The following is a 922746-nucleotide window of genomic DNA, read 5'->3' as shown; positions in this document are numbered from 1 at the left end:
TTTGAGTGGTTTCCACAATATCATTTTCTAGAAACAGAAATTGTGAATTATCCCATTTTGTATAGAGATTTCATAAGTTATGAGAAGACCAGGAAGCTATTACTTTATTACCTTACTGAATAAAAGCGAAAACGTACAGGTTACATTACTTGTACGTTTTTTTGTTCATAAAATATTCAACATTAACAACTAGTTTATATAGGAATTCTAACGAGAAGAAAGAAGTACATATTATAGAATGATATAGGGGAGGAGAGAAGAATAGCTGTTTTCCTTTAAGGTATTGTCCAACTCCAATACAGTTAGTTATTTATGTTAAAATATTTCGAGTGAACTCAAGCTTTAAACAAAATAAGTCAACAATGCAGAAGGGACAACATTAACATGGAAAACGTATCAAATATAGATAAATTGGAATCAATAAAATCTTTACAGTCAACAATTAGTAAACTTGAAAATGCCTTATCACAGATGACTCAAAAAGGATCAAATACTACTTTAGTGAAAAAAAGACTCAATGCAGTTAGTATCGGCTTAGCTATGTTAGAAAGCGTTTGGAAGCAAGAAACTCATCATTATACTCAGGAAGATTTAGCAGAAACTCGTAATGTTCTTATTGGTTTGCTTCCATCAATTGAAAAGATTTACGATAAGTCAACGCTTGGAAGTCCTCAAAGAACGCTTTTAGAAAGAAGAATAAAATCGTTGGAACTTTCTATTCAAGCAATTGATAATTATTCTAGTAAATAACTTATTTAAAGAGTCTTATTACAAAAGTGTAGCAAGGCTCTTGTATAATTTTATCAAAATTAAATATCTTTACTGTCACATTACAGCAAGGGTAAAACACCTTGACCTACCTCATAATTATTCTTAAACTTCACATCTTCAAGAACTTTTCATTGTCTTTAATAAAAATCCATGTATTAAGTAATCTTCAATCGCAAAAACGCTCAATTATTTAATTTACGAAAATAGAATACCGTCACATATTGCTGTAGATCATGTTAACCAGCTAGAAGAACTAACTTTTGAAAATGATATTCCTTGGATTGAAAATCAAATTTCATCAATAAATTCTAATGCGACTCATCTACATTCTTACATAGCAGTAGGTGAACTCGAAAACGAACCTCTTTTAACGGCTAATAGACGGCTATATAAAGCTTTAGAAGAAAAGAAATACCAAACCACTTACGAAGAGTTTCAAGGCGGACATGATAGCGTATGGTGGCGAGAAAAGCTATTCGATGGATTAAGGGCATTAGAATTTACAAAAACGACATTAGAAAATAAAAAGGAGAGAGAATCTATGAATCAAGAAGAACTAGATAAAAAACTAAAAAAGCAAGAGATTTTAGTGAAAGATGAGAAAGTTTGGTCCTATACGTATGAGGATCATATTAGTTCTATCGTTAAACAAGCAGAACAGAAAGGAGCTTTTGATAATTTACCTGGTAAAGGGAAACCTCTTAATCTTGATAAAGATCTTTCTTACAATCCTGAAAAGCAACTTTATAGAACTTTAGCAAATAATCATGTTTTGCCTAGGTGGATTGAGCTTTCAAAAGAAATTGACGATTTAAAAGAAAAGCTAAAAGAAAATACAAATACTACAGAAGCAGCGGAATTAATTCGAACTATCAATAAAAAGGTTTTAGAGCATAATTTACTTTGTCCGCCAAGCGCGCAAAAAATGAGGGTGAAAATGGATTTTTAACGATTTTCAATTAAGCTATCGCTTGCTATATAATTAAGTTAGGCATTTTCAATTCATTACTAAAGGGAGGCAAATGTAGTGAAGAATACGTATCAACTTCAAATTCCGAAAGAACTAGAACAGTATCGTAGTATTTTAGAAGAAAGTGTGAAACCGTATGTTAAAGTGTCTGGAACGCAAGCAGAGACAACGCTTTTTGAAAGTAAGTTTGGTGGATATCCGTATTTACCTATAGATCAAGAGCATCCTAAAGACTCAAACGGACAACCTATGATGTTACTTGCGCAGTTAAACTTTGAAGAAATTCCGCATGTTGAATATATGCCTCAAAAGGGAATGTTACAGTTTTTCGTAAGTGCTGGTGATGAGCTTTACGGAGCAGATTTTGATCATCCAACAATCCAAAAAGACTTTCGAATTATTTATCATTCTACAATTATAGAAGATTTAAATAAGGTTATTACTGATTTTAGTTATTTAAACACCTTAGAATTAGAGGACTTTATCATACCTGAAGCAGCGAAATTAATGTTTGAATTAGGTTATCAACCCGTAACGTCAAGGGATTATCGATTTGAAAAGATGTTTAGTGAGGATATTGATTGGGAAGAAATTGTTGATGAAGAAAATAATACAGAATTAGGCGAACTGTATGATGATTTATGTAAAGATCAAGGACATAAAATTGGTGGATATCCATTTTTCACACAGACAGATCCGAGAGAATGGGAAGAAAAATACCAGCAACATGACATATTATTGCTGCAAATCGATACAGACGATTCATTAAATATTATGTGGGGCGATTCTGGGGTTGCTAATTTCTTTATACGTAAGGAAGAGCTGTTAAATCTAGATTTTTCCAATGTCATTTACAATTGGGATTGTTACTAGAAGATATAAATAAAATAATAGCAAACAAAAAATCTTCCTGAAGGTGAGGAGGATTTTTTTATGTTAAAAATAAGCGTTATGTTAACTAGAATAAAAAACAATGAGTGTAATGAAAGTCAAGCCTAAATAACAGAAATAACAACAAATAATGTAAAGTTGTAAAACATGTGCAAATAGCAATAAATTCATTAAGTAAAACATAAAATAAAATTACTAATTTATATTTTGTATAGAAATAATTTTTCTGTATAAAAATTTCTTACCAATCAAAAATGTTTTAATTCGTTAAATCTTAAGTGATTATTGATTAAGATTTGCTGTGATGAATTTATAACAAATAAAAACGATAAAAACTGAAGAAATTTGTTTAGATAAGATTTCATGTGAATCTCACTAAAAATCTCTGTTTCGTCTCATTAAGTATAGTTTACTTGGGTTTTGATACCTGATATTGCTTTGTTTCTATAACTGCCTATAATATATATTATGTTAACTGGATGAAAGTAATAAACTTATTATATGTTAGTGTAGATTGTTACGCTTCCCTTTTCATCGGATTCATTCTGTGTAATCGATTGTGTGCTTATTTGTTGTTGTTTTATGAGTTGTTGATGATAATGTCTCCAGATATAAATTATATTTAAGACAATAAAAAATGCAATTCGTTTTAAATGAACGCATTAAACGAATTGCATGGATATGATTCATAATAAGTTTTTAAAATTAGTTTGCTACAGCAATTGCTTCAATTTCAATTAAAAAGTTATCGTTAATTAACTTTCTAACTTCTACAGCTGAACTTGCTGGTGGATTTTTAGTATCGATGTATTGATCTCGAATATCTCTAACAATGGCCATCTGAGAAATGTCAGTTAAGAAAAATGTTAATTTGACTACATCATTAAATTTTAATTCCGAGGTTTCTAATGCACTTTTAATATTCTCGAATACTTGTCGCGTTTGTGTAGCTAAATCGTCAATTCCAACTATTTGACCGTCAGTGTTAATCGCTACTTATCCAGATATGTAAATTGTTCGTTTAGCGTTACTAACTTCGACTACATGCGAGTATCCAAAAGTTGGTGGCATCGTTTCTGGATTGATAAATTTCTTTTGCATAGCTCTTCTCCCCTTTAAATATTTCATTTTCTTCATATGTTAGATTTTAATTTCAGATTATCCTCTATTTACTAATAATTATTTATCCATTTAGCTGCTACATTTGTAAAAGTATATTAGCACTTTAATCTAAAGTTATTAATGGATTATGTACGTTTGATTTTCTTGTGCGCTTGTTATAATTACACCTTGTTTTATTAATTCTTCAGTTACTTTTGTATAGAAAAAGTGATACCACCAGATAAAAAACTCATCATAAGTTATTTCTTTAGAGTATCTGCTGCTCACAAAGTATTCTTTTAAAGGTTTATAGTTTTCTTTAAACAATAAGACTAAATCTTTACTGATTGTGTTTGCAATTTCGTTAAGTATAGATAAGTCTGTTGATTTAAATACAGGGATAAAAGGTTTTGAATTTTGATATAAACCTAATTTTTCGTAAACTATATTTAAATGTAAATCTATTTGTCTATCTGTTGCTACGTAACCTTTTACTAATTGCTCTTTCTTATAATTAATATCAGTAAATGTTTCGTTACCTGCTGTTATTAAATTTAATGTTGAATATCGAGCATTTCCATAAAGACCAATTTGAACTTCTCCTAAATCTAAATACGTATTACCATACATCACGAAAGCCTCTTTATCTGTTAGTTCTTGTTCTTGAATAGCATAATAATATCTTTTCTTATTTCTTAAGTGTTGGTTTAATTAGAGGTTCACAAAGGTTATAAAGCCTTTTTCCTTCATAAGCTGTATGTAATATATTCTCCGGACTATTATTAGTGAGCATTTCATATTCCCTTCCTTACTAATAAATTCATTGTAAAATCTATGTGTTTATTAAGTTCTATAAACGAAAATGAGTGTCCTCTAATAATCCCAAATTAGAAACCTTAGCATAGATATACTAAGGTTTCTTGCATTTTTATAATGAATGAATTCTTTCATAGTCTTTTTTAAATTGATTATCATTTTTTAACCAACTTTTAAAAGTTGGTTCCTTTATTTCTAAAATGGAACAAGTTTTAGCGATACATTTATTTTTCATATATTCCTTAAGGAAATTTTGTTTTCTCTGCTTAACAGCAGCTTGAGTTCTTTTTAGCTTTCGATCTTTTAATTGATCTAGACTTAGACTTTCTTTCTGAAATTCTTCATATTTTCTATGCAGATAAATATCTTTGTCTTTATAAATCCACTTTGAAAATAGTTGTATTGGTTTTCTTCCGGTTAAAATGACGCGATAATGTTTATTTTGATTTAGTAAATCGGCTGGTAAATTATGATTTTGTAGTACCTGATTTAAAGAATTCATAAAGTTATATGATCCTCCTACAAAGCTTACTGTATAAGTTTCATACTTAACGTAACCATCCCCATCAAAATATCCACGAACAAAATGATGCAAATATTCTTCTGGTACTAAAGGAAATTCAATGTTAAATGATTTACATGGCATGATTCCGTGAATATTCATTAGATCGTCTTTTATTACTTTGCTATTAATGTTTAGCATATATACGCCTGTTTTTTTATTTCGATATAGTGGCTGGTTGGTGTTTAGTTCTTGTTTTATATCTTCTAAAATGTAATTTTCTTTTTGAGATATACTGACACATTGATTTTCTTTCTGTATAACACCATCTGCTGCTATAAACCCTAAAATATAAGCCATATTGTTTGACCACGTTTTAAAATAATCTTCTGTTATGTCATACTTTCTCTTCCAACTCCCTATAGCGCGCCTTGGTACGTTATTGTCTGATAAAACCATACGAATATACCTTGCAGACACATTAGCAAGCATAGCGATTTCTGAGGTGCTCTTCCCTTCAGTATACAAATGCATGATTTCAGATTTTGATAGTTTACATTTTGATTTCTTTTTTTGCTCTATGTGCACTTACATCCTCTCCTTCCTTTCTTTTATTAGAGACATATTTTCTTCTATAACATACAATGAAACATATGTTCTTTGTTGCGTATAAGAAGGAATTTACTAAATAAAAACAATTTACATGTACTTAATATTTGTCTTAGCTGCTGCTGTGCGATTTGTACTTTATAAAAGGAGAATTACTTCTTCCGATTCATTGGGGTGCTTTTACGTTAGCATTACACGAATGGAGTGACCCGATAGAACGTGTTACGAAAGAAGCTAACCGTTTAGGAGTTAAAATTACAACGCCTCAAATTGGCGAATCTATTACGTTGAAATCTACAGACTATCCTAGGTATGCTTGGTGGCGAAAAGTCTAATTATAGTAAAAAGCGAATCTGTCTTATATAGAAGATTCGCTTTTTACTTATTGATTATAATGTATCGTTTACAAACTGATTAAACTTGTCTATTTCTTCAACGAATGGATTATGATTACTTTCTTCAAATTTAGTTAATGCTGCGTTCGGAATTAAATTTGCTATTTCACGAGAAAATATGTAGGGACATTGCGCATCATGCTTACCACAGTATATAAAACTTGGGATTTTTACGAATTTAAGTTTCTGACGAACATCATAATCTTTATATTCAACTTGTCTAAAATAATTTAACCGATTGCCAACTGTCTTTCCGCTATTCGGCAATTTTAATGCCTCTTCAAGCTTTTCTTCAGAATAAAAAGACATAAGTGCCCACTCTCTACTCAATGCTTTTCTTTCTTCTTGTAATATACTATCATCATTTAATTTATTCATAATTGATACGATTCTATTAAAATTTTCATTTTTACTACAGTATATACTATCTTTATGGGATGCATATCCCATACTCGCCGCTGCGCCACCAACAATTATTTTCGTTAAACTTTCTTGTGCTTCAGTCGCATATACAAGAGCTAACATCCCTCCTGTTGAATGACCAGCAAATCCCCACTTATTAATATATAAAGCTTCGCGAATCGCTTCTAAATCTTTAACCGTTTCCGTCATACTAAATTCGGAATCGCTATTTGCTAAATCTGAATTCCCACAACCCTTTAAATTAACTAAATATACGCTATAAAAATCAGTGAATGGGTTTGCAAAAGTATTTCCATTATTGTTATATTCACTATACATATGTGTAACGCATAAAGGCGGACCTTCTCCCTTCACAAAATACTCGAATTTTCCTCTAGTAGTCTTGATAATATTTGTTTTCCACATATTGAATCTCCTGTCTAAAATTTTTATTTCTATCTGCTTTTAGAAGTGAATTCATAAATAAAAATATTACTTTATTATATTGGATTTCCCACTATCTAAAACTCTATTTGCTGGTACACTGGACATTTCAACCACTGTATTCATACTCTTATCAGTCAGTTCAATGAGTTCGTTTTCATGTTTTATTTTATTTAAATCCCATACCATCCCATGAAATTCATTATGCTGCCCACTTACCTGTATAATGCTTTTTGTTTTATTTGAAGGCTGTATTTGAAGATTTGTAAATTGATTCCCACTAATTTCATTTGGCGTAGTTACTTGACTATCCATATAAATCATATTTACACAGTCTTCTAAAGAAAAGTTCATAAAACGATTGGCATTTATCCAAGCTTGTCCGGTGTTCGGTTTTTTTGCTACTAATTTTAGTCCGGTTTCCATTCCTACAATTTTAATGTTTTCGAAGTTAACAAACGAAATTTCATTTTCTTTTCCAGCAGAGTATAAAGAAATTCCGGTACCTTTATTCGTTTCCGTCCAATTAATAATATTTATATCTTTTATTTGTGTTTTGTTCCAAGTGTTATAATATTTATTTTTACCGTCTAAATAAATAACTTCAGAGTTAAATTTAGGATCGTCAATAGCTATATACGCTCCTTCAATGGATGCGTTTTTCTCTAGTTCTAGAACTCTAAAGTTTCCCTCAATCACAAATTGTGATCCATAACTAAATAATAATTTCACACCTTTTTTAACAATGATTGGTGACGTGATTTTATACTTTTTATCATCAAGCAATACGGTTTTTATTTTACTAGACGCTGCTTTATTAATAGCAGATTGTATTTTTATTGAATCATTTGCCCCTTTAAAGTCTTCTACATACAAGTTAGTACTTTTAGCTGCATAGTCTTTTTTGTTGTATTGATAAAAAGCAAAAATAATTAAAACTATACCAATGAGTAAAACAATTATTTTCTTCATCGTACTCACCCCGTATCGATTAATCTATGGCTTTTATATTTAGATTATTATTATTTTGCTTTGTATTTCAGATTACCATTGCTGCTTTGTCTATGATTGAATTATATTATGTAGGATTTAGTAAACTGTTTGCTATACTAATACATCATTCTTATAATGTATTAATTTATGATTTCATAAAACAAAAGTCTGCTTGTACATAATGTAATCCCTTCCTCTATCCCTAATAAGCTCTTACTGGTGATATAAGATGTACTGCTGCAGATTGCTCTCCTCCTTCAATCAATATCGGTCTCATAGAACCGCCAAAGCTTAAAGTAATCGTTTCTTCTTTTATTGCTCTTAAAGCATCAACCATAAAACGCCCATCGAAAGATATATTTAATTGTTTTTCACCTTGAATCACATCTATTTGTTGCGTTTCGGATATTTGCCCAATTTGAGAAGCGTTTGAAGAAATTTTAATTGTAGATTCGTTTATGATTTCTAAGTTAACATTGTTATTGGCCCACTCACTTGCTAATAAACTTGATCGGTCTACACCTTGTAATATCTTTTTTCTATCTACATTAATAATCGTTTTAAAATCATTTGGAATAAGGTTAGAAATATTAGGATATTTCCCTTCGATTAGTCTTGAATATAATGTAGTTGTTCCGAGCGTAAATATAATATGACTCTCTGAAAGGTAAATATATACGAATTCCGAATTGCTGTTCATTAATTTTAGAAGTTCACTAATGGTTGCGCTTGGTACAATACAATTTGCTTTTACATCTGAGGAAATTCGCGTTTCACGTATCGCTAGTCTATGTGAGTCAGTTGCAGCACAAATTAACTTATTATTAGATAAAACTATATGCAACCCTGTAAGAACAGGTCTAGATTCATTTTTTGCTACCGCAAAGACTGTTTGTTTAAATACTTCAATCAATTGCTCTGTCTCTACCTTGATTTCTGCATGATTGTCTATAAGCGGTACATTCGGAAACTCATCTGCAGGAAATCCATTTAAACTTAATGTGATTTCTTCTGATTGTATCTTAATAATTTGCTCATTCTTACTTTTTATTGCTATATCACTTGGCATTTTCTTTATTATTTCAATGAAATACTTTGCAGGTACAACAATAGTTCCTGCCTTTAAAATAGTTGCAATCTTTTCGTCTTCAATTGAAACAGGAATGAATTTTTCGATAAAAATATTCGAGTTACTTGCAATTAAAGTAATTCCAGATTGATCTGCAGTTATTTTTATGCCAGATAATATAGGAATTAAAGATTTTGTTGATATTGCTTTACTTACTTCTGAAAGTGCTTGAGTGAATTGTTTGTGATTAACGATAAACTCCATGTTTTCCCCGCCTTACATGAGATAATATTTTTATGAAGATTGATGAACGATTGTTCCGTTAAAAAAGTACGGTACTGTTTCTTTCCTTCGTAAAAAATCTAGTAAATGTTCTGGTATGCGTAAAAACGGTGCTGCTATATGTAATTCCATCCAAGTAATCTCTTCGATTTCTTTTGGCCTTGATATATATGTCTCTCCGCCAATTATTTCGCCTAGAAAATTAAAGAAAATTGCATGATGATCTCTTTCCTCGAAAAAGGCCTCACTGATAGAACAAATCCCGTTTACGTTTATATGTAACCCTGTTTCTTCTTTTACTTCCCGAATTACTGCTTCTTCTAACGTTTCTCCTAATTTAACTGCGCCACCCGGTAATGTATAATAAGAACCATTTTCCCCTTTGTTTTTTACCATTAAGATCTTTTCATTAGTTTTATCGTACAAAATCGCGTATGTAACATTAACTTTTTTCATATGTACCTCCTCTATTTTTAATAAAAGGAATTTTCTGTCTTCTATTCATTCTACCATTAACTCCTTTTAATATATATAAGTTAGTTAAGTCTTGCCTTTACGGCTATTGGTGGAGTTAATAAGAATAGGCTACTGATATAAAAAAAGAACGTACCTTAGGAAGATTATCCAAAGTACGTTCTTGCAGTTTTAGAATGAAAATTGATTCAATTAATACTGAAATTAATAATAACCTCGCCCTTATTGCATTTGTATTCCAAATACTAATGTTAACAAATTCTATATACTTTTTAGCCGTTTTTCTAAATAATAATGATTATGTCCTTTCGGATGATCTTCACTTACTCCAATTACTTTATATCCATGTTTCTTATAAAAATCAGGAGCTTGAAAACTAAAAGTATCTAAATTAATTAACCTACAGCCTTTTTCAATTGTAAATTCTTCAATAAGTTTTATTAACTTGGTTCCATAACCTTCGTGTCTATATTCTTCAGACACCCATAGAAAGTCAACATGTACGTGGTGCCAAAAAGTTATCGCTGTTACCCCACCTACGATTTCTTCTTTTTCATCTCTTACTATGAAGCTAACCTTTTGTGAAGGTGTTTTTTCTTCATCTGCGAGATATTTTTGATTATATTCAATTACTTTCTCTCTTATGTAATCACTATCTTCTTGTACCCACTGCTGCACTATTTTCATTTTAAGTGTCACGCTCCTTTTTACTCATCTATTCAATTTTATAATGAAATTGTCCTGTCTTTAATGAGTTCGTAAAGAAGCAAAGTTAATGGAATAAAAAAGAGCCCTAGCATAAGGACTCTTTTTAAAATTAAGCCACTTTCCGATGTAAATGTTTTAGTTCCTTTGTCTTCTCTGCATTTGGTGGACGGATTAATATTGAAATAATGAAGGAAATAACACTTAAAACACCAATTATAATGAAAGTTGGTTGAAATCCTCCAAGTATCGCTCCAATGAATGATCCTGCAAGCGCACCAAATCCAAAACCTTGGTAGACAATCCCGTAATTTGTACTATGGTTTTTTAATCCAAAGAAATCTCCGACAATAGCTGGGAATATAGTTATATTACCGCCGAAGCAAAAGGCGACACTTGCTACACAAGCAAAATAGATTCCGTAATTTAGCGGAATAAAACTTAAAGTAAAGACTGACAATCCTATAATAATAAACGTTGCAGAGACAATTTTCATTCGGCCAATTTTATCTGATAACGTCCCAAGAATGATTCTACCTACTGTATTAAAGATTGCAATCATAGCAACGGCGTTTGCAGCGGTTGCTGCGCTAAGTCCAACGAGTTGTACACCGATATCTTTTACCATACTGATTAAATACAAACCACCCATACACGAGGTGAATAACATAAAAAATAGCAGATATACTTGTTTCGTTCGCATCATTTCATGCGGAGTATAGTCATTGTGTAATGTTTCAGTTACAGCATTACTTACAATTGCCTCGCGTAAGAAGAACGATCCGATTAATACTAAAAGTAACACGATAATACCCCAATATAAGAATGCTTGTGATACACCAAGGTTATCGATAAGATTCCCGTTTATATATCTAAAGATTAAGCTGCCCATTCCATACGCTGATACAGATATACCTGAAATAAGCCCTTTCCGATTTGGAAACCATTTAATTAAATTAGATAGTGATGTAATATAAGCTGTTCCATCCGCATAACCAACAACGACACCAGCTAATAAATATAATAGTGGTAAGGAAGAAACTTGTGAACTAAGTATTAAGCCAAGTCCTAAAACAATTCCTGCAGTAGCAATAAGTTTTCGAAGTCCTAATTTTTTCTGCAACTTTGCTGCAAATAAAGTTGAGAATGATAAAGAAAAACTTGTTATGGAGAAAGTTATCGCTACTGAATTAAGATTCCATCCAAACTTACTTACAAGGGGTTGATTAAATAAACTCCATGTATAAATTGTTCCAAGGCCAATTTGAACAATAATTGTACCTAGAACAATTAGTAATGGATTTATAGAAGTTTGTTTCATACTAACTGTCCCCTTCTTTTATCTTGAAATGAATTTTCACAGTTAGTATGTCCATCATAAATTGCAAGATACTGTAATGAAAATGGTAATTAAGTTCATATACACAAAAAGACACTTCATAAAGAAGTGCCTTTTTGCAGGTTATATCAGATATTTCTAAAGAAAGCTTTGTTAAGATAAGACATTTTCAAATGCTTATGTATATATGTTACCAAATGATTTCTTATATGTGATGAGACTTAAGACGTATTTTTCATTCATCATATAGTCGGATGAAAAATTAATAGTCGATTTCATCAAAATCCTTCGGTTGCGGTACAGTTTGCATATTAGCCGCATCTTTAGGATCACTATAAATCGCATTTTGTTCTGTATTTACATCTTTTATATTTTGCTTTTTATTTTTGTTCACTTTATCTTTCACTTTCAATCACTCCTTTTTGTTATAGGAGTAATTATGCCCTATTACCGTTACTAAATGTATCAGCGACTAAATTACTAAATTCACGTAAATAATATAAGTAATTATCACCGCCGTAGTTATATCTTTTGTTATACATTTTTGCAACAACCACATTATATTCAGGTATTACTAAAATAGTCGGTCCAGTAATCCCTAATATTTGATACGACCCTTTTGGAATACGTTCACCAAGCTCACTTAATTGTGCAGGTTCATTTTGAACGAACCAAAACACCCCGTTTTGTGGTAGCTCTTTGTTTATAAATGTTGGACTCTGCAAGCTAGTAGCACTTTTTATAACATCTTTTGGAACGATTTGTTTATCATGTATCATGCCTTGATTTAGATGCAGATTGCCCCACTGCGCAAATTCTCTAGCTGAGACAAACAAATTTTTTTCAGTACCGTCATCTACTGTACCAATTTCACTAATTGCGTCTTCATTTGGATTATTAACAACGTCAACTAAATTTTCATCTCGCTGAACTCTCCAACCTGTTTCTTGAAAATTAGCAGGTTTAAACACACGCTCCTTTAACAATTCAGGAAAACTTTTGTTATATAGCTGATAAATAAGACGTGTCATCATTCTTACATTAATATCTCTATACGCCCATGATTGTCCCGGTTCAAATTCACGAAAAATTGTCCCGTTATTCGTTTCTTCTAATCCGTGCGAATGTGTTACTAAATGTCTTATCGTCGTTTTACCAAGCAATGCAGAATCAAAGTCTTTAAAATATTTTATCGCTTCATCATCAATAGAGTTTATTTTCCCCTCGTAAAGCGCATACGCTATTATTAATCCTAAATAACTTTTTCTAGCAGAAGCAACGTTAAATTGTGAAGATGCTGTTACTTTCTTGCTTGTAGATATATTTGAGTGATAACCACTATAATGCTCTAGTACGATTTTATTATCTTTTATAATACAAAGTGCTGCAGCAGAACTATGATTTTTTTCTTTTATATTTTCTACCCAAGAAATCAACTTTTCGTATGTATACAAATAAATCCCCCTTAACACTAATACAAAATTACAGCATGAAAGAAAAGTATAAACAGTATTTACACCTTTCTTTCATATAAAATATTAATGATGTACTATATTTAAATAATCCACCAATTCCAGCAATTAAAGCAACCAAAACAACCAGCGCAACCTACGCAACGTCCACCACAGCCACCACATCTACCGCCGCCACAACCGCCACAGCGTCCACCACAACCTCCGCATCCGCCGCAACGACGTGCATCGTCTTGAATGTAGTAGTATGGATATTGACTTTGTTGTTGATCCCAATACACAACATTACCAGTTTGATAATCATTAAGATTTAATGTTTGTAGTTCATGTTGAAACTGATTCATTAAGAACCCCTCCATTTATAAATATAAATTCCGCCCAAATATTAAAGTTAATAAATTCTTGTAAACAAAGTAGAAACAAGACTATAGACTAAATGCGTACATCAACAAAATATGAACTTACACTAGGTGATGTACCTTGTTTTTCAGCCTATTTTCTTTATATTCATTCGATGGACGTATTTACTATAAATAAAGTGATTTAAAAATTACTAATCCAACAATTTAGTAGTTCATCACTTAACTTTCTTTCTAGTAATTCCTTCACTAAAGGCATTGGCATGATTTCATAATGATTTAAGGCTTCTTTATTACAATCTATCCATTGAAATGCTAAATGAGACTCACTAGATTTCGGTGTTAAGTCCGTATGTAAATCTTGTGACTCTACTTCAAAAATGTGGTTAATTTCATGATGAAGCACTTCTTTATCTTGCCATTGATTTTCTATGACTCCTAAAAATTGTTGTATACTACAGTTAACTCCAAGTTCTTCTCTTAACTCTCTTATTAATGCATTCTCTGCTGATTCTCCGATTTCAATATGGCCACCAGGTAAAAAATAATGATGGCCAATGTATTCAGCAACTAATAATTTTTTATCTTTTATCATGACTGCTCGTACAATATGATGGAATTTACTTTTCAATTGATATTCCTCCTAGTCATTCAATCTATACTTGTTCAAATTTCACACTTTTACTTCATAATAGTTAAACAAATAAACGATACACTTGCTCACCATCATATTCATGTCCTAATGATTGAAAACCGTAACGTTCATATAGTTTCTTTGCAGAGACATTATCTTTATGTACGGTTAATCTAATTTCTTTACACGCCTTACATGTATTTTTGATCAAATAAATGCTTTTTTGTAATGCTGCTTTTCCATAACCATTACCTTGCTGCGATTGATCAATAATAAATCCGTTAATCCAATACATATCCGATGTCTCTCTTACAACAGCATGCATAACAAAACCAACCATAAGGTCACCATCGTATATAGCGAATGGTATATACTCTACATTGTCACCATCTGGTTTTATATATACTTTAGCAAGCGAAACTGCTACGGATGGAACAAATTTCAACTGATTTCCTTTAACTTGTAGCTTTAATGCTTCTTCCCAATTTTCTCTCGTAACAACCTTTAACTGGACATTCAATATTGTAAGCTCCTTTATCTAGAGGGATGTATTTTTATATTCAACGCATTGAAATAATTCCCTTTTTCGACAACAACTTATAACATGATTTTTATAAAATCTTGAATGAATTTTTGTTCATCTATTTCTAATGCTATATGGGCTCCTTCAGATATAGAGCTAGGGCGGAAATCAGCAACTGTTTGTCCTTTCGTATCTCCGTATGTATCTACATTTACTGTACGATGCACAAATTCAAAAAAACTTGGATTTACTAATCCACTTATTGCAACCACATCATGTAGCAAAGGTCCTTCGATAGATGGATTAAGTTTTTGGTATGCAGATAAATAGTAATCATACATTGGTTTCATTATCATATGAAATGGATTCTTTGTATTAGCTTGGATGTAATTAAATACATTTGGTGTTAAAACTGCTTTGTTTGTTACATTTAAAGGGAATATTAATAAATTCTTTGCTTGATGGAAAACAATTTTACTTGCTATAGGATCTCCATACACGTTTGCTTCTGCTAACGGCGTAACGTTTCCTACTTCTAAAAAAACACTACCCATAAAATATATTCCTTTTACATTTAGCATTAAATCATTCCATAAATTAAAAGCGATTGCTAACGAGGTAGATCTTCCTACATCAACAATCGTTAAATCTTTTCCGTACTTTATAAGAATCGCAGCAATACTACCAAAATTGTATATTGGAATAGATAATACGCTTTTTGGAACATGGATGGGCCCTAATCCTTCTGCTCCGTGAATTTCAGGGTAGTACGTAGTAATTTCTTCTGTAAGTGGTTTTGTTGCACCACTAATGACAGGAATGTCTTGTCTATTTGCTAACTGTAAAATATACGCTGCATTATGTGCAGCATGTATATGCTCAACATTTCCGTATCCAGTTACAATACCGACAATTTCAATTTTGGGATGCAGTAAACCATACATAATGGCAAATGAGTCATCAATACCTGGGTCTCCGAAAAATAATACTTTTTCCAAGAAATACTCTCCCCTCATAAAAAAATAGAGTCATCAATAGCTATTTATATGAAAAAAGCAAGTATACATATGCAAAGTTTAAAATGGATAATGTTTTACAAGATATAAAAAAGGAACTAGCGTATGCTAATTCCTTTTCTTAGGTAAATATTCTCAAATTTGATTATTTATCGTATCCTTCATAGATTTCATCATTTATTAGATTTTGTGTTTTTTTATCATCAGGTACAGGCTTCCACCAATTTCCCGTAATAAAAAGCATAGTTAATAGATTGTAACTATCACTAAAATAGCTTTCTCTCTTATTCTTCATCCAATCCCATCCACTATTTACCCACTTTTGATTATTGCTACTCGTTATACTTGCAGCAATAAATGGCGAAACGAATACAGCAGTTGAATAACTACCAATATTAGATCCATTTAATTGATAACCATCCACAATTTTAGAAGGATTTCCATTCGTTTTATTTTGAATCCACGAAGAAACTTTATCAGAAATGACTTTACTTCTTTTCTCGCCGTACATCGCATAGTCCATTACAATTCTCAATGGTACCCGACTAGCATTGTAATAATATGCATTTGTATATTCTGACTCATCTAAGAAGTCTTTAGGTGCAGGTTGTGGTGGGTTTTTTACAACGAAATCTGAAATAAGTCCTGTATTTGGAGAGTACTTATTACTAAATTGTGTATAAACATCGTACAAATTATTAATAACAGTAAGCCAAGTTTTATCACCTGTAAATTCATAAAATGCTCTAAGGTGTGACATCATCCAATCAGATGGTCTCGTATCAAGTGAACTTTTAGAATCCCAATCTCCTAAATTTAGTCGGCTATTATTTGTAACATTACTAGCTTTAATACCTTTTGTAATCATGTCTTGTGCTTCTTTCAAATAATTAACCGTTCCATTTGATCCCCACTGCTTATGAGCAAGAAGAAGAGAATACGCAATATCTAAATCCCCATCAGTAGCAGAATCAAAATGACCTTGTGCTTTTTTACTATCTGCGACAACCCATCCCATTAAATTAGGATTTTGAGAACTTTTAAAAGTTCTTGCTGTTTTAAATAAGCCGTCATAGATTTTTTGAGCATTCGAATCATAACCAGCCATTAATACTGTAATTATCATTCCATACCCTTGCCCTTCTGAAGTTCCAAGTGGCTTAAACCCATCAGCATCACCCGTAATCTCTCCTTTTACATAATAACCACCAGGTAAAGAAGATAAATCATTTTTCAAATATTTCTTTTTCCAATTATCGTAGTAGCTTCTTACAGAAGCATTTAAGCTTTCTTGTGTAATATGATTCGGTTTTATAACGCCTGCATAATTAACTTGCTGGGGAAATGGTTTCATTTCCTTTGCAGCAGCTACTTGTTGATTAACTACGGGAATAGAATTTTGTATTGAATTGTCCGTTACACTTGCTGCGAAACTAGAATTAGAAAAACTAGCTAGTCCGATTCCTACAATAGAAATATATGTGAAAATTTTTCTTTTTCCATTCATTATGTTGTCAGCTCCTTTTAAAATGCTTACTACATAAAATGTAACATACAATATTTAACTTAAATACAAAATATTATATTTATCAACATAAGAAAGAAACTATATAAAAAAGTATCATAAAATCATTATTGAATTACATTATACGGATTGATTATTTGCTAAATTCCTATGTTTTTCTTTTCTTAATACTGGTATATGAGCAATCACAATTCCAAGTATAGTAATTCCTCCGCCAATTATCGAAACTAAAGTTGGCACTTCTCCTAACCATATCCAAGCAATGAAACACGCAGTTATTGGCGTTAAATATAGAGAACTTGTTGCTTCAGAAGCACCAGCATGAGATATAATATAGGCCAATGCTATATACGGGAGTACTGTTGGAAAGACACCTAAATATATAACGCTCAAGTTAACTTCAAGAGGAGCTGCTAGTATATTTTGATAAACTCCGGGTAAGAAAATAAGCATACATACAGTACTAGACAAAATTGTATATATGGTAAATGGTAAGAAGCCGTATTTTTTTAAGTAAGATGTTTGGAAAACGAAAAATAAACTTTCTGAAATCGCCGCTAATAATATAAATAATCCCCCGCTATTCAATTGAATAGCGTCGCCTTGGCTAAATGAAATTAAGGCAATTCCTGCAAAACTCATTACACCACCGATCCAACCATTTAATTTCATTTTTTCATTCAAAAAAACAGAAGCAAGAATTGCCGTAAATATTGGAGTGACTGAAATTATTAAACTTGCAGATCCAGCATTGACTGTTTTTTCGCCGTAGTTTAATGCGATGTGATAAATAGTAAACCCTAGAGCACCAAATATAAAAATTGCTGGGATATCCTTTAAATCCGGTAGTCGTAGTTTGTATATAAATGAAAATAACAAAAGTATAAATGAGGCGATTAATAAGCGTAGTAAAGTAAGGTGTTCAGGCGTATAAGATTCAAGCCCCATACGAATTGCTGGAAAAGCAGTTCCCCATATAAGAATTGTAAAAGCGTGAGCACATATAATGCGTAAATCCCATTTTTTATTATGCATGTTTTCTCTCCTTCCTTAAAAAACCAACCATTTTTAAATTACCAATTATTTCTTTTCATCATATTTAATAGTTGATACAATGTCTTCAACCAGTTATTTACCGGAAAAACCAACCACTTTGAATCTTTTAAATAAACGAGGGAGTTTTTTATATGACAACCGATAAAAAAGTGCCTAAATATCGGCAGATAATAGACTATATGAAAGAAAAAATTGAAAACGGAGAATGGCCAATTGGAAGTAAAGTCCCTAGTCAGCGGCAGTTAGCAAAATTATTTCATGTAAATCGAAGTACTGTAATAACTGCGCTAGATGAACTTATGGCAGATGGTTTAATTCAAGGACAAATCGGAGCAGGAACAATTGTAACAAATAATACATGGTCATTATTAGCAACTAATCCCCCGCCCGATTGGAGTGAATATGTAAAGGCCGGTATTCATAAACCAAGTAAGTTAATGGTGCGAGAAATAAATGCAGCAGAAGCAAATAAAACGCTTATCCATCTTAGTAAAGGTGAACTTGCACCTCATCTTTTCCCGCTCGAAACTATGCAATCTATAATAAAAAACGTCAGTGAGGAATTAGATTATTTCGGATACGAGGAACAAAAAGGTTTTTATCCGTTACGTGAAGCAATAAGCAAATACGTAAAATCATTTGGAATACATGCATCACCGGATTCTATATTAATAGTCTCTGGTGCACTCCAAGCATTACAATTAATATCAATTGGTCTTTTACATAGAAAATCAACTGTTTTACTTGAACAACCTTCTTACTTATATTCACTTCATGTTTTTCAATCAGCAAATATAAATTTATCCGGTATATCAATGGACCATCACGGTATTTTACCTAACAATTTATTAAAACGAATTAAATATAGTCAAAAGAATAATATTTTATATTCAATCCCTTGTTTTCAAAATCCAACGGGGATATTAATGTCCAAAGAGCGAAGAAAAGAAATATTAAAAATATGTGAAAAGGAGCAGTTGCCTATCATCGAGGATGATATATACCGAGAGTTATGGATTAATGAATCACCTCCAGCTCCTTTAAAGTCGATGGATAAACATGGACATGTATTATATATTGGTAGTCTCTCTAAAACACTTAGCCCAGGACTTAGAATTGGATGGATAATCGGACCAGAACCTGTTATTGATAGATTGTCAGATATAAAAATGCAAACAGACTATGGATCCAGCTCTTTATCTCAAAGAGTAGCTGCTGAATGGATAAATGAAGGTTTTTATGAAGAACATGTAGCAAACGTAAGAATGCACCTGAAAGAGCGAAGACAAATAATGATACGAGCTTTAAATAAATATTGTGCAGATATTGCATCGTGGGATATTCCTAGTGGTGGATTTTTTATATGGCTAAAGGTTGTACATAACATTCCGATGAAAAAACTATTTTCAGAGGCACTATCAAAAGGAATTCTTTTAAACCCAGGACGTATTTATGAAGAAGAATCAGATCAGTACATTCGTTTATCATATGGATATGCTTCTCCAGAACAAATGACTTACGGGATTAAATTGCTCAGTGAATTAATTCGAAAGTTAACGGCATAAAAAAATCCTCTTTTGTTTTTGGAGGATTTTTTTACGTATCTTATTTACCACAATCTCATTTCTTGTCCCAATAAAATAAGTTCTTCATAAGGATCTCCGTCAATATTTAATACTTGAGCAAAAGCAGGTTCTGTTTTTAAACCTTTTTCCTTTAAGCGAATAACTTCTTTCCTTATATGGGGATGCTGCATTAATAACATGTGTTCCACTATCATATGTCTATATGCATTTTGATTACGCACTGGCTTCGGTTGAGCAAATAATTCAAATTCAAAACCTTCGAATTCAAAATTTACCTTTATCGATTCAGTACCTTTCATTTTTTTCTTTTTTATGTTGAACCCTCTATAAGAACCATATAAAGATCTCATTTCCTGCTCAAAAACATCAAAGTTATGTACTTCCATTACTATATCTAAGTCAGATTGGAGAGTATCAATTCTTATAGGGATTGTCCCGCAAAGAACGGGACTATACAAAGCTAAATCCTCCATTATGTTTAGTTTATTTAAAACATCATATACCTTTTGTTGTTTGTCATTCCCTGATTGTAAATATGTAATAGATGTAAACATGGAAGTCTCTCCTTCATTTCACGTAATACGTGGCTCACTAAAATCAAGAAAAATTTGTCCGTTTAAATTTGTTCTAGGATTACCTTTATTTCAATATATTAAGGCCAACAAACAATATGTTTCAACTTTTCTCCTATACTGCAATACTATAAAAATAAAAAAGGAGGAATTATTATGAGCATTTTTAACATTCTTTTAACCATACACATACTATTTGGAACAATATGCTTAATCACTGGTATTGTAGCAATGGTTGCCCAAAAGAAGAAAGGAAAACATACCGAATGGGGCGAAATATATCATGCATCCTATGTTGTCATTACCCTTACGGCAATAATATTATCCATTATCAACTGGGATAAAATCGCATATTTATTTTATGTAGCAATCTTCTCTTATTCATTTGCAATTTATGGATACCTCGCACGAAAAAAACGTTGGAAAAATTGGCTCCATCACCACATTAGAGGTATGTTAGGTTCTTATATAGGTGCAGTCACCGCACTTTTAGTAAATATCGGCATCCATATTCCCATTATAAATTTACTTCCGCCAATATGGTTTTGGTTTTTACCCACCTTAATTGGTATCCCCCTCGTAGCCAGTGTATCAAAAAAATATAAAAAGCGTAGTTGAAATTAATTACATTTTGATTACTTTCTGATTATTAGAATGAAAAATTATAATCTATGTATCACAAATGATATCATGAGTGCTCGCCCTATGAATATTTAAAATAAAATGCCGCCCAACAGGACGGCTCTTATTTTTACTTTACAAATGTAACATATTCATCAGAAACCCATTGATTTCCACCAACATTATACCCACCATCTTTATATCCAAATGATTGATATTTTTCACCTTGATACACGTTTTTCACAATGCCGTAATTTGTTCCTGGGCCGGTACGAACACGCAATACATCAGCGATTATAGTAACTACACCTACACCCTCGTTTGATGATTGTGAAGGTGCTGATACATTTCCTCCCGTATAACGAATATATGATGGATCGTTATAAATCCACTGATCGCCACCGAGATTTAACCAGCCATTTGATTGTCCAAATACTTTGTAGGACTCTCCTTTCCCTAATTGACGAATAACGCCATATCCAGTACCAGGTCCTTTTCGTAAATTTACATTACTACCGTTAATATAAGCAACCCCTACACTATCATTCGACGTGGGAGGAGCCACTACGTTTTGAGCACCTTTTCCAAAAGTATCCGTTCCATAACCTTTGTAGTTATATTGCAAATGCGGGCTATCCACAAATCCTTTCCAGTCACCGCCCCATTCAAAATCAATTTGTTTAGCATAACGAATTGCTGATTCCCACGGTTCTTTATTATAGCCATTCCAATCTTCTGTACCATTCGACTGAATTGGAACAAAATCTAATGCCTGTCCTACTAAGTGATATGAGCACATCGTTTGTGATGCTCCTTTACGAACATATTCACGTTGTTGCTCGACCGTACGGATTGTTTCATAAATTAATACTTCAATTTCATTGTCGATACATTACTGATACCACTTAAAAGCTGCAGCTTTCGTATTATCCGCTAATTTATTCAGATTACTTACATTTCTATTGTGGTATTTCAATATGCAACATCTCTTTTTCTATTATCCTATGCAAAATTCGTCTCATGGGTTGTACATATACCTAGAACGATACGAAGTACAAATACATAAGAAGCCAATTCATCTAAAAAGGTTTTCACTTCTAGCTTCAAACTTTGTAAACTAAAATCGAAGCAATAAAAAAACCACAGCCTAGGTCTTCCAGTTGCGGTTTTTGGTATTTTCTTTTGATATGCTACACGCCTTCTTGCATTGATAATCCTAGTATACAGGTTGTGTAAATTTTCCTTTATGAATAACACTACTTATTCATGATTTTTCAAATCCAATATTGAATGTAAATGATCCGGATAATTGGTAAACATCCCGTCGACTCCCCATGCAAGTAACTTTTTCATATCATCTTCATTATCTACTGTAAATGGATGAACTTCTAATCCGCTTTTCTTTATTTTCTTTACATAATCTGAATCAATATATTTGTAATTCATGCCAAGACCTATGCAGTACATTTTATACTTTTCTATCTCTAATTTTGTTAATTGAACTGCTTTTTTATAAGGTAATAATTGTACTATGGATATATTACTATTTAAGCTATGAATCTTTTGTAGACTTTCTTCACTAAACGATTGAATAATAACTTTATCCTGTATTTCGTAGTGATTAATAATTTCTAATAATTTTTCTTCCATTCCTGGATATTCATCAGGTGATTTTGTTTCGATATAATAGTTCGCGTTATGCCCAAACGTTTCAATAATTTCTGTTAATGTTGGGACTTTTGCATTTTCAAATTCTTTCTTTGCTAAGTTCGGATATTTTTCATTGAAAAGAGAGCCAGCATTTAGTTGCTTTATTTCTTCTAATGTATGCTCTTTCACCAGCCCAGTACCATTCGTTGTACGGTTTAATGTTTCATCATGCATAGCCACTAAATGTCCATCTTTTGTCATTTGAAGATCAATTTCTATATAATCTCCATTCATTTGTTGGCCTAATTGATATGCTGCTATTGTATGTTCAGGTGCATACGCAGAAGCACCTCTATGTGCGATATTTTTTATATGATTTGATTGATTAATAGCTTTAGTATACTTATGTTCATTTATTTTCTGAAAAACAAAGATACTTATTACTATAAAGGCACAAATTATTGTAACGAGATATATCTTTTTCATAACGATTTATAAGCTCCTATATAAAGACGATTTAACTTGAATGATTTACTCAATTAAATGTCGATTTTCCAATACAGTCATTTTACCGATAGCTTGAAATCCCGATTTTTTATAAATATTGATTCCATCGGGTGAAGCTTGTAATACACAATACATATTTTTTAATTTTTGTGCTTCTTGCAGAAGGAAATTGAACATAGTAGATCCGAATCCTCGTCCTCTCATTTCTTCTTTAGTTGCTATGTCATAAATACCAATACTATCTTTTGAACATATCAATGAACCAACAGTTACAACTTCGCCTTCATAAAATCCTAAAAATAGTTTCATATTCTCACTGTTCCATAAATCAAGATTAGAAATTTGATTATAGAATGCTTGTACATGTATACCTTCTTCTGATATGCCGAATAGATTAGCTAACGTTTCTCCAAATTTTTTTATTTGTCCAGGTGAAGATGCTTGTTGAATTGTAAAACTTACTGGCATGTTTATTGTTGGAGAAATTGTTTTTAAGTCTGCTACCATCGCAATATTCTGTTCCGCTTCTTTTAAACCGATTTTAATTAACTCGCTTTTTATATCCCGCTCTTGCTCCTCATCCCATAACCAAACACTCATTGGAAAATTCTTTTGATTATAGTAGTCTACCTCCTTATATAATTTCTCTATCCCTACCGTTAAATTATTGTTTACTAGAGTGATAATATTGAATGTATCGGCAGGTAATCCGCAATCAACAGCAATATAATCTTTCGTTTCTTTTATACTCATTTCGGGCACAAATTGCGCAACATATGAAGTTTTAAATGCAAAGTTATCTATTAGTAGTTGTTTATAATTCATCAATAGTTCTCCTTTTCATAAAAAGTAACACTCGAATTTTTCTATATTAAATATAACATATTAGAAATTTATCATTTTCTATAAAAAGTACCTCTTTAAATTGTGCTCTATAGTTTAAAATAATTAAAAATGATATAACGTTGTCGGAATGAAAAAAGTGGTATATAATAAATATTAACATTACTAGTAATTATTTTAGGTATTCCTAGAATAAAGGAGCGATACATATGAAAATTACTATTTATTTCGGAAGTCATGAAGATCAAGATGTTCGTACTATGGACTGTCATTTAGATGTAGAAGATACAGAAGAGATTGTTTCTGTATCATAATATAAATAGTTAGGGTAAACCCTATTTCCTACAGCGTTTAAGGCACCTTTTATAAGGTGTCTTTTTTGTTATATTTTCATCAAAAACCCTTTACTTTATAGCGTTTTAATAGTAAAATATAAATATACGAACAAATGTTCTTTTTATTTTAAACGTACATGAAGGGATGATTTTAACAATGGCTCCATTAAAGCGCAGAGGAAGAAAAAAGCAAGCACCTATTATTTCAAATACAGGCTTTATCGGCTCTGTCTTTATCGATACATTGGAGTTACAAAAGAAATCCTATTATTTCGCTCGTAAAAAACTTCAAATTGTTCATCACGTACTAGATGGTCTCTCTGGAGCAACAAGTGCTTTATTTAAAGAACATAACATTTCAGCATACATGTCATGTGTGTATTTACATAAACAAAAGAAAATCGGTTTTGTTCTTTCAACGAAACCATTTGAACAAAGTGATGGCGTTGCTTATTTTGTAAATTATTTAATCGAAAAGAATTTTTACGGCGGCCATGAAGAAGATGTAGAATATCAAGAAGTATTTAATACAGGTTTTATCGGTGTAGTATTCGCTGATTTATCTAGTATAGATCGCTTTAATTTCGAATTTGAAATGGGTATGCTAACGAAATTAATGAAAGATATGATTATTCCAGTTAAAGAACTCTTTTTACGCCATAATGTACCGGCTTATATCTCCACTTCCCATTTAGAAGAACAAAACAAATTAGGTTTCGTTCTCTCTGTAAAGCCATATGACGAACGCGCTGAAGCAGATTTATATTTTGAAGCGTATTTAAAAGAACGCGGATTATTTATTGGTGATGAAGAAGATGATATTGATAAGATTGTCATTAGAAAAACCGCTGAATTACGATAGAAAAGCGCAGGATGCTGACCCTGCGCTTTTTAAGTTACGTTAAACACTATAATCTTTTGAATGAATTTCTAAATTTAACTTATTTGCTAAAATTTTATTCAAAATAAAAAATACAATGCCCCCTGCAATGGGAAGCGTGTAGGCTGGCATGTAATTTAATAATAGTCCTGATATTGCAAGTGCTATTGGTTGCATTATTTTACCTAGGCTTAATCCAATACTAAGAACTCTTCCTCTATATTCTTCAGGAATCTCATTTTGCATGAAATACATTAAAGGAATATCAATTTGTGCTATCATAAATCCTAAAAAGAACATAATCATGCAATACGTAGTAACATATACCAAATTATTTACTACAATAGATTTAAATAAAACAGGTATTCCTGAAACTATCATAAAAATTGCCAACATAAAACTTAACTTTTTCAAAAGATAAGCGTAAGAAAAACGATCGGTTATCTTTTTTACTAAAATCGCACCAATTATCATACCTACTGGAAAAGTCCCTTGAATCAAACCAAATTGCTTAGAACTAAGATTGAGAACTGTGTTAATAATGTATGGCAACGGAACAGTTACAGCAAAGCCTAAAAAGAAATTAAGAGAAATTAAAATACTAAAAGTATTTTTTAAGCTTTTCCGCTCCAATAAATAAGAGTATCCCTCCTTTATATCTTCAATAAAATTAATTTCTCTAATTGAACATTCCTCATTTATGTTTTGCTCAAACAATTTAAAGTTAATAAACAATATGGAAATAGCCGAAAGGATAAATGAAATACCATTTATAATTATAAAAATTTTAATATCAAAGACTGCAAAAACAATCCCCCCTAACATAGGCCCTAGAATTAAAGATATAGAATCGATAATTTTACTTATAGAATTAATACTCATTAACCGCTCTTTAGTGACCATATTCGGTTTTACGGCCTCTAAACCTATTCCAAAAAAAGTTGTAAATACTGTCATAAGAAAGGTAGTAGTATAAATGATGAATAAGTTTAATCCATAATAGCTGCTTAATATATAAACAGTTATTAATAAGCATCCGCTTAGTAAATCCATACAAATAACCAGTTTCTTTTTATCAACCTTATCAGCAATGACACCGGCAAATGGATTCATAACAATCATTGGAATCGCTCCTAATATGAGCGAAATTGCAAAATTTAACGCAGATCCGGTTATTTGTAAAACATACAATCCTAATGTAAAACTATAAATAGAGCTACCAAATAGTGATACTGTTTTTGCAATTGAATATAAACAAATATTTCTTAGTTCTTGGTTTCTTTTTTTATTTTCTATATGTAATCGTAAACTTCCCATCACTTTTCCCCCTGCCTAACTTTGTGTTACGTACATTGTAAGTTCTTGGGTCAACCCAATAGCAATATGTACTATTTGAAAAGTTTTAAGGGAAAATAAATAAAAGATGGGGTTAACCCCATCTTTTTCCGAAAAATGAATATGTATAAATTTTTTCTCCTTGAACAAAGAAATCCTCGTATTTTCCCCCTCGTATTAAATAATTTGAAGTACTTTCATCAATCGATTGAAACTGTAAATTTTGGATTTCTTTCGTTACTTTTACAGATGTAAAATTCTCTCGGAGTCTAGGTGCAATGTGGCTATTTATACTAAATTTATTAAATAAAATAAATGAACTTAATAAATAACAATTGTGTTTAAAAAGGGAATTTAATTCGCGCAATAAGAACTCCTCATGTTCAAAACTATAATTACTTGTACCTGATTGATCGATTACAATATCAACAGAATTACTCTGAATAGGTATGTTTAGAAAGTCGGCACAGATAAATACAATATTTCTTTTCACATTTCTTCTCTCAATTACATCTTTTAAAAGTAAAAGTTTATTCAAATCTCGATCAACAGCAATATATAAACACTCTTCCGGTAGTTCTTCATAAATATTTCGTAAAAAGAACCCAATACCAGAACCTAAATCAAGTAGTATTTTTTCATTTAAATCTAGTTGCATTAGTTTCTTTTTTGCCCATTCTCCTCCTCTTTGAACATTTTCCAAAAAAGCAGTATCAGTTTCATGAATATAATCCAAAATAGAATCTTCAAGTGATTTCTTTTCATACGCTTTCAAAGAGTTTCCCGCTGTTAAAACCCCTGAAATAATCGCGTATTCTTCACCACAATTACAAATTAACTTTCCCTCAATAATTTGATTCTTATTAATAATGCCATCCTCAAGAATTAAATTTCCGTTACACTTAACACATTTAAATAAATGAAGTACTTTTAAATCTACCCCTAAAATTGAACTCGAAATTTCAGTTTCTATAGATAAATTATGTAACGCTTCCTTTAATTTGTATTTTTGTTCCTCTAAAGTTTTTATTTCTTGTTCAATCTTTTCATATTTTACTTTAAATAAAGATTGATAAAAAATATGCTTTTCATAGTCTAAGGATTTCCCTAAATTTTTATAAAGAAACAGTTCTTTAATTTCATGCAAGCTAAACCCTAGCCATTTGTACTCTAATATAAGCTCTATATCCTTTTGACAATACTCGTCAAAAAAATAGTGTCTTCCTTTTTTCTCGGGAATAACGAGTCCGAGGTCCATATAATGTCTAATCGTATCTATACTTACATTATTTACTTCTGCAAACTTACTGATTTTCATCCTAATCACTACCATTTATATATTTGTTTATACATACTTCTTTATTATTTTAAAAAATCCTTTCATCTCCCTATACAAAATTATTTATACTATGCAAAAGATGTAATTAATTTTAAAGTTCCGCCACATACCCATTAAGCTAAGCTTATATAAGTTTAGCTACTCTTTTTTAATCTTGAATTAAAAAAAGAGTAGCAGGTAGTACGTTTATGTTTATATATCTAAAAAACTGTGAGTTCATGGATGAATTTAAAAATGCGGCGTAAGTACTACAGTTTCTTCCTTCTTCATTGAGTTGAAATATGTAAAGTTACGTACTTTAACTGTAGCGGACTTGTACTACGCGTTCATATCAATTTTATAGACGTTTAAGGATTTTGTTTTATCGGAAGTATTCTTGATATGGAATCGGGATTGTAAATATAGATGAACGTGATTCAAATCAAAAAAGGTACTCCTAGAAGTACCTTTTTTACTATTCTATATGTGCGAACGCTTTCAAAATTATTGGATATAAATTGATGTACGCATTGTATTAAATGGTGCATTTATAGATGTCTTTTGGTACTCAAAAGTTCCTTGTTGGTGTCCAGAAGCATCCCATTTATAATACCAGCCAACGATTGGTCTTCCGCCAATTATAGTGGAATCAATACTTTTTACATTAGAACCATTCATTTTAGCAAATGGATTTTGGCCATAGCCCATTTCTTTCGTTGTAATATATAAGTATTTCCCCCCGTGGTTACGCGATGTGCTGAAGCTGTTCTGATTAATTGTTTCTACCCCGCCTAGCTCAGACTCTACTTGTACGACGTTTAGTGAAGTAAGTGGTGCTGCTGGTCCGGCTGAAGCTTCTGTTGCCATTCCTAATCCGACGAACGCTGTGATTGCTAACGATGAAATCCCTAGTGCTGCTTTTTTAAACATAAAAAACATCCCCTTCCATCTATAGTTTTCTCTTTCATTGCCAATATAATCCTAATAATCTTATATGTAAATAGATTGTAGCTGTATAAATATTAGTGCGAATATTCTATTATATGTTTCTACAATTCTATTACTCAATATGAATGATTTACAGTATAAAACGAAATACACATTACAAATTGATTCTATTATTTTCATTATTAGCTAGCGTATACCGAATTTAAACCATAGGAACCATTGTCGCTATTTTTTGGGTTCATAAACAGATGCCTATATTTCTTGTTACTATATAATAATGTTACACCAAACTGATGTCAGTACACATAGAAACAATAAAAGAGAGCATATTTTAAAAGATTTATTAAAACATGCTCTCTTTTTATTAATTTGAATGAATCTTTCAGTAAAAAAGTACATTGATTTGTATCCTTTATGTAACAGAAATAATCGTTTTAAAAATCTTGTTTTTATGCTTTTTTTATTATTCTTAAAGATACTTTATTGAATATTCTTATTGTACTCTAATTGATTTTGAATCCCTGATCTATCAATTTGAATCCAATATTCTGAAATTTTCCCGTTTTCTATTCTATACACTGCACTTGCTATTTGAATTATAGGGAGGCCTGTAGGTTCATACCCATCTATTTCTCCTATGTGTGTACCTACTTGTTTCCAGCGTACATATACTTTACTATCTTGTACTAATAATTCTTGAATTTCTAAAGAGAAATTTCCGTATACTTCAATCATCTCTCTTACATGCTCAGCATAATCTTTTGGTGTTCTGTAAACTGTTTGTTCCTCTTCAGATATAACTTGATGTGCTAATACTTTATCTGCCATATATCGATTTGAAAAGTCTGGATTACTCCCTGAACGCACTTCTTTAAAGAAATTTCTCATAATTAGCTCTGGTTTCATTAAAAATCCCCCTTGGAAATAAACACAATCCTAATATCACCTGAATGTATCGGATAAGTATTATAATTCTGACTCTTCCTTAATAAACATGTCAAGTTTGTAGTGTTGACATGTTTATTGTAAACTTGCTTATGCCTGGTATTTATCATATTTTATATCCAATATTCCTAAGCTTCTGTATTCTAGAATGTTTTTACTACACTATTCATTTTTTCTTTGCAGGAACAACTGTGATAACATCTCCTTTATCATTTAAAGTCAGAGAATGTAGAAATTACAGCTAGCTATTGATATGCTACCTACTACGTACTGGAGCGCAACCTATCTGATAAGTAAATGATTCATGTGAAAAAGGAGACGCTACCAGTTCTATAGCATCTCCTTTTTATTTAATAAGTTAGACAGAAAGAATAGAAATAATGTTTTTCTTGTTTCGCTATCCTTTTGTTTGTAAATGAACTGAGTTTGGAAAAACTATCCTATATAGTGTGAATCGGGTATAGACATTAAATAATAGAATAGGGCACCTAGTACTCCACAAGTAAAAATAGTAAATCCCATATTGCTTATGCCTTTAATTTTTGACCATAATCCAATTAATCCTGCTATTAACCCACTTAAAGAGAATAGTGAAAAGTTGGAAACGGGTGTAAGTAGAAATTCCGCATTAATCCCTGTCCCCCAACAAACAATAGGTAACACGACAAGGGTAAGACAAAGTAATCCCATTACACTTACAAGTAATTTAAGATATTTAATACCTGCAATTATTAAATAGATTCCACCTATAAATCCACATAACCAGTAAATTGGCATAAAGTAAATCCAAAGAAAATGCAAGATGATCATATGTAATTTCCTCCTATTTATTTTCGCTCATTGTAGTTCTGGTTATTTGATGTTCTGAATTCGTTGCTAATTTATTAAGTTGATTTAGCGTTTCTTCTAAATCAAACGAATTAAACCAACGGTAATCCTGTCTGTCTAGAATACGATAATGCTGACTAATCAGATTTTGTTGTAAGCGAAAGTTCCCTTTTTCTTGAATCTGTTTCCACCAGACTTTTCCTCCCAATGTTTTTTCTTTGAAGTTGCTAGTGCTATTGTGGGCCATTGTTTCGATTACTACTAATGGATCATCCCCAAGAGTATTCTGTAAAACTTCACTATCTCTAAACAATGCACAAATAGCAACAGTGTTGGTCCAACCTGCATTCGTTCTCCCTTTCTCAATTTGAACAAGCGTTTTTTTTGATATGCCGAGAACTTCAGCCATTTTATCTTGTGTATATCTTTTTTCAGTGCGTATTAACTTTATTTTCTTTGAAATAAGTTCAATTGCATGCTCCTTATTCACTTTCTCCCCCCCTTAAAAAGTAACTAATGTGTTATTTAGTGTAATTTTACACTTTAATCAATTCATTTCCAACTAAATCCTCCCTAAATCTTGTAAGAAATAATTGGATAAGTCATAAAAAAGGGCATTCCACAGTTATCTATGAGAAGGTAGCTTGACCATCGATTTCTAACCTCGATGGAGATATGTCGAGATCCCATTTCGTTTTAATTAAATAAAAAACCCGTGAATAATTCACGGGTTTTACTTTAATAACTAATTGCTATTGTACCTTCACCTGCATGAACCGCAAATGAAATTGGTAATGGATATAATTTGAAATCCATTTCAGGGAATGCTTGTCTAATATCTGCAATCCATTCTTCCGCTCCAGCTTTATCGTTAGCATGGAACATATGAAGTACTTTTGGTAATTCTTTTTCAAGTTCATTTTTAATATATTCTCGACATTTTTGGATTTTACGAACTTTCTTTTCAAGTAAAAGCTCTCCACCTTTTACTTCTAATATTAAGTTCACACTTAATAAACTTCCAAGTAAAAATTGAATGCCCTTTACACGACCACTCGCATATAAACCTTTTAAACTCTTTGGGAATACATGAAAAGGTCTTCTTTTTTCATCTACTAATGTTTTGTGTATATCTTGTAAAGTCATACCATCATTGTATAACGATTTCGCTTTTCTAATTAGTTCATCCATTGGATAACTTGTTGTTTCACTGTCTAATACCGTTAATGGAAAACCTGCCATTTCTGCAGCTAACTTCATATTTTGATAGGTTCCACTTACTTTTCCGCTAATAGCAACTGCAAATCCTTCTTCATATTCTTCTTTGCATTTTGTAAATAACTCTACCATTTCCCCAATATTAGGTTGTGAAGTAGTGACTGTTTTACCTTCGTTTAACGCATTATAAACACGTTCACGTACACCTTCTTCACAATCTTTGTACGAAATTCCATCAATAATAACTTCGATTGGGATAACAAAGTTATCTCCTTCTGTTTTAAAATTCGCAGTTGTACTATCAGTAATCCAAGCAACACGCTTCATGTTGTTCCTCCCTTAATTCAATTCCTCTTTTCTAATTTTTCTATATATTTATGTTATAAAAAGAGAATATCCCTGTAATAGTAACAGGACTTTATTGTTTTGGCTATAGTAGATGTATATTAAATGTGACTATTCCTTGTCTATTCCACAAATAAAAAAGAAAATCAAGGAATTTGCTCGATTTTCTTCTTATTCATATACTATTTAAAAGTTTCATTATCTAAAATTACAACATAATCATTCGTTAATCTTCCTGCCTCTTTTGTATAACTAACAAGCCTTTGTATATTATCACAGCAAATTTTCGCTCCCCATACGAGTAACGGTACGCCGATAAAGTCGATGTGGAACCTTCTAGAAAATAGACCACCAAAAGTCATTGGTAAAGGCACTGTTGGTGATGTATTAGAAAAAATAATTTTATCATGACTTTGATAATGTTTTTGCAAGATTTCTCCTAAATGCTTCATCGCTGGTACAACAACTTTTGATGCGCCACATCCAATCGTATATACAGGATGACCGTTTTCGTCTATTCCATGAAAAATAATTTTTCCCATATCTTCTGTTTTCAATTTATTAAAGTAATCTACATTCAAAATTTCTTCTTTTGTTAACTTACGATCCGTTGGTAATTTATTTAAATGATATGCTGCAGCTAGTGAAGTTGTATGTGTGCCACCAAAATCTGTGTAAATGTATATCATATTATCATCCCTTGTTGTAAAAGTTCAATGTTATTTAGTATTACCGTTCGCAACAATGTTAAACAAAGGATGCATGTATTTACGCTTTTTGTATTAATTCATTATATTTTTTCAAAATATAATATCGTCTACTAATCACAGTACCTACTGTAATACATAAAAAGGCATTTGTTACAACCATTAATGTCTGGTGCGTACTACCCGAAAACATACTTTGTTTAATTATAATTTTTGCTCCTAAAATAACAAGAAGGATTATTGTACTTACCCAATTTCCTTTTCGTAGTACATGACCTGTTTCACTATCTACTCGAAATGTTAAAGCTCTTCCTCGTATAATTCCAAGGCCTAAGCCGATTCCAAGCATTACAACAAACAGTAGTCCTTGCAACAAAGTTATTTGTCCCATATGAATAATGGACTGGATTGTTACAAAGCACAACAAAGCCGGAATGAGCCAAATACGGTTTATTTTCACTTTTCGTTCTTTACTTTGCATCAAAACAATAATAAGAACAACAAGTAGAATATCCATTTAGAATCCTCCTATAAACTTGTTTATCTTTAAAAATTATATTCTCCGCTTTTCATTCCATACTTGAAATACGATAGCTACTTTCCAATTGTAAGATGGGGAATGTGATTCCTCATCAGCCTTAAGCATTATTTTTAAAAATAAAAAGACATATGAGTAAAAAATACATCTTCAATAATTTTATTAATATAATCATAACCTCGTTTGAATTTTTATTTATCAACTAATTTAACACCTTTAGAATTAGTTTTATCTAACACTCGAATGTTACATTTAGTAGCTATTTTTAAAAAGATTTTATAAATACAATATCCCAAAATAGAACCTAGAACGTTACAGATTACATCATCAATATCAATAACACGTGCCCATCCACTAAATAAAGACTCAATTAATTGTAGCAATTCAATACTAACTGATATAGCAAATCCTAATAAAATAGTATTTTTGAATTTCGTATATTTACCCCATAAGATTGGTGCTAAAAATCCTAAAGGCATTAATAATAAAATATTCCCGCCTACATTTCTTACAATTAGACCAATCATAAACAGGGCATCCCCATCATAAGCACTACCAATTTGATTGATATCTTTAATAATTGATGTAAATGGTATTATATTGACCGAGCGTTTCAGATTTTCAATATTAGAAGGAAAACCGATTGGTAAAGGGAATAAAGTTACTGCAGCAACCATACAAATGTAGACCACGAATAAAAAACTAATTATTTCATTCCACCAAATCACATGTTTTTTATTTTTGGTACCAATTAATATTCCACGTACAATTAAATAACAAATAACCGCTAAAATAATAAACAAACTACCGTTGATCATATACAAATTACTAACACATCCTTTCATATGAATTAACAATTAAAATTTACAACTATATAGTAATGTTTTTTAATTTAAAAATCCATATATTAATATGTAATTATGCAGAATTACAAGAACCCTTTATTTACCAAATAAAGGGTTCTTCATTAACTAAAATATTTTCAAAACAGAAACAGTCAAGAACCCGTTTAAATTGTTTTCGTATCTCTTCTTTAATATCCACATAATTACAGAGCTCTTTCTATTTCTGTCATTAATTTTTCGGGTCCTGCCCCTTTATTCGATGGAATAACTAAAGTAATTCCTAATTCTGGATATACGGCCGAACGAAAACTGACGCCTGGATCATATCCCATTACATGATATTTGAATATTTTGTTTTCTCTTGTTTCAATCCATATTCCATAACCGTAAGACTGTTTATTATTTATTTGAATGTGAGGAGTTAAAAGTAACTTTGTATATTCCTTTCCTAAAATTTCATTATTAAATAGTGCCGCCCAAAATTTCAACATATCTGTTGCAGTAACATATGCACCTCCATCAGCACCTCCTTTTATTGGTATAGAGTAGGTGTTTGTTCTCCAATTTTGGTTAGTTTCATCCTTTATATATCCTAGTGCTGTATGTCTTGGTAATCTATCTAAAGAAAAATAGCCAGAATCATTCATACCAATTGGATTAAATATGTTCTTTTCTATATACTCCGTAAATTTAAGTCCCGTCTGTTCTTCTATTATTAATCCAAGTATGATAAAACCTGCATTGTTGTAGTGAAACTTACTTCCAGGTGTAAACATCATATTACTGTTTTGGAATAATGGTAAAAAGTCTTTTAAGCCCTTTAATAGATACATAGGTGTTTGTTTCCAAAGATCTTCGAAGTTATCCATAATACTTTCATCAAAATAATCTGGTATACCAGCGCTATGCGTTAGTAGTTGATGTATTGTAATATCTTCATCGAAGTTTGGAAATTTTATCTCTAGACAATCTTTTAATTTTGTATGAAAAGAAATAAAACCTTTTTCAACAAGTTGACAGATGCCAATTGCAGTGAAAATTTTACATCCTGAGGCAATGCCGAATCTTGTTTGTATCGTATTGTTGATACATTCACTTTGGTTTGCGTAACCCAATGCTTTTTCATAGATTAAGTCTTTTTCTTTTTTTACTAAAACTACCCCAGAGAAATCTATTTTCTTTTGTATTTCTTTTACAATTTTATTAATTTCATCTTTTGTTTTTATCACGACAACCACCCTTGTCTTTCGATATTGTTCTTTCCCCTTATTGATTTTTCCATATAAAGGGGAAAGAACCCTCTTATTGAATACGATAAATTGTTAATGAGAACACAAAGTTCATTTCGAATTTATCCCGCATTAACAGGCAGTAAGACCCCCACCTCAAAATTCAGTGGAAGCAAAGAAGTTAAGTGGGGATCAACTGCCCGTAAAAGCCCGATTGGTGAGGGCTAATAATCAGCGGGGGATGAACAAAACCCCCCACTGATTAAAGTTTCACTTTATTGATTCAGTAGAATACAACTTAGATTGCGATGGGAATAAAGTAAACACACACAATACGATAGTGATAAATAACATTATTAATGACCCTACAATAACTACAAGTTGTATAGAAATGAACTGAGTCGCAACACCAGATAATATTGTAATAAAAATTGTTACTAACGCAATAATAAGCCCATATATACTCCCGATCCGTCCCATCATATGAACAGGGATGTTATTTTGGTAAAATGTATAAAATCCTGTATTTGCATATGCCATCGAAAAAGATAAAATAAAGAATCCAATAGCAGCTATTAAAAATACATTTGAAAAAGCATAAATTAAATAACCAATTGAGATGAATAATGATCCTATTCCAATTAGAAATGAAGGTGCTAATTTCTTTGACAAGATTGTATTTGTTATGGCACCTAATATATAGCCTGCACCAGCTATACTAACTAGAAAACCGTATTCACTATCTGTTAGTAGTAATACCTCTTTCGCAAACGATAGTTCAAGTGAATCAGTAGCAGTTGCTAATACGAACATACTTTGAAATAAGAAATACACACATACGACATACACATGTTTTCTACTAAAATTTATAACAGTGCTCCAATCTTCTTTTAATACTGTAAGGGATAATGTATTACTAGTTGTATCCGAATCTTTTTTCTTATCAAGGTTGGGTAAAAGTAATGTAATTAATCCTGATAAGAGAAAAGCTATAGCATTCATATATATAGCAAATTCTGGTGTACCCGCAATTAATAATCCTCCCGCTACTGCTGGTCCAATTAGTGATGCACCAGATCCTATTAAACTACGTAGTGAGTTGAAACGTTGTCTTCGCTCTACTGGAATTAATTTCGTCATATACGTCATAGCAGTTGGCTCATAAATTGCACTGGCCATACTTATAAAGAATACGAATACATAAACAATCCAAAGTGACGGAAGAAAAGGTAAAATAGCGATCAATAACGCACGATATATATCGAGGTGAATCATTAACTTCCGTTTATTTAAACGATCAATCATACTCCCAGACCAAGCGTTTGTAAATAAAGTGGCTAATGGTTTTATTACATATAAAGTAGCAACAGCTAAAGCTGAGCCGCCCATATTATAGACAAGTACATTCAGTGCTATTAAGTAAATCCATGCCCCTAAATTCGCAATACCAACTCCGGACAATAGTAGTAAAGGATATTTCCAATCTTTAAGTAAGTTTTTCATTTTTGGCCCCCGCTTTCCAAATTGTTTTACAACAATAAAAAAATCCCACCCCCAAGACTTTTAATCTTAGGGACGAGATTTATCATCGCGGTGCCACCCTAGTTTGTTAATATGTCACCATACTAACCTTATCAGGTACTGCATTCTAATTCATGCTTATACCATAGCTCTATAACGGGAGCTCCCGTCACACCACCCCCTTCATAACAGGTTCCGGTGTACTGCTCAGAGGCTTGATTCAATAAAGAATTTTTACTCCTTTTCAGCTAAATGGAGCTCTCTGTGAAAAATTCATTTTATTTACTATTCTCTTCACTGCATTTGATTTTTTCCATATTATCACAATTGATTTTAACTGTAAATAAAAAATAATCAGATATTTAACAATGTGCTACTGTTAATTCGTTTATTTATTATTTTTTCTAAAAATTACGGTGCGTGAAATTACTTACAACTCTAAAGAAAGAGCCATTTTCATATAGCTCCTTCCAAATGCCTGAATTAATTCGTATTCGCCTCTGTTAACGGTTGTAACGGCGGTTCTAATTCTATTTCTAGTGTATCTCCTTCTTGTAAACCTTGTCCTTTTTCAATACTTTGGCTCGTTACATAACCCGTACCAGAAGTTTTCAAATCTAATTTCAAAAGCTTAGAGAAATACATAACATCACGCATGGACCAACCTTTTACATTTGGCATATGTGCGTTATTTCCTAATAAAAATATACGATCTCCTTCACTCATTACCTCGCCAGACTGTGGATATTGTTTTAGTATTTTTCCTTCTCCTAAAATTACCGGCTGTAGCTTCTCTTTTTCTACACTTTTCTCTATTGTATCCATCGATTGATTTACATAATTTTGTACTTTTAATTGAGATTGTTTCGCTGCATCAGCTATTTGTTTTTCTTTATACGGTTTCACCTTTAAATATTCAAGGCTGTTTTTTATAACAGGTTTAAATATTTCAGCAAGAGGCTGAGCTCCATACTCATCTCCTTTTAACTTTGGCTGCTTAATAGCTAAGTATACGATTAACTCCGGATCATCAATTGGAGCCATTCCTAAAAAGGAGAAAATGTAATTCTCTTTCCCTTCCATATATCGGCCGTTTTCAGGATTCGGGATTTGTGCTGTTCCGGTCTTACCTCCAATTGGATAACCATCCACTTTATACATTGTACCAGTTCCTTTTGAAGATGTTATAACACGCTCCATTAAGCTTCTAACCTTGTCCGCTGTTTCTTTTTTTATCGGATTTCCAATTTCTTTCGGTTGATTTTCCATAATAACTTCTTTGTTTGTTGGATTTACAATTTTATCAACGATATATGGTTGCATCATTTTCCCGTCATTTGCTATTGCAGTAGCCGCTTGGATTAATTGAATCGGGGTTACTGTAGAACCTTGACCGAAAGAAGTTGTAACTTGTTGAATTTGCGTATTTAATAATAAAGTATTTTTACTTTCTCCAGGTAAATCTATTCCTGTTTTTTGATTGAATCCAAATTTATTCATATATTGCTTAAATTTATTTGGTTTCAGTAACTGATCTTCTAAAATAGAAAAAGCTACGTTTGATGACCTTTCAAAACCTTCATCAAATGTAATTGATCCCCATCCAAATCCACCATTATGGTCTTTTATATCAGATGAACCAACGGAATATTTTCCAGATTGAAAATATTCTTTTCCGTTATATACACCTTCATTAATGGCAGCTGCTAACGTAAAAACTTTCATTGTTGAACCTGGTTCATATGCATTTGCAATCGGATCATTTAAAAAGTATTCGATATCACCTACATTAGGATTGTAACTAGGTTTACTAGACATCGCTAAAACCTTTCCTGTTTTTGGATCAGCAATAATGCCAATTAACATAGAAGGATCATAATGCTCTTGTGCTTTGTTCATCGCTTCTTCTAAAAAACTATTAATTTGTTTATCAAGCGTTAAATATACATTATTCCCATTTTTAGCTGGTTCTACTTTACCTATATCATTTGTAAGCGGAATCCCCCTTCGTGTACCCACATATTCTATATTCCCGTTTGTAGAGCGCAAATATTTATCCAAACTCTTTTCAAGCCCAAACTTCCCTTCCGTATTCCCTTTATCATCTGGTCTAGCAAAACCAAGTATATAGGATGCAAAGTCTTCATTCGGATACACTCTTGCTTTTTCCGACATAAAAGATACACCTGGTATTTTTAAATCATTAATTTTTTCCTTCTTTTCCCTAGATAAGTTCCGACCAATTTTCCCAATTTCAACTTGCGTACGCCCTTCATGAAAGTTTTTTAATACTTCTTCTTTATCAATTTCAAGCGCATCGGCTAATTGTTGTGCGGTTTCATCTTTATTTTTCACTTTATCTTTTCCTTTTAAATTCACAACAACTCGATACGTTGTAGAATCTTGTACTAACACCTTTCCGGTTTGGTCATAGATAGTACCACGATTCGCTTCTAAAACACCTTTTTTATTATGTTGTTCATTCGCGAGATCCTTTACATTCACATTATGCACGACTCCTACTGCCTGAATATAGAATATACGCAAAATCATAATAAGAAACAAAATAATAAAAGCAATCATCATATATCGAGCGCCTTTATTCGTTTGAAGTTTCTGCATACTTATCTCCTCTCTTTTGGAATGGATTCGTACGAAGATGCGATTGAAAATTTATAGTTTTTGTTTGCGATACTATATGTTTCGAAGTTTTCTTTTTAATTCCTTTAAAACAATACGAAACTAACTATTGTTATTTTTTGTTTTTGTTTTATTTAATTAAAATACAGTGCGTGAAATTTCTGAATATTAACTTCACCAAAACTTGATTGCATAGCACTCTAAACTCCTTTCTTATTTACTATAAAAAGTTCCCCTCTGGATTTCCAAAGGGGAACTTTTTATAAGAAAATTATGCAATATGGTTATATTTTGCTAAGAAAGGAATTCGTCTCGCTACTAATGCATACATTTTGAATACAAGTTTCGCTATTGGTTCAAACATACGTGTACTTTGCATTACTAAAACGCTCGTAACAAGTGTTAAGAATGCTGCACCAAGTATATCTAAAGGGTAATGAACACCTACGTACATACGTGATATACCGACTAACACTGCCCATAATAGCGCGATATATTTCAGTTTTTCTCTTCTAAGAATAAATACGAAGGCGATTGAAAATACAAGTACAGAATGATCACTAACGAATGATGAATCTGCTGCGTGTGGTACTAATTGATGTACATCATGTGATACGAACGGACGCGGATGGTAATATACTGCGTGTATAAGAACATTTACTAATAATGCAAAAATAACCGAAAGCGTCGTATATAAAACTGTATATTGTTTTCTAATTGCATTCTCTTTCTTTCCATTATTAAACCATAAGATAAGCATAAATAGAACGGCTACGTATGCAGCGCTATTTGTAATAGCAACCATTAACGTATCTAATAGTTTGGATGAATCAGCAAAATTATTAAACCACTGAAATACTGTGTAATTCATTAAACTCTCTCCTTACATACAAGTGTTCTTGATTTACACAGTATACAATACCATTATGAAAATAGGCTTAAACTTTTTTCATCTAATTCTCATTTTACTATTAATCATATGACAATTATAAAACAAATTTTATACGCTATTTATGTATAAAGCTGGTAAGCCTTTATAATAAGGCTGTTCGTATTTTTTCATGTTTGGGATACATAACATATTCATTTAAATATACTAATTGCAAAATCATATTTTTTAATTCATTTGAAGTACAATATTTCCGAATTGTTCTCCATGTTCCATACGGCTTAGTGCTCGAATTGCTTCTTCTAACGAGTAAACTTTATCAATAATTGGTTTAATTTGATGTTTTTCTATAAACTTTATCATCTCATTAAATTCCTCACCGCTACCCATGGATGTTCCCATAATATCAATTTGATTGTAAAATAGCGCGCGTAATGGTAATTCAATTTTATCTCCTGAGCTTGCACCAAAATTCACGATTCTTCCATTTGTTTTTAATACATCAAAATATTTCAAAAAAGTTGCCGGACCTATACTATCTATTATTAAATCTACTTTTTCACCTTGTAAGCTCTCTTCCCAATTTCCAGCACTATGAAAAGAAATATCTGCACCATATTTCTCAGCAAGTTCCCTTTTATTCTCTACCCTTGAAGTAACACTCACTTTTGCGCCAATTGCTTTCGCGAATAACATGGCAAATGTAGCAACACCACCGCCTATTCCCGGAATTAAAACGTGTTCGCCGCACTTCAATCTACCTTTTGTAAAAAGCGCTCTATATGCAGTTAGTGCGGATAAAGATAAAACACCTGATTCTTCCCAAGTAAGATATGACGGCTTTTCTACTACATTTTCAGCTGGTACAATTACATATTCAGCAAACGTTCCATCCTTTGGTCCACCTAGCACTTCCGGTAACTCCGGTACTTCAGTAGCATGTTCCCATCCAATACTAGGATTAATAATAACTTCTGTATGTAGTGTAACATTTGAAACTCCTTCTCCTATTTCTGTAACAATTCCTGATCCATCTGACCCTATTACTAATGATAGATCCATTTCTTTTCTATTATTTATAATAAATAAATCCCTATGATTTAATCCTGCAGCTTTTAACTTTACTTTTACTTCACCTGCATTAGGACTTATCTCAGGTGAAAATTTATATTCTAATCCCTCTAATCCTTTTTTATATTGATGTACAATAGCTTTCATTGCTTAATTCCCCCTTAATATTTCCAATGTACTAGAAATATCAAAATAAATAAAATAGTTTGCCTCCAATAATTAGAAATTATATATTTTGTCATGAAAAAAACAAAAAATCCCCTCCCTATAAAAAGTATAGGAAGAGGTTTCAAAACTAGTTAGATAAGAATCTATAAATTTATTGAGTTCTAGCTAATTCTAATATTTTTCGAATAAACGGCGCTTTTGCCTTTGTATACGACACACGATCAAAAGCATATGTAATAGCAAGCATCTCTTTTAATTCTCTATATTCTTTACGTGCCCATTCATGGCTTATTAGAAAGTCCCGAAATAAAATATTGTTTCTCCATTCTTCGCTATTATAATGATAAACATGCAAATGATGAGTACCCGCTCTCCATTTTCCCTTTCTAAAAAAACGCCAATTGGTTGCATCTTTTGGAACATACTCATATCCAATTTCCGATAGAACTTCAATCCAGTTTTCAGTAATTTGCAAGTCTGTTACGCCAATCATCATATCAATAAGAGGTTTAGCTCCTAATCCTTCTACTGCAGTACTTCCTATATGTTCAACAGCGATTATCTCTTGTCCTAACAAGGAACAGAATTTCTCTTTTTCTTTTATATACTCTTCAACCCAGTCTTTTTGATATGCTTTAATAACAATTTGTTGGTCCATTATATTCACCTCTTTATAAGTGTTTATCATTATATTTATAAAATTTCATATTATTAGCATAGGATTTCCATAAAATATGTCGAAATAGTGGAATGTACAACTTAATTATATTAAATGTGAGGTAATCTATGAAAGATAATTCCGTGGAAATTCAGTTAAATAACGTAACATTCCAATTGAAAGAATATCATAATTTTGATTGGCTTATTAAATTAGGGACCGTATTTGCAGTTTTTGACCAGCAAGATTCAGGTAATATAAGTTTTGGTGTAGAAAAAGATGGGCATAAGAAATTTATCAAATACGCAGGAGCACAAACAATTGCATATGAAGGAACAGCGGGTGATGCTATTAAAAGGCTAAAAAATTCAGTTACTATCTATGAAGATTTAAAGCATGAATCGCTCATAAGATTAATTGATCATTTTCCAGTTCAATCTGGATATGTATTAATTTTCGATTGGTTTGATGGGGAATGTCTTCATTCGCATTGGCGTTTCCCATCTCCTGAAAAATATAAAAATCCAAACTCACCATTTTATAAATTTAGACATTTATCTGCTATAGAACGAATTCATTCCTTACATTCCATTTTTTCTTTCCATACTTATGTAGAAAAGAAAAATTATGTAGCGATAGATTTTTATGACGGTAGTATTTTATATAATTTTAATACAAACGAAACAAAAATTTGTGATATAGATTTATACAGTAAGAAACCTTACATAAATAAAATGGGCCGGCTATGGGGTTCCTCCCGTTTTATGTCACCAGAAGAATTTGAACTAAATGCTATAATTGATGAAAGAACAAATGTATTTAATATGGGAGCAATGGCTTTCTCACTTTTAGGCGGTGAAAAAGATCGTTCTTTTATAAAATGGGAAGCAAGTAAGGAATTATATGAGGTAGCCCATCGTGCTGTAAGTGACAATCGGACAGAACGGTATGCATCAGTTATAGAATTCTACGAAGCGTGGTTAAAAGCGGCTAATGCAGAAAGGATATAACCCTAAATTATTAAAAAAAATAAAGAGTTTATACTATTGTCATGTATATTAAAAATAGTTTTATGAGCGTTTCGTACTAGTGTGTTCTAATTGATTATGGCTATTATTGAGGAAGACATATCAGCGATAATTTATGTCTATTTTGTATAAGTGTTAGCAAGTTCGTTTGCAAACTTGCTAACACTTTTTTGTTTAAATAATTCACACATTTTTTCTTAATATACTGATTATGTTTCCAATTGTGTACTAATGTGTGGGTTTGACTACCCATATTTTAGACAAAATGGACGGTAAGGGTGAGGACAATATAAATATGTCTTTTTCCTTGTATATGTTTATTTCACGAGCTATAAATTTTTTTCAATTCCAAGCATGTGTATCATATTCTTCATTATTACAATAAATGCATTCCACGGTAAAGATAGGGAATTTATATATCTAATATTCATAATTTATGTTATGGTACAATATGTTAATTAATTACAATACTTTCTAAAAGGGGAATACATAATGAAAGCAACGAAACTCATAGCGTTGACAGTGCCAGTTCTATTATTGTTCGGTTGTGGGCTAGGAGATAAAGATTCTACTCCTAAGACTGAAGAAACTAGTAAAGCAATGTTGAAAACTACAATATCTGAGGAACAGTATCCAAGTTACATGTATGAACAATTACTAGATTTTAACTTTAATAAGGATGACATAATAATAGGTTTAGGTTATGCACTAAAAGGTGATGAAAAGTATAAAGAGGTATTCAAAACGGCAAGTATTTTGGATGAAGCTTTAGACCGAATGGAGAACGTAAAAGTACCTGATAAGTATAAAGACACGCATAAACTCATCTTAGAAGGGGTAGAGGATGCAAGAAAAGGTACAAAACCAATATTAGAAGCTAAAGGTAAAGATGTAAAAGAAGTTAGTGTAGTTATTGCGAATAGTTCTCCCCACCTGTTAGGCATGGATAGAGAACAGTGGAAAGAAGCAGTTTATCAATTAGCTAAAGAAAACAAGGATGACTTCTCTAAGGTATATGATAAGAAAGTAGAGGAACATCAAAATAGAAAGAGTAACTCGTAATCAATTATACAACACGATAAGGGAATATAAGAAAATGATGATCCAAAAGGTAAATTATTAAATTTTATTGAAGCTAAATACGAAGTTAAAGAAAAGAAATAATACATACTTAATATTTCTTTTAGGGCGCATCTTCATGAAAGTTGTACGCTCTATATTTAAAGGCTTTTGTTTAATGGGCTTAATTGTAAAGACTTAACTTAAAGCATTATCTAAAAGTAAACATAATATCCCTCCATGACGCTAATGGTACCATTAGCAAGGACAAATTTGAACAACTAGGATATTTATGTAAGTCAGATATAGTGTCTCTTTATCAGTTGCAAGAAAAAAAGTGGATCCCTATTCTCTCACATGGAATCCACTCTTTCTATTTCTACAACTCTATTTTTATACGTTCCTCTTCTTGTCCTTAACAGGACTGCCAGCACTAAATCATTAACATAATTATCTTTAGCGGAAGTTAAAAGTTTTTATTTTCTTACTCAATTAAAGCGCCCGTTAGTTAAAGATTATGGATAATTAATTTGAAAGTGTTTTATCTAAATACACCTTTTCTTTTGGAAAGCCAATCTTCTAAGGCATCTTCGTGTAGTTTTGTGAATAATTTTGGTATTTGGTCTATTGGGAAGTATTTTAAATCCAAAGTCTCAATACCATCTACAGTAAGTTCTCCGCCAATTGGCTTACATTGAAAACAATGAGTGATAGTCTGAGCTTTATCTCCGTTCGGAAACTCACCAGAATATTTAGAGTAGACACCTATAAGATGTTCAACCTCAACATTTAATCCTGTCTCCTCAAATATTTCTCGTTTAGCGGTTTCTTCAAGAGATTCTCCAAGTTCCATAGCACCACCTGGTAGACCCCACTCATTTCTATCTCCCCGTTTTTGTAAAAGAATTTCATTTCGTTCGTTATAAACAATACCTCCAGCAAAATTAAGAAATATTAAATCATGCCCTACTTTTCCCCGGATATAACGAATGTAGTCCTTATTTGTAGTCATAAATTCCCTCCTAATTTATATATAAAATACAAATTAATTATATATAAGGATAGAAGAAAATGGTAACAAAAATGATAATATTCCTTATTCTCATAAGGAATTCGCCCTTTACTTTTTATCAATCTATGCGTTTTTTAAACATTTCTATTCTAATACCTTCATTTCCCGAATCCCCTTTCAAAATAAAGAGAACACCATTTCTTAAAACAATTTTATCGCGGCTCTAAAAATTGGTGTCCTCTAGTTTTCTAGCTGGACGATATTCGAATGTTGTTTTAAATATCCCAATAGTCACTATTAACATCATTAGTATATTTGCTGATTTCCTTCTCTTTCCCACACTTTTCACATTTAAAATAACTAACTATCCCCATCTTACCAGTTTTAAAATTTTCATTGTCATGACTATTAATAAGTTTATATCTTTGTATACATTTAGGTTCTTTTAATTTATCCAACCAATTTCCTAACATAAATTAATCCCTTTCCTCTCGAAGATATTCTTTCTATTCCCATCTTCTTAAGAATACCTCAGAAAATATTTCTAATAAATGTAACTTGGTAGCTTATTTTTCTTTAAACAAAAGGATTATTTTGTTAAAAAATTTATTCCAATTTATAACCACTATCTTTTTCTTATATTTCCCATTAAAATTTAATAGAAATATTTTGATAACAAAGGAGCAACCTATGAAGCATAATATAAATTTATGGTCTTTTATTTTTTCATTCGTTTGCATTGCTTTTTTTCTTGTATATCTTGAAGTATGCACACCTGAAATGAATGCGTCGTTTATAAATATAGTTTATTTTCACCCTTTATTTTTTATACTCATTTTTTCAATAGGAACTTTTTTTGCTGGTATTAAAGGATTCTCTAAAACAGGTAATTGGATAGCAATGCTTAGAAGCATAGTAACAGTTCTGCTAACATTGTTATTATCAGTGTTTTTAACACTAACTTTAATCGTTGGTTATGCATTAAGTTAAACGTAATTCTTCACGAATAAAACTAAATATTACTTCAATACTATATATGACATTAGATTTTCTCTTTGTTCCCCCTTGGAGATGAGCAGTTAGCTTTTGCTAACCGCTCTTATTTTCTACAATTGGTTTCATTTACCTGATGTTTTTAACGTAATATTAAGTTACGATATAAACGAATAAAATATATTTGGCTGTTATACCATTACCCTAGGAAACTAGGGTTTTTATTTCTATAAAATGAAAATTTTATTTTAATTACTCACCCATAGTTTTATATTTTTCAAACATTCCATTCTTCCGGAGAGTATTTACTAGCTGCCTTATCATTGATTCTGTTCTTCCTAATGCTAAAGCGCTTCCCTTCACCTTTCCGAATCCATAATACTTACATATGTAGGCTAATTCTTTCGTTGTATACGGCTTCTTAGGATTCGGATGGTAATCGGGATGGTACTTCATTCGGCCCTGCGCATCATATTGAACTTCCACCCTGATCACTTCCTTTCAAATGAAGTTTTTATTTAGCTACTTGATAAGCTTTACAAACCCATGATTCATCTTCGTCTGCATCATCCGCAAAGAATATTTCTATCTTCAATTTCAAACCATTCTCCATTACGGCCGTCGCCTCAAATACTCCGCTTATATGATCGAATTTCTTGATATCCTCGTCCTCTAACATTCCGAATTCTTCTGGGAGACTATCGTAGAATTTTTCTACTGCATTTTCTAAATCATACTGACTTTTATATGTTTGTTCGTGAATTAACTGGACCACCATTTTCATTCTCCTTTTCTAATAAAATAGCGTTTTTGTTTAGTTTCACTCTAAAAGTAAAATTTTCATTTTTTCATTCAACCAAGTTCATAACATATTCTTTTCCCCCGATAAAATAATGATTAGGTGTCCCATGGGTATTTTATCCATTGGAAATAATACCTTTCACGTACTTACGTATTAGAAACTTCATTTCTGCTTCTTCTGCAATAGCAATTTTATTCACTTTTTTGATACATTTATGAAACATTCACATGTTATCTTCAATATGTTCTATTCTTTTTGAAAAACCATGTGGGAATACCAAAACAAAAAGCCCTAGAGCCCTAACTCTAGGGCTTCTTGTTTTCAAATAAGGATTTTGCTAAAAAACTGCACATTTATTAAGAACATGCATAAAATATAATGTGGTATTCTTTTTCAATATTAATATTTATCCGAGAGCGCCTTGAATGGCGCTCTTTAATTTCCAAATAACATTTTTAGGTAATTACGAGGGCGGATTTTATTATGTTGTACAAGCACTACTTCACTTTATTAAATAGACTATATAGATATCTAAAAGAAGGGAGCTTTAAATTCATATGGCTGATTACTTTTATAAAGATGGTAAAAAATATTATAAAAACCAATCACATTCCAACAATCAAAAAAATAAATGTTTTATTGAAACTCATACGATAGCTGGTTCTGCAGAAAATGCAAATGGAAATATACCTGTGTCAGTTTTCCTTGAAACCACCGCTCCACAAACTGTATTTGAGGATTTTACAAACAATCATAATAAAACATTAATTCAGTTATTCGTTGTCGGTATGAGTGCACCCGTTCAAGTAACTATTCTAACAAGAAGATCTAGCGTACCAATTACTACTACATTACAACCTGTTCAAACAAAAATATTTCAAGTTGAAGATTTTCAAAGTCTTACTCTTACAAAGCAGGAAGGTTCTACTAGTGTAGTTAGTTTATTTGTTCAAAAAACATTTTGTATATGCTGTAACGATAATAACGATTCATGTGATGAATATTACCACGAATGTAATTGATATATTAAATCACCAGAAGAATCCTTTATATAAAGGGTTCTTTTTCTTTTTCTTTTACTCCCCTCATTTTCCCGTTTTTTATTAAAATAACTATTTTATTATGTTTCCTAACTTACAGTAATGTCCTTAAAAAACATTCATATATATTTATCAAACGCACTTTGAAATCCTAGAGTTTCAAATAATTTCAAAAGTCGACTGACCAACAATATTCGACTTATCTTTAAAAACTTATTAAAAATAACTTAGATACAAAAAGGCTACGTTTTATATAAGATAAAAAATTATCTTACGCAAAGGAGCTTGATTATTTGTGAATTACCAAAATGATAACAACTCTAATATTCACAACCCTTGTTCTTGTCCATCTCCCACGGCTAACAGTTTAAATGTTGTTCAAACTACCCCATCAATAGTTTCTGTAAACTCTGCGATTCCACTAGATACCGTGGTAAATTCTAATGGTACGGCAATCTCATTCACACCACCAACAACTGTTTTACTTGAAGGTGGAAGAACCTATTTGGCAATCTATGAAGTGCAAGTTATTATTCAACCAGGAGGTAATTCGGCAGGTATAACTATGTATCTGAATAATAATCCAATCATTGGCTCAGGTACTTCTCTAGGATATACTGCAGGATTCACTTCTGTATCAGCACCCGCCATTTTCACTACACCTCCAGGTATAACAAGTACTCTTACTGTTAATGTAGGACCATATTCTAATACATTAAATACGTTGGGCTTAACTCTTGCTGTTGTAGCATTAACATAATAAAATGTAAAACTCTCTAAAATGATTTTATTTATCCCTTAACTGTCTATTGGGCTAGCCTCTAAGAACTCCACATAACTACATATAGAAAAAGAGCATTATTTGGTTCCATAGTACTAGGTGACTCGGCTAGCACAATTGCTGAGTCACCTATTTATCTATAATAAAATAAAGCTTTTGTTTAATTTATTACTTGTTCTTTTTAATGCATTATTCTATTACAATCCATTTTCATGTTATAATTACCAACAGTACATATTTTAATAGCCACAACAAATCTCATAAATATAGGAGGACCTTAATGATCCTAACTCAAGAAAAGAACATAAAATTAATTATGCATTTTCTTACATTATTATCTTTTTTTATTCTTATTTTCTTTAGTGTCACAATTTTTTATATACCTTTGGTTTTCTATTTTGTATGCAAATCACAAAACATTCGAAAAAATATCCTTGAAGCTGTTTTTTACCAACTATTCATTTGGATAATCACAGTGATTTGGAATCTTTTTATAATAAGAATCTTAATGCTATCTTTATCTAATTTAGACTTGGCTTCAAATAACGCTTTTTTTATTTTCGGGGTAGCTCCTTTATATCTAATACTGTTTCTCTTGTTAATTTTTGGACCTATAAAAGGAATTTTATATGTGCTACAAGAAAAAGACTTTCATTATCCTATTATTTCTAAATGGATTAACAAATAAAAATACGTGTAGAAGAATTCAGAGTTTTACTGAATTCTTTTTTTATGGACCTTTCAAAATCTTTTACATCTTCCTTCATTCCTTCTTTTTAATAAACTTTAAATTTTATTACAAGAACGCTTTTTTAAAATACAATCGCTTGTCTATAAACTTTGTACCTTCATTTCCTTTCCTATGATTACAACATCCTCCTAACAACCAAGTATTGATTATATATCCCATATGAACACCTCTATTTTATTGGCATATACTTTGAAGGAAAAAACATTTCACATTAAACATATACCTACAAACTCAGTTACTAATAATTTATCGGAAATTACTTAATATTCAATTTTTAAAAGGAGGTATTTATGAGATATAATCAAAAATCAAATATGTCCATCTCCCTTTTACTACCGCATGTACTGCCAACATCAGTTTTACAGCCACTTCCCAAATAAACCCTTACCGGAATTACTACACGACCTAGCTCGTCCACTTTTCTTGCAACACCTGTTTTTTCATACCTTACTCTCCTTTAGTGTTTTTATATTTATTTAGAATTTCATCCAAACGTTTCTTATTACGAATGGGTTCTGCTTATCAAGATTTAGATTTAATTAATTGTAATAAATCGGGTGGGGGTTTATACAGAAATGCTTTCAGGGAAAGTTTTATAAAGAAATAAAAAATGCAGTAGTGAAAAAATTAAAATTCATGATTTAAGACATACACACGCAACTATAATATTGAAACAAGGAGTTAACCCTAAAATTATCAGTGAGAGATTAGGTCATACAGACATTTCATTAACTCTTAGGATTTATTCTCATGTTTTACCGAACATGCAGGAAGAAGGAGTAAAAAATTTTGGTAAAAGTACCTTTGGATAGCTAACGTTTGCAGAATGTTTGCATTTTATAACAAAAAGCCAAACAAATCTTGTATTAACAAGGTTTATTCACCTTAACACATGTTATCATGTATAATACATATGTTAAGTAAATTCAGAATAACGAGGCAAATATTATGGACTTTGTTTATATTAATCAAAACGTATTAAATAATCTTCTATACATTTTATGTAGTATATTTGTTTTTTATTTCATATATGATAGCCGGCACTATTTAAAGAAATATAAAATACTACTGATTACCCTTTGTTCTAGTATCCCGCTTATTTTATGTATGCGATACCCTATCTATATGGATGAAAGTTGTATTCATGATTTAAGACAAATTCCGGTCATAATAGGTACGCTTTATGGTGGATTCCCTGTCGGTATCATATTGTTTACAATTTTATTAATTACAAGATTTTTATTTTATGGCTTTAACATGCTGACAGTTGTTGTTTACGGAACAATGTTCATCGTTACAGCACTCGCATCTTCAAAATTTAATACATATAATAGAAAACTTAAAGTAGCTTTTTCCATGTTTTTAACCTTTTTCCTAGCAATATTTACAACTTTAATTGTATTAACTTTATCAGATTTTGAAGTGAATAATTTGTATATTATTTATTTCATGGTATTACCGACTACTTTGATGTTATTTATTGTTTATATAAATGAAGTTATAAAAGATGCTGTATTAATGCGCTCAAAATTAATTAAAATGGAAAAAATGGAGATTGTTAGCCAACTCGCTGCAAGTATATCGCACGAAGTAAGGAATCCTTTAACGGTTGTAAAAGGATTTACTCAGCTTTTAAAAACACCAAATTTAACTCCTGAATCAAGAGACGAATATATTAAACATATACTTGAAGAGTTAAATCGTGCCCAAGAAATTATCGATGATTACTTAACGTTTGCCAAACCTGCTCCAGAAAAATCAGATCAAATTTCAGTAAAACAAGAGTTAAATCGAGTTATTAATATGATATTTCCATTGTGTAATATGAATACGATACATATTACACAGGATTTTTCTGAGGCAGTCATTGTTGGTAATAAACAGCACTTTCAACAATGTTTTTTAAACTTAATAAAAAACAGTATTGAAGCAATGCCTAATGGTGGTACCTTAAATATTTCCTCATCTATCAATAATAGTAAAGTTGAAATACGAATTGAAGATAACGGAGTTGGAATGTCACAGGAGCAAATACATCGATTCGGTGAACCGTATTTTAGTACAAAAACAAAAGGAACCGGTTTAGGTACGATGGTTGCTGTTAAGATTATTGAAACGATGCATGGAAGTTTAAAAATCCGAAGTATCGTTAGTAAAGGAACGACTTTAACGATTACGTTCCCGAAATATAGTAAGAATACGCATTAAAACAAATAAAAAAGGAGCATAGTCGCTCCTTTTTTATTTGTTTCGATACATAAGTATCTTCAATGTTTTTTTAGTTTACATTTGTGAAGACTAATTAAAAATTAGTATCCTCCGCCCCAGCAGCTGCATCCTACAATTATTAATAGAATGAATAACACAACTAATAAAGCGAAACCTCCACCAAAACCACAAGAACCACCGTAACTCATATTTTCTCCTCCTTTTGGTTTGAAAACTAATAGGTAGTTGATCATTTTAACTGGTTCGTATTATACATTATGTGTATATCCCTTTTTTGAGCATGTCTACATAAAAATAAGTAAAAGCACTCGTTTAAAGAGTGCTTTAAAATGGATACCAAAAGTTTTGAAATACGTTTAATTTTAAATATACGGCAACAATGAATATGAAAACACCGGCAAATAAAACGATGAAATCTTTACGTTTCGCCTTACTTGTATAAAACCATGTACGTTTATCCTTCTTTCCAAATCCTCTTAAATCCATTGCATTTGAAACCGTATCTATTCTTTCTAGAGAATGAATGATTAGTGGCCAGAAAATTAAAACACGGTTCTTCATACGAACCCATAAACTTGCTTCTCCTTTTTCAAAAGCCACTCCTCTCGCTTCTTGCGCGTGTTTAATAATTTTATACTCAGACTGGATGTCAGGAATATAACGCAGTGCAATATTTATTGCATATGTAATCTTATAATGAATACCAAGTTTACTTAAACTACTTACAAATTCACTTGGATCTGTCGTGTAAATAAAAAGAAGTGTAAATGGTAATAACGTAAAATACTTTAATGAAAGTGTAGCTGCATAAAATAATGTTTCATATGTAATTTTTGCATATCCAATATGCAAAAATGAAGTATATGATTCAGTTAATTCAGATCCATGAGTTGGTGTAATAAATAAAATCATGACAGAGTTTAATAAACTAAATGTAAATATGAAACTAAAAATAATTAAAATTTTACGAAATGGAATTTTAGCAATTCCAAGTCCGATACACCCAATAATAAATAAAATTAGCAACAACCTAAAATCAAAAAACAAAAAAGTAATCGTCATACAAAAAATAAATAAAAACAATTTCACTACCCCATCCATACGATAAAAATATGTACTATGCACCTTCCTCCCTCCTATTACTATCTAAATAAAGCTCCATAAATTTTTCTGGACATACAATCCCACTAAATTTAACAAGCTTGATTAAAGAACTCTCTCTTAAGTTGGCTCTTTGTAACGTTTCTTGATCGCCAAATACATTAGACACTGTATTATCCGCAATAATTTTCCCTTCATGTAGAACTACTGCACGGTCTGCATATTCTAGTGCGAGATTCATATCGTGAGTGATAAAAACAAATGAGATTCCCTTTTTAGCTAGTTTTTTAATAAACAACATAAATTGTTTATAATGATAATAATCTTGTCCCGCTGTCGGTTCATCTAATATGATAAGCTTAGGATTTGTTGTTAATACAGACGCGATTGTTAATCTCTTTTTTTGTCCATAGCTCAGTGCTTGAATTGGCCAATTACGAAATGGATATAAACCACAAATTTTTAAAGTTCCTTCTACTTTATTCTTAATTTCTTCCTTAGAAAAATTATGTAATGTTAATGTAAATGAAACTTCTTCAAAAACAGTAGGCTGTGTAATCATATGATTTGGATTTTGCATCACGTAAGATATGATTTCCCCACGTTTACGAATAGACCAAGAACTAATATCTTCACCTTTTAACAAGATTTTCCCATTTTTCATTTTGTTTATGCCTATAAGACTATGAGCTAATGTTGATTTCCCTGCTCCATTATGTCCTAACAGTGCCACAATTTCTCCTTCATATATTGAAAGGTTTACATTTTCTAATACTTTTTGTTTATTAGGGTATGAAAATGATAAATTCTCCACTTTAAGTAATTCCTTGTTTTTAGCATTCCCTTTTAATATGACTTGTTTCTCCATCCACTCTTTTATAACGTTGCTTACCTTTTCCTTTTGAAGGTTTTCCATTGGATATATTACGTCATTATTACGATCAAAATGTAATCTCTTTAATGCTTCAATGTAAATAGGCTCTCTTAAGCCAATACATGGTAATATATTTGACGCTAAGATTTCTTTTGGTGTTCCTATTGCAATGACTTTACCTTCATCAATTAATATAACTTTGTCTAAATCCAGCTTTAAAATTTCTTCTATCCTATGCTCGATAATAACAATCGTTTTATTATATTGCTCATGTATATCTTTCATAAGTTCTATCGTATGTAAGGCGCTTAGCGGATCTAAGTTCGCTAACGGTTCATCGAACAATAATATATCCGCATTTGTTGTTAATAAACCAGCAAGAGAAACTGTTTGCTTTTGACCTCCTGATAATTCATGTGGACTTTGTTTATGAAACGTATGCATCTTCACCTTTCTTAATGAGTCCGAAACAATCTTTTTCATGTCATCTTGATTTACACATTCATTTTCTAAATAAAAAGCTACATCTTCTTCTACTGTCAGACCAATAAATTGAGCATCTTGATCTTGCAAAATGGTTCCTACCTGTTTACTTTGCTCAAAAATACTTCCTTCCCTCGGGTCTTTACCGGCAATTAATACGTTACCTGTACTAATCCCTTCATAAGAAAATGGAATTAGCCCATTGATACAATGAGCTAATGTCGACTTTCCTGAACCACTTCGTCCAGCAATTAGCACTTTTTCCCCAGGGTATATATGAAAGGTAATATCACTTAAAGTAGGCTGCGCAGCATGCCCGTATTGAAAGGTGAATTGTTCAAACGAAATAATTGGTTGCATGTTAACATCCCTACTTTTCAATTTTTAAATGTGTATGTTTCTTATTGGATTTTGCCAGGCCAATTGTAAGTGGCAATCCAAGTACTAAGAAAACGATAACATCGGAAATTGTCGCTCCTAATACTTGTATAACAATTTTGTCAAATGGTTCTCCCATCACAATAATATCGAATGCCCCAGCAAATATAATAGCAATGACAATACCAACTAACCCAGTAATTGCTAAATAAGAAATATCCCCCTTGTTAAACGACCCGTTTTTCACACTAAAACCAACTCTTTTTTGAATAAGACCCATTGAAAAACCAATAATACCTGAACTAATAACCCAGCCCCACCAAATACCCCAGCCAGCAATCGTATCTGTTACGGTATGACCGATAAGTCCGATTAACAGTCCTGCCACTGGACCAAATAATGCTCCAAAAACAGTTAATATAGCTAATGCTGGTTTAATAAATGTATTCGGTGCAATAGAAAATCCCCAAAGTCCTAATATCCCGTATAATGCTGCTCCAATACCGATTGCTACTACTAACTTTGTTGATAATTTGTTCATGACAATTCTCCTCTCATATTAGTTAACTTTTATTACTCTATATTTAATTTAAAAATGAATTATGCATCGACACTCCCTTTCTATACAACAAAAAAATGACCTCTTACATAAGAGGTCATTTTCTTTCACGTTCAAGAATCCTCTTATCTTTCAAAAAACACATCGTGTCCTCTGCGGAATTAGCACCTTCCTATAAAATTGCATAGGGGTTGCTGAGGTTTCTTAGGGCCGTTCCCTCCACCTCTCTGGATAAGTATTAATTTGTAATTCGTATTATGGCACTAAAAAATGTAAATTTCAATACTTTTCTTACTATTTTTATTTTTTATTAAACAGTGCATTTAAATCATTGTATTCTTATCGGAATTATGAAATAATAAATTCAAAATCGTTTCGGGAGGAATGCATTATGAAAGTTATTGGTTTGATTGGAGGATTAAGTTGGGAATCTACATCATTATACTATAAACATATTAATACACTTACACTCTCTCAATACGATCAAAATGCAAAGTTAGTTTTATATAGTATGGACTTTGGAGAAGTAACTACTTTATTACAAAACCATCAATATGAAGAAGTGAAAAATGAACTAGTTACAGTTGCAAAGAAAGTTGAAAAATCTGGGGCTGAATGTTTATTAATGTGTTCAAATACCGTACATCTATTTGCCGAGGAGGTAGAACAAGCAATATCTATCCCGCTTCTTCACATTGGTGATGTAAGTGCTAAAGAAATGGTAGAACAGAATATAAAACGTATCGGACTATTAGGAACAAAACAAACGATGGAGCAAGATTTCTATAAATCACGATTAGCGAAATATAACATTGAGACAATTATCCCAAATGACGAGGAAAGAACTTTTATCCATCATGTCATATTAGATGAATTAAGTAGAGGGATCATTTCAAAAACATCTAAAGAAAAGCTATTACAAATTACAAAATCATTAATTCAAAACGGCGCTGAAGGCATATTATTAGGCTGCACTGAAATACCTTTACTCATCTCCCAAAATGATCTTGCTGTTCCCGTTTTTGATACTGCTTTTTTACATGCAAATACTGCTGTGCAATTTGCTGGATAAGAATATACAAGCATAAAGGTGAAAACCTCTATGCTTGTATACAGTTACGACTATTTATCCTGCTTTTTGCGGGCAGTAAAAACCTCAACCGATTAAAGTTTTACTTTATTTAAAAGAGATTCAATAACTATAATTGCTTCTTTTGAACCACCACATTCTATAAAGCTATCATTAAGTTTTCTTATACCATGTTTATACTTTTCATTTGAAAGAACATCTGTTACGGCCTCTTTTAAAGTGTGCACATTAACATGTTCTTTCAATAGTCTATGTGCTGCTTCCAGTTCAGTTAATCTTTGCGCTATCATAGGCTGATCTTTATCATGCGGTATTATTACAAATGGGACATTATAATGAATGGCATCGTGTACGCTATTCATACCGCCATGTGTAATAAAAACATCTGCTTCACTTAATATTTCTGATTGAGGTACGTATGGAGCAATTATAAAATTATCTGGCGCTTGCTTTATTTTTGAAATATCATTTCTATCACCAATTGCCATTACGACTATCCCATCAAAATCTGAAAAAGTATCAATACAAGTATTAAAGAATGGTTCGAGTCCTTCAAGCAGTGTTCCCATTGAAATGTAAATAACTTTCTTCTCTTTAAGTGATTCCAGTGGAAACTTTATATTTGTTTTACGCTTTGAAATACTCGGTCCAATAAAAATGTTATTTTCTCCGAACGATTCGCTATTAGGTTGGAAATAACGACTTGTGTATACGAGACAAACATCACCCTTATTATTCATAAATTGAAGATTATTCTTTGGTTTTACTCCAAATTTATGTTCCATCTGATTTAGTAATTTTTCAGAGATTTCCTCTGGTTGGAATAGCATATCTGCATTTGGATGAAAAGGTAATGTCTTCAAAAACTCTGAAGGAATTAAAAATATAGGTGAGGAAACTACACCTGGAACTTGTAAATACTCCTTTACTAACTCTCCCGCACCAAATATATCATAAATTACGAAATCAAAATTTATGCTTTCACATAATTGTTTCGTAATTTCTAATATATATAAAGAAGTTTGAACATGCACATGAAAGAAAGCATTTAACCCAGATAAGCTTTCAGCATCAATAGAAATCTCCTTTAATAGATCCGGATGAGTATGTACAGTAGCTCCTAAATCTTCAATTCTATCCTTAAAGTTTGCCGTTGTAATATAATGTACGTGATCCCCTCGTTCAGTAAAGGCTTTTACTAAATTTAATGTAGGGTTTACATGTCCTTCTGCTGGAAAATTAACCACTAAAATATTTAGCACTTATTCCTCACTCCTTACATTTCACTGTTTTAATTAAGCATACTGTTATTTGTACAAGTAATCTTCCCCTAATAGTCCTAATATGCTTGCTACATTATGTTGATAAATAATTTTCAGTCATCAACATAAAAAAAGCATCTACCTATGTAGATGCCTAACCGTGATAAGGAGTGTTCTGTGAGGTTAGAACAAGCGTTTCTGCTTGTCCTATGCTATCAATATATGATTTATTTTATAAAACGTGAATAGTTAATAGAATTATTTTAGCCCATTAAAATAAAAAAAGAGTTATTAATAAATATAATCCCAATTATTATTATGATATAGCTACATATATTCCTCAAATATTTTAGAATAAACGGCTTCATATATACCTCATTTCTAATCTATTCCCAGATAAAAACGCCTCTAGTTCACATGAATGCTAGAGACGTTTCGTACATTTTAATTCTCTTTAGAGTCATCTGTTTTTGGCGCTTCACCATTTAATCGCTTATTTTTCAAATCAAAATAAGCATCTAAAACTTCTTTTCCAATATCGGAGTTAATGCCCGATTTATCATTTTCAACCCACGGTACTACAACAGAAAATGCTACTTCTGGATCATCATATGGCGCATATCCAGCTAATGTTAAGTTATAACATTCTCTACGATCGCCTTTCTCATTTCGCCCAATATCATTTTCTCCGCCATATACAGTTTGTGCGGTCCCTGTTTTACCAGCTGGTTTATATGGTGCTTTTTGGAACGCTCTTACTCCCGTTCCATCTCCTTCTTGAAATACTTTTCTAAACCCTTCTTTTACTTGATTAATATATTCTTGTTTCATATCGATTCTATTTAAAACAACGGGTTCTATTGATTGTACTACTTTACCAACCTCATCTTTTTGAACGGTTTGTTCTCTAATCTCTTGAACAATTTGTGGTTTCATTCGATACCCTCCATTTGCGATAGTCGAAATATATTGCGCAAGCTGAAGTGGTGTATATGTATCATATTGTCCAATAGAATAATCTAATAAGAAACCAGGCTGATTATCTTTTCTTCCGATTTGTCCTGCAGTTTCATTTGGTAAATCAATACCAGTTTGTACGCCTAGTCCAAATTGCCTGAAATAATATCTCATTTTATCAAAATATTCTTGTTTAATATCTAGTGAACTATTTTTCACATAATCCACGCCAGCAATTTTTAATGCTATATTAAACATATAAACGTTTGAAGAAACTTGTAACGCTCTTAGATCGTCTATATCACCAAAATTTTTCCAAGACTTCTTCTCCTTAGTTCCTTTAAACTTCATAGGTGCATCATAAAAATGTGTTCCAGGAGTTATTGCATTTGTTTCGAACCCTGTTAACACTGTCGCACCTTTAACCGTTGATCCAAGCTCATAAGAACTAGTCAGCGTGCCTAAAGCATAATCTTCTACTTCCATTTTCCCGTCTTTTTCTACAAGCTTTTTCCCAGCCATTGATAATACTTGGCCATTTTTCGGATTCATCATTACTACGAAAGCACGGTCTAACATTGATTCTGATCCTTTATATTGTTTTAATATTTTTTCTATGCTCTCTTCAACTTTTTTCTGTAATTCCATATCAATTGTTAAAGTTAAATTCTTTCCGCTTTTTCCTTCCGAAACCGTTTCCGTTCTCATTGTATTACCTTGTTTATCAGCAATACTTCTTACTTCTTTTTTCGTACCATGAAGTACATCTTCATATTGCTGTTCGATATAACTTTTGCCGACCCTATCATTTCGGCTATAATCACGCACTAAATAATAATCTAATCTTTCACGTGGCAATCCTTCATCAGCATTTGAAACGTTACCAAGAACAGAACGGAATAGCCCATCATTTACATAGATTCTCTCCCAATCAACTGATGCGTCTACCCCTGGAAGCTTCGCTAAATTTTCACTAATCACCGCATATTCCTGTTCACTAACGTCCTTTTTAATAATTTGAGGTGCCATTTGAAAACCTGAGGTCATTTTACTTTTAATAGCTAACACTTCTATATCTTTAGCCGTTAGTTCTTGAAGGTTTTTATCTGTAACGCGCTTCCTTTTTAAATCTTCTATTTTTTTGTCTAGTTCTTTTCCGGTAATATCCTTATCTCGAAATTTATCTATTTCTTTTTTTGATACTAAGTCTTGTGTAAGTTCTGGATTTAATTGCATCCAAAAGTCTTTCTTATCAGTCTCAGTTAACTTAGCTATATCTTCTTGCGGCATTTCAATAATGTCTGCAAGTTGTCTTGCTGATTTTAATATTTCTTCTTGTTTTACACCTTTCACCTTTGTATATGTAATCGTACGTAAAGACTTATTATCAACTACTGGATTTCCTTCACGATCAAATATTTTTCCACGTGGTACAGAAAGACCCACGGTTGTATTTTCTCTCTTCTCTACTTCATTTTTATATGTTTCTCCATCAAAAATTTGCACTTTCCCTAACTGAATAACGATGCCAGAAAATAATAAAAATACACAAAGGAATAAAATATTTAACCGGAGAGGTACTACTCTACCACTTTTCTTCTCTTGCTTTTTCACCTTGTCATAATCTCCTCCTTACAATATTCCAAATAATAATCACATTTCTATATTAAAAGTAATGTACAATTTCTATACATTGCTTTGTACAAATAATAATATAATGTTTAAAACTTAATAGAAATTAAAACAAAGGTAAAGAAAAGATAAAGTTTACTAAATTAAATATAAAAAATACCCAATAACAAAAAGCTTAGCTTTCACTAATCGCTTTGTTATTGGGTATTAATTGATTTAAGAATTACTACTAGTGCGTATTGCTATACATTTATCGTCACAATTAGAAAAAGATTGTTTACTTTGTACTTTCGGTAAGTAAATAGTTACTGTTGTCCCGACACCAACCTCGCTCATGATACTAATTGTCCCTTGATGACTTTCAATAATTTTATAACTTAACATTAATCCAATACCAGTCCCTTTTTCTTTCGTACTATAAAAAGGTTCACCTAATCTCTTAATTCTTTCTTCAGGTATTCCTATTCCTTCATCTATTAAATGAATGATGACACCATCATCATTTATTTCTTTTATGTGAATTGAAATTTCCCCACCATTTGGCATAGCTTCGATTGAATTTTGCAAAATATTAATAAATACTTGTTTCAATTGATTTTCTGAGCATTCAATAATTATATCTTTGTCATCCGTAAATAGTTCAACTTGAATATTTGTCATAATTGCTTTTGTATTCATTAACGATACGACATTTTTAAAAATTTGATAAATATTTTTCTTTTCTGTATTTATCTCATCTGTTTTAGCAATTGACAGAAATTCTTGCAGGATTGCTTCTATCCTTTCAATTTCAGAAAGCATAAGATCAAAATATCTTTCTTGATCTTCTTTATTAATTTGGAATAACTGTATAAAACCTTTAATTACAGTTAAAGGATTTCTTACTTCATGAGCTACCCCAGCTGCTAATTGACCAATTGCAGCAAGCGTATCTGATTTGTTTAGCAATTCTTCTGTCTTTTTTCGCTCTGTAATGTCGCGTACAATAATCATAATTTTATCATGTAATAATGGTAAGCATCTAGCTTCAAAGAAATCAATACTTCCATTAAGTGTGAGTGGATATTCTACAATTACATTCGTTCCTTTTTCCTTCACTTGATTAATGGCTTCCTGAAACTGCTGTGCTACTGAAGATGGTAATACTTCGTAAAACTTTTTTCCCATAAAAGCTTCTGCGGGTACGTAAAACTTTGTAGGAGATCCTGCCTTGTAATCTATAATTGTGCCATCATCTTCTGTTAAGAAACATAAATCTGGTAAAGCTTTAAAAATTAATTCTAGTTCAGATGTTTGTTGTTTTAACTGCTCTTCTATCGCTTTTAAATGTGTAATATCTACACCAACAGCCCAATAACTATATCCTGTTACAGGAAACTGTTCTGATATATTAGACCACATTATTGTTTTGATTTCACCATTTTTACATGTTAAGTGCATTTCCCAATCTCTGAAATTTTTTCCACAAGTTAAAAATTTCTTTTGTATTTTCTGGCGATAACTATGATCAGGATACAATAATTGCAGTGCATTTGGATTTCCAATTATTTCTTCAGCGGTATAACCTGTTACAATTTCACATTCTCGGTTCCACAAAACAAAATCTCCATTATAATCAAGCGCATCGACCATAACAGGCATGTTTTGTAAAATCGTATGTAGTTCCTCCTCTTTTCGAGAAAGCAATGTTGTATTTTTACTTTGAAATACTTTTATTGCGCCATCTAAAATTAAACTTGAGAGCATTTCAAAGTATTTTTGACAACTGAAAATTTCACTTTTTTTGGACCATACAACAAAAGATCCTAAATGTTGATTGTATAAGAAAATGGGGATTTCAATCTTTGGAAGTTTACTCTTTTTTATCTCATTCATTCCGAATGAAAAAACACACTCTTTTTCAGCATCAAGAAGTTGATGTGATATGTTAGTTAATTTATAAAATTGTTCTGCCATGGTTTCTATTGTACTCACATCAATAAGTTCCATTAGCCGCGAATTCATTCCTTTTTCACCTCAATATGTAAAATTAATACAAATCTAAAATTCATACTTCTCCATTATACGAAGAAAGCTAGTGTAGGTATATAGCTGTAGAATAATTATTCGAACAAATTTTATTTTTCAATTAAAATAAGAAAAGAATGTATATACTGAATACACCTTTAATTAGTATATATTTCGTTCATTCCTCTTACATTCACTGAATTTTTCCTTGAGGGTCATACGCGTCACTAATAGCGGTATAAACATGCAATAAGTGTAAAGTTCATAAAATATTCACATTTTTTATGAAAAATATAAACATTTATTCCAATATATTCTATATAATGAAATGTAATAAGGCTTCTATGAAACTCATAGAATACCTTACCCCTAATAAAAAGAAAAAAGAATCCATTTGGATTCTTTTTTCTTTTTTAATTACATTACATATTTATATAAAGCATGTGCCACACCATGTTCTTCATTTGATAACGTTTCGTATTTACACATTGCTTTTATTTCTTCAACTGCATTCCCCATTGCAATTGATATGTTCGCTTTTTCCATCATAGAAACATCGTTCAGCCCATCACCTATCGCTACAGTGTTTTCAACTGGAATATTAAGATGTTCTGCTAAAGTATATAATCCATTCCCTTTTTGAGCATCTCGATGATTAATCTCTAAATTGTGCCAATATGAAGATGTAATTGCTAAATCTGTATTATGAAGAAATGTTTCTTTTAGTTTTTTTAATTTCTCAATATCATAAGAAAATGGTAATAGTTTATGCACATGTATATCTGTTTCTACAATTTGTTTACAACTTTTCGCACTATGAAACGCTGTATGCTCAAGATACAATGCTGCGATTGTTTCTAACTCTTTCAAGTCGAAATTTTCTTTTGAATTCTTCACATACTCAATTTCATTACGTACACTCTCAACTCCATAATCCGGTACATATACACCTTTATCAGTATAAAGTTGATAATACAAACTATTCTCTTCAAGATACTCTACAATTTCAAGTGCCTGCATATTTCGAATTGGATATCTCTTCATCATTTTCTTATCTTTATATATAAGCGCACCATTTTCCGCAATGATTGGACATTCTAAATCAACTTCTAACAATAATCGTTCAATATCAACAATAGAACGTCCAGTACAAATTGCTACAACATGGCCAGCTTCTTGACATTTTCGAATTGCTTCTGCATTTTCATTACTTATCATTTTATTCCCCGAAAGAAGAGTTCCATCTAAATCAATTGCGATTAATTTCATTATTTCTTCACCACTTTCTATAAATACACGAGTTCTAATTAATTAATAGGTATCGTTTTCATACAATCCTCGTGCGGTACTTCTTATTTATAATTTATGAAAAGCGTTTCAGGTCAAGAAATAATTAAAAATAAAATCCAAAGCTTTTCTTTTTAAAAAAGCTTTGGATTTTAAACTATGAATTATAACTAATATATTTTGTCTCACACATGTACACATTTTTTTCTTCAGTTGGGATATATACTTTAAACTTTTCTAACTGTTTACCATAGACATGAATCGTAATAACGCTTTCATTTTTGCTGATTTCAAGAATATGACAATCCGCTGGTGGAATTACTTTATCTGTTTCTCCTTCTCCCAAATAAAGATTGCCTTTATGTGTTAAATAAACAAGTGAATTACCAAGTTGTTTCGTTTGTATAAAGTTCTGCACCATAATCCTTCCTGAAAAAACGCCTTCTACCCCCCATGTGCCATCATGATCATGTAAAGGTGTAGATTGTCCATCTTTCCATACGAGAGCTAGTACTTCAAAACGTTTGAGCGGATCTTCATACAATAAATGTCGTGCATATTGAGTCAAATTCGCCTTCTGTTTATCTAACGGGAGCCATGTTTTCTTTTCTAAAAGTTCTTCTAGTAACTTTTCAATGCCACACACTATTTCTTCTTCAAATAAACCGTTTTCCATAAGATCTGTAACACCTTTAATAAACTTTTGAAATGATTTACTTCCATTACAAGTCAACATAAGAATCCTCCTCTACGTTTTATACAATTCCATATTAAGGTAATCACCGAAAACTCACAATTGAGAAACAAAAAACAAGATGCAAATGTATGCACCTTGTTAAGATTTTTATTTGGCTTTCAATCGAATAGGTAAGTATTTTAATGTTTGTTCATTTTCCAATATACATTTTTCTAAACAGAAAGATGGAGATAGCTCTATTTTTTCAAAAGCATTTATAAAGGTAGTTAATGCAATCTCAGCTTCTAAACGTGCAAGTGGTGCTCCTAAGCAAAAGTGAGGACCTTTCCCAAAGGTTAAATGCTTTTCATTTCCTGTTCGATGCACATTAAATTGAGAGGCTTGTAAAAATTTTTTCTCGTCTAAATTCGCTGCACTAACCCACGCAACAATCATCTGATCCTTTTTCATTAAAGAACCAAATATATTTGTATCCTCTGTAATCCTCCGGGCTAATGTAACAGGAAAGCGATAGCGTAATACTTCCTCAATCGCTTTTGAAATTAAGTTAGGTTCTTTTCTTAACTCTTCATAAATTCCAGGTGAATCTACTAAAAAGCAATAAAAGCTATTAATAATTAAATTTGTAGTGGTTTCATTCCCAGCCGCTAGTAAACCTAATGAAAAGGTTACAATTTCTTCATCGGTTAATCTTTCGCCTTCATATTCAGCTCGAATTAAATCAGAAATGATATCATCGGTTAAATTATATCTCTTTTCCTGAACAATCGGTAGAAGATATGCTTTGAATTCATTTAATGCTATCCCTTTCTCGGCATCCAGATCATTAAACTTTTCTTTACTATACGGCATAAATAAAATATCAGACCATTCTTTAATTTTTTTACGATCTGTTGTTGGGACTCCTAATAAATCGGAAATAACGGTAACAGGTAAAGGTGCAGCAAACTGTTCAACGATATTAACTTCACTACATTTTTCGATATGTTGTACAAGTTCATCTGCGATAGCCTGTATTCGAGGTTTCCACTGTTCTAAACTTCTTGGAGTAAATGCCTTAGAAACAATGGAACGTACATTGCGATGTTCTGGTGGATCTGTAGAGTTTATATTTATTCTAGTTTCTAAAGGAGGGATTGAGAATTGTCTGCGCTCCCTTCTACTTGAAAATAAGCGATAATCTGATAAAACACGATTTACATCATCATATAAAAAAACATTCCATACATCCTGCTCTTCATCATAATGAACTGGGTGATTATCCCTCATCAAACGATACCATTCATATGGATTCCATAATTCTTCTTTTGTTTTCAGCTTTGAAATTTCATGAACTAAAATAACATTTTCAGGTGAAGCCATAGTTCTTTCCTCCCTTTTCTTTTACAATAAAAGTGATAGGTCGGCAGTTCAAAGTTGTATAAACTATCATATGTTATTTTAACATATATAAAAGGAGATTTTTCATTAGAGAACTTGAGAAATATATAAGGGGGATTTTTATGTACGTTGACATTTTACTGCTAGCAGAATTAACGACAGGACCAAAACATGGATATGAAATCAAAAAAAATGTTCAAAATCGTTTAGGTGAGAATTTTGAATTAAATCACAACATGCTTTACCCTGCCCTTCGGCGCTTTGAAAATATGGGTGCTATAACGAAAAAAATACATAAACAAGTCGGAAAACCAAACCGAAATATGTACAATATAACAGAAACAGGAGAAGAAATTTTTTCTGAAATGTTACGAGAGTTTCCCGAAAAACTTGCGACAAACAATACAGAATTTCTTGTTCGTATTGCGCTATTTGAAAAACTTGACTATGAGGATAGAAAAGAGATTTTGACTGTACGTCAAAACGTACTACATAAACAGCTTACTGCTATTCAGTCTCTAGATATTACCTCATCTTTTATTACTGAAGTCATTGAATTTAGTAAATCACGAATTGAACATGAATTGAGTTGGATTACATCACTTATGAAAAAAATATAAAAAAATAACAAGAAAAGTTAATAACAATGAATGAAAATGATATTTATTATCAATACTATAATTAATAAAAGGGCAACCACGATTTGGCTACCCTTAAAAAATTTACACTTCTGGATCGAAAGTTTTGCAATCTGTTTCTTCCGTTGTAGATGCATGTTTACCTTTATGACTTACTACGTAAATTGCCTCTGCACTACATTTATTACCGTTCGCCCAAAATTTACAGTTGTTTACTTCACATAAAACGTCTTGTGCCATAGTATCACACCTCCTTGTTCTATTATCATTAACAAATTTCGGAGGTATGATACTCTTTGTCATGTATTTTTTATTACCTTTTTAGCTTTCTTAATGGTTCAATATCTCCTCGTACAATCACATCTATATTTTCAGTTATTTTTTCAATGTCAAAATGCCACCATTGAATTTGCAATAGTTCTTCTATTATTTCATTTGAAAATCTCTCTTTTATTTTATTTGCAGGGTTTCCACCAACGATTGTATAGGGTACGACGTCTCTAGTCACAACAGATTTAGCTGCAATGATTGCACCATCCCCTATTTTTATTCCGGGCATAATAGTTGTATCCATACCAATCCAAACGTCATTTCCTATAACTGTATCACCTTTGTAAGGTAAATCAGACAAACTAGGTGTATGCTTCTCCCACCCATTTCCAAAGATATTAAATGGATATGCCGAAAATCCATCCATCCGATGATTCGCTCCGTTCATAATAAAGTTTACTCCCGATGCAATGCAACAAAATTTTCCAATAGTTAGGCGATCTCCAAGAAATTCATAATGATGTAATACTCGATCTTCAAATGTTTCTCCATCTTTTGCATCATAATAAGAATAGTCACCAACAAGTATATTAGATTTTGTTATTGTATTTTTTATAAATTGAACGTTTTGATTTCCTTCAATAGGGTATTTAATATTTGGATTAGGATTCATGTTGTACAGCACTTCCTTTACCATTTATTTCACTTTCTACCGCTATTACTGGCTTTAAATTGTATATAGGTAAAATAAATAATAATCCAATTATAAATAGCAAAGCTGTGCCTTCATACATCGTACTTAATGAGAACATTTCTTTTAATGAACCAGCAATACTCATTGTTACTACCATTGAACCGGTGAATAGTGGACTTAAAATGCCATTTACACGACCAATAAAATCAGTATCACTATTTTGAATAATGAGCGTATTAATACCAATTTGAATACATGGAAGAGCTAAACCACTAAAAAGTTGTGCTGTGAGTGTTACCCATAAATTTGTGGAATAACCTATAATCCCAATACCAATTGCCTGCCCAAGCATACCCATAATTAACATCTTTTGCGGAGCAACGTTTTTCGCAAATACCATTGCTAATGCTCCGCCAACAATCATTCCTGCACCATTTACCGTTAGTAACCACTGTAAACTCTCTTTTGATAATCCTAATTGCTCAGTCACAATAAATATACCCAATGGTTGAATTAATCCTATACCTAGTCCTGCAGCCATAAAACAAAGCCCTAGCAAAGTTAATGCCTTTTTCTTTTTGACATACTTAATACCATCCTTCATCTCCTGCAACAGAGTGATATCTTTCTTTTCTACGTCGTTTTCAAGATCTTTCGGAAGAAATAACAATACAACTGCCGCAAGTAAAAACGAGATACCTGTTATGATGATTGAAATATAAATTCCAAAACTATGAAAGATAAATGTCCCTAGGATTGGTCCTAATACCATAAATATTGCAAATATCGTTTGATATATAGACATTGCTAATTGAATTTGTTCCGTTGATAAATGTTGTTTAAACAACTTCATTCCAGATGGTTGTGAAAACTGTGAAAGGATTGCAGAGATGAGTGTCACAAAAAACACAATTTTCCACGTTCCAAACATAAGCGTAATTAATACAGCGAATACTGAAATGGAACTTAACGTTTCACACCATATCATTGTCTTCTTTGGCTTCCACCTATCAGCAAAAGTACCGCCAATAAATGAAAAAATAAAAATTGGAGCGAATTCAGCAACTGAAATCATCGAAATAGCAAAAGCATCACCTTTTGTCATTTCCATTACATATAATAATACTGCAAAGTTTCGAACCCATATTCCTATTTGTAAAAATAATGCTGATGCTAAAATCCCTTGAACAAACCGATTTTTTAATACTTGTGATACCCCATTGTTTTGTTTCGTTACTACATTTGTCGACATAAAAAAGCCTCCTATTTCATGTTCTGAACAGGAGGCAGCACAAATCATATAAAAAGACTATATATTCGCAGAGCGAAATACATCCCTTTTCTATAAATGTACAGACTAACCCTATTCAGAAGAATATTTCGTTTTTTAACGAAGGTCTCTTACAAATAGAATTAGTTGATCATTGGGATGTTTTCACCCTTCCATTTCGAATTTAAATAACACATACATACTCTATGTAAACCATTTTCGATGTATGCATGTCTCCCTTTAACTATTCTAGAAAGTTAAAGGCAATTCCTCTAAAGAACGCATTAAATAGTTACCTTGCCATTTAATTTCTTCACGATTTCCTTTTATTTGTAGTTCAGGCATTCGATTAAACAAAGTAGTAATAGCAATCTTTGCTTCCAACCTAGCAAGTGGAGCGCCTAAGCAGAAATGGCTACCATGACCAAAGGCAATATGACGATTATTTTCCCGATTAATATCGAATACTTCTGGGTTTTCAAATACAGTTTCATCACGGTTTGCAGAAGCTAAGGCAATGACAACCATATCTCCTTTTTCGATTGTTCGGTCGTGAATTTGAAAAGGTTCATCTGCCCATCTTGAAGTTGTAACTTCAACTGGAGAATAATATCGTAATCCTTCCTCAATAGCGGCATCAATTAATTTTGGATTTTCTTTTAATAACTGTAATTGATCTGGATTTTCGAGCAGCGCTAATACTGTATTTGTTATTAAATTTACCGTTGTCTCGTGTCCCGCCACAATTAGTAACATTATCATTGAATATAGTTCTCGAGCGCTAAGTTTATGCCCTTCACTCTCTGCAAGTATTAAAGCACTCACCAAGTCTTCTTCTGGCTCTTTTCGTTTAATATCAACTAAATATTGAAGATATGTAATAAACTCAGATAGTTGCTTTTCAGTTTCTTTTATTTCTTCTGGTGTTTCTGGGTAAGCAATGACAGCATGAGACCAAATTCTAAATTTCGCTTGATCTTCTTTTGGAATGCCAAGCATTTCACTTATTACAATAATTGGTAAAGGGAACGAGTAATCATCAACAAGATTTAATGAACCCTTTCGCTCGACTTCATTTAACAAATCATCTGCAATATCCTGTATTCTTCCTTCCAATTGCGTGATCATCCTCGGTGTAAAAGCTTTTTGTACTAGTGATCGTAAACGATTATGGTTAGGTGGATCTGAATTTAACATATGAGTAGTTAAATAATCACTATTGTCAACAGTAAGAAACACATTCAATGTATCTTGAGAAAATACATTGGCTGGATCTTTTTTTAAGCGACTATCTTTTAAAAGTGGCAAGGCATCTTCATATCTTGTGATAAGCCATTCCGCACCTAGTTCAGTTTTATTCACAAATAAGATAGGTTGCATTTTTCTAGATTCTTTATAAATTTCATACGCATCTTCTTTAAATTGAGCTGAAGCTAAATTAATGCCATCCTCTATTTTTAGTCCAACTTTGTTTTTCATTGACATTGTATTCCCTCACTCTCATTTGTTTTTGAAAACCAACCCAACATATGCATTATACTCTAATAAAAACGTGAAAATTGTAAATTTTTAACCAAAATCTTACTTGGTATATTGAAAAATAAAAAAGTGAGAGAGTAAAATCGTTTCACTCTCCCACTACTCTTTATGCAAAGCACATAAAATTACTAATTTGTTGATAGCGATAACTTACTTTACGACGACGACCACCTTGCCAAGTGTAACCTGATACTCCGTTTCTTCTCACTTCAGTCGGAAAGAACCATAAGTCCCTTCCGAAAGGACCAGGACGATGTAAACGTAAATAGCCCCATCTTCCTAGACAATTACACATCCATGATTTCATATTGCCCGCTTGAGATGGAGACGCAAAGGTAGACGGTAACGACGGAGCTTGCGACGGCGGTGGTGACGTTGGAGCATCTTCCGCATCATCTGGTCTGTAATCTTCTTGTTCCATATCTCTCACTTCATCTACAGATTCATACCCGTAGTTTCGTGGATTATAATACATTCCTTGATCATATGGATAATTTTGTTGGTTATACATATTAACAAATCACCTACTTTTCATTCATTACCTTTAACATTTATATGTGATATGCCCTCTCTGGGAAGCTTATGTTATAGCCCAAATTCAACTTAAAAAGCTCGTATTATTAAAAATACGAGCCTTTCAAAAATAGAAGGTGTTTATTATTTCCTTAACTTCACACTATAAAAACGCATTTCATCTAACGAACCTTCAAATTCAAATACTTCTTGTTTAATTAATTGTTTCAAGCGATATTCTAAGAAAGTATCTCCAACCAATTGTTCAACAAGACCAAGTGCTTCACCAATTACTCTAGGAGCTTTGAGGAATTCTCGATCAGCACCCACACTTTTCGCGCATTCAATTATAAATTGATCAAAATAATCTTCTTGTACAGAATACACTTCATTTTCTTTCCACACTCTTAAACATTTTACGCTTTCCGATAATCTATCCCACTCATGTTCAAACTTCATTCGCTTCTCTTCAGTTAAATAAGATAACTTTGCAAAACTTTTTTGGAATAGAGCTAAACTTTCAGGTGGTAATTCTCCAGTTCCACGAATATCATACTCTTGTTTTAATATTTCTCGACTTGCTTCAGACGTATTAATAACTCGAATGTTTTTCTTATCCTTTAATTGTGCCATTACAAAACTTAGGCCTACATGTTCATGTGCATTATCAGCCTTCCAAATTGTAATAGGCGTTTCAACAGGAATAGTATGTAGTTCTTCTATAGTTGCTATAAATCTTGATAAATATTCTTCTTCAAAATAACTATCATAAGCAGTTAAATTATTTATTAACCACTTCTGTCTTGCTAGTTGCCCCCCATTCGTATGCAACTTATATATCGGTCCAATTGAAAAGAATTCAGAAAAAGCAACAACACTCTCTTCAGATAATTCTTCTTGACTTAACATATATGTTAAGCAACCAGCCGTTGAGTCATCAAAAGCAATATGTACGTGCGTACTTTCTTTTACATTTCTTTTATAAGTAGGATTACTCTTTAATTGTTTCGGAATATCCATCAAATTTTTAATTGTATCTTCACTATAGTTTTCTTCTAATAAGTTTAACTGTATGAGAATACTTTGAAGTAAATCTTTAGCCTCATCCTCGTACATATCCTCTACAGCATTTTTAATTTTATTTATCACACAAATCCCTCTATTCATTTCAAAAATAACGTAGATTATAGTGTATCATTTTAGTATAGTTATTTAAAGTCAAATCCAGATTGCTAGAGCAATCTGGATTTTCAACAAATACTTTCCTTATATTTTTAAATTGCTAAATATTTTCACTTTGAAAATCCTTGTATCTAAATGTATAATTATATAAAAACAAAAATATAGGAGCTACATTTATGGAGAAAGTACTTACTAATTATAGACATTACTTAAAAAATTGGAGATTTATATTTATTTGCATACTACCTGTTATCGCCTTATTCGTTACTTTCTATGTCATCTTCGAACTACTGTTTCATCAAGATTTCTACTTATCTAACTTAATTTCTGCTATCATATTATTTTTAATATTTACTAACGTTAAAGATAAATTTAAAATTAAAGGCTAAAGAACATTATTTAAAAATAGCCCTTTATTCTTGCATCCTACTATAAAATAAGACTCGTGGTAAATTTTTATAAAAAATAAGAGCACCCTGGAATTGGATGCTCTTATTTGATTAGAGGTTTTTTCTGAGTATTAAGTAGGACACGAAGATCTTGTCCTACTTAATACTATATGCTTGTACTTATTATTTCGTGCATGTATTAAGCACCATGTTCAGGTACTTAATATATGCATAGTCATTGCTAAAAAATCTACTCAAATATCCACTATACAATTTCATATTTATAAATTAAAAAACATCCATTGGGGATGTTTTTTATCTAACGATTTTAAGCTTCCATAAACTTAGCCGGTACACCAATTTTTTCAACTACAGAAGATATATTAGTAGGGTTAATCATTACATTTTCAATACATACTAATTTATTTTCTAATATCCCATTCTCTGTAGTAATAAGTTCTTCAAACCGATCTAAAGTCATTGAGAATTTGTGTTCACTTCCACCATTCATACTAACTTTTACATACTTCATAGTGTCACCGCCTTTCATAATAATTTACATTTCGACAAGAAGACGCTTACATCCTTTTTATTTACTCTTAGATTTCTCACGTTTACATGTATTTTGAGAAAAGAAACTACTATTATTTACTCACAAAATTATTGCTAATAAGAAAGATAAAGATAAAAATGCACAAAGTGGAATATATAAACCGGTATCCATTCTAGCGAAGTACGTATCTTTTTGTCGTTTAAAGATACCAAAGTAATTAAACTCACCAATTACTCTAATAGAAAAGACAATCATACAAATCCAGGAACCGACTTGAATAATAACATTAGGAACTGCAAAATGAACAATATTTGCTTGTTGCAACAAAATTATCGCTGCCATACTTAATAATAATGCAATGAACAATGTCATTCCGGCACGAGGTGTAAACGCCTTTTCCCCTAATTTAGTTGGTATAACACTATTTGTCCCCCAATTACCTCCGAAACCCCAATATACATGTAAAAAGCTAACTAAGAATAATATACAAGCAGATATATATGTAATGATAAGCATTTTATCCTCCCCTTATTTTATTTAACTTCTCACCTATAAAATATGCTATCCCCCCTCATTAGCAACCTTTATTTAATTACATAAAAAAACCGTAATGATTTATCAATATTAAGATAAGTCATTACGGGGTTATTAAACTTCATTATGCATTAAACCTATTTCTTCGGCGTTCCATCCTTGTTTGACCTTGAACTTCATTTTCTTTGTATGGATCTATTTGCTCTGTCATTTTATATGTTGCAACTGGTTCTTCGTACTTATGCTCATGTATCTTTTCTGGGATTTTACTTTTAGATTCTTTCCCCCAAAACTTAAATAGTTTCATCTTTAATTTCGGTAATCTCGGAAGACGAATCTTAAATGATAATCTTTTACATTTCTTTTTTGGTCCAAGTAGATTTATATTTTCTTTATTATTATCTTTCTCTTTGCGGTGAATGAACATCGCAAGTAATCCTCCTAATACAAGTCCTCCAATTAATAGTAATATATATACATAATGGCTTGTCATTAAACTCGTCATGCGTTCAAGTATGACTAACGACTGTACTTCTTTTATATCCCATAGTAAAGCGGCCCATAATGAGAATAATCCCAAAGTAAGTCCATATGTACGAAAACGGAATAAACATGGAATTAACGCGACACATGCAGCAATTTTCGCATTTGCTATGATTGAGCTTGTTGAAATATCCTGATGCCAAATAACTAATAGTAATGTTATAAATGGCGCATACGCTATCCAGCTGCATATACGTGAATACATCTTTTTAGCAAAATAACTACCGAAACTAGTAAAAAATAAAAGCCCTCCAATATATATAGATTGTTCTAGAGGGATTTGCTTTGTAAGTCCTGCAATTGGAAAGAGGACGCTCAGTAGCATTAAGAGCACATCTAATTTCTTCACCATTCCCCATTCCTTTCAAATTTTTTCAATTAATAAAAATCGCTTTTCCATCTGATATAGTTTTTGTATTTCTAAAAAACATATTAATCCTGTCTGCACATAAAGTAAATATGTAAACGAAAAGATACTTGACAAAGGATATCCTTATTTGCATAAAAAAATGACAAATCCTGATCGATATAACGAGCAGGATTTGTTTACTAGTATTTAAAGTAGAATAATTGAATCTTTCTTTTCTACTTTTACTACATCTACATCCAATTCATCATCAAATTCTTTAAATTCTCTTGCATCTATGTCAGTAATATAACTCTTTATTACTTTTTCCATATGTACGGAATATGTCATGTGTACATTCTTTTTCGAAAGCATACTAGAATTACAGCACATGTAATGTATCATTTTAGCGATATAATCCCTTTCTACAGGTTTTACACCTAATGGTAGAATTTCAATTATATATCGCTGAAAAACTTCACTACAATTAAGTGAATATTCACCAGTGCTATAATACATCCCTTTTTGATCTGCATATAAGCCAATTCTATCTAGAGCATCATCACATTCTATTACACCGTAGCTTGGTACATCAAAACCTGTATTTATTCTAATAATATTTAAGTTGGGAACCTTTAATACCTCTGGAACAATATCAGGTAAAATATCTGTATTAATTTCTTTATTTTGTAACTCTTTTATCCAATATTTTCTCAAATTTGCATCTACAATGAAGTAAACTTGTTCATTTTGTTCTTTTGCATATTGTACAATTTCCATTAATGTTTCGAAAACATATTGTTTAAAAAGAGCCCCCATATCATTTCTCTTTGATGGTTGTGATAAAAATGCATTATGTTTATTTATATTTAATAATACGTAATCAATCGTTTGCCACTCTGTATTCCCATATAATTTATATAAAATTTCTTTTCCTTTTATTTTTGAAAGAATAGGTAAGAAATCAAATTTCGATATTCGTTCAATTGATAAATTAACATATGTACAAGGTAAATTTATCTTATTCCAACTACGCTTCAAAAATCCTTTTTGTTCTAATAGACTAAAAACACTATTTACAATTGTTTTACGAGATACACTTTGGCCTATAAATAAATTAATAAATGTTGAAATACGATTTGTTCGTGCAAATCCCTCTCTAATGATTTGTTTTGGATCAATTTTTTCGCGTCCATCACAATTTTTCATTGCGATTAATGCTAATGTCGCATCACTGCGCTCACCCGCGGTAGCATAGACAGCTTTCGTAACATCATCTACAAGATTTGTTTTATATTTTTGACAATATTGCATTTTATATGGATTTTGTAACACCTTTTCAATATTGTATCTCACAATCTTTAATAATACTGGAAAATCTGTATTCAATACATAAGAATTTCCACCAATTTTAGTCAAAATAATTTCGCTATCAAGTAATGCTTGTTCTATTTCCAGCGCTATATTTTCAGACCAAACTTCTAATGTTAATGTCTCTAATCCTTTTGGTGCAAATAAAGGAAATAATTCATTTTTGTTATTTGTTGCTACCTTTTTACATTCTGGAAGTATTGTGAAATAAGAGAATTTACGCTGAAATTCTTTAAATAAATACTCTCTTTCCTTTGCTTTTATACCTGGTTCTATTTTAGTACCTTGAACTCTATATATTCTTTCATTGTATGGAAATAACACCCTTTTATTTTCCCCGACAATATAATCTTTCGGATATTGGAGAATATGGTCTAAATCCACCTCTCCACCTATTTGAAAATCATCTTTTAAATTTCTAAATATCTTAATCCATTTCATGCCGGTTGTAGCTTGTTGTATTTTTAGTTTTACAAACCGGATTTTTTTATTATTTGACGCAAACTCTGAGGTAGAAATCAATATCAGGCCTCGTTTCCGTCTTAAAAGTAAAGGAATATCTGGATGATTATATTCTTGATAAAATCTCCGAATCCCTATTGAAATATTTAATAATGGAGCGTTCTCACCACCGCGGGTTATGCATTCGAATCGATATACATAGGAAAAAAAATCTTGTGTTTTTTCATCTTTTATCGGCCCTGACATCGCCTCACAAATATTTTGTGATCTAAGAGGAGAAAAATAGATTTCTTCTGCATTTGTATTTTCTAAATATATAGGACGCTCACAAAAAACATGTGAGATTAAAGCGGGCACCCACTTAGAATACGTTTCATTATCATGTAGTACTGGCAAATTAGAAATCAAATCGGATTGCCATTCATATTTTGGTGGTTCTACTAATCTATTTGGCTTCCAATCATGAATAATCTCATACCAACTTTGAAAAATATAATCGAGCTGCTCTTGTCTAATAGGTTCTTTCGATACAATCCATGGTGTATTTTCATTTAATACGTACGGATTATGCTGTATAAACAATATATCTGAAAACATATCATACAATCTTTCATTCAAACGTTTCAACTTACTCGTTAATAAAAATGTCTTATAATGTATCTCTACGATGTCCAGCCATTCAATAGGAAAGTATATAAATGATACCTTTTCATTTAAAAGGGATTCTACTATATTTTCAAATGTTAACAACCTTAATTTTTTCATAAAATGATTCTTTCCTTTCTTCAGTTGTCTTGATTATCAAAAAGCTAGAACAATAGTTACTTAATCTAATCCATTTAAACCAAGTATTTAAAAGAAAAGTAAAAACTATTTATCTACATAAAACATTATCAAACCGACTCTTTTAAAGATTAAAAGTAATTATCATATACAACACCTCTTTACATTTGTATTTTAATACATTTAAATTATACAATGTATATAATATATTGTACTTATTATTTACAATAACTTTACAAAAAAACAAAAAAGAACACCTTAAATCGGTGCCCTTTTTACAAATATCAACCTTTATGTAATTGAACATATAGATAACAGTAATCCTCCAAATGAAATTGCTCCTAGTAAACCTACTACAACTCCTGTTAAACAAATACAATCAGCAAGACAAATAGAAGACTGCGATAATGGAACAAATGACCTACTTGTACTCGAACCATATTGTTTTATTTTCTCATAATTCACATCTAAAATTAGATGTAAACATGTTACACCATCCTCAATAGTATGTAGAGGTTCTTTTTCTAATTGCTCCAATAATTTACTATCAAAAGCAACTGATAGAGGATACTGCTTATCTAATTTCATATTTTGATAAATTAGTTGCAAACGAGATAATATATTGTTTTTCTTCTTTTCAGATGTTACTGTACATTTCATAGTATTAAATTCATTTAATAACAGTGTCAATTCATCTCTTTTTCCGTATAAATCTTTAGCTATTTTTCTCTTTAGTTTATACGAATGGATAATAGATTTTAGTTCAATCATATTCATACACTTCCTAATTACATATTATTTACCCAATTATTTTATAGATAAACAGTACTTTTTAATCTTATTTAAATTACACTCAAGCATCTTAATTTACTATCGATTAACATTACATTAACCTTACAAAGTTGTAATAAATTCATTAGCTAGAAGAAATCAATCCCTAAACCAGACAGATATTTGATGATAAAAGCATAAGAAAAAGCAATGATTAGATTTTAAACCTAGTCATTGCTTTATCCATGCATCCTAATTTACACCTATATATCCTATTGTTACCATTTCACTTGGATGTTTGAATATATCCATTAACAATGGCTATATTCGTTGTCGGCATATATATAACTAATGTTTTTTAGTCGATAAAGTACAACTTTGGGCAGCACGTCCTCCACCTAATTTATTTGCTCTCACTGAATTTTTTTGGGTCTTACTGCCCGGCAAATAGCGGGATAAATGTAATCAATATTCATATGTTACAATTGTATCAGTAGTACCACTAAAACCATCAAAACAATTAGAGCAACCACCACAGCCGCCACAACCTCCGCAACCCCCGCAACCAAAACAACCGAAGCAACCAATACAACGGAATCCACCACAACGGAATCCGCCACAACGACCTCCACCACAACCACCACAACCGCCACAACGGCCGCAACCGCCACAGCGACGAGCAGTATCCTCAATATAGTAATATGGATATTGGTTTTGCTGGTCCCAATAGACAATATTTCCAGACTGGTAATCATTAAGGCTTAACGCTTGTATTTCTTGTTGAAACTGATTCATTTTCATAACCTCCGTTTATAAAATACAACCTCATTGATGCTTTCCTATATTTCTGTTCGTTACATCTAAGTAGAAATAGCGCTATAAACTAAGTTCAATACGTACACCAACAAAGTATGAATTATCACTAGATGATGCACCTTGTTCATATACCTATTTTTACTATGGGCTCATTTTTATAAATAGAAATTATAAAATATAAATTCTAGCGTCATATCTTCATACTTACTAAGCTCAATTAATTTCTCAATAATTATGATGCCATATCCTATATATTTCCGTCTGCCGCTTAGATTTTTCTGTACTGTAAATGCCTTTCGCTATAACACTTCCAAGTAACCGGTTTCTATGACGGTTAAGAAATTCCTACAAAGAAAAAAGCCCTAATTAGGGCTTTTTATTCTATTTCTCCAGCAAAGCTCTCTATGAAATTTCTAATTGAAAAAAGACACACTTAGATTGATGCGTCTTTTTGTGATGCCTCTTTTGTGAAATCATATAATGCAATTGCGCCTAAAAGAACAAGTATACCTTGAGGAACATCTAGTAAAATAGTTTTCCAAATTTCTGGAATTACCCATTTAATATCTGCTGCTGTTTCAAGATATGTTTGAAAATAGCTGATTGTAAAATTAATTATCCCTAAAAATACAAACAACGATAAACCAAATCGAATTAATTTCTTATTTGTAAACATATAACACCTCTCAAAATTCATTGGATATTCCTGCTTTTGCTTCTTTATATTTCCATATCCCTATATTTGATTTTAACACACAAAGAACTCAAAAAAATACAATATGCAAATTTGCATATTGTATGAACAGCACTTCATGTTAACTTAGAAATTCCTGCAAAGAAAAAACAACTCCGTTACAGCTAACAGCTCGGGTTTCTTTTCTTATTTAACTTCATACCACCAACATTTACGTTCTTTGATTGTAAAATAAATGTGACAGAAGTTTATCCAGTTAATGCGTAGACAATTAAATGAGCTAAATTATCGATATTCTATTTCGCCATATCCGTAGCACTAATGACTTTACGCAAATTTGACAAGAAAAAATATATAGATAGGTATGATCCATACCTATCTATAACATTACTTCTATTCTTTATCCAATTACGTCTTTTACGTCTGTATCCACTGGCCACTTTTCTAATGTATAAGCCATTTCCCAAAATGAATATTCATATTGACTGCTAATAATAAAATGCTGTTTCATACGCTTGCGGTCTGCCTCTGTTACTTTTTCAGCGATAGTATCTAAACGTGTAATTTGTTCTTCAACTAGCGTACGGAACCAATCAGATCCATAAGCAGAAATCCATTCGTTATAAATTGGCTCTTCCGGATGGCACTCTTTTAAGCGTTCGCCAATTTCATAATACAACCAATAGCAAGGTAAAATTGCTGCAATGATATCTCCTAAATGCCCTTCATACGCAGCACGATACATATGTGAAGTATACGCATATGCAGTTGGCGCAGGAATAAAATTATCTTTTTCTTCTTTTGTTATCCCTAGCTTTTTAGCAAAATTCTCATGTAAAGATGACTCTGCCTCATATGTATTTTGAGCATGATGTGCCATACGAGCTGTCGTCTCTAATTCAAGAGCTTTCGCAGCTCCTAAAGTTTGTACTCTAGCAAAATGACTCAAATAATATGAATCTTGAAGCACATAATAGCGAAAACTAGCTAAATCTAACGTTCCTTCACCAAGTTTTTTTACAAAAGGATGGTTAAAACTCGCTTCCCAAATTGAATCTACTTCTTTACGTAATGATTGTGAAAAAGTCATTTAAATCCCTCCAATAATGTATAAAATATAAGTATTTATCCACAATTATTAAAGCTGTAAAATAAAAAAACTTTCTTTACAGGCGTAAAGAAAGTGAAATTGACAGTAATTATTTACTCATTAAATAGCAACGTCTTTCCCACTTCCCTACGCTGGCATTAACCAGATCAGGTACTAAGAGTCTCAAAATCACATTTGATCTCAGCCTATAAAAGGCCCCCCTAGTGGATAAATATTTTGTTTTTATAATGTATTCATCATAGCATACTTCATGAAACTGTCAAAAGAATTCGTTATATAACTATCTTAAAAACCTTCTTCTTTTCTCACTTTTAATGACGTTTCAATAATCATATCTAATAGTTTGCTATAACTAATTCCAGCTGCTTCTGCACTTTTTGGCAATAAACTTGATTGTGTCATCCCTGGTAATGTATTAATTTCCATTACATATGGAATTCCGTCCTTCACCATCATATCAACTCTTGCATAAACACTACATTTTAAGGCTTTATAACAAGCCAGTGACGCTTTATTTACACGTTCATTAATTTCTGCTGGAAGTTCGATAACTTCCTCAACTGTACTAGTATCATCATATTTTGCATTGTAGTCAAAGAACTCGGCTGCATGTCGAATTGAAACTATAGGTAACTGTTTTCCATCCAGAATGGAACATGTAATTTCATCACCTTTTATATACTTCTCAATTACTACTTCAGAATCCCATTCGAATACAGTTTCTAGCATTGAGATCAATTCATTTTTATTGTAAACGATTTTCACTCCGACACTCGATCCGCCAGAGTTTGGTTTTACCACTAATGGAAATCCTAACTTATCTAACTCATCAAGATTTAGATCCTCCATTTTTGTAAGTTCAATCCAATCTGGCGTTTCTACACCTTCATAACGTAAAATCTTTTTCGAAATATTTTTATCCATACATATACTGCTAGATAACATATTACTTCCGCTATAAGGAATCCCTAAACTCTCCAGTGTTCCTTGAACTGTCCCATCTTCTCCGTATTTTCCGTGTAATGCGAGCAATGCAAAGTCAATGTCTTTCGCTTTTTCAATTAAATCCATTTTTTCGTTTAATGTAATTGGAACTATTTCATACTTATTTTTATCTAAATGAGCAATCATTTCATTCCCCGTCATAATTGAAACTTGTTTTTCAGACGATACCCCGCCCATAATAACACCGATTTTCATTTTCTCAACTCCAAATTTCATTTTTTAATGTATCACCAATTATTTTAATTCCCCGAACTATTTCTTCTTCTTTCAAACGCGAAAACCCTAATCGGAAAGTATTTGCTCCTTCTCCATCAGAGTAAAAAACATCTCCAGGTGAAAACGTAACGCCTTTCTCATAACACTTTTGTAAAAGTGTGCGGGCATTCATATGCTCTTCTAGCTCTATAAATAAATGAAGTCCACCATCTCCAGTCATTCTTTTGAAAGGAATGTACTGATTACATGCCCCGACAGCTAACTCATATTTTTTCTTATAAACAGATCTTGCCTTTTTTAAATATTTTTCAAAATATCCCTCATGTAAATATTGAAACAGAACAGCTTGATCTAGCGTAGATGTGTGAATCGTTCTTGCTCTTTTTACGCTTTCTAAATAATGAATCAGCTCTTTATCTGCAATAATCCAGCCTACACGTAAACCAGGGAAAAGTACCTTTGAAAAGCTACTAATATAAATCACATTATTGCCAGCTCCAGCAAAAGTTAATAATGGAGCTAAATGTGAACCTGAATAACGTAATTCTTCATTAAATCCATCCTCTATAATAGGAACCTTGTATTTTGAGAATAACCTCATCAATTCCGTTCTTTTCTCTGAACTCGTAACAATACCGGTTGGATTATGATAAGAAGGAATTAAATAAGCAAAATCAAAATCTTTTTCACACAAGCTTTTTTCAACTTCATTCGTATCAATACCATCCTCATCCATATCAATCCCATGAACTTCAAGTCCATGTAAGCGGAACAACTTTAGCGCAGCGTGGTGAGTTGGATTCTCACAAATGACACGCCCGGATTTTTTTGATAAAGAAGAGAGTACAATATCCAATCCTTCTGTAAATCCATTTGTAATTAGAATATCTTTATTCGAAATGTCTACGCCTTTCATTTCCATGTAATGAAGTAAATAATTCATTAACGGTCTATATCCCTTTGCATATCCGTAGTTCAATACGATGTCCCCTTCAATGGACATACGAGTAAGAAAAGCTCTTTTGAAATTTTCAACATCAAATAGCTTCTCATCCGGGGCTATACTATTAAAAACAATCATTCCCTTTTCCCAACGAACACCATGTTTCATTAAATCTAATTCATCCGCTAATGCGGTCACTGTATTAAGTTTATTTTTCCAATCTATTTCAACAGACGAAGTGTTAGATATATCCACCTTCGCAACAAAGTTCCCTTTTCCTTTAACTGCATAAATGAGTCCTTCTTGCTCTAAATCTGCATAAGCAGCGAGTACAGTGTTTCTACTCACACTTAGTAATTCACTTAGTTCCCTTGTTGATGGAATTTTTTGATCCCCGAGCAAATACCCTTTCATAATCATCTTCTTCAAATAATCTTTCAATTGAATATAAACGGGACGATCTTTAACAACTTTAAAATCCTTAAACAATTCCTTACCCCCTGCAATCATTTTTGCATATTTATTTCATTCTCAAAAGGTCCACGACATATGTATTTTTTATAAAGGGCGGTACGGTCTTACAAGTCTTTTCGATATAAGTTAATTACATCTTTTAAAGCTGCAGCTGCAGCGCCTCGTGGATTAGAAGCCCCACCAATTGTAGTAACTTGTCCCATCGTATCTGTAAAGAACGTAATTCCTTTTTCGGTCCCATTTACTTTTGCTAACGGATGATTTTTTTCTATTTCGCACGGTTCAACATTTAAATTCACATTGCCACCCTCATCCTTATATATTGATGCTATTAATTTAATAATTTTATGTTGTTCCTTAGCATTTTGTATTTGCTGTTTTGTAACGTGCTCGATTCCTTTTATATGTATATCAGTAAGTGTTTTCTCTGTTTCCATTAGGCTGTTTGTCAAAAGTAACAATTTACACGCACTATCTGAACCACTTATATCTAATATAGGGTTTGTCTCAGCAATTCCTTTATTTTGCGCTTCTTTCAGTGCTTCTTCAAATGTCATATCTTCCTCATACATTTTCGTAAGAATATAATTAGTTGTTCCATTTAATATTCCTTCTATTTTTTCAATACTGCAACCGGCTAAACTAAATTGTCCGATATCTAGTGTCGGTAGTGCAGCGGCTGTTGCACCGCTATATCGAATTCGTACATTTACGCCTCTTGCTGCTTCATTTATTTCTCTCCAGTTTGTAACGAGTGCACCTTTTGAAATTGCTACTATATCCATCTGTTTCTCAATCGCTTGTTTCATATATTGTTTCCCTGGATTTCCATCTTTAAGATTTGTAACTGTTGATTCTACCAATACAGTACCACTTATGCTAGTTGTTGCACGTTCCTTCGGATGATACTCTAAATATTTTTCAATTGCAGCGGTACCGCCACCATACATCAATAAATGATGAAGAGATAAGCCGTCTTCATTATGTATTGCAATATTTCTCCCTAATACGCCACTTACAACTAATTGAATCCCATATGTTTCATATATATATGAATACTTTTCATTTAATAATTTTATAAACTCTCTGCCTACTGTTCCGTATCCTGATAATACAACTTGAGTTTTCATAATATCCCCCCATATTTTTCTACCAAACCCCTCTTTCAATATAATATAAAGCGCTCTCGAATTCCATCGAGAGCGCTTTATTATTACCTATTTCGGTAAACGTGATAGCTTTTCAGCAATTGTTCTATAAAACTCTTGAATGCTAGAAAAACCTAACGAGTCTGAAACACTTAATCCTACCATGTCGAGATGGTCCCAATTCGCTTTCGTTTCGATATGATTCCATTTTCCAATCTGTAATGACTCATTATTATTTACAGCAACATTAGAAGTTGGTGCAATCATAGAATTTGTATTTACTACACCATCATTTTGCCACCAAGAAGTATCAACTAACGGACGGTTTTCTTCATATCTCGCATAAGAACCTAAGAAAAATGCATTACCCATCAGCACTTTATTCATCGTTATATGAGGTAAATGTAAACCTGTTATAGGTGCTGCTTGTGATGCATGTCCACTATAAGATAAGTAATACACATCCGGTTGTGTCTTTACCCAATTATTTAACTCCTTTGCACCATCTGTACTTAAATCCCATTGACTTATATCTTTTGTATTTTTCCAAAGTGAACTATTTAGAATACGATTACTATATTGGAAAAAGGACTCTCCAGCATTCTTCTTTATACCCCATTGATCCAATTTAAAATCATATAAAGATAAATTATTGTTTCCTCCAAAGCTCGCAGCTGTAATGAGTAAATCTTTAACGAACGGCAGCAGAAGGCTACCATCCGCAAGTGTTGTACCGTTGTGAGGGGTTGCTAATGTTGTAACACTATGAACATATGATTTTCCGCCTTCAAATAGTGGTGATATTTTGGTGTCTGGGTGATTTTTCACATAATTCTTTTCTTCAAAACTACCTTCTTTTAATAGCTGTACTAATGTTCTAATCGTTTGTCCACCCATGCTATGTCCAACTAAATGAACTTTATTTGTTTCACTCCAATTCGGTGCAAAACCACTATAAGTTCTGCCAAAACGATTATGTCCATGTTTCTCAGCATGCGAGGCACCATAGTCTACTGTTCCACCCCTAATTTGCGCATACAATTCACATGCACGATCCCAGTTACTAGAAACAGGTCCAACAGCTGCAGTATGTACCGTATAACCATTTCGTTTCAAATCTTCCTGTATATCATGAACACCACCCCAATATTTTACGCCAAACATTTCTTCTCTACCCCATCCAGCAAATCCATTCACCAATATGATAGGATAATTATTTTGTTGTCCCTCTTCAGCGTATGATATTTTCGCTGCGAATGAACATAAGGTCACTAATGCGAAAAAACATATTTTTAAAAATAACTTCCCCATACTTTCTCCCCCTAATAAAACGTTTACATTTTTCTTCCAAAAATAACAGAATGTTTTAACAACTTAAACATAATGTAAAGTATTTTATATACGTTGTATATATAGAAAACATATACAAATGTTGATAAATATTAATTCAAGTGAACATTTACTTTTTACAATACAACTTGTAAATCTGTTTATTTGAATTTATAATTAGATATAGTTTCCTCATGTTAAAAAGATTTAAAAACCATAAGAAAACTAATCTCATTGCTTGAAAAGGAGGAAAAAGCATGCAAATCGGATCAAATATTCATACATTATCTCAACCTACTAAAATAACTCCATCTACTCTTGAGCATAATACTATCTCTTCTACTAAACTTGAAAGTAAGAAAGTAAATGATCCTATCAAGTTTGATATTCGTTCATCTGAAAAAGAAATGAAACAGCCTGAGCATAAATTTAATGAATTAGATTTATGGAAGATGTTAAAGGATAAAGGTGTTCCTTTATGGATCATCCTTGAAATGCTACAAAAGGCTCGTAAAGAAAAAGAAGCCCAAAATAATTCAGTTCAAAATTCAAATGCGATTGAGGAAACAAACGAGACTCGATTAAATGAAGTAATGTAAAGCATAATATTTGATTGGTCTACAAACTAAAAAGAGTTCGGGGGTGATAAAGTTTTTATCAACCTCGAACTCTTTTTTTATGATTTTTCTCCAATCGTTACAAACTGGAAAGATACTTTTCCTTCCAAACCTTTAATTAGTTTTTTTACTTTGACATTTTCATTAACCAATGTATTATCTGTCGACATTTTAGGTTTTTCGTCACCTAGAGATTTTTTCAAATGAAGAAGATGCATTTTCATTTCATTTGCCTTTATTTCTTTATACACACTATTTTTTGCTACAATCATATACCATTCCGTTGAATATTTACGATTGTTACCTATCCAAGCATCACTATCGTATGTAACAGGAATCTCTTCCCCTCCTATTTTAATACTTTTCATAGTCTTATCGTCTTCACTTGTAAATAAAAGTGACCCTTCTTTTGAGAATTTCGGTAACGTATCTATAATATAATTGGAGCCATTATCTTGTTTTCGAAAAAGTTTTTCTTTAATCAATGCTTGTGCTGTAGATTCATTTAAAATTAAGACATTTCCATTTCCAACTTCCCCTTTTTTCACAGAAAACACTTCATTTTCTTCCGTAATTTCCTGATAACGATTAATAATTGGTGAAATATTATTTTCATCTCCAATAATTAATACACCGTTTGCCGGAAATGGATTCTCCTTTTTAGAACATGCACTAAAACTTATTAATAGAAGTATCGTAAACATAAAAATAGTTAAAGTTCTTTTCATCTCGTTTCCTTTCATCATACAGTTCATTTTTCCACATACTTTAGTGTAGTCTTACAAGCTAATAAATTCTATTGCTCCATAACCTTATAAAGCTTTTGCAGGTAACGCCAACGGGTTATAAAGAAATATAAAACTTGTATACATATAAATGAAATTAGAATAACGATAGAGCTATTTATGATAGAAAAATTGACTAATTGCTGTAATGCTATATAAGCGACTACAGTATGAATCACTGCAACGACAATTGGTAAAAAGAACATTAATAATAACTGCCTCGTTACAACTTTTTTCAACTCACCTTTACTTAATCCCATTTTCGAAATCATTTTATATTGTTGTTGATCGCGATCCAAATCTGTATATAATCGGAAATAAATAAAACTAGCGGCGAATGTAAAGAAGACGATTCCGACTAAAATACTTACCATAAGTAATAAACCATTCTTTTGCTTTGCTTCCAACAAGTTTAATGTTAAAGCTTCAAAGTAGAAATCTCTGTCCCTAAGATTTTTATCGAATATACTCTTTAATTGATTGGAAATCTCTTTCGTTTTTATCCAATCATCTACAACAAATCCGTAAGTACGATATGGAATTTCTTTATTAACTGGGTCACTAGTAAGAGGTATTCCATCATATACCTGATCTTGAACAGCGATATAAATAGTTCTAGAATCATGTGGTAAAACTAAATTTTCTACAGCTTTTTTCACATGAAATGTCTTTGTCCAGTCACCTTGAATGACTTCTATATTCTTTTTATACTCGCCATTTTTAAATTCTTGTTTTTGTGATACGACCCCAGGAATTAATAAAATTTCATCTTCTTTTTCAATTGTTTCTTTTTGATAGCCTAGTGCTTTAGCAAGATCGTTGTATTCACTTAACTTCATTACATTTACGCCATTTTCTGTGTATATATATGAAGATGAAGCCATTCGATACGGAATATTAGCATCAGAAAGGTGTTTTTTTATAATAGAAAGATTTTTGTTCAATACTTTGTCATTCTCAAAACTTCCATACAAAAATGTATAGGGATTTGTCATCCTTACCAAATCCCTATTTCCAATTGCGGCTGTTGTACCAATTGCTGTAAATGCAACTGCTGAAACAATAGATACTATAAAAAACATCGTTGCATTATCTTTCATACGGTAAATTAATTCAGAAAATGTTAATATATTTGTTCTCTTTAAAAAGAAAGATTCTCTCCTTTTAGCAAGGTACAATATATACACGCTACACTGTGTATATAAAAAGTACGTTCCTATAATTACTAGGAGCACACCTATTCCAAGCGTAATAAAATTGGTACTTGGTATGAAGCGAAATACTGAAAAATATCCATATCCTATACTAATTAAAGAAAGTAGCGATAATAAAACTGAAGATTTCGGTTCAGGTTTTGGCTTTTCCTCTGCTCGAATAAGTTCCACAAGTTCCGTTACTTTTATCATTTTAAATGTAAATAATGAAACAATTAAAAACAAGAAAAGAAATGTGATAACTGTTAATAATACAGCCCGCACTGGTATATAAAAAAGCAAACCATTATTAATCATTAATACACTTGCACTTATCAATAAGACTAGTTTAGAAAATATGAGTCCAATGAAAATCCCTATACAAATTGAACCAAGTCCAATCAACATATTTTCAATTAATAATAATTTCTTAAGCTGTCTCATTGACATACCTTGCATCATTAAAATGCCAAATTCTTTCTTACGCGTTTTTAAAAACGAACTAACTGAATATAAAATGAAGAAAAATGAAAATACAAAAATCAATCCTTGCGAAACTGAAAATCCCAATGTACCAAATGCACTTATTGTTGCACTTGTCGATTTCAACTCACCTTGTAAATCAGGATGAAATAATAAAAGAGCATACGTAAAGAAAATCATAATAGAAAATGCACTACTTAAAAAATGGGCAGCATATGTACGCTTATTGCGAAAAATATTATTAAATGCGAACTGACGAAAAGTCATGCCTTTTCCCTCCTAACAAAGAAAGGACATCCATAATCTTTTGATAAAAAGTTTGCCTGCTTTCACCACAATAAATTTCGTTATATAGTTGACCATCTTTAATAAAGATTACTCGGCTGCAAAAGCTCGCTGCATACGGATCATGTGTAACTAACATCATCGTTGCTTTTTCTTCTTTATTTAGAGTATCAAGCATCTCCATTACATCATTTGAAGATTTAGAGTCTAAATTCCCTGTTGGTTCATCTGCAAGTAACAATTGCGGCTTATGAACGATCGCACGAGCAATTGCTGTTCTTTGAGCTTGTCCCCCTGATATTTCAAACGTTCTTTTACTCAATATATCTGTAATGTTTAACTTCTCTGCAATCTCTTCCGCTCGTTTGTTCATTTCTTGCACAGAAACACCATCTAAAGTCATCGGCAATACGATGTTTTCTTTTACAGTAAGTGTGCTAAGAAGATTAAATGATTGGAAAACAAATCCTAATTGTTTTCTGCGGAATAACGCTAATTCTTCTGATGATAATTGGAAAGGATTTGTACCATTAATAAATATTTCTCCCGATGATGGAGAATCAATAGTAGATACCATGTTTAATAACGTTGTTTTCCCACTACCTGACGGGCCCATAATTCCTACAAATTCACCTTCTTGAATTGATAAATCAATATCTACTAATGCTTTAAAAGGTACTTTCCCTCTATATACTTTACTAATACTATTTGCCTGCAAAATTTCCATTTATATTCTCCCTTCGTTTCCACTGCTCACTATAGAGTGTAAATGAATTGTCTTACAGCTCATATTGATTCATCTTTCATTTATCTTACACGCTTGTAAGATTTCTAAAAAAACTGATAACAAACCTATTTTCAATCTATAAACAAAGCATATCTATCTTATAATATTTGCATATTGGTTTGAATTACAATGCTATTTTCTAATCTTTATTTTATTAATATAAAAAGACCGATTTTTATCGGTCTTTTTACTTTCAAATATTATATTTTAACTGTTGTGTGTAGTTAAAGCATATTTGAGTTACCCATTAAATACTATTTCACTTGATAATAACCTCTGCAAAAAAATGAGTTCTTCGGTTTCATTGCAATCAAAAACGAATTGTAAATATCTGAGGCGGAAATGAATGTGTTTATCCAACATATAAATAATAAAATTGATTTAATATTTCCTGATACAAAGAACGACATCATGGCAGGTACTACTGATAATACAATAATAGGCAAGCTCATAAAGACCCAAAATCTCGTTTTGGATAAGACTGCATTTGTATTTAGCCAAAAAAAGCTTTTACTAAATGTTAAGCTAATATCCCTTTTTTACTTATTACTAAAATGTGTAAACATTCATGAATGATAAAGATTAAGGTACCTATGCGGGATAAAATGAATATAAAAAGCTTAGAGTTTTAGCTCTAAGCTTTTTTATGATTTCGTATTAATTCCTTTTACTGAACAATATTTTTTATCCATTCAGATTTACTCAATACATAATGATTATATAGTTGATTTGCTATCTTGTGTTCACTCAAATAAGTAAACCCGCATTTTTTAATAACTTTATTTGATGGTACATTGTTAATTAAAGCAATTGCGTTAAGGACAATTAAATTTGTTTCTTTAAACAAATAGTCAATTAAGCCTTTAGTCGCTTTTGTAGCATAGCCATGATTTTGATGTTTATTTGAGATAGCATACATTATCTCTCTGTTTGGTGAAGGGAGTTCTTCTTTCATGCCTGTGCAGCACCATCCAATGCATTCATTTGTAGCTTCCTTAAATATTCCTAGCTTTAACATATGATTATCTATGTTATTCGTAGTTTTCACTGCCTCAAGAAATGCTTTGTTTGCTGGTATTTCATAATTTGCAATCCAATCCACCCTTTGTTCTTTCGTTGATTTCCAGTCTGGTAAAAACTTTTCTATTTCCGGTTGATTGGCTATTTTATAAATACTTTCTGCATCTTTGACCATAAACTCTTGCAAGTATATATCTCCACAATCTATTCTAAATAACTTAGTTGAACTCTCTTCTCCCATGTTAATTCCCCTTACTTACGTTATAACGCCTTTATCTGCTTCGTAAGTTCTATAAATCGTTCATCAAGTTCTTTATATTCTTTGTCGTTAGAAGTTAAAAAGCTTAATTTCCCTAATACTTCTTGTCTCTCTGTTTCTAACGTTAAACGTAGCTCTTCAATATTATCTCTTGTTTTAGTAGGTTTTTCTAGCTGCTTTTGTATCGTATTGTTTGAAAACACGAGTTTTATGTTAGTTGTTTTCTCTAGAAAATATCGATCGTGAGAAACAATTATTAATGTTCCGTTATACTCAGCTAATGTATTTTCAAGTTGTTCACGTGAAGGTAGATCCAAGTGATTCGTCGGTTCATCTAAAATGAGTACATCTTTTTCATCTAAAATATAAGCCATTAGCTTACATTTTACTCTTTCTCCCATACTCATATGTTCAATCGGCTCTTTCCATTGAGAAGCTTGGAACCCTAAATGTTTCATTAAATTTTGGACTTTTCCTCTTTCTTCAAACGTCTCTTTAAAAAACAAATCTTCTGGCGTTTTGTCCAGTGGCAAATCAAAAACCTCTTGTGTTAAATAACCGATGTTTGCAGATGGTGAAATCCATATTTCTCCTTCAGCAGTTTCCGCTCCCATAATCATCTTCAGTAATGTTGTTTTCCCGCTACCGTTTGGTCCAACAATTGCAACTTTCTCACCGTGCTGAATTGTAAAATTAACGTTTTCAAATAATGCTTTTCCATTAAATTCTTTTTTTAATTGCTTTACTTCTAAAAAGCGTTTTCCTACTTTTTTACTCGCTTGAATAGAGAACTCAATTGAATACTCTTCTTTCACACGTTCTACTTTCGTTTTCTCCAGCTCTTTTTCGAGACGTTTTCTTTTTGACTTCACTTGCGCATCCATTCGTTTCGCTTTTACACGATAAAACTCTTTAAAACTTTCTTGTTTTGTAGACTGCGCATGTGCCTTTTGTGACCATGAACTTAATTCTTTTATATGTGTTTCTACTTGTTCTATCTTTTTTTGCTGCTTTTCATATTCTCGCTGCTGCGACTTCCTTCTTTGCTCACGTGCTTTCATGTAGCTTGTATAATTACCACTATGGTCAATTAATTTTTTGTCCTCAATTGACCATATTTTTGTTGCGACAACATCTAAAAAATATCGATCATGCGATACAACGATAACTGTACCTTTCATATTTTTTATTTGTTTAATGAGAAATTCCGTACTCATTTCATCTAAATGATTTGTCGGTTCGTCTAATATTAAGACATTAGGATTTTTAGCAAATCCTTTTGCTAATCGAATTTTTAACTTTTCACCACCACTTAAAGTATGAAAATCGTTCGTTGGCACGCCCCATTTCGCAAGCAGTTCTGCTTCTTTTGCAATTACATCGTTACTAATAAAAGATTCTATTTCTTGCTCAACATATGCGGTTGTCATATTCATTTGCTGCCATTCAACAATCCCTTTTGAAGGCTCAATCTTTCCATTTATTAATTGAAGTAACGTTGATTTACCAGCACCGTTTTTACCAATTAATCCGATAACATCCCCTTGTTTTACTGTCACATTCATTTTCTCTAACAACATATTTTCTTTTATTTCAACATAAACATCATTTAATTTTAATAGTTCTTTCATAATACCGATCCCTTTCATTAAGGGAGAATAAAAAAATCCTCCCAAATAAATTTGGCAGGATTAGTTGTTAAAATATTTACACCCAAATAAGCTATTACGCAACATAAATAGCAATACCGTTGTATGGAAATCGGGCAGACTAATCCTATTTTTTAGAAATTGAAATTTATTGAATTTCAACATTTAAAAATAAGATTAGTTAATCATCGTCCACCCATCATTCCTTCCCCTCATTAGTAACCATATTGTACCATAATAGTACTGTATGAGTAAATGCAATTATTTGTGCTGCTAAAAAAGATTGCTTTCTTTTAAGGTCTATTCATTATTTCTTCACTTCATATCGAACAAGTATCAACCACATTTGTTGTACTACTTGCTTTAGCTTTCCCTAGCAATAAAATTGTAAGCATTCCCTCTTATATAAATTTTATATAAATTCATAATAAATCATATATTATACATACTAAATTTCAGTTCTTATAATAAAGGTATCATTTTTAAGGGGTGGTTCTACAATGGAATTTAGTAAACTAGGAAACAGTGGATTAACAGTAAGTAAAATCGCATACGGGAACTGGATAAACCATGGTGGAAAAGTAAACGAAGATACTGCAAATGATTGTGTAAAAGCCGCACTAGATGTTGGAATTACAACGTTCGATACTGCTGATGTTTATTCGGACACGATAGCTGAGGAAGTACTTGGCCGATCTTTGCAAGGTATACGCCGAGAAAGTATAGAACTATGTACAAAAGTATGCCATCCGACCGGTCCTGGAAAAAATGATCGTGGATTATCAAGAAAACATATTATAGAAAATTGTAATGCATCGTTAAAACGATTACAGACAGACTATATCGATGTTTATTATGCACATAGATTTGATATAACAACTCCTCTTGAGGAAACAATGTTAGCTTTCTCAGATCTTGTAAGACAAGGTAAGGTTCTCTATTTAGGCGTAAGCGAATGGACATCAGAACAAATTACCCGTGGTGCAGCACTTGCACGCGAATTGAACATTCCATTTATCGCTAGCCAACCTCAATATTCGATGTTATGGCGAGTTATTGAAACTGATGTGATTCCAACATGTCAACGTGAGGGACTTGGCCAAATCGTATGGTCGCCACTTGCACAAGGTATTCTTACAGGAAAATATCAACCTGGTAAACTATTACCGAATCAATCGCGTGCTAACTCCGATGCTGGAAAACCGTTTTTTGACAAACTCGTGCAACGTTGGATGAGTGATGATGTGCTTACCGCTATCCAGGAAATTAAACCTATCGCACAAGAAAATAACCTTACCTTATCTCAACTCGCAGTTGCTTGGGTATTACAAAATCCAGCTGTTTCTTCTGCAATTATTGGTGCTTCAAATCCGGAACAAATAAGAGAAAATGTAATTGCTTCTAGTGTTAAATTGCAACCTGAAATTATGGATCAGATTGATAGTGTATTAAAAGGTTTCGCTGAGTATGATACTAGTAAAACAGGTTGAATCATGAGTAAGTTTTACCTATAAATAAACACTCCTTGCCAACTTCCCACAGCCCATCCTATAAAGATGGGCTTTTATTTTTATCTGTTAAGTTCACATTGTGAAGTCATATAAACCTCTCTAACAACTGTTAAAAAGTTCTCTAACACGACAGACTTTTCATCCTTCCTCCATCCAGCATATAAATTTATTTTCGGTGTATTTTCTAGAATATCATTATACATGACTCCTGATTTTTTATAGCTTTCCACCGATGATGGAACGACTGAAACCCCCATTCCAGCTGCAACTAAGTTTACAATCGTTTGCATTTGAACTGCTTCTTGAACAATATTTAAACTTACTCCATGTTCCCAAAAGTAACTAATAATTAAATCATAAAAATTTGTACCGAAATGGCGAGGAAATAAAATGAATGGTTCATCTACTAATGATTTGATTGAAATATTAGGTAACGAAACGAAAGGGTGATTTTCATGTAAAACCAATTTTAAACACTCTTCAGAACAAACTTCAGAAGATAATATTTTATTATTTTGCTCCGAACGAATAAATCCAATATGAATTTGTTTTTCGTAAAGCGCTTTTATTTGCTGGTCTGTTGTCATCTCGCGTAATATGAGCTGAATTTTCGGAAACCGTTCTCGAAATGTTTTTAATATGCCTATAACTGTTTCTGTAGAATCGACAAAACCGATGATTAAATGCCCGATTTTCCCTTCATCTGCAAGCTGTGTTTCTTTAATCGTTCTATCTACTTGAAGTAATGTTTGCCTAGCACCTTCTAAAAAGACTTTCCCCGCCTCGGTAAGCTCAACCATCCTTTTTGTCCGGTGAAAAAGTTGAACTCCTAATTCTTCTTCCAATTTTCGAATTTCTTGACTTAAAGGCGGTTGTGCCATCATAAGACGCTCTGCTGCACGACTAAAGTTTAATTCTTCTGCCACCGTTATGAAATATTTCATTTTACGAATATCCATTTCAAGCCTCCTATCATTCGCAACTTCTATAAGATTCTATTTTTATTATAAAAAATGGTTCATGTATGTAGTCTTACATTTATTCTTATTGGGTTCATTTTGCCTCTCTTATCTATAGAATATTTCATTCTCCAATGTTATCAAGGGTACAAAACAAGGCTAAAAAACTTATCTCCAAAGTTCTTTAGCCTTGATTACTTTTTACACATTAAAAAATATTACTCGCACTACCGTACCTTTACCAACTTCTGAATGGATTTCCACACTATGTCCTAATTGTTTTGTAATTTCATATACAAGATATAGCCCCATTCCTGTTGATTCTTTAAAATCTCTACCGTTTTCTCCTGTAAAGAAAGGTTTGAATACTCTTGGTAAATCTTGCTTCGGTATACCTACGCCATTATCAGCAATTTCAAGTATAACGGTATTACCTTCCTTACAAGCTTTCATTTTAATCTTTTCTCTACTACCTGATGAATACTTAATCGCATTCGATAGTATTTGTCCGATTAAAAACTGTAACCATTTCACATCACTTTCTACAGTAATGTCCTTATCAATTTCAAGCTCTGGATATACAAAATTCCGTATAAAGAAACGTTTATGTTCATGTACCGAATCATTCACTATTTTATGTAGTTGTACCCTTTCTACATAAAAATCTTGTGTGAACGCTTCTAATCGTGCGACATATAGAGCCATTTCCAATCCCTTTTTTAATCGGTCTGTTTCCTCATTTATACTTTCAAAACGTGAATCTACTTCATCCTGTGTAATTAATTCTATTACAGATAAAGGTGTTTTCATTTGATGGATCCACTGATTCATAAAGGTTAAATGGTCATTATTTTTTCTCTCTTGTATTTGCAGCTGATTTTGATAATGTCGATATTGCACCTCAAGTAGTTCTTGAAGAGCAGCCGATACAGCCGCAAAATCAGATTTTTGAACAGATTCATCTAAAGATTGCATCGGATTTGCTAGGCGCTCATAAAAAGAACGATGTGTAAAATAACGAAACACTAAATAACTTCCCATAAAGAAAACACCTAGAAACATTGCATATAACGCCGTTGTAATATGATTATGCCCATCAAACCAATATACGAGAAATATAGCTAGTAGTTGAATTATGGTAAAGCAAATAAGTGGTATATGATCACGTATAAACAACCTTATCATTTTTCTATACCATTATCCCAAGTAATGTGCAATCTATATCCAACACTACGAATCGTTTCAATCGCACCTTCTATATGTAACGTTTGTAACTTTTTACGTACACGTGTTGTATTTACACTTAATGTATTATCATCAACATAAGATTCACTATCCCATAATTTATTAAGTAACACTTCTCTACTCACAACACGCGGATAATTTTTCATTAATGTCTCTAATAAAATAGCTTCGTTTCTCGTTATATCAATCTCGTCGTTTCTAAGTTTCAATACAAGCCTTTCAGGATATAAACAAAGGCCTTGTTGCTCAATCATTCGCTCTTCTAGTTTCGGTGCATAATCTCCATATGCACGTCTTAAATGACTACGAATTTTCGCCACTACAACTTCATAATGAAAAGGCTTCGGAATAAAATCATCGCCACCGTTTTCTAACGCCATAACTTGATCCATCGTACCTTCACGGGCCGAAATGAATAATATCGGACATGTAGAAACACCGCGAATTTGACGACACCAAAAGTACCCATCAAAACTCGGTAAATTAATATCTAATAAAACTAACTCTGGTTGTTCTTCTAAAAAAATATCTAATACATTTTGAAAGTCCGATACAATAACTCCTTGATAACCATATTTCGCAACATGTGTTGATAATAGTTCTGCAATTTTCATATCGTCTTCTACAATCATAATTTTGACCATTATTGAACTCCTTTTTAATCCACAATCTTAAATATACTTATATAAAATAAATACTACCTCTTTTCACAAAATCCGTAAATTAAAAAAGGGATGCTTTTATACAAAAGTATCCTTTTTCTTCCCTTATCTATTTAATATGAAATTTACTAAAAGTAAATCCTAGTTTCTCCACATAATCCATTCCTAGTTCCATACGCGCCGTTTTCAGCGGATCAACAACTTGGCAAACTTTTAAATTACCTGCTGCCGATAATAAAAGAGTTGCATCAGCTTTAGACATTTCTAATACTTCATGTAAAAATATCACCATATTATGTACAGCACGATTTGCTGCATCATCTAACAATTTCTCTGAAGCAATCGTCATTATTTTTTCTTTTTGAATAGCCATTGGTAATGGCCATTTCTTTCCTTTTATAGTTTGAACTGTTACAGTTACCTCACCAGCCACCTCTACGCCACTAACACCAATTTCACCATCACCCATTGCTGCATGTAGATCACCTAATGCTAATAGAGCGCCAGGAACATTTACAGGTAATAGTAATGTCGTCCCTTCTTTTATCTCTTTACAATCCATATTCCCACCGTGATCATGTGGGGTGCCGCATGAAATGCTCTCTTCTTTCGGTGCAGTACCAATTACCCCAATCATTGGATTAATCGGGATTTGTAGTTCACTTGAAAACAAAACATATTCATTATGTATTGGGACAATTTTCACTGTATTTTCATTTAACTCATCACCCATTACACCAAGGTTTGCACCTGTAGTTAAAACGCCCTGCTCTGCAATTTTAATCTTTTCAATCGTTACGGCTAATATATCGCCAGGTTCTGCTCCTTTAACATATACAGGTCCAGTCGCTGGATTAATTCGGTTCCAATCTAATTCTTGAAACACAACATCTTCAGAATCGATTTGATTTTCAAAGCAATCATATGTTTCAAATACAAGACTGCTCCCAATTTCCACTTCCATACAAGGCTTATTTTCTGGTGACATTGAGTAAATGATATGGTCTTTATGAATTCGATACATAATACCTCTCCCTTTTATATTTATCTACTATTACTAATTAGCTCTTTTTATACAAGCTCCTCTTAAAATTAAATGTTATTTTTATGTAAAAAAGCACGCAGATTGTTTTATAACATACACTCTTTACTATAACAGAAAGGTGGTATCACTATGCCCCTTATTCCATACAACGAAAGTGATGTTGATTTACTAGCTCGTTTAATTCGTGCTGAAGCTGAAGGCGAAGGTCGCCAAGGTGAGGAGTTAGTTGGATGCGTTGTAGTAAACCGTGTATTTTGTGATTGCTTAGATTTTAAACAACTCCGTACCGTACGCGACGCTGTATATCAAAGCCCCGGCGGATTTGAAGCAGTACAATATGGATATTTTTATCAACGCGCTCGTGAATCAGAAAAAGAAATTGCACGAAAAGTTTTACAAGGTGAATGGCGCTGGCCTGCACGATGGGCTCTTTGGTATTTCCGTCCAGTTGGAGCTTGTCCACCTGAATGGTATAATCAGCCATTTGTAGGACAGTTTAAAAGCCATTGTTTTTATGAACCAAGTGGTGATGAATGTCCAAAAATGTATTCACGCTAGCAAAATTTGAAACGCAAGTACTTAGATGTCTAAGTACTTGCGTTTCTTTTAGCTTTATTTTAGAAATCTAGTAATGAGATGAATTTTTCGATGCCCACCACATGTATTAATAACGATATACGTGGGCCACTAGACTGATTCATAATGAGCTTATAAATAATAATAAATAATTGTTTTTGATTTTCTTTCATTATTTTTTTATTGTCATGATGGCAAATCGAATACAATTGCTCCATTAAGTTAGAGTAATCTTTGTTAGAACGAAGTATATTGCAAACTTTTACTAACCATTCTTTCTGTCTTTCATCTAATGTGTTGTAAAACTCTGTATTTCTCTCTCGATTTACCGCAATTAATTTTTCAGATTGAAAGTTTTTTATCCAATACTCTGCGCGGTTACATATCGCTATCATAGCATCTAATGTATAACTTCTATCTATTTTTTCTAATGTATCTTGTAAAATAGATGAATCAAAATTTAATAGCGGTAACGTTCCTGCTACTTGATTAAATCTCGGATATTCTTTAAACTGCCTATCAACTTTAGAGAGTTTAATTGCATCAAATAAATCTTCATTTTTGAGCGTTTTATTTTCATAGCTATCTTTCAATCGTTCATACTCTGTATAATTACGAATCACATCTTCATCCAACCCAATATGAAAAGCAGCGCCTGGTTTGTATTTGGCAAACATAAAGAGAATTACTTCTGGTATATACACTTTCAATAAATCGCTTGGTGTAATGCTATTCCCTGAAGAACTAGACATTTTTTCATGATTCCCTTTAATACCAATGAAATCGTAAGCAACGTAATGAGGCGCTTCACGATTGAATATTTTCCTTGCAATTTCTTTTGATACATTATAACTACCCGTTTCTGATGAATGATCTCTTCCACCCGGTTCAAAAATAACATCCTCTATCATCCATCTCATCGGCCAATCGATTTTCCAGTTTAGTTTCATTTTATTTGTATTTAATACGGATAATTCTTTTTCATTTCCGCATTCACATTCATACCGGACTGTTTTTAATACTTCATCAAAATGTGTAATAGTTGTTGTATCTTTTCCACACCTCTCACAATATAATGTAGCTGGATAAAAATTGTTTCGCTCTTCTTCACTACACTCTCCAGTTTTAAAATCCATTAAAATATCATATATTTCTTTTCGTTTATACAAAGCCTCTAAAATATTTTTGTTATACCTTCCACTTCTATATTCATCATGTTGATAAATAAATTCTACTTCAATTCCAAATGCTTGAAGCGATGTTTCAAACTCTTTTTCAAAATGCTCCGCATACGAGTTATGACATCCATACGGATCTGGAATATCACAGTATGGCATACCAATATACTTTGCAAAAGATGGATCAATATTTTTTGGAACTTTTCTAAATCGATCATAATCATCCCACGAAAATATAAAACGAGTCTTTTTCCCTAAACCTTGAAGTGCTCTTACTACGAAATAAGTCGTTACGATTTCACGAAAGTTCCCAATATGAACAGAACCTGAAGGACTAATTCCAGATGCACAAACAAACGTTTCTTTATTTGGATGTTTCCTAATTAATTCATGTGCTACTTCATACGCCCAATGCATTTATTGCTCACCTCAATTATTTTTTGTTTTCGTATTCTCAGTTTTATGCAATAAAAAAACTCCCACCCCCAAGATTATTCATCTTGAGGACGAGAGTTGTTAGCTTCGCGGTACCACCTCAGTTTGTTAATATGTCACCATATTAACCTCTTCAGGTACGGCAAAATATGCTTATACCCTATCTCTATAACGGGAGAACCCGTCGCACCATCCCTAAATAAATTAGTTCCTTGCGCAGCTCCAAGTCTTTTTTCGTTAAGATGTATACCGCTCTTTCTCAGCTACCAGAGCTCTCTGTACGTATTCTTTCTTAACTACTCTTCTCTTCCATGCCATTTTAAATATTAGTTTTTTAATATGATAATTTATAACACTTTTATTGTCAAACTTTTCCGAATCAAAAACATATAATTACCTAAAAAAATTCTTTATCGCTTCTAATTGAATTTTATGACTACACTCATCACAACAATATGCCCCGTTTGGTTTTTCTTTAAATCGCTTATATTTTTCACTGCCTTCGTAAACACGAAATATATTCTTACAAGAAAAGCAAACAATCTCATAAAACATCATATGCATTTTCCTCTCCTTGTTTATACACTTTTTTAATCACTTGTGAGAAGGTCATTTTTCTACAGCATAAATTTTAATATCCTTTGACTAAAAGGTTTACCTCTATTCTTATCGAATTATATTAATATCTTATAACGCGAGGTGAACATCTTGTTCAGTAATATAGAATTAGTTTTAGATGCTAAAGCAAGTTTAGCTGAAGGACCATGTTGGAATGAAAAAAAGCAACTTTTATATTGGGTTGATATTATGGAGAGAAAATTATGCATATACAATCCTACCGCTAATACGAACCGAGTAATTGCACTCAATCAACAAATCGGCTGTGTTGTTCCATATTTAGAGGATGTACTACTCTTAGCTATGGAAAAAGGCTTTTATTCTATTAATATAAATACCGAAAAACTGACACATATTTTTGACCCTGAACCACATTTAATAGAAAATCGTTTCAATGATGGAAAATGTGATCCAGCTGGTCGTTTCTGGGCAGGTTCTACAGATACATACGGTATGAATGCTGCAGGTTCCTTGTATTGTTTACATCATAATTTAAGTGTAGAGAAAAAAGTTTCACATGTAAATACATCAAATGGAATTGCTTGGTCACCTGATCATACATACTTTTACTTTATAGATACACCTACTAAAAAAGTGGTTCGCTATCAATATAATATACGTACTGGAGACATTCATAATCCAATTGATGTAATCATTTTCTCTGAAAATGATGGTCTACCTGATGGTATGACAATTGACGAAGACGGCTGTTTATGGATTGCACATTGGGGAGGTTCAAAAATAACTAGATGGAATCCATCTACTGGAGAACAAATATTAAATATTCCAATTCCAGCTTTATATGTAACATCATGTACATTTGGAGGACCTAATTTAACAGATTTATATGTTACAACAGCCAGAACAAGAATGACGGATGACGAATTAAAAGAGTATCCACATGCTGGTGGTATTTTTCGAATTCAAACAAATGTTAAAGGCTGCCCCACCTATTCATTTTGCAATAAAAATATTGGAGCCGAAACAAGATGAACCGTATCGATTACATAAGACAAGAAGAAAAGAACTATCACGATCTTTGCTATGAACAATATAAACTGTTTGAAGCTGGCTCTTGGCTTTTCAAACCAGTTAAAACGGTTATGGACTTGATGAACCACTTTGACGGACAAAACAACTTGCAAGTACTTGACCTTGGCTCTGGCGTCGGTAGAAATAGCATTCCAATTGCACAAAAAATAAAAAATACTAGCGGCACGGTTACATGTGTTGATTTACTTAATTCTGCTTTAACAAAGCTACAAATTTATAGCAAAGAGCATGATGTATTCGAGGTTATAAAAACCGAACAATCAGCAATTGAAAACTATTATATTGACTCTAACGCTTATGATTATATCGTTGCAGTATCAAGTTTAGAACATGTCAGATCAGAAGAAGATTTTAAAAATGTACTCCACTCTATGAAAAGAGGTACAAAAAACGGCGGTATTAATTGTTTAATTATTAACTCTAACATACAAGAAATTGATTCAATAACGAATGAAGAATTAGAAGCTTTAATTGAAATTAATCTTTCAACCGAAGAAATGATAAGTACTTTAAAAAGCATTTATAAAGAATGGAAAGAACTAAAAGTTGAAATAAAAGAATTAGCTTATGATATTGTTCGAAATGAAAGACACATTCAATTAAAAACAAATGCTATATCGTTTGTAGTTCAGAAATAATCGTATAATAAAGATATGATTATTTCTCTCAGATTTATTTTTATTGCACGAAATTTGCAACTATAAATATTTATGAAACAAAAAATAAAAGAGCACTTGTTTCCGCAAGTGCTCTTTTGGGGATTTTGAGATACCCTATTAACGAAAGTTAAGGTTACTTAAAGTTAAAAGGTATTTATATTATATGCTTGTCCTTTTTATTTGTGCATAATCAATATATAAACATCTTTAATCATTCTTAATAACTTTTAGTTATCGTTCTTTCTTACATTTTATCATTAAGAAATTGATTGAAGGTTTATTTGCCATGTTCTTATTTGGTTCATCAATTTCCGAAACTTTTACTAATCTATATTGATTAAAATCTTTTTTTATAGATTCAGAATCATAAAAGAACATTTTTACATCTTCCATTATCTCATAATAATCTTTATCCAACTGTTTTCCTTTTCCGTACATGGGAGCTTTTTTAGAAACAGTTGTAAAAAACATATATCCGCCTGGTTTTAACTGATTATAACAATCTTCAATAAATTTCTCTCTTTCCTGTTCATTCAACAAATGAAGAAGTGCATGACTAAATATCCCATCATACAGTTTATTATCAAAAGGCATTTCGTTTACTGAACCGTGATACATACTAACATCTTCTAGTCCGTTTTCTCTTGCTAAATCGATCGCTGTTTTCGAAATTTCAATACCTGTTACATTTATACCATTATCGATAAAAACCTTTGCATTTCTTCCATATCCAATACCCGGAACTAATATATTCTTAACGTTCTTTTCAAGAAAAAAATCTTTTGTCAAAATTGCAGATTCTGTAGGTTCAAATCCCCACATCGTTTGTTTTTCGATAAAACTTGATTCCCAAAATTCCATTTTATTTTTATCTCCTTATTCTTATCTCATGTTTAATATCACATGAAAGACCTATTCATTTTAACGCTGCTTTTTTCACCACAGTCACTATAGCTCCATTGAATATAGCATATTAATAAGCCTATATCTAATTTAAAGATTGGCTGAATATCTATTCTAAATATTAACTTTTACATTTAGAAAAAATAAAAAATGCCAATAATTCAATTGTATATTGGCATTTCACATAAGAAATTATCTTTTTATTTTGTGCTGATCTAATGTTTTTTCTAACATTTCTAAAGTTATCGGTTGAGCTTTCTCTATTAATTGATAACCAATACGTCCATTCGGCTCAGCTGTAACTTGCTGCAAAATCTTTAAATCATGTATTCCTTTTTCTCTTAATTGCATATAAAGTTGTTGTTCAGACATTTTTGCCTTCATCAAGTTCGCTTTAATAATCTCTCCATTTTCAACAATTACAAAGCTACTGCCATTTAGGAATTGTTCCGCCTCCCTTGATTTCAGTTCAAAGAAATGAATGATAAGAAGTACGCTTGCAAATATTACAGCTGCAAATATAGATGGGACTACTTTCCTACTTAATACAGGCTCTACAATAATACGCGCAATTGATACTACTATGATGATTTCTGCTCTTGTCATTTGGCTAACAGATTTACTACCTGTCATTTTTAATGCAAGAATCCCAGTGAGAATTAAAATAATGCTTTCAACAATAATATGCATAATAGCCCAATCCTTTAATGGTAAATGTTATTAGCATTCTAGATGCACTTTAAACTTTTTGGTGAAAATTAAAACTTACATATATAGAAAATGGATCTATTTAGATCCATCTTTTTTCAATAAGAATTTGATGATCTATTTTCTATTGTCAAAAAAACAAAAGCACCCAAATGGATGCGTATAGATTAAACTTATTCATTATTACTTTCTCCACTTTGATCATCAACTGATTTCGAGTCTAACATGCTGCCTATATCAGGCGGTAAAGCTAGCTCTATACCAGCTACTGGTTGATTATCTTCATTAAACCGTTGTTTCTTAAATTTACTCAATTCTTCATTTTTCTTATTTCCATCCATATTACCCCGCCTTTTATGTACGTGATATTAAATACTTTACTTAATATGTACATTGAGAAAGATAATATACGATTTGTACATAATGAAAGAGCAACAACCCGTTGTGCCTATTAAAAATTAACACGTACATGCTACTCCTCGTTTTATTATCATATTAATGACAAAATATATGTGAGCTACGTGACAAGTACGTTGTCATTTTATTCATATGAGACAAATACTTTTAAAGGAGTAATTATTCCTTGACTTAATTCCTCAAAACATTTTTCAAGTGCAGTATAATGAATTTCATGCTGAAAAATCTCTTCTATCCATGGCGTCTGTTCTATTTGACTAAAAAACCAATCTGCATGTTTTTGGTAACCATATCCATCACTTGAACCAATGATTTTCAATTCTTTTCGATAAAAGTCGGCGGTTAATGTTAAGTCTTCTATATTACCATCAGAAAGAATACATATCGCTCTATTACTATTAATAGCCTTTTGTAATGTGTGAAACCCTCTATTTGTAGCAGAACATTCCAAACCGTAATTATATGTTTCTATTATTTGTTTTTCTGAATCAAAGAGGTTTTTCGCACCAAACTTCTTTGCAAATTCTCTTCTATTTTTATTAGGCTCAACAACATCCACATGCTCAACACCTATATAGTATTTTAAGAAATAACAAGCGAGTAAACCAATAACTCCCATTCCAGTTATAAGTACTTTTTCATCCTGTCGCGGGTTTAGTTTCAATACTCCTTTAGCGGCATCACACGAAAGAATAGATAATAAAGCAACTTTAGGTTGTATAGAACTAGGCACTCGAATTACTTTATGCGCCTTAACTATCCCTATCGTTTCATGTCCATAAAAAGAAACTACTTTATCACCTACGTTTACATGTGTTACTTTATTACCAACTTCAATCACTTCACCATAACTTTCATATCCAGTTTTTCTTGGATAAAAAGGATGCGGATCTGTAACATCGGATCCATTATACTGTGGTAACTCGGCCCCAATGCTTATCGCTCCTGCCATTGTTTTAACGATAATTTCATCGTCCTGTATGTCCTTAATTTCATTTGTTTTCCACTTAAGTTGTTTCGCACCTTCTAAAACTAACTTATATTGTTCCATTCATATCCTCTCACTTTATAAAAATATATTCTCACTAAATTTCAAACAATGTATAATAGATTCATCCAAAATTAAAGCTATAACGTTGGCTAGCACCCAACAGTGATAACATGATAATTGAATTTGATGGCTATAGAATAAACGAGTATGTTATTGGCTGTAACTGTTCTATTAACGAATTAATAACGATGTATTTAAATGTAAAAAATGAAGAGATATCTAATGAGGATTTGCTAAGCTTATTTTGTGTACGATATCATTACAAAAAAATCCGAAAGTTACTACAAGTAGACATCATAAGCGATGTTGTCATTGATTTAGATACGGACTACATTTATATCCCAAATAGATAACAGTATACTAGATTGAATGATTAGTATTTACGATTCAGCTAAGTGTTTAATAAAATAAGTAATTGCCCAAATTAATGTCGCAAATTGAGTGACAAAATACATTGTCCATTCAAAGCCAGTCAATTTTCTCTCTCGTTTAACCTTCTTTAAGTATCTGTAAAATATGAATGTACTTAAAAACATTAATAATAACGATAATTGCTGTAAATCATCGACTATATGTACCCCCATAGACTCCATCACCCTCCTATTCAAAATAAATGCTATACTTTAAGGATATCACCTATTGGTAGTTTATTTCCATTTTGTTTTTACATAAACAAAAAGAGCACTCAACAATTGAGTGCTCTAAAAAGTATTATAGTAACACTTTTCTTCTACTTTTTATAACTCAGTTCTATCACTTCCGGTATATGATTGTTATCATATTTCCTTTTATAGAGGTAACGTCAGGAAAATACGAATATACAACGTTAAGGAATTTTCATTACTTTATAACCATTTTTAAGTTATATTCAATAACCATGCTTTGACATTGTCTAGAACATGGTTATTTTTTAAACTAATATAAATCTGCTTAGTTGATTTTTTAGTTCAGCAATTTATTGAATTCATTAACTGGAAGAAGTATTCAGGTTTGTGAGTTTTATTTAGGTTATACCATGAATGTAATGTATCTGGTGCAAATACATCTAATTTTTTCAGTACTTCCATCGCAAATTCCAGAGGAGCTATTCCTGATGCAGTAACTAAATTCGCATCAGATACCGCAGATCCCAACTCATAGAACTTTTCTCCTTTATAGTTAGGACATACCATTTTAGTGTATTCTAAATTATTAGTTGTATGCTTTCTAGTATCTAAGTATCCCATATTTGCAAGGGCCTCAGTTGCACCACAAATTGCAGCAACAATAGTACCAAACTTTAAAGCTTGGCCAACTCTTTCCAAGATAGGTTGATGAATCTCTTCACTCCAAGTAGTCCCTCCTGGTAAAATTAAAAGATCTTTACTCTCAAAAGTACATTCATCAAGGGAAATATCTGGTTTTATGCTCAGTCCCCCCATAGTAGTAATCATTTCTTTATTAGCTCCTACTGTAATTACTTTTAAAGGTACTAAATCTTTTTTAAAATATCTTCCTGAATTTAGTTCGGTAATTAAATATCCATATTCCCAGTCCGACATTGTATTAAATACATATAGAAAAACTTTTTTTGTTTGCATCCCATATCACTCCAATCACAATTGATATGGATATTATAATATAACTTCCCTGACAGTTAACGTCAGGGAAGTTATCATACTTCATGAAATTTTATTAATTCCGACAGAACTTCAATAAGTCTTTTCTTAAGACTTATTGGCTCAATAACTTTAATAGATTTATTGTACGGTAAAAGTAAATAAGGTACATATGTATGTATCATATCTTTTTCAAGAAGAAAAACTGCTTGATTTGAAGTCCGCACTTGTAAATAATGTCCTAAAAACCAATGTTGGCAAATATCAGCTAATACACTTTTATCCCCACTAATAACCAAAGAAATAATCCCTTCCTTATCTTCTATAGTTGGAAGAAGATTTTTTATAAAAAAGTCACGTGCTGAAAAATTTTCTGGCCGGTTAAACTTATTTTCGGTTAGCATTAAATTTTCAATTCGATCTACCCTAAAACTACGGATATCATTCCTAAGATGACAAAATCCAATCACATACCACTTATTATTCCAATAGATAATTCTGTACGGATCGACCAATCTATAATTTAATTGCTTTTTCCCACTTTTATGATAAAGAATTTTTACTGAATACCCATCAGTTACGGCCTGCTCCAACTCCTTCAAAAAATGTTCCATAGAGGATGAACTAAATCGACTTATTACTTCTAGACTACTTAAATGTCGGTTTATCTTTGCTTCCTGCTCTTGATTTGAGTATTTACTTAGTTTTGAAATGGCCCTATTTAATGCTTCACCTCCATAATATCCGGCTTCTTCTGCAAAAACAGCAGCGTGAAATAGTGAAGTTTGCTCTTCAAAATCAAAAAAAAGAGGAGCCTCAATAAAATTGTTTAATAACGTGTATCCACCGTTATGTCCTGGTTCTGAAATTATAGGCACACCACTTGTTGAAATTGTATCAATATAACGATACACAGTCCGTATATTCATCTCTAACTTTTCTGAAATTTGTTTTGCAGTAATTTTTTTACCTGAACGAAGCATCCATAGAATCGCTAACATATTATCAATTTTAGGCATGTAATTCCACCTCTCTATGGAATTTATCCCTTATTATATATTTCTGATTTTTAGTATAACTCATCAACTGTTCCTTTCCGATAGCTTTCTAAATAATGAGGCCCTAGACACATTTGTAATTTCACAAATTTGATTTACATTCATATCTACCTCTTCATAAAGCTTTACTGCATAATTCATTCCTGCATGATTTTTATGGTATTTCTTTAACCAACCTTTAAATTTTCCTTCTTTCTTATTCAGTTCAATCCCTTTATGTTTCCACCTACGGATCAGATCACGTTCTAATTGGTTTACACCCGCCATAACCTTAATTAAGCATTGGCTTTAGGAATTATCTTCTAATAAATCGAGCCATGTATCTTTGAAGGATTATAATTATCATCCTTATTATAATATTTAGTTACAACAATAGCTTCAATTATTATAGCGATACACACAAACAAAAGAATTATTTTGCGTCTCACAACAAAGCTACTTATTCATTTTTTTCTTTTTTAAATTGGAAGGTTATATGTTCCAATTGTTTGATTTCCTCTATTATTTTACGAATTCCTTCTTCAATCCTATCTTCCTTTACATTCGATACGTTTAACTTTAATAGTCTTTCTTTCGGAAAACCTCTCACATAATTTTTATCAATTGTATCAATACTTATTTGTTTTTCACTTAGTCTTTGGAAAAACATTTCTGAAATACTCGTTTTATGTAATTTTAAACAAGTATGAATTCCAATTGTATTATGCTTTTTATATGTGAATAAAAGTGGGTTTTCACTATGAGTTCTTTCTAGTGTTTTTGCTAATTTTTTAGATCTATTGTGATAGGAAGATTTAATTTTATTTTTATGACGTTCAAACATACCGCTCTTTATATAAATTTCTAAAGCCGCTTGAGAAATCATCGGACTATCAATATCTAGTATCTTTTTGTATGTATAGAAAGCATTTGCAATGGACGGTGGAATGACCGCAACTCCAACCCGTAAACCAGGAAAAATAATCTTCGAATAACTTTTCAAATATATGACATGACTACAATTATCCAAGCTATATAACGGATCTGCTTTTGAATCAGTTTCTAAATCTGCTAAATAATCATCTTCCACTATAAATACATTGTATTTCTTAGCCAATAGTGCGATTTTTTCTTTCTCATCTTTAGAATAAGAAGTTCCAAGCGGATGATGATATCTCGGTATCGTATAAAAGAATTTTATTTTTCCAGTTTGAAATATTTGCTCCAATTCATTCAAATCGATACCTTCATTCGAACGTTTAATACCGATTACAGGAACTTTATTTATCTCTAGATAATCAATATATAGATGATATGTTGGCTGTTCAATTAATATGGTTTCATTTCCATTCGGAAATGGTATAGAAGTTAATATAGCAAGTGCCTGCTGCACACCTGACGTTATAAAAATATTGTCTTCTTTCGTGAACACTTGATAATTTGCCAACTGTTTTTGAATGACTGGAATTAAAGATGGTAACCCTTTCGGCGTTCCATATACAAATAAATCATTTTTATACGTATCAATAGCCTTATTAATACAATGTTGAAAATCTAAATACGGAAAAACATCTGGATCTGGTGCTGAGGAAGCAAAATCAATTATCTCGTTATTTTCTATAGTATTCTCTGATTTTTTAACAACGTAGTATCCACTTTGAGGGACAGAATATATAATGTGACGCTTTTCTAATTCATGAAGAGCACGTATAACTGTTGCCTTATTACATTCATATTGCGTAACGAGTGACCGTATAGACGGTAATTTCTTTCCTTCTCTTATTTCTCCATTTTGAATCATATTTTCTATGTCGTTTAAAATATTTAAATACTTATACATATTACACCTCCTTCAGTAATTCTATATTTAATTATATCGATTTTTAATTCATATAGCATTCATTCCTCAATTAGTTAATTTTCCGATCGTCTATATCGTAAATCCCAATAGCATATGAATCATTTTCAATCCATTTCTTTACTGCTTCTGTTTTAAGTACCCCTTCAACTTCTTTTTCTATTTTCTGTCCAAGTCCTCTCGCCCCTACTTCATCATCGCTAATCTTAGTTTTTATATCAATGGTAACAGGTTGATTCTTTTTATAATTTATTTGCTGAATACCAAACCCTTCATATCCATTTTTTCTGAATACGTCATCAAATATATGTCCAAAAACTAACTCCCACCTATGTTCTGCATTTGAAATCTCCTTGTTTCTTTGAGATATGTTTACTTTATAGGACATAATGCCTTGAATTTGCAATCTTTTATTAATCTCTTTTTTTATTTCGTTAGCATTTTCGCTATCAGCAATCTCTAAATCTACTATTCTTGCTTTTTCATCCCATATAGCGGCACTAAAAAAAGATTCCTCCTTTACTGTCGCTGTAGCAATATCCATCACTATAGACTCTTCACTTTTTGGATCTTCAATGTCATTCTCACAGGCACATAATAAAGCAAGTGGAAATAAAAACACAAGTAACTTCTTTCTCTTTCTCATGTAGCACCCCTCCATATATTTTCATTTACGATAAACTTTTTACTTTGACATATAAATACCTTCTTTAATTATTAAATTTAACATTATTTCACATTCCCCCCACTTAACAAGGAAATTACAATTAATAAATAGAATATCTCTATGAATAAATAAAAAGTGAGGGATATATCATGCAACGTGTAAATACGATTGATATTAGTAATGTACTACAATTGGAAAAAACTCTTTCGACTTTATTAAATAAAATGATTTCTTCAAAACCAGACCTTGAAAATTGGTTAAAAGAGCAGTCAAAAGTAATTTGGGACATCGAAGAACAATTAAGATCACATTACATCGCCTTTCAATGTAATACGGATGATGAAGAAATAAAGGATACTTTTGAACATGATCAACAATTTGTAAAGCCACTTTTAAAGCGATACCAAAATTTATTGGATAATAAATATTTAGAGTCACCTTTTCGAATGGAATTAGATTCTAACCTATATGGTTTATTAGATACAAAAATAAAAAATGCTCAAAAGTTATTTTGTGAGGAAAATATCGAATTAGAAATAAAGGAAGACAAATTAATCACAGAGTACTTTGAAATCACTGGAGGATTAAGTGGAATTTGGGACGGAGAAGAAAAAACGATAACAGAATTACAATCCTATTTACAAGATTCGAATCGTGACACCCGTAAAAAGGCAAAAACCATTATTTCTGAACAATTTTTATCTGTTGAAAAAGAACTCCAAAACATATTAAATCAATTAATTGAAATTCGCCATCAAAAAGCAAAAAATATTCAATTAGAGAATTATCGCGATTATATGTTCAAAAAATACGAGCGTTTTGATTATTCAGCGAAAGATTGCTATGAATTAGCTAAATCCATACGTAAGTATGTTGTGCCTCTTAAAGATAAAATATTGCTAGAGAAAAAAGATAAACTGCAAGTTGATACGCTTCGCCCGTGGGATGTATCAGCTGTAACTCCAGATCAAAAAGTACTTAAACCTATTGCAAATGAAAATGATTTAATTGAAAAGAGCACTCATATCTTTAATAAACTAGATGTTGAATTTTCAGCACTTTTAAACCGAATGTATAAACACAATTGTCTTGATTTAACAAGCCGCAAAGGAAAAGCAGCTGGTGGCTTTTGTGAGTACTTACCAGCTTCACAATTATCTTATATTTTTATGAACTTAAATTATACACAAGATGATATTGTCACTTTTATACATGAAATGGGTCATAGTATTCATAACGAACTCATAAAACCATTAAAATTACGACAGTATATAGAAATTCCAGCTGAAACGGCTGAGCTAGCCAGTATGACAATGGAGTTATTCTCGCTTAATTATTGGGATATCTTCTATACAGACAAAAAAGATTTAAAACAAGCAAAAATTAACTTCTTTAAAGATGTTATTTCATATTTACCTGTTATGCTTATTGTCGATCAATTTCAACACTGGCTGTATGAAAATCCAAGTCATACTTCTGAAGAAAGAAATGAAAAATACTTACAACTTCAAAAACATTATCAGTCTAGCGTCATACATATTGATGGCTACGAAAACTGGATAGCAACGAGTTGGTTACCTGTACTCCATATTTTTGAAGTACCATTTTATTATATTGAATATGCGATCGCCCAACTTGGTGCATTACAAATGTATAAACAATATAAAGAGGAACCTAAGCAAGCACTAGAAAATTATAAAAAGGCATTATCACTAGGAAGCTCGCAATCTATAAAGGAAGTGTATGATGCAGCCGGTATTCGTTTTGATTTTTCTGGTGAAACAATTAAAGAACTAATGCTATTTGTAGAAAAAGAATTAGAATTACTTGAGCAATTATAAGAAGAAAGCTGCACCTATATTTTGGGTGTAGCTTTCTTCTTTATTTTATTAATCAGCTCTATGTACTGAGTATCTCCATATCCGATTGTTGGAAAAAGATAAAACAACTTTATTAATAATTCACGAGTTGATAAATCTTTATTTTTAGAGATGAATTTCATTACTGCATTATCTTCTGTTAACATTTCTAAAAATAAGTCTATAGCCTGATACATTACAGGTGGTACCTTATGAGAGGTCTTTTTATGGTTTACTAATACTTCATTGTATATAGAAGAATAATTCCCCAATTCAAGTTCAATTTGATTTACTTTAAATTCATCCTCTCTAAAGCTATTTAAGTATACCTTCCCTTCATAAGCAGACTGTTCAAGGTGAGAAAGTATGGTAAGTAGGTTCATTTGGCAAAACATATCTTCACCAAACCATAGAACAATACATTTATACTTTTTCGTAAAAAGGTTTTCTAACGGATCTATAACCTTTTTTATATAACTTTCTACTGAACTGTTATGTCCTTTCGCTCTTGTTTTAATAAACTCTTCATTAAAAACTTGAGTAGTAGCCGAGTTCACACACATTGCCTCATTAAATGGGGCATAATTAGAATCACCCATTAGCTTTTCGTTTTTAAATTCTTCATACATAACTTGACCATTTAATATGTTAAGTACCTCTTTATCAAATAGCTCACTCTTCCTATCTCGTAACTGTTCAACCTCTATTTTTCTAGAAATATTCATTTTAAACGCCCCTTCTTTATTTAAATTTAGTTTAACAAATGATTGAATAGGCATTTTGTTAAGTTGGTATTCTCTTGGATTCATTCCAAAAACATTTTTAAAACTTCTACTATAAGCCTCTTGGGAAGAGTAATCGTAATCTAATGCGATCTCAATTATCTTCCTACCATTCTTTAAATCTTCCGTAGATAAATACAACCTTCTAAGAAGAATATAACGTCTAATACTGAAACCCGTTACTTGATGAAATTTAAAAGAGCAATAATAAGGAGAATACCCCATGTAACGAGATAATTCATCTAATGAAAATCTCCTTTTTAAATTGCTCTCAATCCAATTAATCATCTGCTGTATATGTTCATTCATTTCCTTCACTCCTTATTTAAAAGTATAGGAGAAGTGCGTTTCTTTCTTTTGATATTTCTTGTGTTTTATAACATGAGCCTTTCTCTAAGATCTTTATAATCTATATATAAGTATTAATTTTATATTTTTTCATCTATCTTATTTTGTCATACCTTCTATTCATTTTTCAATTTAGCGTTAATGAGTATGTTGGCAACACCTTACTAATTATTAAAGGTCAATTTACATCATATTTCATGTTAAAGGATTTCAAAAATTAAACACGAATTTTATAAAATAAGATTCTTTTAATTTCCTAGTTAAAAAATTAAGGTTTGGAAAGGACGTTTCAATGAACGAGCTAGAAAAAGAAATACTTCAATTCATAAATGAACAGTATCCGTTTAATTTTATTAACATTAAGCCAATAACAAATGAGATGTATAAATGCCTCACAGAACAAGGTACATACTTCAGTAGAATTACAAACTACAAAACATATGAAGAACAGATAGAAGAAGTTATATATACGAATTTTTTACATCAAAATGGTTTAGGTGTTCCACCAATAATCCCTTCATTACAAGGGAATTTTGTAGAAAAATTCACATTAGACAAGGAGATTTTTGCTGTATTATATAAAGCTGCTCCTGGTATACATTTACCAAGGTCTGAATGGAATTCTAATATATTTAAAAAACTTGGTAAACAAATTGGAAAATTACATCGTATATCTAAAAGCTTTGAAAAGATTAAACCAGTAAAACATATAAACGATTGGTATGAAAATGAAGAATATAATTTTCTTAAATATATCCCTAAAGAAGAAAATACAATAAGAGAAATTGCATCTGACGTTTTAACTTCCATAAAAGAGCTACCAAAATCCCCTTCAAATTACGGCTTAATACACGGAGATTTATGGTTAGAAAACATTTTAGTCGAAAATAATTCAAACTTAACAATGATAGATTTTCAAGACTGCGAAAAACATTTTTACATATTCGATTTAGCCGTTCCTATTTATAGTGCAATAGAATATTCATTTGCTGGAAATGGGAATATCGTTGACTATGAGTATTCTATTACAAAAGCACTATTTGAAGGCTACCAAGAGGAAAATGAGCTACCAAAAGAGATGATAGACAAGTTTCCATTATTTATTAAATTAAAGGAGATTTTTGAATATAGCTTAATGCATATGTATTGGGATAAAGAAGAATTAACGGAGGAACAAGTACGGATAATGAACCTTTATAGGATAAAGATCGAAAATAAGTATACCTATATCAATATTTAAAAATGCTGCTGTTTAACTACAAGGAAACTTTAGTTAAACAGCAGCATTTATTAATTAGCTGACAACCTTTTTTATGACTTATAAATACTGATTCAATAATCTTTTCAAATACACTTCATTTTGTGGTGATACTTTTTCAGAAAATCTAGCTGCAATAATAATAGGAGCCCATTGAAAAACTTCATCTCTTGATAAGCCGGTACGACTGCAATATATATGTAAATACATTTCAGCTAATTCTACCGAAGATTGTGAGTACAACAAGTATGTTCGAAATACATCTGCGCGAATATCACCTGAACTAGCATCTACCCAGTCTATAACTTTCACTTTCTCTTCCTTACTCAAAATCAAATTAAATGGATGGAAATCTCCATGACATAGCCTAAAATCCAATGTAATAGAATCTAATTTTAGTAATATGTTTTTCTTTTTGTTTTCATCCAATTTATGTACAGATTTAATTTGACGCTCTAACCTTTCCCTCATTAACACAAAGGCCGATATAACGCTCTGCCTCATTTAAATTATTAAGCAGGAGATCTCCAATGTTGTCCCCTTTTACATGTTCCATAATAATTGCCTGTCTATTTTGTATCTTTGTCACTTCAAATACGTTTGGAACTGACAGCCCGCATGAATACGCATACTTTTGTTTTTTTGCTTCATTCATAGACTCTGTATCTGGGAGGTAATCTTTAAATAATTTTACAACCTTATCATCAGTTAAATAAATTTCTGCTGTATTCCCTTTTGCAATTGGATTACCTAAAACCATTTCATTTCTCCCCTTAACATAAATTAGAATAACACCTTATACTTCTCTTTAAATTCACTATAATCCTAGCTAAAACCTTCTTCACGAATATACAAAAAACTTACCGCTATCCATCCTTAAATAGAAAGCGGTAAGTTTAGTTGTTTAGGAATATCCGAATGAAACTCTGATGTATGCACAATTGAAAATGTATATCCTTGCTCAATAAATGATACTTCATTACGTTTACATTCAAATGGTACACCATTTTTCTTAAAGTTATTATGGATTCGCTGTAAAAATGCGACGTCTGGTGTTCCGAAAGAAACGTGTACTTTCGGTGATAGAGCTTTCATTGCGATTGGAATCCAAGGTCGCTGCCACCAAGTCGCGACGATATATGCAGTGCCACCTATAACAAAGTTAAAAATATCCCCATCTTCCATCGTTTTCATATTTAGATTTGATTTTAACCATTCCGTAAAAACAGGTACACTTTTAACAGGAAGACCAATTTCCCTTACGTATAAAATGTTTAAAGGTGAGTGTGGTACTAATACATCCTCTTTAACATAACTATGTGCGATAATTTCGAGTAGATTTCCATCTCCGTCTTTAAAGTATAAATTGAATAGACCATTCTCTTCACCAATTACATTTCCATTTTGCCATTTCACAATGAGTAATCCAGAGTCCTTTAACCATCTTGCTGTTTCATGGAATTTTGAATATGAGATTTCAAAAGCAAAATGTGCAGGTGCAATTGGTTCATACACTTCTTGAAAACTAATTGTTGTATAGGATGTTACTTCAAATTGAATGAAGGATGCTGTTTCTTTTTTTATTGGAAAAGATAATATATCTCTGTATACTTGTTTTACTCCTTCTATAGAAACTGTTTGTAGTTTAATATCTGAAATGTGTGTAATCATTATAATAAACCTCCAAATTTATTATTTCTATTAGTATTGTATTTCAAAAACTAACAGGAAAAATCCATCTGGAGATTGAAACTTTAATTAACAAACTACTACTTTTGTATTAGAACTGTTACGTTAACATTTTCAGCCAATGCAATACGATCTGAATTTTAAACAGTTTGTAATTGGTATGAACGACCACATCAAGATATAATGAATACCATCTTAAGCTAAAAGGAGTGTTGTACTGTGACTCAAAGAATTTCTTATTATGATGCTGCACCTGATGCTATGAAGATTATGATGGACATGGAAAAATACACAAAGCAATCACCAATTAATCAAACAACTAGAGAGCTTATTAAAATTAGAGTTTCTCAAATCAATGGCTGTGCTTACTGCTTAGATTTACATACATCTGATGCACGAAAAATGGGAGAGACTGAGCAAAGAATTTATTGCTTAAGTACTTGGGATGAATGCACTTTTTATACAGCAGAGGAAAAAGTCGCTCTTGAATTAGCTGAACATATTACACTTATTCCTACTAAAAGAGTTCCTGATTCCCTATATAAACGAGTACGTGAACATTATGATGAAAAACAATATATTGACCTTGTCTTGATTATTAATCAAATTAATAGTTGGAATAGAATTTCTATCGCGATGGGAAATACACCGGCAAAAAAATAACACTTTAAGCAAACAACTTACTCAATACGTTTTATTACATACACTTCAAAAAGGTTGATTCTAATACATTACAAGAATCAACCTTTTTAAGTTATATTGGACTTTACCAATGTTTTCTTATTTCTTCTACTATAACTTCCGGATAATCCCAATGTAACAGATGAGTAGAATCTGGGATTAGTTTTACTGTCGCTCTCGTTCTCTCACTAAAAATACTCGCTGTCTTCCCTCTATATTCATCCCAAATTTCTGGTACTGTAGCACGAAGTAATATTATATTAGATGGTAACTCCTCATATATATCCATTGTTTCATCCTTGTGCATACCTCTTACGATATTACCAGCTGTTGTACCCCTCGCATGCCAACATACTTTATTATCTATTTCTATACCAAGATCCTTAACTGCAAGTTCTAATAATGGAGACCACCTTGTATACACTTCTTTTTCACTTTTAAAGAAATCATCCCAACTATCAAATACATACTCTTCAAAGTCCTTTTCATAATAAGCAATTTCTTCTTCCAAGGTTTCTTCTTTAAACCTTTTCGTTTGGTACCCTCCATCAATAAGGATACTCCCTAATACCTTTTCTGGATGATTTAACAAATAAAATAACGCTACAAAACTTCCCCATGAATGTGATAGAAAATAGAAGTGTTCGATTCTCAATTCATTTATTATTTCCTTTAACCAATTTGCTAAATTGTGCATCTCATAATCTTCCGTTCTTTCAAAGGGCGGTGTTTTACCATGTCCAGGTGCATCAACGGAGATAAATCTATACTCTTCTTTTAATTCCTCAGCAATTTCTATAAAACTTAAACTCGTACTACCTAATCCATGTAAACAAAAGATAACGGGCTTGTCATTATTCCCCCATTCAGTAATATGTACATTTATTTTTTCATTGCTAATATAGTAACGTTTCAAAACATTTATCCTCCATATTTTGATTTTTTAATTTACACTTTATTTATTTCTATTATTTTCAAGTATTTCCTGTATTCTTTTCCACACAAAAAGCTGCTTTTCTTTAAATGAAAAGCAGCTTTTACACTAAAATATATTATAATTTAACAGCAATAATCATAAATCTTTTTGAATTAGTACGAATCCCTTTTTCAGAACTATACGTATCAATGAACTTTTGTAAAATAGTAAAATCCTCTTCCTGTTCTCCGAATCTAGGAATAATAGGGGTATGTTTTAATAAGAAAATGAGATCTTCAGACCTACTGTAATAATCAGTAACATCATATTCACGTACTTGCACGAGATCAAATCCTGCACTAATAAGTTCATTCATATACTTTTCTTTTAAAGTACCATCCCGTTCACCTAAGCATTGTCCTCTACCAAATGCTTCTTTCAGGTTTAATTTATCATTCTCACTTACTTGTTGTGTTAAGAAATATGCACCCTTTTTCATTACTTTCGCTAACTCAGATGCCAGAAACGGGGCATGACAACTTGAAGCAATATCAAAATGTGCATGTGGAAATGTTAAAGCTTCAGAACTCATTTGAAGAAACTCAACATTTTGTACACCTGATTTTTTTAAGTTAGAATGTGCCGTTTCAATCATGCCGTTAGAATTATCAATTCCAATCAACAATTTAGCTGATGATGCTATGTTAAGTACATTTTCTCCTCCGCCTGTACCAACATCAAGTAAAATATGTGATGGTTTACACCTTTCTTTTACCTCACTATAAAAGTCCCATGTATCCCCTACAGTTTCACATTTTATTTTGCTAAAATCCCATCCATTTAATCTTCCTACTTTATCATAGAAGCTTTTATACTCTAATTCGTTCATCTTATTACTTCCCCTTTGTAAAAATAAATTAAATATGTATAATAACCTACGACACTCCTTAATTACATATTATAAAATACAAATTATTAAAACAACATTTCCCTTCACACTACAATAAGTTTACATAACATTTTTATGGTTTATCTTTATCTATATATTCTAAATGCCCTCTTCCCCAACTACACATACTATCCAAAACAGTACTGACTGTTTTTCCATGTTCAGTTAAGCTATATTCTACTTTAGGTGGTATTTCTTGATAAATTTCGCGTTCTATTAGTTGATCTTGCTCTAATTCACGTAATTGCTTTGCTAACGTCCCTTGAGATATATCTGGTATTAATCGCTTTAATTCACCAAAACGTTTCGTTCCATCTGTTAGCAAAATAAACAAAATGAGCGGCTTCCATTTCCCACCGATTATTTGTAATGTTGCTATTACCCCTTTTAACTTCGGTTCTTGTAAATCCATTTTTCTCACCTCTCCTCAGATATCATAAAGTGAAACTTTAATCAGTGGGGGTTTTGTTCATCCCACACTGATTATTAGTTGAACCAATCGGTCTTTTACGGGCAATTGATCTCTTACCTAACTTCCTTGCATTTTCCTAACTTTGAGGTGAGAGTTTTACTGCCCGTTAATGCGGGATAAACCATATTTGGCAATTGTTCGTATTACTTATCCGCATGTATAGCGATTAGTACGAAATTTGCGACTATGTACATATAAAGTGCGTACTTTTCACTTGCTCCCTTTTAGCGAATAATAAAAGCATAGCACAGTTAGTTATATTCTAAATTTTTTATTAAAGGAGTGGCTAAAATATGTCTATTACTACATTAGAAAATAGCCGTATTGTTATCATTGGCGGGAGTTCTGGTATTGGATTAGCAACAGCAACACAAGCAATTAAACAAGGCGCACATGTTATTATTGCCGGACGCTCGGAAGAAAAATTAAAAGTTGCTCGAGAAGTAATAAATAACAATCATCTTCAAACTTATATATTGGATAATCAAAATAAAGAGCAATTACAAAATTTTTTCAAGATAGTTGGGAACTTTGATCATTTATTCACACCGGGAGCCTCTTACACACTTGGACCGATTACCTCTACAGAGGAAATTGCTGAAAGTAGCTTCATCGGAAAGTTTTGGCCTCAATATTATGCCGTAAAATATGCAATTCCTTTTCTTTCAAACTCTGGATCGATTGTGTTAATGTCTGGTGCCTTTAGTCAAAGACCACTTAAAGGCGCACCTGCCTATGGAGCTTGCAATGGTGCTATTGAAAGTTTAGGGAAAGCTTTAGCTGTGGAATTAGCTCCTATTAGAGTTAATGTGGTTTCTCCTGGAACAATAAAAAGAGAGAATGAACAAAACGAAAATAGACTAGCTGCTTATGAATCTTATAAATCTCTTTCTCTTGTAAAAAGGCCTGGCCATAATAATGAAATTGCACATACTGTTCTATATTTAATGCAAAATAGTTTTACTACGGGTAATGTATTATTTCCAGATGGAGGGTACACATATCATTAAATTATTTAAGACAAAAGCCCCTTGTTACGATGGCTTTTGTTGCTCATTTAAACATTGCTGAAATTTCCAAATAGATGATTACATTACTTTAGTACCAACTGGTTGGTTTTTAGATGATTCATTACAATCCGCTCATTTTGTACATTTGCAAATAAAATTGTGCTAGTAGTTGACGAATCGAATCTAGAAGTAATTTGTCTTGAGATTTACGGATAAGTTTACAAAGAAAAAAGGCATATAAATAATGCCTTTTTTCTTTATCATCATTTAACTGGATAACAAACTTCTGTAACCCACTTATTAGGATCCGATTCCATCGCTGGGCTCACATGATAAATATTAAACATCGGGCCTGCTAATTTGTAACCTTCTGTCTCAATCCATTTTGCCGCAGCCTCATTTACAGCTGTCATCTGTTCATAACTTCCATTAACTGTTATAGAAGCTACATTGGTTGATTTCATATTTTTAAATGTAACGTCTTTTGTATTTTCGTGCTTACCTAGAATACTTAGCTGTATTTCTATATCTACATCATTTTCTTTGTATTCACGATCATGGAAAACCGCAATACTATAACTCGGTTGGGCAATACTAATATTTTTCATTTGAATTTCTTGCATTAATATACTCCATAAATCACCTTCGCAATTATACGATGGAATAATCTTTCTAACACTAGCTACAGTTCTTTCTGGAATTTCTTTTATTGAAACATGATAATTCATCTCAACAACATCCTCTCTCATCGTTTTCATTGAGTCTTCGAGGAGACGTAATTGTTTTTGGAGGTTATTCATGTCTTCTTTAATTTGAGCACTACGATTTAAAAATTGCTCTTTTATGCTATCTATATTATCGCATTCTATTATTTCTTTGATGGTAGCAATATTAAACCCCATAGCTTTTAATGTTTGAATTTGATTTACCTTTTTTAATTGGTCAGCTGAATAAAATCGATATCCACTCTGCTCATCGACTTTTACTGGTTGTAATAATTCCACTTTATCGTAGTGTCTCAACATACGTATGCTAATGGAAGATAGTTTAGAAAAATCCCCTATTTTAAACATGATTTCCTCCTATAAATTACATCTACTTTGAAGCTCAACTTCATCATAAACAATGACATTATGTGAGGGTCAACTGTTTTTAACGATTTAAATAACAATTTAACATGTTATATTTATATAATTAAAAACCCATATTCCTGTTTTTATGACTACTGCAATTGACAAAATCATCACTAGTTATTTTTCTCAAGACATTCATAAACCGCCATCATATCTCGTTTATCCAACTCACGAATACGATTAAAAATTGGTATTTGCCCAACAGCTTCTGTTAATAAGCTTTCATTCACAACATCACTTACTTTTCCAGTTAACCACGTTTGTACATCCACGCCCTCGACAACTTCTTTTAACCCTTCGTAATTAATACCACTTGCATTACAAGTTACACATGGAATTGTTAGTTTAAAGACACCATCATGTAGATTATCTTCGGTTATCACTTTCTTACCTTTACAAAATGGACATGGATTACTTTTTTTAATTTTATTAATTTGGGTAACTAATTTTTTGTATCCAAACGCTTCGTATACATACGTAAGTTTTTTATATTTACCATTTGTGAAATACTTATCTATAATGTTTTCTCTCGTTTCATAAACATTAGGGAAATCACAAACAGTTACTTGATTATTAACACTAATGGATTCGATATTTCCTTTTATTTCACCCCAGAATGGTAAAACATTTTGTAACACCATTTCATAGTTTGAAAAGCTTGCTTGTTCTAATTCAAACATTTTCAATGCAACTTGTGCTTTTCTTGGCAATAAAGAAACATCTTCTGTCAATACCATATCGCCACCAACAATAGACTTCAATTTAACAAGTGCCGGTAAATCACCAACTGTTTTCAATACTTCATTAATAGGCTGATTAATTATTTCACGAATATCTACGTTACCAAATTTAAGTGGTTTATGATGATTTAAAACCGTCCCCTCGCAAATTGGACATTTCATCATTTTTTTTGAACTTTTAATTTCTTCTTTAATAGGTGCTTTTGAAATAACAATATATCCACCAATAATTGTATTAAACCCTACCCATGTTCTGCGTGTCTTTCCTTTTTTATCATAAAATGATTTTTCAAAATATCCGTACCAAAACGTATGCTTTTCTTCTTCTGACATATCATTATAGCTCTTTGACAAATCGTGACCAAGCTCATTTTTTATTTCTTCGAATAGAAATTCTATTTTTTCATGCTGATAAAATTTTAATACCTTCATGATTTCTTGATCGAATAGCCCATCCCAAAATGGAACACTTTTATCTTGAATGGCAATATCTTTATCAAAAACTTCAATTTGAAGACGTCCAGAACAAGATGGACAATGATTGTCCTGTGAATAGAAATCAAAACTTCTCGTATCTTTATTAATTGGATGAGCAGCTACAATATGATTAATTAATCCACCAATCTCATATAAGAAACTATATTGACTATATAAATGTCTTTCAAGATCAATAGCAATAACAGGTGCGATTGTATCAGATTCATATTCACCATAAATTAACCTAGCCATTGATGATAAACTTTTTAAAATACCGCCCTTATAAACGTTTTCGGCATTTTTAAAATAGTTAATATGATTCCCTTCTAAATAGTGAACTCCTTTTTTCTGCGTAAGCATTGAAGAGATGTATATTTTCTCTGTGCTATTCACATTACTCTTTTGACGATAGTAATCCTCATGATTAACAACATCCAAATGCTCTACAGATTCATTCTGCCTTTTTCCAAAATCAACTATATAATCAGAGCTTTCTAACATGTAACGATTATGCTCAATCATAATGATTGAAACTGATTCATCTTGCAGAATACCTCTAATACTATCGATAAATTGATTTAAAATATTTTGTGATAAACCTTTTGAAGGCTCATCAAAAATGAATAATGTATGTGGATTTCTAGTGTTTGCAAATAATTCTGAAACTAAATGAACACATTGAAACTCACCTGTCGATAATGTTTGTGTTTTTCTCTCTAATGTTAAATAGCCAAGCCCTAATTTAATTAGTAGGCTCAAACGTTTATAAGCGATATCTTCATTTGGAAGTTCATCAATAATATCCTCAATCGAGCGCTCAAAAATATCATCAATGTCTTCACTATACTTTGTGAGTTTCTTTTTAATATCTAGGAAAGTTGCTACAGTTGATCGACTTGTAATTGATTGATTTCGGTCTTGTCCCACCATAACTAATTTATCTTTTGGATATCGTTTCAAGAAATCTGTAGCTAGACATTCATTGACAAGTGTAGATTTCCCACATCCTGATTCTCCTGTAACCGTTACAAATCTGTTTTTAGGAATTTGAAACTCCGCCATTTGGATATTACGGCAATATAAATCATAGAATGTATAATATTCTGTTGGTATTTCTTTATTTCGATCCCACAGTATTGACTGTGGTCTTGGTGATTCTTTCACAATTTTCCCGCCATATTTTCCGCTACCAGGTCCAAAGAACAATTGCTCATCAGTTGTATCTAGTACCGTATCTGAATGATCAATAAGCCAAATTTGATTTTTACACCCTAATCGTTTAATCTCTTCTAAAATTTGTAATAAAGTTTCCTGATCAAGTCCAACTGAAATCTCATCAATAATAATTACAGCATTTTCACTTACTGCCATGAATTCGGCCAAATAAAGTCGTGTTAACTCTCCACCTGATAACGTACCCATAATTCGATTTAATGTTAAATAACCAATGTTCATATTAATAATATTTTGCAGTATATGCTGTTTTTCTTCACTAATATTTAACTCTTTTGCTAGTGAAAGAATAGATTCAATACTTAAATCATTAATATTTGAGATTGAATGTGGCTTTTCCAACAAATCAATTTCATGTTGTTCAATTTCTTCACTATAACGTTTTCCCTTACATTTTTTACACTCAACATTTTTTGTAGTACCACGGCCTTTACAACCAGTACACCAGCCTAATTGATTATTAAATGAAAAGACCTCTGGAGAAAGATTAAATACCTCAGCAAGTTTTTCCCGAACCTCTGTAAAAACACCAGTATGAGTACCAATCGTTGAACGCGGATTAGACGAAATCGATGATTTTCCTAGAAAAAGTACTAATGGCATTTCTTCCATCTTAATAGCACTAAAATTTGTTTCCATAATGTTAGGAAATAAATATTGATATTCAGCCTTTGGTAATAAAGAAACTAATCGTTTTTTTGACTCTTCACCAATTGTTTGGCAAAAAGTTGTTTTACCCGATCCAGATAACCCAGCAATTCCAAACGATTTATTAAACGGTATAGTTGCATCTAATTTATTTATGTTATTAGCAATTAATTGATTTACTTTCATATTAACCTCTATTCTTATTTATTCACAAAAGCATTTTTAAAATATAATAATTACATAATGAATATTACCTATTATGCAATTATCCTCTCACTTCATGAATCTTATCCTTGTATATTTCAAACCACTGTTGCCATTCATCTTTAGAAAATTCTTTCTCTTCTCCTTCTAAAACGTAAGAAAAAAGATTTAAACAAATATGCCAACCAGCTATATCTCTCGGTGTATGATCTGTTAATTCATTAATGTACTCTTTAAGGAATAAAAGAGTACTATTTTCCTCTTTATGTATTTCAAATCGGACACGGTCTTTATCCCAAGTAAATTCAAGTACTGAGTTTAGTTGACACTCTAAAATATCAATGTTTATGAATGAACCGTCCATCATGTCGAACTTTATTATTCCACCAGTTTTAAGGCTTTCAATCTGTAAATTGGACATCCATTTTTTCAGCTTACTGTTTTCTGTTAATACAGACCAAACTTCCTCTACCGTATATGGAAATTCGCGTTCAAATTTTACAATATATCCACCAGTTAGTTTCCCAATTTCAGCTATCATTTTGATTGCCTCCTTATATAGAATATATGTTCTCATTTCATTTTACACGAATATAAATATAAAATAAATATTTATGTCAACGAAGTGTTAATTTAAAGTGAATGACGCTGAGAAAAACTTAAATATTTTCTAAATCGAGTTATATAGTATTGAAAATTAAATATAGATTTACGTACAAATAAAAAAGCCGCATTTGCGACTTATGAAATCATAGGATTAACTCCTTTTTTGGTTGAATGATTAGCGCTTAATCGCATCGACAATTAGCGATGGAAAACCAAGTTTATCGCCTTTATTTCTAGAATCATACCTTTTCGAACGGAAAATAACACCGTCGTTTGCATCCCATTCGTTGTAATAAAACTGACCATTTTCATCACAATATTCAAGTAAAACTACCTCGAATCCAGCAGTTTCAAACATTTTCGTTAATGTTTTATAATTATGAACGATTTTATGACTTGCTGCTGGATGATCTTTCGGACCGGGTCCCCCTATTTGAACTATATTTTGATATACCTCATCCTGAAAGAATGCATCAGGGACTCCGCACCGAATATGACCAGATGGTTTTAAAAATTCATAACAGATTTCAGCTGCTCTTACACCTTCTTCAAAAGTAAGGTGTTCCCATACATGCTCAGCTAAAATAGCTGAAATAGAGTTGTATTCAAATCTTTCTTCCCACGTAGCTTTATCTAGTAAGTTAAGTTCATCTTCTTGCGTTTGAATCCAGCCTGGATTATTATTAAACACTCCAGCTCCGACAACTACTTTAATTTCGTCTTGTTTTATTGCCACCATGTTCACCTCTTAAACATTTTAATTCATTAATATATTCTATGTTTACTATTATCCTTCCTCCTTCAACAAATGTAGTAACATGAGTCCAGTACAATACCGAACTCATGCCCTAAAAACTCTCTAACGCAACAATCTGTCTAACTCTATAAAATTAGTTCATAATATACGATTTTTCTTACAGAAATATAGCACACCAAACATTAGCATAATACCAATTACGTAAAAAATTGTTGTTCCGCTCCCACCAGTATTAGGAATTCCCCAATTATTCTTCGCATTTTTCACTGTTATTTTTTGTGTCTTTACTGCTTCTGTAATTTCTATTTCTATTGGATCTCTAAGTAACATGTATCCGTTCGGTGCTTTTATTTCTTTAATCGTATACTTTCCAATTGCTAATTGGTTGGAAATTACCTTTCCTTTTTCATCCGTTATTAATCTACTAACTTCTTTCCCTTCTTTATCTAACACTTGAAATACAGCGCCTTTTAGCTTTAATTCACTATCCTTATCATCAACTTTTTCAATTTCAAATTGCCCAGTCGGATCTGGCAATTTCTTATTTTCTATTTTAATTTCTACTACTGTATCTTTTTCTATTTTTACAGCTATTTTATCTTTTAATAATTCATAACCTTTAGGTGCCTCTATTTCCACTAGGGTATAGTTTCCTATTGGTAAGTCCTTTGATATCATTTCTCCTTTTTCATCTGTTATTAACTCTCCAACTACTTTTCCTTTTGCATCTTCTATATGAAACTTTGCCCCTGCTAGTTTTTTATTTTTATCACTTATGTCTACTTTCACAAGCTTCATTTTCCCCATTGGATCTGGCAATTTCTTATTTCCTATTTTAATTTCTACTTCTGCATCTTTTTCTATTTTTACAGTTATTTTATCTTTTAATAATTCGTAACCTTTAGGTGCTTCTACTTCCACTAAGGTATAGTTTCCTATTGGTAAGTCTTTTGATATTACTTCTCCTTCTTCATTTGTTACTAGTTCTCCAACTATTTTCCCATTTAAATCTTCAATTTTAAACTTTGCTCCTGCTAGCTTTTTATTTTTATCACTTATGTCTACTTTCACAAGCTTCATTTTTCCCATTGGATTTGGCAATTTCTTATTTCCTATTTTAATTTCTACTTCTGCATCTTTCTCTACTTTTACAGCTATTTTATCTTTTGATAATTCGTAACCTTTAGGTGCTTCTTTTTCCACTAAAGTATAGTTTCCTATTGGTAAGTCTTTTGATATCGCTTCTCCTTCTTCATTTGTTACTAGTTCTCCAACTATTTTCCCATTTAAATCTTCAATTTTAAACTTTGCTCCCACCAACTTTTTATTATCATTATTACTATCAACCTTTTTTATTTTTACTTTTCCTGTACTAGGCTTGTTCCAATGTTTCCAGTTAAATTTAAAATTGTGAAACTCAAATCCACCAGTTTGTTGTACCGCACCAACAAATGCTTGTCCATTAATCGAACCGCCTTTTGTTTCTAATACAGCATTGGGAGCAAACACACTTCCAACAACACCATATCCTTCTGTTGTGATCTTTTTCGCATTAGGAAAAACCCAAATCATTTTACTGTATAGCTCAGTAAATGGTGAATTAGGAGAATAGGGTTGTGATGTGGGAATTATGTCCGTAGCCCTTCCAATATTGTTCTTGTCATATAGAATAGCCCCATTTTTAAATGTAACCTCTATCGCATCCGAATACATTACAATAAAATCTTTGTCCTTAGCACTCGGTAAAAATACATCTCTTATATCTAAATTAATTTTCCCTGTCAATTCTGATGAAACATAAATATTAGGATTGTTTATATCTTTTCCGATTCCATGACTCATATTTGGAATTGGGGTATTCGTTTTATATTGACCTGCATTTTTACTGACTTGGTTTACTATATTGCGAAATTCATTAAATTTCGCGTCAATTTCTAGTTTTTCTTTATAAACGATACGATCATAAGAAGATTGTATGATGCGATCTGGATCACTCTCTTTTGTCATTACGACTATTCCGTTTTGAATGATAAAAGATTCTTCTCTTGATTTCTTAAATTTTCCAGACAATAACAAAGACGGATATCCCTCATCAACCCATTTTTCACCTACTATATTAGATGTTCCCGCTGCAGCACCTACAATCGTATACCCAGATGCATCCATGTCACCTTGAACTGCAATTGCTCCTTCAATGTCGCCACCTACTGCTTTATGGTTACCAAAAACAACAGCATTATAACGCGATATATCACCTAGACCTTCTAAGTTTGTCGTGGATCCATATGCTTCTTTTGGTACATATACGACAAAACTTACACTTAACATTAACAAAACAATAAAATGAATAATTACCAGCTTTAATCGTAGCCTCAATTCCTTTGTTCCCACCTTTACCGTATTTTTTCTATAGTCGAATAAAATAAAATTTTTATCAATGAGGATTTACTTCATCCCCTATATACCTTCTTTACTTATCTCTGAATTTCCGGTCCCATTGCCCATTAATGCAGGATAAATACATTCTATCGAGTAAACCTTTTCTTATAAATTACGACTAGAAACACACATAACAATAGGAGTGGAACTATTACAGTCCACTTATTAAACATAAATATCTCTGTACTCACTTTTTGTTTTTCTTTCTCGTTTAACTCCACACGCTCACCTCGAACTAGCAATCTATTGGTGTTTACTCCATAAGGCGTACACGTAATTAAAGTTGTATAATCTTTATTTTCTACAATTTGTAGATCGTCCGTTTCGTATGGTAACACTACTTTAATTTGATCTACTTTATAAGCAAGAACTTTGTCTAAAGAATGAATATAAAAAAGATCTCCTTCACTCAACTTATCTAAATCTGTAAATAATTTTGCTGATGGTAAACCACGATGCCCTGTTAAAATAGTATGCGTATTTTCTCCACCTACCGGGAGCGAAGAAAAATCTAAATGACCTATCCCGCGACTCAATACTTCCTCAGAGGTCCCTTGATAGATTGGCAGTTTTATATTAATTTTCGATATTTCAATATATCCCATTACATCTCCTAAATTTAACGCATCAGCATACGCTTGATGATTACTTTTTTTTTCAGAAAATGGATCAGTAAATGTTTTCGTGGAAGTTTGAACTTGTTTATTATATTCGGCTGCTTCTTTTTCCCTACGTTCGACTTCTTTCTTTTGTAGCGCTTTGATCTTCTTATCGTAAGAGCTAATCTCAGAATAATGTGCACGAGTCGCCAACCAATTACTAATAGTAGGATATAAAAAAATACCTAATCCAAATAAAAAAATACCCCCCAAAACAAGATTTCGTTTCATATTTCCACCTCTGTATATGCTTAAATATCGAAAAGAGGGAAGCATTTTGCTTCTCCCCTTTTCCCATAGTTACATGTTCCTAAAATCTTAATTATTAGCAAACTTTTTTCTAAAGAAAACAAATGCCACTGTAACCATTAACGTAAGGCCTATTACAGTAAAAAGAGTCGTTCCTATGCCACCCGTTACCGGAAGAATCCATCCACTTTTATTATTTTCAATCGTCAATTTAACCGTTTGATTATTTTCACTAATCTTTACATCAATGGGGTCTTTTAATAATTGATACGATGCTTTTGTACCATCTTCTTTTGTATATGTTGGTGCTTTCGTTTCAAAAATTTGATAGTCTCCATATGGAATGTTAGACCATTTAATAACACCATTTTCATCTGATACACCTGTTACTTCTTTTCCTGCTACAACAACTATTTTTCCATTTTTATCTTTAAGTACAAACTCTGCACCTTTTAATTTATTCTTATTAGCACCATCAATTTTTGTTAACTCAATTATTCCAGTTGTTGGAACAACAACTACAGGTTTAGATTCCTTTTCTCCAATTACATCATTTTTATTTGTAAAATGTATTTTTGCTGTATTTAAAATTTCCGAACCAGATGGTACTCCTTCTTTTACTTGAGATTTAATTTGCAAATGAAATTCTTTTTTACCATCTAATTTTGTGAAATCTTTTACTGTAGCTGTTACTTTTTGACCTTCTATAGCTACCTCTACAATGCTTGCATTTACTTCTGCTCCATCAATTTTCACGATTGGCTTTCCTTGAATCACTAAACGATTATCCAAAGTATCTGTTACCACATATTTTTTGTATTCCTTAATGTCTTCTGGAATTAATGTTTTAATATCATAATTATAATTAGTTAACGGATTGATTGGTAACGCTTCCAATTTTCCGTTAATCTTTTTATCAATTGTTGGTTCTTCATAGTTTTTCACTTCTAATTTAACTACTGTACCAGAAGTAATAGTTCCATCTTCATTAATTGTTCCGGAGTTCTTAACAAAAAACTCACGTTTAGTTGGATCTATTACATAGCCTTTCGGAGCTTTTGTTTCTTGGAAATAGTATTCTCCATACTCCAATCCTTGCACTCGAATATGACCATTAGCATCTGTTGCTAACTCTTTTTTCACTTCTGTACCGTCTTTTTTAAATAAAGAGAATACTGCACCTGCTAATGCTTTTTCATTTACACCAGTTTTTATTAAATCCACTGCACCACGTTTAATCTCATTTTTGGGATACATGTGAACATCATAGTTTAGCACCTTACCCTCTTTATTCGTTAATGGAATATCCACTGTATACGTATTTGGATTTAAGTTAACATGTGGAGGGCCTGCCACTTCTTTCACTTCATAACGTCCTAGCGGAAGATCTTTTAATACAGCTTGTCCGTTATCATCTGTTACTACTTGATTTGGAGTGGCTCCCATTACAGGTTTCACGTCTTCTTTTACGATTTTCCCATCGTTTGAAATTTTTTCAAAAGAAGCAACCCTTTTCACTTCAAACGTTACACCTTTTAATGGTTTCGCATCTTTTGGCACCTCTTGATTTGCAGAACCGTCACCTTCTAGTCCCTGCGCTCCATCTTTTTCTTGTTCATACTTATGAATCGTTAAAGTACCTTTAGATGGTGAATCTGCCTTTACTAATACACTAGACCATGTAGAAAATGTTAAGAAAAACACTAAAAGCACACTACATATTTTTTTCATTTCTCTTATCCCCTTTACTACTTCTATCATTTTAAAAATCTCTTTATTACTATTACCTTCTTAAAAGCAATAGTGTGCCAAGTATCAGATTTAAACGAATAACATAAAACATAGTCGTCCAACAATCCATTGTTTACAATCACTTATTCACTTTTCTTATCTTCTATTATTACGTTGTCTCTCCGCATGATATATGTAATTTTCTCCCCTAAATTACTACTTATATCCCTACTTCAAGAATCATTACATTTGTTACATAATAGCTTTCACTGCTAATTTCGACTAGTCACTTACTGTCAATCCATTCATTTCTCCCTTCCTATCCCTATTTAAAATCCAATCTTAATCATTTTTTAATACATATAAGTAATAACCAACAAATAAGTGTGACGATTCATATTTTACGCTACTGCCCAAAACTATTACCTGTATATTCAAATAATATGTGCTATCTATGTTAAATTATGGTATTATTCTTAGAAGTTTATAACTTTTATTTATATTTTTTATTAATAAAGGTTTTCCCTTTCTACTTATGAAAAAAGGAATATATGTTTATTTAACTATTACGCATAACTGTAAGGAGGAAGAATATGATTAAAAAGCTCAGTCTAGTTGAGATAGAGTACATTTGCAATGTGTTTTTCCAATCTTTTGAAATTCCAGTTTGTTTTTTAGATTGTAACAAAAATATTCTTTTAGAATTCACATCAAAAAATGATTCACATTCGTTGTATACATCAAAAATAGAACAGTTACATGTGCTTTTTCAAAGAAATGATACATATAATTCCCCCATCTTCAGAACTCACGAACATCTAGGGCACTTCATTTTAATTCACATAAAGAGCGATTATATGGTGAACGGTACTGTTATTATCGGGCCCTTGGCACATGTAAACTTTTCTACAAGTAAAGCGGATAGTAACCTTAATTTTATTCCGAATTATAAAAGAACAAGAGACCATTATTTCTCATTGTCAGTCAAAGATCAAAATTTCTTTATAAATATAGCAATATTGTTCTATAACATTCTCTATACAAAAAATTCAGATGTAAGCACCTTTTCAAATAATAGTGACTCACTTCATATAAGTCATAGCAGAATCTTAAACGAAGATGTATATATTTCAATGCAAAAAAGCGAATCCATTTATCATAATTTATATATAGAGCAGCAACTACTTAGGTCTATAGAAAACGGGGATAAAGAAACCGTACTCAAATATTATTACGAATTCCAACAAGAGACTCTTTCATCTTTATCTTCATTCCATCAATTACGACGTCATAAAAACATTTGTATTTCATCCATCACGCTCGCTACTAGATATGCGATAAAAGGGGGACTTCCATCTGGGATTGCTTACAAAATTTATGATTTACATATTCAAAGAACAGAAGATTTAAAAGACAAAGAATCTGTTTGGGATTTATTAAAAAATGCTTTCTGTACCTTTGCAGACCGTGTAAAGGCACAAAAAACACAGCAACATTCACAAACTATTGCTATTTGCAAAAACTATATTTTTAAAAACATTTACAATCCAATATCTGTTAAACAACTTGCTAAATTTGCAAATGTGAATTCAGATTATTTATCTATATTATTTAAAAAAGAAGTCGGTATTTCATTAATTGAGTACATTCAACGTGAACGAATCGAAGAAGCAAAGAAATTATTAACTTTCACCACCTATCCCTTATCAGACATATGCGCTTCGCTTAATTTTAGCGATCAAAGTTATTTTACTAAAATCTTTAAAAAATTCACCAATGAAACACCTGGTAAATACCGAAAATCTCATGTTGTCATTTAGAGTGAAACTTCCATTAAAAAAAGTGTTTTCAGTAACTCATCAATGGCAGATTAGAAGCACTCCCATATTCATGAACTATAGAATTCATGCTATTTTCAAATCAAAAAACACGTTACTATTCTTTTATTTTAATGAGAATAGTAACGTGTTTTTTATGTAATGTAGTTCAGTAGACAGAATAACATCCAACTGCAAATTTTTACAGAAGTCAAATGTACCGCTTAACTACTAAAATCTTAATAAGTAAAAAATCCATATTTCATTTTACTTACTTTCTACTTTATTTCTTCTGGATAATGAACTCTTTTCTTCAAACGAATAATCCCTACTATTATTTTTGTATCTTTCTAAATTTGCGAACCAAAGTGAGTACTGTACCTGTAATAATCATTAATATGCCGATTGCTGCACTGTTAGTGGTACTTACACCCGTCTTTGGAAGCTCCTTATATGTATATTCTTTTTTATCGGTATTACTGTTGTTTGAGATATTATTCTTAATTGTTTTATTTGCAAGGCCATTAGCTTTGCTAGTTTCTTTATGTTTCACTAATACTTTTTGTATTGTATTTACCTCATTACCCACGGAATCTCTAACACTATATAATATTTCATAAGTACCAGCTTTAGTTATATCTATAGTTCCTTCATACGCTACTTTAGAAGTAAGGTCCCGATCCTCTTTATCAGTAGCTGATACTCCTACCCACGGATCAAATTGATCACCCTCAGTAATTGAAGTTGTAGCAGGTACTTTTAGTATTGGTTTTTCATTTGTAACTTCTTCTCTAACTTTGACCGTTACAGTTTGCTTCGCCGTTACTTCATGACCTTTAGAATCTGTTACCGTGTATGTTAATACGTAAGTACCGGCTTTAGTTGTATCTACTTCACCATCAACTGTGATTTTAGCAGTGAGATCACTGTCTTCTTTATCTATAGCTAATACTTCTTCCATTGGAACAAATGAATCTCCTACATGAATTGTCGCTTCAACAGGCACTGTTAATTTAGGTTCTAAATCTGATATTTCTCCATTTCCCTCTACAATTACAGTCTGTGTAGCCGTTGCAGTCTTCCCTTGAGAATCAACAACCAGGTATTCTACAATGTATGTACCTGGTTTTGAAGTATCTACATCGCCTTTATGCTTTACTTTATTTGTTAAATCTCCATCTTCTTTATCAACAGCTTTTACATTTCTCATTGGATCAAACGTATCACCTACACGTAGTGTAATCGTAAACGGTACAGTTAACTCTGGAGCTTGGTTTTCTGCTGTTTTTTCGTTTTCTTTCACTTTTTCTATAATTTTTGCAGCATCAAAAGCATTTTGGACTGCTTGAACTTCAATTGAGTTCATTCCATATTTATTAGTTGCCACTTTAAGACATGCCAATCTCAATTCAGAGAAATCAGAAGTCATGTTTAATTCATCAGTATTTGCATAATAGAAAATATCAAACATTTTATCTTCACCAATACCATTTACATTTACACCGTTATGAGTACCACCTTGTGCAATTAAATACGCAACTTTATTAATAATACTTGAGTTAAAATGAACGCCTCCATAATCCTCTCCATTTAAATCATTATATTTACTATAATCATCAGGATACGGTAGTCCTTCTGAAAAATTAATTGCAGTTGGATTTTTCATATTACGAAAAGTCGATCCAGTTTGTTCTCCTATTGTCCAGTTAAATTCCCCATTATTTATGTATTTCTCTATAGCCGTTCCCATAATATCAGATAATGCCTCGTTAATCGCCCCAGATTCTCCTGAAAATTCAAGGTTAGATTCGCTTGATGTAACTGCATGTGTAAATTCATGACCCGCTATATCGAATGCTTTTACCATAGGATCTCCATATAAAAGCATACTAATGTTATTAATATTAGTACTAAATGCATTCTCCCAATTTTCAGGATCATTTGTTCCTCCAGAATCCCATGCATGTACAACTGAAACTACTTTTTTTCCTTTATTATCAAAACTATTACGCTTATATTTTTCTTTATAAAAATCGTATACCTTTGTTGCTAAGAAATGAGCGCTTACCGCCTTTGGATCATTAAATGTCGTTGAAGTGCTAGTTGCTAGTATACCAGGATAATAACTTTCTTCATTTGTAATATCTCTATAATTTACATCATATGTCTCAATTCCTTGTCCTCTTGTGTAATCAGCAAGCGCATAATTCCCATTGGTCTGTTTAGAAATACCAAATGTACGAGTTACGCCTAAATCATCTTTTCCTGTTCCAGTTAATGATGTGAAATTGTTAGTTTTATTTTCCTTAACGGATTCAACATACTCTTCACTTATTTTCAAACTTGATTCTTGTACCATATCTTTTAACATATCACCATTATGAGCATTCACTAAATAAGTTCCAGATACATAATTTGGTGTTGTAGCAGCAAATGTAACTTGATATGCATTGCTAGCCTGCCCATGATTTTCATCAACAAAAATAACTGCCTTAACTTCTGGCTCTGAAATAAATTTAGTATCGTTTCCATACTTTTTATAAATATATTGTTTTGCTTCTTCTTTTGATAAATTAATAGGTTTCTTTAAATCTTCTTGTGTTAAATTTTGTGCGCTAGCTCCTGAAATGCTTTTAATAATACCTTTTTTATCTACGTGAGCAGTCAACTGGTGGCCATATACTTCTTTTCCTTCATAAATTTGTTGCATGCGCACAAGTGTAGTTCCATCATAAGAACCACGTTTTTGAAGAACCTTGTAATCTACTCCTGTTTCTGCACTAACTTGTTTTGGAGACAAAGCATGCTCCGTATTTTCCTTAAGTGCATCTTTCACTACATTCTCTGGTGCCTTTTTTGATGGTTGTGTAAGATCACCTGTACGGAACGAATCCTCTTGAATTTCAACTTGTATTTGACCAGGTTCCTCTGCATGACCTACTCCATATGATGTTACACTTGTTAAGACGAATCCTGTTGTTAATGCAACTATAGCTATTTCTTTTTTATTTCCCATGATATTTACCTCGTATAAATTTCTATTATTTATATGAAACTGCTAAAATGTATACAATCTATTCCTAACATAAAAAGATGACTTTTGTAATCTACAAAAGCCACCTCTTCAATATGTAATATCCCTAAAATGTTTTTAATACATAATTTCTATACAAAAAGAAAAACGCATTCATTAACGAGCATTTTGCAATACTTTTATTAGGTCATTTATGTTTTCAACTTTCTGCTGAAACTGATCAAGTCTGCTATGTAGCGATGAAGGATTTTTATCTTCAGTTGAAATAACTTGTTTTAATTCGTTTTCTAATTTATCATACATATCAAAGAAATTATCAAATTCTACACTTACAAGCTCTTCATTTTCGCGATAGAATCTTTTTGCTTCTATATAAGTCATATATGATTTATTTAAAAATCCTAATGAAATTAAATATTTAGAAGTGTTTTCTTGATAAATAGCAATATCACATGCCATTTTAATATCAGAATAAGTCTTTTGAACGAGACAATGCAATTCAAAAATCTTAAACTTTAATCCATTATTCATTTCATCCCCTCCCATCGTATCTATTCTACATAAAATTAGAATATTATACAAAGAAAATTATTAGCATGAAATTGACAATTAAAAAAATAACTTAAGGATAAACAAAATCCCTCTCATTATAAATTATAGTTGCAGAGCATTTACCAACATAACAGAAAAATAAAAAGCGAAAAGAATAAATCTTTCCGCTCTTAGAGTAATAAATACATTTCATATTGTGCTAAAGAATTCTTTTCAAATCCACATTTCTTAAAAAAGCCTTCCAGTAAATTATTGTTAGGAAACCCAATTGATAAACTTGATAAATGTAATTCTTCTCTTGCTACTTGTAATAATTTCATCCCAACACCAATATTTCTATAATCTTTATCTACGAAAATAAAACTAATTTTACCTTGTTCATTTACACATAGAGAGCCTTTTAAGTCATTATCGACATATACACCATAAAATACATTATTTGTTTGTTCTATATAATCAATATCATTTTGCCAATTTATATGGAAGTTTAACCATTTCTGAATTTCATCTTTAAAAGTTGGAAATTCTAATTGTTTTACTTCAATATCCTTACAATCTTTATTCATTATTTTAGTCAAATCATTTAAATTATAATAAGAAAGATCGTACACTTTTTCATAGCCCAACTTATTATAAAAATGAATCGCTCGGTCGTTTCCTACAATGACTTCGAGAAAAAGTTGCTTACATCCATGTTGAATCGCTTCTTCTTTATGCAGTTCAAATAATTTCCGACTCACACCAATACCGCGGTAATTAGGATGAACCGCTAATGTTCCACAGCGCATAGTCTTTATACTTTCATAATCCTTTATACCACCTAGTATTACGCCAACGGATTCGTCACCATCTAAAGCAAGAAAAGAATGTTCTAGCAAATTACCTTCTGGTCCCAAAAAACGGTGTATAAAATCACCTTTTGAAACTTCCATCTTAATAATATAATCGGAAAATCCATCTTTAAAAGCTTCATATACTAAATCAATATTTACTTCACTACACCTTTTATATTGAATCATATAAAATTGCCCTCCAATTGCTTGTATTAACCTCAACATGTACCCATATAATATATTCCATCTATTATAAATTTCAGCTCTTAATTTGAAATGAACGGACATTTCCCTACATATAACTTACTATTAATTTGTTTTATAACAAACTATCTATTATTTACTACATTAATCTCATAAACACGTAAAAAAGCAATTAAATGCTCACATGCTCTTTCGCATGCTAGCATTTTAAAGATTTTTTGTTCTTCTTTCGTTTTATCATTTGCTTGATCTGAAGCAGCTTTTAAACATAGAAATGGTTTCTTATTTATTTGGCATACATAGGCGAAAGCTGCTACTTCTTGATCAACTGCCAATGCTCCATATACGGTATGGAGTAAATATCTCATTTCCGAACTACGAATACGTTGATCTCCTGATAAAAATGTGCCGAAATGTATCGGATCATACGATCGTATTGTTTTTATTCTTCTTACAAGTGATTTTGTTGTTTCAATAGGTGCTGTTCTACCGTTATATAAATTAAAAACATCTTCCCCTGAACCAGCAGCAGTAACATCGTGTTGTATTGCGCTTAGTGCCACTACAATATGACCGTTTTTCACCTTGTTTGATAAACTTCCGCATATTCCTGTCATAAACAACTCATCTGGCTGAAACTCACTAATTAACAATTGTACACAACTAGCGCAGCTTACTTTACCGACACCAGTAACAACTGATATAATTTCCAGCTCATTAATAGTATGAAAATGAAATTCCCAAGCTGCTCTTTTTTCAACACGTGCACTCGGATAATGTTGATGCAAATATGTCAGTTCTGGTTCCCATGCAGATACAATTGCAATACGTTTCATTACACGCTTCACTTCCCCTATTGTCATTTAAATAAGTTATCTATACTTTCTCGTTCATAATCTGGAATCCATTCTTTGTATTTCTTATATAAATCTCGTATTATTTCTTTATTCTTCGCGATTACTTCACATCCTCTATCATCATACATAAACATGACAATATCTTTCGTTGCATTTATGAGAAATACATCTGGATAAGAAATTTCTTTTTTTCGTCCAAATCGAGGATACAGAGCAGAGAAATCCTCATGATTAGCAGTTTGTATAAGCAATTCATACTTAATATCTTCCGCAAGACATTTTAAAGAAAATTGATATGTACAATATAAAGTGAAATTTTAATCAGTGGGGGTTTTGTTCATGCCCCTAAAAGCCCTCACCAATCGGGCTTTTAGGGGCAGTTGATTCCCACCTACCTTCTTTGCTTTCGCTGAATTTTGAGGTGGGGGTCTTACTGCCCGGCAAATAGCGGGATAAATCTGCTTCTTCATCTTCAAATAGAAACGGTAACGTTTCTTGTCTTATATGAAATCTTAAATCTCTTTTCTTAATATATTTATTGTATACATTTATTTTCTGTGGAGTTTTTATGTTTTCCTTTTTAAATCTATAAACATTTGTCACTACAAACACTACATCTTCTTTTGAAAATATGTCTTCAAATAAGAATTTATTATATGTATATAGTTGAGAAAAGTATTCCATATTTAAATCGTTGGTTCCTTCTACAATTTGATATTTATCTTTTCCGAAATCAAAATGTAAATGATTTCCCCACTGAGAATATAAGTAGGGTCCTAATGTAACTCCTGGAAATGTTTGATTCATATATTCTTTTAATTGCATTTCCTTGTCCTTTCTACTGTAAAATTCATTTTAAATCCCAGTATGCTTCTTCTAGCCACGGATGTATAACTTTCAATGTATCTTTCCTTTCCCACAAATATGAAATATATACAAAAGCTGCTTTTTCCAAAAATTTTTCCAATCCTTTTTTTATTTCTATTAAATATGGTGGTGTCCCGTTTTGATCCCATTCTATTTTATCTGCAACAAATAATACTAAATCCATCTTCGTTGCATGTTTACGCAACGTTGTATGGCAACAAATTGCATTTAAAATTTCTTCATCTTCTACTTTAAATATTTCTTTTGCGATTACTCTCGATAATTTTTGATGAATAATCATAGGAAACTTTCTTTCTGCTTCCACTATCTCTACCCCAAACTCTTCAGCAACTGCAATCCTCTCCTCGTTCGGAAAAATGCCACTAATATCATGTAAATATCCTGCAATTGCTGCTTTTTCTTTATCTACGTGAAACTTTTCTGCGATCTTTTTTGCCTCATTTGCCACACGAATTGAATGTTTATATGTAAACTCTTTATTATATTTTAGTAGAAAGGCTTTAATATCATTTTCTATTTTTCCAGTTGGAGTAAATGAATATATATCATTATATAACATAAAAAATCCCCCTTATAACTAACTTACATTATAATGTAGAATCTAAATATCCTTTTTGTTTTATATTCGATATTAATCTTTTTACTCCTTTTTAATACGTTACATGAAATTTTATACAGAATCATCGCTACAAGTACATAAATGTTTGATATTATAGTAATGTTGATGATTTGTAAGGAAAGGAACTACACAATGAATAAAAATATATTAATTATTGATGATGATAAAGAAATTGTTGAATTACTTGCTGTTTATTTGCGAAATGAAGGCTATAACATTTATAAAGCTTATGATGGCGATGAAGCATTGCAAAAGGTTTCTACATATGAAGTTGACCTTATGATTTTGGATATTATGATGCCAAAACGAAACGGATTAGAAGTTTGTCAGGAAGTGCGTGAAAATAATACTGTACCAATTCTAATGCTTAGTGCAAAAGCAGAAGATATGGATAAAATATTAGGCCTTATGACAGGTGCCGATGATTATATGATCAAACCATTCAATCCATTAGAATTAGTAGCTAGAGTGAAAGCTTTATTACGAAGATCCTCTTTCCAAAATGCTACTTCACAAAAGAATGAAGATGGTATTATTCGTATTCGCTCTGTTGAAATACATAAACATAATCATACAGTTAAAGTAAATGGAGAGTATATTAAACTAACCTCTATTGAATTCGATATTTTATATTTACTTGCGAGTAATACAGGAAGAGTATTTAGTTCAGAAGAAATTTTCGAACGCGTTTGGAATGAAGATGGTTATGGTTCAAATAAGACGGTAATGGTCCATATTAGCAACTTACGAGATAAACTTGAAACAGTAATAAATGGAGAAAAATTTATTCATACTGTTTGGGGAGTTGGCTATAAAATTGAGAAATGAAGCATTTGATATTTTAAAAGATATTCCTAAATGGAAACTTATTTTTTGGCTTTTATTAGCTATCACACTCACTCCTATTACTGAACTAATTATTTATCGCCTCGTTACGAGTGTAATTGAGAGTTCACTTACTCTAACTGAACTCGGTAAAGAATTCATTCGAATTTTTGGTTATGAAAAGTATAAAGGGATTAAAGAGTCTTTATGGATGATGATTGTATCTTATTTGTTTTTATTTTCTATTTTTTCATCCTATCTTTACATTTTTTATCGTCACGAGAAAAAACTTTATTATGAAACTTGTATAAAAAAAATGATAGAAGAAATTCGTTATATTGCAAATGGAAACTTCAATCATAAAGTTTCTATTGTAAATCATAATTATCTAGAAGAATTAGCAATCGGGGTCAATGAAATTGTTGAACAATTAAAAGTCTCCATTGATGAAGAAAGACAAGCTGAACAAGCAAAAAGTGAACTTATTACAAATGTATCACATGACTTACGCACTCCCCTTACTTCTATAGTTGGATACGTAAATTTAATCCATCATGATAATTATAGAGATGAAGTGGAATTGCGATACTATATTCAAGTCATTTACGATAAAGTAACTCGTCTTAATGCATTAATGAATGACTTGTTCGAATATACACGTGTTCAAAATAAAGAATTAAGCCTGTATTCTGTTCCTATTGATATTGTAGAGTTACTTGGACAATTAACTGTTCAATTCCGCATACAGGTTCAAGAAGCTAATATAGAATGTCGGCCTTCTTTCCCGTCTCAAAAGCTCATGGTATTAGCTGATGGTGACAAATTAGTGCGTGTGTTTGAAAATCTTATTATAAACGCTATCGCTTATGGAAGCGAAGGTCGCTATATTGACCTTACTGCTTATGAAAGCAATAATATGATTACAATTGATATAACAAATTACGGACAACCTATTCCTAGTACGGATTTACCTCATATTTTTGAACGTTTTTACCGCGTTGAGAAATCTCGCTCTACAAACACTGGTGGATCTGGACTTGGATTAGCAATTGCAAAAAGTATAGTCGAGTTGCATAAAGGAACAATTGAAGTATATAGTGATGACGAAAAAACAACTTTCACTGTAAAACTACTTCCTTACAAAGGTTAATATCACAAATAAAAAGTTCAATTTCTTATCATATAAGAAATTGAACTTTTTCCATTAATTACAAAAATTTAATAATCCTTTATAATTCTTTAGAAATTCTTTACCTTTTCTTTCTTCCTAATTAAGCATTCTTTTTTACAATACTATTATTGATGTCATAATAGGAGGATCGCTTATGCAATTCTTAAAAAAATTCGCTATTTTATTATTATCTTTTTTCATTACTGCACTTATTGTTTTATATTTTTACCTTTATGTAAATGGTCCGATTATTCAAGCTAAATCAGCTATTTTAATAAATGCTAATTCAGGTGAAATTGTTTATAAAAAAAATGAAGAAACTCCAGTACAATCAGCTGCTTTATCTAAATTAATGACAGAATATATCGTATTGGAGCAACTAAATGATAGAAAAATACAGTTAGATGACTTCGTACAAATAAGTAACGAAGTTTTCCGAGTAGAAACAAGCCCTATACAAGTAACATCGAATGATAAAACAACGGTTCGTGATTTACTTCATGCATTGCTACTGGCAGGGAATAATCGTTCTGCACTCGCTCTTGCAGAACACATTGCTGGAAATGAAGATAACTTTACAGTATTAATGAATAAAAAAGCAAAAGAACTAAAGTTATTACAACCATCTCCATTTCTAAACTCTACTGGAATTAATCATGATACAAATAAACAATCAACTACAACAGCAATAGACGCAGCTAAACTAGCAGCACGATTAATAAAAGATTTTCCAGATGTATTGAATATTACGAAACTAACCTCTTACCAATTTCCCTTCAAAGATTCCCAGGTTTTCAATACGAATAAAATGATATATTCCCTTAATGAAAACATTAAACTTCAAGGTGTTGATGGCTTACAAACTAGTTTTTCAACTAATGGTAATTATAGTTTTGTCAGTACAGCAAAACTTGAAGATACTAGACTAATTTCAGTAATATTAGATGCAGATGAAGAAAACATTTCATTTATTGAAACAAAAAAGTTGCTACAGTATGGTTTTGATCCTTCCTCGTACTCTGCACTCCAAGCTTTTAAAGACACCCTTACATCTTGGACAATATTACTTCAGTTTAAAAATTTAATTATACAAACTATAATGATTTTTTTAATCATTACCACCTTAATGTTTTTACATATACGTCAGAAAAAATCCGAGGATTTCAATTAAGAAATCTTCTTATATATAAAACCGACTTGCGCTTGAGATGCAAGTCGGTTTTTAATTCTATCATCCTCTTCCAATCAAATTTGCTGAAACAGGTTGCAAGTTTAACTCCCTCGCCCATATAGATAGCTGACCAATATGATGAATTTCATATCCCATTACATGTCTTAAAACCTATGTTTTTCGAGGCATACATCCATCTCTGTTTCCTTTCGTTATGTTCTTTTGTTTAGTTTAAATGGGTTAATCTATTAATTCTATTAAATCCAACAATTTAACTATTACATATTAAAGTTCTATTCATATACTATAGTAGATTACTAGAAAGGAGGCTTAACTATGGATAGTTGCGTTGTATTTGTAAACGGACAACCTTTTTTAGTTCTTTCAGTAGCTGGTATTGAAATTGCTAGATTAGAGATTTCCCTTCAAGTAGCATTAGCTCTAAGAGTGCTTGGGATACCAATCTGTGATTAATTACCAAATTAATAAGAAAAGAGGGCATTAGCCCTCTTTTTTTATTTTCTTCTCACCTTTTCTTAACAACAAATAAAATTTAAATTTTATTTGTTATATTGTAATGAAAATCCGAAAAATCAACCCATTTTATTCAATAAAAAAGAGCACCACCCATACCTCATTATCCGTTTCTAAAAAATTAGAATTCGGTTAATTACAAGAAAATTTAAATATACGAACGTTACATAAAATACTTGTTAGAATATCTGTCCTTCACACTATTTATTTCGCCGACGTTATATAATCAAAGCACCAATGATTAACTTTTTATACGGGTTATTTTAAGTGTGCTAGCATTCTAGGCTAGATGATCATGACTGCAAAAAAACTTCAAGTTCTCGTTTATATAAATCAGATCACGCTTTCACTTTTTGAATCGATTGATAATCTTTAAATTGCGGTTCTCTATCTTCTTATCCTTGAAGAGCACTAATCCAACTATACTCTACATCTACAATATGAAATCATGTTTTTAACATACCCCCAGTTTGCAAAGTAAATCTTCTTCTGAAAGTTGTTCACACCACTTAAACCAATCATCTCTTACTTGCCAATTATATTAAAATAAAGTATACACATTTATCTCTCCCTTACTTCAATTATCCACCTAACAGCATCTGTTATATAATGTGGTTCATCATTTTGAATATAATGACCACTTTGTTCTGCAATTATTAGTTTATTTTTGTTTGATAATCGTAATAATTCTTCTTGCAATTGTAACCATTTTATTTGTGCATCTTGCGAATAAAAAGCTTTTTTACCAGCAGCTAACACGACGAGTGGAATATCTCTCGTCGACTGACAATATTTATCTGCTTCGCCCAGACTAAACATAAACTCTTCATAAGAACTTTCATGTACAAATTGTTTATAGTAAGCTTCTTGAAATTCTGGAGACATGATTGGCAAAAATGCTTCTTTATAATTTTCTGGTGTCGAATCAACCAAAACTATTCCCAACATATCTTCAGGATAAAAATCAGTAAATAAACGTGCATTTATACCACCAAAAGAATGTCCTACAAAAATATAAGGTGGCTTCAGTTGTAAAAGATTTAAGCATGTTCTCAAATCTTTTACCATTTCAGAACTAATACGTTTCTTGGAACTCTTCCCGCTTTTGCCTAATCCAGCCCGATCGTATGTAAGTATCGTACCATATTCCGTCAGTTCTTCAGCAGTTTGATTCCATGCCTTCGAATAATCACCATAGCCTGATTCCAATATAATAACAGGCTGCTGCTTCTTTCCTTGGAATATTTTCGTATACATTTTAAAATCAGCAATTTGTATATATTCCTCTATACATTTAACCATTGACAATCACTTCTCTTCGGCCAAGTTCCTCGACAGCGTGATTAATTATTTCACTTACAGATAAAGAACCATCCAATATGATATCTGAATTCGGCTTAACAGTATGAATTGCCTCTAAATAAGCTTTTCTCGCATATGTCATGTAATGTTCCAAATCATTATGTATTTCATCTATTGTACCTTCCTTAAAATCTCGCAAAATCCTTCTAGCCATCGCAATATCTAAAGGCGTATCAATAAATATAGTTACATCAATGAATTTTCGCATCTCACTATTTAAGTATGCAAAAGGATAATCTACAATAATATAGTCTAAGGTATTATTTTGTATAAGTTGCTCAATATCATGAATTAATGGTGTTAATACCCACTCATCGTAATTCGCCCCATCATCAATCCATTTACAAATATCAGCAGGAGAGTTATCAAATGTATAACTATCAAAATATAGAGCTTTTGAGTTTTTAAACTTATGCTTTAATCTTTCTGTAATTGTAGTTTTACCTCCCCCCGAAACAGCTGCAATTGAGATTATTTTTGTTTTATTATCCACTATACCCACCAAGCCCCTTTTGTTAACATAATATAATTATAAATTACTATCGTTGCTACTTCTTCCATTCATATTCTAACATACTCATTTCCCATAAATTCCAATACGTTTCTCCTACTCTTTTTGACTCTCTTAATAAGCCTTCTTTTACAAACCCTATTTTTTCGTAACATGAAATGGCCGATATATTAAAATCATACACACCAAGAGTTACTCTATGTAGTTTTAATTCGTCAAAAGCAATATGAAGTACTGCTTTCATCATATTTTTTCCTATAGAACGTCCTCTCATCTTCGTATTACCAACTAATACTTTTCCAATTCTAGCGGACTTATTAATATTATCTATTTGCCCAAGCGAAATATGACCAATAACGTCTGAAGTCTCTTCATCTACCACTTTGAAAGCGAGTGTAGTTGCACTTTCTATATACTTCTCTAATTGCTGTTCGTCTAAAGGGAATGTGAATGCATTTCCTGACCATTGTATTAGAAATTCTTCAGAATTAATCCAATTCATTAATTGTTTAAAATCAGATTTTTTAAAGGTTTTTAGTTTAATCACTTCCATGCTCCTTTCGTACATCATACTTTATAACCTCAAACTTATTTCTATATAAAGAATATATTCTCCTTTTATATGAAATTAAAATAAAGCCATTCATGTGAATGGCTTTACAAAAAAGCAGCATAATTATGCTTTGTTTGCTACATCAATACCATTAAAATCAAAGTCAGCAGTAACCGTTGTAACAGGTGGGAAAATTGCTTCAATTTTGCAAATGGAAATAATTACTCCAACCGATCCAGGAATAGCTGCAAGCTTAACTACATCACAACTTACAGACGAAACAGTACCTACATAAGTACGTCCCTCTGTGTTAATTTGAACTGTTCGATTAATTAATTTCTTAAGTTCATCTCTAATTCCTTGTACACAAGAATTATCACATCTCTCATGCTGTTCTTTTTTACACTCTTCGAATACTTCCCAACAATCATCTTGTTTACATGTACACTTCTTTTTACAATTATTAAATCGAGAACCCAATACCTCACCCCCTAATCCTTTCTATTAGTAAAGTATGTCCACTAGCTTAAAAGGGTACGAGGCAAACACATAAAAAGAAAAAAACAAGCAATTGTACCAAACTTTCTTTTCATTATTCATTATAAAAACAGACCTCTCCTAATTAAAAGCTTGTTTAATGAGCGGCCGTGAATTTAGTCCTACTCCATTTAATGTTTAGACACCGCTTTCTAAAACAAATCTTTTTTCTTTTAAATAAGACGCCCCTTAAAAACACACTAGATTTTCCCATTAACTTACATAGACTTTATTTGTGGATTTCCTATTTTTCATTGTGAAATATACATTTAAAAAGCGTACTCAAAAATAAGATATTATTTGTAATCAGAACGCTTTCTTCAACAAATGTTTATTGAAAAATACCATAACTAGTAGTAGTTCTCTCCACTATCTTTTAAAAATTTGTATAGTTTTTATAAACTCTATACCGAGTAGAAAACACTCTATCATATAAAGATAAAATAGTAGGTTAATAAACAAGCCATTTTTTTATTAAAACATAGAATAATATGAACACTATTGAAAGGAGGTAGAAATAAATGTCCTGGAAAAATGATTGCTGGAGTTCTCAGAAAGAGCATTGTTGTAATGATTGGTGGAAATCTAAAGAAAAGCATCATTGTGATGATGATTGGAGTTCTCAGAAAAAGCATTGTAATGATGATTGGTGGAAATCTAAAGAAAAGTGTCATTGTGATGACGATTGGAGTTCTAAACGAAATAAGTGTCGTTGTAAATGTTTCTTTATTTGTTGTCATTGTAAAAGAAAAAATTGGTAATATTTTTGATGTCAACTTAAAGGAAAGAATATGTCTTTTGGAACCGATAAATACTAGAATGTATTATACAAAAAGCTGACTGAATATAGTCAGCTTTTTGTCAATGAACACGTAAAGATTTCAACAGACATATATATTTACTGATTAAGTGGGGTATTAAGAAAAAACAAGCTAACTCTTATAAATCGATTTTTAATTACTTCACGTACGTATAAAGCTTTAGATGCTCTCATTAATTCAGACGAATTTACCGGCATTTTCACCAAAAAATTCATGGAATCTTTAATTAGTCGAGTACTTTCATTATCTTCAGGAGCCCCACAGACAATCGGGGTTTCTTTTATTTAAATAAATATTTTTTTGAATTTTACAAACTCTCCTATATTAAAATATCTTCTAAAATCCCTATTGAACATTTATAATACTTTTAAACGGTTTAAATTCGACAATCAGTAATGGAGGCATTTTAATGGGAAACATCCCAAAAGTATCATCACACCAATCAAATCCTAATATACCCTCACAGCAAGTGAATCCTACTACCCAACAAGGTAGTATTAAAAAAACAAGACGCCGTATTATAACTACTTTGGCTTTTATATTACCTATAATTTTTGTCCTTCAATATTCTCTGAATAACCAACAAGAAATGATTAAAGAAAAACAAATCACACTTAATATGGAACAACAAAAATTATCTTCTGTAAAGAAGGATGGTCATTCCCTTAACAAGGATGTCAAGGCTTTAACAAGTAGTGAAGAAGAAATTTTAAAATTCGCAAGGAAACTGTATGGATTTTCTAAACAAAATGAAACTATATTTCAAATAACTGAATAAAATTACACGGCATTACCTAAAAGGCGATTTGAAGATAATCGCCTTTTTATATTTAATTTCTAAAGGAATCATACTAATCTCTCTTTCTATCATATAACTACTTTGTTTAATTTGTTAAAATACAACCGCTTGTCCGTTTCACTTTGCTCTATCATTACATTTACTATTAGTAATACGATTTTTAGAGGTGATAAATAATGGACGAGTTTTTATCTTTTGCTGCACTTAATCCGGGTTCTATTGGACCTACACTTCCACCTGTTCAACCTTTTCAATTCCCTACCGGTCCCACCGGTTCTACAGGAGCTACTGGATTAACCGGATCAACTGGACCGACTGGGCCAACCGGATCAACCGGATCGACCGGATCAACCGGACCAGCCGGATCAACTGGACCAACTGGACCAACTGGACCAACTGGACCAACTGGATCAACCGGACCAACCGGATCAACCGGACCAACTGGACCAACTGGACCAACTGGATCAACCGGACCAACTGGACCAACTGGACCAACTGGATTTAATCTTCCTGCTGGACCTGCATCTATTACCTTGACTTCTAACGAAACCACAGCATGTGTATCCACTCAAGGAAATAATACTTTATTTTTTTCGGGTCAAGTATTAGTAAACGGTAGTCCTACTCCAGGGGTAGTGGTCAGTTTTTCATTTAGTAACCCATCTCTTGCTTTCATGGTTCCTCTTGCTGTCATTACCAATGCCTCAGGTAACTTTACCGCTGTATTTCTAGCCGCTAATGGGCCTGGAACAGTAACCGTTACTGCTTCACTTCTTGATTCTCCTGGAACAATGGCTAGCGTCATTATTACCATTGTAAATTGTCCGTAATAATTTTATTTTTAAGAACTAAGCAATTTCTAATAAAAAGAGCACTGATTTATAGTGCTTTTTTTTATCATTTGGATTTGCCTTTCAAATTAAATTTCGTAACAACCTATTAAAATAACGCTTTTATTGAATTTCATCCTTAACAAAATTTAATTACTCCAATGAATAAACATGCCACAGTATCGTATTTTAATAAAAACTATAAAACAGACATACTTAACACTAATAGTAGAATTTTTCTTCTTCATCAACTTCACTCCTTCTCTTTTTATAAACATAAAAAAGGAGCTCTATTTATATAGAGCTCCTTTCTAACTTTATAATTTACTAGACTGTAACCCCTGAATAAACGGAACTACTTCAGGATTTACAAGCGATGATAAATCACCTAATTCTTTTCCTAAGTAAGCTGCTTTAATAACACGGCGCATTACTTTAGAATTACGTGTTTTCGGTAAATCTTCTACAACGTGGATGTCTTTAGGACACAACGCTTTTCCAATATGAGAGTTTACTAAACTCATTAATTCTTTCTTTAATTCTCCTGTGAATGTTACATGATCTCTTAATACTACAAAACAATGACAAACTTCACCTTTTACTTCGTCAGGTACACCAATTGCAGCAGCTTCGATTACATCATTATGTTTCACAAGAATAGATTCATATTCAGCAGGTCCAATACGTTTACCTGCAATATTTAACGTATCGTCTGAACGCCCTGTGATGATATATTGTTCACCATCGTAAATGACCCAGTCACCGTGAACCCATTTATTTTCAAAACGCGACCAATATGTGTTTACGTAACGTTCATCATCTTCCCAGAAGCTTTTCGTCATACCTACCCAAGGTTTCTCTAAGCATAATTCTCCGACTTCATCTCGAATTGGTTTACCTTGATCATCCAGTACGACAGCTGCCATTCCTGGTAAAGATGCGTTAAAACTAATCGGTGCGATTGGCTTAATAAGAACATTACCGAAAATCCCACCAGAGATTTCAGTTCCACCTGAGTAGTTACAGATTGGGACATTTCCTTTTCCAACTGTTTTAAACAGCCACATCCATGGATCAGGATTCCAAGGTTCTCCTGTTGATGCGAATACTTCCAAACTCTTTAAAGAATGTTTATTGACATACTCATCACCTTTTGCCATTAATGCTCGTATTAACGTTGGTGAAATACCTAGATGAGTAATTTCATATTTATCAACTGTCTCCCATAACCGGTCTGCTTCTGGGAAGTCTGGAACACCTTCGTACATAACCATCGTTGCTCCATTAATGAGTGAACCGAATAATAGAAATGGCCCCATCATCCAGCCCATATCAGTTACCCATAATACACGATCACCTTGTTTAATATTCATTCCGAATCCTGCATCAAAAGCTGCTTTCAAAGGAAATCCTGCATGCGTGTGTACTGTTCCTTTCGGCTTACCAGTCGTTCCTGATGTATAAATGAGCATTAATGGATCATCACTTTGCATTTCTTCGGCATGTATAAATGGTTTTTCTTTTTCTAGCGTACTCCAGGAAAAGTCATAGTTATGTGGTGTAAAATCATTTCCTGCATGACGAACGATTACCACTTTTTCAACAGTTGGGCAATGTTCACAAGCTTTATCTACTTCATCTTTTAAAGAAACAATTTTTCCGCGGCGTGAAAATCCATCTGCGGTAATAATCATTTTTGAACCTGCCGCTTGCACACGTGTCATAACTGCATCAGACGCAAAGCCTGAGAATATTGGTGAAATAATTGCTCCGATTTTCATTACAGCTAGCATCGCAACAACTGTTTCTGGAATCATCGGCATATAAATTGTTACACGGTCACCTTTCTCAATACCCGCGTGTTTCAAACCACTGGCAACACGGCTTACCCAGTTATCAAGCTCTTCATATGTAAATGATTTTGAAGTTCCATTTTCTCCTTCGTACTGAAGTGCTGGCTGTATTCTTGTCTCTTCATCCGCAAGCCAGCGGGATAAAGCTGATTCTACAACGTTACATGTTCCGCCATTATACCACTGTGCAAACGGTGTACCATTTTCTAAATCTAACACTTCTGTATAAGGTTTCATCCATTGATAGCCAACTGCTTCTTCTGCCTCTCCCCAAAACCATGCTGTTTCCTCAATAGATTTATTATAAAAAGTTTCATAGTCTTCATATCCCAATGATTTCATCCAACTATATAAACGTGTTTTTTCCTTGTACTCTTCTGTTGGAAACCAAACTGCTTGTTTCAATGTTTTCCCCTCCTTAACTTTTTGAGCAAGAAAGCCCTAAATAGGGCTTTTAAACTGGATATACAGGATGTTTACGATCCGTGAATACTTGATATTTACTCATATACATTTCGAAACGTCCTTTTAACTCTTCACGTAAATTGTTTGGATGAACAATACCATCAATCACCATCTCTGATGCTAAATGATAAATATCAATATCTTTCTTATACTCTTCACGTTTTTCAGCAATGAAGCTAGCACGCTCTTCTTCTGGTAAAGCTGCAATTTTATTTGCATATACAGCATTGACCGCAGCTTCTGGACCCATTACCGCAATAGAGGCTGTCGGTAATGCCAGGCAGCAATCTGGTTCAAATGCTGGACCTGCCATCGCATATAAACCAGCGCCATATGCTTTACGAACAACGATAGAAATCTTCGGTACAGTTGCTTCACTCATTGCAGAAATCATTTTTGCACCGTGGCGAATAATACCAGCACGCTCTACTTTTGTACCAATCATAAATCCTGGTACGTCCGCAAGGAATAATAATGGAATATGATATGCATCGCATAAATTAATAAACTTAGCAGCTTTATCAGCTGAATCGTGGAATAATACGCCGCCCTTCATACGCGGCTGATTTGCAATAATACCAACTGGCTTACCATCAATACGTGCTAAGCCTGTAATTAGCTCTTGAGCAAATAATTTTTTCACTTCATAGAATGAACCTTCATCAATAACTCTATTAATGAGATCTTTCATATTGAAAGGAGCATTTTGATTTTCTGGAATGATTTGTTCTAACGTTTTATCGAATTGTTTCGGTTCTTGAGGTGTAACCAATGGAGTCTTTTCTAAGTAGTTGTTTGGAAAATATGAAATGTATTGTCTTGCTTGCGTAATCGCATCTTCTTCTGTCTTACATAAAACATCTCCGCATCCTGATACAGAGCAATGCATACGAGCTCCGCCCATTTCTTCTAAAGTTACCTTCTCACCGATAACCATCTCAGCCATACGAGGAGATCCTAAATACATAGATGCGTTTCCTTCTACCATCATTACAACGTCACAAAAGGCTGGAATATACGCACCACCAGCTGCAGAAGGTCCAAATAATAAGCATACTTGAGGAACTTTACCTGATAATTTCACTTGATTATAGAAGATTCTTCCTGCACCGCGGCGCCCTGGGAACATTTCTACTTGATCTGTAATACGCGCTCCGGCAGAGTCGACTAAATAAAATAACGGAACACGTAATTTTTCAGCTGTTTCTTGAATACGTAAAATCTTTTCAACTGTGCGTGATCCCCATGATCCTGCTTTTACAGTAGAATCATTGGCCATTACACACGCAGTACGACCATGTATTTTACCCGTTGCCGTTACAACGCCGTCCGCAGGTAAGCCTGTTTGTCCACAGTTAGCAAATAATGCATCTTCTACATATTCGCCATTATCAAATAGAAGCGCTAAACGATCTCGAACAAATAATTTTCCTTTTGCTTTATTTTGTTCATGATATTTCGGTGCCCCGCCTTGTTTAATCGTTTCAACTCGTTCTTCAAATGTATTCGATTGTTGTTTTTGATCTAACATATTTACTCCCCCTTATACGTTGGTGTGCGTTTTTCCTTGAATGCTTGTAATCCTTCTAATCTATCTTTCGTATGGATTACACCCTCATACGCTTGTTTTTCCATTTGTAATCCGGTATGTAAATCAACTTGAATACCGTTTGAAATCGCTTCTTTTGCTAATCGAACAGCAATAGGGCCATTACTAGCAATTCTTTCTGCTATTTCAATCGCTTTTTCTTCAAGTAACTGAGATGGTACAACAAATTCTACTAGACCATATTCTTTTGCTTCTTGCGCCGAAATACGTCTTCCTGTATAAATTAATTCTTTCGCTCTACCAACACCAATTAATCTTGGCAAACGCTGCGTACCACCTGCTCCTGGTATTATTGCAAGAGTCGTTTCAGTAAGACCAAGACTTGCAGATTCAGCCGCAATTCTAAAATCACAAGCTAAACTTAATTCTGTACCACCACCAAGGGCGATTCCATTTATAGCCGCGATAACTGGCTGTGGTAATTGTTCAACCATTTCCATAGTAGTGCGAATCATACTAACAGCATGGCGAACTTGTTCTTCATTCATATCGGCACGCTCTTTTAAATCTGCACCAGCACAAAATGCTTTTTCACCAGCACCAGTCAAAATAACTACACGCGCGTTTGAATCTTCACTTATTTGAGTTAATATAGTTTGTAATTCATCTAATAATGCCAAAGATAATGAGTTTGCTTGTCTTGCACGATTTAACGAAATCTTTACTACGTGAGGTGTTACGTAATCAACGGAAATGTTTTGTAATTGTAGCATCTACTCACCTACTTATCGTTTTATGTTGAAGCGCTCTATACACATGACTCGGTAATTGGATATTTAACTTACTTTGAATAAATTGACTAGCTCTCAATAACTTTTCTTCGTCTATATTCGTTTGGACTCCTAATTTATGGAGCATATGTACTAGGTCATCAGTAGCAACATTACCTGATGCTCCTGGTGCATAAGGGCAGCCCCCGAGTCCACCACAAGAACTATCAAATGTTGTAATACCGTATTCTAATGATTTAACTACATTCGCTAGAGCCATTCCATACGTATTATGAAAATGCATTGCAAACTGCGAAGCATCATACTTCTTTAATAGGTGTTCTAATACTTGTTCTACTTGTAATGGATTCGCTACACCGATTGTATCCCCAAGAGAAACTTCATAAATGCCGTATGAAAATAGTTGATTACATAATTCGTCAACTGCTGCGAGACTTATATCCCCTTCATAAGGACATCCAAATACAGTAGAAACATAGCCTCTTACCTTTTTCCCTTCGAATAATGCCTGTTTTGTTATATCTTCGATTACAACTAATGCTTCTTTAATCGATTTATTAATATTACTTTTATTATGAGATTCACTTGCTGATAAAAAAACATTCACCTCATCTACATTTTGCAAAAAAGCTCGTTCCAAACCATTTTGATTCGGAACAAGCGCAGCATATGTAACATTTGGATCCCTTTTCAGCTCAGAAAACACATCATTTGCATCCGCTAATGCTGGGACCCATTTTGGGTGAACGAATGAGGAAACTTCAACATACGACAATCCTGCTTCTGTAAGTAGTTGAATCCATTTTACTTTATCTTTTGTGCCAACAATCTTTTTTTCATTTTGTAAACCATCACGTGGTCCTACTTCTTTAATGACAGCAAAATTAGGTAGTTTCAATTCGCTTCCCCCTATATCTCCCTATTCAATTTCTAATAATACATCTCCTTCATTTACAAAATCGCCTTCTTGCACATTAATTTTCATAACTGTGCCGGCTTCTTCTGAAATGATTGGAATTTCCATTTTCATAGATTCTAAAATGACGACATCCTGCTCTTCCTCTACTGTATCTCCTACTCCTACAACAATCTTCCAAACGTTTCCTGCCATCGATGCGTATACTTTCGTCATCATTTTTCCCCCTTAATATTGTTAAATATTATTTTTTAACGAGTTGTTTTGTTACAAAACCCGTTGTATAAATACCCTCTTTGAACACTTCGTCTTCCAAAACTTGCAGTAGCATTGGTGTGTTCGTTTTAATACCTTCTACTTTTAATTCTTCTAGAGCATCATGTAATTTCGAAATTGCTTCTTCACGAGTCTCGCCATGTGCAATAACTTTCGCAATCATCGGATCATAGAAAGGTGTAATCGTTACATGATTTTCTAAGAAGTGATCGATCCGTACATTTGACGGTAATGTTAAATCTGTAATTTTCCCAGGTGACGGGAAGAATGTTTTCGGATCCTCTGCATAAATACGAGCTTCAATGGCATGACCACTACGTTTTACATCATCCTGAGTAAATGATAGTTTCCCTCCACTTGCGATAAGGAGTTGCTGTTCTACAAGGTCTAATCCCGTAATTTCTTCTGTCACTGGATGCTCTACTTGTAATCTCGTATTCATCTCTAAGAAATAGAAGTTCTTCTGATCATCTACAAGAAACTCAACTGTACCTGCATTTGTATAGCCAAGTGCTTTGGCAGCTTGTACAGCAACTTCTCCCATCGCTTTTCGTGTACCTTCATCTAAAAATGGTGAAGGTGCTTCTTCGATTACTTTTTGATTTCGGCGCTGCACCGAACATTCACGCTCCCATAAATACACTGTGTTACCATGTGTATCTGCTAATAGCTGAATTTCAATATGATGCGCGTCTGCTATATATCGCTCTAAATACATTTCTCCGTTACCGAAGAAGTTTTGCGCTCTTGTTTTATTACTTTCAAATGCTTTGGTGAGCGTTTGCTCAGTTTCCATCAACTGCATACCAATGCCTCCGCCGCCTGCGGATGCCTTAAGCATTAATGGATAACCAATTTGTTTTGCAATTTCAATTGCTTCTTCAGCAGTTTCAATATTTGTAGTAATACCTGGGACTACTGGGACATCTGCTGCTTGCATTGCGATACGTGATTCGATTTTACTTCCCATCTTCGTAATGATTTCTTCTGAAGGACCGATAAATACAATTCCTTCTTCTTTGCAACGAACCGGAAAAGACGGATTCTCTGATAATAAACCATAACCCGGATGAATTGCTTCTGCATTTGTCTTCTTAGCTATTTCAATAATTTTTTCAAGGTTTAAATAACTCTCTTGAACACGCGGTCCACCTACTAAGTAAGCTTCATTTGCCATTTTCACATGCAGGGCATTTTCATCTGCTTCAGAATAAATAGCAACAGTGCGAATGCCAAGTTTTTGACAAGTTTTCATAATACGAACAGCGATTTCTCCGCGATTCGCAATTAATATTTTTTGAAACATAGTGATTCCTCCCTTTTATCTACATCCTAAATGTCTAGCAATTACGAGACGTTGAATTTCAGAAGTTCCTTCACCAATTTCTAATAGTTTCGCATCACGAATATGTCGTTCAACTTCATATTCACGCATATAGCCATATCCACCATGAATCTGTACTGCTTGATTCGCAATACGGCTTGCCGCTTCCGATGCAAATAGTTTTGCCATTGCCGCTTCTTTGCCGAAAGGTTTATCGTTATCTTTTAACCAAGCTGCTTTATGTACTAAATTACGAGCTAACTCTACTTCAGTCGCCATATCAGCTAATTTAAATTGAATCGCTTGGAAATTAGAAATTGACTTTCCAAATTGTTGACGTTCTTTCGCATATTGCAATGCACGTTCAAAAGCTGATTGCGCAATACCAACTGCCAATGCTGCGATTGAAATACGTCCTCCATCAAGTGTATATAAAAATTGTTTAAAACCTTTATTTACATCACCAAGAATATTTTCTTTCGGTACACGTACACCATCAAGTACGATTTCACATGTATTAGAAGCACGAACACCCATCTTATCGTAAGGACTTGAGATTGTTAATCCTTCACTAGTAGTAGGTACGATAAATGCTGAAATGCGTTTTCTACCATTCTCTTCAATACCATTGACAGCGGTTACAATAATGGTATTTGCATACTCTGCGTTTGTAATCCAACACTTCTCACCACTGATTACATACTCATCGCCATCTAATACCGCTTTCGTTTGAGTACCACCTGCATCTGATCCAGCATTCGGCTCCGTTAATCCGAAGGCACCTAATGTTTTACCTGACGCCATTGGGACTAAATACTTTTGTTTTTGTTCTTCTGTACCGAAATAATAAATTGGAGAAGCACCTAATGAAATTGTTGCAGCATAGCTTAAACCAGTGCCACCACAAGCACGACCAATTTCTTCAACTGCTAATGCGTACGATACCGTATCGCCACCTGAACCTCCATACTCTTCTGGGAATGGGATGCCTAGTAATCCTAGTTCGCCCATTTTTTGAAATGTTTCATATGGAAACTCTGCAGTTTTGTCATAATATACAGCTTTCGGTGCGATTTCCTTTTCAGCAAAGTCACGTACCATTTCTTTAATCATTTGTTTTTCGCGAGTTAGAGTAAATTCCATTCCGCTACACACCCCTTATCGAATATTGAGTTTCGACAGCGTGCAAGTTTCTACTACAAACATAACAACTTAAAAGACAAGAACATTAGTTAGACAATTGCTATAATTCTGTCATAACTTAATTTTAAAACAGATTCTGTACTAATGCACAAAAAAATTCCTACATTGTTCTACAACAACATAGGAGGTTTTGTGTCGAATTATGTAATTTATTGTTTAATAATCTCTACCTTTTCCAGAATCAGAAATTTCTACTAATGCTTCTGGGTATGGTTCGAAATATGTTTGTCTTAATAAATACTTTTCATCAAATCGAATGGCCCATGATTTTAAAATTGTGAGTAAACTACTAAGTGGTATTTTCTTTTCCGAATACTTTTGCAACAATTCTATAAAATGATCTTTTTCTTGTTTTTTTAGCTTTGTTTTAAAATATCCAAAAATGTGCTCACATACATTTACATTCGATGTATAGCGAGGTGTGCGCATAAATAATTCATATAAAGTCTTCTCATAGTTTTCAAATACCACTTCAATCTTTTCATTTTTGTGATTTGCAATTATACGCCCTAATTCCTTTTGTTTCACCTGATTATATGCCATAAATAAATATTTATTGTCCGACTGAAACGATACAAGGTCTTTCATATTTTTATTATGTTTAATCATTTTGTAATATGCGATTGTAAATAGCCTTGTAAAGAAATGCTCTCTAATAATAAAATTCGACAATCTGCCTTCCTCTTCAATAGGAAGATGCGAAAATTTTTTTACTACTGCTCCGCCAAATAAGCCCGATCCTTTTCCTTTTGCTGGCGCTTTTTCAAAACCAGAATAAATTTTCACATCACGCGTACCGCAACTTGGTGAACGATTCTTTAAAATAAAACCATCCGCATCCGATATCGTTTGTAAAAAGTCATTTGAAAACTGCTCCATTTTTTCAGTTACATCTTCTCGTGTCGACGGTTGTACAAGTCTATTCTCACCATTTTCTTCTACAATTCGTATCGTTTCACGAGGGGTCCCCAATCCAATCTCGACTTCTGGACAAACAGGTATAAATGTAACAAATGGCTGCAAATTTCGTATTGTTACATCTGGAATCATCTCTCCATTATATCGACAGGCATCAAATTCTAAACATTTACTTACAACGATTGTTGGTTTTGCAAATTGTCGCATTTCATTACCTCCGTGGCGTTAATCCGTACAATATAAATTGAATCGTATTTTCAATTTCCATTTCATCATCCCACTTTTCTTCAGGCAATAATAAAAATCTTGTTACGAGTAATCCTAATACAGCTGATAAAGTAAGACGTAGTACGGAAGATGACGGTATCTCAATAATTTCCCCTTCTTCTTGAAATTTCACAATCAATTTTTTGAAATGTGAAAACAGTTCTGTTTCTATTAATTGTTGTATTTCATTTTTCAGTTCTGGTTGAAATGGTACTTCTTGAATTAATATTTTTATCATAGGGAAGTGTTTTTGAGCAAATTTAAATCTATTATGAATTACAACCCTTAAAAGTCCTTCGTACGATTCATACTCCGATTTAAATATTTCTTTTGCAAAGGTTTGTACGAAAAATGGTGCAGCGAACTTAGTTAAAGTTGGCATTACGACCGCTAGTAATAAATCTTTTTTCGTCTTATAGTAGCGGAAGATTGTTCCTTCCGCTACACCAGCCCGTTTTGCAATTTCACTTGTTGAAGTTGAAGCGTATCCTTTTTCTCCAAACATATCAACAGCCGCCTCTAATATTCGCATTTGACGTTCATTTCGTTTATCCGTATTAGTTGCAGCTATTAATTCCTCCAGCCAATCCTTCTGCATTTATAAAGCTCCTTTTTGTCATTATTATATTTTGCGATGTTTCTTTAAAGCAAATACATTTCCTACTGCAAATAATATTGAAAAAAGTAATAATACAGTAAGATCTAATGCAATCTCTGTAAACCCTTGATTCCGAATCATCACTTGTCTCATTGCGTCAGCGCCGTATGTGAGTGGAAATACTTTCCCTAACATTTGTAGCCACTTATTCATAGATTCCATTGGAAACAATCCAGAAAAGAAGATTTGTGGCACAATAACAAGCGGTATAAATTGAATCATTTGAAATTCATTATTTGCGTATGCCGATAAAAACGTACCTAATGTTAGTGCAGTTAAAGAGAGCATACATGTAATAAGTAGCGTTAGCCATATGGATCCAGCTACGTATAATTCTAAAATATAAACGGAAAAACTTACGATAATAATGGATTGTATAAAGGCAAAGATTCCAAAACCAATAATATAACCTGCGACTATTTCCCATCTTCTTACTGGGGTGGATAATAACCTTTCTAGCGTACCACTTAAACGTTCTCTTACGAAAGATACACCTGATAATATAAATACAAAGAAAAATGTAAAAAAACCAATTAATACAGGACCAAGCCCATCAAACATCGTAAAGTCTTTAGAGCCATGTAAATAATTTACTTCAGGTTTCATAATTGATACTTCATTCTTCTCTGTGCTTTTTTGCAATACTTGAAGTACAGCACGATTTTTTGACGAATCACTACCTTCCAACAGAAGTTTCATTTTTCCATTCTCTATTCGAAGTACTGCATCTACCTTTTGTTTTTCCAACTCAGAAATCGCCTTTTCTTTACTGTATTCATAAATTGACGCTTCTTGATTTTTCATCACTTTTACTATTTGAGCGGGCATATCAACAACAGCAATTTGCGGTATATAGTCTTTCTGTGTAAACACTAGCGATAATAGCCAAAGTAATAACATCGGTGCTCCAAACATCATTGCTAACGAACGCTTATCTCGAAAAAATTGGCGAATAATACGAATGATTACACCAGTAACTCTCATGATTGCACCACCTCTTCTAGCAAAAAGACATCTTCAATCCGTCCAGATGACACGCGTTTTTTCAATTCTTCAGTTGTTCCAACCGCAACTAGCTTCCCTTCTCTAATTAATCCTAGACGCTCACAAAATTCAGCTTCATCCATAATGTGCGTCGTTACAATAATCGTTGTACCTTTCTTTTTAAGGTCATGAAATTTTTCCCAAATCGTTTTTCTAAGAAGCGGATCTATCCCCACTGTAGGCTCATCTAAAATTAATATTTCTGGTTCATGGAGGAGTGCTATTGCTAATGATAAGCGTTTTTTCATTCCACCTGAAAATTGTTGTACTTGCTTTTTCATATACTGTGATAATTGTACAAGTTCAAAAACCTCTGCAATTCTTTTCTTTTTACGTTTTCCCTTTAGTCCATACATCGTTGCTATAAAATCTGCATTTTCATATGCTGACAATTCTTCGTATAATGCATCCGCCTGGGCCATATAACCAATTCTTTTCATTTCATTTAAATTAGGCATATTAGTATTATTAACAAGCACTTCACCTTTCGTTGCCTCATTAATACCTGCAATCATTTTAATGAGCGTTGTTTTCCCCGATCCAGAAGGTCCAACAAAACCAAAAATCTCTGCTTTTTCAACTTGCAATGAAAGATTGTATAACACTTCTTTTTTCCCAAAACTTTTTGATACAGTCCGTAAAATAATGGAAGGTTGTTGCACGTTTCATCCTCCTTTTCCAATAAAATGAGTGAGTACTCACTTTTATTTTACTCTTGCTTAATTATATGTCAAACTTCATTGATTAGTATGTATGTTCATTCAACGATATTAAACAATGAAACAGAGTCGACATTAGAATTTCATTTCCTAACGTCGACTCTGTTTCATTTAAACTATAAATTTCACTTTACGTTTTTAAATTCATATACTTCCGAATTCTAGCAACATCTAAAGAATATTCGATAACTAATTGCTGTAAAGGTAAAATAACTGTGTCAGGATATAAATGGGCATATTGTAATGTTTCTGCATATTTTTCTAACCTTTTTTCTAAATACTTTATTATTTGATCAGGATGACTTACTAATAAACATTTACAATAATAATGTATTTGTTCCTCAATCGCCGTGTATTCTTCAATTTCATATTCTTTATGCATGTGTACACCCCTTTAAGTTTTTTATATGAATTACTTATCACAATTTTCACTCGACAAATTTTAAGTTTTTTGATTATTTACACTATAACAAACACTCAGGGTCAAATTTTGTTACTTTATGTAACGTAGAAAATTTTTAACAAAATTGTAATGTTAACTCGTACAAAATACATAAAGCCCCTTTACTCATTTTTGTATTAAAAAATCGTACAACTTAATTTAGCTGCACGACTACAATTTCTGGCCTATTCAAAATTCTTTGCGGAATGATACTATTTCCTAATCCTCTACTCACTACCATTGATGTATTTTGTTCTACATATAAACCCGCTGTATATTTAGGTAAAACACCTTGATTTGGCGCGACTAATCCTCCGATAAATGGCAATCTAACTTGCCCTCCATGAGCATGTCCCGATAAAACCAAATCCAATCTCTCATTCGTATATTCCTTTATAAATTCAGGCCTATGGGATAATAATACATTATATCTATCTGGCTGCATTTCAATTTTCGCTTTTTTAATTTCATCTATTATAATATTTCCTTCATCACCGTTTCCAGTAACAAACTCTGGATCATCAATACCTAGCAAGTTTATTTCTTGCTCACCCTTTCGAATGCCTACATGTTCATTCCTTAAAACATTTACATCATATTTCTTCAACTCTTTTTCTAAACTGTTATACTTTCCAGAACATTGTTCATGGTTTCCTGTCACAAAATATACAGGATACTTCTTTACAATTTCTCGTATTAATTGCATACTAACTTCTGCATCGTATGATGTACTGTCAATTAAATCACCCGTAATTGCAATAATATCTGGATCTATGCTTTTTATTTTTTGAATTAATACCTCTTGATTATCTCCAAATTGTTTATTGTGTAAATCTGAAATTTGTAGAATTTTATACCCTTTAAAAGAGGAGGGTATTTTACTAGAGGTTATTTTAACCTCAGTTATACTTATTAAATTGTTCTGTAAATATAAAAAGATTGTAAAACCTACTAATATACAAATAATCATTACGATTCTATTAATCTTTTTTTTCATATTTTCTCCTTTATATTCTCATCAAACACTTCTATATGCTAACTGAATTATATTATACTTTCTTGAGATTTGTTTAAATTAATAAAATAATACAGTACTTGAAATTTCATATGAGATACGTCATATATATTCGTTATATTTTTACTTTTACCTTTTTAATAATAAGAACACAAAAACGACTCTTATCCCACGAAAAGAGTCGTTTTCTAACTTTATACTTTTAATACTTTCATGTTAAAAATGCGAGAACTAAAATACTATTACCTAAGAGCCTTAACTATAACTTCAGTTGCCTCTGCAATGAGTTGATTATCATAGGTAGCCTCTTTCTCATCTTTACTAGATAAAATTGCGATGATAATTGGTGCTCTATTTGGAGGCCAAACGATAGCAATATCATTTCTTGTCCCGTAACTGCCAGCACCTGATTTATCTCCAACTACCCAGTCAGTTGGTACGCCTGCACGAATAAGTTTGTCCCCTGTAGCATTTCCTTTCATCCACTCTGTAAGAATTTTACGTTTTTCAGCTGGAAGTGCATTTCCGACCGTAAAAGCTTTAAGATTCGTAGCAATTGCTTTCGCTGTACTAGTGTCACGAATGTCTCCTGGAATAGCTTCGTTTAATGCTGTTTCAAAGCGATCAGACATAGTAATCCGATCCCCCATCTGCCTAAGCGCTTTTTCATATCCTTTCGGTCCGCCTATTTTATTAAATAAAATGTTCCCTGCAGTATTATCACTTGAACGAACAGCAGCCTCAGCAATTTCTCCTAGTTTCATTCCAGTATCTACATGTTTCTCTGTAACAGGTGAATAATCCACTAAATCTTCTTTCGTAAATGTAATCACTTCATTTAATGTATCAATTGAGTTTTGCTGTAGTAATACTCCTGCCGCTAAAGCCTTGTAGGTTGATGCGAAGGCAAATCTTTCATTAGATCGATAAGAGATTGTTTGATTTGTACCAGTATCAATCGCATATACACCTAATCGAGCATCAAATTTTTTCTCAAGTTGAGAGAACTCTTTATGCGTCGCCTGATTTTTATGTTTCACATGTCCAGTCTTTTCTTTCGCTTCAACTTGCAGTGCCCCTCCTGTAAAAGCTTCTAGGCTTGTAAGACTTAAACCTAATATACCAACGCATATTCCTATTTTTAGCATCCTCTTATTTTTCAAAACCATCATTCCTTCCAAATTTTTAGCACCTTTTTATACGTACACATAATAGACAATCACCGAACCAAACTTGTTCCATAAACTGAAAAAAATTTATAGCTAGTATGAGAGTTATTAACAAAATAAGAGATAGTAGCTATGATCGCCGCTATCTCTTATTTCACATTTCATTTTTTTACTTATAAATGGCTTTATATGAACAGGTCTCTTCCCTGAGAAAAGTACTCTAATTTTGCTTAGAACTACTTGTACTAGTAGCTTCACCATGTATACGTTGCTGTTTTAAATCAAAGTATACATCTAAAATTTCCTTTCCAATTATAGAATTAATTCCATTTTTATCATCATGGAGCCATGGAACTACTACGGAAAATGCTACTTCTGGATTATCATATGGAGCATATCCAACTAACGTTAAGTTATAGCATTCCATACGTTCTCCTTTTGCATTTCTGCCAATTGGGTCATCTCCACCATATACAGTTTGGGCTGTTCCTGTCTTTCCTGCTGGTTTATATGGCGCGTTTTTGAAATACTTCACGCCAGTTCCATCACCTTCTTGGAATACCCATCTAAACCCTTCTTTTATCCGATCGATATGTTCTTTCTTCATATCAATTCGATTTAATACGACAGGCTCCATGGAACGTATAACATTGCCAACCTCTTCTTTTATTGATTGTTCTCGTATTTCTTGTACAATTTGAGGTTGCATTCTATAACCACCATTCGCAATCGTTGAAATATATTGCGCTAATTGCAACGGCGTATACGTATCATACTGACCGATAGAAAAATCTAGTAAAAACCCAGGTTGACTATCTACTTTTCTCGTTTGTCCAATTATTTCATTCGGTAAATCAATACCTGTTGGGACACCTAAACCAAATTGCTTGAAATAATAGCGCATCGTATCAAATGCTCCTTGTTTAATATCCAATGAGCCATTTGGTACGTAATTAACTCCCGCAATTTTTAAAGCTGTCTGGAACATGTATACATTCGAAGATACTTGTAAAGCCCGTAAATCATTAATATTACCAAATCCGGATACATTCCACGATTTCTTAGCTTGTGTACCTTTAAATTTCATCGGCGCGTCATAAAATTGATCCCCTGGATGTATTGCCCCTGTCTCATATCCAGTTAATAAAGTAGCACCTTTTACAGCTGACCCTAACTCATACGAAGTTGTCATGTTACCTAATGCCAAATCCTCAACCTCTATTTTCCCTTCTTTTTCTACAATCTTTTTGCCTGCCATAGATAAAATTTGTCCGTTATTTGGATTCGTCATGACAACAAAAGCTCGATCGAGCAGTGGCTCTGAACTCTTAAAAGCTCTCAAGTTTTTCTCTATACTTTCTTCCACTTTCTTTTGTAATTCCATATCAATCGTTAATGTTAAACTATTACCACTTTTTCCTTTAGAGATTATTTCTGCGCTAACAATGTTTCCTGATTTATCAGTAATATTTTTCACTTCTTCTTTTGTGCCGTGTAATACATCTTCATATCGTTGTTCAATATAGCTTTTTCCGACACGATCATTACGGTTATATCCACGTACTAAATAAGAATCTAAATTTTCTTTCGGTAATCCTTCTTCACTACTCGTAATATTTCCTAATACAGAACGAAATAAACTACCATTTACATAATTACGTTCCCAATCAACAGTTGCATCTACTCCTGGAAAATTCGCGAGGTTTTCACTTATCCGCGCATACTCTTCATCTGTTACATCTTTTTTAATAATTTGTGGTGTTAGTTGATAACCTGAACTCATTTTACTTTTAATAGCTAACACCTTTAAATCTTGTGCTGTTAATTCTGCTAATTCTACCTCTGTAACGCGACCTCGTCTTAAGTCTTCTATTTTTTTATCTAACTCTTTCCCCTCTATACCCTTTTCTTTAAACTTTTCTATATCTTTCTTAGTAATCTTTGTCTCCGCACGTTTCGAATTCAACTGCATCCAAAAATCTTTTTTATCGATATCTGTTAATTTATTTATATCTTGTTCAGGCATTTCAAGTACTTTCGCCAAGTCTTTTGCTGTTTTTAAAATATCTTCACTCGTAATTCCCTTCACCCTTGTATACGTAATTGTGCGAAGAGATTTATTATTAACAACTGTTTTCCCTTCTCGATCTAAAATTTGCCCACGTGGAACTGGAATACTAGTTATTGCGTTTTGACTACTTTCCACTTGATTCTTATAAGCCTCTCCCTCAACGATTTGTACTTTTGCTAGCTGCATAATAATAGCTGAGAATAGTACAAATATGCAAAGGAACATTATATTTAATCGAATAGATATATATGTCTTCTGCTTCTTGCCTTTTTGTTCTTTCATAAATCCTCCATTTAATCCTTTCAGGAATTGCTGCATATACTAAAAGCATTCCTTATATATTAGATACCGATAATCGGTTATAAATATCGCCTCAATTTTTTGCTTAATCCTTGTAAGCATCCATTCCTTTTCGTTTAGCTACGGAATTAATAACTCTCCCTTCTTGTTTTCTCTCTATTTTTTTGCCACTTGCATTAGAAGTGCTAAACTGTATAATGACTCTTATTAAACTTACATATAAACTTGCTAGTAAATTTTCATGCTAATTATTCCTTTCTTCATGCTGTAATACTTAATAGACAACCTAAACAATAAAGTTGTTCCACATTTACAAAAAAAATAATTAAATATAAGATGAAATAGGCTACATAAGGGAGGGTTATATGTTACATACAAAAAGATGGAGATTTTTTGCGGTTCTTTCTATTGTAGGTTTGATTTTACTAATTTTATTAAAAATCAACTTCATTTCAATTACTATCGCAACTTCTTCAGCTGAAAGAGGAAAGATTTTTGATCAAAATGGTGTAATACTAGCTACAAATAAGAAAGTTAAGTCTCTATATTGCACTTCTAATGATGAAAAGCTATCGAAACAAGATACATCAAACACATTAGCTTTTTTTAATCAATTTTCAAACGAGTTTCAACATGATATTTCTACAGAGAACATAAAATCTCAATTACAACAATCTTGTAAAAAGCAGACTATGAATGACATACCGTTATACTCTGATATAACTGAGAATGAACTTGCATTCATAAACAAAAACAAACCCAATAATGTAATAATTAAAGATGAATGGATTCGATATTATCCTAAGCACAAAATTGGTTCACAAGTAATTGGGTATATAGAAAATGACCTTAATTCAACGCATATGGCTGTTGGAAAAAGCGGGATTGAGCTGCAATATGAAAATGATTTAAAGGGAAAACCAGGTAAAACTCTTATTTTTAAATTGAATAATAAAAAGTTCTTATGGAACATTCAAAAAGTACAAAAAGGTAAAGATGTACGGCTAGCTTTAGACTCTGAGTTGCAGCAAAAGGTAGAAGAAGCATTAAGATCTCAAATTAAGAAAACACCTGATGCTAAAGCTGGTTATGCTGTAGTGAGCGATGCAAAAACTGGCGCGATTTTAACTATGGCCAACTCGGCAGTTTTTGATCCAAATATATTAAATACACATGTATCTTCTAGAAAAGAAAACATTAAATCACTTTCGCAAAATAAAGCAATTCAAAAATTAAAGTATGGTGAATCTTATGTAAATATGGCTTCGACTATAAAGCCACTTACTATTTTAATTGGATTAAACGAAAAGCTTTTTCAACCTGAAGATACTTATTTAGATAAAGGTACTTTTCAGTATGATAATCAAAATAACATTACGAATGCACCTGGAACGCCAACAGGCGAGATTACACCGAGGCAGGCTATCATTAATTCATCTAACACATTTATGACAGCAAAAGTAGCTCTGCCATTATTCAACCAAAATAATGGCAATATAGAAAAAGTGGCACATATATGGACAGATTATTTGATGCAATTCGGCCTACGTTCTAAAACCGGGATTGATTTGCCCTTTGAAGAAGACGGACAATATGAATTCCATCCATCTAATAAATTTGAAAATGGGATTTCTGCTTTATTAAATGCCTCTTGGGGAGGAAATGAAGTGCATACCCCTCTTCAACTCGCTCAATATGCAGCAACTTTGGCAAGTAAAGGTGATAAATATAAACCTCAAATCGTAAGTGCGATTATTGGTCAAGATGGTAAGGAAACAAAAAAGTTTAAACCAATTTTAGAAAGTTCAAATCGTTACCCGATGAATTTTTGGAGTGTCGTGCAAGGTGGAATGAGTCAAAATATAGAGGAGATCAAAAAGTTGCCCTTTAACGTCGCAGGTAAAACAGGTATTACAGGTTTTCCAAATGAGCAAGAAAGAATGATAAATCATTCTCTTTTCATTGCATATGCTCCTACTGAAGATCCACAAATTGCCGTTTCTGTCGTTATTCCTGGTAGTAATTCAGAAAAAAACATTGCCGCTCTCGTTACATCAGAAATTTTAGAGTACTGGAATACTCTTCAAAAAGAGAATAAAAACAAAGAGGAAGGTTCATTAAAGTGAACCTTCCTCTTTTACCATATAGAATCTACATTTATTATTTTCCATATACCTTCATTATTCTTTTCGAACATAAATGAATATTTAATATCAGTTAAAATGTACTCTTTCTGTACATATCCAGTATTACCATCAATTGTCGAAATTTTTATATATCCATCATTCTGTACTTTTTCCGGAATCCAAGCTTTTACCATTTCATTAGATACTTCATATAAAACTTGTGATTCTCGCTTTGGTTCAGCTAAAATTTTCGTTTTATTTCCAGTAACAGTTGCATATATAAAATGTGCTTGCTTTGGTTGGTTACTTTCCGTCAATCCACTTGGTACTTTATATACTTGCTTTGTATCATTTGCAAACTCTCCCCCCATTGTAAGGGCGACTTGCAACTCATGAAAAATATCTTCATCAAACTTCAGTTCATCCTTCTTATAACTCTTCCCTTTAAATAGAACTTCATCATTTAACGCTTTATACAAGTCATTTTCATTTTTTGAGTTTATACTTTGATATAGTTCATTCATAAATTGTTTTAGTGATGGATCCTGAGCAGACTCATCTTTTGTTTTAGGCTTAATTTGAGTACTACTTTGTACCGGCGCTTTATTATCATCAAGCCAAGGTTGTTGAACAATGAAAAATAACATTGTACAAACCAAAACAACTACAATAGGTAATGCTTTTTTACGGAATGGTCTTTTATGTTTTACAAAATCCACTTCATTATTTTCGTATATAGACTGCTTTATTTTAGAAATAAATTCTTCTTCATCTTTACGATTCTCCATTGGGCCTTTTTTTATTTTTCTATACCAGTCAGGATTTTGTTTATTGTTCATCGCTACTACCCTCCCCTATTAATTTTGAAACCTTACTTCTCGCTCTACTTAATCTCGATTTTACAGTTCCAATGGATACTCCTAATGTTTCAGCCATTTCTTCATAAGATAATTCATATTTTGCGTCCAATATAATTATTTCACGGTGCTTTTTAGGTAGTTTTAATACAACCTTCCACACCTCATTCATTTCTTCTTGGTTAAAAAATTCTTGTTCTGCTGACAGGGATTGCTTATCGTCACTAAAAAATCCTATTAAAGATATCCTTTTAAAATAGGAGGATTTCAAATAGTTTATTGCCGTATTTCTTGTAATTTTTAATATCCACGTTCTAATAGATGACTCCTTTCGAAATGAATTCCAATTTTTAAACACCTTTATAAATACATCTTGCGTGATATCATCTGATAAGTGTGGATCTTTCGTAATAATAAATGAATAATTCCATACATCTTGCCAATGGTCTTTTATAACATAGTCCAGCTCATCATGATTACACTTTTCAATAAACGTCTGTTCCATTTCCACACCTCAAACTTATTTGAATAAACATAAAACTGCCCTCACTTTTATTATGGTTTCAATATATAGACAAGATACAAGTTTCATTTGTTCCATTGTTTATCTTTTTTCAGGCAGAATAATACTACTAAAAAAACAAGTAAAGCATACAATGATAAAAATCCACTCACAACAATCTATTTTTTTGAATTTCACGTAACACTCCACTTGTCCATTTCAATTTGCTATACCTTTCTATTTACCATTAACAATGCCAACTTTTCTAGAGTCACAGCAAAAAAGCATTCTCGATTAGAAAGAATGCTTTTTTGAAATTTAATTGTTCTATATTTTCCCATTTTATATCTTTGAGTTAAGCAAACATGTAATAAATTTAGCGAAAAAAATTCACCTTATAATTAAGTGTTATTTCTGAAATACATGTTTTACTTTTTCACCTGGAACGTTACTTCCTCCTCTTCCTTTTACATCTTCAATCATCATTGTAACAATCATGTCTGGCGCATTTGCATCGAAAGCTGCGAACCATCCCAGTTCTTTTCCGTCTGCTTCTTTCGACTCTTTCAGTTCTGCTGTACCAGTTTTACCAGCAAGCGTTACACCATCAACCTTTGCAATTCTCCCTGCGCCATCAGGGTCATTAATGACTTTGATTAATGCACTCTTTAATATCTCTTGATTCTTTTTAGAAACCACATTTTCTTTCCAATTCCCTGCTACTTTTGCTTCTTTTAAAAGATGTGGCGACGGAATATTCCCTTCATTCACAATCGGTGCATATGTTAATGCTAAATGAAGTGGTGTCATTAATACTTGTCCTTGTCCATAGCCCGTGTCTGCTAGTTGAATATCGTTTTTTATCCCATCTTTTGCAATGATTGAAATAGGAAATTCGTATTCGATTGGTAATTTTTCATGAAATCCGTATTTTTTAAATTCATTTACATACTGATCTTTTCCCATTTTCAAAGCTTGTTGAGCAAAATAAATATTATCAGAGTACTTCATTGCCTTATCAAAATCAATTGGACTTGCATCCTTCACACGCGTTACATAGTAATTTCCCCAAGATGAATCTTTTGTCCACTTCAATCCTTGAATTTTAAATTCTTCCTTCGGATTTATTGTGTTTGTTTCCAAACCAATTGCACCTGTAATCGTTTTAAATACGGAACCTGGTACAAATGCTTGTGTGAAGCGATTCATCATTGGTAGTTTCGAGTCGTTACTCCATGCTTCTCGTTGGGCTTTCGATGCTCCTCTAACTATTATATTTGGATTATAAGCAGGGCTACTTACTAGTGCGATTGTTTCACCTGTTTTAGGATTGACCGCTGCACTAGATCCTGCTTCAGTTTTCATCTCATTAAAGATTTTTTCTTGAATTGCAGCATTAATTGTTAACGTAACATTTTCTCCTTCTTTTGCTTCTTTTTTTGCTACGTTTTTAATCTCTTTCCCATTCTCATCTTCTATAAATACGCGTCCACCCTTTTCACCACGCAATTTATTTTCTAACACTTTCTCTAGACCGGTCTTACCTACTAAATCATCTGCTTGATAACCTTGTTTTTGAAGTAATTTTAACTCCTCCGCATTCACCTTTCCTATATATCCAGTTAAGTGTGCCGCTGCTTCACCTAATGGATACGTACGAATATTTACTGGGCGAGATGAAACTCCTTCTAATTCAATATAATCATTCTGTCTGGTTCCCTCTTTTAAAATACCAATTGGTACAAAAGAGTCTGGTTTTATCCATTTCGCTGTGAGCTTTTGTTCGACCTCTTCTATAGACATATCAAGTAATTGTGCTACTATTTCTTTCGTTTGCGCTGCTGTTTCGCCTAGTTTCTCTGGAATAATTCCAACCTCAGTTGCTTTACCATTCGTTGCAAGCCCTTTTCCATTTCGATCATATATTTCTCCGCGTTTTCCTTGCTCTATTTGCATACGTACTTTGTAATCTTTTTTCATTCCCGGGAAAATGAAGTCCGGTGTCCAATCTATTTTCCAAGATTCTTTATCTTTCACAAGTTTTGCTTCGTGGATGAATGAAACTGGTCCTACATCCGTATCCATCTTAACTTCAAAAAGAAAAAGCTCTTTATCTTTCGTATTCTCTCCTTTCATTTTAACTTTTAAATTCTTAGCTCCAATCCCCTCATAGATTTTTTGATATTTTTCTGTAAATTCTTTTTTAGAAATCGATTTTTTGCCATAATCTGATAAATAATCATACATATTTGCAAATTTTTTATCATTCCATAAATTGATATATTCTTCAAATGCTTGTTTTGGCGGTTCGTTTTTATTACATCCTACCAACATAACTGCGAAACAAACGAAAAGCAGCATCCATAATTTTTTCAATTCAATCTTCTCCCTTAGTTAAAAATGATGATTCCTTTCTTAATTTATTTAATAAAAAATGTTTTAACGCTTAATAGACAGTGTAAGTAATAACATTGTTCCATATTTACAAAAAATAGACCTAATTGGAATTCATCAGAAAGTAATAGATACATAAAAAACGCCATACTTTCTGTGAATTTCTACAAAAAGAATAGCGTTTTCTTATTTTATCTTTCTATATATGCTATACCATGAGCTCCTTGATTTACAGAAGGGTCTGCATTTCGATCTCCTGGATCAACTTCAATGGTATGAACATTCTTGTAATTAACTAAATCTAATACACTTATTGTCCCTGATCTAAAGTTAGAAACATATCCAACCGTTCCGTCCGTAGAAGAACGCATTGTAATTGGGAGTAAATCTACTTCTATTGTACCTAACACATTTAACGATTCTCCATCAAGAACAGAAACATACCCTGGTGCTGGAGAAAACATATTTCTTGTTCTCTCTCCATTCTTATTCTGAAAACGCGTATGTCCTACCAATACTTTCCCATCATTCGTTACATGAACCGGAGTAATTAAATCTGAAAATGATTTTGTCTTTATAATTTTATCGGTTTCTGTATTAATGATGCTAGGTGTAGGTTGCTCCTCTTTGTAGTCTCCAAGTAAACATGCATGGTGAAGGGATATAAACTCGATTACCTTTAGGAGAAATAGCTAGTTCTTCACTACCATAGGGCATAGATACTTTTCCAATTAACTCCTTATCATGTGTATCTAAAACCGATATAAAGGGCGCCTCTTTATTAGAGGAATATCCTTTTGTACCATCTGGATTCGTAACAAACCAATATGGACCTGTTGCTTCTGTAGAGATTCTATCTAGCATTTTTCTCGTGTTAGGATTAATAATTAAAATTCCTCCTTCACCAGATTCAACACTTACATACAATAAGTCTTTTTTTTCATTATAAACTAAACTATGTGGTGCAAATTCCGGCGAGATATCAATGATATCAATTACTTTAAATTGATCAATATTGATAACTAAAATTTCATGGCTTTTTTCCGGATTATTTCTATAAAAACCTGAGCGATAAGTAATACTTACATATAACAATTGACGCTTAGAATCGAAACATAATTCATGAGGTTCTGTAACTGGAGAATCTATAACCCCTATTCTTTCAAAATTTTTCGCATTGAAGAAATGGATTTGATTACCGCTGGAGCTAACGACCGCCAAAATAGGATTATTTTCTTTAGAAATATTCATTAATTAAACCCTCCTTGTTATTTGTTCCAAATTTCTTAAGTTCCATAGAAATCAGCATATTTAAGTAATTTGTATTATTACTAAGACAAACAATAAACAATTTTCACCTTCTTTCAATTAAATTAGTTTAACTTATAATAAGCTAGACTAACTTTTATTCCGTAAAAATATGTTGAATTTAATAATCCAACATATTTATCTACCTTCTCCAACTTTAGCTTTTATACTTACATGTATTTTATTTAATAACTTTCCAATACTTTACTCCTCAATTAATGATGCACAAGAAGCACAGAAAGTAAGTAATTAGCGACATACCATTTCTTTATCTCGTGCATTATCAGATACTCATAACATAAATAAAACAAACTTAGCTGCCATTTAATTAGTTTCCCTTCGCTGCCGTTTTTTTAAATTCATTCTGCGTACAGCTCTATTCTTTGAGGAATCGTCCTATAGATTAACAAATTTGCTTCAGATTCTTTTTTTATTGAACTATTCCTGTGTTGAAAAACTAACTATAATTAGTTAGCTTAACTAACTATAATTATAAATACATCCACGTTTTATCGTAATAGTTTTAAGAATCTTCGAATAAATGAATAGAGAGATAGAATTATTTTCATCATAAGATACATGATCTTAAGTTGATAGTGATGCATAACGAGAATTCCGTACGTTAAGAAAAAAAGTTGTTACATATGTAGTAAAGTTCTTTTAATTGTTTACTTCTCGCTCCACTATCAGCTTTTTTAACTAACACTTTAATTGTTTTAACAGCCTTTTATTTAATTCCCACAAAGCTGTTTTGTTACTACCTCATTTCAAGAATATCTTAATCCAATTTAATAAAGTGAAACTTTAATCAGCCCTCACCAATCGGGCTGCCCGACAAATAGCCGGATAAACAACAATTTCAGTTGGTAGCAGGTTTGCTAAATCAGGAAATTGAGACGTATTCTACCATTACTTCTTTTGGAATCATACTCCCTCCTGTTCTTAATACAATATCCCTGTAAAAGCAGGCTCTACGTATTCTCCTAAATTATCAAAATCAACAATATCTAACACAACATCACGGAGTTTGCTCGCGACTTTGACATTGCCATCCACTACAAAAATTGCAATTCGTTTTTCTTCCATCTGTTTCATCCTTTCTACACCCTAGTTTTACAAAATAAGAAGTCATCAAAACTTATATTTATTACTTTCTGTTATCTCCTCTCTCTTGTTCTATGCATAGTCTATCTGAATTTTTATTAGCTGCTAAAAAAAGAATTTACAGGACGATTAAAAAAAGCCAAGTGCATTGCACTCGGCTTTATGGTCGATTAAACAATTTTACTTCAGACGTATTAAACTGATGTAGATAGTCTTTAGTAGAAGTATAGCCTGAATTCATGAGTGTTTTCTTTTCTTCTTCTGTGATATCGAAATTAAACGACGGCGTAAAGAATGTATTGATAAATACAGTGCGGGCAGCATCTTCTTTGGTTGTTTTTCCGCTCTCATGACCTTTGATCATCGTTTGAGACAAATTCCATGCAAAATGAATAAGAGAATGGCCAATATGATGTTCTGTTGAAGTTGCGATATGTTTTAACATGGCAATCTCGGCCTGAGATTCTAAACGGAAACCCAGTGTTTCTTTGTTGTAGACAATTTCATCTGCAGGATCAAAGAAAGATGCATTGTATTTCGTGTGTAAGCTTCTTAGTGTAGAATGATCCTCCGTATTGCTTACCAGTTTATTAACCTCGTCAATCGTATCTGTGGTCGTGAAGTGTTCTTCTTTATTCACAAAACTTTTCCGATCAAATAAACGAATTGGGTAGTTATCGAGTACACCTCCGTCTACATAATAATCTTTATCCCATTCCACAGATTTAAAAAAGAATGGGATGGACATCGAAATCCGCACAGCAACTACTAACGGGACATCAGGTGTCGTTTCGCGAGAAAACGTACGAAGCTGGTGTGTAGAAATGTTCGTTCCTTGGAAAAACACGTCTTTTCCTGTTTTGTCATATAACTGCTGAAAGGTTGTGTCCTTACTCCCTGTCCACTTTTCAACGATCTTTCCTACCCACTCAGTGAAGAAATCCCCTTTATAGATACCAAAACCATCAAAAAATAAACGAATATTATCTTGTACAATCGAAAAATCATCATCTTTAAACGCTTTGAAATTCATGTCTTTGTGGATTTTTACAAGATCTGCGAATGGAATGGAAAGACCTAAAAGTAATGCAGTAATCGCTCCTGCTGAAGTCCCCCCAAATCGTTGTATTTCTGGTAAAATCCCTTCTTCATTTAGTGCACGGATGGCACCTATATAAGCGCTTCCCTTTACCCCGCCACCTTCAAATACTAAGTTACGAAATGGATATGCCATTATATACCTCCAATAGAGAAATTTTCGATCTGTTATAGTATCGGAAGTATATTGAAATATATTCCAAATGGTATTAAGAAAGCTTCATGCCCTCCGATACGTATGACGGAATTATCTTTATTCAATGGATGAATTGTTTGAAAGAGAAGGAATCTGCTTGGAATGGTAATTTAGTAGGATAGGAAACAGGAAACGGAGCGTGTCTTTGGATGCACTGACTAATACCCTTTTTGAATCGTATATAACGTAACTTCTTTTTCGATGTATCCTCAAAGTAAAATCACGAGCAAAAAACCAAGAAACAATCTACATTTCATAAATCCCTCACCATCTATAACATACAATCCAGTGAAATAATTTGTTTCAGATACGTAGAAATATGATTTAACCAGCAATCAATAATCAGGTCTTCTTATCCTAAATATACCTGAATCTATTTGTTTCCATACCGGAAGAGTTAAATCATTTTGTTCCCATTCATGCAATTAAACAGATATGTATAATTGCATATCCATTAAATCGCTTTTAGTGCTATATTTTAATAGCGATGAATGCTATTATTTCATAAGTTGTCAACAAGCGTTATGTATGTATGAGAAAAAGGAAGGAGCCAAATAGGTCCCTTCCTTTTTCTATTAATTAAATAAATTACTCTCTGGTAAAAATTTAAATAGTGATGCTCCTTTACAAGCGTCTGATTATGCATTAAAAATACTAGCTTTGCTTGCTGTCGGAAAAATTAAAGATGATAGCATTAAGTTATTAAGAGACAAAAATTCATCAACACGAAGACAGATTCGTCTTGGCTAGATAAATTTGGTGATAAATACAGGAAGTAACTCTTACGATTCAATGATTCCTTTTCCTGCCTTCCACCCTTGCCACTTCTGTTTCATGACTTGCAAATATAGATCTTCAAACTCGTTAAAATGGACGCGAAAAGCACCTAATGTATCGATATAAGCAGTAATCACATCTTCTTTATTAAAATGGATCCCTTCCTGTGCAATATCATAGCTATCATCAAGGCTGTATAAATCAAAATATTCCTCTTCCCAATATACGCCTCTGTTTACTAGTAAACGAGTGGAGCAAGTAAGAGCTTGTTTCACATTACATTTCTGAGCTACTAACTTTTCATTTAAGACAGAAAGAAGGATATTTACCGAGTATTTTTCATCAACTATGCGGCTATATGACAGTAAAGCCGATTCTATATATATCAGCTTTGCTTTAGACATTAAAGATATCTCCATAATTTCATATGGCGGGTGATCATTTGCTTCAATCAACCTATCGCACCATGAAATTACCTCCTCTCTATCCTAAAGCCCGCAGCCTAGTCCTAATGCATACAAGTGGGCTAACGTTTGATAAGATTTCAATATGTTTCACCTTCTATTTAACTGTATAGTGTTATTGCATTCATTTTGGAAATAATCACGTTTAGTAATAAATACAATAAGCTCCCCAAACGGACAGCTTATTTGCATTAAAAACGCTACACATGAACTTTTGCTTTTTTTCGACGAATAAGCCACAAAACTAAAGATAGCAGTACTAGAGGGAACGGAATTACCTGAATAAAGAAAAATACTTTCCAAAAATCGTGCATCGTACTACCAGGGGAATCTGTTGCCATCCCGCCAATAAAAAAAGACAATGGAATGACAAGTATATTTATACCTAAACTAATCATTAGAAATGATAGATTCTCCTTCCAGATTATTGGTAATGCAGCCACGATAAATAAAACCAATGCAGTACCCAGTATAAGAAACAGTGCTCCAAAAAAAAATACAAAGTATAAAATACCATTGATTAAAGGTTCCACAATAGCTCTCCTAAGGATTCATTCTATAGAAACACTCATGTTATTTAGAAAGTCAGGATGCTAAACCTCTTAGTTCTCTTTCAATTTCTTCATCGCTATAGTCTTCTTGTCTTCTACCATTTTATCAGCTTAGAATACTTTATCTACATGCTTATATTCTGGACTGCGTTAGGACATATGTTTCTATTGTACAACCCGCTAGCAAGAAACTCACACTTAGCCCTGCTAATACGATACCTTTAAAGGCTCTGTTCATATTCATTTGCCCCTTTTATCTTTTCGTATTTTTTTCTCCATCCATAGACAGTCCATTATGAACGTTTTCATTATAAGTATTGTCTGCTGTTACTGTTTTACTTTCCTTACTATCTGTTTCGGCCCTGATTCTTCTCGTTTACCGTTTCAGTATTACGCTTCAATTCGCATTATCATTACATAAAAAGGACATACCTATTCATATATACCCCTTTATTATTTTATAAAGATTATACAAAAATTAACAATTAATCATTTACTCAACAATAGATAATATGGATAAAGAAAAAATACTAGAGAATATCACAGTGTAGTAGTCTCCTAGTATCTTTTCATAGTATTTTAACGGCTATGCAAATGAGGAGGGATAAAAAAAGACCTCTTACGGAAAGATAAGAGGTCATCAAGAAGATAAAAATGTTGTATTTGAAACACGCGAGTTTCTAATTCACATCATAACACAATATATCCATATATTCAATATATACATTAAATTAAGGGATGTATGTTCAAAAAAACACACGGAATATTAATTTGGAACAGTATGTTTTCTTCTTTTATCCTACTTTTTCTACACTGCCGTAATTGTAACAATGGATGGTATCCTCTGTATACTGATGAGCAATTGTAGCAAGTTCTTCTAAATTCTCTTCCGTTACCTCATGAGTAAACAGAACAAAATTACTGTCAGATTCGGAGTCTGTTGAAATGGAACCGATGATGATTTTATGTCGTTTCTGTTACTATTTCTTCGTAAGACTTCTTCACTTCAAACTAATATTTTTCCAGACGAACAAACATATCTTTCTAGAATAGATCTGCAATTTCTGTTTGATGATACCAGAATTTATGGAAATAATCAGGGATACTTCTTGTGTGTTCTAACAAGTATCCCTCTTTCTTTGTTGGATGATTACGAATAAAAATACTGGGTGTTTCCTGTCGCACTTGGAGGAAAACATCATAGTAAAAATACAACATGCCACTTGTTGTAGCGCATTGTCCATCTTGAAACGGCACCATCGATCCGTTATGAAATGTTAAGCTTGCATCTCCTAGATTATATGTAAATATTCGCTAATTTAAGTCACCTTTCGTGTCTATTTTATGTTTAATATTGTCTCGTACCGTACAAACGGGAAATGTTGTTAGTTTGAAAAGAGAGAGGAATAAAAATTCTTTATCACCTCTGTTCTTTCTTCTGTATGATAAAAAAAACGGAGAAAGGTAGAATTTTATCTAGCCTCATTATTCGTTAGAAAATTCTAATTTGATTAAATTGAAAGAAAATGATATATTGATTTTAGAATGATAATCCAATTAATGGATGACAACCTAATACCTGTAAGTGGACTGTGACAATGTCAGATAAACGGGAGGAATTTAATATGAAAAAATTATGTTCATTTGCTTTAATTGGTGCCTTAACCTTTTCGGGTTTTATCGTTTTAGACAATACGCTACCTGATAAAGCGCGCGCTGAAGTAAATACGATTAAGCAAGCTTCAGCTGTTGTGGATGATTGGCCATGGCAGACGTATTTCTTATTGCATCACAATGTGGACTATCTACAAGAATTAGCCCCTGGTACGTTAAAACAAGGTGGTACGTTTGATACGACGGTGTATATAGGCGGAAAAGATGTAGGTGTTGTAAAGATTTATCGATTGAACGGAGAAGGTAAATTGCAACGCTACAAAACCATTTCTGCAGGTGAGGCTGGGCACCACTACTATTCTAAGTTCACAACACCAATTACAACGGTTTACACACCAGGTACATATGTGGCAGTACTAAAAGTAGACAATTCATATTATTATGGTGGTTCCTTCCAAATTACAAATTAAAACATATAGGTATATTTGTCTGAAACGCACTGGGTTACGGTGCGTTTTTTATTAGCTTACAGAACGCATGACCACATGGGAAATCCAAGACTACGATAGAAACGAAATTAAATGTGATGAAATTTGTAACAGTTAATGTGGATGCCACAATCCATGTTGGTATTTTAAAAGGGATGATAGGATTTGTCATTGGTTAAGATGCGGATACTGGTATGGCCGATAACGAATTAGATCCATTTACAACTGTTAAGATTCGGGCTGTGTTTCTAACTCAATAAGATTTGCATAGGATTATTTTAGAAAATTAATATTTGATTTTTATAGTGACTCAATATACCCTATTTTTAGAATCGAGTTACATATCTAAAAATCATCACCAAGAGAATCTGCAAACTTGCGGGTTCTTATTTAAAACATAATGCCAGAAAAGCTGAGGTGAATAAAGTGCAAAGTTTAAAATCTTTAAAACGTGACGTATACATTTTTCTTCCATTGTCTATTTATTTTTCATCCATTTTTATTTCATTCTATATTATAGAGAATACATTCAACTGGCTGAGTTTTTTACCAGCACTTGGAACCCTGTATGTCTGGGTAGCCAGTTTGATAGATATTGAAAATAAAAATTACAAAATAAAATAAAAAAGCATCGGAACTAGATGCTTTGCTCTTAATGTTATAGAATATTGAAGCCCATGACCATACAGCTACCAAATACAATACATAGTAAACCTAAAAATATTAAAAACTCTGGTAAATCAAAGTGTTCGAGTAACGCGCCTATTAATAATCCAAAGGGATATATCAGAATTTCAAGCCAGGTTACGCCCCCTGCTTTCTTTATTTCTCGGTAAGATACAACGCTGACAAGTAAAACGCCTACTACAATCAACCCTATCCCTAACATCATCCATCCATCCATCCATCCATCCATCCATTCACCCTTTTGAAAATTTAGTATTTCACTTTCATATACTGCTCTTTTACGAGCGCCAATAATTCCCTCAATTTCTTCTCTACAGGATGTTCTTGATTTTCAGATACTTCTCTGCCATAGGATGAAAAGTTTTGTGAGCAAGCACTAGTTGTAACTTCCAATTTCGCGTATGAGAAAGTATGCTCATTTTCTTCACCAATGTTTTCAGTAGTGCTTCCATTTGAACCAACGCGTATGCAGCTTTCGTCAAGTTTGGTGCGCTTTCCTTCCTTGTTAACCATGTAATAGGTATCGTTGACTTCCCCATATTTCATATTAGGTGTTGATGTTACTGCGGTCCCGTCTGCAGAAAAAGTAACAACACGAAACCCATCTTCTTCTGGCAACAACTCAGCTCCTGGAACATTATATAGTACCAATAGGTCTCCTTCGTATGCTTCTGGAATGAGATAAATGGTATCTGTAGTGTCTTTTCCGAAACGGATACAACCGCTTAAAAGAATCATAATAAAGATCCCGCAATACATTATAACTTTTCTCATAGAGTTTCTCCCGTTATGTGTAAGAATGGTATAGTATGTATTATATAATGCAATATATTTCCTTGGATAGAATAAGTTTCTAGTTTGAAGTCGGTTTTACTATTGTCATATAAAAGATTTATGTCAGTGGATGATTAGTACAAAGAGAAATGGAGTGAATTGATGAGCAAACGTTTTGCATTAACATATGAAAATAAGATTTTGAGAAAGATAATGATTACCGTAAGCATTGTCATACTCGTTTTCATTGCAACAGGGTGTGATTCTGTCCAAAATGAGGCAAAGGATGTAACGGATATTCCGCTTAACAGCAAACTAGATTCCCTTATTTCAGAAAGTATCATTGCCTGGAATCAAGACAAATTAAATCATACAGAAAAACAATTTGAGACGCATGTAATCTATGGAACTGAGATGAAGGATGAAAAAATGTATGTCTACCTCCATTCCCTCATGCAAGGATATAACCGCGAAACACAGACAGTTCCTCAAGCAGGACATTTACTTCCAGTCCGTGTGACAGTCACAAAAAATGGGGATGATTACATCATTGAAGATTACCGTGAACCAGGAGATGGTGCTGAAAATGAACCTACTTTGCGCAACATGTTCCCGAATAAGTATGCGGATCAAGCACTTGCTATATCAAATAAAATAATACAACCATTAGAATCTCATATGCAAGAATCCGTTTCTAAGTGGCTGGAAGAAACAAATAATGAGAGACAAGAAAGATAACAAATATACTATTTATAATCGAATACACAACAAAAAAGGAGAGATATAATCTCTCCTTTTTCTACTTTATACCTAGCATTATTTGTTATATCCACCAAGTTGCTGTTCTGCCATAGCAACGAGACGTTTTGTGATTTCTCCACCTACAGAGCCGTTCGCTCTTGCAGTTGAATCCGCGCCTAATTGTACCCCGAATTCTTGTGCAATTTCATATTTCATTTGATCCAGTGCGCTTTGTACACCTGGTACCACTAAAGAGTTGTTACGATTGTTTGCCATCATATATCACCTCCTGTACGTTTAATATGCTACGAAACAAAGAAAATATTATTGGTAAATAAAACCATTTATAGTTTGTTCTTTTATCCACTATTTTACTTTTCCGTAACGATTTCAGCAGAATAACAGTATGAGTTTCGTTTATTCGCATTAATATACAGAATGGAAAATATGTTTACAAAGAGTTATATTTTTTATAAACATTTATTGATGTAGATGTATTGCAAGTTCTTATAAAATATTGACAGATAATAGGCTACGCGTTAAATTCGGAATGTTCGAACACTCAGGGAAGGGAAGTGACTAATGTCGGTTAATAAGATAGAAGAATATTGGTATATGTATGCTAAAGATAATGAGTTAAACATGAGTGTTCCAGATGCATGGATGTTTGGGGATGGTTCCAAAGAAATGGGAGATGAATTAGGAGGTTTAGTTGTTAAAGGAATCAAAACAGGAACATGCGCTGCACATTGTGTTTATGAGCTTGAAGGGGAAGAAATTCAAAAAGTTGGTCAGTACGATATTGTATTGGATGGAGACAATAACCCATTAGCAATTATAAAATATACAAAAATCGATTTACTAAAAATGAATGAAGTAACAAATAGTTTTGCAAGATCTGAGGGTGAAGGGGATTTAAGTTATGATTATTGGTATAGTGAGCACGTTAAATTTTTCACTTGGGAATTAAGTCGATATGGACTTAATTTTACTCCAGACTTAATGCTAGTTTGTCAAACGTTTAAGGTAATGGATGTTTATAAAGATTAAACATGAATAAAAATCAAACAGGTTTATTTTATATTATGTTTTAAGCATTTCGTCATGTAAAAAAACAAAATCCCCTTAATATAGGGGTTTTTCTAATCACTATCAAGTTAAGTAATTTATTATTCAACAAAACGGAAAAACAAGCTTAATTCTCATATATATCCGTAAAGATATAAAACTTTCGTTATGGGGGCCTCTAAAATCTTAGCTTGATGGTGATGAGTATATCCCCCTTTTTACTTCTTTTCTCTCCCTTGTCAATGAATATGGTATATAATTCAGCACCTTCCAAAACTGATTTTCTTCCACATTACGATAAAAATTCCATATCAATTAAGGATTCTATTTCTTCACCGTTTCTCCAATACATAACTGGATTACGTCTTCTTGGGGATAAAAGGGACAGGAAAGCTGCTAAGCTAGCGTAAGGTGCTAAATTCCCTCAAAGTATCTCAAAAGCTGGATAATCATTTAATATTTCTGTACTCTCCAACTTACAACAAAACACATCGCAAAATATTTTTACGATGTGTTTTAAAAGGGAAATCATCATCAAGTTTTTCACCCATATTTTTATAAGGAGTTTTACCATTGAGGATAAACGCCTTCATTTCAAAACAGTTCTTTTCATTTGTATACGATATGTCTCACACATATAGTATACAAATTATTACACTTACTTTTCTTCACCGCTTGCTTGCATGGAATTAAAAGTCCAATTTAATTTCAATGCATCTCCCTGAAATACATTTTGGTCTTCCCTACTATCTACGAATGTGAACATTACATAAAATGTATCATCATCACCAGGAGCAAGTCCATTTCCTTCTCGGTCTACCACACCTTTTTGTACAAGATCAGGAATACTTCCATTTTGCGTAGCTACCTTTAATTCAGATAATGTAGTAGACCAAATTGGAACCTCATTTTTATCCAAATTCCACAAGAAATCAACACGGATATGATCACCAAAATCAGCATTTCCATTATCTCCTTTCGTATCGATTACACTGTAATCTGTCAGGAGTTTCACATCTTCTATTGCTAAGGTTCCTTTGTTAACTAATTGAAAACCACGCTCCATTTCATCACCTGGTTTCAGATTGTCGACATTAATAACAACTTCAGGATTCACACTCAAATCTAAGGTACCCGCTGCAAATGTGTTTTGTGATACTTCCTTATCACTAAAATACGCATATGTTCCCCCGCCAATTAAAGATAAGCCAAGCGCTGCAGTTATAACACCCATACCAAGTTTTTTCTTCATACTCATTTCACAAATCCCCCTATTTTTAAAGTTTAAACTACAAACCTTATTTCCATCCCATAAACAACAATAATAATTAAGCAACTACCTTGTCCCATAATGAAAGCGAACTTACTCTAAACTAGTTACTTCATGTACCTAAACGACTATGACTCTTAAAATGACCGGTAATGTTACCGTAAATCATTACCGGTCATTTGTTAGCCAATCTCATTTCATTTACTATTCATTGTCTGATTACTTTATTTACTCTAGAAGTTTGTCCACTTATTTTTTGGGCTCTAAACCGATAGAACGTAAGATTTTATCTAACGTCACTGGCCCTACATTTTCTTTCGGTTTCTGATTTTCTTTGGCATCTGGACCCTTTTTCAAGAAGTTTTTCTCAATAAAACGAATATCTGTTTCATCTACAACACCATCTTGATTTATATCTCCATCTTTTACAGATACTTTTCCTTTTCCATACGATAAAGCTGCTATTCTAGCATCTTGAATATCCACCATTTTATCGCCGTTTACATCACCTGCAAGGTTATCATCCATGTCAGCTCTAAAGTTTTGTCCCACTAATTCTCCATCCTGCATTTTTCCTATTTTTGTTGCTAATTTACTATTTAAATGACCTGGCATTTCTACGAAAATATCATATTCTTTATCGCTTACTGGGACACTATGAATTTCAAATTGCCCGTTATCATCAATCGTTCCTGTATATTTCTTTCCATCCTTGCCAACTGCGTACACTTTTGCTCCTAGTGTTGTATAGTCTTTCTTACCTAAATATCCCTCTTCATTCAAGAAAGCTTCCGGGCCAATATATCCTGTAACCGTTGAATGTTTCGAAACAATAGCAAAAGATTTATCTTTAAACGCAGGAATCTCAATGCCCTCTGATGCACCAGCTTTTGTATAATAGAACTTATCTACTCCAAATGCAGTTAAATCATTAAAGTATTCATCGTTCGTCATCTCGAATGTAACATCTAAAAATGGTGTATCTCCATCTAATCCTTTAAATTCTTTTCCTTCCAATGATGCGCCAACTTTCACCTTGTTTTCCCAAGCTCCTTCTTCACTTATCTTCGGATCCTCTAATTTAAGGTTCAGTCCATGTTGTTTTACATATTCCGTAAGTGCTGGATTTGGTTTCACATCTGTAAATTTAAATAGCTGCTTGTAATAAGGAATTTCAAATGTACCTGACATAAGCTGTTTTACATTATTAAGATTCAAAGTTAACGTAATTTTCTCTCCTAATTTGATTTTATCTTTGTCATAACTTGGAACAGCGTATTCTGTCCCTTCTTTTACAAAGACGTAATCTTTATATCCAGTTGCCATATTCCCTGCAGTTGCAAGATCATATCCAAATAATTTTAAATTTAATGGTTCATTTATTTCCTCTGGAAGTACTCCAAATTTAAAATCACCATTTGCTTGAATTGTATTCAACCAACCTGATGGGAAGGCTGAGTTTTGATAATATACAATTTGATTCGCTTTTTGATCATATTGCAAGCCTTTTGCCTTTAATGCATCTACTGTAGAATCATAAATATTACCATGCACCCATAATGCACGCTGGCCGTCTTCTTCTTTAAACATAGAATCATTGACTTCGTGTATACCAGGTTGTACATCCTTAAATTTCATTTCAGGTATTACATTATCAATGATAATGCTATCGCCTTTTGTATAAGATTTTCCTTCTTTATCATATCCAACGAAGTTCAATTCGTAATCTCCATCAGGCAACATAACAGGTTTATCCGCAATTGGATGAGCTGGATCTCCTGTGAATGGAAGTACATACCCTCCCATACCAGAAAACATCATATATTCAACATTCGGTGTTAGACTACTTGCATTAAGTGTACCAACGACTCCTAGTGCCTTCCCTGTCTTTCGGTCCTTCACAACTGCATCAATGGTTTCAAGAGGACTATTTAATTTAAATGTCAACGGCGAACTTGGTCTTTCCATAAATGGATGGAATTTTGAAGCATCTGTTGCCATTGCATCTCTCAGTAAATCTACAGACGCAATCCCTTTTTCTGTGAATTTAACTGCAAATGGTACTTGATATACTTCTTTTCCATTGTTTTTATTTAAAATATGAATATAGCCCTCATATCTACCAAATTCAGCGTTTTCTGGAATGATAATTTCAGGGCTAATTTCCTCTGATGCACCAGGAGCTACTTTAATAGAATCTGGTACGTTTAGCTTCACACCATTCTTCGCTGCATCTTGCACACCTACACTTGTAGGTGAAAATTCTACCTCTAATTTAAACTCTTTTCCATCTGTTTTACTGCTGTTCTTAATTAAAACTTTTCGACTATCTTTAATAGGCCCATTTTCAATTTGATTTTTATACCCAAATGCAATAGAACCTGTTTTTTCTTCAATTTCTACTTCTTCATCACCTACAACGTTTGATGTTTTATCAACAACCTCGATAGATGTATCTGCATGAACTGCACGATATGCATCAATTCGCCCTGAGCCCACCTCAAATACAGAACGCTCTTCCTTTAAATCAACTGCGGTATTCATGAGTGCTTCTTTTACTTCAAATGGACTATATTTTGGATGTTCTTGTAAAATAAGTGCCGCTACCCCTGCAGTATGAGGAGTTGCCATAGAGGTACCTGACATACGTCCATACGCTACCGGATAATTCTCTCCATCTTTTGGATCATTAATATATTCAGGAACAGTTGAGAAAATAGACACACCTGGTGCTACAATATCTGGCTTAATATCATCTGTCTTAGTTGCAGGACCGCGGGAGCTAAAATCAGCTAAGTGATCTCCCTCTGTTTTTATATTACTTAGTTCTCCAAACGCTAACGACACATCTCCTTGTACAGCTTTTGCTTGTAATTTCTCACCATCTACTTTTGTTAAGCGGAACGATGGAATAGACGAAGTACTTTCCCCAAGATAACTTGTAATTTCACCATCTACATTGTTATATACGATTACCGCTTTTGCGCCTGCTTCCTTAGCATGCTTAATTTTTTCATCAAATGTAATCTCACCGCGTTGGATAAGAGCTAATTTTCCTTTTACATCTTTTCCTGTAAAATCATTTGATTTTCCGAGCCCTGCATATACAACTGATACGGATTGACCTTTCAAATCTTCAATCTTATCAGTAAAGCTTTTTCCAAGTAGCATCATCTTATCCACATGTAAATCACCTGCATCGATAGAAAACGTTGGGATCGTCATTGCAGCATCACTGGCTCCAACTGTAATTGGAAGTGCCGCTGCACTAGGTGATCCAATGGTACCTTCTTCCGGACCACTATTACCTGCTGCTACTACTGTAACAACACCAGCTAACATCGCATTGTTCACTGCGACAGAAGTAGGATATAAAGGATCATTAATAGACGCTCCTAGTGATAAATTGATAACATCCATATCGTCTTTCACCGCTTTATCAATCGCAGCAAGAATACCGCTTGTTTGTCCACTTCCATATGGACCTAATACGCGATATGAATATAAATCTACATCTGGAGCAACACCCTTCACTGCATAATCCACACTATTCTGTTTGTCTGCAGAAATTGTCCCAGCTACATGCGTACCATGGGATGTATAATATGCACTCCCCTCATAAATCTCAGGATATCCTCCAGAATTTTGCCAATCCTTATACGTTGTCTCCATTGGATCAGCATCATTATTAACAAAGTCCCATCCTTTTATTGAGTTCGGATCTATTTTGCTTGGATCTTCACCTTGCTTTGCACGATATCCTTTATATGCAGCTTTCAAATCCGGGTGGTTGTAATCAATACCTGTGTCCAGTACACCTACCTTAATTCCTTTACCTGTTATTTTTTCATCATGCAGCTTGTCCACACCAATTTGCGGTACACTATCTGCCATTTTTGGTTCAACAGCAGTCTTAGCTGTTTCTTTCGGCAAATCAATTTTAACCTCATGATCTTCCCATACGCGCTTAACGATACCGGTACGAACTAAGTCTTCAATCATGTTCGCAGGTAACGAAATCGCTACACCATTAAAGGCATTCTTATATTCTCTTGTTATTTTTGCAGATTTTAAATTTGTTCCTTTCTCTTTATTCTTTTGAAGCTGTTCAAGCTCTGCTTTAAACCCTTTATGTGATGCCTCTACCTTTTGTTCCGCATTTGAAAGAGCTACCTTTTTCCCTTTAGCCGCTTGTTTTAATACCTCGATTTTGCTAGGTGCTTGCTTAAACTCTATAATCACATTCACATTATTAGGACTTGCTGTATTAATACCTGGCGAAATAATAAAACCTGGTTTTGTATCTAACGTTTTTAAGGCATTACGTTGTTCCTTTGTCAGGTCTTTCAAGATAGCATTTGCATCATCAATTCCAGTTAAAGTAGATGTATTTACCTCTTCCGCTAATACGTTATATGGAATTCCTTGAGACAATAACATTCCAGCTGTTAACGTTCCAATAAGAATCTTTCCAAATTTCCCTCGTTTCATATTGCATCTCCCCATTATTACTATTATTTTTTGAAACAAATTGATTCTTAACTTCCCATTTAGCATTGGAAACTCTATTAATCTTAATCTTTTGTATCATGAAAGATTTCCAACACTATACCTCATATAGCTAATCACTCACTTTTCTCTTTCTATAAGAGCCCCCCATCATTTATTTTCAACAAAGGATTTTCACAAAATGAATTATTAACAAGATTAAAATGTAATTCTATTTTTATTATTTCACGTTTTGATTATTCTGAAAATTAAACAAAAGGAGTATCTTTTCTCTAAGAATTCTATGCCTACATAGTACAAAAGAACTATCTTGTCCTCTATTCTTTGTAATACAGAATAAAGCAACATGATAGTTCTTTGAAAGATCTCTTATTTAATCCAACGGAACCAATTGATTTCGAACTGCATAAATCACTGCTTGCGATCGACTTTTGACATTTAGTTTTTTAAAAATTTTATTGATGTGAATTTTAACTGTTTTATCACTAATATATAGAACTTCAGCAATTTCTTTATTACTAAGTCCTTTTACTAATTCAAAGAGAATTTCCTTTTCACGTTCCGTCAGTTCATTTTCATTTGATTCTACTTTCATTTTTTGCTGATGATATGTAATTAATTTTTTTGTCATACGCGGATGAATTACGGAATCGCCTCGATATAACATTCGAATTGCTGCTACTACCTGCTCTGATGATGAATCTTTTAATAAATAACCATCAGCACCAGCCTGAAGTGCATCCATTAAATACTCATCATGCTCATACATTGTAAACACAAGTACTCGGCAATTCGGATATTTTTTTTTCACTAATTCTGTAGCTTCAATCCCATTTTTCCCTGGAAGGTTAATATCCATCAGAATACAATCTGGTCTGCATTCTTCTACTTTTCCCAATACTCCATCCCCAGAGCTAGCTTCTCCAACCACTTTCATATCAGATTCATCCTCTAGTATGCTTCGAATTGCATCCCGTAAAAAAGCATGATCATCTACTACTAATATTTTAATCATTTTACGCACCCCTTGTTTGTGAATCTGGAATTAACAGTGTAATTTCTGTTCCTTTCCCTACAGAACTATCAATCTGTAAAGTAGCCCCTAATTGGTCAGCTTGTTCATTCATATGTAATATACCATAATGTGGCTCATTCTTTGTTTTAACCATAGACTCAAATAGTGAAAAGCCAACTCCATTATCCTTAACTCTTAAAAGCACGTGCTCACTTTGATAACTGAGTAAAACATCAGCCTTTTTTGCTTGCGCATGTTTTACAATGTTTTGCAAACTCTCTTGTAATGTATCAAAAATAACCCTTTCTTTTGAAAAACTAAGCGCACGTGCATGACCCCTTTCATGATATGTAATATCTAGTCCATATTCTTGTTTTAAAGATTTTATTTTACTTGCTATCGCCTGCTTAAGGCCTAATTGTTGTGTCGGATATGGTTTTAAAGCATAAATAGAATAGCGAACTTCTCCTAGGCTTCCTCTTAAATCTTTTATGCTTTTCTCCACTACTTGCTGCATATCAATTGGTTTATCTCGGTATTTTTTCTGCGCGGATTCTAGTTGGAATATTACCCCGGCTAATGTTTGTGCAATACCATCATGAATTTCTCGGGCGATTCTATTTCTTTCTTCTAAAATCATTCTTTTTTCCTGTTCAGAAATTAATATCCTTGTTTTAACTACGTTAGCTAATTGGTTAGAAAATGTAGCTAACGACTGTACATCTTCTGGAAAGAAGCCCGCATTTCTGCTTTTCCCTGCAACAAACATTCCGACTAGTTCATCATTAACAATAAGAGGAAAATATACAAGTGAGCGTATGACACTTTCAAATATTTCATCTCCAGGAGCCGTACCAATTTTCCAATCATTAAATACAAGATTTTTAGAAAGTCCCTCAAACGTATCGTAATTTTCTAAATGATCAGAAATATCAGCACGAACTTTCCCATCTTTTAATAGAATATTCCAGTTTCCATCATCTTTTGTCCATATTGCATATGCTTGTATGCCAAAAAAACCTTTAAGTGCTTGTTTAATATGCTTCAAGTTTCCTTCGGTTAATCCTCGACTAATTTCGGTCGTAATAAGAAATAACTCATATAATCGTTCTTTCTCCATCCTTATCCGTACAGAAAAAGAACTAATAACGGAAGTTGCTACAAGTGGAAAAAAGAAAAACAGTACTGTAACCTCGTTTACTTCCACACTATATGTACTAATTAGTACATGCATCAGTGCCGTATAAGAGAAACCAAAAGTTTCGCAAAGAAATACCGTAATAGTTTTTTTATACCATTGATAAATTGAATATGGCTGCGGAAGAAGTATCATTAACAAATCGTAAAAGCGGTTGTTGAAAAAACAAAAAAACACGCAAAATAATAACAAAGATATTAAATTTTCATACAGAACTGACATTTCTATCTTATTAATTAATAAGAACATACATTTGTTTGAAAACCATTGGGCAAAAATCAAACTAAGTGCATGTTGAGTACTATTAAATAACATTCTTTGTATCGGTGAACGACGATACAGGTGAATAATTAGCGTGACGAGTACAATAGCAACAATAGTTATATGGATTCCAAACTGCCAACTCATAGCGTAAATTATCGGAAAGGTAAGCGAGCTAGTTCCTCTCCAAAATCTTACAGGAAAATACTCTGCAATCCCCATAAATAGTAACAATAATATTAGTATTGTTGGATGAGAAGGGATTTTAATTTCAAGTAAAGAGATAGTTATAGTAACCAAACCAAGAAAAGAAATAAAATAAAGATAAGAACTAGCAATCTTTTCTCTCATAAAGATAGAATTTACATCTTTCAAAACAACCCCTTCTTTCCTTATAAAAACTTCATTTTCTCTATTATCTAACAAAAAACCGGCACTGGCAAAATGGAAGGATATCCACTAGCCAATCACCGGCTGTGTACTGCACCTAAAAAGGCAAGACACAATACTAGTATATAACAGTTTGTAAAGTTTACCCATTAGTCAAATGGTGTAATTGTACATACTTTTAGACTTAGGTCTACTAGTACAAAAGATGTATACAGAATTGAAATTTTGATTCACTAAAACAATTCTAAAAAATAGAAAGGCAACCATAAATACCTACCTATTTATTAAAGGGTTAGCGTTATTACAAGTCAAAATAATAAAAACGCATCTCCAATTATTAGATAACTATCTAATAAATTGGAGGTGCGGTTCACTTAGGTCATTGATGTTTCAGCTATTCTCTTTATTTGAAAATTACATCTATCATACTAATTTAATATTATATTCCTGAAGCCAACTATTAACTTGAAGTAAATAATCTATTATACCTCGTGCATCATTACCTGAAATTACTTCGTCTTTTCCTTCTGCAATAGCACGAACTCTTTCTACATTAATTAATGGCAAAATAGGTGATTCAGGATTGTTCAACACATGTAACATCCAATCACTAATACCTTGTAGATATGAGGCATCCTTAGTGCTTGGATATGCACTTTTTTTGCGATAACGTACATCCTCTGGAAGTACATTTTCAAAAGCTCTACGTAAAATACCTTTTTCAATATTGTCTATGCTTTTCATTTCGAATGGGACATTCCATAGGTATTCTACAAGCCGGTAATCGCAAAATGGAACTCGTACTTCAAAGCCATTCATCATACTTGTGCGATCTTTTCGTTCAAGCATAAATGGCAAGAAACGTGTAATAAACATGTAAGACATTTGACGTTGCTTCATTTGCAGATCACTTTCACCTTCTAAGAAGGGAACCTCAGCAACTGCATCTTCAAATTTTTGTTTTTGATATTTTTCAGGGCTAATCTTCGCTTTAAAATCCTCAGATAAAATTTCTGTACTATACCATAAATTAACACTCCAAGGGAATATCTCTGCATCTAGAAACTTCTCTTGATGGAACCATGGATATCCTGAGAATACTTCATCTGCGGATTCGCCTGAAAGTGCAACTGTTGCATCTTTTTTCATTTCCTTAAATAACAAATAAAGAGACGTTTCTAGTTCTCCAACTCCAGGTAGATCACGCGCTCGCATTGGAGTTAATAAATACTCTATTAAACTATCTGATCCTAACTCTATAGAATGATGCTTTGTTCCTACATATTCAGCCACACGTTTCACCCAAGGTTCATCACGATCAAAACGAAGGAAGTCTTGCTCAAAGTCTTTTTCATCATTGATGAAATTCAGGGAATATGTATGAAGACGTTCCCCTTTATTCCCAAATTCATTTCCTGCTAAACCTGTTAAACCACTGGAATCTAAACCTCCGGAAAGCATAGATACCACTGGTTTATCAGCAATTAACTGACGTTTAACCGTATCTTGTAAAATGGAGCGGATTGTCTCGACTGTTGTATCGATATCATCTATATGTTTTTTACTTTCAAGTTTCCAATACTGTGTCGTAGTCGAGCCATTAGAGGTAAACGTCATATAATGACCAGCACGCACTTCATGTATATCCTTGAAAATAGCATGACCAGGAGTACGTGTTGGTCCAAGGCAGAATATTTCAGAAAGTCCTTCTTTATCTACCTCAGCATCTACAAGTGGATGCGAAAGTAAAACTTTTAACTCTGAACCAAAGAGAATTGCGCCTCCCCTTTGAGCGAAAAATAAAGGCTTCACGCCTAAATGGTCACGACCAAGCATCAATTTCCCAAATCTTTCATCCCAAATACCAAAAGCAAAAATCCCATTTAAGTGTTGAACACAATCTTCTCGCCACTCTAAGTAAGCATGTAGTAATACCTCTGTATCTGACTTGGTCTGAAATTCATGACCTTTCTCCTCAAGTTCTTTACGTAATTCTTGATAGTTATAAATTTCTCCATTGAACGTAAGGCCAATCGTATCATTTCCATCTTTATACAGCATAGGTTGAAGGCCACCTTCAGGATCAATGACGATGAGACGTCGATGACCTAATGCCGCTCGTTTTGAAAACCAATGCCCCTCTGCATCTGGTCCTCGGTGAATGATAGCATCTGTCATTTTTTTTAACGTTTCTTGTTCATGAGACAGGTCTTTAGACCAGTCTATCCACCCTGCAATTCCACACATAGTGTCTACCTTCTCTCAAATAGTATAGAAACCGACTAAAATCAAATATCAGTCGGTTTTCCGTAAAAAAATCCGACTAAAAACACCTTTTAGTCATGTTTATATAATAAAATGAATTGAATAAAAAATCAAATAATTTAATCAAGAAAGAAATCACTGTCCCCTTTCACTTAAATTCTCATCGTCCGATTAAAAAATTATTACCTCAAACTTTCAACTTTATTACTAAGTTATAAAGTTACATTCTATTATAGTTATATGCTAGAAATCAGACTGGTGTATGTTATTCTATAAGAAGCAAATAGAGGACTTTCTATTAGGAGTTACAAAATTAAAAATGAACTAATACAGAATGTAATGAAAGAAAACATCGCTAAATATTTCAAAGATAGGGTGTAGACAATGATCAAATTAGAAAAAGAAAATAAAAAAATGAAAATCATTCAATCTGCCACAATACTGTTCTCTACGCGTGGTGTCCGTAGCACAACGGTTGATGAAATTGCAAAGAAAGCTAAAGTTGGTAAAGGTACTATTTATTATTACTATACAGATAAAACTGAAATATTATGTGACTGCTATATGCGTCATATTCAGCTTATACGTTCACAACTATTTAATTTATATAAAGAGGAAAAAGATGTTTTACTTCGAATACAAAAAATCCTTCATTATATCAGCCTAGAATATCATCAAGATCCGTTTGTTTCTACACTCTTTCAAGAATATAAAGAGTACCATTCACCTGAAATTACAGCTTGTTTTAAAAAATCTGAAGAAGAAGCAATTAAAATGATAAGTAATTTGCTCGAAAAAGGTTATCAGCAAGGAGCCTTGCATAAGGTACCATTACCACTAACAGCTTTTATGTTAGTACGAATGATTTTCAACTACGAACAGGATTATATAAAAGATGATAAAAGTGATAAAGAATTTCTGCAGTTACTAAAGCATATGCTTCTTAAAAACTAGTTTTAACCACATAAACAAAATAATTGTGGTACAAATATATGAAGAAGAATGTGAATAATGGCGGTTTTTTATGAGCTCTTTTCACTCTAGACAAACATGCGAAATATCCAACGTTTATGTAGGAATGAATGAGAAAATCTTATAAAGTTTTCTAAAATAAGAAAGTCTATACTTTAATCTACAATAAAAAATAGTCTAGTAAAAAGAGCGTGTTTTTATCTATCTAAACACGCTCTTACAAATATTTAAACCCTATATGAATTGCTTATTCCATTCTGATTTTCTTTTAACTAATACATATCTTTTTATATACGATTATCATGCCAGAAGTTTATTGAAAAATGATTATTCTCATCATAAGCTTCAAATTCATACCCTTTTTCTCTTAATCCTTTTATAATTGCTGGAACTGCCGCAACAGATTGTGGATGAATATCGTGCATTAAAACAATTTCCTTTGAAGACGTCGCACCTGCTAAAACATTTTGAACAATTTTTGCGGCCGCTACATCCACAGGTAGTTTATTATATTTCCAATCTAGAGAGTCAATTGTCCAATCCCATACTTTTAAATTATTTCCGACCACTTCATTTCGAAGTGATTCATTTAATCCAGGCATTGATCCATATGGTGGGCGTGTTAATTTCGGAGAGTTTCCAATAACATTTCTAATTAAAGATTGATCCTCTTTCATTTCCTTCACATATTCCTGATTGGTGTATAACTTTTTAAAATTATGTGTCATACTATGCATACCCACATAATGGTTCTCTACATGCTCTCGTTTCACTAAATCCGGGAACCTTTTCACATTATCGCCAATTAAAAAGAATGTTGCTTTCACATCATTTTTCTTTAATACATCTAATAAATTAGCTGTATATTTTCCTGGTCCATCATCAAAAGTTAAATATGCAACTTTTCTTTCTTTACCATCAAAACGATTAGGTATGGATTTTTTCAATTCATTTTTAGGTAGACTGCTCACTTGTTGAACACTATTTGCCTCTTTCGCATTTACCAGCTTAGGATTCGTAATAGATTGAAACATGTAATACCCTATTGCTACTAATGTAATAGCCAACAATACACTTATAATTCTCTTTTTCTTAAGCTTAATTTTCATGTTATAATTCTCTTCCTATCTTATTATCCCAATTTATGTTGTTATTTTTATTATTCTATTTGCTTATAGAGTCATTAGCTTAACCAAACTCACTTTTGGACTAATCGTTTTAATAATCTATTTAGGTGAAAAGTAGTGGCCTGCACTGGCATTCATGCCATTTCCTATAATAGTTAGAACCACAGGATATAATACTGGTCCTAAGGTAAGGAAAATGTTTAAAAGTATAATAAATTTATATAGTAAGCTATAATTTTTACCATTTCGATTTACAAATACCAGAATGACCAATGTTATTACAGTAATTAAATGTAGTAATAATATTATCAACCAATAATACATCATTATAGTAAGATTCCACTTTCCTAATAGTTGGTATGTTATCCCTATTATTATTCCTAATACTGTAACATTAAAGGAAATAAACAAAGTTCTTTTTAGTATTTTAGGAAATGTTTTATAATTCACGGTTTTATTATATAAATCTATTAAAATACTCAAAGATAGATATGCCAGCAATACCCCTACCCAATTCAAGACCCAATCTTGATCCCCCATTAAATTAAACAAAAGCGCAATGATCCCTCCTACTGCAAGAATCGAGGAGATCATAATACTATTTAAAGCTGATTTCATAATATTTTCACTTCCTTAAAAATTTTATAATACAGCATTGATGTTTACTCTTAAGTTGTTCTTTACTTATTAGAATTCTTTTCATTCAGAATCTTGTATGGGAATACCATCATATAATCCGGTCATCATACCTAATAGCATATACGGAGAATGGGTAATTCCAGCAAAAAATACATGTACATGATCTTCATACAATAAACATCACCATATCCTACTCCACATGGTAGATATACAAATAGAGGATGAGATTCAGCAACTTTTATTTGCATATGTATTATTCAAACGAGAAGCAGCTGCTGACATATGTACATATGATGTTTTAAAATTAACCATACTTTATTATAATTAAGTATATATTAACAATATATTAAGTATAAGTAAATAAAATTAACTAAAATTTAATTTTATTTACTTATTTAAAGGGGATTACATATATGAACAATATTAATGTTGGTCAAAAAATTATGGCATTTAGAAAAGGTGCCGGATTAACCAGTAAACGGTTAGCAGAGTTAGCTGATATAACACCTTCCATGTTAAGTCAAATTGAGAAAGGAATCACAAATCCATCATTACAAACACTAAAATTAATTTCTGTAGCATTAAACATTCCATTGTTTAATTTTTTCTTAGAGGATACCAATACAGAAGAATTAGTTGTAAGAGCTAACCAAAGAAAAAAAATAACTTTTCCTGAAAGCGGCAATGTTTCGTATGAGCTATTATCTCCTAATTTAGATGGATCACTAGAATTGGCTTTAATGAATCTGTTACCTCAAACTGCTTCATCTATGGAGCCTGTGGCACATAAAGGGGAAGAAATAGCATTTATTATGGAAGGACAAGTAAAACTATATCTAAATGATGAGGTCTTATTTCTCAATACAGGTGATAGTGTTAAAATCCCACCTTATGCAAAGCATAAATGGGAAAACACTTCTTTAAACAAGGTCACTGTTATATTTGGAGTAACTCCACCATCTTTTTAATTTCAAATACTAGCGAAGAAAAGTTAGAGAAAATAATCCTCTAACTTTTCTTGTATACATAACTTTATTTTAAGAAAGTAAAAAAATTGTCTCTCAATTATATGAGATTATAATCTAATCGATTAAAAGTAGTGAAATAGATCTTTTTAATTACATACTTAATTTACTTTTTAATGTCCAGTATTTTTCTCCATTCGCTTCAAAAGAGAATTCTACCCATCCATTTGGATCTTCACGATAAATAAAGATGGTTGTTCCAGAAGTTACTGTACCAACTTTATTCTCCTCGACAGCTACATCTGGTCTACTTTTAATTTTTAAATTAAATGGATAAGGTACCTGATAGTAAGTAGCTGATGATACAACATTTGAGCTTGAACCGTCTGCATACACTTTATATGGAATTTCATTAGATAACGCGTCGACATCTAATGTTTCAGGATTCTTTGGTAATTTTTTTGCATATGTATAGTCTTCTACACGAAACGGTTTAATACGTTCCATAATACCCGCAATTTTCTTAGCCCAACCTTTATCTGATGCATATTTCACGTTCATGCCAGTTAATGTTGGCCCGTTATAATACATACCACTTTCTTCTAAATATCTTTCTCGTACATAATTAGCGTTATAAGCAATGCTATCGCCGTAGCTTGGTAAATATTTCGCATATTTAAACGGATCTCCATCATATGCACGTAGACCGAATAGATTATGTTTTTGATATGCGATTTCTGATTTTCCGTATCCAGATTCTAAAATCGCATGCGCTGCTAAATAATGAGCACTCACGCCATATTGATTTTGCGCATTGATAAAATCTTGCCCATGTCCAACTAAAGGACTATCCGAATGATATTTCGCAATAAAACTATCAATCTCTTGAGCTGTAATTTTCGAAGCCACTGTTAAATTTAAATCTTCATATGAAGTAGCAGTAATAATCTCTTTTTCATCGTTTAAATTCTGTTGTAACATGTCTGTTTTTGCAGTAAGTTGAGCAGCTTCAGCACGTGTTATAAATCTATTTGGTTGCCAACCGTTCTCGGTACCATTAGAAATTTTTAAATCTATTAAAATATTGGCATATTTTTCTCCCCAATGCCCTTTTAAATCTTCAAATCTAACCTGCTCGTTATAATTTAGTGTGTTTTGTAGTTTATATGCATTTACTAGCATCGTAGCCATAGCAGCGCGAGTTACTTTTCCGGATGGATTGAAGATTCCATTACCTTCCCCTTTAACAATACCAGCTCTTTCAGCAGCAGCAATATAAGGAGTAGCCCAGTGGTTTTGTGAATCTGTAAAAGATGGTTTTGCATTAGGATCAATTTGTATCCCTAAAACTTTTGTCATAATTTTTGTAGCCGAAGCTCTGTCTAATGAGTCATTTGAACCAAAAGTTCCATCTGGATAACCATTCAATACCTGTTTATCAACTAAATAATTAACAGATTTATCAGCCCATACAGGAACATCAGGGAATTTATGAGTATCTGCTAAAATATTAGAAGAATAGGATAATATAGATCCTGCAAGGATACCTGTTGCAATTAATTTGTGCTTCATTAAAATAAACACCTCTACCATTGTATTTATCAAATTGGGATTTTCTATTTTTATATTTACATGTTTGTAATAATAATAAAATCGTATTATCACACATTCAATTTGATGTAACGAGTATAGTTACTTATATACACAAGTGTCAATGAATGTCTTTTACAAAAATGTATAATATTTACATAACTTTAAATTTACATGATCTTATAATTGACTTATGTATAAATTTTGTAAAGGACCTTTTGATAGATTACTTATTAGCTTACCTGAAGAAATCTCTTTAGTTGTTAATTTGCCAACCTTTCTTGTTTACTATGAATCAATTAAAAAAAGAAGCTTTTTGTTTAAGAGCTACTTTAAAATCTTAAGTTGATGAATGTGTGAACGTACCGCTACTAAAATTCTTGCTTTTAAATCATTATTACTGTATTATGTTTACGTAGCAATATAAGGATTATAGTATGTAAAAAGGAATCAAATCTATAAGTAAGATTTAAATCCTTTTCCAAGTCAAAAAGACTTTGCCAAAATCTAATATAATTTATACTTGTCTTTTTAATATGTATCTAGTAAAAACATATTTTTTATCAATAGAATTCTGTTTTCAATATAAATTGAAACTTTTAAATAGAAGTTTATTTAGTTTCAATGATAGGAATTAGTGTTCTAAACAAGGAACCATACAAAGTGATCTGAAAAACCTGATAGATATTGTATGTAGTTTGCTCATCTCCAGGTACTTACAATAAAAGAGCCTTACCTCTCTAGGTAAGACTCTACTAGTTTCGTTGTATAATATTTACATGATAACTAAGAAACAGAAAACATATAACACCAAATAACAGCACCCTATTACTCCTCCTACAGCTAATACCTGTTTAACCCAACTCTTAAATTTTTGATTACTGTAAATCGCTTGCACTCTTTCCATATTTCCTCCTATTAAGGAGAACCCTTAAAGACTCTCACCTCGCTATAGTACCATTAAAAAATGAATAATAGAGATCTAATGTATAAATATGCAATATTGCATACGGAAATGTATTGTTATAATTGTAAACGCTTACTATAATGAAGTTATAAAGATTTATCACATCTTAATACGAAAAAAGAGGAGAGAATAATATGGAAATCGCAATGGCAGTTTTAAAATTTATAGGTGGAGCAATCCCATTAATTCAAGAACTTCTAAAAGCATTTATGTAAATTCACTATTCAGCAATTATTTACAAAAATTATCATACAAATGATCTGTCTATCAAAAATGAATTGATTTACAGATCATTTGCGTGATCAAGGTCCCTTTAACATGACTAAGGGGACTTTTTTAAATTTCCAAATAATTAAGGTTACGTCACATCACCATCAAGTTAGCAAAATAAAATGAAACTTTAACTTGATGGTACTGGGGTAACAGTTGTGATTTAGAGATAAGATCAGATTATACAAAGATTACCCACTGATATGTGGAAGATAAAGAGATAAAGAATACACTTGCGAAATTGAAACGATTGAATTAAAAAACTTGATATTAGTGCGGTTAACAGAATATGAAAATTCCTTAAAAATCGTGATATTAGCTAAAAAACACCAAGCCCCCCTCCCCTTCAGGGCCATCTTGGTATTTTTTACGTTCACATACAAATTATTATTTATATTGTTGCATGGGTTTCCTTTTAAATTATATACGTCTACTTTACCATCGATAAGCAATGACTCATATCTCCCATTTAATCGTACTGATTATGTTTTAAAAACCATCTTGGCTAAAATGATAAAGTAATCTAGCAACTTAACCACGTATAATACTATCACCGAAACCATATATGCGATTTCTATAACCTGCTACGATATTTTTCTCTTTTATGCTTTATATGACCAAATGATGATCAGTAAGAACATCTTTAAAAGTTGTATCTGCCCGTAACATTTGTTGCTGCAAGTACTGAACCTGTTAAATTCATTACTTTCATTTTCATGCTATTTTCCCCTTCTTATCCTAATTATTTTTCATTATTAATAATAAAAACATTAATTTCTCCCAGAATGCTATAGACTTACTAAAAAACTCTTCTTGCCTATAGAAGAGTTTTTACTATGATATGACTCATACATCAAGGGTATTATTAATTTTATATGGAAAATAAAAAAACTCCATTTTGAAAAAAGGTTAATCAAAATGGAGTTTTTTATTATAAATCTGAATTTTTATATATCCTTCTACCTAAAACATCGTATTATCATTAACTGCTTCACTTGGAATCTCTTGAATTACATCCCAGTGTTCGACAATCTTTCCATCCTTGATACGAAATATATCGACTATAGCAACTCCCTTATCTTGAGAATTAGTACGAGAATGTACATGAAGAGCAACTGTATCCCCTTCAGCTACTACACGTTTAATCTCTGCAGAGGAATTAGGATTTTTAACAAAATCCTCCTTAAAGAAATCCATGAAGGCTTTTCGTCCATCAGCAACAAAAGGATTATGTTGCTTATAATCTTCGCTAACATATTTAGGGATAATATCGATATTATGTTTGTTAAAAACTTCATTATAGAAATCAACTACCATCTTTTTATTCTTTTCATTTTCTTTTACTTCTTTTGATACAGAAGCGACATTTTCGCTCTTTATTGAGTTCCCTTTGTTATTACCGGTGGAAGCTTGATATACCAAAGTCGAAACTACTCCTAAAATAAATACAGAAATAATTGTTATGATTAAATTTTTCTCTAATTTCATATATACCTACCTCTTCTACTTAAATAAGTTTTCTTCTATAAAAAGCTTGAAGAAGGAGAAACCTTCCCCAAAATGTAATGTCAGGGATAATGTTAGGAATTTCATTTATCCTAACCTCCCCCTATACAAGGCATATTAGAAACGATTAACTCTAACTTAATACCTCATTAACAGTTGCACTGTCCACAATTTGAATAAACTTCTTAACCTTATCGTTCTCATCAAACTCATAAAGGTGACAAAAATCTGCTATGAAAGATTTCCCTGTAGCTTTATATGTTCCACTATATTTTCCATAAACGATAACAGTATTGTTATTAAAAGTATAAACTTCATCTTTAGCGCTATAGTCATCCCATTCCGTGCCAAGACGTTCATGTACGTTTTTCACTACTTCATCTGGACCTATATAAGTACCTGCATATGGAAACCCAGCAGCTTCTGTCCAAGATACATTTTCACTTAAATACGTTTTGAACGCATCCAATTTCCCTTCGCCAGTTAACACATACGTTTCATGTAATAGTTTTTGATATTTATTCATATCATTAACCCCAAGGCATTTCTTTTGTTACAACTTTTGCGCTTAATTCTAATACACCTTTATTTGCATAGCCTGGATATGCTTCTTCAAGTTTTGCCACAAAATCTTTTGAAGTTCCACTTTCCTCAGAAGCTTGAATCGCAGTTCTTAGATAATCCATTGTCACAGTAAGTGCTTGATTATTTAGGGATTTTTCGATTGATCCATGGCTAGGTACAATTATGTCAGCATGTAATGCTTGTAACACTTTCAAGTTCTCAATCCACGCCTCCATCGCCGCTTTTGAGCTAGTATCCGCTAAGAATACATGTATTTCGTTAAATACATCAATACCACCAATTAATACTTTCAGCTCTTTATTAAATAAGCTAGTTCTGTAATGATCTAAGCCTACTAGTTCAAATGTTAACCCCTGAAAATCAATTGTTTTTTCTTTAAACACTTGAGGTAATACCACGTTACTTGGTGCATTTTCTCCAAGGGCGTCTTTCCAAACTTTTAATTTCCCTAAGACAGAATGAACGATATGTTCAACAGTAGACTCTGTAGCATACGCTATAGCTTCTGGGTAAACGGCTTTAATGCTCTCTAATCCAAAGTAGTAGTCTGGATCCCCATGAATAATAAAGATTTTATCTAGAGATAAGTTGTTTTTTTTCAGATACTCAACAATTTCTTTCGAATCAGACTGCGTAAATTTTGAGTTTATTAAAAATGCATGTCCTGCTTTCTCAACTAATGTTGCTGTGACCATAAAGCTTTTTTCGTCCGAACTAAACACCGTTAATTTCACATCTTTTTGATTTGTATCGATTGTTTTAAACATAGTATGTTATTCTCCTTTTGTTAAAGTTATTAACTAATTATCATATTTTTATCTTGTTCCGATAAAATCTCCCACTCCCATTCATCTGAAAGTGTAATAGTACTGGCGAATATTCCGGAGATGAATGTTAGGTGCCCTAAGATAACATGTTTGCTACTATATCCTAAATTTTCTTAATATAAATTTTTAAAACGCGCTTCAATTTTATCCGGCGTCATTACGCCACCACCAATAGGAATAATTTGATTATCCTTTTGTAAAAGTAAGGAAGGATAGCTATTAACACCAAGCTGTCGAACTTTATTGAAATCATTTTGGACATCTATTATTGTTTCTTGAGCGTTTAAACGTTCTAATACTTGTTCAGGGTCCAAACCATGCTCGATTGCAATCTTGCGATATGTTTCAGGATCACTCAGACTTTGGCCCTCATAATAAAACGCTTTTTGCATAGCCGAAGTGAATTCTAATAAACGGTCTGGCGCTAATGAGCGTAAAGCTGAAAAACCAATTGCAGCATCTTTCGAATTCATTTTAAAAGTCCCTTCCTCCACCAATTTTTGATAGGAAGGACCAAATTCAGCACCTGTAAGTTGATTAATTCTTTTATTTCCCTCTTCTATATATGAGAAATTTTTCATTGGTAAATTATCTAAAAATAATCCTCCACATAAAACTGTTAACGGCATTTCAGTGTGTTTTTTGTAAAACCCTTTAATACTTTCTGAAAAGCCATAGCACCATCCACAATAAGCGTCCCATACGTAAATAAGGTTATCTTGTTTCGTCTCCATGTAAATCTCCTACCTTTATTTTTATTTTCCAGCTCAGCTGCTGCTTAAAATTCTCAGCTAACTTTCTGGTTTATATAAGTACATCTTTTTTATATCTTGTTCTTTTTTGAGTTACCTTACTATATTTTTCAAAACTAACCCTTCCAAAAAAATGGCTAAGATTTTCAACAAAAGGTAATATTGAACATTTTTTCTAAAAACAGATATAAATTGTAACCATAATGGTTGCAAGTGATTTAGAAGTGAATTCTTTTTTTCAAAAAACATTTAAATTCTACCCTAACGCTTGCAGAATTCTAGCATCCATTACTTTTCTTCTTGTTCTTAAATTCGTCATTGTCCTTAGTAAATTAATCCCAAAACTTATCATAAACTAACGCTCACTTTTCAATATAAGTAGACATGGGTATACTTATATTGAATTCCGAGGAATTCCTCGAAACTTAATAAGTCCAATATTTTCTCAAAAAAATAGCAATGTAAGCTACCTCCTTTTCTACCATAGTGCTAAGACACCTCTTATACGATATATCCAATAGCAAACATTTAAGCATCAAAAAATCACTTAGCGAAATTTGTACTATCTTAGCTATATTTTGTCGCATTACAAAGGGTGGGTATCCGTTATATTCTGAATATTCTGTCTATTAATGAAAAAAACTCATTATTAAATTTAATGTATCTAATTCCTGTTATTATCAGAATAAGCCTTTACATAGAAAAGGGGGATATTATGACTGTTCAAGAGAAGAGTAATGAGCAATTGATGGGATTATTACACGAATGGTATGAAGAAATTCGTTTATATCATGTAAAAGAAGCAAAACAAACATACCTAAAAGTAAAAGAAAGTTTAAAAGGACTAGAAGCAGACCAATATGTATCATTCTATTATTCCCTACTGAATTTTAGATATATGGTCTTGGTAGATGGAATGAGTATTACAAAAGATTCTTTTAATCAAATAGAAAAACTCTCTACTATCAAAGATGATTTTTTATTTTTAGCTTACTATTATCATTTCTTTAAGGCAATTCATTCTACAATTTTAGCAAATTATACTGAAGCGAAAACACACTATGAAAAGGCGGAAGAACTTTTAATTGATATACCTGACGCAGTAGAAAAAGCCGAGTTTGAGTATAGATTTTCAACTTACTGTTATCAATCTTATCAACCATTTGAAGCAATTCAACATGTAGTAAAGGCAAAAAAAGTATACCAGAATCATGTAGGCTATGAAATTAATGTTGCCTTATGCGACAATGTATACGGTTTAGCTTGTATAGATCTAAGAGAGTTTGAAAGAGCTGAAGAATGTCTCAATACGGTTATTGATGTTTTTAAAAAGTATAATGAAGAACAATTATTATCAAGAGTACGTCATAATTTGGGCTGGTTATATAATATTCAAGATTTATTTCCATTGGCGATCAGACAGAGTTCTGAAATTATAAATACCCTACCGAATCATTTTAAAGCATTATTTGTCTTAGCAAGAGCATATTATAATTTAGAAGGCATTGAAACAGCAAAATCATATATCGAGCAAGGAATGAAGTATACAAATGAATCAGGAAATGAGGAATATAAGCATCGTTTCGCAGTTTTAAATGAACTAATCACAGAACTACCTAGAATTAAACTAGAAAAAGTAGTTACTGATGCTATTTCTTATTTTGAAAAAGAGGAAATGTGGGATTGTGTAAAAGAATATGCAGGGATTTTAGCAATCCAATTTTATGAGGCAGATAATCATGTTAAGGCAAGCAAATATTTCTATATTAGTAATAATGCTGATAAGAAACATTTGAGAAAAGGAGCGTTAAAATAATGAAAAAGATTAAGAAAATTGTATTAAGTATGGTAGTAGTAAGTGCATTAGCATGTAGCATAATTAGTTTAAATGTATCACAACACTCTTCGTTTAATGGTGGAGATACGCCAGCACCAACAAAACTGATTGTCTCTGGTGGAGTATCTATTGATTAACCTAATACATTTCCCTTGTTAAAAAACAGAAAATTCAACTTATTATCTTTTACAAACCGTTGAATGAAAATGGATAAAATCTCGAACCTCTAATCCGAAACATATTTGTTTCGGATTATTCACGTTATCTTTTTTATATCCTCTCCTTCAAGCCCAGGAACTCCGTATTTACTAGGTAATGAACTCTATTAAACAATTATTAAATCTCTTTTCATCCAAGTTAAAGTAACTGTAAAGTTCATTTCATTCCTGCCACATTCTTATAAATATATGCCTTTACAACAACTATTTATTATTTTTTATTTCATTAATTCTATAGTTTCTTTAATACACTTACCATTATCCATTGTTATATCTAATTTCTATTTAAAACCCTTCTTTGTAAGTTTACACCTATATATCGTGTTAAATTGTTTGTGGCAAGATAAAACAAGCTGTTAAATTTAATTATTGTTAGGTAGCTTCTACGGTATGATATTATCACACAATTAGTATATATATAAAAAAGGTTTCCTGCCTTGTAACAGGAAACCTTTTATGTATTATTAACCTATAAACCTAAAATTTCAACAATCTGACGTGCCTTAGCATTATCTATATAATAATGCATCTCTAACCCTCTTCTTTCTGAACGGAGTACGGTTCTCCTCAATTTTGATAAATGTTGTGAAACAGTGGATTGGGGGAGTCTTAATATTTCCGTTAATTGTGTAACATTACACATTTTATGATGCATTAATTCATTTACAATTTGTAATCGAACAGGATGTGCCATTACTTTTAATACATCTACATCGTCTTCGTGGATTTCAGCTAGATTTCTTTCAGATATTAATGTTATCATTTTGCATTCTCCTTTATTATTAATTTCTATTTTCCTTTTATCCTTATAATTAATACTTATAGCTGATTACCATTTGTCCTGTTGAGAAAATATATTCTCTTTTTAAAACAAAAAGGACACCAATTCATTAAAACGTTTTTTATCGCTTTAATGAATTGGTGCCCTCTAATCTTTTGAGCAAAATATATCTTATTTTAAAGGATATTTTCAGTTCCTTCTTTCTCACGTCTAGTAAAATTTTGTATTTTCTTTAAAATTCATATTAAGAATATTCTTCAAATCCTGAAAGTATAAGTTTGCGGTAAACTTATGCTTTCTATCACATTCCACACCAATTAAGATAGTTAACACTATTAACATAGCGCTAAATATCTTAATTGAATATTAGTAATAGTGAATCTACATATTATCAATTCACTTTATATTAGATATATGTAAAAATAATAACATGATAAGCTTTTTCAAATTTTTCTCCTGATAAAGATTTGAAAATAGCATTTCAATACTCTCCTTACTGTTAATATGCCTAGAAAAAGAACCCCATAAAAAAAAGGAAAGGGATATCTCCCCTCTTCACCAATAAAATCGAACATCTTTACACTTAAGGAAGGGCATACATTCATCAAGAGATGAAATGAACAATAATAGTTCACCTAGTGAATTATAACACAAACCCAATTCCATTAATAGATAATATTAACATTTATAGGATAATTGTTACAGAATTGTTAAACATCTTAATATTAAAAGGCTTTATATGTATGTAAATTGAAAGTGGATAGTGTAAGAATAAAATATAAGGGGGATATATCATGTTTAACAAAAAACAAATATTCGTAACAACGGTAACAGTTTTAACACTAGGATGTGGATTTACATTCGGATTAACACCGGCCTTTGCAGATTCTAACAAGATTTCCGCCAACAATATTCCTGTTCATTCTATTCAGAACCAAGAACAAGAACCTTTTACTGGATATGTCATTTCAGTAGAGAACAATTATTTAGTAGTTGCAGCTACGTCTACAAAAGATGAAGCTCTTGCTTATCAACATGATTGGTGGGATCTAATTTCTCAAAATAAGATTTTAAGGGTCCCTGTTTCAAGTGGTGAAAACTACACATTAGGTGAGAAATTAAATGTATATGCAGCTGCATGGACTAAATCCCTACCACCAATAGCTGTTATGCCCACAATTGAAAAAGTATTTCATTAAATTATATTTAAAATTAAGAAGGGCATCATTCTAATTAGAATGATGCCCTTTATCTCACCAACTTTTTTCTCTTATTAATAAAGCTGTCTAGTGATAAATAAGAAATGGTTACAGTAAGAAAATCCCATAGCCTTTGTTTAATAACTGATTTACCTTTTAGAAAAAGCTCTTCTCATTATTCAAATAGATCTTTAAGATTCCATAAAAGATCATTTCAAAGAGCATTATATAAAAATTGAGCATACTGTTCACGAGTTGCTGTCATAAATGGAGCAAATTCCCCTATCTCTACTCCTGCTAAAATATAATTAGAGTAAACTACACTAATTTCTTCTTCTACCCAAAAGTTAGCAGGTATACCTTTAAATTAATGCGGAGCTTTCACACTGTAGGGAAAAGCATTTTTAATTATTTGTTCCATCTCCGCGCGTGTAAACGTACCTTTTGTCCTAAGATTTCCTTTTTTGTCTCCTTTAAAAATCCCTAACTCTGTCACCGTCAAAATTTCTTTTAAAAACATTGTTGAGTTTTCATTAATATCATGATAAAGATTAGCAAATGACGACTTCCCTTGAATATGTAGTATCTGATCATCTTTCACATACCCCTTCAAATGTGCTCGATAAAGTAGTGCATCTACTTGTTCACAGGTACATTATCTCCCAAACCAAATATACCATCTCCGTATCCTACAATAACATTTCCCTCGTTAGATAAATTATATATTGCATAAATGACCAATAATCCATTGGCACCTCATCAAACAGAATTCGTTTCGCTTTTACTTCAGCAAAACCTGTACCAGTTAATAGTCTCCCTATAATCGTATTGCCCTTAACACTTTTTCACTCTTGTTATTCTGTATATTATAATTTTATATAAAATCGCAAAAAATTATACACATATTTCATAATTAATGTTGATATAACGATATATAGATTTTATTATTAGTAATTTATAACAGGAGATGAAAAGATGAAAGGACTTGAATTTTCAACCAGCCTATTATTCTTCTGGATAAAAGGCAGAGTAGACGTTGATAATAGGTTTGTAAAAACCAACTTATCAAACACATTATTTGGTTTTATTCCTGCTGGTAAAGACCAACAAAACATTCCTCTAAAAAATATTTCTGGAGCAATGTTATCTACCAAGTATTTCTTTAAACCAATGATTTTAGGAATACTAATTTTCTTATTTGGATTAGGTACTTTAAGTGATAGTTTTATTGGTGGATTAATTTTACTACTATTAGGTATTGGAATTGCGGGTAGCGGTATCCAGACAATATTAAGAATTGAAAAAGCAGGAACACCTTATTATATTAGTGTCCCATTTTTTGAAAAAGAAAAAATGCAATTATTAAATGATATTATACAAAATGCTTTAGCAGACGACACAGACAAAACAGATTTAAATTTATTCTTCGATAAAAAATCACAATAAATATTATTATAGTTAAAATAAAACCTTATAATATAATTATATTATAAGGTTTTTTAAGTTAATCTAGCACAAGTTATTCTCAATAAAATTCTACTTTTACCTTCTCTTCTTGTAAAATTTATATGAATTCCCATCCCATCTCGCCTTTTACAAAATAATTTTTTATTTCTCAACATAAAATGATTAGAATTAAATTCCTAATCATAGTACCTACAGTTGTCAATTATCCTCCCTTTTTGAAAGGTCCTATCTTTAATGACAAGTCCATTCAAATTTTCCTAACCTAAAATATCCTCTCTATTTCGTTTTCTCTTTAACCCCAATAGTATATATCCTCTTTTAATCTATTATATTCAAGTTACATGCCTCAATTTAGAGATGCTAAATTAACAAATATCTACTAAATGTCTATTAAAAACTCATATTACAATCGTTATCCAGAACCCAAAATACAAACAGATAAAGTACTCTTATTTCCTATTAGTGGCTATATCAGCGTAATTGTCTCTTGTCAGAAGATCCTATAATATTATGTACAACGAAATTAATTTTTTACTAATAAATTGGTGAGTGATATAAGTAAATCCACCTAACGCATCATCAGCAATCTACGTATTAACGGATTTATTCTAAGTAGATTAAAATGAGAGATTGATATCAAATTTACAAAAGGAAAAGAGAACGTTTAATTTGATTAATGTTATAAAACATATAAAGGAGGTTAAAACGTGGTACTCTCAAGACAAGATTCCTGGACTAACGATAAAGATTTACTTCTCACATCAACAGTACTCCAGAATATTCGTAACGGTGGAACACAGTTAACTGCATTCAAGGAAGTAGCAAAGCTACTAAATCGGACACCTGCAGCTTGTGGATTTCGCTGGAATTCATACGTGAGAAAACAATACCAAGAGGAAATACAACAAACAAAACAAAATCGAGAAGTGGGAAACAATATTTCTCCCTCTCAACAAAAAAGAAACATACTCTTTATCTATGACATTAGATGATATTATTCTCTTTCTACAAAATTATAAAAAAACATATGAATTTACAAACTTACAAAGTCAAATAAAAACTTTAGAGACAGAAAATCATTCCCTTCTACAACGTGTAACTATGTACGAAGAAGAGTATCGTATGTTACTTAATCATATTGATAAGACAAGAAGTCTAGTTGAAATTAATTAAATAAAGTAGCAAATTACTTTTATACACTTAAGTCGTCACCTAAAAAACTCACTATATATAAATTAAGTTTAAACACTAATAAATAAAGTGCACGTTTACTATTAATAAACGTGCACTTTATTTAATCCTTAAAACATAAAATTTAATTTTCAACTTATTAACAATATTAAAATTAAGATGTTTGTTTTATAGGTATTTGTTTACTTCTATTCTCAATAAGTCTATCTAATAGTAAGTAAACAAATCCAGAAATAATACAACCCACACCTAAGATTGTAAATAACATATGTCCTAAAAGCTGATCCAGTAATACACCGCCTAGAAGAGGTCCAAATACATTACCTGTAATCCATTGCAGATTAGCCGCCCCCATATAAGTCCCCCTCAAATGTTCTGGAGCTATATTAGCGACGAATGTCATTTGGACAGGTGACATAATCATTTCCCCTACTGTATAAACTGTATAAGCTATTAATAATGAGCCTAGAATAATTAAATCATTTGCGTCTATTACTTGAAACCACTTTGGTAACCATCCTATTGCTAAAAGGCCAACGCCAAAAAGAATAGCACCATATAGCATTGATTTACCAATTGGTTTGTGAGTTAACCACTTTGAAATAGGAAATTGGAAACATACAACCAATAAGCCATTTAAAGTCATTAAATATGGAAATGGATTACTATTTCCAAAAATCATTGTATCCTCATTACTAAAATGAAGTGGTAACATACCTTCCGATTGTGAGAATCCCATAAATATAATGATTCCCGTCACTATATAGAATAGAAATATTCTATCTCTTATAACAACTCTTAACGTAAATCTTATTGACTGTTTATGTGTTTCCTCATGTATCATTATATTTTTAGGTTTTGTTTCCTTTAGAAACAATAACATTAATATTGTATAAAACAGCATGGTTCCAGAAGTAATCAAAAATATGACATCTTTTGATACAATCACAACTGCTGCACCAATTATAGGGCCTATCGCAGCTCCTATATTATGAGCCATTCTAAGTAATCCATATGCCTCAGTTCTTTTTTCAGGTTCTGTTACATCGGTAACCATTGCAGATGCCGCTGGTTCAAAGAAAGAATTACATAGCCCTAAACCAATAGATAAAATGGCATACCCTATAAAACTATCAATAAACAAAAAAACAAGCATTAGTAGCCCATTACTGGCCATAGAGAGTACCATAGTTGGTTTCCGTCCATAAGTATCCGCTATATGCCCTCCAATTAATGAACCAAAACTCGCCGCAATTGGGGATAAAGCTATAATTATACCTACCTCAAGTAGAGAATCCACTTTATCCTTCAAATATAATGCAAAAAATGGCATTAACATCATCATTGCAATACCATTTAAGGCTTCTCCGATAAAGCGGATCCAGACATTAAGATCCATCCCCTTTAATTCTTTCCATGTACTCCTCATATAGTTACCTCGCCTATGCTCAAAGTATATTTTTATCCCAACAAAAGTTTTACTATATTATTATTAAAATCTAAATTTAGTCGGCTATGCTGAAACCTCCGAAAAAACCTATCTTTTGATAAAGTAATACAAACTTGTCCCTATAATTTCTAGTGCCTCCTGCATACGCTGAGGAGAAATATTTTCTAAAACGGTATCTTGAGGTGTATGGAATACCTTTTCAACATGATAAATTAGGGGATTCCAACTCTCTACATCCATCCAAATAAATAGTGCTGAGGAAATTCCAGCTTCGTAAAATGGTACATGATCACTAGAATCAAACTTTCCAGTTAATACAACCGATTTCCCTAATGCTTTACTAGTAGCTACCGCAGTATTTGTTACTTCATTTTGAGAACCATCTAGTGTCATTGCATATAAGTCCTTAGCCTTTTTGTAACTTGTCGCTATCATATCTGCATTAAAAACCCCTAGAATATGTTTCTTATCTGTTGTAGATAACTGATTAACATAATGGTAAGCACCTAAAGATTCATTTTCTTCTGCTCCAAAGGCTATGAATTGAATTTCTTTATTAGTCTCTATATCTTTAAAATTGTATGCTAACTCTAATAAAAGTCCTACGCCGGAAGCATTGTCATTTGCTCCAGGTGCTCCGATAACACTATCATAATGAGCACTCATTATTGCTACATCCTCATTATCTGTCTTGTATTTGGGCTTTTTTTTCGCAATAACATTTAATGAACTCAAATTCATTTCGTGTTTTGCCTTTAAACTAACTATATTTTTATTATGCACTATCTTATCTTTCATTCTAATTCCCTGATTATAAGCAAGCCCAAATACAGGTATTGATTGTTTCTTTTTTAGAACTGGGTTAAAGGCTTCTCCATAGTTGCCTCTATCCCCAATCGTACTATATAACAATACAGCTTTTGCTCCCTTTTCTGCTGCATACTCAACTTGTTCATTATATTTCTCATACGTATCAGCTTGTTCCAATAATACTATTTTCCCATGAATTGGCTCAGGTGAATTTTTAATACCGTTCTCTTTTCCTATAGAAACTACCGGTCCTACGACAGGATCTTTAGGTATAGATGCATTAGATGCTGCTCCAACTTGCCATTCTTTTTCTCCATTCACACTAAAAGAGATACTCCCAATATATTGATCTGGTACAGGAAAGGCCTGATACTCAACTTCATACCCTAATTTTTTTAATGTATCTCCAATGTATGTAGCTGCTTTATGTTCTTCCTTAGTCCCACTTGGACGTGGACCAATTTTCTCAGACAGAAAACGTGTATGTTCAATAGCTCGACTAGCACGAACCTTATCTGACATGAGAGAACTTTGGTCGTTCTTAGTCATAGCATGTACTAGTATTACATCCTCAGATAAATTACTAAAAAGGAAAAGCAACAAAATCCCAAAAGTTACAATAAGCTTCTTTATAAGAGTTAGTTTTTTCATTTGTCCTCCCTATGATTAAAAAAGATTAATAGTAAAACCTTCCCTCCTAACACACTTACTTAGAAGAAAAGGTTCATTAAAATAATCTCTAACTCAAGTTACATGTAAAAATAAATAAACCGATAGTGCCTTTTATATCTCCAAATAATTCATTTTTGTTTGCATACCAGTAATATTTTTATGAAACCAATTAAGAGTCTCCCATGACCTCTTTCTATTCGTATAATCAGTTTCCTGAACCTCAAATACAATTCCTATGTTTTTATCCAAAGTATTGTTCTTCACTTTTAATAAAGTTTCAAGTAATAAACTTTCATCAATAGATCCATTAGCCGGATTCTCTCCCTCATAGCAACGTACCTCACTATAAGGAATCGTTAAATGCTTAAAAGAACTAAAATGAAAATGTTTAATATGATCCATTAAGCTTAAATACTTATGAAAGTCCTTATATTCAATTTCTTCTTGCCTTAATAATTTAGAAATACCTAAACGTGTAAGATAGGTTATAGACCAATGACATATATCCCATGTTATTCCAACTTTAGATAACTCCAAATTAACCAAATCAGTAAAATCTTCGGGATATATAAATATAGGATCAAAATCATCACCCAAGTTTCCAATAATGGGTAGGTTTTCAACACCAATCCATATATCAGTTCCTTTTATTTCTTCATCTAGCATGTTAAAGAACTCTATAATCCTTTTTCTATTATCAAGAAGATTATAGTTTTGAAATTCCGTGACATTCATAAATTGATTAGCATGCACTGTTATACCTGATGCATTATACTTTATAGCAAGGTCAATAAATTCATATAGTTGCTTTTTAATAAATTCATCATTGAGATAGTCTGCATTATCAGTAGGAAAATGCAGCGTTAACAAGGATGGATTAAGGGTTTGCACAAAAGAAAGGACCTCAGAAAACCTTTTTGTATATGAGTTATCAAATAAAGATTTCCCATCAAAAATATTTGCTTCTAATCCATAGCCTTTTTCAACCCATTTTAAGTCAATCTGTTTACTATCTAAACCAAAGAACGGGACCTGTGGTATTAACATATTCTCTTCACCTACCATGTCCCCCTTACTAACATAAATGCCTCAGCCGCTTGGTATCCTGATTTGGCACCCCATACAAATGCGTTATGTCTCATTGCTTCTATAGAGCGTGGATGAGGAAATTCCCTTAACTCAGATTCATAATGTCTCATCGCACTTAATTTCTCCTCCAAATGATCTTCAATATTCACAAAATAATTAGGAAGGAACTTATCTTTTTCATTATAATTCCACTCTGTAGAAGATAAAGTTTCATATGCAAATACCCATTTGATATTAGTATTTGGCAGAGGGCGTGTCGCTGTCATTACTGCTCTGTAAACAACAGTATGATCAATATTTATATCTCCACCATATTGAGTATAAATAATTGTAGGATTTATTTTTTCAATGTGATTTTCAATCTCTTTCACTACATCAAGTAAGGGTAATGTATCAAGACGATTATCAGGGAAATCTAGTCTTGCAAAACTTTTTACACCAAGTGTAGTACATGCCCCCTCTGTTTCTTTATACGATAAGTTCTTAACCTCTAAATCTAGCTCTCTATATTCTTTAGCTCTAGAAGATTTTCCCTCTGCAAGTATTACAACATGTACATCATCACCTTGTTTCACATGTTTCGCTATTGTTCCACCAACACCAATTATTTCATCATCCGGATGAGCAGCAAATACAAGTACATTCATAGAAATTTAGACTCCTTTAATTAATTTTTCTGTTTCCTTTGGCCCACAATTTAGTAAAATATCTAAAATAGATAAATGTGGTATAAATTCCCCAAATAATTGCTTGTATGAATAATCTCTTATTCTTTGATAAATAATTTCTATATTCTCATTCTCAAAGTCTTTTTCGTTTAAATAATCTTGCCCTAAACTTCCAGAATAATAAGTACTGGCATTAAATTTCTGACACAACTCTAATACAAAATCACTTTTCTTACCTGTAATCCCTTCTAAATCTGATACATAATATAGCTCCGTATCAATGTTTAATTCACGGATAATAAAATGAATAAAATTCATGTTCATATCATTTAAATTAATCCAATCTTCTGAATAAAAACTTTCTAAATAATCCTTATATACATTAAAGTAAGGTGCATTAGAATAATTAATTCTTATTGCTTTCCAATGCTTCCGTTCCCAATCTTGAGTATTGTCTATCTTTAACTTATTAAATGGAATTTCTTTATAATTCTTCATTTGTATTGGAACAGTTAACCAAGACGCTCCTTGTGAAGTTTTAATACGATTCCTATTTAAAAAACCTTTTTTTTCAAATTGTGCTATATCATGAAATACAAACACATCTGATTTATGAATTTTTTCAAAAAAACCATACCAAGGTAAATAACTTGGTTGGTGGCCACTAATAATCATAGTTTAAATCCTTTCTTTTAAACAAAAACATTTTTTCAAAGCTGCCCCCCAGTATATCTTAGGTCTAGCAATCCCTTTATTATGTGAATATCCTAAATCCGCATACTTTAATTTATTATGAATTGCTAATTCAAACGCATCATTTAGTAGTAAATATGAAGATTGTGAATTTTTCCCTTCGGTATTGTTAATGTTAATCCAATAATATAAAACCTTTTTATCCATTATAAAAATGCTGGAACTAATTAATTCTTCTTCTAAGAATGCCCCTAAGAAAAGGATTTTTTCTTGCAAATTAAGAACTAAATGATAAAAAAACTCTCTACTAAATGAATAACTCGCTCCTATACTTGTATTATGTTCTTGATATAATTGGTAAAACTCATCTAATTCCGCTACAGTTATAGGACGAACTTCAACATTCTGTTTACGTGCATACCTAACACTTGTCCTAGCTTTCCCAGAACACGATGTCCATAAATCCTCAAACTTATTTGGCAGGTCTAACATATAAGTTTCTTTATAATCCCACTTTTCTTTACTATAACTTTGAAAAGGATTTATCGTTATAGGTAATAAAAGCTTTTGAATTTTATTTTCAAACTTCTTATTTATTATGGATTCATAAACTGAAAAATCTATTTTATCTTGGCCAATTATTATTGGACCTCCATAACCAATTAAACTTCCCAAAAGCCTACCATCCTGTACATACATAGGAGTTAAAACTACTGTATCTCGTGTTTCTATTAGTACTGGGAAAAATTGAACACCAGGTAATAATTCCATTAACTTTCCCCATTCGTAACTATGAAATACAGAACCATTGTATTCTTCCATACAGGCATCCCAATATTGGGCGTCAGTACATATTTCGATTTCCATATAATCACCTTTTAATTCTTATTCTCTAAATATTTCAGAATTTGACTACATATATACTTAAGGTCCTTGTCTACTAAAGGATATTTAAAAGGTATTGATAATACCCTTGGCCATAAATAATCTATATTTTCTGACTCAGTTGCGTACTTCGAAAAAATAGGAATTTCACTCAGAGGTAAGTAATTCCAACAAGTTTGTATACCTTTTTCCGCTAAATGTACAGAACACTCATATCTATCAGATGATTCTTTGAATATAATGGTAAAATAGTTTAAATAAACATTCTGAGCTGAAAATATAATCTTAACGCCATACTTTTCTTCAATTTCCTGCAGCATTGTATAACACAGACTAGCGTTGCATATATTTATTTCTAAAATCTTCTTTGTTTTCTGTAGGTGTTTATCAATTAACAATGAACGTACTATAGACATTCTTTTTGGATTTATAACTTCCGTTTTCTCCGGTAAAGAATCTAATTTACTATTATTATAGGAGGGCAGAATCTCTAATTTCCTCCAATAATTAGTAAATAAACTCAGTACTCTACTCTTTCTTATTTTTATAGCTAATTGTGTTTTTAAATGATTCTTATAATCTAAAATCACTTCTTCCTTCTTTTCTTCATCCATGTCACATAATTCACTTATTGTACGATTAAGAAGTAACGCTCCTCCCCCAATACTTGGGATCGGTTTAGTTCCTCCAAAACTTAAAATACCAATGTCGCCTAAACTACCAACTGGCTTTCCATTTTGATAAGAAAACATTGCTTGTGCAGCATCATCGATGATATAAATATTATTTTCTCTAGCCCAGTCAATAATTTCTAAATCGTCATGACATCCATACAAGTGCGTAAGAATAATTGCCTTTGTATTAGCATTCAAATGTTTTTTTATTTTATTAAGAGAAATTGAATGATTAGTGTTTAAATCAATTAATACAGGCTTTGCTCCCACCGTTAATATTGCTTCTATTACATTAGGACAATTAAAGTTCGATAGAATTACTTCATCTCCCTTTGCCACTTTTAGATACTTTAAACCAACTACTAATGCAGATGTACCGCTATTAGTTAATACAATTTCTGCATCCGGATAAAGAGCTTGAAGACTTTTTTTAAGTTTAGAATCATTAGGTCTATATACACTTTTCAAAAAAAATACATGATCAGATATACTCCAAGGAGAAGAATATATGGGATACTTAATTTTCTTTGGATTCTTAGGATATAGATACTGTGTTTCCATACTTCTCCCCTATTATTATCTCTAGTCCTTTATCTAATGAAATAATTGGTTGATAGTTTAAAAATAATTTAGCTTTCTCTATTGAAGGGATTCTTCTAAAGATTTCAATACTAGAATTTCGGACTCCCTCTTCACCTAAATCAAGAAATTTAATTTTACTTTTATTGCCCATTAATTCATTAATTTTTATTGCTAGTTCTTCCATAGATATAGGTTTGTTATTGCCAATATTAAAATCTGCAAAGTTTTCTCCTTCATATTCAAAGGCTAGTATAGTTCCGTTAACAATATCACTTATATAACTAAAACATCTAATTTGCTGTCCATCTCCATAAATAGTAATATCTTCACCACTATGAGCTTGTTTTAAAAAATTAGAAATTACAAAGTTATCATTTTGTTGTGAACCGTATACATTAAAATAACGAACCACTCTAATTTTCAAACTATTACTAGCGTATTCTTTCAAATAATCTTCGGACATTAATTTAGCTTTTCCATAAGCTGATTTTGGAATTTTAATATCATTTTCTTTAAACGGAACACTCACTCCATCCCCATATACCTCCGAACTGGAAGAAAACAATAATTTTTCTATGCCATTTTCGTTACAAACCTGTACAATATTTTTCGTGCCTTCAAAGTTCACCCTCACTACATCTTCTTCATTTAAACGGCAATTATCAACACCCACTAATGCAGCTAAATGGATTACCCCATCGACATCAATAAGATTTTCTCTTAATGTTGCAATATCTAAAATATCAATTTCCTTAAAAGGAACATCAATACTTGGTTTAAATTTATCAAATATAACTACTTCATACCCCCTTGCTAGTAACTCCTTTGTAACATGCTTACCAATAAATCCGCTGCCACCAATAACCCCAATTTTCATAAATATTTACCTCCCTATTTTTAATTGATATAGACTTTTTAAAGACGTTATAATATGTTCAACTTCATTGTCTGTAAGAGCACTATACAGTGGTAATGAAATAATTTGATTAAATATCTCTTCCGTTTTAGGTAAATATACGTTAAATCTCTCTTCATAATACGGATGCATGTGAACAGGAATAAAGTGAACACTTAGCCCAATATTTCTCTTTTTCATTTCTTGAATTACCTGGTCTCTACTAACAGGAGAATTAGAATTAATTTTTATAACAAATAAATGCCATGCGTGTTTTACACTTGGATTGTTAGTATAATTAGGTAACGTTATATACTCTTGAACCTCTTTTAATTCCTCTTGGTACCTTTCAGCTATTCTCTTGCGTTTTTCAATCATTTCATCAGCTCTTTTTAACTGACTAATACCCAAACTAGCTTGTAGATCCATCATGTTATATTTAAACCCAGGTAATAGAACATCATAACGCCAGCTTCCTTCTTCACCATAACGATTCCATGCATTTTTGGTGATACCATGCCAACCATATAATCTAGCTTTTTCAGCAATCGATTCATTTTTAGTGACTAACGCTCCACCTTCACCTGTTGTTATATTTTTTGTGGCATAAAAACTGAAACAAATAACATCTCCATGTGTACCAATTAAAGTATTATCATATTTTGTTCCTAATGCATGCGCTGCATCCTCTATCAAAAACAGTCCGTATTCTTTACATAATTTTTGAAGTTCTTTTAATTTAGCCGGATATCCAGCAAAGTGAACTGCAATAATTGCTTTCGTTTTTTTAGTGATTTTTCTTTTAACATCTTGAAGATCAAGACATAAATTCTCTTCATCTATGTCCACAAATACGGGTTTTGCACCTACATGCATAATAACGTTTACACTAGAACAAAAAGTAAAACTTGGAACTATTACTTCATCTTCTAATCCAACTCCCAAAGACAGTAATGCTAAATGTAATGCGGCAGTCCCTGAATTACAACTTACTACATGTTCAGTATTCAGATATTCTTTTAAATTCTCTTCAAACTCTATCACTTTTGGCCCCTTTGAAAGCCATCCAGATTTAAGGGCAGAAACTACCCTCTCTATATCTTCATCATTGATTTCCGGTCGATAAAAAGGAATAAACTCTACCATGTAATCACCTACAAACTTATAATATTTTTTTTATATACTGATTCATCTTTAAATATGTTTCTTGTGTCTAAAATTAAACAATTTACCTCATTAAGCAATTTAAAATTAATGCAATCATGATCCGTATGAACAATAATTAAAGCGTATTTGTCTAATTGACTTAGGTTTAAATCTATAGATTTTTTCAATGTGTTATCGCCCACAATGAGTTCCTCTATAAACGGATCGTAATAATCCACGTTATAGTCTTCTATCATTAAATCATTCATAATATCCAAAGCTGGCGATTCCCTAGCATCATTAACATTCTTTTTATATGCAACACCAACCATAAGAATATTCTTACCATCTTTATCATCTAGTAACTGTAGTGCTCTATTAAGAACATACTTAGGCATGTTTTCATTAATTTCCCTTGCCACATCAATCATTTTTGTTGCTAAATCCTTATTATTTGCAATCCACTTAAAATAAATAGGATCAATTGGAATACAGTGTCCTCCTACGCCAGGGCCAGGATAGAATTTTTGAAATCCAAATGGCTTAGTTCCTGAGGCATCAATTACTTCCCAGATATTTATGTTTAACTCATTACAAATTTGTGTCATTTCATTAATAAAAGCGATATTTATAAAACGATACGTATTTTCCAATAACTTAGCTGTCTCTGCTACTTCTGGACTGCTTACCTTATGAATATCCTTAATTAAGTTACTATAGAAAGCTGCTGCACAATCGGTACAATTAGATGTAACTCCACCTACGATTTTTATAATATCTTGAATTGAAAACGATTGATTTGCAGGATCGATTCGCTCTGGAGAGTATGCTACAAATATATCTACACCAATTTTAAAATTAGTTTTCTGTTCTAATTTGTATAAAACTTCTTCTCTTGTAGTACCTGGATAAGTAGTACTTTCTAAGATAATTAATGTACCTTTTTTAATGTATTTAACTATTTCATCCACCGCTGAATGAATATATGTTAAATCTGGTTGTTTACTAGTTCTTTCTAATGGTGTAGGAACACATATAACTACAACATCACATTCGTTTATATCATTCATTTCTGTACTAACAAAAAATCTATTTGTATGTAAAGCATCTTGGATTTCAGTATCTTGAATATCACTGATATAACTTATTCCACGTTCTAGTTTTCTTATTTTTGCTGAATTTTTATCAAAACCTCTTACCGCATAACCTACTTCTAAACATTTAAGAGCCGATGGTAGTCCAACATAACCTAGGCCTACATATCCAATACACGCATTTTTATTTGCAATTTTATCAACTAATAAACTTTTAGTTTCATTATTTAATACTGTGACCATTACTTATCACTTCCCCAAAAGATTTGATATTAAAATACTTACTAGCAAATAATAACTGTGCGTTCTAAAATCCCATGGATGCATATAAAATACTGAATTAGCAACAAACTACATTTTTAGCACTATCAATCCTCCTAATTTAATAAACATCTAAATTTGTAGAAATTCATGTGAAATATCAAGTTGTAATTTATATCTATAATATTCACACGTTATTTTTTGGGATTCAATTGATATTTTTCTATTTTTTTACTTTCTCAATATATAATAATATTTATTGTTCAGAAAATTCTTTTTTCAAAAACCAAATATTTTTATATCATTAAAACAACATAATAGTTGTTATATCTACATTTAGTACGATTTTCATCCTTGAATAAAGAAAAAATTACACTAATAATTATCTAATAAATCCCATTAGTTAGTTGTTTAAATGAACATTTAACCATAACTAAAATGGATAAATTTCATATTTTTTACTTTTCATTAAAATTATTGGAAAAAGATCTATCTGAATTATAAAAAACAATTTGAAATATATTCAAATTGTTGACATAACAGATAAATTTATTAACACTTGTTGATTTTGTAATAATTCTCAAATACATATACTGCCTAACGCTACCCACAAATCATAATGACGCATTATATCAAAAAAATCGCAACCCTTCACATTTAATGGGTGTTGCGATTTTTATGTACAAATAATTTTTTATAAATTTTGCGTTAACCTAATCATATCCATACATTGAATACCATTTTCATATATTTCTTCATTATAATTTCGTAAGAAAAAGTCCTTATCCACACTGGTTATTCTAAAACCACATTTTTGATAAAGACCTAATTGCATTAAACTAGAATTTCCTGTGCCTATTTCTATAGTTTTATATTTTTCTTTTTTAGCATAATCTATAGCAAATCTAAGTAGGTATTTCCCATATCCTTTTCCTTGCTCTTTTTCGGAAACTGCTATATTTATAATCTCAATTGTTTCAGTTCGGGTAGGGATTAAAATCATAATACCTACAGTAAAAGCATCTTTTTTTAAAACAAAACAATCTCCCTTTTTAAGATACCCATTAACTACTTCTGTTGAGGGATCAGCTAACAATAATAACTCCATTTCTTCCATGTTAATACTTGTACTTTTTTCTATATTAATTCCATCCCCATTATTTAATTCCATTTCTAACATCCTCCTAATTAATATTTTCAATTAATATCTTAAATGAATTCCTTCTTATAAGACAATATCAACAATAATATTAATATTTTGTAATAGACAGATTAATGAGAAATCCTTTTGGATTTCCAACACCCTGTCATCTTTTTGAATTTTATAGAATGAATATAATAAAATATGATAAAAACTATAAATTTCCCACTTTAAATTCACTTAATCCCTATAATAGGTATGTATGTTATTTTATTTCTGTTTTTTCATCTCTTCCATTTCTTCTTGCCATGTAGCACCAACACCACCTAATGGTGTATTCCAACTGTCTTCTTGTCGTTTAATGCGTTCCATGTCCGCATCACTCGGCTTAAATTCTTCTACTTCCTTACGTTATTGTTCCTTATTACGATGTTGTTCAACTTCGTTATTATTGGTAACTTCTTCGGACTTCTTATCTGCCTTTACACCTGCTGTACTAGGTGCGGGCTTATCATTCGTTTCTATATTCTTACCTTCGTTTATTTGAGGCTTGTGATTATTTGTATTATTCGGATTATTTTCACTAGATTGTACGCCTACGTTTTTCTCTTCAGTCCAGCGATTATTTTTTTCATCCCATCCAACAGGAATAACTGAATACATTTCCTTATCTTGACCAACATAATCCGCACCAAATAACTTACCATCCTTAAATTGAACTTGTATTATCGCTTGTGGCGCTTCATAAGTATATTCAATTAAGTCCGTATCATACTTCTTCGTTTTAAATGCACTTGTCGCATTACGGTGTAATTCCTTAGCTACTTCTTCATATGGCATACCATGTTTAAGTGCTTCAAAGTAATCGACAGGCATTGTTGAACTACTATCTTCTAATGGAAACTGATACTTTACAATATCAACTTTCCCCTCATTCTTGTCCATTTTAACCTCTTTGTTTTCATTATCCTTTAGCACATTGTCATCCAACTTTTGCGTGTCCTTTAATTCATCATGCTTTGCATCATCTACCTTCTTATCGGCTTTCTCATCCTTCTTCACTATCTGTTCATTCTTAGCTGTTTCTTTCTTGGTAAAGGCGTTCTCCTGACCACATCCCACTAATAAACTTGATAACAATAATCCTGCTACTAGATACTTTTTCATGTCCATTCCCCCTGTTTGCGCCATATTTATACAATAACAATAGCGCATTTACCTTATATTACCTAGGTACCGTTTGTAATATTACAACAATATATTAAAATATACAATTAACATTCTGCTATGCTGCCTATTACAAGATATCTTACGCGTTTAATTCTCTCAGTCACGCTACGGATTTCTCACACTTCTTTTGCACAATTTCTTCTTTTCCCCCGAGATGCAACCTCTAATGAAAACAAATGAACAAAATTTCGTTGATCTGATATGTATAGGTACTTATACATATCGATCATTAATACATTAGCAGTATCGACCAGTCAAACATTCTAATTAATCCCAATATTCATCCTAGCATGCGTTTCTCATTGTAAATAAAAAACGGCGAATCCTCCATGTAAGAGAATCCGCCATCACAAGTAACTAATCATTTCATATTTATTTTTTCATTTACTTTTGTTGGAAACTCGTCTGTCTTCACATCTTCCCAAGCTATTGCACTTTTTTTCAGTGTAATATACATGTAGAAATACTTCTTTACGAAGATTCAAGTTGTACCGCATGTATCATCTCACTATTTACAAAATAAAGTTAGGCTCAAAATTCTTACACTTGAACAACTGTTTTGTTTCCATACCGTTTATAAGCCTTTATAGAGGAATAGTATTGGTATGTCCAAGTTTGATAACTTTTTTGCACCAAAACCTACAACTGTTCTCATCACTACCATATCTTTATCAGTAATTATCTTCATTGTGGGTTCTTAAATTATACTATTTTCATAACATATGCAGAAGAAATATAACCTACTTGTTTTTAATCTGCCGTTTTAAATAGTGCGTTCTAAAACACTACTCTTCTTCTAAAATAGCGTAATAATATTCATCCCACCATTCATTCCCATGTGGTATGCACTTCCTAAAATAGCCTTCTCTTCTCATTCCAATCTTCTCCATCACTCGATATGATGGAATATTTTGTGGCTGACATGTAGCTATAATCCTATGTAACTTCATTTCCTTAAAGCCATATTTCAATGTAGCTTGTGCTGCTTCAGAAGCATATCCTTTATTTAAATATTTAGGATTGAACACCCAACCAATCTCATATGTATGCTCACCAAAATATTTATGAAAAACTATATGACCAATCAGAATATCTTTATCAATTAATAATACAGGAAAGTTCTTAGCGTTTTCACCAATGTTTTCATTCACAAAGTTTCTTGTATTTTCTTCAGTAAAAACCCCTTCAGGTATGTATTTCATAACATTGATATCTGATGTATACTCATGAACAGCTTGCCAATCTTTGAACTCAAATTTTCGCATTAATAATCTTTCTGTTTTTATAAACATTTACTTTTCCCCCTCAAAAAATTGCAACTATATTTAAAATCCACTTTTAACCCTTAAAACAAAAAAACTTGTAGGAATCTCTACAAGTTCTTTTTGTTTTAAGGTGAAAATACGTGCCTAACAAACTATCTTACAGCTTGACTTTAGAAACTTTAGGGGTAATGCTTTGACAAATATATTATATAACAAATATTAACATCCATGGGATTTATTTTTGAAAATTATGTGAATTAAGAAAGAAAGTAGTTTTTTTCTTAGATATTATTGTTAATAACTGATGGTATCATTATATTTCATTCTGCAACTTATTTAGAAGAGATATGTACATTTCGAAGAAGTTCTTCAATAAGTTTTGTTTTTTCATTTACCTTTGTGGCATATGTGAAATCACCATAACAATATGGATACCTAAAATTATTTTTATTTCCACCACAAGTATACATCGCTGGATTTTGATCAACTTTCATCTTAGAAAACTTTTTGGCTGAATCCTCCGAGTGTTGTTTAACTTCTTGACTAGCAATAAAATCAATATACCCTGGCCCCATATTATAGCTTTGAATAATTGTATCCATGCTAACATCTTTGTCCGTTCCATATTTGTACATTTTAGCAAAGTGTTTTACCCCTTGTTTAATGCTCAAGCTTGTCTCTTGAATTTCATTTGGCTTTAATCCAAGTGATTCGGATGACTGCATAGGGTCGTTTCCCTCACCTCTACTCTCTTGGTACATAATTCCTAATAAAACTGCAGTTTTCTCTCCTAAATTATATTTTTCTAATTCTTTTTTTAAGGTAGACTCATATTGCAATACACGTTTTTCGGTGGCTAGCGCTTTATTTTGTTGAATATTGGTTTTATGATTAAAATATAGCATTCCAAGTATTATTCCTAAGCCTAAAATACTAATAAGGAACACTTTTATAATTTGTTTTTTACTTGTATCCTTCATATATTCCTCCTCGTATAAAAAATTCAATTTTTCAAAGGTAATTGGTTATTTACAAACTATGTAATGAACATCTATCTCCCGCCCTTTTTAGACTCAAACATCAGTACTTTAAGGTTTCAAGTTTAATATAAAAATTTAAAGATAAAGTAAAGATAAGATAAAGATAAGATAAAGGGCATTTTTTATACGTACTTTAAAAGATAATGGTACAAAGGGAAATTTGTTGATATAAATGGATTTAGTAATAATGGGGATATCATTCCAGAAGATTTACCCTATCTTTTCAATATACTTCATATAAAAAATTACAACATAACATATAATAAAAAACGGCGAACCCTCGACGTAGGAGAATCCACCATCACAAATAAATGATTATTTCACACCTAGTTTTTCTTTTACTTTCTTAGGAAGCTCGTCTTCCTGCACTTCCTCCCAAGCTGTTACACCTTTTTTATCTAAATGATATACACGTAGGAATAGACCTACGCTACCTTCTTTCTTCACCTTCCCATAGAATTTGTTAACATTATCATCTTTCTCCTAACTAACATCTGTTACTTTTACTAATTTCATATGAGAAATCCCCTCCAAATGTACATACTAAGAATGAGATTTGATAGAAGATGCTTGTCTACATTTTGACTTTTCCAAAATACGAATAATATACCATTCGTTAATGGTCTGATTCGACTTTTCCTATTGAAACTGGAATATTTGGTCAAATGTATTAAACACGCAAATAACTTGATATCGTATCTCATGATTTTTAAGAATGATTCTGTTTTTCATTGTAGTAGTAAGGTTGTTTATCTCATATTGAATTACCTTTCATTTTTCTTACAAGCTCGCAATGTTTTTGAAAATACAGTTTATAAAGACGAGAATTATGATTTTTTGAGAGATAGCATTGAGGGGTTTTTCATATGCACTGTACTATACTCCCGTACAGATTTCATTTACAATTCATTGTAGTTTCTTTACCGTTCACCAAGTTAAAATGGAACAAATTTATTACTTAGAGTGTCTATTATGTGTATTCCTAAAAATATGAAAGGACTTATTATTCCCAAAAGTAAAGTGATGTAAAAAAAGTGTGTATTGAAATACTTCATTTAAATGTTACGAGTTTAATACTTTCACAGGTAAACTATTACAAGTGTAAGCAAAAAAGAAACACCCTAAACAGTAACCGTTCATTCATATAAACGCTTTGGTTCTGCTTAGCCTGTTAAAATTCAACTTCAGAAGTATTGATATCCAACACCCACTTTAATTAACATCGGTATTTAAAATACCAAAACAAAATCCATATATTATTGAAAGAGGTTGAAAATTCATGTACGTTTTAAACAAGTTCTTTACCTACAAAAAGATTATACCTGTCGTATTACTTTCATGTGTAACACTAATAGGGTGTTCTAATAGTAATACTCCATCTGAACCACCTAAGCAAACAAAACAAATAAAGCAAATTAAACAAGAAAATACAGGTCATGATTCTTTTGTTAAGCTTGAAAAAGAATATAATGCTAAGCTTGGTATTTATGCTCTGGATACAGGTACAAATCAAACTGTTGCTTATCATCCAAATGATCGTTTTGCATTTGCCTCTACATCTAAATCATTAGCAGCGGGAGCTCTTTTACGTCAGAACTCAATAGAAGCTCTTGATGAAAGGATTACGTATACGCGTGAAGACCTTTCTAATTATAATCCAATTACTGAAAAGCATGTGGATACAGGAATGACGTTAAAAGAACTTGCAGATGCTTCTGTTCGATATAGTGACAGTACGGCACATAATTTAATTCTTAAAAAGTTAGGTGGCCCATCCGCATTTGAAAAAATCTTGAGAGAAACGGGGGATACGGTTACTAAATCTGAACGATTTGAACCTGAATTAAATGAAGTACATCCTGGAGAAACGCGTGATACCAGTACACCAGAAGCGATCGCTAAGACACTTCAATCATTTACATTAGGATCTGCACTTCCAACAGGGAAACGTGAATTATTAGTAGATTGGATGAAGAGAAATACGACTGGTGATAAGTTGATTCGTGCGGGCGTACCAAAAGGATGGGAAGTAGCGGATAAAACAGGCGCAGGATCTTATGGAACAAGGAATGATATTGCAATTATTTGGCCACCAAATAAAAAGCCAATTGTTCTTGCCATCCTTTCTAATCATGATAAAGAAGATGCAGAATATGATGATAAGCTTATTGCAGACGCAACTAAAGTCGTATTAGATACTTTAAAAGTTACGAATAAAAACTAATAAATTAATAGTTTTCAGTGTTAGGGAGTATATTCTCTGATAAGAGTAACCATACATGAACGTCAAATGATGTTAGAAAACGAAAAAACACGCAGTTCCATTTGGAATTGCGTGTTTTTATTTTGCTAATTTATTGGGGATAACCGCTTGTGTCATCCAGTGCTGATTGGTTTGCACATGGTCTTTTCGAACAAATTTCCCTACGGATTTTGAAAAATCATTATAGTGAAACGCATCCGTTAATCTAAGTACATACCCCTCCTGAATCCCTCCAAAGAGTGAAGTACCGTTGTAGCACGAACGAATTACCTTTTCATTATAGGGGCCACGATATAACACTGGAACATGTGCAAGGCCTAACTTTTTACACCATGCAACTGTTGCATCCCACGATAAACATTCATTTTTCTCATTCCATATTGAAAAGACATAAAAATAGGAAGTCAGTGCTGTGTAGTGAATGCTATGACAAGCATATACATTTTCACCACATATCCGCCAGCCTTCTGGAATTCTATACCCCATACTTCCTTGTAACGTTTTTACCCATGTTCTCGATGGGTGATGACCACTTGATAACGACCTTGCATGAATAGCATCTTTATAAAGGGATGTATTTTCACCATCTAACTTTTCTAGTACGATCACTTCTTGAGTTTCAAATCCGTCCATATTTTGTAGAACACGGTCATCACTTGTTACCCCTATCGACCAAGGAACGTGCAATGTTCGTGGATATTTTACAAGCATTTTTTTCACCTCTCTACTTCGCAAATGCATCTGCATCTCGGAAAAAATATAATTTCGTAAGCATCTCATCACCGCAGTAATGATAGATTTCACGTGCTGCCTCTTCCCCGCCATGTAACATCTTCATATGAAACTCTGTAATCATTAATACTTTCTCAATAAACTCCCATTCGAAACCAAGTTCCATTAAAAAGTGGCAAGCGATATGGGTACTGACATATTCGTGACCATAATACGAATGGTACCCTTTGAGCTTTTTAAATACACGGCAAAACGGTTTACCTATATCATGGAGTGCTGCAGCACTTTGCAGAAGAAATAAATCTCCCCCTACATAATTCTCTGTTAAATGAGCGTATACCATATATGTGTGCTGACATAATGGTAAGGAATGATAGGGGTTTCCTTGATCATATTGAAACATATCAGAAAAGAACGGGATGGTGTTTAGTCTTTCGTAGAATTCTTCATAACTTGAATACCTAGTTAGAAGTTCTTGAAATTCTTGTCTCGATATATTGTATGAACCTGGTGTATGCAGAATTTCGATTTGGTCCCATCCTTCCTCTTTTAATGGGAACTCAGCCTTTTTGTACATTTTTTCTAGTATCCGCTCTTCCACCGTTCGCTTTCGCTCTTGATTTCTCTTGAGGCATTCCTGATAGGGAGTGTCCACCACATAACATCGTTTTTCTAAATTCGGTATATCACGTAGGCGATGCAGTGCTTTCACACGGAATTCCCTCTCAATATTTGTCGCATCTAATATGACATTACGACCCTCCTCTAAGTGTTCACGAACGCGTTCCATTGCATAACGATATAACATTCCTGTTTTCCCTTGTTTCGTTTCACTATAAAGCAACGTTTGGCGAAGTTCATCTGTCGCGACGATTGCAGCACGGTATTGTTTTTGAAGCATCTTTGCATACGAACTTTTTCCACTTGCAGGTAATCCAACAAGATATATTAGTGTAGGCATGTCTTCACCTCTCTTCTTTGTGCTATTATCTCATATATTCTAAAGTTCTAACATTATGAGTATATTTGCTCGGTTGAAAAATCACCTTAATATCGATTTTATTGGTATTAACACCTAATTTTACCAACTAATAACAAAAATAAATTTAAATATATTTATATTAAATAATTTAATAACAGCAGAGAGTCTCCTAGATTATTGAACTGTATACATAATTCATCAAGACAAACACAAAGGCTATAGAAAGTAGGTTATCGTATTGAAACAAAAGATTCTAACAGTGGCAGTCCCTATCCTATTACTAACAGGAGTTGGATATTTAAACAGTGAAAAGGAAAACAAGCCAGCGGCAGCCGCTCAACAAGAAAAAAATCATTCATATTAACATTAGCCCATTCTTCTGAGGAATTAGAAAGTATAATGATAGAACGATGAAAACCTCTCATATCAATTAGAGAAATTTTTTTATTTGATTCAATTTAAATTCTTATTTTTAACATTATCAAAAAGAGTTTCATGGAATCGTTATAAAAATAAAATCTTTATAATGTAATATTCACGTATCGAAAATAAGAGAAGTTGATGCATGGTGCAAAACAAATTTAAAGTGGGAGATATCGCATATCTTAGAAAAGAATTAGAAGTACCTGAAGTTAGGCCCTTTTTATTATTTAATGGAGCTCCTGGTACTATCCTTGGCACTTCGAATCGTATCACTGATACATTAAAACTCTATTCTATTCGGGTTACCAATCCAAGGAACGGAAAAGAGTTCGATCTAGAAGACGTAGTATTGGAATCACATTTACTTTCTGAAAACGAAAAAGAAGAACAACAAAGAAAAGATGATGAATTTCTAAAGATGTTAGATTATGTAGAAAAGCGCAGAAAAGAAATATACCTTGGATAAATGTATGCCCCACTTCCTTATTAAGGAGTGGGGCATGTTTTCATACTTCTTTATGATAGTCTTCTATAAGTTTATTGATACAAGATAAGCAAGCGATGGATTCAGCACACAGGATGTTCTTCATGACAAATTGAACACCACACCCATGCGTCTCCTCCTGTTTCACCATTACAGTTTACTCTAAGTCCCGCTTTACTTGTTCGTTTATGGTTTCTTGTAGTTCGAATAAGATGATGCACAATCCGCTCTGGTTTTATGTAATCTATTGGCTTGAATCGTTACTTAAATATAAAGGGTGTCTCGGGAACCTATCCTTTTTTTCCTAAGGCAGTGTAAATCGTAACCTCTGAATAACTCATGAATATCTTTATACCGATTGTGATATCTACAATTTTCTCCCCAAGCAGCAATCGACATATTTTCCATTAAAGTTTTTTCTTTCCAATATTTCATCTAACTTCGTACGATTAATTACTTCCTGTAGTAGTCTTTCTACTGTATCTATTTTTATCTCATTTGGTTTTCTCAATATTTTTCACTTCTATTTTTTGATTATTATGACTGGCACCTGCTCGGTGTCGGAAACTTCACTGTAACCATAATAAAGTAGAAAAAACAATAAAATAATTGTCCAAATAAATATAAAAACTTTATAACTATACTTCATATGAAAAACCTCATTTTCCCTATATAAGTGAATGTACATACACCCTATAAATCCAATTACATAAATTATTGGATATTTTAGCAGTAGAGAATCATTAAGTATTAGAAATTGTTATTCATAAACATATCCAAGAAATCTTCTAAAAAATATCATCTAGGCATTTTAACAATTTATCAAAATGCACAGATAATATTTTTACGTTTAGCTAAGTAATGCTTTTTATGTAATAAATCCTTATCTCTATTTCACCTTAATGTTTATATGTACAAGAGTCTGTGTAGCAACTAGACTGTACTTTAAATATGTACTAAATTGTGTGTGGGAAAGGAAGCACATTTTATTTAAAGTTTTTACTTTAAACCCCTTAATTAGTTGGTAGTCTTCTTCATTCAGACAGAAAGGAAATTTAAAGTGTACACTTATTTTCAACTCAGACTCTTTACTACACACACTCCTATACACATAAAACATCTATAACTTTCGTAATATTACAGAAACAAAAAGAAATATTATCGAAACAATAATAACATTAAGTAATAGTTTTGTAACACAAATGTAACACAATACATTTAATCGTACAATACTTTTTTAGCTAATTATCAACAAAGTTCTGTTAATATCGTTCAAATTTAATAATGTTCCCATAAAGTATTACATATTGCTTGTAAAATGATTTTTCAAAATATAACGAATCATACCATGACAGAGGAATATTAATTCAATTTAAGAATAAATGGATTGATATCTTTCTAGCTTTTGTATCCCAATCATGTTGTAGAGCGGATTATGGTTATCCAATAAATGTAGGTGACCATGCACAAGCTAAGCCTTCTAAATAATTACTGTAACTAAAAAAAACAAGTAATTATACTTGTTTTTTTAGTTTACTTTCCAATATCGAAACAGTTTTATGTGCTTTCTTTTCCTGTCTACATTATTGGATGCATATCTTACTAAAGATAGCTTCTATTTTTTTATGATTCTAGTGAAGTAATTAATTGCTGACGTTCTTTATCTCTATAAATTTTCATTTCATGTTTAAACTCGTAATTTCCTACTTCAAATCTAGCCCATTCCTTACTTGTCCAATATACTACATCTACATTTTCTCTTAAAATTGCAGAACACACATCCACTAATTCATCTTCGTAAAATGGAGCCTCTTTTGCTAATTCAAAAGCAAGCACTTTTGGATCCTTAGTTTTAATTTGAAGTTCCCTAGAGGTTTGTCCTAAATACTGCCATGGCGATGGTATTGATTGAACTTTGGCATCTCCCCTATCTTGAAACTGTGATGGAGAATCATTTGTTGAAGCAAATGTAGGTTTACTTACTCCTATTGCTGTTCCTAAAACAATAGAACCAATAATAAGTTTTTTAATCATTTTTTCAGCCCCTTTAATAATTTTGGATATGCTTCATTTTTATACCACGTTCATGATCATGTAAATGAAGATAATTTTACATAATTATGCATTTTTCTCGAAAGATGCATATTAATTACGCACCTTAAATTTACTCAAAACAAAAATTGTTGGTTTAATAAAACTTTTTTGTCATAAGTATACACTTTTGTATAAAAATTAGTTTTAAAAATATTTGCATACTTATTGATAAAGCTTCCTGCTATCCGTTATTCGAAGCCAGTTTATCTCCACCTACTCACTTCGCATTCCTTGAAGAAGGAATCTTCTTGACTAAAATGATAAAAAAAGTTGGGGATTCCCCCAACTTTTTAATACGTCTATTGTCTGATTAAACCTGTAGATGTAACCCGATATGTTCTTTTCTTTCCTATATATTCCTGTTTTCCATTCTCAAGGTTAGTTAAAGTCGCTCGTGTTTTTTCCTTCGCCACTTCCCCTTCTATATGAGTAAATTCTATATAATCTCCCTCTTTTATAGGTACTATTTGGGTTTCAGCATTTTGTTGTCTATTTCCCATAATTTCCTTATTGTACATAACGCTACCAGATGAGTTCTGGACTTTAATACTTGCATACGTGCTATTGAAATAAGAATGCGGCACACCAGCTTCTAATTTGATTTTCAGCTCTTCTGCTGTTTTATTATAATCTACTTTTGCAATTTCTCGATCACTATATCCTTTTAGGGACCATGCAAATTGTTTCCCTACTAAAATATCAGAATTTCCATTTGTAATTTCTACTTTTTTCTCTGCAGTTCGATCAAATATGTCTGTTAATATAATTTTAGCAAAAGCTGTTTGAGGCAATTGCATAGTTTGACTTACCTCAGTTTTGTAAGACTTAATATTATCGATTACTTTCAAAGGTTGTCCCATTAACTTTTCATTGTCATAGATTTCAATTTTCCCTTTAAACTGTGGAGTACTTTGTTCTTTCAATTTCCATGAAACATTTAATTTTCCATCTTCAAAGCGAGTATTTTGAATATCAAAATCTAAATTTCCCATTTCTGGTTGACTAGGCTGATTTATATTAAAGGTTTTTCCAGTACCAATAGTTGATTGAGTATTTCCTCCTGCCCTAACCCATAGATATTCTGAAGTTGCTCCTCCATCGTATTGATAGGACGTATCATGTTGCCCAGAGATACGCTGATTATTCCAAGAATTCCATTGTTTATCTGAAACTTTTCTGCTGTATCCATTTTTAAGACGTGCTTCTCTTACATCTTGTCCGTTACCAGCCCAGTCCTCTTGAAACATCGATAAACCATAGTTAAATGCCACATTTGCAACTGGATGATCCATAATAGCAACTAATTTCCATTGATTTAATTTATTATCTTTTATCCACTGGCCAAACTTTGTATGGCCATCTTCTTGCCAAGAACGTAGAGTCATTCGATACCATTCACTATCTTTCCAATTATAAGTTGTTTGTACCTTTAGGCCTGTTCCTTCTCCACCAAATCTACTGGCTTCTGAAGTCGACGATAAATATTCAGCTTTTATTGCTTGGTTTGATGCTATTGGATCCCAAAGCGCAAAGTGAAGGGTACGTTTACCGGATTGATCAAAACCACTTTGTTGTTGGAAGCCAGCATAACCACCACCCTCTCCCCCCTGATTCCAGTTATGCACGGCCCAATACGTATAAGGTGCTGTTTGGACTGGTGACCAGTCTATGCTAATAATATCTGAAGCACCAGTATTTTGTGGTGTTACATAAACTGATGGGGCATGAGATCGGATTGCTGCCTCTGTACTAGAAATTGGTGCTCCATACGTTGATATCATGGTACAAACCGCTGAAACCATAACAATTTTTTTTATTCTTCCCCTTGTTTTTACTTTAAACATAACTTCCTATCTCTTTTAAAATTATATTAGTTACATTGAATAATAAATCTATATATCACATTAAATTAATTACGTAATAAAGTAACATTAGCTTTAAAATCTAGATATATTTAATGTTTTTTTCACTGCTATTATTAATCAAATTATATTATTTTGTATTAAAATCGTATGTTTTAGGATTAAATATAAAGTGAAAGTTTTATAAAATTTCATAAATATGTAGTTTTAGATATTTATGATGAAAGACCCACTAAATAACTTAATTGATTTTATGAAAGACTTCCTTACTTTATTGATTACACTATTAAACCTAGAATTGTTTACCAGAAAAATGTTATGTAAACTTTAAATTTGCTGATATCTTATCATTAGTTAGAAAGAGCATACTTAAAAACGTAGACTCCTTTAGGTATCCAAACATTACATATATAACAAACATAAAAAAATAACATCGAATTCTTCTGTTAGTTTATTTAATATTTAATGACGTAGATAATGTATTCCAAGGTGCATTTGTAGATGTATTTTGATATTTAAATTGCCCATTTTGCTGTCCTGAAGCATCCCATTTATATTCCCAACCATCAACTGTTCTATCACCATTAATATCAATCATCTTAGAATCTACTTTTTTTAGTTTTTGACCACTCATTTGAGCAATTGGATTTCTTCCATATCCCATTTCATTTGTATAAATGTATAAATAGCTCCCTCCGTGATCTTTAACTGTACTTAAATTATTAGGACCAATAAATTCAACCCCGCCTAATTGAGATTCAACTTTCACCACATTTAATGATGTTAATGGTGGTGCAGGTGCTGCGGATACATCAGTCGCTAAGCCAACTGTTGCTCCCACTACTAATGATGAAACTCCTATAATCATTCTTTTTAGCATACTCTCATCCCCTTTCGATTTAATACAAATTGATTCTATCATAATAATTTCATACATTTCCTTCCCTTTAAAAGAGTTAACAAAAAGTACCTATTTACATATGAAATTGTGCATATTCATTGCTTTTTACCATTTATACTTATCATAAATCATACTAAAGCATAATTAGTTCTCTCCCCTGATTGACTTACCACATTTGGCCCCATCTCAAGGTGACTATTCTAAGAACTAAAAAATGGTACATAGTTCACTGGTTTAACAAATAAATAATAGAATTGCAAAGTTAGCTTAATTTAAGTTGGCTTTTCCTCTAAGTATTATAAGTAAGATCCACCACTTGCATCAATTAACTCACCAGTTATCCAACGACTGTCTGATGATGAAAGAAAACCTACAATATCAGCTATATCATTAGGTTCTCCCCACCTATTAAAGGTCGATAAACCTGCAGCATATTTTTGTCCATCTCGGTTACCCAATGTCTCAGCGTTCATTTCTGTGTTAATTATGCCTGGGAGAATTGCATTTACTGTAATACCACGAGCACCAAGTTGTTGAGCTAAAGTATGAGTGAGTGTATTTATTGCCCCCTTAGATATACTGTAGGCAAAAACACTTGGGGAGGCTACCCTTGTGACAAAAGACGAAATATTTATAATCCGGCCTTCATCTCTTAAACGTGGCAAAGCCTTTTGAATAATGAAAAATGGAGCTTTCACATTAATATTCATTACCTCATCAAAAGACTCCTCTGTAGATTCCTCTAACGTTAACACCTGCCCAATTCCAGCGTTGTTTACAAGGATATCAAATGTAGTATCACCTATATATTTTTGAAGAGATTGATCCATCATTGAATACAATTTATTAATGCCATTAAAAGTACTTAGGTCTGCACGAATCGCAAATGCGGAACCGCCATCTTTTTTAATTTTATCCACTACACTTTCTGCTTCTTCTTTTCTTTTACTATAGTGAACAACGACTAACGCACCAGCCTGTGCCAAATGTAAGGCAATACTTCGACCTATCCCTCTACTAGCCCCTGTTACTAATGCAATTTTCCCCTTCAATTTATTCATCTCATCATCCCCTTGTTTAAAAAATTCTACTTAGTTATATCACAAGATACCCTTTGAAATGTTGCTCACTAATTTGATATCCATAAAACCAAAAGGCCCACTCATAATTATAAGAGTCGGCCTTTTCACTTCACATATTCATTAGCTTTACATACAGCATCCCTAACTGTTATGTACTTTGTACTAAGTATAATAAAGACTCTAAATGGTATTATAGGTAAAGCCAACTTAAACTAAAGTTAATTCATATACATTTTGCTTAGAGTCTCTGCCTTTAAACAGTTCGTTTAGGATTCTATGCATATATTCAATAAAATTTCAGCAATGCCTGTATTTTTCATCTTTCATATTTTTGTTTCTTAGGCATGAGCATACTTAGAAAAATCCTAAAAACTAGTTGATAATCTTTTAGAATCTAACTTTCCTATAATACTCTTTGCTATTTCTTCAATATTTTCATTTAGAAAGAAATGATTACCTTCAAAAGAATGAAATGTACACGTTTCACTTGTATATTTATTCCATTTTATTACTTGATCATATGTAGTAAATTCATCATTTTCTCCATTAAATATAAGAAAATCAATATCACATGGTTGTATATTATTATCATGAATATATGTCTCGACAATCTTAAAATCTGCTCTTAAAATAGGGAGAAAAATCTCCATTAATTCTTCTGATTGAAGTACCCCAGATGGTGTACCTCCCATTGCAATAACTTCTCGTTTAAATTGTTCGTTAGAAAGATTATGTCGGATATTTTTTATTTTACTATTTGGATGGTTTCTACCGGACAAAACAAGAAATTCAGGTAATACGTTATTAGAATCCTGTATTTTTCTGGCTACTTCATAAGCAATCAAACTTCCCATGCTATGCCCGAATAGAATGTAGGGCGAAGCGTCTATTTGCTTAACTATACTGGTGTAGGCATCATTTACGGCCTCTTCCATACTTTGGTACAATCTTTCTTCAATTCTATACCCTCTACCAGCTAACTCTATTGGGACTACTTCAATATATGGATTAAAGTGATTTTTCCATTTTGCGTAACTAAACGCAGATCCCCCAGCATGCGGAAAGCAAAAAAGTTTAGTCTTCTGCATTGATTTTCTCCTTTCTTTCAAATTTGTATATATTTTGGCAAATTGTATAAATGTCTTTAATTATTATCTCTTGTGGAAATTCATCTCTTGTTGCACAAGCAGATAACTTATAATTTGGATCAATGTTATATTGTTTAAAGTAAAAGTTGTTAGGTATATTCTTGTATGAAATTAAAGTTGATGACTCTTTTTTTATAGAGAATGAATTTAACGGGATATAAAGCCCTTTTCCAATCGTTTTTATATAACTTTCTTTTAATGTCCATAAATCATAAAAATAATTAATTTGTTCATCAGAATTTATATTAGATATATCATAAAATTCTTCCTCTGAAAAAAATTCATTTGCTAATTTAAGAGCCTCTATCTCTGAAACCTTTTCTATATCAATACCCACATTAAAATTAGCAGTAGTACAAACCACCCATTCTCCTGAATGTGACAGATTAAAATGAAAGTCAGAAAAATTTTCAACAAAAGGTTTTCCATACTCATTATATTTAAATCTAATTTCTTCATTATTAATTTTATACTTTTGGCAGATTAGAGATCGGATTAGTAAATCCCCTATCAGGGTCCTATTAACGTCGCATGAGTTTAATAAACGCTTCATTCGTTCTTTCTTCTCATTTGAAACTAAGTTACTAAGTTGCTTAAACAAATGACTTTCAATATTCTTTGGTATTTTCACAGCTTGAATGTGTATGATAAATCACTTCCTTTTTTAAAAGATGGCTTCATATATGTGCGTTACATAAATTCAAATTAACTTTATTAAATTGCAAATACAATAGAAAAGGTGCATATTTACATATCAATGAAAATATACACCTTTCCTCAGTAATATCATCAAAGCATTAGCTTGTATTACAAAAAATAGAGAGCATTTACATCATTCTATGAGCAACTCATATAGGTTTCTATGTCTCTATCAAGTAAATTTTCCATTATCCTCTTAAAAAGTAATACTCTTAATATATTCATTATTGCCTACACTTTATTTGCAGTTATTGGGCTGCCCTTTTCGTTCATAGCGTTGCATCTTTTGCACTCTCTACTTTTCAGTTAATGAAAGGGATGTTTCTTTTATCCCTTCAAATTCATTTAATAGGTACTTAGCTATCTTTTCAACTGCGGGGAAGTCTACTATTTCTTCATGTGATCCAGGGACTGAATACCTATTTACTCTTCCTTTTAATAAAGGTCCCCAATCTGTAAACAACTCTTTTCCTTTCTCAGCACTAAAGTAGAGAACTTCTCCAGAGTATGGTATTAAATCATGCTCTGCCATTAAGTTCAGGCATTTCCTATGAGCATTGATAACTTGCTTCAAATTCATAAGATCTGCATCAGGCGGGAGTACTCCTTCCATAATTAATCGCTCTACAAGCATATCTTGTTCATGGAAGAGGCCTTCCCCCTGCTCAGTAAAATCTCTAGAAATGAAATGCTCATATATATATGAGAGCATATCCTCCGTTGTTTTATAGTCCTGCTCTGAAGGTACTTTAGTATCCATTAGTATCAACAACTCAACTTCCTCACCTTGATTCTTTAGTACAGTTGCGATTTCATAAGCAATTGCACCGCCTAAAGACCATCCTCCAAGACGATATGGACCTTCTGGCTGAACACGTTTTATTTCTTCGATGTAAAGTTGAATTACTTCCGGCAAAGTTAACTCGTCAATTTCTTTCTTTTCTATAAGAGGATTCTGTAAACCATAAAATGAACAATGGTTCTTAAGCAATCTTGCTAGTTGAATGTAACAAAATACATTCCCCATAAACGGATGAACGCAAAAGAAAGGTCTTTTTTCTGATTCTTGTAGTGGAACTAGCGCTGCTACTGATTTCGTCATATCATGCTTATCACGAATAAGGCATGCGATTCCTTCCACTGTTGGATTCTTAATCAATGTAGACACCATAATCTCTTTTCCAAACTTCTCCCTAATTTTTGAAACTAATTTAATTACAAGGAGAGAGTGTCCTCCTCTATTAAAGAAATCATCATTTACATAGACATCTTCTATCTGTAACACATCCTGCCAGATTTTAATCAACTGATATTCAATTTCATCCCTTGGAATGATTGGTGTAGAAAAATTATTTTCTCTTAGAATAGTTAAATTGTTCAATGCCTTTCGATCAACTTTGCCATTCGTTGTAAGAGGAATCTCGTCTACCTTAATAAAGTGTGCGGGAACCATATAATTCGGTACTTGTGTCTTGAGATATTCACGCCAATCATGCATACTACCATCTCCAACTACATAAGCAACCAATCTCTGCTCTCCTAATTTATCCTCTGTTACCAAAACTACTGCTTCTTTTACCAATGGATGCCTCTCTAGATTCGCTTCAATCTCTTCAAGTTCAATACGAAAGCCCCTAATTTTCACTTGATTATCAATTCTTCTCAAGTAATCTAAATTACCATCAGGTAAATAACGAACCAAATCTCCCGTACGATATAAACGCTCTTCTTCATTAAATGGATGACGGATGAATCGCTCTGCTGTTAATTCTGGACGATTCAAGTATCCTCTTGCTATACCTGCACCACCAATATATAGCTCACCTGTTACACCAACTGGGACAGGTAACAAATTTTTATCCAATACATAAGTTTGAACGTTCGGCAATGGACGCCCAATTGTTATTCTCTTACTATCTGTTTGGATATGATAACATGTTGCATCAACCGTACATTCTGTAGGACCGTATACGTTATAAAAATCAATTTTTTCAGTCTCTACTAGCTGTTCCCATAATGACGGCATGATTGCTTCACCACCGACCAATATCTTGCTTGGTACATGAACATCAGCACTTATTTCTAGCAATCCTCCATCTATTAGTAATTGAAGTAATGAAGGTGTCATATCAAACATTTCCAATTTATTCTCCCTAATATAGGACACAAATTGTTCTGGATTAGTGCGAACTTCACTTGGAATAATATATAAACTTGAACCATAAAGCAGCATTTGTAATTGCTGAATAGATACATCAAAGGCAATTGATGCATTCAAACCAACGCGCATATTACTAGGTATCTCATGTGAGAAAACTTCTTTTTGTAAACCATATGATAGGTTTATTACAGAATGGTGCTGTACTAAAGCCCCCTTTGGATTCCCTGTCGAACCAGAAGTGTAGATAACATACGCTAAGTTTTCCCCTGTTACCTCACATATTGGTGAAAGTTTGCTTTCTCGAGAAATCATGGCTTGATCCCTATCTAGGCAAACTACCTTGATTTCTTTAGGTATCCAGCCCACTAATACCTCATTCGTAACTAACACTTGAATGTCTGTGTCTTCTAAAATATATCGTAGGCGGCTTTCCGGATTCGATGGATCCAATGGAACATAGGCTGCTCCGGCCTTCCAAATTCCCATTAGACCAACAACCATCTCAACTGATCGATCAAAGCAAAGGCCAACTAATGACTCTGTTCCAATTCCACATTTCTGTAAATGATGGGCTAATTGATTAGCCCTTTCATTCAGCTCTCGATATGTTAGTTGCTGTTTTTCATCTACCACTGCCAACACGTCAGGCGTACGATTTACTTGCTCTTCGAATAGTTGATGGATTGCATTCTCACGTGGATAGGATATAGTATTATTATTCCATTCTTCCAATAGCTTTCTTTGTTCAGCCTCCGTAATATATACTAGCTCCGATAGATTTTGATCAATGTTTTTGAGCATTTGCATTAACACTTGGTGTAAATGACCCAGCATTCGTTCAATGGTTACTCTATTAAACTTACTACGGTCATACATTAACTTTAACGATAACTGGATTCCTGGAACTACAGCTAACCCTAATGGGTAGTGAGTTTGTTCTACCCCTTCCAATTCACCAATTTCCAGATTTTCTGAAGACTCCTCTTTCACTGGATAATTTTCAAACACATATAAACTATTGAACAGCGGTATTCCTCTAGGAACTTCACTCCACCCCTGAATCTCTGTCAAAGAAGCATACTCATATTGTCTTCTTTCTATCTCTTCCTTTTGTATCTTCTGCAACCAATCTATTAATTTTATATCATCCATCAATTGAATTCGCGTCGGTGACGTTGTAATGAAAGGACCTACGATGTTTTCAACATCAATAATCTCCGTAGAACGCCCTGAGCTTGTTACACCAAAAACAATGTCATTTTCTCCACTATATCGGCTCATGAGATATGCCCATGCACCTTGAATTACTGTACTCAAAGTAAGTTTATTACGTTTCGCCCATCCTTGTAACGCTTGAGTCTGCTCTTCTGATAAATACGTAACCTTCTCTGTGTAACCTTTTTCTTCCTCTTTACTTTCTAAGCCCAGCAAAGTTGGCGCAGTAAAACCTTTTAGCTTCTCTCTCCAGAATTGTTCCGCCTGCTCCTTATCTTGCTCTCTTAACCATTGGATATATTTCTTATATGGTGAGGACTTAGGTAACTTCACAGCTTCTCCATTCATTCTCTTCTGATAGACTGTAAGTAATTCATTAAATACTAATGGTAAACTCCATCCATCCAGTAAAATATGGTGATGGGTCCAAACAATCCGATATTCTTCCTCACCTTCTTGAATGACTGTTACCCGCATCAATGGTGCTTCATCAAATTGGAAGGCTTGTTTTCGATCTAATGCCAAAAAGACTTTTCTTTTTTCCTCTATCTCTTCACTTGTCATTGTACGCCAGTCTTCTTTGTTCACTTTAAATGGGATATTTTCATACACCACTTGTACAGGTTCTTCAATTTCGTCCCATACAAATGCTGTACGAAAAATTTCATGCCGCTGAATTACAGATTTCCACGCCTGCTCAAATGTAGGAATATTCATTTTTCCTCGAATCATAAAACTCAATTGCACTATATACGGTGCAACATGTTCATCCCCTTGGTCATGCAATGTGTGGAAAATCATACCTTCTTGCAAAGGTGATAGTGGATATAAATCAGTAATCTGATTGTTCTTTCCGCGATGCATTTTGTTTAGTACATTTGTCAAACCTTCTTGGCTAAGATTAGCCATTGCAAAATCCGAAATGGTCAGTGCAGATTCTCTATCTGAAAATTGAATCAATGTACTCAGTTGATATAGCATATTCTGTGCAATACTTTGAATCGTTGATTTGGCAAATTGTCCAACATTGTATACCCAAGTGAACTGAAGTTTTCCATCCGTTACAACCCCAATTACATCAATTACATGTGATCGCTTGGAACCGGCAGCATGATCTAAACGCTTAAATTCGTTCTCCGGAATAAACATTGCATCGCTAGAAAACATTTGGTCAAATTGTCCAAGATAGTTAAAACTAATAGACGGTGTATATTGGGAGCTTAATTGCTCACACATTGTTGCGTTCATGTAACGCAACACCCCATAATCAACACCCTTATTAGGAATTTTGCGAACTTGTTCTTTAACTGCTTTTAATGCTGCAATTGGCGTATTAGCACTAGTAATATTTAAATGAACTGGGTAAATACTTGTAAACCATCCCACAGTTCTCGATAAATCAACATCTTCAATAATCTCTTCTCGACCATGTCCCTCTAAATCTACGCTCAATATCGGCTGACCCGTACATGCTGCCGTAGCTTGTACTAATGCTGCTAATAATACTTCATTGATTTGGACACGGTGAGTGCTTAAAGTCTCTTGCAATAACATACGGGTCTCATTCTCATTTAACACCACAGTAATTTCCTCAGTTACTGCGCTTACTGGATTACTTATAGTACCATCTACCGGCAATTTAACTACGTCTTGTTCAGCCTGCTCCTCCCAGTAATGTAGCACTTCTTTTGATAGTCCAGTTTCAGCGTAATGATGTAATTTCTCCGACCATTCTTTAAAAGATGTACTCTTCATAGGTAATTGAATTTTCTGCCCTTGGACTACTTGCGTATATGCTGTTTGCAAATCTTCCAATAAAATTCGCCAAGAAACACCATCCACGGCTAAATGATGAATTGTCCAAAATAATCGACCAGCGTGCTCACCTTCATCAAAATACACCATTCTCATTAGCGGACCATCATGTAAATTCAAACTTTCTTGTGCAACATTAATCTCTTTTTGAATAACCTGATGCCAATCAGCTTCCGGCACTTCGTCTAATGAAATGACAGTAAGCATCAATTGTTCTTCTATTCCTTCATTCCACTGTTTCCAAACCCCATTAGGTAAACGTTCATATCTTAAACGCAGAGCATCATGATGAAGTAGAAGGTTACCTGCCGCCTTTTCCAGTGATCCTATGTCCAATTTCTCTTTCGTTCTAAAGAACATGGATTGATTCCAATGATGTGGGTTAGGATGATTTTGTACAAAAAACCTTTGCTGAATAGGTGTAAGTATCGTCTCTCCAGTTATAATTCCCTGTTCAGCTTGTACACCTTGTTCTTCTTTGACTACTTGCGCCAACTCAGCAATCGTTTGGTGTTCAAATATTTGTTTTGGTGTCAATTGTAAACCAGCTTGCTTCGCGCGCGAGACAATCTGAATGCTAAGAATTGAATCTCCACCAATTTCAAAGAAGTTATCATTCATACCAATACGTTTTGAACCTAGCACACGTTCCCAAATGATAGAAAGCTTATGTTCACGTTCATTTCTTGGGGCCACGTATCCTTCTTGTGTTCCTTGATAATCTGGTATAGGTAACGATTTCCGATCAATCTTTCCATTTATGGTTAGCGGTAATTCTTTCATTTCGACAAAGTAGGAAGGTATCATATGGATTGGCAGTTTTGTTTTAAGATACTCTCGCCATTCTTCTAAACTGCCTTCGCCCACTACATAAGCTACCAGCCTCTTATCCCCCGACTGATTTTCCCTAGCCATTACAACTGCCTCTTTTACCAAGTCATGCTCTTGTAAAGTCGACTCAATCTCTCCAAGTTCAATTCGAAATCCTCTAATCTTCACTTGATTATCCATTCTTCCTAAGTAGTCTATATTACCATCAGGAAGATATCTCACAAGATCACCTGTTCTATATAACCTCTCGCCTTCTTTGAATGGATGAGAAATAAATCGTTCGGATGTTAACTCTGGACGATTCAAGTACCCCCTTGCTAGACCTGCTCCTCCGATATAAAGTTCCCCCATCACACCAACTGGAACTGGCAACCTATTTCTATCTAATACATAAGTTTGGATGTTAGGCAATGGACGCCCAATCGTTACTCGCTTACTATCTTTTTTGATATGATAGCATGTTGCATCAACCGTACATTCTGTAGGGCCATATACATTATAAAACTCAATTTTATCAGTCTCTACTAGCTGTTCCCATAATGACGGCATAATTGCTTCACCACCAACCAATACCTTACTTGGAACATGAACGTCGTCGCACGTTTCTAACAATCCGATATCTATAAGTAATTGAAGCAATGGAGGTGTTATATCAAAGATTTCTAACTTGTTCTCCCTAATATAAGCTACAAACTGCTCCGGATCACTTCGTACTTCGCTTGGAATAATATACAAACTTGAACCATAAAGCAGCATTTGTAATTGCTGGATAGACGCATCAAAGGCAATTGACGCATTTAAACCGACATGCATGTTAGATGGTATCTCATGTTCGAAAACCTCTTTTTGTAAACCATGCGACAAGTTTAGTACAGAATGATGCTGTATCAAGACACCCTTTGGATTCCCCGTTGATCCTGAAGTATAGATAACATACGCTAAGTCTTCTCCTGTTACTTCACATTTTGGTGAAAGAATGCTTTCTTGTGAAATCATTGTTTGATCCCTATCTAGACAAACTATCTTGATTTCTTTAGGTATCCAATCTTCCAATGACTCGTTCGTAACTAATACTTGAATTCCAGTGTCCTCCAAAATATATCGTAGGCGACTTTCTGGATATGATGGGTCTAATGGAACATAGGCTGCTCCAGCCTTCCAAATCCCCATAATACTAACAACCATCTCAATTGAACGCTCAAAGCAAAGTCCAACCAATGATTCATTCCCAATTCCGCATTGCTGAAGATAGTGGGCCAATTGATTAGCTTTTTCATTGAGCTCTCGATACGTTAACTGCTGTTTTTCATCTACCACTGCTACCGCATCAGGTGTACGATTTACTTGCTCTTCAAACAGCTGATGAATTGTACTTTCCTGTGGATATGCTTCAGTATTATTATTCCACTCTTCCAACTGTTTTTGCTGTAATCCTGATAATATAGGCAACTTAGCTAATGATTTATCAGGATTCTCCACGATTACATTCAACCAGTTCCCAAAATGTTCAGCCATGGATTCAATAGTTAAGCTGTCAAATAAATCAGTTCTATAAACAAAAGTAAGTAATAAACCCTCTTCCACTTCTGCAGCAGTTAAACTTAAATCAAACTTAGCGATCGGAGCATTACTTTCCATTACTTCTATATTTCTTCCATGTAGTTCTGGTAGCTTCTGTCCCGTATTTTGCAAAGTAAACATGGTTTGGAAAATCGGAGAATGGCTTGTATTTCGTTCAGGTTGGATAACCTCTACAATTTTCTCAAACGGAACATCTTGATACTCATACGCCTTCAATGCTTTTATCCGTACTTGAGATAACAACTCTTGAAATGCCGGTGCATTACTTAAATCAGCTCGATAAACCAAAGTGTTGACAAAGAAACCAATCAGCCCCTCAATTTCTCGATAATTTCGATTTGCAATTGGGCTACCAACAATAATATCCGTTTGTCCCGTATAACGAGCAAGGAAACTTTGATACGATGCCAATAAGGTCATGAAAAGTGTGGCCCCTTCTTGACGACTTAGTTCGTTTAATTTATCCAGTAATGAGCGTGACAACAAAACATTATGAGTTAATCCATGATGGGTTTGCACTGGCGGACGCGGACGATCCATTGGCAACATTAAGACTGGTAACTCACCAGATAATTCTTCCTTCCAATATGCAAGTTGTTGATATAGTACTTCATCTTTCAACCATTCTCTTTGCCACTGAGCAAAATCGGCATATTGAACTGGTAGTGGTTCCAGCTCTGCTTGTGTTTCACCAATCGAATTCTCATAAAATGCCATCCATTCTTGAAGCAAGATTTCCATCGACCATCCATCTGAGATAATATGATGCATATTACACAGAAGAACCCATTCTTCTTCTGAAATTCTTATGAGTTTCCCACGGAATAATGGCCCTTGTTCTAAATCAAATGGAGATTCTACTTCAGTTTGAATCCATTGCTCCAACTTTCTTTCTCGCTCCTCTAATGAAAGCTTAGTTAAGTCCATTTGAAGAAGCGGACGGAAAATATACGGTTGAATCTGCTGCACAGGATAGCCATCCTCTTCATAAAATACAGTCCGCAAAGATTCATGACGCTCTATCAACTGATTCCATCCCAACTCCAATGCCTCAGGTAACCAACTCCCTGTAAGGCGGCATGCCATTGGCATATTATAAAGTGCACTATTTGGTGCAAATTGATCAATAAACCATAAGCGCTGTTGGGCATAAGATAGTGGAATATTATTTCCTCGTTCCATCGGCACCAATGGTGGAATTTCTCGTTTTTCGCTCCCCTTACGCAACTGATCCATTCGTTTCGATAATGCCTCGACCGTTGAATATTCGAACAGTTCACGTACTGGCAATTTGATTTGAAAGACTTCCTGTAAGCGTGAGACCACTTGTGTAGCAAGTAGAGAGTGACCACCAAGTTCAAAGAAAGAATCCCGAACACCAATGTCTCCTATTCCTAACACTTGACTCCACACTGAAGCGATAAGTTCTTCCAGCGGAGTTCGTGGATAGACAGTATTTTCGGCAGATTGTTCACTAAGTATAGGCAATGCCTTCAAATCAAGTTTCCCATTCGGTGTAAGTGGTAAAAATTCCATTTCAATAAAGTTAGTTGGAACCATGTAATTAGGTAAATGTGTTTGTAGATATTCTCGCCATTCACTGACACTGCCTTCACCAACTACATAAGCTACTAATCTCTTATCACCTTGATAATCCTCTCGTACCAATACAACTGCTTCTTTCACAGAAGAATGCGCCTGCAAAACAGCTTCTATTTCTCCCAATTCAATTCGGAAACCACGAATTTTCACTTGGTCATCTATACGTCCATGGAACTGGAGATTACCATCAGAAAGATAACTTGCTTTGTCTCCTGTGTAATAGAGACGTTCTCCTGACTTGAAAGGATGTGGAATAAATTTTTCCTTTGTAAGATCCGGACGATTAGCATATCCACGTGCAAGACTCTTTCCTCCAATATAGAGATCTCCAATTACACCAATTGGTACTAGCTGAAGATGAGAATCTAATACATAAACTTCTGTATTCGCAATCGGTCGACCAATCGATGGCGTACCTGTTGTCACTCCTACAGGTACATAACAATCTGTGGTAACGACTGTATTTTCCGATGGACCATACTGATTAATTACCGCAAAAGGAATATCGTTAGATGGATACTGCGTTAATTGATCCCCACCAGTAATGATAAAACGAAGATCCGTATTATCTGGCCAAGATAATTTCAAGAGTCTTTCCAGAATAGGCGTAGGTGCAAAGCTAGCTGTTATTCGTGAATCAATGAGCCAGTCCCTTAGTGCTTCTGGATTAATTCTCAGTTCCTCTGTTGACAAGTAGAGTGCTGCACCAGCAGTTAGATACGGCCAAATCTCCTGAACAGCCGAATCAAAAGCAACACCTGCAATCTGAGTCGCACGATCCTCTGCTGAAATACGATAAACTTCTTGATGCCAAGAAACCATATTTATTAATGAGCGATGTTCAACCATGACACCCTTCGGTTTTCCTGTAGAACCAGAGGTATAGACAATATAGGCTAAGTTCTCTGGATTTATCTGACGTGTAGGTGCGATTACGCTTTCCACCGTTAATTCTTCTAACCTCACCATTTCGACGTGTGCGAAATGTCCTTCTTGTCCTTCCGCCGTCACTACAAATTGAATTCCTGCATCTTCAATCATGTATTCTAACCTTGATTTTGGATACAACGGGTCTAAAACAACATAAGCTCCACCAGCTTTTAAAATGCCTAGTAAACTTGCCATTAGCTCTGCTGACCTCGGAAGATAAACTCCCACCACTGACTCTGGGGCTACTCCCTTTCGCTGTAAAACATTTGCCAACTGATTTGCTTGTATATAAAGTTCACCATAAGTCCACTGTTTTGTTTGATCAACTACCGCAATCGCATCAGGACGCATTGCTACTTGCTCCTCAAATCTGTCGCAAATAAGACCCTGATGGGACATTTCCATTACAGTGTCATTCCATGTTTCTAATAACAAATTACGCTCGGGTTCCGATAGCATGCTCAGGTCATACAACGGATTTTGCGGGCGATGAGAAACTTCATGTAGCCATTTCTCAAAGTGTCCTGCCATCCGTTCAATTGTAGTAGCATTGAATAAATCCTTATTGTACTCAAAAGTAAAAAGTAATCCCTCTTCCGTCTCAGCTGCCATTACACTTAAATCAAACTTTGCAATTGGACTATAGCTTTCTATCATTTCAATACTTCTACTAGATAACACCGGAAACTCTTGTTTCATATTTTGCAAGATGAACATAGTCTGGAAGATTGGTGAATGACTTGTGCTTCGCTCCGGTTGCACAACTTCTACAATTTTTTCAAATGGGATATCTTGATATTCATATGCCTTCAATGCCTTTTGACGAACCTGATACAGTACATCTTGAAATGTCGGTCTACCACTCAAATTAGCTCGATAAACTAGCGTGTTAACGAAGAAACCAATCAGTCCTTCAATTTCTCTATAATTCCGATTCGCAATTGGGCTTCCGACCAGAATATCTTCTTGTCCCGTATAACGAGATAGAAAACTTTGATATGCAGCCAACAGCGTCATGAAGAGTGTAGCCCCTTCTTTTCGGCTAAGTTCATTCAATTTATCATGTAGCGTGCTTGGCAGAATCAGAGTGTATGTCGACCCGTGATGGGTTTGTATTGCGGGACGCGGGCGATCCATAGGAAGTTGGAGTACAGGAAGCTCCCCAGACAATTCTTCCCTCCAATATTGAAGTTGTTGATCAAGCACTTCCTCCTTCAGCCATCCTTTTTGCCACTGAGCAAAGTCGGCATATTGAACCGGTAATGGTTCAAGTTCTGCCACCTTTCCATCCGTTGCTTTCTCGTAAAATGCCATCCATTCTTCAAGTAGTATTCCCATTGACCATCCATCTGAAATGATATGATGTAGAGTACAAAGAAGTATCCATTCTTCCTCTCCCACGTGCAAAATACTTGTCCTGATTAATGGACCCTCTGTTAAATCAAATGGCACTTCTGTTTCTTGTTGAATTAAACGTTTAACTTCTTCTTCTCGGTCTTCAGCAGAAAGCATAGTTAAATCCGTTTTCGGAATTGATTGAAAAGCATATGGTTCAATTTGCTGTACGGGTTGACCGTTCACTTCGTGAAAGACCGTCCGCAATGATTCATGACGTTCTATTAGTTGATTCCATCCCGTTTCCAATGCTTCAAGTAGCCAATTCCCTGTAAGGCGGCATACCATTGGCATATTGTAAAGGGCACTATTAGGTGTAAATTGATCAATAAACCATAAACGTTGTTGGGCATAAGATAGTGGAATAGCTTCTCCTCGTTTCGTTGGTATTAGTGGCGGAATCTCTCGTTTTTTATCTCCTTTACGTAACTGCTCTAATCGCTTTGCCAGTGACTCCACTGTTGCGTACTCAAATAGTTCACGTACTGGTAATTCGATTTGAAAGATTTCCTGTAAACGTGACACTACTTGAGTAGCTAGTAGTGAGTGACCACCGATTTCAAAAAAGGAATCCTTAACACTAATATTTTTTATACCTAACACTTGGCTCCAAACGGAAACGATAAGCTCCTCCACTGGTGTTCGTGATGAAGTAATATCTTCACTTATGAACTGTTCTTCTAATTCCAGTAAGGCTTTCCGATTCACTTTACCATTTGGAGTGAGTGGCATACCTTCAACTTTGAAAAAGTATGCTGGAACCATATAATGTGGCAATTGCTTCTTGAGATATTCACGCCACTCTCCAGTATCCCCTTCACCCACTACATAAGCTACTAACTGCTTATCTCCTGGTCGATCTTCCTTCACCAACACGACCGCCTCTTTTACAGATGGGTGATCATGTAAAGCTGCTTCAATTTCTCCCAATTCAATTCGGAATCCTCTAATTTTGACTTGGTTATCTATTCTTCCAATATATTCTAAGTTGCGATCATTCATATATCTCACCAGGTCACCCGTTCGATATAATCGTTCCCCGTCCTTAAAGGGGTGCGAAATAAAACGTTCAGTAGTTAAATCTGGTCGATTGAAGTAGCCACGTGCCAATCCTACTCCACCAAGGTAAAGTTCCCCTGCCACACCAATCGGGACCACTTGTTGATATTGATCTAACACATACAACTCTGTATTATCAATCGGACGACCAATCGGAATAAGCATTGGCTCTTTTTCTAAATCACAATTATAATAAGTCACATCCACAGTCGCTTCAGTAGGACCATACAAGTTAATTAACTTTGTTTGCTGAACATTGTAAAAGATCCCCTTAAACCGGCGAACCTGCTCAGTGTTTAACGCTTCTCCACTAGTAAAAACTTGAATTAAAGACGATACATCCCTTTTCGAATTATATAGTTCCATATAATCTAAAAAAGTAGATAACATCGACGGAACAAAGTGCATGGTGGACACACGATATCGTTCAATATACTCCTCAATCACCGCAGGATCTTTCTCTCCTCCTGGTGGAAGCAAACAAACACGTGCTCCTACAAATGACCACCAAAATAATTCCCAGACAGAAACATCAAATGAAAACGGTGTCTTTTGTAGGATTGTATCCTCCTCGGACAATGGGTATTTTTTCTGCATCCACTGTAAGCGGTTTATAACGGAATGATGTTCAATCATTACCCCCTTTGGATTTCCTGTCGAACCCGAAGTGTATATGATATAGGCTAAGTTATTTGCTGTTACTCCACTCACTGGAGCTAAATTACTCTCTTTAGAAATCATTACTCGATCCCGGTCTAAACAAATTGCTTGAATACCTTTAGGTAACCAGTCCTGTAGTGCCTCTTTTGTTAACAGCACTTGAATTTGTGAATTCTCCAAAATGTATCTCAGGCGATTTTCGGGGTAACTTGGGTCCAGTGGGACATAAGCCCCACCTGCTTTCAAAATCCCAAAGAGACCAATAATCATATCAGGAGAACGTTCAATACATATACCCACTAATGATTCAGGTCCGATACCTCGTTTCTGTAGAAAACGTGCCAATTGGTTCGATTTTTCATTGAGTTCTTGATACGTTAGCTTTCCACCCTCATAAACTACCGCCACTGCATCAGGTGTCCGTGCAACTTGCTGCTCAAATAGCTCATGAATCATACAATCATGACCATAAACTACGTCCGTATCATTCCATTCTTCTAGGAGTTGTTTCTGCTCAGTGTCCGATAACATTGACAGCTTTGTATATGATTCATCTGGATGATACGTAATTTCATTTAGCCAGTTCTCAAAGTGGCCTGCCATACGTCCAATGGTACTACTATCAAATAAGTCCGTATTGTATTCAAATGAGACAAATAGACCTTCTTCCACTTCATAGGCAGTTAAGCTCAAATCAAATTTAGCAATAGACATATTACTTTCTACCATTTCAATACTTCTACCAGGCAAATCTAGTCGTTCTTGTTTTATATTCTGTAGCGTAAACATGGTCTGAAAGATAGGCGAATGACTCATGCTTCGTTCAGGTTGCACAGCTTCTACCACTTTTTCAAATGGTATATCTTGATATTCGTAAGCTTTTAACGCCTTTTTCTTTGTTTGGCTCAAAATCTCCCGAAAAGTAGGAGTGCCACTCAAATCTGATCGGTAAACCAACGTATTAACAAAGAAACCAATTAATCCTTCTACTCCCTTATGGTTCCGATTGGCAATCGGGCTACCAACTAGAATATCTTTTTGTCCCGTATAACGAGCAAGAAAGCTCTGGTATGCGGCCATTAAAGTCATAAATAAAGTGGATCCTTCTTGTCGGCTTATATCCTTCAATTGACTAAGCAATTTATAAGGAAAAATTACGTGATGCGTAGCCCCAGAGTAAGTCTGCTTAACCGGTCGAGGTCGATCCACTGGCAGTTGTAAGATAGGAAGCTCACCAGACAATTCTTCCTGCCAATACGTAAGCTGACGATTTAGCACATCACCTTGCAACCACTCCTTTTGCCACTTCGCAAAGTCTGCATATTGAATGGATAATGAACTTAATTTAGCAGGATTTCCGCCCGTTTCTTCTTCATAGAAAGCAAGGAATTCATTCATGAATATACCAATGGACCAAGCATCAGAAATAATATGATGCATCGTACACAGTAATAACCATTCATCCTTCTCTAATTGAACAAGCTGATTACGAATTAAAGGACCATTCATTAAATCAAATGGTTCTTGCGCTTCTCTCGCAATTAAACTATCTACCTCTTTTTCTTTTACTTTTAGAGGAAGTTGAGAGTAATCTCTTACAGGTAATGCTCTAGGAAGGAATTCAATAATTTGTTGCACAGGTTGTTCTCCTACTTCTTTAAAAACAGTTCGTAATGATTCATGGCGTTCAATGAGTCGATTGAATCCCTTTTCTAATGCTTCAGGTATCCAATTTCCTTTTAGATGCCATACCGTTGGAATATTATATAAAGAACTATTTGGATTAAATCTGTCCATAAACCACAAACGTTGTTGTGCATAAGACAACGGGATTGCTTCTTTATTCTCCTTTTTTTGCATTTGCTTCTGAAGCCATGCTCTCTTCTCAGGAGAAAGTGAACTCAGCTTTGCAAGTAAATCACTTCTCATTTTTTTACCCCTTCCTCAATCAAATTACTCTCGAATATCCCTTGTGCTTCTTCCTCTGATAGCTCCTCTAATTGCTTAAGTAGTTCCAGTAATTCTTCATCATTACTCACTTCTGCTTCTTTTTGAACATAGTCTTGAAGACTTACATTCTCCTTACTATCATTCTGCATTTCTTGATTTTTGTTATCGAGCAATTGATCAATCTGTTCTGCCAATTGCTGCACCGTATGAAACATAAATAAATCATGCAATGGTATCTCGATTCCAAAAGCCTCTTTAAGATTAGAAACGGCTTGCGTAGCAAGTAGTGAATGGCCACCAATTTCAAAAAACGAATCCTGAATTCCGATGTTTTCCATACTTAAAACTTCATGCCATATCGAAACGATTGTTTTTTCCGTAGACGTACGAGGAGCAATATAACCACTTGCTATCTCCTGTTTCTCTGGTGCTGGTAAAGTCTTCCTATCAATTTTCCCATTAGGGGTGAGTGGAAATGCATTTAATTCGACAAAATAGGCTGGAATCATATAATTTGGTAGTTGGTCCTTGAGATAATTACGCCACTTTTGAGCATCCCCGTCTCCTACAACATAAGCAATCAAACGTGGATCGCCAAGATAATCTTCCCGCACCATCACAATAGCTTCCTTAACTAATGTATGCTTTTGTAATGCCGCTTCAATTTCTCCTAGTTCAATCCGGAACCCACGTATTTTCACCTGATGATCAATTCGTCCAACATACTCCAAATTTCCATCCGGTAAATACCTTACTAGATCTCCAGTCCGGTATACTCGCTCTCCTTCTTTAAACGGATGCGGTATAAATCGATTTTTCGTTAAGTCAGGGCGTTTTAAATATCCACGTGCTAACCCTGATCCACCAATGTACAGCTCACCGACTACACCAATTGGAACCATTTTTTGTTCCGCACTCAGTACATATACTTCTGTATTGAAGATCGGTTTACCAATTGGTGGTACCCTATGCATGACACCCTTTTCTAATTCCATATATGTGGAATACGTAGTATCTTCAGACGGTCCATATAAGTTGTATACCTTCTCAATCGTACTTCTCTCGTATAAATCTTGAACAAGCGGATATGGTAACGGTTCTCCAGCCAAATTCATTACCTTTACTGAAGAAGGAATTGTTTTTGCTCGAACCAATTCCTTTGCTGCCGATGGCACAGTATTAACCAAAGTCACACCTTTGGTAGACAACTTGTCTAGATGTAGAGCATTTTCAGCGACAATCACCTTACCACCCATCGTTAAGGGAACAAATACTTCAAAAACGGATAAATCAAAGGATAGTGAAGTTGAAGCTAATACTCCCGCTAATTCCTTTCGGGAATACGTGTGATGCGCCCAATGAATCATTGTTACTGTATTCCTGTGCTCAATCATTACTCCCTTTGGATTTCCAGTGGAACCTGAAGTATAGATAATATAGGCTAAGTTATCGCCCGTCACTTCACTCGTACATACCGTAGTTACTTCTTGTTCTATTTCTATTCGATTATGATCAATACAAATGACGTTGACGAATGTAGGTATAACCATTTTTTGTTGTAACTTTTCCTGTGTCACCAGTACCTTTATTTGAGCATCTTCTAAAATGTACTGCAGTCGACTTTCCGGATACGCTGGATCAATTGGGACATATGCTCCTCCTGCCTTCATAATTCCTAAGAGACCGACAATCATCGCGGATGAACGTGTAACGCAAATCCCAACTAATGATTCGCATGTTACACCATTTTTTTGTAAATAATGTGCCAACTGATTCGAGCGTTCGTCCAACTCTCGATATGTTAGTTCTTCATCTTCGCACACTACTGCAATTACTTCTGGTGTTTTTTTCACCTGTTCTTCAAACATTGTATGAATCGTACTTTCTTCCATATCTATAACATGCGATTTATTCCATTCCTCTAGTAGTTGCTTATATTCTACTTTCGATAACATATTCAGTTCTGATAGTACACATTTTGGATGAGAGACAATTTGATTTAACCAATGTTTAAAATGACTTGCCATACGTTCAATGGTTGTATCATTAAACAAATCAGTATTATATTCAAAGGTTAGTGATAATCCTTCTTCCGTCTCAGAAGCAAATAAACTCAAATCAAATTTTGCAACAGAAACATGGCTTTCCATGAGTTCCATTTGTCTTTCAGATAGCTGAAGAAAGTCTTGTTTCGTATTCTGTAAAGTAAACATGGTTTGGAATATTGGTGAATGACTTGTATTCCGTTCCGGCTTTACGGATTCTACCACTTTCTCAAATGGAACATCCTGATACTCGTATGCTTTTAGTGCTTTTTTTCTTACCTGCGACAAAAGTTCTTGGAACGTCGGGTTTTCACTGAAATCAGCTCGATAAACTAACGTATTTGCAAAGAAACCTATTAATCCCTCAATCTCTTTCACATTTCGATTAGCGATCGGACTTCCAACCAAGATGTCGTCCTGTCCTGTATAACGAGAAAGGAAGCTTTGATACGCTGCCATCAATGTCATAAATAAAGTGCATCCTTCTTGCAGACTTAAATCTTTGAGTTTTTCCTGTAGGGAATTCGCCACCATTAAGGACTGATTTGCACCACGGTGGGTTTGAACCGCAGGTCGAGGACGATCCATCGGTAATTGTAAAACCGGTAGCTCCCCAGACAATTCTTCCTTCCAATATTGAAGGTGCTGATTCAAATTCTCTTCTTTTTGCCATTCCTTCTGCCACATGACAAAGTCTGCATATTGGATAGATAACTCCTTCAATTCCGCCGGTTTGCCGTTTAGTGCTCCTTCATAAAAAGCCATCCATTCTTCAAGTAAGATTCCCATTGACCATCCATCTGAAATAATATGATGCATCGTACAAATGAGAACCCATTCTTCCCTATCCACTTTCAATATTCGTGTTCGAATCAGAGGACCTTGTCCAAAATGAAATGGTTCCTCCGCTTCATTTTGAATGAGCCGTTTCATTTCTCTTTCCCTATCTTCCAAAGAGAGATCTGTTAGATTCGTTTGAGGGATATGCCTGAATACATGAGATTGAACCTGTTGAAACGGTTCACCCTCCTGTTCTAGAATTATCGTCCGTAATGATTCATGACGCTCCAACAATTGATTCCATCCGGCCTCCAATGCTTCAATTGACCATTTACCTGTTAAGCGACACGCTGCATGAATATTGTACATAGCACTATTTGGCATTAATTGATCAATAAACCATAGACGTTTCTGCGCATAGGAAAGTGGAATAGCTTCTTCTCGTTTCATAGGTACAAGGGGGGCAACCTCTCGTTTTTTATCTTCTTTTCGTAACTGATCTACTCGTTTCGCCAACGCTTCCACTGTATCGTGCTTGAAAAGTTCACGTAATGGGATTTTGATTTGGAACAATTCTTGCAATCGAGAGACGATTTGAGTAGCAAGTAGTGAGTGCCCACCCCGTTCAAAAAAGGAATCTTGAATACCAATATTTTCTGTCCCTAACACTTGACCCCAAACCGAGGCAATAAGCTCTTCCGATGGCGTCCGAGGTAGAACATTTAAATCTCCAATAGCTTGCTCATCAGGTTCTGGCAAGGCCTTTCGATCAATTTTCCCATTCGGAGTAAGCGGGAAGTGTTCTAACTCTACAAAGTGCGCTGGAATCATATGATTCGGTAATTGGTTTTGTAAATACTCTCTCCACTCTTGGGTATTTCCATCGCTTATTACATATGCAACCAATCGTTGATCACCTGGACGATCTTCTCTAACTAATACGACAGCCTCTTTAATAAACGAACATTTTTCTAAAGTCGCTTCAATTTCTCCTAATTCAATCCTAAAACCACGCATTTTAACTTGATGATCCATTCGACCTATAAATTCTATATTTCCATCAGTTAGATATCTTACTGAATCTCCTGTTCGATATAGTCGTTCCCCCAATCGGAATGGATGCGAAACGAATTTTTCAGCAGTAAGATTCGGACGATTTAAGTATCCACGTGCTAAACCAGCACCACCAATATATAGTTCACCCTCAATTCCTATTGATTGCAGGCGTTGATTTTGGTCTAATACATATAATTGCGTGTTCTGTATTGGCTGCCCAATAGAAACAAATTCTTGATTAGGCTGAATATCAAATGCATTCACATAAATAGTGGCTTCAGTTGGTCCATAAAAGTTGGTTAATTGCACTTGTTCACTATAATTCCATTTCTGCTGAAATCGTCTAACTAACCCTGAGCTTAGTTCTTCCCCACCAGAAAATACATGGCGTACGGACGAACAATTCATGTTCAATTCAATACGATTGAAGTAATCTAAGAAAACAGATAACATCGAAGGTACAAATTGAACTATAGTAACCTGATGTTTTTTAATCACTTCAGCTATAATAGAAGGATCTTTTTCTCCACCTGGAGGTAAGAAAGATACACTTGCACCAACGTGAATGCCCCAAAACAATTCCCAAACAGAGACATCAAATGAGAATGGCGTTTTCTGCAAGATCACATCCTTTTTAGAAAGTGGATATTTATGTTGCATCCATTCTAGATAATTGATTACTGAATGATGCTCAATCATTACTCCCTTTGGATTCCCTGTAGATCCTGAAGTATACATAACATACGCTAAACTTTCTCCTGTTACACCACTTATACATGGGGTTGATTTTTCTTTTTCAATTGCAGTGTAATCTTTATTCATACAAATCGTTTTAATATTTTCTGATACAAACAAATTTTTAGAATTCTCTTCCGTCACTAGCACTTCGATTCCAGCATCCTCTAATATATATCGAAGCCGACTCTCTGGATAAGTAGGGTCAAGTGGAACATACGCTGCTCCTGATTTTAGAATCCCTAATAACGCTATCATCATTTGTAATGAACGTTCCATATATACCCCAACTAGAGACTCTGGGCCTACACCATGCTTTTGTAGATAATGAGCTAGCTGATTTGCACGCTTCTCCAACTCTTTATAGGTAATTTGTTCATTTTCGTAACTAGCCGCGATTGCTTCCGGTGTTTTTTTAACTTGCTCCTCAAACATCGTATGAATCATGCCTTCAGCCGAATAATTAAATTGAGTATGATTCCATTCCTCTAGTAACTGTATCTGTTCTTCTTCTGTTAAATGAGTAATTTCAAATAGTTTTGAATCTAGGCTCTTCGTCATCTGAATTAATATTTGCAATAAGTGATTCTGAATCAGATTTATTGTTTCTTCATTAAAATAGCTTCGATCATACATCAACTTTAAAGTAATTTTCTTACCGGGCATTACAATGAGTGTTAAAGGATAATTTGTTTGTTCCGTGCTTGTAACATCTAGTAATCTTAAATCATCATTTCTCTCACCTTGAATTGGATAATTTTCAAACACATACAAGGTATGAAATAAGGAGCTATTTCGCGGAACCTCACTCCAACCTTGAATATCTATCAACGAATTATACTCATACTGTCTTCGTTCCATTTCTTTCATTTGTATTTTACGAAGCCAATCTACTACTGATGTATTATCCGTTAATCGAATTCTGGTAGGTAATGTGTTAATAAATAGCCCCACCATATTCTCTGCTCCCATTAAATCAGTAGGACGTCCAGCGCTAGTTACGCCAAATACGACGTCACTGTCACCGCTATACCTACTCATCAAATAAGCCCATGCACCTTGTACTAACGTATTCAACGTTAATCGACTATTTCGTACCCACTCTTGTAACTTCTCAGTAAGTTTCTCAGATACTTGATAAACACACTCTCCATAGCCCTTCTCTTGTCCTTGATCCTTTCTTTCCATTGCTAATGGCGTAGGTGCATAGAACCCTTTTAATTCTTCTTTCCAAAATTCCTCTGCTTGACTTTGATCTTGTTTATTTATCCACTGGATATATTTTTTATAAGGAAGAGATTTAGGAAGAGTCAATAATTCTCCCTTTATCATCTTGAGATAAACTTCCATCACTTCACTAAAGACCAATGACACACTCCATCCATCTAGCAAAATATGATGATGTGTCCAAATAATTCTCGTTTCCTCTTTTGCTTCTTTAATCGCAGTGACTCTCATCAATGGTGCTTCATCCAATAAAAATCCTTTTCTACGATCTACATTCAAAAACTGTTGTAATTTCTTCACCCTTTCCTCATGTGGATAGGTGCTCCAATCCTCTTGATGAATAGTAAAAGGAAGACGTTGGTAAACCGCTTGTAGTGGCTTTTCTACTTCCTCCCATACAAATACTGAACGTAAAACCTCATGTCGATTAATAACATATTCCCAAGCCTTTTCAAAAGTATCAACATCCAATTGCCCCCCGAGCAAGAAACCTACTTGTACAATATAGGAAAAAGAATGTTCATCATCTTGATCGTATAAAGTATGAAACAGTATTCCTTTTTGCAAAGGTGATAAACCATATATATCAATAACGTCTCCCATTTTTACACCCTCTTCTTTGTTAATTTAAGTAATACTTTGCTCAAGCTTTCTTCCGTAAGATCCTCTGCATCAGCAAAATCTGATACCGTAAAAGCAGACTCTGTTGTTGGTTTATTTATAAGTTGACGAAGATGCCTCAACATACCATCTGCTATCACTTGAATTTTTAATTTAGAAAACTGTTCCCTACTATACATCCAAATAAAATGTAACTTTTCATCTTTCACCATTCCGATAACATCAATTAGATGAGATGGTTTGGAATCTGGAGCATGATCTAAAAATGTAAATCCTGTCTCTTGCATAAACAAAGAGTCCCTTGAAAACACCTGATCAAATTGGCCCAAATAGTTAAAGCTTATTGAAGGCTTTTGCTGATAAAACGGAAGTAATCCTTTATTCAAGTAACGTAAAATACCATAGTCAACTCCGCGATTTGGGATTCGACGCAATTGCTCTTTGACTGCCTTTAACCCTTCAATAGGTGTCTGAGTTCCTTGAAAATTGAGATGAACGGGATAAATACTCGTGAACCAGCCCACTGTCCTTGATAAATCAATACCTTCAATCATCTCTTCTCTCCCGTGTCCTTCTAGATGAATAGAAACGGTTTGCTGATTTGTACAATCGACGATAGCTTGTCCTAATGCCGTTAATAGTACCTCATCAATCCTTGTCTTATGAGTGACTAGAACTTCGTGAAACAATGCTTGTGTTTCTTCTATTCCTAAAGTCCTCGTCACTTGATCAATCGATTCTTCTGTCGTTTCTTGTATTGGATAGTCCATTGGAATTTTCATCGTTTCTTTTTCTACTTGTTCATTCCAATAATCCTTTACTTCTTTTGAAATACCCGAATCACTGTATGTCTGAAGTCGTTCAGACCATTCTTTAAAAGATGTACTTTTCGCAGGTAAGCGAATTTCTTGACCTTGTTTCATCTGGTTATATACCACCTGTAAATCTTCCAATAGAATCCTCCATGACACTCCATCTACTACTAAATGATGTATCACCCAGAATATTCGATCATTTTCAGTCAAGTTATCTTCAAAGTACACTACTTTCATTAACGGACCAGTAATTAAATTGAAACTAGCTTGATGAATATTCATCTCTTCTTGTATTATTTTATTCCACTCTTTTTCATTAACTTGATTCCGTTTTACAACATGGAGTACTGACAGCTCATCAGTCCCTTCATTTCTCTGCCTCCACGTTCCGTTTGGTAACTGTTCGTACCGGAAACGTAAAGCATCATGATGTTTCAGTAAATTTAATATCGCTCCCTCTAGTAATTTCACATCCAATCTTTCTTTTACTCTTAAAAGCATTGATTGATTCCAATGCTCTGTATGTGGATGTTCTTGCTCGAAGAACCAGCACTGAATTGGAGTAAGAGGCACATCACCTATCACAATTCCCTGCTCCGCTTGTACTCCCTGCGTTTCTATAGCCACTTGTGCCAGCTCAGCGATAGTTGGGCATTCAAACATTTGCTTTGGAGTAAGTTTTAACCCCACTTGACTTGCTTGAGATATGATTTGAATACTGAGAATCGAGTCGCCACCAATTTCAAAGAAATTATCATAGATTCCCACCTTTTTAACACCTAATACTCTCTTCCAAATGGTAGTTAGTATCTGTTCGTTACTATTCCGAGGGCCAACACATTCACTATTAATCTGCGTTTCCTCCGGCATAGGTAAGGCCTCACGATCAACTTTACCGTTAGCTGTAAGTGGAATAGCTTCCATCGCCACAAATCCCGAAGGAACCATATAACTTGGTAGTTTCGCTTTAAGATACTCTCTCCACGCATCTACATTTCCATCTCCTACAACATATGCTACTAATCGTTTATCGCCTGGCTGATCTTCTCTTACAATTACAACTACCTCTTTTACATATGCATATGTATGTAAAGTAGACTCAATTTCCCCAATCTCAATTCGGAAACCACGTATTTTAACCTGATGATCAATTCTTCCACGATAATCTAGATTCCCATCTGGCAAATACCTCGCTAAGTCTCCTGTCCGGTATAATCTTGCTTTCAGATCACTACTAAATGGATGAGATATAAAACGCTCTGCTGTTAATTCAGGTCTATTTAAATACCCACGTGCAAGCCCTGCCCCGCCAATATAAAGTTCACCATCAACACCTATAGGAACAGGTTGTTGATAAGCGTCTAGTATATACACTTCTAAATCGGGAATCCGCTTTCCAATATTACTTCTTGAAGCCTGCTGCACATCATCTAAAGTAATTGGATAATATGTAACATGAACTGTAGTTTCTGTAATTCCATACATATTAATTAACTGTGGGTTTTTCTCCCCATACCTTTGAAACCACGGTAACAAGCTAGTAGGTTCTAACGCTTCTCCGCCAAATATGACATAACGCAGCTGCAAATTTTTATTCTTATCTTCTTGTTCACACACTTGTATTAATTGTCGAAATGCGGAAGGTGTCTGATTTAGAACTGTGACTTCTTCCTCCACCAATAATTGATAAAAATCCTTAGGTGATCGACTAATCCAGTACGGAACAACAACTAATTTTCCACCATATAATAATGCTCCCCAAATTTCCCATACTGAGAAATCAAATGCATACGAATGAAAAAGCGTCCAAGTATCTTTTTCATTAAACTGATACCAACAATCCGTCGATTTAAATAACCGAATGACATTGTGATGCTCTATCATAACGCCCTTTGGATTTCCCGTTGATCCCGAAGTATAGATTACATATGCCAGATTTTGGGGACCGACACTAGAAACCGGCAAAGTCTTACTTTCTTTCCCAATCTCATCTTGATCACGATCCAGGCAAATCGACTCAACATTTTCTGGTAACCAGTTCAATTCTTTTAAACTTTCTTGCGTTACGAATAACTGAATGCTAGCATCTTCTAAAATATATTGAAGTCGTTGCTCTGGATATGTTGGATCAAGTGGGACATAAGCCCCACCAGCCTTCAAAATCCCTAAAATACCTACAATCATCTCGTGGGAACGTTCAACGCACAGTCCAACTAAAGTATCAGGTCCTACTCCTTTTTTCTGCAGATAATGAGCTAACTGGTTTGCACGTTCATTAAGCTCCTTATAAGTAATTTTTTCTTTTTCATACGTAACTGCAATAGCATTTGGATAAATCATCGCTTGCCGTTCGAACATTTCATGAATAGTTACTTGAGGCGGGACATCCAGTTTAGGATTGTTGAACTCAACTAAACTTTTTCTTTTATCTTCCTCAGAAATGATTTCTATTTCAGCCACCTTCTGCTTTGGGTTTTCAAAAATATTTTCCAGTATCACTAGCATAACGTTAAAGAATCGTTCTATCTCTTCCTTAGAAAATAGCTCCTCACGATAATCAATATGTACATGTAAAGAGTCTATATCAATTAGATTTTCAATATGCACTGCAAAATCTTGTACTTCTTCACGGTTTGGAATCCATAGTGAGTCACCACTTTCATCACGATTCCTATAATCAATCGTAGTTCCGAAAAGTCTCACATTACTGTTACTCTCTTTATTAATCTGCTTTAATAACAAATCAAATGGATATTTCTGGTGTCTTAATGATTTACTTTGTTTTCTGGACACCCTACTAATAAATGAAAGTACTTCTTCTTCTGGATCAATATCCATTCTTAAAGGAACTGTACTCACCATCATTCCAATCAATTTTCGTTCCATTTTAGTCATACGGTTGCCGTAAGCCATTCCTAAACCAATATCAAGGGATGAGGTCCACCGATACATGGACAACGAGAAAGCAGCAACAAAAAGAGTATATAAACTAATTTTGTAATCTTCAGAAAATTTTTCTATCTTTCTCTTCAAATGTTCCGTTAATATAAACGTCTCACGTGATGCTTTGGTACTAACTTGGTACGTATTATAAGGCTTCAACCCGGTCACAGATGGCAGTGTTTTAAATTCCTCTAACCAGAATTTTTGATCTTTTTGAAAACGACTACTATTCAAGTATGTTTGTTCATTAGTCAGAAATTGAACATATGAATTTTTAATTTCGCCTTCCTCATTCTCGTTATGCATGTCATAATAATATTTTGCAATCTGCTCAGTAAATATTTGAATTGATAAACCATCCATAATAATATGATGAACATTTCCAAAGACCGCACATTCATTATCGTTTAATTTTATTAAAGCGAAATAGTATAAATTCGAATTAAATAATGTAAACGTTTCTTTTGTTTTCTGCTCAATCCATGCCTCAAGCAAATTTGTATTCTCCACATTACTGAAATCAAAAAACTCAAATTCTTGTTCTTCATGTTTAATAAAATATTGTTTAGGTTCTTGATGCCCATTTTCTTTTAACCTAATGCACAGACCGTCATTTTCACTGATAACGCGATTCACAACTTGGTTTAATTTTGAATAGTTCATTTTTCGATGAAGTTTAAATAAAAATCTTAAATTACATATTCCTTTATCAGAATGAATAACTTCTGTATACCATATTCTTCGCTGCGGATGGCTTAATGGATAACATTCCTCATTGGTCATAAAAATCTTCCCTTCAAAAATTATTTGCTCTTATAGGTTCGTGTTTATGTTTAGCCCATAAATATTTCTGCAGTGAAACTCCAATTACTCCAATAATAACAAGCCCAATCCCTCCATAAACATAGAGTTGAGTTACTCCAAACAAATGCACTAATGGACCACTCATAGCAGGAGAAATAATTAGAACTGCGTTTGTTAAACTGCTTTGTATACCAAATACTCTTCCTACTTGATCTTGATCCGATTCTATTTGTAAAATGACTTGATTAGATACAAGCATCAGCCCACTTCCGATACCAGCGATAAAACTAATTAAATAGGCTAAAACGAAGACCGTACCGGGCGTTATCAAACCAATCCCCCCAAAACCAATTCCCATTAAAACCATACCTCCACATACTACCCAGCCATATTGAAATTGTTTTAATTTCTGAGTTAGTAATGCACCAAGTATTCCGCCAAGACCAATAATAGAAATGATATATCCCATTTTACTTTTATCATGTGGGAATAAGCTCTTAAATAAAGTTGGGAATTGTGAGTCTACTAATTGTAATACCGCCATGGCTATTGTAACGAAAATCATGGTTGATAATATTATCCGATTAGATAACACATAACCCCACCCTTGTACCCAAGCGGTCCAAGTACTTTGTTTTTGCTTTTCAACAAATTCTTTCGATATAGTTTCTTTAAATTTTATTGTGGGTATCAAAACTAAAGTAGCTAATAAACAACTTATAGCTCTTATAATGAGGCAGAACTCTGGTTGAAACCAGCTCAACAACATGCCCCCTATAAGTGGGCCTACTATCTTTGTACCCTGCTCTACTATTCCGTTGATACTTACTGCTTTAGTAAGCAAGTCCGGGGATACAATCTGTCTTGTTAGTGTTTGCTGTGCAGGATAATAGAAAACAATAAAAATGGAACGAATCATTAATGCCACTAAGAGCCAGTGGATATCTTGTACAAATAAAAGAGCAATTGTTATTAGACCAACCATTAGATTACAGAACATCATAATTGGAATTTTTCTAAAACGATCTGCAATAACACCTGCCCATGAGCCAAAAATAATTCCAGGAAGTGCATATGCAACAGGAATCAATCCAATCATAGTAGGATCTACTTCCCATTCAAACCCAACTATAGTCATAATCGCTAACATATCAATAAAAACACCAAGCATAAGCAATGAATAGGCAGAGAAAACTTGTAAATAAACCCTATTTCCTAATAGGCCTTTTGAATCAGTAGTTTTCATAAAAGCAAGCTCCTTAGGTTACTAATATAAACGCTTTTGCGTATAAGGTACCTCTTTATTAAACTTAATTAATCATTATTGACATCTCACCTAGAATTTAACTTCGTCAAAACTCAAACTAGTATTATTTTTTATATCTTTAAAATAGTCAGATAAAAGAAGGCGTACCTATTTCTTCATTTTTATATCAACTGTTACAAAATATATCTTTTCCTTACACTAATAACAGCTAAACGTTGCCTTAATATAACCCTTTACAGTCGTTTGCACATTCAATTCACATCCTTTTTAAAGTTGGCTTTTTTCTATCTCAAATACTATCACACAAATATTTCACCTACTATATTCATAAAGTTGAAATATTTGAATCAGAAAATTCGGATAAAAAACCAAGTCCACAAATCATAACAAAACTATTATTTAGTTATATTTTCATTTTATAGATAGCTTTAACCATAGGGATATTAAGAATATAGTTTTTTAATTTTATTAACATAATAGTTTAAAGAGACTATAAATCCTACTAAACAAAAAAATAAATATACAATAAAGTATATTTATTTTTTCTTATCCTACATATTTTCTATGCAAATTAATTCCAATAACTAAAGTTGATAATAAAAATATAATACTACCAATCACTAATGTACTCATAACAAGAATTGAATAATATAGTATTAATACTTCTGCACCTACTACCTATTTTATTTATTGGATATTTATACTTCAAAAAAAATTACACATCATTCACAATTAGGATGCATACCCAAAATATGATTTGAACATGTTATTATATTTTAAGATAATATAAAATCCGTTTTTCTATAAGAGAACTTAATTTTTATGTAGTACGAAATTGTTAGTAATACAGTATATACTAATTTAGTTATAAAAACATTTAAAGACCACCTATTTCCATAAGTGATCTTTCTTTGTGATTCTGCATTTGTGCACTACTGTAGAAATATATTGTAGAAATGCTTTGTTTGCTAAATGTTTAGTTCTTTCCATTTACTAAAAAACATAGCTTCATACACTTAATATCATATTCGTTACATTGCAAACTATTATTTTGTCTTCTGTACAGGCAAACTACTAAAAATTAATTCAGCAACTTTTACATATCCTTTTGAGTTTGGATGAATTAAATCCTTAGACCAAAGCATATTGTCATTAACTAAATGATGATTCCAAAAATCAACATGATGAAGCTTATACTCTCTGCTCAGTGAATGTATAACTTCATTTGCCTCTAATAATTGTTCTTTTATTACTTGTTTTTTTTCAGAAGCAAAAGGAAGCCTAACTGTAAAATCTGGAAGGTTTGCTATAATAATATCAGCACCTGCTTTACTTAATGAATCTATCATAAATTCCATATCGTTCTTATATGCATCATGATTCCAACGTCCTTTTAAAACATCGTTTGCCCCTGCAATGAGACTAACCAAATCTGGATTAAAAGTTAACGCCTTTTCCAATTGCTGCGAGCGAATTTCTTTAGTTACTAACCCACGCTTTGCAAAATTGGCATATTCTATATCGTTTTCACACAGTTGAACAAAATGATCTACCCAGCTTTTTAATGCAATTCCCTCAACTTCATCCCCTATCCCCTCTGTAAAACTATCACCAATTGCTAAAAATCGCTTCCACATATGTATTCCCCCTTTATTTTTAAACATATCTATACTATACAATAGCTCACACCGTAATTGTTATTTCTAAGTGGTTTTCAATTTCAATTATATTCCACTTTATTATATTTACATTTAGAATCCAAAATTGACCGATTCCTAAGTATACTTAGGAATCGGTCATATTCGTATATTTACTAAAGAAATAAAATCTCTCTAGGAATTATACTTTTTTCAAAAAATTGTTTGTTCTTTGTTTTGCCCAGTTGATACATTTCTTTTCGATTAAATGATACGAAACTATAGAAAAAAGTAGTGTCATTGCAATGCATAAAGTAAGAAGGAAAAAGATAGGTATCTTTGTATACAAAAGTTTAAATAGTACCATCATGATTGGAAAATGACACAAATAGATACTGTATGAAATTTCTCCTAAATATACAAATACACTCTTATTTAAAAATGCTTTTACTTTTAGGTTACTCATAGCCATTATAATAAATATACTAACCCCCATTACGACACCCCAATCTTTTAATAAGAAAGTAGTATCATTACGGGAAAAACCATAAATTAAAATGGAATATAAATACAGAATAATCCCTAATGCAATAAGAAATCCTTTTTTAATTTTTTTCATATTCCTATATGAGTAGATAAGTTTTTCCTTATACTTAAAAAGTAACATTCCAACAATAAACATAGATGTAAAATGCAGTGTATCAGCATAACCATTATAAAATCCTTCAGCTTTCCCAATATGCAACATATTAAGAAAAACACTAATTAAAGAAAAGCACAAAGCAAATAGTATCGTTTTCTTCCAATTCAGTTTATAAAAAAAAAGAAATAACAAAGGAAATACAATAGATATACGCATTTCTTGAGCCAATGACCAAATAACTGGATTATAATTTTCCGTAAAAAAGTTATTAAGAAGCACAAAGTGGTTTAGAATATCTAATTTTGTTATAGACCCTTGCCACCTATCATAGAACCAATCCCGTAGCCCTACCACTTCATACGACGAAAATAAAATAAATAAAACAAAGGTAACAATTATCCAAAAATAATAAGGAATATAGATTCTTACAAATCTCTTAATTAAATATCCCCAATAATTTGTTTTTGAATGATAAAGTGCCATCGATAACACAAAACCACTTAATACATAAAAAACGATAACAGCTTCCCCACCCGCCCATAAAAACCTAAGCGGGGAAAATTTAATAGAATTAGGCAACGATGGTAGCATTAAACAAAAATGTCCAAATACCACAGTAAGTGCCGCTAACCCTCGTATGGAATCTAATTCTTTTATTCTCTTACTCATAAAATGTTCTCCTTGTAAATTGTAGATTTTGCTTTTCATAAAGGCCACTATGCGAATGTAGTGGGAGAATTGTACATATCGTTTCTTTAAATTCCTAATATAAGCAGTACAAAGTTAATTTGACCTCCATTTCTTTATATACATAATTTAAAACAAAATATTTAATACAAAGAAAAGATTTTATTAAATTTTTATAAAGTGAAACTTTAATGGGTGGTTTTTCATCATGTAACTTTATTAAACTAACCTTGCACCAGAATCCTTTAAATCGAAAGATTCATAATAAACGCCATCCCTTCTGTATATTTCTACAAAAAGAATAGCGTTTTTGGAGTATATGGATACAAATTCATTTTAGCTTGATAGAAATACCAAAAGTTCCGAAGGACCAAATTTGAAAAGTAATACAATCTTTCATTCCAAACTATTTACATAAGAATCTATAATACTTTGAAACCTTTTGTTTCAAACTAATATTTAGTTGTATCCTATAAAATTAGCTTTTTACTATATCAATCGCACTATCCCACATACCACTAAAAAAAGATCCAGTTTTACGTATAAAACGTGTAAACCAATTTGCTTGTTCCACATCAGATTTTGTTACAAGGTCTATTTGTAATGAATTACCTGATAAGAACCCAGGATCGGTATTATCTTTAGGCGAGATAATTATTTTACTAATTGTTACACCTTTTTTAATAGGCGCTTCTGGTTCTTTATTTGATACTTTAAATTCTTTTTTATAACCGTCTTTGTTGCCCTTCGGCATTGGAAGTGAAACAGCTTGCTTCGTTTGAACTACTACATCTTTCTCTTTTGCATTCGCTACTCGTACCGTTTCATGTCCTTTTACTACTGAATCTTTTCCGTAGACATTCTTCACTTCAAAATTCGCAAATCCATAATCGTATAATTTCTTTGTTTCATCAAAACGGGCCGTATGAGATTTTGCTTTTATCACTACAGAAATTAGGCGCATACCATTTCTTTCTACTGTACCAGTGAAACAATCTCCCGCTTCTGGAGTCGTTCCTGTTTTCAAACCATCTACACCTTCATATTGCTTAATTAAACCTTTTAACATCCAGTTAAAGTTCGCCATATCAATTGGATATTTACCACCCTCTTGGAATGTTTTTTTAGGAATTTTTGCTGTATTCAATATTTGGGGAAAATCTTGAATAAGACGTTGTGCTAAAATTGCACAATCCCTTGCAGACATTTTATTTTTTTCGTCTAGAGTTGTCCCTTCTAGGTGATATCCTTTTAAATCTTGATTTGTTAAGCCTGTAGAGTTTACAAATTTATAATCTTTCATTCCAAACTCTTTCGACTTATCGTTCATCATTTTTACAAAATTGCCCTCTTTACCAGCAATCTCTTCAACTAAAGCAATTGTTGCACCATTTGCAGAATAAATTGCCATTGCCTCATATAACTCTTTTACCGTATAAGAGCCACCATTTTCTAATGGAACGTTTGATAATGAACGATCTTGCGAAATCTTATGTGCATATTCAGAGATTTTAACTTTTTGATCCCATTTAAGTTTTCCTTTATCTACCGCTTCATGAACTAAGTATTCGCTCATCATTTTTGTCATACTAGCAATTGCCAATGATTCATCTGCATTTTTTTGATATAAAATTTTTCCGGAATTTGCTTCTATTAAAATTGCTGATCCTGCTTCAACGTCTATAGCAGAAACTGTTTCCGCTGCTGCTCTTCCAAATGTAACGAACATGCTAAAAAATAGTGTAAGCACTGTTACTATTGCAATAAATCTCTTGCAAAACATACCTTTCACTTCTGTTACCTCCAATATCTTTGTACTCAAAAAAGAGTTATTCTAACATAATCTCAAAAAAAATAGACAGTGTTCTCAAATTGTATATACATATTAGACGTTAGGATTGCTTTCATATAGACCATCTCATCTGACACTTTTAGGTGCCCTGATACTTTGTATTCCCACGCATATCCTTATTTTTAATCACCTTATATTTTTTAAAATGATTCGCACTTTCATATTTTTTAGGATTACAATTAATAGACAATCTAAATAATACATTTGTTCCACATTTACAAAAAATAAAGTGAAACTTTAATCAGTGGGGGTTTTGTTCATCCCCCACTAATTATTAGCCCTTACCAATCGGGCTTTTACGGGCAGTAAGACCCCCACCTAACTTCTTCGCTTTCGCTGAAATTTGAGGTGGAGGTCTTACTGCCCGGCAAATAGCGGGATAAAACCAGTGTGTCCCAATTAAATATCGAGACACACTGGTAACAAAGCATTCGTTTATTAGCTATCAAGGATTTTAATTATTCAATTCAGCTATTTGCTAGACTTATATTAGAGATAAATTTTCTTTAGTCTAAACTATTAGTTTTTTGTAATAAAAAAACTACACCCTATACTGAATGTAGTTTTTCTAACTGATTTATTTATTTTTTACTTCATTTTTATAAAAAGCAAATAATGGTTCGATGGATGGACTAGATAACAGCAGAATTGCCTTCTCGATCAATTTCCTATCCCAATCAAACCAACGCATTTCCATTAACATGTTTATTTCTGTATCAGTGAATCGTTTCTTTATTTCCTTAGCAGGATTTCCACCAACTATTGTATACGGTGGAACATCTTTACTTACGACAGATCCTGCAGCAACAATTGCACCTTCACCAATAGTAACACCAGGCATTATTATAGCATTCATTCCAATCCAAGCATCACTTTTAATGACTGTATCGCCCTTAGTTTCATATGATTGTTCAATTTGCTCAGCGAATGGATATACTGTAATCCATTCTGAGTGATGATTATGGTTACCACCCATTAAAATGACTACTCCACTTGCAATGCAAACATAATTCCCAATAATGAGTTTATCAAGATGCCATCCCATCTGTTCAATTGGATTAAACAGTGCTTGTGACTTAGCATCCCCCCACAAATACCTTACACAACCATCTTCAAAATTTTGATGACCATAATATCCTGAATAATAGGAGTACTCTCCTACTTCAATGAGTGGATTTGTTACTATATCTTTTATATATTTTGTTTCTGACCAATGATTAAATAATGGATCCTTCATAACTTTATTCCTCGCTTCTAAGTATTATATATTTTGTTATTTACTTAGAAGCTTACTACGACTGCTACATTTTTTAGCTTTCTCAAACGACGAATCATTATCTTCAAGCCTTTCTTTTATAATAAAAAAAGCATAACGCAATAAATTACACTAGTCAAATTGTGTAATTTTGAACTCGACTTAAATAGCGTAATAATGCAACAAGAGCATAAAAACAATCTAGCCCCTATACAAATAATATATTAGTTTATATTTTGTAAAAAAATTTTAATTGCCATGACAAAGCAAACAATAACCACTATTGGTCGTATTAATGACGTCCCTTTTGTAAGCACCATCTTCGCTCCAATATATGATCCTATAATTTGACCAAGCATCATAATCAACCCAATTGCCCAATCGATTTGGCCGAAAATAATAAAATACAACAAAGCAGCGAAATTACTTGTAAAATTCAAGATCTTAGCATTTGCAGTTGCTCTTGTAGCACTATATCCACATAAAAGAATGAACGCTAAAGCAATTAAACTACCTGTTCCTGGGCCGAAGAAACCATCATAAAATCCAAGGAATGGAGCCACTGTTAACGCAAACAACAACATACTTATTTTTCTCGGTCGATCTTCGTTTGCTATATTTGGAGATAATAGAAAATAAAGACCAATAATAATAAGTAAAAAAGGTAATATCATGATTAGATATTCTGCCCGTATCTGTAAAACAAGCCATCCACCGAAAACGGATCCCAAAAAGGTCATTAAGATGGACAAACGCATATCTTTGAGATTAATTTCTTTCTTCTTAATAAAAATCATTGTTGCCATGAGGGTTCCGCTACTCCCTTGTAGTTTATTAGTTGCTATCGCTACAGAAGGAGACATACCTACTAATAACATTATCGGGATAGTTATCATACCACCGCCCCCAGCAATTGTATCTATCCATCCTGCTAATACAGCTACTAAAAATAGTAGTATGAGTAATTCAATAGTAAAATCCATACAAATAATAGGGGCAGGCTTGAGCTATTATAACCCAAACCTCCCCGTCGCCCCTCCTCTCTTTAAACTAGTTAATGATATCTGTAAAGTAACTTTCTTTCTGATCACGTAATCGGCTGGAAACGTACTGCCTGCAAACAATTCTTCTTCCGTACTTATTATCTCCAATCGGGATTTTATATTCTTCCTCAGATAACCTTTCCCTACCATGAGTTACATTTGTTTGTTTACCATAGTATGAATTTGGGATAATTAATAAATCTTCAGATGTAAGTGGAACCTTATAAGTGGGCGTTGTTCGTAAGAGTTCTAAAAACATGTCAAATTCCAATTTTTCTTCTTCACTTTCTCCCACATAAATCAATCTATTTTCTGCTCCATTCAAACAAGTTGCAATAATATCACCATTATCATCTAAAAATATGATTTGGTTTATTTCCCCTACAAATCCCGATATTTCACCATCCGCCATTCCTGCGATATGAGCAATAGGCATTTTACTTATCGCCAATATATCATCTTTACTGAAGTGATTTTCTTCAAGATGCTTTTGAAGTAATTTTGGCGTTCCAATATGAGTTTGAGTTTTTAAATTTAACACTCCTTTTAATAAAAGAGCATCAACTCTAGTAAATTTTCCACAAGTAATTTCAGACACTATTCGTTCCACGGATTTATTAAGTCTATTTGATACAATTTCTAAATTCGTATTGAATGTTTTCAATCTTGCTTCAATATCTGATTGGTCTTTCATATCTGTATACACTGTGGCATCGTTATGTTGATAAAAGTTCCCGCCACCGGTGCTTGCACCGACATTTCGCAAAACTTCATCGTTGTTCAAAGGGGAAATGAGGTGAAATCTATTTTTCCCTGCATGTTCGGATGGGTGAATTAAAGCATCATAATTAAAAAGTGTGGCAAAAAGCCATGTGACCCATTCTGCATAAAAATATTTTTTCATTCTATCGTCTTCGTCTTCACCATAATTAAAACCTTTGCGATTTTCCCCAGGTAATAGGGTTTCCATAGGATCACATGGAATATTTTTAATAAGAGTAGGTGGTACGTTTCCACCACAATTCGCTACTTTTATCATATGTAGTAGTTTTTTCATATCTGAATTCGAAGTTTTCTTTGAATAATCAATCAAACAATTAAGCCACTCTCTTGAAAAGCTTGCAGCTATTTCTTGATCACAAGTATAAGGATTATGAGTTTTTAATTCATGGTCTATTAGATTCTTGATTTTATCCTTCAATACATTAGGAATGCTAATTTCTTCGATTTCTGTAATCTGCAGTATTCCTTTATTCATTATAAAACCTCCGTTGTTTTATTTTTTTACACCATATCTTCTATTAAATAAACTACCTACTTCTTTTTTGCTCCTTTGCTTTTCGTCAGAGCTATTACAGTTACCAAATTACAGAGAATAAACGTGGGGTATACAAAATTTCTTTTTAGTTACATTAACCCCGTAAATCTCCATTAAATTAGTATATTTAATGGAGATTTATTTTCATACTTTACTTTCAAACTATGTTTATAGGATTTTCAATTCAAGCACAAATATTCCTTTCCCTAGAATTTTCCTAAGATTGAAATCAGAATTTTCAATACACTAATATTAACAATAAAAATATAACACGAAACCAAAAAATGTAAACGAATAGTTTTTTTATAAAAAATAGTCAGACTATTTTTAAGGTAATTTGTATTTCATTGCACTAACTGCAATAAAGTGGAACTTTAATCAGCCCTCACCAATCGGGCTTTTACGGGCAACAGGGCCCCCGCCTAACTTCTTTGCTTCCGCTGAATTTCTAGGTGGGGGTCTTACTGCCCGGCAAATAGCGGGATAAAAAAGCCCCCTAAATAATAGAGGACTTTCTTTACAAGAATATTCTATTTTAAAATCCTTACTTACCTTTTATTTTAAAAGATATTGCTGTAACTTCTTTATTAATAGTTCCGTCCCCTCTGGACTTACAATAATCTTCCCATTCGCTAACGAAATATTGCTGTCTGAAATATCACCTGTAAGTGCACAAGCTCTTGGAGATTGATATTTTCGTAAAATAATCTGATCCTCTTCTATAAACATTTCAAGAGAATCTTTTTCTACAATTCCTAAACTCCGTCTTATTTCCATTGGAATAACAATACGCCCCATGCTATCTGCTTTACGAGTAATCCCTCTTGATTTCATAAAATGCCACCCTTTATTTTTATCTAATATTACGGTACTTATTTTAGCAATAAACAACAATAAGGAATAGTTCGTATTACAGTACTTTTTTTAGGAATAAATACCAATTAAAAATAGCTTATGTTAGGATTGTTTCTTGTTTATTCTTCATTTTTAATATATTTATCCTTGATCATTTTTATATATTGTTTTCTTTCTGTTAGTTCAAATATAAATAATGCCTTTTTTATGTATGTTAAACCAACTTCATTAGAGTGCTGAACTTTTAATAAAATTGCACCTTTTTCAAAGAATAATTCACCTAATAAGTATAAAGTATTCATATTTATGGCTAATTTTATACCTATTTCACTATACTTTATCGCTTCTTCATATTGATTTGCAAGGTGTAGACATTTTGTTAACGTATGAATGAGTCTTAATTTGATTTCTTTTTCTCTAGGAAATTCTATCTTATTAAAATTAATTAAACTTTGTTTTAATATATTTATGCTTTTCTCATACTCTTCATTTTCTGCATGTATTATAGCAATTGAATTCATTATGCTTATTTCTTTTTCTGATAAAAAGTTACTACTACTTAAAGTTTGTTTTAGTGCTCTATTTAAAATGTCAAAAGCATTAATTGTTGCTCCATTTACATAATATATAGCAATCGCTTCATGCCATAATAGAAATTGTTTATCTTCTTTTGATTGGAAATTATTTTCGTTTTTCTCTTTTTTCACTATTTCGTAAAGCTCATTATATTCTTTTTGTTTCACACAATCTCTCATTACACATTTTACATTTTCAATATATTTTATTTTTTTATTTTTAGTCAGTGCAAATATATAATTTGGATCAATACCAAGTCTTTCAGATAGTTGATACAACAATATGCTAGATGGATAAATAATCCCTTTTTCTATCTTACTAATTTGGCTTTGTGAACATATTCCATGACATAATTCAGATTGTGACATATTTTTTTTCTTTCTAAGTCCTTTAATAATAATACCAAGATTGTAGAATTCCATCTTTCCTCCCTCAAATGTAACACTTTATGAGTATAAGAATATTTTCCAACTTTTAATGTAATGTAAAATTAGTATAGTTACAATTACTATTTATATGGATTTATAGTTTTTTCACAAACTTGTATCACAATATGAGAAATTATTACAATAAAGTTCACTAATAACCAATGGGAGTTTTATTCATCACCACTGATTATTAGTCCACTCCAAGCAGGCGTTTACAGGTAGTTCGATTTCTTTGCCACAGCTAAATTTTGAGGTGAGAATCTTATTGCCCGCAAATAGCGAAATTAAAAGAAATAAATATGATTTTTGATCTTTATTTCTTTTAATAGTTTCTTTTGATTTTATATAAACAATTTCGAAGGGGCTTATTTTATGAAAAGAATGTTAACCGAAAGAGAGTTAGAAGTGGCTATTTATGTAGCAAAAGGATATACAGATGCAGAAATTTCCAGAAAAATATATGTTACCCCTAGAAGAATTTCAACGATAATTAATCATATTAAAGAAAAATGGCATATTAATTCTAGAGTGGAATTAGGTATTTTAGTTTATCATTATGGTTTTATAGATGCACCCTTATTTTCTAATAAGGAAATTCAGCTATGCAAAAAGGTTGTACAGTAGATAGCAGAATATAAAAAGATTAGAGAATTAACTTCTCTAACCTTTTTATATTCAATACTAGCTTTTAAACAGCCCTAATGCTACCATTAATCCTGTTACCTGTTCAACCTTGTATAAACACAAAAAAGAATTAGCACTTCCTACTTTTCAAAACTAGTTACAATTCTCTCTTTCATTTTCTGTATTACTTCACTGCTCAATACCTTTTGACCAGCAGGAAGTTTTAATATGGCAGCAGCACCTTTACTAAGGTATATTTCTTGATCATTATTTTGATTTACTACCAATATTCCTTGCCCTTCAAATTCGAAATAACTAATATCTTTTGTTTCATTTGTATTATTTTTTATTGCTTTATATAATCCATATAAATCTTTACTTCTATTTTCTCCGCCCGTTCGAATCGGTTCAGTATCATTCGCAACAATCAGTCCTTCTGGCTGCTCACCCTTCATAATAAACCATAGCTTTTCATTTGTTGGTAATAGTAAATGCTTAAATTCAGAGCTATTTAAAATTTGCTGTGCTGGAATTGTTTCATAGATTGGTAACGAAAATGGAGATGTTGTTATTTTTTCAAAACTTAAATTTTCAGAAGAACTTCCCTTACTATATTGATAATCTTTTAATGCGATCGATTGTACTGATTCACTTTTATTTTTTGATGCATAACTAATTTTACTAGCGAAAATAATAACGGTCATTAAACACATGCACGGTATCACAAGCTTAAGTAGTTTTCCCATTTATGAACCTCCGCTTTTAATATTATTAGTTTGCATGGATATTATAAACAGTTTCACTCCACCAAAAATTATTATTGTTATGGAACGTACTGAAATTATGATTATAATGATCACCATACCAAGGGTCCATGTACGTTATATAATCTGTTCCATTTGTCCCTTTATAAAATCCATCAAGTACTAGAAAGTGTCCGATGTTAGCTCCATTTTGCCACATAATGAGTGCAATCATCGGCTGATTACTATTAATTTGATTTTTGAACCAATCATACGATTTTGCTCCAGAACTTATAGCTGAACTAACACCATATCCCGATAATCCATATTGTATTTCACGTGAAGTTGCAGGGGTATTATATGAGCCACCCTTGACATACCTAACGTACTGATCTTGTGAAGGAGTTTTCCCAAAATAATTTAAAACTGAGACCGAAGTGCCTGCCCAACACCAATTTGATCTTTCTTGTAATATGTTAGGTACAGATAATTTACGGTCTGTTGGTGTACTTGGAGGATTTCCATTAATATACGCTGACGTTATATATACTTTTTTTCCATCTTTAAAATAATAAAACCAACGATTATCTAAACTTCCTGTCCAGTAATCTTTAACCGCTTCACCATACTCCCATCCTTTAAAAGATACTTTTGTATTTTCGGGAATCACATCTACAATATTTGCATTCAAACTTTTTGCACCTCTAACATTTACATTCAATGGAGCTGTTGTTCCTGAAAATTCCACTTCTTCTGCTATTATTTTCTGAACACCAATAAAACTAAATGTGAAGAACAATAAAACCATACAAACAATAAAATGCTTTCTTCCCTTCATTTCTCCACCCCTTCATCAGTACTAAAAAACATCAACAATTCATCCTTATTAATTGTTCAAGCTTAATATTACATACTAACGAAAAACGACTTCTCATAAAGTAAAACTTTAATCAGTGGGGTTTTATTCATCCCTCACTGATTATTAGTTAAACTAATCGGGCTTTTACGGGCTGCCCGATCCCCGCCTAACTTCTTTGCTCTCGCTGGATTTTGAGGTGGGAGTCTTACTGCCCGGCAAATAGCGAGATAAATTCCAATACAAAAAAGGAGCCTATAAATTTTTATAGGCTCCTTTTTATTTCGTCGTTATTACTTAGCTAATTCTTTCGTACCCTTCATTACATCAACGAAGAATCCCCAGTTATTCACTACAGAAGAGATACTGATATGTTCATCTGGAGTGTGGACGTTAAAGATGTCTGGTCCGAATGAAATTGCATCTAATTCAGGCATCTTTTGAACGAATGCGCTACACTCAATCCCCGCATGTACAGCGAAGATTTCAATTTCTTTATTGTATTTTTCTTGATGTACTTTTTCAAATAAATTACGAATTTGTGAGTTTGGATTGTATGGCCATTCTGGATACTCTGACTCTATTTCAAATGTAGCACCAACTAATTCAGCAATATATTTGATTTCTTCTGCAACATGTTGTTTTAAACTACTTACAGAACTTCGCACTTCGTTACGTAATTTAATTTCATCTTGCAACGTTTCAATAACGCCTAAATTTGTTGAGCTTTCTACAAGACCTTTAATATCCATGCTCATACTTTGAATGCCATTCGGAATTAAGAATAATGATGAAATAAGCTGCTTTTGTGTCTCTTTAGCAAATACTTTTTCAACTTTTTCATCCAATTTTGTCAGTGTAACATGAACATCTGGATCAACAGCACGCATTTCTTCTTGTAATACACGTGTCCATGATTCTAGTTTTTCTTCTACTTGTCCTACATCTTCTGTACGAATTAAAATTGTAGCTACACTTTCACGCGGAATTGCATTCGTTTTTAATCCGCCGTGAACTTCACTTATGTAAAACTCCGTATGTACTGATAAATCACGTAATACTCGTCCTAATACTTTGTTCGCATTACCGCGTTGTTTATCAATTTCCATACCAGAATGGCCGCCTTTTAGACCACCAACATATAGACGGTATGCATCCATATTCGCTGGCGTTTCATCCCAAATTACTTGAATTGTTTCAACAGCTTTCGCACCACCTGCACTACTTACAAGTAATTTATGATCTTCTTCAGAATCAATATTTATAAATATCTTTCCTTCAAAATGATTTGGATCAATAGCAAAAGCCCCACCCATTGTCGTTTCTTCTTCAGTAGTGATAACGACTTCAAGTGCTGGATGCGGAATTTCTTTTGAATCTAATAAAGCTAATGCATACGCAACTGCAATACCATTATCAGCACCTAAAGTTGTTTGATTTGCATATAACATGTCCCCAATGATTCGTAATTCAATTGGATCTTTTTCAAAATCATGTACTGTTGCTTGATTTTTTTCGCAAACCATATCCATATGACCTTGAATAATAATAGCTGGTACATTTTCATAACCAGCTGTTGCTTCTTTTTTAATAATGACATTTAATGCTTCATCTTGAATGACTTCTAAGTTACGCTCTTTTGCAAAGCCCACTAAATAATCACTAATTTCCTTTTCATTACCTGATCCTCTAGGAATCTTTGAAATTTCTGCAAAATGAAAAAATACAGGGTGCTTTGTTAATTGTTCTAAAGTAGAATACATTTTTCAAGCTCCTCTCAAAATGAAAAAATAATATGTAAGTCTCATATCATTATACCATGATTCATTATTTTATCTTTCTTTTAACTTTTATTGTTCATTTTATGTACAACACTCTTACAACATTGTAAGGGCGTTGTAATCTACATCGATTTTTCTCATTTAATAATAGTCGTATACTTTTTAAAGAAACACATTAAAGGAGATAAAGAAAATGAAAAAGTTTTTAGCAATTATTACACTATGTTTATTATTTTTTAGTTTTACTATTGGCTGTGAGAGAGCGTCACTAAATAGAATTGGTAAAGATGTATATTACATGCAGATAAAAGGCGAAGGAACTATCGAAAAAGTAGATGGTAGAAACTTACGAAACTATACGCTGCCCGCATATGATGAAGATGGCGTCAAAAAACAAATTACATTTAGAAGTACAAAAAAGGAAAACAATCATAAATTAAATGAAGACGCGTTTTTACGCCTTTATGTAGATCAAAATGATAATAGCAACAATGAAATATCATCAATTGAAGTAAAGTCCTATGAAGAGATTCAGAAAGCAGATTTACCTGAAAAAGTAAAAGATAAGTTTACTATTAAATAAAAAACAAAAGAAAATGCTCTATGCATTTTCTTTTGTTTTTTTCACCTGTATATATTTTGAACTGCTATTATTCATCAGTTTCTCTAACCGATTTATATTCTCCGTTAATGCACCTTTCACAAGAGAGAAATCTGTATTGGATTCTTCTTTTTTTTCTTTAAAAAACGAAGACTTTTGTACATTGACTTCAGCCATCTCTTCTCCCCCTTTTCAAAAAGATACAACCTTTTATTTATATTATATAGCAAATGTAGAAAGAGTGTACACTTATGATTTTCTTTTTAATTCTTCTTCTAATTCTTCTACTTGCTGCAACGCATCCCCTTTTATTAAAGAGAAATCTGTTGTATCTTCGTTATCTTCTTTAAAAAAATCATTGTCATAATCTTTTACCACTACAATCACCTCTACATGCTAGTGTAGGAATGATTGTCCAATTTTATTCAACTTTGTCGGATTTTGTTTTTAATTTATGTATAGAAGAAAAGGACAGAAAAAGATTCTGTCCTTATTTACTAAAATAACTATGATGTATTGTTAAATTATATACATTTTCAAAATCCCGATCTTGCAGGTTATTTTTCTTTCCATCAATAACAATGAAAACGTCACTTACTATTTTTGCTGGTATGATCCCGACATTTTCTACTTGTACCGCTTTCTGCTCATTCAATTGCTCGATATGTTCTAACGGAACGATAATACTAAATTGCGAGCGAATACCACGAAAGTTTGTATTTAATTCCTTCGCGGCTTCAAAAACAACAATTTTCGCGCCAATCTTTTCCCCATATGAATCTAAAAATGCATTTAAGCTCTTTGTATATTCCTCTTCCGTATGCCATTCCATCGTACCGAAAACTGATGGATTAACATTTTGAATAATTGTCGTGTATATTTCTCCTCTCGCTTTAGATGCAATTAATGATCGTTTGATTGATTGAACTGTCTTGCCAATATCGCTAAATTTCGCACCCCATATTTCTGAAATATTAGGTGTTAAAATGAACGCAATATCAACAAAAATAACCATTGCAGTAAACATTAAAAGATTTTTCCAGAGGGTTAAATCGATTCCTTTTATCATGAAATACACGGTGACAGATATGATAAACAAACCATACCAAGTCTTTCTAATACGTTGCTTTTTCTCCTCGTACAACTCCTCATTTTTCCAATAAAAGAAAACAAGGACTACAAAGACAATCGCTAAAACAAATAAGCCAATTCGAATGTTAGAGATCATTAATCACATCACCCTCCATTCAAAAACTACTCACGATATCATTACATGCGCAAGCTGCTCTCTTTATGACAAAAGACGTGGACAAGCTTCTAAATTTAGCTACATTGCATATATATTAGAAGGTGCCACGTCTTTTTTGTGGGCAGTAAGCCCCCCACTGATTAAAATTTCACTTTACCATGAGTCTATATTGTATATGTAGACAAGCATTCATTTCAAATTTTCGTATTAAAAAGAAATATGTTTCGGAATTCCCCCTTCAGGTACTTCTCCATCCATACTTAAATAATAATGACGAATCGGACGTAAGTTTTCGTCTAATTCATAAACAAGCGGAATGCTAGTTGGAATATTTAATGAAACTACACCATCACTTGAAAGGTTGTCTAAATATTTTACTAGCGAGCGAATTGTGTTACCGTGTGATGAAATAATTACTTTATTACTACTTTTTAATGTCGGCGCAATTTCTGAATGCCAATAAGCAAGTACTCTCTTCTCCGTATCCTCTAAACATTCAGTTAATGGAAATTCACCTTTTTTGAGTGTTTTATATCTTGGATCGGTCGCTTCATATCGAGGATCGTCTTCAGTAAGAGCCGGTGGTCTTACATCAACACTTCTTCTCCAAATATGAACTTGCTCCTCACCATATTTTTGAGCAGTTTCATCTTTATTCAACCCTTGCAATGCACCATAATGTCTTTCATTTAGCTTCCAAGATTTATGTATTGGGACCCAAGTAAGATCCATCTCATGAAGTACAATCCATAACGTCCGAATTGCGCGTTTTAATACAGATGTATAAGCCACATCAAAAGTATATCCGTTTTTCTTTAATATTGCTCCTGCTTCTCTCGCTTCACTTAATCCATTCTCTGATAGATCAACATCTGTCCATCCAGTAAAGCGATTTTCAAGATTCCATAAACTTTGTCCGTGACGAATAAGTACAAGTTTTATCATTATAATTCCCCTTTCGGAAATGTGAATTTTATTGTTCCATTACGTACACGTATAAAGTATCTAGTAATGTATCTTTTTATCCATTCACTCTATGACCAATCGATAGTTGCCAAATGTATGGATAAAATTTGTTCTTTTTCAAACGATAAAAACAGAAGCTTTTTCATTATTTTTGATCGACTGGTATTTCCCGTTTCGATATCCAAGCATCAAAACCTGATCGGCTATTTGCCATTTCATTCATAACTTGGTGCCAATTGTCCTCACATGATTCACCAAATTTTGAAAAAATAGCACCCATTTGTTGTCTTTGTACATCACTCAGTTTTTTCTCTAAATCTGTACCTTTTTCTGTTAAAGACAACTGTTTCACACGTCGATCATGCATAGCTTCATTACTCTCAATTAAGCCCTTTTCCACAAGTTGACGTAGCGGCCCGTGGAGAGCTTGTTTACTTATTTCTAATAGTGATAATAACTCATTTACACTTATCCCTGGAAAACGTGCGATAAAAAATAAAATTCGATGATGTACTCGTTGAATGCCATATTCTTTTATAATTTCATCTGGCTTTTCAGTAAATGTTTTATATGCAAAATAAAATAATGCTAATGCCTCATTCATCTGTTCTTCTTTATGTTGTGTCATCTACTTTCCCCCTGTATGTAAATTATACCACAATCTAGTAATGAATATTTTAATCAACGCATTAGAACTTGTTCAGTCTATTGAAACATTCATTGCATAATTAGGAGATGATTCATTTGAAAAAACAATATACTGTAAGTACATATTTATTGGATAGACTACACGAATTAGGAATTGAACATATATTTGGGATTCCTGGTGATTATAATCTTGCCTTTTTAGATGATGTAGTAGCACATGAAAATTTAAAGTGGATTGGCAATTGTAACGAATTAAATGCTGCATATGCAGCAGATGGGTACGCTCGCATAAAAGGAATCGCTGCTCTTATTACTACTTTCGGTGTCGGAGAATTAAGCGCCATTAACGGTATTGCTGGCTCATATGCAGAAAACGTGCCAGTTATAAAAATCACGGGTACGCCACCAACAAAAGTAATGGAAAATGGAGCAATCGTCCATCATACGCTAGGCGATGGAAAGTTCGATCACTTTTCCAATATGTATCGAGAAATCACTGTGGCACAAACAAATGTAACACCTGAGCATGCAGCTGAGGAAATTGACCGTGTATTACGTGCATGTTGGAATGAAAAACGCCCTGTTCATATTAATTTGCCGATTGATGTGTATAATAAACCAATTAATAAACCTACGGAACCAATTTTATATAAACCGATTTTAAGTAATAAAGAAACGCTGGATAAAATGCTTCTACATGCCACTTCAATAATAAATAACGCCAAAAAACCTGTAATTTTAGCTGATTTTGAAGTAGATTGATTTCACGCTAAAGAAAGTTTACATCAATTCGTAGAAAAAACTGGGTTTCCCATCGCGACGTTCAGTATGGGAAAAGGAATATTCCCAGAAAAACACCCTCAATTTATAGGTGTTTATACTGGTGATGTAAGTTCTCCGTACTTGCGAAAAAGAATTGATGAATCTGATTGTATTATTAGTATTGGTGTGAAGTTAACTGATACTATTACAGGCGGCTTCACACAAGGTTTTACAAAAGAACAAGTTATAGAAATCCATCCCTACACTGTGAAAATTATAGATAAAAAATACGGTCCAGTTGTAATGCAGGATGTTTTACAACATTTAAGTGATTCAATTGAGCATCGTAATAAAGATACCCTTGACGTTAAGCCATTTATTTTAGAATCATCACCTTTTACTGAAAAGTTCATTCCAAAAGCACAAATGGTCACACAAAAACGTTTTTGGCAGCAAATGTACCATTTCTTACAAGAAAACGACGTCTTAATTGTAGAGCAAGGAACACCTTTCTTTGGTAGTGCTGCTATCCCTCTACCTAATAACACTGCATATGTAGGACAACCGTTATGGGGATCTATCGGATATACACTGCCCGCTCTACTTGGTACACAGCTCGCCAATTTATCACGGCGCAACATTTTAATTATTGGTGATGGTTCTTTCCAAGTAACTGCCCAAGAGTTATCAACTATACTACGTCAAAATTTAAAACCGATTATATTTTTAATCAATAACAACGGATACACTGTTGAACGTGCCATTCACGGCCAAAACCAACTTTATAATGATATACAAATGTGGGATTACAATAAACTATCAATGGTATTTGGATCAGAAGAAAAAAGTCTAACATTTAAAGTAGAAAATGAAGCAGAATTAGCAGAAGTCTTAACAAATATAACTTTTAATAAGAATCAACTTATCTTTATTGAAGTTATAATGAGCCAAAGCGATCAACCTGAATTGTTAGCTAAACTCGGGAAAAGATTCGGTCAGCAAAATTCTTAATATAAAAGCATAACCTAATTATACAATTAGTAGTGTAAAACTTGTTTTGAGAATAGTTTCGCCATCCTTTTCTATTTTAAGAACCTTCTTCGACTAACGCCCCGTGCGACAAACAAAAATTCTTAATCCATCTTTAACTTTATAGCTTTTGTCGCAATAAATGTTTTAATATGCTTATCTAATATCCTTGTTCCACCAAAATCATCCTCATAAAAACCTGTTATAGCAAAACCAGCTTCAACTTGGCCTTGGATTTGGTCTTCTAAAGTATGCGCATATTCTATTGTTTGATTTGAATTGATGTAATCTTGAACTTCATCCTCTGGTAAATAATCCAATGTTGATGAAGGAATTGAATGTTTAACATCAAGAATACCTTTTTGTTCTTGGTTATCATCAAAAATCCATAGTAACGGATTTGTAAATCCAACAATAAGAATACCTTTATTCTTTAAAACCCTAGAAACTTCATTCCATACAAGATGAACATCTTTTACAAACAAATTAGAAACAGGATTTACAACAATATCAAAATATTCATCCTCAAGATCACCAAGGTCTGACATATCTCCTTGTACGGTTTTTAAAGTCAAACCATCCCGTTTTGCTACCTTTTCATCTTGTTCCAATTGCTTCTTAGATATATCAGTAACTGTTACATCTGCTCCAGCAGCAGCTAGAACTGGTGCTTGTTGTCCGCCACCTGATGCTAAGCAAAGTATCTTTAATCCATCTAATGACTTTGGAAACCACTCTCTAGGAACTGATTTTTCCGTAGTGACTGTAATCTCCCATTCACCTGATTTGCTTTTCTCAATAACCTCGCTACTTACAGGCTGCGTATATCTAGAACCTTCTTCCACCTTCTTATCCCATGCATTACTGTTTTGTTGAGTTGTATCCATTATAACTATTCCCCCTAGCTATCTTGTTACATTTTAAGTGTAAGATCATTTACTATTTATGCTTTCCTTTTTCTATTCACCTAACCAATAATTAATACATATTTTTCTATATTTATATTAACAAATAAAAAGTAGTAAGAAAAATAAAATATTCTAACTAAATAGAAAAATATAAATTCATTTAAGCAAATCAATTACATATAAAAAGGCATTCCAAACCTGTTGACGGTTGGAACACCTTTATATATATTATTTAAATTTTCACCCTCTGAACTAAACCCATTAAACAAATCAATTACAATTTATTTATTCCGCAAGCGCTAACTGCCAAGACACACCATACTTATCATTTAACCAACCAAATTTTTTACTAAATGGATAAGAACCTAAAGGCATTAGTACAGATCCATCCTGCGCTAACTTATGAAAGACCGCTTCAATTTCTTCTTCTGTCTCACAAGTTACATAAAGTGACATAGATGGTGTAAATGTAAAAGCATGCTTTACATAACTATCAATGCACATGAACTCTTGACCATTTAATGTAAAAGTTGCATGAATGACAGAACCCTCTTTACCTGGTCCATTTTCATCGTATCGAGAGATATTTACAATTTCTGATCGATCGAATAGCGACGTGTAAAAATTCATCGCCTCCTCAGCTTTACCTTCGAACATTAAAAACGTAGTGATTTTTTGATTTGTAGTACTCATATAGAGACAGCCGATACGATAAACTTAACTAAATCTATACAATTCAATCAAATTTATACAAGTTAGTGCTTCATCGTGTTCTCGCAACCCCGAAGGGACGAGGGGTATAACACTCCACACGAGGCAGTATCGTTACCTCCTATTATCAAGCATTTATTTTACCCATCTTGATAAATTTATCGCAGCATTTACATCCCTATCGTGATGGCTATTGCACTCAACACAACGCCACTCACGTATTTTTAAACTCCACTGTCCTTCTGGTTGAACTGAATGGTCGTATTTTACTCCGCAACATGAACAAATCTTGCTTGAGGCGAACCATTTATCAGCTTTTACATACTCAATGCCATACTTCTCGCACTTGTATGACAAACATTGGAAGAAGAAGTTTAATTTTTGAAATGAAAATGCTTTCGATAGTTTTTTGTTTTTTAACAGGTTTGAGATAGATAAGTCTTCCACAACAATTCTCATTGGTTTGTTTTTCACCAATTGAGCTGTTGCTTGATGGATATGGTTATTTCGGATATTCGTAATTTTCCTAGATAACCGCAGGTGCTCAGTTTTCGCTTTTTCATATCCGGCAGACTGAATTTTTACACCTTTTTTAAATCTCCTAGACATATCTTTTTGTGCTGATTTTTTCCTTTTCAAAAGATTTTTAACCTTAGCATCTTTGTTTATATTTCGTTCTTTCGTACCATTAGAAGCTACAAACAGCTCTTTTAAACCAACATCCACACCAATCGACTCATTGGTTAGTTCTTGTGATTCAAAGTCTTCTTGGAACCCTACACTAATCCACCAGTGACGACCGTCACAGGTAACTCTTGGATTGGATGGTTTTTTGTTTCTTGGTAGTTGTTGGCTTGTTTTCACTTTTCCAATAGACTGAATATGAACTACTTTCTTTCCTATAATCAGTCTTTCATAATTGGCATAAAATCCTTGGATTAAATCTTTTTTGGATTTATAAGAAGTGTGATAACCATTTTTGTACTTTTTGAACGAATGTTTTCTCGCCGTATCAAAATCTTTTGAAGCCTGTTTAGGAACTTGTGCGTTAATGGCATTTAACCACTCATATCTCTTTCGCTTCTTGATCTTTGTAAATCGTTTCTGTAAAGCTAACTGTGAAACAGATTTTCCAAATAGCTTATAGTATCTATCACTCATTCTTTTACAATAGTTATAAGCGAATCTTGCAGCACCAGCATGATTTCTAAGCACTTTTTCTTGTTCAGGCGTTGGAATCAGTCTGACTTTCTTCGCCAATATCATCAGAAGCCTACTCCTTTACTGTGCGATTATTCGGCACTCACCTTTCAGATACTGAAAGATTTGTTCTTCTGAATAGTAGCGTGTTCCACCAGCATTCTCCTAAGACTACTCGGATACAAACCTGTTAATTCCGATACTTGACTAACTCGTGAAAATTTCATTATTATTCTCACCTCATTGCATTTACCATAATGCATAGATTCAATGAGACTTGATAGATTTAATTAAATTTATCTCGTTCAACTAAGGGCGCAATTCCTTAGCCAGTTCTCTTATGAACTTCTCATGCTTTCACATGAGCGCAGACTATATGTTTATCTACTTAGAGATAGAGGATTTTTCCACCACCATAGGCTTGTGGTGTACTCTCGTCAGTTATACGAGATAGTCGTTGAACGTTCATCTTATCCATTTTGACTTAGATGATTCGAGGCGGAAGACCCATTGTTCTAGTGTTTAGGATTTAACCTTGCACCATCTGATTGATTTTTTCTGCTTTCGCAACATTCACGCTCACCATTTCTAGCCACGTTGTAGTTCAATCAGCTTTAGGGATTGCCCGCAGTTAACCCTCACTACTAGCCAATCACTTGACTAGCAGGGCTTACTGATATATTTAATTAACTTTCGTTATAATTGGTTAAATAAATCGTAACAGTTAGTTACCCCTTATTATGTATTTATGCAAAACATACATTGGTAAATAAAATCGAACGTACATTCCCATAAGTGTATTTTCTATAAAAACGATAAGTTTGTCAATTATCTACGTTCTTATTTCTTTTTAAATAATGCTGTCCAAAGAAATGATTCTCCAAACATAGTATTTGGTTGGTCAATTTGCTTCATCTTTCTAATCTCGATCACCTTAAACTCGTCAAATATCTCTCTTAATTTTTCTTCTGAATATACAAGGCCACCTTGTAAACTCCACCCTCTATATACGTCCCAATCCGTTATTTCTGATCCATTTCGCTCATCTAAATCACCTGCTGCAAAACATGTTAATGCAAAATAACCACCTGATTTCAATGAGTTTTTAATTAAATTCACATAATTTATTCTCCTATGCGGTGGAATATGATGTAAACAGCCCGAATCGTACACAAAATCAAAATCATTTTGACACTCTAGATTAAAAATCGAATTACAAATAAAATCAATTTCTATTCCTTTTGCTAACGCCCTCTCTTTTGCCCAATTAATGCCCTCTATAGATAAATCCACTGCGGTTACATCGAATCCTTCAGTCGCTAAATAAATTGCATTTCTTCCTGGGCCACATCCAAGCTCTAATACTTTCCCTTTAGAAATCCATTCTTTTTGTATATAGGAAACTAGATTTTCATCTGGAACATTTTCAAAAAACGGAACATCTTTTTCTCTATTCGTATAAAATTCATTCCAAAACGGTTCTGCTGGTCTTAATAATGAATCAAGCATTTTAATAATATCTTCTTGCGTGTGCAACACTTCATTTTTCATTTGTACCCCTCCAAAATTTAATAGTCAGAAAATTATTATATATCTTTTTGAACTTTCAGACAAAGAAAAAACCTCCTACATTTCTTTGTCTTAAACATGCGAGATATCATCAAGAAAAACTACAGAACATCAGAAGAATAGGAGTTGATACATATGTGGTAAAGATTTAAAAACTATACATATTCATCAAAAGAATTAAAGTTCATGCTTTGGTTATTTGGTATTACTTGTTTTGTACACTAGGTCGCTTTCTTTGGCGGACTATTTTCTTCTGAATTTCTATGGTTTAAAGGTCTTTGCGCTATTGCAGCACTATTAGTTTTTATGGATGTTAAGCGGAAAATCAATAAGTATAAGGTAGTATTGTGAAAGGGAGCCACTACAGGTTCTTTTTCTCTGTTCAAAATAAAAAAGTAGCTGTTAGGCTACTTAAAGTTTGTCTTATCACCAAATAAAATGATATATATATTTTCATCAACCCCAGCAACCCTAGCAAATTTCATCACGTCAGCACCCTGAAGGAAATACATTGTTAGCATAACTGGCACCCGTGACTACATAAACCGATAAAGCTCATTCACTCTTTGCTTAGTCGTAACAATTAAATCATTCGCAAGTCCATTAATCCACGCAGAGGTTCTAACTGAAGTAAACGGAAGATTTTTCCCATTAACTACTATTCTCGCCATAATATGTGTTATATCCACACCGATACCCTCATTCCAAGAATCAAATCTGTTTCCCATATTTACATAAGTATTCGATGCTATAAGAAATGTTTAAAATGCTTTTTTATTAAAATAAAAGCAGCGGATTCGCTACTTTTATTTTTTTAAATCTTCAAGATTTATATATATCTTTGGATGTTCGTTTTTAAACACATTTTCATGCCATACATCATCTACGTCCAGCCTTGACTGCTTATTGTTATATTCATTCACATCACCACTTCTATTGAACCATTCTGGATTCCTATGAACGTAACGGTAAATAAACTTTCTTGCTTCTTTTAATGAGTTAAATTCTCCAAATTTCTGCAACTCGACTTTTAATTGTTCTTCAGCCATTTGCCCCTCTGGGGAGAAATAATCTTTTTTAATAATTTCCTTTATGTCACTTATGAATCTAGTAGAGAAAATACTAAACTCAATAAGAAACACAAAAGCCACTATACAAATGCACCGTGGCTGAATATATAAATCCAATTGGTCTTTTTGTCTTTTTACGGATTCTTACCGCCACTGCCCGTTCTCCGGTAACGTTTTGATAAAGGGGCTACACTATCCCCACACTATTCTTTTTTCAAAGAACTGTATAGGTATAGAGTATAATTGATTCTGTCTTGAGAAATCCCCGAAAACATCCCCTTTTTTATCGAAAAAAATAAGGCCTGCATTTATGCAGGCCTTATTTAAATTAGGGAATTTACTTAGATAAAATTACTGAAGAGATTTCATATCACTTATTCTGTTGGAGAAGGAAATCTTGCAGCTTCAAAATGCGTACTATTTTCTACAGTAGAAATAACTCCAGCTACGCTACTTTGTGCAAAAACCTCAACTACATCCCCTGCATTCAATTGAATTATTGATGAAACAGCTACAACATTGGCAAAGTTTATTGGACCAAAAAAATCATTATCTATTGCAATTGCCGGATTTCCATTAACTCGAATTTCTACCCGCGCTCTATAGTTTGCGTTTAGATTATTGGGAATGAACGCAATTGTTCCAATAACAGAGTAAACACCTCTTGCCTTTGGTATAAAAATGGATGTTGCAGGGTTATATTCATTTGCTAAATCAAATTGTTCATTTTGGAATAAAACTTTAACAAATGTATTTGCTGGTACATTCTGATTAACTGTGCTCACAGCTCTAAAAGCAGATGCTCTTACAAGATTGTATCCGTTATCATCAGAACAACAATTCACTTTTACATTAAACCAAGGCTTTTCCTCATGTTTTTTATCACATTTGTCATAACTCTTACTGCTTTTATGACAATCATGATATTTCTTTTTGTAATCCTTACAATAATCATTGTAGTAATAAGACATACTAGATTCCTCCTTTAAATTTATTACTACATATACTATGTAAGGTAGATTAGAAAGGTTTGGACGAGCTGTTACTATTTTTAATAGAATTAAAAAAACACCATTTGGCAGGGTGTAAAAATAATAAAACATATACAGTAGAACAACCTCATCTTAACCTATCTATATCAACACCACAAAATATTAGAATTCCATTTCAGTTACTTCGAAGCTAAATTTATATAACCCCCAAAGCAGTAGCTTTTAATAAATCTTACGCCCATTTTAATAACAATTACATAATGCAGAGCATATACTAGTATAGAATGATAGGAATTTATACTCACTCTCAAACAAAGCACTTATATATAGTGCTCTGTTTGAGCTTCCTTTTTTCTACAAAATGAAATTTTTATACAAAATACACACAACTAAATTCACATAATTTCATATGATATATTGCATCATTTCTTTTTAGAGTGGATAGTCGTTACAGAAGGGCGCTTTCCGAAGCGTTCTTTTTTAATATCCCCTGCACTAAATAATTTTTGAATTATATCTTAATTTCGAGAACACTCACAAGTCATAGGTTTACAATAAGTCTTGGTCAGAAGAGCACTTATATATGGTGCTCTTTTTGGTATGGAATTTAAAATAGAGGCTTGCTCTTAAAACCTATTATGTAATTTTCATAGGTTTTTTCCTTACACCCGTGTGTCTGTTTACTCATAAGTTGTTAAAGTATAAATATAAATTGATAGTTAATTTATAAGGGAGGTGTAAAAATGAGTAAATTTAAAAAGCATTGTTGTCACATACCCTTTCCTTTACCTCAAATAGGGCCTACTGGAATAACTGGAGCGACAGGACCTTCTGGACCTACCGGAATAACTGGAGCAACTGGGCCTTCTGGTGGACCTCCAGGACCTACCGGACCTACCGGAATAACCGGAGCAACTGGACCTTCTGGTGGACCTCCAGGACCTCCAGGACCTACCGGAATAACTGGAGCAACTGGGCCTTCTGGTGGACCTCCAGGACCTACCGGACCTACCGGATTGCCAGGACCTACCGGACCTACCGGATTGCCAGGAACTGTTGGACCTCCGGGGCCTACCGGACCTACCGGAATAACCGGAGCAACTGGGCCTTCTGGTGGACCTCCAGGACCTACCGGACCTACCGGATTGCCAGGAACTGTTGGACCTCCGGGGCCTACCGGACCTACCGGAATAACCGGAGCAACTGGGCCTTCTGGTGGACCTCCAGGACCTACCGGACCTACCGGATTGCCAGGAACTGTTGGACCTCCGGGGCCTACCGGACCTACCGGAATAACCGGAGCAACTGGGCCTTCTGGTGGACCTCCAGGACCTACCGGACCTACCGGATTGCCAGGAACTGTTGGACCTCCGGGGCCTACTGGGCCAACCGGAATAACCGGAGCAACTGGGCCTTCTGGTGGACCTCCAGGACCTACCGGACCTACCGGATTGCCAGGAACTGTTGGACCTCCGGGGCCTACGGGACCTACCGGACTTACAGTATCTGGATTATCTCATTATGCTTATGTTTTCAATACAGCAGCTCAAGTTGTTGCCTTAGAAGCACCTATTCTTTTTAATTCACATGGTAGAATGACATCTGGTTTTACTCATACGCTGGGAACTTCTCAATTAATGGTTCTTAATGCAGGAGATTATAAAATTTCTTTTTCTGTATCAGGAGTTGAACCTAATCAATTCACACTTTTTTTAAATGGTGCTCCGGTTACCAGCGCAGTTTATGGATCAGGTGCAGGAACTCAACCAAACAACGGCCAAACAATCCTCGCTTTAGCTGCAGGTGATATTATTACCCTTAATAATCATACTTCCGCTGCTGCAGTTACTTTGCAGACTTTGGCGGGTGGAACACAAACAAATATAAATGCTTCGATTGTAATTGAAAAATTAAATTAATTTAATCATTTATTTCTTGAAACTCTGCCAGTAAATAACCTGGGATGGATTCTTTTTTCAACAAGCAGTTAGCTTTTGCTAGCTGCTCTTCTATTTTGTTCCTACTCCTATTTCCTAAAAAATCTTTACTTTATTCCTCCTTAAATAAAATCAATAATTCAGCATATAATATCTATGCATCTAGATTATTACCTTTGTATCGAGCAGTTAGACTGGGCTAACTGCTCTTTTATTTGTGACAAAATGAAATTTTTATTAAGTTTGCTATTAATAACATGTATTGATTTCTTTTCTAAATTAATTTAGAAAAGGGACGAGTATTATGAGTTTAAAAAATCAAAGTTTCAAACAAGCAGGAGAAGTTGTCCAATCATTTGTAACAATAAACAAAGAAATTATAAAGTTCACACATCAAAACGCCTCCAGTTTAGGATTAACAGTACAACAAATGGGTATCTTAAATACAATTTATGCACTCCCTAATGTTACTCTTAAAGAGATTTCAGAACGTTTTTCAGTTCCTAAAAGTACAGTGAGTGTGAATGTAGATGAATTAGTTAATCTACAGTTCATCAAGCGAAAACAATCAGATGAAGATCGTAGAGAAATAAAATTAAAGGTAACAAACCAAGGACAAAAAGCATCGAAAAAATCCATTGAAAACTCTACTTCCTACAAGGCAATGGAATTAGCACTACAACAACTTCAAGAAGATGATGTTCAAACATTATTGCGTATTCATAAAGATTTATTAATCTCTCTACAGCAATTTCGTTAATTGATGTAAACCATTTTAAACACAAATTCTAATTCTTATTTTTCAAAGAACTGAGCAGTTAGATTTCACTAGCTGTTCTTTTATTTAAAATAGCGTTTTTTATTAAGAAATTAGTCATTCCAACTAAAACGGATGTAATGTTCGTAATAAGATCCACCTAAAATGTTTTTCTTTTCTACTACCTTAAATTCAACTTTCACACCATCCATTAATTCTTGTAACTTTTCCGTAAATGGTTTTGAGTGCAGAATATGCTTGTCTGGATTTTCTTTATGAATTTGATATCTATAACCTGAATATCCATTTGCAGCACTTTCGATTATTACGCATTCCATTTCCTCTGCAAATTCCAATACCTTTTCATCAATGACTTTTTCTTGGAGTTCTTTCAAATTCCCCACTAAGGACATTTCCATTCTCCTTTTTCTCAAATAACGATTTTGTTTTAAATCCTCACATTCCTAAAAAACATACATACAGTATCATGAGGTATTCTTTTTTATTTTTCTTAAGGAGCGCTTTAAAAAGCGCTCTTTAGTTTTTAAATAAAGATTTTGTTTTACTTTTGCTAACTACCCTTCCCTTGTATAAATGCACCTTTTTCACATACCATATTAAAATCCAAATAATTCTCTTTTAGGATGGTACTAATATGAACAAGGCAGTAAAATACATTTTAATCTTCTTTTGTACGGTGTTTTATATTGTAATTATTGGCAGTATTGTCTATCAAAACTTTGTTCAAGAGCATTTTATTCCTCCAAGTAAGAAATCTAAGATTGAACATAAACATTCATAATTAGCTATAAGGAGCGCTCCACAAGACATTCTTTAGCTTTAAAATAAGATTTTGTTTAGTTTCCATTAACCATTTTGATTCATTTGCATACAGTATTATCACAAGGAATTTCACAGGTTGCTCTGGTCCAGTTACCTTGAATTTCTTGCAGACCTTGTGGGAAGAATCCGTTTGTAACGAACGAATTCTTTTATTTATTTTTCATACAAAATCTTTTCGTTTTTCTAAAACCTAATTTACCGATTACGAATAAGAGATTCCTTTTAAATGTTCAGAAGAAATCTCTCATTCTTTTGTACATAAAAAGACTCCGATACATATCTCATTTTTTAAAGTTACTTAATTTTTCATTGCAATTTAAAGCTTGTAATTTCACCTGTAGCTTGGCGTATTTTTAATCCGGAGTAATAATCTGCTTCTGCTTTACTATCGAATACATGGCCGTCTAGTTCTACCTTCTTATTGTTATATTTACTCATAATTTTTCTCTTTTGTTTTACTAATTAGCTGATTAATTTCATAGATACCATGTATCAAACATTCCATGTTTCTTCACCCCTTGAATATTTTTTAAATAAAAATACATACTATTCTCAAGCCGCCGTATCCACGGCTAATACTTCTTTCTTTTGTTACAGCAGAAGCAGGTAGGTTCTTAACTTATCTGCTTTTCCTGTATATTTTTTAAAATATCGAAAATAATACCAACAAGCTGTTTGAACTAGCAGCTTCACTCTTCTCCTAATAGGAATGCAATTTATCACAATTAGCTAACTCATTCGACTCACTGGCAGACAACCAAAATTATTGTCTGCTTTTTGCATGGAATTTTTCATTTTACATATACTAGTTTTGAGCCTGTTACCAATGCAAGCCATTTTGGTGTTTTGAATTCCAACTAAGCTTTTTGTTGCATAGATTATTACATCTTTGACAACACTAATTTAAAGCGCGTTTTCTTGTTATTCGTAGTTCTAATCCAGAATAATTTTTCTCCTATTAAAGGACAGCAGATACGACTGCAAGTCCTTTTTTCTTATACCGCATATTCCCCCTTCTGGTAGCTTCGAACCACATTACCCTCATCATCGTAATAAGCAATTTCCAAAAAATGATGACAGTTGTGCTTTTCAATTCCTCCATCGAACAAAACGAACAAATGAGTTTTCCAGTTCCTTACAATCACCCCCGCATGCCAGCTACCTCCATTTCGCATACCCGTGTAAGCGAAATGGAGGTAGCGAAAATTTTACACTTTCTTGAAAGCCTGCTCTGCGCTGTACATGCGCTTGATGTCAAAAACATCTTCATTCTCGCACTTTACAAACTTCATAAATTTCACCATCGACATTGTTACAAATTTTGTTCTGAACTGCTGCCAATAAAGATAACTTGCTTTACTTTCCATTTCAGCAACAATAATTTTATCTTTCTGCCAATATTCGAAAATGGTTGTTAATTTAAATTTGTAAATAAGAAAGCTCGATCTTCGCACGCCCTTATTTTTTTCATCTACCAATATGAGTTAAATCATTTATAAACTTCTCTTCCTCCATTTCGATAATTGCGGAATGTGTAATGAAAATACTCGCTCGCTTCAATACCTTTTCTTTCAACCAAAGTGGTCTACCGAAATAGTAGACATAATAAGTTCCGTTCTCTTTTTGCTGCACTATAACATTCCCGTACAGTTTGAATGTGTTACGAATTTCTTTCACCAAATCGTCCAATTCTTTGTTTGCAAAAGATATTTTCGTATCATCATCAGAGGAGCTAGTACGAACTGCTTTCTCTCGATTTTTTTCGATTAAATATTGTTCATACGTAAGTTGCACTTGTTCTTGAATTGCGACATGGTTGTAATACCCTTGCTCTACTGGTTTTGGACTATAAAATTTCTTTTATATATTTTAAAATTCATTTTAAATACGGTGAGTGAAATTTTTTTCGGCATCACCCTTGTTGTATACAAACAAAAAAAGAGCCGCAATATTTCGCGACTCTTTTACAATTATAACCATTTAGCGGCCACGTCTTTGCTGACCTTGCTTTGTACTACCTTTTTTATTACTTGGCTTATTAAATGATCGGTTATTTTCATTTCTAGAACTATTTCTTGAATCACTTCTTGAGCCATTTCTGGAATCACGTCTTGATTCACTTTTTGAACCTTCACGGCTATCTCTTTGACGATATTGACCTGATTTCTTTGGAGCCGGCTTTGGTACCGGTTTTCCATTTTCATCTACACGTTTTATCTTCGGTTGTTCGATTATTTCTCTTTGTATTGGTGCACCAAGCGTTTTTTCAATTTCTTCTAAATGTTTTTCATCTTTCGCTGCAACGAATGTAATTGCAAGACCTGATCCACCTGCACGTCCTGTTCGGCCAATGCGGTGAATATAACTTTCTACATCTTCAGGGATATCAAAGTTAAATACGTGCGTTACACCATCTACATCAAGTCCACGAGCTGCTACATCCGTTGCGATTAAGTACTGAATTTTAGCTTCTCGGAAACTCTTCATAACTCTTTCACGTTTCGCTTGAGGTATATCACCATGAAGTTCAGCACAATTATAACCTAGTCCTTTTAAATTATCATAAAGCTTACTTGCTCTAACCTTTGTACGACAGAAAATAACTGCTAAAAATGGTTGATCACGATCCATAACAAAACGAAGTGCATCTGGCTTTGCACGATCTGTCGTCTCAATGACACGCTGCTCAATTGTATCTACCGTTACTTCTTCACTTTGTACTTGAATCATTTGCGGCTCATCCATATAACGCTTCGCCAATTTTTTAATATCTTTTGGCATCGTTGCTGAGAATAACATCGTTTGTTTACTACCAGGTGTCTCATCTAAAATATCTTCAATATCATATAAGAAACCGAAATAAAGCATTTGATCCGCTTCATCTAGTACAATCGTTGAAAGATTACTTAAATCAATTGTTTCACGTCGTATATGATCTAACAATCGTCCTGGTGTCGCTACAACAATATGTGTATTACCTTTTAATTTTCTCAATTGTTGTGCGACATCTTGTCCGCCATATATCGCTAGTACATTAATATCTTCTCTTTGAACAAGCATTTTTTTAATTTCAGTTGTAATTTGCAGTGCTAGTTCCCTTGTTGGCGCAACGATTAAAGCCTGAACATCACTAGACTCTGGATTGATTTTTTCTAAAATCGGTAACACGAATGCTAACGTTTTACCCGTTCCTGTTTTCGCCTGCCCAATAATATCTTTACCTGACAGAATAACTGGAATTGCCTTCTCTTGAATTGGTGTTGCTTCTGTAATTCCATTTTCACGTAATGTATGATTAAAAGTTTCACTAATTCCTAATTCTAAAAAGTTTTTCAAATAGACCACTTCTTTTCCTTATTTTTCACATTAGCTTTCATTGTACCATTTGTTTCGCTAAATATGAAAAATAAAAAAATTCTTATCTTCTTTTTTTATATTCATCGTGTACTAGATGGACAAATTCTTTTTGCTTTTTCTCGGATTTTATTAATGTTTCCATATTTGCAGAAGTCAAAATATACTTTTTAATTTTTCTATTACTCCAAATTAAACTTGTATACTTTGTATCTTCGTGTAGCTTTCGAAACCACTCAAATTCGCTTAATTTGGCAATATGATGTTTTAATTTCATGTCATTTCGAGGATAAAACAAAATTATATCCATTATTACATCAAGCAATAAACTCATCTTCTCCCCTCCTATACATATATATTTCAATGTTACGGAAATATAGTTATAGGGTGATAAAATTGACCACTACATTCATAAAATTTTTTTGCATATTTATCTTATTATATTTTCAATCCACTACAATTATTATGGCGAAATCTCAAACAGATGTAATAAGTGAATTCAAACATGCCTTACTCAAAAATGATAAATAATTAATGCAGTCATATGTAACAGAAGGGGTTGAACTACCTACTTTCCAAAAGGAAAAACCTATTCATGAAATTAAAATAGTACCATCTCCAAAAGAAGATACTACAATTCTTATTTCTTATTTCAAAGGCACTAATGATGAATTTACTATCGGTTTCATTTTAGAAATAGTAACAAAAAATAATAAAATATCTCAAATGAATCAAATTTATTATGGGAATCCACTTATAAAAGAAGCTACTATCGTAAAAGAATATGAAATGAAATGTAAGGAACATATACTTACTCCTACAAAATTCACGAATTTCAAGGGTACATCTATAACGATTACTTAAACCTCCAATACTACAATGAAGACATTAATGGGATTTTTAAAATCACTGTTTCACCAGTTCAAAACAAATTAGGCTTCTATGTACATAGTGGAGCTAAGTTCTACAGCTTAAAAAATAATATAAAAGCACTATATAATCCTCATTTTGATTCAGCATATGAGCTCCTCTTTCAGGAAAATGGTTTTCAATATACAATTGCAATTGGTAACAAACGCTATATACAAGGAAAATATAACGTAAAGGATTTAATTCAAATTGCAGAATCTATGAATTAAAAAAACAATCTTTTCTATATCGAAAAGATTGGTTTTTTTATTATTTTATACAGTAAGCTTTCCTCCATGATAGCAATAATACTGCGCTGCTTTAAGACTTTTAATCCTATTTAAAGACTGTTCCGCCCTTTCTATATCTAAACAAAAATTCGGATTAGCTATAACTAACTCTCGATTCTCTTGAACCGCTGCATCTCCTGTAATTACACAGTCTAAATTGGGAAAATATAATGAAATATGCCCCGAGGTATGTCCTGGCGTTGCCACTACTTGACATTCATTATTCAAAATCATTTGACCATCATGTACTTTTTCATCGACGAAAATATGTTTTATATTTTTTAACTGTTGTATAAACCATTTACCAAATTCTTTTTCTTCATTTGGCATACGTTCTAACATTTCTTCAGCTTGAACTAACCTCTCTGATTTTATATCACCATTAATATTGTTAGATTCAATTTCACTAGCAATAACATTAATATTTGGATATTTCACTTTAAAATCATATAAAGCCCCTATATGATCGTCATCATAATGGGTAATAATTATATTCTTTAAGTTTTTCATCTCATATCCATGTTTTAATATTGCATTTTCAATTAAAGGTAAAAAACTTGGATATCCTGTATCCACTAACGTTAATTCATTATGTAATATAATTAAACTTGGATAAATACATTGTTTTTGCCCGTTAAATTCGAATTCAATTGGTAGTTCTATTATTTTCATTTTTCTTCCCCCATACCGCTTATAAAATGCATAATAATAACTAAATCATCCACATACATTTTACAATATATATACTATGTAACGGAACACTGTGAATCGTTGCATAATCCACATTATATTATTTTGAACAGGTAATCCCCTATCTTTATGGAAATATATAATAAGAAAAACAATAACATTGATTAATCTCTCACTTCTTTGTCCATCCTTTTAAAAAATCTATGTTTTTGTAAAAGGAGTGTTTATATGGAGAAACAGACACTTTGGAAAAAGTTCAAAAAAAGCTCTGTAAACCTCGGTAAATCCAGCGTATATGAAAGTATTATCTTATTCTACACAATGAAAAAGAAAGAATTACCTACTAAAGCGAAATTCATAATATTAGCCGCTTTATCTTATTACGTATTAACAATCGATTTCATTCCAGATATAGCTGCTATTATTGGGATTGGCTTATTAGATGATGTTTTAGCAATCGCTGTAGCGCATAAATATGTTATGCGCCATGCAGATGCTGAAATTCGAGAGAAGAGCAAGGTAAAAATGGAGTCATTATTTACTTCAGCACAAGCATAATTAAACTAACTAGTCATTTACATACCTTTTTACTTTCAAAAAAAGCTAACTGTAATTAATGATAGTTCAACCTCACTGAATATTACTCTTCACTATGAGAGCATTGCAGAATAAATCCCTAAACAAAAGCATTTCTCTTAGCTCTCAAACCGTAAACAAATAGGGTGTCAGCACGTGTTCCTAAGTTCTGACACCCTTTTATTTGTTCTTATATCTATCTGTTATACAGTTGCATGTGTCCCCTTATACAAAACTGCTATTGCCGCGACTATAAGGATCATACCCATAAAAGCAGGTGCAACATGACCAAGCGATACATAGATTTGCCCTCCAATAATAGGACCAATCATTCTTGCTAAAGCTTGAATAGATTGACTTCCCCCTTGAATCCTTCCTTGTTCACTAGAACCGCCAGACTTTGAAAGCATCCCGTTGAATGAAGGCCCGAAAATTGAATCCCCAAAACCAAACATTAGCATTCCAACGATAAGTAGTGGAGAGAGTGAAAATACAGCTGATGCTGCAATAAAACTGTATCCTATAATCTCCGAAACCATCCCAAGAATTGCTATTTGTTTATCATTAAGCTGGATCAAAAGCTTTGGCATTATAAAACTTTGTGAAACAATGTCTTGAAAGCCCAAAATTGAAAACATAAGTCCGATTAGTGCAGGTTTCCAACTGAAAGTATCCATTGTAAATTGCGTGAAAATTGCTTGTAAAGATCCGTTAGGTATCCAAAGTAAAAACGCTGAGACAAGTAACCATTTTAAATTTTTCATGGAAAGTATGTTTGCTAGCTGTGCAAAAGGATTCATTCTTACAAAAGTAATCTCTTTCAATCTATTATTTTTGTCAAGGCTCTCAGGCATATACTTAATCCCATATACAACATTTATTAACGTTATGATTGCTCCAAAATACATAGGTACAGTATCACCAAACTTGGCAAGTAATCCCCCAATGGTTGGGCCAATGATAGTTCCCGCACCTACAACTGCACTCACCCATCCAAAGTATTTCGTTCTCTGCTCTTTTGGAATGATGTCTGCAAAATATGCGAAGATAGTACTTATGCTCCCGCCTGTTATTCCTTCTATTATGCGTCCAGCAAATAGTACCCATAAAGCTCCTCCTATGCCAAAAACTAAGTACCCAATTGCAGAACCAAATAAGCATATTAAAAGTAATGGACGACGGCCATACTTATCGCTTAAAGCCCCGAGTACTGGAGCAGCTAAAAACACGCAGGCCGCATATACGGAAGTTAGTAGTGTAACAACTAATGCTTGTTCTTCCGGATTACTTGTATATGGCTGTACTAAGAATGGGACTACAGGCATGATAATACTGAAACCTATACCACAAAGAAATACAGAAATAAGTCCGAATAGTAAAGCATGTTTATCTATGCTTTTTTCAGTTTCCCTTTCATTTTGTGATCTAAATATAGACATTTAACTTCGCCCCTTTTAAAAATTTGTTGCTTTGTCAACAAAATAATAACTCTGTTTTGTTGATTAGTCAACAAAAATAAAATGATAAAAAAGCAGCCTATTCTCATTAGATTAGGGCTGCCATTTCATTATTAAAATGTATTAGGATTTAATATGTATACCTTGTTTCTTTATTTCTGCATCCAAATGTCTACTATACTTTTCCACGAAACTAATTATACTGTCGAATTCTTCTTCAGTTACTTGCTCAAATACAGCTTTATCCCGCTCTTGAAACTCTTTGTGCAGATCTTCATGGATTTTATAAATTTCTTTCCCTTCTTCGGTAAGCCTAAAATAAATTTCTTTCTTATTTTCCGACTTTTGGTAGCTTTCAATAAGGCCTTTTTGTATGAGCTTCTTAGTCATTCTACTTATAGCACCGCGAGTCACATAAAAAGCCTCTGCAAGTTGTGTCACATTAGAATCCACATTATTTTCAATATATTCAATGCAGTGGACTTCAGAAGACTTAAAACCTTTAAGACCTTCTTCCATCTTATCTTTATTAAGCCAAACCAGCTTATTATATAATTCCCTGAAACCGTTCATGACCTGTTCTTCTTTATTCATGACCTGCCCTCCTCACCGCTCATTAGTACATTAAAACTATTATATTAAATTTCTGCTTACGTTTCGACAATATTGAAATAATTATTGTAACATTCAAGATATGTGTAAAAATTGGCGCTTAAATAAAACAATTCATTAAACAGCAAATTTATTGCTACTTACAGTAAACAGTAGACAAAAAGTAAGAGCTAAGATTATTTCTCTTAGCTCTTCTTTCATAAAACTATTTCACTTCATTAGCGACAAAAAAGTGCTCACATACACTTGATATGCGCTGTAAGTCTACGTTCCCACCAGATATAACCGCTACTACTTTTTTTCCTTTTATATAGCTATCAACTTTTCCTGCAAGAAGTGCAGCAGTTGCTAATGCACCTGCACCTTCTACAACAGCTTTCCCACGTTGTAATAAATCTTTCATCGCTACTTCCAGTTCTTTTTCTGATACAGTTACAATATCATCTACTAATTCTTTTACAATTTCAAATGTTAATTCCCCTGGTATTTTAACAGCGCAACCATCTGCAATAGTAGGCGCCTCATAATGTTCTACGATTGCTCCTTTATCGTAAGATGCCTTCATTCCATGGACATTATCTGCCTGGACACCAATTATATTAATCGATGGATTAAAAGATTTTAATGCTACAGAAATACCAGAAATAATTCCGCCTCCACCTATTGGTACAATGACAGTATCTACATCCCACATATCATCAAGAATATCTAATCCAATTGTACCTTGACCAGCCATTACCTCTACATCATCATATGGATGTAAGTATGTCTCACCTGTTTTCCTTATAATTTCTTCACATTTTGCCTTTGCATCATCAAAGGTTTCACCATGTAAAATCACTTCAGATCCATATCCTCTAGTTGCTTCAACTTTAGCCTGCGGTGCAGAAATTGGCATAACAATTTTACTCTTAATACCGAGTAAATGAGCAGATAATGCAACTCCTTGTGCATGATTACCTGCTGAACATGCAATTACACCTCTTTCTTTTTCTTGATCCGTGAGCCGCGACATTTTATTAAATGCGCCACGAAACTTAAAAGAACCCGTTAATTGCATATTTTCTAATTTCAAATGAATTTCTCCGCCCGTTTTACTAGTCAAGTAAAAAGATTTTACTAATGGCGTTTTACGAGCATTTCTATCTAGAATCTTGTGAGCTTTTTTAATATCGTCTATATGTAATGGTAGTTTTCTAGTTATCATACTTACACCTCTTCCAATGTTCTATTCCTAAGTTTTCGTAAGTCGTAGCTCCTTTATACGAAAAGAAAAAGTCTTTATATTTGTACCCCACTCTGAAATAAACACATTTGCAAACAATTCAACATCCTCTTCATATCACGTTCTTTATAATCATTTAAACATGCAATTTGGATCCAGTTATTCTTTTGTAAATAAGATGACTCATAATGAACGATGTATCCTTGTAATGCTAATGCATCGCCTACTACTTTAGAAGAATGATCTTCGCTCAATACAATAGTAAGTATAATTGGCCCGGCATGTTCTTTAGGTGAAACAAGCTTTAAACCCATATCAGTAATAACTTCTTCAACATAATCGTATGTCTCTTTAATTTTTACAAATGCCTTTTCATCTTCAAATCTCTTCAACGCTTCTTGCAATGCATAAATTAAATTCCATGATTGTGAGTATGGAATGCTTTCATTTTCTTCATACATGCCAATGTCCATATAGGCCGGCACAGCCTCGTTTATTTTTACAATGTGGTTATGAAAAACGAAAGAAATTCCTGTATATGATTTAATCGCTTTACCGCTAACACCACTCGCAAAATACACATCCTTCAAGTCTATTGGTATTGCTCCAATTGAGCTTATGCAATCTACACATAGTTTCATTTGATTCTCGTTACAAAGAGTATTTAGCTCGTTTAAATCGTTTAACATTCCAGTAGATGTTTCATGATGAACAAACCAAAGCCATTCATAATTTCCAGTTGTCATTATTTCTTCTAATTCTGTATAAATAAACGGCTCTCTCATTTCCTTTTTATACGTATCAAAATGTAACTGTGCTCGTTTTGCATGCCCAACTAATCTATTTCCAAATTCTCCATTTGTTAATACTAGTCCTTTCCCTTTTAAAGAACGTAACTGTAAAGCAATCGCATCATTGGCTAACGTCCCTGTTCCTAACATAAGTTGTACATGTTTTGCTTTTGTCATGTGAAGTAACCGTTTTTTCACATTGTCTATTGTCACTTGAAATGACTTAGAGCGATGCGAAATAGGCTTAGTACAAAATGCCTTTCGAACGTTCTCTTCAATGTCTACTGGACCAGGTAAAAATGTGTATTCTTTCGTCATAATACTTCCAACACTCGATTCTTCAAACATAGCAGGGGTAACATACATTGGCTGGAAGGCTGCTACTTCTGTACCAACTAACGTATGGAAACCTTTGAATCCCATTTGCTCATATAAAGCTAGTTCACGTGTTGTTGCAGAAATGAGTGCTAATTCATATCCATTTAGAAGCAAATAACGATGTAGAAAACGGATTAATCCTAACAACGCTCTTCCATTCCTATATTCACGTTCTACTGAAAGTAAACGAATTTCATACACTTTTTCTCCATGCTCTTGCAAATAAACATCTAAATTTGAAATTTTATAATCTAACGAGAATGGTCGTTTTCCCCGCACCGCGACCATACCTACTAATCTATCCTCATCTAAACAAATTAAATATGTATTTTCTTCATGAAACCTATCTATACGAAACTGGTCTTTCGTTTCTTCATGTTGTGGAATCTCTTCCACAAAAGTTTTATAATTTAATTTATGTATACTTTCAAATTCCCAATCTTGATCAGCAACTTTATAAATTAACCCCATGCCTTACCTCCTTTATCTATTTAATAAAAAATGATAAGTGGAGATTATCCCCACTTATTAAACATTCATTTTATTCTCGATTTACATATAGAATAAGTACAATAATCATTCCACTTAAAATAGTCGTAACAATAGAATAAGAATAAAGAATCATACAAATTGGTAAACAAGCAATCGTAATTAGTCCTGGCTTCGTAAATCCTTTAAATATTAAATAAAATACAATAAAAATGCCTATGAGGGTAAGCGCTATCAAATAATCAAATGCGATTAATCCTCCAATAAATGTTGAAATACCTTTACCGCCCTTACCTTTAAATAAAACTGGGTAAATATGTCCAATAATAACGGCCAATAATGTTAACATTACGAATGTAGGATCTTCAAAAAGATATTTTGCAACAGTAACAACGATTGCCCCTTTAATCGCATCACCTAAAAATGTAGCGATGAAATACCCTTTTCCATATACGCGCCCCATATTTCTTGCACCAGGATTTCCGCTTCCTTCACCCCTAATATCAACGTTATGTCTCAATTTTGTTACTATATAAGCGGTCAAGATGTTTCCAATTAAATAAGAAGCCACCAAATATAAAAACTGCATACTATTAATCATGTAATCATTCACTTTCTACATGGGATTACATATACAATATTCAATTACTACGTATATTGTACGTTTTAACATACATCCCTTTATACATTTTAACATCATATTTTTACAAATCATACAAAAATTCTCATACGCTATTTTTAAAAATATATATCCCTCATTAAATAATATGTTCCTTTCACTGCCATTTCTGCTTGTGATACAAATATAATTTCTTTCATACTTTCTTCACAGCATTTCTTAAATACCGCAAATATTTCAGGAACTAAACGCAATATACTGCCACTTACTGCAATTGGCGTTGAGTGCTTAAAGTTTAACTTGTTATAAACATTTATTGTAATCCTTGCTAATTCCTTTCCAGCTTGCATTATAATTTCATGTGCATCATCATTTCCATTTCTCGCTTCCTGAATAACTAATGGCGCGATTGCTGCAATTTTATCTTTAGAAGAAGTATATACTAAGCTTTTTATATGAGACGGTGTCAAAAGTTGAAACTGCCTTTGAATATTCAAACTCAATGGACAAAGACTGATTCCTTGATCAAATTGAATTGCCATTTTCTTTAAAGATTGTAATGCAATCCAATATCCACTTCCTTCATCACCTAAAATATGTCCCCATCCACCACTATACTCGTACACTTTCCCTTTCTTTCCAAGACAAATCGCACCTGTACCACCAATTGTTAAAATTCCGTCCTTCCCTTTTAAAGTAGCTGCATGTGCGATCATTGCGTCATTGAATACTTCAATTGGTGTTCCATACTTCTTTTTTAGACGTAATGTTAATTCATTTGTATTTGCTCCACTTACACCCGCTAATCCTAAACAAATACAAACGCAATCCCCCTTTAATAACCCTTTCTGGCATTGATCAATCGCTTCCATAATATGCACAAGAGCTTCTTCAAAATCTATTAATATATTTCCAAATCCACTTGTAGCTCTTGCAAATTCGTTACCGTCTTTATCAAATGCAATTGCTTCTGTCTTCGTTCCCCCGCCATCTACTCCAATCATATACTTCATATATTCGCCTCATTCTCTTCAAATTGGAGGGAATGTTATATTCCCTAAAACTACAGATTGCTTTGCACCTGTTGCGCTCGGCACATTACTCGGATTACGATGATACGTTTCGTTTGCTAAAATCGCAAAGGCGATCGCTTCTTTCGCCGCTGAGGAATAGCCTAAATCTTCTTGAGTAAATATTTTGCATTTTTCTTCCTTTAATCCAAATCGTATCATTTCAACAAGTGTACGATTATAACTTCCGCCCCCGCCTAAAATTACTTCATCGATTTCATAATACGGAAAAATAAATTCCTGATAATGATGAACAATTGAACTTGCTGTAAACATCGTGACAGTTGCCAATATATTTTCTCTACTATGCTTTTCAAATCGATTCAATAATTCAGTCACAAACGCTTCTCCAAACTGTTCTCTACCTGTTGATTTTGGTGGTTTCACGTTCAAAAATGGATGGTTCATACAATAAGTCAAAATTTCATCTACAACTACTCCCTGTTTTGCAATCTTACCATTTTGATCATATGACAACTGAAATAACCTTTGACATACTTCATCAATTATCATATTCCCTGGTCCAGTATCAAAAGCAATAACACTCTCATTACTTCGTTTACTTGGAACCACTGTAACATTACCAATCCCGCCAATATTTTGTAGTAGTCTATTTTTAGTTTGATGCCGATATAAAATAATCTCTGAATATGGTACAAGTGGTGCACCTTGTCCCCCTGCCGCCATGTCCATCGTTCGGAAATTCGAGATAACTGTCGTGTTCGTTTCATATGCTATTACTGCTGGTTCCCCAATTTGCAATGTTGAAAAAATAATATTCCCTTCTTGCTTTGGCTGATGATAAATCGTTTGTCCGTGAGAGCCTATTAAATCTAATTGTCTCAAAGGAAAATTGGCCTCTTTACAAACTTCCTTTACAGCATTGGCGAAGCATAAACCAAGTTTAAAATTTAAACTACATATAAGTTGGACATTCGAAGTTTCAATTGATAACGCTTGTTGGATCTCATTTTTCATATCATTACAAAATGGAACAGTAGTAAAATGGATGAGTTCGATTTTAGAATCTACACCACTTCCTTCTATATGAACGAGCGCTACATCTATTCCATCTAATGAAGTACCAGACATTACCCCTGCAATATACATAACGTGCATGACCTCCTATTTACTAAAAAACAATCATGTAAGTAACCGACGTACAACCAATCGAAAACAATATAAATCTAAAAAACAACTGAGCTTTCGATGCAAACGACCCATCAATGAAAGAAACAACTACCGTAAGCAAAATGCTTGCCGCAATGCTTGTAACGAGCCAGATACTATGCATTTGTGATAGATTTAGCATACCTAATAAAGGGACAAAAAGTAAATTTGCACAAATCACTCCAAATAATAATAAAAATACACCTTTATAACTAAATTTTATATTCATTCTATTTCCCCCTTTCTTGTTTTAATGTGAAAGAAGTGATAGACAAAAAGTCTATCACTCAAAATAACAGCATGCAGATTAAGGATTAACAGATTCCCCGTCACCATTCTTTTCAATTTCAAGCATATTTTTGTCGTACATTTTAAAGAATGGTAGATAAATAAGGAATGATATTGCTATATTTATAAAAACTAATACAATCGCACGCCAATCTCCACCTGTTGCTAAATAAGCACCAATTGGAGCAGGTAATGTCCATGGCGGCATAATATGCGTTGGTGTTACAAACCCCATCGCTGTTGCAGCATAAGCTATAGTAGCTGTTACTAACGGTGTAATGACGAAAGGAATAATTAAAATTGGATTTAATACAATCGGCAAACCGAATATAACCGGTTCATTTATATTAAAAATCCCCGGAACAATACACGTTCTCGATAATGCTTTCGAATATTTTGATCGACCAAATACGATCATAGCTAACACAAGCCCTAATGTTGCGCCCGAACCACCAATCCAAATAAACCATTGATAAAACGGTTCTGGTGCAATAAACGGAAAATGACTCGCTCCACTTGCTACAGCTTCACCGTTCTTTCCTAAATACACATCCCAAAGCGGCCTTGCCACAGTACCTACAACTGATACTCCGTGTATCCCGAAAGACCAGAAAAACGTAATTAAAAATACAGGTATAATAACGCCAAAGTAACTATCACCAGCTTTTACTAACGGTGCGGCTAGTTTATCTACAACGTAATGTAAATCAACTTTAAAAACGACTGTAATAAGACTCATAATAATAATAACGAATGCTGCAGGTATAAGTGCTTCAAATGAACGTGATACTGACGGTGGTACTTGTTCTGGCATTTTTATCGTTACGTTATTCTTCTTACAAAATCTTAAAATCTCAACTGATAAAATAGAGACAATCATCGTCACAAATAATCCATGACCTCCGAGGTTTGTCATTGGAAGCATGAATCCTTTTTTATCAATTAACTCAGGCGTTAATGTTAAAAGTAGTGAACATACCGCAAGCTGTGCTCCTGATAAAGCATCTAATTTATAACTTTTCGCTAAATTATATCCTATTCCAAATGCTATATATAAGGACATAATAAACATAGTTAAACGATATGGTATTAATATACTTGTTTGATTCTTTAATGCCCAAACCGATATGAAACTATCTTTCGGCAGTGGTGGAAATGCTACTATTAAAAAGAAGCTTCCTACTATAATAAATGGTAACGCCGAAATAACTCCATCACGGATTGCTTGTAGATGCCTCTGCTCAGAAAGCCTTGCCATCGGGCCAGATAAGTTTTTATCAAGAAACGTGACAAACTTATTCATAACGCTTCCCCCTAACTGATTAATTCATTTACAGTTTTTAATAAAGTCGGGCCTCCAAGCGGTGTGTATGCTTGCGGTGGAATGATGCCACACGGAATAGATTCCTCCTCTGCAAATTTTTTTACAGAGTCAAATCGGTGTCTTATTTGAGGTGCCACCATTACGACATCCCAGCCATTCTTTACTTCTTCCTCTACCTCATTCGTTCCAATTGCATGCACTTCCATGTTCAAACCATTTTTCTCCGCTTCTTTTTTTAAAGCGTTTACAACAATTGCACTGGACATTCCTCCAGAACAGACAAACAAAACTTTCATTTATTAATCCTCCTATACTTATAATTTATTACCCTTCAAATGAAAGGAAGTTTCACTTTACTAACAAGCATATGAAGTAGTAAATGAATTTAGTTATAATGAAAGTAAATTTCATTAAAAATATTTTTCCTATTAAATTAATGTTTCAATGTGTAATTTTCTCTATTGCAAGGCCAACCTCACCTCAGATATTATTTTAAATAATTATATGATAGGGAGGCGTATAAATGATCGTTAAACGTTTATTAATGATATGTTGTATCGTCATCTTGTTCATCCCTTTCTCTTTCATTTCCCCTCACTCTACTTATGCTAAAGTAAATACTACGTACAAAAAACATGAATTACGTGCTGTATGGATCGCATCAGTTCTGAATATTGATTGGCCCACAAAAACTGGCTTACCTATTGAAAAGCAGAAACAAGAATTTATAAGATTATTAGACGATGTAAAAAGCACTGGTATGAATGCAGTTGTTGTACAAATTAAACCAACAGCTGATGCTTTCTATCCCTCAAATTACGGTCCTTGGTCTGAATACATTACGGGTACACAAGGAAAAGACCCCGGATACGATCCACTTGCATTTATGATTGAAGAAGCACACAAAAGAAATATAGAATTCCACGCATGGATTAATCCATACCGAATAACGATGAATCACACTGATATAAATCGATTATCAAATAATCACCCTGCAAGGCAACACCCCAATTGGGTTGTACCTTATGGCGGAAAGTTATATTACAATCCCGGTATTCCAGAAGTGAAAAAATTTATAACAGAAGGTGCTTTAGAAATCGTACAAAATTACGATATTGATGCGCTGCATATGGATGATTATTTTTACCCATATAAAGTAGCCGGTGAAGAATTTCCAGATCAGAAAACATACGAAACATATAATAACGGTAAATTTACAAATATAGAAGATTGGCGACGTAACAATGTAAATGAACTTGTAAAAGATTTAAATACTGCTATAAAACAAGAAAAATCATACGTAAAGTTTGGCATTAGTCCGTTCGGTGTATGGCGAAATATAGCTGACGATCCGACTGGTTCTAACACAACCGCAGGCCAAAGAAACTATGATGACCTTTATGCTGACACACGTGAGTGGATACAAAAAGGATATATTGACTACATTACACCGCAAATATATTGGAATATAGGTTTCACCCCAGCTGCATATGACATATTAGTAGATTGGTGGGTTAAAGAAACAAATAACAAACCGATTCACCTATACATCGGTCAAGCGGCCTATAAAATTAATAATAACTCCGTCCCTGCTTGGTCTGATCCAGAAGAATATCCAAGACAAATTACATTAAACCGGCTATATCCTGAAATAAAAGGTAGTATGCATTTTAGCTTAAAAGATATTAATAACAATCCACTTGGAGTTAAAGATAGACTCTCAAAAGACATATATATACATCCTGCATTAATCCCGCCTATGCCTTGGATTGATCATGATCCACCAAAACAACCGACATTAAAAGGTGCCATTCCAAGAAATGAAGGTATTGCAATCGGTATCATTGATAATAGAGATAATGATTCTGCTTATTACGCTATTTACCGCGCGAATGGGCAAAATGAAGTGGATATACAAAATCCTAAAAATTTACTTACTACTGTAAGAAAAACAAAACTTGGAGAAATTTATGTAGATAAAACCGTTATTTCTGGAGAAATGTATACGTATGTCGTAACTGCAGTTGATCGATTGCATAATGAAAGTGTGGCTTCTATTCATACTACCGTTAGAGCAAAATAAAATCTCATAACAAAAAGCGCCTTAAAGCTGTGATACTTAGCTTTTAAGGCGCTTTTTGTTATTTATTCTTAAACTTCTCAGTCGCTGCTCTCATCTTCACATTTAAATCGTGATCAATTGAGTCGCGAATATCTCGCTCTACTACTTCCATTTCTTTTTTGAAATTTTCCAAGTAGATTTTCAATTCTTCTTCCTTCTCTGGTCTTTGTGAAGGTGGTAATTGTACTACCAACGATAACATGGCCGTTAAATCTTTCATTAAGAACGTTTCAAGTTTATGTTGTTGTTCAAACATGCGTTGCTCTTGATAGTACGGAAGTGCATTTAATACTGAAATTGTAATATCATCAACCGTTCTTTGTAATGAAGGATTTATTGAGCGTTTATACGCTTGAATTGTATTTAATGCGTCTGGATAACGGTCATAAAAATACAATTTATAAAATGATAAGTCTGTCGGTTTTACTGTTTGCTGCGTTTCTTGTCTTAAGAAATCTTTCACTTTCATCGCAGCCACATCAATATCTTCATTCGTAAGCTTTTTCGTTGTTTTTGCCATTACATGCACTTTTTTCTGCTTTTCTTTCGGTAACATCGAGAAGACTTGTTCTCTCGTACGTTGACCAGATGTACAAAATAGAGTATTTAATGTATTTTGTTCTTTCTTCCCTTCGGTGCGAATCCAGCGATAAAACAGTGGGTGTTGTGTAAATTCTTGTAGAAACGGTATTGATTTATTTGATAACTTATCTAAAGAATCTTGCGCTTTTTTATATGGCTTCGTCCATGAAAAATACAGTTTCCGTCCGAAATATACGACTAAAACAACAACAGTAAATGCTATTAAAAGCAATGTACCGAGTAGTAATAGTACTGTTTGAATGAAACTCATTTGTTCACCTCCTCTAATAATCCGTTATTTCCTTGGACGCTGAATGAGTTTCTGCTTCATCTCATCATTAAATGTGTCTAGTTCAATAACAAACTTCTTACTTGACTCAATAATACGTTCTGACGATTTTTCAGATGCCTCAATTGCAGCGAACACATTTTGGAATGATTCACGTAATTTATCCATGCTAATAGCAGGATTCTCAAGCAATTTCGTCGTTTCTTCTGTATTTTGTTTTAACGCTTGAGAATTACTTAACACCATCGATTCAATTGCTTCATTCGTCGCATTTACGGCATCAATTGTTTTACGTTGATTCGTTAATGCTAGCTGAATAGCAGCTGAAACTGTTACAACGTTTTGCGTCATCGTAATGGCATTACGTATTGCCTCTGTTAATTTTTCATTATTTTTCTTAATGATGTCTACAGAAGCTATAGATTGTAATAATACACTTTTCGCTTGCTGCATATTACGTGTACGTACAAGTATCTTTTCTAATGCATCGTTAATTAACGGAATATCCCTTTGACGCTCTGGGTTTTGTTTTTCAGCTTCAAGCATGCCAGCAAGCTTTTTCCCTAAGTATACTTGTTTATCAAGAGCATGAATTTTATCGTGCGATTGTTCTTTTAGCATTTCAAGACCAACTGTATCCTCTTGTAAGTTATCACGACCAATTAGGAGGGATCTAATAATTTCCTCGATTTGTTTATCTATAGATTGGTATTTATGCACGTATGTTTCAAGTGGATTTTTCTTGAATACTTTAAACATTATTTTCTTCATACCACTTGCTTTAAGTGAATTGGGATCAAGCTCTGATACCACTTTTCGTAATTCTAATAATGTATTTGGAATTTCTTCATTTTTCCCATTCATCATCGCTGTTACAGGGCGTTTTAAAGCTGATAACGTTTGTCCTGCTGCTTGTTGCTCTTTATCCCCTAAATCTCCTAGCTGAGACAATACTTTTGATAAATCAGTATTTTGCTCGCTATTTAACTTTTGTACATAAAGATCAGCTTCTTTATTTAGTTCCTCTAATTCTTCATCTTTTATAACTGTATCAACTACTACTTCTACATTATTATCTTTCACAATGGATACAGGTTCTTTTTTCTCGAGTTCAGTCAACAAAATCGCTCCTTTATTTATATGTGCGAATTTATATGCACTATATTTCATCAATTATATCGTATTTCATATACATTCTGACTGCTTGAAATCGATTTTTTTAGAAATGTCTGTTAATGCAGTCATTCCCTGTTTCTTACTATAAGTATACCTGTAATCAACATAATTTTCCTCAGACTTAAGACCTAGAGAACTACATGCTGAAGGCGGATTCTTCATATATTTCCTAAATAATTTACGTTCTTTCAATCGTGCTACACTCAATCTTTTGACATTCACCCGTTTTCAATGTGATAATTCTATTACGCTCACTTTTATTTATTTTTGCGAGCTACAAATACTCCCTTTTGAAACGCTAATAACAACGTTTCAAACGTATCATCTTCTTCAATCATTTTTATAAACTCACCTAATTCACTCGCATGAGAAGTTGCATTATCAACAACAAGAAAACCTTTTGGTTGTAACATACGTTTTATATGCTCAAACCACCACATGTATTGCGTACGCTCTGAATCTAGGAAAATAAAATCAAATGAATGATCTAATTGCGAATCTAAAAATGCCCCGGCTTCTTGATTATGAATATCGATTCTTTGTAACAGGTTTGCCTTTTCAAAATTGACAAGTGCCTCTCCAACTCGTTCTGAAGAAAGCTCTACAGTCGTTACATTTCCATTTGTTTCTTCTACCGCATTAGCTAGCCACAATGTAGAATAACCATTAGAAGTTCCAATTTCTAAGATGTTTTTTGCATTACACCCTTTTACTAAAATTGATAAAAATTGCCCCATCTCACGAGAAACATTCCGTAATTTTTCTTCCCTTGTTTTTTTATTTCGATCATGCTCTTCTCCATATTGTTCAAGTTGCAATAATAATGAATCTACTGTATCCATTCTTTTCATCGCCTTTCCAAGCAATATGATGAAAAAGCTCTTGCTGCCCGTCTACTTTTTATTATATGCGAAACAAAAACCTTTTTCCTGTTATATGACAAAGATTTATAATTTTTTATAGCATATTGTTTCGTTTTTTGGTAAAGTTAATTTCTACGTGCAATTATTCCATTCATATTATTTCATATTAAAATTGCAGTTATTAAATTATATAAACCCCATTTAAATGAATCGGTATTTCAAATTCAATTAAGCGCCCTTTTCGGACGCATTTTCTTTGTTTATATATTTCCAGAAGAAAGGATGCTTACAAATGAACGTGATTAGCTTAGATGCTGCTCGAAAACGAAAGCAGCATAAAAAATTAATGATTACTATACCGATTATTACACGTATTTATGAAGAAGACGGGGAAATTAAATTTGAGGTAGCTGGCGAAAAAGATGTACCTCTTGAAATGTTAGAAAAATAATAAAAAACGCATTTCTGAAGAAATGCGCTTTTTTATATTTTTACATTTAAATGCATAAGTTTTTCAGGATTAACCATCATATAAATATTTGAAATTTTCTCATCCTCAAATGCAAACGAAAGAACATAAGTTACTTTATTATTTATTGTAACTATAACTCCCGGTATACCATTTACCATTTTGAAATCAACGGTGTACTCTTCTGTCAATCGTTGTGCAATCCCAAAGAACAAACGTATAATTCGATCCGCAGAATAAATCGGATTAATCGCAGTCGTAACTTTACCACCACCATCAGCTTTGAGTATAGCATCTGTTTTTAATACTTCTAACATACCTTCCGCATCCCCACACTGTAATGATGATACAAACTTTTCAACATAAGAAGCCATTTTCTCCGTGCTTAATTTTGATTGCTTCGGTTTCTCCAAAATGCTTTTTCGTGCACGTTGAAAGATCTTCCTGCAGTTCACACTACTCTTATCAACAATTGAAGCTATTTCTTCGTATTCATAACTGAAAACCTCTCTTAATATGAAAACAATCCTTTCCACCTCAGATAGTTGTTGTAAAAGTAATAAATATGCGGTGGAAAGGGATTCTTTCATTATAAATGACTTTGATGGCTCATTACTCTCTTCTACAAGTGGCTCTGGTAACCACATCCCTACATACACGTTACGTTTATGCACTGCCGATCGTAATTTATCAATTGAACGATTTGTCGCCATCTTACATAAATATGCTTTCATATTTTCTATAGATTGAGGATTTTCTATATTATTTAGCGAGATGAATACATCCTGAACGATATCCTCAGCATCCATAACACTCCCAAGGATTCTGTATGCTAACGAAAATAATAATGGTTGATACGCTTCATATAACTGCTCCGTTTCCATGATGAACTGCCTCACTTTCATGTTGCTTTAAAATGTGTAACGCTGCACGTTTCCCGCTTACTACCGCAGCATCAGCTAATATTTCATCATGCCCTGCCCAATCTCCTGCAACATAAACACCTGGCATTTCAGGTATATTTGGGCCCGGTTTTTCAACACGGTCAATATGAGGAAAATCATGTACTACTATTATTTTCGGTAAATATTGCTGTGCAACAATTTCTCTTTTCCAATTTGGATGTAACAACTCCATCGTACTTTCCAACTGTTCTTTATCTTCATGAATATGATTCATCGCTAGCACTGGATTATGGTACTTAATTAGACTCACTGCAATTGATCCATCTTCACTTAACTTAGCTGCTCTTGATTGATTTGTGAAAAATATAGGTTGATCTAATCCTAATACAAATTGATGTGTAGGATTGGGTAATTGTCTCAAGCCAATATCTAATGCAGCAACAGTAACCGGTACCGATTGTTCACTCCATCTATGCAAACTTGTTCCTTCTGCACCTTTTATTATTTTACAAGCTTCTTTCGGCGGAGTCGTCACGATGACTGTACCTACTTCAAAAACCTCATCATCAACACAATGTATTCTTTGTTTATCTTCGTAATGCTCTATTTCCAAAACATGCTTTTTAGCCAAAAATTGCACCCCGACATCATTCGCTAAATCTCTTAATTTTGTTATTATCGTTTCCCAACCACCATCTACATAAAGCACTCCTTCTTTTATAGAAAGCTGTATTTGCTTTAGTACAGATGATGCTAATTGTATTGTAGGAGCAAACGTATATGTTGTTGTCCGGCATAGCGCATAAAATATATTGCGAACCATTGGATCTTTTATTTCATTTTCTGTCCATGTAGTTAGACTCATTTTTGGAACTTCTCCTACATCTAAATTTCCTAAACGAATCATAAGACGTGAGAATTGTACTTTTGCAGACCACGAAAGTAGTGGCGTTGATAAAATTGAGCGAAAATCTGTTGGGATGGTGAATATATCCCCTTTCCATATACCATTTGCTTTTGTAGATGGTATTCCACCTGGAAGATTCATACCGAGCTCATTAAAAGTTATAAACGCTGCCCCGCCTCTATATAAAGCATGTGCACCAAGATTCATGCAGATTCCATTTTTATTTATAGTCATCCCTCGGCCACCGAATTGACTGGACTTTTCTAATACAATCACTTTCCTTCCAGCTTTCGCTAAATATATAGATGCTGTTAATCCAGCAAGCCCACCGCCAACAATTGCTATATCAAATGTATTCATAATAAAATCCCTCCTTATCGTTCTACATACAAGACGAACGATTAAGGAGGGATGTGACATGAAAATAAATTTTTATTACCCTACTATATTTCATTACTTTTTAATTCGGTCATATTGCATACGAAATAACTCAATTGCAAACGGAATATCCTCTTCACTCTTTATATAATAACTAATCCATCCTGATTCAGGTAATACGTGATGTGGTTTTACCAATCCCTGCTTCACTAATTCATCTCGCTTTAACTTCGGAAATGGTAAATCAGCTAATTTATCACCATGAAGATGGCCAAGTTCTTTCTTACCATAATTTATTTCAATACCACCAAATCGATGCGGTTTTTCAGAAACACCCGCCCAGCTGAGTACTTCATTTCTAATCATTTCACTAAATGACATGAACATTCACTCCTTATAAATGATTGATGTAATTTTAAGTTAACATTTTCATTACTTTTTTCCATCAATCCAAAGTATGAATGGGAATACGAATATAGTTTAATCTTAATACCTTATTCTTTATGGAATAAGTGAATTTATTAAGCTATCGACAACAGCACAAAACAAAGACTAGACACATATCCTAATTTTGTAACCTAACTTACCTATAGAAAGGCGGGTAATACAATTGACTGCCAACATCGACTATACCTCCCCCTCAACTAATTTTACTTATGATGTAAATAAAAGTAATTTTTTTCGGAAAGATGCCCAAAATTATATAAATGTACTTGGCATTAAACAATTAAATACTTTAGAAAATACTTCTTTATTAGATATTTATTTAAGTACAGGAAATGTTGTAGAACCACATATTCATCAAAATGCAGCTGAACTTGTTTATTGTATTTCAGGGTCTGCTGTTGTTTCTTTACTTAATCCATTTACGAATCAAATATTAAACTTACCGATAAAACCGGGGCAAGTTGCCAACATTCCACAAGCGTGGTGGCATTATGAAATTGCTACAGCAGATAATACTCATTTATTAGCTATTTTCAATGCCCCAGCGCCAGAAGTTATTTTCGGTTCTGACATTTTAAGATTAACTCCGGCTCATATGATGGCCCATACTTACTGCCTCAATGAACAGCAATGGAAACAAGCGGTTTCTCCTATTCAATCAACTACTGTAATTGGTCCTCCGGCAAACTGCAATCAAAACCGTGAAATGAAAAATTATCCAACCCACCCCCTCACTCAACAGCCTAATCCCTATCGCCAAGATTCTTATTACTTTCCTCTGTACTGGGGTTATTAATTTGTGAATTTTCAAAACATTAATCATTTATCTCCTAGGAAAATACCGAGGAGATTTTTTTATTGTATCTTCTCTTCCTATTAATAATAGTAACAATTGATAGTGTACATACATATAATATTTATATATTAAATTGGAGGTGATAGTACTATGAGTAATTATAACTATCGAAAAAACTACTCTTATAATAAAAATAGTAGCTCTTCAGCATCCTCTCAATCTTCCAATTCCCAATCTTCCAATTCCCAATCGCAAAGAGACTTAGCCGAGCAAGGCTATGTAAAGAAAAAAGGATGTAACTGCAATAAAAATAAATAGTTTATTTTATGGATGAATTCTTTCTTTAAAGAATTCATCTTTTTTTGCTGATCAGGAATTTTTTAAATTACATAACTTATTCTTTAAATTAAGAAAGGGTACATTATACTTTTTTATACGAACTTAACAAAGAGTAATTTTTCAATTAATTTATTACTTATTTCCCCAAAAAATATAGTCCTTCCTAAATTTATTAGGAAGGACTATATACAAACCCCTGTTTAATTTCCTACTAAACATTGTAACAAATTAAACGATATTAATACCTGCACTTACAAATCCAGCAACTGCAGCTATTGGACTTGCTGCTGTTAATGAAACGTATAATAATACTTTATCCCCGGCTGCTACTGGAATAGCTTCAGCTATGATCCCTGATGCTGTAGAACCAATCGCTATTGCGGCAAATGCTGGTGTTAATAATAGAGGTGCGCCTTGTACTGTAAACGTATTACTTGCTGCAGGTGCAGTTAATATTTGTATCTGCACTTGAACAGGTGATAGTGGAGCTAATGCAGCTGTTGCACTAAAGAAACCTGCTAATGAAGTAATAGTTCCTGCTCGTGGTGCTACAAATGCATAATCACCTATACCTAATGCTAATGTGATACTTGTTCCACCAGTTAAAGCTACACCAGGCTGACTAAATCCAAATCCAAGAAGAGTTCCTGTATTAGCTATTAACGCGTTAACTAACGCAGATGGTGTTGTACCGGAAGCAAACGGAATAATAGCTCCGCCACCAGTCGCACCAGTTGCTCCTGTTAAGCCTGTTGCTCCTGTTGGACCTGTTGGACCTGTTGCTCCTGTTGGACCTGTTGCTCCTGTTGGACCTGTCGCTCCTGTTGGACCTGTTGGACCTGTTGCTCCTGTTGGACCTGTCGCTCCTGTTAAACCTGTTGCTCCTGTTAAACCTGTTAAACCTGTTGCTCCCGTTGGGCCTGTTGGGCCTGTTGCTCCTGTTAAACCTGTTGCTCCACCAGTACCTGCTGGACCTGTCGCTCCTGTTGGGCCTGTTGCTCCTGTTGCTCCCGTTGCTCCCGTTGGACCTGCTCCGGTTCCTGCTGGACCTGTTGGACCTGTTGGACCTGTTGGACCTGTCGCCCCTGGAGTAGCATTGATTAATTGAATTAATAAATTAAAAAGAAGTTGTAAAGTTGCAGAATCAACATTTGAGTTGCAGGATATAGGGATAAGATCTAAAGCGAAGAAGAATTGTGCAAGGGCGCTATAAAATTGTTGCAATAATGTTGACAATTGTCCTAAATTAGGTGCTGGAGATTGTAATAAAACTATAATACTTTGAGTTAATTGTTTCAAAAAATTAACTTCTGGAGAAGGTAATAAGGAATTTAAGAAAATTAAAAATTGATTAAATAAATCGAGTAACACTAACCTGTTTGCATTACTTGGATTTGCAAAAAATGCTGAAATAGCTGATACTAATGAATTTAGTAAAGTAATTAATTGACTTAATTGTTCTCTAGTAATAGGAACTGACTGTGGATTTTTACAACAATCTGCTGAAAAAACAATCGGATTGCAGTTATTATGATCAAAACAATCATTATGTTTCATTTATTTCCTCCTTACTTTTCTTATAGTTGAGTGTTTTCCTATTCTAAGTACTATAAAAGATGCGATTGAAAAAAGTAGTTAAGTTATATGTTTCTCTTAAAATAGGAAACATGAATTATAATCAAACTTGAAAACGTAATTTAATTATGTTCATGACTCACATATTAATTATATGTTTTTAATAATTGACTGCTTAGATTAAATACCTAAACTTAAGAGTTTATTTTATTTTTCCACGTTTATCTCTTAGGTCCAAAGACACATTTTAATTTGAATACAAAAACCGAATTTACGATTAACATATACTCCCCAAGTAACAACATCATTTTTTCATATAAATAAAGAACATTTCTTTACTAAAATTGGGCTCACCTTATAAAGGTGAAGCCGTTTCTATTATAAAAAACTCTCATACAATATAGTGGACAAGTTATTTTATACTTCGTTCTAATAAAATATTGTAAGGAGTGAAAATTAATTGCCTATCATTCAACCATTTATGGCATCTAGAAGATTTACATCTACACTAGGAGCCGGCACAGGTACAGGTGCAGCTTTTGCAATTGCTGCCACAGCTTGTTTAAACGATGCGGGTACTACTGCAACCGCTTTTCCGACTTTCACGTATTACAACTTATATGTGAACGGTATTCTTCAACCAAGCGTGAACTCCAGTGTTACTACTGGTCCTACTGGTGCTATTACAATTCCTGGTGGGGATGCATTAGACGGCGGAATTCCAATTACAATTGAATTTATCGTCACTTAATGTTAACCAATGTAATTCAGAACAAAAAAGACAGATTCCTTTTTTCATTAAGAATCTGTCTTTTTTAATTAATAATAATAAATTGTAAAATAATTGAAGAACCTTGCGATGGTGGTTGGTTATCCAATAAAGTTAGTTTACCAGTACTAACTTCATAGAGTGGTTGTGGTTGCAAAATTCCATTGATAAACAAATTTATATATGAAACCTCACTAGGTGATAGTATATTCGTTGTACCATATTGAGCTATGCCATCTGCATCTGTATATATAAGTTTCTCTCCATCTGAAAAAGTGTAATATAACAAATTAGTTGTAGTTATGGGGCCAATCCCCCCAGTAGGACCTGTTGCTCCCGTTGTTCCTGTTGCTCCTGTTGCTCCCGTTACACCCGTTTCTCCTGTTGCTCCCGTTACACCCGTTTCTCCTGTTGCTCCCGTTTCTCCTGTTGCTCCCGTTGTTCCTGTTGCTCCCGTTACACCCGTTCCTCCTGTTATTCCTGTTGCTCCCGTTGTTCCTGTTGCTCCCGTTACACCCGTTTCTCCTGTTATTCCTGTTGCTCCCGTTTCTCCTGTTGCTCCCGTTGCTCCCGTTACACCCGTTTCTCCTGTTACTCCTGTTGCTCCCGTTGTTCCTATTGCTCCCGTTGCTCCCGTTGCTCCCGTTGTTCCTGTTGCTCCCGTTGTTCCTGTTGCTCCCGTTGTTCCTGTTGCTCCCGTTGTTCCTGTTGCTCCCGTTGTTCCTGTTGCTCCCGTTGTTCCTGTTGCTCCTGTTGTTCCTGTTGGAATATATATTGGTGGAAGAGCTGGAAATGTAGGTCCAATATTCTCAGGTTCTATCTTACCTTTATTTATTGATAATTTATCATTCCGCTTCAATTTAATACCTCATTCCACATATTTTTAATTAACTTACATAAGTATGAGTCTATTATTAAGGAATACTTTCATAACTATTCTTTTTTCTTTCCAAATGATTCATACATTTATTAAACATTTTACCGTTGCTTTAACTACTACTATTAATATAATAAAATGATAGTTCCATTCCAAAAACACGAAACTTATTGCACTCTAATTTAAAAATGAGGTGATTTAAATTCAAGATAAAAATGAGAAAAGAATAGAAGAACTAGTATCAATGGCTCTTGAAATTATTCTTCCATACAGACTTACTGGACCTACCGGAAGTACTGGGTCAATAGTTACAACAAACTCTATGTTCGCTAATAATACATTAGGTGGTCCCATCTCTGTAATATTAGGTGTAACTAATATTCCTCTTTCTAATAACCAAAGCCTCGGTAATTTTACAGTTAACGCCTCAAACGATATATTTACAATTCCTGTAACCGGAAGATATTATTTAACCTATCAAGTTAATACGACCACTGCTCTACTCGCTGGAACAAGACTACTATTAAACGCTTCTACTCCACTTCCTGGTTCTATTTTTTCTCCCGCTATATCAACTTCAAATTATAACAATAATTTAATTACTAATTTAATTGCCGGTAATACAATTTCACTTCAATTATTCGGCGTATTATCCATCGTTAATTTGGTTGGAAGTGGTTCAACAGGTGCCTCTCTAACAATTATACGAATCGATTAAAAAATGATTCATTCTTTTTCTAATAAACATTATTAAATACTAAGTCTGTCATAATAAGAACCTCCCCATTATTTCATAAAAGTGATGGTGCATTAAAGAACAAATTGCACTATATTCATAGTAGAAACTATCTATACTAAATTTTCCGTATATATATTATCAATTTACACTGACTTCCACCGATGTTACATTAAATATGAAGATAGTTTCTCTTTTACGAACCATCTCAATACGTATTTGAGAAACATACTCCAATCCTATACGCGAGAGCAATACTATGTTGACACTCAGATGAGTGTCTTTTTTTGTGAGTGATAAAAAATAAAAACCATCTCTTATAGATGGTTTTATCTGTTGTTACTATAAATGCACACTTATGCAGTTGGATAATAAATTGTCATGCTTAATCGAGTCAAAGATTCCCCTAAATTATGATAAGAGTGTGATCTATCGGCCTTAAAACGAATTGAATCTCCACTATTTAATGTATATTGACAGTTATTCACTTCTACTGTCAATTCACCTTCAAATACCGTAATAAATTCTTCTGCGCCTTCTTTATGCCCTTCTGAACTTAACTTCCCTTCTGTTTCTATTTCTACTGTATACATTTCAAAATGTCTATCATCTTGAAAAGGAAAAGAAGGATACACTTTATATTTTCCATTGTCTTCAGACAATGCTTGAATATCTTTTCTTAAGATCACTTTCGTATCAGGCTGAGGATTGTTGATTAAAGAGGTAAAAGAAACTTTCAAACCATTTGCAATCTTCCATATTGTTGTTAGTGTCGGGCTTGATTCTCCTCTTTCAATTTGTCCAATCATCGTTTTACTCACACCTGTTAATTGGGAAACTTTTTCCAAACTTATTTTTTCTTTTTCTCGTATAGTTTTTAAATTTTTCGCCAGTATAAGTTGAATTTCTTCCATAAAAAACACTCCCACACTATATACAATATAACGACCGTTATGTATAATAAAAAGCACTCGTTATATTGTTCTTTTCGGTCATTATAACACACACAAATAATTAGGGGGTTTTCAAATGCCTATATTTTCTTTTTTATTATTTGTTTTTATAAGTAGCTTCACACCCGGCCCTAACAATTTTTTAGCGATGACATACGCAAATCAACACGGATTAAAAAGGAGCATGAAGTTTTGCTTCGGAGTAGCTTTTGGTTTTTTCATCCTCACTTCTTTATGTAGTTTCTTTAATGTTGTACTACTTAATATCTTACCCATAATCGAATTCCCTTTAAAAATTTTAGGTGTAGCGTATATGTTATATTTAGCTATTAAAATACTTACTAGTAAAAGCAGTACGAATCCCGTTGAAAAAGATAATAAAAACTTATTCACTGTGGGGATTTCTCTTCAATTCGTTAATCCTAAAGGGATATTATTCGGACTGACTGTAGTATCGACTTTCATAATCCCTTACTACAATTCATATTCAAGTTTTATACTTTTTTCATTATTTTTAGGTGTAGTCGGTTTAATGAGTACATTTAGTTGGAGTTTATTTGGTTCAATATTCCAAAAATTATTAGTGAAACATAACCAATTATTTAACATCATTATGGCCGTTTTATTAGTTTTCAGTGCCGTTTCAATCGTTATACACTAATTCGATGCTCATTTTAGATTTTGCACTTTTTAATACCACTCTTCATCAATCAGACTACTTTATATACTAATCCATCCACATACCCTATATGTTTTAAAACTTTTAAGAGGAAACCTTCTAACAATAGGTTTCCTTCCATATCATATTAAATAAGAAGCAGGTTAAATACGGAGGTGATTTTGATTAAGACTACTTTAATTTCTCATTTTTACAATGAAGAATATTTACTTCCATGGTGGTTAATGCACCATACAAAGCTATTTGATCACGGCATTCTTATTAACCGTGGATCCACTGATCGGTCAGTTGAAATCTGTAAAATATTCGCTCCTAATTGGGAAATACGAAACTCAAAATCACTCGAATTTGATGCTTATTTAGTTGATCAAGAAGTTATGGAAATTGAAAGAGAACTTACAGGATGGAAAATGGTATTAAATACGACAGAATTCCTATGCTGTTATAATAAAGAACAATTTTTCAAATCACTTAACACTATGGGCGGCAATATGTTTTCAATAAGAATGATTATGATGATTGATGAACCGACTCATGGCTACACTAATCCAAGATATAGTTCTCCGCTTGTTAAACAACGTTATCACGGCATAATAATTCAACCTAATCCAAATCAACTATATCTTAACGGTAGATTAATTCACAATAATTCGCACGGGAACTATAGAGTCGGGAGACATGGTTCGCATTATCCTTATAGCATTTACATAGGACCTGCTTTTATTTTTAAATTTTTTTATAGTCCATGGAACGATGCAATGAAAAAACGAAAATTACAAATTGGGCCAACTCTTTCTCAACATAGTGTACGACGCGGATTAGGTTCTCATCACTTAATAACAATTGAAAAATTAGAAACAAAATACAAATTCTATGCAACTTTAACTACGGACCTCCGGTTATTCCCAGAATACCAAATTATATTTCCCGACCTTTATCCTTAATGTCATGAATATTTAGTTTCCACATCCATCCGTTTTTTTTAATCTACCTACCCCAACTAACTACTTTTCTCTAGTAGAAATCTGAGCTGGGACTCTTGCTGCACGCAGATTCCTCTTATTTAATCTCGTATCACCAGCCTATAATCTTTCATACCATTTCATTGAGCACCTGATGTTGGATCAGAAATAAAAAATGGTAATTCCTTTGGGGAATTTTCAACTCTAGATTATATACCTTCTAAAACAAAGAACTCAAATAATAGAACCAAAACAAATGTTTTAAGTTATGGTTATGGTTTTATTTTTACTTATTATTCACTTTAAAATCTTCTTATAATAATATTGAAAAATACGGTATAATATAAGTTACTGTTCTTCGGGAGGGTTATAATGTCTGATAAGTATAAAATTTTCATTCTTATTGTTGCCATATTTTTTTCTTTCTTTTCCTTAATAAAAGATTTCCGCAACACTTCAAAAAGTTTCTTTTGGGGTAGCTTTGTAATTCTTACAAGCTTCATAATACTTTTAACACTCGATTTAGTGTTTTCTAATTGATTTTGACTATTATTGAAGGTGACATATCAACGATATTTTATGTCTATTCCGTATAAGTGTTAGCAAGTTCGTTTGCAAACTTGTTAGCACTTTTTTATTTAGATAATACACACACCTTCTTACATACTGATTATTTTCCCATTGAAGTACTTACGTTCTAAGGATATACCTTTATTTCATGTAATTACATTGGAGAAATATAGTAAAGTGGAGGTCATTCGTTTCAATTCCGGAACAGTTCATTGGAAATAACGAGATTCTTAACTAATTAAATAAAATTCCGAAATCACTAGTTACAGATGATACACAAGAACTAATAGATTCAATGCAAATTTAAAAAGAAATATTGGTTTCACATTACCGTAATAACTGTATATCAATATGAATACATAAAAACTATCCATATTGATATACAAATTTATCTTAGCTAGAGAGAGAAGCTCCTACATCACCAATCCCTTGAATCGTTTCAATTTTTACGTTAATTCTGTTTGGTGATTCTATAAGATTATCTGTTGAATTGCTTTCTACTTTTATATTTGGTCCAATAATAGTAACTAGATCTTTGCTAATGTGCAGTATAAAACCTTTGATATGAATATCTTCTAAAAATAATATAATATATAAATTGGTTAGTTGATAATCACATAGTAATTTTTTAATTTCATTTGTTTTTATTTCAATATTATTAGATGTATCTATTTGGTAATGAGATTCTTTTTGACTATATAATAATTGCGAATTATCTTGCGATAGTATGAATTTTTTAGGGGTTGGTGGATTGTTAAAAGTATCACTTAATCTTAATAAAACACGAGAAGATTTTTGGGTTTTTAATGGTTTTACAGAAGCATCAGTGGATTCTTGAGGTCTTATTGGTTTTACAGAAGCATCAGTGGATTCTTGAGGTCTTATTGGTTTTACAGAAGTACCAGTGGATTCTTGAGGTCTTATTGGTTTTACAGAAGCACCAGTGGATTCTTGAGGTCTTATTGGTTTTACAGAAGTACCAGTGGATTCTTGAGGTCTTATTGGTTTTACAGAAGCACCAGTGGATTCTTGAGGCCTTATTGGTTTTGCAGAAGCACTAGCGGATTCTTGAGGCCTTATTGGTTCTGTTGAAGTATCAGGTGATTCTTGAGACCTTATTGGTTTTGTTGAAGTATCAGGTGATTCTTGAGACCTTATTGGTTTTGTTGAAGTATCAGGTGATTCTTGAGACCTTATTGGTTTTGTTGAAGTATCAGGTGATTCCTGAAGCTCCGATGAATATGCAAAAGTTTTTGGTGGAATAAAAAACGGGATAGGTTTTATATCAAGTAATTTAAATTTAGTATTTTTTTGATTTGAACAGAACTTACACATATAATCCCCTCCTATAAAAGTTTGTATTATATTGTAAACATGACTTGTATAAAAGTGATAGTACAATTACCTAAAATATTGATATTACTTATATTTTAGGTAATTGCACTATCACTAGGCTTGTATGTAATTAAATTCAAATTCTTCATTTGATAAATCATTTATTCGAATTTTATATAATATTTAAAAAATGCACTAGGATTACAAATACCTAGTGCATTTTTAAGCTTGCTAGTTACGCTCCTCGATCATCACTAACTGATAAAATACTACTAATTTTGACACTAATTTGGTTAGGATTTTCAAGTGCATTTCCATTATCATTACTTTCTACTTCCACGCCTTCTCCATTACCACGACGAAGCGTAACAAAAGTTTCTCCGATTCGAGTAATAAGACCTTCTACGTGGAATGAAGGTAAAAATAATACAACTCTTGCTCCTACTAATTGAAATGCGCGTAACAAAGTACGGATTTCATCTTCATGATGTTCTGCCAATTTCATCAACCTTTCCTTTGAAATTTATAAAGTAGTGAAGAAGTCTTTTTGAATCAAACCTACTTACTATATGAAATGAAAACTAGTAAAGTAAATCTCATCTTATTTTAGAACTGCCTCACTGCTTTATAAGATAGAATATGTTTTTGATTACAATCTGCTTAGACTTAATCGCTATTGGTATAAAAACAAACGTCCTCCTATTTATTCTGAAAATTCAGATAATAGTTTAGAGGAATTTTCTATGAAAAATCTTGATACTTTCCTCACCAAAAATTACGATAATTTTCTATTTATTAAGTCAGATAATTTAGAATAGCAAACAAGAATATTCCTCCTTATAAAAGTGAATTTCTCTTTACTTCACAGCAGTTAACTTTGAATTTGCTATGATATAAAACATTTAGCTTTTAGATTGTGTCGCACCATTGACATTTACTATTGCATTGATTTTGAATCCCAGTCCCACATCATATAAACTTTGTACAATACAGATACCTTTGGATTAAATACAGAATTTAAATTTAATGAATTATTGTATAATAAACAATCCACTCTTTTAGATTCAATTAGAAAAACAATCTTACGATTACACTCTAAAATTATTATTATTTACCTAATCCAAGAGAGATGATGCGATGAAGTTTTTCCAGTCGATATTTAGAGGATTTCGCTTAATCAGTAGGATTGTTAATCCAATACTAAAGGCATTATCTAAAAGTAAATTTTAATTACATAGAACTAAAAAAAGGCCGCCCAACAGGACGGCTCTTGTTTACACTTCACATACACATAGGCTTCACTTGCTGTTACATAGTAGGTTTTGCCTTTGCTATTGTGTACTTTATATTGCGGTGAACCGTTTACATTTACTTTCGCATCAATTGTAAATCCTAATCCTGCATCTACAGAACCAGCCACATCTTTATCCTGCCAAGATGGAGCATCATAGAAACATAGATTGTTAACTTTTGAAACAACCCGCTTCCCTACAATAGATGAATCAACTGTACTTTTCTTATTAAACTTCACATAAGATGAATCGTTCTTAATCCACTGATCCCCACCAAGATTTAACCACCCGTCTTTTTCATCCCACACAATATAAGATTCTGGTTTGTTTAACTGACGAATCTTAGAATATCTTGTACCTGGTCCTTTACGTAAGTTAACGTTGTAACCTTCAATATAGGCAATACCGTCTGTTACTGCTGTTGGTACTTCCGCTGGTTTAGATGGCTTCTCAGGAACAGAAACATCCACACTAGAATTATTGTATGCTCGTTGTACATCTGCTCTAAATTGGGATTCTGAAACGCCATGAGACTTTAAGTAATCAATTGGATCTTCATGATCTGTACCGCCAAGGTAATGAGTTACATCGCTATGTGTCCACAATCCTTTTTCTACAGATAACCCACGATCACGTAAGATTTTAGCTAGTAACTTAACATATTTATCATAGCTGCGTTTAAATTTTGTATAGTACGCTGTTTCGCATAACTCTACATGTACAAATCGTTTATTAGCAGCAGGACCGCCACCATAAGCAATGTATTTTGTATCAGCAATTTGGATTGTTTCGTCCCAATCGACTGCATAGTGAACAAATACATTTCTCCATGTTCGAGACTCATATTTTTGAATGTTAATAGCTGGAGCTTATGGAGTTGCTGTAGAATTTGCTGCAACGCCCTCATAAGCACCTACACCATAACGGTATGGTTGTTTCGGTAAATCAGGACTAATAAGTGTTCGATCAGCAAAAGCACTTGTAGCAAAAGAAACAGCAAGTACTAGAATCATAAGTAACGAGGTAATATGTTTCATTGTCTTTTTCATTTAGCATCAACATCCTTTTTCATAATTTTTGTGTGGTCAAATAATCCACTTGCTGATAATCCAATGATGATTCCTTGAAATACATTTGTTTTGATATCTCCGCCCAAAAATAAAGCGCCTAGCACAATGCCAAGCGTTAAATTTAATAACGGAACATATTTTGTTTGTAATCCAATTGTTTTTCCAATTTGTGAAAGACCAACTACAATTCCAATCATTACAGTAATTTCAAACATTACATACCACCTCCTTTCATTAAGAAAGTGAGAATGCCACCAACAATTCCGCCGACTATAAGCCGCAAAATCCAGGTAGTATTGGCGATGATTTTATCTAGCTGTTTGTTGATATTGATAATGTCTTTCTCGTTACCTGTTGTCCGCATTTCTAAACTTTTAATCTCTAAGCGAATGTCCTTAATATCTTGCTTTATTTCTTGAACATCACTTCGTACATCTTGTAACCCTTCCACTTTGACCACCCCTTTTAGGCAATAAAAAAAGACCAGCCTATGGCTGCTCTGGTTTCTCGCTTATTAATTTTTGAACTAAATCTGTTAATATAGACACATCGCTTGCTAGGGTCGTAACCTGCTCTTTTAATTGTTTATTCTCACTTTAAACAGTAGCTAACTCTTCGTTACAATGTCACGAGTACTTAATTTCTCTTTTCGTTTTTTCTTAGTTTTCTTTTTCGCTTGATTCGATTGCTTTTTTCCATTCACGTAGCTGATCCTTTAACACCTTCATTTCCCCATCTCCCTTTTCAAAATAAAAAGGACACCTATTCCTAAAACAGCTTTAATTGCTGCTTTAATGAATTGGTGTCCTCTAGTTTTCTAGCCGGACTGAATTTATTTTATGATACTTGACTGCATGAAAAGATTCATCCATGCTTTATCTAATCTGTCTTTCTCATATTTTTGTATAGCCTTTGCGCGACGAGAAATTGCTTTTTTTAATTTCTTCTTCTTTAAATTAGTCAATCCTCTCACTCCTTCGTATGAAACAGTTTACTGTCCATTTTAGGGCGTTTTCATTAATTTAATACCCTATTACATTCAAAAAACTGCTCAAATGGAAATTGTACCTATATAATTTCAAAAGGATTATTTTGTTTGAATTTTCATAAAAAACTTTTTAAATTCCTCAATATTGGAAATAGCTATATAATAAAAATGATTAGATGTTAGGAGTGCTATAAATGCCTGATATAATTAAAATCTGTATTGTAATAGTCGTTGCCTTATTTTTAATGTTTTCCATAATATCAGAGTTTAAAAAACCTCAAAAAGGTATGTTTTGGTTCTCGATTGACGTAATGTTTCTCCTTGTAGCTTTTTTACTAATAAAAGACTATATCGTCAAACATATAACGTAATTACTTTAATAAAACTCAATATTCCTTCAATATTATAGACAACCCATTTTTCAAACCACATTCCATGAACCGAGCAGTTAGCTTTAGCTAGCTGCTTTTTTGTTGATCATTCTTTTAAGAGGAACCATTTATATGCATAATAACTCAAATAAAATCCATACTATACTTAGGTTAGGTTTTAAAATCTAAAAACCTTATTCCAATCTTAGACCTAATTGATCGCTCCTCTCCCTTCCCTGGGGCTAAGTAGCTAGCTCTTGCTAGCTGCTTTTTTTATTAAACGGATAAAATTCGATATTCTAACAATACTACTCACAATACAACTTGCTTCTTACCCAAGTTGTATCTACTTGAGCAGTTAACTTTTGTTAGCTGCTCTTTATTTGTACAAGGTACTCCATTGACTGGCGCACATATAATATCCTGAGTTCCTTTCTTTATAAAATAGTCGTTATAAAATGAGACTCGTCACGAGAGCACTTTACTAAGTGCTCTTTTTATATTCCAACTTAATACAAAATGAAAGTTTTATTAAGCTTATTTTTACTACCGCATAACATGTTTAATTCTGCTTATAATATAGTTGTAACTTAAAGTTACATATCATTTACTTGTAGGGCCTAATTTTCTTTTGTACAACAAGCAGTTAGCTAATTAAGCTGGCTGCTTTGTAGTGCAAAATGAAGTTTTTATACGATTTTAAACAAATTTAAAAATAAATTCATATGATATTGCGTATTCCTCTCTTTTACAAAATGGATTTTGGTCAGAAGAGCACTTTTACGAAGTGCTCTTTTCTCATGGAATTAAAGCTCTACAAAATAGCATTTTTGTTTAGTTTCACTCTAAAAGTAAAATTTTCATTTTTTCATTCAACCAAGTTCATAACATATTCTTTTCCCCCGATAAAATAATGATTAGGTGTCCCATGGGTATTTTATCCATTGGAAATAATACCTTTCACGTACTTACGTATTAGAAACTTCATTTCTGCTTCTTCTGCAATAGCAATTTTGTTCACTTTTTTGATACATTTATGAAACATTCACATGTTATCTTCAATATGTTCTATTCTTTTTGAAAAACCATGTGAGAATACCAAAACAAGAAGCCCTAGAGCCCTAACTCTAGGGCTTCTTGTTTTCAAATAAGGATTTTGTATTAAATCTGCACCAAGATTAAGAAGCATACATACCATATCTTGTGCACCTTTTTTATATAAATCTTGTTCATTGGGCGCCTTTAAAAGCGCTCTTTTTATTGAAAAACTACACATAGAGAAAAAAACGCATACAATGTCACGTATTCTTTTTCATTGTAAGTTTGGGTGGAAGGGCGTTCTCCAGGACGCTCTTTATATTTGTTTATAAACAAATAATTTACTTAAAAATACTCACAGTTTGTATAAACCAAGCATATATTTACATAGACAAGACATAGCTTTTTATTATACATGCACAATTTTTGTGCATGTTTTTTGTTTAATACAATAACTATAGCAACCTAAATATGGTGAAATTCAAATAAGGTAGGTGAATATAATGAGTGGATTTGTAGTTTGCACACTTGTTGGTCTAATCATTGTAATAATAGGTTATCTGATGCATATTTAAAAACAATTATTTCTTATTGCTGGATACCAAGATGCTACTTTTATTGGTGATAAAAATAAACTAGCTAAATTATTCGGCATATTTGCTTACATAGTAGGAATTGCTACTTTTTTACTACCTTTCGGACTTGAATTTTTCGGTGACATAAGTGGCAAAATCTATGCAACCTATGTTGTTGCAGGTACAGTTTTTGTTTTGGTTAGAAAACAAATGATTAATAAAGCTTTTTAAAAAGAGTCTTAATATGGCTCTTTTTTTATTGATAAAACTAATTCAAATAACTATTTTGTTAAATTTCATCGATCTATTTTCCTTACAAATTTGTAATACTACTGTCACCTAAATTGATAGTAATTTGGTTAATGTTGGTTTATTATACAAACTGTTAATAAAACATCATAAGTAGGTGACACATTTTGGGGAAGAAATTATTACGCTACGTAATTGTAAGTAAATTATTTCTACCATCTGTCACTGAAGCCACTAGTATTTACTAACAAAGCATTTTAATTTTCTTATGCATGCCAAAATATATTTTGGCAAATTTGACACACATTTATATCAAACAAGCATATTTTATTGTATAGTGACTATCTAATAATACAAATTTTTATAAGATTTTTTTATTTCCAATTAAAAATCTACAACATTCTAAAATAGTATGCACATAATATCCTCGATTCCTTTTTTCAACATGAAACTTGTCTCAGAGCGCCATTAACAGCGCTCTTTATCTTTAAATAAGGGCTATATTAAAAATTAACCCCTACAGTCACGATAGCAATTTATTATTCCCAAAATAAATTGCATTAATAATATAGAAATGAAATACCTATAAAAATTATTACTTTACTATTTCTTTAAACATGCTAGTGAGGTGATTTTGATAGATTATCAAAACAAAGATATGTTCATTAACTTTTCACTTTTAGATATTAACCGTATTATTCTCCCACATTCTCCTACTGGAGCTACGGGAGCTACTGGTTCTACGGGCGCTACTGGCTCCACTGGTTCTACCGGTTCCACTGGCTCTACTGGCTCTACTGGGCCCACTGGCTCTACCGGGCCTACTGGGCCCACTGGCTCTACCGGTTCCACTGGACCTACTGGTTCTATCGGTTCCACTGGACCTACTGGTTCTATCGGTTCCACTGGACCTACTGGTTTTACCGGTTCCACTGGACCTACTGGTTCTATCGGTTCCACTGGACCTACTGGTTCTACCGGTTCCACTGGACCTACTGGTTCTACCGGTTCCACTGGACCTACTGGTTCTACCGGTTCCACTGGACCTACTGGTTCTACCGGTTCCACTGGACCTACTGGTTCTACCGGTTCCACTGGACCTACTGGTTCTACCGGTTCCACTGGACCTACTGGTTCTACCGGTTCCACTGGACCTACTGGTTCTACTGGACATACTGGCTCTACCGGGCCTACCGGGGCGGCTAGTGTAGGATTAACAAACTATTTATATGTTTTTGATACTACTAACCAATCAATCGCAGTGGGAAGTAGTGTTACTTTTAACACAAATGGACCTATAACAGGAACTGCCCTTAGTCACATCACAGGTACTGGAAATATTATAATTAATACACTAGGAACATATGTAGCAGAGTTTCAATTACAAGCTTCTCGCGAAAACCAATGCTCCTTTGCACTTAATGGTACACCAATTCCAGGTGGACGTTTTGGTACGGGGTCACCCCATACAATCAATCAAGGTACTGCTGCTTTTACCGTAACAATTGTTCCTTCAACATTGACTTTAATAAATAACACCTCTTCAGCAGGTACTATCACTCTCTCAAATAGTGATGGTGGCTCTTTAACAAATGTATCTGCAAGTATAAGTATTTTTCAGGTCGGATAATTAATTTGGTTAGAAAAGTGATTCATAAAATTTACAAATATAAAAAATGAGGCTTCTCTTTTCTAGAGAAACCTCATTTTTTATATTAAATTTTAAACTGACTCGTATACAAATCAAAATAAAACCCTTTATCTTCCATGAGAGATTCATGATTCCCTCTTTCTAAAATTCTTCCATCCTTTATAACAAGGATTTGATCTGCTTTTTCAATTGTTTTAAGTCGATGAGCGATCACAAAACTTGTGCGACCTCTCATTAAATTATTTAGTCCTGCTTGTATTTGTAATTCTGTTCTTGTGTCAATATTAGATGTCGCTTCATCGAGAATTAATATATCTGCATCTGCTAAGATTGCTCGTGCAATCGCAAGAAGTTGTTTTTGTCCTTGACTTAAATTCGATCCTTCTGAAGCAATTTCTGTTTCATATTGATTTGGCAAATGCTTAATAAAAGAATGTGCAGATGCTGCCTTAGCTGCAGTGATGACTTCTTCATCACTAGCATCTAAGCGTCCATAACGTATATTATCCATAATCGAACCTGCAAATAAATACGTATCCTGTAAAACTACTCCTATTTTACTTCGTAAAGAATTAATATCATAATCTTTTATATCTTTTCCATCAATATGAATTTGTCCTTGCTGTATATCGTAAAAACGAGTTAACAAATTAATGATTGTTGTTTTCCCTGATCCAGTCGGACCAACTAAAGCAATTGTCTCTCCTGGCTGCGCTTTAAGACTTACTTCTTTTAAAATCGTTTTATTTTCTGCGTAGCCAAATGAAACATTCTCAAGTACAACATGCCCTTGTAAATTTTGTACAACAAATGCGTCTTTTTTATTTTGAATTTCTGGTACCTCATCCATAATCTCAAAAACACGTTCTCCACCAGCAACTGCCGCTTGAATTGTATTCATTAAAGTCGCAAATTGACTTAGCGGTCTTGAGAATTGACGAGAATAATTAATAAAAGCCGCAATAACTCCTACTGTTGTCATTCCGTTTAAGACCATAACTGATCCAGTCCCAATGACAAGCCCCATACCTAAGTTATTAATAAAGTTCATACTTGGAAAAATAAAAGCTGAAAATGTATCAGCCTTCGTAGCTGAAACTCTTAGCTGTTCATTAATTTTATTGAAATTTTGTACAGTTTCTTTTTCTTTTCCGTACAACGTTGTAACATCCGCACCTGTAATTGCTTCCTCAATAAATCCATTTAATTCACCTAAATCTTTTTGACGCTTCGCAAAGTTTTTCCCACTATATGCAACTAGTTTTTTTGTAACGTAAAACATAATAGGTACTGTAATTAAAGTTACAATTGCTAAAATCCAATTTAAGGCGAACATCGCAATCGTTACACCTATAAAAGTTAATGCTGATGAAATAATTTGTACAACACTTTGTGTCAAAGCTTGGTTCAAATTATCTATATCATTTGTCACACGGCTCATTAAATCACCTTGAGAACGTACATCAAAGAAACGTAAAGAAAGCGTTTGGATTTTCTCAAAAATATCTTGTCGTATTTTTTGAATTGTTTTTAATGCAACGTTAATCATGACAAACGTTTGTAACCATGTTAAAAGTACCGTTACACCATAAATCGCGATAAGTAACATACACATTCTTGCTGTACCACTTAAATCTTTCGGTACAATATATTGATCTATAATGACTCCCATAAAATATGGACCTAATAATCCAAGTAATGTAGTAACAACTACTAGAAATATAACAAACATAAGAGCAGCTTTTTGATAGCCCATATAATTCCATATCCGCATTACAGTTCCTTGAGCATTTTTAGTTTTCCCCATCTTTGGCGTGTTTCTTCCACCTTTATTAGCAAATTGTCCTTGAAAATTACGCATGTTCTTCCCCACCTTCTTTATACAAATTACCACCTTGGGAAAGATAAATTTCCTGATAAACCTCACTTTGTTCTAACAATTGTTCATGTGTACCATTGCCAACTAATTCACCATTATCTAATACAAGTATTTTATCCGCATCCATTATGGAAGAAATTTTGGACGCAATTAATAAAGTCGTTGTGCCTTTATATTTTGTTTTTAAAGCTGTTTGAATGGTAGCCTCTGATTTCGCATCAACTGCTGATGTAGAATCATCTAATATTAGAATCGGTGGTTTTCTCACAAGTGCTCTTGCAATTGATACACGTTGTTTTTGTCCACCTGATAGATTTGTTGCACCTTGTGTTAAATTATATTGATAAGATTCTTCCAGCTTATTGATAAACTCAGTCGCACAAGCTGATGCAGCTGCTACTTCCAGCTCATCATGTGTTGCATCTTCTTTACCATACCGTAAATTCTCTTCTATACTACCTGAGAACAACAACGCCTTCTGAGGTACAAAGCCTATTGAAGCACGGAGTTTTTGCAAATCATATGTTTTAACATCTATTCCATCTATACATATTTCACCTTGATCCACATCATATAGACGTGGTAACAGTTTCGCTAAGGTTGATTTACCACTTCCAGTCGATCCAATAATCCCTACTTTTTCACCTTTTTGTATGCTAAACGAAATATCTTTCAAAACGTATTCATTATTTTTCGTATAGCTATAACTAACATTTTTAAATTCTATATTCCCCTCGATTTTCTCAGGTTCAATCGCATTCGCTTCGCTTATAATATCAACTTCAGTATTTAACACTTGCTTTACACGATCCGCAGATGGAAAAGCTCGCGCAATTTGAATAAATACCATGCTAATCGACATAAGTGACATTAAAATGATATTCAAGTAATTAATAAATGCCAAAATCGCTCCTACTTGAAGTGTTCCATTGAATACTTTTTCTCCACCAATCCATAATGTTGCGACAATCCCACCACTTACAACTAGCATAATGATTGGCATCATTAAAGAAATAAGTTGCACAGCTCGAATATTTATCTTCGTTAAATTTGTATTTACATTTCCAAATTGAGCGATTTCATATTTTTGTCTTACATACGCTTTTATAACACGCACACCAGATAAATTTTCTTGTAACTTTGTATTCACTTTATCTAATGCCTCTTGCACCTTTTTAAATGTACCACTTGCTTTACTTGCAATTAAAATAATTGCAAGTAATAAAATTGGAACAACTACAAGTAATATTGGAAATAACTCTCGCGCTGTTACAAAAACAATAATTATACTTCCGATAAATAACAGTGGACCACGAACGAGAACACGTAATGTCATCGTCATTGCCGATTGAATAGAAGTGATATCATTCGTCACAATCGTTAATAATTTACCTGTTCCAAATGAATCACGATTATTACTAGAAAATGTTTCTATTTTCGCAAACACATCTTTTCTTATGTCTGTAGCGAAATTAACAGCTGCTTTTGTAGAATACATCATACACCCAAGCCCTCCAACTAAACCGAGTGCTGCTGCCCCTATCATAAGAAGCCCCATTTTTATTACATAATTTAAATCCCGATTTGCAATCCCAACATCAATGATATGTTGCATAATAGTCGGTTGAATTAAGTCCATCGCAACCTCAAGTACCATAAATAGCGGTCCAATAATAGCGAAGAACATGTATGGTTTTAAATACTGTAATAACTTACGAAATGATTTCATACATAATCTCCTTTTCCCATAAAATTACCACTGAATAATTCATATCCCTCCTTATTTAAGCGATATATTTTGTAATTTCTTCATTACTTCTATTATATTATGCAAATTAATATTTAACATCATTAAATGATAAGCATTAATGACTTTCTGGTCAATAAATGTGCTTTATAGTATGTAAATACAAAAACCGCATTCTTAATGAAAAGAATACGGTTTTTTATCTATATTTCTTCAATTGTAAATTCTAAAAACTCAGTCTCAAATCCCTTATTTTTAGAAGGACTACACGTGTAAAAACCTATTTTAACAGGCTCATTCCCTATATCCTCCATTAAATGAGTGATTCTTATTTGTTCCCATTGATGGCTCTTTTTCACATATATTGTATAATCACCACGTTTTCGAATAATTCGAAAACGAATTTGTTGCTTAGCTTCTTCAGTTGGATAATCTTGCGTTGACCAGTCAGAATATCCATTATTCGTTACGACAGCACCTAAGTGAGATGGCCCTTCAGGGATATATTCTAAAGATGTTTTTAGCCAACAGTTCTCCGAAATCATAACAAAAAGACCTGCTTGATCGAATTTTGAATTTGGATTCATACGTAACTGAACTTCAGCTTGAAAGTCTGTCATCATCTCATTATAAAATACATGACCATTCATTACTTCAAAACCATAATGTGTTTTAAGCCAAAAATCAGTTTCTGCTTTCGAACGGACAATAAACGCATGATTATCATTAATCTTATAGTATTCAGGTACATTCATTATAGTGAGTTGCTCAATACGTTCTGGTATATACGATATATTCATAGCTCCTCCATAATAAAGCATTTATATAGACATTTAAAACTCCGCTAATACTGGGAATTTATAACCTTTAAAATCTAACTCTTTATCACTTCGAACCATTAAATACTTACTAGACTGTAATTCTGTAAACTGTACATCCTCAATCCCTAATTGATCTGGAGAAAAATAAAATTCGATTTCCGTAAACCTTTCATTGATTTCTCCACATATTTCATCTAAAACCGGAAGTACTGGCGCAAATACTCCAAATAATTTCAACTTTTCATTGTCTACTTCATAAACGATTAAAGCATCTAGTTTCTCTGAATAATACAATTTCTCATTCCATTCCGAGTCATACATATTCAAATAAAATGAAGGATGGAAGTTTAAAGTTGAAAAATTATTTGAAAGTCTTTGGCCACTATCAATAGTTTCATGTATTAACTGTCTATTCTCTACATTATAGTAATCTAATTTTTTAAGTAGTGAATCGTTATTATTGTTTTTATCGTATGGTATAGTCATCAAATATTCCTGCACAACTTTAAATCCAAACGCTGTATATAGTTCCGGTTTTTCCGTAAACAATAATGCACATTCACATTTCTTATCGATTTCTTCTATCATTTTACCCATTAATTGTGTCATTAGCCCTTGTCTACGGAAATTAGGATGTGTCATTACTGATTGAATACCCGCCGCATTTATTTTTTCTCCATTAATTAATAATGGGAGTGAAAATGCCGCAACATTTGCAATCACTTTATCTTCTTGTAAAAATGATAAAGCTTTATATGTATCATCCCAATACCCTTTATCCGAAAAATCATTCAATGTTTGAGTTGTAATTTCAAACACTTCTTCAAATAAAGGAAATAACTGCTCTCTTTTCGGTTCTTCTATTAGAAGACTTGCCAATTTTTCAACATTCCCCATGTTGTACCTCCAAATGTTAAATTCCATTAAATTAGATATACTTATATGACCTACTCTTAAAAATAGAGGTCTTACCAATCAATATACTATCATAAAACATAAAAAAAAAGTCTAATTAATTTTATGTTTTGACTATTTGAAAATAAGTCGAATAAAACAATATTAAGATTTTTGGATATTAATTAGTTTATTATATAAAAATAGCGCTTTCTAATTAGCTTTTACTAATAGAAATACACTATTTATAATAAAATATTTTTAGTCTTTTATCCCTTCAAGTCTTTCCTTCGTATTAATTTCTTCTCCACTTATACGCTTTTCAAAAGACTTTCTCCAACTACTTGAAAGTGCATTTACTTCTAATATCCTTTTTATCCCTTCAATATTTTGTTTTTCCTTGTGCATGATACGGTTAGCAAACGCTACTGAAACACCTTTTGGATCAGACTGTAGTCTTTTTAATGTATCGACTGATGATACCCATCCTTCTTTTAATACACGAAAATAAAATCCTGTATATCCTGTTTCTTGAAAATATAGTGGTAACTTTGGAATATTATATTTTTTTGCTAATTTAAAACAAGGTTGCCTTGGTTGTGTTACCTGTACGATTGCCTGTCCTAGCTCAAACGTATCACCAATACAAACATCCTCTTCGCGCATACCACTAACTGTTATATTTTCTCCGAAAGCCCCATATACAAGATCTTGATTCAATTCTTTTTCCCAGTATGGATAGTGATCACCAGTATAAACACAAACTGCTTTATCTACTCCTCCATGATGAACTAAGTCAGCTTGTCCATCCCCATTAAATTTTACAAAGGATAAATATACCGGTTCCTTTACTTGTTTCTTATTTATGCCTGTATGAATTACTTTTCCGCCGTATGTAACCTCTTTTGGTAATCCTATATTTAAAGATAATAATTGATATTTATTAGCCATTCTATTTCCTCCTTTAAAGGTGTTACATGTATTTTCTCTCGATTAATTTTTACAACCCTCTCTGTTATATAAAGATGATTATAAAACCTCTAAAATCATTGTTCAATTCAATTATTTATATAATAATGATAGGTATAACCTATCATTATACTTGAGGTGATTCCAATCGAATTACGACAACTTGAATACTTTTTAGCTGTTTCAAAACAATTACATTTCACAAAAGCAGCTGAGAAATTAAATATTTCACAGCCTTCACTAAGTCAACAAATACGTGCATTAGAGCATGAAGTAGGAATGCCACTTTTCGATCGAATTGGTAAAAAAATATCTTTAACTGAAGCAGGGAAAATTTTATTATCACATTGTAAAACTATTTTTCATGAAGTCGAACAAGCTCGTTCAGCCATTCAAGACCTAAACGGATTACAGCAAGGTTCCTTAACAATAGGGGCTTTGTTAACCGTCGTAAATTATTTACTACCACCAGCTATTTTAAATTTCAATAATTTATATCCCAATATAGAGCTTTCTGTATTAGGGCTTCGTACAGGAGATATTCGTGAAAAATTATTACAAAACGAACTAGATATCGGAATTACATTTCTCCCGGTGCAAGATAAAGAAATCATCTCTATCCCTCTATACAAAAGCGACCTTACATTGGTCGTGCCCACTGGTCATCGATTAGCTGAACGTAATCATGTATCTATTGCTGAATTACAGAACTACTCTTTAATTCTTTTGCCTAAAAATTTCTTTTTAACCGAACTAATTACTTCTCATTGTCAAAAATTAAACTTTAAACCAAGACCAATTTTAGAAATTAGTACGATGGAATCTTTAATCCAAATGGTTTCCAAAGGAATGGGAATTACAGTGTTACCCAAACCATATATAGACTTTTTACAAAATAAAAACATTCAAGCTATTAGAATAGAAAACCCTACTCCAATAATTGAAATAGGGCTTATTTATAGAAAAGATAAATATATGTGTGCTGCCACTCGAGAATTTATTGAGCAACTAAAAAGTACAGTACGTTCTTTCCAAAACTAAACAAAAGAGATTATCCTATGAAACCGTTTCACAACGATCTAGTAGAATAATCTCTTTTCAAAACAAAGTAAACATTATATTAAACTCTTATAGATTTTAATGTACCTTTTTAGATATTGGAATATATTTTGTAAAATATGCACCAACTAGCAATAATACAATTGAAAATAACCAAGTAAAAGCACCGCCAAAATGAAACCAATATGCAAACATATTTAAGATTGCGAGTGAAAAAAAGCAAATAGAAGTTAACGCACTTTTCAATCCTTTTATCCCGGATTTTTTTCTCTTTTGATAAGCAATATACATCGTAATGACAAGAAAAAAGATAAGAACAAATGGTAACATAACTTTTAGCATTGGTAATCCCTCCAGTGTAAATGCACTCTTTACATTACCATCTTATCCCATTTATCTTTTAGGCATCAATTTATTCTTATCTTCCCCCCAAAAGTCAGTATAAGTTTTATTTTTAAAGTTCACATTCACCTCAGAAAACGGCATACTTCCTCCAACTTTCAATGAGTACCAGTCGTTTAAAAGTGGTGATCCGAAACAAATCTTCATTGTACGATCATGTAAATCGAATAATACAGAATGTAAAGTTCCAAACCATTCTTCATAGTTATGTACAGTTAGTCCAACAGGATATTCTTCTTCTACTAACTCTTTTAAAGACTCTATGCTCACTTGTTCATATCTATTTAAATGCTCATGTAAAACGTGATATCTCTTTGTAGATTGTTCTAATCTCCTATTATTTAATTTCTGAATTGATGAACTAACTGCATGGTTTGTTGATACAATAAAAGCTTGATTGTCACCATCAATCGTTGTTGTGGATTTATGACCGTCAAATATTTCAATATGTGCTGCGTTTAAAGGATCAGCTACTATTAAATTAATATTACTAGCAATTGGTATTTCTTCTATTAGTGACTTAGCTTCCTGCACATTTTTACATTTCTCCAACAACAATCGAATTACCGCAAAACACTGTAAACCATTTACCATTGGCTTTCTTAAACCTGCAATGTTTCCTACTGGTTGACCACATGCTGAAAATGTAACAGATAATCCATGTTCGTTAACCCCTTCTGTTCGACCAAAATATTGAGTAGAAAAGCCACTATGTGCATACGCACCTTCAACATGCGTCGAGCAAAAACGCATATCATCTATTACTGGTGACAAATCATAATTTCTTAATACATAAGTGTGAGTTGAATCTGTCTTTTTAGGTAATACTACACAATGACTACAACCTGCTTTCAATAGTGTTTGATAGTAATACATCATATTTTTTGAAGGAATTTTTAATACTTCACAAAAACCTTCAATTTCTTCATTAATTCCAGAACAATATTGATTTAATATATTTCTAGATTCTGTCCAATGGTTATGCGATATTAAGTTTTCTTGCTCTATAAATTGCGGAATAAGATAAGAATGTTGTTTCACAAATTCACCTTGTTGCTTACCAATTTCATAATGACTTCCTTTGAGCGATGAAAAATACCCCTTTACTTGATACATCAAATTCCCCCTCTTATTAAACATATCCATATCGTACCAAATGAATCCCATTCATTCTTGATGTTTTTTACTACCTTACCTTAACTCCATGCCACTTTAAAACCTCCACTAATAATTATTTACTAAATAATTATTTTTTTGTTAATATTGCTACAGAAGCTTTATTTCAAAATAAAATAGTTTAATATCAAATGAGCAAAATACTATATTGAACTTACTCGTAAGCAATCATCTAATTTTTGAGATTAAGAAACTTATTTATCAAAGCAAAAGGAGAATTTATGTATGAGCAATTGCAAACCAATTGATGAATTAACTATTGAAGACCTAAAACAAAACCCCATTTGGGAATGGGCAATAGATGAAGAGGAAAACGAAGAACATGACGAAACATGGGTAAAACCAGCAGCAACTACTAATTTTACAGAGGAGTTAAACGGTTCAATCGTACTAGGCGAACTATTCTTACATAATGGTAAAAAATTCCCTATGATGTGTGAAATTGACATTGAAAATAACGAGGCAGTAATTCGTTCTGTTGTTTATTATAACGAAGCAGAAAATGAGTATATTGCTATAGAAGATATTGTGAAAACGGTCGAAATGCCGTTATCGATTATTATTAACCTTACAATTAATGCAGAATCCAAAACCTTACGCTTTGCTGCGCATAAAGTGGATATTTATAAAAATTCAATAACGACTAATTTAAATTAAAGTTGGTCGGAATATAGAAAAACATTATGAAATAAAAACAGGGAAATCATTAACGATTTCCCAATACTTTAAATTATATTAAAGTATCCCCTTTTCCACTAAAGTCTCTGCGATTTGAACTGAATTCCAAGCCGCACCTTTTAATAAATTATCGGAAACAATCCAGAGGTGGAATCCGTTTGGCGTATCAGGATCTTTACGTATTCTTCCGACAAATGTATCTATTTTCCCTTCTGCATATAATGGCATTGGATACAGCTGTTCACCAGGGTTATCCTGCAAAATAACACCTGGCGCATCCATTAATACTTCCTTAATTTCCGCAACGGTTGCTTCTTTTTCCAGTTCTATATAAACCGATTCTGAATGCCCTGATACGACTGGAACACGTACACAAGTAGCTGCCATTTTCAAGTTTTTATCTTCTAATATTTTCTTCGTTTCTTGAATCATCTTTACTTCTTCAAAAGTAAAATCATTGTCTGTAAATATATCTACTTGAGGCAGTACATTAAACGCTATTGGATAATGTTTTTTATCTTTTTTCGCCGGTAATATATCACTTTTCACTTCTTTACCAGCAAGCATAGACTTAGCCTGCTCTTGTAATTCATGAATCGCATGAATGCCAGAACCCGATACAGCTTGATATGTTGAAACGATAATTCTTTCTAAACCGAATGATTTTCGAATCGGCTGAAGTGCTGTTACCATCTGTAATGCTGAACAATTTGGAACTGCAATAATACCTTTATGCCGCTTTAAAGTGTGCGCATTCACTTCCGGAACAACGAGCGGTACACCTTGTGCCATTCGGTACTCACTTGTGTTATCAATTACAATCGCACCACTAGAAACTGCATGAGTTACAAATTGTCTAGATACTTCTCCCCCAGCACTAAAAAAGGCAATATCTACACCTTCAAAGCTAGTTGTTTTTGCCTCTTGTATAATTATCTCTCGTCCTTTGAATCTTACTTTCTTACCGGCGGATCGTTTTGATGAAAGCAATGTAACTTCAACTATATTAAACTTCATTTCATTCTCTAGCAGTTCAATAATTTTTTGCCCTACCGCACCTGTAGCTCCAACAACAGCTACATGATAGCCCTTTTTGATCATCTTTTCTCCTCCAATATCACTTGAATGAATATTTCCACAATTTTATTTTATACGGAATTTAATCATTTGGAAAATTAAAATACATGATATAATCATTCACAAATCATGATAATAAAAGAGGGATCGCTTATGGAAATGAGACATGTTAAAACATTTTGCGCCATTGTGAAGTATGGTAATTTTTCTAAAGCTGCTCATGCGCTAGGTTATGCGCAATCTACTGTTACAGCACATATGAAAGCTTTAGAGAACGATTTACATATTCCTCTTTTCGATCGGTTAGGGAAAAAAGTGCTACTTACAAAAGCAGGTAATCAATTTCATCCTTACGCATTAGAATTACTTGCAATATATGAAAAAGCGCAAGAAATCCCCCAAAATACAGATTATTTAAAAGGTACATTGAGTATTACATCAAACGAATCATTAGCAGTGTATCGTTTACCACAATTATTACGTACTTACAAACAGAAAAATCCGAAAGTAAATATCGTACTTGAAACAAACACAAATGAACAAGCATTACAAAAATTACGTGAAGGAGAAACAGACGTTATCTTCATAATTGGAGAAAGTATAGAACATAATGATTTTATTACGCGTACTTTTAGTAATGAAACATTTGGATGGATTTTACCAACTTATTCCGCTGCACATACAAAGCCATTCCAGTTATTACAGGACACCCAGTTTATTTTTACAGAACAAAGCTGCGGCTATAGGCCAATGGTAGATCGTTTTTTACGTCAAAGTGGAAATATTCCAGCTAAAACATTTGAAACTTCCAGTGTTGAAGTAATTAAACAATCCGTTATGTGTGAGTTAGGCATTTCAATTCTTCCTTATATCGTTGTACAAGAAAGTTGCCAAAAAGAACAACTATGTTTTCAGCCTATCGAAACTCCAACCATTATTCAAAGTCATGTAATCTATCATAAATCTAGATGGATTTCCCCGGTATTACAGTCGTTCCTTTCCTTACTTGAACGAGACTAAAATATTAAGACGTACATATAAAAAGAGTAATTGCCTAATAAGCAATTACTCTTTTTCATTAATTAGTATACTATTTATTAGTCTGTCCCCCACCTGCAATTAATTTACTACCTGAATATGTACCTTTGTTCATAAACACTTGATTAATTAATTCTTTTTGCTCAGCTTCCGACATTACTCCTTTTCCTTCTCCTAAATTCCCACTTTGTAATTTCCAAATCTTATTATGATCCCCATCAACTTTTTCATATTTTCCTTGTTTCCATCGTTCTAAAATTTCTACATATGTACTTCCCTGTACAAGATCATTACTCTTTACAATATCAATTAAACTTTCAATCCGTTCTTGTGTAATAAAAATATAGCCCCACTTTTGATCAGCTTTCGCTTTTTGATGCGCCATTTCATGTAATGCTGTCTGTATGTTCTCATCTGTCCATTTAAAATTTTTATTAAAACCACTATTCGGCAATGAATAATTGCCATTTTCTAAAAGCTTTGCATCTTCTGCTTTTACGTTACTATCAGCTAATACTTCTACTGCTGGAGCAGCTGGTGATGCCTTTTTCGCAGCTGGTTTACTATTATTTAAATAATGCAGCATACCATACGTTAAACCTACTCCGATTACCGCCATACCAGCTAGAATACCTATTATTTTAAATAGTGTTTTCATCGCGCTTGTTTCCTCCCAAACATCTCTGTTCTTACTACCTAATTACTTCTTATATAAAAACTGTTACTTCATTCAAAATATCGCATCCCATCCCCTATCATATTATTTATATATACTTCCTCATATTGTATTTCTTTTTCTTTAAAATTGAAAGATTATTCTGTAAAGTGACGAAAATATTCTACAAATTTTTCCTTTATATTTATAAAAAAACAACGAGCGCGTTCTACAACACTCGTTGTTTTTACTTTATGCACGATTTTCTTTTAACCACTTCGTAATAGCATCTAACCTCGAAACATCAAAACGTCCTTCTTCACACACGTTCAAATTTTTTGAGTTTCTCACTATTTCTAATTCATTATTTCTTACACTTTTTGCCTCAATTAATTTACAGTACCCATCTGTAACAGCATTTAAATTTTCATAATAACGCTGAAACGATTTTGATATATGTAAATGTTTTTCAAAGTTTCTTCTTCTTTTCGTCTCATCAGATACTTTCCGCTTTCTAAGTTCTTCATCGTTCGTATATAAATAAAAATATTGATCTGGAAAACCAATTTCCCTATTTATCATCTTTTCTTTATAAAAATTTTCTATTAAAGATAATGGCTGATTAAATATATCAAAATGAAAACACCAATTATAACTAAGTGGCTGATATATATCGCCATCGAGTATTACTAATTCATATTGCTCTGACTTCTGAACAGCTATATTCCAGCGCTCAACTTGTTTTTCAACATACCATGTTCTATGTTCGTTTTTTGGTCTTTCAAATAAAAAATTCACTTCAGGTATTATATAAGCACCATAATTCTTTTCTAATTCACGGCACGTGGTACTTTTACCAACAGCGCTTGCTCCCTCAAATGCTATTATCCCCATAGTTTCTCCCTCTTTCATTAACTAAAACTTCGTTGTTTCACTTTTCTTCCCCATAAATGTCTCCATAAAACAATCGAAGCGATAGTGAGCATAATTGTTGTAATGATACTACCTTCAATTCCGAACGAACCTCCATGGATGAATTCGGGGCCATTTGTTGTAGGTTTAAATAGCGGCGTTGAATATATGGTCATCCCGCTAACTGCAAAACCGTAGACGTTATATTGTGCCCAATTCCAAATGGAATGCCATGCGCAAATCCCCCACAGACTACTGTCTTTTAATACGTAAAAAGCTGCAAATATACCAACTAATATTATATTCGATATTGAAAGAATTGTAATACCTGGATTTAATAAATGAAGAAAACCAAATAAAAAAGAAGTCACAACAATCCCGATCCATATACGGCTTCTAACAGAAAAGACCGGAAATAACCACCCTCTAACAATAATTTCTTCTGTTGCACCTTGTATTAAAAAAGCAACTAAAGAACCTACAATCCCCAATATAGTGGTTACTGTAATTTGTTGTATTTGTAGTGTTATAACTCCTGCTAATAGGAGTAAACTTACTGGTATTGAAATGAAAACAAATCCTATTAATGCACCCCTCAAATATTTTCTTATCCATTGATTTCCCCAAAAACCAATGGATGAAAATGATCTTTTCTCTACAAATCTAATCCATAAAAACACAAAAAATATTGCGCCGCCAAACGTTAATATCATCTCAATGTCGCTATAGATCGCCTTCATAAAAGTTGTTTCTGCTTTCGGTAAAATCAGCATAAACAACATAAATAATTCACCTAAAGTTAAAAATATAATCGCGAGTATGACAGCAAAAACAGGATGAACTTTTCTTCTTCCTTCTTTTGCTGCTTCAATTATTTTAAATTGTTTATTTTGCAATATTCTATCCTCCTAATTATGTTACTCATTAGCAATATTAAAATAATATTTAGCCTTTTATTTAAACTTATTTTTTCATATAAATGATTTTCGTTTGGAATAAATCCAATTTAGGAATAATATATAAATAAAAGAGGTGCCTTTGTGCCTTTACTATTATCACCCATATTACTCAGTGGTATTACCAGCACTTGCTATTTCCCACCATTTGTTGTAAGATAGTAATTAAGGTCAATTTAACACTATATTTTCTTTGCATATTATCAAGTATCAATCAGGATTATTTTGTACTCCTTATGGGTTTTTGATAATATGTGAACTTTTATTTTTCATTCAAATAAGGCCGATCATATTGTAATCTTTTTAAAATTTAGGAGGCATTACCATGACATTAACAGGTAAAGTAAAATGGTTTAACAGCGAAAAAGGTTTCGGTTTCATCGAAGTTGCAGACGGTAACGACGTATTCGTTCACTTCTCAGCTATCACTGGCGACGGCTTCAAATCTCTTGACGAAGGTCAAGAAGTTAGCTTCGAAGTTGAAGACGGTAACCGTGGACCTCAAGCTAAAAACGTTGTAAAGCTATAATTCAAACAATAAAAAGGTTGTTACCAGCTCGGTTAACAACCTTTTTAATATATAACTAAAATTTTTTACATAAAAGGAGTGGTTACATGTATCGTAATCGAAAGAACGATGTAGCAGAAGTACCACCAGAACAAACCCCTGTTTGGGAATGTGAGGCAGAGGATTGTTTAGGATGGATGAGAAAGAACTTTTCATTTGAAGAAGAGCCTAAATGCCCTTTATGTAAAAGTAGCATGAAAAGCGGAGAACGTTTATTACCTAAATTAGGTTAATTTTTACTTAACCCCTCTTTTATAAGAGGGGTTTTTTATTATAAATTTATATCCTCTACATCCGTTCGAACTATAGAGTACAGTAGTGCATCATGTTGTTTATTACCTTGATGAATATATCCACGTAATAACCCTTCCTTATGAAAACCTATTTTAGATAACATTTTACAAGAAGTAACATTTTCAGGGTATGTAATAGCTCCAATTCTAAATAATCCCAAATCTTGAAATCCATAATGAATAATTTCTTGAGCCGCTTCTGAGGCATAACCATTCCCCCAATAACGAGGATGTAAGTCATATCCAATTTCAGATCGTTTACTCCACAGTTGTAGATTATTTAATCCAATTGTACCTATTAAAGTATTTGTTTCTTTTAATACAATCCCCCATCGTATTGCCTTTTTCTCAAAGTAATTTTTTGAAAAAGATTCAATCATACGTGAAGCTTGTCCAAACTCCGTAAAAGAATTCATACCGTAATAACATGTTACCTCATCCAATGAAAAAATTTCATATATTTTTTGACAATAAGATTGTTCTATTTCGACTAAACGTAAACGTTCTGTTTCTAATATAGGAAATGCCATAGGATCACTCCTTTCTTTCTACTCATTCATTATAGCAGAAAAAATATTTATAATTAGTAAAGTCCTTATTGTTCCATAAATCAAACATTTCTAATGACGCATTCCCTCTTTATTCTATATACACGAATTGGATACCTTCTAATTGCGACTCAATCACCACTCTATAATTTCCATAAATCAATTTTAAATTATCAAGAACTGTAAAGAAATTGTTTTTCATTTTCTCTTTCTAAACAAACACCCTATTCCATACATTTTCGGCAAAATATAGTTAATGCATTATTTTATTGTGGAGGTGTAAATTTCCTATGTATATATTCATCGGCTTATCCCTCTTACTCATATTACTTATTTTTTTATTCGCAAAAAAATTCACACCAAACTCATTCATGATGACTAGCTTTAAAGGCAATAGCTTTAAGACATTTTCAATCGGTATTTTAATCGCTGCCATACTCTCACTTTCATATGGAACTTATCATGCAGTAACATTTCAACCTAGTTATTTAGATATTAAATTTAAAAATCAAAACTACACTGTTTTCGGTAATGTAGGCGAATTCGGTTATTTCTCCGAAGAATTATTAAAAAAAGATACAGAAGTTCAACTATATTTCGTCTCTTGGAAAACAAGGCAGTTAAAAAATCCGGTAATACTTATAGAATATCCTTCAGGAAAACAAGAAACATGGGAGCCAAATATCGTATCAATACCGATAAATAAATTACAAGAAAAACATGATATAAAAGATATTTATCAACTATCACCGTATTCATTTAAAGAGTCTGGAGAAATAACATTAACAATAAAAGAAAACAATGTAAAAAACAATAAAATTTCCATTCAAATAAAATAAATAAAAACTGTTCCTCCATTTTGCTGAAGGGACAGTTTTTATTTATTCTACAGTATTATTTATTTAATGTAGCCATTATTTCATTGGCTATATTCTTTCCATTTCCAATACACGCACCAATTCCGACACCGTAATATGAGGCACCAGCTACATATACATTTGGATAAAGATTCGTCATTTTTTCTTGCAATGCTTGAACCGCTTGATTATGTTCTAAATGATATTTCGGCATTAAACCTTTCCAATTTGTAACTTCGACTACTTCTGGTTCACTTTTAATTCCGAGACTCTTTTCAATATCATATAAAGCTACTCGTACTAATTCTTCTTCACTATAATTTTTGATTGTTTCATATACCGGATTGGTACTCTTATAAAACATTCTTACTAATAATTTTTGTTTACCCGATGTATGTTTCCACTTTCGACTTGTCCATGTACAAGCATCACAATGTAGATCACTGTTTTCCGTTACAATAAACCCTGTACCGTCAGTTGGTAGTTGTTCATCTAGTATGTCAAATCCTAAGTAAATACTTATAAGAGATGAGTTTTTAAATGTATTAAACTGCTCATTTAACTCATTAGACTGTAATAAAGTTTGTGCAATATCATGTGGAACTGCTAAAACAACATAATCAGCTTGTATTGTTTCATGATTTGAAAAAGAAATCTCATATCGATCTTCTTGTTTACTTACAGCCGTCGTTATAGCACCTTTTTTTACGACAGTTTCAGTCAGCACTTCTTCTAAGCGATTAATTATCGTAGATAGTCCACCTTTAAATGATACGAATTTTTTATTTCCTGCTGATTGAAATTGTTTTTTATTCTCTTCAAAACCTTTAATAATACTTCCATACTTATTTTTATAATCCAGTAAATACGGTAATGTAGATGCCATTGTAAGCTCATTCAATTTACCAGAATATACGCCTGAAAGCACAGGAGCAATTTGTCTTTCCACTAACTCTTTCCCTAAGAAACTTTCTAAAAATAGAGCAAGTGATGTATCTTTCGTAAACTCTTTATTTTTCGTTATGAAATCTTTTAAAGCTACGATTTTCCCTTTCGTTGAGACTAGCGTACTGCTAAACAACGACCGGGCGCTCATCGGTATCCCAAATATAGTATCAGAAGGAATCGGATGTAACATATTTTCAGAATATATGTAAGAAATACCCGTTTCATTGTATACCATTTCATCTTCTAAATTTAAATCTTTTACAAGTGGTATAACATATTCATTACGAGCAACGATTGAATCCGCTCCTGACTCCATAATGAAATCCTTTTCTTCCACACTATGGATTTTACCACCTAAATACTCTTCTTTCTCAATAAGAATTAAATTTAAATCGATATTATAATCCTTTTTTAACTTTTCTAAATAAAACATAGTAGAAAGTCCCGTTATACCTCCACCGATAACAACAACTGTTTTCATATGTGCTGCGCTCCTAACCGATACAATTAATAATCCCTTTTTATTATAACCAAAAGTCCTTATATTCGACTAGTAAGTTGCGCATTCTGTCAGAAATTAGACAATATATTTTCAAATTACCTAATAAAAAAGAACTATAACATATACAAACCCCGTCATAGTTCTCTTTATTTTAAAAACATAAAGTAATTGATTAATTTGTCTAGTTCTTGACTCAATGCCAATACTTTTTCATGTTGAATTCCATAATCCGATACTAAATATAAAAGTTCTTCTTTTTTTATTTCAATTACTTTTTCCAATTTCGCTAGTTCCATGTCGTTTTACATCTCTCCAAAAATAAAATGTATGTATTTCAGTATAGCCTACTTACATAATTAGTAAAAGTAAAATACGCATGTAAAATCTTACATATTTTAAAAAATAATATACTACTAACAAAAAAAGAAACTAGATTAAGCTTCCTTTTACAGATCATTAACGTTCATTAAGAATTAATAACATACCGGAATTTTTCTAATGTTATATCTTTATAATCTGGAGCTCTCTTTATATGATTAAAATAACTATATGAGAATTTAAATACATGACCAAAATCCCAATCGAATCCACTATAGTCTTTTATCCAAAATATATTTTCAGTTGGTAAAAAATTTGCACGTTTAGATTGAATTAAAGGTAATCGATCTATAGGTGAGTGTAAAGTTATTTCCGTATTCAGCTTGAGCTTTTGGCTAGCTCGTAGTACGTATACTAGTTTTAAAAGCGGACGTATCCCTCGTTGAAATAAATCTATATGCCCTAAATCGTACATTATATTAATGGCGTGGGAGTAAGTAAGCAAATGCCCAATTAAATCATGATGTGATTCCGCTCGATAAATACTATTAAATTTCGATAACTCATTTAAAATGAACTGAGATACTTGTGGTGGATTACTCAATTCACTTTGTATCTCATCTTCAAAACTTAATTGTTTTACTTCTTTCGTCGTATAACCAATCCACGATCTACCTGGAATTGTTTTTCGAAATGATAAAATAAGAGTAGTAATCCCTTCAATTGCTTGATTATCTCCCCATTTTTGTAGCTCCTTCATAGCTAATAAACTTAATGACGCATAAATGACGTTATGCCCGACCCAATGAAGTTCATCAATCGTTTGTTCTAAAGATTTTATAATCATATTCTCCGCAATTTGAAAATCTATTTCTTTTTTATCATCAATCATCTCACCAATTTTTTTCTTGCTTAGCATCATCCTTGTTTGCAAATACATATTACGAGCTGTTTCTTCATCAATATTATTATCTTTCATAAAAAAATAACTAGCAATTGCAGCTGCTCCAAAATGCGCATGCCAAATGTCATTTGTTTCTTTTTTACATTGAGAAATAATTGAAAGGCCGCCTTTTAAAATACTTTTGTTTTCCATTTTCTTTCTCCCCTAATAAAAATCACTATATTTTCATCCTAAAGATGGTGTCAGTACAAATAAAATGTGATTTGATTCATCACTTTTATTCAAAAATCGATGCTTCACATTTGGTGGAATACGTACAACATCGCCTTCTTCTAAAAAATATTCTTTTCCCTCCAATTCTACGTACACTTCCCCTTTCATAATAACAGCAATCTCTTCCTTATCTTCATGGGAATAATGGCTTTCTGTTGTCTTTGCTCGTTTATTTAAATCCATCATTAGCATTTCAATACGTGCTTTCATAAAATCAGGTGTTAATACATCATATACAATGTGATCATTGTTTTCCCGATATATTTTTTTTCGGTCTTTTCTCTTAGAAATGAGCGAATCTGTATCAATATCGTTAATAAAAAGTGTAAACAGCGGTACATTTAATGCTTTTGCAATTAATTCCAAAACATTTAAAGAAGGATTAGCATGTCCTCTTTCAATTTGGCTAATTAACGACGTACTAATCCCTGCATACTCAGCGAATTCACGAATTGTCATATTATTTTTCTTACGATAACTTAATACCGTTTGTCCAAGTCTATCATGTATCATAGTAAAACTTCCTTTCGTCCATCATAATGCATGTTTCGTTCTCTTTGTGCTGACATACTAAACAAAGGCAAATAACCCTTTCCTATTATCTCCGGGACTTATATACTTACTTTTGTACATTATATCGTATTAAGTTTATTATAATAAACATTCTATCGGAGGGACAAACTTTGAAATCAACTATTCTTTCATATTGCATCTTATTTTTTGGTGTATTCGCCTTATCGACTTCAGCAATTTTTGTGAAATTGGCAGATGCTCCTGCGACAATCATTGCTTTTTACCGATTATTCTTTGCCACACTAATCCTGTTACCGTTATTACTATTTAATAAAAATAGTCGAAATGAGCTAAAAACTTTAACAAAAAAACAATGGGCACTTGGATTCGTATCTGGGCTATTTTTAGCTGCACATTATGTACTATGGTTTGAATCATTACAATATACTTCTGTAGCAAGCTCTACAGTTATCGTAACGTTACAACCTTTGTTCTCAATGATTGGTGGTTATTTTTTATTTAAGGAAAGGTTTACGAAAGGAGCGGTTATTGGTTGCCTCATCGCTATTTCAGGTAGTATCATCATTGGCTGGCAAGATTTCCAAATTAGTGGAGAAGCATTATATGGAGATGTTTTAGCATTTATCGCTGCCGGTATTATTACTGCTTATTTTTTCATTAGCCAACACGTTCGTAAAGATTTGTCACTTATACCATATTCGGTAATTAGTTATGGAAGTAGTGCTGGCTTTCTTGGCATATTTGCTTTCACGCAACAAGAATCTTTCATCCATTACTCTACACAAACTTGGTTGTGCTTTATTGGATTAGCTTTCATTGCTACGATTTTAGGCCAAACCATTTTTAATTGGTTATTAAAATGGATAAGTGCTACTGTAATCTCAATGAGTATTTTAGGAGAAACAATTGGAACTTGTATACTAGCGTACTTTATATTACATGAGACCATTTCTTTACAACAAGGACTAGGAATTACCGTTATTTTTATTGGATTAGTATTATTTTTAATACAGCCAAATTCTAATAAAAAAGCATGACAGTATACTGTCATGCTTTTAACTATTCATTATGTACAATTAAACCATCCGGTCTAAAACGACTCATCATAATTTCATTAATAAACTTTCCATGAGCTTTCAAATTCCCTATCTTTACTCCCTCTTCTACAAATCCAAATTTTTCATATAAAGCTTTTGCTTTGGGATTCGTTTCTAACACACCTAGTTCTACTCTCTCTAACATTAACCAATTATCAGCCAAATCAAGCATCTTCATAAGAAGTGCTTTCCCAATTCCTTTATTATGATATTCACTGTCTACCCCAATGAATAAATCGCCTGAATGAGATCTTCGGCCCGGACTTTGTGTTAAACCTACAAACCCAACAACTTCTCCATCATATTCTGCAACAAATTCAAATTGATTTGGTGCTAAATTTCGAATTCTATTTTCCATAGCTTCTACACGCATGCTAGGTAAGAAAACCATATACGGTAAAACGTCATCCTGTATACATATACGATGAATTGCTCTAGCATCTTGTACTCCTACTGCTCTAACGTTAATCTCCATCTTTCTCTCCTCCTTATAAATAACAATATATTTGTAGTGTATTCTAGAAACGTTCATGAATGGCCTTCTCATCCGTATTTCTTTATGTCATTTTTACATAATTATTTCGATATAATACTTAACTTCCAAAAAGATTAACAACTATATGGATATGGTTAACTTTTCACCTTGTTATATAAATCAAGTAAATTTTCAATTGGAATACCATTTAGTTTCATCCCGACTATATTACAATTTTCTATTTCAATATTTTTCAGATTACTGTTACTTATGGTGCTACCTTCCAAGTCACATTTATCGAATAAAATAGGTTCCTTCTCATCTCCGAGACTTGTATTTTTGAATTGTACTCCACCTAAAGTCACCAAATTAAATTTACTGCCAGAAAGATTTAAATCTGCATATGATGACCTTCTAAAATTTATATTTCTAAACTTTGATTGACTTACATTGCAATTACTCATATTCGTATTCATTATATTGCTACCAACAAATGAACTGTTTTTTAAATTCACTTGATAATACCCTGTATTTGCTAAATTACAGTTTTCGTATTGACTATTTTTCATATCTTTATTTGTAACTACACTCGCTTTGTTTGAGCTTGTTTTTATTCTTTTCACGTAACAATACTCATCTTCCGATTCAAAAATCATTTGGTAGCCCATCTTTTTATAAAAGTAATGATTATTAATTTGTCTACTAGATGTTTCGAGATCCCAAATCTTTATGTTTGGATATTCTTTTTCTATTAATTTCATAACATGTGATCCAATTCCTTTTCCTTGATAAACAGGATCTACAAAAATACGATCAATTCGACCGTAAGACTTACCAGAAATCGTAACTATTATCCCTCCAATTATTTCTTTATCCATTACAACTTTGAAAGAATCCAATTCTTCAATGGAATATTCCATCATTTCAACTGAAGAATATCCTGGCGGTTGAATGTTATAATCAATGACATCATCTTGGCCGTATAGCCATTGTTTTGCTTCTGCATCAAATGTTCTTTTCATTATTTCTGTTAATTTCTCAGCATCTAAAATTGTAGCTTTTTCTATAGATATTTTCGTCATTTTCGTTTTCCCCTTCATTATTACAAACCAACCATTTTTGTGAATGGCATAATTATCAATTCACTTTTGTTTTTAATGCTTTTCCCATTATTACATATGGAACATCATTTTTACTTGGATGAAATGGCTCCAATACATTTATCCAATCTAATCTTTCATATAACGAACGTGCTTTTTCATTGTTTATTTTTGTTGTTAAAACACTCGTTCTATTTGAAATCCCTTCTAGTAATTCATTATGTAATTTCGTTCCAAGACCTTTATTTTGATATTGTGGGTGAACTGCTAACTCTACAAATTCAAAACAATCTTGCAACCATTCGTCTACTTGCTCTGGATGTAACGCTTCTCTCATTAATTGATTATAGTACTGTCCCTCGATTGAGCGATAACCATAAGTAAAACCAACTACTTCATTTTCATCATTTATTGCTACTATACCTTTAAAACCTGTATATTCTATATGTCTTTTTATTCGTTCGATCATTTCATTGAAATTTGTTTTCTCAAATACTTTACAATACAATTTTGCCATATTCCCAATTAAGATCTCATCTTTTTCAATGCTTACGAATTTCACTTTATTCCCCCTATTAAAACATTTATGTCCTTATTTTTAAAAAAAACAAAGAAAATTAACACTAATCACTCTCTTTACTATTAAACTACAAATCACCCTATATTTTCCACAATTACTTAGTATTAATGAATAATAAAAAGAGACCATGTAATATAAACATGTTCTCTTCTTTTATTCATTTTCAATTTTATCCCGCTATTTGCCGGGCAGTAAGACCCCCACCTCAAAATTCAGCGAAAGCAAAGAAGTTAGGTGGGGGTCGAGCTAATAATCAGTGGGGGCTGAACAAAACCCCCACTGATTAAAGTTTCACTTTATATAATTAAAAATTAGATATTACTTAAGCCACTCGTTGCAAGTACTACTTAACTGCTGTAAATCTTCTATAAATTGACTCGCATGATATCCATCACAAACCGAATGATGTACTTGTAATGAAACTGGTAGCATAACCTTGTTTCCTTCGTTAAAATATTTCCCACAAGTTATAATTGGCAATAGAAAATTTTCATCATTATTAATATTAAGATTAAATCCAGTAAAACTAGTCCAAGGTATGCTAGAAATCGGAAATACATTAGGCGGAATATTTTCTTTCGTGAAAAGACCATGAACACTAGCGTAGTATCTCATATCTTCTTCATAATTTTTATAGAAAATGCGGAAATCACTTGAATAATTCGTCCATATACTTGAAAAAGACTTATCATCTTTATGAAAGATTGTATAGCTAGGTATCATTTTTTCCCAATAGCCCAAAACTCCTTCTTCATTAAAACATGTTCGAAATTCTTTATGTTTATTTATTATTCTCGAAATTATATAAATAAAAGTCGGATAAAATTTAATTCCCTTTTGATGTACTTTCTCTATCAAAAGCGTAATATCAACATTTACTGTCATACTAAACGTACATTTTAATTTTAAATAATGTTCAAAATACTGCTCTCTATTCCAATTTTCTCTATCAATTACGTGAAACTTCATTTTAATAGCCTCCTAAAATTTTCTTTTTATTTTAGAAGGCTAATTTCCTTGCTTTCACCATAATTGTTCACTCCTAACAGTTTACCCTAATTGTTTATTTAATTATATACCATCTATAAGAATCAATTCACATATTTCTGGAAATCCATCCACATACTATAAATAAATCAAATGAAATTTGGAGGAATCATACATGAATAACAAAAATGTAAATAAAAAAGAAAATGTTATCGAAAACGCTATACCTATCCAAAATAATAATACTGCAAATCTTAATATCGAAGAACAAGCAATGAACGGCTTATACGGAATGCCAGAAACTTCCATTGAAGATGCTGATCATGCTGCACCGGATGATTTGACTTCAAAAAATTAATTACATTGAAAAAGCCAAGGAAAATATCCTTGGCTTTTCAACTATGCATCCACTTTTTGTATCTCTTCACTCTTTCTTGAAAGTTTCCCTGGCCAAAAAGCAAAGCGGCCTAAAACGACTGTGATTGCCGGTACAAGTAACGGTCTTACAATAAACGTATCTAGTAATACACCAATTGCTGTTACAATACCAAATTGAACAAGCACTTGAATTGGAAGTGTTCCTAACACAGCAAAAGTTCCTGCTAAAATTAAACCTGCAGATGTAATAACACTACCTGTTTGTATAACGCCATTTTTTACAGCATCCAAATGATTTTGTGTCTTTCTGTTTTTCCATATTTCTGAAACCATAAAGATATTATAATCTTCACCTAAAGCAACTAAAAATACGAATGCGTATAACGGTATCGCGCCTTGTATTGCTGGAGCTCCCATACCAAAATGAAGTAATATCCATCCTGCTCCTAATGCAGAGAAAAATGATAAAACGACAGTTACAATTAAATAAATCATCGCAACAATTGATCGTAAGTAAACAAGTAATAATAAAGCTATAATACTAATCATTACTGGAATGATAACTGCTTCATCACGTTCTGTGATTTGCTTTGTATCATATAATGACGCTGTTTCTCCGCCAATCCATAGTTGATTTTCTGCATTACTAACCCCAGCATCTTTTAATACTTTTTCTACACTGTTTTTCAATTTAGGGATTTGATCTAACGCTTCAATTGAGTATGGATTTTCAGCTAAAGAAACCTCATACATTTGTATTTGCTTATTTTCTGTGCCCACTTTTGGATCTTTCACAGTTTTTACGAATGAAAACTTCTCTAGTTCTTTTTTAATAGGAAGCTCTTTTCCTTTCGTATCAACAACAACTTTTACTGGCGCTAATTCACCAGCTGAGAAATGATCACTAATTAACTTAAACCCTTCGCGGGAAGGCATATCTTTTGGAAACGATTCTAATAAGTCATATGTGTATTGAATACGTGGTACAAATGAAGCCAATCCACCTAATACAAATACAGTGAGCATAATTATTGTCCATGGTCTTCGTACTACAACATCTCCAAGCTTTTTACTAAAGGCACCTTTTGATTTTTTAACTTTTACGACTTTCTTTTTCTTTCTCGCAAACTCCTCATTCATCGAAGTTGTTCTCGGTATAAATGGGAAGAATGCAGCTCTACCGAAAATTAATAATAATGCTGGTAAAATTGTTAAAGCAGCAATTCCCATTATGAATACAGCAACACTAAATGGTACTGCAAATCGATGAAAGGCACCATAATGAGCAAGTAACAGTGTTCCTAATCCAAGTACAACAGTAAGCGCACTCATTATAATTGCTCCACCAGAAGCTTTAATTGCAAGTTGCAGCGCCTTATATTTACTTTCTTCTTCTAGCAAATACTCTCGATATCTTGAAATTAAAAATAAACAATAGTCCGTTCCAGCACCAAACAATAATACTGTCATAATTGATATTGCCTGAGCATCTACTTTAATCCACCCTTGATCAGCTAAAAAACCGAGTGTAGGACTAATAATACCGTATGCAAAGCCGACAACAAGTAAGGGTAAAATTGCTAAAATCGGTGAACGGTACAGTAAAATTAATAAAACTAATACGAGTAATACAGTAGCAATTAATAATTTCACATCTGCTTGACTAAATAAGCTAACTGCATCCGTTTGAATACCTACAGGTCCAGATAATCGAACATGTAAACCAGATTCACTTATTTTTTGTTTAAATGGATCTTCATCCACCTTACTATTCACTATTTTTCTAAACTCTTCAAGATTTCCTTTTAATATATCCGTACCAGCAGATTTATTAAAGAATACCGGTGTAACAAATGATGTACCATCCTTTGATGCACTTTTTGATAATACTTGCTCTGGAATTGTATCAAATGATGGTAACGTTGATTGTTCTTTTAAAGGACTAGCTTTTAACTCCTTATAAACGTCTTGTATGAGTTTATAATCCTGTGAATGTAATCCACCATCTCTATACCATACTACTAACAACGGATTCCCTGCATTATTCGGAAACTCCTTTTTCATAAGTGCTTCCGCTTGCTGCGACATAGCTGTTTCAGGTAAATTTTTCGGATTCGGTTCTTTCGTACTGTTTACTTGTGGTAACGTAAATGAAAGTAATAATGTAATAAGAACCCACACCGATAAAGTGATCCATTGCGTATTTTTCCCTGCTACAAGCCTCCCTAGCATATGTAACGGGTGCTTTTTCATAAAAACCCACCTTCCTTTTTCCCTCCATTATTAATTATATATACCGGTCGGTTAATTAATCAAGAGTGATTGAAAATTATGTTATAATTATCTCAATCATAAATGTCAGGAGCGAATGTATTTGGAACAAAAACAACGTCCTCTCGGAAGGCCGCGTCAAAATAAAAATACAAAATCTACAAAAGAAACCATTTTAGAAGTGGCAACCCGCTTATTTCTTACACAAAATTATCAAGTCGTTTCTATGGATGAGGTCGCAAAAGTTTGTGGTGTTACGAAAGCAACTGTCTACTATTACTATTCAACAAAAGCCGATTTATTTACCGCTACTATGACCGAAATGATGGTACGTATACGCGAAAATATGTCTCAAATACTCTCTACAAACAAAACGTTAGAAGAAAGATTATTAGACTTCGCTAAAGTTTACTTACACGCAACGATGGATATTGATATGAAAAATTTTATGAAAGATGCAAAACTGTCGTTATCTGAAGAACAATTGAAAGAATTAAAAAATGCTGAAGATAATATGTATGAAGTACTAGAAAAAGCACTCGATAATGCGATGCACATCGGAGAAATTCCGAAAGGAAACGCTACATTTGCGGCTCATGCTTTCGTATCTTTATTATCAATTGGGAATTTTAAAGATGAAAATCACAATCCTATTCTTGCAAATATAGATGAATTAGCACAAGAAATCGTTTCTTTTTATTGGAACGGGTTAGGTCATTCATATTAAACTGATTTGCTTTAATAAAAGAGCATGTTTAATTTTTTCAAACATGCTCTTTTATAATTTATTTACTAATAACCATATTATACCTCAACGCTGTTTAACAAAAAATTTTACTTCAACTTTTACAAATTTTGAAGTTGAACATTTATATTTCCTTTACTTAATCCCCCATGGTAACAAACTATAGATTCAATATGTAAATTTAAATACTTCTTCAAAGACTGCTTTGCTTCCTTAATATTTATAGTTGTTGGGGCGTGAATTCCTCCTAACATCCCATTCACACTATACATAGAGTCTCCTGCAATAAGAATTTTACTTCGTTTCAAATATAAACTAATATGACCCGGAGTATGCCCTGGAGTATGAAGAATTAGTATTCCACCGCAATACGGAAGTTCTTGCCCGTCAATCACAGTATCACTCACTTTTCCTTTTGGTGGGTTCTCTACATTTCCATCTTTCAATAAAGGCAAATCTCCCTCAATATATGGCTTATCTAGTTCGTGCGCATAAACTTTAATATTACTTCCACAGCGCTGCAACAACTCCGGAAGACTACCTATATGATCAATATCCTGATGCGTCAAAATCACGACTTTTAACTTATCAAATGATAACCCAACCTTTTCCATCTCTACTTGTATATCTTCAATTTGTCCTGGGAAACCCGTATCTATTAATACTGCCATTTCATCATCCCATAAAAGAATTGGGTGAATAACAAACTCTTGAAATTCAAGTTGTAACATTTCTACCCCTTTAGCAATCTCCATACAGCCATTCTCCTTTATACTGAAGTTTGAAAATATGTACGAGTAAACTGAAAATATAAAGTGAAACTTTAATCAGTGGGGAGTTTGTTCATCCCCCACTGATTATTAGCCCTCACCAATCGAGCTTTTACGGGCAGCCCGACAAATAGCAGGATAAATCGTCTCTATCTTATAATATGTTTTATCATCCCAATAGAGAATGCCTCAAACCCTATAGATTCATAGTAAGATTGCAATTTTTCTACACACATAAGTTGGGGAATAACCTTGTTTTGTTCACAGTGCTGGATTAATCGTTTCACTATTTCTTTTCCGATGCCACTAGACTGATATTTTGGCAATACACCAACTCCACAAATAATGCCTGTTATGACTCCATCTGATATGACACGCCCCATCCCTACTAACCTCTTATCATCAAAAACATAAATTGCATACCAACTTTGCTTACACATTCGTTCTAACTCGTTAACCGTTAATTTAAGAGAATTCCATCCTAAAGATTCATATAACGCTAATAATCCATTGAAGTCTGTTGGGCGTTCAATTGTATAGCTTATACTATTATTCATGTGAATACTCCTTATTCTCTCGTTTGTTTGTATTTCGTAAAATTCCCTTTACACAAATCTGATCGATGTAAAAATAACTAGAACAAACTTCAATAAGAAAGATAGAATTCCTTCTCAATATAAAATAAAAAGAAGTTATCTCACTTAAGATAACTTCTTTTATATAAGACTCTCATTATATTATCAACCAAAAAATATACAACTGCATACGATTAGCACAAACAAAACTAATAAACCATTTGAGAAATAACCCATTGAAAACTACCCCTTTATTAAATTATGTAAAAGATTTTATCATAAAATGATTTACAACTTAATAACTGAAAAAGACATTGTATTCATTAGTTATATATGTTTAGTAATATTTTATATTCGGGTATATTCTTCTTAACTTAAACCACTTCCCATTCCCTTATACTTAAGTTCTGATAACTTCAGAACAATACATAAAGAAGACCTCAACTTATTGACGTCTTCTTTTCAACTACACTAATAGCTAATTCACGTTTTTTTTCGAATATATATATACCCTTTACTAACAGAGACATATATGAAATGTATTCCCACTACATAAACATCTATAATCTGATTATCAACATCCTTATAACCTTTAAATCTCATCCTCGGTTATTCTAATAGCTCTCTTGTTCGAAAAGATATTTTTAAAAATTCCTACTCCCACAATTAATAAACCTATTCCAACTAATTTATTTATTTGTAATGGAATGCTCTCCATTCCAAATAATCCAAATGTATCAATACATAACGCAACAACCAATTGAGTAATAAGACTAATTAGCACCGTATATGCTGGACCTAAACTCTTTATTGCACCCATTATACAAATAATTAACCCGATGCCAAACAGTCCACTTACATAAAACAAATAATTTGCAGTATACACTTTAATGCTAATACTGTTTTCTGTAATGATATAAAATAGAATAGAACTAATGAGACCTATTCCAAGGACACATGTAGTCGTTAACCACTGTCCTACATTTTCATTTACTTTTGCATTAAAAACAGATTGTAAGCTAATTAATATTCCTGCTAATATAGCTAAACTAAATCCAATCAAAATCTTCCTCTCCCTTTAATTGCTCATATATATTATCTTTAGCGACTTCCTTCATTCTAGAAAAATCTTTAATGACAATAACTCCATTACTTTTTTCAATTAATTTTTCATTATAAAATCTTTGTAATACCCGAATTACGTGCCTATAACTTACCCCTATAAAGTCTGCAATACTCGTTACCGAAGTCGTATCCAAATCCCCTTTGTACATATTTCCGTTACTATCTGTTGAAATTGAAAGTAAATAACTAGCTACACGTACTTCTACAGGATAGAGTAAATTAAGAGCAGTAAAACGAGTCGATATTTTTAACGTGTTCGCAATGTTTTCAAGTAAGAATTTCATAAATATAGGATCATGTAATAACTTGTTTCTAATAACCGTATTAGAAATGGAAATCGCTACAACATCTGAACAAGCTTCAACGACATTATGTGCTTTGCTATTTTGAATTAATTCAATATCACCAACAATAGCCAATGGATTGATAAAGCGTAGAATTAGTTTCTTCCCTTCAGGTGTAATCGTATAAACTTTTACTTTACCTTTAACAACGAAATATAAACGATCCATTTCGTCATCTATATCGCAAATAAGCTCGCCTTTTTCAAATTGATTTAATTGAAAATAAGCTGTATCTATTTCTGAAAAAACCTCGAGTGTTTTATTGTTTTTCAAATAATGCATAATTAAACCTGATCTATCCTCCATATTCATTTCCCCCTTTCATTTACATATTAAATACAACAATACCTATAATCATTACTATTGTTCCCACAATATGATATCTCTCCATCTGTATCTTTTTTATATGAAACAGTCCTTTCATTTCAATAACTGTTGCCGTTAACAATTGAGCAACCATTAGTGTGCCAGCTGTCAATGTAACTCCTAGTGAATATATCGCCATAGTTTCTGCACAAATAATGAATCCACCAAATGCACCCGCTGCTAAATATACTTTTTTCACACTCTTTAAATCCGTTACTTTCTCTTCTTTCTTTAACAAAAATACAGTTGTTGCAATAATGAATCCAATTAAATGGGTTATAATACTCGTCGACCATATACCGATATGTGAACTAAGTTTCGCATTAAAGGTTCCTTGAAGTGTTATAAATATCCCCGCAAAAACAGCAAATAGAATACCTTTCAAAAAATCATCTCCTCATCTTTTATTTCTGACTTAATTAAAAGCTATAATCCTATAATGGTAAAAGGACAAATGTCACATCACTATGAAAATAACTTGGAATGAACAAAAAAACACACCTCAAAAATGCGAGATGTGTTTATTTTCATTATTTATATATAATGTTTTATAAATAATGAAAATTACGCTACATTAAAAGATTTCTTTTCATTACAAACTTTGCAAATAAGAAACGTACAAGCGGTCCCATAATAATTAATTGTAATGGATATGCCATTATGAAATTTTTAATAAAAATCGAAAAATAAATTGAAACAAATGAATCTCCTTGTAGTCCACCATGTAAATGCATCATAGCCATACCGAAAAATGACATAAAGAACACCATTCCGATTACCATAGTTGTCGCCATTGCAACGATAATATTTATTTTCTTAGATTTATCAAATGGCAACATGAATACAATTTTTTTCGCACAAGGCCCAACGATACATATTTCAATTAATAGCGCAATAATAAAGCCAATTAATAGTTCTAATGCAATCTCTTTAATATAAATTGGTCCTCCTGTTTCATTCATTAGTAAATTGTAAAACGTCATTACGATAACCATCCCAAGGCACATCATCATGCCAAATTGGAGGTTTTCCTTTCTTGTTGTTGGCAAAATTCATCATCCTTTCTCTTTGAGTCTTTGTCATTATATCGACATTGGAAACCCCTTCGTAAGTGAACATTTTGTGAACAAATTTAAAATGCTTTCATATATTTTCTTTCCTTTCTGCTTAAATTCTTACTTCTGCTTATAGAGGTTATATATATCGCAATGTTGAATTACTAAATTTAACATTGCCTTACATTATTACTAGGAGGATAACCATGAATGAAGCAGAATTTTACGCATATCACATCGTAACAAGGAAAAAAATGAATATCGGACAAATCATTCCTTTTAACAAAAATCAACACAATACTCTATATCACTTCTTTTTTGAAAGAGAACAATTAAATGCTTGTGGTGAAGATGGCATGAAAATTTTAAATAATCACTATAAAAATGACGAATTACATATAAATAATGAAAACGCTAAAGTAGTTATGAGTTATATCGATCAAACAATTAGAGCAGTTAGAGAAACAATTGTAGAAATGGTTAGACTACAAGAATTCCCTGAATACCCTTCCAGGTTATCTTGCTTATATGCTGCTAAAAGCTATGAGGATGCTTTGAAATGGAGAGCGCTATTTGATTCTTATAATCGAGAAGTTTTACAGATTGTTAAACTACGAGTGATCGGAAGTTCTTTTGAAGGTGACGGGAATCTTTTACCGAAAGAAGATGGAATTCCTTTTTCTCAAAAAATCGAACAAGCTAGAGAGTATTGGAAAGGAAATATTAGAAATGAGCTTCCTGAGCTACTGATTAATGGAGAAATTGAAGTGGTAGAAATTATTGATGACTTTTCCTCAATTCATATTTAATTTCTAACTAAATCATATAGGATGGAGATTACAATGAAGAAAAAAGTGTACTTCAATCATGATGGCGGTGTAGATGATTTAATTTCATTATTTTTATTACTTCAAATAGAAAACATTGAACTTACGGGGGTATCTGTTATCCCAGCAGACTGCTATTTAGAACCCGCAATGTCTGCCAGTCGTAAAATTATCGATCGCTTCGGCAATGGTAATATTGCAGTAGCCGCTTCAAACTCTCGCGGGCAAAACCCGTTTCCAAAAGACTGGCGGATGCATGCATTTTATGTAGATGCTTTACCAATTTTAAATGAGTCTGGAAAAGTTGTAACACCCATGGCGGCAAAACCTGCGCATCATCATTTAATAGAAACGCTTCTACAAACGGAAGAAAAAACAACTTTATTATTTACTGGGCCCCTAACTGACCTTGCTCGTGCATTATATGAAGCTCCCATAATCGAAGATCAAATTGAACGCCTTGTTTGGATGGGTGGTACATTTCTTAAAGCTGGCAATGTACATGAACCAGAGCATGATGGAACAGCTGAGTGGAATTCGTTTTGGGACCCTGAAGCAGTGGCTCGTGTATGGGATGCAAAAATTAAAATCGACTTAGTGACACTAGAAAGTACAAACCAAGTTCCGTTAACTATAAACATACGTGAACAATGGGCAAAAGAACGAAAGTATATTGGTATGGATTTCCTTGGTCAATGCTATGCAATGGTTCCCCCTCTCGTTCACTTCTCAACGAACTCTACCTACTATTTATGGGATGTACTAACTACCGCGCTTGTCGGAAACACTAACCTTGCAAAAACTGAAACAATTAATAGTATTGTTCATACATACGGACCAAGCCAAGGACGTACAGAGGAAACTGCTGATGGACGACCTGTAAATGTCGTTTACGATGTAAAACACGATGTTTTCTTTGAATATATTACTAAATTAGCTAAAAAAGCTGCTACTTGAAACCTCAATAACACGAAAAAAATTTATTAAGAATGATATACTTTAATTAATATAACATGAGGTGATAAGATGGATTATGAGTTACTAAAAGAACGAATAGAAATTATAACTTCTAGAATTAAATACATAGGTGGTGAAGTTCAAGAAGTTTGTATAGATGAACCATCTTCCCTTGAACAAATAATCCAAGTAGAAGAAAAACTGGATATTAAACTACCAAATAGCTTCAAAAAAGTACTTTTAGAGTTCTCAGGAAATTTTAGCTTACGCTGGTTTTTACCTGACGATGTAGAGCTACCAAATGAATTTACTGATATTTTTTGCGGAACACCCCACTGGAGTTTAGAAAGTCTTTCTAAATTCGAAAAAGAACGTAAAGACTTGGTTGACGAGTTTTTTTCAAATCTAGATGATGAATATGATGTAGTTTGGCACAACAAATTAGCATTTTGTGAAGTGGGAAATGGAGATTATTTAGCATTTGATATGAAAGATGATATAGATGCTCCAATAATTTACCTAAGCCACGACGATGGAGAAGGACATGGGTATAAGATTGCGAATAATTTCATTGAATTCATTGAGAATTGGTCAAGAGTAGCTTTTGTAGGATGCGAAGATTGGCAGTGGTTACCTTTCACTACCAGTTTTGAAAGTGGTATAAATCCAGATGATGAACCAGCCAAAAAATTTAGAAATTGCTTGGGACTTAATATTTAAAAGAGTATTGAATTAAATTTCAATACTCTTTTTGTGCAATTTAATTATATTTGATTAATGTAGTGTCTTACAGATTATTCATTTCATAACCATTGACAAAATACGTTATTGTTTCTAACTTATCTTCATTTAATTCTCTATCTAGTTCTTGTTTGTACGCTGCCTTTATCTTCTCTTCATCGCCCTTATGAGCTTCTGTATAAGTTCCTACTGCTTTTAACATGCGAATCTCTTGTAAAAACTCCTCTCGATTTATCGCTTCCCCATGAGAAAGAATATATGTCTCAGCATCAAATTTCTCTAATTCATCTATCAATTTAAACGTTCTTTTCGTCGTATAGTTCCACTTTGAAGAAAAAATATCTGCATATATACAATCTCCTACAAACAATATCTTTTCTTCTTTTATGTACATAACAACTGAATCATGCGCATGATCTCCGCCCACATGTTTTAACACGCATGTCACTTCACCAAGGTCTAATTCCATTTGATCCTGGAACGTTAAGGTTGGAGGAATAATGTTAATATTTCTCGCTTTTTCTTCAAACTCTTTCTTGATACAATCCGCACAAAATGCAATTTCAGTACCCTCTTTTACGCGTGCGTCCAACGCTTCATCTGTCCATTCATAAGATACTATTGCCTGCATTTCTTTTTTCGTTTCAGCGTGCGAAATAGTTAATGCATTCTGTAATACAGATAATCCAAAAATATGATCCCAATGCCAATGCGTTAATGCTACAAAATCAGGATTCGATATATTTTGTTCTTTTAACATTTCTAAAAATAATTGTGCATGTTCTTCTGAATTTCCTGCATCAATCATTAACGTTTTTTCTTGTCCAACGACCATTCCTAATATAGGCCTATCTGTTTCAGAAACAGGTGTCATATACCAAAATGAGTTTCCTATTTTTTTAATTTGTTGCATAACCAATTCCCCTTTTCATTTTCTCACTTAAAATTAATATATAAATTATAACGAATCACTACTTTTTTCTCTATAATCAAACACAATTACTTGGACTAATCTAACTTTCCTTTTCGTAAGCTAAAAATAAGGGAATAGAATCGGAGTGTGATACTATGGAACGTTTATGGATTCCAATGATTGTAACATTTTTTTCGTTCGGTGGATTACTATTAGGAGGTGCTGTTGGAGTAGCAACACGCCAACTTATTGAAGAAAAGATGCATCGTTTATACGCATTATGTGGTGGTATTTTACTTGGGCTTTTATCCCTTGAAATTATTCCTGAAACATTTTCAAGCTACGAAATGGTTGGGCCTATACTTGGTATAGCTATCGGTATTTTAGTTATGAGCTTATTAGATAACTATTGTCACCATCCAATGATACATAAAAAAGATCAACAAGCATGGCAAACCTTCCTTTTTCTCTCTTTCGCTATATTTATTCATAATATACCTAGTGGATTTGCGTTAGGTACAGCTTTTATAAATCATAATGACTCTGCCATTCCCTTTTTAATAGCAATCGTCGTTCACCATATTCCAGAAGGATTAGCTTTAATTATTCCATTTCTTTTTACAAAACATAAATATATTTCCTTTTTATTAACGACTTTATTACTTTCTCTTATTCTCGGTACTGGCACAGTTTTTGGCATTTTGATGGAAGGAAAAGCTCTTCACCTGCAAGGCCTCATTATGGGAAGTGCTATTGGTTCACTTGGATATGTCACAATTCATGAAATGCTTTGGAAAGCTAAGAAACAGCTCTCTTTCCTTACATTTCTAATGTGGGCAACTAGTGGTTTTTTACTAATAACAGTGTTCACTTTATTCGCTGGTCATCATTAAAGTTGCTAAAGTGAAACTTTTGTTCCTCCCACACTGATTCTTGGATTACAAATAACTAGATAAATTTCTTACTTGTATATTTTTCCTTTTTATTCAAAACATAATGTTATCTACCTATTATAAGGAGGAACAATTATGTTTGGGAAAACAGCAGGTGAAGCATTAGTTGATTTATTAATTGATTGGGGAGTAGAGCACATATACGGTATGCCTGGAGATTCCATTAATTCTATCATTGAAGCTTTAAGAAAAAAACAAGATAAAATTAAATTCATTCAAGTTCGCCATGAAGAAGCTGGTGCATTAGCAGCGGCTGCCTATGCGAAATTAACAGGAAAACTTGGCGTTTGTATGGCAATTGCAGGGCCTGGTGCTATTCATTTATTAAATGGTTTATATGATGCGAAACTCGATAAAGCCCCTGTTCTAGCAATTTCAGGTCAAGTAGAAACCGATTTACTTGGAACGGACTTTTTCCAAGAAGTAAATTTAGAAAGAATGTTTGATGATGTTGCGGTTTATAACCAGCGTATTATGTCAGCAGAGCAACTACCTGCCGTAGTGAATCAAGCAATTCGAATGGCTTATACGAAAAAAGGTGTATCCGTTCTTACTATTCCAGATGATGTCCCAAAATTCGAAGTGAAAAATGGTGCCCGTGTTACAAATACTTCTTTTACTTTGCCTGAGTTGTTTCCACAAAAAGAAGATTTAGATGCAGCGAAACTCGCAATAAATGAAGCGAAAAAGCCTGTGATTTTAGCTGGAAAAGGAACAAAACATGCGAGAGAATCTTTACTTGCATTGGCAGAACATATTGGTGCTCCAATCGTACTTACATTACCAGCTAAAGGAATTATTCCTGATGAACACCCTCTTTGTATTGGTGGATTAGGATTAATTGGAACGAAACCTTCTTATGAAGCAATGAAGCATGCAGATACTTTAATTATGGTCGGTACTTCTTATCCGTTCACCGGCTTCTTACCTGAAAAAGCAAAAACAATTCATATCGATACAGATCCTGCCCAAATCGGGAAACGTTATACGACAGATATTGGTTTAGCTGGTGATGCTGATAAAACATTACGATGGTTAATTGAAAATGTTGAAGAACACACAGACCATTCCTTCTTAGAACATCACCAAGAAATGATGAAAAAGTGGGAAGAAAAATTACACGATCAAGAAGAAGACTCTTCCATTCCAATTAAACCACAACGCGTTATGCATGCTCTGCAGCAAGTAGCACATGATGACGCAATTCTATCAGTCGATGTCGGAAATGTAACAGTATGGACCGCAAGACACTTCCGTATGACAAACCAGCAATTTGTCATTTCTAGCTGGCTCGCAACACTTGGCTGCGGTTTACCTGGTGCACTTGCTGGAAAAATTGCTTTCCCGGATAAACAAGTATTTGCAGTTTGTGGTGATGGTGGATTTGGAATGACGATGAATGACTTCGTAACAGCTGTAAAATATAAATTACCAATCGTTGTCGTCGTATTAAACAATAATAAAATTGCGATGATTAAATTTGAACAAGAAGTTATGGGTAATATCGAATTCGAAACAGACTTAACGAACCCAGATTTCGCAAAATATGCAGAGGCGTGTGGAGGTATTGGATACCGTGTTGAGAATTTAGATGAACTCCTTCCCGCTTTCGAAAATGCAGTAAAACAAAATAAACCGTGTATTATTGATGTAGTTGTAGATGCTAACGAAGCACCAATGCCAGCAAAAATCACATTTGGTCAAGCCGCTGGTTATACGAAGCATATGATAAAAGAATTATTTGAAGAAGGTAAGATTGATTTACCTCCACTTTAAACGAAAAAAGATAGCTGAAAATAATTTGTCTTCAGCTATCTTTCTTTATTTTTGTATCTCTCTATAAAAAGAAAAGTCATTCATAGTTGGTTGTACTTGTTTCTCTACTTGCAATTCTCTACTTTCCCGCTCTGGCCTTCTCACATTTCCTAGCTTAATCGCATCTTGCATGCTATTACTAATTAGATTTCCAGCTAAAATTGTCATACTATAAAAAGCAATCGGTATAAGTACAATCCATGTATGAGTAGTTAAATGACGGAAGTTTTGCCCAATTAGGCCGGTCCATTCTTTTGTCACACTATCTGCCTCTGTACCAAAGATAATTGTTCCACCAAAAAATAACTCTAACAAGCCAAGATGCAAGAGAAGTAATAAAGTACTCACAAATTGTTGAGCAACAAGTAAAAAAAATGATGGTAATACGTGTGGCCATACGTGATTTTTCACTCTATGCCATTTACTGCCCCCAAGCACAGTTGCTGCCATCATAAATTCTTCTCTTTTTATCCGACGGACTTCCTGCGCTGTATATAACATAATTGTTGGTACCGCTAAACATGTAAGGATAACCATTTGAAATATTACCCTTAAATGAAACGGTTCTGGTACTGTCCCATTTTCAAACACTAAAACTTCCTTTAACACAAAAAAAGAAATCATAACCATAGGTACAATGCTGAACGGATCAAAAAAAGATGCTATAACTGGAAAAGAACGTTTGCTATACATACCAAGAAGCAAACCAATACCTCCTCCAACTATAACTCGTAGAATCGCTATAATTACGCTCGCACCAACTGTCCATTTCGCTCCTTCTATTATTAGCTGGAAAAGATCGCGTCCTTTCTCATCACTACCGAACCAAAATTTATTCGACGGTGAAAACGGAGCAGCCTCTAGTTCTCCTTTTTCGTTATACATCATCGTAAGTTCACGGATATTCCCATCGAAAAATAAAGTATTTCCAATACTAACAATCATAAGTACGCTTAAAAAAGTAACACCAAACCAAAATCTCACATCTCTTTTTACAACTTGCCACATGCTAAACACGCTCCTTTATTACATTTTGTAAAAACGTATGTAATAAACGAAATAGTATAAAAAGCGGGACGTATAATATAATTAAACTTACTGTAAATATTTCTAATTTCGAATTTTCTTTTACAAAAACAAACATACCGTACGTATTAAATATCCATTCAATAATATATAAATTTGATAACATAAATAAAATATTTGTTTTTGCATAATAGATTGTTGTTAACAAAACATTTCTTGAAATGTGATTTGTTAAAATATGTCGTAAACTAAGCCCTTTACTTTTAGCAAATATACTATAATCTTTCTCTAATTCTTCTCTGAAACGTAATAGTAGTAGCTTAATAAATAATAGTGTTGTAGGCAAAGTTAGACATATTATTGGCAATAGGCGAGCCCTTTCCTCCCCAATCCCCGCCAGTTTCACTGGCATAAAGCCTGTCTTTTGAAAGATTATTACGACTAGAAGTTGCGATAATAAAATTATTAAAATATCTGGGATGCTTTCAAGTACGACAAAAATCCCATTCCACATTCGTTGCTTTGATTGAGACCGTTGTAATACCCACACAACGAGAACATACGCAATAAGTAATGACAGTAAAAATGCCGAAATAAATACAAACATTGTCTCTAAATAATGAATCCATATTTGCGGAAATAATTTCCTCGAATCTCGAAATCCATATGTAATTTCCCAAGGTTGGAGTAACTTTCCTCCAATAAACACAATCGTGTTCCAAAAACCAATTAAATCAATTTGCAATCCCTTAAATAATCGAGGGAGCGCACCTAAACAGATTATACATAGAATTGCAGCTAATAATTGTAAACAAGTAATCCCACACCACTTAGCAGTTCGCATCAACATACCTATTACCCCTTTATACAAGAAAGAATATTCAGAAAAATAATTCTCTTCAACCACACCTTGAATTCGCTTTTTCCCACTTGGTAAAATAGCTTGGTATAAACACGTAACAAAAAATAATCAACCAAATACGATAAATCCCAAAAGTAATTTTTTAAAATTTTCATTTTGGGATATACCTAATCCCTTCTTTAAACTCCGTTATTAACATCTTCAAATTAACTTCTTTCCATTTTGTTCTACCATTTGGTAAACGAACTTTTTCTGAAATGAAGATCGTTTGAATCAAAATACCACTCATAATAAAAGTGAGTGTATTTACTAAAATGCTCCCGTAAATTCCAAAAGTCCAGTACACTATCGTTGCAATTCCTACACCAAACAAAGCATACAAACCATTTTCCATTTGATTAATACCCGCTGCTGCACCATATTGGTCTGATTCAACTACTCCCTGTATCATCGATTGTTCTGATGGAGAGAAAAATTGTATACATGCATTTTCCAAAAATAAAAATATAAAGACAAGTAAAATCATCCCGTAATAAAGCGAAATTAGGATTCCAATATTACAGAGAGAACAACATATGTTACTTACCATGCAAATACGTTGTCTATCAAATCGATCCACTACTGTCCCTACTAATAGAAAAAAGATTAATGCAGGTAATGCAATCATAATTTGTGTCATCGTTGCGTAAACTGGTTGTTTTCCGTATTGATCTAACAAGTAAAACATTAAAGAAATTCCAGCAATCATAGAACCGAGTCGCTCTAAAATATTTGCTAGAAAAAACGTGCATACACTTTGTTGCGAAATAACTGTAGCATTTCTTTCATAATTCGTATCCTTGCTCTCGACAAAACAGTATTACTTTAGTCATTTTTTGGAAGTTACATTGTATTTTTCGACCATTATCCAATCTTTTCCTTCTTTATAAAAAACATAAAAAAGAGCCCCTACTTTCAACACAAGGACTCTTTTCATAAACTATTTAGCTACCTCTTCTTTCGGCATTACCATACCTTTATAAAGTTGAACAGTTATCCAGTAATATATGAAATAAATGACTAAGAAGATCCCTATCGGCACCCATACTTTTACAAACGGGTCAACTAATATAAAGCTGAATAAGTTAAGCCCTACTAATACGTGGGAAATGCCAATGATCGCTGGGAAGATAAATAAATATGAAATTTCTTTATATATACTTTTCGTTAACATACTGCGTCTCACACCGATTTTTCGTAACATTTCATAACGGCGTACGTCGCGAGAAGCACCTGTTAATATTTTGAACATAAGGGAACTTGCCATCATTGCTAAAAAGGCAATTCCGAGGAAAAATCCCATAAACATTGTTCCGCTCATGAAGCTGTTCATAAACTGATAAATTGTCATTTTCGTAAATAAGTCTACTTTTGCACCTGTTGCTTTTTCAATTTGTTCTTTTTGTCTCTTGTCTATTTCGATTAATAACGGTTTATATTTTTTCATATCATCTACTTTTGCTAATGTTACAGTGTGTTCTGTTCCTTGAATCCCTTTATAATGCTCCTCATCTGCAATTCTTACCGGTTTTCCGTTAAATTGATTATGTGTAATTTGTATTTCTCTTACAACTGCATCTTCCCAATCTTTTGGCATGGGAGGAAACTTATTCGCTGCTTCGGGAGCTTCCAAAGCAGAATAGACAGGTTCAGTTAACGGTTCAGCAACACGTTTACGAGCAGGCTCTTTTAAAGTCTTTGTATCAAAGTGATCGGAAACAAGTGGTGGTTTCGCAGTTAAGTCGTTACGTAAATAATAAACCGCTTCTCCATCTACTTTATATTTGTACTTGCTTTCTTCAACAATTTCCATTTCTTTTAAAGCTGCTTTATCTTGATCATTCGGATCATGAATTACGACATCATATACACGAGAAAAGTCTGTCATAATACCTACATTTTTTTGGAATGCCATACCTGCCGTCATCGCACCTGCGCCTAATGCAATTAACATTGCTACAGTACCTAATACTCTCGATAAACTATTTACTCGAAAGCGTAGCTGTGCATATGTAAAACTATTTAGACCAGTTTCATTTCGTTTTTTATTCCCCTTAATTTTCATCACAAAAAATGGGAGTAATGAACTAAAGATAAAATATGTTCCAAGTGTTGTAACGATGGTTGCTATAATAAAACCTAATTCAGCATATATTTTTACATTGATCATAAAATAGTACCCTGTAGTTACTAGTAATACACCAAGTACTGTCATTATTATAATGCGAGTTTTACTTTTCTTCACTTCATCTAGTGTTTCATCTTCACGAATTAACTCTAGTTCAGTTTTACGTAACAATCGGACACTGTTCATTACGCCAGTAATGAAAAATAGTATTAAGAAGAAAATAGCTGTGACTAAAATTGCTGGTGTGTATACAGATGCATAACTACCTTTTGCTGAAATTTCCATTCCATTCATTAAAAAGTTCCCTGCTACACTTGCAAGTAACATCCCTACTAAAATACCGATAATAATACTTACAATCCCCATACCGAATGTTTCAATAAATAATAACTGTGCTACTTTTTTCTTTTTCGCACCAAGCATCATGTACATACCGAGTTCTTTTCTTCTTAATGTGAGCAAGAAAGAGTTGGCATATATAATATAAAATACAGTAATGAAAGATAATAGTATCGCACCTACCCAGAATACAAGTCTGATACTACTAATAAGACTATTATCTTTCGTAAATTCACTATTCATCGCCATCGTTTGGAACATGTAGAAAATACTAATACTAATAACGAGACCAATAAGTAAAACCATATAATCTTTTAACATCTTTTTCATACTATGACGTGATAATTTAAATAACATAGTTTCACCCCCTACTTAGACTCAGCAGCTGAGCCCATATGAGCAAGCACACCTAAAATGTCTTGATAGAAATTCTCTCGAGTGTCTTGACGATTTAATTCTTTATAAAGAAGACCATCTTGAATAAATAAAATACGCTCACAATAACTTGCACTAAATGCATCGTGTGTAACCATTAAAATACTTACATTGTGATTTTCATGTAAATCTTGCATCGCTTCTAATAAACTTTTTGCGTTTTTACTATCAAGCGCTCCTGTTGGTTCATCTGCTAATACAATTGCTGGATTATGTACTAAAGCTCTTGCCGCCGCTGTTCTTTGCTTTTGTCCCCCAGAAACAGCCGTCGGATATTTTGTTAAAATTTCAGTGATTCCTAATTTCTTCGCAACGTCATTTACCTTTCCAGTAATCTCACTTGATGGTACGCCTTGCAAAGAAAGTGGTAAAGCTATATTTTCATAAATTGATAAGTTTTCTAGAAGATTAAAATCTTGAAAAATGAAACCTAATTTTTGAGAGCGAAAATCAGATAACGCATTGCCCTTCATAGAAGTAATATTTGTACCAGCTATCGTCACACTACCACCTGTCGCTTGATCCAATGTACTAATCACATTCAGTAAAGTTGTTTTTCCAGACCCAGAAGGTCCCATGATCCCGACAAATTCCCCTTCTTTAATACTTAATGACACACCCCTTAATGCTTTTGACTGATTCTCATTTCTTTTCCCATACGTTTTTTCTACACTTTCTACAGTAACTACATTTGTTGACATCTCTTTCACTCCATCCCTTTTGTATAAAATCAATTTCTCACATATTTCTTATCTTTTTGTCATGTAAATCCTTAATAATTTTTTAATTATTCATTCAATAAGAGTTACACCCGTAATATGAACCTATTTCCTACTTCATATTCTCATTTTTCTACAACTCGTTCCCTCGATTTCGCTTACATTTACCTTACATTTTTGTAAGATAAAAAAGAAAACACACTAATTTCTAATAGTGTGCTTTTTTACAATCAATATTTTCTATTCTTTATTTCTTCTTCAATAGTTGCCACAAATACATCTATCTCAACAACTTCTGACTTCTCTTCCGCATATTTACGTACATTTACAGCTCCGCTTTCCATTTCCTTATCCCCAATAACAAGAACATACGGTACTTTTTGCATTTGTGCTTCTCTTATTTTATATCCTAATTTTTCATCACGTGCATCCTGTTCAACACGAACTCCAGCTTGTGCTAATTTATGTGCAACCTCACTGCAATATTGTTCATGTACTGCATTTGAAACTGGAATTACTTTCACTTGAACTGGTGCCACCCATGCCGGGAACGCACCTCCAAAGTGCTCAATTAATATTGCTAAAAAGCGATCTAATGACCCTAAAACTGCCCTGTGAATAACAACTGGTCTTTTCTTATCATTATTTTCATCTATATAATTTAAATCAAATTTCTCTGGCATTTGGAAATCAAGCTGGATTGTTCCACACTGGTGACTTCTATTTAAAGCATCTTTAATATGAAAATCAATTTTCGGCCCGTAAAATGCACCGTCACCTTCATTTAGTCTATATTTATAATTTAGCGATTGTAATACATTTTCTAATGCTGCTTCTGCTTGCTCCCATAATTTATCATCACCCATTGAATCTTCTGGACGAGTAGAAAGCTCTACTTCATATTCGAATCCAAAAGTTTTATATACGTAATCAATTTGCGCCATTACGGATTTAATTTCATCTTCAATTTGTTTTGGAGTTACAAATAAATGTGCATCATCTTGGCAGAAAGTACGTACTCTTAATAATCCGTTTAACGCACCACTAAATTCATGACGATGCACTTGACCAAATTCACACATACGAATCGGTAATTCACGATAAGAATGCAATTTATTTTTAAACATAAGCATGTGCCCTGGGCAGTTCATCGGTTTTAATGCAAAACTTTTATTATCTACTTCAGAGAAATACATATTATCTTTATAATGTCCCCAGTGCCCTGATCTCTCCCATACTTCTTGGTTCATCATGAACGGAGTGCGTACTTCTTGATAATTGTACTCTTTTTGAATTCCTCTTAAAAATGCTTCCAATTCGTTTCGAATCATTTGTCCTTTTGGTAAATAAAACGGCATCCCTGGAGCCTCTTCAGAAAACATAAATAACTCAAGCTCATTGCCTAACTTACGATGATTTCTTTTTGCTGCTTCTTCAACGAAATGTAAATACTCTTCTAATTCTTTTTGAGAAGAGTATGCAACACCATATATACGCTGAAGCACTTGGTTATTACTATCACCTCGCCAATATGCACCGGAAACGTGAGTTAATTGAAATGCTTTCAAATAACCTGTAGATGGTAAATGTGGTCCTCTACATAAATCTACAAATTCACCTTGTTTATATAGTGTTACACTTTCCCCACTAGGAATCGCTTCTAAAAGTTCTAATTTCAAACTATCATCTATTTCTTGAAACAGTTTAGCTGCTTCTTCTCGAGAAACCTCAACTCGTTCTATCTTTATATTTTCATTTATAATCTTTTTCATTTCTTTTTCGATTTTTCGTAAATCTTCTACGTTTACACTACTTGGAAGATCCATATCATAATAAAATCCATTTTCAATAACAGGCCCTACTCCAAGATTTATATCACCATACAATCTTTTTACAGCTTGCGCTAAAATATGTGCCGCAGAGTGTCTTGCAATTTCTACACCTTCATTTGAATCTATAGTAATGATTTCTACTTCCGCATTTTCTTCAATATTCCCGCGTAAATCATATAACCCATCATTTACTTTCCCCGCGACTGCTTTCTTTTTCAAACTACTGCTAATGGATCCCGCAATTTCTTCTAAAGTAATTCCTTTTACAAATTTTTTCACGCTACCATCTGGAAATTTAATTTCAATCATTTGTTCTTTCATTTTTCATCTCTCCATTTCATAATAAAAAGCACACTCATCCCTAAAATAGGGACGAGCGTGCTTATACCCGTGGTTCCACCCAGATTCCCATTGTAAACAAACAATGGCTTCTTTTACGGTAACGTCGTTTATACGGCACTAGATACTTAATTTCCCCAGTGCAGCTCTAAGGTGGTAAGTTATTTTTCTGCGCTAGGAAGTTCTCAGCTTTCCTTCCTTCTCTGTATAACCGGGTAAAATAACTCGTGTCCTTTTCTTCGCTTATTATGAAATTGAATGCAAAAAAGCATATTCATCCCTAAATATAGGGACGAATATGCTTATATCCGTGGTTCCACCCAGATTCCCATCACAAAAAACATAATGGCTTCTTTTGCGATAACGTCGCATACACGGCACTAGATACTTAATTTCCCTAGTGCAGCTCTAAGGTGGTAAGTTATTTTTCTGCGTTAGGAAGTTCTCAGCTTTCCTTCCTTCTCTGTATAACCGGGTAAAATAACTCGTGTCCTTTTCTTTGCTTTTTGTAAAACATCCATTTATTGTTATTTAATATATCTTATTCATTTTATTTTTGCAAGTGTTTAAAAAAATTATTTATTTAATTTAAAAAAGTGAAACCAAATTTTTTTGGTTTCACTTCACAATTTTACCAATCTTGTGGTTCGTAATTTAAGTCTGCAAATAGACGTCTTTTCTCTTTCTTCGTTAAATCCCTCCACTGTCCAACTGGTAAATTATTCAATTCGATATTCATAATTCTCGTACGTTTTAACGTGTATACTTGATAACCTAAAGCTTCACACATACGGCGAATTTGGCGATTTAGCCCTTGTGTTAAAATAATTTGGAACTCATATTTTGATAACTGTGTGATCTCACAAGGAAGTGTTTTTGTACCTAGAATTTTAACACCCGCTGCCATTTTCTCTAAGAAATCAGGAGTAATTGGCTTATCTACTGAAACGATATATTCTTTCTCATGTTTGTTTTCAGCACGTAAAATTTCATTAACAATATCACCATCATTCGTTAACAAAATTAAACCGTCTGAGTCTTTATCAAGACGTCCAATGTGACTAATTCGTAAAGGATGATTCACTAAATCGATAATATTACCTTTTACAGCTTTTTCACTCGTACATGTAATACCTACTGGTTTATTTAAAGCGATATATACGTGATCTCGAGCAATTCGAAGCTGCTCTCCATTTACTCGTACATCATCACCTGGGTTCACTTGGTCACCAATTTTTGCAACCTTACCGTTAATAATTACTCTTCTCTCATTAATTAGTTTATCCGCTCCACGTCGAGACGCTTTTCCAGCTTCACTAATAAATTTATTGATACGCAAATTAGGCACATCCTTTTCTAAAAAAATTTCAAGCTCACACTGCTTCTACCGTACAATACAAAAGGGTAAGCCTCCTATTATAACTTAAATATATTAACATGAAAGGGTATATAACGTCTTCTATTAATTACTTGTTTATAAGAAAATATCTTTATTATACATTCATTTATGCACTTTTTCAGCGTTTAATATACAAGCCATTCTTCCTTACATACAGCTTGTTTTCCTTTTATCTTTTCTATGTCTTCATGAATATTAGCTAGTTTATATAAATCTGGGAAAATCTCTTCCACATAATGTTGGTGCGCTATTTCATCTTTCCAATACGTTAACACTATGTAACGATTTTCATTTTTTAAAGACTTCCCAACTACTCCACCTAGCATTCCTTTTGCTTTTTCCATTCCTTTATTCCAAATTATTTCTTGCTTATGTAAAAAATGCTTTTCCTTTTCCAACTTTACATCACATATAGCAACTCTTACGAATGCTCCCTCTATTACAACGTCTTTCAAATGCATATCAGTTATATCATACAACGTTTGAAATAATTCAATTTCACATGAAAGAAGCGTATCCTCTTGATTACTATTTAAATAAATTGTATCGTGAGCACCATTCATAAAGGATTGATATGTACTTCTATCTTCCCATAAAGTAAATACACATGCCTCATCTTCATTCCATCCACCAAATTGTCCATGAAAACCATCTAGGTGCTGTATATCACGCCATTTTTCTTGCGCACTGGAAAACAATTCTTTTTTCTCTTCTTCCACCTTACAGTAGATTGTTTTTAGTAACATTTTTAATTCCCCCTTATGATCCGATCCATTTCCCACTCGCCATACTTTCTATTTTTCCATATACACAAACGTTAATTTTTTTGTTATCAACTCCATTACTTACTCGAAATTTGATGCCCTCCGTAAATGTTGTAAGTTGATTACCGGAATACTTACCGGGTAAAAATACATCTAAAATATAAAAATTAAAATCTCTTGCTTTGCTTTCTTATCCTGCTTATAGTTTACATAACATAATTATATATTACTGATTGTCTATATCATTCAATAAAACATCCTATTTTTTATACTTGGTAAACTATCCACTCATTTTCATAAGAAATACTATTTTATTCTATACGCATAATAATTTTAATTCAAACAATTCAGAATTAAAAACCAAAAAAGATAGGAAGTAAACAATCCTACAATATCATCTACTCCCTATCTCTTTGATCATCAATTATTTTTCAAATATAGAATACGTAATTTCTCCTGGATAATGTAATACAGTTACCTTCCGCTCTCCTTTTTTAAAACTAACAGTATGCCCGTTTTCCCCTAAGTTCTCCCATCCACTTGCCTTTGTAATAGGCATTACACTTATATATTTATAATCCTCTTCCTTATCATCGTTAATATGAATTGCTGACATTGGTACTGGAAAACCTTTAATTTTAGATTCTTTATTCATAAATATGAATGCAATTAAACCGACTAATAACATAGCCATTGAAATATTTGAAACTAGTTTTCTTCTATTCATTTTCACTAAAAACCCTCTTTTCTCACATATTACTTTCATCATTTTACTAACTTTAATTATTTATGTATTGAAAAGATATAATTTAAATCATTTCTAACCAATTTTCTCTACTTTAAACAACATTATTGTTATATATTATAATTATAAGTTTTTAAATTTTGGAGGCGTTACATATTGCAGAAATTACTTTTGACTAAATGGACAGTTATTATTTCTATTTTCATCATTTTCGGTACGATTTTCTATGTTACTAATATTAAAAATAACAACGAAAAAGCAACTGTAGAAACAGCGGAGACAAAATCTTTCAAAACTAAATTACAACCTAAAATTAATGAATTGACTACTAATTATAATGAAATCATCAAAAAAGATTGGTTGCCTGTCTGGGAAGAGATTAACACGAATGGGGATTCAGTAGATCGAAATAAACTATTAGTTACAATGAATGCTGTTTCCAAGCAGTATGAAACAATTATGGACGAAATAGACACACTTAAAATTGAAGAAAACATAACAGATATAGATATACAAAAACAACTAATTCAATTCACAACCCAGTTTAAATCCGCATCAAACTTCATGAAAAATGCAGCAAATTTTATTATAGACGGAGCAAATAACTCTACTCCAACCAATGAAACTATTGAAAAAACAAAACATGCTTTAGGACTTGCAGATCAACATATTGTCATCGCTTTATCTACTTTAAATGAAGTTGAAGATAAATTAGGACTTGCAAAAAAATAAAACTATTTACTATTTTAAAATAAAAAATGATTGCAATTCACAATTTGTCTGTCTATAATGTTTTTATTGATTTACAATCAATGTGTTTATAAATTTTATAATTCGGATGAACCATTCAGGAGAAGGTCTATTGATCTACCGACGGGGCAAAAAGTTGTTATACCAACTTTGAAACTCTCAGGTCTTGGTTACAAGTAGAACTGCATGGGGACGAATCTCTGGAGAGACTCCCTCTCGCTTTCATAGGGCGCGGAGGAAAACGAGCACCGAAGGAGCAAATCCGCTACTTTAGCGGATAATCTCTCAGGTAAAAGGACAGAGACAAGCGAAAGAAAATGCCGATTTGTATCGGTTTATTTTTCTATCCCTTGTTTCTCCAGAGACCATTTCATTTACTTGAAGTGGTTTTTATTTTTTTCTAAAAAAGGAGAATACAGATGGAGACAGTAAGTAAAGTGTTAGAACAAATCAATCACTATGTGTGGGGACTACCAACGTTGTTGTTACTCGTTGGAACTGGTGTCATTCTCACAGTGCGTTTAAAAGGTTTACAGTTTAGTAAACTATTATACGCTCACAAACTAGCATTTAAAAAATCAGAAGATACCTCTTCTTCTGGAGATATTAGTCACTTCCAAGCACTTATGACAGCTATGGCCGCAACGATTGGTATGGGAAATATCGCTGGTGTTGCAACAGCTGTGACAATCGGTGGTCCCGGTGCAATCTTTTGGATGTGGATTACTGCTTTGTTCGGGATGGCAACAAAGTATGCCGAAGCAATTCTTGCGGTGAAATACCGTGTTAGTAATGAAAATGGCGAATATTCGGGTGGACCAATGTACTATTTAGAACGTGGTTTAGGAAAGAAATGGCTTGCTGTTTTATTCGCCATATTCGGTACAACTGCTTCTTTCGGTATCGGTAATATGGTGCAATCTAACTCAGTTGCAGAGGCAATGCGAATTAATTTCTCTTTCCCCCCTGCTCTAACTGGTATATTAATGTCGTTTTTAATCGCTATTGTTATTTTAGGCGGAGTTAAAAAAATCGGGAAAGTGACAGGATATATCGTTCCTATTAAAGCTTTCTTTTATATCATTGCTGGCCTTATTATTATTTTCTATCACTACGATCAAATTCCAGAAGCATTTTCACTTATTTTTTCTGGTGCATTTACTGGTACTGCAGCTGCTGGTGGTTTTATCGGAGCAACAGTTGCATCAGCTATTCAAATCGGAATGGCGCGCGGTGTATTTGCGAACGAGGCTGGTTTAGGGAGTGCCCCTATTGCCGCGGCGGCTGCAAAAACAGATTCACCTGCAAAGCAAGCATTAGTTTCTATGACCGGTACTTTTCTAGATACGTTTATTGTATGTACAATTACAGGACTTGTATTAATTACAACAGGTGCATGGAAATCAGGTAAAACTGGCGTTGAAGCTACAACACTTGCATTCCAATCTGTATTCGGTACTGCTGGTAGTATGATTCTCGGTATCGCAATTATTTTATTTGCCTACTCTACTATTTTAGGCTGGTCGTATTATGGAGAAAAATGTGTAGCTTATTTATTCGGAGAAAGTGCTGTTAAATATTATAAAGCAATCTTTATCATCATGATTGCTATTGGTGCGAATTTAAAATTAGGCATCGTATGGACATTTGCGGATATTGCAAATGGACTTATGGCAATTCCAAACTTAATTGGTCTAATTGGATTAAGTAGTATTGTTGTCGCTGAAACGAATCGCTTTTTACAAGCAGAGAAATTAAAAGAAAATCATAAAAAACAGGCAAGTTAATCAATAATAAAGGAATGACTCATACATAATGAGCATTCCTTTTTTCATCCCCTCTTTTACTTAATTACTATCATTAAAAATATATTTATATCAATGTTTACTCCTTTTTATTCCTCCAAAAGTTTTTCACATAAATGTCATAAATCGTATGGTCTAACTATATAGTTGAAAAGGAATGCGACATTAAAGAGTCGCTGAAAAACTCATCCAAGAAAAGGGAGGAAAAATCTTTTGAAAAACAAAATCATTGTTTTCCTATCTGTTTTATCGTTTATTATTGGTGGTTTCTTCTTTAACACAAATACTTCAAGCGCTGAAACATCATCTACTGATTACGTTCCTAACCAATTAATCGTTAAGTTCAAGCAAAATGCATCTTTAAGTAATGTGCAATCTTTTCATAAATCTGTCGGAGCTAATGTCTTATCTAAAGATGATAAGTTAGGTTTTGAAGTCGTTCAATTTTCAAAAGGTACTGTAAAAGAAAAAATAAAGAGTTATAAAAATAATCCAGATGTAGAATATGCAGAACCGAATTATTACGTTCACGCCTTTTGGACTCCAAACGACCCATATTTTAAAAATCAATATGGACTGCAAAAAATTCAAGCTCCACAAGCTTGGGATAGCCAACGAAGTGATCCTGGTGTAAAAGTAGCTATTATTGATACAGGAGTTCAAGGCTCACACCCTGATTTGGCTTCGAAAGTTATTTACGGGCATGATTATGTTGATAACGACAATACATCTGATGATGGTAATGGTCATGGTACACATTGTGCTGGAATTACTGGAGCACTTACAAATAACAGTGTCGGAATTGCTGGTGTTGCCCCACAAACTTCAATTTATGCCGTCCGCGTATTAGATAATCAAGGAAGTGGTACTCTTGATGCTGTAGCGCAAGGTATTCGAGAAGCTGCTGATTCGGGTGCAAAAGTAATTAGTTTGAGTTTAGGAGCTTCAAATGGTGGTACTGCATTACAACAAGCCGTTCAATATGCATGGAATAAAGGCTCTGTTATAGTTGCAGCTGCTGGAAATGCTGGAAATACAAAAGCTAATTACCCTGCTTATTACAGCGAAGTGATTGCAGTTGCTTCTACAGATCAATCAGATAAGAAATCTTCATTTTCTACTTATGGTAGCTGGGTAGATGTTGCAGCACCAGGTTCAAATATATACTCCACTTATAAAGGAAGCTCGTATCAATCATTAAGTGGTACTTCTATGGCAACACCTCATGTTGCAGGAGTCGCTGCTCTTTTAGCAAATCAAGGATATAGCAATACACAAATTCGCCAAATTATTGAGTCAACTTCTGATAAAATTAGCGGTACAGGTACGTACTGGAAAAATGGTAGAGTCAATGCATATAAGGCTGTACAATACGCTAAGCAATTACAAGAAAATAAAGCTTCTTAAGAAATAAAGTAAAACTTTAATTAGTCGATCTACCATGAATGCGGAATAAAGTGAAACTTTAATCAGTGGGGGTTTTACGGACAGTTCATCCCCCACCTAACTTCTTTGCTTCCGCTGAATTTTGAGGTGGGGGTCTTACTTCCCGGCAAATAGCGGGGTAAAATAGAAGGAGAGACTTCTATAATTAAAGCCTCTCCTTCTTACAAACTATATTACTCTCCCTGCTTTTTAACCATATGTAAATACAGTACAAAATCCATCATTGTCGACGAATGACCAAGTTGACGAATCATCGCTGTTATATTTCCTCTATGATATGTACCATGATTTACGACATGTTGTACTAACTCTAAAATTGAAGTTTCTAATGCCCCTGCATATGGGTTCTCAATAGCAAATACAACATTCACGTCTTGTATTGTAATTAAAAAGTCTTTATATTGATTGGCCATGTTTTCAAACATTTTTTCTAATTCATGTAACGATTTAGTTTCAATTTGTTTTCGTAAATCTTCTCGGTCTTGTATTGCTTCATTCATACTTTTACCATGCAATATGCGTAACCACACTTGATCTGTAATATAAATATGCACAAAAGTATCCTTAATGGATGGGAATACACTCTGTATCTGCTCATTAAAAATTGTCTCATAGTTTGGTAACTCTTTTAATCGATTGAATAATCTAGTATTAGCCCAAGCATGGTAATCACACTGTTTTAATATATAATCTTTCAATTTATATTACCTCCTTATTGTATGAAACGAATGGTTTGTTTCTTCATTTCCGATTCTCTATCAGCCTTTGCAATCCCTTTTCCTTTCATTTCATGTTTATTTATCGTTTTATATTTTACATACGTATGAAATTCCGTTTGAAATGGAAATGGTGTAATCCGAATTGTTTCCTCGTCCACCCATTCAGCTTGAATAAGTTTCTCCTCCTTACTATTAAACATTTCTGTTCCTTCAAAACCATCTTTAAATAAATCAATTTCATCTTTCTTTTTTACACCAGGCTTATTCATACATACGTATAAAGAAAGTTCATCACAAAACTTTAATAATCTATAATGTTTATCAAACATCGCAAACTGTTCCTTTGTTAACGTTTTCAAAATTCTTTTTTGTCGTTCTAATTCATGTTTATAAAATGACATCATCTCTTCATCTTCCTCGTTTAGTGGAAATGATAAAAAATGTTTACTGCAAAGCAATGCCCCGTATGGATTAGAATTTTCAATTTCATTCAAACCAATCGTATAAAAAACAAAACGTAATGGGCTTGGACAATCCATAAATGTATATGGAATATTTTTAGCATCATTCAAAATTGGTACTTTATCAAGCTCTATCCATCCTCTGTCATGCTCATATATTGCATCAACTGTTTCTTTTAAATATGTTTTACCTTCAAATAAGTCCTCTTTTATATGCTTTGCAATCTCTCCAGCTAAAAAACCATGATCATGTTGACGAATTAATATACTTTCCTTCTCATTTTTTTCACGAAAAATCATTCGTATACTCCCCCTCATCCTCATACTTAAGCTTTTTATATGCATCGATTCTTAATTAATCCCTAAATAATAGAAGGGATTCAGTCTCTTGCAACGAAATTAACATAATTATATAGTATTCTTTCTAATCATAGTGATAGCTTTATCTTTACTATCTATTATACTAAAACATTCATTCCAAAAATTTTTTTATGAGGTGAAAACATGAACAAAACAGAATTAATTAAAAACGTAGCACAATCAGCTGATATTTCTCAAAAGGACGCTTCTGCAGCTGTACAATCCGTATTTGACACAATTGCTAATGCATTACAATCTGGCGATAAAGTTCAATTAATCGGATTTGGAACTTTTGAAGTACGCGAAAGATCTGCTCGTACAGGACGTAATCCGCAAACTGGCGAAGAAATTCAAATCGCAGCTGGTAAAGTTCCTGCATTTAAAGCAGGTAAAGAATTAAAAGAAGCTGTTAAATAAACAAGAAACCAGCCATTTTATAGGCTGGTTTCTTGTTTTTATTTAAGCAATTGCTTTATATTCTCTGCATGGTACACTTCACAAATATAAAATACACATTTGCAGTTACTTACAATTTGATACTTTCTAGTTGGATACACATTCGCTGTAACAGAACATCCATCAAACAATTCGATAATATTTCCAGATGGCTGATATCCTTCATATAATACGTTTCTTCTTACTTCCATCTTTTCTATAAGGTTTTCAACAGGAATATTTCCACTCTCTAATTCACTCTTTATTGCGTCCGGTAAAAACGAAGTGTCTGCAAAAATTAGATTTTCAGATAAAACCTTACCTTTATAACTAACATTAGATACACGGTAAAGAAATGTTCCATCTTTATCAAAGAAATTCTTTGCTTCTTTCGGAATGTACTGTCTACCAAGTGCCTCTTGTTCAAGAACATCAAACTGAACTGTATCATTTAAAAGCTTTTCTAAAGCGTGAATGGATGATGTATCTCCAGAAAATAAAATATTTTTAATTGCTTGTATATTATAAGTGAATTCATTCTTTCTATTTTCCGCCACTAACATGAGGAACACCTCTTCTATAATTTTTTTATTTAAGATTTAAAAGTGCTACCGCGTCTAATTGCGTAATTTCAGTCACTTCCTTACTGAATATTGCAACAGAAGCCATATAATCTAAACTAGGCCTTACATCTTCCATCATTGTATTATCTGCCAACTCTTGCTTATCCTTAAAAACTAACAATCTTGGAGGATTATTTGGAGCTGATACTGTAATATGTACTGGTGGAATCAATAGTCCTTCGCCTGTCGCTTTCAGCACCGCTTCTTTTCGAGTCCAATATGTTAAAAAACCTTCTATTTTCTGTTCATTTGGTAGTTTCATAACTTGCGCTATTTCAATGTCTGTTAATACACCTTCTGCCATTTTCATAACATCTACATTTGGATTCATTTGTTCTACATCTATGCCAACAGGTGCAGATTTTGTAAATGCAACGACAACCCACTCACCTGAATGCGAAACAGATAATTGCGGCATACCTTCTGGTAATTGTGGTCTACCATGTTGCAATTTACATACTGAACACATTCGATCAATTGGTACTTGGACTGGTGACATAGAAAGTATCTTGCCGAGAACTAATCTACTAATTACGCAACCTATTATAAAACGAGCTCGATCTGCCGAATGATGATACGAATTTGCTTTCTCTCGCTCTATATTATTTAGTAAATTGTAATGCCATGATTGTAAATCCGAAATTCTTGCCCACCATATTTGACAATCATTCTCATTCAAAGTTGGAATAGAATCTACAACTTTACTTTCTATCATGTAAACTCTCCTTTATGCAACGAATATCAATTTTCATAAAAAACCATACGTATATTGTTATTCATTGACAAGTACTTTCTCTTTTTCTGATACTGATAATGTTTTTTCTTTCTTCTTTGACATTACCTCTTTATCGGAAATACGTAAAGAAAATAGTAGTGCTATGAGCAAAAATATTGCTGATCCAATTAATGCTGCTTGATATGGTAAAAAATCGGATTGAACGTTATTACTTCCAAAACCAGCTAGTATACTAGCTAAAACAGCTACTCCTATTGCTGAACCTAATCGATTTTGCACATTGAATATAGTAGTCGCTCTCCCCATAGAAGGCGGCGTGATATTGTTAAAGGCAGAAAATTGAACCGCACCGACAGATTGACCTAAGAAAATACCGATGCCAAACAATAATGCCCGGATTTGCCACGGATTCGTATCGTGATTTACAAAACTTAATAAAATAAAGATAACCGCGGTACAAATTAATCCAATAGAAATTACCTTTCGGGCTCCTAATTTCTTATATGACCATGGCACAATTTGTGAAGAAATCATTAATCCAATCGCCTCTGGAAATGTCGTAAGTCCTGATTCCAGCGCGGAAACTCCTATCACATTTTGATACATAAGTGGAAAAACAAATAACATTCCTAATAAACCAGCTGATGAAAATAATGATATAATGCTCATCTTTCTAAATACTGGTTCTTTTAATAAGCGTAAATCTAACATCGGTTGCTTTACTTTCAGTTCTACGATTATAAACAACGCAATGAATACAATCCCAGCTACCCCGGTACTCATAATTTCTGGAGAAATCCACCCTTTTGATGGTCCCTGGCTGAGTGCATATATGAGCATCGCAAATCCTGGTGCTGATAAAATAAAACCGAGAGAATCAAAGCGACCAGCTAATTTTTCAACATGCTCTGCTAAAAATAGAAGTCCAAATAGCAATGCAACGATTCCAAACGGTAGATTAATATAAAATGCCCAACGCCAAGACATTTGATCTACAAAGAAACCACCGATGATAGGACCAACTGCTGGTGCTACAGCAATTGGAAGTACAATGAACCGGGAAATCTTCGGTCTTTCCTCTGGTGAAAATGTTCGAAATAACATCGCCATTCCGACCGGTGTTAAAAGCCCTCCACCAGCACCTTGAATGATACGGAAAATATTCAATGAAGTAATATCGTTAGCCATTCCGCATAAAGCAGAAGCGATTGTAAATACGAAAAGAGCAATTAAAAATACTCTTTTCGTCCCAAAATGATCTCCTAACCAACCAGAAATCGGAAGGAAAACAGCTAAACTAACTAAATACCCAACATTAACCGTCCCCATTGCAGATGCAGGTACTTGTAGTTCTCTACTTATCGTTTGCAGTGCTACATTTACAATCGTTGCGTCCATCGCAGCCATAAACATCGCAGTTATATACACGATACTTACAACTACTTTTGGATTTAGTTTTGCTTTCATTATCGTTTTCCTGCTAATGTTTTTTCGCGAACCTGATTACTTTTTGGATTCAAATCTTTCCAGTTATATTCAACATATTCTAAGCAGCTCTGCCTACTAGCTTCTTCATATACGACATTCCAGCCAATAGGTACATCGAGAAAAGCAGGCCAGAGAGAATACTGGCCCTCCTCATTTATTAATACTTTATATGCGTAATTATCATTTTCAAATGGATTCGTCATACTCTACTTACCCCTTTCTTATTCTGCAAATATTTCGCTAATACTTGTCCAATTTCCGTGAGTGGACCTGGCTGACATAGATCTTTATGTCTACAATCAATATCGTGCTGCACAATTTGTCCGTCTAAATAATTTAGCCACGTATTTGGAGAAATAGGATCAAACCAATCTGGTATAACAGTAGATCTAAAGAATAAGATATCTCCGTTATAAACTTTCGGTACATATTTCCCTAACAACCCTACTGAATTTACATATGTTTCTTTCAAGTTCAATATAGTCTCTTCTTCAAGACTTGCTAATGCGCTTCCATCTTTACGAAGGATTTCAACTGCACTTTCCATTGTAAGTGGTTTACCATCCATGTTATCTGGGTCATATCCGCCTAAAGCAAGTAATGCTATTAACGCTTCCTCTTCAGTAGGCGCTTCCGTATTCGGTAAGAAGTGTCCAGGATAAGAATCAAGCATAACGAGTAATTCTACTTCTTCCCCTTCATTTTGTAGTTGCGCCGCCATTGCATGCACAACATTTCCTCCAAGCGACCAGCCTAGTAAACGATATGGTCCATGAGGCTGTACTTCACGAACGTGTTTCAAGTAATCCGCCGCCATCTCCTCTAAAGTTTTTGGAAGTTCTTCATTTTTAGCAATACCACGTGCTTGTACACCATAGATTGGATAATCTGTTCCTAAAGATTTCATAAGTCCTGCATAGCACCAACTTAATCCACCTGCTGGATGTACACAAAATAGTGGTAATTGATCCCCGCTTGCTCGTAATGGAAGCAACACATCAAGTGCACTTTGACCATTCCCCATCTCAAGTCTTTCAGCTAACCCTGCAACAGTCGGTGCTGCAAATAAAGTGCCAATGTTTAGTTCCACTCCAAGCGCCTCTTTAATGCGGCTCATAAGCTGCACTGCAAGGAGTGAATGCCCACCAAGATCAAAGAATCCGTCATCAATTCCAATTTGTGGTACACTTAGCACTTCTGTAAACAAGTCACATAACATTTCTTCTTGCGGTGTTCTTGGACCACGACTAGAAGATGATGCGATAAATTCTGGAGCTGGCAATGCCTTTCTATCTAATTTACCGTTTGGAGTTAAAGGTAACTCATTTACTACTACAAAAGCGTATGGAACCATATAATCTGGTAAACTACCACTAGCAAACTGACGCATTTCATTCGTATCAATCTCTTCTTCATTTGATGCGACGATATAAGAAACTAACCGTTTATCCCCTGGTTGATCTTCCCGTACAATAACGGCTACTTGCTCAACTTTAGGGTGCTTCATTATGACTGCTTCTATTTCTCCTAATTCAATTCGGAATCCACGAATTTTTATTTGATGATCTGCACGTCCTATATAATCTAGCGTCCCATCTTTACGCCAGCGAGCTAAGTCTCCTGTACGATACATTCTTGTACCTGGCTTGCCAAATGGATCTGCGATAAAGCGTTCAGCCGTTAATCCTGCTCTTCCTAAATATCCACGCGCAAGCCCTGCACCTGCAACATACATTTCTCCAACTACTCCAGGTGGCACTGGTTGTAAATAGTTGTCTAACACATACACTTTAAGGTCAGGTATACTGCACCCAATTAAACTATTTGCTCGTAAAGAGACGATAGTTTCATCTAATTCAATATAACTAACATGTACTGTCGTCTCCGTAATACCGTACATATTAATAAGCTTTGGTGCATTATGAGGATGTCGACTATACCAATCTTCTAAGCGACTTAGCTCAAGTGCTTCTCCTCCAAAAACAACATATCGTAAAGATAATTTTTGGCCAATCTCTTCATTTTCACGATCTGCTTGCATCAATTGATAGAACGCTGATGGAGTTTGGTTTAAAACCGTAACCTTTTCTTTAACAAGAAGCTGTAAAAATTCTTTCGGCGAGCGACTTACAGTATGTGGCACTACAACTAAACGCCCTCCGTATAATAAAGGTCCCCAAATTTCCCAAACCGAGAAATCAAAAGCGTATGAATGGAACATCGTCCAAACATCGTTTCCGTCAAACTGGAACCAATGATCAGTTGCTCCTAAAAGTCTTACTACATTTTGATGAGGTATCATAACGCCTTTCGGTCTACCCGTTGAGCCTGACGTATAAATAACGTAAGCAATATGTGATGAAGATAATGGCTTAATTCGTTCCACTTCATCAATATTGTCTTCACTATATTTCTCAACTTCTGCTATTACTTTCACATCATCAACTAAAACTTTTAGTGCCTCGTCACATCCAATTTCCACTTCTGAATTCGTTAAAACACATGATGGTTTCGCATCGTGTAGCATAAATGAAATACGATCTGCTGGGTAATCTGGATCTAACGGAAGGTATCCAGCACCAGCTTTAAGAACAGCTAATAAGCTTACCACCATGTTTAATGATCTTGGCATCGCTAAAGCAACGAGTTGATCAGGACCAATCCCTTTTGCTATTAGGAATCGAGCTATTTTATTTGCTTTTCTATTTAACTCTTCATAAGTTAATTTCTTATCTTCAAAGACAACAGCAATAGAATTTGGATTTATATGAGACTGTTTTTCAAATAATTGTGGCAATGTCATTTCTGGTGCAATTTGAAAACCACCATTCCACTTTTCTAATACTGTATTTTTCTCTGCTAAAGTTAATATTTCTAATCTGCCAATGGATTGATCCGGATTTGTCGCCGCATCATCTAATAACAAAATGAATCGTTCTATTAGTTTTTGAACCGTTTCGCGTTTATATAAATCGGTACTAAACTCTAGTAATCCATGTAAACCGTTCGGAGTACCATCAACCCCGTTACTCTCACTAATTTCAAATGTTAAATCAAATTTTGCAGAACCGACGCTTTGAATTTCAAGGCTCGCTTCTAAATCTGGTACATTAAACGTTGCTTCTGGTGTATTTTGAAAAGCTAACATAACTTGAAACAACGGGTGGCTGTTTCGAGTACGTACTGGATTTAACACTTCAACAAGCCTTTCAAATGGAACATCTTGATTTTCATAAGCTGCAAGATTTACCTGCTTCACTCTATTTAATAATTCTTTAAAACTTGGATCTCCTGAAGTATTTGTACGTAACACTAATGTATTTACAAATAAACCAACAATATCTGAAAGTACATCATCATTTCTTCCAGCAATCGGACTTCCAATTGGTATATCAGTGCCTGCACCTAATCTTGTAAATAGTGCACTAAGCCCTGCTTGTAACACCATAAACAAACTAACTCCATTTTTACGTGCAAGCTCTACTAACCTACTATGCATACCTTCATCTATATGAAAATGAATTGTTTCCCCGCGGTAACTCGTCTCAATTGGACGCTGGAAATCTGTAGGTAACTCCATTTGATCTGGTAAACCTTTAAGTTCTTCTTTCCAAAAATCTAATTGTGTTGAAATAAGACTCTCTGGTGTCGTTTCATCACCTAGCAATTGCTGTTGCCAAAGTGCATAATCTGCGTATTGAACTGGAAGTGTCTCCAGCTGAACTCTGTCACCTTGACATCGTGCCTTATACGCCGCTGTAAAATCTCTCGTTAACGGCTGTAATGACCAGCCATCACCTACAATATGATGTAATAGAATTAATAATACATGTTCGTTTTCACTCACTGTAAAAAGTTGCAAACGAACTGCCGGCTCAATATCGAGGTTAAAACTATATCTTACCGCCTCTGAAAGTACACTTTCTAATTCATCTTTACATGTTTTTGTTATAAGCATTTCTAGATTTAGGTTTTCCATATCTAAAATTTTCTGATAGGAACTACCTAATACGTTAGGGAAAATTGTTCTAAGTGTTTCATGTTTCTCAACTACATCATAAAAAGCACCTTGTAATGCTTCCTCATTCAATATTCCATTCATACGAATGACTAGCGGAATATTATAAGTAGGACTTGGACCTTCTAAACAATTTAAGAACCATAACCTGCGCTGTGCAAATGAAAGTGGAACTTCATTTGGCCTACTTGCTTTCTGAATAGCTGGTCTTGCACTTTTTGCATGGTTTAATTGTTTCGCCAGTTCGGCAACAGTTGGTGATTCAAATAGTTTCCCGATACCTAATTCCACACTTAACGTTTCACGAATTCTTGCCATTAAACGAGATGCAAGAAGTGAATGTCCACCCATTTCAAAGAAATTATCATCAATACTAATTCGAGAAACACCAAGTACTTCTGCAAATAAATCACATAATATTTCTTCTTTCGGATTTCTAGCAACCCTCTCATTGTTCATTCCATTAAAATCAGGCGCAGGTAATTTCTTTCTGTCAACCTTACCATTTGGCGTTAATGGTAATTCTTCTAGCACAACAAATGCCGATGGTATCATATAATTCGCTAAACTTTCTGAAACATAAGAACGAATTTCTGAAAGATTAATCGGTTCCTTTTCTTCTGCAATGATATATGCAATGATGCGTTTATCATTTGGGCGATCTTCTCGTACCATTACTACCGCTTGTTGAATATTTTCATGTCGTTGTAATACCGTTTCAATTTCAGCTAATTCAATTCGGAATCCACGAATTTTAATTTGATGATCTGCGCGACTAATGTACTCTAACGCACCATCACTACGCCATTTCACAAGATCTCCTGTACGGTACATGCGCTTCCCTGATTCTCCATAAGGATTTGCAACAAACCGTTCAGCTGTTAACTCAGGTTTTCCTAAATATCCGCTTGCAAGTCCTTCCCCTGCAATATATAATTCACCAATAACTCCAGGTGGAACTGGTTGTAACCCTGCATCCAATACATACACTTCTGTATTGGAAATTGGCTTTCCAATAGGAGGTATACCCTTTTCACTTTCATCAATGTTCATGAAAGTAGACCAAATCGTCGTTTCAGTTGGTCCATATAAATTAGTTATTGAGCAACCTAATTCTTTTAATTTATTTGCTAAATGCGCTGGAAGAGCTTCACCACCAACAAGTATATTTAGCCCTTGTAGCTTCTCTGGATAATCAGTTACTAACGCCTGCCAAAGCGTCGGTGTAGCCTGCATAATGGTCACTCTTTCTTCTTGTAAAAGTGTCGTTAATGCAGAAGGCTCTTGTATGTCTTCTTTTTGCGCAATTGTTAAACTTGCACCACTAATAAGAGGTAAATAAATTTCTAGAGCAGAAATATCAAACGCAAAAGTTGTAACTGCTAATAAATGATCATTTTCATTTAACGAAAACTTTTGTTGCATAGCCATTAAAAAGTTACTTAAACCTCTCATAGGAACAATTACACCTTTTGGGTTTCCTGTTGAGCCTGAAGTATATATTGTATAGGCTGGGTTTAAAAGTGATACATCATTCTTACATGCTATATTCATACGAGAATATGTATGTAACGCTAGTTTTGTTTCTTCGCCATCTAATACAATTTTTTTCATACCATTTTCTATAACTAACTTAGATGAAACAGATGAATGTGTCATGATACAAACTGGTTTTGCATCATCTACTATATAATTAACTCTTTCTGCTGGGTATTCTGGATCTATTGGTAAATATGCTGCACCAGCCTTTAAGACTGCTAGCATACTAACTACCATTTCTATTGATCTAGGGAATACTAAAGCTACTAACTGATTTGGTCGTATTCCTTCTTCTACTAAATAATGTGCTAGTTCATTCGCTCGTTCATTTAGCTCTTTATACGTAAGGTTTATACCGTCACAAGTAATCGCTAGTTTATTTGGATTTTTTTGTACTTGTTTTTCAAATGATATAGGTAGACTGATTAACTCATCATCTTCCTTCGTCTCATTCCATTCCAATAAAACTTTATGATTTTCTTCAGGCAGAGTAATGTTTATTTTTCCAATCGACTCGTTTTTCTCATAATTCTTTATTACTGATTCAAATAGATTCATAAATCTTTCTTTATGCAATGCTAGCTCCGCGCCATTATATACTTCGGGATTCGCATCAAAATGAATCATTAGCTCATTTTGATCAAAACGTTTATATACATTTATCGATAAATCATCTACAGGTCCTGCTGATAAGTTATGCGTAATACCACGATTTCCAGCAAAATTAAGCCCGTAATCAAAAGGCATGACATTCACTAACGGTCCAAACAACCTTTGATTTTCACCTAGTAACTTTAAGTCTCTTCTTAATTCCTCATGACGGTATTTATGATGACGACGTACATCTCGGATTTCTTTAGAAACTTGCTGCAATAATTCCGCAAGAGTTATATTTGGAGTTACAGTGAGACGCAGTGGTACTAAATTCATTACCATACTTGGTGTATGAATAGATACAGAACCTAGACGACCCATCATTGGTAAACCTAAAACAATATCATTTTCACCTGTTAATTTATGCATATAAATACTTGTTACAGCGACAATGAATTCCGGCCAACTTGTTAACGAAATATTGATATCTTCTAGTAAAGTTTTCGTGCTAGAACTAGATAAATAAGCTGTTTCTCGTGAAAATCCATTTGATGTTCTCGGTGCTCGTTCTGCCAAACTTACAACTTCTGGTTCATCTGCAAACTTTTCTAACCAAAAAGTACGATCTTCCTGAAATTGTTTAGACTCACGATACTCAATATCTTCTTGTACAACTTTTGTAAGAGAACCAAATAGCTTTTCATTCTTGTTTGTTTCTTCTATAAGTGATTTATACTCATTCGCTACCTTTTGGCTAAGAAGTGAAAAGCCATAGCCATCCATCACAATGTGATGGATGCGCTGATACCAAAAGAAACGATTATTTTCAACTTGAATAAGTGCTTCCGTAAATAAAATATCTTTTTTCAAATCGACGGGCATAGATAAATCATTTTTCATCCATACTTTAGCAGCTTCTTCAGGGTTTTCTTCTTTACGAACGTCAATAAAATGCATATAAAACTGTGATTCTTCAATAACTTGCCATGGGCCAATTTCATCCTCTTCGAAGCGAACATGAAGTGCTTCTGCTTCTATTACAACTTTACGTACAGCTAATTCGAAAATTTCTTGATGAATATTTCCGTTTATTTCTACATATTCCCCAGTATTATAAATTGGGTTAAGCGGATCTAATTGTTGCGCAAACCACATACCAGACTGCGCAGATGATAACGAATGACGAATCTTTTGACTGTTAGGCATTCTTTACTACCCCTTTATTATGTAGTCTATTTGTTACAGCACCTGTGCTGTTTGTGAAGATAGTAAACTGTACCAACCTGAAACAGTTGGACGTTCTGCTAAATCTGCAAAAGTGATTTCTTTCCCTTCACGACGCCACTTCTCTACTAAACTCATAATTCTGACCGAATCAAGCCCTCTATTTAATAAGTCCTCATCAATATCAATACTCTCTACTGGCTCACGAAGTAGTTGTGCAACTAGTTCATGCACTTCCTGTATAGTGATTCCTTCACTCTCATCACCTTTTACACTTTGTAAATCTTTTAACAGTAGGTTTGTTGATGTCGTTACTGCACATCTATTAGATGCATACTCCAATGCTTGTTTATGATGCTCTAGTGAAAAATCAGCAACTGCATCTGCTACAAAGAACGGTTCTATACCATCCATAAACGCTTCACAAGCTGTTAAAAGACAGCCAATATGCGCATAAATACCGCAAATAATAAGTTGATCTCTTCCTTGTTCGTTTAAAATTTCTAATAGATTTGTCTTTTTAAATGCACTATATCTCCATTTTGTTAGGAATATATCATCTTCATCAGGAATAAGTTCATCAACAATTTTCTTTTTATCTGGTCCAGCAGGAATACCGTCACCCCAAAAGTCTTGTAATAAACCTCGTTGTTCTAACGTTTGCCCACCAGGTTGTGCTGTATAAACAACTGGTATACCAAGTTCCTTACATTTTTCTCTTATCATTTTAATATTTGAAATAAGTTCTACTTTTGGTGATTCTTTATCGCTATATGCATCAAGAAAATATTCTTGCATGTCATGAATTAAAAGTACTGCACGTTTCGGATCTGGTGTCCAATTCACTTTATTTTTTGGTAGTTCTGATTCAATTGGCATTTTATATACTGAAATAGATGGGATAGCCATCTAATCACTTCCTTCCGGTTTTTATTATTGTTTTACTGTAATAAGTTTTTCAGCAATGACTTTACGTAGTTCTTTTTTGCTGACTTTTCCGACTCCTGTTTGCGGGAATGATTCAATAAATTCAATTCGATCTGGAATTTTATAAGCCGCTATACCACGTTCTCTTAAAAACATTTTTAATTCACTTACAGTTGGAACTTGTCCGCGAGCTATAACAAAAGCACAGGTGCGTTCACCTAAATAATCGTCAGGCATAGATACAATTGCTACGTCATGAACCGCATCGTGTGCTAATAGATGATTTTCAACTTCTTCCGCAGCAACTTTCTCACCACCACGGTTAATTTGATCTTTATCTCTTCCTTCTACAATGATGTATCCTTGTTCATTTACTTTTACAAGATCTCCTGTACGATAAAATCCATCCTTTGTAAATGATCGTGCATTATGCTCTTCGGCTTTATAGTAACCACGAATTGTATATGGACCTCGTGTTAATAAACTACCTACTTCGCCAGGTTTTACATCGTTGTCATTTTCATCAACAACTCGTACTTCATCGAGTGCAGACATTGGTCTACCTTGTGTATGAATAATAATTTCTTCCGGATCGTCTAATCTTGTATAGTTCACTAATCCTTCCGCCATACCGAATACTTGCTGTAACGTACATCCAAATGTAGGGCGTATACGTTTTGCAACCTCAGCACTAAACTTAGCACCACCTACTTGAATAACCTCTAGGCTCGATAAATCGGCATTACGAGAAGATACAGCATCAAGCCAAATCATTGCTAATGGCGGAACGAGCGCTGTAATTGTAACTTTTTCTTTTTCGATAAGAGCAAATGCCTCATCTGGGCTACCACCAGTTGCCAATACCACTTTTCCACCCGCATAGAAAGTTCCAAATGTTCCTGGAGAACTCATTGGATAATTGTGTGCTACTGGAAGAACTGTCATATAGACGCTTTCTGCATTCAAATTACAAATTTCAGCGCTAACACGTAAACTATAAATATAGTCATCATGTGTTCTAGGAATTAATTTAGAAAGACCTGTTGTCCCTCCTGATAATTGGAGAAATGCAACATCACTTGGCTGAACTTCTGGCAATGAGATGGGATCCATATACAGATCATTTATGTTCACAAACTCTTCCTCTTCTCCCACTACAATTACATGTTGTAAAGTTGGCACTTTCTCTTTCACTTCTCTTGCTAGTTTTCGATAATCAAAACCGAGGGCCTTATCTGAAATAACATAAGCGCTCGCCTCACCAAACTCACAAAAATAACTAATTTCACTGCTTCGATGTGAAGGCAGTGCAAAGACAGGAAGCGCTCCAATTCGAAATAGTGCAAAACATATTTCGAAAAACTCGATAATGTTAGGTAACTGGATTACAACTCTGTCCTCTTTCTTTATTCCTAAATTCAGTAAACCTGCTGCTAAACGATCTACCTTTTTATCAAGTTCACTGTACGTTACATGCGTCTTACCGCTTACAACCGCGATTTGATCTCCATATTTCTCAGCTCGCTCTCTTAACACTCCTCCAAATGTTTCACCAAGCCAACACCCTTCTTCTCGATAACGATTGGCAAATTCTTTTGGCCATTCCGTATAACCTACTAGCATTCTTTCTTCCCCCTATTTTTCATTAAGTGAACTATCTCTTAACCCTAAAGCTTTTAGCATTGTTTGGAACTTAGCTGATGTTTCTGCTAACTCGTCTTCTGGTTTTGACTCAGCAACAACTCCAGCTCCTGCATATAAACGAAGTGTATTTTCTTGTACTTCAGCACAACGAATTGTAACAATCCATTCTCCATCTCCATTTAAATCGCTCCATCCTAGCATTCCTGTAAAGAACTCGCGGTCAAATGGCTCAATATGCTGTATAGCCTCTCTTGCCTTTTCCATCGGAGTTCCGCAAACTGCTGGCGTAGGATGAAGGGCAATTGCTAATTGTAAAGAAGAAGTATTTGGATCCTTAAGTTCACCTTTCACTTCTGTAGACAAATGCCACATCGCTTCACTATGAATAACTGATGGCTTTTCTGGAACATGTAATGTATGACAATACGGACGAAGTGCAGCGGCAACCGCTTCAACTACTACCGCATGTTCATGTAAATCTTTTGGAGAAGAAAGTAATTCCTCTGCTCTTCTTTTATCTTCTACTGGATCCTCACTACGTGGCCTCGAACCAGCTAACGGGTTAGAAATAACTTGCATACCATTACGTGAAACAAGTAATTCAGGGCTTGCTCCAATTAGCGTCTTACTGTTCTCTTTTTCACCTTTCGGTAAATTCACAGCAAATGTATAACCATGCTTATTATGCTCTGCTAATTCTCGCAGAAGTTTTTGCTTATCAATCTTTTCGGAAGATTTAACATCTAACGATCTAGATAGAACGATTTTCTTCAAATCACCGTCCTGTATTTTTTTAACTCCTTGCTTCACACCATTCATATAAACTTCAGGGTCTGGTACTGGCGTCATTTCAAATGTTACGTTCTCATTTGTTTCAAGCTGATTTGTTGTATCCAATTGTAAACGCTCAGAAATTCTACTATATTCTGGTACGATAAGTTGGACTTCTTTTCTACGATCAAATGGCAAAGCACCCACAACGATAGGATTTGGATTTCCAGCTTGTTTCGCATTACTTAATGTCGCTTGCACAAGCTCTGGGAAACTTTCAATTTCACGATGCTTTACTGTAGTAAACTCTCCTTCTGCTAATATCGTTCGAGTTGGTGAAGCGAAAAAGAATGAAGATTCAGTCTTATAATCTTCTAAAAGTTTTTCTGACAATTCCTTTACAGCTGTATGTTCATTCATAATATAATAACCTCCTGAATTTTTATTAAACTCCTAACGTAGCACCACCATCGACACATAAATTGTGCATTGTAATATGACTTGCTCTATCTGAAGCTAAAAATAACACTGCTTCAGCAACTTCTGAAGGTTGTGCAATTTTTTGTAATGGAATTCCGAGTCTATATGTATTTTGAGAACCAGCAATTATATTTTTAGCTCCATTCTCATCAGTCCATAGTAATCTTTGCATCTCAGTTTCAGTAGAACCTGGAGAAACTAAGTTGCAGCGTATATTGTATGCCGCAAGCTCTAGTCCTAAACATTTCATAAACATCGTCGTTGCAGCCTTTGACGCAGCATACGCAGCCATCTCCATTCTCGGCGTATTTGCCGCATTTGAACCGACTGTAACAATTGCCCCTGATTTTCTTAACATCATATTTTTACTTACCGCTCGGGACATATTGAAAACCCCTGTAGTATTTACAGAGAATGTTTTATTCCAATCTTCATCACTTAACGAATGAATTGCTCCCATACGTAAAACCCCTGCAACGTTTACTAAAATATCTATTGGCGCTATTTCATTTGCAATATGATTTACAATGTCTTCAACAGCAGCGCTATCACTCACATCTAAACGAAACGTTTTCATACGTGTTTTATTTAATTCATTTTGATTTAAGAGTACATTTAACCCCTCTTCATTTTGATCAACCGCAATAACTGTGGCTCCTCTTTCTAAAAACATTTTGGCAACGACACTGCCTATTCCTTGTGCTGCACCTGTTACTAAAACTGTTTTCCCATCAAATTCCCCTAAGTTCATTTTCTCTATCCTTTCACATAAACATTAATTTCATTAAGTAACACTAATAGTTATGATATTGATTTTCATTATCATTAGTGTTGTAAAAAATAATACACTTACTAAACTAATTGGTCAAGTGCGCATTACTTTAAAATCCATTTTATTGATAATGTTTTTCATTTACCATCTTACACCGAAATGATAATGTTTCTCAATAAACTTGTCAATCTTTTTTTATTTTTCAGACAAAGCATTTTAATGCTTCTTAATAAAATCATATCTAAACGTATTAAATGTACTTATATTATAAATAAAATTCAAACTCCTCTTTTTAAAATTGAAGAAGATAAACTAGAGATACGTTCATTTACAATGCTTTATGAAAAACTCAAGTATATATTTTCTCAATATTTTTCTGAAAATATATCTTACAAATGCTAATGAATGTCTTCTTTATCATTTAAGATTTAATATATATTTCGAATACGATGTATCAATTTATCATATTCCAATATAATCCAAATAGGTATTCCACTCACTTTTACATCTATAAAAATCCCAAAAGTAATTTAACCTTGTTAAAATAACTCATAAAAAAAGCATCCCAATTAATAGAATAGGATGCTTTTTCGTAATCATAGTGTTATAGAAGATTTATATACTTATGCTACGCTGCGATACTCTTCTTCGTGTTCTTTTTTCTGTTTAGGTGCTTGAATTAAAATTGCGATAATGAATGACACGACACATAATACACCGATCACCATGAACGTTGGTTTGAATCCACCTAGAAGTGCACCGATAAAGGAACCTGCAAGCGCTCCAAATCCAAATCCTTGATACACAATTCCGTAGTTCTTACTATGGTTTTTCATACCGAAGAAATCGCCAACAATAGCTGGGAAAATAGTGATATTTCCACCAAAGCAAAACGCTACACTTGCTACACATACGAAGTAAATACCATAATTTAAATCTACAAAACTTAGAACTAAGACTGAACTCGCCATAACAACAAAAGTACCAGTAACGATTTTTAAACGACCAATTTTATCCGATAACGGTCCTAAAATAATACGACCTAATGTATTGAAGATTGCAACCATAGCCACCGCATTAGCTGCTGTTGCTGCGCTCAGTCCTACAAGTTGAACACCAATGTCTTTTACCATACCAATTAAGTATAAGCCACTCATACATGATGTAAATAACATTATAAATAATAAGTATACTTGTTTTGTGCCTAACATTTCTTTCGTTGTGTATTCCTTAGTTTTTGTTTCATGAACTGCTCCTTGATCTGCAGCTTGATGGATTAAACAAGCACCAATTACAATCATAGCTGTAACAATTAAACCCCAGTATATAAATGCTTGCGATACACCAACTGATTCAATCAACTGTGCGTTAACGTATTTAAAGATTAAGCTACCTGAACCATATGCAGAGACAGAAATACCAGCAATTAAACCTTTACGCTCTGGAAACCACTTTATTAAATTTGATAGTGAAGTGATATATGCTGTACCATCTGCATAACCTACAACAACTCCTGCTAGTACATAAAGCAATATCAATGAGGAAGCTTGTGAACTAAGTATTAATCCTAGTCCTAATGCTAGTCCAGCTATCATAATAAGTTTACGAAGTCCCCATTTTTCTTGCAATTTACTCGCGAATAAAGTTGAAAATGCTAAAGAAAGACTAGTAATTGAGAAAGTTATCGCAACAGCGTTAAGACTCCAACCGTATTTACTAACTAAAGGCTGATTGAATAAACTCCATGTATATATCGTTCCAAGCCCCATCTGTACTATAACTGTGCCAAAGACAACAAACCATGGATTAACAGTTGATTTTTTCATACCTTTCCGCCTCCTCTTTCTATTTCAATGCTATTCGCTAAATTTACTTTTTTTATGTTCATTTTGGTCACCTCTTTTGATTTAACACCTTCATTATATAAGATGTTTCCGCTTATGTAAGCACTTACAAGATAGAGCGTCAAAAACATGGAATCAGTTACAGAAAACGAAGGACGAAATACAAAAAACTACTGATTAAATACATAAGTAGCTTTTATAATGTTTAGCTTCAATACAACTTACAACTGTTTTATCATCTTCTTTTATAAAAATTATGTCTCATGTTATACAATTGCTAAATTAAAATTTTCCTTTACAAGTAGAAAAAATTTTTATACTTCGATGTACCTTATTTTTATAAAATCACAAATTTTTTTCAATAAATAAAACTAAATATTCACTAATATATCTATCCGTGGTTTAATATATATAATAAAAAATATTTCTGTCTTTAAGGAGGTACTATGAAAGCAAACGTAGGGGATACTATACTTTTTCAACGAAACAATTTAAAGATTACAGGATCTGTACTAAAACTTTATACTGAATCGGTCTTAGTTGAAATTACAAATGTAAGCGGTGGTACTTTTGAATTTGATCGAACAATTGTAAATCATAAAAACTATAAAGTTTTAAATACAAATACATAAAACAACACAAAATAGCCCCTGCTCAACAGCAGGGGCTATTTTATATAAAAATATTTCACTAGTTTATATACCCTAAAACATTAACAATCTTACTCGCTTTTAAATTGTTAATATGATAATAAATTTCTAAACCTCTTCTCTCTGCTCGTAACACTTTACCCTTCATTTTTGATAAATGTTGTGAAACAGTAGATTGCGGAATATTCAGTAACTCTGTTAATTGTGTTACATTACAAGTTTTTCTCGTACTTAATTCATTTACAATTTGCAGTCGGATTGGATGCGCCATAATTTTTAAAATATCTACATCTTCTTCTGAAACTAAAGTTTTTCTCATTTCACTCGTATATGTTGTCATAAGACATTCCCCTTTTATATGAATTCCATATTCATAAGATCTATTTCCAAATTTTTTAAAACCCTTGATTAAAACTTTCATATAGAAATAAAAGGATTTTAAATTTTTGAAAACAGAACTTACATTCACTTTATTTATTTATTTATTTGGTACATATACATAATACAATGTTAATATGTGCTCTATGTGAAGTTCGCATAAATTTGTGATGAAGATTTATTTAGCCACTCGCATCCTACTCATCTAATTACCCACTGCATAAAATCATCAGTTATTTTAACACATTTTAGGCGTTTGTATATACTATTTATAAAACAACTTTTATAAAGGGGAATTCATATGCCTACAACGTTACAAGAAGAAGTCGAAGAAGCACGGGAAACATATGTCAGTCGTATCATCTTAGTTGGAGGATCCGCTTTATTTTTAGTAGGCGGGGTTATCTCAGCAATTTCAGCCTTTAAAACTTATAATCGTTTGGAGAATACGCCGCCTTCTACAGATAATTCATAGATATTTTATAAAATAAAACGTCGCCTCCAATGAAGAGACGACGTTTTATTTTTCATACATATGACACTAAAAGTATCGGTAGATTCCCTACTCCATTTTCTAAGCTTACTTCACCACAAACCTAGTCTGACTACACCCATCCTTCTGCTTCGTTACTTCTAATACAGCCGGCATTGCGTTTTTCAGCTCTTGTACGTGTGAAATGACACCGATAAATCGGCCTGATTTTTGCAAGTCAATTAAGGCATCTACTGCTTTCGTTAATGATTCTTCATCTAATGAACCGAACCCTTCATCGATGAACATTGTTTCGATGGAAATACCACCTTCATATGCTTGAATTACATCTGCCATTCCTAGCGCTAAGCAAAGTGATGCGTTAAATTTCTCTCCGCCGGATAATGTTTTTACATCGCGCGTTTGGCCAGTGTATGCATCGTACACATCTAAGCCTAATCCACTTTGACGGTTTCTTTTTTCAACTCGTTCACTTCGTTTTAAATAAAATTGTCCATTTGATAATTTACGTAGTCGTTCGTTTGCGATTTGAACGATTTGTTCTAAATACTCAATTAAGATGTAACGTTCAAATGATATACGACTTTCGTTATCACCTTTCATTACTTCATATAAATCAACAAGTTCTTGGAAGGCTTTTTCTTCCTCGTGAATTTGTTCGTCAATACGTCTAATGTTTTCATGTAAATCAGAAATATATGTTACCGCATTTTGCGCACGTTGACGTTTTTCTTTAATTATATCGAGATTAATTTCTAGTTCTTTTATGTGTTCACCTAAAGATGTAATATCCATATACTCTTTATCTTTTAATTCTGAGTTTAACTCTTCAATTTGTTTTGCAAGCACTTCGAGAGATGAATAATAACCTTGAATTTCTTTTTGTAACATCTCCATCTGGGCATCGCTTAATTTGGCTTCTTTATACGTGAATTGATCTGTAAACCCGCTTTGTTCTAGCTCTCTCATAAAGCGTGCGAAAGTTTCTTCTTTCTTCAATTTTGCACTTTCAAATTGATTAGAAGCACCTTTCTGTTCTGCTTGAATACGTATATTTTCATTTTGCCAATGCTGATACGCTTCCTGCACTTTCTTCCATTCGTCCTCCATTAACCTAAGTTCCTGCATAGCTTGGTCCAACTGTGCTTTCCAAGCTTGTACTGTTTGTAAGTTTTCTGGAATATTTCGTTTATCATGTTCATATGACGTACGAAGTTGCATGCACTCCATTTCTGTACGGTGCTGCATTGTTTCTACTTCCCGTTTTTGTTTCTGAAGTTCTTCTATTTTTTCTTCTACGCTTTTCATGTTCACAGCAATCTGCTTACGTGTTTCTTCACTTGCTTTTAACGTATTCACGTCTGCTGCTAATTGTTTTCCTTTTTGAACAAGTGCACTATATGTTTCAGCTAATTTTTCCGAGTTGTAGCCGCGCTTCACAACTTCTTCTATCACTTGTTCATATTGTAGTCGATAGAAATTCCATTTCTCCTCTACTTGCACATGTAATTTTTCAGCTATGTTCTTCTTATCTCTTAAATCGTTTAACTCTTTTTCATCGATCGCATTACTTTGCTCTGTAGCTTTTTGCGGGTGATTCGTACTACCGCATACCGGACAAGATTCACCATCATGTAAATGAAGAGCTAATATACCAGCTTGTTCACTTAACCAGCGGCGCTCCATGTTTTCATATGCACGAACTGCCACTTGCATTTTATTATTTGCCGCCTCTTTTTCTTGCTCAAATTTTTGTTTTTCTTGCCAAACATCATATGCTTGCTTTAAAACTTTTGCATCTTCTCGCATATTCGTTAGTTCTTCTACTTTAGCTACATATTGCTCAAGTGCTTGTTCTAATTGCTGCAATTCATCAGACATTCCCTGTTTTTGACTTGTATGCTCTTCTAGTTGTTGATCCAACTTGTGCATACTTTCTTTTAATTTCCCTATTTGAATTTCGGCATTTTGTAAATTCAGCTTTCTCTCAGCTAATGATTCAATGATCGCTTGTAACTCTTCTAATCTTTGAACAAGTTTTTTAGCCTCTTCTCGTTCAAGTTCTTTATTCTTTACTACTTCATACTTCTCCTGAGCAAGCTCAAAACTATTCATTATCTGTTCTTGTTTGACGATTATCTGTTTTAACAAACTTTCAGCTTTCTGCTCATTTTGCATTGCTTCTTCATACCATTGTTCAAATGGTAATAAGCGCTTTGCTTGTTCCGCACGTTTAAAGGATTTTTCTTTCCTTTCAATTGCTGCACGGTTCTCTTGTAAAGTGTTATATTTCTCATTCTTTTGTTGTAAATCTATAAATTTCTCATTTACAGATTTTGCTGCATGAAAACGTGTTTCTGCATCCTTTAATTGCTTCGTTTGAACATCTTGTTCTACTTGTAATTGCTCAACCTCTGCCTTATACACTGTTGTTTCTTGTTCTAACGCTTCTACTACTTGATGCGTATTTACATGTTCTTGTGCCGCTAATGTCTCTAATAATGCTCCATCACGGATTGGTAATTTAAAAACATTACGGAAATAGAGCTCTCTCTCTTTTTGTTTTTCTTGTAAAACATCTTTCCATTGTTTTCTCTTTTGATCAAGTAACTCACGCATTAATTTATAACGATCCGTTTTAAAAATACGACGTAAAATCTCTTCTTTGTTTTCCGTCTCAGATGTTAATAGTTTTCGGAATTCACCTTGTGGTAACATAACAATTTGACTAAATTGATGTTTACTTAACCCAATTAAATCTTCCACTTTTTTGTTTACGTCTGTTACATGAAAACGATCGACGGCTGGAACGTTTTCTCCATCAATAACTTCATATAATTCTACTGCATGTCCTGTAATGGTCTTATTCCCTTGTTTTTTATGTCCAAGTTGTCTTTTTATTTCATAGCGTTTCCCTTTTAATTGAAAGGTTAGTTCTACACTTGTATAAACATCATCATCAGCAAATTGACTTCGAAGCATGCTCGTATCACTACGTTCTTCTCCACTAGCCTCACCATATAACACATAACAAATCGCATCAAAAATCGTTGTTTTTCCAGCTCCCGTATTCCCAGAAATAGCGAAAATACGATGTTCTCCAAGATCTTCAAAATCGATTACTTCTTTCTGTTTATATGGCCCGAATGCTGTCATAATAAGCTGAATCGGTCTCATCCTCGTTCACCTTCCCGTTCTTGCACTGTTTGTAATACATCTATAAATAGGCGTTCTTTCTCTTCTGATAAATCTAACCCTTTCATTTCTTTATAGAAAGCCTTTAAAAGAGATAAATCATCCGTTTTATGTCTTGAAACCGTTACTTCATTTGTATCTGTGAGTTCTCGCCTTTGCATCGCTCTTTCAACGTGCATTGCATTTGGATATACAGATCGTATTTTCTCCATTGGCTGTAAGACAGGGTTTTCGTCTAATAATTTTACAAATACGTAATCTTCACTTACTGGGTGCTGTAATAATTCATCTATTTTCGCTTCTACTGTTCGCATTTTACGACGTGGTGAAAGTAACCTTTTTTCAATTGCTACTTCACCAGTTTCATTCAGTTCTACAATGTAATAACCTTTTTTATGTTTCTCTTCAGAAATTGAATAGGCAAGTGGTGAACCTGAATATCTAATGGTCTCATTACGTACGAAATGCGCTTGATGTAAATGTCCAAGCGCTGTGTAATGAAACTTATCAAAATAATGACTATTTACATATTCAGCACCACCAATTGAAAGTGGTCGTTCTGCATCACTTGTATTCTCCTCCGCTTCTCCTGAAGAAGTTACAAATGCATGTCCAACAAATACATGTCTAGCTTCTTTATCCATTGTTTCAGAGAGCTCATTCATAAAAATGCGCATCGCATCATCATGAGAACGTACGTCTTCATTTTTCAACACGTGTCTAACTATGCTTGGGTCTGCATACGGTATTAGATGGAAGTGAACCTCTCCATATTCATCATTTAGTACAACAGGTTCATACGGGAATTGAAATTGGCCTGCAATATGTAATCCCTGTTTTTTCATTAAACTACTCCCAAAATGGATACGATCCGGACTATCATGATTACCAGCTACTGCAATAACTGGTGTTTGTAAATCAATAACTATTTTTTGCAGCACATCATTTAATAAGTCTACTGCTTCTGTAGGTGGAATTGCTCGGTCATATAAATCACCTGCAATAATTACAGCATCTGGTTTTTCTACTTCAACAGCCTGTACAAACTGATCTAATACAATCTTTTGGTCTTCAGTCATATACACGCCATGAACAAGCTTACCTAAATGCCAATCCGCTGTATGAAATAACTTCATATTTTTCTACTCCTTTTAATTTACTGATTTTAGTGAAACGAGTTGATAGTTTATTGTAGTTTTTCCGTTCTCCCACTCTAGCTTCAATATCGTTGCACTTCCAATTCTTTCTTCATTTGATTTATATAAAGGCAATATTTCTTGAATTGTAAATAAGTGATAACCATCCAATATTAATTGAAATATATTTTCTTCAATATGTAATCTTACTTCTTTTTCATTTGAAATAATTTTTGTGTGCATCTCAAATTTCATGATAGATACAACCCCTTTTTATAATCTCTACATTTTAATAGTATAGTGGCTATGCAAGATTGACAAGTACATACACAGCAAAGTACACACTTTTCTATTGTTATATGTTTTATGTATTTTATATAAAGTACGGTATGTGAAATTTTATATTTTCTCCAAAATAAAAATGCCTATTGTGACATCTTTATTTTTGTATAAAGTCTTTCATTACATAATATAAAACGGTAATTAAAACGATTGCGACGAAAAATGAGAACACTGCGACAATGTACCCATCTTTATTTAATAAAATACAGAATGAAATAGATATTATAAAAATCGGAAATACGAGACGTACTTTATCCTTCACTTCTTCTGTCGTATCTGTATGATGAAAATACTGCGTTATCCCTATCATTAAAGAAGACAAAATAATAACCGACAATAGTAAAGGTCCTGGCATTCCGATTTCTCCTTTCTCTATTTCTAATTCAGTGTAAAATTTTTTATTACAATTGTACGATTCATTTTTTCTTCAAACACTCTTTTTAGAATTGATAATGAACAATTCACACCTATATAATAGCGCTTTTATCATAATAACTTCAAATAATTACACTTACAGTAATGTTGTAATATTCCCCCTCAGTCTCTGAAATCCTGCAAAGATAACTCGTCAAAATATGCGGTGACCAAATTAATATTTACCGTCAACTTTTGACAAAATTTATAAAGGACATTTCAGTACATATCAAGAATTAAGAATAAGAAGATATGTAAGGGAGGATGCATTATGACTGAACACGTTTTATTTTCTGTTAGTGAAAACGGCGTTGCAACAATTACTTTAAACCGTCCAAAAGCACTTAATTCTTTATCTTATGACATGTTACAACCTATCGGACAAAAACTTAAAGAGTGGGAACACGATGAGCGTATTGCACTTATCGTGTTAAAAGGAGCTGGCACAAAAGGTTTTTGTGCAGGTGGCGACATTAAAACTCTTTATGAAGCGCGTTCCAATGAAGTGGCATTGCAACATGCAGAACGTTTTTTTGAAGAAGAGTATGAAATTGATACATATATTTATCAATATACAAAACCGATTATTGCTTGTTTAGATGGAATTGTAATGGGCGGTGGTGTCGGTCTTACAAATGGTGCGAAGTATCGCATTGTAACTGAACGTACGAAATGGGCAATGCCAGAGATGAATATCGGCTTCTTCCCAGACGTCGGAGCTGCATATTTCTTAAATAAAGCACCTGGATATACAGGACGCTTCGTTGCTTTAACAGCATCTATTTTAAAAGCTTCTGACGTATTATTTATTAATGCTGCTGATTACTTTATGACATCTGATTCATTACCAGAGTTTCTTACTGAACTTGAAAGTGTAAATTGGCATAAAGAAGATGATGTACATACTAATTTAAAAGAAGTTATTCATACATTTGCAACTGCTCCAAACTTAGAAAGCGAGCTGACTCCTTCATTAGAAGTAATCAATTCACATTTTGCTTTCGATACAATTGAAGAAATCATCCATTCATTGGAGAAAGATCAAAGTTCCTTTGCTCTAAAAACAAAAGAAACACTGTTATCAAAATCCCCTATTTCACTCAAAGTAACATTAAAACAGTTTATTGATGGACAAGATAAATCCGTTGAAGAATGCTTCGCTACGGACCTTATACTTGCTAAAAATTTCATGAGACATGAAGATTTCTTCGAAGGAGTACGCTCCGTTGTCGTTGATAAAGATCAAAATCCGAATTATAAATATAAACAGTTAAGTGACGTTTCAGAAGAAGATGTGAATCGTTTCTTTAACTTACTTAATGCATAAAATGAAACTGTAATGCGTGGGTGTTTTGTTCATCCCCCACCTAACTTCTTTGCTTCAGCTAAATCTTGTGCGGTGGAAATCTTACTACCCGCAAATAGCGGGATAAAATCGAGGCTATATAGTAGTGAAATTACAGCTACTATATAGCCTTTTTTATTTAATAATTTTTAATAAAATTTAATTTTATTAAATCCATTTTTGTGCTACACTGATTTTAATCAAATATTCTAAAAATAAAAAGGAGGGGCGGCTATGATAGAAAATTATCTTCTTTTCATCATTATGTCTATTTGCCTTATCATTTTACCTGGTCCAGATACAGCAATGGCTACGAAAAACACATTGGTTGCTGGTAAAGTCGGTGGAGTGAAAACAGTGTTTGGTACATGTATTGCACTATTAATTCATACTTTAGCTGCTATAATTGGTCTTTCTGCACTTATTGTAAAGTCAGCTCTTTTATTTTCTATTTTCAAGTACGTTGGGGCTCTCTATTTAATATATATCGGTATTAAAGCCCTTTTAGCAGTAAGAAATAAAGAAGGCATAGATACAAATGATATATCTTTAAATAATGAAAACAAACATACTTCTTGCTTTCGCCAAGGATTTCTAACGAATTTATTAAATCCTAAGATAGCAGTCTTCTTTTTAACTTTTTTACCGCAATTTTTAAATCCAAATCATAATACATTTATTCAACTTCTTGTAATGGGCCTTACTTACCTCGTTTTAACTGCCATTTGGTTTGCGTTTTATATATTGTTAATTGATAAAATTAGTGCTTTTATGAAAAAACCGAAGACGCAACGTTATATTCAAGGGCTAACAGGAATCGTCCTAATTGGATTTGGTGTTAAACTAGCTTTTGAAAAAAGTAATTGATAAAAACGAAAAACACCACTATTAATAGTGGTGTTTTTCATTTCACAACTAATCTGACAGTCTACTCTTTATTAAAACCAGCGCTCAGTTACAACTTTTTTACGTGTATAGAATTGAACGCCATCTGTACCATTTGTACCTAAATCACCAAAGAATGAAGCTTTATTTCCTGCAAATGCGAAGAATGCCATTGGTGCTGGAACATTTACATTTACACCAATCATACCAGCATCGATGTTATCACGGAACGTTTGTGCATGTTTACCATTTGACGTATAAATAACCGCACCATTTGCAAATTTAGATTGATTTGTTAGTTTAATACCTTCTTCTAAATCTTTAACACGTACAATGCTTAATACTGGAGCAAAAATTTCATCTTGCCAAATTTTCATTTCTTGATTCACGCCATCAAAGATTGTCGCACCTACAAAATAACCTTCTCCAACTTCTTCATTAATTTTACGGCCATCTACTAATAAAGTTGCCCCATCTGCTACACCACTATTAATATAGCCTAAAACGCGCTCTTTATGAGATTCACGAATTAATGGTCCAACATAGTTATCTTCGCTAAAGCCATCGCCTACTTTTAATTTTTTCGTTTCTGCTACTAATACATCAATGAATTCATCAGCAATTTCATCCACTACTGCTACTACTGAGCATGCCATGCAGCGCTCTCCACTACTTGCAAATGCAGATCCAATTACACCTTGTACTGTTTTCTCAAGATTGCAATCTGGCATTACAATCGCATGGTTTTTCGCACCTGCTAACGCTTGTACACGTTTTCCGTGTTTCGTACCTGTTTCATATACGTAACGAGCTACTGGCTCAGAACCGACGAACGAAACAGCTTGAATATCTTTATTTTCTAAAATGCTATTTACAACATCTTTTCCGCCTTGTACTAAATTTAATACGCCTTTTGGGAAACCTGCTTCATAGAATAATTCTACAAGTCGCTCCGCTAAAAGTGGCGTTCTTTCCGATGTTTTTAATACGAATGTATTACCGCAAGCAATTGCAAGTGGGAACATCCATAACGGAATCATCATCGGGAAGTTAAACGGCGTAATACCAGCAACAACTCCGATTGGGTAGCGCCAAATTGATCCATCAATTCCGCTAGCAATATTCGGCAGCGCTTGACCCATCATTAGATTTGGTGTAGATGTTGCAAGTTCTACCGCTTCAATACCACGCTGTACTTCACCTGTTGCATCCGTTAGCGTCTTACCATTCTCTAGCGTAATGATTTTCGCAAGCTCATCTTTGTTTTCTTGTAATAGCTGTAAATATTTATATAAATTTCTTGAACGATTCGGAACTGGTACTTTAGACCACATTTCGAATGCTGCTTTTGCCGCTTCAACAGCTTTTTCAACATCTTCTTTTGGAGATAGTGGAACGTAAGCGATAATTTTTCCAGTCGCTGGATTTGGAACTGCTTCTACTTCCGTACCTGTCGATTCAACCCACTCACCGTTAATGTGATTTTTTACTCGTTTAATTTCAGTTGTAATCATTGTATTCTCTCCTTTGTATAATTTATTTTTGATTAGAAATTAATTGCTCGCTAACTTTCTTATATAAAGCAGCCATATCGTTTTCACCATATCCAGCTTGACTCGCTTCGTCATATACGTTTAATAACATTTCGCTTACCGGTAAATGGAGTTCGCTTTCCTTAGCTAAGTCAACTGCAAATCCTAAATCTTTCTTCAATAAGTTCACAGTAAATCCTGGCTCGTAGTTTTCAGGTGCTATAAAACTTTTAAAATTACGTTCATAAATTCTACTTTGACCGTAACTTACATTTAAAATATCAAACATTTTATCTAAATCCATATTGTTCTTTTTTGCTAATGTTAAAGCTTCACTCACACCAGCTGTATAAAAACCAATTAATAAGTTATTAATTAACTTAACAGTTGTACCACTATCAATCTGCTCACTAACGTGGAAAATATTCGCGCCTAGTACGCCCATGATAGATTCCGTTTTCTCATATACCTTTTTTGATCCACCAACCATAAACGTTAATGTACGGTTTTCGGCTCCGATTACTCCACCACTCACAGGTGCTGCTAAAAAGTCTACTTTCTTTTCCTTTGCAGCTTCCTCTAATTGTTTGTTTAACTGCGGCGATACCGTACTTGTATCAATGAAAACTACATTCGAGTGACCATTTTCAAATAATCCTTCTGCTCCAAAATATACCGCTTCAACAGCGCGAGGTGAAGGTAAACTTGTAAAAACTACATCACATGTTTCTGCTAGTTTTAAGATTGATAGACCGATAATTCCGCCTTCTTTTTCAAAGGACGCTTCTGCCTCTTTATTTAAGTCCACGCCATATACTGTGTAACCTGATTTAACTAGATTTTTTGACATCGGAAGACCCATGTTACCTAAACCGATAAAACCAATCTTTTTCATATCGCTTTCCTCCTATTTACACAATATATTTCCCACGATTTATAATAGCTTTCGCAATTTCTCTCTTCTTCGTAAATACGTTCGTGTATAAAGGTACTAATAATTGACGGATTTCAGCTAAAATCACATGTCTATCTTGTTCTTCTGTGACAGCCGCTGAAAGTACAGAAATCGCCGCTTCTTCTACTTTACGATATCCTTCTTCACAAATAACATCCGTTATTTGTTGCTTCGTACGTTCTTTTTCCTCACCATTTTTACTTACTGCTTTTCTCGTACGTAAAAACGCTGATTCCATGACGTACACGTCCGTCAACATATTTGATATTACACGTGAATATTCTTGTTCTTGGTCGATTTTTAGACTTGGAGTTTTAGAGAGCGTTTTCAAAGATTGTTTCAACAATTTTTTCGCTAATAAAATGTAACGATGGTTTCTTTCGACATTTGCTACATCACTTTCTACTTCAGTATCTTCTAATGGTTCGATTTGCTTCATTAACATTTTGGCAACTGTTAATCTATTAATTTCGTTCGTTCCTTCAAAAATACGACTAATTCTAGCATCACGATATAATCGTTCTACCTCATACTCTTGCATATAACCGTAACCACCATGAATTTGTACAGCTTCATCTACAATATAAGCAAGTGTTTCAGAAGCATTTACTTTATTTAGTGCACATTCAATTGCAAATTGAGACATTTTTTTCATAAGATCTTCATCGCTCTCATGAATTGCTTCATCAATTACACCTGCTGTACGGTAAGCTGCACTTTCTGCTCCATATGTAGCAATGATCATATTTGCAATTTTCTCTTGAATCATCGTAAAGTCTACTAATTCCGTTTGGAACTGTTTTCGCTCTTTTCCATATTGAACTGACAAACCAATTGCTTGTTTTGCTGTTCCAATATTTCCAAAAGCAAGTTTAAGTCTAGCAAAGTTAAGAATATTAAGAGCTACGTGATGCCCTTTCCCAACTTCCCCTAAAACATTTTCAACAGGGATGACAACATCTTCTAAAATAAGAGTCGCCGTTGAAGAACCTTTAATACCCATTTTCTTTTCTTCTAACCCAATGGATACACCTTCACATGTTCTTTCGACAATAAATGCTGTCATTCCTTTATTTGTCTTCGCAAAAACAACGTATACATCTGCCATATGAGCATTTGTAATCCATTGCTTCTCACCATTTAACTTCCAAGCTGTTCCCTCTTCATTCAATACTGCGCTCGTTTTTGCACTTAATGCATCCGAACCAGCATTTGGCTCAGTTAAAGCATAAGCCCCAATCCATTCTCCCGATGCGATTTTTGGTAAATATTTTTCTTTCTGTTCTTTCGTTCCGTAATATATGTAAGGCAATGTACCGACACCAGCGTGTATATTAAATGAAACGCTAAATGCACCAGCGTAACCCATTTTCTCTGCTACAAGACCTGAGACAGCCTTTCCTAACTCGAACCCGCCATAATCTTCTGGTACCTCAATGCCTAATAATCCAAGTTCCCCAGCTTTCTCAAATAATTGACGAGAAACTTTATAGTTATGTTGTTCAATATTCTCCATTTGTGGAACAATTTCTTGTTTAACGAATTGTTCTGTCGTTTTTGCGATTAAATCTTCATCACCTGAAAAATCTTCTGGTGTAAAGTAAGTATGATTTATATCTTTATTGAGTGAAAAAAATTCATCCCATGGTAACTTCGTTTGCTCCATATGTATCCCCCTATCATTCGGCCTTCATAGCTTTTTGCTTATGCTCGTCTACGATGAGTGGAATATCTTTTTTGAAAATAGAAGGCGATGATTTTTCACATCAAGCATTTTATTTTGCCAAAGATGTATTTTCATCGCCTTCACTGCTTTATCTATTGATCTTCTGATAATACTGTTTTTGCAATACCAGTATCTAACTCTTCAAAGTCATGATATGAAATTGTTTCGTATAATTCACTTCTCGTTTGCATATTAGAAAGTGCATCTTTTTGAGAACCTGTTTCTTTAATTAAAGTAAACACATTTTCATACGCTTTCGCTGCAACGCGAAGTGAAGTTACAGGATAAATAACCATTTGGAAGCCCATGTTCGCAAATTCCTCTGCACTATAATATGGAGTTTTTCCGAATTCAGTCATATTCGCAAGTAAAGGTGCATTTACCTTACTATTAAATAGACGGAATTCTTCCTCTGATTGAAGCGCTTCAGGGAAAATTGCATCTGCACCTGCTTTTACATATGCATTTGCTCTTTCAATTGCTTCATCTAATCCTTCAACGCCGCGAGCATCAGTACGTGCTACAATGTATAAGCTCGGTGCAACTTCTTTAATCGCTTTAATTTTTTGAACCAATTCTTCTGTAGTAACAAGTTTCTTACCATTTAAATGTCCACATTTTTTTGGTAATTGTTGATCTTCAATTTGGACAGCTGCTACTTTCGCTTCCACCATTTCTACAGCTGTTCTCGCTACATTTAGTACACCACCAAATCCTGTATCAATGTCAACAAGAACAGGTAAGTCTGTAGCTCTTACTAAATCTCTTGCTCTCTCAGCCACTTCAGTAGACGTCACGATACCTAAATCTGGTAAACCTTTACTTGCAGTATAAGCAGCTCCGGATAAATAAAGAGCTGAAAAACCTGTATTTTTTGCAACTAAAGCCGCCATTGCATCATGAGCACCTGGAATTTGCAAAATTTCATTTGCTTCTACTAAAGCTCGGAATCGATTCGCAAGCTCCTCTTGTGTTGACTGCTTTTTCACAACCCAAGCCATTCTAAATTCCCCCTATTATTAAATTAAGAATAGATCTACAAATTCGTTTACATTCATATTTTCTAGTTTTTCTTCATTTAAACAAACTTCATGAATTTCTTCTTGTTGCTTACTAGAATAATGACCTGCCATATTTGCAGTGAATTTTTGAATAACTTTTGGAATTGCTTCGTCTCTACGGAAACGGTGACCAAGTGGATATTCACATTCCACATTTTCTGTTACTGTGCCATCCTTAAAGTGAACTTGAACAGCGTTGGCGATTGAGCGCTTGTTCGGATCAAGGTAATCTAAACTGTACTGTTTGTTTTCAACAACAACCATCTTATTACGTAATTCGTCTACACGTGGATCGTTTGCTACTGCATCCTCGTAATCGTCCGCAACGATATCTCCTTTTAATAAACCAATTGCCGTAATGTATTGTAAGCAATGATCACGATCAGCTGGGTTATTTAATGGACCTTCTTTATCAATAATACGAATTGCTGATTCATGAGTTGTAATTGTAATACGGTCAATTTCATCTAATCTTTCTTTAATTTCCGGATGTAATTTCACAGCACATTCTGCAGCTGTTTGTGCATGGAATTCTGCTGGATATGAAACTTTAAATAATACATTTTCCATTACATAAGACTCTAATGGTCTAGCTAATTTTAATTCTTGTTTATTGAATAATACATCTTGGAATCCCCATCCTGGTGCAGATAATGCTGTAGGGTAACCCATTTCACCTTTTAGAGCAGTCATCGCAAGATGAACACCGCGGCTCGTCGCGTCACCTGCTGCCCATGATTTACGTGATCCAGTATTTGGAGCATGACGATATGTACGAAGACTAGAATTATCAATCCACGCATGTGATAATGCATTAAAGATTTCTTCACGTGTTCCACCAAGCATTTTCGCAACTACAGCAGTTGTTGCTACTTTTACATATAATACGTGGTCAAGGCCAACGCGGTTTAAGCTGTTTTCTAAAGCAAGTACACCTTGAATTTCATGAGCTTTAATCATCATTTCTAATACTTCACGTACTTTTAACGGTTCTTTTCCTTCTGAAATACGAACACGGCTAATATAATCTGCAACTGCTAAAATTCCTCCTAAGTTATCAGATGGATGTCCCCACTCTGCTGCAAGCCAAGTATCGTTATAGTCTAACCAACGGATCATACATCCGATATTAAATGCACCTTTTACTGGATCTAGTACATAAGACGTACCTGGTACACGTGTACCATTTGGCACGATTGTTCCTGGCACAACTGGTCCTAGTAATTTCGTACATTCTGGATATTGCAGTGCTAAAATTCCACACCCAAGTGTATCAAGTAATACGTAACGAGCTGTACTGAATGCTTCTGCACTAGTAACCTCTTTATTCAATACATAATCCGTAATCTCTTCTAATAATGCATCTTTTTGCTTAATTTCATTTGTTTTAATCATGCTATCCTTCCCTTTCTGTCGAAAATTCGTTATTATTAATGATGGGTGTCGGTCAAACACCCATCTGGCGGGCGGCGCTAACAACTCCCCAGTTGTTCTTATTTACTAAGTACATGTCGCTCGCCAATATAATTTACACGTGGACGGAACAAACGATTATTTGCATGTTGCTCAATAACGTGCGCACATAATCCTACTGTTCTAGAGCTAAAGAAGATTGGTGTATAAAGTTGAATTGGAATACCTAACATCCAATATACTGGAGCTGCATAATAATCAAGATTTGGATAAATTCCTTTTTCCTTCTCCATAATCTTTTCTCCAGCTTCACACATTTCATATAGTGTATAATCACCTTTTACATCGCATAACTGTTTTAAAGCTTCCTTCATCATAAGTGCTCTTGGATCCATTTTCTTCATATAAACACGGTGTCCAAAGCCCATAATTTTTTCTTTGTTATATAGTTTCTTCTGTAATAACTCTTCAAATTTCTCAACATTACCAGCTTCTAAAAGCATGTACATAACCGCTTCATTTGCACCGCCATGTAAACTTCCTTTTAAAGATGCAACTGCCCCTGTTAAAGCACCATATAAATCTGATTGTGTTGATGCAATAACGCGAGCTGTAAATGTAGAGTTTGGCATTTCATGTTCACTATATAAAACAAGGGAACGATCAAAGATCTTTTCCTCAAGTTCAGTTGGTTTTTTTCCAGTTAACATATAGAAGAAATTCGCACTATAAGATAATTCTTTAAGAGGTTCGATTGGCTCCTCATTATTTAAAATATGATAGCTATTCGCTACAATGTTTGGCACTTTACTTAACAGCTTGTACCCTCGGCTTTTATTCACTTCTAACGAACGGTTTTCGATATCATTATCGTAACCAGCTAATGCCGACACACCTGTACGTAATCCATCCATAGGATGCGTCTCTTTAGGCAATGCCTTTAGTACGTTGAATACACCTTCTGGTACTGCATATTCTTCTTTTAATTTCTTTTCAAGTGTTGCTTTTTCATCCTCATTCGGTAGGTGTTCCTCCAATAAAAGGTGCACAATGTCTAAATACTCTTTTGTTTTTGAGAGTTCGATTAAGTCATACCCTTGAATTACAATTTCACCTTTTACTGTGTCAAGAAACGATATCTTCGTCTCCGCTGCCACTATACCATCTAATCCCGGGGAAAATTTTTCTTCAGCTTTCATCATTATTTCCTCCAATCCTAATAGATCTTCGTGCACATAACTGTAAGCCTTTACAATATTGTGAAACTACATTTCTATTTCAATGTATCAGAGTTTTTAGAAGATTTCAATTTATTTTATAATGATAAGTTTCCTACACTTTTCTTACTGTAACAATACAATTTTTTGAAAATAATTCTTATGTTTTATAAAGAAAGAATAGACTTCTTTACGTATTTTTAAAAACAAGATATAAAGATTCTTCATATAACACCGCCAAATATACTATTATTCTAATTTTATTTGCGAAATAGAAAAAACGAGCTGTACACAAATACAGCTCGTTACTATATGATATTTATTTCACTATCTCTTAAATATAATTTTTATATAAAATTTATTCATTTTTAATAAAGTTATTATTTTACATAATTAAATTGAATTTCTTCCATTTCCTCATGATAACTTACAAATAAATCATAGTTTTGAAAATACCAAAGATCATCAGAATCTACAAAAAATATAATACCTTCCTTCTCAACTGACACTATTTCCCCATCTGGTTTCTCTGCAACAACCCCTAAAGAATATCCGGGCTGAATTGAACTACCCCCTCCATACCTTACAGTAAAACGTACAGATTCACCGTGCTTTATACGTAATTCTTCCTGGAACCATTGTAGAGCTTTACGATCAATTGAAATTTCCATCTTTATTCCTCCAGTTTACGCAAACTCTTTTTTTCCTAATCGCTGTTTTACAAAGAAGACGAAAATAATTAAGGCTATTAATGCTGAAATTGCACTCCCTGAAAATAAAATACGATAACCAAACATTTGTGAAACCACTCCAAGTAAAATAGCACCTAACCCGATTCCTAAATCAAACGCTGTAAAAAATGAAGCGTTCGCAACTCCTCTCTTACTCGGATCAACAATTGTAAGCATTGCCGCTTGCAAAGCTGGCTGCGCTGAACCAAATCCAATACCGTATAATGTTGCTGCGATAATTACACCTATCAAACCATTCGAAATAGTTAAAACAACTATAGCTAAAATAGTAATACATAATGCTGGGAGTATGATGAATACTTCTCCATATCTATCTAATAGTTTTCCTGAAATTGGTCTTACAATTGTTAATGCAATTGCATATACAAGAAAGAAAGTTCCCGGATTCACATGAATTGATGATGCAAATAACGGTAAAAATGTTGTTATTCCTCCATATGCAAACGATAAAAAGAATACTACAATCGTGATTGTTAATACGGATTTCTCAAATAGCTGAATTTTCCCTTTTTCTTTTTGTGGCGTAAATGGCATCTTCGTTATTAGTGATAATACGACTGCCATAAAAGATAACAACGTCGCTAATAAAAATAGACCATTAAATGAATAATTTTGCACAACCCATAATCCAATCATAGGTCCGATGGCCATTGCAATTGTCATCGCCATCCCGTACCAGCCCATTCCTTCTCCACGGCGTGAATCTGGAATAATATCAGTTATCGCTGTTCCAACAGCTGTTGTAGAAACAGCCCATGTTACTCCGTGAATAACACGTAAAACAGCTAAAAGGACAATAGTCGATGCTATATTATAGGAATACATCGTTAATCCAAAAAAGATGAGTCCGAAAATAATAAAGGATCTTCTACCATATTGATCTAGCATTCCTCCAATAATCGGTCGTATTACTACAGCAGCTATTGTAAACATCCCCATCATGAGTCCAACTTGCGATTCATTGCCACCTATCTCTTTAATAAAGAGCGGTAGCGTTGGAACAAGTAAATAAAATCCTGTAAATAAAAATAACATTGCGAAAGTCATTTGAATAAATGATTTCGTCCATAATCGTTCCATAAAAATACCTCCATACACTCGTAAAATATTACGATTAACAACCTCATTGTACATTTTATTGATCTCTTTTCCCTCCGCAAATAGACGTATCTTTTCATATTAAATAGTCCACCATCAGCTTACATTAGTCTTAAGACTTTGTACGCATGTTTTAAACGAAAGTCCTATATATGTACCTTTATAAGCGTGAAAAGAATATACTAATTTATTAACACAACTTAGGAGTGAATATTTTATGTGGGTATTATTAAGAGTAACTGCCGTAGTTCCTTCGACTCCTGGGATACATGTTCCTGCAGTTCATACAGCTAGCTCCGATGTAGGAATTGAACTTCCCGCCACTTGGCAACAATATCAAATTCCCGGTCAAGTTACCCCCTCATTTTGGCATCATGGTACACACCCCAGTAGTACTACCATTTATAGCCATAGTTATCCTCCACTACCTCCGACTCAAGTCTTTTATCATTTCCCTTCAATTTATTTTCAAAATTTTTATGGTACGTTTAACATTTAATAGCTATCACTGTATTACCCCTACATTTTGATAAAGCGAACCTTTAATCCAGTTTCAACATAAAAAAGTCGAATTCCTTAAATAAGAAATCCGACTTTTTAATTGTTTTCCAAACTAATGTAACCGTTAAAGAAAGACATTTATTAAAGATTTGAATATAATTCCCACTTGTTTAATGCTTTATGTAATCCATCACAGTTAGTCCCTTTCCGGGATAACCCACACGTACAATCATTTCTCTCTTTACGTTACATTCCACATAAACTACATTCACTCTTTTTCTTCTATCTAGCCCTTAACATAAAATTTTCTATAGCAAAATAAAAAAAGCACTTAAGATTGTAAATTCCCACAAATCTTAAGTGCTTTTTTGAAAACTTTTCTATAAATTTTTCTTATTGTCCATTATTGGCAGGAACCTCTCCTGCATTTCCACCATTATTTGGTTGTCCTGTTGCAGGTGGGGTCGGAGTTCCTTGACCTCCATCATTATTCGCTGGAGGTGTCGTTCCTTGGCCTCCTCCGCTATTTGCTGGAGGTGTCGTTCCTTGGCTTCCTCCGTTATTCGCTGGAGGTGTCGTTCCTTGACCTCCTCCGTTATTCGCTGGAGGTGTCGTTCCTTGGCCTCCTCCGTTATTCGCTGGAGGTGTCGTTCCTTGACCATTTCCGTTATTTTGTTCATTTTGTTTCTTTTCTTCTTCTAGTTTCTTTTGCTCTTCTAGTTTCTTTTGTTCTTCTTGCTTCTTAAGTTCCTCTTGTTGCTTTTGTTCTTCTTGTTTTTTCAGTTCTTCTTGTTTCTTTAATTCTTCTTGCTTTTTCTCTTCTTCAGTTTTTTGCTGTTGATTTTGTTTTGGTTGCTCCGTTGTATCCGGCACGCTAGTATTTGGCGATGAATCACGTTTTTCACCTTTTATACGTAGCTCACTACCTTCTTGAATAACGCTACTTGGCATTTTAAAGCGTGATTTATCTGTAGCCATTTCGCTCATCATTTCTTTAAAGATCAACTGTGCAATTTTCGTATTTTTACTACTAATATACTCGTCTTTACCATCTTTCATATACCCAGTCCATACTGCCATCGTATATTGCGGTGTATATCCAGCAAACCAGCTATCACGAGTTGCACTTTCTGGAATTTTATATTGAGCTAATTGTTTTGATGAGTAGTTTGTCGTACCCGTTTTACCAGCTACATCTAAAGATGCTACATTTGCAGATGTACCAGTACCTGATGTAACTACAGAACGAAGCATATCTGTAATCATATATGCTGTAGAATCTGTCATAACTTGTTTTGGTTTTTGTCCAAAACTTTGTGACTTACCATCTGGATAAACGACTTTCTTAACAAAATGCGGTTTCGTATATTTACCCTCATTACCAAATGCTGCATAAGCGCCCGCTATTTCAGTTGGTGATACTTCATTTGTACCAATCGCTGTTGATTCAGTCGGTGCTGCATTAAATGTAATGCCTAATTTCTCAGAGAAGTCTTTTGATTTATTAATTCCGACTTCTTTCGCAGTCTTAATTGCTGGGATATTTCGTGACTTTTCTAATGCTACACGCATTGTAATTGGACCCATGTGACTTCTATCTGAATTTCGTACTTCTTGTCCCGTTGAATACTTAAATGGAGAGTCATCAATTTGATGGTACGTAGCCCATTTTAAATATTCAATTGCAGGAGCGTAGTCGAAAATCGGCTTCATCGTTGAACCAGCTGCACGATCTAATTCAATTGCCATATTGTGCCCTTTAAATACAGCTTTATTTTCTCCACGGCCACTACCTATAGCACGAACTTCTCCTGTTTTCGTATCCATAAATGTAAATGCACCTTGGAATTTATCGTTCGGATAATCAATGATATTATTATTTAAAATATTATCAGCAAGTTTCTGTGCTTTCGGATCTAACGTTGTATAAATTTCTAAACCGTCAGAACCGATATTAGCATCTGGCAATTCTTTTTCTACTTCTTTCACAACTGCATCCATAAATGCAGGATATGGCATTGTTTGTAGTTGAGTTGCAGGCTTGAGTCCCTTTTCTACGTCAACTTTTGATGCTTCTTCCATTTCCTGTTTTGTTATATATCCATGTCGATTCATTAAGTTTAGAACAACATTTCTTCTTTCTGTTGCTTTTTGAACATTTTCTTTTTTCGTTGGATCATAGTTATTCGGTGCTTTCGGTAAACCTGCAAGCATCGCAACTTCTGGTAATGTTAAGTCCTTCAATTCTTTACCATAGTAGTTTTGTGCTGCTGTTGCGATCCCATATGAACGGTTTCCTAAGTTAATTTTATTTAAGTACATCTCTAATATCTCATGTTTTGAATACTGTTGTTCTAGCTTATAAGCTAAATATATTTCTTGCGCCTTACGCTTTGGTGTTTTGTCCATTGATAAGAAGTAGTTTTTAATAACTTGCTGTGTTATCGTACTTCCACCTTGAGAACCATAATCTCCTTTAAGACTTACTAGAACAGCACGGGCAGTACCTTTAAAATCTACTCCGCTATGCTCATAAAAACGTGAATCTTCTGTCGCTAAAAATGCATTTTCTACTAATTTAGGTATTTGCTCATACGTAACATTCGTCCTTTTTTCTTTTCCATATTCATATACCAAATCCCCGTTTTTATCATAAATTTTTGAGGATAACGGATTAACAAGTTTTGCTTTCTCAAGTTTTGGTGCATCCTTAATCATTACAAAAAAGGTAGCAACCCCCGCCACTAAACCAACAATACCAAGTAATAAACAAGTAATTAAAAACTTGCGAAAGAATGATGTTTTACCTTTTGGTTTTTGTGTTTTAGAAGCTGGCTGTTTTTTCTTTTTAACTTGTCGTCGTTCCTCTCGAGAACGATAATTTTCTGACATGTTACTTTCTCCTGCCTTTCAATTCTCCCGTTGATTTACTTAAAAATATTGAGGTCACTTTCTAAAATGAATTTGATTAAGAAAGTATATTGACCTGGAGCATTCAATATTTTCCCAATTCACAGATTATAATTTTTAGAATACTTCTTATACAAACTATTTTCACTTCTATTTTTCCTAATAACGCTGCCCCTTTAAGCATAGAATGTAAAAAGTGAATTTTTAATACCTCGTATAAATAATATACCTTTTTTTCAAATGGTCAATATTTTCTTATTTATAAATCAAAGGTGAAATAAAAATAGCACAACGATATGTACTTCGTGTGAACTTCCTTATAATTACGTATAACAAACATTTAATATATTGCATATAAGTATAATACCTCTTAAATTATAAGGATTTCAACTTCACAACCTCAACATCTACAAGAAATTATTAAAAATAAAAAGTGAGGAGTTGCGTAATGATGAAGCTATCTCCCGTGATTTCAAAAAATATAGTTGCTGTTGGCTATAATCCTTTTTCTATGATTTTGCGAATCCAATTAAAGAATGGTATGTACGATTTCTTTAATGTACCAGAAAGTATTTATATTGGCCTATTACATGCACAATCTAAAAGTTATTACCATAAAACTTATATTAAAAATTCTTTCCGCCACACAAAAATTTAAACTTAACACCCACAAAAAAAGGAGGTTAATCCTCCTTTTTTTAAAAATATTTCACAGATGAATTATCTTCGATTCCTCTTATTAATTTCATCATATGCTTGAATTTGTTTTTTCAAACGCCGATCAGCTTTTTTATCATGCACTACAAGAATTGCGTGTATAACTCCTGGAACCCAAAATATTAATGTTAATATGAAATTTATGATTGCCTGAATTGGTTTTCCACAAAATAATACAGCAACAGGTGGAAGAAAAATTGCTAATAAATACATCATCCCTTGAAAACTCCTTATTTTGTATTTTATATATCACTTTTCAAAATATACGCAAAAAAACCTACTACCATTTTAATCTTAACCTGCCTCTAAAATCAATGTATCTCCTTCTATTTATATAAGTATTTCAGACTTTTCATTGTTTTCTAGCCTATTTTCTTCCTCTATTGCAGTTATTCCAATTGCAGAAATTAACGTTCCTATCGCTTGTATCCAAATACCAATGAGTGCAATGATTCTCTCATCCTTCTTATCAAAAATACTATCTTTATTTTCTTTCTCATCTTTCAATACATTTAAAACACCTTGATACGCTTGTAATCCAGCCCCTAAACTTTGCATGGAGTTACCTAGTATAATAATTTTCTGTAATACATTTATATCCACCAAAGCTGCTTCTACCCCTAAAAAGGCACCAATCGATTGTAAACTGTTCCCTGTAATGATAAGATAATCATTTTCTTTCAATTGTTCATTTATATTAAAATATATTCCTATTACATTTGATATATTTCCTAATGCTAATAACTCAATTCCTATTTGATCAAGTAATTTACTTTGATTCTCTCTTTTTTCTTCCCCATCATCATAATTGCTCGCAATGATTTGTAATATATACCCGAGGGCTTGTAATGAGCTTCCTACAATAACAAGTTCCGATTCAACTTTCTCTTCTCCCATAAATCCTCTTGTCGTTCCAATAGCAGCTGTAAGATTCCCCCCTACTTGAAACCATGCCCCTGTCAATTTTAAACTGCTTGGATTCATTTTTATCACCTATTCAAATATTTTCTAAAGCTTTCAAAACAAACAAATCTCACCCTTAATCTTTTATTTTATTTTTCAGATGTAATTTTGTGAATGATCTAATGTGCTACTAATATAAAAAGCACCTTAAAGGTGCTTTTTATACGCATGCTGGGCATGTCAATGAATCTCCATTTTTATCTATTGTTATATTCAATATATATTCAATTGCGTTATGTGACCAAGTTTCAGGTGTAGGCGATTCATTTATATATTGTGGCGCACATGACTTCAGCATTGGAGTACTAATACTCCCCCCAGGATCTAAAGCAACTACAGCCATGCCATGGGGTAATTCCAGGGCCATAGATTTAGTGATACCTTCAATTGCAAATTTCGAGGCACAATATGGCGCAAGCTCAGCTTCACCTTCTCTCCCCCAACTAGAACTCATATTAATGATAATTCCTTCTTTCCTAGCTACCATTGCGGGAACAAACGCTCTTATTACATTTACTACACCATTCACGTTTACATTCATTACATTTTCGAATTCTTGAGCCGTAATTTTCCAAAGTTGTGCATTTTGATTTAAAATCGATGCATTATTTATTATCAGATCGGGAGCCGTATGTCTATTAAATATATAATTTGCCCAGTTATTAACTTGCTGAGAATCTGAAACATCAATTACTTGGAAATCATGTATTTTACTGTACTGTTTTTTTAGTTCTTCAATTTTATCTTTTGAACGTCCACAACCATATATGTTCCACCCTAATTCATGAAATCGATCAACCATCGCACGTCCTAACCCTTGTGTCACACCTGTAATAATTACAGATTTACTAATTTCTTTTCGCTTCATTTCTCTCATCCTCCTTCCCTATATCTTACTCTCTTCATTTTTATTCAGCGATTTACTATAGTATCAACTCAACTCATACTTTAGTAATGGTTTTGATATTGCATACATAAGTAAAAAAAGTAACCATCATGGTTACTTTTTTCTATATATCTAAAAATTCATTGTTTATTTCATTATTGTTTTTACATTTCAACTTCTCTTTTCCACATTTCTCACACCGGTAAATATAAACTACACCTAATGTACCTTTTTTAAAATCCTCATTATCCTGCATCTTAATAAAAATATATTTATGTTTACAATGCGATTCACCCAAATAATTTTTAAACCACTTTTTCAACACAACACATTCCACCTTTATGATAGAACCTTTATTTAGCTGCTTTATTATATACTTTTATTTAAATGTTCAATCTCATCTTGCAATTTTTTAAATTGCTCAAAATGCATGGTAATAGATTGGCTACTACCATAATCAACATTTTGTTTCACTAATATAACACCCGTATCATGAAAAAGCGCTTCAAGTTCTTTCCTAATAGACACTTTCGCAATATGGGCTGTTTTAATTGCAGATAAAATTGCAATTTCATTAAACTTTAATTTTATTTCATTTGGACAAAATGCGTCTTCAACTAATATAACTTCATTACTATAAATTAATGCAACAAGATTACTTGATTTGGCATCTGTTAAATCAACTTTTTTCATAATATCTTTCATTACATTTTGCCTCCTTTATTTTCATATATATCAATTATACAAATTTTTTAAAAAAATTACTCAACTTTATTATATTAATTTTAACACACTTTTATTGAAATCTACGCTCCAAACGTTTTACTATTCCACAATTTTTATTGTATGAACCATCTGGACTATAACTCCATATAGTAATGTTAACAACTTATTATAAAGCAGGTGAAAATTATGCCATCAGTTGTAGGAAATTTAGTTGTACAAAATAGCAATGGATCATTTAACTTAGGTGATTTCTACAACGTATCTCCGAAAGAAAATACGAAAGCTTATAATGGTTCCGGCGCATCAAACGTTGGTTTTGTTGTTAATACTTTTAGCGGTGTTAGCGCGACCAATACATTTGATTCTGACCTTGCAGATCAAAACCAAGTGGGTACAGCCTAATCTTATGTTCAACTTTCTGTATAGAAAATTTTAATTTGTCTATACTATAATCAGGCTGTTTGACAGCTCTTGTTGATTTTGGAGTACCCTATCTTTTTCTCCCTTTCCCTGGGGCTCAGCAGCTAGCACGAAGCTAGCTGCTTTTTCTTGTATTATTTGTCTCATAAATCAGAAATAAAAGAAGCTGCCATTTAATATTCAGCTTCTTTTACGTTATTTCAATAATATCCATAGCGTTAAATACGTAAGTTTTATAAAAGGCGTCTGTACAAATTACAATTTGTTTTACCGGATTGATATGTACAACAGTCATGTAGCTTGTTAGTATGTAACCATCTTCAAAATATGTTACCAATATTTCTTTCTCAGACAGTAATGACGTTAATAATTTATCAGAAATTCTCTCTTTTGCTTCATTTGTTAAAAGCGGTTTTTGTACTTTTAATTTCTCTCCAATAATCTTTCTCATATTTAAAAGTTGTTCGGACATTACTGTAAACGGAACCCACTCTCTTTCTTCTTTTTGTATCTTTACATCGTTCATTTTTTATCTCCTTGATCATTTATACATTTATTTAGCCATACTATCCCTTAGTTATTTTTAATACTTACTAAACTCGGATTTACTTCTAAACTATAATTAGGTTACCTCTTAAAAGAACATTCGTTCCTATTATACACGAACTTACGTTCTTTTGAGAAGAGCCATACTTATTATTTCTTAACAAAAAACATAATTTTATTTATCTCCATACTTTTTTCCTTTATCAAATAAACTTCTCATTTCTTATATAACATGCATATAACAACTAAAAGGCGACTTCACCCAAAGTGAAATCGCCTTTTTCTAAAAAATATTTCAAAGCTTATTTTTCTATCCTAACTAATGTTCTTTCTGGAATACATAATTCATCTATATTAAAATGATTTATTTTTAAGTTCAATTCCCCTACTCGTTCCTTATCTTCATCACCAACCCAACAACTAAATAATTCAAAATAGTCTCCATCTTCCAAATAACCTTCCATAATCTTGCATAAAGTTAAAAGTTTTTCTTTCGCTTCTTTTTTCCCTTTACATTTTGCCACTCGACAAGTTCAATTCCCCAACTAGTTGAAACCTCATATGTGTAATTTGTTTGGAATTGATAATCTTGTACAATTTCAAGCATACTTTCATCTGAAAAACACGGTCCAAAAACAATTAGATTATTAGAATCCGGATCCGTTAACGGAATTTCTACATTACAGCCTATGTAACTTGCTAAACTCATTTTATACTCCTCCAGTATTCGTATAAAAAATACTTCATAGTATATTTATTTACTTAAATATAAAATCCCTGCCTAAACGAAAAAGTTTTAAATTTTTATCGTTTATTAACCATCTATAACTGAAAACATATACTATGATGAACGAACTCACAAAGCATAAGAAAAGAGAGCATTTACAACACTCTCTTTTCTTACATACTCTATGGAACTTTACAAAACTGAATCAATGATTTTTATTATTATATTTTATTACATATACTTAGGTTGTACTATTATATGTAACTCTCTCTCTGTATCCGCTTTTTTCGGATGACGAAAATAATTAAGTTCGTACTTTAACACTTTATACTCAACCATCCCGATTTTAATCCCTTTCGTTTCTTTTAATATAGCTAATAAATCACTTACATTTTCATCATATGACTCAAAAATTTTCGCGCCGCCCTCTCCTTGAAAGATTACTTTCATATATTCTCCACCACCTTAATTTATTGATGTGGTAAATGACGCGTTTAAAACGATTCATTCTTTATCCTAAAATTTTCATATGAAAAAGAACATCCTTTCCAATCGAATGCTCAGCTTTTTACTAATTATCCATGTTAAATATTTATTCAAAAACATTATATGTATTATTTTTTAAATTATGTTCGATATCTATTATTAAAGAGTAAATATATGTAATAAACTTGCATAATGAAAACCGTAGAATATCCACTTTCGTTGAAATAATTATAATCCATAATTTTCCATTGTAATTCTTAATATTTAAATGTAATATTGTATTGTCTTACTATCTATTTATAACTCACACACTAATTAGAAAAAGGGAACTCTATATGAGTTCCCTTTTCTAATTATGATTACAGTCATTATTTCTTTTCTAGAAATTTAAATGTATCTTTAAATTCTTTATTATTCACTTTAATATCAGCGTCTTTCAATAAATCATTGACTACTCGTTGTTTCCATTTACCTGTCGTATCTTGTAGTCTTTGTTGTTCTATATCTTTACGAATTTTATCCTTTACTTCATCAAATGGCTTCAATTCTTTTTTATCCGTCACTTTAATAATATGGTAACCGTAAGTTGTTTTAACCGGCTCACTTACTTGGCCTGCATCTAATTTATACGCAGCTTCCTCAAATTCTTTCACTGTTTGTCCAGGGGCAAAACCAGATATTTCCCCGCCCTGTTCCTTTGAACCAGTATCTTCTGAATACTGTTTTGCTAAGGCAGCAAAATCTTCACCATTATTTACTTTCTCCTTTATTTCTTTAGCCGTTTTTTCATCTTTCACTAAAATGTGACTTACTTTCATTTCTGGTTTATAGTTATCTTTCACATCTTTATCTGTAACTGTTGCTTTAATTGCTTTCTCAAATGCAATTTCTGGCTTCATTTTTTCTTTTAATTCATCTTCATTTTTCAACCCAAGTTGTTCTAAAGTCGATTTAAAGTTTTCACCCATTTTATCTTTTGCTTCTTCTACTTTCTTTTTTGCTTCCTCATCTGAAACTTTATATTTATCTAGCAATGCCTTACTTAACATCATTTGATATAAAGTACTTTCTCCATATTGTTGTCGTAATTCTTTACTTAATTCTTTCTCTGTAACATTTCCTACTTTTGATGTTACTACGTTGTCTGAGGAACCACATGCAGATAATGCTAGCATCATGCATGAAATAATTGTTCCAATAAATATTTTCTTCTTTTTCAATTCAAATACCTCACTTTTATCATTATGCAAATTAACTATACACAGTCATTGTGAAAACAGTGTGTTTTCTACATGTAATTCATTTCATATGAGTAGACTATGTATCATGTATTTTCACTTTTAAATATAAAGAGTCTTCTTACTATGTATAGTAAGAAGACTCTTTATATGCTCCCCAAAAAATATAGCTTCTATAGTTACTTAATAATTACATGTTTTTCAGGTATCCAACTATTCTGCCCGATATCTACCGCATTTCCCACTCTACCCCACACTCGAAAAGATGTCGATCCATCTATATTTCCTTTATAATTCATACATTCAGGCTCTTCATAATAATTTACTCCGTAACCGACAGGATATTTCGAAGTTGCATAAAACCATTTCACATTAAAATGTTTTAAATATGCCCACTGCTTATCGTTCCCTAAACAAATCATATCTTGCTCACCGCCTCCCCAATAACCTGTTAAGATTAAATATGGAATTTTCTGAGTGAGTGTACCTGTAAATTGAGGATTCATGGGGTTTTCATATAAATTTATTCCGTATCCATCAGGATATTTCGAAACTGCAATACCAATGCCATTCGGTTGCTGTGTATACACTATGTTAGATTGATTTGCTTTGTTGGAATCTATAAACCAAGAAAGTGACTTATTTCCTACTAACCGATTCAGATCACATTTCCCAATCCCAGGAACATTCCCTGAATCCGTATATTGCCACATATCGCATGGATATGCTGGCTTATTCCCTCCATAACGAGGGATCCATACGAAATCAGCTTCAATATTACGTGCTCCAAATGATAAATACGTGTGATGCCCTACATATAATCCTACTTTTTCCGCACCTAAACGGCGTAATTCATCAATAAATGCCTGTGTCCCGCCTTGCATATCTACCATCGTTTGAACTTCTATGTCCGCTACCCAAAACTTAGCAGATTGATCACCACGATTCCAAAAATCTTGTGCCTCTTTCTTTGCATCAGCAATAGATATAAAACGGCAAAAAGCATAATTACCGAATGGGATACTATGCTTTTTCATTTCACTAACATAATTTTGATACATAAAATCCACCGTATTAGAGCCATCTTGAACTCTAGCAATCACTAAATCTAGCTGAGATGCTGCAATATCCCAATTAATAGTTCCATTCCATTTTGAAATATCTACAATATACCCCATACATTCCAGCTCCTTTTGAATGTCCTATTCATAGCTTATTTTATTGTAAGCCTCCTCTCTCTAAAACTAGCTATCTATAATATAAATAAAAAGAATCTTTACTGTTTTTCAAAAAATATTCTCATATTCGAAATATACCCTACTATTCATTTATTATGTAATCTCGTCCTATCAATTAAGGTATTAATCATTTTTACGGATATTAGAAAAAATTCCCCTATATTATTAAATTAAAACTTCCAATATCAATTCCCTTTCAGCTAATATAAATCATTTCTCATTTTCTATATATTCTTAAATCAAAATTACTATCTTTCCATGAAATTTGAGATTTAGAAAAATTTTAATTAATTGAAGATTATTCCTGTTAACCTACAATTGTCCAACCTGAACACTATTGGTGCATAAAAAAGACATTTTCTATTACTAAAAATGTTTTTTTATAGTCTAATAAAACAATTTTGGTGTTAAATCTTTATTTTGTAATTGTGTATTTTCACTGTTCATAACACAACTTGTAGAAAATAATATTGGGCTATCACAAACCTCATCATTCATTACATCACGAAATACATTGGCAGCAACACCTGTAAACGTTTGACATAAGTTAGAAATATCGTCATTGAAAAACTGAATGACTTCCGCAGTGAAAACCGGAAAGACAACATTCGGTCCGCCAGGGAACTGAGGCTGTACCACAACTTGTTCAAAATAAGGATTATTTTCTAGTGCTACTTGAAATAAATGAGCTATTTCAAATGCATCTAGTGGACAAGGAAATGGATTTACAATTTCATTCTCATTATTCGTTACAATAACTGTCACACTTACATTCCCAAATTGTACAAAAGATTTTAAAAACGTTGCTAACGCTCTCGCTTTTTCATTACTTAACGCATGCACTAAAATAATATAATTACCACCAACAGGAATAAGCGGCCCAACTGTAACAGTTGGATCAGCACCTATTGAATTTTTTAATTCATTAAAATATGTGATCCAAGGTGGCGAAAGCTGAACTTGTACATTTTCTTCCAATATTTTATACTACCTCCTTATACAATTCTTACTAACATAATATGTAACAAACTAAAAAATGCATTAGTTATATTAATTAAACATTTTATTTCACATTCTCAATTTCCCCTTTACATCTTTAAGCACTTTTACTACTATGAAATTCTTTATTATAAGCAAATCCACTGAAATTTCATATTATACTAATACGACTCTATATCCTTTAAATTATAATACTCAATATTAGGAGCTGATTTCATGGAAAAAAAACCTATCGTTTTCAAAATCCCACCAAATTCAAAACTAAAAGTTACATTTTTCGGTCCTTGTAACGAAGTAATTACAAATGTCTCTATAATTAATCAACTATGCACCCCTAAATGTCAAACTATCACGCAATATCCAGACTTTAAGAAATATGTAACTGAAGTACGATCGTTATCCCGTTGTTAGTCCGCATAATGCACGATTTTCACAACTTCGTTACCTAAAATAACTGAAAAAGAAAATAACTGCATTCCTAGACTAAAATTACTCATTTTATGATATTCCATTGATAATTCATTGATTTTTTACACGTTTTTATTAAAAGGACATATATTATCGTATGGAGATTATCCACTCATAAAACCTATCTTTCTTTGGAGCGTACTTTTTATGTATGCTCTTTTTTTATGTAATCGTCCCCCTTCTAACTTGACCAACAATATATTAAAATTCTTTATGTACTTAAGGAGGTCAAATATGTTTAAGCTGCATCCAATACTACTCATCTTAGGATTGATTTTATTTTTATATAGTGTAATCGCCTTTATGTTATTCTTTTCAGTGTATTAGCATTACCTACACAAATCTATGTCCAATATGTAATTTCTATATAGTAAAGAAAAAACGTAATAATACGATATTTTATGTATTCCGTCTTTCTTGTTCTATAAGAAAACTAGTAAACTTACTAACACTGAGCTTTCACAAGCTTGTTACTTATTTACATATTATTTTGTTCATTATCTGAAGAAGGTTGAAGCCTCTACAAATTAAACTATACTTTACCTATTTACTTATATATTTTAGAAAGACAATAATAATCCCCCACCATTTGGTAAGGGGATTAACTAAACTTACTAAAAAACATTTAATGATCTGTTTTATTTAATTGGAGAAGGAAATCTTGCTGCTTCAAAATGTGCCCCATCTTCTAAAGGACTTAAAACCCCATCTATACTACTTTGTGCATAAACCTCAACTTCATCCCCTGCATTCAATTGAACAATCGTCGAAACACTTACGACATTTCCAAAACTTATTGGACCAAAAAAGTCATTATCTATAGCTATCGCTGCGTTTCCATTCACACGAATTTCTACACGCGCTCTATAATTTAAAGTTGGATCGTTTGGAAAAAAACCAATCGTTCCAATAATAGAATATACTCCTTTAGTCTTCGGCATAAAAATAGATGTTGCTGGATTATACTCATTCGCTAAATCAAATTGTTCATTTTGAAATAACACTTTCACAAAAGTATTAGCAGGAACATTTTGATTCACAGTATTTCTAGCTCTAAATGCCGATGCTCTAACAAGATTGTCCTTGTTATCATGACACTTACTAGTGTTCTTACAACAATCATGATGCTTATCTTTATACTCCTTACAATACTTACAGTAGTAATAACAAGACATACGAATTCCCCTTTCAAACTTATTACTATATATTATGTAAGATTGATTTATAAGGTTTGGACTAGCTATTTTTATTATTCATAAGGGCGCTATTAATCTGCACCCTTATTTATATATACCACTTCATTCCTTACTAGTTATAAGTTGTACACAGTTCCATATGGAATAGTAAGAAAAGAACTTCCGTACGGTGTAACATGATGTACTGGGTAAAAATACTCTACGGATGAGTAATATGGTTGTACTCCTTGCTGCTGCATTTGTTGTTGCATTTGCAATGCTTGTTGAATAGCTTGGACTGTACTTTGTGCTCCACTATACGTTATAGATGTACCATATGCTGGTCGCATGCCAGCTTCAGAATTAAAATATGAATAAAACATGATTTTCAACTCACTTCCGTATAATTTATTACAAATTATATTATGATTCTTTATTTCAGTGGGTACTATAAAGCTAGTCCGCTCGCTTATATTCAAATGACAAAATAAAAAAGTAGCTGCTAGACTACTTTGAATTCTTCTTATCACCAAATAAAATGATATACATATTCTCCTGTTACACGCTCATTAATTCCCGCAACCCTAACGAACCTCAGTAAATCCGCTCCTTGAAGAAAATATACCGAAATCGTAACCGGTACTTGTGACCACATGAATTGATAAAGCTCATTCATTCTCTGATTCGTCGTAACGATTAAATCATTTACAGGTCCATGATTCCATGCAGAGGTTTGAACTGAAGTGAAAGAAAGGTCTTTCCCATTAACCACTATTCTTGATACGCTTTGAGTTATGTCCACAATAATCCCCTCCAACATTACAAAAATTGGACCTTTTTTAGTTCATATTATTATAAATATTCTTGACTGTAATAAATGTTTAAGGCAAATCCCTAATAAAGTGAAACTTTAATCAATGGGGGTCTTACTGCCCGTTAATGCGGGATAAAAATTTTTAAATAATATCCCTTAACTCCCATTACAATCATATAATTTCTAACCTTATTCAATTTTTGTAATTAATATAAAAAGGCATCTTAATTAGATGCCTTTTACTTATCTTTCACTACAATTCTACTATTAAAATAGCAACGCCAAATCCAATACATACCAATCCTATTAACATGAATAGCAATCGGAATCCCCATAAATCACTGATTATTTCTATAATATGCACCAGCACAATAATAATAAAGTGAAACTTTAATCAGTGGGGGTTTTGTTTATCCCCACTGATTATTAGTTGAACTAATCGGGCTTTTACGGGCAGTTGATCCCCCACCTAACTTCTTTGCTCCCGCTGAATTTTGAGGTGGAGGTCTTACTGCCCGTTAATGCGGGATAAAATCTTTAAATCCACTGAAACCATGTTCCTTTGTCTCTCTGATTCCATCAATTACAGTCAGACAAACAATAAAAACACCTAAACTAATTAATATAAAACTTAATACAAGCATTCATATATCCTCTTTTTCTTTTATCTCGCATTAACGAACACTTCCACTTTAAAATTCAGTACATACGAGGACGTAAGGTGAAAAATTAACTACCCGTAAAACCTGATTAGTGCATGCTAATAATTAGAGGAAGGTGGTTCTCTCTTTACTTTATATTATCATGAAAGGATATGAGCTTCGGAGTTATTTCTTTATAAAATAAAAAATAGCTAATTCAATACTTAAAAAGTTAAAAGAGCATCAGATTGACTAGTATGTAGATGGTTAAATGAATGTAAAATACTTTTAAATTATCTACTCTTTTTTTAGCTCGGAAGTAACTCTCATCTCGTCCCACCTTTATACACCACTTTCTTAATCACACTGAACGCAATATTCAATTGATGAGTTTGTCATTTCGTTACCTCCCAATTAACGCCTTTGTTCAATGTAGTAATTTTCTTGTATAATAAAAGTTAATTGCTCTAGAAGGGACTGAATTATGCGCAGATATCAATATTTTTAATCTACCTATTCTTACAACATAACGGAGGTAAAAGTATTGATTACTGAACTACACACACAACGATTATACTTAAGGCAAATGAAAGCATCTGATTCATTAAGTATGTTTAAAATATGGTCTGATCCTGATGTTACTAAATTCATGAATATAAGTAATTTCACTGATGAAAACCAAGCAAAAGATATGATTCAATTCCTTAACGAACTCGCTCAAAATAATAAAGCTATACGTTTTACTATTATTGAAAAAGAATCTAATCACATTATCGGTTCATGTGGCTATAATTCCTTAGATTTTGAAAACTCAAAGACTGAGATTGGCTATGATATTTCAAAAACATTTTGGGGTAAAGGATATGCACCTGAAGCAATATCCTCTTTATTAGATTATGCTTTTACACATCTAAAACTATATCGTGTTGAAGCAAAAGTTGAACCTGCAAATGTAAATTCCATAAAAGTATTAGAAAAATTAAACTTTACTTTTGAAGGGACTCTGAGAAAAAGCGAAAAATCAGCTGGAAAGCTTATCGATTTAAATATCTATTCGAAATTAATAAGCGATTAATTTTAGTCACTCTGCCCATACTCTATCAAAGTGTGGGCTTCTTTAGTTTCTGTATAAAATTCAAAAGTTTGACACAATCCTGGAAAAAGCTTATAAAGAAAAGTGAGGTTCCGCTATTTTCACACTTAGTAGCGTAGTCATGTTACATACAATTTAAAATATAGCTTTATGAGTGTGAACGAACTACAAAACTAAAAAACAAATAATAAGTTTGCAACCTGTTTGCAAATACGAATTTTGCATATAAATTCGTGTGATATTGAAAGGAGTTTTACTTATGAAAGAGATTAAAACAGAACAAGAATTTAAAGACATCATCGCAAGCGAGGAGCCAGTAGTTGTTAAGTTCTTTACTACATGGTGCCCGGATTGCGTACGTATGGACAACTTTATCGGAGATGTAATGGAAGAGTTCAATAAATTTGAATGGTATTCTATCAATAAAGATGAGTTTCCAAGTATCGCTGAAGAGTATCAAGTAATGGGTATTCCAAGTTTACTTGTATACCAAAATGGTGAGAAGCTAGGCCACTTACATAGTGCTAATGCAAAAACTGAAGAGCAAGTTACTGAGTTTTTAGAAGCATACTAAGATGAAAGCCCTCTGGAAAATATTTTTCAGAGGGTTTTCATCTGTTTTCACAATTATCTTTTGACGTTTTTCATCGTTTAATGAATTACACCTTGTCATTATAAGAATAATACATAGTAAGAAAAGTATTCGTTTCTTCATCCATCTATCCTCCTATCTCTTTAGTAAATAAACTCCAATTCGGTTTACCCCCTGACTTTGTACTTTTCAACATATTTTTCCTTCACGAAACTTTGTTATCCCCTTCTTAAAAAGCTATAAAACGTCAACAATGTTTGTATAGACCCACACGACTTTCATTTGATACTCTATTTATAGAAAGAAATTCCTTTAAAGAAAGGTGAGTGATTAAAATGGATACTCTTTCTCATAAAGAAGCTGATAAAGGTGCTATTGTCAGCATTATGGCCTACATATTTTTATCCTCTATGAAAATCATCATCAGTTATATTACCCTCTCTAGCGCATTACGTGCTGACGGTTTAAATAACTTAACGGATATCGGTGCTTCTTTAGCGATATTAATTGGTCTAAAAATATCTCGTAAACCTCGTGACCCAGATCATCCGTATGGGCATTCGCGGGCCGAACAAATCGCATCACTTGTTGCGTCCTTCATTATGGCAACAGTCGGATTAGAAGTTGTTATTAGTGCCATTCAATCTTTCTTAAATCCGAAGCAAGCAGCACCTAATGTACTCGCTGCATGGGTTGCTTTATTTTCTGCTGTCGTTATGTACTGCGTGTATTTGTATACGAAAAAAATTGCAGCACGAACAAAAAGTAAATCATTAGAAGCCGCTGCAAAGGATAATTTATCAGATGCACTCGTAAGTATTGGTACTGTAGTAGGTATTGTCGGTTCTCAGTTCCAAATGCCTATTTTAGACCCTATTGCCGCTTTAATTGTTGGTCTTATTATTTGTAAAACTGCATGGGAGATTTTCGTAGAATCTTCTCATATGCTAACAGATGGAATTGATCCTGATAAAATGGAGGAATACGCTGATGCTATTGAGCATATTGGCGGTGTGGAAAACATTGTAGATATTCGAGCACGTATGTACGGGAATCAAACGTACGTTGATATTACAATTGAAGTAGATGCTCGTATGGATGTTGGAGAAAGTCACTGTATTACTGACAATATCGAGGCTATGCTTCGCAAAAAGTTTGGAATTTACCATGCACACATTCATGTTGAGCCAATGAAAAAAGAACCTATTATGACATAGGTTCTTTTTTTATGAACGTTTTATGAAATATAACACATAAAACGAGCCAGCTACCGCCAGCTGCCCATCCTGCTAATATGTCAGATGGATAGTGCACGCCAAGATATATTCGGCTAACTGAAATAGATAATACAACAAAGCTTGCTATAAGAATAATTAATAATTTTTTATGCAACGAAATACGATCTTCAGTAATTGTGACGTATGCAATAAATCCTAAAAAAGCAGTAGCATTCATCGTATGACCGCTCGGAAAACTATATCCAGTTGCAGTAACAAGCTGCGTAACATCAGGTCTTGCTCGTTCGTACCATAGTTTAAGCAGACTGTTTAAATAACGAGATCCGTAGTAATTAATTGTTAGAAGCAATGCACTAAGCAACTTTTTTCTAACGAGAAAATACATTACAAGAATAATGAGCAATGGGAAAAATATCCTTTTAGAACCGATAAAAGACACCCAAGTAAAATAGGTCGTCAAATAATCGTTTCGAAAGCTTTGAATAAAATGTGCGACTATATTGTCAAAATTCTCAATACAAGCGGTATGATACGAAAGTGATAATACGACAAAACAAATGAGTAACGTAAAACTTAGCAAGTATAAATGTCGATATCGTTTCACATACATAACCTCACTATGCAAAAAAATGGAGCGGTTGTTTTAGTTTTCCTCTCCATTTCTTTTTTATGCATAGTTTATTAAAAAATATAATTATTAATTTTTTGCTTCATCTCAGGGATATCTTCTCTTGTTACGGTAAAACGAATCACCTTCTCATCAAGATCAAGCGCCTCAGCGAATAATCCAGCTAAGCCACGGGATTTTCTATCTACTTCCATAATAATTTCTAGTCGATCGTATGCACGTGGCAAGATTAATAATTCTAATTCATCTAATTTCCCATAATACTCTCCAGAAACTGGAATAAACTCGAATTCTTGTGCGAATGGAATTTGCTTACGTAATCGATGCGGTAATTCTTCACATTCTATATGACGTGCTTTAAACCCTAATTCATTTACACTATCTAAAACACTACTTAATAATGCATTGGGTAACACTTGAACGTAGTCGCGGTCACTTGGGTCTATACTACGTTTAATATCAAGACCTGTATGAATCCAAACCGTTTTCATACCAAGTGTAAGTGGTGCTTCAATTGGCATTGGAAAAGAAAATGGAATTTCAACTTTTTCATTCGGTTCTATAGAAAATGGTTCTGTTAAGCGTACTCGCTCTAAATCATACGTTGCTGTTACTTTTTTATCATCCACTTCTCGTACATACGACGTCGATAATGTTAAGTAAATGCTTTCAATTTGTTGGCTAACTGAACCTCCAGTTATATGAACCTTTCCAACTATTTCTTCCCCAACAATATACTCATCTTTTTCAAGAACAGTATCTACCTTTGCACTTCCAATACCAACGCTTGCTAAAAACTTTTGAAACATGGAGTCTCCATCCTTTCTAAAGCAGAAGCTACATCTTGTTTTAAATCTTGTACATTCTCATAGTACGGCGTTTTTATTTGTAACATTCGCATAAGCATTTCGCGATTATAATTTTCCAAAGTTAATTCTTCGTACCATGGTTTTTCCTGGTTTTCATTAGATTCATATCCTGCATATAATAAAAATAACGAGAAATGACCGAGTGCATAAAAGTCGCTACGAAAGTGGACTTCTCGCATCAAAGCTTGTTCACCTTCGTAAGTTGTAGCTCTCTCATCACCCTCACCTTTCCATTTAGCCAATCCAAAATCAATAATACTAATTTGATTTTCTTTCATTAATATGTTTGGAATGCGTAAATCTCGGTGAATAATGCCTTCACTATGAAACACCGATACAATTTCTAATATTTCATATAAAATCTCAAAAACTTCACGTTCTGTATATACATACCCATCTATGAAAATATAATCTTCAAAATTTTTACCAGGCATGTACTCCATCACAAAGAAGCTCTTTTTCTCCCATATGAAATGATCATACAGACTAGGAATTGCATGATGATTTAATGTTTGTAAAATCATTTTCTCTTGTTCAAATGATTTTCTACCAGACTCATACCTTTGTTTACTTTGTCTTAATTGTTTTAAGACTTTATATCTATTTATTTGTAAATCATTAACGACATATGTAACCCCATAACTGCCCATTCCAATTACTGATTCAATTTTATAACGTTCTGCAACAATTGTATTTTTTCGCAGTGGTCTATCAAATAAAGCTAGTACACGACGCCATTTCATCAGCTACTTGAAAAGAAGCTACGGCTTTTACGTTTTCTTTTATAATGTTGATGTCCATAACCAGATGAACGTCGTTTATAATCGCTACTTGAATAAGAGCGCCCTCTACGACGATAATCACTACTTGAATACGAACGATATTTTTTCTTTCCTAATAAAGAATCAATAATTTTTTTGAACATCCCTTCACCTCTTGAATAAAATTTCCTTTTAATTATACCAATAATTATTGACTATATTTGTGACAGGTTTGTAAAGAGTAAAAAACGACGAGTTATGCCCGTCGTTACTTTCATTCATCCTCTTCATCAAAAACTTCATCAATCATGCATTTCTCTAATAAATACTCAAATGTAATATCTGCGAGATCTTCAATTTCTTCTCGTTTCGGGACGTACCCTCTTTCAATTAGTTGCTCATAAAAAAACTCCGCAATCTCTTCCGTATCAATCACGACTTCAATTTCCTTCATGAGCATCACTCCTTTATTTCTGTTTTATGAAAAAATCTCAAAATTATGTATATGAGATTAGAAAAATAGATTTTATTTTTTTATAGGTCATAAGCTTTGGACGAGATGCATACGATTGTAGTACAAGCTATTCAAAGGGGGAAATAATAATGGAAAATCAATATGAAGTAGGACAAACAAAAGAAGAGTTCATGCATGAAGATCAATGGGCAGACTCTCTTATAAAGTGGCTTTTTATTTTTTTAATAATTGTAGGCATACCTTATACTGCATATGTTGTTGTTCAATTTATTCTCTCTTTCTAGTTAACTATTTTTTCTCTGTCAATTTAACTAAATAATTATGAACAACATCCATTACAATTTTATATTCTTCATCTTTAAATGTATCGAACAATAATTGATAATCGTTATAAATATCAAGTAATCCATCAATGATTTCTTGACGATTCGTCTTAACACTCACTTTTTTCGAGTTGTTAATTGACTTTAACTTTCCTAAATCTAATTTATTCATACCTGCTTTATCTTGTTTCATTTTCTTCAAAATTGCATTTGCCGTTTGAGCATTGGCAAGTAACGTTAAATCTGACTCATCCGCTTCTAACCATTCACCATCCGTAATCCGTGACAATTCATAAATTGTATCTTCCCATGCGTCATTCTTATATCTCCATACTTCTGTACGAAAACCAACAATACGGAAAACATCTTTATCATATCCAGTTACTTGCACAAGATCACCAAACGTGAAATTATAATTTAATTCAATCCACTCCGTATCGCCCTTTTTCATATCTTGCTCTGTAACGTGCTGCAATGTTTGCTCTACGTAAAACCCATCGTGATTATTGACTTCGTATACATAAACTCCATCTAAAACCTTCATATTTGTGATTTTCCCAACGGTTCCATATAGCGTAATCACGACTATGTCCCCTACGTTGTATTTAGGTTGTTTTTTTCTTGCCATCTCTATCTCTCCTTTTTTTGACGTCGTGATTTTGATATCAGTATATGCAACCTACATAAAAACGCTTATCACAGAAGCTTATATTCATAAATTTTTTCAATAAAAAATATAATCTTATAAAATTTACGTTACACTCAAAAAAACTAGTAACTAGACTAGCTTCAATTCAACAAATTTCGTATAAAAAAAACATACAGAATACTTCACTTTAAAAAAGTAACGTATTCTGTATGTTTTCAAATAGTTTTTATCTATCTTGTATGTATAAATCCCAGGCTTCATCAAATATAGACATACTTTCTAGCATTCCGCTCAACTCTAGGTATGAACTAATTTCATCATAGTCTTCAGATTGCTTTGGAAAACTTAAGTCATCATACATCGCCTCTGCTAAATCTGAAATTTCATTTCTAAATAAAGCTGCACGATGCTTCATCATATAATGGTAAAATGTCTTTTTCAAAAATATTCCCTACCTTTCTAACTTGGGTACATTATACAAGGCAAAAAAGAAAAAAACCAGCATAAAAGCTGGTTAAAAGTCGAAATAATTTCTTTTTAATAGACGCGGTCTTCCCATTAATTCTTCATATGTTAGTTGTTTTGGTAAATCTTTCGTATAAATTAAAAATAACTGATCTTCAATTTCTTTTACTGTATGGTCTGATTGATAGTCCATCCCGCACGAGGAACAAGAAATACATGGTGTCTTTTGGATTTCAATGGCTTTCGTACCATCTGGTAATTCCCAATATACAGTATTCAAGCTTTCTTTCGCTTCTGTACTGTCACACCACATACAATTCATACTGCATCACCCTCAGTTTTTTTGTCGTTTTCTTCTAATTTAGCCATTTGCGCTTGATATTTTTTATCTTTTAATTGATCGCGCTTATCACGTTTATCTTTTAAAGATGCATGAGTATCATTATCTTCGTAGTCTTTACGACGGTTCATACGCTGTAAGTCGTCTGGAACGAGGTTAAATTTCTTATCGCTCATAAGACCTGCGATACCAACATCTGAACGTTTTTCTTCGTAGTTCGGATAAATCTCTTTAAAGTATCCTTCCGCTCTTCCTGGAATATAGCTCTCTGGCTCTGGATACGTCGTAATAACACCTTCAAAGTTACGAAGTACAACTTTATCTGCACTTTGTGAGATTAAATAGTTTGGTTGAAGTGCAATTTTACCGCCTCCACCTGGCGCATCAACAACAAATGTCGGAACAGCATAACCAGATGTGTGTCCACGTAAACCTTCAATAATTTCAAGACCTTTAGATACTGGTGCACGGAAGTGACCGATACCTTCAGATAAGTCACATTGATAAATGTAGTATGGACGTACACGGATTTTTACTAAGTCATGCATAAGTTTTTTCATAATTGGAACGCTGTCGTTAATACCAGCTAAAATTACTGCTTGGTTTCCGACTGGAACACCAGCATTCGCTAACATTTCACATGCCTTTTTCGATTCTTCAGTAATTTCAATAGATGTATTGAAATGTGTATTTAACCATACTGGATGGTATTTTTTAATAATGTTACATAAATTTTCTGTAATACGTTGCGGGAATACTACTGGTGCTCTCGTTCCGATACGAATAATCTCAACATGCGGAATCTCTCGTAAATTTTTTAATACATATTCTAAAATTTTATCGTTAATTAGAAGTCCATCACCACCGGAGATTAATACATCTCGTACTTGTGGTGTTTCACTAATATAAGCAATCGCATCATCTAATTGTTTCTTCGGTACACCCATTCCAATTTGTCCACTAAAACGACGGCGTGTACAGTAACGACAATACATAGAACATTGATTTGTTACTAAGAATAGTACACGGTCCGGATAACGATGTGTTAGCCCTGGAACTGGTGAATCTTCGTCTTCGTGAAGCGGATCTTCTAAATCATATTTTGTTTTATATAACTCTTCCGAAATCGGTACTGATTGCATCCGAATCGGACAGCGTGGATCATCAGGATTCATTAGCCAAGCATAGTACGGTGTAATGTTTAACGGGATCGTTTTCGTTGAAATTTTAACGCCCTCTTCTTCTTCAGGTGTTAAGTTAATCACTTTCCTTAAGTCATCTAACGTTTTGATCGTATTCGTTAATTGCCAAACCCAATCATTCCATTGCTCTTCAGTAACATCTTTCCATAATTCGATATCCTTCCAGTGACGATTTGGTTTGTATACATCATGTAACATTGCTATTCCCCCTTTTTATACGCTCATCCTTTATATAAGCAATAGTTATGCCAACTTTACATTGTTGATAAGTAAATGTGCGGAAAACCCTATTACATAAGCGAAAAAATTTTTTTAAGCGTTGTATGAAATCAATACTTAACATCATATTCATTACTTTTTATATATGTAAATGCTCTTTTATTCGTGCAAACACACAAAAACCGCCGATTATTCGGCGGTTTTGTCGTACTTGCTCAGTTTATATTGAAGCGTTTGACGAGGGATACCTAACATTTTTGCGGCTTGTAATATATTCCCTTCCGTTTCAATCAACGCTTGATCTATTAATTCTTTTTCTGTTTGATGAAGTGCTTCTCTAAGTGGCATTATACCTTTTTTCTTCGAAAACTTCTCTTTCCGAAATGTACGTGGTAAACAATTGGCTGTTAATGTATTCCCTTCTGCAATAATAACAGCATGCTCAATCGTATGTTTTAACTCCCGGACATTTCCAGGCCACTGATAAGCTTGCAGTCTATCTTTTGCTTCCTCATCAATTTGAAGTACACCTTTTTTATAACTTTTATTATATTCTTTCAAAAAATAAGATGCTAATAATAATACATCCTCAGTTCTTTCACGAAGCGGTGGGATATATAATGAAAATACGTTTAAGCGATAATATAAATCAGTACGAATTTTATTCTCTCGTAAACATATTTCTGGAGGCTGGTTCATTGCGGTAATAACACGAACATCTACTTTTCTCGTCTTATTATCACCAATTCTTCTAATGACTCCATCTTCTAACACTCGTAACATTTTTGCCTGCAAATCAAGAGGCATCGAATTCAGTTCATCTAAAAATAATGTACCACCATCAACAAGTTCAAATAGCCCAGCTCTTTCAATCGCTCCTGTATAGCTTCCTTTTGTCGTTCCAAACAATAAACTTTCTAATAACGATTCTGGTAAAGCTGCACAGTTTTGTGCAATAAATGGCTTGTTTTTTCTTTTAGAAGCTTCATGAATTGCTTGTACGAACAGTTCTTTTCCTGTCCCTGTTTCACCATATATTAAAACATTTGCGTCTGTTGGTGCCACTTTTTGTGCTAACTCTTTCGTCTGTTTAAACCGCGTATCATTTGTCACTATCGTCTCAAATGCAGCATGCTTTTTAATCAATTTTTTTCTAGATGACCGCTTTATTTTCGACTGTAAATCAACAATTGTGTCAGTAAGTTTTTGAATTGTAGAGTAATCCTTTGCAATTTCAACAGCTCCAGCAATATTCCCATCTATAAAAATAGGTAACGTCGTATTTACTGTACAAACATCTTCACCATTTAAATTTTGATAATGCTGTACTTGATGTACGATAGGTTTTTTTGTATCTAATACTTTCATCAATGTACTCGTTTCCCTTGATAAAGACGGGAACACTTCTAACAAATGCTTCCCTAACACTTTTTCAATCTTGGATCCATCGTGTTTTGCAGCTACAGAGTTATAAAATATTGTAATTCCATTTTCATCTACAGCGTGTATAGCCTCATCAATACTGCCCAAAATCGCTTCAATGACTTCTTGTGTCGAAACTGCTAGCAATGTCATCCCCCCTTTTGCCGAAAATTCAGCAATTACATGCCGAATTTTCGGCATACCTATGTGCGATTGTAAGCATGACGATTCCGTTCTATAATTTTGATTAATTTTATATTTTAATTAGTACGGCTTTTTCGAACACCCAGCTCCACCTAACTGTTTTGCTTTACAGCCGAATTTTGAGGCGGAAGTTTTACTGCTTTCGAATAGCTAGATAGATCTTTCACCCATATATTCATATCTTCCAACTTATCGAAAATGTAGCAATTATTCGCCAGTCTTCCTGTATACGTATAACCTAATTGATGAAAGGCAGCATTCATTCCGAAAGAAAGCGATCGAGCAATTGTATAGGAGCAGAAAATAGATCTTTCTCGAAGCTCTTCCTCTAATTTAATTAGTAAACTTTTCATAAATCCATGTTTACGATATTCAGGTAAAGTAGCACAATTCGTTAATTCTGCATTCCCTTCTTTTATATTCATTTCTGCAGATGCTGTACTAATAATTTTTCCCTCATATTCATATACGTAGTAAATTGTATCGTCTTCTTTCATCGTCTGTAATACATAACTCGCTTCATTTAAAGGTGTCGGATACACTTCAAATACTTTTCCGAATACAGTTGCTAATTCTTCTACATCTTCTTCAGTCGTTTTTCTCAGCAAAAATTTCTCTGGAACTACTTTTTCTTTTATTTCTTTTCCTTTTACACCGCTTAATATAGTATCTTCCTCAGTCCAATGCATACTATTTCGTCTTTCATCATTATTATATTTCACAAAAAAGTATGCATCGTGTCCTTGAAAATAATGAGGTATCGTTGCTTCCAACAAAAAACCGAAAGAGAGCCATGTTGAAACATGCTCTCCCTTTCCTTTAATAATACATTTAGTGAAAGAATGTTCCTCTGCTAGTTCGTCAATTGTCTGTATAATACTTTCAACATTTCCTGTATAGTGATCTACCCGAATACGCTTATTAAAATAATCTAAAACGCCTTCTACTGTATAACAATTCGTCTGTTCTCTAAAAGATTCATAGTATTTCATTTTTTCACCTCACACCAATCTAGTAATGTACATGCAATAATTTTTGCGGCAGCTATCATTTTATCAACTTCTATATATTCGTTTGGATAGTGTGCTACTTTCGTCTCTCCTGGACCAAATACTATTGTTGGTACGTTTGCAATTTGTGTAAATAAACCTCCATCAGTCCCCCACGGAGATGCTTCAATAATTGGTTCGTTCCCTTCGATTTCAACAAAGTTGTGATGAAGTGTTGTAATGAGTTCATGATTCTCTTCTAATTCACCAGGAACCCATCTCGCTCCAAACCACTCTACTTCTACTGGATTTTCAACAAACCAATTGTCCACATCATTTAATTCAACAATCCAATTCTCAAACTCTTCTTTTGCCGCCTCTATAGTCTCATTCGGCGCAACACCGCATCTTCCTTCTAAAATTAATTCATCTGGAACAGAACTTGGCCAACTCCCTCCTTCAATTTTCCCAATGTTAATTGGAATTGGAATTGGAATCCCTTTAAATAACGGATCTGTAATTCGACTATTTCTTTTCTCCTCTAGCTTTCTTACATGTTCTATAACAAACATACTTTTTTCAATTGCACTAACCCCTTCATAACGTGTTCCACCGTGTGCAGCTTTCCCTTTTACACGTAGACGAAACCACATGGAACCTTGTTGTTTCGGGAAAAACTTCATATTAGTAGGCTCTGGAATAATGACACCATCTGCCTTATATCCTCGTAATATAGTTGCTAATGTCCCTGCTCCGCCACTTTCCTCTTCTATTACACTTTGAAAATAGATGTCTCCTTTTAATTCAATGCTAGATTCAATAATCGCTTCCATCGCAAGCATGAGTGCGACATTTCCCCCTTTCATATCCGTCGTTCCACGGCCATATATACGATTTCCTATTCTCTCACCACTATAAGGATGATGTTCCCACTGATTCACATCCCCTTCTGGAACTACATCAATATGCCCATTTAATATCATAGATTTCCCGTCGCCACTTCCTTTTAAAGTTGCTACAATATTTGGGCTATCTGAAAAACTTGTACGGGGTGATACAAAATAAGGATGATCTTTCATTTTAGAAAAAGAAGGCTCCCATATATCGAGGTCTAAACCTAATTCACGTAATTTTTCAATCACAATTGCCTGCGCACCACTTTCATCACCAGATACGCTCTTTTCTTGAATTAATCGTTTTAAAAATTTCACACTTTCCTCTTCATGGCTCTCAATATAATCACAAACTTGCTTTTTTAATTGCTCCATATATTACATCTCCCTTCATTCAATTACTAGTAAGTTAGAACTAATTTGAAAATCAGCTTCTGTATGTCGTTTTACATCTTCTACTGTGTATGGGCTCATTAATTCTTGTAATATAAGTCCACTCGGAGTTACCTCCATGACCGCCATATCAGTAATAATTAAATCTACACATTTCTTTGAGGTTAATGGCAATGTACACTCTGAAACAATTTTTGCATTACCGTACTTATCAACATGATTCATCACAACAACGACCCGCTTCGCTTTTTGTGCTAAATCCATTGCTCCACCAATACCTGGAACACGTTTTCCAGGTACAATCCAGTTAGCTAAATCACCGTTTTCACTTACCTGTAATGAACCAAGAATCGTTATATCTAGCAAACCTTTCCGAATCATACCAAACGCTGTGCAGCTATCGAAATAACTCGCTCCTGTTATAAGAGAAGTTGGTAAGCCTGCTGCGTTACACAAATTTTCATCTTCATTCCCTTTACTTGGCGTTGGTCCCATGCCGACGATTCCATTTTCCGCATGAAACATAACATTTATATCGTCAGGCAAATGATTTGGTACAAGCGATGGTATGCCAATACCTAAATTTACAATCATGCCATTTTGTATTTCTTTCGCCGCTCGCCTAGCAATCTTATCCCTAACTTCTACGCCCATACCCATTTCCAGTTCACTCCTTCCGACGGTACAATATAATTTACGAAAACTCCTGGAACGACAATTTCCTCTGGATCTAAACTTCCTAGCGGGACTATTTCTTCTGCTTCTACAATTGTTATATCCCCAGCCATAGCTACGTGAGGATTCATATTTCGTGCACTTTTGTCAAAAACAAGGTTACCAAACGGATCTGCCTTTTTCGCATATACAATTGAAACTTCAGCAGTTAATGCTGTTTCAACTAAATATGTCTTACCATTCATTTCAACTGTTCGTTTTCCCTCTTCCACAATCGTATCAACACCTACATCAACTAAAACACCACCAAGACCAACGCCACCAGCACGAATGCGCTCTGCTAATGTTCCCTGCGGAGAAAACTCAATTTGTAATCTTCCCTCGTTTAGTTGCCTTCCTGCATTTGGATTGGAGCCAATGTGAGAAGTAATTAGTGATTTAACTCTTTCATTTGTAACAAGACGACCGATACCTACATCAGGAAATCCAGTGTCATTTCCAACCAAATTTAAATTTGTAACGCCTTTTTCTAAAATTGCCTGTATTAAAGATGGAGGGGATCCAATCCCTCCAAATCCCCCAAACATTAATGTCATATCATCATGGAACAAAGAAATTACTTCCTCAATTTCTTTTAATTTACCGAATGTATTTGTAATAGTTGTCATGCGATACTATGCCCTCCTTTTTGCATCATCTCTTCCACACTTTTAGAGAAAATTGAAAGTAATTCATCTAACTCGGAATATGTAGTTGTCATTGGCGGTGCTACAAGCAGTGCACTATCTTCTTTTCCTGCTTGCCCTGAAACTGCTTGGTATAAAAGCAGGCCATTTTTAGCTGCAACCGAAATAAGCTCCGACGCTTTTGTAAACGGTTGCAATTCTACTCCAATCAGCAACCCTTTTCCTCGCACATCAGCAATGATTGTCGATTGTTGTTGAACTTTCTGTAAGCCTTTTATTAAATACTCTCCCTTTTCTGCTGTTTTTTCAGGGAGATTATGTTTCTCCATATATTCAATAACAGCTAAAGCCGTTGCTGCAGACAATGGATTTGCACTTAACGTATGACCGCTCATTACTGAACGTGATCCACGTAATATTGGTTCCATAACACGATCACTTACAACTGTCGCTGCCATCGGTGTATATCCCGCTCCTAACCCTTTACCAAGTGTCATAATATCAGGTTCTACACCCCAATGCTCCATCGCAAACCATGCTCCCGTACGACCAAGCCCAGTCATTACTTCATCCGCAATAAATACAATATCGTAATGGTTGCAAATATCTTTAACGACTTTATAATAGTCTTTTGGCGGAACAACCGCGCCTCCAGCTGCTCCGATAATCGGCTCAGCAATAAAAGCAGCAATATGCTCTGCACCAATTCTTTCAATTGATCTTTCTAATTCAGTCGCACATGCCAGCTGACAAGTTGGATATACCTTTTGAACAGGACACCTGAAACAATATGGAGCTGGTATAGTTGGATAATCTTCCAAAATAGATACGAAACGTTGTCTACGTAGTGGGTGACCAGACATCGATAACGCACCCATCGTAATACCGTGATAACTCATCCATCTTGATAAAATTTTATGTTTCCCTTGAATACCTCGCTCTTGAAAATGCTGAATTGCAATTTTCATAGCTGTTTCATTTGCTTCCGTACCACTATTTACAAAGAAACTCCAGTTCAAATCTCCTACACTTAAATCACTTAACTTCTTCGCTAATTTTTCAGCTGGTTCACTCGTAAACTGTGATCTATAAACAAAAGCAATCTCCTCAGCTTGCTTTTTAATAACGTCTGCAATCTCCTTTACGCCATGCCCAATACCTGCCGTAATTGCTCCTGACGAACCATCAAAATATTTATTACCATTTTGATCATACAAATAAACACCTTTTCCATGTGAAATCATTGGATACGGCTGACCAACAAGTGGTTTAATTAAGTAATCGCGCATAGCGCTCCCCCATTTCTCCAATTTGTATATATATATGAAGAAAATTGACGTTTCTTTCATAAAAAAGAATCCTCTGCAAAAGCAGTGAATTTATCAAAAAACTATTATAAAATATACAAATGAGTGCTTAAAAATACCTATAAAACAGAAAATTCAGAACTCAAAACGAAGACCAACCCTTTTCTATACGCCCAAGTAACCCTCCCTTTTATATGAAATGACTACATCACCAAATGTTTTTATAGCATAATGCCACCTGCCCTCAAATGCCGACATTCTGTACACTTCGACGGAACTCCCGTTAAACTCCTTCCTATTATCCTACTTTAAATTGCATATTTTAAAACAAATTTCGACAACGCTACACCTTTCTAATCAGTTCAGATTCATATTTAATATGTGAATTTTTCATTTTTAAACTATAAAAAAAGAACCGATTAACCACATTAATCAGTTCGTCATGACGCTCTCTTATGGGTTAATACTGTCAATTGCTAAAATAAATAGAAAAATCAAGTTTACAAATTCATCCTACAGCCTATAACACAAAACCTTTTCATAACTTCATTCACAATTACTATCAGGATATCCCTATCCCGAAGTGGCATCCCTTTCCTCAGATTCAAACTACCTTTCCTTTATAATTTATGTAGGACAATTATCACTTTGTATGTGTATTTGCCTATAATTTAAAAAAACCCTAGTTTTCTAGCGATTGCTGGACATGTATTCAATATGTTATTGAAATGCACTTTCAATTTGGCATTTATTTTACTTTCGTGCAATCATATGTACTGCTTTACTCTGCGAAATACTCGTAAGCACAAGCACCTCTTTATGACAACATATTTGTTGTAAATTTTTAATTTTCCCCTTTATAAAATCATTTTTTCGCATAACCGCTTTCTTGCTTCGCATATAATTTTAATGATGACAAAGGAGGAATGTTCATGTCTCAATCTGAAATTGAAAAATATGGACAAGAAGTTACGCAATACGAACAGCTCGCACGTTACTATCAGTTTCGTGATCCTAAAAAATATATAGAATTATATATGAAATATTGCGATGCACTTTCAAAACTTGTACAGGCGCATGAAACAAGGGATTCACAAGAAGCTACTTTACCGTCACATATAAGAATTTTTCATGCCGATCCAAATATACCGGCGGTTGACATTTTAGTAAACGGACAAAAAGGTATTAAAAATATTTCATTTAAGCAATTCAGCCCTTATTTATCATTAGTACAAGGTAAATACCGTATAGATATTGTCCCTGTCGGAAATGAAACTCCAATCTTTTCAGCATTGGTACCAATAATGGGAAATCATACTTATACTCTTGCTGCAATAAATAGTGATAATCACCTACAATTACAACCTATACTTGATAATACACATTTACCAGCTGGTCAAGCCAAAATACGCTTTGCACATTTCTCTCCAGATACCCCTGTTGTAAATATCGATTTAAAAGATGGAGATCATTTATTTGAAAATGTACTCTTTAAACAGATAACAGATTTTTTGCAAGTTAGCCCCGGTACAGCGGATATTGAAATTTCACTCGCAGATAATAAAAACGTTTTATTGACTATACCGAAATTCAATGTTGAACCAAATGTTATTTATACAATTTCAATAGTAGGTTATTCAACTAAAGATCCTAAATTGGAAGCCGTTATACTCACAAATTAAAACAGTCTACACCATTCATTTGGTGTAGACTGTTTATTTTTGAAATGCAATTTGAAATTCTGTCCAATCGTTATCTGATCGACACATAATGGACCCATTATGTTTTTCCACAATTTGTTTACATACAAATAAGCCAATACCAGTTCCTAACTTTTTAGTAGTTACAAACGGTTCAAAAATCGTTTCTACATTTTCAGCTGGAATCATTGGTCCATTATTTTTTATCACAATTCGAATAGCTTGATCTTCTTCAAATACATCAATGATAATTTTTCGTTCTTCTTTCATTGATTCAAGAGCATCAATTGAATTCATTAATATGTTTAAAAATACTTGTCTTACTTCACTTCGATAACCAACAAGCGGAATTGGATACGGTAAATTCTTTTCAATTGCAACATTCGCATTGACCAAACTCGGATATAAGAATTGTATAATGTCTTGAAACAAGTCATTAAGCCAAAACCGTTCCGATTCATTCCACATTTCTTTTTTCGATACGAGTAAAAATTGCGAAATACGAAAATTTAATTGATCTAATTCATGCGAAATAATATCTAAATACGATAAACTCGGATGATCTGCCTTTAATAGTTTGACAAATCCCATAATGGAAGTAAGCGGATTACGAAATTCATGTACAAAACTAGCTGACATTTGCCCTAAAATCGTCAGCCTTTCTTTATGTGTTTCATTAATATATTGCTGTTTTTCCTCTAAATTCTTCGATATAATTTCCGAGTATTTTAAAACAGTATAATAAATTAATTTGTCAAAACAAGTATGTATTTTTGCCATAATTGGTTTCAATTCACGAGCGCTAACATCTAATTCACACATCGCTTCGAAAAGTTCATTTCTTCCCACGTTTGCGTTATAAACAAAATCTCCAATATTCGCATCTGCTCCAGCACGTTCAATAGCAATTTTCTCGCATAACGGTTGAAGATAATTTATATCTTTATCTTCCATAGTAAGTTCGATAATCAACTCTAGTAAATCCTCTCCATTTTGAACTACTTCTAGTTTAAATGGATCTTTTTCGGAAATTATCATTTTGTTTTTCCAGTTCTCTACGAATTGGTGCCTATTGTTTTTCAAGTGTGAACAAAATATTTCTTTAATATCCTTATCGATTGGAAAAACCTCCATTCCCTCCATTTCCATACGACGAATACCCTTTATATTTTGAATATTAACACAAAAAAGATGATTCGTTAATAGATTTTTGTCACATTTTGTTAATTTCTGTTGATAAAATTATTTTTTTCTTTCTTATTTAACTAATTGTATGCAAATACCCTTTTTCCTTCACACATTTTCATTATTTCCGTAGTCAACACGACTTTTTTTGCATCATTTTTAATTCTTGCGTACAATAGAAAATGAAAGGTGTGAAAAATATGGTAAATAAAAATGTGGAAGATTATCTCCAAGAAGGCATTTACGGCCAAAAGCAAAACAAACCAGAAGAACGTAATATGTATTTAACTACATTACGTGAGCGTGTAGAAATCGCTTTAACGATCGGTCAAGTAATGCAAAGTAATGTATACTCTGAAGTGGCGGGTAGCATGCGCTCTTCTCAATCATTACAACTCCTCCTAAATGGTGGCATTGCTTACCCACATTTATCAAAATACATTAAATTAGCAAACGAAAAAAATGTTCCTTTTACAATTGTTCAAAATAAAGATACAAAAACACCAATCGGTTTAGTATTAACTCATGCTACTGCTGTAGATAAAGAACAAATTTATGTAGAAGATACTATTTTCAAACAAGAAATGAAGTAAAAGTTACACTTAATTAAATAGTTACTAGAAGCGTAAAAAACGAGTATGGAATCGTAAACATTTCCTACTCGTTTTTTTAGCGCAAAGTCTAAGTTTTTCTAATTTATTTTTTAATACATACTAATTTCATTTCTGTCATTTCTTCTATTGCATATTTAATTCCTTCGCGCCCCGTGCCACTTTCTTTCACACCACCATAAGGCATATGATCTACTCTGAACGTTGGAATATCATTAATCATGACACCACCAACCTCTAACTCATCGATTGCACGCATTGCTTTAAATAAATTATTTGTAAATACTCCTGCCTGTAAGCCGTAACGCGAATTATTTACTTGCTCAATCGCTTCATCAAATTCTTTAAATGTATTTACTGTCATGAGTGGACCGAATACTTCTTGGCACTGCACAGATACATGATCTGGAACATTTGTTAATACAGTCGGTTCAAAAATTCTTGCATCCCGCTTCTTACCACCGCATAAAACAGTTGCTCCTTCCTTGATTGCTTCTTGAACCCACATATCAATTCGCTCTACATCTTTTTTTGAAATTAAAGCTGATACATCCGTTTCCTCAAGCAGTGGATCACCAACAACAACTGATTCCATCGCTTTCTTTAGCTTCGAGAGAAATTCATGCATTTTCGTTTCATGTACAAAAACACGTTGTACGGAAATACAAACTTGCCCATTATTAACAAATGCTCCCCATTTTACACGTTCAATTATTTCATCTGTTAACTCTACATCTTCATCAATAATAACAGCAGCATTTGAGCCTAGTTCTAACGTAACTCGTTTGAGCCCAGCCTTTTGTTTTATTCCGATTCCAACTTTTGGACTTCCGGTAAAAGTAATAGCAGCAACGTAATCATTTTTGACGATTGCCTCACCAACCGTAGCGCCAGGGCCAGAAATGATATTTAAAGCTCCATTTGGCAATCCTGCCTCTTCAAATAACTCAACTAATGCATAAGATGATAATGGCGTTTGATCAGCTGGCTTTAATACAACTGTATTTCCAGCAGCAATTGCTGGTCCAACTTTATGCGCTACTAAATTTAACGGGAAATTAAATGGTGTAATAGCCCCTATAACCCCAATCGGCTTTCGGATTGTATATGCAATACGCCCATCCGCACCAGGTGCGGCATCTAATGGCAATGTCTCACCATATATACGCTTCGCTTCTTCAGCTGCAAATTTGTACGTTTGAACAGTACGATCTACTTCTCCCCTTGCAGCACGTATTGGTTTTGCAGCTTCTTTTGCAATAATCTCTGCAAATTCTTCTCTTCTTTCATCCATTTTTTGTGCAACTTTCTCTAAAATAGTCGCACGATCATATGCAGATAATTTATTCATTTTTATCATTGCATTTTTTGCAGAAGTAACAGCCTCTTTTACATCTTCTTCCGTTCCTTGTGCAATTTCCGCTAATGTTTCTTCAGAATATGGTGCGTATAATGGTTTATACGTGTTTACAGATTTCCAATCTCCATTTATATATAAATGCTTTTTCATACTTCTTCTCCTTCCAAATATATGTATACAACAATACTTCACCTAGTGAAAGGTCTGACTTATGTCATTGTATCATAGCCCCTATCCCTCAAAAAACATTATGCTCAAAAAAACTCTGCTATTTAGCAGAGTTTACGAGCTAATTTGCTCTTGTAATGAAATTTGTTTTTCATCTTCTAAAATAACAATCGATTCTACTATCTTTGTAACTTCCAATCTTTTTATATAGTGTCCATCTAATTCTTTCACACAAAACTTATAATTTTCAATTTCAATGGAATCCTCTTCAGCAATCTCTATATTCTTCGTTAAAATCCAACCACCAATTGTATCAACACCATCATCATCAATCCCTAAACCAAATAACGTATTCACTTCACTAACAAGTACTTTTCCCTCTAGTATCGTCTTCGTTTCACTAACTTGTTGAATTTCTGGCTGCTCATCCGTATCAAACTCATCCTGAATATCTCCAACAATTTCTTCCAGAATATCTTCAACAGTAACAAGTCCAGATGTCCCACCATATTCATCTATCAATATAGCAATATGTGTTCTTTCTTTTTGCATTTTTAAAAACAAATTATGAATTGGGATAGAATCGATAACTAAAATAATTGGTCTCATATATTGCTCTACTGTCTTTTTATTAACAGCTTTATGTTGTACAAACTCAGTAAAAATATCTTTAAAATTCACAAAACCTATTACGTGGTCTTTATCGCCATCAACTACTGGATACCTTGTATATTTTTCACGAGACATTTTTTGCAAAGCTTCTTCAGCAGGCATTTCTTTACTTATAATATTCATTTCAGTTCGAGGTACCATTATTTCTTTTGCAATCCGATCATCAAATTCAAAAATTTTATTTACATATTTATATTCAGATTGATTAATTTCACCATTTTTATAACTCTCTGAAACTAACAACCGTAATTCTTCTTCTGAATGAACCTCATCATGCCCCTTCGGCGGTTTCAACCCTAGCAGCTTCGTAATGATTCGAGCTGAACCATTTAATATCCAAATAAATGGGAATGCAATACGATAAAAGAAAATTAACGGCTTAGAAACAAGCAAACTTACTTGTTCAGATTTTTGAATTGCAAATGTTTTTGGGGCCAATTCCCCTATTACAACATGTAAAAAAGTAATTAACAAAAATACTAAAATTACAGCAAAAATGTCTGCTAGTTGAGTAGAGATATTCCAATTTGCAAAAAGCGTATCAAACATTTGCTTTAACGCAGGTTTACCAAACCACCCAATTCCTAAAGCTGTAACAGTAATTCCTAGCTGACAAGCAGATAAATATTCGTCTAAGTTTGTAATGACTGTTTTCACCGATGTTGCACGATTATTTCCTTCTGCAATTAAATAGTCAATTCGTGAACTTCTCACTTTAACAATTGCAAATTCTGCTGCAACGAAAAATGCCGTTAAGGCAATTAAAACAATCACTATACTTATACTATATATGTCCAAATACTTTTCCTTACTTACATTGTAAGCAAGGAAGCCACCTCCTACTTAATTTTATTCAAGTGAAGTAAGCATTCTAATACTCTAACAAAATTCTACATTAGCAACCACCTTTTTATATATTATATGCATACATAAAAAAGATATTTATCATTATGATAATCTAATTCATTTACACTAGTCAAATTATTCTAAATGTTACGATAAAACATTTTTATTTAAACGAACTATTCTTCTCAACTCAATTTCGTGAAAAAACACTTTCTTTGCCGATTCCACACTTCTTTTGTCGCACTTGAAGGGAACTTACTTCATAGCTCGAAATCATTCAACAGGATATATATAGGAGGGATTATTTTGGAATATAAAACACCATTTATCGCAAAAAAATTAGGTGTTAGCCCAAAGGCTGTTGTCCGGATCGCGCAACAATTAAATCTTACGATAGAAAAAAACAAATATGGCCACTTTATTTTCACACAAGATGATGTCGATCAAATGTTAGAACACCATCTATTTCAAATAGAGCAGTCTCAAAATCCTCAACCTACTCAAAAGACTTCCTCAAATGAGGTTGAAGAATTAAAAACTCAAGTCAATACAATTGTTCAAAACATATCATCGAATGATTTTGAACAATTAGCTGATCAATTAAACACTATGACGAGAAGACTCGATCGAATGGAAGAACAAATGCAAGATAAGGCAAATGATGTCGTCACGTACCAACTTTTACAACACCGTCGTGAAATGGAGGAAATGTTAGAACGAATTCAAAAATTAGAAGCTGCCCTAACGAAAGAAGAACCCATTTATATTACTCCTGATTCAAAACCAACATACGAACGAGAAAAGAAACCGAAGCGCCGCAAAATGATTTTTAGTATATTTGGATTATAATTTTTAGACCCTTATTAAAATAATAAGGGTCTTTTTTAATGAAGAGTTATATCTTATAAAAATATTATTCTCTTTATTATACATATTCACTTCGTTTTATTTCGTTAACATAATATTTTTACTGTATTCTGCAATTAATGCCTGTGCATGAGCATTCCCTTGAATCACATCACGAAATTCTTTTAAAGAATACAAATGCGTAACCCCTTTTCGAGCATGAATTCTTACTGGTACACCTTGTAAAGTATCATGAAACTGAAATGGATTATCTATCGGTTCAATTGGAAAACCGAGTGTAAGTAAATACATATACATTCTTTTTGTTACTGCTGCAATGTACCATTCAGCTTTTGTTTCTAACGCATGTATAAATAAAATAGCTGTTAGCCTTTTGAAATGTCCTCTCCCACGAGACGTTTTCGAAATACTTAACTTGCCTATTTCATACACATTCTTCAAATCTTTTACTAAATCATTTTTAGAAAACGGATAGAAAAACTCAGAATTTGATTGTTCAGGTACCGTATACTTAATACATTCTACTGTACCAATAGGATGTTCATCTTCTATTAATAAAAATCGTGATGGATTTAAATTACGTTCTACGAACATTAAGTTTCTTTCTTCACAAAAATCTCCCCATAGTTGCTCGAACCCAAAATGTTCTTCCTTTGTTTGAACACGCTGGAACATATTTAACCGCCTTTCCCATCGTCGCTCTGTTTTTGATAACGCTTTCACTATCTATCATATAAGAACAAATCTTCGTATGCAACTAAAAATATTTATTACTTATTATATTCTGCAAAATGAATTAGATTCCAATTTAATCGACTTTTATCCCGCGCTCACATTCCTTTTAATAACACATTCGTATCACTTTTCAAATCTAACTTACAATATGTTTCTTTCCATACAGCATATAATTCTTCTTAATCTAAAAAAATCCTTTATGAAAAAGGATTTCTTTTACTTCTCAATGCTTTTTAACCACTTTTCAAAAATTTGTACCATCCCATGTTTTCCAGCTAATTTCTCTTCCCCTTGTTTCGTCTTATATGGATATAACTGTAAGAAAACACCACATCCAGACTCAATTTTTTTACTATGCATATGGCTTCCTGGATATACACAAATGACTTCATAAATTGACCTTCGATAATAGACTCGCTTTCCATCCTGTTCTTCTACATACTTTATAGACCAATACTTATACATTTGCTCAGTTGCTTTCGTATTTCCGACGTGCTGAAAAATATTGTACATTGGACTATACTTCACTTCAATAATAATAGAAGATTTATATACGTATTTCCCATCTTCTTTTACATAACAGTCTAAGCGAATATCTGGCTTCTTCGTATCCTCACCATTGTAAAAATTACTCCCTTTACTTAATGCAATAAGAGGATGTGTTTCAATTAAGTCATTAAATGCGACATGCACCTTTAAATCATCTCGTTGTAAAACTACTGTCGTTCCATCTTGTAATCCATCTACATAAAAATGTTCTTGTATTTGTTCACGAATGGAATTTCTAGCCTCAAAACCAATTTGCTCTAAAATTGAAATAACGATAAAAAAAGCGTAATATTCATACACTAAAAACGTTGGCTTATAAACAAATAATAACGATGGAGATTGATCCGTATACTGCGGGAGTACTTCTAAATGATGTAGTAATTGTTGATGTGGTATCGGTAGATCATGTAAGTTCATGTTACTTGTTTCAGTAACTTCCCTCCAAAACGAGGAGTGCATTAACATTTGAAAGTATTGTACATTTTCATGAACAATGTGCGCCAATATTTTATATTCTTGTATTTTCATTGAGCTCTTTCGTAAATCGGCTTCTTTTAGTAAATGTATATTTTTATATTTTTGCTTCTCTCTATCGGTTACTGATCCATTACGCTCAATTGTTTGTATAATTGTTTTTACGGCTTGAAACTCTTCTGATTTTTTCTTTTTTTCTCTTTCTAATATTTCAATTGTTTGACGTAAAAAACTTTTAGCTTCAATTAAATAGTGATAAAATTGCATCGATTTATATTTAAGAAATGCATTTTCCTTACTATTTTTTTGTTCTATAAACTTACGATTATAATGTTTTGCATAAGGTTTTCTTTCTGCCACTATGGTTCCTTTTCTTGTTGGCTTTCTCTCTTTTCCTTCCCATTTATATACATTTATAAATTTTGAGCTTGATTCTATTTTCTTAAAGATTTGCTTTATCATCTTCATTTTTTGGGGTAACTTTCTAAGCAACACTAAATAAGAAGAATCCTCAATATCGCTAAGTGCAGAGAAAGTCTTTTTATAATAACCTCTATCCAAAATCAACTCATTTAAAATTGACTTCACATAGTCTTGAATCATTTCAAATTGATCATCAAAAAAGTTTTTCGGTACGATTTGAAAAGCACCATAATACGTTGTATCTTCTATACGAACTTCAAAATGGTATAAACCACAGCGCCATGGATAAAAGAATTCTGTTTTCCCATGTTCATATATTAATACTCTTTGTTTTTTTTCATTTATTTCATATTGAGCCTCTTTTATATTTTTCTGTCCCTCATATACTTTATTCCATATAAAAGTAATATTCATTGGGATTTCATAATTGTACTGCAATCTAATCGGTTTTAATTCTTGTACTTTATAAATGCATTGAACTAATGCTGTAGTAGATGTACAAAGACGATTTAATAAAATATAATCTCCTTTCCCCTCATTTCCAATGATTAACTTTAATACAAAAGGGAGCGTTTCATTCGTATCAACGATTTTTGTTTCGTAACGCCCTTCATTTTGCATATCCATACAGCTCCAGTTCCCTACGTTTTTCTCGTATATATGCTAAAGAGTGTTCAAATGTAGATACTCTGTTTGCAAGTGCAGATTGCAAAAGAGGTACTAAGGTCGCTCCCCTTTTTGCTTCTTCAGAAAGTAAAGAACCAACCATCATTTCGGTCCCTCTGATTTTCGTCAATACACGCTGCTTTATTTGTAAATCAAACCCTTCTTCTCTACTGATCATATAGGTATGGTTATTTTGGAACGGTATATTTTGCAAATAAGTCGCAATTGCGTTTGCACATCGGAAAGAAATTCCCTTAGACGCATCATGTGATGACAATACGACATGCAACTTATCTAATAGCTCTAATTCTTCTTCAGAAAACACTTCAATCATCGCTTTATTTCTCATCCAATTTATCCGAAATTCTCCCGCTGTTACTTTCAAAGGTGGGTGTAATACGACTTTCCCCAGTTCCATGCCCATCTCACAAAACGGAATTTTTTGTAACGTTATTAAGTTCGTTCGGTCTAATAATCGATCGGAGAGCTCTTTCGTTGTTTCATCAAAATTCACAGTACCTACAAATATAATATTTTCTCCAATTTCAATTGTTGATGGAATTGAATTCTCAATGTCCTGAACACCCTCATACAAGTTTAAAATACGATTTTTTGTTTCAAGTTGAAGAACAGATAAAAATGGAGTAAACCAATGCTCAATATGTGACATGTTCATTTCATCAAAAACGATTATATACAGTTGATTGGGATTTTCTTTCGCCTTCATTAACGTCCTAACTAACTTCGTTTCACTTTCAATAAAAGTACCATTTGGATGAAGGTAACCAAGTAAATCATGTGGTTCTTGATACGATGGTGAAATTGGAATCCAAACCAATTCTTCCCCATACTGTAATCCTAATGCTTCTGCATAAGTTTGCACAAAACGTGATTTCCCAACGCCCGGTATACCACCAAGAATCGTTAACATATTTGTTTTTACACTTATATGGAAATTATAAATATCCGTTGCATCCAAATATAGCCCTTTATTATGCACCATACTTTGTACATACTGTAAAAAGGACGATTCACGCTCATCCCATTCCCATTCATCTTTTTGCACTTTTATATCCTCTACTTCAACTAGCTTACCTTCTTCATGCATTCGTTTTTTTAATTGCTCATACACATGATCACTTACAAAATATAATTGATCTTCTACCGCTATTTCTACATACTTCGTCCAGTCACTGCAGTTTATATATTTACATTCACGTTTCTGTTCAAAATATGCGATTGAGCTAATTGATGACTTTAAGGATATGTTTCCATACAGTCTTCCATCGTGCCACAATAATTCGGGAGGCTCAAAGTCCTTCGGAAATTTAGGCATTAGGAATGATAAATAACCGTTGCTAAGTTTTCGTTCTAAAGATTCTCTTTTTTTATTATTTGTAACTTTAGGTGCCGGAATCATTTTATAGCTGCTTGCTATTTCTTTCGGTTCTTCTGTACATATTAACTCCACGTATACATTTCCTCTTTCATAATAAAGACGAAACATCACTAATTGCTTTTCTAATTTCCTCTTCTTTAATTCCAAAAAGATTTTTTCATTCTTTTTATTACTACATAATCCTTCAAATACATAGGGTTCATTTGCAAATTGTTCCTGTAAAGTGAATGGTATTGGCGATAAGCATTGTACAAAGAAATTCTCTCCACTCTTCTCTTTTTCAGCTTTTGTAAATTTCCCTAAAAATCTCATATAGTACATTCGTTTTATAAAACTTGGCTGAAGAGCTTTATGTAATTTCACCTTAGTCACCTTCTTTTTTCATACTATTCTTAGTGTATGAAAGAAACGAAAAACTAGAAATAAAAAACCTGACGTTATCCGCCAGGTTCAAAATTAAAACGTATATTAATGAGAAGGAAATGCTTTTTTCTCTTGTAAAATTGCATTATGAGCAATTTTCATTTTAGCAAGTACGTAACGTAATCGATCTTCAGCGTTTTCATCTTTACTTTTTTGCAATTCCGCCAAATTTTCAACAGAACTTGCTAAATTCTCAATGACTCCTCTCAGTTCAGGATGATGATTAAAAAAAGATTCTTGCACTAATACTTTCCTTAACTCACTAGCTAAATCAATTATTCTAGACAACTGTTCTTTTTCTTCCATTCTCATCCCTCCTGAATATCTTATGTAGTAAATATTCTCTAAACAAAGAAAAAAGCCCTTTAAATGAAAAGGACTTTTTACATTTTTATATTTCCAGTTAATAACATATACAGTGATGTGATAGCCGCAATAATAATTGCCCACATCACATATTTCTCTGCACCTGCAAAGCAACGGTTCCCTTGTTCTTTTCTTGCAAACGTGTAAACAATAATTCCAATTCCATACACAATTGAAACTAGTAGTAAATTCTTTAAACCAGCTGCATAAAGAAGCCATACAGAGTAAATAGAAGCAATTAAAGCTAACGCTCCATTTTTTAATTTAGCGTCTTTTAGCTCGTTTGTAATGACTAATTTAAATTGGAATAATGCTGATAATAAATATGGTAATAAAATTGATGTTGATGCAATGAAATACATAATTTGATATGTTGATTCTGAAAACAGAACGATGATAAATATAATTTGGGCAACACCATTTGAAATCCATAATGCCATGTGCGGTGTTTGCTTTTTATTTGTCTTCGTAAAGACTTTCGGAAATACGCCATCTTTTCCGGCTACATGAGAAATTTCAGAAACAAGTAAAAACCAGCCAATTAATGTACCGACAAGTGAAGCAACTAACCCAATGTTAATCGCAACTGCACCCCATGAACCAACAACATGCTCTAATACATGTCCCATTGACGGAGTTTCTAGCACAGAAAGTTCGCTTCTTGTCATCGCTCCCATTGACAGAACAGAAATTAAAATATATATGGACATTACTAAAATAAGTCCCATTACTGTTGCCTTACCAACATCTCGGCTATTCTTCGCTCTTCCGGATAATACAACCGCTCCTTCAACTCCAATGAAAACCCAAAGTGTTACAAGCATTGTATTTTTCACTTGACCAAGTATAGCGGAAAGTGAGAAGGTTCCTTCTCCCCAAAAATCATGTGTAAATGTGTCCCAGCGAAAGGCTGTTACCATTACAACAATAAATAAAACGATTGGAACTAACTTCCCTATTGTTGCGATAACATTCATAATAGAAGCTTCACGGATTCCAAATAAAATTAGAAAATGAAGTGTCCATAATAAAAGTGATGCCCCAACGATAGATGCAACATTATTTCCTCCTTTGAAAATTGGAAAGAAATAACCTAATGTACTAAACAGTAACATAATTGTTGCGACATTACCTAAGATTCCTGCTAGCCAATATCCCCAAGCACTATTAAATCCAATATATTCACCGAAACCAGCACGTGCATAACTATAAATTCCACCTTCAAGTTCCGGTTTTTGTCTTGCTAACGTTTGATATACGAGCGCAAGTGGAATCATTCCCATCGCTGTAATACACCAGCCAATTATTATTGCACCACTGTTTGCTCCTACTGCTAAATCATGCGGTAAACTAAAAACACCGCCACCAACCATTGTTCCAACCACTAATGCGATTAACGGAAAAAATCCTAACTTCTTTTCTATTTGTACCACCCCATCTGTCATTCTAGGTGTTATGTTCGTTCAACTATTAAAGTCACCTTTTTCTCTAATAGACGTTTCTCTTATATTTTTTCAGGAAAACATTACTTATTCTAAAAGAAAATGAACAAAAATGGAATACTTTTTTGAAAAAATGTATAAGTATGCACAAAAAAACCGCTCATTTTGTAATGAACGGTCATTTAAAACATATAAATTTGTATATTTCTTGTAAATTTAACGAAGTAAATTCTCTTTTTCTAAAAATTGTTTTGCGACTTCTTCACTACTTTTACCATTTACGTTAACTTCATAATTCATTTTTCGCATTTCTTCATCTGTAATCTTTCCAGATAATTTATTTAATACCTTTTCAAGTTCAGGATATTTCTGTAACGTTTCTTTTCTTAATAATGGCGCTCCTTGATAAGGTGGGAATAACCCTTTATCATCTTTTAACACTTTCAGTCCGTATTGCTCCAATTCACTATCTGTTGAATATGCATCAATTACGTTAACATCTCCAGATTGAATTGCGCTATAACGCAGCTTCGGCTCCATCGTTTTAACATTCGAGAACTTATAGTTATATAATTTTTGCATTCCTTTATAACCATCTTCACGATCAGCAAATTCCAATGTAAACCCTACTTTGGCTTCCTGCACAACATTCCCTAAATCAGAAATTGTATTTATATTCTTTTGATCTGCTATTTTTTTCGGCATGGCTAGTGCATATGTATTGTTATACTCCATTGGCTTCAACATAACCATATTATATTTCTTTTCCATTCCAATGCGAGCCTGATCATATACTTCATCACGATTTGTGCTCTTTGGTTCTTCTTTCACGAAAGTAGATAAAGCTGTTCCTGAAAATTCTGGGTATATATCTACTTCCCCGGATTTCAACGCTTCAAATACAAATGCTGTTTTTCCAAGACCTGGTTTTAATTGTACGTTTAAATCGGTATCTTGTTCAATAAGCTGCTTATACATTTGAATTAAAATTTCAGGTTCTGATCCAAGTTTGCCCGCAATAACAATATCTTTCTTTTCTGTACTCCAAAGAAATGGAGAAGCAATCATTATACAAACAATACATATCGTCAATATAACACGCTTAGAAGAGCGTTTCGGTCGTTCAAGTATGCGAAGTACTATATCAAAGAATAAAGCGAGTAACGCGGCTGGTACGGCCCCTAAAATGATAAGTGCATGATCATTTCGATCTATGCCTAATAATATAAGCTTACCGAGCCCACCAGCACCAATGAGAGCTGCTAATGTAGCCGTTCCAACAATTAATACCATCGCTGTACGAATACCGGCCATAATGATAGGCAATGCAAGAGGAAGTTCTACCTTCCACAATCTTCTCCAACTATTCATCCCCATAGCTTTCGCGGCTTCTATTAGAGATTCATCTAATTCCCTTATTCCTGTATATGTATTTCGTAAAATAGGTAATAGTGCATACACAACTAATGCAATAATCGCTGGAAGTTTTCCGATTCCTACTAACGGAATTAATAGTCCGAGTAATGCAAGTGATGGCACTGTCTGCATTACTGCAGAAGTTCCTATTATAAATTCAGCCATTCGTTCTTTTCTTGTTAATAAAATGCCAAGTGGCACCGCTATAATTACTGCAAAAAATAATGAAATAAGCGATATTTGTAAATGCTCACTTAATGCAGTTAGTAATTCTATTTTTCGTTCTTGGAACGTTTGTATAAAATTAGTCACTGTTTAGCCTCTTTCCTTCATTTGTTCAACAATGTAATTGACGATATGACGACTTGTTAACGCTCCAATATATTGACCGTTTTCTTCAACTGGAACGATCTCCTCATCACGCACACGAACTAACGCTTCTTGTAAAGAAGAATGTAATGATAGTGCCTGCCCTTCTAATTGCACACTTTGATCAAGCGGCAATACATCTGCTACACTTTTCTCCTCATACCAAGTTCGTCCACGATTTCCAATGAACTCCTCTACAAATTCATTTTTCGGATTATGTATAATTCCTTCTGGTGTATCTAGTTGAACAACTTTTCCTTCTTTCATAATACAAATGCGATCTCCAAGTGATAATGCTTCTTGCATATCATGTGTTACGAACACGATTGTTTTTTGAATCTTTTTTTGCAACTGTACAATATCCTTCTGAAGCTGTTCCCTACTTAATGGATCTAACGCACTAAATGGTTCATCCATAAGAACGATTTTCGGGTTTGCGGCTAATGCTCGCACGACACCGACACGTTGTTTTTGTCCTCCTGACAATTCATCAGGCATACGATCTCGATATATATCCGGATCTAATCCAACCATATGTAACAAGTCATCGACGCGTGCTTTTATTTCCTTTTTGCTAAATTGCCTCATTTCAGGAACAACTGCAATATTTTCAGCGATTGTCATATGAGGAAACAATGCAATCTGTTGCAACACATATCCTATATCCCAACGTAATTCGTTTATATTATATTGTTGAATATCTTTTCCATCGATTAAAATCGATCCTTCAGTCGTTTCGATTAAACGATTAATCATCTTCATTGTCGTTGTTTTCCCGCAACCACTCGGACCGATGAGAACGAAAAATTCTCCCTTTTTAATTTCTAAATGCAATGAATCCACTGCTTTCGTGCCATCTTCATACGATTTTGACACATGATTAAATTGAATCACAAACACAACTCCTTTACTGTTGTTTCCTTTATTTTGATGGAATATGGCATTCATTTCAAATGATACGCTTTTAAATTAAAAAAGAGCTCGCATTTGAGCTCTAACGGTCGAACAATATTGTTTTCATAATAGCAGCATATTCGCGAACATACATTTTTCTCTTAGAACGCATTGGCGTTTCAGCAGCTAGTGCCTCCATCTTCATGCCTAAACGCTTTGCAATTATTTTCGTTCGATATAAATGATACGTATTACTTACAACTACTGCATGTTTCACATTATATAAATCCATACTAAACTTTAAGTTTTCATACGTATTTGTAGATTGATCTTCTATTAAAATACGACTCTCATCTATACCGTGTACCATTAAATAGTTTCTCATGCTGTGAGCTTCAGGTATATCTTCATCTTCTCCTTGACCACCTGAAACAATTACTTTCGATTCAGGATGGGAAAATAAATACTCCAACGCTACATCCAAACGATTTTGAAGAGATAAAGACGGTCTATCTCCAAATAACTTTGCACCCAGTATAAGAACGTACGGAGAGTGATAGCTCAACTTTTCACGAGCAACTTTGTTCATTCTAAACGTCATATAAATGATATATAGTGGCGGTAATAATAAAATGATAAGAAAGATCCATTTGTTCATAAATAAGTTTGCACTCCCTTTCTTTTTATTATACAGAAAAAGAAAGGGCGGCAGAAGTGTTTTTTTAAACGATTGATTTATTAGAAACATTCGCCGCTACTTTACGTTGTGATAGTACATAATAAATAGCGATTCCTAATGAGAAGATCAATATGCAGCTTAATACGTAAAACGGAAGCATTACTCCGGCTTTAGATACACCCGCTGTAAACAGCATTAATAATACAATTCGTATTCCAGTACCAATTAGGCGAAATAAGCTGTCTACACGTCCCATTACTTCGTTTGGAATTTCCTCCATCATCAATACATTTCTCGCCACTCTTGTACCCGCATTTCCAACTGCATGAAAAATTGCAAGTCCATATAAGAAAATTACGGAAGGTTCAATAATCATTACGGTAATTGAAATTACATAAATGAACATCGTCATAACGATTGAAACTTCTGTTTTTACATATTTCATTATGAGTGGAATACAGATTCCTGCAACAACCGCTCCAACACCGTACATCATCCCCTCTATTGCGTATACAGAGGCATTGGCTTTAAGTATATCCGAAATATAAACTGGTATTAAATAATTTGCCATCATAACACCTATAAACGGCATATAAGTGGCCAGTAAGAACCAAAAGAGCTTAGGACGTTTTTTCATAAAGTGAATTCCTTTAAATAATTGCTTCTTAAATGTTATTTTTCTTTTCACTTCTTTTTTCTTTACGTACGGTATACATAAGAAAAGAAAAAATGCTCCAGCAAAAGTTAACATGTCTACTAACAAAATCCACTTCAAAGATACAATTTCAATTAAGAAGCTCGCGGCCGCTCCAGAAATAACTTGTGTTAACTGTCCTTGTATTTCCATCGTTCCACTTAAACTTTTATAATGTTCCGCTTGAAATATCTCTTGGTTGAACGCAAATATTGTAGGATAAAATAATAAATAGTAGAATGATCCGGCTATATAAATAAGAATATAGTGAATAGAATGATAAGGTTGCCCCGCAAATCCCCATATAACCATTATTCCAATTACGGCAATTCCGATTCCTTCGTTACATAGCAATAAAGATTTTCTTGAAAAACGATCAATACTTTGCCCAATGAATGGTGTTAATAAAAACATAATGAGGGTTGCAATGATAGAAACATAACCAAACGTTGTCTCTCCTCCACTCTCTTTAATTAACAGCCACGGAATCGTTATCATAACAATTCCGGAACCAATAGCAGATAGACTATTGGCCCCTAGAATGTAATACAAGCGAGAATCATGATAAAGTGAGGACATATCACTCCACTCCTAGTTGCTTTTTCACCTCTTTATATACGCTCATATATGCTTTTAATTCTTTAACTACATCATGAATTAATGGTTTGGCATCTTCCCCAAGTTCACCATCTTGCACATGTAATCCATCAAGCACAACTTGTTTTGGAATGGCATTTGCATAAACACCTCTAGCGACCGTTCGCATGCTGTTTAATGCATTTATTCCACCTTTACCGCCACCAGCAACCGCTAACAACGCAACTGGTTTATGAATAAATTCACTACTACTTAAGTAATCTAAAGAGTTTTTCAGCGCACCGCTCATCGCATTATGATATTCTGGTGTACATAATACAACCCCATCCGCAGCTTTCACTAACGTTTTCAATTTTTTTACTGCCTCTAAATCACGTTGTGACTCTTCTCCATTGTATAAAGGTAACTCCTCAATTGCTAAATCATATAATTCCCCTTCAAATTGATCCGCAATATATTTTGCCACCACGCGAGTTCTACCAAATTTTCTTGGTGTACCGTTAATAACGACTAGTTTCATGATTATTTCTCCCCTTTGTTTTCAAGTTCTACTTATATATTATCAGAAATTTCTATACAAAACACAATATAAAGAGTTAACTTGTTTCATAAAATAGTATGATAAACAAAAAAGAACTCATACTTTCGTATGAGTTTCGCACAATTACTTTGTTTCATCTCTCAGACTCAATGTACCTAAACTTTCATTTACTTCAAAATGATTATATGCTTTTCCTGCTAATTTTTTCCGTTCTTCTGGTAATTCTATATATTTCATTACGTTTTCAATTATTTTTTCGTACGGAGTAAATACAATTCCCGGCCACTCTACCTCATCTTCTGGATTACTATTTTCGGAAATAATAAATTTCTTATTTGCGACTGCATAAGACACGCGAGGTGTTTCAAGAATTCCTGATAAGTAAAAATGAATATTTAATATAATTTTAGCTCTAGCAATCAATTCATTTCTAACAATTCCCCACGCATTATTTTTAAAAACTATATTTAAATTCGGGGCAATCGCTTTTAGATGATCAAAAATAGCTTGCCGCCTCGGATTAAGAGCACCTATAAACAGAATATCAATATCTTCAGTAATCTCATCTTCAAATGCATCTTTTTTTATTTCCAAAGTTGGAGCATAGCTCATTTCTACATGTTTTATTTCTTTTCCTACCCCTTTTTGTTTTAGCCATTCTATATTTTGTTTACTATAATCCCAAATCACTCTATCTTTTAATAATATTAAATAAAGGGGGTGCGCATATGGACTTCCTTCGTATAGCTGTTCTAAATTATAAATAATTGCATCTTTCGGAAGAAGATTCGGGTTATATGCGTATGTATGTGCTCCAAAAACAACTGTATTCTTTACATTTTCCAGTATTGTTTCTGATATAATTACTGTATTTCCCTCCTGCTCCAACCGCCACTTTAAAGCTCGCGCAACATCTATGAAACTACCGTATGTCTTTGGGCATATAAAAAGACAATAATCATATTCTTTATTCAAATAAGCTTCCATTAATTTCAAATTATTTTTATATAAATCTACATCCGGATGTTTAAGTACCAACTCATTTGCATGTTTTCTTGCTACTTTATATAATCCAGCATAATAAGCAGCGATGCATCTCCTTAATTCGATTCTTTCCCGGTCCTCATCTAATACATCCATGTTTAAAAGAAGATTTGCGATACAATACGCTTTTAAATGATCACGATCATAATAATAGTCTAGTAGTGGCATCAATTCTTCATACGTATTTCCATGCACCGATTCTCCTAGTTCAATCGCCCATCGCATTAATTCCATGATTACTCCACTACTCCTTTAACCGAAAATGTATTTAATAAAATTTCGCATTATTCTCTACTACATTTGCTATATGAAATGGAATCTCTTCTTTAATCGATTCCAAATACTTTTGCGACACGGCCCCTAAATGTTTTTTATGAGGTATATAGAAAGCACTAATAGAAATTTCATAATCAAATAAGTAATCATACACATGATAATCTACAAATAGAAGATCATCCTTTGGAAAAGGAATTTCCTTCCCTTGCAGAGCATACATCAAAGCAATATTGTTTTGAGATCGTAATCGATACAACCTTGCAAGTTGATATAATGGTTCAGCCCGAGTTGGTCTATATTCCCACGCTTTTTGAAAATAAAAAACAGCTAATGCTAAATATTGCTCTTCTTGCCCTTTAACATTCTCTTTTTCATCAGCATCTGTCACTTCATTTTGTTTATTTGCTGAACGATTTGCTAACTGCTCATAACAAAATCCTATTCGCAATAACGAATAGAATACCTCTTCAACCCATCCCCCTGCTTCCACTCGCTTTTTATACCATTTAATCGAATCTTCAAATTGACTTAAATGAAAATAAGTCTGCGCTAAATAAAATAAATATCTTATATGCAAATCCGGCGTTGTTTCTGGGTCGTTTATTCCTTGTAATAACAACCTCTCATCTCTTTCAAATTTATCAGCTTTACTCCCGCCATCTCCAGGGTCATTCACGACAAGAGTCTCTAACCGATCTACCCTCGTATTGTAATTCACTCCAACTTTTGAACGATCTATATCCCAATACTCATGAGTAACACCGACAGATTTCCATGGTAAAGAAGCTTTCAAAAGACGTGTAAGCCAATATTTAATATGAACATCATATTGCAATGTAAGATAATGATCTTCCGTTAAGCTCTTTTTATCGAAATTCGGATCAACCTCTAAAATCATATCTGCATCTAATATTAATAAATAATCCGCTTCTGGATATGTTTTTTGCGCTAATGAAACAGCTAAGCTTCTGTTATAACCAAAGTTTTTAAACGGCTCATGATGAACCGTTCCAGGTATCTTATTTTCCTTACACCAATTTTCAATAATTTCAGGCGTATTATCCGTCGATCCAGTATCACAAATAGAAACAAAATCTACAATTGATTTTGTTGCATTTAAACATCTTTCCATAATTCTAGACTCATTTTTGACGATCATACAAAGACATAACTTTTTTTCTTCCTTTACAGACTTCACTTGCTCATTTCCCATTTAACCACCTCATATTTTATTAACACGCTCTTCTTATATGTAACAACATTTCTTAGCTATACTGATGACATAAGCACCCTTTTACTATTTATGAAAACTTCATTTTATTTATTCTTACTTTTATGTTGGGACATATTTCATACTTCGCTTTATATTTGATACAATCAATACAAAAAAATATAATATGGGAATCCGTACATTTCAAAGTCTAAGAGGAGGTTATATTTTGTTGGATTACATTTGGCTAGATGACAAATCAACAATTTTAGAACAACTACCAAGCAACTTTAAATCTGCAGCTATATTGCTACATCCTTTTGTCCAAATGCCTTTAGGATGGGAAAAGTCCGTGAGAAAAAGCCCATATGAGCACATCTATCCTAGCGCTGAAGAAATCATTCATAATGGGAAATCCGTTTCTTGGAAGGAAATGATGTCTTATAGTGGATTACATTCATACGCAGAATTAGCAATGGCCATGTTGACTTCCATTAGTGCCTTTACAGAAGAATATAAAAGAGAGGATTTAGCTGAAAAGCTACATTCAAACTTTAAAAAAGATCTTTATTATCCAACAGAAGATTATACGTCTATATTTTTATTACATAAATTACTTAAACTCCTCGGTTCTAAAGGTGCAAAAAATCTATATTTCTCTGAACCAATTCTTGATACAAACGGATTATTAAAGGTAAATAATACTACTCCATTAGATATTTGGGACATTAGCAATAATGAGTTAATTATTACTGGCGAAGACAATGAGTATGCGTTTATGAGTATATTTGATTCCTTTATAACTTTATTATTAGCTAAAGAAGAAAATATAGAATATATTGTTCAATCAATGAATGTTGAAGCTGTCATTTGTGACAAAAAAACGATGATTGATTGGTATTTTTAAATTAGTAATTTCTTAAACTATAAAAAAGAAACTTGCGCTTATGCACAAGTTTCTTTTCAAAAACATCCTTATTTTTTTACAACTTCATGTCCACCGAACTGATTACGTAGTGCTGAAACTACTTTTCCATGGAATGTATCATCTTCCTGAGAACGATAGCGCATAAATAATGACATAGCGATAACTGGTGCTGCAGCTTGAAGTTCAAGTGCAGTTTCAACAGTCCATTTTCCTTCTCCTGAAGAGTTCATTACACCTTTAATGCCATCTAGTTTTGGATCTTCTGCAAATGCTTTTTCAGTTAAGTCCATTAACCAACCACGGATAACTGATCCGTTCGCCCATACTTTTGCAACATCTTCATAATTGAAATCAAAGTCACTCTTATCTAGTACTTCAAATCCTTCAGCGATTGCTTGCATCATGCCGTACTCAATACCGTTATGAACCATTTTTAAGAAATGACCACTACCAACACGGCCAGCATAAGAATAGCCATTTTCTACTGCTAAATCTTTAAATAAAGGTTCTAATTGGTCGTAAATTTCTTTTTCTCCACCAACCATTAAGCAAGCACCGTATCTAGCTCCTTCTACACCGCCTGATGTACCGATATCTACATAATGTAATCCGAAGCTTTTTGCTTCTTCAGCACGGCGTAACGTATCTTTATAGAATGAATTTCCGCCTTCAATAACGATATCACCTTCATCTAATAACGGATATACATCTTTTAGTACTGACTCTACAACTTCTCCTGCAGGCACCATTACCCAAATTGTACGAGGAGCTTCTAGTTCAGCGATCATTTCTTTTAATGTATGACGTGCAGTAATTCCTAGTTTTCCTGCCTTTTCAACAAGCTCTTTATTTACATCGTATACAACTACTTCATGCTTGTCTTCATGTAAGTGTTCAGCTAATGGGAATCCCATTTTTCCTAATCCAATTAAACCTAGTTTCATATTAATCAATCTCCTATTCTATACAAATATATTTAATATCGAAATTAGCCCAAGTGCTACTACAGATAATATAGTCTCCATTGCAGTCCATGTTAATAATGTTTCTTTCACAGTCATTCCGAAATACTCTTTAATCATCCAAAATCCTGAATCATTCACGTGTGATAAAATTAATGATCCTGCACCTGTTGCAAGTGCTAATAATTCAACATTTACACCTGGTGTACTTGCTGCAATCGGTGCAACAATACCAGCTGCTGTCATCATAGAAACAGTTGCCGATCCAGTTGCGATTCGGATTAGTGCCGCAATTCCCCACCCTAATAATATCGGTGAAATATGCGATTCTTTCGCCATATCTGCAATTGTCGTTCCAATTCCAGAATCTAATAGTACTTTATTAAATGCGCCGCCTGCACCAATCACTAACAATATGTTTGCAATTGGCCCAAGGCAATCATTTGTAAATTGTAATACTTTATCTTTTGAGAAACCTTTTGCATATCCAAGACTAAAGAAAGAGTAAATAGTTGCAATTAATAAAGCCACAATCGGATCTCCAGTAAAGTGTAATACTTGTGCTAGTTGACTCATTTTATTTAATGCAACTTCCGCTATTGATGCACCAAGCATAAGAAATACTGGAAGTAAAATTGTAAACAATGTATTCCCAAAGCTAGGAAGCTCTTTTTTATTATCTTTTTCAACAAATTGCTCCGCTATATCTAACGGTACTTCCTTATGTATACGAGCTCCAATCCATTTCCCGTAAAGTGGACCTGATATGATTGCAGTTGGAAGTCCGACAATTAATGCATATAAAATTGTCTTCCCTACATCTGCTTTAAAAATACCAACTGCCGCCATTGCCGCTGGGTGCGGTGGAACAAGTCCGTGTACGACTGACAGTCCTGCTACTAGCGGAATACCAATTGTAATAAGCGATACCCCAGTTTCTAACGCAATTGTAAATACTAACGGAATTAATAGTACAAATCCAACTTGGAAAAATACCGGAATCCCTACTAAAAATGCAACGAACATCATCGCCCAGTGAACTCGTTTCTTCCCAAAACGATTAATTAATGTGTTAGCGATACGTTCAGCACCACCAGATTCGGCCATCATTTTTCCAAGCATCGTTCCTAGTGCTAAAACTATTGCTAAAAATCCTAACGTATTACCAAGCCCTAGTTTAATAGAATCAATAATTCCTGGATCTTTTGGTGAAGTTCCAATTAAAGGCATTCCCATTGCTAATCCTACACCAATTGCTGTTAAAATTAATGCGACAAATGGATGCCATTTTACTACCGTAATAAGTAAAAGTAGTATGACAACTGCCGCTAGTACGATCCCAACTACCATTTCTCCCAATCCCCCTATTGTTTACGTTGGAAAGCAGCTATACAATCAAATTCTTCTTTCAAGCGATTGTAAAGTCGTTCATACATATAAAACATTTCTAAATATATAGCCGTATTTTCTTTATTCGGTACATGGTGATGAACAATATCAATCCAATCCTTTACCTCTTCAAGAGAATCAATTTTTCCTACAGCATATAAAGCAACTGCCGCTGCCCCAAGCGCAGATGCTTCATGACTTTCAGGTACAAGCAATTCTTTCCCCATCATATCGGACAACATTTGTCTCCAAAATGCAGATTTCGCAAACCCTCCTGAAACTCGTATTTCAGTAAGTGGCCCTGTACAATCTCTAATTGCGAGTGCTACTGAATATACACTCATACAAACACCTTCCATCACTGCACGTATAAAATGTTCTCGCTTATGTTGAAGATTGATTCCAAAGAATGTACCACGAGCATTTGCATTCCAGTAAGGTGCGCGTTCTCCAGATAAGAAAGGTAAGAACAATAGCCCATCCGCTCCAGCTGGTACGCTTTCTGCATATTTAATTAATAAATCATAAGGATCAATTCCGAGCTTTCTTGCTACTTCTTGCTCTGGACTACCAAATTCATCACGTAACCATCTCAGTAATATTCCGCCGTTATTCGTTGGACCACCGATTACCCAGTGCTCATCTGTTAATGCGTAACAAAACGTTCTCCCTTTCTCATCTGTATTTATATTTGATGAGATTGTTCGAACCGCACCACTCGTTCCAATGGTAATTGCAGCCGCACCCGGCGATATCGCCCCAACTCCTACATTTGCAAGAACCCCATCACTTGCTCCTATGACAATTGGTGTCTCTGCACTTATCCCCATCTTCTGTGCTAATTCTGGCTTCATACCTGATAAAATATATGTAGTTGGTACAGGGGTTGATAATTGTTCTGGTGACATATGTAACATAGTTAAAACATCTTCATCCCAGTTTAATGTTTCTAAATTAAATAACCCCGTAGCAGAAGCAATTGAATAATCAACTACGTAGCGTGAAAATAATTGGTAAATCACATACTCTTTAATGGAAATGAATTTATAAGCACTTGTATATAACTCTGGTTCCTCTTCTTTCATCCATAACAATTTAGAAAGTGGTGACATCGGATGAATTGGTGTACCTGTACGTCTATAAATTTCATGCCCATTCATTTGTTGTAATAATTTTTCTGATTGCTTCGTACTTCGATTATCTGCCCAAATGATAGAACGCGTTAATGGCGCACCATTTTCATCTACTGCAATTAATGCGTGCATAGCTGTACTAATACCGATTGAAGAAATATCTTCTGGTAATACATTACCCTTTTCAATGGCAACGCTTACACTTTTGTATACAGCGGCACATATTACATCAGGATCTTGCTCAGCCCATCCGACGTTCGGTTGAATAATTGGGTAATCGATTGCATGTGATGCAATGACTTTTCCTTTTTCTGTGAACACAACCGTTTTCGTACTTGTGGTACCGATATCAATCCCGATTACTCTCCCCCTTGTTTCCATGCGAATCTTCCCTTCATTTCTAGCAAAATACGATTTAGTAAACCGTTTACATGAATTAGTATATAAAATATTTTTTCATTTATCAAGTTATAAAAAGAAAATTTTTTTCATACAAAAAAATAAATCTACTCATTCCATTTCACTTATACACTAAATTTAGCTACTCCTTGCGGTAAAATTACGTTATATTCGTTACGCAATACACTCTTTCCTCTCATTAACAACACATACATAGTCCTCCACACGTTCTACTCATTTGCATGAAGAAAGAGTTGAAAAGCAATATTCATTTTTAGCGGTCACGTAATATCGCTATCAAGCCAAGAAAAGTAACTACCCGCAGAATGAAAATTCTGTGCATTTTGCTCTTGTTTATTGTTTTAAGTTCACTAGTCCTTTTGTCTTGATAAAAATAGAGCGCGGCCCCTACTATTACTTTTTTATCTTGTAAATATATCTTGCATACTATAAAATTCAACAGTATTTTTATTTTTCAGAAAAATAAAACAATAATATAGAATTTATTGTATAATGTTGTAAAAAGATGTCGGAGGGATTTAATGTTAAATACAATATCTCAATTCACAATTAAGCTTTCATCAATTCTTTTATCACTCTTACTATTATTAAATTCACCTTATTTATTTATCACTCAACAAGGATTTACCTTTCAACCAATTTATTTTTTTAATCAGATCGTTACCATGTTAAAACAGGTCTTCTCCCCTGAATCATTAGTGATTATAGGATCCGACCCGAAGTTTGGCCATTTCAAAAAAACACCATTATTTCCAACTGTTTTAGAACCTTACCTATATTCATTTACTATATTATTTTCAGCCTTTTTTCTTGCTCTCTTTTTATCATCTAGCATGGCATTTTTTTATTTTTTAGCAAAAGATTATATAAAAAAATGGATAAACCGAATTGTGTTCATATTAGAAGCTGTCCCTGATATGATGATGATGATTTGTTTGCAAATATTTTTCATATGGGTACTTCAGAAATTCGGGGAATCTCCTGTCACTATTATTTCTTTTAATGAAAATCGAGCTTATTTACTCCCTATTTTATCATTAGCTGTCTTACCTACATTACAAATGTTTCGGATGATGGTGTTATACATAAAAGAAGAACAAGGAAAACATTACGTAGAGGTTGCATATGGAAAAGGCCTTTCATCAAGTTATATACTATGCATTCATTTATTCAAAAATATATCTATCCACTTCTTCCACCATTTAAAAACGATTTTTGTTTTCTTACTTTCTAATTTATTCATTTTAGAATTTGTTTTTAATATGGAAGGCATTATTCAATTTTTATTTAATAAGGCGTTTGTTTCACCTCCAGCTGCATTTATCATACTTGTTATGATTATTTTACCGTTTTACGCCATTTTCCAAATAATCTCATTCATGATGAATAGATGGAAAAAGCAATTGAAAGGAGTATCATTATGAAATCTATTTGGAAATCAAAACGCTTTTTAATCGGCTTTACTTATTTATTCATACTTATTTCAGCTAGTTTTATTTATAGTTGGTTCTTTAAAGATAACATCCCAAAACCTCCTCAGTTACTTTACAATGAAAATAACGAATTACTTGGAAAGGCTCCCTTTCCGCCATCGTTAATTCCACCTTTTGGATCTGATCGTTTTGGAGAGTCTGTTTTCTTACAAATTGTAGAAGGAGCAAAATTCACTATTTTATTAGCCGTGGCAATTAGCTTCTTTCGAATTTTATGCGGAACATGTATAGGAATCCTCTTAAGTTTATTTGCTCCAAAACTCAAGGGATTTTTCCAGTCATGCTCAGAAGTTTTTTATTATATTCCAACTCTATTTATCGCATTCATACTCATCACGCCCGTTAATATTGTAATCACATCAAATGCTGATGGGGTAGATCCAAATGTTTCATTTACGTTTTATCAAGTACTCGTACTTATTTTCGTCGCTCTACCTACACTTTCTTTATACATATCCTCAGAAGTTGATGAATTTATGAAACGAGATTACATCTTAAGTTCACAATTACTGGGTGCTAGCCGTTTTCATATTATCAAAAAACACTTACGAGTCTTATTACTTGACCGCTTATTTGTATTATTTATGGAACATATCGTCCAAACACTCATACTCGTTATCCATTTAGCGTTGCTTAACATTGTAATTGGCGGGATACAAATGCGTGAACTCTATGACGGAGTGCTCAAACCTGTTTCTCTATCTAATGATTGGGCAGGCCTTATTGGATTAAATCGTAATGAAATGAATCTTTCATGGTGGATTATTTTTTATACTCTCGCTTCATTCTTTATTACGATTCTATTTATTAAGCTTATGACCATCGGGATTCAAGATGCACTGAAAGCAAGAGATTCGCAAATTGCAGCAATTCAAACCGTTCCAGATCATAAAAAATTTGTTAAACATAAAGATTCTTTTTCGTTTGCAAATAAAGTGAACCTTTAATCATTCCTCGTTAATCGGCATTGGTATTGGTATTAGTGGAATATAAAGAAGATGATCCCTATTGAATACAGGGATCATCTTTTTATGCCGTCTAACTTTTTTACATGTCCTTTGCTAGACTCATGCTTTTTATATTTAAAGTGAATTATTTGCAATTACAATTATGCTGTTTAAAATCAATTACCATGCGCCCTTGAATTCTACCTTGTTCCATTTCTTCGAATACATTTTGTACTTTATCTAGAGAACAAGTTTGAACAACCGGCACTACTTTTCCTTCTGCCCCGAACATAAATGCCTCTTCTAAGTCCTTACGAGTACCGACTAGAGAACCAACTACTTCAATTCCATCCAGTACAAGTCGTGGAATGTTTAAATCCATAGTTTCTACTGGTAGCCCTACTGCAACTACTTTACCGCAAGCACGTACTGCATCAACTGCTGAGTTAAAGGCTACTTTAGAGACTGCTGTTACTACAGCCGCATAAGCGCCACCAAACTCCTCCTGAACAATTTTATCAGCAGGACCTTGAGAAATTGGATTGATAGTCATATCAGCACCAACTTCTTTCGCTAAGGCTAATTTGTCGTCATTAATGTCTACTGCGATTACCTTTGCACCAAATACATTTTTAGCATATTGGATAGCTAAGTTACCTAATCCACCGCAGCCATAGATTACAATAGGTTGACCAGGTTTAATATCTGATACTTTAATAGCTTTATATGTAGTTACACCAGCACATGTAATGGATGATGCTTGAGCAGGATCTAATCCTTCTGGTACTTTCACTGCATAATCAGCTGTAACGATACATTGTTCAGCCATACCACCATCTACTGAATAACCAGCGTTTTTAACTTCACGGCAAAATGTTTCTCTACCAGTTACGCAATATTCACAACGTCCACAAGATTGGAACATCCATGCAATACTTACACGATCACCTATGTTTAGTGAAGTAACATCATCAGCTATTTTCGTAACAATACCTACACCCTCATGACCAAGAATACGGCCATCAGTGTTACCAAAATCATGATTCGCAACGTGTAAATCAGTGTGGCAAACTCCACAATACTCTACATCTACTAACGCTTCGCCTGAGCGTAACGGACGTAATTCTTTTTCAATCACTTCGATGTTTGCTTTGCTGTTTTTATTAACCACTACCGCTTTCATATGTGATCTCCCCTTTAGTGTTTTAGCGTTTTAATGAGTTTATCTCACAACTACTTTCCTCACTACTTTGGCTAGTTATTGTACCAAATTTAAGTGTTCAATCATCATTACATCTTCATCATAACATGACACTTCATAAACAGTTTGTGAAATTATGAACAATACTTGAATTATTACACAAATCGGTCTTTATTTTAAATTTTAAAAAATGAGAGTTTATCACTGACTATAAGTAAGTCATACATTTCTAAAAGAAAAGAAAATAAATTAACAAACTTCTCATTGATAAAAAAAGCTCTTCACTCAATATTTTCTACATTTAAACACTTAGTTTCACAGTAATAGCCTTTGCCACCAACATAAACTTTTTCTATTTTATTTTTGCTATTGGTTGCTAATTTAACTAATATTTCAGAAGGCGAGTGTAAAGAATAACCTTGTTCAAATACATAAACTTCTTTTTGCAAGTAGTGCTGTTCATAAAGGTAGCAAGCTAATGCACCGTTTGAAGTTCCAGTCGCTGCTTCTTCATTGATATCGTATAGTGGAGCAAAATTTCTGCATATAATTCGATTGTCATTAAAAGTGTATAGATGCATCCCGACAACATTATAATACTTGCTGATTTCTTTAATTTTTTCAAAGTTAGGTTGCAGTGTATGTAATTGTGTTTCGCTTTTTATAGGAATTAAAATATCTTTTAAGCCCGTGGAGACAATTTGAATTGGGTAATTATTGCCTATATCTTTAATGTCAAAACAGTCGATGAACTCGTTTGGAGATACAACATCATAGAATATCGGTTTGTTTTGTTCCATGAATATAATGTCATCTTTTATGGTAATAGCAAGAACACCGCTGTTCGTTTCAATCGTATAGCGATTCTTGAAAATTTTATTTAAATGCATCAGTATCGTGAAAGAGCCGATTGTGGCATGACCACATAAATCAACTTCTTCTTTTGGTGTAAAATACTCAAATTTATAATCAGCAATTTCAGATTCTGATATAAATGCGGTTTCCGCATAGCCCAGTCGTTTGGCTATTTCCATTTTTTGAGTAGTAGTCAATGTATTCTCTATAAATACCACTCCTGCTTTATTTCCACCTTTATTATCCTTGCTAAATGCACTTGCAACATAAACGGATATTTTCATAAGACACCTTCCTCGCTTATAGTAAATTGTAATATAGAAAGCACTACGTATAAATGTCATTGGATAAATTATCAATAAAACAAGAGACAAACTATTTTTTTAGCATCTGAACTCTCCAAAAATAGTTTGTCTACAGTCTGAAAGCTCTTCATTTGAAGAGCTTTTTTTATATTCGCTTCATCGAAATCGTTTCACGTATACTTTGTAAATTTTTTAGCGTTTCCTCTTGTCGCTGCAACGACAACCCTACATACAAAGTATCTAATAAGCTTAACTGTGCTAATCGTGATGAACTTGCTTCTGTGCGGAACTCAGTCTCACGTGTTGATGTATATAACGTTATATCAGCAAGTTGACTTAATGCTGATTTCTTATAGCTCGTAATCGCAATAATTTTGGCCCCTCTTGCTTTCGCTACTTCTAATGCTTCAAGTAATCCTTTATTGCTACCAGAGTGAGAAATGCCAATAACAACTGAATTTTTCGAGAGTAAACCTGCTCCCATAATTTGAAAATGCGAATCAGTATGAGCGATACAAGAAATACCCGTTCTCATAAACTTATGATACGCATCCATCGCAATAATACCAGAGCCACCATTTCCATAAAACTCAATTCGACTTGCTTCTTGCAAGGCTCGTACAGCCTGCTCAAGTGCTGTTTCATTTAGCAAATGTAAAGTATCTTGCAGTCCTGTAATATGCGAATGAAAAACTTTTTTAGCAACAGTTACCATACTATCTTCTGCTGATACCTCTTCATGAATATTTTGCATTGGTGTATGTACAATTTCACGGGCTAATGTAATCTTTAAATCTTGAAAACCTTGCAAACCAAGGTGTTTACATAAGCGGAATATCGTAGCTTCGGAACTATTCGTAACTTCAGCTAATTCTGTAATAGATTTATGTACAACATCTTGTGGATGTTTCAAAATATGTTCGGCAATACTTCGCAATTTCGGTGATAAACCATTTAACGAAGCCTGAATCTTTCCAATCCCACTTCTTGTACCAGGCATAGCATATCCTCCCCTTCCATCGTAGCTTTATCCTGTAAAAATCGATTAGTTTAACTAATTATCAGTGGGGATGGTCCCCCACTGATTAGAGTTTCACTTTATTGTACCTAATTATTGAAAGAAGAAAAACCTATATTAGGGATTACTATAAATTTTAATTGCTCCTATGTATTCTGTCATACGATATAACAGAATTATTCATACTTATGAATAATTCTCCCCATGTTTCACTGCGTATAATGCGGCTTGCGTACGATCATCCACTTCCAATTTAGCTAAAACGTTTGAAACGTGTGTTTTCACAGTTTGTTCTGTAATATGAAGTTCTGCTGCAATCTCCTTGTTGCTTCTTCCTTTCGCAATTTCACGAAGTACCTCTTGCTCTCTTTTCGTTAACATTGAAAAAGGATTTTCTATTTCCTTCTTTACTGTGGAACGCCCCATTAATGCAGGTGTTACTTTCGGGTGAAAATTTGCATTTCCTTGATGTACTGCAATAATAGAAGCGACAAGTTGCTCAGGTTGTACTTCTTTTAATTGATAACCATCTGCTCCAGCTTCAAGTGCTGGTATAACATAATCTTGCTCTGAAAAACTACTTAATATAAGTATCTTTATCGTCTCATCGTATTGCTTTAGACGTTTTGTCGCCTCAATTCCATCCATTTTCGGCATTGATACATCCATTAGTACGACATCTGGTTTTTCTTTTTGCACGAAATGTAATGCCTCTTCGCCATTTTCCGCTTCCCCAATAATTTCAAATTCTTCTCTCGTTTTCAAAAAGAATACAAGTCCTCTTCGAACGATATGATGATCCTCAACTAATAGCAATTTAATTTTCAACCTTATTCTCCCCTTCAAATCGGCAATTGAATTTCTATTTTTGTACCCTTTCTCAGCTCTGTTATAATTTGAAACGATCCCTTCATTAACTGAATACGTTCCTTCATACTTTTCAGGCCAAGTGCTGACTCCCTTACTTGCTCTTGTATAAACCCTATTCCATTATCTTCTATGTAAAAATATAACTGGTTATTTTCTATTTTTAAAAGAACATATACCTTTTCACACGAAGCATGCTTTTTACAATTATGTAGCGCCTCTTGGCTAATACGCCATAAAACTTCTTCTATTTCATCCCCAATTGAAACCATCCCATCAATTCGAACTTCCACTTGAACTCCTAACAACTTCCCGTAATTTTGAATTGCTTCTGCTAATCCTTTCTCTAATCCTTCAGGTCTTAATTGCCAAATTAATAGCGTCATCTCTTGTAATGCTTCTTGTGATAATTCTCCAATATAACTTAACATCTCTTGCAATTCTCTATCTTGCGTCATATTCAAAGTACCTTTTGCTGTTAGCATAATAGAAAATAACAATTGTTTTACTGAATCATGTAAATCACGTGCAAGTCGATTTCTTTCCGCTACCACAACATATTTACGTTCTTTCTCAACTAATTGAATACGTTGTATTGTCGTTCCAATTTGAAATGCAATTGATTCTAATAACGCTAACTCTTCCTCTGAAAAATGAGTCTTATGAGGGGCAGCCACATTTAGTAGACCGAATTTTTCTGATCCAGACCTAAGCGGAATTGTCGCATGATGTGTAACATCTTCTGTCTCTCCCCAATTACATTCAATTGCATCTTCTATTCGCTTACATTCAATAATATTAGTCGCTTTTTCCAATCTCCCATTCACAAAACGTTCTACACACCAACAGTTTCCTTCACACATCGGCTTCTTCTCTTGCCAAGTAAGAGCCTCTGGTAAATTTTCGTCTACAAGCATGCTGTGCTTCCCACTTTCATCAATAAAGAATATCCACCCTGTTTGTAAATTCATAACTTGTAACAATGTATGTAACACTTTTTCTAACATATCCTGTAAGTTTGTTGCTTCATTTAATAATTCAGCAATTTCTTTTAATGCTTCTAAACGATGCATCTCTTTTTCTTCAAAGTTCATTCTCATCACCAACTACAATTATAACATTAAGAAATTTCTAAATTCTATAAATAAAAAAGAGCTAAATTCCTTCAGCTCTTTTTCCTCAATCATTTTATTATTTTTTCAAACTTTAGCAGCGAAACTACACCCCTTGTTGAAATTATTCTTCTTTAGCTGTCCGATAAAGATTGTCCACCATGAATATGCTGTAAACTTTCAGTAGTAACAACCATATTCGCTGCCGGCATTTGCACTTGATTCTTATGGAATATAGACATTAATTCAAATCTTACTTGTCTAGAAGTTTCAAAATAATCTTCTGGCTTTATTAAACCTGTAATACAAAATTCATAGCCAACATATTTCAGGTTAGGATTTAAGTCTGTAACACCGACGTATTTAAATGGTTCAACAGCCTCATCCTCTACTCTATAAAGAGTTTGATCCAATTTTTCATTGCATATAACACATACTTCTTCTAACAATTCCTTCACTCTTGTTGGATCTTCCTGATAACTTACCGTGATGCGTTCAATTACACGCATCCATCCTTTATTAAAATTTTGTATCGTTCTAATCTCTCCGTGTGGGATGGTAAGTAATTTTCCTGACCATTCACGTATTTGCATAAAACGAATACTAATCTCTTCAATAGTTCCTGAATTTGTTCCGTTAAAAGTTACAAAATCGCCAACCCGAAACTCTTTGTCCGCTAATCTTGCAAAGCCTAATATAACATCTTTTAACATCTGTTGTGCAGCAAAACCGATGACAACTCCAGCTATCCCTGCACCTGCAATAATACTTTTTATATCTACAAATTGGCTAATTAAATATATGATAAGACTGATGATAATGATATATCTAAAAATAGATCGAATTACACTTTGAATCGTCTGCTCTACCTCTTCATCAAAAAAGCTTGATTTCCTAAAAAACCAATCAATAATACGGTTTATTACAAACGAAATAATGATTAAAACTAAAGCAAATAGCAAAAATCTTAAAAGTAAAAACTCCCTTACATAATTAAAAAATTCTTCAGTATACGTTAATAAGCTCATTTAACCACTTCCTTACTAATAAAAAATTCATAATCATCTAATTTTTTTAGGGAAATCTATTATCCTAATTAAAAATGCCACTACCCTTACTATGTATTTTGACTCTATTACTAATTCACTTTAAACAGTATGTCTAGATGTTCTTTTTCCTCTTCCTTTAAATATACCCTTTTTAATAATTTAAGGGGAGTTAATAGTGAATTTTTTAATATCAAAACTTTATTCTACTCATTACGATTTCAACGAATTAATTAAGTACAAAAAAGAGCTGAATTCATCAGCTCTTTTATTCGATATTAATTGTTGTCTTACTGTTTTTTTCTTCTTCCAATTTTGGTAATTCAATCGTCAGTACGCCATCTTTATAATTTGCTCTAACATTTTCTCCCTCAACTTGTTTAAAACTAAAGCGTCGAGTTACAGAACCTATAGAACGCTCCTTACGAATATATGTGCCGTTCTCATTTTTTTCTTCTACTTCATTATGATTCGTTGCTTGAATCGTTAATACATCTTGTTCAAAATCAACTTGAATGTTTTCTTTTTGAAAACCTGGTAAATCTGCTTTCACAGTATATTTATCAGATTGTTCATGAACATCTACTTTAAAGGTATCCATGTTCATCGGTTTAAAAAAAGCATCTGTCATCCCTTCTAATAAAGAAGGCCCAAAATCAAAAATACCATTTTGACGTTTTGTTATCTCTGGAAATAAATTACGCATATTTTTTTCCTCCTTATTATTTATGAATGAAAGATTATCTCTTTCTGTCTTTATTATAGCATTTGGTCAAAAAAGGTCAAAGTTTTCATTTGACCTTTTTTGATGTATATTTTACCAAATATAACACATGCGATATTTGACATCTCTCGTCCTTATAAAGAGGAATATATTTATATCATAACGAATAGTTTATATGCTTTTATTTTTCCTTACGGAGGTTACATACAATGGGGTATATCGAAGAACTTAGAGAAGTTGTCGGATCAAGGCCACTCAATTTAGCAGGCGTTGCGGTAGCTGTTTTCAATAAACAAGGACAAATATTACTACAACAAAGGCGAAATGGCATGTGGGGTGTCCCAGGAGGTTTTGTGGAACTTGGTGAATCAACAGAAGAAGCTGGAAGACGAGAAGTACTTGAAGAAACAGGAATTGAAATTGGTACACTTCAGCTAGTAAGTGTGTTTTCAGGTAAAGAATTTTTTGTGAAATTACCGAACGGAGATGAATTTTACCCTATAACAATCGCTTACCTTTGCAAAGATATTACAGGTGGCTTGCTAAGAGCTGATGGAGTCGAATCATTACATGTACAGTTTTTTAATTTAAATGAGCTACCACAAAATATTAGTCCATTCATAAAAAAATTAATTGAGCAAAATGTCGTCTCGGTTTAAACGCAAAAAAGAGACCTTTTTAAAGGCCTCTTTTTCATTTCACTTCTGCATGTAAACAAGATTTAAAATGTCCAAGTGCAAATTCATGCCCTTGCGCATTAAAAGATGCAACTGCCTTTTCATAAACAACAATTTTAAATCCTTTATTATACGCATCTACTGCTGTATGAAGAACGCAAATATCAGTACAAACACCTACAAGATGAACTTCTTCTATTCCTCTTTCTCTTAACTTCATCTCTAAATCTGTTCCAGCAAACGCACTGTATCGCGTTTTATCCATATAATATACATTCTCAGCATTTTTATATGTTTCGTATACTTCTTGTAACTCACCGAATAAGTCTCTACCATTTGTACCTGCTATATTATGAGGAGGGAATAATTTCGCTTCGGGATGATATTCATCATTTTCTTCATGTTTATCAATTGCAAACACTACGTAATCTCCATTTTCAATATATTGCTTCGTTATATGTACAATTTCCTGTTCGATTTCTTGACCTGGTTTTCCGCAAGTTAAAGCGCCTTTTTCCGCTACAAAATCATATGTATAATCAATATTAATAAGAGCTCGTTTCATAACTACTATCTCCCCTTCTCCTGTTTCACAGTAAACAATAGAAAATTTGTTATTACGACATCGTATGTACTATTCGACATTTCAAATGAAATACCTACATTTTTCTTGTAAAACTTATCTTAATCAAAGTTTATCATAAAACAGGCACACAATGACAAAACATATACTTCCCATTAACAAGTCATAAGTTTGATAATTAAACGTAAGTTGATTAACATCTTGTATAGTAAACCAAATTACTGACATGATTATACTAATCAAGAAGATACGAACATATCGATTCATACCTTCAACCTCTTTCTCCATCATAGTAGTAACAAGTGATTCCTTACTGCTTAATCGTACTAGAAAACGAAATAAATTATTCCCTATTACACCATTCCATCCAAACAAAAAAGCACACTACTTTTTTGAGTAATGTACTTTTTATTCTGATTAAGACGCAGGCTTTGTCTCAAATGTTGCTTGATTAAAACTAATAACCTTTCCTTTCGGGTCATTGTTTTCATACTGAACTGCAGTAATTGTATGACTACCTGTTTCCAGCGTCTTTTCTTTTAATTGTACTGTTGTCTGTGTTGTACTAGTTACTTGATGTTTATCTGTATACATTTGATCTACAAATATGAATGTTTCTTTATCACTTTGAAAATTAGAAAGTTCTAATTCAACTTGCTGAATTAAAGTATCCTTTTTGATGAATACAGTCGGTATATTTCCATTTTCAGAAGTACCATCTGGAGTAATAACTTTTACTTTCCCTTCTCCAATTGACATTGCGCCTTCAGGAAATACAACCATATTCTCATCACTTGCGTTTACAACTTGTTCTTCCTGTTTTGATTGCGCGTCCTCTTTTTCCTGTGGAGCACCGCAACCTACTAATAACAATACAGACAATCCAGTGATTATGAATTTTTTCAAAATTCATCCCCCCTGTCATTTGATTATAATTTATTATACAAAAATAACTTTTAAATTTTAAGACAACTTTTAAAACTTTTATGAACATATAGAAGCTTGCTCACGATTAATGTATCATACTTTCCTTAATAGAACATTAATTTTTTTTATGAAATAAATAGTAATTCCTTCTTATTTATCATTTTAGCCCAACAAATCGATATAATACCCGCTCCAAAATAAAAAGACATTGATATGTCCAATGTCTTTTTATTTTGCACTTTAAAAAACAAATGTTGTGATTTCTTCTACTTCTTTTCTTGGAAGTTTTTTTGGCTTATCTTTCGGAAATCCGAGTGAAATAACCATATTTATTTGTTTTTCAGGCTCAATTTGTAAATATTGACGCAGTTCATCTTGAGCTAGCAATACTGGCCCTGTCATTGGACAAGTACCAAGTCCCTTTGCATGTGCAGCTAACATTAAGTTTTGTGCCGCTAAACAGCTACTCTTAATCCCTTCTTCTTCCCAAACTGAATCTGGAACAAAAGCAATGGGATCAAATATCTTTTCACGAAACTTTGATTCATATGGTGTTGCCAAGCATACGATTAATACTGGTGCCTCAGAGAAAGCTGTCGCATATGGTCCGAAAGAACGCGTAAGTAATTTCCCTGCTTTCTCTGCTCCATTGTCTGTTGCTTTTGCCGCAAGTTTATGTAAAGCATCCCATGTCATTTGTTCAATTTCTTTAATCTTCTCTCGGTTCATAATGACCAAGAATTCCCACGTTTGTGAGTTCGTATCGCTCGGTGCATAACGAGCACAATCAATTATTTCTTTTATATCATTAGTAGACACTTCTTGTTCTGTGAACTTTCTAACACTTCGTCTTCCGTGAATTACTTCTTTAAAATCTTCATAATTCATACATTAAATCCCCTTTTTACAGCGTTTTCAAATCTTGTCCTACGCTTGAATTATATCATGAAAAAAAGCTGGAGGAATACCAGCTTTTTTCTTCAATATTAGTTCATAACTTTAAACAATCTAATACTTTCTTCATATGCCACTTGGAGTTTCTTTGTAATTGGTCCTCTTTCGCCGTTTCCAAACTGTTCATCACCAATTTGAACGACTGGGAATATTTCAAGCGGCGTCGCTGTAAAGAAGCACTCATCAGCCTCATATACTTCTTGTAATGAAAACTCTCGTTCCTCTACTTCGATATGTAACTCTTTCGCTAATGTAATAACATAGTGCCGCGTAATGCCCTGTAGAATGAAATTGTCAGCCGGATGTGTAATCAATTTATTATTTTTCACCATAAAGAAATTCGAATGACACCCTTCAGTCACAATGCCATCTCGTACTAATATTGCTTCTTGATACCCTTGTTCATTTATTTTATTTTTAATCATGATATTTGGTAAAAGATTTAATGATTTTATATGGCAAAACTTCCACCTGATGTCCTCTTCTACCGTTACCTTAATCCCAGCCTTCATTGAAGCAACTGGTCTTGGGAACGAAACAAGATTTGCAAAATATGTCGGTTGTAAATCTGATTCATATACATGATTGCGTGGTTGTGCGCCTCTTGATATTTGTAAATATACATTCCCATCTTCTTGAAATTGATTTTTTTCAATCATTTGATGTAACTCTTCCACTAATTCTTCCTTCGTAAATGGTGGAATTAGTTTTATTTCTGCCATAGAGTTAAAGAATCGTTCCAAATGTAAATCTAATAAATGAGGTTTGCCATCGTATAGTCTAAATACTTCATAAATACCATCACCAAATTGGAAGCCGCGCTCTTCTAATGCGACCATCGGCTGTTCTTCCTTCGTATTAATCATTCTCCCATTAAACAAGATCCACTCTTTATGAGTAGCTTTCATTCTTCCCCACTCCTTTATCACATGATTGATTTTATTGTACAACTTATGTCACCCTTGAAGAAGGAATTTTCTGTATTTTAACAAACAAAAAATACATCACTTCGTAAAAGTGATGTATTTTATCATTTATTTAAGGAAATATTTTTCAATATCATCTAACATAAGGTTCGCAGCTTTAATACCGCCTGCTGTATTCCAGATTACTTCATCTACTTGGAATACTTTATTATTTTTAGAAGCCTGTAGTTGCTTAAAGAGTGGATCTTCTGTCCATTCCTTTGCTAACGAATTTCCTTCATTATTCTTATCTGCATCTTTATCAGACGTGAAATAGAATAAGTAGTCTCCGTCCATATTTGGAATTTGCTCTTTTGTAATTCCTTTTATCGCAAAATCATCTTTATCTTGTAATGGTGGTCGTTTAAATCCAATATCATTTAAAACAACTCCCGAGAATGAGTTTTTTTGATAAATACGAACATCACCTGGTACGAAACGAATAATAGAAACTTTCGAATTCAATTTATCGCCTAACTTCTCTTTCATTCCTTCAATACGTTTTTTATAATCATCAAGAGCTTTTTGCCCTTCTTTTTCTTTATTTACAGCTTTTGTATAAAGCGTAAAGTTTTCTTTCCAATCACCGCGTAATGTTTCTGCATAAACAGTTGGTGCGATTTCTTTTAGCTGATCATATATTTTTTCGTGACGCATTTTATTTCCGATAATTAAATCTGGCTTAAGCTTCATTACTGCTTCTAAATTAATATCACGTTCAGTTCCTACAACTTCCGTATTTTTTAACTCTTTCGCTACATGAGGGTACCATTCATCACCAGCACGTGGTTTCGTAGTCCCCACTGGCGTTACGCCCACAGCTAGGAGAGCCTCTGCACCTTCATTTGTTAAAACAACAACTTTTTTAGGTGTACCATTTACTGTCGTTTCGCCCATTGCATGCTTTACCGTATATGAATCTTTTGCTTTAGCTGATATATCATTTTCTTTTTTCTCTTCTTTACTACATCCTGCAATTACAACCATGAGTATCATAATGCAGAACATAATTAGTTTTTTAGTATGTATCATATGTCCTCCCTAGATGAAATCGATTATCATTAACAATTAAAGATTAATGTATACTACATACATTGTCAATGTATATCAGAAAACTTTTTTAATATATACCATTTCGATTCTATTGGCTTTTCTAATGTTTCTTTTTAACACATAGTGTATAAGTATGAAAATTTATGTTGTTATTACAATGCGTATCTGAGTTATACATAACAAAGATACGCATCCATATTGCATTATCATTTTAATTCCTAATATTGAGTATACTTAATATACGATGGATCATTATATACCCACTGATTTCCACCAAGGTTTAACCAACCATTTTCATTTATATATACTAAATAAGATTCTGGAGGATTTAATTGACGGATAACTGTAGATGTAGTTGATGGACCACTTCTTAAATTTACATTCATCCCTTGTATATATGCAACCCCAATCGGACTTCCATCACTATTGCTTGTCTTTACAAAATTAATGTAAGAAGGATCATTATACACCCATTGTCCATTCCCCAAATCTAACCATCCGTTACTTTCCTGATATATAACGTAAGATTCTGGAGAAGTTAATTGACGAATAACTGAGGAAGAAGTTGATGGACCATTTCTTAAATTTACATTTTTCCCAAGGATATAAGCGATTCCCTTCGTTTGAGGTGTCGGTTGTGGGTTAGGAGGTTGTGGGTTAGGAGGTTGTGGATTTGGAGCTACTCCAAAAATAGCCGCTATTCCATTTGCATACGCTTGACTTAGATCTTCAATAAATTGTGAATTCTTTAATAAATTTGCATCAAACGTTGTATCAATAAAGGCAGTCTCAGTTAAAATTGCATCCATTGCGGTTTCTCTTAATACCGCATAATTTTCTTTTTTTGCTCCTCGATCACGAAGACCGTATTTTGTTAATACAGGATTTACTGCTGTATGCATCTTTTGTTGCTTTGCATATGCAGTGCTGCTGTTGGATAACGCATTATAAATATAGCTTTCAAAACCTGTACCCCCACCGCTATTAATATGAAATGAAATAAAATAATCCGCACCAAAAGCATTAGCAATATTAGCACGTTCCGATAAGGAAATAAACACGTCACTATCACGTGTCATTTTAATTGTAATTGGGTAATTTACCGTTAAAATATCTCGAACGCGTCTAGCAATTTGAAGCGTTAAGTTTTTTTCTACTAAGCCATTACCAACAGCACCAGAATCATATCCACCGTGCCCTGCGTCTATAACAAGTTTCATTTTACTACCCCGCCCCTTTCTTGTAATATGTTAGCATTGCTACTCGTCCTATTTTATGTGAAATGTACAAGTTCTGTTACAATCACAAATAAAAAAACCGCCTTATGTAAGGCGGTTTCTATCATCTTGCTTTAACCAATTTAAAATAAATATATACGATTGATAGTGAATATAACGTATGCAAAATAAAATAAATAAAAGTACTATTCCAACACCACTATAAAGTAAACCGAACTTTAAAAAAACATTCACAAGTGGTGGAAAGTTCATTATATTTTGTAATGTACTAAGCATACAAAATATAATGAAAAAGACAGGGACGTATTGTAATTCATACGGCTTTCTTTTCTTACTCATTCTTTTCCGAATGATTATATGACATAGTTCTGCTACTATAAAGCACCCTCCAATTAATACAAGACCAGAAGTCATTGTCATACATCCACCTGCCTTATATTTATTGTATCGCATAAATAATCATCGTTATATTTTCTTCACATACGCTCCATCTTCTGAAGTAAAGCCAAAACTCTCTATGAAAGAATGCGCTTTTTCTGTCAATTCCTCTTGTAGCACTTTTATTTCTTTCACATTTCTTTGTTTCATCATTTCTTCAAATGTAAAATACGTATTTGTACCATAACCATAACCTTGGTAATCAAAATGAATAATTAGCTGTGATAAAACAGCTCGTTCCTCTTGAACACTATAATCTATTACACCAATATATGTATCATCAACTTTCACACAATACTGTACCTTTTTCTCACCTAAACTATGCGATTTAAACATTTCTTTAACAACGCTTTCATTTTCTACAGTAACTTTCTCAAACGAAATCATATGTTGTCCATCCTTTTACTATTATTGTATCAATAATACTTCCTATTTATGAAAAAAACCTTAAGACCGTATGCGATCTTAAGGTTTTTCTAATTACACTAAGCTATACGCACGTTTTGTTTCTTCATGGAACTTATTCGTATCGTATTTATGCTCAACATAAATTTGGTGCCATACCATAAACGCAAGTACAGTCCAAATTTTACGGCTATAATCGCCTTTATCTGCACAATGTGCTTCCAGTAAGTTTAATACATACTGTTTGTCGATTAAATGCTCTGTTTTACTCTCGTTTATAATATTGATAGCCCAATCATGCATTTCGTCTTTTAACCAGTGACGAATTGGTACTGGGAATCCAAGTTTTTTACGATCTAATACGTGATCTGGAACGATTCCGCGTGCTGCTTCACGTAAAATAGCTTTCGTAGTTCCGTTAGCAATCTTAAGTTCAGTTGGAATTTTAGATGCAACATCGAATACTTCTTTATCTAAGAACGGTACACGAAGTTCTAATGAGTTTGCCATTGTCATTTTATCAGCTTTTAATAAAATGTCACCGCGTAACCATGTGAACATGTCAATGTACTGCATTTTACTTACATCATCATAATCTTTAATCTCGTTATACAATGGTTTCGTGATATCCATATAGTTAACACTTTCATTGTAATACTTCATTAATTCAGCTTTTTCTTCTTCACGGAAGATTTTCGCATTTCCATAGTAACGCTCTTCAATCGGTGTACATCCACGCTCTAGGAAGCTCTTACCTTTAAATCCTTCTTTAAGAGCACCACTCAATGCTTTTAGAACGCTCTTACCTGGGCTAGGAATGTAAGAGAACATTTTTAGTGAGTTTGGCTCACGGTAAATGTTATAACCACCAAATAGCTCGTCTGCGCCTTCACCTGAAAGAACAACTGTTACATGTTTACGTGCTTCTTTAGCAACGAAGTACAATGGTACAGCTGCTGGATCAGCTAAAGGATCATCCATATGCCAAATGATTTTTGGAAACTCATCCATAAATTCTTTCGCTGAAATGAATACGTTATGGTTTTTAACGCCTAATTTCTCAGCAGTTTCTTTTGCAACATCAACTTCACTGAAACCACGTTGCTCAAAACCAACAGAGAATGTTAAAAGATTTGGATTCATTTCTCTTGCGATAGAAGCGATGATAGATGAATCGATACCACCAGATAAGAATGAACCTACTGGTACATCACTACGCATATGCACTTTTACTGAATCATATAGTACATCACGAATTGCTTGGATATGCTCCTCTTTCGTTGCACCTGAAGCATTGAAATAAGGTTTCCAGTAGCGATGGATTTCCATCTCTTTACCGATTTCTTTTACGAAATAATGACCAGGCTCGATTTTATTAACATCAATTGTTAATGTTTCTGGCTCTGGGCCATATTGGTACGTAAAATAATGTTGTAGTGACGTTGGATTAACGCCTTTATCTTCCATCACATGCATAATACTTTTCTTCTCAGATGCGAAAAATGTAGTATCACCTTGCTGTGCGATGTATAGAGGTTTAATACCGAAGTGGTCACGTGCACCGAAAAGTTTCTTCTCTTCACGATCCCAAATCATAAATGCAAACATACCACGAAGGTAGTCTACACATTTTTCTTTCATATGTGCATACAATGCAATGATAACTTCTGTATCAGATTGCGTTGCAAACGTTGCACCTTTTTCAAGTAACATTTCACGTAATTCTACATAGTTGTAAATTTCACCATTAAAAATAATTACATATCGATCATTTTCATAAGTTAGCGGCTGATGTCCTGCCTCTAAGTCAATGATACTTAAACGGCGGAAGCCAAATTGTACATGTTCATCACGAAAATATCCTTCGTCATCTGGACCACGGTGGAAAATCATCGTGTTCATATTTTCAAATTGATGTTTTTCTGTTTCTGAAAACTCTCTAGGGTTTTCACATAAACATCCTACAAAACCACACATACTTCTTACCCTCTTTCGGTTTTCATTCTGTTTCTATACTACTATATCAACCCTATTTATACTAGCATAATCAACTGAATATGGCGACCAAAAACTATAAAAAAATCACTCCATTTCACATTTTTAACAATTTTTTATGAAAACATGAAAACTAGGCACTCACCTTTCTCCGCTTTTGTCATATGATATTGCAAATTGATTTCTAGGAGGGAATACCATGAGTGAAGAAAAAAAAGATTCTTCTCGCCCACCGGTTCGTAATTACTTAAAGCAAATTGATGATTTCTTCGAGCAAACACCTCTTCGCAATGTAATCGCTGATTTAAATCATTTTTTCCAAAAAGGAAACCGTTTATTAACATTCCCTGTAGATTTATATGAAGTTGGTGAAGAACTCGTTGTTACAGCTGAACTACCAGGTATACAAAAAGAGCAAATCCAAATTGAAATACAAAGTGAATACTTAAAAGTTTCTGTAAAAGAAGAGATACTCGAAGAGGAAGAAGAAGAAACATCCCATAACTATTATCGCCGAGAACGTTCCATTTCAGAAGCATCAAGATTAATTAAGTTGCCGTATTCAATTAATAAAAAAGCAGCAAAAGCTTCTTATCAAAACGGCGTATTAGAAATTCGGGCGCCGAAACTTCCCCAACAACATGACATTTTATCCATAGACTAATGCAAAAAAAATAAGGGTGCTTTGCACCCTTATTTTTAATCCACTAATCGCTTCATATCACGTATAATGTCTTCGTATGGCGTATTACTAATGCCACTATACTTTTTCATTACTTTTCCGTTTTGATCAATTAAATAAAATGATGTACCATGCATGACCTGACCGTTCTCCGGCTTATCTACAAGTGATTGGAAATTATCTTTTGAAAACTTTGTAATATCTTCTAACGAATATCCCGTTAATAAATTCCAGTTACTAGTATCCTCTGTAAACTTTTGAATAAAAGCTTTCAGATTTTCTGGTTTATCAAGGTCTGGATCTACACTAAATGAAACAAACTGAACGTCTATCTTCTCTTCTTTTGCCATCTTTTGCAGCTTGGCCATATTTGCAGTCATTGGTGGACAAACTGTTTGACAATTTGTGAACATAAAATCTGCAACCCAAACTTTCCCTTTTAAATCTTTTGTACCAAATTGCTTTCCATCTTGATTTGTAAATTGGAAAGTTTCTAAATCCCAATTTAATGGTTTACGAAGCTTTGAACCTGATCCACTACATCCAGCAAGTACAAAGAGACAAAATACAACCATAAGACCAATTATTTTTTGATAACGCTTCATTTATAAACCTCTTTTCTCTATCCTAAATTTAAATAGGTTATGTTTATAATAACAAAAGTTAACACTACGAGAAAATTGTTTACTACATTTGTTCACGAAATCGTACGAATTTACGTATGTTACTTCTTTATTTCAAGCGAATTACTAGACAAAATATATTTTTTTACTATTATTTCTATAAATAGAAGTGATAAAACTAATTTTATTGTTACTTTTGTAAATATCTTTCCCTATTTTTTAACAATTCCTTAAACATTAATCCATGTTTTACACTGTATTCCTTAACAACATTTCGGTACAATACAAATACAACGATTTTAAATGAGGTGATGTTCATGGCAAAGCGCTATGAAAATATGGATAATGTTAGTACAAAAAAATCAATTCGCTCTTTTTTACGCTGGCGTAAAGAACGAAAGCAAAACAAAAAAGATTTTTCTTTCTTAGTAGAACAATCACCCGTTAAACAAAGTGCATTTTTGCAAAGTAATGTAAAAAAAACGACTGTCACATGGATTGGGCATTCTACTTTTCTTATCCAAACGAATGGACTTAATATATTAACAGATCCAGTTTGGGCCAATAAATTAAAGCTAGTTCCAAGACTTACAGAACCTGGACTCTCTATAGAAGCACTACCTAAAATTGATATTGTCCTTATTTCACATGGTCATTATGATCATTTAGATTTTTCAACTCTTCGTCAGTTGAATGATGATGTTCTATACCTTGTACCTATCGGATTAAAAAAATTATTTACTCGTAAGAAATTTAAACATGTAGAAGAGTATAAATGGTGGGAAAGTACGATAATTAACGAAGTTTCTTTTCACTTCGTACCTGCTCAGCACTGGACGAGAAGATTCTTATTTGATATGAATACGTCTCACTGGGGGGGATGGATTATTGATAATGAAACGACTATGGAAACCATATATTTTTGTGGCGACAGTGGCTATTTCCAAGGTTTCAAAGAAATTGGTGAACGCTTTTTAATTGATATTGCTCTTATGCCCATTGGCGCTTATGAACCAGAATGGTTTATGAAAGTATCTCATGTTTCACCTGAAGAGGCCGTGCAAGCTTATTTAGATTTAAGCGCTACGCATTTTATACCAATGCATTACGGAGCTTTCGCACTCGCCGATGAAACACCTCGTGAAGCAATAACTAGACTTCGAAATAATTGGAATTTGCGCATGTTACCGTGGGAACAACTGCATGTACTCTTTTTAGGTCAAACTTTTATTTATAGTAACGCAACAAATGATAAGCAAATAAACGAAAAAATTGAAACTTTACATGTGTAACGTAACGACTGATTTTCTATATCCAACATATAATATAGAAAATCCTATAATGAAACTTTAATCAGTGGGAGTTTCTTTATCCCCACTGATTATTAACCTTCACCAATCGGGCTTTTACGGACAGCCCGCCACCTAACCTCTTTGCTCCAGCTAAATTTTGAGGTGGGAGTTTTACTGTCCGCAAATAGCGGGATAAAGGGTGTTTTCTATGAATGAATATTTACAGACTCGCTATATCATTAGCGGTAGTGCCTGTATAGCTCTTCTTATTTCTTACTTTCTATTTACATAAAAAAGCTACTTGAAATATATTTTCAAGTAGCTTTTTTATTACTCTGCTAAATACATAAATCCGATTGCACCCGGACCTGTATGAGTACTAATTATAGGCGTTGTATAGAAAATTTCTGATTGAGCAAACCCACTCACTTTTTCAACCGCCACTTTCATACTTTCAGCTAAAGGAATTGCTTTCGCATGCGGAATTGCAACAGCCTTTACAACTTTTCCAGCTGTATCTTGCTCAAATAACTTAGCTAATGTTTTTACAATTTGGCCTTGGCTACGAACTTTCGTTACAGGATTATAAACACCGTCTTCAAGACTAGCAATTGGCTTTATATTAAGCAGCGAACCGATAAACGCTTTTCCTTTACCGATACGTCCACCCTTCACTAAGTTTTCTAATGTATCTACTACTACATATAAACGAGTATTCTTTCTTACTTCATCTACACGTTTTAAAATTTCTTCTAGTGAGCGCCCTTCATTTGCCATTTTTGCAGCTTCAATTACTTGATATGCTAAAGCATGTGTAATAAATTGAGAATCAACAACTGTTACTTTTGTATCGGTCATTGATGCAGCACTATTTGCTGTTGCTACAGTACCACTCATTCCACTTGTCATATGAATGGAAAGTACTTCACTTCCATCTTCACCTAACTTGTCATACATTTCTACAAATGTACCCATTGCTGGTTGCGATGTTTTTGGTAATTCCTCTGATTTAAGCATTTCTTCAATAAATTCATCTGGTTGTAGATCAACGCGATCTAAATATGTTTGTCCATTTACAGAGATTGATAATGGTAGAACATGAATGTCATACTTCTCGATTACTTCTTGTGATAAATCTGCCGTTGAATCTGTTACAATTTTAATTTTTTGCATATTATATTCTTCCCTTTCCAATACGCTCTCCTTGTTATTATACTAGTATTCCCATTGCTTTCAACAATTTGGAACGAAATTTCATCAAATTAATTATATTTTTATATCTAAAATGAAAAAGACAGAGCTCCTAACCCTGTCTCTACTCTATATCATGCATTTTTTTCAAGAGTATTTGTTTTATATACATTTAAATAATCATTCCACTTCAAACAATTTTGTAAATATTCACGGAAAGAATATGAAAATCTTGGATGTTTTTGTTTTTGAATTTTTGCAATAAATAATTGAAGACGAGACTGAATTAGAAACGATAATGGATGCTGCGCCTGTAGGACAGGGATTTCGAATATTTTAATACAATCCCCTGTTGAATGAGTGAAATAAAAACTTTTCGTAATCACAATATCAATCCTCTTTTTCATTGGATTTTTGAACTTCCTCTACTTTGCGTTGTAACACGTTGTTTAAAGCGGAGTAAAATCAGACTTATATGATTTCTGTAGTCCTTATGGCTAGAAGATTTATACTCTATTCATCTCCACCTAATCCATCTTCCCATCCTAAATATCTCCGAGACGGGAATCTCATTATCCATCAATTGTTTAATACATTTAGTATAAGCTTATAAAAGCGCAAAGTTTGTCTAAATTTTGGAGATTCTATAATTTTTTTCTTCTATATATTGTATACGTTTATAGCTATAGTATAACCAATAAATAAAAAAGTGCCTTTATAACGAGGCACTTTTCGACTGCATTTCTTCTCTTTTCTTTTTCCTCTTACTAACAACCTTTGATAAAGCAATACTTACTTCATAAATACAAATAAGCGGCACCGCAACTAAACTATGAGATAAAAAGTCAGGCGGTGATATACAAGATGCAATGATAATCAGTGCTACGTAAGCATATCTTCTTATTTTTATTAAAAATTCCGCCGTAAGTATTCCAATACTAGTTAAAAACATTACAACGACTGGTAATTCAAAAATCACAGCAAATGGAACTGTTAAATTAAGTACAAAATGAAAATACTTTTCTGTCGTAAACATCGTATTAAACATTTCATTACCTATCGTAGTTAAAAAGTGAAATAGAAATGGCATTACAATAAAGTATCCAAAACATAAACCTGCAATAAATAATATAGACAATACCGGTATATACATTATTGTCATCTTTTGTTCATTTGGATGTAAACCCGGTTTTACAAATAACCAAATTTGTATAGCAGCAAAAGGAATTGTACAAACGATAGCAAATACTGTAGCAATCGAGAAAAAAATCCATAATACATCACTTGGACCGAGAACAGTTAATTTCATTGGTAAATCTTTTACAAGCCAAAAATAAATATCCTTTGTAAAAGTAAATCCGATAATTAAAAATAGTACAAAGGATAACACCGTATATATTACTCTTTTTCGAAGCTCAACAATATGTTCTACTACGCTCATTTCCCGATCTTCCAACTCGTTCACCACACTTTATTTATCCATTACAAGGAAAATACATTACATTTTTTCTTTCTTTTCCTTTTCTTGAAATGCGTCATCTGTCAATTCTTTCGTTGATTTTTTAAACTCTTTTAACGTTTCCCCTAAAGCCTTCCCGATTTCCGGCAATTTTTTAGGTCCAAATAAAATGAGTACTGCTACTAAAATTAAAATTAACCCTGGAAAGCCAATATTTGAAAACATTTCCCCATCCCCTTTATTAGTAGTTTCCTTGTCCTACTATTACATAATTTCATTTTGTCAAAAAAGTTTGAAAACGTCAACAAATCCATTGCCTTTTGTCAAAAAAATTCAAAAATATAATCAATTATACAAATTTCATTTTCTATTGCCCTTGTGTATGATATGGTAAGGGAAATGACATATTATTTCATGATAGTAGAAAGGATTTGCATTATGACTGAAAAAATGACACGAATGACCCAATTTGTAAAAGAAGAAATTGCAAATGCAATTACACATGGTATCGGTGCCATTTTAAGCATCCCTGCCTTAATCATATTGATTATTCATGCTTCTAAGCACGGTACCGCATCAGCTGTAGTTGCATTTACTGTTTATGGTGTAAGCATGTTTTTACTGTACTTGTTTTCAACATTGCTACACAGCATCCATCATCCTAAAGTTGAAAAAATATTTACTATTTTAGATCATTCAGCCATTTACTTATTGATTGCTGGCACGTATACTCCTTTTCTACTTATTACACTTCGTGGCCCATTAGGATGGACGTTACTTGCTATTATATGGACACTTGCAATCGGAGGTATCGTCTTCAAAATTTTCTTTGTACGTCGCTTTATAAAGGCATCAACTTTATGTTACATCATTATGGGCTGGCTCATAATCGTTGCCATTAAACCACTTTATGAAAATCTAACTGGACATGGTTTTTCACTACTTTTAGCGGGCGGAATCTTATATTCTGTCGGAGCTATATTCTTCCTTTGGGAAAAGCTACCTTTCAACCATGCCATATGGCACCTGTTCGTTTTAGGTGGTAGTGCGATGATGTTCTTTTGTGTACTCTTTTATGTCTTACCTACAGCATAATAAAAAAGGTTTCAGCTTACTATAAGCTGAAACCTTTTTTATTACTTATGTAATTGTGATGCGATAACTTCCTGTGTATGCTTCGTTAATTCTTTAATATCCATATTCGCATAATCTTCAGGTGTAATCGGCTTAGAAATTGTTACTGTTGCATGAGCTGGCTTCATACGATTTCCATTCGCTTCAAACATCTTATATGTACCATCTAACGTTACAGGTAAAATTGCTACACCTGACTTTACTGCAAGATGAAAACTACCAGCCTTAAACTCTCCAACTTCGCCACCCTTACTTCTTGTCCCTTCTGGGAAAATTACGATAGAATGTCCATTCTTTAATAGCTCGATTCCATCTTTAATTGCTTTAAGAGATTGACGACGATCGCTACGATCCATAAATACACAATTCATGAGTTCCATCCAAGTTGGTACAACTGGGAACTTTTTAATTTCTGCTTTTGACACGAATCCAATTGGTTTATTTAAGTAACCTAGTAAAACAGGGATATCCATATTACTTTGGTGATTACTTACAACTAGTACTGGCTTGTCTTTCGGAACATTTTCAAGCCCTTTAACTTCTACTGTCCCTCCAGCTACACGTACCATTTTCTTACCAAACCAATTTGTCGTTTTGTACACAGCATTATCTTTTTCTTTTGGCGCCATCGTATTTACTTGTCTTTTAAGACGCCACATTCTCGGTGTAATCGCAATTACGATTAAAATTAAATAAAAGATTTTAAAAAACGTTTGAATCATACAGAACCCCCACCTATTATCATTCCGACCTTCATTATACTAGACAAACGAAGGAAAAAGAAGAAAAAAAGTCCAAACATCAAGTGTTTGGACTTTTTAAGGCATTCTATATTAGAAACGTTTTGCTAATTCACGAGCATTAGCAATTGCTGCTTCTTTAATTTCTTGTGCTTTTTCAGGGTTTGCATTCATACCTTCAACTGCAATATATTCAGTTTCATTTACTCCGACAAATCCTAATACAGTTTTTAAGTGATTGCGACCGAAGTCTACAGCTGCGTATGCTCCTTCAGAATATACGCCACCTGTTGCTTGAATGTGAAGTGCTTTTTTACCTTCTAATAAGCCAACTGGACCATTTTCAGTATATTTGAATGTTTTACCTGCGATTGCTACGTTATCTAAGTATGCTTTTACTACTGGTGGATAGCTAAAGTTCCACATTGGAGTTACGAATACATAACGATCTGCATGCATAAATGTTTCTAAGTTTGTGTTCATTGCTGCTACTTTTTGTTGTTGAACTTCAGTTAAAGTTTCAAAGCCTTCACCTGCTGCAAATTTCCCCCAAGCAGCAAATACATCTGCATCGATTGCTGGTACAGTAGTATTGAATAGATCAATTGTTACAACTTCGTCTTGTGGATGCTCGTTTTTATAAGCCTCGATGAAAGCTTCCCCTACTGCCATTCCGAAAGAACCTTCTGCTGAATTTGGATTTGCTGTGATAAATAGTACTTTTGTCATTGTATTCTCTCCCTTTTTCTCTTTATCTTTAATTCAAGATTTGTTTTTTAAAAGTTAATAACTTACCTTATGTAAGTATAATACAAAAAGTTTTAATCAATGTCAATAAAAAATAGCTACTTTTTTTTCGTAAGTTAATGATTTATTTTGTTTCTTTAAAATTTAGTATACAGATATTAAGACTCCTCATACAAAAAGGCTATCTCTATAATTTATAGAGATAGCCTTTTATTACATATTATTTTTGAAAAACATGTTTCACTTTTTCAGCTGGAATGTTACTTCCACCTCTACCTTTTACATCTTCAATCATCATTGTAATGACCATATCTGGTGAATTTAAATCAAATGCAGCGAACCAGCCTAGTTCTTTTCCTTCGGCCTCTTTGGATACTTTTAATTCCGCTGTACCTGTTTTTCCAGCAAGAGTCATTCCATCAATTTTAGCAATTTTCCCTGTACCATCCGGATCATTAATTACTTTCGTCATAGCAGTTTTTAATATATCCTGATTTCCTTTAGAAATTACATTTTCTTTCCAAGCTTTTGGTTGTTTATCTGTTTTAATAATATACGGTGATGGAATCGTTCCATCATTTACAATTGGCGCATACGTTAAAGCTAAATGAAGAGGAGTCATTAATACTTGCCCTTGTCCATATCCTGTATCTGCCATTTGAATATCATTTTTAATACCGTCATTTGCAATTTTAGAAGCAGGGAATCCATATTCAATTGGTAATTTTTCATCGAATCCGAATTTTTTCGCTTCACTCATAAACTTGTCTTTTCCGATTTTCAATGCTTCTTGTGCGAAGTAAATATTATCCGAGTATTTCATCGCCTTATCAAAATCAATCGGATTTGCATCTTTCACACGCGTTACATAATAATTACCCCAAGAAGAATCTTTTGTCCATTTTAATCCTTCAATTTTTAACTCTTCTTTTGGATCGATCGTTTTCGTTTCAAGACCAATTGCAGCTGTAATTGGTTTAAATACAGAACCTGGTACCGATAATTGTGTAAAGCGATTCGTCATCGGCTTTTTCGGATCATTATTCCAAGCTTCGCGTTGTGCTTTCGATGTTCCTCGTGCAATTAAATTCGGATCATATGCTGGACTACTTACTAGTGCAATTGTTTCTCCACTTTTCGGATTAATTGCTGCACTTGAACCAGCTTCGCCCTTCATTTCATTGTACGTTTTTTCTTGAACAGCACTATCAATAGTTAAAGTTACGTTTTCTCCATCAACAGCATCTGTTTTTGCCAAGTTTTTAATTTCTTTTCCTTGTGCATCTTCTACAAAGACACGGCCACCTTTTTTACCGCGTAGCTTTTCCTCTAATACTTGCTCTAAACCAGCTTTACCAACTGGATCATCAGCTTGATAGCCTTTCTTTTGAAGCGTTTTTAAATCTTCAGCATTTACCTTTCCGATATAACCAGTTAGATGAGCTGCCGCTTCCCCTAATGGATATGTACGAACATTTACAGGTTTTGTTGAAACACCTGCTAAATCAATATACGTATTTTGCGTTGCCCCTTCGGGCAAAATTCCAATTGGTACGAGATACCCTGGTTTTACCCATTTAGCAGCTAATTTTTGATCAATTTCTTCTACAGTCATATTTAACAACTTCGCTACTGTCTCTTTCGTTTGCGGAGCAGTATCGTCTAATTTTTCTGGAACTATTCCAATTTCAGAAGCTTTCCCATTCGTTGCAAGACCTTTTCCATTACGATCGTATATTTCACCACGTTTTGGCTGTGTTGTCTGCATACGCACTTTACTATCTTTCGTCATGCCTGGGAAAATAAAATCAGGAGTCCAATCTATTTTCCAAGATTCTTTATCTCCATCTTTTTCTTTCACCATTTTTGCTTCATGACCAAATGTAATTTTACCACCAACTGTATCCATGCTTACTTTAAAAGGAACAGGGCCTTCATCTTTTTTATCTTCTTTTACTTCCCCTGTTTCTACCTTTAAGTCTTTCACTTCGATACCAGAATAAATCTTTTCATATTTCTCAGTAAACTCTTTCTTTGAAATATCTTTTTTTGCATTTTTTGATAGTTGATCATACATATCAGCAAATTTTTGTTTATTCCACGCTTTTACATATGTATCAAACGCTTCTTGTGGTTTTTCTTCTTTACCACATCCAACTAACATGAATGTTAAGCAAAGAAAAAGAATCCCCCATATCTTTCTCAATCGATTCTCCTCCTCTTTCTATATTAGTACTTTTGAAAATTTTAGCATTTTTACATGCTATCTATCATTATAGCACTATCGAATCTCATCTATAAACTTATATTGGTGAATATAAATAAAAAGATTGATGCGAATTCTCACATCAATCTTTTTTTATTATTGTTGTTTCTCATATACATGGTAATAATACGTATACGGGTTTTTTTCATCCGTTAAACCTTTTTCCACAAAAATCTCTTTCCAATTTGTCATATCCATTTCTGGGAAGAATGTATCTCCTTCAAATGCATAATGGATTTTTGTTATATACAATTTGTCTACATAAGGTAAAAAGAGATCATAAATTTGCGCCCCGCCAAAAATAAAAATCTCTTCTTCATTTTTACATAGTTCAAATACTTCTTCTACAGAATGAACAACTTCACATCCTTCAACGTGATATCCTTCATTACGAGTTACAATAATATTCCGTCTTCCAGGCAGCGGTCTACCAATCGCTTCATAGTTCTTTCTTCCCATAATAAGCGGGTGACCCATCGTTGTTTTCTTCACGTATTGTAATTCACTCGGTAAACGCCAAGGTAAATTATTATCTTTACCAATTACTCTATTTTCGTCCATTGCGACCATAAATGAAACAATCATTTTTTTCATCTCCTCTACAATTATACTGCAACCGGTGCTTTAATTGCTGGATGCGGATCGTATCCTTCAATCGTTAAATCTTCCATTTCAAAATCGAAAACAGATTTCACATCTGGATTTAATGTAAGTTTTGGGAACGGACGTGGTTCACGTGCCAATTGCTTTTCTACTTGTTCAAAATGATTTGTATAAATGTGTGCATCTCCAATTGTATGAACAAATTCTCCTACTTCAAGACCACATTCATGTGCAATTAAATGTGTTAGTAGTGAATAACTTGCAATGTTAAATGGAATTCCAAGGAATATGTCACCACTTCTTTGATATAGCTGACAAGAAAGTTTTCCGTCCGCTACATAAAACTGGAATAATGTATGACAAGGCGGTAATGCCATACTCGGTACGTCTTCAGGATTCCAAGCAGAAACGATTAAACGACGTGAGTCTGGTGTTTTTTTAATCATTTCAATTACATCTTTTAATTGATCAAGTGTCTCACCGGCTGTCGTTTTCCAAGCACGCCACTGTTTACCGTATACGTCTCCTAAATAACCATATTTATTTGAGAAATCATCATCTTCTAAAACGTTCTTTTTAAACAATTCCATTTGCTCATCGTACTGTACTTTAAATTCTTCATCTTGTTGTGAGCGAAGACCGAAATCGGTCATATCAGGCCCAGTATACTCGTCACTTTCCACCCAGCTCTTAAATGCCCATTCATTCCAAATATTATTATTATGCTGCAATAAATAGCGAATATTTGTATCACCTTTCATAAACCAAAGCAGTTCACTTGCTACAAGGCGAAATGGTACTCTTTTTGTCGTTAATAAAGGAAATCCTTTACTCAAATCAAAACGCATTTGATATCCAAATACAGATACAGTTCCTGTCCCTGTACGATCTTCTTTCTTCGTACCATGTTCCATTACATGGCGGCATAAATTTAAGTATTCATTTTCAGCATGTTTCATATGTAGGAAAACCTTCTTTCAATCGTATATGCAATTTATCATAACATGAAAAATGGTAAAGTTAATAATCCTAATTAATAAAATTTCTTGCACTAATTCTTACAAAATTATTAACTTTCCAAATTTAAAAAGGTTTTCATTTTCTATTACCGAAAGTATAGTGCGGTAGAACAAAATTTATATTTGGAGGTTAGAAGTATGTCTAAAATTGGAACGCCTGTTATGACTTCTTTACAAACAACGGTTGAAAAAATGATGAAGGATTTAAATGTTCCTGGTGCTGCTGTCGCTGTAATAAAAGACGGTGAAGTTATTATTTCAGAAGGTTTCGGCTATCGTAATATAGAAACAAAAGAGGCTGTTACACCGCATACTCGATTCGCAATCGGTTCTTCAACGAAAGCTTTTGGCACACTTTCATTAAGTTTGTTAGCACAACAACAAAAATTTAATTGGGATAGTCCTGTCCAGTCTTATATACCTAACTTCTCTTTATCTGAAGTACTTGCTAGCTCACAAGTTACCGGACGAGATTTAGCTTCTCATCGAACCGGTGTAAGCCGTCATGAGGCTCTTTGGTATAGCTCTTCCTTATCTCGAAAAAATCTCGTTGAAAAAATAAAACATTTACCACTTGATGCGCCGTTCCGAACAGCGTTTCTATATAACAACTTAATGTATGCAACAATTAGCTACATTGTTGAAAACATTACAAATCAAACGTGGGAGCAATACACTACAGAACATATTTTAGAACCTTTAAATATGAGACATACAAACTTCTCTGTTAACGATTCACAAACTACAGATGATTACGCTTTACCTTACATTGAAAATGACGGTGAAATAAAAGCAGTTCCATTCCGTAACATCGATACAGTTGGCGCTGCTGGGTGTATTAATTCCACAATTGAAGATATGGCAAATTGGGTACTTCTCCACTTAAATGAAGGAAAATTTGGAGATCATGAATTAATCTCCTCTGAATTATTACAACAAATGTATACACCACACAATTCAATTCCAGACCAACCGGTTTTATCACTCCCTGAATCTCCATTAAATAGTTACGGTCTTGGTTGGTTTATTAGCGCTTACCGTGGTAATAAGGTAATTCATCATGGCGGTAATATTGATGGGTTTTCAGCACTTGTTTCATTCATACCAACAGAAAACATAGGCCTTGTCATTTTAACGAATGCTGGAGGAACATTACTTCCTACTTATCTCGCTAATCAAATTTATGACGAACTACTTGAATTAGAATCCATTGATTGGCATAAACGTGCTGTAGAAGATACTGAGAAAATGAAGGAAATGATGAAAGAAGCAACTGAATCGCTTCCTGAACAAATTAAAGGGACTACACCTTCTCACAAGTTAGAGGATTATACTGGTACTTTTGAACATCCTGCATACGGAACATTACAAGTATACAAACAAGATGATTCGTTATTTGTACAATTTATGGAGATGGAGGTTCAATTGCACCATCATCACTACGACATCTTCTCTGCAAAAATTGACTTATTCCAAATGAAAATGAGTTTATTATTCGCTTATGAAATGAATGTGAGTGGTGAATTCCCATCTCTTCAGTTACATGTGCCAGCTATGTTAAGTACTCAGCCGCTTACATTTAAGAAAATTAAATAAGTATTTTGATGGTAAAAAATAAAGGTAGGTGCGAATCACACCTACCTTTTCTATTTCATATCAATCTTATCTGGTTGAAACCAAATCGGCTTCGATAATTCAAAGTTTTTATGATCTTCCAATACAATATGAAGACGCTCTAACGTATCATCCAACATATGCGGTGCTGCTCGTAATGTCCAGACAACTGATGAGAAAACTGTCATGCTAACGTACACCGCATATAATTTCCAGAACTCCTCTGGTATTCTCTCATTAAAGTATCCTTCTATTTGTCCGATTGAATATGGAATACTAATGTCTCTTGCAAATAATGCAATTTTTACGAAATCATGCAGTGGGTCGCCCCAGTCATAACCATTGAAATCAACTACACCTACATATTTCCCATCCCGTACAATTATATTTTCTAAATGAAAATCATCGTGTTGAAATCGATTTGGGCGATCCTTTACATACATTTCATTTTCATCTATAAACTTAATAATTTTATCATCATTTTCAATTTTAATTCCGCATGTTTTATACGCCTCTAAATATTTCCTATGTTTTTTCATTGCTCTTTCATACCACGGAAGTATATTCTTAGGAGCTTCAAGTGTATGCATTTTCACTAAATCTTTTCCTGCCTCTATGCCAATATCATATTGTTCTTTTGGTGAATACGTAGACAATAGTCTCTTCGCATCTTCCCCTTCTAAATATGAAAAAATACTATAGCATACACCTTCTTCTTCCAATATACCTATTTCAATTGGCCTTTGTGCCTGTACGTTACGTTTTACCATTTCATTTAAAATTTGAAACTCTATTTTCTTTCTTTCATACTCTTTTATATCGCCTGTCCGAAATAAATATTTTTCATTATTTGCATTCGTAATTACATATTTCTTATCTGGAGAGAAACCTTTAGAAATTTCTTCAATATTCGCTGCATCTTTTACAATTTGTATATTGTTTTGCTGCGCTGTAATTATCTTCATATCTATTCCCCTTACATTTCTGCATTTGGTGTATAGGCTACTTCTACAATAAACCCATTCGGATCGTAAAAATCAATCGTATAGTACCCTTCTGAATAATGATTCATTTCAATTGGACCACGTATTACCTTCACTTTCGTACTAGAAAGAAAATCTGCTACTTCATCAACTACTTCTCTATGAATAGCTTGATAACAAATATGTCTAGGCCCTAACGTCCTTACGATTTCCTCATCTACTTCTTTAAAGTATATTTCACTTTCTCCCGTGCTATATGCTACTTCATTTAACTTTCTCCATCCAATTATGAAAAACAACTTATTATAAAAAGAAATGGACTCCTCTAAATTTGCTACCCAAAATTCAATATGATGAATGCCTGCTCGCAGTGTATTCATATTAAGAATACGCTCCTTGTACTACTTCCACAATTTCCATCGGCTTATGAACCATGTAATCTGGTGCATCTTTTTTCACTGTTTCAATGACATCATATCCCCAAGATACCCAAATTACGTTCACTCCAGCCTTTTTACACGCTGCTACATCTCGCTGTTCATCACCAACGTATAACATATCTTTCTCTGTTATTTTTTTCGATTTTAAAAATCTTTTTATCATTTTATCTTTACCAAACAGATTTTTAGAACAATACACTTCTTGTATATTTTCTATATCATTCTTGTGTAAAAATGCCCGAATATGCTCTTCTGAGTTAGATGATATAACCGCAATACCGTATCCTTTTTTATATAGTTCATCTAATACATCCTTCATCCCATGAAATAAAACAAGATCTTTTATAGCAGGCTGATATAATTTATAAAACTCCAACGCTAATATCGGTAATTTATACAGTGGTACATCGAGTTGTTTACATCTCTCTGGCATCGTTAATTTACGTAAATGTTCAATTTCTTCTTCCTTTACCGTTTTATATCCGTGCTTTTCAGCAATTTGATTATAAATTGGTACAAATATATTTTGCGAATCTACTAATGTGCCATCAAAGTCAAAAACAATGTATTTTTGCATCTCCATACTCCTTTTACTTCTTTTTTCTAAACCTATGTTATTCAACAACATAGTTGTCTGTCCCTTCTATAAACATAAAAAAGAACAAGATTTTCTCTTGTTCTTTTTAAGACAACCATTTCGGCGGTACATTCGTATTCCAATAAATATTTCCTAACTCATGATGTCCAGAGTATCCATCATCAAAACGGTGATAATGGAAATTAAAATAATAACCATCTTGCGGCGGATGATCTCTTCTTACATGGAAACGCAATAAATCATTTCCTGATTTCGTATCATAGACGTGAAAAATCTTTTCATTATTTCCACCAGCTGGTTTTTGAGAAATCGCTAATGATTGTAGTGAGTCTTCTGGTACATCACTAGCAAGCTCAGCAATTGCCTCTTCAATTTTCGGTAATATTACATCTTTAAATTCATCTTCAATTACTGGACCAATTTTAGTACCAAACTTTTGCATCGACTGCTTCTCTGCTTCTTGCATTGCATAAGTAATAAAAGTATCGGTGGTTAACCTGTCATTCGTTTCTTCATATGTATAGGACGTGCTCTCCAAACTTTGTTGCCCAGCTGTGCTTGTAGGCTTGTCCGCAGCTTTGGCATTATCAAGCAATATGGAAGGAGGCGTCACTAAACCAAATGTAAATACGGTAATTAATGCGACTAAGGTTTTTCTAAACCAATTTGGCATTTATGTTCCCTCCCCTTTCACTCATTATTTTTTATATAACGGTGGTTTCTTCTATTATACAAAATGATTATAATTTTTGCACTTTACAATTTTGTTAACGTTCACATATTTTTCACTTGAATATGAAATTGTAAGATTTCATACAATATTAATACCACAATATTGAGGAGGCACTTAAATGACTTTAGATGTCATGTATTCCGCCGCAAGCATACTCGTTTTAGTATATTTTATTTATCAATGTGTTACAGACTAGAAAAAGAGCCGTCAATGGCTCTTTTTTAATGGTAAAAATACAATCCATACAATTAAGAAAATAAAAACAAAGCCACCAATCACAGCTGGCAATAAATAAAACTGGGCAAGTATAACTATTCCATACAAGAGTATTGCTGGTAGTAGTAAATAACGATCTGCCTTCCACCTTAGCAAAAGTAATTTTCCTTCTTCACAATATAAATGAAGAAACATTTTTTTCGTAAATTCATTCCAATAATCACGCGCATAGCGAGAAATTGCAACTACAGCAAATACAAGAACAATAGCTGCAATCCACCTTGGAGTCATGATTATACTTGCAGTACTCATACATACAATTTGAATATAAAATATTCGTGCAGTACTTGTACGGAAAAATTCTTTCAAAAAAGATTCGACAATACGAGAATCTGCTTTTTTCCTAATAGTCTTTTAGAACGCGGAAACATCCACGGTTTTTTATTCGAGCTACTCGGTTTAGCCGCATGACCACCAACTTGCATAATTCCGCTCGTCCAGCGCATGCTTTCCTCTTTTTCTTTCTCGATTTCTTTAAAAAAGAACTTTTTATAATTCATTTTCTCTTTTACTAATACACTACTTAAGAAAATTACTAGACCGATAAATAGAATTGAATAATATAGATTTTTATAAATAAAAAATAAACTAATTCCAAAAAAGGACAAGCTCATAGAAAATACTACATTTTTTACAATCCATAAAACCCATCGTTTCCCCACCTGTACATGAATAAATCTTGTTAACAACGACAACATAAATCGAAATATAGTAAAGAATACCCAAAATAATACGACTTGTATCTCTGTTACTCCGATACTTTTCATCAACACTGGTAACATAATAACGACTACTATTACATTCGTTATCGCTATTCGAACAAATGTGTACATCATGCCATACTGGACTAATTTTCGCATATGTGTTGCATACGAAATTAAAAATAAACTATCCGCTTGCTCAAAAAATGAACGAACTCCTCTCGGATATGTTACTAGATAAAATGCGAGTAATCCTAATCCGAAATAAATCGTCTCTTCCATTGATAATTCATTTATCCATAGTGACCTATAATAGATTCCCATAAATATAAGTGTTGGAATAATAATATATAACGCGACTGTCCAATCTGTTACCGAACATATAGACTTCCACTTCCGCTGGAGCTCATGACATAATCTTTTATAAAATTGTTGTTTAATCATGTTGTTCACGCCTTACAATTATATCAAAGCAGTCTAGTAATGAGCTATCCGGCATTTCCGCTAACATTTGAATAGATTCTAAATGTCCATCTGCGACTAATGTACCTTGTGAAATGAGTAAAAATCTTTCACAAATTTTTTCAGCAGTATCCAATACGTGCGTACAAAGTAAAATTCCTGCTCCGCGCTCTTTTTCTTTATATAAATAACTTAAAAACTCTTTCGTAGCTACTGGATCTAAACCGATAAAGGGTTCGTCAATTATATAAAAATCTGGCTCAGTTAAAAACGCCAATATTAGCATCGATTTTTGTTTCATACCTTTTGAAAACTTTGATAAATATTCATGTTTATGCTTATCCATTCGAAAAGTATGTAATAATTGTCCCGCTCTTTCTTCCCAGCTTCCCATTTCACTTCCACGAGCTGCCATTAATAATTCAATATGTTCCCAGAGCGTCAAGTAATCATAGTATGTTGGATGTTCTGGTACGTATGCATACGGATTTTTCTTTTCACCGAATGATATTTCACCGTCCATATTTACAAGTAATCCGAGCATCGTTTTTATCGTCGTACTCTTCCCAGCACCATTTGCTCCAATAAGAGCAACTAGTTCACCTTTTTCGATAGAAAAAGCTATATCACGAATTGTTTTTTCGCCTATTTCATATCCAGCTGAGCGGATATTTACTTCTAACATGCATTTCCCCTCTTTCCATTTCCAATACAATCAAGGAAAAGAATAACATATAACTATCTATATATCATTATAAAATATTTATTTTTATAGCAGGAAAAAACATTTTTTAACAGAATACTAAATGTTTGATTACATTTTATTGGAGTGGATAATATGTCTTTTCAAATTCGTGAAGCAACGATAGATGATATAGACGCACTTTGTTCTTTAACGAAAGAATTAAAAGGTTCCTCTATTTCCTATGAAGATATGAACAATCGATTACAATTCGTACAAATGAGTCCGTTTGATTTTCTATATGTTTACGAGGAAGAAGAAGCTATATTTGGATTACTTGGATTTCGTATACGTGAAAATTTAGAAGATGTAACACGTTATGGAGAGATTTCAATTATTAGCGTTGATTCTAACATACGACGTAAAGGCATTGGACAAGTGTTGATGGATTATGCAGAACAATTAGCAAAGAAACACAATTGCATTGGCACATGGCTAGTTAGTGGAACAAAAAGAGTAGAAGCTCATCCTTTTTACAAAAAATTAGGATATGAAGTAAATGGCTACCGATTTGTAAAACATTTTTAAACTACTTATAAATTGAAGGGACTATAACTATGACAAACATTAAAGCAATTTTCATTGATCGTGACGGTACAATTGGTGGTGACACTACAATACATTATCCAGGATCTTTTACATTATTTCCATTCACAAAAACATCCTTGCAAAAACTAAAAGCTAAAAATATAAAAATTTTCTCTTTCACAAATCAACCTGGGATTGCAGATGGAATAGCAACTGTAGCCGATTTTGTACAAGAATTAGAAGACTTCGGTTTTGATGATATTTATGTATGTCCTCATAAACACGGTGATGGTTGTGAATGCCGTAAACCAAGTATAGGCATGCTGCTTAAAGCAGCAAAAAAACACAGGCTTGATTTAACACAATGTGCTGTAGTTGGTGATCGCTGGACTGATATTGTTGCAGGAGCAAAAGTAAATGCGACTACGATTCTAGTCCGAACAGGCGCTGGGTATGATGCTTTGCATACGTACCGAGACAAATGGGCACATATTGAACCAAACTACATTGCAGATAACTTTGAAGATGCAACAAACTGGGTTTTAAATCAACTATAATACAAATGAAGATTTTGATTCACTCGAAATAATTTAAAACATAGTTAAAATATCCTTTTTGGAAAATAATTGTCTTCCACAAAACGGATCACCTCAAAAGGTAGCAAGTTACCTTTTGATACGCAAACATTGCAATTCAGATTGTATTTTTTATTACTAACAGCAATTAACGTAAAGAAGGAATAGCTTAGTGGCTATCCCTTCTTTATTGACTTCTATTATTTACATTTGTTATTTGTTTTTATTGAGTATTCTCATCGTTTTTATACTCCAGAATATCCCCTGGCTGACACTCCAAAGCTTTACATATCGCTTCTAATGTTGAAAAACGAACCGCTTTTGCTTTCCCATTTTTCAAAATAGAAAGATTCGCCATCGTAATTCCAACCTTCTCCGAAAGCTCCGTTACACTCATCTTTCGTTTTGCTAACATGACGTCAATATTAATAATAATTGTCATATCTGCCACCTCAGACTGTCAAATCATTTTCTGATTTTATGTTAATTGCCTCTTGTAGAAGGCGTTGGAGGATAGCAGCAAAAACGGCGATAACGAGCGAAGCAAAAATGATAATAAGTCCCACTAATCCAATAGGAGGGTCCATTTTCTTCGCTATAAAATGAAAAAGTGGCGAACTTAATACATACAAACCACTGATTGTAATTGCACAGCGCTTTATATTCTTTAACGCCTTTACTGATAATTCCGAGAACGCTGTGTTCTCATCAATGTACTGTAAAAGATTGAAAGCCTGATAAAGAGCAACGTAAAAAGGCACAGCTGCTCCATACATCACAATGAAAACAAGATATTTCATCGGGGCAATATTAGGATACAAATTTGCTGCGAAATTCGCCATTTCCGGCACTAAAAATATGCATAAGGCAAGCACTGCAATTCCAGCAAGAAAAATAATTACTTTTAAGAACGTTGTTGAACTTCGTTTAAGATTCATTTATAATACCTCACTTATTTAATGACAACATAATTTTACCACATCATTTATTGTTTAACAATAAATAAATATCGTTTTTTCATTATTGTCATACTTTTTAATTTCGGCAAAAATAAAAAAGAATTTCTCATTACAAAGAAATTCTTTTTCTTGAAAATGTCTCTTTCAACTTAATTTTTTAAAACGTTAATTCGTAATGGAAATAACGATTATCTCTCAAATAACCATTTTCAGCGTATAATCGTTGTGCTGATAAATTATCAATCTCTGTTTGTAATTTTACACCTTTTGCTCCATTTTCTAATGCGTATTCTTTAGCAGCTTCTAATAATTTTTTACCTGTTCCGGCTCCACGCTTCGTCGCTTGTACAAATAAATCATTTAAAATCCATAATTCTTTCATTGAAATGGAAGAAAATGATGGATATAGTTGTGTGAACCCAATATATTCGCCGTCTTCAACTGCTACGAAAATAACGGACTCTTTTCTCTCAATTCGGTTTCGTAAAAATACTTTTGCCCCTTCTAAATCAGAATCCTGCCTATAAAACATGCGATAGTTATTAAAAACTGATGCTATTCCATCTAAATCTGCAATTGTTGCCTCATATATTCTCATTTTACTCCATTCCCCTTCCAATACTGTCTCATTATATCCGTTGCCCATTTAGGCTGGTGTATTTCTTCTTTCGGCATAAACTCTTTCATTATTGGTTTTATATCCAATATAGGAGTGCCATCAATAGCATCTAACCCCTCAACAATAATTGATTTACCTTCTCTTTGGATCACCTTTACAATTGTTACACCTATACGATTCGGACGATTTTTCCCGCGCTGTGCAAAAATACCTACTTCAGGATAATCCCTATTATTTCTAGGATGTCTAGCAAAATACTGAATTTGCTCGTCAGTTACCTTATGAAAATAAAAAACAACTTCAATATGAGAAAAATCTTCAATACCTTGTATACTTTCTTCTGCATACATTTCAGTTAAAATTATACGGGATCTTACTTCTCCCCACTCATCATCTTTTATTTCCTTTCTTTCATTATGTACAAATGCGATTGGTTGAACTGAAAACATACGCATTCCCCCTTATATGTAACCACTTACATTATAAAATATTTTCTGAATGTTTTCCAGATATACGAATTAAGTTTACATAATATAATTATAATCTATTTATCTAACGCTACCTTAACTGCTTCAATTGCATGTATATGAGTCGTATCAAATATCGGGACAGATACGTTTTCTTGCTTTATTAATAATCCTATTTCTGTACAGCCTAATATGATTCCCTGTGCCCCTTTTTGCACTAACTCTTCAATGACTCTTTTATAATATTCTCTAGATTGAGATACTATTTTTCCTAAACATAATTCTGTATATATTACTTCGTTTACTTTTTCTCTATTTGTTCCTGATGGTACTATTACTTTTATATCATGCTCTTCAATACGTGACTTATAGAAATCTTGCTCCATTGTATATTTAGTTCCAAGCAGACCAACCTTTTGAATGTCTTTTCTTTTAATTTCTTTTGCAGTTGCATCGGCAATATGTAAGACTGGAATATCAATTTTCTCCTTTATTTTTCCAACTACCTTATGCATTGTATTTGTACAAATGATTATAAAGTCTGCTCCTCCCTTCTGTAATGAATACGCCGCATTCGCTAAAACTTCACCTGCTCCATTCCAATCTCCTCTAGACTGGAATCTTTCAATCTCTTCAAAGTCCACACTATTAATCAAACATTTTGCTGAATGTAGCCCTCCTAATCTCTCTTTTATTTCTTCATTAATAATTCGATAATATTCAGAAGTTGATTCCCAACTCATACCACCTATAAGACCTATTGTTTTCATACAAACACCTACCTAAACTATTTTTATAAAACTAATAACAATGTTTTATTATGTATATTATATACAATAAAACAAGACTTTAAGTTTGGAATATAAAGTCTTGTTTTAACGGAAATATGGAAATAATAAAGAATAATTCTACTTTCATTTCCAAGGAAATTTTTATAGAATATTCTGAAATTAACAATCTGATGTTTTTATAAATTCTTTATACTTATAATTAAAACACTCTCGATACAGCTCTTTGATTTCATCATATGATGGAACACGTGGGTTATTAGCTGGGCTACCACTTTCAATTGCATCTGATGCCATTTTAGAAATAGCATTTTCAAATTCAATTTCATCGATTCCGTATTCTTTTAAATTTGGAATACGAAGATCAAAGCAAAGTTTTTTTATTTCCCCAAGCGTGTAGTCTGCTACTTCCTCATCAGAATTCGAATACAAATCCTTATTTAAGTTACGTCCAATTTTTGCTAACCTTTTCACTGCACTTGTTTTTGTAAACTCTAACACTGTAGGTAATAGTATAGCATTTGATATTCCATGCGGTACATGAAATAATGCTCCCACAGGCCTTGACATTCCATGAACTAATGTAACTGATGCATTAGAAAATGCAATTCCAGCTTGTAAGGAAGCAATCATCATCGCTTCTCTTGCCTCCATATTACGTCCATCTTCATATGCTATACGTAAATATTTCATAATACTTTCAATAGCTGAAAGAGCAAGTACATCTGTAAGTGGTTGTGAAAATTTAGAAATATAAGCTTCAATCGCATGACATAACGCATCTATTCCTGTTGCTGCCGTAATTTGTGGTGGTAACGAACTTGTCAAAACTGGATCTATAATTGCTACTTTCGGTATAAAACTAGGATGCTTCATCATCATTTTTACATCTGTTTTTTTATTCGTAATTACTGCTACACTTGTAACTTCCGATCCAGTACCAGAAGTTGTTGGAATTGCAATAAGTGGTAGTGGATTGTTTTCTATTTTAATATCCTTTTGGACATAATCCTCAACTTCTCCACCATTTGTATATAAAACCGCTACTGCTTTCGCAGCATCAATACAACTTCCACCACCAATACCGATAATAAAATCACACTTTTCCTCTTTACAAAGAAATAACGCTTCTAACACGTGTACATTTGTAGGCTCAGCATCCACTTTATTATATGTACTAACAGTAATACCTTTCTTATTTAGTTGTTGTATACACTTTTCAACATATCCTAATTTCTCCATAATTGTATCAGTAACTATAAAAGCTCTTTTCCCTAACTTTTTTGATTGTTCCCCCAGTTTTTCAAGCGAATTCCTTCCATATAATACCGACTTTGGCATACGAAACTCAGAAACTTCTTGCAAGTACTCCACCCCTTCTTATCCTAATTAATATTTTATGATATAAATTATCGATTTGATGAATCTTTACGATTCGAATTTTTAATAGAGTCCTGTTAAAGTATAGAACGCGATAACTAAAAATACAGCAACCGTTTTCAAAATAGTAATAGCAAATATATCTTTATATGACTGTTTATGTGTTAATCCTGTTACTGTAAGAATAGTAATAATAGCCCCGTTATGCGGTAGTGTATCCATTCCTCCTGATGCCATTGATACGATACGGTGCATAACTTCTAATGGAATATCAAATTGATTGGCCGCTGCAATAAATTTATCTCCCATTGCACTTAATACTATTCCCATACCTCCTGATGCAGAGCCTGTAATTCCAGCTAAAATATTCGTCGTTACTGCACCATTCACTAACGGATTTGTGAAAGTAGCAGAGATACCATCTCTCATAATTGCGAAGCCTGGAAGTGCTGCAATGACACCACCGAATCCAAACTCAGCTCCTGTATTCATCGTTGCAAGTAGCGCTCCACCAATACTTGTATTCAATCCAGCTTGGAAATCTGTTACTACTCGCTTCCAATATAATAATAACGTTGTTAAGATCCCTATAATAAGTGCCAATTCTACAGACCAAATTCCTACTACTGCACTTAATTCTACTTTTCCAAATGCTTTCATACCAATTGCAGAAAAATCAAAACCGCTTGGATACCACTTCGGGATCATAATAGTAAACACTTTATTCATTACACCTACTAAAATAAGTGGTATAAATGCAATAAGTTGTTGTGCTCTTGTGATTTCAATGTTATTAATTAATGGCATATTTTTTTGTTCTAATTGCAAAGATGCTGCCATTTCAGTATTTCCATCATTAAAACCAAAATATCCTTCACCTGCTGCTTTTGCCTTCTTACGTCTACTCTCTAAATATAGTAAACCTAATGTAAGAACAAAAATTGCTCCTACAATCCCAAGTATCGGTGCAGCATAAATATCCGTTTTAAAAAATGTTGTAGGTATTACATTTTGAATTTGTGGTGATCCAGGTAGTGCATCCATTGTAAACGTTACTGCTCCAAGAACAATCGTTCCAGGGATTAAACGTTTTGGAATATTAGCTTGTCGAAACAACTTAGCTGCGAACGGATAAACAGCAAACACTACTACATACACACTAACACCACTATACGTTAAAATAGCCCCCATTAATACAATCGCTAATATAGTACGTTTTTCACCAACTAACTCAATAATCGTTTTTGCGATAGAATCTGCAATTCCTGACATTTCCACTACTTTTCCAAATATTGCTCCTAATAAAAACACAGGAAAATATAACTTTATAAAACCAACCATTTTCTCCATAAAGATATTAGAAAAGAAAGGTAATACATAACTAGGTTCTGTCAAAAATACTGCAAATAATGCAAATATCGGTGCGAATAAAATAACAGAAAAGCCTCTGTATGCTACGAACATAAGTAAACTTAGTGCTAATAATATAATAACTAACTCCAATTTTACCCCTCCATTAAACAGAATATTCTAAATTTTTCTGATAAACTTCTACTAATCTTTTAATTCTGACATCCCTCCTCTTATTCATACAATTTTTTCATGCTAAAAATGTCTAATTATAAATATTCGATTACATATGAAAAATCCCTTTAAACAGAAACGAATTCCTCATCATACGTTATAAAGGGATTGCTAGCATCTATATTTACTAACTTATTAAACTTTTTTCTACACAAAAATGATACAGTTCTTCAACATCTTTCACTATGTAAGTCGCACTAACTTCAGTCAGTTCTTTCTCACAGCCATAGCCATATAAAACACCAATTGAAGCAATTCCATTCTGATTCGCACCTATTATATCGTGCTTTCTATCACCAATCATAACAATTCCTTCTTTATTAAGTTCATTTGTTTCTAAAATATGAACAATAATCTCTTCTTTTTTTATTCTTGTACCATCTAAATCAAATAGAAAGGTTTTATACATGTTTCATTCCCCACTCATTTTACTTTATAAGTAACCGATAACATCTTTTTCCTACTTCTCTCTCTATTATACTATCATTATTCACTTTTCTGAAAAATCACTTTTCCTATGTCACATACTTTCAGTTACAAAATACGATAGATATGATAAAGTAAAAAAGTTACAATTATTTTAATAGAAACTGGTGAAACAAATGTCAATTACTCTAATTTTTATAATGGTTTTCACAATTGTGATCCATGCAGTTGAAACAAGCTCTTATAGTATTCGATTAGCGGGGGTTCGTTTAAAGAAAATTGCTGTTGCATTATCCGTCGTAGGAATCGTATTACTCATTGCAAGAACTTCAAACTTACTACAAGCTTTTTTACTTGGCGGGATTGTCGACGAAGCAAAAGGAGATGCTTCTATTGATTTAGAGTATATTATACGTCTTGTACTATTATCTGCTTCTATCGGTACATTTCTTGCGATTATACTGTATCCAACTTTGACAAAACTATTTGGATATGTCATTCAAAACTTTGAAACAGACGGTTCTTTCATTCGAATGATGAAAACGAATAACATTCAAAAATTAAAGTACACAAAAAAATATGTCCGCTTTCCAAAGTTAGAAATGATTCATAGACTGCGTATCGGTGGTATTCCAAAGCGTATAATGCTTATTAACATGTTCGCTACTGCAATTTATACAGCGGGGGTCCTTTCCGCACTATATGCTTCTTTTTTAATTCCAGCTTTCGCAACAAAAGCCACTACAGCTTCTGGTCTTATTAATGGTTTTGCTACTATTTTATTAACAGTGCTACTAGATCCACGTATTGCTCTTTTAACAGAACGAGCTCTTCAATCAGAAGAAGGTGCTGAAGCAATGAGTAAAATGTATGCTTGGCTAATGATTTCTAGACTTTTTGGTACATTACTAGCTCAACTGTTATTTATACCAGGTGCTTACTGGATCACATGGATTATAAAACTTATGAATTAATTCACTCTCTAAAAAAAAGCAGGTGAGATAACAAATGACTATACAAACAGAGCAAGATGTCATTCACTTAATAGAAAACGACGACTGGATGATGAATGTATTACAAATGGCAAAATCACTAGAGCTACCTGATTGGTGGATTTGTGCCGGATTTGTTCGTTCTAAAATTTGGGATACTTTACATAGCTATAATGTCAGAACAGCTACGCCCGATGTCGATGTTATTTATTATGATCGTTTACATAAAGATGAGATAGATGAAAAATCATTAGAAACGAAATTAATGAATATGGATGCCACTATCCCTTGGTCAGTAAAAAATCAAGCTCGTATGCATATAATGAATAACATGCCGCCATATTCTTCTTCTGGTGATGCTATTTCTAAATTCCCTGAAACAGCAACGGCTTTAGGAGTTACACTTGATGAACTAAACAACGTTATCTTAACAGCCCCATGTGGTATTGAAGATGTCCTTTCCTTACAAGTGAAACCAACAGCTCATTTTCTTGAATCGAAAGAACGATTACATATGTACAAAAACAGAGTTATAAAAAAGAATTGGCAAAGTAAGTGGCCTAACATCACAATCACATATCCAGAAATTTAGAAAGGGTGCCTCTCATTTATAGAAGCACCCTTTTCTTCATTTCAAAAAATGTATGACTGTTTCTGCAAATCTATCTGCTTCCTCATAATGAGGTGAATGACCGCTCTCTTCAAATACGATATACTTGCCGTTTCGGGCATCTTTATTAAATGTTTTAATTTGTTCTTCACACGTTACTACATCATGTTTTCCTACTATTAATAACATTAGATTTTGTACATCTTTTATTTTTGATAATAATGATGTATGACATGCTCCCTCTAATTTTAATCTATCAAAGTGCATTTTGGAGCGATTTGAAAATATTTCCCACTCTTCATCACTGTATAAACTCTCGTCTGTCCTATCTTCCTTATTATTGTAAATCTCCATTCTTTTTTCTTCTAATTCAGCGCTTAATCTTATATAAGCTTCTAACAACTCTTCTGGACTAGCATCGCTAGATGAATAAGCAAGAGACTCTTCTGCTACTTCTTCTTTTCCATACTTTTTTAATAAATGCCCTGTCTTTTGCAACAAAGCTCTACTTGTTAATGCAAAATCAAAAGTTGGTCCTTCAAATATTATTTTCTCTATTGAACTTGGATATATCGAAGCATAAAGCAATGCTACATATCCACCGAAAGAATGTCCAATTATAGACCACTTCTCAATTTGCAATACTTTTTTTAATTCCTCACAGTCTTCAATCAAATCATTTAATCCAAAGGCTTCGTCTTCAGTAATTTCTTCTGAACGACAAACACCTCTTTGATCTATCATAATCACATATAAGAAATTTTTTAATCTTTCCGCTTGATGAAATGAAAAATCATAGCAGCTCTCTCCTGGTCCACCATGCAAATATAAGACTGGTTTATCTTGAGGATTTCCATGCGTTTCAACGTATAGCTTTTTCCCTCTAATATTCATGTATTTCCCTGCTTCTATCAAATTTGCCTTTATGATCATCACCTTCTTTTTTACTGAATATTATAACATTTAACATTAAATAATCCCTATTACATTTAAGAAGACGATAATTATTGCAAGTGGTGCTACAAATCGAAGTAAAAATGCCCAAAAAGTAAATACTTTCTTTCCATAATTTCCACCTACAAAAAACTCTGCTTCTAGTACCTTCTTCTCCATTTTGAATGAAACGAAAATACTAATAAATAGTGCTCCAAGTGGCATTAATATATTACTAGATAAAAAGTCTACTGCATCAAAAATATTTTTTCCAAAAATCGTAATATCACTCCATACTCCAAATGATAACGCAGATGGTATACCTACTAAGAAAATACAGAAACCGATCATCCATGATAATTTCGTTCTTCTTTTTTGTTCACCATTTGCTAATGCCGAAACAACTGTCTCTAATAGAGAAAATGCCGATGTTAATGTCGCAAATGTAAATAGGGCAAGAAATACTGTTAAGAAAATTCCACCGAATGGAATTTGACTAAATACAGATGGTAATACGATAAATAGCAATCCAGGCCCTTCTGTCGGCTCCATTCCTAATGAAAATACCGCCGGAAAAATAGCAAGACCTGCAAATAATGAAACAAATAAATTCAATCCAACAATTGTTATTGCTGATTTTGGTAAACTTTCTTTTTTATTTAAATAGGAACTATAAGTAACCATAATTGAAATCCCAATACTAATCGCAAAGAATGATTGGCCCATTGCGAACAAAATACTTTCCGAAGTAATCTTTGAGAAATCTGGTTGTAAGAAAAACTTCACACCTTTCATTGCGTTATCAAGTGTTAATGAACGAATGATAAGAGCGACAAATAAAACGAACAATGCTGGCAACATATATTTACTTGCTTTTTCAATTCCGTTTTGTACACCTTTTGATACAACCCATATCGTAATGAACATAAAAGCAAAATGTCCCATAATAGCCCAAGCGGGATTCCCAATTGTTTCAGTAAATAATGCACCGTAATTTTGTCCTGGAGTAATAAGTTGACCAGTTATTCCTCTGAATAAATAAATTAATACCCATCCACCTACAACACTATAAAACGAAAGTAGTATAAAACACGTTCCAACACCAAGGCGTCCAATCCAGTGCCATCCTGTATTTGGTGCAATGCTTTTAAATGCTCCAACTGCTTGTTTCTGCGTACTGCGTCCAATCATAAATTCAGCTATAAGTAGCGGTAGTCCAATTAATACAGTAAATAATATAAAGATTAAAAAGAACGCTCCTCCCCCGCTCTTCCCAGCAATATAAGGAAACTTCCATATCGCGCCAAGTCCAATTGCTGATCCTGCTGCTGCCATTATAAAACCTAATTTCGAAGTCCATTGCTCCGTCTGTTTCATCTCATTTTCCTCCTAATTAAATCTTTTTATATAAATAATTAAATTTTATAGCCCTATCCAAATAAACCCCCATTTCTTCTTCCATATAATAAAAAAATGGCCTAGCATCTCTATATAAAGAGACGCTAAGCCATTTACTTAACGCGGTACCACCCTTATTGATTCCATTATGAATCCACCTTAGTAGTAATCGTTTGATTACAAACCTAATATCGAAGGTTAACCGTTAAGATTTACTAAGAATGTGATTCCGTTCCACCTTACTGCTCCTAGGCGAGTTCAGGATGTCATTTGACTATGTCGCACCAACCCATAGCTCTCTGTACAAATACATGACCTTACTACTCCTATTCAACACATTTTAATATTTAGAATATATTTTCTTTTGAAATTAATATGAAGTATATCGGTTATATTTGTAACTGTCAAGGGGGGATATTATTTTTTTCGAAATGGTTCATATTTTAACTCACTTTTACTAGGCTTATTAGCAAAAGAAAGAGTCTATATTTTCACCTTTTCAAACGAACTATAAAAAAAGAATCTTCGCGATAATCGCGAAGATTCTTTTTACGGTATAAGACGAGTACAATCTCTCGGAAAAGCACTAGCCTCTCGTACATTTGTTAATTCTAAAAGTTTATATACAACCCTTTCTAACCCAATTCCAAAACCTCCATGTGGTGGACAACCATATCGAAATGTATTTAAATAAGATTGAAATTTCTCTGGATGTAATCCTTTTTCTTTAAACGAAGCGAGTAACATTTCATAATTATGAATTCGCTGTGCCCCTGACGTTATTTCTAACCCCTTATATAATAAGTCGAATGAATCGGTAATAGATGGATTCTCTTTATTCGGCATCGTATACATCGGTCTCGCTTCTTTCGGATAGTGTGTAATGAAAACAAATTCACTATTATATATTTCCTTCACATATTTCCCTAGTAACTTTTCACCTTCTGTATCTAAATCCCCTACAGGAGATTCTTTACGATACTTATTTTTCAAGATTTCTTGTGCTTCTAACAATGGAATTTTAGGAATTTCAGTAATAACAGGTACTTCTATTTGTAATAATTGTAGTTCTTTATCACATTTTTTTGCTACTTGTTGAAACATATATTGTAAAACATCCGTTTCTAGTTGCATCACTTCATAAAAATCATGAATAAAACCAAGCTCTACGTCTAACGATATATATTCATTCAAATGACGAGAAGAGTTGTGATGTTCCGCTCTATATACAGGTGCAATTTCAAAAACACGTTCTAACCCACCTGCGACCATCATTTGTTTGTAGAACTGTGGTGATTGTGCTAAATAAGCTTCTTTTTGGAAGTATGGAAGCTTAAAAACATTCGCTCCTCCTTCTGCCCCTTGCGAAACAATTTTTGGAGTAAATATACGTGTGAAATCGTTCTCTATTAGAAATTCACTAAAGCTCTGAACGAATGTAGATTTCACTTTAAAAATCGCTGCGGTTCGCTCATGCCTTAATGATATTACCCGCTCATTAAGTAGTTGATCTAAGCCAACTTGTAACTTCTTTTTATTTATTTCAAATGGAAGTGGCTCTGCACCGTTTATTACTTTCACTTCATGAGCAAGTACTTCAACACCCAATTCTGTTTTCGATGTCTCGACTATTTCACCAATTACGTGGACGACACTTTCTACATCAACTTTATATCCAGCCAATTCATTTTCTAATACACATTGAATTACTCCTGTTCTGTCCCGTAATAATAAAAAACTAACATTTCCAAGATGCCGAATTTTTTTTACCCATCCTTGAAGTAATACAACCTTTCCACTTTGTTCCGTACATTCTTTTGTGAGTGAACGCTTCATTATTGAATTCATTATTTTTCCCTCCAGTAATTTTATATTTATTTACGTTATTGTTGTCATCGTCATCATCCACGGTCACTCACCCCCTTTCAAAGAATACAAAAATCCGCCCCTATAAATAGGGACGGATTTTTTTCCGCGGTACCACCCAAATTGTCATACTGACCATCTTAGCCCTGATAACGGTAGGTACCGTTTGCTTTTACTAATAATCACGTTCAAAGCAACACTCACAGGTGTCTTTCCATCATGCGGTATCGCAACCTTCCCAGCAACCGGCTGCTCTCTGTAGACCTTAGCATCATGTACTTTTCCTGATCATCACTTTTTATATTTACAGAGTATTCTAACTCTTCTTTTTATAGAATGCAAGCCTTTTTAAAATATATTCTGATTTTTCACATCCACTTTTGTACAATCTCCTCTAAAGCCATGCCACGTGAACCTTTCAGTAAAACAATATCTTTTTTCGTTATAACTTTCAATACTTCCTCTGCTATTTTGGCTTTATTATCAAATGACTTTATTTTTCCCGTATGATAGTTCTTTCTTGCTTCTTCCGCTACAATTTCAGCTAACTCTCCATACGTAAATACATATTGAATGCTCTCCTCATTTAACATTTTACCAATTTCTCTATGATATGTTTCAGCTTTCTTGCCTAACTCCAACATATCCCCAATCACTATAATTTTTTTCTTATAGGCATTTAATTTCTGCAACGTTTCAATTGCAACCTTCATGGAGGAAGGACTAGCATTCCATGCATCGTTAATAATTGTAAAACCTGTTTTAGCGGTTAAAAACTGAAAGCGCATTTGTGTAATGTTTATTTGCTGCAATGCTTCTTGTATTTTTTCTATAGGGACTTTGTAAAATTGACCTACAGCGATTCCGACAATCGTATTAAAAATATTATGTTTTCCATGTAAGGGAACATCGTACTGTATTTTTGAATGATTTAATTTAAAATGAACACCATATTCATCTAATTGTACGTTCGTTGGAAACAAATCATTTGTATACTTTCCACCAAACGACTTACTTTCTATACCTAGCATATTAATATTTTGAGAAAGTAATGGCTCATCACCATTATATAAGAACAGTCCACCGTCATTTAATCCGTCTACAATTTCAAATTTAGCCTTCGCAATCTCTTCTCTTGATCCAAGCGTTTCTAAGTGTGACTGTCCAATCATTGTAATGATCGCTACATCTGGCTGTGCTATTTGTGCTAAGTTTCGAATTTGTCCCGTTTCGCTCATTCCCATTTCAAGTATTAAAAACTCTGTATCCTGTTTCATTTCTAAAATCGTTAGTGGTAAACCAATTTGACTATTTAAATTTCCCTTCGTTTTATGCACACGATAAGTTGTACTTAATATCGTGCTTATTATATCTTTTACCATTGTCTTTCCATTACTACCAGTAATTCCGATAACTTTCACATTACTTGTCTTTCGGTAATATCGCGCTATTTTTTGCAGTGCAAGTAATGTGTCATCTACAAAAATAATCGGTATTCCTTTTGGAGGATCACCGTAAGACTTTTTCCATAAAGAAGCAGCCGCACCTTTTTCCATCGCTTCTTTTACATAATCGTGTCCATCTTTCACCCTAATAATCGGAACAAACAAATTCCCTTTCGTAATTTTTTTAGAGTCAATACAGACGCCTTGCATCTCTATATAATGAAATGATTCTTGTAATCCTTCACCATTTACTATCTCTTCCAATTTATTTAATTGTATTTGAATCAAATCGTCATCCCTTTCCATTTTATTACATAAAAGTTGTATTTTTCACGCATATTAATAAAAAATTTTATAGCGAGGTGTGTATATGCAAAAAGCAATTAGTTTCTTTCTCCTATTGTTTTGCCTAATTGTAGTAAACGAAACATACGCCTATTCACCAAACTCTTTACCAATCTCTCAAAACTCTGATCAATGGCAAGTAAATATTGATAAACCGAAAAAAACAAACAAGAATATGCTTCAAGCTAAAAAAGATGAATTTCAAACATATCATTTTTCAGTAACGAATGTCGGGAATAGTGAGGTATATAACGTAAACGTCGAAGTATTCCGCAACGAACCAAATAAGAAAACGAAATATGAACTCTTTTCCCTAAAGGAAAGTCGTTTAGCAAGTGGAAAAACTGGATTTGAACACGCTAATTTACCTGTTGCTACAAAAGCGGATGAGGTTGATGTTATTATTACATGGCAAGAACACCCATTCCGATCGATGCGAAATGGTCAAAAAGTTGAATCTAGAAAATTTAAAGAGCATTTTGTTTTTAAAGAAGCTAAAAAGTAAAGGGAATACGGATATATTGACACTATCATTGATATAGCTTTATTTACTAGTACCAGTTCGTAAGCAAATTAAAAAGTCGTGGCTTAATGCCACGACTTTTTATATTAATTCGTACTAATGCCTCTCGCTGCCCAAATGCGATCGATATCAGCAGCATGTTGTCCACCATATAAAAGAGCATCCGCTTGCTTAATCGCTTTTGCTCCATCACTGAATTTAGAGTTTGGTGTTAATGACCAGTGTGATTGTAAAATGATTTTTGTTGCTACATCACGGCCAAAAGCTTGTGCCATTTCGTATTGACCTTGAGCCCAAATTTCACCATCATCATGCACTTCATTCGTTATATCTTTCGGATATACTTTATTCGTATCTAATCGGCGTAAGCATGTTGGATCTGAACTAGAATAAGCTGTCGCATCCCATTCTCCAACACATGCTTTACCATATCCAGTAGTCGATACTGCATCTTCATATGTAGCACCTAAGAAGTCGCCAAATCCTTCTCCCATCGCTCCACCTTCTGCTGAACTACCAAAGCCAGGAACTTGGTTATCTTGAATCGAATGCCCATATTCATGTGCGATAATACCAGCATCTTCTGCATCATCAACACCGCCAGTACCGAAAGTTAAAGCTTTTGTTGATGGAGAATAGAATGAGTTATCATCAGTTGTACCATTAACATTCACTTTTATCGAACGGTTATTAATATTTTTAAAACCTAGACTTTGAATGTAACGTTGCAATGTGTCGATATGATAGTACGACATAACATCTTCAAAGCTATCATTTGCGCGTGTATAGTTAAATTGTAAATTCGTAGATTTTGTTTTCGCTTTTGAAGAAATCGTTACATATTCTCCAATTAAAAATCCTGTTCCATCTAAACCTTTTAACGTAACAGTTTTCAGTTGGTTCGTTAGAGCTGTTGAATCTGCATCGTTATTATCTTTTAAGCCTACTTTACTACCGCTAGATACGACTGGGTTAGGTAAAAATACTTTTCCTGACCCTTCAGCTTTTCGGTTTATATCAACCTTTTTAATTAACTTTCCATTTTCTGCATCAATAAATGTTTCCCATGCACCAAATGGATTATTAGAATGGACTACAACTTTATATACTGGACGAGCAATTCCTTCTTCAACAATATATCCGAACTCTTTATCTGTAGGAGCCCATAAATTTTGCTCACTTGCTTCTCCAACATACGCCATTGATTTTTGTATTGCATCTTTTTCACTAATTTTTGTCGTTACTTCCTTCACACTTGTAACAGGCTGATAATCAGAAACAGCGAGTACTCCCTTTCCCTCTCCGTTAAGCGTAACTGTTATTTGTTTTGAAAATACAGGTGCACCATTAACAACTTGTTGGAACCTAACATATGAAGCTACTGACGTTTCTGTTGTAGAAATATATTGCAAGTCTGAAAGGTCTGTTTTCAATCCATACTGCGCAGCATTTTCTTTTAAATATTCAATTGCTTTTTTCTGTGGCGAATAAGCTTCTAACTTTACTTGCTGTTGTTTTTCCAATGCCGAAACCGTAGAAATCGTCCCCATTACTAACGGTACAGTCATTGCCATTGCCACCATTTTTTTATTAAACATAGAACCACTCCCCCTAATAAAGTAGCTCAACCTTATCCCATTACCACTAGGCAATCATTCCCCACAAAATGGGGGGATAAAAATTGAATCTACGAGTAATTCTCTATAAACACTTCTATTACCTTTTCATTTAGGGTAAGTGAAATTTTCTCAATATTTATGTGTAAAGTGAACACAATACTTTAGAAATATATTTCTAAAGCAATTCCTTAACTCTTAAACTTTTTAAATGACTTTGTAAAAAACAGGCTACTTTTTACCTAACGGTAGGTTGAAAAAAATATTAATGAATGATACGATTTATATAACCTTTTTTAGGAGGCTTTATTATGAGCAAAAGTGAAGAAACACTCTCTTCAATTATGGAAGCAAGCTATCGACTGTTTGCCGGACATGGTATTACCAAAACGACTTATTCAATGATTGCTGAAGAAGTCGGAATTGCTAAACCGTCCATTTATTATTACTTCAAATCTAAAGATGCATTAATTGAATGTATTTTCACAGAATTATGTGCTGCGATGCAGTTTTCTTCCTTCTTCCATACAGAAGAGTTTACGAAAGAAAATTTTATTGAGAAATGCATTGAAATTGGATTCAAAATAATTGATGAACAGCAGAACGATCCTTATTTTAATCGTGTGTTGCAAGAATATGTATTACTATCTTCAAGAAATGATATGTACAAAGATCGATTACTAACTGTGCAAACAGAATATTTACAAGGATTTGAATCCCTCCTTACAAAAGCAAATGAGCTTCAATTGATTGAAAATAAAAATCTAGTTTCAAAAGCTCATATGTTAGCATTAGTGCTTGATAATGTCGGGAATTTTATGATGTTACATGTGGATATAGATTATAGACAAATATGGATGGAAACTGTAAACAGTATTTTTGAAAGAAGGGATTGAATTGAATACTAAAAAACGAATTATCGGCTTAGACTTTGCTAGAGCTTTGGCGATGTTTGGTATGCTGCTTGTTAATTTTATGGTTATAACAGGTGCAGAAGGAAATGGTCCCCCATTTTTAATAACTTTCATGTCACTTTTTGAAGGTAGAGCTTCTGCCTTGTTTGTTATACTTGCTGGAATTGGCATATCTTTAATGACTAGATCATCTGTTGCTAGCAATGAAAAAACAAAAATTTCTAATAGCCGAAAAATCATCTGGAAACGGGCACTATTCTTATTTATTTTAGGATTATTTTTATACGTAATGGAGTGGACTGGGGATATATTACACTACTACGGTGTTTACCTTTTCGTTGCTGCATTACTCATTACAGTCCGAAAAAAAGCATTACTCTTGTTATCTATTATTATCCTACTCTTGGCACAATCTCTTCAGCTTACTTTCAATACTTTCGAAGGTTGGGGAGGTCCTACTCCATTTATAAACTATGTAGACTTCTGGACAGTAAACGGTTTTCTTCGCAATCTATTCTTTAATGGTTATCACCCTTTTTTCCCTTGGTTTTCGTTCTTCTTAATCGGTATGATAATTGGCAGATTAGATCTTCATAATAAAAAGATTAGAGATAGGTTGCTCTTGCTCGGTATTACATTCACCATACTGATAGAACTTTTATCAAAAGGGCTCACGCATTACTTCATTCCACACATTGGCAAAGAAGCTGCTACATTTTTGTTTAATACAGGACCCATTTTACCAAATGTATTGTACATTTTATCTGCAACAGGATCTGCTATTGCTATATTAATACTTTGCCTCTATATCACTGAAAAATATGAAAATAATTGGTTTGTTACTTCCATTATACAAACAGGTCAATTAACATTAACTCATTATGTAAGTCATGTATTTATCGGGATTGGGACATTAATTCTATTCAATAGAATGGAACATCAAACACTACTTTTCGTTTTATTATTTGCTACTGTATTTTTCATTTTCAGTATTTTGTTTAGCGTATTATGGAGAAAGAAATTTTCTAGAGGACCTATCGAATGGATTATGAGGAAATTAGCTAGTTAATTTACCTCCATACGAAAAAGGAAGTTGGAATCATTCCAACTTCCTTTTTTCTTTAATTAGCTGCACTTAATTTAATTCTAAGTTTTGTTTCACCTAAAGAAAGTTCATCGTCTTCGTTCGTTAAGTGACCAAATGTAAATTGTTTTACGAGTAAGTTTTCTTCCAATAAATCTTTATGGTTCGTTAACGTTCGTTGTAGTTCTTCTTCTGTATCGAGAATAACATCGACTCGTAAATTAACTGGTAAATTCAACTGTTTACGATATTCTTGAACCGCACGAATGAATTCACGCGCTACTCCTTCTTGTAACAATTCTTCCGTTACATTCGTATCTAACATAACCGTATATTGTCCGTTAGTCGTATTAGAGAATCCTGATTTTGCAACTTTTTCAACTAACACATCTTCAGCAGTTACAACTACTTCTTCTCCTGGTGTTGCTTCGTAAACTGCTCTTTCTGTTGATACAAAGTTTTGTACTTCTTCTTGTGATAATTGTTTTAGCCAACCATTCACTGCATTCACATTTTTACCGAATTTCGGCCCTGCTGTTTTAAAATTGAGCTTCAATTGATATGATGTGTATTTTGTTTCATCGAGTTCAACATGGAACGCTTTTACATTTAACTCATCCATAACGATATCACGATAAGATTCCCAATCCATATCATTCTCGTTATGCTCAAGTAATACAAGTTCTGCTAGCGGCTGTTTTACTTTTAAAGAATGCTGATTACGGTTACTTCTTCCAAGTTCAACAACTTGTAAAACAGCATCCATTTCCGCTTCTAATTTCGGCTGAAGTAGTGATTCATTTACAACTGGATAATCAGCTAAATGAACGCTACTTCCTTCTAAATTAAGATGAATGTCTTCCGCGACAAACGGTGTGAATGGTGCAATTAATTTACTAATTGTTACAAGTACTTCATGAAGTGTCTCATACGCAGCAGCTTTTTCAGCGTTCATACCAGATTCCCAGAAACGATTACGTGAGCGTCTTACATACCAGTTACTCACTTCATCTACAAGTGCTGCAATTTCACGAGCTGCATTCGTAAATTGATAATCATCAAGTGCTGTTCTCACTTTTTTCGTTGTACTATGCAATCTTGATAATACCCATTCATCCAATTTCGTACGCTTTACATCATACGTTTCTTTCGGGTTATACTCATCTAAATTTGCATATAAAACGTAGAAGCTATACACATTGACTAATGTATCTACAAATTTAGATTTCGCTTCCAGTACGGTTCTTTCAGAAAAACGCTTCGCGTTCCACGGAGCACTATCAACAAGTAAAGCCCATCTTAGCGCATCTGCACCAAACTTATCTACTAAATCAACTGGATCTAGTGCATTCCCTTTACTTTTAGACATTTTCTGCCCTTCTTCATCTAAAACATGCCCTAGTGATAACACTCGTTTATACGGTACTTTTCCTGTATACAGTGCTGAGACTGCTAATAAACTATAAAACCAGCCGCGTGTTTGATCAATTCCTTCTGCAATAACATCAGCTGGAAACTGCTCTTCAAATAACTCTTTATTTTCAAATGGGTAATGATATTGTGCAAATGGCATGGAACCACTATCAAACCAAACATCAATTACTTCTGGTGTACGATTCATTGTGCCTCCGCATTTTTCGCAGCAGACTTGAACTTCATCTACATAAGGCTTATGCAATTCTAAATCTTCCGGTGTTTCTTTCGTACTATGCTTTCTTAATTCGGCAATGCTTTTCGGCGCAAACTGATGATCACAACTTTCACATTCCCATACGTTTAATGGCGTTCCCCAATATCTATTTCGGCTAATATTCCAGTCCACCATATTTTCTAAAAACTTACCAAAGCGTCCATGTTTCATATGATCCGGATACCAAGTAACTGAATCATTATTTTGTAAAAATGTATCTTTAATTGCAGTTGTTCGGATTAACCAACTTTCTCCTGCATAATAAAGAAGTGGTGAATCACAACGCCAGCAATGTGGATAGCTATGTTCATATTTTTCTTTATGATATAGTAAACCTTCTTTCGCTAAATAACGAACAATGTCAACGTCACAATCTTTTACAAATTTACCTTTCAAAAATGGTACCGCTTCTGTATACTCACCTTTTTCATCTACAACGTGCAAGAATGACAATCCTTCACTTTGAACAACTCTATAATCGTCCTCTCCATATGCTGGAGCAATATGAACAAGTCCTGTACCACTATCTGCCGTTACAAACTCTGCTGCGATAACGCGGTAACCATTTGTAACTTCTTTCATCGGAAATGGCGCTGTATAAGATGTGTTTAATAATTCTTCGCCTTTATGAACAGATAATACTTCATAGTTTTCTTTTAATACTTCTTGTACACGTTCTTTCGCAACAATGTATACATGACCTTCTTGTTTTGCTTTAACATATTCCATATTTGGATGTACAGCAAGCGCTACGTTTGCTGGAAGTGTCCAAGGCGTTGTTGTCCAGCCTAAGAAATACTCATTTTCACTATCTTTCACTTTAAACTTCACAGTTGCACTTAAATCTTTTACTGTTTTATACCCTTGTGCAACCTCATGTGAGCTCAATGAAGTTTGGCAGCTTGGGCAGTATGGTGAAACTCTATGTCCCTTATATAACAATCCTTTTTCATGGATCGTCCCCAAAATATGCCATACACTTTCAATATATGGATTCTCTAAAGTTACATATGGATCATCCATATCTACCCAATAACCAATACTTTCAGTGAATTCACGCCACTGCTTTTCATATGTGAAAACACTCTCTTTACACTTTTGAATAAATGGTTCAATGCCATATTCTTCGATCTCATGTTTACCAGAAATACCAAGTTGCTTCTCAACACCTAGTTCTACAGGTAAACCGTGTGTATCCCATCCTGCTTTTCTTACTACTTTATAACCAGCCATCGTTTTATATCTTGCTACTAAATCTTTAATTGCCCGACCAAGTGCATGACCGACGTGTGGTAAACCGTTCGCCGTTGGTGGTCCTTCATAAAACACAAACGATTGTGCGCCTTCTCGATTCTGAATTGATTGTTCAAAAATGCTTTGTTCGTTCCACTGCTTACGAATACGTGTTTCTCTCCCTACAGCTGACTCTTTTACATCTACTTTCTTCATCTACAATCACTCCTTTGAATGTTTTAAAAGCACACAAAAAACCCGCCCCTATGAAGTAGGGACGGGTTTACCCGCGTTACCACCCTAATTCTATTAGCTTTTCACTAATAGCGCTTAGCAACGTACTATCATACGTGTTCTTTGTAACGGTAGACATCCGTCCGGGCTTACTCACTTTCAGCCTCGGCTCCTCGGAGATGATTTTCAAATAACGTCTGTCCACCGGCTTTCAGCAATATACCGGCTCTCTGGAGAACAGTTCACTATTTTACTCTTTCTCGTCTTCAGATTTGTATACTTTATTAAAAGTTATTTTATGCCATTTGACAACTAATTGTCAACTAATTCAAAATATATTCTTATCCTTATCCCCTATTCTTATACAATTACTTTTCAAATTCTCGCAATGCTGCTAAATTTTCATCATCCTCAATAAGTTCAGCAAAGAATCCCGATTCATCCTCACGAAGGACAATTTCAAGCTCTTCCTTCGCCTCTTCATTTCTATTTAACTGTGCTAAATAACAAGCACGATCATATCTTGCTAACAAATCACTTGCATCCATTGTTAATACTTCATTTGCTATTTTTTCTGCCTTTAGTGTTTGGCCGGCACCATGATATGAAGACGCTAAAGAAAGAAGAATTACTGTTTCATTTCGATGATGTATAGAAGCATTTTCTAATACTTGAATTGCCTCTTCAAACCTTTCTTGACTTTGGTACATTTCTCCTAAAGCAAGAAATGCTCTACTTACGAACGGTGTTTGCTCCGTTAATTGTAAGGTAATCTTTTCTGCTTTTCTTTCTTCCCCTGCTTTAAAGAATACTTGTGCTTGCAGAAGAAGAGTATCATAATCATCTGGTAGTTCTCGAACCATTTGCTTCGTTAATTCCAAAGCATCTCTTAACATATCTTCTTCCTCGCACTCAACGAAAAGATTTACAAGTTGCTTCGCTACTTCATAATCCCATTTATTTTCTAGTGACGTGTGCAGAATCTCTATCGCTTCTTTATTCATCTCTACATTCTCATAAAATAGCGCAAATCGCTGTGCTGCCATACTATTTTTCGGATTTAACTTTAAAGAGATTTCATATAAATCAATTATCATAGTAACCATTGAAATTTCTTTCGCACGATTTTTCATACGATAAAAAGCTCTCGTAATGATAGATCGTTTCGGCTGTTCATGCAGCTGGCGTTCAATCCATATTTCCGTAACCGCAGCTGCAGCATACATGAATGCTGTACTTCTTTCTGCTTTTTTCACCTTTAACGTATGAAGAAAATCTCGTATGTTAGACAATTTTTTATGTTGCTCTACTGCTTTTACATAAACATCAAATATACGTTCATTATCAAAATCTTTTTGTATTACTTTCATTGCAACTTCAATTGCTTTTACATTTCTTTTTTTCACTAATACTTTTGCATAATGATATAGAACTTCTATATGCTCACCATCTAATTGTAGTGCGTATTCAATCTGTGCTTGTTCTTTATCTATTTCATTCATCGCTCCGTACACATATGCAATCGCATCTAAACGCCATATTTCAGGTACTTCTTCCTCTAATTGTTCTAGTTCAGTCAGCAATTCTTCCTGAAGATTCATATCTACTGAAAGCTGTGCCAAATATTCCATATTAATATGCAACGGCTCTTCCTTCATCGCCTGAACCATATGACTTTGTTCTTTAGAACGGTTTTCTTCTTTTTCGTATATTTCCGCAAGCTGTAAATGTACACCTACGAAATTCCCATCAAGCTCTAAACATGTTTCATACGCTTGTTTTGCTTCCGTCAATTGCCCTAATGCCATAAGTGTTTCACCAATTCGGTAATACGGTAATGCCGTTTCCTTTTGTTCTATCGCCTTATTATATCTTTTCATCGCTTGGCCGTACTGTCCAATAGATTCATATAAAATACCTGCATAACAACCGTACTCACTTACTTCATTTCTTTCTTTGTGTAAAGTTCTTAAAAACGCTATACCTCGTTGTACAAATTCCGTTCCTTTAATTCGATTCACATATTCATCTAACGCACTTGCTACATTATAATCGCTTTTCTTTATACCATTTTCTAACTTAGATAGCGCTACTTTAAACCCTTCTTCATTTCCACCAAGTTCAAGTTCAGCATCCCATAAAACCATTCCTGCATTCATGAGGAAATCTTGGCTCTTTTCAATTTGCTTCTCGAGACCAAGAATGTATTCTTTTGCTTCCTTGTATTGTTCTCTTGCCATATACACTTGTGTAAGTCCGAAGTGAGAATAAACATCCTCATCGTTTTCTTCTAAAGCACGCTTATACAATACTTCTGCTTCTTCCAAGCTATCATTTTGAAAATGATAGTCACCTAATTTTACGTAAAGAGGTGCTTTATCATCACAATTCTCAATACCGTTTAATAAAATTTCTTTCGTACTTTCCTCATCCTTCAAATCAGATTCGTATATTTCCGAAAGTTTCGTATAAATGTAAGGTGCATTACTATCCAAATGAATCGCTACTTTAAGCCCTTTTATTGCTAAATATAATTTTCCTAGTTGATGTGCACATCTCGCTCGTTCATACCATACATGTGCTTCATATTTATACTCTTTTAACAAGTCATTAAAGATTTCATATGCTTCTTCATATCTTTCTAAATCTATTAATATTAAACCGTGATTCGTTAAAGTGAACCTTTCAGGACTGCGCTCTAACGCAACTTGTGAATATTGCAATGCTTTTTCAGATTGATCAATATACATATAGGATAAAGCAAGAAAACTCCAAGCAATAGGCTGATCTGCGTCTAATTGTAACGATGAACGAAAGCTTGAAATCGCTTCTATATAACTTTCCTGCTCAAAAGCATATCTTCCGTTTATTAAATGATATAAAGCACGATTATTTTTCTTCTCAACGCTTGTCAGCATTTGCTCCGCTTTCTCTACTTCCTGAAGACGAATAAAACACTGTGCACCATGCAATTTAACAAAGTCCGAGTTCGGAAACTTTTCCATTAACTTATCGATACAATATAAAATAAATTCTTTATCTACTTCAACATCTAAGTGCTTTATCGTATATAACCACGTATTTGGATTATCGCTCGTTTCTTTTAAAAATTGTACTAAGTTACTAATTCCCTCTTTGTCATGTTCATCTAAATGATCCGTAAGAGAAAAAATAGATTTAAAATAACGATTTTCTTCCTCACTTAGAAACGCTAGTTGCGCCTTCTTTTCTTTCGGAACAAACGTGATTGCTAAACAGCCTGTATAACGATATTTTTCTTGTAATTTACTATATTCCACAAGAACTGGTTCTATAAAGTTTGGATCTTGAACATAGAAAGCTTGCAATGTATCATCATATCCAGATAGAACTTGTACGTGTGAAGCATGCTCAATATCTATACTTAATAAAACAGGAATTCCTTCATCAATCAGTCTCTTATAATTCTCTTCATTCCCTTTAAAATAACGATATTCATAACCTAATTCTTCTAAATAAGAAACAGTATCTGAAAACTTCGATCCTGTCATATCAAAAATAAACTCTGCTATTTCATCTTGTGTACGTGTCTCTCCCCATATACGCAACATCATCTCTAAACTTGTCGGAACACAATAATTATCCTTTTGTACAATAGGAACTATCGGCAAGTGAACCTTTTTTCCATCCGGATTTTTTTCTAAATTATGATATAAAGATTCTTTTAAACTCTTTTCTTCTTTTAATAGCTTTTGTAAATCTGCAAATTTATTCATTTTGTACAGCGCTTCTGCACGTAAATGTACAAAGTAAGTGTTATAAGCATGATATGGCAGCTGAGTATTTATGTTATCTATTACCGCTAACATCTCTTCATATTGCTCTAAATCTAATAAATACTTTACCTTCTCAAAATGAAAATATGGTACTTGTGGGAACTTTACAATCGCATCATCAATTAACTGTAGCGCGCGTTTTTGTTCCCCTTTATTCGCATACAATTGTGATAATAAATAGGTAGATAACTCTTCACAATCTTCATGCTGCATGCCAACAATAAATTGTTCTTCCGCTTTCTCCCATTCACCTGTATGCATATAAACGTAGCCCCACTTATCAAAGACTGCACGTGTACTGTACTCCTCTGCTTTTTGCATATACATTAGCGCTTCTTCGTTTCGTTTCATTTCTAAAAGACATCGTACTAACGTAAAATATGTTTTCGCTAAAAAATCTGCATCTATTTCTTCTTTACCTAACTCTTCTAAAGAAGATTTTAACAACTGCTCTGCTTCAAGAATTTTTCGCTCATCAATTAACTCATCACAATATAAAGAGAGCGTTCTCATATTTGGGAATTTTTTATAAGCGTAGCGAATGAGAAATGAACTGTATTGGTGCATAAGCCCTTCATCAGTAAGGCGAATTAATATATCAAACTCCTTATGTGAAGGAATATTGGCAAGCCAATTCTTCACATAGGATAAAGTATTCGTTTCTTTTATATATGCAATTTCATTATTTATTTCCTGTAATCCATCTACAAATCTCTTGTCTTTTAAACAAGTTTCTAACTGCTTAAAATCTAGCATGCATTCACCTCGAATTTATATTTAAACTGCTACTTGCTTAGATTTTACACACCATATAGTATGTATTCAACTAAAATCTCTTATAATAGATGTTATTAATTAATATTATTCAAATTTATAACAAAATATAGTAAAAATGATTGTTTTTCTCCGTATTTTGTTTAATTATATGGAATAACGTAACATGCGGTTTTAATCTTGTAGAAGCTGAAATTAGTACATAAAATTATATCGGCGATAATTCAAATATATCAGCGATTCTTTCATTTTATCGGCGATTTTCAAATTATATCGACCGATTCTTAACATATATCAGCGATTATATGTCGAATATCGACTTATCGACATTAAACGACAAGCCTTATACATCATACCTTTTAACAAACTATGTCACCAAATGTAATTTTCATATTGGGAGCGTATACAAAAGAAGAATACACATGAAATATTTTAAAAAATCGTAGTTCAGCTTCATATTGAGCTAGCGCATTATCATATGTTAATCCTCTGGCTATTAAACGTTCTACAAATTGTTGCTTATCACCCGGATCACCTGCAATCCCCTCTTCTTTTAATGATTGATACAAATCGTTTTTATCATTGTGATGCATATTTGAATCTAAAAAGTTCACTTTATCGCTTACTCTACATTCAATATTTTTCACACCTAATTCACTTAAATATATCGGTATTTTCATGCCTATATTGCCATCTTTACCATTTCTTTGCGTATCACTTTCAAATAATTTCTGCAAAACACCTAGCTGAATAAATTCCGATTGTTTCTCCCCATCTAGTAAATAAGAAGCCATATTAGAAATCCAATGTGGTTCAAAACAGATTATTTTCCCGCCTCCTTTTATATACAAAACTAAAGTTCTCTATATAATAGCCGTATTCCTACACTTTTCTTAAAATTTCAAAGCAAAAAAGCTAGTGTATTTTTAATAATTCACTAGCTTTTTATTTGGAAGAAAAATTTAACAAGTACAATCACAATCAAAACAATCCGTACAGTCTAAATCGTCACAATCTACTTTTCTCTTTCTTTTGTTTCTCTTAAGATAATAATACAGTAGCCCAAACAATAGTATACAAATAACAAAAGCTATTATTGCTTCTGTATACTTATTTTGAATCATAAAACCAATTCCACTTCCACCTGAAATAAAAATTAGAATTAAGTAAATCCAGAACATCTATGTAAATACCTCCATTACTATATATCTTAAGATAATATCCATATAACACTAGATGAAATGAATAATCCCATACCATTACCGCTTAATACACCAGTAGTTATTCTTAGCAAATTTGAGCTACTTCTCCATTTCCACTTTTGGGTGAACCCATCGATAAGTAAAGGAATTTGAGCGAAAAATGATAGTATGATTGCCAAAAGAAGTGAAGGTGTCATATAAAAATAAATTGGAAACATTAAAATACCAATAAGCATGCCTGTACAACGCGCACATAAAGGTATGTACTTTTGTAGTTTAAGAAAACTCCTATCTAACCTTCTATGACAAGGAATTTGTAAAATAAAAGTTCGAATCAATATGAATCACCCTCTCTAATAAGATTTTAATTGATTTTGCAAAAAAATTATATATCCAATAAAAAAACAAACCAGGTTTATACTAGACCCAGTTTGTCAGTTTACTACTATGTTACATCTCCTCAGGTGCCTCCACCCCAAGTAAACGTAATCCTTCTTCTAATACAACCGTCACAGCATAAACCAATGCGAGTCTGCTGTCTTTTTCTTCGCTCTCTTCTAATATACGAACATTACCGTAATATTTATTGAATGATTGTGCTACATCTAATACATATTTCGAAATAATAGATGGCTCATTTTTATTGAAAGCTGCTTCAATTACTTGAGGGAATTTATTAAGTAATTTTACGACACTCCAGCTATGATCACCTTTTAAAGCAAACGTACATGTTTCAAATTCTACACTTTCTTTTCTTAAAATAGAGCACGCACGTGCATGTGTGTACTGTACGTAAGGTCCTGTTTCTCCTTCAAATTTCAGCATATTTTCTAATGAGAATTCGATATTGTGCATACGCTCATTTTTTAAATCGTGGAAGATGACTGCACCAACACCGACTTGCTTTGCTACTTCTTCTTTCTGTTTTAAGTTTGGGTTTTTCTCTTCAATATTTTGTTTTGCAAGTTCGATTGCTTCCTCAAGTACTTCTTCGAGTAAAATAACTCTTCCTTTACGTGTGGACATTTTCTTACCGTCTTTTAAAATGAACCCAAACGGTACATGTTCCATGCCATCAACCCAAGTGTAGCCGAGCTTTTTTAATACAGTAAAAAACTGATTGAAGTGTAAGCTTTGTTCTGGACCAACAACATATAGCGCTTTATCAAACCCATAAGTGTTTTGACGATATAAAGCTGCCGTTAAGTCACGCGTTGCATAAATCGTCGCACCATCTGATTTTCTAATTAAGCAAGGCGGCATTCCTTCTTCTTCTAAATTAACGACTAATGCGCCTTCTGATTCTTCAAGCAACTCATGCTCTTCTAAAATCCCAATAAAATCTTCCATTAAATTATTATAAAATGCTTCTCCCTGAAAATTAGTAAATTCTACGCCGAGAAGTTCATAAATGCGAGAAAATTCTTTAAGGGACTCATGACGGAACCAATTCCAAAGCTCTACCGCTTCTTCATCACCTTCTTCTAATTTCTTAAACCAAGCACGTCCTTCTTCTTCTAGTTCTTCGTCGTCTTTTACCTCTTCATGGAATTGAACATATAACTTAAATAGCTCACGTATTGGATCTTCTTTAACTACTGCTTCATTTCCCCATTTTTTATAAGCCGTAATTAACTTTCCAAACTGTGTTCCCCAATCTCCTATATAATTAATCCCTACAACTTCATAGCCACATTTTTCAGCAATATGTTTCAGCGAATTTCCTATCATTGTAGAACGTAAATGCCCCATCGAAAAAGGTTTCGCGATATTAGGAGAGGAATAATCAATTACTACTGTTTTTTCACAGCCAAAGTGGTTTTGACCGAACTCTTCTTTCTCCGCTAAAACCGTTTTTAATACTGCATCACTTACAGTTTCACGATTGAAAAATACATTTACATAAGGACCAACGGCTTCTACTTTCGTAAAAAACGGATCATTTAATTTCTCAGCAACTTCCTTTGCGATAATAGCTGGTGCTTTTTTATATTGCTTCGCTAATGAAAAGCATGGGAACGCTGCATCTCCAAATTCATCTTGTTTCGGTGTTTCAATTAAATCTAAAATTTGTTTTTGCGTTAATTCATTCGTGAAAATATTAGATAAACTTTCCGCAAACTGCATTTTATAATCCATGATTTAACCTCCTTATTTTTTAAAACACAAAAAACTCGTCTCTAGAAAAGAGACGAGTTTTAACCCGTGGTACCACCCTTGTTGTTCGTTACGAACCACTTTCCCGTTTATAACGAGGACAGGGGGCCTCGGCTTTCTCTACTATTCGTTCAAGAAGCATCTCCGAAGTGCGCTTCATCTTTTTCTTTCGTACTAGGCTCACACCATCCCTAGCTCGCTTTCCTTCTAAAAAAGACTACTCTCTTCATCACAGACAGTATATTTAATTAATTATTGCTTATTATACATCTTTTCAAACAATTAGCAAGGGTCAATTACACCAAAGTGAAACTTAGCACTTTTTCTTTTGTATACGTGAAAATTGTGTTTTTCAAATCTAGAACTACGGAAATGATCTTTTAATACGACACGTTTTCTCGCCACTCGCTTCGCCTCCGCAATTGTTTCATCAGTAATATCATGATACAAAGCGAAGTGTTTTAATCCTTTAATTCCGTCAGATTCTATGACAGTTTCTTCAAACATCGGATCAAGGTAAACGACATCGTAACTATTATCTTCACATTGCGCTAAAAATGAAAAATGCTCCGTTTGCTTTACTTGGATTCTTTGCATTGCTTCATCGATTTCAGAAACAGATGAAGACCATGTTTTCAAACCATTTCTCATGATATAAGCCATATATTCATTACCTTCAAGTCCTGTTACTGTTCCACTTTCACCAACAACATAACTAGCTACAATACTATCTGATGCCATACCGAGCGTACAATCTAACACTGTCATTCCGCTCTCTAATTTAGCAGCTTGTACAAACGGATCGTGTTCTCCACGCATTAACCTTTTCACACGAAACATCGCTGAGTTCGGATGAAAGAAAAATGATTCTTCCGTACCTTTCGGATAAATAGCTAATCGGTTCTTTCCTACGACAAGTACATCTTGTTCATACTGCTCATGTAATTTATGTACTGGTATTTCATTACGTTTAACGAATGAACGATTTAATTCTGCGGCTACCTGCTTTGCATAATCTGTCATTTCTTTATTCGTTCTTCCTGCTGTTGTTACTATCATTGTTTCACCTCTATATAAAGAAAAGAGGGAGATTTACTCTCCCCCTTCTTTAGCAATTCTTTTCGAAAGCTTGCTCTAAGTTCGTAATAATTTCGTCCATAGTTGCACCTTCAATTTCATGACGGTGAATGAAGTGAACAACTTCTTTTCCATTTAATAATGCCATAGATGGTGAAGATGGAGGAATTTCTCCGAAGTATTCACGCATTTTTGCAGTAGCATCTTTATCTTGACCTGCGAATACAGTTACAAGATGATCCGGTTGTTTTTCAGCACGAACAACCGCTTGACCTGCTGATGGACGTGCTAAACCAGCTGCACAACCACAAACAGAGTTTACAACTACTAAAGTTGTACCTGATGTATTTTCCATAAATTCTGTTACAGCTTCTTCTGTAGTTAACTCTTCAAACCCAGAACGCACTAACTCTTGGCGCATTGGGATTACCATTTGGCGCATGTATTCTTCATAAGCATTTGACATCTTGTAATCTCTCCTTCAACTTTCATTCCAAATTCATCATATCACGCTCTATTAATAGGTGCAAAAGAAAGATAACGATGATTTCATTTTTTTGTAGGGATTTCACAAACCCCACCGCGGCAATGTCCCACTGGAACAAGTTTTCTATTGTTAGCGATATAATCGTATACTTTACTTCCAAAACCAAGTACGATTGATAACTTTATAAAAGGAACGGCAAACCAATAAGATGGAACGGCCTTTGCTAGTACATCTATGCTCTGAATGCCGTCATACCACTTATTATTTTTAAAAATATACAGTCTTTGTTCCATCTTACTTTGTAGTTCTTGAGAAAGCTCATACTTCTCAACTACATCTTCATCTCGAAATGAAACAAATTTCATCTTACCTTTTTTATCTAATTTTTTCGTACGTTCTGCAACCGCCGTACACATCGGACACCAACTATCATAGAAAACAATCATACATTATTCCCCTTTACGAGACTCCGTCATTTGTTTCCATACAGAACCTTTTGCTTCTTCTCCGCCTTCAATACGCTCTAATGCTAGACGCGCTTGCATCGCTACTTCAAACTCTGGATCATCTTGCGCTGCTTTTAATGCTGGAATCGCACTTTCATCTCCAAGCTCAAATAAGAACATCGCTGCACGCCAGCGTACTAATTTACTTGAATCTTTCAGAGATTTAATCATAACGAACATCGCTGCTGGATCACCTACGTCTGATAAGCAATCGCCTGCTGTACGGCGAACACTTACTGAACGATCTAATAACGCTTTATATAATAATGGCAATACTCCATCACCTTTTACCATACCTAAATACGCTGTTGCTAAACGGCGTATTGAAACTTTTTCATCATCTAACGCCATCTTCAACACTGGCATATCTTCTTCAGTAGGATCCATTTGTTCTAATGCTGCAAAACGGTTTTTCCAGTCAGAATCTTTCATCATCTCTTCTGTTACTTTATATGGCTCACGCTTTTGAATCGTTACTTCAACAGCCCCTGCTTGATTTAATAATTCTTTAACCGTTTCATTTACACGTTCTTCTGAATATGCAGCAACAATCTCTTCCACTACTTCTTTCCCAATTTCTTCAAAATTACCGTAACGTGTACTTTGTTCTACCCATTTACGCTCTTTTACAACGTTTGGTGCAGACATTTGTACTTTCATAATTGATTCTTTGAAACGATCTGGTAAGCCAACACGTTCTTCCGATGTTCCATCTGTTAACTTTACTTGCATTGGAATTGTAAAGAACATTTGAACAAACACTTTCACTTCTCCAAAATGAGCAAGTTGTTGTTCTTCACTTTCTTCCACTACTTCTTCGCCAAAAACAGCACGAACTTGTTGTAATAAAACTTTCCAGTCATACTTTGCATTTCGCTCGACTGCTAAAAAGTCAGCTACATGATACACACCTTTAATACCTTCAATTTTCAAAATTTCTTGCACTTGCATTGGTGCTTGTTCTTTATTTTCATTTGTATAATTATTACGCGCTCCTGATGGTAATACTTCATTCAAAATAACTTTCATTGTATTTGGACTTGGCGTCGGTTCAATTGCTTTAATCTTCACGTAAAAAACTCTCCTTTATTGCTTGTTCTTAGCTGTATTGTAACATGTTATTACTCTATACTCCTACTCAGGTGCTTAATTTTACTACTTTCTTCCCGCTACCATACTATTTCATTCTTTTTACATTTTAAATTAGGAATGGGATTTTAAAAGCTTTCGTTTCCAATGATTTTTATTTTTTATCCATTTCTTGAGGTACCGCCAGTATAAAAAAAAACACGCTAAGCAAAAAATATAATAAGCTGTCCATATGGACAGCTTATTTACATAATTTTCGTTAGCGGAAGTTGATTTATAAAAAATGTTCCAAGTATTTTCAATTTCTTTTTAAAAGATATCTTTCACGGGAACCGTAATTTTGCTCAGCTTGAAAATATGCAAGTTTGTCTGGGACACATGAAATGATAGAAGATAAACCATAAAAAGCTATTTTTTCTACCGCAATGTGTAAAGGTAAGTGTTTACCGTCTATATCTTCGTTTAAGGACATAACATAACAGTTATCCTCGGCACCATGATTTTTTAATAGTTGTAGGAGTTCGTCGATGTTAGCTATACGTTGTGTGATGCTTACGATGTATTTCTCATTCAAGGCAACGCTGTAGTTATGATTTAAACGCCATAAGGCATCTCTTCTTTTTTTAGGAGAAAATAATTCAAATAGAACCCTGTCACGTAATCTCTTAGAAAAAAATTTTTTGACAAATGCTTCTTCATATTCTTTGTCCATATATAGTCCTCCGAGTAAATGATTTCTTTAAGGTTGTATTCCATACTAATCAGAGGTAACCTTCTCCGTATATCATATTCATAGTTGGTTAACATAACGTCCTATTATCGGTAGCAACAAAAAGGAGGATTCCTTACTCTCAGAAGGAATCCCTTTTTTTATTTTCTATCACTCGATTCATCTTTTTATACATTTCTATCCTGTGATGGGTTTTACGGTTCTCGTTTGTTACTGGATTAGCCAAAAAACGTTATAAAATTTTGTATACTCTTTACTTGTTTTTTCAAAAAAGTTGGAGATATTCCTTCTTTAAGTTTATTAAAATACTTTCCACAATTTTTTCCGAAGCTATTACTTAAAATCACCTTTTATTACGATGCCCCCTCCCGCCTTCTCTCCAAAAAGGTAATACTCTCAATCACAACTTCAGTTCTATATATTCTCTTGCCTTGTTCATCATCGTAATTACTCGTCTGAATACGCCCTGTAATCCCAACAAGTGACCCCTTCTTACAATATTCAGTTACATTCTCAGCCGATTTTCGCCAAACGACACAATTAATAAAATCGACTTGTTGTTCACCTAAACTATTTCGAAATCCTCTATTCACCGCAATACATATTCTTGCATAAGCGACGCCTTGTTTTGTGTAGTATAATTCTGGCTCCTTTGTCAATCTACCGATTAATACAACTCTATTAAATCTCCGTACTAAATTATATATGTAATAATTAAGCAGTACCGATATAAAAACATTCTCTTAATTTCTACACATTGTTCTTGTGTAGAAATTAACCTATACTTTCTCTTCCTATTTTGGTTAGTTTAGATTACTTTAATTTCCCTTCATAATTTTCTAGTATTTTATACCCCGAAGACAATAAATCTTTTAAATATACATCTTCCAAAAGAGTATGTAGTATTTCTATTTTCCCTAAGTTTTTATAAGCATATTTTAAATCTATTTTGGTTTCTCCATAGTATATTTGGTTAATTGAATCGATATAACCTTTAGTAACCATCTTGAATTGTTCATCAATTAAGTTCTTTGATATTACAATACCACCATTATTTTGTTCCACATTACCCTTAGACACTTTTTCTAATTCCCTATCCAATACTTTCTTTAGATAAAAGTAAAATCCCGTTCTATCTCTACACCTATCAATAGATTTAATCACATTTAAACTAAAATCCGATTCATCAAATTCATATAGTGATTTATAAAGAATGTAAATTTCCTCAATATCCAATAAAATTTCTTCACATAATAATGATTCCATTCTATTACTTGTTAATAAATACTCTTTTAATGTTGCAGGTAACCTTATGTTATTCTTGATGCCATCCATACTTAAATTATCATCCTTCTTTAATTTTAAAATTACACTCTAACATTATAGACTAGAAGCCTCTTTGTGACTATAGTCTACATGATTAGAAGTTAAAAAATATACTTGTAACACTATCTTAATTTGTATATTTACTCTGATTTATTATTAAAGGGAATCTATTCTTTTACATACTAACTAATTTAACACTAACATCTATACTATTTTTCTTTAACTCTACAGACTATAGTCCATTCTTGCAGACTATAGTCTGTAGAGTTAAAGAAACACCTCTCCCAAAATTATTTTATAAAGATTGGGAGAGTGATTTCTTGAGTATTGAACAAACTTTTGGTACTGTCTTGCAGGAATATCGTCTTAACTCAAAAATGAGCCAAGAAGAATTAGCGTTTAACTCTGGATTAGACCGGACCTATATTAGCCTTTTAGAAAGAGGAAAAAGAAAACCAACAATAAACACATTATTTGCACTATCTAAAGCCTTAAAAATTAATCCCTCACAACTTATTAAAGAGTTAGAAGAAAAATTATTAAACCAAAAAATATAACAAGAAACAAAAAAAATATTTCAATTATTTTCTTTTATTTCTCTTTTTTATGTACTATTATTCTAAAAACAAAAATTTCCAAATCTAACTTGTGTTGTAAATTAATTATGTTCACTTTATATGATTTATATCTGTTGATATAAATCATATAAATAAGCATCTTTTCAAGGTTTCAAACGCTTTTCGAAAAATATATCATCTCTTTTTTCTTTACGAGTTCCAGAACTCATTACATAAAAATGTGTATCTGCATCAAGTTCACTTGTCCTGGTACAAGCACTATATAATCTTTGCATTTATAAAGGATTAATAAAATTACTTAATTTGAATCTATTGTTCAGTGACAATAAAGTTGGTTAATTTTAGTCTAAGAAATGTAATAACCACCTACTAAAATTAACTTGTAGGTGGTTTTAAAGTTATTTAAAACTTAATTTAATTGTTGTAGCCTGTAATTTATAAAAATAATAAAGTTGGTTAATTCTTCTTCAACTAATGCCCCTTATTGAAAAAAGTAGCTTGCTCCATTTACTAAATTTTCATCCTATTTTACATAGCTTAATCTGCCTCAACATCTTTTTCACCTAAATTTTGAACAAATCTTAATAGATAACCATCAGGGTCCATAATTAAAAATTCTTTTTGTCCCTTTAATTGAGTATCAGCTCTATACCAATTCTCTTGAATATCAAATTTAATTGGATACTCGTTCTTTTTCAAACTATCATATAGTGGATCAATATCATTTATGATAATTTGAAAATTAATTCCTCTTCCGTAGGGATAAGATAACTCCCCAGTACTCCAATGACCATTTACTTCTTCAATCATAATCTGGCAGCCATTTAAAGACAGTAAAGCAAACTTATCCTCTGGTCTTTGATATTCAATTTTAAACAGGAGAATTTCCGAATAGAAATTTAAACTTTGCTCTATATCTGAAACTGATAGCTCTGGTATTAATGCATTGAGTTTGTGCAAAAATGCTTCCCCCTTTGTTTAAGTTATTGATTATTATAACACTTACTATAAATTCTTCTTCCATTAAACTACTTCGTTAGTCCTAAAAGAAGTAAACAACTTTATTATCTCTACACATCTATAAAATACAAAAGCCTTACATAATTAATCTAATGTAAGGCTTTTAAAGTGGTTTACAAATGAATCCCTATTTAAATACTTTTCAAAAAAACTAATAAAATTAATTAAATAATACACTTAACTTCTTAATCAACAGGTAATAAGAAAACTTACATATTGAAAAAAGATTAATCAAAACAACTATAATAATTATTATTCTTTAAAATTCCTATAATGAAAGTTGCTTTGTAATTGTATTAAAGTATAAATTTTTTTTATCAAAGTAATTGTAGTCAAAAAGATATCTATTATTTATATCTTTTGCAATTCTTCTAGCTCCATTTGCAGCATAAAAATAATATAAGATTGCTTTTTCATGATCGTTTAGTTCATTAATATATTCTGCATTAAAATAAATATTACTTCCTTGACTCGAAATAATATCACTAATGACTTTTAAAATTTTTTCAAACTCTTTCTTGTTACCATACTGTTTCAATAAGTTTATAAACTCCTCCCCACTTTCTTCATAAGTACTTATCGTTATCCATGTACTATTCTCAGTTGGAAAAACGTTTATAAACGCTAAAAACTTTTCATTCATTCCAAAAATAGAATCAAGTTTACATCCTTCACAAAAAGCAAAAGGTAATACCCTATCTTTAAGTTCTATAGAAAATTTATATAATTCACCAAAGTTTTCAAATTCTATATCTCTAACTAGTTTTTCAGAATAGTATAGGCTACTCTCTAACTCTTTAATATAGAAAGCGTAATCACTATATAGCTCTTTAATCACCCAAAACTCCTTCAGTTCATTTAACATTTTTTGAAGAAATAATATTTGTAAAATTTGGGCATATGTATTTAATGCAGCTGCATTTAACGCCAGTTGCAAATCTTGAATTGGTTCACCAGTATATCTGTTCTCATTCTCGATATCTTTAAAAAGTATTTGATCGTGTGCTTTACAAAAAGTATTTACTATACTAGCCTCACTATCTTTTATAGGTACAAAATATGTTTCTAAACTATCTTCTGGATAACTTAAGTATCGATTAAACGTAAAAAGCTGCTTTTGATTTTTATTCAAAATCTTTAAAATTGAGCTTTTTCCGATTGTATGTGCATATCTAATCTTATTATCGGAACATGGCGTTTCAGAGTTTGCAGCTAAACAAAATGTCAAATTCTTCTTTTTTAGTAACTTTTCATACAACTTGTAACCAGGAATATTTTTAATTCTTTTATTTCTTAAATATTGTTCTATTTTTTTATCGCCCTCTATTAATTTTTCTATATTTCTATAATATTCTCTGACTGAATTATATTTACTAAGACAACAATCATAAAATTTCCTTCCTTTACCACAAGGACACATACTTTCATCGTCCAAAACAAACTGCTCGTATTCTTCATTAAAATGAAATGTAGGCAAGGTTTTACATATTGCCTCGATAGTATTGATTGGGTCTATAATCTTATTTCCCATAATTTCTTTCAATCCCCCTTAATTAATAAGTCTATCTATATAGATTGAAATAAACTCGATTAAGAGATTATTGTTACTTTAAAATAAAGATTAATCGAGACACACTATTAACTTATTACATTGAAACATGTTTTTATAAAAAATTTTGATTATCTTTTCTATTTCTTTTATGAATTAAAAAATCTATCTATAATAAGAGTTATTCATTTCAGCATTCGGAGTAAAATCACTGTAAACGATTCTAATAGTCTTTGGGTTCATTTTACTTTCTATAGTTTTACGTAATTCATTAATTTTATCGCAATCTTCTTGAATTAGGTAAAATGCTAGCCGTTTTAGATCGTGCATGATTTGATTGAATGATTTTATATCTAAATGCTCAGATTCATTAACTTGTTGTAAGTCTTTAATTAAAATATCAATACACTGACGAGATATTTTTGGTTTTAGGTGTGGTATTAAATTAATATACCCGTCTTCCGACACTACAACTATTAAACATTCGTTCTCCTGAGTATCCAAATACCTTAATGCTGAATTGTACCTAGCTCCACGAGCGGAGTCACCTTTTTCTGTAGCCCGTCCATCCAGTATTACTCCTAAAGCATGACATTTTCCATTAGGATCTAAAAGCACAGCTCCATCAATCGCAGTAACAAGCCTCATAACTTCAGCAGTCAAATTTATTGGCTCTATATTTATGCATTGCCCATTCAGTCTATCTGCTTCTTCTGCCGCCTTATTAGTAATTACAACCATTGTTCCATGCTTTTGTTCCGTAGCAGCTAAAATAACATCCCATATCACGTTAATATCATTTTCATTCATGTCTGAAAAAGTCCTTATAAGATGGTCAGAAAATAGTTCCTTATTCATTCGTTCTTTTGGTAAACTAGGTTGTCGATATTCCACTACCATTAACGGAGTATCTCTGTACCTTAATTCCCACGTGAAGTGTCGTTTAAAATTAATAATAAATAAATCTTCATCTGTAGAATCATAATTTGATATATTCCCCATACCATAAACTTCATTACCATTAGCTAATAAACTTATATCTCCACTAGTCATTTCTAGAAGTTTTCTTATTGCTTTATGATTCGTTAAATCAATAGGAGAACTGAACTTCAAAATCTGGTTAATTGCAGGATGCTCATTATTTGAAATAATAATTCTCCCATTACTCTCTCCGCCTTCATAGTATTGGGAAGAAATAAGATTAAATATCTCAAATAAATTAAAGTGTCCATGAAATTTAAGCGATAATGTTTTCAAAAAAGTCTCTCCACCACTTCTAACAAATTCATCACCATTACGTCTTAATACATTCAGTTCTTCGCCTACACCTGGTATTTGCAGAACGTTTGAACACGAGCTTAAAAATTCGGAAATTGTGGACTCAAGTAAAGACCTCATGATTCCATATCTCTCTAATACTTTAGTTTTATTTAGGCTTGGAATAGATTTAGCTGTCCTCTTGTTTAATTGTAATATTGTAAAAACCCAAAAACCATTAATTTTAATGGGTATAGATATATAAAATGTTAAATTTTGTTCCTCATATGCTTCATCAAGTATTTTATTCATTGCATTAACTTTTGCATTTAACTTAAGCCTATGATGATAGTTTCTCTCAGCTCTCTCATTACTAATTAACATCTCCCTATTAGGATCTTTATAATAAATATCATTTGCTTTATCATTTACCTTAGAAAATAATTCCGGTTTAAATGGAGTGTCAATTGTAATTACTGGATTGGGAATGTCTATTTCATTATCTTCAGCCCATATCCCTACCACCCATACTTTTGGGCTCAAATCTTGTCTTATATTATTGAATATTGCCTCAGCTGTGGTATTTACAGAAATCTGAAAGTGTGGTTGAAATCCCCATATGTACATCCAATCATCCTTTCTAATTTTGTTTATTTGTACTACTAATAATCCTAAATAAGTACCGTATAGCTCGATAAACACTCTCTATTAAAGTGATATTTTTTAACCCCAAAAACATCGAATATTATTAATAGTTAAATCTTATTAACTTCTCTTTTAACAACAAACAAGCAGAAAACTATATATATCAGAATTGTTATTCAAAATTCATTATAAACTATTAGTTTTTCTAAGATTACCTAACTTTATTACAAATAATATTTTACTGTTTTAAAACAATCTGATTTTCTAACACAGTAGCATCCAAAAATATAGCTTTAGAAACTAACGCCATAATATAAATTAATATATAATTTTATATATCCTCTACTAACTCTTTAATTTTAGTTACCTTAATTTCTTGATTTACATACTCTATTCTTTCTTGTAGCCAACGCTTATGTTCAAGGAACTGTAAACCTTCCAGCTTACTTTCTAGACATTCAAAAAATTGTTTTCTGCCAATTAACAGTGGTACTTCGCTCCCACTCCATGAATAACTTCCAGAAAACAATGGGATTATTTTAAAAAAATTAAACTCTGTTCTCACTTGTAGTAACTTATAGAGCCAATCTATACGCTTATTGTCATCAAAAACTGTTAAACATTCAAATAATAATTTTATTAGTAAATCATTTGCAGCCCACTCTATAATCTTTATGTCAATCCACTGAAAAACTCTTTCTTTATGAATTTCAGATGCCTCTTTATCTAAATGAAACATTTTTTCTAACAAATCCGTAACTACATAATATTTATCTCGAACTTCTACATTTCCCATTATTAATTTGCTAATATCCTCTGCTAATTCTAACCAGTTTTCTTCTTCCCAAATAAATTGTAAATCAATATTGTCAGGGAACTCATAAGTATTCTCTTCATCTTCAATAATACTATTTATAATTCTACTTAAAATAGACTTTTCGTGTCTTGTAATGGTTTTTAAAATAGCAGAATCATAATCGAAATGACGCTCTATTTTTAACACTTTTAAATAAAGCCTTTTTAAAAGTTCAAAATCATTTTTTATATACTCTTTGATATACTTTTCATCATCTGTAACAACCTTTAAAAATGATTCAATACTTCCACAAATCAGTATATCCTCTTGATTTAATAGTGTATTTATTACATTAATGAAAACATTGTCATCAATATCAATATATAATTTCAAAAAAGATAGATCCCTTAGATATCCTACAACATCCCCTTCCGATTTCTCGAAATAATTATATATTTTAGCTAAAAGTTCAGAAGAAGCATTGTTAATACTCATTTCTTCATATATACAATACAGCCAAAAACTCTTATTAAAAAATTCTAACCCCAATATAATATCTTCTAATTGTTCTAATTTATCTATATTCCTTACTAATTTTTGAGGGTGTATATTCATTCTTAAGTTCTCTTTGAAGAATAATTTTAAAATATCCATTTTTTTCTCTTGAGGGGCGTTTAAAATTATAAATTCTATTCTATCGCTTGCTGCGTATACTTTAGAATTGACAAATTTAATATCGATTATTTCATTGCAAATCTTAAAAATCTTTTGGAAAACCACATCTGTAAAATCTTTTGACCAGGTAATTAAATCTTGTTCTTCAACTACTCTATTTTGTTCCTTATATTCCACGTCTGCAAATAATCTTTTATAAACCTGATATTCATAACTATTTAACTTTTTTTCTAAATTGTTATTTAAACTAATTCCATGTTTAGATAACAAATTTCTCAATCTATTAAAAACTATACTTTGCTCTAATGTTAATTCTTTTATATCACTTATTAGTATCTCAATGAAATTTTTATCAAAATTTAAAATTTCTTTATTAATTGACTCTACATTTCTTCGGGCATAGTTGTATAAATACGTATTAATTTCTCTCACATTATATCCATTACTATATAAATCTATTAAGATATCCCATGTTATTTCTCTAATTTTTGATAGTTTATAATCTAATGTAAGTGGAATTTTATAAAAAATAACTTTTCGGTTACTTTTCATTTTTGTATATTCATAGCCAAACTTTAAGAAATAATCTAACATTTTAACTAATAAATTTATAGAAAGTGCATCTCTCTTAGAATTACATTTCTTAGTTATTTTCTGCAACATTTCAAGCTCTTGAGTATATCCATAATTTATTGATTTATCATTAAATCCAAAACTATCCGTCAATACATAATAGACATCTGAAAATTCAGATGGTTTCTTATCTAAGTAATCCAATATTAAATCAATGGCTTCTCTATAGTATTTGGATTGAGCATAATGGGAAAGTAATGATAAAACACTTGAATATTCTTTATTATTCTTATCTAATTCAAATTTATATAATTTACTTTCTTCAATTGAGTATTGATTTATTTGTTCTTTTGCATAAATAAGCCCTTCAATTTCAAGAGCAAACCAAAATGTATTTAAATATTCTTCAATTACCTGTTTATTATTACTTTTAATAATCTTATTATATTTTTCCTTTATAGCATCGCAGATAAATTTCAAATGCTCTTCTTTATAGAAGTAAGAAAATACATTATTTAAGTTATCTATAATTCTATTTTTCAAATTAGGATAGTAATTTGAAATAAATACATCATATGAAATCAATTTTCTTCTGAATATCGTCAAATAAAAAAGATATACACTTAGTATTTGATCTGAAACTTTAACCAGCTCATCTTCATATATATCAATAATTTCCATTGAATGTAGCTTTGATATCAAATCTATAAAATATTCCTTCTGAACATTAGCAATATTACATATTATTTCTATATTTTCATTATCTTTAAGATGAACATTATTCAAAAAGCTAATAATTGCTGCAACCTTCAATAAATCATCGTTTTCTAAATCCATTTCAAAATGAAATTTCACGTCCTTAAAGTAAACTTCTACCAAATCTATTACATTCGCTATACTTTTTAAAGTATTCTCACGTCTAGCGGTATTACAAGCCATAATTGCCAATCTCGGATTTCCTTTAGAAATTTCACATATCCTTTCCACGTAACGCGGATTTTTAATTTCAAAATGGTCACACAATAGGTTGATATCATCTTCTTTTAAAGTGTTAATTTTAAAAATCTTAAATTCATATTTAGAAATTTTTTCTTTTATTTTATCTTCTGCATATTCCCTTACCGTAAATAGCAGTTTAATATGTACACCTTTAAATTTCCAACTAAATAAATCTAATATCAGTTGCATATTAGTTAATAAATTTGCATCATCTATCATTAATAAGTAGTAACCCGGTTCATTAAAATATAGATTTAAATCCTCATATAAATTTTGCCCATTGTTTCTTAAACATTTCACTTTATATTCAGTGTGGTTAGTAATAAACCTTCTAACACTCTCCACAGATAACCGAGTTTTTCCTACACCCGGTGTTCCTGATAAAACAGTTATCTGTTTCTCATTAATTGTCCTAATAATATCCTCTATCTCTTTATCTCTACCAAATATGTCGATATCTAATGGCGTAGCAAATTTGGCACTATCATTAAACCTTATAAAATCATCTATATCCAAAATTTGTTGAGTATCGATTGATATTCCTAAAAAATCTTTCATAATTAAGGGATACTCAATTAATTTATAAGCAATAGCATCCAGAGATACTACATCGACACTTACACCATTATTGCTTCCTTCTAAAATTATCTCTTCTATTTCTCCAGTACTGAGTCTTGTATTACAACAACAAATTATTTTTTCTATTCGCCCATTAGAAATACCTGTTTTATTTTCGTCTAAGCATTTTTGAATATCTTCTTTGAACTTTGAAACTACATTTGATTTTTGAACCGTATATTCGATATATACGTACATTCTATTCTCAGACTTTATAAGAGTATCAGGAGTACCTGTCTTAGTATTGTTATTCGCTAATACAGAACCAATAGGATACAGCTCACCTTTAATCTCTTTAGCAAAATAAGCATCCATCAAATTCTGAAATTCCCCACCATTTAGCTCTCCTAATCTCATTTGAATTTCATTGATTTTACTCATCTTTCTACCTCTAATCATTTTTAATATTTTTTATAGCGGTTGGTTGCTCGATTATTAATATTTCTAGATCTATTTCTCAACTTAAGTACATCTACATATTCAATCTTAATATTTTCAAGCCCAATTCTGTGCCAAATACTTAAAATTTTTTCTCAGTTCGCTATGATAATGCATTCATTATTATAGTTTTATAATGAAATTTAATCAAAAACAGCTCACAAACACACATTTTATAGTAAATAAGAAAAATCCCCAAAAAGGTTTTTCAAAATGCAGTCGTTTCTTACTAAATAACTATTTCGTTTTATTAAAAGTTTGATTAAGCTCATAACAACATTAGATAAAACCATTTGAATCAACAAGCGCTATTAAAAATACATTATTTTATTAAATTTAATATTCAATTCTTGATTCATAGACATCTTTCTAAAAGCATCGTTTTTTTCATAAGATATATGCAGTAATGTTTTTAATAGGTTAAAATCTTTTTGTTGATGGTCATTAAGAGAGAAATAAACATATCGAATATCATTAATCTAGATTGGCTTAATACGTTAAAATAATCCCCCTAAAATACCCAATGTTATATCTGATAATTGGATAAAAATATTATTATCTGATTTAATAAATTCATCCTCTACAATTTCTCTTAATCCAACTTTATTCCATTCTTTTTAATTTCATCCTGTACTTCAAATTCCTCATCAAAAGAATGTAATACATTTTAAAACACAAATATACGCTCTACATACATTAAATAATACTCTTTAATAAGAATTTTATCTTCATTTACTTTAGATGCAAATAATTTTAAAGACACAACAAAGATAGTCAAAGTAATTGTTGCATCTATACTATCTAAATAACAAGAAATAGAATTGCTACAAGTTTATTTTACTAGATATCTCTTATATAGATATATTAATTGTTATTATGGAATTCAGAGAGAAATTTTGGGCTTGCTTGTATTATAACAACAAAAAAGAATCCTGTTTAAAACAGGACCCCCAAAAATATTTATTATCTGATTTCATCGTATCTGTTTTATAAACATCACCGCTTTATTTTTAAGCTATAGTACAGTGGAAAGACGATTTCTAATAATAACTACAAAATCCAAATCCCCCTATATTCAGCTTTCTTCAAAGCGATACAACTTTTTTCTTATAATATTAGTTAATTTCACTCCTAAAAACAGCCAACTACCAAACTACAATAAATTTTTGAATTAAGCATCCTCGTTTGGTTCTTCTATAAACCACATATTGCCCTCAACCTCATTACCATTTAAGGTGTATATCCCACTAAAAATAAGCCTACCAACAAGATTCCAGGCAGTCCCTGTAAATAGTTGCTTTTCCCCACCAACTAGCCAAACTAATTGCAAGTCATTTTCATGTAACCACGATTCTATTAACTCTGCTCTTATTAGAGCATAGGAAGGACCTGCTTCTTTAACACTTGGATCTATAAAAGCTAATTCTGTAGCATTATCTATCCATGACCCACTTTGTCCTTGTCTATTTGCAAGTTCTAATGAATGAATAATTTGTTTAGAAGGCATATAAAAAGAATGTAGACCTTCTTTAGAGTTATCTGTATCCTCATTTTCCCACTCATACTCACATACAGGTATCAGATGCTTGACACTTACTAATCCCGTATAATCCTCCGCAGCCTCTCGCCAGTCTACTAACTCTTCACATGAAGGGTGCCATGGGTATTCCTTTAAAAACACCTGTTGTCCTGTAGAAACTGGACTTAAAATACCAGGATCACAAAGGTTTTTTCCAGTAACAGAGTCTCTTAATTTCTTTATGTCTTCTTTCTTTACGATACATGAATTTATTCTAAACCATCCATCTTGTGCAGGAATAACATCCTTGTCTTCCATAGGCTTCTTATCCCATTTAGTAAACCCTCGTAGAACTAGCCATTCTATATCATCCTGTGGATTAGTTCTTTTGAGAAGTTCATTAAATTCTGGGACTAAAGTCCTGTTCCATAACCATGCTTTTATATCCTCTAATTGTCCATTTGTAAAAGGAAACTTATACGGCTGCCACCAAGCTGTAGTTTCCTGTCCATCCGAAATACAATCCTTATCCTTTCTCTGCCAAACGGTGGGATCTATATCTCGCTTATCAATTTGCCAAGGTCCCAAAAATTTGGAATCGTCAACATCACTATATCCACGGCCTATCCAATGAACATTATCAGACATTCTAGCTAAAAATTCATGAAAAGCTATCCACTGATATTTTTTCCCTATTCGTTCTATATTTGATTGATTCCTGCCATAGTGATTTATATACATTCTCTCAAAATCCTCAAAAAGCTCCGACTTCCAGCCTAATTCATAAGCTCTCTTACAAACCCATCTCTGAGCATGTTCTTTATTAAACCTCGCTGGGCTGTCGTGAAATCCAAGATCAATAATCCACTTAAAATACTCCCTATCACTTTCATCCTGCACAGCTTCAATTTGCTCTTTCAATTCATTCCAATCCATATCCATTTCTTGATACTTATTAAAAAGACTTCCAATTTTTTTAAGTTCTTCATCAGAGTCTAATACTTGGTCATTTTCATCAGTCCATATATTCACACCACTTTCTTCTAGAATTTGAAGAAAGTATTTTAAATTGAATTTGGATTCATTATTCCCTTCAATCTTCTTATCCAAATAGAAATAATATTTCTCTTTCAGTTCATGAGGCAGTGAATTAGCAAATTTTCTGTGTACTTCTAAAGTACTCTCAGGTCTTTGTTCACTTAGAATTGTTGGGGACCAGTTTCTAACACATCCCATTGTGTAGTTTCCAAAATCCCCAGGAAAACCAAGTACCGAATTTTTTATAGAGTTTGAAGATTTATCTTCTATCAACTGCTCAATTTCTTCTTTTGTTGGATTCTCAACAGGCCATTCGCTAATATAGGGAGGTCTAAATTTATCTGGAGTAATGTCAGATGAAAGTATTCCCTTAGCATATGCTAGCTCAATAATCCCCCTCGCATAGTCACGCAACAAGATATGAGGATATGGCTTTCCATCTTGGAAAACTATTTCATAAATGAGTTCTGCAACATCTTTTATCACAGTAACATCATTAATATTGCAAACTGCCCCATAACTTGCTGCATATAACCTTTCTACTAAGTATAAATCGTTACAATCCTTATACTTTCTAATTAAGTTAGAAATAAGAGTAGGAAATTCTGAAAAAATTCTTGCTAACGACTTTGTTGCTTCATTACGTACCTTTCGATTTGAAGTGGTTGTCATCCAGATTAAAGCAATAGACGTAAGTCTTATACGTTCCAGTTCGACATCTCTTACATCTACTGAAAGTGACCACTCTATCAACGTTCTAATTATAGATTCCGCTTGCCCTTCGTCCTCTTCTTGATCATTGAGAGCAATATTTGTTGACCAAAAAGCATCCCGCTCAGGTAAAGACATTCTTGCAAGATTTCTATCCAGAAAATCCGCATTCCATGGATGATTAGGCTCTGTCGATAACGCTAAAAGAATATCCAAAGCTTCATTATGGAATCCAATTCGATTGCTAGTAATCTGATTCAATAAATTAACACTTTCCTCTGTAAACGAATTCGGAGAACGCCAAAGTATGCCATTTATAAATGTCCTTTCTAGCATCCAATTATAATTGGAAAATTCTTTAGGTATAAACTCTATTAACTCATGTCCAAATTGTTCTGGAAAACAGATGCCAAGAGCTTCTATAATTCCCCCTAACTGATAAACACTTCCATCTTTTAACATACTTCCAATTAGACCTTCTTCTGAAAAAACGGCCTCTATATTATCCTTTGACACATAATGACTAAGTATATGCTGTGCAATGAAATAGTCGCTAAATCTTTCGTAAGTAAAACGAATTACTTCCGTACCACGAGGTGTCCCTTTAGTACTTGGCTCAACATCAAGTGATAAAACTCCTTCATCAATAAGAAGATTAGTAAGGCTGTCACCCATGTGTAGCATTGGATCAAACTTATCAATTATTTTCCGCGCCTTAGTAATAGGAAGACCTGGTAAATAATCAGGGAAAATAAATTTTACAAATTCATTTAAAGCATCCCTTACAATTTCTTCACCCGGACGATACCTCTTTTTTCGATTAATTATCTTAGTGGCACTAGCTAGGTAAAAATCAAAAAGCTGACTTTGTCCATTCATCCCCTTCGGAAAAGAAGTAAGTCCGTTTATTTTAAGTGACTTACAACATGTTTTTAGAAATAATGGATTACTAAATTCAGGAGACGTTATTGGTGTACTTGGCTTTGAGATGCCCTGTTTCGATAGATATTTTGCAGCTGCTCGATGCTCATATCCCTTGAACCCAACATGCACTAATTGTGTCAGATGGGCCTCAGGGATATCTGGTAAGATATAATCCTTATATGTTGTACGACAGCTAAGAAGAACTGCTATGTTCTGATATTTACTTATCTCTGATAAGAATGCCGATATATTCTCAAACCATTCATCCCTATAATGTCCTTCATTTATTGCATCAATAATAATAAGGGTTCTAGTTTTTTTTGCCTCACCAGCCGAATCTAGTGCTCCTAAGACTTGTTGATAAGAGCTTCCCTTTAAGTCTAAAGAATCCAAAATTAAATTTAAAGGGTTTCCACCAGAATAGTGTTGTCCAAGTAAAAAAAGTGTTGGAAGAGATGCATCTATACGTTTTAAAGCTATATCACATAGCAAATGCGACTTACCGATACCTGCTTCTCCTAATAGGATTGCCGCTTTACTAACAGCAGCTTCAAGTGCCTTGCTTTTCAAAAAACTTCTAAAGCTCTCTAACTGATTATTCAGCTTACTTAGGTGACTAATACCTACGGAAAAATCAGATTTATTTTGGGGATACTCGGTTTTATCGTCAGACTCATTTGTATTGTGAAGTATCCTACGACATTCACCTAACTTCTCAATTGTATCCAAACATAGAGTGTACAAATACTTACTGTTCTCTAAAAACTTGTTTTTAATAATACAATCACCAAATTTTTCATTTAAAAACAGAATACTTTGTTGGAGCTCTTTCCAACAATTTTTGACTTCTACGAGCTTATTCCGTTCAATAAATTTAAGGACAGATCCAGCTAAATTTGAAATATTACTCTTCTGCTCAAAAAGACGTTCGTTCCATTGCGGTGTTAAGCCTAAACCATTAAGTTGCTTTGCTATAGGTAGATCTAGATGAAACTCAGATGTAAATCTTTCTCCTAACGATTCACGTGATTTTTCGGCAATCTTCGTAAGTAATCGGTGATGTATAACAGGCTCATTGAACCAGTACAATGCCCTACCAGCATATTCGGGACTATCTGTCTGTAACATCTGACTAATTTCATGTTTACACCAGTACGTAAACTCCACATTCATTCCTTTTACCTCAGCTAGAGCTCTCCACTTCTCAACATGCTCTAACCACTTATCCCATGCTGAATTCACAACTTTACCATTTACACCTGTTTTTCTACTATCTGTCCAGTCTCTAGGCAAACACACGTAATATTTAGTGATTTTTGGATGTTTTTCCAAAGCTGTTTCAACAGATTTAGATATTTGTACCCACTGATTATCTTTTATACTCTCTGTAAAGAATTTTGCTTGCCATGCATGTTCTGTTCCATCTAGTAGCTTCCAATAACACTCTACACCTGCATCGCCACCTGCACCTTCCTTTCGGACAAAATAGTCTGCATTTTTAGGTCGAGAAAGATGTGCAAGCTGACATATTAGCTCTTCAAACCCATTATCTTGACTACCATCATGATTTCTAATCTTCAAAAAATCTACATCTAACACCCTTCATTCCCCCGTATCTATTTGATGATATACATCAAAGTATGTTTATAATTCATTATAACATTGTACAAACATTAAAAACTTTCATACAAATAATTTTATGTATTTATCCTCTATTCTCAAGATCCCTTCAATTATAATTAATGTCTTACTCTCTATTTAATATCACGATTAGAACTTTACATTTATTTTATAATTTAAAAAGAGATAGTCTAAACCCTGAGGATATAATTCTATCTCTTTGAATTGTTATTTTCACATACAACTATCAACTCTCTATTTTAATACCATGTATAACTCTACTAATTATATTTTTTCATAATGACTAGTTTTAAAGAGTTCTAAAATCATCTAATAGAGACTTTTTATATGGTTTTAATTTCTTATTTTGTCTATTTTCTAGGTTAATATTCTCTTTTGATGCAATCCTCAAAAATTCATCTGCCGAAAGATTAAACATATTTTCCATAGCTATTTTGATAATTTCTTCAGACTCTGCTCCTAATTCATTTAAACCTCTTATCTTAGGATTGCTTATTGCTCCCCTCTCAAACATTCGATAGATAGTTTCCTCTTGCATATAAATTCTTTTCTCCAAAGACTCTATATATTGAGACTGACTAACTAATTTTTCTTTTAGTTGAATAATTTCTTCATTAAACTTATTGTTTTTTTCAATACTTAGTCTTAATTTTTTTTCAAATAATATGAGATATTGAGATAGCTTTTCTGTATCCTTGCAATTATTTTTAAGTACATTTTTAATATTCGGTATTTTAAACTCATTATCTTTTTCATGTTTCAGTATCCCATGAACGGTATTATTGTACTCTTCTATTATCTGAAAACCTTTTCGCTCAGAGCGTACCCAATAATTGTCTGATATTTCTTTATCTAGCCAAGGAAGTTCTCCCTCTTTAAAAAGCTTTTTTGTATATTCACTTAGAGTTCTTTTTGGTATTTCCGTACTTATCCCATTTTCTTTTGTAAATCTTAAAATTATTTTTCTAATTTCATCTTCTGGGTATTCCTTAGTTCTTCTGCCCACTTTTTTATTCATATTTCAACCAACCACCATATCGTTCTGAGAATTCATCTACACGCTCTAACAATCCTCTTAATTTCTTTGATTCAATTGCTAAATCGTCAGTTAGCTTCGGATTAATCTTATCATATGTTTTATTTATTAATTTCTGATGTAAATTAAAAAGAGTTTTATATGATAATTTTATCTTGTCTTGCTTCCGTTCTATCCATTTTTCAATTTCTTCCCGTTTTTCTAGGAATTCATCCAATTCGATTCGCCAATATTCTTTACAATCAAAGCATTCTACCTGACAATCCTTTACTTCCGCAGAACAGTATCCTATCTTCAATTTCTCCCATTTATCTTTAGAACTTTTAGCTGGTGAAAAAATAAATTTTTCCCTAAATGTTTTCCCAATGTTTACATGATCATTTGATTTTGCTACATCAAACAAAGGATTACCTAAGTGTTTTCCCATCATACTAAACATTTTAAATAACTTTGATATTCCTGAATCAGCCAAAAAATAATTATGCTGTTGATAATGCCTCTGTGAATATAATGTACTATGGCCACCTAAGCGTGCTATCTCAATAGGATGAAATCCCTGTAGCATTAGAGAAATGAACGCAATATGTCGAGTATCATTTGGCCTTAATCGACGTTCGATATCAAATTTAGATAATCCTTTCTTAAGACTCTTCCTAATTTGATTCTCAGAATCTTCTCCTATAGATCTTACATTTAAATTATAAGGTGAAGCAGCAATTATATTTTCATAAAAATCATTCAAAATCCCCCTAAAAACTTGCAGAGTCATAATATTCACGTTTCTTTTTATCTTTTTTTTCATATAGTTAGGGCATTTTATATCCTTATGTGCTTTATACGATATAAGGGTCCTGGAATAGCCATAGCCTTCTGTTAAATCTAAGTATTCCTTTATCATCATGAAGACGCTTTCTGTTATCTCCACTTGAGTAGCTACTGGTTTCCCCTTATTTCCTTTCACTTTTGTTCTTGGTAAAGAAAGATAATATTTCCCGTCTTTAGAAATTATGCAATCTCGCTTTATAATCAAAAATTCTCCACTTCTTATCGGGATAACTGATGTTATAGACCACCAAAGTCTTAAAGGATAATAGTATATATATCTCTCGTCATTTCTGTCCATATTTTCAAAAAAATCATTCATAATCCATACAAACTTTAAGCAATCACTTACAGTTGGAATCGTTCTAACTCTTACCACCTCTATGGGAATATATGCTATTGCCTTTAAATACTCCTCTGTAGCCTCAAAGCCATCATAATAATCAAAGAAATTATATAATGTTGATACTGTTGGCCTTCTTACACTATGCCCTAACATCGTATTTCCAATAAACTCTTCAAGCAATTCAATTCTAAACCCTTTGGTAAATCGTAATGCTTTTACTAATCTACCAAGATAATGTTGTACAGTCAGAGGTTCATATTCAGCAAGAAGGCTAGCTGTCCAACATTTTATTATTATTTTCAGCTTAGATGTTTCTTGAGTGGTCATTCCTTCAATTTTTATTTTTTCATCTTGAAAATCAAAAGATATTAGCTGATCATTTACTTCCTTGTGCACATACCATACATCACTATCAAAATCTAGTACTGTTAGCTCATTTTCATCTATATTACTTAAGTGTTCCTGAGCTGTTGCGACACTAATCTCAATATTAAATTTTTCCTCATTAAAATCTTCAAATTCAACTTCGGGTATTTTATTTACTGCACTACTCACTCTCATTTCACCTCTTTATCTCTGGTATGTATTTCGCAATAGAAGGAATAGCACGCAACATACCTTCAAATTCTTCCCGGGTGATATTAAAAAAATCATAAATCGAATCCCCAAATTTCTCTTCCGCCTCTTTAAATAACTTTAAATCTTTTATAAACAGAATGGCGTCTCTTTCTAAATCACCTTTATATTCATATTCACCGTAACTCTCCATTAATTTCTTAACATGCTGAAGTATTTTTTCAGTGATAGTAGATAGTGCATAAAAATTATAAATAGCAAAAGGACATCCTATGCAGTCATCTCTTTCTTGATAAATGCACTCTGCTGGCGATATTATACACTGTACACAATTGGTTTTAGAATATAATAATCCCATGTTAAGCTGATTGTGTAGATATCGAATCTCGTCTCTATCTAATCCCTTAATAATATCAATAACCGCGTTTTCTCGTTTTACTAGATATGCCAAAGAGTTTATAATTCCCTCTAGCCTCAGGTCCTTACCTAACTTGTTATAAATAATCTCAATTTGTTTAGTCCTTTCAGCAATATCCCTACTAGTACCAAAAAGAACATTCGCAAATCCATCTGCTATAAAACCAAAATTGTCTCTAGAAAAAACCTGTTTACTTAAAAAATTTAAATCCTTTTGGTCCACATAAATATACAAATTAGTGGATTCTATAGATTTATGATTACGAAGAAATTTCAGTATCTCTAATTCATGAGCTGGGCCACCGTAATCTTTAATTATGCTATAAGCAAGCGTAATAAACGTTCTATTCATTTTTAAAGAAGTAAATTTAAGAGAACTATTTGAAAAATCCTCAAAAAAACCTCCATAAACAGCTTTAGTAATTTTTCGATTCTTTGTACCAAAATCTATTAAAGAGTCGCTCAATGGATTTAATATTCTAGTTCGTATCTCACATAAAACTAAAGCATACGCTACTGGTAAAACCAACTGATTAGAACAATAAAAATAGCGCTGGGCACCTGTTTTGGAATGTTTTAACTTTAAACATTTAACTTTTAATTTCGTTATAATCTTTTCAGCGTCCTCGACACATATATCGTTATTCCTTAGCCAATCAATACTGTCCTCTATACTAGTACCATTAAAGTCTATTCTTGGAATCTCAGTACAATCCCAATGCCTCCAAGCATTATTTAAATGTACTAACATATACAACCAAATTGATTCATATCTATTGTAAACAATTCTTTTAGAATTAGAGTGTATATATTTATTTATATCTTCCTTAACACTATCTATGGCCTTATCTTTATGCATAGTTAGATCAGTAATATACTCAAAAAATTCCGTATATTCACAAGGACTATATACCCTATTACTCCTCTCCTTGTGCTCATTAGACCATGCCTTGAACGGACTCTTTAATTCCCTTAATTTAAATTTTTTTCTTCTATGAGCATATTCGGTCATTTCATGGATTTCTTTAAGAAATAAATATATAATTTTCTTAACTCTATTCTCATTTGAGAAAAACATAAAGTTAAGCTCTTTAGAAGAATACATAAATATCTCTTTATCAATTAACCATTCAGTCAACACTTTTGTAGCGTTAAAATATTCACTAATTCTTCCCGAATAGCTACCATTATTTTTGGTTTTACTATTTTTAGATTTTTCATACAAATATTTAAACCATAGTCGCTCTGTCTCTTTGCAACATTCCGAAAATGCTATTCCTTCCACTTCTACCCTATAAATAACATTGTCGTAAATGCTTCCTCTATCAACAAATAAATTAAATCTATTTTCTCTTCTCTCAACCTCAGCAGCTACATCACTCTTTAAATATAAATATTTATTAATATGATACTTAGGAATTACTCGTAACAACAATGGAACTTCAATTTTCTCTATTTCTAACATCGCAGTATCTATATTTAAATCATACTGAGCTAAGATTTCACTTCGAGTATAGTATTTAGATCTCAGTTTATTATCCAAGTCGTCTATTTGTTTACGCAAATGTAGAATATCATCCTCATTAAAATAAACATGCCTTCCTATCTTCTTTTTTATATTCAAAAATTTATTTTCAAGAAATTTTTCATAAGTATGATTATTTAGATTCAAAATTTGAAACACATCTGTCCTCATTATAAGATTATCATTTTGCACATTTACCCTCATTTTCTGCCCAATTGTCTTTTTTCTATATGCAAGATATTTCTCAATATCTTCTCGATGATAGAAAGTTGCTTGTCCTCTCCCAGCGAAATCTATTTTCCTAATGTTATGATTTTTAATAATTTCCCATATAGTCCCCTTTTTTAATCCTGTAAGCTCTTGAAATTCCGTATCTCTCATATAATTATTTACTATGTCTACCACTTCTTTTTTTCTAATAAACCTTGTTTCATGCCGGTATTCCGATTTTTCATATAATGTTACTAGAGGGTATCTAAGCTTCCTAACATATATACCTATGTCGTCAGCAATTTTAACAAGTCTTCTAAAAGATGCACTAACTAAAGATTTATCCGAACGTACTATACCTATATACTCACAAAACTGTCTTATGGTAAAATACCCTTGTTGAAATCGTCTTTCCCACCGCTCATGTCGTTGGAAATCATTTTTATTAATAAACACCTTCCCTCCCACAACTTTAAATTTAGTAATTCTCTCATTCTCCAAAAAATCCAAAGCGCTTGGTGGTATCTTATAATCTAGATTTTTTAAATCAATATATTGTCCATCCATTTTTCAACCCTCTCCATATATATAAGCTTCCTCTATCCGTTTTCCTCTCTTCAATAATTTCTTCTCCACTTCTCGCTTCTCCATATACAGTTGATAGAAAATTGATATGGCTCTGTACTTTACTAAGGGAAGTTCGTTTTTCAACATATTCCAAGGTAGCTGTTAAACTTTTATCTCCTCTAAGATTTGCTATTTCTTCAATACTTAGACCTAGATCAATTAGGAAGTTTGTGTACACACCTCTCCCTATATGAGTAGACCATTCAGCACTAGTTAAAAATTCAATATCCTCATAACGATTATTTGCTATAAGTTTTGCTAAAAATCTCTCTTTAATCTTTACAAATTTTTTAGCGTATCCTGTCCCACTTATAGGTAATCCTGATTTTTTAGAGATAAACAATGCTCCTGTATCCTTATCCTTAAACTTCCTCTTTATTTTTTCTAATTGTGCCATATGTGCATAATACACCTCCCACAACTTTTGATCATCAAGAACCATTGTCTCTCTTGGTCTTTTGACTTGAACATCGTACTTGGAATTTAAATGTCTAAATAGAATATCCTGATTATCTCTTATATCGAGCCACATTCCTCCATTCCCTCGAAATCCATTCTCATAAATTGAGTCCCTCATGAGATTAACGACCTCACCTACCCTGAGACCACTCAGAAACTGAAAACATACTCCCAATGCTATACCAAATGCTTCTGCTTCTTCAATAAACTCATAGGCTAACCTATATCTATTTGGTCCAAAGTCTTTTAGTTTGTCTCTCGTGTTAGTCTTATTTCTATTAGGCCGTGAAACCTCCATGTTTGATTTACTAAATACAGACAATGGTCTCTCTATTTTCTTACCAACTGTTCTATACATCACTTGAAATTCCTCATCTATTAAATCATTCTCTTGTAAATACGCAAAAAAGTTAGTAAGAGTTTGTTCACAATAAACCGCTCTATTAAAACTAACTCCTCTATAGGTTAAATCTGTAATAAAATCACCACCATGCTTACACTGTAATCCTCTTAATCCCATAGAGCATAGTTCCTTATACCCCTCAACATCATCCTCAATATTACTGTATACAAAGTTCAGAAATTTACATATTACTCTAGCGGCCTTAAGTTGCGTGTGATAAGATGCTCCTTTACTTACATACTTTGCCCTTAAAAAACCTGTAATTGGATGAGGAACAACTAATTGTGTATAGTTGTTTTTTAAGGATATTACTACATTTTCATTTGCTACAAGCTCTCCACCTATCCTTTGGTATAATGTAACACTCTTAGGCATCCAGCGGAATTTTACATCTAAGCTTTCCATACCTTGCTCAATCTCCATGCAAATCTCCTCCTCCCACAAAAAAACAAGCAAATCTTAACCGATATTACATAACTTAATTATTATATATATTCCATTTAATTGTATACTGAATAATCAAAAAACTACACACTTATATTATTATGTGTGTAGTTTCAATCTACATAATCCCCATTAAATAGGCGTTCTTAAATTAAATATCTCTTTTTTCTTTAAATTCTACACTACTATGTACAGAGAAGATTCATCATAAGTTATACCACCTCACATATTTTTCTTCATTGTAATGAGAAATGTTTGAATGGTAAAAAGCACAAAATGATATATCCGTAAGTAAAAAGTATTATTTTAGACCCTACAAAACAAAAAAAGAAACCATACATAGTTCAAACATGTATGGTTTCAAAATTTATTACACTTCAGTACAAGATATGTAATATCCTCCGCGAGCCATCTTTATTTCAGCACGGTACATTACATTTTCTAAGTAAAACGTAATCGGTTTAACTTTACTCTCAAATTTTAGTCTCTCATTGCACTCAGTTGCATATCCTTCAATCGCTGAAGTAATAACTTCTGATGATGGATACGTTAAAGCTTCATCTAGTTCTATGAAAAAACTTTTAGAAAATAGTTTTTTCATAATCCCCTTCTTCTCTTTCATCATATTCCATCTCCTTCAATTCAAATTGATAACATCCATATTATACCATACGTTCAATTTATCTTTGAAAATAAAAAAATCCTGCATTTTTCATGCAGGATTTTTTTATTAGTCATTTTTCGTAAAGTAAGAAACGAAACGAAGAATTTCTAAGTATAACCATACTAATGTAAGCATTAGTCCCATCGCAGTATACCACTCCATATATTTCGGAGCTTGACCACGTACACCATTTTCGATTAAATCGAAATCTAGTAATAAGTTTAATGCAGCAACTACGATAACAACTGCACTAATAATAATACCGATTGTACCACCTTGGTGAATGTATGGAACAGTTACACCAAACATATTTAGTAGGAATACGACTAAATACATAACCATAATTCCAAGTGTTGCTGCCATAACGCCTGTACGGAATTTATCCGTTACTTTTACTACGCGTGTTGCATATAACACTAACATTGCAAATAGAATTGAGATTGTTAGTAATACAGCATTTAAAACGATAGAATCGCCAAATTTCATTGTATAAACTGCTGAAATACTTCCTAACACAACCCCTTCTACCGCTGCATAGATTGGTGCACCAAAAGGTGAAATACGTGGGAAGAACATAGACGCAAATGCGATGATTGCCGCAACGATTAAAGCACCAATTAATACTGGCATCTTCATCGTCCCCTGCATCATCTGTATGTATGAATAGACAGACGTTGCAAGTAGCAAGATAAGCATAATGAACGTTTTGCCTACTGTTCCGCCAATCGTCATCGCAGAAGCGCTTGCTCCCTCTTTACGGAATGCCTCTTTTTTCAACATTGGATTAGATGTTCTCATTTTTTCCCTCCTAAAATAGGTTCTACCAATAGTGTAAAGTTTTTCTCTTTACTTTTCAATATATGCAGCTTGTTTTTATTTTAATCCTTCAATGATGTCTGATAGTTCACTCCATCTTTCCATCTTTTTTTCTAGCTCTTCTTCTGTTTTCTGCTGTGCTTCAGATAATTCTTGTGCCTTTGTGAAGTCAGATCCAACTTTCGCAAGTTCTTCTCCAATTGACTCAATTTTCTCTTCAAGTTCGGCAATTGTATCTTCAATCGTTTCCCATTCACGCTGCTCATTGTATGAAAGTTTACGTTTACGTTGTTGTTTTGGAGCTTCTTCTACAACTTTTTTCTCTTTTTGAACTTCCGCTTTCTCCATAAGTTCTCTCGTTTTTTCCATTTCTAAATAATCTGTATAACTACCTAGGAACTCACGCACTCCGCCTCCGCCAGTAAAGATGAACAGTTCATCTACTACTTTATCTAAGAAGTAACGGTCATGCGATACAGTTAAAACGACACCTGGGAAATCTTCTAAATAATCTTCTAGTACTGTTAATGTTTGTGTATCTAGATCGTTCGTAGGTTCATCAAGTAAAAGTACGTTTGGTTCTCCCATTAAAATACGTAATAAATATAAACGTCTTCTTTCACCACCAGATAGTTTACCAAGCGGTGTACCATGTGAATGCGTCGGGAATAAGAAACGTTCTAACATTTGAGATGCACCAATTACTTTTCCATCTGTCGTATGAATAACTTCTGCAATCTCTTTAATGTATTCAATCATACGCTGATTTAAATTCATCTCTTCATTTTCTTGCGTATAATAAGCAACTTTTACAGTTTGCCCAACTTCAATTTCACCACTATCAGGAGATAACTTACCTGCAAGCATATTTAATAGCGAAGATTTCCCGCTTCCATTCGCTCCAATAATTCCGATGCGATCGCCTGGTTTCACAATATGATTAAAGTTGTTTAATACCGTTTTATCACCAAATTTTTTCGTTACATCTTTTAACTCAAGTACTTTTTTCCCAAGACGGCTACCGCTAAGTGCAATATCAACTGACTGTTTTGCAGCTGGTCCTTCTTGTTCCTTTAGCTCATCAAAACGCTGAATACGCGCCTTTTGTTTCGTAGAACGGGCTTTTGCACCACGACGAATCCAAGCAAGTTCACGACGATATAAATTTTGGCGTTTCGATTCTTGTGCCAATTCTTGCTCTTCACGAAGTGCTTTCGCTTCTAAAAATGTACTATAGTTTCCTTCGTAGCTATATAGTTTACCATTATCTAATTCAAAAATACGGTTCGTCACACGATCTAAGAAATAACGATCATGGGTTACAAGTAATACCGCACCTGTATATCTTGCTAAATATTCTTCTAACCATTCAACTGTCTCATGGTCAAGATGGTTCGTAGGCTCGTCTAAAATTAATAAATCAGGCGTTTCAATAAAACATTGTGCCATTGCGATACGTTTTTTCTGTCCACCAGATAAATTCCCAACAATTGCAGTGAAGTCCGTAATTCCTAATTTCGTTAAAAGAGATTTCGCATTTGCATTTGCTTCCCATGCACTCATTGCATCCATACGTTGCTGCACTGCAAATAATTGTTCCTGTACTTTTTCATTACTTGGATCTTTTTCAATATTTAATAGTGCTTTTTCATAATCACGAAGAAGACGAATTAAAGGTGTATCACCATGGAACACTTGCTCTAATACTGTTAGTTTTTCATCAAACTCTGGTTGCTGTGATAAATAACTAATTGTATACCCACGTGAATGCGTCATATCACCTGTATCAGGAGTTTCTAATCCTGCAATAATTTTTAATAATGTCGATTTACCAGTACCGTTTACACCAATAATTCCGACACGTTGTCCTTCTGTAATACTACATGATAATCCATCAAATAACGGCTTTTCTCCATATGATTTTGATAAGTTCTCCACAGTTAACATTTTCATATTTGTGCATTCCACTCTTTCATAAATTGTTCAATAAACTGTTCCATATAACGATGACGAATTTCAGCCTCTTGTTTTGCTGCATTCGTATTCATTAAATCTTTTAATTTCAAAAGTTTTTCATAAAAATGATTTAAAGATGGATCATTATTTTTTCTATACTCTTCTTTCGTCATTTCTTCACGCGGCGGAATAGTTGGGTCATACATTAATCTGCCTTTCGCCCCGCCATATGCAAAGGTACGAGCTATTCCAATTGCTCCAAGGGCGTCTAAGCGATCCGCATCTTGAACAAGCTTCCCTTCAAGTGAATCCACTTTACCGCCATGGCCACCTTTATAAGACATATTGGCGATGATATGAAGAATATGTTTACTTTCCTTTTCTTCAACACGTAGCTCTTCTAACCAATCAGAAACTTTTTTCATTCCTGCTTCTTCACTTTCATTTAGCTTTTCATCTGCCACATCGTGAAGTAATGCTGCCATTTCAATTATAAAACGATTTCCACCTTCTTGCTCAGATAAAGAAATCGCCATTTTATGTACACGTTCAATATGATACCAATCATGCCCACTCGCATCTTTTTCTAAAATATGTTTTACAAAAGTAATTGTTTTTTGAATTTTTTCTTGTTTTGTCATTTTATCTTCACCCAGTTACTTATTGTAACACGCCCGCATTTTTTCATCACATATTTTCTTGTCCGCCCATACACTAGGTGGTAGGCATCATCATGAAGGAGGAATAAACATGTTCTATAATAATCAACCGCCTTATCCAAGGCAACCATTGTATCCTCAACAACAAGAACAGAGATACACAGAACAATACGAAGAACAAGAGTTACAACAGCAAGAACCACAATATGACGAAAACCCATATGCAACAACGCAAAATCAAGAAACTGAATTTCAACAAAATCCATATGAAACACGTCCAAATTATGAATATCCTCAAAATCCATATGCAGCACCACAAAATCAAGAACAACAATATCAACAAAATCCATATGTAGCACCACAAAACCAAGAACAACAATATCAACAAAATCCATATGTAGCACCACAAAACCAAGAACAACAATATCAACAAAATCCATACACAACTCAACCACAACAACCGCAATACCAACAACAAATGTATCAACCAAACTACGACGTACGTGTCTCACCACCTAAACCACCAACAATAGATCCAACTCAACCACAAATCTTACCACCTGGACCAACACTAGACATTACACAACCACAAATCTTACCACCTGGACCAATTACTGAACCAACACAACAACAAATTCAACAAGTTGTCGGTACACAGTTTTTACCTTTCAAGAAACCCGTACTAGATTTCGTAAAACCATGGGTAGATTACGGTTTAAATGAAGCAAAACATACATCACATGAACACGCATTAACAGAAGTTGCTGCGATTATGTTTTTAGTTGGTAAAGGCTTCAATCCGACGATCGCACATTATATCGTTGAATCTTGGGAGAAGAATGAACAGTTTTAGAATTGTTTATTTGATAAAATATAAAAAACACAAAAGTGCCAAACCCCTTATACCACAAGGGTTTTGGCACTTTTTAATATCTAAAACAAATTTTATTGAAATAATTATTTTTATAGATTTTCATACTTTTTTATATAGTACGTGAACATATACAGTACAAAATTACACCTTTGTATACACATTTTTAGAAACATCTTACGTTTATCAAACAATAACCAAAAGACGTACCTGCAACCTCATCATATAAATAATAGATATTAAAAAGAGGACACTATAAGCGCCCTCTTCCTTAGGTTTTAAATATGTTCTCCATGATCCATAAACACTTCAATTGCTTCGTTTTGTGGTATGTCTTTTACATTAGTAAGACCAAAAGTAAAAACAGCCGATAACATCATCATTAATAAGATTGCTTTTTTCATTTTAGCGCCCTTCTTTCTATGCTCTTTTTGTCTGCATCTAAAGCGATGTGCAAATACTTGCTTGCTTTTCTGTGATTTTCTGAACCATAGAATCTTTCACCTAAAAGAGAAGCATATTCTTTTACCCAATCATATAATTCTTCTTTTTCAAAATACGAAATACCTTCTATAACCACATTTTCTAATTCTTCTTGCGGTACATAGTTATGTACTGCTTTTAAAATTCGGAAATGATGACGATAACATAAGTCGCTAATCTTATAGCCATTCTCAATATATTCATTAGCGATATGACTATAACCTAACTTAAAATGTTCTCTTGCTAAAAGAAACATAGTTTTAGCGTTATTTTCTAATGAATCCTCTAAGTGTTTAATTGCTAACTCTGGCATGTTTTGACTTGCGTATAAAAGTCCTAAATTATGCTTAACTCGTTTAATAAGAAGTTCATCATTAGATTTTTGGAAGGTACCTAGTGCTGAAAGTAAATATTCCTCTGCACTTTCGAATTCATTTAGTCGAATGTGTGCCATTCCTAAAGTATTTAAGCATGCTGCAGTTTTTAATTCATACCCTGGACTAATTGAAAATACTTCATTCGCCTTTGTAGCAAATTGAACTGCTAGGATCGGTTTTAATACGTGATAGTAATGGACTGCAAGCCAATAATTAAATTCAGCTTTTTCAATTTCATCATGCATGTACTCTAAAAACGTTTCAGCTTTTTCAAATTGCATTCTTGCTTCACTATGGTTTGCTTTATTAATAGCGTAAATTGCTTTAAACAAATGATGATAGTACTCTAAAAATGTTTCTGTAGACTCTGGTAAAGGCTCGATTTTGTCCAGAATATCTTTTGTACTATCCATATCCCGAATTAGCAGTTTATACCGTGCATTCAATAAAGCGTAGTAGACTAATATTGTTTGGTCTTCCTTAATATTATTGATTTTATTTGCAATATCTTCTTTTATTTTCTGAGACTGTAATACACGTTGTGAAATCATAGCTTGATACCATTCGTTTAATAATTTTGTGATTTCTTCTTTAGAAATAATGTCAACACTCATCTACTTCTACCCCCTTTTGTTAAATGTTATCATGACATGCTTGTTTGCATAAATAAGTTTTTGAATATTCTAACTTGAAAAAATTATTTTTGAATATTCATGTTAACAAAATGGTCCCTTTTCAAACCTTAAAAAAGAACACATGTTTGTTTGTAGTGGAGTTAAAAAAACAAAAGTGAGGTATTACATCATGGGATATAACAGCTTTCCTGTAGTACGTGGAAGAGGTATGGTGAAATGGAATCCGTTTGCTTCAATACCGGAGCAATACGAGGAAATACATAGAATGTTTGAGGAACAATATAAAGTACCTAAACCTTTTTTAACACAAGATACTATGGAACGAATAGAAAGAGCGTTAATGCAATCTTTTCACGAGGAAGAAGAAATACATATCTCATACTATCGTGATGGAATGGTGCAAGACATGTACATAAATGTATTACATATTGAACCGATGATGAAAACTATATATTGTACAGATGCCTTTGGTTTGAATACTAAGTTTAAGTTTGATGAATTGGTGAATATAAATTAAAAGAAGCCGCCCGACAGGACTGAAGTGCCCCCCAATTGTTAGACACAGCCTAACAATTGGGGGGCACTTCACATATATAGGTGGCTTTTGTACGACAAAAAAAAAGAGCTCTGCTATACAGCAGAGCAAAAGAAAAATATATAACCCTATAAAAATAATACAAATTATTGATACTTTCAAAAGACGAAATTTAAATTTCCATCACAATAATAGCTATGTTTAAGTATGAAACATTCTACCTTCACTATAGCTATGAATATTCTTATTTTAGAATTCCATAGTATCCAAATAGCTCTTTGAGAGATACCTCAATACCGAACTTCTTCAAAGAATCTTTTCTTTGTTCAAAGAGAAGTTCTAAAACTTTTTTCTTATCTTTGTCTCTTCCATAATGAATCAACCTATGACAGTTCGGACATATACTAACTATATTTCCAACAACATCTAAACTATTTTCAAAATCAATTCATTTATACGATTAATTGTGTAAGAATTATGATGTGTGATTTCTCCTAATTCCTTGTACTGCCTTACGCTTTTTTTCCATTTCACAATTACAACATTATTTTTTTGTAACTGTTTAAATTGCTCTTGTGTTTCAAAGTTTACAAAATTCATATCAATTCCCCTTTGTATGAAAATGAAATTTCTATAATAAAACTTTATAAGCTTTATATATCCATTCTTCATCTTTGTCTTCTTCCACATAAAAGATTTCTATTTTTATTTCCATACCATTTTCCATTAAAACGTGCGCTTCATATTTCCCATCTACATAACTAGCACAATCAATATTGTCTGCTACTATTTCTCTCCATTTATCAGGTAAACTATCATAAAAACGTTCAATGGCCGCTACTAAAACTAAATCTTCTAAATGAGCAGTTTTAAGGTTGTTTATTTTTAAAAACATCAAAAATGCCAAATCCCTTATATCACAAAGGATTTGGCATTTTTAAGTATTTAGAACACCTGCTAAATTTAAGGAGAAATTAACAGACATGCGTCCGGTATAATGCCGTGTCCACACCCAAGGATCGGTTACATAAAATAACGTATCTAACCTGGGAAGTCTATTAGTCTTTTCCCCTTATAGTAACACTCTCTTCTACTAAGACCTTTTCTTTCTAGGGCCTACAATTAATTTAATCGCTGTTCTCTCTTCATTATTAATAGAAATCTCTTGAAACGCTGGAACAAAAGCTAAGTCAATACCACTTGGAGCGACGAACCCTCTTGCAATCGCAATTGCTTTAATCGCTTGATTTATAGCTCCAGCCCCAATCGCTTGAATTTCCACATTACCACTTGTTCTTAGTACACCTGCTATTGCACCTGCGACTGAATTTGGGCTTGATTTTGAAGATACCTTTAATATATTTTCCATGTAAGTTGCTCCTTCTATTATTTAATCTCTCTTTCGTTACAATTTTAAATATTTTAGCGTATCTTTAATTACTATTCACACCAAAAACAAACGATGCTTCATATGTACATTTATTCTATTTTTTCTGACTTCTTCCTGCCCAGCTACACAAATAAAAACAAAAAATAAATAATCTAATATACATACGATTAAATATCATAGCTTCACCAAACGATAACATCCATACAGCAAAAGATAATATTGCTGTTTTGTCATACGAAATTAATATAGTAAAGTGAAACTTTACTCAGTGGGGGGTTTTGTTCATCCCCACCTAACTTCTTTGCTTTCGCTGAATTTTGAGGTGGGAGTCTTACTGCTCGGAAAATAGCGGGATAAACGTTTCCTCGTTACTTCAATCCATTTAGAAATCCCATTCATTTTTCTATCAAATTCTGAACCTTATCATCTTCAAAAAGTGTTAAAGGTAATACCCCAATACTACATTTCATCATTTGACCACTTTATATTCCAAATCTATCTCCTTTTATAGTACAAGCATACACGCCAATTGTGATTCATTTTCATAAACTATTATGTGTTTTACATTTATTAAGAATAGGAGGTAATATATTGGGTTCATACTATCATTCTTCAAACTCGTATAAAAAATGCTCATGCAAATCTTCTTCCAGTTCAAATAAAAAATGTTCATGTGACCATTCACATAAACGAAGCTGTCCTGCATACGGAACTTTTTGGCAAACTGAATTTATAACTGTTCCTTTTGGAAACCCTTTTCCATTTAATCACGTTGGACCTTTAGCAGGAGGCGTTTCCTTACTAAACCCTACTACTATACAATTTAGACAAGCTGGTGATTATAGAGTTTCGTTCATTTCCAGTATTAATACTACTTTAAATCCTGTATTTCCACATATCCCAGTCATAACTATATTTTTAAATAACAATCCACTTGCTAATAGTCAAGGTGACTTCGCTATTCAAATGAATACTTCATCAAATAACGAATGTCTTCAACTCGTTGGCGAAACGATTGTTACAGTGCCAGCTAATTCAACTCTTCAACTTAGAAATAATAGTGGCTTTAATCGTCAAAGTATTGTAACTTGTGACAATGGTATAAATTCAGTTGAATTAACAGTTACAAAACTAAGTTAATATTATTTCTTCACATTCAGATGCTATTTCAGCATCTTTTTTTATTGAATAACAGTTTTCTTCGACTTTTATTATCTCTCATCACGCAAAAAAAGTGCAGAATTCTTTCTAACACAAGATTTCTGCACTTTTATATTATGCTTATTTATTCTTCCTTATTTCTCTACATAAACCGACTTAACAATCGTACGATTATATGGTTTTCCTTCTTTATTCATCCCTTTTATATCCATCGTAACGTTATATACTCCCGGTTGTTTTATATCTTTCAAAGCACCTGTAAATGTATTCGTATTAACATTTTGTAATTCATTAAATTCAGAGACTAACTTACCTTCTTTATTAACGACTCTTACTGTTATGGAAAGATCCCCTTTCATTTCAGGTGCCATTGGTGATTTTTTCAGTTTATACTCAGGTTTATTTACTTTAACTTTTGTAGGTATTTGAAGAACAAATGGTGCGTCATTCTTGTAATCGCTTACAACTAAATATGCATCTTTCGACTGCTTCGCCATCATTTTGATTTTCCATTCGCCTACTTCCAATTTATCAAACTTAAATGTTCTAATTGTCGCCCCATTAAAGAAAGATTCGCCTTCACCAGTAGTTATAGCGCTATCTTTATTTGCATATATTTTTCCTTTTGGAGATACCATTTGTACTTCTACATCAGAAGAAGCAGTTAGTACAGAAACGATTCCTTCCGCTTTTTTATCAACTGTAACGGTTTGCTCTATCCACTGATTTTGTGGTAATTCGCCTCCTAAAATATTTTGATTTGAAGTTGTATTTAATTGTTCTAGATCTTCATTTGAACTAGTGCTGGATGCTACTAAAGCTGGTAATTCCACATTTGTCGTACGTAAATATGGTTCGATTCGTGTAAAAACAGCTGATCCTTTTCTTATATTGTCATGATCAAATCTGGAATCTGTAAATAAATGTGTACCGTACGATAGCTTCGCACTCCATTCATTTACTAGTCCATCATTTGAACCGTACGATGATAAATATAACCCGCCCATAGATAATGCAGAAAATGTTGGCCCCCAGCTAGTCCCAGTAGCCGTATAGTAACGGTTTAATTTAGCTGCTGGGTTATTATCTATTGTTGAACGAAACTTTGCCATTTCACCTATTTGTAACGAGTACGTACCATCATCTTTTTGACCTAATATAGAAGCTAGCCACCCTGCCCACCAACTATATGACAAATCTGCTAAATTTGAGCCGTGATGCGGTGTAGCAAGTGTAATAACATTTCCAACAAATCGATTCGCATCATATTCAACTAATGCGGCTTGTGTATCAATACCACCTTTACTATGCGCTACAATATTAACTTTTTTACCGAAATGATTATATATTTCTTCAAGTTTTTGTGCTAACAGTTTTCCGTTATCCCACTGACTAGCCGAACCTTTCCCCGCAGCATCATATAATTGTATAAACACTGTTTGATAGCCTGCTTTCAAAGCATAATCATACATATCATTTATATCATGATATACTGTCTTTCCATACCAACTATCCGCATTACCATTTCTTCCTTGTACAAAGAGAATTGGTGGTTTATTCTCATCATAATTAGCAGGTTTTTGGCCTAAAAACCATTCCCCAGGTGTAAATACTTCTGTGTCAGGAAACCCCTTTCCAAGCTCTTTTACAACTTCTGCCTGTACATTTGTGCTAATCGTTGGAGCCATGATAAAAAATACAATTAGTAAGGCCACATATCTTCTCATCAGTCTCATATTACTCCCCCTATTTTTTTGAAAGAAGGTGTTCTTTATAATATTTTATATTTTCCCTTCCTTAATAATAGCTAATCTTTGATTTTAAAAAGATGTTAGCCCTATTTTTAGAAGGTTACTAGTTGTGTACCCTCTTCCTTAACTCTCGTTATTCTCTTTGTTTCTACCTCTTCCTTTTGATAGAATACGACAAAAAAGTTTCTCAATAATTGTTAACTTCGCTACATCCAGATATTTTTTAAATCATTATTGTTTATATAAAGCATACAAATCTTGAAAAAATTTTAGTAAAAAAACATTTTATTACTAGTTAGTTATTTAAAAACATAATAAAGATATGTACTTTCTTTTCATTAAATACAAAATAATTTTAAAGGACCCTATATTGTAAGGCTTTCCTACAATTAAAAATCAAACTGAAATTTCCGAATAAACAATCATATTTCCAGAAACATATATTATGATAATTTCCGCGCACTTGAATTAACCTTGTAGAAGTACTAACCTATCGGTGAGCAGAAGAAAATTCTGTAAAAAGAAAGGAGAATACTTTATGATGACCAATTTACAAAAGGAGTTTTTTGAACGCTTAAAAATTCCTGCAAAAGAAATAACATTTGATGATTTAGATGAAATCTTATTAAAAATGGGAATGATTCTCCCCTATGAAAATCTTGATATTATGGCTGGTACTATTAAAAATATCTCAAAAGATAACTTAATAGAAAAGTTACTTATTCAAAAACGAGGTGGACTTTGTTATGAATTAAACTCCTTATTGTATTATTTTTTAATTGATTGTGGGTTTCAAGTATACAAAGTAGCCGGTACTGTTTATGATCTTTACGATAATAAATGGAAGCCCGATGATGGTCATGTCATTATCATATTAAGTCATGAGAATAAAGATTATGTTGTGGATGCAGGTTTTGCATCTCATCTCCCTTTACATCCAGTCCCTTTTAAAGGAGAAGCCATCTCCTCTCAAACAGGAGAATATCGAATTCGTAAACGAAATACTCGAAAAGGTACGCATATTTTAGAAATGAGAAAAGGAGCTAACGGAGAATCTACAAGTTTCTTACAATCTGAACCTTCAAATGAATGGAAAATAGGTTATGCTTTCACTTTAGATCCAATAGATGAGAAAAAAGTGAATAACATTCAAAAAGTGATTGTAGAGCATAAAGAATCTCCTTTTAATAAAGGGGCTATCACTTGTAAATTAACTACTTATGGTCACATATCGTTAACAAATAAAAATTACACAGAAACCTTTAAAGGCACCAAAAATAAACGACCAATAGAATCTAAAGATTATGCTCGCATTCTTCGTGAATCTTTTGGAATAACGCAAGAGAAATATGTAGGAAAAACACTAGAAAGAGGTTAGTTGACTAGAAGTATTTCATAATAAAGCAGATTCTATATTTAGAATCTGCTTTATTTTATATTTTGTTATAAATTAATTTAATTTTGTTGTTACCCTTTAATTTTCAATTATATACTCATCATCATATTTATCGTATTGTAACCCTTTCCCTATCTTTGATTCTGTAACTTGATCTCTTAAAAACGGTGCAGCACCCATTTTGCTAGTTACAATTTCAATTCCATATTTTTTCGTTAAATGAGCTAACTCTATTAAAAACCACTCTCTTCGCAATGTAACTGGAATATCAAATGTTTTTCTTTTCATATATAATAGCACCTCTTTTATTTTCATAGCTTAAAAACATCACTGGATGCACTTATTAAAACTACCTTCCACCCCTAACATCCAATGAAACATTATAGTATATGCATGTCCATTTCAAACGTGCTATCACAAATATGATATTAAAGTTTACATAATTATATTATGTAATAATAGAAGAGAAAGGCATGTCCCTTCCTCTTCTATTATAGATATTTAAATTAAGAACATCTTGGTACACCTAAAGCTAAAAATAAACCTGCTACTCCCGCAGTAATCGGTACTTTTAACGTAATAACATCGTCTACCTTCGTTACTAAAAAGTAAGCATTACCTTCTTGTAATATACAAGTTACCAACAATTGAAATTCCATTCAAATCTCCTCCTTTCAATCGATATACTATAATTTATGAAATCTCTTTCAAAAAGTAATAGTAAATATATCTATTTTCCCTTATATGCAAATAAATGTTTATAAGTCTAGTAAAAATATTAATTTTCTAAATTTATATAAAACGTGTAATATCCAATAAGTTCCTATATAATCAATAAGAAAAATCTTACAAATGGAGGTATGAAAATGGCGATTTTGAGTAATATTGGTGCAGCTTTATTTTTTATTGCTTTTATTCTTTTAATCTTATGTATCATTTCATTCTTTAAAAAAAATGGAAAAGCAAAACAATATGGACGTCCTACCGTTATTCTTTTTATGATTTCAATTATATTAATAGTGACTGGTACAACAAAATCTGAACACCCAGTCATCGAATTTTTTGCTATTTTAAGTTTCATTCTATTTATATTCTTCCTTGTACTTGCAATATTATCTGTTATTAAGAAAACAGGTGTAGCAAAAAAACAATTTATTATTACAGCCGTATTATTTGTCATTTTTGTTGCGCTATTAGGTATTTCAGCTCCTTCTTCTGAAAAAACGACAGCAACTAGTACAAAAGTTGCCTCTAACAATGAAGAACAAAAAGATAGCGAAAAGAAAAAAGAACTAGAAAAGAAAGAGGCTGACGAAAAAACTCAAAAGCAAGAAGATGAGAAGCGTCAAGCCGAGGAACAAGCTCGTAAGCAAGAAGATGAAAAACGTCAAGCCGAGGAACAAGCTCGTAAGCAAGAGGATGAAGAACGTCTAGCTGATGAACAGGCTCGTAAACAACAAGAAGAACAAAAACGTCAGGCTGATGAACAAGCTCGTAAGCAACAAGAAGAGCAAAAACGTCAGGCTGATGAACAAGCTCGTAAGCAACAAGAAGAGCAAAAAGCACAGCAAACTCAAACACAACCTACCTCAGGAAATACTAGTAGTGCATATTACAAAAATTGTGATGCAGTTAGAGCTGCGGGGAAAGCTCCTCTATATAAAGATCAACCAGGATATAGTCGTAAACTAGATAGAGACGGCGATGGAGTTGCATGCGAATAATAGTAATAAAAAAGAAGCTTAGTAAAAGCTTCTTTTTTTACTGTAATGCCTTACATTTAATATCCCTTTCTCTTATTTAGATGTGTTCTTAAATAAATTTCATACTATTATTCTCAAAAATGACACATAATAAGTGATTTCAATCACCACATTGATTTTCATTTATCGCTATTCTTAATTTAGTAATTACATTCAAACTTTATGGAGGCGTTCATATGAAACATACATTTACTGAAACTTCTATTGTCGGTGAGATCGTTACACAATTCCCGAAAGCTAGTGATTTTTTTAAATCATATAGAATAGATTTTTGTTGTGGTGGCAATAAACCGCTTATTGATGCAATTCATGAAAGAAATTTATCAGCTACTGAAGTGCTTACAGAGTTAAATACGCTTTATAATAATATGAAACGATTAAATGAATCTGAAATTGATTGGAAAAATGCTTCTTATCGCGAATTGATTGATTATATTATAAATAAGCATCATCGCTATTTAAATGAAGAGTTGCCACAATTAAGTCCGTATGTGACAAAAGTATTACGTGTTCATGGGGCAAGTCAGCCTCATTTAGCTCAAATTCATAAGCTATTTCATGAACTAAAGATGGAACTAGAACAACATTTAATTAAAGAAGAAACAGAAGATTTTCCATTAATTTTAGAATTTGAACAAAATCCAACTGAAGAAAACTATGTGAAGTTACGTAAAGTAGTAGATGAGTTGGAAAATGAACATAACCACGCAGGCAACATTATTAAAGAGCTTCGTAAAGTTACAAATGACTTTACTCCTCCAGAAGGAGCTTGCGGCACTTATCGACTTGTTTACCAACGCCTTGAAGCACTAGAGTCTGATTTATTTGAGCATATTCATTTAGAAAATAACATTTTATTTCCACGTGCAATTACGAGAGTGTAAATTAAGTGCAGGACATGAGTGTAAGTAAATACTTATGTCCTGTTTTTTCATTTGGTAAAGAATATACACATCCCTCTCGAATAAGTCCGAATTTTAACAATTTGTGAATCATTGTAAAAATGTGATAAATATCACATCTCCCTCTTTTTAAATTTTCTATAATAGAAATATAATCCTTTGTTCAACACTTCACATAAAAAGGGGAAACGAAAATGAAAAAACGTTTAGTTATGATCGGAAATGGTATGGCTGGCATACGTTGTATGGAAGAAATATTAAAACATGATAGTGATTCATATGAGATTACTATTTTTGGAGATGAACCACATCCAAACTACAATCGCATTATGCTCTCTCATGTTTTACAAGGCAAAACAAATATGCAAGATATCATTATGAATGAATATAGTTGGTATGAGGAAAATGAAATAACTTTGTATACAGATGAAAGGGTTCAAAGTATTAACCGAGAAGAAAAAATAATTATCACAGAAAAAAATCGTACTCTTACATATGACAAACTAATTATCGCAACAGGTTCTAGTGCTTTTATTTTGCCCGTTGAAGGTTCTACTCTTCCTGGCGTAACAGGATTTCGAACTATTGAAGATACACAATTTATGATTGATACCGCTAATGAAAAGAAAAAGGCTGTTGTCATTGGTGGTGGATTACTTGGCTTAGAAGCTGCAAGAGGTCTTATTGATTTAGGAATGGACGTATATGTCGTTCATTTAATGCCAAGCTTAATGGAGCAACAACTAGATGCCAAAGCAGCTTCTCTATTACGCGAAGATTTAGAAGCGCAAGGCATGCAATTTCTAATGGAAAAGAAAACTGTAAAAATTCTTGGTACAGACCATGTTGAGGGCATTCAATTTGAAGATGGTGAAGTTGTAGATTGTGATTTAATCGTAATGGCTGTCGGAATACGCCCAAATACGCAAATAGCAAAAGATGCTGGTTTAATTGTAAATCGCGGTATTGTAGTCAATGACTATATGCTAACAAATGATGAATCTATTTATGCAGTTGGAGAATGTGCAGAACATGACGGTATCGCATATGGACTTGTTGCTCCTCTTTATGAACAAGGTGCGATATTAGCAAAACATATAACGAATTTACAAACTGATGGATATACGGGCAGTATCGTCGGTACACAATTAAAAGTTGCAGGTTGTGATTTATTCTCTGCTGGCCAAATTTATGAAGATGACCAAACGAAAGCAATATCCATCTTTGATGAATGTAAACGTTCCTATAAAAAAGTATTAATTCGTGACAATAAAGTCGTCGGTATCGTTTTATATGGTGACACAGCTGACGGTACCCGCCTCTTTAGCATGTTAAAGAAAGAAGAGGATATACAAGAATATACAGCCGCTTCCCTTCTCCACAAAGCTGGTGAAGAAAGTGCACTTGACGTTGCTACAATGAGTGCGGATGACACGATTTGCGGATGTAATGGTGTTACGAAAGGTACAATCGTTCACGCCATTTTAGAACAAGAGTTAACGACTTTTGAAGAAGTTAAGGGCTGTACGAAAGCCGCAGGTTCTTGTGGTAAATGCCGTCCGCTTGTGGAACAAGTTTTATCTCATACACTTGGAGATGCTTTTGATGCCTCAGCGCAATCTGCCGGTATGTGTGGATGTACAACTTTATCCCGTGATGAAGTCGTAGCGGCCATTCACGAGAAAGGCTTAAAATCTCCAAAAGAAGTACGAAATGTTCTTGGTTTTATACATGAAGAAGGCTGTTCAAAATGTCGTCCTGCTTTAAACTACTATTTACGTATGGCGATTCCAGAAGAATATGAAGATGATAAATCGTCCCGTTTCGTTAATGAAAGAATGAATGGTAACATCCAGCACGATGGTACATTCTCTGTTATTCCACGCATGTACGGAGGCGTTACAACAGCTGATGATTTAATGAAAATTGCTGAAGTTGCGAAAAAGTACGATGTTCCTCTTGTGAAAATTACAGGTGCAAGCCGAATCGGCTTATATGGTGTTAAGAAGCAAGATTTACCTAACGTATGGGCTGACTTACATATGACTTCGGGATATGCATATTCAAAATCGCTTCGTAATGTAAAATCATGTGTTGGTTCTCGCTTCTGCCGTTTCGGTACGAAAGATTCATTAGGACTTGGTATGTTGCTTGAACAATCATTAGAAATGGTAGATACACCTCATAAAATGAAGATGGGTGTAACGGGCTGTCCGCGTAACTGTGCGGAAGTACTGACGAAAGATTTTGGCGTTGTTTGTGTCGAAAATGGATACCAACTTTATATTGGCGGAAATGGTGGTACGGAAGTACGCGAAGCTGATTTTGTAATGATTGTCCCTACTGAAGATGATGTCCTTCGCATCGCTACAGCTTATATGCAATATTATCGTGAAACTGGTATTTATGGAGAGCGTACTGCCTACTGGACAGAACGTTTAGGCTTCGATCACATAAAAGAAATACTGCAAGATGCAAATATGGTCACTAAGTTAAATGAACGTTTCCAAAAAGCTCGTGGCACATATAAAGAAGCATGGGGACAAGCACTAGAAACGAAATCATTAAAAGCGATGTATGAAGTAGAAACTGTGAAATAAGGAGCTGTGATCTATATGATACAAACGAAAGAAAAAATAAAAGTTATGCGTGCGGAAGACCTTCCTATTCAAATCGGTAAAGAGGTGCAAATGAATGGTATGTCTATCGCCCTATTCCGCCTTTCAAATGGAGATATTCGAGCTGTAGAAAATCGTTGTCCTCATAAAAACGGACCGTTAGCAGAAGGAATTGTATCTGGAGAATTCGTCTTTTGTCCACTGCATGATTGGAAAATTTCATTACTAACAGGTGAAGTGCAAAAACCTGATGACGGCTGTATCCAAACATACGAAGTAGAAGTTATTGATGGTGACATTTATATAAACATGTAATTTACGAAAGGAAGCCTCCTCTGGCTTCCTTTTACATAAAAATAGAAGAGGTGCGATTATGAACGGATATGTATATTTAGTTGGTGCAGGACCAGGTGATGAAGGGCTTATTACAAAGAAAGCGATAGATTGTTTAAAGCGTGCAGATATCGTTTTATATGACCGTTTATTAAACCCTTTCTTTCTTAGTTATACAAAAGAAACATGTGAACTTATGTATTGCGGCAAAATGCCAAAGAATCATATTATGCGACAAGAAATGATTAACGCCCACCTCCTTCAATTCGCACAAGAAGGAAAAATCGTTGTCCGATTAAAGGGCGGAGATCCATCTATTTTTGGCCGCGTTGGTGAAGAAGCAGAAACTTTAGCAGCAGCGAACGTTCCATATGAAATCGTACCAGGTATTACATCTAGCATCGCCGCTAGTAGCTATGCAGGTATCCCCCTCACCCACCGTAACTACAGTAATAGCATCACTTTATTAACTGGGCATGCAAAAGGCCCTTTAACCGATCATGGAAAATATAATTCATCCTATAATAGCGACACGATCGCCTACTACATGGGTATAAAAAACTTACCTACAATTTGTGAAAACTTACTACAAGCAGGAAAGAAAAAAGATACACCAGTAGCCGTCATTGAATGGGGTACAACTGGTAAACAACGTGTAGTCACAGGGACACTGTCCACCATTGTTTCTATCGTCAAAGACGAAAATATTTCTAACCCTTCTATGACAATTGTTGGTGATGTTGTTACTTTACGGAATCAAATCGCTTGGAAAGAACGTAAACCATTGCACGGCAAGAAAGTTTTACTTGCATCTGCAACGAATAAAAAAAGCGCAATAAAGCAAATGTTACAAGAGTCCGGTGCAGAAATATATCAAATTCCAATTTTCCAAAAGAAAGAATACACATTAACCTCTGAACAAATTAATAAGATTTTTAACGTTGATCGTCTTGTATTTTGTTCCGCTGAGAGTGTAGACATCTTAGTGCAATCATGTAGTAAATATCATAAAGATATTCGCTCCTTACAGGCAGAGCTTCAGTATATGAACCTTTCTATTCAAGAAAAGCTTATGCAATATGGATTGTTAAGTAAACCTGCGCAATTTTCTTCGAATTCAACGATTTATTTAGGACGAAACATTAACCGAATTGCTGTTATTCAAGAAAAAATTGGTGCTGGTTCCTATATGATGACTCATGAGTACACAATTGATCATCGCTTCGATGAAATTCATTCCCGTATGCTTTCTGAATTCTCATGGGACAGCATTGTATTTGAAGGTCGTGCTTCTATTGATACGTTTCTAGCAGAAATAAAACGCCTAGGCTTTATCAATATTCTTACTCTCCCATTCTCGTATACCGACGTTCCAACTTTACACTATGCGAATAAAGTCGGTTTTCATAATGTAGATGAGCAATTACAAGACATGATTATGAAGAAAGATTTGGTGGTACGATGAAAGGAATTGTATATGTTGGACACGGGAGCCGCTTGCAAAAAGGTAACGAACAATTCATTCACTTTATTCAATCTGTTATAAAAGAACGTAACGAACAGATTCAAAAAATAGCTTTCCTAGAACTAACGACACCTACCATTTCGGATGCAGTTACAGAAGCAATACTAGAGGGTGCAACTGCAATAATGATTGTACCTGTTTTATTATTTGCAGCAGCTCACTATAAACGTGATATTCCTTTTGAGATAGAGAAAATACAAAAGCAATATCCACATATAACATTTTCAGTTGTACAACCTTTTAGTACACATCCACATATGGTTGAACTTGTAGTAAAAAGAATACGTGAAACTATGCCAATGCAAGGTAGTAGTGTTTTACTCGTAGGGAGAGGCAGTAGTGATCCACAGCCGTTACATGAATTACAACAAATCGGAGCAGCCGTCGAACGAAAACTCAGTATGCCAGTATCGTGCTCCTTTTTAACGAAAGGAACTCCCTCTTTTACTGCTGAGCTCAAGGCTATAACATCGACTTCATCCCATGTATATGTCATGCCGTACCTTCTCTTTACCGGATTATTACTTCAAAAAATTAAATTGCATGCAAACAAATACGATCACGTTACAACTTGTAACTGTCTTCAGTTTGATAGATACATGAAGTTAACATTATTAGAACGAATGGAGGAATGCATATATGTATAACATGTACCCTCTTATGTTTAATTTAAATAAAAAAGTGGTCGTTATAGTTGGTGGTGGTAAAATCGCATATCGAAAAGCGTCCGGATTAAAGGATACAGGCGCTTTTGTCACCGTTATCAGCCCAGAAATTTGCGAGGAAATGAAGGAACTTCCTTATATTACTTGGAAGCAAAAAGCTTTTAGTAATAATGATATTAAAGATGCTCATCTTATTTATGCAGCTACAAATCAACATGCTGTAAATATGATGGTCAAACAGGCCGCCCATGATTTCCAGTGGGTTAACGTCGTAAGTGATGGTACAAAATCATCGTTTCACACACCTGGTGTCATCCGACATGATGAATATGTTGTCACTATTTCAACTTCAGGTAAAGATCCATCGTTTACGAAGCATTTGAAGCAGGAACTAACATCTATATTTCCTAAACTTATAAACAAGCTTTCTCGTACTCATAAAATGTAATCTATCACTTAGCTAAAATAGTAATTAACTTTGAACAAACGTTTTTTAGAGGCGTTTGTTCCTTTTGCTTTAGTTTCGCTTTTTAGGATCAGACAAACAATTGAACAAGAATCTGTGAAGAAAAATAACGGCAACAATTACGGACAAAAAAAGCAGTTGCTTGAGAGCAACTGCTTCAATACAGGTTTTATATTGGATATTCATTCAACCAAATTAGCGCTTGTTCATAATCATCAAAAAATCTCACAGATTCTTTCGTATTAGATTGTTGTAAATAATCCATTATCTCCCCCTCTTCAAGGAGAAATGCAATTGCCTTACTGTTATTCAAAATGATTTCATTGAAGAACTTCTCTTTCCATACTTTTTGAACAGAAAAATGATTTGGCGTGTATCCTTTTCTATCCACCAACAATTTGTATTTCCGCCCTTCAGAAATGAATTGCTGACAAACCTGCTCAAAACCATTAAACCATTCATACACATCATCTGTTTTTATATTTCCAACTAGATGGGTAACAATTATATCTCCTGAAACTGTTGTGCTGATATTCTGTTTACTCAACTTGGAATCCCTCCTTAGTTACAATTTTGCGGAAAAACCGCATAAAATCAATAAAGAAAAAATTCTTACTTGACACTCCCACCCCATCGCTATCAAACTAAGCTCATGTAACGTCAATTATAAGCGAAATTGTGTCTTTTTTCGCAAGTCTATATGTAGATGCTTTAAAGATTTGCATCCGAAATAGCCCCTAATGCGTTTCCTTTTTTTGAATTAAACTGCTTGATGATCAGACATGGTACAATTGTAAACGACACCCAATATATCTAAGACTGTTTTCTTCTCATATCGATGGGATTTCCGTCCATCATTTACCGCCTCAAATCTAATCGTTTTTGCACGTATATTCAAAACAAAATATATGACAAATAAATAACGACAGTTACTGTAATAATGCTGAAAAGTGTTGAAAATAAAACGATTTGTGCATGTAATTCAGGTTCTATTTGATACTCCATAGCAATGGTTGATGTATTTCTTGAAGTAGGAAAAGAACTTGCAATAAATAATGATTGTGCAACAATACCATCAATGTTTAGTAGATAGATCATGGCAAGTGCTAATAATGGTCCCATCAGTAACCTTCCAATTAAAGCCCATGTTATGACTCGATGGAAAAAATTAAGCTTAATGTTAGATAATTGCGCTCCTAGCAATATGATTGCTATTGCAACAAAACTATTCGCAAGCTGATTAAGAGGTAGAAAGATAGAATTAGGTATTTGAATTTTAAAAGATTGAAAGAGAACCCCTAATACAAGCGCATGAAGTACAGGCAGTCTTAGAAATGATTGAATAATACTTCCGATTGTTTTTGTTGCTGATAGTAAGTTATATATCCCATATGAATAAGTTAAAAGATTCTGGAAAATCACAATAAAAATTTGAATGGAAACCCCCACTGGATTGTGACTGAAAATCAATTGACTTACTGGTAATCCATAATTACCGGAATTCATTAACGAAATACTATTTTTTAGAGCTGCACTTTCTCCTTTTTCTAACTTTAATGTTTTTGAAATGAAATGACTTACTATGATCAGACTCAAACTATAAAGCATTAAATAGTATATTATCTGGAGCAACAAACCTGTCTCTATACTAATATCATATATATTCATAAATACAGCCGCTGGCATCAAGCAATAAGTAATAAGTGTAGATAGCTGCTTTAAGTTAAATTGGAACTTCCTTTGTAAAATTGCACCAATTAGCAGCAATATTAATATTGGTAATATTACGTCTAATATAATAAAAATAATCATTTAAAACCTCATTCTACATATATTTTAGTTGGATTAAACGCTCTCTTTTCTTTAACATATCAAATATGACTCATAAAGAAAATTATAGATTATTTATACAAATTCATAACTTTATCTTATTGAACTAAACTGTATTCTTTAGTTTAAGTGTACTTTTTTCACAATATCCGTTAGCCTTACCAAAAAATCTTGCCCTAAAAAAATCTGATACTGCAGTTACTATGCGAAGAATACTTACATCAATTCCATACTTGTCGCTTGAGTCACCTAACACACCTGATACTTGTTTATCTTGAGTGGACTTATATTTTTTTCATCTAAACATCCCGATTCAATTAAATATTTACATTCTAAAAATGAGTTCGATCTTTAGAATAGATTTAAGATTTCCTTAACTAATCTGCCCTTTAATTAAATAACTTTTGACATCTATATTTTAAAATAAAATTCCATCAACCTTCTGTTTTTCATTTTAAAAGCACATTCTTATAGAAAACAAGCGTTTGTTGAGATAGCAATAAAAACATGTTGAAGCCTATTACTAAAAGAACCATCCCAAAATACTTTGGGATGGTTCTTTTTCCTTATTAATGATTCTTTAACATCACTAACAATTTCTCTTGGCTATACATCCATACTGTAATGATTAAACAAGCAAGTGCGACTTCTGATAACGCCATAAATCCAATTGCATAATGACCTGTTAATTGGAATAGTAATGTTAAAATTAGTGGCGGGAAGAATCCTCCTAGTCCGCCTAAAGCTGAAACGAGCCCATTTACAATACCGGCTTGTTCTGAGAAGTACATTGGAACGAGTTTGAAGATTGTACCATTTCCAATCCCTGCACAAAATGCGACTAGTAGGCAACCAAATGTATACACGTTCATACTAGGCATAAATGATAAAATAATACCTGAAAGTGTTAAACCGATAAATACGAAGATTAATATTTTAAATGGATTAAACTTATCACCGAGCCAACCACCAATCGGGCGCATAATTGTTGCGAGTACAATGAATCCGGCTGTCCGCATACCTGCATCTACTTTTTCTAATCCGAAGTGAGATACTAAAAAGTTTGGTAAGTATACTGTAAATGCGACAAATGATCCGAATGTTAAAAAGTAAAAGATACATAAAAACCAAAGTTTTTCATTTTTATATACACCTTTTATTTGTTCCATTAATGGTGTATTCACCTTTTTCTCCTTACGATCGCCTAATAAAAAGTTCATAAGTGCAAATGCTGCAAGTAAAACTAAATAACATTGTACTGTCGTTCTCCAACCAACTGAAGTTGCGATAACAGGTGCTAAAAACGAAGTAATTGCTGTTCCGGCGTTACCGACACCGTAAATACCATTTACAAAACCGTGACTCTCTTTCGGAAAGTATTTCGGTAAAGAAGTTACCCCTACGGAGAATACGGCCCCACCGATTCCGACGAATAAGCCACCAATAATTAAATCCATCATTGAATTGGCAACACTAATATAAAAGACAGGAAATAATAATAGAATAAAACTAATAAAGAATAATTTTCTTGCTCCGAAACGATTTGTCCAATAACCAATTGGAATACGAAGAATAGAACCTAAAATAACCGGTACTGCTGTTACCATAGAAATTTGTCCCGCAGTTAATGGAATATCCGCTTTAATATAAGGCATTAATGATGATAAAATAACCCATACCATAAAACCGATAACTAGATTAGAAGTTTGTAAACTTAATTGAAAATTAGGACCTTTCATCCTGTTCCCTCCTATGTATGCATAGTTATATTCATTCCCTCCAGCCTAATCACGTCCTAACATGATTAGGCTGAAAAGAATCAACCACCACTTACTGGCGGAATCATTGCTATGACATCGCCAGTTTGAATGATATCATCCTCATTTGCATACTCTTCATTTATAGCGACCATTATCTCACTTGAAATTGCTACGTTGTATTTCGTAATAAGGACTTCCTTTAGTTCAGCAACCGTAATATTTTCACAACCTATGTGTAATGCTGACTTACTTACTTCTTCTTGTAAATGTGCAAATAATAGTACTTCAATCATATTCTCATCTCCTTTCCAGGCTCACCATTTGCATACGCTACCTTCTCTAACTGATCACCTATCCATGACTCACCATCTTTCCAAAACTCTTTCTTCCATATTGGAACAATTTGTTTTATACGCTCCATAATATATTCGTTCGCCTCATAGGCAGCTTTCCGGTGTGGTGTAGAAACAGCGACGACAACAGCAAGATCAGAAATTTGTAATGTACCAATGCGATGTGTAATGGCGACATTTGTCCCAGGCCACATCTCTCCTACTTCGGTGCCAATTCTCTTAAGCTGTTTCTCCGCCATTGACTTATATGCTACATACTCTAAATATAGCGTACGACGGCCTTTCGTAAATTCTCTAACAGTACCAATGAAAGTCGCAACTGCGCCACATTCACGACGAATTACTTTGTTTGTAACTTCTTCAATTGAAATAGGTGTATCAATTACTTCATAATACGTATGTGCCATCTTGCACCTCTTATCTTTGTATAAGTTAGCAATCTATTTTTCTATTATTTGTATGATCGAAGTGGTTCTTCCCACGGCCACTCACTTCCGGCGCTTGATTCTAATAACAGTACCGAGACAGTTATTCCTGCTTTAAATCCTCTCGTTCCTCCTGGCAGGACGATACATGCATTCGCTCCTGCAAGTGAAGAAATTGCACTAGATTTGTCTAAACCAACTGGTGTAGCTTGCAATGTTCCATCTACAATTTCCACTTTCCCTCGTACAAAACGAGTAAATGGGTTTGCTTTCAGAAAGTCTTTCTGTAATATTGCCTCTGTACGGTATACGTGCGAATCTTTTCTATGCAAATATGTTCCAATGACTGGCCGAACATATAATTCACAACCGACATAACAAGCTGAAGGATTACCAGATAGACCAAATAATAGTTTTCCTTCTAGCTCAGCTACAGTTGTCACACTTCCTGGTCGCATCGCTATTTTGTTGAAAAGCACATTAGCTCGTAATTCCTCATAAATAGCAGGTAAATAGTCATAGTCTCCTACCGAAACGCCACCAGTTGTAATTAAAATATCGACTTCTTTTATCGCTTTTTTCACAGTGTTATAACACGTCTCAAAATCGTCAGCGAATTGTCCATAATACTGTACAACTCCGCCCGCTCGTTCAACTTGAGCAGCTATCATATAGGAGTTACTATTTCGAATCTTCCCTGGCTTTAATTGTTCATGTACTTCAAGCAGTTCGCTTCCTGTCGTTACAATTCCGATAACCGGCTGTTTTACAACGTAAACGGTACTATAACCAAACGTAGAAAGAAGCGCCACTACTCCAGGGTTAATAACAGTCCCTTTTTTCACAAGGATGGTATTTTGTTTTACATCTTCACCTTTAAAAGAAATGTTATCCCCAGCAATAAAGGAGCGTTTCAATTTCATATAAGTCTTTTCACTTTCTTCAAATCCTTCAGTTAGCTCTAACATAACAACTGCATTACATCCGGCTGGAATTGCGGCACCTGTCATAATACGGACAGTTTGAAATGGTTTCACTTCTTCTGGAAAAACAAAACCTGCTCCAATTTCGCCAATCACTTCAAACTGAATGGGGTTACTACTACTCGCTTCTTTTGTATCTTCTGCTCGAATCGCAAACCCGTCGTATGGAGAGCGATCAAAGTGAGGGACATCATGATCTGCAATAACATCTTCTCCAAGAATTCTTCCGTAACTTTCTATAAGAGAAACCTTTTCTATTTCACCTTGATGAGCGTATTTCATTACACGTGCCACTGCTTCTGCCACCGGAATTGGTATACGTTTTTCTAACATTCTTTTTCACCTCGTTTTAATAAGGGGCAACGCTCTTTCTGTTCATCCTATATATTTTGCGTATAATCGTTTTGCTATTTTCACATCATTTGTTCCATGAATAAATGCCCTACCGTCTGTAAATAAAACGAAACGATATTCATCAATTAGAAATGATAGTAAGTAAGGCGTTTTTTGGACATGTACACTTTTTTGTAATCGTTTTTGAATTTCGTTTAAATTAAGATCTCTCTTTATTCCTGAACGGATTTGAACTGTATTCCGTCCGCATAGCACTTCCGTTTTCATCTGCGCTTCAAATGCTAGACTTGGATACGTTCGTGATTTCCCACAAGATGGACATGTACTTTTTTTCTGTCTATTTACTTTTAATGAAAGATATTGATTGTTCCAAATATCAAATGATAACATCGTTCCTCTTAACGACTCATAATCATCCACCAATATTTTCATCGCCTCTGTTACTTGGTGAGCAACGACCATTTGTACAGCTGGCTGAATGATTCCGGCTGTATCGCATGTTGCACCGCCCATAGGATGATCCATTAGACAGCGAAAACATGGTGTTTTCCCAGGAAGAATTGTATACGTTACACCGTAACTTCCAATGCATCCACCATATATCCAAGGTATATTTTCTTTTTGTGAAATGTCATTTATAAGTAGGCGCGTATCGAAATTGTCAGTCGCATCTATGATGAGATCCACTTCTTTTGTTAACTCTTCTATTTCTTGCATTGTGACATCCGTTACAACTGGTACAATTTTTACTTCAGAATTAATCTTCCTTACATGTTCTGCCGCTGCAATTGCTTTCGGTTTGCATTGCTGCGCATCTTCTTCTATGTATAACTGTTGCCGCTGTAAATTACTCCATTCCACGTAGTCACGGTCAGCGATTGTCAATTTCCCAATTCCCATCCTAACGAGTGTTTCTGCATTCGCAGCTCCTAATGCACCTGCACCAATTAGGAGCACATGCTTTTCTCTTATTTTTCTTTGTCCTATTTCACCAATTCCAGAAAACAATATTTGCCTTGCATATCGCTCTTGCATAGGGAATCCTCCTCTCACTATCCGCCAATGTAGGACATTTCAACTTTTGGACGTTGATTTGTACTTTCCGCCGTTCTTTCATCTGAATATCGATCTGTTCTATATCGCCATGTATGTTGTAAAATTTTTAATAGTGATGCATCAGAAATATTTCCTCGAAGAAGCGTTCGCAAATCCGTTCCTTTCGTTCCAAATAGACACGTGAAAAACTTGCCATCTGCCGAGATACGAGCTCTCGTACAAGAAGAACAAAATGACTCAGATACTGAAGTAATAAACCCAACTTCTGCATCGCTCCCTACATATCGATACAATTTCGCAACTTCTCCAAAGTAACGAGGCTGAGCGGGCTCAACTGGATATACGCGATTAATCTTCTCTATTAATTGTTCCTTCGTAATAACTTGTTCAAAGTTCCAGTCGTTTGTACTGCCCACATCCATAAACTCTATAAAACGGAGCTGAATGTCTTGTTCTTTAAAATAACGAGCCATACGAAGAATTTGACTATCATTCATTCCTTTTTTTACGACCATATTTACCTTTACTTCTAATCCAGCAGCCTTTGCTGCTTCAATTCCTTTCAGTACAGGTTTTGTATTTACATTTCGTCCATTAATTTTTTTGAAGACATAATCCTCTATCGCATCTAAACTAATATTTACACGTTTTAATCCCGCTTCTTTTAACGCCTTTGCTTGTTTTGCTAAATGAATACCGTTTGTTGTGAGTCCAATATCTTTTAAGCCTTCTAGCTTTGCAAGTCTTGCAATTAACATCGGTAAGTCTTTACGCAATAACGGTTCACCGCCAGTAAGCCTAATTTTATTGACTCCCAGACTTATAAATAATCTCGCTAATCTTTCTATTTCATCAAACGTTAATAAAAGCTCTTCCTGTAAAAAAGCGTAATCAGGTCCGAACACTTCAGCAGGCATACAGTATGTACACCTAAAATTACAACGATCAATAACTGAAATACGTAAATCTTGAAGTGGACGTTCTAAAGAATCTTTCATGTTCTCGTGCATCTATATCCCTTCTTTTCTGCTGTAATCCTTAGTAAGCTTTCATTTTTTTATTTGCCTTCATTATAAAAAAGAAGCTACATATTCAATGTGACTTTTCTCACATTACTTTCCCCATTCAAAAATTCTTCACAAATCCGTTCGAATTTTGTTCACATCTTTAATCTCATCCACTTTGTCTATTGAATTTTTCAAACTAAAAATTGAAAATCACTTCCCCTTACGGTCATTGAAATTTCAATGTATTTTTAAAATAGCTCTTGCATTTTCATCATACTTACACTCAAAATAGGAAATGTATTGCTTATAAGAAGAAAGGTGATCACTGTGGCAAACAGTATGACATTATCTCAAGATTTAAAAGAATTACTTGCATCTGTTGAATATAAAATGCAAATTAAAAAAGGTAGTTTTATTTTTCAAGAAGGTATGGAGGCAACAGAGCTCTATATCATCCACTCAGGAAAAGTACAAATTAGTAAATTAAGTGCTGACGGGCAAGAATTAACACTCCGTATTTGTTCGGCATACGACATTATTGGAGAATTAACATTATTCACGGACAATGCGAAGTATTTATTAAATTCAAAATGCCTTGAAGATGTTGAAGTAGGGGTTATAAAGCGTGAAACCTTAGAAAAAGCATTGCTCCAAAAACCCGCACTTGTATTTGAATTTATGAAATGGATTAGTGAACATTTAAGAAGAATGCAAACGAAGTTCCGAGATTTAGTATTACACGGCAAAAAAGGTGCCCTGTATTCTACTCTTATACGAATGACAAATAGTTACGGTGTATTAAAAGAAAATGGGATTCTCATCGATTTACCATTAACGAATCAAGAACTTGCTAATTTCTGTGCAACTTCACGTGAAAGTGTAAATCGAATGTTAAATGAATTAAAAAAGCAAGGTACAATTTCTATTCATAAAGGAAAGATTACAATCCACGATTTACAATTTTTAAAATGTGAAATTGCTTGTGAAGATTGCTCTGCCTCTGTTTGTAGCATTGATTAGCATCTTATTTAGATGCTAATCTTTTTTCAATTTAAGCTACTTATTAACGGTTATTCCCTATATAAACAAAAACGAGGCCTTCCATATTAGACCTCGTTTCGTTTTAACCATTAGCTCCTATCCGTTTACAGCAGTATTATTTTTTCAACTCATTAGGAATACGTCTTCTGTAAATTACATAACTACGGCTTACATATTTAATTGGGGCACTAAATACATGTACAAGTCTTGTAAATGGCCATACTGCGAATAAACCCATTCCTGCAAGAATATGAATTTTAAACCATACTGGTACTTCCATCATATATTCAACTTTCGGTTGGAGAATAAAGAGACTTCGGAACCAAGGGCCAATCGTTGTACGATAATCAAATCCTTTTGAATCTATATTTAAAAATGTTGAAGAAAGTCCTGCTAGCATTACGATAAGTAATAAAATAAGCGCAATATAATCTCCCTTTGTACTCGTTGCAATGATACGCTTTACTGTTACACGGCGGTACGTTAATATAATTAAACCGATAATAGAAGCAATACCTGCCGGAAGCCCAAAACTAATTGCTACTACATGATACATATGCTCAGAAATACCTATTGAACGATATACAGATTCTGGAATTAAAATCCCCATAACATGGCCGCCAATTACGAACATGATCCCAAAGTGGAATAATAGACTTCCGACCCGGAGCATCTTCTTTTCTAATAGTTCACTAGATTTTGATGTCCATCCAAATTGATCATAGTTGTATCTAAAAATATGTCCACCGATAAAGATCGCAAAAATGATATAGGGAAACAATACCCAAAGAAATTGATCCATCATTTTGACAACGCTCCTTTCTAATTTGTCTGTACACCCCATGTTTCGATAGCGAGTAGCACAGACGCAAGAATTGGTTCATACATACTACCCGCTTCTTTTAATTGAACATGTAATGCTTGTATATTTTCCGTGTATTTACTCATAATTGGTTCACTGTCTTGCTCATTTGCATTTGCAAAAAACTCAAGTAAAAGTGGTAAATAGTCAGGTAGTTCTTTATCTGTTACGCTAAAACCTGATTTTTTATAATGTTGTTTTAACTCTAGTAATTCAATACCTCTTTCTCTTTGTTCACCAGTGTTCATATAAGTAAGATACATATTTGTTTTCTTCCCAAAATCGAATGTATATACGTAACTATCAATGAGTTGATCATTCGTTTTATCTAGCGCTTGCTTTATAAAGCCTGTAAGTGACGCTTTAACGTCTTCCTGTTCTATTGTTTCAACCTCTTCTTGCAATTCAGTTAAAGCTTCTCTCCACCCTAGTTCGGGATAGGAGAGAAGAAAAGAAGAACAAGAAAAAGCTGTTTGTAAACTTTGTTTCATAATTTTCTGCCCCCTTTATTTAAGAAATTGTCATACAAGAGCCTGGACCACCTGTGAATGATAAACCACAGCTTCCTTGTTCGCTATATAAATCTGCCACTTGTTCACGGTGAGATGTCGGAATAACGAAGCGATCTTTATATTTCGCGATGGCAAGAAGACGATACATATCTTCTACATCCTGTTTCGTTAAACCAAGTTCTTTTAATACAGCTTCATTTGGCTCTTTATTAATTTGAAGTGCTCTCATATGCGTTCGCATAACAGCCATTTTCTTCAATGTAAGACGAATGTGTGATTCATCCCCCGCAGTGAGTAAATTCGCTAAATATTGAATTGGAATACGCATATTATCAATAGCAGGGAAAATCTCTTCTGCTTGCCAGTTACTACCTTTTCCCTCCACCATATTCATAATCGGGCTAAGCGGCGGGATATACCAAACCATTGGCATTGTACGATACTCTGGGTGAAGAGGTAGAGCAATTTTCCAATCGATAATCATTTTATAAATTGGCGATTGTTGCGCCGCTTTAATCCATTCTTCAGGAATTCCTTGTTTTTTCGCTTCAGCTGCCACTTCTGGATCATTTGGATCTAGAAAAACAGTAAGCTGAGATTCATATAAATCTTTTTCGTCTTCAACAGAAGCTGCTTCTTTTACTTTGTCAGCGTCATATAGCATTACCCCAATATACCGAATACGTCCTACACATGTTTCCGAACAAATCGTTGGCATACCCGCTTCAATACGTGGGAAACACATTGTACATTTTTCAGCTTTATTCGTTTGCCAGTTAAAATACACTTTTTTATATGGACAAGATGATACGCAGAATCTCCATGCGCGACATGCATTTTGATCGACAAGAACAATCCCATCTTCTTCACGTTTATACATCGCACCAGATGGACAAGATGATACGCACGAGGGATTCATACAATGTTCGCATATGCGTGGTAAATACATCATAAAGACGTTTTCAAAATCTGTTTTAATTTCTTCTTCCATTTTCTTTACGTTCGGATCTTGCAATCCTGTTATATGTCCGCCTGCTAAATCATCTTCCCAGTTTGGACCCCATTCAATTTTGTCGATAAATTCGCCTGTAATTGCTGATTTCGGACGAGCAACTGGTTGATGCTTACGTTGCGGACTATTTGTTAACGTTTCATAATCATAATTCCAAGGTTCAAAATAATCATCAATTGTTGGTTGATCTGGATTGTGGAAAATGTTCATAAGACGTTTCATTTTCGAACCAGATTTCAGCTGAATTTCACCATTTTTCAATTCCCAACCGCCTTTATATTTCTCCTGATCTTCCCATTGTTTCGGATAACCAATTCCAGGCTTCGTTTCTACGTTATTGAAGTACATATATTCAGCACCTGGACGATTTGTCCAGGTGTTTTTGCACGTTACGCTACAAGTATGGCAGCCGATGCATTTATCTAGATTCATTATCATTCCGACTTGTGCTTTAATCTTCAAGCCAATCTACCTCCTTCAGTTTGCGAATTACAACGTTTAAGTCACGCTGGTTCCCAGTCGGACCGTAATAGTTAAATCCATAACTTAATTGACCATATCCACCAATCATATGTGTCGGTTTTACGTGAATTCGAGTTGGACTATTATGCGTTCCCCCGCGGTTACTTGTTAATTTCGTACCAGGTACGTTAATGTGACGATCTTGTGCATGGTGCATAAACGCCATTCCTCTCGGTATACGATGCGTTACAACAGCACGGGCTACAACAACACCGTTACGATTAAAGCACTCAATCCAATCATTATCTGCTACACCAGCTTCTTCAGCATCCTCTTTATTCATCCAAACAGTTGGACCACCTCTAAACAGCGTTAACATCGGTAATGAATCGAAATACATACTATGAATGGACCACTTATTATGCGGCGTTAAATAATTTAACGTAATCTCTTTTCCTTCTACTTCAGGTCGTGATTTACGGAACGGTTTATGTTGCAGAATCGGTTTAAACGTTGCCATCGTTTCACCAAATTCTTTCATCATGTCATGATCTAAGTAGAAAGATTGTCGTCCAGTGATTGTTCTCCAAGGGATGAGGCGTTCCACATTTGTTGTAAACGGTGAGTAACGACGTCCACCTTTTTCAGAACCTGTAAAGGCCGGAGAAGTAATTACTGTTTTTGGCTGCGCTGTAATTTGTTCAAATGTGAAGCATTCTTCTTCACGTTCTTCTGCTAAATCACGTAATTTTAAATCCGTTTGTTTTTCAAGTGCTTCCCATGCTTTTACAGCCATATGACCATTTGTTGTAGAAGAAAGTGTTAATACCGCTTCAGCAGCATTGATTGCTTCTTTTATGTCTGGGCAACCTTTTGCAATAGAATCCGTTCGAACAACTCCTAATCGGCTCTTTAATTGCTCATACTCTTTTTCTGCGGACCAAGAAATCCCTTTCGTACCAATCGGTTGTTTTCCCACATTTGGTCCTAGCGAAGTCATTTTGTCATAAATTGTTTTATAATCTCTTTCAACAACATGAATTTGTGGCATTGTTTTACCTGGTATTGGCTCACACTCACCTTTGCTCCAATCTTTAATCTTGCCAAGTGGTTGCGCTAATTCTTGCGGTGTATCGTGAAGAAGTGGCGTTGCAACAACTTCTTTCATTGGTTCAAGATCAATTTTCTTCGCTAAATCTGACACAGCTTTAGAAAGTGAAGTGAAAATATCCCAGTCAGAGCGCGCTTCCCACGGTGAACCGATTGCTGGATTAAATGGATGCACAAATGGATGCATATCTGTACTACTTAAATCATGTTTTTCGTACCAAGTTGAAGCAGGTAAGACGATATCAGAATAAAGCGCTGTTCCAGCCATACGGAAATCTAAGTTAATGAGTAAATCTAACTTCCCTTCTGGTGCTTCTTCATGCCATTTAATTTCTTCTGGTCGTAATGAATCACTATCGTCATTCATTAACCCGTTTGTTGTACCTAATAAATGTTTTAAGAAATATTCGTGTCCTTTACCAGAACTTGAAATTAAGTTCGCACGCCATACGAATAAGTTGCGCGGGAAGTTGTTTTTGTTATCTGGATCTTCAATCGCAAATTTTAGTCCTTTTTCTTTTAATCTTTGTGCAACATATTTTCCGATTTCTTCTTGCGTTGTTGCACCAGCAGCAACAGCTTCTTTATATAATTCAATCCCATTTTTCTCGAATGTCGGATACGAAGGTAGCCAGCCAAGTCGTGCCGCTAATACGTTGTAATCACCGTGATGTTGATAACGAGAGTTGCCTTCTACTGGTGATGCTAGATGTCCAACCGGTGTATCTTCATAGCGCCATTGATCTGTTACGAAATAGAAGAAAGATGTACCATTTTGTAATTTCGGTGGCCCTTGCCAATCTTTTGCCATCGCGATTGTTTGCCATCCTTCTGCTGGTCGTAATTTTTCTTGCCCAACATAATGCGCCCATCCCCCGCCGTTTACTCCTTGTGCTCCAACTAGAAGAACAAGATTTAAAACTGCGCGATAAATCGTATCAGAATTAAACCAATGGTTAATACCAGCTCCAACAATAATCATCGAGCGACCATTTGTATCAACGGCATTTTGTGCGAACTCACGAGCGATTTGAATAATTAGTTCTCGTTTCACTCCTGTCATTTTCTCTTGCCATGCAGGTGTAAACGGTACATCATCATTGAAGTCTTTCGGCTCTTGTCCGCCAAGCCCTCGGTTCACGCCGTAATTTGCTAACGTTAAGTCGTATACAGTTGTAACGAACACTTCGCCTTCTTCTGTCATAACCTTTTTCACTGGAATTGTACGTTCTAATACTTTGTTTCCATCATCAGAGAAGTACGGAATTTGTACAGTTCCAATCGATTCTTCCATTCCAAGTAAAGAAAGACGTGGGTCAATCTTTTCACCTGTTTCTTCATCTTCTAAACGCAAGTTCCATTTCTTTTCGTTATCCCAACGTGAGCCCATTGTGCCTTGAGGTGTTGCAAAATCATTCGTATTCTCGTTCCAAAGAACAGGCTTCCATTCTCCTAACTTCGTTTCGCGTCCAATATCAGAAGCGTTTAAGAAACGATCAGCAACGAATTGATCTCCTTTTTGTTTCAATGTGACAAAGAAAGGAAAATCAGTATATTGCTTCGCATACTTTGTGAAATATTCCACTTGATTATCTACGTAAAACTCTTGTAAGATCACATGCCCCATTGCCATCGCAAGTGCACCATCTGTACCTTGTTTTACACTAATCCAATCATCGGCAAACTTTGTAGATTCAGCGAAGTCAGGACTGACAGAAACGACTTTCGTTCCTTTATATCGAACCTCTGCTAAAAAGTGAGCATCTGGTGTTCTCGTCATCGGTACATTTGAACCCCATGTCATAATGTAACCAGAGTTATACCAGTCACTACTTTCTGGTACATCTGTTTGATCGCCCCAAATTTGAGGAGAAGCTGGTGGTAAATCTGCGTACCAATCATAGAAACTAAGCATTGGCCCGCCCATAAGTTGCATAAAACGACTACCAGCAGCATGACTTAACATCGACATAGCTGGAATTGGTGAAAAACCAACATTTCGGTCTGGACCGTATTTCATTACTGTGTAGAGTAATGAAGCAGAAACAAGTTGTAACACTTCATCCCAATTCGCACGAATGAATCCCCCTTTACCACGTGCCTGCTTATACTTGCGTGCTTTTTCAGGGTTTTCCACAATGCTTTTCCAAGCATCTAGTGGTGACTTGTTATTTTGTAATTCCTCTTGCCACATACTCCAAAGAACACCACGTACATACGGATATTTCACACGAAGTGGACTATAAATATACCAAGAAAAACTCGCTCCACGCGGACATCCTCGTGGTTCAAAATCAGGCATATCTGGACCTGTAGTTGGATAGTTAAGCTCCTGTCCTTCCCAAGTTACGATTCCATCTTTCACATATATATTCCAGCTACATGAACCAGTACAGTTCACACCATGTGTAGAACGAATTACTTTATCATGCTGCCAACGCTTTCTGTACACATTCTCCCATTCACGATCTTCATATGTTTCTTGAGTATGATTATCGTTATAACGATCTATTGGTGAAAAATATTTTAAACGTCTCATTAGTGCTGAAGGTTTCTTCTTCATACTGTTCACTCCTTTAATACGTCTCTCTTACATACCCTTACTATAAGAGAGGTTGTAAAATACAGATGTGACATTTCGCACAGTTCAAGAGATTGTCAAAAATTCAGTAGAAAATAAGTTTGTGAGAAAATCTTTTATTCCGTTTTGAAGGGTTATGATTAATCGTGATTATTAGGAGAATGGTATTTTGAGGTATCGACTATTTTGCAAAAGAAAAACGCAGGAGAAATTCCTACGTTTTTCTTTATAAATATATAAAAAAGAGTTTTGATATTATTTCAAAACTGCCATAAGAAAGAGTTTAGAAATTGTATATAAGGAATTTTTTCTTTAACAATACTATTTTATATCCAGACATATTTTACATAAAACTACAAATCATTATTTACTGTATTGCCCTTAGTTACGGAAACAATTATACTAGATGTAATCGAAATAAATATTCTGAATATTCTTAGAATTAATGACAAAATTTTTACTACCTGCAAATATAATTATAAATTTGTCCACTAAATAGATTAGAAAACGATAATAAAATTAGGAGGATTACGATGCCCCAGCTTGATTCATTACATCCCACTGTAGAAAAAATAATCAATAATATTGAAAAAATAATGGTCGGAAAACGAAAAGAAACAATCTTAGCTTTGACAGCTCTCTTAGCTGAAGGTCATGTGCTATTAGAAGATGTTCCTGGTGTCGGCAAAACAATGCTAGTACGTGCTCTTTCTAAATCCATTGATGCGGATTACAAGCGAATTCAATTTACACCTGATTTACTGCCATCAGATGTAACAGGAGTTTCTATTTATAATCCGAAAGAGCTCCAATTTGAGTTCAAGCCTGGACCAATTATGGGGAATTTTGTACTTGCTGATGAAATTAATCGTACATCTCCTAAGACACAATCTGCTTTACTTGAATGTATGGAAGAAGGCAATATTACAATAGATGGCATTACAAGGCCTTTACCAAAGCCGTTCTTTGTCATGGCTACACAAAATCCGGTCGAATATGAAGGAACATATTCTCTACCAGAAGCTCAGCTCGATCGTTTCTTATTGAAACTAAAAATGGGATATCCTACACCAGAAGAAGAATTTGAAATTTTAAACCGGATGGAAAAAACAAATCCACTCTCTCAATTACAGGCCATTACTACAATAGAAGAATTACTTTATTTACAACAAAGCGTACGGGTAGTAAGTATGGACAAAGCAATTAAGCATTACATTGTAAAGCTTGTTAATCAGACTCGTACGTATAGCTCTATACAGCTAGGAGCAAGTCCACGTGGCTCAATTGCTTTAATGAAAGCTTCACAAGCTTATGCATTTATCCATGGCAGAAATTATGTTATTCCAGACGATGTTAAATTTTTAGCTCCTTACGTTTTAGCGCATAGGCTCATTCTAAAAATGGAAGCAAAATTTGAAGGGATAACAGGAGAACAAGTTATCGCAAAAATCGTTGCACGAACTACCGTGCCGACTCAAAGGACGATGAACCCTTGATGAAACAAATGCTGCGAGCGCTATATCACGTTATGAAGTTATTGCTACTCCCTTTATGCCTAGTCTTAACATTTGTGTACGCTATGTTTCAAGGAGGGTTTGTAAGTTGGTTTTTATTTTACAGCACAATTCCCATTGCTCTTTATTCACTACTACTCCCCTTCTACGCTTTACGGGACGCTGAAGTAAAACGAACAACAAACCAAAATGGATATGTAGTAGGAGAACAATTTGTAAGCACGATTACAATAAAAAGAAAATTTCCTTTTCCCTTACTTTATTTAGTTATAGAAGATGAACTGCCACCACAATTTATAAGTTGTAAACAAACAAAGATGAATAAGGTAGTACTCTTCCCAGGATTGAAACGAAATATTTCGTTTCAATATGTTATTGACACAATCCCTAGAGGCGAGCACACTTTTTCAAGCGTCCGTGTCAAAACTGGCGATTTATTCGGCATGATGGAGAAAGAAGTAACTTTTTCAGTTCCAGATACATTTTTAGTCTATCCCCAGTATGTAGATATAGCGTATCGACAATTGGAAAATCATTTCGAACAAGGAGCGCTTTCAGCAAATATAAATTCTGCAAAAGACTCTACAATCTCTGTCGGTGTCAGAGACTATAAACCTGGAGATCGCTTTTCATGGATTGATTGGAAAGCAACTGCACGAACAAACAATATTATGACAAAAGAGTTTGAACAACAGCGCAGCCATAATATCATGATATTCATAGACAGAACCGAGTCTCCTCTATTCGAATCAGTCGTCACATTTACTGCCTCTATCGTAAGGGCTGTCTTGAAACAAAATTCACCAGCATCATTCGTGTCTATCGGAAAAGAACAAACTATTTTCCCTTTAGATAATGGAGATACGCAGTTACAACAAATCCTTTGTCATTTAGCAAAAGTACAAGCAGACAGTGTATTCCCGCTCTCCCAAAGTGTAGAAATAGAACTAAGAAAAATTTATGAGCCCGTCACGGTTATACTCGTGACAAGTAATCTTTCTCCCGATATTCAAAAGGCGGCTGATTGTGCTGCTATAAGAAATAGAAAATGTATGATTTTTGTCGTGAAAGAAAAAGCGAATCAACTTTCACACCGAGAACTCAGTATATTAGAAACTCTAAAAAAACGACAAATATTTGTAAACACGGTTTATGAAAACCGGTATACAAACGTGTTTTTTGAGGTGAGCAAATGATAACATTACAAGCAAAATACAAGTGGGATACGAACAAATTCTTCATGCATGCATGTGTATTTCTTCTTTTACTAGAATGGATAAGACCTCTTATAGGTATTACAAATGTAGGTAGATTAGATATTTTCGTAACATTTATAGGAATTTGCTTCGCTCTCTCTTTTTTTCAAACGAGGTGGCAGATTCCAATAAAAATTGTCACAGTCCTATTTATCATTCATTCCCTATATTATAAAAATGCTTTTATAAATCCATCTTGGCTAACAACACTCTTTTCTGATATGTCTCGAAATTCCTCCCTATTTTTCCAAGGGAATTTACTAGATATTTCTCCAGTTTTTCCGACGGTTTTATTTTTTCTCTCATTTTGGTTTTTGAGTTCTTTCACTTCATTTTGGATTATTCATAAAAAACGTGGGTTTTTATTTCTTGTATTGACTATTATTTATATCGCAACTTTTCATAACTTACATTTATACAATGCAAACTACGCTATTATTCGTACTGTTGTCATCGGCTTTTTTATGCTTAGTCTTCTTCAAGTAGAACGAATAAAAGAGCGCGAACACTTACAAAATTATGCTAGGGAAATCTCAAAATTACTTAGACCACTTACAATATTTATTGTATTATTAGCAACCATCGCATACTTTGCTCCAAAATTTGGCCCTCAATGGCCAAACCCAATGGATTTTTTAAAATTCAACACATCTGAAGCAAGTAAAGAACAAAAAGTTTCTACAATTGGGTATGGTTTAGATGACTCGCGATTAGGTGGTCCTTTTAAGGCGGATCCTACAATTGTTTTCACAGCACGAACGCAAAACAAACAATATTGGCGAGTAGAAACAAAAGATTTTTATACAGGAAAAGGCTGGGAAATTTCTGAAAATCCGAAAAAGGTTTCTTTTAAAAATAAAAACGACGTCGTAAGCTGGTACGAACAAAATACAAAAACGGAAACGACTGAGGCAACAATTACCATGCTAAAAAGTTATCCTCACCTTACCTATCCAGCAGGATTAGTATCAGTTGAGGCTTCTTCTGATGTATCATACAGTGTTAACTCGTTTTCAGAAAAAATTTATACAATGAATGGAGACTCTTCTACTACTTTACATTCGTATAAAGTAACATATGAGATCCCTGAGTTTTCCATAGAAAACTTGAAAGCTGTAAAAACAAATGAAGGTCAAGAAACAAATCCTTATTTTATGACAAAGTACACACAACTTCCCGAGTCATTACCACAGCGCGTAAAAGACTTGGCTGCCAATCTTACAAATGATAAAGACAACCGATATGATAAAGTATTAGCTATTGAAAATTACTTCACAGACAACTCTTTTACATACGAATCAACGAATGTCTTATTTCCTGCCAAAAGCCAAGATTATGTAGATCAATTCCTTTTCGATACAAAAAGCGGCTACTGTAATAATTTTTCGACGTCTATGATTGTACTACTTCGTTCTGCCGGGATTCCTGCTCGCTGGGTAAAAGGCTATACAGAAGGAACTCTTGACAATACACTTGCCTCTGCAGAAGGTGCGGATGTTTATACAATCACGAACGATAACGCACACTCTTGGGTCGAAGTATATTTCCCAGGATACGGATGGATTCCATTCGAACCAACAAAAGGATTTACCAATCCCTATAATTTTATAAATAATACGCCTGCTCCTATTTCACAAAATAGCGAAGCAAATAATTCTAATAACGAGCAAATACACCAACGAAATAATGAAGCAAAACTTAAAAGTTTAATAGAACATACAGAAGAAGCTTCTACTAAAAAGGTCACAAATTCTAAAACTAGTTTTTCTTGGTGGTACGTATTCCTCTCTACGATACTAATTAGTATTATGGGATACATTCTCTTCATCACTAGAATGAAATGGATGACATTTCTTATTATTCATTTCTATAGATACCGAAAAGATGATGCTGTTTATCAAAAAGCTTACGGTGCACTTTTAAAACAATTTGCGAGAATTGGCATACCACGGGGTGAAAGTCAAACATTCCGAGAATACGCTCTCCATATCGATACACTTTACAAATCGGCCGATATGCAACAACTTACTGCCAGTTATGAGAACGCTATGTATCAACAGGGGCAGGCTGCAGCAGAATGGAAGACATCCGTACACTTATGGGAAGTGCTTATGAAAAAAGCAGGTTCTCTACCTAAATCAGATGGCTTTGATACAGTTATTTAATCTTGAAAATGTGAGTTTAAAGAAAACGTCTCAAAGAACTACATTGTTCTTTGAGACGTTTTTTAATAAAGTGAAACTCCTAATTATTCTCCAAGTACCTTCTCAATCTCAACCTCTAAATCTACCGGCTTCGTCTGCGGCGCAAAACGCCCTACTACTTTCCCGTCTTTTCCGATTAAAAACTTCGTAAAATTCCATTTCACTGCTTTCATACCGAGTAAACCTGGTGCTTGTTCTGTCATGTATGTATATAAAGGATGAGCCTTATCACCTTTCACATCAACCTTTGCAAACATTGGGAAGTTTACACCGTAGTTTAATTCACAAAAACTAGTAATGTCCGCTTCTGTACCTGGTTCTTGTCCCCCGAATTGGTTACAAGGAAATCCGAGTATTTCGAGTCCTTGGTCTTTATATTTATCATACACCTCTTGTAATCCTTTATATTGCGGTGTGAAACCACATTTACTAGCTACATTTACAATAAGAAGTGCTTTTCCTTCGTAATCTTTTAACGATTTTTCTTCACCTGTAATTGTTTTAGCTGAAAAATCATAAACTGTCATTGTCTTTGCCCCTCTCTTCACTATCATTCTATGTTTATACTATACTACATTCGTGAATATACAGCTCTTATTACGTACTTATACGCTATAATGATAGCGCTTTATTTCCGTTCGGAAATTCGGCACAAACTACTAGACTTTTATGATGGAAAGTTTTACAATCGAAATGTGAACAAAATGTGACAGTTTATATTCCATTATAAAAGAAAAGGATGGTGTTCATTATGAAAACTGCACAACATGAAACGATTTCAAATCGCGAGTTTTATTTCGTACTATATATGATGTTATTGTATGTTACTGGCTGGGTAATCGATGTAAATGGTTTATTCTTAAGCTCCTACTTTAATTTAGCAGGAGAAATTATGCTTCCATTAGTTGGTGGGATTGTTGGACTGTTCATTATGTCTATTAATAAACAACAAACGAAATAATAGTATTACAAAAGGCAGAAGACGAGCTTTCGTTTTCTGCCTTTTTTCTATTTTAGCGTATAATAGAAACATGTAATATATAAGGAGTGGTAAATATGAAAAAAGTAGAGCAATTATCTTCTCACCTATATCTTATTGATGATTTCGATTTACAGCATAATGAACGAACAGGTACGTACGTTTTATTAGGTGACGATATTACTTTAATTGAAACTTGTGCAGCCCCTTCTCTTCCGTATATTTTAGACGGCTTACAACAATTACATATTGATTTAAACGAAGTTAAAAACATTATCGTTACACATGTTCATTTAGATCACGCCGGTGCTGCTGGTTTAATGATGGAAAAATGCCCAAATGCTACGTTATATGTGCATTCTCGTGGTGCTCGTCATATGATTGATCCAACAAAACTTATTTTAGGTGCAAAAGCTGTGTACAAAGAAGATTTCGATAAACTCTTTGATCCAATTCTTCCAATTGAAGAAGAACGTGTTCATATTGTACAACATGGTGATACGTTAAAAATTGCAGAAGACCGCATCCTTACATTTTATGATACACCAGGGCATGCGAAGCACCATATTAGCATTCACGATTCATTAACAAACGGGATTTTTACTGGCGATACAATTGGAATTTATTATAGAGAACTCGCAGACGTTGATGTAGAGTTATATCTACCATCAACGTCCCCTTCACAATTCCAACCAGATGCGATGATTGCTTCTAAAAATCACATTCAAAGCATGAATGTAGATACTATTTATTTCGGTCATTACGGCGCATCCTCTCATGTTACAGAAATATATAATCAACTGGAACATTGGCTACCTATTTTCGTTCATACTGGTAAGGAAGTCTTTGAACAGTATAATGATTTCGATGAAGCGACTAAAGCTTTACAAACTTTATTAATGGATAAAATCTCTTCTCATCTTACAAAGTTAAACGTTCCAGCAGATCATTCCGTTTATAACATTTTACATCTAGATATAGAAATTAGTGCGATGGGCATTATTGATTATTTCACGAAGCAAGAAAAAGCAAACTCCACTATTAACTAACAGTAAAAGAAGAGATATACAACAGTAGTTATTGTATATCTCTTCTTTTTTTGAATATATTTTGAGTAAAGGATGGTGGAATATAATGCAAAGAGTAATGCTATACCTCTGCTTCACATTATTTATCGTCTTATTATTATTTGTTGGAGTGAAGATTCAATTTTATTTAGATACAGACGCGCAAGTGAACTTTAACGTTTATCCAAGATTATTCTACTTTACACTCTTTCCTCTTTTGGTCGGCATTTTATTACGATTCCTTCAATCCATTAATCGCGAAACAAGTAAACAAAACTGGCGTTTTCAACCGGATAAGTTTATCGCTATTACAGTGCCTACAATATTAATTTCCTTTTCTCCAGCACTACTTTTCTCACCACTTGGCGAATACCTACCTTATTTAGCTAATGTTATTCTTATAAATACAACTTTTGTTACGATAATTAGTTTAATAGCTGGTTATTCACTATTAGATTGTTTTATACAAAAGGACAATGCAACGATGAAAAAATATAATTGAATGCTCTATTTAATCGTGCAAGTCAAGGATTGTACCTCCTTGGCTTGTTTTTAGAATAATTATATTCCTGTATAATACAGTTATCGACTAAAATTCGGAGGAATGATACAATGTTTTTTCAATTTTTTCTACTAGCAATCATTATGTCTTTTATTAGTGGTCGACTAATTGGTACAAAACTAAATCTTTTCAAACAAGCAAGTGCAGCAACTTTAGGTGTTTCACTTACGTCAGCTCTGTATTGGTTTTTATATTTACGCTATCAAGATGAATCGGTTGTCGGTGTTGATAGATATTTTTGGCTAGGAAGCTCATTAATTGTATCCATGCTTTGTTACCTAGTTTTTGAATTATTTGATCCTATTAGACGAGGCGAAATGGATGACGTAGTAACGGAAAGCCGAAATCCTATTTCAAAATTCTTCGCAAAGGTTGGTAGACAAAAAAGATATATGCGTGTCTCTTCTATTGCAATAAAACACGGAATGGGTAAATATTTAGCTTTAAAGCGCTCGCCAGAAGCAGATCGTAAGCTCGCCACTTCACTTCGAAATACACTAGAAGAATGCGGCGGTGTATTTATTAAATTCGGACAAGTTTTATCAACTCGCTCTGATTTATTACCACCTGCTTTTATTCACGAGTTATCAAACCTTCAGGAAAATGTAACGCGTTTATCACAAAAACAAGTTGAAGAAATATTAAAAAAGGAACTACATATACCAAAAGATGAAATTTTCAGCTCCTTTGAAATGGAACCGTTAGCTGCCGCCTCTATTGGCCAAGTACATAAAGCGAAGTTGAAAGAAAACGACCAGGATGTCGTCGTTAAACTACTACGTCCTAATATTTCTGAGACAATTAAACGTGACTTAGATATTTTAATTCATTTTTCTTTATGGATTTCCAACAAATCAACTTGGGCTAAAAATATCGGATTTCTTGATTTAGCACATGGCTTCTCCATCGCAATGAAAGAAGAAATTGATTTCAAAATTGAGGCTCGTAACTTCGAACAAGTGTCTGATTCACTAAAAAATAGCGAAACGAAAGTAAAAATACCGAAAGTATATAAAGAATACAGTAATTCAAAAATACTTGTGCTTGAATTTTTAGATGGAGTAAGTGTTAAAAGTGGGTCAGCATTATTAAATGAATTACAAATTGATACGAAAAAAGTACAACGACAACTCTTTGATTGTATTTTAGAGCAAATTTTCTTTAAAGGTATTTTCCATGCAGACCCTCATCCAGGTAATGTGTATATTCTTCGTGATGGCACACCTGCATTACTTGATTTCGGTTCCGTCGGGCGATTAGGAACACTACAACAAGATGCATTCAAGCGACTACTTATCGGCTTTGAGCGCAAAAATTCTTATGTCTTGCTTGATGGACTGCTTCAATTAGTTGAAAAGAAGCCAAATGTTGATAAAGAGGCATTAGAACAATCTATCAGTCAATTATTAATCCAAAGTACGTATGGTTCTACAAATGGTTCTGAAGAATTCATTCAGGGGCTATTTCAAATAATCGCTGAGTTTGAATTAGCATTTTATCCAATGGTTGCAGGGGCTTTCCGTTCTCTAATTACGCTAGAAGGAACGATGCTGCAACTAAATCCCGAATTCAATTTAATGGACGAAGCGAAACGCTTTGCGAAAGATCATGCAGCTAGTTTCATGTCAGTTAACAATTATTCTAGTTTAAAAGAAGCTGCAACAAACGAATTACTCGCTATGTTACCTGCCATGCGACGCATTCCTAGAAAACTAGATGATTTAAGTTCAAAACTAGAAAACGGAGAACTATCCGTTAAGGTTGGCTTTTTCTCTGACGAAACAAATGCATCGTTTATTACTACATTTATCTCACAATTCCTCATTGCATTTATTGGAACTGCATTTGGTGGGATTTCGGTAGGCGTATTGCATTTAGCAAACAGTGCGACAGAGCCAAATGATCAATTTTTAAGTGTCGTTGGTTACGGTGGTTTATTTATAAGTGCGATATTACTTGTAAGAGTCGCTATTCATGCGGTAAGGAAATTTAAGTAATAATAAAATGAGTATACAATCACGTAGATTGTATACTCATTTTTTATTGTTTACATATTCAATATGTAATAGTTAAACGAAAGAAAGCTTTGAGCTTTTTTACTTATCTCACCTTTTCATCTACATACTCCATAAACTGCTCCGCTTTAATAAATCTTTCTTTGTACGCCTCAGGTACTTCTTCTACTGTTATCCCGCCACTCGATTTCGTTTTTACTAACACAGTTTGATATGACATTAATGCCTCCATATATTGTTCATACTCTTCAGGAGTTAGTACTTCTTTACTAGATTTATGGCCATTTAATTTATCAAAATACGGATGAAGCTCCATTACTACCTTTTTCAATTCCTCTTTTTTAGCTGGTGATAATTGATCGTAATCTATATTACCGTTCGAATCTCCGTACGCAAGCTTTGCACTAGTTAATTTTTTCATTTCTTTTGTAAACTCTTCATATTCCTTCGTACCCATTTCATCTTTCGCTTCTGATAATTTTGCATTAAAACGCATATACGTTTCTAATGTCATTGCTCCGGCATGTTTTTTTAAATTCTCAAAAGATCCGTATATACCATCCGCCATAATAGATTGATACGCAAAACCAGTCGTCGGGATTAAAAGAGCTGCTGCAAGCACTCCTGCAATAAGATGTTTCTTTCTCTTACGCCCTCCTTGATTCATTTTAATTTGAACGATTACTTTTTCTTTTAACTCCGGCGGGGCAACAATCCCCTTCGCTTCTTCTCGTATAGATTCTCTAACTCTACAATCTAAACTCATTTCACATTCCCTACCTCTCCTAAAAAGATTTCTTCTACTTGCTCTTTTTGACGTAGTTTCTTTAATGCCGAATGAATTCTAGATTTCACAGTACCAATTGGAATATGTAATATTTGTGCTACTTCTTCTTGTGAATAATCGTGTAAGTATCTTAAGATAATAACTTGTTTCAATTTATACGGTAATTTATGAATGAGTTCAATTAGTTTTTTGTTTGATATTTTACTTACAACATCGTTAGAAAAATCAATTTGTACTGGTTTTCTTTGCTCTTCTGCTTTTTTTATAATGCGTAGTCGCATCCACCTCTTTCTTCTATAAGAGTGAATTTGTTTAATCGCAAGTCCAATTAGCCAAGGACGAAATGGCTTCTCACTATCATACTTACGAAGCGATTCATATAGTTGTATGTATATTTCTTGAACGACATCATCTACATCTGTTTTATCTTCAATTAAAAAATGTGCTGTTTTATATACTTCTTGAATCGTTTTATCATACAATTCGCTATACGCTTCTTTATTTCCTGATAAAGTCAATTGGATTAAATTTGTATACACTGTTTCATCCTTCACATACCATCCCTCCTTTGTCCTACACTATATATTGGCAAGTAATTACTATTTCGTTCGATTTTTTAAATTTTTTTATATAGATTAATATAATGATTCAATATGTACATAAGCTTCACTTATAAAGTCGCATAACTATTATATAATTTCCCAATTTCTAATGAACATTTAAAATGTTTTATATAGTCAAATTTAGGAGGACATATAATGAAAGCTATCGTTGTAACGTCGTTCGGTGGTCCTGAAGTGATGAAATATACAGATGTGGATATACCCGCTATTTCAGAAGATCAAGTTTTAATTCGTGTTGTTGCTACTAGTGTGAATTTCGCCGATATTAAATCCCGTTATGGTAAAAAAGGAAATAAAGCACTACCTTTTATACCAGGGATAGATGCCGCTGGTATTGTAGAACGTGTCGGTTCTCAAGTGAAAAATATTCATCCTGGACAACGTGTCATTACTTTTCCTCAAAATGGATCTTACGCAGAATACGTTGTCGCAAACGAAAACCTTACTTTCGTTTTACCTGATGAAGTCGATTTTCAAACTGCAGCTGCTTGTCCGATTGTATCTTTTACAAGCTATAATTTACTCGCAAATGTTGCAAGGCTTCAACAAGGCGAGTCTGTACTCATTCATGCTGCGGCTGGCGGAATTGGTACAACAGCTATTCAACTTGCAAAACGATTAGGGGCTGGAACCGTTATTGGTACTGTCGGAAGTGAAGTAAAAAGAAAAATAGCTTTAAATGCTGGAGCTGATTATGTTATTTGTCACCAAGATGAGGATTTTGTAAAGAAAGTCAACGAACTGACAAACGGTGAAGGGGTTGATGTAATTTTAGACTCTATTTCTGGAACGGTTTCAGAAAAAAGTTTAAATTGTCTCGCTTATTATGGTCGCCTCATTCATTTCGGTAATGCTAGCGGTGAAATTGGTAATTTCCAAACGAAAGATTTACACGCAAGTTGTCGCTCTATACTCGGTTTTAGCTTTGGCACTACACGAAAAAAACGTCCTGAACTACTCCAAGAAACTGCAAATGAAGTTTTCCGTTATTTACGTGATGGCAGTCTAAAAGTAAAAGCAACGAAATCTTTTCCGCTTCAAGATGCAGGGAAAGCACATGAATGGGTCGAAAGTAGAAAAAGTACAGGGAAAGTAATACTAACTGTTCAGTCCTCTTCCTGAAATGAATACTTGAAACCGAGGTGTCATTCATGGGATCACGAATTATGCATGCTATTATCGCTATCAAGATTGCCGAAAAACTATATATCCAAGATAAAACTTCTTTCATACTTGGAGGTGTAGCCCCTGATGCGGTTCATTCAGCAGAAGAAAAAGGAACTTCACACTTTTACGCTGGTACAACGAAAAACTATACGAGAAGGATAGTTTTCAATTCTTTTTTTCAAAAATATAAAGCTCATATGGATTCCCCTTTTCTCTTAGGCTATTACACCCATCTCATTGCCGATGACAATTGGCTAAGCGGCTTTTTTCTACCTTGGCTAAAAAATAGAATCGAAAATGACGAAACGATCGCACCCCTGTACTATAACGATTTTAAATTATTAAATGCAAAGTTGCTTCATCATTACGATACAGAACAGCAACTCTTCTCTCTTCTCAACCAAGAGGCTCACATCATGGATATTGAAGAAGTTTCTAAAGAAAACGTTTTTTCTTTTCGAAAGTATCTTTTTGAAGATATGTTGTATCCGGAGCAAAATTTGCATGAAGACTTACAAGTGTTTACGTTTGACCAAATCGTTGGTTATATTGAGACAGCCATTGAAAAAGGCGTATTTTATATTAATCAATTCTCTAATGAAAAATCCACTTCAAACATGTAATCCCCCTCAATATATTTGAGGGGGATTTTCACATAGTAATATTACTATTTGTTCTTTTCCATAACCGCAAAATAATTCCCTTCGCTATCAGCAAAGTTAAATACTTTACCAGAAGGCATAGTTACCATTTCTCCAACAGTAACATTTTTATTTTTTAAATCTGCATATAATTGATCCAGATTTTCTGAGAAGAACATTAAGGACGGTGTACCAAGATTTAATTCTGGGCTCATTTTCGAAATAACTTCTTTATTATGTAGTATAATGCTCGTTTCAGCACCATTAGTCGGAGCGATTTCAATCCATCTCATTCCTTGCTTGTTATCTTCCTCTGCTACTACATGAAACCCTACCTTTTCCGTCCAAAAATTTACTGCCTCATCTTGATTATTTACATACAGCATAATTTGTCCAACTTTATGGATCATTTCATTTCCCCCTAATGGTTTTTTATATTCTATGTAGGTTTCCACAGGTGCTATCGTTATTCCTTTTGAGTTGGTATGTACTTCTTTGCAAAATTTATCGACTGACTCATCCCATCCAGTTCGTCAAAATAATCATTTCTTTCAATCATGTTATATCCGTCGAATCCAATTTCATCTAATACTTTGAAAAATATATCGAAATCCACTTCACCATTTCCTACTGCTACTTCTATATACTTACTTGAACGATCGCTTTTCACTTCTTTACAATCTTTAATATGAGTTTGTACTATATAATCTTTTAATAGTAATAAACTTTCTTCCGGATTTTCATTTACATCACTTATTAAATTTGCTGGGTCAAAGTTAACAGCTAGTCCTTTCGAGTTTACAGTTTCTAAAAATTGTTTTAATACTATTGTTTTTTCAGATCCCGTCTCAATAGCAAAGACTCCCCCAAGTTTGAATGCTAATTCCCCTATCTCATAACAAACCCGTATCATTTTATCATAGTACTCACTTTTTTCATCATCTGGAACTTTCCCAATATGAGCTGTTATTATCTTTGCTCCCAGCTCCAAACCTCTGTCAGTAATATATTTAATCTGATCTATTGCACTGTCAACTTCTGTTCCTGTAATTCCATTTTCTCCAAAACTAATTGCTAATGATGGAATCTTTATTCCATTAAAAGATAAGCTTTTCTTTAAAGCAGTCCATTCTACCACTGGAATATTAGCTAAGTTGAAGTTTTTATTCATAGCATATAATTGAATATATTCTAAATCCCATTCCCTTGCTTTTTGTATTCCTTCGTTTACTTCAATATATTTCGTATTCAAAAACATTCCTAATTTCCTATCCATATATGTACCTTCTTTTTATTATTTCGCATCAATTTAATATTCGACTTTTTTTATATTACTTCCTTTTACATATGTTGATTTAAAAAATGATGATAGATACATTTTAATAACCATTAATAAACCTCCTTGTATTATTCAATTGCAAATAAAAAAGACGTAACTACAAATAGTTACGCCTTCCCCATTATTTATCTAGGCTTTTTCTTCCCAGTAAATGCTGGTTTCTTTTTCTTTGGTGCTTTCGGTTTCGTTTCTACGAATGATCCGTTGAACATTTCTTGCTTCGTAAATACGATGCCTAGTTTTTTCGCAAATTGCAGTAATTTACGTTCTTCTTGTTCTGTTACAAGAGAAACTACTGTTCCTTCTTTACCCATACGTCCAGTACGTCCTGAGCGGTGAATGTATTGGTCTACTGTGTCTGGTAACTCTAAGTGAATTACATGTGTTAAATCATCAATATCGATACCGCGTGCTGCAATATCAGTAGCAAGGAGAATCTCTAGTTTCCCACCACGGAATGCACGCATCGTCGCTTCACGCTCTTGCTTACTTGCTTCTGCATGAAGAGCTGCTGCTTTCATTTTACGGAATTGCAATTTCTGAGTAATTTCATCTAAACGGAATGGGTCATTTAAGAAAGCAACTGCTTTTACATCGCCCATATGCATAATTCTTCTTACGTAATCATTTTTTTCGCGTCGCTCACAAATGATATACGTATGTTCAACTAAGCTTTTTGACTCTGCACGTGTTATACGCACTAATTGTGGTTCAACTGCTAAATCGCGTGCAGCATCTTCTGCAGCTTTTGTAATTGTCGCCGAGAAGAATACTAATTGACGATCTCGCATTGTAGATTTAATTACATCTTGTACTGCGCCCATCATCTTTTGTTTTACAATTTGATCAAACTCATCAAATACAATCGTTTTTACTTCATGCATCTTTAACTTTTTCATTCGAATTAATTCTAAAATACGTCCTGGTGAACCGACAATTACTCTCGGGTGTTTCTTTAATTTTTCAACTTGGCGCTTAATATCTGCACCACCAATTAAAGATGCCCCTGAAATTTCAGTTCCTGCTGTAAACTTTTGAACCTCTTCATGAATTTGCATGACAAGTTCACGTGTTGGTGCTAAAACAACAACTTGTGGCTGTTTTACTTCAGGATTAATTTTATGTAAAAGGGGTAATAAGTACGCTAATGTTTTTCCTGTTCCAGTTGGAGATTCAGCTATAACGTCTTGTCCTTCTAAAATAGTTGGAATCGCTTGTTTTTGAATTTCAGTTAATTCTTTAAAACCAGCCTTCTCCCAAGCTTCTTGTAAAAATGGTTGCATATCTTTTATCATTTGTTTTTCTCCTTTATCTCTATTTTTGAAGAAAATGCTGTATTGTTCGCACCGTTTCTATCATGTGTGAAATAACAGCTATTAAATCATCAACATGGTCTTCTGTAATCGCTTTTTGAAATAGAACCTCTACCTTATTATGATATGAAATCGCTTGCTTATTATATTCGTATGAAACTTTCTGCATAATCATTCTTTCTTTTCCCCATATAGAACGCATTAAAGTTTCAATTTCTTCGCATCCTACTTCTGGTTGTTCTAACGGGAATGAAAATGCTAGCTTCATTTCACAACCTGGTGTAAACTGAGGCACTTCTAGTATTTCACCAGACAAGTTCTTTGCATCCACAGATAATGAAAATGTTGCTTCTACTAATGGTTCAAACGGTTCTGTTAATTGAAATGAGATATGATATATACGACTTAATGAAGCAAGGTCCATCATATCTTTTCGATCTGTTACAAGAATATCTCCATGTAGATCAAAATCATACACAGCACCTTCTACGATTACTTTTAAATTGTCAAAAGCAGTTGGATCAAACATAATTTCCTCCAAAAAACAGGCGCCTTTCGATGGAAAGGCGCCACTTGATGTATATATAGTTTACAGATAAACGAGATGAATTACAACCTTTTAGAATAAACCTACTGCTTTTCCATCTTCATTTACATCCATTTGAAGTGCTGCTGGTTGTTTTGGAAGACCTGGCATTGTTAACATTGTACCTGTTAACGCAACGATAAAGCCTGCACCGATAGATGGTTTTAACTCACGAATTGTAACGATAAAGTCAGATGGACGACCTAATTTTGTTGCATCGTCAGAAAGAGAGTATTGAGTTTTCGCCATACAAACTGGTAGGTTACTCCAACCTTCTCCTTCATATTGAGCTAATTGCTTACGTGCTTTCGGAGCAAATTCAATATCTTTTGCGCCATATACTTTTTGAGCAATTGTACGAATTTTTTCTTCTAAGGGTAATTCTAATTCATAAAGTGGTGCGTAGTTGTTTTCACCTTTTTCGATTTCTTTTAGTACTTTTTCAGCAAGATCAACTCCGCCTTGGCCACCTTTCTCCCAAACTTCTGTTAAGGATACTGCATAGCCACGCTCATTACACCACTCTTGTAAGTATGTAACTTCTGCATCTGTATCTGTAATGAATTTATTAATTGCAATTACGAAAGGCACACCGAAGCTTTGAATTGTTTCAACATGCTTCTGTAAGTTTTCCATACCTTTTGCTAATGCATCTACATTTTCTTCTTTTAATTGATCTTTTGCAACGCCGCCATGCATTTTAAGCGCACGAATAGTCGCAACAATAACAACTGCTTCTGGTTTAATACCAGCTGCACGGGCTTTAATATCTAAAAACTTTTCAGCGCCTAAATCAGCACCGAATCCAGCTTCTGTAATAACATAATCACCTAATTTTGCTGCCATTGTCGTAGCGATAACACTGTTACAACCGTGAGCAATATTCGCAAATGGTCCACCATGAATAATAGCTGGTGTATTTTCTAACGTTTGTACTAAGTTTGGCTTTAATGCGTCTTTTAATAATAGCGTTAACGCACCTTCTACACCTAAATCTTTAACCGTCACAGGTTGATTTGCAAAGTTATAAGCAACTACGATGCGAGATAGACGTGCTTTTAAGTCTTGAATATCTGTTGCAAGGCAGAACACGGCCATAATTTCAGATGCTACTGTAATGTCAAAACCGTCTTCACGTGGTACACCTTGTACAGGTCCACCAAGACCAATTACTACATTACGAAGGGCACGATCATTTAAGTCAACACAGCGTTTCCAAACGATTTTACGCGTATCAATTCCAAGTGTGTTTCCTTGTTGGATATGATTATCAATAAACGCTGCTAATGCGTTATTAGCAGTTGTGATCGCATGGATATCTCCAGTAAAGTGAAGGTTAATGTCTTCCATAGGTACTACCTGTGAAAAACCACCACCTGCTGCTCCGCCTTTTAGTCCCATTGTTGGTCCAAGAGATGGTTCGCGAAGTGCAATTACTGTTTTCTTACCAATTTTATTAAAAGCTTGACCTAAACCAACTGTTACTGTTGATTTACCTTCTCCAGCTGGAGTTGGGTTAATTGCTGTTACTAAAACAACTTTACCGTCTTCCTCATCTTGTAAGCGCTTAAAAATATCAAGAGATAACTTACCTTTATAATGCCCGTATGGCTCTAATTCATCTTCTAAAATATTTAAATCAGCTGCAATTTCTTGAATCTTCTTCATACTCGCTTCTTGTGCGATTTCAATATCGGATTTCACTGTTGTAGTAGTTGTCATATACCCTAGTCCCCCTTTAATTGGTTCTGATGATATTGTATCAGTTTTTTGTATTTTCTGCACTTATTTACCTCCTAAAAATTCTTTCATTTCTTTATACGTTTTTTAACATAAATACCCATAAGAATGTTAACGATTGTTGTAACTCTGTAGGTAGTTGACCTAGCATCTTCTCATTTACTCCGCGCTTATATACGCCGATGCCATCTACAACTTCAAAACCTTGTTCTTTCGCTAACTGTTCAAATTCCCAAGGCATCATCGTATTACAAACAACGTCTTTTCCATACAAGCGAGGATAACTGTTCTCTCGTGGCTTTGCTGTCGGTCCTAAAATTGCAATACATGCATATCCATCTTTCTTTAACACACGCTTTATTTCATTTAACGCTCGTAATGGCTCTTCCGTCCATTCTAAAGAATTAATTGCCATAATTGATTCAAATTGCTCATTTTCAAATGGTAATGCAGAAAGATCTCCTTTTATAAAAGATAAATTCGGTCCTTCTCCGCGCTCCTTACCTTTTTGAATCATCACTTCCGATAAATCTACTCCCACTGCTTTATAGCCTGCGCGACTTAATTTATATGTACCGTAGCCATCACCACAACCAACATCGAGCACTTGTGCTTCTTTCTTCACGTATTGTTCAAAAAACGGAATAATTGTACTTCTGCTACCACTGTCCCACATCTCTTGACTATTTTGATTCCAAAACTCTGCACTACTATCCCATTTCTTCTCCGCTGACTCGTGCCAATTAAATTTCGTCATACATTCCCCTACCTTCACGTATTATCATTCATTTCATTCTACATCATTTTCCAAAATTCCTGTTTTATCCCGCTTGCAGTAAGACACCTACCTCAAAATTCAATGGATGCGGACCAGTTAATGGGAGAGAACTGCTCATAAAAATCCAATTGTTGCTGGCTGATAATCAGTCGTGATGTAAAAAATCCCGCACTTTATCTTCAATAGGAGATGGATATGTTAACGATGGAATGCGTATTCTCCAATTTTTGCTTTACTTGGGTTTAACTCATACTCATGCTCTTCTCATTTTGAAAGATACTATAGATACACCCAATTGAAAGAGAGGGATGTACATGCGAAGAAAGAGAAATCATCATTTTAAAAGTGGTGAAAAAAACGAAGAGTATGCTGCTGAAATATCACCAGCTGGCATTCCAATTAGACATAAGCGTAAAGAAATTGCAAATGAGATAGAAGGTACAAATACCGGCGCAATGGTAGGCTATGTCGCTTTATTTCTTTCGTTATTCTCCATTGCTTTTTATCCCGTTACGCTCGGCTCCCTAGCAATTTTAGTTGGCCTATTAGCTGTCAATTTCGGAGCAAGAACACTTGGATATACAGCAATTGGTTTTGGTAGTTTTTCTGTTTTATTTACTTTACTTTATCCGCTTGCTTTGTCAGCGTTTTAAAAAAACACACCAAGTTATACTTGGTGTGTTCATTCATGATACAACATAATATGACCGCATCCACAACAATGTTTCGCTGTAATTTCTTGAAACACTGGATAATTTTCTTCATCTCGATGCTCAATAAATACTTTTTCAAATCGATACATGTTTGGTGCATATGCCCAATCTTGTTTCGTACGTGCATATAACGTTGAGGAAAAAAACTCCTCACCACCGCAAACGATACATGTGTTCTTCATCGCTATCCCTCCTATGCTTGTCTTACTTCATCTATATGAACATAAGCATAAAAAAAAGACCTTCTATTACTAGAAAGTCTTCTCTGAAACAAAAAGAAATGTACCAAACATTCCTACTCCGCTATATTCTTTTGAAACACCAGCTTCTGTTTTAAATGTTTGCTTTACAGTCATAAAGAATACACCATTTCGTGCATCTGTACTTTCAAATTGTAGTTTTTCTTTTTTACCATCTACATTTTGCGTGCATTCAAAACTACTCTCATTACAATTCAACGCATACTTATCCTCTACATACACTTTAAAATCTGATTCTTTCGGACAAGTTATAAGTAATATTGCCACGAGAATAATACTTATAATACCCACAATTGTATAATATTTCTTCATTTGTACTCCTTTCAAATGACAAGAAAACTTGACTTCATACGCCAAGTTTTCTTAGTCAACAACCCATTGCCACTCTTGTTCTTTCTTATCAAAAATGAGCCAACCTGTTTCTGTTGCTTCCTCTTTCAATTCATCGATATTATCTAACACCTCATCCGTACTTTCATACGAACCAACTACATATACCGGAATTTCAAGACCTCTTCTTGACTCAATCTTCCCTGCTAGATCTATGTAAAGACCATCTTCCATTAGTGGAATCAGTCCCATGATCAATTCTTTTGAAATTGCTGGGAAAATTTTTGATTTTTGGAAGAAAGAAAAACGTTTCTTACCGAAAGCACCGAGTTTATACGGAATGACTTTACTTAACATTCCTACAAAATCAGCAATTCTACGATAATACACTTTGTTGTACCATCCGTCATCATGTGAAAAATAAACAAATCGATTTTTCAACAGCGGAAAGAATGTTCTTGCAAGTGGTTCTTTTTTGTGAGCCAAATATAATAATTCTGCAATTTCTTTCGGCTCTAATTCATCTAAATCGCTTGCATCATCAAAATCTACCCAACAAAATTCATCAAATTCATCAATCTCTGCTTGAATTAACTTATGTATATTTTCTTCCTCAACATATTCAAATAAAGTATGATAATGAAAATCCGTCCATTCAAAGTTGTGCTTCAAAAGCAACACTTGATGAAGCGGTGAAGGGATGTTACTCGCAAACTCTTTAAACGTAATTCCTGATGTAATAAAACAATGACCTCGACGATTACCATTAATATATATCATATTCTTTACTTGGTCAGATCCTCCAGACAAAGCACCTAGCCACCTTCGTTTTATATGTTTCAATTCTATAGCATATTTTAACATGAAAAATTTTAGAAACATAGAAAAAACTTCAAAAACTATTTACAATTTCATGTGTTTTATTACATAGTGATTACAAGAAAAAACGCCTGCTCATAAGCAGGCGTTTTTAAAGGATTTCATCAGGGTTTTGAGGATGATGATTTCCCTCTTTCTTTTCTTCTTTTTGGAACATCGATTGAATTTTATCAATTGTTTGTGGAGCTAATTCAATCATTTTTTCTGCTAAATGTGTAGCATTTTGTAAATGAAGAATATTTACTCCATCTTTATTCACCACAAGAAATGCTACTGGTGTAATAGAAACACCACCCGCGCTACCGCCACCAAATGCAGCGTTACCGTTTGCTCTTTGTCCATCATTCGTTTGGAAATCAGAACCTCCTGCTCCAAAACCGAACGCTACTTTAGAAACCGTTAACACCACACCACCGTCAGCCGTTTGAACAGGCTCTCCAACAATCGTATTTACATCAACCATTTCTTTTAAATTTTCCATTGCTGCTTTCATTAACCCTTGAATTGGATGATCCACCGTTCATAACCTCCTTTGTCATATCTTTCCTAGTTTTTCCGAAAGTTTGTGAACTAAACATAAAATTTAATATTGATTTCAAAAAACTTAAGTTGTAATATTTAGAAAAATAAAAAAGAGGTCGATTCGTTATGATGCGAAAATTAACAAAGAAAGATCATGAACAAGTATTCCCTTACCTAAAAGAAGAAGCAGCCCTTAACTTGTTTATTATTGGAGATATTGAAGCTTTCGGTTATGACACAGATTTTCAAGAATTATGGGGAGTATTTAAAGAGGATGGAACATTAAAATCAATTTTACTCCGATTCCACGATTCATTTATACTATATAGTAAAGAAGACTTTGTTACCACTGATTATGAGGCACTTCTTTCAGCGTATAAGCCGCTTAAACTATCTGGTAAGTCAACTATCGTAAAAAAATTTGAAACTTCTCCTGCTATTCAACTAGGTGTCAAAAGTGATATGTATTTTTGTGAATGTCTAAATGGCAACAACTTACCTGACACGCCTATTCATGAAACGATTAAACTTGCATCAATAGATGATGTAGATCGAATTATGCAATTAAGAAGTAGCATCACTGAATTCCGAACTGCTCATGAATCAGAAAAAATTTTACGACAATCTATTGAAACAAATACAGGACGTACATATTATATTGAAAAAGACGGTGCAATCATCGCATCCGCCTCTACTTCCGCTGAAAATTCATTATCCGCTATGGTAGTTGGTGTATGTACACACCCGAATTATCGTGGAAATGGATTTGCTTCACTCATACTACAAAAAATGATTCAAGACTTTACGAAAGAAAGCCGAACACTTTGTTTATTTTATAACAATCCAGCTGCTGGACGAATTTATAAACGACTAGGATTTAAAGACATTGGGATGTGGACGATGTATCGATAATAAGAAGTACTCTATAAGAGGAAATAGTCGTAACTTAGTAATACAAGCAAATTACAAAATAACTCACACCGTTATTATGAAGATGGAGAAACTACTTGTAAAGCCGTGCCCCTAACTAAAACATGTCATGTATTCAAGCTAAATTTAGACAGATAAACGCCCCAGTTGCATCTACTCCAGCAACTGGGGCTACATATTTATACTCAATTTCTTTCCACTACAAATAGAAATATTTATGAAACATTTATCACACTTATGTCGCTATTATCTTTCCGTACAAATGCCCTTCTAAATATTACTGCGTCTCATTATACTTTGCTTTAAAATCAATATATTCCTGTTTCACATCTTGGTTATTACCTTGGTGACTATCAAAAGATGTGTGTATTTGTGATATATATTCTACTAACTTACCTTCATCATTTCGCTTCTTATAATTTATTACAATACTTACCTCCAATATCTGCTCTGAACTATCTTTAGAATCTATATGCAATGCGATTGATCCACCATCATATTCATCATATTGTATTTTCAACTTATCATTAACAATACTCTGAAACTCTGATTCATTTAGTTTGTATCCAACAGTACTAGGCTGATCAAACTTTTTTATATCATCCCCGGGCTTCATCTTTAGTTTCCCTATCCCTTTTAAACGATCTACAATTAAGTTCACATATGAAACATCCAGATTCGATTCCGGACTTTGTACCTGTCCATTTTTATACATAATATTGGTACGATAAACAACTTCTTCTTTATTATCTTTGCTGTCTACTGCTGAAGTAACCTCTTGTGTTGTATTTCCATATAAACTTTTATCTTTCGTATTATATATCCCTTCCGTAGTTTGATAGATTGTTTTTCTATGCTCTCCATCTTCCTTTTGCTCATATGTACTATATATACCTCTTTGTTTCACATACGCATATCCATCATCACTAGCGGACATAACCTTTTTCATGTCACCTTCATCCAAAGCTTTGACAAATGGCTCATATTCTATCTTCGTCTCCCCAAAACCACATCCACTTAATAAACTTGATACTATTAACAGAACTATCATCATCCTAGCTTTCTTCTTTAACTTCATACTGACACCCCGTTGATTTCTCTAGGCATTTTTAGGTTCATTACATTCCCATTTTGATAGTAATATAGTTCACCTTTACTTACCGGTATTTATTAACTCATACAGATTATGTTGAAGATACTTTAATTTTTAATAGCATCGATTTTTATACAATCCTTAATTGTTTATATATTCCGTTCGAATTTTCAGAAAGCAAAACTTATTTTATTTCTTTGGCTTGCTTTTTTTCCTTTTCTTCATAAAGCTTTAGTCTTTTCTGACGTTCCCTTTCGTGTTCCTCCCATGAAATATAAAATGACGGAAATTTAAATCTACAATAGGCTAATAATTGGAACTCTGCTGCGCCTACGGCTACCGCGTACATTACAAGAGTTCCTGCTATATACCCTGCTAATATCTCTATTTCATAATCATTATGAAAATAAATTAAAATAAGAAGGATTAGTGCATATACCGTAACACCAATCATTACGTTGTTTTTTGTTTTACTAAAAAATGAAGCTGCCCTTTCATCCATACTAAATGCTCCACTCTCTGCTTGTTTAAAGGTATCAATTGTTGTCACCAGATGAACAAAAACTGCTACTAGAAACAATAAACCCACATACAATAATGTAATTTGATCAATCGAATAATTTGAAATTGCTGGAAGTATAAACAATGTGAATCCTATAGTTCCCAGCTGAAATGTACATAATAATATCACAAGCGCTTGCAACCTTTGACATTTAAAACGAACTTTTGGAAATAGATATAGAATTAAAAAGATTACTTGCAAGGTATATAAAACTAATTCAATACAAACAATTATTTTGTCAAAGAGATTTGGATAGTAACCCCAGCCAAATTTAACTAATGCTCCAAAAATAAAAAGCATGAATAATGAACTATAAACAGTTGCGCCAAGTATAAACACCATGGAGCGTTCTGGGCTTAAACGATTTCTACATGTAATTCTAAATTCATCTAAATCTTCTTCTTTTATGTTCCACATTTGTTAGCTCCACCTTTCCCCGAACTATAGTATATTACCAAAATAAAGATTCAATTTTCTTAGTCACTGATTTTATACCTTTTTATGTTCATCGCCACTCTTAACTATCTCTTTTGTTGTACTGCGCCTTGTATTTTAAATATTCCTGTCTTGCATCTTGGTTATTATCCTGTTTTCTATTAAAATACGTTATTATTTGGAACATATTTTCTACTAATTTTCCATCCTCATTCTTTTCTTTAAAATCTATATCTATCCTCATTTGCAAAATTTGTTTTGGATTTTTTGAGGCATTCAGGTGCAATACGATTGTTGCTCCATCAAATTCATCGTATTGTATCTTTAATTTATTATTAATAATATCTTTAAATTCAGATTCAGTTAGTCGATATCCCACTGAATTAGGCTGATCAAACTTTTTTATATCACCTTCGGGCTTCATCTTTAGTTTCCCTATCCCATTTAAACGATCTACAATTAAGTTTACGTATGAAACATCTAGATTTGAATCCGAACTTTTCACCTGTCCATTTTCATACTTAACATGAATACTATAAATAGTTTCTTTTTTATAATTCTCATTTGTCCTTTTTCCCTTGTCTTTTTCTATATCAGTCATAACTGTTTGTATCGCCTCTCCGTATAAACTTTTATCTTTTGTATTATATACACCTTCCGTAGTTTGACGAATTGTCTTACTATGCTCTCCATCTTCTTTTTGCTCAAACGTACTATAAATACCTCTTTGTTCCACAAAAGCATACCCATCATCACTTGCAGACATAACCTTTTTCATGTCACCTTCATCCAATGCCTTAATAAATGGCTCATACTCTACCTTTTCTTCAAAAAAACTGCATGCTTGTAGTAGGCTGATTGTTATTATGATAGTAATCATTTTAGAAACCTTTTTTATGTTCATTTCATCATCACACTACCCACTCTACATTTTCGATCAGATAACCTTCTAATCACTTTAATCACCTTACATAATTAAATTTTCTTTTAGAAGTTAAAATACTCTCTTGTAAATAATTACTTTTCTATCATCAAAACGTACAATACGCACTTTCTTTATGCCTTACGTTTCGATTTACCTTTTTTATTTTTCTTTCGATATCTTGGAGTCTCTCTTTTATGTTGCTCCCACGTTTTATTAAATGATGGAAATTTAAATCTGCAATATGCTAATAGCTGAAATTCAGCTGCACCGATTGCTATCGTATACATTAAAAAGGTCCCTACTACATACATAAATAAATCATCAAACCCATAATCGTTATGAAAAGATATCAAAATAAGAATAGTTACTGCGTATAGTGTAGCCCACTTCATCATCTTTCCTTTTCCTTTACTAAAAAAGGAAGCGGATCTTTCATCCATACTAAACGCACCTTCACTCGCTTGCTTAAGTGTATCAAGCGTTGTAACAATATGAACAACAACTGCTCCTAAAAATAACAATCCTGCATACAGTAATGTAATCTGATCAATTGAATTATTAGCCATTTTAGTACCAATCAAAACTACGAGTAAGATTATTGCCATTTGAAATGCATTTAATAATACAACAAGTGTTTGTAGCTTTTGAAATTTAAATTGAGCTTTTGGAAATAAATATAGAATGAAAAAAATTACTTGCAGAGCATATAACAACACTTCCAGCTTAACAATTCCTATATTAAGGAGGACCATACAGTAATCCCAATCACCTGATACAATAATAGAAAAAACAGCTATTGAACTATAAAGTATTCCTCCAAACATAAATCCTGTAGCACCCTCAGGACTTAAACGATCATTACATGTCATCCTAAACTTATCTAAATCTTCTTCTTTTATATTCCACATCCTGGCCCTTCACCTTCTATACGTTTCAATTATTTTTCGCGCACTAAAATTCTATTAATATATTATTTATCCCGCTTTAATGGGCAGTAAGACCCCCACCTCAAAATGCAGCGAAAGCAAAGAAGTTAGGTGGGGGATCAACTGCCCATAAAAGTCCGATTGGTTCAACTAATAATCAGTGGGGGATGAAGAAAACCCCCACTGATTAAAGTTTCACTTTATTTTTCGTTTTGAATTTCTTATTTCGCTTTCGAATTCTCCCACGCATTCTCTCATTCTCTTCCCACGTCATATGAAATGACTTAAATTTGAATCTACAGTACGCCAATAGTTGGAATTCTGCCGCTCCGATTGCAACCGCATACATTAATACAGTTCCTACTCCATACATAACAAAAAAATCAATTGAATAATCATTTTGAAAATACATCAAAATAAGTAGTATGAATATATATATTATAGCTCCCTTTATCATAGCCCCTTTTGTCTTACTAAAAAACGATGTGGATCTTTCATCACTACTAAATGCACCTTTACTTGCTTGTTTAAATGTATCTAGCGTTGCTACACTATGGATAATAACTGCTCCTACAACTAGTAGCCCGGTATACATCCTACCAATTGAATTGTCAGCCATTTCAGAAACAATCGAAACTACAAATAATATTGTTCCAAGTTGAAACGCATATAGTAATACGATTAGCGTTTGTAACTTTTGAAATTTAAAACATGCTTTCGGAAATAGATATATAATTAAAAATATAATTTGAATACTAAATAACACAATTTCAGTTTTAACAATTGTTTTTTCGAATAAAGTAGTATAGTAGTCCCAACCAAAGGTTACTAAAGTACCAATAAGAAAAAACATCATAACTGAAACATACACTATTGTTCCTATCATAAAACCTAAAGCACCTTCCGGACTTAAACGCCTTCTACATATCATCCTAAACTTTTCTAAATTTTCTTCTTTTACATCCCACATCTAGTTACACACCTCTAGCTACTTTTTGGGTATATATCACTATGAATTACTTAATTTCTAAGTGAGATAGCTGACAACAACCAATCATCCTTTTTACAATTTGAGTGATGCTTATTAAATTAAAAAGCGATAATGCTTTATAGTGAACTTTCATAATCACTACCCCTTATACAATGTTTTAATTCTTCACAAATAGATTCTTCCACCATAAAAAAACCATCTATTACTATTATCATTTCAGTTTTTATTTTGCTTTTGTTCTTTCTCTCTCATTCTTTTTCTATTTGCTATAAATTCCTGGCGTTCCTTTTCATGTTGTTCCCACGTAATATTAAATGATGGAAATTTAAAGCGACAATACACCAATAGGACGAATTCTGCTGATGCAACGGCAAATACATATAATATAATTGTTTGTAAAAAATAAAACACCATCGGTTTTAGCGCAAAACGAATACTTGCAAAGATTAATATCAACAGGACAACTATATAAATAAACATTCCAATTAACATCCAAAGTTTTGTATTAGTAAAAAATGAGGCTGACTCCCCTTTTAACTTATAGCCTCCATATTTTGCTTTTTTAAAAGTATGGATTGTTATTACAATATGAGTAATTATCGCTCCTAATAATAATAGACCTACATAAAATACTGTTAGATTTTCACAATAATATCCAAATATTGCTTCAATTAATACATACGCATAACCTACCGTTGCAACCTGAAACGAGTTAAAAACAATTACAACGGCTTGTAATTTTTGTAATTTAAATCTTAATTTCGGAAATGAATAGATTATCAAAAAAAGGATTTGCAGAATATATAATGCTAACTCTACAGAAACAATTATTCGTTCAAAAGATTTTGGATAAGTCTCCCAACCAAGTTGTAAAAAACCCAAAATAATAAAAAACATCGGTAATGAAGCGTATACAAAAACTCCAACTAAAAAGGCCATTACACCATCAGGACTTAATCGGTTTTTATTTGTAATTTGAAAAAATCCTAAATCGTCTTCCTTTATTTTAAGCATTCATCTTTCCTCATTTCGACACAAAACTTATTTTATTTCTTTAGTTTTCTTTTTTCCTTCTCTTTATAAAGCTTTAGTCTTTTCTGACGTCCCCTTTCGTGTTCCTCCCACGAAATATAAAATGACGGAAACTTAAATCTACAATAGGCTAGTAGTTGGAACTCAGCTGCGCCTATTGCTATCGCGTACATGATGAACGTAAATATAAAGTAACCAAACATTATGCTCAATGAGTAATTATTTTGTATATAAATTAAAACAAGAAGAATTAGTACATAAATTACCACACCCAACATTACATTTTTCTTTGCCTTATTAAAAAATGAAGTAGATTTTTCTCCCATACTAAATGCACCTTTACTTGCTTGTTTAAAAGTATCAAATGTTGTTACACCATGAACAAGTATTGCTCCTAATACTAGTAAACCTACATAAATAAGCGTAATAAAATTAATAGAATAATTACTCATCCCTGGAAGAACAAACGCCGTAAGACCTATAGTACCTAACTGAAACGCATATAATAATATCACCAATGTCTGGAGCTTTTGAAATTTAAAACGTACCTTAGGGATCAGATATATAATAAAAAAGATTACTTGTAGGCTATATAACAACAATTCCATTCTGACTATTACTGTGTCAAAAAGAGTCGGATAGTAATCCCAGCCAAATCTAATTAGTGCTCCAAAAATAAAAAGCATCAATAACGAACTATAAAGCATTCCACCAAACATAAACAACATAGCTCCTTCAGGGCTTAAACGATTTCTACATGTTATTTTAAATTCATCTAAATCTTCTTCTTTTATATTCCACATCCAATTGTCCCACCCTTAACTACATTCACTTAAATCATGTAGATTAAAAATAAAAACCTTCTCATTTTGATGAAAAGAGAAGGTTCTATTAATCTCAGATATTCTTACATTATAATAATGATTCTTTTTAAGCTATTTCATAGTGCTCTGCTATTGTTTTACACATCTTTTTATATTCCAGCATCCACTCTGCTATTTCTTCTTTCTCTTCGTCAGTGGATTTTTTCTTATATTTAAAATCAATCACTTTCATATCCAAAAATACTTATTCTTCCATTTCCTCATCTACCGGAATACATTGGATAATAACTTTTGTTGTGTTTGAAACTTGTACAAAAATTTCAAATGTACCAACAAACATAGCAACCGTTCGGGATAATTCTTTATTACTAATATATAAAATCGTTGCAAGTTCTTCTGCAAATTTAGGTATATAAACAATATATCAAGCATTTCAACAGCTATTATGCAATCATCCACCGATACTTTATCCAATATTTTCTGTTCAATTAATCCCCCAGTTTTATCCCCACACTCTTACTGAAAGTACAAAGGTTTTTCTTTTGAAAATAACCACATATGTAGGCCCCTTACTACTAAAAACAACAATTAGAACTCTTAATTCAAGAATACCTTTATATTCTTCAATAAAACAAAAATTAGGGTTTTACTTTTCATATCTTTATTACTAAAAGTGTACTAAATTATTATTGTGTATCTACTGCAATTTTTATTTCAACATACTGTAACTCTTCATCACCACTAAAAATATGGTAAATAGGTGAGATCATATCAAGTTCATTATCTTCCATATACTGAAGAATCTCAGCATATGCATACTCTGTTAATGTTTCAAAATCTCCTGCATATCTTTTCATTAGCATGTTATCAACATAGTAATAACTTCGAAACTTCATTGTTTCTGATTTAGGAATACTACTCTCATATACTGGCATAAATAATTCAATAAACATATCTCCATCTGATGGTACATTTTTCAGCGCATAAAACATTGGGCCTTTGACCGTTAAATTCGCTTGCGCAATTTCTGTCAATAAATCTTCTATTACTTTTTCCATATCAGTATAGTGAAAAAAACATTCTTTCGATACAACATTTGTATAAGCAATGCTTTGTTCCTCAACTATCATCGCACTAATTCACCTACTTCAATAATAGGAGCATAAATATCCAACCACATATCACCATATACATCTAAACATACGTGATAAAAGCTACTATCTAATTTCATATGATTCTGTTCAGCAAATTCATTTAAAACACGATAAGCGTCTTCAATATCACCATCTTCATCTGAGAATCTAACACAAAGTGCTTCTTCAATAAGAATTGCATCAATATACTCATAAGGTGAATCCTCTTCCATATTTACCCTTCCATTCACTGGGACACAATACATATATTCACCATATTCCGGTTCATTCTCTAATGGTGAATACGTAAAAAGAACAGGTCCTATTGGGTATATATCGTTATGAACTACTTGATTTCTAAGTGCGATAGCTGGTAATAACCAATCATCTTTTTTTACAATTTGAGTGATGCTTATTAAATTTAAAAGCGATAATGCTTTATACTGAACTTTCATAATCTCTACCCCTTATACAATGATTTATTTCTTCACAAATAGATTCTTCCACACATAAAAAAAAGTTTATGACTATTATTTACAAATATCATTTCAGTTTTTGTTTCGCTTTTGTTCTTTTTCTATTATTCTTTTTCTATTCGCTATGAATTCTTGGCGCTTCTTTTCATGTTGTTCCCACGTAATATTAAATGATGGGAATTTGAAGCGACAATACACCAATAGGACGAATTCTGCTGATACTACAGCGAATATATATAATATTATTGTTTGTACAATATAAATTGCCATTTGGCTAAATGTATAATTAAGATTTAAAAAAATTAATATAAGTAGAACCATTACACCAATTGTCATTCCAATCAATAAATATAATTTTGCGTTAGTAAAAAATGAGACAGCTGGTCCTTCCGATTTATATCCTCCATGTTTTGCCTTTTTAAAAACATTAATTGTAGTTACAATGTGAGTACAAAGCGCACCTAACATTATTAAACCAATATAAACTAACGTTTTATTATTACTTGGAAAATCAAACATTCCTTCAACCATCATAACGATAAATGGTAATGTTGCTAATTGAAAAGAATAAAATAAAGTCACGATGGCTTGGAGTTTCTGTAATTTAAAAGCAACCTTTGAAGACATGAAAATTATTAAAAAAATCAACTCCAAAATGTATAACTTTACCTCAGTTCGTACCAAAAATGTTTCAAATGGTGTTAAAGAAATCTTATCACCGTTCAGCAAAACACCTAAAAACATGATGAGCATTGGTATAGAAGTATATGCAAAAACTCCCCCATAAAAGATTCTTATATAATCCGGACTTAATCTGTTTCTATTTTCAATTTCAAAAAGGCCCAAATCTTCTTCCTTTATCTTTAGCATTCATTTATCCTACCTTCTAATTTTATATAAATTACCAAAATATTGATTTTAATTTTTTCAGGACCTTTTCATTTTCTTTCGTAAACTCTTTATAATTTCCAGACTTTAAATTATCGTTCATATTTACTGCCCATTTTACTAATTTCTTTGTTCCGCTAACTACACTTTCACCTCCTAATATGCTAAGTTTCTCATTCACCAGTAATGAGGCTCCAATCCCCACCACTGCACCTATAGCTCCTCCTGCCAAGGTTCCAAGTGGTCCCACAGCAGTCCCAATCGCTGCTCCAGTTGCTGCTGCTCCCGCTGCATATGCTAAGTCCACACCTGTATCTAATGCAACATCTCTTACATCCTGTAGCTGAAATCCATCATCTTGTGACTGTATAATATTATCTACAACTGTCAACCCCGTTCCAATAATTGCCACACTTTTGAAGAGCGTCCCAGTACCTTTGAGTTTTTTAAATGTCTCTGGCCACTTCTTAAAATTGAATTCGTCAATGCTCTTTTGAAATTCGGTCCCAAATGAATCTGTCCATCTATTTTTAAATGCTTTTAAAAAACCTCCTGCATTCCGAGTCATCATAAAATCTTCAACCGCTTTAAATTCAGGCAATTTATAAATATCTTTTTTTGCTTGTTTTATTACATTTCTTGTTTCGTTGTTGTAATTGACTTTAAATTTATCTTTAAAAATAAATTTAAAAATAGCATCTTCATTTGCATCTGAAGCTAAAAGTTTGGAAGCCGCTACAATATCGGCATCGTTTAAAGTTTTAAATACATATGCCCCTTTTCCTTTTCGAGCATCAACATGAAAATCAACACCAAACCCCAAATTTTTTTTCATGTAAACAAGGCGTAAATAACCAGAAAATAATCCGACTACTCCTTTTTTCACTTTACCCGTATATCCCGCAATCTTTTTAGCTACTCCAACTATAGATGCAAAGGTTCCTTCAGACAGAAGTTTTTCGGTTGTATCACTAGAAAAGTTCCCTTCAGTCTCTTGTATTTGTCTCATAGCACCATCTAATCCGCGTAACATGTCATCAAAATTTTGAAGATCATTTTGTTGACTATTGTAAGCCTCTAGTTTTTCTAACGTATCACTGATTTCTTTTTGACTTTTTTCAACCCCTTCAGAAATTCCTGATGATGGGGGATAATGGATCGGAACAATATCATTAATTGAACTGATAGTCTGTTGGGCTAACTCATTCGATTGATTAAAACTGTTACTATACCCATTAATTTTTTGCTTTACATTATCTAAATAACTCCCATAAATCTTCGTATCTGCATCACTATCAACAGAACTATTAAAATCTTCTAATGCTTTTTCAAATTGCATACTTAAGCTTTCTGCTGCGACCATACAACCTGAAATAACACTTCCATGAACTCTAGATAAATGGCCTTTAATTCCATCAGCAGCAGCACCTTGAAATGAATTAATCTCACTAAAATCCGCTATCTTTCCTAATAATGATTCAAACTGTTGATTCAACTCAGTGGCACTTGCTTGAAATCTATTTTGAAGTTCTTTTACTTCTTGTAACTCTATATTTTTATCCACGTTTCTCCCTCCTTATTTTGCATGATAATTTGAATCTATCATTCTTAATTGCTTCTCAAGTTGTTCGTCTTTTTCAACTATTTTCTCCCCAGTTTGTTGTATTTTATTTAAGTCATTTTCTAATATCTGTTCGTATCGCTGCACCTTTTGAGATAACTGTTCAATTGCTTCACAATATTGAATCAGCCTAGTCAAATTCGTACGATGTAACTGCATACCATTAAATTTAGTCTTACCTAAATCACTAGCACCACTTTTCAAATCACTTACTTTCGCATCAAATACCCCTTTATTTAATTTAATTTCCCCCATTTATCATTTCCCCGCCTTCTGTACTTCTACTTGAATACTAGCGTCAACCATTGAAACACTTCTACTTAGAGAAAGAATACTAGACTCACATGTAGCGATTTCTCTTTCAAGCCGCCGTATAGCTTGATCGATGTCTTCTTGCACTCTCCCTAGTTCTCCAATAAATCTCCCTAAATTAGAAATGACTTGTTGTTCATACGTTTCTTTAAAAGTAGTTGCTCTTTGCCCCTTCCAACTACTCTCGTTTATTTCTAAAGACTTAAACTGCTCTTGATTTTGTTTAATTGCTTCAAGATTATTTACAAATTTCCCTTTAGCAGTTATTAGCCTTCGTAGTTTCATTTGTAATTCAGCCAATTGCCCTTGTTGATGACTTATACTACTTAATAAACCAGATTTATGACTATTTAATTCCTCTATCCCCATGCAAATCCCCCCTTAAATAGTTGGCACTTTAATTCTAGTAGCAAAACGATTTTCAACAAAATAGCCTTCAAATGGGTTTAACTTTGTACTACTTAAATCTTTATTAGATACATCGAAGACCATTTGGCCTGATGATTTTCTAAGTAAAATAACATGAGATTGCGTTTTTATTGTTTTTGAAACTAAGTCGTATCGGCTGTCAATTGAATCGACATCACAGCCAATTATGAAGTGGATGCCCATAAATGCACCATTTGTTATTAATTCCGCTAAACTATATATATCGCTATCTTCTAAATTACTTAAAATATCATTTACATCTGCAATTACGATTACAATTGGCTTAAATTTCTTAATAAATTCAGCTGGGTTCACTGTTTCACTTGATGCTTCCTGTTCCTCTTTAAACGCTGCTTCTCTCGATTTATAAGCATTTGTAACTTGTTTAATCGTTTTCTCAATTCCTGTTTTTTCAGCTACATATAAAGCCGCACTCTCTCTATAGTTTGAGAAATTGCGTGTTCTTGTATCGATTAAGCCTAAGTCAAAGTGTCCACTGTCAGCTAACTGTTGAAGGAATTGATGAACTACATTTTCAACTTCGTCTTTCTTGATTCCCCCTACAACAATATTAGACGCTTCCGTTAAATCTAATTCGAGAGGCGTAACGTTTTCTGTCTCTACACCAAATGTTAGTTTGCCTGCTTCAATAATTTTTCTTGTTTCTGGCCATGCAATAAATTCCTTGTATTCCAGAACTTCAGGTACCATAGGAATTGCTTTCGGTCTTTCTCCATCCCAGAAGGAATCCATCTCTTTTCCTTCAGCTTGTATATTTTCAATTCGAGTAAGGACATCTTCTCCATTTGTCGGTAAAGCTGTTTGGAAGATTGTTGGTTCGTCAATTTTAACTAAACCACGGCCTGCTAATTCTTCAATTTTTAACTCTGTTCTTCCTACAATCGCTCTAGATTCTGCCTCATCTATCATATATAGAGCAATTTGTAGTTTAATATTTGTATTTACTTGTACTCTCAATGCATTTTGACGTGTAGCCGTAAGCATTAAATGAATTCCTACTGCTGCCCCTTCACGTACAATTTGTGCAACAATGCGTTCAAAGTCTTCGACAAATCCAGCTTCTCTAACAGCATCATAGTTATCTAACGTAATTAATACTGTTGGTAATACTTCCTTACTAGCTCTCTCATACATTTCAAGACTCGCAACTCCATATTTACTTAGCAATTGCTTTCTATCTTTTAATAAGTCTTCTATGCGACGAAGAAACTTCTCGCATTTTTCAACTTGGTCTAATGTAATGATGTCCGCCACATGTGGTAATGATTTTAATGGCATTAAGCCATTTGTTCCGAAGTCTAATAAATACACATGCAAATGCTCCGGACTATGCTGACGAGCTACATCCATAATGACTGATTGTAAGAATGTTGATTTTCCGTAGCCTGGACTTGAGAAGACTGCTACGTGTCCGTCTTTACTAATATCTAGTGTTAATGGTGTTTGTGATTGTAATTCAGGCTGATCTAGTAGACCAATTGTTGCTTGTAATGGTTTCTTTTCTTTCGTCCATGCTTCTTTGAACTGAATAGCATGTAAGTCTTGTAAATATACGCTTTCTGGAAGTGGTGGTAACCACGGTCTTGCTAATGCTTCAATTTCATTTATTTCTGCGTAATCGTGAATGTAGTCAATAACAGCATCCAGTTCAGACGGTACGCTTATTACTTCTTTACTGCTACCAAGTCCACTTAAGTCTTCACTTAATATTTCATATTGTCCTAGATCATTTATTGCATAGATTGTTGCATCTAAATGTTCTTTATCCTCTTTATTTTCTACATAGTCTGCTCCGCTCCAAGCTGATTGGAATAGTTCATAAATTTCATTATTCCCAACTTGTAAGTAAGCACGTCCTGGTAATGTAATTTCAGCAGCATCTGGCGTTTTTAAGATTTCATTACTATCTGACGTATTTTGAACTTTTAATGCTAGTTTGAATTTCGAGTTACTCCAAATTTGATCATCTACAACACCACTCGGTTTTTGCGTAGCTAATATTAAATGGATCCCGAGTGAACGACCGATACGCGCTGTTGAAACTAACTCTTTCATAAATTCTGGTTGTTCTGACTTCAATTCCGCGAATTCATCACTAATTAAAAATAGATGCGGCATCGGCTCACTTACTAAGCCTTCTTTATACAGTTTTTGATACTGATTAATATGGTTTACATCATTTTCACCAAATAATCGTTGTCTTTTCTGTAATTCAGCTTTAATTGATGCGAGCGCTCTCATACTTTGTGCTCCATCTAAGTTCGTAATTGTTCCTAATAAATGCGGTAAGTTTTTGAATAAATTCGCCATTCCGCCGCCTTTATAGTCAATTAGTAAAAAGGCTACTTCGTACGGGTGGAAATTGACTGCTAGAGATAAAATATACGATTGTATAATTTCCGATTTACCTGAACCTGTTGTACCTGCTATTAATCCGTGTGGTCCGTGTGCTTTTTCGTGTAAGTTTAAGTTTACGATATCTTCTTTACCACGTAATCCAAGTGGTACAGCTAAAGATTTATGCGCTGCATTTTTCTCCCAACGACTTGTGATATTCAGTTCTTTTACTTTTTCAACGCCGTACATTTCTAAAAATGTTACGCTTTCTGGAATACTATTTTTTAAGTTTTGCAAATGATTTAATGGTGCTAATGCCCGTGAAATATCTTCTAAATTGAACCCTTTCGGTACGTGATTTAGTTTAAATTGACGATTAACAAGCTCTCCTTGCTCTAAGATGATGTTCCCTTGTTTTGCATCTCTTATATCTATTACCGTTTTCACATGCTCCGGTAAACTTTGCATAACATCTTGTACAAATACAAGTGATACACCTAATTGACTTGGATCATCATTAAAGAATTCCATAACAACATGGTCTAATATTAGTTTTTCATCTGTAATGAGAACGACATAGTGCGGTGCAAAGTACATTTTTTCATTAGTAGAACTTTTTTCATCTAGTTTTAATTTTCGTTCTTTCAATATTTGATACAAACTATTTAACACTTGATCACGGCTACGATCATGGTATACAAATCCACGTACATTTATATCGCGAACACTTCCATGAGGTAACCAGCGCATCCAATCCCATTTTTCTTTTTCTTCTTCAGGAAAAATAGTAATAAACTGCAAGTCATAATAACTATGGAATAAAGCCGTTTGTGCAACTAATAATTGTAATTGCTCTAACACTAAAGAGCGTTGACCAATATAACCGACTGGTCCATTCATTAAATCTGTTACAACTGGTACATCTTCCAATGATAGATAACGCTGTCTTAGTTCACGTGCTATATCAATTAATTCATCTTTCGTTTGACTAAATTCTTCTTCATTAAATTGAATTTCAAAACTCGTATTAGCTTGTCCTGTTCCAACGCTAAATGTTAAGAAATCATGATGTAACATTGTTTTTTCATAAATTCTAGGATTTACTTGAACTGCCATATTACGTATTACTTCTACATTTGGATTGTGATAATGTAATGCGTGACGCTGTTTTTCACTTTCTGCATGTAAATCTTTCGTTTTTTGTTTTATATACTCTCTATAGCTTTTGTCACGTTCAACAATGTCGACTTTATATTGCTTCAAATTTTTAATATACGATGTGACAGAAACAATGATTGTTACTAATGTCATCGCAATCGATGCGATAATAAACATTCCATATTTCATGAAAATTGCAAGTAATACGGTTACGACAATCATGACAAGTGAAGGTGCAATGATTCTTGCTAAATGCTCCGTTGGTTTTGATGGCATACTTGAAGGCTTTGCAATTGTCATTTTCTCTTCTGGTTCACGATAAATAATACGCGGTGAACGATGATAGTCTGGATAACCACTTTGATAATTTGTTTCTGATTCTACTAAAATAGGTAACGCAGATTTCACTTTATCTTCTGAAGAAAGTACTTGAATGTCTTCACTACCAATCTCCAATAAAATACCATCAAAATATAATACGTCTCCTGATTCCAACATAACGCTATCTTTTAACTTCGTATAATTATGAAATACATCCCCGCCATACACGTTCACTTTAAAAGAATCGTACAACGTTTCGCGAGATAGCATTAAATCTACACTAGTCCCGGTAATAGAAATATCATCGTAATCGTTTTGACTCACTGTAAGAGAATGTTTCGTTCCGATATCAAACACTTTAGTTGTGCCAACAATAGATATAAAGATTTTCAAGCTCACATCTCTTGTTTTCCCAATCTCAATTTCCTTATTAAATTCTATTAATTGATCCTGTACCATCCAAGCATTTACTTCATTATTCCACTTTAACTCTACTTCTTGTTCTAAACTTGGATTCGTAATATCATTTGTCCACTCTTTTCCAATCGACACTATTGATTGCTCATTTGGATGTAATGTGCACTTATATATTTTGTCTCCATAAGTCAATACTAATAGTTGCTCCATCCGTGTTCACTGCTCCTTTTCAACTGTCTCATCAAGTGCTTACTCTTTTTTCTCTGTGTCCGACAAATTTTTATCGCTTGATGAATTGCCATATTTCTTTTTATATTCATCTAATTGTTGCTCATATGTTTTTAACTTTTGATCACGTTCTTCCCCTGATAAATCTGGATTATTTTTCAGTGATTCAATTTGTTTAACAAGGCCGTACATAATAAGCTGAGGATCATCAAGTGTCTTAGCTAAATCTAATGATTTATCAAAATTACCTTTTCCGTTATACATCCAATACAGCAAATACTTTTCATCACTTTTCAAACTAATGTTTTTCATAATCGATTTCTTTTGAGCTTCACCTAGTTTTTCAGCTGTAATGTATGCAAATGCTAACTCATATTTAGATGCAATCGGTAATGATTCAAACTCCTCTTCATTCAATTGCGTAATGACTTTGTCATAATCAGTTGCTATGAAACTTGCATTTGCTTCTAACAATTTATTTTGATAAGGAAATTTTATAAAAGTGAAATATATTAAAGGAGCAGCTAAAATAACTGTCGCCGCTATGAAGGAAAAAGCTAAGTATTTAAATGATTTATAGCTTTTTTTAGGTACTAACTGCATATTTTTTTCTGTTTTTGTTTGTTCCTTCTCAAAGCTGTCATCAAGAAACTGCAGTAATGCATCTAAGCTTTCCATTTGAGCAACGGTCTGTTCAAATGTTGTTTCTTTTGCATCTTTTAGTAACCCAGCATACAAATCATCAAAGTTATGTTTTTGGGAGAATAAAGCAATAATTAGACACTTATATTGTGTTAAAAATTGCTCTTCTAATAACGGGGTTGGCGGAACAATATCTCGAATTCCTCTATGTATAATACTTGGTATTAAATTAGCATTAAAAACTATATTGTCTGGATGTAAAAAGAACGTGATTCGTTTATTTAAATATTTACGAAACTGCGCAACATTCCGAAGTAGTCTTAATTTCTCATTTCTTCCAAAACGGCTAAGATCGTCCCACTTATATAATTTTTTATCTACTTGATATAGAAACGTAAACATATCATCCGTTTCTTCTATTGTTAATGGTACAAATTCAGATGATTCGCCCGTAATTATATCGAATTGACGGAAGTCTTTTATACGTGTTTGAGATTTGGTCATCTCCAATTTCCAATTTTCTTTTTCTATTTGAAATTGATAGTTCATTGCATCAATTTGAATTATTTTTTCCGTCATGTTTATCCTCTTCTCCTTTTCTTTATAACCCGTAATAACTTATTTTCAAATAACTAAAAGTAAAAAATATTCTTTATAAAACTTTCAAAATATCTCCATCTGTTATTTGGTGATCAATTAAACGATCATTATCTGTTAAAATAATTGACTTATTTTTCACTTTAATTACAAAATGTGAACCTTCATGATTATCAATCTTTAGCGTATCTAATAAGTTTTTCAATAAATATTTAATAGATTGGTGATTCGGAATACGCAAATCGTATGTATTTCCATTCCATTTACTAAAATCTACTGTGACATTGATATGTGTTTGTATTGCCATCACTTTACCTCCAACTTTTACGAAGAACCGTATAAATACCGATGCAAATAAGTAGAATGCCGCCGCCAAATAATAATATTATTGTTATACTAATTGGCTCTTCATTCATTGTTTCATTACTCGCTACTTCATCTGCACTTTTTCTGACAATGTATTCACTGCTAAACAAACTATTTTTCGTATCTTTAACACTATTATTCTCTTTTTGTTTTATAAAAAGAGAATCTCGCAGAGCTTCCATATCTTTTTGTTCTTTCTTTTTCTTTTTCTCAATTTCTTCTTCTATATCTTGGTTAAATAACTCAATTGATGCTTTATCTAATTCTGTTTCCTTATGTTCCTTTTTATTTTTTTCTTGGTCGCTTTCTTCAAGTCGATCCACTTTAAACTTAATCTTCCCATCATCACCAAGATAACTGTCAGCCGCGCTCCTTATCGGTAGCGCGACAAACAGTAAAAGGATAGAGAGAAATGATAACTTAGCCACTATGCTCCATTGTTTGATCATTTACTTCTTTTTCCTCCCATTTCTTATGCCATACAAATAGATTACTAACCAATCCAATAATGGCAATTACAAACAATACGACAAAAATAACTTTCCCAGTATCTTTACCACTAATAAAATCATTTAGAAAACTTTCTATATACTGAAGCGGTGAGAATTGACGTATCTTTCCGACAGACGACATTTGATCTACTTTACTTCCAACTGCCTCAGTTAAAAATAGGTACATGCTTAAAAATACTAATAGTATAAACATTCCTACCATTTTTATTTGTCGTAATAAGTAGGTTGAGACTAATACAAACGCCATCATAATAAATGTGATGAACGCAATCCATAGTAAACTTTGATCCTGACCGAACTTTAAAAGACGCCCAGAAATGATACCTATACTAATCCCTTCCACAATTGATATACCGAAAGCTACTACTGTAGTTGGTACATTCATATCAATTAATGAGAATTTCTCTTCAAAATGATCTGATTGCATTCGTTTCTTTTCTTGATTCGCAATTGCGTATGCTGTAAATAATGCAACAATGAAACAAGTTAATACAATTAAGTATGGTGTAAAAGCATTTCCTGCTACAATTACTCCATCATTTTGCTTTTGAACTGGACTAGCTAAAAAGTCATATAACATCTCATTTTGACGATCTCCAATACGGCTATTCGCTAAAATTTTCGTAAAGTTTTTGGAGAATGATTTATCATCTTCCATTTTCTTCGTAAAGTCATTTAATAATAAATCAGCTTTTGAAACAATTGTCGTTCCGCTGTCTTGAATTTCTTTTGCTTGTCCATTGATTTGATCAAATGTTTTATATACATCGTCTGAAGTTGCTAAACTATGCTTCGAACTTTCGACCAATGACTGACTTTGCATCATTAATGATTTAATACCAGAATCTAACGATAAAACAGCTGTTTGCTCACCAGCATGATTTGTTGTTACTACTTGCTGCTCTTCAACTAGCTTTAAGCTATTCTCACGCCATTTCGCTAAACCTTTTACATACTCACCTAAATTTTCATTCATACTAGTTGCTTGTTGCGTCGTTCCATTTAATTTCTCTGCTAGTAGTATTGAATTTTGATCCGCACTAGTAATGAATTGTTGATAAGAGTCTATTTTTTGTTTTAACCCTGTCATATCTTGCTTAACTTCTGTCGTAATACTAGATGACACAAGATTTGAAATTAAATCAATTAAGCTTTGTTTATTTAATACGTAGTACAAAGATTGATCCGTCGCAATTGCATCTAAACTTCCCTCTTCTAACTTAGGACCTACATCTTTCGTTCTTAAATCAATCCCATAATACATTTCGTAAAGGCTCATTAAACCTTGATAACTTTCGACTGTATCTACTGCTTCTTTTATTAATACACTAGATATATTTTTTGTTAATACTTCTGCTTTTTGATGTACAACTTGATTCGTTGTACTTTCAATAACTTTACCGTTATCTGTTCCTGTTTCGCCTCCTGGATTTCCTCCGGTTCCGTTATCTGTTCCCGTTCCGCCTCCTGGGTTTCCTCCGGTTCCGTTATCTGTTCCCGTTCCGCCTCCTGGGTTTCCTCCGGTTCCGTTGTCTGTTCCCGTTCCGCCTCCTGGGTTTCCTCCAGTTCCGTTGTCTGCTCCCGTTCCGCCTCCTGGGCTTCCTCCGGTTCCGTTATCTTTCCCTGTTGTGTTTTCCATTTTTTTAATAATAGGGTTTTTAGCACTGTGTACTAACGGCATTATGCCATACTGTGATTTATGAACCACATTTTCCACCTTGCTATTTTCCGTTTGTGTTCCTTTATCTTCTTTGTTAGGTTTTTCTTTTTCAGGACTAGTTTCTTTTTTATGAGTCCCACTCAATTCCCACTGCCACATTACAGGAGAGAAAACATCTATATTGATGTTTGAATCTTTTAACTTCACATGCAAGCTAATCTTTATATCCCCTTCATTACGAGGAGCTATTGTAATTTCTCCTGCTTCGCTTTGAAGAAAGTCACTTGTACGATCCACATCATCAATATATAAAGCTTCTGTACTTCCATCTAGTTTAAATTCTTCTGGAATCTTTATCTTCAAAATTTGCGGAGATTCCATTTTAATTACTTTAGCAGTATCACTAAATGTAATTCCCTCTGTATAAAGTCTATCCTTTACTTCTTTAATAGCGTTTCCTAAAGATACTTTATTTACAGGATCATAATAAAAATCATTTTCTTTATTATATTTTTTTGTAAATTGAATTACATTTTGCAGTTGTAATTTCGTTGTATCTGGTAAATCACTTTGACCGATTTCTTCCATGTTTAAACTAGGTAATTTCGCAATTAAATTCTCTATTTGTTTCTTTATTCGAACATCTGGTTGTTTCATTAATGTATTTATAAAGATTTCTTGCTTTCCATCATTCGACATAGATTGCTTTAACTTCTTAATTACCGTCTCTTGAATATCACTTTCTAACTTTCCAGCAAGTTCTGTATCATATTCAGACACTTGTTTTTTTACATCTGCTAAATATTTTTGAACTGCTGAAGCATCAGTTAAAATATTCGGTTCTTTCTCTGAAAACGTAAATTGATTTGAAATAATTTTATTAGCGGATTCCAATGCACTTAATTGCTTTAAAGCATCGCCTGTATTCATATCATTCATATATTGATTAAATTGATTTGTGAAATTATTCGCTAACAAATTATTATCAGTTTGCATTTTTTGAAAGTTATTAAAACCATCTAAGTACGTATTGTTAGATTTATTCCCCTCATCTAACGCTTGACCGAAACCTTTTAAAACATCCTGAAATCCTTTGAAACTATTAACAGAAATACCTGTATAATCTTGTACTGTTTTAAATTGATTTGTGTAATTTGCTAACGGACTATGTATATCTTTTTTATACATAGTTGTTTGAACGTTTCCTTTTTCAATTATTTTACCTATATTATCTTGTGCACCTTGTAGCTTACCGATAATACTCGCAAAATAAACGTCGATTATTTGCTTATTGAAATCTTCTAAAATAACAGAAGCTGTATTTTCTGCCTCAGCTTTCAAATCCTTATTCCCAGTTGCATTTACTTTGTAGTTTAACGTTAATTTCTCCGGAATCTCTGAATCAATCGCAACTGCCTTCCTAGAAAAATCATTTGGAATAACAATCATCATATTGTAATTATTATTTTTCAATCCATTTTCCGCTACCCCGCGACTAACTACGTACCATTCTTGTTTCATATTTTTATTTACATTTTTAACAAATTGATCTCCAAACGCTATTTTATTGCCCTCAAATACAGTGCCCTGATCTTCATTTACCAACGCAACTGTCATTTTTGGTGTAGTATTCTCATTAGCTTTCTTAACATTTTGATTTAATGCTAAATAGGAGACCCCTGTCGATAGTACAAGAGCTAAAATAATAAACAACAAGATGCTCCATTTGAACTTTTTCACTACTTATCACTCCTGCGACTGCAAGTCTATCTAACGAAAGACTTCGTATCTTACTCTAGTTTTAAAGTAATTTAGCCATACAACGTATGGCTGCATGGCTAAATTATATATTTCTTTTTATCTGTCTTATTGTAGACCGAAATTACGAGAAAGATCTTCGTCATGTCTAGCAACAGCTTCTGCAGTTTTATTAAGCTGCATATTAATTTCTTGTAATAGCTGTGCGAAGTTTTGTACTTTTGGCTTTAATTGATTGAACTGTTGGTCAAAACCTTCGAAAGCACGACCTTCCCATTCTCCTCTTAATTCATTTTGTAAGTTTTGTAGTTGACGTAAAATGTCCTCAATTTGATTTGCACCTTGTCCATATCGAGTCGCTTTCGATTTAAGCTCCTCTGGTGACATACGAATTTGTCCTGCCATTATTAAATCCCCCTTAAAATTAAAAAATAGTAAAATTAACCAATAATCAATTCTACAAATTGATTATATCAATAATTTAAAAATTTCTAAACAAAAAAATGATATTTTTCCAAAATTTCTCTTTTACTATAATAACGATATATTGTATAATATTAATTTATTTATTTTTAAGCATACTCTATCAATCTACTATAAAATAAAGGCAAACCATCTATTTTATACTTTATCGCTTTAAATTCCAGCGATAAAGTAGCCACTAAATCATTGTTTTCTCCCATTCAGAATATAATACTCACTTCAAAGTCATAATTACCTGCCTTTCAACAAACCCAAACTCTTCGTACATCTCTTTTGCAAAATTCCCAGCAAATACATTCAACCGAATTTCTAAATACTTCTCCTTTAATTCTTTAATACCAGCTTCCATCAGTTCTCGCGATAATCCTCTCCCGCGATATTCTGGGAAGACGTACAATTCATATATAAATCCAAGTTTTTCACGAGAAAAATAGTCTGTATTTTCCCCTATTAATATCCATCCCATTACTTTATTTTTTTCTTTAACGATTAAATAGTATGCTCCTTTTTCTACAATCGGCTTTGTAATTTCAATCGCTTTCTCGGTACTTAATTGACAATTGCCTCTCGTCCCTTCAAAAAGCGATTGAGCCGCACATTTTAATATTTCATTGGTATCTTCTTGATTCGCCTTAATTATCATTTTTCACAACTCCCCTTGAATAATAGGCATTACTATCGCTTGTTCAAGATTCTCCGCTTCCATAACAATTGCTGTTAATCCGTGTTCTGTACTTGTTTCATGGAGCTCTCCCTTTTCCCAAAACACAGCTTGTCCCGCCTCTATCTTTATCTTTTCTTTATTTACCCCACATACATATCCTGCTCCTTCCACAATAAGAAGCAGTTGAGATACAACTGCTTCATGATTACCGATGATTCCATTCTCGTGTAAATGCATAGCACCTATATGTATATTCCCTCGATGGTTTAATATTTTCGACATGATGAAATTAGATTGAAATACTGATAGGTGCTTTCCTACTTTTTCACTAAAATCAAAAATTTTCATTACTAGTCCTCCTTATACGTATAAAACCATCCTTACTGTCTGCATCATATGTCCTTCAAAGTCTTCTTCAAATTGCTCTAATTCAGCAAAACCTTTCGCTTCATAAAAGCGTTTTCCTTTTTCATTTGCTGCTTCTACATGTATGTACAACTTCCGTATCCCATTTAATGCCTTAATCCCTCTTTGTAATAAAGCACTTCCGATCCCTTTTCCTTGCTGATCTGGCAACAAATAAATCGCACCTAATTCTGCTTCGTTTTGTAGTCTAACAGGTGAAAAGTTCGCAAACCCTATTACTTCACCCTCTTCTTCCGCAACAAATAAATGTGTATTTTTAAGACGATATTTCATTTTTTCATCAGAATATGCCTCGTCTAAAAAGCTGTCTTGAATTTCTTTCGGAATAATGCCTTCATATGTATCATGCCAAGCTATTTTTGCTACTGATTGTACAGCCTGAATATCTTCTTGCTTCATTTCTCTAATTATATATGTCATCTCGATGTCTCCATTCTCTTTAAATTATATTCTGCTAATATACTAGAAGAAACGGCAGAACCATTTTCATAATTGACCTTAATTAATTTTAACTTTTCAATCGAAGCTGTTGTAACATCAAAATTCTCATATATATACTCCATCGCACTTAAAAAATGAGTTGAATTCAAATGATTCGCAATCGTACAATGCGGAACCCATTTTCCTGGTACATAATATGAATTTGAATTATCATGAAAAGTTTTGAAATGATCATGATAAAAATGATGAAGTCTCAATAAATCATCGGTAACAGTCGGCGCTAGAAAAATCGTACCGTTAGTAGGAAAGGTTCCAACAGAAGGAAAAGTGACTGCAGACATGTTTTCTTGAATAGCTACAAATTCCTTTAATTTTTCAATATACAAATTAACATCTAACTCATTATAATCTGCAATCGTAATATGAGGTTCTTCTCCAGCTAATTGATTTGTTCCAATTACATTTGTTAATTCATTTTGCAGTTCTGTAATTTTATCAGTAAATACACAATCGAATGTAGCAATAATAGCCTACAATCTTTCTCACCCCTTCGTTACACATAGTGCTTCCCATTCTTCACGAATTATTCCCATTCGAATAGAATCATAGTATGTTCCGTTATAATAACGACACTTTCGCATTCTACCTTCTAAGCTCATTCCTATTTTCTCTGCTACTTTCATCATTCGTTCATTGCCAGACCAAGTCGTGATTCCTACTCTACCAATCTCCATTTTTTCAAATAGCAAATCTCTATATAATGTCAATGCTTCTGTACCATATCCACCATTCCAGTATGTTGGCTCATAAATCACAACTCCCATCTCTAACCAACGCGTCGTTTTATATTCCCAATAAAACCCGACTGTCCCAATGATTTGACCGTTATTTTCTATAATTAAATTTGACAGTGGTTCTTCTTTCAAACGATTTTGCATCTTCTCTTTATAGGAAGAGTATTCTTGCATTGAGAACGAGAAATATGGCGCATCCCATTTCTTCCATTCTGGGCTTTCTTCTTTAAATATGATATTCCATAATGTTTTTATATCCGATTCTTCTATTGTACGAATTGTAACTTTCTTCCCCTTTAATACAACGTTTTGCATAATTCCCTCCTGCATTCCTCTTTATTTCATATATAATTATAATGTTTTTTCAGAAAAATCAAAACTAATATCATATATTATATTGTATAATTTTGTTATTAGATACCAATTATTGATTTAGAAAGCTGGTGATTCAGTGAATAATCGATTTAGTATTGCTTTATTTCTCACTATTGTTACCACAAATATTATTCTATATTTCTTCTTACCATCAAATATTGTTACGAAATGGGACTTCAATGGAACGCCTACATCAACAATGGATAAAAGCACTTTTGTAATCGTAAATATAATTATATGTTCCTTCTTATTCTTTATATTTTTAGCTTTATCTAAAGCAGCGAGTAACCAGAAATTTCTCCATTGGATCGGCAACACAATGTTATTATTCTTATTTTTTGTCGATATTGTCATTGCTCTCATCGCTCTTGGCTTTTCACTTCCTCTCGATCATTTCATATTTTTAGCATTAGGGCTTTTATTTATATTAATAGGTTATTTCAGTTCCAAAATTGATACGACTAAATCAACCGTTTCATTAGAATGGAATGATAAGCACCTTGAAAAAAGAGCTTCAAATATTAGTAGTATTTCAATGATGATAGCAGGTATTTTTTTAGCGATACTTCCTTTTATCGTTTCTGCTCCCTATAGAGGTTATGGCATACTAGCAACTCTTTTAGGAATGACGCTTATCATTCTGCCGAGTACGATTTATTTACTTATTAAAGACAGCAAGCAGTCCACTAATTTAAAAGGTTAATTGAAATATGTGATTGTAAAATAGGTAATAAAAAATAGGAGGTTATCCCCTCCTATTTCAGCTCAATATATTATTTCCCTTTTTATTCACCTCAATCAAAATCCCTTTCTCTATCCACCCCTCTACGCCATCTTTTTTAATTAAATCATATCCTGAACAGCTATCATCAATGAGAGAAACGAGATCTCCCTTCCTAACGCTTATTTGCGCACAAGAAATATCGGTTTTCACTGTATATTCACCTGACTCAAGTTGTTTCATATATTCATTTTTTACAGTGAGCAAATTATTCGTTTCCTTTTGCTTACATACGGTGTAATCTTGCATCTTCTCGATAGGCTCTATGTAATAATACGGATATGTCACTCCGCCCTGCATTTCTGAATTCGCATTAAAATCCGCTATTACTTCATACTGTGGAAAATAGTCTACATATGTATAAGAAAACGTATCGCCCGTTTGTTTCCTCTGAATAATAAATGCATTTAATTGTCCTGCTTCTTTAATTGCATTTCCTCCATCAATTGCAATAATTTTTTTCTCCTTATCAATAACTGGATTGTTAGACGGTGCTTCTTCAGAATAGTTCACGACTGGCCAATGACCAACTATTACATACTTATTTGCTTTATGTGATTTATAAAAAAACTCCGGCATTGCTATCGCATTTTTGCGCTCTGTTTCTTTCCAATCTACTCTATCTTCTAGCCCAGCATGCACAAAAATATAATCTTCTGTTTCAATCGCTGTTGGCAACTCCGTTAGCCAATATAGTTCTTGTGAAAATTCACTTAGCAATGCTTCTTTCACTTCACGAATTGAAGTACCTTCATGAACTGAAAAATCCAATTGCTCTAGCCATTCATTAAAAATTGAATGCTTCCTCGTACATAAATAATTAATAAGACCAGGATTTTCATTTAGAAGAGCATCAACTAAAACTTCACAATTCCCTTCAACAACGTGAACATTTGAAGTGTTCCTTACAAGATTCATAACGTAATTTACTACACCTACGCTATCTCGTCCTTTCTCGCAAAGATCTCCATTAATAATTAAATAATCTTCATCTTTAAAGTTAACTTTATGTAGTGCTTCTTTTAAAAGATTTAATTCTCCATGAATATCCGATATGACGATAACTCTAGCATCATTAGGGATTGATAGTTTCTTTATTTTTTTCAAGTATAAGCGCTCCAATCATTCTCTTTATTATTACTTAAAACAATTCGATACAATAACACTATATAACCTTTTCAAATACATATACCATAACTTACAACCTATTTACGTTTCAATAATAACTTGAGAAATAAGAAGAAGAAGCTGTTCCCAACTTTTCGGGACAGCTTCTTCTTCTTATTTATAATTCTTTATGAAAAGAATAACTCACCTTATCATACCCTTCTCTTTCATAAAAACGATGAGCATCAATTCTTGAAAATGCTGACGTGAGGGCGATAGACTCACATCCGTTTTCCTTTCCCCAGTTCTCTATATACGAAAGTAATACATTTCCATGTCCTTTTGAACGATGTGCGTCTGCCGTTACAAGGTCATATACGAAAACGTGCTTCTTATTATAAAAGTTCGTACAAATCGCTACACCTGCAAGGCTAACAACTTCATCATCTTCATTACGCAGCGAAAATAGTTTATAATTTTCTTCTTTCATATTTCGAAATAAAGTGCCTGTTTCCTCTTTTGAAAGTTGTGTTCGTAATTGCTGTAAAACAGGTAATACTTCATGTAATTGCTCTTCTGTTACTACTTCTTTAACATTCATTTTTAACTCTCCCTTAACTATTTATTTAATTTTCTAAATGTTATATCATTATTATAGAAAGTAACTGCCCTTTACTTAAGTGGCAGTTTAAGTATTTTTTATAAGGCCAGTTTTAAAGGAGGGTTTTATATGGATTTTACTATCCCATTGCAATTACAAAGTAACACACCTATTTACTTGCAAATTTACGAATATATAAAAGCTGAAATTATACAAGGGGCTATTTCTGTTGGCACACGTCTACCCTCACACAGAAATTTAGCATCACAACTTACTATTAGCCGCATTACTGTTGAATCAGCTTATCAACAATTATTAGCTGAAGGTTATGTAGAAAGTAAACCGAAACGTGGTATTTTTGTAGCAAATTTCGATATTGACGTTATCCCAAATAAAAAACGAAATACAGCAAAGAAGACGAGCAATTTAATAGACGAAAAATTTGAATATGATTGTAGCCAAGGGCTTATTGATCAAACTACTTTTCCGATTACAAATTGGAAACGAGCATTACAAGAATCCATACTTACATACGAAAATGCACTATTTTCCAAAGAAGATCCTCAAGGTGAATTCGCTCTTCGAGAACATATATCAACATATTTATATCACTCGCGCGGTGTACATTCTTCACCTGATCAAATTGTGATTGGCGCCGGAACACAGCCACTTCTCTGGCTACTACTTCAACTGCTTGGCCCTACAAAAGAATACGGCATTGAAAACCCTGGATTTCACCGTATACACGCAATCATTAAAAGCTGTGATAGACAAATTCATCCCATACCTTTGGATGAAAAAGGGATTGATATTTCTAGCTTATACAATACAAATTCCAATGTCGCATACGTTACACCATCACACCAATTTCCACTCGGGATTATTATGCCTTTATCTAGAAGATTAGAATTGTTAAAGTGGGCTAATGATTGCAATGGATACATTATTGAAGATGACTATGACGGAGAGTTTCGCTACGCTGGTAAGCCGATTCCTTCTTTACAAAGTCTTGATTCAAATGAACGCGTTATTTATATGGGGACTTTCTCAAAATCTTTTTTACCTTCTTTACGAATGGGATATGTTGTTTTACCACCACATCTTTCAAAAACATATCAAGAACTGCATGGAATTTTTAAACAAACAGTGGCTACAATACAACAACTTGCTTTTGCTAACTTTATACAAAGCGGGAATTGGGAACGTCACCTTAATCGGAGTCGTACACTTTATAAAAGAAAACATCATGTGTTAGTAAAATCCATTATGAAAGAAATGGGAGCTAATGTTCAAATTCTTGGCGAACAGTCCGGACTTCATATTGTTTTATGTGTACATAACAGTATGAATGAAAATGAACTGATTGAATCCGCTAAAAAACAAAGCGTTAAATTATACCCACTTTCTCCATATGATTTCATGAATGATTTACGCAAGGAATCATATGTATTACTCGGTTTTGGTAGTATTCCGGAAAATAAAATTGAGCCGTTGGCTACATTATTGAAAGACGCTTGGTTCCCTAGTTGCAAGGAAACTTGTTAACAGTGGGTTTAACTTGTAACATACTAACAATTCAACAAAATAAAAAAGAAGGTTGTTCCAAAATAACTTTTTGGACAGCCTTCTTCTAGTTACTCACCTGACCTAGCTTTCCTTCCCGGACGTTTCACACCAGTCGTTTCTGTTGAATAGGAAGCTTCAATTATAGCGGTTGGATCTACAGAGAGAACGAGATCTTTCATTTTCGGATAAATGAATCGGTTTGTAATGCAATAAATGATTCTCTTATGCTCCCCTAAAAAACCACCTTCTCCATGTAGATACGTAACAGATAGTTGCAATTCTTTCATAAGTAAATCGCCTATTTCTTTATTCTTACCAGAAATAATCATAACGCTCTTACCTTGATTAATACCATCTAATATAAAATCAATCATCTTCGTAACAATATAGAAAATTGCTAATGAGAACATCGCTTGTTCGATTGAAAATAAAATGGCAACAAAGATGAAAATAACTGCATTTACTGCAAGTAAAAATGTACTAATTGGTACATTAAAGTGTTTATTCATCCAAACTGCTAACATTTCCGAACCGTCAATTGCTCCACCCATTTTAACAACAATCCCAACACCAATTCCGAACAGCACTCCACCATAGAGTACAATTAATAACTCAGAAGTCGTAATTGCAGGAAATGGTTTTAAATAAATTAATCCGAGTGTTGTAACTACATTCGCATAAGATGTACGGATAAAAAATTTCTTTCCCATTACTTTTGCAGTAAATAATAAAATTGGGATATTAATTCCTAAAAAAACGCCATAAAGCGGCAATCCTGCAACTTTATTTGCCATAATAGCAATAGCCGTTACCCCGCCATCTACTAATCCATTAGGTGCTAAAATAAGCTCTAATGAACCTGCTACTATAATTGAGCCAATTGTTAATAATACGTATTCAAATACTTTCTTCATTAATTACCCCCAAAACTTATATATTTTCTTAGTATTATTTTAACGTAATTTTACTACTAATTCAAAGGTATCGATTTATATACACAAAAGTTTCACCTTTATCGCTATTTTTATGTAACGCATGTAACGCGTAATACTAGAAACACACTTACAAATTAAAAGTAAGTGTGTTTTTAACATCTATTTAATCTTTACGTACGGATTCATTTTTAATTCAAGTATTTCCTCAACTGCCCTTTGATATCCACCAGCATTTCTAAGCGACTCTCCCACTTTACGACTATTTTCCTTAAACGTTACATCATCCATTACTTTCTTTACAGTCTCACGTAACAATTCAGAAGTTAACTCGTTACGATTAAGTCTTACGCCTGCCCCTACTTCAGTCAATCGTTTTGCAACGAATGGCTGATCTCCTGTTACCGGAATTACAACTAATGGTACACCGTAATATAACGCTTCACTCGAACTATTCATACCACCATGTGTCACGAATACATCAGCATGCTGTAAAACTTCTAATTGCGGGACATAATTATACAACTTAAAGTTTTTCGGGATATTTTCAAATTGACTTATATTTATCTTCTTACCAACGACTAATACGACTGTCGCATCTACATCTTTAAACGCTTCAAAACACTTTTCATACAGAGCAGGTTGTTCATTAAAAACTGTTCCCATAGAAATGAAAATTACTTTTTCATTTTTTAAATCTTCAGTAGGAAAACTCCCCACTTCTTTTCGAGTAGCAATTGATGGACCTACAAATTTATACGATTCATCAAATACATCTGAACGCGGCTGATATTCTTTTGAAGTATATACAATCGTAATATCACCAGGATGGTTCATAATATCATACATACTATTACATTTCATTCCATACTGCTTATTCCATCTTTCCATTCCCGCTAAACAAGATTGATATAATGGATTCATTTCATCTACTTGTCTCGATTCTTGCCCATCATGAAAATTAATGTACTGATTAACAGCAAACGTTGTACAAGATGAAACGCTTGGTAATTGTAAAATATTCGCTATAATACGCCCTACTGGAAAATGATTATCATATATTAAATAATCGTATTTTTCCTCTTTGGTTTCTTCTACAATTTGAGTAACAATACGCTCTGATGCTTCAATCATATGAGATAGCATTGTCAAAGGGCTCCCACCTTCATTTACTCGTTCCATAATATTAATTTGAGAGAGAAAATTCTCAAACACTCGGAATTCCGCACCTGTTGCTTCAACCTTCTTTCTATAATCTTCAATACAATAAGAAACAACTGTTTCCCCTCGCTGAATTAACTCACTTACAATAGCTAAAGTCGGATTAATATGACCTTCCCCAGGGAAATTTATTACGAGTACATTTGCCATAATATTCTCTCCTATCCAGTTAATATAATAAAATTAACAATTAATCATATTAATTAATTTAAGTCTATTATAAATGAATGCATTCTACTTCTTCATGCTTTTCTCTTCATTTTATTATTGAGAAATATTTTCAATACTCTACATTATTATGATTCACAATCTTATAAATGAATGCTTAATTTTACTTTTACTCTTCATAGATTTAAAGATACGAGTCTTACATTCAAGTATTACCACCATTATTTTCAGACAATTCATGCAAAAATAGAGAAATATAATATTTTTAATGAGTTTTCACTATAAATGTAAGTATGCTTTGAATCTTTTTATCTTTATCCTCATAACACATCATCTGTTATATAATAATTTTATAGAATTTACAGAAAAAGGAGTCTTTTCATGTTACAACAACTATTCAATTCACCTATTCTATCCGTTCAAGCCTTGCACCCAGGTTATGAAGATCATGCAAGTGATGTTTTTCTCGTTCAAACAGAAGATACAGAAGTTATCGTTCGTGCTTCTAAAATGAATGAAGAACCAAATAATGATTTTTGGTGGGGATGTAAAAATCTATTTGGAATTGATCCAAGGAACGTCCATCATTTAGAAACGGTACATACATTGCTGCAAGAACATACGAATCTTCCTATCCCAACAATATTAGAAAAACATGTTTTAAATGGCCGTGAATTTGTGGTGGTTGAAAAGTTAGTAGGTAACACAGTTCAATCTTTTATCGAGCAACCAGATTCTATTTTATTCAGCCTAGGAAAAGGACTTGCAGAAATACATAAATTTAAAGCCGATTTCATAGGAAATCCGTCAGGCACGTTCCAAGTTCCACTAGATGAATTCCAATCACATATTTTAAACATGAGTAAAGAGCTTGTGAATATTTTTTATTCCGATGATGAAAGCATACAAAATGCATTCCCTACCTTTGAATCACAACTTTCTTCCCTGTCCGTACCAAAGGAATCTACACTCGTCTTAATTGATATGGATCCTACTCAATTTTTATCTGACGGTACAACTATTACGGGTTTAGTAGATACTGAAGCTTACGCTGTTGCTCCGCGAGAGCTTGATTTTATCGGACTAGAATATGTACTTACCGAAAAAGAAGCACATGCCTTTCAAAGTGGTTACGAAACAATTATGTCTATTCCTCACTTAGAAGAATATAGACAGCCTTATCGTTATTTATACCGACTGTTATCTGTGCAAGGTAATGTGGAATTAAAGAAATGGTTAAGTCACCCAACCTATTTTTAAATACGAATGAGAGGGAGTATAACAATGGATATTCAGAAAAAGCGTTCTGTAACAGAAAGTGAAATACAGCAAATGAAGGATTTGGCTTATATTTGCGGGCAACAAGACAACCTTGATTACTCTTCAGATTTACATATCAACTTTTTAAAAAATCGAAATGAAGATTATATAAACGATTTTCTTCTTTATAACGGCACTCAATTAATTGGCGCTTTAAATATGTACGATTTCGAAAGACCAACAAAGCTTGAACTAATAGGCTTTGTACATCCTCATTTTAGAAAACAACGTTTCGGAACTATCCTTTTACAAACTGCAATGAAAGAAATACAAAATAGAGAGACAGATGAAGCTCTTCTTATTATTAATGGGGATTCTATTTCTGGGAATGAATTTGTAAAACATATAAAGTTACCATATTTATATAGTGAATATAGTATGGAGTTCAAAACAAACGAAATTCAAAAAACAACAGATAATAATATACAACTTACTCTTGCAACTTCAGAATCACTTCTTGATCTTATTGAAATTTCTAGTAAAGCTTTTGGTGATTCAGTAGAAAATACGGCTACATGGTTACAAAAAATGATGACTTCACCTTCTCATAAAGTTTACAGTGCTCTTGTCGATGAAAAAATGATAGGAACGATTACAGTTACTGAGCAAGATCATTCTACTATATTATCAGGATTCGCTGTCCACCCTTCCTATCAAGGTAAAGGCTACGGTAAAGCTATTTTAAACTATATGACACATAAGCTCTTCACAAATGGTGCTACAACAATTGAATTACAAGTTGAAACAAAGAATAACAATGCTTTGAAGCTTTATACACAATGCGGTTTTGAAATTATGATGAAGCATGATTATTATAATTTAATGAATAGCAAGGAGAATATTTATGTCTAAAAAACTTATTTATTCTGATTATGATATTTTCGCATCTATTTATAATAAACATTGGGGACATTTTGCCGAACACTCCTATCCAGCTTTTGAAAAACTCGTTTTACAATATGCACAACCACGTTCTCATATTTTAGATCTTTGCTGTGGGACTGGTCATTTTACTAGGAAACTACTTGATCATAATTTTGTAGTAACTGGTATAGATGGTTCTACTCAAATGATTGAATACGCACGTAAAAATGCGCCAAATGCAACCTTTATCGTCGATGACGCTCGCTATTTCAATATAAATGAGCAATTCCACTACGTCATCTCTGCCGGTGATAGTTTAAACCATATTATGAATTTAGATGAACTAAAAAATGTGTTTCAGAAAGTTTACTCCGTATTACATAACGAGGGTATATTCGCATTTGATATGAATATGGAAAAAGGATTTCTTGAAAACTGGATTGCTTCATTTCATATTTCAGAGAAAGAATATGTTTGTACGATTGATTCTACATATGATAATGAAAATAAAAAAGCAGAAATGAACTTTATACTATTTCAACATGACATAGATAATAATTGGACAAGAAGTGACTTTTCTTTTGAAGAAGCTTGTTATTCAAATGAAGAAATAATTTCTTCATTGGAATCCGTAGGTTTTAAGAACATTCAATTCCACGGTACAAATAGAGCATTTTTCACTTGCCAAAAATAAAAAAACTGAATCAAAACGATTCAGTTTTTTCTTAATATATTTACAACTGCAGTTGTTTCGTCATTTTCTTTATAGACACGCGGAATTCTTCTATCTAGCATACATGTAACTTCATAGTTTATTGTACCTAACATATCCGCTATTTCTTCTACTGCGATTTTCTCGTCGCCTTGTTTACCGTAGAATACTACTTCGTCTCCTACTTGTACTGGCATCGCTTTTGAAACATCCAACATTAACTGATCCATACAAACACGGCCGATAACAGGTACTCGAACCCCGTTAATTAACGCATAGCCTTTATTAGATAATTGACGATTATAACCATCAGCATAACCAATTGGTACAGTCGCAATCCATTCTTCACCAGTTGTTACATACGTATTCCCATAACTTACACCACGATTCTTCTTCGCATGTTTAATATGAGCTACTTTTGATTTTAACGACAACGCAGGCTGTAAAGAAACGACTGAATGATCCACTTCTTTTGATGGATACATACCGTACACTCCTATTCCAACTCGTACCATATTTTGGAATGTGTTACTTAATTCCATTGATCCCGCACTATTTGAACTATGAATATATGGTATTTGAATTCCTAATTCTTTCGCTGTATTAACAGCTTTTTCAAATAAACTTGTTTGCATATTCGTATATGATTTATCGATTTCATCTGCCGTAGAGTAATGCGTAAATATTCCTACTACCTCTACATACTCCATACGGTTTAATTCTTCTAAAAATGGTTTAACCTCTTCTTCTTGTAAACCGATACGACTCATTCCTGTATCAATTTTCACTTGAATTTGTACTTTCTTTTGAAGACGGTTTGCAATTTCATTTATACCATGTAAATCTTCTACTCTATAAACAGTCATCATAACGTCATATTGAATTACATCTTCTACAGCCGCTACTGGTGTGTATCCTAAAATTAAAATCGGCACAGTAATTCCTGCTTCTCTTAATTCTATCGCTTCATCTACAAACGCAACTGCAAGTTGATTTATTCCTGCTTCAATTGCAGCTTTAGCAACTTCAACTGCCCCATGGCCATACCCATTCGCTTTTACAGCAGCCATCATCTTAATTTCTTCATCATTTACATGTTTTTTAAATTCTTTTACATTATGTTTTACAGCATTTAAGTCAATTTCTACAATTGTATCTCTTCCATATTTCAAACTCATTGGTCTAACTCCTAACTCAATAATTGCATTCCATTCTATTTCACGTTTCATATGACCTTTTACAATATAATACTTTTCATTATGCTAGTCAAACTACTAGAATTTTCGGAATTTTGAGTATGATATAATATCCTCAAGAAACTATTATATACGGAGACGAGGAGAATTACAATGTTTGTTCAATCTGCATTGCATCAACTAAAAGTTGCTATTGATACTTCTATTTATATACTTAACGAATATAATGAAAACGATTTAAAAATACAACCGATTCACTCAAAACGATCATTATTTGAAATGTTTGCACATCTTTCTCTTATTTGTCATGCTGATTTACTCATTTTAAATGGTATTTCAGAAAAAGAATTACATACCTTTTATATAGAACATACGCCCGTAACAATTGCTCACATGCAACAAACGATGATTGAAGGATACAACCTTCTCTCTAAAATATTTCTTTCCTACTCCCAAATAGAATTAGCAGAAGTTATGACTGCCTATTGGGGTATTTCTTATTCGCGCTTTGAATGGTTACTTGAAATTGTTGCACACTTTTATCATCATCGTGGACAAATTCATATTTTATTATGTGAGCATATGAAAGATCCTCGCATTCCTTTATTTGAGTGATTTTCCACTCATTCATTAATGATAAATAGAGAAGCTACAAAACCAATAAAAAGTATCATTCCTAATAAAATAAATGTTTGAGCATAACCTCCTATTTTCATAAGATAAATAGAAATGATAGGTCCTATACTAGTACCTAAAAATAAAATAAAAGTATAAATAGATACCGCTATTCCCCTTGCTTTCCCTCCTAATTGACCTACAAGAGAAACTAAAGACGGAACGGATATAGCAATACCTATTACAAAACAGACACTCATCATTACAAGTAGAGATAGATACGAAACAAAGCCCATTGAACTTAGACTAAAAATAGCGATCAACAATCCTCCCTGAAGAACTTTTCTTACTTCAAACCTCTTTGTTAAACGACCTGCCAGCGGTGACAGCAACATACCCAATAGCCCCGCTAAGCGAAAATAAAGGATTTGTTCTGCAGTTAAATTGTAAGTAGGAGAGCTCAAATAATTCCCTAAAACAGTATACATATTAACAAAAGCCATTATTAAAACAGGATTCTTCACACTGACTAACTATTAGTTTTAAATAATGCGTAACTTCTTTAAGGCATAAGAAATTCCGCCTTCACTCGCCTTCGTTGTAACGAAATCAGCCCTTCTCTTCAACTCCTCTCCACCATTTCCCATCGCAACTCCTAATCCTACATACTGCAACATCTCAATATCATTTCCACCATCACCAAAAGCAATGGCTTCTGATTTACTAATATTTAAATGTTCCAATACTTTTTGAATTGCAGTTAGCTTCGATACTTTACTATCTTCCAATACATTTATAACGTAACCATGAAAACGGTCAAACGTAAGTGCTGGATATCTTTCAACGAATTTTTGAGCTTCTGTTTCATCAGCATACAGACATATGCAATACATCTCATCTGACAAGTTTTTAACTTTGTCAGGATACCGCTCTAAATTTAAAGTTTCATTTAACGCTCGTATGACACGTTCATCTTTGGAGGCAATATCATTCATTGCAAATTCTTCTGTAAAGTAAGAAACACTGTGACCATGTAATTCAGCAAAATTTGAAATATCATGAACGATTTCGCTTGAAAGTACTGATTTATGTATAACTTCTTCCCCACATTTTATATGTGCACCATTTGCAGAAATATACGTATTTATGCCTAACCCCTTAAATTGTGAGCATAAACTATATGGTCTCCCTGTTGTAACAACTACGTGAATCCCCTTATCTATTAATCTTTGTACCGCTTCTTTTGTACTTTCGTGCATACTTCTATCAATCTCGCTTAAAAGCGTACCGTCAACATCAAAAAATGCAACTTTGTACATAAGTCTTTACATCCCGTCCAAATGATTCGTATCATTAATGAAATGCACCGTTTTTTGTTCACCCTCAATTTCAATTAAACTTATTCCCGTATCTCCCATTTTGAAATAGTAGTCCATTGAAATTGGCATATTGAAAAATGCACGTAATAGACTATTAATTACGCCTCCATGGGCAACAATCGCAATTCGATCATATGTATTCTCTGTCACAATTTTAGAAAAAATCCCTTCTATTCTCATTCGAAACTCAATAAATGACTCTCCGTTTTCAAAACGGTCATGAAGAAACTTTGGTTCTGGATATTTCTTTGCTTCTTCAAATGATAAGCCAGCTTGTATTCCATTATTAAACTCCATTAATTCCTCTTCTAATTGAATTGGACAACCAATTACTTCTGCTAATGTTTCACCCGTTTCACGAGCGCGTTTTAATGTGCTTGCCCAAATGAAATCTGGTGCAAAATCTTTTTTCACTTTCTGTACAAGTTTTTGTACTTGTTGTCTCCCTTTTTCAGTTAACTCAAAATCAGCTCGGCCTTCATGCACATGTAAAATATCAGCTTCTGATTCTCCGTGGCGTATTAGTAGTATTTGCATGTTTCTCTCTCCCTTTATTTAACATTCATAAAATTCCATTATATCACATTTTAAGATTTCAAAATAAAAAAGGAACGGTCTCCCGTCCCTCATCCATTCACTTTTTCCGCATCATTCCAATAATATTTACTAAACGCTTCTGTTAACACATCAATTGTGTTATATAATTCATCTAACGTATTATCAACACCACCAACTTCAATTAACATCGCATTTTTCGATAAATCTTGGTTATAAACGCCATTTCCATCTTTTTTATACTTTGGAAAAATCCCTCTACTTAATCCGTAGTAGTTTTCATCTAAATAACTATTGATTGCTCTTGCAATTTTTTCATTTTCAGCACGCCTTTCATTTTCCATCCCAATTATAAAATATAATCTTGCATACGATTTCCCGTTAATTACTTTTGTTGTTACTTTCTTACGCTGGTCATCACGATGTATATCAATTGGAAACGCAATTTTATTATTTTGTGCTAATGCTTCTTTTACATATTCATGAGACGCTTTATATGACTGATACCATACCCACTTTTTACTCGCTAATAAATCACCCATATTCGTTTTATCGTGAATTACTGGAATTCCTTGCCCCTCAAGTTGTTCCTTCATACGTTTTCCTAGTAAGGACACATTTACATCTGGGCTAGATGGATCAGTTGCCCCTGGTAATAATGGAAAGAAGGATTCCCAGCTATGTGTATGATAAATATATACTGCACTCTCACCTTTTTTCGCTCCGTTCTTTTTCTGAACCGGATTATTCTTTTCCGCTTCTGTAACTTTATCTTTTGCTACTTTCCGCTCTTTCGTTACTTCTTCAATCGGTACACTAGATTCATTTGGGATATTCGTCAAGTTTGTCCCTTCCCCAGCTACGATAATGTTAGAATAATACTTTGACATACCAGGTACTTCTTTACCGACAAATGTTCTTAAATCTTTAATCTTCAAATCTGTCGCAATAGAGAACATTAAATTCCCAACTGACTCTCGTTTATTCTGCTTAAAATAATCAAATCCATAATAGCGATTCTCACTTTCTATCATTTGAACAAAACCTTGCATCGATACTTTTCCAAACCATTGATTTGCATAATTCGATTTCATTGTATGTAAAAGTGACGTCAGAATCGACGCTATCATAATTACTATTAGCGCATATAAAAGGAGTAACGAAATCAGTTTCTTCCCATGTATTCGAGTTGCATACTTTTTCACTGCATCACCTTCTTTATACATGGATATGTACAAGCTTTTCGGAATATACGCACAAAAAAAGAGAAATGGTATCCCATTTCTCTTCCTCACTTTTATTGTTCTTTTCCTGTATCATTTGAAGGTAGTTTCTTCGCTTGTTTTTCTTTAAATATTTCTCCAATTGCCCCAAGAGTACCAAGTGTTTCAATTGCATTAGACGGAATAAAGACTTTATTTGCTGGTCCTTTTGCAACTTCTTCTAATGATTCGAATGATTTATAAGCAAGTATACGTTCATCTATATTCGCTTCACGAAGCAATTCAATACGGTTTTGTTCTGCTTTTGCGATTTCTTCAATTGCTCTTGCTTCCCCTTGCGCTTCTAATTCTTTCGCTTCTTTTAAACCTTCAGCTTCGCGAATACGCGCTTCTTTATCCCCTTCAGCCATCAAGATTTTACTTTGCTTTTCCCCTTCAGCGCGAAGAACTTTATCTTGTTTTGCTGCTTCAGCTTCTAAAATAATCGCACGTTTATTACGCTCAGCCTTCATTTGTTTTTCCATTGATGCTTGCACATCTTTTGGCGGGTTAATATCAACAACTTCGACACGTTCAATACGTACGCCCCATTTTTCTGTTGCTTCATCAAGCGCTAAGCGGATTTCTGTTGAAATTTTTTCACGACCAGATAACGTTTCATCTAGTTCCATTTTACCGATGATTTGACGCATCGTTGCTGAAGTAATATTACGAACACCATATTCATAGTTTGAAATACCATATGTCGCAAGTTCTGGTTCAACAATTTGATAGAAAATAATTGTATCAATTTCTACTTGAACATTATCTTTCGTAATTACCTTTTGCGGTGGTACATTCGTTTGTTGAATACGTAAGTCATGATATACACGGACACGATCTACAATTGGTATTAAAATATTTAACCCAGGGTGCATGATACGTTGAAACTTACCAAATCTTTCAACAACCCCAACTTTTTGCTGAGGAATAATTTTAATTGTTAATGCGATAAATGTAACTACAATTAGTGCGAATATAATCGTTAACGTTAATGCTACCATATTTATTCACTCTCCTTTTTCACTTGTAATATAGTACTATGCCTCTTTATAACAACGACTTTTTCTCCAGCATCAATTGAAGAATCTGCAATAGCTGTCCAAGTATCTCCATCCACCTTTACAATCCCATTCGCTTCATTTGTAATCGCTTGCATAACAATCCCTTTTTTACCAACAAGCATATCTACTGTATCAGTAAAACCTTTTGCTTCTCGAAAGTTTTTTGAAATTCTTTTCGTAAAGAATGTCAAAGTTAAACTTACAATTGCACCAACAGTAACTTGTAACAGTAGTGCATCAGGAGCAAACAAAGCAATAAGACCTCCGACAACAGCTCCAATTCCAAGCCAAAGCATGTAAAATGTAATCGACAACATTTCTGCGATAAATAAAATACCAGCTATTATAAACCAAATTACCCAAGCAGCCATATGCAACCCTCACTTTCTTTCTCATTTTCTATATGTATATGAAGAAAAGAATGGTTTATCCGCCCTTTCTTATACTTGGGCGTTTGCTACAAGCTATTGTACATATTCACTGTTACAATGATTATTAATATAATACTATATCAATATATTCTTCATTATACATGAAAATTCCTTTCAAAAAGTGACAAAAAATGAAATTCTTTAAAAATTTTAATTTTTAAACTACAATTATTCTAATTACTAAATACTATTTTTTAGAGGTGGTATTCTTATTGAAAAACCAGTCACTAACTTACTACTTAGGTTCCAAAATATGCATTACTCTTGCTGACATCGTATATGTAATGATGATTACAACTCATATTTATATAGCAACTAAATCAGCTACTATTACTGCTCTTTTTCCACTATTACAAGTTATCACAAATCTAATTGCTAACATCTCTGCACCTCTTATAGTAAATCGTTTTCCACCTTATACGTTGTTATATACGCTACAATGGCTAAAAACAGTCTTTTTACTATTATTAATGATTTTATTTCCGGTCTTATCCACAAACATTATAGCTCTATTAACTTTTATTTTTTTCATTTCATTATGTAGTGGATGGAGTGCTCCATTACTATACAGCATTCTTCCGCGCCTTACACCAAAAGAAAAATTAGTAAAAGTAAATAGTATCTTTTCCTTTTCAACACAAATTGCGCAAGCCGCCGCTTATTCATTTACGAGTGTTATCGTTCTTCTCATTGGTGCTACATCTACACTCATGATTAATAACATGTTGATGATTTTTGGATGCATTGCATTACACTTTTCATTACATACCATACATACTGAACGAATAGCAGACCCTCCCTCTTCAAAAAGTACTGCTTTATCGGAAGGTTGGAAACTCTTATTTCAAAATCCTTCTCTCCGTACCGTTACATATATGGACTTAATTGAAACTTTCGCAGGGACAATATGGATTGGTGCTATTACAATGGCATATGTTACGTCTATTCTTCATAAAAGCGAAGAATGGTGGGGACATATTAATACAAGTTATTATGTTGGTACGTTAATCGGTGGTCTATTAGCATGGAAAATGAGTTCCTATATTCAAAACAATTTAATACAATCCATGTCGATTGGCTCTCTTATGTTTAGCATTCTTACATTTTTATATGGTATGACGAGCAGCGGATTTATTGCGCTTTTTCTATGTGTTCTAATGGGACCATGTTATCAAATTAGAGATATTTCTCAAACGACAGTTTTACAATCAAGTGTCGCCCCTTCTTTATTATCAAAAATGTATACAGCACATGGCGCCCTTCTTTCAACAGCTTCTGGTCTTTCTATGCTTAGCGTTGGCATTATTACTGATATGTTCGGTGTCCGTACAATTTATATAATCGCTTCTATTCTTATTTTATGTTCCGCTTGTTTATCTTTCAGTTTATTAAAATATTATAAACCAGAGTAGAATAATCTATCACTGTAGTCAACACAGCAAAAAGGACAGGAATTCCCTGTCCTTTTTGTTTATTCTGTTCATGACAAGTTCGGGATTTTTCTATGTTTTGTCGCCTGTTCAAAAGCGTAAGCTAGCTTAATTAATATCCCTTCACTAAAGGCAGTACTTGCAATCGTAATTCCAAAAGGTCTCCCGCTTTCCATATACCCTGCTGGTATTGCTATAGACGGATAACCCGCTTTCGCACATATAGTAGAACCTATATAGGAAGGAAACAGTATCGCATCAAGATTATATTTTTCCAATGCAAAATCAATGCCTTGTTCTTGAGAAAAATATATATCTTCTAATCTCGCATTTAAATATTCTGGATTTCGTAACGTATTAGGAAAATCTTTTCTTCCCTCTAACTTAATTTGTCCATATTTTAATGCTCTTTCTGCTATGTTTTTATTAAACTCCATTAACTCCGAAATAGAATGTACCGGAATAGTAGAAGGTAATTTAGAAAGATAGTTATCTAAACTATGCTTCAGCTCATAAAGCGGAACTCCCCAGCTCCATTCTCTATGAAAAGAAGGAATATCAATATTTTCTACTACTGTCGCTCCTTCATTACGTAATACTTGGATCGTTTCCTTAAACAAGATTTCATCATACTCACCATTTTCGTAATAATCTTTTGGTGCATCGTTAAACACACCAATCTTCGCTCCATTTAAACCATTTGCATCAAGATAAAATGTATAATCCCGATATGCCCTATCTTCACTTTTTCGAGTAACTACATCTTTCTCATCCACTCCAGTTAAACTCCCTAGCAAAATAGCAGCATCGGTTACCGTTCTAGCAAATGGTCCAGCTGTATCTTGCGAATAAGTAAATGGAATAATTCCTCTACGACTAATTAAACCGACAGTCGGTTTAATACCTACTACAGAATTTTGAACAGCGGGGCTCAAAATAGAAGCATCGGTTTCTGTCCCAACAGATACTACTGTAAAGTTAGAAGCAACTGCTATCGCAGAGCCTGTACTTGAGCCCCCAACAAACATACCATCCTTACCCGTTCCGTATGGATTGATTGTTTGACCACCTCTTGCACTATATCCAGCCCACATTTCAAAAGACATTGCATTTGCTAATTCTGTCATATTCGTTTTTCCTATTATCACTGCCCCTGCTTCTCGCAGTTTAGTAACGAGAAATGCATCTTCACTGCTTATATTTTGTTCTAGAGCTATTGTACCTGCACTTGTATGCATGGAGTCATTCGTTTCAATATTATCCTTAAGCAAAACAGGTATTCCATGCAATGGTCCCCTTACACCTTTTGTCTTTCTTTCATAATCTAACGCTTCTGCAATAAAAATAGCATCTGGATTGATTTCTAAAATTGAATTGATTTTCGGCCCGTCTTGATCATACTTTGCGATTCTATAGAGATAATACATCACTAGCTCTTTTGAAGTTAGCTTTCCAGATTCCATTTCATTTTGAATATCTTGAATTGTTAATTCCTTTTTTAAAATTGGATTAAACTGAATTTCCATTTATATTCTCCCTTATATGAACTTTTTTAGCATATAACCCTTACTTTTTCATTTTTTCACCTCAACACATCCTAAATTAATATCCCTTTAAAGAAATTCAATTTCCTTATTTAAACACCTTTAATTTCCCGAAAAATAAAAATAGTCTGAAACGGATTAACCTTCGCTTCAGACTCTTACATTACTGTGCGTATACTTCATCGAACAAATGTAAAAACTCACCTTGTTTCCCAGCTAATTCAGGGCACTTTGCAATATCAACCCATTCGTAGCAAAATACTAATCCTTTATCTTCCTCACCAGCACTTACAATATGTTCCCAAGTATCCTTTACATCTGTTAGTAAAGTTACATGGAAAAAGTGGCGTTTTTCATACTCCTGTTTTTCTTTCATATGTATAATGTAATCTGCTAAAAAACGCTCTATGCATAAATGACGCAATCCGGATTCTTCCTGTACTTCACGCAATATAGCCGCTTCTAACGTTTCACCTTCATCAACCGTTCCCCCTGGCACTTGAATACCAGCTTCATGTATATCACGATGTTTAAAAACAAGTAATTGCATAACCCCCTCTTTTTCTCTTGTAATATATGCATGTACTTTTTTCTTATATAACATCGTCATTGTACGTCTCTCCCCTCAATTGTTCACTCTGTTACTTCTTCAAGCGTCAGTTGATTATCATACAAATATGTAGCTTGTGGATTTCCCACATACCTTACGTGCCATGGTTCATACCGATAGCCCGTAATCGTTTCTTTCGCTTTTGTGTATCGAACCACAAAACCAAATTTATGAGCATTTTCAGAAAGCCACTGACCTTCTTTCGTTTCCCCAAAAACTGTCTCTAACTGAAATTTAGCAGATTGAGACGTAATATCCATAGCTAGTCCAGTTTGATGCTCACTTGTGCCAGGAACCGCGCTAGACATTGCTGTTTTTGCTTCCCCGTCTTGTTTTTTATACATCGTATTTAATGCTTTTTGTCGATCAAAAGATCTAAATCCAGAAACTGCAAAAAGAAAAATACGCTCGTTGTCAGCCTGGTGAAACATATCCTCAAGCGCCCTCGCTGCCTCTTTTCTCATCTTTTTCTTTTCTTGATCACCTTCACTAGAGTAGCGCACTTTCGGAATAACTAAATCTGGCGGTCTATACCCATCGGGTAAACGCCTACTTTTATTTACAAGTACAAGCATTGAATTCGGATTATTAATTACCGCAATATCCCCATCCATATTAGCAATCGTTTCTTTCGCTTTCGGAAATATGCTATTTACACTTACTTCCCACGCCTGCTTATCCTTATACATTTTATAATTGATTCCTGCTACTCCAATAATAATTATTGCAGCTACAATACCAAGTAGTGCCCATCTTTTTTTCATATAACGACCTCTTATTTTAATAATTTGGCCATTTCATACTCATCGATGCCCTTTCCATCGATAATAAGAGCAGCTTTTTTGACACCTTCTTTCTCAAATCCAGCTTTTTTATATAGTGCCTGAGCTCTTGTATTGTGGGCCATTACTGTTAATTCTAAACGCCATACATCATGTAATTTTGCCCACTTCTCAACCTCTTTAAACAATCTCGTCCCAATACCTCGCCCGTTATACTCTTGCAAAATACCAATTACAATGGTCGCCACATGCCTCTTTCTTTGAATGTTATTTCCATTCACTAATATAAAACCTACTATCCTCTCATCTTCAACTGCTACAAATATTGTTGCATATTCATTTTCTATAAATCGATGGATCATTTTTTCTTGTTGCTCAGCTGTAGTTTTTCTTTCTCCTGGTTCATATAACATAAACTTCGTTTCTTCATCTAATTGCTTACTTAATTGCAAAAATGATGATGCATCTTCTATTTCGATCTCCCTAATCACTTCAATCACCCTACCAGTTTCATAATAAAAAGTTTTCCTTATAAAAAGATTTTCTCTACTTTCCCGAAAATCCCTTTGTAAATCTCCTACTATAAATTGACAAATTTCGATATTACTATAACAACGACAAATTATGTCTATTCTGTGACGTCTCATCATTACAAAGAAAAAACGCAAGCATTACACTTACGTTTTTTCAAAAATACTGTGAACTCATCCTCATCAAGTGAGGTCTCTCACCAATTTAAATTTCACTTTATCCATTCACTTTTTCTGCCTGCCAAAAATATTCACCAAATGCTTTAGCAAGTGCATCAATTGATCGATTCAATTCTTCCTCTGTATTATCTACACCGCCAACTTCTATTAATATCGCTTGTCCTGATAGGTCCTGATTATAGATTCCATTTCCTGTCTGGAACCCTTTTTGAATGACCCCACGACTCACTCCTGGATATTTCTTATTAATTGCCTCATGTAAAGCTGTCGCTAATTGTAAGTTTTTTTCATAGTTTTTATTTCCTTTCCCTACTACAAATGCAAGCTTTGCATATGATTTATCTCCAATTGTTTTTGTCGTTACATTCTTTCGGGCACTATCACGATGCAAATCAAAAAAGTATTGAAGATCTTTATTTCCAGCCATAGCTTGCTGCACAATTTCTCGAGACATCTTATACGAACTATTACTGTTTAAACCTTTACTTATTAACTTTTGACCAACATCACTCTTATCGTTAGTAGCTCCAATCCCTTCCCCTTCTAGTTGTTCACGGAAACGGTCTCCTAATATAGAAATATTCGATACAGAACTCGTTGCTTTATTCGGATTCGGGTCATTCGTTAAGTTAAGTAAAGGTAAATAGGATTCCCAGCTATGTGTATGATAAATAAACGCAACTTGTCTTTTCCCGGTCGTTTGGGACGGCTGTTTTTTCTCTTTATTCGTATCTTGTTTAGGTGCTTGTCCAGTTCCACTGGTCCGTTCCTTCACTACTTCTTCAAGAGGGACACTCGACTCTATCGGTAAGTTAGAATAATTTGTACCCTCACCCGCAATAACAATTTCTGTATCGTACTTACCAAACCCAGGGAGCTCTTTCCCGACAAAACTGCGTACATCATTAAAGCGAATATTTGTAGCCATAGAAAAGAGAAAAGAAGAAATTGAAAAATCTTGATTCAAATTTCGATACTCCTGTGTAAAATAATGATTCTCTTTTCCAAGTACATACATGTAACCATTCATCGATAACTCATTTAACCAATTATATAAATACGTTGACTTCGTCTCTTTCATAGAGGTTACCATCATACTAATAAGAAAAAAAGTCGCTAGCACTGTAGTAATAACAAATAAAACTAACTTACGCATGCTTGTAAACTTCATAAAAAAAAAGCCCCGATTCATACTATCACCTCTCTATTTCAAGTTATGTACAAGCCCTAGAGAATAGACCGTTAAAATTTCGGCTATATTGTTAACGAGGTGAAATGAATTGAAACTATTAATAGGAATATTACCAATCGCTCTATCATTCATTTTTTATTTGTCCGCTAAGCATCCAAAAGTCTCTATTGTGCTACATATTTCTGCGTACTTGGCACTGTATGTACTCGGTACAATTATTTCCATTAATATATACGATGTTTTAATACATGATTTAGTTTTTATGACGAGCATTCATGGAATTTTACTGAATCCATTTTTCCTTATTTCAGGTGCGTATATAGGAACATACACTTTGTACCTACTTTTGTCTCACATTATTATGAAAATAAAAAATGGAGCGTAACGAAATGCAACCACCGTTCATTTGTCATACATGTAGAAAAAGAATTACACGAAAGAAAGACCTTATTACCACTACACGGTACTTCCATTTTTATTTATTTCACAACAGTTGTTTTAAGAAGGAACAACTTTTCATCCCACGTTTTATCCCTATGAATACACTTTTTTGTTTCTTTCTTATTATATACGGCCTTATTGTTGGTAGCATTCTTATGCTTACGGAGCCATCTATCATTTGGCTTATTTTTTTGCTTCCTATTTTATATCGATTTCTTTCATATTATTATGTTGAACGTTTTTTCTCTACATAACGAGTTGACTGTCCTTTAGGAATGCTTAAACATAGCCACTCATTTTCTTTTAACATTTTACCGATGTAAATAATCTGTCCAATATGCAATGCATAATGAGAAATTTGCCTTTCAATTGCTTGCAGGACCGTATGAGCTTCACCACGAATGTATACCGTCTTCAATAGATGTTCCGGCAATATCGTATTCATCGTATTAAAAACGTATTCCCATCCTTCTTGCCACGCTGCAAGGGCTTCCTCCTTTGAAGAATAGCCTCCTTCAAATTCACCATCTCGGTCACGATCAACTTTTTCACCATCAGATGTTAAAAAATCCGTCCATCTAGAACGCATATTACCGTGCAGATGCTTTATAATAATCGCTATACTATTTGTTTCTTCATGAGAAGACCATTGTATTTGTTCGTATGATAATTGAGAAAGTGCCCGTTCCCCTTGCTTCTTTGTTGCTTTAAAGTTCGAAATCGCACATTGTAAATATTCTCGTCCGATATCCATATTAGCCCCTACCTTCACCCTAGCTAATTTTTGTTCCATTTGGTAATTCCATATTAGGCTGAAGCAACACAACATCATCAGCTTCAGGAACGCCGCCAAGCACAAGCACTTCTGATTTGAATCCAGCTACACGCTTCGGTGGAAAGTTTACAACCGCAACGATTTGTTGACCGACTAAATCTTCTGGACTATACCTTTTCGTAATTTGAGCACTTGATTGCTTTATCCCAATTTCTCCAAAATCAATTTCTAGTTTAATCGCTGGTACTCTCGCTTCTTTAAATTCCTCAGCATGTATTACAGTTCCAATTCTCAAATCCAAATTTAAAAAATCTTCAAAATTAGCCATTTTATCATTCCTCCCAATTATTACTTAGACAAAATACAAAAATCCCCTTCAAAAAAAGAAAGGTGCCTAAGCACCTTTCTTTTGGAATTCACTTGATTCATTTGATTTATAGAAGAAGAAACCGAGAATCCCGCCAATACATGATGGAATTAACCATCCGATTCCTTCGTTATATAACGGTAACATTTGTAGTACATTAGAAATCGCGTCAATTTTAATATTCGCACTTTCTAAACCGTTAAAGAAACTAATTAACAATGCACCTAAAATAGCTCCAATATAAATTGTATTACGCTTCCCAATCCACTTATGGAAATACGAAAGTACGATTAATACAATTGCAACTGGATAAATGATCATTAACACAGGTAATGTTACTGCGATTAATTGTGTTAAACCTAGGTTAGATACAATCAAACTAAATACACATACCATTGTTACAATCGTTTTATGCGAAAGTTTTGGGAATAAGTTTGTAAAGAAACCCGCACACGCAGATGTTAACCCAACAGAAGTTGTTAAACAAGCGAGTATAATAACAAGCCCTAATAAAATTTTACCACTCGTCCCATATAGCTCATTTACAACATTCGTTAAAATAAGACCACCGTTTTCTGAGACACCAAGTAATGTACTTGTTGAACCAAGATAAGCAAGTGATAAATAGATTAACGTTAAACCAAGTACAGCAATAATACCTGATACTACTGTTATTTTTGCAATTTGACTACTCTCTTTTATCCCTTTAGAGCGGATAACTTGTACAACGACAATTCCGAATACGAGGGCGCTAATTGCATCCATCGTTAAATATCCTTGAATAAATCCACCAAAGAAAGCATTTTCTTTGTAAGCAGCTAACGGCGCAGCCGGCTCTCCAATTGGATCAATAATTGCCTTTCCGACAATAACAGCGACAATTAATACCAATAGTGGCGTAAGAAACTTTCCGAACCAATCCACTAATTTAGATGGATTTAATGATAAATACCACGTTATTCCGAAGAAAACTATCGTGAAAAGAAATAGCATGTACCACTCTGAAACCATTGCCTCTGATAAAAACGGCTTCATACCCATTTCAAACGAAACAGCTCCAGTACGCGGAATCGCGAAAAATGGTCCAATTGCTAAATAACTAATCAATGGGAAAATAAACGCAAATATAGGGTGGACTCTAGAAGACAGCGCTTTCAAGTCCCCCTCTACAAACGCGACAGCTGTTACAGCTAGTAGGGGTAATCCGACTCCCGTTACAAGGAATCCTATTGTAGCAATCCAAACATTCTCTCCTGCTTGTTGACCTAAAACTGGCGGGAAAATTAAATTTCCTGCTCCTAAAAATAATGCAAATAGCATTAAACCAATTGCTACCGTATCACCTGGCCTTAAACGTCCCTTCATGCTCTTCATTTGCATAGCACTTTTCCATTGTTTATCTCTATATTTTACAATATGCTATGCATCCTCCTCTCTGCTCAAGATGATAAAATATGCCCCTTACAAAGCAGTGTCTTTCTCCATAATTTCTCCATTCCCCTTATTTTTACTCTAATCATTAATATAATTGTTATTTTGAATTTTGATTTTTTTGAATTTTTAAATCATTAGAGTGTTATTACGTGGAGTGTAGTTGTCAGACCTCTTTGTTTTTATCACACATATAGTAACATATTTAGTTGCAAAATAAAAACATATTTTCAAATTGATTTTTTTGAAAATCAAAATTATCTACATTTTTTATTCTCTTACACAAATATTGTTATAATCTCACCTATTATCCTATCGTTATTTTCAAATAATTTTATACACGTAACATAACAAAAGCCATCCAAGATAATTAGATGGCTTTTGTATGTTACTCTATCGTTTCAACTTCACGTGGATTTTTCATCTCTTCCACATACACAACTCTAAATCCGTGATCTTCTAAATCTTTCAATAATGTCTCTAATTCACCGTCGTTAAACTCTTCTCCTAATGTAAACATAATTCTACGAACTAATAAGGCATCATTATCAAAAGTCATCAAACTTTGAATACCAGTGTATTTCTTTAAAACTGTCGATAACTTTTGGATTGCGCCATTATAGTCTTGCGTTCCAATCATGACAGAGTATTTACTAGAGTGAACGCCCCATGCATCCTCTAATAACTCAAAAACTTTTTTATGCGTTAAAATTCCAAGGAAAACCCCTTTTTCGTCAACTACTGATAAATATGGCAATTTTTTTATTGTAAAAAATACTTTAAAGAAAGATGAATCTTCTCTCACAAATCCTTCTTTATCGTTTAATAAATGTATTACACTCTCATCAAGCGATCCTTTATATTCTAAAATATCTACTTTATATATATTCCCTAAAAATTTCTCTTTTTTTTCATCTAAAACTGGTACACAACGATACCCCGTTTTATTTAAATGCTCTAACGCCTCCCCTATCGTAATCGAACTTGAGCACAGTAAAACTTCCCTTTTTGGCACGTAATTCCCTTTAATCCTCATAAAAAGCCTCCTTATATTAAAATACTTTCTGTGCCATAACTATATTATATTTTCAGAAAAAAATAAATAATTTATTTTATTTTTCTGAAAATTATTCATTTTCTTGTCATAATTTATTCATGAATCCTTCACTTGCACTTTCTTCCGCATCCAAAACCCTCTCTCTGAATTCTGAATCACTTCAACGTATCATTGTACGGACCTAATTGTTTTTTAGAAAAGTAATAATTTGTCTCCTTACTTTTCATTAACATATTTCCTTTTATAATTAAAAAATAGGTAGCTATTAGAAAGTAGATCACCCCAAATAACCAATCCAAATTTGTAGCCAGATTGTGTAAAAGAATATATCTCATATATACATAACCAATTGGAACATGTAGTAATACAACCGCACCTAATCCCGGATTATATATGGTTTTAGCTTTTATATTCGCAAAAATACCATGCCATATGAATTGAAAAAATCCCATTAAAATAGGTGCCAACCCAAGCCATATTATATTTTGAAAGAAAACCGGGAGTAAATAAAAAACATACGCAATCAAAATATTTATTACCATAGCAGATTGCGTATTTAATGGATAGCGATCTGCTATATCACTTTTAAATATAACTACATTAAACAGACCAGCAAAATAACCTGGCCAACGATACTCTTCAAATTGATGCACTAAAATGGCCACAAAACTTAACCATAACAGTACTTTTATTTCACTCATTTCTCCCAAATTCGCGACTAAACAAACAACGACAACAACAGCGACAACTAACCCTATATCACACCAATGCTTTCTAAAGAAACTAGCCACCTCTATCACCCACTATCTCAATTTTTATAAAAATAGCGTTCAAATAGGAAATCAATCTGTTTTTCTACAGATGGTACTTTTATATCTGCCCCTGATTCGAGAATTGGCATCATTAATGTGGGAAGAAAAATGGATCCAAATATTTGTACTGTCATCATCATTAAAATTTCCTGATCCGTTTCATTTGTTATTTCGCTCAAAATATTCTTCACTTTACTAAAACCTAGCCTCTTCAAAAAATCCCCATATTCGTATTGAGATGTAAATACCGTAGTTCCCATTGCAATAATCTTCCTAACTAACTCCGGATATTGCCGAATTACTAGTACATAATCCAATAAAAATATTTTTAATCTTTCTTTTGCTGGCACTGTAATATTATCTAAAATAGAAAAAGTGCCTTGAAAGCTAATTAATAAGACTCTAATCGTCTCACTAATCAACTTTTCTTTTGAACCAAAATGGTAATTTACAAGCGCAATATTTACATCTGACAATGCTGCAATTTTTCTTATCGTTACCCTTTCAAAACCTTCTTTTTTAATTAATTCCAATGTTGTATTTAAAATCTTTTCTTTCGTTGATACGTTTTCATTTCCCTCCAATTTATATCCCCCCCTCTAGAATTCATTAGTTAAACAAAGATTTAAACACCGTTTAATTATATGGTATCACTTTCAAATTAAAAAAATCTATTTAATCCTTTCGACACTTCCCTACATTTCTCTTCATTCCATACAAAAAGTGTGAAAACGCAAAACTGTTCACGCTTTTTGTATTTGTACTGTTACATACCCGTTTCTGCTTTATATTCCACACATAAAATAGATTTCTAAAAAGAATTTAAAACTATCCATGTACCGATACGTAAAGAAAAATATATTGTAACTTGCTCCAAAAACGGCTAAAATAAGAATAAGAATTTTCTGAATATTCCAAGAGTAGGTGGTTATATGTCCTTATTACGCTCACATATATACAAATTAATAATTGGTGTTATTGTTATTTTTGCCATAAGTCCAATTCCAGCTCTTTTTATTACACACAATTACTCTTATCAAAATGGCTTTATTAGCATTTTTCAAAACTTCGCACAGCTTTCTTCTTTATCAATTCCAAAGGTTGATTGGATGCATGAATCTATCTTTTTCTCAGCAAACCAAATGGTACATACTTCTAATCATTCAACACCATTATTCCCTTACATATGGGAAATATATTTTATATCGATTGTTCGTTTTACTTTTACCCTTGCGATCGGATTTTTCATAAGTTTGGGTATCGGCCATTTATTTTTCAAATTACCTAACTCCTTTAAAAAGTTTACTACCCTATTGAATTGGATTCCTTACTCTTTTTGCACTGTAGTATTACAATGTTCAGTCTTATTACTACTTCTATACGTCGCACAATTTATAAGCCTTCCTTACTACTCATCTTTTATCATCATATGTAGTACTTCCATGATTATCGTTATGCAAGCAGTAAAAAAATGGCTTCCTTTCTTAAAAAACACAAATGAATATGAAATAAAACATGATTCTTTTCTTGTAGATACATTGTTTTTAGCACTTACTTCGAATCATAAATCAATTTTAGGTTCCATTATTCTTTCATTCGTTTTTATGGAATGCGTTTTTCATGCAAATGGACTGTTGCAATTTATCGTTCAATTTGGCGGAAATTCACCCATAATTGTTACAATCGGCTTATTACTACTCTATATCCCATATAGCATACTTTCTTTTCTTCAAACACTATGGACCACAAACTACTCCAAGCAACAGTCATACACTTTAACAAGAAGTGTTCCAAAACCTTAATTTGAAATTACCCTCTATAATCTAAAAGTAGGGGGTTATTCCTTTTGTATAGCGGACAAAATAACAGCAAATTCAAAAACTATTACAGAAACATACCAATATTTACCCTTTTCCTTTGACTATTCTTTTCATTTGGATTTATTATAAAAGTATAACATAATTGCAGGAGGTGACATCTTTATTCCAAACCTTGGAATAGAGAACACACTTGGACATATTAAATATTTTTCTCATCTTTGTACTTATTCTTATTTCTGGCTTTTTCGTCGCATCAGAATTCGCTGTTGTAAAAGTACGTAAAAGTCGAATTGACCAACTTGCAAATGAAGGTAATAAACCAGCTTTAGCTGCAAGAAGTGTCCTATCTAATTTAGATGTTTATTTATCAGCTTGTCAACTCGGAATTACGATCACTTCTTTAGGGCTTGGTTGGCTTGGTGAACCGACTGTGGAGCATATACTACGACCGCTCTTTGAAAAAATTAATATTACTGGAACAATGGCTAACACTTTATCTTTTGTTATTGCTTTTAGTGTTATTACATTTTTCCACGTTGTATTAGGTGAGTTAGTTCCAAAGTCTTTCGCAATTCAAAAAGCAGAAGCAATCACACTCAAATTTGCAAGACCGCTTATTTTATTTGATAAAATTATGTATCCATTCATTTGGCTACTAAATAGTGCAGCTATATTTTTCACAAAACTACTCGGATTAGAACCTGCGAAAGAAAATGAACTTGCTCATTCTGAAGAGGAATTGCGACTCATTTTAGGTGAAAGTTTTAAAAGCGGTGAAATAAACCAAACCGAATATAAATATGTAAATAACATTTTTGAATTTGATGATCGAGTTGCGAAAGAAATTATGGTTCCTCGTACCGAAATGATTTGCTTATCTACTGAAAATACGTTAGAAGAAAATATGGATATCGTCGCTACTGAAAAATATACACGCTATCCAATCATTGAAAAAGATAAAGATGATATCATTGGGATGATCAATACGAAAGAAGTATTCCATGATCAAACGAAAGGTATTTATAAACCACTTGAATCTTATATACATCCTGTTCTAACTGTATTTGAAACAGTTCCAATTCGTAAAACGTTAGTCCACCTTCAAAAAAATCGCGTTCAGATGGCAATCGTTATGGATGAATATGGTGGCACTGCCGGACTTTTAACGATGGAAGATATTCTTGAAGAAATCATTGGAGAAATTCAAGATGAATTCGATGCGGATGAACCACCTATGATTGAAAAGCGTACACCTAAGCTTACTGTTGTAGATGGAAAGGTACTTATTTCTGAAGTAAATGATATGTTTGGCCTACATATTGATGATAGTGATTTAGATACAATCGGAGGGTGGATTCTCTCTCAAGCAGTTGATTTAAATATTGAAGCTGGCTATTCCATTGAATACGCTGGTTTTCAATTTAAAGTATTAGAACTTGATGGACATCAAGTCAAAAAAGTTGCTGTACATAAACTAGATATTAAAAAGGAGCTATAAAGTGACTGTTTTACTAACAATTTGTATCATTGCCTGTTTCATTGTTTCATTTCTCGCCTTTATTTATCCAATTATCCCTGGCATACTAGCTGTCTGGGCTGGATATTTGATTTACCATTTCGGTATAAATGGAGGAGAATTAACAACTTCTTTTTGGATTATTCAAGTCATTTTCACTCTTTTCATTTTCGTTGCTGATTTTATTGCAAATGGATATTTCTTAAAAAAATACGGTAGTTCTAAATGGGGCGAACGTGTCGGAATGATTTCTATCATTGTTGGATCGTTTTTCTTCCCACCATTCGGACTTATTATCATACCGTTCTTATCAGTATTTATAACAGAACTAGTGCATAAAAAAGCGCCAAAAGATGCCTTTCTAGTTGGAGTCGCTACTGTAGTTGGTTTTTTAAGCAGTACAGTAGCGAAAGCAATTCTCCAAATCATTATGATTATCATCTTCGTATGTTATATCATCTTTTAACCATCCCGAATTCGGGATGGTTTTTTAATATGCAATACCTACTCGCCTATTTTCATATATGTTTTTCTTACATAGATCCCATGCAAAGTGTGCCGTATCACCCACTGTAATTTTTGATCCACCTTCTGGCAATATATCTTTTTCAGTTCGATATACCTCTGTCGCCTCACCATCTATTAAATGTGTCGGACAAACAACTGTCCAACATAAATTATTACTATTACTTAGTACCTTATATGCAGCCAAATGATCTTCTGCTGCTGTTGTCGTTTTCCTTTTGGATTCCGTTGATTGGAAACGATATAAATTTGGATTTGCTCTTGCTTGTAAAATACCGGCTGTTCCTATTGTAATAATTTTATGAACCCCTGCTTCTTCCATTTGCTTTATAATTTGTGGCATACTCTTCGCTAATGTTCCATTTTGATCCGTTCCAAGTGCACTAATTACTATATTGCTTCCTTCTATCGCTTTCTTTATATCATTTTCATTCAATACATTACCTTCTATCACTCGTAACCTTTCATGATGTATTTCTATTCTATTTAAATCACGTGCTAATGCAGTCACTTCAGCTGAATCCTTTAATGCTAAATTTATTATGTTTGAACCTACTCGCCCTGTTGCTCCCAATATACATACTTTCATTTGTTTTCCCCCCTCTTTCATTCTCTTTCTATTTTTCAATAATCTCAGTTAATTTACAATCAAAAAGCTTCCTCACATATGAGAGGAAGCTTTATTATTACTTTATTTCTTTTCTTTAGAATCAGTAGACTTCTCGGTTCCACTTGTTTCTTTATCCTTTTTGTCCTCTTGTTGTGTTGTTGTGTCGTCTTCTTTCTTCTTGTCCTCACCTTTACTGCAACCTACCATTAATAAAGAACTTGCAAGTGTCATAGCAGTTAATGATTTAACCCATTTGTTCATTTGCGTTTCCTCCTTGTGATAGAATATGTACAACCTCATATTACTCTCTATTTTTAAAGGAGAGATTGAAAAACAGTAAATATACGGTAAATTTTTGTAAATTTTCTGATAACAAAACCTAATTTTAATTTATATATTTCATTTCCAATTGATACACAATAAAACTAGTTTTTTTCTCTCAATGGACGTAAAAAAACTAAGGCGCACACCATTCCGCCTTAGTTTCTCATGCAAACTTTTCATTTTCATATAGATCTGTAATCTTATATTCTTTCTTCATAACATATTGCCACACACTATAAGCATAACGGTTCATTTTCAGGAAACAATTTTCCAAAAATGAGCGAAACTCCGGATTAGCAACTTCCACTGCAACTTGAGCAAACTTTAAAGCTAATCGTTTCAAGTGCGCAATATAACAGGTTGCAATATGAATGTCCCCTGTATATTTACTAACTGTTTCCTTTTCCATTTCATGCAAATCAAACTCCGTTGTTTCACAGGTTATATGCTGCACATTCTCTCCTTCTTGAAAATTTACTTGTTCATTATATGCTTGTAACATATATGGTAAATGGTGCTGTAATAGATTTTTTAATTCTTCGTCTCTAACCTTTCCAGCATACTCTCCAACCTCATATATTAGCATATAACTATATCTCATTAATCCTTTCATACAGTCCATTAAAGCGCCTCCCTTCTCTTTTGTCCATATGCTCTATAAATATGATGCTAAAACATTCGCTATTCTTGCTAAAAACCAATCCCATCTACTAATTTTCTCAAAATCTTCTTCAGAAAATCGTTTTGATTTATGAAAGTCTACCTGTAATCGACTCCATACTTCATCAACAACTGTTTTATCATATATGATACAGTTAGACTCGCAATTTAAATAAAAACTTCTATTATCAAAATTCGCTGTCCCAATATCAACAATTTCTCCATCAATGATTGTTACTTTCCCATGAAAAAATCCATTTCGATATTGATAAATCTCCGCTCCAGCATGTAACATATCTTTCAAATATGGATAGGCAGCTTGCTTTAACATTATGGCATCACTTTTAAATGGCACGAGAATTTTTACGTTAACACCACGATTCAATGCAGCTTTTAACTCTTTCACCATTTCTTTACTTGGTACAAAATATGGTGTAGCGATAATTAAAGACTTTTTAGCCTTCTTTAAAAGTGCCCCATACTTTTTCCATAAGCCTTTTCCATTTGAAAATAAATATTGATATTTCACATTCCCTAATGTAGGTATACTTTCATGTATAGGCATTTTTTCTCCTGTATCTTCTTTCCAATCTTCGGCGAACTTTCTTTCCATATCCGATGCACCATCACCATGGATGCGCACGTGATAATCACGCCATGGCCCAAACTTCGGATCTTGTCCAAGGTACTCCTTTCCGATATTAAAGCCACCAACGTATGATACCTTTCCATCTATCGTAACAATACGTCTATGATTCCGTTGATGCAAAGAATAGAACACATTTTTCAGTTTCAGTTTTTTACTAAATGTAAACTTCACACCGTTTTCCTTTAATCGGCTAATTACCTTTTTCTTCAGCTTATATCCGCCTATCCGATCGACTGACAATTTCACTTCTACTCCGCTAGATGCTTTGTTCTCTAATAACTGTAAAAATTCTTGGCTTATTTCATCTTTTCCTACAATATAAAAATGGATATATATATACTTTTCTGCATCGTTTATATCCTCAAATAATTTTCTATATAACTCTTCACCGTTCGTATATAGTTGAAATTCACCTAATCGATCTTGTCCTAATTCATATTCACTAGCCATTTCCTTCCCCATTTCCACATCGATGTTCATCCAAATGAATACACCTATTAAACAAAGAAATATAGCGAAAAAGTGCTTCATGGATAAATTCCTTTCTCCACTTACTGTTATTTCTATATCTTCCCTTTTTTATTACATTATCATTCAAGAAAATATGTCATTACATGATATATGTCCATATCAAACAATAGCTCATTTGCATATTGTATGTTGTATCTTAAAATAAAAGGAGGAAATAACAATGGGCTTCGCACATGGTAATGGATTTGCGCTATTAGTCGTATTATTTATCCTCTTAATCATCGTCGGTGCTGCTTGCTTCTGCTAAGTAGCTACTGTCATATGATATGTGGATGAAAAAACTATAAAAGCGGACACCTATTTTTAGGTGTCCGCTTTTCATTTTAAAACCATTTCCGCCTGCTATAGTAACTTAAATGGCTAAATATTCATCTCAAAAGGTTAACAATGTGGCTACTTTCTTACTCTCCGCCTTACGTATATGACGCTGTTCTGCACGTAAGACAGCAATACGATGTAATTCTTTCTCTTCTTCTGTTTCAGGAATAACACGCGGTACAGGAATTGGATTATTTTCCTTACTAAGTGCAACAAAAGTAACGAATGACGTTGCTGCTATACGCTTCTCACCTGAAATTAAATCTTCAGCCACTACCTTCACAAATACTTCCATCGAAGTTCTTCCCGTCCAAATTACGAAAGATTCATAACTAACACAATCTGAAGAACGAACAGGATGTAAGAAATCGACCCAATCCATAGATGCTGTGACACATTCCTTTCTTGAATGTCTGGATGCTGAAATAGAAGCAACCATATCCATCTCCGCTAATATCTTTCCACCAAATAGCGTGTTATGATCATTTAAATCCGTTGGGAATACTCGGCTCGTTTTGAACACTCTTGACTCATTAGCAGTTTTTCCTTTTACTTCTGTCATTGTTATCACCCCTTTAATGATTTATCCCTAATATTTCAATAATCACTATACGAAATGAACTACACGTTTAATATTAACAACATTCAGAACTTTTAGTCCACAAAAAAGAACCGATTTTATCAATCGGCTCCTCTAAATACATATTGTTCTTTCGGCTGTTCAACTTTATTCCATTTTGTTACTTCTAATACAGGAATATTCGCATGAAACGGCTGATAAAACTCAGTAGTTATCTCTCCTTCTACTTGAATCCAGTCATCATTATTCCACTCTACACCTTCTGGTTTTTTCACTAACATACCATACACACCAGAATCTGCTACGCAATGTATAATACCGAAACGGAATAAGAAGTATTGTTCTTTTTTAGAAGAATCATCTCTAAAAACAAACCCTTTAAAAGATAATTTTTTCCCAGTAAACTCGCCAGGATAATTATAAATTGTTTCCATACCCTTTAGGAAGTCTTCGTCTTTCAAATTAATATTGTCTTTCGTAACAAACTCTTTCTTCCCTTTTTCCATTACACCGCGGTATCCTTCTTTCCCGTAATAAATGCTCGTATCAGGTCTTAGAAATTGTCTTGTCATAAATGGATCCTTACTTTCTGCTTGTGCAACAGGAAAATGAAATCCTTTTGCCTTAACAATATCTGAATCTAACGTTGCAATCGGGAAAAATAATCCTGAGATAATTGGAAAACAAAACAAGGAGTACGAAAATGCTTTTTTCCACCATGTATTCTCATCTTTTGAATGATCATGCCCGCAATGGCTATGGTCACAACTGCAATCATTTTTTTCTTTTTCCTTTTGGTGCTCTTTTTGGAAAACGACGATAATTTGTACAATCGTTAAGAAACCTAAAATAATTGCTGCTGTTGTTGATAAATAAGCATACTTCATATTGATATACTTCGTAATGTTACCAGAAATATGAAGCTGCGCAATTAATATTGTAAAACCTAATAATATATACGCTCGAAACATAACCTACCACCCCATCGCATAAATGAGTAGTGAGCTTGCATAAACAACGAGTGTAACTGTAACTGTAACGACAATTACAAATTTCGTTTTAAATGTCGCAAGCATCATAAACATATTTTTAATATCCACCATCGGTCCATAAACAAGGAACGCGACAAGTGATGCTGTTGAAAATGTACTTTGGAATGATGAAGCAATAAACGCATCCGCTTCTGAACAAAGTGATAATATATAAGCAAGTCCCATCATAACAGCTGGTGAAGAGAACGGCCCTTGTCCTATAGCAAGAAGTGTTGAAGTTTGTACGAACGTTTGAACTGCAGCTGCAATTAACGCACCTAATACTAAATATTTTCCCATCGAGAAAAATTCTTCAACAGCATGCGTACATACATCCCACATTTTTTTACGTAATGGACGCTTATGATTCACTTCTGGGAAGTGATCATCTCTTAATTGATGTTCTTTAAACATAAATGATAATATAATTCCAACGATAATTGCTACAATAATCGCTACAATAGAACGATACCATACCATGTGCATACTACTTCCAAAGGCAACGTATGTTGCAAATAAAACAACTGGATTAATAATTGGCCCAGTTAACATAAATGCAATCCCCGCATATGGCGGAACCCCTTTTCCGATTAATCGTCTTACAATCGGAACGATTCCACATTCACAACCTGGAAACAACATCCCTAAAAAAGTAGCTACTAAAACAGACAGAAATCGGTTTTTCGGCATCCATTTTGCTACCATATCTTCTGTCACGAACATTTGAATAAATCCTGAAATAAATACACCAATGAGCACGAAAGGAAGTGCTTCGATCAATATGGAGATAAAAATTGTATTCATTTGCAGGAATGCTTTCGGTAATTGAAACAATTCCATGATGTATTTCCTCCAACTTTTCATTAACAATATGTAATTTTAACCCCATTTCATTAATTGGACAAGGTTTATATGGAATACATACCCTTTATATACATTACATTGTACAAGTTATATTCTATTCAAAATTTGAGATTTCATAGCAAAAAAGCTGCTCTAGCGTAGTTATATAACTATGCTAGAGCAGCTTTTTTATCGTTAAAAGTAACGTTTCTTCCAAAAAACAAAAGCTAACGTGAAAGATAGTGTTACACATATGATGAGTACAATTACAAAACCGTGGGCTTCCCCTTCAAACGGAACCTTTACGTTCATTCCAAAGAAACTAGAAACCATCGTCGGTAAAGATAAAATGATCGTAATTGACGTTAACAGTTTCATAACACTATTTAAATTATTTGATATAACGGAGCTAAAAGTATTCATCATTCCACTTAAAATGTGACTATATATTTCCGCCATTTCAATAGCCTGTTTATTTTCAATTAATACATCTTCTAATAAATCTTGATCGTCTTCATACATTTTTAAAAATGTACTATTACGCATTAACTTTTGAATTACAATTTTATTAGCCTTTAATGACGTTGTAAAGTATACTAAACTTTTCTCAAGGCCTAATAATGTGAAAATCTCTTTATTTTTCATTGACTGATTTAATTGATGCTCTAAATCAATTGTTTTTCGATTTATTTGCTTTAAGTATCTTAAATAATAAGTAGAAATCGTATATAAGAGCTGAAGTGCAAAGCGCGTCTTCTTAAACGTATAAAATTCTTTAATACGTTGATTAATAAAACGTTCAAAAATTGGATTCTCTTCTAAGCAGATTGTAACAAAACAATCTGGCATCACAATCATACCTATTGGAATCGTGTCATAAATCGAATTTCCTTCTTCGTCATGTCTAACTGTCGGAATATCCACGATAATTAAAGTATTATTGTCTTCCTTTTCAATACGAGAGCGTTCTTCATCATCCAAAGGGTCTTTAATGAAATCTAAGTCTACATTTAAAGTTTGTACTAGATATTGAATTTCTTCTTCTGTTGGATGAAGTACATTAATCCAGCACCCCTTTTGCATTTCCTCAATCTCTTGTAGTTTTCCGTTTCGGTCTGTTAAATATATATTTAACATACTATCACCCCGATTCTTTTTACATGTAGGAATCTACCTCTCTTAAATCACAGTTTTTAAACCGCCATTCTCAGCATATGAAACATACGTTTAAAATTCAATAGAAAAATTATTTTGAAAACGTTTTTATAAGAAAAATATTATAAACATAGAAAAAGACAGAGTGCTCTCTGCCTTAAAAGCTTATGTTGCCTTTATAACATATTTAGAAAGCATCCACAAGTTAAACCCGACTGAAATCGTATAGCCCGCGTATGTTGAAATGATAAAACTTACATAATCGAAATACGGAAGCAATACAATATTTAAAACTATCTTCACAATAATTCCAATCACTAGTCCTAGCACCGTCTTCTGCTGTTGATTGATTCCTTGTAGCATAGCAGCCGTTACTGTAAAAAGAGAAAATAATATGCAAGCAGGAGCATAATACTGTAAAATGATTCTCCCCATCTCTGGATCATTTCCAGCACCGAATAAAAGAGTATATACAGGCTTGGCTAACACCATCATTCCAATTGCCGCCGGTACCGTAATCGCTACTACTAATACATTTGTTCTCGTAAAATGTTTGTACAATAGCTTCGTATTTCCTGCTGTGTAAGCTTTCGTCATCTCTGGTACGAGAGACATACTAAAAGCTGTCGCAACGGATACCGGGATGAGCACAACCATTTGAACAAGACCAATTATCGCATTAATTTTTTCCGCTTCTCCTTGCATATACCCTATTTGTATAAGTAGTTTATTAATTGTAAATGTATCAATCGTCTGATACAACGGAATTGCTAAGCCCACCACAACAAAAGGAATAGAATATGTAAAGAGCTCCTTATACAATGAGAAAAAGGATTTTGTTGTTTGTGGTATACTTGCCATCTCTTTTTTCTTTAAATGCCTTCTCCTTCTTATGTAATATGCACTTAAAACAGTTAATCCACCTACAGCTCCCATAAATGCACCGAACGTTGAAATACCAACCGCTAATGAAACAGACGCTTTTAAAACATATAAAACGACAAAGCTTCCTATCAAAATGGTTAAGACGCGAAAAAATTGCTCCACAACTACGCTTAATGCAGAAGGTCCCATTGACTGAAATCCTTGAAAAAAACCCCTTAACAAGCTCATTACTGGTACAAGTATTAACGCAAAACTTACAATTTGAATATTATTTGTAACCGCTGCTACACTATTCCCCGTTTGATCATTCCCATCGATTACAAGTTTAGCTAAATGTGGAGCTAGCATATATAAAGCAATACACGAAATTACTCCCATTATAAACATAAACACAATTCCACTTTTCAATACTCTCTTAACCGTATGATAGTCATTCAGTTGATCATATTTTGATACCATCTTTGAAACAGCTAGCGGTAATCCCATTGTTGCTATGCTGAGCATGATGGTATAAGGACGATATGCATATGTGTATAGAACGTAACCACTCGTACCGACCATCGCTGTAAATGGTATAACATATATAAACCCTAACATTTTTGATATCATCGTTGCCATCGTTAAAAATATTGTTCCACGTATAAACGGTGACCCTTTCATCACATTCCTCCGCTACGCTTTATTATTATACATTATGGACAACTCTTTTTTTTTAGAACCGAAACAAGTCAACTACCCCCACTGAGATGAAGCGTTTCAGTGGGGGCTTGAGTTAGAACGCTAGGTCTTTTCGTCTATCGATAGACAGTTTGACGCTCTAGCATTCATGCCACCTTACGGTAACACCCCAAGTAAGTTTTTGATTAGTACTGGTAACGAACGATTATTTCCCACTTGCACCACCCTTTCGAAAAAGAGCAACTCTTCCTTGCAGAAGAAGCCACCACTCAGATGAATCCGGCGTGTGCTACAAGCCCCGACAAGTCGAGTACACATGGATGGTTGACACACCCACTAAGCTATGCGCGAAGCAACAGCCTTACGTTTTTGCACTTCTAATAGAATCGGTGTTTTCACTTTGAGATTGTCATCCCATTCTACAACTTTTGATTTTTGCAATGTATTCAATGCACCATTAATATCAGCGTGGATACATATTCCTGCTTTACTTTGGTACAGACCACGAGTGATTCGTTTTCCACTAAAGCGATAATACGCACTATCATCCTTAGACCAAACTGGAACCGGATCTTTATCAAGAAAACTAGCTTTTGAAGTATAGCTTTCTTCTTGTTTTAAAAATCGTATACCTTCTTTTACACATTTATTCTCAATTGCTGCCATCAGTTTATGAAATGGAATTTGAACAAACTTTTGATTATTCTTTTTTCCCATATCAGATTTTTGTTTCCAACCCGTGTTATACCCTACGACAATCGTATCTATATCGAATGCTTTCACTTTTTTGAACAACAAGCCTACCGTTTGTGAAATGTAACCATTGATTTGTCGTTCTCGTTTATGCCAAAGTGCAGCCATTTTATTCGTTACAACACGTTTTGAAAGTCCGTTTTCCACATTTTTCTGTTGGAGATTACGTATCATTTTGTTGAAGTACTGGTTAATGGATTTCAATTTTTTCCCATCAATTAAAAATGCATCACCTGTATTTGTTACGCAACTTAATAACCGATCTACACCTAAATCGCAACTCAAAGCGTTACTCGTAGTCGTGGATGGTTTCTTCATTTGAGAAACATGCATTTCATATGTGTAATGCACCTCAAAGAACCGACCTTTTTGCTTCGGTACAATCTCAATGTAGGAGATTTTTTTATTTCTTAAGTTTTTAGGCATACATATTTTAATGGAACCGAATTTTTTTCTGAATGCAACATTCATCGGGATTTTCCAATACCCGTTATCATCCACTTTTGGAACTTGATAGATTTCAATGATTCGTTTGTCAATTGAACGAGAATAATTTGGAAATTTAGGACGCCCTGTGAACTTCTCAGGATTTTCCCTCCACTGTTCCATTGCTTTAAAAAAGCTTTTTACCTCTGTAAATAAGGCTCTACGAATCGCTTGAACAGAGTTTGATTGCATGCCCCAGTAGTTCCTATCGGTTTGCATGGCAGTATCCACTTCTTTTACAGTAGCCATTTTATTATGGTTCAAATAACTTTGTTTAATCGTGTACAATCCAACATTTCGTAATGCTTTTGAACTATGTGACATGCGTTGTAGTAAGCGAAATTCTTTTGCAGTAAGGCAAGCTCGTCCGATATTTTGTTTCTGCGTGAATCGTTGCATGGTTTCTCTTTTCTTTTGTTTCCGTAATACTTTCACTGCTTTCTTTCTAGCCATTGTTTTCACCACCTTTCTTAGAGAGTTCATTAAACTTATTAATTACTTTTGGTGCAAGTAACCAAATGATGATTGTTATCCAATTTCGTTATCTTAAGAGATATTCCCTCCTTATCTAAGGGCAGATTGTATCGTAAGACAAAAAGAAACATAAGAGTTCAGACTACCTTCTGACGGCAATTCATCTCCCCCTGAATTGTTGGGTTTCACCCGTAACACAAATCAGATGGAGCCTTCTTGCCGAAACAAATAAAAAAAGCCAATGAAAAATCATTGACTTTAACGCGATGCTTTTTTCTTTTTGAAATACTTTAAACCAAAGTATAGAGCAATAAAAAGAACAGCTCCTATAATTATGTAATGTGTGTAATCAGATGCATACTCTTTAATTTGTCGCCAATTCCCACCAAGTTTTTCACCTAAGTATATAAATAGAATTGACCATGGAATGATCGCTACAACCGTATAAAGTGTAAATAGTTTTAATGGCATCTTAGCTAGTCCTGCTGGAATAGAGATCGCATGACGTACTACTGGGATAAAGCGCGCAGAAAATATTACGCCTGCTCCATAACGCTTAAACCAACCTTCCGCTATGTCTAAATGATGTTTATTAATAAGTAGATATTTCCCATATTTCTCTACAACCGGACGCCCTCCGTAGTATCCAAGCCAGTATAAAAAGATTTGTGCTAAAGTACCACCAATCGTTCCGGCGATAACTGCACCAACAAAACTAATTTTACCATTCGCTACTAAAAAGCCAGCATACGAAAGTACAATTTCACTTGGGATTACTTCAATCATTAAAGCAAGAGCTACTCCAAAGTAACCTAAGCTTGCAAAAAATTGCAATAACTGATCTATTATGTTTGCTAACATGTTCTTTTTTATCTCCTTTTTTCTTCACATACCATCCCATTATTACATAAAGGCTGCAATCTGCCAATATCTTCATTTTAACAATATGTACAATTCAAACAGGATTAATCTATTAATTTCTCTTTCTGCGGGTCTTTCATGTAGGCAAACATCTCTTTAATTTGTTCTTCTGTATTTCTAGCAATTGATAAATTAGGCAATTCATTTTCACCAAAAAACTCCACCTCTTCTGTTTCAATGCTAGTTTTCTTTTCTCCACCAATAATCTCGCATCCAATGAAAATCTTATATACATGCGTCGCCGATGGAGATGGTTGATGTTTTTCTTTATCAAATATAGCTAGTAACTTAAAATGATCTACCTCATAACCTGTCTCTTCGCCAACCTCTTTTGCTGCAACTTCGGTTGGCGTATAACCGACATCAGCCCATCCACCTGGCAATGCCCATTTCCCATCGCTTTTTTCTTTCACAAATAATAACTTTTCATTTTGAAAAACAACCGCTCTTATATCAACTTTAGGTGTTTGATAGCCTGTCTCACTTGCAAATAATTCCTCTACGACTTCCCAATCTGTTTTCGTGTAATGTGACATCATTGAAATAGAAATATCCCGTAATTGCTGGAAACGCTCAATATCATACACATCCTTAGAATACGTTAAACCTGCTTGAGCTATAGATTGTATTTGTTTTACCCAATCAATCCATTTAATCCTCATATATCCGCATCCCCATTCTCTATCAAATATATTACTTCATTTTTATTGATACATCTTTATTATACAAAAAAAAGAGATTGATAACGTTTCAATCTCTTTCAAAATTAATCCAATTCATGTAAGTGGTCTTGTATATACTTTCTTCTTTTATTTATATATTCATAAATCATATCAGCCTCTTGATCAAATGTTTCTAGTTTTTCTTTCATATATGGATCTTGTAGTAAATATGGACGAATCAATTCACACAACCCTTCTACTTTTGGCCTCATAAACGAAATTGTAAATTGGTCTTCTAATATTTCTTCTAAAATACTTCGATACTGCTTTCTAAATACAGGTATGTCTAACAATCTTGCACTTAACGTGTTATACCCTTGAATGCGAATATATTCATGATTAAGCGGTCTCCCTTGTACATCTCGCCCCCAAGTCGCATCATAATCCCACGGTATAACTTCAAATAAATTTGTTTCATCGTTATGATATAGTGCATAGTTATGAACAAAACCATCAAAGTTTTGCGTAAAAATAACTCCTGCTAACCATCGTAAATATTTATCTACATGTAGAAACTTCCCAATCTCTTTTTCATAGACTTCCCTCGTCAAAGTATTCGCTTGAAATACAAATTCACTCAGTTGTTCTTCACTATTTTTATTCGAATATTTAAATTCATAACCCGCAAAGAGCTCTGTCTTAACATCTTTATCTCGTTCACTCATTAATGAAAAATTCGCATCATCATCTATCGCATAATAAATAGAACCACTCGGTAATCCTCTATTTTTCAAAAAGTTTTCGTCAACTGATTCTAACTGTAAATACACACCTTGAATTTGACCATTAATTTTTATGAATACATGTTGTGATTTTGGCGAAAGTACACCAATATCATGAAAGAAGTCTAGTGATAATTTATTTCTTATGAGAGACGGATCCATAAACTCAGAATTCAAATGAAACTCTTTCGCACCTTGAAATCTTTTTGGTTTATAAAACATAACATGATAAGATTTTTTCTCAAACTCACGAATATGAGCTCCTCGGTATACGATATCAATGTCATATTTCTTTTTTCCATAAGTTAATTTTGCTGGCACTGGACTATCTGACCAAATGTCTTTTTTCAATTCCACTAAGTACATTGGATGAACAAAAAAATCATATGAAGGCAGCATGTTTTCTCATCCCTTCTCAGTTCTCTTCCTTCAATGTATGCGCCTTGTCTTGTCCATACATCCGCTATCATCTATTTATAGAAAATTACACTCTTGTCTTGTTCAGAAAGACTTCATCTCTCATATCATGTTAAGGAAAAAGAATACCTTTTCAACTTAATACATGATAAGGAGGATTTCTATGAAACGTGATATTAGAAAAGCTGTTGAAGAAATCAAAAGTGCTGGGATGGAGGATTTCTTACACCAAGATCCAAGTACTTTTGAATGCGATGATGATAAATTCTCTCATCATAAATGTACTACAGAATGTAAATGTACTACAGGGCGTAAATGTCCAAGAACAAGATGTACTCGCGTGAAACATTGTACTTTCGTTACAAAATGTACGCATGTAAAAAAATGGACATTTGTTACAAAATGTACTCGTGTACGTGTTCAAAAATGGACGTTCGTTACGAAAGTGACGCGTAGAAAAGAATGCGTTTTAGTTACAAAACGCACTCGCAGAAAACATTGTACTTTCGTCACAAAATGCATACGCTTTGAAAAGAAATTTTTCTGGACAAAACGAAGTTTCTGTAAAAAATGCGAATTCTTCCCTAACAGACACGGTCACTCTTGCGATGATTCATGGGATCATGGTAAAGACTGTCACGATAGCGGACATAAATTCCCATCTTGCAAAAATAAGAAATTCGATCACTTCTGGTATAAAAAACGTAACTGCTAGTTTTTATACCACCCAAAAAAGGCCGTTTTGCGGCCTTTTTTACATTTATTGAAAGTGACTTATATCTGCAAATTGTTTCACTTTACCATTACCCTCTTCAAATTCTATTATGCTCAAACTGGCACTATGCATAAATGGATCATCCCACACATTTTCTATTTCAATTCCCGCAAAATGCCCTACAAGTAATTTTGCTGCTGCCGCATGAGAAACAATCAATATGTTTTCTCCTCTATGTTTTTCTAAAAGAAGCTGCATCCCCTCCATTACTCTTTTATGAACAGCCTCAAAATTTTCTCCTGATGTTGACTGAAAAAGATGTGGCTCATTCCAAAATAGATGTACTTCTTCTGGAAATAGCTTTTCTATATCCGCGATTGTTTGTCCTTCCCATATGCCCATGTTGATTTCATAGAAATGCTCATCCGCTATAATGGGTATATCGCGTTCTCCTTTTATTAACTCTGCCGTATGAAGTGTTCTTTCGCTCGGACTACTATAGATCGCATGAATTGGTAAATATTTCATTCGATTCCCTAATTGTTTCGCCTGAACTATACCATTTTCAGTTAAAGCAGAATTTTTCCGTCCTTGCATTCGCTTCGCTACATTCCACTCTGTTTCACCATGCCTTGTTACATATATAGTTGTTTTCATTTCTTACTCCCCCTCACCATTTCGGTCGTAATTCCCACGGTTCAGCTCTCCCTACAATCCACTCCGCTCGTTTACTTTCAATCCCTTTTATAACTCCATCAGCTATCTCTTCATGAGTAAGCCATCTTCCATATGTATCTTCTAAAATAAAACCTAAAATAATTCTATGATAACTACATCGCGTACTCCCTATTTTTTGTGCAGTCATACGTGATGCTTTACTACCTAAAATATGAAATAAACTATATGTTTTAGACGATAAATCTAGTTCTTTACAAATATTTGATAGTGCATGCTTTGCACTTGAGTGTACCCATGCAACAACTAATGTGATTGGGCCATTTTTCTCAACTGTACTTTTAATAGCTAGCTTTACATCTTCATCATTATGATAATCTAACGAAAGGCATGTAATATTTTCTGGTGTAGAACTCATCCGCTTAACATTTTCTAATTTCACTTCATCTCGCCCGATAATAGAAACATGAAACCCTTGCTCACAAAGCCACATAGAAACTCTCTTTAGCATTCCTGTTCCACCAATTACAAGTGCATGCAAATGCTATCCCTCCCTAATAAAATGTCATATGAGGTTTCTCATCTCTATAATAATTTAAACGATCTTGCAGTGTCCCTGAGTGAAACTCAAATTTATGACCGTCAGGATCAACAAAGTATATAGATTCGCAATCTCTGACATCACGTTCTCTTCCTTTTAAAATATGAACATCATTTTCTTCTAATCGCTGTATTAGATATTCAAAGTCTTCTTGTTCAACAGAAAATGCAATGTGCGTATAAGATTGATGAATCTCATTTCTCGGAATATGTGTCTCTTCATTAAGCGCTATCCATACTCCACATATGTTAAAATACGCCAATTTCCTCCCTTTAACTAATAATTCTCCTTCTAATACTTTTTCATAAAACATAATAGAGTTTTCTAAATTAGATACCGAAAAACAAATATGATTGATTCCCCTTAACAACTATAATTCCTCCTTATACAATAAAAGATGAGCGAAGATTCGCTCATCTTTTATTGTACTATTTTTTTGTAATATATGCCCATTTATAACTAAAGTCCCCACCAAACGTATGATTAGCAATACCTTTTACAAATGGCTTCTCTAAATAAGCTGTACTTTGTTGGTACGTAGGAGAAATTGCTGCGTCTTGACCAATTAAGATTTTTTCAGCTTCCGCAAGTGCATTCCAGCGTGCTTTATCATCTTTTAATAGCTCTCCTTTTGATTTCGCTACTAAATCATCATACTTCGGATTAGAATAATCCATTTCATTAAATGAGCTTCCAGTAACAAACATATCAATATAAGTCATTGGATCCGGATAATCAGGGCTCCATGCAGATAATGAGAATTCATATTGGAATTTCTTTTCTAAATCTAGCTTCTGCTTGTATGGTTGCTGTTTCAAATTCACTTTAATACCAGGCAAGTTTTTCTCTAGTTCTTCTTTAATAAAGTCGCCTACTTTTTTACGGCTACCGTTATCATCGTTTAGTAATTCAACCGTAATTGTATCTTGACCAAGCTCTTTCTTCGCTTCTTCCCATAATTTTTTTGCTTTCTCTGCATTATCTTTACTATCACGGAAGTTTTTATTTACAGAGCGGAAGTCTTTTCCATCCGGACCTGTCGTGAATTTTTCAGGTACTAAGAAATATGCTGGCAATGAACCGTCATTTAAAATGACATCAGCAATTCCTTTTTTATCATATGCCAAATCAATTGCTTCACGTACTTTTTGGTTTTTAAATGTTGCATTTTTTTGGTTAAAACGCAAGAAATATATGCGTGGATCTAACTTCGTTTTAAATTCATCTGGTTTATTTTTTTTATATTTATCAACAAATTCAGAAGTTAAAATAACTCGATCTGCTTGATCACTATCATATAAATTTACTCCCGTGCTTGTTTCCTTCACAATACTTACATTAATTTCGTCTAACTTTACAGTATCTTTATCCCAATAATTAGGATTTTTCTTTAACTGATAATTTTGTTCATGTTTCCATTGACTCATTGTAAATGGTCCATTATATAATAATTTATCTGCTTCTAATCCATATTTATCTCCTTGCTCTTTCACATATTTTTCATTTAATGGGAAAAATGTAGGGAATGACGTAAGCTCAAGAAAATAAGGTGCTGGTTGCTCTAATTCTACTACCAACGTTTTATCATCCTTCGCTTTAACCCCCAATTGATCTGATGGTAATTCTCCTTTATTTACTTTCTGTGCATTTTTCACATCAAATAAGATGAATGCATATTCTGCCGCTATTGCTTTATCTAATGTACGTTGCCATGCATATACAAAATCTTGTGCTCGAACTGGATCACCATTTGACCATTTCGCATCACGTAATTCAAATGTATATGTCTTTTTATCTTCACTAATCTTCACATCTTTTGCCATGCCTGGTGTTGGTTTATTATCTTTATCTAGACGATATAAACCTTCCATTGCATTTACAAATACCCGGAAAGATACAGAATCCGTTGATTTAGATGTATCCATTGAAGGAATTTCAGCTGTTTCTAGCAAATTTAAAACTTGTTTATCTGCCATTCCCTTATTCGATTCTTTCTTCGTTGTCGAAGCCTTCTCACCATTCCCACATCCTGCAACCAATACACTCGTCGTTAACGCAAGTGCAGCAATTGTTGTTGTCTTTCTCTTCATTCTTCCTTCCCCCAATCTATATGTATAAGTTAAATCCTATATAATATATTTCATTATACAAAAGATTCTGATTATTTTAAATATTTATTTTAACAAACATAGAAAAAAGCGGTCAGAAATTTCTTTCCAGCCGCTTTTTTGAATAGCATTTACTTGTAATCCATCCTCTATATCAAATGGATTTTGGACCTTAAATATTTCTTCCATCATCTTCAAAAACTCTTCTTCATTTTTAGATTCACCATTAACCGTAAGTGAGTATGGTTCCACTTCACCCAATTTATAATCGACAACAAATTGAATCGCCACTTTTTGCCTTGGCGTTCCGGCGTTATATCCTTGGAATTCTACTAATTCTAACCCTTCCGTTCCACGATAATATATCCAACCTGAATTTTGAAAATAATTTTCGAAAGATTCACCTATTGAAAAGAAAGGATATTCATAAAGCGAGCTGGTACGAACCTTTTGAATAACGTCTCGGTCAGTCGGAAAAAAGAAATGACTAAAAAATATGCTAGCAACTGCTAAAATAGTAACAATTGTCGCTCCCATTTTGCTCGTTCCGCCGCTATCATGGATAAGATAGTTTTCAACTGATTTATCTTTTATTTCTCTTGCTTTTATTCGGTATATACGTCTTTCCGCAAATTGATAGTATAATCCATTTGCAAAAATCCCCATTCCAAACAGAATAAAAATGAGTAATAAAAACGTAAGCGGCACCATATTAATGATTGGCAACGCTACATTAAATCCCATATAATACGAAAATGCATCACACGCTACTAATAACAACATAAATAAAGCAGCTGGTACATAATACTTACGATATCCTAGCCAGCCTATATTGAAAATAGCAGCCCAACCATTCCAGCTCCACCTAGCAATCCGCTTATTCTCAAGCTCCCATTTCCTTTTGTAATATGGATATTGTCTCCCTACATATACTTCTAGTTCTTTATCTATTAACGAGCTACCTTCATCTTGTTCATTATCCAAGTTTCGCTGACAACTTGTACAATTTAACTGTTCCTCCTCGCAAGGTTGCCCACAATTTATACATTTCAAAACAATCCCTCTTCCCATCCATACGTCATTTCAAAATACCTTCGTGTTTTAATAACCACTCTTTCCTCCATAAACCACCAGCATATCCAACAAGCTTTCCACTCTTTCCTATTACACGGTGACATGGAACGATTATTGAAATTGGATTCCGACTATTTGCCCCTCCTATTGCCCGTACAGCTTTTGTATTTCCAACTTTCTCTGCAATATCTAAATATGAAGCACTTACGCCGTACGGAATAGTATAAAGTGCATCCCATACATTTTTTTGAAATGCGGTTCCCTCCGCAGACAGCGGGACCGTAAACTCTTTTCTTTTCCCTTTAAAATATTCATCTAACTCATTTATACATTGTTCTATCATTTCATTTTTATTCTCTTCTTGTCGTTCATCAACAAATATAACAGACGTAATTCCTTCTTGATTTGCTGTAATTTCTAGCAAACCTACTTCGCTTTCATAATAAGCCTGGTACATATGTCATCCTCCAATTCAGTTCATATTAGTCATTGTAACACGAATAAACAAAATTTTTCGTATAAGCGTTTTATTAGGGAAACAAAAAAGAAAATGTTAAAATATAAGAAAATTCAATCAAGGGGGCTATTTGATGAATTCCAAGCTTTTTTCACCTTATACAATTAAGAACGTTACACTAAAAAATCGTATCGTTATGTCGCCTATGTGTATGTATTCATCGGGGAATGAAGATGGCCGCGTTACGAATTTCCATCTCATTCATTATGGAACTCGCGCTGCTGGCCAAGTAGGTTTAGTTATGGTTGAAGCAACTGCGGTTTTAGCTGAAGGACGAATTTCTAACAAAGACTTAGGCATTTGGGATGACAACCTAATTGAAGGCTTACATAAAACGACTACTTTTATACATGATAACGGTGCAAAAGCTGCCATTCAACTCGCTCACGCCGGAAGAAAAGCTGAATTAGATACGAATGCTTTCGCTCCTTCTGCAATTCCTTTTAATGATACGATGAAAATACCCGTAGAAATGAATATACAGCAAATCAAAGAGACTATATTAGCTTTTCAGAGGGCCGCGTTACGTTCAAAACAAGCCGGATTTGATGTTATTGAAATACACGGTGCTCACGGTTATCTTATTAATGAATTTCTTTCTCCGCTTTCCAATAAGCGGACTGATGAATATGGTGGTTCACCTGAAAACCGCTATCGTTTCTTACGCGAAATCATTGACTCGATAAATGAAGTTTGGAACGGACCGTTATTTGTCCGTATTTCAGCAAATGATTATCATCCTGACGGGTTAACAGTTCAAGATTATGTTCAGTATACAAAATGGATGAAAGAACAAGGAGTAGATTTAATTGATTGTAGCTCTGGGGCTGTTGTCCCTGCACGCATCGATGTTTATCCTGGGTATCAAGTACAATATGCTAAACATATTAAAGAGCATGCTAACATTGCAACTGGTGCAGTTGGATTGATTACGACTGGATCTCAAGCAGAGCAAATTTTAAATGATAACGAAGCAGATTTAATTTTCATCGGACGTGAGTTACTTCGCAACCCGTACTTCCCGAGAATAGCAGCCAATGAACTTGGCTTTGAATTGCAAGAACCTCACCAATATAAGCGAGCACCAGGAAAAATTCATACGAATAAATAAAACCGAGAAGTCATTCTTCTCGGTTTTATTTATTCTATCGTTGGAATTTCATTTGAATTATAAGTATGGATACCAGATTCTTCGCGCAGCGCGGTTATATACATCCCTTTCGCCACATCTTTAGCTGAAATTGGTTTATACTTTTTGAAAGCCCCTTTAAAGATAAAAGGAATAATACGAGATAACTTTTCAGCCATTCGTTCGCCGAAACGAAATTCTTGTCGATTTCCTACTAATAATGATGGTCTAAAAATGTGAATACCACCGATCACTAACTTTTGCAATTCTTCTTCCATTCTTCCTTTCACTTGTGAATAAAAGAAAAATGATTTAGGATTCGCTCCCATAGAAGACACAACAAGGAAATTTTGTACCCCTTGTTTTTCAGCTAAACAAGCAGCTCGTAACGTATATTCATAATCTACTTTTTTAAAATTTGCTTTTGTTTTTGCTTTTTTTATTGTTGTTCCTAAGCAACTAAAAACATCATCCACAGCAAAGAACTCTTTATATTCCTCTAATACCGAAAAATCAACTTGTTTCTGCTGTAACTTTTCATGTTGCCATTGCATTGGCTCTCTTACAAAAATAGTAACCGAATCATAGTAATCTGATTCAAGTAATAGACGCGTTATCTCTTGTCCAACTAAACCACTTGCACCAAGTATTAACGCTGTTCGCTTATTCATATATGCATATACCTCTTATTTTACTTTTCTCTCCTTCAGTAAAATACAACCTTCAGGAGTTTCCTGCTCTTATTTTACCACAAGTAAAACACTATGCGTACGCATAGTGTTTTACTCACTCTTTTTTCTCATCTCTCTCTTGTAATTTCGTTATTGTTGTAGCGTCCCCTAAATTACTTATTAATCTTCTTAAAAAAATTAATACAAAAGATAATGGCAATACTACCGCTAATATTAATAAAATAGCTTCCATTAAGTAACCCAAGCGCTCATCCCCCTCTTTAACCTCCTTTTCAATATATGAAAACAGCGTTGTCACATATGCATGCATTTGCAAAAATAATACACTTATATTTGACAACTTTATAACAAAAACAAATCGGAATGATTATTATTTATTGCAACTTTATTAAAGATGTATTATACTAAGTTCGCAAACTAAAACGTAATTATTCCGTTTTGTATTAAAATGATATTTTTCTTCTATAATTGGGGAAAATATATCCGTAAAAAAGAAAAGAGGAGAACTTCATGCCTAAAAGATTGACTATATTTTCATTCTTACTTATTTTTACCTTAATTTTCGCTGGCTGCTCAAATAAAAAAGAAAGTAATGCCAAGAAAGATGGAAAGCTAACAGTTTATACAACGATTTTCCCACTCGCTGATTTTGCAAAGAAAATCGGTGGCGACTATGTAAATGTTGAAGCAATTTACCCACCTGGTGCAGATTCACATACATTTGAACCAAGTCAAAAACAAACAGTACAAGTTGCAAAAGCTAATTTATTCGTTTATAACGGCGCTGAATTAGAACCATTTGCTGAAAAAATGGAAAAAACATTACAAAAAGAAAATGTTAAAATTGTAAATGCATCTAAAGGTATTGAGCTTCGTGCTTCTACTGAAGAAGAGCATCATGATCATGGAGATGGCCATAAAGAAGATGAACATCATCACGATAAAGACCCGCATGTTTGGTTAGATCCTACTCTAGCAATGAAACAGGCGGAAAAAATTAAAAATGCACTTGTAGAATTACAACCTGAACATAAACAAGAATTCGAAAAAAACTTCGCAGCACTTCAAACTAAATTTACTGATTTAGACGATCAATTTAAGGCAGCTGTAGCGAACGCAAAAACGAAAGAAATTTTAGTTTCTCATGCTGCCTATGGTTACTGGGAACAACGATACGGCCTAAAACAAATTCCTATCGCTGGAATTTCAGCTTCTGATGAACCATCTCAAAAGCAGCTTGCTGACATTACAAAAACAGTAAAAGAACATAGTCTAAAATATATTTTATTCGAAACGTTCTCTACTCCAAAAGTAGCATCCGTAATTCAAAAAGAAACTGGTACAAAAGTTTTACGCTTAAATCACTTAGCTACTATTTCTGAAGATGATGCGAAAAATAATAAAGATTACTTCACTTTAATGGAAGAAAACGTAAACACATTGAAAGAAGCAATAAACTAATCCATTATATTTTCTAGGCAGCTGAATCTGGTATTCAGCTGCCTTTTTATGTATTTATCCTTGACTTGACCAAAATAACAAGTAAAATTATCCATATTAGCTTTAAAGCTATATTAATTTAGAAGGTGAGTTGGAATTATGAATCTTCACATTTGTGAAGTAACAGCAAAAAATTGGCGTTCAGTAGTTGCTTTAAACGTCACAAAAGATCAGCAACAATTTATTGAAAGTAACGCGTTTTCTTTAGCAGAATCATTATATGAAGGAAACGGAACGTCAGTAGGTTTATATGATGGAGAAACACTTGTAGGATACGCAATGTATGGATGGTATTCAGAAAAACATAAAAGCGTATGGCTCGATCGCTTTATGATTGACCAACAATATCAAGGAAAAGGATACGCAAAACGTTTCCTTCGCTTACTCATTCAATTCTTACAAGAAAAATTCGAATGTAAAATAATTTACTTAAGTTTACATCCAGACAACAAACTTGCAATGGGACTATATGAATCATTTGGTTTCCGCTTAAATGGTGATATTGATGATGAAGGTCCAGTTGTAGGTGTTGTAATGGAGTTACTAATAGACGAAAACATAAGCCTGTGAAAGCAGGCTTTTTATTATACATTTATCCCGCTATTTGCGGACAGTAAGACCCTCATCTCAAAATTCAGCGGAAGCAAAGAAGTTAGGCGGGGGGCCCTGTTGCCCGTAAAAGCCCGATTGGTGAGGGCTGATAATCAGTGGGGGATGAACAACCCCCCCCACTGATTAAAGTTTCACTTTATCAATTTTTAGTTTCTTTTCCTTATTTAATTCTGTTTTGCATTCTAATAGAATGCTCATAAAAAATAAGCCTGCAATTTACGCAGACTTATTTCACACACTCCTGAAAATGTTCTTGGAACCACTCTTTATTAATATCTCTTCCGATAAAAACTACTTCACTTACTCGCTCTTCGCCCTCTTGCCACTCTCTATCGTACGAAGCGGCAAATAACGTATGTACACCTTGGAAAACGATACGTTTATCTACTCCGTCTATCGATAAAATTCCTTTGTAACGATATAAATATTCCCCTAGCTCTTGAACGACAGCTGACATCCACTCATTAAGCTTTTGTAAATCTAGCGGACGTTCTTCACGTAATACAAATGATTTCACACCTTCTAAGTGGTTATGTTCTTTATGAGGGTAAATTTGCAACGTATCTTTCGTTTTAAACGTTTGAATTTGTAATAAAGATGGTATATCTACCTCACAGTTAGTCGCCTCGATTAACTTTGCAGTCGGATTAATTCCTTGAATTTCATGCAAGAGATTTTCTTTCTCACTCTCTTCAATTAAGTCTAATTTATTTACTAAAACGACATCAGCAAACGCAATTTGCTCTTTTGCTTCTAATCCTTTTTCAAAATGTTTATGTATATGATAACTATCTACCACCGTTACAACACCATTAATTTGGTATGCAGATTGAATGACTGGATCTAAAAAGAATGTTTGAATAATCGGCCCTGGATTTGCAAGGCCAGTCGTTTCAATTACTAAACCATCAAAATCCATTTTCCCTTCTGCTTTTACGTCCAGTAACTGTTTTAAAGCAACAAGTAAATCTTCACGTACAGTACAACATAGACAACCGTTTGTCATTTCCATAATTTCTTCTTCCACATTCATAATCAACTGATTATCAATGCCAATTTGTCCTATTTCATTTACAATCACCGCTAATTTCTTACCGTGATTTTCTGATAAAATACGATTTAATAAAGTCGTTTTCCCTGATCCAAGAAAACCAGTTAATATTGTTACTGGAATCATTCCTTACATCTCCTTATAGCTATATGTTTCTACATTATAGCATATAGAGAAAATCATTTTTTTAGCAAAACATATTTATTGTATGTACGCCCTCCAAACTATATAATAATACGTAGTAAGAAAGCCTTTTCAAAATAATAATCATTCATCAAGGGGGTACTTATAATGGAACGAGTTCAAATGAATGAAACGCTAGAATTCTCTCGTATTATTCAAGGATTTTGGCGTTTAGCAGAATGGAATATGACGAAACAAGAATTACTTTCTTTCATTGAAGATTGTATGGATATGGGAATTACTACTTTTGATCACGCTGACATTTACGGCGGATATACGTGTGAAGGGTTGTTTGGAGAAGCTTTACAATTAAAGCCTTCCTTACGAGAAAACATGCAAATTATTACAAAGTGTGGAATCGCTCCCCCATCACCAAAATTTCCAGAGCGATATGTTGCTCACTACAATACTAGTGCAGAGCACATTATTCAAAGTGCAGAAGCATCACTAAAAAATTTACATACAGATTATATTGACGTATTACTTATTCATCGTCCCGACCCTTTTATGGATCCAAATGAAGTGGCAAAAGCATTTTCACAATTAAAACAAGACGGAAAAGTTCGTCACTTCGGTGTATCTAACTTCTTACCTTCACAATTTAATATGTTAAGTTCTTACTTAGATTTCCCGCTTATTACGAACCAAATTGAAGTTTCTGCATTGCAGCTTGAGCACTTTCAAAAAGGGACAATTGATTTATGCCAAGAAAAACGAATCAATCCAATGATTTGGTCACCTCTTGCTGGTGGGGAAATCTTTACTGGTCAATCAGAACGCGCCGTACGTGTACGTGAAACTGTGCAAAAAGTTGCTACTGAGCTCGGTGTTACTAGTATCGATACGGTTATGTATGCTTGGTTACTTGCGCATCCAGCTAACATGATACCAATCGTTGGATCTGGTAAATTAGATCGTGTAAAAACGGCCGCTCTTGCTACAAACGTTAACTTAGATCGTCAACAATGGTTTACAATTTTCGAAAGCTCTAATGGACATCCTGTACCATAATACACAAAAAGAAGAGCTGTTTCTTACAGCTCTTCTTTTTTATATGTATTTCTCGTCATTGCAAATACACACATATCCCTTAATCCATTTCCATCTACTGCAACACTCGCACTTTCTAAAATCCCCTCTAATTTAAAGCCCAATTTCTCAGGTATCGCTCTACTCTTTTTATTTAGAGAATCACAACGAATTTCTACACGGTTTGCTTTCAATTCAGAAAAAGCATAATCCGTTATACCTTTCGCAGCCTCTACCATATAGCCTTTTCCGCCAAACCTTGTATCAATCCAATATCCGATTTCAAATTGAGGTATATCCCAATTAATGCGATGTAATCCGGCAGAAGCAATAAATTCACCTGTTTCTTTCGAAAATACTAGTAATCTTAAATCCTCACGTTGCAAAAATTGAATATGCGATTTTCTAATACTCTCTTCTATTTCTTCCTCTGTTTGCTCTTTTTGTGCAAAAGCCATCCAAGGTTTTAGTTCTTGTATTGAAGCTTGAATTGCATCATATACAACTTTACCATCTCCTGGTTTCGACATTCGAATAAAAAGCCTGTCAGTATAAAATTCAGAAGGAAAATCGAATAATAACGGATTCACTGTAAACACTCCCTATAATTCTTTTATATATAATAATATCCATCTCAAGTTATACAGTAAAGAATTTTCTGAATTAAATACATTTTACTCATTCACTTCCATCGCTACACGAATTCCAGATTCAATCGCACCTTGAATCCATCCGTGATATAGCGTTGTATGATCTCCAGCGAAGAATATTCTCCCCTCTGGTTTGACAATCGCTGGTTGTAGCTCAGATTCTTGACCTGCTTGAAAAAGCGCAAATCCTCCAAGCGCATACGGATCCAATGTCCAGCTTTTTGATATTCCAGATATGAACTCATCATACACTTGACCATCTAATATTGTTGCTAAGTTGTGTAAGGCGTAATAAATACGATCGCCTTTTGATAAACCATCCCATAACAATGCATCGTAAGACCATGTATAGCTACCTAACATCATAGCAGGTCCTTTTTCTCCAATTCCATGACTTGGATAATAGGCATAACGAATTGGCAAATCTGTTATAATTCTGCCACCTAATTGCCCTTGTTCTTCCCAAAATCTGCTTTTAAATTGAATTCCTATTTTCGTCGCAGGCATGTAATGCAATTCACGAATTGCTTTCCATTTTTCATGAGATATAGAATCAAACGGATCTACTTCTACAAAACGCATTGTCGAAAACGGGATAGTAACAATAACTAAATCTCCTGTAATACTACTATATTCAAAAGTTTCCTCGTTCCGATAGAAAGCTGTCACACCATTATCGTGTTGATGTAACTTCATTAATTTTTGATTATATATAATATTTTCTTCTAATTGCGGTAAAAATGACTTTGGTAATCTATCATTCCCGCCCATAATTTCACAAAATCCGCTCTCCTCTTGCATAATGTATAGAAATCGTAAAGTCTCTACAAACGACCGTTCTAAAAAACCTTCTAAATCTAATAGAACACCGATCATCTCAATTGTTACTGGCGAAAAGTAAGTATTATACTGATAAGGGTGATACTTTAAAAATTGTCCTGTGGAATATCTCCCAAAATCCTTCACTACAACATCCCAATTTTCCTCTGGATTTCTTTTAATAAAATTTATTATCGGCTGTACTGCTAATAACAATAGTTCTTCAGACGTTTTTCCCACTTCGTTCATTTCCACAGGATACCTTAAAATACTCGGATCCTTTTCATATTGTTTCAACGTCGTTTTCCGTCCATTTACATAGATAATATCCGTCTCATTCCTATTAATAAAAGGGCTCACCTGTAGCCCAAATTTTCTTATATATGCCATCGTTAATCTATGCGTATACGGAATTCTCATTGCTCCAACATCTAAATATAATCCGGTATCTTCCATTCTAACTGTCTCTATACGGCCACCTACCCGGTTGTTTGCTTCAAAAATTTTCACATCATGTCCTGCAGCCTTTAATAAAGATGCTGAAACTAATCCAGCCATACCAGCTCCCACTACAATAATTTGTTTTGGATTTATCGTCTTCTTCAATCCTTTATCTATAACTTTTAACGCTTCATCCATTTCAGTGTTATACATTATATCTTTCTGCACAATTCCACCCCTTATTTCATCAAATGGACGTTAGTGGTTTAGTGCATTTTATTCATAGATCCCCATAAACATAACACCATTGCAATTTGAATATTCACTAAAAATACATAAGAGACAGATTTCATATTTCTTTATGCTTCGTATAATATAGCAACTGCAAAGAAGGAGTGGTTAAAAATGAAACATACTTATGACTACCATGCTACAAAAAAACATTTAGAATTAAAGAAACAAAACTTATGTAAAAAACTTAGCAATATGACACTATCTGAAAAAGAACGTGAACAGCTAAAACGTGAAATTGACAACTATGAATATATTTTAAATCTAGTCGAAATGAATCATTATGAACGCGGATTTTCTCGTTAAAAACGGAAATAAGATTATCCGCTTTTCATTTTGAGCATTTCGCTACGCATTTTTCATAAGTAAATATATAATAGGATGTACATTAAGATTGAGAGGTATATTCTATGATCAAGTTAAGTGTATTAGACCAATCACCTATTTCAGATGGTAGCACAGCAGCCCAAGCTTTTTCACATACAGTTACGCTTGCACAAGAAGTTGAAAAACTCGGATTCACACGTTTTTGGGTATCCGAACATCATAATTCCGTAAGCTTAGCTGGTTCAAGTCCAGAAATACTTATTTCTCATATTGCCACGAAAACGGACCATATTAGAGTAGGTTCAGGTGGTGTTATGTTACCGCATTATAGCCCATATAAAGTTGCTGAGAATTTCCGGGTTTTAGAAGCACTGTATCCAAATCGTATCGATCTCGGTGTTGGTAGAGCCCCTGGTGGTATGCCAATAGCAACTCGCGCACTTCAAGAAGGGAAAATGGTCTCACTTGATCAATATCCAGAACAAATTGCAGACGTTGCAATGTACATACATGATCAAGTACCAGAAAACCATCATTATGCAAACTTAAAAGCCACTCCAGTTATCCCAACATCTCCTGAAATGTGGATGCTCGGTTCTAGTGGAGAGAGCGCTAAAATTGCTGCAAACAACGGAGCTTCTTTCGCATTTGCACAATTTATTAATGGCTTTGGAGGCCCTGAAGTTATGAGGGCTTACCAAGAACAATATCAGCCTTCATTTTTAGGAGATAAACCAAAGTCAATCGTTGCTATTTTTGTTATTTGCGGAGAAACAAATGAAGAAGCAGAAAAAATTGCTTCTAGTTTAGATTTATCAATCTTATTATTAGAGCAAGGAAAACGAACTACTGGTACACCTTCTATTGAAACTGCTCAAAATTATTCATACAGCGCTTATGATTTATTCCGTATAAAAGAAAATCGTCAACGTATGATTGTTGGTGATCCGTCTTCTGTAAAAGAAAAAATAATAAACTTAAGCAAAGCATACAATACTGACGAATTTATGATTGTCACGATTACTCATCAATTCGAACATAAATTAAAGTCTTATCGCTTACTAGCAAATGCTTTTAATTTATAATTCTAAAAAGAGATGCATCACATATGATGCATCTCTTTTTCTTACTACTTATTGTTTTCATTTCCTATATATTCAATAGCTTCTTTTAATAGCTCATCAAAGTTAATAGGATAATTATGATCTAAGTCAGGCACAACTTTATACTTATGTTCTATATTCTTATCTCTTAATAGTTGTACAAATTGCTGCACGGATTCGAAACAATCTTCATCTTGATCCCCGCATACTATATATCCTTTTATCTGTTTATCCTGCAGCACACTCAACAACTCATCCCATTCTTCAATCTTGGGAAGCCAGGGTGCCATAAAAACAAAACCATCTACATCTATATCTTTTTGTAAAATCGTATATAAAGCTACTCTTGCCCCTGTAGAAAAACCACCAATTATTACATTTTCTACTGTATGATTTTCTATAAACTTATTGTAATGCTCTTTTAATTCCCCTTTCCCTCTCTCTAGATCATCCCAAACAAATCCATCTGAAAACTGAATTTGTGAAGACTGTGGTAAAGCTAACGTGTAATCTTGTGTCAAAACTGATTTCCAATATGGCTCTACTATTTGAATATTTTCTTGATCACCATGTAATGTAAGTAGTAGATTTCCCTCTTTCTTGCTGTATATATATTTCACGTCTGGTCTTTCCGTTTTATATGCTAATTCTTCTCTTTCTTTACATAATTGAACCATTGTATGAAATTCTTCAAATTTATGTAGTGATTTTAAATCATCGTCCGAAATTAAATACTCATTTCCATACCAGAATCCCTTTTCTATAATGGCCTCTCTCATTAAATGTAATGCTTCTTTTTCAAGTCCCGATGCACCTGCGAGCGCATACTTAAAATTATATATTTGCGCCTCATTCCCTATTACACCTGTAGCATTTTCCATTATATAATTGTACGCTTCAAAACTTCCTTTATTTGCATAACAACGTAGCGTTTCATTTAATAATTGAATGTAAGTCATACTATTTTTCATGTACCAATTCCCCCGAAACCTTTTATAATATTTTTTTGCGAATCTTTATACCACTTTGTATAACCCACGCTAACAATATCTTATTCTCAGAATGATGCTTAATAGTTACTCTTCCCTGTCCAATGCATTTAGTATAAATAAAAATAGACTGAAAAATCAATATTTTAACAAACAAAAAAAGACAACAATATATGTATTGTTGTTTTCATTACATCTACCCGCTCTTTTGTTTTTTTCTATCTGGTTTACTTGAAACTAAATAATGTTTTTCTGAAATATATAAGTCTCTTTTTAAGCTACGATTTAAGTAAGGTCCTAGTTTCATTCCGCATATGAGGCGATCTTCGCTACCTTCAACAATTGGGAACATTTCTTTTTCTGTTACGTATTGATCTACTGCTTTTTGTACGACATCAATTTCTTTCACTAGGTTTAAATTTTCTGCTGTATGTTCAAATACCTCAAGCGTTTCCTTCGTTATGAGAAAATCATTTGTTGGAAATGCAGGTAAATACGGTTTTAACAAATCATAATTCACTGTATAATCGTCATTTACTAATACTGTATAAACAATATTAGCATTCGTTTCTAAAAACTGAGCCATCGCTTGTTCTAATTCATCTTTCGTAATTTCCCGCTCTTCTTTTCCAGTTCTGAAAAAGCGAAACATCGCATCGCCTCCTTTTTACTATATTATAGCATAAAAGAAAACTGAAAAATCATAAAAAAACCCATTGAAATAATTTTTCAATGGGTTTCTATATATTTATCGTTATTTTAAGAATGCACTTAGCATCCATACATGTTGTTCTAATGTTGTATGAATTGCTAACAACATGTCAGCTGATGTTTCATCGCCAGCTTCGCCCGCAACTTCCATACCTTCTTTTAATTCTTGAATAAGTGCAGAATAATCATTCACTAATGTTTGCACCATTTCTTCTGCAGATTCTTTGCTTGTCCCTTCGCTGACACTAGATGTTGCGAGATATTCTTTCATTGTCGCTAATGGTTTACCTTCTAAAGCTAAAATACGTTCTGCTAACTCATCAATATACGTTCCAGCTTCATTATAAAACTCTTCAAATTTCTCATGTAATGTAAAGAAGTGTGGCCCTGTCACATACCAGTGATAATTATGTAGTTTCACATATAACACATTCCAGTTTGCTACCTGCTTGTTTAATACTTCAACAACATTTGTTTTCGTACTCATACAACCCACTCCTCTTATCATTTTGTAATGTTTATCTTTTAATAACCTAATTACATTTTACCATACATTTCCTTTCCTTTCGAACAATCGGCTTATATGTAACAAAGTTTTAACACCTTTAATACTTCCCTAATATCATTTAATTCATGTATTTTTTCAAACACTTCATACGTCTAATTGTCCAAGCTCATACATATGCATAATAGTACATCAAGCTCATCATAGTAGAAAGAGGGATAACATGGACAATCAACAATGGCAAGTAGCAAAGAAAGTAGCTGCTACTTATATCGGAACTGTCGTTGGAGCTGGATTTGCTACTGGACGAGAAATTGTTGAATTTTTCACAGTGAATGGATTATACGGGACAATTGGCATATGTGTAAGTGGATTTTTTTTTATTTGGCTCGGCACAAAGATGATGTTACTTTCATCGCAAATTGGGGCATTTTCAGCGCAAGAATTTAACAAATATTTATTTGGGGATGTATTTGGGAATGTTGTAAACACATTATTATTACTCGTTTTATTCGGCGTAACGAGCGTTATGTTATCAGGGGCTGGTGCAGTATTTGAAGAGCAACTTCGCTTACCAAGACAACTCGGTATTCTCATTACAGTTATCGCTTGTCTCATTATAAGTAGCCGCGGATTACAAGGTGTTTTTGAAGTAAATACACTTGTCGTACCTATTATGATGATTTTTATTATCGGACTTGCTATTACAACCTTTTTTCACGGTACACCTTCCATTAATAACACTATTCCTGCAGAGAGTTGGAATATGAAATGGATTACTAGCCCTATTACATATGTCGCCTTAAATCTTTCTCTCGCCCAAAGTGTTCTCGTCCCATTAGCCAGTGAAGTTAAGGATCGAAAAGCCATTTTTTGGGGTGGGATTTTAGGGGGTGCTGGACTTTCTTTAATTTTATTATGCAGCCATTTAGCAATCTTATCAGTCGATCAATTTTATCAATATAACATCCCAATGGCTGAAGTCATAAGAAGATTTAATGCAACTTTTCACTTCTTCTTCGTTCTCATTATTTTCGGTGAAGTTTTCACAACTTTAGTTGGTAATGTGTTCGGAATGACAAAACAGATGCAATCTATTACTGGGTGGAAAAATAACAATATTATTTTCTTTATTTTACTAATTAGTTATTGCTTTAGTTACATCGGTTACAGTGACTTACTTCACATTCTATATCCTATCATCGGATGGGTAAGTATTGTTATACTTCCAATCATTGCATTTAAACAACTTCAAAAAACATAAAAAAGCATCCATGTTATTGGATGCTTTTTTATGTTCATTCACAATCATCACATACTTCCCAGTACGGCCCCATTTCTAATGCTAAATACGGCTTTAATTGCAACCGAATCATTCGACTAGGCATGCGTTCTAAAACAAATTGAATACCCTCTTCCTCTTCGTCTAATTCAACTTTTGAAATCGCAATTCTTTGCATAGTCGTAATGGGAATTCCATCTTTATATAAAGTGATTTTCACCTCATCGTATTCATTAAAATACAATTCGACACTCATTTGATTTTTCAGAATTTCATCAACAATTTTATATGTATCATTTTGTTCTTGGATTATATATTTCCATCCGCCTCTATCTTCTTTCGGAGCTGTTTGAAATAATGTCTCCAAATCCTCGTATAGCATAAGATAACCCCTCTCTTACTAAAAACGATGAGTATTTTATATACCCTTTATCTCTATCACTATCCATAGCTATTGTACCATATATCACCGTTCTTACCGTATTCATTTGCTTCATACATACTTATAAAATAACTAATTCTATCTCCATTATTATGTATATTACCTCATTACTCCATACCCTCTTACAAGTTCAAATAACATCAGACTTTAATCAATGCAAATATTGTCTACAGTCTGCTTTTATTAGCTCACAGCATTCACACTTTTACATATAGTAAGACTAACACAAATAAAAAAGGAGAGTGACTTATACCACTCCCCTTAAAAGAACTTCCCTATAGCTGCTAAAACTAATACGATTATTAACATTGCGAATAATAATGAGACAATGAAACTAAAAATAGGTAACGCTTTCTTTTCATTCTTCTTAAATAGTAACTTTAAACTAAGAAAAATATTTACTGGTACAAGTATAAAATAAAAATATTTAACAATTTGCACCGAGCTATTCGAAAGTGTTTTTAATATAAACACTTCAATTAGAAAAACAATAAAAAATGAAATACTTAGCCAAAATGAAACGTAACTAAGCCAAGAATGTCTTTTTGTCCCCCAGTACACTCCCATAATACTCTCCTTTTATTTGTATTCTATAGGTTAACAATTATACACAAAGCTAACAAATACCTCTATTTTTCGACAAATATTATGCAAAATACCATTTTAAACGTCATAAGAGGACTCTACATCCCACATTTAAATTTACATAATAAAACAGACTATCCCAATACATACTGCTATTTTAGGGACAGCCTGTTCTCTGTTAAACTTTAAATCTATCAATTAGTCCTTGTAACTCTTCAGCCATTTGAGATAACGTGCCCGCTGCGGATCCAATTTCCTCCATCGAAGCTAGCTGTTCTTCAGCTGAAGCCGCAACATTTTGTGTGCTTGTTGCATTATTTTGTGCTGTCATTGCAATTTGTCCTACCGAAATAGATACTTCATTTGCCCCTTTTGACATTCCATTAGCCGTTTCAACCATCGTCTTAATTTGATTAGCTATTTCATTTGTAGATTGTAAAATTTCAGCAAAGTTTTGCTTCGTTTCATTTGCGATAACAAGTCCAGATTGAACTTCCTCATTTACATGATTCATAGATTTGACTGTCTTACCCATATCATCTTGTATTTCACATATTAATTTACTAATTTCACTAGAAGATACGCTAGACTGCTCTGCCAATTTACGCACTTCATCTGCAACAATCGCGAAACCTCTTCCATGCTCACCGGCTCTTGCAGCTTCAATCGCCGCATTTAGAGCTAGAAGGTTTGTTTGATCTGCAATATTTTGAATTACTTCTAAAATATCACCAATTTGTTTTGATTTATTATTTAGTAATTGTATAACTGCATCTGATTGTGACACAGATTCTGCAATAGACTGCATCTGGTTTACTGTTCTTCCTACTAGTTTCCCACCATCTTCTGCTTTTTCACGAGTATGTGCAGAAGCCGTATTAATAGATGATGAACTATTTGCTACATGCTGAATTCCTTCCGTTACATCAAACAGTAACATAGCGCCATTTTCTACGCTTGTTGTTTGCGTCGTTGCCCCACTTGATATTTCATCCATTGCGATTGTGATTTGCTCAGTCGCTTCACTTGCTTGCCTTACACTTGCAGTTAGCTCTTCTGATGCCGCTGCAACATGCCCAGCTGAATCGTTAATTCTTCCGATTAACGTCCGTAACGAATTCGTCATCTCATTAAAGCCTTTAGCAAGTTGGCCGATTTCATCATTAGAATGAATTTCAATTGTTTGCGTTAAATCCCCTTCACTTATTTCTTTAGAGGTAACAACTAATCTCTTTAAAGGCTTCGTAATTGAAAGTGTTACAAAATAAATAAGTGCTCCACCTATTACTAATGAGATAAGCATAACAATTAACATATTATAAAATACAGGTTGAGCAGCTTCAATTACTTCACTTGAGTACATAGTCCCACCAATTTTCCAACCTGTTTTTACATTTGTAGCAAATACCATATTCTTTTCACTACCGCCATAAGAATATGAAAAAGCACCGTGATTATCTTCATAAATTTTCTTTGCCCAAGAATCAGCCGCTTTTTCCCCTGACTTTTCTTGTGGATGAGCAATTATTTTTTTCTTTCCATCTAAAATGAAGGCATATCCTTTTTTACCAATATTAATTAACTTTGATGTTTTTAATAAATTATCTAAACTTAAATCTAGCGCAACAACCCCATTTTTATCTTCTGTTTGTTTTGCGATTGTTACGACAATATGTCCATTTCCTTTTGCCTTATATGGCTCAGTAACAACAATACCACCTTGTTTTGCAACTGCATCTTTATACCAAGAACGCTCTGTTGGATCATAGTCTGCTGCCATTTGTATATTTGGTTCTTGTACAAATTTTTTATCATTTCCGGCAACATATACTTGTTCAACATCTTTATTTAAATTTATATATTGAGATAACATTTTTCTTAATTCATCCTGATTATCTCCTTGATACATATTCCCCTGAATCACCCGTGCAAAATTATTCACATCATTAAATTTTGCATCAATCATTTGATTGATTAAATTATCCAGTATTTTTATATTATCGTTGGCACTACTCTTAATTTGTGATTCAAAATTCTTTTTGGCTGTTTGATAAGACATGCCTCCGATAATAGACACAGCCGCAATTAAAATTACAAAGAATGAAATTAATAGCTTTTTTGCTACTTTCATATCACGAAACAAATTTAATAGTTTACCCATTATGAACCTCCTAATTTTCAAATTTAAAAGTTAAATTGAGTTAATTATGAATATTTCCCAATCCCTAATTATTATTTTCATAACCTATTATGATGAATACTTTGTAAAGTTTAAACAATTAATTTCCCTTTGTCTATATATATAAATAATATTATTATAAAATTTACAAATAGAAAAAACCAAAGGGGCACCCTTTGGTTTTTACATTTTTTTATGTTGCTTAGAAAGCTTTTTCCACTTATCACGCTCTGCTCTGGCAAGGATTGCATCTTGTTTCCTCATAAAATACGCTAATTCTCTTTGTAATTTTTTATAGCTTTTCAAACGATCTATCGTAATAAGTCCGTTATCAATTGCACTATACACCGCGCATCCTGGTTCATTCTCATGCTTACAATCACGGAAACGGCATGTTGTCGCAAGTTCTTCAATATCAGAGAATGTTGTTTGAATCGCTTCGCTTCCTTCCCAAAGTTGCAATTCCCTCATGCCAGGCGTATCAATCACGAGAGCGCCACTAGGCAATTGGAATAACTCTCGATGCGTTGTCGTATGCCTCCCCCTACTATCCTCTTCACGTATATCTCCCGTTTTTGCTACATCAATTCCTATTAGCGCATTTAACAAAGTTGACTTTCCTACCCCTGATGACCCAACTAAAGCAATTGTTTTCCCTGAAGAAACAAATTGCTGCAACGATTCAATACCTGTATGCTCTAAACTATCAACAACGAAAATAGGAACACCAATTGCTATAGCTTCCGTTTCTACAATTTTCTGTTCCACATCATTACATATACTACTCTTTGTTAAAACAATAACTGGCATAGCGCCGCTTTCATACGCTAATAATAAATAACGCTCCATCCTTCTAACATTAAAATCATGATTAAGTGCGTTCACTAAAAATAGATAATCTACATTTGCTGCTATTACTTGTTCTTCCGTTCGAGTACCAGCCTCCTGTCTAGAAAAAGAGCTTCTTCTCGGAAAAATACGATGAATGATAGCTTTCTTTTCATTCTCTATTTTTTTTATATACACCCAATCACCAACTGCTGGATAATCGCCTTTCGTTACTGCTTCATGCCGAAACTTCCCAGACAGTTCTGCCATATATTCACCATCGTTACAAATAATGCGATATATATGCTTATGCTCAAGTAAAATACGACCTACTTCAAATTTCTCTACAGCTTGTTCCTCAAAAAAAGAATCCCAGCCATACGATTCTAAAATATTTTGATTCAAATTGATATCCTCCCTAGTTTAATCTAAGTGGAAGGATAGTGCGCTCACTTATATCGTTTCGCCCTTTCCATCCACCTTTGTATTTGGTTTATTATTCATATAAGTTATTTTCGCCATAATACATCACCCCGTTCTTATTTTAATTACTCTCATTATATGGAATTCTCCTATAAAAAGCCACATTATTTAACATAATTTTCAAATAACTTGTTTTTAAGCATTCTAATTTGTCCTCGGTGACTAATTTCATCTTCTAGCACATGAAACCAAAGATAGTGCTGGTTATATGCTACATCGTTAGGCCACTTTCTTTCTGACATGAGCCACTCATCACCTTGTTCACTTAAATACTTCAGAGATTCTTCTCGAACACTTTGTAGAAGTTGTACATAATACTGTATTTCATGACCACGGATCGCTCTACCCCCTTCCCCTAAATACAGTGCATCTTCCCATATTTCTAATTCTTCTTTTGTAAAGTCACGATCTTGAAATGAAATAAGCTGATGAACTTTTTCAATAGCTGCTATATGTTTTAATAAGGCACCAATTGAATTTCCGCTACTCTGCATAATTAAATCTAATTGCTCAACTGATAAATTTCTTACTTCGCCTAATGTTACAGCTCTCGTATGCTCAAGCATGCTTACTAATTCCCCTATTTTTTTTGTATAACCATCTACACTTCTTATTCGATAATCTATATTCATATCACGCACCCCTTTCTGCATTCATATTATTGTAAAAATGATTCATATAATAGACTAAAATCTATCGAAATTTTCTGTTATAATTAAATTGAATACAAAATATACCCAAACAAACTTTCTCAATATGCTTATATGAAATATTAAAAGGAATCAATATAAAATAATCGAATCTTATTCACTAAAAGGAGTGGATTCGATGGAAATGTATCAATGGCTAACCGCTGTTCTCGTTGGTGGCATTACTGGCTTCGTTTCCCATCTAATCAATAACCAAGGTAAGTTATTGCTTCCACGCCGTTTGAAAACATTTTTTCATTTTGGATTTTTAACTGATATTTTTACCGGGAGCCTAGCCGCACTTCTCGGACTCGTTTTATTCGATGTCACCGCAATAAAAGAAATTATAAAAGTATCCATTGTAACTGCTATTTCCGGTCAAACTTTCTTACTACATCAAGCTCTTGGTGGCGAACAGGCTAAAAATACGCAAATTGGGAAAGCTGATGAGAAGATTCAAGAAATTGACAAATTATTGCGACGTTAGTGTATACTTTCTTTTAAAATTATTGTTATAATGAGAAATAAATATTTTCTATTGCGTCGTTTGTCAGGAGAAAGGGTGTTTCGTATGACAAAAAAGAAAATAGAAGATTTCTTAACAAACTCCGAAAAAGAGGAACTGCTAGAAAACTATAAATGTTTACGAGAAGCCCGCACAAAAAGCGAAGCTAACTATTTTGGTGAAGCAGTAAACCATCTATTAAATAAAGCAAAACAACGAATTATTAAAGATGCAGGTATACATGATGAAAATGCTGCAACTGTTCAATCAAAGAGAAAAGCACTGTTTTAGCTACATTAGCTAAAACAGTGCTTTTTATTACAATATTTTTCACATTACTTTCACATCTATTTCACAAATATAAGTACTTCTATATGTTAAACTAGGTATATCCTTTTCCGAGGAGCTATATGCCGATATATAAATCCCTATAACCATAGGGATTTTTTATTTTTCCATAATTTTATTACAATTCCTTTTCAATAATATAGCTGAACAAAGAATTATTAAAGATGCAGGTATACATAATGAAAATGCTGCAACTATGCAATCAAAAAGAAAAGTACCTTTTAGACTTAACCAAAAAAAGTACTTTTTGATTTACTAAAACTTTATGATGCAATTCCTTTTTCATTATCTTTACTAATGTTTTCACTGTTTCTAAACAGAAATAAAGCTACAACATATAATAACGCAGTAAAGCTACCTACTAGTATAAAATTGTGAGATGTTGCAAATAACATTCCTGCAAATGCCGCACCAATCATTTGGCCAATGTACATCGCGGCATTTGCAAGAGCAGCACCTGTTCCTCTTGCTATAGTAGACATGTTTTGTAAGTGTCCCATCATTAATACAAACAAAATTCCTGTCACAAAAAATAAAACAAAGAAAAATAATTCAACAAATATAATACTCTTTAAATAAGGGAGTATTACATATAACACTGCTGTAAATACAATTCCACCATAGAAAGAAAAATTGTAACCAATTTTATTTACGAGTCTAGGGCCAAAAATATTACCAGCTAAATTTCCTAATCCTAGTACAAGCATAGCCGTACCTACTTCATGAACCTGTAACCCAAATTGAACGGAAAGCCATACACCAAAGAATGAAAATGCAGCAAAATTTCCGGTTTGAAAAACAAAGTAGGCAAAATAGGAAAGTGAAACCTTTGAATCTGTAAGTAATTGTTTATAACGCTTTAAGATAGATTTTTTATTTCCACTTATATAAACCGGTTGTATTTCTGGTAATACAACATAAATAAGAATGACAAGTAGTGCTGATAATATACCAATGAAGTAGAATGGCATCGTATAATGTATCGTTGCTAAATAAGCTCCCATTGGCAGCCCTAAAATTTGAGAGATTGATAACCCTGCTGTTGCAACCCCAATTGCTTTCACAATTTGCTTTTTCTCTATAAGGAGCGGAATGGATGCCCACACTTGTGGAGATACAAAAGCTGCACTTACACCTGCTAAAAATCTAAATGTTAGCATCCATAAAAAACTCGGTGCAATTCCACACAAAAACGTACTTATTGCAAAAAAACTCATACCTAGTACCATCACTTTTTTTCTGTTTAATCCATCTGATATAGGACCAGCGATAAGCGCAAATCCAGCATACCCTAAAGCATACGAACTTACCATCCATCCTGACAACTCAGTTGAAACATGATACACCTGTTGTAATGTCGGCAACAGTGGTGAAATTAAGAAAGTATCTGTACCGATCATAAACATTATCGTGAAAAATACAGCTAGTACTCTGTTCATTTAGACCTTCTCCTTATATAAACAGAGGGTACTATCCCTCTGTTTCACTAATCTTCTAAAATAGATTGGATTTCTTTCATGACTCTTTTATTCAATGAAACGTCTACCACTTTCACACTTTCTCTTATTTGCTCTGCCCGCTTTCCACCAGGTATAACTGTATCAATTCCTTCTTTATTTAATAACCATGCTAACGCTAAATGAGACACTTCAATATCATTTTCTTTAGCTATCCCTTTTAACTTTTCCACTTTCTTAAAATTACTCTTATATGTATTTTCTTCAAATAGATTTACATTTTGGCGCCAATCGACTTCGTTCAATTTAAAATCTTCTGTATATTTTCCACCTAATATTCCAAAAGCAAGAGGCCCATATGGAATAAATGAAATACCCGCTTCTATACAATACGGCAACAGTTCTTCCTCAGCCGTACGTTCTAACATATTGTACGGAGATTGTACAACATCTATATGACCATGTTGGTTCGCTTCTTTTAATTGTTCTATGTTTACGTTCGATATTCCAATTGAACGAATTTTCCCTTCTTCTTTTAAACGAGTAAGCTCTCCGATTGAATCTATGTAACTTGTTTCAGGATTTGTAAAATGTAAATAATATAAATCAATATAGTCAGTCTGTAACCTTCTTAAGCTATTCTCCACAGCATTTCTTAAATAACTTGGTTCATTGTTAATATAATTTTCTCCATTTAATAACGGTTGAATTCCACCTTTTGTAGCAAGTATAAGCTTATGGCGTTTTCCCTTTAATACTTCTCCTACCAATTCCTCAGATCTACCGACACCATATGAATCTGCTGTATCAAAAAATGTAATCCCTTGCTGAATAGCTTCTTCTACTAATTGCTTTCCTTCTTCTTCATTCACATCAGCATATAAATTATGTCCCCCTACTGCATTTGTACCTAAACCCAACTTTGAAATATTTAATCCTGCCTTTTGCAATTTTGTATACTTCATTTTTTCTCCCCCTATATTTCTATTGTTCGAATATATTCGAACAATAGAAATATACCACTTTATATGTTATAGTGCAAATATCTCAACTTATACAAGCAGGTGAAATATGCGTACACTCTATCATCCAAATCGAGAAGAAATTCAATTTTCTTCTGTCTTATATGCACTTAGCGATCAAATTCGTTTACAAATTGTAAATATGTTACTAGAGAAAAACGAACAATCTTGTGGCGCTTTAAACATTCCTATTGCGAAATCAACTTTATCTCACCATTTCAAAGTTTTACGTGAGTCAGGTGTTATGTACACGCGCCTTGAAGGAACACAACGTTTCATTTCAATTCGTGAAGAAGATTTAAATGCTAGATTCCCAGGTTTGTTACAAGTTGTATTACATGCGACAAAGCCATATTAAAAAACATCTCATATGAATATGAGATGTTTTTTAATATGGCTATTCTTTTAATAAATCTATTAATCCATTTCCTTCAGATGTACGTTCGTACCCTAAAGGTACAGTTCTTTTAATGAGTTGTGCATATATTTCCGGCTCCGATAACTTTCGACCGTATTCTTTCTCACACTGTTTAATGAGCAAGGCGAGCGCTCCAGCAACGTGCGGCGTCGCCATGGAAGTTCCACTTAACACAGCATATTTTCCATCTGGATACGTAGATAATATTTCATCACCTGGCGCTACTAGATCAATTTCTTGATTTGAATTACTAAAACATGTAATCTTCCGCTCTAAATTAACAGCACCAACTTCAATTACCTCAGAATAAGCACCTGGGAAATCTAATTCCTCTGTTTCATCATCGCAATCTCCATTATTTCCAGCAGCACATACAACGAGAACATCCTGATTTACCGCATTTTGAATTGCTTCATGTAATTCTGGAACATCTTGCGGACCACCAAGTGACATTGAAATAATTCTCACTTTCTCTTGATTCGGCCCTCTCCAATTTACAGCATAATGAATTGCCTCAATAATTTGCTCATAACTTCCAGAACCATCTCCCGCTAAAACTTTTAATACTAACATTTTAGCAAGTGGTGCAACTCCTAATACACCGACACCATTTTCAGTCGCGGCAATCGTCCCCGCTACATGAGTACCATGTCCGTTATTATCAAGATACACATTTGGATCAGCTTCATAATCTTTTGTGAAATTTCTTCCGCCGATAATACGATCCTTTAAATCTATATGATTGGTATCACACCCTGTATCTAATACGGCAACGACTACATCTTGCCCCTTCACACTCTTTTCCCATACTTGTGGAGCGTGAATCAGTTGTACACCTGGTGGAATTTCATTTACTTGTTCTACCACCTTATTTACGGTAAACGGAATCAATTGTATACCTTTTTGTTTATTCACCGTACTACTCATCGTAATCCCTCCTGAAAATGTATTATTTTCATTTCAGACCACTTTTGAATACGTGTAAATGTAATATTCGTTTTATTCTTTTTGTTTTCCTTCTTTTCAAATATTTCTCAACATCATTAACTAACTCTATACTACTTTTTTATTTCCCCTATGATTTGTAGGAAGTAACAGCCCGTGTCGTTCAACTAATAACCAAAATAAGAGGACCAATTAATGGTCCTCTTACAGTCTTTTAAAAGAATGATATGTAATTTGAAAAATAATATAAATTAAGACTAAACCTCACTCTTGTTTAAAAACTTTTCTATTTCTTTTACTAAATATTCCGCTCCCTCTATCCCAACAGTAATATTTCCATTTGCTAATGATATGTTCTGTTCTGAAACATCACCTGTGATTTGGCAAGCATTGTAAGGTTGATATTTTTGTAAAATGATTTTATCTGCTTCTACAAAAATTTCAAGCGGTGATTTGATTTGTATTCCCAATACATCGCGTAATTCTTTCGGGATAACAATTCGTCCTAATTCGTCTACTTTTCGAATAACTCCTGTTGCTTTCATATTTCTCCCCCCTTACTCTCTATTAATTTTTCCACCTCGCTTTTTCCATTTTATCACTTTTTGACAATACTTGCCTCTTTTTAGAAAATTTTGTACTCGAGTTAAAAAAACACATTTAATGCATACGTAATCTCTCTTTCAATTGTTTTACATAACGAGATCTTATAAGTAAGAAGTATACAACTTGGATACCTATGAAAATACTTAATACAACTGTATTTTCTTTAAACAATGAGTACTCAAACATTTGCCCTAACGCCGTTAGGGCTACTGCCCCATGTAATGTTGCAACACCAATTGGAACGAAGAATAAAAGCGCCAATCGAATTGTAACTACCTTCGATAATTCCCCACTCGTCAATCCAACTTTTCGAATCATTTCGAACAAGCGAACATCATCCTCCAAATCGGAGAATAAACGGAAGTAAAGGAAACTTCCTGCGCAAACGAAAAATACTATACCAATAAAGAAACCTACAAATAAAATCGGTCCTGCAATTTGTAAACTTTGGTTTTGCTCGTACTCTTCCGCACTAAACGTTGAGTGTTCTTGATACGGTTTAATTTGATGCATAAGCTCTTTACCAATTTCAATCTCATCTTTCGTTCTTTCAGTTTTATACATATAATCTTTTGTCTCTATAAATCCATCTTGTAATGAATCATATTGATTATTAGAGATTACATAAACATTTCCTCTTAATATTTTCCCCAATGAAGATGAAGTAACTTTTTTCACCTTTAAATTTTCATTCATATTGGGTAAAGTAATTTCTTTTCTTTCTTTCATCGCTGGCCCTGGTATATTAGCTGACAAAAATACAACCTCTTTATTTGCTACAGTATTAAATGGTTCTCCTGTTAACTTTGCATATTCCTTATAGTCTGATTCTTTTATAAAAGTGGCGCTTCTTAACGACTGTTCCTCCGTTTTCTTTGTCGAAATATTAGTTTTTGAAGCTGCTATATTATGTTTCTTTAATCCTTTGTCAATCATTTGTATATGTTGTGATTCGTTACTATTCCCTTGCTTAGAATGGTAATGAAACGCAATTGGTCTCTCCATTATCCCTTTCGTCATGGATGCGAAGCCAACTAATGTCCCTATTGCTGAAAATGCTACAGTAGAAATAATGGTTACAATAAAGAACATTCTTGCGTTATCTCTCATGCGATACGCTAAATCTGATAACGTAATAATATTAGTCTGTGTCCAATAGAAACGTTTACTTTTTTTACATAATCGAATAATAAAGACACTCAGCTGCTTGTACAACAAATACGTCCCAATAGTAACTACCGTTGTAACAGGAATCATCATAATAAATACCATTGCGCCATGCGATAGAAGAGCTCCTATATAGCCAACACTAAGCAATACTACTGCTAATATTGAAGAAATGATTGATGCTTTCGGTTCCGGTTTTGCCTCTGCTGATCCTCTAAACAACTTCATAATTTTATTTTTACGGATCATTCCTGCACTAAACAATGATATGATCATAAATAATATAAAAAACATAATACTCGTTACAACAATTGCTTTCATCGGTATGTAATAGGATAAGGAGATATCTAGTTTTAATATCATCGGGGCAACAAATAGTAATACCCCTGAAAATAACATACCTGAAAGAATACCAAAAATAATTGCCCCTATTCCAATCATAATATTTTCAAAAAAGATAAGACGCTTTAATTGATATTTCGTCATACCTAGCATCATTAAAATTCCTAGCTCACGCTTTCTCGTTTTTAAAAACATTCCCATCGAATATAAAATAAAGAAGAATGTAAATAAGTAAATAATAGACTGTGCAAAAGACATACTTACGAATACGTACTGACCTAATTCTCCTGCACTTAATGCTGGATGAAACGCAAAAAATGAATACACAAAAAAGGCCATAATTGCAAATGCACTACTTAAAAAATAGGCTGAGTATGTCCGTCTATTTCGCGTTACATTCCGATATGCGAGTTCTCTAATGTTCATATTACTTCTCCGCCCTTCTTTCTACTAACTATGTTTTTATATTAGTAAAGTGCGGAAATACCTTCCATCGATTCAAATGACAAAAACCTTACAGTTTTGAAAGGTTTAAAAAAATTGATTATACGTAGTACTTTATTTATAATGACTACATTCATATTCATACACACATCCTATTGTATATTCGTTAGTTTTGCGAAATAATAAAGGATAGAAGTATGTACCAATATAATACATAAATTTTTTTACCGCTTTAATATGAATAGGAGGAAAATATAATGACATTACAAGAACAGATTATGAAAGCATTACATGTTCAGCCTGTAATTGATCCGAAAGTTGAAATTCGTAAACGAGTTGATTTCTTAAAAGATTATGTAAAAAAAACAGGTGCAAAAGGATTTGTACTTGGGATTAGTGGCGGCCAAGACTCTACATTAGCAGGACGCTTAGCACAGCTTGCAGTTGAAGAAATTCGTAACGAAGGTGGTAACGCAACGTTTATCGCTGTACGTCTTCCTTACAAAGTACAAAAGGATGAAGATGACGCACAATTAGCGTTACAATTTATTCAAGCTGATCAATCAACTGCATTTGATATCGCTTCAACCGTTGATGCTTTTTCAAATCAATACGAGAACTTATTAGGTGAATCATTAACCGATTTCAATAAAGGTAACGTAAAAGCTCGTATCCGTATGGTTACACAATATGCAATTGGTGGACAAAAAGGGCTACTTGTTATCGGAACAGATCACGCTGCAGAAGCTGTAACAGGGTTCTTTACAAAATTCGGAGATGGTGGTGCAGATTTATTACCATTAACGGGATTAACGAAGCGCCAAGGACGTGCATTATTACAAGAGTTAGGTGCAGACGAGCGACTGTACTTAAAAATGCCAACAGCTGATTTATTAGATGAAAAACCAGGTCAAGCTGATGAAACAGAGTTAGGTATTACTTATGATCAATTAGATGATTATTTAGAAGGTAAAGCAGTTCCAGCTGACGTTGCAGAGAAAATTGAAAAACGTTACACAGTAAGTGAGCATAAAAGACAAGTACCAGCGTCAATGTTTGATGATTGGTGGAAATAGAACATAAAAAAGAAGCTAATCTTTTAGCTTCTTTTTTATATGTTAGCGATATACCCCTACTCTTTTCTCCAATAAATCTTGCAAGCAATCTTCATGTTGTTTACAAAATAACGGTGGCATGTCGTCTAACGGGAAAAACTTCAAATCTAACGTTTCATCACCATCTACTTTTTTGTCGCCTCCAACTATTGAGCATGAAAAACACATCACAATTGACTGTGCCTTATCTCCATTTGGATATGATTGAAAATATTTTGTATACACTCCAATAAGCTCATTTATTTCTACATCATACCCGGTTTCTTCTTTTATTTCTCGAATCGCAGTTTCCGCAGCCGATTCTCCTATCTCCATTGCGCCACCTGGAAATCCCCAAGCGTTAAAGTCTCCTCTTTTTTGCAATAATACTTCTCCCTCTTTATTAAATACACAACCACCGGCAAAATTTAAGAAAACATAATCATGCCCTACTTTTTCACGTAATTCTTTTATATAGTTGGCCATTCTCTTTCCCCTTTTTCATACTTCTTCTATCGCTATTTCTTATCTTTTTCAAGCAACTCAATAATTCGATCTAGCTTCTGGTTCATATTAATTACATAGTGTTTCTTTGCAGCGCTGCTTTGTAATACTCTTCTAATAAACAAAGTAAATGATATGAAAAACAAAACGATACGTCCAATTACTAAACAAGTATATATCAATGTAAATATATTACTTTCGAACAAATTCATTCAGCATTCACATCTTCTCCTTTTTATTTTATCACATAATTCCCATTTTTTAAAATAATCAACAAATATAAAAAGAGCATCTTTTACAGATGCTCTTTCTCATTACTTAATACGTAAATGTAATTGTCGCTAATGAATAACCGGCCATTGCACTATATGGTGCTACTTGATAAGACACACGCTTTGCACCTTTTGGCCAATTTATTTCATTTAATACTTTCTTTATATCTTGCATCGTTCCATCCATGGACTGCTTATATCGTACTTCCACTTTTTCTGGTTTGGCTGCAAACTGTTGCTGTAACTTTTTCTTAAATTCATTATAATTTTCTGCTCCGTATTCCGCAGATAAGTATTGTAAATTTGTTTCTTTTAACATTTGCTCATATACGACAGTTTTTGAGCTACCAGCTTTTATTTTATTTGTTAATTCACCAAAATAACTTGTAGTTGCTGCTGGATATTTACTACGATCCCAGTCGTGATCTTTACTTAACTGTTCGTCAGACATGTTAAAATATGAGTAAGTTACACGCCCTGCTTTATCTGGTACTGGATCATCAAATGTAGTATCTAGGTGATACCATTTGTTTTCAATGTTCACTAAATTCCACGCGTGAGCTTGTCCGTTTCCTGTGCCTGTTACAATATGATTTTGAATACCTGCCTCTTTTAACAACTCATACGTTAATAATGTATATCCTTGGCAAACGGCAGAACGATTCGCTAATGCTTCATATGCCGTATACGCTTGATAAGACGTATCATAAGACACATGCTTAACAACGTAATCGTGAATAGCTTTTACTTTCTCATGCTCATCCATCCCTGGTTTTACAATTGATCCAACAATTGCTTTCGCCTGAGCTTTTACATATTGAGTTTGTTCTTTTGATTCACGGTATTTTACTTGCAGTGTAAACGTATAGTCCCCTGGCATTCCTTTAATAGAATATCTAGTAGACGCTACATTATATTTTATATACTCATCAGCATCTACAATTTTATTAAACTCACCATACAATTGATCCATAATATTTCTAGCATTTCTATCTTTTGTTTTATATGTGATCGTAATATTTTCTTCTCGATTATCAATCTGTTTTTTTAATTCTTTTCTAAAATCATCTAATAACTTTACATCTGATTGTGCTGTCACTGTAGTCGGATTTGTAGCTGCATAAGATACAGATGACGCTTGTAAGCCTCCCATTACTATAGTTGAACAAAGTGCGGCAGCTGTCACATACTTACTTGTCTTTCCCATCTTGTCACTCCTTATATTCTATAACTATACGAAAAAGTATCGTATAGTTTCAGAGTATACAATACTTTTTCGTATAGGTCATATGAGATTATGCATATTAACTAATTCACATAAAAAGGTTGTTCTTTTTAAAAGAACAACCTTTTTTCATTAGCAAGTTTGTAATACGCAGCATGTATTTTCAAAACGTCGATTTTTCAAATCTTCATTACTAATGCAGAAATATAGCATTCCTAGTTCTCCCCAAACCATATTACAATTTTTATGATCTGAATCAATTTGGAATAAAAGGGTCATTTGCTGCGGGTCTACTCCCATATATTCTCCTGTCTCATATAACACTTCTTCTTGTACAGAGAATGGCTCACCAAACATTTGATGGTTATCGTAGTTATCCGGAATTAGCTCTTCAAGTAATTGCAAGAAACGATCTGAATCAGCCTCATCTTCAATGAAAAGTTCTGGTAATTTGTATGTCAGTTCAAAAGTAATTGCACACTGGTTATATTTCGCTTGTATTTCATTTTCTCTTCGTAATTGCTCTACAGGAATATCATAATAAAGTACATGCCCAGCTTCTGTTAGGTTCACATTTTCTTCAAAATAATTTTCAATGCAAAAGAAATACAGCATCCCCGTTTTAGGAAGATTGTGATCCATACCAACATTTTGTAAATTACTTAAGTTAAATTGTGCGATAAATTGTAGTGGATTTCCTTTATGCTTTGGATATTCAAATGAAGCTGGTAAATCAGGAAATCCCCCCATTTTCGAACTACCTATCGCAACAGTTTCCTGCTGCTTTGGCACAACTTTTATACAAGGAAATATAGTATTAATAAGTTCCTCTTTCAAGTGTGTTAGTTCATATTTATCAATTAATACTTCAATTTTTTTATTCATAAATTCTCCTTACATTTACATACTTATTTATATCATAGTACAAAGATTATACTTCATTCTTTACAAAATCAACAAGCCTCCAAAAAACGGGCTTATCCTTCGTACGCGAACAAGTTTAAAAAAGCATACTATACATTGTTCCTACAAACACGATAGTTCATTATTTCTTCCAGTACATTTTCCCTCGTTCATTTTTATTTTTAATTTAAGGAGGAATTCCACATGGGTTACGGATATAGTTGCGGCGGTTATGGTTACGGCGGTTATGGTTACGGCGGTAGTTGTGGTGGATGTGGTTATGGAGGTTTCGCTTTATTAATCGTTTTATTTATCCTTCTAATTATCATCGGAGCTAGCTGTTGGGGCGGCTTTGTAGGCTGCTAGTAAACTTAAAAACTATTGTAAAAAAGCACGTACAATACGTGCTTTTTTTCCATTTCCAAATCTTTTATTCGAAAGGAAGTATGTTTAATGAAAATTGATGGTGTTTTTGAAGGAGGCGGTGTGCGCGGTATTGCGCATGTTGGGGCAATTTGCGCGTTAGCCGAAAAAGGTTATGAATGGGAACGTGTAGCTGGTACATCGGCTGGTTCGATTATTGCAGCGCTCCTAGCGGCGGGATATTCTTGTTCAGAGTTAAAAACGATTATAACTGATATTGATTATAATAAATTTATGAAAAGAACTTTTATTGATAGAATTCCTTTTATCGGTAAGGGACTAAGTGCATGGACTACTCTAGGTATATACTCTAATGTATTTATAGAAGAATGGATTGAAGAATTACTTCGAAAAAAAGGTGTTCATTTATTTACTGATTTACCAGATCTAAACAAACTCAAAATCATCGCCTCTGATATCAGCAATGGTAAAATGGTTGTCTTTCCTGACGACTTACCAAACTACGGATTTTTAAATTATCGCTTCTCTATCGCTAAAGCGGTAAGAATGAGTAGTACAATCCCCTTCTTCTTTGAACCCGTAAAATGGAGAACTCCAAAATGGAAGCAGCCTTGTTATATGGTTGATGGAGGAATTCTAAGTAATTATCCAATTTGGATCTTCGATTCACCTATCACTCCTCGCTGGCCGACTTTCGGATTTCATTTTGTAAAAGATGAGATTCAAGCTGACCCTGCTCACTATAACGACCCTATTTCCATGTTCAAAGGACTCTTTAAAACAATGATGCAAGCTCATGATTTACGTCATTTAGATAATGAATCAAAAGCAAGAACCATTACAATTCCAACAGGAACGATTACAAGTACTAATTTTGAACTGACAAGGGAAGAAAAAGAATGGCTTTACAATTCTGGTTATAACTCTGCTAATAAATTTTTACAAGCTTGGAACTTTAGGCAATATATTGATGAATATAGAAAAGGGAATCAAGACCGAAAGACAAATCGATTTTTCCGTCAACTTGACTCATAATATTATTACTTTGCATATAAATACGAGAACGTTTAACAACTTAATAGTAAATAAGCCTAGTAATTTCTTATATTACTAGGCTTATTTACTTCCTATATAATCTCGTACATTGTTTAAGGATACGTTAACCCTTCGGCTTCTTCTGCAGTAATAACTATGTAACGATTTCCCGTTCTTAATCCTAACAGTTCTGCTTTTTCAATCGCCTCTTGCTTCGTCTCCGCATAAGCAGCTAAGTATTTATGTCCACCAATCATTTGGCAAATTACATATTGTTTCATGACTTTCTCCTCTTACTTTTTCATTAGTTGTGCAAGTTTTTTTATACCTATTTCAATTTCTTCTAACGTTGCATATGAATATGATAGGCGCAAAAATTGATTTGCACTTCTATCATACAAAGTACCTGGGTTTAATAAAACCTTTTCTTGCAGAGCTTTATCAAATAAACTACGACGTGAAATGGGTACTTTTATATATACCCATATATAAAACCCACCTGTTGGTTCATGCCAAGTTGCTATTTCACGAAGATATTTATCTAACATTAGTAACATAAAATCTCTTCGTTTTTTCAATTCACTTCTTACAAATCGCAAATGCTCATCATATAGACCATTTGTAAACCACTCTGCTGCAATTTGCTGGGATATAGAGCTTGAACCATAATCTGTTTGCATTTTTATGTCTGACAATCTTTGAATTACTGGCTCGGGTCCAACAATCCATCCAATTCTTAAACCTGGACTAATTACTTTGGACATGCTTCCAATATGTAATACGATTCCATTTTTATCATAGGCTTTTAAAGGTTTTGAACAAGGTGCATCAAACCATAAGTCTTGATACACTGCGTCCTCTATAATAGGTAATCCAATTTCATTACATACTTCCATTATTTCTTTTCGCCTCTTAGTATCCATACTAAAATTCGTCGGATTATGAAAAGACGGAATTGTATATAAAATAGAGGCATTAAATTGCTTCTTATATTTCTCAATATATGATGGATGTAAGCCACTCTCATCCATTGGGATTCCAATTAAACGTATTCCTGCTGATTGAAAAACATTAAGTGAATATAAATAGGATGGTTTCTCTAATAAGATTGATGCCCCTTTCGAAAGAAGCCCCATAGAAATAAGTTGCAGCGCTTGAATTGCTCCCGAAACAATTAATATAGAGTCAGGAGATACATATACACCATGCCCCTTTAAGTATTCGGAAATCTTTTCCCTTAAATAAAGATTTCCTTTCGGCTCTTCATACCCAAGCGTCACATTTGACTTTAAAAGCTTATTCATAATTTCTTTCATCTTTTTCTCAGGTAAGAGACTCGGCGCGAGCTCACCTGTTCCTAACCGAATTACATGTGGATAAAATTCAGCTTGATTAATCTCTTGAATAGCTGGGAGATTCGGATAATGAAGTCCTGTTTCTACATAAGACTGCCAATTAGGCGGGGGTGCGTAAGTTGAAGCATTCTCATTATTATTTACAACAATTGTTCCTTTCCTGCCATTCCCTTCAATGTATCCCTTTGCAACTAGTTCATCGAAAGCCATTACAATTGTGCTTCGATTCACACCAAATGTATGTGCCAAATCTCTTTGTGAAGGTAATTTCGTTCCAACGGTCCATTCTCCATTAACGATCCTTTCTTTTATATACGTTTCTATTTGTTTATACAGCGGAGTCGCTAGAGACATATTCGGTTTCCAAACGAATCTTTCCATCATATCACCTTATATTCTTTTTGGTTGGTAACCTCCCCAACCATATGGATGGATACAAATTTTCATTTCTTCTATACAATATACACTATCATAATGAATTAAAATAGGAGGTAATATAATGAGTGAAGCAATTGTTCATGGTATCATTCTTGCATTTGGACTTATCATTCCATTAGGTGTACAAAATGTTTTTGTCTTTAACCAAGGTGCGAGCCAACCAAACATTTGGAGGGCCGCCCCTGTAGTATTAACTGCCTCTATATGTGATACGTTACTCATATTGGTTGCGGTGCAAGGTGTCTCCCTTGTACTCCTTACTTTTTCTTGGCTAACTAACTCGTTATATATAATTGGATTTTTCTTTCTCCTATACATGGGCTTTGTTATTTGGAGAAGTAAGCCTTCCAATGATATAAAACAAGAAAAAAGTATGCCCTTAAAAAAGCAAATCCTTTTCGCAGCATCAGTTTCATTATTAAATCCACATGCAATTTTAGACACAATCGGTGTAATTGGAACAAATTCTATTCAATACATAGGAAGTGAAAAATGGGCTTTCACACTTGCAACTATTATCGTTTCTTGGATTTGGTTTATAAGCTTAGCTTTAGCGGGGAAATTTCTAAAAAGACTAGACTCAACCGGAAAGGCAATCTTATTATTAAATAAATTTTCTGGTCTCATCATATGGGGTGTCGCGCTTTATATGTTAAAACAAGTTATTTATTCTTAATGGACGTAAGAGAATTGCATGTTACTGAAAACATCATGCAATTCTCTTATAAATTATGAAGTAGGTTCCGGTTTCTGTTTTACCGTCTTTTCATCTTTTGCTGGTTTAATCCAAATGATTGCTATAACAGCACCAATGGCAGCAAAAATACTTGTCAAATAAAACACTTCATGGTCCGCCCCTTTCATGAAAAAAGAATATAAAGGTGGTCCAGCTGCTACACCGATAAATCGCATTGAACTATAAAATGACGTAACCGTTCCCCTTTGCTCCTTTTCAATTCCTTGTGTAATGAGGGCATCTAAACATGGGAGTGCCATACCAATTCCTATCCCCATAATAACAAGACAAAGAAGTAGTAAATAAATCCCTTTTATAAATAAAGGAATGATGACTGATGCAGCTGCCATTAAAAAACCAATATAAATACACTTCTTCATAACATTTTGATTATCTCCAATTTTTTTGCCGGCCATATATGAACTAAGTGACAGTACAAGTAACGGGATAGCAAGCACACACCCTTTCCATATACCATGAATGTCATACTTTGATTCCAGTATAGTCGACAAATAAAAGAGAATTCCGAATAAAATAAGCATAATAATTGCACCTAATGCAAAAATGGCAATTAACCATCTTCCCTTTTCTCGAAACGTAGAGATAATAGATTGAATAAACTCTTTTAGTGGTGGTACTTCCCCTTCTTGTTTTTTTGCCTTTACTAATACCAGCAATAAAACAATTGATACGACACATAAAACTGGAATCGCCCAAAATGGTAAGAACCATACAATGGCAGCAAGAGCAGATCCTAAAATAGGGCTCAGCACTTTTCCAAATGTATTGGATGTCTCAATGATTCCCAAACCTGTACTAACTTGTTTTTCATCTTTGTATAAATCACCAACACACGGTATAACAACCGGCATTGCACCAGCAGCACCAATACCTTGAATCGCTCTACCGATTAGTATCCAAATGTAGGGATTATCAACTTTCCAAGATACCCAACCAGTTATCGCTCCTCCTATAGCCGCAATCAGCAAACTCGGAACCATTACCATCTTTCGTCCCCATCTATCTGATAAATAACCAGCAATCGGTATAAGTAAAATGGCTACGATAGAGTAAATTGTAATAATCATGGATACTTGAAACGATGAAATATGTAATTTCTTTTCAATTGTCGGCAAGATTGGAATAAGCATTGAATTCCCTAATGTCATGACAAGTGGAACTGATGCAAGCGCAATTAAACAACAGTTTTCTTTTTTTAACATGTTGATTTCGGAACCTTTCATCATATATTTCTTACCATATAATAGCCCTGCTGGAACATAATTTTCATTCCACCAGGGCTATTACATCTTTAATACTTCCCATTCACAACAAAAGAAATTGGGTAAAATATAGTATTACTTCTATTCTTTGAATTCTGTTCGCTATATATCCATACCAATTAATTGAAAAAAAAAGAAAGGAAGAATCCTTCCTTTCTCCTATAACCTTCTACATTTAGCGAGTATATCCGCCACCAAGCTGTTGTTCTGCCATCGCTACTAGGCGTTTTGTGATTTCACCGCCTACAGAACCGTTTGCACGTGAAGAAGTATCAGCTCCCAGTTGTACACCGAACTCTTGTGCAATTTCATACTTCATTTGATCTAAAGCTGCTTGTGCTCCATGTGATGCTAATTGATTAGAATTACGATTTCTAGCCATTACCAATCACCTCCTTATTTATATATAAATTGTGTAAAATTCAAATTAAAATACATGGAAATTTTTGGTTATTATTTCACGATAAAAAAAGAGCCTCTAAACGAGACTCTCACATCATTTCACATTACGAAGTTACTACTTCTAAATTTCTATTTATTAATACTTTTATTTCTTCTTTTAATATCTCTTTTGAGTTATGTCCAAACCATTCTAAGGAAGCAAAAAGATTCGTATCCCTCACTTCCTGAATAATCTCATCATAATTTACAATACCTTCAAATAACGGAACCATACCAATACGACTTCCTGCTGCAGCATATACATTATTAGGTTCAAACACATGCAAATAATTCGCTGAAGATATATTCTTAAAATGGTAATGTAATGTCCACGGCTTTAATCGATGGAAACTGTCTATTGGATCTGCGCCAGACTCCCATATATGAAGAAAATCAAGATTTATTTTTAAATTCGGATGATTTACTTCTTCTAATAGTTCTATAGTAGCAGGCAATGTGTCCGTTAGTGTATTGGGATGTGTTTCTAACAGCACATACATATTGTGCTGAGCAAACACATCACAAATCTTATGTATTCGCTTCACATACTCTTTTCTCTCTTGTTCCGAGAAGTCCTCGCTCCCTTTTTGCCCAGCAAACGTGCGAATTTTATTCGTATTAAACCAATTAGCTAGTACTACAAGTTGTTCACTTTTCTCTATCGTTTTTTCAAAATCTGCTGATAATGATATATCTAAGTAATCACTTATCATCGTAATTTCTAAGTTTTTATCCTTTAGAAAATTCAATTCTCGTTCTGTCGTTTCACGTTCTTGCATGTACAAATTTTGTGCATGCGTCCCCCATAATTCAATTCCTTCAAAACCGTTTTCATATGCAAATTGAACAATATCAGTAAATGAAATTAATTGATGACGAAATGAAATGGTACATAGCGAATATTTCATAGCATTAAACTCCCCTATCTTAAATTCAGTTAGCTTATTAAAGAGTTACGACAGACTGATTTGTTTTCATACCTTTCCATGATAGAAACTGTCTCTCTAATTCCTTCTTAATTTGCAGTTCAATTGCATTCATTTCATCCAACTTTTCAACAATTGATAATAACATGCCTTTATTATTCGTCATCGCCATTTTAATTGCTCGATACTGTACATTTGTAAATCCTTGTACAATATCCTCTACCCGATCACACCAATAATCAAACTCTTGCTCCGAATATTGCAACGTTTCACGGAAGTATGCAAAGGCATGTTCATAACTATATTTACGAATTGCAAGTACTGGTATTTGCTTCACTGCCGCTACAAGACCAGAAAGCGAATAACCTTCTTCTTCATTTGCCATTTTTATAATTAAATTTTTCAATTCCATAGTCAGTTCATTGTCATTTCTTTTGAAAGTTTCTATGAAATAACTCGCTACCATTTCTTCTGATGGCTCCTGAATTTCTTCTACATCAATGAAATACCCTCCACCAAATGGGTTATCTTGAACAGAGTGAAGCACTTTTTCTCTTTCCATATTCCCTTCCCAGCGAAAATCAGGATCTAGCATGAACCATTCTTCATCTTTCTCTGTCTTCGATATCATTAAATAATGCGGAAACGGTTTTTGATGAAATTTATTTTCCCTCTCTGGCAATAGAGACATATCAACCATTACAATGACATAGCGATTTTCTGGCTTGTTTTCTACTAATTGTAAAAACGTTTCTACATTGCTATCTTTACCTTTTGCATGATCATACCATTCGTTCACTTTCATACCGTACAATTTTTCATACCATAATAAATAATTATCATGGTTAATATTTTCGGAGTGATACGAGATAATGCCGCCTTCTGTTATATCAAAATCTCCGTCCCATAATCCAAAATAAAATGGACGGAAATCTATATCGCTACGCCTTTTTATAATTTCACAAAAACAACTCACTAAACAGTGAACTTTAATTGAAGTCATATTCTCATCCACTTTCCTAAAGGTTAATTATTCACATTTACTACTTATACCGGCTGTAACTCCTCCATAAAATCAAGCAAAGATCCTACAGTAAGAAATGCTTTTGGGTCTACCTCATCCTCTGGAACGCATAGCTTTACATCCATTTCTATGTAGACTATGAGTTGTAACATCATTACCGAATCTATATATAAATCTTGGTTTAAACGCATCGTTTCTTCTAAATGCGTTACATTTTTTAGCTCCATTTTTTCTGTCATAATTTTCAACACTTCATTTTTTAATGTTTCACGTCTCATGTTGTAACCTCTCCCATCTCTAGTAATTTTCTACTTACTTTTCCAGTTTTATTTTTCGGAATTTCAGTTATACTTTCAATCTCATGCGGAACTTTATAAGGTGGTAAATGCTGCATACACCATTCTCTTATTCGCACTGGATCAACATGAGAGATTACTTTCGCTTTAACAACTTCGCCCATCACAGGATGTTTTCCCCGATATACAATTGCCTCTTGAACGCCTTCTAGTCGAAGCATTGTTTCTTCTACCTCTATCGGAAAGACTTTTAATCCTGAAACGTTAATCACATCATCCATGCGCCCCATAAAATGAAGACCATGCTCAGATTTATACCCCAAATCTTTCGTGAAAATTTCCTTATCTTTCATTTTCACTACGATTTCTTCGGGCATATTTTCATCTGAACCTATACTTATACTCGCATGAGGTAGTGGATTACCTAAATCTAAATGGCTTTTCATATCATGACATATACTAATACAACCTGCTTCAGAACAACCGTATTGCTGCATCATATATGTTGTCATTTCTTTTAGTTTATAAAATAATGCTTCTGGTAAAGGTGCTCCGGATGTCATAATTTTATGAAACTGAAACGTTCCTTGCGGGAAACTCCCCATAATGTGTAACATAAGTGGCACTGCATATATGATATGTTTTTCTATATTACGAACTATATTTAATGCGAATTTAGGATTTTTGTTCGTAATGATTACAGGCTTGCTCCCCCTCGTAATTGCTGATAACGTACCACATATTAGTCCGTATGAATGTGAAACAGGAGCCATAACGATTGGCACTTCATCTACTCCACAGTTTAAAGCTTCATTATAAGCGTTAATTTCCGTATCAACTTCTGTCCATGCTCTACGAATCAATTTCGGTTCCCCTGTAGTTCCAGAACTATATTGCAATAAAGAAGGCTCTTCTAGTAAAGCGTTCACTACTTCTAATTTCGTAAAATCGGGATATTCTCCATATAATATCCCGATACAATTTGCACGCTTTGCCATTTCAATAGCCGTTTCTTTTGGCGTATCTTCATGTATAAGCAATACTGATAATTTCTTTTCTTTTAAGAAAAACACAAGCGTAATAATATCGAATGGATCTTTCAGACAAAGTGCAAATCTATTTCCTTCTGCTTCTTGAAATTGTTCCATTTCCGCATAAACTTGTAATCTCAATTCAAAATCACTTTTGCTATACTCTTGTTTATTAACGATTAGCATAATTTCCCCCTGTAACAAATGATTTTTGTTTCATAAGTTGTCTTACTCTATACAATGGATTTGGAACTTCATGAACAAGCGATTCCACATCCATATATAATCGACGTTTCGTTAATTGTTCAGCATAGAATGTAGGTGCATATAATTGAATGTTTTCAAATCTACCTTTCAAATGTGGATATATTCTTAAATGATTCTCAATTTCTTCAACAACCATCATCCAAAAATGTTCTTCTTTCAATCCATATTCATCCGCAAGTACAAATGCTAATTCTCCTAAATTAAACAGAAAAAGTGCATCTAACACCATCTCTTGCAAACATTCGATGCGATCCATTTCAAAGAAATCATTCATTTTTCCATTCGCATATGTTTTATGCATTTTAGTAAAGTCGGGACATTTGTCAACTTCTTTCAAGTATGGACGATAAAACTCAAGCCCTTCATGAAAATCCTTTAACGCCATACGAACAGGCACTCCTTCTTTATGGACTAGAATCATATTTTGTCCATGTGATTCCAGTGCAATGCCATGCTCTACAACAAGATGTATAACTGGTATTATCGCTTTTTGAATAAGTAATTGTAGCCAATCCTTCATTCCATATTTGTTCAACCATGCATCAATAATTGGTGTACCATCTTTCTCTTTAGCGTATAAACCATTAAAAGGAATTGCGTCCTCTTGTGCATCTAAATACTTGTGAACGCTTTCGCGCCAAATACATCCTAATGAACCATATATAGCTTTCTTATTCGTGTCATACGTTACACTGGAAAACTCCTTTAACAAGATTAAACGTGCTTCATCGCTTAAATAGGCGTCATTACTTACAACATCACTTAACCAATTTGATATTGCTGGTGCACTCACAACAGAATACGGTTTCAACGTACGGAGTGTTGAAGTGTTGAGTAAATTCATCGATAATTTAACGTACGGTTTCTTTGGACTCGTAATATTTCTTACCGTTCTCATTGACTGTTGCGCGCAATACTCATCCTCTGATGTTCCTAAATAAATAATAAATTTACCCTGTATATGATCCGCATAATTTGAAATGATGAAATTCTCCCACTGCCAAGGATGAACAGGTATAAACACGTACTGTTTTGGATTACATCCCCGATTACGAATTCGCTCCATAAACTCTTCTAATTTACGCTCACCAATCTCCTCTATTAAAATTTCGTCATAAATTACTTCATTCTCATACCCTACACTGGAGTATTTTTTATGCGCTGCAATCCATATGAGTTTTATTGGCTGCATAAATTCATATCCATATTGAAAATTGTCACGATATTGAAATCCAATACGAGCTTTATAACTAGGGTGATATGGATGGCCGTCTATTAAATGGCTTTCAAACTCATCGTAAGATTTTTGAGTGTATTCTTTCTTATTATTTCTTTCATATTGTGCAATCGTGTCTTTAAATATTGTTTGTTCTAATTCGTGTATAAAAGAATCTAATTTAGCTTGTTCTACACTAGCAACCCGAAAAACTTCTTCTAGAAATTGCGAGACAGATTGTATTTCTTGCTGTTCATCTTGGCCTCTTACTATTAATGAGTCTAAAGAAATACGTCCAAATGTCATCCGTTCCCTGCCATAGCATTTGTACGTGACACTTTTGTCTTCTTCATCAAGTCCTTGTATTATAAAAAGAATTTGTTCTTCTTTTTCTATGCGAACCGGTGTAATAATCCCCTCATAAATTAACGATTCTACTAATTGACGTAGCACTCTTCTTCGTACTGAAATGTAATCTTCTGATTCGAGTGCCTTCAATACTTTCGTATGATACATGTCCAATCTCATAAAACCCTCCACCTTATGACAAAATACCATTATTTGTATTACGTGAAATTTTAACGCTATTTATGAACGAACAGCCACTTCTCTAACGAGTGGATTATGTACTTGCACATAAATTGCTTGCTCTAATGGATTACTTAACTCATCGACATCGAAAAATCTCGTTAGTAAATTTGCTTTACATGCTAACTTATCTTCGTCCAACAATTCTCTTAAAAATGTTGAAGGTTCCCGGTTATATGGAAGGTATGATTCAAGTACAGACCTTAATTCCGAGAGAAGAATTTCCTCCTTAATTAATCCTGCTGTGCCAAAACCATTAATAAGGCCAAACATATGATTGAAAATTAAGTAGTAACGAAATCTCTCATCCACAATATAGTCGTCATATAAATTTCCAGTACGTTCTCCAATACCAGCTAATTCATTATTAAGCATCTCTTTCATTGAATTACAGAAATAAAACCCTTGATTATCACGGAAATAATATTTGACCGGATAACCATCCTTTAGCTGAACAACGCTATTTTGCTGATGAGCTTCTAATGCAACACCATACTGTAAATACATCCATACCATTGGCTTTAAAGAAATATTCATATATCGTCTAAACCACTCTAAGCTTACTTCTTCACAGCTTTTACTTTCTAAATCTGCTAGGCGATGAATAATATTCGATAACCGCGTACGCTCCCCAGGTATAGCGTCTTGAACTAGCCCAGCAATTAATGTTGCGTCGTTTGCATGTTCACTATAAAAAGGGTTCTCGCGAATAATCACTTCAAATCCAGATTCTTGTGTTCCATAATTTAATGTAATATAGGCTGGATCACAAATAAAATCAAAGCCTGGAAATCTTTCTCGTACTTCACCAATAGCCGTATTTAACATTTCCTTCCCTTCAAGACCACTCTCAAGTTCTTTCAGTTTATTAATACGCATTGAATTCGTTACTTTCACCGGAAATGAAAACTTAAGCATATACTTCGAATCGGGATGATATAGCGTCCTTAGTGATGATGTTGCCATATAATACTTACCTACAGGACCAATATACTCAAGCAATTCTTGAACTATCCAATCTTGTACGTAAGCTTGATGCAAGAGCCATTCTGCCTGAAGCGGATGAATTGGAATCAATGCATATTGATCTTCCTTACAGTACTTCGCTATAAATTCCTTACTAACCATCTCATCATTACTTAATTCTTCTTTTATAATCGTTGTTGTAGAATCTGATAATAATGATTTTTCATTTACTATACTTTTATGTGCCCGAAAATAATGAAGCTGACATTCTCCTTTTAATTCTGGAGAATACATTGCACTTTTCCAATCCAATATCCCTTGTCTACTCTTTGGTGTAGGATGAGTTAAATGCCCAAACAATAAAGACTGCTCCGCTTCTATAAAAGTTGTATGGAAACCGTATAATGCGGATGTATCTTCTATTCTCTCTCTTGTAAATTCCTCAATATTTTGACAACTACGAATGACTCGAAGCATGAGTTCCGCAGGATTCGTCCCTTCTCCGTAGTTGATAGACATCTCTTTTATTAAAAATGTAATAACTGTAACGTAATCTGCTTTAATAACAGAATTACTATCTCCAATTTGATAATAAAATTGTTCTCCAAACAAATGGCGATCTGTTGATGATTTATATATAACTTCTCCATACAAAGTAACGTTCTGTGCCGATAGCCGACAACATAAATATGTGGGGACTGTATCTCTATTCAACGTATTACTGAAGATACTCTTCATTCTTTCATCCTCTGTAATCCATTCTCCACTCCCTGTTTCTCTTAAATAACAGTTTAAAAAGCTTTGTAATGTTGCATGTTCTGCGATTTGTTTCGCATGCTGCATACTGGTCCTGCTACTAAAAATATAGATAAATGTACATTCTTAGAGTATTCCTGTTTCTACGTGTCCTGTCTCGCCAATCACTCACTACTACAGTTTGCTGTAACACTCCACAGGCGTAAATTCCGATGTAGCCCACCGTACATATATACAATCTATTTACGTTAGTATTATATATTCTTTTGCTTGTAAAAGGTTGATTGACGCGTTCAAATCTCTATCCATTACATTTCCACAGTCACATTCATATACTCGGTTGGATAGCTTTAAGTCTACTTTCTTTTGACCACAACATGAACATAACTTTGAAGATGGATAGAACCTGTCTACTTGACGTAGTTCAATTCCATATTCCTCACATTTCGTCAATAACCATGTTTTAAATGTATAAAAGCACTGCTTAGCAACTGCTTTAGATAGATGTTTATTCTTCATCATACCTTTCACATTCAAATCTTCTACTGTAATAAACGTTGGCTTGGTTTTCACCACACCATTTACAACAGACTTTACATACGCTAATCGAATGTTTGCTAGCTTGGCATGTAGTTTTTGCACCCTAAGAATGTTTTTATCTATATTCGCTCTTTTATTAGTAACAGAGTGTTCACCTCTCTTTTTTAGATTTTCAAATTTACGTGATAAAGAGCGTTGTTCACGTTTTAACCGCTTTTCTATCTTTTTTACTTTTCCTGTTTTGTTTATATTTTTGTGAATTTTCCCATCGCTACGTACAGCGAAATCTTTCACGCCTAAATCAATGCCTACACCTGTTGAATGGAGTGTTGGCTTCGCTTTTGTTTCTTCCAATTCACAAAGCACAGATACAAAATATTTTCCTGCTCTTTTAGCTATCGTTCCGCTTTTTACAACCGCATCTTTTGAAATATATCCATACTCTTTTAATCTCATCCATCCAATCGTAGGGATTTTTACTCTATGTCTTTCAACTATCCAATCTGTTTTGTTGTTTTTAGGAAAATAATATTTTACATCTTCATTTTTCTTTTTCTTGTAGCGTGGAAACTTAGATAAACCTTTAAAAAATTGCTTAAAAGCTTTATCTCCGTTCATAATCGCTTGTTTTACAGCTTTACTTGATACTTCTTTTATCCACTGGTCACATTCTTTTGTATGAATGTTATTTAGCCATTTAGAAAATTCATAGCCACTAAGAGATTTCCCCTCGGATTCATATATCTCTTTGTTTTTCGAAAGATATAGATTGTAAACATACCTGCACACTCCAATCGTTTGATGGATCTTGATTATTTGTTCATTTGTCGGCTTAATCTCTATTAGATATGCTTTTTTCATAGATCTTCATCCTCCGACATTCTCTTTTTGTATTTCCTCAATCTGTATATCCTACAACTAAATATGTGAATAACAGATATCAAATACTAAGCAAACTCTTCTTGTGGAGACAACCTTTCATTAGTAACAATGATAACTTTGACTCCCAACTTATGAAGAAATCCATCAAACCAATCATAATCAAAACGGAAAAACCTATCTTTGTGTGCGATGGTGATGGTTGAAACATTTCTCTCCATGCAGTCATCGAGCTTATATTTTTCATTACGCATATCCACGTTTACTTATGTTTTCACTTACTGTTAGTTCCTCCTCTTTATATTAAAGCTATCGAAATTTTATATAATAAACGATAATTGAATGTCGTTATCAATTACGATTCTAATTGATAATGATATTCAATTCAAGAGTATATTTCAGAATTTTTTTATCAAATAAAATTTTTCTTTTTTTCTTTCTTTTCTTTAATCTAGTTAAAAGTACACTAGAAAAATTCTTGTTTTCAAACTAATTACCTACTATTTTTTATTAATCCATTTTTTGATGGATTAATAAAAAGGTACACCAAATGAGGTATACCTTTCTCTACGATATGTTTACATAATATTATTATTTTCATCAATCTATATAGCTGTTTGTTTTTGTAACAATTTCAAATCTCTCCAACAATACGCTGTTTCTTCTACCTTTACTCTCTCTAAAAATTTCGTATCAATTTTTTCAGGGTTAAATTTTTCATAAAACTTTTTTGAAGGATTATTCATAACGACCCAAACTAAAAGAGATTGCATATCATTCTTTACACATTCTGATAGTAACGCTTGAAATAACTTTTGGCCTATTTTCAATCCTTGATACTGTTGTAAAAGATAGATTGCATATAATTCCCCATCACAATTATATGAACCACTTCTTTCAACTCCCCCATCAATGAATCCGACTATCGTTCCATTTAACGTCTCTGCTACAAATCTAAACTGATGATTATCTTCTTTTTGAAAAATATCCTCCCATTGTTTTTCTCGTTTCTCATATGCTATATTATCTAAAATTTCGTCAGCAAATATCCCTTTATACGTTGTTTTCCAACTATCAACATGCACCTTTGCTATACCTGGTATATCATCCTTTATTGCTCTTCTAATATGTATTCCCATCATTTCTCCTCCTTTTTATTCATCATTATATCAATTTCATTTCTTAAAAATCCAAATAAAAAAGAGTGAATTCACTTCACTCTTTTTTATCACAATTATCTACTTTCCACTTCAACTGAAACTACTCGATCAATCTCTTTCAGGGAACTATATAACTCTGTTGTATATAAATCTTCTGGAGCTAAAATAACCATCTCCAGTTGCTGAAATGCTCCACTATCTATATCTTTAATTTTCACGCGTTTCACATGCATGCCTAAATTTTTAATTTGCTTAAATATACCATCTAACTCATGATGCTCTTTAACAGTAATTTTTATAGATAAATCCTTTTGTCTTAATGAATACGGTCCTGCAATTTTCACAAGTTGCGGAAGTACATTAATCGCTAAAATAATTAAAACCATAGCAACTGTCGCTTGTAAATAAAATCCCGCACCAATTGCGATTCCTAAAGCTGAAGCAGCCCACACCATAGAAGCTGTTGTTAATCCAGAAATAACGTCATTACTTCTTCGTAAAATGACACCTGCGCCAAGAAAACCAATTCCACTAACAATTTGAGCGGCCAGTCGCATCGGATCCATATTTGTATGTCCAGGAACAGAATATACATACACAGATTCAATTGAAACCATCGTAATTAAACAACTTGCTACAGAAATAACCATACTTGTTTTCACACCAAGTGGTTTATTCTTTAGCTGCCTATCTATCCCGATGAATAATCCTAAAAATAGTGCTAAACCTAATTTGAGTAAAAATTCATATGACATATTTCCATTCTCCTTACTTTACAATGTTTCCCTTAGAATAACTCACTATAACTCTTTTATGATATCAATTCCAGTCTTTTCTATTCATTTAACGTAAAAAACCGAAAAAACATTTATAACGATGTTTCTCCGGCTTTTTATTACACTTTAGATTCTTCTTTATTTCTGATCTTTAATCTTAATTTCTGCATCTTTGTAGAATGCTAATTTACTGTCATTATACTCTTTTGTAAATTTGTTAAACTGCTCTTTCGATTTTTGTGCTTCCACATTTAATTCATTAACAGTTTTAACTTTTTCACCGATTTCTTTTAATTTCGTTTCTTTTACTTTTAATTTTTCATACAGTTCTTTTTCAGTCGCTAACACTTTCGTGTAATTTTCATTCATCTTTTTGAATGCATCATAACGATTTTTATACGACTCTTCTACTGCTTTTGCTTGTTTTTGTAACTTCTTATCTTCAATCTTCTCTATATTACTTTGAACAGATTTCGTTTCCTTCTGTGCTTTTTCTAGCATTTCTTTTTCACTTTTCAATACTTTTTCACGGTCATCTACATTTGCAGTAGCTTGCTCTATTTTCTTCACAACTGCTTCATTATGATCTTTACCTTCTTGCAAAATTTGAGCATATAATTCTTGACCTTGTTTCTCTAACTGCTCTAATTTTTTTGCTTCATCCACTAAAGATTTTTCTTGTGTTGCTGCTGTTTCAAAAGCTGTATATAGATTTTCTTCTGGCTTTTCACCGAAACAACCTGTTAAAAGTCCTACTGATAATGCTCCAACTACTGCTACTTTTCCATACTTCAACGTTCATTCCTCCATTACATACGGTTATCATGCCAGAGGTTCACTGGGAAGTGACTCTCTTCATGATAAGCTTCAAACTCATAACCCTTTTCTTTTAGCCCCTTTAAAATTGCTGGCACAGCAGCAACTGATTGCGGGTGAATATCATGCATTAAAATTACTTCTTGTGGTTTTGTTGCGTTTGTTAAGACATTTTGAGCAATTTGTGCTGCAGCTGCATCAACTGGAATTTTATTGTATTTCCAATCTGATGAATCAATTGTCCAATCCCATACTTTAAGTCCGGCTTCTACCACTTTATTTCGAAGACCTTCATTCAATCCAGGCATCGAACCATATGGAGGACGTGTTAATTTAGGTGATTTCCCAATAATATTAGCGATTAAACCTTGATCTTCTTTCATCTCATTTACATACTCGCCATTTTTATATAACTTTGCGAAATTATGTGTCATACTATGCATGCCTACATAATGACCCTCAGCATTTTCACGTTTCACTAAATCAGGAAATTGTTTTACATTCGCTCCAATTAAAAAGAACGTCGCCTTCGCATCATGTTGTTTTAGCGTATTTAATAATTCAGCCGTATATTTCCCTGGCCCATCGTCAAATGTAAGATAAGCAACTTTTCTTTCTTTTCCATTAAAACGACTTGGTGCCGTTTTATTCATTTCAACTTTCGGCTGTTCACTTGCAAGCTGCACTACGTTTTCTTGTTTCGCAACAGCTTTTGCTGGTGAAGTAATTGATTGGAACATGTAATACCCAATAGCTACTGCGGCAATCGCTATTAAAACGACTACTATTTGTTTAATTTTTAAAGCTTTTTCCATTCTATCGAATTCCTCTCCCTATTAATCTTATATATAAATCGCCCAATATAATTATACATCTATTTATTTTTATTTCACCATGTAAACAGATTTTTTTGTATTATAATGGGAGTTTTATCAAAAGTATTGTTCCATGTGCTTATAAGACTTAACGTATCTCCATGAAGATCCATCATTTTTTGACGATAGCTAAACCAATACTTTCACCTATTGCATGATTATTAATCTGGCAAAATAGCTGGTCAATATATGATAAATGATCTTTCGCAATTACTATCTCTTCGTCTTTCACCTTAATCGCTTCAATGTGTATGAATATGTAATTGCATTTTGAACAGTCTTTCTTTAACCTGTTTCAATTCCCACCAATTCAATTGTTCTATAAATAGTGATAAATTGAATTTCCTTCCCTTCAACTTTAGGAGCTAATTTCCAAATAGTCCCCTCTAGTATATCGTATAATTACACCTTTTGTTTATATAAATTAAAATGATTTTAGTATAATTTTTCCGCAACAAAAAACCGTTATTAAAAAGTTGCTAATCCACTTCAAAAAAAAGATTGGCAAAAGCCAATCTTTTTTTATTATTCGTTTCGAACTGGTTTTGGCGTTACACCTAAATGATCATTTAATTTTTTTGAAATATCTTTTACATTTTTTTCATTTGGAATGTAATAATAAATACCACCGATACGTTTATCTGTACCTTCTATTTGCATTTTTTCCATTTCCAAATTAGTTCCTGCCATATTTTTTGTAATGGCAAGCATATCGTCAAATGTTAAGTTCGTTTTCATGTTTTTATCAACCGCATCTAGTAAAGAGCCCATTTTGCTAATTGATTGAACAGACATCGCTTTTTTGGCAATTGCTTCTATTACAAGTTGCTGTCTCTGTCCACGCATTGCGTCACTATCAATTTTACGCGTTCTTGCAAGTGCAAGTGCTTGTTCTCCATTTAAATGTTGATAACCTTTTTCTAAATGGATCATACCAGCTTGGTCTTTACTATCTTGTTCAGTGAAAGTAACTGGTACATCAATATCAATACCACCAATTGAATCGACAATTTGTACGAATGATTCAAAGTTAAACTTCACATAATAATCAACAGGGACATTTAAAAATCTTTCCACCGTATCGCGTGTGCTTTCTACGCCACCAAATACGTGAGCATGAGTAATTTTATCTAATTTTTTTCTAGTTGGAATATAAACACGTGAATCACGTGGAATACTTACTAGCTTAACAGACTTATCATCTTTATTAATTGTTGCTAATAAAAGTGCATCTGTTCGAACTGCTTCGCCATATTGGCTTTTTCTCATTTCACTTCCATCTACACCCATGATTAATATTGAAATATTATCCTTTAAAGGTTCAACTTCTTTATCACGCTTTGATGACTTATCAATTTTTGCATACGCATCATTTACAACAGCTTTTGCTTTATTATATATAAACGAACCATATCCTACTCCTCCAAAAATAAGTAGGAAAAATGGAATTAATATGAACCATTTTATTGACTTTCTTTTAGAACGCTTTTTATTACTTCTCGTATTTTGTTCTAATTCAGAGCTCATACCCATTCGCCTCTCTTTCTCTTTACCAAGTATAATGTAAGTCTATTTATCTTCATATTGAATTTCCTTTCACTAACCTTACAATTTTGTAAGGTTACTACTTAAATCCAATATGTATTCCATTTCACATTATACTCTCGTACTTATTTTTGGCAAGTCACTATTTACCAATTTCAAAAATTTAGCACTTCGCAACATACGGATTTACAAATTTATTAACTCTTTCATTTTAAATTAGAATGTCTTTTTCCTAACAAACGATATGAATAAAGAATCCAGCTAATTATAAAACCTCTATGAATACAGTATATTTAACTTTATTATTTCTCAAACGGCGTATACACACTTTTCTTCCCCTGATTATCAATGTAAGCCGACTTTGCTTTTATTTTCGTTTTTTCTACTTCCATGTCTTCATTTGAGAAGTTCACAATGATTTTAATATCTTTTCCATAAGAAACAGATTGTACTAGCTTATCTTCTGACAAATACGCAAAATTCGTCATCTCTTCTTTTACTGCTTTTTCATGAACTTCATTCCAAACTTTTAGATGCTCTGTAATTTCTTTTTTATGCTTATTCCACTCTACTTCATCTAAATGGTACAACGGAGGAACATTATACAATAATTCAGACAGCATTCGATTTCCAACTTCATCTTTTACCTTTAAACTTCCCCATTCCCAATGATGCGTTGTAATAACGGAATCATTGTATACTAATTTATATAATGGTACCGAATATACTGGGTTTAAATATACTTGTTTATATTCTTCTTTCAATGGTACTTGTTTTGCATATTTTTCGGGAACGTTTTGATTTGGTGACCAATATCCACCGACATAATACGGACTTGTTTTATTTTTCCGCATATCTTCATCGTCCCATTTAATAACAGGTGTTTCAATTCCGTGTGCAAATGCAATCGTACTACTAGCAAAATCATTTCCACCTTCAGAACCAACGACCATACCCTTTTCTTGTGCAATGTAGTCCATTCGTTTTAAACGTGCTTTTAAATCTTGCTCTTGTGTCGTTATATGTTTCGCTGAATAGTCATCGTAAATTTCACCTGTCGCATCACAATCAATAAACCATGAATTATATTTAGGACCATTTTGTAATATATCATTCATGCGTCCCTTTACACTAGGTAGCGATAAAGTCGGGTTTAACTTGCGACCTCTGCCTAAAAAGCCTTGCACCTTTTCTCCGTTTTTCTTCGTTACAGTAGCCTCTTCGTATAATGATGGGTCATTAAAGGATGCTGTGTTCCAATTTTTATCACTTTTTTCGTGAATGGAATGATATGAATCATACGGACCAACTAAATACCCCATTTCCTTAGCTTTTGTCACGAAATTAGGTTGCATAAATCCTTGTTCCCAGTTCGGAAGACCAATCCACGCTTTTTCTATTCCTGCCTCTTTCATTTCCTTTAGTATGTCCGTTCCATCTGCATTACCCCATTTACTTACCTCTTCAACCGCATCACCAAGTAGCGACTTTAATAAATGCTTATTTAAGCTATACAATTCTGTATTCGTTAAGTGACCTACACCTTTCTTTAATAGCACACTAGCTTCCTGATCAACGTTTTGAAAAATATCCTCTTTATAAAATTCCTTCATAGATAATACTTCGTTTATATAACGTAAAATAACATTTTTTTGATACTTATCAATGAAATCTTGTTTACTTACTTGATCTAATACATTCAGTTCCCCAGGCTCTGAACTATTCTTTTGAATAAGTTCTTTTATATGGCTAAACAGCGGGCTATTTATTTGCTCTCTTAGTTTTGGCCAATTTATATTACTTTCTGATAAACCATTTTGATTCCAAAAATAAAAATGCGCCGCTCCATATAACTTTTCGATTTCTTTATTTTTTCTAGCCTTTTCTTGTAATGTTTTAAATTCACCTTTTCGAACAATATCATCCTTATACAGTTTAGCAATGCTTACCGCATCATTATTTGTCACATATAATTGAAATCCATATGTTTTATTTTTATTTATGCTCGGAAATTCATGTGTAAAATCAAATCCTATTTTCGGATCCGAATGAAATTTCAATTCATTATTAAACATATTGTTTGCAATATATACAATTGAATATTTCGAACCATTTAATGCGAAAAACTTCATAGAAAATGATTCAGCAAATGAATATGCATCATCCTTTAAAAACTTCTTCCAATTCTCATCATTGCTCGGAATTTGCTTACCCTCCCATAACGGAAGTGTATAATTTTCAGCTTCTACTTTCGGCCATGTAAAGCTTTCTGCACCAGTCGATTCCACTTCAATGTTTAAGTGGTCTTTTTTCTTTTCTAATTTTATTTTTACTTTTTGATCTGGATATTCCCACGATGTACGATCCTTTTCTTTTTTTACATTCGATACCTTCATTTTCGGTAGGGGTTGTGATGCCTGTTCCTTTACACCCTCATGTTCTACAGTTAATGTGAATGTTTCTGGATTTACATCATAAGTAAAATCTTTATACGTCGATTTCTTTATTTTAGACTCTTGTACAGCATTACTACCTTTTACGTCACAACCGACTAAAGTCGAAAATGACATAGTTGTAAGAAGACATATTGCTATCATTTTTTTCATCTTCTGCACCTCCACCAATGAATATACAGGTGGTTTGTTACAGGAATGTGGCAAAAAATAATAGAGCTAGCATTTTGCTAGCTCTATTTGGAGTATTAAATGGTGATATGAACAACTATAACTCGCTTAGAAGATATGTAATACAGTAACTGCGTTTTTTTCTCAACAATTATGAAACTAAACAAATCAAAATTTTAACAAGCATTCTTCAACTGAAAAAATAAGTGTATACAATGTATCCTAAAAGTAGTACTAAAATGATTATTCCTGTACCTTTCCAATTCATACCGCCTGCTATATCAACTGGACTACCTGTTTCCGCTCTATTGAGTCCGTCATGTAAAGAACCCGTAGGATTACTTTTTAATTCACTTTGTCTCATACGCTCTCTTTTTTCTTCTGGGGACTCTTTATTCATTTAATCACCTCCAAAATGAATGCACTCTTTACTTACATTATTCAAAATCAACATTTGTTTTATATTTTTTTCCGAAAAAACCTAATTTAAAATAGGTTTGCAACGTAAAGAAAGCTAGCCATGCCAGCTTTCTTTACGTTCCAATATGCTCTTCCTTATTTACAATAATACCTTTATGGTCGATTTCAAGCTCACATACTTTCATATCTGTAAATACTCTCGCTAATTGCTCAGCGACTTCTTGACGTTTCTCATATGGCGTTAATATAAAAATAGATGGTCCCGCACCGCTAAGTGCTGTGCCGTACGCACCAAATTCTTTTGCGCATTTACGAATAGATGGTAATAACGGTACGAGTTCTAAACGATATGGCTCGTGAAAATGGTCTCTCTCCATCATTTCACCTACAACTTCCCACCGCTTTTGACATAATGCAGCTACTAATACGTTACTTATCGCACTAGCTTTAACTGCCTCATGAAACGGAAACATCTTTGGTAATACAGATCGACTTTCATCTGTATTTAATTCTTCATTCGGAATGAGAGAAATTACACCTAATTCCTTGCTCTCAATTCTTACGACGGAAACATCCTTTCCATCAAGTGCTCCAATTACAGTTCCACCTAATATAGAAGCAGCAACATTATCAGGATGTCCTTCAAAATTTGTAGCAATTTGAACTTTTTGATCAGCAGTTAAGTTCAAATTGCCTAGTTGATTCGCAAGCTCTATCCCAGCTACAATCGCTGATGCACTACTTCCTAGCCCTCTTGTTAATGGGATATTACTAGTAACTTCTATTATATGGGGTGATATAGAAGGACATACTTTACATGCCGTGCTAACGATTAAATTTTTATCGTCTGTCGGAATTGATTCTTCAAAGGAATGGATTACTTGCCATTTATCAGCTTTTTCTTTAACCACCACATCTAAATACAATGACAAAGCTATTCCAACTGAATCAAATCCAGGACCAACATTCGCCGTACTAGCAGGGACACGAACGCTAAATGGTATCACGACATAATCACCCCTTTAATATGCTCTTTAATTTGTTCTATATCATTTGAAACATTTGCAATATCTAATGTATTAGAAGAAATTGCGATATCAGGATCTTTCAAGCCATTTCCAGTTAAAACCGCAACAACCGTTTCTCCTTTTTTGATTTTTCCAGATTGAACATGTTTAATTACGCCAGCTAATGAAGCATTTGATCCCGGTTCAGCGAAAACTCCTTCAGTTTTTGCCAATAACCTATACGCATGTAATATTTCTTCATCTGATACCATATCTATTTCACCGTGAGACTGCTCAGCAGCCTCTACTGCGTATGACCAACTTGCCGGGTTACCGATACGAATCGCAGTTGCAATTGTTTCAGGTTCTTCAATTACATGCCCTTTTACAATTGCAGCTGCTCCTTCTGCTTCAAAACCATGAATTCTTGGCTTCTTATAACCTTTTTCTTTCTCATATTCACAGAAACCTTTCCAATATGCTGTAATATTTCCTGCGTTCCCAACAGGGATAGCTAGAACATCTGGTGCATTTTGCAATTGGTCACAAATTTCAAATGCTGCCGTTTTTTGCCCTTCAATTCGATAAGGATTTACTGAGTTTACTAACGTAATCGGCTCTTCTGCAGCAATATTTCTTACAGCCTTAAGTGCATCATCGAAATTCCCTTCTATTGAAATAATTTCAGCTCCATAGGCAACTGCTTGCGCTAATTTTCCATGTGCAATCTTTCCTTCTGGTATTACGATAATACATTTCATCCCAAGACGTGCCGCATATGCTGCAGCTGATGCTGATGTATTACCTGTTGATGCACAAATGATTGCTTCTGAACCTTCTTCTTTCGCCTTAGCAACTGCCATGACCATACCACGATCTTTAAAAGAACCTGTCGGATTCGCTCCTTCGTACTTACCATATAGCTGAATCCCTAATTGTTTTGATATATTTAATAACGGAATAAGTGGTGTGTTTCCTTCCATTAAGCTGACATCAGGTGTATTTTCATTCACCGGTAAATAAGAAGCATACTGTTTTAATAGTCCTTTATACATATTGTTTTTCCTCCTCAATAATGTAGTAACTGTTTATTTCACTTGCGACAGCTTCTATCGCTTCTAAAACTCGTTCGAATTGATACTTGGAAGTTCGATGTGTAACAACAACGACTTCTGCCAGTTCACGGTTTAAAGGTAATTGAATAACCTCTTTTAAACTTACAGAATAATTAACGAAACATTCTGTTATTTTCCGCAACATCCCAGGCTCATCTCGTAATGAAATGCGTAAGAAATATTTCGAAACTACTTCTTCATCACCTTGTAATTCATAAGGAACTGGTTCTTTTAACGCACTTTTATTTTTCGGAACTTGATTCATATTTTTAACGATTGAAATAATATCACTTACTACAGCAGAACCAGTCGGTAACTTTCCAGCTCCGGGTCCATAAAACATTACTTCTCCTACCGCTTGGCCATGGACATACACCGCATTAAATTCATTATTCACATTTGATAATGGATGCTGGCTCGGTAAAAGCGTCGGTTCTACACTTAAATGAATGGCTGGTCCTTGTTTTTCAGCCTTACCAATTAACTTCATAGTAAATCCTAACTTTTCAGCCATTTGTAAATCTTCTTTTTCGACCTTTCGAATCCCTCTTACTTGCACATCATCTAATGAAACATTCATCGAAAAACCTAAGTTTGCAAGAATTGCTACCTTTCTCGCCGCATCTAGTCCATCTACATCTGCTGTCGGATCCGATTCTGCAAAGCCTAATTTTTGTGCTTCCTGTAAAGCCTCTTCATAAGACCATCCATTTTGACTCATTTTTGTTAACATATAATTTGTTGTACCATTTACAATTCCCATTATTTTTTCAATTTGATCTGATGCTAGCCCATCAGTTAGTCCTCTTAACACTGGAATACCGCCCGCTACACTCGCTTCGTAACATAAATCACAATCATTATCGTTCGCCAGTTGAAGAAGCTCTGCACCATATACAGCCATTAAATCTTTATTTGCTGTTACGACATGTTTTTTATTTCGTAAAGCCTTAACAATATGCTGTTTTGCTTCTTCAATTCCTCCCATTACCTCTACTACAATATCAATATTTGAATCATTTAGAACTTCATCTGCATGACTTGTTACTGCAATTCCGTCAATACAAACATCGCGTTCTTTTTCCAAATCACGTACAACGACTGTTTTCACTTTCACTTCGTATCCTGTATCAAGAGCGATTTTTTTATAATGTTCTTTCAAAATATGGACAACACCACTTCCGACCGTACCTAAACCTAATACCCCAACATTTATAACGTTATTCATCTTCTAATCTCCTCCTAAAAGTTTAATTGTTACACCTATAAATCACCTTACTCTGCTTTTTTGTCATGCAGGTGGTGGTTATTTCCGTACTTTTAAATCGTTTCATATTACCGCACCTCCCTTCAAAGTAATAAAAAAACACACTCATCCCTAGGAAAGGGACGAATGTGTTTTCGTGGTTCCACCCTTGTTCCAATCTAGACAGACGTATCTCCTTCTAGATTGCTCAAGTTCAGATAACGGCTGATACCGTCAATAATTACTAGATTACTCGTTCACTATTGAAGTTCAAAGGTGGTAAAATCATTTCTCGTGTTAGGAAGCTCACACCCTTGGCTTCCCTCTCTGTAAACCGTAAAAATGATTTCTTGTCCTTATCGTTACTTTTTCGTTCATGTTTATTTGTTAACTCATTATACTCGCATAAAAAACAAAATCAATAATATTTTTTAATTATTTTAAATTTTCAATCTCTAAGGTCGTAAAAAAACACACTCATCCCTAGGAAAGGGACGAATGTGTTTTCGTGGTTCCACCCTTGTTCCAATCTAAACGTATCTCCTTCTAGATTGCTCAAGTTCAGATAACGGCTGATACCGTCAATAATTACTAGATTACTCGTTCACTATTGAAGTTCAAAGGTGGTAAAATCATTTCTCGTGTTAGGAAGCTCACACCCTTGACTTCCCTCTCTGTAAACCGTAAAAATGATTTCGTGTCCTTATCATTACTTTTTCGTTCATGTCTATTTGTTAACTTATTATAATTATCAACTTTTTAAAAAGCAAGCCTATTTTTACTAACTATTTTCAAGAATTTTTTTATTATATTTTACAATAGCATTATGCAACTGCCACTCAATTTACCTATTTTGTTATTTCTCCAGTTAATAAATCAACGGTTCATATATAAAGTGAAACTTTAATCAGTGGGGATTTTGTTCATCCCCACTGATTATTAGTTGAGCCAATCGGGCTTTTACGGGCAGTTAATCCCCACCTAACTTCTTTGCTTTCGCTGAATTTTGAGGTGGGGGTCTTACTGCCCGTTAATGCGGGATAAATTCCCCATTCTAAACCCCGTACATATCCGCTCTACAAAACTATATCAATAAAATTTTTAATACAATCTTTTTGTATAACTTTCTTCTAAAGAACGTGCAACATCTTCTTCTGAAGTATTCACTTTCGCATGCTCCAGCAACATTTTTGCTGCTGAAGGTAACTCTTTTTTATTTAACCAAGATTCTGATTCCCACATCTTAGAACGAATAAACGCTTTTGCACAATGAATGTAACACTCTTCTATTTCAACAACAATTCCAAGTAACGGATTGCGTCCATTCGCCTGCATTTCTTTCAAAATTTCTTCGTCGTTTGTAATATACGCTCGGCCATTTATTCTGAGTGTCTCCCCAAGACCTGGAATAAAAAAGATTAGTCCTACACGTGGATTTGAAACAATATTCAAAATGGAGTCTATACGACGATTTCCTGGTCTTTCTGGAATGATAATTTTATTATTATTGAGTACGTATACAAATCCAGGTGCGTCTCCTCTCGGCGAGGCGTCACACTCCCCCAACTTATTTGCAGTAGATAATACTAGAAAAGGAGATTTAGAAAGGAAATCTACACAATGGTGGTCTAATGATGAAATAACTTTTTTCAATGCTCGCTCACTTGGTTTCCCCAATATTTTCCGTAACTCTTCCTCTGTTGAAATAATCGATTTTATTTCCATACGCTCTATCTCCACTTATAATCGCCCCTTTTTCTTTATTTTCCCAAAATTCAATACGAATATTGTATAATAAAATTTGCAGAAAGGGGAATTAAAATGACAGAGTGGTTAACAATATTTGATTCTGAAAGAAATACACTTGGGAAGAAATTACGCGATGAAGTGCATCGTGACGGTGATTGGCACGAAACATTTCATTGTTGGTTTGTAGAAAAAGATGCTAAAGATATATTCTTATATTTCCAATTACGCTCTAAAAATAAAAAAGAAGCTCCATGTATATGGGATATTACTTCAGCTGGACATATTATGCATGATGAAGATGTACAAATTGGTGGTCTTCGTGAAATCGAAGAAGAATTGGGGCTTTCCTTTCAAACTACTGATTTAGTATACAAAGGAATCTTTAAAATAGATTATGAAATTTCAAATCTTACTGATCGTGAATTTTGTCATATGTATTTTCACAATGTCATCAATCCACTTCCATTCGCACCAGGTGAAGAAGTAGACGATGTGATGAAAGTACATGCAACTTCTTTTCTACAACTATTAAATGGTGAGATTTCATCTTTTACAGCTATTTCTGTTTTAAACAATAAACCAATTACAATAACATTTGAAGATATTTATCCGTATGATCTTGCATACTATGAATTTGTTATAGAGAAAGGAAAAGAATTATTAAAAAATAATAGTTTATAAATAAAATAGGACTCTTAGCATAATATTGCGTAGAGTCCTATTTTTTATTATTGTTCAAGTATCTTTAATTTATTCTCTACTTGTATAAATAAACGAATAATTAATAACAGCATAACCACCATAATCACTATTATTGTATGTGGATATCTAAACAGTATACTAATAACACTTCCAATTAACATCATGATGAATCCGTTTTGCTTCATCACTTCTGCACTATACCTGTTACCCGCATCCCATAATTCCTTATTTTTCATAGATCGTTTCGTACGATAACCATATGCCGCATTAATATCGTTCGGTGGATTTTTTTGAAGAATAATTGCCGCAAGTATAAAAATAATACCAATCAATATGCTTATTCCTATGTTTACTAGTGCATCAATCAATTATATCCCCCCTAACTTACACTTTCATTATACGACATAACCCTTATTTCCCCAATTTATAACACATTCACTTTCTTTCTTTTGATGTCTGGAACATACTTGGAAGTGTTACAAAATGTGCCCCTTTCGTTTTTAACTGCGGAATGATTTTGTCTAGTGCATCTACAGATCCTTGTAAATGCCCACCTGGTGTTGAATGTTGGAGGATGACACTTCCAGGAAATGAATTCCCTAACACATTATTTGTAATCGTATCAGCACTCACACCTTTCCAATCAACCGTATCAACACTCCACTGTACAATCATAAAATTTTGCTCTGTCGCCCATTTTAATTGATCTTCAAGTATTTCACCGTATGGCGGACGTATAAACTTCGGTGCATAACCAGCTAAACGATTTAATATTTCTTCCGTTTTTATAATTTGATTACGGTACTCATCCTCATTTACTTTCGCCAAATTCGGATGACTATACGTATGATTACCAATTACATGCCCTTCATTTGCAATACGCTTTACTACGTTCGGAAATTTTTCTGCGTTTTCACCAAGTAAGAAAAAAGTAGCTTTTACATTATGTTGTTTTAACTTATCTAATATTTTTGGCGTGAATTCTGAATCTGGTCCATCATCAAATGTAAGAGCTACTTCCGCTTTATTATACGGTCCTGAAAATGCGTACGCATATTTTTCAACCCATGAAAATGGTGTCCACGATCCACGATTATCTGCTTTCATTTGTACTTCATAGCTTTGAGGGATATATGCGTATGGCAATGCGCTTATATATTCTCCATAATAAAGTGAGTTATATGGCATATAAGCATACGAAACATCTCGTTCTAGTCCCCATTGAAATGGAACGAACATTTCTGACGAATAAAAATAATACATGATAAAAAACCTCCCTAAATTTTCATATGTGATTCATCAGCACTTTGTTAGAGAAATCGTTATTCATGTACAAAAATAAGACTGTCCATAATTAGGACAGTCTTACCACTATGCAATATTAATAAATCGATGTACTATCTTTCGGCAAAGCTTTCACATGCTTTAAATAGCTCGTCACTTTTTCATCATCACCTTGCGGATATTGATATCCATATGTTTTAGCAATTTCATTCGCCACTGCCCTAAATAAATCACCCATGACAAAAAATGACTCCCAAACATTTTCATAGTCGGCATTTGAAAATGTTTGTTTAAATTGCTCCCACATATCTTCTTCAACATATTGCTCGAAATGTTTTCCAAACTTCCCTGCATTAACTGTAAAGTCTGTTTTCATACCAATATGCCATTCTAGCATTATGATTAACATATCTCGCACTGGTCCTTCAAGCATTCCTTTCACATAAGAAAGTTCCTCTCTCCATAATCCTTTTGCCACATTTGTACTACACCACCAAAACTCATTACAGCAATCTAAAAACTCTTTTTCTGTAGGTTTTTTTATTAAGTAATCCTTATCGCTTGCTGGCGGGAATTCTTCCAGACAATTATCTTTATCAAGAAGCAGTTTACTTAAACTATCTTGTCCAACGAACTTTTTTATTAACTCAACTGGAACTAGCGTTAAATCAATCCGATTCCCATCCATGAACTGCATTAAATACGGAAACTTCCCATCTTCATCTGGTTGAACTAACGACATTTCTTCTGGCATTTGTACTATCATTATTTCTCCAAATCTATGAACCCAATTATGATTAGACATAAAAGATTGTATATCATTTACAACATACATAATATCATAGTCTTGAAAACAATCTTTTTTCACATTTGGATTTACACGCGATCCATTCATGATAACTGCTCGAATTCTTTCATCCTCTTTTGCTGTATTTATAATTAAGTCTAACATTTCTTTTTCAGTTCTCATCTACTTATAAGCCTCCAATTTTTTAATATATAATATAATGCTATGTATACTGGAGGTCCACGAGCTAATCTCGTTATACACGATACATGTTATAGTTTTTGAAACTTCTTTTTCATCCCTTCTTCCTCCTTACATCACTCTTTTACAACTGCCATCACAAACCCATCGTATCCCTTACTTCCTACAGTTTGAAGCGCTGTGGCACTAACACGTGGCTCAGCAGCTATTAATTCATAGAAACGGCGTATTCCTTGTACACGAGGATCGCTACTAGTATTGTCAATAACTTCTCCTTCACGTACTACGTTATCTCCAATAATTATAGTACCCGGGCGTGATAGTTTCAGTGCCCATTCAAAATAAGCAGGATTATTTTGTTTATCAGCATCTATGAAAATAAAATCAAAAGGTTCATACTTCTCATTTTTTATTTGTTGTAAAGAATCTAACGCTAATCCTGTTCGTATTTCAATTTTATCATTCAAATTAGCACGTTCAATATTGCTACGTGCAATTTCTGCATGTTTTTCATTTGCTTCCAATGTAACAACTTGACCTCCAGATGGTAAGCCCCTTGCAATCCATATCGTGCTATATCCGCCTAGAGTACCAATTTCCAAAATGTTTCGAGCTCCTTGAATTTGTACTAATAGTTGCAAAAACTTCCCTTGCGTTGGCGATACGTCATGTGCCGGTAAATTAGCTGCAGCATTCGCTTGAAGGACCCTTTCTAATGTAGAATCTTTCGGTATTAATACATCACTCATATATTGATCAACAACCGTCCATTTCTCAATTGTACTCATGTAAATACCATCCCTTTCAATTTCCCAATGCTTTCTTCCATTCACTTTTAATTATACCGAAAATTCTGTCTCGAATACAAAAAATAAAGAAGGGACATCTACCCCTTACAGAATAGATATCCCTTCTTTTAAATATAAATTTAATTCCTATGGATTAGTAGACCAAAGCCCAGCAGATTTAATAAATGTACGTTTATTTAATTTCAGCTGCGCTACGATAAATTCTGCAATATCTTCTGCTTGCATTACTTTATCTGGGTTTCCATCAGTTAACCCTAAATCTACAGCCATATCAGTTGCTACTGTACTTGGAGTTAAAGCTGTTACACGAATGTTATGTTTGCGAACTTCCATCGCTAACGATTCTGTTAAGCCAAGGACACCAAATTTAGAAGCACTATATGCACTTGTTACAGGTGCACCTTTTTGTCCTGCTGTAGATGAAATGTTAATGATATCACCAGATTGTTGTTCAATCATGCTCGGTAAAGCTGCACGAGTTGCATAGTATACACCCATTAAGTTTACTTGAATGATTTTTTCCCAATCAGCAACGTCTAGTTCTAAAAACTTACCGAATTTAGAAATACCAGCGTTATTAATTAAAATATCGATAGATCCTAAACCATTTTTTAACGTTTCAATCGCAGTTGTTACTTCTTCGTATGATGAAACATCAGCAGTTGCAATAACAGCTTTTACACCTTCTGCTTCTACTTCTTTCGCTACAGCTTTTAAGTTTTCTTCTGAACGAGCTAATAAGCCTACATTTACGCCTTCTTTCGCTAATGCGATTGCTACAGCGCGACCAATCCCTCTACCCGCTCCTGTAATTAAAGCATTTTTACCTTGTAATAATTCTGCCAAGTATAACACTCCTTAATCATCTCAGTTATGTATTATATTAAAATTGTATCTATGTTTATGTAAAAAGGCAATGATGCACTTTCATGTGCGTAGGTTACTTGTAGGTAACTATAGAAAGTTTTTATTTATAAGTTTCATGTTTTTACCATTATTATTCATGTAAAATAAAAACAAATCCAGCATAGGAGAGTGTATGTGTATGAAAAGAAAAAAATGGGTCTTGTTACTAACTGCAGTTGGACTATTTATCATATTGTTTGCACTGTACTTTATATTTGGTAATCCACTAAATTATAAAGTAATAGAAAAAGATACTAGCGATTATCTCCATATTAAAAAAGTTATAAGCAAGAAGAAATACAAAACATAACCGGAAAATATACTCCCCTTTATAATATTGGCTATTATGCAACAGTAGTATATAAAGACGAACCATATTTTACATACTCTTATACATACGATGATAATAAAAAAATAATACAAGACAACGGTATTTTAGGAAGACACACTGAGTCATTTGAACATCTTAATTTAAACTGGTCGTTGTTTGACCAGTTAGTAGATGGTATTCATACAAACTTGCAAGGAAGAGGTTTTAGAGAAAAGAAAGATTATTCTATACGACACGTTCAATTCATTGATATAGATGGCGATAAAAACGGTGCGGAAGCATACGTTGACTTTAAGAAAGATAAAGAATCCGATTACTCATATCGTATGAATAGCGAAGGAAAAGCTTATCAATATAATTGCAGTAACGGTAAATGCATTTTTAAAGAGAAATAGTGTTAGAAGGCTCTCCTTCTAACACTATTTCTCTTCATGATTCGGCATACGCACAATAAATTCAGTACCTTTTCCTTCCTCACTCTCAACTTTTATTTCCCCATGATGAAGATCGAGTACTTTTTTTACAATAGCTAAACCTAAGCCACTTCCTCCATAGGCACGATTTCGTGAAGAATCCGCTTTATAAAAACGCTCAAAAATATGTTGTTTCTGTTCTTCAGATATACCAATTCCTGAATCACGGATACGCACTTCCACTACTGTTTCATGTTCCTTTAACTGAATAATAATCGTACCACCGCTTGGAGTAAATTTAATACTATTATGAATTAAATTAATCCACACTTGACTCATACTTTCTTGGTCAGCAATAACATGTACTTTTTCTAAATCTAGTTCTAACTCAATTTCTTTTTCAGCCCAGAGTGGTTCACTATTTAACACAATTTGCTTTAACTGCTGATCTAATCGATAACTCACTCTTTCTGGTATATACTCTTCTGATTCTAAAAGAGTTAGCTTCAATAAGTTTTGACTTAGTTTAGATAATCTCGTTGTTTCCGTTTCAATAATGGTAAGATAATGCTTTCTTTTTTCCTCAGAAAGATTATCGTCTTGTAGTGCTCTAGCAAATCCTTTTATAGAAGTTAATGGTGACTGTATTTCATGAGAAACATTCGATACAAATTCTTGTCTCATTTTCTCCATCGTATTCAGTTCATCTGTCATATCATTTATACTTTTTACGAGCACGCCAATTTCTCCATCATACTTTTCTTCATTTCGTATTTTTACGGAGAAATCTCCTTTTGCAATTTTTTGTATCGGTTCAATAATAGTCCAAATCATTGCCTCTCGTTTTGGCCTCATTAATATTCCAATTAATGTCCAAATAAGAATAATAAATACAAAACCGACCATATCACTAATTAGAAAGGCAACAAACGGCGATACGTTTACGTCAAAAGCATTCAATATACTAGTTGCTACATAAAATGCGATAGACCAAATGATAGTAAGAAAAGAAAAGAGCGCTAATACCGCTCCAAATACTTTCAGCATCTTCAACTTACTCATCCGTTTTCTTTTTCTCATTTACTTACCTCTAAGCGATACCCTAATCCTCTTATTGTTTTAATACTAAATTTCGACTGCTCTTCTTGAAACTTCTCACGTAACCGATTAATATGAACGTCTAGTGTACGTTCATTCCCTTCAAAATCATATCCCCATATTTCTTCAATTAATTGCTCTCTCGAACAAGTTCTTCCCGATTTAGACCCTAAAGTAAAGAGCAGCTCAAATTCTTTTAACGGTAACGTAACCGTTTGTTCTCCAGATATAACTTCGAATGTTTTACGATTTAATAATACATTTCCAACTTGAATCGATTGTGAAACTGTAATTTGGTAACGTTTCAATAATGCCTTTACTCTCACTACTAGTTCTATAGGGTCAAATGGCTTTACAAGATAATCATCTGTCCCAAGGTGAAATCCTTTTACTTTTTGTGATGTTTCCCCTTTGGCAGTTAGCATCAGAACCGGGATATCATAGTATTTTCTTAATTCAAAACATACATCAAATCCATCCATATTTGGCATCATGATATCAAGAATAACCATATCGACTTTTACGTCATCCATTTTCTGAAGTGCATCTACTCCATCTATTGCCTCATATGTTTGAAAACCTTCTCGTTCTAAAAATACAGAAACGAGTTCTCTAATGTGTGGATCGTCATCTACTATTAAAATTTTAGGTATCAAAGGAACCATTTCCTTTCTACTTAGCATCTAATATATTTTTTAAAAATGAATCATCAGTGGAGTAAACTTCCCGCTGATGATTCATTTTATAATGCACCCTCTTTAATTTTCAATTGTTGCGTTGCAAACTCACGATACATATCATGCGTCTGTAATAATTCATCATGCGTACCACTACCTGTAAGATTCCCTTTTTCAATAAAGACAATTTTATCTGCATCTACAACAGTAGAAAGTCTATGCGCAATCACTAACGTTGTTCTGCCTTTCATTAAGTTATTTAACGCTTTTTGAACGACAGACTCAGATTTACTATCTAAGCTTGAAGTCGCCTCATCTAGCATAAGAATTTGCGGATTTCGAAGTAACGCTCGGGCAATGGCAATTCGCTGTCTTTGTCCCCCAGAAAGCTTCACACCGCGTTCTCCAACTTCTGTTGCATAACCGTTTGGTAAGTCATGAATAAATGCATCAACATATGCCATTGCTGCTACTTTTTCAATTTCTTCATCCGTTACTTCGCCCTCAACACCGTAACAAATATTATCACGAATCGTTCCATCGATTAACGGACTATCTTGTGATACGTAACCGATTTGACGTCGCCATGACTGTAATGAATAACTCGTAATTGATTCTTTTCCTAATTTAATAGCACCACTAGTTGGCTCATAAAAACGTTCCAGTAATGAGAATAACGTTGTTTTCCCACTACCACTTGGTCCTACAATCGCTGTCACTTTTCCAGATTCAATTGTGAAATCAATATTTTTCAAAACTTGCTCTTCTTCGTTATACTCAAAATGTACATTTTCAAGAACGATCGGCTGCTTAGCATTTGTCACTTTCACACCAGTTTCATGATCTTCTACTTCATATTCTAAAATCATACTAATTCTTTCCGTTGCACCAATTGCCTTTTGGAATTGTGTAAAGAACATAGATAATTGACTCATCGGCATTATAATTTGAACTAAATACAAAATAAACGCTACAAGTTCACCAGTTGTTAATGCACCGCTAGAAACTCGCATCCCGCCATACCCTACGATAATAACAAGTAGTGCCATTAAAACAAACGACATAACTGGCGAAATTAATGCTTGCACTTTTCCTTCTTTCAAACCAAATTGTAATAACTTTTGTATACCTGTATTACCCGTTTCATATTCTCTTTTTTCTGTATTTGAAGATTTCACTAAACGAATTTCTGATAACACTTGCGTTAACACACTTGTAAAAGATGCTGTTTCATCTTGAAGTGCTTTTGAAATCTTATACATTTTTCGCCCCAGTGGAACTAAAATTAATACAGACAACGGAATAACCGTTAAAAGTAACGCAGTCATTTTCCAATCTAAAACAAATAATACAATTAACGATCCAACAATTGAAATACCACCTGTTAATAAGTTTGACAAATGCTCAGAAATTAACGTTTTCACAACACCTGTATCATTCGTCATACGGCTAATCGTATCACCTGTTCTATTTTGATCGTAATAAGATACCGGCAAAATAAGTACCTTTTTCCACAAACGTTCTCTTAGTCCCGCTACAATCTTCTGACCGATGTAATTTAGTAAATATATAGATAACCCTGCCGCAATAGTTTGCATTACAAAGAAAGCAACTAACCCAACAATTTGTCCTGTACTAATTGAAGAAAGCGAAAAATTATCTACTAATCCTTTTGTTAGCATGGGAATAAATAAACTCGCTCCCGTAGAAAGCAAACTCATTAATAATGCAAAAACTAAAATTCCTTTCGGAGGATTTGTATCTTGAATAAGGCGTAAAAACTGCCTCCAACTCCCTTTTTTCTTCATTTCATTTCTAACTTCCATTCCTGTTCATCTCCTCGTGTTAAACAAAACTGTTCTTTCTAAAATTAGAATACGATACAAATGTAAACTGAATGTAAACACACTTTTTCTATTTTTACAAAATATACATAAAAACTCATCTTTACAACAGATATAAATATCTGATATTATTACCTGGTACTTAATATTATTCTATGTAAATTATAGATAAATAATTTACAACACGATATAAATCTCCAGTTAGTGAAAGGAGTATCCTTTTTGCAAACAAATATACATTCTGAAAAGGAAACAATTATTTTTATTCATGGATTAGTTGGCAATCGTCGTGCCTTCAAAAAGGAACAAAAACGATTTTCTGCCTCCTACAACATTATAACTTATGACCTATTAGGTCACGGTGATGATAAAGGAGAAGCAATCGACTTTTCATTACAGCGCCTCGTAGATCAATTATTAAACTTATATGAACAAGAAGGTATTAAAAAAGCTCATATTTGTGCGCTAAGTTACGGCTGTTACATCTCTACAATTTTTGCACAAATGCATCCAGAAAAAGTATTAAGTATTTGTCATATTGGAGGACATTACAATAACCCTTCTCGCTTATATAACGTATTCCAAAATTTTTGGGAGAAGCGAGGAGATGAATACTCTAAATGGCTCTCTCAATACGCAAATACTATTTTTCCAAGTGGTATACTAAAAGCAAATCCGTTCGCAGTCATTTCAAGAAATATTTACTACCGTTTCGGATTACAATTACATTCATCCATAATTGCCCAGTCATTACGACATCGGTTAGAATTCGATTTAAAATCTAAATTAAAATCACTTCCTCACCCTATACTATGGGTAATGGGAGAGCATGATCATCTCTATAAATCTTGTCTATTTGATTTGAAATCTATTTTGCCTAACGTTCTATATAAGGAAATACCTTTAGCAGGACATGCAGCTAACTTATTTCGTCCTAACTATTTCCATGACTTATATGATCGATTTTTAAATGGAAATTTAAAATAAAAACTACTAAACTTTCAATTCATTCAACTATAAAAAGGCTTCCCAAGTTTCCTTGGAAAGCCTTTTCTCTATACGAAAAGTATATAAAACTACTTTCTTAGTATGCTTTTGTGTAACCTAATAGGTGCTTGCTCCAGTAAGAGTTACTTACAGAACTAATACGTACACCAGTTGCATCTGTTTCTGCACTAATGAACTGACCGTTTCCTAAGTAAACACCCATGTGAGAAGGACCTGATTTATAAGTATTTTGGAAGTATACTAAATCACCTGGTTGTGGATTGCTAGTTTTTGTTTTAGAGCTCCAGTATCCAGCAACTGTTTGACGAGCGCCTTTATGACCAGTTTGATTTAATACGTAGTGAATGAATCCACTGCAGTCAAAACCAGCAGGTGTTGTACCAGCAGTTCTGTATGGTGAACCATTTAAAGATCTAGCGAATCCAGCGATTGAAGATGTATCTCCACCTGTTGTTGGTTTTTGTACGTCTTTACCTGGTTGTTGAACGTTATTTGTAACGTTATTGTTATTGTTATTTGTAACGTTATTTACTCCGCCTTTTACAAACTTAACGAAGTCTGCACTTACGTAACCTGTGCGGCCGTTATGGTTAATTTTGTACCAACCATTTTCAGCACCAGTAACGTTTAGTACTTTACCATTTGTTACTCCACCGATTACAGCGTTGTATGTAGCTGGGCCTGTACGTACTTTTAAAGCACCAGTGTTAACAACATAAGAACCACCAGTTTGAACTGTTGTAGTATTGTTGTTTGTAGTTGGTTGTTGTGTTTCGTTAGATACAGCGGAACCACCTTTTGTTACGAAGTCTTTGCTTACGTATCCAGTTCCACCATTGAAGTTGATTTTAAACCAATCTTGTACTTCACCTACAACTTGTACTGTTTTACCTTTATTTACAGAACCTAATACTGTATGAGATGTACTTGGGCCTGTACGTACGTTAAGTGAAGAAACGTTTACTGTGTAAGTGCCTGTTCCTTGTTGAACAGTCGTTCCTGTTTTGCCACCAGTCGTTACGAAGTCACCACTTACATAACCTGTTTGACCATTTACGTTTACTTTGAACCAACCATTTTCTTGTCCAACTACTTGTAGCACTTGGCCTGATTTTACTTTAGAAATAACGTTATGTCCTGTACCAGCACCTGAACGAACATTTAATACATCAGCAGTTACTGTGTATTTTAATTCAGAAGTTGTTTCTACAGTTTTTGTTTCAGTTACAGTCGTTTGAGTTTGAGTTTGAGTTTGTCCATTAATTTCTTTTAGCGCTTCATTTGAAACTTGTGCATGAGCAGAATCCATTCCTGGAACTGCAACGCCAGCTACAGAAGCTGCTGCTAAACCTGCAATTACTTTTTTCATAAGTTGTCTTTACTTCCTTTCCCTACTATCCTCTTAAAAAAACTTAAAACTTTAATACTTTACAATATTATCAAAGTAAAATATTCATCCAGTTCCATTTTTTAGCAAGAGTTTTATTTTTCACACAGAGTTCATTTTAAATGAACAAAGTGAAATCCGTGTGAACTTCATGTGAACTTTATCATTAAATATAGTGTTTTTGCAATGGTTTTTTCAAATTTCTTATATATCGCATGAAAATTCGACATTTCATTTAATATTTTAATATAAAATATCCCTTTTCTATCTATTACAAAAAATTCTATTAACCTAATACAAACTACATTATGTATTTCCTTATAAAGCTCCTTACATGAAGTATACTTTCATCATGACAAAAATCACTCTATTTATCAATAGTATAATATTTTTAGAAAACTAATTTTCTATACTATCTACAATTTTGAAATAATTTGACGAATTGTAAGATTTATTTTATAAAAACCATTTCTCCTTTAAAGAAAACACACACTATACCAACTGTTCTCTTTTTCTGATTATAGAATTTATAGGATAACCATAGTATTATATACATATCCTAATAAAAAGAGGAGGCATATTTGTGAGACATATAATAGATGATCCTATACAAAAAAATATAGAGCTGTACTATGCTTTTATTCAATTCGTTTCAATGATAACATTACAAAAAGTATCAGCTGTTGAAACACGTAAAGATGAATTGAAAAATCAGATAAAAAATGAAGGACAAAAAAACCCTTATTACTTATAAAAAAAGGTGAACAGGTTATATTCCTGTTCACCTTTTATCAAATTATTTATAAATTTTCACACGGTTTTCTAACGGTTGGAATTCTTTTTCACCAGCATGTACTACCGGTTTACCAAATGGCATTTGCGCAGTGAGTTTCCAATTCCCTGGAACATCCCACTCTTTTCTCACTTCTTCATCAATTAGCGGATTGTAATGCTGTAACGTAGCACCAAACCCTTCAATTTCTAAAGCTGTCCAAATTGCAAATTGTAACATTCCTGATGATTGCTGAGACCAAGTTGGAAAATTATCTTTATATAATGCAAAGTTTGCTTGAAGGCCTTCCACTACTTCACTGTCTTCAAAATATAAAACCGTTCCATAACCACTTTTAAATGCATTCATTTTTTCTTCAGTAGGTGCAAAGTTATTTTCAGGTACAATTTTTCTTAACGTTTCTTTCGTAATATCCCATAATTTATCATGTTGTTCTCCTAATAAAACAACAACACGAGCACTTTGAGAATTAAAAGCTGAAGGTGTATGTTTTACAGCATGATAAATCACTTCTTGAATTTTCTCATCAGAAACTACTTGCTCTTTACTAATTGCATAAATAGATCTTCTGTCTTCAATTGCTGAGTAAAAATCTTTTGCCATCATAATTCCCTCCAATTTTCAATTGAGGCTATTTCATATGTATATATCATATTACGCCCCTCAAACTTATTATTAATAAGTTCATAACTTTATAATATCACAGCAACAAATAAAGTGAAACTTTAATCAGCGGGGCTTTTGCGGGATAAACTCAAATGATAACACTTGTATTTAGACTCTTTTTCCTTTTTAAAATGAAAATAAAAAGACTGTTTGTTGTTATCTAAAATTAGTAACAACAAACAGCCTTACTTATGTAGCGATCTAGATTGGTATTTTACTTACTTAATTAACTAATCCAAATGCATACGACATTAACTTATTCGTCTCTGTAAAACGTTTTGTTTTACTTGATGTCCCCATGACCACTGTAATAATTCGATTATCACCTTGCTTTGCAGTCCCAGTAAAACAGTATCCTGCGCTATCTGTAAATCCTGTTTTTAATCCGTCCATTCCTTCTATATATGAACTTTTATTATTTTTGTTTAACATGTCGTTTGTGCTTATAACATTAATATTATTAAATGCTAACTGACTTTGACGTAAGTGAGTCACTTCTAATATTTCCGGATAATCTTTTATAAGATGGTACGCCAATTGTGCTACATCAGCAGCCGTCATTTTTGTTTCACTTCCATCCGGCTCTTGTAATCCAGAAGCATTTGCAAATTTAGCATGTTCCGACATTTTTAACTGTTTCGCTTTTGCATTCATAAGCTGAACGAAATCTTTCTCCGTTTTTGCCATATGTTCTGCTAAAGCTACAGCTGAATTATTAGCTGATTCAATCATTAATGCATGGTATAAATCATTAACAGTTAATGTGTCATTAACTTGTACTGGGATTCTTGCTCCCTCTGTCTGTGCCGCCTTCACACTCATTTTCACTGGATCTTCCCAGCGAACTTTCCCATTATGTATACTCTCTAATAGAAGATACGCCGTCATCATCTTAGACATACTAGCTGGTGCAAAAGCTTCATTTTCATTATATTGATAAATAATATCTCCATCACTCGCATCGATAATCATAGCTGCTTTTGCATCAATTTTTGGTGGAATATACTTTGGCGGGACTGCTTTTTCAGTAAATCCTGCTTTAGGTAATTCTGCCACTTGCAGGGGTTGTCCCTCTACATTTGTGGCACTCTTTTGAGTACCTTGGAATAAGAACCAACATATCCCTAAAACAATGACTAATAGGACAGTCATCCTTCCCCATTTTAACCGATTCATTTCAAAACTCCTTTAGCAAACCTTTTATACACTCACATTTAACCTTAACAACAATTCCTTTATAGAGTCAAGGCAAAAAGTATATTTATTCATATACAGCAATTATTATTTCAATTTGTTTATGTTAAACTTAAAATGCTGAAATATAAGAATATTCAATGACAAAGTTCGTAAATAAACTATTTAATAGAAGGGATTCATACAAATGCTACTTCCAAAATCATTAAAATACAGCGACACAATTGGGATCTACTCCCCTTCTTCACCAATAACCTACAATTCTCCAAAAAGATTTGAACGAGCAAAATCTTACTTACAACAGAAAGGGTTTCATATATTAGAAGGTTCATTAACAGGTCGATATGATTTTTATCGTTCTGGTAGTATACAAGAGCGCGCTGAGGAACTAAATGCCTTGATAAGAAATCCTAATATTTCTTGTATTATGTCAACAATTGGTGGGATGAATTCAAATTCACTATTACCTTATATTGATTATGATGCTTTTCTAAAGAACCCTAAAATAATGATTGGGTATTCAGATGCAACTGCTTTATTACTAGGAATTTACGCCAAAACAGGAATCCCTACATTTTATGGACCAGCTCTCGTCCCTTCCTTTGGCGAATTTGAACCTTTTATTGATTGCACATACAAATATTTTGCTGAAACTTTACTACATGATCAATCTCTTCCTTATCATATAAAACAACCGTTATTTTGGTCAGATGAATTTATTAATTGGGAAGAAAAGACGAAGGAGAAAGAATTTCGTCCAAACAATTGGATTTCAGTAATTGATGGAAAAGCTACTGGGCGTATTATTGGCGGGAATTTAAACACGATACAAGGAATTTTTGGTAGCCCCTATATGCCACATATTCAAGAAGGCGACATTCTCTTTATTGAGGACAGTTCAAAAGATGCAGCTACTATTGAAAGAAGCTTTTCATTACTTAAAATTAACGGTGTATTCGATAAAATTTCAGGTATCATTCTTGGAAAACACGAGCAATTTGATGATTGTGGTACCAATCGAAAACCTTTTGAAATACTGTTAGAAGTGCTTCAAAATCAAAGAATTCCTTTTCTAGCTGACTTCGATTGTTGTCATACACATCCAATGATTACTATACCTATCGGTGTTCAAGTAGAGTTGGATGCAACAAATAAAACGATACATATTGTAGAACCTTGGAAAAAATGAATGCATGGCTTCTATTGTTTTACGATAAAAGCCATGATACTATATACTTTGGAATGTGAAAGATTAAACAAAATACGTTCCAATATCTATCATTAGAAAAATTAGGTATAAATATATATTTATATGCAAAAGAGAGTGAATAAATGAAACCAACTATTAAAAATTATGTATTTTTACATGTAGCTTTTTTGATATATTCTATCATTATGGTTTACATGAAATGGGCAGCTCAATTTCCAATTGCTTCAATCTCATTTTTTATTGCTTATTTCGGACTAGTTGTACTTTTATTCGGATATGCAATTTTATGGCAACAAGTAATTAAACATTTCGAAATTTCAAAAGCATATTCACATCGCGGGATTATTATACTATGGTCAATGCTTTGGTCAGTATTTCTATTTGGAGATACGATTCAGTGGAATCATTTACTTGGTGCAGCTATTATTATCATCGGAATTGTGGTGGTGACAAAAGATGAATAGTTATATGTTATTATTTATTTCCGGGATAATTTTAGCTAATTACTCACAAATATTATTAAAAAAAGCTACTTTACAACAATACGATTCTAGAATAAAAGAATATATGAATCCTTATGTTATTATCGGCTACTCTTTATTTGTACTTAACGCTGGATTAAATGTAATTGCCATGAAGGGCATGGAATTAAAACAAGCATCAGCATTAGAATCCTTAAGTTATATCATCATATTAATTTTCGGTTGGTATTTCCTAGGGGAAAAAATAACGAAACGTAAACTCATCGGTAACATGATTATTATCGTTGGTGTAATCGTTTATTGTATCCAATAGTAAAAAGCTCCGTTTATCACAAACGGAGCTTTTTACTATTGACCTAAATTTTGCACCTTATCTTTCAAATCTCGAACTTGATCTACCGTCTGCATAAGCTCAGAGTTTTTAAATTGCTCTACATCCACTTTCCCTTCTTCTATCTTTGTCATCGCCGTATCAATTAACGTATTTAACTTTTCGTTATATCCGACGATTTGTTGATGAAGATCCTTGGCTACATCAGGTGGCGTTAATTCATTGAATGCGGGTATATCTTGTTTAATTTCACTAAGCTTCGTTTCTAATTCTTTTCGAGCCTCGCTATCATTAACGGCCTTTTCTGCTAATGCTGGTGCATCGTTTGCAAATGCACTTATTTCATTTACATAGTCTGTCGCTTTTTGCGCGTAATCTAGGGAGTTCTTTCCTTCCTCCACTATTGAACATCCCATTAAACCAATTGAAACTATAAATACTAATAAAATTGATTTTATTTTCATTTTAGACCCCCTTCGTCCTTATAATTGTCTGTAATTTTCTCTATACATAACTTCTAGCTAAATTGTTTATAACCTTTTTCAAATAGCTATTTATCCTCTTACATGCCCTATTATCGTTACAACATCTATTTCTATATGTACGCTTATAATATCTTCAATTATATCCATATACCCTTGTCCTATAGCTGTTCCATAGTGTAATGTAAGCCCCTTCTTTTCATACACTGACTTTGGCACTGAAAAAATAAATCTCCTCAAGTTTCTTTCATCAGCTGGTTCCATAATTAAAACAATCCCATCCTCATCAAACATATACGCTCGCCCTCCAACTTTACATTCACTATGGCTCAGTATTGCCTTGGTCAGCAAAATTTAAAACATAATAAGTTAAGATACACTCTGCTCTATCATAAAGTGAAACTTTAATTAGCCCTCACCAGTCGACTCTTTATCGGCAAATAGCGGGATAAAAATAAAAAGCATTCATTCTTTTTTGTTAAGAATGAATGCTTTTTAAAAAATCAATTTCTAACTCTAGCATCTTTTTTTGACGAGGTTTTACTTTCCTTACGGGAACTCCAGCGTAAATATACCAATCATCTAAACTCTCTTTTACCATACTCATCGCGCCGACTGCCGTACCTTCTCCTACAGTTACATTTGGAAAAATAATAGAATTAGCACCAATAATCACATGTTTTTTTAAAATAACTTTTTCTGCTTTCACATTCCTATATTGATTCGGGACGGTTGGCCCCATTAATGTATTTCCACTGAAATCATCAAGTACTGCATATACGATCGTTTTAGCTGAGATGTTTGCAAAATCATGCATTTCAATCCCAACTTCCCCTCCATATAACGCTGTATACGCTGATATGTGCGAATAACTTCCAATTGTGATTTTACCACTTAAAATGCAAAAATCATCAATTCTTACATGATTGCCAACTGATATAGCACCTGGATTATATATACTTGCTTTTTTACTAACCAATACATTTTTCCCAACAGATAAAAATCCAATTTTCTTTAGTTCTTCTTGACTATAAAAACTATTCATCTACCGACACCACCTTCTGCTCTAAACAGATTACAATTTGCTCTACTAGTTCTTTCGTCATTCCTTCCCATAAAGGTAAACTTACGATTCGTTTTGCTATTTTATTCGTTTTTGTTAAATCTGTAGACTTATATTTTCTAAAAAGAACTTGTTGGTGGCAAGATGGTGAAAAGTATAATCTAGCTTCTATCTTCTGTTTTTTCAGCTCTTCTATTACTTGTATGTTGTGAACTTCTTCTGGACAAATGATAGGCATAAATTGGTGAATAACTGCTTCTGTCTTTTGAACTCCCCACCCTTTTTTCATTAACCCAGTACTTTGTAACAACTGTTTATACCATTTAGAAATACGGGTGCGTTCTTTTAATTTTTGATCCCACTTTTTTATAGTCGCAATCCCAATAGCTGCTGCGTATTCAGACATTTTACAATTAAATCCCATCATCGTGCATTCACGATTTTTATCAAATCCGAAATTCCCCATTCTTTTAATACGTTGTATATCTTCTTCGTTTTTACTATATATGAGCCCTCCTTCACCAATTCCGAAAGGCTTTGTTGCATGAAAGCTATATACGATCATTCCACTAAAATCTTGACCGTAATGCATCCCTCTATTCATTAATCCAAATCCCGGTGCCGCATCTACGACAACCGGAATCCCCTTCTTCTCTAATTCTTCATATTCTTCTAAGTTCATCCATGATCCAAAAGTGGCGTACGGGACAACAATCGCAACCTCTTCTTTTAATTCTTCTATCTTATCCAAAAGTACGGTTTTGTCCATATACCAATCATCTATTGAAATATCAATAAAGTAAGGTTCCAATCCACACCAAATAGCGGCTAAGGCAGTCGCAGGGAATGTAAAGCTAGGCATGAGAGCATACTTTCCCTTTCTTCTTTTCTTTAGTTGAATAGCCGCCATTAACCCTAACGTTGCGTTTGCTACTGTTGTAACAGCTCCCCTGTTTTGAAAAAATGCCGACATAATTGTTTCCTCAAAACGTTGATTTATAGGTCCATAATTCGTATATATATGAGATGTATCAATTTCCTTCAATTCGTCCAAATACTCAATTACAGGTACAGTTGAAGCACGTAAAAAAGGAATATTCTCCATATCTATCTATTCCTTCCTATCATTTTCGGACAATATAGAGCATATCTGTTTCAGATAATCCAAATCTCCTAGCACTTTTTATTCCTTGTTTTTCCGCTATGTTATATAATTCCACCTTAAATCCTGCATTCATTAATCGTTGAATAAATCCCGATTGATTATAAATTCTCACATGATCTTCTTGACCAAATGCTAATTTCCTCAATTGTGGTGTTACAATTAATTCATTCTCTACAATAAAATCTACATTCATTACGATTGGTACTTGAATAATCCCCCATCCGTTTGGCTTTAACACTCTATATAACTCTCGCATTGCTTTGTCATCATCAGGAACATGTTCTAACACATGGCTACATAAAATTACATCAAAAGTATTACTATCATATGTAATCCTTGTAACATCAATTTCCTTCATTAATGGATCCTTTGGTTCTAAGTCACCACATACATACGTAATATTTTTATACTCGTTAAACCAATCTCTTAACTTCGCTTCAGGTGCAATATGAAGCATAGTATAGTTTCTATTTAACAAGTCCGTTTCCGTTTCAATATATGTACGATACAATCTTTCACGATCCATCGAATTACAAACTGGACATATCCCTGTATCTTTATTCCACATCTCAAATTTATATTTCGGAAAATCATAATGTGCTGGCCAAGGTGAAAATTTTTCGAATTGTTGATTGCAATATTGACAATAACAAAATTCTTTCTCAAACATGTGAGCAACTAATTTGTGTAACCCTTTTTTTATCTTTTCATTATAAATTTGATCTAGCTCGCCATTTCTTATTGCATCCTTAACTATAAATCCCGCATTTTCTAAACAATAAGATAAACTCTCTTTATACTCACTTTCAGAACTTAAAAATCCACTATTATATGCATTTATAATTAATTCAATCCACTCTTCAATTGTCATTAAAATAAAATGCATTTGTTTTTGATTTTGTCCACTATGTTGTCTAAAATAACTAAGAGGTTCTTGTATATAAACTACTTTTCCTTTTCTCATCATATCTAGCCAAGTTGCAATGTCATTAATAGCAGAATAAGCCCTTCCTTTAAAATACCCAAACTTACCTTCAAACAAATCCCGATTAAACAAAACAGTTGTCGGCTCACCAACTACATTTTTCAAGTTTTTTAACATATAATTCCCTAATTCTTTTCCTTCAAAAAGTGTAGTTTCTTTCGCGATTTTCATATTCAATGTTGAAGGTGGTAATATCTCTCCATTCTCATCAATCAGTTCACGATATGACGTCACAAATGAAATATTTTCTAACGTCAAAAAGTATTTCATCATTCTCTCGATCTTTTCATGATGAAATAAATCATCATCTAATAAAAAGTTTATATAGTCCCCATTCGCAAGTTCTACACACTTATTAAAGTTTTCGGCAACTAACGGTGTTTCATTTTTAACATATGTAATACACTCATATTCACGTAAGTACGGTTGAATCATAGCATTGACTTCATTATTTGTACTGTCGTCAGAAATAATGATTTCAATATTTTCATATGTTTGATTCAGAGCGCTGTTGAGTGCTAATTCCAAGTAATAAGGTCTATTGTACGCAGGAATAAGTATACTTACTTTCGGTAAAGAAGAATTATTATTTATATGCTGTTTTTTCTTTTCTATATTTATTTTCTTTCCTCTAATTTTTTGGTAATAGTCTAATGTATATAATATCGATGATGGAACTATCCTTCTTGCATAATCTAGAAAATTAGTTATCGCTTTGTCTAACTCTTTTTCGTTGGATAAGAAACCATATTTTTCTCCTGCTATAATACTGTGTGAAAAATCTTCTAACCCATCCATCATTTTATTAGATTCATTTAACTGTTGATCTGGATGTAATCGAAAGTAACTAAGTGTCTCTGCTATATATACTGCTTTTCCTTTACTTAATAAAGATAACCATGAAGCTATATCTACGTTACATAAATACCGCCTCTTATCAAAAATCCCAAACGGTTCTTGTAAATCATTTTTACGAAATAAAACTGTTGTCGGTTCTCCAATATAATTTTTTTGCTCCACAATTACCTTATTTCCTAATTCTGTCCCCTCTATAATCGTATTCTCTTCAAATAAACGGACAGTTGAATAAATATGTCGCAGTTCTTTCCCTTTATCATCAATTACTTGACGATGAGATGTTACAAGCTTAATTTCATCATCTAAATCATTAAAAAAATACTTCATCATTTTTTCAATTTTATTCACATGAAATATATCATCATCCATTAAAAAATTTATATACTCACCGTTCGCTTCATGAAATAACATTAACGCATTTTCAAACTGTCCGAGAGTTGATCTGTTTTTTATATAAATAATATTTGAATGATCACATAAATATTTTTGTAACATCTTTTCTGTTTCGTCATTCGTGCTGTCATCTCCAACTATAATTTCTATATTAGGGTACGTTTGTTCTAACACACTACATAGCGCCTTTTCAAAGTAACGAGGACGATTATACGTAGGAATTAATACACTTACCAACGGAAGTTGCTCTACCACCTCTTCAGTTCTTTCAATACGAGTTCTCATTTTAACTCTCTCACCTCTTCGCATATTATTTATATACGCGACACAAAAATCACATTACTTTAACTGTATGGAGCCTATATACTTTTATGCAAACATGAAACAAATTATCATACTTTTCGTTCCTGAATAAACATATTTAATAATGCGGACATTTTATTTGCACCTTTTTTATTCATATGATCACTATCATAAAAATCATCATCACAAAATAATGGTGAATCAAATAGATCTATAATTTGAAAAGAATATTGAGTTTGAAAATCATTTATAACTTTATAAAAATCTTCTTTTAATTTCTTACTACTACAATTGAAATAATGTGAAGTAACTGGGAATACAACAATTAATGGTTTTATATCATTTTTTAACAGTAATTCTAAATATTTTTTAAAAATTATTTTATTTTCAACTAAAGTTTGAGGATACGCCAATTTAGCATGTGAAGCTGCTCTTATTCTCCCGTGTTCTTCAAAAGGAATGTGAAGAGGAGTGGTATTCCACTCAGCATTTATCCAAGGCAGTATCAATGATTCATCTTTTAGTTCGTCTAATAAAATATATTCAAAATGCAAATTAAAAATAGAAAAAAGTGGTTTCGGAGTATTTAGATGTAAGAATCCATCCGTGGGTAGAGGAGAATGAACTACAGTATGATGACCATCTTGAAACAATGGATAATATACTTTGTGAATTCTATATGATTCAGATGATAACGACATATCAAAGTAAAACGAGAAATAAGCTATTCCTATTAAACAATATTGAAATGAATGAGTGTTTGATAGAAGTTGTGACGCTATTAAATAATCATAGTATAGATCTTGAGATGGAAGTGTTAATTTTATTGACTTTTTTGAGAGGAGCTCCGTACTTATACCACAATGTGGATAAGACAAACCGGTAGCAAACAATTCATACGTCGGATCACTCTTTGCTTTTTTCATAGAAATGTATAAAGACATAAGATCCGGATTTATTTGATAGATAGAAATCAATTTATTCTTCCATTCATACATGTATTTTGTTAAATTAATAATTTTTGAACTTTGCACGCCTCTATTTATCAAGTCATTTGTAAGTTTTTCTGCGTCCACTCTCCAAATGACTATATATTGAAAAGAATTTTCTATACGAACAACATCTGAAACGTCTACAATATGAGCTATTGTTTTACATTTATTTTTGTCTAATGTATTTCGAATCCTATCTCCTGATAATTCATCACTTAAAACAATGATTTTATATTGCTCCTTCATGTACATCCCCTCCATTATATGTATAATATGAAATTCATTTTTAATTCGTAACAATCATATACACCTGCAATCTAACAAAAAAATAGCTCCACCATTAGGCGTAGCTATTTTTACAATTATTGTTTATTCAAATTATATTCCTTTGTCTAACTCATAAAGTTTACGATATTTTTCATTTTCTTTCAGAAGTTGTTTATGACTACCTTGCATGACAATTTGGCCACGATCAAGGAATATAACTTCGTCTACATGTTCTATTCCTACAAGATGGTGCGTAATCCAAATAACCGTCTTTTCTTCCGTTGCAGAAAACATTGTTTCAATTAAAGACAATTCTGTTTTGGGATCTAAACCGATAGTCGGTTCATCAAGTACAATAATTGGTGTTTCTTGCATAAGAGTTCTAGCAAAAGCAACCCTTTGTCTTTCCCCACCAGAAAACCGCTTTCCCATTTCATGCATTTTCGTTTGTAATCCGTCTGGAAGAGAAGTAATATGTGAAGCTAATTGTGCCTTCTCTAAAGCTTTCCATATCTCTTCATCCGTTGCCTCTGGTTTGCCAATCCGTACGTTATTTCCAATTGTCGTATCAAACAAATGCGGCTTTTGATTTAATACAGAAATATATTTAGATAAAAGATGCGTATGAGCTCGTTCACCATTCAATACAACTTGACCGTTTACTGGGCTTAACGCCCCTGTTAACAATTTTAGTAAAGTAGATTTCCCTGTCCCACTTCTCCCTAAAATAGCAATTTTCTTCCCTACTTTTATTTGTAATGACACATCTTTTAATACAATCTCATTACTATCTGGATAACTATACGATACGTGATTCAGTTCAATATCTACATGTTTTGGTTCGATGTAATCTTTCTCTCCATACAAATCCATTTCATCATGTAAAACAATATCACTTTCTACGCGATTAAGACGATGGGTAGATTCTACATACGATGGGATTCGATCGATGGCATCTGCAATAGGAATAAGCGCGTTCGTTACAGATAAAGTCATTAATACGAAAGCTGCGATAACTGTAGGAGCAATTTGTTCACTTGCCGCTTCATTTCCAGTCCATATGATCATCGAAATAACTACAATACCTACTACTAATTGAATGATACTGTCCCGAATATGATACCAGCGTTTCACTCTCTTTTCTATTTTTAACAACTGATCATTTTGTTTTACATACTCATTAATAAATTCACCTTTACGACCACTCGCCTGCCAATCAGATAATCCAAAAACAGCATCCGTCAGTTGTTGATACAAACGGCTTCTACCTTGCTTCAAAGTAACATGGTGTTTCTTCATCAAAAGTAATGATACAAACGGAAGAAGAAACACGATAATAGCTAACATACAACCTACAATAAGTGCAAACACAAGGTCAAATGCACCGATAACAAGTACGAAGATACTATAAACAACTAGCGCTAATATGCTAGGGAATATTGTACGTAAATATAGGTTTTGCAAATGCTCTATATCTTCGGATAACACTCCTAACATATCACCCGTTTGAAATCGAGAACGGAAAAATAACGCCTGTGGTTCTACTATTCTATATAGTTTCGTTCTCATTTTTTCTAATATACGTAGTACGACATCATGTCCGACTAAACGCTCTATATAATGAAACACAGCTTGCCCTATACTAAACGCTCTTGTTGCAACAATAGGAACATATACAGCCATTACATTTTCTGGTCTAAGGGCAGATTTTGAGATCAAATAACCTGAAATAAAAAGTAACATCGCTCCTGAACTAACTCCAAGAAGACCAAGGAAAATAGTTAAAGTCATTCTACCTTTATTTTGTTTTATATAAGGTTTAACCCAGTTGCTCATTTCTCTCCCCTCTCTTCCCTATGAAAATGTAATGTCTCATTCTCTAAAAGTTCTTCATACGTCCCACTTTCTTTCATTTCCCCTTTATTTAAAATAAGGATATGGTCCATTTGTTTCATCCAATGTAGACGGTGGGTTGCTAAAAATACTAATTTTCCATTAAATAGACGTAACATCGCTTGCTTTATTTCAAATTCGGTTTCAATATCAAGATGTGCCGTAGGCTCATCTAATAAAATGATTGGTTTTTTACTTAAAAGTGCACGCGCCATAGCAACACGCTGTTCTTGTCCGCCACTTAGCATACGTCCACCTTCTCCAATTCTTTCGTGCATCCCATTTGGAAGTGATGTAACGAGTGAACGAAGGCCGACTTCATTAATAACTCTTTCAACTTCTTCATCTGTTGCATTTGTTTCATAAAAACGAATGTTATCCTTTAATGAAAGCGGAAAAATATAAGGTTGCTGCGGAATATAAGCAATATTTTTTTGCCAATCTTCACGAGTAGATCCATCAACTTCTAGACCATTTACTAACATCTTTCCACTCGAAGGAGATAAAAAACCTGCTAATACGTCGATTAACGTCGATTTCCCTGCACCACTTTCACCAATAACACCAATAGCACCGTTACCTTCCCAAGTAAAATTAATTCCTTCTAATATAGCCTTTTCAGATTCAGTATTATTTACTTTGATATCTTGTAAATTCAAGCTACTAGAGGCATTCCATACTATATCTTCATTTAAATCTTTCTTTTGTATTCCTTTTTGTTGTTGCAAAATCTCTTCTATTTGCTCCATCGCAATTTGTCCATCTAATGTCGCATGATAATTTGCTCCCACTTGTTTAATCGGCAGAAAATATTCCGGAGCTAAAATCAAAATTGTAAGGGCTGGTAATAGTATAATCGTTCCATCTATTAAACGTATCCCTAATCCAACCGCCACAAACGCGATTGATAAACTCGTAAAGAAATCTAATGCAAAAGAAGAAAGAAAAGCAACTCGCAAAGTACGCATCGTTGCTTTTCTATATCTTTTACTTACTTTTTCAATCTTTCCTTCGTGCTGTTCACTTTTCCCTAAATACTTTAATGTTTCTAAACCTTTTAACGTATCTACAAAATGGTTCGAAAGTACACGATATATCTCATACTGACTATCTGCCATTTTTTGCGCTGCTAATCCGAGAAGAATCATAAATATGATCACGATAGGAATCGTTACAACTAAAATGATTCCAGACTCAATATCTAGCGTAAAAACATATAGTACAATTAGACCTGGAACGATACTACTTCTAATCATTTTAGGAATCGTTAATTCAATATATGTTTTAAATTTCTCAATCCCTTCAATTGATAAGGTAACCAGATGACCAGTTCCAACAGTTTGAACATACCTTGGACCTAATGTGAAATATGCCTCTATCAATTGTTTTCTTAGTAACGATCCTGTTTTTTCGGCAAAACGTTCCACTAATATTTGTGATGTTCGAACTACTATGTTACGCGCTGCAAACGCGATACCAAAATAAACAACTTCACTTAATATTGTTTGTACTGTCTCTCCATGAAATAAAAACGTAATAGCTCGTGCTAAAAAGATTGTTTGCGCAATAATACTAAAAGCTTCTAAAATACTAATAATCGTTAACGCTACATATAAAATACGGCTACCGGGATAAGACGGAAGTCCTCTTTTTCTTTTCATTAGTACTCCAAATCGTTGTCTGACTTAACAGGTTGTCTAAATACATAATAACTCCATATTTGACTTCCGATAACGAAAGGCAAAATAGCAATCGCAAAGTAAGTCATAAGTTTTAATGCATAAGCTCCTGATGCTGCGTTGTAAATTGTCAAATCATTCATTGCTCCTAAAGAGCTAATCATAACACGTGGGAACATACCGATAAATACACTCGCACTTAGTAAAATGATTGTTAAACTCGTCATAAAGAAAGCCCAACCATCTCTTCTTCTTTTATTTAATAAAGTGGACACTAATAGTGCTACAAAAGCTCCGATTGGTACCATAATCCATTCTGTTCCATGGGCAGTGAAAATGTCGGTTTTCCATAATCCCACACCAGCAAAAACAAGAAGTGTAATTAATGAAAATGGTGCAATTTTCATTGCAGCAATGCGTGCACGTTCTCTCAATTTACCAGTTGTACGTATCGTAAGGAATTGTAAACCGTGAACAATACATAGTAGAAGGAACATTACTCCTCCAAGTAACGCAAATGGATGAAGTAATTGCAGGAATCCACCTACAACGTTTTTACTCTCATCAATAGGTACACCTACCATAAAGTTTGCAATCGCAACTCCCCAAAGGATAGGAGGTAACATACTTCCAATAAACATTCCCCAATCCCACGCACTCTTCCATTTATGATTATCTATTTTCGCACGAAATTTAAAGGAAACACCTCTTAAAATTAAAGCAAGAAGCATAAATACAAATGGAATATAAAAACCACTAAATAAAGTTGCATACCAGTGGGGAAATGCCGCAAACATGGCTCCACCAGCACAAACAAGCCATACTTCATTCGCGTGCCAGAACGGTCCTATTGTATTTAAGTAAACTCGTTTTTCAAAATCATTCTTTCCTAAAAACCTCGAAACCATTCCTACCCCAAAGTCGAAACCTTCCAGTACGAAGAATCCAACAAATAAGATTGCAATAACTAAAAACCATAACTCATTAAGAGATAACATACTCTTCCTCCTTATCAAATGGATCATGGCTTTGATAATCCTTTTTCGTTTTCTTATTCGTGTGACCCTTAATGGTACGAACAAATAAGTACACACAAATTCCACCCATAATTAAATACATTGATGTGAATGAAATAAGTGAGAATAATACTTCACCGAATGTTACATTTGGTGATACAGCATCTTCTGTTTTCATTACACCAAATACAACCCAAGGTTGACGACCCATTTCAGTCATAATCCACCCTACTGTATTACCGATGAATGGAAGAGAAATTGCATACACCATTAATTTTAAATACCACGTTTTTTCAGCTAAACGATCTTTTCTTGATAAGAACCATCCGTAAGCTCCTAAAAGAAGCATGAATGTTCCACTCATTACCATCGCTCTAAAACTCCAAAACATTGTATGCACTGGAGGAATATAATCTCCAGGTCCATATTTTTCTTCATATTGTTTTTGAATTTGATTCATGCCTTCAACTTGACCGCTAAACTTATCATACGATAATAGACTTAGCATATAAGGGATTTGAATTTCAAACGAATTTTCTTTCTTCTCTGTATCAATTTTCGAAAATACTGTAAATGGCGCTGGATCCTCACTTGTATTCCATAGCGCTTCAGCTGCCGCCATCTTCATTGGATGTGTCTTAATTAATTGTTGCGCTTGTGCATGACCGAAGAATAATACAAGCGCCGTTGTAATTGTTCCAACAATGATAGAAATTCGGAAAGATTTTTTAAATACTACAGTTTCTTGTCCTTTTGTAATTTTCCATGCACTTACACCCGCAATAAAGAATGCACCTGTTGCAATTGCTGCTGTAATTGTATGCGGGAATTGCACCCATAGTTGTGGGTTTTGAATAATGGCTAAGAAATCATTCATTTGTGCACGACCATCAGCTGCCATTTCATACCCGACAGGTGACTGCATAAATGCACTTGCAGTTAAAATCCAGAATGCTGATAACATCGTTCCAATTGAAAGGAGCCAAATACACATTAAGTGAATTCGCTTCGGTAATTTATCCTCACCGAATACCCATAAACCTAGGAATGTAGACTCAATGAAAAATGCCAGTAATCCTTCAATTGCAAGTGAGGGACCAAATACATCACCTACAAAACGTGAATACGTTGACCAGTTCATACCAAACTGAAATTCTTGTAAAATACCTGTTACTACACCTACTGCAAAGTTAATAAGGAATAATTGCGTCCAAAACTTTGCCATCTTCTTATATACTTCTTGCCCTTTTACCACATACAACGTTTGCATTATCGCAATAATAAAAGCTAAACCAATTGACAGCGGAACAAAAAAGTAATGGAAAATCGTTGTTGATGCGAACTGTATTCGTGCCAATTCGAGCGTTTCCATACTAAAATCACTTCCTTCATAGTTTTTATAATAAAAGTTAATTGAGCAATCTTATCAAACTCAATTATTAAGAAATACGAAAAGACAAAAACATTTTGTATGTATTGTCGAAAAATATGAAGTTTCAGTTTTTCAAACTATTGTAATGCTATTTTTTACCTTTTCACTATTTCTGTAGTGTTTTATTCGTTAATCGAATTGTATAATATACCTGCATAGTAAATTCAGGTTATTTTTGACGTATTATTGACATCATTTTGTCTGAAATATGTCTTTTGTCATTTTTTTGAATCAGATTTTCCTCATTAGCAAAATGTATTTTTTCAATATACGGCTTACTTTTATATCTATAAAACAATCGTTTTTTCTTCATACACTTGACTTTTATCCAAAAAAAATGTCCTCGCGACCAACCTCGATAAATGCTTGTTTTTTGTCAAGAGAAAAATATATTTCCAAAATTCAAACTCGAAATAATGTTATTCAAAAATAGAAAATAACTTCCCTCTTCCTCGACTAAAAGTTCATTCTTTTGTCATTTTTCCATAACAAATAAAAAAGCTGAGAGTCAATTAGACTCTCAGCTTTTTTATTTGTTATGTTGTATGTTTTCTAACGGCTGGTAAAATTTCAGTAGCAATTAATTCAATATTTTTCTCAATTCTATCAAATGGTACACCGCCAAAATCAATTTGTGCCATAAAGCGTTGTTGGCCAAACAATTCATATTGGTAAAGCATTTTCTCAATGATTTGTTGTGGGCTACCAACCATTAAAGCATCACGGTAATCTATTGCATTTGTAAATTGCTGTTTCGGATACCCACCACCGCGCAGTGTAAGCATACCAGCATTAATGTGAGGGTAATATTCACTAAGTGCATCTTGTGAATTTTTTGCCGTATAAAATAAACTCGTTGTCGCAACTGGTAAACTAGCTGGATCAAATCCACTTTGCTGAGCAGCCTCGCGGTAAGCATCTACTGACACTTTAAAGTTAATTGCTGGCCCACCAAGTGTTGTTATCATCATTGGTACACCTGCACGTCCTGCCTTAATTGCACTAGCTGGGGGACCTCCAACTGCACGCCAAATTGGTAAGTTATTATTTTTCGCTCTTGGAATAACCGATGCATGTGCGAGCGGTGCTCTGAACTGTCCATTCCATGTTACATGTTCCTCGTTATTAATTTTTAATAAAAGATCCATCTTCTCTTCGAATAATTCTTCATAATCATTCACGTCATAACCAAGTAAACTATATCCTCCAATACGAGATCCACGACCAGCCACAATTTCTGCACGTCCATTAGAAATCAAGTCAATTGTAGCAAAATCCTCATATACTCGTACCGGATCAGATGTACTTATTATCGTTGCGGAACTTGCAATTTTTATATTTTTCGTAGCTTGTGCAATAGCTCCTAAAATAACTGTATGAGCTTGTGTTGTAAAATGCGTTTGATGACTTTCACCGACAGCAAATACATCAAGTCCTGCCTCATCTGCTAACTTAGCTGTTTCAATTAGTTCGTGAATTCTTTTCTCTGGCGTAATTTTCTTCCCATTATGTGGATTTAAAACATGATCACCAATTGAATATAATCCAAACTCAATTCCTTTTCTTATATCTATACGGTATTTTTCCATAGTTACTCTCCCCTTTAATAAAGTAGTATTAGTTTTTTTCTAAAAACGTTGGTAAGTCAAATATATCTCCGTATTACCTACATCTTCACTTGATTAGTCAATTGATAGTGTAAAAAAAATTACTCATGTGGTAATTCTTTTTTCTCACTATGCTTATGAACTTTCGTCATTAGCTCGTATAATATTTTCTGCTCTTCTTCATTTAATACATCATCAAAAAACGATGATTGAAATGCAAGTTGCTCTGGCAATGCTCTCTCTAAAGCTGCTTCTCCTTGCTCTGTAAGACTAATTGTTTTCGTTTTCCAATCTTGTTTTCGTACAATATATCCTTCTTTTTCAAGACGAGTTAACATTCGAGAAATGCCACCTTGTGTAACAGTTACCTTTTCAGCTAACTCCATTTGTGTTAGTGGTTGATACGTACGTATTTGCAAAAGCACATCAAATTGAGCTGTCGTTAAATCAAAACGTTTTAAAAACTCATTTGACATTTGATTACTTTGATTCGTAAATCGTATTAAACGTAACCATATTAATGATCCTATCGTATTATCACGCATGTTTTGTCACTTCCTAGCGTTAATCTTACTATCACTTTACTACGCAAGTGATAAAAAAGCAAGAGAAAAAGTGAAAAATATTTCATTAGAGTATTGCATAAATAATGATAAGTAAGAATTCATATAAACATGAATTCTTACTTATCATTATTCTTAACTTTTCATTTCATTCATTACTATATTTAAAGCTGCCACAGCTTTTGGCCAACCAACGTAAAAAGCCATATGTGTTATTAGTGCAACCAATTCATTCTCCATAACCCCATTTTGTTTAGCTAGCTTCAGATGAAATGGTAATTGTTCTCTATTACCCAGACTGATTAGTGCTGACACAGTACACAAACTTCTTTCTCTTAATGTTAAAGTAGCATCCCGCCACACTTCTTCAAATAATATCTTTTCACTATAATGAGCAAATGCAGGTGCCATTTCTCTCATTTTCTTTTTAATATGTACTTCAATAAGTTCATTTTTCATTTTTTTCTTCCTTTATTTTCACCATTTGTGCTATTCCTTGACCAAATGACCAGTTTTCAGCAGCTGTCTCATTTAGTGTAATAAAAATATCCGCAGTTTTAACGTCGGAATATTCCGTAATTTTCAAGGATACCGATTGATACAAATCTTTTTTCTGTTGCACCGTTCTTCCCGGTCCACATGTAATAGAAACATAAATCATATTCTCTGTTCTCTTTTCTCCTCTTTCTAATAAATAATATGGATTATATAAAAAGTGATTTTGTTGATAAGGTAAAAACATTTGAAAAAAATCATTTTTAGGGATGTTAAAATGTTCAATTAATGACAGATGAATACATTCACCTATCTTTTTCAACTCTTCTATATTTAATATATTTTCATGATAATAAACGTTCACAAAAGGCATACATTTTCATTCCTTTTTCTTAATTTAACTTCAACAAGTTTTCATCGTGAAATGTGCAAAATCTCATATACTGTAACACCTTTATTTGCTACCATTTCAGGCTTCTCTTCATAAAACTCAAACCCACTGTATCCCCATTTATCCGGATTATAAACGATTACATTCCCTAAACACTTTTCATTGTTTTGTACATTTTCATTTATCGTGTTTAATTTAGTCCCAATCAACGTTTTACTTTGAGAAATACTTCTTGCATATTCAACAACATATCTACTTTTCTTAAATCCATCACTTAGATTAACAACTAACGGAACACCTATATGTATTTGTTGCCAACCAAACGATTGTAAAATATTATCGTAATACCCTTCAAAGATAAATTTATTCATCCCTTCATGACCATTCCAAATATATAAAGGTGCATAGCAGTTATAAAAATTCCCGTCTTTCTCCGTTTCCGTAATTAAATAAGCTTTAAAATTTAGTTCTTGGAAACCATCAGTTTTATAGCCATTATCCTTTACCCTTTTCTTAATAATCTCCATGTCATAATCCTTTGGAAGAATGACCTTATATTGCATTCCAATCATGTTTATCACTCGCTTTCAATCTTATATACATTATGATAAATCAATAAGTGGCTAACGTAAAATAGGTATAAATTATGTTTGATATCATTTATAATGATAGTGCATAAGGGGCTGAGATACATGGAAATAAATGATCTTATTATATTCAAAACTGTAGCCAGTGAGGGTTCTATTAGTAAAGCTGCTAAAGAGTTAGGATATGTTCAACCGAACGTAACTGAGCGAATCAAAAAATTAGAACAAGAATTAGAAACGCCTTTACTACATAGAGATAACAAAGGTGTTTCCTTGTTACCTGCTGGTGACATTTTATTAGATTACACGAATAAAATATTAACTCTATTAGAAGAAGTAAAAAATGAAATTAAAACGAGTGGTTCTTCTTATATAATAGCGACGTCACAATCTATTTTGACAAATTATTTAAGTAAGCGTATTAAAGTAAATTTCAGAAATTATCAAATATATGTAGAAAGTAGTAGTCATTTGCAAAAATTACTTCAGCAACAAAAAGTTGATATGGTCATAACTTATGAGGATTATCCTGACGCATCGTTTAAAAAAGTGTTCACAACCTCAATTTCTGTAGGCTTATTAAAAGCGAAAGAAAAATGTACCATTGATTATTCAAAAGAAATTTTCTTCGTTAGCAATGACAAGAAGTGCCCTTTTAGGAATAAGACAATACAATTCCTAAAAGAAAATAATTTATCTCAGCGCCAACTTCAACAATTAGATTCTTATTCGCTTATGGAAGAGTTTATTCATGACGGAAAAGGGATAGCCTTTTTGCCGATTAAAAATGATAAATTGGTACCAATTGAAGATGTTCCAGTTGAGAAATTAGCTGTTCATTTTTTTACAAATCAAAACTCTTTCAAACAAATCCCTGATGAACTATTTGGTTAATAAAAATCCCTCCTTTATGAATCTAAAAGAGGGATTTTCATATTCTATACAATTGATTTTTCACACGTTTTGCTCCACTTCTGCACTTTTCTCCTTCTTATTCCGTTTCATATTCTTCAGTCCCTTAACCGTGCCAACTAATCCTTTCGGGAAAACTAGCAATACGATAATGTACAATAAACCAAGAATAATCGTCCATCGTTCAAAGATCGGATACTCTGTAGCTAGTTCTGATAAATAATATTTTAGTGATTCAATAATGCCAGATCCAGCAATAGCTCCAATTAAAGTTCCGACTCCTCCAATCATTGTCATCAATAGTGCATTTAGTGTCATTTCAATTGAAAATACAGTCGTATTGACAAAACGTAATGTAATAACAAATAAACCACCGCTAATTGCAGCTACTATTCCTGCCACTACACTTGCGATTATTTTATAATGGAGGACTTTATATCCAAGTGCTTCAACACGTTGTTCATTTTGTGAAATTGCCTTTAATACTTTCCCAATAGAAGACTTTGTAAAAAGACGTAATAGAATAAAAATGAAGAGTAAACATACAAGTGATACATAATAAAAAGTAAAACGATCACGGAATATTTCTGGTACCCCAAATGTAAAACCATCTCCTCCATGAGTGAGCCCACGCCATTTTTCAGCAAGTACGAAAAACAACTGTGAAATAGCAAGTGTTAACATTGCATAAAAATGACTTTTCAACCGTAAAGAAAGCAAACCAATTATATAACTAACGATTGCTGAAACGATAATTGCAGCTACTATTCCAATTAAAAAGTTCGTTATTGATACGCCTTGCCGATCAAATAAAAGCGCTACCCCATATGCTCCTATCCCAAAGAACATACAATGACCGAACGATACAATTCCTGTATACCCAAGCAATACATCAAAACTCATTGCAAAAATAGCAAAGATGAAGATTTGAGTGAACAAAATTAACAGGCTCCGTGAATCATTTACGAACGGAAATACACTTAAACAAATGAGCATACATACTCCGAAGTATACTTTAATTCGGTCCGATGTGTTGTTCACCATTTCACCCCTTTTCACCAACAAGTCCAGTTGGCTTTACTATTAAGAAAAATAGTAACATTAACATATTAATTGCAAGTGATAAATCTGGTATAAAATACGCTGTAAAAGCACCAGCTAATCCGACAATTAAAGAAGCAATAGCTGAACCTTGTACGCTTCCTAATCCTCCGATAATTACTACTATAAAAGCTAAAATTGCATACTGTATGCCCATCTCGGCGAAAATAACGCCCGAATACGGTGCTAATAAGAAACCACCCAAAGCTGCCATCCCTGCTCCTAATAAAAAGACGAAAGAAAATATCGCTTTTACATTAATACCAAGCGCTTGAACCATTTCTTTATCCATTACACCTGCACGGATCATAAGACCTATCTTCGTCTTTTTGAGTAATAATAGTAGTGCAATGTAAATAATTATCCCAATCAAAATAACAAATAGACGATATTTAATTAATATAATACCTCCGGATGTAAAACTTCCTTGTAACCATAACGGTAATTTTGCACTAATAGGGTTTGGCCCCCAAAATATTTTAATACACTCACTAAGAACGAGCATTCCTCCAAGCGTAACGAGCAGCTGTCGAACATGATTTCCATATACTGGTCTGATAAGAAACCTTTCTAAAATAAATCCTAAGAACATTCCCATAGCTACTGCTCCAACTAAAGCTAATATATAACTTCCTGTCATATTAAATAACCAAACACCTGTAAATGCTCCCCATGCAAATAAACCACCGTGTGCAAAGTTTAAAACGCTCATTAGACCGAAAATAAGTGAAAGACCTGATGCTAACAAAAAAATGAGCATCCCTGTTGAAATCCCATTTACAAATAAATTGATTAACACATCCATCCTTTTCACCTCGGATTCATGTTAAGAGATTCCTAAATATTTATGACACATTTCCTTATCCTTTTTTAATTCATTCATAAAACCGTTATGAACAATTCTTCCATTATCCATAATGTAAAAATAATCGCCAATTTGACTAGCCATCATAAAATTTTGCTCAACAAGTAAAACTGTTGTTTTCTCTTTCATCTTCAAAATAGCTACCATTAATTTCTCCACCATTATCGGGGATAGCCCTTTGCTCGGCTCATCAATAAGTAATAATCCATCACTATTAATAAACGCTCTTGAAATAGCCAACATTTGCTTTTGCCCTCCGCTCAAGAGCCCACTTTTCTTATTCCAAAACTGCTTTAAATCCGGAAATAGTTCCAGCATCCACTCTATTTTCCCTTCTACTTCTTCACCTTTCCCCCTAGCAAGAGCGAATGTTTCTTCTACTGTCAAATCATGAAAAATACCTTGATTTTCTGGTACATACCCTATTCCTTTCCTTGAAATTAAATGTGTAGGTAATCCACTTACTTTTGCACTATCATAATAAATTTCACCATCTGCAATTCGGTGAAACCCCATAACTGAACGTAATGTCGTTGTTTTCCCTGCCCCGTTTCTACCAAACAGTACAGTAATCGTCCCTTTCTCAACAGCAAGAGATACTCCTTGCAAAATATGAAACTGATCTAAATACGTTTCTATACTATTCACTTGTAATAGTACCACTATATAATCCCCCTAAATAAGCACTTTGTACACGCTCATCTTTCATAATTTCTTCTGGCAATCCTTCAGCCAATAACTCTCCATGAAATAAAACGATAAGATGATCTGACAAACCTAGTATCATATCCATTTTGTGTTCGATAAGTACAATTGTGCTCTCTGGATGTTTCTTAATATTTTCAATCACTTGTAATATAGCAGGGACTTCCTCAACCGAAATACCTGCCGTCGGCTCATCAAGTAATAACACATCCGTTTTTAAAGCTAATAACATCGCAAGTTCTAGCTTTCTTTTCTCTCCATGTGCCAAATCTTTCGCTAATACGTTCTCTTTCTCGTGAAGTAATACTGTTTTTAAGAAACGTCTCGCCTCTCCAACTTGTTGCTTAAATTTTGCTGGATTCGGGAAAAAGCTATAGTAATCTTGTACGAATGATTGAACACTTAAACGGACATTTTCAAGTACCGTTAATTCTGGGAATATGTTTGTAAGCTGAAAAGAGCGACCGATTCCTAAGCGTGTTCGATCTGAAATCGATAGTTTTGTAATATCTTGCCCTTTAAAATACACTTCACCTGTTGTGGGTGAAATCTGTCCACTTAGTAAATTAAATAACGTTGTCTTCCCCGCACCATTTGGCCCGATAATAGAAATGAGCTTTCCTTTTTGGACAGTTAAATTTACATCTTTAATAACATGATGTTCACCAAAAGATACGCTAAGATTTTTCGTCTCTAGCAAATGTGTCACGAAATCCCTCCCTTTAAGGCCGTGAGTATGAAAGAAATATGTATAAAGAGGGTCCCCCCTCTTTATACAAAAACAACAGAAAATTCAGTCTATTTATTTTGAACTGGTGGTTCTGTTTCTTTCATCGTTAATTCTCGCTCTAACACTGGCACCGGATAATCAACACCATCTTGCTTTTTCAATGTGATAGAATACAGCGTCTGCATCGCTTGGTGGTCCTTCTCTCTAAACTTCATCTTTCCTTTCGGTGTATCAAATTCCATTCCTTCCATTTTCTTAATTAATGTATCTACATCTGTATCACCTTTTGTTTTCTTTAAAGCTTCTACAATAGAAATTGCTGCTGACATTCCTCCCGCTGTAAACAAATCTGGCACTACACCATTAAAACGTTTTTTATGCTCTTCAACTAGCCAATCATTCACTTTATTTTTTGGAAGTGTGTGATAATATACAGAAAAACCTTGCATACCTACTAATGCATCCATTGTTTTTAATGCTGGTATATCTGGGGCACCTGTAGAAATTTTAATACCTTGCGCTTCCACATTCATATCTTTCAACTGTTTCCAAGGTGAATTTGCCCCTGCCCAAACGATAAATAAATAATCTGGTTTTGAACTAATGATATTTTGAATATTCGCTGTAAAATCTGTTGAATTTGTATCCGCGTATTGCTCATTCACAATGTTCGCACCTAATTTTTTTGCACCCCCTTTAAATGCAGCAATCCCTTCACGACCAAAAGCGTTATCTGGGGCAAATGTCGCAATCTTTACACCTTTTTTCGCAATTGCTGCTGCTCCTGCAATCGCATCTTGTGAGGAACTTCTTCCAGTTCTAAAAATATATTTATTCCAGTTCTTCCCGGTAATACTATCCGCAACTGCTGGTTCTACAACCATAATCTTTTCATATTCTTCAGCCAGTGGTAAAACCGCTAACGTATCACTTGAACTAGACGATCCAACTAAAAAATCAACTTTCTCTTCTTCTAATAACTTCGTAGCTTTCTTCACTGCTACATCCGCTTTCGTTTCTGTATCTTCTACAACAAACTTAATCTTTTTCCCATCTACTTTCCCAGTTCCACCAGTTGCATAGTCTAACCCTAATTCAAATCCGTTCACTGTTTGTTTTCCATACGATTCTAGCGGTCCTGTTAAAGAAGCAAGGACTCCTACCTTAATCGTTTTTTCATCCTCTGTACTTGTTTTCTTTCCTGAACAAGCTGCCGTTATTAATAACGAACCTAAAACACAGCCAGTAAACATTGTCTTTAGCCACTTACGTTTTTTCATCGACATTGTGATCCTCCCCATACTTTACTTTCTGATAGAATCAAACACGCCAAAATCCCCTGTCCGTAATCATGACTAACTAATTCGATAGATAATGGAAAACTCTTGTAGTACCCTCTACATTCGGCACAAATATATAATCACCTTCCTATGTAATGGAAACGGACATACAATCAATATATATTCTGCAATCCAATTGAAAATACTGTTTCATTTCAGTAATGACCATACAAAAAGACTAACTTATTTTTTTAAGTTAGTCTTTTCACCTTAATTAGAGTTAAGTTCTACTTTCTCTAATCCTTCAGCCAATCGTTTCTTATCTAGTCCTTCTCCTATTACTACCAAGTTTGTTGGGAAACCGAAATCTTGTTCCAATAAAGTTGGTACTCCGAACGAATATTGGAATAGGTGAGGGTATTTATCTCCATGAAATTTCACAAAACCTTTCACACGATAAATACTATCTGGTAAATTCGAAAGCCATTCATATAATTTGTCTTGATCAATCGGTTTCGTAAATTGATATGTCATCGTTTGTATATGTAAATGCTGTTTGACATGTAGTGTCTCATGTTCCTCATCATTTGTAAATTCAGCTTCTTCAATATCTTTTAAAGATATATTACAATACTTTGTTTCATACAATTTCGCATGATCATTTATTGCCTTTACTTCTTCAAGCACTATGTTCTTGTCTTCATCTGTTAGTAAATCTGCTTTATTAACAAGAATATGACTACCAAATTTCAGTTGCTCATGCAGTAGCTGTTGTACATTTGCACTTAATATACTTCGGTTTAACCATCTTACGGCATCTAAAACGACTACAATTGATTTCACTTCCAGGAAAGGTGCTAAAATTGGCGAGACACACGCGTCTAACACTTCAATTGGATGCGCAACACCTGTCGTTTCTATATAAATTACATCTGGTCTTTCTTGTTGATATAACGAATGTAATTGTATTTCAAGCTCTTCTTTTAACGTACAACAAATACAACCTTTAAGAAGTTCTCTTAAAACATTCTCTTTTCCAATAATATCTGTATCTACCGAGTATTCACCAATTTCATTCATTAATACTGCAACTTTTCTATTCTTCTGTTTCTCTGCTAACAATAAATTTTGTAATAATGTTGATTTTCCACTACCTAAAAAACCACCTAATATATGAATCTCCACTTTATTCATTCAACCGACCATCCATTTCTTTACTTCAAATGTATTCAAAGCGTAATAATTACGATTTATATTTATCATTTTATTAAAAGAATGACCATTTGTAAATATAAGAGATTCACTGTTCATTTACTTCATATGCAACTCTAACTCCAGACTCAATTGCCCCTTGCATCCATCCATGTGTTAATGTCGTATGCTCTCCTGCAAAGTGTACTTTTCCAGATGATGGTGTAATATACGGAAATAACTCGAGCTCTTGGCCTGGTTCGAAAGCTGTAAATGCACCGCAAGAATACGGATTTTTACTCCAGCTAAAAGATGTTCCAGTGACAAACTCACTATAGACGATGTCACCGTATATTTCCGCTAAATTTTTTAATGCGTAACGAATACGATCTCTTTGCGGGAGACTATCCCATGTTAACGCCTCATCTGCCCACGTATAACTTGCTATAACGATAGCTGGTCCTGGAGTATGAATGCCATAACTCGGATAGTATGTAAACCGTATCGGTAAATCAGTAATAGATTTTCCACCACACTGTCCCGCTTTCTCCCAAAATCTACTTTTAAACTCTATTGCAATTTTAGTTGCAGCAATATAATTTAATTCACGAATTGCTCTTCTTTTAAAATAAGAGAATAAATAGTATGGCTGAACTTCTACAAATCTTAACGCTGAAAATGGAATTGTAATAATAGCAAAATCACTTGTTATTGTAAATTGCTCTAACGTTTGCTCATGATTTCCTTGTAACATTACTTTATTATCTTCTTGTATGATTTTATCAATCTTATACGGCATTAAAATATGCTCCCTTAATTGTGGTAAGAATGCATTCGATAACTTATCCATTCCACCAGTTATTTCATAATATTTCGTTGTTGAAGTAAAAAAGATCATTTCACGTAATACTTCAATTAAGGACATTCCCATATAAGCTTCCATATCAAGAAGTACCCCGATCATATCTATTGCACCATCTGAATAATACTCCATTAAAAATGAACCAAGCGAATACGTTTTATACTTTTTTTCAACGATAAGCCAGTTTTTATCCGGTTCCTTCTTAATATAATTTAGTATTGGTTCTAATACCTCAATCATTAACTCTTCTGCCGTTTTTCCTCTTTCTTTATCCAAAACCGGATATTCAAGTACACTTGGATCATTTTCAAACACATTCAATCTCGTTTGAATGTTATTCGTGTAAATGATATCTGCAAAAGTTTTATTTATAAAAAGGTTTAAAGGCAGTTTAAATTTATAAATATACGCTAAGGTTAACTTATGGGTATCAGGGATTCTCATCGGTCCCGCATTAAAATATAAACCCACACTAAATGGTTCCCGAATCGTATACACCCTGCCACCTATTCTGTTATTTGCTTCTATAATCGTTACTTCGTGCCCAGCCTCTTTTAATAAAGAACCTGCAACTAATCCAGAAATCCCTGCACCGGCAATCGTAATCCGTTTTGGGTTATTCTTTTTAACAAGCCCTGCATGAATAATATGAAGCATCTCTTCCATTGTTAATGGGTTCCCCATGCCATTTCCCCTTTTACAAAGGATTTTACTGAATTATATTCAGTTACCTTCATTCCTATGTTTTGGGCAAGGAATTACACGGATACATTTTCAAATACTTGAATATCTTTTATAAAATGTAATAAACTAGATATGATTCTATAGAAGTAAGACGTATTATCTTACATAACAAAACCAATGAAATTGCGAGGAATTTTGAAATGAAAAAAGGTATTAACCGTGTTGTATTAGTAGGAACAGGAGCAGTTGGATGTAGTTATGCTTACTGCATGATTAACCAAGCCGTAGCTGAAGAATTTGTTTTAGTCGATGTAAATGAGGCAAAAGCTGAAGGAGAAGCAATGGATTTAAGTCATGCTGTTCCATTCGCACCAGCTCCAACCAGAGTATGGAAAGGTAGCTACGAAGACTGTAAAGATGCTGACCTTGTAGTTATTACAGCTGGATTACCACAAAAGCCAGGCGAAACACGTTTAGATTTAGTTGAGAAAAACGCTAAAATCTTTAAACAAATCGTTCGCAGTATTATGGATAGCGGATTTGATGGCATCTTCTTAATCGCAACAAACCCTGTAGATATTTTAACTTACGTAACTTGGAAAGAATCTGGTTTACCGAAAGAACGTGTAATCGGTTCTGGTACAACGCTTGATTCTGCTCGTTTCCGCTATATGTTAGGTGAGTACTTCAATATTGGTCCACACAACATTCACGCTTATATTATCGGAGAACACGGCGATACTGAACTTCCTGTTTGGAGTCATGTTTCCGTTGGTATCCAAAAACTACAAACACTGCTTGAAAAAGACAACACGTATAATCAAGAAGATTTAGACAAAATTTTCATAAACGTCCGTGATGCAGCTTACCATATTATTGAGCGTAAAGGCGCAACTTATTATGGTATCGGTATGTCACTTCTACGTGTTACAAAAGCAATTTTAAACGACGAAAATAGTGTATTAACTGTATCAGCTTACTTAGAAGGTCAATATGGTCAAAAAGATGTTTATATCGGGGTACCTGCTGTTTTAAATCGCGGCGGTGTTCGTGAAATTTTAGAGGTTGAATTAAGTGAAGAAGAAGAATTAAAATTTGATCACTCTGTTCAAGTATTGAAAGAAACAATGGCTCCTGTTCTTTAATTAAGATAAAAGCAATCCAATTTATTTTGGATTGCTTTTTATTTTCATTATCTCCTATGACTTTTTAATGATTTTCTATCATTTCTTATTTTTTAGTCGCATCCTCATTATTTATATCAAGTACATCTAATAAAAAGATAAAGATTGGTATCCCGATAATAAGCCCCCATATTCCAAGGAAATGCTCTGAGAAGATAAGAATCATAAATGTATAAAAGATTGGTAAATTTGTTTTTGCAGACATAAACTTCGGATTTAAAAAATAACTTTCAAGAGCATGGATTACTGTTATGAACACGAGTATGTATACTACGTACATAACTCCGCCTACGTTGTAAGCAATGATACAAAGTGGAAACAAAGAAATAATCACACCTGCAACAGGAATCAACCCTAGTAAGAAAACCATAACAGCTAATACGAGTAGCTGTGGAAATCCTAAAACAATTAATGCAATGACAGTAAGAATACAATTTACAACGGCAATTAAAAACTGAGCTTCAATTACTTTTCCGAACGATCTTGCAAATCTTTCACCAAAATATGCAATTTCCTCATAAAAGATTTTTAACTTACTATCTTTAAACTTAGATGTAAATGTAATAATACGCTCTTTTTCTAATAAGAAAAATAAGCTTAAAATTAGAGATAATAATATTTGTAAACTTACCTTCCCTATATTTGCTATTGATTGATATATGACGTCTACACCTTGTTCTATATATTTTGATACTTCCATCCCATTAATTGTCGAAAGTGCATATTTAACGATTTCATTATCAGGTGGATTTTGAAAAAATAGTTTAAATTGATAAATTAATTGTGAAATTTGTATCGTCAGCACAGGTAAATATTTATATAACGTTGTGCCTATAAAGGAAACTAGTATTATATATAAACATGCAATAACAATTTTCCGGTTTACTTTCAATTTTCTTGAAATAAAACGTTGAAATCGATCCATTAAAAACGTCAGTATAAACGTAATTAATATTAAATTAATCATACTTTTTAATGCGTATAATACAAGCGCTACTATTATTAAAACGAGAAACCGTTGAAACCCTCTACTTCGAAAAAAACTCTTTACTTCATTCATTAAGAATTAACCTCCCCCTTCAATGGATGGAAATTGAATATATTACATTTTATGAACTCCTATAGACAATCTTTCTTACTAATTGAGAAGAATCCTTTTTTTCTTTTCATATTGTTAGATTCGTTTAACTGGAATCCACCAACATAATTTCGGTGGATTCCAGTTATTTTTCATATAATCTTTTATAAACTAGGCGATTTTCTATTTTTAGACTGCTGTTCATACGCATATCCAATATTGAAAAGCTCTCTTTCACCAAACTGTTTCCCTACAAACACTACACCGATTGGTTCTCCATTTTTATCATATCCAGCAGGAACCGCTAATTCCGGATAACCAGCTACAGCTGATAGAAGAACTTCATCGTTATTAATCATAACTAGAGCATCCAAACCTTTTTCTACTAAATACCTATCTAGCTCTTTTCTTGCATTTTCTTGACTCGTTTGCACTACGTTTTCAAACTCTTCTTTCGTTATAGCAGATTTTTCAGACCCCTCAATTAATGTTTGTCCGTATTTTATTCGTCTTTTACTATCCTTTTTATTAAACGCTATAATCTCTTCTAACGATTTTACCGGTACATTCTTTTGCTGTGAAAGATAGTCGTTTACATTATGCTTGAACTCATATTCTAATGTTTGCAAATTATCTACACCCTCAGCACTTAACTGGATATTATCAGTTAATATCGCACCTGCATCTTGAAGGTCTTTTCTAATTTTTTCTGCTACTGCTTTTCTATTTTCATCTTGTTGGTCTACAGAAAAAAGAAGTCCTATCTTTTTCCCTTTTAATCCATCTATTGATAAATCCTTTGTATAATCAATTCTTTCTTTATCTTTCATTTTTTCTGTCATAACATCTTTTTCGTCATAACCTATCATTGCATTAAATAACGTTGCTGCATCTTTTACCGTTCTTGCCATAGGTCCTGCTGTATCAAGAGTTTCAGCTAACGGAATAATTCCTGTTCTGCTTACCATACCTAAAGATGGACGTAACCCAACTACTGATTGCTGCGCCGCGGGTGCAACAATCGATCCCGTCGTTTCTGTTCCGATTGCAAGCGGTGCAAAATCTGCCGCAACTACTGTAGCAGATCCTGAACTTGATCCTGAAGTATCGAATGTGATCGGACCGTACGGATTTAAATTTTGTCCTTTCTTCCCACTATACCCACTTGGCATTGTAAAAGATAAATAGTTCGCCCACTCAGACATATTCGCTTTTCCTAAAACAAATGCCCTTCTTCTTTCAACCGCTTCACAATTGTTGCGTCTTGATCTGCAATCCAATCTTTTAATACATAAGTTCCTGCACTAGTCGGCATCACTTTTTCCGTCTGTACATTATCTTTTACAACGACAGGAATACCATATAAATTCGACTTTTTGTTTCTACCTCGCTCTTGATCTAACTTCCTTGCTTCTTCCATCGCATTAGGATTTATCTCTGTAACAGAATTTAATGTTGTTCCATTTTGATCATGTTCTTGTATTCTAAAAAGATAAATACTCGTTAATTCTTCATATGACAACTTTCCATCATCAATCATTTTTTGAAGCTCATCTACAGTCGCATTTACGATTTCTTTTTCTTTTATCTTTACATTTTCTATATTGATTCCTTTAAGCTGATTATATATCGGTTGTAGCACTCTTTCTTTATCATATACAATGCGCTCAGGTCCCTTTGGAAAATAATTTTTATACACGTAATATCCGCCAACACATGCTAATAAGACAATACCTCCAGCGATAGACAGCGTTACCTTTACCCATTTCTTCATGTTGCTTCCTCCACTCTATAAGATGCTTAGCTATACAAAAAAGAGAGTTACCTTTTACTTAACTCTCTCCAATCAAAATGCTAAATGAAAAAATGAAAGATTTCAATCTAATTACTTCTTTTTTTGCATTTGCTTTGCTAACATTTCTTTCACTTGATTATACGTTAACCCTGAATTTTTATTTAAACGCTTTACTTCCTCAACATCAGTACCTACCACTGTATATTTTTTCTCATCATTCATTTTTCTAATTCCCTTCTCACCGTATTATTTCTTATATTTCTTCCCTAAATCCGCCTAAATTAACACCACTACAAAAAAAGGAAGCTGTTTTTAAGCACAGCTTCCTTCTCGTTACATATTGTATTTCTTAATAAAATTTCACTACATCTTCAGTAGGCAAGAACGTTCTTTCTGCTGGTTGTTCATTTGGCTCACCAAATGGCATTTGTCCTACTAAACTCCACTCTGCCGGAATGTTCCAAGTTTCTTTCACTTCAGCATCTACGATTGGATTGTAATGTTGTAATGATGCACCAATTCCTTCAGCCGATAATAACATCCATACAGTATGTTGTAACATTGCATTTCCTTGATGAGACCAGAATGGGAACTGATCTTTATATAATGGTGCATTTTCTTGCATTTTTTCTACTGTTGCTTGATTTTCAAAGAATAACACAGTCCCAACACCTGTATGGAAACCTTTTAATCTTTCTACAGTCGCTTCAAAGTTTTCTGCTGGTACGCGAGCTCTTAGTGTTTCTTTAACAATATCCCAAAACTTTTCATGCTCTCCATCCATTAATACAACCATACGACCACTTTGCATATTGAAAGATGTTGGTGCGTGTAAAGCTGTTTTTAAAACTTCTTCAATTCTTTCTTTCGTAATTGCATCGTTTTTTGTTACTTTACGAATAGAACGACGGTTCACAATTGCTTCTTTTAAGTTTGTTGTAGTTGCTGACATTTTAATTCCTCCAAATATTTGTTTTATAATTTATTTTGTTATTTCATAACAAGCGAATTAACAATATCCATCTGTATTACATTGCATACCTTCAAATGAATTTGTTTTATCCTTTTCAATTTCTTTATCAATGACTCTTTGTAGCGTTTCTTTACTAGCTAGCCCTTGAATGACTTCATCTCCAATCATGACAGTTGGAACAGCCATAATATTCGCTTCATCATATGCGTGCTGAATTGCTTCTTGATGCTTTTCTTTATATTTACGAGTTACTAACGCATCTTTAAATTCAGCTTCAGGAAGACCTACTTCTACCGCTAATTTTGTTAAAACATCAATATCTTCAATGTTTTGCTCTTCTTGGAAAAATGCTGTGAATACGCGGTGATGATACTCATTTCCTAGTCCACGTTCTTTCGCAAATTGACACCCTTCGAAAGCTAAATGTGTATATGGATGCGGAGAAACACGTGGCAAACGCATATCGATTCCTAACTTCTTCGCAGTTGGAAGAATAAAAGCATCCCATGAGCCTAATTTTTCTGGCTCATTCCATGGATCAATTTTTGCATATGGACTTGGACGTAATTCAAATGGCATCCATTCAATTTCTACATCTTTCTCTTTCGCTACTTCATCTAATGGACCTTTTGCTAAAAAACAAAATGGACATATAAAATCTGAGTATACTTTCATTTTTACAGTCATACTTTTACACCTTACCTTTATAGTTGTAATCGAATCAGTTACATTGATAATAAAAAAATATAAATATGATTTAAGCATTCATTTTTTCTTGCAAAATTTCAAACAAATGCCCCATCGTAATATTTCTCAAAACTTCTTCCATCGCGGATTGCGCTTGTATTAATATAACTTCTAACACCGCTTGAATATTGGCCCCAATCGGACAATCTGGATTTGGTTGCTCGTGAATATGAAATAGCTTATCTTCTTCGACTACATTCACTGCATGATACACATCTAACAATGTGATTTCATGTAAATCTTTTAGTAATCCCGCGCCACCTGGTCCACGATTTACATAAACAAAGCCAGCTTGTTTCAAATACGACATAATTTTACGAATGACTACTGGATTTGTATTGACACTCTCAGCCATATAGTCTGAAGTGCATAGTGAAGATGGATTGTTTTTTAAAATAGATAAAATATGAACAGCTATAGAAAAGCGGCTACTAATTTTCATCGTAATCACCACCTCGATGTAATCATTATAGTTACAACTAAAAAATAAGTCAATCCTTTTCATAGATTTTTTATAAGCAAATTAAAAAGTGTCCCATTATGATATATGAGACAACCCTTTTTATTCTGCAAATAGCGCTTGAAATTCTTCAATAAATAGCTGCACAGCGATTGAAGAATCCTTTAATGAAGGAACAGCTAAAGCAATTTCTCTCCATACTTGTGGTTCCAATTCTCTCGTTTGCACATTTTTTGGTAAATTCGTTAAAGATAATTCAGCTAATATTGCAATGCCTAATCCTTCTTGAATCATATTTAAAGCTGTAGTAACGGTTGATATTACATACTCAGCCCGAAGTGGTACGTTTGCTTGTTTAAACATATCAATAATAGGTGGTTCGTATCCACCCTTACATAATATGATCGGTTCATTCTCTAAATCACTAATTGTAATAGAGTCCTTCTTACAAAGAGGATGATCATCTCTTAAGATAGCAACCATTTTCCCCTTCGTTAATGGAACAATCTCCATCTCTTTATTAGGCAAAATAACAATTCCTATATCAACAACCCTCGATACTAACCAATCTTCAACTTCTTTAATCGTTCCTTCACAAAGAACTACTTCTAAGTTCGGATACTTCTCCTTAAAAAGGTTTATCATTTTGGGTAAAAAATGTGCAGAAGCGCTCGGAAAACTCCCAATTCGAATCGTCCCAACTTCGTGCCCTTTCTCCATCGCAACTTCTTGTTCAATCTTCGCTACACCGTTCAAAATCTCTCTAATATGTACAAGAATCCTATTTCCTACATCCGTAACGAGTAGCCCTTTTCGTTTATCACGTATAAGAATAGTAACTCCTAACTCTGACTCAATACTTGAAATCGCATGACTAACAGCTGGCTGCGTCATATTTAACACCCGAGCAGCTTTCGTAAAACTACCTAACTCAACGGTTTTTATTAATACTTGCAGTTGTGTAATGGTCATAACTAATCACTTATACTCCTCATAAAAAAGATTCATTTTATTTATTACAGTTGATATCATATCATAGTGAAATGAATAACAACAAGGAGGTCTTTCAGTGACACAGCTTTCTCGAACTAAGACGGCCATAATCCTTACTTTTCTCGTTTTCATGTGGGGAATCAATTGGCCTTTATCAAAGTTTGCCCTGCATTATACACCACCTGTTTTATTTGCAGGCGTTCGAACTTTAATTGGAGGATTCATTTTACTCCTTTTCGCATTACCGAAATACAAAGAGTTACATTTAAAAGAAACGTGGCATTTATACGTTATTTCTTCTTTACTTAACATCATTATATTTTACGGGTTACAAACTGTCGGCCTTCAATATATGCCTGCTGGGTTATTTTCCGCCATTGTATTTCTACAACCAGTTTTACTCGGTATTTTCTCGTGGATATGGCTTGAAGAATCAATGTACGGCTTGAAAATTTTCGGGCTCGTTCTCGGATTTATTGGCGTAGGTGTTATTAGCTCTAGCAGTTTAACTGGACATATTTCTATTATCGGAATCCTTCTCGCGTTAGGATGCGCGATTGGCTGGGCACTTGGCACAGTATTTATTAAGAAGACTGGTCACCGTGTTAATGCCATTTGGATGGTAACACTTCAGCTTATTATTGGTGGACTTTGCTTAATTGGATTTGGTTCAGAGTTTGAAAGCTGGTCTAGTATCGCTTGGAGTATGCCATTTGTTAGCGTACTTCTCTTTATTTCGTTCTTCGTTATTGCAATGGGGTGGCTTGCATACTTCACACTTGTGGGAGCTGGTGAAGCAAGTAAAGTTGGGGCTTATACATTCCTCATTCCACTAATCGCTATTATTGTAAGTTCAATTTTCTTACATGAGGCCATTACAATGAGCTTATTTATTGGGCTATTATTTATTGTTGTGAGCATTTGTTTTGTAAATATAAAACCGAAAGCACTTGCTATAAGGCAGCAAGTTGAAATGAAATAAACGTAAGAAAGAGCCTGCTGTTTGTAGGCTCTTTCTTACGTCTTACTTTTTACGACGTACTACAAAAACACACGCACTTACCGACGATACTATCGCCAAAATAGATAAGACAATTGCTATCAATTGCATATTACTAGTACCTTCATTCTTTTCTACACGAGACACTTCACCATGTTCTCCTGTTAATGACGTACCTTTTGCAATTGTAGTAAGTGAATGTGGTTTTTCAGCTTTTTCATCGCCTGTCCATTCAACAATTTCTCCGTCTTTATATTGTTGATATGCGTCCCAAGCTATTTTTTGCTCTTTATCCGGATTTTTAGCGACGAAAGTAAATCGTTGGAATTGACCGGTTAAAATCCCTTCTCCTGTCGCTTCCCATACTACAGTTTTCACTTTTCCAGCACTATCTTTTTGCGCTTCCACTTTCCACCCTGGCACTGGTTCATACTGTTGAAACTCAACGCCAGACGGTATTTTTAGTGTGACTTTTGTTGTTGCTATATTTTTTTCAACTGGTACCTTTATTGTGTAAGTCTCCCATGAATTAACATCAGAAGTTTCTGGCTTTACCGTCACATGAGCACTAACAGGTAACGAAAAGATTCCCATTGCAATTATTGTTGCGATCATTGTTGTTCCTATTTTTTTTATACGTTTCATTTTCTATTAACTCCCTTTCATCTATAACGCCTCTTTATCTGCCACCTACAATAAATTTATAATCTGTATCGAAGCTATCCAGAGATTTTGTTAATCCATGAACATGTATATTCCAGTTTCCTGTCATGTTAATATACATACCTTCTGCTTCATATTCTCCCGGTGAAACTGCTGAAACTTTAAATGAACCTTTTCCCATGTTCATATCTAACGATTGAGTCGTCAATATCATTTGTTCCATATCAGTAACAGGCTGTCCATTATCATCTTTTAAAGTAATATGAAATGTATTTTGTCCTACCTTATTGGGACTCACATTTAGCGTAAGTTCATATCCATTTTCTAATTGTTTACTCTCTGTAAATGGTCCAGTAGGAGGCATCGGAGGTGTTTGTACGTTTGTCATAAAAGCTACGATTACGAAAACGACAATTCCAATGACAAACTCTACTTTCACAGTAACTCCTAATCCTCGCTGCGCTCGCATTCTCCCTTTCACATAATGAATAATTCCCAATACCCCCATGAAAATGAATAAAAGTGTCTTTGTTAATAAAGCCAATCCATACTTCGTATCAAATAAGGAATGGATCGTGGGGATAAAAAACGTACTATTAAAAAGACCCGTTAATACAATCACTATGACAGCACCTGTTGCCCATGGTGAAAAACGCTTAATCATATCCCAATACATACTCCACTTATCATCCTCTTTACGTAAAAGAAGAACAATAGATGATAGACCACCAATCCATAACGAAGCTGCGAATAAATGTAGAAAGTCCATAACGACCGCAATCTCTTTAAACTTTAAACCGTATGCGTGACTATTAAAGGCTTTCATAACAAGTATCCCGATAAACAATAGTATTGGAATGCTCCATACTTTAAACGACGACAGCTTCTCACACTTCATCGCAAAATACGTAACAATTATAAGCGAACTAATAAGAACCATTTGAGTAATCCATACATATCCAAAAACAGAAAGCTGTAATGTTTCTTTTAATAGTAACGGATCGAATGCTTCTAACCATGAAACATCAGCATTTATTTTCGCTTGCAATGGTAGATTGAATAATAAGCTAATCAATATACCCAATAATGAGATCCATATTATGTTCTTACTCCTTGATCGAACCGAGGTTGCATTCCCTTTATACATAATAAGATTAAAGAATAGCACGCCTATAAATAGTGAGAAACTTGTATATAAAACTCCACGTTCCATAATCATATCTATTTGCGGGACATACCCCATCTCTTCTACTTGTATATCGTCTGCTCCCGCTTCCTCTGACCCAATTCGGAACGGAATCACTCCTTGAATAGGATGCCCGTCAGCAGAAATCACTTTCCACTGAATAGAGTAGAGTCCGTTTTTCAAGTTTTCTTTTAAGCCTACTTCTAATATTTTTTTGTTTTTCTTATCGATATGAGCATCTTTTAGATCTACTCTTGTACCTGAGATATCTCTTACAAACAATGTATTAAAATGCGAAACTTGTATATCCTCATCGAATTCAATTTTCACAACAGCTGGTGCTTTCTTCAACGTTTCATTTTCAGCAGGGTTTGACTTCACAATGTACGCATGAGCAGATACACTTTTTGGTATCGATATAATAAGCACACATGCAATTAATAACCATGCCCCTAACCTTCTCATTACTTTCACACTCATTTCACTTCTTTCTTACTCATTGCTATACTTCCATTCCTTTAACTTCCCAAGTTTGATTCTTTCGCAAAATATTAACCTGATTAAATATAAATTGCTATACAGTATAACTCTTTATTTCTCTCTCACCTCTAAACTTCCAATAAAATAGTAACTACCTTGATAGATACAACTTACATTTTTAAAGTCGATTGTAATTATATCATAAAATATATTTATGTAAGTTCCTGAAGAAGAAAAGTTATCGTGAATCATTTGTGAAGAAAGTGTGAAATACATAAATAAAAAAGGTATTACGTTATTACGTAATACCCTTCTTCCGTCATAAAATTTCTTTATTTCTCTTCCGGATAATCACAATACTCAATGATTGTTCCCTCTGTATCCGCTGGGTTAAGATATATTAATCTTCTACCGTGTTTATTAATTCGAAGTGTATGCTCTAACGTTCGAACGCCTTGTTCTTTTAACTCTTCTAAAGCTACATCTAAATCATCGACACGATATGCAACGTGATGAACCCCTTTACCTTTTTGCTTTATAAATCTGGCAATTGGTGAAGTCGTATTATTCGTTGGTGCGAGTAATTCAATTCTATCTCCATCCACTTCAAGAATGGCTACTTCACTTTCAACACCAGGAGCTTCACTTACGTAACGATCTATTAAAGTTCCTAACAACACCTTTTCATAAAAACGTATCGTACTATCTATATCTCGAACTGCGATGCCAATATGATCAATTGTTTTTTTCATTTTATTTCCCCTACTACTTTATTTTCTTTCATTATTAATAGTAACAAAAAAAGTTATAGAAACAAGTTCTATAACTTTTTTATTTAACCTATTTTCTTATTCGCACTAGCTGGTTGAACTTGATTTTTTGCTTTTACAACGCTAATGCCATATCCGATAAATCCACCGATAATCGCTGGGAAGATCCAGCCTAATCCTACTTCCTGCATCGGAAGGAATTTAGTGAACACTTGGCTTACTACTTCAATGTTAACTCCAGCTGCACTTAATCCATCGAATAAGCTGATGATAAATGTTACGATTAAGCTTACTTGATAAACTTCAGCTCTTCCTTTAAATAATGAATGGAAGAATGTTAAGAAAATCAATACGATTGCTAGTGGATAAATTGCTGTTAATACTGGAACAGAAACTGCGATTAACTGTGTTAATCCTACGTTTGCAACAATTGCACTAAATACACATAGCGTGATTGCAATTGCTTTGTAAGGAACATTTGGGAATAACTTATGGAAGAATGAAGAACATGCTGATACAAGTCCCACACTAGTTGTTAAACAAGCTACTGTAATCATTAATCCTAATAATACTCCGCCATATGATCCGAAATAGTAGTTAGAAACTTTCGCTAATACTTCTCCGCCGTTCTCTAAATGTCCAAGCTTTGCAACACTTGAAGCACCCATATAAGAAAGAGCTGTATAAATAATTGCTAAAATAGATGCTGCAATTATTGTCGCTTTTGCACAAACGACCATAATTTGTGTTTTTGTTTTCGCACCTTTTTCTTTAATAGCATTGATGATGATAATCCCGAATACAAATGATGCAAGCGTATCCATCGTTAAGTATCCTTCTTGGAATCCTTTAAAGAATGCATGTGATGTATAAGCTTCCGCTGGTGCTTGCATATCTCCAATCGGATGTATAAAAGCAACGATTACTAAAATACCGATGAAAGTCAACTTAATTGGCGTTAAGATTTTTCCAACAATATCGACAATTTTCGCAGGATTTAGCGAAAAAAAACAAGTGATGCTAAAGAATATAATTGTGAAAAGAATTAAAGGTGTAGAACCTACTCCCTCTGGCATAAACGGCTTAAGACCAATTTCATAAGATACATTTCCTGTTCTCGGTATTGCAAATAACGGACCGATTGCTAAGTATAAAACTGTTGTAAACACAATCCCGAACACTGGGTGAGCACGACTTGCTAATGACTGTAAATCATCTTTACCTGAAAAACCAAATGCTAGTACACCTAGTAATGGTAATCCAACACCAGTTACTAAAAATCCAGCGTTAGCAATCCATACATTCTCTCCTGCTGATTGACCAAGCATCGCTGGGAAAATTAAATTTCCTGCTCCAAAAAATAGTGCAAATAACATTAATCCAATAACTACTATGAACGAAAACGGTACTTTATTCGCCATAATATAACCCCCATTCAAATTTCCTTATCTCATTTTCCAATTTTAACTAATTGAATTTTCTGAATATTTAATTTAAGTATCAACTATTCTTGAACTCATTATAGTTTGCTATATAATATTTTGCAATACTATTTTCGAACTTTTCTTTTATTTTATAAATATACATTTTTTAACATGAAAAATAGACTAAAAAACCAACATGGTCATCCATGTTGGTTTTTCTATTTACTATCATGAATTAAAACTTTGCTGCTACTTTTTTAACGTTTTCTAGACCTTCTTCAACAATTTGTTGTGAACGATCCGGATATTGATTGTGTCCTTCAATTACAACTGTCTCTGGATTTGTAATTCCCCAGAATCCAAGTACAGTTGTTACGTAATTAACTGCCATTTCCATAGGGGCCATTTGCTCTGAAGAGTAATCTGAACCACGAGCACCTAACACAACTACTTTCTTACCACCAACTAAACCTTCTGGGCCATTTGCTGTATATTTAAACGTTTTTCCAGCTTGAGATAAGTATGAAATATATGTGATTAATGGTGCTGGTACTGTAAAGTTCCATAATGGGAATGCAAATACAACCTTATCAGCTTCTAAAAACTGATTTAAATATTGATCTACTGTAGCAACTGCCTTCTCTTCTTCACCTGTTAACTCCATGCCTTGGCTACGTTTATATCCACCTGAAATCGCGATATTTCCGTAATAAGGAAGATCTAATGCAAATAAATCTAATTCCGTAATTTCTGTATTTGGATTTGCTTCTTTATAAGTACTTACAAATGTTTCATACATTCTTGAACTAACTGCTTGCTCCGCTGGACGATCGTTTGCTTTTACAAATAATACTTTTGACATTTTTTTATTCCCCTCTACATTCGTATTTTCTTCTTTTTTACCAAATAATGAGCTAAATAATCCCATTTTCTTCACCTAATCTTTCTTGTCATATTCATTATTCATCATCATAAAAATTCTTATTCTAATAAAAAGTTCCAATTGATACCTTAAGTAAAGATATTACAAACTTTTTGTTATTTAATTACCTTATGTAAGTGATTGTAATACACATCACTTACTTTAGTCAAGTAACTTTAAATAAAAACCCCAATACAATTAAAACATCCATTGTAACTTTATTATTTTGTATAATAGAGATAGAGAGGGCAATTCATATTTAGAAAGGATTTACTCATGAGCACTATAGAAAAGATTCAAACTTTTATTATTCTTTTTGCTGTTACATGCGGCATCGTACTCGGACAATTTAATTTGATACATATGTATTCAGAACAATTTATTGTCCCCTTCTTATTTTTCATGCTGTATGGATTATTTCTCAGCATTCCATTGAAAGAAATAAAAAATGGATTCCGCAATTTAAAATTCGCTGGAACGAGCCTTACTATTAATTTTGTATGGACACCTTTACTCGCTTGGGGATTAGGTGCACTATTTCTTTCAGATCACCCAGCACTTTGGGTTGGATTTATTATGTTAATGGTTACTCCATGTACAGATTGGTACTTAATCTTTACTGAAATAGCGAAAGGAAATGTAGCACTTTCTACTGCCATTTTGCCTGTAAATTTAATTTTGCAAGTACTACTCCTTCCCATTTACTTATTTTTATTTGCTGGTGTCATGAAGACTGTATCTGTTTCTGTTTTAGTAGAAAGTATTGTTATCGTAATCGTCTTACCATTTATACTTGCACACGCTACAAAATTCATTATGAATAAACTGAAAAAAGCTGAAACACTCGAGAATAATCTCATTCCGTTTTTCAGCTCTGCTCAAATTGTATTTTTAAGTTTAGCAATATTAGCGATGTTTGCCTCACAAGGTAAGTACTTATTACAAAATATGAATGTTGTTTTATTGTTACTTATACCAGTATTACTGTTCTTCATGATTAACTTTATACTAGGACAGTTTGTAGGACGTATGATGCATTTATCCTATGAAGACACTGTAAGCCTAAGCTTAACAACATTAGCGAGAAATTCGCCTGTTGCACTCGCAATTGCTGTGACTGCTTTTCCAGATGAACCTCTTATTGCTCTCGCATTAGTTATTGGGCCATTAATAGAACTACCTGTACTAGCTTGTGTATCACAAGTGTTATTACTTATTAAGAAAAAGCAGCAATATACATAAAAAAACGTCCAAATTTGGGACGTTTTTTATTGTTGAGAAATTATAGAAGTAACGATAATTATCGGCTCTAAGGATTTTATACGTTATAGAAAATTAGCTTGTCGTTACATTAACAAAGCCTATCTAATTAAAAATTATAGGAAAAGTAAATATAACAAAAGCGGCCCAAAGTCCGTAGATTGGCAAATACTTCGTAACAGCATCTTGGATAGCTGTCGGTCCTGATTTGTTTTGCAAGAAACGCATATAGGAAAACATAATCCAAATGAGATTTGCCCAAATCAGTATGTTTACGCCTAAAACAGCAAGTCTATTAGGTGTAATCCCGTAAGAAGAAAGTCTGAATACGATGGCTGATAATGCGACAGTGTCAATAATAAGCGCCAGAACAATTAAGGTAAAATTTATATAATCTGAAATGCTCTTTTTCTCGTCTGAGTCACTTTCAACAATAGAAAATATGGTAACGGCCAATACACCAAGAAGTATTCCATTGAACGCCATTAGGAAATTGCGGTCCAAGAATGGATTTTTTCCACTCCATATAACCGTTATAAGATAGATTAACAATGTAATCAGTACAAGCGGACTAAAAATTTTAGCTATATAGGGTGTAATATTTTTAGCAAGTTTAAGGTTCATTGATACTAAGTATGTAGCCACAATAGCGAGAGCCGCAGCACCAAATAAAACAACATTACTAAAATAGAATTCTCCTATATCTAAGTCAACGAAGCTAAATAACTTCATCGTGAATACTGCTAGTACCATTCCGCTCACTGCCATACTCGCGTAGAGAAGACAATATTCTAAATTAAATTTAATATACGCTAATCTTGTACTGCCTTTTGAATATTCATTTCCTGTAAACGCAAGTCCCAATAAGACCCATAACAATATAGGAAGATGTAAATACGCAAGGATACTGCTGTCTTTATAATTTAATGGCAACATATTAAGATACAACCCGGCAATTAAGAACAACGCTGCAAGGAAATAAATAATACTTTTTTTCGGAGTATTATTGTAAATAAAATAAGCAGCAATAAAGGGAATTACACCAAAAGCCAAGTTAATTGGAGCAATTGCTTCCTGCTCGACAAAGTGGAAAATGATTCTAGTGCTTAGCCCAGCTAGAATAGCTAACATGCCCATGAATAAGAAACCTTTTTGAAACAGCGATATTTTTTCTTTATTTGCCGTCTCCTTGAAATTCAATCTTTCATACCAAGCAGCTAGAAGCTGAGAATCAGGGTTTTCATCCCATGCTTGTGAGAATGACTTTTTAAAAGCTTTCGGGTCTTTTCTATACATTCTCTCCAACTCATGAGGGTTATCCATATTTTCAATAATCAAATTGTTAATGTCCATATTTATACCTCCTCTAATTTTAAAAATAACGTTGTTACCTTTTCTATAACAAGCACCACACTTATTTATTATGTTTTTGATTTTAATATAAAATTTATCGTTTTACAATAAATTTTTATTATTTTTTACGATATTTTTATTGCATACTTCCACAAACATTAATGTAAGCTACTTTTGGTTGTTCTCTTAATTGCTTATTCCCATTTTCTAATCCCTTATTTTCCCTTTATATAAAAGAAGTTCCCTATAAAATAGATTTTTTCAGTGTCTACTCTATAGGGTACAGTTTAATTGGCATACTTTTTTATTTGTTGAAACCACTTGTCCCAAAGTAAAGAACTTTTTCTTCCGAATTTTTATGCTTCATAGTTTTTTAAAATTAAAATACCTGACATAAAAAGTACCTTCACCTATAAAGGAATATTTTTTCACCTGTAAATTGTAAAATGTACCTTATGACTCACGAAATAGTAATGATAAATATATAAGTTTCCTAGCCAAAAATAAACTCTAAGCAATCCTAAAATATCTAATCTTCCTTTATATATTTTCATCCACTTTAAATAAGATAACAGCAACTTCGATTTGCTTTTTACTACTCTTTTATGAATCAGTATCTTTTAAAATAATCACATTTTATTTACCACATTAGAAATTTGTTTATTATGAAAGTAGACTTTTTCTTCTAATTATTTCGCTACTTCTGGTTTCAACCCTTGATATAGGCTCGTTAACATTTTTATTTTAGCAATAGTAGCTCTTTTATTACTAAATTTATTTTCTAACACATATTTAAGATGAAGAACAAAACTCAAAGTTTCAAAATGTAAGAGAAAATGAAGATGTCCAGAGATAAAAAAGAATTTTAATTTACAATAAATTCTTTTAAAACATAATAAAGTTGTTTAAAAAATGCTGGTCATGTTATTTAACAATTGGGCCATTTAATAGAATAACTCCTTATACAATTTATTTGAATTTAATTAATCTAAAGGGGGATGACCCACCATCATATTTTCTAGCTACCATCTATCATGGTGGTTCCACACCCTACCATAAGACCGTAAAAATACTTATTGTGTGGACCTTTTTGGATTAGTGCAGGTATGTAAAAATTTTAGCAAGGGTATGAATGTAGTATTTAACGACTTTAAGCTTACAGACGGCCGTCCTGTATAAGTATCCCTTATGTGTTGGAAGTTAATTAATTGCCTAGGAAGACGAAAAAAAGTCTGCTCTTAAAAAGTGCACAATCAGCGGGCAATCGGCAATCCGTTTAATGAGCTACTTGAAACGATCATTGAAAATTCACCTAAAGTGAGGGGAAATGATGTATAGACCAATATGGGCTGAAATTAGCCTTAGCAATATTTCACATAATATTAGTGAATTTCGGAGAATAATACCTAACTCAACAATAATAATGGCCACCGTAAAAGCGAATGGTTATGGTCACGGTGCTGTCGAGGTTTCCAAAAAAGCGATTAATAGTGGAGTGGATTATTTAGCAGTGGCCAGTTTAGAAGAAGCTATTAAACTACGAAAATCAGATATTCAGGCACCTATACTTATACTTGGATACACACCTCCATCAGCAGCGAATCATGTTGTTTATTGGGATTTAACACAATCAATTTTTGATATAGAACATGCAGAAGCATTATCAAAGTCTGGGCAGATCTTAGGAAAAAAGGCAAAGGTTCACGTCAAAGTCGATACAGGAATGGGACGATTGGGACTTCAAGCAGAAGAAGCAAATGATTTTATCCATATCGTGTCACGAATGGATGGGCTCTATCTAGAAGGAGTGTACTCACATTTTGCTACCGCAGATGAAGCCGACAAACGGTATGCAGAAAAACAAAAGAACCGATGGAAAAGGTTATTGGAAGAATTGGAGAAACGAAAAGTTTCTATTCCCCTATTTCATATTGCGAATAGTGCTGCAACAATAGAAATGCCAGATATGACCTACGATATGGTTCGTATTGGAATTTCAATGTATGGTCTTTATCCATCTAAAGAGGTGAATAAAACAAAAGTTAATCTTAAACAAGCAATACAGTTAAAAACCAAAGTCATCTATATTCAGACACTTGAGAAAGGGTATGGCGTATCATATGGAGCAACTAACATTGAAAGAGATAAAGCAATTATTGCAACTATTCCAATTGGGTATGCAGATGGGTATTCGAGGCGATTATCTGGAACGGCTTATGTCCTTATACACGGACAATTAGCTCCTGTTTTTGGTAAAATATGTATGGATTTTTGTATGATTGATGTTACTGATATTAAGGGTGTAAATATTGGTGATGAGGTGGTAGTTTATGGAGGTCAAGGGGATTATTTCATATCATTAGATGAAGTGGCAAGTATGTTAGGAACCATATCGTATGAAGTTGCTTGTAACTTGGGTCAGAGAGTTCCTAGAATTTACAAATAAAAAGCTAAAGACAGCATTCATCATAATTATCTCGATTGTTTTGTATTAGATCACTGTGTTGAAAAGATTTGAAATGGATGTAGCGTCATAAGCTTTTTCCCAGAATAAATACATAGCTTTATTCAAAACATGTTCTTTGTTAAAATTTATACTTCTACCCATTTTAAAACACCCCCATTCATATAATTTACTTTGAAATCAAGTCTTCCATTAAAGGGCGCGATTGTGGAAGATCACAGGCATAAAATAATCAAACTTTTTTATAAAAGATCTATACTAATTCACAAGAGAAGAATCCGTTTTGATCAATCTTTTTTCAAAACGGATTCCTTTTATTTAACGTAAAATACGAGTTTGAAAGGTAATTTTGATCAAACACTATTTTAAAGCCACAGCAAGGCTACATTTGGGACAAAAAAAGAATCCTTTTCATAATAAGGATTCCTAATTAAAAATATGTATTTTTCACATCCACATCAATAAATCAAATATGGATTTTAGATTTAATATTATTATTTAAAAAACACTTTTTATAACCGAATATAAAAATTCGGCATCCCTCCCCACTCCACAAATAAGTGCTGATCCCCTTTGATGTTGCCACGGTAATCCAATATAATATAATCCTTTGATTGGACTGACACCTCTGTTATGAATAGGAAAACCTTTTTTATCTAAAACCCCTTCTATATCTATCCATTTGTAGTCAGGAGTAAAACCTGTTGCCCATATAATATTTTGTACATTTATCGTACTGTAATCGTCAAAAGTTACTTCTCTTTCACGTGTTTGTGTCACTCTTGATTTGACTTCAATATTTCCATTATGAATTAATTTTTTAAATTCAAAACCAAAAATAGGATCACTTTGTTTTCGAAACCATACTCCACGTTTTGTATCAGTTCCTGCATATAAGAGACCAATCCTTTCTAACCAATGAAATATGCTTTTTCCTATGATTTTGAGTGGTAAAAATTTAAATGGGTGACTAATAGCAATCGTTACATCTCGACTCTCTGCAAGTTCAGTCGCAATTTGCGTACCAGAGTTTCCTCCTCCTATTACAAGGACAGGACCACCTGGAATTTTCTTTGGTGATTGATATTGAGAAGAATGGATTTGAAATACCTCTTGTGAGAGATGTTGTGAAATTGAAGGAATAAATGGTTTCTGAAAAGCACCAGATGCGATGATAACATGCTTAGAAAGAAATACTCCTTTATCGGTAGATACTTCAAATGTACTTTCTGTTTTTTGTACTTTAAGTACAGTCGTTTCCAACTGTACTGGTAACGAAAAATGAACAGTATATATTTCAAGATAATCTGCAATTTCATCTTTTGTAGGAAACGCATTTTTATCTCCTTCTAATTTCATACCTGGCAATGAACTATACGATTTAGGTGTAAATAGAACCAAAGAGTCATACCTGTTTCTCCACGAATCTCCAATTCTCTTTTCTCCCTCAAATATTACAAAATCGTAGCCTTCTTTTTTCAAGTAATAGCCCATACTTAATCCAGCTTGCCCAGCACCAATTACAATAACGTCTAACACGCATCCACCCCCATTACCTACTTTTCAAGTTTTACATATGAGCAATTGTTCATATGTTCATATGTTTTCGTTAATTATAGCATTCCCTTTTTCCACGTCAAGGGGTTTTTATCCAATTTATCCTTAGCACTTCATAGATAAAAATTAAGTAAATGATATTTTTCAGACTTTTTTATAATTATTTTGACACACATATTAGTCAATGCTAATATAAATGAACAATAAACATATTAGTAATTACTAATACGATTGGAGTGAATACAATTGTGCAATACAAATAATTTAGATATAAAAGCCAAATTTATCCGTGGCTTTGCTGATAAAACAAGGCTTCAGATTCTTCAATGTATGATGGATGGGGAAAAAACGGTATCTGAAATTGTAGAAATCATCAACGGAAATCAGTCAAACATATCTCAACACCTGAACTGTTTAAAAGGATGTGGCATTATTCTTGGAAGACAAGAAGGAAAGTATGTCTACTATTCTTTACGAAATGCACAAATCGAACAGTTACTTACAATGTTTGACGTTGTATTTTATGAAGTTCAAAACGAGGTAGCATCATGTGATAAAAACGATGCATGCTTATCTCAAAAGGGAGAGAGTTGTCATGACAGATAAGAAAGAAAAACAAACGAGTTGCTGTCAAACTTCTTCTCACAGTGAGTCTTCATCAACTCCTACTAAAGAAGGAATACAAAAGGAAAATTCATCATGTTGCTCTTCAAAAAAAGAAATTCCAATTGTTCCCGTTGCTACTAAGGAGGCTTCCTGTTGTAGTAGTGACAAAGATACTGTGGAAATAGAAAAAACAAAAGAAACAAACTCATGTTGTTCCTCTAAAAAAGAGATTCCAATTGTTCCAATCGCTAAGAAAGATTCATGTTGTAGTAGTAACACTGATACTGCGAAAACAGTGAATACCTCTTCTGCTTCTTGTTGTGAACCTAAACCAGAAAAGGAATCCTCATGTTGCTCTTCTGCATCCGCCATACAAATAGAAGAAGTAACATCAGAAACTTCATGTTGTAGTGATAGCTCATGCGAATCCCCATCACCCCGTGATAATCAGAAAGTAACAGGAGATGGTGTACAAACATATGTGGTAGATGGTATGGACTGCGGAGCTTGTGCCTTAACAATCGAAAAACATCTACAAAATGTTTCTGGCGTTGAGGAAGTTCGAGTTAATTTCGCTACAGGAAAAATGCAAATTCGTCATAATCGAAATGCAGATGACATTATTAAAGAAGTATCTAATGCAGGATTTGAAGCCTCCTTAGCAGGAACTCGTAGAGGAGCGGCACCTGTTTCGAAATCAAAAAATACAACTTTGATTCTTTCAGGGTTATTTTTAGCTTTAGGATTTGGAGGAAGTTTTACAAACATATCGCCTCTTCTTATTACACTTCTCTATGCGGCAAGCATTGGTATTGGTGGTTATAAACCTGCAAAAAGTGCCTTTTATGCAATCAGAAGTAAATCACTTGATATGAATGTTCTCATGATATCGGCTACTATTGGTGCTGCATTAATCGGTCAATGGCTAGAAGGAGCAACCGTTGTTTGGTTATTTGCATTAGGAGCAACCTTACAAAACAAATCAATTGAGCGTACACGGGAATCTATTCGTGGATTAATTGATTTAGCACCATCAGAAGCTTGGGTAAAAGTTGGAACTGAACTTATAAAAAAATCTGTAGATGATATTGCAGTGAATACAACGATTCTTGTAAAGCCTGGTGAAAAAATCCCACTAGACGGCATAGTTACAGGAGGCGCTTCTACTGTAAACCAAGCGCCGATAACTGGTGAGTCTATCCCAATTGATAAACAAATTGGGGATGCTGTATATGCAGGAACAATCAATGAAGAAGGTTCGCTTGAAATTACAGTAACTAAACTCGTTGAAGACACTACATTATCTCGAATTATTCACCTTGTAGAAGAAGCACAGGAGAAGAAAGCACCCACTGAAGCATTTGTAGATCGTTTCGCGAAAGTCTATACACCTATCGTTTTTGTATTAGCAATTGGTGTTATGATTATCCCTCCCCTTCTTGGAATGGGTGCCTGGATGGAATGGATTTATAAAGGATTGGAACTTCTTGTTGTCGCTTGTCCTTGTGCTTTAGTTATCTCTACTCCAGTCGCTATTGTATCTGCAATTGGAAATGCAGCAAGAAACGGTGTACTTATTAAAGGTGGTACAGCTCTAGAAGTCGCAGGTTCATTAAATGCTATCGCATTTGATAAAACAGGAACATTAACCGAAGGAAAACCAAAAGTAATGCATGTACGAAGCTTAGATTGTACTGAAGATGAATTATTATCAATTGCAGCAACAATCGAAGAATATTCTAACCATCCAATTGCAAAAGCAATTACGGCTTATGCTAAAGAACATCAAACTTCTATTCAAAGTGGAACTGACTTCCGTGCAATTGTAGGAAAAGGTGCTCAAGTAACGATAAATGATGAAACATACTACGCTGGAAATAAAGCATTATATGAAGAGTTTGGAGTTTCGCTGCAAATGTGGAACGAACCGATTAGGGAAATGCAACGAATTGGTCAAACCGTGATACTTGTTGGAACAAATAAAGTTATTTTAGGAATGATTTCAGTAGCAGATTCCATTCGTTCTACTACTTATGGAACAATTCAAGAATTAAAACAATCAGGTATTCGTGAAACTGTTATGTTAACAGGAGACAATGAAGGAACAGCTGAACACATTGCACAGAAAGCAAAAGTAGATCGTTATTTTGCTAACTTACTTCCAAAAGATAAGGTTCATTCTGTAAAACAACTTCAATCTGAAGGGAAAACAGTAGCTATGATCGGGGATGGTATTAATGATGCCCCTGCCCTTGCTACTGCAAACCTTGGTATTGCCATGGGTGGTGCAGGAACTGATACAGCAATGGAAACGGCAGATATTGTATTGATGGCAGACAATCTTGAAAAACTTCCTTATACAATGAAACTAAGCCGAAAAGCATTGCACATCATTAAACAAAATATATGGTTCTCATTGATTATTAAATTCATTGCCCTTGCCTTTATCTTCCCAGGTTGGCTTACTCTTTGGATGGCTGTACTAAGTGATACAGGGGCTGCGCTTATTGTAATACTTAACAGTATGCGTTTATTACGAAACAAATAATAAGATTCGGGGCTACCTAGTAGCTCCGTACCTTAAATATATTTTGAAAGGGTATACATATGAAAAAAATGCGTGTAATTGGATTACTTATGCTTATTTCCATAGTTACGATTTTAGGAGCATGTAGTGATAATAAACTAAGAGATTCACTAAATTGGGATGTAGAAAAGTTTGCATTTACAGATCAAAATGGGAAAAATTTTGGTTCATCTGAGTTAAAAGAAAAGGTTTGGGTAGCTGATTTTATCTTTACAAGCTGCCAGACTGTTTGCCCACCTATGACAGCCAATATGGCAAAACTTCAAAAAATGTTGCATGCAGAAGGAATTAAAGATGTAGAGTTTGTATCATTCAGTGTAGATCCAGAAGTAGACACACCTGAAAAAATAACGGAATTTATGAAGGTCTATGAAATGGATACAAAGAGAACTCATTTCCTAACAGGATATACAAGACCAGACATTGAAAAGTTTGCAAAAGAGAACTTCCAAACCCTTGTAACCAAACCAGAAAACAACTCACAAGTTATACACGGTACGAGCTTCTATCTCGTAGACAAAGATGGAAAAGTTGTAAAGAAATATTCAGGCCTTCAAAACACACCATATGAGGATATCATCCGTGATATTAAACGAATTCGATAACTAAAAACCTTCTTATTATGTTCCTATTAAACTCTAAAAATTCGAGGTGTTTACATGAAGAAAAAACAAGGCTCTCACATAAAATTATTGTTAATTACCACATTAATCATTTTCGCTGTGGTTACAGCTTTCGTCGTTTTAAATAAAGAAGAAAAAGTTGCTACGAATAAAGTGATAAAAGATTTACCTCCTATCGGTAAGCAACCTACTTTAGGAAAAGAAGATGCACCAGTGTCTATTATTGAGTTTGGTGACTTTAAGTGTCCTGCTTGTAAAGCATGGGGTGAGCGTATCTTCCCTCAATTACAAAAAGACTATATTGATACGGGGAAAGTTAAATTTTCATATGTGAATGTTTTATTCCACGGAACAGAATCAAAATTGTCTGCTTTAGCTGCTGAATCTGTTTATAAACAAGACCCACAAGCATATTGGAGTTTCCATAAGGAATTATTTAACGCACAGCCAGAAAATCACGATGATCCATGGATTACTCCTGAAAAACTATTAGAAATCGCAAAAACATATACACCACGTATTAACACTACTCAGCTCGAAGAAGATTTGAAAAAACAAACAGAACAAGAAGAAGTAAACAGAGATGAAAAACTAACACAAGACTACAGTGTAGAACAAACACCGAGCATTGTTGTAAATGGAACAATGTTATCGGATCCTTATGATTATGAACAAATCAAAAATTTAATTGAAAAAGCATTGAAGGAAAAGAAATGATGAATACAACAAAAAAGAACTTTGAATGGCGTAATTACACCTTATATATGGCATGGATTGTGTCAATGATTACTACACTAGGTAGCCTGTTTTTCAGTGAGATTCTGGGGTTCATACCATGTGAATTGTGTTGGTTTCAACGAATAATGATGTATCCGCTTTGTATTATTTTAGGCATTGCCACGTTCTATAATGAAAAGAACATTAAAAAGTATATATTACCAATTTCTATTATTGGTGGAAGTATTTCACTTTATCACTATGCAATACAAAAAATCCCTGGTGTTTCAGAAATTAATCCATGCGTCCAAGGTGTCCCTTGTAATGTTGATTACATCAATTGGCTAGGTTTTATCACAATCCCATTTTTAGCTTTAATTGCTTTTTGTATGATTACTTTGTTTATGTTGTTAACGAGATCAAAAACGAATTAATAAAAAACAATATGTAAATCGAAGCATTATCTATAAAGGAATTTCTACAGAGAGGAGACAGTATGATGTCAAAGATCATACCTGTAGTTTTATTAGTAAGCCTATTAATCGGCTGTAGTTCCGTTAATGATTCATCACCCACTAAGAACAAACACACACAAAATCAGTTACAAGAAACAAAAAATAAAGGTGAACATTTTAAAGGCGATACTCTAGAAACAACAGCTAATATAGAAACTCTTCCTTCTTTTTTATCATCTACCACAAATGGACAAGTTTCTCAAATTTATGGAATGGTAGGAAAAGACACCGAACTCTTACAATGGATTCCTTGTTACTGTGGGTGTGACGAAAACTCTAACCATAAAAGCAATAAAGATTGTTTTATCCGTGAAATTAAAGAGAACGGTGAAGTTACATGGGAATCACATGCGATGAGTCAAGCAGCTTGTTTAGATATTGCTTTCCAAGCTGTTTTAATGAAGCAAAATGGAGCCTCTACTTTAGAAATTCGTGAATACATCGACAAGCAATATAAGAAAGAAGGTATAAACGTTACTCCAACACCGATGCCAAACTCTTAATATGTGTAATAATATTTATTATTAAATCAAAGCTCCTAACATATTGGTCATTTATAATATGTTAAGAGCTTTGATTTTATCTGATTGTTTCACTATGGTTCAAATCATTTATATTTCTTTTAATGGAAATTTTTGGAGAAGGATGAACTAATAAAAACATTTCATATTTTTGAATGAAAAATGTAACAATTATACTCAGGAAATCTAATAAGATGAAAGCTATATTTCATCTTATTAGATTATTACTGGCTTAGTAGTTTAGAGTTTCGTGTCCTGTGTTCAAAAAGTTTAGACTTTCATGTCCCAGTATTGAGACATGAAAGTACCTACAAAATTTATTATAATGGTAATGTATCAACGATTGTTTATGAGATTTTAGTTTAGACTTTCATGTCCTTGTACAAAAGACATGAAAATGGATACTTTTTAGACACGAAAGTAGATACTTCTTGAATATCTTTCGCTACTAATATAAATTCCAAATGAATTTTCACTTCACATTTAATTAGGTTTTGCTGAAATGCAAAAAAAGAGAGCAAAACTCTCTTTTTCATTTAATCAATACTATTTTTAAAATTTAAATAATATAAAATAGCCAGTTAAAAGAGCGTGTTGTTATATATTTTGCTAAACACGCTCTTACAAATATTTAAACCCTATATTAATTTCTTATTCCATTCATTTAATTTATTCATATTTTTTTATATTCGGTTATAAGCTTCAAATTCATAACCTTTTTCTTTTAAATCTTTTTATAATCTGTGAGCTGCTACCATCCTGCACTTGCATTCATAGCAGATCCCATAAAATTAATAAATAACGGCCATAATAACGGCCATAACGTAAGAAGTATATTTAGAAGTATAAGTATACTATATACCCAAGGGAAATTATGATTTTTACTATTTACCAATACTAAAATCACTAATAATATTATGGGTATTAAATATAAAAATAGCATTATAAACCAATACCATGTCATTAAAGTAAGACTCAATGGTCCTAATATCTCGTGTACAACTCCGAATGATATTCCTAATGCTCCAAAACTAAAGGTTGTAATTATTGTTTTTAGAAGCACTTTAGCCAATTTTGAGTCGTACGTTTTTCTACTATATAGACCTATCACAATATACAACGATAGATATGCCATTAATACACCTATCCAAATCAATAGCCAGTCTGCATCTAACATAAAGATGTCAAACAGCGCCCAACACACCCCTACTATTGAAAAAACAAGGGAAATAATTATATATTTTAAAACTGGTTTCATGTTCATTTCACGTCCTTTAAAAACTTAAGAATACATTATTAGCTTGTATTCTTCTTTTTCTATCGCTTTACTATAGTCTGTTGTATATTCAATAACAGTAATCCCTTTACTTCTAAGTAGATTTTTTTCCACGTTTTCGCATCAGTTGACAGTTTGAAAATTAATCTTAATTTATTTTAATTAAATATATATTAACAGTATATTAAGTATAAGTAAATAAAATTAATTTTAATTTAATATACTCCACTCATTTAATGGAGATTATTTATATGAACAATATTAATGTTGTTCAAAAAATTATGGCATTTCGAAAAGGTGCAGGATTAACTAGTAAACATTTAGCTGAAATAGCTGATACAACGCCTTCCATGTTAAGTAAGATTGAGCAATGGATCACGAATCCACCCTTACAAACACTAAAGTTAATTTCTGTAGCATTAAATATTCTTTTATTAAATTTTTTCTTGGAAGATACCAATACAGAAGAATTAGTTGTAAGAGCTAACCAAAGAAAAAAATGACTTTCCCTGAAAGCGGTAATGTTTCGTATGAGTTATTATCTCCCAATTTAGATGGATCACTGGAATTGGCTTTAATCAATCTGCTACCTCAAACCGCTTCATCTATGGAGCCTGTGGCACATAAAGGTGAAGAAATAGCATTTATTATAAAAGGGCACGTAAAACTATATCTAAATGATGAGGTTTTACTTCTCAATCCAGGTGATAGTGTTAAAATACATCACCATTTGCTAGTATTCTTCCATTACTTTTTTTTGAATTATACTCCCTCCTGTTCTCCATACAATATACCTACCTAGATTCAATTTATGTTTTAAATTGTTATTTTTTATCCACCTCAATCAAGCTAGCAAAACTAAATATCATTTTACTTTTTTATTATATAGACTATACTAATTTCTCTTCCCACTTATAGGTTTCGTTTAAGCTAAAAAATATCGCCTCAAGAACGGAATCCTGAGACTCTATTTTTATTTTAGAAAGGACAGCATAATTTTCTCTGTTTCTTCTTTACTTAAATCACCTGCAAGAATTATGACTTGATAAGCGCTATTCTTTCCTTTTGCAGGAACAATCATTTGCATTAATTTATAGTGTTCCTCTGTATCAAGACTTTCAATTAAGCTTATTTTTGTACCTTCTAATTCATAATTTGTTACCTTTTCATTATACTCCGCTACTTTGTTCGACAAATTTTCTCCCTGATCAGTATCTGCAGTTTGGTACACAAAATACACATTATCTTCATTTTGATATTGAGAAACAATAGTGGGATTCATTTTTTCAGTAGTCATCGGTGTTTGAACATCTTGTCCAGTTAATTTATACCCTTTTACCACATAACTTGGGGTCTTAATTGGAAAATCAAGATATTTCTGTGCTTCCTTTTTAGTTAATCTAAAATGCGAATAAATTTTATCTCTAAATGGTCCAATTTCTTCACTGTTTTTCTCATATTTTTTTTCCTCTTCTGGGTCTAACTTTTCTTTTCTACCTAAAGTAGATGCCACTGTTTCTAAATCAATAAATCGTTCAAATTCTTCTTTCGTAAACAGATTTCGTGCCACCCCAAGTTCTGTAAGTAAAGTATTATAATCTCCCTCTGAAATAAAAAATTCTGCATCTGCCTGTTCTTTTGTACCAATCATTTTTTCTACAATTTGCTGTATAGGAATATCGGTTTGTGTTTTTAATTCTTTCATATTATTTTTGACTTCTATTTGTTGTTTCTCAGGGTTAGTCGGCTTATCAGCACGGGCATTTAATAAGGATACAGATGATACTGCAATAACTGCCACAGCCCCTATCGCAGACCAACGATATGATTTTTTTTGGAATTTTTTAATCATTAGAATTCTCCTTTTTAACGCTCTCTGGTTTTTACTAAAATTTGCTATACTTGGTACTTGATAATAACTTGAGTAGTGTTCCAATAGACTAATAATAGTATGTCCATACGCAATTTGTTCCTCTGAATCTATACATGTAAGAGCTAATGCATCGCATGCTAGTTCTTGATCTTCCCGCATACATGAGTAGGCATACCATAGAATTGGATTAAACCAATTTAAAATGAGTAAGCCATGCATAAGCCAGTTCACACCAACATCTCTTCGCTTGATGTGAGCTAATTCATGATAAAAAATATATCGTAACTGTTGTTCATCTAATATTTCCATATGTACAGTTGACAATAACAACTTGGGACGAATAAATCCGAACACTGTTGGACTGGAAACCTTTCCAGATACAAATAGAGGGATATTCCGTTGAATAGACATAGAGTGCTTACACTTTTCAAAAATCTGGATAATCTTCTCATCTGTAATAACAGGTTGTTTTCTTATGTAAAGTAATAAACGCCTGTTCATTATAAAAGTAGCAAAGCTTAGAAGGATAACGCCAGTAAGCCAAATGTATATAAAGATTGTATAGAATGGAACCGTCTTTTCATCCTGCTTTTCATTATTGTATGTTTGTGTCTTATTTGTCTGAGTAGTTTGTGTTGAACTTGAGGTATAAGTATCTTCTTTTGTGAAATCCTTTGTATTATCTATATTCTTCAATTCTTGCATACGTTCTTTTGTAAGAATACTAGCTACAGGGTTTTGGCTAGAAATAAATGCATCATTATTCTTGTAAGTAAGTACAGAGTAGATACTATAGGAACTATTTGGCGACCAAGGTAATACAAGTCTTATAATTAATATGATCCATAGCATATATTGCCAACGTGGAGTTAACTTATTTCTAAACAAGACCTTGATACACAAAATTAGGCCCACTAATATACTAGCCATAATGGAAGTCTCAATCATCCAATCAAAAAAAGCAGGTAGATAGATATTTATAAATTTTTCTATCACTATAATCTATCCTTCCTCTGATTTTCCTCAGTTTTCTCATCCAGAATACGTTTAAGTTCGTTAATATCTTCTGAAGACAGCTTTTCTTCTTTTAAGAAATTTACAAGTAAAGGTTTAAATGCTGCACCATAGAAACGTTTAAGTAAAGATTTCGTTTCTACTTGTAAATAACTATCTTGCGATACCAAAGGATAATAAGAGTACAAGCGCCCTTTATCTTGATGGTAAGCCACTGCTTCTTTGTGAACTAATCGATTAATCAGTGTTCGAATCGTTTTCGGTTTCCAATCCATTTTCACCTCTAACGCTTCAATCACCTCATTTGCCGTTTGTGGAGATTTTGACCATAATACTTTCATTACTTCTAATTCAGCTTCCGAAATTTTAGGTAATTCTTTCATTGTTTAAAATTATGCCTCCTTATATTACAAGTGTAATCTACAACTGAATATTACACTTGTAATCTCATGTTGTCAATCGTATTTAATGTTTGTAGAATCCTTTCCTATGCCCATTAACATAAATTTAGACTATCATGTTCTCCTAATGAGACAAGAAAGCAGATCTTTTATAAATATTTTTTGTTACTAGGGATACCATCCCATCGCCATCAAGTTAAGGGCGCTAAGAGGATATATGTGAGGGTTATTTTTTAAAATTTCTACGGCTGTACTAAAGGTGGTCATAACAAATAAACCTATTAAATAGGTATTTAAAAAAATATTATGCAACTTTGAAGCTTTGTGACAATGTATAATCATACACAACACCTAAGATATCAAAGACGGTTTTCTTTTCGTACCGATGAGATTTTCTACCGTTTTTCTCTAAAAAATAAAACAAGCGCAGTAAAACTTTTAATAATTCATGGATGTCCTTTTGTAATCCTTCATAAAACAATAGATAATAATTTTTTATCATATAATTGGATTTGTATTCACTTAACTCTTTCTTTTTCTTATCCAAGAGTAACTGACGCATTTTGAACATCGTCGATGAAGAGAGTAGGATACTAATGAGTTGCCCATATAAATGACATTCTAAGCGTTCTTTCTTGATTCCTTTGCACCTGTCAATTTGAAAGAAAGATTTCCATGTTTTAAATAAAATTTCAATTTGCCAACGTAATGAATAGAAGTCATGGATATGTTCCGTTGGAACATTTTCTGCAGAAATGTTCGTAATATACACGTTGATTCCACTCAGCCTTTTACTCCGTTCTTTGTAGATAATACCTTTCTTTTTTTCTCTTTTGGCTTGTTCTTTCAACCTTTTTTCGGTTTGTTCCTTTGTTAATCGATGAATAATAACACGAGCTGGCAATTTTTGATATTGTCCAATGTATGCCTCTGAAATTTCCATAGTTTGACCAGGCGGCAATTGATTCATGAGTTCTTCCATATCTAACTGAATATAGAGTGTTCCTTTTTTCACGGTCCCACTTCGAAAATACTCTGGCTCATCATTCTTACGATAGATTCGAGAATTTAATTTCAACCGTGAGACATAGTAAGCTCTTTTATCATGGATCTTCTGTAAGTCATGTAAGTCAAAATAGCCTAAATCTCTTATGTACAAGTCTTTTGGTTGAATGGTCTGTAGACTTGTTGTACCAAAGGTTTTATCATTTTCTCTTCCCTCTCCTACATAAACGTGCAGGAACTTTCCACTCAATAGGTCATACTCCAATTGAATTTTAACTCCTGCCGTATGGCTACTTCCACCGGAGCCTTGGTAATGTGAAGAGAACTTATCTGGAAGCTGAAATGTTGTAGAATCTAGAATACGAATGTGTTTAAAGGTCGTGGTATATTTATGAATTATTTCTTGTGTTGAATAAATCCTTTGAGTTAGAAGGTTAGCTAGAACTTGTTCAAGAAACTGTACTGCGGAAGCATTAAATCGTTGGTTAAGCCCTTCAGGACTGATAAGAACACCTGTAGATACTTCCAGACAGCTACATATTTGTGTGAGTGATGTACTTGCGACCTGTTGACTAAGCCATACACATAAAGCAACTAACTCCTGTGCTTGATATTTACTCTTTCGCTGAACGAATCCTTTTTCTTTGGCTAGGTGTTCTAAAACATGAGGAGACATATGTCGTTGTAATTCTTCAGCGATCGGTTGAAGTTCGTCAAGAATCGAAAGATTCATAAAGAAACGCCATCCTTTCCTATAATTATACAGAAAGGATAACGTCTTTTTTTCTTTATGGATAGTGCAAAACCTTAGTTCCTTTTATATATTTACATAATTAGCGAAGGAGGATCTATACTTTCTCTAAAAAACCGCTCCTATTTTATAGGGAAGCGGTTTTTTAAATGAATACAACTATGAATTAAATTTAACGGTTCTGTTTATATATTTTTTCATTTTTGTTTTCTACGCGATGTATAATGCTTTCTCCTTCAACATCAATGTTAGGCAAAATTTTATCCAGCCATTTTGGCAAGTACCAGGCTGAATTACCCATGAGAATCATGACTGCAGGTACGATTGTCATTCTCACGATGAATGCGTCAAAGAAAACACCGAATGTAAGAGCCATGCCTATGGATTTAATGATGGTATCAGGCGCCAACATGAATCCAATAAATACAGACATCATAATTAATCCCGCTGCGACTACGACTCTCCCGCTCTCCCGCATTCCTTCTACAATAGCTCTCTTCGGATCACCTGTATGCGTATATACTTCCCGCATTTTGCTCACTAGGAACACCTCATAGTCCATGGCGAGTCCGAACAAGATGCCAATCAGAATGACAGGCAAGAAGGCTAAGATCGGACCGGCAGCCGGGAACCCAAATATATTTTGGAAATGTCCATCCTGCACGAAAAATACCACGGCTCCCAACGTAGCGCCAAGAGAAAGTAGAAACCCTAATACTGCTTTTAATGGAATGAGCAGAGATCTAAACACTAGAACTAAGAGTACATACGCAAGTCCCACAATAAGGGCAGCAAAAACTGGCAAGGCGTCACTCAGCTTTTGCACGATATCAATATTCATCGCTGCTGTGCCCGTTACCATTAGTTCAATTTCATTTTTTTTCTCGGCTTGGTTCGATTTGTCCCTGATTGCTTTTACCAAATCCTTTGTCTTTGTATCATCAGGTCCAGTTTTTGGTGTAATAGAAATCATATAAATCTTTCCAGAAGGCCCAGGGATAGCTGGTGTCACACTTTTCACGTCAGGTAGGTTACCCAATTCTTTTGCGATGGTGTTCATAGCATTTTGCGTTTCAGCTGTTGCTTCTTCTGATTTTGCTACTACCATTAAAGAAGCATGAAATCCTTCCCCATACGCTTCCGTCAACAAATCATATGCTCTTCTTTCTGTCGTTTCTGTGGACTTTGTTGTTCCATCAGAAGGCAAGCCAAGGTTCATATGGAAAAACGGAATTGAAATCACTGCAAGTAGTCCGATTGCGAAAATCGTGACAATCAGAGGACGTCTTATGACAAATTCTCCCCATTTATTTGAACCAGCATGTTTCTTACCTGCCCCAGTCATCTTTTGCAAGAATCGATTTTGTTTAGATGGGGCAATCTTATGGCCGACAAGTCCCAAAATGGCTGGTAATATGATGACGGAAACCAACACAGCTGCAAGCACAGTAAAGGCAGCTGATACGCCCATCGCTGTCAGGAATGGAATCTTTGTAACAGACAGTCCCAAAAGACCTATAATAACAGTTAATCCTGCGAAGATTACGGCACTTCCCGCTGTTCCCGTTGCGATGGCAACAGATTCTGGAACAGAATCTCCTTGTGCAAGCTGCTGTCTAAAACGATTGATAATGAAGAGTGCATAGTCTATGCCTACTGCGAGTCCCAGCATGGCAGCTAATGATAAGGAAACTGATTGGATTTCCACATAATTGGTTCCAATTATGATTCCTAGCATTCCAATTGCTAATCCGATTATCGCAGTGAGAATCGGCAGTCCAGCTACTAGAAAAGACACAAAGGTAAATGCCAGGACTACGAAGGCAACAAGAACCCCGACAATTTCAGTCATACCTGAAGTCTCTGAGTCAGAAAACGTAACATCGCCTCCTGATAACTCCGTTTGAATGCCGGCATCCCTTGTTGTTTCAATACTATCTAAAATCTTATCTTTAGAAGCTTCTGTAACCTTTTCTGCTTTTACTTTGTACGTAACAACTGCATATCCAATTGTCTTATCTTCACTGAGGTTCTGCAGTTGCATCGGTGCTGCCACAGAATCAACAGCTGAGTCTTTTTTTATCTCTTCAAGAACTCCTGCAATTTTCTGTTGTACTTCCGCTGACTCCAAGGTTTCGTTTTTTGGTGCTTTAAATGTCACTTTTACTTGGGCACCTGCTGGTTGCATCGCTTTAAACTCTTTTTCAATTACTTTTCCTGCTTTATCTGCTGGTGTATTCGGAATACTCAGCTCGTCCTTGAAAGAGGAACCCATGTTGACTGCAAAAAGCACTAATGCAATAAGAATTGCGAGTGCGCTGAATACAACCTTCTTCCTATGATTTACTGCCCAATATCCTAACTTATACAGATGTTTTGCCAATTAAATCTCACCCTATTCTTGTCAAAAATTATTCTTCTTACGTTGTAATCTAGAAACGTACAAATGCCTAAATTACATATCATTCATATAATAAGATTTTAAAATACTTATTATAGATTGTATCTGAATATCCCTCCCTATTTATAGCTTGCAAAATGGCGACAAATTGCCAGTAAAAAACAAAGAAAATGGTACACATTGACAGCGATAATGTCCTTTTATACAATGAAATTATCACCGCACTAACAATTGTACTTACAAGTGTAAGTATAACAGTGAATTTTCATCTTTCAAGCAATATGTGATTATTTACACTTAAAACGAACAGAATGAAGGGATGTGTTAGCTTTGAGGAAGTCAAGAGAAGACAGTATACACTCTCAAACATACATTATGGAGGCATTGAGCGCACTGTTGCATGAACATAAATTGCAAGATATAACCGTAACAGCTATTTGTAAAAAGGCTGGAGTTGCCAGAGTCACATTCTATAAATACTACCGCAACGTTTACGACGTCGTGCAAGCATCTGTGGATGAAATTGTTCAACAATTCTTGAAAGAGGTTGATAGTTTGGATCCGTATGAAAGTATGCAGCTAATTATTGAATATATCATAGAGGGATTTGTCTCTGCACAGAAGCCGTCAGGAAAGTTAATTGATTCAAATATATCTAATATGATGCTTGATTACTTGAATTACACAATGGAAAAGGTCTTTCAAGCGGATATTACACACGATCATGACATGAGCAGAATGCAAATCCTGTTTTTAGCAGGCGGTATCTTCAATATTGTTACCGATTGGATTAAAAGAGGGTCAAGGGAGTCTCCTCAGGCACTTGCTGCAAAAATATACGAGATTCTTCCATATGGGACAACAGATACAAGGAATTTGGCAAATTCCTGATACAACTATTCTACCTTTTATTACATCTTAAAAAATGGGCACCACATAAAAAGCTGTAAGTATTTCATCTAACCATAAACGACCGTTTTTGGTTAAAAGAGCAAAACTTTCTTTCATATAGTCTCGCCACACATCCATCAACTTAAGATCTCATAATACCCTCAGAACGAAAAACGTGTACATTTCGCCCGCTTTTTATTGTTTTGGGGTAACTCGTTCTTTTTAGCTTGATGGGCATGGGGCGGGACCCCAGTAGGTACTTTATACAGAATGGCTACTAGAAGCAAGGTATATGAGAAAGAAAGCATAGACTGTTCTGATCAATTGTTACAAACTTTAATTAGCTTTTTAATAACTTCTATTACTCACTGATGGCTATACTAGCTTTTCTTACAATTCAAAAAGCGGCTTATACTTTATTGTTAAATTTGAAGCCTAACAGTTTATTATTCAAAAATAAAAAAAGAAGCTCCGTTCCATATGCAGTGCCCCCTGTTAAGTAGACAGGATTTAAAAAGCACAACTAAGCAACCTGAGTTCTATATTTATAGGGACTCAGGTTATTTAATTTCTTTTGAAATCTTTGATGATTATAAAAAGTATATATTTGTGCAAGGCAAGTTTAACCCCATCCGCTTTGCGGAAGGAATATTATTATCCTTGAGAAAAAGTTCAAAAAATTTTATGCTCCCTATATACTAAAAAAGAATTAATTAGAAAAAAATGATTTGTTCTTATCGCTTCTTTTTCTAAACTCAAAGTTTTATCAGAATAATAACAAACAGAAAATTATTTCCTTTTAATTTTCTCTAGTCTAGTTAATTGTTCCTTTTGGACACTTCAATTGAATCAAGCTATATTAATTAATATGGTAGAAAATTGTTTTTACCATATACAATGCACCTTCATACCCGGATGTTCCAGATAAATATCGCTTGACTAATTGTAGAAAAAGCATGACATAAATTTGTCATGCTTTTTCTTTTCTATAAATATTTTTTCAAACCTAACCTGTTACAGAGGCTTTTACTCAAGAAAGAACTTTTTTATTCAGTAAATATCTTTTTTATTTATTGACAACTTAATTCTCAAACACAAAATTAATCTTATTATCTTTCCACTCTAGCTTCGCATCAAATGTTTTCTCGCCTTTTTTAAAGCCTTTAATTAAATCGGTCTTCTCACCTTTTAAGAGCTTTGTCATATTCTTTTGCGAAATTGTTTTACTTAATATCTTCTTCGAGATGGTAAAGTCACATTGTGTCGTGTTGTAATTAGAACAGCCGTAAAACGTTGACTTATCAATCACATCGCCATCACATTTTTTACAGCTACCAACCTTTTTACCCGTTGTAAATTTGGATCCTTTTCGTTCAATTGATTCAACATGTAGTCCAGTGAAATCCCACTTCTCAGACATTTCCACTGCATCTTCAATAATTTTAGCTGATAGCTTTTTCGTTTGTTCCATAAATGTAGCAGGAGAAGCTGTACCTTCACCAATTTCCGCAAGACGTTGTTCCCATTTCGCAGTCATTTCCGGTGAAGCTAGTATTTTGTCACCAATTGCGGTAATTAATACTTTTCCTTTATCAGTCGCATACACTTGGTTTTTCTTTACATCTATATACTTACGGTCTTTCAGCATCGTAATAATACCCGCGCGAGTCGCTTCCGTACCTAAACCTTCTGTTTTCTTCAATACCTTCTCTAGCTCTTCATTCTCTAAATACTTACCAGCTGTTTTCATTAACGTAATAAGTTGTCCTTCTGTATAGCGCTTCGGTGGCTGTGTTTTCCCTTCTTTCACTTTCACCTTTACAACTTTTCCTTCTTCGCCTTCAGCTACAATTGGAAGAATGGTTTCGTCATCTTTATCGTCTTGGAAAATAACTTTACGCCAACCTTCTTGAATTTGCTGTTTTCCTTTTGAAATGAATTCAGCACGTTCATCTACAAGCGTTACAATCGTTGTATAGTCAAAGATTGCAACTTCATAATGCGCTGCAATAAGCCTTCTGACGATCATATCGTAAATTTTCTTTTCATCACCTGATAATCTACTTGGGTTTGTAACTTGCTCTGTCGGAATAATTGCGTAGTGATCTGTTACTTTCTTTTCATTCACATAACGCTTATTGTTCATAATGGATTCAATTGGTGCCGGTAATAAGCCTTTATATTCATCAAATTGACTTAACTTCTGTAAAATATCAGGGAACGTTGCTGCTTCTCCTTGTGTAACATAGTTAGAATCTGAACGTGGATAAGAAACAATCCCTTTTTGATATAGTGCTTGCGTTATATCAAGCGTCTTTTTCGGTGAAAACTTAAAGGCTTTATTTGCCGTTGCTTGCAGTGATGATAAGTTGAATAAAAGCGGTGGCTGAAACTCTTTACGTTCCGTTTTCATTTCCTTCACAACAGCCGGTTTCCCTTGGCAAAATGCCGCAATTTTATTCGCCATATCAGGGTCTTTTAAGCGGGATTCATTATCCTTCTCCCATTTCCCGTCATATTTCTTTCCTTCTATATTAAAGGTTGCGAACACTTCCCAGAAAGGCTCTGACTTAAAGTTTTCAATTTCTTTCTCACGCTTTACAATCAATGCTAACGTTGGTGTTTGGACACGACCAGCAGAAAATACATCATTCATTCCTTTTTTCTTTAGCAAAATACTAAACACACGTGATGCATTCATGCCAACAACCCAGTCAGCACAAGATCTTGTGTATGCTTCGTAATACGTATTAATTGTATCTGATTCATCAAGTAAATTTTTAAACCCTTGATAAATAGCTTGCTTCGTTAAAGATGAAATCCATAGACGCTTCATCGGCTTTTGCACGTTACAAAGATTAATAATATTTCGTACGATCAGTTCCCCTTCACGACCAGCATCGCCTGCGTGAATAATTTCTGTTACCTGTGGATTGTGTAACAGCTGTTTCACAACGTTAAATTGCTTATACTTTGACTTTGTTACTTCAAATTGAAAACGCTCTGGAATCATCGGTAATGTATTAAGTGACCATTTTTTCCACTCTGCGTGATAATGCTCTGGATTACATAACTGCGTCAAATGACCAATTGCCCATGTACAGTACGCTCCATTTGGAAATAACTCATTCGCTTCTACCTCTAAATATCCATCTTTCCGGCGATATTTAAACTGTGAAACAAGAGCCAACCCTTGATCTGGTTTCTCGGCAATAATTAATTTCATTTTATAACTCCCTATCCGTATTCCAGTGTTACTTTCATTGTCTATATGTTTAGAAGCGATGATAAAACAACAATCTTATTTATCATTCGCGGTTTGTCTCGCAAATGTGAGACCTATAATATTATACGCTTATTCTTTATGGCTTCACAATAGAAACTCATAATATAACAATTTCTTTGATATCCTTAAACAAAAAAAGACACCATAAAATTTGGTGTCTTTTTCTCTATTTTTTAACCACTATCTTTTCATTTACATTGTTTTTTATACTCTCTTCATTGCAATTAATTTTATCGATACTATCTACCTTCAATTTGCCATCATTTTTCTAAAAAAGATGGTACTGTAAGGAAATGCCACAATAATTTATGTATTAAACTTTAAAAAATTAGAATTTTTTATCGATTTATCCATAGAATACTTTAACTATCTCGTTGTAGTAGACAAATCATAATTTGCTCTTTAACAGCGAGCTTTCTCTACATGATTATTAACTCTCTTTAAAATCTATCAATCAAGTTGTATCCATTTCACTATACTCGCTCTAGAACTTTAAGGTTAGATTTTGTACTTTTTTCCAAATTCAATATATTTCCCGTCTTTATATTTAGCCCTAAACTTTTATCATTATCAAACCAATCAACTTCTAATTTTGTAAATTTAAGATTTTCCTCACTCCTTATTTCATAAGTGTAGAGTTTATCCCATAATCCCCATAAATGAGGATATAATCTCACTTTCAAATTAAAGGGTTCTAATATACATGTAAATAATTTTTGTTTTTTATTCTGACCTACATGTATTGATTTAAATAAATTATAGGCTACCAAACGTGATTCTCCATTTCTATTCTTATCAGCAATCAATAAACATAACGGTTTTTTTAATGAACATAATAAATTAATTGCTTCTGATTTAAATGTTAGGTTTAAAAAAGTTGTATTATTATCTTCTGTACTAATCCGCTTACACAAAAAGTTATCTAAAAATAACAAACCAGGATAAATCTCATCTTCCTTAATCTTTTTTAAATCGGAAATATTCAAATATTTACTTCGAGTTAAAAAAACATTTGTTTTAAATATTTTACATAATTGATAATCAATGAGATTAAAATCACCAAATTGAAAAGTACAAAAAAATCCCTGAGCTTTTTTACACAAATAAATGTTATCTAATCCTACTATTTCTTTAAATCCTTTGTAATAATGAGGGGTTAATCTATATTTTCTTTGTATATATTTATTAATCCGATAATTCCGCCAAAGGTCTATTACTTCTACATTTGTAAATCTATTAAAAGATGCTAGTTCTTTTGATAGGTTAGCAAGGGCTATAAAATCACTATATTCTGACCCAATTATTTTCTCAGTAGCTATTTGGCAATCTATAAAGGATTCAGCCAGATAATTTAATTCCTCATTCACGTAATTCCTCCTAATTTCTAGATACTTTATCTTCATTTTGATTTTATTAAAATGAAGCTTTTTAATATACCTCTACAAATATTAAAAGATGTTTATGTTATATATATTTGCACGACACCTAACTATTACAATGATCTTATATCCTCACTTATTACATCATGAAGCACACAATTGTATGTATCCTTAAATCTTTATATTTTGTCCGCACTCAACTTGCATAATATTAAGTACGATTGATAGGCAGTAAACCATACATATTTCCCCTTTTTTCACACCCGATAATTAAAATTATGGAATACTAATTGTTTTCAATTAACAAAAATCCCCCACCTTCATAATCCTCGTTAGTAATTTTTTAATTATATTTGTATTTATAATTTCTTGTACTATAAATTCTCCATTATAACAAATACTAAAAACCGCAAAAAAACACTGTATTTTCTTTTGTTATTAATCTATGAGTATTAAAAGAAACTTCTTTATCACTCTTCTAGGTCCCCACAAACCCCCAACAGCAATTTTGTTTTAGTATAAGCCGTTATTTTAGTTAAGCATTCTCTTTCATTAAAGAGATAATCTCTTTAATCTTTTTAAATACAATTTCATTAGATATTTGTGGATGCATAGTACAGATAGATAATTTATGATTTTCATCTATAAATAATTTTTTAAAATAATAATATCGATTATCCAATACACTTTTCATTTTAATTATTTCTAAATAATTTCTTAAATCAATTGAAAATGACTCCAAAGGTATCGATAACCCTCTCCCAATCGCTTTAATATAACTCTCTTTTAAAGTCCATAAATCGTAAAATCTATTAATTTGTTCGTTTTGTGATTTAATGGAAAATACATATTCCGCTTCTTCAGTGGAAAAAAAAGATAGCACTAGACTTAAATCTATCAATTTAATAATTTCTACATCAATTCCCACTGGTGATGAATCAAATGCACAAACCACCCAATCTCCTGAATGTGATAGATTGAAATAATTTCCCTCTATCTTTATATAAGGCTTACCATAGGCATTGTAATATATATTAATATCTTTGTTCTTTAATGATAACTGTTTACCTAGTATAGATCTAACTAATATTTCTCCAACTAATGTTCGTTTTGCATCTTTAAAATGCAAAAAACTCTTTATTTTTTTTTGTTTTTCTAATGGAACATAGCTAAGAAGTTCTTCAAAATCATTGACAGAAAGCTCCTCTGATATATTTACGGCGATTATTTGCATCTGCTCCTACCTCACATTAAATTTCATAAAATCTGTACTACACAAACTGCTTATGATTTTAAATAATATACAGATTCCTGTCTTTTTGCTGTATTAAATACCGAAAAAATAATTCCTAAAATCAAAATAATACAACTATATCTATACGTATTATTAAAACTATTAGTAATCGCTTTTTTATATTGCTTCTTTGCATCCTGATATATATCCGAGATTGTTTTTTCTTGTAATTCAAAATCTTGATTTACTTTTTCTGCAAGCTCTTCAGGAGTATTATGTATAGCAACTTTTTTTCTTTCTTCTATTTGATAAATAAATTTCTCTAAAGAATCTTTAGAAGATGTGTCTTTCATATGTTTTCTATCTATTTGTTGAACATTTATAATTAATTTCTCTTTTATTTCTTTTGGCATATTTGTATGTTCAACTTTGTTTACCATTTCTTTTTTGACCAGATTTAGTTGTGATTCCAATTGATTATTTAGTAATGCTACTAAAACTGCTACACCTAATATACTACCAATAGTACGAGATATATTTGTTATGCTAGAAGCCATACCCGACTTATTAACAGGAACACTTAAAATTGCAGTAGTAGATATTGGAGCAAGTGTACATCCTGTTCCTACCCCACCTACTGCTACTCGCCAAATATAATCTAAACTTGTAAAATCTGTAGACATTGTAGTAAAAGAGTAAGTAGTAACAGCTAATAACAACATTCCTGCCATTCCTATCCATCTACTACCTTTTTTAGTGGCTATAGGTGTCATTATAGTTGTCACAATCATAGAAAATATGGCCAATACACTAATTATCAGACCTGCTTTCAATTCACTTATTCCTTGAACCTGTGTTAAAAAAAATGATAATAAAAAAATGATATTCATCATACCCATTCCTACTATAAATAGCAATAGATTTCCGACTGAAAATTGACGATTATTAAATAGCCAAAGTGGTAATATTGGATACTTTGATTTTTTTTCAATATTAATAAAACTTATAAAACTAATAATAGATATTACAAATAATAAAATTATATACTCTTTGTTCCAACTATCGTCATTCACTTTTAATAAAGCTAAAACTAAAGTAAATAAAAATAGAGAAGATAACAATACCCCTAACCAATCTATTTTCTTCTCTGATAATTCATCATAAGATTCTTTAAATAAAATCAATACTAATACACAGGCAATCAATCCTATAGGAATATTTATGAAAAAAATCCACTTCCAGCTTAATTGATCACTTAGTATTCCCCCCAAAGCCGGTCCTATAGCTGCAGCAAGTCCTCCAAAGGCCCCCATTATTCCTCCTATAATCCCTTGCTTTTCTTTTGGTACTAATTCTAAACCTAAAGGCATTGCCACCGGAACAATTATAGCTGCTGAAATTCCTTGAATTACTCTAAATAGGACTATTGTTTCCAATGAAATAGATAGTCCACATAATAAAGAACTAATTGTAAATACAAATAAACCTATTACATAAAACTTTTTACGTCCAAATCGATCAGCTAATTTTGCCATAGGTAACAAACAAACAGCAAATGCTAAATTATAACTATTTATAACCCAAGAAATATGTTCTACCGAAGTGTTAAAACTGATTGTCATTTCAGGTAAGACAATATTAACTATGTTTGAATCTAAAATTGCCATAAAAAAACCTGAGATTAAAGCAAATAAAGCAAAGCTATGAGTTAATTTATTATTCATTCTTATCTCCCCAATCTTTAAATTTTTTTACCTTACAGTGCCTTGATAGTAGATTTATATTAGTAAGTACTTACTAACATTTTATCACTTTTTTTACCTAAAACAAATAAATTCTTTGTGCATCAATATAATATACTTCAAAACTCTCATCGTTAAAGTTAAATATAGGTTGTTGATAATTCTCACCAACAACCTATATTTATTTTATTTAATCTAATTGATTATAAAATTTTTCTATATATTCATTATGATTTGATAACCATTTAAACCCTAAACGCTCTAACATTAAATTTGTTCTGTCACACACTCTTAGAAAATTTGATTCCTTAGTATTTCTAAATAAAAATGAATTTAATAAAACTTGAATTACAGATTGTCTTTTCATTGGGTCTTCAAGGTGATTAGATAAATATTGAACAAAATCATCAAAATTAACAACATCAACCGCTATACCCAAAGATTGAGCAACAATCCCCATATCATTCCAACTAATCTTATTAGGGTTAAAAACATGAAAAATCTCATTTTGAAGACACTCTTTATTAAAAAGAGTTACTATGGCTTCTGCTACCTGATTTACCCCTGATAAATCTAGTACTGGATTTATTAAAAAAGGATAGATTCCTAAATTATTCATTGCCTTTATTACCATATAGAAGCCTTCTTCTTTAAAATTATAAGGCATTTTTTTGGAGCAATAATTCATAAATAAAGAATTTAAACGATATATATTACAATTCAGTCCAGAATCCCTTGCAACTAGTACAGCTTCTTCTGCTAGTACTTTACTTCTTAAATAGTAGTTTTCAATCATATGATTTCCCTTTTTGTCATATTCACTAAATATGACATAATCACCACCACTTGCTATACTAAGTGTAGATATATAGTTGAAATCTTTTTTTAAACCTGTCTTTGCAAACTTCAATACATTTTTTGTTCCTTCGATATTAACATTATGGAAATCTTCCCAGTTCCCATAATGTTTTATTTTTGCCGCACTATGAAGAACACAATCTATTTTATAAGACAGTTTCTCATATTCCTTACATTCCATACCAAATTTATTTTGGGTAATATCTCCTAAGATAATATTGATTCTGGATTGATATTTCTTTAATAGATTTTCTTCATTAAAGTAATAAAGAAATCTTTTATTTAATTTTTCTTTAGCAGCTTCTACTGAAATTGAATTGACTAATAGATATATAGTTGATTCTGTTCTGTTTAATATTTCATTAACTAAATGAATTCCTAGGTACCCTGTTCCTCCTGTTAAAAATATATTGTTATAATTCTTTTGTGACAAAAGAACTTCATTAGAATAGCGCTTAACATCATTAGTATAGATATCTTTATATTCCTCTAATGCTTCAATATCGTTATGATTTATTAAACCTATGTCTTGTGTTATTTTATCTAGTTTGTTTTTTAAATAATTTTGCTTATAAGTCATATTCTTTGCAAACTCAAAAATTGTAGGAAATGCATATACGTCATTAATAGATACCTCGAATAAATCTACCAACTCAGAAATTATCTCTATCGCTTTTATAGAATTACCACCAAGTTCGAAGAAATTGTCGTATATACTAATAAACTCAGTATTTAATACTTTCCCCCATAAGTCTGCAAGTAGTTTTTCTCTTTCACTACTTGGTTCAACTCTTTTATTCTTTTCTCTTTTTTGAAGTATTTGTAATAATGCATTTCGATCAGTTTTCCCATTTGCATTTAATGGTATTTTATCTATACATATAAAGTTTGATGGGACCATATATTTCGGTAATATTCCTAACAAATACTTACGTAATTCTGAACCACTAAACTCTTTTTTCTCTTTTATAACCAAAAAGGCATATAAAGTCGCTTTTTCATCTTGTTTCACTATCACTTTAGCTTCTTCGATACAATAATAATTTTTTAATATAGATTCAATTTCTTCTAGCTCTATTCTATATCCATTTAACTTAACTTGATTATCTTTTCTTCCTAGAAATTGAATGTCTCCTGTTGGAAGATAGCGAGCTAAATCTCCAGTTTTATACATTAAGGATTCTTCACTAAAAGGATTATTAACAAATTGTTCTTTGTTTAATTTATGATTGTTTAGATACCCTTTTGACAAGCCTTTACCAGCTATAACTAATTCTCCAACCCCACCAATAGGTTGTAACTTTAAGTAATCATTTGGATTAACAATAAAGCACTGATAATTCATAAGAGGGGTTCCGATCGTTATTTCAGTATCTTTAGTAACTTTTTTATATGTAGCCCACACTGTAGCTTCTGTAGGACCGTATGCATTATAAATATCAGCTGTTGTATGCTGCTGAACCTGTTTTAGTAATTCTTTTGGAAAAGATTCTCCGCCTACTATAATTACTTTTAATTTTTCAAGACCGCTTGCATCCTCAATTAATAATTTTAATCTTGAAGGTGTCAATTGTATTATATCAACTTGATTATCCATAATTAATTTATTTATTTCTTTAATATTCATATGTTGCTTCTCATTTGCAATTATAACTTTTAATCCTACCGCTAATGAATATAAAGATTCTAAAATAAATATATCAAATGATATACCTGTTAATGCTAACATTACAGTAGTTTGTTTTTCATTTAATATATTCCTCATAGCTTCTACAAAGTTAGTAAGTGCCTGATGTTGTATTTGTACTCCTTTAGGCTTTCCAGTTGATCCCGATGTGAAAATAACATACGCTATTTGATTCTCTTGTATCTGCAAATCAAGATTTTCAGAACTATACTCTAACAACTTCTTATAATCATGCTGTTTTTTCAACAGATTAGATTCATTAGACTCTTTTACTATGAGTTTATTTACTTCTAAAATCACATCATAGCGATACTTTGTCAGCTCATTTTCAATTTTGCAATTTTTTCCCGATATATTTAATGAATGAATTATATGGCTTTTTATTTGCAAATCATTAAACCAAGATTTTGCTAGAAATAACTCTGATGAAAAATCAACTTTGGTTCTATAATTTGGGTTACTTTTAGAAAAATGAACAAGTGATTCAATCATCTCAGATTTTTTATCCTGATCCATTATATCACCAAGAAATATAACACCTTTCTGATCCAACATATCTGTGGCAATATTTATAACCTTTTTCAAGTAATTATGACCTGGAAAATATTGAACTGTACTATTAATAATAATCACATCAAATTTCTGCTTAATTTGCCCAATTTCATGAGCTGCTAAACATTCTAATTTAATATTTTCAATACCCTGTTTTTTAATGTAGTTTTTATTTTTTTCAATAGTCACATTTGACATATCAGTACCATAATATAATGTACAATATGGCGCTATCTTGTACATTGTAATACCAGATGCACAACCTATTTCCAATACACGAATATTTTCATGTAAATAAGGAGTCAATTTTCTCAAAACGTTATTTGAATACTCTTCCATCTCCTCCCTACTAAATTCTTCTCCTGTATAACTATTTATCCAACCACCCATACCTATTCTATTATTTGTACTAGCTCCAATATGATTCCATAATTTCGGATCCATTAATTCATTATTATGTGTATCTTCCACTTCTTCAATGTTATTACTATCCAAACATACATAAGCTTTAAATTCGAAACATTCCCACTGAAGTTTATTTAGCATCTGAACATAATTAGATTTCGAAATAATAACTTTTATTGCAGTATTATCTATAATATTTTTAATTCTATTTGTAGGTAAAGTCGGATCAATAGGTACATAAGAAGCGCCTGCTTTTAAAACCCCTAACATTGCTACAATGGTATAATGTGATCTCTCAAGTAAGATACCTACACACTCATTTGAATCTATGGTATACTCGCTAATTAAATACTGAGCTAAACGATTAGCACATTTATTAAGCTCCTCAAAAGTTAGTACTGTTTCTTCAAACTTTAAAGCTATTTTATTCGGTGTTAATTTTGCTTGTTTTTCTATTAAGACATGAATTGGTTCATTAAATTCTTGATTAATCGCCTCTATATTGGAATTAAATTCAAATAAAATTTTGTTAGAATCATATTCAGATGTAGCATTTATATTTTTTAGTAGAACATCTGGATTTGTTGTTGTCTCCTCATAATACAATATTAGTGTACGTAGCATCGCCTCTATTGTTTCTCTAAAATATACGTTTTCATTAAATTCAACTTTTATTTCAATGCCGTCGTTTAAATTAAATATAAATGCAATATCCGCAAATATCGGCTTTATGTAATTTATATCTTGTATTTCTTCTAGTAATGTAACTATTGGGAACAAGGGCATTTTTTCATCTTCTAATAAGATTTTATTCTCTTGTAAAATCGTTTGGTAAGGAATTTCTTGATTTTGTAATGCTTCCACTACAACTCCTTTAACTTCATTTATCCAATCTCGAAAGCTTATTTGACTATTAATTTTCTTTCTTAAAGTAAGTAACTGATTTATTGTCTTCTCATCCCCTCCCATATTAATTATAGGAGTTCCAATAACAACATCTTCATTATCAGTATATTTATATACTAAATACATGATTCCTGATAGTAATAAAATATAGGTTCCTAACTCAGAATTTTTACTTATCCGAAAAACATCTCTTACCAATTCATCAGAAAATTTTAATTTTACAATTTCTTTTTTATATTCTTTTAATAAAACACGTGACTTATCTGTTGGGAAGCTGCTCATAGCAACTTCTCCTTTTAGTTTTTCTTTCCAATAACCTTTTTGATTCTCAAAAATTTGATTTGTTACATACGGATCATTCGTTGCTTTACCCATTTTCATTCACCTTTCTAATGAATTCAAAATTGAAACTCTATATTTTCTACATTTAAATTAATTTGCGTAGGCTTTTCTCTCAAAATATCATTAATCTGTATTTCAGGGTTTGAAGTAATATCATCTAAGATCTTCAAATAATGTTCACTCATCATTTTAATTGTTTCTCTTTTAAACAGTTGAGTACTAAATTCAAATGTAAATTCTATACCCTGAGCTTGTTCAGAAGCAAACAACGTAATATCAAACATAGAAGTATTATTTTCAAATGGATACTTTTCCAAAGAAACACCCTCAAGATCAAAATTAGGTTTCTCCATATTTTGAAGTACAAACATTGTATCAAATAAAGGATTTCTTGCTGCTTCACGTTTTACTTTTATATTTTCAACTATTTTTTCGAATGGATAATTCGAATTATCAAAGAACTCCATAACATTTTTCTTTGTGTTTCTCATAAAGTCAAAAAAGCTTTGATTTGTTTGTATGCTAGTTCTTATAGGAATTGTGTCAACAAACATCCCTATAACATTTTCTAAATAATAATGTGGGCGACCATTTATTAACGTGCCAACTACAATATCCTTTTGAAGAGTATATTTATACATTAAAAGATAATAAGCTGATAACAAAACAGTAAATAAAGTTGTTTCGGCTGTTAATGCTAACTTTCTCAACTTACTTTCTAATTCTTTTGAAGAATAGCAAATAAATTTTTCTCCACTATATGTTAGCCTATCAGACCGTGAAAAATCAGTCGGTAAATTTAGAATTGGTATCTCTCCTGAAAAAATTCTTTTATAAAATTCCTCTTGTTTTTGATATTCATGACTATTTACCATATTTTCTTTCCAATTTGTAAAGTCCTTATATTGTCTATTTGGTTTATAAATCTCTTGTCCCGAATATGCTTTTATAAATTCATTTGTAAAAATCGCCATAGAAGTTCCATCTGCAATGATATGATGAATGTCTAGTAATAATAAATATTTATTTTCTTCTATTTCACCAATACCTACTCGAAATAATGGTGGTTCTTGTAAATTAAATGGTCTAATAAAATTCCGAATAGTTGTATTTATATTTTCTTTAATTTTTATTTCTTCAACTTCAAATGGCAGTGAAGCATGGATTTTTTGTACAGGTTGGCCATTAATTAACTGAAATGAAGTTCTTAATGACTCTTGTTTTTCCATTAGATCGAGAAAGGATTGTTTTACTTTTTCTAAATTTAAATTCCCCTCTAGTATAAAAGCTTGTGGCATATTATACGTTGTTGTTCCACTTGTAAATTGTTCCATTATATATATTCTTTTTTGGGCAGATGAAATGGGGTAGTAATCCATTACTTTACTTAACTCAATGTCATTTTTTAATTTAGTAACTTTTTCACTAGCGTCTTTATCTATATGACTTATTAAATCTTTAAAAATTGGGTATTTTAATAAATCAGTAACTTTCCACTCTAAAGATAAATATCTATTCAATTTATTGATAACTTTTAAAGCTATTATTGAATCGCCACCTAGTTCAAAGAAGTTATCAATTATATGAATAGTCTTTAATCCTAATTCTTCTGCCCATACCTTTGCTACAAGTAATTCATTTTTAGAATAATTTTGTTTATCTTTTCCAACTATTTTTATTTCACTTAATATATCCTCAACACTGTTATTAATTGATATATAACTATCCCATTTCATTGTTAAATTTTCTATTTCTTTTTTTAAATCAGCAGGCACCTTAGAGTCTTTTAGTAAATGAGAAATATTCAAATTAAACTCTTTACTGTCATTTTTTTCTGGGATACTTAACCAGCATGGGTATTTATCAAATACATATACAGGTAAAATTACTTTTTTCCGCAATTCACCTTTATACAGAAAATCCCAATCAATATCTGCTCCTTCAATGTAGTATTCACATATATTTTGCAATTCATTTCCTTTTACGTAATAAGGATTTTCTATTTGATTTATATATCTTAACGCTTCTTGGCTTGACTTTTTTATGTTTAACTCACTTAAAACTTTTATGTTTTCATCTGTCCTTCTATTTATTAGTGAGTATTCCCCCCAAAAAACCCCTTGTTTTTTTTGATTTTTTAAATTTTCTTCAGTAACTAGCAAATTTAATTTTGTCTTAAGTTCTTCCTCACTTTGGAATATGATAGCAAGGCGGTAATTATAATGCCCTCTTCCAGTATTTGCTGTATAACATAAATCTCTAAGGTCATACTGGTTTTCATTTAATAATTTTTGGTATTTTTTTATTAATTCTTTCACTGCTTTTTCACTTTTTGCTGAGATAGTTAATAAATGAAACATGTTATTATATTGATGGTTATTTACAGAATTCTCATTATTCCATTCTGACAAGACAATATGGCAATTAGTTCCACTCATTCCAAATGAACTTACACCACAAACCCTAGCTTTCCCTCCATTTTCCCAGGGTAGTAACAAATCATTCACAAATACAGGAGATGACTCAAATTCTATTTTACGATTAGGACGGTAAAAATGGATTGAAGGTGGCAACTCCTTCATTTTCATGGCCATGACACTCTTTACAACTCCAGCCAATCCAGCCGCTGCCTCTAAATGTCCTAAATTAGACTTTACAGAACCGATTGCACAAAATTGCTTTCGCTCAGTAAACCTTTCAAACGCTTTTTCTAAACCAGCTATTTCAATTGGATCACCTAGAGACGTCCCTGTAGCATGTGCTTCTATATACGTAATGTCTTCGGGAGATACTCCAGCATTTTCCCACGCTTGACAAATTACCTTTTCTTGAGCTTCTACATTTGGTGCTGTCAATGCAATTGAATTTCCATCTTGGTTAATTGCCCCCCCTTTTATAACAGCTTCTATATGATCCCCATCTTCTATCGCACAATTTAAAGGCTTTATTAGAATAGCTATAACTCCCTCTCCAGATCCAGTCCCTTCCGCACCATCATCAAATGATCTTGTTCTATAATCCGAAGCTTCAATGCCTAACTTTTGTTCTATTTCAAACGGTAATAAATTAATATGCGCGGTACCAACAATGGCTTGTTTACAATCGCCATTTTTAATAGCTTGACATGCTAAATATAAAGAGGTAAGCGATGATGAACAGGACGTATCAATTAACATGCTTGGCCCATTTAAGTCTAAAAGATAAGATATTCTACTTGGAATAACTGATGGTAAATTCCCAATAAATCCTGTCATATATGAATCTGGTTCAATATTTTGAATCATTTCTCTATAGCTTATTCCGCCTAATTCACTATGGCCTACAAATACTCCTGTCTCTGTGCCATTTAATCTCTTTCCTCCATAACCAGCATGCTCAATAGCTTGATAAGCAACTTGAAGAAACAATCTTTGTTTCGGGTCCATTAAACTTGCTTCTTTAGGTGATAAATTAAAAAATTTGTAATCAAAATTATCTATCTGATCAATATAACCCATTTTTTTATATCTATATTCATTTGTATTTAATATATTTACATGATGTAAATATTTATCCGCTTGCTCTTTTCTCAAATTTGGAATAGCATGAACACAATCTGTACCTAAACGTATATTCTCCCAAAAACTTTGAACATTATCAGCTAATGGAAATACACCTGCCATACCAATTATCGCAATATCATCATCACTTTTATCTAAATCTTTATTTTTCAAACTATTGTCCATGAAATCTTCCAATTTTATATCGTTAAAATTTAACATGATTCTCCTCCATCCTTAAAAACTTCAATGAAAATTCAAATTAAAAAGAGTATTTCACTCCTGTTTCTTCATATAATTTTTCAAAACGTTTTTGTTGTTCTTGAAAAGGGACTCTTTTTGTATCAAATACTGTTTTTAGAAGTTTTAATGCATAATGCATTTGTTCTATAGATGGTTTTTTATCATTTAATTCAAGATTTTCTTGAATCTTTCTTAACATTCTGATCGACTCAATAACTCCTGATGCATATTCGGAAGTATTGGTATTATAATTTTTCGTCGCTACCATCATTCCTAAACATCTAGTTATCAAAGAATATTTAGGCCTTGGAGCAACATTCAATCTGTCAAATAATAGCTTTTTATCCGTCCCATTATCATAAGAAAAAAATTCCATTTCTTGAACATTTCCTTTAGACAAATTAGTTAATACACCTTTAGGACCCATTTCAATCGCAATTGTTACTCCTTGATTTTTTAGATAGTCTATTGTTTGACTCCATTTAACTGGTTTAGTGATTTGAAGTGTTAGGTTCCTTTTCATTTCTTCTATGCTAACATAGGGCAAAGCTGTAGTATTTGAAATAATTTTCCCTTTAAATGAATGATATTTATTATTATCTAAATGTCTTGTAAAACTTTCGGCTACTGATTCCATTAAACTTGAATGAAAAGGAGCACTAACATTCAATAAGTTTGTACTAACCTTTTTTTGTTTCAAATAACTCTCTACTTGCTGAATGGCCTGTGCATTACCTGAGATAACTGTTTGAGTCGGGGAATTATAACAAGCAACACTTACTAAATTACCTTGTCCATTTACCTTTTCTAAAACTTCTTTTAAAATATTCTTATCAAAGTTATTTACCGCTAACATCATACCGGTATGCATATCACTTGCCGTTTTCATTAACTGTCCCCTTGTTCTAACTAATTTTAGAGCATCAGAAAATGAAATGGCTTGCATACAAGTTAATGCTGAAAACTCGCCTAAGCTATGGCCAGCGACATAATCAGGAAAAACACCAAACTCCTGTAAATATACACGAAACATAGCCACACTTGTTGCTAGAATAGCTGGTTGTGCATTCTCAGTACTTGTTAATACCTTAGAATCTCCTGAAAAACATATTTTCTTCAAGTCCATGTGCAAAACGTCTGACGCTTCTTCAAATACCATTTTTGCAAGGGAAAACTCTTTACAAAGAGCTTTCCCCATTCCAACATATTGAGAACCCTGTCCCGGAAATACCATTGCAATCTTTTCCATAAAACCTACCCCTTAATGGAATATTTACTTATTATCATTTCTATTAGCTTGATAAACATATTAGATAGTTCCTGTAATGTGTGCATCGCTATTCTTTCCTTATTAGATTTAATTGTAAAATGAACTATATTATTTAATTCCTTAACTTCTATACTAGTATTAGACAGTGCTAAAGGATCAATTTTTCCCTTCAAGAATGTTTGATTATACATAAGGTAATCAAAATTGTTACTTTCCAAATGTTTATTATTGGTTGTCTTTATGTTTATACTTTGCTTACGCTGCTTATAAATTTCTTTAAACATAGTATTGAAATCATGTAAATTATTCATATCCAAAGTGATAGTTTTTACATTTTCACTATCCAATAACGTTTGAACTTTCATATTCATCTTATTTGTTATTTTTGTAAACAAATATGTTGAGAAAGCTATTAATAAATCTTCTAACTGTACTTTTTCTTTATGAGCAATGCTTCTAATTTTTTGTGTTAATAATGCTGTAATTTTCCCTTCAGCAGTATAAATATTCTGAGCTTTCGATATCTCAATATCATTTTTATCAATAAACTTTGCTAGTTTTGATACGGTGTTATAAATAAACATATCTGTTATTTTACATTTCCCAGGATATAATTGTTCTAGCTTCCTATGCATTTGAATTAAATGTATAGATGATCCTCCCAGTTCAAAAAAACTTTCATTTAAGCTAATATCCCCAACATGTAATACCTCACCGATTAACTGTTTAATTATATTTTCTGTTCGTGTTAACAACTTAGGGGCTTTTTCTTCCAATTTATTTTTTCTTATTTCCAAAGCAAGCAACACTTTACGATCGATTTTTCCATTTGGAGTCAGTGGCAATTGCTCTAATTTCACAAAATATTGCGGAATCATATATTCTGGCAACTTTTGTGCTAGATATTCTCGAATACTTCCCATGACTTTTTCATCATCTACAACAATATACGCACATAGGAATTTTTTCCCGTTTGAATCTACTTGATCTATTACTACTGCTTGTTGAACATTCTTATGCTCTAATAGTTGATTAGACACTTCACCTAATTCTACTCGGTATCCTCTTATCTTAATTTGTTGATCTTTTCGACCTAAAAATTCAATATATCCTTCTTTTCTTAACACTCCATGGTCCCCTGTTTTATACAAACGGCCCAATGTAGGATGTTCTATAAATGCATTTTTTGTTTTTGTATCATCATTTTTATATCCTTGTGCTAGGCCTATTCCTCCAATATAGAGTTCTCCTTCTACCTCTACTGGACAAACCTGTCCTGCATAATTTAAAACATAAAATTTTTGATTCGCTAATGGCATTCCGTATGGAATGCTCTTCCACTCAGGGTTTATTTCATTAATTGGATAATAAATAGACCATATTGAAGCTTCAGTGGCTCCTCCTAATGAATTAATTTGTGCTTTTCCAAAATATTTCCTAATTTTCTCTGGTAATATCAATGGAATCCAATCCCCACTTAACAATACAAGACGTAATTCGTTATCTTGATATTCTTTCATAGATTCTATAAATTCAATTGTTAAATCCATAATAGCCGGAACCGAATTCCAAATGGTAATACCATACTTGTCGATTGTTTCTATGACTTCTTGAATATCCCTTTGATCCTTAATCTGAACAATTGAAGCTCCACTACTCAAAGCACCAAAAATGTCATATACGGATAAATCAAAACAAATAGATGAGAGACCAATAAAACGATCATCTTCATTTACTTGGAATTTTTGATTTATATCTAAAATGGTATTAACTGCTGATTCATGAGTAATTATTACCCCTTTAGGCTTCCCTGTGCTTCCAGAAGTGTAAATAATGTAAGCTATATCATCTGGACTACTTTCATTTTCCACATCTTCTATAGAACAAGAATGTAGATCCTCTTTTGAATACACATCCGGTGTCAATAATAAATCACATTGGCTATTATTTAAGATGTAGTCAATACGTTCTTGTGGATATTCTGGATCTACTGGCACATATGCCGCTCCTGTTTTTAAAATCCCTAAAATATTTACAATCGTATCTGGGCAACGTTGTGCAAGCACCCCAACTAGTGAACCTTTTCCTACTCCTTTTTCTTGTAAATACCTTGCGACTTGATTAGATTTTTCATGTAATTCTTGGTATGTCAAGCTCTCTTCTTCCATAATAACCGCTGTATAATCTGGTGTTTTCTGTACTTGTCTAACGAATAAATTGTGTAATGTTGTTTTTTCAATTTCTTTCTCGGTTTGGTTGTACTGTTTAATAACTATATTTTCATCAACCTTAGGGAGAGTTAATTGAATTAAATCTTTCGATTCCACTAAATGATGTAACATGTCGATGTATTGAGAAAACATCGATCCAATAACCTGTTCATCAAATAAGTCCTCCACATAATCCCATGTAATCTGTAAATCTCCCTTTATCTCCATAACTTGATAATCCAAATATACTTGAGAAGTTTGACTGACTCCCAATTTAACTTCTCCTAAGTCTGTCCAATCTACCTCTTCTTTTTCTGGAAATAGCATACTAGTAAATACAATTGGCATCACTGCTTTTCCATTTAAGTTATGAAAATTTGAGAACTCCCTTACAAAGTCTATGCCATCATACGATTTATGCTCTAAAGCTTCTATTAATACCTCTTGCAACTGTTGTGCACGATTAGCAAAAGAAAGTTCTCCCTGACTAAAATCAACATCTAGTAAGGAAATCATTGTGAAATCACCTATAATTCTATTAACATGTTCATGAAAAGGCTCCCTGTTAAATAATGTTGTATTAATAGCTAATTTAGGTTGATTACTCCATTTTGCAAGTATTTCTGCATAAGACGTACACAATAAAACTGAAGGCGTTATACTATAACTTTGTGCAATCTTTTTGAGTTTACTCCAAATATTTCGAGATATTTTATATTCCAATCTTTTAAACTTTGGATTTTTTATTACATTTGGTTCCTGCTTCATTGGTAGTTCCGGTGCAAAAGGAAAACCCTTCAATTTAGACAACCAATAGGCTTTATCCGTACTATATTTTTTTGTATTTTTAAACTTTATATGTTCTGTAATGTAGTCTCTAAACGTAAATTCTAATTTAGGAAGCTTCTTATTTGGATTCAAATACAGTTCTAACAATTCTTTGGAAAAGATATGAATCATACTAGCTCCATCCATTATCAATAAATCAAAGCTAACACAAAGAATATGTAGATTCTCTGCTATTTTTAATGCACGGAATTCAAATAAAGGCCATTGACTACTATCAAAAACATGATGTGACATTTTATTTCGTTCCTTAATAATTTCCTCTTGTCTTGATTTATCGTCAAGATAAGATAAATCAACTACCTTTATGAGATAATCTGGAACAGTTTCTAGTATTTTTTGTTCTCCAGATGGTAAAATTATACCTCTTAACATTGGATGTCGTTGAATCATTTCTTGTAAAGCTTTATTCAACCTTTCTATATTAACTGGTGTCTCTATTTCTACATAACTATGTGTAGACACCCCTCCCATTTCAAACGTATTCTCTCTTCCTAGCCAATAGGCTGTTTGTACTTCTGTTAATGGAAAAGGATTATATAAATTTTCCCAGTCTGCTGTCTTACTATCATGTTCTTCATGTATTATTTCTTCTTGTTTGCAGGATTCAATTTCTTTTGACAGTTTAAAAATCGTTCTCAATTCAATAAACTTTTTAATTCCCACGTTTATTTTAAATTCTTTATTTATGGAATTCACCACTTGTATCATAGCAATAGAATTACCGCCTAATTTTAGAAAATCACTGTGTATATCAATAGGGGATATACCTAATACACCTTCCCATATTCTACCGATTTTTTTCTCTATCTCTGTATTTGGATACTCGATATTTAAACTCTTATCATCTTCTATCAACTTAGGTTCTGGCAACACTTTACGATCGATCTTTCCATTCGGAGTCAGTGGCAATTTCTCTAATTTTACAAAATATTGCGGAATCATATATTCTGGCAACTTTTGTGCTAGATACTCTCGAATAGTTTCCATGACTTTCTCATCATCTACAACAATATACGCACATAAAAATTTTTTCCCGTTTGAATCTACTTGATCTATTACTACTGCTTGTTGAACATTCTTATGCTCTAATAGTTGATTAGACACTTCACCTAATTCCACTCGGTATCCTCTAATCTTAATTTGTTGATCTTTTCGACCTAAAAATTCAATATATCCTTCTTTTCTTAACACTCCATGGTCCCCTGTTTTATACAAGCGCCCAAATGTAGGATGTTCTATAAATGCATTTTTTGTTTTTATATCATCATTTTTATATCCTTGTGCTAGGCCTATTCCTCCAATATAGAGTTCTCCTTCTACCTCTACTGGACAAACCTGTCCTGCATAATTTAAAACATAAAATTTTTGATTTGCTAATGGCATTCCGTATGGAATGCTCTTCCACTCAGGGTTTATTTCATTAATCGGATAATAAATAGACCATATTGAAGCTTCTGTGGCTCCTCCTAATGAATTAATTTGTGCTTCCCCAAAATATTTCCAAATTTTCTCTGGTAATGTCAACGGAATCCAATCCCCACTTAACAATACAAGACGTAATTCGTTATCTTGATATTCTTTCATAGATTCTATAAATTCAATTGTTAAATCCATAATAGCCGGAACCGAATTCCAAATTGTAATATCATACTTGTTGATTGTTTCTATGACTTCTTGAATATCCCTTTGATCCTTAATCTGAACAATTGAAGCTCCACTACTCAAAGCACCAAAAATGTCATATACGGATAAATCAAAACAAATAGATGAGAGACCAATAAAACGATCATCTTCATTTACTTGGAATTTTTGATTCATATCTAAAATGGTATTAACTGCTGATTCATGAGTAATTATTACCCCTTTAGGCTTCCCTGTGCTTCCAGAAGTGTAAATAATGTAAGCTGTATCATTTGGACTACTTTCATTTTCCACATCTTCTATAGAACAAGAATGTAGACCCTCTTTTGAATACACATCCGGTGTCAATAATAAATCACATTGGCTATTATTTAAGATGTAGTCAATACGTTCTTTTGGATATTCTGGATCTACTGGTACATATGCCGCTCCTGTTTTTAAAATCCCTAAAATATTTACAATCGTATCTGGGCAACGTTGTGCAAGCACCCCAACTAGTGAACCCTTTCCTACTCTTTTTTCTTGTAAATACCTTGCGACTTGATTAGATTTTTCATTTAATTCTTGGTATGTCAAGCTCTCTTCTTCCATAATAACCGCTGTATAATCTGGTGTTTTCTGTGCTTGTCTAGCAAATAAATTGTGTAATGTTGTTTTTTCAGTTTCTTTCTCGGTTTGGTTATACTGCTTAACTATATTTTCATCAATCCTAGGAAGAGTTAATTGAGCTAAATCTTTCGATTCCACTAAATGATGTAACATTTCGATGTATTGAGAAAACATCGATCCAATCACGTGTTCATCAAATAAGTCCTCCACATAATCCCATGTAATCTGTAAATCTCCCTTTATCTCCATAACTTGATAATCCAAATATACTTGAGAAGTTTGAAAAGAACTTATTTTTACCTCTCCAAAATTTTCCCAACTAAATTTATTATTTTCTGTTAACATACTAGTAAATACAATTGGCATAGCCACTTCTGTACCTAATTCATGCAATTTGCTATATTCCCTAATAAATTCCACACCATCATAGTTTTTATGATCTAACGCTTGAATTAAAGATCTTTGAATGCGTTGAGCACTTTCACTAAATGTTTCCTCCCCTTGCAATTCAATATCCATTAATAATAGCGAAGTAAAGTCCCCCACAACATGTTCTATCATTGGATGCACTGGAAGACGATTAAATACTGTTAAATTCAATGCAAATCTCTCCACATTACTCCAGATACTCAATACTTTTGCATACGTTGTACACAATAATACTGACGGAGTAATATTCATGGATTTCGCAATACTCTTTAAGGAGTGCCATTCCTTTTTATTCAAATTAAATTGTAATCTATTAAAACGTGGCTTTGTTAACAATTTTGGATTTTGTAACAAAGGTAAAGATGGAGCTGGTGGGAAATCCTTTAATTTTTGTAACCAATATTCCCTATCGTTCATATATTCATCTGTATTCTTTTGTTTTTGATAACTTAACATATAATCTCTAAAAGAAATCTCTACTTGTGGCAATCGTATATTAGGGTTTTTATAAAATTCCATTATTTCAGATCCTACAATTTGCATACTGATACCATCTGCTATTATTGCGTCAAAACTAATACAAAGTATATGTCTATTACCTGATATTTTGAATGCCTTATATTCAAATAGAGGCCATGTGTCCGATTTAAAAATAAAGTGAGACATTCGTTCCCGTTCTTCTTTAATTATCAATTCTTGTTCTACTGCATCTAAATGTTGGATATTTTCTATTTCTATTTTGTACTTAGGAACATCCGTTAATATTTGTTGTTCTCCAGTAGGCAAAATGATTGCTCTTAACATCGGATGGCGTTCAATTACTTTTTGCAAACTATCATTAAACTTTGTTATATCTAAAGTTGTTTCTATCTCATAGTAACCATGCGTAGAAACGCCGCCTAACTCAAATTGATCATCTCTTCCTAAAAGGTATGCTGATTGTACATCAGTTAATGGAAAGGGTTTATGTAAATTTAAAGGGTCTGGATAGGCAGATATTAATTCATTATTATTATTCTTTTTCTCTTGAATTGATTCAGCTAATCGAGAAATTGTTCTATTTTCAAACAAAGTACTTACTGTAGTACCTAAGGAGTACTCATTCTCTAAACAGTTTACAATTTGAATAGCTTTTAAAGAGTTTCCACCGAGCATAAAGAAATCTTCTTCAATACCTATTTTTTCAAAACCCAAAACTTTTTCCCATATTTTTGCTATTATTCTTTCTTTAGCATCTCTTGGTTCTATATACTCTTTTTGTTTTTGTACAACTAAGGCAGGATTAGGTAGTGCCTTCTTATCCAATTTCCCATTAATAGTAAGTGGCATTTGATCTAATTGTATTACCGCCTTAGGTACCATATAACTTGGTAAATTTCTTGATATATAACCTTGCAACTGTTCAATTAAAATTTTTTCTTTTCCTTGAATATATGCACAAAGATAACTTGAACCATCTTTATTTCCCCATTTCAGTACAACTACATCTGTTACATCTTCAAATTTTAAATATTCTTTCTCTATTTCCTCCAGCTCTAAGCGATACCCATTAATCTTCACTTGAGAATCATTTCGACCAATATATTCTATTTCACCATTTGGAAGCCATCTAGCTAAATCTCCCGTTTTGTACATCCGTTCTTCTAAAACAAAAGGATTTGAAATGAACTTTTCTTTTGTCATTTCAGGAAGATTTATATACTCTTTAGCTAAACATTCCCCAGAAATATATAATTCTCCAATTTCTCCTACTGGTTGTACATTTTTCTCTTTATTTAATATATAACATTTATAATGTGGAAGCGGCTTTCCTATAGTTACGTTTGTTTCATTAGTAAGTTCTTTAATTGTGGACCAGATTGTTGTTTCAGTAGGACCGTATAAATTAAAAATTCTTGAATCTGTTATAGTTTTAACCTCATTTAATAATTTTGAAGAAAATACTTCTCCTCCTACAAGAAGAATAGAAACCCTTTTTAGACACTTGGAATATTCCTCATTATCAAGTAACAACCTTAATCTAGAGGGTGTCATCTGTAAGATATCTATCTTGTGATTCAAGATTAATTCTTTTATAGCTAATGGATTGCTACATTGTTTTTCCTTTGCTATAACAACTCTGATTCCATTTACTAGAGCAAATATTGTTTCGACAAAGAATATATCAAAAGAAATACTTGTTAACGCTAAAATTGACATATTCTCTCTCAAGGGTATATTCCTTGCCATCCCATCAATGAAGTTACATACTGCTTTATGTTCGACGCTTACTCCTTTAGGTTTTCCAGTTGAACCTGATGTGTAAATAATGTAAGCTGGCCCTTGTCCTAGATCCTCTGCATGTTTATTTGTAAAATTTGTAGATTCAGAACCCCATTTTTCTCGATCTAAAACAATGGTATTTGTACTAAGCTTTATACCTTTTAGTGCAAATTTGCTAGTAATTACAAAAGACGCATCACTATCTTCCAACATATAGTTTATTCTGTTAACCGGATTTATTAAATCAATTGGCAAATACGTAGACCCCAATTTTAAAACTGCTAAAATTGTGGCTACTAGATCTAACGATCGCTCTAACATGATTCCTACAACCATATCCTTTTTCAAGCCTTGCTTATGTAAGGAATTTGCTAACTGATTTACTTTATCATTCAATTCTTGATATGTGAGCTTTTCACCATTAAACTGAATAGCAACCATATCACGATAAACCCTAACATTTTTTTCAAAAAGTTCAGATATATTATTTTCTAATACCTGATACTGTATGTTTTTACTATTAAAACCTTCAACAATTTCTTGCTTCTCTTCAGTAGACACTAATTCAATATTAGAACACGTACAATTCATATTATTTAAAACTTGTTCTAATATATTTTGATAAAATTCCAACATTCTGCAAATTGTTCTTTTATTATATGACATTTTATTATAAAATAATTCAACCCAAAAACTATCCTTGTCTTTTATACAAATAAAGTTTAATGTACTCGGCTGATTAGAAAGATACTCACCCACATAAGATATAGAATGTATTGTTTCAAAAAGTAAATTAACATTAAACTTTTCATTAGAATCTAATGACTTGCTAATATCTCCTAAAGGATAGTATTGCTTATTATATACATCCAATGTAGTATTCTTCACATTTAAAAGTAAATCTTTAAACTTAAGATTTTTGTCTACAATATTGTAAAGCGGCAATAGTTTATTTACTTTTTGTGAACTTTCATCAACACTTTGATACATAGGTGTTCCTATTGTAATTTTACTTTGCCCACTTATTTTATACATTAAAACTTTTAATACAGTTTGCATAAATACATATATTGATAAGTTTTGGCTTTGGCACATCTCAAAAAGCAGGTTAGCTACATTGCTTTTAATATGAATTTTTTCAATGCCTAAATCTAATTTTTCCGAATGATTGTCAGCTGGAATTTTACATTGTTGTATTTCATTTAACGTAGTAATCCAATACTCTTCAACTTCTTTTAATTCGTCTATATCTATATTCTTGTTTGTGGTTTCAAGGCTCATGTTTACATTCTCCTATTCCCTAAATTCTATTGCTCTAATTTTAATCCACCTTCAATAACATGTAGTAACACTTGATTCCTTTGTAACTTAAAATTTTTTTTAACCTTATCAAAGTGTAAATCTCCTATTGAACATAAACCTATACCTTGATGCTCAGCCACAGATGTTAGTGTTGCCGTAATAATTCCTGCTTCAATTAAAGCATATGAATAAGCGTTCCCACCGTACTTAGCCATAGAAGATTCAGAATTATATATCATAAAAATAGAAAATGCTGAAGACTCAAATATATTTTTATTATTATAGAAATGTACATCTTTAGTAATTAAAGCCATATCATCAACAAGATATATACTATGACTGACAGGATGGTAATAATACAATCCTCTTCTAACCCCGTCAACTCTATTTTTCTTAATATAGATAAATATATCAATTGGGTATAATCCTCCCGCACTACCATATGCATACTTAACTTCCTTTTTGTTTTTAATTTGCTGAAGAACTCCGAATAAGTTTGAAAAAACATCTTGAGATATCTTGGTAGTCTCATCAAAAACGCGCTGTGATCTCCTTTCAAACATGGATAGAACTGTGTCATCTGGCTTAATTAGTTCTATTTTCGTTTTTTTACAACCTTTAAACATACGATTTAACTGTACGTTTGTATAAACATCCAGTTTTTCTTTATCAAACATAAGATTCTCATCGTATTTTTGAAATAATTTAGTCTGAGATTCAAACAAATCTTTTGGATTTAAAATAGATTTAATTAAAACTTTTTTTTCAATTAAAAACATAATCAATTCTTGTATTTCTTTTTTATCTATATTAGAAAATCTATCAATTAGTTCGTCGATTTCAATTCCATTCTGAGTACAAAAATAAAATTCAGGAAAAACCTCAACTGCAACTGTAGGTGCATTATATTCATTTATGATAATACGACCTTCACTCTTTTCCCAATGCATTATAGGAGACCAAAAATAAATATTGTTTTCTTGCATATTAATTCTCCTTTTATTAAAAATTAAACTCTGCCACGATATGTCTTTTTGATTTATTAAAGTTTTCTACTATTCTCATTCTCTCTAATTTAGTTAAAAGTTCAATTTCTTCAAGCTTTAACTTCGGATTTCCTATAATTTGTTCTATAATATTAACTAATCTTCCTAGCATAAGTTTTACTGTTTCTTTTTTATACAAATCCGTACTATATTCCATAGTAAGCCTGTATTCTTTTCTTTTTTCATTAATTATTAGATTTAAATCAAACATAGAAATATTATTGTTTATATCATATAAATTACAACTAACATCTAGGTTATCCATCAATTCATTTTCTAGAGTTAAATAATTTATCATCACATCAAACAGAGGCATTCTTGATGGACCTCTATTTATATCGAGCTGTTCCACTAACTTCTCAAATGGATAATCTGAATTCCCATACATTTTTATATTTTTTTCTTTAACTTCATTTAAAAACTCATCAAATTGCTTATTTCCTTTAGGATAATTCCTTAATGGAAGACTATTTACAAACATCCCTACTACTGAAAATAAATCTGGTTGTTTCCTACCATCTACGGGCACGCCAATAACAATATCTTCTTGATGTGAGTATTTCGACAGTAATACATTATACGCTGCAAGAAAAAACATAAATGGTGTTACTTGTTGTGCTCTTGAAAACATTCTTATCTGCTGTGTCATCTCCTCAGTGAGAAATAAGTCAACTTTTTCACCTGTTATTTTTTTTACAGGACTCCGATTAAAATCAGTAGGTAAATTCAATACGGGAACTGAATTTAAAAACTCTTCTTTCCAAAAGTTTAATTGTGAAGACGTTTTCTTTTTCTGATCAGGTGAGTTTCTCCATTCTAAATAATCATAGTATTGCAGCATATCTTGCTTTAATTTATTTCCTTTATATAGCTGTATTCCTTCTGTAATTAGATTTTTTATTGCTGTTCCGTCAGCAATCATATGATGAATATCAAAAAGTATTAAATACTTATTCGTATTAATTTTAATCAATTTTATACGCATTAATGGCGCGCATTTTAAATCGAACTCTTGAACAAAGTCTGCAATTAAATTATCTACTTCAGCCTCTTTGATTTCACAATATTCCACATATAAATCTAACTTGTCATTAATTATTTGAAACAGATTTTGATTTTCCCATAAAAATGATGTTCTTAATGAAACATGTCTTGCTATTAATTTTTCGCACACTTGTTGAAACTTATCATAATTTATCTTTCCTTCTATAAAGATTCCATGCGGTAAATTATATAAAAGTTTGTTGTCATACAACTGACTATGCATGTAAATCTGCTTTTGAGCAAATGAAGCTTCATATTTTTTTGCTCCCTTGTTAACTGTTATTCCCTTTGGAGAAATCACATCGCCCATACTTAACTTTATTACCTTCGACATCCCAATAATTGTAGGAGCCTCAAGTAGTTTATTTATAGGGATATAGAGATTAAACGATTCCTCTATCATACTATTTAATAAATTTGCCTTTAAAGAATCTCCACCTATTTCAAAAAAATTATCTGTAGGTCTTAAAATAGTTTTATCGAAAACCTTTTCCCACAATGATTGCATTTTTCTTTCAACATAATCAATAGAATCAACTTGTATATTATCTATCAATTCTAATCCATTTTGCTCTTTTTTAATTTCTTCCAATAATAAAGTGTACATACCTTCACGATAACATTGTGCCAAAAAGAGTCTTCTTACTTTCCCACTAGTCGTCTTAGGTATTTTTTTTATGGGAATAATATTTTTTACAGGTATCGCAAACGTTTCTTGTATAATTTGTTTTACTTGGTGAAGTAATGGAATAAAACTTCTTATCTTTCCTTTATACAAAATAAATAGAATTAATTCATCTGTATGTTTTTGTTCATTAAACACTCCACAAGCTACAACTTTTCCCAATTCCATAGAAGGTAGTGATTCAATCATTCTTTCAATATCATGTGGATATATGTTCTGTCCATTTATAATTATTATTTCCTTAGCTCTACCAGTAATGACGATTTCACCATTCATCATAAAACCCAAATCCCCTGTTTTTAACCAACCATCACTAGTTATTGTTTCATTTGTTGCTTCTATATTGTTATAATATCCCTGCGTTACATTATCCCCTCTAATTTGAATATTACCAATATACATATCTTCCATAACATTATTTTTATTATCACAAATTCTAACCTGACAAGAATCTACAGGAAATCCTACTGCAACAAATGGAGCCGCATCTTCACTTTCACTACTCACTTCTTTTACTTTTTTACCAAAATTCAAATTTTGACGTTGTAAATAGATTGGATTGATTTCTTTATCTATTTTTGGGCCAGAAATACCGACAGTAGCTTCCGCCATTCCATATACTGGATACATAGATGTAGTTTTTAAATCATATGGTATCATACGTTTCAAAAATTCATTAACTGTATTAATAGCGATAGGCTCAGCGCCATTTAAAATTAATCGTATACATGAAAGATCCCAATTCTCTGCATATTTTTCTTTAAAATATTTTAAGAAATAATGATACCCAAAGTTTGGTGAGCTTAATATTGTAGTTCTATATTCATTTGCCTTCTTTAACCATAAAATCGGGTTGCGAATAAACAGCCATGGATTCATATTCACTTGGTTAATCCCCTTAAATATAGGCATAAGATGGCAACAAATTAATCCCATATCATGGGTCAAAGGCATCCAACTTAACATTGAATCCAATTCACCAACTTCTATTCTTTTAACAATATCTCTAATGTTTGTAAGTAAGTTATGGTGAGTAAGAATAACTCCTTTAGGTGCCCCTGTAGAACCCGAAGAAAACTGTATAAAAGCAATATCTTGTTGCTTAGAAGAATAAATTACCCCCTCCTTTATTACATTTATTAATTCTTCTATAAAGATAACCCTTTCATCAATTATTTTTTCTTCATTTTTTATATCGGAATTTCGTAAAAATAAACTTAACTTTTGGTGTGTGTGTTTATCGGTTACAATATAAGGATTCGAAAGGTTCCCCCATACATTTACTACCTTCATTTTATGCAAATCATTGTTCCCTACGGTAATAGGTACAGGAATCATCCCTCCTAAAATACATGCCCAAAACAAGTACATAAATTGTTCATTATCATCTATTTGAAAAATCACTTCATCCTGGGGCTTTAAACCTTTTTTTTGTAAATTATATAAAACACCTTTTGACTTTTTGTATAAATTTTCAAACGATATAAATTTTTCTGTATTACTATTCATTATTATGGTAATACCTTTATTCTTAATCTCTCTCTTAGATTCTAGCATCTCTATTAATGTTTTCATTCGATTACCCCTAGATTATTTTTAATTGATGATAATTTTTTTCATCAATTAATGTGTTATTTATAATTTTGGTAATGTCCCCAACATGCTTATTTATAAAAAAGTGGTCATCATTAAACAAATGAAAAGAACATTGTTCAGTAGAAAATTCTCTCCATTCCTCTAATTCTTTAATATCAATTAACTGGTCTTGAATACCATTAAGAATAGTCATAGGAACTCTGACTTTTTCATTTCCATATATAAATCTATGTTCATAATTTTCAACAATTTTGAAATCTGATTTCAAAATCGGCATAAAAATCTCCATTAATTCTTCACAAGCCAACACTTCTTTAGGTGTTCCTCCCAAAAGAAGAACCTCATTTTTAAATTCCTCATCGGGTAATTTGTGCATAGAAGTTATAGATTTTTTATTAGGTGAATTTCTTCCTGAACAAAAGAGATGTACAGGAAGATTATTATCTTTCTGCTGTATAATTCTTGTTAACTCATATGTAATTAAACTTCCCATACTATGCCCAAATAAGGCATATGGTTTTTCTAGTAGCTGATTTCTAATTTTCATATATACATCATCAATTAACTCTTCAAATTCTTCATATAACGGTTCAGTGATTCTATTTCCTCTACCAGATAACTCTATTATTTTCAAATCAATCCCAGGATGCAAATACTTCTGCCATCGCATATAATAAGTTGATGATCCTCCCGCAAATGGGAAACAAAATAAATTTATTCCTCCCATCTCAACCCTCCTTTACACTTTACTTTGACTCTTTAAGATAGTTATTGTACATTGATGCGCAGGTAGCAACAAAATGCTCACTTGTAACATTGTTCATCTCATCATTTCCAATTGCCACCATATTGATTAAGTAGGTAAATAATTGACCATAAAACATAGCAGAAATCAATTTAAAATCCTTCAATGGGATTTCACCTTTACCATGTAATTTATTTAAATAGGTAACTAAGTGATCTATCAAGCGCATATTAATTTCATTAAATAACCCTTTCATTTCTTCATTTTGTCTAGCTTCAATAAGAACAGCCCAAATTTGACTAACCTTTGGTATATTAATTTCCATATAAATATTCCCTAATAAATTTAGGTCATGTTCTACATCTCCAGTTAGTTTGGTTGTTAAATCAGCTAGTATTGCAACAGGTGTAGTTTTCAAAATAATACCCTCTTTAAATAACTTCTCCTTGTTACCAAAATGTCTAAAAATAGTTACTTCACTTACTTTTGCTTTTTCTGCAATTTCACGGGTTGTCGTCGAACTATACCCTTTCTCACCAAACAAGGAAATTGCTGCTTCTAATATTCTTTCTTTTGCTGATATTTTTGTCATTTTAGTTTTTTATCCCTCCTTATTAGTATTATAAAACAATTATGTTAGTTAGTGTTTACTTACTTTCATTTTAGCACATTTTTTTCCAAAAACAAGATAAAAATGTAAAATAACTTTAGATCAATTTAATAATTACAAAAGCATAAATTTCATTTTTTATATAATTCTTTTTAAAAAGGACCCCCCAACAAAATCAAACTTCTCTTTGCTTACATCTATGAAATTGTGCAGATAATATGCAGATATAAATTATCATAAGTACACATATGATGAAATGAACGATAGGACAAGGAGGTATCATAATGTTTGCTTATACGTTAACTACCTTAACACTTTGCTGTACCTCAATTCTTATTGTATCCAATATTTCTAAACGTAAGGGTACCCTAATGGAGTATATGGTATTTATTATGTCTTTTAGTATGAGTATCGGTTTAAGTATTGGTTTTTATTTAGGCATTCTCTTTAAGGGGGAATTACTATATTCTACTTTACTTGCTATTTTAATTAGTGGTTTTATCGGTTTTTTAGTGGGTCTACGTTTTCACCTATATACTGCTTTAGAAGGAATGTTCTCTGGATTAATGGCAAGTATGATGGGAGCAATGATTACAGAAATGTTAAACGCTCAACAAGCTCATAGTATATTGTTCATTAGCCTTTTACTTACTATAACGATTACTATGTCCTGTGTGATTCAATTGTTATCGGAGAACTTTTCTACTTTTATCCAACAGCGTTTTTTGTTATTACTTTCAATTAGTGTAGTAATTATCGTTGCCGTATTCGCGACATTCCCAGATCATACTCCTGCACCTGGGCATAATCAACATATACATTAGTACTTGCAACAAAAATGAATAAGCAGCTATCCATAGGATAACTGCTTCCTATTATTCTGGCTTATTAGGAATGTTTTGGTTTGGAACATAGTCAGATTTATAATCTGTATAGTTCACTTCCGTTACCATCCCTGCTGAAGCATGATGTAGGTCGTGACAGTGGAACATCCACTCACCCGGATTGTCTGCTACAAAGGCTACTTCATATTCTTCACCCAGTTTTACGTTCAATGTATCTTTTACAATTGGAGAACCTTTTATCGGTTTTCCATCTTTACTCAACACCTGAAAGAAGTGCCCGTGTAAATGCATTGGGTGATCATCCATTTTAGAGCGATTTACCAATTTCACTTTTACTAAATCACCCTTTTTCACTTGAATTGGATCAATATCCGGAAATACATTTCCATTAATTGTATATACCATTTCATTTCCATTCATTTGCGTATTTAAGTCCATATTATATGTGGCAGTATACTCTTGATTTAACGTGAAACTACCTAATTTTTTAGCACCATATTTCGTTATATCTACTTTCGGTAGTTTTTCTTTTTCGTCTGCTTTATCTTTCATCTCTTTGCTGCCATCATACTCAATAACAGCTTTCATTCCTTTTGCACCTTTATTTTTCGAATGGTCTTCAACATACCATTTCCCAGGATTATTAGCAGTAAATTCAATATCATAACGTTCGCCCGGTGCGATTGAAATTACTTTATCCTTTATAACTTTTGGATTGTTTATTGGTTGACCATCTGTCGCAATTACTTTTATATCATGACCGTGAACATGTATATCATGTGATAGATAACCAGCATTAACGAGTCGAAAACGAACTTTATCTCCCTTATTCACTTTCAATGGCACTACTAAATCACCGCTTTTTCCATTGATTGTGAATAAATCATACATACTCATATCATGACCTTCCATCTTCATATTTCCATGGTCCATTCCTTCCATATTACTAGAGTCTTTTTGATCACTGCCCACGTCCATACCAGAATGATCCATGCCGTTCTTATCATCATTCTTTTCCTCATTTTCATTACCTTTAGATTTATTACCTATTTGCCCTTTTGTCATTTCTTTTAACTGCTTATTCATTTCTTCTTTATCTGTAACCCATTCATCCAACATTAGTGTGTAATCTTTATCATATTTTTCCTTTGTATCTTCTACAATGAGCGCTCCATACAAACCTCTATCCAATTGATTTACAGAATCTTGATGCGAGTGATACCAGTACGTTCCTGGTACGTTCGCTTCAAATTCGTAAGTGAAACTTTTTCCTGGTTCAACTGCATCTTGTGTCACGCCTGGAATTCCATCCATGTTATTTGGGACAGGATATCCATGCCAATGAATAGATACTGGTGCAGATAATTCATTTTTTAATGTCACTTTCACCTTTTCACCTTTTTTCACCCGAATTTCTGGACCAGGAGATGAGCCATTAAATGTCCAGACTGGAACAATAACACCGTTACTTAATTTTTGTTTTTCTTCTTTCGCAATTAAAGTAACTTCTGGTCCTTTTTCAACCTTCAATGGTGTTGTAGCTGTTTCAGTCTGTAGTGTTTTTTTATCATTCATATTTTTATGATCATTTGTTGTATTTGTCGTCACAGAACAGGCAGCAATTAAAAATATTACAGAGACTGTAACAGCTGTTAATACAAATCGCTTCATGGAAAATCCCTCCTTTTTCTTTTTCAAAATCATTATAGAAGTTGATTTTCAAGAAAATAAGGAGATGTAATTAGATCTTACGTAACTTAATTGGAAAATCACTAAAAACGGAGACTTTACAAGAGGCGAATATTTTAGGAATACAAAATATTTTCCTTGTAGCGACTATATTAGCCGTTCTCATATTTGTTTTGACGTTATTTCTTAAGAAACAATAACACTACTATTATTAAATAAGAAAAATGTAGCTAAAATGCTCTTCACAAAAGAACTTACATTTTTGTATAATAAGAACTAATGTTCCTTACAAGAAGACAATAGACTCAAATTACACAAATATATCAAATAGAAGAGGATTGATATACGATGAAAATTGATAGACCAAAAATCTCACCAGAGTTATCTTCAAAGAATTTTCAAGATATTTTTTATGAAGAAGATCCAACATTGGAAGTGTGTGAAATTATAGACTCCATTTTCGAAAATGAATCTGTAGATAGAGTGCGATTGTATGATGCAGTGATAAAGAATTGTAAATTCACTAATACAGACTTTAGCAATATTGATATTACAGATGTTTGTTTTGAAAACTGCGATTTATCAAATGTTAATTTAAGCAATTCTTCTGTTCATAGAGTCGAATTTAAAAACAGTAAATTAATCGGGGTTAATTTTGCAGAATCTAGCTTAGGAAATATTAAATTTGAGAATTCAATTTTGAATTTAGCAGCATTTGGAAATTCTAAACTAGAAAAAATTATATTTAATGAAACTTCATTAAATAATGCAGATTTTTTTGACTGTAAACTAAAAAAAGTTGAATTCCAATTATGTAGTCTTGACGAAGCTAATTTTGATCAGACATCACTGAAGGGGATAGATATTAGTTCTTCTAACTTTGATACACTTACAGTTTCAGTGAACGATTTAAAAGGATGTAAAGTATCAACATATCAAGCTGTTCAGTTTGCAACTTTATTAGGATTAATAATTAAAGATTAGTATTTCGAAGATAAAAAGAACCCTATCCCGAATCCTGGATTTTTTAATTGTCCACGATTCGAGATAAAGTTCAAATAAATTAGTGATGACTTTTTTATTATTTAACTACAGCTTGGTTTCCTTTTACATGTTCATTATTTACACTCATAAATTCTTCAATTTCTTCAACTTCTCTAATAATATCTTTTGACAAGTTTTCATACCCGTCTTTCGTTACAAGAATATCATCTTCTATTCGAATACCGATTGACTCTTCCTCAATATAAAGACCTGGTTCTATCGTAATAACCATACCTTCTTCTAATACTCTATCTTTATATATTCCTACATCATGTGTATCTAAACCGAGGAAATGGCTGACACCATGATAATAGTATTTTGATAACTCTTCATCTTCTTGAATTAAACCAATTGCTTTACACTCTTCTGCCAGTACCTTTTTTGTATGCTCATTTAATGCAGCGAACTTTAATCCTGGCTTAATAAGCGCTGTTGTTTCTTTTAATGCTTTTAATACAATATTATACATTTGTTTTTGAAGACTAGAGAATGTTCCATTTGCCGGGAATGTATAACTAATATCAGCGTTATAGTAGTCTTTTTGAGCACCTAAATCTAGTAATACTAAGTCACCATTTTGAATTTGTGCATCATTATCTTCATAATGAAGAACTGTAGCATTTTTCCCACTCGCCAAAATTGTATTGAACGCATGGTGCTTAATGCCAGATGATTTCAGTGTAAAATCAAATTGTGCTTCTAATTCATACTCCATCATGCCTGCTTTTGCATGCTTAAGTACGTTGTAAATACCGTCTTTCGTTATAGCAATCGCTTCTTTAATAATTTCAATTTCTTCTTCTGTTTTAAATACTCGTAATTCACAAATGTTCGGATATACATTACCAATTGTTACGTGTGGGTATTTTTCTCTTACATGTTTAGCAAATGCTAATGTTTTTGTCTCCGTACCATTCCACTCACGACTTTCTATATCTAAATATAGATGCTTCGCATTTTCTGTAAAGAGTATATTTGACATTGTCTTTTCAAAGCTATCTAAATATACAACTTTCTTTATACCTGAAATTCCCTCTGCTTCTTCGCTAGAAACTGTTTTCCCAACCCATTTTTCCATTACTGGATCTGACTTTTCAATGAAAAGTGTCTCTTCTACACTATTCCCAAACTTTTTCAGCATAAAAATAACATTTGGTTCATCGATTCCCGTTAAGTAGTAAAAATTACGATTCGGTACAAATTTATAATGTGCATCAGCTGACATATGCGGTGCTTGTCCCGCAAATAAAATCGTAATGGATTCATCAGGTAATGTTTTCGTTAGTCTTTCTCTATTTTGAGCAAAAAATGTTGATTTCATAATAATCCCCCTAGCGTTTTATGTATAATTGTGAAACTAATTATTCAATACACTTCATTCTATTATTGTTATAATTTTTCGTCAATTTTTAACTTATTTTTAGATAGTATTGACACAAACAACTAAACAAGTTAAAATAACTATAAATTAGTAAGTTACTAATTTAATTTAAAACAAGAGGTGAACAAAATGCAAAACATTTTATTCCGTATTAACGAATTATCAAAAAAAGAAAGAACATCTGGATTAACAGTTGATGAAAAACAAGAACAACAAATGTTGCGTCAAAACTATACAGAAACATTTCGTGGAAGCCTAGATTCCATTTTATTAAATACAAAAATTGTTGATCCTAATGGTCTTAACGTTACACCAGTTTCATTACAAGATGCTCAAATACGTTTAAAATTAAGCAAATGAGTTCCGCGCTAAAGAATTTCAATAAAACATAAACAGAGCTGGATTTCCTATATAGAAATTCCAGCTCTGTTTATTGTCTTTTCTAATTTAGTAAACGAGCGATACATCGCAATTCTCCACGACACAATCATCGCAAATGCAAGTAAGAAAAACATTCCGCTTAACTCTGCCAAATCAATTGATTGGCTTAAATATGACTTTAATGCCACGCGTACAGCTAATAAGCCTACTAAAATAAATATGAATGCTTTTGACGGTTTCATAAATATATGTTCGCCTTTTATTTCGAACTTAGTTGTTTTAATAAGAAAAATAGAGAAAATAAGCCCTATACTAATTGCCTCGACTATTTCTAACGATGTTAATCGAAACTCTGGTAAAAAGTACATCATCGCGCCTGTACTCATAAAAATTGGTGGTAATATAATTTTCTTTTTCGTTACCGGCTTTTTCGCTGCTTTAAAACGTAGAAACATTACTCCAACAGCCATACAAACTGCTACGACACTTGATAAAAGTGCTATCATACTTTCCACTCCTATCTATTTAAATGACTTTTTGAGCAAAATCATAAATTAATAAGTAACTACAAGCACCATTATAGAATTTCTTCATTATATTCCTCCTGCTGTAAACTTTCCATATTCGCTGCACTTATTTTACGCAAAGTTTATGAACGGAATATGAACAAAATATTACATTCAATTTTCAAACAAAAAAGCCATTTTACAATTAATATTGCAAAATGGCTTTTAACTTATTTTAAATCGTCATTTGTAAAAGCACCAGGTAGTAATTGCTCAACAGTTACTTCTTTTTCATCACCTTTTACATTCGTTAGTAATACAGGCATTTTCGAATCACAGAATTCAGCAATTACTTGTCTACACGCACCACATGGTGAAATCGGTCCATCAGTTTCTCCTGTAATAACTAAGTAACTAAAATCGCGCTCACCTTCTGATACTGCTTTAAATATTGCTGTTCTTTCTGCACAGTTACATAAACCGTAAGAAGCATTTTCTATATTACAACCAGTATAGATTTTCCCTTCTTTCGTAACTAACGCTGCGCCAACAGGAAATTTAGAATACGGAATATACGCTTTCGATAACATCTTGTTTGCTTCTTCGATATATTTTTTCTTATCCATATTATTTCCCCCTCAAAGTAAATGAAATCATCATTAGTCAGTAATAACTGTATGAACTAATTTAGGAGCCACTGCTGTTTCAGCGATAGAGATGTTCTCATAAATTTTTGCTTTTACATCTTCCACATTTTCACGATTTGCGTAGATCGTTACGAACGGCTCGCCTTCTTTTACTGCATCGCCAACTTTTTTGCGTAACATTAAACCTACTGCTAAATCAATTTCATCTTCCTTCGTTGCACGACCTGCACCAAGTAACATAGCTGCAATACCAATCTCATCTGCAACAATGTTAGAAATAACACCTGAAGTTTTTGCAGGTACATCAATTACATACTTAGCTTGTGGCATTTTTTCTGGATTGTCTACAATTGAGCTATCTCCGCCTTGATTGCTTAAGAACTCTTTAAATTTCTCAGTTGCTTTTCCGTTTTTCATCACTTCAATTAGCATTTCACGAGCTTCTTCTAACGTATTTGCTTTTTTCGCAAGTACGACCATTTGACTTCCTAATACAAGTACTAATTCTGTTAGATCTTCTGGACCTTCACCTTGTAACGTATCAATTGCTTCTTTCACTTCTAGAGCATTACCAATCGCAAATCCAAGAGGTTGTGACATATCTGAAATAACCGCCATTGTTTGACGTCCTACATTATTTCCGATACGTACCATTGCATGTGCTAATTCTTTTGCATCTTCTTCTGTTTTCATAAATGCACCAGCACCTGTTTTTACATCAAGTACGATTGCGTCAGCGCCAGCTGCAATTTTTTTACTCATAATTGAACTTGCGATTAAAGGAATTGAGTTAACAGTTCCTGTTACGTCACGTAATGCATAAATCTTTTTATCTGCAGGCGTTAAGTTTCCTGTTTGTCCAATAACAGCTACTTTGTCACGGTTTACAATATCGATGAACTGCTCTTTCGTAATTTCAACGTGGAATCCTTCTACCGCCTCTAATTTATCAATTGTTCCGCCAGTATGTCCTAAACCACGACCAGACATTTTTGCTACTGGTACATCTAAAGCAGCAACTAATGGTCCTAATACTAAAGTTGTTGTATCACCAACACCGCCAGTTGAATGTTTGTCTACTTTAATTCCTTCAATTGCTGATAAGTCGATCGTTTCTCCAGACTCAACCATCGCCATCGTTAAATCTGCACGTTCGCGGTCCGTCATATCTTTAAAGAAGATTGCCATTGCAAGTGCACTCACTTGATAATCAGGAATACTTCCGTCTGTATATCCATTAATAAAGAATTTGATTTCTTCAGTCGTTAATTCTTTGCCGTCACGTTTTTTTGCGATAATATCTACCATTCTCATTACAATCACCATTCCTTTTTATATTATATGAATCTATTAAAATAATAAGCCAACGATTGTTGCTGATAAGAAACTTACTAACGTTGCACCGAATAGTAATTTCAAACCAAATCTTGCGACTACATTCCCTTGCTTTTCATTTAAGCTCTTAACTGCCCCTGCAATAATCCCAATTGAAGAGAAGTTTGCAAATGAAACTAAGAATACAGATATAATCGCTGTCGTTCTATCTGAAAAATTAAAGTTTCCTTGTGCTAAATCTGTCATAGCGACAAATTCATTTGATACTAATTTTGTTGCCATAATATTTCCGGCATTAACTGCTTCATGCCATGGAACACCCATAATAAATGCAAATGGTGCAAATACATAACCAAGAATTTCTTGGAATGAAATACCGATTACACCTTTAAATACTGCATTAATGAATGCGATAAGAGCTACGAAACCAATTAACATAGCTGCTACTGTAATCGCAACTTTAAATCCATCAATAATGTATTCCCCTAATACTTCAAAGAAAGTCTTCTTCTCTTCTTCTTGTACTTCTAACATATCTTCTTCCTCAGTAACTTCATATGGGTTAATGATAGAAGCAATGATGAAGCCACCGAATAAGTTAAGCACTAAAGCGGTTACAACATATTGTGGTTTTAATAACACCATATATGATCCAACAATAGACATAGAAACTGTAGACATTGCTGATGCACATAATGTATACATTCTTTTCTCTGGCAATAACCCTAGTTGTTTCTTAACTGAAATAAATACTTCAGATTGTCCTAAAATCGCAGATGCAACAGCGTTATATGATTCTAGTTTCCCCATTCCATTTACTTTACTTAATGCTAGACCGATAGATTTCACAATAATAGGTAATACTTTAATATGTTGCAAAATACCTATTAAGGCTGATATAAATACGATTGGCATTAATACACTTAAAAAGAACGAAAACTCTTTTTGATTTACTAATCCACCAAATACGAAATTCACACCGTCAGCGGCATATTTTAATAGCTCTCCAAAACCATCTGCTATTCCGCTAATTAATATATTCCCTACACTTGTATTTAATAATAGAAACCCCAAAATGAATTGTAATATAACCATCGTTATGATTGGACGATATTTGACTTTCTTTCTATCATTACTAGCAAGCCAAGCGATACCTAAAATCAATACGAGGCCAAAAACACCGATTAAGTATTTCATAAGCCGTTTCCTCCCATTCGTATCCGCTTACATTTTTTTCAATTGTTAAAGCAATAGATATACTTTAAACGTATATCTATTGCTTTAACCTTTTATCGATTAGTAGTTATCTGTAGCACCTTTTGCATCATTTAATACGATTGCAATACTAGCACTTGCTCCAACGCGAGAAGCTCCAGCAGCTACCATTTTGTCTGCATCTTCACGTGTACGAACACCGCCAGATGCTTTTACACCAACGTTTGGTCCTACTGTTTTACGCATTAATGCGATATCTTCAGCAGTTGCTCCGCCAGTTGAGAATCCAGTTGAAGTTTTTACGAAGTCAGCACCAGCTTTTACTGATAATTCACAAGCGCGTACTTTTTCTTCATCTGTTAATAGGCAAGTTTCAATGATTACTTTTACAAGAGCTTTTCCTTTTGCTGCTTGTACTACTTCATAAATATCTTTTTCAACAAGTTCGTTGTCGCCATCTTTTAAAGCGCCTACGTTGATTACCATATCAACTTCAGTTGCACCTTTTGCGATAGCATCTTTTGTTTCAAATGCTTTTGTTTCAGTAGTGCTTGCTCCTAATGGGAAACCGATTACAGTACAAACGTCTACATCATGTCCAGCTAGTTCATCAGCCGCTAATTTTACCCATGTTGGGTTAATACAAACAGAAGCGAATTTATATTCCTTTGCTTCTTCGATTACTTTCATAACATCTTCTTTAGTAGTATTAGCTTTTAAAATTGTATGGTCAATTAACTTTGCAATGTTCATTATCTTCACTCCTCATATCTTTTAACAACTTCATTCTAACTCTTAGTTGAACAAATGTAAATACACTTTTGAAATTTTGTTCATTCTTTTTAAAAAGGAATTTTCCTGTAGTAAGTAAAGCTCATTCTAACTAAGAAACATTTCCTATTTAAAATCAAAACTTTTATATTAACAATGGTAGTATGTATCTCCATATCCATAATTATTTTTAAGAAGGCAATTTGTGTTCAAAAAAAAACACCTATCATTCATACATAACAAAATAAAAGGCGTTCTCAAAATTAACATTTTGAGAACGCCTTTTATTTCTAATCTTTTTGATAATGTAACAATTCTTTTGCTGTATGCTGATCGATAATTAATACATTTGCATACCCGCCACGTAACGCACCATCAATTGCTTTTATTTTTCTATTACCACCTGCAACTAAAATAGAGCGTTTCTTTAATTTCAGTTCCTCTAACTCAATTCCAATGGTCCGCTTATTAATTTCTTCACTACTAATATTTCCGTCTCCATCAAAGAAACGTGAACAAATGTCACCGACCGATTGTTTTTTGAGTAAACTTGTTTCCTCCTTATCGAAATAACCTAATCGGAATAATAGCGCTTCATCTCGCACTGTTCCTACAGTAAAAATTGCAATATTCGCTTGCTTCCCCATTTCGATAATGTGATGAATATGTCGATCCTGCTCTACTAATTCTTTTGTCACAGCATTATCAAATATAACTGGAAGAGGTAGATTTCTTGGCGTCGTTTGAAAAGCATCTGCAAATAAAGCTATCGTCTCATTCGCATATGTATTTACACTCGAGTGACTAATGCCACCTTTTAGCTGGACAACCTCTACCCCTTTTACATGTTGCGGTACGATTTTTCTAGCGATTTCATACATTGTCATTCCCCAGCTTACACCAACGATATCACCAGTTTTAACTGTCTTTTCCATATACTCAGCTGCATATTTACTAATATACTCTGTAATCGTTGCATATTCCGGCACTGGAGAAAACACAACATGTGCCTCTAACAAGTTGTACTTTTCTTTCAGTAAATTCCCAACGTTATCTAAATCCGCAAATGGATCGGCGATGCTAATTTGAACAAACCCTTTTTCTTTCGCGTACTTTAACAATCTAGAAATCGTCGGTCTTGAAATATTTAATTTGTTAGCAATTTCTTGCTGACTATAATCTGATTGATAATATAATCTTGCAACTTCAACGCTTAATTGTTGTTTATCTTTTTCCATAGTAACTCATTACAAATCCCTTCCTGTATTTCCCTTTCGTTACAAGCATTATACAGCTTTATGCAAAAAAATTCGACTACCGAATTTTATCTAACTGAACTTTTATTCCACTTATTATATACAATGAAACCGTTCAATAAGAAACATGAAACATCGTCTAAAAACTACCTTTGCTAAAAACTATTCAAATACCCCTTATAAACAGAAGATACTGGTTATAAGGGGTATTTATTCAATTTAATTTTATAAAAATTGGATGAAAACAATGCAAGTTCCCACTTATTTAGAATAAGTGAAAAGATGATGTTTTATTTGTTCAATAAAATAATGATGGTGTATATTATCGTTAGATACTCGACTTGCCATAATAGCCCCCTCCATTGAAGATGCAAGAAAGGAAGCGAGTGATATAACCTCTATATCTTCTTTAAGTTCTTGTTTCTCTATTCCTTCTTTTATGAGAGAAGCCATTAACATTACTGTATCATCATAACCTTTTGCTGCTGCTTTTTGTAATTCTGGAAATACTCCAGTACTTTCAATTGCGCTATTAAGTAATGGACAGCCTCCAGCAATAGGAGGATTATTAGCTGCATCTTGATATACAAGGAATATTGCAAGGATTTTATCGATTGCTGTCTTTTTATTTTCCATTGCTTTATGAAAATGACTCCACATAATCTCACCACTTTTGTCGTAGGCAGCAAGGACAATTTCTTCTTTACTTTTGAATCTACGATAAATAGATCCTTTAGGTAGTTCAGTAGCTGTCATTATATCCTGGATGGATGTGCGAGTTATCCCATTAGTATTAAATAAATATAAAGATGTTTCAATAATTTTTTCTTTAACCTTATCAACTTTAGTCATGCTTTGTAATCCTCCTAATAAAAACGAGCTTAATATTCCAGGTGATATTTACCATCTATTTTCTTGAATTTTTTTGTAAGTATAAAGAAGTTTGGAACAAAAATATCTTATCAACCCCTATATTATGTGAACCTCAAACAATACAGTTTGAAAAGAGATTAATCAAATTGTATTATCTATATCATTCAAATGAATTTTCTGTCAAAATTAACACGACCAATTATTCAATTCAGTCCTGTTATACAACTACTTTCACCTAACTTCGTAGCAGGTGTAAAAATATATAGTTAATTTTAACGTATAGACATATGATTATTATATATAATTTTGATTAATATGTTTAGCTAAAGTGTTTAAACTACCCCACTCTCACTACATTCTATAAAAGATTAATCATTATTGGAATTAAATTGTAACAAAGCAACTGAGATATAAATATATTTGCTTTTTACCATTTGGATTTTGTTAATACTTTGTAAAAAAGGTTTAAAAAACTAGAAACTTGTAGTATTATTAGATTTCGATTCAGACCGAACCGTTCGGTTTGTAATCTTTATATAAATATATTTAGAAGGAGAACGTTATGCAGAAAGAAAAATCAAAGATAATAGGTAATTTAATTACAGGGGCAATAAAGTGAACTTTATAAAAATGAATAAAAAAGAAATTATTATGCTAATAGTTTATACAATGTTTGCACTACTTCAAATTGGCTTGTTCATATTATTTGGCCTATCACTTTTAACTAACAGCAATTTAGTTGAATCAGAATTTGCTCTTAGTGCCATCGGTTTGACTGTACCTGCTATTGTAGGAATAATTTTCTTTAGGAAAGAAATTATTGAAAGTTTTACTTATTTTAAAGAGAAAACAATTTTGAAAATAGTAAGTATTCCTATGGTGGTTTTATTTACGGTAATTGTGGAACAGTCTGTTATGCATTTTCTAGCAACTGATCAGCCAGAGAACCAAGAACAGCTCCTTGAAACAGGTACGGGGATACCTCTTATTTTTACATTGCTAGTATTGGGTATTCTAGGGCCATTGCTTGAAGAAATTGTGTTTCGTCATATAATATTAAATCGTTTTTCACATTATATTGGTACTGCTATTGCATCTATCATTTCGATTATAATTTTTACAGTTCTTCATACGAACCAGCTTTCGGATATTGCTATTTATTTACCTGGCTCAGTGATACTTACTGCGGCTTATCTTATTTCTAAGAGATCCATTGCATATGTTATGGGGATACATATGTTAAATAATTCTATTACTTTTATTCAATTACATATGTCATAACAAGACATATGTAATTAAAGGTTTTGATGCAAAAATACTCTATGTTTCTATCGAGTATTTTTGGCACCAGAACCACTTTTTCTAAGGCATAAGAAATCTTATCAAAACTACAACTTATTAGGAGAGTGTCAGTCATGATTGTAACAACAACGTCTGGAATTCAAGGTAAAGAAATTATTGAGTATATTGATATTGTAAATGGTGAAGCTATTATGGGTGCAAACATTGTCCGCGATTTATTCGCTTCAGTTCGTGATGTTGTCGGTGGCCGTGCTGGTGCTTATGAAAGTAAGCTAAAAGACGCTCGTGATATTGCGATGGACGAAATGAAAGAACTTGCAAAACAAAAAGGTGCGAACGCTATCGTTGGTATTGACGTAGATTACGAAGTTGTACGTGATGGAATGTTAATGGTTGCTGTAAGTGGTACAGCTGTACGTATATAAGTAAATTAAAAAACGGTTCCTCCCTTGGAATTTATACTTTGAGGAGGGGCCTGGTTCTGTTACAGATTTTAAAGAATAAAAAGAGATGTTGATAAAGCATTATACGTCGAAAAAACACAGTTTGAGTGTAAACTGTGTTTTTTTATATAGAGGCCTCATCCCATCACTATCAAGCTAAAATTTTGTGTTAACTTGTACAAAATGTACATTTTTTACTTTGGGGTAATTTTGAATCCTTAAGCTTATGGGCATGTGCTGGTACCCTCTAATACTGTACAAATTTTTTATAAATGGTTGTAAGGTTCTACGTTTTTGACCATTCTGTACAACGATAACTTTGGTTTATTGATTTCACCTGTAATCTGGTAGCCTATCCTCTGATACAATTTAATGGCAAGTTGGTTCTCTTTCTTTACCGTCAGAGAGCATTTGGCAAAGCCTTGCAGCGAAGCTTGTTCCTCAGCAAACTCAATTAGTCTGGTACCTATCCCTAGTCCTCGACTTTCGGGCAGTAAGGCAATTGTTCCGATGTGAAACTCGTCATCTTCTCCCTCCTTCAAGGTAAACATGGAATAAAGCATTTTGATATTCAGAATGTTATAAACAACAAAACCCAGCTTTCGGAACGAAAGCAGCTGTTTAAAAGTGGGCCAGGCAAGACGATTTAAAACGGGTATGGGATAGCAAGTAATCATCCCTAAAGTTTTCCCGTCCATTTGAGCTTCATAGGCGTATTGATGACTAAAACGGTTGTTCTCCTGCCGCCATAGCTTACAAAATGTCCAATCGACTGTGTTCTTTTCCTCAGATCCTGCAAGTGGAAACGCCATGTATTCCAATGCCATTACATTTAGCTGGGCGCCGACCATGGATTGATGAACAGCCTTTACAATAGAGATTTGATTCATTTCCTATTGCTCCTTTTCACTTTCTATATTATTAATATTAATTATCATGGATTTGAATCAGTTCACTTCCCTCTCAATTCATCCTTAGCTTTGAAACCATAATAAAATGTATTTAAAACAAGCTCTGCAGCAGATTTTTTAGCCACATTTCCTTCATGTACCTGTTCCCAGGTATGGAAAAGCAGAGCATAAAGCGTATTCAAAATCCATTCGCTGCTAACTGTTTGCTGAAAGTAACCTCTTTGTTGTAACAGTTCAATAACGCGTCGTAAGGGTTCCCTCAGCTTCTCTTCTGCTTCACCTAATTCTTTGTTGTTAAATACAGATGCATCATGACCTAGAAAATAGATTTTGTCACCTAAAGGGATTAACGCTTCAATGAGTTCCGGGATATAGTTTTCACTTCTTTCCTCATCCAGTGGAATCTGGTTTACAGTATCACTTACCAGTTGGATAGCCCGATGGCCCAAGAACAGCATCAATTTCTCCCTGCTTTCGACGTAGCGATGGAGTGTAGCAATTCCAATTCCCGCATATTCCGCAATTTCATTCATCGAAGCAGTAGGATTTTCAACAAGCAATATAGTAGCTGAATCAAGAATTGCATTAAATCTCGCTTCCTTCAACGCTGACAAGTCTTTCTTCATCGTCAATCTCTCCTTTTTTCTGTATAAAGTAGTCATTTTTTGATAGATAAATATATCATTTGATATTATAATAAACAATCTAAAATAAAGTGTCCAGCTGCTGAATGTAGCTTTTCAAAAAGAATTATATTACTGAAACTGATAGTACTTTGAATGTTTCATTTTTAGCATTTCATTATTTAGATAACGATGAAGAAATTAAATTCTTTAATGCAATAAATACAAAAGCCAAAGGAAATGGTACGTTTTACTTTCTGCATAAAGTTATCGGTTTACTTTAAAATTCACTTCCGGGTATTTGGTCATCAGCCTTTTAAGGGTGGAGCCGTCATCCTTCTGTTTTACATACTGATCAAAAAATGCCAGGCTGAATTCGTTGATAATACGATGAACTTCCTTTGGATTTTCACCTGGGCTCTGCAACACAGGGGAAAACAAATGTAAATCAGTGAAGCTTGTATGATCCGTATGAGGAATGACCATTGACATACCACCACCAGCTAACCCACGTCCGTATCGCTCCCTCACTTCATAGGGATCTGCTTCATCAGGCTCTTCTGCACTCATAAGCAGAAACGGTTTTCCGATTCCACTTTCTGGAAAAATCTCTCCATACAATGTACCATCCATATTGATAGCTGCTTTGACACGAGAATCTTTTGCAAGTATTTGTGCTGCGGTAGCTCCACCGTAAGAGTGACCAAACATTCCAATTCGCGATGTATCCAGTCTTCCTGTAAAGAAGCTGGTCTCATCGTTTTGGTTAAGTTTCTCTATCTGATTAAGGACAAAGCTGACATCTTCCTCCCATAATTTTATGTGGCTATCCCCTTCATCCGTTAAATTGATGGGCTGTACGTAAGCAGTTCGACCATCTGGAAAGACAGTAGCTGCAGCATCAAAGGTATGATCGATACTTAGAACAATATACCCTTGACTAGCCAACTCCTCAACTTGAAACGTGTTTTGATAACGAAAACCATTAAAACCATGAGAGAAAAGTAATATGGGATAGTGATTCTCTGAGTCTGAGAGTTGTAAATCCATAAACGAATGAGACTTTACCAATTCCATGTGGCTGAATGCAAATGCAGGAATAGACAATGTTTTTTCCAATCCCTTGGAGAGCTCATTTATGTTACGAATATAAGGTTCTCGATCCCCCTTACTTTTTTCAGCGGCAGGATACCAAATTTGCACCATCAATTCGCGTCGATCGGTTGGATTTTTCGAATATGGTTCATTTCTCTGATAATCAACCCAATGATATACCTTCGTACCGACCTTATGTGGACCAGTTGGTTCTTCAAATGAAAATACTGGCATAAGTAAAGGTAGCGCAACTGCTACAGACAAATAGATACATAGCAACGAAGCCTTAACTATGAATATACCCCAACTTCTAAAGCCCTTTTTCCGCACAGTTAATAAATAGCATAAAATTAAGATAACTGGGGATACATATGCCGGAATCATCTGCCATCTAAAACCTTCTGCCAATAGCTGAACTGTAACCATTACAACGGCAACCAAAGTAGCTAATTTAGACCACTTTTTCGTTTCTCTTCCTACTAACAGTATCCAACTTAATAGACTAAAATTCACAACTATCAAAACAACTTCCCAGAAATTCATTGGCATATCTCCTTTGAATGCATTTTACTTCTAATTAAAGAAGTAGTTTTCAGTTTGAGCAAAAGCAGATGAAACACCTATATAGTTGCACCGATTATGCTAATCGTTTCATCCACTCTACTCCTTTCTTCAAATTAAAAACTTAAAATGCCCAGCTACCTTTACGGAAAATTGGTTCTACAGTTCCATCTGATAGAATACCGTCGATGTCCATCTCACTGCTACCAATCATAAAGTCCTCATGTGTTACTGAAATATTTGCACCTAACGTTTCAAGCTGATCGTTTTCTAAATCTCTTCCACCCTCTAAGCAAGTTGGATAAGCTTTACCAATCGCTAAATGATTCGATGCATTTTCATCAAACAATGTATTAAAATATAAAATTCCCGATGCTGAAATTGGTGATTCATGTGGTACAAGTGCTACTTCACCTAAATAGCAAGAGCCTTCATCCACATTAATAAGCTCCTGTAATAAATCATGTCCTACCTGTGCTTCAGCTTTAACAATTTTTCCTTCTTCAAATGTCAGTTTAAAGCCGTCGATAATATTCCCTTGATAAACTAATGGTTTTGTATTGCTTACATAGCCATTTACACCTTGTTTCATCGGTAACGTATAAACCTCTTCGGTCGGCATATTAGCCATAAAGATAGTATCATCAGGAGTTTTACCACCTCCAGTAATCCATTTATGCTGTGTTGCTAATGCAATTGTTAAATCAGTACCTGGCGCTGTATAGTGAAGTTTCATATATTTTTTATTGTTCAGTAGGGCCGCACGAGATTCTAAATTTGTTACATGTTCACGCCATTTTTCAATAGCATTGCCTTCACCAATACGAACAGCTTTAAAAATAGCCTCCCATAATGCTGGTACTTGATCCTCAGCTGCTAAATCCGGGAACACCTTCGATGCCCACTTTGGTGAAGGAACTGCTACCATCGACCAAGCTACTGAATCCTTCATTACGGCGTTGCGATTGTTGCTCAGAGCAGCTCCTGCTACCTTTTGATAGGTAGCTAGACGCTCAGATGAAATACCTGTAAATTTATCAGGATCTGTAGCATCTATCATTAATAGTGCTCCTTTACGTTCGATCAGCTCATCATTCATTTTGACTATCCACTCTGGGAAGCGATTAAATTCTTCATCTGAGGCATAATCAAAGTAAGCACGTTCCATTTCTTCATCCGAAAAATTAACATGAACACGCCCTGCCCCAGCCTTATAAGCCTCTTTGACAACTATACGGGCGAAATCCAATGCATCTACTGATGTGTTGACTAATAAGTATTGCCCTGGTTGAATATTGACACCGATTTTCACCGTAAGTTCTGCATATGCTTGTAATTTTTCTTCAAAAGTCATATTATTTACCTCGCTTTTATCAAATTGGTTTTGAATTCCTCTCACTAACCTGCTTTCACACCATACTTTCTGAACAGGCTTTCTCAGAATTTCTCTTACCTATTTTTTACGTTTTTCATCAAGACATGATAACAACTAATGGCTTTTTTCTACTACTCATATATTTACTTTCTAAACTTTGATTCAATTAATATTAGTTTGTTTTTCAAAAAATCTAATCGAAGGTATCAAACATTACATAAAGTTATAGAGTTCTTTATTGTGAAAGCTCACTCATTTCTTCCCAATCTTTTCAATGCTGCTGCACCTAAAGGCTTACCATCAATGGGGCGTTTAACATTCTCAATCACTCCTTTATCTTTACAAAAGCATTTTTGATAGATAAATATATCATTTGACATAAGATTAAATCATTTTAAACGAATTATCAAGCCGTAAAATTTAATTTTTAAAAAATTCGGTAAAAAAACCTATATGAAAATGGATTCTATCAAAGGGAGCGATAACGAAAAGATTTTTACGCACACATGGATACGAAATTACTGCTCAAAAATACCCCCTTACATTTATCTGCAAGAGGGCTATCTTTTTATTCATTTTGCCAATAAACAAACATGTTTCCACTTTACCAATCTTTTTTCATGTTTATATTATCCTATCCTATCTAGATGAAGATATCTCCTAGAGGTAACACCACATGCCCATCAAGTTAAGAGTTTAATTGTTGCCACAAAACGGGAAAACTGAACCGGATTTTTATGAATAATTATGAAGAGATAGAATTTTCGTTTTGGGGATATTTCAAAAGTTTAGCTTGATAGGTATGTGAATCTCCTCTTTATAACAAATATTTTTTAGTAAATGTTAAAAATTTTGCGAGAATATAAATTTTCAACATTTTAATTTTTCTCAATTGTATAACTTTATTTTTTAATTATACTTAATTCGTAATCCCAAAATTAGGAAAGGAGCTTTAAGATAGGACATTTATCTTAAATGTTTACTTGGAGGAGTGATTTAAAAAATCAATGAAGGTAATGTGTTTCTAAATTAATCAGGAAGAGAACTTGAAATGTTACTATGCTTTTTTTTACTCATCTAAAAATATCATCAACATTTTTTAATAAGTGCGAATTTAAAAAATCCACTTTCGGCATTTATGAAAGAGCTGCTATTTCGTATGTAAGTAATTAATGAATTTGAACGAAAGGACTGATCTATATGAACAGCAGAAAAAATTGTAGATTACAAAAAACTATAAAGGTGTTTGCAACATCCGCTATTTTAGCAACCACGTTATTTACACCTATTATGTCAAACAATTTAGATGTACATGCTGAAACTGCACAAACTGCAACTCAATTTGAACAAAGAGAGTTTGACCTGCCAGGTACAGGAAGTTTTTGGGATGAAGCAAAAAGAGAAAAAAGAGGTGAGCAAAAAAATTATATGCCAACAGGCATCCATGTGAAACCTAATGAACAGGTTACAATTACAGTATCAGGAACGCAAAAGATTAGAGCCATTATTGGGACACATCAATATGATAAAGAATGGGGAAAAGAAATTGATCTTTCTCCGGGCTCTAATACTATCTCTTCACCAAACGGCGGCGTATTAGGGTTAGATAATTTTCAAAACACAGGAACAGTTAAGGTGCAAGTAACGCAAGGCGGTAGTCCTATTCCTTTCTTTGTATTAGGGAAACACACAAAAGCAGACTGGATTGCCATGATGAACAACTTTCCAAATGCACATGCAGTACAATTGAAATCAGAACGAGCCGTACTAACTGTAACTCGTGATAGTGCCAATAAATATATTGTAAATCAAGATCCTGTGCCCCTATTAAATAAATATGATGATATGATTCGAGCGCAAGACAAGTTAGCAGGGTTATCTGAAACGGATCCTAATCCTTTACATCGTTCAACTCGTCGTATTTGGGCCTTTGTAGAAAATCCTAACGCACAAAGTTGGGGTATGTATGCAAGTTGGGATGGAGCCGTCTTTACGACTGCTGGTGAAGCTATCAAAAGTACTTTAAATGTAAATGAGTTTGGATGGGGACAAATGCATGAAGCGGGACATGCACGACAACAATATCCATGGACGTGGAATGATTTAAGAGGTATGGGTGAAGTAACGAATAATCTATATTCATTAGCTGCATTCAAGAAAATATACCCAAATATACCAACACGTTTAGATACAGAGGGAGATTATAATAGAGCTTTTGCGTATTTAAAACAAACAAATAAAGAATATAAAAATATTGACGACCTGTTTGTAAAACTTGTTATGCTTTGGCAACTTCATTTGGCATATGGGGATGATTTTTATCCAAATCTCCACAAATTATATCGTGAGATACCTGAAGATCAACTTCCCAAAACAGACGAGGATAAAATACAGGCATTTATTTACAATACATCGAAAATAGCAAAACAAAATGTACTGCCATTCTTTGATAAATGGGGATTGAAAGCAACACAAGAAACGAGACAAAAAGTAGAAGCTTTAAACACCCCAACATTAATTGCACCTATATGGGAAGCGACGGATGCTAAACCTGTTAAACCACTTGCTGTATTGTCAAAAAAAATAATGAAGGCAAGTGCAAATAGTGAGGAATCAACGGGCTCAGCTGGTAAGGCGATAGATGGAAAAACAGATACATTTTGGCATAGTACTTGGACACCAAATCAATATCCTTACAATTTGACAATAGAACTTGGTGATACACGTACCATTTCACAATTGGCATATCTTCCAAGGCAAGATTGGTCAGAAAATGGCCGTATTTTAACTTACAATATTTATACGAGTGTAGATGGCATTACGTATGACAAAATATCATCAGGAACATGGGAAAATAATAGTGATAAGAAAACGGCAACATTTACCCCAGTTACTGCAAAGTATGTAAAAGTGGAAGTAACGAAAGGACAGAATGGATTTGCTTCAGCAGCTGAAGTAGATATTTTAGGGTATTAATTATTTTCACTTGTAAATGAGTATATGATCACAGGGTGGATTTTGAAATATTTTGAGGATCTGCCCTGTGATATTTTTTGCGTATTTCATGTTCTGTTTTCACTTTATAATTTCTGATAGGAAATTAAGTGAATAAGTTTCAGTTAATACCAATAAAATAAAAGTCTATAATGATTCTTCAAAAATTTCTTCCTCAAAAAATCTTTTTTGTTTCAACATTTTTCTGACTACTTAGTTTTTCAAACACTGCTTCTGCTTCTTGACCATAATCTCTAAATGTACCTCCAGCAACAGAATCAGTTTCTAAATATTTTACCTTTGAAATCAGATTAGGAGTTAAGGAACCCTTATTCTCATCTCCTACTAAAGACATATACATAAATATAAATAGAAATATAACTAATAATCCTAATGTTATTTTCCCTATTTATTGTCTCCTGTTCCAAAAAACAGTTTCTGTCTATCATACCAACAATAGGGAATGTTCTTTTAGAATTTATAAAAAATATAAAAATACATGACAAACTTATATATAATTGCAAGTTCAACCCTTACAAAAAACAGGATAAAAAATAAACAGCAGAACTAGCCCACTGTTTACTTTGCCACACCTTCATGCAATTTTTCTGTATAATCCTTTACATCTTTCCAGCTATCTTTCGCTGTATGTAAATCTTCTTTTATAAACGTAAACTCTTCCGGACTAATTCCTTTTACGTTTTGTAGTAAATTATTATATTTTGCACCTACTGTATACCATTGATTTGATATGTTTTGTAGTGCTGTAATTGCTGCATCAATTGTTTCCGTCATGTTTGTTGTTTTATTTTTTACATCAGTCAAAATTACGACTTCTGCTTGTGCTCCTGAAATTCTATCTTTTAAATTAGCTATCTCTCTTTCTGCATTTGCGATATCTTTTTTTGCAACCGCAATCATCGGCCCGCCAGCAAGACATGTTATTAGCGCTACGCAAAGTACGCCACCAGCAATGACCATATCATTACTCTTTTTAATCGAATCGTTATATGTATTTATTTGTTGCTCTAGAGCTGGAATACCAGCATTCGTACTTGCCAATATCGCTGTTAACTGATTTGTATCCTCTTTGAAACTATTTGTATCTTTCGCCATTCTATCGCGAAAAGCTTTCAAATTCCCTAGTAATACATCTACCTCATTTTGATTCTTTACAATATCCGCATACAACTTTTCTAAATCAGCTTTTAATTTTCCGCTATCCTTTTGATCAATCGCTATTAACATGTCATTATAATACGATTGAAACGTATTATTGTAATTAATAATATTTTGATCCGTTTTCATAATTTGAGGCTTCATATTATTTAACCAATATGCCGCATTAATTTTTGCATCTCTTTGATGCTGAATCATATTCCCTTTAAATTCACTGTTAATCGAACTTATTTTACTTAAATCCGTCTCTTGTTGATTTTGAATTAATTTTGCATATGAATCCATTGCAAATATACTTGATGTCGTTTGTGCCATTACATCTTGGAATCCAGCTGGTCCAAGAGAATAGTTTTTCACATTTTCTTGTAGCACCTTTACATTTTGTTCTGCTGCAAAAGGATGTAAAGGAAATGCATTACTAGTTGCCACCCCAGCAATCATTACCGCTAAAAGACATTTTTTATAAAATCTTTTCTGCATATTTTTCACCTATTCTCTTTATAAGGATATCAAAAGCTCCTGCTCACAACTGAACAGGAGCTTCAAATCATTCATCAACACTTAACGCTCTAACGATTCGTATTCGATTATGCTTTTTTCGTATCTACTACTTTAATATCTTCAGCATAAATCTTTTCTGCATAGTCTTTAATGTTTTTCCAGCTATCTTTCGCAATATTTAAATCTTCTTTAATGAAAACAAGGTCGTTTGGACTAATTGAATCCACATTTTGAAGTAGAGAATTGTATTTTGATCCCATTGTGTACCATTGATTTGAAATGTTTTGCAACGCTGTAATTGCAGTGTCAATCGTATTTGTTAAATACTCAGTTTGTGTTTTAATGTTCGTTAACCCAGCTACTTCTAATTGAGCAGTTGTAATTTGCCCAGTTATTTTTTGGATTTCAGCTTGTGCATTATCAAGTTCTTTCTTCGCTAATACGATACCAGCTGTACCACCACCTACAGCTGCTGCACCACCTGCAATTAATGCAACTCCTAGCGGCGTTCCTGCGCCCGTAGCAATAACTACTGCACCACCAATAATTGCAATTGGCCCTAGAGCTGTCGCAACAGATGAACCGATAATAATTGCATTATATTTACTAATTGCCTCATTGTACGTTGTAATTTGATTTTGTAATAGCGGAATTCCTGCATCTTGACTAGCTAATATAGATGTAATTTGATTTGCATCACCCTTGAAGTTTTGCGTATCCGACGTCATTTTATTTCGGAATTTCTTCAAGTCTTCTACTAACTGATCCACTTGTGCTTTATTTTCATTAATACTACTTGATAATCTAGTTAAGCCTTTCGTAAGAGTCGCTTTATCTTTTGCATCTACCGCAGCAACTAAAGTATCATAATAGTTTTGGAATTTCGTATTGTAGTTAATGATATTTTGATTCGTTGAAATAAGCTGTGGCTTTAATACATCTAACCATTGCTTCGCATTTCCTCTAGCTGTATCTTGGTGCTGAATCACTTTTCCTTTTAAAGCTGCATCGACAGTCGATACATTTCCAAAGTTAACATTACCTTGTTTAATAATTGTTAAAGCATACAGATCCATTACTAAAGCATTTGAACCTGTTCTTTCCATTGCATCTTTCAGGCCTTCTGGTCCTAATGAATATTCTTCATAGTCATTATAAGCTTTTGCTACCGCATGAACTGGCGCTTGTTTCACTGTACTTTCAGCTGCATACGTATGAACCGGCATAATATTTCCTGCTGCAAATACTGCCATAAGTGCTGATAAAGCCATTACTTTATAAGGTTTTTTTGTCATTTTTCTTCTCTCCCTATATCGCTAATTATTTTTCTGTTTAATGTACTTCAACGTTTGTAACGTAATCTTCAAATTGATTTGTTTGCTTATTCATTTCATCACTTACTTTTTTAATTTGATTGAAATGTTTTTGAAGTAAACTACTGTCTGTATACGTGCCTTCTTCAACATTTGTTTGAATTTGGATCATATTATTATTTAGAACTTTCCAATCCGTTAATAATGTTTCTAAAGTTGTAATTTGACGATCAATTAATTCTGTAAAGCTATTTACTTGATCTTCAACGAATGTAATTTGAGTCGCCTCTGCTTCAGTTTGTGATAACTTTTGAATAAGTGGCAATAACTCTTTTTGTTTTTGTTGAATGCGAAGAGCTGCTTCCCTCGTTTGACTATCTGCAGCATTTACAATTTCATTACTTAAAGTACCGATAGAAACAAAATCGATTGTTTTCGTTTGTGCAGTTTGATTTGTGATTGTAAATACTTGTTTACCGATATTAATAGAACCTTTAATGATTTCTTGAGGTCTATTCAAAATAGTAGTTAATTCAGCTTGAATTTCCCCTTGAATTCTTTTAATATCTTCTCTCAATTTCACAATATCTCCACTTGATCCTTGCAGTGTTTTTATTGCTTCATCGGCTTTAATTGATAAGTTGTTACTATCTTTGTCTAATACTGTTTTAAATCGATTTAACTCTAATAAATCTTGCTCCATACTCTCTTGGATGCTTTGTACTTGCAATTGTAATTTTCCATATGCACTCATAAAATCTGCTTTTGCTTGCTGATCTTCATTTACATTTCCTGCTAGTTCATAGAGCTTACTATAATAGCTATTGAATCTAGTGCTGTATCTCATCATCTCTTGATTTAAGTCAATTAGCTTCGGATTATATTCATCAATCCACTCTCGTACATTCGCCTTTGCAAACTTTTGATGATTCGTTAAGCTACTCATCGCATTTACCTTAATGTCTGGCTGTTGCAAAATAATTAATCCGTATGCTTGAATAAGCGGTGATTGTGATCCTAACATTCTAATTGAATTGGATAATGTATTTGGAGCAATTACATTTTGCGCATATACTGTTTTCACTTCCGTTTGCCCCTCCTCAGCGTAAGCGCTTACAGGAATGAAGCAACTCGTAGATACTGCTGTAACCAATAACCCTGTAATTAAAGTCTTTTTCACTTTAACTCCTCCTATGTATTAGCAACTATTACTATCGCATTTTATTATTCTATTTTCTTGCCCATAATTTGAGATGGTTAAAATAGAGAACGTTCTCAACGTGATCTATGTATGAACCACCTCTCTCGTATTGCTACAGTACTTACTTATCATCACAAAACATTTTATTATTTTTCATATGTGTTTAGTATTAATAATATTGTATAAATTTTCTATTTCATCGAAATTCCCACATTCACACAGTGAATATATTACATAAAAATATTATTCATTTTAAACTAAACAACATACGTAAATATGAAATTTCATTTTGTTTTCATATAAGTTTTGTACTGTAAGGTCATTTAAACACAGCTGTTTATATATCGTAAAGAAGTATTTTCATTCCCTTTATTTTCAAGCTTTCATGTCCTTATTTCAAAATATAATCCGATTCACTTTATCGATTGAAATATCTACATATCACAACAGAAAACACTACTTTCAAATAACCAATTAAGTTATATTAGTATAATTTTTAACCCCGTATGCAATTATGCATAGCATATACACAAAAAGGATAGCTTCATTTTCACAAAGCTATCCTTAAAAATCTTCTTATTTTTTCAAATGATATGGAACTGTCGTAATAACAACATTTCTTTTATAAAGTAAATACGCACGTATAAGTAAACTGGATTGATTATGAAGAATGTTATGCCAACCTTTTTTCGGAATGAACTGTGGTATAACGACCGTAACGCGGTAATTCGATTCACTTGCCTTATATTGCACTGTATCGATGAACTTCGTTAGCGGCTGAATAATACTTCTATAATGAGAATGTAATGTAACAAGCCTTACTTCAGGTTGCCACTTCTTCCATTTCTCTTCAAATTTCTTTTCCTCTTCTCTGTCAAAAGCAACATATACAGCGATAACTTGATCTGCAGAAAGAGACTTCGCATAGTTCAATGAATTTTCTACTACATGTGTCATACCTGCTACAGGAACGACAATTACATTCCCCTCAATTGGAATAAGAGGTTCACAAGTTTTTAAACTTAATTGATCACCCACTGCATCATAATGCTTCTTAATTCGATGAAATAAGAAGATAATAGCAGGTAAGAAAATTAGGATTGACCAAACTTGTGCAAATTTAGTTAAAAAGAACATGCTCATTACGATAAAACTAATAACTGCACCAATTAAATTGACCGTTAATCTTAAAGCCCATCCTTCAGGCTTTTCGCGAAGCCATTTCAATACCATACCTGTTTGAGAAAGTGTAAATGGAATAAATACACCTACCGCATATAGTGGAATTAAATGTTCTGTTTGTCCTTGGAAAGCTACAATTAAAATAATCGAAGCAACTCCAAGTATAATAATACCGTTTGAGTAACCTAAACGGTCTCCTCTAATCGTAAACATTCTCGGTATGAATTTATCTTTTGCAAGGTTAACCGCTAATAAAGGAAATGCAGAATAGCCTGTATTAGCAGCGAGAATTAATATTAAAGCTGTTGTACCTTGTATGAAATAGTACATGAAATTACGTCCAAATGTTTGTTCAGCAATTTGAGAAACAACTGTTACTTCTTTACTCGGAGTCACTCCGTAATAATAAGCTAAAAATACAATTCCTGAAAATAACACAGCAAGTAATGCACCCATTGCAAGCAATGTTTTTGCAGCATTGTTTGGCGCAGGATCTTTAAAGTTCGGAATTGCATTTGAAATTGCTTCAACACCTGTTAAAGCAGAACTACCTGATGCAAATGCTCTTAGTAATAAAAATAAACTAATTCCTGCAACTGGTGTTCCAATCGGCGCATGTAAAGTAGGTGAAACATGGCCAGTTAAAATATTATATATGCCCACACCAATTAATATAAATAGTGCTAAAACGAATAAATAAACAGGATATGCTAGCACGGAAGCTGATTCCGTTACTCCTCTTAAATTTAATATCGTAATTAATATAACAAATATAACCGCAATAATTACGTTATGTGCATGTAAGCTAGGAAACGCAGAAGTAATTGCATCTGTACCCGCGGACACACTTACCGCAACAGTTAAAATATAGTCAACTAATAAAGATCCTCCAGCAATTAAGCCTGGATTCATCCCTAAATTTTCTTTTGATACAACATACGCTCCCCCGCCATGCGGATAAGCAAAAATAATTTGACGATAAGATAAAATAAGGGCTGTCAATAATACTAATACCCCAACAGCGATCGGAATGGAATACCAATAGGCGATCGCTCCAACACCTGCTAAAGCAATTAAAATTTGCTCTGGACCGTAAGCAACTGATGACAATGCGTCAGAAGATAAAATAGCTAAAGCTTTCGTTTTATTAAGCTTTTGTTCTCCAAGCTCCGTTGATTTTAACGGTCTTCCAATTAAAAATCTTTTAATAGATGAAACCAATGCTGTCCACTCTCCAATAATTTTGTACGAACTTTTCTGCTTGTTACAGCCAGTAAACTATTTCTTCAGAAAACAAAAAATGTCTACAAGCCATAGCGAAATAGACTTGTAGACATTATTTTTTTTGTCGCACAAGCTCCACCTTCCTTCTCAATATAACGCTTACGAGGTTAGCTGTCGGATTCGGGCCTATGAGTAGCCCTACCTTTTTCAAGGATTCACCCCATCGGATTATGTACTAATCCGTAAAAACGGGTCCCCCGTACCGTGCGGTCTCAGCGATTTAGAAAATTGAAACTGTGGATTATAATACTCCTTTATTTTCAAAAAGTAAACAAAAATTTTTAATAAGAAAAAAATTAAAATGATTGCGCATAATCCGCTGAGAAATATACATAATGAATACTAAAAAATCCGCAAAGGAGACCCATATGTCTAAAGAAAAGAAGCCTATTTTTTCCGATTCATATTTAGATGCAGTAGCAAATGAAATTAATCAGTTATATGGTAAACGTGAACAGGAAATAAATTTGACAGATAGAACGAAAAGAAATAAATAATTTGTCATACAAAAAAATAAAAAAGATAGCAATACACTTATATATTGCTATCTTTTTTATTTTTTCATACATCTAATTCTATTACAGATCTGTTAAAGGTCATCTCTTCATACACCTTTAAATTTTGATATATAATGCTTAATAATGGTACCGCTATAGAAAATTGCTCTGCTACATCCAGTAAATATCCTTGCAAGTGCTTCCCTTCAATAAACGAACCCTTTTCCATATCACGCTGCATCGATGACTTCATATCATACGAAATTTTATCAATCGTTTTCATGTGTTCCTGGGCAATATTAGTCTTTACTGGAGCTCCTAATACTCTCATGATTTGTACAGATTCCTCAAACACGTTACGGATAAAATCACGGCCGCCTTCACTTTCACGGATTGGTCCAATTGGCGCACGCATTAACGTTGTCACACCTGACATTACAGTAATAAATAAATATTTATGCCACATATCTTGCGTAATATTTTCACTTAAAACAAAACTAGATTTCGTACCTGCAAATGCTTTAGAAATATGCTTTACTCTCTCTGAATTTTGAGACTTAATTTCTCCAAACACAAGCCTGTTGGCAGCGCTAGTTTGTACAATTTCTCCTTGATCGTTTAACGTCGTCTCGATAAAGCATAAACCGCCAATTACTTTTTCTTCGCCGAATTCTTTTTGTAGTAGTGATAAATGAGCGATACCATTTAACAATGGAATGATTACAGTATTTCCGCCAACAAACGGCTTCAAATCTTGAATAGCCTCGTTTAAGTGATACGCTTTTGTTGAAAATAAAATGACATCAAATGGAGAAGTTCTATCTTCTTTCGTTATTAATTTCGGTTGGAAGGAAAAATCCCCGTTAACACTTCGAATTACAAGTCCTCTTTCCTCTAATTGTTTTTTCCGTTTACTACGAACAAGAAACGTAACATCTTCTCCCTTTTCGACTAATCTGCCACCAAAAAATCCTCCGACTCCACCAGCGCCTAATACTAAAATCCGCATACAGCATCCCCCTTTTCAAAATACAATTTTATAACTTTTAGTATACATAACATTATACATGTCCTCCGCTAAATAAGCTGAATTTTCACTCTCAATTGAGTATAAAACAGTGGTTATTTTCAAATAAATTTGGGCATGTTGTTTCTATAGCATATATGGAAAGGAAACAATGTAGATGGAGGCAATACAAACAATTGAGGAAAAAGGTGTAGCAACAACTATATTCCAATTTATATTCCCGTTTTCATTTAAAACTGGATATGAACAAAATATGTTCCCTTTCTTACAAAAAAACGATTTTCGTCCTTTTCGGCTCGATCATCTCGATGATGAAAATACATATTATGGGGAGTTTAAAGTTTCACATCAAAATATGGAAGCATACTATCTTTCATTTACAAATAAAATTCTCTTTCCTCACTCAGAGCATCAAAAGGGCTTGCAACGTTATTCAAAGGACCTTAACTTAACTGGACATTTAACAACAAACCTTATTTCAATTCCATTCAAGATACACTCTATTGATGTAACACTTTGTCCTTATGAACTTGGCTTCTTAACAATTCGAACAGAAGTAAACACTGCTCCAAACATGACTTTATCTGAAGCAATCGAATTCGCTGCTCGCTTCCGTGTACTTGAAACTAAAACTGATACAAATGAGTCTATTTGTATTGAATGTAACGGAAAAAAGTATTCCCAAGTTGAAAAATTCATTTTTGGTTATTTATTTCATGGCGTAACTGATTTCTTTGAAAAGAAGAGATTAAGAAGTTCATACTTTCAAACCTTCCCTTTCTTTGAAGACCAGAGAATGTACGTCCAAACTTTATTGTCACTAAAAGAAGGTATGGAACTTAATGAAGTGGATGTTTATCGTACTTCCAGTCTTTCCGGATTAACAAGTGATGGTAAGCCATATGTGAGTGCAAGTAACCTTCCTTACATTCATAACTATTTAAAAAAACACGCTTACCAGAGATGGGCTCCAAATCGTTATTTTATTATGGAAGAACATATTTTTACATGTGTAACAAATGAAGGAGAACGCGAAATCGATAAACTTGCTAGTCAAATGTACGGAGAATTTTATTACGCTTTATTATTAAACCTATTCCATAAAATTGTTTTATTAAAAATGGCAAACGCCTATGCTGAGCTAAATATTGAACAAGATACTAATGAAATAGAGAAATTAATTTATTCGATTAATTCGTTCACTGCTAATTATTTTTCTTTAGAATTAGTATCTCAATCACAAAGTGAAGATATTTTCTTCCGCTTAAGAAAACTTTTTAATATTGAGGTTTTATACTCGAACGCGAAACAAAATCTTGATAGTTTGTTTAAATATCAAGAAAATGTCGCCTCAAAAAAAGATAGTCTCTTATTATTAATTTTAACGCTCTACTCTGTAGTAGGCCAAATGTTAGGGTTTACTATGATCGATCTTCTAAGAAACACCGATTCAAACAAAATATCGTCACCTCTTGAATTTTTCGCTCTATTAATTGCGATTAGCGGCATTGTCATTTCACTTATTTTAGGGGCTCAAGGGTTATTCCAATGGGCTGTGCAGCACAAAAGAAGAAAAGCATGGGTAAAACAAACTGTACTGTCTGCTGTAAAAGAAAAAGAGGATAAAAATTAAAGAAGGTTATTTCCAAATATGTGGTATGCTGCAGTAAATGAAATTTTTATCAGCGATTTTTCAAATATATCGACTTACCGACAAATGACAGAACCGTATAACAAAAAAGGTACTCCAAAATAAAGCTTGGAGTACCCTTTTTTATTATACGAATTCAGCTTACTTCCCTGCTTCGATTTTCTCTAATGCAGCAGCTACTTGCTCTTCCGTTAATTCATGTTGTATTACGTAGCGGTTACGTGGACTTACACGACATTCATGAGAACATGCACGTAAATATTTCGCTTCGTTTTCTTCAGAACATAAAATTTTCTTATTACATTCTGGATTTGAACAGTTTACATAGCGCTCACATGGTTCACCTGTAAAGTGGTCTTTACCAACGATAACATGTTCTTTTTGGTTTACTGGAACAGCGATACGCTCATCAAACACGTAACATTGTCCATCCCAAAGCTCACCTTGTACTTCTGGATCTTTTCCGTACGTTACAATTCCGCCGTGAAGCTGACTTACATCCTCATAACCTTCACGAACTAACCAACCTGAGAATTTCTCACAACGAATTCCACCTGTACAGTAAGTTAAAATCTTTTTACCTTCAAGGGTTTCTTTGTTTTCTCTAATCCAATCTGGTAATTCACGAAATGATTCAATATCAGGTTTAATCGCACCTTTGAAGTGTCCTAAATCAAATTCATAATCATTTCGTGCATCAATGATAACTGTATCTTCTTGTTTCATTGCTTCATAAAAATCTTTTGGCTCTAAATACTTGCCAGTTATTTCGTGTGGGTTAATGTCATCTTCTAGACGAAGTGTAACTAATTCTGGACGAGGACGTACGTGCATTTTCTTGAATGCATGGCCTTCTTCTTCATCTATTTTAAATACGATACCATCAAAACGTGGATCATTGTTCATTGCTTCCATGTATTTCTCTGTTTGCTCTACAGTTCCAGAACAAGTTCCGTTAATACCTTCTTTTGCTACAAGAATTCTTCCTTTTAATTCAAGTGAATTACAAAATTCTAAATGCTCTGCAGCAAATTCTTCTGGATTTTCAATTGTTGTGTACATGTAATATAGTAATACTCTGTATGGTTTTGTAGTTGCCAATGTATTTCTACCACCTATCTAATTTTTAAAATCATGTATAAGTTAACGTTCATATCAAAACATATATAATAAGAAAATGAATCCCATTTTCTTTTCTTTATACTATTTTCTATCAGTTAACAAAATAAAAAACAAGATTACACACACCAAAACACTATGGTTATGTTGTAATCCCAATATATTATATATCATACAAATGCAATTCCATCAATTAATATGCTGTATTATCGGCTTTATGTTCACATAAATTTCAAAAACAGCCCTTTAATTCATTATGTTTCCCCACGTCATCACACCATAAACTCCCAATTTTTTTTACGTTATTACACCATCCATTGCATAAAGGCATATAATTTGCGTTAAGGAAACTTTCGTGTTCAAATAAAATTATCACATAACATATTTAAATGTATTGAAATAATGAGTAAGAATAAATACAATAATTTCATCAAGTTAACATTTTAAAGGGGAAAACTACTATGAATAAAGATATAACAAAAGATGAACATCTCCCTTCTGAAAGTACAACTGTACAATCAGCTCACTTAGCTTTAAGTGGAGAAACAAAAGGCTGGAAAAGACTGTTACCATTTTTAGGGCCCGCTTTTATCGCGTCCGTTGCTTATATTGATCCTGGCAACTTTGCTACAAATATCGCAGCTGGTTCACAATATGGATATTTACTATTATGGGTTATATTCGCTTCTAACTTAATGGCTGTATTAATCCAAACTTTATCGGCTAAATTAGGAATTGCTACAGGAAACAATTTACCCGAAATAGCTCGTGAAAACTTTCCAAAGCCTGTGTCTATCGGCTTATGGATACAAGGTGAATTAGTTATTATGGCTACAGATTTAGCGGAATTTATTGGAGCTGCATTGGGGCTTTACTTACTATTTGGAATCCCGATGCTACCTGCCGCTTTAATTACAGCAGCCGGATCATTTATTATCCTTGAATTTCAACGTAGAGGATTTCGCCCACTAGAAGCTATTATTACAGGGATGATTTTTATTGTAGTAATAGCATTTGGAATCCAAGTTTTTTATGCAAAACCAGAATTAAGTCCCCTTCTTTCAGGACTATTTATTCCGAAATTCCAAGGTGTAGACAGTATATTACTTGCAGCAGGGATATTAGGTGCGACAGTAATGCCGCATGCAATATACTTGCATTCTGCATTAACACAACGCCGCGTGGTTGGAACAACTGACGAACAAAAGAAAAAGATTTTTCGTTTCGAATTTATCGATATTATTATTGCAATGGTTATCGCTGGAGCAATTAATGCAAGTATGTTAATTGTAGCAGCTGCACTATTCTTTAAAAATGGCTTACATGTTGAAGACCTTGATGTTGCTTTTAACCAGTTCAGTACTTTAGTCGGTCCTGTATCAGCTGCTTTATTTGGAATTGGGCTCTTATCAGCAGGACTATCTAGCTCTTCTGTCGGTACAATGTCAGGTGACATTATTATGCAAGGTTTCATTCGAATGCATATTCCGTTATACTTACGCCGCTTTATTACAATGATTCCACCATTAGTTATTATCGCTTTAGGTGTAAATCCAACTTACGCTCTAGTCATGAGCCAAGTCGTCTTATCATTTGGTATTGCTTTTGCATTAGTGCCACTTATTATGTTTACAAGCAATAAAAAAATTATGGGTGCGCTCGTTAATCACCGCATAACAACCTTTATCGCTTGGATCATTGCTGCACTTGTTATCATTTTAAATATTTTCTTACTGTATCAAACGTTTGTAGGGTAATAGAAAAAGGTATTCCAATAAAACTGGAATACCTTTTTTCATTACCACTTATGTATGTACCTCTTTCTGGCATTATCACACCTTTCTCAGTTCGAAAGTAAAGTGGTAATCCTTCCGCAAGAAATATGCTCACATTTGATGGATCCTGCCTTTGATGATGAATATGTAAATGCGGCTCACTTGAACTTCCGGAGTTACCGACTTGGGCTAGAACCTCTCCTTCATTTACATGTTGGCCTTCCCTCACTTTAATTGATCCTTTCTTTAAATGGGCCAGAACCATAAATGTCCCTGATTCATCTAGTCGTAAATAAATATGATTCCCCGCCATTGACTGAAAATCATCCTCTCCTGGAACTACATCTTTTTCATCATTATTGATAGATACAACTGTTCCAGAAGCTGGTGCCATTACTTTCGCTCCATATATTCCATAATCCCCTAAATTACTACTTTTCGCTTCAGCAGGCGGAATAAGAATATCATATGCCCACCTTTCATTCGGTTTTATAACGTGATAGTTCGTTTCTAACCGATCACCGCCCCAACCTATCAATGCTCGTTCATTCAAAGGAACACGAACTACTGCTTTAGGACTCATCGATTGTATATCTGCTGGATAAGCAATTCTACCTATATTAGCAAACCAACCGACAGGCCAAGCTCCAATGATAGAAAACAGAATAATTAAAAGTAGCGTTCTATCTATCCGCTTTCTAAAAATGCCGTTCAAAAAAAACATTATTACTGATCCTATTAAGAGAAAAACTGAAATTACACTAAAAGCCTGTATACACCACCAAACAAAGACTGATGTAACACCATTAGCTACATAAATTAAACTCCAACTTATAATTAAAAAAGGAACTATAATTACTAATAAAAATTTCTTCCACATGTCGTATCCCTACTCTCATATCCTTTTTCTCAATGATACAAAGTAAAAATTACGACATATGAAAGAAATACTTACGACTTTCTTACTTTTTTATACTGCGGTAATTTTACAGTAAAAACTGTTTCTTTATCGTTACTACGTACAGTTATATCCCCTTGATGGAGCTGTGCTATACTTTTCGAAATTGCAAGTCCTATTCCTTTCCCACCCGTATGAGAGCTACGTGATTTTTCACCACGATAAAACTTTTCAAAAACGTAAGGAAGGTCCTCATTCGGAATGCATTGTCCAAAATTTTTAATTTCTATTTCAACATTCATGTCTCTTTTAGAAACTTGAATCAAAATCTGTTTTCCGTCTTTCCCGTACATAATACTATTACTAATTACATTTTCGAATAGCCTCACCATAAGCGCTACATCCATTTCCACATGTAACTCCTTATCACCGTTAATACAAAAGCTCATATCGGCATCATCTAGTAGTGGTACAAAATCAATCATGATTTGTTCAATGAACGCTTTCATATTTACTACACTTTTATGTAATTCGATTTCTCTATAATTTATTTGACAGTATTCTAATAAATCATCTACTTGATTTTTTAATTCATAACTTTTTCGCTTTAATATACTTACATACTCTTCACATTCTTCTCCATTTGAATGAAGTTTATTTCCTAACAGGTCCGCATAACCTATTAAAGATGTTACTGGCGTTCGTAAGTCATGAGAAATATTACTAATCATTTCATTTTTCATTTCCTGTGATTTTTTTTCATTCTCAATAGACTCTTTTAAACTTTTCGCCATTCTATTAACATTTGCCGCTAGTTCACCAATCTCATCGCTTTTCGAAATAGGTATATGTATTTCAAAATTACCATCACTTATTTTCTTCACGTTCTTATTAATTTGAGATAATCTTTTCATCATCGTTTTTGTCATGAATGCAAAGTATGTTGTAGTAAAAATCAAAAAAACTATAAAATATAAAAATGAATATTTTTCCTCTAACGCAGTAACATGACTATATATATTTCCAATTACAATTTGAAACGCTATTATACTTACAGTTGCTAACAAAATGCTACATATGAATGCAATAAAAAACTTAGCTCTAATGCCTTGTAATGATTTAATCTTCAATTTTATATCCGACTCCCCAAACATTTTGAATAAACTTCGGCTCTTTTGGATTCTCTTCAATTTTATTTCTTAATCTTGCAATATGAACCATTACTGTATTATTACTTTCATAGGCTCTTTCTTTCCAAACGCTCTCATATATTTCTTCAATAGTGAACACACGATTCTTTGCAGCGGCCATTAAGTACAAAATATCATATTCAGTTTTCGTAAGATTCATTGTTTCTCCATATAACATTACTGTTCTCGACACTTCATCTATTTCTAAACCTCTAATATTTATTTTCTTTTCCATTACTTGAACAGCATTTTGGTTGAAATATGTATACCTTCTTAATTGAGCTTTCACTCTTGCGATAAATTCAATTGTACTGAACGGCTTCACAATATAATCATCTGCCCCAGTACTAAATCCAATTACCTTATCTACATCCGATGATTTCGCGCTTAAAAACATAATTGGTAAACTATGTTTCTCTCTAACCCTTCTACAAAGTTCTATACCATCCATTTGAGGCATCATAATATCCAAAATAGCAAGTTGAATACTGTTATTATTTATTATTTCTAAAGCCTCTTCTCCGTTATGAGCACTAAAAACTTTAAAACCTTCTTGCATTAGATTCACTTTTATAAATTGAACAATATCTTGATCATCATCTACAATTAAAATTGAATTTTTCTCCATATACAAACCTCTTTTTGAAATATATTCCACAATCAATTTTATCATAAATTAAAACCATACTCCCCTCTTGAATAATCTTTATTTTCAGACTAGATTATATAATAACAACACATTCTAGTTTCAAAAGAAATGGAGTGAAAGCATGTTTCCTATATTGAAAACAGACCGACTCATTTTAAGAGAACTTACCGAAGAAGATGCACCGCGTATACTACAATGCTTTTCTAATACTAATGTACTGCGCTATTATGGCCAAAAACCGTTACAAGATGTTGATCAAGTGAAACAAATCATTCATAACTTTAAGCTCAGTTACAATGCAAGAAACGGTATAAAATGGGGAATCGAATTAAAAGACAAGAAAGAACTCATCGGTACCATTGGTTTTCACGATTGGTCTTCTGAGCATAAACGAGCCAATATAAGTTATGCCTTTTTACCTGAACACTGGGGAAAAGGATATGCGACTGAAGCTGTTTCTGAGGTTATATCATACGGTTTCCATACGATTCATTTAAAGCGGATCGGGGCAATTGTATTTCTTGAAAATGAAGCTTCCAATAAAGTACTATTAAAATTAGGCTTTGAAAAAGAAGGCGTTCTAAAAAATTATATGTATCAAGATGATATCCCATATGATACGAATTTTTACGCTTTATTAAAATCGGTTTAATAGAATTCATTTGTAAAAAACCTTACTTTTAAAAAGTAAGGTTTTTTGTATTTACTCATTAGCAATATAAGCATTCTTATAAGTATAAACACCACCAAATTGATGTTTTTCAATCCCTTTTACATAATCCTTTTGTACATACGCTGAGCCAATATGATAAAGCGGCGCCACCGCAGCATCTTCTAATAATACCTGCTCGGCTTCTCGCAACGCTTCCCATCGGTTTTCCGTATCTAGTACAAAATCCGTTTTCGCTTTCTTTATTAATTCATCGTAACGAACATTAGAATAATTCATTTTATTATTCGGATTCCCTGTCGTAAATAACTCTAAATAACTAATTGGGTCTTTATAGTCAGGTCCCCAATTTGCCATAGTTATATCGTAATCACCTGTTTGTTCTAACTGTAATTTTTGCTTAAATGGCTGTTGTTTAATTTGTATCGTTAATCCATGCAAATTCTTTTCTAAATCACCTTTTATATATTCTGCCATACGTTTTGCATTATCTTGTTCAAACGTTAAAAACTCGAGGTTTACTTGCTCTACTTCAAGCTCTTTTTTCGCTTCTTCCCAAATTTTTTGCGCATTTTGCAAATCATATGAAGAAAGATCTCCGTTTTCTTTTCTAAAATCTTTACCGGTCACTTCATTTACATGACCAACTGGTACAAGCCCGCTTACAGGTTTTGCTCCGTTATTAATAAAGTGAGCAACGAAATCATCTTTATTTAACGCTAATGAAATAGATTGACGCACCTTTTTATTTGCTAACGCGGTATTTTTTTCATTAAAACGAAGCATAGCAATTCCAGGATCACTCGACATATGTAATTCCTTATTCCCTTTATACTTATCTACAACTTGCGAATTAATAGGTACTCGATCCAAATCTCCGGCTTCATATAAATTTACAGCTGTCATTGTATCCTTTACGATATGAAAGTTTATTTCGTCTAATTTCACTTTCTTTTGATCCCAATATGTAGCATTTTTCTTTAATTGAAACTCTTGTTCATGCTTCCATTTTTCTAATACAAATGGACCGTTATATATGAGATTACTAGGTTCCAATGCATAATTGTTTCCTTGTTCTTTCAAAAATGCTTCATGCTGTGGTAAGTATATAGGTAGTGCTAACAACTGTAAAAAATACGGAACCGGCTGTTCGAGTTCAACTTCTAACGTATAATTATTTATTGCTTTAACCCCAAGTGCATCAAGAGGCATTGTTCCCTTATTGATCTCTTTCGCATTTTTCACATAAAAGAGCATGGACGCATATTGAGATGCTGTTTCAGGGTTAATTGCACGTTTCCACGCAAATATAAAATCATTTGCTGTTACATTATCCCCATTTGACCATTTTGCATCTTTACGCAAGTCAAATGTATATTTCTTACCATCTTCACTTCTTTCAAACGATTTTGCTATGGCTGGAGTAGACTGATCTTGATCATTTAATACATATAACCCCTCAAATATATTCTGCATAACGTGCGCTGATGTACCATCCATCGTTTTCGCAGTGTCCAGAGAAGGAATTTCTTCTGATACTGTTACATTTAACACTTGTTTTTTAGCCTCTGTGTCACTTTTATTCGTTTTATTATTACAAGCTGCTAAAAATAAAGATGTAACAAGTGCCATTACCATTAAATGGCTCTTTTTTCGCTTCATGAGTTGTTCTCCTTAAATATAAAATATTATAAAGCGTAATATATTATAGCAGAAATACTAACAGAAAGATGCGACATTCTTTTGAATATTTATTCGTTCAAGAAAAAAGCTATCCTTTTAAAAGGATAGCTTTTTCAACTGCCACATAATTATCTATCTTTGCAAACCTCGTTTATAACGACTCGCTTCAAATATAATACGCTCTTCATCTAACGTTTTACATTCTCCATTCCAAACGACACGTTTTCCGTTAATGATTACATCGCTTATATCTTTTCCACTAGCAGCATATACAAGGTGCGATAACACTTCATCTGCTGGTTGTAAATGCGGCTTATTAGATGGATCAATTGTGATAAAATCGGCACACTTCCCAACCTCAAGTGACCCTGTTTGTTTCATCCCGATTACTTCAGCAGCTCCTTTAGTCGCAAGTGTAAGAGCAGTTTCAACCGGTAAAGCTGTTGCATCTTGGTGAATACCTTTTTGTAGTAAAGTCGCTATACGCATTTCTTCAAACATATCTAAATTGTTGTTTGATGCCACACTATCTGTTGCAATTCCTACTTTCATTCCTGCTTCTAGCATCGCTTTTACATTCGCTATACCAGATCCTAGTTTTAAATTACTATTCGGATTATGTGCTACTCGAACATCATGTTCTGCTAAAAATGCACGTTCATTTTCATTTAATACTACACCGTGTGCAATAACTGTTGGGCGTTTAAACAACCCGCAACTTGCTGCATATTCTACTGGACGTTTTCCGTACTGTGCTTCAATATCACGTACTTCACGCTCTGTTTCCGAAAGATGAATATGAACCATCGTTTGATTTTCTACTGCAATACGTGCGCATTCTTCTAATAATTCTGTGGAACATGTATATGGACTATGCGGTGCAACCATCGTAGTTAACATGCCACTTTCGTTATAGTAACGCTTTACATATTTTTCAGCTTCTTCAATGGCTTTCTTTTCATCATCTTTCGTTCCGAAGCTAAATAAAGTTCTTGAAACAGCAGCTCGCATCCCACTTCTTGATACCGTTTCCATAATTGCATCTTGATCTACTCCAATTGGATTAAACATGTCAGAGAATGATGTTGTACCACTTTTTACCATTTCAAGTAATCCTAATTCCGTACTAGCGACCGCAAGCTCTGGAGTAAACTGACTTTCAAGTGGCCAAATTCTCGTCTCAAGCCATGGTTGTAATAACATATCATCTCCAATACCTCTTAAGAGACTCATTACAACGTGTGTATGTGTATTTACAAGCCCTGGTAAAACCCACTTTCCTTTCATGTCAATTACTTCATCTACTTCAAAATCATTAGCGAATTCTCCGCTCTTCACATCTATAATTTGATCATTTTCTACAATGATATATCCATTTTCTATCACTTCATTTTGTTCATTCATCGTTACTATTGTAGCGTTTACATAAGTTGTTTTCAAAAGTATTTCCCCTTTCAACTCTATGAAGTTCCCTTTAATAAGTTACCACCATTATAGTAACTTATTAAAGATTAAGAGTCAAAAGATAATTTTAATTCTTTTGTTATTTTTTCCTTCAAAATGCTATATTGCTTTTCATTTGTATCTGCAAATGCTTCTTCCCGATTTGACTTTTCATCCATATAATTCAATTTCCCATTGAATTGAGTCTCTGTAAAATCAAATCTCTGCCCATCTATAAAGTTATAAAAGTGCCATACCTCTCTTACTTTTGTCTTTTTAATTTCTCCTCCGTATATGTCTTGAACGACAAGAGCTGTAACACCACATTGTCCCTTTGCTGGATTTTCAATTGTCCACTTTGAACTTGTTTCAATCGACCACGATTTTATTAGTGCTTCATATATTCTTTTTTCCTTTACATCATCCATTCTAATCTTCCCCTACTATTAATAGTTTTACACATCATATTTCAAAAGAGGCAGTAAACGACCCTTAAAGACAGTTGATGGTGTCTCTCCTATTAACTGTGCTCCCATTTTTAAGTAATATCCTTTTGCATTCGGATCACTATCAATTGTAAAACTTTTTAATCCAAGTTCATTGGCTTTTTCTATTACATACTCCCAAAGTATTTTCCCGTAACCTTTTCCTTTGTAATGAGGATGAATGTACAAGAAATCGAGAGCTTTATCGTTATGTAAAAATGAGAAAAAACCAATCTTCGCATTATCGTTTTCTAAAACATATACAAAATTATTTTTTATGTACTCTTCCGTAATTGTTAAATCTTCCTTACAGGCAAATATGAATTCTTCACTATAATTCCACGTTGCTTTTGAATGTAGTGCGAATTCACTTAATTCATTTGCTTCACTTAATAACGCTTCTCTTATCTTCATGATTCTTTTTCCTCACTTTCAATATGTAAACTACTAAATTGATTCGGAAAGCACTTCAAAAAACCTTTTATTTTCATAAATTAGAAATTACTTTTATAAATCTTTATTATAATCAGTACGATTTTTAACAATTTATTTAAAGAAAAAGAACGCCATCCCTAAAAGTCGGCGTTCTCTTTTTCTAAAATTTAATCTTCAAGCTCACTCATTCGTTTTACTATTTCGTACGATACACACCTATACAGTTTCTACTACCGCTTCAAGCATTGTTCCATTTTTAGCATAGTTCGTATGCCAAGAAAAAGCTTTTTCTAAAATATGAGGAGTTTGTCCACCTCTTGTTTTTGCTTCTTCGTAATAAGCTCGTAGCTGGGCACGATACATTGGATGTACGCAATTCTCAATAATAAGTTCCACTCTTTCTCTTGGCGCAAGTCCCCTTAAGTCAGCATACCCCTGTTCAGTGACGATAACATCTACATCATGTTCAGTATGGTCTACATGAGAAACAAAAGGAACGATGCTTGAAATGTTACCACCTTTCGCAATCGATTTAGTAACAAAGATAGCTAAGCGAGCATTTCTTGCAAAATCACCAGACCCACCAATACCATTCATCATTTTTGTACCTAACACGTGAGTAGAGTTAACATTTCCGTATATATCTAATTCTAATGCAGTATTAATTGAGATTAATCCAAGGCGACGAATAATTTCAGGATGATTGGAAATCTCTTGTGGACGCATCATTAATTTGTCACGATATTTTTCAAAGTTAGAAAATACTTGTTGCATTTTCTCTTCAGAAAGCGTGATAGAACAACAAGAAGCAAAATTGACTTTTCCAGCATCCATAAGATCAAAAACTGCATCTTGTAAAACCTCGGAATATACTTCTAAATCTTCAAATTCTGAATCTAACATTCCGTGCAATACTGCATTAGCCACTGAACCAATTCCTGATTGTAACGGCGCTAAACGATTTGTTAATCGGCCTACTTTGACTTCTTCTCGAAGGAATTCTATTAAATGATTTGCCATAATAACAGTTTCTTCATCCGGAGGAACAATTGTCGATGGCGAATCCAATTGATTCGTAAACACAATTCCCTTTACTTTTTCAGGATCAATTTGAATACCGATTGTTCCAATTCGGTCATCTGTTTTCACAAGCGGAATTGGCAGCCTCTCTCCTTGTTTACCTGGTTCATATAGATCATGTAGCCCCTCTAATTGCGCGGATTGAGCCATATTCATTTCAATAATAATAGACTTAGCATTTAAGGAAAACGCTAAGGAATTTCCAATTGAAGTGGTTGGAATAATCATTCCGTCCTCTGTAATCGCAACCGCTTCCAAAATAGCGAAATCTATATCCAGAACGTCAGCGCGGAGTAACTCTGCTGTATGAGACAAATGTTGATCCACAAATAAAAAGTCTCCGTTATTAATTCCTTTTCGCATAGTCGCGTCAGCTTGGAAAGGTAATCTTTTCCCTAAAATTCCTGCCTCAGCAAATAATTTGTCTACATCCGAGCCTAAAGAAGCCCCAGTATAAACATTTACTTTAAAAGATTTATCGTTCTTCACTCGATTCACCAGCGCAAATGGGACTGCTTTTACATCCCCAGCACGTGTAAATCCACTTAAACCTAAAGTCATTCCACTTTCAATCCATGAAGCTGCCTCTTCAGGTGTAACTACTCGATCTTTGAAACGTTGATCCCTAATTCTATCTAAATTATTCTCCATATGTAATCCCTCTCTCAATGAATATTCATAATTATTTTACACATTAACACTATCAAAATAGGGATTTTTGTACAGAATGCCGAAAATTCAGATAAAAAAGCAAATCTAGGTTCTAAAGCAGAAAATTTTAGAATCCTAGAAGCTTACGAAAATAGCTAGCGTATGACTGACTCACTGGTACCCTCTCTCCGTTATCCATCGAAAGTACAAAAGTAGAATGCGTATCAGGGTAAATCGCTTTAATATGATTAACATTTACAATAAAGGAACGGTGGCATCTAATAAAGGAATCTTTCGGCAACAAGTATTCGAATTCTTGTAGCGAGTACTTATGTGTTCCTGTTAACTCTTCTGAATTCACATACGTCTTTTTATCTTTAGCTTCTAAATACATGACCTTTGAAAAAGGAACCGGAACCCATCCGTCTGTTGTTTTTAAAGTAACGACTGACTTTCCATCCGTTAAAGCGGGATAAATTGCCGTCACGCACCCCTCAATCTTCCCATTATTTGAAAACGGTACGGCCATTCCATGATAAGGAATACCGAAAACGTCCCGGTTAATAAACTCAGAGGCTTTTTGCTTCGTTACCATTGCTTTATGAGCAATCGTTCCTTCTTTAATAGGATCCCCAGCACTAATCTTTAAATCAATTCGTTTACTTGGCCGATAGTAAATATATTCTTTCGTATTCGAAACGGCAATTGATATTTCATCTGAAAATAATTCTCCAACTACATCTAGTAGTATACCTAATGTTTTATCTTCCATAGTATGAACACCTCATTTACTATTATACTACTATTATGATTTGTAAAACCGTTCAGCACTTTGAACGGTTTTACAAATCATTTAGTTCACCTTAGCCCCATAACATCTTGCTACTGCAACTGCCTGTGCTATATCTAATTTCACATTTTTCAAATCAAAACTTGTAAAATCAATTCTATCAACTACCGCTCCTTTTAAATTTGCACCACTAAGTTTCGCCTTACCTAATTGTGCACCGGTTAAATCCGCTTCACGTAAATCTGCTTTTTCTAAATTGCATTCATATAAGTCCGCTTCCATTAAACGTATACCCTTTAATATTTGTTTACTTAAGTTGGCGAACCTTAAATTCGTATATGACCAATCACCCGATATGATAGTTATTCCGTCTAAATTCGCTTCTTCAAAATCAGAGCCGGTCATTTTACATTCTTCAAACTTCGATACGAATAAATTCGCACCAACAAACTTACAATTCGCAAATGTAGTTACTTTATGAATAGAAGCGTTAAAAAGTGCACCGGTAAAATCACATTCTATGAAATTACAATTTTCAGTAGAAATTTCCGATGCATCTATCCCTCTAAAACGGCATTTTATGAAAGTACAATTCTTCAATTCCTCTTCTTTAATCAAAACATCTTGAAAATCTATTTCTACATATTCTTTATTTACAAATTCACTCATAACTATTCCTCCGTTCTCTCAAAGAAACCTCACTTCAAAAAAGTGAGGTTTCTTCTCATACAATATGCTTATCTAACCATAAAATCAAATCTTGAAATACTTCATCTCGATTTACTTCATGAAACATCTCATGTCTCCCATTTTCATATAAACGCAGTGTTACATCTTTCACGTCACATTTTTTATAATTTTCATACACTTCTTTTACACCTTTCCCCATATCCCCAACAGGATCACGATCTCCTGAAAAAATATGTATTGGAAGGTTTTTCGGTGTTTTTTTGAACTCTTCTAGTTTATTTACTTCTAATACACCAGAAAATAATTCTCGATAAAAACTTGTCGTACAAATGAATCCACATAACGGGTCCGCAATATATTTATCAACTTGGTTATTATCTGAAGATAACCAATCAAATTTTGTACGATTTGGCTTAAAGTTCGAATTAAAGTTTCCGAAAGATAAAAAGTTTAGCATTGGACTTTTCGTTTTCTCCCCGCGTAGTTTCATCTCGATTGTCGCTACTTTATGGCCGATACTTCCTAAAAGCCCTGGATTTCCACCTGTTCCTGAAATCAGAAACCCATCATATAGTTCACCCCTAAGTTGTACAGCACGTCTTGATAAAAAAGAACCCATACTATGTCCAAGTAAAAACAACGGGCATGTCTGCTCTTTTCTTATCGTTTCTGATACAAAAATAACATCAGACACAGCCTCATTCCAACCTACATTTGGTTTAAAATGACCATAATCTTCTTCTCTTTTCACTGTTTTCCCATGTCCTTTATGATCATGTGCATAAACACCATACCCCGCTTCTAATAACGCAGCAATAAAGTCTGTATAAACACCTGCATGTTCTGTCATACCATGTGCAATTTGAATAATCCCTCGCGGATCTCCTTCTGGTAACCACTTGCGTAAATAAATTTCTGATCCATCCAATGCCGTAACGAAACTTTCCTGTACGTTCATTTCGTCAGCTCCCAACTCTATTATGTATCTTTAAAAATGAATATCCATTCATTATTCTTACTATGTATTATATGCAATTGCCTTCATTATGACAAATGACTCACTTTTCTAATTAGCTCTTAAATTAATATGTTGACGAACCATCCGTAAAATTATATAGTTACTTACATAAAGTAATTATTATATTTTTGGGAGGTTTCTATTATGATGCCATCATTATTTTTAGCACACGGATCACCGATGCTTGCTATTCAAGATACAGAATATACAAGTTTTTTAAAAACACTTGGAGAAACATATAAACCGAAAGCAATTGTTATTTTTACTGCTCACTGGGAAAGTGAAGTATTAACGATTTCCTCATCAGATAACGAATATGAAACAATTTATGATTTTGGAGGTTTTCCTCCTGAGTTATATGAAATTAAATATCGTGCGAAAGGCTCTTCTAACATTGCATCTATGTTAGAAACAAAATTTAAAAACAAAGGTATTCCAGTCCATCATAATATGACGAGAGGTTTAGAT

At 33.4% G+C, this 922746-nt stretch carries 834 protein-coding genes, 42 pseudogenes, 4 riboswitches and 10 other annotated features (2 of these 890 cut by a window edge); of the genes and pseudogenes, 202 read left to right on the top strand and 674 right to left on the bottom strand.

The window, feature by feature from the left end; all coding sequences use genetic code 11:
• From MHI26_RS13620 to MHI26_RS13605, 4 genes and pseudogenes are all read left to right on the top strand, one after another.
• Positions 1–123, top strand: the final stretch of a protein-coding gene (locus tag MHI26_RS13620) for a YxiJ-like family protein (protein ID WP_061667897.1). Its footprint begins 249 nt before the window's first position; only the last 123 of its 372 coding nucleotides appear in the window; its start codon lies beyond the left edge, outside the window; its stop codon occupies positions 121–123.
• Between the two features lie 261 nt (positions 124–384).
• A complete protein-coding gene (locus MHI26_RS13615; RefSeq protein WP_061667898.1) occupies positions 385–750 on the top strand; it encodes a hypothetical protein in 366 nt (121 codons plus the stop codon).
• Positions 751–754: 4 nt separating this feature from the next.
• A pseudogene (locus MHI26_RS13610) lies at positions 755–1720 on the top strand (DnaJ family domain-containing protein); the annotation flags it as partial.
• Between the two features lie 78 nt (positions 1721–1798).
• Positions 1799–2614 carry a YwqG family protein gene (locus tag MHI26_RS13605; RefSeq protein ID WP_061667900.1) on the top strand — a complete coding sequence of 272 codons (816 nt, stop codon included), beginning with the start codon at positions 1799–1801 and terminating at the stop codon, positions 2612–2614.
• A gap of 723 nt (positions 2615–3337) precedes the next feature.
• Here MHI26_RS13605 and MHI26_RS13600 read toward each other — a convergent pair.
• From MHI26_RS13600 to MHI26_RS13590, 3 genes and pseudogenes are all read right to left on the bottom strand, one after another.
• Positions 3338–3733: pseudogene (locus tag MHI26_RS13600) on the bottom strand (RidA family protein).
• A gap of 138 nt (positions 3734–3871) precedes the next feature.
• A pseudogene (locus tag MHI26_RS13595) lies at positions 3872–4508 on the bottom strand (hypothetical protein); the annotation flags it as partial.
• A 153-nt stretch (positions 4509–4661) separates the two neighbouring features.
• Complete coding sequence (locus MHI26_RS13590; protein WP_061667071.1) at positions 4662–5639, bottom strand: LAGLIDADG family homing endonuclease; 978 nt, start codon at positions 5637–5639, stop codon at positions 4662–4664.
• A 161-nt stretch (positions 5640–5800) separates the two neighbouring features.
• Here MHI26_RS13590 and MHI26_RS13585 point away from each other — a divergent pair.
• A pseudogene (locus MHI26_RS13585) lies at positions 5801–5995 on the top strand (MBL fold metallo-hydrolase); the annotation flags it as partial.
• A gap of 54 nt (positions 5996–6049) precedes the next feature.
• Here the strand turns inward: MHI26_RS13585 and MHI26_RS13580 are convergent.
• From MHI26_RS13580 to MHI26_RS13515, 14 genes are all read right to left on the bottom strand, one after another.
• A complete protein-coding gene (locus MHI26_RS13580) occupies positions 6050–6883 on the bottom strand; it encodes an alpha/beta fold hydrolase (protein WP_061667069.1) in 834 nt (277 codons plus the stop codon).
• 66 nt (positions 6884–6949) lie between these two features.
• Positions 6950–7873, bottom strand: a complete 924-nt coding sequence (locus MHI26_RS13575; protein WP_061667068.1) for a hypothetical protein — start codon at positions 7871–7873, stop codon at positions 6950–6952.
• A 223-nt stretch (positions 7874–8096) separates the two neighbouring features.
• Entirely contained in the window at positions 8097–9227 is a 1131-nt protein-coding gene (gene dnaN, locus MHI26_RS13570) for a DNA polymerase III subunit beta (RefSeq protein ID WP_061667067.1), read from the bottom strand.
• Positions 9228–9257: 30 nt separating this feature from the next.
• Positions 9258–9701 (bottom strand): NUDIX hydrolase, encoded by a 444-nt coding sequence (locus MHI26_RS13565; protein WP_061667066.1) that lies wholly within the window; start codon positions 9699–9701, stop codon positions 9258–9260.
• 279 nt (positions 9702–9980) lie between these two features.
• Positions 9981–10406 (bottom strand): GNAT family N-acetyltransferase, encoded by a 426-nt coding sequence (locus MHI26_RS13560; protein WP_061667065.1) that lies wholly within the window; start codon positions 10404–10406, stop codon positions 9981–9983.
• Positions 10407–10536: 130 nt separating this feature from the next.
• Positions 10537–11745 (bottom strand): L-lactate MFS transporter, encoded by a 1209-nt coding sequence (locus MHI26_RS13555; RefSeq protein WP_000815130.1) that lies wholly within the window; start codon positions 11743–11745, stop codon positions 10537–10539.
• A gap of 280 nt (positions 11746–12025) precedes the next feature.
• The gene (locus MHI26_RS13550) at positions 12026–12169 is read right to left on the bottom strand and encodes a hypothetical protein (protein ID WP_000653679.1); all 144 of its coding nucleotides are present in this window, start codon (positions 12167–12169) and stop codon (positions 12026–12028) included.
• A 31-nt stretch (positions 12170–12200) separates the two neighbouring features.
• Positions 12201–13217, bottom strand: coding sequence for a serine hydrolase domain-containing protein (locus MHI26_RS13545; protein WP_000288921.1), 1017 nt, complete (start codon positions 13215–13217; stop codon positions 12201–12203).
• Positions 13218–13318: 101 nt separating this feature from the next.
• Positions 13319–13579: a heterocycloanthracin/sonorensin family bacteriocin gene (locus MHI26_RS13540; RefSeq protein ID WP_001071342.1), complete on the bottom strand. Its 261-nt coding sequence runs from the start codon at positions 13577–13579 to the stop codon at positions 13319–13321.
• Between the two features lie 199 nt (positions 13580–13778).
• The gene (locus MHI26_RS13535; RefSeq protein WP_000836838.1) at positions 13779–14225 is read right to left on the bottom strand and encodes an NUDIX domain-containing protein; all 447 of its coding nucleotides are present in this window, start codon (positions 14223–14225) and stop codon (positions 13779–13781) included.
• A gap of 64 nt (positions 14226–14289) precedes the next feature.
• Entirely contained in the window at positions 14290–14748 is a 459-nt protein-coding gene (locus MHI26_RS13530) for a GNAT family N-acetyltransferase (protein WP_061667064.1), read from the bottom strand.
• 77 nt (positions 14749–14825) lie between these two features.
• Entirely contained in the window at positions 14826–15749 is a 924-nt protein-coding gene (locus tag MHI26_RS13525) for a nucleoside hydrolase (RefSeq protein WP_061667063.1), read from the bottom strand.
• 163 nt (positions 15750–15912) lie between these two features.
• On the bottom strand, positions 15913–17274 hold the full coding sequence (locus MHI26_RS13520) for a glycosyl hydrolase family 8 (protein ID WP_061667062.1): 1362 nt from the start codon (positions 17272–17274) through the stop codon (positions 15913–15915).
• 138 nt (positions 17275–17412) lie between these two features.
• A complete protein-coding gene (locus MHI26_RS13515) occupies positions 17413–18327 on the bottom strand; it encodes a DMT family transporter (RefSeq protein ID WP_061667061.1) in 915 nt (304 codons plus the stop codon).
• Between the two features lie 152 nt (positions 18328–18479).
• On the opposite strand from MHI26_RS13515, the gene norG reads away from it, so the two are divergent.
• On the top strand, positions 18480–19913 hold the full coding sequence (gene norG / locus MHI26_RS13510) for an efflux pump transcription regulator NorG (RefSeq protein ID WP_061667060.1): 1434 nt from the start codon (positions 18480–18482) through the stop codon (positions 19911–19913).
• Positions 19914–19957: 44 nt separating this feature from the next.
• Here the strand turns inward: norG and MHI26_RS13505 are convergent, their stop codons facing one another.
• Positions 19958–20488, bottom strand: coding sequence for a DUF4269 domain-containing protein (locus MHI26_RS13505; protein ID WP_061667059.1), 531 nt, complete (start codon positions 20486–20488; stop codon positions 19958–19960).
• Positions 20489–20662: 174 nt separating this feature from the next.
• Between MHI26_RS13505 and MHI26_RS13500 the strand changes: the two genes are divergently transcribed.
• Positions 20663–21124, top strand: coding sequence for a DUF2306 domain-containing protein (locus tag MHI26_RS13500; protein ID WP_000021743.1), 462 nt, complete (start codon positions 20663–20665; stop codon positions 21122–21124).
• A 133-nt stretch (positions 21125–21257) separates the two neighbouring features.
• On the opposite strand, the pseudogene MHI26_RS13495 reads toward MHI26_RS13500, so the two are convergent.
• The 3 genes and pseudogenes from MHI26_RS13495 to MHI26_RS13485 form a co-directional block, all read right to left on the bottom strand.
• Positions 21258–22103: pseudogene (locus MHI26_RS13495) on the bottom strand (M15 family metallopeptidase).
• A gap of 284 nt (positions 22104–22387) precedes the next feature.
• On the bottom strand, positions 22388–23263 hold the full coding sequence (locus tag MHI26_RS13490) for a glycerophosphodiester phosphodiesterase (RefSeq protein ID WP_000725658.1): 876 nt from the start codon (positions 23261–23263) through the stop codon (positions 22388–22390).
• Positions 23264–23308: 45 nt separating this feature from the next.
• Positions 23309–24109 carry a GNAT family N-acetyltransferase gene (locus MHI26_RS13485; protein WP_061667057.1) on the bottom strand — a complete coding sequence of 267 codons (801 nt, stop codon included), beginning with the start codon at positions 24107–24109 and terminating at the stop codon, positions 23309–23311.
• Positions 24110–24619: 510 nt separating this feature from the next.
• On the opposite strand from MHI26_RS13485, the gene MHI26_RS13480 reads away from it, so the two are divergent.
• A complete protein-coding gene (locus MHI26_RS13480; RefSeq protein WP_061667056.1) occupies positions 24620–25324 on the top strand; it encodes a hypothetical protein in 705 nt (234 codons plus the stop codon).
• A 39-nt stretch (positions 25325–25363) separates the two neighbouring features.
• Here MHI26_RS13480 and MHI26_RS13475 read toward each other — a convergent pair whose 3' ends face one another.
• From MHI26_RS13475 to MHI26_RS13400, 16 genes are all read right to left on the bottom strand, one after another.
• Positions 25364–26659 carry an MFS transporter gene (locus MHI26_RS13475; protein ID WP_061667055.1) on the bottom strand — a complete coding sequence of 432 codons (1296 nt, stop codon included), beginning with the start codon at positions 26657–26659 and terminating at the stop codon, positions 25364–25366.
• Positions 26660–26771: 112 nt separating this feature from the next.
• A complete protein-coding gene (locus tag MHI26_RS13470; protein ID WP_061667054.1) occupies positions 26772–27995 on the bottom strand; it encodes a MerR family transcriptional regulator in 1224 nt (407 codons plus the stop codon).
• 504 nt (positions 27996–28499) lie between these two features.
• Positions 28500–28925, bottom strand: a complete 426-nt coding sequence (locus tag MHI26_RS13465) for a DUF4879 domain-containing protein (protein WP_000472916.1) — start codon at positions 28923–28925, stop codon at positions 28500–28502.
• A 498-nt stretch (positions 28926–29423) separates the two neighbouring features.
• Positions 29424–29849: an ester cyclase gene (locus MHI26_RS13460; RefSeq protein WP_061667053.1), complete on the bottom strand. Its 426-nt coding sequence runs from the start codon at positions 29847–29849 to the stop codon at positions 29424–29426.
• 474 nt (positions 29850–30323) lie between these two features.
• The gene (locus tag MHI26_RS13455; protein WP_000584710.1) at positions 30324–30698 is read right to left on the bottom strand and encodes a hypothetical protein; all 375 of its coding nucleotides are present in this window, start codon (positions 30696–30698) and stop codon (positions 30324–30326) included.
• 13 nt (positions 30699–30711) lie between these two features.
• The gene (locus MHI26_RS13450; RefSeq protein ID WP_061667052.1) at positions 30712–31206 is read right to left on the bottom strand and encodes a helix-turn-helix transcriptional regulator; all 495 of its coding nucleotides are present in this window, start codon (positions 31204–31206) and stop codon (positions 30712–30714) included.
• A gap of 248 nt (positions 31207–31454) precedes the next feature.
• Positions 31455–32261 (bottom strand): DegV family protein, encoded by an 807-nt coding sequence (locus MHI26_RS13445; RefSeq protein WP_061667051.1) that lies wholly within the window; start codon positions 32259–32261, stop codon positions 31455–31457.
• 200 nt (positions 32262–32461) lie between these two features.
• On the bottom strand, positions 32462–32968 hold the full coding sequence (locus MHI26_RS13440; RefSeq protein WP_061667050.1) for a DUF3189 family protein: 507 nt from the start codon (positions 32966–32968) through the stop codon (positions 32462–32464).
• 79 nt (positions 32969–33047) lie between these two features.
• The gene (locus MHI26_RS13435) at positions 33048–33503 is read right to left on the bottom strand and encodes a DUF1453 family protein (RefSeq protein WP_061667049.1); all 456 of its coding nucleotides are present in this window, start codon (positions 33501–33503) and stop codon (positions 33048–33050) included.
• A 212-nt stretch (positions 33504–33715) separates the two neighbouring features.
• A complete protein-coding gene (locus tag MHI26_RS13430) occupies positions 33716–34348 on the bottom strand; it encodes a VanZ family protein (protein WP_116365862.1) in 633 nt (210 codons plus the stop codon).
• Positions 34349–34572: 224 nt separating this feature from the next.
• Entirely contained in the window at positions 34573–35598 is a 1026-nt protein-coding gene (locus tag MHI26_RS13425; protein ID WP_061667048.1) for a serine hydrolase domain-containing protein, read from the bottom strand.
• Positions 35599–35868: 270 nt separating this feature from the next.
• The gene (locus tag MHI26_RS13420; RefSeq protein ID WP_061667047.1) at positions 35869–37101 is read right to left on the bottom strand and encodes an MFS transporter; all 1233 of its coding nucleotides are present in this window, start codon (positions 37099–37101) and stop codon (positions 35869–35871) included.
• A gap of 65 nt (positions 37102–37166) precedes the next feature.
• Positions 37167–37426 (bottom strand) — a binding site (T-box leader).
• 176 nt (positions 37427–37602) lie between these two features.
• Positions 37603–39741 (bottom strand): penicillin-binding protein, encoded by a 2139-nt coding sequence (locus MHI26_RS13415; protein WP_061667046.1) that lies wholly within the window; start codon positions 39739–39741, stop codon positions 37603–37605.
• Between the two features lie 289 nt (positions 39742–40030).
• Positions 40031–40630: an undecaprenyl-diphosphatase gene (locus tag MHI26_RS13410; RefSeq protein WP_001110131.1), complete on the bottom strand. Its 600-nt coding sequence runs from the start codon at positions 40628–40630 to the stop codon at positions 40031–40033.
• A 246-nt stretch (positions 40631–40876) separates the two neighbouring features.
• Positions 40877–41866 (bottom strand): zinc-binding dehydrogenase, encoded by a 990-nt coding sequence (locus MHI26_RS13405; RefSeq protein WP_000644522.1) that lies wholly within the window; start codon positions 41864–41866, stop codon positions 40877–40879.
• 172 nt (positions 41867–42038) lie between these two features.
• Complete coding sequence (locus tag MHI26_RS13400) at positions 42039–42545, bottom strand: GrpB family protein (protein ID WP_000372680.1); 507 nt, start codon at positions 42543–42545, stop codon at positions 42039–42041.
• Between the two features lie 128 nt (positions 42546–42673).
• Here MHI26_RS13400 and MHI26_RS13395 point away from each other — a divergent pair, with 128 nt between their 5' ends.
• On the top strand, positions 42674–43555 hold the full coding sequence (locus MHI26_RS13395) for a protein kinase domain-containing protein (protein WP_061667045.1): 882 nt from the start codon (positions 42674–42676) through the stop codon (positions 43553–43555).
• A 510-nt stretch (positions 43556–44065) separates the two neighbouring features.
• The gene (locus tag MHI26_RS13390; RefSeq protein WP_061667044.1) at positions 44066–44635 is read left to right on the top strand and encodes a hypothetical protein; all 570 of its coding nucleotides are present in this window, start codon (positions 44066–44068) and stop codon (positions 44633–44635) included.
• 538 nt (positions 44636–45173) lie between these two features.
• On the opposite strand, the gene MHI26_RS13385 is transcribed toward MHI26_RS13390, so the two are convergent.
• Together MHI26_RS13385 and MHI26_RS13380 are read right to left on the bottom strand one after the other, a co-directional pair.
• The gene (locus MHI26_RS13385; RefSeq protein WP_000210489.1) at positions 45174–45644 is read right to left on the bottom strand and encodes an NUDIX hydrolase; all 471 of its coding nucleotides are present in this window, start codon (positions 45642–45644) and stop codon (positions 45174–45176) included.
• Between the two features lie 275 nt (positions 45645–45919).
• On the bottom strand, positions 45920–46117 hold the full coding sequence (locus tag MHI26_RS13380; RefSeq protein WP_061667043.1) for a hypothetical protein: 198 nt from the start codon (positions 46115–46117) through the stop codon (positions 45920–45922).
• A gap of 217 nt (positions 46118–46334) precedes the next feature.
• Here MHI26_RS13380 and MHI26_RS13375 point away from each other — a divergent pair, with 217 nt between their 5' ends.
• The gene (locus MHI26_RS13375; protein WP_061666074.1) at positions 46335–46634 is read left to right on the top strand and encodes a hypothetical protein; all 300 of its coding nucleotides are present in this window, start codon (positions 46335–46337) and stop codon (positions 46632–46634) included.
• 255 nt (positions 46635–46889) lie between these two features.
• Here MHI26_RS13375 and MHI26_RS13370 read toward each other — a convergent pair whose 3' ends face one another.
• Together MHI26_RS13370 and MHI26_RS13365 are read right to left on the bottom strand one after the other, a co-directional pair.
• Entirely contained in the window at positions 46890–47123 is a 234-nt protein-coding gene (locus MHI26_RS13370; RefSeq protein ID WP_000453751.1) for a hypothetical protein, read from the bottom strand.
• A gap of 28 nt (positions 47124–47151) precedes the next feature.
• The gene (locus MHI26_RS13365; RefSeq protein ID WP_000261437.1) at positions 47152–47415 is read right to left on the bottom strand and encodes a hypothetical protein; all 264 of its coding nucleotides are present in this window, start codon (positions 47413–47415) and stop codon (positions 47152–47154) included.
• Between the two features lie 581 nt (positions 47416–47996).
• On the opposite strand from MHI26_RS13365, the gene MHI26_RS13360 reads away from it, so the two are divergent.
• From MHI26_RS13360 to MHI26_RS13340, 5 genes and pseudogenes are all read left to right on the top strand, one after another.
• Entirely contained in the window at positions 47997–48461 is a 465-nt protein-coding gene (locus tag MHI26_RS13360; RefSeq protein ID WP_061665842.1) for a hypothetical protein, read from the top strand.
• A gap of 313 nt (positions 48462–48774) precedes the next feature.
• Entirely contained in the window at positions 48775–49239 is a 465-nt protein-coding gene (locus MHI26_RS13355) for a hypothetical protein (protein ID WP_001109251.1), read from the top strand.
• A 301-nt stretch (positions 49240–49540) separates the two neighbouring features.
• The gene (locus tag MHI26_RS13350; RefSeq protein WP_061665843.1) at positions 49541–49948 is read left to right on the top strand and encodes a DUF4870 domain-containing protein; all 408 of its coding nucleotides are present in this window, start codon (positions 49541–49543) and stop codon (positions 49946–49948) included.
• Positions 49949–50513: 565 nt separating this feature from the next.
• A pseudogene (locus tag MHI26_RS13345) lies at positions 50514–50823 on the top strand (tyrosine-type recombinase/integrase); the annotation flags it as partial.
• A 136-nt stretch (positions 50824–50959) separates the two neighbouring features.
• Positions 50960–52219, top strand: coding sequence for a sensor histidine kinase (locus tag MHI26_RS13340; RefSeq protein ID WP_061665844.1), 1260 nt, complete (start codon positions 50960–50962; stop codon positions 52217–52219).
• Positions 52220–52320: 101 nt separating this feature from the next.
• On the opposite strand, the gene MHI26_RS13335 is transcribed toward MHI26_RS13340, so the two are convergent.
• From MHI26_RS13335 to MHI26_RS13320, 4 genes are all read right to left on the bottom strand, one after another.
• Positions 52321–52428, bottom strand: a complete 108-nt coding sequence (locus tag MHI26_RS13335) for a YjcZ family sporulation protein (RefSeq protein WP_000120182.1) — start codon at positions 52426–52428, stop codon at positions 52321–52323.
• A 136-nt stretch (positions 52429–52564) separates the two neighbouring features.
• Complete coding sequence (locus MHI26_RS13330; RefSeq protein WP_061665845.1) at positions 52565–53365, bottom strand: energy-coupling factor transporter transmembrane component T family protein; 801 nt, start codon at positions 53363–53365, stop codon at positions 52565–52567.
• The gene (locus MHI26_RS13325) at positions 53358–55058 is read right to left on the bottom strand and encodes an ABC transporter ATP-binding protein (protein ID WP_061665846.1); all 1701 of its coding nucleotides are present in this window, start codon (positions 55056–55058) and stop codon (positions 53358–53360) included. Before MHI26_RS13325 ends, MHI26_RS13330 begins: the two co-directional genes overlap by 8 nt.
• Positions 55059–55068: 10 nt before the next feature.
• Positions 55069–55617 carry an ECF-type riboflavin transporter substrate-binding protein gene (locus MHI26_RS13320; protein WP_001038210.1) on the bottom strand — a complete coding sequence of 183 codons (549 nt, stop codon included), beginning with the start codon at positions 55615–55617 and terminating at the stop codon, positions 55069–55071.
• A gap of 140 nt (positions 55618–55757) precedes the next feature.
• Positions 55758–55873: riboswitch (SAM riboswitch) on the bottom strand.
• Between the two features lie 153 nt (positions 55874–56026).
• Here MHI26_RS13320 and MHI26_RS13315 point away from each other — a divergent pair.
• Entirely contained in the window at positions 56027–56707 is a 681-nt protein-coding gene (locus tag MHI26_RS13315) for an aspartate/glutamate racemase family protein (RefSeq protein ID WP_000864395.1), read from the top strand.
• Between the two features lie 92 nt (positions 56708–56799).
• On the opposite strand, the gene MHI26_RS13310 is transcribed toward MHI26_RS13315, so the two are convergent.
• The 7 genes and pseudogenes from MHI26_RS13310 to MHI26_RS13280 all read right to left on the bottom strand — a co-directional run bounded on the left by MHI26_RS13310 (position 56800) and on the right by MHI26_RS13280 (position 65929).
• Positions 56800–57987, bottom strand: coding sequence for a macrolide family glycosyltransferase (locus MHI26_RS13310; protein WP_000932140.1), 1188 nt, complete (start codon positions 57985–57987; stop codon positions 56800–56802).
• Between the two features lie 269 nt (positions 57988–58256).
• Positions 58257–58355 (bottom strand): annotated as a pseudogene (locus MHI26_RS13305) (signal peptidase I); the annotation flags it as partial.
• 76 nt (positions 58356–58431) lie between these two features.
• Positions 58432–60558 carry a peptidoglycan D,D-transpeptidase FtsI family protein gene (locus MHI26_RS13300; protein ID WP_000743787.1) on the bottom strand — a complete coding sequence of 709 codons (2127 nt, stop codon included), beginning with the start codon at positions 60556–60558 and terminating at the stop codon, positions 58432–58434.
• Positions 60559–60792: 234 nt separating this feature from the next.
• On the bottom strand, positions 60793–62580 hold the full coding sequence (locus tag MHI26_RS13295; RefSeq protein WP_061665847.1) for a PAS domain-containing sensor histidine kinase: 1788 nt from the start codon (positions 62578–62580) through the stop codon (positions 60793–60795).
• A gap of 420 nt (positions 62581–63000) precedes the next feature.
• On the bottom strand, positions 63001–63852 hold the full coding sequence (locus MHI26_RS13290; RefSeq protein ID WP_061665848.1) for a Cof-type HAD-IIB family hydrolase: 852 nt from the start codon (positions 63850–63852) through the stop codon (positions 63001–63003).
• Between the two features lie 175 nt (positions 63853–64027).
• The gene (locus MHI26_RS13285; RefSeq protein WP_000954433.1) at positions 64028–64606 is read right to left on the bottom strand and encodes a cysteine dioxygenase family protein; all 579 of its coding nucleotides are present in this window, start codon (positions 64604–64606) and stop codon (positions 64028–64030) included.
• Positions 64607–64714: 108 nt separating this feature from the next.
• Positions 64715–65929: a cytochrome P450 gene (locus MHI26_RS13280; RefSeq protein ID WP_061665849.1), complete on the bottom strand. Its 1215-nt coding sequence runs from the start codon at positions 65927–65929 to the stop codon at positions 64715–64717.
• A gap of 140 nt (positions 65930–66069) precedes the next feature.
• Here MHI26_RS13280 and MHI26_RS13275 point away from each other — a divergent pair, with 140 nt between their 5' ends.
• Positions 66070–66567 (top strand): PadR family transcriptional regulator, encoded by a 498-nt coding sequence (locus tag MHI26_RS13275; RefSeq protein WP_061665850.1) that lies wholly within the window; start codon positions 66070–66072, stop codon positions 66565–66567.
• A 102-nt stretch (positions 66568–66669) separates the two neighbouring features.
• Here MHI26_RS13275 and MHI26_RS13270 read toward each other — a convergent pair whose 3' ends face one another.
• The 6 genes from MHI26_RS13270 to MHI26_RS13245 form a co-directional block, all read right to left on the bottom strand.
• On the bottom strand, positions 66670–66825 hold the full coding sequence (locus MHI26_RS13270) for a DUF1540 domain-containing protein (protein WP_000046095.1): 156 nt from the start codon (positions 66823–66825) through the stop codon (positions 66670–66672).
• 73 nt (positions 66826–66898) lie between these two features.
• A complete protein-coding gene (locus MHI26_RS13265) occupies positions 66899–67528 on the bottom strand; it encodes a Vat family streptogramin A O-acetyltransferase (protein ID WP_001069209.1) in 630 nt (209 codons plus the stop codon).
• Positions 67518–68801 (bottom strand): MFS transporter, encoded by a 1284-nt coding sequence (locus MHI26_RS13260; protein WP_000106399.1) that lies wholly within the window; start codon positions 68799–68801, stop codon positions 67518–67520. Before MHI26_RS13260 ends, MHI26_RS13265 begins: the two co-directional genes overlap by 11 nt.
• A 267-nt stretch (positions 68802–69068) precedes the next feature.
• On the bottom strand, positions 69069–70304 hold the full coding sequence (cypA, locus tag MHI26_RS13255) for a cytochrome P450 (protein ID WP_061665851.1): 1236 nt from the start codon (positions 70302–70304) through the stop codon (positions 69069–69071).
• Positions 70305–70464: 160 nt separating this feature from the next.
• Positions 70465–70869 (bottom strand): hypothetical protein, encoded by a 405-nt coding sequence (locus tag MHI26_RS13250; protein ID WP_061665852.1) that lies wholly within the window; start codon positions 70867–70869, stop codon positions 70465–70467.
• Positions 70870–71015: 146 nt separating this feature from the next.
• Positions 71016–72020, bottom strand: a complete 1005-nt coding sequence (locus MHI26_RS13245) for a DUF1835 domain-containing protein (RefSeq protein ID WP_061665853.1) — start codon at positions 72018–72020, stop codon at positions 71016–71018.
• A gap of 209 nt (positions 72021–72229) precedes the next feature.
• Here MHI26_RS13245 and MHI26_RS13240 point away from each other — a divergent pair, with 209 nt between their 5' ends.
• Entirely contained in the window at positions 72230–72442 is a 213-nt protein-coding gene (locus tag MHI26_RS13240; protein WP_000416836.1) for a hypothetical protein, read from the top strand.
• A gap of 328 nt (positions 72443–72770) precedes the next feature.
• Here the strand turns inward: MHI26_RS13240 and MHI26_RS13235 are convergent, their stop codons facing one another.
• From MHI26_RS13235 to MHI26_RS13180, 12 genes are all read right to left on the bottom strand, one after another.
• A complete protein-coding gene (locus MHI26_RS13235; protein ID WP_000878369.1) occupies positions 72771–72974 on the bottom strand; it encodes a hypothetical protein in 204 nt (67 codons plus the stop codon).
• A 120-nt stretch (positions 72975–73094) separates the two neighbouring features.
• On the bottom strand, positions 73095–73511 hold the full coding sequence (locus MHI26_RS13230; protein WP_061665854.1) for a DUF3995 domain-containing protein: 417 nt from the start codon (positions 73509–73511) through the stop codon (positions 73095–73097).
• Positions 73512–73653: 142 nt separating this feature from the next.
• Positions 73654–74421: a DUF3959 family protein gene (locus MHI26_RS13225; protein WP_061665884.1), complete on the bottom strand. Its 768-nt coding sequence runs from the start codon at positions 74419–74421 to the stop codon at positions 73654–73656.
• Between the two features lie 207 nt (positions 74422–74628).
• Entirely contained in the window at positions 74629–77016 is a 2388-nt protein-coding gene (locus MHI26_RS13220) for an RNaseH domain-containing protein (protein WP_061665855.1), read from the bottom strand.
• Between the two features lie 309 nt (positions 77017–77325).
• Positions 77326–77811 (bottom strand): hypothetical protein, encoded by a 486-nt coding sequence (locus MHI26_RS13215; RefSeq protein WP_003307057.1) that lies wholly within the window; start codon positions 77809–77811, stop codon positions 77326–77328.
• 459 nt (positions 77812–78270) lie between these two features.
• Complete coding sequence (locus MHI26_RS13210) at positions 78271–78600, bottom strand: heterocycloanthracin/sonorensin family bacteriocin (RefSeq protein WP_001071347.1); 330 nt, start codon at positions 78598–78600, stop codon at positions 78271–78273.
• A gap of 454 nt (positions 78601–79054) precedes the next feature.
• Positions 79055–79318, bottom strand: coding sequence for a DUF3937 domain-containing protein (locus MHI26_RS13205; RefSeq protein WP_002082716.1), 264 nt, complete (start codon positions 79316–79318; stop codon positions 79055–79057).
• 397 nt (positions 79319–79715) lie between these two features.
• The gene (gene tenA / locus MHI26_RS13200; RefSeq protein ID WP_000144522.1) at positions 79716–80405 is read right to left on the bottom strand and encodes a thiaminase II; all 690 of its coding nucleotides are present in this window, start codon (positions 80403–80405) and stop codon (positions 79716–79718) included.
• 127 nt (positions 80406–80532) lie between these two features.
• Positions 80533–80638, bottom strand: a riboswitch (TPP riboswitch).
• A 73-nt stretch (positions 80639–80711) separates the two neighbouring features.
• Positions 80712–81626 (bottom strand): D-alanine--D-alanine ligase, encoded by a 915-nt coding sequence (locus MHI26_RS13195; protein WP_003307060.1) that lies wholly within the window; start codon positions 81624–81626, stop codon positions 80712–80714.
• A gap of 4 nt (positions 81627–81630) precedes the next feature.
• On the bottom strand, positions 81631–83079 hold the full coding sequence (pdxR, locus tag MHI26_RS13190; RefSeq protein ID WP_000471640.1) for a MocR-like pyridoxine biosynthesis transcription factor PdxR: 1449 nt from the start codon (positions 83077–83079) through the stop codon (positions 81631–81633).
• A gap of 89 nt (positions 83080–83168) precedes the next feature.
• Complete coding sequence (locus MHI26_RS13185) at positions 83169–84194, bottom strand: homoserine dehydrogenase (protein ID WP_061665856.1); 1026 nt, start codon at positions 84192–84194, stop codon at positions 83169–83171.
• Between the two features lie 87 nt (positions 84195–84281).
• Positions 84282–85523, bottom strand: a complete 1242-nt coding sequence (locus tag MHI26_RS13180) for an esterase/lipase family protein (protein ID WP_000517055.1) — start codon at positions 85521–85523, stop codon at positions 84282–84284.
• A 275-nt stretch (positions 85524–85798) separates the two neighbouring features.
• On the opposite strand from MHI26_RS13180, the gene MHI26_RS13175 reads away from it, so the two are divergent.
• A complete protein-coding gene (locus MHI26_RS13175) occupies positions 85799–86140 on the top strand; it encodes a DUF3914 domain-containing protein (RefSeq protein WP_001165517.1) in 342 nt (113 codons plus the stop codon).
• A 77-nt stretch (positions 86141–86217) separates the two neighbouring features.
• Here MHI26_RS13175 and MHI26_RS13170 read toward each other — a convergent pair whose 3' ends face one another.
• From MHI26_RS13170 to abc-f, 6 genes and pseudogenes are all read right to left on the bottom strand, one after another.
• Positions 86218–86904 carry a lipoprotein BA_5634 family protein gene (locus MHI26_RS13170; RefSeq protein WP_000975416.1) on the bottom strand — a complete coding sequence of 229 codons (687 nt, stop codon included), beginning with the start codon at positions 86902–86904 and terminating at the stop codon, positions 86218–86220.
• Positions 86905–86954: 50 nt separating this feature from the next.
• Positions 86955–88886: an ABC transporter permease gene (locus tag MHI26_RS13165; RefSeq protein ID WP_061665857.1), complete on the bottom strand. Its 1932-nt coding sequence runs from the start codon at positions 88884–88886 to the stop codon at positions 86955–86957.
• Positions 88861–89631: an ABC transporter ATP-binding protein gene (locus MHI26_RS13160; protein ID WP_000404446.1), complete on the bottom strand. Its 771-nt coding sequence runs from the start codon at positions 89629–89631 to the stop codon at positions 88861–88863. Before MHI26_RS13160 ends, MHI26_RS13165 begins: the two co-directional genes overlap by 26 nt.
• Positions 89632–89945: 314 nt before the next feature.
• A pseudogene (locus tag MHI26_RS13155) lies at positions 89946–90304 on the bottom strand (DUF3267 domain-containing protein); the annotation flags it as partial.
• Positions 90305–90358: 54 nt separating this feature from the next.
• Positions 90359–90952: a GNAT family N-acetyltransferase gene (locus MHI26_RS13150; protein ID WP_000503548.1), complete on the bottom strand. Its 594-nt coding sequence runs from the start codon at positions 90950–90952 to the stop codon at positions 90359–90361.
• 20 nt (positions 90953–90972) lie between these two features.
• Positions 90973–92601 (bottom strand): ribosomal protection-like ABC-F family protein, encoded by a 1629-nt coding sequence (gene abc-f, locus MHI26_RS13145; RefSeq protein WP_042973316.1) that lies wholly within the window; start codon positions 92599–92601, stop codon positions 90973–90975.
• Between the two features lie 518 nt (positions 92602–93119).
• Between abc-f and MHI26_RS13140 the strand changes: the two genes are divergently transcribed.
• Positions 93120–94109, top strand: a complete 990-nt coding sequence (locus MHI26_RS13140; protein WP_061665858.1) for an aldo/keto reductase family protein — start codon at positions 93120–93122, stop codon at positions 94107–94109.
• Positions 94110–94189: 80 nt separating this feature from the next.
• Here MHI26_RS13140 and MHI26_RS13135 read toward each other — a convergent pair whose 3' ends face one another.
• The 4 genes from MHI26_RS13135 to MHI26_RS13120 form a co-directional block, all read right to left on the bottom strand.
• Positions 94190–95089 carry a LysR substrate-binding domain-containing protein gene (locus tag MHI26_RS13135; RefSeq protein ID WP_061665859.1) on the bottom strand — a complete coding sequence of 300 codons (900 nt, stop codon included), beginning with the start codon at positions 95087–95089 and terminating at the stop codon, positions 94190–94192.
• Between the two features lie 201 nt (positions 95090–95290).
• Complete coding sequence (locus MHI26_RS13130) at positions 95291–96274, bottom strand: sensor histidine kinase (protein ID WP_042972475.1); 984 nt, start codon at positions 96272–96274, stop codon at positions 95291–95293.
• Positions 96271–96978 (bottom strand): response regulator transcription factor, encoded by a 708-nt coding sequence (locus MHI26_RS13125; RefSeq protein WP_000238992.1) that lies wholly within the window; start codon positions 96976–96978, stop codon positions 96271–96273. Before MHI26_RS13125 ends, MHI26_RS13130 begins: the two co-directional genes overlap by 4 nt.
• A 127-nt stretch (positions 96979–97105) precedes the next feature.
• The gene (locus MHI26_RS13120) at positions 97106–98020 is read right to left on the bottom strand and encodes an acetamidase/formamidase family protein (protein WP_061665860.1); all 915 of its coding nucleotides are present in this window, start codon (positions 98018–98020) and stop codon (positions 97106–97108) included.
• A 150-nt stretch (positions 98021–98170) separates the two neighbouring features.
• Here MHI26_RS13120 and MHI26_RS13115 point away from each other — a divergent pair, with 150 nt between their 5' ends.
• Positions 98171–98599, top strand: a complete 429-nt coding sequence (locus MHI26_RS13115) for a cell wall hydrolase (RefSeq protein WP_001128398.1) — start codon at positions 98171–98173, stop codon at positions 98597–98599.
• Positions 98600–98658: 59 nt separating this feature from the next.
• Here MHI26_RS13115 and lysS read toward each other — a convergent pair whose 3' ends face one another.
• On the bottom strand, positions 98659–100212 hold the full coding sequence (lysS, locus tag MHI26_RS13110; protein WP_000558626.1) for a lysine--tRNA ligase: 1554 nt from the start codon (positions 100210–100212) through the stop codon (positions 98659–98661).
• A gap of 82 nt (positions 100213–100294) precedes the next feature.
• Positions 100295–100551 (bottom strand) — a binding site (T-box leader).
• A 72-nt stretch (positions 100552–100623) separates the two neighbouring features.
• Positions 100624–100794 carry a DUF2197 domain-containing protein gene (locus MHI26_RS13105; protein ID WP_000551047.1) on the bottom strand — a complete coding sequence of 57 codons (171 nt, stop codon included), beginning with the start codon at positions 100792–100794 and terminating at the stop codon, positions 100624–100626.
• A 144-nt stretch (positions 100795–100938) separates the two neighbouring features.
• Between MHI26_RS13105 and MHI26_RS13100 the strand changes: the two genes are divergently transcribed.
• Both MHI26_RS13100 and MHI26_RS13095 read left to right on the top strand, forming a co-directional pair.
• The gene (locus tag MHI26_RS13100; RefSeq protein ID WP_061665861.1) at positions 100939–101841 is read left to right on the top strand and encodes an SMP-30/gluconolactonase/LRE family protein; all 903 of its coding nucleotides are present in this window, start codon (positions 100939–100941) and stop codon (positions 101839–101841) included.
• On the top strand, positions 101838–102539 hold the full coding sequence (locus tag MHI26_RS13095) for a class I SAM-dependent methyltransferase (RefSeq protein ID WP_061665862.1): 702 nt from the start codon (positions 101838–101840) through the stop codon (positions 102537–102539). The genes MHI26_RS13100 and MHI26_RS13095 overlap by 4 nt, the downstream gene beginning before the upstream one ends.
• A gap of 252 nt (positions 102540–102791) precedes the next feature.
• On the opposite strand, the gene MHI26_RS13090 is transcribed toward MHI26_RS13095, so the two are convergent.
• The 4 genes from MHI26_RS13090 to MHI26_RS13075 form a co-directional block, all read right to left on the bottom strand.
• Positions 102792–103421: a class I SAM-dependent methyltransferase gene (locus tag MHI26_RS13090; RefSeq protein ID WP_061665863.1), complete on the bottom strand. Its 630-nt coding sequence runs from the start codon at positions 103419–103421 to the stop codon at positions 102792–102794.
• Positions 103422–103655: 234 nt separating this feature from the next.
• Positions 103656–104153: a DUF421 domain-containing protein gene (locus MHI26_RS13085; RefSeq protein ID WP_000547582.1), complete on the bottom strand. Its 498-nt coding sequence runs from the start codon at positions 104151–104153 to the stop codon at positions 103656–103658.
• A 191-nt stretch (positions 104154–104344) separates the two neighbouring features.
• Positions 104345–104512: a hypothetical protein gene (locus MHI26_RS13080; RefSeq protein ID WP_086406197.1), complete on the bottom strand. Its 168-nt coding sequence runs from the start codon at positions 104510–104512 to the stop codon at positions 104345–104347.
• Between the two features lie 200 nt (positions 104513–104712).
• The gene (locus tag MHI26_RS13075) at positions 104713–105639 is read right to left on the bottom strand and encodes a zinc-dependent alcohol dehydrogenase (protein WP_061665864.1); all 927 of its coding nucleotides are present in this window, start codon (positions 105637–105639) and stop codon (positions 104713–104715) included.
• A 110-nt stretch (positions 105640–105749) separates the two neighbouring features.
• Between MHI26_RS13075 and MHI26_RS13070 the strand changes: the two genes are divergently transcribed.
• Positions 105750–105992 carry a hypothetical protein gene (locus MHI26_RS13070; RefSeq protein ID WP_086406196.1) on the top strand — a complete coding sequence of 81 codons (243 nt, stop codon included), beginning with the start codon at positions 105750–105752 and terminating at the stop codon, positions 105990–105992.
• Between the two features lie 27 nt (positions 105993–106019).
• Here the strand turns inward: MHI26_RS13070 and MHI26_RS13065 are convergent, their stop codons facing one another.
• The 6 genes and pseudogenes from MHI26_RS13065 to MHI26_RS13040 form a co-directional block, all read right to left on the bottom strand.
• Positions 106020–106223: a hypothetical protein gene (locus MHI26_RS13065; RefSeq protein WP_061665865.1), complete on the bottom strand. Its 204-nt coding sequence runs from the start codon at positions 106221–106223 to the stop codon at positions 106020–106022.
• 363 nt (positions 106224–106586) lie between these two features.
• Entirely contained in the window at positions 106587–107219 is a 633-nt protein-coding gene (locus MHI26_RS13060) for a type 1 glutamine amidotransferase family protein (RefSeq protein WP_061665866.1), read from the bottom strand.
• Between the two features lie 74 nt (positions 107220–107293).
• On the bottom strand, positions 107294–108256 hold the full coding sequence (locus tag MHI26_RS13055) for a helix-turn-helix transcriptional regulator (RefSeq protein WP_061665867.1): 963 nt from the start codon (positions 108254–108256) through the stop codon (positions 107294–107296).
• Between the two features lie 63 nt (positions 108257–108319).
• Positions 108320–108628: pseudogene (locus tag MHI26_RS13050) on the bottom strand (helix-turn-helix domain-containing protein); the annotation flags it as partial.
• A 106-nt stretch (positions 108629–108734) separates the two neighbouring features.
• The gene (locus MHI26_RS13045; RefSeq protein WP_061665868.1) at positions 108735–110114 is read right to left on the bottom strand and encodes an aminotransferase-like domain-containing protein; all 1380 of its coding nucleotides are present in this window, start codon (positions 110112–110114) and stop codon (positions 108735–108737) included.
• Positions 110115–110184: 70 nt separating this feature from the next.
• Positions 110185–110778: a DUF4030 domain-containing protein gene (locus MHI26_RS13040; RefSeq protein ID WP_061665869.1), complete on the bottom strand. Its 594-nt coding sequence runs from the start codon at positions 110776–110778 to the stop codon at positions 110185–110187.
• Between the two features lie 170 nt (positions 110779–110948).
• On the opposite strand from MHI26_RS13040, the gene MHI26_RS13035 reads away from it, so the two are divergent.
• Complete coding sequence (locus tag MHI26_RS13035) at positions 110949–112640, top strand: M3 family oligoendopeptidase (protein WP_061665870.1); 1692 nt, start codon at positions 110949–110951, stop codon at positions 112638–112640.
• A gap of 14 nt (positions 112641–112654) precedes the next feature.
• Here MHI26_RS13035 and MHI26_RS13030 read toward each other — a convergent pair whose 3' ends face one another.
• Positions 112655–113749 carry a helix-turn-helix domain-containing protein gene (locus MHI26_RS13030; RefSeq protein WP_001002112.1) on the bottom strand — a complete coding sequence of 365 codons (1095 nt, stop codon included), beginning with the start codon at positions 113747–113749 and terminating at the stop codon, positions 112655–112657.
• Positions 113750–114080: 331 nt separating this feature from the next.
• Here MHI26_RS13030 and MHI26_RS13025 point away from each other — a divergent pair, with 331 nt between their 5' ends.
• On the top strand, positions 114081–115028 hold the full coding sequence (locus tag MHI26_RS13025) for a phosphotransferase enzyme family protein (protein WP_061665871.1): 948 nt from the start codon (positions 114081–114083) through the stop codon (positions 115026–115028).
• Positions 115029–115106: 78 nt separating this feature from the next.
• On the opposite strand, the pseudogene MHI26_RS13020 reads toward MHI26_RS13025, so the two are convergent.
• Positions 115107–115806: pseudogene (locus MHI26_RS13020) on the bottom strand (phosphotransferase family protein).
• 116 nt (positions 115807–115922) lie between these two features.
• Positions 115923–116717 (bottom strand): VOC family protein, encoded by a 795-nt coding sequence (locus MHI26_RS13015; protein ID WP_061665872.1) that lies wholly within the window; start codon positions 116715–116717, stop codon positions 115923–115925.
• A gap of 237 nt (positions 116718–116954) precedes the next feature.
• Between MHI26_RS13015 and MHI26_RS13010 the strand changes: the two genes are divergently transcribed.
• Positions 116955–117398, top strand: coding sequence for a carboxymuconolactone decarboxylase family protein (locus tag MHI26_RS13010; protein WP_000194098.1), 444 nt, complete (start codon positions 116955–116957; stop codon positions 117396–117398).
• 103 nt (positions 117399–117501) lie between these two features.
• On the opposite strand, the gene MHI26_RS13005 is transcribed toward MHI26_RS13010, so the two are convergent.
• The 3 genes from MHI26_RS13005 to MHI26_RS12995 form a co-directional block, all read right to left on the bottom strand.
• Positions 117502–118332 (bottom strand): alpha/beta fold hydrolase, encoded by an 831-nt coding sequence (locus MHI26_RS13005; protein ID WP_061665873.1) that lies wholly within the window; start codon positions 118330–118332, stop codon positions 117502–117504.
• 136 nt (positions 118333–118468) lie between these two features.
• Positions 118469–119221 carry a class I SAM-dependent methyltransferase gene (locus tag MHI26_RS13000; protein WP_061665874.1) on the bottom strand — a complete coding sequence of 251 codons (753 nt, stop codon included), beginning with the start codon at positions 119219–119221 and terminating at the stop codon, positions 118469–118471.
• A gap of 133 nt (positions 119222–119354) precedes the next feature.
• Positions 119355–119693, bottom strand: coding sequence for a winged helix-turn-helix transcriptional regulator (locus MHI26_RS12995; RefSeq protein ID WP_016081539.1), 339 nt, complete (start codon positions 119691–119693; stop codon positions 119355–119357).
• A 353-nt stretch (positions 119694–120046) separates the two neighbouring features.
• Here MHI26_RS12995 and MHI26_RS12990 point away from each other — a divergent pair, with 353 nt between their 5' ends.
• On the top strand, positions 120047–120763 hold the full coding sequence (locus tag MHI26_RS12990) for an SDR family oxidoreductase (protein ID WP_061665875.1): 717 nt from the start codon (positions 120047–120049) through the stop codon (positions 120761–120763).
• A 263-nt stretch (positions 120764–121026) separates the two neighbouring features.
• Here MHI26_RS12990 and MHI26_RS12985 read toward each other — a convergent pair whose 3' ends face one another.
• The 7 genes from MHI26_RS12985 to MHI26_RS12955 form a co-directional block, all read right to left on the bottom strand.
• Positions 121027–121836 carry a MerR family transcriptional regulator gene (locus MHI26_RS12985; protein WP_000472618.1) on the bottom strand — a complete coding sequence of 270 codons (810 nt, stop codon included), beginning with the start codon at positions 121834–121836 and terminating at the stop codon, positions 121027–121029.
• A gap of 173 nt (positions 121837–122009) precedes the next feature.
• On the bottom strand, positions 122010–125180 hold the full coding sequence (locus MHI26_RS12980; RefSeq protein WP_061665876.1) for an ATP-binding cassette domain-containing protein: 3171 nt from the start codon (positions 125178–125180) through the stop codon (positions 122010–122012).
• Between the two features lie 79 nt (positions 125181–125259).
• On the bottom strand, positions 125260–125739 hold the full coding sequence (locus tag MHI26_RS12975; RefSeq protein WP_000559852.1) for an SRPBCC family protein: 480 nt from the start codon (positions 125737–125739) through the stop codon (positions 125260–125262).
• 240 nt (positions 125740–125979) lie between these two features.
• Positions 125980–126543: a class I SAM-dependent methyltransferase gene (locus MHI26_RS12970; protein WP_000225725.1), complete on the bottom strand. Its 564-nt coding sequence runs from the start codon at positions 126541–126543 to the stop codon at positions 125980–125982.
• A gap of 156 nt (positions 126544–126699) precedes the next feature.
• On the bottom strand, positions 126700–128937 hold the full coding sequence (locus MHI26_RS12965; RefSeq protein WP_061665877.1) for a SpaA isopeptide-forming pilin-related protein: 2238 nt from the start codon (positions 128935–128937) through the stop codon (positions 126700–126702).
• Between the two features lie 149 nt (positions 128938–129086).
• Positions 129087–129890 (bottom strand): class C sortase, encoded by an 804-nt coding sequence (locus MHI26_RS12960; RefSeq protein ID WP_086406303.1) that lies wholly within the window; start codon positions 129888–129890, stop codon positions 129087–129089.
• Positions 129891–129977: 87 nt separating this feature from the next.
• The gene (locus tag MHI26_RS12955) at positions 129978–131639 is read right to left on the bottom strand and encodes a SpaA isopeptide-forming pilin-related protein (RefSeq protein ID WP_086406304.1); all 1662 of its coding nucleotides are present in this window, start codon (positions 131637–131639) and stop codon (positions 129978–129980) included.
• 593 nt (positions 131640–132232) lie between these two features.
• On the opposite strand from MHI26_RS12955, the gene MHI26_RS12950 reads away from it, so the two are divergent.
• Positions 132233–133459 carry a helix-turn-helix domain-containing protein gene (locus tag MHI26_RS12950; RefSeq protein ID WP_061665880.1) on the top strand — a complete coding sequence of 409 codons (1227 nt, stop codon included), beginning with the start codon at positions 132233–132235 and terminating at the stop codon, positions 133457–133459.
• Between the two features lie 331 nt (positions 133460–133790).
• On the opposite strand, the gene MHI26_RS12945 is transcribed toward MHI26_RS12950, so the two are convergent.
• The 7 genes and pseudogenes from MHI26_RS12945 to yqeK form a co-directional block, all read right to left on the bottom strand.
• Complete coding sequence (locus tag MHI26_RS12945) at positions 133791–136472, bottom strand: M4 family metallopeptidase (protein WP_061665881.1); 2682 nt, start codon at positions 136470–136472, stop codon at positions 133791–133793.
• A gap of 174 nt (positions 136473–136646) precedes the next feature.
• The gene (locus MHI26_RS12940) at positions 136647–137021 is read right to left on the bottom strand and encodes a hypothetical protein (protein WP_001059026.1); all 375 of its coding nucleotides are present in this window, start codon (positions 137019–137021) and stop codon (positions 136647–136649) included.
• Positions 137022–137212: 191 nt separating this feature from the next.
• Positions 137213–138061 (bottom strand): GNAT family N-acetyltransferase, encoded by an 849-nt coding sequence (locus MHI26_RS12935; RefSeq protein ID WP_098472217.1) that lies wholly within the window; start codon positions 138059–138061, stop codon positions 137213–137215.
• Positions 138062–138204: 143 nt separating this feature from the next.
• Positions 138205–138942 (bottom strand): 5'-methylthioadenosine/S-adenosylhomocysteine nucleosidase, encoded by a 738-nt coding sequence (mtnN, locus tag MHI26_RS12930; RefSeq protein WP_061666004.1) that lies wholly within the window; start codon positions 138940–138942, stop codon positions 138205–138207.
• Positions 138939–139244, bottom strand: a pseudogene (locus tag MHI26_RS12925) (DUF3885 domain-containing protein); the annotation flags it as partial. The pseudogene MHI26_RS12925 and the gene mtnN, both read right to left, overlap by 4 nt.
• Positions 139245–139392: 148 nt before the next feature.
• A pseudogene (locus MHI26_RS12920) lies at positions 139393–139761 on the bottom strand (DUF3885 domain-containing protein); the annotation flags it as partial.
• 25 nt (positions 139762–139786) lie between these two features.
• Complete coding sequence (yqeK, locus tag MHI26_RS12915) at positions 139787–140383, bottom strand: bis(5'-nucleosyl)-tetraphosphatase (symmetrical) YqeK (RefSeq protein ID WP_061667547.1); 597 nt, start codon at positions 140381–140383, stop codon at positions 139787–139789.
• Positions 140384–140575: 192 nt separating this feature from the next.
• Here yqeK and MHI26_RS12910 point away from each other — a divergent pair, with 192 nt between their 5' ends.
• The 3 genes from MHI26_RS12910 (at position 140576) to MHI26_RS12900 (ending at position 143610) form a co-directional block, all read left to right on the top strand.
• Positions 140576–141271, top strand: a complete 696-nt coding sequence (locus MHI26_RS12910) for a response regulator transcription factor (RefSeq protein WP_001038807.1) — start codon at positions 140576–140578, stop codon at positions 141269–141271.
• The gene (locus tag MHI26_RS12905; protein WP_061667548.1) at positions 141261–142418 is read left to right on the top strand and encodes a sensor histidine kinase; all 1158 of its coding nucleotides are present in this window, start codon (positions 141261–141263) and stop codon (positions 142416–142418) included. The genes MHI26_RS12910 and MHI26_RS12905 overlap by 11 nt, the downstream gene beginning before the upstream one ends.
• Before the next feature lie 175 nt (positions 142419–142593).
• Positions 142594–143610, top strand: coding sequence for a D-alanyl-D-alanine carboxypeptidase family protein (locus MHI26_RS12900; RefSeq protein WP_061667549.1), 1017 nt, complete (start codon positions 142594–142596; stop codon positions 143608–143610).
• Between the two features lie 60 nt (positions 143611–143670).
• Here the strand turns inward: MHI26_RS12900 and MHI26_RS12895 are convergent.
• A pseudogene (locus MHI26_RS12895) lies at positions 143671–143763 on the bottom strand (DinB family protein); the annotation flags it as partial.
• Between the two features lie 183 nt (positions 143764–143946).
• Between MHI26_RS12895 and MHI26_RS12890 the strand changes: the two are divergent.
• The gene (locus MHI26_RS12890; protein ID WP_000376554.1) at positions 143947–144084 is read left to right on the top strand and encodes a DUF3956 domain-containing protein; all 138 of its coding nucleotides are present in this window, start codon (positions 143947–143949) and stop codon (positions 144082–144084) included.
• 401 nt (positions 144085–144485) lie between these two features.
• Here the strand turns inward: MHI26_RS12890 and MHI26_RS12885 are convergent.
• From MHI26_RS12885 to MHI26_RS12865, 5 genes and pseudogenes are all read right to left on the bottom strand, one after another.
• Positions 144486–144685: pseudogene (locus tag MHI26_RS12885) on the bottom strand (DinB family protein); the annotation flags it as partial.
• Between the two features lie 20 nt (positions 144686–144705).
• On the bottom strand, positions 144706–145446 hold the full coding sequence (locus MHI26_RS12880) for an alpha/beta fold hydrolase (RefSeq protein WP_061667550.1): 741 nt from the start codon (positions 145444–145446) through the stop codon (positions 144706–144708).
• On the bottom strand, positions 145439–146008 hold the full coding sequence (locus tag MHI26_RS12875) for an AAA family ATPase (protein WP_000513268.1): 570 nt from the start codon (positions 146006–146008) through the stop codon (positions 145439–145441). The genes MHI26_RS12880 and MHI26_RS12875 overlap by 8 nt, the downstream gene beginning before the upstream one ends.
• A gap of 46 nt (positions 146009–146054) precedes the next feature.
• On the bottom strand, positions 146055–146588 hold the full coding sequence (locus tag MHI26_RS12870; RefSeq protein WP_061667551.1) for a GNAT family N-acetyltransferase: 534 nt from the start codon (positions 146586–146588) through the stop codon (positions 146055–146057).
• 105 nt (positions 146589–146693) lie between these two features.
• Entirely contained in the window at positions 146694–147050 is a 357-nt protein-coding gene (locus MHI26_RS12865; protein WP_061667552.1) for a hypothetical protein, read from the bottom strand.
• 591 nt (positions 147051–147641) lie between these two features.
• Here MHI26_RS12865 and MHI26_RS12860 point away from each other — a divergent pair.
• From MHI26_RS12860 to MHI26_RS12850, 3 genes and pseudogenes are all read left to right on the top strand, one after another.
• Positions 147642–147947 carry a hypothetical protein gene (locus MHI26_RS12860; protein ID WP_097888665.1) on the top strand — a complete coding sequence of 102 codons (306 nt, stop codon included), beginning with the start codon at positions 147642–147644 and terminating at the stop codon, positions 147945–147947.
• A 390-nt stretch (positions 147948–148337) separates the two neighbouring features.
• On the top strand, positions 148338–148706 hold the full coding sequence (locus MHI26_RS12855) for an FtsB family cell division protein (protein WP_061667554.1): 369 nt from the start codon (positions 148338–148340) through the stop codon (positions 148704–148706).
• A 197-nt stretch (positions 148707–148903) separates the two neighbouring features.
• Positions 148904–148960, top strand: a pseudogene (locus tag MHI26_RS12850) (exosporium leader peptide-containing protein); the annotation flags it as partial.
• Positions 148961–148977: 17 nt separating this feature from the next.
• Here the strand turns inward: MHI26_RS12850 and MHI26_RS12845 are convergent.
• The 17 genes from MHI26_RS12845 to MHI26_RS12765 all read right to left on the bottom strand — a co-directional run bounded on the left by MHI26_RS12845 (position 148978) and on the right by MHI26_RS12765 (position 166519).
• The gene (locus MHI26_RS12845; protein WP_061667555.1) at positions 148978–149280 is read right to left on the bottom strand and encodes a hypothetical protein; all 303 of its coding nucleotides are present in this window, start codon (positions 149278–149280) and stop codon (positions 148978–148980) included.
• Between the two features lie 45 nt (positions 149281–149325).
• Positions 149326–149541 (bottom strand): hypothetical protein, encoded by a 216-nt coding sequence (locus tag MHI26_RS12840; RefSeq protein WP_000236251.1) that lies wholly within the window; start codon positions 149539–149541, stop codon positions 149326–149328.
• 333 nt (positions 149542–149874) lie between these two features.
• Positions 149875–151815, bottom strand: coding sequence for an AMP-binding protein (locus MHI26_RS12835; protein ID WP_000806503.1), 1941 nt, complete (start codon positions 151813–151815; stop codon positions 149875–149877).
• A 49-nt stretch (positions 151816–151864) separates the two neighbouring features.
• Positions 151865–153406, bottom strand: a complete 1542-nt coding sequence (locus MHI26_RS12830; RefSeq protein WP_061667556.1) for an acyl-CoA carboxylase subunit beta — start codon at positions 153404–153406, stop codon at positions 151865–151867.
• A gap of 2 nt (positions 153407–153408) precedes the next feature.
• Positions 153409–154197 carry an enoyl-CoA hydratase gene (locus MHI26_RS12825; protein WP_000939792.1) on the bottom strand — a complete coding sequence of 263 codons (789 nt, stop codon included), beginning with the start codon at positions 154195–154197 and terminating at the stop codon, positions 153409–153411.
• A 4-nt stretch (positions 154198–154201) separates the two neighbouring features.
• Positions 154202–155113 carry a hydroxymethylglutaryl-CoA lyase gene (gene mvaB / locus MHI26_RS12820; protein ID WP_000775429.1) on the bottom strand — a complete coding sequence of 304 codons (912 nt, stop codon included), beginning with the start codon at positions 155111–155113 and terminating at the stop codon, positions 154202–154204.
• A gap of 21 nt (positions 155114–155134) precedes the next feature.
• Positions 155135–155350: an acetyl-CoA carboxylase biotin carboxyl carrier protein subunit gene (locus MHI26_RS12815; protein WP_001987345.1), complete on the bottom strand. Its 216-nt coding sequence runs from the start codon at positions 155348–155350 to the stop codon at positions 155135–155137.
• 25 nt (positions 155351–155375) lie between these two features.
• Positions 155376–156713, bottom strand: coding sequence for an acetyl-CoA carboxylase biotin carboxylase subunit (locus tag MHI26_RS12810; protein WP_000486745.1), 1338 nt, complete (start codon positions 156711–156713; stop codon positions 155376–155378).
• Between the two features lie 15 nt (positions 156714–156728).
• Complete coding sequence (locus MHI26_RS12805) at positions 156729–157874, bottom strand: acyl-CoA dehydrogenase (protein ID WP_000397279.1); 1146 nt, start codon at positions 157872–157874, stop codon at positions 156729–156731.
• Between the two features lie 216 nt (positions 157875–158090).
• The gene (locus tag MHI26_RS12800) at positions 158091–159059 is read right to left on the bottom strand and encodes a YbgA family protein (protein ID WP_001248643.1); all 969 of its coding nucleotides are present in this window, start codon (positions 159057–159059) and stop codon (positions 158091–158093) included.
• Between the two features lie 4 nt (positions 159060–159063).
• A complete protein-coding gene (locus MHI26_RS12795; protein WP_001168189.1) occupies positions 159064–159717 on the bottom strand; it encodes a TetR/AcrR family transcriptional regulator in 654 nt (217 codons plus the stop codon).
• Between the two features lie 24 nt (positions 159718–159741).
• Entirely contained in the window at positions 159742–160761 is a 1020-nt protein-coding gene (locus tag MHI26_RS12790; RefSeq protein ID WP_001266732.1) for an ABC transporter permease, read from the bottom strand.
• A complete protein-coding gene (locus tag MHI26_RS12785) occupies positions 160758–161483 on the bottom strand; it encodes an ABC transporter ATP-binding protein (RefSeq protein WP_001187084.1) in 726 nt (241 codons plus the stop codon). Before MHI26_RS12785 ends, MHI26_RS12790 begins: the two co-directional genes overlap by 4 nt.
• A gap of 187 nt (positions 161484–161670) precedes the next feature.
• The gene (locus tag MHI26_RS12780) at positions 161671–161922 is read right to left on the bottom strand and encodes a hypothetical protein (RefSeq protein WP_000548621.1); all 252 of its coding nucleotides are present in this window, start codon (positions 161920–161922) and stop codon (positions 161671–161673) included.
• A 214-nt stretch (positions 161923–162136) separates the two neighbouring features.
• Positions 162137–162979 carry a metallophosphoesterase gene (locus tag MHI26_RS12775; protein ID WP_061667557.1) on the bottom strand — a complete coding sequence of 281 codons (843 nt, stop codon included), beginning with the start codon at positions 162977–162979 and terminating at the stop codon, positions 162137–162139.
• Positions 162980–163239: 260 nt separating this feature from the next.
• Positions 163240–164166: a class A beta-lactamase Bla1 gene (gene bla, locus MHI26_RS12770; RefSeq protein WP_042973323.1), complete on the bottom strand. Its 927-nt coding sequence runs from the start codon at positions 164164–164166 to the stop codon at positions 163240–163242.
• Positions 164167–164386: 220 nt separating this feature from the next.
• On the bottom strand, positions 164387–166519 hold the full coding sequence (locus MHI26_RS12765; protein ID WP_042972481.1) for a peptidoglycan D,D-transpeptidase FtsI family protein: 2133 nt from the start codon (positions 166517–166519) through the stop codon (positions 164387–164389).
• Positions 166520–166902: 383 nt separating this feature from the next.
• On the opposite strand from MHI26_RS12765, the gene MHI26_RS12760 reads away from it, so the two are divergent.
• Positions 166903–168663: a peptidoglycan D,D-transpeptidase FtsI family protein gene (locus MHI26_RS12760; RefSeq protein WP_061665997.1), complete on the top strand. Its 1761-nt coding sequence runs from the start codon at positions 166903–166905 to the stop codon at positions 168661–168663.
• Between the two features lie 11 nt (positions 168664–168674).
• Here the strand turns inward: MHI26_RS12760 and MHI26_RS12755 are convergent, their stop codons facing one another.
• The 9 genes and pseudogenes from MHI26_RS12755 to MHI26_RS12715 form a co-directional block, all read right to left on the bottom strand.
• The gene (locus tag MHI26_RS12755) at positions 168675–169502 is read right to left on the bottom strand and encodes an SH3 domain-containing protein (RefSeq protein WP_086406139.1); all 828 of its coding nucleotides are present in this window, start codon (positions 169500–169502) and stop codon (positions 168675–168677) included.
• Positions 169492–170025, bottom strand: coding sequence for an RNA polymerase sigma factor (locus MHI26_RS12750; protein ID WP_000438325.1), 534 nt, complete (start codon positions 170023–170025; stop codon positions 169492–169494). The genes MHI26_RS12755 and MHI26_RS12750 overlap by 11 nt, the downstream gene beginning before the upstream one ends.
• A 405-nt stretch (positions 170026–170430) precedes the next feature.
• Positions 170431–172398, bottom strand: coding sequence for a penicillin-binding transpeptidase domain-containing protein (locus MHI26_RS12745; protein ID WP_000737759.1), 1968 nt, complete (start codon positions 172396–172398; stop codon positions 170431–170433).
• 209 nt (positions 172399–172607) lie between these two features.
• Positions 172608–172880 (bottom strand): YncE family protein, encoded by a 273-nt coding sequence (locus MHI26_RS12740; protein ID WP_000492602.1) that lies wholly within the window; start codon positions 172878–172880, stop codon positions 172608–172610.
• 142 nt (positions 172881–173022) lie between these two features.
• Entirely contained in the window at positions 173023–173667 is a 645-nt protein-coding gene (locus MHI26_RS12735) for a YncE family protein (RefSeq protein WP_003306921.1), read from the bottom strand.
• A 999-nt stretch (positions 173668–174666) separates the two neighbouring features.
• Entirely contained in the window at positions 174667–174819 is a 153-nt protein-coding gene (locus MHI26_RS12730) for a hypothetical protein (RefSeq protein ID WP_000812115.1), read from the bottom strand.
• A gap of 169 nt (positions 174820–174988) precedes the next feature.
• Positions 174989–176062 (bottom strand): patatin-like phospholipase family protein, encoded by a 1074-nt coding sequence (locus MHI26_RS12725; protein WP_000331130.1) that lies wholly within the window; start codon positions 176060–176062, stop codon positions 174989–174991.
• A gap of 842 nt (positions 176063–176904) precedes the next feature.
• A pseudogene (locus MHI26_RS12720) lies at positions 176905–177447 on the bottom strand (protein kinase).
• Positions 177448–177563: 116 nt separating this feature from the next.
• A complete protein-coding gene (locus MHI26_RS12715; RefSeq protein ID WP_000433528.1) occupies positions 177564–177896 on the bottom strand; it encodes a hypothetical protein in 333 nt (110 codons plus the stop codon).
• A 1643-nt stretch (positions 177897–179539) separates the two neighbouring features.
• Between MHI26_RS12715 and MHI26_RS12710 the strand changes: the two genes are divergently transcribed.
• Positions 179540–179998, top strand: a complete 459-nt coding sequence (locus MHI26_RS12710; RefSeq protein WP_061667573.1) for a DUF5065 family protein — start codon at positions 179540–179542, stop codon at positions 179996–179998.
• Between the two features lie 676 nt (positions 179999–180674).
• On the opposite strand, the gene MHI26_RS12705 is transcribed toward MHI26_RS12710, so the two are convergent.
• The gene (locus tag MHI26_RS12705) at positions 180675–180908 is read right to left on the bottom strand and encodes a hypothetical protein (RefSeq protein WP_000979116.1); all 234 of its coding nucleotides are present in this window, start codon (positions 180906–180908) and stop codon (positions 180675–180677) included.
• A 44-nt stretch (positions 180909–180952) separates the two neighbouring features.
• Positions 180953–181477 carry a DUF6843 domain-containing protein gene (locus MHI26_RS12700; protein ID WP_061667574.1) on the bottom strand — a complete coding sequence of 175 codons (525 nt, stop codon included), beginning with the start codon at positions 181475–181477 and terminating at the stop codon, positions 180953–180955.
• A 162-nt stretch (positions 181478–181639) separates the two neighbouring features.
• On the opposite strand from MHI26_RS12700, the gene MHI26_RS12695 reads away from it, so the two are divergent.
• Positions 181640–182215: a hypothetical protein gene (locus tag MHI26_RS12695; RefSeq protein WP_061667575.1), complete on the top strand. Its 576-nt coding sequence runs from the start codon at positions 181640–181642 to the stop codon at positions 182213–182215.
• Between the two features lie 78 nt (positions 182216–182293).
• Here the strand turns inward: MHI26_RS12695 and MHI26_RS12690 are convergent, their stop codons facing one another.
• Complete coding sequence (locus MHI26_RS12690; RefSeq protein WP_042973287.1) at positions 182294–182494, bottom strand: alpha/beta-type small acid-soluble spore protein; 201 nt, start codon at positions 182492–182494, stop codon at positions 182294–182296.
• A gap of 306 nt (positions 182495–182800) precedes the next feature.
• On the opposite strand from MHI26_RS12690, the gene MHI26_RS12685 reads away from it, so the two are divergent.
• Positions 182801–183268, top strand: coding sequence for an ASCH domain-containing protein (locus tag MHI26_RS12685; RefSeq protein ID WP_000115717.1), 468 nt, complete (start codon positions 182801–182803; stop codon positions 183266–183268).
• Positions 183269–183944: 676 nt separating this feature from the next.
• Here MHI26_RS12685 and MHI26_RS12680 read toward each other — a convergent pair.
• The 5 genes from MHI26_RS12680 to asnB (MHI26_RS12660) form a co-directional block, all read right to left on the bottom strand.
• Positions 183945–184544: a TasA family protein gene (locus MHI26_RS12680; protein ID WP_000061949.1), complete on the bottom strand. Its 600-nt coding sequence runs from the start codon at positions 184542–184544 to the stop codon at positions 183945–183947.
• A 261-nt stretch (positions 184545–184805) separates the two neighbouring features.
• Positions 184806–189047 carry a S8 family serine peptidase gene (locus tag MHI26_RS12675; protein ID WP_061667576.1) on the bottom strand — a complete coding sequence of 1414 codons (4242 nt, stop codon included), beginning with the start codon at positions 189045–189047 and terminating at the stop codon, positions 184806–184808.
• Between the two features lie 391 nt (positions 189048–189438).
• Positions 189439–190080, bottom strand: coding sequence for a response regulator (locus MHI26_RS12670; protein ID WP_000590675.1), 642 nt, complete (start codon positions 190078–190080; stop codon positions 189439–189441).
• Position 190081: 1 nt separating this feature from the next.
• A complete protein-coding gene (locus MHI26_RS12665) occupies positions 190082–191914 on the bottom strand; it encodes a GAF domain-containing sensor histidine kinase (RefSeq protein ID WP_061667577.1) in 1833 nt (610 codons plus the stop codon).
• Positions 191915–192352: 438 nt separating this feature from the next.
• On the bottom strand, positions 192353–194176 hold the full coding sequence (gene asnB, locus MHI26_RS12660) for an asparagine synthase (glutamine-hydrolyzing) (RefSeq protein ID WP_086413836.1): 1824 nt from the start codon (positions 194174–194176) through the stop codon (positions 192353–192355).
• A 402-nt stretch (positions 194177–194578) separates the two neighbouring features.
• Here asnB (MHI26_RS12660) and MHI26_RS12655 point away from each other — a divergent pair, with 402 nt between their 5' ends.
• Positions 194579–195148, top strand: a complete 570-nt coding sequence (locus MHI26_RS12655) for a TetR/AcrR family transcriptional regulator (protein ID WP_000593072.1) — start codon at positions 194579–194581, stop codon at positions 195146–195148.
• A 305-nt stretch (positions 195149–195453) separates the two neighbouring features.
• Here the strand turns inward: MHI26_RS12655 and MHI26_RS12650 are convergent, their stop codons facing one another.
• From MHI26_RS12650 to MHI26_RS12640, 3 genes and pseudogenes are all read right to left on the bottom strand, one after another.
• Positions 195454–196275: a peptidoglycan-N-acetylglucosamine deacetylase gene (locus MHI26_RS12650; RefSeq protein WP_061665743.1), complete on the bottom strand. Its 822-nt coding sequence runs from the start codon at positions 196273–196275 to the stop codon at positions 195454–195456.
• Between the two features lie 117 nt (positions 196276–196392).
• Positions 196393–196911, bottom strand: coding sequence for a DUF3902 family protein (locus MHI26_RS12645; protein WP_061665742.1), 519 nt, complete (start codon positions 196909–196911; stop codon positions 196393–196395).
• Positions 196912–197001: 90 nt separating this feature from the next.
• Positions 197002–197180, bottom strand: a pseudogene (locus MHI26_RS12640) (D-serine ammonia-lyase); the annotation flags it as partial.
• Between the two features lie 165 nt (positions 197181–197345).
• Between MHI26_RS12640 and MHI26_RS12635 the strand changes: the two are divergent.
• Positions 197346–197900, top strand: a complete 555-nt coding sequence (locus tag MHI26_RS12635) for a helix-turn-helix domain-containing protein (RefSeq protein ID WP_061665741.1) — start codon at positions 197346–197348, stop codon at positions 197898–197900.
• 150 nt (positions 197901–198050) lie between these two features.
• Here MHI26_RS12635 and MHI26_RS12630 read toward each other — a convergent pair whose 3' ends face one another.
• Positions 198051–199469 (bottom strand): S-layer homology domain-containing protein, encoded by a 1419-nt coding sequence (locus MHI26_RS12630; protein ID WP_061665740.1) that lies wholly within the window; start codon positions 199467–199469, stop codon positions 198051–198053.
• A gap of 1013 nt (positions 199470–200482) precedes the next feature.
• On the opposite strand from MHI26_RS12630, the pseudogene MHI26_RS12625 reads away from it, so the two are divergent.
• A pseudogene (locus MHI26_RS12625) lies at positions 200483–200669 on the top strand (hypothetical protein).
• A gap of 589 nt (positions 200670–201258) precedes the next feature.
• On the opposite strand, the pseudogene MHI26_RS31590 reads toward MHI26_RS12625, so the two are convergent.
• The 5 genes and pseudogenes from MHI26_RS31590 to MHI26_RS12605 form a co-directional block, all read right to left on the bottom strand.
• Positions 201259–201442: pseudogene (locus tag MHI26_RS31590) on the bottom strand (S-layer homology domain-containing protein); the annotation flags it as partial.
• Between the two features lie 245 nt (positions 201443–201687).
• The gene (locus tag MHI26_RS12620; protein WP_086406691.1) at positions 201688–202212 is read right to left on the bottom strand and encodes a nuclear transport factor 2 family protein; all 525 of its coding nucleotides are present in this window, start codon (positions 202210–202212) and stop codon (positions 201688–201690) included.
• Positions 202213–202363: 151 nt separating this feature from the next.
• Positions 202364–202756, bottom strand: a complete 393-nt coding sequence (locus MHI26_RS12615; protein ID WP_001046368.1) for a nuclear transport factor 2 family protein — start codon at positions 202754–202756, stop codon at positions 202364–202366.
• Between the two features lie 4 nt (positions 202757–202760).
• Positions 202761–203582, bottom strand: coding sequence for a cytoplasmic protein (locus MHI26_RS12610; protein WP_061665732.1), 822 nt, complete (start codon positions 203580–203582; stop codon positions 202761–202763).
• A 173-nt stretch (positions 203583–203755) separates the two neighbouring features.
• On the bottom strand, positions 203756–204376 hold the full coding sequence (locus MHI26_RS12605; protein ID WP_086414040.1) for a DsbA family protein: 621 nt from the start codon (positions 204374–204376) through the stop codon (positions 203756–203758).
• 733 nt (positions 204377–205109) lie between these two features.
• Between MHI26_RS12605 and MHI26_RS12600 the strand changes: the two genes are divergently transcribed.
• Together MHI26_RS12600 and MHI26_RS12595 are read left to right on the top strand one after the other, a co-directional pair.
• On the top strand, positions 205110–206210 hold the full coding sequence (locus tag MHI26_RS12600) for a response regulator aspartate phosphatase (protein ID WP_061665727.1): 1101 nt from the start codon (positions 205110–205112) through the stop codon (positions 206208–206210).
• Entirely contained in the window at positions 206210–206368 is a 159-nt protein-coding gene (locus MHI26_RS12595; RefSeq protein WP_000721353.1) for a Phr family secreted Rap phosphatase inhibitor, read from the top strand. Before MHI26_RS12600 ends, MHI26_RS12595 begins: the two co-directional genes overlap by 1 nt.
• Before the next feature lie 550 nt (positions 206369–206918).
• On the opposite strand, the gene MHI26_RS12590 is transcribed toward MHI26_RS12595, so the two are convergent.
• Positions 206919–207212, bottom strand: coding sequence for an ArsR/SmtB family transcription factor (locus tag MHI26_RS12590; protein ID WP_061665728.1), 294 nt, complete (start codon positions 207210–207212; stop codon positions 206919–206921).
• A gap of 812 nt (positions 207213–208024) precedes the next feature.
• On the opposite strand from MHI26_RS12590, the gene MHI26_RS12585 reads away from it, so the two are divergent.
• On the top strand, positions 208025–208429 hold the full coding sequence (locus MHI26_RS12585; protein WP_061665729.1) for a DUF3221 domain-containing protein: 405 nt from the start codon (positions 208025–208027) through the stop codon (positions 208427–208429).
• Between the two features lie 367 nt (positions 208430–208796).
• On the opposite strand, the gene MHI26_RS12580 is transcribed toward MHI26_RS12585, so the two are convergent.
• Positions 208797–209030: an S-layer homology domain-containing protein gene (locus tag MHI26_RS12580; RefSeq protein ID WP_002162801.1), complete on the bottom strand. Its 234-nt coding sequence runs from the start codon at positions 209028–209030 to the stop codon at positions 208797–208799.
• A gap of 374 nt (positions 209031–209404) precedes the next feature.
• Between MHI26_RS12580 and MHI26_RS12575 the strand changes: the two genes are divergently transcribed.
• Positions 209405–209875, top strand: coding sequence for a hypothetical protein (locus MHI26_RS12575; RefSeq protein WP_000677075.1), 471 nt, complete (start codon positions 209405–209407; stop codon positions 209873–209875).
• A 728-nt stretch (positions 209876–210603) separates the two neighbouring features.
• Positions 210604–211069, top strand: a pseudogene (locus MHI26_RS12570) (RsfA family transcriptional regulator).
• A 172-nt stretch (positions 211070–211241) separates the two neighbouring features.
• On the opposite strand, the gene MHI26_RS12565 reads toward MHI26_RS12570, so the two are convergent.
• From MHI26_RS12565 to MHI26_RS12495, 15 genes and pseudogenes are all read right to left on the bottom strand, one after another.
• Positions 211242–212516 (bottom strand): MDR family MFS transporter, encoded by a 1275-nt coding sequence (locus tag MHI26_RS12565; RefSeq protein WP_061667966.1) that lies wholly within the window; start codon positions 212514–212516, stop codon positions 211242–211244.
• A 108-nt stretch (positions 212517–212624) separates the two neighbouring features.
• On the bottom strand, positions 212625–213998 hold the full coding sequence (locus tag MHI26_RS12560; RefSeq protein WP_061667967.1) for a M28 family metallopeptidase: 1374 nt from the start codon (positions 213996–213998) through the stop codon (positions 212625–212627).
• A gap of 132 nt (positions 213999–214130) precedes the next feature.
• Positions 214131–215066 carry an endonuclease gene (locus MHI26_RS12555; protein ID WP_061667972.1) on the bottom strand — a complete coding sequence of 312 codons (936 nt, stop codon included), beginning with the start codon at positions 215064–215066 and terminating at the stop codon, positions 214131–214133.
• 11 nt (positions 215067–215077) lie between these two features.
• Complete coding sequence (locus MHI26_RS12550) at positions 215078–215755, bottom strand: PIG-L deacetylase family protein (protein ID WP_001101897.1); 678 nt, start codon at positions 215753–215755, stop codon at positions 215078–215080.
• A gap of 6 nt (positions 215756–215761) precedes the next feature.
• On the bottom strand, positions 215762–216451 hold the full coding sequence (locus MHI26_RS12545; protein WP_061667968.1) for a WbqC family protein: 690 nt from the start codon (positions 216449–216451) through the stop codon (positions 215762–215764).
• Positions 216452–216454: 3 nt separating this feature from the next.
• Positions 216455–217336, bottom strand: coding sequence for a GNAT family N-acetyltransferase (locus MHI26_RS12540; protein WP_000401943.1), 882 nt, complete (start codon positions 217334–217336; stop codon positions 216455–216457).
• 11 nt (positions 217337–217347) lie between these two features.
• Positions 217348–218589 carry an aminotransferase class V-fold PLP-dependent enzyme gene (locus MHI26_RS12535; protein WP_061667969.1) on the bottom strand — a complete coding sequence of 414 codons (1242 nt, stop codon included), beginning with the start codon at positions 218587–218589 and terminating at the stop codon, positions 217348–217350.
• On the bottom strand, positions 218564–219487 hold the full coding sequence (locus tag MHI26_RS12530; protein ID WP_061667970.1) for an NAD-dependent epimerase/dehydratase family protein: 924 nt from the start codon (positions 219485–219487) through the stop codon (positions 218564–218566). The genes MHI26_RS12535 and MHI26_RS12530 overlap by 26 nt, the downstream gene beginning before the upstream one ends.
• Before the next feature lie 6 nt (positions 219488–219493).
• On the bottom strand, positions 219494–220651 hold the full coding sequence (locus MHI26_RS12525) for a DegT/DnrJ/EryC1/StrS family aminotransferase (protein WP_003308659.1): 1158 nt from the start codon (positions 220649–220651) through the stop codon (positions 219494–219496).
• 8 nt (positions 220652–220659) lie between these two features.
• Positions 220660–221988: a nucleotide sugar dehydrogenase gene (locus MHI26_RS12520; protein ID WP_061667971.1), complete on the bottom strand. Its 1329-nt coding sequence runs from the start codon at positions 221986–221988 to the stop codon at positions 220660–220662.
• A 712-nt stretch (positions 221989–222700) separates the two neighbouring features.
• The gene (locus tag MHI26_RS12515) at positions 222701–223177 is read right to left on the bottom strand and encodes a GNAT family N-acetyltransferase (RefSeq protein ID WP_000422449.1); all 477 of its coding nucleotides are present in this window, start codon (positions 223175–223177) and stop codon (positions 222701–222703) included.
• Positions 223178–223417: 240 nt separating this feature from the next.
• Positions 223418–224314, bottom strand: a pseudogene (locus MHI26_RS12510) (hypothetical protein).
• 848 nt (positions 224315–225162) lie between these two features.
• Positions 225163–225669, bottom strand: a complete 507-nt coding sequence (locus tag MHI26_RS12505; RefSeq protein WP_098286002.1) for a GNAT family N-acetyltransferase — start codon at positions 225667–225669, stop codon at positions 225163–225165.
• Between the two features lie 305 nt (positions 225670–225974).
• Complete coding sequence (locus tag MHI26_RS12500) at positions 225975–226622, bottom strand: lysozyme family protein (RefSeq protein WP_086790668.1); 648 nt, start codon at positions 226620–226622, stop codon at positions 225975–225977.
• Between the two features lie 375 nt (positions 226623–226997).
• Positions 226998–227102: pseudogene (locus MHI26_RS12495) on the bottom strand (YxeA family protein); the annotation flags it as partial.
• 859 nt (positions 227103–227961) lie between these two features.
• Here MHI26_RS12495 and blaIII point away from each other — a divergent pair.
• Complete coding sequence (gene blaIII / locus MHI26_RS12490; protein WP_061667083.1) at positions 227962–228906, top strand: class A beta-lactamase BlaIII; 945 nt, start codon at positions 227962–227964, stop codon at positions 228904–228906.
• Between the two features lie 117 nt (positions 228907–229023).
• On the opposite strand, the gene MHI26_RS12485 is transcribed toward blaIII, so the two are convergent.
• Both MHI26_RS12485 and MHI26_RS12480 read right to left on the bottom strand, forming a co-directional pair.
• Positions 229024–229656, bottom strand: coding sequence for an RNA ligase family protein (locus MHI26_RS12485; RefSeq protein ID WP_061667084.1), 633 nt, complete (start codon positions 229654–229656; stop codon positions 229024–229026).
• Positions 229657–229669: 13 nt separating this feature from the next.
• On the bottom strand, positions 229670–230638 hold the full coding sequence (locus MHI26_RS12480) for an AAA family ATPase (RefSeq protein ID WP_061667085.1): 969 nt from the start codon (positions 230636–230638) through the stop codon (positions 229670–229672).
• Positions 230639–230897: 259 nt separating this feature from the next.
• Between MHI26_RS12480 and MHI26_RS12475 the strand changes: the two genes are divergently transcribed.
• The 3 genes and pseudogenes from MHI26_RS12475 to MHI26_RS12465 all read left to right on the top strand — a co-directional run.
• A complete protein-coding gene (locus tag MHI26_RS12475) occupies positions 230898–231023 on the top strand; it encodes a hypothetical protein (protein ID WP_003307055.1) in 126 nt (41 codons plus the stop codon).
• A gap of 201 nt (positions 231024–231224) precedes the next feature.
• On the top strand, positions 231225–231548 hold the full coding sequence (locus MHI26_RS12470; protein WP_000250487.1) for a hypothetical protein: 324 nt from the start codon (positions 231225–231227) through the stop codon (positions 231546–231548).
• Between the two features lie 1350 nt (positions 231549–232898).
• Positions 232899–233054: pseudogene (locus MHI26_RS12465) on the top strand (DUF2278 domain-containing protein); the annotation flags it as partial.
• A 135-nt stretch (positions 233055–233189) separates the two neighbouring features.
• Here the strand turns inward: MHI26_RS12465 and MHI26_RS12460 are convergent.
• From MHI26_RS12460 to MHI26_RS12375, 18 genes are all read right to left on the bottom strand, one after another.
• Positions 233190–233600 carry a hypothetical protein gene (locus MHI26_RS12460; RefSeq protein ID WP_061667086.1) on the bottom strand — a complete coding sequence of 137 codons (411 nt, stop codon included), beginning with the start codon at positions 233598–233600 and terminating at the stop codon, positions 233190–233192.
• 359 nt (positions 233601–233959) lie between these two features.
• Positions 233960–235504 (bottom strand): DUF3472 domain-containing protein, encoded by a 1545-nt coding sequence (locus MHI26_RS12455; protein ID WP_103945279.1) that lies wholly within the window; start codon positions 235502–235504, stop codon positions 233960–233962.
• A 469-nt stretch (positions 235505–235973) separates the two neighbouring features.
• The gene (locus MHI26_RS12450) at positions 235974–236459 is read right to left on the bottom strand and encodes a DUF4879 domain-containing protein (RefSeq protein WP_000272950.1); all 486 of its coding nucleotides are present in this window, start codon (positions 236457–236459) and stop codon (positions 235974–235976) included.
• Between the two features lie 260 nt (positions 236460–236719).
• Positions 236720–237484: an SDR family oxidoreductase gene (locus MHI26_RS12445; RefSeq protein ID WP_001037514.1), complete on the bottom strand. Its 765-nt coding sequence runs from the start codon at positions 237482–237484 to the stop codon at positions 236720–236722.
• Between the two features lie 386 nt (positions 237485–237870).
• Complete coding sequence (locus tag MHI26_RS12440; protein ID WP_001172943.1) at positions 237871–238593, bottom strand: thioesterase II family protein; 723 nt, start codon at positions 238591–238593, stop codon at positions 237871–237873.
• Entirely contained in the window at positions 238580–239284 is a 705-nt protein-coding gene (locus MHI26_RS12435; protein ID WP_061667087.1) for a 4'-phosphopantetheinyl transferase family protein, read from the bottom strand. Before MHI26_RS12435 ends, MHI26_RS12440 begins: the two co-directional genes overlap by 14 nt.
• 363 nt (positions 239285–239647) lie before the next feature.
• The gene (locus MHI26_RS12430; RefSeq protein WP_061667088.1) at positions 239648–254530 is read right to left on the bottom strand and encodes a non-ribosomal peptide synthetase; all 14883 of its coding nucleotides are present in this window, start codon (positions 254528–254530) and stop codon (positions 239648–239650) included.
• A complete protein-coding gene (locus MHI26_RS12425; protein ID WP_061667089.1) occupies positions 254527–260997 on the bottom strand; it encodes a non-ribosomal peptide synthetase in 6471 nt (2156 codons plus the stop codon). Before MHI26_RS12425 ends, MHI26_RS12430 begins: the two co-directional genes overlap by 4 nt.
• A gap of 2 nt (positions 260998–260999) precedes the next feature.
• Entirely contained in the window at positions 261000–265556 is a 4557-nt protein-coding gene (locus tag MHI26_RS12420) for a non-ribosomal peptide synthetase (RefSeq protein WP_061667090.1), read from the bottom strand.
• Between the two features lie 13 nt (positions 265557–265569).
• Positions 265570–266823 carry an MFS transporter gene (locus MHI26_RS12415; protein ID WP_000858613.1) on the bottom strand — a complete coding sequence of 418 codons (1254 nt, stop codon included), beginning with the start codon at positions 266821–266823 and terminating at the stop codon, positions 265570–265572.
• Positions 266824–267890: 1067 nt separating this feature from the next.
• Positions 267891–268481, bottom strand: coding sequence for an SGNH/GDSL hydrolase family protein (locus MHI26_RS12410; protein WP_061667589.1), 591 nt, complete (start codon positions 268479–268481; stop codon positions 267891–267893).
• A gap of 202 nt (positions 268482–268683) precedes the next feature.
• A complete protein-coding gene (locus MHI26_RS12405) occupies positions 268684–269832 on the bottom strand; it encodes an acyltransferase family protein (protein ID WP_061667590.1) in 1149 nt (382 codons plus the stop codon).
• Positions 269833–270289: 457 nt separating this feature from the next.
• Positions 270290–271603, bottom strand: a complete 1314-nt coding sequence (locus MHI26_RS12400; protein ID WP_000677656.1) for a D-alanyl-D-alanine carboxypeptidase family protein — start codon at positions 271601–271603, stop codon at positions 270290–270292.
• A 637-nt stretch (positions 271604–272240) separates the two neighbouring features.
• Positions 272241–272900: a CatB-related O-acetyltransferase gene (locus MHI26_RS12395; RefSeq protein WP_061667591.1), complete on the bottom strand. Its 660-nt coding sequence runs from the start codon at positions 272898–272900 to the stop codon at positions 272241–272243.
• A gap of 242 nt (positions 272901–273142) precedes the next feature.
• Positions 273143–273901, bottom strand: coding sequence for a TSUP family transporter (locus MHI26_RS12390; RefSeq protein WP_000347982.1), 759 nt, complete (start codon positions 273899–273901; stop codon positions 273143–273145).
• A gap of 67 nt (positions 273902–273968) precedes the next feature.
• Positions 273969–275219, bottom strand: a complete 1251-nt coding sequence (locus tag MHI26_RS12385) for a hypothetical protein (RefSeq protein ID WP_001032356.1) — start codon at positions 275217–275219, stop codon at positions 273969–273971.
• 615 nt (positions 275220–275834) lie between these two features.
• Positions 275835–276113: an AbrB/MazE/SpoVT family DNA-binding domain-containing protein gene (locus tag MHI26_RS12380; protein ID WP_000842214.1), complete on the bottom strand. Its 279-nt coding sequence runs from the start codon at positions 276111–276113 to the stop codon at positions 275835–275837.
• A 140-nt stretch (positions 276114–276253) separates the two neighbouring features.
• The gene (locus MHI26_RS12375; protein ID WP_061667592.1) at positions 276254–277132 is read right to left on the bottom strand and encodes a helix-turn-helix domain-containing protein; all 879 of its coding nucleotides are present in this window, start codon (positions 277130–277132) and stop codon (positions 276254–276256) included.
• 378 nt (positions 277133–277510) lie between these two features.
• On the opposite strand from MHI26_RS12375, the gene MHI26_RS12370 reads away from it, so the two are divergent.
• The gene (locus tag MHI26_RS12370; protein ID WP_000827562.1) at positions 277511–277762 is read left to right on the top strand and encodes a response regulator transcription factor; all 252 of its coding nucleotides are present in this window, start codon (positions 277511–277513) and stop codon (positions 277760–277762) included.
• Positions 277763–277902: 140 nt separating this feature from the next.
• Here MHI26_RS12370 and MHI26_RS12365 read toward each other — a convergent pair whose 3' ends face one another.
• The 3 genes from MHI26_RS12365 to pepD all read right to left on the bottom strand — a co-directional run bounded on the left by MHI26_RS12365 (position 277903) and on the right by pepD (position 281124).
• Positions 277903–278508, bottom strand: a complete 606-nt coding sequence (locus MHI26_RS12365; RefSeq protein WP_000517275.1) for a hypothetical protein — start codon at positions 278506–278508, stop codon at positions 277903–277905.
• Between the two features lie 25 nt (positions 278509–278533).
• Entirely contained in the window at positions 278534–279343 is an 810-nt protein-coding gene (locus MHI26_RS12360) for a papain-like cysteine protease family protein (RefSeq protein WP_000678377.1), read from the bottom strand.
• Positions 279344–279654: 311 nt separating this feature from the next.
• The gene (gene pepD / locus MHI26_RS12355; protein ID WP_061667593.1) at positions 279655–281124 is read right to left on the bottom strand and encodes a beta-Ala-His dipeptidase; all 1470 of its coding nucleotides are present in this window, start codon (positions 281122–281124) and stop codon (positions 279655–279657) included.
• A 211-nt stretch (positions 281125–281335) separates the two neighbouring features.
• Here pepD and MHI26_RS12350 point away from each other — a divergent pair, with 211 nt between their 5' ends.
• Positions 281336–281725 carry a YxeA family protein gene (locus tag MHI26_RS12350; protein WP_061667594.1) on the top strand — a complete coding sequence of 130 codons (390 nt, stop codon included), beginning with the start codon at positions 281336–281338 and terminating at the stop codon, positions 281723–281725.
• Between the two features lie 18 nt (positions 281726–281743).
• Here MHI26_RS12350 and spoIISB read toward each other — a convergent pair whose 3' ends face one another.
• The 5 genes from spoIISB to MHI26_RS12325 form a co-directional block, all read right to left on the bottom strand.
• On the bottom strand, positions 281744–281920 hold the full coding sequence (spoIISB, locus tag MHI26_RS12345; RefSeq protein ID WP_000852627.1) for a stage II sporulation protein SB: 177 nt from the start codon (positions 281918–281920) through the stop codon (positions 281744–281746).
• 72 nt (positions 281921–281992) lie between these two features.
• Complete coding sequence (locus tag MHI26_RS12340; protein ID WP_000237817.1) at positions 281993–282121, bottom strand: hypothetical protein; 129 nt, start codon at positions 282119–282121, stop codon at positions 281993–281995.
• 112 nt (positions 282122–282233) lie between these two features.
• Positions 282234–282971 (bottom strand): type II toxin-antitoxin system SpoIISA family toxin, encoded by a 738-nt coding sequence (locus MHI26_RS12335; protein ID WP_000624982.1) that lies wholly within the window; start codon positions 282969–282971, stop codon positions 282234–282236.
• A 228-nt stretch (positions 282972–283199) separates the two neighbouring features.
• The gene (gene gpmA, locus MHI26_RS12330; protein WP_061667595.1) at positions 283200–283937 is read right to left on the bottom strand and encodes a 2,3-diphosphoglycerate-dependent phosphoglycerate mutase; all 738 of its coding nucleotides are present in this window, start codon (positions 283935–283937) and stop codon (positions 283200–283202) included.
• A gap of 166 nt (positions 283938–284103) precedes the next feature.
• Positions 284104–284586 (bottom strand): MarR family winged helix-turn-helix transcriptional regulator, encoded by a 483-nt coding sequence (locus MHI26_RS12325; RefSeq protein ID WP_000191888.1) that lies wholly within the window; start codon positions 284584–284586, stop codon positions 284104–284106.
• Between the two features lie 107 nt (positions 284587–284693).
• Between MHI26_RS12325 and MHI26_RS12320 the strand changes: the two are divergent.
• Positions 284694–286379: pseudogene (locus MHI26_RS12320) on the top strand (alpha-keto acid decarboxylase family protein).
• A 122-nt stretch (positions 286380–286501) separates the two neighbouring features.
• On the opposite strand, the gene MHI26_RS12315 reads toward MHI26_RS12320, so the two are convergent.
• The 7 genes and pseudogenes from MHI26_RS12315 to MHI26_RS12285 form a co-directional block, all read right to left on the bottom strand.
• Entirely contained in the window at positions 286502–287284 is a 783-nt protein-coding gene (locus tag MHI26_RS12315; protein ID WP_061667596.1) for a class I SAM-dependent methyltransferase, read from the bottom strand.
• A 306-nt stretch (positions 287285–287590) separates the two neighbouring features.
• On the bottom strand, positions 287591–287998 hold the full coding sequence (locus MHI26_RS12310) for a VOC family protein (protein WP_061667597.1): 408 nt from the start codon (positions 287996–287998) through the stop codon (positions 287591–287593).
• A 153-nt stretch (positions 287999–288151) separates the two neighbouring features.
• Positions 288152–289282 carry an RNA-guided endonuclease InsQ/TnpB family protein gene (locus MHI26_RS12305; RefSeq protein WP_098013520.1) on the bottom strand — a complete coding sequence of 377 codons (1131 nt, stop codon included), beginning with the start codon at positions 289280–289282 and terminating at the stop codon, positions 288152–288154.
• A gap of 774 nt (positions 289283–290056) precedes the next feature.
• A complete protein-coding gene (locus tag MHI26_RS12300; protein WP_061665805.1) occupies positions 290057–290767 on the bottom strand; it encodes a class I SAM-dependent methyltransferase in 711 nt (236 codons plus the stop codon).
• A 444-nt stretch (positions 290768–291211) separates the two neighbouring features.
• Positions 291212–291513, bottom strand: a pseudogene (locus MHI26_RS12295) (hypothetical protein).
• A 78-nt stretch (positions 291514–291591) separates the two neighbouring features.
• The gene (locus MHI26_RS12290; RefSeq protein ID WP_176318767.1) at positions 291592–291936 is read right to left on the bottom strand and encodes a hypothetical protein; all 345 of its coding nucleotides are present in this window, start codon (positions 291934–291936) and stop codon (positions 291592–291594) included.
• Between the two features lie 293 nt (positions 291937–292229).
• On the bottom strand, positions 292230–292826 hold the full coding sequence (locus MHI26_RS12285) for an ABC transporter permease (protein WP_061665806.1): 597 nt from the start codon (positions 292824–292826) through the stop codon (positions 292230–292232).
• 764 nt (positions 292827–293590) lie between these two features.
• On the opposite strand from MHI26_RS12285, the gene MHI26_RS12280 reads away from it, so the two are divergent.
• Both MHI26_RS12280 and MHI26_RS12275 read left to right on the top strand, forming a co-directional pair.
• On the top strand, positions 293591–294766 hold the full coding sequence (locus tag MHI26_RS12280) for a BclA C-terminal domain-containing protein (RefSeq protein ID WP_340808734.1): 1176 nt from the start codon (positions 293591–293593) through the stop codon (positions 294764–294766).
• A 322-nt stretch (positions 294767–295088) separates the two neighbouring features.
• Positions 295089–295544 (top strand): MarR family winged helix-turn-helix transcriptional regulator, encoded by a 456-nt coding sequence (locus MHI26_RS12275; protein ID WP_061665828.1) that lies wholly within the window; start codon positions 295089–295091, stop codon positions 295542–295544.
• A 110-nt stretch (positions 295545–295654) separates the two neighbouring features.
• On the opposite strand, the gene MHI26_RS12270 is transcribed toward MHI26_RS12275, so the two are convergent.
• Positions 295655–295954, bottom strand: coding sequence for a hypothetical protein (locus MHI26_RS12270; RefSeq protein ID WP_061665829.1), 300 nt, complete (start codon positions 295952–295954; stop codon positions 295655–295657).
• A gap of 242 nt (positions 295955–296196) precedes the next feature.
• On the opposite strand from MHI26_RS12270, the gene MHI26_RS12265 reads away from it, so the two are divergent.
• On the top strand, positions 296197–296343 hold the full coding sequence (locus tag MHI26_RS12265) for a hypothetical protein (RefSeq protein ID WP_153578076.1): 147 nt from the start codon (positions 296197–296199) through the stop codon (positions 296341–296343).
• Between the two features lie 350 nt (positions 296344–296693).
• On the opposite strand, the pseudogene MHI26_RS12260 reads toward MHI26_RS12265, so the two are convergent.
• The 6 genes and pseudogenes from MHI26_RS12260 to MHI26_RS12235 all read right to left on the bottom strand — a co-directional run.
• Positions 296694–296822, bottom strand: a pseudogene (locus tag MHI26_RS12260) (DUF1064 domain-containing protein); the annotation flags it as partial.
• 520 nt (positions 296823–297342) lie between these two features.
• Entirely contained in the window at positions 297343–297486 is a 144-nt protein-coding gene (locus tag MHI26_RS12255; RefSeq protein WP_176523258.1) for a hypothetical protein, read from the bottom strand.
• A gap of 106 nt (positions 297487–297592) precedes the next feature.
• Positions 297593–297862 (bottom strand): hypothetical protein, encoded by a 270-nt coding sequence (locus tag MHI26_RS12250; protein ID WP_086406716.1) that lies wholly within the window; start codon positions 297860–297862, stop codon positions 297593–297595.
• The gene (locus tag MHI26_RS12245) at positions 297852–298178 is read right to left on the bottom strand and encodes a hypothetical protein (RefSeq protein WP_176520918.1); all 327 of its coding nucleotides are present in this window, start codon (positions 298176–298178) and stop codon (positions 297852–297854) included. The genes MHI26_RS12250 and MHI26_RS12245 overlap by 11 nt, the downstream gene beginning before the upstream one ends.
• Before the next feature lie 186 nt (positions 298179–298364).
• Positions 298365–299729, bottom strand: a complete 1365-nt coding sequence (locus tag MHI26_RS12240) for a DEAD/DEAH box helicase (RefSeq protein ID WP_003307035.1) — start codon at positions 299727–299729, stop codon at positions 298365–298367.
• Between the two features lie 73 nt (positions 299730–299802).
• Positions 299803–300072, bottom strand: a complete 270-nt coding sequence (locus MHI26_RS12235; protein ID WP_000054893.1) for a hypothetical protein — start codon at positions 300070–300072, stop codon at positions 299803–299805.
• A 29-nt stretch (positions 300073–300101) separates the two neighbouring features.
• Here MHI26_RS12235 and MHI26_RS12230 point away from each other — a divergent pair.
• A pseudogene (locus MHI26_RS12230) lies at positions 300102–300877 on the top strand (hypothetical protein).
• Between the two features lie 45 nt (positions 300878–300922).
• Here MHI26_RS12230 and MHI26_RS12225 read toward each other — a convergent pair.
• Entirely contained in the window at positions 300923–301609 is a 687-nt protein-coding gene (locus MHI26_RS12225; protein ID WP_000691156.1) for an MBL fold metallo-hydrolase, read from the bottom strand.
• A 246-nt stretch (positions 301610–301855) separates the two neighbouring features.
• Between MHI26_RS12225 and MHI26_RS12220 the strand changes: the two genes are divergently transcribed.
• On the top strand, positions 301856–302185 hold the full coding sequence (locus tag MHI26_RS12220) for a YkvA family protein (protein WP_000415089.1): 330 nt from the start codon (positions 301856–301858) through the stop codon (positions 302183–302185).
• A 221-nt stretch (positions 302186–302406) separates the two neighbouring features.
• Here the strand turns inward: MHI26_RS12220 and MHI26_RS12215 are convergent, their stop codons facing one another.
• The 10 genes from MHI26_RS12215 to MHI26_RS12170 all read right to left on the bottom strand — a co-directional run bounded on the left by MHI26_RS12215 (position 302407) and on the right by MHI26_RS12170 (position 311922).
• Positions 302407–303642, bottom strand: a complete 1236-nt coding sequence (locus tag MHI26_RS12215) for an MFS transporter (protein WP_061665830.1) — start codon at positions 303640–303642, stop codon at positions 302407–302409.
• 141 nt (positions 303643–303783) lie between these two features.
• The gene (locus MHI26_RS12210) at positions 303784–304254 is read right to left on the bottom strand and encodes a MarR family transcriptional regulator (protein ID WP_001030909.1); all 471 of its coding nucleotides are present in this window, start codon (positions 304252–304254) and stop codon (positions 303784–303786) included.
• Between the two features lie 223 nt (positions 304255–304477).
• Positions 304478–305479 (bottom strand): bifunctional threonine ammonia-lyase/L-serine ammonia-lyase TdcB, encoded by a 1002-nt coding sequence (gene tdcB, locus MHI26_RS12205; protein ID WP_000632962.1) that lies wholly within the window; start codon positions 305477–305479, stop codon positions 304478–304480.
• Positions 305480–305553: 74 nt separating this feature from the next.
• The gene (locus MHI26_RS12200; protein WP_000523041.1) at positions 305554–307137 is read right to left on the bottom strand and encodes an aminotransferase class V-fold PLP-dependent enzyme; all 1584 of its coding nucleotides are present in this window, start codon (positions 307135–307137) and stop codon (positions 305554–305556) included.
• A gap of 70 nt (positions 307138–307207) precedes the next feature.
• The gene (gene plsY / locus MHI26_RS12195) at positions 307208–307756 is read right to left on the bottom strand and encodes a glycerol-3-phosphate 1-O-acyltransferase PlsY (protein WP_000610879.1); all 549 of its coding nucleotides are present in this window, start codon (positions 307754–307756) and stop codon (positions 307208–307210) included.
• 137 nt (positions 307757–307893) lie between these two features.
• Positions 307894–308787 carry a BadF/BadG/BcrA/BcrD ATPase family protein gene (locus MHI26_RS12190; RefSeq protein ID WP_061665831.1) on the bottom strand — a complete coding sequence of 298 codons (894 nt, stop codon included), beginning with the start codon at positions 308785–308787 and terminating at the stop codon, positions 307894–307896.
• Between the two features lie 18 nt (positions 308788–308805).
• The gene (anmK, locus tag MHI26_RS12185) at positions 308806–309954 is read right to left on the bottom strand and encodes an anhydro-N-acetylmuramic acid kinase AnmK (RefSeq protein ID WP_000274961.1); all 1149 of its coding nucleotides are present in this window, start codon (positions 309952–309954) and stop codon (positions 308806–308808) included.
• 22 nt (positions 309955–309976) lie between these two features.
• Complete coding sequence (locus MHI26_RS12180; RefSeq protein WP_001021961.1) at positions 309977–310243, bottom strand: hypothetical protein; 267 nt, start codon at positions 310241–310243, stop codon at positions 309977–309979.
• 78 nt (positions 310244–310321) lie between these two features.
• Positions 310322–311605 carry a PTS sugar transporter subunit IIC gene (locus tag MHI26_RS12175; RefSeq protein WP_001032289.1) on the bottom strand — a complete coding sequence of 428 codons (1284 nt, stop codon included), beginning with the start codon at positions 311603–311605 and terminating at the stop codon, positions 310322–310324.
• A gap of 11 nt (positions 311606–311616) precedes the next feature.
• Positions 311617–311922, bottom strand: a complete 306-nt coding sequence (locus MHI26_RS12170; RefSeq protein ID WP_000865903.1) for a PTS sugar transporter subunit IIB — start codon at positions 311920–311922, stop codon at positions 311617–311619.
• Between the two features lie 227 nt (positions 311923–312149).
• Here MHI26_RS12170 and MHI26_RS12165 point away from each other — a divergent pair, with 227 nt between their 5' ends.
• Positions 312150–313709, top strand: a complete 1560-nt coding sequence (locus MHI26_RS12165) for a glycoside hydrolase family 10 protein (RefSeq protein WP_061665832.1) — start codon at positions 312150–312152, stop codon at positions 313707–313709.
• A 58-nt stretch (positions 313710–313767) separates the two neighbouring features.
• Here MHI26_RS12165 and MHI26_RS12160 read toward each other — a convergent pair whose 3' ends face one another.
• From MHI26_RS12160 to MHI26_RS12150, 3 genes are all read right to left on the bottom strand, one after another.
• Positions 313768–314601 carry a DUF3974 domain-containing protein gene (locus MHI26_RS12160; RefSeq protein WP_000008363.1) on the bottom strand — a complete coding sequence of 278 codons (834 nt, stop codon included), beginning with the start codon at positions 314599–314601 and terminating at the stop codon, positions 313768–313770.
• 24 nt (positions 314602–314625) lie between these two features.
• Positions 314626–315738 carry a toxic anion resistance protein gene (locus MHI26_RS12155; protein ID WP_000137407.1) on the bottom strand — a complete coding sequence of 371 codons (1113 nt, stop codon included), beginning with the start codon at positions 315736–315738 and terminating at the stop codon, positions 314626–314628.
• 314 nt (positions 315739–316052) lie between these two features.
• The gene (locus MHI26_RS12150) at positions 316053–316646 is read right to left on the bottom strand and encodes an O-methyltransferase (RefSeq protein ID WP_061665883.1); all 594 of its coding nucleotides are present in this window, start codon (positions 316644–316646) and stop codon (positions 316053–316055) included.
• A gap of 304 nt (positions 316647–316950) precedes the next feature.
• Here MHI26_RS12150 and MHI26_RS12145 point away from each other — a divergent pair, with 304 nt between their 5' ends.
• Positions 316951–317109 (top strand): hypothetical protein, encoded by a 159-nt coding sequence (locus tag MHI26_RS12145; protein ID WP_001100984.1) that lies wholly within the window; start codon positions 316951–316953, stop codon positions 317107–317109.
• A gap of 32 nt (positions 317110–317141) precedes the next feature.
• On the opposite strand, the gene MHI26_RS12140 is transcribed toward MHI26_RS12145, so the two are convergent.
• The 3 genes from MHI26_RS12140 to MHI26_RS12130 all read right to left on the bottom strand — a co-directional run bounded on the left by MHI26_RS12140 (position 317142) and on the right by MHI26_RS12130 (position 319698).
• Complete coding sequence (locus tag MHI26_RS12140) at positions 317142–318011, bottom strand: sigma-70 family RNA polymerase sigma factor (protein ID WP_061665833.1); 870 nt, start codon at positions 318009–318011, stop codon at positions 317142–317144.
• Complete coding sequence (locus tag MHI26_RS12135; protein ID WP_061665834.1) at positions 317989–319299, bottom strand: phytoene desaturase family protein; 1311 nt, start codon at positions 319297–319299, stop codon at positions 317989–317991. Before MHI26_RS12135 ends, MHI26_RS12140 begins: the two co-directional genes overlap by 23 nt.
• Positions 319300–319392: 93 nt before the next feature.
• Entirely contained in the window at positions 319393–319698 is a 306-nt protein-coding gene (locus MHI26_RS12130; RefSeq protein ID WP_000010317.1) for a luciferase domain-containing protein, read from the bottom strand.
• A gap of 229 nt (positions 319699–319927) precedes the next feature.
• Here MHI26_RS12130 and MHI26_RS12125 point away from each other — a divergent pair, with 229 nt between their 5' ends.
• Positions 319928–320560, top strand: coding sequence for a cupin domain-containing protein (locus MHI26_RS12125; protein ID WP_000126319.1), 633 nt, complete (start codon positions 319928–319930; stop codon positions 320558–320560).
• 567 nt (positions 320561–321127) lie between these two features.
• Here the strand turns inward: MHI26_RS12125 and MHI26_RS12120 are convergent.
• Positions 321128–322456 carry an exosporium glycoprotein BclB-related protein gene (locus MHI26_RS12120; RefSeq protein ID WP_061665835.1) on the bottom strand — a complete coding sequence of 443 codons (1329 nt, stop codon included), beginning with the start codon at positions 322454–322456 and terminating at the stop codon, positions 321128–321130.
• 478 nt (positions 322457–322934) lie between these two features.
• Between MHI26_RS12120 and MHI26_RS12115 the strand changes: the two genes are divergently transcribed.
• Positions 322935–323225, top strand: coding sequence for a DUF4183 domain-containing protein (locus tag MHI26_RS12115; protein ID WP_001121647.1), 291 nt, complete (start codon positions 322935–322937; stop codon positions 323223–323225).
• Between the two features lie 64 nt (positions 323226–323289).
• Here the strand turns inward: MHI26_RS12115 and MHI26_RS12110 are convergent, their stop codons facing one another.
• Positions 323290–324102, bottom strand: coding sequence for a DUF4183 domain-containing protein (locus tag MHI26_RS12110; RefSeq protein WP_340994051.1), 813 nt, complete (start codon positions 324100–324102; stop codon positions 323290–323292).
• Positions 324103–324322: 220 nt separating this feature from the next.
• On the opposite strand from MHI26_RS12110, the gene MHI26_RS12105 reads away from it, so the two are divergent.
• Positions 324323–324838 (top strand): BclA C-terminal domain-containing protein, encoded by a 516-nt coding sequence (locus tag MHI26_RS12105; RefSeq protein ID WP_042972465.1) that lies wholly within the window; start codon positions 324323–324325, stop codon positions 324836–324838.
• A gap of 374 nt (positions 324839–325212) precedes the next feature.
• Here MHI26_RS12105 and MHI26_RS12100 read toward each other — a convergent pair whose 3' ends face one another.
• Positions 325213–325827, bottom strand: coding sequence for a helix-turn-helix domain-containing protein (locus MHI26_RS12100; protein WP_116365417.1), 615 nt, complete (start codon positions 325825–325827; stop codon positions 325213–325215).
• A 58-nt stretch (positions 325828–325885) separates the two neighbouring features.
• On the opposite strand from MHI26_RS12100, the gene MHI26_RS12095 reads away from it, so the two are divergent.
• The gene (locus MHI26_RS12095; protein WP_001121283.1) at positions 325886–326470 is read left to right on the top strand and encodes a LysE family transporter; all 585 of its coding nucleotides are present in this window, start codon (positions 325886–325888) and stop codon (positions 326468–326470) included.
• 179 nt (positions 326471–326649) lie between these two features.
• Positions 326650–327432: a glycosyltransferase family 2 protein gene (locus MHI26_RS12090; RefSeq protein WP_061665837.1), complete on the top strand. Its 783-nt coding sequence runs from the start codon at positions 326650–326652 to the stop codon at positions 327430–327432.
• A gap of 981 nt (positions 327433–328413) precedes the next feature.
• On the opposite strand, the gene MHI26_RS12085 is transcribed toward MHI26_RS12090, so the two are convergent.
• The 7 genes and pseudogenes from MHI26_RS12085 to MHI26_RS12060 all read right to left on the bottom strand — a co-directional run bounded on the left by MHI26_RS12085 (position 328414) and on the right by MHI26_RS12060 (position 332681).
• Positions 328414–329355, bottom strand: a complete 942-nt coding sequence (locus MHI26_RS12085) for a hypothetical protein (RefSeq protein WP_330548056.1) — start codon at positions 329353–329355, stop codon at positions 328414–328416.
• Between the two features lie 235 nt (positions 329356–329590).
• A complete protein-coding gene (locus tag MHI26_RS12080; protein ID WP_061665839.1) occupies positions 329591–329860 on the bottom strand; it encodes a hypothetical protein in 270 nt (89 codons plus the stop codon).
• Positions 329861–330595: 735 nt separating this feature from the next.
• Positions 330596–331696, bottom strand: a pseudogene (locus MHI26_RS12075) (N-acetylmuramoyl-L-alanine amidase).
• Entirely contained in the window at positions 331693–331932 is a 240-nt protein-coding gene (locus MHI26_RS12070; RefSeq protein ID WP_061665840.1) for a hypothetical protein, read from the bottom strand. The pseudogene MHI26_RS12075 and the gene MHI26_RS12070 overlap by 4 nt, the downstream one beginning before the upstream one ends.
• Positions 331932–332168 (bottom strand): hemolysin XhlA family protein, encoded by a 237-nt coding sequence (locus MHI26_RS12065; protein WP_061665841.1) that lies wholly within the window; start codon positions 332166–332168, stop codon positions 331932–331934. Before MHI26_RS12065 ends, MHI26_RS12070 begins: the two co-directional genes overlap by 1 nt.
• Positions 332169–332205: 37 nt before the next feature.
• Positions 332206–332337 (bottom strand): annotated as a pseudogene (locus MHI26_RS31585) (tail fiber domain-containing protein); the annotation flags it as partial.
• 212 nt (positions 332338–332549) lie between these two features.
• Complete coding sequence (locus tag MHI26_RS12060; protein ID WP_141402337.1) at positions 332550–332681, bottom strand: DUF3983 domain-containing protein; 132 nt, start codon at positions 332679–332681, stop codon at positions 332550–332552.
• 218 nt (positions 332682–332899) lie between these two features.
• Between MHI26_RS12060 and MHI26_RS12055 the strand changes: the two genes are divergently transcribed.
• Positions 332900–333076, top strand: a complete 177-nt coding sequence (locus MHI26_RS12055) for a hypothetical protein (protein WP_170959194.1) — start codon at positions 332900–332902, stop codon at positions 333074–333076.
• Positions 333077–334121: 1045 nt separating this feature from the next.
• Here MHI26_RS12055 and MHI26_RS12050 read toward each other — a convergent pair.
• On the bottom strand, positions 334122–334352 hold the full coding sequence (locus MHI26_RS12050; protein ID WP_061666001.1) for a hypothetical protein: 231 nt from the start codon (positions 334350–334352) through the stop codon (positions 334122–334124).
• A gap of 265 nt (positions 334353–334617) precedes the next feature.
• Here MHI26_RS12050 and MHI26_RS12045 point away from each other — a divergent pair.
• Both MHI26_RS12045 and MHI26_RS31580 read left to right on the top strand, forming a co-directional pair.
• Positions 334618–334920 (top strand): annotated as a pseudogene (locus MHI26_RS12045) (DUF3784 domain-containing protein).
• Positions 334921–335596: 676 nt separating this feature from the next.
• Positions 335597–336568 (top strand): collagen-like protein, encoded by a 972-nt coding sequence (locus MHI26_RS31580; RefSeq protein ID WP_445661875.1) that lies wholly within the window; start codon positions 335597–335599, stop codon positions 336566–336568.
• An 85-nt stretch (positions 336569–336653) separates the two neighbouring features.
• Here MHI26_RS31580 and MHI26_RS12030 read toward each other — a convergent pair whose 3' ends face one another.
• The 5 genes from MHI26_RS12030 to MHI26_RS12010 all read right to left on the bottom strand — a co-directional run bounded on the left by MHI26_RS12030 (position 336654) and on the right by MHI26_RS12010 (position 342881).
• Positions 336654–338450 carry an ABC transporter ATP-binding protein gene (locus MHI26_RS12030; protein WP_061666752.1) on the bottom strand — a complete coding sequence of 599 codons (1797 nt, stop codon included), beginning with the start codon at positions 338448–338450 and terminating at the stop codon, positions 336654–336656.
• Positions 338443–340197 carry an ABC transporter ATP-binding protein gene (locus MHI26_RS12025; RefSeq protein ID WP_061666753.1) on the bottom strand — a complete coding sequence of 585 codons (1755 nt, stop codon included), beginning with the start codon at positions 340195–340197 and terminating at the stop codon, positions 338443–338445. Before MHI26_RS12025 ends, MHI26_RS12030 begins: the two co-directional genes overlap by 8 nt.
• 221 nt (positions 340198–340418) lie before the next feature.
• A complete protein-coding gene (locus MHI26_RS12020; RefSeq protein WP_061666754.1) occupies positions 340419–341015 on the bottom strand; it encodes a DUF1349 domain-containing protein in 597 nt (198 codons plus the stop codon).
• 33 nt (positions 341016–341048) lie between these two features.
• Positions 341049–341933, bottom strand: coding sequence for a GNAT family N-acetyltransferase (locus MHI26_RS12015; RefSeq protein ID WP_061666755.1), 885 nt, complete (start codon positions 341931–341933; stop codon positions 341049–341051).
• 258 nt (positions 341934–342191) lie between these two features.
• Positions 342192–342881: an MOSC domain-containing protein gene (locus tag MHI26_RS12010; protein WP_001284790.1), complete on the bottom strand. Its 690-nt coding sequence runs from the start codon at positions 342879–342881 to the stop codon at positions 342192–342194.
• Between the two features lie 156 nt (positions 342882–343037).
• On the opposite strand from MHI26_RS12010, the gene MHI26_RS12005 reads away from it, so the two are divergent.
• On the top strand, positions 343038–343940 hold the full coding sequence (locus MHI26_RS12005; RefSeq protein WP_000612256.1) for a LysR family transcriptional regulator: 903 nt from the start codon (positions 343038–343040) through the stop codon (positions 343938–343940).
• A 96-nt stretch (positions 343941–344036) separates the two neighbouring features.
• On the opposite strand, the gene MHI26_RS12000 is transcribed toward MHI26_RS12005, so the two are convergent.
• On the bottom strand, positions 344037–344300 hold the full coding sequence (locus tag MHI26_RS12000) for a hypothetical protein (protein ID WP_000921861.1): 264 nt from the start codon (positions 344298–344300) through the stop codon (positions 344037–344039).
• A 51-nt stretch (positions 344301–344351) separates the two neighbouring features.
• Positions 344352–345476, bottom strand: coding sequence for a C45 family autoproteolytic acyltransferase/hydolase (locus MHI26_RS11995; RefSeq protein ID WP_061666756.1), 1125 nt, complete (start codon positions 345474–345476; stop codon positions 344352–344354).
• Positions 345477–345761: 285 nt separating this feature from the next.
• On the opposite strand from MHI26_RS11995, the gene MHI26_RS11990 reads away from it, so the two are divergent.
• Entirely contained in the window at positions 345762–346193 is a 432-nt protein-coding gene (locus tag MHI26_RS11990; RefSeq protein WP_061666757.1) for a hypothetical protein, read from the top strand.
• A gap of 78 nt (positions 346194–346271) precedes the next feature.
• Here the strand turns inward: MHI26_RS11990 and MHI26_RS11985 are convergent, their stop codons facing one another.
• On the bottom strand, positions 346272–347315 hold the full coding sequence (locus MHI26_RS11985; protein WP_000591713.1) for an aspartate-semialdehyde dehydrogenase: 1044 nt from the start codon (positions 347313–347315) through the stop codon (positions 346272–346274).
• A 129-nt stretch (positions 347316–347444) separates the two neighbouring features.
• On the opposite strand from MHI26_RS11985, the gene MHI26_RS11980 reads away from it, so the two are divergent.
• On the top strand, positions 347445–348311 hold the full coding sequence (locus MHI26_RS11980) for a LysR family transcriptional regulator (protein ID WP_000425907.1): 867 nt from the start codon (positions 347445–347447) through the stop codon (positions 348309–348311).
• A 70-nt stretch (positions 348312–348381) separates the two neighbouring features.
• Here the strand turns inward: MHI26_RS11980 and MHI26_RS11975 are convergent, their stop codons facing one another.
• The 3 genes from MHI26_RS11975 to MHI26_RS11965 form a co-directional block, all read right to left on the bottom strand.
• The gene (locus tag MHI26_RS11975) at positions 348382–348987 is read right to left on the bottom strand and encodes a PRK06770 family protein (RefSeq protein ID WP_053564524.1); all 606 of its coding nucleotides are present in this window, start codon (positions 348985–348987) and stop codon (positions 348382–348384) included.
• A gap of 249 nt (positions 348988–349236) precedes the next feature.
• Positions 349237–349896, bottom strand: a complete 660-nt coding sequence (locus MHI26_RS11970; RefSeq protein WP_061666758.1) for an AAA family ATPase — start codon at positions 349894–349896, stop codon at positions 349237–349239.
• Positions 349896–350792, bottom strand: coding sequence for a CPBP family intramembrane glutamic endopeptidase (locus MHI26_RS11965; RefSeq protein ID WP_061666759.1), 897 nt, complete (start codon positions 350790–350792; stop codon positions 349896–349898). Before MHI26_RS11965 ends, MHI26_RS11970 begins: the two co-directional genes overlap by 1 nt.
• Before the next feature lie 385 nt (positions 350793–351177).
• Here MHI26_RS11965 and cspD point away from each other — a divergent pair, with 385 nt between their 5' ends.
• Positions 351178–351381, top strand: coding sequence for a cold-shock protein CspD (gene cspD, locus MHI26_RS11960; protein ID WP_000176365.1), 204 nt, complete (start codon positions 351178–351180; stop codon positions 351379–351381).
• Positions 351382–351467: 86 nt separating this feature from the next.
• Entirely contained in the window at positions 351468–351653 is a 186-nt protein-coding gene (locus tag MHI26_RS11955) for a cold-shock protein (RefSeq protein WP_000286198.1), read from the top strand.
• A 38-nt stretch (positions 351654–351691) separates the two neighbouring features.
• On the opposite strand, the gene MHI26_RS11950 is transcribed toward MHI26_RS11955, so the two are convergent.
• The gene (locus MHI26_RS11950; RefSeq protein ID WP_000885376.1) at positions 351692–352243 is read right to left on the bottom strand and encodes a GNAT family N-acetyltransferase; all 552 of its coding nucleotides are present in this window, start codon (positions 352241–352243) and stop codon (positions 351692–351694) included.
• Positions 352244–352551: 308 nt separating this feature from the next.
• On the opposite strand from MHI26_RS11950, the gene MHI26_RS11945 reads away from it, so the two are divergent.
• On the top strand, positions 352552–353100 hold the full coding sequence (locus tag MHI26_RS11945) for a hypothetical protein (protein WP_000275235.1): 549 nt from the start codon (positions 352552–352554) through the stop codon (positions 353098–353100).
• 55 nt (positions 353101–353155) lie between these two features.
• Here the strand turns inward: MHI26_RS11945 and MHI26_RS11940 are convergent, their stop codons facing one another.
• From MHI26_RS11940 to MHI26_RS11925, 4 genes are all read right to left on the bottom strand, one after another.
• Positions 353156–354547, bottom strand: coding sequence for a protoporphyrinogen oxidase (locus tag MHI26_RS11940; RefSeq protein ID WP_061666760.1), 1392 nt, complete (start codon positions 354545–354547; stop codon positions 353156–353158).
• Positions 354548–354714: 167 nt separating this feature from the next.
• Positions 354715–354864 carry an aspartyl-phosphate phosphatase Spo0E family protein gene (locus tag MHI26_RS11935; protein ID WP_000417698.1) on the bottom strand — a complete coding sequence of 50 codons (150 nt, stop codon included), beginning with the start codon at positions 354862–354864 and terminating at the stop codon, positions 354715–354717.
• A gap of 170 nt (positions 354865–355034) precedes the next feature.
• A complete protein-coding gene (locus tag MHI26_RS11930; RefSeq protein WP_000428898.1) occupies positions 355035–355982 on the bottom strand; it encodes a hypothetical protein in 948 nt (315 codons plus the stop codon).
• A gap of 33 nt (positions 355983–356015) precedes the next feature.
• Positions 356016–356576, bottom strand: a complete 561-nt coding sequence (locus MHI26_RS11925; RefSeq protein WP_061666761.1) for a helix-turn-helix domain-containing protein — start codon at positions 356574–356576, stop codon at positions 356016–356018.
• Positions 356577–356746: 170 nt separating this feature from the next.
• Here MHI26_RS11925 and MHI26_RS11920 point away from each other — a divergent pair, with 170 nt between their 5' ends.
• Complete coding sequence (locus MHI26_RS11920) at positions 356747–357634, top strand: DMT family transporter (RefSeq protein ID WP_000843093.1); 888 nt, start codon at positions 356747–356749, stop codon at positions 357632–357634.
• A gap of 22 nt (positions 357635–357656) precedes the next feature.
• Here the strand turns inward: MHI26_RS11920 and MHI26_RS11915 are convergent, their stop codons facing one another.
• The 4 genes from MHI26_RS11915 to catA form a co-directional block, all read right to left on the bottom strand.
• Positions 357657–358169, bottom strand: a complete 513-nt coding sequence (locus MHI26_RS11915; protein WP_000405230.1) for a GNAT family N-acetyltransferase — start codon at positions 358167–358169, stop codon at positions 357657–357659.
• 155 nt (positions 358170–358324) lie between these two features.
• Positions 358325–359269: a GNAT family N-acetyltransferase gene (locus tag MHI26_RS11910; RefSeq protein ID WP_003306999.1), complete on the bottom strand. Its 945-nt coding sequence runs from the start codon at positions 359267–359269 to the stop codon at positions 358325–358327.
• A 37-nt stretch (positions 359270–359306) separates the two neighbouring features.
• Positions 359307–359831, bottom strand: coding sequence for a GNAT family N-acetyltransferase (locus tag MHI26_RS11905; protein WP_000673967.1), 525 nt, complete (start codon positions 359829–359831; stop codon positions 359307–359309).
• A 336-nt stretch (positions 359832–360167) separates the two neighbouring features.
• A complete protein-coding gene (gene catA, locus MHI26_RS11900) occupies positions 360168–360818 on the bottom strand; it encodes a type A chloramphenicol O-acetyltransferase (RefSeq protein ID WP_000668563.1) in 651 nt (216 codons plus the stop codon).
• A 193-nt stretch (positions 360819–361011) separates the two neighbouring features.
• On the opposite strand from catA, the gene MHI26_RS11895 reads away from it, so the two are divergent.
• Positions 361012–361194, top strand: a complete 183-nt coding sequence (locus MHI26_RS11895) for a DUF4021 domain-containing protein (protein ID WP_001060697.1) — start codon at positions 361012–361014, stop codon at positions 361192–361194.
• A 41-nt stretch (positions 361195–361235) separates the two neighbouring features.
• Here the strand turns inward: MHI26_RS11895 and MHI26_RS11890 are convergent, their stop codons facing one another.
• Positions 361236–363467: an MMPL family transporter gene (locus tag MHI26_RS11890; protein WP_000716575.1), complete on the bottom strand. Its 2232-nt coding sequence runs from the start codon at positions 363465–363467 to the stop codon at positions 361236–361238.
• Between the two features lie 121 nt (positions 363468–363588).
• Here MHI26_RS11890 and MHI26_RS11885 point away from each other — a divergent pair, with 121 nt between their 5' ends.
• Positions 363589–364212 carry a TetR/AcrR family transcriptional regulator gene (locus MHI26_RS11885; RefSeq protein WP_061667013.1) on the top strand — a complete coding sequence of 208 codons (624 nt, stop codon included), beginning with the start codon at positions 363589–363591 and terminating at the stop codon, positions 364210–364212.
• Positions 364213–364331: 119 nt separating this feature from the next.
• Here the strand turns inward: MHI26_RS11885 and MHI26_RS11880 are convergent, their stop codons facing one another.
• From MHI26_RS11880 to MHI26_RS11855, 6 genes are all read right to left on the bottom strand, one after another.
• A complete protein-coding gene (locus MHI26_RS11880) occupies positions 364332–364985 on the bottom strand; it encodes an MBL fold metallo-hydrolase (protein WP_000401500.1) in 654 nt (217 codons plus the stop codon).
• A gap of 164 nt (positions 364986–365149) precedes the next feature.
• The gene (locus tag MHI26_RS11875) at positions 365150–365557 is read right to left on the bottom strand and encodes a GNAT family N-acetyltransferase (protein ID WP_001065768.1); all 408 of its coding nucleotides are present in this window, start codon (positions 365555–365557) and stop codon (positions 365150–365152) included.
• A gap of 610 nt (positions 365558–366167) precedes the next feature.
• The gene (locus tag MHI26_RS11870) at positions 366168–366638 is read right to left on the bottom strand and encodes a DMT family transporter (RefSeq protein WP_061667012.1); all 471 of its coding nucleotides are present in this window, start codon (positions 366636–366638) and stop codon (positions 366168–366170) included.
• Positions 366625–367350, bottom strand: coding sequence for a Crp/Fnr family transcriptional regulator (locus MHI26_RS11865; protein WP_000390192.1), 726 nt, complete (start codon positions 367348–367350; stop codon positions 366625–366627). Before MHI26_RS11865 ends, MHI26_RS11870 begins: the two co-directional genes overlap by 14 nt.
• A 19-nt stretch (positions 367351–367369) precedes the next feature.
• Complete coding sequence (locus MHI26_RS11860; protein WP_000676261.1) at positions 367370–367795, bottom strand: DMT family transporter; 426 nt, start codon at positions 367793–367795, stop codon at positions 367370–367372.
• A 184-nt stretch (positions 367796–367979) separates the two neighbouring features.
• On the bottom strand, positions 367980–368459 hold the full coding sequence (locus MHI26_RS11855) for a hypothetical protein (protein ID WP_042972454.1): 480 nt from the start codon (positions 368457–368459) through the stop codon (positions 367980–367982).
• Between the two features lie 212 nt (positions 368460–368671).
• Here MHI26_RS11855 and MHI26_RS11850 point away from each other — a divergent pair, with 212 nt between their 5' ends.
• From MHI26_RS11850 to MHI26_RS11840, 3 genes are all read left to right on the top strand, one after another.
• Positions 368672–369274 carry a DUF2441 domain-containing protein gene (locus tag MHI26_RS11850; RefSeq protein WP_001001052.1) on the top strand — a complete coding sequence of 201 codons (603 nt, stop codon included), beginning with the start codon at positions 368672–368674 and terminating at the stop codon, positions 369272–369274.
• A 21-nt stretch (positions 369275–369295) separates the two neighbouring features.
• Positions 369296–370249, top strand: a complete 954-nt coding sequence (locus MHI26_RS11845) for a nucleoside hydrolase (protein WP_061667011.1) — start codon at positions 369296–369298, stop codon at positions 370247–370249.
• A gap of 69 nt (positions 370250–370318) precedes the next feature.
• Positions 370319–370969 (top strand): SMI1/KNR4 family protein, encoded by a 651-nt coding sequence (locus MHI26_RS11840; RefSeq protein WP_006918611.1) that lies wholly within the window; start codon positions 370319–370321, stop codon positions 370967–370969.
• 67 nt (positions 370970–371036) lie between these two features.
• On the opposite strand, the gene MHI26_RS11835 is transcribed toward MHI26_RS11840, so the two are convergent.
• On the bottom strand, positions 371037–371903 hold the full coding sequence (locus tag MHI26_RS11835) for an MBL fold metallo-hydrolase (RefSeq protein WP_016109934.1): 867 nt from the start codon (positions 371901–371903) through the stop codon (positions 371037–371039).
• Between the two features lie 155 nt (positions 371904–372058).
• On the opposite strand from MHI26_RS11835, the gene MHI26_RS11830 reads away from it, so the two are divergent.
• Both MHI26_RS11830 and MHI26_RS11825 read left to right on the top strand, forming a co-directional pair.
• Complete coding sequence (locus tag MHI26_RS11830) at positions 372059–372796, top strand: ZIP family metal transporter (protein ID WP_000440632.1); 738 nt, start codon at positions 372059–372061, stop codon at positions 372794–372796.
• 135 nt (positions 372797–372931) lie between these two features.
• On the top strand, positions 372932–374632 hold the full coding sequence (locus MHI26_RS11825; RefSeq protein ID WP_061667010.1) for a pyruvate oxidase: 1701 nt from the start codon (positions 372932–372934) through the stop codon (positions 374630–374632).
• A gap of 45 nt (positions 374633–374677) precedes the next feature.
• Here MHI26_RS11825 and MHI26_RS11820 read toward each other — a convergent pair whose 3' ends face one another.
• The 9 genes and pseudogenes from MHI26_RS11820 to MHI26_RS11780 form a co-directional block, all read right to left on the bottom strand.
• Positions 374678–375679, bottom strand: a complete 1002-nt coding sequence (locus tag MHI26_RS11820) for an ABC transporter permease subunit (RefSeq protein ID WP_061667009.1) — start codon at positions 375677–375679, stop codon at positions 374678–374680.
• 1 nt (position 375680) lies between these two features.
• Positions 375681–376547 carry an ABC transporter permease subunit gene (locus MHI26_RS11815; RefSeq protein ID WP_061667008.1) on the bottom strand — a complete coding sequence of 289 codons (867 nt, stop codon included), beginning with the start codon at positions 376545–376547 and terminating at the stop codon, positions 375681–375683.
• A gap of 123 nt (positions 376548–376670) precedes the next feature.
• A pseudogene (locus MHI26_RS11810) lies at positions 376671–377387 on the bottom strand (MFS transporter); the annotation flags it as partial.
• Between the two features lie 151 nt (positions 377388–377538).
• Positions 377539–379422, bottom strand: a complete 1884-nt coding sequence (locus tag MHI26_RS11805; RefSeq protein WP_061667007.1) for an FtsX-like permease family protein — start codon at positions 379420–379422, stop codon at positions 377539–377541.
• 11 nt (positions 379423–379433) lie between these two features.
• Positions 379434–380201, bottom strand: a complete 768-nt coding sequence (locus tag MHI26_RS11800; RefSeq protein WP_061667006.1) for an ABC transporter ATP-binding protein — start codon at positions 380199–380201, stop codon at positions 379434–379436.
• 248 nt (positions 380202–380449) lie between these two features.
• A complete protein-coding gene (gene thrS, locus MHI26_RS11795; RefSeq protein WP_061667005.1) occupies positions 380450–382372 on the bottom strand; it encodes a threonine--tRNA ligase in 1923 nt (640 codons plus the stop codon).
• A 44-nt stretch (positions 382373–382416) separates the two neighbouring features.
• Positions 382417–382639: a binding site (T-box leader), on the bottom strand.
• Between the two features lie 36 nt (positions 382640–382675).
• Positions 382676–382899: a binding site (T-box leader), on the bottom strand.
• Between the two features lie 122 nt (positions 382900–383021).
• Entirely contained in the window at positions 383022–383729 is a 708-nt protein-coding gene (gene rluF / locus MHI26_RS11790; RefSeq protein WP_001222160.1) for a 23S rRNA pseudouridine(2604) synthase RluF, read from the bottom strand.
• A 185-nt stretch (positions 383730–383914) separates the two neighbouring features.
• Complete coding sequence (locus MHI26_RS11785) at positions 383915–384535, bottom strand: YdbC family protein (RefSeq protein ID WP_061667004.1); 621 nt, start codon at positions 384533–384535, stop codon at positions 383915–383917.
• A gap of 442 nt (positions 384536–384977) precedes the next feature.
• Positions 384978–385322 carry a hypothetical protein gene (locus MHI26_RS11780; RefSeq protein ID WP_003306988.1) on the bottom strand — a complete coding sequence of 115 codons (345 nt, stop codon included), beginning with the start codon at positions 385320–385322 and terminating at the stop codon, positions 384978–384980.
• 132 nt (positions 385323–385454) lie between these two features.
• Between MHI26_RS11780 and MHI26_RS11775 the strand changes: the two genes are divergently transcribed.
• The 3 genes from MHI26_RS11775 to MHI26_RS11765 all read left to right on the top strand — a co-directional run bounded on the left by MHI26_RS11775 (position 385455) and on the right by MHI26_RS11765 (position 389260).
• Positions 385455–386030, top strand: a complete 576-nt coding sequence (locus MHI26_RS11775; protein WP_061667003.1) for a hypothetical protein — start codon at positions 385455–385457, stop codon at positions 386028–386030.
• 208 nt (positions 386031–386238) lie between these two features.
• A riboswitch (glycine riboswitch) is annotated at positions 386239–386359 on the top strand.
• 108 nt (positions 386360–386467) lie between these two features.
• Positions 386468–387835, top strand: coding sequence for an alanine/glycine:cation symporter family protein (locus tag MHI26_RS11770; protein ID WP_061667002.1), 1368 nt, complete (start codon positions 386468–386470; stop codon positions 387833–387835).
• 231 nt (positions 387836–388066) lie between these two features.
• Positions 388067–389260: a S8 family peptidase gene (locus MHI26_RS11765; protein WP_000790933.1), complete on the top strand. Its 1194-nt coding sequence runs from the start codon at positions 388067–388069 to the stop codon at positions 389258–389260.
• A gap of 212 nt (positions 389261–389472) precedes the next feature.
• Here the strand turns inward: MHI26_RS11765 and MHI26_RS11760 are convergent, their stop codons facing one another.
• On the bottom strand, positions 389473–389997 hold the full coding sequence (locus tag MHI26_RS11760) for a DinB family protein (protein ID WP_061667001.1): 525 nt from the start codon (positions 389995–389997) through the stop codon (positions 389473–389475).
• 14 nt (positions 389998–390011) lie between these two features.
• A complete protein-coding gene (locus MHI26_RS11755) occupies positions 390012–390779 on the bottom strand; it encodes a DUF3891 family protein (protein WP_000577300.1) in 768 nt (255 codons plus the stop codon).
• A 204-nt stretch (positions 390780–390983) separates the two neighbouring features.
• On the opposite strand from MHI26_RS11755, the gene MHI26_RS11750 reads away from it, so the two are divergent.
• Positions 390984–391256: an HU family DNA-binding protein gene (locus MHI26_RS11750; protein WP_001043905.1), complete on the top strand. Its 273-nt coding sequence runs from the start codon at positions 390984–390986 to the stop codon at positions 391254–391256.
• 38 nt (positions 391257–391294) lie between these two features.
• Here the strand turns inward: MHI26_RS11750 and MHI26_RS11745 are convergent, their stop codons facing one another.
• The 10 genes from MHI26_RS11745 to MHI26_RS11700 all read right to left on the bottom strand — a co-directional run bounded on the left by MHI26_RS11745 (position 391295) and on the right by MHI26_RS11700 (position 407916).
• The gene (locus MHI26_RS11745) at positions 391295–391837 is read right to left on the bottom strand and encodes a hypothetical protein (RefSeq protein WP_000959121.1); all 543 of its coding nucleotides are present in this window, start codon (positions 391835–391837) and stop codon (positions 391295–391297) included.
• A gap of 25 nt (positions 391838–391862) precedes the next feature.
• Positions 391863–392612: a 4'-phosphopantetheinyl transferase Sfp gene (gene sfp / locus MHI26_RS11740; protein WP_000573013.1), complete on the bottom strand. Its 750-nt coding sequence runs from the start codon at positions 392610–392612 to the stop codon at positions 391863–391865.
• 57 nt (positions 392613–392669) lie between these two features.
• Positions 392670–394100, bottom strand: a complete 1431-nt coding sequence (locus tag MHI26_RS11735) for an MDR family MFS transporter (protein ID WP_061667000.1) — start codon at positions 394098–394100, stop codon at positions 392670–392672.
• Positions 394100–394324, bottom strand: a complete 225-nt coding sequence (locus tag MHI26_RS11730; RefSeq protein ID WP_061666999.1) for an MbtH family protein — start codon at positions 394322–394324, stop codon at positions 394100–394102. Before MHI26_RS11730 ends, MHI26_RS11735 begins: the two co-directional genes overlap by 1 nt.
• On the bottom strand, positions 394321–401478 hold the full coding sequence (locus MHI26_RS11725) for an amino acid adenylation domain-containing protein (RefSeq protein WP_061666998.1): 7158 nt from the start codon (positions 401476–401478) through the stop codon (positions 394321–394323). The genes MHI26_RS11730 and MHI26_RS11725 overlap by 4 nt, the downstream gene beginning before the upstream one ends.
• A gap of 33 nt (positions 401479–401511) precedes the next feature.
• Positions 401512–402405, bottom strand: a complete 894-nt coding sequence (locus tag MHI26_RS11720; RefSeq protein ID WP_001007248.1) for an isochorismatase family protein — start codon at positions 402403–402405, stop codon at positions 401512–401514.
• A gap of 24 nt (positions 402406–402429) precedes the next feature.
• A complete protein-coding gene (locus MHI26_RS11715; RefSeq protein ID WP_061666997.1) occupies positions 402430–404046 on the bottom strand; it encodes a (2,3-dihydroxybenzoyl)adenylate synthase in 1617 nt (538 codons plus the stop codon).
• 12 nt (positions 404047–404058) lie between these two features.
• Positions 404059–405258 (bottom strand): isochorismate synthase DhbC, encoded by a 1200-nt coding sequence (dhbC, locus tag MHI26_RS11710; RefSeq protein WP_001002142.1) that lies wholly within the window; start codon positions 405256–405258, stop codon positions 404059–404061.
• A gap of 25 nt (positions 405259–405283) precedes the next feature.
• Positions 405284–406069, bottom strand: coding sequence for a 2,3-dihydro-2,3-dihydroxybenzoate dehydrogenase (gene dhbA, locus MHI26_RS11705; protein WP_001048426.1), 786 nt, complete (start codon positions 406067–406069; stop codon positions 405284–405286).
• Between the two features lie 644 nt (positions 406070–406713).
• The gene (locus tag MHI26_RS11700; protein WP_000750105.1) at positions 406714–407916 is read right to left on the bottom strand and encodes an L-lactate MFS transporter; all 1203 of its coding nucleotides are present in this window, start codon (positions 407914–407916) and stop codon (positions 406714–406716) included.
• Positions 407917–408380: 464 nt separating this feature from the next.
• Here MHI26_RS11700 and MHI26_RS11695 point away from each other — a divergent pair, with 464 nt between their 5' ends.
• Positions 408381–408566 (top strand): YkvS family protein, encoded by a 186-nt coding sequence (locus MHI26_RS11695; RefSeq protein ID WP_000646793.1) that lies wholly within the window; start codon positions 408381–408383, stop codon positions 408564–408566.
• A 58-nt stretch (positions 408567–408624) separates the two neighbouring features.
• On the opposite strand, the gene MHI26_RS11690 is transcribed toward MHI26_RS11695, so the two are convergent.
• On the bottom strand, positions 408625–408924 hold the full coding sequence (locus MHI26_RS11690; RefSeq protein WP_000214801.1) for an ArsR/SmtB family transcription factor: 300 nt from the start codon (positions 408922–408924) through the stop codon (positions 408625–408627).
• A 339-nt stretch (positions 408925–409263) separates the two neighbouring features.
• On the opposite strand from MHI26_RS11690, the gene MHI26_RS11685 reads away from it, so the two are divergent.
• Entirely contained in the window at positions 409264–409437 is a 174-nt protein-coding gene (locus MHI26_RS11685; RefSeq protein ID WP_001143355.1) for a hypothetical protein, read from the top strand.
• 105 nt (positions 409438–409542) lie between these two features.
• Here the strand turns inward: MHI26_RS11685 and MHI26_RS11680 are convergent, their stop codons facing one another.
• The 4 genes from MHI26_RS11680 to MHI26_RS11665 all read right to left on the bottom strand — a co-directional run bounded on the left by MHI26_RS11680 (position 409543) and on the right by MHI26_RS11665 (position 414483).
• The gene (locus MHI26_RS11680; protein ID WP_061667579.1) at positions 409543–412632 is read right to left on the bottom strand and encodes an AAA family ATPase; all 3090 of its coding nucleotides are present in this window, start codon (positions 412630–412632) and stop codon (positions 409543–409545) included.
• Positions 412629–413786, bottom strand: coding sequence for an exonuclease SbcCD subunit D (locus MHI26_RS11675; RefSeq protein ID WP_000765159.1), 1158 nt, complete (start codon positions 413784–413786; stop codon positions 412629–412631). Before MHI26_RS11675 ends, MHI26_RS11680 begins: the two co-directional genes overlap by 4 nt.
• A 15-nt stretch (positions 413787–413801) precedes the next feature.
• A complete protein-coding gene (locus MHI26_RS11670; protein WP_000667344.1) occupies positions 413802–414041 on the bottom strand; it encodes a DUF2584 family protein in 240 nt (79 codons plus the stop codon).
• Between the two features lie 184 nt (positions 414042–414225).
• Positions 414226–414483: a hypothetical protein gene (locus MHI26_RS11665; RefSeq protein ID WP_001119409.1), complete on the bottom strand. Its 258-nt coding sequence runs from the start codon at positions 414481–414483 to the stop codon at positions 414226–414228.
• Positions 414484–414813: 330 nt separating this feature from the next.
• Between MHI26_RS11665 and MHI26_RS11660 the strand changes: the two genes are divergently transcribed.
• Together MHI26_RS11660 and MHI26_RS11655 are read left to right on the top strand one after the other, a co-directional pair.
• Complete coding sequence (locus MHI26_RS11660) at positions 414814–415869, top strand: enoyl-CoA hydratase/isomerase family protein (protein WP_061667580.1); 1056 nt, start codon at positions 414814–414816, stop codon at positions 415867–415869.
• Positions 415870–416121: 252 nt separating this feature from the next.
• Complete coding sequence (locus MHI26_RS11655) at positions 416122–416754, top strand: LysE family translocator (RefSeq protein ID WP_061667581.1); 633 nt, start codon at positions 416122–416124, stop codon at positions 416752–416754.
• 71 nt (positions 416755–416825) lie between these two features.
• On the opposite strand, the gene MHI26_RS11650 is transcribed toward MHI26_RS11655, so the two are convergent.
• The 8 genes from MHI26_RS11650 to MHI26_RS11615 all read right to left on the bottom strand — a co-directional run bounded on the left by MHI26_RS11650 (position 416826) and on the right by MHI26_RS11615 (position 426508).
• Complete coding sequence (locus tag MHI26_RS11650) at positions 416826–418286, bottom strand: CoA-acylating methylmalonate-semialdehyde dehydrogenase (RefSeq protein WP_061667582.1); 1461 nt, start codon at positions 418284–418286, stop codon at positions 416826–416828.
• Positions 418287–418308: 22 nt separating this feature from the next.
• A complete protein-coding gene (locus tag MHI26_RS11645) occupies positions 418309–419199 on the bottom strand; it encodes an NAD(P)-dependent oxidoreductase (RefSeq protein ID WP_061667583.1) in 891 nt (296 codons plus the stop codon).
• 16 nt (positions 419200–419215) lie between these two features.
• Positions 419216–420925 (bottom strand): acyl-CoA dehydrogenase family protein, encoded by a 1710-nt coding sequence (locus tag MHI26_RS11640; RefSeq protein WP_061667584.1) that lies wholly within the window; start codon positions 420923–420925, stop codon positions 419216–419218.
• 152 nt (positions 420926–421077) lie between these two features.
• Positions 421078–421986 carry a methylisocitrate lyase gene (prpB, locus tag MHI26_RS11635; RefSeq protein WP_000312640.1) on the bottom strand — a complete coding sequence of 303 codons (909 nt, stop codon included), beginning with the start codon at positions 421984–421986 and terminating at the stop codon, positions 421078–421080.
• 18 nt (positions 421987–422004) lie between these two features.
• On the bottom strand, positions 422005–423441 hold the full coding sequence (prpD, locus tag MHI26_RS11630) for a 2-methylcitrate dehydratase (protein WP_061667585.1): 1437 nt from the start codon (positions 423439–423441) through the stop codon (positions 422005–422007).
• A gap of 98 nt (positions 423442–423539) precedes the next feature.
• The gene (gene mmgD, locus MHI26_RS11625; RefSeq protein WP_001987369.1) at positions 423540–424661 is read right to left on the bottom strand and encodes a citrate synthase; all 1122 of its coding nucleotides are present in this window, start codon (positions 424659–424661) and stop codon (positions 423540–423542) included.
• A gap of 395 nt (positions 424662–425056) precedes the next feature.
• Complete coding sequence (locus MHI26_RS11620) at positions 425057–425347, bottom strand: HesB/YadR/YfhF family protein (RefSeq protein WP_061667586.1); 291 nt, start codon at positions 425345–425347, stop codon at positions 425057–425059.
• Positions 425348–425362: 15 nt separating this feature from the next.
• Entirely contained in the window at positions 425363–426508 is a 1146-nt protein-coding gene (locus MHI26_RS11615; RefSeq protein ID WP_042973301.1) for an MFS transporter, read from the bottom strand.
• Between the two features lie 235 nt (positions 426509–426743).
• Between MHI26_RS11615 and MHI26_RS11610 the strand changes: the two genes are divergently transcribed.
• Entirely contained in the window at positions 426744–427025 is a 282-nt protein-coding gene (locus tag MHI26_RS11610; protein ID WP_061667587.1) for a hypothetical protein, read from the top strand.
• A gap of 395 nt (positions 427026–427420) precedes the next feature.
• On the opposite strand, the gene MHI26_RS11605 is transcribed toward MHI26_RS11610, so the two are convergent.
• Positions 427421–429919, bottom strand: a complete 2499-nt coding sequence (locus MHI26_RS11605; protein ID WP_001293954.1) for a transglycosylase domain-containing protein — start codon at positions 429917–429919, stop codon at positions 427421–427423.
• Positions 429920–430385: 466 nt separating this feature from the next.
• Here MHI26_RS11605 and MHI26_RS11600 point away from each other — a divergent pair, with 466 nt between their 5' ends.
• Complete coding sequence (locus MHI26_RS11600) at positions 430386–430595, top strand: KTSC domain-containing protein (protein ID WP_000977079.1); 210 nt, start codon at positions 430386–430388, stop codon at positions 430593–430595.
• Between the two features lie 62 nt (positions 430596–430657).
• Here MHI26_RS11600 and MHI26_RS11595 read toward each other — a convergent pair whose 3' ends face one another.
• The 5 genes from MHI26_RS11595 to MHI26_RS11575 all read right to left on the bottom strand — a co-directional run bounded on the left by MHI26_RS11595 (position 430658) and on the right by MHI26_RS11575 (position 433208).
• Complete coding sequence (locus tag MHI26_RS11595) at positions 430658–430870, bottom strand: YqaE/Pmp3 family membrane protein (protein WP_000990219.1); 213 nt, start codon at positions 430868–430870, stop codon at positions 430658–430660.
• Between the two features lie 114 nt (positions 430871–430984).
• On the bottom strand, positions 430985–431638 hold the full coding sequence (locus MHI26_RS11590) for a DUF6944 family repetitive protein (RefSeq protein ID WP_001070032.1): 654 nt from the start codon (positions 431636–431638) through the stop codon (positions 430985–430987).
• 139 nt (positions 431639–431777) lie between these two features.
• Positions 431778–432485, bottom strand: coding sequence for an SDR family oxidoreductase (locus MHI26_RS11585; RefSeq protein ID WP_061665737.1), 708 nt, complete (start codon positions 432483–432485; stop codon positions 431778–431780).
• A 142-nt stretch (positions 432486–432627) separates the two neighbouring features.
• Entirely contained in the window at positions 432628–432828 is a 201-nt protein-coding gene (locus tag MHI26_RS11580) for a hypothetical protein (protein WP_000915144.1), read from the bottom strand.
• 44 nt (positions 432829–432872) lie between these two features.
• Positions 432873–433208 (bottom strand): hypothetical protein, encoded by a 336-nt coding sequence (locus tag MHI26_RS11575; RefSeq protein ID WP_000651906.1) that lies wholly within the window; start codon positions 433206–433208, stop codon positions 432873–432875.
• Positions 433209–433415: 207 nt separating this feature from the next.
• Between MHI26_RS11575 and gerPF the strand changes: the two genes are divergently transcribed.
• Positions 433416–433631, top strand: a complete 216-nt coding sequence (gene gerPF / locus MHI26_RS11570; RefSeq protein ID WP_001141569.1) for a spore germination protein GerPF — start codon at positions 433416–433418, stop codon at positions 433629–433631.
• Between the two features lie 208 nt (positions 433632–433839).
• On the opposite strand, the gene MHI26_RS11565 is transcribed toward gerPF, so the two are convergent.
• The 7 genes from MHI26_RS11565 to MHI26_RS11540 form a co-directional block, all read right to left on the bottom strand.
• Complete coding sequence (locus MHI26_RS11565; protein WP_001999741.1) at positions 433840–434175, bottom strand: YolD-like family protein; 336 nt, start codon at positions 434173–434175, stop codon at positions 433840–433842.
• A 322-nt stretch (positions 434176–434497) separates the two neighbouring features.
• Positions 434498–434659, bottom strand: a complete 162-nt coding sequence (locus MHI26_RS31575) for a hypothetical protein (protein ID WP_228546502.1) — start codon at positions 434657–434659, stop codon at positions 434498–434500.
• A 14-nt stretch (positions 434660–434673) separates the two neighbouring features.
• Positions 434674–434904: a hypothetical protein gene (locus MHI26_RS31570; protein ID WP_061665736.1), complete on the bottom strand. Its 231-nt coding sequence runs from the start codon at positions 434902–434904 to the stop codon at positions 434674–434676.
• A gap of 249 nt (positions 434905–435153) precedes the next feature.
• Positions 435154–435372, bottom strand: coding sequence for a hypothetical protein (locus MHI26_RS11555; RefSeq protein WP_000864279.1), 219 nt, complete (start codon positions 435370–435372; stop codon positions 435154–435156).
• Between the two features lie 404 nt (positions 435373–435776).
• Positions 435777–436628 carry a peptidylprolyl isomerase PrsA gene (locus tag MHI26_RS11550; protein ID WP_061665994.1) on the bottom strand — a complete coding sequence of 284 codons (852 nt, stop codon included), beginning with the start codon at positions 436626–436628 and terminating at the stop codon, positions 435777–435779.
• A gap of 197 nt (positions 436629–436825) precedes the next feature.
• The gene (locus tag MHI26_RS11545) at positions 436826–437824 is read right to left on the bottom strand and encodes a glycoside hydrolase family 25 protein (RefSeq protein WP_000540651.1); all 999 of its coding nucleotides are present in this window, start codon (positions 437822–437824) and stop codon (positions 436826–436828) included.
• 447 nt (positions 437825–438271) lie between these two features.
• A complete protein-coding gene (locus tag MHI26_RS11540; protein ID WP_061665993.1) occupies positions 438272–438862 on the bottom strand; it encodes a hypothetical protein in 591 nt (196 codons plus the stop codon).
• 237 nt (positions 438863–439099) lie between these two features.
• Here MHI26_RS11540 and MHI26_RS11535 point away from each other — a divergent pair, with 237 nt between their 5' ends.
• The gene (locus tag MHI26_RS11535; RefSeq protein WP_000412557.1) at positions 439100–439294 is read left to right on the top strand and encodes a hypothetical protein; all 195 of its coding nucleotides are present in this window, start codon (positions 439100–439102) and stop codon (positions 439292–439294) included.
• A gap of 695 nt (positions 439295–439989) precedes the next feature.
• Here the strand turns inward: MHI26_RS11535 and MHI26_RS11530 are convergent.
• The 5 genes and pseudogenes from MHI26_RS11530 to MHI26_RS11510 all read right to left on the bottom strand — a co-directional run.
• Positions 439990–440526, bottom strand: a complete 537-nt coding sequence (locus tag MHI26_RS11530) for a C1q-like domain-containing protein (RefSeq protein ID WP_042972451.1) — start codon at positions 440524–440526, stop codon at positions 439990–439992.
• Between the two features lie 137 nt (positions 440527–440663).
• Positions 440664–440909, bottom strand: a complete 246-nt coding sequence (locus MHI26_RS11525) for a DUF3947 family protein (protein WP_061665992.1) — start codon at positions 440907–440909, stop codon at positions 440664–440666.
• A gap of 143 nt (positions 440910–441052) precedes the next feature.
• Entirely contained in the window at positions 441053–441328 is a 276-nt protein-coding gene (locus MHI26_RS11520) for a hypothetical protein (RefSeq protein WP_140337723.1), read from the bottom strand.
• 530 nt (positions 441329–441858) lie between these two features.
• The gene (locus MHI26_RS11515; RefSeq protein ID WP_003306972.1) at positions 441859–441984 is read right to left on the bottom strand and encodes a hypothetical protein; all 126 of its coding nucleotides are present in this window, start codon (positions 441982–441984) and stop codon (positions 441859–441861) included.
• Between the two features lie 232 nt (positions 441985–442216).
• Positions 442217–442321, bottom strand: a pseudogene (locus MHI26_RS11510) (2TM domain-containing protein); the annotation flags it as partial.
• Between the two features lie 204 nt (positions 442322–442525).
• Here MHI26_RS11510 and MHI26_RS11505 point away from each other — a divergent pair.
• The 3 genes from MHI26_RS11505 (at position 442526) to MHI26_RS11495 (ending at position 444883) form a co-directional block, all read left to right on the top strand.
• Positions 442526–443056, top strand: a complete 531-nt coding sequence (locus MHI26_RS11505) for a GNAT family N-acetyltransferase (RefSeq protein ID WP_000627267.1) — start codon at positions 442526–442528, stop codon at positions 443054–443056.
• 277 nt (positions 443057–443333) lie between these two features.
• A complete protein-coding gene (locus tag MHI26_RS11500) occupies positions 443334–443648 on the top strand; it encodes a thioredoxin family protein (RefSeq protein WP_000658787.1) in 315 nt (104 codons plus the stop codon).
• Positions 443649–444001: 353 nt separating this feature from the next.
• Positions 444002–444883 (top strand): cation diffusion facilitator family transporter, encoded by an 882-nt coding sequence (locus MHI26_RS11495; protein WP_000380385.1) that lies wholly within the window; start codon positions 444002–444004, stop codon positions 444881–444883.
• Here the strand turns inward: MHI26_RS11495 and MHI26_RS11490 are convergent.
• The 5 genes from MHI26_RS11490 to MHI26_RS11470 all read right to left on the bottom strand — a co-directional run bounded on the left by MHI26_RS11490 (position 444873) and on the right by MHI26_RS11470 (position 447616).
• Positions 444873–445508 (bottom strand): phosphatase PAP2 family protein, encoded by a 636-nt coding sequence (locus tag MHI26_RS11490; RefSeq protein ID WP_002082842.1) that lies wholly within the window; start codon positions 445506–445508, stop codon positions 444873–444875. The two genes, MHI26_RS11495 and MHI26_RS11490, sit on opposite strands and share 11 nt — an antisense overlap.
• Before the next feature lie 77 nt (positions 445509–445585).
• A complete protein-coding gene (locus MHI26_RS11485; protein ID WP_000486616.1) occupies positions 445586–446341 on the bottom strand; it encodes a sporulation protein in 756 nt (251 codons plus the stop codon).
• Positions 446323–447144 (bottom strand): serine/threonine protein kinase, encoded by an 822-nt coding sequence (locus MHI26_RS11480; RefSeq protein ID WP_061665990.1) that lies wholly within the window; start codon positions 447142–447144, stop codon positions 446323–446325. Before MHI26_RS11480 ends, MHI26_RS11485 begins: the two co-directional genes overlap by 19 nt.
• Positions 447144–447326, bottom strand: coding sequence for a hypothetical protein (locus tag MHI26_RS11475; RefSeq protein WP_000473371.1), 183 nt, complete (start codon positions 447324–447326; stop codon positions 447144–447146). Before MHI26_RS11475 ends, MHI26_RS11480 begins: the two co-directional genes overlap by 1 nt.
• A 110-nt stretch (positions 447327–447436) precedes the next feature.
• Positions 447437–447616 carry a YozD family protein gene (locus tag MHI26_RS11470; protein WP_000658451.1) on the bottom strand — a complete coding sequence of 60 codons (180 nt, stop codon included), beginning with the start codon at positions 447614–447616 and terminating at the stop codon, positions 447437–447439.
• 149 nt (positions 447617–447765) lie between these two features.
• On the opposite strand from MHI26_RS11470, the gene MHI26_RS11465 reads away from it, so the two are divergent.
• Entirely contained in the window at positions 447766–447921 is a 156-nt protein-coding gene (locus MHI26_RS11465; protein WP_000431485.1) for a DUF3930 family protein, read from the top strand.
• A gap of 4 nt (positions 447922–447925) precedes the next feature.
• Here MHI26_RS11465 and MHI26_RS11460 read toward each other — a convergent pair whose 3' ends face one another.
• From MHI26_RS11460 to MHI26_RS11415, 10 genes are all read right to left on the bottom strand, one after another.
• Positions 447926–448588: a hypothetical protein gene (locus MHI26_RS11460; RefSeq protein WP_000101499.1), complete on the bottom strand. Its 663-nt coding sequence runs from the start codon at positions 448586–448588 to the stop codon at positions 447926–447928.
• Positions 448589–448835: 247 nt separating this feature from the next.
• Positions 448836–449051: a YozE family protein gene (locus tag MHI26_RS11455; protein ID WP_000750717.1), complete on the bottom strand. Its 216-nt coding sequence runs from the start codon at positions 449049–449051 to the stop codon at positions 448836–448838.
• A 72-nt stretch (positions 449052–449123) separates the two neighbouring features.
• Positions 449124–449396 (bottom strand): YokU family protein, encoded by a 273-nt coding sequence (locus tag MHI26_RS11450; protein ID WP_000995766.1) that lies wholly within the window; start codon positions 449394–449396, stop codon positions 449124–449126.
• Positions 449393–450814: a lysine 2,3-aminomutase gene (gene ablA / locus MHI26_RS11445; RefSeq protein WP_000902145.1), complete on the bottom strand. Its 1422-nt coding sequence runs from the start codon at positions 450812–450814 to the stop codon at positions 449393–449395. Before ablA ends, MHI26_RS11450 begins: the two co-directional genes overlap by 4 nt.
• Positions 450815–451024: 210 nt before the next feature.
• Positions 451025–452410, bottom strand: a complete 1386-nt coding sequence (gene rocR / locus MHI26_RS11440) for an arginine utilization transcriptional regulator RocR (protein ID WP_086406105.1) — start codon at positions 452408–452410, stop codon at positions 451025–451027.
• A 143-nt stretch (positions 452411–452553) separates the two neighbouring features.
• A complete protein-coding gene (ablB, locus tag MHI26_RS11435) occupies positions 452554–453453 on the bottom strand; it encodes a putative beta-lysine N-acetyltransferase (protein ID WP_000878590.1) in 900 nt (299 codons plus the stop codon).
• Positions 453450–454718 (bottom strand): peptidase, encoded by a 1269-nt coding sequence (locus tag MHI26_RS11430; protein ID WP_000436693.1) that lies wholly within the window; start codon positions 454716–454718, stop codon positions 453450–453452. Before MHI26_RS11430 ends, ablB begins: the two co-directional genes overlap by 4 nt.
• A 15-nt stretch (positions 454719–454733) precedes the next feature.
• Positions 454734–455396 (bottom strand): CoA transferase subunit B, encoded by a 663-nt coding sequence (locus tag MHI26_RS11425; protein WP_000525278.1) that lies wholly within the window; start codon positions 455394–455396, stop codon positions 454734–454736.
• Positions 455381–456079: an acetate CoA-transferase subunit alpha gene (atoD, locus tag MHI26_RS11420; protein WP_000208110.1), complete on the bottom strand. Its 699-nt coding sequence runs from the start codon at positions 456077–456079 to the stop codon at positions 455381–455383. Before atoD ends, MHI26_RS11425 begins: the two co-directional genes overlap by 16 nt.
• A complete protein-coding gene (locus MHI26_RS11415; protein ID WP_001205885.1) occupies positions 456076–457386 on the bottom strand; it encodes an aspartate aminotransferase family protein in 1311 nt (436 codons plus the stop codon). The genes atoD and MHI26_RS11415 overlap by 4 nt, the downstream gene beginning before the upstream one ends.
• Positions 457387–458336: 950 nt before the next feature.
• Here MHI26_RS11415 and MHI26_RS11410 point away from each other — a divergent pair.
• Positions 458337–459086: a DUF4397 domain-containing protein gene (locus MHI26_RS11410; RefSeq protein ID WP_061665988.1), complete on the top strand. Its 750-nt coding sequence runs from the start codon at positions 458337–458339 to the stop codon at positions 459084–459086.
• A gap of 33 nt (positions 459087–459119) precedes the next feature.
• Here the strand turns inward: MHI26_RS11410 and MHI26_RS11405 are convergent, their stop codons facing one another.
• Complete coding sequence (locus MHI26_RS11405) at positions 459120–460253, bottom strand: BA2291 family sporulation histidine kinase (RefSeq protein WP_000425085.1); 1134 nt, start codon at positions 460251–460253, stop codon at positions 459120–459122.
• Between the two features lie 236 nt (positions 460254–460489).
• Here MHI26_RS11405 and MHI26_RS11400 point away from each other — a divergent pair, with 236 nt between their 5' ends.
• Positions 460490–460882, top strand: coding sequence for a YueI family protein (locus MHI26_RS11400; RefSeq protein WP_000247560.1), 393 nt, complete (start codon positions 460490–460492; stop codon positions 460880–460882).
• 103 nt (positions 460883–460985) lie between these two features.
• On the opposite strand, the gene MHI26_RS11395 is transcribed toward MHI26_RS11400, so the two are convergent.
• Positions 460986–462410 carry an aldehyde dehydrogenase family protein gene (locus MHI26_RS11395; RefSeq protein ID WP_061665987.1) on the bottom strand — a complete coding sequence of 475 codons (1425 nt, stop codon included), beginning with the start codon at positions 462408–462410 and terminating at the stop codon, positions 460986–460988.
• Between the two features lie 132 nt (positions 462411–462542).
• On the bottom strand, positions 462543–463898 hold the full coding sequence (locus MHI26_RS11390) for a hemolysin family protein (RefSeq protein ID WP_000356248.1): 1356 nt from the start codon (positions 463896–463898) through the stop codon (positions 462543–462545).
• Between the two features lie 354 nt (positions 463899–464252).
• Between MHI26_RS11390 and racA the strand changes: the two genes are divergently transcribed.
• Complete coding sequence (gene racA, locus MHI26_RS11385) at positions 464253–464795, top strand: chromosome-anchoring protein RacA (RefSeq protein WP_000456014.1); 543 nt, start codon at positions 464253–464255, stop codon at positions 464793–464795.
• Positions 464796–464891: 96 nt separating this feature from the next.
• Here the strand turns inward: racA and MHI26_RS11380 are convergent, their stop codons facing one another.
• The 12 genes from MHI26_RS11380 to MHI26_RS11325 all read right to left on the bottom strand — a co-directional run bounded on the left by MHI26_RS11380 (position 464892) and on the right by MHI26_RS11325 (position 479013).
• Positions 464892–465488, bottom strand: a complete 597-nt coding sequence (locus MHI26_RS11380; protein WP_000487795.1) for a hypothetical protein — start codon at positions 465486–465488, stop codon at positions 464892–464894.
• Positions 465489–465764: 276 nt separating this feature from the next.
• A complete protein-coding gene (locus tag MHI26_RS11375) occupies positions 465765–467615 on the bottom strand; it encodes a hypothetical protein (RefSeq protein ID WP_086413789.1) in 1851 nt (616 codons plus the stop codon).
• A complete protein-coding gene (locus MHI26_RS11370) occupies positions 467605–469422 on the bottom strand; it encodes an AAA family ATPase (protein ID WP_000766193.1) in 1818 nt (605 codons plus the stop codon). Before MHI26_RS11370 ends, MHI26_RS11375 begins: the two co-directional genes overlap by 11 nt.
• 105 nt (positions 469423–469527) lie before the next feature.
• The gene (locus MHI26_RS11365; protein ID WP_000391447.1) at positions 469528–469788 is read right to left on the bottom strand and encodes a hypothetical protein; all 261 of its coding nucleotides are present in this window, start codon (positions 469786–469788) and stop codon (positions 469528–469530) included.
• 77 nt (positions 469789–469865) lie between these two features.
• Complete coding sequence (locus MHI26_RS11360; protein ID WP_061665986.1) at positions 469866–471293, bottom strand: basic amino acid/polyamine antiporter; 1428 nt, start codon at positions 471291–471293, stop codon at positions 469866–469868.
• 213 nt (positions 471294–471506) lie between these two features.
• A complete protein-coding gene (locus tag MHI26_RS11355) occupies positions 471507–473018 on the bottom strand; it encodes an ABC transporter permease/substrate-binding protein (protein ID WP_000181016.1) in 1512 nt (503 codons plus the stop codon).
• A 3-nt stretch (positions 473019–473021) separates the two neighbouring features.
• Positions 473022–473969: an ABC transporter ATP-binding protein gene (locus MHI26_RS11350; RefSeq protein ID WP_000614072.1), complete on the bottom strand. Its 948-nt coding sequence runs from the start codon at positions 473967–473969 to the stop codon at positions 473022–473024.
• A 100-nt stretch (positions 473970–474069) separates the two neighbouring features.
• On the bottom strand, positions 474070–474627 hold the full coding sequence (locus MHI26_RS11345) for a YdcF family protein (RefSeq protein WP_061665995.1): 558 nt from the start codon (positions 474625–474627) through the stop codon (positions 474070–474072).
• 64 nt (positions 474628–474691) lie between these two features.
• On the bottom strand, positions 474692–475921 hold the full coding sequence (locus MHI26_RS11340; protein ID WP_061665985.1) for an MFS transporter: 1230 nt from the start codon (positions 475919–475921) through the stop codon (positions 474692–474694).
• 1 nt (position 475922) lies between these two features.
• Complete coding sequence (locus tag MHI26_RS11335) at positions 475923–476459, bottom strand: NADPH-dependent FMN reductase (RefSeq protein WP_000780355.1); 537 nt, start codon at positions 476457–476459, stop codon at positions 475923–475925.
• 144 nt (positions 476460–476603) lie between these two features.
• The gene (locus MHI26_RS11330) at positions 476604–477758 is read right to left on the bottom strand and encodes a hypothetical protein (RefSeq protein WP_000422322.1); all 1155 of its coding nucleotides are present in this window, start codon (positions 477756–477758) and stop codon (positions 476604–476606) included.
• Between the two features lie 34 nt (positions 477759–477792).
• Complete coding sequence (locus MHI26_RS11325) at positions 477793–479013, bottom strand: glycosyltransferase (protein ID WP_000526229.1); 1221 nt, start codon at positions 479011–479013, stop codon at positions 477793–477795.
• 139 nt (positions 479014–479152) lie between these two features.
• Here MHI26_RS11325 and MHI26_RS11320 point away from each other — a divergent pair, with 139 nt between their 5' ends.
• On the top strand, positions 479153–479917 hold the full coding sequence (locus MHI26_RS11320; protein WP_061665984.1) for a DUF2711 family protein: 765 nt from the start codon (positions 479153–479155) through the stop codon (positions 479915–479917).
• A 68-nt stretch (positions 479918–479985) separates the two neighbouring features.
• Here MHI26_RS11320 and gnd read toward each other — a convergent pair whose 3' ends face one another.
• From gnd to gntK, 3 genes are read right to left on the bottom strand one after another with little or no spacing between them, the layout of a single operon-like run.
• Entirely contained in the window at positions 479986–480882 is an 897-nt protein-coding gene (gnd, locus tag MHI26_RS11315; protein ID WP_000765982.1) for a phosphogluconate dehydrogenase (NAD(+)-dependent, decarboxylating), read from the bottom strand.
• An 18-nt stretch (positions 480883–480900) separates the two neighbouring features.
• Entirely contained in the window at positions 480901–482250 is a 1350-nt protein-coding gene (locus MHI26_RS11310; RefSeq protein WP_061665983.1) for a GntP family permease, read from the bottom strand.
• A gap of 14 nt (positions 482251–482264) precedes the next feature.
• The gene (gene gntK, locus MHI26_RS11305; RefSeq protein ID WP_000449999.1) at positions 482265–483803 is read right to left on the bottom strand and encodes a gluconokinase; all 1539 of its coding nucleotides are present in this window, start codon (positions 483801–483803) and stop codon (positions 482265–482267) included.
• A 560-nt stretch (positions 483804–484363) separates the two neighbouring features.
• Here gntK and MHI26_RS11300 point away from each other — a divergent pair.
• Together MHI26_RS11300 and MHI26_RS11295 are read left to right on the top strand one after the other, a co-directional pair.
• Positions 484364–485266 carry an ABC transporter permease subunit gene (locus tag MHI26_RS11300; protein ID WP_061665982.1) on the top strand — a complete coding sequence of 301 codons (903 nt, stop codon included), beginning with the start codon at positions 484364–484366 and terminating at the stop codon, positions 485264–485266.
• Positions 485263–486282, top strand: coding sequence for an ABC transporter permease (locus MHI26_RS11295; RefSeq protein ID WP_061665981.1), 1020 nt, complete (start codon positions 485263–485265; stop codon positions 486280–486282). Before MHI26_RS11300 ends, MHI26_RS11295 begins: the two co-directional genes overlap by 4 nt.
• A gap of 145 nt (positions 486283–486427) precedes the next feature.
• On the opposite strand, the gene adhP is transcribed toward MHI26_RS11295, so the two are convergent.
• The 7 genes from adhP to MHI26_RS11260 all read right to left on the bottom strand — a co-directional run bounded on the left by adhP (position 486428) and on the right by MHI26_RS11260 (position 493392).
• Positions 486428–487465: an alcohol dehydrogenase AdhP gene (adhP, locus tag MHI26_RS11290; RefSeq protein ID WP_000649130.1), complete on the bottom strand. Its 1038-nt coding sequence runs from the start codon at positions 487463–487465 to the stop codon at positions 486428–486430.
• Between the two features lie 299 nt (positions 487466–487764).
• A complete protein-coding gene (locus MHI26_RS11285; RefSeq protein ID WP_061665980.1) occupies positions 487765–488622 on the bottom strand; it encodes a PhzF family phenazine biosynthesis protein in 858 nt (285 codons plus the stop codon).
• Positions 488623–488788: 166 nt separating this feature from the next.
• Entirely contained in the window at positions 488789–489643 is an 855-nt protein-coding gene (locus MHI26_RS11280; RefSeq protein ID WP_001119645.1) for a MurR/RpiR family transcriptional regulator, read from the bottom strand.
• Between the two features lie 204 nt (positions 489644–489847).
• The gene (gene casR / locus MHI26_RS11275) at positions 489848–490489 is read right to left on the bottom strand and encodes a two-component system response regulator CasR (protein WP_000694624.1); all 642 of its coding nucleotides are present in this window, start codon (positions 490487–490489) and stop codon (positions 489848–489850) included.
• A 14-nt stretch (positions 490490–490503) separates the two neighbouring features.
• The gene (gene casK, locus MHI26_RS11270; protein WP_170959196.1) at positions 490504–491601 is read right to left on the bottom strand and encodes a two-component system sensor histidine kinase CasK; all 1098 of its coding nucleotides are present in this window, start codon (positions 491599–491601) and stop codon (positions 490504–490506) included.
• 173 nt (positions 491602–491774) lie between these two features.
• Complete coding sequence (locus MHI26_RS11265) at positions 491775–492668, bottom strand: mechanosensitive ion channel family protein (protein WP_000055429.1); 894 nt, start codon at positions 492666–492668, stop codon at positions 491775–491777.
• A 286-nt stretch (positions 492669–492954) separates the two neighbouring features.
• Positions 492955–493392 (bottom strand): Hsp20/alpha crystallin family protein, encoded by a 438-nt coding sequence (locus tag MHI26_RS11260; RefSeq protein ID WP_001245058.1) that lies wholly within the window; start codon positions 493390–493392, stop codon positions 492955–492957.
• A 227-nt stretch (positions 493393–493619) separates the two neighbouring features.
• On the opposite strand from MHI26_RS11260, the gene MHI26_RS11255 reads away from it, so the two are divergent.
• Positions 493620–494069 (top strand): NUDIX hydrolase, encoded by a 450-nt coding sequence (locus tag MHI26_RS11255; protein WP_061665978.1) that lies wholly within the window; start codon positions 493620–493622, stop codon positions 494067–494069.
• A 34-nt stretch (positions 494070–494103) separates the two neighbouring features.
• Here the strand turns inward: MHI26_RS11255 and MHI26_RS11250 are convergent, their stop codons facing one another.
• From MHI26_RS11250 to asnB (MHI26_RS11205), 9 genes are all read right to left on the bottom strand, one after another.
• On the bottom strand, positions 494104–494652 hold the full coding sequence (locus tag MHI26_RS11250; RefSeq protein ID WP_000816791.1) for a cysteine hydrolase family protein: 549 nt from the start codon (positions 494650–494652) through the stop codon (positions 494104–494106).
• A 435-nt stretch (positions 494653–495087) separates the two neighbouring features.
• The gene (locus MHI26_RS11240) at positions 495088–495576 is read right to left on the bottom strand and encodes a hypothetical protein (protein ID WP_000713494.1); all 489 of its coding nucleotides are present in this window, start codon (positions 495574–495576) and stop codon (positions 495088–495090) included.
• 261 nt (positions 495577–495837) lie between these two features.
• Positions 495838–496485 (bottom strand): nitroreductase family protein, encoded by a 648-nt coding sequence (locus MHI26_RS11235; protein WP_061665977.1) that lies wholly within the window; start codon positions 496483–496485, stop codon positions 495838–495840.
• 98 nt (positions 496486–496583) lie between these two features.
• Positions 496584–497459 (bottom strand): D-amino-acid transaminase, encoded by an 876-nt coding sequence (gene dat / locus MHI26_RS11230; RefSeq protein ID WP_000648395.1) that lies wholly within the window; start codon positions 497457–497459, stop codon positions 496584–496586.
• Positions 497460–497585: 126 nt separating this feature from the next.
• Positions 497586–498548, bottom strand: a complete 963-nt coding sequence (locus MHI26_RS11225) for an ABC transporter substrate-binding protein (RefSeq protein ID WP_000581983.1) — start codon at positions 498546–498548, stop codon at positions 497586–497588.
• A gap of 239 nt (positions 498549–498787) precedes the next feature.
• Positions 498788–499789: an N-acetylmuramoyl-L-alanine amidase gene (locus MHI26_RS11220; protein WP_061665976.1), complete on the bottom strand. Its 1002-nt coding sequence runs from the start codon at positions 499787–499789 to the stop codon at positions 498788–498790.
• 102 nt (positions 499790–499891) lie between these two features.
• Positions 499892–500221: a hypothetical protein gene (locus MHI26_RS11215; RefSeq protein WP_000200463.1), complete on the bottom strand. Its 330-nt coding sequence runs from the start codon at positions 500219–500221 to the stop codon at positions 499892–499894.
• Positions 500222–500272: 51 nt separating this feature from the next.
• Positions 500273–500632, bottom strand: coding sequence for a GNAT family N-acetyltransferase (locus MHI26_RS11210; protein WP_000622687.1), 360 nt, complete (start codon positions 500630–500632; stop codon positions 500273–500275).
• A 93-nt stretch (positions 500633–500725) separates the two neighbouring features.
• Positions 500726–502627 carry an asparagine synthase (glutamine-hydrolyzing) gene (gene asnB / locus MHI26_RS11205; protein WP_000333814.1) on the bottom strand — a complete coding sequence of 634 codons (1902 nt, stop codon included), beginning with the start codon at positions 502625–502627 and terminating at the stop codon, positions 500726–500728.
• A gap of 217 nt (positions 502628–502844) precedes the next feature.
• Here asnB (MHI26_RS11205) and MHI26_RS11200 point away from each other — a divergent pair, with 217 nt between their 5' ends.
• Positions 502845–503309 carry an Hsp20/alpha crystallin family protein gene (locus MHI26_RS11200; protein WP_001288084.1) on the top strand — a complete coding sequence of 155 codons (465 nt, stop codon included), beginning with the start codon at positions 502845–502847 and terminating at the stop codon, positions 503307–503309.
• A gap of 35 nt (positions 503310–503344) precedes the next feature.
• Here the strand turns inward: MHI26_RS11200 and MHI26_RS11195 are convergent, their stop codons facing one another.
• Positions 503345–503932 carry an SCO family protein gene (locus tag MHI26_RS11195; protein WP_000833341.1) on the bottom strand — a complete coding sequence of 196 codons (588 nt, stop codon included), beginning with the start codon at positions 503930–503932 and terminating at the stop codon, positions 503345–503347.
• 335 nt (positions 503933–504267) lie between these two features.
• On the opposite strand from MHI26_RS11195, the gene MHI26_RS11190 reads away from it, so the two are divergent.
• Positions 504268–505242 carry an MBL fold metallo-hydrolase gene (locus MHI26_RS11190; protein WP_001129638.1) on the top strand — a complete coding sequence of 325 codons (975 nt, stop codon included), beginning with the start codon at positions 504268–504270 and terminating at the stop codon, positions 505240–505242.
• Between the two features lie 330 nt (positions 505243–505572).
• Here the strand turns inward: MHI26_RS11190 and MHI26_RS11185 are convergent, their stop codons facing one another.
• The 4 genes from MHI26_RS11185 to MHI26_RS11170 form a co-directional block, all read right to left on the bottom strand.
• Positions 505573–506415, bottom strand: a complete 843-nt coding sequence (locus MHI26_RS11185) for a DegV family protein (protein ID WP_042973291.1) — start codon at positions 506413–506415, stop codon at positions 505573–505575.
• Positions 506416–506567: 152 nt separating this feature from the next.
• The gene (locus MHI26_RS11180) at positions 506568–506819 is read right to left on the bottom strand and encodes a DUF2535 family protein (protein WP_000629012.1); all 252 of its coding nucleotides are present in this window, start codon (positions 506817–506819) and stop codon (positions 506568–506570) included.
• Positions 506820–507148: 329 nt separating this feature from the next.
• Positions 507149–507874, bottom strand: coding sequence for a twin-arginine translocase subunit TatC (gene tatC / locus MHI26_RS11175; RefSeq protein ID WP_000117643.1), 726 nt, complete (start codon positions 507872–507874; stop codon positions 507149–507151).
• 57 nt (positions 507875–507931) lie between these two features.
• The gene (locus MHI26_RS11170; RefSeq protein ID WP_000492443.1) at positions 507932–508117 is read right to left on the bottom strand and encodes a twin-arginine translocase TatA/TatE family subunit; all 186 of its coding nucleotides are present in this window, start codon (positions 508115–508117) and stop codon (positions 507932–507934) included.
• Positions 508118–508330: 213 nt separating this feature from the next.
• Between MHI26_RS11170 and trhA the strand changes: the two genes are divergently transcribed.
• Positions 508331–508987 carry a PAQR family membrane homeostasis protein TrhA gene (gene trhA, locus MHI26_RS11165; protein WP_000136889.1) on the top strand — a complete coding sequence of 219 codons (657 nt, stop codon included), beginning with the start codon at positions 508331–508333 and terminating at the stop codon, positions 508985–508987.
• Between the two features lie 41 nt (positions 508988–509028).
• On the opposite strand, the gene MHI26_RS11160 is transcribed toward trhA, so the two are convergent.
• The 5 genes from MHI26_RS11160 to MHI26_RS11140 all read right to left on the bottom strand — a co-directional run bounded on the left by MHI26_RS11160 (position 509029) and on the right by MHI26_RS11140 (position 514341).
• Positions 509029–509748: a lysophospholipid acyltransferase family protein gene (locus tag MHI26_RS11160; RefSeq protein WP_000616579.1), complete on the bottom strand. Its 720-nt coding sequence runs from the start codon at positions 509746–509748 to the stop codon at positions 509029–509031.
• Positions 509749–509859: 111 nt separating this feature from the next.
• The gene (locus MHI26_RS11155) at positions 509860–510495 is read right to left on the bottom strand and encodes an FMN-dependent NADH-azoreductase (protein ID WP_061665975.1); all 636 of its coding nucleotides are present in this window, start codon (positions 510493–510495) and stop codon (positions 509860–509862) included.
• A gap of 238 nt (positions 510496–510733) precedes the next feature.
• Complete coding sequence (gene pbpC, locus MHI26_RS11150; RefSeq protein WP_001227237.1) at positions 510734–512719, bottom strand: penicillin-binding protein 3; 1986 nt, start codon at positions 512717–512719, stop codon at positions 510734–510736.
• A 156-nt stretch (positions 512720–512875) separates the two neighbouring features.
• Complete coding sequence (locus tag MHI26_RS11145; RefSeq protein WP_000637207.1) at positions 512876–513364, bottom strand: dihydrofolate reductase; 489 nt, start codon at positions 513362–513364, stop codon at positions 512876–512878.
• A gap of 20 nt (positions 513365–513384) precedes the next feature.
• Positions 513385–514341, bottom strand: coding sequence for a thymidylate synthase (locus MHI26_RS11140; RefSeq protein WP_000679600.1), 957 nt, complete (start codon positions 514339–514341; stop codon positions 513385–513387).
• Positions 514342–514539: 198 nt separating this feature from the next.
• On the opposite strand from MHI26_RS11140, the gene MHI26_RS11135 reads away from it, so the two are divergent.
• Positions 514540–515997 (top strand): serine hydrolase, encoded by a 1458-nt coding sequence (locus tag MHI26_RS11135; protein ID WP_000034532.1) that lies wholly within the window; start codon positions 514540–514542, stop codon positions 515995–515997.
• A gap of 50 nt (positions 515998–516047) precedes the next feature.
• Here MHI26_RS11135 and MHI26_RS11130 read toward each other — a convergent pair whose 3' ends face one another.
• The 6 genes and pseudogenes from MHI26_RS11130 to MHI26_RS11105 form a co-directional block, all read right to left on the bottom strand.
• Positions 516048–516980 carry an aminoglycoside phosphotransferase family protein gene (locus MHI26_RS11130; protein WP_061665974.1) on the bottom strand — a complete coding sequence of 311 codons (933 nt, stop codon included), beginning with the start codon at positions 516978–516980 and terminating at the stop codon, positions 516048–516050.
• Positions 516981–516991: 11 nt separating this feature from the next.
• Entirely contained in the window at positions 516992–517378 is a 387-nt protein-coding gene (locus tag MHI26_RS11125; RefSeq protein WP_001094661.1) for a VOC family protein, read from the bottom strand.
• A 1-nt stretch (position 517379) separates the two neighbouring features.
• Entirely contained in the window at positions 517380–518015 is a 636-nt protein-coding gene (locus MHI26_RS11120) for an HAD family hydrolase (protein WP_042973285.1), read from the bottom strand.
• A 106-nt stretch (positions 518016–518121) separates the two neighbouring features.
• Positions 518122–518709: a YpjP family protein gene (locus tag MHI26_RS11115; protein WP_001134421.1), complete on the bottom strand. Its 588-nt coding sequence runs from the start codon at positions 518707–518709 to the stop codon at positions 518122–518124.
• 267 nt (positions 518710–518976) lie between these two features.
• Positions 518977–520190 (bottom strand): annotated as a pseudogene (locus MHI26_RS11110) (ABC transporter permease).
• Positions 520183–520893 (bottom strand): ABC transporter ATP-binding protein, encoded by a 711-nt coding sequence (locus MHI26_RS11105; RefSeq protein ID WP_000895248.1) that lies wholly within the window; start codon positions 520891–520893, stop codon positions 520183–520185. Before MHI26_RS11105 ends, MHI26_RS11110 begins: the two are co-directional and overlap by 8 nt.
• A gap of 153 nt (positions 520894–521046) precedes the next feature.
• On the opposite strand from MHI26_RS11105, the gene MHI26_RS11100 reads away from it, so the two are divergent.
• Complete coding sequence (locus MHI26_RS11100; RefSeq protein ID WP_000009776.1) at positions 521047–521478, top strand: GNAT family N-acetyltransferase; 432 nt, start codon at positions 521047–521049, stop codon at positions 521476–521478.
• A gap of 29 nt (positions 521479–521507) precedes the next feature.
• Positions 521508–522035 carry an HAD-IIIA family hydrolase gene (locus MHI26_RS11095; protein ID WP_000181779.1) on the top strand — a complete coding sequence of 176 codons (528 nt, stop codon included), beginning with the start codon at positions 521508–521510 and terminating at the stop codon, positions 522033–522035.
• 241 nt (positions 522036–522276) lie between these two features.
• On the opposite strand, the gene MHI26_RS11090 is transcribed toward MHI26_RS11095, so the two are convergent.
• The 8 genes and pseudogenes from MHI26_RS11090 to MHI26_RS11055 form a co-directional block, all read right to left on the bottom strand.
• The gene (locus tag MHI26_RS11090) at positions 522277–522495 is read right to left on the bottom strand and encodes a helix-turn-helix domain-containing protein (RefSeq protein WP_000152534.1); all 219 of its coding nucleotides are present in this window, start codon (positions 522493–522495) and stop codon (positions 522277–522279) included.
• A gap of 10 nt (positions 522496–522505) precedes the next feature.
• Positions 522506–522991, bottom strand: coding sequence for a DUF2975 domain-containing protein (locus MHI26_RS11085; RefSeq protein ID WP_001050147.1), 486 nt, complete (start codon positions 522989–522991; stop codon positions 522506–522508).
• A gap of 178 nt (positions 522992–523169) precedes the next feature.
• Positions 523170–523610: a GNAT family N-acetyltransferase gene (locus tag MHI26_RS11080; RefSeq protein ID WP_001223851.1), complete on the bottom strand. Its 441-nt coding sequence runs from the start codon at positions 523608–523610 to the stop codon at positions 523170–523172.
• Positions 523607–524080 (bottom strand): SAM-dependent methyltransferase, encoded by a 474-nt coding sequence (locus MHI26_RS11075; RefSeq protein WP_000493249.1) that lies wholly within the window; start codon positions 524078–524080, stop codon positions 523607–523609. Before MHI26_RS11075 ends, MHI26_RS11080 begins: the two co-directional genes overlap by 4 nt.
• A 95-nt stretch (positions 524081–524175) precedes the next feature.
• Positions 524176–524868, bottom strand: a complete 693-nt coding sequence (locus MHI26_RS11070; RefSeq protein WP_000848577.1) for an aspartate/glutamate racemase family protein — start codon at positions 524866–524868, stop codon at positions 524176–524178.
• Positions 524869–525048: 180 nt separating this feature from the next.
• Positions 525049–526251, bottom strand: a complete 1203-nt coding sequence (locus MHI26_RS11065) for an iron-containing alcohol dehydrogenase (protein ID WP_001158666.1) — start codon at positions 526249–526251, stop codon at positions 525049–525051.
• A 78-nt stretch (positions 526252–526329) separates the two neighbouring features.
• A complete protein-coding gene (locus tag MHI26_RS11060) occupies positions 526330–527769 on the bottom strand; it encodes a GntP family permease (RefSeq protein WP_000424325.1) in 1440 nt (479 codons plus the stop codon).
• Positions 527770–527977: 208 nt separating this feature from the next.
• A pseudogene (locus MHI26_RS11055) lies at positions 527978–528238 on the bottom strand (HAD hydrolase-like protein); the annotation flags it as partial.
• Between the two features lie 214 nt (positions 528239–528452).
• On the opposite strand from MHI26_RS11055, the gene MHI26_RS11050 reads away from it, so the two are divergent.
• A complete protein-coding gene (locus MHI26_RS11050; protein ID WP_000028919.1) occupies positions 528453–529250 on the top strand; it encodes a lipid II flippase Amj family protein in 798 nt (265 codons plus the stop codon).
• Positions 529251–529284: 34 nt separating this feature from the next.
• Positions 529285–529860 carry a nucleotidyltransferase family protein gene (locus tag MHI26_RS11045; RefSeq protein WP_061665973.1) on the top strand — a complete coding sequence of 192 codons (576 nt, stop codon included), beginning with the start codon at positions 529285–529287 and terminating at the stop codon, positions 529858–529860.
• Positions 529861–529896: 36 nt separating this feature from the next.
• Here the strand turns inward: MHI26_RS11045 and MHI26_RS11040 are convergent, their stop codons facing one another.
• The 4 genes from MHI26_RS11040 to MHI26_RS11025 all read right to left on the bottom strand — a co-directional run bounded on the left by MHI26_RS11040 (position 529897) and on the right by MHI26_RS11025 (position 535826).
• Complete coding sequence (locus tag MHI26_RS11040) at positions 529897–530772, bottom strand: alpha/beta fold hydrolase (RefSeq protein WP_061665972.1); 876 nt, start codon at positions 530770–530772, stop codon at positions 529897–529899.
• Positions 530773–530847: 75 nt separating this feature from the next.
• Positions 530848–532188 carry a sodium-dependent transporter gene (locus tag MHI26_RS11035; RefSeq protein WP_000814533.1) on the bottom strand — a complete coding sequence of 447 codons (1341 nt, stop codon included), beginning with the start codon at positions 532186–532188 and terminating at the stop codon, positions 530848–530850.
• A gap of 115 nt (positions 532189–532303) precedes the next feature.
• Positions 532304–532552, bottom strand: a binding site (T-box leader).
• A gap of 206 nt (positions 532553–532758) precedes the next feature.
• On the bottom strand, positions 532759–534057 hold the full coding sequence (gene aspS, locus MHI26_RS11030; RefSeq protein ID WP_001084711.1) for an aspartate--tRNA(Asn) ligase: 1299 nt from the start codon (positions 534055–534057) through the stop codon (positions 532759–532761).
• Positions 534058–534162: 105 nt separating this feature from the next.
• Positions 534163–534376: a binding site (T-box leader), on the bottom strand.
• Positions 534377–534443: 67 nt separating this feature from the next.
• Positions 534444–535826, bottom strand: a complete 1383-nt coding sequence (locus MHI26_RS11025; RefSeq protein ID WP_061665971.1) for a UDP-N-acetylmuramoyl-tripeptide--D-alanyl-D-alanine ligase — start codon at positions 535824–535826, stop codon at positions 534444–534446.
• Positions 535827–535890: 64 nt separating this feature from the next.
• On the opposite strand from MHI26_RS11025, the gene MHI26_RS11020 reads away from it, so the two are divergent.
• A complete protein-coding gene (locus MHI26_RS11020) occupies positions 535891–536370 on the top strand; it encodes a hypothetical protein (RefSeq protein ID WP_061665970.1) in 480 nt (159 codons plus the stop codon).
• 104 nt (positions 536371–536474) lie between these two features.
• Here the strand turns inward: MHI26_RS11020 and MHI26_RS11015 are convergent, their stop codons facing one another.
• Positions 536475–537986 (bottom strand): M36 family metallopeptidase, encoded by a 1512-nt coding sequence (locus tag MHI26_RS11015; protein WP_061665969.1) that lies wholly within the window; start codon positions 537984–537986, stop codon positions 536475–536477.
• A gap of 329 nt (positions 537987–538315) precedes the next feature.
• Between MHI26_RS11015 and MHI26_RS11010 the strand changes: the two genes are divergently transcribed.
• Together MHI26_RS11010 and MHI26_RS11005 are read left to right on the top strand one after the other, a co-directional pair.
• On the top strand, positions 538316–538900 hold the full coding sequence (locus MHI26_RS11010) for a TetR/AcrR family transcriptional regulator (protein ID WP_016081809.1): 585 nt from the start codon (positions 538316–538318) through the stop codon (positions 538898–538900).
• Between the two features lies 1 nt (position 538901).
• Positions 538902–539987, top strand: a complete 1086-nt coding sequence (locus MHI26_RS11005) for a DUF418 domain-containing protein (protein ID WP_061665968.1) — start codon at positions 538902–538904, stop codon at positions 539985–539987.
• A 52-nt stretch (positions 539988–540039) separates the two neighbouring features.
• Here the strand turns inward: MHI26_RS11005 and ileS are convergent, their stop codons facing one another.
• From ileS to MHI26_RS10940, 13 genes and pseudogenes are all read right to left on the bottom strand, one after another.
• The gene (ileS, locus tag MHI26_RS11000; protein WP_061665967.1) at positions 540040–543141 is read right to left on the bottom strand and encodes an isoleucine--tRNA ligase; all 3102 of its coding nucleotides are present in this window, start codon (positions 543139–543141) and stop codon (positions 540040–540042) included.
• Positions 543142–543195: 54 nt separating this feature from the next.
• Positions 543196–543435 (bottom strand) — a binding site (T-box leader).
• Between the two features lie 92 nt (positions 543436–543527).
• Positions 543528–547730 carry a bacteriocin-processing peptidase family protein gene (locus tag MHI26_RS10995; protein ID WP_061665966.1) on the bottom strand — a complete coding sequence of 1401 codons (4203 nt, stop codon included), beginning with the start codon at positions 547728–547730 and terminating at the stop codon, positions 543528–543530.
• 377 nt (positions 547731–548107) lie between these two features.
• Positions 548108–548593, bottom strand: a pseudogene (locus MHI26_RS10990) (class I SAM-dependent methyltransferase); the annotation flags it as partial.
• Between the two features lie 117 nt (positions 548594–548710).
• Positions 548711–548929 carry a hypothetical protein gene (locus tag MHI26_RS10985; RefSeq protein ID WP_000498602.1) on the bottom strand — a complete coding sequence of 73 codons (219 nt, stop codon included), beginning with the start codon at positions 548927–548929 and terminating at the stop codon, positions 548711–548713.
• Positions 548930–548958: 29 nt separating this feature from the next.
• Positions 548959–549288: a DUF2085 domain-containing protein gene (locus MHI26_RS10980; RefSeq protein ID WP_000621479.1), complete on the bottom strand. Its 330-nt coding sequence runs from the start codon at positions 549286–549288 to the stop codon at positions 548959–548961.
• A 112-nt stretch (positions 549289–549400) separates the two neighbouring features.
• Positions 549401–551089, bottom strand: a complete 1689-nt coding sequence (gene argS / locus MHI26_RS10975) for an arginine--tRNA ligase (RefSeq protein WP_061665965.1) — start codon at positions 551087–551089, stop codon at positions 549401–549403.
• A gap of 45 nt (positions 551090–551134) precedes the next feature.
• Positions 551135–551349, bottom strand: a binding site (T-box leader).
• 40 nt (positions 551350–551389) lie between these two features.
• Positions 551390–552166: a class I SAM-dependent methyltransferase gene (locus MHI26_RS10970; protein ID WP_000637454.1), complete on the bottom strand. Its 777-nt coding sequence runs from the start codon at positions 552164–552166 to the stop codon at positions 551390–551392.
• A 49-nt stretch (positions 552167–552215) separates the two neighbouring features.
• Positions 552216–552650 (bottom strand): BrxA/BrxB family bacilliredoxin, encoded by a 435-nt coding sequence (locus tag MHI26_RS10965; RefSeq protein ID WP_000063708.1) that lies wholly within the window; start codon positions 552648–552650, stop codon positions 552216–552218.
• 83 nt (positions 552651–552733) lie between these two features.
• On the bottom strand, positions 552734–553117 hold the full coding sequence (locus MHI26_RS10960; RefSeq protein ID WP_000634874.1) for a thiol-disulfide oxidoreductase DCC family protein: 384 nt from the start codon (positions 553115–553117) through the stop codon (positions 552734–552736).
• Positions 553118–553120: 3 nt separating this feature from the next.
• Positions 553121–554248, bottom strand: coding sequence for a conserved virulence factor C family protein (locus MHI26_RS10955; RefSeq protein WP_000692568.1), 1128 nt, complete (start codon positions 554246–554248; stop codon positions 553121–553123).
• Positions 554249–554564: 316 nt separating this feature from the next.
• Positions 554565–554978 carry a hypothetical protein gene (locus MHI26_RS10950; protein WP_061665964.1) on the bottom strand — a complete coding sequence of 138 codons (414 nt, stop codon included), beginning with the start codon at positions 554976–554978 and terminating at the stop codon, positions 554565–554567.
• 371 nt (positions 554979–555349) lie between these two features.
• Entirely contained in the window at positions 555350–555703 is a 354-nt protein-coding gene (locus tag MHI26_RS10945) for a single-stranded DNA-binding protein (RefSeq protein WP_061665963.1), read from the bottom strand.
• Between the two features lie 106 nt (positions 555704–555809).
• On the bottom strand, positions 555810–556331 hold the full coding sequence (locus MHI26_RS10940; RefSeq protein WP_061665962.1) for a hypothetical protein: 522 nt from the start codon (positions 556329–556331) through the stop codon (positions 555810–555812).
• 311 nt (positions 556332–556642) lie between these two features.
• Here MHI26_RS10940 and MHI26_RS10935 point away from each other — a divergent pair, with 311 nt between their 5' ends.
• Complete coding sequence (locus MHI26_RS10935) at positions 556643–556879, top strand: helix-turn-helix domain-containing protein (protein WP_061665961.1); 237 nt, start codon at positions 556643–556645, stop codon at positions 556877–556879.
• Between the two features lie 558 nt (positions 556880–557437).
• Here MHI26_RS10935 and MHI26_RS10930 read toward each other — a convergent pair.
• From MHI26_RS10930 to MHI26_RS10870, 13 genes are all read right to left on the bottom strand, one after another.
• A complete protein-coding gene (locus MHI26_RS10930) occupies positions 557438–557860 on the bottom strand; it encodes a bleomycin resistance protein (protein WP_061665960.1) in 423 nt (140 codons plus the stop codon).
• A 328-nt stretch (positions 557861–558188) separates the two neighbouring features.
• Positions 558189–559451: a hypothetical protein gene (locus MHI26_RS10925; protein WP_340994009.1), complete on the bottom strand. Its 1263-nt coding sequence runs from the start codon at positions 559449–559451 to the stop codon at positions 558189–558191.
• Positions 559452–559634: 183 nt separating this feature from the next.
• Positions 559635–561428 carry a DNA integrity scanning protein DisA nucleotide-binding domain protein gene (locus MHI26_RS10920; protein ID WP_340994007.1) on the bottom strand — a complete coding sequence of 598 codons (1794 nt, stop codon included), beginning with the start codon at positions 561426–561428 and terminating at the stop codon, positions 559635–559637.
• Between the two features lie 274 nt (positions 561429–561702).
• The gene (locus MHI26_RS10915; protein WP_340808730.1) at positions 561703–565413 is read right to left on the bottom strand and encodes a hypothetical protein; all 3711 of its coding nucleotides are present in this window, start codon (positions 565411–565413) and stop codon (positions 561703–561705) included.
• Positions 565414–566641: 1228 nt separating this feature from the next.
• Positions 566642–571261 carry an AVAST type 2 anti-phage system protein Avs2 gene (gene avs2, locus MHI26_RS10910; RefSeq protein WP_061666616.1) on the bottom strand — a complete coding sequence of 1540 codons (4620 nt, stop codon included), beginning with the start codon at positions 571259–571261 and terminating at the stop codon, positions 566642–566644.
• 331 nt (positions 571262–571592) lie between these two features.
• A complete protein-coding gene (locus MHI26_RS10905; protein WP_061666617.1) occupies positions 571593–572321 on the bottom strand; it encodes a hypothetical protein in 729 nt (242 codons plus the stop codon).
• Positions 572314–574068: a site-specific integrase gene (locus tag MHI26_RS10900; RefSeq protein ID WP_061666618.1), complete on the bottom strand. Its 1755-nt coding sequence runs from the start codon at positions 574066–574068 to the stop codon at positions 572314–572316. Before MHI26_RS10900 ends, MHI26_RS10905 begins: the two co-directional genes overlap by 8 nt.
• A gap of 1 nt (position 574069) precedes the next feature.
• A complete protein-coding gene (locus MHI26_RS10895; protein ID WP_061666619.1) occupies positions 574070–576802 on the bottom strand; it encodes a hypothetical protein in 2733 nt (910 codons plus the stop codon).
• Positions 576783–578147: a site-specific integrase gene (locus tag MHI26_RS10890; RefSeq protein ID WP_340808729.1), complete on the bottom strand. Its 1365-nt coding sequence runs from the start codon at positions 578145–578147 to the stop codon at positions 576783–576785. Before MHI26_RS10890 ends, MHI26_RS10895 begins: the two co-directional genes overlap by 20 nt.
• A gap of 391 nt (positions 578148–578538) precedes the next feature.
• Positions 578539–578793 (bottom strand): DUF4318 domain-containing protein, encoded by a 255-nt coding sequence (locus tag MHI26_RS10885; RefSeq protein WP_000975133.1) that lies wholly within the window; start codon positions 578791–578793, stop codon positions 578539–578541.
• Between the two features lie 105 nt (positions 578794–578898).
• Entirely contained in the window at positions 578899–579630 is a 732-nt protein-coding gene (locus MHI26_RS10880; RefSeq protein ID WP_001260648.1) for a Bax inhibitor-1/YccA family protein, read from the bottom strand.
• Positions 579631–579705: 75 nt separating this feature from the next.
• Positions 579706–581601 carry an ABC-F family ATP-binding cassette domain-containing protein gene (locus MHI26_RS10875; protein WP_061666620.1) on the bottom strand — a complete coding sequence of 632 codons (1896 nt, stop codon included), beginning with the start codon at positions 581599–581601 and terminating at the stop codon, positions 579706–579708.
• Positions 581598–582245 (bottom strand): HD domain-containing protein, encoded by a 648-nt coding sequence (locus tag MHI26_RS10870; RefSeq protein WP_000165969.1) that lies wholly within the window; start codon positions 582243–582245, stop codon positions 581598–581600. The genes MHI26_RS10875 and MHI26_RS10870 overlap by 4 nt, the downstream gene beginning before the upstream one ends.
• 109 nt (positions 582246–582354) lie before the next feature.
• Between MHI26_RS10870 and MHI26_RS10865 the strand changes: the two genes are divergently transcribed.
• Positions 582355–583116 (top strand): hypothetical protein, encoded by a 762-nt coding sequence (locus MHI26_RS10865; RefSeq protein WP_061666621.1) that lies wholly within the window; start codon positions 582355–582357, stop codon positions 583114–583116.
• A gap of 296 nt (positions 583117–583412) precedes the next feature.
• Here the strand turns inward: MHI26_RS10865 and MHI26_RS10860 are convergent, their stop codons facing one another.
• Both MHI26_RS10860 and MHI26_RS10855 read right to left on the bottom strand, forming a co-directional pair.
• Complete coding sequence (locus MHI26_RS10860; protein ID WP_000709202.1) at positions 583413–583538, bottom strand: hypothetical protein; 126 nt, start codon at positions 583536–583538, stop codon at positions 583413–583415.
• Entirely contained in the window at positions 583535–584608 is a 1074-nt protein-coding gene (locus MHI26_RS10855) for a response regulator aspartate phosphatase (RefSeq protein WP_000109862.1), read from the bottom strand. The genes MHI26_RS10860 and MHI26_RS10855 overlap by 4 nt, the downstream gene beginning before the upstream one ends.
• A 190-nt stretch (positions 584609–584798) precedes the next feature.
• Between MHI26_RS10855 and MHI26_RS10850 the strand changes: the two genes are divergently transcribed.
• Positions 584799–585146: a YolD-like family protein gene (locus MHI26_RS10850; RefSeq protein ID WP_061666622.1), complete on the top strand. Its 348-nt coding sequence runs from the start codon at positions 584799–584801 to the stop codon at positions 585144–585146.
• 262 nt (positions 585147–585408) lie between these two features.
• On the opposite strand, the pseudogene MHI26_RS10845 reads toward MHI26_RS10850, so the two are convergent.
• The 4 genes and pseudogenes from MHI26_RS10845 to MHI26_RS10830 form a co-directional block, all read right to left on the bottom strand.
• Positions 585409–585609, bottom strand: a pseudogene (locus tag MHI26_RS10845) (HNH endonuclease); the annotation flags it as partial.
• The gene (locus MHI26_RS10840; protein WP_001012095.1) at positions 585591–585764 is read right to left on the bottom strand and encodes a hypothetical protein; all 174 of its coding nucleotides are present in this window, start codon (positions 585762–585764) and stop codon (positions 585591–585593) included. The pseudogene MHI26_RS10845 and the gene MHI26_RS10840, both read right to left, overlap by 19 nt.
• 31 nt (positions 585765–585795) lie before the next feature.
• The gene (locus MHI26_RS10835) at positions 585796–586071 is read right to left on the bottom strand and encodes a hypothetical protein (RefSeq protein WP_223308685.1); all 276 of its coding nucleotides are present in this window, start codon (positions 586069–586071) and stop codon (positions 585796–585798) included.
• Positions 586072–586257: 186 nt separating this feature from the next.
• Positions 586258–586533, bottom strand: coding sequence for a stage V sporulation protein S (locus MHI26_RS10830; protein ID WP_000427801.1), 276 nt, complete (start codon positions 586531–586533; stop codon positions 586258–586260).
• A gap of 612 nt (positions 586534–587145) precedes the next feature.
• On the opposite strand from MHI26_RS10830, the gene MHI26_RS10825 reads away from it, so the two are divergent.
• Positions 587146–587694, top strand: a complete 549-nt coding sequence (locus MHI26_RS10825) for a hypothetical protein (protein ID WP_000536156.1) — start codon at positions 587146–587148, stop codon at positions 587692–587694.
• Between the two features lie 155 nt (positions 587695–587849).
• Here the strand turns inward: MHI26_RS10825 and MHI26_RS10820 are convergent, their stop codons facing one another.
• Positions 587850–589451, bottom strand: a complete 1602-nt coding sequence (locus MHI26_RS10820; RefSeq protein WP_061666623.1) for an esterase/lipase family protein — start codon at positions 589449–589451, stop codon at positions 587850–587852.
• A 553-nt stretch (positions 589452–590004) separates the two neighbouring features.
• Here MHI26_RS10820 and MHI26_RS10815 point away from each other — a divergent pair.
• A complete protein-coding gene (locus MHI26_RS10815) occupies positions 590005–590844 on the top strand; it encodes an arylamine N-acetyltransferase family protein (protein ID WP_000988895.1) in 840 nt (279 codons plus the stop codon).
• 96 nt (positions 590845–590940) lie between these two features.
• On the opposite strand, the gene MHI26_RS10810 is transcribed toward MHI26_RS10815, so the two are convergent.
• Both MHI26_RS10810 and exsG read right to left on the bottom strand, forming a co-directional pair.
• Complete coding sequence (locus tag MHI26_RS10810; protein WP_061666624.1) at positions 590941–591150, bottom strand: hypothetical protein; 210 nt, start codon at positions 591148–591150, stop codon at positions 590941–590943.
• Positions 591151–591368: 218 nt separating this feature from the next.
• On the bottom strand, positions 591369–591521 hold the full coding sequence (gene exsG / locus MHI26_RS10805) for an exosporium protein ExsG (protein WP_000395679.1): 153 nt from the start codon (positions 591519–591521) through the stop codon (positions 591369–591371).
• A 207-nt stretch (positions 591522–591728) separates the two neighbouring features.
• Between exsG and MHI26_RS10800 the strand changes: the two genes are divergently transcribed.
• The 7 genes from MHI26_RS10800 to MHI26_RS10770 all read left to right on the top strand — a co-directional run bounded on the left by MHI26_RS10800 (position 591729) and on the right by MHI26_RS10770 (position 599116).
• A complete protein-coding gene (locus MHI26_RS10800) occupies positions 591729–592586 on the top strand; it encodes an excalibur calcium-binding domain-containing protein (protein ID WP_061666625.1) in 858 nt (285 codons plus the stop codon).
• Positions 592587–592801: 215 nt separating this feature from the next.
• Entirely contained in the window at positions 592802–593509 is a 708-nt protein-coding gene (gene ric / locus MHI26_RS10795) for an iron-sulfur cluster repair di-iron protein (RefSeq protein ID WP_061666626.1), read from the top strand.
• 212 nt (positions 593510–593721) lie between these two features.
• Positions 593722–596127, top strand: coding sequence for an NADPH-nitrite reductase large subunit (nirB, locus tag MHI26_RS10790; RefSeq protein WP_000746933.1), 2406 nt, complete (start codon positions 593722–593724; stop codon positions 596125–596127).
• Positions 596128–596142: 15 nt separating this feature from the next.
• Entirely contained in the window at positions 596143–596460 is a 318-nt protein-coding gene (gene nirD / locus MHI26_RS10785) for a nitrite reductase small subunit NirD (RefSeq protein ID WP_000616697.1), read from the top strand.
• Between the two features lie 58 nt (positions 596461–596518).
• Positions 596519–597943, top strand: a complete 1425-nt coding sequence (locus MHI26_RS10780) for a uroporphyrin-III C-methyltransferase (protein ID WP_001014927.1) — start codon at positions 596519–596521, stop codon at positions 597941–597943.
• Positions 597940–598650, top strand: a complete 711-nt coding sequence (locus MHI26_RS10775; protein WP_000676488.1) for a sirohydrochlorin chelatase — start codon at positions 597940–597942, stop codon at positions 598648–598650. Before MHI26_RS10780 ends, MHI26_RS10775 begins: the two co-directional genes overlap by 4 nt.
• The gene (locus tag MHI26_RS10770; RefSeq protein WP_000282583.1) at positions 598643–599116 is read left to right on the top strand and encodes a precorrin-2 dehydrogenase; all 474 of its coding nucleotides are present in this window, start codon (positions 598643–598645) and stop codon (positions 599114–599116) included. Before MHI26_RS10775 ends, MHI26_RS10770 begins: the two co-directional genes overlap by 8 nt.
• A 187-nt stretch (positions 599117–599303) precedes the next feature.
• Here MHI26_RS10770 and MHI26_RS10765 read toward each other — a convergent pair whose 3' ends face one another.
• From MHI26_RS10765 to moaA, 8 genes are all read right to left on the bottom strand, one after another.
• Complete coding sequence (locus MHI26_RS10765) at positions 599304–599681, bottom strand: hypothetical protein (protein WP_000043368.1); 378 nt, start codon at positions 599679–599681, stop codon at positions 599304–599306.
• A 347-nt stretch (positions 599682–600028) separates the two neighbouring features.
• The gene (locus MHI26_RS10760; protein ID WP_061666627.1) at positions 600029–600946 is read right to left on the bottom strand and encodes an AEC family transporter; all 918 of its coding nucleotides are present in this window, start codon (positions 600944–600946) and stop codon (positions 600029–600031) included.
• 587 nt (positions 600947–601533) lie between these two features.
• Positions 601534–602703, bottom strand: a complete 1170-nt coding sequence (gene narK / locus MHI26_RS10755; RefSeq protein ID WP_060703609.1) for a nitrate transporter NarK — start codon at positions 602701–602703, stop codon at positions 601534–601536.
• A gap of 80 nt (positions 602704–602783) precedes the next feature.
• Entirely contained in the window at positions 602784–603017 is a 234-nt protein-coding gene (moaD, locus tag MHI26_RS10750; protein WP_000573687.1) for a molybdopterin converting factor subunit 1, read from the bottom strand.
• Positions 603014–603484, bottom strand: coding sequence for a molybdenum cofactor biosynthesis protein MoaE (locus tag MHI26_RS10745; protein ID WP_000951544.1), 471 nt, complete (start codon positions 603482–603484; stop codon positions 603014–603016). Before MHI26_RS10745 ends, moaD begins: the two co-directional genes overlap by 4 nt.
• Positions 603485–603528: 44 nt before the next feature.
• Positions 603529–604818: a molybdopterin molybdotransferase MoeA gene (locus MHI26_RS10740; RefSeq protein WP_000890797.1), complete on the bottom strand. Its 1290-nt coding sequence runs from the start codon at positions 604816–604818 to the stop codon at positions 603529–603531.
• A gap of 42 nt (positions 604819–604860) precedes the next feature.
• Positions 604861–605874 (bottom strand): molybdopterin-synthase adenylyltransferase MoeB, encoded by a 1014-nt coding sequence (locus MHI26_RS10735; RefSeq protein WP_001158062.1) that lies wholly within the window; start codon positions 605872–605874, stop codon positions 604861–604863.
• Between the two features lie 17 nt (positions 605875–605891).
• Positions 605892–606905, bottom strand: coding sequence for a GTP 3',8-cyclase MoaA (gene moaA / locus MHI26_RS10730; protein WP_000545009.1), 1014 nt, complete (start codon positions 606903–606905; stop codon positions 605892–605894).
• 324 nt (positions 606906–607229) lie between these two features.
• Between moaA and MHI26_RS10725 the strand changes: the two genes are divergently transcribed.
• The gene (locus tag MHI26_RS10725; protein WP_000013863.1) at positions 607230–607922 is read left to right on the top strand and encodes a Crp/Fnr family transcriptional regulator; all 693 of its coding nucleotides are present in this window, start codon (positions 607230–607232) and stop codon (positions 607920–607922) included.
• 136 nt (positions 607923–608058) lie between these two features.
• On the opposite strand, the gene narI is transcribed toward MHI26_RS10725, so the two are convergent.
• From narI to MHI26_RS10705, 4 genes are read right to left on the bottom strand one after another with little or no spacing between them, the layout of a single operon-like run.
• Positions 608059–608748, bottom strand: coding sequence for a respiratory nitrate reductase subunit gamma (narI, locus tag MHI26_RS10720; protein ID WP_061666628.1), 690 nt, complete (start codon positions 608746–608748; stop codon positions 608059–608061).
• A gap of 17 nt (positions 608749–608765) precedes the next feature.
• The gene (gene narJ / locus MHI26_RS10715; RefSeq protein ID WP_000814227.1) at positions 608766–609296 is read right to left on the bottom strand and encodes a nitrate reductase molybdenum cofactor assembly chaperone; all 531 of its coding nucleotides are present in this window, start codon (positions 609294–609296) and stop codon (positions 608766–608768) included.
• A 19-nt stretch (positions 609297–609315) separates the two neighbouring features.
• Positions 609316–610791, bottom strand: coding sequence for a nitrate reductase subunit beta (gene narH / locus MHI26_RS10710; protein WP_000692656.1), 1476 nt, complete (start codon positions 610789–610791; stop codon positions 609316–609318).
• Positions 610781–614464: a nitrate reductase subunit alpha gene (locus tag MHI26_RS10705; RefSeq protein ID WP_061666629.1), complete on the bottom strand. Its 3684-nt coding sequence runs from the start codon at positions 614462–614464 to the stop codon at positions 610781–610783. The genes narH and MHI26_RS10705 overlap by 11 nt, the downstream gene beginning before the upstream one ends.
• Positions 614465–615015: 551 nt before the next feature.
• On the opposite strand from MHI26_RS10705, the gene MHI26_RS10700 reads away from it, so the two are divergent.
• Genes MHI26_RS10700 through MHI26_RS10690 form a run of 3 tightly spaced genes read left to right on the top strand, consistent with a single transcriptional unit; the run spans position 615016 to position 619417 of the window.
• A complete protein-coding gene (locus MHI26_RS10700) occupies positions 615016–615978 on the top strand; it encodes an AAA family ATPase (RefSeq protein ID WP_001135803.1) in 963 nt (320 codons plus the stop codon).
• Positions 615978–617192 carry a DUF58 domain-containing protein gene (locus MHI26_RS10695; protein WP_000812152.1) on the top strand — a complete coding sequence of 405 codons (1215 nt, stop codon included), beginning with the start codon at positions 615978–615980 and terminating at the stop codon, positions 617190–617192. The genes MHI26_RS10700 and MHI26_RS10695 overlap by 1 nt, the downstream gene beginning before the upstream one ends.
• Positions 617189–619417, top strand: a complete 2229-nt coding sequence (locus tag MHI26_RS10690; protein ID WP_017763077.1) for a transglutaminase TgpA family protein — start codon at positions 617189–617191, stop codon at positions 619415–619417. The genes MHI26_RS10695 and MHI26_RS10690 overlap by 4 nt, the downstream gene beginning before the upstream one ends.
• An 83-nt stretch (positions 619418–619500) precedes the next feature.
• Here MHI26_RS10690 and bsaA read toward each other — a convergent pair whose 3' ends face one another.
• Positions 619501–619983: a glutathione peroxidase gene (gene bsaA / locus MHI26_RS10685; protein WP_000219434.1), complete on the bottom strand. Its 483-nt coding sequence runs from the start codon at positions 619981–619983 to the stop codon at positions 619501–619503.
• A 224-nt stretch (positions 619984–620207) separates the two neighbouring features.
• Between bsaA and MHI26_RS10680 the strand changes: the two genes are divergently transcribed.
• The 4 genes from MHI26_RS10680 (at position 620208) to MHI26_RS10665 (ending at position 624061) form a co-directional block, all read left to right on the top strand.
• Positions 620208–620417, top strand: a complete 210-nt coding sequence (locus MHI26_RS10680; RefSeq protein WP_000844984.1) for a DUF3925 domain-containing protein — start codon at positions 620208–620210, stop codon at positions 620415–620417.
• Between the two features lie 95 nt (positions 620418–620512).
• Complete coding sequence (locus tag MHI26_RS10675; protein WP_000754983.1) at positions 620513–621484, top strand: MBL fold metallo-hydrolase; 972 nt, start codon at positions 620513–620515, stop codon at positions 621482–621484.
• An 85-nt stretch (positions 621485–621569) separates the two neighbouring features.
• A complete protein-coding gene (locus tag MHI26_RS10670; RefSeq protein WP_061666630.1) occupies positions 621570–622004 on the top strand; it encodes a hypothetical protein in 435 nt (144 codons plus the stop codon).
• A 110-nt stretch (positions 622005–622114) separates the two neighbouring features.
• Positions 622115–624061 carry an ABC1 kinase family protein gene (locus MHI26_RS10665; protein WP_000465998.1) on the top strand — a complete coding sequence of 649 codons (1947 nt, stop codon included), beginning with the start codon at positions 622115–622117 and terminating at the stop codon, positions 624059–624061.
• A gap of 103 nt (positions 624062–624164) precedes the next feature.
• Here the strand turns inward: MHI26_RS10665 and MHI26_RS10660 are convergent, their stop codons facing one another.
• A complete protein-coding gene (locus MHI26_RS10660) occupies positions 624165–624845 on the bottom strand; it encodes a DUF3600 domain-containing protein (RefSeq protein WP_000050700.1) in 681 nt (226 codons plus the stop codon).
• On the bottom strand, positions 624842–625420 hold the full coding sequence (locus MHI26_RS10655; RefSeq protein WP_000651123.1) for a sigma-70 family RNA polymerase sigma factor: 579 nt from the start codon (positions 625418–625420) through the stop codon (positions 624842–624844). The genes MHI26_RS10660 and MHI26_RS10655 overlap by 4 nt, the downstream gene beginning before the upstream one ends.
• A 204-nt stretch (positions 625421–625624) precedes the next feature.
• On the opposite strand from MHI26_RS10655, the gene MHI26_RS10650 reads away from it, so the two are divergent.
• Both MHI26_RS10650 and MHI26_RS10645 read left to right on the top strand, forming a co-directional pair.
• Complete coding sequence (locus MHI26_RS10650) at positions 625625–626611, top strand: quinone oxidoreductase family protein (protein WP_061666631.1); 987 nt, start codon at positions 625625–625627, stop codon at positions 626609–626611.
• Between the two features lie 29 nt (positions 626612–626640).
• Entirely contained in the window at positions 626641–627279 is a 639-nt protein-coding gene (locus tag MHI26_RS10645) for a zinc dependent phospholipase C family protein (RefSeq protein WP_061666632.1), read from the top strand.
• Between the two features lie 44 nt (positions 627280–627323).
• Here the strand turns inward: MHI26_RS10645 and MHI26_RS10640 are convergent, their stop codons facing one another.
• The 6 genes from MHI26_RS10640 to MHI26_RS10615 all read right to left on the bottom strand — a co-directional run bounded on the left by MHI26_RS10640 (position 627324) and on the right by MHI26_RS10615 (position 633032).
• The gene (locus MHI26_RS10640; protein WP_000581472.1) at positions 627324–627707 is read right to left on the bottom strand and encodes a VOC family protein; all 384 of its coding nucleotides are present in this window, start codon (positions 627705–627707) and stop codon (positions 627324–627326) included.
• 56 nt (positions 627708–627763) lie between these two features.
• Positions 627764–628573, bottom strand: coding sequence for a sugar phosphate isomerase/epimerase family protein (locus MHI26_RS10635; RefSeq protein ID WP_061666633.1), 810 nt, complete (start codon positions 628571–628573; stop codon positions 627764–627766).
• A gap of 188 nt (positions 628574–628761) precedes the next feature.
• Entirely contained in the window at positions 628762–629931 is a 1170-nt protein-coding gene (locus tag MHI26_RS10630; protein WP_000588599.1) for a DEAD/DEAH box helicase, read from the bottom strand.
• Positions 629932–629950: 19 nt separating this feature from the next.
• The gene (locus MHI26_RS10625) at positions 629951–630478 is read right to left on the bottom strand and encodes a hypothetical protein (protein ID WP_000460216.1); all 528 of its coding nucleotides are present in this window, start codon (positions 630476–630478) and stop codon (positions 629951–629953) included.
• A gap of 90 nt (positions 630479–630568) precedes the next feature.
• Entirely contained in the window at positions 630569–632257 is a 1689-nt protein-coding gene (locus tag MHI26_RS10620) for a formate--tetrahydrofolate ligase (protein WP_013141915.1), read from the bottom strand.
• Positions 632258–632351: 94 nt separating this feature from the next.
• Entirely contained in the window at positions 632352–633032 is a 681-nt protein-coding gene (locus MHI26_RS10615; protein WP_061666634.1) for a class I SAM-dependent methyltransferase, read from the bottom strand.
• Between the two features lie 335 nt (positions 633033–633367).
• Here MHI26_RS10615 and MHI26_RS10610 point away from each other — a divergent pair, with 335 nt between their 5' ends.
• Positions 633368–633706, top strand: a complete 339-nt coding sequence (locus tag MHI26_RS10610) for a hypothetical protein (RefSeq protein ID WP_001253201.1) — start codon at positions 633368–633370, stop codon at positions 633704–633706.
• Positions 633707–633735: 29 nt separating this feature from the next.
• On the opposite strand, the gene MHI26_RS10605 is transcribed toward MHI26_RS10610, so the two are convergent.
• From MHI26_RS10605 to ytfJ, 4 genes are all read right to left on the bottom strand, one after another.
• Positions 633736–633948, bottom strand: a complete 213-nt coding sequence (locus MHI26_RS10605; RefSeq protein WP_000798747.1) for a hypothetical protein — start codon at positions 633946–633948, stop codon at positions 633736–633738.
• Between the two features lie 69 nt (positions 633949–634017).
• Positions 634018–634338 (bottom strand): hypothetical protein, encoded by a 321-nt coding sequence (locus tag MHI26_RS10600; RefSeq protein WP_000761171.1) that lies wholly within the window; start codon positions 634336–634338, stop codon positions 634018–634020.
• A gap of 51 nt (positions 634339–634389) precedes the next feature.
• On the bottom strand, positions 634390–635166 hold the full coding sequence (locus MHI26_RS10595) for an oxalate:formate antiporter (protein WP_000014087.1): 777 nt from the start codon (positions 635164–635166) through the stop codon (positions 634390–634392).
• A gap of 160 nt (positions 635167–635326) precedes the next feature.
• Positions 635327–635752: a GerW family sporulation protein gene (gene ytfJ / locus MHI26_RS10590; protein ID WP_000349986.1), complete on the bottom strand. Its 426-nt coding sequence runs from the start codon at positions 635750–635752 to the stop codon at positions 635327–635329.
• 131 nt (positions 635753–635883) lie between these two features.
• Between ytfJ and MHI26_RS10585 the strand changes: the two genes are divergently transcribed.
• A complete protein-coding gene (locus MHI26_RS10585) occupies positions 635884–636669 on the top strand; it encodes a GNAT family N-acetyltransferase (RefSeq protein ID WP_061666635.1) in 786 nt (261 codons plus the stop codon).
• 295 nt (positions 636670–636964) lie between these two features.
• Here MHI26_RS10585 and MHI26_RS10580 read toward each other — a convergent pair whose 3' ends face one another.
• From MHI26_RS10580 to MHI26_RS10460, 25 genes are all read right to left on the bottom strand, one after another.
• On the bottom strand, positions 636965–637765 hold the full coding sequence (locus MHI26_RS10580) for a DUF3952 domain-containing protein (protein ID WP_061666636.1): 801 nt from the start codon (positions 637763–637765) through the stop codon (positions 636965–636967).
• Positions 637766–637964: 199 nt separating this feature from the next.
• Positions 637965–638759 (bottom strand): hypothetical protein, encoded by a 795-nt coding sequence (locus MHI26_RS10575; protein ID WP_016109862.1) that lies wholly within the window; start codon positions 638757–638759, stop codon positions 637965–637967.
• 100 nt (positions 638760–638859) lie between these two features.
• Entirely contained in the window at positions 638860–639657 is a 798-nt protein-coding gene (locus tag MHI26_RS10570; protein WP_445290632.1) for a DUF3952 domain-containing protein, read from the bottom strand.
• Between the two features lie 176 nt (positions 639658–639833).
• Entirely contained in the window at positions 639834–640610 is a 777-nt protein-coding gene (locus MHI26_RS10565) for a hypothetical protein (RefSeq protein ID WP_061666638.1), read from the bottom strand.
• Positions 640611–640815: 205 nt separating this feature from the next.
• A complete protein-coding gene (locus tag MHI26_RS10560; RefSeq protein WP_061667201.1) occupies positions 640816–641598 on the bottom strand; it encodes a hypothetical protein in 783 nt (260 codons plus the stop codon).
• Between the two features lie 237 nt (positions 641599–641835).
• The gene (locus MHI26_RS10555; protein ID WP_061667202.1) at positions 641836–642633 is read right to left on the bottom strand and encodes a hypothetical protein; all 798 of its coding nucleotides are present in this window, start codon (positions 642631–642633) and stop codon (positions 641836–641838) included.
• Between the two features lie 32 nt (positions 642634–642665).
• A complete protein-coding gene (locus MHI26_RS10550; protein ID WP_016109854.1) occupies positions 642666–643454 on the bottom strand; it encodes a hypothetical protein in 789 nt (262 codons plus the stop codon).
• Positions 643455–643581: 127 nt separating this feature from the next.
• Positions 643582–643707, bottom strand: coding sequence for a hypothetical protein (locus MHI26_RS10545; protein WP_254905509.1), 126 nt, complete (start codon positions 643705–643707; stop codon positions 643582–643584).
• A gap of 454 nt (positions 643708–644161) precedes the next feature.
• Positions 644162–644605: a DUF5085 family protein gene (locus tag MHI26_RS10540; RefSeq protein WP_061667203.1), complete on the bottom strand. Its 444-nt coding sequence runs from the start codon at positions 644603–644605 to the stop codon at positions 644162–644164.
• The gene (locus MHI26_RS10535; protein WP_061667204.1) at positions 644602–645063 is read right to left on the bottom strand and encodes a DUF5085 family protein; all 462 of its coding nucleotides are present in this window, start codon (positions 645061–645063) and stop codon (positions 644602–644604) included. The genes MHI26_RS10540 and MHI26_RS10535 overlap by 4 nt, the downstream gene beginning before the upstream one ends.
• A gap of 93 nt (positions 645064–645156) precedes the next feature.
• Positions 645157–645954: a hypothetical protein gene (locus tag MHI26_RS10530; protein ID WP_061667205.1), complete on the bottom strand. Its 798-nt coding sequence runs from the start codon at positions 645952–645954 to the stop codon at positions 645157–645159.
• A gap of 31 nt (positions 645955–645985) precedes the next feature.
• Positions 645986–647536 carry a T7SS effector LXG polymorphic toxin gene (locus tag MHI26_RS10525; protein WP_061667206.1) on the bottom strand — a complete coding sequence of 517 codons (1551 nt, stop codon included), beginning with the start codon at positions 647534–647536 and terminating at the stop codon, positions 645986–645988.
• A 12-nt stretch (positions 647537–647548) separates the two neighbouring features.
• The gene (locus MHI26_RS10520) at positions 647549–647848 is read right to left on the bottom strand and encodes a TIGR04197 family type VII secretion effector (RefSeq protein WP_044307211.1); all 300 of its coding nucleotides are present in this window, start codon (positions 647846–647848) and stop codon (positions 647549–647551) included.
• 3 nt (positions 647849–647851) lie between these two features.
• Positions 647852–648274, bottom strand: a complete 423-nt coding sequence (locus tag MHI26_RS10515; RefSeq protein ID WP_061667207.1) for a YwqH-like family protein — start codon at positions 648272–648274, stop codon at positions 647852–647854.
• A 12-nt stretch (positions 648275–648286) separates the two neighbouring features.
• A complete protein-coding gene (gene essC, locus MHI26_RS10510; protein WP_061667208.1) occupies positions 648287–652798 on the bottom strand; it encodes a type VII secretion protein EssC in 4512 nt (1503 codons plus the stop codon).
• Between the two features lie 39 nt (positions 652799–652837).
• On the bottom strand, positions 652838–654037 hold the full coding sequence (gene essB, locus MHI26_RS10505) for a type VII secretion protein EssB (RefSeq protein WP_000136612.1): 1200 nt from the start codon (positions 654035–654037) through the stop codon (positions 652838–652840).
• A 73-nt stretch (positions 654038–654110) separates the two neighbouring features.
• The gene (locus tag MHI26_RS10500; protein ID WP_061667209.1) at positions 654111–654362 is read right to left on the bottom strand and encodes an EsaB/YukD family protein; all 252 of its coding nucleotides are present in this window, start codon (positions 654360–654362) and stop codon (positions 654111–654113) included.
• A gap of 4 nt (positions 654363–654366) precedes the next feature.
• A complete protein-coding gene (essA, locus tag MHI26_RS10495; RefSeq protein WP_000595661.1) occupies positions 654367–654870 on the bottom strand; it encodes a type VII secretion protein EssA in 504 nt (167 codons plus the stop codon).
• The gene (gene esaA / locus MHI26_RS10490) at positions 654842–658333 is read right to left on the bottom strand and encodes a type VII secretion protein EsaA (RefSeq protein WP_061667210.1); all 3492 of its coding nucleotides are present in this window, start codon (positions 658331–658333) and stop codon (positions 654842–654844) included. The genes essA and esaA overlap by 29 nt, the downstream gene beginning before the upstream one ends.
• Positions 658334–658459: 126 nt before the next feature.
• A complete protein-coding gene (locus tag MHI26_RS10485; protein WP_000918601.1) occupies positions 658460–658756 on the bottom strand; it encodes a WXG100 family type VII secretion target in 297 nt (98 codons plus the stop codon).
• A gap of 292 nt (positions 658757–659048) precedes the next feature.
• Positions 659049–659477: a GNAT family N-acetyltransferase gene (locus tag MHI26_RS10480; protein ID WP_000584232.1), complete on the bottom strand. Its 429-nt coding sequence runs from the start codon at positions 659475–659477 to the stop codon at positions 659049–659051.
• Between the two features lie 3 nt (positions 659478–659480).
• The gene (locus MHI26_RS10475) at positions 659481–659846 is read right to left on the bottom strand and encodes a cupin (RefSeq protein WP_000688076.1); all 366 of its coding nucleotides are present in this window, start codon (positions 659844–659846) and stop codon (positions 659481–659483) included.
• Positions 659847–659858: 12 nt separating this feature from the next.
• Entirely contained in the window at positions 659859–660344 is a 486-nt protein-coding gene (locus MHI26_RS10470; RefSeq protein ID WP_061667212.1) for a GNAT family N-acetyltransferase, read from the bottom strand.
• Positions 660341–660892 (bottom strand): 2'-5' RNA ligase family protein, encoded by a 552-nt coding sequence (locus MHI26_RS10465; RefSeq protein ID WP_061667213.1) that lies wholly within the window; start codon positions 660890–660892, stop codon positions 660341–660343. Before MHI26_RS10465 ends, MHI26_RS10470 begins: the two co-directional genes overlap by 4 nt.
• Positions 660893–660907: 15 nt before the next feature.
• The gene (locus tag MHI26_RS10460; protein WP_061667214.1) at positions 660908–661474 is read right to left on the bottom strand and encodes a GNAT family N-acetyltransferase; all 567 of its coding nucleotides are present in this window, start codon (positions 661472–661474) and stop codon (positions 660908–660910) included.
• 136 nt (positions 661475–661610) lie between these two features.
• Here MHI26_RS10460 and MHI26_RS10455 point away from each other — a divergent pair, with 136 nt between their 5' ends.
• A complete protein-coding gene (locus tag MHI26_RS10455; RefSeq protein ID WP_061667215.1) occupies positions 661611–662237 on the top strand; it encodes a DUF1648 domain-containing protein in 627 nt (208 codons plus the stop codon).
• A gap of 57 nt (positions 662238–662294) precedes the next feature.
• Here MHI26_RS10455 and MHI26_RS10450 read toward each other — a convergent pair whose 3' ends face one another.
• A complete protein-coding gene (locus MHI26_RS10450) occupies positions 662295–663422 on the bottom strand; it encodes a metallophosphoesterase (RefSeq protein WP_042972406.1) in 1128 nt (375 codons plus the stop codon).
• Between the two features lie 178 nt (positions 663423–663600).
• The gene (locus MHI26_RS10445) at positions 663601–664023 is read right to left on the bottom strand and encodes a GNAT family N-acetyltransferase (protein WP_001101123.1); all 423 of its coding nucleotides are present in this window, start codon (positions 664021–664023) and stop codon (positions 663601–663603) included.
• Between the two features lie 129 nt (positions 664024–664152).
• On the opposite strand from MHI26_RS10445, the gene pdxR (MHI26_RS10440) reads away from it, so the two are divergent.
• Positions 664153–665568, top strand: coding sequence for a MocR-like pyridoxine biosynthesis transcription factor PdxR (gene pdxR, locus MHI26_RS10440; protein WP_061667216.1), 1416 nt, complete (start codon positions 664153–664155; stop codon positions 665566–665568).
• A gap of 89 nt (positions 665569–665657) precedes the next feature.
• On the opposite strand, the gene MHI26_RS10435 is transcribed toward pdxR (MHI26_RS10440), so the two are convergent.
• Both MHI26_RS10435 and MHI26_RS10430 read right to left on the bottom strand, forming a co-directional pair.
• Positions 665658–666503 carry a YitT family protein gene (locus MHI26_RS10435; RefSeq protein ID WP_000755126.1) on the bottom strand — a complete coding sequence of 282 codons (846 nt, stop codon included), beginning with the start codon at positions 666501–666503 and terminating at the stop codon, positions 665658–665660.
• Between the two features lie 180 nt (positions 666504–666683).
• Positions 666684–667892 carry a macrolide family glycosyltransferase gene (locus MHI26_RS10430; RefSeq protein ID WP_000024470.1) on the bottom strand — a complete coding sequence of 403 codons (1209 nt, stop codon included), beginning with the start codon at positions 667890–667892 and terminating at the stop codon, positions 666684–666686.
• Between the two features lie 399 nt (positions 667893–668291).
• On the opposite strand from MHI26_RS10430, the gene MHI26_RS10425 reads away from it, so the two are divergent.
• From MHI26_RS10425 to MHI26_RS10415, 3 genes are read left to right on the top strand one after another with little or no spacing between them, the layout of a single operon-like run.
• Positions 668292–669170: a hypothetical protein gene (locus MHI26_RS10425; RefSeq protein ID WP_061667217.1), complete on the top strand. Its 879-nt coding sequence runs from the start codon at positions 668292–668294 to the stop codon at positions 669168–669170.
• Positions 669171–669194: 24 nt separating this feature from the next.
• A complete protein-coding gene (locus MHI26_RS10420; RefSeq protein WP_000354417.1) occupies positions 669195–670082 on the top strand; it encodes a GNAT family N-acetyltransferase in 888 nt (295 codons plus the stop codon).
• Positions 670075–670788: a class I SAM-dependent methyltransferase gene (locus MHI26_RS10415; RefSeq protein ID WP_000038482.1), complete on the top strand. Its 714-nt coding sequence runs from the start codon at positions 670075–670077 to the stop codon at positions 670786–670788. The genes MHI26_RS10420 and MHI26_RS10415 overlap by 8 nt, the downstream gene beginning before the upstream one ends.
• A gap of 20 nt (positions 670789–670808) precedes the next feature.
• Here the strand turns inward: MHI26_RS10415 and alr (MHI26_RS10410) are convergent, their stop codons facing one another.
• Complete coding sequence (alr, locus tag MHI26_RS10410) at positions 670809–671984, bottom strand: alanine racemase (protein ID WP_061667220.1); 1176 nt, start codon at positions 671982–671984, stop codon at positions 670809–670811.
• 171 nt (positions 671985–672155) lie between these two features.
• On the opposite strand from alr (MHI26_RS10410), the gene MHI26_RS10405 reads away from it, so the two are divergent.
• Positions 672156–672617 carry a DinB family protein gene (locus MHI26_RS10405; RefSeq protein ID WP_061667218.1) on the top strand — a complete coding sequence of 154 codons (462 nt, stop codon included), beginning with the start codon at positions 672156–672158 and terminating at the stop codon, positions 672615–672617.
• An 8-nt stretch (positions 672618–672625) separates the two neighbouring features.
• On the opposite strand, the pseudogene MHI26_RS10400 reads toward MHI26_RS10405, so the two are convergent.
• The 6 genes and pseudogenes from MHI26_RS10400 to MHI26_RS10375 all read right to left on the bottom strand — a co-directional run.
• A pseudogene (locus tag MHI26_RS10400) lies at positions 672626–673129 on the bottom strand (MFS transporter); the annotation flags it as partial.
• A gap of 30 nt (positions 673130–673159) precedes the next feature.
• A complete protein-coding gene (locus tag MHI26_RS10395; RefSeq protein ID WP_061667219.1) occupies positions 673160–673936 on the bottom strand; it encodes a Cof-type HAD-IIB family hydrolase in 777 nt (258 codons plus the stop codon).
• A gap of 6 nt (positions 673937–673942) precedes the next feature.
• On the bottom strand, positions 673943–674533 hold the full coding sequence (locus tag MHI26_RS10390) for a histidine phosphatase family protein (RefSeq protein WP_001166447.1): 591 nt from the start codon (positions 674531–674533) through the stop codon (positions 673943–673945).
• An 89-nt stretch (positions 674534–674622) separates the two neighbouring features.
• Complete coding sequence (gene spoIIP / locus MHI26_RS10385; RefSeq protein WP_374058747.1) at positions 674623–675828, bottom strand: stage II sporulation protein P; 1206 nt, start codon at positions 675826–675828, stop codon at positions 674623–674625.
• 20 nt (positions 675829–675848) lie between these two features.
• Positions 675849–676817 (bottom strand): SPFH domain-containing protein, encoded by a 969-nt coding sequence (locus MHI26_RS10380; protein ID WP_000226256.1) that lies wholly within the window; start codon positions 676815–676817, stop codon positions 675849–675851.
• A gap of 2 nt (positions 676818–676819) precedes the next feature.
• Complete coding sequence (locus tag MHI26_RS10375) at positions 676820–677248, bottom strand: NfeD family protein (protein WP_000741974.1); 429 nt, start codon at positions 677246–677248, stop codon at positions 676820–676822.
• A 272-nt stretch (positions 677249–677520) separates the two neighbouring features.
• Here MHI26_RS10375 and MHI26_RS10370 point away from each other — a divergent pair, with 272 nt between their 5' ends.
• Positions 677521–678720: an MFS transporter gene (locus tag MHI26_RS10370; RefSeq protein WP_061667488.1), complete on the top strand. Its 1200-nt coding sequence runs from the start codon at positions 677521–677523 to the stop codon at positions 678718–678720.
• Positions 678721–678788: 68 nt separating this feature from the next.
• Here the strand turns inward: MHI26_RS10370 and MHI26_RS10365 are convergent, their stop codons facing one another.
• The 5 genes from MHI26_RS10365 to spoIIP (MHI26_RS10345) all read right to left on the bottom strand — a co-directional run bounded on the left by MHI26_RS10365 (position 678789) and on the right by spoIIP (MHI26_RS10345) (position 683576).
• On the bottom strand, positions 678789–680264 hold the full coding sequence (locus tag MHI26_RS10365; protein ID WP_061667486.1) for an amidase family protein: 1476 nt from the start codon (positions 680262–680264) through the stop codon (positions 678789–678791).
• 181 nt (positions 680265–680445) lie between these two features.
• Complete coding sequence (locus tag MHI26_RS10360) at positions 680446–680892, bottom strand: NUDIX hydrolase (RefSeq protein WP_061667484.1); 447 nt, start codon at positions 680890–680892, stop codon at positions 680446–680448.
• A 23-nt stretch (positions 680893–680915) separates the two neighbouring features.
• Positions 680916–681656 (bottom strand): M15 family metallopeptidase, encoded by a 741-nt coding sequence (locus MHI26_RS10355; protein WP_061667483.1) that lies wholly within the window; start codon positions 681654–681656, stop codon positions 680916–680918.
• Positions 681657–681667: 11 nt separating this feature from the next.
• Entirely contained in the window at positions 681668–682165 is a 498-nt protein-coding gene (locus MHI26_RS10350) for a GNAT family N-acetyltransferase (protein WP_000617576.1), read from the bottom strand.
• Positions 682166–682421: 256 nt separating this feature from the next.
• Positions 682422–683576, bottom strand: a complete 1155-nt coding sequence (spoIIP, locus tag MHI26_RS10345; RefSeq protein WP_001079283.1) for a stage II sporulation protein P — start codon at positions 683574–683576, stop codon at positions 682422–682424.
• Between the two features lie 88 nt (positions 683577–683664).
• Between spoIIP (MHI26_RS10345) and MHI26_RS10340 the strand changes: the two genes are divergently transcribed.
• Both MHI26_RS10340 and MHI26_RS10335 read left to right on the top strand, forming a co-directional pair.
• Positions 683665–683961, top strand: a complete 297-nt coding sequence (locus MHI26_RS10340) for a hypothetical protein (RefSeq protein ID WP_061667481.1) — start codon at positions 683665–683667, stop codon at positions 683959–683961.
• 4 nt (positions 683962–683965) lie between these two features.
• Positions 683966–684271, top strand: coding sequence for a permease (locus MHI26_RS10335; RefSeq protein ID WP_116365573.1), 306 nt, complete (start codon positions 683966–683968; stop codon positions 684269–684271).
• Here the strand turns inward: MHI26_RS10335 and MHI26_RS10330 are convergent.
• The 6 genes from MHI26_RS10330 to MHI26_RS10305 all read right to left on the bottom strand — a co-directional run bounded on the left by MHI26_RS10330 (position 684244) and on the right by MHI26_RS10305 (position 689043).
• The gene (locus tag MHI26_RS10330) at positions 684244–684810 is read right to left on the bottom strand and encodes a DUF1572 domain-containing protein (RefSeq protein WP_000435832.1); all 567 of its coding nucleotides are present in this window, start codon (positions 684808–684810) and stop codon (positions 684244–684246) included. The two genes, MHI26_RS10335 and MHI26_RS10330, sit on opposite strands and share 28 nt — an antisense overlap.
• A complete protein-coding gene (csaA, locus tag MHI26_RS10325) occupies positions 684791–685120 on the bottom strand; it encodes a chaperone CsaA (protein ID WP_001263020.1) in 330 nt (109 codons plus the stop codon). The genes MHI26_RS10330 and csaA overlap by 20 nt, the downstream gene beginning before the upstream one ends.
• Before the next feature lie 66 nt (positions 685121–685186).
• Positions 685187–686524: a branched-chain amino acid transport system II carrier protein BrnQ4 gene (gene brnQ4, locus MHI26_RS10320; protein WP_445290634.1), complete on the bottom strand. Its 1338-nt coding sequence runs from the start codon at positions 686522–686524 to the stop codon at positions 685187–685189.
• A gap of 454 nt (positions 686525–686978) precedes the next feature.
• Positions 686979–687626 carry a cyclic di-AMP binding protein CbpA gene (gene cbpA / locus MHI26_RS10315; protein WP_001220520.1) on the bottom strand — a complete coding sequence of 216 codons (648 nt, stop codon included), beginning with the start codon at positions 687624–687626 and terminating at the stop codon, positions 686979–686981.
• Between the two features lie 176 nt (positions 687627–687802).
• Positions 687803–688447: an HXXEE domain-containing protein gene (locus MHI26_RS10310; RefSeq protein WP_061667480.1), complete on the bottom strand. Its 645-nt coding sequence runs from the start codon at positions 688445–688447 to the stop codon at positions 687803–687805.
• An 8-nt stretch (positions 688448–688455) separates the two neighbouring features.
• A complete protein-coding gene (locus MHI26_RS10305; RefSeq protein WP_000398853.1) occupies positions 688456–689043 on the bottom strand; it encodes a TetR/AcrR family transcriptional regulator in 588 nt (195 codons plus the stop codon).
• A 348-nt stretch (positions 689044–689391) separates the two neighbouring features.
• On the opposite strand from MHI26_RS10305, the gene MHI26_RS10300 reads away from it, so the two are divergent.
• From MHI26_RS10300 to MHI26_RS10290, 3 genes are all read left to right on the top strand, one after another.
• Complete coding sequence (locus MHI26_RS10300; protein WP_061667479.1) at positions 689392–690261, top strand: hypothetical protein; 870 nt, start codon at positions 689392–689394, stop codon at positions 690259–690261.
• Between the two features lie 208 nt (positions 690262–690469).
• On the top strand, positions 690470–691777 hold the full coding sequence (locus MHI26_RS10295) for a hemolysin family protein (RefSeq protein WP_061667478.1): 1308 nt from the start codon (positions 690470–690472) through the stop codon (positions 691775–691777).
• Between the two features lies 1 nt (position 691778).
• On the top strand, positions 691779–692261 hold the full coding sequence (locus MHI26_RS10290; RefSeq protein ID WP_000217335.1) for a DUF456 domain-containing protein: 483 nt from the start codon (positions 691779–691781) through the stop codon (positions 692259–692261).
• Positions 692262–692285: 24 nt separating this feature from the next.
• Here MHI26_RS10290 and MHI26_RS10285 read toward each other — a convergent pair whose 3' ends face one another.
• From MHI26_RS10285 to cls, 4 genes are all read right to left on the bottom strand, one after another.
• The gene (locus tag MHI26_RS10285; protein ID WP_000861640.1) at positions 692286–692909 is read right to left on the bottom strand and encodes an NAD(P)-dependent oxidoreductase; all 624 of its coding nucleotides are present in this window, start codon (positions 692907–692909) and stop codon (positions 692286–692288) included.
• A gap of 102 nt (positions 692910–693011) precedes the next feature.
• A complete protein-coding gene (locus tag MHI26_RS10280; RefSeq protein WP_001045970.1) occupies positions 693012–693191 on the bottom strand; it encodes a hypothetical protein in 180 nt (59 codons plus the stop codon).
• Positions 693192–693417: 226 nt separating this feature from the next.
• Positions 693418–693876 (bottom strand): spore coat protein, encoded by a 459-nt coding sequence (locus MHI26_RS10275; protein ID WP_061667477.1) that lies wholly within the window; start codon positions 693874–693876, stop codon positions 693418–693420.
• Positions 693877–693909: 33 nt separating this feature from the next.
• Positions 693910–695094 carry a cardiolipin synthase gene (gene cls, locus MHI26_RS10270; protein WP_000680091.1) on the bottom strand — a complete coding sequence of 395 codons (1185 nt, stop codon included), beginning with the start codon at positions 695092–695094 and terminating at the stop codon, positions 693910–693912.
• Positions 695095–695254: 160 nt separating this feature from the next.
• On the opposite strand from cls, the gene MHI26_RS10265 reads away from it, so the two are divergent.
• A complete protein-coding gene (locus MHI26_RS10265; protein ID WP_000505094.1) occupies positions 695255–695341 on the top strand; it encodes a YjcZ family sporulation protein in 87 nt (28 codons plus the stop codon).
• Positions 695342–695467: 126 nt separating this feature from the next.
• Here MHI26_RS10265 and MHI26_RS10260 read toward each other — a convergent pair whose 3' ends face one another.
• The 9 genes from MHI26_RS10260 to cotH form a co-directional block, all read right to left on the bottom strand.
• Complete coding sequence (locus MHI26_RS10260) at positions 695468–695974, bottom strand: acyl-CoA thioesterase (RefSeq protein WP_000141163.1); 507 nt, start codon at positions 695972–695974, stop codon at positions 695468–695470.
• 119 nt (positions 695975–696093) lie between these two features.
• The gene (locus tag MHI26_RS10255; RefSeq protein ID WP_000488059.1) at positions 696094–696963 is read right to left on the bottom strand and encodes a TIGR03943 family putative permease subunit; all 870 of its coding nucleotides are present in this window, start codon (positions 696961–696963) and stop codon (positions 696094–696096) included.
• 3 nt (positions 696964–696966) lie between these two features.
• Positions 696967–697863, bottom strand: a complete 897-nt coding sequence (locus tag MHI26_RS10250; RefSeq protein ID WP_061667476.1) for a permease — start codon at positions 697861–697863, stop codon at positions 696967–696969.
• Between the two features lie 198 nt (positions 697864–698061).
• Positions 698062–699003 (bottom strand): magnesium transporter CorA family protein, encoded by a 942-nt coding sequence (locus tag MHI26_RS10245; RefSeq protein WP_000932389.1) that lies wholly within the window; start codon positions 699001–699003, stop codon positions 698062–698064.
• A 183-nt stretch (positions 699004–699186) separates the two neighbouring features.
• Positions 699187–700566 carry a putative polysaccharide biosynthesis protein gene (locus tag MHI26_RS10240; protein ID WP_000678848.1) on the bottom strand — a complete coding sequence of 460 codons (1380 nt, stop codon included), beginning with the start codon at positions 700564–700566 and terminating at the stop codon, positions 699187–699189.
• 354 nt (positions 700567–700920) lie between these two features.
• Positions 700921–702276 (bottom strand): RNA-guided endonuclease TnpB family protein, encoded by a 1356-nt coding sequence (locus MHI26_RS10235; RefSeq protein WP_061667475.1) that lies wholly within the window; start codon positions 702274–702276, stop codon positions 700921–700923.
• Positions 702277–702555: 279 nt separating this feature from the next.
• Positions 702556–703158: a DedA family protein gene (locus MHI26_RS10230; protein WP_061667474.1), complete on the bottom strand. Its 603-nt coding sequence runs from the start codon at positions 703156–703158 to the stop codon at positions 702556–702558.
• A gap of 104 nt (positions 703159–703262) precedes the next feature.
• Complete coding sequence (locus tag MHI26_RS10225) at positions 703263–703880, bottom strand: NUDIX hydrolase N-terminal domain-containing protein (protein WP_061667473.1); 618 nt, start codon at positions 703878–703880, stop codon at positions 703263–703265.
• A gap of 104 nt (positions 703881–703984) precedes the next feature.
• On the bottom strand, positions 703985–705061 hold the full coding sequence (cotH, locus tag MHI26_RS10220) for a spore coat protein CotH (RefSeq protein WP_000938006.1): 1077 nt from the start codon (positions 705059–705061) through the stop codon (positions 703985–703987).
• A 181-nt stretch (positions 705062–705242) separates the two neighbouring features.
• Between cotH and exsB the strand changes: the two genes are divergently transcribed.
• A complete protein-coding gene (gene exsB / locus MHI26_RS10215; RefSeq protein WP_000817490.1) occupies positions 705243–705794 on the top strand; it encodes an exosporium protein ExsB in 552 nt (183 codons plus the stop codon).
• A gap of 45 nt (positions 705795–705839) precedes the next feature.
• On the opposite strand, the gene MHI26_RS10210 is transcribed toward exsB, so the two are convergent.
• The 6 genes from MHI26_RS10210 to MHI26_RS10185 all read right to left on the bottom strand — a co-directional run bounded on the left by MHI26_RS10210 (position 705840) and on the right by MHI26_RS10185 (position 710709).
• On the bottom strand, positions 705840–706451 hold the full coding sequence (locus tag MHI26_RS10210) for a phosphoserine phosphatase 1 (RefSeq protein WP_000858836.1): 612 nt from the start codon (positions 706449–706451) through the stop codon (positions 705840–705842).
• Between the two features lie 13 nt (positions 706452–706464).
• Positions 706465–707010, bottom strand: coding sequence for a short-chain dehydrogenase (locus MHI26_RS10205; protein ID WP_000543155.1), 546 nt, complete (start codon positions 707008–707010; stop codon positions 706465–706467).
• A 13-nt stretch (positions 707011–707023) separates the two neighbouring features.
• Positions 707024–707440 carry a FosBx1 family fosfomycin resistance bacillithiol transferase gene (gene fosB / locus MHI26_RS10200; protein ID WP_000943764.1) on the bottom strand — a complete coding sequence of 139 codons (417 nt, stop codon included), beginning with the start codon at positions 707438–707440 and terminating at the stop codon, positions 707024–707026.
• Positions 707441–707498: 58 nt separating this feature from the next.
• Positions 707499–709160, bottom strand: a complete 1662-nt coding sequence (locus MHI26_RS10195) for a peptide ABC transporter substrate-binding protein (RefSeq protein WP_061667472.1) — start codon at positions 709158–709160, stop codon at positions 707499–707501.
• Positions 709161–709244: 84 nt separating this feature from the next.
• Complete coding sequence (locus MHI26_RS10190; protein ID WP_080546805.1) at positions 709245–710249, bottom strand: DUF2628 domain-containing protein; 1005 nt, start codon at positions 710247–710249, stop codon at positions 709245–709247.
• Positions 710250–710256: 7 nt separating this feature from the next.
• Positions 710257–710709 carry a methylated-DNA--[protein]-cysteine S-methyltransferase gene (locus tag MHI26_RS10185; RefSeq protein WP_000283913.1) on the bottom strand — a complete coding sequence of 151 codons (453 nt, stop codon included), beginning with the start codon at positions 710707–710709 and terminating at the stop codon, positions 710257–710259.
• 133 nt (positions 710710–710842) lie between these two features.
• Between MHI26_RS10185 and namA the strand changes: the two genes are divergently transcribed.
• The gene (gene namA, locus MHI26_RS10180) at positions 710843–711880 is read left to right on the top strand and encodes an NADPH dehydrogenase NamA (protein WP_001086169.1); all 1038 of its coding nucleotides are present in this window, start codon (positions 710843–710845) and stop codon (positions 711878–711880) included.
• Positions 711881–711909: 29 nt separating this feature from the next.
• Here the strand turns inward: namA and MHI26_RS10175 are convergent, their stop codons facing one another.
• On the bottom strand, positions 711910–712569 hold the full coding sequence (locus MHI26_RS10175; protein WP_001042739.1) for an oxidoreductase: 660 nt from the start codon (positions 712567–712569) through the stop codon (positions 711910–711912).
• 115 nt (positions 712570–712684) lie between these two features.
• On the bottom strand, positions 712685–712834 hold the full coding sequence (locus MHI26_RS10170) for a hypothetical protein (RefSeq protein WP_000540932.1): 150 nt from the start codon (positions 712832–712834) through the stop codon (positions 712685–712687).
• Between the two features lie 266 nt (positions 712835–713100).
• Here MHI26_RS10170 and MHI26_RS10165 point away from each other — a divergent pair, with 266 nt between their 5' ends.
• Both MHI26_RS10165 and MHI26_RS10160 read left to right on the top strand, forming a co-directional pair.
• The gene (locus MHI26_RS10165) at positions 713101–714051 is read left to right on the top strand and encodes a metal ABC transporter substrate-binding protein (protein WP_001126156.1); all 951 of its coding nucleotides are present in this window, start codon (positions 713101–713103) and stop codon (positions 714049–714051) included.
• A 138-nt stretch (positions 714052–714189) separates the two neighbouring features.
• The gene (locus MHI26_RS10160; RefSeq protein ID WP_001048683.1) at positions 714190–714660 is read left to right on the top strand and encodes a GNAT family N-acetyltransferase; all 471 of its coding nucleotides are present in this window, start codon (positions 714190–714192) and stop codon (positions 714658–714660) included.
• A gap of 268 nt (positions 714661–714928) precedes the next feature.
• Here MHI26_RS10160 and MHI26_RS10155 read toward each other — a convergent pair whose 3' ends face one another.
• The gene (locus MHI26_RS10155) at positions 714929–715879 is read right to left on the bottom strand and encodes a CobW family GTP-binding protein (protein WP_000613427.1); all 951 of its coding nucleotides are present in this window, start codon (positions 715877–715879) and stop codon (positions 714929–714931) included.
• A 165-nt stretch (positions 715880–716044) separates the two neighbouring features.
• Here MHI26_RS10155 and MHI26_RS10150 point away from each other — a divergent pair, with 165 nt between their 5' ends.
• On the top strand, positions 716045–716947 hold the full coding sequence (locus MHI26_RS10150; protein WP_061667471.1) for an aldo/keto reductase: 903 nt from the start codon (positions 716045–716047) through the stop codon (positions 716945–716947).
• A gap of 23 nt (positions 716948–716970) precedes the next feature.
• Here MHI26_RS10150 and MHI26_RS10145 read toward each other — a convergent pair whose 3' ends face one another.
• Positions 716971–717555, bottom strand: a complete 585-nt coding sequence (locus tag MHI26_RS10145; protein WP_061667470.1) for a GNAT family N-acetyltransferase — start codon at positions 717553–717555, stop codon at positions 716971–716973.
• An 84-nt stretch (positions 717556–717639) separates the two neighbouring features.
• Positions 717640–719103, bottom strand: a complete 1464-nt coding sequence (locus tag MHI26_RS10140) for a flavin monoamine oxidase family protein (RefSeq protein WP_061667469.1) — start codon at positions 719101–719103, stop codon at positions 717640–717642.
• Positions 719104–719280: 177 nt separating this feature from the next.
• Between MHI26_RS10140 and MHI26_RS10135 the strand changes: the two genes are divergently transcribed.
• Together MHI26_RS10135 and MHI26_RS10130 are read left to right on the top strand one after the other, a co-directional pair.
• Positions 719281–719472, top strand: a complete 192-nt coding sequence (locus MHI26_RS10135) for a DUF3896 domain-containing protein (protein WP_000683368.1) — start codon at positions 719281–719283, stop codon at positions 719470–719472.
• Positions 719473–719576: 104 nt separating this feature from the next.
• Positions 719577–720578 (top strand): LLM class flavin-dependent oxidoreductase, encoded by a 1002-nt coding sequence (locus MHI26_RS10130; protein WP_000594050.1) that lies wholly within the window; start codon positions 719577–719579, stop codon positions 720576–720578.
• A 44-nt stretch (positions 720579–720622) separates the two neighbouring features.
• Here MHI26_RS10130 and MHI26_RS10125 read toward each other — a convergent pair whose 3' ends face one another.
• The 3 genes from MHI26_RS10125 to MHI26_RS10115 form a co-directional block, all read right to left on the bottom strand.
• Positions 720623–721567 (bottom strand): alpha/beta hydrolase, encoded by a 945-nt coding sequence (locus MHI26_RS10125; protein WP_000798309.1) that lies wholly within the window; start codon positions 721565–721567, stop codon positions 720623–720625.
• Positions 721568–721781: 214 nt separating this feature from the next.
• Complete coding sequence (locus tag MHI26_RS10120; RefSeq protein WP_000488205.1) at positions 721782–722237, bottom strand: DUF3939 domain-containing protein; 456 nt, start codon at positions 722235–722237, stop codon at positions 721782–721784.
• Positions 722238–722339: 102 nt separating this feature from the next.
• Positions 722340–722783: a Dps family protein gene (locus MHI26_RS10115; RefSeq protein ID WP_000105199.1), complete on the bottom strand. Its 444-nt coding sequence runs from the start codon at positions 722781–722783 to the stop codon at positions 722340–722342.
• A gap of 241 nt (positions 722784–723024) precedes the next feature.
• Here MHI26_RS10115 and MHI26_RS10110 point away from each other — a divergent pair, with 241 nt between their 5' ends.
• Positions 723025–724065, top strand: coding sequence for a YkvI family membrane protein (locus MHI26_RS10110; protein ID WP_000370209.1), 1041 nt, complete (start codon positions 723025–723027; stop codon positions 724063–724065).
• A 34-nt stretch (positions 724066–724099) separates the two neighbouring features.
• On the opposite strand, the gene MHI26_RS10105 is transcribed toward MHI26_RS10110, so the two are convergent.
• The 5 genes from MHI26_RS10105 to MHI26_RS10085 form a co-directional block, all read right to left on the bottom strand.
• Positions 724100–724465, bottom strand: coding sequence for a DUF3979 family protein (locus MHI26_RS10105; RefSeq protein WP_000965065.1), 366 nt, complete (start codon positions 724463–724465; stop codon positions 724100–724102).
• Between the two features lie 321 nt (positions 724466–724786).
• Complete coding sequence (locus tag MHI26_RS10100; RefSeq protein ID WP_061667468.1) at positions 724787–725092, bottom strand: hypothetical protein; 306 nt, start codon at positions 725090–725092, stop codon at positions 724787–724789.
• Between the two features lie 196 nt (positions 725093–725288).
• On the bottom strand, positions 725289–727271 hold the full coding sequence (locus MHI26_RS10095) for a HAMP domain-containing methyl-accepting chemotaxis protein (RefSeq protein WP_000517285.1): 1983 nt from the start codon (positions 727269–727271) through the stop codon (positions 725289–725291).
• Between the two features lie 201 nt (positions 727272–727472).
• Positions 727473–728522, bottom strand: a complete 1050-nt coding sequence (rsgA, locus tag MHI26_RS10090; protein WP_061667467.1) for a ribosome small subunit-dependent GTPase A — start codon at positions 728520–728522, stop codon at positions 727473–727475.
• Positions 728523–728704: 182 nt separating this feature from the next.
• Positions 728705–729232: a DinB family protein gene (locus tag MHI26_RS10085; RefSeq protein WP_001018104.1), complete on the bottom strand. Its 528-nt coding sequence runs from the start codon at positions 729230–729232 to the stop codon at positions 728705–728707.
• A gap of 196 nt (positions 729233–729428) precedes the next feature.
• Between MHI26_RS10085 and MHI26_RS10080 the strand changes: the two genes are divergently transcribed.
• Both MHI26_RS10080 and MHI26_RS10075 read left to right on the top strand, forming a co-directional pair.
• Complete coding sequence (locus MHI26_RS10080) at positions 729429–729776, top strand: DUF4257 domain-containing protein (RefSeq protein ID WP_000426317.1); 348 nt, start codon at positions 729429–729431, stop codon at positions 729774–729776.
• A gap of 84 nt (positions 729777–729860) precedes the next feature.
• The gene (locus MHI26_RS10075) at positions 729861–730085 is read left to right on the top strand and encodes a hypothetical protein (RefSeq protein WP_000162602.1); all 225 of its coding nucleotides are present in this window, start codon (positions 729861–729863) and stop codon (positions 730083–730085) included.
• 320 nt (positions 730086–730405) lie between these two features.
• On the opposite strand, the gene MHI26_RS10070 is transcribed toward MHI26_RS10075, so the two are convergent.
• Together MHI26_RS10070 and MHI26_RS10065 are read right to left on the bottom strand one after the other, a co-directional pair.
• A complete protein-coding gene (locus MHI26_RS10070) occupies positions 730406–731581 on the bottom strand; it encodes an MFS transporter (protein WP_061667466.1) in 1176 nt (391 codons plus the stop codon).
• 47 nt (positions 731582–731628) lie between these two features.
• Complete coding sequence (locus tag MHI26_RS10065) at positions 731629–732564, bottom strand: aldo/keto reductase (RefSeq protein WP_061667465.1); 936 nt, start codon at positions 732562–732564, stop codon at positions 731629–731631.
• A 106-nt stretch (positions 732565–732670) separates the two neighbouring features.
• Here MHI26_RS10065 and MHI26_RS10060 point away from each other — a divergent pair, with 106 nt between their 5' ends.
• Positions 732671–732979, top strand: coding sequence for an ArsR/SmtB family transcription factor (locus MHI26_RS10060; protein ID WP_061667464.1), 309 nt, complete (start codon positions 732671–732673; stop codon positions 732977–732979).
• A gap of 39 nt (positions 732980–733018) precedes the next feature.
• On the opposite strand, the gene MHI26_RS10055 is transcribed toward MHI26_RS10060, so the two are convergent.
• The 3 genes from MHI26_RS10055 to MHI26_RS10045 all read right to left on the bottom strand — a co-directional run bounded on the left by MHI26_RS10055 (position 733019) and on the right by MHI26_RS10045 (position 736525).
• Positions 733019–733966, bottom strand: coding sequence for a serine protease (locus tag MHI26_RS10055; protein WP_000099758.1), 948 nt, complete (start codon positions 733964–733966; stop codon positions 733019–733021).
• 275 nt (positions 733967–734241) lie between these two features.
• Positions 734242–734529: an AbrB/MazE/SpoVT family DNA-binding domain-containing protein gene (locus tag MHI26_RS10050; protein ID WP_000648324.1), complete on the bottom strand. Its 288-nt coding sequence runs from the start codon at positions 734527–734529 to the stop codon at positions 734242–734244.
• Positions 734530–734644: 115 nt separating this feature from the next.
• On the bottom strand, positions 734645–736525 hold the full coding sequence (locus MHI26_RS10045) for an FtsX-like permease family protein (protein WP_061667463.1): 1881 nt from the start codon (positions 736523–736525) through the stop codon (positions 734645–734647).
• A 275-nt stretch (positions 736526–736800) separates the two neighbouring features.
• On the opposite strand from MHI26_RS10045, the gene nadE reads away from it, so the two are divergent.
• Complete coding sequence (gene nadE / locus MHI26_RS10040) at positions 736801–737619, top strand: ammonia-dependent NAD(+) synthetase (protein ID WP_000174897.1); 819 nt, start codon at positions 736801–736803, stop codon at positions 737617–737619.
• A gap of 42 nt (positions 737620–737661) precedes the next feature.
• Here the strand turns inward: nadE and MHI26_RS10035 are convergent, their stop codons facing one another.
• From MHI26_RS10035 to MHI26_RS10020, 4 genes are all read right to left on the bottom strand, one after another.
• Positions 737662–738123: an NUDIX hydrolase gene (locus MHI26_RS10035; RefSeq protein WP_000024996.1), complete on the bottom strand. Its 462-nt coding sequence runs from the start codon at positions 738121–738123 to the stop codon at positions 737662–737664.
• Between the two features lie 32 nt (positions 738124–738155).
• Positions 738156–738353 carry a DUF4083 domain-containing protein gene (locus tag MHI26_RS10030; RefSeq protein ID WP_001048108.1) on the bottom strand — a complete coding sequence of 66 codons (198 nt, stop codon included), beginning with the start codon at positions 738351–738353 and terminating at the stop codon, positions 738156–738158.
• 106 nt (positions 738354–738459) lie between these two features.
• On the bottom strand, positions 738460–739620 hold the full coding sequence (locus MHI26_RS10025) for a transglutaminase domain-containing protein (protein ID WP_061667462.1): 1161 nt from the start codon (positions 739618–739620) through the stop codon (positions 738460–738462).
• Between the two features lie 150 nt (positions 739621–739770).
• Positions 739771–740523, bottom strand: a complete 753-nt coding sequence (locus tag MHI26_RS10020) for a YwqG family protein (RefSeq protein ID WP_061667461.1) — start codon at positions 740521–740523, stop codon at positions 739771–739773.
• A gap of 222 nt (positions 740524–740745) precedes the next feature.
• Here MHI26_RS10020 and MHI26_RS10015 point away from each other — a divergent pair, with 222 nt between their 5' ends.
• The gene (locus MHI26_RS10015; protein ID WP_061667460.1) at positions 740746–740907 is read left to right on the top strand and encodes a YjcZ family sporulation protein; all 162 of its coding nucleotides are present in this window, start codon (positions 740746–740748) and stop codon (positions 740905–740907) included.
• Between the two features lie 87 nt (positions 740908–740994).
• Positions 740995–741960: a patatin-like phospholipase family protein gene (locus tag MHI26_RS10010; RefSeq protein ID WP_061667459.1), complete on the top strand. Its 966-nt coding sequence runs from the start codon at positions 740995–740997 to the stop codon at positions 741958–741960.
• Between the two features lie 113 nt (positions 741961–742073).
• Here MHI26_RS10010 and MHI26_RS10005 read toward each other — a convergent pair whose 3' ends face one another.
• Together MHI26_RS10005 and MHI26_RS10000 are read right to left on the bottom strand one after the other, a co-directional pair.
• Complete coding sequence (locus MHI26_RS10005; RefSeq protein ID WP_000816388.1) at positions 742074–742241, bottom strand: DUF3933 family protein; 168 nt, start codon at positions 742239–742241, stop codon at positions 742074–742076.
• A gap of 12 nt (positions 742242–742253) precedes the next feature.
• Entirely contained in the window at positions 742254–743696 is a 1443-nt protein-coding gene (locus MHI26_RS10000; protein ID WP_061667458.1) for an aminotransferase-like domain-containing protein, read from the bottom strand.
• A gap of 118 nt (positions 743697–743814) precedes the next feature.
• On the opposite strand from MHI26_RS10000, the gene MHI26_RS09995 reads away from it, so the two are divergent.
• Positions 743815–744429: a LysE/ArgO family amino acid transporter gene (locus tag MHI26_RS09995; protein ID WP_001287338.1), complete on the top strand. Its 615-nt coding sequence runs from the start codon at positions 743815–743817 to the stop codon at positions 744427–744429.
• Between the two features lie 53 nt (positions 744430–744482).
• On the opposite strand, the gene MHI26_RS09990 is transcribed toward MHI26_RS09995, so the two are convergent.
• From MHI26_RS09990 to MHI26_RS09885, 21 genes are all read right to left on the bottom strand, one after another.
• The gene (locus MHI26_RS09990; protein WP_042973252.1) at positions 744483–745712 is read right to left on the bottom strand and encodes an MFS transporter; all 1230 of its coding nucleotides are present in this window, start codon (positions 745710–745712) and stop codon (positions 744483–744485) included.
• Between the two features lie 235 nt (positions 745713–745947).
• The gene (locus MHI26_RS09985) at positions 745948–746154 is read right to left on the bottom strand and encodes an alpha/beta-type small acid-soluble spore protein (protein WP_000113545.1); all 207 of its coding nucleotides are present in this window, start codon (positions 746152–746154) and stop codon (positions 745948–745950) included.
• Between the two features lie 124 nt (positions 746155–746278).
• Positions 746279–747121, bottom strand: coding sequence for a sugar phosphate isomerase/epimerase family protein (locus MHI26_RS09980; protein WP_000877679.1), 843 nt, complete (start codon positions 747119–747121; stop codon positions 746279–746281).
• Positions 747122–747158: 37 nt separating this feature from the next.
• Entirely contained in the window at positions 747159–748142 is a 984-nt protein-coding gene (asbE, locus tag MHI26_RS09975) for a petrobactin biosynthesis protein AsbE (protein ID WP_061667457.1), read from the bottom strand.
• 44 nt (positions 748143–748186) lie between these two features.
• Positions 748187–748441, bottom strand: coding sequence for a petrobactin biosynthesis protein AsbD (gene asbD / locus MHI26_RS09970; RefSeq protein ID WP_001250756.1), 255 nt, complete (start codon positions 748439–748441; stop codon positions 748187–748189).
• Complete coding sequence (locus tag MHI26_RS09965) at positions 748438–749676, bottom strand: AMP-binding protein (protein ID WP_061667456.1); 1239 nt, start codon at positions 749674–749676, stop codon at positions 748438–748440. The genes asbD and MHI26_RS09965 overlap by 4 nt, the downstream gene beginning before the upstream one ends.
• Complete coding sequence (locus tag MHI26_RS09960) at positions 749663–751501, bottom strand: IucA/IucC family protein (protein WP_061667455.1); 1839 nt, start codon at positions 751499–751501, stop codon at positions 749663–749665. Before MHI26_RS09960 ends, MHI26_RS09965 begins: the two co-directional genes overlap by 14 nt.
• Positions 751502–751561: 60 nt before the next feature.
• A complete protein-coding gene (locus tag MHI26_RS09955; protein WP_061667454.1) occupies positions 751562–753370 on the bottom strand; it encodes an IucA/IucC family protein in 1809 nt (602 codons plus the stop codon).
• A 156-nt stretch (positions 753371–753526) separates the two neighbouring features.
• Positions 753527–754684: an RNA-guided endonuclease InsQ/TnpB family protein gene (locus MHI26_RS09950; protein ID WP_061667453.1), complete on the bottom strand. Its 1158-nt coding sequence runs from the start codon at positions 754682–754684 to the stop codon at positions 753527–753529.
• Between the two features lie 86 nt (positions 754685–754770).
• The gene (locus MHI26_RS09945) at positions 754771–754962 is read right to left on the bottom strand and encodes a hypothetical protein (protein WP_000367564.1); all 192 of its coding nucleotides are present in this window, start codon (positions 754960–754962) and stop codon (positions 754771–754773) included.
• A 345-nt stretch (positions 754963–755307) separates the two neighbouring features.
• On the bottom strand, positions 755308–755841 hold the full coding sequence (locus MHI26_RS09940; protein WP_061667452.1) for a GNAT family N-acetyltransferase: 534 nt from the start codon (positions 755839–755841) through the stop codon (positions 755308–755310).
• Between the two features lie 95 nt (positions 755842–755936).
• Complete coding sequence (locus tag MHI26_RS09935) at positions 755937–756617, bottom strand: MgtC/SapB family protein (protein ID WP_061667451.1); 681 nt, start codon at positions 756615–756617, stop codon at positions 755937–755939.
• A gap of 159 nt (positions 756618–756776) precedes the next feature.
• A complete protein-coding gene (locus MHI26_RS09930; protein ID WP_000873563.1) occupies positions 756777–757433 on the bottom strand; it encodes a YkyA family protein in 657 nt (218 codons plus the stop codon).
• 14 nt (positions 757434–757447) lie between these two features.
• Positions 757448–758269, bottom strand: coding sequence for a peptidoglycan-N-acetylglucosamine deacetylase (locus MHI26_RS09925; protein WP_000409487.1), 822 nt, complete (start codon positions 758267–758269; stop codon positions 757448–757450).
• A gap of 585 nt (positions 758270–758854) precedes the next feature.
• Positions 758855–759856 (bottom strand): LCP family protein, encoded by a 1002-nt coding sequence (locus MHI26_RS09915; RefSeq protein ID WP_042973251.1) that lies wholly within the window; start codon positions 759854–759856, stop codon positions 758855–758857.
• 320 nt (positions 759857–760176) lie between these two features.
• Complete coding sequence (locus MHI26_RS09910; RefSeq protein WP_061667450.1) at positions 760177–762480, bottom strand: glycoside hydrolase; 2304 nt, start codon at positions 762478–762480, stop codon at positions 760177–760179.
• 208 nt (positions 762481–762688) lie between these two features.
• Entirely contained in the window at positions 762689–762898 is a 210-nt protein-coding gene (locus MHI26_RS09905; RefSeq protein ID WP_001031479.1) for a DUF6366 family protein, read from the bottom strand.
• Between the two features lie 133 nt (positions 762899–763031).
• Positions 763032–763925, bottom strand: a complete 894-nt coding sequence (gene thrB, locus MHI26_RS09900; RefSeq protein ID WP_000612101.1) for a homoserine kinase — start codon at positions 763923–763925, stop codon at positions 763032–763034.
• Positions 763922–764980, bottom strand: coding sequence for a threonine synthase (thrC, locus tag MHI26_RS09895; protein ID WP_000276436.1), 1059 nt, complete (start codon positions 764978–764980; stop codon positions 763922–763924). The genes thrB and thrC overlap by 4 nt, the downstream gene beginning before the upstream one ends.
• A complete protein-coding gene (locus MHI26_RS09890; RefSeq protein WP_001066903.1) occupies positions 764973–766268 on the bottom strand; it encodes a homoserine dehydrogenase in 1296 nt (431 codons plus the stop codon). The genes thrC and MHI26_RS09890 overlap by 8 nt, the downstream gene beginning before the upstream one ends.
• 154 nt (positions 766269–766422) lie before the next feature.
• Positions 766423–766658: a binding site (T-box leader), on the bottom strand.
• Positions 766659–766773: 115 nt separating this feature from the next.
• Positions 766774–767005, bottom strand: a binding site (T-box leader).
• A 382-nt stretch (positions 767006–767387) separates the two neighbouring features.
• Positions 767388–768026: a pyridoxamine 5'-phosphate oxidase family protein gene (locus MHI26_RS09885; RefSeq protein WP_061667449.1), complete on the bottom strand. Its 639-nt coding sequence runs from the start codon at positions 768024–768026 to the stop codon at positions 767388–767390.
• Between the two features lie 81 nt (positions 768027–768107).
• Between MHI26_RS09885 and MHI26_RS09880 the strand changes: the two genes are divergently transcribed.
• A complete protein-coding gene (locus MHI26_RS09880) occupies positions 768108–768716 on the top strand; it encodes an NUDIX hydrolase (protein ID WP_000141377.1) in 609 nt (202 codons plus the stop codon).
• A gap of 47 nt (positions 768717–768763) precedes the next feature.
• Here the strand turns inward: MHI26_RS09880 and MHI26_RS09875 are convergent, their stop codons facing one another.
• The 5 genes from MHI26_RS09875 to MHI26_RS09855 form a co-directional block, all read right to left on the bottom strand.
• A complete protein-coding gene (locus MHI26_RS09875; protein ID WP_000564325.1) occupies positions 768764–769105 on the bottom strand; it encodes an SdpI family protein in 342 nt (113 codons plus the stop codon).
• Positions 769106–769172: 67 nt separating this feature from the next.
• Positions 769173–770000, bottom strand: coding sequence for a peptidoglycan-N-acetylglucosamine deacetylase (locus tag MHI26_RS09870; protein WP_061667448.1), 828 nt, complete (start codon positions 769998–770000; stop codon positions 769173–769175).
• Between the two features lie 118 nt (positions 770001–770118).
• Entirely contained in the window at positions 770119–770991 is an 873-nt protein-coding gene (locus tag MHI26_RS09865; protein WP_001258520.1) for an aminoglycoside 6-adenylyltransferase, read from the bottom strand.
• 134 nt (positions 770992–771125) lie between these two features.
• A complete protein-coding gene (locus MHI26_RS09860; protein WP_061667447.1) occupies positions 771126–771797 on the bottom strand; it encodes an O-methyltransferase in 672 nt (223 codons plus the stop codon).
• Positions 771798–771944: 147 nt separating this feature from the next.
• The gene (locus MHI26_RS09855; RefSeq protein WP_000818985.1) at positions 771945–772664 is read right to left on the bottom strand and encodes a 3-ketoacyl-ACP reductase; all 720 of its coding nucleotides are present in this window, start codon (positions 772662–772664) and stop codon (positions 771945–771947) included.
• Between the two features lie 193 nt (positions 772665–772857).
• Here MHI26_RS09855 and MHI26_RS09850 point away from each other — a divergent pair.
• A pseudogene (locus MHI26_RS09850) lies at positions 772858–773450 on the top strand (DUF3139 domain-containing protein).
• A 24-nt stretch (positions 773451–773474) separates the two neighbouring features.
• On the opposite strand, the gene hitS reads toward MHI26_RS09850, so the two are convergent.
• The 3 genes from hitS to MHI26_RS09835 all read right to left on the bottom strand — a co-directional run bounded on the left by hitS (position 773475) and on the right by MHI26_RS09835 (position 777069).
• The gene (gene hitS, locus MHI26_RS09845; RefSeq protein WP_001231617.1) at positions 773475–774548 is read right to left on the bottom strand and encodes an envelope stress sensor histidine kinase HitS; all 1074 of its coding nucleotides are present in this window, start codon (positions 774546–774548) and stop codon (positions 773475–773477) included.
• On the bottom strand, positions 774545–775222 hold the full coding sequence (gene hitR / locus MHI26_RS09840) for an envelope stress response regulator transcription factor HitR (protein WP_000612412.1): 678 nt from the start codon (positions 775220–775222) through the stop codon (positions 774545–774547). The genes hitS and hitR overlap by 4 nt, the downstream gene beginning before the upstream one ends.
• 86 nt (positions 775223–775308) lie before the next feature.
• Positions 775309–777069, bottom strand: a complete 1761-nt coding sequence (locus MHI26_RS09835; protein WP_000453892.1) for an ABC transporter ATP-binding protein — start codon at positions 777067–777069, stop codon at positions 775309–775311.
• Positions 777070–777309: 240 nt separating this feature from the next.
• On the opposite strand from MHI26_RS09835, the gene MHI26_RS09830 reads away from it, so the two are divergent.
• Positions 777310–778074, top strand: a complete 765-nt coding sequence (locus tag MHI26_RS09830) for an alpha/beta fold hydrolase (RefSeq protein ID WP_001194307.1) — start codon at positions 777310–777312, stop codon at positions 778072–778074.
• Between the two features lie 97 nt (positions 778075–778171).
• On the opposite strand, the gene entFM is transcribed toward MHI26_RS09830, so the two are convergent.
• Positions 778172–779464, bottom strand: coding sequence for an enterotoxin EntFM (gene entFM / locus MHI26_RS09825; RefSeq protein ID WP_000755511.1), 1293 nt, complete (start codon positions 779462–779464; stop codon positions 778172–778174).
• A gap of 601 nt (positions 779465–780065) precedes the next feature.
• Here entFM and MHI26_RS09820 point away from each other — a divergent pair.
• The gene (locus MHI26_RS09820; RefSeq protein WP_061667446.1) at positions 780066–780236 is read left to right on the top strand and encodes a hypothetical protein; all 171 of its coding nucleotides are present in this window, start codon (positions 780066–780068) and stop codon (positions 780234–780236) included.
• Positions 780237–780278: 42 nt separating this feature from the next.
• On the opposite strand, the gene MHI26_RS09815 is transcribed toward MHI26_RS09820, so the two are convergent.
• Both MHI26_RS09815 and MHI26_RS09810 read right to left on the bottom strand, forming a co-directional pair.
• Complete coding sequence (locus MHI26_RS09815) at positions 780279–780881, bottom strand: nitroreductase family protein (RefSeq protein ID WP_103945424.1); 603 nt, start codon at positions 780879–780881, stop codon at positions 780279–780281.
• 282 nt (positions 780882–781163) lie between these two features.
• Positions 781164–782117: a D-alanyl-D-alanine carboxypeptidase family protein gene (locus MHI26_RS09810; protein ID WP_061667445.1), complete on the bottom strand. Its 954-nt coding sequence runs from the start codon at positions 782115–782117 to the stop codon at positions 781164–781166.
• Between the two features lie 205 nt (positions 782118–782322).
• On the opposite strand from MHI26_RS09810, the gene MHI26_RS09805 reads away from it, so the two are divergent.
• The 3 genes from MHI26_RS09805 to MHI26_RS09795 all read left to right on the top strand — a co-directional run bounded on the left by MHI26_RS09805 (position 782323) and on the right by MHI26_RS09795 (position 784140).
• Positions 782323–783324, top strand: coding sequence for a S66 family peptidase (locus tag MHI26_RS09805; protein WP_061667444.1), 1002 nt, complete (start codon positions 782323–782325; stop codon positions 783322–783324).
• Between the two features lie 143 nt (positions 783325–783467).
• Complete coding sequence (locus tag MHI26_RS09800; RefSeq protein ID WP_000805127.1) at positions 783468–783809, top strand: EamA family transporter; 342 nt, start codon at positions 783468–783470, stop codon at positions 783807–783809.
• Positions 783802–784140 carry an EamA family transporter gene (locus MHI26_RS09795; RefSeq protein ID WP_061667443.1) on the top strand — a complete coding sequence of 113 codons (339 nt, stop codon included), beginning with the start codon at positions 783802–783804 and terminating at the stop codon, positions 784138–784140. The genes MHI26_RS09800 and MHI26_RS09795 overlap by 8 nt, the downstream gene beginning before the upstream one ends.
• A gap of 35 nt (positions 784141–784175) precedes the next feature.
• On the opposite strand, the gene MHI26_RS09790 is transcribed toward MHI26_RS09795, so the two are convergent.
• From MHI26_RS09790 to MHI26_RS09720, 15 genes are all read right to left on the bottom strand, one after another.
• Positions 784176–784622 (bottom strand): DUF6376 family protein, encoded by a 447-nt coding sequence (locus tag MHI26_RS09790; protein ID WP_061667442.1) that lies wholly within the window; start codon positions 784620–784622, stop codon positions 784176–784178.
• Positions 784623–784712: 90 nt separating this feature from the next.
• A complete protein-coding gene (locus tag MHI26_RS09785; RefSeq protein ID WP_000459099.1) occupies positions 784713–784934 on the bottom strand; it encodes a hypothetical protein in 222 nt (73 codons plus the stop codon).
• Positions 784935–785118: 184 nt separating this feature from the next.
• The gene (locus MHI26_RS09780) at positions 785119–785685 is read right to left on the bottom strand and encodes an acyltransferase (protein ID WP_061667441.1); all 567 of its coding nucleotides are present in this window, start codon (positions 785683–785685) and stop codon (positions 785119–785121) included.
• Positions 785678–786808: a DegT/DnrJ/EryC1/StrS aminotransferase family protein gene (locus MHI26_RS09775; RefSeq protein ID WP_000427947.1), complete on the bottom strand. Its 1131-nt coding sequence runs from the start codon at positions 786806–786808 to the stop codon at positions 785678–785680. The genes MHI26_RS09780 and MHI26_RS09775 overlap by 8 nt, the downstream gene beginning before the upstream one ends.
• A 19-nt stretch (positions 786809–786827) precedes the next feature.
• Positions 786828–789389, bottom strand: a complete 2562-nt coding sequence (locus MHI26_RS09770; RefSeq protein ID WP_061667440.1) for a glycosyltransferase — start codon at positions 789387–789389, stop codon at positions 786828–786830.
• A 107-nt stretch (positions 789390–789496) separates the two neighbouring features.
• Entirely contained in the window at positions 789497–790645 is a 1149-nt protein-coding gene (locus tag MHI26_RS09765) for a hypothetical protein (protein WP_061667439.1), read from the bottom strand.
• A 132-nt stretch (positions 790646–790777) separates the two neighbouring features.
• On the bottom strand, positions 790778–792502 hold the full coding sequence (cydC, locus tag MHI26_RS09760) for a thiol reductant ABC exporter subunit CydC (RefSeq protein ID WP_061667438.1): 1725 nt from the start codon (positions 792500–792502) through the stop codon (positions 790778–790780).
• Positions 792499–794220, bottom strand: coding sequence for a thiol reductant ABC exporter subunit CydD (gene cydD / locus MHI26_RS09755; RefSeq protein WP_000824041.1), 1722 nt, complete (start codon positions 794218–794220; stop codon positions 792499–792501). The genes cydC and cydD overlap by 4 nt, the downstream gene beginning before the upstream one ends.
• Positions 794220–795236, bottom strand: a complete 1017-nt coding sequence (gene cydB, locus MHI26_RS09750) for a cytochrome d ubiquinol oxidase subunit II (RefSeq protein WP_061667437.1) — start codon at positions 795234–795236, stop codon at positions 794220–794222. Before cydB ends, cydD begins: the two co-directional genes overlap by 1 nt.
• Positions 795223–796626 carry a cytochrome ubiquinol oxidase subunit I gene (cydA, locus tag MHI26_RS09745; RefSeq protein ID WP_000448870.1) on the bottom strand — a complete coding sequence of 468 codons (1404 nt, stop codon included), beginning with the start codon at positions 796624–796626 and terminating at the stop codon, positions 795223–795225. The genes cydB and cydA overlap by 14 nt, the downstream gene beginning before the upstream one ends.
• A 596-nt stretch (positions 796627–797222) precedes the next feature.
• The gene (locus MHI26_RS09740; protein WP_061667436.1) at positions 797223–798275 is read right to left on the bottom strand and encodes an LLM class flavin-dependent oxidoreductase; all 1053 of its coding nucleotides are present in this window, start codon (positions 798273–798275) and stop codon (positions 797223–797225) included.
• 119 nt (positions 798276–798394) lie between these two features.
• Positions 798395–798838, bottom strand: a complete 444-nt coding sequence (locus MHI26_RS09735) for a MarR family winged helix-turn-helix transcriptional regulator (protein ID WP_001205521.1) — start codon at positions 798836–798838, stop codon at positions 798395–798397.
• 153 nt (positions 798839–798991) lie between these two features.
• Complete coding sequence (locus MHI26_RS09730) at positions 798992–799315, bottom strand: carboxymuconolactone decarboxylase family protein (protein ID WP_061667435.1); 324 nt, start codon at positions 799313–799315, stop codon at positions 798992–798994.
• Positions 799305–799724: a tautomerase family protein gene (locus MHI26_RS09725; protein WP_001117251.1), complete on the bottom strand. Its 420-nt coding sequence runs from the start codon at positions 799722–799724 to the stop codon at positions 799305–799307. The genes MHI26_RS09730 and MHI26_RS09725 overlap by 11 nt, the downstream gene beginning before the upstream one ends.
• Before the next feature lie 41 nt (positions 799725–799765).
• Positions 799766–800314, bottom strand: a complete 549-nt coding sequence (locus MHI26_RS09720) for a DUF4865 family protein (protein ID WP_061667434.1) — start codon at positions 800312–800314, stop codon at positions 799766–799768.
• Between the two features lie 120 nt (positions 800315–800434).
• Here MHI26_RS09720 and MHI26_RS09715 point away from each other — a divergent pair, with 120 nt between their 5' ends.
• A complete protein-coding gene (locus MHI26_RS09715) occupies positions 800435–801223 on the top strand; it encodes a LysR family transcriptional regulator (protein WP_061667433.1) in 789 nt (262 codons plus the stop codon).
• A 60-nt stretch (positions 801224–801283) separates the two neighbouring features.
• On the opposite strand, the gene MHI26_RS09710 is transcribed toward MHI26_RS09715, so the two are convergent.
• From MHI26_RS09710 to MHI26_RS09680, 7 genes are all read right to left on the bottom strand, one after another.
• Positions 801284–802237: a branched-chain amino acid ABC transporter permease gene (locus MHI26_RS09710; protein WP_042973246.1), complete on the bottom strand. Its 954-nt coding sequence runs from the start codon at positions 802235–802237 to the stop codon at positions 801284–801286.
• 49 nt (positions 802238–802286) lie between these two features.
• Positions 802287–803147: a branched-chain amino acid ABC transporter permease gene (locus MHI26_RS09705; protein WP_061667432.1), complete on the bottom strand. Its 861-nt coding sequence runs from the start codon at positions 803145–803147 to the stop codon at positions 802287–802289.
• Between the two features lie 21 nt (positions 803148–803168).
• The gene (locus MHI26_RS09700) at positions 803169–803870 is read right to left on the bottom strand and encodes an ABC transporter ATP-binding protein (protein WP_000243531.1); all 702 of its coding nucleotides are present in this window, start codon (positions 803868–803870) and stop codon (positions 803169–803171) included.
• A complete protein-coding gene (locus tag MHI26_RS09695; protein WP_061667431.1) occupies positions 803848–804621 on the bottom strand; it encodes an ABC transporter ATP-binding protein in 774 nt (257 codons plus the stop codon). The genes MHI26_RS09700 and MHI26_RS09695 overlap by 23 nt, the downstream gene beginning before the upstream one ends.
• Before the next feature lie 89 nt (positions 804622–804710).
• Positions 804711–805928: a substrate-binding domain-containing protein gene (locus MHI26_RS09690; protein ID WP_061667430.1), complete on the bottom strand. Its 1218-nt coding sequence runs from the start codon at positions 805926–805928 to the stop codon at positions 804711–804713.
• Between the two features lie 264 nt (positions 805929–806192).
• A complete protein-coding gene (locus MHI26_RS09685) occupies positions 806193–807116 on the bottom strand; it encodes a CobW family GTP-binding protein (protein ID WP_061667429.1) in 924 nt (307 codons plus the stop codon).
• A 106-nt stretch (positions 807117–807222) separates the two neighbouring features.
• Entirely contained in the window at positions 807223–808659 is a 1437-nt protein-coding gene (locus MHI26_RS09680) for a flavin monoamine oxidase family protein (protein WP_000528026.1), read from the bottom strand.
• Positions 808660–808859: 200 nt separating this feature from the next.
• Between MHI26_RS09680 and MHI26_RS09675 the strand changes: the two genes are divergently transcribed.
• The gene (locus MHI26_RS09675) at positions 808860–809804 is read left to right on the top strand and encodes an L-lactate dehydrogenase (protein WP_000715327.1); all 945 of its coding nucleotides are present in this window, start codon (positions 808860–808862) and stop codon (positions 809802–809804) included.
• 85 nt (positions 809805–809889) lie between these two features.
• Here MHI26_RS09675 and MHI26_RS09670 read toward each other — a convergent pair whose 3' ends face one another.
• The 7 genes and pseudogenes from MHI26_RS09670 to MHI26_RS09640 form a co-directional block, all read right to left on the bottom strand.
• Complete coding sequence (locus tag MHI26_RS09670) at positions 809890–810903, bottom strand: AI-2E family transporter (RefSeq protein WP_001006600.1); 1014 nt, start codon at positions 810901–810903, stop codon at positions 809890–809892.
• 182 nt (positions 810904–811085) lie between these two features.
• Positions 811086–812695: pseudogene (locus MHI26_RS09665) on the bottom strand (amidase family protein).
• A 111-nt stretch (positions 812696–812806) separates the two neighbouring features.
• A complete protein-coding gene (locus tag MHI26_RS09660; protein WP_000997344.1) occupies positions 812807–812938 on the bottom strand; it encodes a hypothetical protein in 132 nt (43 codons plus the stop codon).
• Positions 812939–813065: 127 nt separating this feature from the next.
• Positions 813066–813668, bottom strand: a complete 603-nt coding sequence (locus MHI26_RS09655) for a nitroreductase family protein (protein ID WP_001277031.1) — start codon at positions 813666–813668, stop codon at positions 813066–813068.
• Positions 813669–813725: 57 nt separating this feature from the next.
• Entirely contained in the window at positions 813726–814376 is a 651-nt protein-coding gene (locus MHI26_RS09650) for a DsbA family oxidoreductase (RefSeq protein ID WP_000216656.1), read from the bottom strand.
• A 70-nt stretch (positions 814377–814446) separates the two neighbouring features.
• Entirely contained in the window at positions 814447–814878 is a 432-nt protein-coding gene (locus MHI26_RS09645) for an Rrf2 family transcriptional regulator (protein ID WP_000704075.1), read from the bottom strand.
• A gap of 120 nt (positions 814879–814998) precedes the next feature.
• On the bottom strand, positions 814999–815868 hold the full coding sequence (locus MHI26_RS09640; protein WP_061667428.1) for a LysR family transcriptional regulator: 870 nt from the start codon (positions 815866–815868) through the stop codon (positions 814999–815001).
• A gap of 97 nt (positions 815869–815965) precedes the next feature.
• On the opposite strand from MHI26_RS09640, the gene MHI26_RS09635 reads away from it, so the two are divergent.
• The gene (locus MHI26_RS09635; RefSeq protein WP_000192807.1) at positions 815966–816871 is read left to right on the top strand and encodes a DMT family transporter; all 906 of its coding nucleotides are present in this window, start codon (positions 815966–815968) and stop codon (positions 816869–816871) included.
• Positions 816872–816913: 42 nt separating this feature from the next.
• Here the strand turns inward: MHI26_RS09635 and MHI26_RS09630 are convergent, their stop codons facing one another.
• The 5 genes from MHI26_RS09630 to MHI26_RS09610 form a co-directional block, all read right to left on the bottom strand.
• A complete protein-coding gene (locus MHI26_RS09630; RefSeq protein WP_061667427.1) occupies positions 816914–817534 on the bottom strand; it encodes a YcnI family copper-binding membrane protein in 621 nt (206 codons plus the stop codon).
• A 34-nt stretch (positions 817535–817568) separates the two neighbouring features.
• A complete protein-coding gene (locus tag MHI26_RS09625; RefSeq protein ID WP_061667426.1) occupies positions 817569–819218 on the bottom strand; it encodes a copper resistance CopC/CopD family protein in 1650 nt (549 codons plus the stop codon).
• A gap of 332 nt (positions 819219–819550) precedes the next feature.
• On the bottom strand, positions 819551–819970 hold the full coding sequence (locus MHI26_RS09620) for a VOC family protein (RefSeq protein WP_000750835.1): 420 nt from the start codon (positions 819968–819970) through the stop codon (positions 819551–819553).
• Between the two features lie 83 nt (positions 819971–820053).
• Positions 820054–821409 carry a branched-chain amino acid transport system II carrier protein gene (brnQ, locus tag MHI26_RS09615; RefSeq protein ID WP_061667425.1) on the bottom strand — a complete coding sequence of 452 codons (1356 nt, stop codon included), beginning with the start codon at positions 821407–821409 and terminating at the stop codon, positions 820054–820056.
• 238 nt (positions 821410–821647) lie between these two features.
• Positions 821648–822340: an FMN-dependent NADH-azoreductase gene (locus MHI26_RS09610; RefSeq protein WP_061667424.1), complete on the bottom strand. Its 693-nt coding sequence runs from the start codon at positions 822338–822340 to the stop codon at positions 821648–821650.
• A 270-nt stretch (positions 822341–822610) separates the two neighbouring features.
• Between MHI26_RS09610 and MHI26_RS09605 the strand changes: the two genes are divergently transcribed.
• Complete coding sequence (locus tag MHI26_RS09605; protein ID WP_061667423.1) at positions 822611–823576, top strand: arsenic resistance protein; 966 nt, start codon at positions 822611–822613, stop codon at positions 823574–823576.
• 123 nt (positions 823577–823699) lie between these two features.
• Here MHI26_RS09605 and MHI26_RS09600 read toward each other — a convergent pair whose 3' ends face one another.
• Complete coding sequence (locus MHI26_RS09600) at positions 823700–824947, bottom strand: DUF4153 domain-containing protein (protein WP_061667422.1); 1248 nt, start codon at positions 824945–824947, stop codon at positions 823700–823702.
• Positions 824948–826277: 1330 nt separating this feature from the next.
• Between MHI26_RS09600 and alr (MHI26_RS09595) the strand changes: the two genes are divergently transcribed.
• Positions 826278–827393 carry an alanine racemase gene (gene alr, locus MHI26_RS09595; RefSeq protein ID WP_061667421.1) on the top strand — a complete coding sequence of 372 codons (1116 nt, stop codon included), beginning with the start codon at positions 826278–826280 and terminating at the stop codon, positions 827391–827393.
• A gap of 51 nt (positions 827394–827444) precedes the next feature.
• On the opposite strand, the pseudogene MHI26_RS09590 reads toward alr (MHI26_RS09595), so the two are convergent.
• Positions 827445–827555: pseudogene (locus MHI26_RS09590) on the bottom strand (TetR/AcrR family transcriptional regulator); the annotation flags it as partial.
• Positions 827556–827909: 354 nt separating this feature from the next.
• Positions 827910–828950 carry a flavin-containing monooxygenase gene (locus MHI26_RS09585; RefSeq protein WP_061667420.1) on the bottom strand — a complete coding sequence of 347 codons (1041 nt, stop codon included), beginning with the start codon at positions 828948–828950 and terminating at the stop codon, positions 827910–827912.
• 264 nt (positions 828951–829214) lie between these two features.
• On the opposite strand from MHI26_RS09585, the gene MHI26_RS09580 reads away from it, so the two are divergent.
• The 6 genes from MHI26_RS09580 to MHI26_RS09555 all read left to right on the top strand — a co-directional run bounded on the left by MHI26_RS09580 (position 829215) and on the right by MHI26_RS09555 (position 834519).
• Positions 829215–829574, top strand: coding sequence for an ArsR/SmtB family transcription factor (locus MHI26_RS09580; RefSeq protein ID WP_000336207.1), 360 nt, complete (start codon positions 829215–829217; stop codon positions 829572–829574).
• Positions 829564–832122 (top strand): heavy metal translocating P-type ATPase, encoded by a 2559-nt coding sequence (locus tag MHI26_RS09575; protein WP_042972378.1) that lies wholly within the window; start codon positions 829564–829566, stop codon positions 832120–832122. Before MHI26_RS09580 ends, MHI26_RS09575 begins: the two co-directional genes overlap by 11 nt.
• A gap of 59 nt (positions 832123–832181) precedes the next feature.
• A complete protein-coding gene (locus MHI26_RS09570) occupies positions 832182–832766 on the top strand; it encodes an SCO family protein (RefSeq protein WP_000738790.1) in 585 nt (194 codons plus the stop codon).
• A gap of 54 nt (positions 832767–832820) precedes the next feature.
• Complete coding sequence (locus MHI26_RS09565; protein WP_061667419.1) at positions 832821–833501, top strand: DsbA family protein; 681 nt, start codon at positions 832821–832823, stop codon at positions 833499–833501.
• A complete protein-coding gene (locus MHI26_RS09560) occupies positions 833498–833935 on the top strand; it encodes a disulfide oxidoreductase (protein ID WP_042972376.1) in 438 nt (145 codons plus the stop codon). The genes MHI26_RS09565 and MHI26_RS09560 overlap by 4 nt, the downstream gene beginning before the upstream one ends.
• A 65-nt stretch (positions 833936–834000) precedes the next feature.
• Positions 834001–834519, top strand: a complete 519-nt coding sequence (locus tag MHI26_RS09555) for a PCYCGC motif-containing (lipo)protein (RefSeq protein WP_000034772.1) — start codon at positions 834001–834003, stop codon at positions 834517–834519.
• Positions 834520–835288: 769 nt separating this feature from the next.
• Here the strand turns inward: MHI26_RS09555 and MHI26_RS09550 are convergent.
• Entirely contained in the window at positions 835289–835795 is a 507-nt protein-coding gene (locus MHI26_RS09550; protein ID WP_000805763.1) for a DUF3902 family protein, read from the bottom strand.
• 269 nt (positions 835796–836064) lie between these two features.
• Between MHI26_RS09550 and MHI26_RS09545 the strand changes: the two are divergent.
• A pseudogene (locus MHI26_RS09545) lies at positions 836065–836534 on the top strand (helix-turn-helix domain-containing protein); the annotation flags it as partial.
• Between the two features lie 252 nt (positions 836535–836786).
• On the opposite strand, the gene MHI26_RS09540 reads toward MHI26_RS09545, so the two are convergent.
• The 4 genes from MHI26_RS09540 to MHI26_RS09525 form a co-directional block, all read right to left on the bottom strand.
• A complete protein-coding gene (locus MHI26_RS09540) occupies positions 836787–838682 on the bottom strand; it encodes a M56 family metallopeptidase (RefSeq protein ID WP_061667418.1) in 1896 nt (631 codons plus the stop codon).
• Positions 838682–839083, bottom strand: a complete 402-nt coding sequence (locus MHI26_RS09535) for a BlaI/MecI/CopY family transcriptional regulator (RefSeq protein ID WP_000661422.1) — start codon at positions 839081–839083, stop codon at positions 838682–838684. The genes MHI26_RS09540 and MHI26_RS09535 overlap by 1 nt, the downstream gene beginning before the upstream one ends.
• Positions 839084–839405: 322 nt before the next feature.
• The gene (locus tag MHI26_RS09530; protein ID WP_061667417.1) at positions 839406–840839 is read right to left on the bottom strand and encodes an IS4 family transposase; all 1434 of its coding nucleotides are present in this window, start codon (positions 840837–840839) and stop codon (positions 839406–839408) included.
• Between the two features lie 190 nt (positions 840840–841029).
• A complete protein-coding gene (locus MHI26_RS09525; RefSeq protein ID WP_001062158.1) occupies positions 841030–843240 on the bottom strand; it encodes an MMPL family transporter in 2211 nt (736 codons plus the stop codon).
• 393 nt (positions 843241–843633) lie between these two features.
• On the opposite strand from MHI26_RS09525, the gene MHI26_RS09520 reads away from it, so the two are divergent.
• On the top strand, positions 843634–844149 hold the full coding sequence (locus MHI26_RS09520) for a TetR/AcrR family transcriptional regulator (protein ID WP_048516921.1): 516 nt from the start codon (positions 843634–843636) through the stop codon (positions 844147–844149).
• Positions 844150–844672: 523 nt separating this feature from the next.
• Here the strand turns inward: MHI26_RS09520 and MHI26_RS31565 are convergent.
• The 13 genes and pseudogenes from MHI26_RS31565 to MHI26_RS09460 all read right to left on the bottom strand — a co-directional run bounded on the left by MHI26_RS31565 (position 844673) and on the right by MHI26_RS09460 (position 876602).
• Positions 844673–844756 carry an IS3 family transposase gene (locus MHI26_RS31565; protein WP_369281294.1) on the bottom strand — a complete coding sequence of 28 codons (84 nt, stop codon included), beginning with the start codon at positions 844754–844756 and terminating at the stop codon, positions 844673–844675.
• A gap of 474 nt (positions 844757–845230) precedes the next feature.
• A complete protein-coding gene (gene topB, locus MHI26_RS09515) occupies positions 845231–847375 on the bottom strand; it encodes a DNA topoisomerase III (RefSeq protein WP_000766766.1) in 2145 nt (714 codons plus the stop codon).
• A gap of 533 nt (positions 847376–847908) precedes the next feature.
• A complete protein-coding gene (locus MHI26_RS09510) occupies positions 847909–848802 on the bottom strand; it encodes a hypothetical protein (RefSeq protein ID WP_061667416.1) in 894 nt (297 codons plus the stop codon).
• A 547-nt stretch (positions 848803–849349) separates the two neighbouring features.
• A complete protein-coding gene (locus tag MHI26_RS09505) occupies positions 849350–850048 on the bottom strand; it encodes a 4'-phosphopantetheinyl transferase family protein (RefSeq protein WP_061667415.1) in 699 nt (232 codons plus the stop codon).
• A gap of 50 nt (positions 850049–850098) precedes the next feature.
• A complete protein-coding gene (locus MHI26_RS09500; protein ID WP_016122316.1) occupies positions 850099–851772 on the bottom strand; it encodes an MFS transporter in 1674 nt (557 codons plus the stop codon).
• Positions 851773–851980: 208 nt separating this feature from the next.
• The gene (locus MHI26_RS09495) at positions 851981–856573 is read right to left on the bottom strand and encodes an AMP-binding protein (protein WP_061667414.1); all 4593 of its coding nucleotides are present in this window, start codon (positions 856571–856573) and stop codon (positions 851981–851983) included.
• A gap of 23 nt (positions 856574–856596) precedes the next feature.
• Positions 856597–860301, bottom strand: a complete 3705-nt coding sequence (locus MHI26_RS09490) for a condensation domain-containing protein (RefSeq protein WP_061667413.1) — start codon at positions 860299–860301, stop codon at positions 856597–856599.
• A 40-nt stretch (positions 860302–860341) separates the two neighbouring features.
• The gene (gene fabD, locus MHI26_RS09485; RefSeq protein ID WP_061667412.1) at positions 860342–861571 is read right to left on the bottom strand and encodes an ACP S-malonyltransferase; all 1230 of its coding nucleotides are present in this window, start codon (positions 861569–861571) and stop codon (positions 860342–860344) included.
• A 575-nt stretch (positions 861572–862146) separates the two neighbouring features.
• Positions 862147–870873 (bottom strand): annotated as a pseudogene (locus tag MHI26_RS09480) (amino acid adenylation domain-containing protein); the annotation flags it as partial.
• 26 nt (positions 870874–870899) lie between these two features.
• The gene (locus MHI26_RS09475) at positions 870900–871880 is read right to left on the bottom strand and encodes a SagB/ThcOx family dehydrogenase (protein ID WP_061667498.1); all 981 of its coding nucleotides are present in this window, start codon (positions 871878–871880) and stop codon (positions 870900–870902) included.
• Between the two features lie 16 nt (positions 871881–871896).
• Entirely contained in the window at positions 871897–875244 is a 3348-nt protein-coding gene (locus MHI26_RS09470; RefSeq protein ID WP_061667499.1) for a condensation domain-containing protein, read from the bottom strand.
• Between the two features lie 10 nt (positions 875245–875254).
• Positions 875255–875992 carry a thioesterase II family protein gene (locus tag MHI26_RS09465; RefSeq protein ID WP_061667500.1) on the bottom strand — a complete coding sequence of 246 codons (738 nt, stop codon included), beginning with the start codon at positions 875990–875992 and terminating at the stop codon, positions 875255–875257.
• A 19-nt stretch (positions 875993–876011) separates the two neighbouring features.
• Positions 876012–876602 (bottom strand): TetR/AcrR family transcriptional regulator, encoded by a 591-nt coding sequence (locus tag MHI26_RS09460; protein WP_016122308.1) that lies wholly within the window; start codon positions 876600–876602, stop codon positions 876012–876014.
• A gap of 302 nt (positions 876603–876904) precedes the next feature.
• Between MHI26_RS09460 and MHI26_RS09455 the strand changes: the two genes are divergently transcribed.
• The gene (locus MHI26_RS09455; protein ID WP_061667501.1) at positions 876905–877444 is read left to right on the top strand and encodes a hypothetical protein; all 540 of its coding nucleotides are present in this window, start codon (positions 876905–876907) and stop codon (positions 877442–877444) included.
• 51 nt (positions 877445–877495) lie between these two features.
• Here MHI26_RS09455 and MHI26_RS09450 read toward each other — a convergent pair whose 3' ends face one another.
• Positions 877496–879136, bottom strand: coding sequence for a multicopper oxidase family protein (locus MHI26_RS09450; RefSeq protein ID WP_061667502.1), 1641 nt, complete (start codon positions 879134–879136; stop codon positions 877496–877498).
• Positions 879137–879502: 366 nt separating this feature from the next.
• On the opposite strand from MHI26_RS09450, the gene MHI26_RS09445 reads away from it, so the two are divergent.
• A complete protein-coding gene (locus tag MHI26_RS09445; protein ID WP_061667503.1) occupies positions 879503–880138 on the top strand; it encodes a pentapeptide repeat-containing protein in 636 nt (211 codons plus the stop codon).
• A gap of 97 nt (positions 880139–880235) precedes the next feature.
• On the opposite strand, the gene MHI26_RS09440 is transcribed toward MHI26_RS09445, so the two are convergent.
• The gene (locus tag MHI26_RS09440) at positions 880236–881519 is read right to left on the bottom strand and encodes an aminopeptidase P family protein (RefSeq protein WP_061667504.1); all 1284 of its coding nucleotides are present in this window, start codon (positions 881517–881519) and stop codon (positions 880236–880238) included.
• A 189-nt stretch (positions 881520–881708) separates the two neighbouring features.
• On the opposite strand from MHI26_RS09440, the gene MHI26_RS09435 reads away from it, so the two are divergent.
• Positions 881709–881939: a DUF896 domain-containing protein gene (locus MHI26_RS09435; protein ID WP_061667505.1), complete on the top strand. Its 231-nt coding sequence runs from the start codon at positions 881709–881711 to the stop codon at positions 881937–881939.
• A gap of 47 nt (positions 881940–881986) precedes the next feature.
• Here the strand turns inward: MHI26_RS09435 and MHI26_RS09430 are convergent, their stop codons facing one another.
• From MHI26_RS09430 to MHI26_RS09400, 7 genes are all read right to left on the bottom strand, one after another.
• Complete coding sequence (locus MHI26_RS09430) at positions 881987–882466, bottom strand: CcdC family protein (RefSeq protein ID WP_000561074.1); 480 nt, start codon at positions 882464–882466, stop codon at positions 881987–881989.
• A gap of 230 nt (positions 882467–882696) precedes the next feature.
• The gene (locus MHI26_RS09425; protein WP_061667506.1) at positions 882697–883092 is read right to left on the bottom strand and encodes a cytidine deaminase; all 396 of its coding nucleotides are present in this window, start codon (positions 883090–883092) and stop codon (positions 882697–882699) included.
• A gap of 33 nt (positions 883093–883125) precedes the next feature.
• The gene (locus MHI26_RS09420) at positions 883126–884427 is read right to left on the bottom strand and encodes a pyrimidine-nucleoside phosphorylase (protein WP_061667507.1); all 1302 of its coding nucleotides are present in this window, start codon (positions 884425–884427) and stop codon (positions 883126–883128) included.
• Between the two features lie 36 nt (positions 884428–884463).
• Positions 884464–885645, bottom strand: coding sequence for a NupC/NupG family nucleoside CNT transporter (locus MHI26_RS09415; RefSeq protein ID WP_000876186.1), 1182 nt, complete (start codon positions 885643–885645; stop codon positions 884464–884466).
• 99 nt (positions 885646–885744) lie between these two features.
• Entirely contained in the window at positions 885745–886416 is a 672-nt protein-coding gene (gene deoC / locus MHI26_RS09410) for a deoxyribose-phosphate aldolase (RefSeq protein ID WP_061667508.1), read from the bottom strand.
• 308 nt (positions 886417–886724) lie between these two features.
• Complete coding sequence (locus MHI26_RS09405; RefSeq protein WP_000409790.1) at positions 886725–887672, bottom strand: sugar-binding transcriptional regulator; 948 nt, start codon at positions 887670–887672, stop codon at positions 886725–886727.
• 279 nt (positions 887673–887951) lie between these two features.
• Entirely contained in the window at positions 887952–888542 is a 591-nt protein-coding gene (locus MHI26_RS09400; protein ID WP_000169651.1) for a TetR/AcrR family transcriptional regulator, read from the bottom strand.
• A gap of 636 nt (positions 888543–889178) precedes the next feature.
• Between MHI26_RS09400 and MHI26_RS09395 the strand changes: the two genes are divergently transcribed.
• Both MHI26_RS09395 and MHI26_RS09390 read left to right on the top strand, forming a co-directional pair.
• Positions 889179–889844 (top strand): CPBP family intramembrane glutamic endopeptidase, encoded by a 666-nt coding sequence (locus MHI26_RS09395; RefSeq protein ID WP_061667509.1) that lies wholly within the window; start codon positions 889179–889181, stop codon positions 889842–889844.
• A 134-nt stretch (positions 889845–889978) separates the two neighbouring features.
• Positions 889979–890290, top strand: coding sequence for a heavy metal-binding domain-containing protein (locus MHI26_RS09390; protein ID WP_000637505.1), 312 nt, complete (start codon positions 889979–889981; stop codon positions 890288–890290).
• 284 nt (positions 890291–890574) lie between these two features.
• On the opposite strand, the gene MHI26_RS09385 is transcribed toward MHI26_RS09390, so the two are convergent.
• The 4 genes from MHI26_RS09385 to MHI26_RS09370 form a co-directional block, all read right to left on the bottom strand.
• Entirely contained in the window at positions 890575–891198 is a 624-nt protein-coding gene (locus MHI26_RS09385) for a GNAT family N-acetyltransferase (protein WP_001071935.1), read from the bottom strand.
• A 62-nt stretch (positions 891199–891260) separates the two neighbouring features.
• Positions 891261–891845 carry a TetR/AcrR family transcriptional regulator gene (locus MHI26_RS09380; RefSeq protein WP_000710981.1) on the bottom strand — a complete coding sequence of 195 codons (585 nt, stop codon included), beginning with the start codon at positions 891843–891845 and terminating at the stop codon, positions 891261–891263.
• Positions 891846–892109: 264 nt separating this feature from the next.
• Positions 892110–893480, bottom strand: a complete 1371-nt coding sequence (locus MHI26_RS09375) for an alpha/beta hydrolase family protein (RefSeq protein ID WP_061667510.1) — start codon at positions 893478–893480, stop codon at positions 892110–892112.
• Between the two features lie 142 nt (positions 893481–893622).
• The gene (locus MHI26_RS09370; RefSeq protein WP_061667511.1) at positions 893623–894852 is read right to left on the bottom strand and encodes an aminopeptidase; all 1230 of its coding nucleotides are present in this window, start codon (positions 894850–894852) and stop codon (positions 893623–893625) included.
• A 1221-nt stretch (positions 894853–896073) separates the two neighbouring features.
• On the opposite strand from MHI26_RS09370, the gene MHI26_RS09365 reads away from it, so the two are divergent.
• A complete protein-coding gene (locus tag MHI26_RS09365; protein WP_001088493.1) occupies positions 896074–897849 on the top strand; it encodes a M60 family metallopeptidase in 1776 nt (591 codons plus the stop codon).
• Between the two features lie 193 nt (positions 897850–898042).
• Here MHI26_RS09365 and MHI26_RS09360 read toward each other — a convergent pair whose 3' ends face one another.
• The 5 genes from MHI26_RS09360 to MHI26_RS09340 form a co-directional block, all read right to left on the bottom strand.
• Complete coding sequence (locus MHI26_RS09360; protein ID WP_000060532.1) at positions 898043–898222, bottom strand: hypothetical protein; 180 nt, start codon at positions 898220–898222, stop codon at positions 898043–898045.
• 224 nt (positions 898223–898446) lie between these two features.
• Positions 898447–899526 (bottom strand): non-hemolytic enterotoxin NHE subunit C, encoded by a 1080-nt coding sequence (gene nheC, locus MHI26_RS09355; protein ID WP_001171984.1) that lies wholly within the window; start codon positions 899524–899526, stop codon positions 898447–898449.
• Between the two features lie 107 nt (positions 899527–899633).
• Positions 899634–900842, bottom strand: coding sequence for a non-hemolytic enterotoxin NHE subunit B (nheB, locus tag MHI26_RS09350; protein ID WP_061666771.1), 1209 nt, complete (start codon positions 900840–900842; stop codon positions 899634–899636).
• A gap of 37 nt (positions 900843–900879) precedes the next feature.
• Positions 900880–902040, bottom strand: coding sequence for a non-hemolytic enterotoxin NHE subunit A (gene nheA, locus MHI26_RS09345; RefSeq protein WP_061666772.1), 1161 nt, complete (start codon positions 902038–902040; stop codon positions 900880–900882).
• Positions 902041–902637: 597 nt separating this feature from the next.
• Positions 902638–904464 carry an APC family permease gene (locus MHI26_RS09340; protein WP_000254885.1) on the bottom strand — a complete coding sequence of 609 codons (1827 nt, stop codon included), beginning with the start codon at positions 904462–904464 and terminating at the stop codon, positions 902638–902640.
• A gap of 144 nt (positions 904465–904608) precedes the next feature.
• A riboswitch (cyclic di-AMP (ydaO/yuaA leader) is annotated at positions 904609–904755 on the bottom strand.
• A gap of 140 nt (positions 904756–904895) precedes the next feature.
• Between MHI26_RS09340 and MHI26_RS09335 the strand changes: the two genes are divergently transcribed.
• On the top strand, positions 904896–905024 hold the full coding sequence (locus MHI26_RS09335; protein WP_000031873.1) for a hypothetical protein: 129 nt from the start codon (positions 904896–904898) through the stop codon (positions 905022–905024).
• A 64-nt stretch (positions 905025–905088) separates the two neighbouring features.
• Here the strand turns inward: MHI26_RS09335 and panE are convergent, their stop codons facing one another.
• Positions 905089–906033 carry a 2-dehydropantoate 2-reductase gene (gene panE / locus MHI26_RS09330; RefSeq protein ID WP_001221891.1) on the bottom strand — a complete coding sequence of 315 codons (945 nt, stop codon included), beginning with the start codon at positions 906031–906033 and terminating at the stop codon, positions 905089–905091.
• A 175-nt stretch (positions 906034–906208) separates the two neighbouring features.
• Here panE and MHI26_RS09325 point away from each other — a divergent pair, with 175 nt between their 5' ends.
• Complete coding sequence (locus MHI26_RS09325) at positions 906209–907684, top strand: hypothetical protein (RefSeq protein WP_061666773.1); 1476 nt, start codon at positions 906209–906211, stop codon at positions 907682–907684.
• 159 nt (positions 907685–907843) lie between these two features.
• Here the strand turns inward: MHI26_RS09325 and trhO are convergent, their stop codons facing one another.
• Positions 907844–908803, bottom strand: coding sequence for an oxygen-dependent tRNA uridine(34) hydroxylase TrhO (trhO, locus tag MHI26_RS09320; RefSeq protein ID WP_061666774.1), 960 nt, complete (start codon positions 908801–908803; stop codon positions 907844–907846).
• Between the two features lie 479 nt (positions 908804–909282).
• On the opposite strand from trhO, the gene MHI26_RS09315 reads away from it, so the two are divergent.
• Positions 909283–910578 carry an Nramp family divalent metal transporter gene (locus tag MHI26_RS09315; RefSeq protein WP_061666775.1) on the top strand — a complete coding sequence of 432 codons (1296 nt, stop codon included), beginning with the start codon at positions 909283–909285 and terminating at the stop codon, positions 910576–910578.
• Here MHI26_RS09315 and MHI26_RS09310 read toward each other — a convergent pair.
• From MHI26_RS09310 to MHI26_RS09300, 3 genes are all read right to left on the bottom strand, one after another.
• Complete coding sequence (locus MHI26_RS09310; protein WP_061666776.1) at positions 910535–911476, bottom strand: M23 family metallopeptidase; 942 nt, start codon at positions 911474–911476, stop codon at positions 910535–910537. The genes MHI26_RS09315 and MHI26_RS09310 overlap by 44 nt on opposite strands.
• 71 nt (positions 911477–911547) lie before the next feature.
• Entirely contained in the window at positions 911548–912624 is a 1077-nt protein-coding gene (locus tag MHI26_RS09305) for a HAMP domain-containing sensor histidine kinase (protein ID WP_061666777.1), read from the bottom strand.
• Positions 912614–913312: a response regulator transcription factor gene (locus MHI26_RS09300; RefSeq protein WP_000414529.1), complete on the bottom strand. Its 699-nt coding sequence runs from the start codon at positions 913310–913312 to the stop codon at positions 912614–912616. Before MHI26_RS09300 ends, MHI26_RS09305 begins: the two co-directional genes overlap by 11 nt.
• 142 nt (positions 913313–913454) lie before the next feature.
• Between MHI26_RS09300 and MHI26_RS09295 the strand changes: the two genes are divergently transcribed.
• Positions 913455–913985: a GNAT family N-acetyltransferase gene (locus tag MHI26_RS09295; protein WP_000483974.1), complete on the top strand. Its 531-nt coding sequence runs from the start codon at positions 913455–913457 to the stop codon at positions 913983–913985.
• 51 nt (positions 913986–914036) lie between these two features.
• Here the strand turns inward: MHI26_RS09295 and MHI26_RS09290 are convergent, their stop codons facing one another.
• The 8 genes from MHI26_RS09290 to MHI26_RS09255 form a co-directional block, all read right to left on the bottom strand.
• On the bottom strand, positions 914037–915665 hold the full coding sequence (locus tag MHI26_RS09290; protein ID WP_061666778.1) for a peptide ABC transporter substrate-binding protein: 1629 nt from the start codon (positions 915663–915665) through the stop codon (positions 914037–914039).
• 153 nt (positions 915666–915818) lie between these two features.
• Positions 915819–917144 carry a bifunctional S-methyl-5'-thioadenosine deaminase/S-adenosylhomocysteine deaminase gene (locus MHI26_RS09285; protein ID WP_113938121.1) on the bottom strand — a complete coding sequence of 442 codons (1326 nt, stop codon included), beginning with the start codon at positions 917142–917144 and terminating at the stop codon, positions 915819–915821.
• Positions 917145–917197: 53 nt separating this feature from the next.
• On the bottom strand, positions 917198–917557 hold the full coding sequence (locus tag MHI26_RS09280) for a YunG family protein (RefSeq protein ID WP_000342908.1): 360 nt from the start codon (positions 917555–917557) through the stop codon (positions 917198–917200).
• 27 nt (positions 917558–917584) lie between these two features.
• A complete protein-coding gene (locus MHI26_RS09275) occupies positions 917585–918028 on the bottom strand; it encodes a GNAT family N-acetyltransferase (RefSeq protein WP_061666779.1) in 444 nt (147 codons plus the stop codon).
• 237 nt (positions 918029–918265) lie between these two features.
• Positions 918266–919780: an acetyl-CoA hydrolase/transferase family protein gene (locus tag MHI26_RS09270; RefSeq protein ID WP_061666780.1), complete on the bottom strand. Its 1515-nt coding sequence runs from the start codon at positions 919778–919780 to the stop codon at positions 918266–918268.
• 127 nt (positions 919781–919907) lie between these two features.
• A complete protein-coding gene (locus tag MHI26_RS09265) occupies positions 919908–920552 on the bottom strand; it encodes a LytTR family DNA-binding domain-containing protein (protein ID WP_000389701.1) in 645 nt (214 codons plus the stop codon).
• An 81-nt stretch (positions 920553–920633) separates the two neighbouring features.
• The gene (locus MHI26_RS09260) at positions 920634–921239 is read right to left on the bottom strand and encodes a pentapeptide repeat-containing protein (RefSeq protein ID WP_001288921.1); all 606 of its coding nucleotides are present in this window, start codon (positions 921237–921239) and stop codon (positions 920634–920636) included.
• Between the two features lie 55 nt (positions 921240–921294).
• Positions 921295–922218 carry an alpha/beta hydrolase gene (locus MHI26_RS09255; protein WP_001102579.1) on the bottom strand — a complete coding sequence of 308 codons (924 nt, stop codon included), beginning with the start codon at positions 922216–922218 and terminating at the stop codon, positions 921295–921297.
• 204 nt (positions 922219–922422) lie between these two features.
• Between MHI26_RS09255 and MHI26_RS09250 the strand changes: the two genes are divergently transcribed.
• A protein-coding gene (locus MHI26_RS09250) for a DODA-type extradiol aromatic ring-opening family dioxygenase (RefSeq protein ID WP_000982936.1) crosses the window boundary here: on the top strand, positions 922423–922746 show its beginning. It continues 438 nt past the right edge of the window; 324 of the gene's 762 nt are visible here — the first part of the coding sequence; it begins with the start codon at positions 922423–922425; the stop codon falls past the right edge of the window.

Source organism: Bacillus sp. FSL K6-1218, from assembly GCF_038006445.1.
Lineage (GTDB): Bacteria > Bacillota > Bacilli > Bacillales > Bacillaceae_G > Bacillus_A > Bacillus_A thuringiensis_S.
Note: the sequence above shows the minus strand (reverse complement) of the source record. Positions and strands in the feature narration are given on the sequence as shown.

Coding starts and splice junctions, on each gene's coding strand:
- MHI26_RS13615 (WP_061667898.1), top strand. CDS start 385: ATGGAAAACGTATCAAATATAGATAAATTGGAATCAATAAAATCTTTA.
- MHI26_RS13580 (WP_061667069.1), bottom strand. CDS start 6,883: ATGTGGAAAACAAATATTATCAAGACTACTAGAGGAAAATTCGAGTAT.
- MHI26_RS13575 (WP_061667068.1), bottom strand. CDS start 7,873: ATGAAGAAAATAATTGTTTTACTCATTGGTATAGTTTTAATTATTTTT.
- dnaN (WP_061667067.1), bottom strand. CDS start 9,227: ATGGAGTTTATCGTTAATCACAAACAATTCACTCAAGCACTTTCAGAA.
- MHI26_RS13565 (WP_061667066.1), bottom strand. CDS start 9,701: ATGAAAAAAGTTAATGTTACATACGCGATTTTGTACGATAAAACTAAT.
- MHI26_RS13560 (WP_061667065.1), bottom strand. CDS start 10,406: ATGAAAATAGTGCAGCAGTGGGTACAAGAAGATAGTGATTACATAAGA.
- MHI26_RS13555 (WP_000815130.1), bottom strand. CDS start 11,745: ATGAAACAAACTTCTATAAATCCATTACTAATTGTTCTAGGTACAATT.
- MHI26_RS13540 (WP_001071342.1), bottom strand. CDS start 13,579: ATGAATCAGTTTCAACATGAACTACAAACATTAAATCTTAATGATTAT.
- MHI26_RS13520 (WP_061667062.1), bottom strand. CDS start 17,274: ATGAATGGAAAAAGAAAAATTTTCACATATATTTCTATTGTAGGAATC.
- MHI26_RS13515 (WP_061667061.1), bottom strand. CDS start 18,327: ATGCATAATAAAAAATGGGATTTACGCATTATATGTGCTCACGCTTTT.
- norG (WP_061667060.1), top strand. CDS start 18,480: ATGACAACCGATAAAAAAGTGCCTAAATATCGGCAGATAATAGACTAT.
- MHI26_RS13505 (WP_061667059.1), bottom strand. CDS start 20,488: ATGTTTACATCTATTACATATTTACAATCAGGGAATGACAAACAACAA.
- MHI26_RS13500 (WP_000021743.1), top strand. CDS start 20,663: ATGAGCATTTTTAACATTCTTTTAACCATACACATACTATTTGGAACA.
- MHI26_RS13490 (WP_000725658.1), bottom strand. CDS start 23,263: ATGAAAAAGATATATCTCGTTACAATAATTTGTGCCTTTATAGTAATA.
- MHI26_RS13485 (WP_061667057.1), bottom strand. CDS start 24,109: ATGAATTATAAACAACTACTAATAGATAACTTTGCATTTAAAACTTCA.
- MHI26_RS13480 (WP_061667056.1), top strand. CDS start 24,620: ATGGCTCCATTAAAGCGCAGAGGAAGAAAAAAGCAAGCACCTATTATT.
- MHI26_RS13475 (WP_061667055.1), bottom strand. CDS start 26,659: ATGGGAAGTTTACGATTACATATAGAAAATAAAAAAAGAAACCAAGAA.
- MHI26_RS13470 (WP_061667054.1), bottom strand. CDS start 27,995: ATGAAAATCAGTAAGTTTGCAGAAGTAAATAATGTAAGTATAGATACG.
- MHI26_RS13465 (WP_000472916.1), bottom strand. CDS start 28,925: ATGTTTAAAAAAGCAGCACTAGGGATTTCATCGTTAGCAATCACAGCG.
- MHI26_RS13460 (WP_061667053.1), bottom strand. CDS start 29,849: ATGAAACCAGAGCTAATTATGAGAAATTTCTTTAAAGAAGTGCGTTCA.
- MHI26_RS13455 (WP_000584710.1), bottom strand. CDS start 30,698: ATGATCATCTTGCATTTTCTTTGGATTTACTTTATGCCAATTTACTGG.
- MHI26_RS13445 (WP_061667051.1), bottom strand. CDS start 32,261: ATGAAGCGTGTTGCTTGGATTACTGATAGTACAACTGCGAATTTTAAA.
- MHI26_RS13440 (WP_061667050.1), bottom strand. CDS start 32,968: ATGATATACATTTACACAGATTTTGGTGGCACACATACAACTTCACTA.
- MHI26_RS13435 (WP_061667049.1), bottom strand. CDS start 33,503: ATGGATATTCTACTTGTTGTTCTTATTATTGTTTTGATGCAAAGTAAA.
- MHI26_RS13420 (WP_061667047.1), bottom strand. CDS start 37,101: ATGAAAAACTTACTTAAAGATTGGAAATATCCTTTACTACTATTGTCC.
- MHI26_RS13415 (WP_061667046.1), bottom strand. CDS start 39,741: ATGCAGAAACTTCAAACGAATAAAGGCGCTCGATATATGATGATTGCT.
- MHI26_RS13410 (WP_001110131.1), bottom strand. CDS start 40,630: ATGAATTACACAGTATTTCAGTGGTTTAATAATTTTGCTGATTCATCC.
- MHI26_RS13405 (WP_000644522.1), bottom strand. CDS start 41,866: ATGAAAGCTATTGTACATCAATATAAAAAAGGATTAGAGGGATTAGAA.
- MHI26_RS13400 (WP_000372680.1), bottom strand. CDS start 42,545: ATGGACCAACAAATTGTTATTAAAGCATATCAAAAAGACTGGGTTGAA.
- MHI26_RS13395 (WP_061667045.1), top strand. CDS start 42,674: ATGAAAGATAATTCCGTGGAAATTCAGTTAAATAACGTAACATTCCAA.
- MHI26_RS13390 (WP_061667044.1), top strand. CDS start 44,066: ATGAAAGCAACGAAACTCATAGCGTTGACAGTGCCAGTTCTATTATTG.
- MHI26_RS13385 (WP_000210489.1), bottom strand. CDS start 45,644: ATGACTACAAATAAGGACTACATTCGTTATATCCGGGGAAAAGTAGGG.
- MHI26_RS13380 (WP_061667043.1), bottom strand. CDS start 46,117: ATGTTAGGAAATTGGTTGGATAAATTAAAAGAACCTAAATGTATACAA.
- MHI26_RS13375 (WP_061666074.1), top strand. CDS start 46,335: ATGAAGCATAATATAAATTTATGGTCTTTTATTTTTTCATTCGTTTGC.
- MHI26_RS13365 (WP_000261437.1), bottom strand. CDS start 47,415: ATGGTGGTCCAGTTAATTCACGAACAAACATATAAAAGTCAGTATGAT.
- MHI26_RS13360 (WP_061665842.1), top strand. CDS start 47,997: ATGGCTGATTACTTTTATAAAGATGGTAAAAAATATTATAAAAACCAA.
- MHI26_RS13350 (WP_061665843.1), top strand. CDS start 49,541: ATGATCCTAACTCAAGAAAAGAACATAAAATTAATTATGCATTTTCTT.
- MHI26_RS13340 (WP_061665844.1), top strand. CDS start 50,960: ATGGACTTTGTTTATATTAATCAAAACGTATTAAATAATCTTCTATAC.
- MHI26_RS13335 (WP_000120182.1), bottom strand. CDS start 52,428: ATGAGTTACGGTGGTTCTTGTGGTTTTGGTGGAGGTTTCGCTTTATTA.
- MHI26_RS13325 (WP_061665846.1), bottom strand. CDS start 55,058: ATGCAACCAATTATTTCGTTTGAACAATTCACCTTTCAATACGGGCAT.
- MHI26_RS13320 (WP_001038210.1), bottom strand. CDS start 55,617: ATGAACAAATTATCAACAAAGTTAGTAGTAGCAATCGGTATTGGAGCA.
- MHI26_RS13315 (WP_000864395.1), top strand. CDS start 56,027: ATGAAAGTTATTGGTTTGATTGGAGGATTAAGTTGGGAATCTACATCA.
- MHI26_RS13295 (WP_061665847.1), bottom strand. CDS start 62,580: ATGAATTCGCGGCTAATGGAACTTATTGATGTGAGTACAATAGAAACC.
- MHI26_RS13290 (WP_061665848.1), bottom strand. CDS start 63,852: ATGAAATTAATCGCAATTGATTTAGATGGAACTCTTCTTTCGGGGAAT.
- MHI26_RS13285 (WP_000954433.1), bottom strand. CDS start 64,606: ATGTTGACTTGTAATGGAAGTAAATCATTTCAAAAGTTTATTAAAGGT.
- MHI26_RS13280 (WP_061665849.1), bottom strand. CDS start 65,929: ATGGCTTCACCTGAAAATGTTATTTTAGTTCATGAAATTTCAAAGCTG.
- MHI26_RS13275 (WP_061665850.1), top strand. CDS start 66,070: ATGTACGTTGACATTTTACTGCTAGCAGAATTAACGACAGGACCAAAA.
- MHI26_RS13270 (WP_000046095.1), bottom strand. CDS start 66,825: ATGGCACAAGACGTTTTATGTGAAGTAAACAACTGTAAATTTTGGGCG.
- MHI26_RS13265 (WP_001069209.1), bottom strand. CDS start 67,528: ATGAATCCTAATCCAAATATTAAATACCCTATTGAAGGAAATCAAAAC.
- MHI26_RS13260 (WP_000106399.1), bottom strand. CDS start 68,801: ATGTCGACAAATGTAGTAACGAAACAAAACAATGGGGTATCACAAGTA.
- cypA (WP_061665851.1), bottom strand. CDS start 70,304: ATGTCAATGAAAAACAAAGTTGGACTAAAAATAGAGGATGGCATTAAT.
- MHI26_RS13250 (WP_061665852.1), bottom strand. CDS start 70,869: ATGTATAACCAACAAAATTATCCATATGATCAAGGAATGTATTATAAT.
- MHI26_RS13240 (WP_000416836.1), top strand. CDS start 72,230: ATGGAGAAAGTACTTACTAATTATAGACATTACTTAAAAAATTGGAGA.
- MHI26_RS13235 (WP_000878369.1), bottom strand. CDS start 72,974: ATGAAGTATGTAAAAGTTAGTATGAATGGTGGAAGTGAACACAAATTC.
- MHI26_RS13230 (WP_061665854.1), bottom strand. CDS start 73,511: ATGCTTATCATTACATATATATCTGCTTGTATATTATTCTTAGTTAGC.
- MHI26_RS13220 (WP_061665855.1), bottom strand. CDS start 77,016: ATGAAAAAATTAAGGTTGTTAACATTTGAAAATATAGTAGAATCCCTT.
- MHI26_RS13215 (WP_003307057.1), bottom strand. CDS start 77,811: ATGAATATGATTGAACTAAAATCTATTATCCATTCGTATAAACTAAAG.
- MHI26_RS13210 (WP_001071347.1), bottom strand. CDS start 78,600: ATGAATCAGTTTCAACAAGAAATACAAGCGTTAAGCCTTAATGATTAC.
- MHI26_RS13205 (WP_002082716.1), bottom strand. CDS start 79,318: ATGAATTTTGAGAGGTGTTATATGTTTACAAATAAGAAATTAATTCGA.
- tenA (WP_000144522.1), bottom strand. CDS start 80,405: ATGACTTTTTCACAATCATTACGTAAAGAAGTAGATTCAATTTGGGAA.
- MHI26_RS13195 (WP_003307060.1), bottom strand. CDS start 81,626: ATGAAAATCGGTGTTATTATGGGCGGGGTATCGTCTGAAAAACAAGTT.
- MHI26_RS13185 (WP_061665856.1), bottom strand. CDS start 84,194: ATGAAAACTCAAGTTGTATTATCAGGATACGGAACAGTAGGCAGAGAG.
- MHI26_RS13180 (WP_000517055.1), bottom strand. CDS start 85,523: ATGGGGAAGTTATTTTTAAAAATATGTTTTTTCGCATTAGTGACCTTA.
- MHI26_RS13175 (WP_001165517.1), top strand. CDS start 85,799: ATGCAAATCGGATCAAATATTCATACATTATCTCAACCTACTAAAATA.
- MHI26_RS13170 (WP_000975416.1), bottom strand. CDS start 86,904: ATGATGAAAGGAAACGAGATGAAAAGAACTTTAACTATTTTTATGTTT.
- MHI26_RS13165 (WP_061665857.1), bottom strand. CDS start 88,886: ATGACTTTTCGTCAGTTCGCATTTAATAATATTTTTCGCAATAAGCGT.
- MHI26_RS13160 (WP_000404446.1), bottom strand. CDS start 89,631: ATGGAAATTTTGCAGGCAAATAGTATTAGTAAAGTATATAGAGGGAAA.
- MHI26_RS13150 (WP_000503548.1), bottom strand. CDS start 90,952: ATGGGAGAAGAGAGTTCAACTAAGTTATTTAGAATAGATTGTGGAGAT.
- abc-f (WP_042973316.1), bottom strand. CDS start 92,601: ATGAAAGAACTATTAAAATTAAATGATGTTTATGTTGAAATAAAAGAA.
- MHI26_RS13140 (WP_061665858.1), top strand. CDS start 93,120: ATGGAATTTAGTAAACTAGGAAACAGTGGATTAACAGTAAGTAAAATC.
- MHI26_RS13135 (WP_061665859.1), bottom strand. CDS start 95,089: ATGGATATTCGTAAAATGAAATATTTCATAACGGTGGCAGAAGAATTA.
- MHI26_RS13130 (WP_042972475.1), bottom strand. CDS start 96,274: ATGATAAGGTTGTTTATACGTGATCATATACCACTTATTTGCTTTACC.
- MHI26_RS13125 (WP_000238992.1), bottom strand. CDS start 96,978: ATGGTCAAAATTATGATTGTAGAAGACGATATGAAAATTGCAGAACTA.
- MHI26_RS13120 (WP_061665860.1), bottom strand. CDS start 98,020: ATGTATCGAATTCATAAAGACCATATCATTTACTCAATGTCACCAGAA.
- MHI26_RS13115 (WP_001128398.1), top strand. CDS start 98,171: ATGCCCCTTATTCCATACAACGAAAGTGATGTTGATTTACTAGCTCGT.
- lysS (WP_000558626.1), bottom strand. CDS start 100,212: ATGCATTGGGCGTATGAAGTAGCACATGAATTAATTAGGAAACATCCA.
- MHI26_RS13105 (WP_000551047.1), bottom strand. CDS start 100,794: ATGCATATGATGTTTTATGAGATTGTTTGCTTTTCTTGTAAGAATATA.
- MHI26_RS13095 (WP_061665862.1), top strand. CDS start 101,838: ATGAACCGTATCGATTACATAAGACAAGAAGAAAAGAACTATCACGAT.
- MHI26_RS13090 (WP_061665863.1), bottom strand. CDS start 103,421: ATGGAATTTTGGGAATCAAGTTTTATCGAAAAACAAACGATGTGGGGA.
- MHI26_RS13085 (WP_000547582.1), bottom strand. CDS start 104,153: ATGCATATTATTGTTGAAAGCATTATTTTAATTCTCACTGGGATTCTT.
- MHI26_RS13080 (WP_086406197.1), bottom strand. CDS start 104,512: ATGGATGGAAATAAGAAAAATGAAGAATTGAGTAAATTTAAGAAACAA.
- MHI26_RS13075 (WP_061665864.1), bottom strand. CDS start 105,639: ATGGAACAATATAAGTTAGTTTTAGAAGGTGCGAAACAACTTAAGTGG.
- MHI26_RS13070 (WP_086406196.1), top strand. CDS start 105,750: ATGATAATTGAATTTGATGGCTATAGAATAAACGAGTATGTTATTGGC.
- MHI26_RS13065 (WP_061665865.1), bottom strand. CDS start 106,223: ATGGGGGTACATATAGTCGATGATTTACAGCAATTATCGTTATTATTA.
- MHI26_RS13060 (WP_061665866.1), bottom strand. CDS start 107,219: ATGCAAACAAAAAAAGTTTTTCTATATGTATTTAATACAATGTCGGAC.
- MHI26_RS13055 (WP_061665867.1), bottom strand. CDS start 108,256: ATGCCTAAAATTGATAATATGTTAGCGATTCTATGGATGCTTCGTTCA.
- MHI26_RS13045 (WP_061665868.1), bottom strand. CDS start 110,114: ATGTATAAGTATTTAAATATTTTAAACGACATAGAAAATATGATTCAA.
- MHI26_RS13040 (WP_061665869.1), bottom strand. CDS start 110,778: ATGAGAAAGAGAAAGAAGTTACTTGTGTTTTTATTTCCACTTGCTTTA.
- MHI26_RS13035 (WP_061665870.1), top strand. CDS start 110,949: ATGCAACGTGTAAATACGATTGATATTAGTAATGTACTACAATTGGAA.
- MHI26_RS13030 (WP_001002112.1), bottom strand. CDS start 113,749: ATGAATGAACATATACAGCAGATGATTAATTGGATTGAGAGCAATTTA.
- MHI26_RS13025 (WP_061665871.1), top strand. CDS start 114,081: ATGAACGAGCTAGAAAAAGAAATACTTCAATTCATAAATGAACAGTAT.
- MHI26_RS13015 (WP_061665872.1), bottom strand. CDS start 116,717: ATGATTACACACATTTCAGATATTAAACTACAAACAGTTTCTATAGAA.
- MHI26_RS13000 (WP_061665874.1), bottom strand. CDS start 119,221: ATGAACGAATTAGAGTATAAAAGCTTCTATGATAAAGTAGGAAGATTA.
- MHI26_RS12995 (WP_016081539.1), bottom strand. CDS start 119,693: ATGGATTTACAAGAACCGAAGTTAAAAGGGGTAATAGCAACATTACAA.
- MHI26_RS12990 (WP_061665875.1), top strand. CDS start 120,047: ATGTCTATTACTACATTAGAAAATAGCCGTATTGTTATCATTGGCGGG.
- MHI26_RS12985 (WP_000472618.1), bottom strand. CDS start 121,836: ATGTTTAAAATAGGGGATTTTTCTAAACTATCTTCCATTAGCATACGT.
- MHI26_RS12980 (WP_061665876.1), bottom strand. CDS start 125,180: ATGAAAGTAAATCAATTAATTGCTAATAACATAAATAAATTAGATGCA.
- MHI26_RS12975 (WP_000559852.1), bottom strand. CDS start 125,739: ATGATAGCTGAAATTGGGAAACTAACTGGTGGATATATTGTAAAATTT.
- MHI26_RS12970 (WP_000225725.1), bottom strand. CDS start 126,543: ATGGTGGCAATAAAACAAGACGAAATTAAAGTAGTTGTCGGAGCTGGA.
- MHI26_RS12960 (WP_086406303.1), bottom strand. CDS start 129,890: ATGAAACGAAATCTTGTTTTGGGGGGTATTTTTTTATTTGGATTAGGT.
- MHI26_RS12955 (WP_086406304.1), bottom strand. CDS start 131,639: ATGAAAAAAATATGTAGTGTGCTTTTAGTGTTTTTCTTAACATTTTCT.
- MHI26_RS12950 (WP_061665880.1), top strand. CDS start 132,233: ATGATTAAAAAGCTCAGTCTAGTTGAGATAGAGTACATTTGCAATGTG.
- MHI26_RS12945 (WP_061665881.1), bottom strand. CDS start 136,472: ATGGGAAATAAAAAAGAAATAGCTATAGTTGCATTAACAACAGGATTC.
- MHI26_RS12940 (WP_001059026.1), bottom strand. CDS start 137,021: ATGAATAATGGATTAAAGTTTAAGATTTTTGAATTGCATTGTCTCGTT.
- MHI26_RS12935 (WP_098472217.1), bottom strand. CDS start 138,061: ATGATTCAATATAAAAGGTGTAGTGAAGTAAATATTGATTTAGTATAT.
- mtnN (WP_061666004.1), bottom strand. CDS start 138,942: ATGACAATAGGGGAAGTGAAGCGTGTAATGAAACGTATTGCAATTGTA.
- yqeK (WP_061667547.1), bottom strand. CDS start 140,383: ATGTTATATAATGATATATATTCATTTACTCCAACTGGAAAAATAGAA.
- MHI26_RS12910 (WP_001038807.1), top strand. CDS start 140,576: ATGAATAAAAATATATTAATTATTGATGATGATAAAGAAATTGTTGAA.
- MHI26_RS12900 (WP_061667549.1), top strand. CDS start 142,594: ATGCAATTCTTAAAAAAATTCGCTATTTTATTATTATCTTTTTTCATT.
- MHI26_RS12890 (WP_000376554.1), top strand. CDS start 143,947: ATGGATAGTTGCGTTGTATTTGTAAACGGACAACCTTTTTTAGTTCTT.
- MHI26_RS12880 (WP_061667550.1), bottom strand. CDS start 145,446: ATGGTTAAATGTATAGAGGAATATATACAAATTGCTGATTTTAAAATG.
- MHI26_RS12870 (WP_061667551.1), bottom strand. CDS start 146,588: ATGATGTACGAAAGGAGCATGGAAGTGATTAAACTAAAAACCTTTAAA.
- MHI26_RS12860 (WP_097888665.1), top strand. CDS start 147,642: ATGATTGCTGGAGTTCTCAGAAAGAGCATTGTTGTAATGATTGGTGGA.
- MHI26_RS12855 (WP_061667554.1), top strand. CDS start 148,338: ATGGGAAACATCCCAAAAGTATCATCACACCAATCAAATCCTAATATA.
- MHI26_RS12840 (WP_000236251.1), bottom strand. CDS start 149,541: ATGGTAATAATGACGCTAGCCATTGTTCCAGGAGAATCAAGAAGTGAA.
- MHI26_RS12830 (WP_061667556.1), bottom strand. CDS start 153,406: ATGTTAGATCAAAAACAACAATCGAATACATTTGAAGAACGAGTTGAA.
- MHI26_RS12825 (WP_000939792.1), bottom strand. CDS start 154,197: ATGCTACAATTACAAAACATTTCCGTTGATTACGTAACACCTCACGTA.
- MHI26_RS12815 (WP_001987345.1), bottom strand. CDS start 155,350: ATGATGACGAAAGTATACGCATCGATGGCAGGAAACGTTTGGAAGATT.
- MHI26_RS12810 (WP_000486745.1), bottom strand. CDS start 156,713: ATGTTTCAAAAAATATTAATTGCGAATCGCGGAGAAATCGCTGTTCGT.
- MHI26_RS12805 (WP_000397279.1), bottom strand. CDS start 157,874: ATGGAATTTACTCTAACTCGCGAAAAACAAATGATTAAAGAAATGGTA.
- MHI26_RS12800 (WP_001248643.1), bottom strand. CDS start 159,059: ATGCGACAATTTGCAAAACCAACAATCGTTGTAAGTAAATGTTTAGAA.
- MHI26_RS12795 (WP_001168189.1), bottom strand. CDS start 159,717: ATGCAGAAGGATTGGCTGGAGGAATTAATAGCTGCAACTAATACGGAT.
- MHI26_RS12790 (WP_001266732.1), bottom strand. CDS start 160,761: ATGAGAGTTACTGGTGTAATCATTCGTATTATTCGCCAATTTTTTCGA.
- MHI26_RS12780 (WP_000548621.1), bottom strand. CDS start 161,922: ATGCATAAAGAATATGAAATTGAAGAATACACGGCGATTGAGGAACAA.
- MHI26_RS12775 (WP_061667557.1), bottom strand. CDS start 162,979: ATGAAAAAAAAGATTAATAGAATCGTAATGATTATTTGTATATTAGTA.
- bla (WP_042973323.1), bottom strand. CDS start 164,166: ATGGTTTTGAAAAATAAGAGGATGCTAAAAATAGGAATATGCGTTGGT.
- MHI26_RS12765 (WP_042972481.1), bottom strand. CDS start 166,519: ATGAAAGAACAAAAAGGCAAGAAGCAGAAGACATATATATCTATTCGA.
- MHI26_RS12760 (WP_061665997.1), top strand. CDS start 166,903: ATGTTACATACAAAAAGATGGAGATTTTTTGCGGTTCTTTCTATTGTA.
- MHI26_RS12755 (WP_086406139.1), bottom strand. CDS start 169,502: ATGAACAATAAACAAAATCCTGACTGGTATAGAAAAATAAAAAAAGGC.
- MHI26_RS12750 (WP_000438325.1), bottom strand. CDS start 170,025: ATGGAACAGACGTTTATTGAAAAGTGTAATCATGATGAGCTGGACTAT.
- MHI26_RS12740 (WP_000492602.1), bottom strand. CDS start 172,880: ATGTTTTCTCCAGCACCAGGGTATGTTTCTGTTCTTGATGGAGAATCG.
- MHI26_RS12735 (WP_003306921.1), bottom strand. CDS start 173,667: ATGAATATTTCTAAAGAAAATAATCCTATTTTGGCGGTCGTTAGCTCC.
- MHI26_RS12730 (WP_000812115.1), bottom strand. CDS start 174,819: ATGAAACAGATGGAAGAAAAACGAATTGCAATTTTTGTAGTGGATGGC.
- MHI26_RS12725 (WP_000331130.1), bottom strand. CDS start 176,062: ATGGCATATCCATTTCGTAACTTAGTATTTGAAGGTGGCGGGGTAAAG.
- MHI26_RS12710 (WP_061667573.1), top strand. CDS start 179,540: ATGAAAAAATTATGTTCATTTGCTTTAATTGGTGCCTTAACCTTTTCG.
- MHI26_RS12705 (WP_000979116.1), bottom strand. CDS start 180,908: ATGATGTTAGGGATAGGGTTGATTGTAGTAGGCGTTTTACTTGTCAGC.
- MHI26_RS12700 (WP_061667574.1), bottom strand. CDS start 181,477: ATGAGAAAAGTTATAATGTATTGCGGGATCTTTATTATGATTCTTTTA.
- MHI26_RS12695 (WP_061667575.1), top strand. CDS start 181,640: ATGAGCAAACGTTTTGCATTAACATATGAAAATAAGATTTTGAGAAAG.
- MHI26_RS12690 (WP_042973287.1), bottom strand. CDS start 182,494: ATGGCAAACAATCGTAACAACTCTTTAGTGGTACCAGGTGTACAAAGC.
- MHI26_RS12685 (WP_000115717.1), top strand. CDS start 182,801: ATGTCGGTTAATAAGATAGAAGAATATTGGTATATGTATGCTAAAGAT.
- MHI26_RS12680 (WP_000061949.1), bottom strand. CDS start 184,544: ATGAGTATGAAGAAAAAACTTGGTATGGGTGTTATAACTGCAGCGCTT.
- MHI26_RS12675 (WP_061667576.1), bottom strand. CDS start 189,047: ATGAAACGAGGGAAATTTGGAAAGATTCTTATTGGAACGTTAACAGCT.
- MHI26_RS12670 (WP_000590675.1), bottom strand. CDS start 190,080: ATGATTAAAATATTAGTAGTAGATGATCATGCTTTTTTACGGGATGCA.
- asnB (WP_086413836.1), bottom strand. CDS start 194,176: ATGTGTGGAATTGCAGGGTGGATAGACTGGTCTAAAGACCTGTCTCAT.
- MHI26_RS12655 (WP_000593072.1), top strand. CDS start 194,579: ATGATCAAATTAGAAAAAGAAAATAAAAAAATGAAAATCATTCAATCT.
- MHI26_RS12650 (WP_061665743.1), bottom strand. CDS start 196,275: ATGAAAATTAAGCTTAAGAAAAAGAGAATTATAAGTGTATTGTTGGCT.
- MHI26_RS12645 (WP_061665742.1), bottom strand. CDS start 196,911: ATGAAATCAGCTTTAAATAGTATTATGATCTCCTCGATTCTTGCAGTA.
- MHI26_RS12635 (WP_061665741.1), top strand. CDS start 197,346: ATGAACAATATTAATGTTGGTCAAAAAATTATGGCATTTAGAAAAGGT.
- MHI26_RS12630 (WP_061665740.1), bottom strand. CDS start 199,469: ATGAAGCACAAATTAATTGCAACAGGTATCCTTGCAGGATCTATATTA.
- MHI26_RS12620 (WP_086406691.1), bottom strand. CDS start 202,212: ATGAAATTAGAGAAAAATTTAATCATAACAATTATTTCTGTATTTATT.
- MHI26_RS12615 (WP_001046368.1), bottom strand. CDS start 202,756: ATGAATAAATATCAAAAACTATTACATGAAACGTATGTGTTAACTGGC.
- MHI26_RS12610 (WP_061665732.1), bottom strand. CDS start 203,582: ATGTTTAAAACAATCGATACAAATCAAAAAGATGTGAAATTAACGGTG.
- MHI26_RS12605 (WP_086414040.1), bottom strand. CDS start 204,376: ATGGAGACGAAACAAGATAACCTTATTTACGTATGGGACGCTTATTGT.
- MHI26_RS12600 (WP_061665727.1), top strand. CDS start 205,110: ATGACTGTTCAAGAGAAGAGTAATGAGCAATTGATGGGATTATTACAC.
- MHI26_RS12595 (WP_000721353.1), top strand. CDS start 206,210: ATGAAAAAGATTAAGAAAATTGTATTAAGTATGGTAGTAGTAAGTGCA.
- MHI26_RS12590 (WP_061665728.1), bottom strand. CDS start 207,212: ATGATAACATTAATATCTGAAAGAAATCTAGCTGAAATCCACGAAGAC.
- MHI26_RS12585 (WP_061665729.1), top strand. CDS start 208,025: ATGTTTAACAAAAAACAAATATTCGTAACAACGGTAACAGTTTTAACA.
- MHI26_RS12575 (WP_000677075.1), top strand. CDS start 209,405: ATGAAAGGACTTGAATTTTCAACCAGCCTATTATTCTTCTGGATAAAA.
- MHI26_RS12565 (WP_061667966.1), bottom strand. CDS start 212,516: ATGAGGAGTACATGGAAAGAATTAAAGGGGATGGATCTTAATGTCTGG.
- MHI26_RS12560 (WP_061667967.1), bottom strand. CDS start 213,998: ATGAAAAAACTAACTCTTATAAAGAAGCTTATTGTAACTTTTGGGATT.
- MHI26_RS12555 (WP_061667972.1), bottom strand. CDS start 215,066: ATGTTAATACCACAGGTCCCGTTCTTTGGTTTAGATAGTAAACAGATT.
- MHI26_RS12550 (WP_001101897.1), bottom strand. CDS start 215,755: ATGAATGTACTTGTATTTGCTGCTCATCCGGATGATGAAATAATTGGT.
- MHI26_RS12545 (WP_061667968.1), bottom strand. CDS start 216,451: ATGATTATTAGTGGCCACCAACCAAGTTATTTACCTTGGTATGGTTTT.
- MHI26_RS12540 (WP_000401943.1), bottom strand. CDS start 217,336: ATGGAAATCGAAATATGTACTGACGCCCAATATTGGGATGCCTGTATG.
- MHI26_RS12535 (WP_061667969.1), bottom strand. CDS start 218,589: ATGGAAACACAGTATCTATATCCTAAGAATCCAAAGAAAATTAAGTAT.
- MHI26_RS12530 (WP_061667970.1), bottom strand. CDS start 219,487: ATGAAAATTGGGGTTATTGGTGGCAGCGGATTTATTGGTAAGCATGTT.
- MHI26_RS12525 (WP_003308659.1), bottom strand. CDS start 220,651: ATGGTAGAGTTTATTCCTTTTTATCGACCGGAAATCAATGATGAAGAT.
- MHI26_RS12520 (WP_061667971.1), bottom strand. CDS start 221,988: ATGGTCACAGTATTAAATAATGAAACTAAAAGTTTATTAGTTGATAAA.
- MHI26_RS12515 (WP_000422449.1), bottom strand. CDS start 223,177: ATGGAATTAAATAATGGGGATGGAATTAATATAGAAAAAAGTACAAGT.
- MHI26_RS12505 (WP_098286002.1), bottom strand. CDS start 225,669: ATGTTTATAAAAACAGAAAGATTATTAATGCGAAAATTTGAGTTCAAA.
- MHI26_RS12500 (WP_086790668.1), bottom strand. CDS start 226,622: ATGAAGGATACAAGTAAAAAACAAATTATAAAAGTGTTCCTTATTAGT.
- blaIII (WP_061667083.1), top strand. CDS start 227,962: ATGTACGTTTTAAACAAGTTCTTTACCTACAAAAAGATTATACCTGTC.
- MHI26_RS12485 (WP_061667084.1), bottom strand. CDS start 229,656: ATGCTTGTAAAATATCCACGAACATTGCACGTTCCTTGGTCGATAGGG.
- MHI26_RS12480 (WP_061667085.1), bottom strand. CDS start 230,638: ATGCCTACACTAATATATCTTGTTGGATTACCTGCAAGTGGAAAAAGT.
- MHI26_RS12470 (WP_000250487.1), top strand. CDS start 231,225: ATGGTGCAAAACAAATTTAAAGTGGGAGATATCGCATATCTTAGAAAA.
- MHI26_RS12460 (WP_061667086.1), bottom strand. CDS start 233,600: ATGATTAAAAAACTTATTATTGGTTCTATTGTTTTAGGAACAGCAATA.
- MHI26_RS12455 (WP_103945279.1), bottom strand. CDS start 235,504: ATGTTTAAAGTAAAAACAAGGGGAAGAATAAAAAAAATTGTTATGGTT.
- MHI26_RS12450 (WP_000272950.1), bottom strand. CDS start 236,459: ATGTATGAAATTATTATGATAGAATCAATTTGTATTAAATCGAAAGGG.
- MHI26_RS12445 (WP_001037514.1), bottom strand. CDS start 237,484: ATGAATAAATTGAAGGGGAAAATTGCATTAGTAACAGGGGCTAGTAGA.
- MHI26_RS12440 (WP_001172943.1), bottom strand. CDS start 238,593: ATGCAGAAGACTAAACTTTTTTGCTTTCCGCATGCTGGGGGATCTGCG.
- MHI26_RS12430 (WP_061667088.1), bottom strand. CDS start 254,530: ATGAGAAGTGATTTACTTGCAAAGCTGAGTTCACTTTCTCCTGAGAAG.
- MHI26_RS12425 (WP_061667089.1), bottom strand. CDS start 260,997: ATGGGAGACGTTATTGATATATATGGTTTATCACCTTTGCAAAAAGGA.
- MHI26_RS12420 (WP_061667090.1), bottom strand. CDS start 265,556: ATGACCAATGAGGAATGTTATCCATTAAGCCATCCGCAGCGAAGAATA.
- MHI26_RS12415 (WP_000858613.1), bottom strand. CDS start 266,823: ATGAAAACTACTGATTCAAAAGGCCTATTAGGAAATAGGGTTTATTTA.
- MHI26_RS12410 (WP_061667589.1), bottom strand. CDS start 268,481: ATGTGGAAGCGATTTTTAGCAATTGGTGATAGTTTTACAGAGGGGATA.
- MHI26_RS12405 (WP_061667590.1), bottom strand. CDS start 269,832: ATGAAAAGCAAAATCTACAATTTACAAGGAGAACATTTTATGAGTAAG.
- MHI26_RS12395 (WP_061667591.1), bottom strand. CDS start 272,900: ATGAAGGATCCATTATTTAATCATTGGTCAGAAACAAAATATATAAAA.
- MHI26_RS12390 (WP_000347982.1), bottom strand. CDS start 273,901: ATGGATTTTACTATTGAATTACTCATACTACTATTTTTAGTAGCTGTA.
- MHI26_RS12385 (WP_001032356.1), bottom strand. CDS start 275,219: ATGAATAAAGGAATACTGCAGATTACAGAAATCGAAGAAATTAGCATT.
- MHI26_RS12380 (WP_000842214.1), bottom strand. CDS start 276,113: ATGAAATCAAGAGGGATTACTCGTAAAGCAGATAGCATGGGGCGTATT.
- MHI26_RS12375 (WP_061667592.1), bottom strand. CDS start 277,132: ATGGAATTCTACAATCTTGGTATTATTATTAAAGGACTTAGAAAGAAA.
- MHI26_RS12370 (WP_000827562.1), top strand. CDS start 277,511: ATGAAAAGAATGTTAACCGAAAGAGAGTTAGAAGTGGCTATTTATGTA.
- MHI26_RS12365 (WP_000517275.1), bottom strand. CDS start 278,508: ATGGGAAAACTACTTAAGCTTGTGATACCGTGCATGTGTTTAATGACC.
- MHI26_RS12360 (WP_000678377.1), bottom strand. CDS start 279,343: ATGAAGGGAAGAAAGCATTTTATTGTTTGTATGGTTTTATTGTTCTTC.
- pepD (WP_061667593.1), bottom strand. CDS start 281,124: ATGTATTCTACTTTAGAACAATTAACAAAGCACCCTGTATTTTTTCAT.
- MHI26_RS12350 (WP_061667594.1), top strand. CDS start 281,336: ATGAAAAAGTTTTTAGCAATTATTACACTATGTTTATTATTTTTTAGT.
- spoIISB (WP_000852627.1), bottom strand. CDS start 281,920: ATGGCTGAAGTCAATGTACAAAAGTCTTCGTTTTTTAAAGAAAAAAAA.
- MHI26_RS12335 (WP_000624982.1), bottom strand. CDS start 282,971: ATGATCTCTAACATTCGAATTGGCTTATTTGTTTTAGCGATTGTCTTT.
- gpmA (WP_061667595.1), bottom strand. CDS start 283,937: ATGATAAAACTTGTACTTATTCGTCACGGACAAAGTTTATGGAATCTT.
- MHI26_RS12325 (WP_000191888.1), bottom strand. CDS start 284,586: ATGACACAACATAAAGAAGAACAGATGAATGAGGCATTAGCATTATTT.
- MHI26_RS12315 (WP_061667596.1), bottom strand. CDS start 287,284: ATGGATACAACTCAACAAAACAGTAATGCATGGGATAAGAAGGTGGAA.
- MHI26_RS12310 (WP_061667597.1), bottom strand. CDS start 287,998: ATGAGTACTACAAATCAAAAAATCACTACGTTTTTAATGTTCGAAGGT.
- MHI26_RS12305 (WP_098013520.1), bottom strand. CDS start 289,282: ATGATATTGGCGAAGAAAGTCAGACTGATTCCAACGCCTGAACAAGAA.
- MHI26_RS12300 (WP_061665805.1), bottom strand. CDS start 290,767: ATGAAAAATGAAGTGTTGCACACGCAAGAAGATATTATTAAAATGCTT.
- MHI26_RS12285 (WP_061665806.1), bottom strand. CDS start 292,826: ATGTCTTATTACTACAATGATTATTGTAAGGATTACAAAAAGAAATAT.
- MHI26_RS12280 (WP_340808734.1), top strand. CDS start 293,591: ATGAGTAAATTTAAAAAGCATTGTTGTCACATACCCTTTCCTTTACCT.
- MHI26_RS12275 (WP_061665828.1), top strand. CDS start 295,089: ATGAGTTTAAAAAATCAAAGTTTCAAACAAGCAGGAGAAGTTGTCCAA.
- MHI26_RS12270 (WP_061665829.1), bottom strand. CDS start 295,954: ATGTCCTTAGTGGGGAATTTGAAAGAACTCCAAGAAAAAGTCATTGAT.
- MHI26_RS12265 (WP_153578076.1), top strand. CDS start 296,197: ATGAACAAGGCAGTAAAATACATTTTAATCTTCTTTTGTACGGTGTTT.
- MHI26_RS12255 (WP_176523258.1), bottom strand. CDS start 297,486: ATGGAGGAATTGAAAAGCACAACTGTCATCATTTTTTGGAAATTGCTT.
- MHI26_RS12235 (WP_000054893.1), bottom strand. CDS start 300,072: ATGAGTTTATTGCTTGATGTAATAATGGATATAATTTTGTTTTATCCT.
- MHI26_RS12225 (WP_000691156.1), bottom strand. CDS start 301,609: ATGAAAATAATAGAACTACCAATTGAATTCGAATTTAACGGGCAAAAA.
- MHI26_RS12220 (WP_000415089.1), top strand. CDS start 301,856: ATGGAGAAACAGACACTTTGGAAAAAGTTCAAAAAAAGCTCTGTAAAC.
- MHI26_RS12215 (WP_061665830.1), bottom strand. CDS start 303,642: ATGTCTATATTTAGATCACAAAATGAAAGGGAAACTGAAAAAAGCATA.
- MHI26_RS12210 (WP_001030909.1), bottom strand. CDS start 304,254: ATGAATAAAGAAGAACAGGTCATGAACGGTTTCAGGGAATTATATAAT.
- tdcB (WP_000632962.1), bottom strand. CDS start 305,479: ATGATAACTAGAAAACTACCATTACATATAGACGATATTAAAAAAGCT.
- MHI26_RS12200 (WP_000523041.1), bottom strand. CDS start 307,137: ATGGGGTTAATTTATAAAGTTGCTGATCAAGATTGGGAATTTGAAAGT.
- plsY (WP_000610879.1), bottom strand. CDS start 307,756: ATGATTAATAGTATGCAGTTTTTATATTTGGTGGCTTCTTATTTAATT.
- MHI26_RS12190 (WP_061665831.1), bottom strand. CDS start 308,787: ATGAAGTATATGATTGGAGTAGATGGCGGGGGAACGAAGACAGAAGCA.
- anmK (WP_000274961.1), bottom strand. CDS start 309,954: ATGTATATTGCAGGGGTAATGTCTGGTACTTCATTAGATGGAATAGAT.
- MHI26_RS12180 (WP_001021961.1), bottom strand. CDS start 310,243: ATGAATATAAAATTTAGTTATAAAGGTGTATTTTTATTATTATTTGGA.
- MHI26_RS12175 (WP_001032289.1), bottom strand. CDS start 311,605: ATGAATAAGTTTGTCACGTTTCTTGATAAAAACTTATCTGGCCCGATG.
- MHI26_RS12170 (WP_000865903.1), bottom strand. CDS start 311,922: ATGAAAGTTTTGTTTGTCTGTTCTGGAGGAATGTCCAGTGCAATTGTT.
- MHI26_RS12165 (WP_061665832.1), top strand. CDS start 312,150: ATGATCGTTAAACGTTTATTAATGATATGTTGTATCGTCATCTTGTTC.
- MHI26_RS12160 (WP_000008363.1), bottom strand. CDS start 314,601: ATGAGTTTCATTCAAACAGTACTATTACTACTCGGTACATTGCTTTTA.
- MHI26_RS12150 (WP_061665883.1), bottom strand. CDS start 316,646: ATGAAAAGAATGGATACAGTAGATTCATTATTATTGCAACTTGAACAA.
- MHI26_RS12145 (WP_001100984.1), top strand. CDS start 316,951: ATGAACGTGATTAGCTTAGATGCTGCTCGAAAACGAAAGCAGCATAAA.
- MHI26_RS12140 (WP_061665833.1), bottom strand. CDS start 318,011: ATGGAAACGGAGCAGTTATATGAAGCGTATCAACCATTATTATTTTCG.
- MHI26_RS12135 (WP_061665834.1), bottom strand. CDS start 319,299: ATGAATACATTTGATATAGCAATTGTTGGCGGTGGGCTTGCTGGATTA.
- MHI26_RS12130 (WP_000010317.1), bottom strand. CDS start 319,698: ATGTCATTTAGTGAAATGATTAGAAATGAAGTACTCAGCTGGGCGGGT.
- MHI26_RS12120 (WP_061665835.1), bottom strand. CDS start 322,456: ATGAAACATAATGATTGTTTTGATCATAATAACTGCAATCCGATTGTT.
- MHI26_RS12095 (WP_001121283.1), top strand. CDS start 325,886: ATGCCTATATTTTCTTTTTTATTATTTGTTTTTATAAGTAGCTTCACA.
- MHI26_RS12085 (WP_330548056.1), bottom strand. CDS start 329,355: ATGTGTAAGTTCTGTTCAAATCAAAAAAATACTAAATTTAAATTACTT.
- MHI26_RS12080 (WP_061665839.1), bottom strand. CDS start 329,860: ATGAAATTGGCAGAACATCATGAAGATGAAATCCGTACTTTGTTACGC.
- MHI26_RS12070 (WP_061665840.1), bottom strand. CDS start 331,932: ATGTTTGAAATTACTGTAATGATTGGAATTGTAGTTGGTCTTTCACAA.
- MHI26_RS12055 (WP_170959194.1), top strand. CDS start 332,900: ATGCCTGATATAATTAAAATCTGTATTGTAATAGTCGTTGCCTTATTT.
- MHI26_RS12050 (WP_061666001.1), bottom strand. CDS start 334,352: ATGTGTAGTTTTTCAATAAAAAGAGCGCTTTTAAAGGCGCCCAATGAA.
- MHI26_RS31580 (WP_445661875.1), top strand. CDS start 335,597: ATGTTCATTAACTTTTCACTTTTAGATATTAACCGTATTATTCTCCCA.
- MHI26_RS12030 (WP_061666752.1), bottom strand. CDS start 338,450: ATGCGTAATTTTCAAGGACAATTTGCTAATAAAGGTGGAAGAAACACG.
- MHI26_RS12025 (WP_061666753.1), bottom strand. CDS start 340,197: ATGAAATCATTTCGTAAGTTATTACAGTATTTAAAACCATACATGTTC.
- MHI26_RS12020 (WP_061666754.1), bottom strand. CDS start 341,015: ATGAATATATCGTATATACCAGAACGTATTGAGCAACTCACTATAATG.
- MHI26_RS12015 (WP_061666755.1), bottom strand. CDS start 341,933: ATGGGGAATGTTGAAAAATTGGCAAGTCTTCTAATAGAAGAACCGAAA.
- MHI26_RS12010 (WP_001284790.1), bottom strand. CDS start 342,881: ATGGCTAATAAATATCAATTATTATCTTTAAATATAGGATTACCAAAA.
- MHI26_RS12000 (WP_000921861.1), bottom strand. CDS start 344,300: ATGCTAAAAGTTATGTTACCATTTGTTCTTATCTTTTTTCTTGTCATT.
- MHI26_RS11995 (WP_061666756.1), bottom strand. CDS start 345,476: ATGTATCAAGTAAAGGGGTATTTTTCATCGCTCAAAGGAAGTCATTAT.
- MHI26_RS11990 (WP_061666757.1), top strand. CDS start 345,762: ATGAGCAATTGCAAACCAATTGATGAATTAACTATTGAAGACCTAAAA.
- MHI26_RS11985 (WP_000591713.1), bottom strand. CDS start 347,315: ATGATCAAAAAGGGCTATCATGTAGCTGTTGTTGGAGCTACAGGTGCG.
- MHI26_RS11980 (WP_000425907.1), top strand. CDS start 347,445: ATGGAAATGAGACATGTTAAAACATTTTGCGCCATTGTGAAGTATGGT.
- MHI26_RS11975 (WP_053564524.1), bottom strand. CDS start 348,987: ATGAAAACACTATTTAAAATAATAGGTATTCTAGCTGGTATGGCGGTA.
- MHI26_RS11970 (WP_061666758.1), bottom strand. CDS start 349,896: ATGAAAGAGGGAGAAACTATGGGGATAATAGCATTTGAGGGAGCAAGC.
- cspD (WP_000176365.1), top strand. CDS start 351,178: ATGACATTAACAGGTAAAGTAAAATGGTTTAACAGCGAAAAAGGTTTC.
- MHI26_RS11955 (WP_000286198.1), top strand. CDS start 351,468: ATGTATCGTAATCGAAAGAACGATGTAGCAGAAGTACCACCAGAACAA.
- MHI26_RS11950 (WP_000885376.1), bottom strand. CDS start 352,243: ATGGCATTTCCTATATTAGAAACAGAACGTTTACGTTTAGTCGAAATA.
- MHI26_RS11945 (WP_000275235.1), top strand. CDS start 352,552: ATGTATATATTCATCGGCTTATCCCTCTTACTCATATTACTTATTTTT.
- MHI26_RS11940 (WP_061666760.1), bottom strand. CDS start 354,547: ATGAAAACAGTTGTTGTTATCGGTGGAGGTATAACGGGACTTTCTACT.
- MHI26_RS11935 (WP_000417698.1), bottom strand. CDS start 354,864: ATGGAACTAGCGAAATTGGAAAAAGTAATTGAAATAAAAAAAGAAGAA.
- MHI26_RS11930 (WP_000428898.1), bottom strand. CDS start 355,982: ATGGAAAACAAAAGTATTTTAAAAGGCGGCCTTTCAATTATTTCTCAA.
- MHI26_RS11925 (WP_061666761.1), bottom strand. CDS start 356,576: ATGATACATGATAGACTTGGACAAACGGTATTAAGTTATCGTAAGAAA.
- MHI26_RS11915 (WP_000405230.1), bottom strand. CDS start 358,169: ATGGAGATTAACGTTAGAGCAGTAGGAGTACAAGATGCTAGAGCAATT.
- MHI26_RS11910 (WP_003306999.1), bottom strand. CDS start 359,269: ATGAAGGGGAAAACGAAAATGACGAAAATATCTATAGAAAAAGCTACA.
- catA (WP_000668563.1), bottom strand. CDS start 360,818: ATGAAGTTTCACGTAATTGATAGAGAAAATTGGAATAGAGAGCAGTAT.
- MHI26_RS11895 (WP_001060697.1), top strand. CDS start 361,012: ATGAATAACAAAAATGTAAATAAAAAAGAAAATGTTATCGAAAACGCT.
- MHI26_RS11890 (WP_000716575.1), bottom strand. CDS start 363,467: ATGAAAAAGCACCCGTTACATATGCTAGGGAGGCTTGTAGCAGGGAAA.
- MHI26_RS11880 (WP_000401500.1), bottom strand. CDS start 364,985: ATGGAGATTGCTAAAGGGGTAGAAATGTTACAACTTGAATTTCAAGAG.
- MHI26_RS11875 (WP_001065768.1), bottom strand. CDS start 365,557: ATGAATAATAGTATAAGCTATACAATTGAACGCCCAACAGACTTCAAT.
- MHI26_RS11865 (WP_000390192.1), bottom strand. CDS start 367,350: ATGGAGGATAGATCAGGTTTAATTATGCATTATTTGAAAAACAATAAA.
- MHI26_RS11850 (WP_001001052.1), top strand. CDS start 368,672: ATGAATGAAGCAGAATTTTACGCATATCACATCGTAACAAGGAAAAAA.
- MHI26_RS11845 (WP_061667011.1), top strand. CDS start 369,296: ATGGAGATTACAATGAAGAAAAAAGTGTACTTCAATCATGATGGCGGT.
- MHI26_RS11840 (WP_006918611.1), top strand. CDS start 370,319: ATGGATTATGAGTTACTAAAAGAACGAATAGAAATTATAACTTCTAGA.
- MHI26_RS11835 (WP_016109934.1), bottom strand. CDS start 371,903: ATGCAACAAATTAAAAAAATAGGAAACTCATTTTGGTATATGACACCT.
- MHI26_RS11830 (WP_000440632.1), top strand. CDS start 372,059: ATGGAACGTTTATGGATTCCAATGATTGTAACATTTTTTTCGTTCGGT.
- MHI26_RS11825 (WP_061667010.1), top strand. CDS start 372,932: ATGTTTGGGAAAACAGCAGGTGAAGCATTAGTTGATTTATTAATTGAT.
- MHI26_RS11820 (WP_061667009.1), bottom strand. CDS start 375,679: ATGTGGCAAGTTGTAAAAAGAGATGTGAGATTTTGGTTTGGTGTTACT.
- MHI26_RS11815 (WP_061667008.1), bottom strand. CDS start 376,547: ATGTTGATGCGAACTGCTAAGTGGTGTGGGATTACTTGTTTACAATTA.
- MHI26_RS11805 (WP_061667007.1), bottom strand. CDS start 379,422: ATGTTATTTAAATTATCACGTCATAGTATGAAAAAGATGTTAAAAGAT.
- MHI26_RS11800 (WP_061667006.1), bottom strand. CDS start 380,201: ATGTCAACAAATGTAGTTACTGTAGAAAGTGTAGAAAAAACGTATGGG.
- thrS (WP_061667005.1), bottom strand. CDS start 382,372: ATGAAAGAACAAATGATTGAAATTAAATTTCCAGATGGTAGCGTGAAA.
- MHI26_RS11785 (WP_061667004.1), bottom strand. CDS start 384,535: ATGTTACTAAAAACAATCTACTGTAAGGTGGAAGAAGAGAAAAAAGAA.
- MHI26_RS11780 (WP_003306988.1), bottom strand. CDS start 385,322: ATGATGAAAGTAATATGTGAGAAAAGAGGGTTTTTAGTGAAAATGAAT.
- MHI26_RS11770 (WP_061667002.1), top strand. CDS start 386,468: ATGGAGACAGTAAGTAAAGTGTTAGAACAAATCAATCACTATGTGTGG.
- MHI26_RS11755 (WP_000577300.1), bottom strand. CDS start 390,779: ATGATTTTTCGTGAAAAAAATGAGAAGGAAAGTATATTAATTCGTCAA.
- MHI26_RS11750 (WP_001043905.1), top strand. CDS start 390,984: ATGAACAAAACAGAATTAATTAAAAACGTAGCACAATCAGCTGATATT.
- MHI26_RS11745 (WP_000959121.1), bottom strand. CDS start 391,837: ATGTTAGTGGCGGAAAATAGAAAGAATGAATTCACTTATAATATACAA.
- sfp (WP_000573013.1), bottom strand. CDS start 392,612: ATGATAGAAAGTAAAGTTGTAGATTCTATTCCAACTTTGAATGAGAAT.
- MHI26_RS11735 (WP_061667000.1), bottom strand. CDS start 394,100: ATGAAAGCAAAACTAAATCCAAAAGTAGTTGTAAGTATCGTGTATATA.
- MHI26_RS11730 (WP_061666999.1), bottom strand. CDS start 394,324: ATGACGAATCCATTTGAAAATGATAATTACGCATATAAAGTATTAATA.
- MHI26_RS11725 (WP_061666998.1), bottom strand. CDS start 401,478: ATGCCTAACAGTCAAAAGATTCGTCATTCGTTATCATCTGCGCAGTCT.
- MHI26_RS11720 (WP_001007248.1), bottom strand. CDS start 402,405: ATGGCTATCCCATCTATTTCAGTATATAAAATGCCAATTGAATCAGAA.
- MHI26_RS11715 (WP_061666997.1), bottom strand. CDS start 404,046: ATGCTAGTAGGTTATACGGAATGGCCAAAAGAATTTGCCAATCGTTAT.
- dhbC (WP_001002142.1), bottom strand. CDS start 405,258: ATGAATGAACATACAGCTGTAAAGGAATTGTCAGAAAAACTTTTAGAA.
- dhbA (WP_001048426.1), bottom strand. CDS start 406,069: ATGAACTTAGGGGAATTTGATGGGAAAACAGTTTTAGTAACAGGTGCA.
- MHI26_RS11700 (WP_000750105.1), bottom strand. CDS start 407,916: ATGAAAAAATCAACTGTTAATCCATGGTTTGTTGTCTTTGGCACAGTT.
- MHI26_RS11695 (WP_000646793.1), top strand. CDS start 408,381: ATGAAAGCAAACGTAGGGGATACTATACTTTTTCAACGAAACAATTTA.
- MHI26_RS11690 (WP_000214801.1), bottom strand. CDS start 408,924: ATGACAACATATACGAGTGAAATGAGAAAAACTTTAGTTTCAGAAGAA.
- MHI26_RS11685 (WP_001143355.1), top strand. CDS start 409,264: ATGCCTACAACGTTACAAGAAGAAGTCGAAGAAGCACGGGAAACATAT.
- MHI26_RS11680 (WP_061667579.1), bottom strand. CDS start 412,632: ATGAGACCGATTCAGCTTATTATGACAGCATTCGGGCCATATAAACAG.
- MHI26_RS11675 (WP_000765159.1), bottom strand. CDS start 413,786: ATGAAGTTATTTCATACAGCGGATTGGCATTTAGGTAAGCTTGTTCAT.
- MHI26_RS11670 (WP_000667344.1), bottom strand. CDS start 414,041: ATGAAATTTGAGATGCACACAAAAATTATTTCAAATGAAAAAGAAGTA.
- MHI26_RS11665 (WP_001119409.1), bottom strand. CDS start 414,483: ATGCCAGGACCTTTACTATTGTCGGTTATTATTTTGTCTTCTTTAATG.
- MHI26_RS11660 (WP_061667580.1), top strand. CDS start 414,814: ATGACTGAACACGTTTTATTTTCTGTTAGTGAAAACGGCGTTGCAACA.
- MHI26_RS11655 (WP_061667581.1), top strand. CDS start 416,122: ATGATAGAAAATTATCTTCTTTTCATCATTATGTCTATTTGCCTTATC.
- MHI26_RS11650 (WP_061667582.1), bottom strand. CDS start 418,286: ATGATTACAACTGAAATTAAACGAGTAAAAAATCACATTAACGGTGAG.
- MHI26_RS11645 (WP_061667583.1), bottom strand. CDS start 419,199: ATGAAAAAGATTGGTTTTATCGGTTTAGGTAACATGGGTCTTCCGATG.
- MHI26_RS11640 (WP_061667584.1), bottom strand. CDS start 420,925: ATGGAGCAAACGAAGTTACCATGGGATGAATTTTTTTCACTCAATAAA.
- prpB (WP_000312640.1), bottom strand. CDS start 421,986: ATGGCTTGGGTTGTGAAAAAGCAGTCAACACAAGAGGAGCTTGCGAAT.
- prpD (WP_061667585.1), bottom strand. CDS start 423,441: ATGATTAAAACAAATGAAATTAAGCAAAAAGATGCATTATTAGAAGAG.
- mmgD (WP_001987369.1), bottom strand. CDS start 424,661: ATGATGAAAGCTGAAGAAAAATTTTCCCCGGGATTAGATGGTATAGTG.
- MHI26_RS11620 (WP_061667586.1), bottom strand. CDS start 425,347: ATGGAAATTTCAATTGATCGTAAAGCTCTACAATGGTTCCAGGAAGAA.
- MHI26_RS11615 (WP_042973301.1), bottom strand. CDS start 426,508: ATGGAACGATTATGGACGAAATCATTTATTCAAATGACTTTCGCAATG.
- MHI26_RS11610 (WP_061667587.1), top strand. CDS start 426,744: ATGTGGGTATTATTAAGAGTAACTGCCGTAGTTCCTTCGACTCCTGGG.
- MHI26_RS11605 (WP_001293954.1), bottom strand. CDS start 429,919: ATGTCAGAAAATTATCGTTCTCGAGAGGAACGACGACAAGTTAAAAAG.
- MHI26_RS11600 (WP_000977079.1), top strand. CDS start 430,386: ATGATGAAGCTATCTCCCGTGATTTCAAAAAATATAGTTGCTGTTGGC.
- MHI26_RS11595 (WP_000990219.1), bottom strand. CDS start 430,870: ATGATGTATTTATTAGCAATTTTTCTTCCACCTGTTGCTGTATTATTT.
- MHI26_RS11590 (WP_001070032.1), bottom strand. CDS start 431,638: ATGAATCCAAGCAGTTTAAAATTGACAGGGGCATGGTTTCAAGTAGGG.
- MHI26_RS11585 (WP_061665737.1), bottom strand. CDS start 432,485: ATGAAGCGAAAAGAAATTAGTAAATCTGTAATTATTACAGGTGTGACA.
- MHI26_RS11575 (WP_000651906.1), bottom strand. CDS start 433,208: ATGAAAGATATTATGAAAAAAGTTGATTTAACAGATGCCAAATCAAGT.
- gerPF (WP_001141569.1), top strand. CDS start 433,416: ATGCCATCAGTTGTAGGAAATTTAGTTGTACAAAATAGCAATGGATCA.
- MHI26_RS11565 (WP_001999741.1), bottom strand. CDS start 434,175: ATGAACGATGTAAAGATACAAAAAGAAGAAAGAGAGTGGGTTCCGTTT.
- MHI26_RS31575 (WP_228546502.1), bottom strand. CDS start 434,659: ATGGAAGGTTATTTGGAAGATGGAGACTATTTTGAATTATTTAGTTGT.
- MHI26_RS31570 (WP_061665736.1), bottom strand. CDS start 434,904: ATGAGTTTAGCAAGTTACATAGGCTGTAATGTAGAAATTCCGTTAACG.
- MHI26_RS11555 (WP_000864279.1), bottom strand. CDS start 435,372: ATGAAAGTAATCTTTCAAGGAGAGGGCGGCGCGAAAATTTTTGAGTCA.
- MHI26_RS11545 (WP_000540651.1), bottom strand. CDS start 437,824: ATGGGGTATATTGTAGATATTTCAAAATGGAATGGAACTATTAATTGG.
- MHI26_RS11535 (WP_000412557.1), top strand. CDS start 439,100: ATGGAAAAAAAACCTATCGTTTTCAAAATCCCACCAAATTCAAAACTA.
- MHI26_RS11530 (WP_042972451.1), bottom strand. CDS start 440,526: ATGTCTTGTTATTACTACTGTAAGTATTGTAAGGAGTATAAAGATAAG.
- MHI26_RS11525 (WP_061665992.1), bottom strand. CDS start 440,909: ATGTTTTATTCATATTTTAATTCTGAAGCTGGCATGCGACCAGCATAT.
- MHI26_RS11515 (WP_003306972.1), bottom strand. CDS start 441,984: ATGCTTGTATTAAGTTTTATATTAATTAGTTTAGGTGTTTTTATTGTT.
- MHI26_RS11500 (WP_000658787.1), top strand. CDS start 443,334: ATGAAAGAGATTAAAACAGAACAAGAATTTAAAGACATCATCGCAAGC.
- MHI26_RS11495 (WP_000380385.1), top strand. CDS start 444,002: ATGGATACTCTTTCTCATAAAGAAGCTGATAAAGGTGCTATTGTCAGC.
- MHI26_RS11485 (WP_000486616.1), bottom strand. CDS start 446,341: ATGTTTCAAAAGTTTTTAGCAAGCGTTGGTATTGGAAGTGCAAAGGTA.
- MHI26_RS11480 (WP_061665990.1), bottom strand. CDS start 447,144: ATGAAATGGCGTCGTGTACTAGCTTTATTTGATAGACCACTGCGAAAA.
- MHI26_RS11475 (WP_000473371.1), bottom strand. CDS start 447,326: ATGTTCAAAAAAATTATTGATTCTTTATTAGGAAAGAAAAAATATCGT.
- MHI26_RS11470 (WP_000658451.1), bottom strand. CDS start 447,616: ATGAAGGAAATTGAAGTCGTGATTGATACGGAAGAGATTGCGGAGTTT.
- MHI26_RS11465 (WP_000431485.1), top strand. CDS start 447,766: ATGGAAAATCAATATGAAGTAGGACAAACAAAAGAAGAGTTCATGCAT.
- MHI26_RS11460 (WP_000101499.1), bottom strand. CDS start 448,588: ATGGCAAGAAAAAAACAACCTAAATACAACGTAGGGGACATAGTCGTG.
- MHI26_RS11450 (WP_000995766.1), bottom strand. CDS start 449,396: ATGAATTGTATGTGGTGTGACAGTACAGAAGCGAAAGAAAGCTTGAAT.
- ablA (WP_000902145.1), bottom strand. CDS start 450,814: ATGTTACATGATGTATACAAACCAAATCGTCACTGGAAGGATATCGAA.
- rocR (WP_086406105.1), bottom strand. CDS start 452,410: ATGACATTGCTAGCAGTTTCGACACAAGAAGTCATTGAAGCGATTTTG.
- ablB (WP_000878590.1), bottom strand. CDS start 453,453: ATGAAATACTATGAATCTTTTAGAGAACAGACGAATTGTTATACAGTA.
- MHI26_RS11430 (WP_000436693.1), bottom strand. CDS start 454,718: ATGGAGCAATTAAAAAAGCAAGTTTGTGATTATATTGAGAGCCATGAA.
- MHI26_RS11425 (WP_000525278.1), bottom strand. CDS start 455,396: ATGGGTATGGGCGTAGAAGTTAGGGATAAGATTGCTAGGCGAGCGGCG.
- atoD (WP_000208110.1), bottom strand. CDS start 456,079: ATGACAACTATTACAAATACATTCGGTAAATTAAAAGAAATTGAGGAA.
- MHI26_RS11415 (WP_001205885.1), bottom strand. CDS start 457,386: ATGCGCGATTACTTAATTAAACCACTTGTTGGTCAGCCGTATCCAATG.
- MHI26_RS11410 (WP_061665988.1), top strand. CDS start 458,337: ATGTCTCAATCTGAAATTGAAAAATATGGACAAGAAGTTACGCAATAC.
- MHI26_RS11405 (WP_000425085.1), bottom strand. CDS start 460,253: ATGGAAATGGAGGGAATGGAGGTTTTTCCAATCGATAAGGATATTAAA.
- MHI26_RS11400 (WP_000247560.1), top strand. CDS start 460,490: ATGGTAAATAAAAATGTGGAAGATTATCTCCAAGAAGGCATTTACGGC.
- MHI26_RS11395 (WP_061665987.1), bottom strand. CDS start 462,410: ATGAAAAAGCATTTATATATAAATGGAGATTGGAAATCTGTAAACACG.
- MHI26_RS11380 (WP_000487795.1), bottom strand. CDS start 465,488: ATGTTCCAGCGTGTTCAAACAAAGGAAGAACATTTTGGGTTCGAGCAA.
- MHI26_RS11375 (WP_086413789.1), bottom strand. CDS start 467,615: ATGCAAAATGAAGGGCGTTACGAAACAAAAATCGTTGATACGAATGAA.
- MHI26_RS11365 (WP_000391447.1), bottom strand. CDS start 469,788: ATGGAAGAAAAAGAACAGTTGTCTAGAATAATTGATTTAGCTAGTGAG.
- MHI26_RS11360 (WP_061665986.1), bottom strand. CDS start 471,293: ATGACAGATGGGGTGGTACAAATAGAAAAGAAGTTAGGATTTTTTCCG.
- MHI26_RS11345 (WP_061665995.1), bottom strand. CDS start 474,627: ATGAACAAATGGATCTTTCTTATCATTTTATTATTACCGCCACTATAT.
- MHI26_RS11340 (WP_061665985.1), bottom strand. CDS start 475,921: ATGTCCTCACTTTATCATGATTCTCGCTTGTATTACATTCTAGGGGCC.
- MHI26_RS11335 (WP_000780355.1), bottom strand. CDS start 476,459: ATGAAACTAGTCGTTATTAACGGTACACCAAGAAAATTTGGTAGAACT.
- MHI26_RS11330 (WP_000422322.1), bottom strand. CDS start 477,758: ATGGAATTAATGCGATGGGCGATTGAACTAGGAGAATCGGTGCATGGA.
- MHI26_RS11325 (WP_000526229.1), bottom strand. CDS start 479,013: ATGGGAAATGAGCAAGTGAAGTCTGTAAAGGAAGAAAAAAAGTTATGT.
- gnd (WP_000765982.1), bottom strand. CDS start 480,882: ATGAAACTAGGTTTAATTGGATTAGGAAAAATGGGATTCCCATTAGCT.
- MHI26_RS11310 (WP_061665983.1), bottom strand. CDS start 482,250: ATGGTAGTTGGGATCGTACTAGCGGCAGTTGTCATACTACTTTTACTT.
- gntK (WP_000449999.1), bottom strand. CDS start 483,803: ATGGAAACAAGGGGGAGAGTAATCGGGATTGATATCGGTACCACAAGT.
- MHI26_RS11300 (WP_061665982.1), top strand. CDS start 484,364: ATGTTAAATACAATATCTCAATTCACAATTAAGCTTTCATCAATTCTT.
- MHI26_RS11295 (WP_061665981.1), top strand. CDS start 485,263: ATGAAATCTATTTGGAAATCAAAACGCTTTTTAATCGGCTTTACTTAT.
- adhP (WP_000649130.1), bottom strand. CDS start 487,465: ATGAAAGCGGTAGTGGTTAATAAAAACAGCAAAGCAAACATCGAAGTG.
- MHI26_RS11285 (WP_061665980.1), bottom strand. CDS start 488,622: ATGAAAATATCCGTTTATGTTGCAAGTGCATTTAGCAAGGATAATAAA.
- MHI26_RS11280 (WP_001119645.1), bottom strand. CDS start 489,643: ATGCCTGGTACAAGAAGTGGGATTGGAAAGATTCAGGCTTCGTTAAAT.
- casK (WP_170959196.1), bottom strand. CDS start 491,601: ATGCATCGTTTAGAAGCATTAAAAGAAATTGCTGAATTATTAAATGAA.
- MHI26_RS11265 (WP_000055429.1), bottom strand. CDS start 492,668: ATGAGCTTATTAACGTATACTGAAGAATTTTTTAATTATGTAAGGGAG.
- MHI26_RS11260 (WP_001245058.1), bottom strand. CDS start 493,392: ATGCGTAATTTATTTCCAGAGATAACAAAACGTCAAAATGGTATTTTT.
- MHI26_RS11255 (WP_061665978.1), top strand. CDS start 493,620: ATGGGGTATATCGAAGAACTTAGAGAAGTTGTCGGATCAAGGCCACTC.
- MHI26_RS11250 (WP_000816791.1), bottom strand. CDS start 494,652: ATGAAACGAGCTCTTATTAATATTGATTATACATATGATTTTGTAGCG.
- MHI26_RS11235 (WP_061665977.1), bottom strand. CDS start 496,485: ATGAATTATGAAGATTTTAAAGAAGTAATTCACGGAAGACGAAGTGTT.
- dat (WP_000648395.1), bottom strand. CDS start 497,459: ATGAAAGCTACTCATAAAGAGTGGATCTTGTTTAATGGGAGAATGATT.
- MHI26_RS11225 (WP_000581983.1), bottom strand. CDS start 498,548: ATGATACATACTAAAAAACTAATTATGTTCTGCATTATGATACTCATG.
- MHI26_RS11220 (WP_061665976.1), bottom strand. CDS start 499,789: ATGAAACTTGTTATAGACGCAGGGCACGGTGGATATGATTCTGGTGCT.
- MHI26_RS11215 (WP_000200463.1), bottom strand. CDS start 500,221: ATGACTTCTGGTCTTGTATTAATTGGAGGGTGCTTTATAGTAGCAGAA.
- MHI26_RS11210 (WP_000622687.1), bottom strand. CDS start 500,632: ATGATTTCGTTTGAGAAAGTTACTGTAGAAAATGAAAGCGTTGTTAAA.
- asnB (WP_000333814.1), bottom strand. CDS start 502,627: ATGTGTGGTTTTGTAGGATGTTTATGTGAAAACCCTAGAGAGTTTTCA.
- MHI26_RS11200 (WP_001288084.1), top strand. CDS start 502,845: ATGAGTGAAGAAAAAAAAGATTCTTCTCGCCCACCGGTTCGTAATTAC.
- MHI26_RS11195 (WP_000833341.1), bottom strand. CDS start 503,932: ATGAAGCGTTATCAAAAAATAATTGGTCTTATGGTTGTATTTTGTCTC.
- MHI26_RS11190 (WP_001129638.1), top strand. CDS start 504,268: ATGGCAAAGCGCTATGAAAATATGGATAATGTTAGTACAAAAAAATCA.
- MHI26_RS11185 (WP_042973291.1), bottom strand. CDS start 506,415: ATGCAAAAAATTAAAATTGTAACAGATTCAACGGCAGATTTATCACAA.
- tatC (WP_000117643.1), bottom strand. CDS start 507,874: ATGAGCGTAGTAGAACATATTGTTGAGCTTCGAAAAAGAGTAATATAT.
- MHI26_RS11170 (WP_000492443.1), bottom strand. CDS start 508,117: ATGTTTTCAAATATTGGCTTTCCAGGGTTAATTTTAATTTTAGTAGCA.
- trhA (WP_000136889.1), top strand. CDS start 508,331: ATGACTGAAAAAATGACACGAATGACCCAATTTGTAAAAGAAGAAATT.
- MHI26_RS11160 (WP_000616579.1), bottom strand. CDS start 509,748: ATGATTCAAACGTTTTTTAAAATCTTTTATTTAATTTTAATCGTAATT.
- MHI26_RS11155 (WP_061665975.1), bottom strand. CDS start 510,495: ATGACAAAAGTACTATTTATCACAGCAAATCCAAATTCAGCAGAAGGT.
- MHI26_RS11145 (WP_000637207.1), bottom strand. CDS start 513,364: ATGATTGTTTCATTTATGGTCGCAATGGACGAAAATAGAGTAATTGGT.
- MHI26_RS11140 (WP_000679600.1), bottom strand. CDS start 514,341: ATGAAACATGCTGAAAATGAATACTTAAATTTATGCCGCCATGTAATG.
- MHI26_RS11135 (WP_000034532.1), top strand. CDS start 514,540: ATGTCTAAAATTGGAACGCCTGTTATGACTTCTTTACAAACAACGGTT.
- MHI26_RS11130 (WP_061665974.1), bottom strand. CDS start 516,980: ATGAAGATAATTACAGCGCAGCAAAACAATATACAAATTGTAAAAGAT.
- MHI26_RS11125 (WP_001094661.1), bottom strand. CDS start 517,378: ATGAATACACTGCGAGCAGGCATTCATCATATTGAATTTTGGGTAGCA.
- MHI26_RS11120 (WP_042973285.1), bottom strand. CDS start 518,015: ATGCAAAAATACATTGTTTTTGACTTTGATGGCACATTAGTAGATTCG.
- MHI26_RS11115 (WP_001134421.1), bottom strand. CDS start 518,709: ATGCCAAATTGGTTTAGAAAAACCTTAGTCGCATTAATTACCGTATTT.
- MHI26_RS11105 (WP_000895248.1), bottom strand. CDS start 520,893: ATGTTAGAAGTAAATATCCGCTCAGCTGGATATGAAATAGGCGAAAAA.
- MHI26_RS11100 (WP_000009776.1), top strand. CDS start 521,047: ATGTCTTTTCAAATTCGTGAAGCAACGATAGATGATATAGACGCACTT.
- MHI26_RS11095 (WP_000181779.1), top strand. CDS start 521,508: ATGACAAACATTAAAGCAATTTTCATTGATCGTGACGGTACAATTGGT.
- MHI26_RS11090 (WP_000152534.1), bottom strand. CDS start 522,495: ATGACAATTATTATTAATATTGACGTCATGTTAGCAAAACGAAAGATG.
- MHI26_RS11085 (WP_001050147.1), bottom strand. CDS start 522,991: ATGAATCTTAAACGAAGTTCAACAACGTTCTTAAAAGTAATTATTTTT.
- MHI26_RS11080 (WP_001223851.1), bottom strand. CDS start 523,610: ATGAGAATATATGAGGCAACAATTGCAGATTTAGATGGAATAGCATCA.
- MHI26_RS11075 (WP_000493249.1), bottom strand. CDS start 524,080: ATGTTTTCAGTTCAACCAATCGCATTTGTACATAATGAAAGAAAGGAA.
- MHI26_RS11070 (WP_000848577.1), bottom strand. CDS start 524,868: ATGAAAACAATAGGTCTTATAGGTGGTATGAGTTGGGAATCAACTTCT.
- MHI26_RS11050 (WP_000028919.1), top strand. CDS start 528,453: ATGTCAATTACTCTAATTTTTATAATGGTTTTCACAATTGTGATCCAT.
- MHI26_RS11045 (WP_061665973.1), top strand. CDS start 529,285: ATGACTATACAAACAGAGCAAGATGTCATTCACTTAATAGAAAACGAC.
- MHI26_RS11040 (WP_061665972.1), bottom strand. CDS start 530,772: ATGAATATTAGAGGGAAAAAGCTATACGTTGAAACGCATGGAAATCCT.
- MHI26_RS11035 (WP_000814533.1), bottom strand. CDS start 532,188: ATGAAACAGACGGAGCAATGGACTTCGAAATTAGGTTTTATAATGGCA.
- aspS (WP_001084711.1), bottom strand. CDS start 534,057: ATGAATTCAATAATGAAGCGTTCACTCACAAAAGAATGTACGGAACAA.
- MHI26_RS11025 (WP_061665971.1), bottom strand. CDS start 535,826: ATGGAAAGGGATGACGATTTGATTCAAATACAATTAAATAAATTGGAA.
- MHI26_RS11020 (WP_061665970.1), top strand. CDS start 535,891: ATGCAAAAAGCAATTAGTTTCTTTCTCCTATTGTTTTGCCTAATTGTA.
- MHI26_RS11015 (WP_061665969.1), bottom strand. CDS start 537,986: ATGTTTAATAAAAAAATGGTGGCAATGGCAATGACTGTACCGTTAGTA.
- MHI26_RS11010 (WP_016081809.1), top strand. CDS start 538,316: ATGAGCAAAAGTGAAGAAACACTCTCTTCAATTATGGAAGCAAGCTAT.
- ileS (WP_061665967.1), bottom strand. CDS start 543,141: ATGAAGAAAGTAGATGTAAAAGAGTCAGCTGTAGGGAGAGAAACACGT.
- MHI26_RS10995 (WP_061665966.1), bottom strand. CDS start 547,730: ATGCTAGATTTTAAGCAGTTAGAAACTTGTTTAAAAGACAAGAGATTT.
- MHI26_RS10985 (WP_000498602.1), bottom strand. CDS start 548,929: ATGTTCTGGATTTACTTAATTCTAATTTTTATTTCAGGTGGAAGTGGA.
- argS (WP_061665965.1), bottom strand. CDS start 551,089: ATGGATTATAAAATGCAGTTTGCGGAAAGTTTATCTAATATTTTCACG.
- MHI26_RS10970 (WP_000637454.1), bottom strand. CDS start 552,166: ATGATAGTAACAACAGCAGGAAGAACGAATAAAGAAATGACAGATTAT.
- MHI26_RS10965 (WP_000063708.1), bottom strand. CDS start 552,650: ATGTCAAATGCTTATGAAGAATACATGCGCCAAATGGTAATCCCAATG.
- MHI26_RS10960 (WP_000634874.1), bottom strand. CDS start 553,117: ATGATTGTTTTCTATGATAGTTGGTGTCCGATGTGTACGGCGGTTGCA.
- MHI26_RS10950 (WP_061665964.1), bottom strand. CDS start 554,978: ATGGACAAAGAATATGAAGAAGCATTTGTCAAAAAATTTTTTTCTAAG.
- MHI26_RS10940 (WP_061665962.1), bottom strand. CDS start 556,331: ATGGATGGCATCAAGAATAACATAAGGTTACCTGCAACATTAAAAGAG.
- MHI26_RS10925 (WP_340994009.1), bottom strand. CDS start 559,451: ATGGGAAATAAGATTATAGACCCAATCAATACTATCGAGGCAATATGT.
- MHI26_RS10915 (WP_340808730.1), bottom strand. CDS start 565,413: ATGAGTAAAATCAATGAAATTCAAATGAGATTAGGAGAGCTAAATGGT.
- MHI26_RS10905 (WP_061666617.1), bottom strand. CDS start 572,321: ATGAATAAAAAAGTGGGCAGAAGAACTAAGGAATACCCAGAAGATGAA.
- MHI26_RS10900 (WP_061666618.1), bottom strand. CDS start 574,068: ATGAGAGTGAGTAGTGCAGTAAATAAAATACCCGAAGTTGAATTTGAA.
- MHI26_RS10895 (WP_061666619.1), bottom strand. CDS start 576,802: ATGGATGGACAATATATTGATTTAAAAAATCTAGATTATAAGATACCA.
- MHI26_RS10890 (WP_340808729.1), bottom strand. CDS start 578,147: ATGGAGATTGAGCAAGGTATGGAAAGCTTAGATGTAAAATTCCGCTGG.
- MHI26_RS10885 (WP_000975133.1), bottom strand. CDS start 578,793: ATGATGAAAGAGAAGAAGGGGATTATGAAAAAACTATTTTCTAAAAGT.
- MHI26_RS10880 (WP_001260648.1), bottom strand. CDS start 579,630: ATGAGAACATCTAATCCAATGTTGAAAAAAGAGGCATTCCGTAAAGAG.
- MHI26_RS10875 (WP_061666620.1), bottom strand. CDS start 581,601: ATGAAAATGTTAACTGTGGAGAACTTATCAAAATCATATGGAGAAAAG.
- MHI26_RS10870 (WP_000165969.1), bottom strand. CDS start 582,245: ATGACAAAACAAGAAAAAATTCAAAAAACAATTACTTTTGTAAAACAT.
- MHI26_RS10865 (WP_061666621.1), top strand. CDS start 582,355: ATGTTCTATAATAATCAACCGCCTTATCCAAGGCAACCATTGTATCCT.
- MHI26_RS10860 (WP_000709202.1), bottom strand. CDS start 583,538: ATGAAAAAAGCAATCTTATTAATGATGATGTTATCGGCTGTTTTTACT.
- MHI26_RS10855 (WP_000109862.1), bottom strand. CDS start 584,608: ATGAGTGTTGACATTATTTCTAAAGAAGAAATCACAAAATTATTAAAC.
- MHI26_RS10850 (WP_061666622.1), top strand. CDS start 584,799: ATGGGATATAACAGCTTTCCTGTAGTACGTGGAAGAGGTATGGTGAAA.
- MHI26_RS10840 (WP_001012095.1), bottom strand. CDS start 585,764: ATGAATTTTGTAAACTTTGAAACACAAGAGCAATTTAAACAGTTACAA.
- MHI26_RS10830 (WP_000427801.1), bottom strand. CDS start 586,533: ATGGAAAATATATTAAAGGTATCTTCAAAATCAAGCCCAAATTCAGTC.
- MHI26_RS10820 (WP_061666623.1), bottom strand. CDS start 589,451: ATGAGACTGATGAGAAGATATGTGGCCTTACTAATTGTATTTTTTATC.
- MHI26_RS10815 (WP_000988895.1), top strand. CDS start 590,005: ATGATGACCAATTTACAAAAGGAGTTTTTTGAACGCTTAAAAATTCCT.
- MHI26_RS10810 (WP_061666624.1), bottom strand. CDS start 591,150: ATGAAAAGAAAAACATTTGATATTCCAGTTACATTGCGAAGAGAGTGG.
- exsG (WP_000395679.1), bottom strand. CDS start 591,521: ATGGAATTTCAATTGTTGGTAACTTGTATATTACAAGAAGGTAATGCT.
- MHI26_RS10800 (WP_061666625.1), top strand. CDS start 591,729: ATGGCGATTTTGAGTAATATTGGTGCAGCTTTATTTTTTATTGCTTTT.
- ric (WP_061666626.1), top strand. CDS start 592,802: ATGAAACATACATTTACTGAAACTTCTATTGTCGGTGAGATCGTTACA.
- nirB (WP_000746933.1), top strand. CDS start 593,722: ATGAAAAAACGTTTAGTTATGATCGGAAATGGTATGGCTGGCATACGT.
- nirD (WP_000616697.1), top strand. CDS start 596,143: ATGATACAAACGAAAGAAAAAATAAAAGTTATGCGTGCGGAAGACCTT.
- MHI26_RS10780 (WP_001014927.1), top strand. CDS start 596,519: ATGAACGGATATGTATATTTAGTTGGTGCAGGACCAGGTGATGAAGGG.
- MHI26_RS10775 (WP_000676488.1), top strand. CDS start 597,940: ATGAAAGGAATTGTATATGTTGGACACGGGAGCCGCTTGCAAAAAGGT.
- MHI26_RS10770 (WP_000282583.1), top strand. CDS start 598,643: ATGTATAACATGTACCCTCTTATGTTTAATTTAAATAAAAAAGTGGTC.
- MHI26_RS10760 (WP_061666627.1), bottom strand. CDS start 600,946: ATGATTATTTTTATTATATTAGACGTAATATTACCAATATTAATATTG.
- narK (WP_060703609.1), bottom strand. CDS start 602,703: ATGAAAGGTCCTAATTTTCAATTAAGTTTACAAACTTCTAATCTAGTT.
- moaD (WP_000573687.1), bottom strand. CDS start 603,017: ATGATTGAAGTACTATTATTTGCACATTTACAAGAAGAAGTAAGTAAG.
- MHI26_RS10745 (WP_000951544.1), bottom strand. CDS start 603,484: ATGGCACATACGTATTATGAAGTAATTGATACACCTATTTCAATTGAA.
- MHI26_RS10740 (WP_000890797.1), bottom strand. CDS start 604,818: ATGTTAGAAAAACGTATACCAATTCCGGTGGCAGAAGCAGTGGCACGT.
- MHI26_RS10735 (WP_001158062.1), bottom strand. CDS start 605,874: ATGCAAGAGCGATATGCAAGGCAAATATTGTTTTCTGGAATTGGTGAA.
- moaA (WP_000545009.1), bottom strand. CDS start 606,905: ATGCACGAGAACATGAAAGATTCTTTAGAACGTCCACTTCAAGATTTA.
- narI (WP_061666628.1), bottom strand. CDS start 608,748: ATGATGGATCAATTTCTTTGGGTATTGTTTCCCTATATCATTTTTGCG.
- narJ (WP_000814227.1), bottom strand. CDS start 609,296: ATGAAACAAAGTTTACAAACAGCTTTTTCTTGTTCTTCTTTTCTTCTC.
- MHI26_RS10705 (WP_061666629.1), bottom strand. CDS start 614,464: ATGAAGAAGAAACCTTCAGCACTAATGAGACGTTTAAAATATTTTTCA.
- MHI26_RS10700 (WP_001135803.1), top strand. CDS start 615,016: ATGCCCCAGCTTGATTCATTACATCCCACTGTAGAAAAAATAATCAAT.
- MHI26_RS10695 (WP_000812152.1), top strand. CDS start 615,978: ATGAAACAAATGCTGCGAGCGCTATATCACGTTATGAAGTTATTGCTA.
- MHI26_RS10690 (WP_017763077.1), top strand. CDS start 617,189: ATGATAACATTACAAGCAAAATACAAGTGGGATACGAACAAATTCTTC.
- bsaA (WP_000219434.1), bottom strand. CDS start 619,983: ATGACAGTTTATGATTTTTCAGCTAAAACAATTACAGGTGAAGAAAAA.
- MHI26_RS10680 (WP_000844984.1), top strand. CDS start 620,208: ATGAAAACTGCACAACATGAAACGATTTCAAATCGCGAGTTTTATTTC.
- MHI26_RS10675 (WP_000754983.1), top strand. CDS start 620,513: ATGAAAAAAGTAGAGCAATTATCTTCTCACCTATATCTTATTGATGAT.
- MHI26_RS10670 (WP_061666630.1), top strand. CDS start 621,570: ATGCAAAGAGTAATGCTATACCTCTGCTTCACATTATTTATCGTCTTA.
- MHI26_RS10665 (WP_000465998.1), top strand. CDS start 622,115: ATGTTTTTTCAATTTTTTCTACTAGCAATCATTATGTCTTTTATTAGT.
- MHI26_RS10660 (WP_000050700.1), bottom strand. CDS start 624,845: ATGAGTTTAGATTGTAGAGTTAGAGAATCTATACGAGAAGAAGCGAAG.
- MHI26_RS10650 (WP_061666631.1), top strand. CDS start 625,625: ATGAAAGCTATCGTTGTAACGTCGTTCGGTGGTCCTGAAGTGATGAAA.
- MHI26_RS10645 (WP_061666632.1), top strand. CDS start 626,641: ATGGGATCACGAATTATGCATGCTATTATCGCTATCAAGATTGCCGAA.
- MHI26_RS10640 (WP_000581472.1), bottom strand. CDS start 627,707: ATGATCCATAAAGTTGGACAAATTATGCTGTATGTAAATAATCAAGAT.
- MHI26_RS10635 (WP_061666633.1), bottom strand. CDS start 628,573: ATGGATAGGAAATTAGGAATGTTTTTGAATACGAAATATATTGAAGTA.
- MHI26_RS10630 (WP_000588599.1), bottom strand. CDS start 629,931: ATGATAAAAGATATGCAACCATTTTTACAAGAAGCTTGGGAGAAGGCT.
- MHI26_RS10625 (WP_000460216.1), bottom strand. CDS start 630,478: ATGTTTGATCCAACTGCTTTTGACAATTTAAAAGTAATCGTAGAAGGT.
- MHI26_RS10620 (WP_013141915.1), bottom strand. CDS start 632,257: ATGACAACTACTACAACAGTGAAATCCGATATTGAAATCGCACAAGAA.
- MHI26_RS10615 (WP_061666634.1), bottom strand. CDS start 633,032: ATGACGAAATTTAATTGGCACGAGTCAGCGGAGAAGAAATGGGATAGT.
- MHI26_RS10610 (WP_001253201.1), top strand. CDS start 633,368: ATGCGAAGAAAGAGAAATCATCATTTTAAAAGTGGTGAAAAAAACGAA.
- MHI26_RS10605 (WP_000798747.1), bottom strand. CDS start 633,948: ATGAAGAACACATGTATCGTTTGCGGTGGTGAGGAGTTTTTTTCCTCA.
- MHI26_RS10600 (WP_000761171.1), bottom strand. CDS start 634,338: ATGAAGAAATATTATACAATTGTGGGTATTATAAGTATTATTCTCGTG.
- MHI26_RS10585 (WP_061666635.1), top strand. CDS start 635,884: ATGATGCGAAAATTAACAAAGAAAGATCATGAACAAGTATTCCCTTAC.
- MHI26_RS10580 (WP_061666636.1), bottom strand. CDS start 637,765: ATGAAGTTAAAGAAGAAAGCTAGGATGATGATAGTTCTGTTAATAGTA.
- MHI26_RS10575 (WP_016109862.1), bottom strand. CDS start 638,759: ATGTGGAACATAAAAGAAGAAGATTTAGATGAATTTAGAATTACATGT.
- MHI26_RS10570 (WP_445290632.1), bottom strand. CDS start 639,657: ATGATTACTATCATAATAACAATCAGCCTACTACAAGCATGCAGTTTT.
- MHI26_RS10565 (WP_061666638.1), bottom strand. CDS start 640,610: ATGTGGAATATAAAAGAAGAAGATTTAGATAAGTTTAGGATGACATGT.
- MHI26_RS10560 (WP_061667201.1), bottom strand. CDS start 641,598: ATGTGGGATGTAAAAGAAGAAAATTTAGAAAAGTTTAGGATGATATGT.
- MHI26_RS10555 (WP_061667202.1), bottom strand. CDS start 642,633: ATGCTTAAAATAAAGGAAGACGATTTAGGATTTTTTCAAATTACAAAT.
- MHI26_RS10550 (WP_016109854.1), bottom strand. CDS start 643,454: ATGTGGAATATAAAAGAAGAAGATTTAGATGAATTTAAAATAACATGT.
- MHI26_RS10545 (WP_254905509.1), bottom strand. CDS start 643,707: ATGAAAGTGATTGATTTTAAATATAAGAAAAAATCCACTGACGAAGAG.
- MHI26_RS10540 (WP_061667203.1), bottom strand. CDS start 644,605: ATGATAGTTGAGGAACAAAGCATTGCTTATACAAATGTTGTATCGAAA.
- MHI26_RS10535 (WP_061667204.1), bottom strand. CDS start 645,063: ATGAAAGTTCAGTATAAAGCATTATCGCTTTTAAATTTAATAAGCATC.
- MHI26_RS10530 (WP_061667205.1), bottom strand. CDS start 645,954: ATGCTAAAGATAAAGGAAGAAGATTTGGGCCTTTTTGAAATTGAAAAT.
- MHI26_RS10520 (WP_044307211.1), bottom strand. CDS start 647,848: ATGGGGGAAATTAAATTAAATAAAGGGGTATTTGATGCGAAAGTAAGT.
- MHI26_RS10515 (WP_061667207.1), bottom strand. CDS start 648,274: ATGGGGATAGAGGAATTAAATAGTCATAAATCTGGTTTATTAAGTAGT.
- essC (WP_061667208.1), bottom strand. CDS start 652,798: ATGGAGCAACTATTAGTATTGACTTATGGAGACAAAATATATAAGTGC.
- essB (WP_000136612.1), bottom strand. CDS start 654,037: ATGACGGAAAAAATAATTCAAATTGATGCAATGAACTATCAATTTCAA.
- MHI26_RS10500 (WP_061667209.1), bottom strand. CDS start 654,362: ATGGCAATACAAACACATATCAATGTCACAGTAGATTTTAGTAAATGG.
- essA (WP_000595661.1), bottom strand. CDS start 654,870: ATGATCAAACAATGGAGCATAGTGGCTAAGTTATCATTTCTCTCTATC.
- MHI26_RS10485 (WP_000918601.1), bottom strand. CDS start 658,756: ATGGCAGGACAAATTCGTATGTCACCAGAGGAGCTTAAATCGAAAGCG.
- MHI26_RS10480 (WP_000584232.1), bottom strand. CDS start 659,477: ATGATAATTAAGGCGAATCAAGAAGATACCAATGAAATATTAAAATGT.
- MHI26_RS10475 (WP_000688076.1), bottom strand. CDS start 659,846: ATGAAAATTTTTGATTTTAGTGAAAAAGTAGGAAAGCACCTATCAGTA.
- MHI26_RS10470 (WP_061667212.1), bottom strand. CDS start 660,344: ATGACATATATAATTAGAGAAATGAAGCAAGAAGATATTCAGGCTGTA.
- MHI26_RS10460 (WP_061667214.1), bottom strand. CDS start 661,474: ATGCAAAACGTTGTATTAAAGGGGAAGAAAGTTACAATTCGTACAATA.
- MHI26_RS10445 (WP_001101123.1), bottom strand. CDS start 664,023: ATGAATGTTAAAGAAGTAGTAACAGAAGAGCAATTACATGAAGTATTA.
- pdxR (WP_061667216.1), top strand. CDS start 664,153: ATGGATTTTACTATCCCATTGCAATTACAAAGTAACACACCTATTTAC.
- MHI26_RS10435 (WP_000755126.1), bottom strand. CDS start 666,503: ATGAAGAAAGTATTTGAATACGTATTATTAACAATTGGCTCAATTATA.
- MHI26_RS10430 (WP_000024470.1), bottom strand. CDS start 667,892: ATGGCAAATGTACTCGTAATAAATTTCCCTGGGGAAGGTCATATTAAT.
- MHI26_RS10425 (WP_061667217.1), top strand. CDS start 668,292: ATGTTACAACAACTATTCAATTCACCTATTCTATCCGTTCAAGCCTTG.
- MHI26_RS10420 (WP_000354417.1), top strand. CDS start 669,195: ATGGATATTCAGAAAAAGCGTTCTGTAACAGAAAGTGAAATACAGCAA.
- MHI26_RS10415 (WP_000038482.1), top strand. CDS start 670,075: ATGTCTAAAAAACTTATTTATTCTGATTATGATATTTTCGCATCTATT.
- alr (WP_061667220.1), bottom strand. CDS start 671,984: ATGAGTTTGAAATATGGAAGAGATACAATTGTAGAAATTGACTTAAAT.
- MHI26_RS10405 (WP_061667218.1), top strand. CDS start 672,156: ATGTTTGTTCAATCTGCATTGCATCAACTAAAAGTTGCTATTGATACT.
- MHI26_RS10395 (WP_061667219.1), bottom strand. CDS start 673,936: ATGTACAAAGTTGCATTTTTTGATGTTGACGGTACGCTTTTAAGCGAG.
- MHI26_RS10390 (WP_001166447.1), bottom strand. CDS start 674,533: ATGCAAATACTACTAATACGCCACGGAGAATCAGAAGCTGATATTTTA.
- MHI26_RS10380 (WP_000226256.1), bottom strand. CDS start 676,817: ATGGTAGCATTAACGTTAACGATTATATTCGCACTAATTGTAGTTACA.
- MHI26_RS10375 (WP_000741974.1), bottom strand. CDS start 677,248: ATGGCTGCTTGGGTAATTTGGTTTATAATAGCTGGTATTTTATTTATC.
- MHI26_RS10365 (WP_061667486.1), bottom strand. CDS start 680,264: ATGGAAATTCAGTTTAATCCAATTTTAAAAAAGGAATTAACAATTCAA.
- MHI26_RS10360 (WP_061667484.1), bottom strand. CDS start 680,892: ATGACGATGTTATATAAGAAAAAAGTACATGCATATATTACAAGAGAA.
- MHI26_RS10355 (WP_061667483.1), bottom strand. CDS start 681,656: ATGAAAAAAAGATGGGCACTACTTGGTATTGTAGCTGCAATAATTATT.
- spoIIP (WP_001079283.1), bottom strand. CDS start 683,576: ATGAATCGGGGCTTTTTTTTTATGAAGTTTACAAGCATGCGTAAGTTA.
- MHI26_RS10335 (WP_116365573.1), top strand. CDS start 683,966: ATGCAACCACCGTTCATTTGTCATACATGTAGAAAAAGAATTACACGA.
- MHI26_RS10330 (WP_000435832.1), bottom strand. CDS start 684,810: ATGGAACAAAAATTAGCTAGGGTGAAGGTAGGGGCTAATATGGATATC.
- csaA (WP_001263020.1), bottom strand. CDS start 685,120: ATGGCTAATTTTGAAGATTTTTTAAATTTGGATTTGAGAATTGGAACT.
- brnQ4 (WP_445290634.1), bottom strand. CDS start 686,524: ATGAAGGGACGTTTAAGGCCAGGTGATACGGTAGCAATTGGTTTAATG.
- cbpA (WP_001220520.1), bottom strand. CDS start 687,626: ATGAGGATTAAAGGGAATTACGTGCCAAAAAGGGAAGTTTTACTGTGC.
- MHI26_RS10300 (WP_061667479.1), top strand. CDS start 689,392: ATGTCCTTATTACGCTCACATATATACAAATTAATAATTGGTGTTATT.
- MHI26_RS10285 (WP_000861640.1), bottom strand. CDS start 692,909: ATGAAAGTATGTATATTGGGAGCAACAGGGCGAGTAGGTTCAAACATA.
- MHI26_RS10280 (WP_001045970.1), bottom strand. CDS start 693,191: ATGAACAAATGGGTTAAATCATTAACTGCTATGACACTTGCAAGTTCT.
- MHI26_RS10275 (WP_061667477.1), bottom strand. CDS start 693,876: ATGGACTGTATGAAAGGATTAATGAGATATAGTTATATGCTAATATAT.
- cls (WP_000680091.1), bottom strand. CDS start 695,094: ATGAAGCACTTTTTCGCTATATTTCTTTGTTTAATAGGTGTATTCATT.
- MHI26_RS10265 (WP_000505094.1), top strand. CDS start 695,255: ATGGGCTTCGCACATGGTAATGGATTTGCGCTATTAGTCGTATTATTT.
- MHI26_RS10260 (WP_000141163.1), bottom strand. CDS start 695,974: ATGACAGAAGTAAAAGGAAAAACTGCTAATGAGTCAAGAGTGTTCAAA.
- MHI26_RS10255 (WP_000488059.1), bottom strand. CDS start 696,963: ATGTTTCGAGCGTATATATTATTAGGTTTTACAATATTAATTGCGCAG.
- MHI26_RS10250 (WP_061667476.1), bottom strand. CDS start 697,863: ATGGAATTGTTTCAATTACCGAAAGCATTCCTGCAAATGAATACAATT.
- MHI26_RS10245 (WP_000932389.1), bottom strand. CDS start 699,003: ATGTTAAATATATATTTAACAGACCGAAACGGAAAACTACAAGAGATT.
- MHI26_RS10240 (WP_000678848.1), bottom strand. CDS start 700,566: ATGAAAGGGTCACCGTTTATACGTGGAACAATATTTTTAACGATGGCA.
- MHI26_RS10235 (WP_061667475.1), bottom strand. CDS start 702,276: ATGGCTAGAAAGAAAGCAGTGAAAGTATTACGGAAACAAAAGAAAAGA.
- MHI26_RS10230 (WP_061667474.1), bottom strand. CDS start 703,158: ATGTTAGCAAACATAATAGATCAGTTATTGCAATTTTTTGCAAGCTTA.
- MHI26_RS10225 (WP_061667473.1), bottom strand. CDS start 703,880: ATGAGGATTAAATGGATTGATTGGGTAAAACAAATACAATCTATAGCT.
- cotH (WP_000938006.1), bottom strand. CDS start 705,061: ATGCTGCCTTCATATGATTTTTTTGTTCATCCAATGTACTTAGTGGAA.
- exsB (WP_000817490.1), top strand. CDS start 705,243: ATGAAACGTGATATTAGAAAAGCTGTTGAAGAAATCAAAAGTGCTGGG.
- MHI26_RS10210 (WP_000858836.1), bottom strand. CDS start 706,451: ATGAAAACAACTATATATGTAACAAGGCATGGTGAAACAGAGTGGAAT.
- MHI26_RS10195 (WP_061667472.1), bottom strand. CDS start 709,160: ATGAAGAGAAAGACAACAACAATTGCTGCACTTGCGTTAACGACGAGT.
- MHI26_RS10190 (WP_080546805.1), bottom strand. CDS start 710,249: ATGGGAAGAGGGATTGTTTTGAAATGTATAAATTGTGGGCAACCTTGC.
- MHI26_RS10185 (WP_000283913.1), bottom strand. CDS start 710,709: ATGTACCAGGCTTATTATGAAAGCGAAGTAGGTTTGCTAGAAATTACA.
- namA (WP_001086169.1), top strand. CDS start 710,843: ATGAATTCCAAGCTTTTTTCACCTTATACAATTAAGAACGTTACACTA.
- MHI26_RS10175 (WP_001042739.1), bottom strand. CDS start 712,569: ATGAATAAGCGAACAGCGTTAATACTTGGTGCAAGTGGTTTAGTTGGA.
- MHI26_RS10165 (WP_001126156.1), top strand. CDS start 713,101: ATGCCTAAAAGATTGACTATATTTTCATTCTTACTTATTTTTACCTTA.
- MHI26_RS10160 (WP_001048683.1), top strand. CDS start 714,190: ATGAATCTTCACATTTGTGAAGTAACAGCAAAAAATTGGCGTTCAGTA.
- MHI26_RS10155 (WP_000613427.1), bottom strand. CDS start 715,879: ATGATTCCAGTAACAATATTAACTGGTTTTCTTGGATCAGGGAAAACG.
- MHI26_RS10150 (WP_061667471.1), top strand. CDS start 716,045: ATGGAACGAGTTCAAATGAATGAAACGCTAGAATTCTCTCGTATTATT.
- MHI26_RS10135 (WP_000683368.1), top strand. CDS start 719,281: ATGAAACATACTTATGACTACCATGCTACAAAAAAACATTTAGAATTA.
- MHI26_RS10130 (WP_000594050.1), top strand. CDS start 719,577: ATGATCAAGTTAAGTGTATTAGACCAATCACCTATTTCAGATGGTAGC.
- MHI26_RS10125 (WP_000798309.1), bottom strand. CDS start 721,567: ATGAAAAATAGTATGACTTACATTCAATTATTAAATGAAACGCTACGT.
- MHI26_RS10120 (WP_000488205.1), bottom strand. CDS start 722,237: ATGTTTCGCTTTTTCAGAACTGGAAAAGAAGAGCGGGAAATTACGAAA.
- MHI26_RS10115 (WP_000105199.1), bottom strand. CDS start 722,783: ATGAGTACGAAAACAAATGTTGTTGAAGTATTAAACAAGCAGGTAGCA.
- MHI26_RS10110 (WP_000370209.1), top strand. CDS start 723,025: ATGGACAATCAACAATGGCAAGTAGCAAAGAAAGTAGCTGCTACTTAT.
- MHI26_RS10105 (WP_000965065.1), bottom strand. CDS start 724,465: ATGCTATACGAGGATTTGGAGACATTATTTCAAACAGCTCCGAAAGAA.
- MHI26_RS10100 (WP_061667468.1), bottom strand. CDS start 725,092: ATGGGAGTGTACTGGGGGACAAAAAGACATTCTTGGCTTAGTTACGTT.
- MHI26_RS10095 (WP_000517285.1), bottom strand. CDS start 727,271: ATGGGTAAACTATTAAATTTGTTTCGTGATATGAAAGTAGCAAAAAAG.
- MHI26_RS10085 (WP_001018104.1), bottom strand. CDS start 729,232: ATGAATATAGATTATCGAATAAGAAGTGTAGATGGTTATACAAAAAAA.
- MHI26_RS10080 (WP_000426317.1), top strand. CDS start 729,429: ATGGAAATGTATCAATGGCTAACCGCTGTTCTCGTTGGTGGCATTACT.
- MHI26_RS10075 (WP_000162602.1), top strand. CDS start 729,861: ATGACAAAAAAGAAAATAGAAGATTTCTTAACAAACTCCGAAAAAGAG.
- MHI26_RS10070 (WP_061667466.1), bottom strand. CDS start 731,581: ATGAACAGAGTACTAGCTGTATTTTTCACGATAATGTTTATGATCGGT.
- MHI26_RS10065 (WP_061667465.1), bottom strand. CDS start 732,564: ATGAAGTATACAAAATTGCAAAAGGCAGGATTAAATATTTCAAAGTTG.
- MHI26_RS10060 (WP_061667464.1), top strand. CDS start 732,671: ATGCGTACACTCTATCATCCAAATCGAGAAGAAATTCAATTTTCTTCT.
- MHI26_RS10055 (WP_000099758.1), bottom strand. CDS start 733,966: ATGAGTAGTACGGTGAATAAACAAAAAGGTATACAATTGATTCCGTTT.
- MHI26_RS10050 (WP_000648324.1), bottom strand. CDS start 734,529: ATGAAAGCAACAGGAGTTATTCGAAAAGTAGACGAATTAGGACGAATT.
- MHI26_RS10045 (WP_061667463.1), bottom strand. CDS start 736,525: ATGAACATTAGAGAACTCGCATATCGGAATGTAACGCGAAATAGACGG.
- nadE (WP_000174897.1), top strand. CDS start 736,801: ATGACATTACAAGAACAGATTATGAAAGCATTACATGTTCAGCCTGTA.
- MHI26_RS10035 (WP_000024996.1), bottom strand. CDS start 738,123: ATGGCCAACTATATAAAAGAATTACGTGAAAAAGTAGGGCATGATTAT.
- MHI26_RS10030 (WP_001048108.1), bottom strand. CDS start 738,353: ATGAATTTGTTCGAAAGTAATATATTTACATTGATATATACTTGTTTA.
- MHI26_RS10025 (WP_061667462.1), bottom strand. CDS start 739,620: ATGGGAAAGACAAGTAAGTATGTGACAGCTGCCGCACTTTGTTCAACT.
- MHI26_RS10020 (WP_061667461.1), bottom strand. CDS start 740,523: ATGAATAAAAAAATTGAAGTATTAATTGATAAATATGAACTAACACAC.
- MHI26_RS10015 (WP_061667460.1), top strand. CDS start 740,746: ATGGGTTACGGATATAGTTGCGGCGGTTATGGTTACGGCGGTTATGGT.
- MHI26_RS10010 (WP_061667459.1), top strand. CDS start 740,995: ATGAAAATTGATGGTGTTTTTGAAGGAGGCGGTGTGCGCGGTATTGCG.
- MHI26_RS10005 (WP_000816388.1), bottom strand. CDS start 742,241: ATGAAACAATATGTAATTTGCCAAATGATTGGTGGACATAAATACTTA.
- MHI26_RS10000 (WP_061667458.1), bottom strand. CDS start 743,696: ATGGAAAGATTCGTTTGGAAACCGAATATGTCTCTAGCGACTCCGCTG.
- MHI26_RS09995 (WP_001287338.1), top strand. CDS start 743,815: ATGAGTGAAGCAATTGTTCATGGTATCATTCTTGCATTTGGACTTATC.
- MHI26_RS09990 (WP_042973252.1), bottom strand. CDS start 745,712: ATGTTAAAAAAAGAAAACTGTTGTTTAATTGCGCTTGCATCAGTTCCA.
- MHI26_RS09985 (WP_000113545.1), bottom strand. CDS start 746,154: ATGGCTAGAAATCGTAATTCTAATCAATTAGCATCACATGGAGCACAA.
- MHI26_RS09980 (WP_000877679.1), bottom strand. CDS start 747,121: ATGAAATATTCGCTATGTACCATTTCATTTCGTCATCAATTAATTTCA.
- asbE (WP_061667457.1), bottom strand. CDS start 748,142: ATGACTTCAATTAAAGTTCACTGTTTAGTGAGTTGTTTTTGTGAAATT.
- asbD (WP_001250756.1), bottom strand. CDS start 748,441: ATGAGACGTGAAACATTAAAAAATGAAGTGTTGAAAATTATGACAGAA.
- MHI26_RS09965 (WP_061667456.1), bottom strand. CDS start 749,676: ATGCTAATCGTTAATAAACAAGAGTATAGCAAAAGTGATTTTGAATTG.
- MHI26_RS09960 (WP_061667455.1), bottom strand. CDS start 751,501: ATGAGATTGGACATGTATCATACGAAAGTATTGAAGGCACTCGAATCA.
- MHI26_RS09955 (WP_061667454.1), bottom strand. CDS start 753,370: ATGCAGCATGCGAAACAAATCGCAGAACATGCAACATTACAAAGCTTT.
- MHI26_RS09950 (WP_061667453.1), bottom strand. CDS start 754,684: ATGAAAAAAGCATATCTAATAGAGATTAAGCCGACAAATGAACAAATA.
- MHI26_RS09940 (WP_061667452.1), bottom strand. CDS start 755,841: ATGGGAATACATATTAGAAGAGCAATAAAGGATGATATACCAGGTATA.
- MHI26_RS09935 (WP_061667451.1), bottom strand. CDS start 756,617: ATGTCATATGAATTTTTACTCAAATTAGGTTTAGCACTATTTTTAGGA.
- MHI26_RS09925 (WP_000409487.1), bottom strand. CDS start 758,269: ATGGAAAAAGCTTTAAAAATTAAACAAATAGTAGTCGTTTTAATAGCG.
- MHI26_RS09915 (WP_042973251.1), bottom strand. CDS start 759,856: ATGAGCTCTGAATTAGAACAAAATACGAGAAGTAATAAAAAGCGTTCT.
- MHI26_RS09910 (WP_061667450.1), bottom strand. CDS start 762,480: ATGAAAAAAATGATAGCAATATGTCTTCTTACAACTATGTCATTTTCG.
- MHI26_RS09905 (WP_001031479.1), bottom strand. CDS start 762,898: ATGAATAAAGAGTCCCCAGAAGAAAAAAGAGAGCGTATGAGACAAAGT.
- thrC (WP_000276436.1), bottom strand. CDS start 764,980: ATGTATAAAGGACTATTAAAACAGTATGCTTCTTATTTACCGGTGAAT.
- MHI26_RS09890 (WP_001066903.1), bottom strand. CDS start 766,268: ATGAATAACGTTATAAATGTTGGGGTATTAGGTTTAGGTACGGTCGGA.
- MHI26_RS09880 (WP_000141377.1), top strand. CDS start 768,108: ATGACAGAGTGGTTAACAATATTTGATTCTGAAAGAAATACACTTGGG.
- MHI26_RS09870 (WP_061667448.1), bottom strand. CDS start 770,000: ATGTATTATTTTTATTCGTCAGAAATGTTCGTTCCATTTCAATGGGGA.
- MHI26_RS09865 (WP_001258520.1), bottom strand. CDS start 770,991: ATGAGAACTGAAAAAGAAATGTTAGACTTAATTATAAATACAGCAAAA.
- MHI26_RS09860 (WP_061667447.1), bottom strand. CDS start 771,797: ATGAGTACAATTGAGAAATGGACGGTTGTTGATCAATATATGAGTGAT.
- hitS (WP_001231617.1), bottom strand. CDS start 774,548: ATGAGAAAAAGAAAACGGATGAGTAAGTTGAAGATGCTGAAAGTATTT.
- MHI26_RS09835 (WP_000453892.1), bottom strand. CDS start 777,069: ATGGAAGTTAGAAATGAAATGAAGAAAAAAGGGAGTTGGAGGCAGTTT.
- entFM (WP_000755511.1), bottom strand. CDS start 779,464: ATGAAAAAAGTAATTGCAGGTTTAGCAGCAGCTTCTGTAGCTGGCGTT.
- MHI26_RS09815 (WP_103945424.1), bottom strand. CDS start 780,881: ATGATGGCAAAAGATTTTTACTCAGCAATTGAAGACAGAAGATCTATT.
- MHI26_RS09810 (WP_061667445.1), bottom strand. CDS start 782,117: ATGAATCGGTTAAAATGGGGAAGGATGACTGTCCTATTAGTCATTGTT.
- MHI26_RS09805 (WP_061667444.1), top strand. CDS start 782,323: ATGCTACTTCCAAAATCATTAAAATACAGCGACACAATTGGGATCTAC.
- MHI26_RS09800 (WP_000805127.1), top strand. CDS start 783,468: ATGAAACCAACTATTAAAAATTATGTATTTTTACATGTAGCTTTTTTG.
- MHI26_RS09795 (WP_061667443.1), top strand. CDS start 783,802: ATGAATAGTTATATGTTATTATTTATTTCCGGGATAATTTTAGCTAAT.
- MHI26_RS09790 (WP_061667442.1), bottom strand. CDS start 784,622: ATGAAAATAAAATCAATTTTATTAGTATTTATAGTTTCAATTGGTTTA.
- MHI26_RS09785 (WP_000459099.1), bottom strand. CDS start 784,934: ATGTTTGATGAGGATGGGATTGTTTTAATTATGGAACCAGCTGATGAA.
- MHI26_RS09780 (WP_061667441.1), bottom strand. CDS start 785,685: ATGAATAGTTTTTATAGTCAAGAAGAACTAAAGAAAATTGGATTTTTA.
- MHI26_RS09775 (WP_000427947.1), bottom strand. CDS start 786,808: ATGGAGAATATTCCTTTTTTACGTGCTTCAACTGTACCTGTAATTGAG.
- MHI26_RS09770 (WP_061667440.1), bottom strand. CDS start 789,389: ATGAGAACTCGTATTGAAAGAACTGAAGAGGTGGTAGAGCAACTTCCG.
- MHI26_RS09765 (WP_061667439.1), bottom strand. CDS start 790,645: ATGAAGGAGCAATATAAAATCATTGTTTTAAGTGATGAATTATCAGGA.
- cydC (WP_061667438.1), bottom strand. CDS start 792,502: ATGAGCAACTGGGTTAAACCTTATATAAAACAAAATAAAGGTAGAATG.
- cydD (WP_000824041.1), bottom strand. CDS start 794,220: ATGAAAAGAAAAAGAGGACTTCCGTCTTATCCCGGTAGCCGTATTTTA.
- cydB (WP_061667437.1), bottom strand. CDS start 795,236: ATGTTATCTCTTAATGAGTTATGGTTTTTAGTTATTGCAATCTTATTT.
- cydA (WP_000448870.1), bottom strand. CDS start 796,626: ATGGAAACGCTCGAATTGGCACGAATACAGTTCGCATCAACAACGATT.
- MHI26_RS09740 (WP_061667436.1), bottom strand. CDS start 798,275: ATGGAAAAATACCGTATAGATATAAGAAAAGGAATTGAGTTTGGATTA.
- MHI26_RS09735 (WP_001205521.1), bottom strand. CDS start 798,838: ATGCGTGATAATACGATAGGATCATTAATATGGTTACGTTTAATACGA.
- MHI26_RS09730 (WP_061667435.1), bottom strand. CDS start 799,315: ATGAAAAATGAACTTATTGAAGTACATATTAAAAAGAAAATGAGAGAA.
- MHI26_RS09725 (WP_001117251.1), bottom strand. CDS start 799,724: ATGCCTTTTGTGAACGTTTATTATCATGAAAATATATTAAATATAGAA.
- MHI26_RS09720 (WP_061667434.1), bottom strand. CDS start 800,314: ATGATTGGAATGCAATATAAGGTCATTCTTCCAAAGGATTATGACATG.
- MHI26_RS09715 (WP_061667433.1), top strand. CDS start 800,435: ATGGAAATAAATGATCTTATTATATTCAAAACTGTAGCCAGTGAGGGT.
- MHI26_RS09710 (WP_042973246.1), bottom strand. CDS start 802,237: ATGCTCATTTGTTTAAGTGTATTTCCGTTCGTAAATGATTCACGGAGC.
- MHI26_RS09705 (WP_061667432.1), bottom strand. CDS start 803,147: ATGGATGTGTTAATCAATTTATTTGTAAATGGGATTTCAACAGGGATG.
- MHI26_RS09690 (WP_061667430.1), bottom strand. CDS start 805,928: ATGTCGATGAAAAAACGTAAGTGGCTAAAGACAATGTTTACTGGCTGT.
- MHI26_RS09685 (WP_061667429.1), bottom strand. CDS start 807,116: ATGAATAAAGTGGAGATTCATATATTAGGTGGTTTTTTAGGTAGTGGA.
- MHI26_RS09680 (WP_000528026.1), bottom strand. CDS start 808,659: ATGGGGAACCCATTAACAATGGAAGAGATGCTTCATATTATTCATGCA.
- MHI26_RS09675 (WP_000715327.1), top strand. CDS start 808,860: ATGAAAAAAGGTATTAACCGTGTTGTATTAGTAGGAACAGGAGCAGTT.
- MHI26_RS09670 (WP_001006600.1), bottom strand. CDS start 810,903: ATGAATGAAGTAAAGAGTTTTTTTCGAAGTAGAGGGTTTCAACGGTTT.
- MHI26_RS09660 (WP_000997344.1), bottom strand. CDS start 812,938: ATGAATGATGAGAAAAAATATACAGTGGTAGGTACTGATGTTGAGGAA.
- MHI26_RS09655 (WP_001277031.1), bottom strand. CDS start 813,668: ATGTCAGCAACTACAACAAACTTAAAAGAAGCAATTGTGAACCGTCGT.
- MHI26_RS09650 (WP_000216656.1), bottom strand. CDS start 814,376: ATGACTGTAAAAATGAAAGTATACTCAGATTTTATATGTCCATTTTGT.
- MHI26_RS09645 (WP_000704075.1), bottom strand. CDS start 814,878: ATGAAAATTAGTAGCCGCTTTTCTATAGCTGTTCATATTTTATCTATT.
- MHI26_RS09640 (WP_061667428.1), bottom strand. CDS start 815,868: ATGACCATTACACAACTGCAAGTATTAATAAAAACCGTTGAGTTAGGT.
- MHI26_RS09630 (WP_061667427.1), bottom strand. CDS start 817,534: ATGAAACGTATAAAAAAAATAGGAACAACAATGATCGCAACAATAATT.
- MHI26_RS09625 (WP_061667426.1), bottom strand. CDS start 819,218: ATGAGTGTGAAAGTAATGAGAAGGTTAGGGGCATGGTTATTAATTGCA.
- MHI26_RS09620 (WP_000750835.1), bottom strand. CDS start 819,970: ATGAAAAAAACAATTGATCATATTGGCATCGCAGTTCGAGATATAGAT.
- brnQ (WP_061667425.1), bottom strand. CDS start 821,409: ATGGCGAATAAAGTACCGTTTTCGTTCATAGTAGTTATTGGATTAATG.
- MHI26_RS09610 (WP_061667424.1), bottom strand. CDS start 822,340: ATGGGATTATTTAGCTCATTATTTGGTAAAAAAGAAGAAAATACGAAT.
- MHI26_RS09605 (WP_061667423.1), top strand. CDS start 822,611: ATGAGCACTATAGAAAAGATTCAAACTTTTATTATTCTTTTTGCTGTT.
- MHI26_RS09600 (WP_061667422.1), bottom strand. CDS start 824,947: ATGGACATTAACAATTTGATTATTGAAAATATGGATAACCCTCATGAG.
- alr (WP_061667421.1), top strand. CDS start 826,278: ATGTATAGACCAATATGGGCTGAAATTAGCCTTAGCAATATTTCACAT.
- MHI26_RS09575 (WP_042972378.1), top strand. CDS start 829,564: ATGACAGATAAGAAAGAAAAACAAACGAGTTGCTGTCAAACTTCTTCT.
- MHI26_RS09570 (WP_000738790.1), top strand. CDS start 832,182: ATGAAAAAAATGCGTGTAATTGGATTACTTATGCTTATTTCCATAGTT.
- MHI26_RS09565 (WP_061667419.1), top strand. CDS start 832,821: ATGAAGAAAAAACAAGGCTCTCACATAAAATTATTGTTAATTACCACA.
- MHI26_RS09560 (WP_042972376.1), top strand. CDS start 833,498: ATGATGAATACAACAAAAAAGAACTTTGAATGGCGTAATTACACCTTA.
- MHI26_RS09555 (WP_000034772.1), top strand. CDS start 834,001: ATGTCAAAGATCATACCTGTAGTTTTATTAGTAAGCCTATTAATCGGC.
- MHI26_RS09550 (WP_000805763.1), bottom strand. CDS start 835,795: ATGAAACCAGTTTTAAAATATATAATTATTTCCCTTGTTTTTTCAATA.
- MHI26_RS09535 (WP_000661422.1), bottom strand. CDS start 839,083: ATGAAAGAATTACCTAAAATTTCGGAAGCTGAATTAGAAGTAATGAAA.
- MHI26_RS09530 (WP_061667417.1), bottom strand. CDS start 840,839: ATGAATCTTTCGATTCTTGACGAACTTCAACCGATCGCTGAAGAATTA.
- MHI26_RS09520 (WP_048516921.1), top strand. CDS start 843,634: ATGGAGGCATTGAGCGCACTGTTGCATGAACATAAATTGCAAGATATA.
- topB (WP_000766766.1), bottom strand. CDS start 847,375: ATGAAATTAATTATTGCCGAGAAACCAGATCAAGGGTTGGCTCTTGTT.
- MHI26_RS09505 (WP_061667415.1), bottom strand. CDS start 850,048: ATGCAAATAATCGCCGTAAATATATCAGAGGAGCTTTCTGTCAATGAT.
- MHI26_RS09500 (WP_016122316.1), bottom strand. CDS start 851,772: ATGAATAATAAATTAACTCATAGCTTTGCTTTATTTGCTTTAATCTCA.
- MHI26_RS09495 (WP_061667414.1), bottom strand. CDS start 856,573: ATGGGTAAAGCAACGAATGATCCGTATGTAACAAATCAAATTTTTGAG.
- MHI26_RS09490 (WP_061667413.1), bottom strand. CDS start 860,301: ATGTTAAATTTTAACGATATAAAATTGGAAGATTTCATGGACAATAGT.
- fabD (WP_061667412.1), bottom strand. CDS start 861,571: ATGGAAAAGATTGCAATGGTATTTCCGGGACAGGGTTCTCAATATGTT.
- MHI26_RS09475 (WP_061667498.1), bottom strand. CDS start 871,880: ATGCAAGAAAACAATATTTATTTTTGGTCTCCTATAATGCATTGGGAA.
- MHI26_RS09470 (WP_061667499.1), bottom strand. CDS start 875,244: ATGAAAACATTAATAGAGATGCTAGAATCTAAGAGAGAGATTAAGAAT.
- MHI26_RS09465 (WP_061667500.1), bottom strand. CDS start 875,992: ATGGGAGGAATAAATTTATTTTGTTTCCCATTTGCGGGAGGATCATCA.
- MHI26_RS09460 (WP_016122308.1), bottom strand. CDS start 876,602: ATGACAAAAATATCAGCAAAAGAAAGAATATTAGAAGCAGCAATTTCC.
- MHI26_RS09455 (WP_061667501.1), top strand. CDS start 876,905: ATGTTTGCTTATACGTTAACTACCTTAACACTTTGCTGTACCTCAATT.
- MHI26_RS09450 (WP_061667502.1), bottom strand. CDS start 879,136: ATGAAGCGATTTGTATTAACAGCTGTTACAGTCTCTGTAATATTTTTA.
- MHI26_RS09445 (WP_061667503.1), top strand. CDS start 879,503: ATGAAAATTGATAGACCAAAAATCTCACCAGAGTTATCTTCAAAGAAT.
- MHI26_RS09440 (WP_061667504.1), bottom strand. CDS start 881,519: ATGAAATCAACATTTTTTGCTCAAAATAGAGAAAGACTAACGAAAACA.
- MHI26_RS09435 (WP_061667505.1), top strand. CDS start 881,709: ATGCAAAACATTTTATTCCGTATTAACGAATTATCAAAAAAAGAAAGA.
- MHI26_RS09430 (WP_000561074.1), bottom strand. CDS start 882,466: ATGATAGCACTTTTATCAAGTGTCGTAGCAGTTTGTATGGCTGTTGGA.
- MHI26_RS09425 (WP_061667506.1), bottom strand. CDS start 883,092: ATGGATAAGAAAAAATATATCGAAGAAGCAAACAAGATGTTATCGAAA.
- MHI26_RS09420 (WP_061667507.1), bottom strand. CDS start 884,427: ATGAGAATGGTAGATATTATCGCAAAAAAACGTGACGGCAAAGAATTA.
- MHI26_RS09415 (WP_000876186.1), bottom strand. CDS start 885,645: ATGAAATACTTAATCGGTGTTTTTGGCCTCGTATTGATTTTAGGTATC.
- deoC (WP_061667508.1), bottom strand. CDS start 886,416: ATGAACATTGCAAAGTTAATTGACCATACAATTTTAAAAGCTAATACT.
- MHI26_RS09405 (WP_000409790.1), bottom strand. CDS start 887,672: ATGGAAAAAGATAAACAACAATTAAGCGTTGAAGTTGCAAGATTATAT.
- MHI26_RS09400 (WP_000169651.1), bottom strand. CDS start 888,542: ATGACTAAAGTTGATAAGGTTAAAGAAAAAATTATTGAAACATCTTTA.
- MHI26_RS09390 (WP_000637505.1), top strand. CDS start 889,979: ATGATTGTAACAACAACGTCTGGAATTCAAGGTAAAGAAATTATTGAG.
- MHI26_RS09385 (WP_001071935.1), bottom strand. CDS start 891,198: ATGAATCAAATCTCTATTGTAAAGGCTGTTCATCAATCCATGGTCGGC.
- MHI26_RS09380 (WP_000710981.1), bottom strand. CDS start 891,845: ATGAAGAAAGACTTGTCAGCGTTGAAGGAAGCGAGATTTAATGCAATT.
- MHI26_RS09375 (WP_061667510.1), bottom strand. CDS start 893,480: ATGAATTTCTGGGAAGTTGTTTTGATAGTTGTGAATTTTAGTCTATTA.
- MHI26_RS09370 (WP_061667511.1), bottom strand. CDS start 894,852: ATGACTTTTGAAGAAAAATTACAAGCATATGCAGAACTTACGGTGAAA.
- MHI26_RS09365 (WP_001088493.1), top strand. CDS start 896,074: ATGAACAGCAGAAAAAATTGTAGATTACAAAAAACTATAAAGGTGTTT.
- MHI26_RS09360 (WP_000060532.1), bottom strand. CDS start 898,222: ATGTCTTTAGTAGGAGATGAGAATAAGGGTTCCTTAACTCCTAATCTG.
- nheC (WP_001171984.1), bottom strand. CDS start 899,526: ATGCAGAAAAGATTTTATAAAAAATGTCTTTTAGCGGTAATGATTGCT.
- nheB (WP_061666771.1), bottom strand. CDS start 900,842: ATGACAAAAAAACCTTATAAAGTAATGGCTTTATCAGCACTTATGGCA.
- MHI26_RS09335 (WP_000031873.1), top strand. CDS start 904,896: ATGTCTAAAGAAAAGAAGCCTATTTTTTCCGATTCATATTTAGATGCA.
- panE (WP_001221891.1), bottom strand. CDS start 906,033: ATGCGGATTTTAGTATTAGGCGCTGGTGGAGTCGGAGGATTTTTTGGT.
- MHI26_RS09325 (WP_061666773.1), top strand. CDS start 906,209: ATGGAGGCAATACAAACAATTGAGGAAAAAGGTGTAGCAACAACTATA.
- MHI26_RS09315 (WP_061666775.1), top strand. CDS start 909,283: ATGAATAAAGATATAACAAAAGATGAACATCTCCCTTCTGAAAGTACA.
- MHI26_RS09310 (WP_061666776.1), bottom strand. CDS start 911,476: ATGTGGAAGAAATTTTTATTAGTAATTATAGTTCCTTTTTTAATTATA.
- MHI26_RS09300 (WP_000414529.1), bottom strand. CDS start 913,312: ATGGAGAAAAATTCAATTTTAATTGTAGATGATGATCAAGATATTGTT.
- MHI26_RS09295 (WP_000483974.1), top strand. CDS start 913,455: ATGTTTCCTATATTGAAAACAGACCGACTCATTTTAAGAGAACTTACC.
- MHI26_RS09290 (WP_061666778.1), bottom strand. CDS start 915,665: ATGAAGCGAAAAAAGAGCCATTTAATGGTAATGGCACTTGTTACATCT.
- MHI26_RS09280 (WP_000342908.1), bottom strand. CDS start 917,557: ATGGATGATGTAAAGGAAAAAAGAATATATGAAGCACTAATAAAATCG.
- MHI26_RS09275 (WP_061666779.1), bottom strand. CDS start 918,028: ATGAAGATAAGAGAAGCGTTATTAAGTGAAGCAAATGAATTAAGTGAA.
- MHI26_RS09270 (WP_061666780.1), bottom strand. CDS start 919,780: ATGGAGAATAATTTAGATAGAATTAGGGATCAACGTTTCAAAGATCGA.
- MHI26_RS09265 (WP_000389701.1), bottom strand. CDS start 920,552: ATGGAAGATAAAACATTAGGTATACTACTAGATGTAGTTGGAGAATTA.
- MHI26_RS09260 (WP_001288921.1), bottom strand. CDS start 921,239: ATGAGTGAATTTGTAAATAAAGAATATGTAGAAATAGATTTTCAAGAT.
- MHI26_RS09255 (WP_001102579.1), bottom strand. CDS start 922,218: ATGAACGTACAGGAAAGTTTCGTTACGGCATTGGATGGATCAGAAATT.